At 57.4% G+C, this 922,746-nt stretch carries 800 protein-coding genes, 8 tRNA genes and 2 pseudogenes (2 of these 810 cut by a window edge); 402 read left to right on the top strand and 408 right to left on the bottom strand.

Annotated elements, in window-relative coordinates:
• Together RRF56_RS12745 and RRF56_RS12740 are read right to left on the bottom strand one after the other, a co-directional pair.
• A protein-coding gene (locus RRF56_RS12745; RefSeq protein WP_317038020.1) for a YegS/Rv2252/BmrU family lipid kinase crosses the window boundary here: on the bottom strand, window positions 1–106 show its beginning. It extends 1,199 nt beyond the left edge of the window; the window shows 106 of its 1,305 coding nt (coding positions 1–106); its start codon is at window positions 104–106; the stop codon falls past the left edge of the window.
• Window positions 107–164: 58 nt separating this feature from the next.
• On the bottom strand, window positions 165–2,567 hold the full coding sequence (locus RRF56_RS12740) for a CHAT domain-containing protein (RefSeq protein ID WP_317038019.1): 2,403 nt from the start codon (window positions 2,565–2,567) through the stop codon (window positions 165–167).
• 226 nt (window positions 2,568–2,793) lie between these two features.
• On the opposite strand from RRF56_RS12740, the gene RRF56_RS12735 reads away from it, so the two are divergent.
• The gene (locus RRF56_RS12735; protein WP_317038018.1) at window positions 2,794–4,941 is read left to right on the top strand and encodes an alpha/beta hydrolase family protein; all 2,148 of its coding nucleotides are present in this window, start codon (window positions 2,794–2,796) and stop codon (window positions 4,939–4,941) included.
• Window positions 4,942–5,196: 255 nt separating this feature from the next.
• Here RRF56_RS12735 and eno read toward each other — a convergent pair whose 3' ends face one another.
• The 5 genes from eno to RRF56_RS12710 all read right to left on the bottom strand — a co-directional run bounded on the left by eno (window position 5,197) and on the right by RRF56_RS12710 (window position 11,326).
• Window positions 5,197–6,495, bottom strand: coding sequence for a phosphopyruvate hydratase (gene eno / locus RRF56_RS12730; RefSeq protein ID WP_317038017.1), 1,299 nt, complete (start codon window positions 6,493–6,495; stop codon window positions 5,197–5,199).
• Between the two features lie 155 nt (window positions 6,496–6,650).
• Window positions 6,651–7,085: a DUF2188 domain-containing protein gene (locus RRF56_RS12725; protein ID WP_317038016.1), complete on the bottom strand. Its 435-nt coding sequence runs from the start codon at window positions 7,083–7,085 to the stop codon at window positions 6,651–6,653.
• Between the two features lie 14 nt (window positions 7,086–7,099).
• The gene (locus RRF56_RS12720; RefSeq protein WP_317038015.1) at window positions 7,100–8,017 is read right to left on the bottom strand and encodes a hypothetical protein; all 918 of its coding nucleotides are present in this window, start codon (window positions 8,015–8,017) and stop codon (window positions 7,100–7,102) included.
• Between the two features lie 449 nt (window positions 8,018–8,466).
• Entirely contained in the window at window positions 8,467–9,585 is a 1,119-nt protein-coding gene (locus tag RRF56_RS12715) for a saccharopine dehydrogenase family protein (RefSeq protein WP_317038014.1), read from the bottom strand.
• A gap of 316 nt (window positions 9,586–9,901) precedes the next feature.
• Entirely contained in the window at window positions 9,902–11,326 is a 1,425-nt protein-coding gene (locus tag RRF56_RS12710) for a hypothetical protein (RefSeq protein ID WP_317038013.1), read from the bottom strand.
• A gap of 747 nt (window positions 11,327–12,073) precedes the next feature.
• Between RRF56_RS12710 and RRF56_RS12705 the strand changes: the two genes are divergently transcribed.
• The 3 genes from RRF56_RS12705 (at window position 12,074) to purU (ending at window position 14,636) form a co-directional block, all read left to right on the top strand.
• A complete protein-coding gene (locus RRF56_RS12705) occupies window positions 12,074–12,634 on the top strand; it encodes a L,D-transpeptidase (RefSeq protein ID WP_317038012.1) in 561 nt (186 codons plus the stop codon).
• 214 nt (window positions 12,635–12,848) lie between these two features.
• The gene (locus RRF56_RS12700) at window positions 12,849–13,562 is read left to right on the top strand and encodes a hypothetical protein (RefSeq protein WP_317038011.1); all 714 of its coding nucleotides are present in this window, start codon (window positions 12,849–12,851) and stop codon (window positions 13,560–13,562) included.
• A 219-nt stretch (window positions 13,563–13,781) separates the two neighbouring features.
• Complete coding sequence (gene purU / locus RRF56_RS12695; protein ID WP_317038010.1) at window positions 13,782–14,636, top strand: formyltetrahydrofolate deformylase; 855 nt, start codon at window positions 13,782–13,784, stop codon at window positions 14,634–14,636.
• A 116-nt stretch (window positions 14,637–14,752) separates the two neighbouring features.
• On the opposite strand, the gene RRF56_RS12690 is transcribed toward purU, so the two are convergent.
• Both RRF56_RS12690 and dxr read right to left on the bottom strand, forming a co-directional pair.
• Window positions 14,753–14,953: a hypothetical protein gene (locus RRF56_RS12690; protein ID WP_317038009.1), complete on the bottom strand. Its 201-nt coding sequence runs from the start codon at window positions 14,951–14,953 to the stop codon at window positions 14,753–14,755.
• Window positions 14,954–14,962: 9 nt separating this feature from the next.
• Window positions 14,963–16,156, bottom strand: coding sequence for a 1-deoxy-D-xylulose-5-phosphate reductoisomerase (dxr, locus tag RRF56_RS12685; RefSeq protein WP_317038008.1), 1,194 nt, complete (start codon window positions 16,154–16,156; stop codon window positions 14,963–14,965).
• Window positions 16,157–16,387: 231 nt separating this feature from the next.
• Between dxr and RRF56_RS12680 the strand changes: the two genes are divergently transcribed.
• Entirely contained in the window at window positions 16,388–16,741 is a 354-nt protein-coding gene (locus RRF56_RS12680) for a metalloregulator ArsR/SmtB family transcription factor (protein ID WP_317038007.1), read from the top strand.
• A gap of 5 nt (window positions 16,742–16,746) precedes the next feature.
• Here the strand turns inward: RRF56_RS12680 and mrdA are convergent, their stop codons facing one another.
• The 6 genes from mrdA to RRF56_RS12650 form a co-directional block, all read right to left on the bottom strand.
• Entirely contained in the window at window positions 16,747–18,537 is a 1,791-nt protein-coding gene (gene mrdA / locus RRF56_RS12675) for a penicillin-binding protein 2 (RefSeq protein ID WP_317038006.1), read from the bottom strand.
• A gap of 164 nt (window positions 18,538–18,701) precedes the next feature.
• On the bottom strand, window positions 18,702–19,178 hold the full coding sequence (locus RRF56_RS12670) for a hypothetical protein (RefSeq protein WP_317038005.1): 477 nt from the start codon (window positions 19,176–19,178) through the stop codon (window positions 18,702–18,704).
• A 58-nt stretch (window positions 19,179–19,236) separates the two neighbouring features.
• The gene (locus RRF56_RS12665) at window positions 19,237–19,926 is read right to left on the bottom strand and encodes a hypothetical protein (RefSeq protein ID WP_317038004.1); all 690 of its coding nucleotides are present in this window, start codon (window positions 19,924–19,926) and stop codon (window positions 19,237–19,239) included.
• A gap of 133 nt (window positions 19,927–20,059) precedes the next feature.
• The gene (locus RRF56_RS12660; RefSeq protein ID WP_317038003.1) at window positions 20,060–22,306 is read right to left on the bottom strand and encodes a DUF3769 domain-containing protein; all 2,247 of its coding nucleotides are present in this window, start codon (window positions 22,304–22,306) and stop codon (window positions 20,060–20,062) included.
• 219 nt (window positions 22,307–22,525) lie between these two features.
• Window positions 22,526–22,642 (bottom strand): photosystem II reaction center protein I, encoded by a 117-nt coding sequence (locus RRF56_RS12655; RefSeq protein WP_193969086.1) that lies wholly within the window; start codon window positions 22,640–22,642, stop codon window positions 22,526–22,528.
• 147 nt (window positions 22,643–22,789) lie between these two features.
• The gene (locus RRF56_RS12650) at window positions 22,790–24,091 is read right to left on the bottom strand and encodes a hypothetical protein (protein ID WP_317038002.1); all 1,302 of its coding nucleotides are present in this window, start codon (window positions 24,089–24,091) and stop codon (window positions 22,790–22,792) included.
• A gap of 45 nt (window positions 24,092–24,136) precedes the next feature.
• Between RRF56_RS12650 and RRF56_RS12645 the strand changes: the two genes are divergently transcribed.
• Complete coding sequence (locus tag RRF56_RS12645) at window positions 24,137–27,430, top strand: alpha-mannosidase (protein WP_317038001.1); 3,294 nt, start codon at window positions 24,137–24,139, stop codon at window positions 27,428–27,430.
• 1,073 nt (window positions 27,431–28,503) lie between these two features.
• On the opposite strand, the gene lepA is transcribed toward RRF56_RS12645, so the two are convergent.
• On the bottom strand, window positions 28,504–30,309 hold the full coding sequence (gene lepA / locus RRF56_RS12640) for a translation elongation factor 4 (RefSeq protein ID WP_317038000.1): 1,806 nt from the start codon (window positions 30,307–30,309) through the stop codon (window positions 28,504–28,506).
• A 229-nt stretch (window positions 30,310–30,538) separates the two neighbouring features.
• Here lepA and RRF56_RS12635 point away from each other — a divergent pair, with 229 nt between their 5' ends.
• Window positions 30,539–30,772 (top strand): hypothetical protein, encoded by a 234-nt coding sequence (locus tag RRF56_RS12635; protein ID WP_317037999.1) that lies wholly within the window; start codon window positions 30,539–30,541, stop codon window positions 30,770–30,772.
• A gap of 169 nt (window positions 30,773–30,941) precedes the next feature.
• The gene (locus RRF56_RS12630) at window positions 30,942–32,762 is read left to right on the top strand and encodes an ATP-binding protein (protein WP_317037998.1); all 1,821 of its coding nucleotides are present in this window, start codon (window positions 30,942–30,944) and stop codon (window positions 32,760–32,762) included.
• Window positions 32,763–32,912: 150 nt separating this feature from the next.
• On the opposite strand, the gene RRF56_RS12625 is transcribed toward RRF56_RS12630, so the two are convergent.
• From RRF56_RS12625 to RRF56_RS12615, 3 genes are all read right to left on the bottom strand, one after another.
• The gene (locus RRF56_RS12625; protein WP_317037997.1) at window positions 32,913–33,755 is read right to left on the bottom strand and encodes a prephenate/arogenate dehydrogenase; all 843 of its coding nucleotides are present in this window, start codon (window positions 33,753–33,755) and stop codon (window positions 32,913–32,915) included.
• Window positions 33,756–33,784: 29 nt separating this feature from the next.
• The gene (locus RRF56_RS12620; protein WP_317037996.1) at window positions 33,785–35,107 is read right to left on the bottom strand and encodes a glutamate-5-semialdehyde dehydrogenase; all 1,323 of its coding nucleotides are present in this window, start codon (window positions 35,105–35,107) and stop codon (window positions 33,785–33,787) included.
• 123 nt (window positions 35,108–35,230) lie between these two features.
• Window positions 35,231–35,500 (bottom strand): ArsR/SmtB family transcription factor, encoded by a 270-nt coding sequence (locus tag RRF56_RS12615; RefSeq protein WP_410510601.1) that lies wholly within the window; start codon window positions 35,498–35,500, stop codon window positions 35,231–35,233.
• A gap of 398 nt (window positions 35,501–35,898) precedes the next feature.
• Between RRF56_RS12615 and RRF56_RS12610 the strand changes: the two genes are divergently transcribed.
• Both RRF56_RS12610 and RRF56_RS12605 read left to right on the top strand, forming a co-directional pair.
• Complete coding sequence (locus tag RRF56_RS12610) at window positions 35,899–36,069, top strand: metallothionein (RefSeq protein ID WP_317037994.1); 171 nt, start codon at window positions 35,899–35,901, stop codon at window positions 36,067–36,069.
• 131 nt (window positions 36,070–36,200) lie between these two features.
• On the top strand, window positions 36,201–36,905 hold the full coding sequence (locus tag RRF56_RS12605) for a cofactor assembly of complex C subunit B (protein ID WP_317037993.1): 705 nt from the start codon (window positions 36,201–36,203) through the stop codon (window positions 36,903–36,905).
• Between the two features lie 13 nt (window positions 36,906–36,918).
• Here the strand turns inward: RRF56_RS12605 and RRF56_RS12600 are convergent, their stop codons facing one another.
• Window positions 36,919–38,043 (bottom strand): class I SAM-dependent RNA methyltransferase, encoded by a 1,125-nt coding sequence (locus RRF56_RS12600; RefSeq protein WP_317037992.1) that lies wholly within the window; start codon window positions 38,041–38,043, stop codon window positions 36,919–36,921.
• A 248-nt stretch (window positions 38,044–38,291) separates the two neighbouring features.
• Here RRF56_RS12600 and infC point away from each other — a divergent pair, with 248 nt between their 5' ends.
• Window positions 38,292–38,777 carry a translation initiation factor IF-3 gene (gene infC / locus RRF56_RS12595; protein WP_317038355.1) on the top strand — a complete coding sequence of 162 codons (486 nt, stop codon included), beginning with the start codon at window positions 38,292–38,294 and terminating at the stop codon, window positions 38,775–38,777.
• A 68-nt stretch (window positions 38,778–38,845) separates the two neighbouring features.
• On the opposite strand, the gene RRF56_RS12590 is transcribed toward infC, so the two are convergent.
• The 3 genes from RRF56_RS12590 to RRF56_RS12580 all read right to left on the bottom strand — a co-directional run bounded on the left by RRF56_RS12590 (window position 38,846) and on the right by RRF56_RS12580 (window position 44,586).
• Window positions 38,846–39,223 carry a response regulator gene (locus RRF56_RS12590; RefSeq protein WP_317037991.1) on the bottom strand — a complete coding sequence of 126 codons (378 nt, stop codon included), beginning with the start codon at window positions 39,221–39,223 and terminating at the stop codon, window positions 38,846–38,848.
• Window positions 39,220–42,033, bottom strand: coding sequence for an ATP-binding protein (locus tag RRF56_RS12585; RefSeq protein ID WP_317037990.1), 2,814 nt, complete (start codon window positions 42,031–42,033; stop codon window positions 39,220–39,222). Before RRF56_RS12585 ends, RRF56_RS12590 begins: the two co-directional genes overlap by 4 nt.
• Window positions 42,034–42,096: 63 nt before the next feature.
• Entirely contained in the window at window positions 42,097–44,586 is a 2,490-nt protein-coding gene (locus tag RRF56_RS12580) for a response regulator (RefSeq protein ID WP_317037989.1), read from the bottom strand.
• A 274-nt stretch (window positions 44,587–44,860) separates the two neighbouring features.
• Between RRF56_RS12580 and RRF56_RS12575 the strand changes: the two genes are divergently transcribed.
• On the top strand, window positions 44,861–45,034 hold the full coding sequence (locus tag RRF56_RS12575) for a hypothetical protein (RefSeq protein WP_317037988.1): 174 nt from the start codon (window positions 44,861–44,863) through the stop codon (window positions 45,032–45,034).
• A 45-nt stretch (window positions 45,035–45,079) separates the two neighbouring features.
• Window positions 45,080–46,243, top strand: coding sequence for a ferrochelatase (gene hemH / locus RRF56_RS12570; protein WP_317037987.1), 1,164 nt, complete (start codon window positions 45,080–45,082; stop codon window positions 46,241–46,243).
• A gap of 124 nt (window positions 46,244–46,367) precedes the next feature.
• On the opposite strand, the gene RRF56_RS12565 is transcribed toward hemH, so the two are convergent.
• From RRF56_RS12565 to RRF56_RS12550, 4 genes are all read right to left on the bottom strand, one after another.
• Complete coding sequence (locus RRF56_RS12565; RefSeq protein ID WP_317037986.1) at window positions 46,368–46,928, bottom strand: DUF4126 domain-containing protein; 561 nt, start codon at window positions 46,926–46,928, stop codon at window positions 46,368–46,370.
• Between the two features lie 35 nt (window positions 46,929–46,963).
• Complete coding sequence (gene hrcA / locus RRF56_RS12560; protein WP_317037985.1) at window positions 46,964–48,055, bottom strand: heat-inducible transcriptional repressor HrcA; 1,092 nt, start codon at window positions 48,053–48,055, stop codon at window positions 46,964–46,966.
• A 107-nt stretch (window positions 48,056–48,162) separates the two neighbouring features.
• Window positions 48,163–48,648, bottom strand: coding sequence for a 2Fe-2S iron-sulfur cluster-binding protein (locus tag RRF56_RS12555; RefSeq protein ID WP_317037984.1), 486 nt, complete (start codon window positions 48,646–48,648; stop codon window positions 48,163–48,165).
• A 112-nt stretch (window positions 48,649–48,760) separates the two neighbouring features.
• Window positions 48,761–49,549: a hypothetical protein gene (locus tag RRF56_RS12550; RefSeq protein WP_317037983.1), complete on the bottom strand. Its 789-nt coding sequence runs from the start codon at window positions 49,547–49,549 to the stop codon at window positions 48,761–48,763.
• A 224-nt stretch (window positions 49,550–49,773) separates the two neighbouring features.
• Here RRF56_RS12550 and RRF56_RS12545 point away from each other — a divergent pair, with 224 nt between their 5' ends.
• Window positions 49,774–50,796, top strand: a complete 1,023-nt coding sequence (locus tag RRF56_RS12545; protein WP_317037982.1) for a LysR family transcriptional regulator — start codon at window positions 49,774–49,776, stop codon at window positions 50,794–50,796.
• Between the two features lie 24 nt (window positions 50,797–50,820).
• Here RRF56_RS12545 and RRF56_RS12540 read toward each other — a convergent pair whose 3' ends face one another.
• From RRF56_RS12540 to RRF56_RS12530, 3 genes are all read right to left on the bottom strand, one after another.
• Entirely contained in the window at window positions 50,821–51,540 is a 720-nt protein-coding gene (locus RRF56_RS12540) for a Crp/Fnr family transcriptional regulator (protein WP_317037981.1), read from the bottom strand.
• A 567-nt stretch (window positions 51,541–52,107) separates the two neighbouring features.
• Entirely contained in the window at window positions 52,108–53,025 is a 918-nt protein-coding gene (locus tag RRF56_RS12535) for an alpha/beta hydrolase (RefSeq protein ID WP_317037980.1), read from the bottom strand.
• A gap of 40 nt (window positions 53,026–53,065) precedes the next feature.
• Window positions 53,066–53,782: a hypothetical protein gene (locus RRF56_RS12530; RefSeq protein WP_317037979.1), complete on the bottom strand. Its 717-nt coding sequence runs from the start codon at window positions 53,780–53,782 to the stop codon at window positions 53,066–53,068.
• 625 nt (window positions 53,783–54,407) lie between these two features.
• On the opposite strand from RRF56_RS12530, the gene RRF56_RS12525 reads away from it, so the two are divergent.
• A complete protein-coding gene (locus RRF56_RS12525) occupies window positions 54,408–54,929 on the top strand; it encodes a GNAT family N-acetyltransferase (protein WP_317037978.1) in 522 nt (173 codons plus the stop codon).
• Between the two features lie 33 nt (window positions 54,930–54,962).
• Here the strand turns inward: RRF56_RS12525 and RRF56_RS12520 are convergent, their stop codons facing one another.
• Window positions 54,963–55,373 (bottom strand): DUF4332 domain-containing protein, encoded by a 411-nt coding sequence (locus RRF56_RS12520; RefSeq protein ID WP_317037977.1) that lies wholly within the window; start codon window positions 55,371–55,373, stop codon window positions 54,963–54,965.
• 98 nt (window positions 55,374–55,471) lie between these two features.
• On the opposite strand from RRF56_RS12520, the gene RRF56_RS12515 reads away from it, so the two are divergent.
• Window positions 55,472–55,545: transfer RNA gene (locus RRF56_RS12515), tRNA-Pro, on the top strand.
• 144 nt (window positions 55,546–55,689) lie between these two features.
• Window positions 55,690–56,424 (top strand): Tic22 family protein, encoded by a 735-nt coding sequence (locus tag RRF56_RS12510; protein WP_317037976.1) that lies wholly within the window; start codon window positions 55,690–55,692, stop codon window positions 56,422–56,424.
• A gap of 220 nt (window positions 56,425–56,644) precedes the next feature.
• Here the strand turns inward: RRF56_RS12510 and RRF56_RS12505 are convergent, their stop codons facing one another.
• From RRF56_RS12505 to RRF56_RS12490, 4 genes are all read right to left on the bottom strand, one after another.
• A complete protein-coding gene (locus tag RRF56_RS12505; RefSeq protein ID WP_317037975.1) occupies window positions 56,645–58,849 on the bottom strand; it encodes a phosphoketolase in 2,205 nt (734 codons plus the stop codon).
• A 164-nt stretch (window positions 58,850–59,013) separates the two neighbouring features.
• The gene (locus tag RRF56_RS12500) at window positions 59,014–61,044 is read right to left on the bottom strand and encodes a protein kinase domain-containing protein (protein WP_317037974.1); all 2,031 of its coding nucleotides are present in this window, start codon (window positions 61,042–61,044) and stop codon (window positions 59,014–59,016) included.
• A gap of 351 nt (window positions 61,045–61,395) precedes the next feature.
• Window positions 61,396–61,623, bottom strand: coding sequence for a hypothetical protein (locus tag RRF56_RS12495; protein WP_410510600.1), 228 nt, complete (start codon window positions 61,621–61,623; stop codon window positions 61,396–61,398).
• Window positions 61,624–61,694: 71 nt separating this feature from the next.
• Window positions 61,695–61,877, bottom strand: a complete 183-nt coding sequence (locus tag RRF56_RS12490) for a hypothetical protein (RefSeq protein ID WP_317037972.1) — start codon at window positions 61,875–61,877, stop codon at window positions 61,695–61,697.
• A 307-nt stretch (window positions 61,878–62,184) separates the two neighbouring features.
• Here RRF56_RS12490 and RRF56_RS12485 point away from each other — a divergent pair, with 307 nt between their 5' ends.
• From RRF56_RS12485 to RRF56_RS12475, 3 genes are all read left to right on the top strand, one after another.
• Window positions 62,185–62,400, top strand: a complete 216-nt coding sequence (locus RRF56_RS12485) for a Nif11-like leader peptide family natural product precursor (protein WP_317037971.1) — start codon at window positions 62,185–62,187, stop codon at window positions 62,398–62,400.
• Between the two features lie 259 nt (window positions 62,401–62,659).
• Window positions 62,660–62,881 (top strand): hypothetical protein, encoded by a 222-nt coding sequence (locus tag RRF56_RS12480; RefSeq protein WP_317037970.1) that lies wholly within the window; start codon window positions 62,660–62,662, stop codon window positions 62,879–62,881.
• On the top strand, window positions 62,874–63,263 hold the full coding sequence (locus RRF56_RS12475; protein WP_317037969.1) for a type II toxin-antitoxin system VapC family toxin: 390 nt from the start codon (window positions 62,874–62,876) through the stop codon (window positions 63,261–63,263). Before RRF56_RS12480 ends, RRF56_RS12475 begins: the two co-directional genes overlap by 8 nt.
• A 415-nt stretch (window positions 63,264–63,678) precedes the next feature.
• On the opposite strand, the gene RRF56_RS12470 is transcribed toward RRF56_RS12475, so the two are convergent.
• Entirely contained in the window at window positions 63,679–66,342 is a 2,664-nt protein-coding gene (locus RRF56_RS12470; protein WP_317038354.1) for an N-6 DNA methylase, read from the bottom strand.
• 750 nt (window positions 66,343–67,092) lie between these two features.
• On the opposite strand from RRF56_RS12470, the gene RRF56_RS12465 reads away from it, so the two are divergent.
• The 3 genes from RRF56_RS12465 (at window position 67,093) to RRF56_RS12455 (ending at window position 71,713) form a co-directional block, all read left to right on the top strand.
• Window positions 67,093–67,374 (top strand): hypothetical protein, encoded by a 282-nt coding sequence (locus RRF56_RS12465; RefSeq protein WP_317037968.1) that lies wholly within the window; start codon window positions 67,093–67,095, stop codon window positions 67,372–67,374.
• A 173-nt stretch (window positions 67,375–67,547) separates the two neighbouring features.
• The gene (gene mutS, locus RRF56_RS12460; RefSeq protein WP_317037967.1) at window positions 67,548–70,232 is read left to right on the top strand and encodes a DNA mismatch repair protein MutS; all 2,685 of its coding nucleotides are present in this window, start codon (window positions 67,548–67,550) and stop codon (window positions 70,230–70,232) included.
• Between the two features lie 836 nt (window positions 70,233–71,068).
• Entirely contained in the window at window positions 71,069–71,713 is a 645-nt protein-coding gene (locus RRF56_RS12455) for a YHS domain-containing (seleno)protein (protein WP_317037966.1), read from the top strand.
• Between the two features lies 1 nt (window position 71,714).
• Here the strand turns inward: RRF56_RS12455 and hpxO are convergent, their stop codons facing one another.
• Both hpxO and RRF56_RS12445 read right to left on the bottom strand, forming a co-directional pair.
• Entirely contained in the window at window positions 71,715–72,878 is a 1,164-nt protein-coding gene (gene hpxO, locus RRF56_RS12450) for an FAD-dependent urate hydroxylase HpxO (RefSeq protein ID WP_317037965.1), read from the bottom strand.
• 536 nt (window positions 72,879–73,414) lie between these two features.
• On the bottom strand, window positions 73,415–75,376 hold the full coding sequence (locus RRF56_RS12445; RefSeq protein WP_317037964.1) for a tetratricopeptide repeat protein: 1,962 nt from the start codon (window positions 75,374–75,376) through the stop codon (window positions 73,415–73,417).
• Window positions 75,377–75,752: 376 nt separating this feature from the next.
• Here RRF56_RS12445 and RRF56_RS12440 point away from each other — a divergent pair, with 376 nt between their 5' ends.
• Both RRF56_RS12440 and RRF56_RS12435 read left to right on the top strand, forming a co-directional pair.
• Window positions 75,753–76,187 (top strand): thiol-disulfide oxidoreductase DCC family protein, encoded by a 435-nt coding sequence (locus RRF56_RS12440; RefSeq protein WP_317037963.1) that lies wholly within the window; start codon window positions 75,753–75,755, stop codon window positions 76,185–76,187.
• Window positions 76,188–76,370: 183 nt separating this feature from the next.
• Window positions 76,371–76,535 (top strand): hypothetical protein, encoded by a 165-nt coding sequence (locus tag RRF56_RS12435; RefSeq protein WP_317037962.1) that lies wholly within the window; start codon window positions 76,371–76,373, stop codon window positions 76,533–76,535.
• Here RRF56_RS12435 and RRF56_RS12430 read toward each other — a convergent pair.
• Entirely contained in the window at window positions 76,532–78,832 is a 2,301-nt protein-coding gene (locus RRF56_RS12430) for a GAF domain-containing protein (protein ID WP_317037961.1), read from the bottom strand. The genes RRF56_RS12435 and RRF56_RS12430 overlap by 4 nt on opposite strands.
• Before the next feature lie 297 nt (window positions 78,833–79,129).
• Between RRF56_RS12430 and ffh the strand changes: the two genes are divergently transcribed.
• The gene (gene ffh / locus RRF56_RS12425) at window positions 79,130–80,605 is read left to right on the top strand and encodes a signal recognition particle protein (protein ID WP_317037960.1); all 1,476 of its coding nucleotides are present in this window, start codon (window positions 79,130–79,132) and stop codon (window positions 80,603–80,605) included.
• Between the two features lie 10 nt (window positions 80,606–80,615).
• On the opposite strand, the gene RRF56_RS12420 is transcribed toward ffh, so the two are convergent.
• The 4 genes from RRF56_RS12420 to RRF56_RS12405 all read right to left on the bottom strand — a co-directional run bounded on the left by RRF56_RS12420 (window position 80,616) and on the right by RRF56_RS12405 (window position 85,157).
• On the bottom strand, window positions 80,616–81,314 hold the full coding sequence (locus tag RRF56_RS12420; protein WP_317037959.1) for an SDR family oxidoreductase: 699 nt from the start codon (window positions 81,312–81,314) through the stop codon (window positions 80,616–80,618).
• A gap of 4 nt (window positions 81,315–81,318) precedes the next feature.
• The gene (locus RRF56_RS12415) at window positions 81,319–82,626 is read right to left on the bottom strand and encodes a metal ABC transporter permease (protein ID WP_317037958.1); all 1,308 of its coding nucleotides are present in this window, start codon (window positions 82,624–82,626) and stop codon (window positions 81,319–81,321) included.
• A gap of 11 nt (window positions 82,627–82,637) precedes the next feature.
• Complete coding sequence (locus tag RRF56_RS12410) at window positions 82,638–83,579, bottom strand: metal ABC transporter substrate-binding protein (protein WP_317037957.1); 942 nt, start codon at window positions 83,577–83,579, stop codon at window positions 82,638–82,640.
• A gap of 240 nt (window positions 83,580–83,819) precedes the next feature.
• On the bottom strand, window positions 83,820–85,157 hold the full coding sequence (locus RRF56_RS12405) for an acetamidase/formamidase family protein (RefSeq protein WP_317037956.1): 1,338 nt from the start codon (window positions 85,155–85,157) through the stop codon (window positions 83,820–83,822).
• Window positions 85,158–85,459: 302 nt separating this feature from the next.
• Here RRF56_RS12405 and RRF56_RS12400 point away from each other — a divergent pair, with 302 nt between their 5' ends.
• The 3 genes from RRF56_RS12400 to yidD all read left to right on the top strand — a co-directional run bounded on the left by RRF56_RS12400 (window position 85,460) and on the right by yidD (window position 87,566).
• Window positions 85,460–86,689: a serine hydrolase gene (locus RRF56_RS12400; protein WP_317037955.1), complete on the top strand. Its 1,230-nt coding sequence runs from the start codon at window positions 85,460–85,462 to the stop codon at window positions 86,687–86,689.
• Between the two features lie 257 nt (window positions 86,690–86,946).
• Window positions 86,947–87,258, top strand: a complete 312-nt coding sequence (locus tag RRF56_RS12395) for a hypothetical protein (RefSeq protein ID WP_317037954.1) — start codon at window positions 86,947–86,949, stop codon at window positions 87,256–87,258.
• A gap of 65 nt (window positions 87,259–87,323) precedes the next feature.
• Window positions 87,324–87,566, top strand: coding sequence for a membrane protein insertion efficiency factor YidD (gene yidD, locus RRF56_RS12390; RefSeq protein WP_317037953.1), 243 nt, complete (start codon window positions 87,324–87,326; stop codon window positions 87,564–87,566).
• A gap of 53 nt (window positions 87,567–87,619) precedes the next feature.
• Here yidD and purH read toward each other — a convergent pair whose 3' ends face one another.
• Window positions 87,620–89,167, bottom strand: coding sequence for a bifunctional phosphoribosylaminoimidazolecarboxamide formyltransferase/IMP cyclohydrolase (gene purH, locus RRF56_RS12385; RefSeq protein ID WP_317037952.1), 1,548 nt, complete (start codon window positions 89,165–89,167; stop codon window positions 87,620–87,622).
• 154 nt (window positions 89,168–89,321) lie between these two features.
• On the opposite strand from purH, the gene RRF56_RS12380 reads away from it, so the two are divergent.
• Both RRF56_RS12380 and RRF56_RS12375 read left to right on the top strand, forming a co-directional pair.
• Complete coding sequence (locus tag RRF56_RS12380; RefSeq protein WP_317037951.1) at window positions 89,322–89,939, top strand: GNAT family N-acetyltransferase; 618 nt, start codon at window positions 89,322–89,324, stop codon at window positions 89,937–89,939.
• Between the two features lie 249 nt (window positions 89,940–90,188).
• A complete protein-coding gene (locus tag RRF56_RS12375; RefSeq protein ID WP_317037950.1) occupies window positions 90,189–91,211 on the top strand; it encodes a hypothetical protein in 1,023 nt (340 codons plus the stop codon).
• A gap of 113 nt (window positions 91,212–91,324) precedes the next feature.
• On the opposite strand, the gene RRF56_RS12370 is transcribed toward RRF56_RS12375, so the two are convergent.
• Entirely contained in the window at window positions 91,325–91,567 is a 243-nt protein-coding gene (locus tag RRF56_RS12370) for a hypothetical protein (RefSeq protein WP_317037949.1), read from the bottom strand.
• A 117-nt stretch (window positions 91,568–91,684) separates the two neighbouring features.
• On the opposite strand from RRF56_RS12370, the gene RRF56_RS12365 reads away from it, so the two are divergent.
• Together RRF56_RS12365 and RRF56_RS26405 are read left to right on the top strand one after the other, a co-directional pair.
• Window positions 91,685–91,930 carry a helix-turn-helix transcriptional regulator gene (locus tag RRF56_RS12365; protein WP_317037948.1) on the top strand — a complete coding sequence of 82 codons (246 nt, stop codon included), beginning with the start codon at window positions 91,685–91,687 and terminating at the stop codon, window positions 91,928–91,930.
• Between the two features lie 25 nt (window positions 91,931–91,955).
• Window positions 91,956–92,204, top strand: a complete 249-nt coding sequence (locus RRF56_RS26405; RefSeq protein WP_410510561.1) for a DUF433 domain-containing protein — start codon at window positions 91,956–91,958, stop codon at window positions 92,202–92,204.
• On the opposite strand, the gene RRF56_RS12355 is transcribed toward RRF56_RS26405, so the two are convergent.
• The 14 genes and pseudogenes from RRF56_RS12355 to RRF56_RS12295 form a co-directional block, all read right to left on the bottom strand.
• Complete coding sequence (locus tag RRF56_RS12355) at window positions 92,114–92,380, bottom strand: DUF2442 domain-containing protein (protein WP_317037947.1); 267 nt, start codon at window positions 92,378–92,380, stop codon at window positions 92,114–92,116. The two genes, RRF56_RS26405 and RRF56_RS12355, sit on opposite strands and share 91 nt — an antisense overlap.
• On the bottom strand, window positions 92,352–92,597 hold the full coding sequence (locus RRF56_RS12350; RefSeq protein WP_317037946.1) for a DUF4160 domain-containing protein: 246 nt from the start codon (window positions 92,595–92,597) through the stop codon (window positions 92,352–92,354). Before RRF56_RS12350 ends, RRF56_RS12355 begins: the two co-directional genes overlap by 29 nt.
• 338 nt (window positions 92,598–92,935) lie before the next feature.
• Entirely contained in the window at window positions 92,936–93,508 is a 573-nt protein-coding gene (locus RRF56_RS12345) for an REP-associated tyrosine transposase (RefSeq protein WP_317037945.1), read from the bottom strand.
• A 169-nt stretch (window positions 93,509–93,677) separates the two neighbouring features.
• Entirely contained in the window at window positions 93,678–95,126 is a 1,449-nt protein-coding gene (locus tag RRF56_RS12340; protein WP_317037944.1) for a ferredoxin:protochlorophyllide reductase (ATP-dependent) subunit N, read from the bottom strand.
• 27 nt (window positions 95,127–95,153) lie between these two features.
• The gene (locus RRF56_RS12335) at window positions 95,154–95,594 is read right to left on the bottom strand and encodes a DUF5331 domain-containing protein (protein ID WP_317037943.1); all 441 of its coding nucleotides are present in this window, start codon (window positions 95,592–95,594) and stop codon (window positions 95,154–95,156) included.
• 120 nt (window positions 95,595–95,714) lie between these two features.
• Window positions 95,715–96,062 carry a DUF5331 domain-containing protein gene (locus RRF56_RS12330; protein ID WP_190515561.1) on the bottom strand — a complete coding sequence of 116 codons (348 nt, stop codon included), beginning with the start codon at window positions 96,060–96,062 and terminating at the stop codon, window positions 95,715–95,717.
• A gap of 353 nt (window positions 96,063–96,415) precedes the next feature.
• Entirely contained in the window at window positions 96,416–97,297 is an 882-nt protein-coding gene (gene bchL, locus RRF56_RS12325) for a ferredoxin:protochlorophyllide reductase (ATP-dependent) iron-sulfur ATP-binding protein (RefSeq protein ID WP_317037942.1), read from the bottom strand.
• 733 nt (window positions 97,298–98,030) lie between these two features.
• Window positions 98,031–98,186: pseudogene (locus RRF56_RS26400) on the bottom strand (DUF6516 family protein); the annotation flags it as partial.
• A 12-nt stretch (window positions 98,187–98,198) separates the two neighbouring features.
• Window positions 98,199–98,417, bottom strand: coding sequence for a hypothetical protein (locus RRF56_RS12320; RefSeq protein ID WP_317037941.1), 219 nt, complete (start codon window positions 98,415–98,417; stop codon window positions 98,199–98,201).
• Complete coding sequence (locus tag RRF56_RS12315; protein WP_317037940.1) at window positions 98,404–98,811, bottom strand: hypothetical protein; 408 nt, start codon at window positions 98,809–98,811, stop codon at window positions 98,404–98,406. Before RRF56_RS12315 ends, RRF56_RS12320 begins: the two co-directional genes overlap by 14 nt.
• A gap of 85 nt (window positions 98,812–98,896) precedes the next feature.
• On the bottom strand, window positions 98,897–99,493 hold the full coding sequence (locus RRF56_RS12310; RefSeq protein ID WP_317037939.1) for an alpha/beta hydrolase: 597 nt from the start codon (window positions 99,491–99,493) through the stop codon (window positions 98,897–98,899).
• A gap of 340 nt (window positions 99,494–99,833) precedes the next feature.
• Entirely contained in the window at window positions 99,834–100,202 is a 369-nt protein-coding gene (locus tag RRF56_RS12305; protein ID WP_317037938.1) for a DUF760 domain-containing protein, read from the bottom strand.
• Window positions 100,203–100,450: 248 nt separating this feature from the next.
• On the bottom strand, window positions 100,451–101,011 hold the full coding sequence (gene scpB, locus RRF56_RS12300) for an SMC-Scp complex subunit ScpB (RefSeq protein WP_317037937.1): 561 nt from the start codon (window positions 101,009–101,011) through the stop codon (window positions 100,451–100,453).
• A gap of 115 nt (window positions 101,012–101,126) precedes the next feature.
• A complete protein-coding gene (locus RRF56_RS12295) occupies window positions 101,127–101,978 on the bottom strand; it encodes an ABC transporter ATP-binding protein (RefSeq protein ID WP_317037936.1) in 852 nt (283 codons plus the stop codon).
• 229 nt (window positions 101,979–102,207) lie between these two features.
• Here RRF56_RS12295 and RRF56_RS12290 point away from each other — a divergent pair, with 229 nt between their 5' ends.
• On the top strand, window positions 102,208–102,534 hold the full coding sequence (locus tag RRF56_RS12290; RefSeq protein WP_317037935.1) for a hypothetical protein: 327 nt from the start codon (window positions 102,208–102,210) through the stop codon (window positions 102,532–102,534).
• Between the two features lie 348 nt (window positions 102,535–102,882).
• Here the strand turns inward: RRF56_RS12290 and RRF56_RS12285 are convergent, their stop codons facing one another.
• Window positions 102,883–104,736 carry a tetratricopeptide repeat protein gene (locus tag RRF56_RS12285; protein WP_317037934.1) on the bottom strand — a complete coding sequence of 618 codons (1,854 nt, stop codon included), beginning with the start codon at window positions 104,734–104,736 and terminating at the stop codon, window positions 102,883–102,885.
• Between the two features lie 193 nt (window positions 104,737–104,929).
• On the opposite strand from RRF56_RS12285, the gene tilS reads away from it, so the two are divergent.
• Entirely contained in the window at window positions 104,930–105,997 is a 1,068-nt protein-coding gene (tilS, locus tag RRF56_RS12280; RefSeq protein WP_317037933.1) for a tRNA lysidine(34) synthetase TilS, read from the top strand.
• Here the strand turns inward: tilS and RRF56_RS12275 are convergent.
• Complete coding sequence (locus RRF56_RS12275; protein ID WP_317037932.1) at window positions 105,994–106,305, bottom strand: DUF6679 family protein; 312 nt, start codon at window positions 106,303–106,305, stop codon at window positions 105,994–105,996. The two genes, tilS and RRF56_RS12275, sit on opposite strands and share 4 nt — an antisense overlap.
• A 472-nt stretch (window positions 106,306–106,777) precedes the next feature.
• Here RRF56_RS12275 and RRF56_RS12270 point away from each other — a divergent pair, with 472 nt between their 5' ends.
• Together RRF56_RS12270 and RRF56_RS12265 are read left to right on the top strand one after the other, a co-directional pair.
• Entirely contained in the window at window positions 106,778–107,527 is a 750-nt protein-coding gene (locus tag RRF56_RS12270) for a creatininase family protein (protein WP_317037931.1), read from the top strand.
• Window positions 107,528–107,655: 128 nt separating this feature from the next.
• Window positions 107,656–109,566, top strand: a complete 1,911-nt coding sequence (locus tag RRF56_RS12265; protein ID WP_317037930.1) for a fumarate reductase/succinate dehydrogenase flavoprotein subunit — start codon at window positions 107,656–107,658, stop codon at window positions 109,564–109,566.
• A 79-nt stretch (window positions 109,567–109,645) separates the two neighbouring features.
• Here the strand turns inward: RRF56_RS12265 and RRF56_RS12260 are convergent, their stop codons facing one another.
• The 8 genes from RRF56_RS12260 to RRF56_RS12225 form a co-directional block, all read right to left on the bottom strand.
• Window positions 109,646–110,626 carry an exostosin family protein gene (locus RRF56_RS12260; protein WP_317037929.1) on the bottom strand — a complete coding sequence of 327 codons (981 nt, stop codon included), beginning with the start codon at window positions 110,624–110,626 and terminating at the stop codon, window positions 109,646–109,648.
• Between the two features lie 382 nt (window positions 110,627–111,008).
• Window positions 111,009–111,848, bottom strand: coding sequence for a nitrate ABC transporter ATP-binding protein (locus RRF56_RS12255; RefSeq protein ID WP_317037928.1), 840 nt, complete (start codon window positions 111,846–111,848; stop codon window positions 111,009–111,011).
• A 165-nt stretch (window positions 111,849–112,013) separates the two neighbouring features.
• Entirely contained in the window at window positions 112,014–114,014 is a 2,001-nt protein-coding gene (locus RRF56_RS12250) for a nitrate ABC transporter ATP-binding protein (RefSeq protein ID WP_317037927.1), read from the bottom strand.
• Window positions 114,015–114,325: 311 nt separating this feature from the next.
• On the bottom strand, window positions 114,326–115,171 hold the full coding sequence (ntrB, locus tag RRF56_RS12245; RefSeq protein WP_317037926.1) for a nitrate ABC transporter permease: 846 nt from the start codon (window positions 115,169–115,171) through the stop codon (window positions 114,326–114,328).
• A gap of 138 nt (window positions 115,172–115,309) precedes the next feature.
• Complete coding sequence (locus RRF56_RS12240) at window positions 115,310–116,623, bottom strand: CmpA/NrtA family ABC transporter substrate-binding protein (protein ID WP_317037925.1); 1,314 nt, start codon at window positions 116,621–116,623, stop codon at window positions 115,310–115,312.
• Window positions 116,624–117,232: 609 nt separating this feature from the next.
• Window positions 117,233–117,670: a hypothetical protein gene (locus RRF56_RS12235; RefSeq protein ID WP_317037924.1), complete on the bottom strand. Its 438-nt coding sequence runs from the start codon at window positions 117,668–117,670 to the stop codon at window positions 117,233–117,235.
• A gap of 112 nt (window positions 117,671–117,782) precedes the next feature.
• Window positions 117,783–118,766 carry a glutathione S-transferase family protein gene (locus RRF56_RS12230; protein ID WP_317037923.1) on the bottom strand — a complete coding sequence of 328 codons (984 nt, stop codon included), beginning with the start codon at window positions 118,764–118,766 and terminating at the stop codon, window positions 117,783–117,785.
• 304 nt (window positions 118,767–119,070) lie between these two features.
• A complete protein-coding gene (locus RRF56_RS12225) occupies window positions 119,071–119,691 on the bottom strand; it encodes an SH3 domain-containing protein (RefSeq protein ID WP_317037922.1) in 621 nt (206 codons plus the stop codon).
• 502 nt (window positions 119,692–120,193) lie between these two features.
• Between RRF56_RS12225 and trxA the strand changes: the two genes are divergently transcribed.
• Window positions 120,194–120,517, top strand: coding sequence for a thioredoxin (trxA, locus tag RRF56_RS12220; protein ID WP_317037921.1), 324 nt, complete (start codon window positions 120,194–120,196; stop codon window positions 120,515–120,517).
• 46 nt (window positions 120,518–120,563) lie between these two features.
• Here the strand turns inward: trxA and RRF56_RS12215 are convergent, their stop codons facing one another.
• Window positions 120,564–122,039 (bottom strand): PLP-dependent aminotransferase family protein, encoded by a 1,476-nt coding sequence (locus RRF56_RS12215; RefSeq protein WP_317037920.1) that lies wholly within the window; start codon window positions 122,037–122,039, stop codon window positions 120,564–120,566.
• Between the two features lie 165 nt (window positions 122,040–122,204).
• Here RRF56_RS12215 and RRF56_RS12210 point away from each other — a divergent pair, with 165 nt between their 5' ends.
• From RRF56_RS12210 to RRF56_RS12195, 4 genes are all read left to right on the top strand, one after another.
• On the top strand, window positions 122,205–122,495 hold the full coding sequence (locus RRF56_RS12210; RefSeq protein WP_317037919.1) for a hypothetical protein: 291 nt from the start codon (window positions 122,205–122,207) through the stop codon (window positions 122,493–122,495).
• Between the two features lie 448 nt (window positions 122,496–122,943).
• Window positions 122,944–123,681, top strand: coding sequence for a YdcF family protein (locus tag RRF56_RS12205; RefSeq protein ID WP_317037918.1), 738 nt, complete (start codon window positions 122,944–122,946; stop codon window positions 123,679–123,681).
• A gap of 24 nt (window positions 123,682–123,705) precedes the next feature.
• Complete coding sequence (locus RRF56_RS12200) at window positions 123,706–124,518, top strand: PhzF family phenazine biosynthesis protein (RefSeq protein WP_317037917.1); 813 nt, start codon at window positions 123,706–123,708, stop codon at window positions 124,516–124,518.
• A gap of 13 nt (window positions 124,519–124,531) precedes the next feature.
• Window positions 124,532–125,074 carry a GNAT family N-acetyltransferase gene (locus RRF56_RS12195; RefSeq protein ID WP_317037916.1) on the top strand — a complete coding sequence of 181 codons (543 nt, stop codon included), beginning with the start codon at window positions 124,532–124,534 and terminating at the stop codon, window positions 125,072–125,074.
• Between the two features lie 46 nt (window positions 125,075–125,120).
• Here RRF56_RS12195 and RRF56_RS12190 read toward each other — a convergent pair whose 3' ends face one another.
• Window positions 125,121–126,431 (bottom strand): TetR/AcrR family transcriptional regulator, encoded by a 1,311-nt coding sequence (locus tag RRF56_RS12190; RefSeq protein WP_317037915.1) that lies wholly within the window; start codon window positions 126,429–126,431, stop codon window positions 125,121–125,123.
• A gap of 187 nt (window positions 126,432–126,618) precedes the next feature.
• On the opposite strand from RRF56_RS12190, the gene RRF56_RS12185 reads away from it, so the two are divergent.
• The 4 genes from RRF56_RS12185 (at window position 126,619) to RRF56_RS12170 (ending at window position 128,908) form a co-directional block, all read left to right on the top strand.
• Window positions 126,619–127,476 (top strand): acyl-CoA desaturase, encoded by an 858-nt coding sequence (locus tag RRF56_RS12185; protein ID WP_317037914.1) that lies wholly within the window; start codon window positions 126,619–126,621, stop codon window positions 127,474–127,476.
• A gap of 219 nt (window positions 127,477–127,695) precedes the next feature.
• Window positions 127,696–128,046 carry a hypothetical protein gene (locus RRF56_RS12180; protein WP_317037913.1) on the top strand — a complete coding sequence of 117 codons (351 nt, stop codon included), beginning with the start codon at window positions 127,696–127,698 and terminating at the stop codon, window positions 128,044–128,046.
• A gap of 191 nt (window positions 128,047–128,237) precedes the next feature.
• Window positions 128,238–128,579, top strand: a complete 342-nt coding sequence (locus tag RRF56_RS12175; protein ID WP_317037912.1) for a type II toxin-antitoxin system RelE/ParE family toxin — start codon at window positions 128,238–128,240, stop codon at window positions 128,577–128,579.
• Window positions 128,580–128,593: 14 nt separating this feature from the next.
• Entirely contained in the window at window positions 128,594–128,908 is a 315-nt protein-coding gene (locus tag RRF56_RS12170; protein WP_317037911.1) for a helix-turn-helix transcriptional regulator, read from the top strand.
• Window positions 128,909–128,966: 58 nt separating this feature from the next.
• On the opposite strand, the gene RRF56_RS12165 is transcribed toward RRF56_RS12170, so the two are convergent.
• The gene (locus RRF56_RS12165; protein WP_317037910.1) at window positions 128,967–129,956 is read right to left on the bottom strand and encodes an adenosine deaminase; all 990 of its coding nucleotides are present in this window, start codon (window positions 129,954–129,956) and stop codon (window positions 128,967–128,969) included.
• 154 nt (window positions 129,957–130,110) lie between these two features.
• Between RRF56_RS12165 and RRF56_RS12160 the strand changes: the two genes are divergently transcribed.
• Window positions 130,111–130,353 carry a ChaB family protein gene (locus tag RRF56_RS12160; protein ID WP_317037909.1) on the top strand — a complete coding sequence of 81 codons (243 nt, stop codon included), beginning with the start codon at window positions 130,111–130,113 and terminating at the stop codon, window positions 130,351–130,353.
• Window positions 130,354–130,640: 287 nt separating this feature from the next.
• Here RRF56_RS12160 and RRF56_RS12155 read toward each other — a convergent pair whose 3' ends face one another.
• The 3 genes from RRF56_RS12155 to xdhA form a co-directional block, all read right to left on the bottom strand.
• On the bottom strand, window positions 130,641–131,612 hold the full coding sequence (locus RRF56_RS12155) for an XdhC/CoxI family protein (RefSeq protein WP_317037908.1): 972 nt from the start codon (window positions 131,610–131,612) through the stop codon (window positions 130,641–130,643).
• Window positions 131,613–131,737: 125 nt separating this feature from the next.
• Window positions 131,738–134,068 (bottom strand): xanthine dehydrogenase molybdopterin binding subunit, encoded by a 2,331-nt coding sequence (gene xdhB, locus RRF56_RS12150; RefSeq protein WP_317037907.1) that lies wholly within the window; start codon window positions 134,066–134,068, stop codon window positions 131,738–131,740.
• A gap of 238 nt (window positions 134,069–134,306) precedes the next feature.
• The gene (gene xdhA, locus RRF56_RS12145) at window positions 134,307–135,767 is read right to left on the bottom strand and encodes a xanthine dehydrogenase small subunit (protein WP_317037906.1); all 1,461 of its coding nucleotides are present in this window, start codon (window positions 135,765–135,767) and stop codon (window positions 134,307–134,309) included.
• 346 nt (window positions 135,768–136,113) lie between these two features.
• Here xdhA and RRF56_RS12140 point away from each other — a divergent pair, with 346 nt between their 5' ends.
• Window positions 136,114–136,689: an HD domain-containing protein gene (locus tag RRF56_RS12140; protein ID WP_317037905.1), complete on the top strand. Its 576-nt coding sequence runs from the start codon at window positions 136,114–136,116 to the stop codon at window positions 136,687–136,689.
• Window positions 136,690–136,774: 85 nt separating this feature from the next.
• Here RRF56_RS12140 and RRF56_RS12135 read toward each other — a convergent pair whose 3' ends face one another.
• The 5 genes from RRF56_RS12135 to RRF56_RS12115 form a co-directional block, all read right to left on the bottom strand.
• Window positions 136,775–137,368, bottom strand: coding sequence for a class II aldolase/adducin family protein (locus tag RRF56_RS12135; RefSeq protein ID WP_317037904.1), 594 nt, complete (start codon window positions 137,366–137,368; stop codon window positions 136,775–136,777).
• Window positions 137,369–137,379: 11 nt separating this feature from the next.
• Window positions 137,380–138,483: an S-methyl-5-thioribose-1-phosphate isomerase gene (gene mtnA / locus RRF56_RS12130; RefSeq protein WP_317037903.1), complete on the bottom strand. Its 1,104-nt coding sequence runs from the start codon at window positions 138,481–138,483 to the stop codon at window positions 137,380–137,382.
• A gap of 34 nt (window positions 138,484–138,517) precedes the next feature.
• A complete protein-coding gene (locus tag RRF56_RS12125) occupies window positions 138,518–140,746 on the bottom strand; it encodes a hypothetical protein (RefSeq protein ID WP_317037902.1) in 2,229 nt (742 codons plus the stop codon).
• A gap of 64 nt (window positions 140,747–140,810) precedes the next feature.
• Window positions 140,811–141,677 (bottom strand): thermonuclease family protein, encoded by an 867-nt coding sequence (locus RRF56_RS12120; RefSeq protein WP_317037901.1) that lies wholly within the window; start codon window positions 141,675–141,677, stop codon window positions 140,811–140,813.
• Between the two features lie 244 nt (window positions 141,678–141,921).
• Window positions 141,922–143,112 (bottom strand): NAD(P)/FAD-dependent oxidoreductase, encoded by a 1,191-nt coding sequence (locus RRF56_RS12115; protein WP_317037900.1) that lies wholly within the window; start codon window positions 143,110–143,112, stop codon window positions 141,922–141,924.
• A gap of 267 nt (window positions 143,113–143,379) precedes the next feature.
• Between RRF56_RS12115 and RRF56_RS12110 the strand changes: the two genes are divergently transcribed.
• Complete coding sequence (locus tag RRF56_RS12110) at window positions 143,380–143,580, top strand: heavy metal transport/detoxification protein (RefSeq protein WP_317037899.1); 201 nt, start codon at window positions 143,380–143,382, stop codon at window positions 143,578–143,580.
• A 280-nt stretch (window positions 143,581–143,860) separates the two neighbouring features.
• Here RRF56_RS12110 and RRF56_RS12105 read toward each other — a convergent pair whose 3' ends face one another.
• The 4 genes from RRF56_RS12105 to RRF56_RS12090 form a co-directional block, all read right to left on the bottom strand.
• A complete protein-coding gene (locus tag RRF56_RS12105; protein WP_317037898.1) occupies window positions 143,861–146,377 on the bottom strand; it encodes an EAL domain-containing protein in 2,517 nt (838 codons plus the stop codon).
• 116 nt (window positions 146,378–146,493) lie between these two features.
• Window positions 146,494–147,246 carry a hypothetical protein gene (locus RRF56_RS12100; RefSeq protein ID WP_317037897.1) on the bottom strand — a complete coding sequence of 251 codons (753 nt, stop codon included), beginning with the start codon at window positions 147,244–147,246 and terminating at the stop codon, window positions 146,494–146,496.
• A 90-nt stretch (window positions 147,247–147,336) separates the two neighbouring features.
• Complete coding sequence (locus RRF56_RS12095; RefSeq protein WP_317037896.1) at window positions 147,337–147,939, bottom strand: YdcF family protein; 603 nt, start codon at window positions 147,937–147,939, stop codon at window positions 147,337–147,339.
• Between the two features lie 197 nt (window positions 147,940–148,136).
• The gene (locus tag RRF56_RS12090; RefSeq protein WP_317037895.1) at window positions 148,137–153,455 is read right to left on the bottom strand and encodes a PAS domain S-box protein; all 5,319 of its coding nucleotides are present in this window, start codon (window positions 153,453–153,455) and stop codon (window positions 148,137–148,139) included.
• A gap of 326 nt (window positions 153,456–153,781) precedes the next feature.
• Here RRF56_RS12090 and RRF56_RS12085 point away from each other — a divergent pair, with 326 nt between their 5' ends.
• Both RRF56_RS12085 and RRF56_RS12080 read left to right on the top strand, forming a co-directional pair.
• Window positions 153,782–154,645 carry an HpsJ family protein gene (locus RRF56_RS12085; RefSeq protein WP_317037894.1) on the top strand — a complete coding sequence of 288 codons (864 nt, stop codon included), beginning with the start codon at window positions 153,782–153,784 and terminating at the stop codon, window positions 154,643–154,645.
• Window positions 154,646–154,866: 221 nt separating this feature from the next.
• Entirely contained in the window at window positions 154,867–155,730 is an 864-nt protein-coding gene (locus tag RRF56_RS12080) for an exosortase/archaeosortase family protein (protein WP_317037893.1), read from the top strand.
• A 77-nt stretch (window positions 155,731–155,807) separates the two neighbouring features.
• On the opposite strand, the gene RRF56_RS12075 is transcribed toward RRF56_RS12080, so the two are convergent.
• A complete protein-coding gene (locus tag RRF56_RS12075) occupies window positions 155,808–158,093 on the bottom strand; it encodes a hypothetical protein (RefSeq protein ID WP_317037892.1) in 2,286 nt (761 codons plus the stop codon).
• Window positions 158,094–158,127: 34 nt separating this feature from the next.
• Complete coding sequence (locus tag RRF56_RS12070; protein ID WP_317037891.1) at window positions 158,128–159,282, bottom strand: SLBB domain-containing protein; 1,155 nt, start codon at window positions 159,280–159,282, stop codon at window positions 158,128–158,130.
• 377 nt (window positions 159,283–159,659) lie between these two features.
• Between RRF56_RS12070 and RRF56_RS12065 the strand changes: the two genes are divergently transcribed.
• From RRF56_RS12065 to RRF56_RS11980, 18 genes are all read left to right on the top strand, one after another.
• The gene (locus tag RRF56_RS12065) at window positions 159,660–160,487 is read left to right on the top strand and encodes an ABC transporter permease (protein WP_317037890.1); all 828 of its coding nucleotides are present in this window, start codon (window positions 159,660–159,662) and stop codon (window positions 160,485–160,487) included.
• Between the two features lie 357 nt (window positions 160,488–160,844).
• Window positions 160,845–162,101 carry an ABC transporter ATP-binding protein gene (locus RRF56_RS12060; protein ID WP_317037889.1) on the top strand — a complete coding sequence of 419 codons (1,257 nt, stop codon included), beginning with the start codon at window positions 160,845–160,847 and terminating at the stop codon, window positions 162,099–162,101.
• Between the two features lie 5 nt (window positions 162,102–162,106).
• Complete coding sequence (locus RRF56_RS12055) at window positions 162,107–163,429, top strand: glycosyltransferase family 4 protein (RefSeq protein WP_317037888.1); 1,323 nt, start codon at window positions 162,107–162,109, stop codon at window positions 163,427–163,429.
• A gap of 10 nt (window positions 163,430–163,439) precedes the next feature.
• A complete protein-coding gene (locus tag RRF56_RS12050) occupies window positions 163,440–164,459 on the top strand; it encodes a glycosyltransferase (protein WP_317037887.1) in 1,020 nt (339 codons plus the stop codon).
• A gap of 137 nt (window positions 164,460–164,596) precedes the next feature.
• Window positions 164,597–165,607 (top strand): glycosyl transferase, encoded by a 1,011-nt coding sequence (locus RRF56_RS12045; protein WP_317037886.1) that lies wholly within the window; start codon window positions 164,597–164,599, stop codon window positions 165,605–165,607.
• Window positions 165,608–165,690: 83 nt separating this feature from the next.
• On the top strand, window positions 165,691–166,842 hold the full coding sequence (locus tag RRF56_RS12040; protein ID WP_317037885.1) for an FIST signal transduction protein: 1,152 nt from the start codon (window positions 165,691–165,693) through the stop codon (window positions 166,840–166,842).
• Window positions 166,839–167,843 (top strand): ATP-binding protein, encoded by a 1,005-nt coding sequence (locus RRF56_RS12035; protein ID WP_317037884.1) that lies wholly within the window; start codon window positions 166,839–166,841, stop codon window positions 167,841–167,843. The genes RRF56_RS12040 and RRF56_RS12035 overlap by 4 nt, the downstream gene beginning before the upstream one ends.
• A gap of 160 nt (window positions 167,844–168,003) precedes the next feature.
• On the top strand, window positions 168,004–169,230 hold the full coding sequence (locus RRF56_RS12030; RefSeq protein WP_317037883.1) for a diguanylate cyclase: 1,227 nt from the start codon (window positions 168,004–168,006) through the stop codon (window positions 169,228–169,230).
• A gap of 109 nt (window positions 169,231–169,339) precedes the next feature.
• Window positions 169,340–170,389, top strand: a complete 1,050-nt coding sequence (locus RRF56_RS12025; protein WP_317037882.1) for a glycosyltransferase family A protein — start codon at window positions 169,340–169,342, stop codon at window positions 170,387–170,389.
• Window positions 170,374–171,666 (top strand): glycosyltransferase, encoded by a 1,293-nt coding sequence (locus RRF56_RS12020; protein WP_317037881.1) that lies wholly within the window; start codon window positions 170,374–170,376, stop codon window positions 171,664–171,666. The genes RRF56_RS12025 and RRF56_RS12020 overlap by 16 nt, the downstream gene beginning before the upstream one ends.
• A 493-nt stretch (window positions 171,667–172,159) precedes the next feature.
• Complete coding sequence (locus RRF56_RS12015; protein WP_317037880.1) at window positions 172,160–173,254, top strand: glycosyltransferase; 1,095 nt, start codon at window positions 172,160–172,162, stop codon at window positions 173,252–173,254.
• Window positions 173,255–173,273: 19 nt separating this feature from the next.
• Window positions 173,274–174,650 (top strand): glycosyltransferase, encoded by a 1,377-nt coding sequence (locus RRF56_RS12010; protein ID WP_317037879.1) that lies wholly within the window; start codon window positions 173,274–173,276, stop codon window positions 174,648–174,650.
• A gap of 121 nt (window positions 174,651–174,771) precedes the next feature.
• Window positions 174,772–176,487 (top strand): hypothetical protein, encoded by a 1,716-nt coding sequence (locus RRF56_RS12005; RefSeq protein ID WP_317037878.1) that lies wholly within the window; start codon window positions 174,772–174,774, stop codon window positions 176,485–176,487.
• 279 nt (window positions 176,488–176,766) lie between these two features.
• On the top strand, window positions 176,767–177,981 hold the full coding sequence (locus tag RRF56_RS12000; protein ID WP_317037877.1) for a glycosyltransferase family 4 protein: 1,215 nt from the start codon (window positions 176,767–176,769) through the stop codon (window positions 177,979–177,981).
• Window positions 177,982–178,245: 264 nt separating this feature from the next.
• On the top strand, window positions 178,246–179,292 hold the full coding sequence (locus RRF56_RS11995) for an MraY family glycosyltransferase (RefSeq protein ID WP_317037876.1): 1,047 nt from the start codon (window positions 178,246–178,248) through the stop codon (window positions 179,290–179,292).
• 110 nt (window positions 179,293–179,402) lie between these two features.
• A complete protein-coding gene (locus RRF56_RS11990; protein ID WP_317037875.1) occupies window positions 179,403–180,575 on the top strand; it encodes a glycosyltransferase in 1,173 nt (390 codons plus the stop codon).
• Entirely contained in the window at window positions 180,572–181,816 is a 1,245-nt protein-coding gene (locus RRF56_RS11985) for a glycosyltransferase (RefSeq protein WP_317037874.1), read from the top strand. The genes RRF56_RS11990 and RRF56_RS11985 overlap by 4 nt, the downstream gene beginning before the upstream one ends.
• A gap of 87 nt (window positions 181,817–181,903) precedes the next feature.
• Entirely contained in the window at window positions 181,904–182,686 is a 783-nt protein-coding gene (locus RRF56_RS11980) for a glycosyltransferase family 2 protein (protein ID WP_410510599.1), read from the top strand.
• Window positions 182,687–182,938: 252 nt separating this feature from the next.
• Here RRF56_RS11980 and RRF56_RS11975 read toward each other — a convergent pair whose 3' ends face one another.
• Genes RRF56_RS11975 through RRF56_RS11965 form a run of 3 tightly spaced genes read right to left on the bottom strand, consistent with a single transcriptional unit; the run spans window position 182,939 to window position 188,577 of the window.
• Entirely contained in the window at window positions 182,939–183,406 is a 468-nt protein-coding gene (locus RRF56_RS11975; protein WP_317037872.1) for a PleD family two-component system response regulator, read from the bottom strand.
• A complete protein-coding gene (locus RRF56_RS11970) occupies window positions 183,399–186,332 on the bottom strand; it encodes an ATP-binding protein (protein WP_317037871.1) in 2,934 nt (977 codons plus the stop codon). Before RRF56_RS11970 ends, RRF56_RS11975 begins: the two co-directional genes overlap by 8 nt.
• Complete coding sequence (locus tag RRF56_RS11965) at window positions 186,319–188,577, bottom strand: NACHT domain-containing protein (protein ID WP_317037870.1); 2,259 nt, start codon at window positions 188,575–188,577, stop codon at window positions 186,319–186,321. The genes RRF56_RS11970 and RRF56_RS11965 overlap by 14 nt, the downstream gene beginning before the upstream one ends.
• 788 nt (window positions 188,578–189,365) lie before the next feature.
• Between RRF56_RS11965 and RRF56_RS11960 the strand changes: the two genes are divergently transcribed.
• Window positions 189,366–191,114, top strand: coding sequence for an EAL domain-containing protein (locus tag RRF56_RS11960; RefSeq protein WP_317037869.1), 1,749 nt, complete (start codon window positions 189,366–189,368; stop codon window positions 191,112–191,114).
• Window positions 191,115–191,253: 139 nt separating this feature from the next.
• Here the strand turns inward: RRF56_RS11960 and RRF56_RS11955 are convergent, their stop codons facing one another.
• A complete protein-coding gene (locus RRF56_RS11955) occupies window positions 191,254–192,678 on the bottom strand; it encodes an AAA-like domain-containing protein (protein WP_317037868.1) in 1,425 nt (474 codons plus the stop codon).
• Window positions 192,679–193,067: 389 nt separating this feature from the next.
• Between RRF56_RS11955 and RRF56_RS11950 the strand changes: the two genes are divergently transcribed.
• Complete coding sequence (locus RRF56_RS11950; RefSeq protein ID WP_317037867.1) at window positions 193,068–193,649, top strand: SH3 domain-containing protein; 582 nt, start codon at window positions 193,068–193,070, stop codon at window positions 193,647–193,649.
• A gap of 14 nt (window positions 193,650–193,663) precedes the next feature.
• Here RRF56_RS11950 and RRF56_RS11945 read toward each other — a convergent pair whose 3' ends face one another.
• A complete protein-coding gene (locus RRF56_RS11945; protein WP_317037866.1) occupies window positions 193,664–193,879 on the bottom strand; it encodes a hypothetical protein in 216 nt (71 codons plus the stop codon).
• A 68-nt stretch (window positions 193,880–193,947) separates the two neighbouring features.
• On the opposite strand from RRF56_RS11945, the gene RRF56_RS11940 reads away from it, so the two are divergent.
• From RRF56_RS11940 to RRF56_RS11925, 4 genes are all read left to right on the top strand, one after another.
• Window positions 193,948–194,232 (top strand): SH3 domain-containing protein, encoded by a 285-nt coding sequence (locus RRF56_RS11940; RefSeq protein WP_317037865.1) that lies wholly within the window; start codon window positions 193,948–193,950, stop codon window positions 194,230–194,232.
• Window positions 194,233–194,234: 2 nt separating this feature from the next.
• Complete coding sequence (locus RRF56_RS11935; RefSeq protein WP_317037864.1) at window positions 194,235–194,582, top strand: hypothetical protein; 348 nt, start codon at window positions 194,235–194,237, stop codon at window positions 194,580–194,582.
• Window positions 194,583–194,673: 91 nt separating this feature from the next.
• Window positions 194,674–195,201, top strand: a complete 528-nt coding sequence (locus RRF56_RS11930; RefSeq protein WP_317037863.1) for a hypothetical protein — start codon at window positions 194,674–194,676, stop codon at window positions 195,199–195,201.
• 76 nt (window positions 195,202–195,277) lie between these two features.
• On the top strand, window positions 195,278–195,868 hold the full coding sequence (locus RRF56_RS11925; protein ID WP_317037862.1) for a hypothetical protein: 591 nt from the start codon (window positions 195,278–195,280) through the stop codon (window positions 195,866–195,868).
• A gap of 149 nt (window positions 195,869–196,017) precedes the next feature.
• On the opposite strand, the gene RRF56_RS11920 is transcribed toward RRF56_RS11925, so the two are convergent.
• From RRF56_RS11920 to RRF56_RS11905, 4 genes are all read right to left on the bottom strand, one after another.
• Entirely contained in the window at window positions 196,018–196,296 is a 279-nt protein-coding gene (locus RRF56_RS11920; RefSeq protein ID WP_317037861.1) for a UPF0175 family protein, read from the bottom strand.
• Window positions 196,297–196,340: 44 nt separating this feature from the next.
• Window positions 196,341–196,412: transfer RNA gene (locus RRF56_RS11915), tRNA-Gly, on the bottom strand.
• Window positions 196,413–196,460: 48 nt separating this feature from the next.
• A complete protein-coding gene (locus RRF56_RS11910) occupies window positions 196,461–199,601 on the bottom strand; it encodes an efflux RND transporter permease subunit (RefSeq protein ID WP_317037860.1) in 3,141 nt (1,046 codons plus the stop codon).
• 347 nt (window positions 199,602–199,948) lie between these two features.
• On the bottom strand, window positions 199,949–201,262 hold the full coding sequence (locus RRF56_RS11905) for an efflux RND transporter periplasmic adaptor subunit (protein WP_317037859.1): 1,314 nt from the start codon (window positions 201,260–201,262) through the stop codon (window positions 199,949–199,951).
• Window positions 201,263–201,558: 296 nt separating this feature from the next.
• Between RRF56_RS11905 and RRF56_RS11900 the strand changes: the two genes are divergently transcribed.
• From RRF56_RS11900 to RRF56_RS11865, 8 genes are all read left to right on the top strand, one after another.
• Entirely contained in the window at window positions 201,559–202,407 is an 849-nt protein-coding gene (locus tag RRF56_RS11900) for an Npun_R2479 family HD domain-containing metalloprotein (protein WP_317037858.1), read from the top strand.
• Between the two features lie 20 nt (window positions 202,408–202,427).
• A complete protein-coding gene (locus tag RRF56_RS11895) occupies window positions 202,428–203,471 on the top strand; it encodes an ABC transporter permease (protein ID WP_317037857.1) in 1,044 nt (347 codons plus the stop codon).
• A 254-nt stretch (window positions 203,472–203,725) separates the two neighbouring features.
• A complete protein-coding gene (locus RRF56_RS11890; protein ID WP_317033747.1) occupies window positions 203,726–204,700 on the top strand; it encodes an IS110 family transposase in 975 nt (324 codons plus the stop codon).
• Window positions 204,701–204,943: 243 nt separating this feature from the next.
• Window positions 204,944–205,237, top strand: a complete 294-nt coding sequence (locus tag RRF56_RS11885) for a hypothetical protein (RefSeq protein WP_317037856.1) — start codon at window positions 204,944–204,946, stop codon at window positions 205,235–205,237.
• Window positions 205,238–205,505: 268 nt separating this feature from the next.
• Window positions 205,506–205,703 carry a DUF751 family protein gene (locus RRF56_RS11880; RefSeq protein ID WP_317037855.1) on the top strand — a complete coding sequence of 66 codons (198 nt, stop codon included), beginning with the start codon at window positions 205,506–205,508 and terminating at the stop codon, window positions 205,701–205,703.
• Between the two features lie 36 nt (window positions 205,704–205,739).
• Entirely contained in the window at window positions 205,740–206,216 is a 477-nt protein-coding gene (rbfA, locus tag RRF56_RS11875) for a 30S ribosome-binding factor RbfA (protein WP_317037854.1), read from the top strand.
• Window positions 206,217–206,263: 47 nt separating this feature from the next.
• Entirely contained in the window at window positions 206,264–207,868 is a 1,605-nt protein-coding gene (locus RRF56_RS11870) for a glycoside hydrolase family 3 N-terminal domain-containing protein (protein ID WP_410510598.1), read from the top strand.
• A 113-nt stretch (window positions 207,869–207,981) separates the two neighbouring features.
• Window positions 207,982–208,428, top strand: coding sequence for a hypothetical protein (locus RRF56_RS11865; protein WP_317037852.1), 447 nt, complete (start codon window positions 207,982–207,984; stop codon window positions 208,426–208,428).
• A gap of 31 nt (window positions 208,429–208,459) precedes the next feature.
• On the opposite strand, the gene RRF56_RS11860 is transcribed toward RRF56_RS11865, so the two are convergent.
• Entirely contained in the window at window positions 208,460–208,891 is a 432-nt protein-coding gene (locus RRF56_RS11860; protein WP_317037851.1) for a nuclear transport factor 2 family protein, read from the bottom strand.
• Window positions 208,892–209,197: 306 nt separating this feature from the next.
• A complete protein-coding gene (locus RRF56_RS11855) occupies window positions 209,198–209,695 on the bottom strand; it encodes an orange carotenoid protein N-terminal domain-containing protein (protein ID WP_317037850.1) in 498 nt (165 codons plus the stop codon).
• A gap of 347 nt (window positions 209,696–210,042) precedes the next feature.
• On the opposite strand from RRF56_RS11855, the gene trpD reads away from it, so the two are divergent.
• The 6 genes from trpD to RRF56_RS11825 all read left to right on the top strand — a co-directional run bounded on the left by trpD (window position 210,043) and on the right by RRF56_RS11825 (window position 217,258).
• Complete coding sequence (gene trpD, locus RRF56_RS11850; protein ID WP_410510597.1) at window positions 210,043–211,101, top strand: anthranilate phosphoribosyltransferase; 1,059 nt, start codon at window positions 210,043–210,045, stop codon at window positions 211,099–211,101.
• Between the two features lie 139 nt (window positions 211,102–211,240).
• Window positions 211,241–211,684: a hypothetical protein gene (locus tag RRF56_RS11845; protein WP_317037848.1), complete on the top strand. Its 444-nt coding sequence runs from the start codon at window positions 211,241–211,243 to the stop codon at window positions 211,682–211,684.
• An 89-nt stretch (window positions 211,685–211,773) separates the two neighbouring features.
• Window positions 211,774–212,190, top strand: a complete 417-nt coding sequence (locus RRF56_RS11840) for a hypothetical protein (protein WP_317037847.1) — start codon at window positions 211,774–211,776, stop codon at window positions 212,188–212,190.
• A 10-nt stretch (window positions 212,191–212,200) separates the two neighbouring features.
• Complete coding sequence (locus RRF56_RS11835; RefSeq protein WP_317037846.1) at window positions 212,201–212,533, top strand: DUF6883 domain-containing protein; 333 nt, start codon at window positions 212,201–212,203, stop codon at window positions 212,531–212,533.
• Between the two features lie 8 nt (window positions 212,534–212,541).
• Window positions 212,542–212,970, top strand: coding sequence for a DUF2281 domain-containing protein (locus RRF56_RS11830; RefSeq protein ID WP_317037845.1), 429 nt, complete (start codon window positions 212,542–212,544; stop codon window positions 212,968–212,970).
• Window positions 212,971–213,175: 205 nt separating this feature from the next.
• Window positions 213,176–217,258 (top strand): CHAT domain-containing protein, encoded by a 4,083-nt coding sequence (locus RRF56_RS11825; RefSeq protein ID WP_317037844.1) that lies wholly within the window; start codon window positions 213,176–213,178, stop codon window positions 217,256–217,258.
• Between the two features lie 143 nt (window positions 217,259–217,401).
• Here RRF56_RS11825 and RRF56_RS11820 read toward each other — a convergent pair whose 3' ends face one another.
• The 4 genes from RRF56_RS11820 to RRF56_RS11805 form a co-directional block, all read right to left on the bottom strand.
• A complete protein-coding gene (locus RRF56_RS11820; protein ID WP_317037843.1) occupies window positions 217,402–217,605 on the bottom strand; it encodes a hypothetical protein in 204 nt (67 codons plus the stop codon).
• A 64-nt stretch (window positions 217,606–217,669) separates the two neighbouring features.
• Window positions 217,670–218,275 (bottom strand): rhomboid family intramembrane serine protease, encoded by a 606-nt coding sequence (locus RRF56_RS11815; RefSeq protein WP_317037842.1) that lies wholly within the window; start codon window positions 218,273–218,275, stop codon window positions 217,670–217,672.
• Window positions 218,276–218,302: 27 nt separating this feature from the next.
• The gene (locus RRF56_RS11810) at window positions 218,303–219,898 is read right to left on the bottom strand and encodes an NAD(P)H-hydrate dehydratase (protein ID WP_317037841.1); all 1,596 of its coding nucleotides are present in this window, start codon (window positions 219,896–219,898) and stop codon (window positions 218,303–218,305) included.
• 32 nt (window positions 219,899–219,930) lie between these two features.
• The gene (locus RRF56_RS11805; protein WP_317037840.1) at window positions 219,931–220,851 is read right to left on the bottom strand and encodes a hypothetical protein; all 921 of its coding nucleotides are present in this window, start codon (window positions 220,849–220,851) and stop codon (window positions 219,931–219,933) included.
• Window positions 220,852–221,698: 847 nt separating this feature from the next.
• Between RRF56_RS11805 and pip the strand changes: the two genes are divergently transcribed.
• Window positions 221,699–222,646 carry a prolyl aminopeptidase gene (gene pip, locus RRF56_RS11800; protein ID WP_317037839.1) on the top strand — a complete coding sequence of 316 codons (948 nt, stop codon included), beginning with the start codon at window positions 221,699–221,701 and terminating at the stop codon, window positions 222,644–222,646.
• Window positions 222,647–222,802: 156 nt separating this feature from the next.
• Here pip and RRF56_RS11795 read toward each other — a convergent pair whose 3' ends face one another.
• Both RRF56_RS11795 and RRF56_RS11790 read right to left on the bottom strand, forming a co-directional pair.
• The gene (locus tag RRF56_RS11795) at window positions 222,803–223,288 is read right to left on the bottom strand and encodes a hypothetical protein (RefSeq protein ID WP_317037838.1); all 486 of its coding nucleotides are present in this window, start codon (window positions 223,286–223,288) and stop codon (window positions 222,803–222,805) included.
• A 125-nt stretch (window positions 223,289–223,413) separates the two neighbouring features.
• Window positions 223,414–224,088 (bottom strand): SEC59/DGK1/VTE5 family protein, encoded by a 675-nt coding sequence (locus RRF56_RS11790; protein WP_317037837.1) that lies wholly within the window; start codon window positions 224,086–224,088, stop codon window positions 223,414–223,416.
• 60 nt (window positions 224,089–224,148) lie between these two features.
• Between RRF56_RS11790 and pyrH the strand changes: the two genes are divergently transcribed.
• The 14 genes from pyrH (at window position 224,149) to RRF56_RS11720 (ending at window position 235,836) form a co-directional block, all read left to right on the top strand.
• Window positions 224,149–224,877 carry a UMP kinase gene (pyrH, locus tag RRF56_RS11785; protein WP_317037836.1) on the top strand — a complete coding sequence of 243 codons (729 nt, stop codon included), beginning with the start codon at window positions 224,149–224,151 and terminating at the stop codon, window positions 224,875–224,877.
• Window positions 224,867–225,427, top strand: coding sequence for a ribosome recycling factor (gene frr, locus RRF56_RS11780; protein WP_317037835.1), 561 nt, complete (start codon window positions 224,867–224,869; stop codon window positions 225,425–225,427). The genes pyrH and frr overlap by 11 nt, the downstream gene beginning before the upstream one ends.
• A gap of 592 nt (window positions 225,428–226,019) precedes the next feature.
• The gene (gene aroF, locus RRF56_RS11775; protein ID WP_317037834.1) at window positions 226,020–226,916 is read left to right on the top strand and encodes a 3-deoxy-7-phosphoheptulonate synthase; all 897 of its coding nucleotides are present in this window, start codon (window positions 226,020–226,022) and stop codon (window positions 226,914–226,916) included.
• Window positions 226,917–227,033: 117 nt separating this feature from the next.
• A complete protein-coding gene (locus tag RRF56_RS11770) occupies window positions 227,034–227,828 on the top strand; it encodes a DUF2993 domain-containing protein (RefSeq protein ID WP_317037833.1) in 795 nt (264 codons plus the stop codon).
• A gap of 130 nt (window positions 227,829–227,958) precedes the next feature.
• Window positions 227,959–228,618: a MotA/TolQ/ExbB proton channel family protein gene (locus tag RRF56_RS11765; protein WP_317037832.1), complete on the top strand. Its 660-nt coding sequence runs from the start codon at window positions 227,959–227,961 to the stop codon at window positions 228,616–228,618.
• Window positions 228,618–229,859 carry an NAD(P)/FAD-dependent oxidoreductase gene (locus tag RRF56_RS11760; RefSeq protein WP_410510596.1) on the top strand — a complete coding sequence of 414 codons (1,242 nt, stop codon included), beginning with the start codon at window positions 228,618–228,620 and terminating at the stop codon, window positions 229,857–229,859. Before RRF56_RS11765 ends, RRF56_RS11760 begins: the two co-directional genes overlap by 1 nt.
• Before the next feature lie 39 nt (window positions 229,860–229,898).
• Window positions 229,899–230,462: a dihydrofolate reductase family protein gene (locus RRF56_RS11755; protein ID WP_317037830.1), complete on the top strand. Its 564-nt coding sequence runs from the start codon at window positions 229,899–229,901 to the stop codon at window positions 230,460–230,462.
• Between the two features lie 190 nt (window positions 230,463–230,652).
• Window positions 230,653–231,369, top strand: coding sequence for a GDSL-type esterase/lipase family protein (locus tag RRF56_RS11750; protein ID WP_317037829.1), 717 nt, complete (start codon window positions 230,653–230,655; stop codon window positions 231,367–231,369).
• Window positions 231,370–231,416: 47 nt separating this feature from the next.
• Complete coding sequence (locus RRF56_RS11745; RefSeq protein ID WP_317037828.1) at window positions 231,417–231,986, top strand: DUF4334 domain-containing protein; 570 nt, start codon at window positions 231,417–231,419, stop codon at window positions 231,984–231,986.
• A 73-nt stretch (window positions 231,987–232,059) separates the two neighbouring features.
• Window positions 232,060–233,241, top strand: coding sequence for a GTP-binding protein (locus RRF56_RS11740; RefSeq protein WP_317037827.1), 1,182 nt, complete (start codon window positions 232,060–232,062; stop codon window positions 233,239–233,241).
• Between the two features lie 39 nt (window positions 233,242–233,280).
• Window positions 233,281–233,703 carry a ubiquinol-cytochrome c reductase iron-sulfur subunit gene (locus RRF56_RS11735; protein WP_317037826.1) on the top strand — a complete coding sequence of 141 codons (423 nt, stop codon included), beginning with the start codon at window positions 233,281–233,283 and terminating at the stop codon, window positions 233,701–233,703.
• 233 nt (window positions 233,704–233,936) lie between these two features.
• Window positions 233,937–234,437, top strand: a complete 501-nt coding sequence (locus tag RRF56_RS11730) for a diadenosine tetraphosphate hydrolase (protein ID WP_317037825.1) — start codon at window positions 233,937–233,939, stop codon at window positions 234,435–234,437.
• Window positions 234,425–234,904, top strand: coding sequence for a D-aminoacyl-tRNA deacylase (gene dtd, locus RRF56_RS11725; RefSeq protein WP_317037824.1), 480 nt, complete (start codon window positions 234,425–234,427; stop codon window positions 234,902–234,904). The genes RRF56_RS11730 and dtd overlap by 13 nt, the downstream gene beginning before the upstream one ends.
• A gap of 194 nt (window positions 234,905–235,098) precedes the next feature.
• On the top strand, window positions 235,099–235,836 hold the full coding sequence (locus RRF56_RS11720; protein ID WP_317037823.1) for an HAD family hydrolase: 738 nt from the start codon (window positions 235,099–235,101) through the stop codon (window positions 235,834–235,836).
• A gap of 48 nt (window positions 235,837–235,884) precedes the next feature.
• On the opposite strand, the gene mreD is transcribed toward RRF56_RS11720, so the two are convergent.
• The 3 genes from mreD to RRF56_RS11705 are packed head-to-tail and all read right to left on the bottom strand — an operon-like array spanning window position 235,885 to window position 238,343.
• Entirely contained in the window at window positions 235,885–236,457 is a 573-nt protein-coding gene (gene mreD, locus RRF56_RS11715) for a rod shape-determining protein MreD (RefSeq protein ID WP_317037822.1), read from the bottom strand.
• Entirely contained in the window at window positions 236,454–237,278 is an 825-nt protein-coding gene (gene mreC, locus RRF56_RS11710) for a rod shape-determining protein MreC (RefSeq protein ID WP_317037821.1), read from the bottom strand. The genes mreD and mreC overlap by 4 nt, the downstream gene beginning before the upstream one ends.
• Before the next feature lie 33 nt (window positions 237,279–237,311).
• A complete protein-coding gene (locus RRF56_RS11705) occupies window positions 237,312–238,343 on the bottom strand; it encodes a rod shape-determining protein (RefSeq protein ID WP_317037820.1) in 1,032 nt (343 codons plus the stop codon).
• Between the two features lie 314 nt (window positions 238,344–238,657).
• Between RRF56_RS11705 and RRF56_RS11700 the strand changes: the two genes are divergently transcribed.
• Entirely contained in the window at window positions 238,658–239,017 is a 360-nt protein-coding gene (locus RRF56_RS11700; RefSeq protein ID WP_317037819.1) for a single-stranded DNA-binding protein, read from the top strand.
• 69 nt (window positions 239,018–239,086) lie between these two features.
• Here the strand turns inward: RRF56_RS11700 and RRF56_RS11695 are convergent, their stop codons facing one another.
• Together RRF56_RS11695 and mscL are read right to left on the bottom strand one after the other, a co-directional pair.
• On the bottom strand, window positions 239,087–239,293 hold the full coding sequence (locus RRF56_RS11695) for a DUF2949 domain-containing protein (RefSeq protein WP_317037818.1): 207 nt from the start codon (window positions 239,291–239,293) through the stop codon (window positions 239,087–239,089).
• A 100-nt stretch (window positions 239,294–239,393) separates the two neighbouring features.
• Window positions 239,394–239,816, bottom strand: coding sequence for a large conductance mechanosensitive channel protein MscL (gene mscL / locus RRF56_RS11690; RefSeq protein WP_317037817.1), 423 nt, complete (start codon window positions 239,814–239,816; stop codon window positions 239,394–239,396).
• A gap of 302 nt (window positions 239,817–240,118) precedes the next feature.
• On the opposite strand from mscL, the gene RRF56_RS11685 reads away from it, so the two are divergent.
• Window positions 240,119–241,708, top strand: a complete 1,590-nt coding sequence (locus RRF56_RS11685; RefSeq protein WP_317037816.1) for a glucose-6-phosphate isomerase — start codon at window positions 240,119–240,121, stop codon at window positions 241,706–241,708.
• Window positions 241,709–241,766: 58 nt separating this feature from the next.
• Here the strand turns inward: RRF56_RS11685 and RRF56_RS11680 are convergent, their stop codons facing one another.
• Window positions 241,767–242,324, bottom strand: coding sequence for a hypothetical protein (locus tag RRF56_RS11680; RefSeq protein ID WP_317037815.1), 558 nt, complete (start codon window positions 242,322–242,324; stop codon window positions 241,767–241,769).
• A gap of 315 nt (window positions 242,325–242,639) precedes the next feature.
• Here RRF56_RS11680 and RRF56_RS11675 point away from each other — a divergent pair, with 315 nt between their 5' ends.
• From RRF56_RS11675 to RRF56_RS11660, 4 genes are all read left to right on the top strand, one after another.
• Window positions 242,640–243,365 (top strand): Bax inhibitor-1 family protein, encoded by a 726-nt coding sequence (locus RRF56_RS11675; RefSeq protein WP_317037814.1) that lies wholly within the window; start codon window positions 242,640–242,642, stop codon window positions 243,363–243,365.
• A 300-nt stretch (window positions 243,366–243,665) separates the two neighbouring features.
• Window positions 243,666–245,117, top strand: coding sequence for an Asp-tRNA(Asn)/Glu-tRNA(Gln) amidotransferase subunit GatA (gene gatA / locus RRF56_RS11670; protein ID WP_317037813.1), 1,452 nt, complete (start codon window positions 243,666–243,668; stop codon window positions 245,115–245,117).
• 202 nt (window positions 245,118–245,319) lie between these two features.
• Window positions 245,320–246,171 (top strand): alpha/beta hydrolase, encoded by an 852-nt coding sequence (locus RRF56_RS11665; protein ID WP_317037812.1) that lies wholly within the window; start codon window positions 245,320–245,322, stop codon window positions 246,169–246,171.
• 179 nt (window positions 246,172–246,350) lie between these two features.
• Window positions 246,351–246,971 (top strand): exopolysaccharide biosynthesis protein, encoded by a 621-nt coding sequence (locus tag RRF56_RS11660; protein ID WP_317037811.1) that lies wholly within the window; start codon window positions 246,351–246,353, stop codon window positions 246,969–246,971.
• Here RRF56_RS11660 and RRF56_RS11655 read toward each other — a convergent pair.
• Window positions 246,968–249,079: a S8 family serine peptidase gene (locus RRF56_RS11655; protein WP_317037810.1), complete on the bottom strand. Its 2,112-nt coding sequence runs from the start codon at window positions 249,077–249,079 to the stop codon at window positions 246,968–246,970. The genes RRF56_RS11660 and RRF56_RS11655 overlap by 4 nt on opposite strands.
• A gap of 186 nt (window positions 249,080–249,265) precedes the next feature.
• On the opposite strand from RRF56_RS11655, the gene RRF56_RS11650 reads away from it, so the two are divergent.
• The 3 genes from RRF56_RS11650 (at window position 249,266) to grxD (ending at window position 250,626) form a co-directional block, all read left to right on the top strand.
• Window positions 249,266–249,850, top strand: coding sequence for a hypothetical protein (locus RRF56_RS11650; RefSeq protein ID WP_317037809.1), 585 nt, complete (start codon window positions 249,266–249,268; stop codon window positions 249,848–249,850).
• Window positions 249,851–249,991: 141 nt separating this feature from the next.
• Window positions 249,992–250,252: a BolA family transcriptional regulator gene (locus tag RRF56_RS11645; RefSeq protein ID WP_317037808.1), complete on the top strand. Its 261-nt coding sequence runs from the start codon at window positions 249,992–249,994 to the stop codon at window positions 250,250–250,252.
• 50 nt (window positions 250,253–250,302) lie between these two features.
• Window positions 250,303–250,626, top strand: coding sequence for a Grx4 family monothiol glutaredoxin (gene grxD, locus RRF56_RS11640; RefSeq protein WP_017298740.1), 324 nt, complete (start codon window positions 250,303–250,305; stop codon window positions 250,624–250,626).
• A gap of 79 nt (window positions 250,627–250,705) precedes the next feature.
• Here the strand turns inward: grxD and RRF56_RS11635 are convergent, their stop codons facing one another.
• The 5 genes from RRF56_RS11635 to RRF56_RS11615 all read right to left on the bottom strand — a co-directional run bounded on the left by RRF56_RS11635 (window position 250,706) and on the right by RRF56_RS11615 (window position 255,376).
• A complete protein-coding gene (locus tag RRF56_RS11635) occupies window positions 250,706–251,734 on the bottom strand; it encodes an aromatic ring-hydroxylating dioxygenase subunit alpha (RefSeq protein ID WP_317037807.1) in 1,029 nt (342 codons plus the stop codon).
• A 311-nt stretch (window positions 251,735–252,045) separates the two neighbouring features.
• Window positions 252,046–254,085: a ribonuclease catalytic domain-containing protein gene (locus RRF56_RS11630; protein ID WP_410510595.1), complete on the bottom strand. Its 2,040-nt coding sequence runs from the start codon at window positions 254,083–254,085 to the stop codon at window positions 252,046–252,048.
• A 38-nt stretch (window positions 254,086–254,123) separates the two neighbouring features.
• Complete coding sequence (gene rpsR / locus RRF56_RS11625; protein WP_073610307.1) at window positions 254,124–254,339, bottom strand: 30S ribosomal protein S18; 216 nt, start codon at window positions 254,337–254,339, stop codon at window positions 254,124–254,126.
• A 6-nt stretch (window positions 254,340–254,345) separates the two neighbouring features.
• The gene (rpmG, locus tag RRF56_RS11620; RefSeq protein ID WP_017298241.1) at window positions 254,346–254,534 is read right to left on the bottom strand and encodes a 50S ribosomal protein L33; all 189 of its coding nucleotides are present in this window, start codon (window positions 254,532–254,534) and stop codon (window positions 254,346–254,348) included.
• Between the two features lie 281 nt (window positions 254,535–254,815).
• Window positions 254,816–255,376: a phycobiliprotein lyase gene (locus RRF56_RS11615; RefSeq protein ID WP_317037805.1), complete on the bottom strand. Its 561-nt coding sequence runs from the start codon at window positions 255,374–255,376 to the stop codon at window positions 254,816–254,818.
• A 285-nt stretch (window positions 255,377–255,661) separates the two neighbouring features.
• Between RRF56_RS11615 and RRF56_RS11610 the strand changes: the two genes are divergently transcribed.
• Window positions 255,662–256,198: a phycobiliprotein lyase gene (locus tag RRF56_RS11610; protein ID WP_317037804.1), complete on the top strand. Its 537-nt coding sequence runs from the start codon at window positions 255,662–255,664 to the stop codon at window positions 256,196–256,198.
• A gap of 227 nt (window positions 256,199–256,425) precedes the next feature.
• Here the strand turns inward: RRF56_RS11610 and RRF56_RS11605 are convergent, their stop codons facing one another.
• Window positions 256,426–257,442 carry a two-component regulator propeller domain-containing protein gene (locus tag RRF56_RS11605; protein WP_317037803.1) on the bottom strand — a complete coding sequence of 339 codons (1,017 nt, stop codon included), beginning with the start codon at window positions 257,440–257,442 and terminating at the stop codon, window positions 256,426–256,428.
• 495 nt (window positions 257,443–257,937) lie between these two features.
• Between RRF56_RS11605 and RRF56_RS11600 the strand changes: the two genes are divergently transcribed.
• The 3 genes from RRF56_RS11600 (at window position 257,938) to RRF56_RS11590 (ending at window position 260,419) form a co-directional block, all read left to right on the top strand.
• Window positions 257,938–259,368: a form I ribulose bisphosphate carboxylase large subunit gene (locus RRF56_RS11600; protein WP_317037802.1), complete on the top strand. Its 1,431-nt coding sequence runs from the start codon at window positions 257,938–257,940 to the stop codon at window positions 259,366–259,368.
• A gap of 191 nt (window positions 259,369–259,559) precedes the next feature.
• Window positions 259,560–259,988 (top strand): RuBisCO chaperone RbcX, encoded by a 429-nt coding sequence (gene rcbX, locus RRF56_RS11595; RefSeq protein WP_317037801.1) that lies wholly within the window; start codon window positions 259,560–259,562, stop codon window positions 259,986–259,988.
• Window positions 259,989–260,071: 83 nt separating this feature from the next.
• Entirely contained in the window at window positions 260,072–260,419 is a 348-nt protein-coding gene (locus RRF56_RS11590) for a ribulose bisphosphate carboxylase small subunit (RefSeq protein WP_317037800.1), read from the top strand.
• A 256-nt stretch (window positions 260,420–260,675) separates the two neighbouring features.
• Here the strand turns inward: RRF56_RS11590 and RRF56_RS11585 are convergent, their stop codons facing one another.
• The gene (locus RRF56_RS11585) at window positions 260,676–261,311 is read right to left on the bottom strand and encodes a Uma2 family endonuclease (RefSeq protein WP_317037799.1); all 636 of its coding nucleotides are present in this window, start codon (window positions 261,309–261,311) and stop codon (window positions 260,676–260,678) included.
• Between the two features lie 108 nt (window positions 261,312–261,419).
• Complete coding sequence (locus tag RRF56_RS11580) at window positions 261,420–261,920, bottom strand: hypothetical protein (protein WP_317037798.1); 501 nt, start codon at window positions 261,918–261,920, stop codon at window positions 261,420–261,422.
• Window positions 261,921–262,058: 138 nt separating this feature from the next.
• Here RRF56_RS11580 and RRF56_RS11575 point away from each other — a divergent pair, with 138 nt between their 5' ends.
• Window positions 262,059–262,769 (top strand): hypothetical protein, encoded by a 711-nt coding sequence (locus RRF56_RS11575; RefSeq protein ID WP_317037797.1) that lies wholly within the window; start codon window positions 262,059–262,061, stop codon window positions 262,767–262,769.
• Window positions 262,770–263,028: 259 nt separating this feature from the next.
• Here the strand turns inward: RRF56_RS11575 and RRF56_RS11570 are convergent, their stop codons facing one another.
• Window positions 263,029–263,853, bottom strand: coding sequence for a photosystem II manganese-stabilizing polypeptide (locus RRF56_RS11570; protein ID WP_317037796.1), 825 nt, complete (start codon window positions 263,851–263,853; stop codon window positions 263,029–263,031).
• A 377-nt stretch (window positions 263,854–264,230) separates the two neighbouring features.
• Between RRF56_RS11570 and RRF56_RS11565 the strand changes: the two genes are divergently transcribed.
• The 3 genes from RRF56_RS11565 to RRF56_RS11555 all read left to right on the top strand — a co-directional run bounded on the left by RRF56_RS11565 (window position 264,231) and on the right by RRF56_RS11555 (window position 266,980).
• Entirely contained in the window at window positions 264,231–264,599 is a 369-nt protein-coding gene (locus tag RRF56_RS11565) for a hypothetical protein (protein ID WP_317037795.1), read from the top strand.
• 329 nt (window positions 264,600–264,928) lie between these two features.
• Window positions 264,929–266,386: a family 10 glycosylhydrolase gene (locus RRF56_RS11560; protein ID WP_317037794.1), complete on the top strand. Its 1,458-nt coding sequence runs from the start codon at window positions 264,929–264,931 to the stop codon at window positions 266,384–266,386.
• Between the two features lie 6 nt (window positions 266,387–266,392).
• Window positions 266,393–266,980, top strand: coding sequence for an antibiotic biosynthesis monooxygenase (locus RRF56_RS11555; RefSeq protein ID WP_317037793.1), 588 nt, complete (start codon window positions 266,393–266,395; stop codon window positions 266,978–266,980).
• A 46-nt stretch (window positions 266,981–267,026) separates the two neighbouring features.
• Here RRF56_RS11555 and treS read toward each other — a convergent pair whose 3' ends face one another.
• Window positions 267,027–270,527: a maltose alpha-D-glucosyltransferase gene (gene treS, locus RRF56_RS11550; RefSeq protein ID WP_317037792.1), complete on the bottom strand. Its 3,501-nt coding sequence runs from the start codon at window positions 270,525–270,527 to the stop codon at window positions 267,027–267,029.
• 408 nt (window positions 270,528–270,935) lie between these two features.
• On the opposite strand from treS, the gene malQ reads away from it, so the two are divergent.
• A complete protein-coding gene (gene malQ / locus RRF56_RS11545) occupies window positions 270,936–272,444 on the top strand; it encodes a 4-alpha-glucanotransferase (protein WP_317037791.1) in 1,509 nt (502 codons plus the stop codon).
• A 5-nt stretch (window positions 272,445–272,449) separates the two neighbouring features.
• Window positions 272,450–273,694, top strand: a complete 1,245-nt coding sequence (locus RRF56_RS11540; RefSeq protein ID WP_317037790.1) for a HAMP domain-containing sensor histidine kinase — start codon at window positions 272,450–272,452, stop codon at window positions 273,692–273,694.
• Window positions 273,695–273,783: 89 nt separating this feature from the next.
• Here RRF56_RS11540 and RRF56_RS11535 read toward each other — a convergent pair whose 3' ends face one another.
• From RRF56_RS11535 to psbX, 4 genes are all read right to left on the bottom strand, one after another.
• On the bottom strand, window positions 273,784–274,674 hold the full coding sequence (locus RRF56_RS11535) for a nucleoside monophosphate kinase (protein ID WP_317037789.1): 891 nt from the start codon (window positions 274,672–274,674) through the stop codon (window positions 273,784–273,786).
• 139 nt (window positions 274,675–274,813) lie between these two features.
• Window positions 274,814–275,113, bottom strand: a complete 300-nt coding sequence (locus RRF56_RS11530; RefSeq protein WP_317037788.1) for a hypothetical protein — start codon at window positions 275,111–275,113, stop codon at window positions 274,814–274,816.
• Between the two features lie 58 nt (window positions 275,114–275,171).
• Window positions 275,172–275,939, bottom strand: a complete 768-nt coding sequence (locus RRF56_RS11525) for a Ycf66 family protein (RefSeq protein ID WP_317037787.1) — start codon at window positions 275,937–275,939, stop codon at window positions 275,172–275,174.
• A gap of 150 nt (window positions 275,940–276,089) precedes the next feature.
• Window positions 276,090–276,209: a photosystem II reaction center X protein gene (gene psbX / locus RRF56_RS11520; protein WP_193963519.1), complete on the bottom strand. Its 120-nt coding sequence runs from the start codon at window positions 276,207–276,209 to the stop codon at window positions 276,090–276,092.
• A gap of 210 nt (window positions 276,210–276,419) precedes the next feature.
• Here psbX and RRF56_RS11515 point away from each other — a divergent pair, with 210 nt between their 5' ends.
• Window positions 276,420–276,704, top strand: coding sequence for a YggT family protein (locus RRF56_RS11515; RefSeq protein ID WP_317037786.1), 285 nt, complete (start codon window positions 276,420–276,422; stop codon window positions 276,702–276,704).
• A 134-nt stretch (window positions 276,705–276,838) separates the two neighbouring features.
• On the opposite strand, the gene accC is transcribed toward RRF56_RS11515, so the two are convergent.
• Window positions 276,839–278,188 carry an acetyl-CoA carboxylase biotin carboxylase subunit gene (accC, locus tag RRF56_RS11510; protein WP_317037785.1) on the bottom strand — a complete coding sequence of 450 codons (1,350 nt, stop codon included), beginning with the start codon at window positions 278,186–278,188 and terminating at the stop codon, window positions 276,839–276,841.
• A 262-nt stretch (window positions 278,189–278,450) separates the two neighbouring features.
• Here accC and RRF56_RS11505 point away from each other — a divergent pair.
• Window positions 278,451–278,532, top strand: a tRNA-Leu gene (locus tag RRF56_RS11505).
• Between the two features lie 377 nt (window positions 278,533–278,909).
• On the opposite strand, the gene gmk is transcribed toward RRF56_RS11505, so the two are convergent.
• Window positions 278,910–279,530: a guanylate kinase gene (gmk, locus tag RRF56_RS11500; RefSeq protein ID WP_317037784.1), complete on the bottom strand. Its 621-nt coding sequence runs from the start codon at window positions 279,528–279,530 to the stop codon at window positions 278,910–278,912.
• A 200-nt stretch (window positions 279,531–279,730) separates the two neighbouring features.
• Window positions 279,731–280,462, bottom strand: coding sequence for a phycocyanobilin:ferredoxin oxidoreductase (locus tag RRF56_RS11495; RefSeq protein WP_317037783.1), 732 nt, complete (start codon window positions 280,460–280,462; stop codon window positions 279,731–279,733).
• A 127-nt stretch (window positions 280,463–280,589) separates the two neighbouring features.
• Here RRF56_RS11495 and RRF56_RS11490 point away from each other — a divergent pair, with 127 nt between their 5' ends.
• From RRF56_RS11490 to RRF56_RS11480, 3 genes are all read left to right on the top strand, one after another.
• A complete protein-coding gene (locus RRF56_RS11490) occupies window positions 280,590–281,699 on the top strand; it encodes an AI-2E family transporter (RefSeq protein WP_317037782.1) in 1,110 nt (369 codons plus the stop codon).
• 454 nt (window positions 281,700–282,153) lie between these two features.
• Window positions 282,154–283,056 carry a glycosyltransferase gene (locus tag RRF56_RS11485; protein ID WP_317037781.1) on the top strand — a complete coding sequence of 301 codons (903 nt, stop codon included), beginning with the start codon at window positions 282,154–282,156 and terminating at the stop codon, window positions 283,054–283,056.
• 231 nt (window positions 283,057–283,287) lie between these two features.
• Window positions 283,288–284,523, top strand: coding sequence for a hypothetical protein (locus RRF56_RS11480; RefSeq protein ID WP_317037780.1), 1,236 nt, complete (start codon window positions 283,288–283,290; stop codon window positions 284,521–284,523).
• A gap of 124 nt (window positions 284,524–284,647) precedes the next feature.
• On the opposite strand, the gene RRF56_RS11475 is transcribed toward RRF56_RS11480, so the two are convergent.
• Complete coding sequence (locus RRF56_RS11475; RefSeq protein WP_317037779.1) at window positions 284,648–285,853, bottom strand: phosphoglycerate kinase; 1,206 nt, start codon at window positions 285,851–285,853, stop codon at window positions 284,648–284,650.
• A 183-nt stretch (window positions 285,854–286,036) separates the two neighbouring features.
• Here RRF56_RS11475 and RRF56_RS11470 point away from each other — a divergent pair, with 183 nt between their 5' ends.
• Window positions 286,037–286,441, top strand: a complete 405-nt coding sequence (locus tag RRF56_RS11470; protein ID WP_317037778.1) for a universal stress protein — start codon at window positions 286,037–286,039, stop codon at window positions 286,439–286,441.
• Window positions 286,442–286,599: 158 nt separating this feature from the next.
• Here the strand turns inward: RRF56_RS11470 and RRF56_RS11465 are convergent, their stop codons facing one another.
• Entirely contained in the window at window positions 286,600–287,256 is a 657-nt protein-coding gene (locus RRF56_RS11465; protein WP_317037777.1) for a Coq4 family protein, read from the bottom strand.
• A 184-nt stretch (window positions 287,257–287,440) separates the two neighbouring features.
• Between RRF56_RS11465 and RRF56_RS11460 the strand changes: the two genes are divergently transcribed.
• From RRF56_RS11460 to RRF56_RS11450, 3 genes are all read left to right on the top strand, one after another.
• Window positions 287,441–288,004 (top strand): PadR family transcriptional regulator, encoded by a 564-nt coding sequence (locus tag RRF56_RS11460; RefSeq protein WP_317037776.1) that lies wholly within the window; start codon window positions 287,441–287,443, stop codon window positions 288,002–288,004.
• Window positions 288,005–288,227: 223 nt separating this feature from the next.
• The gene (ylqF, locus tag RRF56_RS11455) at window positions 288,228–289,100 is read left to right on the top strand and encodes a ribosome biogenesis GTPase YlqF (protein WP_317037775.1); all 873 of its coding nucleotides are present in this window, start codon (window positions 288,228–288,230) and stop codon (window positions 289,098–289,100) included.
• A gap of 66 nt (window positions 289,101–289,166) precedes the next feature.
• Window positions 289,167–290,090, top strand: a complete 924-nt coding sequence (locus RRF56_RS11450; protein WP_317037774.1) for a hypothetical protein — start codon at window positions 289,167–289,169, stop codon at window positions 290,088–290,090.
• 131 nt (window positions 290,091–290,221) lie between these two features.
• On the opposite strand, the gene RRF56_RS11445 is transcribed toward RRF56_RS11450, so the two are convergent.
• From RRF56_RS11445 to RRF56_RS11435, 3 genes are all read right to left on the bottom strand, one after another.
• Complete coding sequence (locus RRF56_RS11445; RefSeq protein WP_106871268.1) at window positions 290,222–290,551, bottom strand: RNA recognition motif domain-containing protein; 330 nt, start codon at window positions 290,549–290,551, stop codon at window positions 290,222–290,224.
• A 272-nt stretch (window positions 290,552–290,823) separates the two neighbouring features.
• Window positions 290,824–291,126: a hypothetical protein gene (locus tag RRF56_RS11440; protein ID WP_317037773.1), complete on the bottom strand. Its 303-nt coding sequence runs from the start codon at window positions 291,124–291,126 to the stop codon at window positions 290,824–290,826.
• 139 nt (window positions 291,127–291,265) lie between these two features.
• Window positions 291,266–291,403 (bottom strand): hypothetical protein, encoded by a 138-nt coding sequence (locus RRF56_RS11435; RefSeq protein ID WP_317037772.1) that lies wholly within the window; start codon window positions 291,401–291,403, stop codon window positions 291,266–291,268.
• Between the two features lie 260 nt (window positions 291,404–291,663).
• Here RRF56_RS11435 and glgP point away from each other — a divergent pair, with 260 nt between their 5' ends.
• The 3 genes from glgP (at window position 291,664) to RRF56_RS11420 (ending at window position 297,057) form a co-directional block, all read left to right on the top strand.
• A complete protein-coding gene (gene glgP / locus RRF56_RS11430) occupies window positions 291,664–294,282 on the top strand; it encodes an alpha-glucan family phosphorylase (RefSeq protein ID WP_410510594.1) in 2,619 nt (872 codons plus the stop codon).
• Window positions 294,283–294,302: 20 nt separating this feature from the next.
• Complete coding sequence (locus RRF56_RS11425; RefSeq protein ID WP_317037770.1) at window positions 294,303–294,938, top strand: OsmC family protein; 636 nt, start codon at window positions 294,303–294,305, stop codon at window positions 294,936–294,938.
• A gap of 520 nt (window positions 294,939–295,458) precedes the next feature.
• Window positions 295,459–297,057 (top strand): hypothetical protein, encoded by a 1,599-nt coding sequence (locus RRF56_RS11420; RefSeq protein ID WP_317037769.1) that lies wholly within the window; start codon window positions 295,459–295,461, stop codon window positions 297,055–297,057.
• A 17-nt stretch (window positions 297,058–297,074) separates the two neighbouring features.
• On the opposite strand, the gene RRF56_RS11415 is transcribed toward RRF56_RS11420, so the two are convergent.
• The gene (locus RRF56_RS11415; RefSeq protein ID WP_317037768.1) at window positions 297,075–297,632 is read right to left on the bottom strand and encodes a TetR/AcrR family transcriptional regulator; all 558 of its coding nucleotides are present in this window, start codon (window positions 297,630–297,632) and stop codon (window positions 297,075–297,077) included.
• 107 nt (window positions 297,633–297,739) lie between these two features.
• Here RRF56_RS11415 and RRF56_RS11410 point away from each other — a divergent pair, with 107 nt between their 5' ends.
• From RRF56_RS11410 to RRF56_RS11400, 3 genes are all read left to right on the top strand, one after another.
• On the top strand, window positions 297,740–298,657 hold the full coding sequence (locus tag RRF56_RS11410) for an alpha/beta fold hydrolase (RefSeq protein ID WP_317037767.1): 918 nt from the start codon (window positions 297,740–297,742) through the stop codon (window positions 298,655–298,657).
• Between the two features lie 173 nt (window positions 298,658–298,830).
• Entirely contained in the window at window positions 298,831–299,430 is a 600-nt protein-coding gene (locus tag RRF56_RS11405) for a glutathione S-transferase family protein (RefSeq protein WP_317037766.1), read from the top strand.
• A 5-nt stretch (window positions 299,431–299,435) separates the two neighbouring features.
• Window positions 299,436–300,389, top strand: coding sequence for a pyridoxamine 5'-phosphate oxidase family protein (locus tag RRF56_RS11400; protein ID WP_317037765.1), 954 nt, complete (start codon window positions 299,436–299,438; stop codon window positions 300,387–300,389).
• 110 nt (window positions 300,390–300,499) lie between these two features.
• Here RRF56_RS11400 and RRF56_RS11395 read toward each other — a convergent pair.
• Both RRF56_RS11395 and RRF56_RS11390 read right to left on the bottom strand, forming a co-directional pair.
• Window positions 300,500–300,581: transfer RNA gene (locus RRF56_RS11395), tRNA-Leu, on the bottom strand.
• Window positions 300,560–301,426 (bottom strand): M48 family metallopeptidase, encoded by an 867-nt coding sequence (locus RRF56_RS11390; protein WP_317037764.1) that lies wholly within the window; start codon window positions 301,424–301,426, stop codon window positions 300,560–300,562. The genes RRF56_RS11395 and RRF56_RS11390 overlap by 22 nt, the downstream gene beginning before the upstream one ends.
• A 154-nt stretch (window positions 301,427–301,580) precedes the next feature.
• Here RRF56_RS11390 and RRF56_RS11385 point away from each other — a divergent pair, with 154 nt between their 5' ends.
• From RRF56_RS11385 to RRF56_RS11370, 4 genes are all read left to right on the top strand, one after another.
• Window positions 301,581–301,946 (top strand): EamA family transporter, encoded by a 366-nt coding sequence (locus tag RRF56_RS11385; protein WP_317037763.1) that lies wholly within the window; start codon window positions 301,581–301,583, stop codon window positions 301,944–301,946.
• A gap of 132 nt (window positions 301,947–302,078) precedes the next feature.
• Window positions 302,079–302,693: a ParA family protein gene (locus RRF56_RS11380; protein WP_317037762.1), complete on the top strand. Its 615-nt coding sequence runs from the start codon at window positions 302,079–302,081 to the stop codon at window positions 302,691–302,693.
• Window positions 302,694–302,880: 187 nt separating this feature from the next.
• Window positions 302,881–303,990 (top strand): site-2 protease family protein, encoded by a 1,110-nt coding sequence (locus RRF56_RS11375; RefSeq protein ID WP_317037761.1) that lies wholly within the window; start codon window positions 302,881–302,883, stop codon window positions 303,988–303,990.
• 238 nt (window positions 303,991–304,228) lie between these two features.
• Window positions 304,229–304,429: a hypothetical protein gene (locus RRF56_RS11370; protein ID WP_317037760.1), complete on the top strand. Its 201-nt coding sequence runs from the start codon at window positions 304,229–304,231 to the stop codon at window positions 304,427–304,429.
• Between the two features lie 122 nt (window positions 304,430–304,551).
• Here RRF56_RS11370 and cimA read toward each other — a convergent pair whose 3' ends face one another.
• Window positions 304,552–306,222 (bottom strand): citramalate synthase, encoded by a 1,671-nt coding sequence (gene cimA, locus RRF56_RS11365; RefSeq protein ID WP_317037759.1) that lies wholly within the window; start codon window positions 306,220–306,222, stop codon window positions 304,552–304,554.
• A 119-nt stretch (window positions 306,223–306,341) separates the two neighbouring features.
• On the opposite strand from cimA, the gene RRF56_RS11360 reads away from it, so the two are divergent.
• Complete coding sequence (locus RRF56_RS11360) at window positions 306,342–306,689, top strand: 2Fe-2S iron-sulfur cluster-binding protein (protein WP_317037758.1); 348 nt, start codon at window positions 306,342–306,344, stop codon at window positions 306,687–306,689.
• Here the strand turns inward: RRF56_RS11360 and RRF56_RS11355 are convergent.
• Window positions 306,686–308,509, bottom strand: coding sequence for an alpha/beta hydrolase (locus RRF56_RS11355; protein WP_317037757.1), 1,824 nt, complete (start codon window positions 308,507–308,509; stop codon window positions 306,686–306,688). The genes RRF56_RS11360 and RRF56_RS11355 overlap by 4 nt on opposite strands.
• A 434-nt stretch (window positions 308,510–308,943) precedes the next feature.
• Window positions 308,944–312,501 carry a transcription-repair coupling factor gene (gene mfd / locus RRF56_RS11350; RefSeq protein WP_317037756.1) on the bottom strand — a complete coding sequence of 1,186 codons (3,558 nt, stop codon included), beginning with the start codon at window positions 312,499–312,501 and terminating at the stop codon, window positions 308,944–308,946.
• 428 nt (window positions 312,502–312,929) lie between these two features.
• Between mfd and RRF56_RS11345 the strand changes: the two genes are divergently transcribed.
• The 3 genes from RRF56_RS11345 to RRF56_RS11335 all read left to right on the top strand — a co-directional run bounded on the left by RRF56_RS11345 (window position 312,930) and on the right by RRF56_RS11335 (window position 314,766).
• Entirely contained in the window at window positions 312,930–313,271 is a 342-nt protein-coding gene (locus tag RRF56_RS11345; protein ID WP_317037755.1) for a hypothetical protein, read from the top strand.
• Between the two features lie 99 nt (window positions 313,272–313,370).
• A complete protein-coding gene (locus RRF56_RS11340; RefSeq protein ID WP_317037754.1) occupies window positions 313,371–313,982 on the top strand; it encodes a pentapeptide repeat-containing protein in 612 nt (203 codons plus the stop codon).
• Between the two features lie 31 nt (window positions 313,983–314,013).
• Window positions 314,014–314,766, top strand: a complete 753-nt coding sequence (locus tag RRF56_RS11335) for a hypothetical protein (RefSeq protein WP_317037753.1) — start codon at window positions 314,014–314,016, stop codon at window positions 314,764–314,766.
• A 176-nt stretch (window positions 314,767–314,942) separates the two neighbouring features.
• On the opposite strand, the gene RRF56_RS11330 is transcribed toward RRF56_RS11335, so the two are convergent.
• A complete protein-coding gene (locus RRF56_RS11330) occupies window positions 314,943–315,377 on the bottom strand; it encodes a hypothetical protein (RefSeq protein ID WP_317037752.1) in 435 nt (144 codons plus the stop codon).
• Between the two features lie 353 nt (window positions 315,378–315,730).
• Between RRF56_RS11330 and RRF56_RS11325 the strand changes: the two genes are divergently transcribed.
• Window positions 315,731–316,705, top strand: coding sequence for an IS110 family transposase (locus tag RRF56_RS11325; RefSeq protein WP_317033747.1), 975 nt, complete (start codon window positions 315,731–315,733; stop codon window positions 316,703–316,705).
• Between the two features lie 166 nt (window positions 316,706–316,871).
• Here the strand turns inward: RRF56_RS11325 and msrB are convergent, their stop codons facing one another.
• Window positions 316,872–317,387: a peptide-methionine (R)-S-oxide reductase MsrB gene (gene msrB / locus RRF56_RS11320; protein ID WP_317037751.1), complete on the bottom strand. Its 516-nt coding sequence runs from the start codon at window positions 317,385–317,387 to the stop codon at window positions 316,872–316,874.
• A gap of 192 nt (window positions 317,388–317,579) precedes the next feature.
• Between msrB and RRF56_RS11315 the strand changes: the two genes are divergently transcribed.
• The gene (locus tag RRF56_RS11315) at window positions 317,580–318,815 is read left to right on the top strand and encodes a DUF4336 domain-containing protein (RefSeq protein WP_317037750.1); all 1,236 of its coding nucleotides are present in this window, start codon (window positions 317,580–317,582) and stop codon (window positions 318,813–318,815) included.
• Window positions 318,816–319,053: 238 nt separating this feature from the next.
• On the opposite strand, the gene RRF56_RS11310 is transcribed toward RRF56_RS11315, so the two are convergent.
• The 3 genes from RRF56_RS11310 to RRF56_RS11300 all read right to left on the bottom strand — a co-directional run bounded on the left by RRF56_RS11310 (window position 319,054) and on the right by RRF56_RS11300 (window position 321,599).
• Window positions 319,054–319,659 (bottom strand): hypothetical protein, encoded by a 606-nt coding sequence (locus RRF56_RS11310; protein WP_317037749.1) that lies wholly within the window; start codon window positions 319,657–319,659, stop codon window positions 319,054–319,056.
• Window positions 319,660–319,747: 88 nt separating this feature from the next.
• Window positions 319,748–320,539: a YoaK family protein gene (locus RRF56_RS11305; protein ID WP_317037748.1), complete on the bottom strand. Its 792-nt coding sequence runs from the start codon at window positions 320,537–320,539 to the stop codon at window positions 319,748–319,750.
• Window positions 320,540–320,732: 193 nt separating this feature from the next.
• Window positions 320,733–321,599, bottom strand: a complete 867-nt coding sequence (locus RRF56_RS11300) for an antibiotic biosynthesis monooxygenase (protein WP_317037747.1) — start codon at window positions 321,597–321,599, stop codon at window positions 320,733–320,735.
• Window positions 321,600–322,119: 520 nt separating this feature from the next.
• Here RRF56_RS11300 and RRF56_RS11295 point away from each other — a divergent pair.
• From RRF56_RS11295 to RRF56_RS11270, 6 genes are all read left to right on the top strand, one after another.
• Window positions 322,120–323,553: a nucleobase:cation symporter-2 family protein gene (locus RRF56_RS11295; RefSeq protein ID WP_317037746.1), complete on the top strand. Its 1,434-nt coding sequence runs from the start codon at window positions 322,120–322,122 to the stop codon at window positions 323,551–323,553.
• Between the two features lie 303 nt (window positions 323,554–323,856).
• A complete protein-coding gene (locus tag RRF56_RS11290; RefSeq protein WP_317037745.1) occupies window positions 323,857–325,812 on the top strand; it encodes an iron uptake porin in 1,956 nt (651 codons plus the stop codon).
• A 617-nt stretch (window positions 325,813–326,429) separates the two neighbouring features.
• On the top strand, window positions 326,430–328,355 hold the full coding sequence (locus RRF56_RS11285; protein ID WP_317037744.1) for an SLC13 family permease: 1,926 nt from the start codon (window positions 326,430–326,432) through the stop codon (window positions 328,353–328,355).
• Between the two features lie 239 nt (window positions 328,356–328,594).
• Window positions 328,595–329,452, top strand: a complete 858-nt coding sequence (lgt, locus tag RRF56_RS11280) for a prolipoprotein diacylglyceryl transferase (protein WP_317037743.1) — start codon at window positions 328,595–328,597, stop codon at window positions 329,450–329,452.
• A gap of 115 nt (window positions 329,453–329,567) precedes the next feature.
• Window positions 329,568–332,876, top strand: coding sequence for a single-stranded-DNA-specific exonuclease RecJ (gene recJ, locus RRF56_RS11275; RefSeq protein WP_317037742.1), 3,309 nt, complete (start codon window positions 329,568–329,570; stop codon window positions 332,874–332,876).
• A gap of 90 nt (window positions 332,877–332,966) precedes the next feature.
• The gene (locus RRF56_RS11270; RefSeq protein ID WP_317037741.1) at window positions 332,967–333,662 is read left to right on the top strand and encodes a lecithin retinol acyltransferase family protein; all 696 of its coding nucleotides are present in this window, start codon (window positions 332,967–332,969) and stop codon (window positions 333,660–333,662) included.
• Window positions 333,663–333,932: 270 nt separating this feature from the next.
• On the opposite strand, the gene RRF56_RS11265 is transcribed toward RRF56_RS11270, so the two are convergent.
• Complete coding sequence (locus tag RRF56_RS11265; protein ID WP_317037740.1) at window positions 333,933–334,856, bottom strand: phosphodiester glycosidase family protein; 924 nt, start codon at window positions 334,854–334,856, stop codon at window positions 333,933–333,935.
• 107 nt (window positions 334,857–334,963) lie between these two features.
• On the opposite strand from RRF56_RS11265, the gene RRF56_RS11260 reads away from it, so the two are divergent.
• From RRF56_RS11260 to RRF56_RS11235, 6 genes are all read left to right on the top strand, one after another.
• Entirely contained in the window at window positions 334,964–335,956 is a 993-nt protein-coding gene (locus RRF56_RS11260; protein WP_317037739.1) for a glycosyltransferase, read from the top strand.
• Between the two features lie 273 nt (window positions 335,957–336,229).
• A complete protein-coding gene (larE, locus tag RRF56_RS11255) occupies window positions 336,230–337,051 on the top strand; it encodes an ATP-dependent sacrificial sulfur transferase LarE (RefSeq protein ID WP_317037738.1) in 822 nt (273 codons plus the stop codon).
• Between the two features lie 12 nt (window positions 337,052–337,063).
• The gene (locus RRF56_RS11250; protein ID WP_317037737.1) at window positions 337,064–338,119 is read left to right on the top strand and encodes a glucokinase; all 1,056 of its coding nucleotides are present in this window, start codon (window positions 337,064–337,066) and stop codon (window positions 338,117–338,119) included.
• Window positions 338,116–338,583, top strand: coding sequence for an NUDIX hydrolase (locus tag RRF56_RS11245; RefSeq protein WP_317037736.1), 468 nt, complete (start codon window positions 338,116–338,118; stop codon window positions 338,581–338,583). The genes RRF56_RS11250 and RRF56_RS11245 overlap by 4 nt, the downstream gene beginning before the upstream one ends.
• Before the next feature lie 63 nt (window positions 338,584–338,646).
• Window positions 338,647–339,405 carry a SprT family zinc-dependent metalloprotease gene (locus RRF56_RS11240; protein ID WP_317037735.1) on the top strand — a complete coding sequence of 253 codons (759 nt, stop codon included), beginning with the start codon at window positions 338,647–338,649 and terminating at the stop codon, window positions 339,403–339,405.
• A 526-nt stretch (window positions 339,406–339,931) separates the two neighbouring features.
• Window positions 339,932–341,005, top strand: a complete 1,074-nt coding sequence (locus tag RRF56_RS11235; protein WP_317037734.1) for a tocopherol cyclase family protein — start codon at window positions 339,932–339,934, stop codon at window positions 341,003–341,005.
• Window positions 341,006–341,076: 71 nt separating this feature from the next.
• Here the strand turns inward: RRF56_RS11235 and RRF56_RS11230 are convergent, their stop codons facing one another.
• Window positions 341,077–341,742, bottom strand: a complete 666-nt coding sequence (locus RRF56_RS11230) for an SDR family oxidoreductase (protein ID WP_317037733.1) — start codon at window positions 341,740–341,742, stop codon at window positions 341,077–341,079.
• Between the two features lie 281 nt (window positions 341,743–342,023).
• On the opposite strand from RRF56_RS11230, the gene mtnA (RRF56_RS11225) reads away from it, so the two are divergent.
• The 3 genes from mtnA (RRF56_RS11225) to RRF56_RS11215 all read left to right on the top strand — a co-directional run bounded on the left by mtnA (RRF56_RS11225) (window position 342,024) and on the right by RRF56_RS11215 (window position 344,608).
• On the top strand, window positions 342,024–343,121 hold the full coding sequence (gene mtnA / locus RRF56_RS11225; RefSeq protein WP_317037732.1) for an S-methyl-5-thioribose-1-phosphate isomerase: 1,098 nt from the start codon (window positions 342,024–342,026) through the stop codon (window positions 343,119–343,121).
• 136 nt (window positions 343,122–343,257) lie between these two features.
• Window positions 343,258–343,935, top strand: a complete 678-nt coding sequence (locus tag RRF56_RS11220; protein WP_317037731.1) for a hypothetical protein — start codon at window positions 343,258–343,260, stop codon at window positions 343,933–343,935.
• A 46-nt stretch (window positions 343,936–343,981) separates the two neighbouring features.
• Window positions 343,982–344,608, top strand: a complete 627-nt coding sequence (locus tag RRF56_RS11215) for a molybdenum cofactor guanylyltransferase (protein WP_317037730.1) — start codon at window positions 343,982–343,984, stop codon at window positions 344,606–344,608.
• Between the two features lie 6 nt (window positions 344,609–344,614).
• Here the strand turns inward: RRF56_RS11215 and RRF56_RS11210 are convergent, their stop codons facing one another.
• From RRF56_RS11210 to RRF56_RS26395, 4 genes are all read right to left on the bottom strand, one after another.
• Window positions 344,615–345,796 carry a class I SAM-dependent methyltransferase gene (locus RRF56_RS11210; RefSeq protein WP_317037729.1) on the bottom strand — a complete coding sequence of 394 codons (1,182 nt, stop codon included), beginning with the start codon at window positions 345,794–345,796 and terminating at the stop codon, window positions 344,615–344,617.
• A 4-nt stretch (window positions 345,797–345,800) separates the two neighbouring features.
• A complete protein-coding gene (locus RRF56_RS11205; protein WP_317037728.1) occupies window positions 345,801–346,160 on the bottom strand; it encodes a hypothetical protein in 360 nt (119 codons plus the stop codon).
• 217 nt (window positions 346,161–346,377) lie between these two features.
• Window positions 346,378–346,566, bottom strand: coding sequence for a hypothetical protein (locus RRF56_RS11200; RefSeq protein ID WP_317037727.1), 189 nt, complete (start codon window positions 346,564–346,566; stop codon window positions 346,378–346,380).
• 92 nt (window positions 346,567–346,658) lie between these two features.
• On the bottom strand, window positions 346,659–346,898 hold the full coding sequence (locus RRF56_RS26395; RefSeq protein ID WP_410510560.1) for a type II toxin-antitoxin system HigB family toxin: 240 nt from the start codon (window positions 346,896–346,898) through the stop codon (window positions 346,659–346,661).
• Between the two features lie 92 nt (window positions 346,899–346,990).
• Between RRF56_RS26395 and nfi the strand changes: the two genes are divergently transcribed.
• On the top strand, window positions 346,991–347,701 hold the full coding sequence (gene nfi, locus RRF56_RS11195) for a deoxyribonuclease V (protein ID WP_317037726.1): 711 nt from the start codon (window positions 346,991–346,993) through the stop codon (window positions 347,699–347,701).
• Between the two features lie 77 nt (window positions 347,702–347,778).
• Here nfi and RRF56_RS11190 read toward each other — a convergent pair whose 3' ends face one another.
• Complete coding sequence (locus tag RRF56_RS11190; protein WP_317037725.1) at window positions 347,779–348,099, bottom strand: hypothetical protein; 321 nt, start codon at window positions 348,097–348,099, stop codon at window positions 347,779–347,781.
• Window positions 348,100–348,228: 129 nt separating this feature from the next.
• On the bottom strand, window positions 348,229–350,871 hold the full coding sequence (locus tag RRF56_RS11185) for a DEAD/DEAH box helicase (RefSeq protein WP_317037724.1): 2,643 nt from the start codon (window positions 350,869–350,871) through the stop codon (window positions 348,229–348,231).
• A gap of 322 nt (window positions 350,872–351,193) precedes the next feature.
• On the opposite strand from RRF56_RS11185, the gene RRF56_RS11180 reads away from it, so the two are divergent.
• Window positions 351,194–351,652, top strand: a complete 459-nt coding sequence (locus RRF56_RS11180) for a hypothetical protein (protein ID WP_317037723.1) — start codon at window positions 351,194–351,196, stop codon at window positions 351,650–351,652.
• Between the two features lie 102 nt (window positions 351,653–351,754).
• Here the strand turns inward: RRF56_RS11180 and gloA are convergent, their stop codons facing one another.
• The 3 genes from gloA to RRF56_RS11165 all read right to left on the bottom strand — a co-directional run bounded on the left by gloA (window position 351,755) and on the right by RRF56_RS11165 (window position 354,778).
• A complete protein-coding gene (gloA, locus tag RRF56_RS11175; RefSeq protein ID WP_317037722.1) occupies window positions 351,755–352,186 on the bottom strand; it encodes a lactoylglutathione lyase in 432 nt (143 codons plus the stop codon).
• Between the two features lie 196 nt (window positions 352,187–352,382).
• Entirely contained in the window at window positions 352,383–354,017 is a 1,635-nt protein-coding gene (gene pheT, locus RRF56_RS11170; protein ID WP_317037721.1) for a phenylalanine--tRNA ligase subunit beta, read from the bottom strand.
• 233 nt (window positions 354,018–354,250) lie between these two features.
• Window positions 354,251–354,778, bottom strand: coding sequence for a Dps family protein (locus RRF56_RS11165; RefSeq protein WP_317037720.1), 528 nt, complete (start codon window positions 354,776–354,778; stop codon window positions 354,251–354,253).
• Between the two features lie 209 nt (window positions 354,779–354,987).
• Between RRF56_RS11165 and RRF56_RS11160 the strand changes: the two genes are divergently transcribed.
• A complete protein-coding gene (locus RRF56_RS11160; RefSeq protein ID WP_317037719.1) occupies window positions 354,988–355,245 on the top strand; it encodes a hypothetical protein in 258 nt (85 codons plus the stop codon).
• A gap of 14 nt (window positions 355,246–355,259) precedes the next feature.
• On the opposite strand, the gene RRF56_RS11155 is transcribed toward RRF56_RS11160, so the two are convergent.
• The 3 genes from RRF56_RS11155 to RRF56_RS11145 are packed head-to-tail and all read right to left on the bottom strand — an operon-like array spanning window position 355,260 to window position 357,685.
• On the bottom strand, window positions 355,260–356,723 hold the full coding sequence (locus RRF56_RS11155) for an ATP-binding protein (RefSeq protein ID WP_317037718.1): 1,464 nt from the start codon (window positions 356,721–356,723) through the stop codon (window positions 355,260–355,262).
• Entirely contained in the window at window positions 356,710–357,147 is a 438-nt protein-coding gene (locus RRF56_RS11150; protein WP_317037717.1) for a VOC family protein, read from the bottom strand. Before RRF56_RS11150 ends, RRF56_RS11155 begins: the two co-directional genes overlap by 14 nt.
• Before the next feature lie 25 nt (window positions 357,148–357,172).
• Window positions 357,173–357,685, bottom strand: a complete 513-nt coding sequence (locus RRF56_RS11145; RefSeq protein ID WP_317037716.1) for a TIGR02652 family protein — start codon at window positions 357,683–357,685, stop codon at window positions 357,173–357,175.
• A 170-nt stretch (window positions 357,686–357,855) separates the two neighbouring features.
• Between RRF56_RS11145 and RRF56_RS11140 the strand changes: the two genes are divergently transcribed.
• Window positions 357,856–358,389, top strand: a complete 534-nt coding sequence (locus RRF56_RS11140; protein ID WP_410510593.1) for a gamma carbonic anhydrase family protein — start codon at window positions 357,856–357,858, stop codon at window positions 358,387–358,389.
• Between the two features lie 190 nt (window positions 358,390–358,579).
• Here RRF56_RS11140 and RRF56_RS11135 read toward each other — a convergent pair whose 3' ends face one another.
• Window positions 358,580–360,199 carry a radical SAM protein gene (locus RRF56_RS11135; protein WP_317037714.1) on the bottom strand — a complete coding sequence of 540 codons (1,620 nt, stop codon included), beginning with the start codon at window positions 360,197–360,199 and terminating at the stop codon, window positions 358,580–358,582.
• 374 nt (window positions 360,200–360,573) lie between these two features.
• On the opposite strand from RRF56_RS11135, the gene RRF56_RS11130 reads away from it, so the two are divergent.
• Window positions 360,574–361,530, top strand: coding sequence for a tetratricopeptide repeat protein (locus RRF56_RS11130; protein ID WP_317037713.1), 957 nt, complete (start codon window positions 360,574–360,576; stop codon window positions 361,528–361,530).
• Window positions 361,531–361,631: 101 nt separating this feature from the next.
• Here the strand turns inward: RRF56_RS11130 and RRF56_RS11125 are convergent, their stop codons facing one another.
• Complete coding sequence (locus RRF56_RS11125; protein WP_317037712.1) at window positions 361,632–362,645, bottom strand: type I glyceraldehyde-3-phosphate dehydrogenase; 1,014 nt, start codon at window positions 362,643–362,645, stop codon at window positions 361,632–361,634.
• 536 nt (window positions 362,646–363,181) lie between these two features.
• Here RRF56_RS11125 and murC point away from each other — a divergent pair.
• Together murC and murB are read left to right on the top strand one after the other, a co-directional pair.
• The gene (gene murC / locus RRF56_RS11120) at window positions 363,182–364,726 is read left to right on the top strand and encodes a UDP-N-acetylmuramate--L-alanine ligase (RefSeq protein ID WP_317037711.1); all 1,545 of its coding nucleotides are present in this window, start codon (window positions 363,182–363,184) and stop codon (window positions 364,724–364,726) included.
• 59 nt (window positions 364,727–364,785) lie between these two features.
• Window positions 364,786–365,709: a UDP-N-acetylmuramate dehydrogenase gene (gene murB / locus RRF56_RS11115; RefSeq protein ID WP_410510559.1), complete on the top strand. Its 924-nt coding sequence runs from the start codon at window positions 364,786–364,788 to the stop codon at window positions 365,707–365,709.
• On the opposite strand, the gene RRF56_RS11110 is transcribed toward murB, so the two are convergent.
• From RRF56_RS11110 to RRF56_RS11100, 3 genes are all read right to left on the bottom strand, one after another.
• Window positions 365,706–366,887 carry an FAD-binding oxidoreductase gene (locus tag RRF56_RS11110; protein WP_317037709.1) on the bottom strand — a complete coding sequence of 394 codons (1,182 nt, stop codon included), beginning with the start codon at window positions 366,885–366,887 and terminating at the stop codon, window positions 365,706–365,708. The two genes, murB and RRF56_RS11110, sit on opposite strands and share 4 nt — an antisense overlap.
• Window positions 366,888–367,118: 231 nt before the next feature.
• On the bottom strand, window positions 367,119–367,775 hold the full coding sequence (locus RRF56_RS11105) for an HAS-barrel domain-containing protein (protein WP_317037708.1): 657 nt from the start codon (window positions 367,773–367,775) through the stop codon (window positions 367,119–367,121).
• 2 nt (window positions 367,776–367,777) lie between these two features.
• On the bottom strand, window positions 367,778–367,963 hold the full coding sequence (locus RRF56_RS11100) for an NAD(P)H dehydrogenase subunit NdhS (RefSeq protein ID WP_317037707.1): 186 nt from the start codon (window positions 367,961–367,963) through the stop codon (window positions 367,778–367,780).
• Window positions 367,964–368,254: 291 nt separating this feature from the next.
• Between RRF56_RS11100 and RRF56_RS11095 the strand changes: the two genes are divergently transcribed.
• Window positions 368,255–368,749 carry a DUF4168 domain-containing protein gene (locus RRF56_RS11095; RefSeq protein ID WP_317037706.1) on the top strand — a complete coding sequence of 165 codons (495 nt, stop codon included), beginning with the start codon at window positions 368,255–368,257 and terminating at the stop codon, window positions 368,747–368,749.
• Window positions 368,750–368,921: 172 nt separating this feature from the next.
• Window positions 368,922–369,488 (top strand): CAP domain-containing protein, encoded by a 567-nt coding sequence (locus tag RRF56_RS11090; RefSeq protein WP_317037705.1) that lies wholly within the window; start codon window positions 368,922–368,924, stop codon window positions 369,486–369,488.
• A 121-nt stretch (window positions 369,489–369,609) separates the two neighbouring features.
• On the opposite strand, the gene RRF56_RS11085 is transcribed toward RRF56_RS11090, so the two are convergent.
• The 3 genes from RRF56_RS11085 to tsaB all read right to left on the bottom strand — a co-directional run bounded on the left by RRF56_RS11085 (window position 369,610) and on the right by tsaB (window position 373,325).
• Window positions 369,610–371,244, bottom strand: a complete 1,635-nt coding sequence (locus RRF56_RS11085) for a histidine kinase N-terminal 7TM domain-containing protein (RefSeq protein ID WP_317037704.1) — start codon at window positions 371,242–371,244, stop codon at window positions 369,610–369,612.
• 72 nt (window positions 371,245–371,316) lie between these two features.
• A complete protein-coding gene (locus RRF56_RS11080) occupies window positions 371,317–372,525 on the bottom strand; it encodes a 4-hydroxy-3-methylbut-2-enyl diphosphate reductase (RefSeq protein WP_317037703.1) in 1,209 nt (402 codons plus the stop codon).
• Window positions 372,526–372,695: 170 nt separating this feature from the next.
• Entirely contained in the window at window positions 372,696–373,325 is a 630-nt protein-coding gene (gene tsaB / locus RRF56_RS11075) for a tRNA (adenosine(37)-N6)-threonylcarbamoyltransferase complex dimerization subunit type 1 TsaB (protein ID WP_317037702.1), read from the bottom strand.
• 302 nt (window positions 373,326–373,627) lie between these two features.
• Between tsaB and cax (RRF56_RS11070) the strand changes: the two genes are divergently transcribed.
• The 3 genes from cax (RRF56_RS11070) to RRF56_RS11060 all read left to right on the top strand — a co-directional run bounded on the left by cax (RRF56_RS11070) (window position 373,628) and on the right by RRF56_RS11060 (window position 380,281).
• Window positions 373,628–374,878, top strand: a complete 1,251-nt coding sequence (cax, locus tag RRF56_RS11070) for a calcium/proton exchanger (RefSeq protein WP_317037701.1) — start codon at window positions 373,628–373,630, stop codon at window positions 374,876–374,878.
• Window positions 374,879–375,014: 136 nt separating this feature from the next.
• The gene (locus RRF56_RS11065; protein WP_317037700.1) at window positions 375,015–379,982 is read left to right on the top strand and encodes a translocation/assembly module TamB domain-containing protein; all 4,968 of its coding nucleotides are present in this window, start codon (window positions 375,015–375,017) and stop codon (window positions 379,980–379,982) included.
• A gap of 173 nt (window positions 379,983–380,155) precedes the next feature.
• Window positions 380,156–380,281: a hypothetical protein gene (locus RRF56_RS11060; protein ID WP_317037699.1), complete on the top strand. Its 126-nt coding sequence runs from the start codon at window positions 380,156–380,158 to the stop codon at window positions 380,279–380,281.
• A 68-nt stretch (window positions 380,282–380,349) separates the two neighbouring features.
• Here RRF56_RS11060 and RRF56_RS11055 read toward each other — a convergent pair whose 3' ends face one another.
• Complete coding sequence (locus RRF56_RS11055; RefSeq protein ID WP_317037698.1) at window positions 380,350–381,891, bottom strand: ABC transporter permease subunit; 1,542 nt, start codon at window positions 381,889–381,891, stop codon at window positions 380,350–380,352.
• Window positions 381,892–382,072: 181 nt separating this feature from the next.
• Here RRF56_RS11055 and RRF56_RS11050 point away from each other — a divergent pair, with 181 nt between their 5' ends.
• The 5 genes from RRF56_RS11050 (at window position 382,073) to RRF56_RS11030 (ending at window position 392,628) form a co-directional block, all read left to right on the top strand.
• Entirely contained in the window at window positions 382,073–382,843 is a 771-nt protein-coding gene (locus RRF56_RS11050) for an amino acid ABC transporter ATP-binding protein (protein WP_317037697.1), read from the top strand.
• A gap of 149 nt (window positions 382,844–382,992) precedes the next feature.
• Complete coding sequence (locus RRF56_RS11045) at window positions 382,993–388,611, top strand: PAS domain S-box protein (protein WP_317037696.1); 5,619 nt, start codon at window positions 382,993–382,995, stop codon at window positions 388,609–388,611.
• Window positions 388,608–390,437: an EAL domain-containing protein gene (locus RRF56_RS11040; RefSeq protein WP_317037695.1), complete on the top strand. Its 1,830-nt coding sequence runs from the start codon at window positions 388,608–388,610 to the stop codon at window positions 390,435–390,437. Before RRF56_RS11045 ends, RRF56_RS11040 begins: the two co-directional genes overlap by 4 nt.
• 48 nt (window positions 390,438–390,485) lie before the next feature.
• Window positions 390,486–391,094: a 30S ribosomal protein S4 gene (gene rpsD, locus RRF56_RS11035; RefSeq protein WP_317037694.1), complete on the top strand. Its 609-nt coding sequence runs from the start codon at window positions 390,486–390,488 to the stop codon at window positions 391,092–391,094.
• Between the two features lie 352 nt (window positions 391,095–391,446).
• On the top strand, window positions 391,447–392,628 hold the full coding sequence (locus tag RRF56_RS11030; RefSeq protein ID WP_317037693.1) for a TRC40/GET3/ArsA family transport-energizing ATPase: 1,182 nt from the start codon (window positions 391,447–391,449) through the stop codon (window positions 392,626–392,628).
• 168 nt (window positions 392,629–392,796) lie between these two features.
• Here RRF56_RS11030 and RRF56_RS11025 read toward each other — a convergent pair whose 3' ends face one another.
• Together RRF56_RS11025 and cobO are read right to left on the bottom strand one after the other, a co-directional pair.
• Window positions 392,797–393,393 (bottom strand): GIY-YIG nuclease family protein, encoded by a 597-nt coding sequence (locus tag RRF56_RS11025; RefSeq protein ID WP_317037692.1) that lies wholly within the window; start codon window positions 393,391–393,393, stop codon window positions 392,797–392,799.
• Between the two features lie 80 nt (window positions 393,394–393,473).
• Complete coding sequence (gene cobO, locus RRF56_RS11020) at window positions 393,474–394,151, bottom strand: cob(I)yrinic acid a,c-diamide adenosyltransferase (protein ID WP_317037691.1); 678 nt, start codon at window positions 394,149–394,151, stop codon at window positions 393,474–393,476.
• 179 nt (window positions 394,152–394,330) lie between these two features.
• Here cobO and RRF56_RS11015 point away from each other — a divergent pair.
• Both RRF56_RS11015 and RRF56_RS11010 read left to right on the top strand, forming a co-directional pair.
• A tRNA-Arg gene (locus RRF56_RS11015) sits at window positions 394,331–394,403 on the top strand.
• Between the two features lie 47 nt (window positions 394,404–394,450).
• Window positions 394,451–394,597, top strand: coding sequence for a hypothetical protein (locus RRF56_RS11010; RefSeq protein ID WP_317037690.1), 147 nt, complete (start codon window positions 394,451–394,453; stop codon window positions 394,595–394,597).
• Here RRF56_RS11010 and RRF56_RS11005 read toward each other — a convergent pair.
• Both RRF56_RS11005 and RRF56_RS11000 read right to left on the bottom strand, forming a co-directional pair.
• A complete protein-coding gene (locus tag RRF56_RS11005) occupies window positions 394,594–395,901 on the bottom strand; it encodes a tetratricopeptide repeat protein (RefSeq protein ID WP_317037689.1) in 1,308 nt (435 codons plus the stop codon). The genes RRF56_RS11010 and RRF56_RS11005 overlap by 4 nt on opposite strands.
• A 195-nt stretch (window positions 395,902–396,096) precedes the next feature.
• Window positions 396,097–397,251 (bottom strand): cysteine desulfurase family protein, encoded by a 1,155-nt coding sequence (locus RRF56_RS11000; RefSeq protein ID WP_317037688.1) that lies wholly within the window; start codon window positions 397,249–397,251, stop codon window positions 396,097–396,099.
• Window positions 397,252–397,257: 6 nt separating this feature from the next.
• Between RRF56_RS11000 and RRF56_RS10995 the strand changes: the two genes are divergently transcribed.
• Window positions 397,258–397,848: a hypothetical protein gene (locus RRF56_RS10995; RefSeq protein WP_317037687.1), complete on the top strand. Its 591-nt coding sequence runs from the start codon at window positions 397,258–397,260 to the stop codon at window positions 397,846–397,848.
• 145 nt (window positions 397,849–397,993) lie between these two features.
• Here RRF56_RS10995 and RRF56_RS10990 read toward each other — a convergent pair whose 3' ends face one another.
• Entirely contained in the window at window positions 397,994–400,096 is a 2,103-nt protein-coding gene (locus RRF56_RS10990; protein WP_317037686.1) for a diguanylate cyclase domain-containing protein, read from the bottom strand.
• Window positions 400,097–400,320: 224 nt separating this feature from the next.
• Here RRF56_RS10990 and RRF56_RS10985 point away from each other — a divergent pair, with 224 nt between their 5' ends.
• Window positions 400,321–401,760, top strand: coding sequence for a Rieske 2Fe-2S domain-containing protein (locus RRF56_RS10985; protein WP_317037685.1), 1,440 nt, complete (start codon window positions 400,321–400,323; stop codon window positions 401,758–401,760).
• A gap of 48 nt (window positions 401,761–401,808) precedes the next feature.
• Here the strand turns inward: RRF56_RS10985 and RRF56_RS10980 are convergent, their stop codons facing one another.
• Complete coding sequence (locus RRF56_RS10980) at window positions 401,809–402,603, bottom strand: DUF2993 domain-containing protein (protein WP_317037684.1); 795 nt, start codon at window positions 402,601–402,603, stop codon at window positions 401,809–401,811.
• A gap of 637 nt (window positions 402,604–403,240) precedes the next feature.
• Between RRF56_RS10980 and RRF56_RS10975 the strand changes: the two genes are divergently transcribed.
• The 4 genes from RRF56_RS10975 to RRF56_RS10960 all read left to right on the top strand — a co-directional run bounded on the left by RRF56_RS10975 (window position 403,241) and on the right by RRF56_RS10960 (window position 407,151).
• Window positions 403,241–404,596, top strand: coding sequence for a DUF4912 domain-containing protein (locus RRF56_RS10975; protein WP_317037683.1), 1,356 nt, complete (start codon window positions 403,241–403,243; stop codon window positions 404,594–404,596).
• A gap of 160 nt (window positions 404,597–404,756) precedes the next feature.
• Window positions 404,757–405,512: a 2-phosphosulfolactate phosphatase family protein gene (locus tag RRF56_RS10970; protein WP_317037682.1), complete on the top strand. Its 756-nt coding sequence runs from the start codon at window positions 404,757–404,759 to the stop codon at window positions 405,510–405,512.
• A gap of 339 nt (window positions 405,513–405,851) precedes the next feature.
• Window positions 405,852–406,571 carry a 16S rRNA (uracil(1498)-N(3))-methyltransferase gene (locus RRF56_RS10965; protein WP_317037681.1) on the top strand — a complete coding sequence of 240 codons (720 nt, stop codon included), beginning with the start codon at window positions 405,852–405,854 and terminating at the stop codon, window positions 406,569–406,571.
• Between the two features lie 124 nt (window positions 406,572–406,695).
• Window positions 406,696–407,151, top strand: a complete 456-nt coding sequence (locus RRF56_RS10960) for a Fur family transcriptional regulator (protein WP_035985320.1) — start codon at window positions 406,696–406,698, stop codon at window positions 407,149–407,151.
• Between the two features lie 152 nt (window positions 407,152–407,303).
• Here RRF56_RS10960 and RRF56_RS10955 read toward each other — a convergent pair whose 3' ends face one another.
• Window positions 407,304–407,759, bottom strand: coding sequence for a hypothetical protein (locus RRF56_RS10955; RefSeq protein ID WP_317037680.1), 456 nt, complete (start codon window positions 407,757–407,759; stop codon window positions 407,304–407,306).
• Between the two features lie 471 nt (window positions 407,760–408,230).
• On the opposite strand from RRF56_RS10955, the gene RRF56_RS10950 reads away from it, so the two are divergent.
• Complete coding sequence (locus RRF56_RS10950) at window positions 408,231–409,205, top strand: IS110 family transposase (RefSeq protein ID WP_317033747.1); 975 nt, start codon at window positions 408,231–408,233, stop codon at window positions 409,203–409,205.
• 161 nt (window positions 409,206–409,366) lie between these two features.
• Here the strand turns inward: RRF56_RS10950 and RRF56_RS10945 are convergent, their stop codons facing one another.
• From RRF56_RS10945 to RRF56_RS10935, 3 genes are all read right to left on the bottom strand, one after another.
• On the bottom strand, window positions 409,367–410,866 hold the full coding sequence (locus RRF56_RS10945) for a cryptochrome/photolyase family protein (protein WP_317037679.1): 1,500 nt from the start codon (window positions 410,864–410,866) through the stop codon (window positions 409,367–409,369).
• Window positions 410,867–410,911: 45 nt separating this feature from the next.
• A complete protein-coding gene (locus RRF56_RS10940) occupies window positions 410,912–411,238 on the bottom strand; it encodes a DUF3082 domain-containing protein (protein WP_317037678.1) in 327 nt (108 codons plus the stop codon).
• A 126-nt stretch (window positions 411,239–411,364) separates the two neighbouring features.
• Window positions 411,365–412,813, bottom strand: a complete 1,449-nt coding sequence (locus RRF56_RS10935) for a protein adenylyltransferase SelO (protein WP_317037677.1) — start codon at window positions 412,811–412,813, stop codon at window positions 411,365–411,367.
• Window positions 412,814–413,701: 888 nt separating this feature from the next.
• On the opposite strand from RRF56_RS10935, the gene RRF56_RS10930 reads away from it, so the two are divergent.
• The 3 genes from RRF56_RS10930 (at window position 413,702) to RRF56_RS10920 (ending at window position 417,415) form a co-directional block, all read left to right on the top strand.
• A complete protein-coding gene (locus tag RRF56_RS10930; protein WP_317037676.1) occupies window positions 413,702–414,685 on the top strand; it encodes a hypothetical protein in 984 nt (327 codons plus the stop codon).
• A 420-nt stretch (window positions 414,686–415,105) separates the two neighbouring features.
• Complete coding sequence (locus RRF56_RS10925) at window positions 415,106–415,927, top strand: SDR family NAD(P)-dependent oxidoreductase (RefSeq protein WP_317037675.1); 822 nt, start codon at window positions 415,106–415,108, stop codon at window positions 415,925–415,927.
• A 135-nt stretch (window positions 415,928–416,062) separates the two neighbouring features.
• Window positions 416,063–417,415 carry a flavin-containing monooxygenase gene (locus tag RRF56_RS10920; protein WP_317037674.1) on the top strand — a complete coding sequence of 451 codons (1,353 nt, stop codon included), beginning with the start codon at window positions 416,063–416,065 and terminating at the stop codon, window positions 417,413–417,415.
• Window positions 417,416–417,529: 114 nt separating this feature from the next.
• Here RRF56_RS10920 and RRF56_RS10915 read toward each other — a convergent pair whose 3' ends face one another.
• The 3 genes from RRF56_RS10915 to RRF56_RS10905 form a co-directional block, all read right to left on the bottom strand.
• Complete coding sequence (locus RRF56_RS10915) at window positions 417,530–418,705, bottom strand: alpha/beta hydrolase (RefSeq protein WP_317037673.1); 1,176 nt, start codon at window positions 418,703–418,705, stop codon at window positions 417,530–417,532.
• Window positions 418,706–418,900: 195 nt separating this feature from the next.
• Window positions 418,901–419,962 carry a photosystem II q(b) protein gene (psbA, locus tag RRF56_RS10910; RefSeq protein WP_194022111.1) on the bottom strand — a complete coding sequence of 354 codons (1,062 nt, stop codon included), beginning with the start codon at window positions 419,960–419,962 and terminating at the stop codon, window positions 418,901–418,903.
• A 331-nt stretch (window positions 419,963–420,293) separates the two neighbouring features.
• Entirely contained in the window at window positions 420,294–420,683 is a 390-nt protein-coding gene (locus tag RRF56_RS10905) for a cytochrome c (RefSeq protein ID WP_317037672.1), read from the bottom strand.
• A 129-nt stretch (window positions 420,684–420,812) separates the two neighbouring features.
• Here RRF56_RS10905 and RRF56_RS10900 point away from each other — a divergent pair, with 129 nt between their 5' ends.
• The 3 genes from RRF56_RS10900 (at window position 420,813) to RRF56_RS10890 (ending at window position 423,053) form a co-directional block, all read left to right on the top strand.
• On the top strand, window positions 420,813–421,202 hold the full coding sequence (locus RRF56_RS10900; RefSeq protein WP_317037671.1) for a hypothetical protein: 390 nt from the start codon (window positions 420,813–420,815) through the stop codon (window positions 421,200–421,202).
• A 6-nt stretch (window positions 421,203–421,208) separates the two neighbouring features.
• Window positions 421,209–421,934 (top strand): hypothetical protein, encoded by a 726-nt coding sequence (locus RRF56_RS10895; protein WP_317037670.1) that lies wholly within the window; start codon window positions 421,209–421,211, stop codon window positions 421,932–421,934.
• Window positions 421,935–422,165: 231 nt separating this feature from the next.
• On the top strand, window positions 422,166–423,053 hold the full coding sequence (locus RRF56_RS10890; protein ID WP_317037669.1) for a bile acid:sodium symporter family protein: 888 nt from the start codon (window positions 422,166–422,168) through the stop codon (window positions 423,051–423,053).
• Between the two features lie 233 nt (window positions 423,054–423,286).
• On the opposite strand, the gene RRF56_RS10885 is transcribed toward RRF56_RS10890, so the two are convergent.
• The gene (locus RRF56_RS10885) at window positions 423,287–423,652 is read right to left on the bottom strand and encodes a phage holin family protein (RefSeq protein ID WP_410510592.1); all 366 of its coding nucleotides are present in this window, start codon (window positions 423,650–423,652) and stop codon (window positions 423,287–423,289) included.
• Window positions 423,653–423,932: 280 nt separating this feature from the next.
• A complete protein-coding gene (locus RRF56_RS10880) occupies window positions 423,933–424,463 on the bottom strand; it encodes a hypothetical protein (protein WP_317037667.1) in 531 nt (176 codons plus the stop codon).
• Window positions 424,464–424,707: 244 nt separating this feature from the next.
• Between RRF56_RS10880 and RRF56_RS10875 the strand changes: the two genes are divergently transcribed.
• Together RRF56_RS10875 and RRF56_RS10870 are read left to right on the top strand one after the other, a co-directional pair.
• Entirely contained in the window at window positions 424,708–426,300 is a 1,593-nt protein-coding gene (locus tag RRF56_RS10875) for a glucose-6-phosphate isomerase (protein WP_317037666.1), read from the top strand.
• A 129-nt stretch (window positions 426,301–426,429) separates the two neighbouring features.
• Window positions 426,430–427,293 carry a DMT family transporter gene (locus tag RRF56_RS10870; RefSeq protein ID WP_317037665.1) on the top strand — a complete coding sequence of 288 codons (864 nt, stop codon included), beginning with the start codon at window positions 426,430–426,432 and terminating at the stop codon, window positions 427,291–427,293.
• Here the strand turns inward: RRF56_RS10870 and RRF56_RS10865 are convergent.
• The 3 genes from RRF56_RS10865 to speA all read right to left on the bottom strand — a co-directional run bounded on the left by RRF56_RS10865 (window position 427,287) and on the right by speA (window position 430,212).
• Window positions 427,287–427,727, bottom strand: a complete 441-nt coding sequence (locus tag RRF56_RS10865; protein ID WP_317037664.1) for a YbjQ family protein — start codon at window positions 427,725–427,727, stop codon at window positions 427,287–427,289. The two genes, RRF56_RS10870 and RRF56_RS10865, sit on opposite strands and share 7 nt — an antisense overlap.
• A gap of 2 nt (window positions 427,728–427,729) precedes the next feature.
• Window positions 427,730–428,083, bottom strand: coding sequence for a YbjQ family protein (locus RRF56_RS10860; protein WP_317037663.1), 354 nt, complete (start codon window positions 428,081–428,083; stop codon window positions 427,730–427,732).
• 212 nt (window positions 428,084–428,295) lie between these two features.
• Entirely contained in the window at window positions 428,296–430,212 is a 1,917-nt protein-coding gene (speA, locus tag RRF56_RS10855) for a biosynthetic arginine decarboxylase (RefSeq protein WP_410510591.1), read from the bottom strand.
• Window positions 430,213–430,835: 623 nt separating this feature from the next.
• Between speA and secA the strand changes: the two genes are divergently transcribed.
• Window positions 430,836–433,625 (top strand): preprotein translocase subunit SecA, encoded by a 2,790-nt coding sequence (gene secA, locus RRF56_RS10850; protein WP_317037661.1) that lies wholly within the window; start codon window positions 430,836–430,838, stop codon window positions 433,623–433,625.
• Between the two features lie 160 nt (window positions 433,626–433,785).
• On the opposite strand, the gene psaC is transcribed toward secA, so the two are convergent.
• The 3 genes from psaC to RRF56_RS10835 form a co-directional block, all read right to left on the bottom strand.
• Entirely contained in the window at window positions 433,786–434,031 is a 246-nt protein-coding gene (psaC, locus tag RRF56_RS10845; RefSeq protein WP_006515950.1) for a photosystem I iron-sulfur center protein PsaC, read from the bottom strand.
• 252 nt (window positions 434,032–434,283) lie between these two features.
• On the bottom strand, window positions 434,284–435,339 hold the full coding sequence (locus RRF56_RS10840; protein ID WP_317037660.1) for a potassium channel family protein: 1,056 nt from the start codon (window positions 435,337–435,339) through the stop codon (window positions 434,284–434,286).
• A gap of 169 nt (window positions 435,340–435,508) precedes the next feature.
• A complete protein-coding gene (locus RRF56_RS10835) occupies window positions 435,509–436,204 on the bottom strand; it encodes an aspartate/glutamate racemase family protein (RefSeq protein ID WP_317037659.1) in 696 nt (231 codons plus the stop codon).
• A gap of 180 nt (window positions 436,205–436,384) precedes the next feature.
• Between RRF56_RS10835 and RRF56_RS10830 the strand changes: the two genes are divergently transcribed.
• From RRF56_RS10830 to RRF56_RS10815, 4 genes are all read left to right on the top strand, one after another.
• Window positions 436,385–436,744 carry a rhodanese-like domain-containing protein gene (locus RRF56_RS10830; RefSeq protein ID WP_317037658.1) on the top strand — a complete coding sequence of 120 codons (360 nt, stop codon included), beginning with the start codon at window positions 436,385–436,387 and terminating at the stop codon, window positions 436,742–436,744.
• 22 nt (window positions 436,745–436,766) lie between these two features.
• On the top strand, window positions 436,767–438,497 hold the full coding sequence (locus tag RRF56_RS10825) for a hypothetical protein (RefSeq protein ID WP_317037657.1): 1,731 nt from the start codon (window positions 436,767–436,769) through the stop codon (window positions 438,495–438,497).
• 304 nt (window positions 438,498–438,801) lie between these two features.
• Window positions 438,802–441,129: a glycosyltransferase gene (locus RRF56_RS10820; protein ID WP_317037656.1), complete on the top strand. Its 2,328-nt coding sequence runs from the start codon at window positions 438,802–438,804 to the stop codon at window positions 441,127–441,129.
• 71 nt (window positions 441,130–441,200) lie between these two features.
• Window positions 441,201–441,422: a DUF2283 domain-containing protein gene (locus RRF56_RS10815; protein WP_317037655.1), complete on the top strand. Its 222-nt coding sequence runs from the start codon at window positions 441,201–441,203 to the stop codon at window positions 441,420–441,422.
• 140 nt (window positions 441,423–441,562) lie between these two features.
• Here the strand turns inward: RRF56_RS10815 and RRF56_RS10810 are convergent, their stop codons facing one another.
• The 4 genes from RRF56_RS10810 to RRF56_RS10795 form a co-directional block, all read right to left on the bottom strand.
• Window positions 441,563–442,039 (bottom strand): Hsp20/alpha crystallin family protein, encoded by a 477-nt coding sequence (locus RRF56_RS10810; RefSeq protein ID WP_317037654.1) that lies wholly within the window; start codon window positions 442,037–442,039, stop codon window positions 441,563–441,565.
• 193 nt (window positions 442,040–442,232) lie between these two features.
• Window positions 442,233–443,336 (bottom strand): DUF1517 domain-containing protein, encoded by a 1,104-nt coding sequence (locus RRF56_RS10805; RefSeq protein ID WP_317037653.1) that lies wholly within the window; start codon window positions 443,334–443,336, stop codon window positions 442,233–442,235.
• 474 nt (window positions 443,337–443,810) lie between these two features.
• Window positions 443,811–445,115, bottom strand: coding sequence for an ATP-dependent RecD-like DNA helicase (locus RRF56_RS10800; protein WP_317037652.1), 1,305 nt, complete (start codon window positions 445,113–445,115; stop codon window positions 443,811–443,813).
• Window positions 445,116–445,197: 82 nt separating this feature from the next.
• Window positions 445,198–445,806, bottom strand: coding sequence for a hypothetical protein (locus RRF56_RS10795; RefSeq protein WP_317037651.1), 609 nt, complete (start codon window positions 445,804–445,806; stop codon window positions 445,198–445,200).
• A gap of 240 nt (window positions 445,807–446,046) precedes the next feature.
• Between RRF56_RS10795 and RRF56_RS10790 the strand changes: the two genes are divergently transcribed.
• On the top strand, window positions 446,047–447,081 hold the full coding sequence (locus RRF56_RS10790; protein ID WP_317037650.1) for a hypothetical protein: 1,035 nt from the start codon (window positions 446,047–446,049) through the stop codon (window positions 447,079–447,081).
• A 242-nt stretch (window positions 447,082–447,323) separates the two neighbouring features.
• On the opposite strand, the gene RRF56_RS10785 is transcribed toward RRF56_RS10790, so the two are convergent.
• The 4 genes from RRF56_RS10785 to tmk form a co-directional block, all read right to left on the bottom strand.
• Window positions 447,324–447,545, bottom strand: a complete 222-nt coding sequence (locus RRF56_RS10785; protein ID WP_317037649.1) for a type II toxin-antitoxin system HicA family toxin — start codon at window positions 447,543–447,545, stop codon at window positions 447,324–447,326.
• Entirely contained in the window at window positions 447,545–447,784 is a 240-nt protein-coding gene (locus tag RRF56_RS10780) for a type II toxin-antitoxin system HicB family antitoxin (protein WP_317037648.1), read from the bottom strand. The genes RRF56_RS10785 and RRF56_RS10780 overlap by 1 nt, the downstream gene beginning before the upstream one ends.
• Window positions 447,785–447,863: 79 nt before the next feature.
• A complete protein-coding gene (locus RRF56_RS10775; protein ID WP_317037647.1) occupies window positions 447,864–448,820 on the bottom strand; it encodes a DNA polymerase III subunit delta' in 957 nt (318 codons plus the stop codon).
• A complete protein-coding gene (gene tmk, locus RRF56_RS10770) occupies window positions 448,793–449,476 on the bottom strand; it encodes a dTMP kinase (protein ID WP_317037646.1) in 684 nt (227 codons plus the stop codon). Before tmk ends, RRF56_RS10775 begins: the two co-directional genes overlap by 28 nt.
• Before the next feature lie 233 nt (window positions 449,477–449,709).
• Here tmk and RRF56_RS10765 point away from each other — a divergent pair, with 233 nt between their 5' ends.
• Window positions 449,710–450,027 (top strand): hypothetical protein, encoded by a 318-nt coding sequence (locus tag RRF56_RS10765; RefSeq protein WP_317037645.1) that lies wholly within the window; start codon window positions 449,710–449,712, stop codon window positions 450,025–450,027.
• Window positions 450,028–450,361: 334 nt separating this feature from the next.
• Here the strand turns inward: RRF56_RS10765 and RRF56_RS10760 are convergent, their stop codons facing one another.
• Complete coding sequence (locus tag RRF56_RS10760; RefSeq protein ID WP_317037644.1) at window positions 450,362–450,817, bottom strand: FHA domain-containing protein; 456 nt, start codon at window positions 450,815–450,817, stop codon at window positions 450,362–450,364.
• A 423-nt stretch (window positions 450,818–451,240) separates the two neighbouring features.
• Window positions 451,241–451,816, bottom strand: coding sequence for a cyclic nucleotide-binding domain-containing protein (locus RRF56_RS10755; RefSeq protein ID WP_317037643.1), 576 nt, complete (start codon window positions 451,814–451,816; stop codon window positions 451,241–451,243).
• A gap of 314 nt (window positions 451,817–452,130) precedes the next feature.
• On the opposite strand from RRF56_RS10755, the gene RRF56_RS10750 reads away from it, so the two are divergent.
• From RRF56_RS10750 to glp, 3 genes are all read left to right on the top strand, one after another.
• Window positions 452,131–452,949 (top strand): tetratricopeptide repeat protein, encoded by an 819-nt coding sequence (locus RRF56_RS10750; RefSeq protein ID WP_317037642.1) that lies wholly within the window; start codon window positions 452,131–452,133, stop codon window positions 452,947–452,949.
• A 232-nt stretch (window positions 452,950–453,181) separates the two neighbouring features.
• Window positions 453,182–453,400 (top strand): hypothetical protein, encoded by a 219-nt coding sequence (locus tag RRF56_RS10745; protein ID WP_317037641.1) that lies wholly within the window; start codon window positions 453,182–453,184, stop codon window positions 453,398–453,400.
• A 97-nt stretch (window positions 453,401–453,497) separates the two neighbouring features.
• On the top strand, window positions 453,498–454,730 hold the full coding sequence (glp, locus tag RRF56_RS10740; RefSeq protein ID WP_317037640.1) for a gephyrin-like molybdotransferase Glp: 1,233 nt from the start codon (window positions 453,498–453,500) through the stop codon (window positions 454,728–454,730).
• Between the two features lie 10 nt (window positions 454,731–454,740).
• On the opposite strand, the gene RRF56_RS10735 is transcribed toward glp, so the two are convergent.
• Together RRF56_RS10735 and RRF56_RS10730 are read right to left on the bottom strand one after the other, a co-directional pair.
• Entirely contained in the window at window positions 454,741–455,172 is a 432-nt protein-coding gene (locus tag RRF56_RS10735) for a hypothetical protein (RefSeq protein ID WP_317037639.1), read from the bottom strand.
• Window positions 455,173–455,315: 143 nt separating this feature from the next.
• Entirely contained in the window at window positions 455,316–456,122 is an 807-nt protein-coding gene (locus tag RRF56_RS10730) for a prepilin peptidase (protein ID WP_317037638.1), read from the bottom strand.
• A gap of 205 nt (window positions 456,123–456,327) precedes the next feature.
• On the opposite strand from RRF56_RS10730, the gene RRF56_RS10725 reads away from it, so the two are divergent.
• Window positions 456,328–457,467, top strand: coding sequence for a trans-sulfuration enzyme family protein (locus RRF56_RS10725; protein WP_317037637.1), 1,140 nt, complete (start codon window positions 456,328–456,330; stop codon window positions 457,465–457,467).
• A 318-nt stretch (window positions 457,468–457,785) separates the two neighbouring features.
• On the top strand, window positions 457,786–459,024 hold the full coding sequence (locus RRF56_RS10720) for a hypothetical protein (protein ID WP_317037636.1): 1,239 nt from the start codon (window positions 457,786–457,788) through the stop codon (window positions 459,022–459,024).
• Between the two features lie 23 nt (window positions 459,025–459,047).
• Here the strand turns inward: RRF56_RS10720 and RRF56_RS10715 are convergent, their stop codons facing one another.
• Entirely contained in the window at window positions 459,048–459,824 is a 777-nt protein-coding gene (locus RRF56_RS10715; RefSeq protein ID WP_317037635.1) for a YebC/PmpR family DNA-binding transcriptional regulator, read from the bottom strand.
• A 528-nt stretch (window positions 459,825–460,352) separates the two neighbouring features.
• On the opposite strand from RRF56_RS10715, the gene dnaK reads away from it, so the two are divergent.
• The 3 genes from dnaK (at window position 460,353) to RRF56_RS10700 (ending at window position 465,252) form a co-directional block, all read left to right on the top strand.
• Window positions 460,353–463,160: a molecular chaperone DnaK gene (gene dnaK / locus RRF56_RS10710; protein ID WP_317037634.1), complete on the top strand. Its 2,808-nt coding sequence runs from the start codon at window positions 460,353–460,355 to the stop codon at window positions 463,158–463,160.
• A 133-nt stretch (window positions 463,161–463,293) separates the two neighbouring features.
• Window positions 463,294–464,250 (top strand): J domain-containing protein, encoded by a 957-nt coding sequence (locus RRF56_RS10705; protein ID WP_317037633.1) that lies wholly within the window; start codon window positions 463,294–463,296, stop codon window positions 464,248–464,250.
• Window positions 464,251–464,766: 516 nt separating this feature from the next.
• A complete protein-coding gene (locus tag RRF56_RS10700; protein WP_317037632.1) occupies window positions 464,767–465,252 on the top strand; it encodes an allophycocyanin subunit alpha-B in 486 nt (161 codons plus the stop codon).
• Window positions 465,253–465,574: 322 nt separating this feature from the next.
• Here the strand turns inward: RRF56_RS10700 and hemL are convergent, their stop codons facing one another.
• From hemL to RRF56_RS10685, 3 genes are all read right to left on the bottom strand, one after another.
• Window positions 465,575–466,876, bottom strand: a complete 1,302-nt coding sequence (gene hemL, locus RRF56_RS10695) for a glutamate-1-semialdehyde 2,1-aminomutase (RefSeq protein ID WP_317037631.1) — start codon at window positions 466,874–466,876, stop codon at window positions 465,575–465,577.
• Between the two features lie 122 nt (window positions 466,877–466,998).
• Complete coding sequence (gene ftsE / locus RRF56_RS10690; protein ID WP_317037630.1) at window positions 466,999–467,838, bottom strand: cell division ATP-binding protein FtsE; 840 nt, start codon at window positions 467,836–467,838, stop codon at window positions 466,999–467,001.
• A gap of 197 nt (window positions 467,839–468,035) precedes the next feature.
• Window positions 468,036–468,845, bottom strand: a complete 810-nt coding sequence (locus tag RRF56_RS10685) for an ion transporter (protein ID WP_317037629.1) — start codon at window positions 468,843–468,845, stop codon at window positions 468,036–468,038.
• Window positions 468,846–469,116: 271 nt separating this feature from the next.
• Here RRF56_RS10685 and RRF56_RS10680 point away from each other — a divergent pair, with 271 nt between their 5' ends.
• Together RRF56_RS10680 and RRF56_RS10675 are read left to right on the top strand one after the other, a co-directional pair.
• The gene (locus RRF56_RS10680; protein WP_317037628.1) at window positions 469,117–470,181 is read left to right on the top strand and encodes a sirohydrochlorin chelatase; all 1,065 of its coding nucleotides are present in this window, start codon (window positions 469,117–469,119) and stop codon (window positions 470,179–470,181) included.
• Window positions 470,182–470,266: 85 nt separating this feature from the next.
• Window positions 470,267–471,181, top strand: coding sequence for a hypothetical protein (locus RRF56_RS10675; RefSeq protein ID WP_317037627.1), 915 nt, complete (start codon window positions 470,267–470,269; stop codon window positions 471,179–471,181).
• Window positions 471,182–471,239: 58 nt separating this feature from the next.
• Here RRF56_RS10675 and gyrA (RRF56_RS10670) read toward each other — a convergent pair whose 3' ends face one another.
• Window positions 471,240–473,873, bottom strand: coding sequence for a DNA gyrase subunit A (gene gyrA / locus RRF56_RS10670; protein ID WP_317037626.1), 2,634 nt, complete (start codon window positions 473,871–473,873; stop codon window positions 471,240–471,242).
• A 301-nt stretch (window positions 473,874–474,174) separates the two neighbouring features.
• On the opposite strand from gyrA (RRF56_RS10670), the gene RRF56_RS10665 reads away from it, so the two are divergent.
• On the top strand, window positions 474,175–475,068 hold the full coding sequence (locus RRF56_RS10665) for a histone deacetylase (RefSeq protein ID WP_317037625.1): 894 nt from the start codon (window positions 474,175–474,177) through the stop codon (window positions 475,066–475,068).
• A 33-nt stretch (window positions 475,069–475,101) separates the two neighbouring features.
• Here the strand turns inward: RRF56_RS10665 and RRF56_RS10660 are convergent, their stop codons facing one another.
• The 3 genes from RRF56_RS10660 to RRF56_RS10650 all read right to left on the bottom strand — a co-directional run bounded on the left by RRF56_RS10660 (window position 475,102) and on the right by RRF56_RS10650 (window position 479,450).
• The gene (locus RRF56_RS10660; RefSeq protein ID WP_317037624.1) at window positions 475,102–476,799 is read right to left on the bottom strand and encodes a SulP family inorganic anion transporter; all 1,698 of its coding nucleotides are present in this window, start codon (window positions 476,797–476,799) and stop codon (window positions 475,102–475,104) included.
• A 280-nt stretch (window positions 476,800–477,079) separates the two neighbouring features.
• Window positions 477,080–477,943, bottom strand: coding sequence for a universal stress protein (locus tag RRF56_RS10655; protein ID WP_317037623.1), 864 nt, complete (start codon window positions 477,941–477,943; stop codon window positions 477,080–477,082).
• 7 nt (window positions 477,944–477,950) lie between these two features.
• Window positions 477,951–479,450: a SulP family inorganic anion transporter gene (locus RRF56_RS10650; protein WP_317037622.1), complete on the bottom strand. Its 1,500-nt coding sequence runs from the start codon at window positions 479,448–479,450 to the stop codon at window positions 477,951–477,953.
• A gap of 968 nt (window positions 479,451–480,418) precedes the next feature.
• On the opposite strand from RRF56_RS10650, the gene RRF56_RS10645 reads away from it, so the two are divergent.
• A complete protein-coding gene (locus RRF56_RS10645; RefSeq protein WP_317037621.1) occupies window positions 480,419–481,201 on the top strand; it encodes a hypothetical protein in 783 nt (260 codons plus the stop codon).
• 133 nt (window positions 481,202–481,334) lie between these two features.
• Here RRF56_RS10645 and RRF56_RS10640 read toward each other — a convergent pair whose 3' ends face one another.
• The 4 genes from RRF56_RS10640 to RRF56_RS10625 all read right to left on the bottom strand — a co-directional run bounded on the left by RRF56_RS10640 (window position 481,335) and on the right by RRF56_RS10625 (window position 487,190).
• Window positions 481,335–482,597 (bottom strand): glucosyl-3-phosphoglycerate synthase, encoded by a 1,263-nt coding sequence (locus RRF56_RS10640; RefSeq protein ID WP_317037620.1) that lies wholly within the window; start codon window positions 482,595–482,597, stop codon window positions 481,335–481,337.
• A gap of 349 nt (window positions 482,598–482,946) precedes the next feature.
• The gene (locus tag RRF56_RS10635; RefSeq protein WP_317037619.1) at window positions 482,947–484,440 is read right to left on the bottom strand and encodes a glycosyl hydrolase family 57; all 1,494 of its coding nucleotides are present in this window, start codon (window positions 484,438–484,440) and stop codon (window positions 482,947–482,949) included.
• Window positions 484,441–484,643: 203 nt separating this feature from the next.
• Window positions 484,644–485,672, bottom strand: a complete 1,029-nt coding sequence (locus RRF56_RS10630; RefSeq protein WP_317037618.1) for an endonuclease/exonuclease/phosphatase family protein — start codon at window positions 485,670–485,672, stop codon at window positions 484,644–484,646.
• Window positions 485,673–485,795: 123 nt separating this feature from the next.
• On the bottom strand, window positions 485,796–487,190 hold the full coding sequence (locus RRF56_RS10625) for a mechanosensitive ion channel family protein (RefSeq protein ID WP_317037617.1): 1,395 nt from the start codon (window positions 487,188–487,190) through the stop codon (window positions 485,796–485,798).
• A 65-nt stretch (window positions 487,191–487,255) separates the two neighbouring features.
• Here RRF56_RS10625 and RRF56_RS10620 point away from each other — a divergent pair, with 65 nt between their 5' ends.
• The 3 genes from RRF56_RS10620 to RRF56_RS10610 all read left to right on the top strand — a co-directional run bounded on the left by RRF56_RS10620 (window position 487,256) and on the right by RRF56_RS10610 (window position 489,269).
• Window positions 487,256–488,173: an SDR family oxidoreductase gene (locus RRF56_RS10620; RefSeq protein WP_317037616.1), complete on the top strand. Its 918-nt coding sequence runs from the start codon at window positions 487,256–487,258 to the stop codon at window positions 488,171–488,173.
• 177 nt (window positions 488,174–488,350) lie between these two features.
• The gene (locus RRF56_RS10615; protein ID WP_317037615.1) at window positions 488,351–488,944 is read left to right on the top strand and encodes a DUF3177 family protein; all 594 of its coding nucleotides are present in this window, start codon (window positions 488,351–488,353) and stop codon (window positions 488,942–488,944) included.
• 31 nt (window positions 488,945–488,975) lie between these two features.
• On the top strand, window positions 488,976–489,269 hold the full coding sequence (locus RRF56_RS10610; protein WP_317037614.1) for a hypothetical protein: 294 nt from the start codon (window positions 488,976–488,978) through the stop codon (window positions 489,267–489,269).
• Window positions 489,270–489,433: 164 nt separating this feature from the next.
• Here RRF56_RS10610 and glmU read toward each other — a convergent pair whose 3' ends face one another.
• The 4 genes from glmU to RRF56_RS10590 all read right to left on the bottom strand — a co-directional run bounded on the left by glmU (window position 489,434) and on the right by RRF56_RS10590 (window position 493,450).
• The gene (glmU, locus tag RRF56_RS10605; protein WP_317037613.1) at window positions 489,434–490,807 is read right to left on the bottom strand and encodes a bifunctional UDP-N-acetylglucosamine diphosphorylase/glucosamine-1-phosphate N-acetyltransferase GlmU; all 1,374 of its coding nucleotides are present in this window, start codon (window positions 490,805–490,807) and stop codon (window positions 489,434–489,436) included.
• Between the two features lie 86 nt (window positions 490,808–490,893).
• Window positions 490,894–491,817: an FTR1 family protein gene (locus RRF56_RS10600; protein ID WP_410510590.1), complete on the bottom strand. Its 924-nt coding sequence runs from the start codon at window positions 491,815–491,817 to the stop codon at window positions 490,894–490,896.
• 186 nt (window positions 491,818–492,003) lie between these two features.
• Window positions 492,004–492,777: an anti-sigma factor gene (locus RRF56_RS10595; RefSeq protein ID WP_317037611.1), complete on the bottom strand. Its 774-nt coding sequence runs from the start codon at window positions 492,775–492,777 to the stop codon at window positions 492,004–492,006.
• Between the two features lie 85 nt (window positions 492,778–492,862).
• A complete protein-coding gene (locus RRF56_RS10590) occupies window positions 492,863–493,450 on the bottom strand; it encodes a sigma-70 family RNA polymerase sigma factor (RefSeq protein ID WP_317037610.1) in 588 nt (195 codons plus the stop codon).
• Window positions 493,451–493,885: 435 nt separating this feature from the next.
• On the opposite strand from RRF56_RS10590, the gene RRF56_RS10585 reads away from it, so the two are divergent.
• On the top strand, window positions 493,886–494,551 hold the full coding sequence (locus RRF56_RS10585; RefSeq protein WP_317037609.1) for a ferritin-like domain-containing protein: 666 nt from the start codon (window positions 493,886–493,888) through the stop codon (window positions 494,549–494,551).
• A 316-nt stretch (window positions 494,552–494,867) separates the two neighbouring features.
• On the opposite strand, the gene RRF56_RS10580 is transcribed toward RRF56_RS10585, so the two are convergent.
• Window positions 494,868–498,566 (bottom strand): substrate-binding domain-containing protein, encoded by a 3,699-nt coding sequence (locus tag RRF56_RS10580; RefSeq protein ID WP_317037608.1) that lies wholly within the window; start codon window positions 498,564–498,566, stop codon window positions 494,868–494,870.
• A 217-nt stretch (window positions 498,567–498,783) separates the two neighbouring features.
• Here RRF56_RS10580 and RRF56_RS10575 point away from each other — a divergent pair, with 217 nt between their 5' ends.
• Window positions 498,784–499,239 (top strand): hypothetical protein, encoded by a 456-nt coding sequence (locus RRF56_RS10575; RefSeq protein ID WP_317037607.1) that lies wholly within the window; start codon window positions 498,784–498,786, stop codon window positions 499,237–499,239.
• Here the strand turns inward: RRF56_RS10575 and RRF56_RS10570 are convergent.
• Together RRF56_RS10570 and RRF56_RS10565 are read right to left on the bottom strand one after the other, a co-directional pair.
• A complete protein-coding gene (locus tag RRF56_RS10570) occupies window positions 499,230–501,083 on the bottom strand; it encodes a serine/threonine-protein kinase (protein WP_317037606.1) in 1,854 nt (617 codons plus the stop codon). The genes RRF56_RS10575 and RRF56_RS10570 overlap by 10 nt on opposite strands.
• Window positions 501,084–501,204: 121 nt before the next feature.
• Complete coding sequence (locus RRF56_RS10565; RefSeq protein WP_317037605.1) at window positions 501,205–501,453, bottom strand: Ycf34 family protein; 249 nt, start codon at window positions 501,451–501,453, stop codon at window positions 501,205–501,207.
• Between the two features lie 317 nt (window positions 501,454–501,770).
• Here RRF56_RS10565 and RRF56_RS10560 point away from each other — a divergent pair, with 317 nt between their 5' ends.
• Window positions 501,771–503,030: a CCA tRNA nucleotidyltransferase gene (locus tag RRF56_RS10560; RefSeq protein ID WP_317037604.1), complete on the top strand. Its 1,260-nt coding sequence runs from the start codon at window positions 501,771–501,773 to the stop codon at window positions 503,028–503,030.
• A 17-nt stretch (window positions 503,031–503,047) separates the two neighbouring features.
• On the opposite strand, the gene RRF56_RS10555 is transcribed toward RRF56_RS10560, so the two are convergent.
• The gene (locus RRF56_RS10555; protein WP_317037603.1) at window positions 503,048–503,521 is read right to left on the bottom strand and encodes a hypothetical protein; all 474 of its coding nucleotides are present in this window, start codon (window positions 503,519–503,521) and stop codon (window positions 503,048–503,050) included.
• 269 nt (window positions 503,522–503,790) lie between these two features.
• Here RRF56_RS10555 and queF point away from each other — a divergent pair, with 269 nt between their 5' ends.
• On the top strand, window positions 503,791–504,309 hold the full coding sequence (gene queF, locus RRF56_RS10550; RefSeq protein WP_317037602.1) for a preQ(1) synthase: 519 nt from the start codon (window positions 503,791–503,793) through the stop codon (window positions 504,307–504,309).
• A gap of 21 nt (window positions 504,310–504,330) precedes the next feature.
• Here queF and cax (RRF56_RS10545) read toward each other — a convergent pair whose 3' ends face one another.
• A complete protein-coding gene (gene cax / locus RRF56_RS10545; protein ID WP_317037601.1) occupies window positions 504,331–505,410 on the bottom strand; it encodes a calcium/proton exchanger in 1,080 nt (359 codons plus the stop codon).
• A gap of 342 nt (window positions 505,411–505,752) precedes the next feature.
• On the opposite strand from cax (RRF56_RS10545), the gene RRF56_RS10540 reads away from it, so the two are divergent.
• Window positions 505,753–506,139: an MliC family protein gene (locus RRF56_RS10540; RefSeq protein ID WP_317037600.1), complete on the top strand. Its 387-nt coding sequence runs from the start codon at window positions 505,753–505,755 to the stop codon at window positions 506,137–506,139.
• Between the two features lie 66 nt (window positions 506,140–506,205).
• Here RRF56_RS10540 and RRF56_RS10535 read toward each other — a convergent pair whose 3' ends face one another.
• From RRF56_RS10535 to crtL, 3 genes are all read right to left on the bottom strand, one after another.
• Complete coding sequence (locus RRF56_RS10535; protein WP_317037599.1) at window positions 506,206–506,967, bottom strand: circadian clock KaiB family protein; 762 nt, start codon at window positions 506,965–506,967, stop codon at window positions 506,206–506,208.
• A complete protein-coding gene (locus RRF56_RS10530) occupies window positions 506,960–508,339 on the bottom strand; it encodes a type IV pilus twitching motility protein PilT (RefSeq protein ID WP_317037598.1) in 1,380 nt (459 codons plus the stop codon). Before RRF56_RS10530 ends, RRF56_RS10535 begins: the two co-directional genes overlap by 8 nt.
• A 256-nt stretch (window positions 508,340–508,595) precedes the next feature.
• Window positions 508,596–509,825: a lycopene beta cyclase gene (crtL, locus tag RRF56_RS10525; protein WP_317037597.1), complete on the bottom strand. Its 1,230-nt coding sequence runs from the start codon at window positions 509,823–509,825 to the stop codon at window positions 508,596–508,598.
• A 230-nt stretch (window positions 509,826–510,055) separates the two neighbouring features.
• On the opposite strand from crtL, the gene RRF56_RS10520 reads away from it, so the two are divergent.
• Window positions 510,056–510,799, top strand: coding sequence for a PrsW family intramembrane metalloprotease (locus RRF56_RS10520; protein WP_317037596.1), 744 nt, complete (start codon window positions 510,056–510,058; stop codon window positions 510,797–510,799).
• Between the two features lie 78 nt (window positions 510,800–510,877).
• Here the strand turns inward: RRF56_RS10520 and RRF56_RS10515 are convergent, their stop codons facing one another.
• Window positions 510,878–511,390 carry an adenine phosphoribosyltransferase gene (locus RRF56_RS10515; RefSeq protein WP_317037595.1) on the bottom strand — a complete coding sequence of 171 codons (513 nt, stop codon included), beginning with the start codon at window positions 511,388–511,390 and terminating at the stop codon, window positions 510,878–510,880.
• A 266-nt stretch (window positions 511,391–511,656) separates the two neighbouring features.
• Between RRF56_RS10515 and psb34 the strand changes: the two genes are divergently transcribed.
• Genes psb34 through RRF56_RS10500 form a run of 3 tightly spaced genes read left to right on the top strand, consistent with a single transcriptional unit; the run spans window position 511,657 to window position 512,282 of the window.
• Window positions 511,657–511,830 carry a photosystem II assembly protein Psb34 gene (psb34, locus tag RRF56_RS10510; RefSeq protein WP_317037594.1) on the top strand — a complete coding sequence of 58 codons (174 nt, stop codon included), beginning with the start codon at window positions 511,657–511,659 and terminating at the stop codon, window positions 511,828–511,830.
• Window positions 511,831–511,888: 58 nt separating this feature from the next.
• Window positions 511,889–512,086 (top strand): electron transporter, encoded by a 198-nt coding sequence (locus tag RRF56_RS10505; protein ID WP_317037593.1) that lies wholly within the window; start codon window positions 511,889–511,891, stop codon window positions 512,084–512,086.
• A gap of 34 nt (window positions 512,087–512,120) precedes the next feature.
• Window positions 512,121–512,282, top strand: a complete 162-nt coding sequence (locus RRF56_RS10500; RefSeq protein ID WP_317037592.1) for a hypothetical protein — start codon at window positions 512,121–512,123, stop codon at window positions 512,280–512,282.
• Here the strand turns inward: RRF56_RS10500 and RRF56_RS10495 are convergent.
• On the bottom strand, window positions 512,279–513,643 hold the full coding sequence (locus RRF56_RS10495) for a GH1 family beta-glucosidase (protein WP_317037591.1): 1,365 nt from the start codon (window positions 513,641–513,643) through the stop codon (window positions 512,279–512,281). The genes RRF56_RS10500 and RRF56_RS10495 overlap by 4 nt on opposite strands.
• Window positions 513,644–513,838: 195 nt before the next feature.
• On the opposite strand from RRF56_RS10495, the gene RRF56_RS10490 reads away from it, so the two are divergent.
• The 3 genes from RRF56_RS10490 to RRF56_RS10480 all read left to right on the top strand — a co-directional run bounded on the left by RRF56_RS10490 (window position 513,839) and on the right by RRF56_RS10480 (window position 516,309).
• The gene (locus RRF56_RS10490; protein ID WP_317037590.1) at window positions 513,839–514,519 is read left to right on the top strand and encodes a hypothetical protein; all 681 of its coding nucleotides are present in this window, start codon (window positions 513,839–513,841) and stop codon (window positions 514,517–514,519) included.
• A 212-nt stretch (window positions 514,520–514,731) separates the two neighbouring features.
• A complete protein-coding gene (locus tag RRF56_RS10485) occupies window positions 514,732–515,586 on the top strand; it encodes an RMD1 family protein (RefSeq protein ID WP_317037589.1) in 855 nt (284 codons plus the stop codon).
• A 306-nt stretch (window positions 515,587–515,892) separates the two neighbouring features.
• Window positions 515,893–516,309, top strand: coding sequence for a hypothetical protein (locus tag RRF56_RS10480; RefSeq protein ID WP_317037588.1), 417 nt, complete (start codon window positions 515,893–515,895; stop codon window positions 516,307–516,309).
• Here RRF56_RS10480 and RRF56_RS10475 read toward each other — a convergent pair.
• Window positions 516,306–516,767: a GNAT family N-acetyltransferase gene (locus RRF56_RS10475; protein WP_410510589.1), complete on the bottom strand. Its 462-nt coding sequence runs from the start codon at window positions 516,765–516,767 to the stop codon at window positions 516,306–516,308. The two genes, RRF56_RS10480 and RRF56_RS10475, sit on opposite strands and share 4 nt — an antisense overlap.
• A gap of 158 nt (window positions 516,768–516,925) precedes the next feature.
• Window positions 516,926–517,651: a TIGR02466 family protein gene (locus RRF56_RS10470; protein ID WP_317037586.1), complete on the bottom strand. Its 726-nt coding sequence runs from the start codon at window positions 517,649–517,651 to the stop codon at window positions 516,926–516,928.
• A 118-nt stretch (window positions 517,652–517,769) separates the two neighbouring features.
• Here RRF56_RS10470 and RRF56_RS10465 point away from each other — a divergent pair, with 118 nt between their 5' ends.
• Window positions 517,770–518,480, top strand: coding sequence for a glycerophosphodiester phosphodiesterase family protein (locus tag RRF56_RS10465; RefSeq protein ID WP_317037585.1), 711 nt, complete (start codon window positions 517,770–517,772; stop codon window positions 518,478–518,480).
• A gap of 302 nt (window positions 518,481–518,782) precedes the next feature.
• Window positions 518,783–519,613: a TIGR04283 family arsenosugar biosynthesis glycosyltransferase gene (locus tag RRF56_RS10460; RefSeq protein ID WP_317037584.1), complete on the top strand. Its 831-nt coding sequence runs from the start codon at window positions 518,783–518,785 to the stop codon at window positions 519,611–519,613.
• On the opposite strand, the gene RRF56_RS10455 is transcribed toward RRF56_RS10460, so the two are convergent.
• Window positions 519,610–520,725, bottom strand: coding sequence for a geranylgeranyl reductase family protein (locus RRF56_RS10455; RefSeq protein WP_317037583.1), 1,116 nt, complete (start codon window positions 520,723–520,725; stop codon window positions 519,610–519,612). The genes RRF56_RS10460 and RRF56_RS10455 overlap by 4 nt on opposite strands.
• A gap of 247 nt (window positions 520,726–520,972) precedes the next feature.
• On the opposite strand from RRF56_RS10455, the gene RRF56_RS10450 reads away from it, so the two are divergent.
• The 5 genes from RRF56_RS10450 to RRF56_RS10430 are packed head-to-tail and all read left to right on the top strand — an operon-like array spanning window position 520,973 to window position 524,615.
• The gene (locus RRF56_RS10450; RefSeq protein WP_317037582.1) at window positions 520,973–521,860 is read left to right on the top strand and encodes a hypothetical protein; all 888 of its coding nucleotides are present in this window, start codon (window positions 520,973–520,975) and stop codon (window positions 521,858–521,860) included.
• Window positions 521,857–522,348 (top strand): hypothetical protein, encoded by a 492-nt coding sequence (locus RRF56_RS10445; protein WP_317037581.1) that lies wholly within the window; start codon window positions 521,857–521,859, stop codon window positions 522,346–522,348. Before RRF56_RS10450 ends, RRF56_RS10445 begins: the two co-directional genes overlap by 4 nt.
• Entirely contained in the window at window positions 522,348–522,992 is a 645-nt protein-coding gene (cbiM, locus tag RRF56_RS10440; protein ID WP_317037580.1) for a cobalt transporter CbiM, read from the top strand. Before RRF56_RS10445 ends, cbiM begins: the two co-directional genes overlap by 1 nt.
• Window positions 522,993–522,996: 4 nt before the next feature.
• Complete coding sequence (gene cbiQ, locus RRF56_RS10435) at window positions 522,997–523,794, top strand: cobalt ECF transporter T component CbiQ (protein WP_317037579.1); 798 nt, start codon at window positions 522,997–522,999, stop codon at window positions 523,792–523,794.
• Window positions 523,791–524,615, top strand: a complete 825-nt coding sequence (locus RRF56_RS10430) for an energy-coupling factor ABC transporter ATP-binding protein (protein ID WP_317037578.1) — start codon at window positions 523,791–523,793, stop codon at window positions 524,613–524,615. The genes cbiQ and RRF56_RS10430 overlap by 4 nt, the downstream gene beginning before the upstream one ends.
• A gap of 149 nt (window positions 524,616–524,764) precedes the next feature.
• On the opposite strand, the gene RRF56_RS10425 is transcribed toward RRF56_RS10430, so the two are convergent.
• The 3 genes from RRF56_RS10425 to gyrA (RRF56_RS10415) form a co-directional block, all read right to left on the bottom strand.
• Entirely contained in the window at window positions 524,765–525,274 is a 510-nt protein-coding gene (locus RRF56_RS10425; protein ID WP_317037577.1) for a hypothetical protein, read from the bottom strand.
• A 45-nt stretch (window positions 525,275–525,319) separates the two neighbouring features.
• Entirely contained in the window at window positions 525,320–526,618 is a 1,299-nt protein-coding gene (locus RRF56_RS10420; RefSeq protein ID WP_317037576.1) for an ABC transporter ATP-binding protein, read from the bottom strand.
• A 212-nt stretch (window positions 526,619–526,830) separates the two neighbouring features.
• Entirely contained in the window at window positions 526,831–529,359 is a 2,529-nt protein-coding gene (gyrA, locus tag RRF56_RS10415) for a DNA gyrase subunit A (protein WP_317037575.1), read from the bottom strand.
• A gap of 365 nt (window positions 529,360–529,724) precedes the next feature.
• On the opposite strand from gyrA (RRF56_RS10415), the gene RRF56_RS10410 reads away from it, so the two are divergent.
• The gene (locus RRF56_RS10410; protein WP_317037574.1) at window positions 529,725–530,126 is read left to right on the top strand and encodes a response regulator; all 402 of its coding nucleotides are present in this window, start codon (window positions 529,725–529,727) and stop codon (window positions 530,124–530,126) included.
• 82 nt (window positions 530,127–530,208) lie between these two features.
• Here RRF56_RS10410 and RRF56_RS10405 read toward each other — a convergent pair whose 3' ends face one another.
• The 4 genes from RRF56_RS10405 to RRF56_RS10390 all read right to left on the bottom strand — a co-directional run bounded on the left by RRF56_RS10405 (window position 530,209) and on the right by RRF56_RS10390 (window position 536,428).
• Window positions 530,209–533,175 (bottom strand): EAL domain-containing protein, encoded by a 2,967-nt coding sequence (locus tag RRF56_RS10405; protein WP_317037573.1) that lies wholly within the window; start codon window positions 533,173–533,175, stop codon window positions 530,209–530,211.
• A gap of 127 nt (window positions 533,176–533,302) precedes the next feature.
• Window positions 533,303–533,530: an exodeoxyribonuclease VII small subunit gene (gene xseB, locus RRF56_RS10400; RefSeq protein WP_317037572.1), complete on the bottom strand. Its 228-nt coding sequence runs from the start codon at window positions 533,528–533,530 to the stop codon at window positions 533,303–533,305.
• Between the two features lie 80 nt (window positions 533,531–533,610).
• Window positions 533,611–534,852: an exodeoxyribonuclease VII large subunit gene (gene xseA, locus RRF56_RS10395; RefSeq protein ID WP_317037571.1), complete on the bottom strand. Its 1,242-nt coding sequence runs from the start codon at window positions 534,850–534,852 to the stop codon at window positions 533,611–533,613.
• A gap of 127 nt (window positions 534,853–534,979) precedes the next feature.
• Entirely contained in the window at window positions 534,980–536,428 is a 1,449-nt protein-coding gene (locus RRF56_RS10390; protein ID WP_317037570.1) for an LCP family protein, read from the bottom strand.
• Between the two features lie 358 nt (window positions 536,429–536,786).
• On the opposite strand from RRF56_RS10390, the gene RRF56_RS10385 reads away from it, so the two are divergent.
• The 3 genes from RRF56_RS10385 (at window position 536,787) to RRF56_RS10375 (ending at window position 539,196) form a co-directional block, all read left to right on the top strand.
• Complete coding sequence (locus tag RRF56_RS10385; RefSeq protein ID WP_317037569.1) at window positions 536,787–537,848, top strand: mannose-1-phosphate guanylyltransferase; 1,062 nt, start codon at window positions 536,787–536,789, stop codon at window positions 537,846–537,848.
• A gap of 219 nt (window positions 537,849–538,067) precedes the next feature.
• Entirely contained in the window at window positions 538,068–538,919 is an 852-nt protein-coding gene (locus RRF56_RS10380; protein ID WP_317037568.1) for a hypothetical protein, read from the top strand.
• Window positions 538,920–539,046: 127 nt separating this feature from the next.
• Window positions 539,047–539,196, top strand: a complete 150-nt coding sequence (locus tag RRF56_RS10375) for a hypothetical protein (protein ID WP_317037567.1) — start codon at window positions 539,047–539,049, stop codon at window positions 539,194–539,196.
• 481 nt (window positions 539,197–539,677) lie between these two features.
• Here the strand turns inward: RRF56_RS10375 and RRF56_RS10370 are convergent, their stop codons facing one another.
• The 5 genes from RRF56_RS10370 to psaA all read right to left on the bottom strand — a co-directional run bounded on the left by RRF56_RS10370 (window position 539,678) and on the right by psaA (window position 546,591).
• On the bottom strand, window positions 539,678–540,481 hold the full coding sequence (locus RRF56_RS10370; protein ID WP_317037566.1) for an endonuclease domain-containing protein: 804 nt from the start codon (window positions 540,479–540,481) through the stop codon (window positions 539,678–539,680).
• Between the two features lie 821 nt (window positions 540,482–541,302).
• Window positions 541,303–541,665 carry a DUF2442 domain-containing protein gene (locus RRF56_RS10365; RefSeq protein ID WP_317037565.1) on the bottom strand — a complete coding sequence of 121 codons (363 nt, stop codon included), beginning with the start codon at window positions 541,663–541,665 and terminating at the stop codon, window positions 541,303–541,305.
• On the bottom strand, window positions 541,658–541,900 hold the full coding sequence (locus RRF56_RS10360; RefSeq protein ID WP_317037564.1) for a DUF4160 domain-containing protein: 243 nt from the start codon (window positions 541,898–541,900) through the stop codon (window positions 541,658–541,660). The genes RRF56_RS10365 and RRF56_RS10360 overlap by 8 nt, the downstream gene beginning before the upstream one ends.
• Before the next feature lie 112 nt (window positions 541,901–542,012).
• The gene (psaB, locus tag RRF56_RS10355; RefSeq protein WP_317037563.1) at window positions 542,013–544,214 is read right to left on the bottom strand and encodes a photosystem I core protein PsaB; all 2,202 of its coding nucleotides are present in this window, start codon (window positions 544,212–544,214) and stop codon (window positions 542,013–542,015) included.
• 112 nt (window positions 544,215–544,326) lie between these two features.
• Window positions 544,327–546,591 (bottom strand): photosystem I core protein PsaA, encoded by a 2,265-nt coding sequence (psaA, locus tag RRF56_RS10350; protein ID WP_317037562.1) that lies wholly within the window; start codon window positions 546,589–546,591, stop codon window positions 544,327–544,329.
• A 1,182-nt stretch (window positions 546,592–547,773) separates the two neighbouring features.
• On the opposite strand from psaA, the gene glgX reads away from it, so the two are divergent.
• Entirely contained in the window at window positions 547,774–549,903 is a 2,130-nt protein-coding gene (glgX, locus tag RRF56_RS10345) for a glycogen debranching protein GlgX (protein ID WP_317037561.1), read from the top strand.
• A 149-nt stretch (window positions 549,904–550,052) separates the two neighbouring features.
• Window positions 550,053–550,301, top strand: a complete 249-nt coding sequence (locus RRF56_RS10340) for a hypothetical protein (RefSeq protein WP_317037560.1) — start codon at window positions 550,053–550,055, stop codon at window positions 550,299–550,301.
• A 663-nt stretch (window positions 550,302–550,964) separates the two neighbouring features.
• Here the strand turns inward: RRF56_RS10340 and RRF56_RS10335 are convergent.
• The 3 genes from RRF56_RS10335 to patD form a co-directional block, all read right to left on the bottom strand.
• Complete coding sequence (locus RRF56_RS10335; RefSeq protein ID WP_317037559.1) at window positions 550,965–552,593, bottom strand: ABC transporter ATP-binding protein; 1,629 nt, start codon at window positions 552,591–552,593, stop codon at window positions 550,965–550,967.
• 179 nt (window positions 552,594–552,772) lie between these two features.
• Complete coding sequence (locus tag RRF56_RS10330; protein ID WP_317037558.1) at window positions 552,773–553,345, bottom strand: zf-TFIIB domain-containing protein; 573 nt, start codon at window positions 553,343–553,345, stop codon at window positions 552,773–552,775.
• An 81-nt stretch (window positions 553,346–553,426) separates the two neighbouring features.
• Window positions 553,427–553,777 carry a heterocyst frequency control protein PatD gene (gene patD / locus RRF56_RS10325; RefSeq protein WP_317037557.1) on the bottom strand — a complete coding sequence of 117 codons (351 nt, stop codon included), beginning with the start codon at window positions 553,775–553,777 and terminating at the stop codon, window positions 553,427–553,429.
• 495 nt (window positions 553,778–554,272) lie between these two features.
• Between patD and RRF56_RS10320 the strand changes: the two genes are divergently transcribed.
• Complete coding sequence (locus tag RRF56_RS10320; protein WP_317037556.1) at window positions 554,273–556,558, top strand: bifunctional (p)ppGpp synthetase/guanosine-3',5'-bis(diphosphate) 3'-pyrophosphohydrolase; 2,286 nt, start codon at window positions 554,273–554,275, stop codon at window positions 556,556–556,558.
• Window positions 556,559–556,721: 163 nt separating this feature from the next.
• A complete protein-coding gene (locus RRF56_RS10315) occupies window positions 556,722–557,879 on the top strand; it encodes a 5-(carboxyamino)imidazole ribonucleotide synthase (protein ID WP_317037555.1) in 1,158 nt (385 codons plus the stop codon).
• 37 nt (window positions 557,880–557,916) lie between these two features.
• Here the strand turns inward: RRF56_RS10315 and RRF56_RS10310 are convergent, their stop codons facing one another.
• On the bottom strand, window positions 557,917–558,336 hold the full coding sequence (locus RRF56_RS10310) for a DUF1499 domain-containing protein (protein WP_317037554.1): 420 nt from the start codon (window positions 558,334–558,336) through the stop codon (window positions 557,917–557,919).
• A gap of 302 nt (window positions 558,337–558,638) precedes the next feature.
• Between RRF56_RS10310 and RRF56_RS10305 the strand changes: the two genes are divergently transcribed.
• From RRF56_RS10305 to RRF56_RS10285, 5 genes are all read left to right on the top strand, one after another.
• Entirely contained in the window at window positions 558,639–560,024 is a 1,386-nt protein-coding gene (locus RRF56_RS10305; RefSeq protein WP_317037553.1) for an aldehyde dehydrogenase, read from the top strand.
• Window positions 560,025–560,223: 199 nt separating this feature from the next.
• On the top strand, window positions 560,224–561,582 hold the full coding sequence (locus RRF56_RS10300) for an 8-oxoguanine deaminase (RefSeq protein ID WP_317037552.1): 1,359 nt from the start codon (window positions 560,224–560,226) through the stop codon (window positions 561,580–561,582).
• 260 nt (window positions 561,583–561,842) lie between these two features.
• Entirely contained in the window at window positions 561,843–562,739 is an 897-nt protein-coding gene (locus tag RRF56_RS10295) for a pirin family protein (protein WP_317037551.1), read from the top strand.
• Window positions 562,740–562,811: 72 nt separating this feature from the next.
• Window positions 562,812–564,575, top strand: coding sequence for an ABC transporter ATP-binding protein/permease (locus RRF56_RS10290; RefSeq protein ID WP_317037550.1), 1,764 nt, complete (start codon window positions 562,812–562,814; stop codon window positions 564,573–564,575).
• Window positions 564,576–564,928: 353 nt separating this feature from the next.
• Window positions 564,929–565,273 carry a DUF1815 family protein gene (locus tag RRF56_RS10285; RefSeq protein ID WP_317037549.1) on the top strand — a complete coding sequence of 115 codons (345 nt, stop codon included), beginning with the start codon at window positions 564,929–564,931 and terminating at the stop codon, window positions 565,271–565,273.
• A gap of 127 nt (window positions 565,274–565,400) precedes the next feature.
• On the opposite strand, the gene RRF56_RS10280 is transcribed toward RRF56_RS10285, so the two are convergent.
• Window positions 565,401–567,212 carry an aspartate kinase gene (locus RRF56_RS10280; protein ID WP_317037548.1) on the bottom strand — a complete coding sequence of 604 codons (1,812 nt, stop codon included), beginning with the start codon at window positions 567,210–567,212 and terminating at the stop codon, window positions 565,401–565,403.
• Between the two features lie 418 nt (window positions 567,213–567,630).
• On the opposite strand from RRF56_RS10280, the gene RRF56_RS10275 reads away from it, so the two are divergent.
• The 4 genes from RRF56_RS10275 (at window position 567,631) to RRF56_RS10260 (ending at window position 572,699) form a co-directional block, all read left to right on the top strand.
• Window positions 567,631–569,025, top strand: coding sequence for an NAD(P)/FAD-dependent oxidoreductase (locus tag RRF56_RS10275; RefSeq protein WP_317037547.1), 1,395 nt, complete (start codon window positions 567,631–567,633; stop codon window positions 569,023–569,025).
• Between the two features lie 127 nt (window positions 569,026–569,152).
• The gene (locus RRF56_RS10270; protein ID WP_317037546.1) at window positions 569,153–569,449 is read left to right on the top strand and encodes a hypothetical protein; all 297 of its coding nucleotides are present in this window, start codon (window positions 569,153–569,155) and stop codon (window positions 569,447–569,449) included.
• A gap of 191 nt (window positions 569,450–569,640) precedes the next feature.
• On the top strand, window positions 569,641–570,741 hold the full coding sequence (locus RRF56_RS10265) for a hypothetical protein (protein WP_317037545.1): 1,101 nt from the start codon (window positions 569,641–569,643) through the stop codon (window positions 570,739–570,741).
• A 20-nt stretch (window positions 570,742–570,761) separates the two neighbouring features.
• A complete protein-coding gene (locus RRF56_RS10260; protein WP_317037544.1) occupies window positions 570,762–572,699 on the top strand; it encodes an adenylate/guanylate cyclase domain-containing protein in 1,938 nt (645 codons plus the stop codon).
• Between the two features lie 92 nt (window positions 572,700–572,791).
• Here the strand turns inward: RRF56_RS10260 and rpe are convergent, their stop codons facing one another.
• The 3 genes from rpe to RRF56_RS10245 all read right to left on the bottom strand — a co-directional run bounded on the left by rpe (window position 572,792) and on the right by RRF56_RS10245 (window position 576,174).
• Window positions 572,792–573,502 (bottom strand): ribulose-phosphate 3-epimerase, encoded by a 711-nt coding sequence (gene rpe / locus RRF56_RS10255; RefSeq protein WP_317037543.1) that lies wholly within the window; start codon window positions 573,500–573,502, stop codon window positions 572,792–572,794.
• 238 nt (window positions 573,503–573,740) lie between these two features.
• Entirely contained in the window at window positions 573,741–574,715 is a 975-nt protein-coding gene (locus RRF56_RS10250; RefSeq protein ID WP_317033747.1) for an IS110 family transposase, read from the bottom strand.
• A gap of 277 nt (window positions 574,716–574,992) precedes the next feature.
• Window positions 574,993–576,174: an aldo/keto reductase gene (locus tag RRF56_RS10245; protein ID WP_317037542.1), complete on the bottom strand. Its 1,182-nt coding sequence runs from the start codon at window positions 576,172–576,174 to the stop codon at window positions 574,993–574,995.
• Window positions 576,175–576,431: 257 nt separating this feature from the next.
• Here RRF56_RS10245 and RRF56_RS10240 point away from each other — a divergent pair, with 257 nt between their 5' ends.
• Complete coding sequence (locus tag RRF56_RS10240; protein WP_317037541.1) at window positions 576,432–577,286, top strand: manganese catalase family protein; 855 nt, start codon at window positions 576,432–576,434, stop codon at window positions 577,284–577,286.
• 181 nt (window positions 577,287–577,467) lie between these two features.
• Here the strand turns inward: RRF56_RS10240 and RRF56_RS10235 are convergent, their stop codons facing one another.
• The 7 genes from RRF56_RS10235 to rpiA all read right to left on the bottom strand — a co-directional run bounded on the left by RRF56_RS10235 (window position 577,468) and on the right by rpiA (window position 587,792).
• Window positions 577,468–580,266 (bottom strand): fimbria/pilus outer membrane usher protein, encoded by a 2,799-nt coding sequence (locus RRF56_RS10235; protein WP_317037540.1) that lies wholly within the window; start codon window positions 580,264–580,266, stop codon window positions 577,468–577,470.
• 42 nt (window positions 580,267–580,308) lie between these two features.
• Window positions 580,309–581,073: a molecular chaperone gene (locus tag RRF56_RS10230; protein ID WP_317037539.1), complete on the bottom strand. Its 765-nt coding sequence runs from the start codon at window positions 581,071–581,073 to the stop codon at window positions 580,309–580,311.
• Window positions 581,074–581,232: 159 nt separating this feature from the next.
• A complete protein-coding gene (locus tag RRF56_RS10225) occupies window positions 581,233–581,703 on the bottom strand; it encodes a hypothetical protein (RefSeq protein WP_317037538.1) in 471 nt (156 codons plus the stop codon).
• Between the two features lie 108 nt (window positions 581,704–581,811).
• Complete coding sequence (locus RRF56_RS10220; RefSeq protein ID WP_317037537.1) at window positions 581,812–582,357, bottom strand: hypothetical protein; 546 nt, start codon at window positions 582,355–582,357, stop codon at window positions 581,812–581,814.
• 952 nt (window positions 582,358–583,309) lie between these two features.
• Complete coding sequence (locus tag RRF56_RS10215) at window positions 583,310–584,953, bottom strand: MFS transporter (RefSeq protein ID WP_317037536.1); 1,644 nt, start codon at window positions 584,951–584,953, stop codon at window positions 583,310–583,312.
• A gap of 15 nt (window positions 584,954–584,968) precedes the next feature.
• Complete coding sequence (locus RRF56_RS10210) at window positions 584,969–586,777, bottom strand: mechanosensitive ion channel family protein (protein WP_317037535.1); 1,809 nt, start codon at window positions 586,775–586,777, stop codon at window positions 584,969–584,971.
• 307 nt (window positions 586,778–587,084) lie between these two features.
• Window positions 587,085–587,792: a ribose-5-phosphate isomerase RpiA gene (rpiA, locus tag RRF56_RS10205; protein WP_317037534.1), complete on the bottom strand. Its 708-nt coding sequence runs from the start codon at window positions 587,790–587,792 to the stop codon at window positions 587,085–587,087.
• A gap of 263 nt (window positions 587,793–588,055) precedes the next feature.
• Here rpiA and RRF56_RS10200 point away from each other — a divergent pair, with 263 nt between their 5' ends.
• On the top strand, window positions 588,056–588,976 hold the full coding sequence (locus tag RRF56_RS10200) for an alpha/beta fold hydrolase (protein ID WP_317037533.1): 921 nt from the start codon (window positions 588,056–588,058) through the stop codon (window positions 588,974–588,976).
• A gap of 65 nt (window positions 588,977–589,041) precedes the next feature.
• Here RRF56_RS10200 and RRF56_RS10195 read toward each other — a convergent pair whose 3' ends face one another.
• The 3 genes from RRF56_RS10195 to RRF56_RS10185 all read right to left on the bottom strand — a co-directional run bounded on the left by RRF56_RS10195 (window position 589,042) and on the right by RRF56_RS10185 (window position 592,969).
• Window positions 589,042–590,121, bottom strand: coding sequence for a serine/threonine-protein kinase (locus RRF56_RS10195; RefSeq protein WP_317037532.1), 1,080 nt, complete (start codon window positions 590,119–590,121; stop codon window positions 589,042–589,044).
• A 294-nt stretch (window positions 590,122–590,415) separates the two neighbouring features.
• On the bottom strand, window positions 590,416–592,149 hold the full coding sequence (locus RRF56_RS10190; protein WP_317037531.1) for a helicase HerA domain-containing protein: 1,734 nt from the start codon (window positions 592,147–592,149) through the stop codon (window positions 590,416–590,418).
• A gap of 280 nt (window positions 592,150–592,429) precedes the next feature.
• Window positions 592,430–592,969 carry a hypothetical protein gene (locus RRF56_RS10185; protein ID WP_317037530.1) on the bottom strand — a complete coding sequence of 180 codons (540 nt, stop codon included), beginning with the start codon at window positions 592,967–592,969 and terminating at the stop codon, window positions 592,430–592,432.
• Between the two features lie 33 nt (window positions 592,970–593,002).
• On the opposite strand from RRF56_RS10185, the gene RRF56_RS10180 reads away from it, so the two are divergent.
• The 4 genes from RRF56_RS10180 to RRF56_RS10165 all read left to right on the top strand — a co-directional run bounded on the left by RRF56_RS10180 (window position 593,003) and on the right by RRF56_RS10165 (window position 595,509).
• Complete coding sequence (locus RRF56_RS10180) at window positions 593,003–593,197, top strand: hypothetical protein (RefSeq protein WP_317037529.1); 195 nt, start codon at window positions 593,003–593,005, stop codon at window positions 593,195–593,197.
• Window positions 593,198–593,370: 173 nt separating this feature from the next.
• Window positions 593,371–594,081: an HI0074 family nucleotidyltransferase substrate-binding subunit gene (locus RRF56_RS10175; protein WP_317037528.1), complete on the top strand. Its 711-nt coding sequence runs from the start codon at window positions 593,371–593,373 to the stop codon at window positions 594,079–594,081.
• An 89-nt stretch (window positions 594,082–594,170) separates the two neighbouring features.
• Window positions 594,171–594,950, top strand: coding sequence for a hypothetical protein (locus RRF56_RS10170; protein WP_317037527.1), 780 nt, complete (start codon window positions 594,171–594,173; stop codon window positions 594,948–594,950).
• A complete protein-coding gene (locus tag RRF56_RS10165) occupies window positions 594,940–595,509 on the top strand; it encodes a hypothetical protein (RefSeq protein ID WP_317037526.1) in 570 nt (189 codons plus the stop codon). Before RRF56_RS10170 ends, RRF56_RS10165 begins: the two co-directional genes overlap by 11 nt.
• A 58-nt stretch (window positions 595,510–595,567) precedes the next feature.
• Here RRF56_RS10165 and ppc read toward each other — a convergent pair whose 3' ends face one another.
• Window positions 595,568–598,702 (bottom strand): phosphoenolpyruvate carboxylase, encoded by a 3,135-nt coding sequence (gene ppc / locus RRF56_RS10160; RefSeq protein WP_317037525.1) that lies wholly within the window; start codon window positions 598,700–598,702, stop codon window positions 595,568–595,570.
• Between the two features lie 199 nt (window positions 598,703–598,901).
• Window positions 598,902–599,129, bottom strand: coding sequence for a hypothetical protein (locus RRF56_RS10155; protein WP_317037524.1), 228 nt, complete (start codon window positions 599,127–599,129; stop codon window positions 598,902–598,904).
• A gap of 363 nt (window positions 599,130–599,492) precedes the next feature.
• Between RRF56_RS10155 and RRF56_RS10150 the strand changes: the two genes are divergently transcribed.
• From RRF56_RS10150 to RRF56_RS10135, 4 genes are read left to right on the top strand one after another with little or no spacing between them, the layout of a single operon-like run.
• A complete protein-coding gene (locus tag RRF56_RS10150) occupies window positions 599,493–602,636 on the top strand; it encodes a hypothetical protein (RefSeq protein ID WP_317037523.1) in 3,144 nt (1,047 codons plus the stop codon).
• Window positions 602,633–604,117 carry an MBOAT family O-acyltransferase gene (locus RRF56_RS10145; RefSeq protein WP_317037522.1) on the top strand — a complete coding sequence of 495 codons (1,485 nt, stop codon included), beginning with the start codon at window positions 602,633–602,635 and terminating at the stop codon, window positions 604,115–604,117. Before RRF56_RS10150 ends, RRF56_RS10145 begins: the two co-directional genes overlap by 4 nt.
• Window positions 604,118–604,166: 49 nt before the next feature.
• On the top strand, window positions 604,167–604,733 hold the full coding sequence (locus tag RRF56_RS10140) for a GNAT family N-acetyltransferase (RefSeq protein WP_317038353.1): 567 nt from the start codon (window positions 604,167–604,169) through the stop codon (window positions 604,731–604,733).
• A gap of 6 nt (window positions 604,734–604,739) precedes the next feature.
• On the top strand, window positions 604,740–604,901 hold the full coding sequence (locus RRF56_RS10135) for a hypothetical protein (RefSeq protein WP_317037521.1): 162 nt from the start codon (window positions 604,740–604,742) through the stop codon (window positions 604,899–604,901).
• Window position 604,902: 1 nt separating this feature from the next.
• Here the strand turns inward: RRF56_RS10135 and RRF56_RS10130 are convergent, their stop codons facing one another.
• The gene (locus RRF56_RS10130) at window positions 604,903–605,157 is read right to left on the bottom strand and encodes a helix-turn-helix domain-containing protein (protein WP_190628304.1); all 255 of its coding nucleotides are present in this window, start codon (window positions 605,155–605,157) and stop codon (window positions 604,903–604,905) included.
• 260 nt (window positions 605,158–605,417) lie between these two features.
• Here RRF56_RS10130 and RRF56_RS10125 point away from each other — a divergent pair, with 260 nt between their 5' ends.
• The gene (locus tag RRF56_RS10125; RefSeq protein ID WP_317037520.1) at window positions 605,418–605,699 is read left to right on the top strand and encodes a hypothetical protein; all 282 of its coding nucleotides are present in this window, start codon (window positions 605,418–605,420) and stop codon (window positions 605,697–605,699) included.
• A gap of 1 nt (window position 605,700) precedes the next feature.
• Here RRF56_RS10125 and RRF56_RS10120 read toward each other — a convergent pair whose 3' ends face one another.
• Window positions 605,701–607,392: an RluA family pseudouridine synthase gene (locus RRF56_RS10120; protein ID WP_317037519.1), complete on the bottom strand. Its 1,692-nt coding sequence runs from the start codon at window positions 607,390–607,392 to the stop codon at window positions 605,701–605,703.
• Window positions 607,393–607,646: 254 nt separating this feature from the next.
• A complete protein-coding gene (locus RRF56_RS10115) occupies window positions 607,647–608,582 on the bottom strand; it encodes a diacylglycerol/lipid kinase family protein (protein ID WP_317037518.1) in 936 nt (311 codons plus the stop codon).
• Between the two features lie 139 nt (window positions 608,583–608,721).
• Between RRF56_RS10115 and surE the strand changes: the two genes are divergently transcribed.
• From surE to RRF56_RS10095, 4 genes are all read left to right on the top strand, one after another.
• A complete protein-coding gene (gene surE, locus RRF56_RS10110) occupies window positions 608,722–609,456 on the top strand; it encodes a 5'/3'-nucleotidase SurE (protein ID WP_317037517.1) in 735 nt (244 codons plus the stop codon).
• 272 nt (window positions 609,457–609,728) lie between these two features.
• Window positions 609,729–611,570 carry a malto-oligosyltrehalose trehalohydrolase gene (gene treZ, locus RRF56_RS10105; protein ID WP_317037516.1) on the top strand — a complete coding sequence of 614 codons (1,842 nt, stop codon included), beginning with the start codon at window positions 609,729–609,731 and terminating at the stop codon, window positions 611,568–611,570.
• Window positions 611,571–611,645: 75 nt separating this feature from the next.
• On the top strand, window positions 611,646–614,453 hold the full coding sequence (gene treY / locus RRF56_RS10100; protein WP_317037515.1) for a malto-oligosyltrehalose synthase: 2,808 nt from the start codon (window positions 611,646–611,648) through the stop codon (window positions 614,451–614,453).
• A gap of 91 nt (window positions 614,454–614,544) precedes the next feature.
• Complete coding sequence (locus tag RRF56_RS10095; RefSeq protein ID WP_317037514.1) at window positions 614,545–616,071, top strand: trehalase family glycosidase; 1,527 nt, start codon at window positions 614,545–614,547, stop codon at window positions 616,069–616,071.
• Between the two features lie 75 nt (window positions 616,072–616,146).
• Here the strand turns inward: RRF56_RS10095 and hpsU are convergent, their stop codons facing one another.
• The 3 genes from hpsU to RRF56_RS10080 form a co-directional block, all read right to left on the bottom strand.
• Window positions 616,147–616,779 carry a hormogonium polysaccharide biosynthesis acetyltransferase HpsU gene (gene hpsU / locus RRF56_RS10090; RefSeq protein ID WP_317037513.1) on the bottom strand — a complete coding sequence of 211 codons (633 nt, stop codon included), beginning with the start codon at window positions 616,777–616,779 and terminating at the stop codon, window positions 616,147–616,149.
• Between the two features lie 157 nt (window positions 616,780–616,936).
• The gene (locus tag RRF56_RS10085; protein ID WP_317037512.1) at window positions 616,937–618,040 is read right to left on the bottom strand and encodes a fatty acid desaturase; all 1,104 of its coding nucleotides are present in this window, start codon (window positions 618,038–618,040) and stop codon (window positions 616,937–616,939) included.
• Window positions 618,041–618,182: 142 nt separating this feature from the next.
• Window positions 618,183–619,784, bottom strand: coding sequence for an alpha-amylase (locus RRF56_RS10080; RefSeq protein WP_317037511.1), 1,602 nt, complete (start codon window positions 619,782–619,784; stop codon window positions 618,183–618,185).
• A gap of 102 nt (window positions 619,785–619,886) precedes the next feature.
• On the opposite strand from RRF56_RS10080, the gene RRF56_RS10075 reads away from it, so the two are divergent.
• Window positions 619,887–620,645, top strand: a complete 759-nt coding sequence (locus RRF56_RS10075; protein WP_317037510.1) for a methyltransferase — start codon at window positions 619,887–619,889, stop codon at window positions 620,643–620,645.
• Here the strand turns inward: RRF56_RS10075 and RRF56_RS10070 are convergent.
• Window positions 620,610–621,674, bottom strand: a complete 1,065-nt coding sequence (locus RRF56_RS10070; RefSeq protein ID WP_317037509.1) for an AEC family transporter — start codon at window positions 621,672–621,674, stop codon at window positions 620,610–620,612. The two genes, RRF56_RS10075 and RRF56_RS10070, sit on opposite strands and share 36 nt — an antisense overlap.
• A gap of 621 nt (window positions 621,675–622,295) precedes the next feature.
• On the opposite strand from RRF56_RS10070, the gene RRF56_RS10065 reads away from it, so the two are divergent.
• Both RRF56_RS10065 and psb32 read left to right on the top strand, forming a co-directional pair.
• Complete coding sequence (locus RRF56_RS10065) at window positions 622,296–622,568, top strand: Npun_R1517 family heterocyst differentiation transcriptional regulator (RefSeq protein WP_317037508.1); 273 nt, start codon at window positions 622,296–622,298, stop codon at window positions 622,566–622,568.
• 156 nt (window positions 622,569–622,724) lie between these two features.
• A complete protein-coding gene (psb32, locus tag RRF56_RS10060; protein WP_317037507.1) occupies window positions 622,725–623,465 on the top strand; it encodes a photosystem II repair protein Psb32 in 741 nt (246 codons plus the stop codon).
• Window positions 623,466–623,558: 93 nt separating this feature from the next.
• On the opposite strand, the gene RRF56_RS10055 is transcribed toward psb32, so the two are convergent.
• Window positions 623,559–625,469: a polysaccharide deacetylase family protein gene (locus RRF56_RS10055; RefSeq protein ID WP_317037506.1), complete on the bottom strand. Its 1,911-nt coding sequence runs from the start codon at window positions 625,467–625,469 to the stop codon at window positions 623,559–623,561.
• Window positions 625,470–625,657: 188 nt separating this feature from the next.
• On the opposite strand from RRF56_RS10055, the gene pheA reads away from it, so the two are divergent.
• Window positions 625,658–626,563, top strand: coding sequence for a prephenate dehydratase (pheA, locus tag RRF56_RS10050; RefSeq protein WP_317037505.1), 906 nt, complete (start codon window positions 625,658–625,660; stop codon window positions 626,561–626,563).
• On the opposite strand, the gene RRF56_RS10045 is transcribed toward pheA, so the two are convergent.
• The 9 genes from RRF56_RS10045 to RRF56_RS10005 form a co-directional block, all read right to left on the bottom strand.
• Window positions 626,544–627,185: an LON peptidase substrate-binding domain-containing protein gene (locus tag RRF56_RS10045; protein WP_317037504.1), complete on the bottom strand. Its 642-nt coding sequence runs from the start codon at window positions 627,183–627,185 to the stop codon at window positions 626,544–626,546. The two genes, pheA and RRF56_RS10045, sit on opposite strands and share 20 nt — an antisense overlap.
• 196 nt (window positions 627,186–627,381) lie before the next feature.
• Window positions 627,382–627,699 carry a 30S ribosomal protein S10 gene (gene rpsJ, locus RRF56_RS10040; RefSeq protein ID WP_017300626.1) on the bottom strand — a complete coding sequence of 106 codons (318 nt, stop codon included), beginning with the start codon at window positions 627,697–627,699 and terminating at the stop codon, window positions 627,382–627,384.
• Window positions 627,700–627,814: 115 nt separating this feature from the next.
• Window positions 627,815–629,044 (bottom strand): elongation factor Tu, encoded by a 1,230-nt coding sequence (tuf, locus tag RRF56_RS10035; RefSeq protein WP_317037503.1) that lies wholly within the window; start codon window positions 629,042–629,044, stop codon window positions 627,815–627,817.
• A gap of 23 nt (window positions 629,045–629,067) precedes the next feature.
• Complete coding sequence (gene fusA / locus RRF56_RS10030) at window positions 629,068–631,143, bottom strand: elongation factor G (RefSeq protein ID WP_317037502.1); 2,076 nt, start codon at window positions 631,141–631,143, stop codon at window positions 629,068–629,070.
• Window positions 631,144–631,263: 120 nt separating this feature from the next.
• Window positions 631,264–631,734, bottom strand: coding sequence for a 30S ribosomal protein S7 (rpsG, locus tag RRF56_RS10025; protein ID WP_317037501.1), 471 nt, complete (start codon window positions 631,732–631,734; stop codon window positions 631,264–631,266).
• 217 nt (window positions 631,735–631,951) lie between these two features.
• Window positions 631,952–632,329, bottom strand: coding sequence for a 30S ribosomal protein S12 (gene rpsL / locus RRF56_RS10020; RefSeq protein WP_317037500.1), 378 nt, complete (start codon window positions 632,327–632,329; stop codon window positions 631,952–631,954).
• A 129-nt stretch (window positions 632,330–632,458) separates the two neighbouring features.
• Window positions 632,459–632,851: an iron-sulfur cluster assembly accessory protein gene (locus RRF56_RS10015; protein ID WP_317037499.1), complete on the bottom strand. Its 393-nt coding sequence runs from the start codon at window positions 632,849–632,851 to the stop codon at window positions 632,459–632,461.
• Between the two features lie 113 nt (window positions 632,852–632,964).
• Window positions 632,965–633,384, bottom strand: a complete 420-nt coding sequence (locus RRF56_RS10010) for a phosphomannose isomerase type II C-terminal cupin domain (protein ID WP_317037498.1) — start codon at window positions 633,382–633,384, stop codon at window positions 632,965–632,967.
• A 284-nt stretch (window positions 633,385–633,668) separates the two neighbouring features.
• The gene (locus RRF56_RS10005) at window positions 633,669–635,480 is read right to left on the bottom strand and encodes a phosphodiester glycosidase family protein (protein ID WP_317037497.1); all 1,812 of its coding nucleotides are present in this window, start codon (window positions 635,478–635,480) and stop codon (window positions 633,669–633,671) included.
• A gap of 473 nt (window positions 635,481–635,953) precedes the next feature.
• On the opposite strand from RRF56_RS10005, the gene gltB reads away from it, so the two are divergent.
• Together gltB and RRF56_RS09995 are read left to right on the top strand one after the other, a co-directional pair.
• Window positions 635,954–640,651, top strand: coding sequence for a glutamate synthase large subunit (gene gltB, locus RRF56_RS10000; protein WP_410510558.1), 4,698 nt, complete (start codon window positions 635,954–635,956; stop codon window positions 640,649–640,651).
• 350 nt (window positions 640,652–641,001) lie between these two features.
• Window positions 641,002–641,184: a hypothetical protein gene (locus tag RRF56_RS09995; RefSeq protein ID WP_317037495.1), complete on the top strand. Its 183-nt coding sequence runs from the start codon at window positions 641,002–641,004 to the stop codon at window positions 641,182–641,184.
• Between the two features lie 30 nt (window positions 641,185–641,214).
• Here the strand turns inward: RRF56_RS09995 and RRF56_RS09990 are convergent, their stop codons facing one another.
• Window positions 641,215–642,273, bottom strand: a complete 1,059-nt coding sequence (locus RRF56_RS09990) for an NAD(P)/FAD-dependent oxidoreductase (RefSeq protein ID WP_317037494.1) — start codon at window positions 642,271–642,273, stop codon at window positions 641,215–641,217.
• A 96-nt stretch (window positions 642,274–642,369) separates the two neighbouring features.
• Here RRF56_RS09990 and RRF56_RS09985 point away from each other — a divergent pair, with 96 nt between their 5' ends.
• The 3 genes from RRF56_RS09985 to RRF56_RS09975 all read left to right on the top strand — a co-directional run bounded on the left by RRF56_RS09985 (window position 642,370) and on the right by RRF56_RS09975 (window position 644,230).
• Window positions 642,370–643,221: a hypothetical protein gene (locus RRF56_RS09985; RefSeq protein ID WP_317037493.1), complete on the top strand. Its 852-nt coding sequence runs from the start codon at window positions 642,370–642,372 to the stop codon at window positions 643,219–643,221.
• A gap of 44 nt (window positions 643,222–643,265) precedes the next feature.
• Complete coding sequence (locus RRF56_RS09980; RefSeq protein ID WP_317037492.1) at window positions 643,266–643,889, top strand: J domain-containing protein; 624 nt, start codon at window positions 643,266–643,268, stop codon at window positions 643,887–643,889.
• A 68-nt stretch (window positions 643,890–643,957) separates the two neighbouring features.
• Entirely contained in the window at window positions 643,958–644,230 is a 273-nt protein-coding gene (locus RRF56_RS09975) for a DUF3143 domain-containing protein (protein WP_317037491.1), read from the top strand.
• A gap of 213 nt (window positions 644,231–644,443) precedes the next feature.
• On the opposite strand, the gene RRF56_RS09970 is transcribed toward RRF56_RS09975, so the two are convergent.
• Both RRF56_RS09970 and RRF56_RS09965 read right to left on the bottom strand, forming a co-directional pair.
• Window positions 644,444–644,525: transfer RNA gene (locus RRF56_RS09970), tRNA-Leu, on the bottom strand.
• A gap of 75 nt (window positions 644,526–644,600) precedes the next feature.
• Window positions 644,601–645,728, bottom strand: coding sequence for a DUF2235 domain-containing protein (locus RRF56_RS09965; RefSeq protein WP_317037490.1), 1,128 nt, complete (start codon window positions 645,726–645,728; stop codon window positions 644,601–644,603).
• A gap of 794 nt (window positions 645,729–646,522) precedes the next feature.
• Here RRF56_RS09965 and RRF56_RS09960 point away from each other — a divergent pair.
• Window positions 646,523–647,281, top strand: coding sequence for a hypothetical protein (locus RRF56_RS09960; RefSeq protein ID WP_317037489.1), 759 nt, complete (start codon window positions 646,523–646,525; stop codon window positions 647,279–647,281).
• Here the strand turns inward: RRF56_RS09960 and RRF56_RS09955 are convergent.
• From RRF56_RS09955 to RRF56_RS09935, 5 genes are all read right to left on the bottom strand, one after another.
• Complete coding sequence (locus RRF56_RS09955; protein ID WP_317037488.1) at window positions 647,278–647,865, bottom strand: ribonuclease HII; 588 nt, start codon at window positions 647,863–647,865, stop codon at window positions 647,278–647,280. The two genes, RRF56_RS09960 and RRF56_RS09955, sit on opposite strands and share 4 nt — an antisense overlap.
• A gap of 16 nt (window positions 647,866–647,881) precedes the next feature.
• Window positions 647,882–650,032: an Rne/Rng family ribonuclease gene (locus RRF56_RS09950; RefSeq protein WP_317037487.1), complete on the bottom strand. Its 2,151-nt coding sequence runs from the start codon at window positions 650,030–650,032 to the stop codon at window positions 647,882–647,884.
• 553 nt (window positions 650,033–650,585) lie between these two features.
• Complete coding sequence (locus RRF56_RS09945; RefSeq protein WP_317037486.1) at window positions 650,586–652,514, bottom strand: RNase J family beta-CASP ribonuclease; 1,929 nt, start codon at window positions 652,512–652,514, stop codon at window positions 650,586–650,588.
• Window positions 652,515–652,989: 475 nt separating this feature from the next.
• Window positions 652,990–653,895: a 4-hydroxy-tetrahydrodipicolinate synthase gene (gene dapA / locus RRF56_RS09940; RefSeq protein ID WP_410510557.1), complete on the bottom strand. Its 906-nt coding sequence runs from the start codon at window positions 653,893–653,895 to the stop codon at window positions 652,990–652,992.
• A 212-nt stretch (window positions 653,896–654,107) separates the two neighbouring features.
• Window positions 654,108–655,133, bottom strand: a complete 1,026-nt coding sequence (locus RRF56_RS09935) for an aspartate-semialdehyde dehydrogenase (RefSeq protein ID WP_317037485.1) — start codon at window positions 655,131–655,133, stop codon at window positions 654,108–654,110.
• 434 nt (window positions 655,134–655,567) lie between these two features.
• On the opposite strand from RRF56_RS09935, the gene tig reads away from it, so the two are divergent.
• The 5 genes from tig to bioA all read left to right on the top strand — a co-directional run bounded on the left by tig (window position 655,568) and on the right by bioA (window position 661,478).
• On the top strand, window positions 655,568–657,064 hold the full coding sequence (gene tig, locus RRF56_RS09930) for a trigger factor (RefSeq protein WP_317037484.1): 1,497 nt from the start codon (window positions 655,568–655,570) through the stop codon (window positions 657,062–657,064).
• A 198-nt stretch (window positions 657,065–657,262) separates the two neighbouring features.
• The gene (clpP, locus tag RRF56_RS09925) at window positions 657,263–657,940 is read left to right on the top strand and encodes an ATP-dependent Clp endopeptidase proteolytic subunit ClpP (RefSeq protein WP_317037483.1); all 678 of its coding nucleotides are present in this window, start codon (window positions 657,263–657,265) and stop codon (window positions 657,938–657,940) included.
• 9 nt (window positions 657,941–657,949) lie between these two features.
• Window positions 657,950–659,287, top strand: coding sequence for an ATP-dependent protease ATP-binding subunit ClpX (gene clpX, locus RRF56_RS09920; RefSeq protein ID WP_317037482.1), 1,338 nt, complete (start codon window positions 657,950–657,952; stop codon window positions 659,285–659,287).
• 2 nt (window positions 659,288–659,289) lie between these two features.
• The gene (locus RRF56_RS09915; protein WP_317037481.1) at window positions 659,290–660,144 is read left to right on the top strand and encodes an alpha/beta hydrolase; all 855 of its coding nucleotides are present in this window, start codon (window positions 659,290–659,292) and stop codon (window positions 660,142–660,144) included.
• 41 nt (window positions 660,145–660,185) lie between these two features.
• A complete protein-coding gene (gene bioA / locus RRF56_RS09910; protein ID WP_317037480.1) occupies window positions 660,186–661,478 on the top strand; it encodes an adenosylmethionine--8-amino-7-oxononanoate transaminase in 1,293 nt (430 codons plus the stop codon).
• On the opposite strand, the gene RRF56_RS09905 is transcribed toward bioA, so the two are convergent.
• Window positions 661,475–661,984, bottom strand: a complete 510-nt coding sequence (locus tag RRF56_RS09905) for a DUF29 domain-containing protein (RefSeq protein ID WP_317037479.1) — start codon at window positions 661,982–661,984, stop codon at window positions 661,475–661,477. The genes bioA and RRF56_RS09905 overlap by 4 nt on opposite strands.
• 83 nt (window positions 661,985–662,067) lie before the next feature.
• Between RRF56_RS09905 and RRF56_RS09900 the strand changes: the two genes are divergently transcribed.
• Window positions 662,068–662,967 carry a transglutaminase family protein gene (locus tag RRF56_RS09900; RefSeq protein ID WP_317037478.1) on the top strand — a complete coding sequence of 300 codons (900 nt, stop codon included), beginning with the start codon at window positions 662,068–662,070 and terminating at the stop codon, window positions 662,965–662,967.
• A 102-nt stretch (window positions 662,968–663,069) separates the two neighbouring features.
• Here the strand turns inward: RRF56_RS09900 and RRF56_RS09895 are convergent, their stop codons facing one another.
• Window positions 663,070–664,380: a pentapeptide repeat-containing protein gene (locus tag RRF56_RS09895; protein WP_317037477.1), complete on the bottom strand. Its 1,311-nt coding sequence runs from the start codon at window positions 664,378–664,380 to the stop codon at window positions 663,070–663,072.
• A gap of 270 nt (window positions 664,381–664,650) precedes the next feature.
• On the opposite strand from RRF56_RS09895, the gene RRF56_RS09890 reads away from it, so the two are divergent.
• The gene (locus tag RRF56_RS09890; RefSeq protein ID WP_317037476.1) at window positions 664,651–666,135 is read left to right on the top strand and encodes a site-2 protease family protein; all 1,485 of its coding nucleotides are present in this window, start codon (window positions 664,651–664,653) and stop codon (window positions 666,133–666,135) included.
• Window positions 666,136–666,384: 249 nt separating this feature from the next.
• Here the strand turns inward: RRF56_RS09890 and RRF56_RS09885 are convergent, their stop codons facing one another.
• Window positions 666,385–667,329, bottom strand: a complete 945-nt coding sequence (locus tag RRF56_RS09885) for an isopenicillin N synthase family dioxygenase (RefSeq protein ID WP_317037475.1) — start codon at window positions 667,327–667,329, stop codon at window positions 666,385–666,387.
• 289 nt (window positions 667,330–667,618) lie between these two features.
• On the opposite strand from RRF56_RS09885, the gene RRF56_RS09880 reads away from it, so the two are divergent.
• From RRF56_RS09880 to RRF56_RS09820, 13 genes are all read left to right on the top strand, one after another.
• On the top strand, window positions 667,619–668,299 hold the full coding sequence (locus RRF56_RS09880) for a peptidylprolyl isomerase (RefSeq protein ID WP_410510588.1): 681 nt from the start codon (window positions 667,619–667,621) through the stop codon (window positions 668,297–668,299).
• 111 nt (window positions 668,300–668,410) lie between these two features.
• Window positions 668,411–669,541 (top strand): SLBB domain-containing protein, encoded by a 1,131-nt coding sequence (locus RRF56_RS09875; RefSeq protein WP_317037473.1) that lies wholly within the window; start codon window positions 668,411–668,413, stop codon window positions 669,539–669,541.
• 121 nt (window positions 669,542–669,662) lie between these two features.
• On the top strand, window positions 669,663–671,969 hold the full coding sequence (locus RRF56_RS09870; protein WP_317037472.1) for a polysaccharide biosynthesis tyrosine autokinase: 2,307 nt from the start codon (window positions 669,663–669,665) through the stop codon (window positions 671,967–671,969).
• A 54-nt stretch (window positions 671,970–672,023) separates the two neighbouring features.
• Entirely contained in the window at window positions 672,024–674,075 is a 2,052-nt protein-coding gene (locus tag RRF56_RS09865; protein ID WP_317037471.1) for a hypothetical protein, read from the top strand.
• Between the two features lie 75 nt (window positions 674,076–674,150).
• On the top strand, window positions 674,151–675,083 hold the full coding sequence (locus RRF56_RS09860) for a hypothetical protein (RefSeq protein WP_317037470.1): 933 nt from the start codon (window positions 674,151–674,153) through the stop codon (window positions 675,081–675,083).
• A gap of 1,063 nt (window positions 675,084–676,146) precedes the next feature.
• Window positions 676,147–677,403 (top strand): glycosyltransferase family 4 protein, encoded by a 1,257-nt coding sequence (locus tag RRF56_RS09855; RefSeq protein ID WP_317037469.1) that lies wholly within the window; start codon window positions 676,147–676,149, stop codon window positions 677,401–677,403.
• Between the two features lie 252 nt (window positions 677,404–677,655).
• The gene (locus RRF56_RS09850; RefSeq protein ID WP_317037468.1) at window positions 677,656–678,081 is read left to right on the top strand and encodes a hypothetical protein; all 426 of its coding nucleotides are present in this window, start codon (window positions 677,656–677,658) and stop codon (window positions 678,079–678,081) included.
• Between the two features lie 738 nt (window positions 678,082–678,819).
• Window positions 678,820–679,563, top strand: a complete 744-nt coding sequence (locus tag RRF56_RS09845) for a class I SAM-dependent methyltransferase (protein WP_317037467.1) — start codon at window positions 678,820–678,822, stop codon at window positions 679,561–679,563.
• Between the two features lie 413 nt (window positions 679,564–679,976).
• Entirely contained in the window at window positions 679,977–681,275 is a 1,299-nt protein-coding gene (locus tag RRF56_RS09840; RefSeq protein WP_317037466.1) for a lipopolysaccharide biosynthesis protein, read from the top strand.
• Entirely contained in the window at window positions 681,275–681,910 is a 636-nt protein-coding gene (locus RRF56_RS09835) for a hypothetical protein (RefSeq protein ID WP_317037465.1), read from the top strand. The genes RRF56_RS09840 and RRF56_RS09835 overlap by 1 nt, the downstream gene beginning before the upstream one ends.
• Entirely contained in the window at window positions 681,907–682,830 is a 924-nt protein-coding gene (locus RRF56_RS09830; protein WP_317037464.1) for a polysaccharide pyruvyl transferase family protein, read from the top strand. Before RRF56_RS09835 ends, RRF56_RS09830 begins: the two co-directional genes overlap by 4 nt.
• A gap of 254 nt (window positions 682,831–683,084) precedes the next feature.
• The gene (locus RRF56_RS09825; protein WP_317037463.1) at window positions 683,085–684,311 is read left to right on the top strand and encodes a hypothetical protein; all 1,227 of its coding nucleotides are present in this window, start codon (window positions 683,085–683,087) and stop codon (window positions 684,309–684,311) included.
• Window positions 684,312–684,620: 309 nt separating this feature from the next.
• A complete protein-coding gene (locus tag RRF56_RS09820) occupies window positions 684,621–685,772 on the top strand; it encodes a glycosyltransferase (protein WP_317037462.1) in 1,152 nt (383 codons plus the stop codon).
• A gap of 927 nt (window positions 685,773–686,699) precedes the next feature.
• Here the strand turns inward: RRF56_RS09820 and RRF56_RS09815 are convergent.
• Complete coding sequence (locus RRF56_RS09815) at window positions 686,700–688,211, bottom strand: UbiD family decarboxylase (RefSeq protein ID WP_317037461.1); 1,512 nt, start codon at window positions 688,209–688,211, stop codon at window positions 686,700–686,702.
• Window positions 688,212–688,418: 207 nt separating this feature from the next.
• Here RRF56_RS09815 and RRF56_RS09810 point away from each other — a divergent pair, with 207 nt between their 5' ends.
• The 4 genes from RRF56_RS09810 (at window position 688,419) to RRF56_RS09795 (ending at window position 691,831) form a co-directional block, all read left to right on the top strand.
• Window positions 688,419–689,147 carry a DUF4333 domain-containing protein gene (locus tag RRF56_RS09810; protein WP_317037460.1) on the top strand — a complete coding sequence of 243 codons (729 nt, stop codon included), beginning with the start codon at window positions 688,419–688,421 and terminating at the stop codon, window positions 689,145–689,147.
• A 261-nt stretch (window positions 689,148–689,408) separates the two neighbouring features.
• Complete coding sequence (locus RRF56_RS09805) at window positions 689,409–690,107, top strand: MotA/TolQ/ExbB proton channel family protein (protein WP_317037459.1); 699 nt, start codon at window positions 689,409–689,411, stop codon at window positions 690,105–690,107.
• Between the two features lie 8 nt (window positions 690,108–690,115).
• Window positions 690,116–690,526: a biopolymer transporter ExbD gene (locus tag RRF56_RS09800; RefSeq protein ID WP_317037458.1), complete on the top strand. Its 411-nt coding sequence runs from the start codon at window positions 690,116–690,118 to the stop codon at window positions 690,524–690,526.
• Window positions 690,527–690,850: 324 nt separating this feature from the next.
• The gene (locus RRF56_RS09795; RefSeq protein WP_317037457.1) at window positions 690,851–691,831 is read left to right on the top strand and encodes a CIA30 family protein; all 981 of its coding nucleotides are present in this window, start codon (window positions 690,851–690,853) and stop codon (window positions 691,829–691,831) included.
• A 67-nt stretch (window positions 691,832–691,898) separates the two neighbouring features.
• Here RRF56_RS09795 and RRF56_RS09790 read toward each other — a convergent pair whose 3' ends face one another.
• The 5 genes from RRF56_RS09790 to RRF56_RS09770 form a co-directional block, all read right to left on the bottom strand.
• Complete coding sequence (locus tag RRF56_RS09790) at window positions 691,899–692,552, bottom strand: DUF3318 domain-containing protein (RefSeq protein WP_410510556.1); 654 nt, start codon at window positions 692,550–692,552, stop codon at window positions 691,899–691,901.
• A gap of 163 nt (window positions 692,553–692,715) precedes the next feature.
• Window positions 692,716–693,750, bottom strand: a complete 1,035-nt coding sequence (gene dusB / locus RRF56_RS09785) for a tRNA dihydrouridine synthase DusB (protein ID WP_317037456.1) — start codon at window positions 693,748–693,750, stop codon at window positions 692,716–692,718.
• A 144-nt stretch (window positions 693,751–693,894) separates the two neighbouring features.
• Window positions 693,895–695,958 carry a diguanylate cyclase domain-containing protein gene (locus RRF56_RS09780; RefSeq protein WP_317037455.1) on the bottom strand — a complete coding sequence of 688 codons (2,064 nt, stop codon included), beginning with the start codon at window positions 695,956–695,958 and terminating at the stop codon, window positions 693,895–693,897.
• Between the two features lie 58 nt (window positions 695,959–696,016).
• Window positions 696,017–697,504, bottom strand: a complete 1,488-nt coding sequence (locus RRF56_RS09775; RefSeq protein WP_317037454.1) for an adenylate/guanylate cyclase domain-containing protein — start codon at window positions 697,502–697,504, stop codon at window positions 696,017–696,019.
• A gap of 206 nt (window positions 697,505–697,710) precedes the next feature.
• Complete coding sequence (locus RRF56_RS09770; protein ID WP_317037453.1) at window positions 697,711–698,799, bottom strand: hypothetical protein; 1,089 nt, start codon at window positions 698,797–698,799, stop codon at window positions 697,711–697,713.
• 331 nt (window positions 698,800–699,130) lie between these two features.
• Here RRF56_RS09770 and recJ (RRF56_RS09765) point away from each other — a divergent pair, with 331 nt between their 5' ends.
• Both recJ (RRF56_RS09765) and sfsA read left to right on the top strand, forming a co-directional pair.
• On the top strand, window positions 699,131–701,464 hold the full coding sequence (gene recJ, locus RRF56_RS09765) for a single-stranded-DNA-specific exonuclease RecJ (protein ID WP_317037452.1): 2,334 nt from the start codon (window positions 699,131–699,133) through the stop codon (window positions 701,462–701,464).
• Window positions 701,465–701,511: 47 nt separating this feature from the next.
• Window positions 701,512–702,240: a DNA/RNA nuclease SfsA gene (sfsA, locus tag RRF56_RS09760; RefSeq protein WP_317037451.1), complete on the top strand. Its 729-nt coding sequence runs from the start codon at window positions 701,512–701,514 to the stop codon at window positions 702,238–702,240.
• A 127-nt stretch (window positions 702,241–702,367) separates the two neighbouring features.
• Here sfsA and RRF56_RS09755 read toward each other — a convergent pair whose 3' ends face one another.
• From RRF56_RS09755 to RRF56_RS09725, 7 genes and pseudogenes are all read right to left on the bottom strand, one after another.
• A complete protein-coding gene (locus tag RRF56_RS09755) occupies window positions 702,368–703,108 on the bottom strand; it encodes a WecB/TagA/CpsF family glycosyltransferase (protein ID WP_317037450.1) in 741 nt (246 codons plus the stop codon).
• A 150-nt stretch (window positions 703,109–703,258) separates the two neighbouring features.
• The gene (locus RRF56_RS09750; protein WP_410510587.1) at window positions 703,259–703,879 is read right to left on the bottom strand and encodes a HEAT repeat domain-containing protein; all 621 of its coding nucleotides are present in this window, start codon (window positions 703,877–703,879) and stop codon (window positions 703,259–703,261) included.
• 107 nt (window positions 703,880–703,986) lie between these two features.
• Window positions 703,987–704,820: a HEAT repeat domain-containing protein gene (locus tag RRF56_RS09745; RefSeq protein ID WP_317037448.1), complete on the bottom strand. Its 834-nt coding sequence runs from the start codon at window positions 704,818–704,820 to the stop codon at window positions 703,987–703,989.
• Window positions 704,821–704,860: 40 nt separating this feature from the next.
• A pseudogene (locus RRF56_RS09740) lies at window positions 704,861–705,085 on the bottom strand (phycobilisome linker polypeptide); the annotation flags it as partial.
• 226 nt (window positions 705,086–705,311) lie between these two features.
• A complete protein-coding gene (locus RRF56_RS09735; RefSeq protein WP_317037446.1) occupies window positions 705,312–706,187 on the bottom strand; it encodes a phycobilisome linker polypeptide in 876 nt (291 codons plus the stop codon).
• Between the two features lie 409 nt (window positions 706,188–706,596).
• Window positions 706,597–707,085: a phycocyanin subunit alpha gene (cpcA, locus tag RRF56_RS09730; protein ID WP_317037445.1), complete on the bottom strand. Its 489-nt coding sequence runs from the start codon at window positions 707,083–707,085 to the stop codon at window positions 706,597–706,599.
• Window positions 707,086–707,191: 106 nt separating this feature from the next.
• Window positions 707,192–707,710 carry a phycocyanin subunit beta gene (locus RRF56_RS09725; RefSeq protein ID WP_317037444.1) on the bottom strand — a complete coding sequence of 173 codons (519 nt, stop codon included), beginning with the start codon at window positions 707,708–707,710 and terminating at the stop codon, window positions 707,192–707,194.
• Between the two features lie 716 nt (window positions 707,711–708,426).
• Here RRF56_RS09725 and RRF56_RS09720 point away from each other — a divergent pair.
• Window positions 708,427–709,008: a phycobiliprotein lyase gene (locus RRF56_RS09720; protein ID WP_317037443.1), complete on the top strand. Its 582-nt coding sequence runs from the start codon at window positions 708,427–708,429 to the stop codon at window positions 709,006–709,008.
• A 181-nt stretch (window positions 709,009–709,189) separates the two neighbouring features.
• Here the strand turns inward: RRF56_RS09720 and RRF56_RS09715 are convergent, their stop codons facing one another.
• On the bottom strand, window positions 709,190–709,963 hold the full coding sequence (locus RRF56_RS09715; RefSeq protein WP_317037442.1) for a ZIP family metal transporter: 774 nt from the start codon (window positions 709,961–709,963) through the stop codon (window positions 709,190–709,192).
• 257 nt (window positions 709,964–710,220) lie between these two features.
• Between RRF56_RS09715 and RRF56_RS09710 the strand changes: the two genes are divergently transcribed.
• The 4 genes from RRF56_RS09710 (at window position 710,221) to RRF56_RS09695 (ending at window position 714,717) form a co-directional block, all read left to right on the top strand.
• Window positions 710,221–711,546 (top strand): valine--pyruvate transaminase, encoded by a 1,326-nt coding sequence (locus RRF56_RS09710; protein ID WP_317037441.1) that lies wholly within the window; start codon window positions 710,221–710,223, stop codon window positions 711,544–711,546.
• Window positions 711,543–712,118, top strand: a complete 576-nt coding sequence (rimM, locus tag RRF56_RS09705) for a ribosome maturation factor RimM (RefSeq protein ID WP_317037440.1) — start codon at window positions 711,543–711,545, stop codon at window positions 712,116–712,118. Before RRF56_RS09710 ends, rimM begins: the two co-directional genes overlap by 4 nt.
• Window positions 712,119–712,381: 263 nt before the next feature.
• Window positions 712,382–713,236 (top strand): neutral zinc metallopeptidase, encoded by an 855-nt coding sequence (locus tag RRF56_RS09700; RefSeq protein WP_317037439.1) that lies wholly within the window; start codon window positions 712,382–712,384, stop codon window positions 713,234–713,236.
• Window positions 713,237–713,583: 347 nt separating this feature from the next.
• Window positions 713,584–714,717 carry a DUF4912 domain-containing protein gene (locus tag RRF56_RS09695; RefSeq protein WP_317037438.1) on the top strand — a complete coding sequence of 378 codons (1,134 nt, stop codon included), beginning with the start codon at window positions 713,584–713,586 and terminating at the stop codon, window positions 714,715–714,717.
• A 3-nt stretch (window positions 714,718–714,720) separates the two neighbouring features.
• Here the strand turns inward: RRF56_RS09695 and RRF56_RS09690 are convergent, their stop codons facing one another.
• The 4 genes from RRF56_RS09690 to RRF56_RS09675 form a co-directional block, all read right to left on the bottom strand.
• A complete protein-coding gene (locus RRF56_RS09690) occupies window positions 714,721–715,332 on the bottom strand; it encodes a GNAT family N-acetyltransferase (RefSeq protein WP_317037437.1) in 612 nt (203 codons plus the stop codon).
• A 5-nt stretch (window positions 715,333–715,337) separates the two neighbouring features.
• A complete protein-coding gene (locus RRF56_RS09685) occupies window positions 715,338–715,562 on the bottom strand; it encodes a hypothetical protein (protein WP_317037436.1) in 225 nt (74 codons plus the stop codon).
• Window positions 715,559–716,143, bottom strand: a complete 585-nt coding sequence (locus tag RRF56_RS09680) for a TetR/AcrR family transcriptional regulator (protein WP_317037435.1) — start codon at window positions 716,141–716,143, stop codon at window positions 715,559–715,561. Before RRF56_RS09680 ends, RRF56_RS09685 begins: the two co-directional genes overlap by 4 nt.
• Before the next feature lie 599 nt (window positions 716,144–716,742).
• Complete coding sequence (locus RRF56_RS09675) at window positions 716,743–720,378, bottom strand: NB-ARC domain-containing protein (protein WP_317037434.1); 3,636 nt, start codon at window positions 720,376–720,378, stop codon at window positions 716,743–716,745.
• Between the two features lie 343 nt (window positions 720,379–720,721).
• On the opposite strand from RRF56_RS09675, the gene RRF56_RS09670 reads away from it, so the two are divergent.
• The 4 genes from RRF56_RS09670 to RRF56_RS09655 all read left to right on the top strand — a co-directional run bounded on the left by RRF56_RS09670 (window position 720,722) and on the right by RRF56_RS09655 (window position 722,950).
• Complete coding sequence (locus RRF56_RS09670) at window positions 720,722–721,207, top strand: hypothetical protein (protein WP_317037433.1); 486 nt, start codon at window positions 720,722–720,724, stop codon at window positions 721,205–721,207.
• A gap of 354 nt (window positions 721,208–721,561) precedes the next feature.
• Window positions 721,562–722,026: a cupin domain-containing protein gene (locus tag RRF56_RS09665; RefSeq protein ID WP_317037432.1), complete on the top strand. Its 465-nt coding sequence runs from the start codon at window positions 721,562–721,564 to the stop codon at window positions 722,024–722,026.
• A gap of 150 nt (window positions 722,027–722,176) precedes the next feature.
• Window positions 722,177–722,707: a hypothetical protein gene (locus RRF56_RS09660; protein ID WP_317037431.1), complete on the top strand. Its 531-nt coding sequence runs from the start codon at window positions 722,177–722,179 to the stop codon at window positions 722,705–722,707.
• A 90-nt stretch (window positions 722,708–722,797) separates the two neighbouring features.
• Window positions 722,798–722,950 carry a hypothetical protein gene (locus tag RRF56_RS09655; protein ID WP_317037430.1) on the top strand — a complete coding sequence of 51 codons (153 nt, stop codon included), beginning with the start codon at window positions 722,798–722,800 and terminating at the stop codon, window positions 722,948–722,950.
• Between the two features lie 144 nt (window positions 722,951–723,094).
• Here the strand turns inward: RRF56_RS09655 and RRF56_RS09650 are convergent, their stop codons facing one another.
• The 3 genes from RRF56_RS09650 to RRF56_RS09640 form a co-directional block, all read right to left on the bottom strand.
• Window positions 723,095–723,910 carry a tetratricopeptide repeat protein gene (locus tag RRF56_RS09650; protein ID WP_317037429.1) on the bottom strand — a complete coding sequence of 272 codons (816 nt, stop codon included), beginning with the start codon at window positions 723,908–723,910 and terminating at the stop codon, window positions 723,095–723,097.
• A gap of 260 nt (window positions 723,911–724,170) precedes the next feature.
• Window positions 724,171–724,677: a pentapeptide repeat-containing protein gene (locus tag RRF56_RS09645; RefSeq protein WP_317037428.1), complete on the bottom strand. Its 507-nt coding sequence runs from the start codon at window positions 724,675–724,677 to the stop codon at window positions 724,171–724,173.
• Window positions 724,678–724,835: 158 nt separating this feature from the next.
• Entirely contained in the window at window positions 724,836–725,267 is a 432-nt protein-coding gene (locus RRF56_RS09640; RefSeq protein WP_317037427.1) for a thioesterase family protein, read from the bottom strand.
• Between the two features lie 222 nt (window positions 725,268–725,489).
• On the opposite strand from RRF56_RS09640, the gene RRF56_RS09635 reads away from it, so the two are divergent.
• Both RRF56_RS09635 and RRF56_RS09630 read left to right on the top strand, forming a co-directional pair.
• On the top strand, window positions 725,490–726,344 hold the full coding sequence (locus tag RRF56_RS09635; RefSeq protein ID WP_317037426.1) for a universal stress protein: 855 nt from the start codon (window positions 725,490–725,492) through the stop codon (window positions 726,342–726,344).
• A gap of 360 nt (window positions 726,345–726,704) precedes the next feature.
• Window positions 726,705–727,421 (top strand): heme oxygenase (biliverdin-producing), encoded by a 717-nt coding sequence (locus RRF56_RS09630; RefSeq protein WP_317037425.1) that lies wholly within the window; start codon window positions 726,705–726,707, stop codon window positions 727,419–727,421.
• 484 nt (window positions 727,422–727,905) lie between these two features.
• On the opposite strand, the gene dps is transcribed toward RRF56_RS09630, so the two are convergent.
• Window positions 727,906–728,436 carry a DNA starvation/stationary phase protection protein Dps gene (gene dps, locus RRF56_RS09625; protein ID WP_317037424.1) on the bottom strand — a complete coding sequence of 177 codons (531 nt, stop codon included), beginning with the start codon at window positions 728,434–728,436 and terminating at the stop codon, window positions 727,906–727,908.
• A gap of 489 nt (window positions 728,437–728,925) precedes the next feature.
• Window positions 728,926–729,096, bottom strand: a complete 171-nt coding sequence (locus RRF56_RS09620; RefSeq protein WP_317037423.1) for a PCP reductase family protein — start codon at window positions 729,094–729,096, stop codon at window positions 728,926–728,928.
• Between the two features lie 350 nt (window positions 729,097–729,446).
• On the opposite strand from RRF56_RS09620, the gene sigC reads away from it, so the two are divergent.
• Complete coding sequence (gene sigC, locus RRF56_RS09615; RefSeq protein WP_317037422.1) at window positions 729,447–730,709, top strand: RNA polymerase sigma factor SigC; 1,263 nt, start codon at window positions 729,447–729,449, stop codon at window positions 730,707–730,709.
• Window positions 730,710–730,965: 256 nt separating this feature from the next.
• Here the strand turns inward: sigC and RRF56_RS09610 are convergent, their stop codons facing one another.
• On the bottom strand, window positions 730,966–732,246 hold the full coding sequence (locus tag RRF56_RS09610) for a hypothetical protein (RefSeq protein WP_317037421.1): 1,281 nt from the start codon (window positions 732,244–732,246) through the stop codon (window positions 730,966–730,968).
• A gap of 665 nt (window positions 732,247–732,911) precedes the next feature.
• Here RRF56_RS09610 and RRF56_RS09605 point away from each other — a divergent pair.
• The gene (locus RRF56_RS09605) at window positions 732,912–733,193 is read left to right on the top strand and encodes a hypothetical protein (RefSeq protein ID WP_317037420.1); all 282 of its coding nucleotides are present in this window, start codon (window positions 732,912–732,914) and stop codon (window positions 733,191–733,193) included.
• 282 nt (window positions 733,194–733,475) lie between these two features.
• Here the strand turns inward: RRF56_RS09605 and RRF56_RS09600 are convergent, their stop codons facing one another.
• Together RRF56_RS09600 and RRF56_RS09595 are read right to left on the bottom strand one after the other, a co-directional pair.
• Window positions 733,476–734,207 carry a Uma2 family endonuclease gene (locus RRF56_RS09600; protein WP_317037419.1) on the bottom strand — a complete coding sequence of 244 codons (732 nt, stop codon included), beginning with the start codon at window positions 734,205–734,207 and terminating at the stop codon, window positions 733,476–733,478.
• Window positions 734,208–734,300: 93 nt separating this feature from the next.
• Window positions 734,301–741,077, bottom strand: coding sequence for a hypothetical protein (locus RRF56_RS09595; protein WP_317037418.1), 6,777 nt, complete (start codon window positions 741,075–741,077; stop codon window positions 734,301–734,303).
• Between the two features lie 396 nt (window positions 741,078–741,473).
• Here RRF56_RS09595 and RRF56_RS09590 point away from each other — a divergent pair, with 396 nt between their 5' ends.
• The 4 genes from RRF56_RS09590 to RRF56_RS09575 all read left to right on the top strand — a co-directional run bounded on the left by RRF56_RS09590 (window position 741,474) and on the right by RRF56_RS09575 (window position 744,870).
• Window positions 741,474–742,178, top strand: a complete 705-nt coding sequence (locus RRF56_RS09590) for a Crp/Fnr family transcriptional regulator (protein ID WP_317037417.1) — start codon at window positions 741,474–741,476, stop codon at window positions 742,176–742,178.
• A 6-nt stretch (window positions 742,179–742,184) separates the two neighbouring features.
• Window positions 742,185–742,970, top strand: coding sequence for a DUF2232 domain-containing protein (locus tag RRF56_RS09585; protein ID WP_317037416.1), 786 nt, complete (start codon window positions 742,185–742,187; stop codon window positions 742,968–742,970).
• Window positions 742,971–743,099: 129 nt separating this feature from the next.
• Window positions 743,100–744,200, top strand: coding sequence for a nicotinate mononucleotide-dependent phosphoribosyltransferase CobT (gene cobT / locus RRF56_RS09580; RefSeq protein WP_317037415.1), 1,101 nt, complete (start codon window positions 743,100–743,102; stop codon window positions 744,198–744,200).
• A 235-nt stretch (window positions 744,201–744,435) separates the two neighbouring features.
• A complete protein-coding gene (locus RRF56_RS09575; RefSeq protein WP_317037414.1) occupies window positions 744,436–744,870 on the top strand; it encodes a hypothetical protein in 435 nt (144 codons plus the stop codon).
• A gap of 8 nt (window positions 744,871–744,878) precedes the next feature.
• Here RRF56_RS09575 and RRF56_RS09570 read toward each other — a convergent pair whose 3' ends face one another.
• Window positions 744,879–745,895: a zinc-binding alcohol dehydrogenase family protein gene (locus RRF56_RS09570; protein ID WP_317037413.1), complete on the bottom strand. Its 1,017-nt coding sequence runs from the start codon at window positions 745,893–745,895 to the stop codon at window positions 744,879–744,881.
• A 713-nt stretch (window positions 745,896–746,608) separates the two neighbouring features.
• Here RRF56_RS09570 and RRF56_RS09565 point away from each other — a divergent pair.
• A complete protein-coding gene (locus tag RRF56_RS09565; protein WP_317037412.1) occupies window positions 746,609–747,877 on the top strand; it encodes an S-layer homology domain-containing protein in 1,269 nt (422 codons plus the stop codon).
• A gap of 86 nt (window positions 747,878–747,963) precedes the next feature.
• Here RRF56_RS09565 and RRF56_RS09560 read toward each other — a convergent pair whose 3' ends face one another.
• From RRF56_RS09560 to RRF56_RS09545, 4 genes are all read right to left on the bottom strand, one after another.
• Complete coding sequence (locus RRF56_RS09560; protein ID WP_317037411.1) at window positions 747,964–748,182, bottom strand: hypothetical protein; 219 nt, start codon at window positions 748,180–748,182, stop codon at window positions 747,964–747,966.
• A gap of 91 nt (window positions 748,183–748,273) precedes the next feature.
• Complete coding sequence (locus tag RRF56_RS09555; RefSeq protein ID WP_317037410.1) at window positions 748,274–749,551, bottom strand: FAD-dependent hydroxylase; 1,278 nt, start codon at window positions 749,549–749,551, stop codon at window positions 748,274–748,276.
• A 411-nt stretch (window positions 749,552–749,962) separates the two neighbouring features.
• Window positions 749,963–751,096, bottom strand: coding sequence for a glycosyltransferase family 1 protein (locus RRF56_RS09550; RefSeq protein ID WP_317037409.1), 1,134 nt, complete (start codon window positions 751,094–751,096; stop codon window positions 749,963–749,965).
• Between the two features lie 152 nt (window positions 751,097–751,248).
• Window positions 751,249–752,403 (bottom strand): NAD-dependent epimerase/dehydratase family protein, encoded by a 1,155-nt coding sequence (locus RRF56_RS09545; RefSeq protein WP_317037408.1) that lies wholly within the window; start codon window positions 752,401–752,403, stop codon window positions 751,249–751,251.
• Window positions 752,404–752,622: 219 nt separating this feature from the next.
• Between RRF56_RS09545 and RRF56_RS09540 the strand changes: the two genes are divergently transcribed.
• The 4 genes from RRF56_RS09540 to RRF56_RS09525 all read left to right on the top strand — a co-directional run bounded on the left by RRF56_RS09540 (window position 752,623) and on the right by RRF56_RS09525 (window position 755,490).
• Complete coding sequence (locus RRF56_RS09540) at window positions 752,623–753,171, top strand: MarR family transcriptional regulator (RefSeq protein ID WP_317037407.1); 549 nt, start codon at window positions 752,623–752,625, stop codon at window positions 753,169–753,171.
• Between the two features lie 118 nt (window positions 753,172–753,289).
• Entirely contained in the window at window positions 753,290–754,087 is a 798-nt protein-coding gene (locus RRF56_RS09535; protein ID WP_317037406.1) for an ABC transporter ATP-binding protein, read from the top strand.
• On the top strand, window positions 754,044–754,877 hold the full coding sequence (locus tag RRF56_RS09530) for an ABC transporter permease (protein WP_317037405.1): 834 nt from the start codon (window positions 754,044–754,046) through the stop codon (window positions 754,875–754,877). Before RRF56_RS09535 ends, RRF56_RS09530 begins: the two co-directional genes overlap by 44 nt.
• Before the next feature lie 31 nt (window positions 754,878–754,908).
• Entirely contained in the window at window positions 754,909–755,490 is a 582-nt protein-coding gene (locus RRF56_RS09525) for an NAD(P)H-dependent oxidoreductase (protein ID WP_317037404.1), read from the top strand.
• Here the strand turns inward: RRF56_RS09525 and RRF56_RS09520 are convergent.
• Entirely contained in the window at window positions 755,487–756,188 is a 702-nt protein-coding gene (locus tag RRF56_RS09520) for an SOS response-associated peptidase (protein WP_317037403.1), read from the bottom strand. The genes RRF56_RS09525 and RRF56_RS09520 overlap by 4 nt on opposite strands.
• A gap of 264 nt (window positions 756,189–756,452) precedes the next feature.
• On the opposite strand from RRF56_RS09520, the gene RRF56_RS09515 reads away from it, so the two are divergent.
• Entirely contained in the window at window positions 756,453–757,007 is a 555-nt protein-coding gene (locus RRF56_RS09515; RefSeq protein WP_317037402.1) for a hemerythrin HHE cation-binding protein, read from the top strand.
• Between the two features lie 416 nt (window positions 757,008–757,423).
• Here the strand turns inward: RRF56_RS09515 and RRF56_RS09510 are convergent, their stop codons facing one another.
• Entirely contained in the window at window positions 757,424–758,581 is a 1,158-nt protein-coding gene (locus tag RRF56_RS09510; protein ID WP_317037401.1) for an esterase-like activity of phytase family protein, read from the bottom strand.
• Between the two features lie 140 nt (window positions 758,582–758,721).
• Window positions 758,722–760,656 (bottom strand): FAD-dependent oxidoreductase, encoded by a 1,935-nt coding sequence (locus RRF56_RS09505; protein WP_317037400.1) that lies wholly within the window; start codon window positions 760,654–760,656, stop codon window positions 758,722–758,724.
• A 380-nt stretch (window positions 760,657–761,036) separates the two neighbouring features.
• Between RRF56_RS09505 and RRF56_RS09500 the strand changes: the two genes are divergently transcribed.
• The gene (locus RRF56_RS09500; protein ID WP_317037399.1) at window positions 761,037–761,486 is read left to right on the top strand and encodes a PPC domain-containing protein; all 450 of its coding nucleotides are present in this window, start codon (window positions 761,037–761,039) and stop codon (window positions 761,484–761,486) included.
• Window positions 761,487–761,572: 86 nt separating this feature from the next.
• Window positions 761,573–761,645, top strand: a tRNA-Phe gene (locus RRF56_RS09495).
• Window positions 761,646–761,768: 123 nt separating this feature from the next.
• Here the strand turns inward: RRF56_RS09495 and hisA are convergent.
• Window positions 761,769–762,542: a 1-(5-phosphoribosyl)-5-[(5-phosphoribosylamino)methylideneamino]imidazole-4-carboxamide isomerase gene (gene hisA, locus RRF56_RS09490; RefSeq protein ID WP_317037398.1), complete on the bottom strand. Its 774-nt coding sequence runs from the start codon at window positions 762,540–762,542 to the stop codon at window positions 761,769–761,771.
• Between the two features lie 259 nt (window positions 762,543–762,801).
• Here hisA and fabI point away from each other — a divergent pair, with 259 nt between their 5' ends.
• Complete coding sequence (gene fabI / locus RRF56_RS09485; protein ID WP_317037397.1) at window positions 762,802–763,578, top strand: enoyl-ACP reductase FabI; 777 nt, start codon at window positions 762,802–762,804, stop codon at window positions 763,576–763,578.
• Between the two features lie 245 nt (window positions 763,579–763,823).
• Window positions 763,824–764,990 (top strand): serine hydrolase, encoded by a 1,167-nt coding sequence (locus RRF56_RS09480; protein ID WP_317037396.1) that lies wholly within the window; start codon window positions 763,824–763,826, stop codon window positions 764,988–764,990.
• Between the two features lie 22 nt (window positions 764,991–765,012).
• On the opposite strand, the gene RRF56_RS09475 is transcribed toward RRF56_RS09480, so the two are convergent.
• The 3 genes from RRF56_RS09475 to RRF56_RS09465 form a co-directional block, all read right to left on the bottom strand.
• Entirely contained in the window at window positions 765,013–765,630 is a 618-nt protein-coding gene (locus tag RRF56_RS09475; RefSeq protein WP_317037395.1) for a cation diffusion facilitator family transporter, read from the bottom strand.
• 4 nt (window positions 765,631–765,634) lie between these two features.
• The gene (locus tag RRF56_RS09470; RefSeq protein WP_317037394.1) at window positions 765,635–766,162 is read right to left on the bottom strand and encodes a universal stress protein; all 528 of its coding nucleotides are present in this window, start codon (window positions 766,160–766,162) and stop codon (window positions 765,635–765,637) included.
• Between the two features lie 209 nt (window positions 766,163–766,371).
• Window positions 766,372–767,073, bottom strand: a complete 702-nt coding sequence (locus RRF56_RS09465) for a TVP38/TMEM64 family protein (protein ID WP_317037393.1) — start codon at window positions 767,071–767,073, stop codon at window positions 766,372–766,374.
• A gap of 349 nt (window positions 767,074–767,422) precedes the next feature.
• On the opposite strand from RRF56_RS09465, the gene uvrB reads away from it, so the two are divergent.
• On the top strand, window positions 767,423–769,426 hold the full coding sequence (gene uvrB, locus RRF56_RS09460; protein ID WP_317037392.1) for an excinuclease ABC subunit UvrB: 2,004 nt from the start codon (window positions 767,423–767,425) through the stop codon (window positions 769,424–769,426).
• 130 nt (window positions 769,427–769,556) lie between these two features.
• On the top strand, window positions 769,557–770,639 hold the full coding sequence (locus RRF56_RS09455) for a hypothetical protein (protein ID WP_317037391.1): 1,083 nt from the start codon (window positions 769,557–769,559) through the stop codon (window positions 770,637–770,639).
• Window positions 770,640–770,646: 7 nt separating this feature from the next.
• Here RRF56_RS09455 and RRF56_RS09450 read toward each other — a convergent pair whose 3' ends face one another.
• The 4 genes from RRF56_RS09450 to recO all read right to left on the bottom strand — a co-directional run bounded on the left by RRF56_RS09450 (window position 770,647) and on the right by recO (window position 775,077).
• The gene (locus tag RRF56_RS09450) at window positions 770,647–771,291 is read right to left on the bottom strand and encodes a hypothetical protein (RefSeq protein WP_317037390.1); all 645 of its coding nucleotides are present in this window, start codon (window positions 771,289–771,291) and stop codon (window positions 770,647–770,649) included.
• Between the two features lie 83 nt (window positions 771,292–771,374).
• Complete coding sequence (locus RRF56_RS09445; protein WP_317037389.1) at window positions 771,375–772,541, bottom strand: glycosyltransferase family 4 protein; 1,167 nt, start codon at window positions 772,539–772,541, stop codon at window positions 771,375–771,377.
• Between the two features lie 188 nt (window positions 772,542–772,729).
• A complete protein-coding gene (locus RRF56_RS09440) occupies window positions 772,730–774,190 on the bottom strand; it encodes an MFS transporter (RefSeq protein ID WP_317037388.1) in 1,461 nt (486 codons plus the stop codon).
• Between the two features lie 47 nt (window positions 774,191–774,237).
• Window positions 774,238–775,077: a DNA repair protein RecO gene (recO, locus tag RRF56_RS09435; RefSeq protein WP_317037387.1), complete on the bottom strand. Its 840-nt coding sequence runs from the start codon at window positions 775,075–775,077 to the stop codon at window positions 774,238–774,240.
• A 301-nt stretch (window positions 775,078–775,378) separates the two neighbouring features.
• Here recO and ispG point away from each other — a divergent pair, with 301 nt between their 5' ends.
• Window positions 775,379–776,620, top strand: a complete 1,242-nt coding sequence (ispG, locus tag RRF56_RS09430) for a (E)-4-hydroxy-3-methylbut-2-enyl-diphosphate synthase (RefSeq protein ID WP_317037386.1) — start codon at window positions 775,379–775,381, stop codon at window positions 776,618–776,620.
• A gap of 97 nt (window positions 776,621–776,717) precedes the next feature.
• On the opposite strand, the gene RRF56_RS09425 is transcribed toward ispG, so the two are convergent.
• Window positions 776,718–777,440 carry an urease accessory protein UreF gene (locus tag RRF56_RS09425; protein ID WP_317037385.1) on the bottom strand — a complete coding sequence of 241 codons (723 nt, stop codon included), beginning with the start codon at window positions 777,438–777,440 and terminating at the stop codon, window positions 776,718–776,720.
• The gene (ureE, locus tag RRF56_RS09420; protein ID WP_317037384.1) at window positions 777,427–777,897 is read right to left on the bottom strand and encodes an urease accessory protein UreE; all 471 of its coding nucleotides are present in this window, start codon (window positions 777,895–777,897) and stop codon (window positions 777,427–777,429) included. The genes RRF56_RS09425 and ureE overlap by 14 nt, the downstream gene beginning before the upstream one ends.
• A gap of 159 nt (window positions 777,898–778,056) precedes the next feature.
• Between ureE and RRF56_RS09415 the strand changes: the two genes are divergently transcribed.
• Entirely contained in the window at window positions 778,057–779,391 is a 1,335-nt protein-coding gene (locus RRF56_RS09415) for a hemolysin family protein (protein WP_317037383.1), read from the top strand.
• A gap of 36 nt (window positions 779,392–779,427) precedes the next feature.
• On the opposite strand, the gene RRF56_RS09410 is transcribed toward RRF56_RS09415, so the two are convergent.
• The 9 genes from RRF56_RS09410 to petB form a co-directional block, all read right to left on the bottom strand.
• Window positions 779,428–779,820 (bottom strand): DUF1622 domain-containing protein, encoded by a 393-nt coding sequence (locus RRF56_RS09410; RefSeq protein WP_317037382.1) that lies wholly within the window; start codon window positions 779,818–779,820, stop codon window positions 779,428–779,430.
• A gap of 12 nt (window positions 779,821–779,832) precedes the next feature.
• Window positions 779,833–780,624, bottom strand: coding sequence for a peroxiredoxin-like family protein (locus tag RRF56_RS09405; protein WP_317037381.1), 792 nt, complete (start codon window positions 780,622–780,624; stop codon window positions 779,833–779,835).
• Between the two features lie 53 nt (window positions 780,625–780,677).
• Window positions 780,678–781,565 (bottom strand): M23 family metallopeptidase, encoded by an 888-nt coding sequence (locus RRF56_RS09400; protein WP_317037380.1) that lies wholly within the window; start codon window positions 781,563–781,565, stop codon window positions 780,678–780,680.
• A 187-nt stretch (window positions 781,566–781,752) separates the two neighbouring features.
• A complete protein-coding gene (locus RRF56_RS09395) occupies window positions 781,753–781,950 on the bottom strand; it encodes a hypothetical protein (protein ID WP_317037379.1) in 198 nt (65 codons plus the stop codon).
• A 76-nt stretch (window positions 781,951–782,026) separates the two neighbouring features.
• Window positions 782,027–782,593, bottom strand: a complete 567-nt coding sequence (def, locus tag RRF56_RS09390; protein WP_317037378.1) for a peptide deformylase — start codon at window positions 782,591–782,593, stop codon at window positions 782,027–782,029.
• Window positions 782,594–782,692: 99 nt separating this feature from the next.
• Window positions 782,693–783,097, bottom strand: coding sequence for a hypothetical protein (locus tag RRF56_RS09385; protein ID WP_317037377.1), 405 nt, complete (start codon window positions 783,095–783,097; stop codon window positions 782,693–782,695).
• A gap of 481 nt (window positions 783,098–783,578) precedes the next feature.
• Window positions 783,579–784,016 carry an anti-sigma regulatory factor gene (locus tag RRF56_RS09380; protein ID WP_317037376.1) on the bottom strand — a complete coding sequence of 146 codons (438 nt, stop codon included), beginning with the start codon at window positions 784,014–784,016 and terminating at the stop codon, window positions 783,579–783,581.
• Window positions 784,017–784,150: 134 nt separating this feature from the next.
• Entirely contained in the window at window positions 784,151–784,633 is a 483-nt protein-coding gene (gene petD, locus RRF56_RS09375) for a cytochrome b6-f complex subunit IV (RefSeq protein WP_317037375.1), read from the bottom strand.
• Window positions 784,634–784,766: 133 nt separating this feature from the next.
• On the bottom strand, window positions 784,767–785,435 hold the full coding sequence (petB, locus tag RRF56_RS09370) for a cytochrome b6 (RefSeq protein WP_317037374.1): 669 nt from the start codon (window positions 785,433–785,435) through the stop codon (window positions 784,767–784,769).
• A gap of 536 nt (window positions 785,436–785,971) precedes the next feature.
• Between petB and ctpA the strand changes: the two genes are divergently transcribed.
• Together ctpA and RRF56_RS09360 are read left to right on the top strand one after the other, a co-directional pair.
• Window positions 785,972–787,213: a carboxyl-terminal processing protease CtpA gene (gene ctpA, locus RRF56_RS09365; protein ID WP_317037373.1), complete on the top strand. Its 1,242-nt coding sequence runs from the start codon at window positions 785,972–785,974 to the stop codon at window positions 787,211–787,213.
• Between the two features lie 46 nt (window positions 787,214–787,259).
• Window positions 787,260–788,546 (top strand): HD domain-containing protein, encoded by a 1,287-nt coding sequence (locus RRF56_RS09360; protein ID WP_410510586.1) that lies wholly within the window; start codon window positions 787,260–787,262, stop codon window positions 788,544–788,546.
• A 127-nt stretch (window positions 788,547–788,673) separates the two neighbouring features.
• Here RRF56_RS09360 and RRF56_RS09355 read toward each other — a convergent pair whose 3' ends face one another.
• Window positions 788,674–789,387: an MBL fold metallo-hydrolase gene (locus RRF56_RS09355; protein WP_317037371.1), complete on the bottom strand. Its 714-nt coding sequence runs from the start codon at window positions 789,385–789,387 to the stop codon at window positions 788,674–788,676.
• A 152-nt stretch (window positions 789,388–789,539) separates the two neighbouring features.
• On the opposite strand from RRF56_RS09355, the gene RRF56_RS09350 reads away from it, so the two are divergent.
• Window positions 789,540–791,003, top strand: coding sequence for a site-2 protease family protein (locus RRF56_RS09350; RefSeq protein WP_410510555.1), 1,464 nt, complete (start codon window positions 789,540–789,542; stop codon window positions 791,001–791,003).
• 32 nt (window positions 791,004–791,035) lie between these two features.
• Complete coding sequence (locus tag RRF56_RS09345) at window positions 791,036–791,428, top strand: hypothetical protein (protein ID WP_317037369.1); 393 nt, start codon at window positions 791,036–791,038, stop codon at window positions 791,426–791,428.
• Between the two features lie 38 nt (window positions 791,429–791,466).
• Here the strand turns inward: RRF56_RS09345 and RRF56_RS09340 are convergent, their stop codons facing one another.
• Window positions 791,467–792,858 carry an NCS2 family permease gene (locus RRF56_RS09340; protein WP_317037368.1) on the bottom strand — a complete coding sequence of 464 codons (1,392 nt, stop codon included), beginning with the start codon at window positions 792,856–792,858 and terminating at the stop codon, window positions 791,467–791,469.
• 601 nt (window positions 792,859–793,459) lie between these two features.
• Here RRF56_RS09340 and RRF56_RS09335 point away from each other — a divergent pair.
• A complete protein-coding gene (locus RRF56_RS09335) occupies window positions 793,460–794,002 on the top strand; it encodes a pyridoxamine 5'-phosphate oxidase family protein (RefSeq protein ID WP_317037367.1) in 543 nt (180 codons plus the stop codon).
• Between the two features lie 55 nt (window positions 794,003–794,057).
• Here the strand turns inward: RRF56_RS09335 and RRF56_RS09330 are convergent, their stop codons facing one another.
• From RRF56_RS09330 to RRF56_RS09320, 3 genes are all read right to left on the bottom strand, one after another.
• Window positions 794,058–795,044 (bottom strand): LysR family transcriptional regulator, encoded by a 987-nt coding sequence (locus RRF56_RS09330; RefSeq protein ID WP_317037366.1) that lies wholly within the window; start codon window positions 795,042–795,044, stop codon window positions 794,058–794,060.
• Between the two features lie 188 nt (window positions 795,045–795,232).
• Window positions 795,233–796,753: an HlyD family efflux transporter periplasmic adaptor subunit gene (locus RRF56_RS09325; protein WP_317037365.1), complete on the bottom strand. Its 1,521-nt coding sequence runs from the start codon at window positions 796,751–796,753 to the stop codon at window positions 795,233–795,235.
• Window positions 796,754–796,905: 152 nt separating this feature from the next.
• Window positions 796,906–799,890: a peptidase domain-containing ABC transporter gene (locus tag RRF56_RS09320; RefSeq protein WP_317037364.1), complete on the bottom strand. Its 2,985-nt coding sequence runs from the start codon at window positions 799,888–799,890 to the stop codon at window positions 796,906–796,908.
• A 388-nt stretch (window positions 799,891–800,278) separates the two neighbouring features.
• On the opposite strand from RRF56_RS09320, the gene RRF56_RS09315 reads away from it, so the two are divergent.
• Window positions 800,279–800,848 (top strand): hypothetical protein, encoded by a 570-nt coding sequence (locus RRF56_RS09315; protein WP_317037363.1) that lies wholly within the window; start codon window positions 800,279–800,281, stop codon window positions 800,846–800,848.
• A gap of 64 nt (window positions 800,849–800,912) precedes the next feature.
• Here RRF56_RS09315 and RRF56_RS09310 read toward each other — a convergent pair whose 3' ends face one another.
• Complete coding sequence (locus RRF56_RS09310; RefSeq protein WP_317037362.1) at window positions 800,913–801,728, bottom strand: carbonic anhydrase; 816 nt, start codon at window positions 801,726–801,728, stop codon at window positions 800,913–800,915.
• Window positions 801,729–801,966: 238 nt separating this feature from the next.
• On the opposite strand from RRF56_RS09310, the gene RRF56_RS09305 reads away from it, so the two are divergent.
• Complete coding sequence (locus RRF56_RS09305) at window positions 801,967–802,386, top strand: hypothetical protein (protein ID WP_317037361.1); 420 nt, start codon at window positions 801,967–801,969, stop codon at window positions 802,384–802,386.
• A 67-nt stretch (window positions 802,387–802,453) separates the two neighbouring features.
• The gene (locus RRF56_RS09300) at window positions 802,454–803,374 is read left to right on the top strand and encodes a hypothetical protein (RefSeq protein WP_317037360.1); all 921 of its coding nucleotides are present in this window, start codon (window positions 802,454–802,456) and stop codon (window positions 803,372–803,374) included.
• A gap of 187 nt (window positions 803,375–803,561) precedes the next feature.
• Here RRF56_RS09300 and RRF56_RS09295 read toward each other — a convergent pair whose 3' ends face one another.
• The 7 genes from RRF56_RS09295 to RRF56_RS09265 all read right to left on the bottom strand — a co-directional run bounded on the left by RRF56_RS09295 (window position 803,562) and on the right by RRF56_RS09265 (window position 808,489).
• Complete coding sequence (locus RRF56_RS09295; protein ID WP_317037359.1) at window positions 803,562–803,867, bottom strand: RNA-binding protein; 306 nt, start codon at window positions 803,865–803,867, stop codon at window positions 803,562–803,564.
• Between the two features lie 168 nt (window positions 803,868–804,035).
• Entirely contained in the window at window positions 804,036–804,269 is a 234-nt protein-coding gene (locus tag RRF56_RS09290) for a Calvin cycle protein CP12 (protein ID WP_317037358.1), read from the bottom strand.
• A 141-nt stretch (window positions 804,270–804,410) separates the two neighbouring features.
• Window positions 804,411–805,037, bottom strand: coding sequence for a ribonuclease D (locus tag RRF56_RS09285; protein ID WP_317037357.1), 627 nt, complete (start codon window positions 805,035–805,037; stop codon window positions 804,411–804,413).
• 7 nt (window positions 805,038–805,044) lie between these two features.
• Complete coding sequence (locus RRF56_RS09280; protein WP_317037356.1) at window positions 805,045–805,533, bottom strand: DUF29 domain-containing protein; 489 nt, start codon at window positions 805,531–805,533, stop codon at window positions 805,045–805,047.
• Between the two features lie 46 nt (window positions 805,534–805,579).
• Entirely contained in the window at window positions 805,580–806,824 is a 1,245-nt protein-coding gene (gene trpB / locus RRF56_RS09275) for a tryptophan synthase subunit beta (protein WP_317037355.1), read from the bottom strand.
• A gap of 70 nt (window positions 806,825–806,894) precedes the next feature.
• On the bottom strand, window positions 806,895–807,431 hold the full coding sequence (locus tag RRF56_RS09270) for a gamma-glutamylcyclotransferase (RefSeq protein WP_317037354.1): 537 nt from the start codon (window positions 807,429–807,431) through the stop codon (window positions 806,895–806,897).
• A gap of 512 nt (window positions 807,432–807,943) precedes the next feature.
• Complete coding sequence (locus RRF56_RS09265; RefSeq protein WP_317037353.1) at window positions 807,944–808,489, bottom strand: EF-hand domain-containing protein; 546 nt, start codon at window positions 808,487–808,489, stop codon at window positions 807,944–807,946.
• A gap of 238 nt (window positions 808,490–808,727) precedes the next feature.
• Between RRF56_RS09265 and RRF56_RS09260 the strand changes: the two genes are divergently transcribed.
• The gene (locus tag RRF56_RS09260; RefSeq protein WP_317037352.1) at window positions 808,728–810,113 is read left to right on the top strand and encodes a hypothetical protein; all 1,386 of its coding nucleotides are present in this window, start codon (window positions 808,728–808,730) and stop codon (window positions 810,111–810,113) included.
• Window positions 810,114–810,132: 19 nt separating this feature from the next.
• Here RRF56_RS09260 and RRF56_RS09255 read toward each other — a convergent pair whose 3' ends face one another.
• The gene (locus RRF56_RS09255; protein ID WP_317037351.1) at window positions 810,133–810,648 is read right to left on the bottom strand and encodes a gluconokinase; all 516 of its coding nucleotides are present in this window, start codon (window positions 810,646–810,648) and stop codon (window positions 810,133–810,135) included.
• A 151-nt stretch (window positions 810,649–810,799) separates the two neighbouring features.
• Here RRF56_RS09255 and RRF56_RS09250 point away from each other — a divergent pair, with 151 nt between their 5' ends.
• The gene (locus RRF56_RS09250; protein ID WP_317037350.1) at window positions 810,800–812,863 is read left to right on the top strand and encodes an amylo-alpha-1,6-glucosidase; all 2,064 of its coding nucleotides are present in this window, start codon (window positions 810,800–810,802) and stop codon (window positions 812,861–812,863) included.
• A gap of 143 nt (window positions 812,864–813,006) precedes the next feature.
• Here the strand turns inward: RRF56_RS09250 and RRF56_RS09245 are convergent, their stop codons facing one another.
• Window positions 813,007–814,140, bottom strand: coding sequence for a metal ABC transporter substrate-binding protein (locus RRF56_RS09245; protein ID WP_317037349.1), 1,134 nt, complete (start codon window positions 814,138–814,140; stop codon window positions 813,007–813,009).
• Between the two features lie 71 nt (window positions 814,141–814,211).
• Here RRF56_RS09245 and RRF56_RS09240 point away from each other — a divergent pair, with 71 nt between their 5' ends.
• Window positions 814,212–814,952: an ABC transporter ATP-binding protein gene (locus RRF56_RS09240; protein ID WP_317037348.1), complete on the top strand. Its 741-nt coding sequence runs from the start codon at window positions 814,212–814,214 to the stop codon at window positions 814,950–814,952.
• A gap of 36 nt (window positions 814,953–814,988) precedes the next feature.
• Here the strand turns inward: RRF56_RS09240 and argB are convergent, their stop codons facing one another.
• The 6 genes from argB to phoU all read right to left on the bottom strand — a co-directional run bounded on the left by argB (window position 814,989) and on the right by phoU (window position 822,423).
• Window positions 814,989–815,888, bottom strand: coding sequence for an acetylglutamate kinase (gene argB, locus RRF56_RS09235; protein WP_317037347.1), 900 nt, complete (start codon window positions 815,886–815,888; stop codon window positions 814,989–814,991).
• 124 nt (window positions 815,889–816,012) lie between these two features.
• Window positions 816,013–816,576: a shikimate kinase gene (locus RRF56_RS09230; protein WP_317037346.1), complete on the bottom strand. Its 564-nt coding sequence runs from the start codon at window positions 816,574–816,576 to the stop codon at window positions 816,013–816,015.
• A 69-nt stretch (window positions 816,577–816,645) separates the two neighbouring features.
• A complete protein-coding gene (locus tag RRF56_RS09225) occupies window positions 816,646–817,713 on the bottom strand; it encodes a hypothetical protein (protein WP_317037345.1) in 1,068 nt (355 codons plus the stop codon).
• Window positions 817,714–817,874: 161 nt separating this feature from the next.
• On the bottom strand, window positions 817,875–818,522 hold the full coding sequence (locus RRF56_RS09220) for a flavin prenyltransferase UbiX (RefSeq protein WP_317037344.1): 648 nt from the start codon (window positions 818,520–818,522) through the stop codon (window positions 817,875–817,877).
• A gap of 229 nt (window positions 818,523–818,751) precedes the next feature.
• Complete coding sequence (locus RRF56_RS09215; RefSeq protein ID WP_317037343.1) at window positions 818,752–821,136, bottom strand: ribonuclease R; 2,385 nt, start codon at window positions 821,134–821,136, stop codon at window positions 818,752–818,754.
• A gap of 621 nt (window positions 821,137–821,757) precedes the next feature.
• Window positions 821,758–822,423, bottom strand: coding sequence for a phosphate signaling complex protein PhoU (gene phoU / locus RRF56_RS09210; protein WP_317037342.1), 666 nt, complete (start codon window positions 822,421–822,423; stop codon window positions 821,758–821,760).
• 246 nt (window positions 822,424–822,669) lie between these two features.
• On the opposite strand from phoU, the gene psaM reads away from it, so the two are divergent.
• Complete coding sequence (gene psaM / locus RRF56_RS09205) at window positions 822,670–822,765, top strand: photosystem I reaction center subunit XII (RefSeq protein ID WP_317037341.1); 96 nt, start codon at window positions 822,670–822,672, stop codon at window positions 822,763–822,765.
• Between the two features lie 118 nt (window positions 822,766–822,883).
• On the opposite strand, the gene pyk is transcribed toward psaM, so the two are convergent.
• Window positions 822,884–824,671 (bottom strand): pyruvate kinase, encoded by a 1,788-nt coding sequence (gene pyk / locus RRF56_RS09200; RefSeq protein WP_317037340.1) that lies wholly within the window; start codon window positions 824,669–824,671, stop codon window positions 822,884–822,886.
• A 308-nt stretch (window positions 824,672–824,979) separates the two neighbouring features.
• On the opposite strand from pyk, the gene crtR reads away from it, so the two are divergent.
• Complete coding sequence (gene crtR, locus RRF56_RS09195) at window positions 824,980–825,867, top strand: beta-carotene hydroxylase (RefSeq protein WP_317037339.1); 888 nt, start codon at window positions 824,980–824,982, stop codon at window positions 825,865–825,867.
• 147 nt (window positions 825,868–826,014) lie between these two features.
• Here the strand turns inward: crtR and aroH are convergent, their stop codons facing one another.
• Entirely contained in the window at window positions 826,015–826,413 is a 399-nt protein-coding gene (gene aroH, locus RRF56_RS09190; RefSeq protein ID WP_410510554.1) for a chorismate mutase, read from the bottom strand.
• A 110-nt stretch (window positions 826,414–826,523) separates the two neighbouring features.
• Window positions 826,524–827,384 (bottom strand): signal peptide peptidase SppA, encoded by an 861-nt coding sequence (gene sppA, locus RRF56_RS09185; RefSeq protein ID WP_317037337.1) that lies wholly within the window; start codon window positions 827,382–827,384, stop codon window positions 826,524–826,526.
• Window positions 827,385–827,606: 222 nt separating this feature from the next.
• Here sppA and RRF56_RS09180 point away from each other — a divergent pair, with 222 nt between their 5' ends.
• Complete coding sequence (locus tag RRF56_RS09180; RefSeq protein ID WP_317037336.1) at window positions 827,607–828,626, top strand: DMT family transporter; 1,020 nt, start codon at window positions 827,607–827,609, stop codon at window positions 828,624–828,626.
• Window positions 828,627–828,823: 197 nt separating this feature from the next.
• A complete protein-coding gene (locus RRF56_RS09175; protein WP_317037335.1) occupies window positions 828,824–829,897 on the top strand; it encodes a glycosyltransferase family 4 protein in 1,074 nt (357 codons plus the stop codon).
• Between the two features lie 103 nt (window positions 829,898–830,000).
• Here the strand turns inward: RRF56_RS09175 and RRF56_RS09170 are convergent, their stop codons facing one another.
• From RRF56_RS09170 to RRF56_RS09160, 3 genes are all read right to left on the bottom strand, one after another.
• Window positions 830,001–830,690 (bottom strand): DnaJ domain-containing protein, encoded by a 690-nt coding sequence (locus RRF56_RS09170; protein WP_317037334.1) that lies wholly within the window; start codon window positions 830,688–830,690, stop codon window positions 830,001–830,003.
• A gap of 74 nt (window positions 830,691–830,764) precedes the next feature.
• Entirely contained in the window at window positions 830,765–831,400 is a 636-nt protein-coding gene (locus tag RRF56_RS09165) for an ATP-dependent Clp protease proteolytic subunit (RefSeq protein WP_317037333.1), read from the bottom strand.
• Between the two features lie 99 nt (window positions 831,401–831,499).
• On the bottom strand, window positions 831,500–832,183 hold the full coding sequence (locus RRF56_RS09160; RefSeq protein WP_317037332.1) for an ATP-dependent Clp protease proteolytic subunit: 684 nt from the start codon (window positions 832,181–832,183) through the stop codon (window positions 831,500–831,502).
• Window positions 832,184–832,408: 225 nt separating this feature from the next.
• Between RRF56_RS09160 and RRF56_RS09155 the strand changes: the two genes are divergently transcribed.
• Complete coding sequence (locus RRF56_RS09155; RefSeq protein WP_317037331.1) at window positions 832,409–833,071, top strand: class I SAM-dependent methyltransferase; 663 nt, start codon at window positions 832,409–832,411, stop codon at window positions 833,069–833,071.
• A 100-nt stretch (window positions 833,072–833,171) separates the two neighbouring features.
• On the opposite strand, the gene RRF56_RS09150 is transcribed toward RRF56_RS09155, so the two are convergent.
• Window positions 833,172–833,765 (bottom strand): SRPBCC family protein, encoded by a 594-nt coding sequence (locus RRF56_RS09150; protein ID WP_317037330.1) that lies wholly within the window; start codon window positions 833,763–833,765, stop codon window positions 833,172–833,174.
• Between the two features lie 91 nt (window positions 833,766–833,856).
• Window positions 833,857–835,212, bottom strand: a complete 1,356-nt coding sequence (locus RRF56_RS09145) for a HAMP domain-containing sensor histidine kinase (protein ID WP_317037329.1) — start codon at window positions 835,210–835,212, stop codon at window positions 833,857–833,859.
• Between the two features lie 319 nt (window positions 835,213–835,531).
• Here RRF56_RS09145 and RRF56_RS09140 point away from each other — a divergent pair, with 319 nt between their 5' ends.
• Window positions 835,532–837,220 carry an ATP-binding protein gene (locus tag RRF56_RS09140; RefSeq protein ID WP_317037328.1) on the top strand — a complete coding sequence of 563 codons (1,689 nt, stop codon included), beginning with the start codon at window positions 835,532–835,534 and terminating at the stop codon, window positions 837,218–837,220.
• A 51-nt stretch (window positions 837,221–837,271) separates the two neighbouring features.
• Here RRF56_RS09140 and smpB read toward each other — a convergent pair whose 3' ends face one another.
• The 3 genes from smpB to RRF56_RS09125 all read right to left on the bottom strand — a co-directional run bounded on the left by smpB (window position 837,272) and on the right by RRF56_RS09125 (window position 839,558).
• Window positions 837,272–837,742 carry an SsrA-binding protein SmpB gene (gene smpB, locus RRF56_RS09135; protein ID WP_410510553.1) on the bottom strand — a complete coding sequence of 157 codons (471 nt, stop codon included), beginning with the start codon at window positions 837,740–837,742 and terminating at the stop codon, window positions 837,272–837,274.
• Window positions 837,743–837,753: 11 nt separating this feature from the next.
• Entirely contained in the window at window positions 837,754–838,020 is a 267-nt protein-coding gene (locus RRF56_RS09130) for a YciI family protein (RefSeq protein ID WP_317037326.1), read from the bottom strand.
• A 116-nt stretch (window positions 838,021–838,136) separates the two neighbouring features.
• The gene (locus RRF56_RS09125; RefSeq protein WP_317037325.1) at window positions 838,137–839,558 is read right to left on the bottom strand and encodes a glycosyltransferase family 2 protein; all 1,422 of its coding nucleotides are present in this window, start codon (window positions 839,556–839,558) and stop codon (window positions 838,137–838,139) included.
• Between the two features lie 285 nt (window positions 839,559–839,843).
• On the opposite strand from RRF56_RS09125, the gene ebsA reads away from it, so the two are divergent.
• From ebsA to RRF56_RS09075, 10 genes are all read left to right on the top strand, one after another.
• Window positions 839,844–840,218 carry a type IV pilus biogenesis protein EbsA gene (ebsA, locus tag RRF56_RS09120; protein WP_410510585.1) on the top strand — a complete coding sequence of 125 codons (375 nt, stop codon included), beginning with the start codon at window positions 839,844–839,846 and terminating at the stop codon, window positions 840,216–840,218.
• 195 nt (window positions 840,219–840,413) lie between these two features.
• Entirely contained in the window at window positions 840,414–841,508 is a 1,095-nt protein-coding gene (locus tag RRF56_RS09115) for a phosphotransacetylase family protein (RefSeq protein WP_317037323.1), read from the top strand.
• A gap of 98 nt (window positions 841,509–841,606) precedes the next feature.
• Complete coding sequence (locus RRF56_RS09110) at window positions 841,607–842,110, top strand: DNA recombination-mediator protein A (protein ID WP_317038350.1); 504 nt, start codon at window positions 841,607–841,609, stop codon at window positions 842,108–842,110.
• Window positions 842,111–842,228: 118 nt separating this feature from the next.
• Window positions 842,229–842,645 carry an MAPEG family protein gene (locus tag RRF56_RS09105; RefSeq protein WP_317037322.1) on the top strand — a complete coding sequence of 139 codons (417 nt, stop codon included), beginning with the start codon at window positions 842,229–842,231 and terminating at the stop codon, window positions 842,643–842,645.
• Window positions 842,646–842,676: 31 nt separating this feature from the next.
• Window positions 842,677–843,168 (top strand): YajQ family cyclic di-GMP-binding protein, encoded by a 492-nt coding sequence (locus RRF56_RS09100; protein WP_317037321.1) that lies wholly within the window; start codon window positions 842,677–842,679, stop codon window positions 843,166–843,168.
• A gap of 61 nt (window positions 843,169–843,229) precedes the next feature.
• Window positions 843,230–843,682, top strand: a complete 453-nt coding sequence (locus RRF56_RS09095; RefSeq protein ID WP_317037320.1) for a YraN family protein — start codon at window positions 843,230–843,232, stop codon at window positions 843,680–843,682.
• 202 nt (window positions 843,683–843,884) lie between these two features.
• A complete protein-coding gene (locus tag RRF56_RS09090) occupies window positions 843,885–844,454 on the top strand; it encodes a hypothetical protein (protein WP_317037319.1) in 570 nt (189 codons plus the stop codon).
• 24 nt (window positions 844,455–844,478) lie between these two features.
• The gene (locus RRF56_RS09085; protein WP_317037318.1) at window positions 844,479–845,198 is read left to right on the top strand and encodes a RibD family protein; all 720 of its coding nucleotides are present in this window, start codon (window positions 844,479–844,481) and stop codon (window positions 845,196–845,198) included.
• A gap of 49 nt (window positions 845,199–845,247) precedes the next feature.
• A complete protein-coding gene (locus tag RRF56_RS09080) occupies window positions 845,248–846,420 on the top strand; it encodes a GNAT family N-acetyltransferase (RefSeq protein WP_317037317.1) in 1,173 nt (390 codons plus the stop codon).
• Between the two features lie 148 nt (window positions 846,421–846,568).
• Entirely contained in the window at window positions 846,569–847,717 is a 1,149-nt protein-coding gene (locus RRF56_RS09075) for a WG repeat-containing protein (protein WP_317037316.1), read from the top strand.
• 148 nt (window positions 847,718–847,865) lie between these two features.
• On the opposite strand, the gene RRF56_RS09070 is transcribed toward RRF56_RS09075, so the two are convergent.
• On the bottom strand, window positions 847,866–848,759 hold the full coding sequence (locus RRF56_RS09070) for an alpha/beta hydrolase (RefSeq protein ID WP_317037315.1): 894 nt from the start codon (window positions 848,757–848,759) through the stop codon (window positions 847,866–847,868).
• A gap of 88 nt (window positions 848,760–848,847) precedes the next feature.
• Window positions 848,848–849,555 (bottom strand): COP23 domain-containing protein, encoded by a 708-nt coding sequence (locus RRF56_RS09065; protein ID WP_317037314.1) that lies wholly within the window; start codon window positions 849,553–849,555, stop codon window positions 848,848–848,850.
• A gap of 365 nt (window positions 849,556–849,920) precedes the next feature.
• Between RRF56_RS09065 and RRF56_RS09060 the strand changes: the two genes are divergently transcribed.
• Window positions 849,921–851,960 (top strand): AMIN domain-containing protein, encoded by a 2,040-nt coding sequence (locus tag RRF56_RS09060; protein WP_317037313.1) that lies wholly within the window; start codon window positions 849,921–849,923, stop codon window positions 851,958–851,960.
• Between the two features lie 53 nt (window positions 851,961–852,013).
• Here the strand turns inward: RRF56_RS09060 and RRF56_RS09055 are convergent, their stop codons facing one another.
• Entirely contained in the window at window positions 852,014–852,457 is a 444-nt protein-coding gene (locus RRF56_RS09055) for a DUF1824 family protein (protein ID WP_317037312.1), read from the bottom strand.
• A 134-nt stretch (window positions 852,458–852,591) separates the two neighbouring features.
• On the opposite strand from RRF56_RS09055, the gene radC reads away from it, so the two are divergent.
• A complete protein-coding gene (gene radC, locus RRF56_RS09050) occupies window positions 852,592–853,323 on the top strand; it encodes a RadC family protein (RefSeq protein WP_317037311.1) in 732 nt (243 codons plus the stop codon).
• Here the strand turns inward: radC and RRF56_RS09045 are convergent.
• Window positions 853,320–855,098, bottom strand: a complete 1,779-nt coding sequence (locus RRF56_RS09045) for a diguanylate cyclase domain-containing protein (protein ID WP_317037310.1) — start codon at window positions 855,096–855,098, stop codon at window positions 853,320–853,322. The two genes, radC and RRF56_RS09045, sit on opposite strands and share 4 nt — an antisense overlap.
• A gap of 519 nt (window positions 855,099–855,617) precedes the next feature.
• Here RRF56_RS09045 and RRF56_RS09040 point away from each other — a divergent pair.
• Both RRF56_RS09040 and RRF56_RS09035 read left to right on the top strand, forming a co-directional pair.
• Window positions 855,618–856,178, top strand: coding sequence for a type II CAAX prenyl endopeptidase Rce1 family protein (locus RRF56_RS09040; RefSeq protein ID WP_317037309.1), 561 nt, complete (start codon window positions 855,618–855,620; stop codon window positions 856,176–856,178).
• Window positions 856,179–856,385: 207 nt separating this feature from the next.
• A complete protein-coding gene (locus tag RRF56_RS09035; protein ID WP_317037308.1) occupies window positions 856,386–858,281 on the top strand; it encodes an AAA family ATPase in 1,896 nt (631 codons plus the stop codon).
• A 99-nt stretch (window positions 858,282–858,380) separates the two neighbouring features.
• Here RRF56_RS09035 and RRF56_RS09030 read toward each other — a convergent pair whose 3' ends face one another.
• From RRF56_RS09030 to RRF56_RS09020, 3 genes are all read right to left on the bottom strand, one after another.
• Window positions 858,381–858,950 (bottom strand): hypothetical protein, encoded by a 570-nt coding sequence (locus RRF56_RS09030; RefSeq protein ID WP_317037307.1) that lies wholly within the window; start codon window positions 858,948–858,950, stop codon window positions 858,381–858,383.
• A gap of 102 nt (window positions 858,951–859,052) precedes the next feature.
• Window positions 859,053–860,387 (bottom strand): MATE family efflux transporter, encoded by a 1,335-nt coding sequence (locus RRF56_RS09025; RefSeq protein WP_317037306.1) that lies wholly within the window; start codon window positions 860,385–860,387, stop codon window positions 859,053–859,055.
• A gap of 159 nt (window positions 860,388–860,546) precedes the next feature.
• Window positions 860,547–860,822: a hypothetical protein gene (locus RRF56_RS09020; protein WP_317037305.1), complete on the bottom strand. Its 276-nt coding sequence runs from the start codon at window positions 860,820–860,822 to the stop codon at window positions 860,547–860,549.
• 75 nt (window positions 860,823–860,897) lie between these two features.
• On the opposite strand from RRF56_RS09020, the gene RRF56_RS09015 reads away from it, so the two are divergent.
• On the top strand, window positions 860,898–861,392 hold the full coding sequence (locus RRF56_RS09015) for an REP-associated tyrosine transposase (RefSeq protein ID WP_317037304.1): 495 nt from the start codon (window positions 860,898–860,900) through the stop codon (window positions 861,390–861,392).
• 118 nt (window positions 861,393–861,510) lie between these two features.
• Here the strand turns inward: RRF56_RS09015 and RRF56_RS09010 are convergent, their stop codons facing one another.
• A complete protein-coding gene (locus RRF56_RS09010) occupies window positions 861,511–861,756 on the bottom strand; it encodes a hypothetical protein (protein WP_317037303.1) in 246 nt (81 codons plus the stop codon).
• A gap of 113 nt (window positions 861,757–861,869) precedes the next feature.
• Between RRF56_RS09010 and RRF56_RS09005 the strand changes: the two genes are divergently transcribed.
• Together RRF56_RS09005 and corA are read left to right on the top strand one after the other, a co-directional pair.
• Entirely contained in the window at window positions 861,870–862,118 is a 249-nt protein-coding gene (locus RRF56_RS09005) for a helix-turn-helix transcriptional regulator (RefSeq protein ID WP_317037302.1), read from the top strand.
• Between the two features lie 525 nt (window positions 862,119–862,643).
• Window positions 862,644–863,900, top strand: coding sequence for a magnesium/cobalt transporter CorA (gene corA / locus RRF56_RS09000; RefSeq protein ID WP_317037301.1), 1,257 nt, complete (start codon window positions 862,644–862,646; stop codon window positions 863,898–863,900).
• 44 nt (window positions 863,901–863,944) lie between these two features.
• Here the strand turns inward: corA and RRF56_RS08995 are convergent, their stop codons facing one another.
• Window positions 863,945–864,067, bottom strand: a complete 123-nt coding sequence (locus tag RRF56_RS08995) for a hypothetical protein (protein ID WP_317037300.1) — start codon at window positions 864,065–864,067, stop codon at window positions 863,945–863,947.
• On the opposite strand from RRF56_RS08995, the gene RRF56_RS08990 reads away from it, so the two are divergent.
• Together RRF56_RS08990 and RRF56_RS08985 are read left to right on the top strand one after the other, a co-directional pair.
• Window positions 864,066–866,579 (top strand): cyclic nucleotide-binding domain-containing protein, encoded by a 2,514-nt coding sequence (locus RRF56_RS08990; RefSeq protein WP_317037299.1) that lies wholly within the window; start codon window positions 864,066–864,068, stop codon window positions 866,577–866,579. The two genes, RRF56_RS08995 and RRF56_RS08990, sit on opposite strands and share 2 nt — an antisense overlap.
• Before the next feature lie 206 nt (window positions 866,580–866,785).
• Complete coding sequence (locus RRF56_RS08985) at window positions 866,786–867,628, top strand: hypothetical protein (protein WP_317037298.1); 843 nt, start codon at window positions 866,786–866,788, stop codon at window positions 867,626–867,628.
• A gap of 142 nt (window positions 867,629–867,770) precedes the next feature.
• Here RRF56_RS08985 and RRF56_RS08980 read toward each other — a convergent pair whose 3' ends face one another.
• Together RRF56_RS08980 and recN are read right to left on the bottom strand one after the other, a co-directional pair.
• A complete protein-coding gene (locus RRF56_RS08980) occupies window positions 867,771–869,378 on the bottom strand; it encodes a sodium:proton antiporter (protein ID WP_317037297.1) in 1,608 nt (535 codons plus the stop codon).
• Window positions 869,378–871,114: a DNA repair protein RecN gene (gene recN / locus RRF56_RS08975; protein ID WP_317037296.1), complete on the bottom strand. Its 1,737-nt coding sequence runs from the start codon at window positions 871,112–871,114 to the stop codon at window positions 869,378–869,380. The genes RRF56_RS08980 and recN overlap by 1 nt, the downstream gene beginning before the upstream one ends.
• 585 nt (window positions 871,115–871,699) lie before the next feature.
• On the opposite strand from recN, the gene RRF56_RS08970 reads away from it, so the two are divergent.
• Window positions 871,700–873,751 (top strand): AarF/ABC1/UbiB kinase family protein, encoded by a 2,052-nt coding sequence (locus RRF56_RS08970; RefSeq protein ID WP_317037295.1) that lies wholly within the window; start codon window positions 871,700–871,702, stop codon window positions 873,749–873,751.
• Here RRF56_RS08970 and RRF56_RS08965 read toward each other — a convergent pair.
• The 4 genes from RRF56_RS08965 to aroB all read right to left on the bottom strand — a co-directional run bounded on the left by RRF56_RS08965 (window position 873,713) and on the right by aroB (window position 877,514).
• Window positions 873,713–874,462: a class I SAM-dependent methyltransferase gene (locus RRF56_RS08965; RefSeq protein WP_317037294.1), complete on the bottom strand. Its 750-nt coding sequence runs from the start codon at window positions 874,460–874,462 to the stop codon at window positions 873,713–873,715. The two genes, RRF56_RS08970 and RRF56_RS08965, sit on opposite strands and share 39 nt — an antisense overlap.
• A 187-nt stretch (window positions 874,463–874,649) precedes the next feature.
• Entirely contained in the window at window positions 874,650–875,291 is a 642-nt protein-coding gene (hisB, locus tag RRF56_RS08960) for an imidazoleglycerol-phosphate dehydratase HisB (RefSeq protein ID WP_317037293.1), read from the bottom strand.
• A 149-nt stretch (window positions 875,292–875,440) separates the two neighbouring features.
• Entirely contained in the window at window positions 875,441–876,181 is a 741-nt protein-coding gene (locus RRF56_RS08955; protein ID WP_317037292.1) for a DUF2993 domain-containing protein, read from the bottom strand.
• A 223-nt stretch (window positions 876,182–876,404) separates the two neighbouring features.
• Complete coding sequence (aroB, locus tag RRF56_RS08950) at window positions 876,405–877,514, bottom strand: 3-dehydroquinate synthase (RefSeq protein ID WP_410510584.1); 1,110 nt, start codon at window positions 877,512–877,514, stop codon at window positions 876,405–876,407.
• Between the two features lie 148 nt (window positions 877,515–877,662).
• Between aroB and RRF56_RS08945 the strand changes: the two genes are divergently transcribed.
• Window positions 877,663–877,758 (top strand): cytochrome b6-f complex subunit PetL, encoded by a 96-nt coding sequence (locus tag RRF56_RS08945; protein WP_317037290.1) that lies wholly within the window; start codon window positions 877,663–877,665, stop codon window positions 877,756–877,758.
• Window positions 877,759–877,779: 21 nt separating this feature from the next.
• Here RRF56_RS08945 and RRF56_RS08940 read toward each other — a convergent pair whose 3' ends face one another.
• From RRF56_RS08940 to pdeM, 6 genes are all read right to left on the bottom strand, one after another.
• Window positions 877,780–879,042, bottom strand: a complete 1,263-nt coding sequence (locus RRF56_RS08940; RefSeq protein WP_317037289.1) for an O-antigen ligase family protein — start codon at window positions 879,040–879,042, stop codon at window positions 877,780–877,782.
• A complete protein-coding gene (wbaP, locus tag RRF56_RS08935; RefSeq protein WP_317037288.1) occupies window positions 879,029–880,426 on the bottom strand; it encodes an undecaprenyl-phosphate galactose phosphotransferase WbaP in 1,398 nt (465 codons plus the stop codon). Before wbaP ends, RRF56_RS08940 begins: the two co-directional genes overlap by 14 nt.
• A 79-nt stretch (window positions 880,427–880,505) precedes the next feature.
• Window positions 880,506–881,654, bottom strand: a complete 1,149-nt coding sequence (locus tag RRF56_RS08930; RefSeq protein WP_317037287.1) for a glycosyltransferase family 4 protein — start codon at window positions 881,652–881,654, stop codon at window positions 880,506–880,508.
• A gap of 71 nt (window positions 881,655–881,725) precedes the next feature.
• Window positions 881,726–881,956 carry a hypothetical protein gene (locus RRF56_RS08925; RefSeq protein ID WP_317037286.1) on the bottom strand — a complete coding sequence of 77 codons (231 nt, stop codon included), beginning with the start codon at window positions 881,954–881,956 and terminating at the stop codon, window positions 881,726–881,728.
• A 48-nt stretch (window positions 881,957–882,004) separates the two neighbouring features.
• On the bottom strand, window positions 882,005–882,826 hold the full coding sequence (locus RRF56_RS08920; protein ID WP_317037285.1) for an SH3 domain-containing protein: 822 nt from the start codon (window positions 882,824–882,826) through the stop codon (window positions 882,005–882,007).
• A gap of 139 nt (window positions 882,827–882,965) precedes the next feature.
• Window positions 882,966–883,637 (bottom strand): ligase-associated DNA damage response endonuclease PdeM, encoded by a 672-nt coding sequence (pdeM, locus tag RRF56_RS08915; RefSeq protein ID WP_317037284.1) that lies wholly within the window; start codon window positions 883,635–883,637, stop codon window positions 882,966–882,968.
• Window positions 883,638–883,896: 259 nt separating this feature from the next.
• Here pdeM and RRF56_RS08910 point away from each other — a divergent pair, with 259 nt between their 5' ends.
• On the top strand, window positions 883,897–884,871 hold the full coding sequence (locus RRF56_RS08910) for an IS110 family transposase (protein WP_317033747.1): 975 nt from the start codon (window positions 883,897–883,899) through the stop codon (window positions 884,869–884,871).
• 177 nt (window positions 884,872–885,048) lie between these two features.
• On the opposite strand, the gene opcA is transcribed toward RRF56_RS08910, so the two are convergent.
• From opcA to RRF56_RS08885, 5 genes are all read right to left on the bottom strand, one after another.
• Entirely contained in the window at window positions 885,049–886,377 is a 1,329-nt protein-coding gene (opcA, locus tag RRF56_RS08905) for a glucose-6-phosphate dehydrogenase assembly protein OpcA (protein WP_317037283.1), read from the bottom strand.
• Between the two features lie 55 nt (window positions 886,378–886,432).
• Entirely contained in the window at window positions 886,433–887,962 is a 1,530-nt protein-coding gene (gene zwf / locus RRF56_RS08900; RefSeq protein WP_317037282.1) for a glucose-6-phosphate dehydrogenase, read from the bottom strand.
• Window positions 887,963–888,331: 369 nt separating this feature from the next.
• Window positions 888,332–889,387 carry a class 1 fructose-bisphosphatase gene (gene fbp / locus RRF56_RS08895; RefSeq protein WP_317037281.1) on the bottom strand — a complete coding sequence of 352 codons (1,056 nt, stop codon included), beginning with the start codon at window positions 889,385–889,387 and terminating at the stop codon, window positions 888,332–888,334.
• 219 nt (window positions 889,388–889,606) lie between these two features.
• On the bottom strand, window positions 889,607–890,500 hold the full coding sequence (locus RRF56_RS08890; RefSeq protein WP_317037280.1) for an alpha/beta fold hydrolase: 894 nt from the start codon (window positions 890,498–890,500) through the stop codon (window positions 889,607–889,609).
• Between the two features lie 87 nt (window positions 890,501–890,587).
• The gene (locus RRF56_RS08885; protein ID WP_317037279.1) at window positions 890,588–890,821 is read right to left on the bottom strand and encodes a hypothetical protein; all 234 of its coding nucleotides are present in this window, start codon (window positions 890,819–890,821) and stop codon (window positions 890,588–890,590) included.
• 197 nt (window positions 890,822–891,018) lie between these two features.
• Between RRF56_RS08885 and RRF56_RS08880 the strand changes: the two genes are divergently transcribed.
• Window positions 891,019–891,363: a DUF1823 family protein gene (locus RRF56_RS08880; protein WP_317037278.1), complete on the top strand. Its 345-nt coding sequence runs from the start codon at window positions 891,019–891,021 to the stop codon at window positions 891,361–891,363.
• 171 nt (window positions 891,364–891,534) lie between these two features.
• On the opposite strand, the gene RRF56_RS08875 is transcribed toward RRF56_RS08880, so the two are convergent.
• Window positions 891,535–891,945, bottom strand: coding sequence for a single-stranded DNA-binding protein (locus RRF56_RS08875; RefSeq protein ID WP_317037277.1), 411 nt, complete (start codon window positions 891,943–891,945; stop codon window positions 891,535–891,537).
• 226 nt (window positions 891,946–892,171) lie between these two features.
• Here RRF56_RS08875 and menA point away from each other — a divergent pair, with 226 nt between their 5' ends.
• The 3 genes from menA to RRF56_RS08860 are packed head-to-tail and all read left to right on the top strand — an operon-like array spanning window position 892,172 to window position 895,516.
• Complete coding sequence (gene menA / locus RRF56_RS08870; protein ID WP_317037276.1) at window positions 892,172–893,083, top strand: 2-carboxy-1,4-naphthoquinone phytyltransferase; 912 nt, start codon at window positions 892,172–892,174, stop codon at window positions 893,081–893,083.
• Entirely contained in the window at window positions 893,073–894,065 is a 993-nt protein-coding gene (locus RRF56_RS08865; protein ID WP_317037275.1) for an o-succinylbenzoate synthase, read from the top strand. The genes menA and RRF56_RS08865 overlap by 11 nt, the downstream gene beginning before the upstream one ends.
• Entirely contained in the window at window positions 894,050–895,516 is a 1,467-nt protein-coding gene (locus RRF56_RS08860) for an AMP-binding protein (RefSeq protein ID WP_317037274.1), read from the top strand. The genes RRF56_RS08865 and RRF56_RS08860 overlap by 16 nt, the downstream gene beginning before the upstream one ends.
• 10 nt (window positions 895,517–895,526) lie before the next feature.
• Here the strand turns inward: RRF56_RS08860 and RRF56_RS08855 are convergent, their stop codons facing one another.
• The 3 genes from RRF56_RS08855 to murA form a co-directional block, all read right to left on the bottom strand.
• On the bottom strand, window positions 895,527–895,982 hold the full coding sequence (locus RRF56_RS08855) for a hypothetical protein (RefSeq protein ID WP_317037273.1): 456 nt from the start codon (window positions 895,980–895,982) through the stop codon (window positions 895,527–895,529).
• A gap of 8 nt (window positions 895,983–895,990) precedes the next feature.
• The gene (locus tag RRF56_RS08850; protein ID WP_317037272.1) at window positions 895,991–897,355 is read right to left on the bottom strand and encodes an FAD-binding oxidoreductase; all 1,365 of its coding nucleotides are present in this window, start codon (window positions 897,353–897,355) and stop codon (window positions 895,991–895,993) included.
• A 168-nt stretch (window positions 897,356–897,523) separates the two neighbouring features.
• On the bottom strand, window positions 897,524–898,876 hold the full coding sequence (gene murA / locus RRF56_RS08845; protein ID WP_317037271.1) for a UDP-N-acetylglucosamine 1-carboxyvinyltransferase: 1,353 nt from the start codon (window positions 898,874–898,876) through the stop codon (window positions 897,524–897,526).
• Between the two features lie 209 nt (window positions 898,877–899,085).
• Between murA and RRF56_RS08840 the strand changes: the two genes are divergently transcribed.
• The 9 genes from RRF56_RS08840 (at window position 899,086) to folP (ending at window position 906,639) form a co-directional block, all read left to right on the top strand.
• Window positions 899,086–899,169 (top strand) — tRNA-Leu (locus RRF56_RS08840).
• A gap of 76 nt (window positions 899,170–899,245) precedes the next feature.
• A complete protein-coding gene (locus tag RRF56_RS08835) occupies window positions 899,246–900,037 on the top strand; it encodes an RNA methyltransferase (protein ID WP_317037270.1) in 792 nt (263 codons plus the stop codon).
• Window positions 900,038–900,221: 184 nt separating this feature from the next.
• Window positions 900,222–901,658 carry a dihydrolipoyl dehydrogenase gene (lpdA, locus tag RRF56_RS08830; RefSeq protein WP_317037269.1) on the top strand — a complete coding sequence of 479 codons (1,437 nt, stop codon included), beginning with the start codon at window positions 900,222–900,224 and terminating at the stop codon, window positions 901,656–901,658.
• Between the two features lie 273 nt (window positions 901,659–901,931).
• Window positions 901,932–902,825 carry an indole-3-glycerol phosphate synthase TrpC gene (gene trpC, locus RRF56_RS08825; protein WP_410510583.1) on the top strand — a complete coding sequence of 298 codons (894 nt, stop codon included), beginning with the start codon at window positions 901,932–901,934 and terminating at the stop codon, window positions 902,823–902,825.
• A 61-nt stretch (window positions 902,826–902,886) separates the two neighbouring features.
• A complete protein-coding gene (locus RRF56_RS08820) occupies window positions 902,887–903,156 on the top strand; it encodes a DUF5340 family protein (RefSeq protein WP_410510552.1) in 270 nt (89 codons plus the stop codon).
• Between the two features lie 324 nt (window positions 903,157–903,480).
• Window positions 903,481–904,278, top strand: coding sequence for a transporter substrate-binding domain-containing protein (locus RRF56_RS08815; protein WP_317037266.1), 798 nt, complete (start codon window positions 903,481–903,483; stop codon window positions 904,276–904,278).
• Window positions 904,279–904,301: 23 nt separating this feature from the next.
• Window positions 904,302–904,961 carry an amino acid ABC transporter permease gene (locus RRF56_RS08810; protein ID WP_317037265.1) on the top strand — a complete coding sequence of 220 codons (660 nt, stop codon included), beginning with the start codon at window positions 904,302–904,304 and terminating at the stop codon, window positions 904,959–904,961.
• On the top strand, window positions 904,954–905,676 hold the full coding sequence (locus RRF56_RS08805) for an amino acid ABC transporter ATP-binding protein (RefSeq protein WP_317037264.1): 723 nt from the start codon (window positions 904,954–904,956) through the stop codon (window positions 905,674–905,676). The genes RRF56_RS08810 and RRF56_RS08805 overlap by 8 nt, the downstream gene beginning before the upstream one ends.
• 84 nt (window positions 905,677–905,760) lie before the next feature.
• On the top strand, window positions 905,761–906,639 hold the full coding sequence (gene folP, locus RRF56_RS08800; protein WP_317037263.1) for a dihydropteroate synthase: 879 nt from the start codon (window positions 905,761–905,763) through the stop codon (window positions 906,637–906,639).
• A gap of 36 nt (window positions 906,640–906,675) precedes the next feature.
• On the opposite strand, the gene RRF56_RS08795 is transcribed toward folP, so the two are convergent.
• The gene (locus RRF56_RS08795) at window positions 906,676–906,888 is read right to left on the bottom strand and encodes a hypothetical protein (RefSeq protein ID WP_317037262.1); all 213 of its coding nucleotides are present in this window, start codon (window positions 906,886–906,888) and stop codon (window positions 906,676–906,678) included.
• Window positions 906,889–907,560: 672 nt separating this feature from the next.
• On the opposite strand from RRF56_RS08795, the gene psbQ reads away from it, so the two are divergent.
• From psbQ to RRF56_RS08780, 3 genes are read left to right on the top strand one after another with little or no spacing between them, the layout of a single operon-like run.
• Window positions 907,561–908,007 carry a photosystem II protein PsbQ gene (gene psbQ, locus RRF56_RS08790; RefSeq protein WP_317037261.1) on the top strand — a complete coding sequence of 149 codons (447 nt, stop codon included), beginning with the start codon at window positions 907,561–907,563 and terminating at the stop codon, window positions 908,005–908,007.
• A gap of 21 nt (window positions 908,008–908,028) precedes the next feature.
• The gene (locus tag RRF56_RS08785; protein ID WP_317037260.1) at window positions 908,029–909,153 is read left to right on the top strand and encodes an FAD-dependent oxidoreductase; all 1,125 of its coding nucleotides are present in this window, start codon (window positions 908,029–908,031) and stop codon (window positions 909,151–909,153) included.
• 45 nt (window positions 909,154–909,198) lie between these two features.
• On the top strand, window positions 909,199–909,756 hold the full coding sequence (locus RRF56_RS08780) for a Uma2 family endonuclease (protein ID WP_317037259.1): 558 nt from the start codon (window positions 909,199–909,201) through the stop codon (window positions 909,754–909,756).
• 131 nt (window positions 909,757–909,887) lie between these two features.
• Here RRF56_RS08780 and RRF56_RS08775 read toward each other — a convergent pair whose 3' ends face one another.
• From RRF56_RS08775 to RRF56_RS08760, 4 genes are all read right to left on the bottom strand, one after another.
• Window positions 909,888–910,079 carry a DUF2949 domain-containing protein gene (locus RRF56_RS08775; protein WP_317037258.1) on the bottom strand — a complete coding sequence of 64 codons (192 nt, stop codon included), beginning with the start codon at window positions 910,077–910,079 and terminating at the stop codon, window positions 909,888–909,890.
• A gap of 397 nt (window positions 910,080–910,476) precedes the next feature.
• Window positions 910,477–911,370 carry an NAD(P)-dependent oxidoreductase gene (locus RRF56_RS08770; RefSeq protein ID WP_410510551.1) on the bottom strand — a complete coding sequence of 298 codons (894 nt, stop codon included), beginning with the start codon at window positions 911,368–911,370 and terminating at the stop codon, window positions 910,477–910,479.
• Between the two features lie 52 nt (window positions 911,371–911,422).
• Window positions 911,423–912,244 (bottom strand): glutamine amidotransferase, encoded by an 822-nt coding sequence (locus RRF56_RS08765; protein WP_317037256.1) that lies wholly within the window; start codon window positions 912,242–912,244, stop codon window positions 911,423–911,425.
• Between the two features lie 80 nt (window positions 912,245–912,324).
• The gene (locus tag RRF56_RS08760) at window positions 912,325–913,098 is read right to left on the bottom strand and encodes an ABC transporter permease (protein ID WP_317037255.1); all 774 of its coding nucleotides are present in this window, start codon (window positions 913,096–913,098) and stop codon (window positions 912,325–912,327) included.
• Window positions 913,099–913,300: 202 nt separating this feature from the next.
• Between RRF56_RS08760 and RRF56_RS08755 the strand changes: the two genes are divergently transcribed.
• From RRF56_RS08755 to ilvD, 10 genes are all read left to right on the top strand, one after another.
• The gene (locus tag RRF56_RS08755) at window positions 913,301–915,256 is read left to right on the top strand and encodes an FAD-dependent oxidoreductase (protein ID WP_317037254.1); all 1,956 of its coding nucleotides are present in this window, start codon (window positions 913,301–913,303) and stop codon (window positions 915,254–915,256) included.
• A gap of 179 nt (window positions 915,257–915,435) precedes the next feature.
• Window positions 915,436–915,693, top strand: a complete 258-nt coding sequence (locus RRF56_RS08750) for a hypothetical protein (RefSeq protein ID WP_317037253.1) — start codon at window positions 915,436–915,438, stop codon at window positions 915,691–915,693.
• Window positions 915,680–915,910 (top strand): hypothetical protein, encoded by a 231-nt coding sequence (locus RRF56_RS08745; protein WP_317037252.1) that lies wholly within the window; start codon window positions 915,680–915,682, stop codon window positions 915,908–915,910. Before RRF56_RS08750 ends, RRF56_RS08745 begins: the two co-directional genes overlap by 14 nt.
• Before the next feature lie 79 nt (window positions 915,911–915,989).
• Window positions 915,990–917,087: an aromatic ring-hydroxylating dioxygenase subunit alpha gene (locus RRF56_RS08740; protein WP_317037251.1), complete on the top strand. Its 1,098-nt coding sequence runs from the start codon at window positions 915,990–915,992 to the stop codon at window positions 917,085–917,087.
• Between the two features lie 95 nt (window positions 917,088–917,182).
• Complete coding sequence (locus tag RRF56_RS08735) at window positions 917,183–917,995, top strand: HAD family hydrolase (RefSeq protein ID WP_317037250.1); 813 nt, start codon at window positions 917,183–917,185, stop codon at window positions 917,993–917,995.
• A 206-nt stretch (window positions 917,996–918,201) separates the two neighbouring features.
• Window positions 918,202–919,374 carry a calcium-binding protein gene (locus RRF56_RS08730; protein WP_317037249.1) on the top strand — a complete coding sequence of 391 codons (1,173 nt, stop codon included), beginning with the start codon at window positions 918,202–918,204 and terminating at the stop codon, window positions 919,372–919,374.
• A gap of 63 nt (window positions 919,375–919,437) precedes the next feature.
• Window positions 919,438–920,055, top strand: coding sequence for a chromophore lyase CpcT/CpeT (locus RRF56_RS08725; protein WP_317037248.1), 618 nt, complete (start codon window positions 919,438–919,440; stop codon window positions 920,053–920,055).
• A gap of 112 nt (window positions 920,056–920,167) precedes the next feature.
• Window positions 920,168–920,968: a hypothetical protein gene (locus RRF56_RS08720; protein WP_317037247.1), complete on the top strand. Its 801-nt coding sequence runs from the start codon at window positions 920,168–920,170 to the stop codon at window positions 920,966–920,968.
• A 140-nt stretch (window positions 920,969–921,108) separates the two neighbouring features.
• Entirely contained in the window at window positions 921,109–921,945 is an 837-nt protein-coding gene (locus RRF56_RS08715; RefSeq protein ID WP_317037246.1) for an alpha/beta hydrolase, read from the top strand.
• A 187-nt stretch (window positions 921,946–922,132) separates the two neighbouring features.
• Window positions 922,133–922,746: the beginning of a dihydroxy-acid dehydratase gene (ilvD, locus tag RRF56_RS08710; protein ID WP_317037245.1), read on the top strand. The gene runs 1,282 nt beyond the window's last position; the window shows 614 of its 1,896 coding nt (coding positions 1–614); it begins with the start codon at window positions 922,133–922,135; the stop codon falls past the right edge of the window.

The raw sequence follows: 922,746 nt of genomic DNA, 5'->3' as shown, positions 1-922,746 counted from the left end.
GGGCCATGATTTGAAAGTGAGTCAATACCGGCTGGTTCTTTAAGAGCCAGCTCAGAAGGGTGTCTACTTGCGTGGGGTGAGCAAGAATCGCGAGCGTGCTGGGCATGGCCGTATTTCTAAGGTTTACCCATGCTACCACCCCACTTTGGGCCTGAGTTTCTGCCCTAGGGCCAAGTTGGGGTGCCGCTGATGGCTAGCTGACTTACAGTGGTTTGCCAGTCGCTAATGAGTGTTGGCGACCACAGCCAGTGAAGGGCCAGAGTGTTGGAGTTAACCATGGCCGGATTGAGAGCCAGGGTTTGGCTGTAGTAGCTCTGGGCCTGCTGCTGAAAGGGAGCCTGCTCTGCGGGTAAAAGCGTGATGCTGCTTTCTTGGTGGTAGGCCATGGCTAGCCCGGCATAGGCGTGGACTGTAATGGGATTGGCCACCTGGGGGCCAGCCGCTGGGTCAATGTCGCGCCGCTGACTCTGGTCTAGGGCGATCGCTCGTTCCCAGGCATTGATTGCCTCGCTGTAATCACCGAGGGCATAGTGGGCAAACCCGAGCCCGACCCAGGCTTCGAGAAAGTCGGGGCGACCTTGGGTGGCATCTAGCCAGGCGCGCAGGGCATCGCTGGGGCTAGTGCCGACTGCCGGGTCGGTGATCATTTGCTGCCAGGCTAGGCGACCTCGCACAAAGGCTATATCGGGGTCTTGCAGCTGAGGTTCGGCAACATTGATGAGGGCGGAGGCAGCGGCGTTGAGGTCGTGGCGATCGAGCAGTTGCTCGAGTAGGGGTCTGGCGGTGGCAGTGCGATCGAGGGCGAGGGCGCTAATCGCACTGGAGAGTATGACTTCGTTGGGCTGGGTGGTCCTATCGCTCAGTGCCACCGGGCGATCAATAGGACTGGTAGGCTGGGCTGTAGTGGGCCGGTTGATAGCTGACAGGGTGGCGATCGATAGCCCGAGCACAGCCCCTAGCCCGGCCAAACTCAGGCTACCCCACACCATTAGGTTGCGGGACGGTGGCCAGCGATGGTGAGGCACAAGGGTCTTGGCGGCGGCCAAAACCAACTTTAGACCCTCGGTTTGCCGGTCGGGTAGCGACGATACCGGGTAGGGGGCCTCTGGCAGGGGCCGCAGGTTTTCGGTGGGGTCGGCGGCTGGGGGCTGGTCTGGGGCCACCGATGCTGGTTGAGAGAGCTGCTCGACTAGATGGGCAACGGCGACCTCGGCCTCGGGTGGGTCATCCTCTTGGAGCCAGTCGTAGAGGGGCAGGGGAGGGCGATCGCTGGCTAGATCGGCCGCCTGACGGGTGAGAATTTCTGCGGCTAGGCCCGAGATGTCGGGATCGGTGCTGTAGTCGGGCACCATCAGCGCCACCTCCGTTAGATCATCCGACTCGAGACCATTGAGGCCGGAGAGCGCTGCCGATGGTTCTGCTTGGTAGAGGTAGCCGTCAAAGTCGGCCCGCAGGTAGAGCAGCGGCAGCATCCAAAAGGGTTGGTCTGAACCGTAGGCCGACATCAGCCCCTGGCGCACGCGGCTGAGGCAGAGGTCGATGGGATGACCCTGGTGCAGGTTGCGATAGAGCAGTTGGGTAAAGGTGAGGGCGACATCGTCGGGAATGCGATCGGCCATAGCAATGACCCCTGGCACCCCTCGGTTGACCAGAGCCTGCACCAGGTTTTGGTCACGCCAGCCCGCCTGGGCGTCGTCTTGCGGGGTGTAGGCCCCCCGGCAGGAGTTAAACACTGCCAAGCGAATACCGTTGTTGACCAGCAGCCCGGCCAGGTCTTCGCCGCTGAGCCGATCGGTAAGGCCCGTTTGGCGGTTGACTAAAAACAGGTCGCCGCCGGTTTCGCCAGCGTCGCTGTGGCCTGCGTAGTGAAGAATTTGGAAGCTGCCCTGCTCTAGGGCCTGAACCAGCTCAGGCCGCCCCGGCTGCTCCACCATGGTGACGGCTAGGGCCAGGTGACCGGGTTCGGCGGTTTGGAGCGTATCCATCAGGCTCTGCACTTCTTGGCGCAGGGCCAACCGCTCTTGATCGTTAGGGGCCGAGATGACGACGAGCACGCGCAACGGCACGCTGGCGGGGGCCAAGGGGGCCATAGTGGCCAGGTCGGTGATGGCTTGGTTCTGGTAATAGCGGCACAGCGTGACATCGAGCCCGGTGGCCAGGGGGCGATCGTCGCCGTAGAGAAGCTCCCAGGGCAAACGCTGCACGCGGCTATCTTTAAAGCCCAGTCGCAGTCGTAGGGGCTGCCGCCGGTTTTGGGCGACGCTTTGGGCGGCCACCCAACTGTCGCGAATGCGCCCTTGAAATAGCCCCTGATAGAGCGCTTGGCCTAGCTGAGTCCAGGGGCTATCGAGCTGAGGGCCATTGTGGGGAGGGGCCGCGCTCAATAGGGCATGCAGAGGATCTTGAAACAGCGCTTCGGCTTGGGCAAGCCAGCTATCGAGGGGCCAGGTGACCTGGGTTTCGGCCAAGGGCACCCCTGGCGCAACGTCTTCGAGGCGCAGCCAGTAGGTGTCTGCCCCAACGGGAGTAATCGAAAGTTGAAATTCCTGGGTCACAGCCTGAGTCACGGGCGTTAGGGGTAAGCTTCTCTCACGGTAGCTTGTGGGACACATCTCGGGGATAGGGGCGGTGGGTCTTTATGGTTGGTTTAACTGGGGTGCTGTAGGTCTTTAGGTCTAAGCCCGGCTAAACCCAGACATTAGCCTTAAAGAACTGTGGTTAGATTGCCCTAGAAATTGAAAGATGGCGCTATGATGCTGGTCTTTATGATTTGTCTCTATCTACAGAGCCTCAGTGGCAAATTCCTGGAATAATTCGATTGTTTTGCGGCTGGGTAAATTCCTGGGTCTAGGCCTGATGAGCGCGATCGCAACTTTAGCGGTCGCTGCCCCAGGTCAGGGAGAGATTATCTCGGTGGGGCTTGACGGGCTAGAGGTGGCTCCGCTTTCAGAGGCCGACCAGGCTCGGCTAGAGGCTCTGCTGGAAGTGCAGCAGCCCGAGGTGCTCAGCACCCTCAGTCCCGATGGCACGACGCTGGTGGTAGCGGTCAGCAGCCGCCTGTACCCAGACGATCGCAGCCTGCACTTTCTCAATATTCTCACTGGCGAGTTGAGCGACGCCCTGGCCCTAGAGTATGACCTGTTTGCCCCAGATCTGCCGCTGCGCTGGATTGACAACGACACCCTGCGCTACGTGCAACGAGATGTCTATGGGCCATGGGAAATTATTACGGTAAACCGGGAAACGCAGATCGCCTCGCGGACCAGGGTTTACCCCACCCAACCCGAAGATGGCGAGGTGTTGGGCATAGCGCCAGATTTTTCAAAGTTTGCCGTGCGGGTCTATGGCGAAGCCGAAGACATTGTCTACATTGTGTTTTTGCCATCGCTGCGGCGGCTAGAGGTGGCCCGGTTGCCCAAAGATTTAGAGATTAAGCCGCCTGCCTGGTCGACCAGTGGCGATCAGGTGGCGCTGGTGACCTCGGCGGGCGAAGAGCGCCAACTGTACGATCGCACCCCCTACAGCCCCAGCCTGGCCACGGCGGTGATTCAGGATGCCCTGGGGCGTTTGGCCGTGGCTGACAACCCCTTTCACCAGCACAGCGCCGTGCGGGTGTTTGACTTTTCGCAGGCCGAGCCGCTGCGGCTGGAGCTAACCGCTCCCGACCAGGGGGGCGATACCTTTGGGGGGGCTAGCCTCAGCCCCGATGGGCGGCAGCTGTTGGTCAAGCGCTATCGTCCCAGTGTGGTGGTGGGGCGAGACCAGCCGTCCTACGTGTTTCCTGAGTCGGCCTACTACCAGGTGTATGACCTGGCAGGCACAGTGCTCGATACGATCGCCGCCGATGCCCTGCGGGGGCCAATGGAGTCGCAGGGGCAGTTTTTGGGACGCGATCGCCTGCTATTTTGGGCCGCTGAGGGCATCAACCGACATCTGTATGTCTATGACTTGGGCGATCGCACCCTTACGCCCTTGCCCTTGCCATCGGGGTCAGTGGATGCTGATTCGATTGTGGCCAGTGAGACAGGCCGCACCATTGTCTACGGGTTTTCTTCGGTAATGCAACCGCCGGAGTTGTTTGCGATCGATCTCAACGGCGAGGTCGAGGTGCGATCGCTCACCGCTCTAAATGCATCCGTCTCCGACAGCAACCGGGTACGCATGGATGTGGTGAGCTTTACCACCAGCCAGGGCGATCGTCCCGGCTGGCTGGTTCAGCCTGCGGGCAGCGCCTTTCCGCCCCAGGGGGTGCCCATTGTGCTGTGGCAGCAGGGGGGGCCAGGGTTTTCGATGGCCAACGAGTTTGCCACCGATGTTGAAATGCCGCTGAATCTGCTGCCCAATTTTGGGCTGGCGGTGCTGGTGGTGCCCCTCTCGGGGCGCGAGGGGTTTGGCCCAGAGCTATACCGAGCCCTGGCCGATGGCCAAAACTTTGGTCAAGTCGATGTCGAAGAAGGGGCCGACATTATTGAGCAGATGATTCGGCAGGGGTGGACGACGGCGGCCCAGGTGGGGGTGACCGGCTGTTCCTACGGCGGCTACTACGCCGCCCACATCATGGCCCAGTTTCCCCAGCTGGTAGGAGCTGCCAACCCCCAATGCTCGCTGCTCGACACCTTGACCGAATGGCAGTTGGGCTACTCATCACTGCTATCGTACCTGGTGGGGCAAACGCCGATGGAAGCCCCTGCCAGGTATCTCCAGGCTTCGCCGCTATACAGTGCCCAGGCCATTCGCACCCCGACGCTGCTGTTTCACGGGGCTGAAGATTTTTTGCAGATTGACGTAGCCCGCAACTTCCACGATGTCATTGACTTGGCCAACGTTCCAGTAACGCTCTACGAGTTTGAGGGCGTAGGCCACAGCCTCTATGGTTCTGGCTATCAACCCTTGGCCGCCCAGCTGCAAATCGAGTTTTTTCGGCAGTATTTGCGGCCTTAGGCGACTTCTGGAAAACTTTCTCCCTCGTGGTGGGCAGTGCCCACCCTACAGTGGCTACTTTAATAAAGCCATATTCCTAAGTAGAGCTGTACCTTCGCCTACTGTCCTACTCAAACCCGTTATGAGGGTTTGTCTGTTTGCTCGAAGATCGCTTAACCAGACTGGCTATAGCTAGCCTTCGGCCAGTTCCCAAACTCTCGACTCAACTAAGCCGAGAGTTTGAAAGACAACAGCCGATACAATTTGAACTGAGAATTAGGCGGTCATAGCTTGGCGCTTAAAGGTGCCAACGCCCGCGTACTTAGCCCTAGCCCCCAGTTCTTCTTCAATGCGCAGCAGCTGGTTGTACTTTGACAGCCGCTCGCCCCGGCAGGGGGCACCAGATTTGATCTGGCCGGTCATGGCCCCCACTACTAGGTCGGCGATGAAGTCGTCGGGGGTTTCGCCCGAGCGGTGGCTGACCATGCAGGTGTAGCCCGCCTGGTGAGACATCTTGATCGCCTCTAAGGTTTCGGTAATCGAGCCAATCTGGTTGACCTTAACTAAGGTCGAGTTGCCGACGCCATCTTTGATCGCCTGGGCAATGATGGCGGGGTTGGTGACAAAGGCATCGTCGCCGACTAGCTGAATGCGATCGCCCAGGGTTTTGGTCATAGCTTGCCAGCCCGCCCAGTCTTGCTCACCCAGGCCGTCTTCGATCGAGACAATCGGAAACTGGTTGACCCAGCTTTCCCAGAGGGCAATCATCTCGTCAGAACTCTTGCGGCTCTGGTCAGACTTGTAGAACAGGTAGCTGCCGTCTGCTTGGTACAGCTCACTGACGGCGGGGTCGAGGGCGATCGCAATGTCATCCCCAGGCTTGAGCCCAGCTTTCTCAATGCCCTTGAGAATGACTTCAATGGCTTCGACATTGCTCTTGAGGTTGGGGGCAAAGCCGCCCTCGTCACCAATGGCCGTGCTGTAGCCCGCTGCCTTGAGCACCGATTTGAGGGCGTGGTAGACCTCGGCCCCGTAGCGCAACGCCTCCGAGAAACTGGGCGCACCCACTGGAGCAATCATAAATTCTTGAAAATCGACGCTGTTGTCGGCGTGGGCACCACCGTTGATGATGTTGAAGCAGGGCACTGGCAGCAGTACCGAATCGGGGCCGCCCAGGTGCACGTAGAGAGGAATGTCAGCCGCGACCGAGGCGGCACGGGCCACCGCCATCGACACGCCAAGAATGGCGTTGGCTCCCAGGGTGCCCTTATTGTCGGTGCCATCTAAGGCCAGCATTTTGCGATCGACAGCGGCTAGATCCATCGCATCCATACCCAAAATGGCGGGGGCAATGGCATCGTTGACGTTGGCGACGGCCTTGAGCACGCCTTTGCCACCGTAGACAGACTGATCGCCATCGCGCAGTTCTAGGGCTTCGCGAATACCGGTTGATGCCCCAGAAGGCACACCTGCCCGCCCCTTAGCACCACCCTCCAGCACTACATCAACCTCAACTGTGGGGTTACCCCGAGAGTCAAGAATCTGCCTGCCGTGAACTGATGTAATTGCAACCATAACCACTACTCCGTTGGTAATTCCATAGACCGCTGCAAATTTCGCCGTTATGGGCGCATGCGCTGAAGCGTTAAATTATCCTGTAGTATCCTACCGGGTAGCAGCCCCCTTCTAACGTCACTATGGCCACCGTTTGAGCAGCTGAGATCGCCTCATCAGGAGTAGTCACGGGTTTCACGGATATGACCGGCTCGGTTGTGAATGTATAGCGCCGTGTTTTGAGCCTTAGCCTTTGCTCGCGCTTGATCGATGACGTCAGCTTGCTTGCTGCTCTGGGCAATGCGCTTTTGCCTCTGGGTGGCCATCCATCCTGCTCCATCGGGATCGGCGCAGACGTGAATGGGGTCACTATGATCTTGTTGGTGCTCTGAGTCAATTGCTTGGCCGGTGGTGCCACCGGTATTTTTTTTGGCAATTTGTTTGTGGCGGTGCTGAGCCCATTTCTCGGCCTGGGCAGTCGCGATCGCGATCGCCCGTCCGTCTTCATAACCATCCTCTAGCAGGGCATTGGCAATGTCTATTGCCTTCCGCCGCACTTCGGCAGTCAGATTTTTTAAGGAGGTTGGGTAGTTGTCGTCGGTCCAGGGCATACCTAGTACTCTAATCACTCTGACAGCTGCGGTTGCCTGTAGCTCCAGGCACTGTTGTGGAGATCAACGTAGCGATGAAAGAGCTGCATAGCCTGATTTGATCGTCGCTTAGCCAAGGTTTGGCTAAATAGTTGGTCGTAGTTGCGCCGGGCCAGATGATTGAGGTAGGGCAGGTCTTCTAAAAGGGTGAGACTAGAGGCCACAATCAGCATGGCTTTAAGCAATTCTTTTGGCCAGGCCAAATTGCTAAACATGTGAATGGATAGCTGATGTTCTGTCGTGCTCAGAGGCACTACGCTGAACAGCACGCGAATAAATTTTTCACCGTAGGCAGGCACCTTAAGCTCAATCTGGTGGGGCGAATGAATGGTGAGCTCGACTTCTACCACTGGGTTTCGCCACAGCCTAAGGACGTTAAAGGGAGAGTCAAGCATAGTTTCAAAACGGATCTTTCCGCCGGTTTGAGTTTTTTGAAACTGATTGATTCTAATAACCTTTAAATTACCCAGACTAAAGCGGTGGATGTCTTCTAAATGTTGAACATTCAGCAGGTGATAAACCTGGCACAGATAGGGGAATGGCAGCCGATAGGTCTGTTGCGCAATATAGTCTGAGGAAGGTGCTGAGTCTACAAGCTCGATTGGGTCAGCCTGCGCCAAAGCCATTGGCTCAGGGGAGTCTTCTGCCAAACCAATACAAATCCAGCTTAGCAAAAGGACTAAGCCGATCAAGCAATAGGAAATATCGGTCACACTTAAAACAGGTCTTGAAAAGGCCGCTACGCCCCGATCGATTGCGCCATAAATAATGGCTGGAATGCCCAGCAGCCACAGGCTGTACCTAAAAATATTGCGCTTGAGGGTATCTTCCACCGGAGACCGACGTTCACTGATGGATGTTAAGTAGGCCTGGAGTTTTTCTGGCTTGTACATAGCAATCCCCTTGCTCGGGAATGATAGGAATATATGCGCTTAGCCAAACTTTAAATTTTATGTATTAGCTCTCACCTCGACCCCAAGGGTGAGATAATGCGCCGCTCTATAGCTAGATAGATTGACAAAAGCTACCGGAAATACGTCCTTGTAGTGAGATGCATTCGCTAATCCATCTTTATGGGTAGGTCGCGGAAGTAAAAAAGATGCACACCAAAGGCTGCCGAATTTTTGGAAACCTTCGGCGGGTGCATCCTACTTTTGCAGGTGCTTACGTCATTCCCACGCAAGTGGGAATCTCTTTGGAAGCCAGATGTCCGCTGTGGATTCCCGTCTGCACGGGAATGACAGACTAGCTAGCTATCAGAATGATGAATTTGCAAACTCGGGATACACTCGTTTTGAAAAGCGTTGTGGCAGGCGCGATCGCTAAAAATAGCCCCTAACCTCTAAGACGTAATCTCTGCCTTATTCAAAGTTTGATGAATTTCTAATTGGCGAGAATTCATTGTGGCTTTGAACAAATCGGTAGACAGAACTTGCTCGACGGGATACACCCCAGGGTGTTTGAGTTTGCCGCTTAGCAGGAGCTCTGCAATGCTGCCAGTGCCTAAGCCCGTGGCGATCGCAGCACTGTGGTGGGCAAAGGTGCTGACGTAGTGGGTGGCTGTGCCTGCCTGCTGCCCTTTGATGTCGCAGCGCATAGCGACTCCGGTGCCGCTAAAGCGATCGGTCACGCTGGTCATTGAGTGGCTAACATGGGCCAAAAATTCTACGGTTTTTGGGCTGCGCAGCACTATGGGCGGTAACCAGTGGGCCATCGCTCGAGTCGCGTGGTTGTAGAAATCGGGCACTACCCCAAATTTAGTGATGACGCTTTTGACCGGAAAGGTTTGCTGGAGGGTAATGGCTTCGGGCATGTCGTACCAGTAGACATTGGCCTTACCGTAGGGGGCTGGAAACTCCAGGGTCTCGCGCTCGGTGTAGGGTCGAATCGACTGCCACCTACCATTGAGCCAAGCGTCAAAGGGGCGTTGCAGGCCAATAAAGGTGGTGCGCATCACCGTCACGCCAGCCCCGCCGGATCCAGCGACAACATAGCTGAGTTGAATCGAGGTAGTCTCGTCTAAAGCTTCGACACCCTGGCGCACCATGCTGTTTGAAATGCCCGGAAACACGCCGGTATTGATCACCGCTGTTACCCCTGCCGTCTCAGCCTCGGGGTGTAAGGCCAGGGCTTTGCGAGTAAAACTGCGTTCGTCACTGACATCGGTGTAATTGACTCCCTGCTCAATACAGGCGCGCAAGACGTCGGTAGTGCGATAGTGAAAAGGGCCTGCCGAATGGACTACCAGGTTGGCTTTCGCCACAGCAGCCCGCAGTTCGGGTGGATTGGCCAAATCTAATGGATGAAACTCTGCCCTAGAGCCAAGTTGTTGCTGGGTGATGCTGCCCTGCTGAGTATTGCGCCCAGTAATGGTGACCTCGGCATCGGTGTGGGTCAAAATATCTTTAGCAATGTTGCTGCCAATCCGTCCAGCGCCGCCAATGATGAGTACTCGTTGCATAGGTTGTGGTTAGTGTCTGCAAGATTTGGGGTTTAAGGTGCAGGGCATGAGGTTTAAGACCTAGCGGACACCTCTAAGCCTGACCTTAAATCTGTGCCATAACTATCACCTCGCCTAGGGTGTGGCAGGGGGCCGATAGAAGAATGACTCTCACCGGCTGGGGAAACGCTATGGACAATACTATTTGGTTAAATTTTAAAAGCTAATGCTTAATTCCTCCTCTGGCTTGGGAGGGAAACCCAGGCGTAAGCGAGAAACTTGCAGGGCGATCGCTCTAACGTGCGCTCTGAAGCCGCCAATGCTAACGCTGATTTACTTAACTAATTTGTCGTCGCAGCAGCTCCGTGTGCTCCGATAGCTTTTCTCCGCCAGACTCAGCCAGGGATTTGACATATTTAAGCTTAAACTTTTCGAGGGCGCTCACTAGCCTCGATTCAATTTCTTGGCGGGTTTGGTGCTGACTCAACTCGTCGGCGATCGCAGCGCGCAGATGGTGCTGCAACCGAGCGGTTATTGCTGTCCCCCTGTCGTCGAGCAAGCTACCGCTGATACTGCGATAGAGGCCTTGAGCTAACGATTGCGACAGCTTTTGAATCTGGGTGGAGACCTGATCTAGCCCAGGCAACTGGTAAAGCTGGGGGTAACCCGGCATTTGCTCAAGGGTTTTGGCAATGCTGTGCTGCACCAAATCTTCAATGTCGGGCCGCACCTGCGGCAAAATGTTGTCAATGCCAACCTGATAAAGCCGATCGGCGATCGCAGACATTTCTTCCTCCGCCACAATAGTGCCAGCGCCATTGTCTACGGGATCAATCAGGGCGATCCAGTTGAGCAGCTCGCCCTGACGGATCGAGTCTTGGAGCTGCTCGATAATCTCAATGCCTGAGATCCCGGCGATGTCGGCTCCGACGGTAACAATCGTGCCGCGCTGAGCCTCGGCCTGCACTGGGCCTAGGTTGAGCACATCGACCTGATACAAGCGCAGCGCCACGGGCAAAACTCGCCAGGCGCGCCAAAAGGGCAGGATGAGAAACAGGTCATACCACCGTCGCAGCGTTGCCTCGACCCAGGTGAGAGCGGGGTGTCGCCGCCGGGTATCGACAATGCGCGCCCCAATGTCGATCGCAAAAAGTAGGATAAAGGGCAGATCGATCAGCCAAAAGTAGTCGGTCGGTGCGCCCCAGCGGTTGACGGTGCGGTAGTAGTTGGCCCGGAAAAAAGGCTGAATCTGGCGATCCCAAAATTCTAGCTCTGCCTGCCAACCCCGCTGCTCTAGGTAGTCCGCCGACCAAAATTGGTTCAGTGCCGCCTGGGCTGTGGGCTGGCCAGTGCGGGTTTGTAGGGTTTGCTGAATGGTGACTAGGGCATCGCTGCCGTGGGGCTGGGCAAAGGCCTGCTCGGTCATCAACTGCTGACTCAGGGTTTGCAAATCGGCAAGGGAAGCCTCAACCTCAGGCGATTCGCCAAGCGATTCGTCCTGAAATTGCCGATCGGCTTCGGCCAAATGAGTTTTCACCTGCTCAACCTGGGCTTGGTACTGCTCAGTTTGAGGATGCGCCAGGATGCCCTTGACCGGGTCATAGACGCGGGTAACACTGGTTAAATATTGGCGGTAAACAGGCCGCAGAGAGATATAGGTTAGATCAAATGCTACTAGGGCTAAATTAATGAGGGCAATGATCGCCACAATCCGCTCTAGTCGAGGATAGCGGCGTTCAAAGTAGGGCTTAAATTTAACCATTGGTCAGCTGTATATAACTTTAGACGTATAGCCATGGGCTGAGGTTAGGCTAGACAAACTCGCCCTATTTACCCTCCCGTTTACCCTGTAAGACTTGATTATTAGCGGCTGAACTTAATTAGACATCAACCTTTGGGATTACTGCTGAGAGAGATGAATAGGCCGATGTCTGAGGGCTAAGCTACAGAACCATCTCTTTACCTGTAAATGGCATGTCATTTCTCATCCAGCCAACTGGTGCAGCGCTAGTTTGACGACGTTGCTGGATATTTTAATGGCTCGATTCTATCCAAAGGTTGATACTCAAAGCCGACATCTAGGACTGATTGAAGATGTGATCTAGAACAGCCCGATAGAGACTGTATGCAAAGCGCCGCGTCCCCAAGCGATCGCTTCGCACTATTTAAGAGTGTGCTTTAAGGAAAGAGGATAACCCAAATAGGCCAGGTATTTTGGGCTGATTTGGGAGTAAATGAATTTGGCAATTTATAGCGTTTCACCTTTAAGTGTCATCCCCGACTAACGCTGACTGGGGCTGGGGTAGGGCGAGCGCGGCTGAATGTATGCCCCCTGGCTAATTTCAGCCCTAGGGAACGTTGGCAATCATTTGCGTTCTTTTTAGGCTGAAATTAGCAAAATAGCCAGCGTATCGACAGGGATGATGTTCTCAGCCGTGGGACCAGTTGGGCTGGCCTGCTGGGGGCTGGGCGATCGCCTAGAGGCCCTGACAACGGTAGGAGATTGAGAATGAGAACGTGGAATCAGTTATTTAGCTTAGTGGGGCTAGTCGTTGGGGTTGGACTAGCGCCCTTTGCCATTGGTGAAGCCTATCTTCAAAGCCCACCCTATGTTGCCGCGTCGTCGATTTTTACACCTTCTCCTGCTGCCAGTGCCGAGGCCAATAGAGCCGCCGCCGAAACGATTTGGATCGAAATTAGTCTCAGTGGTCGCCGGGTAACGCTGTACCGAGGCACCACTCACCTCGAAACATACCCTATTGGCATTGGCAGAGCGGGCTGGGAAACGCCCACCGGCACGTTCCAAGTACGCCAAATGAAAACAAATCCTACCTGGATTCATCCCTTCACCGATGAACGCATTGCCAACGGCGACTCGCGCAACCCGTTAGGGACTCGATGGGTTGGCTTTTGGACGGATGGCCATGTTTGGGTTGGCTTGCACGGCACGTCTGATGCAACATCAATTGGCACAGCTGCATCTCACGGCTGCATTCGCATGCACAATGCCGATGTAGAAGCCTTGTTTTCGCGGATCGAGCTTGGTACCCCAGTGCGAGTTGTGCCCTAGAGCAAGGGGATTTTCTTGGGGTTGCCATTGGTTTCATCAGGCATCACGTCAAATCCGACTCACAAAACCCCGTTTCCCAAAAGGTCAACTTGTGAGGGCGCATGGCATGTGCCCTGCTGAGTCGGGGGTAGCTAACTCGTAGCCCCATTCAGGTCGTAGGATGGATCAGCACAGCAGGATTTATCCTGTGACCTGGAAGTTTTGGTAAGCGGGTATGAAGTTTCAGCGCAGTACATTGATTCTCGTCGGAGTCGCCTTTTTGCTGGGGGCCGGGGTGCTGATTGCCGAGTCGCAGCGATCGCAGCTTGGCTCCCTCACTGGCGACAGCACCTCCACCGCACCCATCTTCACCTTTGAAGAAACCGATGTCGCCAGCCTCACCGTCGATCGCGGCAACGAAACCCTAGTTTTTGAACGCGATGGCGATGGCAACTGGCAGATGACAGCGCCCGAGACTGCCCTGGCCGAGCCAGGGGCCGTGGCCTTTTTGCTCAGTCGTCTCAATACCGATTCGCCTCTGCAAACCGTCACTATGACCGCCGACCAGGCCACCGATTTTGGCTTTAACGCCCCGGTGGGCATCGTCACCGTCACCCTCAACGACGGCACCGAGCACGAGCTGATCTTGGGCGGCCCCGACTTCAGCGGCAACGCCAACTATGCCATCATCGACCCTGAGCCCTGGCCCCCCGCAGCAGAGACAGACTACTCGGTGCTGGTCGTCAGCCGCGATGTGGCCAACGGCATCAACCGCCCCCGCGCAGAATGGCTGATGCCGGTCGAAACGCCCGAGGCTGGGGCCGGACAAGGGGATGCAGCCACCCCCGGCGATGGCGAAACGTCAGAAACTCCGGTTGATCTAGACGCGGCTCCTGCCAGCCCCCCTGAGCCAGTGACCCCAGAAACCGATGCCGACACCACCAATTGATGCCCGTTAGGGATGCTAGTCTGAGCCCACCTAGTCTTTTGTGTGGCCCCGGGAATCTCTGACGTCGCCTGCTTGGGTGATGGACAATGCCCTACGATCTAACCGTTTAGGCGATCGCCCTAGGAATCTCTGACATCGCCTGCTTGGGTGGTGGGCAATGCCCACCCTACGCACCCATCTACCCATCTACCCATCCACTCATCCACTCCTCAACCTCCCATGGCCTCTCCTACCGCCATTCTGCTGTTCTCCTGCCCCGACCAGAAGGGTCTAGTCGCCAAAATTGCCAACTTTATCTACGCCAATGGCGGCAACATCCTCCATGCCGACCAGCACCGCGACCCCGAGGCGGGGCTGTTTTTGTCGCGCCTGGAGTGGGAGCTAGAGGGGTTTAACCTGCCCAGGGAGATCATTGGACCAGCCTTTGGGGCGATCGCGCAACCCCTGGGGGCCACCTGGCAGCTGCATTTTTCTGACGATGTGCCGCGCCTGTCGATCTGGGTTAGCCACCAAGACCATTGCCTGCTCGACTTGCTCTGGCGGCACAAAGCGGGCGAGTTTAAGGCTGAAATTCCTCTCATTCTCAGCAACCACCCTCACCTGAAGCCCGTTGCCGACCAGTTTGGCATCGCCTTTGAGCACATCCCGATCAGCAAAGACACCAAGGCCGAGCAGGAGCAGCACCAACTTACCTTGCTCAAGCAGTACAACATTGACCTGGTGGTGCTAGCCAAATACATGCAGGTGCTCAGCTCAGACTTTTTGCATCAGTACGATCGCGTGATCAATATTCACCACTCGTTTTTGCCTGCCTTTATGGGGGCCAACCCCTACCAGCGGGCTTTTCAGCGGGGGGTCAAAATTATTGGAGCCACGGCTCACTACGTCACCAGCGACCTCGACGAAGGCCCGATCATTGAGCAAGATGTGGTGCGTATCAGCCACCGCGACGACGTCAAGGAGCTAATTCGCAAGGGCAAAGATGTGGAGCGCATTGTGCTGGCTCGCGCCGTGCGGCTGCACCTGCAAAATCGCACCCTGGTCTACGGCAACCGCACCGTGGTGTTTGCTTAGGCTGGCTCTGATACCAAATTCTGCCTGGCTACCCCCGATTCTGGAGGGTGCGCGCCGTGCGTCCCTACGGGTTAGCCGGTTGGCAATCAGGGGTACGGAACTCGAAGTTGGTACGACTACCGATTCTGCCCACCGCCCAGCCAGGTTTGAATCTGCTCCCAAATGACGCCGGGGCCAATGCCGAAGAGAAAGTAAAGCACCAGCAGCAAAAAGGCCACCAGCAGCACGGTTTGGATGGTGTTTTTAATCAGCTTAAACACCCAGCCAAACACCACGATCGCCACGACGATCGCCCCCAGTACAATCACGAGTTCCACGGCATCCTCCTATCCCATAGAGACAACGGTGGCTGAGGTGAGCGCTTCGCTGACGCTGGTGGCCTCGGCCCTAGCCCACTGGTCGGCGGCAAGAATGTCGGCCAGCACCGGCTGAGCCACGTTGTGGGAGCGGTGGCGATCGCACACGCCCTCGATCACCTTAGGAATCTCCAAAAAGTGGATCTTCTCGTCTAAGAATAGCGCCACCGCCTGCTCGTTGGCGGCATTGAGCACCGCCGTCATGGTGCCGCCTGCCCGCCCAGCGGCGTAGGCCAGATCCATACAGGGGTACTTGGCGTGGTCAGGCTCGCGGAAGGTGAGATCGCCCGCCTTCACCAGGTCCAGCGGCTCCCAGTCGGTATAGATGCGATCGGGCCAGGAGAGGGCATAGAGCAGGGGCAGGCGCATGTCGGGCCAGCCCAGCTGGGCCAGCACCGAGGTGTCTTGCAGCTCAATTAATGAGTGAATAATGCTCTGGGGATGGATGACGATATCGATCTGGTCGTAGTCAACGCCAAACAGGTAGTGGGCCTCGATCACCTCTAAGCCCTTGTTCATCAGCGTGGCCGAGTCAACCGTAATCTTGCGGCCCATCGACCAGTTGGGATGCTTCAGGGCATCGGCCACAGTCACCTGAGCCAGCTTTTCTACCGGCCAGTCGCGAAAGGCCCCACCCGAGGCAGTAAGCAGAATCCGCCGCAGACCATCGGCGGGCACCCCCTGAAGGCACTGAAAAATGGCCGAGTGCTCAGAGTCGGCGGGCAACAGCTTGACGCCGTGCTTTTCGACTAAGGGCAGCACGGCGGGGCCACCGGCAATTAGAGTTTCTTTATTGGCCAAGGCAATGTCTTTGCCCGCCTCGATCGCCGCCAAAGTCGGCAACAGCCCGGCGCAGCCGACAATGCCCGTCACCACGGCTTCAGCGTCGCCGTAGCGGGCTACTTCTACAATGCCGTCGTCGCCCGCTAAAAGCTGTGGCATAGGATCCATACCAGCCAAAGCCTCGCGCAGTTCGCCCAGCTTATCGGGGTTACAGATCGCGACAATTTCGGGCTTAAACTGGCGCACCTGCTGGGCCAACAGCGCCACATTATTGCCTGCCGCAATGCCCACTAGGCGAAACTGGTCGGGGTGGTGCTCCACAATGTCTAGGGTTTGAGTTCCGATAGACCCGGTTGATCCAAGTAGGGTGATGGCTTTCACGGCAATCCTCAAAGGTGGTAAGCGCTATCTTTAAGAATCTCACGGCATGGACCCTGACCCAAGGGCTACCCCAAATCTCATTCTCTCGTTTGGCACAAAACGCTATGGGGATCAGACCAAAATAATTGACCAGATTTGATGACTGCATTGTTATCAATCACTGCAAAAATAAAATAGTTGTTAAAATTGCTGGGGAATCTTCCCGCACACCGAGCCTACCTACGAACCATAATGGATCCTGTTGAACCGGTTTCAGTTGAAGTCGTGCAGCAAGTGGCCGAATATTTCAGTGTTTTAAGCGAACCGATGCGGCTGCGGCTGCTCAACCTGCTGCGGGAGGAAGAAAAATGTGTGCAAGAGCTGGTTGACGCAACCCAAACCAGCCAGGCCAATGTGTCTAAACACTTAAAGGTGATGCTGCAAGCGGGCATTCTCAGCCGCCGTACCGAAGGCACCTCGGCTTACTATAGCGTGGCCGACGAACTCATCTTTGATCTGTGCAGTATGGTGTGCGATCGCCTCGCCTGCCGCATTGAGGCTCAGGCCAAGCACTTTCGCGACTTTAGTCTGTCTACTCGCACCTAGCTGGGCTATTCAGCCGTCTCTTGCTCGTGGCCAAAGTAGGTTTCTAGCACCTTGAGCGCCATCGGAGCGGCTGTCCCACCGCCGCCGCCACCGCTGTTTTCAGCGAAGCTCACGACCACGATTTCGGGGTTGTCTAGCGGGGCGTAGCCTCCAAACCAAGCGTGAGATGGCCCTGGCGGTGCCTCGGCGGTACCGGTTTTGCCCGCCACGGGAGGAAGGTAAGCTACGTTTAGCGCCCGAGCAGTGCCGCTGGCCACCGCCTGACGCAGCCCCCGACGCAACACGTCAAGGGTGGCATCGCTCAGTTCTATCGATTCTTTCCAGTTGCGGTGCTCTTCATTGTCTTTCAGCAAGTGTGGCGTGACCCGGTAGCCGTCGTTGGCCACGACCGCAAACATACTCGCTACCTGTAGCGGTGTCGCCCTCATAAACCCCTGGCCGATGGACATATTAATGGTATCTCCGGGTACCCAGGGGGTATCTAGGGTTTCGCGTTTCCAGGCGTCGTCGGGTACCAGACCAGCGCTTTCTTCAGCACCGATTTCAATGCCGGTTTTGCGGCCAAAGCCAAAGCGACGGGTCATTTCGATCAGGGTAGGACCACCGATGCGCATCCCCACCTGGTAGAAAAAGGTATTGGCACTCTGGGACAGAGCTCCGGTAAACCCTAGGGGGCCAAAGCCGGCTCGGTTCCACTCGCCAAACCGAATGCCGCCCACCTGAATATAGGCTGAGGTCGATAGCACCGTATTCGGTGAGTACTGGCCCGACTCAATGGCTGCCGCTGTGGTGACAACTTTAAAGGTGCTGGCGGGCGGAAAGGCCTGCATCGCTCGGTTTAGAAACGGCTTGTCGATTCCCTGTAGCTGTTGCCACTGGGCCTCGCTGATGCGGGCGGTAAAAATATTGGGGTCGTAGGTGGGCCAGCTAGCCATCGCCAGAATAGCGCCATTGCGCGGATCCATAGCGACGATCGCGCCCTTGCGATCGCCCAAGGCGGCCTCTGCTGCCCGCTGAAGTTCGATGTCGATGGTGAGCTGAACGTCTTGCCCGGCGACGGCGGGTTTATCGCCCAAGATGCTAATGATGCGACCGGAGCTGTCTACCTCCACCTGTTGCCCCCCCCAAACGCCGTGGAGGGTGCTTTCAAAGGCTGACTCAGCCCCCATTTGGCCCACTACATCGCCCATGCGATAGCCCTGCTCCCGGCGAGCCGCCAACTGCTCGTCGGTGAGTTCGCCAGTATAGCCAATGATGTGGGCCGCCAGATCGCCGTTGGGATAGTTGCGCACCGCCTCGGCTTCTAGGCGCACCCCCGGCAGCTCGTTGGTGTACTCGGCTAGGGCGGTGGCCTGGGCTGGGCTAATGCCCCGCGCAATGGAAATTGACTCGATCGACTCGTAGCCCGCCTGCTCTAGGCGCGATTGAATTTCGTCGGGGGGCATGTTGAGCACCTCCGACAGCCGATTGATTACCGTTGGCCACTCTGAGCGGGGCAGCGCAATGGGCCAAATAGACACCGTGTGCGATAGGCGGCTACCGGCGAGAATTTCTCCGTTGCGATCAAAAATTGTGCCCCGAGCGGGGCGCTTGGGCACGAGGCGAATGCGGTTCGTATCGGCTAGCTGGCGGTTGCGATCGCCATTTACGACCTGGAGCTGAAACAGCCGCAACCCAAAGGCGGCGGGCAGCAGCACCGATACCAACGCCAGCAAAAACACAGCCTGAAAGCTGCGCCCTACCGTTCGTCCCCGCAGGGTATCAGGCACCTGGGGTAAATTTTGAAGTAGCGCCATAGACCTAGCCCCCGAGGCAAAATTGGCCAGTCCCTATCTTATCTCCACCAAGGGGATCTATGCAGGGAAATTGAGGTGCTAGAAACTGGCTGCTCCCTGTAGGATATGGAACTTCAACCTCCGCCAGCCACAGGACACAGTGTGGCCGTCAGGCTCATGATCCCCTAGCTGCTTAAGGCCTCGTCTAAGACCTGGCGTGCGGCTTCGGCCTGGGCGCGGGCGTCTTTGAAGCGCAAATTGCTTTGAGCAAAAGATTTCAAGACTTTGAACCCATCCTTCAGCTCCGTGAGCTGATCGTCGGTCATGGGATCATCGGTAAAGAGCAGATCAACTAGCTGTCGCACCTGGAGCGCTTCCTCGCGGGACGTCTGCACCTTGACCTTGAGAGTCGCTAACTGATTGAGTACTTGGATGGCTTCAACGACAGAATCTTCTTGCTGCTGCACGGCTACCGAGGAGGTGGGGGGATAAACTTCTACCAGTTGCTCAGCACTAAAACCATCGGCCAAAGAGGTTGGCAACTCCCCTTCGTCCAGCATGGTCATTAGCTGGTCAAGCGCTTTCTCACGGGCTTTGCGCGAGTCTTTGCCCGGTGCTGTCAGCACCACATCGGGACTTTGGGGCAGGGTATAGTGAACCATGGCTATAGGCCGTATGTACTATGGCCAGTATACGCTAGAGGGAGACCAATCACCACGGCTACTCTCGCATACCCCCTTTGACTACGGCTTGCAGCCGCTGGTGCAGGTCTGAGCTATCTTGCTGTGGCACAAAGGGCTGAATTTCGTCGGCCTGGGGCCAGTCGGGCGTAGGCGTCGATGCGAGGGGACGAGAGTTAGAAATTTCTGGATAGGGTGGGGTGGGGTCTGGGTTGGTCGAAGATGGGCTAGGGGCTGAGGGAGTTAGATCAAAGGGGGCAGACCATCCTGGTAAGACGGTTTTTGCTTTTTCTTCCGGCTCAGTAGCGGGTTGAAAGGGCCAAGGCCCAGAATCTGCTGAGGGGGCTGGGTCGGCTTCGGATGAGGGGTAATCGACAACGCGTTGGGCCGCCGGTGAAGCTTTGGTGGGAGAGGGCGGCGTTACCGTGTCGCCATAGCCAGGGGTGCAGAATAGAGTTTGACCCAAGATAATAGACTCAAATTCGCGATTGAAGTGGCGAATGGGTTGTCCCCGCCGCTGCCATAGCTGGAGAATGTGATCTACAGAGACAATTTTGTAACGCCCCTGGTAGAGGGCTTCGGTGATGGCATGGCTGACCCAAACTGAGCCGTACTCCTCTAGCCATCCTGCGATCACCGCCTGAAGCGGATAGGCTTCGACATCAAAGCTATAGCCCTCTAGGAGCTGATACACGGGCTCAATATCGTTGGACTTGATGGGGTGCGTCATTTTGAATTGCCTAGGGTTAACCCACATCGGCCATGGTTTTAGAGCGATCGCGCTGTTTTTAGCTTAATCTTAAGCCAGTCCAGAGGCCATCACCGTAAGGTTGATTACCGTTGGGTGACCAATCTAGCATGGCCTACTGCACCACCACCTCGCTGGGGGTAGTGGGGTCAGCATCGAAGGGAGCCGTACGCCCTACCCAGTCGAAGGTGCTAATGCGAAACCCGACAAAGCCGGTGTCTTGGTTCGGGCTGTAACTGACCAGCAGCCCGTAGGCACGACGGCGGTATTCAAAGATTAAGTTGGTGTCGATGACACGGCCGCTGTCAAGGTTAATGGCGGTTTGAAAGCCCGCCAGAAATGGCCCATAGATCTGCTGAACAATACCTCCCGATAAAACCATTTGGTCAACAGTTCTGTCGAATAGAAAGGGGGACGTGTCGCCGCCAATAATGTTGCGGCTAAAGCCAATATTGAATCGGGTGTAGTCGAAGGTGTTGCGCTGCAGGCGACCAAGCTGCCCCGATAGCGATATTCTGCCTTCGAGCGACTCTTGCAGATCGTCGCTGCTGTAGTACGTGACGACGCTGCGCACGCCCACTCCGAGTTGGAGATTAGGCACCAGTGGCCGATCGGAGTAGCGTAGCCCTTCGGTTTGAGTCGCCGGCAGCGGTTGGCCTTGCCAGAGTAAAAAGCCTCGGCTTAAATCGGCAGCTCCCTGTACCCGAAATAGATCGGTGAGCCCTACACCAACCCCAGGACCGAGCAAGTTAGGGCGATCGGTGTTGGCGGTGACATACTGCCCTGAGACTTGGTAAGTGAGGTTAATGCCGCTGTTGCCCAGGGTGATGTTGGGCGATTCGAGCAACATACCCAGGCTGTTTTGTACGTCCTGAAAGCCCAGAGAGCCGTTAAATAGGCGATCGCGGTAGCTGTACTCCAAATTTAGACGGTGGTTGCCCAGTAGGTGCTGCCCCCGAAAGCTGCCCCGCAGGCGATCTCTAAAGTTAATGAGGTCGAGGCCAGCCAAGCTCACGTTGCCGGTGGCCGAGGTGCGTGGCCCCAGGGGACCATCAACCCTGACCGCAATGCCAAGGTTGGCTGGGTCGGCCAGGTTATAGTTTGAGCTGCCCAGCCAGCGTGACACCAAAAACTGCGGTGCCACCGAGATATTAAACGGCCCGGCCACCGGCAGTGGAAATTCGGCTTCGACAAACAGTCCGTCGCGATCGCGGCCATCAATGCCAATGCCCGTGGGTAGCGGGTTGAGCGCCTCTGCCGGCAACTGCCCTCGGGTGAGCACGTAGCGTCGTCTGAGGATAGGAATAGTCAATCCCTGGTTGAACACTAGACGAGGATCTGAGAAGACCAGTTCGTCATTGACCTCATTGATTGGGGTGAGCCGTACATTACTGGCCCTGAACTCTAGTTCTGGCGGCGAAAACGGGTCGTTGGTCACCCTGATTTCATCGGCATACCAGCCCTCGGCATCAAAATAGAGGCGATCGCTCTCAAACCGCAGCCGTCGCACATCGTTGGTTTGGCCTTCAAGGAGGCTGACTGGGTCGCTAGTCGCCACCGCCACTCGGCCAGTGCTGGTGACTTGAGAAATGGTGCCCTGATTTTGCTGTCGGTAGTCGAGGGGGCGGCCATCGCCCTGGGCTGGGCCAGAAAAGGGATCGGAGAAATCGTCGGCGAGGGTTGTAATCTGTAGCTCGCCTCGCCCATTCTCCATCACCCCTGAACCTTGCAGCAGGTTGTAGGTGGCCGCAGATCCTTCCAGAATTTGATTGTTGCGGTTGAAGAGAACGTTGCCGTCGGCCTGCACATGGCGGTTGACCAGATTTACCCAGAGGCGATCGGCGGCTATCTGACCCGTACCAAACTGAATGAGCACATCGCCTGCGGCGGTGACGATCTGCCGAATGGGTTCGAAGGTCTGGCGATCGGCTTGCAGACGAATGGTATTAGCGTCCCCCAGGGGTGAGTCGGCGGGCTCGGGGAGCGGAGCGGCCTCCTCGTCCCCAGGAGCATCAGCCTCAGGGCTAAGGTCTACGGGGTCAGGTTCAGGGGCTAGGGGGGCAGAGGCGGGCGGTGCTGGGCTGGTTTCTGGGCTGGTTTCTGGGCTGGTTTCTGGGCCTAGTGCTGGAGCTATTTCTAGGGCTGGGCGGAACGGCTCAGATTCGGGTGCGGTGTTCTGGGCTAAGGGGAACAGTAGCTCAGCCCCGGTTAGGTCTATCGGGGTGGCGGTGATAGGATCCGTAGAGGCGAGGGCGGCATTGGGTAGCTCGAGCCGACGCGCCTGGGCTGCCGTCGACACCAGCGCAACTTCGGCCAGCACTGGGGCGGGGGGCACAGCAGGCAAAATCAGCGGCAAGGGCATGGGCTGGCATCACCAAAACAAAAACAAAGCCCGCCAAGCGGGCTCAAGCGGCCATGACCCCTGGGGCCAGGCGACCAGTTGCAAGCGTAGGCCTAGGGCACATCGGCGATCAAATTAGCTCACGATCAGACGCTGACTAGGCGATCGCCGTATGTTTCCAAGACTACATTATGGGCAACAGGTTCCGCTAAGGGCGGGCATGCTGCTGCCCAGTGTCGCCTAGTCCATATCTTGACGACCGGGGTTGCGGGAGGGGTCGCCGCTCAAAAAGCCAAAGATAAACAGCGATACGAAGAAGGCGACTACAAGATAAACCACAATTTTGAGAGTCAGCATGAGTTAGGTCTCCAAACGGCTAGCAGAGTAGGCGCAAGACCTGCCCCAAACAGCAACAACATTCCTTGAGCGGAAACGGCCCCGGTGCAGGACTAAGCTTGCCCCATCATATCGTCAAACGTTCGCCACTCTAAAGGCTGCATAAATCTACCAGTGATGGTGTAACCAAGCCCCGAGTCTTCGCAGCCACGTTTCGAGCCAGCAGAGCGCCCGGTCTAGGCCCCGCAGCAGAGCCACCAAAGGCGGGTCAATGTAACCGAGCTGTGAGACTTTGGCCTCCAGGGCCTCTAGGGCAGCCAGCTGCGGGCGATCGGTAGCGCTCAACTCAGCGGGGACGGTGAAAGGGCTACTGGCATGGGCAGGCGCGATCGCCGATTCTGACCATCCTGCGGTTTCTAGCGCTGTTGACCCAAACTCTATCTCTCCAGGGGGGCTAGCCGACGCGATCGATCGCGGAGTCGCCAGCACTACCTCTACCACCCGATCGATTGGGGTATCGGCGGGCAGGGGAGAAAACGTTCCCTGCCCAGGAATCACCGCTGGGTACTCGGCTGGATAGTACTGATAAAGGTTCCTGGGGAAAGGTGCTTGGGGAGACAGCGCGGCGGGGCCAATAGGCAGGCGATCGCCCCCAAGGCCCCTGGTTTGGGAGGCATGATTTTGAGGGGTACGATGCCAATGGACCCTAGCCTGGGCTTCTGTCTGCTGCTGGGCTTCGCCAAATAGGTTGGTCGCCGCCGCCAAAGGGCTGGTCTGCATCCACCGCAGCAGCGGGGGCAACCAGCGCAGCGGTGCCAACAGCCGTGGGTTGGTCTGCTTTGGCAAGGGCAGCCCAGGCTGCTGTAAGTGTTGTTTGAGGGCGAACTGGCGATATACCCGGCTCTGCTCGGCTAGCATCAGCGCGATCGCCTGCCCTAGCCTGTGGTGCTGATCGTCGGTTAAGTGATCAAAAATGCTGTTGTGATCGGTCACCAGCACCAGCCGCTGAGTGGCCAGATCTGAGGCGATACCGCGCACAGTAGCTGGCAAAGACAGACGATGCCAGTGGCCGGGGGTTAGCACCGCGCCCGCCTGAGACTGCTTGAGCCAGCCGCCATACGGGTTGACCAACCGCAGCTCCTTGGCTCTCACCACCTGATCGCCCAGCCGTGGAGGTTGAAGCACCGACAGCAGCGCCCGAATCGGTAAATCTGCGCCTGTCTCGGGTGGGCTTGCCCCGTTTAGCCCGGCCTTCACTCGCTGCCAGGGGGGAGCCGCCCGCAGCTGTCGGTAGCCCAGTCTGACGCCCTGCACCGCAGCATAGAGTGGATAGGCCACCACCTGTAAGCCCCACGTCACGGCGGTACGCCCCTGCCTCAGCCACCGACCGGCCCCGTGGGTCACCTGCCGATACCCCGCCATCAGGCGAGCCATCGTTTGGCTTTGAAACGGGCGCAACGAAGTCGCCATAACTCTGCCTACACTGGGGAGACTGCTTTTGATCATACCGGAGCCATGCCCCCCGCCACCGTTCTCCCTGTAACCCCGCCGCAAATCTTAGCGACCTGCGATCGCCTTCGTCATCTCAGCCTGCTAGATGTGCGGGACACCTGGCATGGCTGCCCTGAGTCGCTAGCGGTGCCAGGTGCCCCCACTGGAGACAGCTGGAAAACCTGGCCCCTGGCTCCGCTCAACGATCGCCACCACATTGCCTGGCCCCAGGGTAAGGTACCCCTGGTGCTACACCAGCGGTTCACCTGGCCCACCGACCTGAATGGCTACCCCCTCGCCGGGCTGACGGCGAGGCTGGCGCTGCGCTGGTGGGCCGACCAGGCCGATATTTTGGTCAATGGGGTACTGGTGCACACGGGAGATATTTTCGACTGCTGGACCCGCATTGTGCTGAGCGATAGGCTGGTGCCCGGAGAATCGGTAGAGGTTTCGCTCCGGCTGCTCAGCCCCGGCCACGATGCCGGAGCCCTGGTGCAGGCAGAGCTGGTATTTGAAGCCGCTAGCGATGACGGCCCTGAGCCGGGGTTTGTCGCCGATGAACTGGCGGTGCTGGCCACCTACCTGGCCCAATTTGATCGAGATCAGTTGCCGACGTTGGCCTCGGCTCTCGACCAAATTGCCTGGGATGCGGTGGGCGATCGCGATCGCTTTGATCAGTCGCTAATGGCGGTGCGATCGGCGCTTATGCCCTACTCTTCCTGGCTCAAGCAGCGCACGCTTCACTGCCTGGGTCACGCCCATCTAGACCTGGCCTGGCTGTGGCCTGTGGCCGACACCTGGGTCGCCGCCGAGGCCACCTTTCGTTCGGTGCTGGCCCTGCAACAAGACTTTCCTGAGCTGACCTTTAGCCATTCTTCTCCAGCCCTGTTTGCCTGGTTAGAGCAGCACCGCCCCGAGCTATTTATCGCCCTTCAGCAGCAGGTGAAGGCAGGTCGCTGGGCGATCGACGCCGGGCTGTGGGTGGAGCCTGACTTAAACCTGCCGGGGGGTGAGGCGATCGCACGGCAGATTCTCTACGGCCAGCGCTACTGTACTGAGAAATTTGGCACCATGAGTGCGATCGCCTGGCTGCCCGACAGCTTTGGCTTCTCCTGGCAGCTGCCTCAGTTCCTGAGCCAGGGCGGCATTCGCTACTTTGCCACCCAAAAATTGCGCTGGAACGATACCAACGCCTTCCCCCACGACCTGTTTATCTGGCAGGGCCTAGACGGCAGCGAAATCACGGGCGTTACCCTGCCCCCCATTGGCACCGATATCACCCCGGTCGAGATGGCCCAGTACGCCTGCCAGTGGGAAACCACCACGGGGTTGGCCGATGCCCTTTGGCTGCCCGGTGTCGGCGACCACGGCGGTGGCCCCACCCGCGACATGCTGCTCAAAGCCCAGCGCTGGGCTGAGTCTCCCTTCTTTCCCACCCTGAGATGGGGCCATGCCGTGCCGCTGTTCGATGCGCTCACCCGCGATCCCAGAGCTGACGCCCCTAAGCTATCCCCATCCCATTCATCCATAGCCCTATCGGCAGGGGAACCAAATCAGTCTGCCCCTCCATCTGTCCCCCCTACTCCCCCACTCCCCCTCCACCCCTCCACCCCTCCACTCACCCACTCACCCACTCACCCACCCATCTACTCATCCACCCCCTCCCCTCCCCTCCCGACCTGGCGCGACGAACTCTACCTCGAACTCCACCGGGGCTGCTACACCACCCACGGCGACCAAAAGCAGTACAACCGCCGCTGCGAAGACCAGTTGTTTCAGGCCGAGCTGTTTGCCTCCATAGCGGCGATCTACAACCTGCGGCCCTACCCTGCTGCCGAGCTAGAAACCGCCTGGAAGCGGGTGCTGTTTAATCAGTTCCACGACATTTTGCCGGGGTCGTCGATCCCTGAGGTGTTTGAGCAGGCCAATGAGGACTGGCAGTTGGCGTTGGCGGCGGGCGATCGCATTTTGCAAGACTCCCTAGGGGCGCTGGCCCACTGGTGCCCAGTGCCCACCCCGCCCCACCCCCAAGCCGTGCCCGTAGTGGTATTTAACCCGCTGAACTGGGAGCGCAGCGAAGTGGTGGCGATCGCCCTTGACCCCGCCCTCGACCCCACCCGCTGGCATGCCCAATCTGCCGAGGGTCAACCCCTGCTCACCCAGGCCGAGCAGGCCGATACGCCGTCGCTGTTGGTCTACGTTCCGGCGGTGCCCTCGGTGGGCTATCGCCTGATTTGGCTGCTGCCGACGGAGGCCGCCCCGCCCACCCCACCCCCCGCCGAGTGGATTTTAGAGAATGAGCACCTGCGGGTCACCCTTGATCCGGCTACAGGCTCCATCGCCAGCCTAATTCACCAGACCACCGGCACCGAAACTTTCCAGGGCTGTGGAAATCAGTTCCAGGCCTTTCAAGACCGGGGCCAGTACTGGGATGCCTGGAACATCGCCCCCGATTACCAAGACCACCCGCTAGCGCCTTGCCAGCTCAAAAATATCGGCTGGATTGAGTACGGCCCGGTGCGCCAAACCCTGCGGGTGGTGCATCGCCTCAACCAGTCCACGATCATTCAAGACTACTGCCTCGATGCGGGGTCGTCCCGGTTGGCCCTTCACACCCAGGTCGATTGGCACGAAACCCAGGTGGTGTTAAAGGTGGCGTTTCCGCTGACGGTGTCGGCCCCTGAAGCTACCTACGAAATTCCCTTTGGGGCGATCGCCCGCTCGACCACCCCGGCCACTCCCCAAGACAACGCCAAGTGGGAGGTGCCCGCCCTGCGCTGGGCTGACCTGAGCGACGGCAACTTTGGCGTCAGCATTCTCACCGACTACAAGCACGGGTTTGATGCCACCCCCACCCAACTGCGGCTCACCCTGCTCAAAGCTCCCATCTGGCCCGATCCGGGCTGCGATCGCGGTCTTCAGACCTTTAGCTACGCCATTTACCCCCACACCCAGGGCTGGCAGCAGGCCAAAACCGTAGCCGCCGCCCGCAACTTCAACCTGCCCCTGCTGTCTTGGGTGATACAGCCGCCCCCAGGGGCTAAAAACAGCTTGCCTGCCGCCAGCTTTCTCGATTTAGGCGAGACCACCTGGGTGCTGTCAGCCTTCAAACAGGCAGAATCATCTGACCAGCACTATATTCTGCGCGGCTATGAAAGCAGCGGCACAGAAACCTCTTTAACGCTTCAGGGTGCTATGCCGATGACGGTGATGGGGGCTGTCAATCTGCTAGAGCAACCCGGTGAAGCGCAGGAATGGTCTACCGTTGCCCCCTGGCAGATTGTCAGTCTGGCGCTATCCGTTGGCCCAGCCCAGTAGTTACCCCGGTTCCGTAGGGCGCATGGCATGCGCCCTACGGTTTTGCCTGTTGGGAATTGGGGTTGTGTGATTCGGATTTGGTATCAGAGCGTAGGTGTTTCTATCGAGGATGCGCTGTGTTTAGCGATCGCAGCCCCGGTAGGGTGGACTCTGGCGACTGTGAGGGGAAGGGGCGATCGCCCCAATGCAACCCCGCGAATGGAGCAAACCCCAGCCCACCGGGCGCACCCACGAAATCATGCGCGTCCTCACCCACTACGTGCTGCCGTAGGGTGCATTCGCGGCCAAACTCATCTCGGCGGTGTCCTCCCCCTTCCTGGGCTGCAATGCACCACCGCAAGCATCTTTACTGCAAGTCTCTCCTCCATCGTTCATCCCGCTCCCGCAAATACCATGCACGCTCGAAAACGACCAATCCGTCGGGTGTTCCACCAACCCATGCTTCACCGGATTGGCATGCACATACTCACAATGGCTCACAAAATTCCGCTCATTCCGAAGGCAATGCTCCCAATAGCGCCGCTGCCACGAATTGCCCTCTCGTCGCCGCTCCCCCGACGCGGTTTTTCCCGATGGCAGCGCTAATTCTTGACCACACGCCTTTGTCACCATCAGCTTGATCAGTCACCATCGTTTGGCATAATCGCCATCCCCCTCCGGCAACGTCCAAATGCAGTGGAGATGATCTGGCAAAAGCACAAATGCATCAATGGTGAGGGGTACTTTCTCCGTACCGTGGTGATGGCATCACGTAGCGCCTGCCTGCCCAAATCAGTACACAGCCACGGGTACCGTTAATAGGTCACATCGGTGAAGAAGTAGCTGCCGCCGGGTTGGTAGAGGCGTCGATAATTTGGCATGAACCGGGAGGTGCTGATAGCGCTAGGGTGCCCAGGAATCAGCTTTGAAGCAGTCCATGCGATCGCTTTTAAGGTCTTGTAGGGTGTATAACGCTAAGGCGAGGCTTCGCCAACGCGAAGCAATGCACCGCTGGTAGGGCTATCAGAATACAAACCTTGGTGTGGTGCATTGCTCCGCTGCGCTGCGCGAAGGCACCCTACGGTTTCCAATCATTAAGATAGTTTCAAGACGGCCATAAAGGCTTCTTGGGGCACATCTACCGTGCCGATCGCCTTCAGGCGTTTCTTACCCTTGGCCTGCTTTTGCAGCAGCTTTTTCTTCCGGGAGATGTCGCCGCCGTAGCACTTGGCCAGCACGTCTTTGCGCAGAGCCGGAATGCTTTCGCTGGCCACCACCCGACTGCCGATCGCTGCCTGAATGGGGATTTTAAACTGGTGGCGGGGAATCAGTTCTTTGAGCTTTTCGACCAGGGCTTTGCCCACGTAGTAGGCCTTGTCGCGGTGCACAATCGAGGCCAATGAATCGACTGGGTCGCCGTTGATCAAAATATCGAGCCGCGACAGGTGGTTTTCGCGGTAGCCAATCAGGTGGTATTCCATGCTGGCATAGCCCTTGCTGCGCGACTTCATCTGGTCAAAAAAGTCGGTGACCACCTCGGCCAGGGGCAACTCATAGATCAACGTGGTGCGGCCTTGGGCCAGATACTTCATGTCTTTAAATTCGCCCCGGCGGGTCTGGCACAGCTCCATTAGGGCACCCACATACTCTTCGGGGGTGATCATGTCGAGCTGCACGTAGGGCTCTTCAATTTTTTCGCGGGCCTGGGGGTCGGGCAGGGTGCTGGGGTTGTCGATTTCGAGCACCTCGCCCTGAATGGTGGTGACCTTGTAGATTACCGAGGGGGCAGTGGTGATCAGATCGAGGTCGTACTCGCGCTCCAGGCGCTCCTGCACAATTTCCATGTGCAAGAGGCCCAAGAAGCCGCAGCGAAAGCCAAACCCCATGGCGCTAGAGGTTTCTGGCTCGTACTGGAGGGCGGCATCGCTGAGACGCAGTTTCTCCAGGGCTTCGCGCAGTTCTTCAAACTGGTCGGATACGGTGGGGAAGAGGCCGCAGAACACCATCGGCTTGGCTTCGGCGTAGCCGGGCAGCGCTTCTTTGGCCGGGTTTTGCACCAGGGTAATGGTGTCGCCCACGCGGGCATCTTCGACGGCTTTGATCGAGGCGGCAAAGTAGCCTACTTCTCCAGCGTGGAGTTCATCGACCTCGATCTGCGTGGGGGCCAGCACGCCTAACTCGTCGATTTCGTACTCTTTGCCCGAGGCCATCAGCCGCACTTTGTCTTTGCGGCGAATGGTGCCATCCATGACGCGGAAGTAGACGATTACGCCCCGGTAGCTGTCGTAGTAGCTGTCGAAGATCAGCGCCCGTAGCGGCTGATCGACGGTGTCGGCGGGGGGCGGCACCAGGTAGACAATTGATTCTAAAATTTCGTCAATGCCCACCCCTTGCTTGGCGGAGGCGAGAATGGCACCGCTGCAATCGAGACCGATGATGTCTTCGATTTCTTGTCGAATGCGCTCGGGCTCTGCCCCAGGCAGGTCAATTTTGTTGAGAACGGGGATGATTTCGAGGTTGTTCTCTAGGGCCAGGTAGACGTTGGCCAGGGTTTGGGCTTCGACTCCTTGGGAGGCATCGACCACCAGCAGCGCCCCTTCGCAGGCGATTAGCGATCGCGACACTTCGTAGGAAAAATCGACGTGCCCTGGGGTGTCGATCAAGTTGAGCACGTAGTCTTTGCCGTCCTGGGCCTTGTAGTTCATGCGGGCGGCCTGGAGCTTGATGGTGATGCCCCGCTCTCGCTCTAGATCCATACTGTCGAGGAACTGAGCTTTCATCTCGCGATCGCTCACTGTACCAGTGCGCTGGAGCAGCCGGTCAGCCAAGGTCGATTTGCCGTGGTCAATGTGGGCAATAATCGAAAAATTGCGAATCTGAGAGACGGGAACCTCTGTCATACAAGACTTATCCAACCATGGGAGTTTACAGACTTTAATATTGTAATCCCTCGTTTGAGCTAATGCTCTAGGGGCAGGCTGGAGGGGTAGGCAGGATGGGGTAAATTTATTATGTCAAGGTCCCAAGACCTATAGTCAAGCAGGCGGCACAGGCTAGGGGCAAACCCACCCGCCCCAGGGCTTAGACTGGAGACTATACATGACTTATTCGGCACTTAGGGCACCCACTATGCAAAACTCTGCACCTCCTTCCGGCGAGCGGTCGGCGGAAAAAGTTGACCTCTCTGTGCAAATCGACAAAGACCTGCTTGACCAGGTTTCTCACCTGTCCTCTGACCCCAGCAAGGTGATCGATGTGGCGCTGCGCCAGTGGTTGCGGGGCGATCGCCGCTACGAAGACGACCTGGTGCGCCACCTGCCCCGCAACCCCACGGTGCCCCCCAAGGGCGAGTGGAACGACTAACTCAAAGATTTACTAAGCTCGAAGATAGAGCGGCTAGGGTGTCAGGTGAGGTGTTGAGACCTCGTTCGGGCACCCTAGAGCTTGGTGCCTGCGTTCCTTAATTTGCCTTAACTAGAGCCATTGGTCGGTTGAGTTGGTTACTATGGGAGCGTTCCGGCTCCGTACTGCTATGCGATCGCGACGTTCCTTCCGTACTCTGGCCGCAGCCGGTGAGATGGCCCCAGGCGAACCTGTGTCGGCCTGGATGATGGTGCTTAGCCCCAGTGGCATAGTGGAGTCGATCCAAACCCTGGGCGCATCCGTATTACCGCCAGCGCTGACAGCTACCTGGGTCGGGCGATCGCTCGCCGAAGTTGTGGCCTTTACCACCCCCTATGCCCTGGGCCATGCCCTCAGCCGCTTGGCTACCCAAAGCGAACCTGTGCAATTGTCTGGTCGCTGCCCCTTGGGGTCCCACAGTCTTGATGTGCAGTGGGTGCTACAACCTCTGCTAGGGCTTGATGGCAAGCTGTTTCGCATTGCTGCTACGGGCTACCTGGCCGACCTCAACGGTCTGGCTGATAGTTTGTGGCTCCGGGCCGTGGCACCAGCTGCGGTAGCTCCAGAGTCAGCCTCGGAAATCTGTACCCAGCTTCAGACCTACTCGCCTCGGCTCAACCAAATCACCCGCAACGTACGCTGGACCCTGGACTTAGAAATCATTCGCCAGCAAACGGTGGAGGGACTGGGTGATTTGTTTGAGGTCGACCGCTGCTTGGTTTGTAGCTGTGCCGTCGCCCCCAATACGGCTCCCGAAGCCGTCACGGTCGCTGCTGAATATGTGAAATTTAACGATCTGCCGACCTGTCAGGGGCAGGTGTGGTTACTGGCCGAAACCCCCTGCCTGAGCGCCGCTGTCCAGGCTCCGGTGGGGGTGATACCACCTCGGCAACCAGCGGATCCGTCGATCGTGGCGGTGGCTACGCGTTACCAAAACACCATCAATGGGTTCATTGTGCTCCACGACCGGCCTACTCGGGTGTGGACAGAGGTAGAGCTAAATTTGTTGGTCGATCTGGCCGATCAGGTGGGAACTGCGATCGCCCATGCCACCCTATTCAGCGAAAGCCACGCCCTGGCCATTAAGCTCCAGCAGGCCAACGCCAGCCTGATGGAAAAACAGCGCGAGTTTCAAGAAGCCCGCCGCCAGGCCGAAGAAGCCCGCCAGCAGGCCGAAGAAGCCTCACGGCTAAAAAGCGAGTTCCTGGCCAACACCTCCCACGAGCTGCGCACTCCCCTCAACGGCATGATTGGCTTTCTCAAGCTGGTGCTTGACGGCATGGCCGACGACCCCGCCGAGCAGGAAGAGTTCATCGAAGAAGCTCACAAGTCAGCCATTCACCTGCTGCAACTAATTAACGATGTGCTCGACATCGCCAAGATTGAAGCCGGCAAAATGCAGATCGACATGGGGCCGATCAGCCTTAGGGAGCTGTTGGCGGATCTGGAAACCTTTATGCGCCCGCTCTCTAACCAAAAGAATCTATATCTAGAGCTTTTGCTGCCCGCCACCCGCGACGATATCACCGTCAACGGCAATTACCAACGCTTACTCCAGGTGCTGATTAATCTGGTGGGCAACGCCATTAAGTTCACCCATGAGGGCGGGGTTACCATCAGCGCCGAGGTGAAACCGCAAAAGGTCGAATATAAAGGTAAACCCTGGCCTGGCCTGGTCAAAATTAGTGTGGCCGACACCGGTATTGGTGTGTCGCTCGAAAAGCAAGACCGGCTGTTTCAAAGCTTTAGTCAGGTAGACGGCGATCGCACCCGCCAGTACGGCGGCACCGGCTTAGGCTTGGCCATTTCCCAGCGTTTGGTCGAGGCCATGGGCGGCGTGGTGCAGTTCATCAGCATGGGCGAAGGGCTGGGCTCGACAGTGACCTTTACCGCCCTGCTATATCAAAAACCGGTGGTGATCGACAAAGAACCCGTGTACCCGGCGAAGTAATAGTTTGACCTGGCTCTCAGTCTCCCTAAAGCAACTGGATTTCTCGTTATACCGAATCCGAATTGCATAACCCCGATTCCCAAACGGCCAAACCATAGGGTCGCATGGCATGCGCCCTGCTGAACCGGGGTCACCAAACAGGATTCAGTATTAGATCAAGTAGGCAGGCCGGGCAGCTTGTGCCTGGGTAAGAGTGTTGTGCACTGCGTCCCAGTCTTCGGCAGAAATCAGCATTTTCATCTGCTCTAGCTGCTGCTGATATTGGGTTAGGGCTTCTAGCAGGGCCGCTCGGTTGTGGCGGGCCATCAGGGTACCCAGCTCTGGCACGCCGCCGCCTACCCGGCTGGTGTCTTGAAAGCCTGAGCTGGCCAAGGTTTGAGCCAGGGCCAGAATAGCTGGGTCAGCTTCCTCCTGGCAGGCGAGAATCAGGCTGCTGCTGACCATCACCGGCAGGTGCGAAATCCAGGCGACGGCGCGATCGTGTTGGGGGGGGCTGCACTGGCAGAGGTTAGCGCCCAGGCTGGCGGCGATCGCCCTCACCCGCTCCAGTGCCGCTGGGTTCGTGGCCTCGGTAGGCGTCAGCACGTAGGGACGTCCCTGAAACAGCCCTGCCTCGGCTACCGCCAGCCCCGCCTCGGCCTTGCCCGCCATCGGGTGTCCGCCGACAAAATGGGGCCACAGCGCCTCGATCGCTGGTACCAACTCTCCCTTCACCGAAGCCACATCGGTAATTACGGCCTCTGGGCTCAGGTGGGGCACGATCGCCGCCGCCGTGGCCACCACCGCATCAATGGGGGTGCAAATAAACACCATATCGGCCCCTGCTACCAACCCTAGGTCAGTGGCCGCTTCGGTAACTGCCCCCATCGCCACAGCCGCCTGAGCCGTCTCCTCGCGGCGGGCAATGCCAACCACGCTGTGGCCCTGGCCCACTAAATCTAGCCCCAGCGATCCGCCGATCAGACCCAGGCCAATAATGACGACACGTTCCATAGCTGCTGCTCCTGGGGCTCGACTCTAACCTAGAGCGGCAAATCTTTATGGGTGAAGGGCTTGGCCTCGCTGCCGCTGTAGGTGGCGGAGACATGGCCATCGCCCACCAGATGGTACTTGTAAGTGACCAATCCCTCTAGCCCCACCGGCCCCCTGGGGGGCATTTTTTGGGTGCTAATGCCCACCTCGGCCCCAAAGCCATAGCGAAACCCGTCGGCAAAGCGGGTCGAGCAGTTGTGATAGACCCCGGCTGCATCAACTCGGTTCATAAAGTAGGCGGCGGTGACCGGGTTGCGGGTGACAATCGCCTCGGTATGGCGAGAGCCGTAGGTCGCGATGTGGGCGATCGCCTCGGTCGTTGACGCCACCACCTTCACCGACAAAATTAGATCGCTATACTCTGTGGCCCAGTCGTCTGCGGTGGTGGGCACCAGGTAGGGCACGATCTGGCAAGCCTGGGCGTCGCCGCGAATTTCGACCTGGGCTTCTCGCAGGGCTGTCGCTAGGGGCGGTAGCGCCACCGCCGCAATGTCTTGGTGAATTAGCAGGGTTTCAATGGCGTTACAGGCGGAGGGGTAGGCGGTCTTGGCATCCACCGCGATCGCCACCGCCTGATCTAGATCTGCCTCTCGATCCACGTACAGGTGGCAAATCCCATCGGCATGACCCAACACCGGAATCCGGGTGTTGTCTTGCACAAACCGCACAAAGGCATTAGACCCGCGCGGAATAATCAGATCAACATAGCCTTCTAGATCTAGCAGAGCGCGGGTTTCTTCGCGGGTGGTAAGCAACTGCACGGCTTCGGGGTCTACCCCCGCCTCCTGCAAGCCTTGTTTAATCGCCTTGACCAGAGCCGTGCAAGAGCACACGGCCTCTTTGCCCCCCTTCAAAATCACGCCGTTGCCCGACTTAATCGCCAGAGCTGAAATTTGCATCACCGCATCGGGGCGAGACTCAAAAATTACCCCTAGCACTCCCAAGGGCACGGCAACCCGCTTGAGCACTAGCCCCTCGTCTAGCTCTCGGTGAATTTGCACCGGGCCTACCGGATCCGGTAGGCGCGCCACGTCATGCACACCTGCGATCGCCCCCGCCAACTTCACCTCATCTAGCTTGAGCCTACCGTAGAGAGGTTTAGCCAGTTGGTCCGCTACAGCGGCTTCGCAGTCGGCCTGGTTAGCCGCCACAATCTCATTGGCGTTGGCCTCTAGGGCTGCCGCTACGGCCTCAATGGCTCGGTTTTTCTCGGCGGTAGAGAGGCTGGCCAGGGTTTGGGCGGCCTGACGCGTAGCCTGGGCAATACTGAGCAGCGGTTGAACTGCGCTTTGGGCGACGGGAGAAACGGTCATAGCACTATAAGACAACCCGACAATACTTCAGTCTACCGTCTCAGTGAAAGCAGGTTGGTGGGCTAACCCCGAATCCTGTGGGTATGCCCCGCCTCAGCCATTGCCGACCCATCCCCTTTGACCTCACTCTTCCATAGGTTCATCTAGGTGCTCCGAGGCTTCGCGGTAGAGGTTAAACACATGGTCGTCTTTGAGGCAGTAGAGCACGTTGCGCCCGCGCTTGCGGTAGCTAACCAGGCGCGTCGCCCGTAAAATCCGCAGCTGGTGCGACACTGCCGACTCACTCATGGCTACGGCGGCGGCTAGCTCCCCCACGCGCATTTCTCTTAGGGCCAGAGCCGAGAGAATGCGCCAGCGATTGGGATCGCCCAGCACCCCAAAAAACTCCGCCATGCGCTGGGCTTTGTCGATGCTTAAAATTTCTGCCACCGCTGGTGTCCCGGCCTCGTGGGCACAGGCACTATGAGCACCAGTATTCTGGGCACCGGCAGTAGACTCAGCGGCGGGAACCGGGTCAGCCATAATCGTTCTCCAGCAGCCATTGCTAAAAGTATTCCATCTCAACCAGCACCTTTGCCCAAAACAAGAACCAGTCGTGCCAGCCCCGCTAGAGCTGAGACAGGCGCTAAGGCAGAACCAGCTTATCTCCTCTAGGCGATCGCCCCGTCCCACTGCAAATTGCACGGCCAAATAATGCCTGAATACCTGTTCATGTGTTATTGTCTATCTATGAACGATTGTTCAAGTGTTTGAGCAATAGTCTAGTTCACTTATCTAAGAGGAAACCTGCCATGACTACCGTTACTCAGATGAAATGCGCCTGCGACTCCTGCCTGTGCGTTGTCGATACTAGCCAAGCCCTAGAGAAAGACGGCCACTATTTTTGCAGCGATGCCTGTGCCAACGGACACCCCGAGGGGTCTACGGGCTGTGGTCACACGGGCTGCGGTTGCCACAACTAACGCGGCAGGCGGCAGGGTGCTGACCTCTCTGCCTGAGAGGCCAGCACCCTGCAGTCTGATTTCCCCCTTGAGCGGCTTAGCTCCCTTAAAATCGTCTTAACGAAGTAGTGCAGGGGAGATCGTTCTAAACCATGGCGCAAACTGACCCAAATCGGGTGCTGCGGCGGCTTCCCCTAGTGGTCGGGGGGCTAGGCGGCGTTTTGTTGCTGCTCAACCGCGTACTCACGCCAATGCTCACCGAGTCCCAGGCTCGCTCCGACGTGATGGGCGTTATTTTGAGCGCCGTGCTAATTTTGACCGGCTTGATCTGGCAGCGGGTTCAGCCCATCGCTCCGGAGGCGGTTACCCTGGTAGGCGAAGCCGGTCTAGAATTCGACGCAGCCTTGTCAGAAGCCACTAAGACTGAGCTGGCTTGGGCCTCGCATCTGCTGTTGACCAACACCGTCACCCGTTCGGTCGTGGTCTATCACCAGGGCAAAGTGCTGCTGCGGCGCGGTATCTTACCCCCCCAGGCCGAGGTTACTCCTGGCCCCATTCTGAAGCGGGTACTTGAGACTGGCAAAGCCATCTATCTGGTTAATCTCAGCATTTACCCTGGGCGAGTCGAGTTTGACTATTTACCCGAAAACACCCAGGGTGTGATCTGCCAGCCCATGGGTAAAGATGGCGCGTTGATTTTGGCGGCCAACGCCCCCCGCAGCTACACCCGCCAAGACGAAGCCTGGGTAGAGGGCCTGGCCGATAAATTGGGCCATAGCCTAGATGCCCTGAGTCTAGATGCACTGAACTCGGAGCCTGGTCATCCAACCTCTGAGGTTGCCACGTTTGAGGGCTAACCCAACATAGGCTTCAATACAGCTCATACTTCAGCCACTGGCAGGGCAGAGTGCCGTTATACACGGCCACCCGCTGGGCCGACTTCAGCCCAATATGTCGAGCCAGGGCTTTGTTGCCGCTGAGCACAAAGGCTGTCCACCCCTTAAAGCGCTGCTTGAGCACGTCGCCTAGCAACTTGTAGAAGGCCCCGAGGTCATCGTCGGCCCCCAGCCGTTCGCCGTAGGGCGGGTTGCACAGCAGATAGCCGCTGTCGGCGGGGGCCTCTAGGTCGGCTAGGTCGGCAGCCCAGAATTTAATCTGCTCAGCCAGATCGCAGCGTTGGGCGTTGCGCTGAGCCTGCTGAATGATGTCGGGATCGCGATCGCACCCCCCCACCCAGGTATCTAAGTCTGGTCCTCGACTGGCCTCGGCTTCCTGCCACAGGCGATCCCACAGGTCGCCATCGAAATCGGGCCAGGTCTGGAAGCCAAACTCCTCGCGAAAGAGGCCTGGAGCAATATTTAACGCCGCCAGGCTGGCCTCTAGCGGCAGCGTGCCAGAGCCACACAGCGGGTCAAACAGCGGGACGTTGCCAGGCCAGTCGGTGAGCTTGACTAGGGCGGCGGCTAACGATTCTTTGAGCGGCGCGGCCCCAACCGCTGGGCGGTAACCCCGCCGGTGCAGGCTGCTGCCCGAGCTGTCGAGGCTGACGGTGCAAGTATCGTTTTGAATGTGTACATTCAGCCGCACCTCGGGGTGTTGGGTGTCGATAGTCGAGCGATCGCCCCAGTGCTGGCGCTGCTGGTCAACCACGGCATTTTTGACTTGAAGAGCTGTGAAGTGGGTGTGGTTCAGGCGGCTATTTTTGCCGGTGGCATCGACCGCAAAGGTGAGCTCAGGAGACAGGTAGGGCCGCCAGTCAATACTCTGAATGCCTTGGTAGAGATCGTCGGCATCGTGGCAGGGGCAATCGGCTAGCTTAACTAGCACCCGAAAAACCAGCCGTGACCACAGGTTAACCCGGTACAGCAGCTCGCGATCGCCCTCAAAGGCAACTCCACAAAAACCCGGTGCCACTGCCTGGGCACCGAGAGATTCTAGTTCTTGAGCGGCCAGGGCTTCTAGCCCACGGGCAACGGTGGCAAAATATGCGGCCATAGGCCTCCTCTAAGACGTCTGTATGCCCCCAGGGTAGTGGCATGAAGCCCTAATTTCCTGGGTGATCTACTGTTTTGTTAAGACCGGATATTTTGACACATCTACCCCCTAGAAGCTGGGCTATTCTATTGATATCCTATTGGATAGTGCTCCCTAGGCTTAGGGTACGGTACACTAGCCAGCGCTCCATTCAGAGGCTTCGCCCCTAAGTGCCTGGCCCCATTGTTGAATTATGAGAGGGACGACTTATTTCTAAGACGCAACTGGTAAACCGGCAAATTCGCTCACCCCAGGTGTTCCTGATCGATCATGAGAACCAAAACCGAGGTCTCATGGAAACCCGCGATGCGCTTAAGCTGGCGGAAGATCAAGGCCTTGATCTGGTGGTGGTCTCTAACGGCAAAGATGCCCCTGTGGCCAAAATTCTGGATTACGGTAAGCTCCAGTACCAGCAGAGTAAGCGGCAGAAGCAAAGCTCTAAGCCGTCTTTGAAAGAGGTCAAGCTGCGCCCCAACGTGGGTGAGTCTGACTACCAGCTCCGCATTCGACGCTCTGTGGAGTGGCTCTCGAAGGGAGACTCGGTTAAGTTTTTGGTGCGCCTGCGAGGGCGTGAGCACCAGCACCGTGATCGCGCTGCGGAGCTGCTAGAACGCATTGTGCAGGATATCGGCGATGCCGGTAAGGTACAGGCTCTCGACAAAAAGGCCCTAGTGCTAATGATTACTCCCGCCTAGGGAGGGGTTAGCCGGTGGTTGTCTACCTCGTTTTTGGGGTCGTCAACCATCGGTTTTTGGCCCTGTGCTCAGGTGGCCCAGCCTAAGGTCTGGGCCACCTGTTGCCATACCGTGATGGGGTCAAAGGGCTTGGCAATGACCCCGGCCACCCCAAGGGCGTTAAAGCGATCGCGGTCGGCAGATAGCACCTTAGCCGTCAGCAAGACCACCGGAATCTTCTGGGTTTTAGGATTGGCCTGGAGCTGTTCATATACCGCAACCCCATCGATGTCGGGCATCGAGATATCGAGCAAAATACAATCCCAGGGGTTGGCCTGAGCTTTTTTCAGCCCTTCTGCGCCTGAGCCAGCATTGTCAGTACGCCATCCCCCAAATTCTTCGAGGCACAAACAGACGACTTCGCGAATGTCGAGTTCGTCATCAATCACCAAAATGTTTCTTGTCATAGTGCGTTAAGGGGCAGCGTGAAATAAAAGGTACTGCCTAGGCCGACCTGGCTCTCTACCCAAATTTTCCCACCGTGTTGTTCAACAATGCGTTTACAGATGGCTAAACCTAGCCCAGTACCTCCTTTTTGCCGTGAATCTGACACATCTACCTGTTGAAACCGTTCAAAAATTAGCTCTAGGCGGTCTGGCGGAATGCCTCGACCCTGATCTTTAACGGCTATCCGCAGCAGCGGCTGGCTCGGCGGCACCTTAGACCCAGTGTCAGCTTGAAGTTCAGGAATGACTTCTGTCATCAGCCAGATTTGGCAGCCTGGTTCAGAAAATTTAATTGCGTTTCCTAGCAAATTGGTCAGGGTTTGCACAATGGTGTCGGGAGCCGCCATTACCGTGGCCTTGGCGCAGGTCGCATGAATGGTGACATGGGCCGCCTCAGCGATCGCCTCTACACTACTCACGGCTTGGCCAATCAGGTCCTCGATGGGGCAGGGCTCCATGACCAGATCAACCCGGCCTGAGGTCAGGCGTTCTAAGTCGAGAATATCGTTGACTAGGCGAATGAGCCGCTCGGTATTATTGAGGGCCATCTGCAGCATTTGCCGAGCTTTCTCTGGCCGATCGTGCAGTACCCCTGAGGCCAAAATGCCCAGCCCGCCGCGAATGGCGGTTAGTGGTGTGCGCAGTTCGTGGCTGACGATGGAGATAAACTCGTCCTTCATGCGATCGATTTTGTGGCGATCGCTAATGTCGCGTACCACCACCAGCACCTCGTTGGGCGTCACCGGAATGATCCGGGCTTCTTCGCAAAACAGCTGCCCCTGGTGAAAAAATTCATACTCTTGGCGCTGAATGCTGCCCGTGGCCAGGGCTTGTTCCACACAGTGCCGGCGCTCCTGGGCCATGGGCGGTGGCAGGTTCTCGTACATCGTCGCCTCGTAGACACGGGCTTTGTTGCCAATCCAGTGAATGGCATCTATGTTGTAAATTTCTAGGGGGCGGCCATCGGCACCCAGCCGCATCAACAGGTCAGGAATCGCGTTGATCAACGCCTGCTTAGTCGCCTCACTGGCTGCCAGCGACGCTGTTTGTTGAGCCACTTGTTGTTCAAGCTCTTGTTGATAGTTGGTTCGCAGGCGCTCTGCCTGACGCCGCTCTGAAATATCTTGGAAGGAGTTGATCGAGTACAGCACCTGCCCCTGGTTGTTAAACACTGGAATAGTGTGTACCTCAAGGGGAATGCGGCGATCGCCGGTATCGATCTCTATGTCGTCGGTATAGGCCGTTTCGCCCCGTAGGCCCCGCACCACAGGCAGTTCATCGGTGGGGTAAAGTTGATCGCTACCGGCTCGGTAGAGAGAGTAGATTTCGGCCAACTGCTCGGCATCGGCTATGGCAATGCCATTGACCAGGAGTTCTTTGCCCTTGGCATTGAGAAAGAGCATTTGGCCTTTTTGATCGTGAACACTCAGGGCCACCGGCACCCCATTGAGAAAGGTGGCCAGCGTGTTTTCGCGGTCCTTGAGGTTTTGAAACGACGCCATCAACTGCCCCACCATGTGGTCAAATCCCTGGCGCAGCGCCTCAACTTCTTGAATGCGGGTGGGTTCGGTGGGGGGTACATCGGTCATGCCATCGGTAAAAGCCTGGGTCGCTCGCTGCAGCGACAAAATGGGCTGCGTAATATACTGCGCTGTCCACAGACCCAGTCCAATGGATCCCATCAGAGCCAGGGCACACAATAACCCCGTGCGGGCCACATTGGCATAGATATTGGCCATAAACTCCGAAGTCGGAATGACCGTAACCAAGATCCAGCGCAGTTCAGCATGAATTGGCGTAGCTTTGACAAAATAGCGCTGGTTGTTCAGACTCAGCTCAGAGAATATCGGGGCTTGAATATGCCTGAAATCGGGGCGATCGCCTAAAAGCTCCTGGGCGACAGCACGAGTCAAGTCATCGTTGCTTTGGCCCACCGTCAAGCGCCGCGACTGCACCGCGACATTTTGAGCGTGGTCGCTAGCGGCCTCAACCTGGAAAGGCACTTCCCCGGTAGAAGTAGCAACTAGGTCTCCATTGGACTCCACTAAAAAAATCTGCCCATCACGACCGGGGGACAGATCCTGCAAAAAAATTCCCAGTTCGGTCAGCAAAATGCCGGTGCTGACCACACCGCCAAATTCGCCGGTCGGCGTGTTAAACGACAAAAACCTCACCATCGCTAGCTGGGGCTGATCTTCGCCACGCTCCAGGGTGACCACCAGCCGCCACAGTCCCTCACGTCGCGCCTGAGCAGCGGTATACCAGGGGGCATCTGGCGGGTCGCGATGGGGATCGTAATTGGTGCGGGCTGGCCCTGACGGCATGTCATTCTGGCCATTGCTATCGACGACGGAGTGGTAGAGCCGGCCATCGGTGGTGTTGACATTGAGCCGTCGCATCGAAAAAGAACCTGACTGCGATCGCGCCACATTTAGAAAAGCCCCGGACTGATTGGCGATCGCCAGCCCAGTTAGCTCTGGAAACAGCTTTAGCTGCTGTACAAAATGGCTTTCTAAGCTGCCCAGGTCACCGCCGTCAAACTCTCCAGATTGCAAGAGATAGCTATTGGTTTGGGTGACAAACCGAGGAATTTGCAGATAGGCGCTTAAGCTATCTCGCGTGCGTTGACTGCTCTGAGACATCAGTTGACTGGCGATATCGCGCACAGCCTGCTTTCCGCTTCGGTACGACAAATAGCCAACCAATCCGGTAATGCCAATAATTTGCAGCAAGAAAGGAACAATCAGCAGATTTCGCAGGGAAAACTTCATAGCGGGTCATGGTTGGCAGCGCGCACTGGCCCTAAGCAATCGATCGGTCTAGCTCAGTACCTATCAGCACATAGAATATAAACAGAAGGTGTTGCCGCCTCGGGTCTTAGCATCTTTGAGGGCCTGATCGGCGGTTTTGATCAGATGGCTACTCGACAGGGTAGCAGTAGGCGTTGTCCCCCCAATTCCCAGGCTTAAGGTAATGTAGTCCCCAGCCTCGGAGGTGGGGTGCGGAATTTTAAGATCGGTGACGGCTTGCTGCATGCGTGACACCACTCGCAGGGCTCCATCTAGGTTAGTGTTGGGCAGCACAATGCCAAACTCATCGTCGCCATAGCGGGCCACTAGGTCAATATTAGGGTTGATGGTGCGGTGCAGGGTGCGGGCAATGCGGCGTAGGGCGGCATCGCCTGCCTGCTGGCCGTAGACCTTGTAGTAGGCCCGCAACTCGTCGGGGTTGCACAAGATCAGCGACAGCGGGGCCTGATCTTGGCAGTGGCGTTCCCACTGCTGCTGCAAAAACGCATCGAAATGAAGGCTATTGGCCACCTGGGTGAGGGGGTCAGAGGTATCTTGCTGAGCCCAGTACAGCGCTTGGTGGTGGCGCATTTGCTCAATCTGCTGGCGCAAGCGCGATCGCTCAATGCGGCTCAGCACCCGTGTCACTAGCTCTGGGCCTACGATAGGCTTGCCGATGAGGTCATCGCCCCCTACTTCAAAGACTTGTCGCACGGTCACGGTGTCAGGGTGGGCAGCCACCATCAAAATGGGCAAGTTGCCAAACTGTGAGTCTTGGCGCACCACCTGGCACAGGTCCATGCCGCTAAAGGTGGGCATCTCTAGGGCTAGCAGCAGCAGGTCAGGCTGCACCTGCCGCAGTACCTCCCAAAACTGGCCAGGGTCACCCAGCTCGGTCACTTGCAAACCCCAAGGCGTCAGCAGCTCTGTAATCGCCCCTCGGGTAATGGGGTCATTGTCGACCACCATCACGCGCGACTCTGGAGCCTGAGACTGGGGTAAGAGGTGGTCAAGGGTTTCGAAAATCTGGCTAGGGGTTACCGGAGTCACCAAATAGCGATCGCCCTGAAGCCGTGCTACCTGTACCCGTTCTTCTAGGCTGTCTTGGCCTGTGAGCACCAGCACCGGCAGCTGCGGGTAGCGATGCTTGACCTCTCGCAGGGGGGCCAGCTTCTCGGCCAGGGAGACCGTTTGATCGAGGGTGAGCACCACCGCCTCAATCCCACCCTGGGCCAATATTTGCAGAACTTCGCTCAAGCAGGCCGTGCACTCTAGATACCAGCCTCGGTCGCCTCCCTCCTCCTGCAATTGGTTAATTAACTCAGGCGCTAGGGCCAGGGCCAGGGCGCGGTGGCAGGGGCTAGCGGTGGTGGTCAGCCCATTGCCCTCAGTCTCGACTGGCTTAGGCGGTAGCGCGAGGGCCTGCTTGAGGGCCAGCAGACGGCGCGAGAGCTGATCGGTCGCTGTCCTCGACAGCGGTCTAGGTTCTCCCAGGAGCTGCTCAATCTGGCGGGCGTGGGTCGATCCCTCTTCGTACCCAAAGGTGCCCAGCCCTCCTGCCAGACGGTGAGCCTCATCTTGGGCGATCGCCTGTTGCTGAGGCGGCAGATTGCCCGCCTGAAGCGATCGCACCGCCGCTTCGATCACCGTTAGCCGCTGCTGAATCGACGCTTGAAACCGAGCGGCGATCGCCTCTAGAGACTGGAGTGTTGTCGCTGCCGCCGTGACGGGGAAATACAGGTCAAGGGTGGTATCGGCTCCTAGAGCCGTACTACCAGCAGCGCCATTGCTCAAGTCTGTGGCTCCAGCTTCCAAGGTTTCTACCCCAGGATGTTCGTTTGGCTGGTTTAGACTAGGCGGCAGATCTCGCAGACGATAGCCCAAGCCGTACACAGTCTGAATCACATTGTCGACTACCCCGCTGCGCTTGAGGCGGTTGCGCAGGTCTTTAACCAGATTAGTCACAGCCCCCTCAGTGGGCGAGTCATCGATAGTCCAGAGATGGTCAAGAATGGTGCTGCGGCTAAACACCCGTTTGGGATGGCGCAAGAAGAGCTCTAGTAAGCTGTATTCCTTTGGGGTTAAGGGCACCACCTGGGTGCCATAGGTGACCTGGGCCATGGTTGGGTCAAGGCAGAGCTGCCCCCAGACCAGCGAGGGAATGGTCGATGCCTGGGCTCCTCGCCGGAGCAGAGCCCGAATGCGGGCGAGCACCTGAGACACTTCAAAGGGCTTAGTCACATAGTCGTCGGCTCCAGCATCAAGACCCGTAATCACATCTTCGTCTTCGGCCTGGGCCGTGAGCATCAAAATTGGGGTCGATACGCCCTGGCTACGCAGCTGGCGGCACAGGGTCACGCCATCTAAGCGAGGAATATTAACATCCAACAAAATCAGGTCATAGTTCCACAGGTCAGCCAATTCCTGGGCCGTAATGCCGTCAGCCGCCTGCTCCACGGTGTAGCGTGCTGCGGTCAAATGAAAGACCAGAAGATCCCGAGTTGATGAATCATCCTCAACCAATAAAATCTTCATTGATATGGAACGTCCCTAACGTTGAGATATTGTTTGCGCTTATTTTGTCCCTTAAAACTTCTAAAACTGGCTTTGAAAGCCGCACAAAAAATAGTTAATTCAAATGGTTAAGTCACAAGAGTCTAGCGTAAACGGTTTGCATGGGCTTCCTAATCTATTATGTTTCCTAGCATATCTCTCCAATAAATGCAGCTTTGCCCCGCGCCCAGTCCTAGAAGTCAGCAAACGCCTTGAAGGCGCTGGAGGCTACCTGGCGGCTGCAGAGTGGAGCGTCTTGCTGCCGTCAGGTCTTGGCGGCAAGGTGCCCCGCCAGGCTGAGGCGATCGCCCCACTACTCCATCGGAAGCCTCAGTCGGGCGGCCTTCAGGCGGGCATTGAACTCGGCGATCGCCCATCTAGAGTAGTCAGGACCACCATTGACGTCGGAAACCGCTCACCCAGCTTGTAGAATAAATGAGATATGGAATAAGTAGTTTAGAGCCACTACAGTGCTATGGGTCGTGTTGGGGTCTTATTGCTAAATCTAGGGGGGCCAGAGCAACTCGATGATGTTCGCCCCTTCCTGTTTAATCTGTTTGCCGATCCAGAAATCATTCGCCTGCCCTTTCCCTGGCTCCAGCGACCCTTGGCCTGGTTGATTTCTAGCTCACGCGCCAAGCAATCCCAAGAAAACTATCAGCAAATTGGGGGTGGCTCCCCCCTGCGCCGCATCACTGAGGAGCAGGCCGAAGCCCTCAAGCAGGTGTTGGCCGACAAGGGCACCGAGGCTCATATCTACATCGGCATGCGCTACTGGTATCCCTTTACCGAAGAGGCTGTAGCCCAGATCAAGCGTGACGGTATCGAAAAGCTTGTGGTGCTACCCCTTTACCCTCAGTTTTCCATCAGCACCAGTGGCTCTAGCTTTCGTTTACTAGAGCGGCTCTGGCTCGAAGACCCCGCACTACAGCGTATTGTCTACACAGCTATCCCTTCCTGGTACGAGCGCCCCGGCTATACCGAGGCTATGGCTGACCTCATCGCCCAAGAACTCAACAAACTCGATAACCCCGACCAGGCCCATATTTTCTTTAGTGCCCATGGGGTGCCGGTCAGCTATGTCGAAGAGGCCGGTGATCCCTACCAGCGGGAGATCGAGCACTGTACCGAGCTGATTATGCAGGCGCTCAACCGCCCCAATCCCTATACCCTGGCCTATCAGAGCCGAGTTGGCCCGGTCGAGTGGCTGCAACCCTACACCGAAGATGCGATCGAGCAGCTAGCCCAGCAGGGGGTCAAAGACTTGGTGGTTGTACCTATCAGCTTTGTCTCTGAGCACATCGAAACCCTGCAAGAAATCGATATGGAATACCGGGAGATTGCCCACGAAGCCGGTATTCCGGGGTTTCATCGAGTGCCCGCCCTCAACACCCACCCCCGCTTTATTGCCGATATGGCTGACATGGTAGATGAGGCGCTAACTGCTCCCCGTCAGCTTTTCTCCGACGTGGTGCAGCCCGACAAAAAAGTCAAAATCTACCCCCAAGAGCGCTCGGCCTGGGGCCTTACCCCTGTCGCCGAAGTATGGAATGGGCGACTGGCTATGGTGGGCTTTTTGGCCCTGCTCTTGGAGCTGGTCAGCGGTCGTGGCCCCCTGCACTTTGTTGGCATTCTCTAGGGCGACGGCTGCTGAATGATTGAGGCGACTTTTGGAAAACTTTCTCCCTGATGGTGGGCACTGCCCACCCTACGGTGGCTACAGTCGCCGGATACAGCGGAGAGCTTTTCCCCTTAGGCTTTAATTACTTAGGCTGCGATCGCCTGGGCCAGTGCTGCCACAGGTACGATGTGCGGCTAACCAGCCACAGCAGTAGCAGCGCAATAATCCCCCCTTGGTTGGGGGCATCAAAGGCCAGTACCGCCAGCACAATACATAGTCCATCGACGACAAAAAAGCTCCACAGGGGCGGTCTCAAGGGCCGAAAAAACAGGCCCACCTGCAACAGTTGAATCACTAACGCCAACAGCCCGCTAATTAACCCAACCAGGAGGTTGAGCCAGCTGTCGAGACCGAGCGTTCTGGCGATGCCGATGCCCGCTAACGCTCCCACCCCAGGGCTGAGTACCAGCTCTAAAATTTGAAAAAACCGTTGACTATAGCGATCCTTCGACAGCATCAACTCTGCTATCGACCAGGTTGCTAGCACGCCCAACACCAGCGCTGGCGGCAGTTGAGCCAGCAGCGGCACGTTTGCCCATAGCTGAGGACCAGACATCAGCCCAATTAGCAGCAGGGGCAAGGCCAGCCTCAGCCCCGTCGCCGCCGCGATCGACAAAATTGCTAGTAGCTCAGTAATAATCACGGCATTCCCTCCCTGCCGAGGCTGTTTTGGGGATTCTATTGGCTGAGGGCGGTGGATAGATAGTCGGCCGCTGCCTTGACCACAGCCACGGCATTTTCATAGACCATGCGAGTTGGTCCGAGCACACCCACACTGCCCACTGAGGTATCGTGACGGGTGTAGTTAGACACCACTAAGGCACAGCCTTGCATCGGCTCTAGAGGGTTTTCAGCGCCAATCCACACTTTGACATCGACGTCTTGAATCACCTGGGTAGCCAGGGGCGACGCCGCAAAGAACAACGGCCACAGCTGCGACTGATCTTCCTCTAGAAGGCGCACCACTGCTTGAATCCTTTGGGCATCGGAGAACTCGGGCTGGCGCAGCACCTCCGACAGGCCACTGACCACCAGTTGAGGGGTGGCTGGAGCCTGCGATCGCAGCGCCAAATCGCCCAATGCTTGGCACAGCATTGCCCCATAGTGCTCAAACTCAGCGTCTAGGTCACCCCAATTTAGGGTGGTCACATCGGCCAGGGGGCGGCCTCGCAGATGGTGGCTCAAAAAGTTGGACAAAATTTCTAACTCTCGCCGCCCTGGTTCTGAAGGAGTCGCAGCTGAACCCAGGATTGCGGGTAGCTGTACCACCACCGACTGGGTGGCCAAAGAGTCGAGCACCACCACCAACAGCACCTGCCCCCCCTCCACAGCAACTAGCTGAATATGGCGAATCAGCACCGCGCTAGCTTGGGGAACTGTCACTAGGGCCAGGTAACCGCTAATCTGGGCCAGTATCTGAGTAGCCTCCTTGAGCAACGACTCAAGGCTGCGCCCCATCCAATTCAGTTCTTCAGACAGAGCTGCGTCAACTCGGCGTCCAACTCGGGTCGAGGGCGACATGAGTCGATCTACGTAGAGTCGGTACCCCGAGTCGGATGGAACCCGCCCCGCCGAGGTGTGGGGTTGATAGAGCAGCCCATACTTCTCCAGCAGTCCCATGGTGTTGCGCACCGTAGCCGGGCTCACTTTCAGGTCGTACTCTTGGGCGAGCGCCCGTGACCCCACAGGTTCTGCTGTAGCAATGTAGTGACGAATGGTTGCCTGTAGCACCTGCTCATGGCGAACACTGAGGGGAAGGGCAGAGTCCATAGGGGGTTGGTACAAAACTCAACTACGGCTTTGCCTTACCATAACAGATGTGTTCTAGCCTGCGGTATCGACTCTAGGAGCGCTTATCCAAGATCCCTGAAGGATTTTTAGAGATCTTTGCTCTGGCTGAAGAATTCGCCCACTTTAAAGCTGGCCGTACTTTCTAGTTGAGCCATTGTCGAGCGCGTAATCAGCTTACCCTGTTCTACTAGTACCTCCCCGGTAATCGGGTGCAGTAGATCCTGATCAGCGCGGCGACCAATGAGCGCCTCAATGTCTTGCAGCGAGTTAACGTACATCCCTGGCGGTAGTTCAACTACAACCCCATTGCTCACCACCCGAGCCTGACAGGCCAACCGCGAGTTGGGTTTACAAGAGGTAATCACCTCTAGGGTGCGTTGCTCACGCCGGTTGACTGGGGTCAGAGCCTCCATGCCCGACTGTACATAGATATGACAGGTGGCGCACATGCCCCGTCCGCCGCACTCCTTGAGCACGTCTAAATCTTTGTTCAGCAATACCGACAGCAGATTGCCGTTGGTTTCAACAGAGGTTTCTTGGGCAATGGGCTCAAGGCGAACAGTTTTGGCCATAGGGCAGACAAAGATAAGGGGACAATAAAAACAAACGGATGACCTGTTCACCGAGGGCTGATCCAACCAGCCACCAAAGTGTTTTTCAGCCGTTCTGGCAGGGCGATTGGGCTCAGTCTGGTGGGCTATCCAACAACAGCTCTTGCTCCTGGGGAGTGAGCGCTTGGCTACTGACCAGGGCTTGAAAATTGCGGATAGTTCTACCGCCTCGCGCCAGAAAGGCCGTTACCCAATCCCTAATCCACTGGTGCTGTTCTGCCGTTAGTGGGGGCATTGGGCCTGAGACGGTAAAGCGACCGTCTTTTTGAAGTTCAAACTGTTCGAGCCAGGGGTGGGCTGGGCGTGACTGCTTCCAGGTATTGACAACGATGATTTTGCCCAAATATTGGGTAGCTCCATCGTTGAGGTGGTTGAGGGCCGCAATCACCTGATCGCAGCTTGGGCCTAGAGTACCCAAATTTGTGGCCGGTGGCTCAAGCTCAGAGGTCTCACGGGTATCTAGATTCGTCGTCTCTGTTGCGATAGAACTGCTGCTCATGGTGACACAGCCCGCCAGCAGCCGAAAGGTAGGTACGGCATTGTGGGGTGCTTCCATCAGCGTCGTCTTGAGCTGACCAATCACTGCCCCGTACTCGGTAAGCGGCATCTGGTCGGTAACCAGCACCAGCAAGATTAACCCCTCGTCAAGTTTATAGATATGGGCCAATTGGTTAGCAAAGCGGAAGCTAAAGGTGTCGAACTGGGCTGGTGTAGTCTCAACCACCTGCTGAATACCCTGGGCTAGAGCATCTTGCTGTTGCGTGTTCAGACTAATATCAGGCCCGAAGAAAAAGGGGCGATTGCGTCCATCAATCAGCGCTATCCCAGAGATGCCGGGTAAATTCAGAACATTCTGGATCACCTGCCGTTTCATAAATCCTTTAGGTACCGGGTTAAATTTTGGTGTTGCGTGCCCTGAAACAAGTAATGTAAGGATGGCAGACTTAATTCGACACTAGTTAAAGGCTATAGGTCTATCTGAGGTCGTTGGGACGACACTGGCCTTAGCGATGTCGAGAGGTTGGCCTGTATTACTATCATGGTTTGTTGGCATCCCAGGATTATCGTACGTTAGGGTTAATGCCCATGTCTGACCTTCCTTTTACCCTCGATCAACTGCGTATTCTCAAGGCCATTGCGGCAGAGGGCAGTTTTAAGCGAGCGGCAGACAGCCTGTATGTCTCTCAACCGGCTGTCAGCTTGCAGGTGCAAAACCTGGAGCGCCAGCTAGATGTGCCACTGTTTGACCGGGGTGGGCGGCGGGCACAGCTCACCGAAGCAGGGCACCTGCTGTTGAGTTATGGCGATCGCATCCTCAGTCTTTGCCAAGAAACCTGCCGCGCCATTGAAGACCTCCAGAATTTACAGGGGGGCACTCTTATCATAGGGGCCAGCCAGACCACAGGCACCTACTTGCTCCCCCGGATGATTGGTCTATTTCGGCAAAAGTATGCCGATGTGGCTGTGCAACTGCATGTGCACTCCACCCGCCGCACTGCTTGGAGTGTGGCCAATGGACAAGTTGACTTAGCAATTATTGGGGGCGAACTTCCTCCCGAACTACAGGACTCTTTGGAAAGAGTGCCCTACGCTGAGGATGAACTTGCACTAATTATGCCAATGTATCATCCCTTAGCTAGCCAGGGAGTGATACAGCGCGAAGACCTCTACAAACTGCACTTCATCGCGCTCGATTCACAATCCACCATTCGCAAGGTGATTGATCAGGTATTGACCCGCTGTGGCATCGAAACCCGCCGTCTTAAAATTGAGATGGAGCTAAATTCTATCGAAGCCATTAAAACCGCTGTACAGTCTGGCCTAGGGGTAGCTTTCGTATCGAACTCGGCGATTGAAAAAGAGCTGCAAATGGGCGTGTTACACCGGGCTAAGATTGACGCTGTCGTCGTCAACCGCACCCTATCGGTCATTTTCAATCCCAATCGCTACCGCTCTAAGGCTGCCGCAGCCTTTACTACCGAGATTTTGCCTCAGTTTACTAACCTGCCCCTCAACTTCAAACCAGTGGGTTCTGAGAAAAATGGGTCTGAAAAGAACGGTGCCAAGCCTGCTGCCCCTCCACCAGAACCCCTTAATCTCAGCCCTTAGTCAACTGCTTGCAAGGCCATTGCTCTAGGCCCCACGGATGGCGGACGGATCACCCGGAATAGCAATCAAGCCATCTTTGTAGGTGAGAATCAGCTTGCGCTGGCGCAGTTTGCCCATCAGACGCGTCACCGTTACCCGTGTAGAGCCAATGGCGCTGCCAATTTGCGCATGGGTAAGGCTCCACGGGAGGTAGTAGCCCGACTCACAGGGCTCGCCAAATTCTTCGATCAGCAGGGTGAGAAACCCAAGTAGGCGATCGATGGTGCGACGCTGCCCCAGGGTGCTCAGCCACAGTAGCTTGCGCTGGTGTTGGTAGCGAAAGGCATCGAGTACCTCACGCCGGAAATGAGGCCAGTTATCGAGATCGCTCCAGTACAGCCAGATGACGGTGGTTTGATCGACGTGGGCGAAGCTTTGCAGCATAAAGGGCGACTGAGCCACAATTTCAAAGGGCTGCCCAGCCCCTACAAACCCTAAAAAAGCCTCTTCGCTCAAGCCTAATGCTAGAGACGATAGCGCTTCTTCATCGCTGCCATCGTCTAGATCGGAGGCCGCTCCAGCACCTTGGGCAGAGCCCACTAGCCGCACAGCTCCCCGCTCTACCAAGTAGAGCAGTCCAGACCGGGTGGGAATACGCTCATCTTTATTAAACGTTCTAGTCCGATAGTGGGCGTGGGCCCAATCGGTAATGCGTTGCCAGGTCAAGAACGGTCGGGCGTTGTCGGGGTGAGAGGATGATTGCATAGCAACTGCTGGATTAGATAATAGAGACCGTGACCATAGGGTAAACGGGGCTTAATTCAATAACTTAGACCAGCGGCTCAACTCAGTGATTTTGATAACGTCCTACCGGCAGGCAGACTGTAAAGGTTACGTAAACTATCCAATACTAATACAGAGATCCCGTATTTTCCCGGAGTCTACCCTCGGGATCTGGAGACATTTATGGATCCATAGCCGTAATGAACTAATTGGCGGTGGTCTCAGGCCTTAACCAAATTTTGGCTTGGACTAATGCTTTGTATCTCTTGCTACAAAAGTCTTTTGTGAGCGATTGCCTCTTCCTCTGGCTTAAAAGCCTAAACTCCCATAAGAAAAACTGTTCATTCAAACCCTATTTTGGGGGTGACATTTCCCCAGACTGATCATATAGTTATGAATGTGTGAGGAGCGAACCAGAAGAGATGCCGAGACGAAACACGGCCAGTCGTCGGCATCTCTTTTGTTTTGTAGGTTTATGTCATCCTCCCCTAGTTTTTCTGAGCCGATCGCTTCGTAAGGGTCCAGCGACACGTATCAAAATAATTTGCTCTAGTTGATGGTTGAGGCCGGCTGTTGTCGGGTCGCTAACTCTCTTAAGATCTTGGCCACCACCTCTGGCTGCTCAACCATAGCTAGGTGACCACAGTGCTCTACTTCAATGACGGTGTGCTGCCCCTGACGGGATGCTTTGAGGTAGCCCGCCAGGTGATTGACGTAGCGCAGGTTCATCACCTGATCTTGACGACCGGCGATAAAGTACACCGGCTGGTCAAGGGAGGCAACCAGGCGCGGCAGTAAGTGCACTTCGGCTTCTGTCGTGGATTCTAGTAGGGTGCCGAGGGCAGCTTCGCCATCAGCATCGAGCAGATCGAGGCAGCGATCGCGCCCCCAGCAATAGTCCAGAGGCCGATACACCATCATCCGGGTCAGCAGCAGCGGCAGCAGCGTATGGCGCAACCAGGGCCGCCGCCAGCCAACGATATACTTCCCTGCCTGACGAAACTGCTGAAACTCTCGCTCGATGTAAATACCGCCGCCTGAATTGAGGCACACCACCCCCTGCACTAGATTTGGATAGCAGTGGGCCATCCATAGGGCTACACTGCCCCCCAAGGAATGCCCCACCAGCCACACTGGGCCCAGGTTAAGCTGATCGAGTAGCGCTGCCAGATCGCGGGCATAGGCCCCCAGGCCGTAGGGAGAGGCCGATGCCCCCCAGGCTTGGGCCGCCGCAGGAATCCCTGGGCTGTAGCGCTCGAGACCATAGCGCGACTCACCAAACCCTCGTAAGTCGTAGGCTAAGCACGGCTGGTTAGCACTCAGCCGATCAATGATCGGCTGCCAATACTTGTGGCTCAGCAGCCAGCCATGGATAAAAACCAGGGGAGGCAAGGCCGCAGTTAGGCCCTGATCTTCACCAGTCAGGTTGTAAAAGTGGGGTACGCCAAAGACTGTAGTCGTGGCCATAGGGCAATGGGCTCTTAGGCCGATCCTTGACCATCGTACCTTAGCTCATAAGCCGGTAGCGCATACCATCGGCAATTTTTTGGCCCAGATAATCAGGAATCAGGCTTTCGTTAGGGCCGAGCAAGTACAGAATAAGCCGAGTGCGCCCTCGCCAAACCAGCAAATTGGCATTGACCACCAGCAAATCCTCCTGCCAGATGGCGTACATCACCTTATAAAACAGCCCCGGTTGGTTGTCGGCCTCGATTAACAAAGCTGGGAGATGAAACACCGGGTCAACATAAAACTCAGTCTCGACCTTCTCTAAACCGGCATTGAGGTTAAACTCAACGGTTAACATCTCTTCTACTTCAAAATGCCCTGCCAGGGTTTCTTGAATGGCTCGACAGACATTCTCGGTCGTTTTGGGGCTAAGGGCTTTACCCCCCCGAGATACCACCAGCTTGATAAACACCAGCATTGGCGGATAAATCTGTCCGTAGAGGCTGAGGTTGTGAATGGTCAAGCCGTAAGCTGCCAAGACACCAAAAATATCGCTGAGCAAAAATGACTGATTGCGATAGACAAAATGCAGCGCACTTTTATTGCCGTCGGGCTTGATGTCGAGAACTGCCTTGCGTTGCTTGTAGAGCTGATAAGCCAAGCGCAAATTTTGCAGTTGAATCTCACTACTGACAAACTGCTCATAAAATTGAGGAAAAGCTCGGTTGAAGCGCTTCAGTAGCTCAACCGTCGAGGGGTTTAAGCCAGCGGCCATGGTGGGAAGGATGGAACTCCATGGAGGTAACGGTAGCATCTGCCGCCTTAGGAACACTTGAGAATCAAGAAGTATACCCTTGGTAAGAGTCTAAGCTGCGGTTGTCGATGGGGGAACACCCCCAATTAGGGAGAGTTCTCAACAGTAGCAGGCTCATGCTCTAGTCACTGTCTGAGCTGCCAGGGCTGCATCATAGGCGTTAGTAAAAATGCCTAGCCCTAGGCTAGGAGTCTGCCAAGCAAAAGGGACAGGTTAGTGGGTTCAAGGTGTCAGGTTCATGGCAGACCTGGAACCTAACACCTAACACCTGACACGTTTAGAGCCTGTCATCATCAGCTTGATCAAGACTAGATTAAGCAGCTCGTCGACTTCTGCCTCAATGTTGCCCATCTCCGCTATCCCGCTGCTCGGCTCCGCTATGGGGCTAAGGGCAGCCTAGATAGCTCTCCCAGCGTCCAGAAATCTCATGACGCTAGAGATATCAGTATTTTAAGGGGATATACTATGAGGAAACGGTATTCAGCCCAAAGTTTAGCTCTAGCCTGAGCCATTGTGCTGCGGTCTACAAGGGCGTTGACTTATGCTGATGAGCGTTGTCCCACTTCCTTAATCAGACAGGGCCTGCATGGGTTTTTGGAAAAGTCTTTTTGTCGGATCTGATGGCGCTTCGTCTGAAGAAGTCACGTCGGGAAGCACCGTCCTAGAGGCTCTACCGGAGCATGGGGAGGGGTCGACGATTGTGTTTAGTACCGATCGCGACCTCGACCTCTATGAGCTAGAAGAGCTGTGTAACGCTGTAGGCTGGGCCAGGCGACCGATTCGCAAGGTCAAAAAAGCCATTCAGCACAGCTACCTAGTAATTACCATGTGGGAGCAGCGCGGTACCCGACGCCGCCTGGTAGGGTTTTCTCGGGCCACCTCTGACCACGCCTTTAATGCCACCATTTGGGATGTGGTAGTGCATCCCGACTTTCAGGGGCGCGGGTTGGGCAAAGAACTGATGCGTCAGCTCATCAAAAAGCTGCGCAGCGAAGACATCAGCAATGTCACTCTATTCGCCGATCCCCAGGTGGTTGAGTTTTACAAAGGGTTAGGCTTCATGCCCGATCCGGAGGGAATTAAGGGAATGTTTTGGTACCCCGATTAGGGTGAATAGATTCGTTGGCAGATGTGCGTTACCCTAAGCTCGGCTGAGGGCTTTGGCCTGGTGAATCCAGAGGTTGACTTGGTCGGCGGTGGGGCAGAGATCATTGCGCTGTAGAGTGGCAACATGTAGCCGCCGCAGTTGGGTAAATAGCCTTTGGGCTGAACAGGCTGCTAACTGTGGCACCGATATGATGCCCGCGTGCAGCAGTAGTCCGTTAAATTGACAACCCACCGCAGGGACTCGGGCCAAGTCTGCCAAGATCACCCACTTAGTGACGTAACGCAGTGGCACCTGGAGTTTTTTGGCCAGGGTCTGACGATGCTCTACGGTAATGCCGTAGCGTCGCAGCTGGTCGGTACTGGTGAGGCCTAGTTGGGCTAGGCCCTGGGCGTGGGTCTGGCTAAGACCGGGCAATTGATCGAGAGGATGGGCTGGAGTTGCCATAGATAAATGGTTTAAGTCGTGGGGGTTGTCATGGAGCGGGGAAAGACTGTGCCGGTTCGGCGATAAAGCAAGCTATACTGATTACGGTTGATTGTCTACGGGATGTAGCGCAGCTTGGTAGCGCGCCTGCTTTGGGAGCAGGATGTCGCAGGTTCAAATCCTGTCATCCCGATTTTGAGTATAGGCCTTTTGTCTGGGCTGGTAATCAGACTGGCACAGCGGTCTGTGCAGAAGGTTATTTATTTGTAGTATTTATAGTCATTGACCAGTAGTTTGCGCGATCCTGCCCGCCGTCATTTAACGACACAGTAACCCTATGCGACAGTTCTTTTCTTCTGTTTTGCGGCCCCTGCCCTTGATGACAGCCCTGATCAGCGGCAGTTTGCTAGGGGGTGGTTTGGTGATGCCCCTGCCCGCTGAGGCCTTGGGCGAAGAGGCGATCGTCGATAAGCTCGAGCAAGTACCCGTTTTTATCATTTTGAACTCCGACGGCCAGCCCCTTACCGCCGCTGCCGAGGTGAATAACCAGGAACTTAAAGTGCCTGTTGTCTTTATTGATGGAGAAGCGGCTGAAGAATTCTTAAACCGCGCACGGCAAGAAGATCCGAGTGCTGAGGTGGCTCTAGTAGACCTGGGCACCCTCTACCAAGAAACGGTGCTCAATGACGAGGCTCAGGTGCCGCTGCTCTATCTCCCCATTGGTGGCGAGCTAGAGGCTGCTCTACAGCTTGAGTCTGATTTTCAGGGTGTGCCGTTGTTCATCGCTCGTCAGGGTGCTGATGGTCCTTACCTGACCATTAACCAAAATGGTGAAGCCTCGCTGCCCATGTTCTTTTCGCGTAACGATTTGCAGACCCTGCTAAATCGCTATCGAGAGACCAATGCAGAAGCCGCCAATGAGATTGTGGTGCAGGTGCTTTCTCTAGAGTGGTTGCTGACGGCTATGGCTAATAGCACTGACCCGGCTCTCGATGCTCAGCTCAATCAGGTACGACTGTTTCCATCAACTGAGGTGTTGAACTATATCCGATCGCAGCAGCCTGGCAATTAGCGTCTTTGACCCAGGGTAGCCGTTATAGCCATCGCTATAACCAGGCCTCTATTGGGTTGCTTGCCGTTGCCCTCGCTCTCTTTTTAGGGAGCGGGGGCAATGGGTATTGTGATATTCCTTACGGCGATCGCAGAGGTAGCTCCTAGCCCTGGTATCAGCCCAGAGCCTAGGTTTGTAGGGGCAGCACACCCTGGAGAATGCCCGCCCCTACCGTTAGCCCTTAACCCAACAGTGCCGTAGCTCGGGCCACAAAGTTATCTGCCGTCAGGCCGTTTAACGCCATGATTTGTCCGGCGCTGGCGGTGGTTTCGCCCCGCTTCCAGGCGAAGGTGTCGCGGGGGGCCGTGCTGCGCAGCATAATCGGTTCGAGCATGGCGCTGGAGCCGCCCGTTACCCCGATCAGCGCGTCGCCGCTAAACAGGCGCTCAAACCCGGCATCGTCCAGGAAGCTGCCGTCGGGCTCGGAGCACAGATCCCAGGCGACATCGGTGGGGCGATAGAGCTGGCGAGGGTTGACCACCGACACAATGCGACTGCCAATGCCGGCGTTGGCTAGCTGCTCTGCGGCCTCAAATACCGGCATGAGGGTCATGTCGCCAATGACAGCAAAGACAACGGTTTGATTCCCTTGGATCGTGGCCAGCTCTACAGCACCGTCGGCGATCGCCCGGCGGGTTTGCTCAACGGTGGTGCGTACCGGCAGCGGCGACTTGCTGGCGGTGATGGTGACGCCTTTGTTACGGGTGGTCAGAGCCCAGTCGTAGCAAGCCTGAATGCTGTTGGCATCGGTGGGGAAGAGGGCGTAGACGTTGCCGTTGCGCAGCATGCCCGCGAAGTAGTTTTCGATCTCCGGGCGCTGGTGGGTCCAGCCGTTGCGGCCTTGCTCCAGGGCCCCCGCCGTAAATAGGCAAACGGTGGAGGGGGTGGCGCGGCGCAGTTCGGCCATGGCCTGGGTGACGGTCTGCCAGATAGGCAGGCCATTGATCGCAAAGGACTCGTAGGAACACCACAGGGTGCGGGCACCAAACAGAGCCTGGGCGGCGGCGAGACCGGCGCAGGCGTCTTCGCTGAGGGGCTCGTACACCTGGCCCTGGGGCTGCTGGAAGTAGGTGGCGTCGGCGGTGGGATGGATGATCTTCAGCGCCTGGTTGATGTTGTTGATGCCGGAGGCGGCGTTGCCGTCGGCGTTGGTAACTATAAAGGCGGGATCTTTTTGGCCCACGTAGCCCACCAGGACACCCATGGCGGTGGTAGCCACCTGTTTGTCGCCGCCCACGGGAAACTCATTCAGCGGCAGGGTGCCCAGGTCTGCCAGGGGCAGCTCGCTCTCGGTGACGGCCACCTTGGCGGCGGGGCCACCCCCGGCCCGCTCGTAGTTGGCGCGCACCAAGGCCCAGGCCTCGGGGTGCAGGGCGCGGGTGGTCAGGGCGCTGACAATGTAGTCGCGGGTCAGGGAGTCGCCCGGATAGAGGTTGTGGGACTGGGCACCGCGCTTGTGAACCCCCGCCCCCTTGAGCTGTTTGACGATCAGCACTGTTAGGGTGCCGCCCAGGGCCAGCTTGGCGGCCTTGTCGGTGGCCTCTAGCACCGCCTGGGTAAAGGCGAAGCGCTGGGGGAACGAGAACGCAGTGCTATCGACGTAGTCGCCGGGCTGGTTGGCATCATCAAAGTCCTTGGCATCCACCAGCACCACTTCTTGGAAGCCGTTGCCGCGCCAGTAGTCGATCATCGACTGGTTGCTCTTGGTGGAGACCATGCTGTGGTGCTCCTGGCTATAGCCGTTCCACACCAGGATGGGCAGGAAGTTGGTGACGGTGGGGTAGGCGGTGGTGAAGTGGCCGAAGCTGCTCATGATGTAGGGTTCGCCCAGGCCGCCGTCGCCGATGGTGACGGGGAACAGCACGCCGGGGTGCAGCTTGGCCCCGGCCATGGCAAAGTGCTGGCCCTGACCTAGGGGCCCAGCGGGGGACAGCAGCCCCGGCATCTGGCCCGACAGGTGGCCCAGCAGGCCGTGGGTTTCGCGGAAGCGATCGCACAGTTCCTGCACCGTGGCGATCCCCATCGCCTCCAGGGAACCGTCCATGAATACGTTGCTGTAGAAGCCGGGGGCGTGGTGGCCGACTTCGGTGACGATATTTTTGTGGCCCAGCATGACCAAGGAGGCGATCGCATCGGCGATGCTGGCAAAGCCGCCGGGGTGGCCCGATTCTTTGCTGGCGGTCACCTGCAAGGTGAGGTAGCGCAGGGCGTCGGCGGCCAGCAGGGTTTGATAGACGGCAACCGGGTCACTGGGAGATGAAATGGCGGTTTGCTCGGGGGCGATCGCCGCCGCCTGACCATAGGCAGCAAACTCGGGCAGCAGTTCGCCAAAATGCTGAATGCCTTCACAAAATGCTGGAATCGATTGCGTGCTGGCCACCGTCATACTCAAACCCTCTAACTAACGTGAAAAAACCGTCACCAGCCCCTGCGCCGCCAGCCCTGGCACCTGGCCTGCTGTATACAATTGCAAGGGCTGTTAACCATCCTACACAGCCGTGGGGGTCTCGGAACGCGGCACACCATTGCAACTGATTATGCTAGCTATGTCTAGTTCTCTTTGGCGGGTGGGTCGGGGCGGTTGATAATGTCGTTAATAACGTTATCGACGGCCACCGTAAGACTGTAGGGAATCGGCGTGCTGCCCTGGGAGACCACCACCACTTCGTAGTAGCCCGACTGGGGTAGCTCGCCGGCCCAGGTGTTTTGCTCAGCATCGGCCAAAATGTGGGGTAGTTCGTCGGTGGGCACGGGCACGTAGATCGACAGCCGGGTGCTGCCGGGCGGCGCTTGGAGGTTGAGCCGCAGCAGCTGCTCGGCGCTGAGGTTGAGAATATAGATCTGACCGTGGCCGGGGTTGAGGTTGCCCTGGCGCTGTTGGCTAAAGGACCCTGGCTCAAAGGTGATTTCGGTCAAGTTGTCGCCACTTTCCATGGCGTTGACCTGGTCTTGGGCCAGGGCGAACCAGATTTGATCGATCGGGGTTTCGACAAAGCCGTTGTTTGCTGCTCGCCCCGGAAACAGCTGGCCAAAGCGGGCGTCGGCTAGATCGGAGAGGGCTTTGGTGCTGACGTAAAGGGCATTGACCTGGCGCTGCCAGCGATCGCTATCGGTGGGGTTATAGCGCCCCAGCCGACTGCGGGCCTCGGTGCTGAGGTTGGCCTCTAGCAAATCTAGATTGCTGGCGGCGATCGCATCCCACTCAGCCCGCAGGGCTTCATCTTGGGGCTGGTCGGTGAGCTGGGTGCCCTGGCGGTCTGGGTTCTGCTCGTAGAAGAGCTGGTCATTGAGGCGGGTGAGATAGCTCCAGTCAACGCTGAGTGCGGTTGCGCGATCGCGTAGAGCCTGTTTGCGCTCGCGCTCAGCTTCACTGAGGTTAGGGTTCGTTGCATTGCTGGCATCCGGCGATACCGCCTCGCTACCATCACCAGCAACCTGGCCAATGGGGTCGAGCCACCACCACAGCCCTCCGGCCACTCCCACTACCACTAGCAACCCTACCAGGGCCGGCCAGCACCCCGCTGACGACTTTTTCACGGGCACCGCTCGCGGTGGCGGGGCCACCGTTGCCGTTGGGTCGTAGGCCATGGGTGGCGGCATTGATGGTAGATAGGGTGCCGGGGGAGCGACTGCTACCGTCGGCACTGGCCGCGGTGGCGGGATGGCGGGCTGCATGCGCACCGGCATCGGTTGAGCCCAGGCTTTTGAGAGGGGGTCGGGGTGGGCCAGATTGAGCGCCGCCAAGGCCTGCCCAGCAGACGGGTAGCGATCGCCCGGATCGTGGGATACCATGCGCGTCAGCACCTGGGTGAGCGTAGCCGATAGATCGATCTGCTCAGTCCAAAGCCAGCGATCGCGGCGATTGTCGTATAGATCCTCAGGGTCTTTGCCGGTCAGCAAGACCAGGGCCGTCATGCCCAGGGCGTAGAGATCGGTGGCGGGGGTGACCTGACCTGACTCAAGTTGCTCTTCGGGGATATAGCCCACGGTCCCTAGACGAGTAACCGTGCCATCGGCGGCCTGATAGGGCTGAGCCACCCCCAGCTGATGGCGCACATTCACCGCCAACTGTTTGACTCCGCCAAAGTCGATCAGCATGGGGCGGCCATCGGCGTTGCGCTGAATTAGGTTGGCGGGAGAAATATCGCGGTGCACAATGCCAATGCTGTGCAGGTATTGCAGCAGCGGCAACATTTGCATCAAAAACTGGACCACCTCGGCTTCACTAAAGCTCTCCCCGTGGGCGCGGCGGCGGCTTAGTAGCTCCCGGTAGGTGGGGCCTTCGACATAGTCTTGCACTAAAAACAGGCGCGTTTCATCGCGCAGCAGTTGGCGAAACCGGGGCACCTGAGGATGGTTAATTTGGTACAAAATGCCGGCCTCGCGCTCAAACAGAGTTTGGGCTTTGTCGAGGGCTAGCTTGCCGGGCACCTGGGGGTTAAATTCTTTGAGTACGCACAGCTCTTGAAACCGATGGGTGTCTTCGGCCAGGTACGTGTCGCCAAAGCTGCCCCGGCTCAGCTGCCGCAGCACCCGGTAGCGCCCCCCGAGCAACCATTCTCCCTGTCCTGTTTCAGCCATAGGCCTGTACTGCGGCGACCCTCTATGTAGTGTAAGTTCGCGGTATCTGTCACAGATTAGCGTAAAGCAGCCCTGTTTCTGTGATTGGCGCAGAGAAGTCCCTGGAGCTGTAGAGAACAACGGCTTTGGCACACAAGCGTTTGACTAAAGCCAGTGGCTTTCGATAGTTCTAGGTGGCTCCCACTACAAAATCGTCCTCATCTTGTCAGGCCAGAATCAAAAAGGCCAAGACCCTTAGAGGGGCCTTGGCCAGTAGCGCAACGGTGTCTTTTAAAGACGTCTTTAGAGACACCGTTGCAGCAAATGAGCCCTGCGCCTTAGCCCCAAGAGGAAAAGCACAGGGAAAGACTTTTAGAACCCTTGGCGAGAGATAAACTTCTCAATGTCGGCCTGGGTTTGGTGCAGCAGGTTGTGGCGGCTGTCGCCAGTGTTACCTAGGGAGGGCACCAAGTTACGGGCCTGGAGTGCCATGTGCAGTTGCAGATGAGCGACATACTCAGAGAAGTCTTCGCGGGTTTCGGTCAGGGCTGGAGCAATCTTTTCTGACAGGGCCACGGGTAAAACCTCGTTAGTGTTCAACATCGGTGAGACATGCAACGATATCGAAGTTAACACAGGCTCTGCGGTGCTTGCGGGCTGTGCAAAGAAGCTTAACGGTGCGTAACATCTGACACAATCTTTTGCATCTGCATCATCGCATCGCAGGCGCGCTTGGCTACAGCCGGGTCGGAATGGGCGATCGCTGTAGTCAAGACGATCGGCGCAATCTGCCAGGATAGGCCCCATTGTCTTGCACCAGCCGCAGGCGCGCTTGGCTGCCGTTTTCGACTCATCGCGATGGAGTGGGGTTGCCGATCGCCGGTGACGACGGTAAGGAATAGGTGGCCTGTGGGGTTTGGGTGCGGCGATCGCGCACGTATGAAGAATATTTTTGCGCTTTGGGCAGATGGCTGAGCAAGAAAACGATTGGGGTCGTTGGGTTATGCTAGCGCTTCACCCAACCTATAAGCTCAGCAGAGATTACAATTGGGAGTTCCGCTCATTGCCTATAGCTTGAAAGGACAGTAGAATCTACTTGAAGCCTGTAATGGTTTCCCTTTTTAACACTATAAGCAGTTAATAAAAATAGGAATTTTCAACATGGCTTTAGATCAACTCGAGGCATTTTTAAAGAAGATGAAGTCTGAGCCTGCACTTAAAAGTGAGGTTCTATCAGCATCAACTGCAGATGATGTTGCGCGAATCGCACTAAAACTTGGCTTTGAGTTTTCAGGTGATGAGTTACTGAGAATGTCAGGAAAGAACTTTGGCGGAGTTACTGTTATAAAAAACGTTCTTCCTGGGGAATATAACTAAATTCTTTCTAGGATTTTCGGGTTTCCTTCGTCAACCTAATCTAAAAGAGAGCTGCGATCGCACTAGAGTTTTGGTGCGGCGATCGCACAAGATTAGTGAAAGAATTTGTGCGCTTAGGTTGTTTGGAGAGAACCCTATTAGGAGAACTGGGTTACACTGGCGCTTCATCCAGCTTCCAGTAGATGGAACCTTGACTATACATCTCGCAACTTTTGTTGGTTGTGCCAAAATAGCCTTATGGCATTGGCAGGGTATGTAGATGACTACCTTCGAAACTATTGTGCGTGAGCTGGCATCGGTACCGGAACCATTGCTTTTGCGGGTGCTGAGTTTTATTCGATTAGTAAAAGGTAGCGCTACTTTAGCTGCTGACTCTTCCCGCGCACCTCGTATTCCGGGTTTGCATAAGGGGCAGGTATGGATGAGTGAAGATTTTAACGATTCTTTACCTGATAGCTTCTGGCTTGGTGACGATGAGTAGGGCTTTGATAGATACTCATGTTTTTATTTGGTGGACTGGGGAACCGAAGCGGCTTTCTGCACTAGCACACGATTTTTTGGTTAATCCTGAAAATAAACCCGTGCTCAGTTTTGCTAGTATTTGGGAGATGCAAATTAAGTTGTCTCTTGGCAAGCTAACGCTTAAAACATCATTGCCTGAGCTAGTTGAGGATGAAGTTAGCCGTAATGGTTTGAGCCTGCTACCAATTGAGCTAACCCATATTTACGCTCTGAGCGATTTGCCACCTCATCATCGCGACCCATTTGATCGGTTGTTGATAGCTCAATCTATAGGCGAAGAGATGCCCGTTATCAGTATTGATGACAAATTTGACGTTTATGGGATCCAGCGATTGTGGTAGCTAGCACTCTACAATGAGGTTGCCGATCGCAGGTGATGACGGTGAAGAAGTAGATAGCCCCTAGGGGTTTGGAAGCGGCGATCGCACAGCATGAGTGAAAGAATTTGTGCGCTTAGCTTGTTGGAAAGAAAACTATCAGGGGAGTTGGGTGAAGCGCCAGCGTAACTCAACCTACAGCTATTGAACTTCAACCACCAGGGCGAGTTTGCCGTTGCGATCGCTGACGGAGAGATCCCAACCTATGTCGCGAGTGAAAGCCATAGCGGGTTCACGTTGGAAGGTGACTACTCAATTATATTGGGCACGGCACCCGGTGAAGTATGGTATTGAGATGGTTGGGTTTCCTTCGTCAACCCAATCTGCAGGAGATCTGCGATCGCACTGTTGCATGCTTTTGTTATGCGATTTTTTGCTTTTATTTCGGTGGTTTGAAGGCTTCGAGAACTGTGTTTGCAAGACTGCTTTCAAGGCTTAGAGAACTTTTTGTAATTGAGATTGCCTTCTCCTTCGCCAAGCGTGCTGCCTTTTCTTGCTTTTCTGCCTCCTGTAAAGCCTCATTAAGCTCGTTGCATTCTTTCTCGCTTGGCAATGGCAGTTCAATATTTTTTATTAGAGACCACCGGACTCTAGTTCTGTTAGCACCGGTTGCAGCTAGCAACATTTCTGAGCGGAAAACGCTTGAGCGAAGGAGAACCCACAATACTCTGGGTGGAATGCCATTTTTAGGAGTCAGGATTGTATATTCGGTGGAGGCGACACAGCCATCAGTGTCTTCACCGATATATCCAACACTGCCATACGTTGCAGCGATATTAGAAATAGCAATATCCCCCTCGCGAACGACATACAGTTTTGTGTGTTGGGTTGTTGTTGGGTCAACTTCATCACCTCTTTGAGCCTCCCCTGAATACGTGACTCGAAGATATGTCTCAATACCATTATGATTCTGACAGTCAATAATGTCTTCTTCTTCGAATTGTTTCTCAGATGCTATGTCTTTGAGTTTAACAACTGATAATCCATTTTTCTCCCAACCTCTCTTGCTTGCCCCCCGTTGGATTAAGCAATGTTTGACATCGAGCCTATCTTTTATTTTTTCGGCAGGGACAGTGAATTCTTTTGGTGCTTTTCCAGAACAAAAATTTTCGTATTTCTTGGTTACTATTTGTATTTCTTCTTTTGCTTTTTCTCGATTTTGAGAATCAATAGGCATACTCCTGACCCGAGATGGATCATCTAAGCCGATATACTGACAAGGGTACATAAATACGGCTGATTGACTTTCGCTTTTTTGTGACTTTTTTTGAAGTATTAGCAGTGATGTTTTTACTCTTGCCTTAGACCTTTGGAAAGCATCTCCGGGTAATGAAACAACTGCTTTAACGATAAATTTTTGAAAAATCCAGCGACGAAACCAAGCATATTTACTGGCACTAAGAATCCCATCATCGAGAACAGTAACCAGACGACCACCAGGCTTAAGTAAATCGTAATACCGCTCGATGAACATTAGATTCGATCTAAGTTCTTTTTTCTGTACCTCAAAACCTAAAAGATCATATTCTTTCAACAATGAATCAGAATATCGACCATCTTCTTCTTCACTTAGCTTATATGTTTTCGCAAATGGTGGATTTGTAACAACAACATCAAAAAAACCCTTGCTTTCCTCCAAGATAACAAGGAAATCGTCTTTCTCCCTTTCCTGATCTGGAGTATCTTGAGGTCTTTTTTTAAGTTTTTTATCTAAGCCGTCAAGATTGAAGATTGTAGCACCACCGTCACCATGTAAATACATATTAAGTCGGGCAATTCGAGCAAGATTAGGGTCTTTACCGACCTCACAACCCCATATATGATTATTTTTTATTACATCTTTTGCGGAAGTCTTTTCTTCAATTGTTTTTCCATCAACGGCGTCAACTTTTGCCCACATATCAGCAAGCACATCAATTAAAAAGCCACCTGTTCCGCAGCAACCATCATAAACACGTTCACTTTTTTCTGGATAATCAACATCTACCCTTATTCGAGCGAGCTTTACTCCAAGTTTAACAACACTTCTTGGAGTAAAATATTGTCCCAGATCCTTGCCGCGCATTGTTGCGCTTAAAAAAGTCTCAAACAATCGACCATTTAAGTCAGCATCTATGCCAAATAAATATTTTCCCTCTAAAGTTTTAACAACTTCCTTGATAGTTTCAGCTGAAAGATTTATTGACCCATTTGGTTCAAATATCCGGCGACGCAAACCAGCACCAATATCTTTTTCCATCGAATCAATGAATGACCTAAACCATATGTCACTTAATGGATTGACAGAATTTTGTTCTTGAGCCTCAATCCAAGCTATCGAAAATTTAACCTTAGATGCATCAACTAAAAACTTGTCAGCGTTAGTATCAGTGCCAAGTGAATCGCGAACATGTTTATCTGAAATAAGCTTCAGTGCTATTATTTTTACAAACTCAAAAAAAGCTGCCGATTGACTTATATTGTCGTTTTTGTAAATAAGTTGATGGCAGCGAGCAAATGCTTCATTAATTTCTTCAATTTCTGGCTTAGAGAATTCAAGTGATGACGTTTTGACTCCAATTACGGCAGATGAACTTTTTAGTGCGCTTGGTGCAAGGATGTCTCGTAACTCATCAAGAGATGGGCTAGCGATTACCATTTCATTATGGAACCTCCGGTACACCGGATGATCATAGTCCCAACGATAAACACGGGTTTCCAATCCATTAGTTAACATGTAATACTGGACAGGATTGGAATTCTCGTGCTCAGAATTTAATATTACTGAATATGTTTTTGGTTGCCATGTCCAATCATCGAGTTTTTCTGATGGACTTTTAGCCTCAACAACGAATTTGGCTGATGCGCTCACTGTCACCAAAAAATCAGGACGGTAATTTATTGCTTTCCCTCGTGGGCTTTTCCTAACCCCAAGTTCTTTAATTGATTTCTTGTTTTTTATCTGTTTGTTCGTGTAACCAAGATACTTCAGAAGCGGACTAATAAAAAATAATTCCACATCTGATTCATTGGTAAGATCAGTACGGGAGCAAAAAGTTTCCATTTCATTCACCTTTATTCTGCACAGTTGCTTGCTTGCTGTGAAGACATTTAGTTTGATTAAGTTAACAGGACGTTCGATGCACCGAATTATTGCTTCACTTCTATTTTTAATTCCTTTGGAAACTTAGGCAAGTGATGCAAAGTGATATACGGTTCGCGAAATGAAAGTGGTAAATTATTGTTGAATTTTGGCAAAGCTTCATTTCACTTTTTGTTAGATCAAAATTTCCTTTGTACTACCATAGTAATATACACAAGCTAAAAAAAATATATCTAGTGAAATAACTTCCTCGAAAAGTAACTATATATTAAGTGCCAGGTGTGGCGGAAATTTCCCAGACTTTGGTATGTTATCTGCCGCTTTTATTGGCTAATTTCAAGACGAAGGGGTGTTAGCCGTCAATTGTGCTGGATGAGCCATCTGAATAAGTACTTATCTGGCAGTTTTTGGGCTTGCAATCCACAAGAGCTTGCATCGGTAAACAAAGTGTTGTTGCACGGTTGACGAGGAGCGACCGCCCCACTACACTCTTCCATTAAGCCGTTCAGCAGAACGGTGGCCATGCAGAACTCGAAAATCTTAGCGCTGTCCGCAGGTGTGCGACCACCTACGAACAGCTAACCCCGCAAATCTAACACGCAGATTGCGAGGCTAGGCCCATCGTACCCTAGCCCCCGTTTGCACAACCACAGCGGGTGGCTAGGGTTTTCGTGTTCTGTTTTCTTCCAACACAAAAGGAAAACAGAACCCATGTTTGAATATCTCGACCCCGATGCCAGCGGCGCATCTAACCTGCCGCCGTCTTCACCCAGCACCTCCCAGATTCGCCCAGAGCGGGTGCGTCACATGCTCTACGGCAGCCTTGCAGGTATAGACCGCACCATCAAAATCCTCCACGCCCACGGCTACACCGACCCCAACGACTGGAGCGACCCCATCCCCGTGCCGCCCACCAGCGACACCCCTGGCACAAACTCCCCACCGGGCACCGTCTGGATGGCCATTGCCACCAAAACCGTGCTCATCGAGTAAAGCCCCCGCCCCCGACGGCATCCCCATTGCCGTCGGGGCAAAGCGCGATCGCCATCACCACACCAGACCACCCCTTAAACCCGATAGAATAGGCAACCATATCGCCGCTCAGCGACCCAGCCCCCCCCACGGTCTGTGCCACACTGCTGAACGACAGCCCCTAACGCCAACCTATGTCTGCTTCCTCCCCCGCCGCCGACGGTCAGCCCCCCATTCCCGAGCGATTGGCCAAGCACACCGTGCGCTACGCCGACCATCACTCGGTCAACTGGGACGACCTGACGCCGATGATGCGCCACTACGTGGAGATGAAAGAGCAGTATCCCCACGCCCTGGTGCTGTACCGGGTGGGCGATTTCTTTGAGACCTTTTTTCAAGATGCGATCGCGATCGCCCGCGAACTCGAACTCGTCCTCACCAGCAAAGACGCTGGTAAAGCCATTGGCCGGGTGCCCCTGGCGGGCATTCCCCACCACGCCCTCGATCGCTACTGCACCCTGCTGGTCGAAAAAGGCTATGCGATCGCCATCTGCGACCAGGTTGAAGACCCTGCCGTGGCCCAGGGCCTCGTCAAGCGCGAAGTCACCCGCGTCATCACCCCCGGCACCGTGATCGAAGAGGGCATGCTCAGCGCCAGCCAAAACAACTTTTTGGCCTCGGCGGTAGTGGCCGGGCACCACTGGGGGCTGTCCTACGCCGATGTCTCCACCGGGGAATTCTTGACCACCCAGGGCGAAGACCTCGACCAACTCGCCCAAGAACTGCTCCGGCTCCAGCCTGCGGAGGTGCTGTTTCCGGTCGATGCACCGAACTTAGGAGCGATGCTGCGACTGGGGGATCAGTCTGACCAGTTGCCGAGCTGCCTGCCCCGCCAGTTTTGCTACACCCTGCGGCCCCAAGGCCCCTACAGCCAGAGCGAGGCCCGCCAGCGCTTACTCCAGCGGTTTCGGCTGCGGTCGTTAGAAGGGTTGGGCTGTGACCACTTGCCCCTGGCGGTGCGGGCCGCGGGCGGTCTACTGCACTACGTCGAAGAAACCCAAAAGACCGTACAGGCTCCGCTTCAGCCTCTCTGCACCTACACCCTGGCCGCCTACCTGGTAATCGACCACCAGACCCGCCGCAATCTAGAGATCACCCAGACGGCCCGCGATGGCACCTATAACGGCTCACTGCTGTGGGCGCTCGATCGCACCGTCACTGCCATGGGTGGGCGCACCCTGCGCCGATGGCTGCTGCAACCCCTGCTCGATGTCACAGCCATCCAGGCCCGCCAAGAGACCATTCACGAACTGCTGCAGGACGGCAACTTGCGCCAGATGCTGCAACACAAGCTCAAGCAAATCTACGACCTAGAGCGGCTGGCGGGCAGAGCGGGTTCTGGCACCGCGAATGCCAGGGATCTGGTGGCCCTGGCGGATTCCTTTTTGCGACTGCCGGATCTGGCGGCGCTGGCCGAACAGGCGAAATCGCCCTACCTGCAAGCGCTCCAGTACGTGCCGCCGGAACTGGAGCAGCTGGGGCAGACGTTGCGATCGCACCTGGTCGAAACCCCGCCCCTCTACCTCACCGAGGGCCACCTGATCCGCGACGGGGTCAACGCCCAGCTCGATGACCTGCGCCAGCAGGCGGTGGATGACCAAAAGTGGATCGCGGAACTGGAGCCCGCCGAACGCAAGCGCACCGGCATTTCTACTCTCAAAGTGGGCTTTAACAAAGCCTTTGGCTACTACATCAGCATTTCCCGCGCCCGCGCCGACCAGGCCCCCGACGACTACATCCGCAAGCAGACTCTGACCAACGAAGAGCGTTACATCACCCCCGAACTCAAGGAGCGCGAAACGCGGGTCTTTAATATAGAGTCTGAGATCAACGCGCTGGAATACGAGATTTTCAACCAGCTGCGCGAACAAGTGGGTGCCCAGGTCGAACTGATCCGCAAGGTCGCTGCCGCCGTAGCCGCCGCCGATGTGCTCTGCGGGTTAGCTGAAGTCGCCATCTTCCAGGGCTACTGCTGCCCCGAGATGGATGAATCGCGGGCGATCGCCGTCACCGAGGGTCGTCATCCCGTAGTCGAGCAGCTGCTCCCTGCTGGGTTCTTTGTGCCCAACTCCAACTTCATGGGCACGATGCCGAGCGATCGCGATGCCGCCCATCCCCAAGACCTGATCATTCTCACCGGCCCCAACGCCAGCGGCAAGAGCTGCTACCTGCGCCAGGTGGGGCTGATTCAGCTAATGGCCCAGATGGGCAGCTTTGTGCCGGCGAAGGTGGCCAGGCTGGGGGTGTGCGATCGCATCTTCACCCGCGTCGGCGCTGTAGACGACCTGGCCAGCGGCCAATCCACCTTCATGGTCGAGATGAACGAGACGGCGAATATTCTCAACCACGCCACGCCCAGATCTTTGGTGCTGCTTGATGAAATTGGCCGGGGCACTGCCACCTTCGACGGTCTCTCGATCGCCTGGGCCGTGGCTGAGTACTTGGCGATCGAAATCCAGGCCCGCACCATCTTCGCCACCCACTACCACGAGCTAAATGAGCTGGCGGCACTGGTGCCCAACGTCGCTAATTACCAGGTGACGGTGAAAGAAATGCCCGACCAGATTATCTTTCTCCACCAAGTACAGCCCGGCGGGGCCGACAAATCTTACGGTATTGAGGCGGGGCGACTGGCGGGGCTTCCCCCCTCGGTGATTCAGCGCGCCCGCGACGTCATGTGCGAAATCGAGCGCAACAGCACGATCGCCGTAGGGTTGCGGGGGGAGGTGCCGAAATCGAGTAAGCCCCGCCGTCGAGTGAAGGAGGTGGCAGTCAGCTCTGACCCCTCGGAACAGCTCGACCTGTTTGGGAAACCTTAATTTTGGCCTAGGCTACCAAACCGCGAATCTCTCCTAATAGCATCTAGTCCGATCGACGGAGATTGCTCTCTGGGCATCTAAGGCCATGTTGGCAATGCCCGGTTAGCTAAAGCACCATGAAGTCTCAATGCCCGAAACCAGGATGCTTTTCCCAGGGAAAGGTCCTAACTCTTTGCCTGTCTGCGTTGATGACAGCAAGGCTCTTGTTGAGAAATATTCCTAACTGACTTGCGATCTGTCTATCATTAATGGTATTTATTCTCAGTAACCTGCGTCAGTCAAATCATAAGCTTGAGGTTTAGGCTCTCCTGCTCTTAATTATTTCGGCTGATAGTCATGGCGTTAATGCATCTCTAGCCAGGTTTTAGATAGTCAAGCCTGCCTAGAGGTGCATAAAACTGTTCCTTAATGCACAAGAATTATTTTTCTGTCGGTTTTCCTGTGGAGTATGACTCATGTATCGTTCAGATGTTGATCCCCTCGCCTCTGAATCTGTTTAGACCAAATCCGATTGGGTAAACCCCGGTTCATAATCCATGAACCCCGTAGGGGCGTAGCATGCTACGCCCCTAAAAAATGGGGGCGTACAGAGAGAATGGGGTATTGTCTGCTGCTGGCGATGCCGATCGCTAGTCTCCTTGGCGCTTGATTTGACTTATGCCCTAAGTGGGGAAGGTTTGCACCAGTTAGCCGCAGAGTTGACTCAATTCAACAGTCTCAGCCAATCATCAAACTTTATTCAGGGTGCTCTCAGGTTGCCGTGACAACCTGATGACTGAAGACGATCGCCTGGTATGGCGACGGCTAAGTTATGTTTTCTCCCCAAGAGGTTGACTATGCGAATTCAATATCTGGGCGCGGTTGCGATCGCCTCCCTCCTGACCCTAGGCGCTGTAGCTTGTAGCACCACCGCCGTCACCCCCGAGGCGAACAGTCAGGCTGTCGTTGATCCCTGCGCCGCCGCAAACCCCTGTGCTGGGGCCGATCCTTGCGCTGCCGCAAACCCCTGCGCTGGAGCCGATCCTTGTGCGGCGGCTAATCCCTGCGCCGCTGCGGCTGACGGCACCGCCACTCAGCCCGAGGTCTACAGCTACGATGGTTTGGCCATTCGCGGGGCTGATCCGGTGGCCTATTTCACCGAAGGCAAAGCCGTTAAAGGATCCGCTGACTACGAAACCACCTGGAGCGGGGCTACCTGGCGCTTTAGTAATGCCGAGAATCTGGCGGCCTTTACCGCCGACCCCGAGGCCTATGCCCCTCAGTACGGCGGCTACTGTGCTAAGGCCGTCAGCGGTGGCTCTTTGGCTTCCATTGATCCAGAGGCCTGGAGCATTGTTGATGGCAGGCTTTACCTCAACTACAGCGCTGGGGTACAAAAGCAGTGGCAAGGCGATATTGCGGGCAATATTACTAAGGCCAACCAAAACTGGCCCGCCGCCCTCAGCAGCGATCGGGTTAGCGAGAGCGGCAAAAGCTGGTAACTTACCCCATTGGCCCCGCCAAGATGACCTTGGCGAGGGCGTTAATCACGGCCTCAGGCGGCTCTTGCTTGAGGTCGGCATACCACTGCTGGGTGGCCTCGGGTACATAACCATAGATGGTGCTGGTGCGCTTGCGAGCCTTCATGACCAGATCGGCTGTGCGCTCTTTGCGGGCGGCTTCGTAGCGCTGGAGGGCATCGGCCACGCCCAGGTTGGTGGTGGTCAAATAGCGGGTAAGCACTTCGGCGTCTTCGATCGCCTGGCAGCCGCCCTGCCCTAGGGTGGGGGTGGTGGCGTGGGCCGAGTCACCTAGCAGGGCGACGCGCCCCTTCACCAGTCGTTCTAGGGGGTCAATATCGCCAATTTCGAGCCGGTTGGTCTGCTCGGGGTCAATCGCCTGAATCAGCTTTTGCACTGGGGTGGGCCAACCCTGAAAGATTTGGGCCAGTTCGTCTCGGCGGTCGGGGGGGGCTACTGCAGTGCCCTCTGCCATGGGCGCGCCAAAGAAGAAATAGAAGCGATCGCCCCCCACGGGCATCATTGAGGCCCGCTTGCTGTCGCCCACGTAGAGCACCCACAGGTCTTTTTTGCACAACTCCGGGTCTGCTTTGACCAGCCCGTTCCAGTTGACGTAGCGAGCGTAGCGGCGATCGACACAGTGGCCGACTACGTCTGCCCGCACCGCTGAATGAATGCCGTCGGCTCCCACCACCAGATCGCCGCTGATCCGCTCGCCGTTCTCAAAAATGGCGGTGGCGCTGGTTTCGTCTTGCTCAACCCCGACACAGTGCCTCCCCAGATGCACCTGCTCTGGTCCAAAGGCATCGAGCAGCATAGTTTGCAGGTCAGTGCGGGCGACGGGGTAAGGGCGCTGGCCCACCCGCTCAAACAGGGGGTGCAAATCGACATAGCTCAGCGGCTCGTCGGTGTGGCTGCGGTATTCCATCGCGTTCATCTCGCCGCCGATCGCGGCCAGCTTTTCCCCCAGCCCCAGCTTATTGAGCACTTTCACCCCGTTTGACCAGAGCGAAATGCCGGCTCCGGCAGGGCGCAGCTCTTGGGCGCGATCGTAGATCTCCACCTGGTAACCGGCCTGCTGCATGGCGATACCTGTGGTTAAGCCGCCAATACCGGCTCCAATAATCACCACCTTCAGGTTGTACATGGGGATTCTCCTAACTGTTGCGATAGCTGAGTTGCGACAACTGGGCTGAGCTAGCTGGGGTCAATGCCCCAATCCTTTGAGGGGATTGGCTACCCCAAGCGGCTTTGGGCTCTCTTTTACTATAAAGAAAAGCTGTATACAGTGCACAAATAACCTGGATTGATTAACTGCTTCAACCCAGGATTGTCAACCCCAAGGGGCAGCAAAATAGTTTTCACGCTCAATCTTCAAAAAACTGTCAAATCATTTACCAAGTTGTTAATTTGGAACCCCAAAAAAAGCTGGGTTTGTCTTGGTTTTAGAGAAGAGGTAACTGTCCGAATTTGGAATACCATCATGTGTCATCGTTTCTCTGTAGGCCTGGCTGTAGTTGCTATGGTTAGTGTCCTTTATGCAGGCTTTTTTTCGTCGTCAGTTCAGTCGGCATCTACCCCATCTTCTACTGAATTAAGTATGACTGAAGTGGCCAGCAATACCGTTGCCAGAACCCATGAACGACCCAAGGGGCGCGGTACTGGTCGTCGTGGGGTGCTTGACTAAGGGGCCTCTCCCAGGGCAGTTCGGAGCTGTTCTAACTGGTACTGAGCGTCGTCGAAGCAGCCTAGACGACTGACGTCTAGGCAGGCGCTGGCTACGGTTTCTAAGTCTGCGATCGCGCTTTCAAGATCTCCCAATTCTTTATGCAGCAATCCTCTGTCGTAGTAGGCAAAGGGATGGCTAGGATTGAGCTGAATTGTCTGGTTGAAGTCGATCATGGCACCGGCTAAATCGCCTAAATCTCGACGTGTTAAACCCCGGTTGTAGTAAGGTTCTGGACTGCCCGCATTAATTTGAATAGCAATAGTGAAATCTTGAATTGCCCCCTGAAAATCGTTAAGTCGCCGCTTGACTAGGCCGCGATTTTCGTAGGCCAAACTATTGTTAGGGCGCAGGTTGACGGCCTCAGTACAGTCGCTGAGGGCGGCAGCTTGATCGCCCAGGTTAGAGAGAGATAGACAGCGGTTGAGGTAGGCCACAGCCTTGCTCTCAGGGTCTGTGGCTAGGTTGATGGCAGCCGTGTAGTCTTGCACAGCCCCCTCTTCATCACCCAGCTCGGCTCGGGCGCTGCCCCGATTGACGTGGGCATCGACGTAGGTGTCTTGCCGTTCCAGGGCGTCACCATAGTCGGCGATCGCCCCCTGTAAATCCCCCAAACGAAAGCGTAGGTTGCCCCGCTGATAGTACAGAGGGGCCGAGTCGGGTTGAGCCCGAATGGCGTTGCTGATGTCCTGTAAAGCCGCCTCTGACTGACCGTTTTCCCACAGCAAGGTAGACCGCCTGGCCAGGGCATCGCTGTGGTCGGGTTTTAGCTCAATTGCCTGATTGAGGTAATTAATTGCGTCGTTTTTTTGGCCCATTTGTTTGGCGGTCTCAGCCCGCTGCACCAGGTTGTTGACCCTCATGGCCTGCGGTACCCGCAGCAGAGCAATTCCACCTATAGCCAACAGCGCCACGGCCGCCCCTCCTACTAACCAAAGCCTGGGTTGTCGCTGCCAGCTAGTGAACGGTGTTTGGGTCGCTTCTACTCTGCTAGCGTTGCGACGCTCCGGTGCCATAGCATTGTTCTCCTGGGACTGGGGCATAGGGGCAGGATCGGTCCTAAAGTTGTAGGCCCCGCCCGGAGATGGGCTCAGATCGGCCAGGGCAACCAAAATATCTTTAGCCTGATGAAATTGCGATTCAGACTGAGGGGTCACCATCCTGAGCAAAATAGCCTTCAGGGGTTCATCGAGGGTCGAGCATTCGTCAAGCTGAAGTTTAACCTGGGCAAAAAAGTTATCCTGACTCAAGCGCGGAATTGCTTCACTCGTAAGGCCGGTGGCCATTTGCACTGCGATCATGCCTAGAGCAAAGTGGTCGGCGGCAAAGCGGGTATACTGCCGGTGCTGGGGCTGGGGTAGGTAGGCTGAGACGGTTCCATCCGTACTGTCGTTGGCTGCAATTCCTGCTTCTGGAGTGGCCGTATCTTGAATCAGCCCAAAATCAACCAGCACTAAATGGCCCTGATCGCGATGGCGAATGAGGTTGTTAGGATGCAGGTTTTGGTGGGCAATACCGTGGCGTTGAATCAGGTCTAAAACCGTGAGACCCTCAACCAAAAAAGCCTGTACCTCCACCTGAGATCTAGGTTTGCCCTCTGCTAGCTCGGTTAGCAGAGGCTGTCCTGGCACGTAGTTACGCACCCAGTAAAAGTCTTGCCCTTCTTGCACAGCGGCAAGGTTGCGGGCGATCGCATCGTGATCGCCCATGCGCTTGAGCAAATTGACCCGCTTTGCCAGCAAGTCGTTGAGAAATTTCAGGGTGATGGCATTGTGAGCCGGCAGTTGCAAATGCTTGACGATGCATTTGGGCTTAGCCGCATCGCCATGATCGGTCATCAGGTAGGTCTTAGTGTAGGCCTTAGTGCTGACAACTCGAATGAACTGAAACCGTCCATCGATCAGTCTTTTCACAACCATTGAATTTGCCGAGGTAAATGCACCGGGCTAAGGTATCGATTAAACCCCTAGCCCTATTTAAAACTGTTAACTCCATGACCTTTAGCGGCTTAACTTTAGGTGCAGATGTGATTAGCTTAGTAGGCTTACTCCAGACCCACTGCTCACAGCCTAGAAGGGCAAAATCTGCTGGGTATAACGCCGAATCTAACCCCCTTAACATTGCCAGGCTAAACATTTCTGTGCCAGGCCATTAGCTTTGGAAATAGCGCTGTAACCCCTTTATCTGCAGCGCCGCACTGAGAAAACGACAGAACCGACCAAGCTACCGCAGGCCTAAACCGTCAGGAACAGACGGTTAAGATGGATGTGACGACCTTTCAGCAGCCATACTACTATGTACTGTGTAATTTACGACGGTAACTGTAACCTCTGCGTCAGTCTAGTGCAGGTCCTAGAGTCGCTAGATCAAGGCGCTCAGTTTCAGTATGTGCCCATGCAAGACAGTCAAACCCTGCATGGCTACGGCATTACCCCTGATGACTGCGAAGCCGGCATGATTTTGATCGATCAAGCTGCTCCCGATCGCCGCTGGCAGGGCAGTGATGCCGCCGAAGAAATTGGTCGTCTACTGCCCTTAGGCAATCCCTTTGTGCAAGCCTATCGGTCGCTGCCAGGGGCCAAGCAGGTAGGCGATCAGATCTATGCCTTTGTGCGCGATCGCCGCTACGAGCTATTTGGCAAGCGCCCTGAGCGTTACGACCCCGCCTACCCTCTCTGCGACGATCAACGCTGTGGCTCAGCTAGTGCCAATAGTGCCAATGGCCTTTAGTAACCCGCCCTGGGCTCACGAGATATAACTATGGCTATATCTCGTATCTTCGTGTATCTACAGAGGCATTGGCTCGCCTACCCTGAGTACCCTGAGGCTAGGCAGCATCTGCCCAAATGCCCATTTTTGCTGCCCTACTGCCTAGCAACCTAGCCCATACTCAGCTAAATCAGGAGAATCACTATGAACCAGCGATCGCAATTTGCCCTAGCTGTCCTCAGTATTCTCGCTACGGCTGCTCTAGCGGCTACTGCCGTGGAGGCCGGACCAGGGCAGGGTCGGGAGCATCGTCTCCAGCCGGGCGCATCTGTGGCAGCACCATTTTGGGGTGGGGTACCCACCCCCTAGGCTGGGTTGACCCTGACTCGGGCAAACTTGAGCCCGCTGACGCCTTGTAGGGGTTCCACGGTGCCCTGCTCAATGTCGGCCGCCACAATGCCTTCGCGGTGTAGGTAGCGCAGGTAGCGCTGGTACTCCTGCCACTCTTCGCTGGTGGAGTACACCACTGTGAGCATGCCCGGTTGGGTAATGCGATCGCCTGTCTCGGCATCACAGGCTTTGTCAATTCGCTTTTTGACAATTTCGTAGCGGGTGTCGCGGGTACCCCGCACGTCGAACAGTCGCTCAGTGGTTTCGTCGTGCACGATATCGACCGTAAAGCCCTGTACCAGTACCAAGTGGGTGATGGTCATATCGGTATCGTAAGCGGCCTTGAGGGCAAACCCCTTGCGGGCACAGTCGCATACTGCCCGCAGCTGCTCGTAGCGCAGGGCCTTGAGCTGAAACTCGGTGAAATTGGTGTCGATCGATCGACCCGCATAGATCATGTGGTCGATGCCGTCGGTGGCCTCCAGATCGCAATAGTGAGCGGTAATCGCTTGCATGGTCTGCTGCCACTGGTTCCAGGTGTCGCGCAGCAGCCCATTGATGTGGCCAATGGTTTCGTCGTAGACGGCACGGGCGGTATACACACAGCCGTGATTACTGTCGATGGTGGCTTGGTACTGGGCGATCGCAGCGGCGGCGTCATCGCTGTGCTGGGCAAAGTAGCCAAAATGCACCTCCACTTCCCCCTGCAAATAGCGCAGCAGCGTCACCTCCGAATCCACCGTCACGCCTTCTTCCAGGGCGGCAATATGGTCGGCTAAATCGAGCGCCAGCTGACCCACCAGGGCATTGTTTACCGCCTGACCGGCGGCCTCTACCACCGTTAGGGCCAACCGAAACTGGGCTAGCAGATCCTGTTGAATTGCCCGGTTACGCTCGTCCGATGAGCCGCGAATATCTGAGATGCCGTACAGCGGATAGACGCTCTCAAACACTACCGGGGCCGGGGGCAACCCCAGACTCAACCGCTCGGCCTCCTGTTCAAACCGCCACCGCACTGAGGGGTGAATGTTGGTAAAGCGGTCTTGCACACTGTGGCGCATGGCCGCTGTCAGCGCCGGAATCAGAGTAGTGGCACAGCTACAATCGGCCTGGTCAAAGGCGTAGGGTTTATTGCTGGCCAGGCCCACTAGGCCCACCATTTGGGCGCTGCTTTCCCCTAGGCGGCTAGCGCGCATCACCAGAGGAATCAGCAGCAGCGATCGCACCCCCTGGTTGAGCAAATCGACCTCGCACTGAGTATTGCAGTCGAGGCTGAGGTCGGGCACGTTCACCACCTCGTGGCGCTCAGTAGCCCGCAAAAATGCCGACCCCGCGAGATCGTCTACGCCATAAATTGCCGTCTGCCACTCGGGCCGATCGAGGCCGGTAAACAATTGAGCCTGATTGTTTTCAGCGCTGAGCAAAAAGCTATCGGTCGCATCAAACAGCTGCTTCATCAGCTCGTTGGCTTGCTCAAAGCGGCGGGTTCCCAACACCGACTCATGGCCGACCAGCAGCTCAATCAGCGTCTTTGAGATCTCGCGTTCGGTAACGTCAATACCCTCAATTAAAATCTGGCCGCTGGCGGTATAGTTTCCGGGCTTTAGGGCCGAGAGCAGCTGCTTAAAGACCGGATCTTTGCTCAAGAGCTGGTTGGCGACCTGTTCGCGTCGGGGCGGCTCGGCCCAACATGTTGACAGACTGGCCTGGAGTTCGGGAGAAATCGCCGTCACCCGCAAGCCGCCGTCGGTGGTGCGCAGGCGCAGCTCAATCTGGCGCACCTGGCCGGTTTCAGAATCGTCTAGGGCTACTACCAGGGGCTCGTGAAGCAGACGCTTAGATACTAAATCGGCCTGCCCGTAGGTATGCTGCAACACCGCACTGAGAAAATGTCGCCGAAAGCGTTCCTGAAGCGCCTTTTGGTCGGTCGTCGAGAGGCGGTTAAAGAAACTCAAGTCGAGGTGCCCGCCTTCGAGGCGAATGCCGGTTAGGCGGCAGAAATATCGGTTTGCAAACAGCACCGGATGGGCCTGGGTGGGGGCACTGATGGTGGTAGCTACATCAACTACCGCCATAACCAAGTGGCTGTACTGCTGAATCAGCTCTAGCCAGGGCAGGACCGGCTGAGCGATCGGCTGAGCGATCGGATCAGGGGTCTCACCCTCCTGGCAACTTTCACTGCGATCGCCCAGAGTATAAGAGAGATCTAACAGTAGCCCTCCTGTAGAGTTAGCTACTCGGTCGGTATCGACGCAGCGAGACGATTCGTTAGCCATAGTTGCCCTTGGTGTACCCTTCACTAAAGTCTTACAAAGCAACCGATTAGGATTCCGCAGTGGCACTGATATCTTTGCGGAATGCTGAGGGTTTGCAGAGATCGAGCAAACATTCTCTCTGCAGCGAAACTTCACCCTACTCCTCGCACAGCTTACCTACGGCTGATGTTGATTTTTTACATCCATGTTAACCAATTTCGGCGTGTCTTTTCTAACGACGCTGCTTCTGCTTCTGGTTAGAGCCTTCACCCTTTAGAATAGAGTTTCCGCCCCAGGATTATTCTCTCTGTTAAACCAATGTTTGAAGCCCTGTCCGATCGCCTTGAGTCTGCCTGGAAAAGCCTGCGTGGCCAGGACAAAATCAGCGAGTCTAACATCGACAGCGCCCTGCGCGAGGTGCGCCGGGCCCTGTTAGAGGCCGATGTCAACCTCCAGGTGATCAAAGACTTTATCGCCCAGGTCAAAGAAAACGCCCTAGGCATTGAGGTGGTCAAGGGCATCAGCCCCGACCAGCAGTTCATCAAAGTGGTGAACGACGAGCTGGTGCGGCTGATGGGCGACACCAACGCTCCCCTAGCCGACTCACCCACCAAGCCCACCGTGGTGCTGATGGCGGGCCTGCAAGGTACGGGTAAAACCACCGCCACCGCCAAATTGGCGCTGCACCTGCGCAAAGAAAACCGCAGCACTTTGCTGGTGGCCACCGACGTCTACCGTCCGGCGGCGGTCGATCAGCTGATTACCCTGGGTAAGCAGATCGACGTGCCGGTGTTTGAGCTGGGTACCGACGCCAACCCCGTCGATATTGCCCGCCAGGGTATTGAAAAAGCCAAGGCTGACGGCGTGGATACGGTGATCGTGGACACGGCGGGGCGTTTGCAGATCGACCCCAAAATGATGGCCGAGCTGGCCGACATCAAAACCGCCATCGACCCCGATGAAGTGCTGCTGGTAGTCGATGCCATGACCGGCCAGGAAGCCGCCAACCTCACTCGCACCTTTCACGACGAGATTGGCATTACCGGGGCCATTCTCACCAAGATGGATGGTGACGCGCGGGGTGGGGCGGCCCTGTCGGTGCGGCAAATTTCGGGCCAGCCGATCAAATTCATTGGCGTGGGCGAGAAGGTAGAGGCGCTACAACCCTTTTACCCCGAGCGCATGGCCTCGCGCATTTTGGGCATGGGCGACGTGCTTACCCTGGTCGAAAAAGCTCAGGAAGCCGTCGATATTGCCGACGCCGAAAAGCTGACGCAGAAAATTCTCGAAGCCGAGTTTGACTTCGACGACTTTCTTAAGCAGATGCGCTTCATGAAGAGCATGGGCTCCCTCGGCGGCATCATGAAGCTGATACCGGGCATAGGTAAGCAAATCACGGGCGACATGCTAGAGCAGGGTGAAGCCCAGCTCAAACGCTGCGAAGCCATGATCAACTCCATGACCACCCAGGAGCGCAAGCAGCCCAATCTGCTCTCTAGCTCTCCCAGCCGTCGCCGCCGGATTGCCAAAGGCTCGGGTCACCAAGAAAAAGACGTGGGCAAGCTGGTCAGCGATTTCACCAAAATGCGCACCATGATGCAGCAGATGGGTCGCGGTGGCGGCTTTCCGGGCATGGGCGGCGGTATGCCCGGCATGGAGGGCGGTTTCCCCGGTATGGGCGGCGGCATGCCTGGGCTACCGGGTATGGGTGGCGGGGCTCAGCCCGGCTTTCGCGCCCCCACCAACAAAAAACAGAAAAGCCAGAAGAAAAAGAAGGGCTTTGGCCAGCTGTAGAAAACCTGGGCTAGCGATCGCCCGATCGCTGCCACAGGTTCAACTCCGGCACATCCACGCTGGGCGGTAGGCTAATTAACCAGTCGATCGTGCCTGTTATCACCTCCATGGGAATTGGGGTCTGTGACCCGAACCGGCCTTCCTCAATGTCGAGCAGAACTTCCTCGGTGGCCACGTTGCCGGGGTTGATGACGGTAAAGCCGATATTCTGACCGTCCAGGGCCAGTCGCAGTGCCTGCACCGCACCTCGCAGGCCAAACTTGGCGGCGGTGTTAGCGACCTCTGGTGAGGCGCAGTTTTCCAACCCAGAGAGGGCACCGATGTAGATAGCGCGAGGATTGGCCGTCTGGGCCAGGTTTGTCGCTAGGGCGCGGGTGATCTCGATAGGGGCGATCGCATTGATGCTCATCACCCAGCGGGTCTCGGCATCGGAGCTGTTGAGAAAGCTGTAGGCGTCGGTAAATGCGCCTTCTTCCCACACGCCGCCCATAAACAGCAGGGCATCGACTGGGGTGTCGCCGAGGGCGGCTGCGATCGCACCCACCCCCTCCGGCCCCGAAATATCTGCCTGGATCCACTCACCTGCTACAGCTGGGCTGCGGCACACTGACCATACCCTGTCACCCTGACTAGCGAAATGCTGAGCCACCGCCGCCCCAATGCCGCGACTGGCACCGACAACAACAACGGTTTTAGGGGCTGGGGGCATCGGATCAGGACTGGGTTTCTGGCAGCTCTTGGTTTTGATTTACTATAAGCAACCCGCCGAGGGCAAGGGCGATCAGCGGCACACCAAACACCCACCGCTGGCGATCGCGCGCCCGATCCTTCAGCGACTCTTGCACAAACGACTCGCCCTTCTCCATCTCTTGGTAGGAGAGAGTGTAGGACGACAACTCGCGCAGGCGATCTTCGGTGAGGGGGTCGCCCTGCCAGCGGCTGTCGCGCTCTAGCTGGGTGAGCTGCTGAATGTGGGTCTGCATTTCCCGTTCCCCAAAGGTTGCCTCAGCCGCTAGTTCGCGTTCGGCATCGGTCAAAAAGCGATTTTGCAACTCAGGGTAGTAGTGTTCGATCAGGCCCAGGAGGGGTTGATCGGCATGGGGGTTGACGGTCAGCCATAGCCCCGACAGCAGCGCTAGCCCCAGACCTCCCAGCCCCAGGCTTCTCAAGGCTTGGGCAAAAATGCGGCGGCGTTGCTCCGGCGGATTGAGAATGAGCGGTTGCAGCACGGTGGCGATCGCTAGCATGGCCCCAAAGGCGCAGACAATGGTGGCCCCGGTGGGCAAATCCCACCCGTAGGAAGCGCCAATGCCAAAGGCGCTGGTGAATAGCCCCACCGTCCAGCCCAGCACCAGCTTGGCCCAAACTCGGGTGCTGTAGAGGGTGCCCACCGCCGCTGGAATGATCAAAAACGAGAAGACGAGGAGCACGCCTGCGATCGCAACCGAGCTAGTCACCACCACGCCAAAGGAAACGTAAAACAAAAAATCCCAAAACCACAGCCGCCACCCGTTCGCTACGGCTTGCTCGGGGTCGAGGGAAATGGTGAGGAAGCGATCGCGAAACAGCCAGTGGAAAATTCCCACCGCTCCGTACAGCCCTACCACCTTGAGTAGGTCGCCCTCGGTGGTGGTGAGCAAGCTGCCCACCAAAATCTGCTTGATGTGCTCGGCCCCCTGGGGGGAGCGATCGATCAGCAAAAACGCCGCCGCCGCCGAGACCACATACACCACTCCAATGAAGGTCTCCTGCGACACCCGCCCGGTCCACTGACGACTGAGGGAAAGAATCGCCGCCCCGGCCACCGTAAACACCAGAGAATAGCCGTAGGCCGCCGGGGTCTGGGGCATGTGGCCCAGCATAAAGGCCACCGTCGCCCCCAGGGCCGAGATCTGGGCCAGGGCCAGATCGACAAACACCACATTACGGCTGAGCACATGAATGCCCAGGTAGGTGTGAATGCCAATCAACACCAGGGCGACCAGAAACGGAATCGTTAGCAGTTGCAGTGCGTCTTCCATTCCAGCTACTCCTACAATCCCTGGCTTTGAAACGCCTGCACCAGGGCGTTGATGTTGTAATCAAACAGCGAGAAATAATTTTCGGCCCCAGGCACCGCCCCGACCGATGAAATCAGCTCGACGACGGCGGCCCCAGTTTTGCTGTGCAGCAGGTTGGGCACCCGCTCCGACTCGTAGGGCTCTTTGATGATCAGGGCCACGTGCTCGGCTTTGATGGTTTTCATCAGCTGAGCCAGGTGGGCTGGGCTAGCCGGAATGCCGGGACGTGGCTCGATATAGTCAACTACGTTGAGCCGAAACCGTCGAGAGAGGTAGGGCCAGCTGTTGTGGTAGGCGATCAGCGGCTGCCCCTGGTAGGGGGTTAGCTGCTGATCCCACTGGGTTAGTTTGGCCTGCAAGTCGGCGACGAACTGGGCGCGGTTGGTTTCGTAGGTGGCGGCGTGGTCGGGGTCAATGCGATCGAGTCCCTCCATGATCGCCCCTGAGATGGTCACTCCATTCATCGGGTCGAGCCAGTAGTGGGGGTTGCCTGCCCCGTGGGTGTGCCCCTGCACCGGGGCAATAGTGGTGGCCCGCGCTTCGAGCAGGGGAATGCCCTTGGAGGCATCCACGTAGCCCAGTCGGTTGGGCTGGAGATTGGGATTGTCGATCTCTTTCAGTAGCTGGTCGATCCACAGGTCGTGGTCGAGGCCGATTTTGACCACCAGCTGGGCCTGCTTGAGCTGCTGCAGGTTGGCCAGCCGAGGCTCAAAGGTGTGGGGGTCTTGGGCGGGCGGGGCAATGCTGGTGACATGGACGCGATCGCCCCCGACAATTTCGACCAAACTCTTGAGATCGGAGGTGGTGGTAACTACTTCAATCAAGGGGGCGGCGCTGGCCGCATTGGCCCCACAGAACAATAGCCCAGTCCAAAAGACCAGGCCCAGAACCAGAAAAAATAAACGTCGTAGCATGGGTAGATGATCGATACCTCAGGTGCTGCGGGCTAGCCGTAGAGCACCAAAATACAAGCGGTGGGCAGTGCCCACCCTACAAGGCTTAATCGAGATGGATCTCCCTGCCCCCTTGAAAAGGGGGGCTAGGGGGGATCCTTAGGGACTATCGCACAGCACAACCAGATCTGTCTAAGAGACTGTAATCGCCGTAGGGTGGGCACTGCCCACCATCGGGGAAGATGATTTCCAGAAGTCGCCTTAGGCTTTGTCAGCCCACAGACTCTTAGGAATCACGCAGTGGAGGCTCTTCGAGTCGGTGGCGATCTCGTTGAGGCGACAGTCCATGGCGATACTGGCCAGACCGTAGGCATCGAGCCGTGTGAGACCGGCTTTTTCTTGTAGCTCTGCCATCATCTCTAGGGAAGCGGCATCCATAATCGCGTTGAGGTCATCGCCCTGGGTATAGGCCACGTAGTCGTCGTCGGTCTCTGCCGTCGGATAGGCTACGGTCTTAGTGGCTGTCAAATCCTTGGGGTTGAGGCAGTGGACGCCTTTGTTGATATCGACCACCTGGGACACCCGGCAGTCTGACACCGTCGGCATTAGAGCGGCGGCAGCCTCAGCCGAAATTTGACGCTGCTCAGAGAGAAACTCAATGGTTTCAGCCTTGGCAATTTCGAGGGCAGTGTTGAGGTCGCGATCGACCCCGAGCCGAATCCAGTGGGTGGGGGTTTCGATCTGGGGCCATTCGATCGTATCGCCCTTGATCACTTCCACATTTAGCACAATCTCTTTGAAGGCTGACTCTAGGGCCGTCAGGTTGATCTCGCCATTGCCTTGAGCCGCGTGGGAGTCACCGGTCCACAGCAGAGCACCATCGACAAAGACAGGTACGTAGAGCGTAGTGCCCTCGACCATGTCGCGAATATCGAGGTTACCCGCGTAGCGCCCGGGGGGAACGCTGCTGTACTGGCCGGGTTCTTCTCTGGCGACGCCGATGGTGCCGGGGAAGGGGGCGAGGGGAATCTCGATGCCAGGCAGAAACTCGGCTACCTTGCGATCCATATCGAGGTAGACGTACTTGACCTGCCCATCGGGGAACTGGTCGGGAAACTGGCCAAACATGCCCGGCACGTTGAAGTTGGTGGCGTAGGCCCGAGGCACGATCTTGAGAATGTTGACCTTGAGGGTGTCGCCGGGTTCGGCCCCGTCAATGTAGATTGGCCCGGTGAGGGTGTGGGGGCCACGACCGGGGTGGTCGGTTCTCAGTTTCTTAATTTCTTCGATGGTGAGGCCCGGCACCACCTGGTTGTGGGAGTGCATCATGGTTTCGACCACAACGGTGTCGCCCGAGGCCATGTGCATGACCGGCGCTTCGGCATTGTTAAACCAGCCCCACTGGGTAGTTTCGAGGGTGGCAGGTAGCAGGTGCACTGTGCCGGGATAGGTGGCAGGCACCTTCCGCAGCGTAGCCTTGACCTCTGCCTTGCTCAGTTCTCCGGCCTGCTCAATAGCAAAGGCTCCCGTCGCAAACACAATGCCAAAGCAGATTAGTCCCAGGCCAAGCCACCGAGCTAATTTGTTAGGCAGACGCACACTTCTTCCTCTAGTCATTTTTAACACCCATCCTCAACGACCAATGGTTTGCAGTTTGACCCTGAGTGCCTAAGCCATGACCCAGCTTCACAAAGTCAAAGATTCGTTCACAGTGCCCGACTAAGAGCCTTCATTCTGCAACTTTGGTAACCATATCGGGGGTAAATCGGTGATTTAGAGACAATTAAGCGGAAAATTTGGAGAATGATTCTCATTTTCGTTTCAGAGCTGCTGATTTTGCGGTGGCACACCGTTAGACGCGCTGGCGGTGGTCTTTTGGATTGTGGCGTTGAAAGCACTCTATGACGTACTGCCCGGTGCAGTGGCCGGTGCAGTGGCCGGTGCAGTGGTCTGATCCGCCCCTGGCGCTGCCCACCGGGAGCGTGGCCATGGCCTGGAGTAAGCTAAAGAACCGCGAACCCGCCAGCCTTTGGCTACGGCACCTGATCAAAGCAATTAGTCACAACTTAGAGACACCAATGGACAGCGATTGCCTAGAACAGATTCGCGCCTCAGTCAGCCAAATTTTGGCCAATTCTGGGCTGCCGGGGGCTGCGATCGCCGCCTACACGGATGGTCAGCTTGTGCTTGAAACCAGCATTGGCGATCGCGATGTCCAGCAGACCGTCCCGCTCCCGGTGGACGCCCGCTTTTTTATCTACAGCGTCACCAAAACCCTGATTGCGGCGGCGGTGCTGCATCAGGTTCAGGTTGGGCGGCTTGCTTTAGATACACCAATTCAGCACTACTGGCCTGGGTTTCCGGTTGATAGGCCCATCCCCCTACGCCAGATCTTGAGCCACACCAGCGGTCTGCCCGACTACGGCGGGTTACCGGCTTACCACGAAGCCCTCAAAGTATCCCCTGGGTTTCCCTGGTCGTTTCAAGATTATCTAAATGTGATCCGCCAGCGAGGCCTGCTGTTTGAGCCAGGAACAGGCTGGTCGTACTCTAACCTGGGCTATCTGGCGCTGAAAACGCTGCTAGAGCAAACGACAGCGCGATCGCTTCAGGACATTCTCGACGCGCTGTTTTTTACCCCCCTGGGGCTTACTCAAACGTTTGTCGCCACCTCTCTAGAGGATGTCGCAGACCTGACTCCTGGCTACACCCAAGCCTTTGGCGGCAGCGAGTGGGTAAATATGGCCCAGCGCTACCATCCCGGCTGGGTCTCCCACGGGGTAGTCGTGTCTACCGCTGCTGAGCTAGCGGCCATGATAGACGCGTTGTTGATGGGGCAAATCCTTGAGGCATCGCTGGTCGATCAAATGGCCCAGTCGGTGCATAGCTTGGGCGCACATCCGCCCCTAGAGAATGTGGGCTGCGGCTTAGGGCTGTTTATGGATATCGACTCGCCCTACGGCAGGGTAATGGGGCATAACGGAGGCGGGCCGGGCTATTCGATCGCAGCCTTTCACTTCTCGGCGCTGGCGGGTCGCCCCACCACCATCGCTGCCGCCACCAACCGGGAGGGCGACAACGTGGGGCTAGATGTGGCCTACGCTGTCGCCCATGCGCTGAGCGAGGTGTAATCCTGAATCCGATTGGGCTAACCCCGGTTGAACTGGGCAAACACCGCTTGCCCCTACGCAATCCGCCTGTTGGGAATTGGGGTTATGGGATTCGGATTTGGTGTAACCCGTTGCTACCACCTTGTTGCTATCATCTTTTAGGCGCTGGGATTGTGCGGCACGATGCGGGCAAACTAAGGTTGGAACTCTAGGTCAGCCCCAGATAGCTTATGAGCATCAAACGCGCCCCCCGCAGAAGTTTTCCTAAGATCAGCACCATGCCGCGCCCGGCTACCGAAGCGGCGCAGTATCTCGACATGTACAAGCTCACCGTCGAGAAGACGCGCCTTGAGCAGGAGCTAGAGTACCTTGACGGTCGGCGGCAGCAGCTGTGCGATCGCCTGGCCGAAATTAACCAGGAAACCGCGAAGCTCGACGCCACTGCCACCCACCTTCGTCACCCGAATCAGCCACCTGTAGCGGCCAAACCCCAGAGCGCACACTTTGCTCCCAGCGCCACCGTGTACCTGCCCGAACGCAACAGCCGCCAAGCCCCGGACGATTACAACACGTTGATGTTGGACTATTAGGTGGATGGGTAGATGGGTGGATGGGGCGGTGAACTTACCCTGGATCTAGCCGCTAAAATAGACGTATGAAGCGTCTTTTGCTCCTGCTGATTCACGGCTACCGGCGGTTAATTTCGCCGCTGTTTCCGCCTACCTGTCGATTTAACCCCACCTGCTCGCAGTACGCGCTGACGGCGATCGAGCGGTTTGGTCCGGTGAGGGGCAGCTGGCTGGCGGCGCGACGCATTACCCGCTGTCACCCCTTTCACCCCGGCGGCTACGACCCCGTGCCGGAGGGAGCCGCTGAGGCCGAGTCATCTCGAGAATAAGCGGGTTGATCGGTAGGGTGCATCCGCGCAGCGATGCACCACTGAAAGAGCTCCTAATGCAAGAAATGCCGTACACCGGTCATCGCCATAATTAGGCCCAATTCGTTGGCGGCTTTGATCGAATCTTCGTCGCGGCGGCTGCCACCGGGCTGCACCACGGCGCGAATGCCCGCAGCAGCGGCGGTGCGTACCGAGTCGTCGAAGGGGAAGAAGCCGTCGCTGGCCAGCACAGCACCCTGGGCTTTTTCACCCGCTTGGGCCAGGGCAATGCTAACCGAGCCGACCCGGTTCATCTGTCCCGCGCCAATGCCGAGGGTTTGCTGCTGGTGCGTCACTACGATCGCATTCGATTTCACATGCTTCACCACTCGCCAGGCAAACAGCATTTCAGCTAGTTCGGCCTCGCTGGGCTGGGCCTCGGTGACAATCTGCCAGGTAGCGGGGTCGTCGCGGTGGTTGTCGGGGGCTTGCAGCAAGAAGCCGCCTGCGATCGCATTCACCACCTGCCCTGGCCCCGTTAACAGATCCTCCAGCACCAATACCCGCAGGTTTTGCTTTTTGGCCAGCAGCTCACGGGCCGCAGCATCGCATCCCGGCGCAACGATACATTCCAAAAACGTGCCAGTCAGCTGCTGCGCTGTATCCGCATCAATGGCGCGGTTGAGCACCACAATGCCGCCAAAGGCCGACACATCGTCGGCGTCGTAGGCGCGGCGGTAGGCTGTCGCTAGGGTGTCGCCCATCGCCACACCGCAGGGGTTGGTGTGCTTGAGCACCGCCGCTGCCGGGCGATCGCTGGGGAACTCCGCAATGATCCGCCGCGCGGCCTCCAGATCGACCAAATTGTTGTAGCTGAGTTCTTTGCCCTGAAGCTGCTCGGCCCCAGCCCAGCCGGTGGGAGTAGAGCCTGTGCGGTACCAGGCTGCCGTTTGGTGAGGGTTCTCGCCGTAGCGCAGGGTGGCCTGCTGGCGACCGGTCATGGCCCACTGCTGGGGCAGGGCACCCTCCTCGCTGGTGGATGCCGTCAGGTAGGTGGCGATCGCCTGGTCGTAGCTGGCCGTGTGCCAAAATGCCGCCCGCGCGCAGGCCTGACGAAACTCTAGCGGTACCTGACCTTGGTTAGTCCGCAGCGCCTCCAGGTACGGCCCATACTGCTCGGCGCTGCACAGCACCGTCAGGTGGGCATGGTTCTTCGCCGCCGCCCGCAGCATGGCTGGCCCGCCAATATCGATGTTTTCGATCGCATCGGCCATGGTCACGCCGTCTTTCGCGATTGTTTGCTCAAAGGGGTAGAGGTTCACCACCACCAGATCCAGCGGGCGAATGCCGTTGTCGGCCAAGTCTTTCTGGTCTTCTGGCAAGTCTTGTCGCGCCAAAATGCCGCCGTGAATTTTGGGGTGCAGCGTCTTCACCCGCCCACCGAGAATTTCTGGCGACCCTGTATAGTCGGAAACCTTGGTGACGGGGAGGTTGGCCGCTGCGATCGCCTTCGCCGTACCGCCACTGCTGATCAGATCAAAGCCAAACTCTTCAACCAGGGCTTTCGCTAGCTCTACTAACCCGGTTTTATCGGATACGCTCAACAGTGCCAGGCGTGCCATACGCTCTCTATTCCTTGATTTTGCAGACCTTATACTATCCCGAAACCGCTCCTCCCCCTCATCCCTCCCCCTTCCTTATCTTCCCCCATCCACCCATCTACCCATTCCCTTATGGCACCATAGCAATGCCTTCCTCACCACAGGATGATCTGCTTTGCTCAATTCAAACCTGGGTGGGCCACTCCTATGGGCCGCGATCGTGACTAGGCGACTAGAACTCAAGACCCAACGGCTGACACTGCGGCTGGGCACCACCGACGATATTCCAGCGATTTTGCACTACTACCAGACGAACCGGGCCTACCTCGAACCCTTTGAACCCCAGCGCCCAGATCGCTTCTATACCCGTGACTTTTGGCAGACGGTGCTGGCCTCTCGGGCCACTGATTTTCACACCGGCTATGGGGTCAAACTGCTGATCTTGCTTCAGAATGAACCCGACCAGGTGATCGGTACCATTAACCTCAACACCATTGTGCGCGGGGCGCTGCACGGAGCCACTCTGGGCTATGGTCTTTCGGCTCAGCACCAGGGCCAAGGCTATATGACCGAAGCGGGCCAGCGGCTCATTGCCTATGCCTTTGATGAGCTAAACCTGCACCGCATTATGGCCAACTACTTGCCCCACAACCACCGCAGTGCCAACGTACTCAAACGCTTAGGCTTTGCGATCGAAGGCATGGCTCGCGACTACCTATTTATTAATGGCCAGTGGCAAGACCATGTGATGACTAGCTTAGTCAATCCTAATTGGCAAATGCCTGAGCTGTAGCGATCGCTAGGGCGTTTCTGCCTGAAGACTATTCTTGCACCTTAGGGTCCTTACTGTTTAGCTTAAATGGCGTCAGGTTAACTAAAGCCCCCATTTATCTTTGCAAACTATTGCGATAAATGAAGTTTAATGAAATCACCCCCCTGTCTATCAGGCTTTTATCTAATTCACTCATGGTTCTGGGCTTAATATGGCTTTTAAGCTGTATTTCGTCGTTCCCTTTTTTCCTGCCGTCGTTGTTGTGTTTCTATGTTGACAAATTGCTCGGTATCGGCCATTCCGTGCACGGACTGGCCACAAAAAGCTGGCACTCCCATCAAGGCCGACGTGCTTTCGCTTCCAGAGGTTTGGGCTAAGAAATATATCAAAGGGTTGTATCGCCAAGATCAGGCTCTGTTGAGCTTAGATCGGTCTCACTCTAGGCAAGATGTAGCCCAAAACTTAATTGATATCTTGCGATCTGTCAGCGCCCGCGCCTGGAATAAAACAGAAAACTTGCTCGCGCACGAGGTCAGGCGGCACCAGCTTGATGCTAGCCTAATTGACCCCTGGACCGTCTCTAAAGACGTGCACTCAGTCTATGAAGACACCCTGGCGGCCTACGCTCAAAAGGTGACCCCTCAGCAGTTTTCGGTAACGGCCTCAAAACGCTTGGGCGCGATTCGGCAACAGCACACAGCGGTTGACCCCAGGGTGATTGGGTTTATCAGCATGCAGTTTCACTACTGCGGTCAAATGCTGTCGGCAGAGGCCCCCGAATCGGAGCGCGAGACGCTTCAGAGCTATTTTAAGGTGGTGGATGATCTGCTATACATGCCCCTAAATCGGGCCTATGCTGCCGCCGCCAACTACGACTACGACGATCCACGCTTAGAAACTGTGCGCCTGGCGCTGCCCGCCACAACCCACATTGCCCACAGCATTGTGAACCGGGTCATCGAGCTGTGCCCCGACTATGCAACCTACACAGGGCCACTCAGCGCCTCTGTGGTCCGTGCCTCTAGCATCCGCGATGTGGAGATGTTTCAGATTTATCTGTGGACCTGCATGCTAGAGAACAATATTTCTGCGATCGCGCAAGAATTGTTTCCGCTCTGCGTCATGCTGTACCCCACGCTCAAGGTTAACTGGGGCCTGGTGCGGCTAATGGTAAATTTGCTCGACCAAGAGCTGTCGGCCTGTGTAGGGTCTGCCAATGTTCGCTACTACGAACCCCATTACGATGCGATGCTGAGCATGTTCTCTCCCTCTATTTTTCCAGATCCGCTCTAGGTCTCAGGTTCACAACAAGACGTAAGCGCAACGGTCTCAGGATGCCGTACTCCCCCAGAGAAAACTATTCTCTGGGGTTTGTTGTTTTAACCCTCTGCAACCGAGTCTGTAGGCTAGTACCGCAGCCATTTGGTGAGCACACGCATGGGTCTGCCGGTGTTGGGGTCGTTCTGGAGTTTGCTCCAGGCTCGGGCTTCGGCAAAGCCGAGGCGATGGAGGATTTTGATCACCAGGTCGGTGCCGGTGGCAGAGCCGATGATGCTGATGTGGATGGGTTCGCGGCTGGGCTGGGTGGGGGTGGGGCTGCCGGGAGGGGCGCTGTAGATTTCGCTATTGGGGATGAATTCTTCTGACATGGGTGCAGGGTGATGCGTACGACAATGTGAACAAGTATGCTCACATTCAAGACTATACATGATGTGGACAAGTGTGTTCACATTTACGCTCTCATCGTCCCCTGACATGATTGGGGCATGGGAAAGGCAGGGCGAGTGTTAAAACAGGTTTTAGAGACCTACGGCATCAGTCAGAATAAGCTGGCGGTCACAATGGGGATTGAGCGCACGGTGGTTTACCGCTGGACGCATGAGCGCACTGACCCTGGTGGTGACACGATTACGTTGATTACAGCAGCACTGAATCAGCTAAATCCTGATGCTGCCCAGACGTTTGTCGACTCATACCTGGGTGAAATTATTCAAGGCGATGAGAACGTATGAAGCCCTCTCGTAAAGCTAGTAGCCCATGCAATACCAAGACATCATCACCATTGAACTTGGCAAGCGTGGCGGCAAGCCCTGTATTCGGGGTATGCGTATCACGGTTTACGATGTGCTGGAATATTTGGCTTCTGGCATGACTTACGAGGAAATTCTGGAAGATTTTCCTTATCATGCTAGCTATCACCTCGCTCTCGCCTCTGGGGCAGGTGCGCCGCGCAGCATTCCCTCGGTGCTCAAGTCTTCATCCAGGTCTTCCCAGTGGATGCCGTAGCCGCCGCCGCAGATTTCCCACTGAGCAAGCTGCTCTGGCGATGCATTCAGCAGTCGCGGATACCAGACCAACGGCACTGCGATCGAGCGGCCATCCATCAGATCGACGCTGATGGTATCTTCCGTAAAGTGGACATCCTTCACCCGCTCATCTATCTGGATTGCCAAAGCGCTCATGCCACACCTCCAAAAGCCTTTCTTGATGATCTTCGACTAAGGTTTGTAGTTTCCGCAACTCCTTGGCGCTGAACCCAATATTTCTGGCTAATCCTACAGGCTCTAGCCAAAACTTAGCAGACTCGCGATCGCGATCAATATGAATGTGCGGCGGCTCATTAGGCTCATGGCTGTAAAAGTAAAACCTATACGGCCCCACCCTCAAAACCGTTGGCATTCTGCGGCTCCCTCAAAGCTCTCTACTACAAAGAAGCCGGGCTTCTCGAAGAAACCCGGCCTTCTCGAAGAAGGCCTCCAGTCTTACCTTTGACCTACACTTTCGCTTCTTCTTTCACCAGTTTCTCCCAGCCGAGGTCTTTGAGGTTGTTGTTGCGGCGGAGGGGTCGCGTCACCAGCTCTAGAATGTCGCGGGTGTTGCCGAAGCCGTGGATTTGAGCAAAGGTAAGCGGAGAAAGAGATCCCAGGGTTTTTCAAAAACCCTGGGATCTGGCTGCGGGTGAAATGCTTGCTGGGGAAAGATCCCAGGGTTCTTAAAGAACCCTGGGATCTGGGGCGTTATTCATCCAGCATCAGGCTTCGGATCGCCATCGGTATCAAAACAGCTTCAGATTCCACAAAGGCTTGATACGCTGTTAAACCACCCACCTGCTGTTGCAACGCTCGATATTGGGGCAGCGTTCCCCGACGCAGTTCAACATACTCCTGATAGCTAGAGAACTCCCAATCCTCCGGTCTCTGCACCAGCCCAGCCTTCACCGGATTCAGATGGATGTACCGAGACAGATTGAGCAGATACGCCTCCGCATCTACATGGATCGACTGAAATGGCCCCTGAAACAAGACCCCAGAGCGCTGACATCGCTTGTTGATCGCCTTCGTATATGACAGCGAAAGCCGCCCCATCTTCTCCGATAGATCTTCACCTCGTAGATAAACCAAGAAATGGTAGTGGTTTGGCATCAGGCAATAGGCCAGAACATCAGCGGTTTCTACTGCCACATGCTGCCGAAACTGCCGCAGAAAGAATAGGTAGTTCTCACGCTCAAAGAAGATGGTCTGGTGATTGTTGCCCCGGTTGTATAGGTGGTAGTAGTGCCCTGGCAAAAAGGCTACTTTGCGGCGCGGCATAGCTGATCAAGCTGAGAAGATCCGCTTCTAGAGTTCCCTAGCGCCAGCAAAATGCTTGGCACAAAAAGATCCCAGGGTTTTCCAAAAAACCTGGGATCTGGCTGCGGGCAAAATGCTTGCCGCGAGAAGATCCCAGGGTTCTTTAAGAACCCTGGGATCTGGGGACTACCTACACCTTCGCTTCTTCTTTCACCAGTTTCTCCCAACCCAGGTCTTTGAGGTTGTTGTTGCGGCGGAGGGGTCGCGTCACCAGCTCTAGAATGTCGCGGGTGTTGCCAAAGCCGTGGATTTGGGCAAAGGTAAACTCCACCGACCACTTGGTGTTGATGCCGCGCGCCTCCAGCGGATTGGCGTGGGCCATACCAGTGATCACCAGGTCAGGGTGCAACTCTTGAATGCGCTGGATCTGGTTGTAGTTGTCGGGCTTCTCGGTGATTTTGGGCAGCGGCGTGCCCATTTCGTTGCAGGTTTTCTCTAGCAGAGCCAGCTCCGCCGCCTGGTAGCGCTTATCCATGTAAGGGATGCCGATTTCTTGCACCGTCATGCCGCAGCGGGTGAGAAAGCGGGCTAGGGAGATCTCCAGCAGGTTGTCGCCCATGAAGTAGACCGACTTACCGCGAATGATCTCCAGGTAGTCTTCTACCGACTCCCAGATTTTAGCTTCGCGCTCCTCCATGCCCTGGGGTTCAATGTTAAACACCGAGCAGATTTTCTCAATCCAGGCGCGGGTGCCATCGGGGCCAATGGGGAAGGGGGCACCGATCAGCTTGCACTTGCGGCGGCGCATCAGCGTGGTAGCGGTGCGAGAGAGGAAGGGGTTGATACCGGCGACGTAGTAGCCTTCATCAACGGTGGGCAGGTCGGTGTAGAGCTTGGCGGGCAGCCAGCCGGAGACCTTGATGCCCTGCTTTTTCAGTTCCAGGGTCATTTGGGTGACGATGGGGTCGGGCACCGAGCCAAACAGCACCAGGGGTGGGTGATCGTGGTAAGGGGTGTCTGCGACAACTACGGCCTCTTCTTCTTTTTTGCGGCCCAGGCCGAGCAGCTTTTGAATGCCGCCGGACTTAGCTTCTTCTTTAGGTTCTACCTTGGCGGCAGCAGGCTGCTTAGCGGCGGCTTCTTCCTCGGTGGGGCAGCGTTGGGCCATGGCCGCCAGTACGGTGTCTTCACCCTGGGTAAAGGCGTAGTCAAGGCCGTTGGCGCGGGCGACAACGATGGGGATGCCGATTTCGGCTTCTAGGCGGGGGGCCAACCCTTCGAGATCCATTTTGATGATCTCGGTGGTGCAGGTGCCAATCCAAACGATCACGGAGGGGTTGCGATCGCGCTTAATGCTCTCACACAGTCTTTTCAGCTCCTCATAATCGTTGAGCTGAGCCGAGATATCAGCCTCTTCCAGCTCGGCCATGGCGTAGCGGGGTTCGGCGAAAATCATCACCCCCATGGCATTTTGCAAAAAGTAGCCGCAGGTCTTGGTGCCAATGACTAAGAAAAAGCTGTCTTCAATCTTTTGGTACAGCCACGCCACACAGCTGATTGGGCAAAAGGTGTGGTAGTTGCCGGTGTCGCAGTCAAATTCGAGGGCAGAAGCGTTGGGTTGAGCTTGGGCCAGGGTCATCGTCGGGGTATCTCCCTAGTGAAGGACTTAGGTTCTGGGTCGATCAACCTCCCTGCCGCCTGCACCGGAGCAGGCTTCGTCGTCGTAGGCGGGGGAAAGCGGTGGCGGAGCATCAATCGTGAGGGGGGTAACGGCCTCAGCTGAGGCCAGAGAAACCTCTGATTGGGGGCTACTGGGCAACATCTTGTGTGCCTTCTCTAGCGCTGCTAGCTCCTTCACCGGGCTGGTATCTAAACCCAGGGCAGAAATAATGCGATCGGGGTTGCTGCTTAAATCCACCACCAGGGGGAGCAGGTTGGTCAGGTCGGGTTCGAGGGTAGCAAGTGCCCCCAAAATAAAGCCCGACGAGGGCCGCCTGTGCCCGTTACTGGTCACCCATATACCCAATTTGTCAATCCACTCGCGGTTGTCTCGGTAGTAGGTCAACCACTTAATTTTGAGCGATCGCCGCAGTTGTTTGCTGTTCACAGATGCCTCGAAACGTTTGAACGTTCAAACGTTATACAGCTTTTGATGTCCAGGTTTACATAAGTCCCTAGGTGAGGTTCTGCCGATGGGCAACACCCTTCCCTCGAATGACTTGGAAACCTACATATCCGGCGAATCTGGCAAAAGCGGCTGTTCGTCGTTGGCCTCAATGGTTTGCGTATGGTCGGGGTTATCCAGCACCATCTCGGGGTCAAAATTGAGCCCCAGCACTTCTACTAACGCGTCTTCGTCAGAGTTGAGCTTGTAGAAAGGCACCATCAGATTCGACAGCTTGGGCTCTAGGGCGTTGACCACCCCCAGCACCAAAAAGGAGGAGGGACGGCGACCGCCATCGGGGGTACGCACCGAGGTCTGCTGCATTTGCAGCGTCAGCCAGGCCCGGTTTGACTGCACGTAGTCCAACCATTTTTGGCGAATGACTTGGGTAAAGTTCTCGAAAAAGGCCATAATCCTGACTCTTTGCTAAATCGCCTATAGGTAGCTGCCAGATGGCTGCGTACCGATGATAATGCAGCGCTTCAAGATTAGAACTCAATCGAGGGGGATTTTTGCAGCAATAGAATTGTCTGGTTTTTGCGCCTGCACAACACCATCGCTGGCGTCATGCAATTTGGTCGAACATCACCTCCTTAAATTGACCAACCGTTAACCCGTAGGGTGCATTCGCGCCAGCAATGCACCGTCTTTTGCCGAAAGCATTCTCCATGCATCAAGCATTCTGTATGGTGAACACTTGTGCATTGCTTCGCGTTGGCGGAGCCTCGCCCCAGCGTTATGCACCCTACAAGGTGGGTGGTGGGTTACACCATCATGAGATCCATCTCGTCGACTTCTTGCTTGGGCGCATCGGCAGGAGGGTTCAGGTAGAAGTCCGAAAGCAGGCTGAACAGTTCGCGATCGGGGGTTTCGCTGGGCACCACACCCTCGGGCCGAGCGAGAATCTGGTCGGCAATATTCAGGTAGTACTGGCACACCGGCTCCAGGGCGGGGTCGGTTTCGGCCATTTCAAACACTGTCTTGCCCTTGACGCGAGAAATCCGAATGTCTTCGATTAGCGGCAAAATTTCCAGCACCGGCATGGGCACCGACTCGATATATTTATCGATCAAGTCGCGCTTTGAGGTGCGGTTGCCAATCAGCCCGGCCAGACGCAGGGGGTGGGTGCGGGCCTTCTCGCGCACCGAGGCAGCGATGCGGTTAGCGGCAAACAGAGCGTCAAAGCCATTGTCGGTGACGATCAGGCAGTAGTCAGAATAGTTCAGTGGAGCTGCAAAGCCGCCGCAGACCACGTCGCCCAGCACATCAAACAGAATCACATCGTACTCGTCAAAGGCGTTGAGTTCCTTCAAGAGCTTCACGGTTTCACCGACCACGTAGCCACCGCAGCCTGCACCCGCCGGGGGGCCACCCGCTTCCACGCAATGTACGCCGCCGTAGCCCTTGTAAATTACGTCCTCAGCCCATACGTTTTCGTAATGGAAGTCTTTTTCTTGCAGGGTGTCGATGATGGTGGGAATCAGAAACCCGGTGAGTGTAAAGGTGCTGTCGTGCTTGGGGTCGCAGCCAATCTGCAAGACTTTGCGGCCCCGTTTGGCCAGGGCCACCGAAATGTTGCAGCTGGTGGTGGACTTACCAATGCCCCCTTTCCCGTACACAGAAAGCTTTAAAGTCTGGTGATCCATAGGGGAAATGCTCGATTGAGAACGGCGGTCTTGAGAATGGGTAGGGTGTGTCATCGCTCCGCGTGACCCACCGGCTGTTGCTATGTACTCGGCGGTACGTTGGGCTAGCGCCACAACACATCCTAGGAGTGGGATTAGCTAAACCCAAGTCCAGGGGCGATCGCAAAGGTCGCAGCCGCTGGACTTGAATCAAGCTATTCAACAAATAGGGTCTACGCAGTTGCCTGCTCGGCCCAAGGTGTTTCGGCTGTTTGGATTATGACGATCCTGCTCAGCGATTGGGAAGGGGGATGAAAAATGGATACCCCCGCAATACTCAGTTAAGTATGCCAAGAGGAAATCTATAACTGAAGGCAGGCTAGGAAAAGCTACTAGTCCTTATCCAGGCCATAAATTCTATTTTAGGATTATATCTTCCTTAATTCGAAACAATAGCAAATACGAAAACCTTAAATCTTCTAGGGCAGTGAGCCTTCTGAAACGCCTGTCTGTAGGTAACTGCGATCGCTCAGAAGCGGCAAAATCTGCGCGATCGGCCTTCGCAGGGGGCGATCTCGTGCAAGAGAAGGCCAAAGGTGATGCGATCGCTCCCCCCAAGCGGCAGCCTAGGCCAACACCCAAGCGATCTTTCTATACATTCGTAAACTTCTTGCCTATGCAACGGAATGTAACGGTTGTTGGCATAGAGCTAGGCGGGCTACCACGCTGACATCTACTTTGCTGGGTTGTGTTCCTAGCTAGTGACGTGATCAATTACTTCCTGCACCAAATCCTCAATTCTGGGAGGGTTAGCAGGAACTATCGTTCCATCAGCTTGATGCTTGTGACATTCAAAGCCCAAGTCAGGCTTATGCCTAGCATTGTCATAACGAAAGATTAAAGTACCATCGGACTGTTGGTACTAATAGGCATAGCTCAGCAATGTGTTAGCCGTGCCACCCAAATAAAATATCCGGATGTATAGCTCAGTAGCATCTAGGAATAACACTTTTGCTTTGAGAACTACCTGCTCACCAGAGCGAAGGTCTGCCGAAACATCTGTATAAGTCGATAATCCATAGTCGTCAAAGGTTTGTAAGCCTGATGTAAGCTGCCTAACAGCGTAGTCATTCAGCGACATAGGTCAGGCTTTTAAGGAGAGCCAAGTTTTGGAGGAGGTGCTGAAATAGCTGGTATTCCCCCATCCACTCGACATACTCCAAATCTCCACCTTGGAGATCTTCTGCAGTAAAGCGCTCAGCAAATTCTGAAGACGGCACATTATTAAGCACCTCAAAGTGCTCAAGACAACGTTGTGCATGGACTATAGACTGCTCTGTGCGAGCAATTTCTTTCCTCACAGCCTCGCTGATGGCCGCTATAGCGTGGGGAGCGTTGGCAGACCTTAAAATCACTTCTGTCAACAACCCATTATGCTTTGAAGCATTGCTCCCAGCAGTAGCAGTAGTGAAGCTAGCTCCAGGTTTCGCAATGTCATCCTGCGGCAAGTTTGTTGGATTGTCTTTGGTTGACACAGGTCCTTCACCTCATCATGCTCAAGCTATCTCTATTCTCGCTTGTTAAAACTCAACGCTTCCAGAGATCGCCATGCCTCAATCCTTACTTGCCCAGCAAGATAGAAGCTAACGCCCCAATGCGATCGAAGTCGATTTGGGAAGCAATCTCTATCACTCGACGACCATCCACCTGCAAAGTACTGGCTTCGATCGCCCGCAGCACGTCTAGCATGGTCAGCTGACCACTGGCGGCGGTATCTAAGACCGCATTGCGCAACAGTTCCCAAGCCGGGCTGGTGGTGTCAGTAAAGGTGACGGTGGTAGCCAGCAGCCGCCAAAGAAATTGCCCCGCAAAGGTGTTTGAGGCCTGACGCAGGTTGTCTACATCCACCAGCACGTTTTGGGTAAGTGCCTGGCGGGCCTGCTCTTCGTCAATGCGCAGCACGTTGAGTAGCAGTTGCAAATCACGACTCGGAATGCCAGTACGGGCAAAGGATTCTAAATCGCTAACCGAGATTGGCGGTGCTTCTAAAGCACCGTAGGTAATCTGAACTTCATCGACAGCGTTGGCATGGGGAACCGCCACCGCTAGGCCAGCCAGGGAGGTGGCAACGAGAGCCAGGGTGGTCGTCGTGCGTCCCAGACGTTGGCCTAGACCTAAGAAAAATTGCTGTTCAGCCATTTGCAAGCATTGGTGCATAGTGCTTAACCCACTCCTGCCAAGACAATGAAGGACAACTCGCTGCTTTCTTTACCTAATCAGGTTCTGCCGAGATGATCTACCCATTCACCCATCGTGTGTTTGATTCCAGTCGCTGGCCCAAAAAATAGATTGCGCGGTTACCCAGCGGCAACGCATCATTGCAGGGTGATTTTCCTATGCTAGTGGGGAAGACAAGGCCTCGGCTTTAGGTGGTGTGCCACTATTTGCAGGACAAGAGTTGAGACCGTCAGACTTTCAAAAATTTGGCTCACGCCATTTGACCGCACTCACCTACAGCAAGTGCGCTATCCCAGAAGCGATGAAAATTAGATAGGTCTCAATCGTCGAAGTTGATCTCGTCGGAGCCAAAGTCGGCCCCGAAGAAGGAGCCTGAAATAGTGTGCTCTAGCTCCATGCGCTGTTCCATCTGGCGCAAGAAGTAGCCAGTCATCATGGCAGAGGCTAGCAGCCCAGCCAGATTTTCGCGATCGGTGGTGACTTGAACGTTAAAGCCTTCGCTCGGCAAGATGCCCACCAATCCCTGGACGTTGTGAGCAATAATTTGCTTGATTTCGCCGCTGACAGCTTGGGCCACCCGCGTCAACACTTCTGGAGACTGGTGCTGGAGATATTTCAGCAACTCGTTGGGGTGGTCGCTATTGGCCGACATGCTGATGAATTCGGCGTCTTCAGGGTTAAATACCATAGAATCTCAAAGACCTCTGGTCACAACATAGGCGGCGGGTACCGACGATTGGGGCGTTTGAAGCCAATTTAGCAAAATCACCCCCTTGGTCTACCTATACCTATTAATATTCCCGATGATAGCGTAACGAATCATGAAATATTGCGAGGGCTAGGCAGTGTAGGCTGGGGCCAAAAAGCTACAACCCAGGCTGGGAGCCGATCTGACCTACGACCACTACTCATTTATTTACCTTTACAATAATTCGGCTATGAGGCCTGATCAACCTCTGACTCAAGGTCGTCGTCGGCTGCGTCAGCGGCTGTATCGGCGGCGGGCAAAGGCGTGGCGCTCTTGGGTCGGAGCTGAGGCAGCTGATCAATCTCAAAGTGTTGGTAAAACTTGTCTGTGACTTGCACTAAGGACGAGCGCCCGTCGGATTGGCGGCGCTTGCGGACAAAGCCCTGAGCGACTAGCTCGGGCACATGCTGATAGACTCCAGAGCCGCGCAGATCGACGAGATCGGTCTGGCTGATGGGGCCTTTAAGGGCGATCGCCGCCAAGGTTCGCAGCGCCCCCACCCCCAGATCAATGGGGATCAGCAAATCTACCAAAAACCGATAGCGTTCTTTGAGCTGAAGACAATAGCCATCGACAGTTTCCATAATTTCCATCGCGCCATCACGGTGGGCATACTCATCCATCAGTTCGATCAGGCCTTCTTCAATATCGTCGCGATCGCAGCGGGCCAGCTCAGCCAGCTTGGCAATATCGAGAGGCTGCCCTTTCAGGTACAAAATCGCTTCTATGGTGGTGGCCAGACTAGACATAGACCGTTGCTAACCGTAAACCATTCCCCAGCCTAGCGCCGATTGCTATAAACAGTTGATTTTGACCCCTAGACTGGGCCGAGACAGCAGGGAGGATCAACGCGAGAATTTTGACTCAATCCAAATTTCGCCCGGTTAACTCCACAAAGATATCTTCGAGGTTTGAGGGGCGGGTCATCATGCCGGTTTTGTCGGGCTGTTGGTCGAGGTGGGCGTTGGCGGCCTCTAGAGTGGGGAAAAAGCTATAGTCCCAGCGATCGCCCTGTTGGGTCATGACAATGCCTTCGCCGTGGCGCTGGCGAAATTCTGTCAGGGTGCCCAGCTCAATCAGCTTGCCCTGGTCGAGAATGCCGATGCGATCGCACAGATATTCCACCTCTTCCATGTAGTGGGTGGTGAGCAGCATGGTCATGCCCTGCTGGTTGAGGCCGCGAATGATCTCCCAGAGGCGGCGACGGGTTTGGGGGTCGAGGCCGACCGTGGGCTCGTCGAGAAACAGAATCTTGGGGTTGTGCAGCAGGGCGCGGGCAATTTGTAGCCGCCGCTTCATGCCGCCACTGAGGGTTTTGACTTTGTCGTCGCGGCGATCGGCCAGCTCCACATAGTCGAGCCAGGTATCAATGGTGGTGCGCCGTTGGGGATTGGGGATATGGTGCATGCGCCCGTGGAATTCCATGTTTTCCCACACGGTCATGTCACCATCGACGCTGGTCTGTTGCAGCACGACACCAATCTGGCGGCGCACGTCGATCTGTTGGCGGTTGACGTCGTAGCCTGCCACCACCACATGGCCGTCGCTAGGACGCGTTAGGGTAGTTACCATGCGAATGGTGGTCGATTTGCCTGCGCCGTTGGGGCCAAGCAAGCCAAACACTTCTCCAGCTTCGATGTTTAAAGAGAGGTCATTGACGACAGAGACGCCATTGTAGACTTTGTGGACGTTTTGCAGACAAACCGCAGCGGACATGGGATCGACAGGCTCCAGAGCTAAGTCAGTGCGACCGGTCTGGCCTTGGCCCTGGGTCGTCTGTAACTTATTGTTAATAGTCTTACGGTATCACCCATCCACAGCAATTCCCACGATCGATAGGATGGCTCCAGGGGGTTTCTGATCGCTCATCCCCAGCGCCCATTCCTAACCGGTTTAGGTCGCAGGCCAGGCTCCCCCATCGCAAACCCAAAACTTTAACTTGTCCATGCGCGCTCACATTGACCAAGGCATTCTCTATCTTCACCAGGAAGATGTACCGGCTTACAAAAAGTCGGGCTCGGTGGTGCGCAATAGCTATTTCTGGGCGCTGCGCTCGATCGCTGACCGGGCTGGGTTTAACCACGACTGGGAGTTTGCCGATGTGGTGTGGCCTGCCCTGGGGCGGATGCTGCTGAGTTTTACGGAATCGGGTTATTTGGGGTATCGGGAGACGGTGCTGGAGTTTACCGACGATGTGGCGATTCCCGATGATTTGCGCCCCGTGGGCACCTGGGTTGCCGCTGACGAATATACCGATGAAGAACAATCGTAGGGGCGAACCGCCGTTCGCCTAAGCCCAACGTAGGGGCGAACGGCGGTTCGCCCGATGCAAGGTCTATAGCTCACATCAACCGCTGTAGACGAAGACTTGGGCCTAAAGCCAAACCTGCTGCTGGGGGCATTTCGATTGCCCCCAGACCCCCTCGACCAGGGCTGTGCCGCCACCCTGGACCCAGCGGAAAGGACTGGCAGATCATCGGTTTAAACCTATGTTCTGCAAATGGGCTTGTGGGCAACACTCAACCCTGCGGTTCTAAACCCTGAACGTCTTCTCCCTTCACTCCCTACTCATCCACCCGCCTACCCATCCACCCGCCTACCCATCCACCCATCCACTCGCCTACTCCAACGACTCTCGATAGCGCGCCAAGAGCGGCTGCAAGAAGTCGTAGCCGTCGACGCCGATCACGGCTAAAAATTGGCGGCGGTGGTTGGCGAGAATGCTTTCGAAGGTGTCGGGGCCAAGCTGGCCGGAGAGAATGCTGAGCAGGGCGGCGGGCTGTCGCCACTCGGGGGAGTCGATTTGATGCAGCAGGTACATGCCCAGACAGCCGGTGAGAACGGCCTGTTCGAGGTTGCCGTCGCCCTGGTGGGCGGCGGCCAGGTTAGCGAAGTTGGAGGCCATTAGGAAGCGATCGCCGATTGCCTGGGCGACCTGTAGCCCCTGTTGCAAGGACGCTATGGCGTCGGTGTATTGGCCGAGTTTGAGTTGGGCGATACCGAGGCTGTTGGCGCAGAGGGCCTGGCTGGGGCGATCGCCCACTTGGTCTGACAGCGCTAGGCCTTGCTCTAGGTAGCTAAGCACGGTTTCGTACTGTTCGGCTTCGAGCAGTTGCGACTGGCCCTGGGCAACTTGGCTGTAGCCGAGGTTGGCCAAGGCGTTGGCTTGGCCGATGCGATCGCCGCTCTGGCGAGCCAAAATTAGCGCTCGCTGGCTGTGGCCTTGGGCCGTGTCAAAGTCTTGCTGGGCCACACAGGTGCGGCTGAGGTGGTTGAGGCTGGCAATTTCGCAGGGCACATCTTGGGCGTCGCGGGCGGCCTCTAGGGCCTGCTGATGAAAGCGCTGGGCCTGACGATAGTTGCCCAACGCCCGCTGGGAGTAGCCCAGCAGGGTGAGAATACGGGCCTTGACCGCTGTGTTGGGCACCTTCTGAAGCGGCTGATCGAGGTAGTCAAGCAGGGCGCGCAGGGGTTCTCCCGAGAGGGCGGTGAACAGGCCACCGTAGAGGGGAAAGTAGCTCTGGTTGGCAAACTGCCGCAGCCCTTGTAAGGCGAGTTGAAAGGATCCTGTCGATAGCGGATTCTGCCCCTGCTGGCCCAGGCGATTCGAGATTTGGCCCCAGACGACGGCAAAGGTGAGAAAGGTGGCGATCGAGAGGCGCTTACCCGATTGAGGGTCGTAGGGTTGGCGGTCAAACCAGCTCACTAGGGCCATCTGTAGGCGTTGCAAGACGACGCCCCAGGCGATCCAGTCGGTGACGGCAAGGGGAGAGGGCACGCCAGCGGCGGTGACGGTTTGGTGCTGGGCCAGATCGTCAAACAGGCGCTTGAGGGTAGGGTGACTGACCACTTTGCCCCAGTGCTGCCACGGACCGGTGCGATCGCCTGGGCCGCTAAAGCCAAGCTGCTGCCCCTGGCTGTAGATCCACCCCACCACGTCGCCTTCGAGCTGTTGCCAGGCGGTTAAGCCCTGGTCGAGGCCATCGGCGAGGGTGGCAAGGGCTGGCTCGGCCTCGGTAGCGGGGGCCGTGTCGGAAGGCCTAGGGGCTTGTCTCAGCGCCTTAGATAGCTGAGAGAGTTGTTCTCGGGAGAGGGGTTGGTCGCGGTTGGGGTCGAGGGAGGCGAGGAGCTGAAAGAGCCGTTCTGGGGGCGGCGCATTGAGAATTTCGGCTTCTATGCCGGTGAGGGTGGCAGTCGCCTGGTTGTCGGCCTGCCAGTGCTGCCATTCGCCTTGAATGGTCAGCAGGGCACGGTGTTTGCGCACAGCTTTGGCGTGTTTAAATTCGTCACCGCCGGGGGAGAGGTCGGGCTCTAGGGCCGCCAGAGTAGAGGCCAGCGCCCGCTCAAATAGCTCGCCGCCGCCGGGCTCGATGCCCGCTTGCAGCATGCGGTACACCTGCTGCTTCGACTGAATTTTGCCTTTGAGGGTGGCGGCAACAATATCATCGATGAGCGTTTGGTAGGGCTGGGCCATAGGTCAAAGGGTGTGGTCTAAGGCGGTTTCAGGCTAAGGCAGTTGCAGAAAACAGGCTCTGACGGAGGCAACCTGTTGTCCAAGTTTGACACAGATCTTTTACTCGGTTCAGCGATTCTTTACCGGGAGACTTGAGGGAGTGAGATACTTGGAGCAATCCTGCAAGCCTTGAAACTATGGACAGTTGCGACTAATGGGTGGGGTTCCCTGGAGTAACACCCACGCCGGGGTGCATCGGCTCCTGCGGGTGCGGCAGTCTTTGCTGCCTGCTGGGGCGACGGTGCTGGTGGCCGTCTCGGGAGGGCAAGATTCGGTGTGCCTGCTGAAGCTGCTGGTCGATTTGCAGCCCAAGTGGGGCTGGCACCTGCGGGTGGTGCACTGCGACCACGGCTGGCGGGCAGACTCGGGGGCCAATGCCGAGTTTGTCAAAGAGCTGTGCGATCGCTGGGCTATTCCCTGCAATGTAGTAGTTGCCGATGCCCCTTACTCCACTGAAGCCGCCGCTCGTCAGTGGCGCTACCGGGTGTTCGACGATCTGGCGAGACAAGCGCACTGCACCCGTGTAGTGACGGGCCATACGGCCAGCGATCGCACCGAAACCCTGCTTTACAATTTGCTGCGCGGCAGCGGCATCGACGGCCTACAAGCCCTGGTTTGGCAGCGCCCGTTGACCCCAGCCAGTGCGATCGCGGTAGTTCGTCCCTTGCTGGGGCTAACCCGCCAGCAAACCGCAGACTTTTGCCGCCAGTTTGGCCTGCCCATCTGGGAAGATGCCACCAACCAAGACCTTGGCTACGCCCGCAACCGCATTCGCCTGGAGCTATTGCCCTACCTGCAACAGCACTTTAACCCGGCGGTAGAGTCAACCCTGGCCCACACCGCCGAGCTACTCACCGCTGAGGTAGAGCTATTAGAGAGGTTGGCGGCAGAGTTGTACGAGACAGTAGTGCTACCTGCTACCGATGATGCACCGTGGCGGCTGGTGCGATCGCCCCTGGCCTCGGCCCCCTTGGCCCTCCAACGGCGAGTGGTTCGCCGAGTACTCCAACAGGCCACCTGTGCCCAGGTGAGCTTTGAGCAGGTCGAGAAGCTCGTGGCCCTACTCACAGCCCCTAACGGCAGCCAGAGCGATCCATTTCCAGGCAGGATGGTGGCGGTGGTGCAGGGGGAGTGGGTAGTGGTGAGCCGGGGCAGCGAGGGGGGGTACACCGGCAACAGCTACATCAACACCTTCTCAGACCCCAATAGGCCAGTAGATTAATCGGCGTTTGACTCTGGATAGGGGTCGCTCAGTTGCTCAGTTTCTGGGCAGTCGTCAGAGACATTTAGCTCTACGTCGCCCCGAGGAACTGAGGCCAAGCGCTTAGTGACGGCACCGATGCTCTCTAGACGCACCATCTCTTCCCAAGAGCACATTTCGTCATCTTCTTCGGTTTCGTAGCGAAAGGTGACTAAATCGCCTTCTATATCTAAAATTTTCGCCCGCTCAATCCAACGCTGTTGATCCCGTAGAAAAATCCACACGTCTTGACCATCACAACAGAGTTGATAGATCTTGCGGTGTAGCATAGTCGCGGCTCCTTCACAGGTAACATCAACGCTTGTTCGCTTAGTGGTTGCAGGGGGCGTTCTCCCGGTAGATAGCAGAGAGGGGGCTGAGATTGACAGGCTTTGCCTAGCACTGGGTTGCCTAGCACTGGGGGTGGAATGATAGCCCCTGGGGCTGCTCCTCCTTGACTAGCGATCCAGATACTCAAGCATTCACCATTTAGATAGATAATCTCCATCTCTGGGTCGATCCCATCGGTGGATTGATCTCTATCTTATGGATTGATCTTAGCTAATCCTGGAGCTGTAGTCTGGGGCAATGCCTAAATATTCCCCAGCACCTACTGCTCCCCATAGCCAATTCTCCAGCACCTACTCCTCTCTTATCAATGAAGCTAGCCTAGCAGTGTAGCAAGACATACAACTGCTTGCCCACTAGGTCTTAAAGGCGAACGCTATAGTGAGAACTCAGCCCCGTTCCTCACGTTGCCCTATGCTGCTGCATCTCTGCACTTGGCCCGAAGTCGAAACCTACCTCACCCAGTCTTCAGGCCTTATTTTGCCCATTGGCTCGACTGAGCAGCACGGCCCCACGGGCCTGATTGGTACCGATGCGATCTGTGCCGAAGTGATTGCCAAAGGGGTCGGTGAAGCCGCCGATGCCTTGGTGGGGCCGACCATCAACGTGGGAATGGCGCTGCACCACACCGCTTTTCCTGGCTCGATGACACTGCGCCCCAGCACCCTGATCGCCGTCATTCAGGATTACCTCACGCCCTTGGTACGCTACGGCTTTACCCGTTTCTTTTTTATCAATGGCCACGGCGGCAACATTGCTACCCTCAAGGCCGCCTTTGCCGAGGTCTATACAGCCCTGGCCACTGACCAGATTCCCCAGGCTGAGCAGGTGCGCTGCAAGACGGCTAACTGGTTTATGGCTCGGTCGGTCTATACCCTGGCGAAAGAGCTCTATGGCGACCAAGAGGGCTCCCATGCTACCCCCAGTGAGGTGGCCCTGACCCAGTATGCCTACCCGGATTTCATTAAGCAGGCTCCGCTGGATCCTCCTGTGGCTCCCTCAGGTCATGCTATCTATAGCCCTACCGACTTTCGCAAGCGCTATCCCGATGGCCGGATGGGGTCGAACCCGGCCCTGGCCACCCCTGAGCATGGGCAGCAGCTCTACGAGGCGGCGGTGAAAGAGCTGACCAGCGACTATCTGGCCTTTTTGGCCTCGGAGTAGGGGCGATCGCGGCGATTGGTCAGCGATCGCAGGTGCAATGGCCCGGCAAGCTTTAGTATGTCTCCGGCCTTGACAGGGCAACAGGTCTAAAATAGGGGCACATGCTGCGCTTCACCTGCCCTACCCCCATGCTTGACCCCCGCATTCCCGCTGGCCCGCTAAACCAAAAGTGGAGCCACTTTAAAGAGCACTGTCGCCTGGTCAGCCCCAAAAACAAGGCCAAGCACACCATTCTCGTCGTTGGCACGGGGCTGGCGGGGGCCTCGGCGGCGGCTAGCTTGGCAGAACTGGGCTATAACGTCAAAAGCTTTTGCATTCAAGACTCGCCCCGCCGCGCCCACAGCATTGCTGCCCAGGGGGGCATCAACGCTACGAAGAACTACCCCAACGACGGCGACAGCGTGTGGCGGCTGTTCTACGACACCATCAAAGGCGGCGACTATCGCTCTCGCGAGGCCAACGTGCATCGGCTGGCGGAGATCAGCAGCGGCATTATCGACCAGTGCGTGGCCCAGGGGGTACCCTTTGCGCGGGAGTATGGCGGCCTGCTCGACAACCGATCCTTTGGTGGGGCCCAGGTGTCGCGAACCTTCTACGCCCAGGGGCAGACGGGGCAGCAGCTATTGCTGGGGGCTTACAGCGCCATGATGCGCATGGTGCAGGCGGGCAAAATCGAGGTCTACGCCCGCCGCGAGATGCTGGAACTGGTGGTAGCTGACGGCAAAGCGCGGGGCATTGTGGTGCGTAACCTGGTGACGGGAGAGTTTGAGCGCTATGCCGGAGATGCGGTGCTGCTGTGCACGGGGGGCTACGGCAATGTCTATTACCTCTCGACCAACGCGAAGAACTCGAACGTGACGGCGGCCTGGCGCTGCCATCGGCGGGGGGCTTACTTTGCCAACCCCTGCTACACGCAAATTCACCCCACCTGCATTCCGGTGTCGGGCGATTACCAGTCAAAACTGACGCTGATGAGCGAGGGCCTACGCAACGACGGGCGGGTGTGGGTGCCGCTAAAGGCGGGGGATACTCGCCATCCCGACGACATTCCTGATGCGGAGCGTGACTACTACCTAGAGACTCGCTATCCGGCCTTTGGCAACCTGGTGCCGAGAGATGTGGCCTCGCGTAACTCGAAGGCGATGACCGATGAAGGGCGCGGCGTAGGGGAAACGGGGCTGGCAGTGTATCTGGATTTTCGCGATGCCATTAACACCCAGGGCCGCGACACCATCGCCGCCCGCTACGGCAACCTGTTCGGCATGTATCAGCGAATCTCGGGCGAAAACCCCTACGAAACCCCCATGCGTATCTACCCCGCCGTCCACTACACCATGGGTGGGCTGTGGGTTGACTACCACCTGATGAGCACGATTCCGGGCTTGTTTGTGCTGGGTGAAGCGAATTTCTCAGACCACGGGGCGAATCGGCTGGGGGCTAGCGCCCTAATGCAAGGCTTGGCGGATGGGTACTTTGTGATTCCTTACACCCTGGGCGACTACATTGCAGGGCAGGCGTTCTCGCCTGTGACCACCGATGACGATGCCTTTGGGGAAGCGGAGGCCAGCGCCAAGGCCCGGATTACCAAGTTGCTGAGCATCCAGGGCGAAAAAACCGTGATGGAGTTTCACCGCGAACTGGGCCGCATCGTGTGGGATTACGTGGGGATGGCGCGGAATCGGGAAGGGCTGGAGAGTGCGATCGCCCAGATTCAAGACCTGCGGGCTGAGTTCTGGCAAAACCTCAAAGTCCCTGGGGATGCCAATACTCGGAACCAAAATCTGGAGTTTGCCGGGCGCGTCGCTGACTTCATGGAGCTAGCTGAGCTGATGGCCCGGGATGCTTTGCAGCGCGAAGAATCGTGCGGCGGCCACTTTCGCGAAGAGTACCAAACCTCCGATGGCGAAGCCAAACGTGACGACGAGCATTTCGCCTTTGTGGCGGCGTGGGAGTATGCGAGAGAGGGGCGATCGCCAGAACTGCACCGTGAAGATCTCAATTTTGAGAACGTGCAGCTCACCCAGCGCAGCTATAAGTAAATTTCAGCAACTAGCAGAAATAGCCCGGCCAGTTTACTTGTAATTCATGAAGCATTTCTCTGCTGAATAGGGATGTTGACTACCTCATGCCCAGCAGCAAGAGCAGCTTTTTAATTGACTGAGTAATGTTGTTGTAAAACTTATTTGAGTTGTAGAGTAAAGGAAAGAAATAGTGGATTAGATTTTCTTGTGATTCATCGCGGTTTTCTATTAGAGATAGCAACAACCTGTGAATCTGTTCATGGCGAACTTCGTCTGAAAAATACTTGTCGAAGGCTTCCCTAGCCTTTTCACCCATCAAAAGTGCTCTATTGCTTTGAGGTGATAGTATATCTTCTAGCTTAGCTATGTCTTTTTCCTGGATAAAGACAGAGAAATCTTCCCATTTGGGACCAACAGGCGGAATCCACCTGTCGGCAATTATAACTGGACATATACCTAGTTCCATCGCCTCAAAAAGCCTGATGCTGGAGTGGCCAGCTCCTCTTGGGCATATGCAAAATAGAGATTCTTTGACTGTTTTTACATAATTTTCTTGATTTTTCTTTTTTTCTAGCTCAAAATTTTTCGTTGCGTCCCAGTGATTATACTTTAGCGATGATCTGACTAGGAAGTTGTTTGAAGGGTTGTTTTCGTATATTTTGAATATCTTTCTTCTGAGATGTGAGGTCGGTCCTCCTATGAACGAAAACAAATATTTCTTTTCTAGATGCTTATCTTTGTATGGATCTATATATTGATTTCTGGAATTCTTGTCTATGTAAAAATAGCTAAAAGTTTTAGTTCTGCCATCTGTAAGGACGCGAAAAAAATGCCTGTAATTGCTTGCGTATATCCCTGGAAGGAAAAAGCCGGGAAAATCTGACTGGGTCAGGTTAAAGCACTTTTCTTTAAAGTCTTTAAAGAGATGACTGTTCTTGATGTATGAATATTTGTGAGCTTGAAAAATAATTGCATCGGCCTCGCTGGCATCAGAGGTTATAGAGAATCCTTCTGATTGGAATGTGTTTTTTAAGGATTCGCAACAGGATTCCTCTAGGAATATTTTTAATACTTTCATCGCTGCTGATTCAATTTATCAATTTGACTGTCAGCTTAACTACTACGACCTATGGCAATTTTTGACCATAGGCTGGGCTCTATCCACCAGGCTTGAGTCAGCGACATTCTAACCTATAGCATTTAGAACTGGTGGTAGAATCCGAATCTAATGGCTCTGCAAATCAGAGTTTGAGAATGGCTTTGCGTTGAAACCCTAATTGATGGGCTTTTCCCAGCTAGGACAGCCCCACCATCTCTGCAGCGCTTGCACTGAGGCAACTCAATAACAACCCAGCTTGATCAGTAGGTAGCTAAAAATAAAGCTGGCGAAATACTTCGCCAGCCCGGGTCTGATTGTGCAACTTTGCAGTGTTGAGCGCTGTGAGTTGAGCCGTATGCCTTTACTCCGTGTCGTCGTGGGCGTAGCGGTGGTAGAGGAAGTCGAGGGCTTCGTTGCGTAGCTCGTAAAATTTGGGGTCTTCCATCATGCGGGCGCGATCGCGCGGGCGGGCAAAGGGCACCTGCATCACCTCGCCGATCTTAGCGGCGGGGCCGTTGGTCATCATCACCACGCGATCGCTCAAGAACAGAGCCTCATCGATGTCGTGGGTGATCATCAGCACGGTGATCTGGTGGTCTCGCCAGATCGTCAGCAGTTCTTCTTGCAGCTCTTCGCGGGTAATTGGGTCGAGGGCACCAAAGGGTTCGTCCAGAATTAGCACCTTGGGGCGCAGGGCCAGGGCGCGGGCAATGCAGACCCGCTGCTTCATACCGCCGGAGAGGGCGCTGGGCTTTTTGTTGGCCACATCGGCCAGGCCCACCATCTCCAGGTGCTCCATGACGATATGCTTTTTCGCTGCCTCGGGCTTGTTGGGAAAGACCGACTTCACCCCCAGATAAATATTTTCGTAGGCGGTGAGCCAGGGTAGCAGCGAATAGTTTTGAAACACCACCATGCGATCGGGGCCGGGCTCTTGGATGGCTTGAGATTGCAGGCGCACTTCGCCCTGGGTGGGCTGGCGGAACCCGGCCACCATGTCGAGCAGAGTTGATTTGCCGCAGCCCGAGTGGCCAATGACGCAGACAAATTCGCCTTCATTGACGGCTAGGTCAATGCCGTCGAGCACGACAAAGTCGCCTGAGGGGGTGGGGTAGACCTTAGAGAGGTTATCGATAATCAGGAACGGTTCCTGGGTTTGCTGGTAGCTAAGGGATTGGGTAGGTGAATTTAACACTTGCATAGTCTGTGTGTGTGGGTAAGGTGTGGGGCGTAAGGGGTGGATGAGTGGGCGGGTGAATGAGTGGGCTCTGTCTAAATCCCCTCTTGGGAGGGGTAGGGGTGGGTACACCTTGGCCTAGACCAAGCCACCCCGCCCTGCGGGCACCCCTCCCGAGAGGGGATAGGGCTATCGGAGGCTGGCGGCATCAATCGGGATTTCTTCGATCCGCAGGTCGCGCTTGAGGGCGAACTTATCGAGGTAGGCCAGCGGTTCGTCGGGGTCAAACACCACGCCATCGAACAGGTGAATGGTGTGGCGATCGCGGCCAATATCCAGCAGCCCTAACTCGCGGGCGGCCTGGCCAAAGATGTCGGCCCGCTTCACCCGCTCGGCCACCTCCAGCCAGTTGCGGGGGAAGGGGGTAATGCCCCAGCGGGCCATCTGGGTCATCATCCACACCGCCTCCGAGACATCGGGGTAGTTGGCCTTGCCGGTAAAGAACTGAATATAGTTGTGGACTGGCTGGGGTTCGCTGCCGTCACCGCGATCGTAGGGGTCGATAAAGCCCTGGCGAATGTGGGCCTCGTCGGCCCCCACGTACTCGGGCTTGGCCAGCATTTCGGCGATTTCTTCGCGGTTGCGGCGGTCGTCGCAGTATTCGCAGGCTTCGAGCAGGGCTTTGACCAGGGCCACGTGGGTTTTGGGGTACTGGTTGGCCCAGGCCTCGGTGACGCCGAGCACTTTTTCCAGGTGGCCGGGCCAGATGTCGTTGTCGGTGGCCATGACCACGCCCAGCCCTTCGGCCACGGCGCGGGCGTTCCAGGGTTCACCGACGCAGTAGCCGTCGATGGTGCCCGCCTTCAGGTTTGACACCATCTGCGCGGGTGGAATCACCGTGACGCTGACATCGCGGTCGGGGTCGATGCCGCCGGAGGCCAGCCAGTAGCGCAGCAGCAGGTTGTGCATAGAGGTGGGGTGCACGGCGGCTAGGGTGTGCACCTGGTCGGGGCGGCGCTCGAGGTTGGCCTTAAAGTCGGCCAGGGAGCGCACCCCCTGGTCGTAGAGATGCTTGCTAAAGGTAATGGCGTTGCCGTTGCGGCTGAGGGTGAGGGCGCTGACCATGGGGAGGGGCTGCTGGTTACCGTAGCCCAGGGTAATGCCCAGGGGCATGCCCGCCACCATCATGGCGGCGTCGAGGCGTTTGGTGGTGACGCCATCGGCGATCGCATTCCAGCTTGGCTCTCGGTTGAGGGTGACATTGGTCAGGCCGTGGGCCTCAAATAGACCTTTCTCTTTGGCTACCACCAGGGGCGCACAGTCGACTAGAGGAATGAAACCTAGCTCTAGGTTGACCTTTTCTAGGCCGTTGGCAGCCATGGCCACCACAGGCTTGGCCTTGTGCAGCTTGGCCCGCTTTTGCTGGTTGAGGAAGTAGACGATCTCGTTGCGCAGGCTGTAGTAGTTGGGGTGCTTGACCACCTCCATGCGCTCGCGGGGGCGGGGGAAGGGCACATCTACCACCTGGCCGACGTGGGCCTCGGGGCCGTTGGTCATCAGCACGATGCGATCGCTCAGCAGCAGCGCCTCATCGACATCGTGGGTGACCATGACGCAGGTGACTTCGTTTTCTTGGCAAATTTTCATCAGCTGCTCTTGCAGACCGCCCCGAGTCAGGGCATCAAGGGCACCAAAGGGCTCGTCGAGCAGCAGCAGCTTGGGGCGAATCGCCAGGGCGCGGGCGATCGCCACCCGCTGCTTCATGCCGCCCGAGATTTGGCCGGGGCGCTTGTTCGCCGCCTTTTGTAGACCCACCATCTCGATGTGGTGGTCGATCATGCGATCGCGCACCGGCTGGGGATGCTTTTTCATCACCCGGTTCACCGCTAGGGCAATGTTTTCGCGCACAGTTAGCCAGGGCAGCAGCGAATAGTTTTGAAAGACGACCATGCGATCGGGGCCGGGTTCGGTGACCTGCCGCCCTTCGAGCACAATGCCGCCTTTGCTGGGCTGGTCTAACCCCGAGAGAATATTCAGCAGGGTCGACTTGCCGCAGCCTGAGTGACCCACCAGGGAAACAAACTCCCCTTTGTGAATTTGCAGGTCGATATTCTTTAGGGCAATGTATTCGCCCCCAGTGGGCAGTTTAAAGACGCGATCGACGTGGTCAACTTCGACAAATACAGCCATGGTGCTCAGGGAATGAAGGTGCAGGCGAACAGAGGATTTTGGATGGTTATCCCCTCCTGGGAGGGGCCGGGCTAGAGAGGGCCGTAGGGTGCATCCGCGCAGCGATGCCCCGGTAGAGAAAGAACAGGTAGGGTGGGCACGGCCCACCACCAATCTTTGGCAGAATCACAAATTGATTTTGGGAAGCGGGGGTTCAATGGTGGGCCGTGCCCTAGGGGGTTTCTGGCTGCCCGCCGCAGACCTTTGGCAGAATCACAGGTTGAGTTTTCAGAACCGATTATGGGATGGTGGGCAGTGCCCACCCTACAGGTTTACTGCTTTTGCTCTTCGGGCAGCACCAGACTGCCGACAAACACAATCAGGCGATCGAGCAGCAGACCGACAATGCCCACATAGACAATGGCGATAATGATGTCGCTAATGCGAGAGCTATTCCAGGCATCCCAGATAAAGAAGCCGATGCCCACGCCGCCAATCAGCATTTCTGCCGCCACGATCGCCAGCCAGGAGAGGCCGATACCAATGCGCAGACCAGTGAAAATATAGGGCACGGTGGCCGGAAATAAAATCTTAAAGAAGTACTCAGGCTTAGATAGCTGCAACACCCGGGCCACGTTGTTGTAGTCTTGCGGAATTTGGCGGACACCCTCGGTGGTGTTGATGATGATCGGCCAGATTGCCGTAATGAAAATCACGAAGATGGCCGAGGGGTTGGCCTGTTGAAACGCTGCCAGCGAAATCGGTAGCCAGGCCAGGGGCGGCACCGTCCGCAAAATCTGAAACAGCGGGTCGAGGGCGCTGTACATCAGTGAACTGGTGCCGACCAAAATGCCCAAGCCAATGCCGACAATCGCCGCTAGGGTAAAGCCCAGGGCCACCCGTTGCAGACTGCTCCACACTTGCCAGAACAGGCCTCGGTCAGTGCCGCCGTAGTCAAAGAAGGGATTGATAATCAGTTCCCAGGTGTCTTGCACGGTGCGCACCGGGGTGGGTAGGTTAGCCCCTGGCCCCATAGTCATCACTTGCCAGATCACCAGAAAAATGAGAATGGCCACTAGGGGCGGAAGTAACCCTTTGAGCCAGTTCAACGCCTGGCCGCTGAGCTTTTGCAGGTTAAAGCGCGATCGCGCCGGACGAATATCGAGGGGTGCGGTCATGGTCAGCAAGTCTCCAGGGCGTATGACAGAGGAACGAGGCAGTAGAGCTAGACAAAGGAAAATTGAAACGTTAAGGCCAGGCAGAATCTGGTTCGGCTCCCCTCTCCCTGGGGGAGAGGGGTTGGGGGTGAGGGTAACCTATACGCGCTTGATGGCGAGGCTGTCGAGGTAGGCCTGGTAGTTCTCAGGGTCGAACTGGATACCATCGAAGAAGGTCTCGACGCCACGGGAAGTGCTTTCGGGGATCATGGCTTCTTGGCCCAGGGCGGTGGCCGCCTCGCGCCAGAGGTCTTCGCGGTTCACCTCGTCTACCCACGCATTGACATCGGTATCGGCGGGCAGCTTGCCCCAGCGAATGTTCTCCACCAGGAACCACAGGTCGTGGCTCTTGAAGGGGTAGGAGGCGTAGTCATCCCAGTACTTCTGCTTCAGGTCAGGCAGCTCTTCGACCCGGCCATTGCCAAAGTCAAACTTGCCCTGGGAGCGATCGATGATGTCATCGAAGGGCACGTTAAACCAGGCCCGCTCCGACAGAATGCGGCACATCTCTTCTTTGTTTTCGTCTTTGCTGCACCACATGGCGGCTTCTAGAGTGCCCATTAGCAGCGCTTTGGCAGCCTTGGGGTTGGCGTCTACCCAGTCGGCCCGCATACCCAGAGCTTTCTCAGGGTGGTCTTTCCACATTTCGCCGGTGGTCAGGGCGTTAAAACCAATCTTTTGGTTCACGGTTTGCAGAGGCCAGGGTTCGCCCACGCAGAAGGCATCCATGTTGCCCACCTTGACGTTGGCTACCATCTGAGGCGGCGGTACCACAATGGTGGAGATATCTTGGTCGGGGTCAATGCCGCCCGCCGCTAGCCAGTAGCGAATCCACAGGTCGTGGGTGCCGCCGGGGAAGGTCATCGCTGCCTTTAGTTCGCTGCCCGCCGATTTGCGCTGGGCAAACACATCCTTCAGCACCGAACTGTCTACGCCCACGTTGGTGTCGAGATAGTCGTTAGAGAGCGAAATGCCCTGGCCGTTGGTGTTGAGGCGGGCCAAAATGTACATCGGCACTTCGCGGCCATCGGTGACAATGCCCTTAGAAATTAGGTAGGGCATGGGGGTGAGAATGTGCGCCCCGTCAATGCCGCCACCACCGGAACCCAGCACCAGGTTGTCGCGGGTGGTGCCCCAGGAGGCCTGCTTCTCGACCGAGACATCGGTCATGCCGTACTTATCGTAGAAGCCCTTAACCTTGGCGATAATCAGCGGCGCGGAGTCGGTTAGCGCAATGAAGCCCAGCTTGGCGGTAGGGGTTTCGGGGGTATCTTCGGGGCCGAGGGTTACCTCGGTGGGGGTGTCGGTGGCAGCGGGGTTAGACCCACCCTGACTGCATGCATGGAGCAGCACAGTACCCGCAGCGGCAGTGCCAGCGGTCATCAAAAATCTGCGGCGATTTAGTCGAGTCATAGTGCGCTTTCTCCAACGGTATGCGATGCGGAAAACTGATCAAAATAATGGTCTATCGTTGCCATACTATGACTGCCGATGACCTCAAGCTCATCTAAATTTCGGCCCCGCCAATACCACAATTTGACCTTTTATAGAATCAGACTTGATTCAATCAAACTGTGGCAACGCTAGCAGAACCGACAGAGATAGATAGCTGTATGGACAAGTTTGGGGGTTGATTTTACCCCTAGAGGGATACGATCCTTAGCCTGGGAGAAGGCCAAGAGATAAATTTGCCGACTGGCTAAGGTCTATTGACAGAACAATGTTCACACTTAACAAAATCGCAGCCCTAAAGTGGGTTTATCAACTAAAACGCCGGATGAAAGTTGGCATTTCTGCATTTTTGCAGCACGGCATTTGAAGTTAAGTTATTCAAACTTCGCCGCCTGTTTTGTATTTTTGGTTACTCTTTGCAGTAAACCATCCTTTTATCGCATGAGCGAGATGTATGTTCTGCATAACCCTACATAGAAACGGGGAGGGAATAACTGCGATCGCAGTCATCCCCTCCCCGCTCAAAGCGTTATGGATCAGTCGTCTCGGACAGTTGACAGCTAGTTAGCCCTACATAAACTTGCTAGCCGCGCCGATCAGGCCAGCCATTTGGCCCAGGTCAACCTCACCCGAGAGTACTTTTTGCAGCAGCCCACCGCCCTGCTTGTTAGACCCTTTGACTAAAAACTGAGCAATCAGCGGGGTGACGCTCCTGACCATGGCTGGATCAGCCCCCACGTGCTGAGCGATCCCAGCGATCTGCTCGGAAGCCAACAGGCGTTCGACTGCCCCAGTGGCTGCTACGGTCTGTAGCGTGCTCATTAAAGAACCAGGATTTCCTTTGCCCTTAGTTTGCAAAATGCCCTGGAGGTCGCTGGCAATGCCGCCAATTTTGTTGTTCTCAACTGGGGCATTATTGAGGCTGCCCAAGATCGAACCCATCAGGCCGCCGCTAGCCTCGGTGTCTTTGGCGGCGATCGCACTGTTGACTAAGCCCATTAAGTCCATAATTTCACCTTGTACCTTGCTTCTCGAACAGGCTAAGCCCTTTGCTCATGGGGAGCAATATACCCAAGGTGCATTTGCACCCGCTCTCTGTACATTGCAACCGCACTACCGGTTAGCGAGCGGCGGTGAGGCTAAAGCGCTCGGCGCGATCGCTCTTCTCGTCAAAATCAATCACCGGCCCCAGGGGCACGATCTGGTGGGGGTTCACCCCGGGATGACTCATATAGTAGTGGCGCTTGATGTGATCTAGATTGCAGGTGTTTTTAAAGGCGGGCTGCTGGTACAAGTCGCGCAGGTAACCCCACAGGTTGGGATAGTCGACAATGCGGCGCAGGTTGCACTTGAAATGCACGTAGTAGACGGCATCGAACCGATAGAGTGTGGTGAACAGACAGATATCGGCCTCGGTCAGGCGATCGCCACACACATACCGCTGGCGATCGAGCACGCCTTCCCAGTAGTCGAGGGCATCGAAGAGTTCGGTGACGGCTTCTGCGTAGGCTTCCTGTTTGGTGGCAAATCCGGCTCGGTACACACCGTTATTAATCGGCTGATAGATCGCGTCGATGGCGCTGTCTATGGTGTCTCGCAGGTTGGCGGGGTAGAGGTCAACGGCGTTGGTGGCCAGATCATTCCACTCGGTGTCGAGCATGCGAATAATTTCTCGCGACTCGTTATTAACGATGGTGCCCGTCTGCTTGTCCCACAAAATTGGCACGGTTACCCGCCCCGAGATATCGGGCTTGGCCTGGGTATAGATCTCGCGCAGGTACTTAACCCCATTTACTGAGTCTGGGATAGCACCGGGGTAGTCACTAAAAAACCAGCCCTCATCGCCCATGTAAGGATCTACCACAGACACCGAAATCGCCTCGGTAAGCCCCTTCAACTCACGCATAATCAGCGTGCGGTGCGCCCAGGGGCAGGCCAGAGAGACATAGAGGTGGTAACGTCCTGCCTCTGGCCTAAAGTCACCAGAGCCATCTGCCCGGGTGAAATGGTGAAAGTCGGTTTCAGGCCGCACAAAGCGGCCTTTGTCATCTTCTTGGTCGCGCTTTTGCTGCCACTGACCGTTGACAAGTAGGCCCAATCCCATGGGATCTCCTTTATGTTTCGTTACATATTGCTATTGTCAGCTTAGCGCTCTCGTAAAAAACTGCCCTCTGGCGCTAGAAAGAGCGTTGGAGAGATGGCCTGGGGCAATTCACCAGCACAGCTAACCTGCGGCTTCTGCAAACTCGTTATTGCACTCCACAGCCTCTAATACTGAATCCTGAACGAATACCCCCGATTTGTAGGGGCGTAGCATGCTACGCCCCTACGGGGTTCCTGGATTATGAACCGGGGTTTACCAAATCGGATTTGGTATAACTGTGAGGCTTTTGCCCTCTGCTGCACAGTTAAAGCCAGTCGATCAAGTCGCCTCGTATCCAGCCTTCTGCCTCAGAGGAGTACTGGCCCTGGTCAAATTTCACCTGGTACCAAAGTTGGTCAGAGCTGTCTTCTCCTGGGGCGGCGGCTAGGCAGGTGACCTCATCCCCAACTAGGCCGTAGTGTTGGGCTGTATAGTTGAGACCTGGGCCGCTGCGCACATTGATGCGTGAAGCGGTATTTTCGGCTTTGAGCATGGCTAAGCCTTGAATAAATCGCCCCTGAAGTACTTTTGAAAAGCTATCGATAGACGCCAGACAAGCACTCATTACATCAGATAATTCGACAGTGTCGTTAATCTGCTCCCACACCACCTCAGGCTGATCGGCTAGGGCAAAATGTGTCCTGCCAGGCTCAAATACCTCGTCTGGGCTAGGGTTGATGAGCAGGACTTGCTGGGTCGCGTCTATCGAGGCGCTACCGTCTTTAAAAGATAGGCTGCTGACCAGGTTATTTTCATAGCCTGCATAGGGGCTGGCTGGGCCATTGACGAGCAAAATGCCGGTGCGATCGCCCTGCCTAAAAATCACTCTATAGGAGTTGGTGTAGAGGCTACCCGTCGTAGCGTAGGTTCCTGCGGGTAATTGCATTGCCTGACCTCAAAAGCATGGATGGATTGTAAATCTGATGCTGACTTTGAACGTATCCGATGAAAGGCAAGCCAGCAGAACAACATTAAGTTATAGGGTGGGGTTCATGCGATCTGTCGGTGGTTGAGTAACGCATCCAAGCCTTTGTTATAGCTGTAGCCAGTCTGGTTAAGACATTGTCCCTAAAAACGTTTGAACGTTCGAACCTCTCTAAGGTATCTGGATGTCCTAACCCAAGTGACTATGGCTATAAATGTTATTGCTACAGCATTGTTTAGTTGAGATTGACCAGCCCTATAGCAGCGCTTGCTCTGTGGTGAAGACATAATCTTTATGCTGCACTTTGTCTGAGGAAAAGCCGCTCTGCAAAGTTCGAAAATGACACCCAGCATGGCTTTAGGAGCAGACTACGTCTAACGGAGGGTAACTCGGATCAATGGGATGGCGTTCTGCAGGAAGGGGAAGCGCCGTGAGAGAATAAGATTTTGATGAGATTTGACCTATGCCCGCTGCCTATATTCAAGACGAAGCTGAGTTTGATGCGCTTTTGAGCTCTGAGACGCTATTTGTGGTCGATTGCACAGCGACCTGGTGTGGCCCCTGCAAACTCGTTGCCCCCCTGATCGATAAGCTAGCAGACGACTATAGCGATCGCGTCAAAGTCTTCAAGCTAGACCTCGATGCCAATCAATCGGTGGCAAAACGATACGGCATTCGCAGTATTCCAGCCGTAGTGTTTTTTGCCCAGGGCGACGTAGCAGAAACCCTCGTTGGTGCCAAAAAGTATGACGAATACAGCACCACCCTCGACAAGCATCTGGCCTAGCCTCAGACTCCTTAAACCCCAGGCCAGAGCCTGATTGCAGTCATGTTCAAGCTCGATCAGCTTGCAGAAAACTTTCTGCAAGCTGTTTTTTGATCAACAGGCCCAGGGTTTGCATCGCCTGCTCGATCGCCTCTGTCCAGGGCACTGCTGTGTTTAGCCGAAAGCAGTTGCCGTAGCCCTGACCCGAGGCCGAAAACATGACCCCAGGGGCGATCGCAATGCCCCGCTCCAGGGCCTCGCGGTAGAGCCGCATGGAGTCGAAGCCCTCGGGCATCTCTAGCCACAGCACGTGGCCGCCGCTGGGCCGGGTCATGCAGGTCTCGGCGGGAAAGTAGTCGCGCACTGCCTGCTGCATGCGCAGCATTTGCTCGTGGTAGCTACGGCGCAGGTGGCGTAGGTGGCGATCGTAGCCGCCATTGGCTAAAAAAGCCGCCACCGTCAGCTGAGGGGCCATCGCTGTATTTTGGTTGAGAATCGACTTCATTCGGGCGATCGCGGTGTGGTAGCGGCTGCCAGCGCACCAACCCACCCGCAGCCCCGGCGATAGGGTTTTGCTCACCGAGGCGCAGTAGAGCACTCGGTTTTCGGTATCAAAGGCTTTGATCGCCTTGGGGCGATTGCCCTCGAAGCAGAGGTCACCGTAGACATCATCTTCGATCAGCGGGGTGTCGTACTGGTTGAGCAGATTCATCAGGCGCTTTTTCTGGCGATCGCCCATACAGCTGCCCAAGGGGTTGCTAAAGTTGGAGACCAGCAGCAGCACCTTGACCTCGCCAGTTTGCAAAGCTTCTTCTAGATGGGGCAGACTGAGGCCGTCGCGGGGATGGGTGGGCAGGGGCAAGGCCTTGAGCCCCAAGCATTTCATCGCTTCTAGCGTGGCAAAGTAGGTGGGCGACTCGATCGCCACCGTATCGCCGGGCTGGGTCAGAGCCTGGAGACAAAAATAAATGGCCTCGTTAGCCCCATTAGTAATCACCATCTGATCGGGGTGGACTGAGCAGCCTGCATCGAGCATGCGTTTGGCCAATTCTGACCGCAGGCGGTAGCTGCCCTGCAGCGTGCCGTAGGAATGAGTCAGATTTGGATCCTCCCGGATCACTTTGCCCATCAGCCGGTTGAGCTGGGCTAGAGGGAGCTGCTCTAGGTCGGGCAGCGCCGCCCCCAGCTGAATTAACCCCCCATCGCGCATGCGGTTCATCACCTCGAAGGCCAGCGAGATATCAATATCGGTGGCCTGACGCGGCGGTGCCGTGGGGGCAGGCTCTTGGGGCAGATCTAGAACGGTTTGTTTGACGTAGTAGCCCGACTGGGGCCGTGCCACAATCAAGCCCCGATCCTCTAACAGTCGGTAAGCTTCCATCACCGTGGACGTGCTGACGGAGAGCTGCGCCCGCAGCTTACGCACTGAGGGCAGGCGATCGCCTGGCTTGAGGGGGCCGTCGGTGATCAGCTGCTGGAGGCGATCGGCCACCTGCTCGTAGAGTACCTGGTGGGGAGAAAGGGTGAGGGGAGTGAGGGGCATAGGAGGGGTGGCCAGGAACAGTTGTGGGGGTCAACTACCGGAACAGTTCGAATTTTTCAAACTGTTACCAAGACAATTTAGTCGAACTGCCTCTGTTCGCCTAGGGGTAAATCAAAGAAACTTCAGCTAGGCCAAATCGATTGCCCGATGTAGGAGGACTGCCCTGTGAAACCCCAAAGTTTATACGCCCAGCTTGAGCTCATTCCAGAACCGCTCCCCACGCGCACCGACTACTCGCTCGGGCGGGTTTGGGCTGCGGTCCAAGGTCGTCTTGGTTGGGTAGGACGGCGACTGTTCGACTATCTGTGCGGCTCCACAGATTTACGCGTGACCGTGCGACGCAGTCGTGCAGGCAAGACTCTGTTTGTGGTTCACGATCCGGTGGGCCAGCAGCGCCATACCTTCAGTTCTGAGCAAGACTTACGGGCCTGGGCCGACCAGCGCTACTACCCGTAGGGGTATTGCGTTGCCCACCCAAGAATTCCGTCTGTCAAGGGGCCGAATCCTAAATCCTGCTGGGCTCCCCCCGATTCCGCTGGGCGAATGCCATAGAGCCTCTCGCTCGGCTATGCCTACGCCCCCACGGTTTTGCCTGCTTCGAGTCGGGGTTTGTGGAGCGAATTTGGGATGAGCCATGCCGACTGAGTTCTGGAGACATGGCTAACGCCCTTGCCACCAAGGGTTTGCCTCGACTATACACACCTGTAAATTTTGTGCGATCGAGGGAGACCTGCCTCTAGATCAAGATTTGTATCAGTAGGCTAGACCTGATGCAGCAGATGCAGTTCTTCACAACTTTACCGGGCGGAATGTGGCAATGTTAGACCTACTTCGAACTACCCTGCGGGTGTATTGGCCAAAGTTTTCCTGGGCGCTTTTTTACTGGCTGTCTAGCGCTAAGCTCATGACCTTGACCCTCGTGGTAGTGGCCGCAGTGCTGTTTTTCGCGGTGGGAGCCCGCTATCGTCGGCGCATGATGACGGTAGTGGTGGGGGTGTTGGTGGCCTATTGGCTGTTGATTTCGCCCTTGTTCTCGTGGCCAGCCACCTACTTGTTGACGCGGTTTGTGCCCCCCGATACTGGGGAGACCGTCGATGCCATTGTGGTGCTGGCCCGCGAATCGGCCATTCAAGGCAAGCGCTACGACACGGCAATTGATATGATGGCCAGCGGTCGGGCCTCAAAGCTGTTAGTCATGGGCAGAATGCAGGGCCATTGGACCTTTCGCAGCCTGCAAGAGCGCAACCTGCCCGCCGATGGTTTGGTCAACGCCGTGTGCGTCAGAACCACCAACCACGAAGCCCACTCGGCGGGGGCCATTTTGGGCTCCCAGGGGGTTGACAACATTATTTTAGTCACCGACCCGCCTCACATGCTGCGGGCCTGGCTCACCTTTAAGAGCCTAGGGTTCTCGGTGATTCCTCACATGGAGCCAATTCCAGACGGGGTGGCCTCTCATGAGCGAACGTTTCTAGCCCTACGTGAATATTTCGGGTTAATCAGCTACGCTGCTCTCGGTCGCTTTGAACGTCGTCCTGCCAGCGAGCTGCCCCAGTTTGCCCAAACGGTGGCGAATGACTTTCCTCGCGATCGCTGCTTCATGACCGCCGATCAAATTCGGCAGTCGTTGTCGCGCAGCTAATGGTGTTAGCTCAGGTTTAGCCCTATGACGATTTCGTTAACTCAGGTAGATGCCTTTACCGATGCCGCCTACGCTGGCAACCCAGCGGCGGTGTGCGCGCTGCCCGAGGCACGCCCCGACCCCTGGATGCAGCAGGTGGCCCAGGAGATGAACCTCTCTGAAACCGCCTTTTTCTACCCCGAAGCCGATGGCTACCGGCTGCGCTGGTTTACCCCCACGGTGGAGGTTGACCTCTGTGGCCATGCTACTCTGGCCACCTGTCATGTGCTCTGGAGCGAAGGGCACCTGAGCGATGAACAACCGGCTCGGTTCTACACCCGCAGCGGCGTGCTCACCGCCCGTCGCCTCGGCGACTGGATTGAGCTGAACTTTCCGGCTAACCCGTCCCACCCCATTGCCGAGCCTGCCGGTCTGGCGGAGGCCCTAGGGGCAACTCCCCAGGCTGTCATGGAAAATTCCCTCGGCTACCTGGTAGAACTGGAATCGGCGGCGGTGGTGCGCGATCTGCAACCCGACTTTGCGGCGCTGGGGCAGTTCCCCGTCCACGGCGTGATTGTCACCAGCCGAGGAGAGGCCCCCTACGATTTTGTCTCGCGCTTTTTTGCGCCTCAGATTGGCATCAACGAAGACCCTGTGACTGGGGCGGCCCACTGCTGTCTCAGCCCCTACTGGCGAGCCAAGCTGGGCAAGACTACGTTTTTGGCCCACCAGTCGTCGGCGAGAGGCGGTGTGCTCAAGGTGCAGGACGAGGGCGAGGCTGGGACGGCTGACGGCGCGCATCGGGTTCGCATCAGCGGCCAGGCCGTCACGGTCTTGAAGGGAGATTTGCTTCACTAAGGCAGGTCAAAGCATGCAGGTTGAGGTCACCACTTGGTATTTGGAAATGCTGAATTCGGCCCAGCTGCGGCCCAAGCTCAGCGGGTATGGCGATCTGGAAATTCGTCAGGCGGTGGTGCCCTGCCCAGACTTTAGCCGCTTTCTCTACGCTAGCGTGGGGGGCCAGTGGTACTGGTGCGATCGCCTGTCCTGGAGCCGCGATCGCTGGCTGACCTACCTCGATCGCCCCCAGATTCAAACCTGGGTAGCCTATAGGGCGGGCACCCCGGCGGGCTATGGAGAGCTAGAAGCGCAGCCCGAGGGCAACGTAGAAATTGTCTACTTTGGGCTGCTGCCTCAGTTCATCGGCCAGGGGCTGGGTGGTCACCTGCTGACGGTGACCGTGCAGCAGGCCTGGGCGATGGGAGCCCGCCGCGTCTGGGTGCATACCTGTAGCCTCGATGGCCCCTACGCCTACAAAAACTATGGGGCGCGCGGCTTTACCCTCTACGACACCCGCGTGACTACTCAGGATTTGCCCGAGGTCTCCCCTGACCCTTGGCAAGGCCTCGCCTGAGGGGATGTACTTTACAGCCATCCCGGTGTCTAAGCCTGTCAACCCCCTAATCTGGGAGCTCAAACTCTAGATCGGCGGGTTGGTCGCGGGGCGCGGCGTTAGAGCCCGACTGTTGATCGAGCCGCAGCGCTTGAGCTAAGGCCGATCGCGCCTGGGCTTTTTGCACCAGCGGGTTGAGTGCTTCGACGGGTAACCCGCTTAGCAGGCTTAGCTCTTGGCGGTTTAGCCCCTTGAGCAACAGTTCAACGCACCAGGTAGCTCGGGCCTGGTCTAGGGTGAGCGGCGCACCCAGGGGCGAAACAATGTCGGCGGTGACCTCGGCCCACAGCTGCCGCACTCGCAGGGGCGTAATCGGCTGATCGTCTGGTCCTAAGAACAGGGCTGAAGCATTGTCGCTACGGCTTTTGAGCCAGCGGGTGAGAGGATTTTTAGTATAGGTACCGTAGCGCTTGCCCATAATCCATTGGTTGAGCGGTACCTGGCGATGGTGGGGGCCGACCAGCAAAATGTGCTGGCTACTGTCGTACAGAGCGCTGGCTCGGGTCAGCAGGGGCACTTCCGCCGCCGCCACGCCAGCCCCAAACAGCACATAGACCAGGGCGTAGGTCTGGCTGCCAAGTTTACGGGCTGCCTGCATAATTTGATGCACGATTGGGGGCGGCAGATCGATCCAGGTGTCTGGGTTGAGCGCTGGGGTAGACAGGCTAGCCTGATCGGGTAAGGGGCTGTCTGCGGTCGGCTGAAGCCGCAGACTGAGCAAGCCATCCACCACACTCTCGATAAACTTAGCCCGACTCGGCCAGAGCCCGCCGGGTTGGGGCAGGCCATCGGGCAGGCCGCTAGTCGTGCTCTCGATCGCAACATAGCCCAGCAGCAGGGCCATCACCAGACTAGCCACCTCCTCCGGGGGTAGCCCCAAGCCTGATCCTTGAGCCAACAGTGTTTCTAGACCTTCAGCCATGAAGTCACGAATGGTGTGCAGCCCCCGCCCCATAGCCTGGCTCTGCTCGCTCGAAAACTGGCCCGCCTCACCAATCACCGATCGCACTAGTTCTGACAGCTGGTCGAGGGTATCGAGGCACTGGGCGAGAAAACGTTGCAGGGCCACATCGGTGGGCGATTGCCCCAGGGTCGCTAGATCAAGGCGATCGCTTGAACCCACCAGCCCCTCCGCCTCGGTCATGACCGCAGCAAGCAAGCCATGCTTGCTGCCAAACTGACGAAATAGCGTCACTTCGTTGACCTCGGCCAGATCGGCCACCTGCCGAGTGGTGGTTGCCCCCACACCCTGGCTCGAAAAAAGCTGAAAGGCGGCATCTACAAGCCGCTGCCGAGCCGATTTACGCTGAGCTGCCATAGGAAAAAGAAAGTATTACTTGCATTTTACCAGAGAAGTTTGTTAGGGTAGTCATGTAAGCAGCACTTGCAATCGATTCGAGCTTTCCTCTAGCGGTAGCTCAAGGATCTGGCCAAGGCTGCCAGCGTGGTCTGGGTCGTTGCCTGGGCCAACGGCTTCAACCCTACCGAGCAAAAAAGGATTCGCTATGACAACAACGATTAAACAGCCTCCACAAAAGCCAGGGATCGCCGACCTAGACTGGACATTGGTGGGCTTTTTGACGGCGGTGCACGGCATTGCCCTACTGGCTCCCTGGTTCTTTTCGTGGTCGGCCCTAGGGGTGATGATAGTGCTGCACTGGCTATTTGGTAGCATTGGCATTTGCCTGGGCTATCACCGGCTGCTGACCCACCGCAGTTTGCAGGTGCCCCGCTGGTTAGAGTATGTGTTAGCAACCATTGGCGCGATGGCGTTGCAGGGCGGGCCGATGTTTTGGGTGGCGGGGCACCGTCAGCACCACCTGTTTACCGAAGATGCTGAAAAAGACCCCTACGCCGCCAGCCGAGGGTTTTGGTGGAGCCACATGCTATGGCTGATATACCCTCGTCCGTCGGTGTTTAATCGGGAGATTTACCGCAGCTATGCGCCCGATATTGCCCGCGATCGCTACTATAACTGGCTTGACAAGTATTATTTGCTGCTGCAAGTGCCGGTTGCGATCGCCCTGTTTGCCATTGGCGGCTGGCCCTTTGTGATCTACGGTGTGTTTGCCCGCATCGTTACTCTGTGGCACTCTACCTGGTTGATCAACTCGGCTACCCACATGTGGGGCAAGCGCCGCTTTCACATCGACGACAACTCGGGCAATCTGTGGTGGACAGCGCTACTCACCTACGGTGAAGGCTGGCACAACAACCACCACGCTTTCCCTAACGTGGCCCCGGCGGGCTGGCGCTGGTGGGAAATCGATGTCACCTGGTACGCCATTCTGGTGCTAGAAAAACTGGGTTTGGCCCGACGCGTGGTGCGCCCCCCAGCCGAGGCCATGGCCCAAGCCCGCTAAACCGTTAATACAACGACCTGGTTTCTTGGCAGGCAAGCACCGCCCTGAGAACCGCAACCCAGAAACCGGGCTATAGCCATCCTCCTCCGTGGAGGATGGCTATAGCGCTATGTAGAGATTTAATTTAGACTTGATCTGCCGACGTTGGTTTGGGCCATTCATACCAAACCCGATTGGGTAAGCCCCGGTTCATAATCAGGAACCCCGTAGGGGCGTAGCATGCTACGCCCCTACACATCGGGGGTATGCATTCAAGACTCAGTATCAGACATGCTTGACAGGCCGCAAACCTCACTGACTAGCGCTAACGGTCGTGCCGGTTCCCTAAAGCATCGCGCTATTCTCAGCCGGGGGAGCTATTTTAGCTTGCTCAGCCTGGGCAGCGTGGGCAGCATTCTTAGCATTGGCAGTACCGGCAGCATTCTGAGTATTGGCAGCGCCGGTAGCATTCTCAGCATTGGCAGTGCGGGCAGCATTTTGAGTGTTGGCAGCGCCGGTAGTGTGCTGTCGGTGTTGAGCCTAGACAGCATTCTCAGCGTCTTGCAGTTTTGGACTGTTCGTAAATTTTGAATCAGCGTTGATTGAGGCTGGGGGCCATAACAATACGCTTTTACCAATTGCTCGGGTCGCGAATTTTGCTAACCATGCTAAGGGCTTTAGATGCATTAACAAACACTTTTGTGGGAAAAATCGCGGGGCAATACCCTTTTCAATCGCCTTATGGGTTGCTAGCATAATGCTATATATCAAATCTGATATACATGGACGCTGATGATAAGCCTTTGGTTTGGCTGCATGGTCAGGTTAAGACTCCGCCCTTCAGCCCATTGGCGCGGCTTGAAGCAGGATTTTTGCTCAGAAGGCTTCAGCAAGGAGAAGCCTTGTCATTGCCTCAGTCGCGACCTATGCCCAGTATTGGGGCGCATTGTCATGAACTCAGAATTCGTGATGCCGAGCAAAACTGGCGAATTGTCTACCGTATAGATGACGATGCCATTCTCATTTTGGCGGTCTTCAACAAAAAATCTCAGACTACGCCAAAGTTGGTCATTGAGATTTGTCAGCAGCGCCTCAAGCAATATGAGCGAGATCGACAGGAGTAAACAGGAGCTAAGTGATGGATCAATCAGCACGTGATCGATTGACAAAGCAGGGGTGGCAGGTAGGCACGGTTTCTGATTTTTTAGACCTCAGCCCAGAAGAGACGATTTTAATTGAAATCAAGCTAGCGCTAAGTCGTGCCCTGAAGGAACGTCGGCAGCAGCGCATGACCCAGGCTGAGTTGGCCGAGAAGATGCACTCTAGCCAACCCCGGATTGCTAAAGCAGAAAATGGAGATGCGTCGGTCTCTATAGAATTGCTGCTACGGGCGATTTTGGCGACGGGGGCATCTCCCCAGGAGATTGGTCGAGTGATTGGGGCGATCGAGTAAGCGAGATGAGGTTTTATGGACAACTGCACCTGCCAACTCCACACAAAAAGTCCATAAATTAACTGTAGATCGCTAGCTCCTGTAGGTAGGACTGCTGCTCTGCTGGGGGTAAAAATGACGCTTTGAAAGAATTTTTGGCGAGCTGCACCAGTTGCGCTGGCGTTAGCCCTAGGGCCGACTCCACGGCGTCAAAGTTTTCGGCCAGGTAGCCGCCAAAGTAAGCCGGGTCATCAGAGTTTACCGTCACGCACAGGCCCAGATCCATCAATTTTTTGAGGTTGTGCTGGGCCATCTCATCAAACACGCAGAGCTTGATATTCGACAGCGGGCACACCGTCAGGGGTATCTGGTGCTCGACTAGGTACTCCACCAGGGCCGGGTCTTCTACACAACGCACGCCGTGGTCGATGCGCGACGCCTTGAGCAAGCGAATCGCCTGCCAGATGTATTCTGGCGGCCCCTCTTCGCCCGCGTGGGCCACAGTGAGTAATCCCTCGGCCCGCGCCCGGTCAAACACCGCCTGAAACTTCGAGGGTGGATGCCCCAGCTCCGAGGAATCTAGCCCCACGGCGAGGATGCTGTCGCGGTAGGGCAGGGCTTGCTCTAGGGTGGCCATGGCGGCCTCGGCGCTGAGGTGGCGCAAAAAGCAAAGAATCAGCCCTGAGGAAACCCCTAGCTGAACTCTGGCATCTTTGAGCGCCTGGGTGATGCCGCTGTGCACCACCTCAAAGGGAATGCCGCGATCGCAGTGGGTTTGCGGGTCAAAGAAAATTTCGGTGTGGCGCACCTGCTGGTCGGCGCACTTTTGCAGGTAGGCCCAGGTGAGGTCGTAGAAGTCTTGCTCGGTCTGCAAAACCTGCGCCCCAGCGTAGTAGAGGTCGAGAAATGACTGAAGGTCTTTGAATTGGTAGGCCGCCCGCACTGCTTCGACCGACGCGTAGGGCAGAGTAATGCCGTTGCGCTGGGCTAGGGCTACCATCATTTCGGGCTCTAGGGAACCTTCGATGTGGATGTGAAGTTCGGCTTTGGGCAGAGAGTGCGATCGCATAGAGAACCCGTGCGTTTAAGCGACAATTATGACCCAATATTGGGCTGTTGTCGGCAACCTATCACTAGGGGTTATAGCTGAAGAGAGAGGTTGCGCCCCAGTCAAGTCTTTTATGGTCTAAGCAGAACAATTGCATGACTAAGGAGACAATCCCATGTCTTACGAAAATACGGAAACGCTACCTCAAGACACTCAATCGCTGCCCCAAGAGGCCAAGCAAATCTTTATGGCTGCTTTCAACGCAGCATCAGAAGATGGCTTTAGCGAAGATGGTGCCCACGAAGTTGCTTGGAATTCAGTGAGAAATACGTTTGCCCAGAAAGACAATGGGGAATGGTATTTCAAAGCTGAAGATCTCGACTCTCGCAGCCGGACGGGCGCTATGCCTGGCGGTTGATGGTCTTGAATTGAACATTTCGCGGTTTTTTAGCCATAGTCATCTAGATTGGGACACTCAAAACCCTAGACACGTTCGAACGTTCAAACGTTTTTAGGAGAAATGTCTTAATCAAATTGGCTACAGCTATATAGCAATTTTCGATCGCGAAACTTGTCACAGATAGTGGTTTAATCGCAGGTCAATAGTGGCCGAATGGGCATAGATTGTGAGGATAAAACCTTGCGATCTGTGCCCGTTTTGCGAAGCAAGCTTTTAAGCTGCTTTTATAGTTTTTTCGTGCTGGTTCATTTCTGGCGCAACCGTTTAGAGAGCGATCGCCCTGTGCCGCCCCGTCGCACCATGATCAGCTCAGCGGTGATGCTGACGGCAATTTCTTCAGGCGTGAGGGCACCAATATCTAGCCCAATGGGGCCGTAAATCGTGGCTAGTGTTTCTTTAGAAATGCCGGTTTGGGCGATCGCTCCATAGACTTGGCGCACCCGCTTTTCGCTGCCGATCATGCCGATATAGCGGCAGGGTACAGGGCGCTGAAGCAAATGCTGAAGGGCTTCAAAATCGTAGGTATAGCCTCGGGTAACTAGGGCGGCATAGAGGTTTGGGTGGTGGGTAAGCGATGCGATTGCTTGATCGACTGGCTCTGCCAAAATCTGGCTGGCCTGGGGGTAGTGGTCGGCGTTGGCCCACTCGGGGCGATCGTCCTGTACGGCGATTTGGAAACCAGCCAGGTGGGCAACTTTGGCCAGTTGAATGCCCACGTGGCCTGCCCCCACAATCAGCAGCGTCGGCGGTGGTTGCAGGGTTTCGACAAGTGCGATCGCAGGGTCAACCTGAGCAACATCCTCGATTAAGTAAGGAGCCTTATCCTGCTCAAAGGGCGTTACTAGGATGACGGACTGCCCGTTCTGGAGCGATCGCAAAATCGAATGCACCAGGAGTTTTGCCGTCTCCCCCTGCCAGCGCTCTAGCCACACCCGCATGTGGCCGCCGCAAACGCCTTGGGTTTGCCGCTGGGGTGCCCCAGATAGGTCAATGTCGACGAACTGCTTTTCTCCGGTTTTAAGCACCTCCTGGGCCTGGTGCAGCACCTTGGCTTCCCCGGCCCCGCCACCAATGGTGTTGAAGGCTTGGCCATTAGCATCCACCACCAGCCTCGCGCCCACTTCGCGGGGTACAGAACCCTTAACGGCAGTGACGGTAGCGAGAACAGCAGGGCCACCTTCAAGGGTCTGGGCCAATTGTTGAAAGCAGTTCACCATAGAATTATTTCAATCCCGTCCAACTTCACTCACATCTCCTGGGCTGATCAAAGTTAGAACCCGACAAACATCAGGCATTGAGGGAAGCAAATCAGGCAGACGGTTACTGGGTGCCACCAAAACTGTTAAGACGCAACCTCTACAGGCCGCCCCTGGCTCACTGTCGCTTTCACAGCCTCGATCGCCCACAGGGTAGACTCTGGAGTTGCCGGTAGGGCCAACGGCACATAGTCGGCATTGCCGAAGGCGGCGACGGCGGCGCGGATTGCCTCCCGCACCGACATGGCCAGCATAAACGGCGGTTCGCCCACGGCTTTGCTGCCGTAGATCACGCCATCCTGGGCCGCACGTTCTAGCAGGTGAATGGTGAAGTGCTCCGGGATTTCGCTGATGGTGGGAATTTTGTAGGTGCTGGGGGCAAAGGTACGCAGGCGGCCTTCGTCGTCCCACACCAGTTCTTCCATGGTGAGCCAGCCCATGCCCTGCACAAAGGCTCCTTCGATCTGGCCTCTGTCCACCAGGGGGTTGAGCGATTCGCCCACGTCGTGGACGATATCGACCTGGCGGAGTTTGAAGGTGCCGGTGAAGCCATCCACTTCGACCTCAGACACCGCTGCCCCGTAGGCAAAGTAGTAGAAGGGGCGACCCTTGCCCAGTTTGGGGTCCCAAAAGATGTTGGGGGTGCGGTAGAAGCCGGTGGCCGACAGGCTAATCCGTTCGCTGTAGGTCTGCTGCACCACTTCGTTGAAGGCGATGCGGGCGCTGGGGTAGGTGCGGCAGTAGATCCAGTCGTCTTCGAAGACCATGTCCTCGGGGGCGTCAAGGTTCAGCATGCGCACGGCGACGGCAGCGAGGCGATCGCGCAAAATTTCGCAGGCATTCTTCACCGCCTGGCCATTGAGGTCTGAGCCGCTGGAGGCAGCGGTGGCCGAAGTGTTGGGGACTTTGTCGGTGCTGGTGTGCATCAGGCGAATGCGATCGCTCTTTACCCCCAGCGCCTTGGCCGCCACCTGGATCATTTTGGTGTGTAGGCCCTGGCCCATCTCGGTGCCGCCGTGGTTGAGTTGAATGCTGCCGTCGGTGTAGATCAGCACCAGCGCCCCGGCCTGGTTGTACTGCACCTTGTTGAAGGAAATGCCGAACTTGACCGGGGTAATGGCCAATCCTCGCTTTTTGTAGGGGCTGGTCTCGTTAAAGGCGGCGATCGCCGCCCGGCGGGCCATGTAGTCGGCCCCCTCCTTCGCCTCCTGCCAGACCCGAGCGATGCGGTTGTCAACGATGTCTTGGTCGTAGTGGGTGCGGTTGGTGTCGCCCTCACCGTGGTAGAAATTGCGCTCGCGCACCACATCGGGGGGCAGGTTGAGGGTGCGGGCAATGCGATCGCACACCTCCTCGATCACAATCATCCCCTGGGGGCCGCCGAAGCCCCGGTAGGCCGTGTTCGATACGCGGTTAGTCTTGGCGATCCGCCCCTCCACCACCAGGTTGGGCAGGTAGTAGGCGTTGTCTACGTGCAGCATGGCCCGGCCCAGTACCGGTGGCGACAGATCGAGGCTCCAGCCGCCGTCGGCGGTCAGCACGGCCTTCAGTGCGGTAATTGTGCCGTCGCCGTTAAAACCCACTTCGTACTCGCCCAAAAAGCCGTGGCGCTTGCCGGTGATTAGCATGTCGTGGTGGCGGCGCAGGCGACAGCGGGCAGGGCGACCCGTTTTGTAGGTGGCCAGGGCCGCCGCCGAGGCAAAGGGGTTGGCCTGGGATTCTTTGCCGCCAAAGCCGCCGCCCATGCGAATGCAGGTGCAGACTACCTGGTTTTTGGCCATCCCCAGCACGCGGGCGACCACCTCCTGGGTTTCGGTGGGGTGCTGGGTAGAGGCAAACACCTGGAGATTGCCCTCGCCGTCGGGCACCGCCCAGCTAATCTGAGTTTCGAGGTAGAAGTGGTCTTGGCCACCGATCGCAATTTCACCCGAGAAGCTGTGTTCGGCCTCAGCGATCGCCGCATCTGGGTCGCCGCGACGAATGAATTGGGGGTCGCTGTGGTAGCTATTGGCGGCGATCGCCTCCTTCACCGTTTTAATTGCGGGCAGGGGCTCGTACTCCACCTCAATTTTGGCGGCGGCATTTCTCGCCGCTGTCTCGGTTTCGCCCACGGCCCAGGCCACTACCTGGCCGTAGTAGCTGACCTCATCGGTGGGCAGCAGCACCTCGTCGTGAACGATCACGCCGGTGTTGTTTTCTCCCGGCACATCCTCGGCGGTCAGCACAGTAACGCAGCCCTCCACTGCCAGTGCTGGGGCCACATCCAGCTTGGTGATCTTGGCTCGGGCGTGGGGTGAAATCACCGGGTACAGCGACAGCATCCCCGCCGGTTCCCGCTGGTCGTCGGTGTAGACTGCCGTGCCGCTGACATGGGCAACGGCGCTTTCGTGGTGCTTGGGTTTACCGACTGGGCTCATGGGGTACCTCGCTGGGAACTTTGGATTTTGGTTTTTGGGAGGGGCAGGCTAGAAAGGTAGGGTGGGCACTGCCCACCACAGTCATCGGGAAGAATCACAAAGCCTATGGGGCGCACCGTGGGGGCTGGACTACCACTTGCATTGGGGACGGTGGGCAGTGCCCACCCTACGAAAACTGCAAAAAGCCATAAACCGTAGGGGCATCCGAGAAGCGATGTACCATAGCAGATGCTTAGGTTTAAGGAAACTCCACAAAGAATTTTTCAAACAAATTCACCACCAGGCGCTTGCGGTACTCAGCGCTGCCCCGCAGGTCGGTAAGGGGGTTAAACGCCTCTTGCAGGATGGGTTTCACCGCCTGAATGGTGTCAGCAGTCCAGGGTTTGCCCAACAGGAAGTCTTCGACTGCGATCGCCCTGGCCGGTGTTGCCGCCACGCCGCCATAGCCTAGCCGCGCCTTAAGAATCTGATTATCCCCATCGACATCTACCGCAAAGGCCGCCGCCACAATGCTGATGTCATCGGTGCCGCGCTTGCCGATTTTGTAGGCTTGCGCCAGCCGCCGCGCCGTGCCTGGAACAAGCGCTTTAGGAATTTGGACGGAGGCAATCACCTCACCGGGCTGGCGTTGGGTCTGGCGATAGCCAGTGAAGAAGTCGGCCAGGGGCAGAGTGCGCTCTCCACTAGAACCAGCCAGCTTCACACTGGCATCCAGCGATAGGAGCACCGGGGGCAAGTCGCCAATGGGGGAGGCCGTGCCAATGTTGCCGCCTAGGGTGGCCCGGTTGCGTACCTGGCGGGCGGCAAACCAGTGAATCATCTCATCCAGGCTGGGAAAAACCCCGTGGAGGTTCGTTTCAATATGGCTGAGGGGCACCGCCGCGCCAATTTCGACATAGTCATCGGTGTGGCAAATCTGCTTCAGTTCGGTGACAGCTTCCAGGGAGATCAGCACCGGGTAGTGCTGTCGGTGCCAGCTCATCTCCAGGCCCAAGTCTGTCGCTCCGGCCACCAGGGTGGCGTCGGGGTAACGCTGTAACAGGTCAAGCACTTCAGACAACTGCGTGGGTCGGTAGAACTGTTCGCTGTGGCCGTTGTTTTGGGTGGTGTAGGCCAGAGCAGCCAGCTCCAGCGATGCCGAGGTCAACTGTTCTACAAACCGATCCTGGGGAGCGGCATCGGCTACCAGCTCGGCGGCCCGACGAATGGGGATGTAGCCCGTACAGCGGCAGAGGTTGCCCTCCACCGAGAGATCGTCAGGGGTGCCGTCGTAGTAGGCAGCAAACAGGCTCATGATGAAGCCGGGGGTGCAGTAGCCGCACTGAGAGCCGCCGGTTTCGACCATTGCGGCCTGTACAGGGTGGAGGTCGGCGGCGGTAACGGGTTCTTTCACCAAGGGGCTTTTGGGAATTTGGCCGTTGGTAATGCCGTCTGCCGTCAGCACCTGCCGCCCCGCCACTGCCCCGAGGGGAATCAGGCAGCTATTCACCGCCTGGTAATGGGGCTGACCGTCAGCTCCTTCACCGATCAGGGCCACGGTACAAGCGCCGCAGTCGCCGTCGCCGCAGCCTTCTTTGGTGCCCGATCGCCCGCTCAGGCGCAGGTACTCCAGCAGGGTCATGGCTGGCGAGACATCTTTGATAGAGACCGGCTCTCCATTGATGGTGAAGCTCAGTTGAACATCTAGTTGTTGAGGCATAGAAGCTGTATGGCGGCTAAAAACACGTACCCACGGGCCATGAGATTAGTGTTCAACTTAACGGCACTTTAGTAAGCAAAATGACAATTTGACTAAATTTAATTTGGACTTAGGCTATAGATTCAGTCAGCGAGCAAGGCGCGATCGCAGTTACCGCCGGTTTAGCAGAGCGCATGCCATGCGCCCCCTACGGTTTGGCCTTTTGGAACTCGGGGTTATGCAATTCGGATTTGGTATAACTCGTCGCCTTTGGCTTGGCAGACTACTGGCTGGTGGTCATCCTCTCAACAGATGCAAGGGTTGAACGCGATCGGGCATTTTAAATAAAAGCGAGGTTTAGACAATCATGGCTTTCCCTTCCTCAACGTCTTCCCATGTCACTACTGCCCTGCTGGAGGCGCTGCACTTTGCGGCCACCAAGCACAGTGATCAGCGCCGCAAAGACAAAGAAGTCTCGCCCTACATTAACCATCCCATTCGCGTGGCGCAGCTGCTGGCCACCGAAGGCGGCGTCACCGACCTGGCGACCTTGCAGGCCGCTATTCTCCACGACACAGTCGAAGACACCGACACCACCCCAGAGGAAATCGAGCGCCACTTTGGCCCCGAGGTGCGGCAAATCGTGGCCGAAGTCACCGACGACAAGAATTTACCCAAGGCCGAGCGCAAACAGCGACAGGTAGAGCACGCCCCCCACCTCTCACCCCAGGCTAAGCAGCTCAAGATTGCCGACAAAACCGCCAATGTGCAAAACATTACCACCTCGCCCCCCGACGGCTGGCCGCTAGAGCGCAAGCGCGAGTATTTGGATTGGGCCGACCGGGTTGTGGCCGGGTGCCGGGGCTGCAACCCAGCCCTGGAAGCCCTTTACGACGAGGTCATAGCCCAGGGTCGCCAGGCCCTGGCAGCAGTAACCGCGTAGCTCAAACTCAAGTGACGTTCACGACCAGCCTTAAACCGTACACCTTGAACCCCCACCACCCTCTCACCCTTGGCTTAGCAGACCATTAGCTATCTATATGCTGGTACAGCACCTGGGCCGCCGCCGCCAGGGTGGGGCCAAACACCAGCACCCCCTCCTCGTGCCCCGCCATGATCAAAATGCGCGTCTGCATCAGGTCGTTATGATCCAGCAGCCGCCTCATTTCGTAGGCCATGGCCGGGGTGCCGTAGGGAACGCTGGCGGCGGTGGTGGGCAACACTCCCTGACCCCGCTGCCACAAGGGGCGATTGTGAACGTGAATAATCGCCTGAATGGCGCTGCTGTAGTCGTAGAGAGCCGCATGGGTAAGCGACTCTGATGAGGCCTGGATTGGCCCAGTGCAGTGCAGGGCGTTGCGATCGATATCCCAGTCGTCGACCAGGGTGTAGTGGTGAGGCGTGGTGTGGGCTAGGTGCCCGGTTTGGGTACCCGACACGGCAAAGCTGCGAGGCGATCGCCGCAAGCTGATATTGCCGTAGCCAATGCCGTTGGGGTAGAGGCCGATCTGCTGGGCCTGCCATAGGCGATCGCGCCACGCCATCAACTCAGCCAGCTCGTCCTTTTCCAACGGCGCACCGGGCGTCCAGTGGCCGACGTACTTGATGACACCCTCATCCATGGCCATAGCCCTTAGGCGGCTTCGGGAAATAGACCCAGCAACCCAGTCTCAGAGGCAGGACAGATGCCCCGTTCGGTAATCAAGCCCGTCACCAGGCGGGCGGGGGTGACATCAAAGCCATAGTTGGCGGCGGGGGAAGATTCGGGGCAGATTAGCACCGAGGTGACGCCGTGGGGAGACAGCCCGTCGATGTACTTCACTTCGTCCTGGCTGCGCTGCTCAATCGGGATTTCTTTGACCCCGTCGTGCAGGGTCCAGTCAATGGTAGACGAGGGCAAGGCCACGTAGAAGGGCACGCCGTTGTCGTGGGCAGCCAGAGCCTTGAGGTAGGTGCCAATTTTGTTGGCGACATCGCCCTGGCGAGTGGTGCGATCGGTGCCCACGATCGCCAGATCGACCAACCCATGCTGCATCAGGTGGCCCCCGGCATTGTCAGGAATGACGGTATGCGGCACCCCGTGCTGCCCCAGTTCCCAGGCGGTGAGCTTGGCCCCCTGGTTGCGGGGGCGGGTTTCATCGACCCAAACGTGGACGGGCAGGCCGCGATCGTGGGCGTGGTAGATGGGCGAGGTGGCGGTGCCCCAATCGACACAGGCCAGCCAGCCTGCGTTGCAGTGGGTCAAAATGTTGACCGGCTGCCCGGTGCGGGCGTAGATATCTTCGATTAGCTTGACGCCGTGCAGCCCGATCTGGCGGCACTGTTCTTCGTCGGCATCGAGAATGGCCTCGGCGTTTTGCCGCAGGCGCTCAATGGCGTCCGAGGCCGTTATTACCTGTCCCAGCACCTCTAGCTGGGCGGTCAGCGCCCAGTGCAAATTGACCGCCGTGGGGCGAGTTTGGCCCAGGGTGTGGGCGGCCCGCTGCAACACCTCGCGAAAGTCTGCCTCAGCCACCGCGTCCAGGGCCGCCAGGTACATGCCCAGAGCGGCAGTGGCCCCAATCAGTGGGGCACCACGCACCACCATATCTTTGATGGCGTAGGCCGCCTCATCTACCGAGGTCAGGTCCATCCAGGTGAGCTGGTGGGGCAGCTGGCGCTGGTCGATCACCTGCACCACGCGAGGATTGTCTGGGTGTAGACGAATGGTTCTTGTCGGCTCGCCGTTAATTTTCACAGGCCCGTTCTAGCCCCCAAAATTCCAATGTTTATTATGACAGACCCCAGCGAACGAATAGAACACAGCGCATGGATTCTATAACCTGCTGGCGCAGGGGAATTGACTGAAGCTGATTGGCCACCTGGCGGGCCTGGTCGCCCTGCCCGAGCTGGGCATATTGCAGGGCGATCGCCTCTAGCACACTGCCCCGATCGTCTTCTCTATCGATGATGGTGTAGCCCTCGGCCCCCAGGCGATCGACCTGAGATTCTTCGCCGGGGATGGTCTGTGCGACCTGAAAGGCCTGGGCCAGAATGGGCAGCGCCGCTTCGATCTGCCCTAGGTCGCCGTAGCGTTGGGCGATCGCCAGCAGGAGCTGCGCCCGCCCGCTGGGCTCTGTGAGTTCATCGACTACGGGCAGGACCAGGTCAAAGCGGTTTTGCTGCAGCAGAGCCGTTGCACTCCTCTGCAAATGCCCAAGGCGCGTCTCCGAGGAAGAGTTAGCCTGGGCCAGCTGTAGCGCCCCGACATACTGCCTCGCCGTCATAAATACCTCAAAGGGTTGTTCGATGATGCCGACCCGCTGCAGCAGGTCGCGGGTGAGGTCGGCTTGCCCCATTTGGGCATAGACAACGGCAATGGCGGCGAGGGCACCGGGCTCGATCGCCGCGCTTTGCGTCACCTCTTCGGGGAACTGGCGCTGATAGGTGGCGACCAGGCCGTCTAGGCTCTCCAACGTTTGCTGGAGCAAAGTGTTGGCCCAGGTGGTTTGACCGGCCTGATGGGCACTCAGCGCGATCGCCGCTAGCAGCCGCACCCGCAAGACAGGCCGATTGGCCAGGGGCAACTGTTTGGCCCACGCCGCCGCCTGGTCGTATTGCCCCGTGGCCGCGTAGGCGGTGACGACATTGACTATTTGCTCATCTTGAAGGCCGTAGCCGATGGCCGCAAGCTGGCTCCAGGATTGGCGAATCCAGTCCAACTGTTGAATGTCGATCGCCAGTTCCAGCAGGCTTCCCAAGGAAGAGCTTTGTTCCCAGGGGTCAGCGATCGCCTGAAGGTCACTCAACTGGTCTGACAGCCACGCCTCAACCACATCCTGCTGCCCGGCCTGGCTATAGGCCACCATTACCGATTTAATCGCCTCCCGTTGAGTGACCTTGAGCTGAGTTTGGGCCAGCTCCAGGGCGACTTCCCGTTGCCCCAGCTGAAGGTAGGTGTCAACTAAGGTTCTAAAGACAAACTCTGAATCTAGAAGGCCTGTGGCCGATTCGGCCTGCTCCCTGGCCTGGGCGATCGCCCCAGCAGCTTGGGCAGGCTGGTTGGCGTTGTGGTAGGCGATCGCCACCTTGCCCAGGGCCAAAATGCGCTGGGTTGCGGCGGGGATGGCTTGGGCTGTCGCCTCTGCCGCGCTCAAGCTTTGTACGGCAATGGCCCCCTCAACAATGCCCCGAAGTGCGATCGACTTCAGCTCATACTCATCGGGCAACTCGGCGGCGATGGCTTCGGCCTGGGCAAAGGGGCCAATCTGAGCGTAGGTAGTCGCCATCCGCTGCAAAACAGTCAGCTTCAGTCGCTGGGATACACCAGGCGGAATTTGCTCCACTGCACCTCCCACCTGGGTCAGCACCACCAGCGCCGAGGTCGTGTCACCCATCAGGGCATAGGTTTCGGCAATGTCGATTAGCGCGCTGGCGGTAAAATCGTTGCCACGAACTAGGGTTACTGCCTGCCGCGCCTGCTCTAGGGCCTGCCTGGCGGTCGGGGTTTCGCTCTGCTCTAGCACGGTGTAGTAGCGGGCGATCGCCGCCAGCGATCGCGCTTTGACGTGGCTGTAGCCCGAGGGCAGCTGATTGGCCAACACCAAAAACTGATCCAGGGTGGCCCGAAGCTGGGGCGATTCCCGTTCCGGGAGGCTACGCCAACGCGCTGCCTGATCGCCTTGGGTCAATCGCTGCCACCGCGTTGTTGGGTAGCCCTGGTTAGTATCTAGCAACCACTGCTGTAGTAGATCTGCCTGCTGCCGCCCGTCTTGCAGTTGCCCAGCGATCGTCAACGTCTCCTGTAACGATGACAGGGCCGTATCGAGTTGGGCGCTTTCCAGGGCAGACCGCGCCTGGTCCTCCGCTATGGCCAGCCGGTTTTGCAGGGGAGCATTGGGGTCGCAAACGGCATTAGCCGCCGTCTGAGCCTGAGCTACATAAATGGGGTTGATGGCGTTTTCCAAAGGGGCGATCGCCAGCAGACTCAACAACAAAACCGACTGAATAGGGCGAATCATGGTGGCCAGAGAATGAGGGGTTGTAACGAGGGGAGGGCGCGATCGCGGGGTCTATTCAACAGGTCTATTCAGCCGCGCGCCAAAATACGTAGGGGCGATCTACAGACACCCCAGAGGCCAGCACTTCCCGCGTGCCATCGCCGGTTAGATTGAGGGTAAAGCGCACCTGGCCAGCGGCAAACTCGGCTTGGTACATGGCCATTTGCTCAGAGCTGGCGCTGCCCGAGCACTGGCTAAACTCTGGGCGGAGCGGAGCGGTGAACACCACCTGATCCGCTGTGGTCGCTACCTGCTGGGCCAAGGCCGTAGCGATCTGGGGCATATCGACCACCACAATGTGGTTGGCCCCGCCCTCAAACCCGTTGCGAAAGGCCCATAGATCTAAAGATTCTGGGCACTGGCCGGAGTCGGTTTGCACGGGCAAGGCCAGGTTGGGCTCTAGATCCATGGGGGCTGCGATCGCCAGGTCGTAGTCAGCCCAGAGACCCCGGCGGTTTTGCTGGGCGTCGATCTGGGCCTGCCAGTAGCCCTCGGTGGTATTGGCACAGTCGGTAGTCGCGGTTGAATCGACAATTGCAACTCCTGCCTGTACCAGCCCCAGGCCCACCGACTGATTGCCCAGGAACAGTTCGGCCACGGTTTGCCCGTCCCGATCGGCCACTCGTCGCATCTGCACTGCCTGCCCCGCTGGCAGCAGGCTCGTCAGCCGATCGGTCGCCGCATCTGCCTGGGCGGGCACCGCAATACAGGCCAGTGTGGTGGCCACAGCCTGGCCCTGGTCTTGCACCACCAAACTGTGCCCACCAGTAATGCGAACGACGGTCGGCAGAGAGTTAGGGGCATCACCCCCTGGAGCTAGTGACGATGGGGTGCTGCACCCAAAAGCAGCGATGAGAACAAACGCGGTCAGGGGAAGACATCTGCGTTGCATAGCACGGCGTAGGCAAAGAGTGGAGGGCAACCGCTGGGTCGTGAGCTGCCGTCACCAACGGCGAGCCCTGTAGCGATCACTACCGTTAATCTTGCCCTGGGGCTTGGGGCAGAATGGGTGGGCAATAGACGCTTGCTCAAAGTGGCACTGCCGCTGTTAGCAGAGCACTGTACTGGTTTTGACCATCCCCATCGCTGGCGGAAATTGAGTCGGAGGGATAACCGTTGCGCTGCACGCCCGTCCCCTAGGCCGACAAAATATCCCGCAGAGGCTTAGTCATCCAGTTGAGCCCGACCCGCACCTGGTGCGAGAAGGTGGGCATGCGGTAGAGGTAGGCTAGGCGACGAGCCACATAGGCCAGTTCGCCGTCGAGCTGAAGGCCCAGCCCGGTGAGGGTGGCGCGGCTGGTGCCCAGGGTCATCATTTCGCCCATGGGGGTATAGCGGAAGGGGAGTTGGGGGCGATCGCCCATCGCTGCCCAGATATTCCACCCGACAAAGTCGGCCTGTTGCAGGGCTACCTGGGCGGTGGCAGGCACCTGCTGGCCCTCGGCGTCGCGGCAGTCGGCCACATCGCCGAGAGCATAGACACCGGGGCGATCGATCGCCTCTAGGGTGGGCTGCACCACCACCTGCTGGCGCTCGTTGTGCTTGAGGGGCAGGTGGGCGATCGCCTCGTTGACCTGGGTGCCCACGGTCCACAGCACCAAATCGACGGGCAAGATATCGGTCTGTTCGCGAAAGGTGAGGCTGATGGTGTCGGCAGTGACGTTATCGACGGCGGTTTCGAGGTCAACCCACACGCCCAGATCAGAGAGCGCTGTTTGGGCCACCTCGCGGTTGTGTTCTGGGGAGGTGCGCAGAATAGTGTCGCTCAGTTCGACCAGCCGCACCCGACCGCGATCGCCCAGGTGTTCTGCCACCTTACAGGCCAGCTCAACTCCGCTGTAGCCGCCGCCCACCACGGCCACGCGAATTTTGTCAGCCTCGGAGGCCTCTAGCAGGCGCAGGCGTTCTTTGAGCTGGTAGGCGTCTTGCAGGGTTCGAAAGGCTAGGGCATGCTCGGCTACACCAGGAGCCAGGTGCATGGGGGTGGTGCCGCCCAGGGCCAGCACCAAATAGTCGTAGGTGAGGGTGAGACCATCACTGAGATTGACCCGGTGCTGGTCGAGGTCAATGGCGGTGACGCCCGCCTGGCGAAACTGTACCGGTGTACCCGCTAGCAGCTCGGCGTAGGGGGGCGCAATCTCCCAGGTTTGTAGCTCGTCGGTGACGAGTTCGTAGAGCAGCGGTAGAAATAGGAAGCGATCGTTGCAGTCTACCAGGGTAATGGTGGGCGGGGTGCCCTCCCAGGGCAGTCGGCTCAGGCGCAGGGCAGTATAGAGGCCGCCAAAGCCGCCGCCGAGAATACAAATGGATTGGGGAGCGTCTGCCATGGGTGTCTGTCTTTGCTAAGGGCCGGTGATACCTCTTCTTTCTTCTAACTCAAAAATGAGGGAGTCATCCTAGTTTTGGCGATTTCTTTTGGCGATGACCGCTAGCGGTGACCTCTGGCGGTGATGTCAGCCATTGGTCTCGACCCTGTCCAGCCAGGCCGTAGCTACACTCAGCGACAAGGCAACATTAGCCTTTCTATAGACGGCAACACCGCGATCCATTCACTAGGCTGTAGCCATTAAGTGCATGAACCTGGAGAAACCAGTATGTCGTTGAAATTTCAAGTTCCCACCCTGGGCGATCAAGAATCGGCGCAAGAGCTGAAGAAACTGATTCTGACCTCCGAACCCGAGGCCAATGTCGACGTCAACTCTCAGGCTAAGACCGTCACCATTGACTCCGAAGCCTCTGAAGAAACCTTTAAGCAACTGATTGTGGCTGCGGGCCACAATATCGTGCCCGAATAACTGGGTAGGGCTTGGTTGAGCCATCTGCTGCGCCACTACGGCTCGGAACTGGTGCCTGGCGGGTGCATCCCTTTTGCAGGTGCCTAAAGCCCTTATTCTGATTGTTGCTAAGTTGAAGCATGGATTGGGTTAGGGGCAAACAACCGTTTGCCCCTACAAGAGATAATGCAGGTTTGCTTATACCTGCCGCCGACCTTTGGCCGCGATCGCCCAGTTGTTCAGAGGGTGTTCAGAGGGGCTTTTGCGTCCTAAGGGCAGAGTCAAGGGCGAGTTTCTCGGTTCAGTCTTGCTTGAGTAGCCGCTTGAGCCGCTGATTTAGAATTGACCAGTTCACAGGTTTCGTAATGTAGTCTGTGGCACCGGCAGCAAACGCACTTTCTACCGAATGGTCGTCGTCTAGGGCCGTGATCATCAAGATGGGAAACTCATCATTAGATTGAATAGACGACGCGCTTTGATCTAGGGGTGACGTGGCGAGCACCTGAGCCGACTGCAACAGTCGAAGCTGGCGACAGCAGGCAAACCCGTTCATTTCTGGCATCATCGCATCGAGCAACACGAGATCGGGAGATTCTTGCTGATACAGTTCTAAGGCTTCTCGGCCATTGGTGGCTTCAATCGTGCGGTAGCCAGATTGCTTGATGGCCATGGTTAGCAATTTGCGAAGCGAGCGATCGTCATCGACGACTAGCACCAGGGGAGTGTTGTCAGCGTGGGGCATGGCAGATGCTGTAGGTAGAGGCTCGAGCAAAAAAGAAAACGGGTTGTGGTGAGCCAAAAAACGGGTGATGTTTGCCGCTGGTTCAGGCCTCGAAAAACCGTAGCCCTGGCCGTAGGCAATGCCCATTTCGCGGGTGCGTCGGTGCTGAAAAGCGGTTTCTACGCCCATGGCAACCAGGGTGATCTGGAGGTCATAGGTCATGACAATCAAGCTCTTTAGCCACTCCGCCAGCTTGGTGTCAATATCTAGCCGGTTAATGGTTTTGGCATCAATTTTGAGGCTGCTGACCGGAAACCGATGCAGAAAACTGAGCGACGTATAGTTACTGCCCATGTCGTCAATACAGACTCGAATACCCCGAGCTTGCAGCTGCATCAATAACCCAGTTGTTGCAGCAGTATCGACCATGATGGTGTGGTCTTTAATTTCCAGCACCAGGTCTTCTCCCCGCAGTTTGTGGGTCATGAGTGCCTGGTCAAGGCGAGAGATCAACTCGGGATGAAGAAATTGCTGAGTGCCTAAGTTAATACTGATGCGGCAGCGCTTTTCAGGAAATTGTTGATGCCAGTTGGCGAGTTGACGACAGGCGGTATCCAGCACCCACCAGCCCAGGGGAATAATCAAGTCGGTGTCCTTCGCGGCATTGATGAAATCGCCTGGTTCTAGCAGGCCCCGCTGGGGGTGGTGCCACCGCACGAGCGCCTCAAGGGTATCAATTCGCCCATTGCCCAAGTGGACGATGGGTTGGTAATAGAGTTCAAATTCGTTGTTGTCTAGCGCCCGGTAGAGGTCGACATTTTTGACCACCGCCCGCTGAATCAACCGATAATATTGGCGGCTAATCGCCTGCACCGTATAGTTTTCTCGAATAAACCGATGCCCCGAAAGGCCCAGCTGCTGGTTGATTTCGCCATCCTTCATCAGGTAGCGAATGAAGCTGGCTAACCCCTGGCTGTCGCCGTTGCTGAAGGCCGCTCCGCAGTTGGCCTTTGACACTAGCCCCCGCAGGTAAGAATGGCGTTCACAGATAATCGCTACGGGTTTGCCCGAGGACAGGGCCGAATAAAATTTACTGGGGGCAACCAACCCTTCCATATCGGTGTCGATGCTGATCAAATGCAGGTCGCAAGCGGTGAGCGATTGGGGCAGTAGGGCTTTGTCTTGGTAGGGCAGAAAGCGGCAATTGGTTAGGCCCAGGCTTTCCACCTGTTGTTGGGTAGCCTCTCGTTTCGGCCCGCCGCCAATGAACAAAAACTGAACCGGCTCGTCGGCCAGGGCCTGGGCTGCCCCGATGATGGTCTCCATGTCGTGGCAGCGGCCCATGTTGCCCGAGTAGAGGATGGTGAAGGTGTTTTGAATGCCATGCTCTTGGGCGAAGCTGTTGTCGGCCTTGGCCAGAGGTTTGATCGCCTCTGGGTCAGACCAGTTGTGGATGACGGTGATCTGGTCTGCCAGGGTGGGGTGTTTGGCCACGATGCGGGCCTTCATGGTTTCGCAGGGCACGATGATCGCCTCGGCTCGCTGCCACACGCGGCGGTTAATGGCATCCCACAGGCGCACAATCCAGTGGTGCGGGGGCAGCATGCCCAGCCCTGTGACCACATCAGGGTACAGGTCGTAGACCAATGAGACGTAGGCGGTGCCAAAGAGCCAGCTCATCAAAAAGCCAACGACTTGAACGTAGGGCGGTTCGCTAACAAATAGCGTGATATCGCCCCGATGGCGCTGGTGCCGCAGATGCCAGGCAGTATGCAGGCAAAAGGCCAGGCTGCTGAGGGTGCGCCCGGTCATACGGCGGGAGCGGTTGCGCAGAAAGTTGGATCGGGTGATGTGAACCGGGCCTTTGTCTTCTGTGGCGGGGGCTTCGGCCACCTCGAAGGCATAGCTGGGCTGGCCAGTAAAAACCTGGACCTCAAACCCTTGCTGCCCTAGGTGAGTGGCCAGTTCGTCCATATATTGCCCGGTGGCCGCAAAGTCGGGCGGAAAAAACTGGGTCACGATGGAAAGGCGAATGGCGCGAGCGCTCTGGTCTGCAGGAGAGAGGGATTGAGCGCGGCGGGCTAAGAAATTGACCATGGTGAGAACCGCTAAGGATGGATAAGGGCAGCCAGAGCCACCGGGGCATGTAGCCCATAAACTCAAGCTACGAGGGGGAGGTCTGCGATCGGGTTTGTGGACTAAAAATAGACAGATCAGCTAGATGGCAGCGGTGTAGAGGACGCAGCAGAGCTGAGTTGAGGCATGAATGTCTGACGCCGCCAGCCCCATCGACGACTTGCGATCATAGCGCCCAAGACTAACAGGCCAATGGCACTGTGGATTTCAAAGGGGGCGGCTTTAATATCGGCGGCGGATGCGAGGTCGTTGCTCGCAACCTCGGTGACCTCGATCGCTGTCGCTGTGCTGCCTGCTACTGCGCTGCCTTCTGCTGTGCTGCCTTCTCCACCGCTGCTACCGGGCAGCGCGAGGGAGCCTGAGGCAAAGGAGTCTGAGGTCGTAGCGTCTAAGTTGGTCAGGGTAAAGTCGCTATCTGTCGTGCTAGAGCCAAAGGTTCCACTGCTGGCGCTTAGGGAGGAGCCACCTTGGGTATCGCCCTCGATCGCCAGGAGTGGAGCGCTCTCGCTCAGTTCTAGGGAAGGATCGCTGGTGTACAGAATGTTGTCGGCGTTGGGGTCGCGAGTATACATGGTGATCCCCCCCGTGGTGGACTCCATGTTGGTGCTTGCCATGGGGGCCAGGTAGCCTTCCCCATCGCTATAGAGACTGGTGGAGGTGTACAGACTGAAACTGTCCGTGGTTTGATCGCTGAGGCCGGTCGTATCTACCAGCCAAAGGTTGCTGTCTGACAGGGTTAGTGAGTTACTTTCTTGGGTGTTTAAGCCATCGTATTGAATTTGATCAGACTCAGTAGAGTAGGTTTCAATGGTGCCAACAGATAGAGACATGACGGGTAAAGAATAAAGGATGTAGACAGGAAGGGGAGCGGTGGCACCCCTTCCCTAGATAGGGGAGTGGGCAAGCCCTTTGACAGGAGATCAACCGTTGCGGATCGCTGCACCGCTCCAGCCGGTGGTGAGCCAGAGCCAGGAGCGCACCATGTCGCGGCCAATGCGAAAGGGCGATTCGGCGGGCTGGGTAGAAGGGGCTGCAACGGGGGTAAACGCGATATGGTGGCTGCCCAGGATGATGGTGGCGATCGCACGGGCGCGGGGCATGTGGTAGTCGGAGGTGATCAGGTAGAGGTGATGCCGGTTTTGCTGCTGAAAGGTTTTCACCAAAGTGGTGAAGTTGGAGACAGTATCGACTGCTCTGTAGTCGAAGGTGATGCGATCGCGGCTAACCCCAAGCGCATCAAAGATGGGATAGGCCTGATCGGGGCCTAATCCGGACGATGACCAGAGCGGTAGATCGGGCTGAACTTTGGCTAGGCGAGCCGCAACCCCTTCGCGATCGGGCTGACCACCCAAAATTAGGATGCCGTCGGGCTGGGGCCATAGCCAGTGGGCGATCGCCAGGTTGACTGGCCCGTATAGCAACAGCAGGCAGGTGCTGCTGAGTAGACACCGCCAGAAAAAGCGTTTCCAGCGCTGCCACAGACTAGGGCTTTGCCGATACACAGAGGGACTAACAGCCGACATTCAAGCATCCTGAGGTGAGACAACTAAGGCGACTTCTAGAAAACTTTCTCCCCAATGGTGGGCACTGCCCACCCTACGGTGGCTACAGTCGCCGGATACAGCGGGGATCTTCTTTTCTAGAAATCTCCTAAACCTGTTTCTACTGTTGGGCAGGTAGGGTTGCGATCGCGGTTGCGCTAATGTCTGACTTATCTGAGCTAATTCACAAATCTGTCCCTGAAATGGGTCAAAAAGTCGGCGGCAGCGGCGGCGGGCAGCGGCGGCGCAAACAGGTACCCCTGGGCGCGATCGCAGTTCAACGCCTTGAGGTATTGCAGCTGGGCGTCTGTCTCTACGCCTTCGGCAATGATCTTTAAGCCCAAGCGCTTACTGAGGGTAATGATCGTTTTAACGATTTCGGCATTTTTGTCGCTGGATTCCATCTGCGTGACGAAGGAGCGATCGATCTTAAACGCGTTGACCGGCAGCTGGTGAAGGTAGCTGAGCGACGAGTAGCCCGTGCCAAAGTCGTCAATGCTGATGCGAATGCCTCGGCTCTGGAGCTTTTCTAGCACCTGGGCCATGGGTTGCAGCTGCTCGATCAGCATACTTTCTGTAATCTCTAAAATTAGGTGTCGCCCGTCGAGCCCAGTGTCGATCAGAATGCGATCGATGCTGCTCAGTAGATCGGGGTAAATCAAATCGGTAACCACCAGATTGGTGCTGATGGTCAAGTCGCCGTAGTCGGGAAATTGCTGTTGCCAGGCTACCAGCTGACGGCAGGCCGTCTGTAGCACCCAGCGGTCTAGGGGGGCAATCAAACCGGTTTCTTCCGCCAGGGGAATAAATTTATCGGGCGTGACAAACCCCCGAGTTGGGTGTTGCCAGCGCACCAGGGCTTCGAATCCACTGACGCAATGGCGTTGGATGTCGATGATGGGCTGGTAGTAGACCACCAGCTCTTCGTTGACCAGGGCGTTGCGCAGGTCGTGCTCTAGCTGCAAACGCTCCAGGGCATGGATATGCATGGCTTCATTAAACAGGGCATACTGATTTCTGCCCTGACCTTTGGCCTGGTACAGGGCAATATCGGCATCGCGGAGAATTTCGGCGGCGGTCTGGTAGGGCGTGAGCCCCACTACCAGGCCAATGCTGGTTTTGACAAATATTTCTCGTTCGCCAATCGCCAAAGGCTGCTGAAACATCTGCAAGATCTGCTGGGCGATCGCCGTCGGCGACTGGGCCTCGGTTACAGGCGGCAGCACCACGACAAATTCATCCCCGCCCAGACGGGCCGCTAGGCCTGCTGGGGGGAGCAGCGCTTCTAGCTGGCGGGCAATTTGCACCAACACCTGATCGCCGACGGCGTGGCCGAGGCTGTCGTTGATCACCTTGAAGTGGTCGAGGTCGAGATATAGCACGGCAAACCCGGCCTGCTCAGCATGGTGCCCCTGCACGATCATCTGGTCGAGGTGCTGGGTCAAAAAGTAGCGGTTGGGTAAGTCGGTTAGGCTGTCGTGCAGGCTGTTGTAGCGCAGCTGGTCTTCGCTCCGTTTTCGATCGCTGACATCGCGAAAAACCGCCAGTCCGCCGATCAATTGCTGGGCATCGTCTTTTAGGGGGCGACCCGAAACCTCTAGGTAGCGTCCCTCAGGGCAGTGCTGATGGCGCACAATAACTTCGGTGCGGTCAAAGGATTCTCCTTGTAGCGCCCGCCATAGCGGAATTTGATCGAGGGGGCAGGGCTGGTTGTCGGGCAAAAAGAGGCCCCAGTGGGTTTGCCAAACCGCCGGATCTGCATGGGGAAGCTGTTCAATTTGGGTGATCTGCTGGCCCGCTGGGTTATAGAGAATGATCTCACCGGCCTGGTTCGCCACCAGCACCCCATCGCCCATGCTGTTGAGGATGGTCTCCAGCAGGTTGGCCTGGTCACGCAGTTCGGTGGTGCGCTGGTGTACCACCGACTCCAGATCTTCGTTGAGCTGTTGCAGCGCGAGTTCGGCCTGTTTGCGACCGCTGACATCGGCGACGTATCCCACTATTTCGACCGGATTGCCCTGAGGATCGCGGATCAGTCTGAGTTCGTCGTGGACCCAGTAGTAGTGGCCGGTCTTGTGCCGCAGACGATATTCATGGGCGTAGGTGCCGAAGTTAAACAGCATCTCTAGCGCCGTCAAAACCTGCTCAGCGTCGTCTGGGTGCAGGCAGCGGACCCAAAACCCAGGTTGAGCCAGCCATTCGGCTGGGGTATAGCCCAAAATTCGCTCAACATTTTCGCTGATGTAGGTGCAGGAGAACTGGCCGGAAGGCTCACAGGTGTAAATGATCGCTGGGCTGGCCGACAGCAAAAACTGAAGGCGCTCCCGCAGCTGCTGCATTTCGCGCTCTGCCTGCTGGCGATCGCTAATGTCTCGAAAAATGCTCTGGGCCATGGGCTGGCTGTTGATTTCGATGATCGCAGCGGTAATTTCTACGGGCCGCCGCTGGCCATCTTTGCGGAGCACCTGGGTGAGCATGGGGGGAGAATGCTCGTGCGTGATGAGATCAGTAAAGTTAGCCCTATCTTGCTCCAGCAATTCGGGCGGATGCAGCTGGAAGACGTGCATGCCCAACAGTTCGTCGTAGCTATAGCCCAGCAGGGTCAGCGCTTTTTGGTTTACGTCCACCACCCTGCCGTCGCTGCTGGCCATGATAATGGCGTCACTGGCTCCATCCATCAGGCGGCGATACCGGGATTCACTCTCCCGCAGCGCCGCTTCGGCTCGTTTGCGATCGGTAATGTCAAAATTGACGCCAATGGCCCGAGTCACCTCTCCTGTGTCGTTACGCTCATAGAAGGCATAGGCCTTCAGATGGCGGATGTCTCCATTGGGGTGCACAACCCGAAATTCAGTATCGTAGAGGCATTCTCCCCTGACCGCCCGATCGGATACCGCCTGGGCCTGGGCTAGATCCTCGGGGTGAACCCGCTGCTCCCAGTCTGCGAGAGTACCCCTAAAGTCGGCGGAGGCAATGCCGTAGAGTTCGCACATGCGATCGTCCCACAGCAGCCGGTTTTGGGCCGTGCCGTACTCCCAAATGCCAAACCGGCCCGACTGCACAGCCAGGGTAAGACGCTGGGAGAGTTGTTCGAGCTGGGCTTCTTTTTGTTTGAGGTCGGTGATGTCGCGCAGAATGCCAGCGAAGGCTATGGGTTCGCCGGTTTGGGCATGGTTGATGGCAAAGGCGTTGTGTGTCATAGGCAGCGCCGCCCCGGTCTGAAAATGCCGCAGGTTAACTTCGCCCTGCCAGGTTCCACCTCGTCGTAGGGGCGGCAGTACCGTCTTTGCTAGCTTGGGCCAGTCGGCGGGGAAATGAAAGTCAGCCACGGTGTAGCGGGAGATATCCGTGGTTTCTGCCAAGCCCACCAGCTGCCGCCCGGCCCGGTTGAGGTAGGTGATCTGACCGGCTGGGGTGGCAGTGATGATAAAACTGGTGCTGTTTTCCACCAAGGCCACCAGCAGTTGCCGTTCGGCCAGAGACTGCTGAAGCTGGCCGTTGGTCTGCTGGAGTTCGGCGGTGCGGGCTTCGACCTGGCTTTCTAGGGTTTGGTTGAACTGCTGGAGAGCATCGGTGGCGGCCTGGCGATCGAGCTCGGCACTTACCCTAGCCGCAAACACTCGCAAGATGTTCGAAGCCCGTTGCAGATGCTCGATCGGCTTATCATCCAAAATGCACAGGCTCCCGATACTGTCGCCGGTTGAATTGGTCAGCCTGACGCCAATATAGGCTTCTGCCCCCAGCTCTTTTAGCAACCCATAGTCGGGGAACTGCTGCTGTAGGTTTTGGGAGCAGGCAAAAAAGCCTTCACGAATTGCTACACCGCAAGGGGTGTTGGCTAAACGGCCAGAAATTTTGGGCCGAATGTGGCCATCGGCCCAAAAGGCATGGGACGTGTAGGTTTCCCCCAGCTGTTTGGAGATGATGACATAGCGAATTTGCAAGGCCGTGGCCAGATAGGCCGCCAGAGCCGGGAAAAAGTCTTGCCCGGTGACAGCGGCAGCACCTTCAACCAAGTTCTGCAAGGCCATTTCGGCCTGTTTGCGAGCGGTAATATCTTCGACGACGGCAATAAAGCAGGGGTTTGATTGGCTGCCATCTTGCATGAGTGTGGCGCTCACGCTGCCCCAAACAACGGTTCTATCTTTGCGGATGTAGCGTTGCTCTAGGGTAAACGTCGAGAACTTTTGCATGAGCAGATGGCGATAACCCTTCAGAGAGGTGCCTAAATCGTCTGGGTAGGTCACCTCTTGAAAGGTGTGAGTTAACAATTCCTTCCTGGTGTAGCCTAAAAACCGGCAAAACTGCTGGTTTACTCGCAAAAACCGACCTTCCAAGGAAACCTGACAGATGCCAACTGTCGCCTGCTCAAAAATGGCCCTAAAGCGCGCTTCGCTTTCCCGCAGGGCTTCGTCGCTGCGCTGCTGCTCAATGGCCAGACTGGCCAGCTTAACGGCGGCGTTAATTAGATCCCAGTCTTGGGCACTGGGTGCGCGCGGGGTTTGGTAATACTGGGCAAAGGTGCCCAGCACTCGGCCGGTGCGGGAGACGATCGGCACTGACCAGCAGGCTCTTAACCCGTGGGGTAAGGCCAGATGTCGATAGTTTTCCCACAGGGGGTCGGTGGCAATGTCGGTCACAATGGCAGGTTTTTTGCGGTGGGCGGTGGTGCCGCAAGACCCTTCCTGGGGACCGATCGCCATGCCGTTGATGGCCTGCTGGTACTGGTCTGGCAAGCTGGGTGCAGCGCCATGCCAGAGCCGGTGATCATGCAGCAGTAGCACCGAGCCCACCATGCCCTCGGTTTGGGATTCTAAATTTTTTATCAGGCGGTCAAGCACCTCTGGTAGTGGCGTTCCCAGGGCGATCAGTTCAAGTATTTCTTGCTGTCTGGCCAGGAAACTGGGTGGGTGGGTGGGTTCTGCTTCAAGGCGTCTGCGATCGCTGATATCAACGCTGACGCCAGTAAACCCAAGCGGCAGGGCTTCAGGGGTGGCGTTGTGGGCTTTGGCCTCTCGGTTGACCAGGCAGTAGCGCCCCTCCGGATCTTGCATAAAAATCTGATTGGGCACCAGATTACTAGCGGTCTTGAGCAAATGATTTTCGCTGGCTAACGCCTGTAATTGCTGTTCCCGTTGGGCTGCATTTAAAATTCGCGTTAAGGCCAGGGGTAAGCGATGCTGGGCTACCGTGTCTTGCGTTAGGTAGTCCCATCCGTAGGGTGGCATCTCTGGGGCAAGGCTGTCTAGGGCGTTGCCGTTGGCTAAGACAACCCAGTAGGGGGTCTTTTCTCCCAGGGCTAGAGGGGCCACTGTAACTATTTTGGTTGCTGTCTCTAGGGGCAAAAAAACAACGTCGTAGGTGGCTAGGGCGTTGGCGGCGATCGCAGCTGGACTGGCTATTTGAATGGTGAGGGGTGAGGGCCAGTTTAAGGCCGCGATCGCCTGACTCAATGCCGCCCCATCCCAGCCAGCACTTTCTAAAAAAAGAATTTTCATCGCCAAAACAGCCCTAGGGTCTCTCTTATTTTTGATATATCAGCCTCTTGCTCTACAGGGTGCCTTTGTTGTACCCAAATTGACAGAGTTACTCCCAGCTGACGTTCATAGGTGACCTCTAAAAGCGCGTGCGATTCGCAAACTATCTTGATCTTAGAATCTTCCCTCAGTATTCCTATCTAGGAATGACGATAGGGGGTTCTCTTTACGGTTCTTTACGGCAATTGTCGGGGGCTGCTAGGTAATGTCTCAAATCGCTCTAAAACAGACTAGAACGCAAACATTCTCTGGCTAGGGTGGCCTTAGCTATTTATGAGAAGACTGCTATGGCTTCATCTGCTAGGTCAAATGCTCTGCCGAGAGAAATTCCACCCAGAGAGAGGTTGGAAGAGATCGCCCCACCCGCTGAGGCTAGCGCCCAACCGATGGCGACGGGCTACTTATTTCGCCTCGCCCGAGTGCTGGGCTATGGTCTACTGCTGATATCGTTCATTGATTTTCTCTATGTATTGATACCGGCGAAATTTATGGATCCGGTGTGGGAATACCAGTTTGTCGGGAACTTGATTAAGCTGGTGCCGATTCCCTTGCTGGCGTTGGCGTTGGTCTTTGCCGGGGATGGGGTTGAGCGGCAGGAGATTGAATGGCCCCTGCTCAAGTTTTTCTCTTGGCTGACCCTTATTTTGAGCATAATTTTGTTTTTCCTGATTCCCTTAACGGTGGCGAACACGCTGCGGATTCATCAATTTAATAATGAGCAGATTAGTACTCAGGTAAACCAGCAGCGTCAGCAGATTGAATCCAATCAGGTCGAGCTGCAACAGGCTACTCCTCAGCAGTTGCTAAACCTACTTTCCTCTCCCAATGCGGCCCTTAGTCCAGAAGATGCCCGTGCCCAAATTTTGAATAACCTCAACCAAGCTAAGGAACAGGCTGACACTAGGGCTGAACAAGCCCGTGCCAATGTGAAGCAAAATCTGATTAAAAACAGTCTGAAGCTGGTTTCAGAAAGCTTTTTGGGCAGCTTTTTGTTCCTCTATGCCTGGTTGATCAGCGGTTGGGCGAGACGGGGTAAGGGCACCTTGACAACCGCTGATCAACCTCAGCACAATCCGGCCACCGCTTTTGGCCGCCGCGTCAGCCGCATGCTGGGCCGCCGCCCCAAGCGCATGCAGCATCGAATTCGTTAATGGGCGATCGATGGTCTTTACCTTGGGCACGGGTGGGTGTTGCTTTAAAGACCCGGCAACAACGGGTTTGCCCCCTAGATGCCTTATGCCAAATCCTACTTGACTAACCCCCGATACCCCTGGGCAAACCGCCGTAAGGCCTCCGGCCAGGCTATGCCAACGCTCCTACAGGTTGACCGATTGGGTATACAGATAGGATTTGGCATTAAATGCTTTCTGCGTTGGTTACCTCGTTTGCTGGCATGCGCAATCCATTCTTTCCGACTGCGACTGTTTCTAGACTGCGTATTCTGCCGCTGGTTGGCCTGGGGCTGGTTGGCCTGCATCTGGCTCTAATTATGGCGGTGACGGGGAACGTAGATCAGGTGGTGCTCAGCCTGCTGTTTTGGGGGGCGATCGCAACTCAGGTGCAGCCGCAGTTATCGCTTGGCCAGCGGCGATCGCCTTCAGCCCAAATCTGGGGGGCAGGGTTGCTCGCGCTGCTCGGCCTGGTGGCAGGGCCACTTTACGGCACAGCCACGGCCTTTGTGCGCTTGTTTCCGCTGTTTGCCTTTGCCGGTTGGTCGCTGCTGGTGCGGGGGTGGCGGGGGTGGTGTGGGTGGCAGGTTTGGGCGTTGGTAGTGGCGCTGTCGGTGCCGCCTAGGACCTTGCCGCTGCTACTAGAAACGGTTGTGGGGATGCCCCTGCGGGTAACAACGGCAGCGATCGCGGCGTTTGGGCTCCACTGGTTAGGGTTTGAGGTGGTGCAGCAGGGCAGTTTTATTCAGTTGCCCGCAGGCACCGTAGATGTAGAGTTTGCCTGCACGGGGGCGGCACTTTTGGGCCTGTTGATGCAGATTTCGGTGTTGTTAGCCGCTATTACCCCTGGGCAGAGAGTGGGCCGGTTGATGGGCTTCTCCGTGGCGATCGCCGCCTTGCTCAGCGTTATTCGCGTGGCCATTATGACCGTATCGGTAGGCGATGATGCTGTGTTTCAGTTTTGGCACGGCTCAGGCGGGGGACAGATTTTCACTTTACTGGCCCTGGCGATTCTGAGCTATTTAGGTCTGGGGCGATCGCAGCAGAGCAATGATGGGTCTGATTAGTTACGGGGTGCAAGGTGCAAGGTCTGCCGCAAACCTGACACCCGACACCCGACCCCTAAAACCTTGCACCGCCCCCCTTAGGCTGACTTAGCGTAGAAATCGACCGCGTAGTTCTTCACTTGGTTCACCACCAGCCCAATCACGGGGACGCGGGCGACCTGCATGCGCTCTAGGGTGCGGTTGAGGGCATCGGCAATGTGGCGGCGACCGAGGGAGGTGACCAGCAGCACGCCATCGGTCTTGGCGGCTACTAGCCCAACATCGGCCAGCCCCATCAGCGGTGGCATGGTGTAGACCACCAGGTCAAAGTTTTTCTCCATCCGCGCCATCAGGTCTTTCATGCGGGCCGATGACAGCAATCGGGTGGGGTCGAAGGCCTCGGTGCCCGAGCTGATGGCAAACAGGTTGGCTTCCCACGATAGGCGCTGGGTGATGTCGTTGAGGGTAGCTTTACCGTTGATGTAGTCGCTTAGGCCCGGCTCTGACTCAATACCTAGCAATGAACTCAGACGAGTGCCGCCCCGGCGAAACTGACCATCCACCAGCAGCACTCTGCGCTCCATGGCAGCGGCGGCCTGGACTAGGTGGACGGCGACGGTAGTGGCCCCCTCACCGGGCAAGGCCGAGGTCACCACGAGCGATCGCGGCGAAAAGGTCTCTAGGTTGGCATGGAGTGCTCGAAAGGCTTCTAAAAACCCATAGCTGTCGTATTCCATCAGCCAGCGTTCGGCGGGGGAGTTAGCCTCGGGAGCGGTGGGCTGGTGACCATTGGCCGCATAGTTGTCGGGGGCCAGGGCTGAGGGGCTGGTGGTTTTGGCCTGCAGGACGTAGTCTTGCCAGTTATTTAGCTTGGGGCTGATCATGGTCTTCAGCTGGGTTTTTAAGACCTCCGCATCGGCGGATAGCGAGGTGGCGACAGGCCCAGCTCGAAGGTCTACCACGTGGGCTTCGGGGGCGGCGTCGATCAGTTCTGGATGCAGAGGAATCGCCCCCAGCACCGGGAGGGGCACTCGCCTTTTAATGTCTTCAAGGGTGTAGTAAGTATTGGCCAATTTTTCGATCAGGTAGCCCAGGGCCAACCCCAGAATTGCACCCATCAAAAAGCCAGTCACCAGGGATTTAGACGGACTGGTGCTCGGCGTGCGACGGGCATTGGTGGGAGGAGTAATTAACTCCCAGGGAATTTCATTTTGGGATGCTTGAATTTGCAGCACCTCTTTGGTTTCGCGAAAGCGGGTCATGCTGGTGGTGGCGAGCAGCAGTTCTCGCTGGAGTTCTTGATAGCTGCGCGTGACACTGGGCACCGCCTGAAGCTTTTGATTGAGAGCAGCTTGGCGGGCGGCCAACTCTGCATCTCGGTCAGAGATCACGGCCATGGCATCCATCACCTGGGCCACTTGGGCCTGAATCACCCGATCGGCCTCTTCAAACAGTAGGGGGGCCAGGTTGCTCTGCTGCCGCTGAATGAGCTGAATGGTCGGGCTGTTGGGGCCAAACCGGGCCGACTCAATGGCTAGCTGCTGGCGCAACACCTGGTACTCTTGGCGCAGAGTCTCGTAGGCCTCGGATTGGCGCAAGGCGGCTGAGACGCTGGCCTGGTCAAGCAGGGCATTGTATTGAGACTCTAGGGTGATAAATTCGTCCCGCAGCATCAGGCGGGTTTGGTCAATTTGAGCGGTCTGTTTAAACAGCTCGGTGGCAAAGTCATCGGGTTCTAAAAATTGGTAATTTTCCTGTAGATCTTGAATCTGTTGGTGCAGGCTGTTGACCCGGTTCTCGATCAGGGGCAGCCGCTCATCGATGAAGGCGATGCCCTGGAGCAACTGCGATCGCTGCGACTCCAAACTATATTTCAGGTAGCCCTGGGCAATCACCTCTAGCAGCGCCTTAACCTTTTCGGGGTTGTTGTTGCTGTATTTGACCTCCAGAATTTTGGTTTCTCCCAGGCGGTACACATTGAGCTGACCGATCACACTGTCATAGCTGACCTCAGGATAGCGATTCCCGGCCTCCGCCAGAATGGGAGTCAAAACTTCGGGGCTGAGCAGCACTTCAACCTGGGTGATGTAGTCTAGCTCTTGCGGCTTGGTGCCCTGTTGGCTGTCAGTGAGGCGGGCGAGATTGCGTTGCTCGCGCACGGGTTCTACCAGCAGGCGAAAGCTGCTCTGATAGACCGGCACCACCTGTGCGTTTTTGACCACAGAGAAGGCCCCGGCGGCCATCCCCAGCGCCAGCATCAGCCAGAACTTGCGGCGTATAACGCCTAGAACGATGCCTACGCTAGAGCCCGGATCGCCCCCCGCCGGTAGAGAGCGGGGCGGGGCCGTGGGGGTGTCTGAAGTAACGTCTAGATCGTGGGTCATGGTAGATGGGGGAGTTACCTGAGGATTGACTGGCTTAAAACAGGAGGAAAGGCAAAAACAAATTAAAGAGAGAAAAAACACCATTTAAGGGCTGCAGCACCGTGCCCATGGTGTCGCCCACTGAGGCAGACCAGTTTCTACCCACTAAAATCACGTCGCGATCTTGCAGCAGCGGGTTGGTTTCGTCATTGATGGCGTTGGCAAAATTTACCGGCAGCGATCGCTGGGTGACGGTGCCATCGGGGTTAAGCCGCAGCAGTTGTACCTCTGTCTGGCGCGATCGGCGGGTAAAGCTGCCCGCTAGCAGCAGCGCTTCAGAGACCGAGGTGTCTGGGGCCACTTCCATCACACCGGGGGAGGCAATTTCGCCGACGATATTGACCCGAATCGCCCCGCTCGAAAAACTAGACCGGGCTAGTTCACGGACCGTGGGAATCGGGACCGGCTCCGCCTGGGGCACCATAATAGTGTCCCCATCTCGCAGGGGAATATCTTGATTGCGGGCTCCCTGGGTGAGCAGGTCCCACAGGCTGACGGTGATAGTCGCTTCCTGGAGGTTGTCGGGGCTCACCCGCCGCACCTGAATGGCTCGCAGATCGGTTCGCTGGGTAATGCCGCCAGCAACATCTAGGGCCATAGCCACGGTGGGGAGTCGCCCCTTATCGGGCGGTAGAGAATAGGCACCGGGCCGACTAACTTCGCCAATCACCACGATGCGCAGCGGGCTGAGCTGAGACAGGGTGACGGTGATGCGCGGTTCCACCAAGATTTGGCTGGCGGCATAGCCTTCAGTAATGGCCTGCTCAACTTCGGTCAGAGTCTTGCCCCAGGTTTCCACGCGTCCGAGCACCGGTAGGTTTAGAGACCCATCGGGCATGACCTGGAAGGTGCCGCTGTAGTCGGGCACATTGGCAACGATCACATAAACAATGTCGCCCACGGTCAGGCGGTAGGCATCGAGGGGGTACACCGGCCCACTGGTCGGGTCGGGCTGAAAGGGCAGTGCCCTCTGGTCTAGGTTGGGGCGGCTGGGGTTGAGGGGTTGGCTTGGGGCCGTGGCGGCCCCCATGGTGGTGGCAAGGCTAGGGGTCGTGAAACCGCCACTGAGGCCGATCAGGGGAGCACAGCACAGCGCTAGGGCTAGCCTGGGCCGGAGCGGTGAGAAAGCTTGGAGAAGATGACACGTCATAGAGCAATTTAGAAGCTACATAGCAAGGCGATCGCACCCAGGGCATAGTTTGGGCCGAGGGCAAAAACTAGCGGGCTGGAGTTACGGGGCGTCGGCGAAGCAGAAACGGGCAATACATAATCAAGCTTTGACAACCCCCTCGGAATAATGGCCGGGCCTAGAAGCGGCGGTTAAGACCTTAAAAAGCTCCGCAGATTTGGCCTACTTCTCTCTTCTAAAAGAGAGACCGTAGATCCGCTTAAATCCCCTAATTTCCGTAGATTCGCGGAGACGATAGGTGGTAATTAAACGGGTTCTGAACGTGGACTCTAGCGCAAACGCGATCGCAATCATCCCCCCCTCACCGTAGGACTAGATTCCTCTCCTGGCCCCTTCCTATGCGTGACCCTGCTGCCGAACTTGTAATTGCCGCTGGCCGCACCCAGCGCCAGTACTGGCAAGACCTCTGGCGCTATCGAGAACTGTTTTATTTTTTGGCCTGGCGCGATATTTTAGTGCGCTATAAACAAACGGCCATTGGCATTATCTGGGCCTTAATTCGCCCGTTTTTGACCATGGTGGTGTTTACCGTGGTATTTGGCAAAATTGCCCAACTGCCCTCCGACGGCGTGCCCTATCCGATTTTGGTGTTTGCAGGCATGCTGCCCTGGCAATTTTTTGCCAACGCCCTATCGGAGAGCAGCAATAGTTTAATTTCTAATGCCAACTTAATTTCTAAAGTGTATTTTCCCCGCCTGGTAGTACCCACCAGCGCCGTAATTGTCAGCCTGGTCGATTTCTTTATCTCTGGCATTATTCTGCTGGGGCTAATGGTGGTCTACGACTTCGTGCCCAGCTGGCGGATTATTACCCTGCCCTTTTTCATCGCCATTGCCTTCGCCGCCGCCATGGGGGCCGGCCTGCTGCTGGCCACCCTCAACGTCAAATACCGCGACTTTCGTTATGTGGTTCCCTTCATTTTGCAGTTTGGCCTCTACATCTCCCCGGTCGGCTTTAGCAGCTCTGTGGTGCCCGAACAGTGGCGCTGGCTCTACTCCCTCAACCCGATGGTGGGCGTGATCGACGGCTTCCGCTGGGCCATCCTCGGCGACTCTGCCCTATACCTGCCCGGCTTTAGCCTGTCCGTCGGCTTTGTGCTGTTCCTGCTCTGGTATGGCATTCGCTACTTCCGCGCCTACGAACGGACGTTTGCGGATGTGATTTGAGGACAGTTCGGTGGAATTTCCTAAAGCAGACGAGTTGGCCCCATCCCCTCCTTGGAGGGGTGCCCGGAGGGCGGGGTGGGCCAGAAAGGATTTGCTAAGGGAGTTTTTGAATACAGAATCACCACTTTTTAGCCCAAAGAACCCACCCCTGCCCCTCCCAGGAGGGGATCCCACAACCCAAAGAACCCACCCCTGCCCCTCCCAGGAGGGGATCTCAAAACCCAAAGAACCCACCCCTGCCCCTCCCAGGAGGGGATCCAGAAACCCGAGACCTAAAACCGCCCACCCATCCACCCATCCACCCCTTCACCCCTTCACCCATCCACCCATCCACCCATCCACTCCCCATCCCCCCCCATGTCCTACCCTGTCATCCAAGTCGAAAATCTGAGTAAGCGCTATGTCCTGGGCCGTTCCCAGAGGGAAAAGTACCAGTCGCTGCGGGACACCCTTAGTCAGGGTGGTCGTCGGCTGAGGCAGCGATTTTCCCCGCGCCGTCGCCGCACCGCTGAGCCTGAGGAAGCCTTTTGGGCTTTGCAGGATGTGTCTTTTGAGATCAACCAGGGCGATCGCGTCGGCATTGTCGGGCGCAACGGGGCGGGCAAATCTACCCTGCTGAAGATTCTTAGCCGCATTACTGAACCGACGGCGGGGCAGATTCGCATGCGGGGCCGGGTGGCCAGTCTGCTAGAGGTGGGCACCGGCTTTCACCCAGAGCTGACCGGGCGGGAGAACATCTTTCTCAACGGGGCCATTCTGGGCATGGGCAAAGCCGAGATTCGCCGCAAGTTTGACGAGATTGTGGCCTTTGCCGAGGTGGAACGGTTTCTCGATACCCCCGTCAAGCGCTATTCCTCGGGTATGTACGTGCGGCTGGCCTTTGCGGTGGCGGCCCACCTGGAGCCCGAAATTTTGATTGTGGATGAGGTGCTGGCGGTGGGCGATGCCCAGTTCCAGAACAAGTGCCTGGGCAAGATGCAGGATGTGGCCCACAGCGGTCGCACAGTACTGTTTGTCAGCCACAACATGGCGGCGGTGCGGCAGTTGTGCACCTCAGCTCTCTACATGCAGCAGGGCGAACTGCTGCTGGCGGGCAGTGCCGAGCAGGTGGTGAGCCGCTACCTCAACGCCGCTCCGACGGAGAGCAGCCGTCTGGGGCAGGTGAGCCGCCACGGCATTTCGCTGGTGGAGATGGCCCTCCAGGATGCCGAGGGTGGACGCACCCAGGCCCCAGTGTTCGATCGCGACTATCGGCTGCGGCTGGTGTTTCGGGCTCAGCAACCGATGTCTGACGCCGCCGTGGTCGTCCGCATCTATGACGCCCTGGGCACCTTGATTTCCAGCATTTGCAGCCCCGAGGAGGGGATCGATCCCTTCCCGATTCAATCGATGGTGGAGGTCACCTTTAACCTGGACCGATTGCAACTGCTGCCCGGTCAGTATCGGGCCAGCGTCTTTATGTTTCGCGCCAACGACCCGGAGACCTACCTGGAAGCGGAGGACGTGTTCAGCTTTGAGGTGCATCCGGCCATTGTGCACGAGGCGATGTCGGCCTATCGCCCCGACCACGGCATTGTTCGCGTTTCTCAATCTGGCACCCTCGTCACCTACTAACTGCTATGAAAATTGCCTTTATCAGCTACGAATACCCCCCCGATACGGCCTTTGGGGGCATTGCCACCTACGTGCGCCAGGCCGCCAGTATGCTCAGCCAGCGGGGCCACCAGGTAGAAGTGTTTGCCGGTGGCCGCGAGTCTGATGGCCCGCTGACTACCCACACCACCCTGGAGGCGGGAGTGATGGTGCATCGGCTCCAGGGGGTAGACCGCAGCGGGTTTCCGGCGCGGGTGGGGCGGGTGTTTTGCGATCGCCACCGTGCCCTTCAGTTTGATGTGCTAGAAGGGCCAGACTGTGGGGCCGAGGCCGCCGTGGCCCTCCGCTACGTGCCCGACATGCCCTTTGTGCTGAAGCTGCACACCCCCCAGTACGTGCTGGAACTGCTGGGCAACCCGCTGCAAACCTGGCAGGCCAAAACCCGCATGACTCTAGGAGCCCTGCGCCGGGGGCAGTGGCCCAAGCGCCGCCCCCCCTACGACCCCGCCGCCGATCCAGAATGTCGCCACGCCCACGAGGCCGACGAAGTTGCGGCTCCCTCCCAGGCGATCGGCCAGCGAATTTTGACTGACTGGAAGCTGGATCCGGCCCTGGTGGCGTCGGTGCCCTATCCTTACCTGCCCAGCCCCGACCTGCTGGCCATTCCTCTCGATACCGATACCCAGGTGGTCACCTTTCTGGGCCGGTTGGAGCTGCGCAAGGGGGTGGTCGAACTGGGTAAAGCCATACCCGCCATTCGCCGCCGCCATCCCCAGGTGAAGTTTCGCTTTGTAGGGCCAGCCTGGAACTCGCCCCGCCCCGGCCTGAACATGCAGCAGTACCTGGAGCGCACCCTGCCGCGCCACCGTTCGGCCCTGGAGTTTACCGGCGGGGTTCCCCTCGATCGCATTCCCCACTACCTGGCCACCACCGACATCTGCGTCTTTCCCAGCCGCTGGGAGAGTTTTGGCCTGGTGTGTACCGAGGCGATGGCGGCGGGGCGAGGCATTGTGGCTAGCTCGGCAGGGGGCATGGCCGAACTGCTGGATCAGGGCCGGGTGGGCCGCCTGGTGCCACCCCGTCGCCCCGCTCCCCTGGCTCGGGCTGTAATCGACCTGCTCGATCATCCTCAGCAGCGCCAGGAGCTGGGCCGAGCCGCCCGCGATCGCGTTCTCAGCCACTACTCCCTGGAGCCGATCGGAGCACTTCAGGAGGCCAGCTACCGGCGAGCGATCGCCCGTCGGCAGGCCCTCGGTACGCGATCGGTAAGCGATCGCACTACTGCCGAGATGGCCTGGATGGATGCGATCGCAGACCCCACCCCGTCACCCTCACCCCAAGGACTCTAGGGCTACCGCCATGTCGCCTCAGCTCACCGTCATTCTTTGCACCCACAACCCCCGCCCCGACTACCTGCAACGGGTATTGGCGGCACTGCAAGGGCAAACCCTGGCCCTCAGCCAGTGGGAACTGGTCGTCATCGACAACGCCAGTACCGCACCCCTCGCCCCTCGCCTCGATTTAAGTTGGCATCCTCAAGGGCGAGTGGTGCCCGAACCCCACCTAGGCCTCACCCGTGCCCGCCAACGGGGGTTTCGGGAGGCCCAGGCCGAAATTTTGGTCTATGTCGATGACGACAACCTGCTCGCCGCCGATTACTTAGAGCAGGTACAGCAGGCCTTTAGCCAGCATCCCCAGTTGGGGGTGGCCGCTGGTAAGGCCCTGCCCGAGTTTGAAGCGGCTCCCCCCGCTTGGCTGCCAGAGTTTTACTCAATGCTGGCCCTGCGTGACTTTGGCGACACCACTACCCTGATCCCCGGCTGTAGCCCCTGCCAGCACTATCCCGACCAGGCCCCTGCGGGAGCGGGGATGGCGCTGCGGCGGGCCGCCTTTGCCGACTACTGGGCCAGCCTGGGGGATGACGCCGCGCGTCTGGCGCTGGGGCGCACAGGGCAAAACCTGGTGTCTGGGGAAGATAACGATATTGTGCTGACCTTGCTCAACCGGGGCTGGGATGGGGCCTATCTGCCGCAGCTTCAGCTCATCCACCTGATTGCGGCTAGACGGTTGCAACCCGACTACCTGGCCCGACTCAACTTTGCCGCCAGCCAATCCTGGGTACAGGTGCTCGATCTGCACGGCATTCGGCTGTGGCCCGCCATTGCCCCCTGGACAGTGCGCCTGCGACAGGCTAAGGCCTGGCTGCGGTTGCGCCCCTGGCAAAGTGCGGCGGCCTACGTGCGCTGGCGCGGCATCTGCGGCATTTTAGCCGGACAGGCCCGTTTGTCGTCCTCTCATACCAATCGTCCATGCCGCTGGCGTGGCATCCCGAAGGATGAAAATCGTAGGGTGCATTCGCGAAGCAATGCACCTTCTTAGGGTCATTTTTAGAGCAAATTTGATTTAGTAAACCCCGGTTGATAATCATGAACCCCGTAGGGGCGTAGCATGCTACGCCCCTACAGATCGAGGGTATTCATTCAGGATTCAGTATCAGTCTTAACTTTGGTAGCGCTATGACATCGTTGACTTCCCATGCCAATCACTGGGCCAAGCAGTTGGGCCTTGGGGTGGCGCTTTATCGCTTCTACCACCAACCGCGCCAGTTTGTGCAGCGCTGGCGCAGGGTGGGGCTTGGTACCCTGGCCGACCTAGCCCACGACCAGCGGCAGATGGAGCGGGCCGCCGCCGCCCTGCCGCCCCTGGCCCCCCGGTCGGGGCCACCGCTAGAGGTCTACTACCTCAGCGGACGCAAGTTCTGGTACCAGACCGTGTTTTGCTTCTATTCGCTGGCTATTCAGACCGATCTCAACGTGCAGCTCGTGGTGGTAGACGATGGTACCCTGTCCCGCCGCTATCAGAACCTGATTCGGCGCAGCTGTCCTGGGGTGCGATTTGTGCTGGCGGCGGAAATTCAGGCTCGCCTGGATACCGTGCTGCCAGCGGACCGCTATCCGACCCTGCGATCGCGCCGCCAAGAATACCCCAACCTGCGCAAACTCACCGATATCCACGCCGGTACCACCGGCTGGAAGCTGGTGCTCGACTCCGACATGCTCTTTTTTCGTCCGCCCACGGCCCTGCTGAACTGGCTGCAAAATCCTCAAACCCCTTGCCACATGGTGGATGTGGAGACCGCCTATGGGTATCCCTCCGAGCTAATGCAGCAGCTGGCTGGAGTGCCCATCCCAGAGCGTATCAATGTTGGCATTACGGGGCTACAGAGTGAATCCCTCGACTGGGACGAGCTGGAGCACTGGTGCCGCACCCAGATCGAGCAGGTGGGTTCCCACTACTACCAGGAGCAGGGGTTGATCGCCATGGTGATGGCCCAATCGGACTGCTGCGTGATGCCCGCTGAAGACTATGTGGTTATGCCCAGCGAGGCCGAGGCGATCGCCCCCCAGGCGGCTCTGCACCACTATGTCGCCGACTCAAAACCCTGGTACTTCCGCTATGGTTGGCAGCACATCCTGGAGGGATGCACTGCATCATCAGAGACTCTCCCAAGCCTTGACCGGGGATGATTTCAGAAGGGTCTGGCTGTTAAACCCGCCTCAGCACTGGGTACATTAAGCCTGCTGAATTCTAGACCCAGACTAGACTCCCGATGCTGAAGGTCGCTGTTGGACATAGTCATGATCCCGATTCCCTAGAAGCTATCAATGAAGTATTAGCCCAGTGTTCTGCTGACTTAGGCGAGTATCAACCGCAGGCTGGGCTGCTGTTTGCCGCCCTTGAGTTTGACCACAAGCTAATCCTGCGACAGATTGATCAGCGGTTTCCTGGGCTAGAGCTGATTGGGGGCACCACCGATGGCGAACTCTCGTCGGTGCTGCAATTTCAGCAAGATTCCCTCACGCTGATGTTGTTTAGCTCCGACGACATTGAGATGTGCGCGGGGGTAGGGCGACAGATCTCAGCCGATCCGGTGGCGATCGCCCACCAGGCCGTCATCGATGCCCAGCACCACCTCACCCAGCCCGTGCAACTGTGCATTGCCCTGCCCGAAAGCCTTACCACGAGCACCGTAGCCATTCTCCAGGGGCTGGAGTCAGCCCTCGGAGCGGTGCCCATCTTTGGCGGTGCCACCGCTGACCAGTGGCAATATCGACAGACCTACCAGTTCTACAAAACGGAGGTGCTCAGCGATGCGGTGCCCTTCCTGCTGTGGGCAGGCAATCTGGTCTTCTCCCATGGGGTGGCGGGGGGGTGGCACCCGATCGGCAAACCGAGCCAGGTGACCAAAGTCGATAGAAACGTTATTTACGAAATTGACCACCAGCCGGCCCTAACGTTCTACCACTACTATCTGAACGACTCGGAGCCCGATGCGATCTACCCCCTTGCGGTCTTTCCCCCCGGTGAGACCCGATATTTTTTGCGCGGAGCCGTGGGCTACGACGCGGGTTCAGGCAGCATCACTGTCTCGGGCGATGTCCCCGAAAACTCGACGGTACAAATTACCGATGCCTCCCTCGATGACGTAGTAGCCGCATCGCAAACGGCTTTTGTTGACGCCCTCAGCCACTACCCTGGGGGGCAGCCCGACGCTGCTCTGTTCTTTTCCTGCGCGTGGCGGCGGCAAATTTTAGGTACGCGAGCCCCTGAGGAATACCAAGCAATTCACCAATCGCTTAAGCCGGCGATCTCAAGCTGTGGGTTTTACACCTACGGTGAAATTGCCCCCTTCCAGCATCAGGGCAAAACCTTCTTTCACAACACAACGTTTGTCGCGCTGCTGCTGGGCAGTCGGTCATGAGCCGCACCCCTGACGATTACGACCTTGAGATCAAGCAGCTCGCTAAAGAACTGCGCATCTTAAAAAAGCAGCTAGAGCGCTCCGAAAAAGACCGCATTCGCCTGGAGAATACCAACCGCACCAAAGAATCGCTGCTGAAACGCGTGATCTGTGAATTGCAAGAATCCCAAAGCATTCTGGAGCGCAAAAGTACGGATCTTGAGCAGGCGGTAACCAAACTGACGGCCATGCAAACGGAGCTGGTCGAGGCCGAAAAAATGGCGGCTCTGGGCGGTCTGGTGGCTGGAGTGGCCCATGAGATCAACACGCCAGTGGGCGTCAGCATTACCATGGCTTCGACGCTGATGGATGAGACCCAAAAGCTCATGCAGGCTGTAGCGGCTGGCCCTCTGAGGCGATCGCTCCTAGACCATTATTTATTAATCGCCGAAGAGAGCACCAGCCTAATTTTGAATAACCTCAATCGGGCTGGAGAACTGGTGCAAAGCTTCAAGCAGGTGGCCGTAGATCAAACGATCGCAGAAAAACGTCGATTTGCCGTCAAACCCTACTTAGAGGAAGTTGTCACTAGCCTTTCTCCCCAGATCAAACACACCGGCCACAGCCTAACGGTGACCGGTGATAACAGCGTTGTTTTAAGCAGTTACCCCGGTGCCCTGGCCCAGGTTGCCACCAATTTGGTGACCAATTCTCTCACCCATGCCTATCCCTGTGAGGCAAGGGGGCACCTCCGGTTTGATGTCAGTCAGCACCAGGACCAGGTCGTGGTGAATTATTCCGACGATGGCTGTGGTATTCCAGAGGCGATCATCGGCAAAATTTTTGATCCGTTTTTTACCACTGCCCGCGACAAGGGTGGCAGTGGTTTAGGGCTCCATATTGCCTACAACTTAGTGATGCAACGATTGCAGGGGCAAATTGAGATCCGCAGCGTAGAGGGGCAGGGGACTGAATTTACCCTGTTGCTTCCCATTTCCGTCCATTCCCAGTCCCAGGTATAATGGCTTTCTATTTCCCAAAATATCCACCCTGATTAAGTTGTCCAATCACCGGAACAATGGCCCTACTCAGACCCTTACCCGTACCAGACAACTTTCCAAATAGGCAGCAGGAGCGGCCTCTAATTTTCAATTAAGATCGTCCTCTACCAGTTCCTGAAAATTGAACTCAGTCAATCGTCGTGCTACGGATAAATTGATCAGCGGAGATGATCTCGTCGAGTTTGCCGAGGAGGAAGACGGCGATCGCCCCGTTGGGTCTGAAGCTGCCATCTCCCCCCAGTCAACGCCTTCAGAGGGCTGGAAGATCGCCATTATCGACGATGAACCAGATGTTCACCGTGCCACCCAGCTAGCGCTACAAAACTTTCAGTTTGAGGGCAAGTCACTACTTTTTTTCTCTGCCTATTCGGGAGAGGAAGGCAAGCATTTAATTACCTCCATTCACCCCGATACCGCATTAGTTTTTCTCGATGTGGTGATGGAAACCCACGATGCGGGGCTAAGAATGGTTCAATACATTCGCAATGAACTGAAAAACCAAAAAATCCGGATCATTCTTCGCACCGGCCATCCCGGCGAGGCCCCAGAAGAATCGGTCATTTTAGACTACGACATTAACGACTATAAGCTTAAAGTTGAGCTGACCCGCCAAAAGCTGCTGACGACGGCGATCGCTGCCCTGCGGGCCTATCGCGACATTATTACCATTGAGCAGCAGCGGATAGAACTCAATGAAACCCTAGAGCAACTTAAACAGAGCCAGCAGTCACTGCAAGAGTATATGCATACCCTGGAGGTGATGGTGGCCGATCGCACCGCCGCCCTGTCAGAGGCCAACCAGCAGCTGCAACGCCTGGCCACCTTAGATGGCCTCACCCTGGTGGCGAATCGCCATCGCTTTGATGAGTACTGGCAAGAGCAGTGGCCGATCCTGACCCAGCAGCAGCAGCCTCTGGCGCTGATTTTGATGGATGTGGACTATTTCAAACAGTACAACGACCACTACGGCCACCTGGCGGGAGATGACTGTTTAAAGCAGCTGGCGCGCTGTCTCGAAACCACCATCAAACGACCGACTGATTTGATCGCCCGCTACGGCGGAGAAGAGTTTGTGATCATGCTGCCCCACACTACCCTGGCGGGGGCGGCCCGCCTGGCCCAGCGCATTCTAGACGCTGTTTATCGGCTCAACATACCCCACGCCCAGTCTGCCATCAGCGATCGCATCACCGTTAGCCTGGGGGTCGCCTGTCTGGTGCCCCAGGTCGATATGGCGATTGCCACCCTCATTACCAGCGCTGACAAAATGCTATATCAGGCCAAGGCAGAAGGGCGCAACCGCTACTGTGTCTCCCAGCCCATTCCGCCCGTTAGTACTCAGGCGTAAGGAATAAACTGGCCCGATCGTATACATTGCCGCTAGCGATCGCATACCCGTTCACTAACCCAGGGCAGCCACAGTAAACACAGTCCACCCCCTCCCTGGGTTGCCTGTTATGAAACCCCTCGTTTCAATTCTGATTCCCAGCCACAATGCCGCGCCCTGGCTGGCCCAGGCCCTAGACTCGGCTCTGAGCCAAACCTGGCCCCATCTCGAAGTCATTTTAGTAGACGACGGCTCGACCGATGAAACCCTGACCGTGGCCAGTCAGTTCGATTGCCCCCGGTTGCGCATTGTTGCCCAGCGCAACCGGGGGGCCGCCGCCGCCCGCAACTGCGCGTTGGAATTGGCCCAGGGCGAGGTGATTCAGTTCCTCGACGCCGATGACCTGCTGGCCCCCGACAAAATTGAGCAGCAGATGGCGCTGGTGCAGGCTCACCCAGACTGTCTGATCGCTGGGGCCTGGGCCAGGTTTCGCCACCAGCCCCAGACGGCTATCTTCACCCCCGAACCGCTCTGGCAGGACATGGACCCGGTGGACTGGCTAGTATGTGCCTGGTCGGGCCACTGGATGATGCACCCCGCCGCCTGGCTGGTACCGCGCCGCCTGATTCGAGCCGCTGGCCCCTGGCAGGAGTCGCTATCCCTAAATGACGATGGCGAATACTTTGCCCGTGTCATCTTGGCGAGTCAGGGAATCCGCTTTTGCTCGGCGGCCCGCAGCTACTACCGATCGGGCAACGGCAGCAGCCTCAGCGGGCGCAAGAGTGCTGAGGCCTGGGCTTCGCAGTATCGAGCGATTTCCTCGCAGTGCCAGCATTTGCTGGCGGCAGAGGACAGCGATCGCACCCGGCAGGTTTGCGCCAATTTAATGCAGCGTTTTATCTACGAAGTCTTTCCCGCTGTGCCATCGTTGCGCAATCTGGCTGCGCGCCAGGTGCGCCAGCTAGGAGGAGCCACCGAAAAGCCCATGGGTGGCCCCTGCTTTCAGCTAGCGGCCCGGTGGCTGGGGTGGCAGCAGGCCCGCTATGCTCAGCTATTCATTAATCAGTGGGGCTATCGCCGGGTTGCCCTGGGGCGCATGGTGCCGAAACCTAACGGCGAACAGGGCAAAAGCGATGACGGTGTACCCCTACAGGAGGAGCCCCAATGGCAAGAATCCTGATTTTGATTGGGGGCCACTGCTGCACCGCCCCCCGGCCCCAAAAGGAGGCCGACACCCTGGCCGCCGCTGGTCACGAAGTGACGGTGGCGGGGGTCTGGTTTGACCCCGAGCTGGTGCGCCGAGACCAAGATCTACTGAAGGATCGGGCCTGGACGTTTTGCCCGGTGCTCGATTTTCGCCCCGGTCGGCCCAGCCGCCCGGGGGTGCGATTGCAGGCCAACCTGGCCCGACGGCTGTTTGGTCGGTTTGGCATGGCTACCCCAGCGCTGTTGGGCTACGGCGCTCGGCCCATGCTGCGGTTTGCCCAGACCTACCGGGCGGATCTGACCCTCGTTCACTCCGAAGCCGGGCTATGGGTAGGGCAGCGGCTCTGGCACCAGGGCTACGCTGTGGGGGTAGATTTTGAAGACTGGTTTTCTCAAGATCTGCTGCCCTCGGCCCGCCAGCAGCGCCCCACCCGGTGGATTGCCGAGCTAGAAGCGGACCTGCTGCACCACTGCGACTACCGCCTGACGACGTCTCAGGCCATGGCCAATGCGATCGCCCATCACTACCAGGTACCGCCGCCCACGGTGGTCTACAACGTGTTTCCCCAGGAAGACTTGCCCAGCTCTACCGCCGAACGATCGGCTGGGCTAGGGAGTCGCCCGGTGCGGCTGCACTGGTTCTCTCAGACGATTGGCCCTGGGCGGGGGCTAGAGCTGTTGTTTACCGCCCTCGCCCAGCTCACCGTGGATGTAGAGGTGCATTTGCGGGGACACTGCTCGGCCCAAACCCAGCGCTGGCTGGTGCAGCAACTGCCACCGGGCTGGGTTGATCGGGTCTACCTTCACCCCACCGTGCCTAACCATGAACTCGCTGCCTGCATCGCCAAGAATGACATTGGCCTGGCCCTGGAGCTGAGCGATCCGCCCAGCCGCGATCTGACGGTGACTAACAAGCTATTTCAGTACTTGCAGGCCGGGCTGGCGGTGATTGCCACCGATACCGCCGGTCAGCGGGAGGTGTTTGAGCAGGCCCCCGCGATCGGGCATTTGGTGGCAGCGGGAGATGCGATCGCGATCGCCCATGCCATTGAAGATCTGGTGCGTAATCCGGCCCAGCTACAAGCCGCCCAAGCCGCCGCCCGCACCGCCGCTCAAACCCGCTTTTGCTGGGAAGTCGAAGAGAAAACGTTACTCTCCGCCGCCGAAATAGCCTTGACTGCGGTTCGATCTGGCGTCAACAGACCCGAAACCGTTCTCGTCCCAGCCCCAAGGCAATTGGTCGAATCGTGAGATTTTCCCGCTTTAACTTGAGTTCTGCATCAGAAAAGTCTTGGGTGACGCCGTCTAACCGTCCCCTCCTTGGGAGGGGCAGGGGTGCTCCCCTCCTGGGAGGGGCAGGGGTGGGTTCCTCCACCTTGATTCCGTACTCAGAAACCCATTCACTCCCACCATTGCGACCCACCCCGCCCTCCGGGCACCCCTCCCCGGAGGGGATGCGGCCAATGCTTCCGCTTCTTGGGATTTCACCGAACTCACGTCGATTTAGGCTACTTCGGCGGTGCGCTACGGCCATAGGGAGGTGATTCTGTAATCGACTGAGTTGGCCCCAGGCCTAACGGCACCCTACAGCCTTCCTTTGCGCTTCCCTCGACTTTGCAGAAAAATACCCCGCTATCTACACCCTTCACCCTTCACCCTTCACCCCTCACCCCTCACCCCTCACCCTTCACCCTTCACCCTTCACCCCTCACCCTTCACCCATCCACCCATCCACCCATCCACCATGAACATCCTCCTAACCGCCGACCCCGAACTCCCCGTACCGCCGACTCTCTACGGCGGCATCGAACGCATCATCGACCTGCTAATCGAGGGCCTGCGTCAGCGGGGCCATCGGGTTGGCTTAGTGGCCCATCGTGACTCTACCTGTGCGGTAGATGCCTTCTACCCCTGGCCAGGGCTGAGTTCAGCTTCGGCCTCAGACACGCTGCGCAACACTGCGGCCCTGTGGCAGGCGGCGCAGCAGTTTCAGCCCGATGTGCTGCACAGCTTTTCGCGGTTGCAGTACCTGCTGCCGCTGCTACCCACGGCGCTGCCAAAGGTGATGTCGTACCAGCGCCAGCCCACGGAGCGCACGGTGCGCTGGGCGGCTAAGCTGGCAGGCCGCAGCCTTACCTTTACCGGCTGTAGCGAGCATATCTGTCGTCAGGGACGGGCCGCCGGGGGACAGTGGCACCCCATCCACAACTGTGTGCAGCTAGAGAAGTTCACCTTTCAGCCCCGGGTGGCCGAGGATGCGCCGCTGGTGTTTCTCAGTCGTCTGGATCCAATTAAGGGGGCTCACAATGCGATCGCGGCGGCCCAGCACACCAACCGCCGCCTGCTGATTGCGGGCAACCAGGTCGAGTCGCCCGAAGGGAGGGCCTACTGGGAAAGCCAAATTGCCCCCCACCTGGGCAAAGACGGCATCGAGTACGTTGGCCCGGTGGATGACCGCCAAAAAAATGAGCTGCTGGGTCAGGCGGCAGCTATGGTGGTGCCCATCGAGTGGGATGAGCCGTTTGGGATTGTGTTTGCCGAAGCCCTGGCCTGTGGCACGCCGGTTATTTCCACACCCCGAGGATCATTGCCCGAGATTGTGCGGCCTGGGGTCGATGGCTTTCTGGTCAATCCGGTTGATGAGGTGGTGGTGGCAATTCAGCAATTGCCTGCGATCAATCGCCGCCACTGCCGCCAGCGGGTCGAAAGCCATTTTTCCGCCGAGGCAGTTGTGAGCCAGTACGAGAAGCTTTACCAGGTGCAGTGTCGCGCGGGGGCGACGGCGATACCTCTCTCCGCAAACGCGATCGCAAACACCCGGCCTCCAAGCTGGGAATAACGTTGCATCGGTGATGCCCATGCCTGCTGTCTCCCCCCGGCCCACTCCCCAGCGAACGGTTGCTGTAGCAGCCGTTGCTCCTCCTACTCGGCGGCGTGTGCTGATGGTCAGCCCCCACTTTCCGCCGGTCAATGCGCCCGACCATCAGCGCCTGCGCACGGCCCTTCCCTACCTGGAGGAATTGGGATGGGAGGCCGAGATTCTCACCGTCAACCCCGAGGAAGTGGCGCACCCCCAGGATGACTGGCTGCGGCGATCGCTCCCTCTGGCGCTGCCCATTCACCAGGCTGAGGCGCTGCCCCGATCGCTGACCCGGCTGGTGGGCCTGGGCCATGTGGGCTGGCGGTGTCTGCCTTACCTGGCCCGACTGGGCGATCGCCTCCTAGCCGAGCAGTCCTTCGACCTGGTCTTTTTCTCCACCACCCTCTTTCCGGTGATGATTCTTGGCCCCTACTGGCAGCGGCGGTTTGGCGTTCCCTTCGCGGTCGATTTTCAAGATCCCTGGCGGGTGGAGGCTGCCCCGGCTGGACAGCATCGCCCTGGCGGCAGGCTCAAGTATGCTCTCGACAAAGCCCTGGCTGCCTTCTGGGAACCCAGGGTAATGGAGCGGGTAAGCCAGGTGGTGGCTGTGTCGGCGGCCTATACGCAGACCTTGCAGGCTCGTTACCCCTGGCTGGGGCCTGAGCAGCTCACGGTGCTGCCCTTTGGGGCACCGGAGGCCGACTTTGCCCAGCTGCCCCACTGGCCCATTCAGCAAACCCATTTTGACCCCAGCGATGGCCGCCACCACTGGGTCTACGTGGGCCGAGGCGGGCCAGATATGGCGGTGGCGGTGCGAGGGTTGCTGCTGGGGTTACGGGAGGTGCGATCGCAGCATCCCGACCTGGCCGACCGAGTCCACCTGCACTTTATTGGCACTAGCTACGCCCCCGCCGGACGAGCGATCGAAACCATTGCCCCCATTGCCACCGCCTGCGGGGTTGCCGACTTGGTGACCGAACACCCCCAGCGGGTGCCCTACTTCGAGGCGCAAAAACTGCTGACCGACAGCGACGCCGTGCTACTAATCGGCTCCAGTGACCCCAAATACACGGCCTCTAAACTGTACCCGGCAGTGCTGGCGAAAAAGCCGATCCTCGCGGTCTTCCACGCCGCCAGCTCCGTCGTCGATATTTTGCACCAGACCCAGGCGGGCACCGTCGTCACCTTCGACGCCCATACGACCCCAGAGCAGCTCGCCCGCCAGCTCACCGCCCCGCTGCAAACCCTGCTGGCCCAGCCCCAAAACACCCCACCCGCCACCGATTGGGAGGCATTCTCCCCCTACACCGCCCGCGCCATGACCCAAACGCTCTGCCAGGTGTTCGATCGCTGTGTCCAACCGCTCAAGCAATAAACCGCTTTGGCCCGTAGCCAAAGCCTTTTAAAGAGGAATGGGCCAATTGGAATGTCGCTCACCTGAGGTTTGTTGGGCAGTGCCCACTTTAGGTAAATTCCAGAAAGCAGTTTCTCCAGTGGTGGGCACTGCCACTCTACAGCGGCTGGGCCAATTGGAATGTCGCTCACCTGAGGTTTGGTGGGCAGTGCCCACCCTACGGCTCTACGGCTCGACTCAGGCCCCCCTTCCCCCCTTCACCCCTTCACCCCTTCACCCATCCACCCATCCACCCATCCACCCCCTCACCCCCTCACCCCCTCACCCCCTCACCCCCATGTCTCCCCCTGGCCAAAAATCCGAAGCCATGACCCTCCTGTTTTGGGCCGGAATGGCGGCGCTGCTGTTTTCTAACCTAGACAGTCTGCGTAGTGCGCCCCAGCCGACTGCGATCGGTGCTCTGCTGATTGGGGTGGCCAGCATGTATCCGGTGTATTTGTGGTGTGCGGGGCAGGTGCAGGGGCTGCCTGTGTTTCCGTTTTTTTCGCTGACCTATCTATGGACCTTTTGCCTGCCGCTGCTGAGTGCCAACCCCAACGTGTTGTCTTACAGCCCAGAGGCCCATCTGCGGGGAGCGCTGTCGACCGTGCTGTTTTTAGCTAGCGGCACCGTTATCTGGCTACAAATTGTTAGAACTCCGAAAACGGTTGAAAAGCCCTTTCGTGCCCTCAAAACCGCCACCGCCGACAACGTATTCATTTCTATGGTGGCGGCGGGGGCATTTTTAAATATGTACGTGGTGGGGGGCTGGAGCGGCATTCCCGACAAGCTATTTACCATCGTGCGGGGCATCATTCTGGGGCTGAGTTTTTTGGGAATTTTTGTGTTGGCCTATCGGGCTGGGCAAAACTCTATGCCGCGCCCGAAGCAGTACATCTTTTTTTGGGCGCTGGTAGCCAATATCGTGACTGCCGCTGCCGGACTGATTCTAAAAACATCGCTAACGCTGTTTCTGCTGTCGATTATGGCGTTTGTAATTGGGGGTAGACGGTTACCCATTGTGGGTCTACTGATGGGAATTTTTCTGCTGCTGCCCCTGCACCACGGCAAACACGAAATGCGCCACAAATATTGGGAAGGCGAAACTCCCCATTACGTGCAGCCCTGGCAATATCCGGCCTGGTTCAAAGAGTGGCAGGGCTACGCTGAGAAAAATAAAAACCACGTGCCTGAACGATGGGAAAAGGTAGAAGAAAAAGAGTCTTTTGTGGAGCGATCGAGCGTCATTCACATGCTGATGATGGCCCAGGCCAAAATTCCAGAACCTTATCCCTACTTGGAGGGCAAAACCTATGCCATCATCCCCGGTCTAATCGTACCGAGGATTCTTAACCCTAACAAGTTGCGCAGTCATGAGGGCACCCACATGCTAAATGTACACGTGCGGCGACAAACCTACGAGCAAACCTGGAAAACTACCATCGCCTGGGGATTATTGCCCGAGGCCTACGCCAATTTTGGCTACTTCGGCTGCATTTTAATTGGAGGAATTATGGGTGCCTTTTACGGCACGATCACCCTGGCTGCGATCGGTACGCCCCCCTTCTCGGCCCGTATGATGTTTTGTGTCTTGATCATGAGTCTGGCCCTGGCTTCTACAGAATGGACCGCCGGAGTCTATGCTGCCACGCTGTTTCAATCGTCGGTGCCCATTGTCGGCATTAAGTACGCATTTATGAAAATTTATCGGCCTAAGACTGTAAGCGGCAGGTACGAAAAATCACCTTTTGATGGACAGTCTTATCCCTATCTCGTACAGCCCAAACATACGTTATCTCCGGAGCGATCGACGAACTGACTTGAGTAGATCAGCATTAATAATAAGGAGTTCTGTTATGCTGCGCAGCGACTTCAACGGAGTAACGAAGCGAAGCGAAGTCGAGGCATCTCGGTCGTTGGTAGAGTCCAGAGATTCCTCCCTTTGGTCGGGATGACAGCATTTAATTATGTTCACCTAGGTAATAGTTTTTAAAGGCCCTTTTGCGGTGCATTGCTTCGCTAATGCACCCTACGGTTGAACGGGGCTCGTGCTTCTAACGATTTGCAAAAGTTAAATTCCCTAAATTAGAGGAAAACCATGCTGCGCCTCGCCATTATTACGTCCCATCCCATTCAGTACTACGCTCCTTGGTTTCAACATTTAAGCGCTACCACTGATCTAACCTTGCGGGTGTTTTATCTGTGGGATTTTGGCATTACCCAGCAGGCTGATCGTCAGTTTAATCAGGCGATTCAGTGGGATATTCCTTTGCTGGAGGGGTACGACCATGAGTTTGTGTCCAACACCAGCCAACGACCGGGCACCAGCCATTTTTGGGGTTTGCAAAATCCGACGTTGATGGCCCAGGTGCAATCATTTCAACCCGATGCGGTGTTGTTGATGAACTACAACTACGCCAGCCTCTACCGATTTTTGTGGAGCTGGCGCGATACCCCATTGCTGTTTCGGGGAGATTCCCATCGGTTGGTACCAGAAGTAGGGGTGAAAGCGGCCCTCAAACGCCAGTGGATTACGCAGCTCTATCAGCGCTTTGATGCCTGCTTGTATGTGGGTCAGGCCAACCGCGAGTATTTTCGCTATCACGGGGTGGCCGATGAGCGATTGTTTTTCTCACCCCATGCGATCGACAACCATCGGTTTATGGCTCAGGCCCCCGCTGCCGATCGCGAGGCCGCTGAGTGGAAACGAGATCTCGGTATCCCGGCAGATCATCAGGTGATTTTATTCGCCGGAAAACTGATTCCTAAAAAGCGACCGCTTGACCTGCTGCAAGCCTTTTTACGGGCCGATTTACCCAAGGTTTCGCTATTGTTTGTCGGCTCTGGCAGTTTAGAAGAGGCCGTTAGACAGCAGGCCCAGGCCTCGGGCCATGCCCACATCTATTTTGCCCCATTTCAGAACCAGAGTCAGATGCCTCGCACCTACGCCGCTGGCGATGTGCTGGTATTGCCGAGCTATGGTTCGGGTGAAACCTGGGGCTTGGCGATTAACGAAGCGATGTGCCTTGGCACGCCGGTAATCGTTAGCGATCAGGTGGGCTGTGCCGCTGACTTGGTTAAACCCGGCGAAACGGGACTGGTCTTTCCTGCGGGCGATGTCGATGCGCTAACGAACTGCCTGAAGCAAGCCTTTAGTGACTCTTCCCAACCACTACAACGCTGGGGAAAGGCCGGCCAACACCATATTCAGCACTACAGCTATGGCGCGGCTGCCAGCGGGTTGTGGAGGGCTTTGGCGGCTCAAAATAACGGTTGGCAACGTGAATTGCAACAGCTAATTTCTGTTTACTAAAGCCCTGGCTAGTAATTTGTTAAACCAGAAGTAACAGGTTCGTGCGGGTGTACGGTTTTAGGTCTGCCGTGAGCCGTACACCGTGAACCCCAACCATTAGAGCTTGTCGCAATTATTTTGGTTGAATACTAGCGCAAACCAATGTATACGATATTAGCCCCGATCGCAGCAAAGTCGTACATCTAAAAAAACTATCCTCGACGCGATCGCAGACTCCGTCCCTCGAAACTGAGAACTATCCAAACTCCTCACGAGATAAGACTCATGTTTCCATGGATAGTTCCTGGGGCTGCGGCCCTAACGGTAGTGGGGCTGACTCCACTGGTGCAAAAGATCGGTTTCAAATTTGGCTATATCGATCAACCTAACGCCCGCAAAATTCATCGTCAGCCCATTGTTCGCATTGGCGGTGTAGGCATTTTTATTGGTACTTTTACGAGCTGGATTTTAACCGATCAGCTCATGGCGACCGCCGCCGAAAGCTCTATTTTTCTAGCCCTTTTATTGGGCGGCATTGGCTTTTTTGCCACTGGCCTAATGGATGATTTATTTGATCTATCGCCCTTTGCCCGACTGGGTATACAGGCCCTGCTTTCTGCCGGAGTGTGGCACCTGGGGATTCGGCTCGATGCCCTGCCGCTGCCCGGTCTGACCGCTGCCCTGCCCGCCTGGCTGAGCCTGCTGGTGACCTTTCTGTGGTTGGCGGGTATGGCCAACGCCATCAACTGGCTAGACGGTATGGATGGGTTAGCCGCCGGTACCGCTACAGTCGCCGCCGTCGTCTTAGCCGCCTTGGCCTGGCCCACCCAGCCCGCGATCGCCGGTATGGCCCTGGGTCTAGCTGGAGCCACCCTAGGATTTCTCCGCTACAACGCCGCTCCAGCTCGCATCTTCATGGGGGATGGCGGCTCCTACTTTTTGGGATTTGCTCTGGCGGCGATCGCCCTAGTCGGTCTGCCCCACGACGGTTCCATCACCACAGCGCTGCTTCCTTTTCTGGTGCTGCTGATTCCTGTCCTGGATATGACTCTGGTGATTGGGGCGCGGCTGAGCGATCGCAAGTCACCCTTTTTCCCCGACCAGCGCCACATCCACCACCGGCTCATGCACGCCAATTTTCCTAAAGCCACGGTGGTCTGGTCTATCTATAGCCTCACCCTGCTGTCGGGCCTGAGTGCCCTGCTGCTCCTGCACAGCCCCCTCGGCTGGTGGTTGCTCAGTGCCGACCTAGCCCTCTTCAGCCTCACCATGCGCTCTCTCTGGCTCCCCACAGCGACCCCAGCCATGAGCCTACCCACCCTCACCCAATAACCCCTTCACCCCTCCACCCTTCACCCTCCACCCTTCACCCTTCACCCCTCCACCCCTCCACCCTTCACCCTTCACCCCTCCACCCCTCCACCCCTCCACCCCTCACCCCCATGCCACCCACCCTCCACCTCTGGACCCCCGGCCTCTTCGATTTCAAAGGCGGTATCCAAACCTACTCTGGTTTTCTACTGGAAGGTTTGCAGGCCGTTCTCCCCACCGCCCGCATTCGCGTCTTTACCCTGCACGATCGCTCGGCGACCCTGCCGCCCGCCGCCTCGCCCCAAATCAGCTACCACACCACCGGCAATTTCCATCCCCGTCTGCGAACTGCCGCCTTTGCGGCTCAGACCTTTCAGGCCGCCCTAGCCGATCGCCCCGACTTGATCATCACCACCCACGTCAACTTTACGCCCGTAGCCCAGGCCCTCAAGCAGCTGGCGGGTCTGTCCTACTGGGCGATCGCCCACGGCTTTGAGGCCTGGGAGGTAGAGAAGCCCCCGGTGCGGCGGGGCATGGCCAAGGCCGACCAAATTTTGGCGGTGAGTGGGTTTACCCGCGATCGCATCCGTCAGTCCCAGGGCCTTACCAACCTCGGCGTTTTACCAAACACCTTCGATGCCGACCGCTTTCAAGTCTTGGCCAAACCAACCCATCTGCTCCAGCGCTACGGGCTGCGGCCCGACCAGCCGGTCATTCTCACCGTTAATCGGCTAGCCGCCGGGGAACCGTTCCATAGCTACGACCAAATTTTGGCTGCGCTGCCCGCCATTCGCCGAGTGTTGCCCGATGTGCACTACCTGGTCGTGGGCAAAGGCGACGATCGCCCCCGTCTAGAGCAGCTGATCGCCGAGCGTCACCTGCAAGACTGCGTCACCCTGGCCGGGTTTGTGCCCGATACCGACCTGCCCGACCACTACGCCCTCTGCGATGTGTTTGCCATGCCCAGCCAGCTAGAGGGCTTTGGCATTGTCTACCTGGAGGCGATGGCCTGCGGCAAACCCGTTCTAGCTGGTTTCGACGGTGGCCAAGATGCCCTTCAGCACGGCGACCTAGGAGCGCTGGTCGACCCCGAAGCGATCGATGCCATTGCCGAGACCCTGATCGTCATGCTGACCGGCCAATACCCCAACCCGCTGATTTACCAACCCCAGGCGCTGCGGCAGAGCGCGATCGCTGCCTTTGGCCCCCAGGCCTTCCAGCGAGGGTTGACCCGGCATCTGGTGAACCAATTCAGCGCCGAGCTGGTTCCCTCTCTCCCCACCCTTCACCCCTCACTCCCATGAGAATTCTCCACCTGATTCCCTCGCTGTCTCCCCTGCGGGGGGGGCCTAGCCAGGCCGTTTTAGAAATGGTGCAGGCCCAGCGCCAGCAGGGGCTTGACGTCGCGATCGCGGCCACCAACGACCACGGAGACGGCACCTTTACCGCCCCCTACGCTCAGCTCATCATCAGCGGCTCGATTCCAGAACTGGTGGGACCATCGGTGCCGGTTTACATCTTTCCACGGGTGCTGTCCCAGGTGGCGGCCCTGCGGGAGTTTGCCGTGGCTCCGGCGTTAGCCCCCTGGCTGTGGCACCACCTGGCCGAGGTCGATCTGGTTCACATCCACGCCATTTTCAACTACCCCACCACCGTGGCCATGGCCATGGCCCAAGCCAGAAGAGTGCCCTACGTGGTGCGGCCTCTGGGCTCACTGTGTCGTTGGTCTCTAGAACAGGGCAGCGCCAAAAAGCAGATCTACCTGCAAAGCGGTGGCCGCAAGCTGCTGCAAGGCTGCGCCGCCCTGCACTTCACCACCTCCCAGGAGCGGCAAGAGGCCCAGGAGGCTGGGTTTGCTGGACCCAATTTCGTGCTGCCCCACGGGGTGCAGATCCCAGCCCTGATCGCCGATGCTCGCCAACGCCTGCGCCAGCAGTTGCAGATTCCTGCCGACCATCAGGTGCTGCTGTTTCTCTCGCGGCTGCACCCCAAAAAAGGACTTGAGCCACTAATCGACGCTCTGGCCAGCCTGGGCGATGCGCCCTTCACCCTGGTGCTGGCAGGCAGTGGCGACGCAGCCTACGAAACCGCGATCGCCCAGCGCATTCAGGCCGCAGGTCTAGGGCAGCGGGTGCGCCAGGTGGGTTTCGTCAGCGGCGAGGCAAAAACCGCCCTCCTCCAGGGGGCCGACCTGTTTGTGCTGCCCTCCTACTCTGAGAACCTTGGCATTGCCTTACTAGAGGCAATGGCGGCAGGTCTGCCCGTGATCACCACGCCCGAAGTGGCGATCGCACCCCTGATCCAACAGCACCAAACCGGCCTAGTCACCCCGGCCCAGCCCCCCGCCCTAGCCCAGGCCATTCAGCACTATTTGCAACAGCCCACCGCCGCCCGCCAGGCCGGCCAACGCGGTCGCACCCTGATGGAAACCGAATTTAGCTGGCCCACCCAAGCCACCCGCCTCATTGAGCAATACGCTTCCCTATCGCCTGCCCCCCTCAAAAACACCCCCCTCCCCTCCCCCTCCTTCCAACCCCTGAACTAACCCCCCCACCCTTCACCCCCACCCCTCACCCCTTCACCCTTCACCCCAATGCTCACCCCAACCCTCACCCCCACCCCCACCCCCACCATGCTGGCCTCGATCACGCCAGTCATCCTCACCTACAACGAAGCCGCCAATATCGATCGCACGCTTCAGCGGCTCACCTGGGCCGATCGCATCGTGGTCGTAGACAGCTTTAGCACCGACGAAACCCTCGATATTTTGGCCCGCTACCCTCAAGTCGAGGTCTATCAGCGCCCGTTCGACACCCACGCCACTCAGTGGAACTATGGCCTGTCGCTGGTCACCACCGACTGGGCGCTGTCTTTAGATGCCGACTACAGCCTCAGCGATGACCTGGTCGAGGAGCTAACCACCCTCGACCCCCACGGGGGAGCGGATTGCTACACGATTTCGTTTAAGTATTGTGTGTTTGGCAAACCCCTGCGGGGGACAATTCTGCCGCCGCGAGCCGCCCTGTTTCGCCTGGCCAAGGCCACCTATATCGACGACGGCCACACCCAATTGCTGAACTGTTGGGGCACCGTGGCCGCCCTCCAGCAGCCGATCCTCCACGACGATCGCAAGCCCCTAAACCGCTGGCTTTGGGCTCAGGATCGCTATGCTCTGCTAGAGGTGCAGAAGCAGCTAGAGAACCCGTCAGAACGGCTGGGCTGGAGCGATCGCATCCGTCGCGTTCCGGGGCTTTCGGCTCCCATCATCCTGGTCTATTGCCTCATTCTCAAAGGCGGCATTTTAGACGGCTGGGCGGGGTGGCACTACGCCTTCCAGCGCATTGTGGCGGAGCTGATTCTATCGATTCGGCTGCTTGAGGCTAAATCACACCGTGACCTCAACGCTGATGTGTAACAGGTCAAGCTGAAATCCGTAGGTTGAGTACACAAAAACCCGATACCCCGTAGGGGCATTGCACACTGCAATGCCCCCGATTCAGCGGGGCAAACAACCGTTTGTCCCTACGATTTGGCCTTTTGGGAATCGGGGTTATGTGACTCGGATTTGCTCTAAAAATAACCCTGAAACGGTGCATCGCTGCGCGGATGCACCCTACAATTTTCATCGTTGGGGGTGTCGTCTTGGCGATATGGACGATTGGTATTACTAACCGCGTTGACCATCCCGCAGCGTCGCCTCCAGCCTGGCAATGGTCGATCGCGCCTGATGCAGTTCCTGGTTGAGCAAATGGGTCTGGAGAATGCGCTGTACCCGCTGGCGCAGCACAGCCCAGTGGATTGGTTTGGTCACGTAGTCAACTGCACCGACGGCAAAGGCCCGTTCCACCGAGGGGGTATCTGCCAGAGCGGTGATCATTAGAATGGGTGGACAGCGATCGCCAAAGTTGGCCCCCAGGGTGGCGCAGCAGGTAAAGCCGTCCATTTCCGGCATCATGGCATCCATCAAAATCAGGTCGGGCAGGTGCTGCTGACAAAACCCCAGGCAGGCTTCACCGTTGCTGGCGGTTTCGACCCGGTAGCCTTCGCTGGTCATGGCGTGGGTGAGCAGACGGCGCAGATTGCGTTCGTCATCGACGATCAGAATTGACGGTGGAGTAGGGTTGGCGTCAAGCATGGGAGTAGGGAGCAACAGCCGATCGCAGCGCCACCATTACCGCAGTACAGGTGTGCTCTATGTTAGCTAGAGCCGTCTGATGCTCTGCCGGCGATAGGTGATGATGATAGAGTTCCAAGTCTTGACAGAGACTACCCAAGGCCAGCGCACCCAAATTTAAACTCATGGATCGCAGCGCATGGGCCTGGTGCCGAATTTGGTCAGGGTTTTGTTGGGCGATCGCCTGGCGTAGCTGCTGCAAGCAGTGGGTGGCGTCTTCTTGAAAGTTGTCGATCAACTCAGCCAGCAGCATGTTGGCGTCGGCTCCAGCCATCTCGACAATGCTAGTGATCATCGTCAGGTCAAGGATGGGCGGAGTCGGGGATGCTCCCAGCTGTGGGGTAGAACCGTCGAGTTTTGGAGGTGCCGACCGCTGGCCGATGCGATCGGGATAGTAGGTGCGACCGTAGCGCACCAAACAATCTTTGAGGGCGGCTAGTAAAACAGGTTTGCCCAGAAAATCATTCATGCCACTTTGCAGCGAGAGTCGGCGATGTTCCTGGTTGGCATGGGCCGTCATGGCGACAATCCAGGGGCGTTCTGCGGTTGCCGAGGGCAATTTGCGGATCAGTTCGGTGGTTTCGTAGCCATCCATACCTGGCATTTCCACATCCATTAGCACCAGGTCGTAGGGGTTTTGCTGAATCAGGTCGATAGCGGTAATGCCGTCAACCGCGCAGTCGGGCGCATAACCCAGACATTGCAGCATTTTGGTAGCCACCTTTTGATTCACCAGCAGATCATCGACTACCAAAATGTTGAGCGGCAGATGAGTGGCCAGGATGGCTGGCGGCTGGCTACCGTGATCGGGGTTTGCCTCGTGATGGGATAACGTGGCGGGCAGCAGGTGAGACTCAAGGGTGAAATAGAACGTTGTGCCCGCTCCCGACTGGGTTGTAAACCCAATGGTGCCTCCCATGGCGGTCACCAGTTTTTTGCAGATTGCCAGTCCCAACCCCGTGCCACCGTAGCGCCTGGCTACCGAGGCATCTAACTGGCTAAAGGCGTCAAACAAGCTGTCACAGTTCTCAGGGGGAATGCCAATTCCTGTATCTATGACGGCAAAATGAAGGTGAACCCGGTTATCTAGCGGCGTAACCGGTGGTTGCCGGTGCACTTCAATGGTGACACTGCCTTTTTGGGTAAATTTGACGCCGTTGCTGACCAGATTTAAGAGCACCTGCCGCAGCCGAGTTACATCGCCAACCACCTGTTGAGGCACATCGGGATGAATATGCGATCGCACCACTAACCCCTTCTCTGCCGCCAGGGGCTTCATCAGGTTGGCGATCTCCTGCACACAGCCATGCAGATCAAACACCCGCCGCTCTAGCTCTAGCTTGTTGGCCTCAATTTTAGAAAAGTCGAGAATATCGTTAATTAGCGACAGCAGCATCGATCCGCTGTTGTGGATCGTATCGACAAAGTCTTGCTGCTCATCGTTGAGCTGAGTGGTCCGCAGCAGATCGGTGAAGCCCAGGATGGCGTTGAGAGGGGTACGAATTTCGTGACTCATCGTGGCCAAAAAATTTGATTTCGCCTCATTAGCTGCTTCTGCCTTTTGAATGGCGGCTTCGAGTTGCTGCTGAATCTGCTTGCGTTGGGTAATGTCACGGTACTGCCAAAGGTGCCCCTGGTAGTCGTTATCGATAAAAATAGGAATATAGTCGCGCTCCAAAACTCGCCCGTCCACCAGTTCTACTTCCTGCCCAATGGTGGGCTGGCGATTTTGCAACGTCGTGGTGATGTCGGCGATCACCGCCGATGGATCGCGGAAAAGGGCCACTGCCTGTCTGAGCAGGTTGTCGCAATCTGGCCCCTTCAACGATTCGGCTGACATCGGCAGCTGAAAAATTTCGCAAAAGGTCTCATTAGCCAGCAAAATGCGACGGTTCTCGTCCTCGACTAAAACCCCAGCCTTCAGGTTTTGAATCAGCGTAGTCAGCCGTGATGTTACCGCCCGGAGCTGAAAGTCTGCCTGCTTTTGCTCGGTAATGTCGCGCACCAGCCCCAGACAGCCCAGCACTTTGCCCGAGGGGTCGGTGATGGGGCTGTAGCGGGCTTCAAAATACCCTTTCTGGCCGGTTTTGGGCACGGTAAAGGCGCGATTTTGGGCGACAATTGAATGGCCCGCCATGGCCATGGTCATGAGTTTGTCTTCGCCGGTGTCTTTGAGGAAGGGAAACACCTCCCAGGCCACCTGCCCAATCACCGCTTGTCTTGACAACCCCGAAAGTTTCTCCATCGGTCCATTCCAGACCTGGTAGCGGTAGTTGGTATCTAAGACAATGATGCCGTCTACAGCGCTTTCGATCAGCCGGTCTGAAAATTGACGCAGCTGCATCTGATGAATGGAGTGAAACAGATGCTGGGAAAGCTGACGCAAAAACGACACTTCTAGCGGGCTCCAGCGGCGCGGGCAACTCTGCTGAGCGACCAAAAACCCCCACACCTCCAGATGTTGGGTATTGCCGTGCCAGGAGGAAACCTGTTGCCAATCAAAACTTTGGTAAATGGGAACTAAAATGCTGGCCTCAATGCCCATCGTCCCGAGCAGGCTGCGCTCGCAGGCCGAAAGGTCGGCGGTGGCAACATTATGGATCACTCGGGGCTGCTTTAACGGGGCCTCCCTGAGCCATTGGGAAAGATCAATCAATTGGTTTGACAGGGATGGTAAGGCCCTATTTTCGGCGATCGCAACGGGCTGGGCCTGCTGCTTCGAGTTGAGTCGGTAAATCACCACCCGATCGATTTCTAGCAACCGTTGCACGTCGTCAACCGTATTTTGCAAGATGTCATCCAGGCTGTCGGCTTGATACAGCCGCAGGGCCGCAGTGGATACCAGGTCCAAAAAATTGGATTTTCCAAACAGGCTAGGCATGTTCATAGTGCACCTCCCGGACGAACAGGCATTGTTCAAACCTCTGTACCGTGGCAGCGGCGAAGGTGCGGTTGTGACGTAGACAATCGACCAGCAGCCGCTGCATGCGGTAATAATGTTGCAGTGAAGGGCTGGGGGCTAGCTTTAGCCCCTCGATAGGCCATAGGCGATCGCCTGCGATCGCCTGCTGAAGCGCCTCAAACCAGCCCAGGCCGTAGTGCTCACACCAGGTTGACACATTACAGTCGTCTTCCAGGGCATCTAGCAATTGCGACTGCAACCGTTCTAGGGCAGCGGTAAACTCATCGGTCAGGGCAAAGCGCTGGGTCAGATCTAGCCCAAACAGGAGATCAAAACCGCCTTGCAGCGTTGGGCTCTGGAGCCACTGCCGACTGTGGTGTAGCAGGTGAATGAGGGCCTGATCTAGAGCTAGGCTGGGGGGTAAGTCAACCGCCAAACGGGCATCTAAAGCGGTTGCCAGGTCGAGCCCCTGTTCTAGCCCCAGGCCCAGATAAAACCCACGCAGCGCCGCCGGGCTATAGTCTACCCCTGTCCTTTCTGCCTGGCGTTGAGCCCAGTCTAGCAGGGGCAATAGCTGGGGCTGGACCGCTATATAGCGCTGGCTCTCTTGCCAAAGGGCTTGCCAGAGGGCCTCTGCCTGGGGCACCATTTCCACCGTCAGCACAATCACTTCCTGCCAGCGAGGGTCTGGCAGGTGGCTGGCCAACTCGGCCCAGTCCTCGGGCTGGGGTTTGTTTAGGGCCGCCAGCGCCCAGTAGCGGGCGGCCAGATATTCCTGAAAGCTCAGATGGGCAAAGGCATAGCTGCCCAATTCTCGCTCGCTCAGCATGCCGTAGTGCTCGATCAACACTTGCAGAACCGCCCGGCTATCGGCCCAGAGACGTTCTAGCCCATCGGCTTGGGCACCGCGTCGCACCAGGCTTTTGGCAATCAGACCTAGCAATTCGGCGGTTTCGAGCATCACCCGACCCTGCTCAAAGCTGTGGGCGGCGATCTCACCCAACAGGCCACTGAGGTCGGTACTGGAAAGCTGTTGCAGGGGTTGGTGGCGGTGAATGCCTCGCTGCTGGTCCCACTGACCCAACAGTAGATCGAGCGCCTGCTGATACAGCTTGCTGCGCTGGCCAGGAAACTGCCCGGAGTTCTGGAATACCAGACACATTAAGTGCAGCAGAATTGGGGTTAGCGCCATCTCCCGCAGACGGTCATTTTCGGGGTGATTCAGCGCTTGCAAGCACTGTTGGGCAAAGGTTTTGCCCTGGTTGGGGGCATTGGCAGCGAACCATTTATGCACAAAGGTTTTGATCTGCTGGGGGGCAAACTCTGCCAGCTCCAGGGTGATCAGCCCGTTGAGCTGAGGCATGGGGCCGCCGCTGCGCCCTGACATCAAGACGCGCAGGCCAGGATAGGTGTCGAGCAGCGCCTGAAGCTGTTGGGTCACAATTCGGTGGTGTTCAGCCGGCAACTCATCCCATCCATCTAGAAGGAGCCAGAGTTGCCCTTGCTGCCAGAGCTGATCAATGTGAGGTTGGCAAAGCCCGGCGGCCAGCCAGCGCTGGTTGAGGTAGGCCTGCACGTTTAGCTCGGCGGTAGACACCAGGGCCAGTTGTCGCAGTCGCAGAAAGACCGGCAGGTAGGTCTGCCCCTGGCCCGGCAGCCGGTTCGCCCCGATCTCTAGGGCTAAATGTTGTAGCAGGGTGGTTTTACCGGCCCCCGGTTGCCCCAGAATGAGTACCCGAGAATGAGGCTGCACTGCCGCTGTCGCCAAAGCTTTAGGGGTGTTTTCCGGGCGGCCTAGCCGTTGGTAGGGGCGCACATAGGCGTCGGTATAGAGTTGGGCCAGGGTGAGGGGCTGGTGCAAGTCGAGGGGCAGTTCGAGCAGTTGACACTGGGCATTGGCCAGGGCGATCAGGTGCGATCGCGCTGCTGAGAGGTCGTGGCCACCCTCCTGACCATCTACGGCGGCGGGGGCATCGGCAACCAAGTCATCGCCATCGGGGGCAAACGCTGTGCGATCGACAATCGTTTCCCAATCTAGGTCAAGGGTAAAACAGAGATCGATAAAAATATGCCGCTCAACCGGACGCCCCGAAAAAAACTTCCACACCGACTGCCGGGTTTGCAGACCCACCTCAGCCGCTAGATACTCCTGCGTCCATCCTCGTCTGTCAAAGGCTCGCTTAGCTCTAGTAATGCCATCTTGCGAAGCTTGAAGCGATCGTTTTGCCATGGTCTTTCCCTGATATTTTCAGCTGTCTCAAGCTGATTTCCATCTAAGAAAGTTTTCCAGGTGTAACTCTTAAAAACCGGAAAAAAAGCCAGGAGACGTTAAATTTACGTAGTCTTACGGACAAAAGAAGAGTACTAATTGGCTAGATAGCTATTTTGGCCTAGTTTCTTAGGTGTAAACACCTGATATCTGTGCCCTTGGTTTAATAACTCTTGACTTTTCTACGGTTGCATTTGGCCAGCAACCACAATCCGCAGGTAGTGACTTCTCTCACTCATAGCAAAAGTCTGCTAAAGCGGACTGAAGACACGACTTGGCAGGTTAGCAGCTGGATAGGGCTGCCTTAGACTCTATGAAAAGCCTGAAGACCCTGGCCGCTGTGTGGCTTGGCCCTAAGAAGCCAAGGGTGCTCTGCCGATTTGGCTTAGAGAATCTTCGGCAGCGGTTGCGTCGTAGTTGTGTAAATTTACGGACACGGGAGTCTTTGCGGGGTTAGGGCTTTAAACCCTGACACAGCAACGCTTGGTCTACCGTCGGAGCTAGTATCAATGCCACCTCCGATCGCCGGCCTTCGAAAAACCTTAGTAGAAATACAGACAAGCTAGATGTTAGATGACTCGGGAGTCTGGCAGAGATACGGAGTTCTAATTTAGCCGTATTTACTGATCTGTGTTTCCTGAGTCTTAAGCGATAATTCAGTATATAAAAGCAAGGCTAGTTGCTTAGCCCAATGCCGAGCTTTTTGCCAACTTCAGCCTGCCCCCAGCTGCTCTTCTTAGGCAATTAACATGTCAAAAATCTTAATCATTGAAGATAATGATTCTGCTCGGGAAAACATTAACGAAATCCTTGAGTTAGAAGGATTTGAAACGATTGCTGCTGCCCATGGTCTGCAAGGACTAGAACTGGCTCAGCAGCAGCAGCCCGATCTCATTATCTGCGACGTGATGATGCCTAATTTGGATGGCTACGAGGTGTTAAAAAACTTGAGTAGGAATCAGAGTTTAGCCAGCGTACCCTTCATCTTTCTGACGGCTAAATCTACCCAAGTTGACTTTCGGCAGGGCATGAACCTCGGTGCCAGTGACTATCTAACCAAACCTTTTTCTCCCGCTGAGCTAGTTCAGGCTGTGCGCACTCAGTTGCACAAGCAAGATGTTTTTGCCCGAGTCTATGCCGAAAAGAATAAGCTGGCCCAACTCGACCCCGCTACGCAATTGCCCAATCGGCTCTCGCTTAACTCTAGACTGGCACTGTTAGCCGATCGTACCCAGATCCAGGACGAGACCCTGACCCTGATGGTGGTTGCGGTAGACCAGTTCAGCCTTTTAAGCAGTGCCCTAACCCTAGCTGAAAATGACGATGTCTTCAAACTGGTGGCTGAGCGCTTGCAGTCGATCGCAATCAACTTTAATCACTCCTCAATCTCAGCTTCGGTAGAACTCTTTCGCCTAGAGCACAACCGGTTTGCTCTGTTATTCAAGTCAACCGATAACTCGATTGCGGCTTTAACCAAAGTGGCACGCTACATAACAGATGTCCTGAAGAAACCCTACAAACTGATCAGTCAGACGATCAATATTACAGCCAGTGTTGGCATTGCTTCGACCCAAGTAATTGATGGACATGAGTTCGATGCCTCGTCCCCTGATAATTTGGCTCAAGACGCTATAAATACTCTGAACTATCAGCTGCAAAATGGCAGTCAAAGTCTCGGCTTTTACCGGCGAGAGCTAACGCTCAATGCTGCTGAAAAACTCAATATTGCCAATGCCCTGCACTATGCTATTAGGCATGGCGAGTTGCAGGCCTATTATCAACCCCAGGTTGATCTGGAGACGGGTCAAGTTATTGGTGTAGAGGCGCTGATGCGATGGCACAGTGCTCAATTAGGTGATCTATCACCGACGAAATTTATTCCGGTTGCCGAAGAAATAGGAGTTATTGATGAAATCACTAACTGGATGATCTGGACTGCCTGTAAGCAGGCTAAAGATTGGCAGAAAGTTATGGCCAAGCCTATCAGTGTATCTGTTAACCTCTCGTCGCTACAATTGGGCCATAGAAAGTTGGTTGATACGGTTGCTTTTATCTTAAATCAAACTGGGCTTCAGCCTCAGCTTTTGCATTTAGAGATTACTGAAACCGCAATTATTGAGCACAAAGAAATTGCCATTGATATTTTGCGAAATATCAAAAAAATGGGGGTTAAAATAGCTATTGATGATTTTGGGTCAGGCTACTCTGGGTTAGGCTACTTAAGCACTTTGCCCTGCAACACCATCAAAATTGATCGGCTATTTATTCAGGATATTCATCATCATCTTATCAATCAAAGAATTGTTTCTTCACTGATTGATATGGCCCTTAAGCTCAATTTAGGCGTCATTGCCGAGGGGGCTGAAACCGAAGAAGAACTTGCCTATCTGAGATCTCAAAAATGCCCTACTGTACAGGGTTTTATATTTGCTAAGCCTATGCAGACTGAGGGGATAGTCGCCTTTGTTAAGAACTGTGCTCTACAAGCTTTTGTATAGCGCGTTTGGAGGGCAGGTATAGCTAGACCAAATCCAACGGACATAACCCCGATTTCTGTAAACGGTGCTGTAGGGTGTACTACGGTGATACTCAACGAGCAATCTAGGGCATTGGTTAATACTAATACTAGACCGGTTTCTAAATCTTGCACCGGGGACAAAACGCGCTGGTAAAGTCAGCGATGACCTCCGCCGATGGCCGGTTCACCTGGGCGGCAAAAAAGCCCCGATACAGCTCACAGATAGGGTAGGTCAGGCCTGCTTCGGTGCGAATGAGTCCTAGGTTGTCTAGCTGTAAGGTGTCGATCGCATTTAGGGGTACCCCTGTGCCATCCATCACTCGCCGCCAGGCCGCCAGGGCAGCTGGGTTTTGCCGCAGCTGCACCCACAGCTCTTGCAGATGCGATCGAAAGATACCGTTGACTAGGGCAGATAGGTTGGGCAACTGCTGCCCCTCGGCCAGGGCGTAAAAGCTCAAACTGGCTAGGTAGGGGTGTCCGGCAATCAGCCGATAGAGGTTTTCTAGGGCGGGTCGGTGGCGATCGCTATCGATGATTGGCAGTTCGTAGCAGCGCCCCAGGGCCAAAAACTGATTCAGCGTAAACGAGGGCAGTCGTAGCGAAAGGCCTACCGTCAAGGGCGCTGTCTCCAGGTTTAGCGCCCTATAGTAATCGGTGCTGTAGACCAGCACCAGCCGCAGCCGTTGCCACAGGGTGTCGCCTTTGGAGCGCTCGTACCACAGCTGCAGCATTGAGAGAAAGTCGCGGGCGATCGCTGGGTCAGCAAACCCCTGCTCTAGGGCATTGATGGTCAGCAGCAGGGGGCGATCGCTCTGGGCCAAAATGCTCTGCAAACAGAGGCCCGCATTCACCTTGCTGCCCATTGTTAGATCCCAGTGGTCATTGACCTCGACCTCAGATCCCAGGGTACGCACCATGCGGCGGCAAAACCAGCGTACTAGGGCATCGAGGTTGTTGAAAACAGTGGCGTCGGCCTCCTGCAAATCGATCTGGCAGGGGCGGTAGCCCAGGGCTTCCCCGTAGGCGATCACCCGTTGCAGTAGCGACGTTTTGCCATACCGGCGGGGCGCTTTAATGTAGAGCAGACAGCCCGCGTGGGTAATTTCGGCCAGAGCCGCCTCTTCTACAGGAGGGCGGTTAATGTAAAACCGCGATGTCAGCGGCAATGGCCCCGATGGAAAGTCAACCCTGCCGGGTGGCCAAGTCGTGACTCGACCAGGCTCGGTGTTGGCGTTAGTCCGCACCAAAGCTACCGACGGGCGGGCGGTGAATAACGGCAAAACCTTGGTCGATGCTGGTGCGACAGTGTGGCCTAACAGCATCCGCAGATTTTTTTGAGTGACAGCTGTGCCCAGCTTGTCAGAGAGCTCTGCCCACAACTGAGCCCCCACTTGTTTGAGGTCTTCTTCGCCATAGCCCGATGCTTGAGCCATCTGCCCGTAGCGTTGGCCTTGCCAAGCCCCTCGCACAACCAGCCGCTCTAGCTGAGTTAGCGATCGTTGTAGAGCCCGTTGAACTAACGGCAGGCAGGAAAAATCGGCCATTGTTCGTGTTAAATAGCTACAGAAGATATACCCATCTAAAATCTATCGGTAGATGGATGACATTAGATCGCTGTAGCCATGTTTATCTACAGTCTGCTCCCAAGTGAGTTTCGTCTCTACGGGGGCGCTGGTGGGTCATATACTTAAAAACCGCCGGTTATGCGGCCTCCCGATCGATACTCGCCGCTGCGAGAGCAGCTCTCCCTCTTGGGGTTCATCGGGTTGACAGTGGTAGGATAGCGGCTTATCACCGCTAAAGATGCTTGAAAATGGGCGATAGTTCGCCAATCAACCTTAACTAGGCCGTTTAGCCATTCATGTCGCTATTTGTGAAGGGAGCACCGATGAAGCTGACCGTACCGCACTGCCTAAGACTAGGGATAGCAACTGTGCTAGTTGCAGGAGTTGGGTTAGCCCCGAGCGCCTTGGCCCAGGGGTCTAGGGTCGTCGTTCAAGGGTTAGAAGAAAACCAGGGCCTAATTCGTCAGTGCCGACAGATAAACCAAACTGCCCAAGTATTTGACAATACTAGCTTGGGGCCCGTGACCAATCGCCTGGGCACCCTACCGGCGGGCACTCGGGTCAGCCTGACTGGGGTGGTGGTGCAGGGGCGGGCGCAAATTTTTCTGCCCAGCAACTTTAACGGGCTGTCGTCGTCCCAGCCTGTGGGGTGGGTCAGCGCTGGATTTTTGACCGGCTGTGGCGGTAGCCCACCGCCCACCGCTAGGGCCTGCTTTAGAGCTAACTTACCCCTCTCGGTGAGAACTGCCCCCTCCACCAACGCGGGCATTCTCGCCAACTACACCGTGGGGGACACCGTTTACGCCTCAACTAACCCACCGACTCGGCAAACCCCAGGCAATGGCCACACCTGGCTACAGGTCAGAATTTTCGACGGCAGCGTTGGCTGGGTCACTGAAACTAGCGCTAACGGGCAGATCGAAGATATCACCGCTATCCGCTGCCCGTAGACTAGAGCCCAATCTTAGTCGCCGCTAGAGGGTTCGCGCCGGGTTACCGTGCCGCGATCGATGATGGTGCCATTGCGGGACAAGGTGCAGGTGCTGCCCTGGTTAGGAATAAACAACTCCCACTGACGCTCGCCACGAATGTTGCTGTAGGTGTGACCCTCAGGGTTAGGGGCACGGTTAGCTTCGGTATTGAAGAAGGTGATGCGATCGGCGCGGGAATAGATTCGCATAGTGAGCCCACTGCCTGGGGCTTCAGGGTCTCCAGTTCGATAGATGTTGGTCGCGTAGGCTGTGGGTGATGGTGGGATTGCTGCCCAGTGTGGCGATCGCCCCTGCCCTAGCCCTGCAACCACCCCAACTGCTGGCCCAAGCGCAGCTCTACGGCACCTTAATTCCCAACGATCTCAACGTGAGAGATGGGGCGGGCACCGATCGTCCGGTGCTCTACGTGCTTCACCGCGATACCGTTGTCCGTATCACCGGTCAGTATGGTGATGGAGCCGACAGTTGGTATCGGATTGTCCCGATGACCAGTGGCTATCCCCAGCAGGAAGGCCGGGTTTCTGGGGTTTATTTAATTTAAAGGTGCGCGATTCCCAGCCCTCGGCTTCCTACTACGACACGGGCTACCAATCGGGCCTAGCCGATGCCCAGGCGGGCCGCACCTATGACCCGGTAGGCGGTAGCCGCAATCTCTCCGATGCTGATGCCCGCGCCTTTACCCGAGGCTATGCCGATGGCTACACTGCCGGTCGTCCAGGCAATCCCTCTGGTCTCCAGCGCTACTACGATGATGGCTACCAGCACTGCCTGGAAGATGGCCGTGCTGGTAGCACCTACGATCCGGTAGCCGGTAGCCATGGCCTGCCTTCCAACCTCTCGCGAGAATATACCCGGGGCTATGTCGACGGCTACCAGCAGGGGCGGCCATAGGAATTTAGAGCTGTAAAGGTGTATGGCTGAAAACCCGTACCAGCATTTACTCAGGGAATCCGTACGTTTAAACCATCGGAATTTCAGCAATATGCCTTCAGTGAAGCCGTTCCTCGTCATCAGTTGTTGCGCCTTTGGCCTTGCGGCCTGTAATGCCAATACCGCCTCTGGCGATCGCCCAGATCCCCCCGCCACCGACTTCCCAGCCCCAGCGACGGAGACTGCTCCTGCGATCGGCACCTTCACCTTTGATGACATTGACATCGCCGGGTGTGGCCTATCGCTCTGGGCTCCAGGCAGTGACCCTCGGGCCGACGGGGTCTACCTGTTTAGCGGTATGCAGCCCCCCAGCGGTTCCGCTGAAATCCCCATGCGGATGAAGGTGAATGGCACCCTCGTGCAGTTTCAACGCACAGGCGGAGAAGGCGAAGAATATTACGGCCAGTTCGATCGGCAAACCTTTACCAGCCTTGGAGGCGACCTGACCGCCGAGGTCAATTCAGAAGTCACGTCCAGACCGGAAAACGCAGAAGTGCTGGGTGTCAACGGCACCATCACCGTGATTGGCCCCGATGGGCAGACGACCTCGGTTGAGGCGATCGGCGATGCCGGTTGCTAACCGTCACCCCTTGGATCGCTAGCCTCCCCCAGATCCCAGGGTTCTCAAAGAACCCTGGGATCTAATCCCCACCTCCATGCATCTGACCCCACCCATGACCACCCATCCCCCCGCCCACCCATCCACCCATTCACCCACCCCCTCCCCCTGGCAACCCGTCTGGGAGATTATCCGTTTTGAGCTACAAGAGAGCCTGCGCACCCGTGCTTTGCTGCTGGGTTTTGGCTTTTTCTTCGTGGTCGGTCTGGTGACTATGCACCGCTTGGGCAGCGATCTGCTGTTCTTCCCGACCATCCGAGAGGCAATGGGCCTAAACCCGCGACCGGGGGAACTGGTGCCCTACGCCAATGCGCCGTTGCAAATTATGACGGTGTTTGAGGTGGCAAATTTTCTATTCATTCTGCTAACCGTCGGCATTTTTACCGAACGGGCCACGAAGGATTTCACCAGCAGCATGGATGGGTTGCTGTTCACTAGCCCCCTGAAGGAATGGCAGTTTGGGGCGCAACTCCTTTACCTGCAAAAACAGGGCTTCCGAGCGGGTGACACCACCCTTACCCTCACCGTCGATGAGCGGCCCACCTCCGCTGGCATCGACCCGCTCCATAAGCTGATCGACAAGCTGCCCGACGACAACCGCTTCGCTGTTTCGGAGGCTACTAGCTAACCCGACTGGATTCCTGGGTTCTTCAAGAACCCAGGAATCTGAATTCCCTGCACTTGGTCAACCCCATCCCCATCTGAGTCGAGGGCGGTTGCAACCTTGGGTGATTGGCTCACCGAAGGAAGTACGATCGACGTTTGCAGAGCAAGTGCCTAGTCACGGTCTACCAGCCCAGCAATGCTAGTCAGCTCGGTTGCAAGGGCAGACTCATCGTAGTCAAAGACCACAATGCCCCGTTGAGTCAGAAGATCCATAAACGTCAGGCGATTTAACCCTGCTAGCTCAGCAGCTTTGCCCAAAGAGAGCTGCTTCTCTTGAAAAAATGCGATCGCAGCCAGCAACCGAATCCGCTTTCCTAAATCGGTTGCCCCCATCTTGAGAGCCGCCAGCATATCCTGTGAAACTTCAAGAGTAATTGTTTCTGTACTCATGAGTTTCACCTTCTGCAATCAAACCCGAAATATTTTCATTTTAAAGCGGGTGATGAGACTCGAACTCACGACATTCAGCTTGGGAAGCTGACGTTCTACCACTGAACTACACCCGCAGAGGTGCCGCTGGGCAAGCACGTTGCCAACGGACTCCTATTATACGGCTATTTGCTCAAGGTATATTCCTTCGGCGAAGTTTCTGATGCAGAGGGTGGGGTGGGGCCGCCGTCGTGGCCACGGAAGCGGGCAAACAGCTTAGCGATCGCACCATTCAGCTGCTCAATGTAGGTAAACAGCACCGGCACCACCACCAGGGTCAACAGCGTCGAGGTGGTAAAGCCACCGATCACTGCGATCGCCATTGGGCTTCGCGTCTCGCCCCCGGCTCCCAGCTCCAAGGCAATGGGCACCATGCCCGCCATCGTCGAGATCGAGGTCATCAGAATGGGCCGCAGGCGAGTTACCCCCGCTTCCATCACCGCTGTCTTGCGGGTCTTGCCCTCTTTCAAGGCGATCAGGGCATAATCCACCAGTAGAATCGCGTTTTTGGTCACCAGACCCATCAGCAGCACAATGCCGATCAGGGCAAACAGGCCCAGGGGCTTTTGGGTAATCAGCAGGGCCAGCAGCGCCCCACCCACCGACAGAGGCAGCGCCGCCATCACCGCCACCGGGTAGATAAAGCTGTTGTACAGCAGCACCAGCACCGCAAAAATCATCAGCACCGCCGTGGCCAGGGCCAAAGCAAAGCGGCTAAAGATATCGCGCATGATTTCGGCGTCGCCGGCGGGCTGCTGGGTAACGCTGGCTGGCAGGTTTTGCATGGTGGGCAGTTCGTCTACCAACGCCAGCCCCTGGCCTAGGGTAATGCCCGCCAGGTTGCCGCCTACGGTCACCTGGCGCGAGCGATCAAAGCGGTTGATCTGGGCCGGACCACTGCCAAAGCGCACGTCGGCCACGGCGGCTAGGGGCACCAGACCGCCGTTCTGGCTGGGCACCCGCAGGGTTTGCAGCAGCTCAGGATCGTCGCGAAAGGCGGGGTCGATCTGCACGCGAATGGGAATTTGGCGATCGCCCAGATTAAAGTCGGCCAGGTTAGCGTCGGTGTCGCCCAGGGTAGCTAGCGAGGCAGTGCCTGCGATCGCCTGCACCGTCACCCCCAGATCCGCCGCCCGATCCATATCGGGCACAATCTGCACCTCGGGCCGTACCAGGCTAGCGCTAGAGCTGACATCCACCAAGCCAGGAATGTTGCGCATTTCCCGCGTTAGCGAGTCTGACACCTCCCGTAGGGCGAGGGGGTCGTCGCTCTTGAGCACCACGCTCAGGTCTTTGCTCTCACCCCCGGCTCCCCGACTCTGGAAGCTAATCCGAGCCCCGGGCACTTCGGCAAACAGGGGGCGAATCGCCTGCTCAAACTGGCCCTGGGAGAGGTCGCGATCGCCCCTGGGCAGCAGCCGCGCATAGACCGTGGCCTGGTTGACGCCGTCGTCGCCCCCTTCGGTGGTAAGCACCGACGCTACCGCTGGATTGGCCAGCAGCCCCTCGGTGAGTTGGGTAGTCACCCGGCGAGTGTCGCTCAGGGGGGCACCGGGGGGCAGTTCTACCGAGAGGGTCGAGAGTCCGGCATCGCTGGCATCAAACAGGTTGGTGGGAATGTAGGGCACCAGCCGCAGACTGCCGACAAAAAACACCAGGGCCAGGGCCACGGTCACCCCCCGGTGTCGCAGCGCCCAGCCCAGCAGGCGGCGGTAGGGGCCACGGCGCGGTGCTCTGCCATTGCCGTTAAACTCGCTGTGACTGTTAAACTCGCCGTACTCTCCCGCTGGCTTGCCCTTGAGCAGATAGGCCGCCATCATTGGCGTCACTAGCCGGGCCACAATGGTCGAAAATACCGTCGCCGTCACCACCGTCAAGCCAAAGGGCTGAAAGAACTGCCCCGGAATGCCTCCCATAAAGGCCACCGGCAAAAACACCGCCACAATGGTCGCCGTGGTGGTCACCACCGCCAGGCCCACCTCAGCGGTGGAGTCGAGGGCCGCCTGAAAAGGGCGTTTGCCCATGGCCATGTGGCGCTCCACATTCTCAATTTCGACGATCGCATCGTCGACCAAATTTCCCACCGCCAGAGTCAGAGCCAGCAGGGTCATGCTGTTGAGGGTGTAGTCAAACCAGCCCAGCACCAGAAACGTAGGGATAATCGACAGAGGCAGCGCCGTCGCGGTCACCAGGGTGGCCCGCCAGTCGCGCAAAAACACGCCCACCACCACCACCGCCAGCACGCAGCCCAAGATCAGCGCGTCAATCGAAGCCTGGTACGAGTCGCGAATTTCCGTAGCGCGGGTGAAGATCAGCTCGATAGTCACATCCTCCGGCAGGGTCTCATTCAGCCGCGCTACCGCCGCCTGCACCCCCTCCTCCACCGACACAAGAATGCTGCCGGTGCTGCGGTAGATCTGAAAGGCCACCACCGGCTGGTTGCCCAGATGGGCCGACTGCCGCGCTTCCCGAAAGCCGCTCTCGACCGTGCCCAGGCTAGTTAGGGGCACCGTGGTGCCGTTGGGCAGCGCAATACGGGCCGCCTGAAAGGCTTCGACCGTGGGGGCGCTGCCCAGGGTGCGAAAGCTCTGCTCTTGGCCGCCCAGGGTGGCCCGCCCGCTGGGCAGGTTAATGTTCAAAGCGCGAATTTGGTCGTTCACCTGGGTGGCGGTGATGCCTAGGGCGTCGAGCTGTTCGGGGTCCAGGTCCACGCGAATTTCGGGATCTACGCCACCGACCCGATCCACTCGCGCCACCCCCTCCACGGTGAGCACCTCCTGGCTGATGGTGCGATCGACCAGGTCGCTGAGTTCTTCCACCGATCGCGACGCAGAATTGACTGCGTAGGTCATGACCACGCCGCCGCCAAACTCCAGCCGCCGAATCACCGGCTCCTGAATGCTGCCGGGCAGATCTTGACGAATTCGGGTGACCGCATCGCGCACGTCGTTGGTGGCGCGATCGACATCGGTGCCCAGAATAAAAGAAATCACCGTATTTGAAGAGCCATCTCTTACGGTGGAGCGGATTTCGTCGATGTCGCCCAAACCCGCCACCGCATCCTCGATTTTTCGGGTTACCTGGTTTTCTAATTCCTCTGGTCCCGCCCCGGTCTGGGTGACGGTGACGGTAATCGCCGGAAACTCGATGTTGGGGTTCTCATCAATGCCCAACTGCCCAAAGGCGACTAAGCCCCCCAGGGTGAGCACCAGGAAGAGGACGATCACAGGAATCGGGCGACGAATTGACCAGCCGGAGAGGTTCATGGAGGGAGGGGTAGTTGGGTGGGCGGGGGAGGGGAGGGGTGACGAGTGAAGGGGTGAAGGGGTGAAGGGTGAAGGGTGAAGGGTGAAGGGGGCGGATGGGTGGGAAATTTGGCCTGTCCCCTCTTGGGAGAGGTGCCCGTTCGCGGCGCGTTTCGCAGAAAAGGGCGAGGTGGGTCAGTTGTAGGGTGCATTCGCGAAGCAATGCACCGGAATCATCGTTATCAAGCAATTAGCAGACTTTGCGGCATGGGTAGGCGGGGCATTGGCGGTGCATTGGCGGGCAGGGATGAAGGAGGGGTTAGGGGCCGCCGAATGTACCCTACGGGGTTCATCTACCCTTCACCTCTTCACTCCACCACCGTTACCACATCGCCGTCTTGTAAGAACCCGACGCCGGAGGTAACCACCTGTTCCCCCGATTGCAGCCCCTGGAGGATTTCGACCCGGGCGGCCTGGTCGCCGCTGGCGGCAATCCGGTTGCCTAGATCTACCGTGCGGGCAGTCACCACGTTGCCCTCACCCAGCACAAACACTTGGGTATTGCCGTCGGGCTGGGGTTGCAGCGCCGTCGCCGGAATCGTCAGCCCCTGGCGGGAGCTGGTGGTGATCTCGCCACGCAGAAAAATGCCGGGTCGCAGCAGGTCACTGGGGGGCAGCGACACATTCACCGTCGCCACCCGTGTTGCTGCATCCACGACTGGGTCAATCGACTGCACCGTGCCCTGGAGCTGTAGGCGGCCATCGGCGTTGGAGGTAATGGTGACCGGGGCACCGATCGCCACCCGGTCGAGCTGGGCTTGGGGGACTTCGGCAGCTAGCTTCAGCTGGTTGTTTTGAATCAGCGTGACAATGGGGCTGCCCGTGGCTGAAACATCGCCGACGGTGGCCAGTCGCTCGGCCACGGTGCCCGAGACAGGCGCGCGCACGGTGGTCTGGGTGAGCTGGGTTTGCAGGCGGTCGATGACGGCCTGCTGCGATCGCACCCCCGCTTCGGCACTCTCCACCTCCGCCCGCGACAGACTGATCGACTCCTGGGCGGTGACGGTCTGGGTGCGCAGGCTACCCAGTTCCTGCTGGCTAATTGCACCGCGATCGGCCAGGGTTTGGTTGCGGGCCAGGGTGGCCTGGGCTTCCGTTAAACTGGCCTGAGCCTGGGCCAGCGCCGCCCGCCGCTGAGTCACCTGGGCCTGGGAAACCGACAGCTGAGCCTGGGCCTGGCGCAGGTCGGCCTGGAGGGTGGCGTCGTCTAGGGTGGCGATCGCCTGGCCGGCACTCACCGCATCGCCCTCGCGCACCAAAATCTGGCGAATCTGTAAGCCGCTGGCCTGAGGGGCGATCGTCAGCAAATCCGTTGCCTGCACGCTGCCGTTAATGGCCAGGGTATCGGCCACGGTCGCTGGGGTGACAGCGGCCACCGTTACCGTCTGGGTCGCTACGGCGGGAGGCGCTTCGGTTGTGTCGGATGGGGCAGTCTCTCGCCCACCCAAAAGCTGGGTGCCTACCAGGGTGAGCAGCACCCCAGCCCCTAGGCCCAGCAGCACCCCCGACCAGCGGCGGCGAGGCTCACGCCCAGCGGTAGCCTCGCTATAGTGGATCGTATCTTGATTAACGGTTGGAACAGCCGCTGGTGGTAAGGGGTCAGAGGACTCGATATTTTGCACAGGCACACCCTTTCAGCTAACGGCCAGATAAGTTACGAAATATTTATTTTCTCATTATGACTTAAAGCCCCTCGTCCTTGGGATCGCTTGTTTTACCCAGAAAATTGGCCCTTTCCCCAGGTTGAGCGACAAAGTTCATGATTTTTGCTGACTTGAATCACACCCTCGATCGGGGAAGGTTTGGTCTAATAGCAAGATATCTACCCGCGTGAGCCTCAATCACCCATCGTCACTGCTACCCTCACGCCAGCGGCACGACTTCAAGCGGCTCGAACTCAAAAAGGCAGGTCTTGGGAATGTTTAACGCTACCGAAATCCTCATCAGTGACTTTGTAGAGAAGCTCCGGATTGGCTACCACCGCACCTACGGCGGTCAAAACCCTGACTACGAAGACATCATTGCCTGGGCGGGCAGCATGGCGCTAGAGAATATCGCCAACAGCGACGCCCTTTACCACAACGTCGAGCACACCGTGCTGGTGGCCCTGGTGGGCCAAGAGATTCTGCGGGGCAAGCACATTCGGGAGGGGGGCGTCACCTGCAAAGACTGGATGCACTTCATCATTTCCCTGGTGTGCCACGACATTGGTTATGTCAAAGGAGTGTGCCGCAACGACCAAGACCGCAACCACCTCTACTCCACTGGCCAGGGCGACGAAATGGTCATGCTCCAGCCTGGGGCCTCCGACGCTTCCCTCACCCCTTACCACGTCGACCGGGGCAAGCGCTTCATCGAAGAGCGGTTTGGCATCAACCCGGTGATCGATGCCAAGGTGATTAAGCACAACATCGAACTGACCCGCTTTCCGGTGCCCAAAGAAGAAGACCACCAGGATACTCAAAACTTCCCTGGGCTGGTGCGAGCGGCAGACTTAATTGGCCAACTTAGCGATCCCCGCTACCTAAAAAAGATTGCTGCCCTGTTTTACGAGTTTGAAGAGACCGGCCAAAACCAGCACCTGGGCTATCAGCACCCCGGCGATCTGCGGGCCAACTACCCCACCTTCTACTGGAAAGTTGTGCATCCCTACATCCAAGACGGGCTGCGTTATCTGTCGCTCACTCAAGAAGGGAAGCAAATTATTGCTAACCTCTATTCAAACGTGTTTATGGTGGAGAACGAGCAAACCGTAATCCACACCTAACCCCCTTCTGCAATCGGCCTATGACCTGGTGGCGCAAGCTTACAACCAATCGCCTAGCTCAGCTGGGCGCAATTCTGCTGATCGTGCTCTACGGCGTAGCGCTGGGGGCCGACTTTTTTGCCCCCTACAGCCCCTACGAGTCCCAGCTCAATGGGTCGCTGTTGCCCCCTACTCAGGTCTACTGGCGCGACGCCGAGACCGGGCGGTTCTTTCCCCATGTCTACCCCACCACCCAGGGGCCGGTGGATATCGAGACCGGGGAGCGGGAGATTGTGGTCGATCGCACCCAACCCTCGGCCCTGCGGATCTTGCACCGCAATGACCAGGGGCGACTCACCCTGTTTGACACCGCTGGCCCCGCCCGGATTAACTTGCTAGGCACCGATGAGCAGGCCCGCGACCAGTTTAGCCGCCTGATCCACGGCAGTCGGGTCAGCCTCAGCGTCGGGCTGATTGGCATTGCCATTTCGTTTCCGCTGGGTATGCTGGTGGGGGGCATGGCGGGCTACTTTGGCGGCGCGGTCGATGGCGTGCTGATGCGCTTTGTCGAAGTGCTGATGACGATTCCGAGTATTTATCTACTGGTGGCTCTGGCGGCAGTGCTGCCGGCGGGCATCTCTAGCACCCAGCGGTTTTTGCTAATCGTGCTGATTACGTCGCTGGTGGGCTGGGCCGGGCTGGCGCGGGTAATTCGGGGCCAGGTGCTGTCGATCAAAGAGCGAGAATTTGTCCAGGCTAGCCAGGTGATGGGGGGGCGATCGCTCTACATCATCACCCGCCACATTTTGCCCCAGACGGCCAGCTACGGTATTATTGCCGCCACCCTGGCCATTCCTGGCTTTATTTTGGCTGAGGCGGTGCTGAGCTTTATTGGCCTGGGCATTCAGCAGCCCGATGCCTCCTGGGGCAACATGCTCACCCTGGCCACCAATGCCTCGATTTTGGTACTGCAACCCTGGCTGGTGTGGCCCCCGGCAATTCTGATTGTGGTGACTACCCTGGCCTTTAACCTGCTGGGCGATGGCCTGCGCGATGCCCTCGACCCGCGCACGCTCAAGCAGTAATCAGCCAGGCGCTGAGCGGCAATGGGCTCCTTTAGGCGTCTTCTGGGAAACTTTTTCCCCAATGGTGGGCTGCCCACCCTTGTATCTTTAGAGGTGTGTGGCAGACCGTCCCACCCTAGGTTGTCCAAAACCGAACGTAGCATGGGTCGCTGCACACCTCTGAAGTTAACTCGCAAAATCGCCAGGAGCTTAGACTCCGTATCGAGCAAGGACGAGTGATGTCAGATTAACCTCCTACACGGGTGGATACAACCATGACTGAACTATCACAAGCGCATCAATGGGTTGGCATTGACGTATCCAAGCGCACCTTAGATGTGTACGTCCGTCCACTTGGATTAAGCGTTCAGGTGGCCAACAGTGACTCTGGTTTAAGAGAGTTGCTACAGGCGTTAACGGCGTTTCGTCGCGAGACGAGTCTGATTGTGCTGGAAGCGACCGGGGGCTATCAAGCCCTGGCGGCGCGAACGTTGATGGCGGAGGGCTGGCCCGCCGTTGTGGTGAATCCACGTCAAGTGCGTGATTTTGCCCGGGCCACGGGGCGCATGGCTAAAACAGACAAAATTGATGCCGAGGTGTTGGCTCACTTTGCCGATGCCATCCGTCCAGAGGTACGGGCGATGGCGAGTGAGGCCAGTCAACACCTTCAAGACCTCGTCACGCGACGGCAGCAACTCGTCGAGATGATGAGTGCCGAAAAAGCCCGGCAACGCTCAGCACGAGCCAGGACGGGTCAGAGCATTGAGCAGCATATTGACTGGCTCAAGCAACAGATCCAAGACCTCGATACCCAGATTGAGCAGCTCATCGCCCAGAGCGATCAGTGGCAGCGCACCCGCGAGATCCTCACCAGTGTGCCGGGTATTGGGGCTGTGACGACGGGGCTCCTCTTGGCCTCACTCCCCGAGTTAGGACAGATCTCAGCGAAGCGCCTAGCCAGCTTGTGTGGCCTCGCCCCGTTCAACCGCGATAGCGGCCAGATGCGGGGTAAGCGGATGATTAGCGGCGGTCGAGCCACCGTGCGCACAGGCCTCTACATGGCCGCGTTAGTCGCCACTCGCCATAATCCGGTCATTCGCGATTACTACCAGCGCCTGCTGCAGCGGGGAAAACTCAAAAAGGTTGCCCTGGTGGCCTGCATGCACAAACTGGTGATTATTCTCAATGCCATGGTAGAACATGACACCCTCTGGCAGGCTCCGGCTTGCTCCCTGCCCGCCGCCACATAAGGAACAGCAAGACTCTGTCTGATGCAGGCAGGGCTCCTGGCTTGATTTCCGCTGCCATCCCGCCGAGGCTAATCGCATAGCAGGATGAGCTTGACAAAGAAGATAATCGCTACGGTGACCTAGTTTCTAGCCTAGAGAACCGGCTCTCTCGTTAGAGCTATATCTGGCGCTACATGCTGAACCTCTACCTAACGGTTATGCTGCGACCGTTGTGGTTTGAGCGCGAGGGAGGAGGCAAGGGCTATGGGGCTAATCGAGCTACTGGTGCTGTTGGTTGTCGCCGCCATCTGTGGCGGTATTGGTCAATCGTTGGCAGGCTATACGGCGGGGGGATGCCTGACCTCAATTGTGGTGGGCTTTATCGGGTCTTATCTGGGGCTACTCATGGCCCGCAATCTGGGGCTGCCGGAGCTGTTTGCCTTGCAAATTGGCGGCCAGTCGTTTCCAATTATTTGGTCGATTATTGGGGCTACGGTGTTTACCCTGATCTTGGCGCTGCTGAACCGGCTCTTGGTCGGTCGACGTACTCGACTGTAGCGGTTTAGGCAAGATGTAGAGGTTTTGTTTGCGTGGGCCAGCCGGTCCTTTGGGGGTAGCGATCGCTGCAAAAAGGGCGATCGCCGATTGGCTATCTTGACGTTGAGAGCGGGGCAGACTGTTGCTCTACCGCCGGGGCTCTGACCACAGAGGCGGGTTTTGGCTCAGTCTTTCGACCCAAAAGGCCACATTTCTTACGGTAGGATGTGAAGCAAGCACCTGATCACCCCTGCGCTGCTGCTATCGCCTAACGTGCCAATCTGTCCCTATGAAAGATTTTTTTGATAACGTTTCCCGCTACCCTCGCTACTTTATTTCCTTTACCCTGGGCGTGTTCTTAAACGCCGCGCAGCCCTTGGTGCCGTTGCTTCAGCGGCCTGCTACGGCGATCGCGCTAATTGGCGCTGTGGTAGCCGGGTTCTTGTTTCTGACCTTTACGCTGCGCGCCATGCTAGGTCTGGGCTAGAGGGTTGAGAAAATTACATTCAGGAGTACAGACCTAATGCCCAACAATCGTCGCGTAGAGCGGGTGGCTTCGCTGATCAAGCGAGAAATCAGCCAGATGGTGATGCTAGACATCAAAGACGACCGGGTAGGAGCCGGTATGGTGAGCGTCACCGATGTCGATGTGTCTGGTGATTTGCAGCACGCTAAGGTCTTTGTCAGCATCTATGGCACCGACGAAGCCAAGGCGGAGACCATGGAGGGCCTAAATGCGGCTACCGGCTTTGTCCGTAGTGAGCTGGGCCAGCGGCTGCGGCTGCGGCGCACCCCCGAGATCATTTTTAAGCAAGACCTGGGGATGGAGCGGGGCACCAAGGTGCTCTCCTTGATTAATCAGCTCAGCCAGGAGCGAGCCGAAAAGGGCTTGACCGACGAGTTGTTTGAAGCTGATTCTGAGATCGCCATGGGTAGCAGTGACGCTACTGAACTCACTGCCCTAGATGCCATGCCCACCGCTGAGGACGAAGAGGAGTGAATTGGGCGATCGCCACTACCCGCCTGCCCGCCCCCGATCGCCTATCGATGGCCGAGCAGGTTGCTCAGATGGTGGTGGTGCGGGCCTCAGGCCATTTGTTTGATCACGAAATTCGCTACCCTGCCTGGGAGGCCGACAGCGCCACCCTAACCCGCTATGTAGAAGAACTGGGCGTGGGCGGGGTGATTTTGCTCGGCGGCAGCGCTGCCGAAGTGGGATTTAAAACCCAGACGCTTCAGGGCCAGGCCACTGTGCCGCTGCTCATTGCGGCAGATATTGAGGAAGGAGTTGGTCAGCGGTTTAGCGGTGCGACCTGGTTTCCGCCACCGATGGCCCTGTCGACGGTAGCCGAGCGCGATCTGGCCACCGCCCTGGCCTACGCCGAAGCCTTTGGGGCGGCCACCGCCACCGAGGCCCTGGCCCTAGGCATTAACTGGGTGCTGGCTCCGGTAGTTGACATCAACAACAACCCCAAAAATCCAGTCATTAATGTGCGGGCTTTTGGGGATGATCTGGCCAGTGTGAGTGCTCTCACCCAGGCTTTTCTACGCGGAGCCCAAACCCAGCCGGTGCTGACTGCGGCCAAACACTTTCCGGGCCACGGCGACACCGCCATCGATTCGCACCTCGAGTTGCCGGTGCTGGCCCACGGGCTAGATCGCTTAGCAACTCTGGAGCTAGAGCCCTTTCGGCGGGCGATCGCCGCCGGGGTCGATGCGATAATGACGGCCCACCTGAGCATTCCGGCCCTAGACGATCGCTATCCGGCTACGCTGTCGGCCCCCACGTTAAGCGGGCTACTGCGTCAGCAGTTGGGCTTTGACGGGCTAATTGTTACCGACGCTCTGGTTATGGGGGCGATTACCCGCACCTACGGCCCCTACGAAGCGGCGGTGCTCGCGGTAGAGGCCGGGGCCGATGTACTGCTGATGCCCGGTGATCCTGAGGGGGCGATCGCGGCGGTAGTAGAGGCGGTGAACCGGGGCCGCATTGCCCCAGAGCGCATTTTGGCCAGCGTAGAACGCCTCTGGCGCGCCAAGCAAAAGGCGGCACCAGCGCTGATTGCCGACGGTGCCGGCCACGCCTGGGAACACCTGCCGCCGCCCCCGATCCAGCTTCAAGCCCTGGCCCAGCCCGCTACTCGACAGCTAGCGGCTGACCTGCTAACGGCCTCAATGACGGTGCAGGGGCAGGTAGAGCCTTGTACGGCTGCCGCCCCCGGCGACAACCTGGTGATGGTCGATGACGCAGTAGGCTGCCGCTTTTTAGACCGCACCGCCGCTGCGATCGCCTGGCCCCAAAGCCATCATTTTCGGCTCAAGCTCCTCGATACCCAGGGCTGTCAGCAGTGGCCTCAGAACGAGTTGCGGCCCAGTCTGGTGCAGGTGTTTGTGCGGGGTAACCCCTTTCGGGGATCGGCCAACCTGCTACAGCTAGCCACTACCTGGATCGATGCTTTGCGGGCGGCTGGCCTGCTACGGGGCGTCGTCATTTACGGCAGTCCCTATGTTTTCGCCGACTGGGGCTCCCGCTTAGAGGGCATTCCCCACGGGTTTACCTACGGGCAAATGCCCCTGGCTCAAGGCCTAATCTTGCCTGCCCTGCTGCCGACTGCAACTGCCGCTGTGGACAGTCGCGAATTTACCGACTAACTGTAAAGGCTAACGTAACGGTTTTTGCAGCCTTCCTATACTTTTATTGCGGCGAATTGAGAAAAATTGGTTAGTTGTCGGATGCTTAAAGGTGTCGACTACGACCCAACGCCATGTTCTCTGAACTGTCTTTGACCCCCCGGTATCGCCTCGACGACGACTCTCCCTGGCTAAAGGGCATTGATCCCCTGCGCCGCTACTGGATTTACGTCAATGGTGATCAGCGATCGCTGCGGGTGTTGTCGGGTCTATCAGCCCAGAGTGCAGAGGCATTTAAGCAGGCCATTCGAAATTTTAGAAATTTAACCATTGGCCAAGAGCTGACCCTGCCCGCCGGGCTGAGCGATCGCCTTGTGATTCACTGTGTGGCTCTCAACTGCTATGCGATCGCCGATCACTCTACGGGCCATGAGGTGTGGCACCTGTTCGACGCCGAATCTCTAGAGTCGCTGCTGCTGACCGCTCACCCCGACTGGCAATCTGCCCCCGAGCATTTGAACCTGGGGCGATCGCTAATCACGGCTGCCTGGGGTCAGACAGCCGTGCCCAAGGCCGCTTAGGGCGGCTGTGATGATTAGCCTATTGAGCGCGCTAACCCCGGTCAAACGCCATCAGCTCTTGAAGGGAGGCCAGCAGTTTGATCTCGGCTGAGCGGATCGTATTGGCTGCCGTCAGCACGAAGGTCCACCGCACACTGACGCTGAAAAGCAGCGTTTTAACTCGGCCATTAACCACCACCTGTTGGATCCCATCCTCGGGCAGCGACTGATCCTCCCCAGACATGGGGGTGACCTCTGCCTCTAGGGGGGTGGCCCGCATGGCGATCGCCTCAGCTTGCAGATAGGTATAAACGGCCTCTGCCCCTACAATTGGGTCTTCAAAGGGCGCAAATAGCACTCCGTCTGCCCCAAATAGGTCGGCTACGGCATGGTAATCTTCGGCATTGAATCCCGTGAAGTAGCGATCGACCACAGGGGCGATCGCGGCTAGATTCAGAGTTGCTTCAGCGGTACGAGTCGCCATCGTCATCCTCCTGAGATGAATGATTTCAAGGTACGGAGCTACACCCGCTAATACGTCTATCCTTTGGCAGAAGCTAATGACCGCCGAAGGCCAGCCTGGGTTCCCCAAGGGCGGTATTTAGACGCTGTCATACCAAATCCAATTTGGTAAACCCCGGTTCATCATCAGGAACCCCGTAGGGATAGCATGCTACGCCCCGAATCAGGAACCCCGTAGGGGCGTAGCATGCTACGCCCCTACAAATCGGGGGTAATCTTCAGGGTTCAGTATAGCCACCGTTAGAGAACCCAGCTTGAGGTTATGAACCTAGGCGAGCGGGTCTACGCCCATCGCCACAACGGCTTGGCGCAGCACCGTAATCTGCTGGTTAAAATCAAGCGTTGAGATTTGGCCAAACAGCGCCACAGCGGCGTCACCCATTTTGTAGTAATCGGGCACCGCAATGACTGTGCCCGCCCGCATCGCTTCGGCTAACTGAAACCAAAACGCCAGTTTGGTGTTGTTGGTCAGCACGCCGTAGGCGCGGGTGGCTGGCGTATTTTTGCGCTCAACTAGGTCACGCATAAACTGAAGCTGATCAGCGGGAGCCATCTCCCGTACCTGGGCCAGCAGACCCTCGGCAAATTGCAGGCGGGCAGCACCGGGAGCCGCTGGGGTGATAGCTCGCCCCATATTGTCATACAGCACCCAGAGCAGGCCCAACTGCTCGTCGGTTGCTAGGTTATTAAAGGCCGCAATGGCGCTAGACACAGGAGTGGCAAGACCGACAGAGGCCGTTCCAGGGGCGCTTAAGGTGTAGGTCATAAAACCTCCAAGAAAAATCAGTACATCGCCTTTGCAAATCTACCGTAACAAAAAATTACGAAATGTTTAGGAATCTCGTATTTGAGAAGCTAATATGCATTGTCGGAGTTTTTCAATGGCTCAGTAGCTACGGTCTCCTCAATTCCTTGTCGATGGTGCAGTGACCTCTCGAGCGGGAGAATAGTTGCATCGACATAGCTGCCCAGGTCTTGATTAATGGAATCATTCAGGGCGATCGCGCGGTCTCGGCCCAGCCTGCATAGCCTAAAGGAGCCATTCTGGGGTTAGATGGATTTTGATACTTCATCTGTCGCGTTAACCCAGGAGCCAAAGCTGTGACCCAAGCCATGCCTGCTGCCCCCGCCCAAGATTGGTCAGCCCTCTTACAGTGTTTGATCGCGGGTGAATCGCTGACCCAGGAGCAGGCCGAAACTCTGATGCGCGGCTGGCTCAGCGAATCGATCCCCGAGGTGGTGTCGGGGGGGCTGCTGGCGGCACTCCAGGCCAAAGGCGTGTCGGCGGCAGAACTGGCGGGCATGGCACGGGTGCTCCAGGGGCAGTCCCTCGGCGGCGAGGGCAAAATTCACCATGCCACGCCCTGCATTGATACCTGCGGCACTGGGGGGGATGGAGCGCATACCTTTAATATTTCTACCTGCGTCGCCTTTGTGGCGGCGGCGGCGGGGGTGCGGGTGGCCAAGCACGGCAACCGCTCGGCCTCTAGCAAGGTCGGCTCTGCCGATGTGCTCGAAGCCTTGGGCGTCAACCTGGGGGCCGACCCCGAGCGGGTCAAGGCGGCGCTAGATGACGTGGGCGTGACGTTTTTGTTTGCCCGAGGCTGGCACCCGGCGATGAAGGCCGTGGCCCCCCTGCGTAGCACTCTCAAAATTCGCACGGTGTTTAACCTATTGGGGCCATTGGTTAACCCGCTCCAGCCCACAGGCCAAGTGATCGGCGTCTATGACTCAGCGGTGGTGCCCGCCATGGCTGAGGCACTCAACCAGCTGGGCATTCCTCAGGCGATCGTGCTCCACGGGCGCGAGCGGCTCGACGAAGCGGGTCTAGGCGACAAAACCGATGTGTCGGTGGTTGAGAACGGCCAGGTGACTAGCGCTGCGATCGATCCTCAAGCCTTCGGTCTGACCGCTGCCTCCCTCAGCGCCCTGCGCGGCGGCGAGGTGGAGGAAAATGTGGCGATCATGACGGCAATTCTCCAGGGCAAAGGCACCCAGGCCCAGCGAGATGTGGTGGCCCTAAATGCGGCCATGGCCCTCAAAGTGGGCGAAAAGGTCAAAGCCGATTCGCTAGAAGACTCCATTGCTGAAGGTATCGCCCTGGCCCAAGACATTCTCGCCAGCGGCGCTGCTTGGGAGAAGCTGCAAGCCCTGGTGGCGTTTTTGGCTTAAGTCTATGCTCTCCCGCTCAAAGCTCTGCTCCGTGGATAGGGCTTTGACTGACGGCTCCTTTAGCGGCGTTGGCGAAATGGATCTAGCGCAATTTCTCTAGCAAGCTGTACCGTTATGCCATAGCGTAGTGGAGCCTCAGATGGCTAAGAAACAGGGCAGAAAACCAGGGCAGTTTGGCTATCTACCCCCGGAGCATAAGTTTTTTCTCAACCCGCACACCGATGCTCGGTTTACACGGTGCCCTAAGTGCGATCGCCCCACCAATCTGCGCAAGAAGCCTCTGCTAATTTTGATTCAGCCGGCCCAGCCCGTCAGCCTGAACAAAACCTGTCGCTACTGCCCCAGTTGCGACATCCTGATTGCCCACAAAGATGAATTGGATGAGCTGCTAAGAAAAATTTGCCTCCAGATCTTTCCGCCCCTGGTAGGTCACGATTACCTCGTTGTCGGCACCATGGATCGCAAAACCTGGAAGGAGGGGCGACAAACCACGACTCTAGAAGATCTGTACCATATGGTGCACGACTTCAAAAAACACGTCGAATTCGAGCCTACCCGCTATATCTGGGTCAAGGACGATTGACTGGCCAGCGCCAGCTAAAAGAAAACCTGTGTTTTCTACCTAAAACTAGCGCAATTGGCTAGCTTAAGGAAAAATCTTCCCCTTCAGCCATGGCAATCATCTTTTCTGAACCAGAGGTGCAGGCCCTAGCTGCTGCGATCGACCAAGAGCTGGCGGGCATCGATCAAACCTGCCGTTCTTCAGTGCAGCGCAGCCTAGAGGAACCTGACGCCCCCCTGGCCAAGCAGACCTCAGCAATCGAGCGTATCACCAAAGAACAGCCTGTCACCTTTCTAAAGAAGTTCCGCAAAGCGGCCAAAGCTGACCTCTGCAAGGAGGGTGGTGCCCTCAATGCCCAATGGCAGCAGTGGAAAGACCTGGCCAGCGGCGATGTGGTGAAAAACTTTGGCCCGGTGCTGGTGGCGATGGGGTTTACCGGTGTGTTGCTGGAAACTCTGGTGGTGGCGGTGGGGGTGATCGTCATCCATATTGGTCTGAAGGCATTTTGCGAGGAGTTTGGCGACTGATCGCTAGCCCATGGCGCAGCCCACAATGCTAGTTATGCCTATTGAGAAAGCCGTTTATCTCTTCACGCGAGATACGGTGCCGGGCCAGGGCGGCAATAAGCAGAAGTTTTGGCAAACCGTGATGGGGTTCGAGTCACCTACCGCCATCCACGCTGCCATTTTGGGGTCTGTAACTGTGGCAGACTTGAGTTTTCAACGGCAGGATCAGTATGGCGATCGCTACCAGGCTGTTACCCGCATTCAGGGAGAGACTGGTTTGGTTTGGTGGGTCAGAACAGGGTGGATTGTGCGCCCAGGGGAGACCGTCGCTCGGTTTGTTACCGCTATTCCAGAACGGAGGTGAGAGAACTAATGGAGCAATTTGAGCTATTTGATCAGGTGCAGCTCACCGAAGCGATTCCCCTCAGCGGGGAGATGAGCAACGCCCTGGAGCCGTGGGCGGTGGCTCCGGTCGGCACTACGGGGACGATTGTGGAGGTGCTGGAGCCCGGTGAGGCGTTTTTAGTTGAACTATTTGGCGACTGGGTAGTGCTGGAGGATGAGGCTGGGCTGAAGCGGTCTACCCATGAGCATCCCAGCGCCTTTCGTGAAACCCTGGGGGTGGAGGTGGTGAAAGCAGCTCACATGAATCTTTTGCATCGCCCCAATCCGGTGAAAAGTGACCTGTTTCGCCTGCTGGATGCCATGCCCGAATCGCTGCTGGCGGAGGTGCAGGACTTTGCCGAGTTTTTGCAACAACGCCATGGACCAGCCCCCCACCCTTCTTCTGTTACCCAATAGGTTCTGAATCTGGCTCAGGTGACTTCTGGAAAACATTCTCCCCAATGGTGGGCATTGCCCACCCTACGCTGCGGGAAAATATTTTCCACTGTAGGGGTGAATGGCATTCGCCCTACTCGCAAAACCCACGACACCACCAGACAGTCAAAGTTTGCAAGGCTATAGTGGTGGGCAACTCTCGTCTTTTTTCTCAGCCGCCTGACCTATGGCCCTAGAGCTAAATCTACGCTTTCCCAACCCCAGCCAGGTGGTGATCAAGCTGGAGGAGGAGGAATCGGAGGCGCTGGCGTTTGAATCGCCGCTCGATGTGGCGGCCCTGGCGGAGATTCGCTGGTACCTGGAGGTCTACTCGGTGCAGTACACCGCCGATGTGGATGACCGGCGGGCCGAGGCCATTGAAGCCAACCTCAAGGCCTGGGGTGAGGCGCTGTTCACTGCCGTCTTTAGCAACCGGGCCGCCCAACGGCTGTTCAATACCTTTCAGGACAGCGGCGAAGCGGGGCGGTTGATCACTATTAGCGCCCGCCACCCGGCGATTTTGGGTCTGCCCTGGGAACTGCTGCGCGACCCGGCGGGCACCTACCTGCTGCACGAAACGCCCCGCATTTCGGTGCGGCGGCGGCTGGCGGGGGCCGGGGGCGGGCGGCGGGCCTACCGGTTTCAGCCCCAGGAACAAGCGCGGATTTTGTTTGTCGTCAGCCGCCCCAGCGATGCCGGGTTTATGGACCCGCGCAGCGAGGCCCAGGCGGTGTTGCGGGCCATTGCCGCCGAGGCCGCTGGCCGGGTAGAGGCCGAGTTTTTGCGCCCCGCCACCCTTGATGCCCTGGTGCAGCGGCTCGAAGACGATCGCCTACCCCAGGTAGACATTCTGCACTTCGACGGCCACGGGGTCTACGATGCCGACGGCCACCTGTGGGAGGCCGCCAAACGCAGCGATGCCCTGCTGCTGACCAAGGGTAGCCGCCAGGAGGCCCAAGATATGGGCTACTTGCTGTTTGAAGACGCCGAGGGCAAGGCGGCGCTGATCAGCGCTGAAACCCTGGGCGATATGCTGCACCGCCAGCGGATTGGCCTGGTGGTGCTGTCGGCCTGCCAATCGGCGGCGGTGGGCCAGGGCGCTGCCGAGGATGACCCCACCGCCGCCGATGCCCCGGGCGTGCTGGGCAGCCTGGCGGCACGGCTCACCCACGGGGGCATTCCTGCGGTGCTGGCGATGACCCACTCGGTGCTGGTGACCGCCACCGAGGCATTGTTTGGCCAGTTTTATCAATACTTGGGCCGGGGCCAGGGCATGGGCGAAGCCCTGGACAACGCCCGCCGCTACCTGTACCGCCACACTGAGCGGGGCACCCGCCTGCGGGGGCAGCAGCAGGAGATCACCCTGCGGTTGCAGGACTGGTTTTTGCCCGCCCTGTACCAGGCCGGGGCAGATACGCCGCTGCTGACCAACCGCACAAGTAGGGGCGCACAACAGTACGCCCTCCCAGGGAATGACGGCACCCTGCCCGATCGCCAGGAGGCGGGCTTTTGGGGCCGTAGTCGGGAGCTGTGGCAGATCGAGCGGGCCTTTGTGGGGGGCACGCGCCGCCTCAGCATTACGGGGTTTGGCGGCCAGGGCAAAACCTACCTGGCCCTGGAGGCGGGCCGCTGGCTGCACCAGACGGGGATGTTTGAGCGGGTGTGCTTTGTGGACTATGCCGCCTACCAGGGTCAGGCCCCGGTGAGCTACGCCGTGAGCACCCTGGCCACGGTGCTGGAGCACAGCCTGCTCGATGCCGCCGCCGCCACGGCGCACCTAGGGCAAACGCCCACCCTGGTGATTTTAGACAACCTGGAAGCGCTGGAGCCCGAGCCCCAGCGCCGCCTGCTGGAGGCCGCCAAAGCCTGGTCCGAAGCGGGCCACAGCCGGGTGCTGCTGACCACCCGCCAGCCCACTTTTGCCCACCCCGCCTACCCCACCGAGGGCAGCCGCCAGCACCTGGCCCTGCCGCTGCGGGGGTTGGGCAGCACCGCCTACCCCAACGATGCCCTGGCCTACTTTAGGGCGCTGTGGGCTTTGCCCCCCACCGCCACCACCCCCACCCCAGACCGCGCCGCCCTGGTGAAGCTGTTTGCCCTGGTGGATTTTCACCCGCTTTCCATTGGCCTGCTGGCGCGGCAGCTCAAGGAGCGGCGCATTGCCGAGGTGGGGACACGGTTGGCTGAGCTATTGCAGACCAGCCCAGTACAGGCGGGGGAAGCCCCGAACCCCCTGGTGGCCTCGCTGCTGCTGTCGCTGGATCGGCTGGATGACCAGGCGCGGCAGTGGTTGCCCAAGCTGGGGGTGTTCCAGGGGGGAGCAATGGAGGATGTACTGCTTAGTGTGACTGGGCTAGGCCAAGCTGATGAGGATCCAGAAATTGCTCAAGGGCGGCAGTTGTTAGCAGCGCTGCAAGCCAACGATCCTTGGGCTACGGCAAGGGCAATTGGGCTTGATTTACCGGAAAATGCAGAGCTACCCGAAGAACTAATTCAACAAATTCAGCAGTTTGCTCAACAGCATGTCGATGAGCTAGCTGAAATACTGGCTAACACCCCTCAAAGTGAACTGGCCGACGGGGCAGATGAAACAACCTGGCCTGCTCTGCGCCAGGCGCTAGAATCTACTGGGCTCATTCAGGCCGAGTATATCCCCGGCATTGGAGTGCCCTACCTGAAGTTTCACCCCACGCTGGCCCCGATGCTGTGGGCGCAGGTGTCCCCCGCCGCCCAGTCGGACCTGCAAACCCGCCACCGCCAGCGCTACTACCAGCTCTCGGGCTGGCTTTACCAGCAAGACCGCCAGAACCCCCTGGAGGCGCGGACCATTGCCCGTCGAGAACTGCCCAACCTGATGCAGGCGGTGAACCAGGCCATCGCCGCCGCCGACCCTGATGCTGTAGCGTTTGGAGATAACGTCAACCTATTCCTCAATGTCTTTGGCCTGGGGCAAGACCGGCAAGCGCTAACCCAAAAGCTGGCGGCGCTGCAAGGGGAGGTGGGGTCGCGCAACTGGTATTTGGCCCGCAGCAACCAGGGGGAGGGGCTGATGGCAGCGGGGCGCTACGACGAGGCGCGGCAGGTGTTTGCCGAAGTTTTGCAGGGGCTGGGGGAAACGCCCAGCTACGAGCGGTGCTTGACCCTGGGCAGAATTGGGCGCTGTTTGGAGGCCCAGGGTCAGGCGGCCCAGGCGGCCCAGCGCTACCGGGAAGGGATTGCCGTGGCGGAGCAGCTAGAGCAGAGCGACGGGGTGAAGCGGCAGCGGGGAGCACTGCACACCGACCTGGGAGATGTGTTGACGGCCATGGGCGACTACGCCGGGGCGAAGGAGGCCTATGAGGAGGGTTTGAAGTTTATACAGGCAATTGGCGACGAGAGATCTGTGGCAGCAATTCAAGGGCAACTGGGCACCCTGGCGCTGGTGCAGGGAGATTTGGCGGCGGCGGCAACCCGGTACCGGGCGGCGCTGACCACGTTCCAGGGGCTGGGGGAACCGGCGACCGAAGCGGTGGCGTGGCACCAACTGGGCGTGGTGTACCAGCGGGGGCAGCAGTGGGACGAGGCGGAGCGGCACTACCGGGAGGCGGCGCGGATTAAGGAAGAGCGGGGAGATGTGGCGGGGGCGGCGCAAACCTGGAATAATTTGGCGCTGGTGAATAAAGGGGCGGGGCGGGTGGATGGGGCGATCGCCTGGTACGAGAAGGCGATCGCAGGAGGCAAGGCAGTAGGCGATCAACTAGGTGTGTCCAAGCGTCTCAACAACCTCGCCGACCTCCTCCAGAGCCAGCCCCACCCCAGCGCCGCCACCCTGGCCACCGCCCGCCACCACGCCGAAGCCGCCCTGGCCATTAAGCGAACCCTCGACCCCGCCGCCGCTCAAATTTGGAACACTTACACCATCCTGGCCAAGATTGCCGAGCAGCAGGGGCAGGCCGACCAGGCGCGGACCTTTCGGCAGCAGGCGCGGCAGGCCAAAGCCGCCTTCGCAGGTACCCAACACGAGCTACGGCAGCATGGTCAGCTCATTGCTGCTGTGGTCATGGCTAGCCTGCAACCTGATCAGCAAGCCCAGCTAGACCCCATTCTGCAACAGCGCGAGTCTAGCGGCTGGACAAACCTCGTTGCCGCCATCCGCCGTATTCTCAACGGCGAACGGGATGAATCTCTACTTTGGGACTCTCTCGACATGGAGGACTCCATGATTGTCAGCGCCATTCTCCGGGGCATTGCCGACCCCAACACCCTGCAAGCCCTCCTGGGCGACGAGTGACCAGATCCCAGGGTTCTTCAAGAACCCTGGGATCTTTCTGCGTAGCACCCCCATCACCCAGAAACCGGGTTTCTGGCAAAGTTTAGCCCGCTATCCGCAAGTCTAGGCAGAAACCCGGTTTCTCACCACCCCCTCGCCGCCCCTCAACCATCGGGAAACTGCCAGCAGGGAATGTGCTCGACCCGGCGACTGCCGCAGCCGCAGACTAGATTCTCCTCATCCGAGGCCATCCAGGTTTCGTCGCAGTCGCGGCAGTGGCAGAGAATGTTGTTGAGATTGGCCTGGGCCAAGCCAAAGCGCCAGCGCTCTAGCTCGTCGGGGGAGAAATGGGAGGGCGATTCGCTCATGGGAATTTGGAATTTGGATTGGCGATTTTAGCGTAGGGGCGCAGAGCCTGCGTCCTGGGAGAGATTAAAACCCAGAGTTAAACCGCACCCATTCCAGCATGATGTCGAGTTTGCGGGCCACAATCACCCCACCCGCAAACCCCATACCGTGGCCCACCCACGACTTGCCCCGCTGGAGCGGCAGCAGACCCCACAGGGCGCTGCCATAGAGCAGACCCACGACCACCGCAGCGGCGATCGCCCCCGGACTTCTTTCAAAATAGCCCCGCAGCAAAAGATAGCCCAGGTAGCCAAACACCACGCCGCTGGCCCCCAGATGGCGGGTGCCGGGGCGGCCCAGCAGCCAAATGCCCACGCCGCTGAACAGCCAGCAAAACACTGTTACCAACCCCAGCACCTCTAGCCCCTGAAGCAAAATGATGCTGCCTAAAATGACCAAAGGCCCAGAGTTGGCCGCCAGGTGGCCAAAGCCGCCGTGGAGCAGCGGGGCCACCACAATGCCGGGCACCCCCGCTAGACGGCGCGGCTCAATAGCCAGCTTGGGCAATAGCTGCCGCCCGGTGAGTAGATCGGCCACAGCCAGCACCCACATCAGCGCCAGCAGGTAGGCCAGCAGCAAAATGCCCTCGCGAAAGCCCTCGGGCAGGGTCAAAAAATCCAGATCAAACAAGGGGATAGCGCCTAAAAAATCTGCCTCTCAGGCTAGCACCTGGGCCAGGGTAGGGTTGAGATAATGGGCCAGTTGGGTGCCATCGACCCCCAGCACCGTGCGATCGCCCGCTGCTGCCCGAGCGGCCTGACTGTGCCACCAGGCCCCGACCACAGCCGCATCCACTGCCGCCGCGAGGGAGGTATCGCCTTGGGCCAGCAGGCCGCCGATCAGCCCGGTGAGCAGATCGCCGCTGCCGCCTCGGGCCAGGGCTGGGGTGCTTTCGGGCACATACCAAAGGGTGCCGTCGGGATGGGCGATCGCCGTGCAGGCCCCTTTCAGCAGTACCATCGCTCCGCTGTGCTCTGCCGCCGCCTGTGCCGCCGACCCTGCATCTAATGCATCGCCCAGGGTGCCAGGAAATAACCGCTCAAACTCGCCCCGGTGGGGCGTGATCACTGTGGGGGCCGATCGCGATGCCAGGGTAGTTGTAGCGCCCTGCTCTGCCAGCAGGTTGAGGCCATCGGCATCGAGCAGGAGGGGAACAGCGCTGTTGAGCACCGCTTGAACCGGGTTCATGGCGCTGCGGCTGAGGCCTGGCCCGCAGGCGATCGCATCGTAGCGGCTCAGGTCTAGGTCATCGGGCAGCTGGGCGATCGCACCGTTATCAGTCTCTGGGCAACCCACCACCAGCGCCTCAGGCATCTGGGCCACCACCATCAGTCGCAGCGACTCGGGTACCGCCACGGTGAGCATGCCCACCCCGCTAGCTCTGGCCCCCAGGGCCGTCAGCAGGGCTGCTCCGGCGTAGGGCCGCGACCCGGCCACTAGCAGCAGGTGCCCCACCCGATACTTGTGGGTATTGGGCTGGCGGGGCAGGGGCAGCTTGGCTCGCACCGTCGCCGTCGTCACTCGCCGCACCGGGGGCAGGGGGTCTAGAACGGCGGCGATCGCCGCTGGAGGAATATCAAAATCGATCAGATGGGGTTGCCCCAGGTAGGCCAGCGCTTGATCTTGAACGCAGGCTCGTTTCCACAGGCCCAGGCAAAGGGTGTGGGTAGCCTGCACTGCCGTGCCCAGCACCGCCCCGGTGTCGGTGTGCAAGCCTGAGGGCAGGTCAATGCTCACCACCGGACAGTCAGCCGCATTGACGGCCTCAACCACAGCGGCGATCGCACCTTCTAGCGGTCGTTCTAGGCCAAACCCAAACAGCCCGTCGATTAGCAGGTCAGAGGGGGCCAGGTCGGACATGCCCTCGACCACCGTCAGGCCCAGATAGTCGACAAAGCGTCGATGCTCAGCGGTCAGCGGCTTTTGCCGATTGATCGGGCTACAGACCTGTACTCGGTAGCCCTGGGCGGCTAACTCACGCGCTACAACTAAGGCATCGCCGCCATTGTGCCCTGGCCCCGCGATTACCCCTACTTGGGCATACTGCTGCCGAGGAAAGGTCGCCGTTATCCAGGCTGCAATCCGTCCGGCTACCTTTTCCATCAGGGCGGCGACGGGCATGCCGTGCTCAAAGAGGTGCCCTTCTATCGCTCGCATGTGCTCAGCGGTGACCACCCAGTCAAGCGCCCCATCAAAACGCCCAGCCAACTCCCTATCTCTAGAGGTTTGGCTGGGCAGATGCTGAGATTTCATGGGTGCTGGCTTTTCAACTCAAACGGCAGTGCTTACCGTTCAAAGTGTACGCGACTATTGCCTAGGCCAGCTTCGCGGTAGAAATCGTTCCAGCGGTTGGCCAGGCCGCGATCGGCAAAGGGGCCAACGGCGACGTGGGGACCCCGGGGGGCCGTGCGCTGCTGCACGCGATCGGGCGGTGTACCCAGCTGAATCACCTGGTTGCTGACATTGCCCAAGTTTGAACTATCGGTGGGAATCACCACATAGTAGGGAGCCCTGGGCTGACTAAACGACTCCGTGGGCGGAGTGCTGGTCGGCGGAGGCATGATCGTTCCGGCCGGGGGAGCGACTGGAGTGCCGTAGTTGAGTTCTTGACCAAACTCTACATTGCCGGGAGTGGCCGGTACCTGAGCAACGCCGGGGGGCAGAGAGGGCACGGGCACGGCACCCCCTGGTCCTTGGGGAAAGGCGGCGTCGGGTAAGGGCGGCAGGTCGCCGTTGGAGGCGTAGACATTGTTGGGCAGCGCCGGGGTTTGGGCGTAGTAGGGAATGGCGGCAGCCACCTGGGCCATCTGAGATGCCACCCCGAGGGCGGCTAGATCGCTCATGCGCTGCTGGGCGTTGCCAGACAGATTAAACCGTCCTGCCTGGATCACCGACCGCCCTTGAAAAGTCGTACGAAAGGCCGTTGGCTCTACCTGGCGTACCTGTCGCAGAGTGGCGTCACTGGTGTCGTTAACGTAGATCAAATACTGTTGGCCACTGCTGGGAACCTGGGGTAGGGCAGCACCGGGCACTGGCATGGCACCAGCTGGTAGAGGAGGAACAGCATCAAAACCTTGGGCAAACCCTTGAGGGGCGACACTGAGCCCGAATGCGGTGGCGATCGCCACTGCTCTTAACGGCATTAATTGCCAAATGTGGCGGCGATCGCTCACCCGTTGTTTAACTGCCATTGACTGATTTTGCATGGCCATCACGACTCCTGCCCATTTTTTTGTGAACCGGCAGACGGTCAAGCATCAACGATTTTTTGCCCGTCCTTCTATATGTGTTGAGGATGTTAGCGCAGATTTCAAAAACCGCATCGTTTTATTCCAAACTTTTAGCTCAGGGCGTTGAACCGCAAGTTTATTTGGGTGCTGCTGAATTGACGCAGGGGCAAACGACCGTTTGCCCCCACGAGAGACGTTGCGGTTTTGAGTCCTACCTGTATGCCGCAATGCTGCAATAGCTCCAAATGTGTGTGATCTAAATCACCCGTTATTCGCCACGACGTCACCGAGAAGGCACCTGCGGGTCACCCGTAGTCGATGTGTCATTTCTTACGATAGAGGCAACTCAGCAACAGTGCGTGTTATGGCTAGTCCTTGCAGCAAACCCCTAAAGACCAACCCCTTTCTGACCCAGCGCGATCCGCAAACGGGAGAATGGCAAGTGGTAAAGACTTGCCCCAGGAGTCGGCAGTAATTCCTGGGGATGACATGTTGAGTGCCTCACCCGCTGACAGCCAAGCCCACCAAGACTTGAGTAGACCTCAATTGGCTAGGGAATAAGGACGTCTGAGGCAACCCCTAGCCCGATTGTTCACGAGCATAGGCAAGGCTGTCATTTCCGCCTAGAGCCTGCCCCCTCGAAGGCGTGGGGTGGGAATCCTGTCGAGAGTCGGTTGCTTCGCATAGATTCCCGTGAAAACGGAAATGACGGACATTGCCGTCGCGTTATGAATAATGCAGGCTAGGGAGGGATTTCAGCGCTGGGATGCTGGGCTATAGTGTGGCTCGTTCTATCTCTCTCTGGACGCATTACACTATCGCCATGCGCCAACTGTATCCTCCCCTTGAGCCTTATCAAACCGAATACCTAGCAGTATCAGACCGACACAAACTCTACGTAGAGCAGGCAGGCAACCCCAAGGGCAAGCCGGTTGTCTTTCTGCACGGCGGGCCCGGGGGCGGCGTCAATCCGGTCTATCGCCAGTTTTTCGATCCTCGGCGCTGGCGCATTGTGCTGTTTGACCAGCGGGGCTGCGGCAAAAGCCTGCCCCACGCCGAGCTAGAGGACAACACCACCTGGGCTTTAGTCAGCGATATTGAAAAAATTCGAACGTACCTGGGCATTGAAAGCTGGACGGTGTTTGGCGGCAGCTGGGGCAGCACCTTGGCGTTGGCCTACGCCCAAACCCACCCCGATCGCTGCCAGGGCCTAATTTTGCGCGGTATTTTTACCCTGCGCCAGCGAGAAATTCATTGGTTTTACCAGGCTGGGGCCAGCTACCTCTACCCCGATGCCTGGGAACAATACCTTGCCCCAATTCCTGAGGTCGAGCGCCATGACCTGGTGACGGCCTACTACCGTCGCCTCACCAGCGACAATCTGGAGGAGCGCCAGACCGCCGCCCGCGCCTGGGCGGTCTGGGAAGCCAGCACCAGCAAACTGGTGCAAGATCCTGGTTTGTTGCACCACTTTGGCGAAGACGAGTTTGCGATGGCCTTTGCCCGCATTGAGTGCCACTACTTTATCAATCGTGGCTTTTTTGACACCGACGACCAGATTTTGCGCCAGGTACACCGCATTCGCCACATTCCTGGGGTGATTGTGCAGGGCCGCTACGACGTAGTCTGTCCCCCCGTCACCGCTTGGGAGCTGCACCGCGCCTGGCCCGAAGCTCAGTTTGTGCTGGTGCAAGAAGCCGGCCATTCAGCGATGGAACCGGGGATTGCCAGCGCGCTGATCGATGCGACGGATGCGTTTGCCAGGCGGTGAGTGGATGAGTGGATGGGTGGGTATCAAAGCCAAATTGCCTAACCCCGATTCCACAGGGCCAACCGTAGGAGCGCATTGCATGCGCCCAGCAGAACCAGAGATAACTTACCCCCACCCCCTACCCATCCACCCCCCACCCCTCTACCCCCCACCCCTCTACCCCAACGCCCGGCGCACGATCCATCGCTGCACCCCCCACAGCCCGCCAGCGACGATCGCCCCGAGCCATAGCCCTCGGCCCAGTTGGGTGTGGCCATCGAGCAGGCACCAGCCGCCGAGCAAACCGAGGCCCAGGGTGCTGCTCGCGACGGTGGTGAGCATGGCGCGCAGGGCCTGGTGGGTAGCGACGACCTGTTCGGCCAAATTGTCTGGCGTTGTTTGGGTCGCTAGGGTTTTAGAGGCGGCTTGAAACGACTCGTAGCTGGCAGAATCTACCTGGTAGTAGGTGCCGAGCTCTTCATCGCGCAGGGCTGAGACGGTGTAGAGGCCAAACTGCTTGGCCTGGGCGATCGCATCGCGGATCTGCCGCTGGGTGGCCACTGGGCCAAGGGCTTCAAACACAGACTGCCGGTAAACCCCAGTGGTAGCCATAGACAGCACGCGATCGGTGAGTTCGAGGGGAGAAAGGCGGGCGGCATTCACGGGTTGAGCAACTCCTGGTCTGGCCTGGGCAACCGAGCGATCCGAAAACTTGTACTACCTGATAGTACGAAAAACCCAGCACCTGACGCATCCCCCCGATCGCTAATGGTCCGTCTAGGCGCAGGTCATCCAAACCCGTTGATCAGACCGTAGGCCAAGGCGGCACTCCCCAGCGGCACCGTGAGGTTGTCGAGGCCGTAAAACGAGAGGGTTTCGAGTAGGGTAGCGGCGATCGCCACTGCTCCCGCCGTTGCCCAAATTGCCCCGGTGAACCCCGCCGTCAGCCCCAACACTAGCAACACCACCAGAAAGCTGGCCAGGGCCATGGTGAGGCTCCCCTCCCAGCTTTTTTGGTTGCCAAAGATTGTATAGGGGTGGCGACCAAAGTTTTGGCCGACCAGCGCCGCCAGACCGTCGCCCCAGGTCATCACCAAGATGCCGAGAGCGGCATACTGGGGTAGCTCTGGGGGCCAAAAGACAGCGGTTAACACCCCAATGCTGACGGCATAAAAAAACGTCCCTAGGCTGTTGCGCCCCACGCCGTTGACCCCAGGCAAAATGGGCAACCGGTACGACAGCAGCGCCACACCGCTAAAGACTACCGCTGCCGCCAGCCCCATCCAGGTGGGGGTGCGCAGCCACCAGGCCAGCAAGATGACGTGGCCAGCGCCAATGTGAACAATCTTGCGGGTGATTTCGGTGTCGAGGTGGGCCGTGCGGCGCAGTCCTTCGGCCACACCCCCCACTACCGCTAACCAGGCGGCTACCAATCCAAGTTGCACAAGCGCAGTGGCCATCATGGCAGGGGAAGCAAGTATAGTGGGGTGGGACTTCTAGACCTTACTACACCCCAACTTCCTATGGATAAACCTTATAAGCGAGTGCTGCTAAAACTTAGCGGTGAAGCCCTCATGGGCGATATGGACTATGGTATCGATCCGAACGTGGTAGAAACCATCGCGGCTGAGATCGCTGAGGTGATCGAAGCCGGTATTGAGATTGCCATTGTGGTTGGCGCAGGCAACATCTTTCGCGGCATTAAGGGTTCCGCAGCGGGCATGGATCGGGCCACTGCCGACTACATCGGCATGATTGCCACGGTCATGAATGCCATGACCCTGCAAGACTCGCTAGAGCGCATGGGGGTGCCGACTCGGGTGCAAACGGCGATCGCCATGCAGGAGGTCGCCGAGCCTTACATTCGCCGCCGCGCCATTCGCCACCTGGAAAAAAACCGGGTGGTTATTTTTGGGGCAGGCTCCGGCAATCCGTTCTTTACCACCGATACCACTGCGGCCCTGCGGGCAGCGGAAATTAACGCCGAGGTGGTATTTAAAGCCACTAAGGTTGACGGCGTCTACGATTCTGATCCTAAACTGAATCCAGAGGCGAAGCGCTACCGCACCCTCACCTATGGCCACGTGCTCCAGAACGACCTAAAAGTGATGGATAGCACGGCGATCGCCCTGTGTAAGGACAACAACATCCCTATCATGGTATTTGACCTGTCGGTGCCCGGAAATATCAAGCGGGCGCTCACCGGAGAACCTATCGGCACGATTGTAGGAGAGTCTTGTGATGTCAGTTGACGATATATTGCTCGAAACCGAAGACCAGATGCAGAAGTCGATCGAAGCCACCCAGCGCAACTTCAACACCATTCGCACGGGGCGGGCCAATTCTTCACTGCTCGATCGCATCGAGATCGATTACTACGGCGCTCAAACTCCCCTGAAGCAGATGGCCAACATCTCCATCCCCGACTCCACCACGCTGATGATTCAGCCCTACGACGCCAGTAGTCTGACCACCATCGAAAAAGCCATTTCCATGTCAGATGTGGGCCTCACTCCCAACAACGATGGCCGGGTGATTCGTCTCAATATTCCGCCGTTGACCAGTGAACGCCGCAAAGAGTTTGTGAAAACGGCGGGCAAAGTAGCCGAAGAAGGGCGCGTTTCTATTCGCAACCAGCGGCGCAACGGCATTGATGCCGTTAAAAAACTCGAAAAGGCCAGCGATATCTCTGAAGACGAATCGCGCGATGCCCAGGACGAAATTCAGAAGCTCACCGACAAATACATCGCCAAGCTCGACGAAGCCCTAGCCGCCAAGGAAAAAGACATCATGACCGTGTAACGGCGGCGGAGAGTTAGATTGCCCGCGAGGATCCCCCCAACCCCCTTGAGAAGGGGGACTTTGATGTCGGTTCCCCCCTTTTCAAGGGGGGGCAGGGGGGATCCTCAGGGGCTGTCGCCTAGCACCCCCGACCTGTATAAGCAGTAGACCTCGAAGGAGGGCAGTTGATCCCTACAAGAAGGGCAATTGATCCTCTGTCTACGAATTGACGCTTCCCTTAAGCCCTGCTAGATTGCAAATACGTTTCATTTAATCCGCAGCGATGATCGCCCTCGCAAGAGCTTTTTATTTTTGGTGGCAGCCCCCGGTTCACAGGCAGTGAGCACCTTTTGTGTTGTCTACCTAGTGAACCGCGGAGCTAACCCTCTGCGGTTTTGTTTTTTGAGTTGTTTTTTGAATCGCTAACCATGGCCTCCTCGACTGCCTCCTGGCCCCTGCCTAACTGGTACTACGGCTTTTTTTACACCACCGGGTCAGGCGTGTGGTGCTAGGTTCTCCTATGCCCGTTACCTGACCCGGAGCCAACCGCTCCGGGTTTTTTTATGACTGCTGTTCCGTTCTGTTCTCCCATACTTGAGGCTGATTGATTGCAATGAAAGATGCTACTTTGACCCGTAAATCCAATTCTGATCACCGTTCGGTGGTGGCGCTCACCGACACCGTTACCGTAGGTGGCGACACCCTGCTGATTGTCGGTGGCCCCTGCGCCGTCGAGAGTGCTGAGCAAATGGAGCAGGTCGCTTGCCACCTCTCCAGTTCGCCTGTACAGGCCTTGCGGGGTGGAATTTTCAAGCCTCGTACCTCGCCCTACGCCTTCCAGGGGATGGGGGATGCTGGGCTGCGAATTTTAGACGATATGCGTCGTCGTTTTCAGATGCCGGTGATCTCAGAAGTGATGGCCATTGACCAGATTGAGAGGATGGCGGCCCAGGTCGATGTGTTGCAGGTGGGCAGCCGCAACATGCAAAACTTCGACCTGCTGAAGGCTCTGGGGCAGGCCACTAAGCCAGTGCTGCTCAAGCGGGGGCTCGCGGCCACCCTAGAGGAGTTTGTGATGGCGGCAGAATATGTGCTTAGCCACGGCAACCCGAATGTGATTCTCTGTGAGCGGGGCATTCGCAGCTTTGACCCCTATACCCGCAATGTGCTGGATCTCGCAGCCGTGGTGGCCCTCAAGCAGATCACCCACCTGCCGGTGATGGTAGACCCTAGCCATGCCGCCGGTAAGCGTGAACTGGTGCCTGCCCTGGCTCGGGCTGCGATCGCCGCTGGAGCAGACGGTCTGATCGTTGAGTGCCATCCGGTGCCCGACGAGTCTGTGTCAGATGCCCGCCAAGCCCTTACTCTAGAAGAAATGGTTAACCTCGCCCGCAGTCTGGAGCCCATTGCGGCAGCGTTAGGTCGTCGCCTTGGCCCTGATGCCGCTGGAGAAAAGGCCCCAGGATCGGAGCCAGAGAAGCCTTTTGGGGCGATCGCCCTGGCCGCCTAACCGGGTCGCCTCAGAGGAGTATCAGTATCTCTAATGGATGGCATTAGCAATGTCCGCTGTCATTGGGCTTCATATTTTGTTACAACATAGGGGGAATTAAGGTTGGTACTAACCTCTATGTTCGGTGGCTTTACCGGGTTTCAGTCCAAAGGGTCCAATGACTTTGGTGAAAGGATGATCAACTCTGTAGCTACCCAGTCGCTACGGCACTTGTTTAGCCGTAGCGACGCTGTGGAAGTAGCGGTGCGCTGCTCTCCCTCCAGCAAGCTTCTTCAGGGCACTATCGATAGCTTCCGCATGGAAGGCCGCGGCCTCGTGATTCGCAAAGAATTTGAGGCCGCCGAGATGATGTTTGAAACCGATGCGGTGTCGATTGACGTGGGCTCGGCGATCAGCGGCAAAATTCGCTTGCGCCAGCCCACTCAGGCCGTAGCCCAGGTCACGCTACAAGAAGACGCCATCAACCGCGCCTTCGAAGCCGACCTGGTGCGTCAGCATCTCGAAGGGGTGACCGATGAGGCCGTGACCTCTCTCTCTGGGGGCGACCCAGTTACCTTCAGAGATATCAATATCACCCTGCTGCCTGAGCAGGCGGTGAAAATTACGGCACTGACCGATTTACCCAATCACAAAGACGTGCCGATTCAACTGTTAGCTCAGGTCACAGTAGAAAAGCGGCGGCGCATCATATTTGCCAATGCAGAATTTTCTCCCGAGGGCATTCCTGACTCTTTGACCTCGATCTCGGCCACCCTGACGCGCGGGTTTGCGGAGGTGCTGAACCGGATGGTTGATCTGGAGCGTTTTAACCTCGACGGCGTGCTGCTGCGGGTCAATCGCCTAGAGACCAAGGGCAAGCAGCTGGTGTTTAGTGGTTATGCCCAGATTGACCATTTCCCCGGCACGATGTGAGTTGGGATGGGTGCCGGGTGTCGGGTTGCCTCTAGAACCTGATACCTAAAACCTGATACCTGATACCCCGAACCCAATACCTTCTTTGGCCAGTATTATGGTTGGGTTCTTGGGTTAAGGCATCTGGGCTATGGGTAACTGGTTTACGGCGGGGGGCGTTGTCATGGGGCCGCTGCTGCTGTGTTCGCTGCTCATTCTAGCGTTAGCGGTTGAGCGGGGCTGGTTCTGGCTGCAGCTGGGGCGTCAGCAGTCGGGGTTGGTGCCCAACGTGCTCAGCACCTTTAGCCAAAATCCCCAGCGGGCGATCGCAAAACTTAAGCAGCACCAGCAGTTGCCCATTGCCCGGATTTTTCTGGCGGCCCTTACCTTGGGTGATGCCACCCCTGAAGAATTTCGTTTAGCCCTCGAAAGTGCAGCTCAGTCTGAGTTGCCGTTGCTGAAACGCTTTCAGACGCTGTTTGAAACGGTAGTTGGCATTGCCCCCCTGCTGGGGCTGCTGGGTACTGTACTGGGTCTAATGCAGGTATTCTCGACCCTGCGCCTGGGCGAAACCAGCGGCACTGCCGCCAGCGGCGTTACCTCTGGGGTAGGTGAAGCGCTGACTTCCACGGCGGCGGGGCTGGTGGTGGCCCTGGTGGCGCTACTGTTGGCCAACCTGTTTCAGGGGCTCTATCGTCGCCAGCGGGCGTTTATTCAAGCGGCGGGGGGCAAGCTGGAGATTCTTTACCGCCGCGCCCAACGTCAGGGCTCGCTCAGCTCTACGGTCTTTTTGCCGGGGAATCAGCCGTGATCTATAACGCGACGGTGATTGTAGCGGGGGCGGGAGCCGCTGGCCTATTTGGGGCGATCGCCTGCGCCGAGGCCTATCCTGCCGCTACTATTCATATTTTCGAGGCGGGGCGCGAGGCCCTGGCCAAGGTAAGAATCTCGGGGGGCGGGCGCTGCAATGTTACCCACGCCTGCTTTGACCCCGCCCTGCTGGTGAGCCACTATCCGAGGGGCGATCGCGCCCTGCGCGGCCCCTTTAGTCGTTTCCAGCCCCGCGATACGGTGCAGTGGTTTGAGCAGCGGGGGGTGGCGCTCAAAACTGAGGCCGATGGCCGCATGTTTCCCACCACCGACGACTCGGGCACCATCGTCGACTGCCTGCTGGGGGAAGCGCGGCGGCTGGGCATCAAGATTCACACCGGCTGTGCGATCGCCCAGGTCAAGCCCACCGCCGATGGGTTTGACCTGACCACCCGCGCCGGGGAAGAGTGGCACTGCCAGAAGCTGCTCTTGGCTACCGGCAGCAGCCCCGGCGGCTATCGTCTGGCCCTCAGCCTGGGCCACGACCTGGTACCTCCGGTACCCTCGCTGTTTACCTTTAACATCCCCGACCCGGCCCTGCGGGAGTTGGCCGGGGTCTCGGTCGAGACCGTACAGCTAAGTTTGGCGCTGGAAGACTCCCCCGCCCTCACCCAGAGCGGCCCGCTGCTGGTCACCCACTGGGGCCTGAGCGGCCCGGCGGTGCTCAAACTTTCGGCCTATGGGGCGGTGGGGCTGCACAAACAGCGCTACCGAGCCACCCTGCTGGTGAATTGGTTGCCCGCCCTCAAGCCAGACCAGGTGCGCCAAAAGCTGCTGAGCCTTAAGCAAGACCAGGGTAAGCGCCAGGTGGCAGCATTTTCGCCGTTTCCGACCCTATCGCGGCGGCTGTGGCAGTACCTGGTGCAGCACCGGGTTGGCCTACGCACCGACCTAAACTGGGCCGACCTGTCTAAGGCACAACTGCAAGCGCTGATCACAGAGCTGACTCGGGGAGCCTACACCGTGGCGGGCAAAGGGGTGTTTAAAGACGAGTTTGTCACCTGTGGCGGCATACCTCTGCCCGAGGTCAACTTCAAAACCCTGGAGAGTCGCTGCCGCCCAGGGCTATACCTGGCGGGAGAAGTGCTCAATATCGACGGGGTGACGGGCGGGTTCAACTTTCAAAGTGCCTGGACCACGGGCTGGCTGGCGGGGAATGCGATCGCCGCTGCCCTGGCATAGTTAGGCGCTTGAAGTCATATTTGGGAGTTGCATACAAAAATGAAAACTCAGTACTTTACAGCGACAAGCCTTGATGGCTTCATTGCGACTGAGAATGACTCACTAGATTGGCTATTTCCGCTGGGTGACTTGAATGACTCCAGCTATTCAGAGTTCATTTCAGAGGTGGGTGCATTGGCAATGGGATCGGCAACCTACGAGTGGATGCTACGCAATGCCCAAAAGGTTATTACTGAGACTGGCTTGGCTTGGCCATACAATCAGCCAGCCTGGATATTCTCTAGTCGAAAGCTGACAAAAATTGAAGGTGCGAACATCCGATTCGTCAATGGAGATGTACACCATGCCCACAGTGAAATGCGAGTTGCTGCTGGTACCAAAAACATCTGGATAGTTGGAGGCGGAGATTTGGCTGGTCAATTCTACGATGCTGGTTTACTAGACGAACTGATCGTCCAGGTTGGCTCAGCCACTCTCGGTAAGGGTAAGCCTCTATTCCCTCGCCGAGTGTTAAGCCCAGTTCTGCGCTTAATGTCTGTTAATCAGATGGGGGCTGGCATGGCTGAGTTACGTTACGAAGTCGATAAAGGCGGTGTGAATTGAGGGTATATCCTGCTTTTGTCATGAAAAATCATGGGTGTCGCCATCAAAGAAAAGAGTGAATAAGTGGCAGGTCTACTCAATGGCATAGCTCATCAGATAGATGAGCATAATCCAGGCTGATCCTCATTGTTAATCCCCCCCACTTATTTCAAAAGCACTATGGTGTAATTAGACAGCCTGAATTGTTTTAATGAGTAAGCTATCTAAAACCTGGTTGATGAGTTTGAGCTTTGGCGGCTTACTGCTTTTGTCAGCGTGTAATCTTTCCCAAGAGCCAGCCATTGACCAGCCTGGTACCAGTCGTGCTAGCGAAACGCTGAGCGAAGATGTCAATAACCTGCGCCGAGGCAGCGGCGAGCAAATCATCGCTCTGGGCGACAGTATTACGGCGGGGGCAGGAGTTGGCCTCGAGGCCGCTTACCCAAATTTACTCAGCCAAGCCTTAAATTTGCCCGTGGTTAACCGAGGCAGGGGTGGCGACACCACCGCAACAGCTCTGAATCGTTTGCAGCAAGATGTAATCGATGCAGACCCTTGGTTGGTGATTGTGGGTTTAGGCGGCAACGACTATCTCACCCAGGTGCCGCCCGCCCAAACAGAAGAGACCCTACGGCAAATTGTCACCCGCCTGCAACAAGCTGGGGTCATAGTGGTGCTTTTGGGTATGGATGTCAGCCCCTTTAACGGCAATTATGAAGGGCTATATCAGCGGGTAGCCAATGACACCCAGGCCTATCTCATTCCTGAGGTGTTAGAAGGCTTAAATGACCCTCGTTATTTGTATGATCGAATTCATCCTAACCAAGCCGGGCACGAAATTTTAGCCAATCGGGTTGCGGTAGGGTTGCAGCCGCTTTTGGAGGAGGCCATACTGCCCCCTGCTTTGCTCAATCAGCCGCAAAATTAAAAGCAGAGTTACAGAATGATTGAGCACTCCTATCGTGGCTTATAAGCGTGAAAACATTTTCTGACGCTATTGGTATTGGTCAGGTAACAACAGCTGAGGCTTTAGCGATTTTTGATGGGCTGGATACGGTTGAGGTCGATTTTATGCTGGGCGCTTGGCAAGGCTCAGGCTTCCCCACTGCCCACCCCCTAGATGGGGCGCTAGAAACCTACCATTGGCGTGGCAAACGCTTTGAGCATCCGGAACATGTGCACCCGCTGGTGTTTACTACCGCCACGGGCGGTACGACCAGCGTTAACCCCCTCTGGGCTTTACCTCTCCTCGGCTGGATAGAGCGAGTGCCCATTCCCAAGTCGGAGGGGGTGGGACGTATCTTTCAGCGGGCGTTGGGTTTGTTTTCGACTCAGCAGTCCTGCGCGCGGCTGCGGCTGACCCATTACCGGGGCAAAGAGAGCGCCACCATGGTTTATGACAGCCTGCCCATCAACGATATTTTTCGTCGGGTAGACGAACAGACGGTGCTGGGTCTGATGGATCTCAAAGGCATGGCACAACCGTTCTTTTTTGTGTTGCGGCGGGAGGCTGCTGCCTTAGGGGGCGATCGCGCCTTTTCCTAAACAATCCCAACCCTGAGCGCCACGACTCTTGATTCGCTAGTATGGAAAATGTCCTTGCGTTTAAAGATCACCCATGTCTACCGCTGCGCCCCCCATCCAGCCCCAGGCTATGGATGACACCAAACACGGTCTGCCCGTCACGATCATTACCGGCTTTTTGGGCAGCGGCAAAACCACCCTGCTCAACCACATTTTGGCCAACCAGGAAGGGCTCAAGACCGCTGTGCTGGTGAACGAGTTTGGCGAAATCGGCATTGATAACGACCTGCTGATCGCCACCGACAACAGCGACGACACGATGGTCGAACTCAGCAACGGCTGCATCTGCTGCACCATCAACAACGACCTGATGGAAGCGGTGTACAAAGTGCTGGAGCGCCAGGACAAAATCGACTACCTGGTGGTCGAAACCACCGGTCTGGCCGACCCCCTGCCTATCGCCCTGACGTTTTTGGGCACCGAGTTGCGCGATATGACCCGGCTTGACTCGATTGTCACTGTGGTTGATGCCGAAAATTACAGTTTGGATCTGTTTAATAGCCAGGCCGCCCACAACCAGATTGCCTACGGCGATATCATTTTGCTCAACAAAGCCGACCTGGTCGACAATGCCGATCTTGACCTGCTAGAAGTCAAAATTCGCGATGTCAAAGCAGGGGCGCGAATTTTGCGCACCACCAAGTCTGAAGTGCCGCTACCGCTGATTCTCAGCGTGGGCTTGTTTGAGTCAGACAAATATTTTGGGAGCGATCGCGCCAAAGACGACCACGACCACGACCATCACGGGCACGATCACCACGATCATGCTGCCCATGGCCACGAGGCCCACGACCACGAGGCCCACGACCACGCCAATTGCGACCACGACCACGGCCACTGTGAGCATGACCACGATCATGATCACCATGCCCACGGGCACCACTCTGACCACCTGGCCATTGATGGGTTTACGTCGCTGTCCTTTGCTAGCGATCGCCCCTTTGCCATTCGTAAATTTCAGAACTTTCTAGATAACCTGCTGCCCGAGTCAGTGTTTCGGGCCAAGGGTATTCTCTGGTTCGACGAAAGCCCCAAGCGCCACATTTTTCACCTCAGCGGCAAGCGCTTCTCGCTCGATGACGACGATTGGAAAGGTGAACCCAAGAACCAACTGGTGCTAATTGGTCAGGGGCTGGACCACGACACCCTGCGGCAGCAGCTTAACGACTGCCTGTGCCTCCCCTCGGCCAGTCGAGGTCTGGGGTTTGGCAAATAGGACAGGTAAAGGCATTGCAGCACAGGAAAATTCATCACTATGAAGCGTCGAGTATTTATTAATCGGCTGGGGCTGGGGCTGCTGGCCAGTTCGTTGCCGGTGGCGATCGCAGCTTGCCAGTCTGATTCATCCCCCCCGGCAGCTACCGAGGGGGAGCTAGTGGCTGTAGGCACCGTGGCTGACCTAGACGCCGCCGGTGTTTTGGCTAGCCAAAATATCCAGGGCAACAACCTGGCCGTGATTCGCGACCCTAGCGCACCAGAGTCAGTCATTGCGGTCAGCGCTGTCTGTACCCACTCTGGCTGCACTGTGCCCTGGGATAATGCCCAAGGGCTGTTTGCCTGTCCCTGCCACGGTGGGCGGTTTAACCCCGACGGCAGCGTCGTTTCTGGCCCGCCGCAACGGCCCCTGACCCGCTTTGAGGCCACCATTGACGGCGAACAGGTTTTGGTGAGACTTTGAGACAGGATTAAGAGGACGTTTGAAAAGTCCTGTTTCTTGTCGCCAAAGTGACGATCCCCTTAAATCCCCCTTAGAAAGGGGGCAGGGGGGCGGCAGGTGACTAAAGTGACAGCAAATCACTTTTCAAACACTCTCTAAAGGCTGAGAGCACAACCGTGAGCGCATTCCTCCAGTCTGAAGCCCTAACGCCTCGCCTCTAAACCCTTCTCCTATTCGGTAACCCCCTTGGCCCAATGACCGACCCCGGCAGCCAACTCCATCCCGATTGTTTAGCCTGTCAAATTTTGGCCGGGAAAGAGACCGTACCCGGCGGCACCATTGCCGAAAACTCGTGGTGGGTGGCTGACCACTGCGTTGGCCCTTACGGGCTGGGGTCGGTAGTTGTCAAAACCCGTGCCCATCGTGAAAACCTCTGGGATCTCTCTGAGGCTGAATCGGCCTCTATGGGACCTTTTTTGCAGCAGATGTCGGAGGCGATCGCCCTGGCTATGGGGGCCGAGCGGGTTTACGTCAGCCTCTGGGTTGACCAGCCACCCTACCATGTTCACTTTGTGCTGCAACCCCGCTACCCGGATGGGCAACATCCTCAAGAACTGGGCCTAAAGGGCCTCGAACTCCAGGTGTTTCGCACCCTGGGCAAGGCTCCTAGCGACACCGATATGGCTCAGGCCGCAGAGCAGATTCGAACGGTGTGGCAGCAAAAATTTGCGCAGCAGCTAGCATGCGAGTCGTAGTGCAGCGGGTGACGGCCTCCAGCGTTACCGTAGGGGGCAACGTGGTCGGCTGCATTGGCCGGGGGCTAACGCTACTGGTGGGTATTGCTCCCACCGACACGACCACAGAATTGGCCTGGATGGCCCGCAAGTGCCTAGATCTGCGGTTGTTTCCGTCGTTGGATAGCGACGGTCAAAGATCGGCCCAGGAGGGCGATCGCTGGGATCACTCTGTACAAACAATTGGGGGCGACATTTTGGTGGTCAGCCAGTTTACCCTCTACGGCGACTGTCGTAAGGGTCGCCGTCCCTCGTTTGAGGGGGCAGCCCCTCCAGCCCAGGCCGAGGCTCTGTACAACGCGTTTGTGGCATTGCTACGAGACAGCGGTCTGTGCGTCGAAACTGGCCAATTTGGAGCGACGATGCAGGTCGAGATTCACAACGATGGCCCTGTAACACTGATTTTGGATCGCGATGCCCCCGCTTGAAGGCGAGCTTTTTCATTCAACGGAGTATCACCGTGAAGCGAAGACTAAGGGGATACCCAGTAGCCATTTTGAATGGAGGTTGCTACAGTAAATGAGCTTTGAGGTTTGTAAAGAAACCATTAACAAAGCTTATACAAGGTGTCAGTTGGTGGTATGCACCAGGTCGCCCTAACGGTGAGGAGTTTCTGTAGCCCATGTCCGCAACTACAATCTTTTGCGACTTTGACGGCCCCATAGCCGATGTCTCTGAGCGCTACTACGCCACCTATCGCCAGGGGCTAGCTTGGGTTCAAGCCCTGGCTACAGCTCAAGGCGACAATTTGACCGTGCGTTACCTCTCTAAGTCCCAGTTTTGGACCTTTAAACAAAACCGCGTGCCCGATCGCCAAATTGCCCATTGGTCGGGTCTCGAAGGTCATCATATTGACAGCTTTCTCAGCCAGGTGAGCCGCATCGTCAATCACGCCACCCTACTCGATCACGATCAGGTACAGGTGCAGGCCCGTGAAGGCCTAGATATTTTGCACCAGTGTGGGGTGCGGGTGGTACTGGTTACGTTGCGGCCCCCCAACCAGGTGATGCGGTTTCTAGACCAGCACGATCTCGGCTGGGCAATCAGTGACTTATACGGCATGCCTGAGGTAGAAGCCGCCTACCAAAACCAGGCTAGTCACAAAATTGAGCGCTTGCAAGCGGCGATCGCCACCCAGCAGCGCCAGGGCTACGACCTCAGCCAGTCGTGGATGATTGGCGACACCGAAGCCGACATTATGGCGGGTCAAACCCTCGGACTCGATACCGTTGCCGTGACCTGCGGCATTCGCAGCAACACCTATCTCCAGGGGTTTCGCCCTACCCACCTAATCCCTAACCTGTGGACGGCCTGCCAGATGCTACAGCGGCGATCGACCTTAAACCGACACCGTCTCTAGACACTGACGCTAGGGGTGCTCTCGTTGCGATCGCTACTTGCCAGACTTCTACCCGTCAGACGGGTAGCGATCCCACCAGCGGTTAAGCGGATAGTAGAGGGCCGGTGCCCACAAGCTGCTTAAAATAGCCGAGCTAAGGGCGATGCGCTGGTGGTAGAGCCAGATTTTGCCCAGGGGTGGGTAGAGAGACGTGGTCGATATGAGCTGGTGAAAGCTAATTTGCAGCGCCAGCACCGTTTCAGCAATCACCGCCATCGCAAAGACAATTAGCGCTACCGATACGATGTCTTCTTGCAGGTAGCGCTGCTTTTGCAGCCGGGCCGTCAACACGCCGACCACAATCAGGCTGAGGGTGTGGGTCGGGTCGGGAGACGTCATGGCATCTTGCAGCAGCCCTAGCACTAGCCCTGCGATCGCAGCTTCCCATTGAGTTCGTTTAATGCTCCAGGCAACTACCCAGATCAGCAGCCAGTGGGGCGTCACTCCTAGCAGCTGCATCCCCGGAATCCGGCTAGGCAGCAGCAGCAGGCAAGCCCCCACCGAAGCCGCCGTGACAGCGCTATTAATTACCCAAGGCCGCCGCCATAGCGGCAGCGATGCTACCCGCAGACCCTGGGTCATAACCCTGACCCAGCGTTGTCATCCGGTACTGCCCCGTTCTCTGGGTTGGCCCCAGGTAGCACCGGATCGTCAACGGTCTCTTGAGGTTCAAACGGATGAATAATGGCCCATTCCAGCACCGGCAGCGGCGACGATAGCTGAATCACCGCCTCTGGAGCAGGGCTTTTGGTTAGATCAATCGATTCAATCCGCCCGATGGGAATATCGCGGGGGAACAGACGACTATAGGAAGACGTAACGATCACATCGCCCGTGTTGATGTCAGGCAGCTTTTCAAAAAACTCCATTACCACCCGGTTGTTAGACTGCCCTCGCACCACGCCCATGGCGCGGCTGCGGCTTACCTTCGCACCCACCCGGCTAGTAGGGTCACTCACCAACAACACCCGTGAGGTGCTGGGCGACACCGCGACCACCCGACCCACTAGACCACCCGGGCCGGTCACTACATGGCCCACAGCCACACCACTGCGCGTGCCCCGATTGAGAATGACATGCTGCCACCAGTGGTCGGCCCCCCGACCAATTACCGTAGCGCGAATGCCCTCGGTGGTAATGGTGCCTTCGTAGGCATCGAGAGTTTGGAGGGCGCGGTTTTGATTCTCTAGCTCCACAATGCGTTGCTGAAGCTCAAGAATATAGCTATTTTCAAACTGCTGTTCACGGCTTAATCCCGGCTGCAAGGGCCGAGTCATCCAGTGATAGGCTTCGTAGATCAAGGCCCCATCACTGGCCCGCAATAGCCAAGCAGAGGAAACGGCCAGAGTGACCATTCCCGCTTTGAGGGCATGACGTGTCCACCAGCGGCGTAGAGCAAACATACTTTCGGGGTAGATGACGACTCTAACGCGGACCTAGAGGCTCCGCCCGCTGAAAACTCGCCCCATTTGGCTAAAGTTTTCTAGCACTCGCCCGGTACCGAGCACCACGCAGCTCAATGGATCTGCCGCTACATGCACTAAGATGCCGGTTTCGTGACTGATTAGGGTGTCGAGCCCCTTGAGCAAAGCGCCGCCCCCGGCCAGCATAATGCCGCGATCGATAATGTCGGCAGCCAGTTCGGGTGGGGTGCGCTCTAGGGTACGCTTCACCGCTTCTACAATGACCGACAGCGGCTCGGCCATGCTTTCACGAATTTCAGCACTCTTTACGGTAACAGTACGGGGCAGACCCGACAGCAGATGCAGACCCCTCACATCCATGGCAATCTCGTGATCGTCGGGGTTAGGGTAGGCCGAGCCAATGTTGATTTTGATTTCTTCGGCAGTGCGCTCACCGACTACCAAGTTATGCACCTTTTTCATGTAGCTAGAGATGGCATCGCTCAGCTCATCGCCCGCCACCCGCACCGACTCGCTCAGCACAGTGCCCTGTAAGCTCAGTACCGCCACCTCAGTGGTGCCGCCGCCAATGTCGACGATCATGTTGCCGGTGGGCTCAGCTACCGGCAGACCCGCTCCGATCGCTGCCGCCACCGGTTCATCAATTAAATAGACTGTGCGCGCGCCTGCTTGCTGAGCCGCATCCATCACTGCTCGACGCTCAACGCCAGTGACACCGCTGGGAATGCCAATGACAATTCGGGGCGACACCAGGGTGCGGCCCTCATGTACCTGACGAATAAAGTGTTTGAGCATCAGCTCAGCGGTGTCAAAGTCAGCAATTACACCATCCCGCAGGGGTCGCAGCGCTAAGACGTTGCCAGGGGTACGACCCAGCATGCGCTTAGCTTCTTCTCCGACCGCCAGGGGCTTCTTTTCGACTTGATCAATGGCAACCACAGAGGGTTCTTGCAGCACCACGCCTTTGCCAGAAACGTACACCAGGGTATTGGCCGTACCGAGGTCAATACCCATATCGCGTGAAAATCTGTCGAAGAGAGCCACAGGCAATAACGCCCCTACACTATGAAAAGACAGGAAACCAACTTCAACGTTGAACCCGAGGGGCCAACATTGATGTCGAAGTGGATTCTATTACGTTTCGTATCAAGGCGTCCAGTAAAAGAATATTTATCAGTTACTAAAAAAACACTGGCTGATGGTAGGCCTTGAAATTTAAGCATTTTTAAGGATGTCGCCGCTTGTTTGTTGAGGCTGCCAACAGCTTGCCCCATGACGAGTCTAATCTCCCATTGGTTCCAGGCGTAGGGGGGGAAGTTTCGCCTACAATGCGGGGGCAAGAGTTGGGCGTACAGCTAATGACGATCAATGTGGTGACTCTGGTAGGCCGCGTCGGCACTGACCCAGAGGTCAAATATTTTGAGTCGGGCACCGTGGTGTGCAACTTGACCCTAGCGGTGCGGCGGCGATCCAGTCGAGATGACAAGCCCGACTGGTTTAATCTAGAGCTCTGGGGCAAAAATGCCGAAGTCGCCGCTAACTATGTGCGCAAAGGTAGTTTGATTGGTATAAGCGGTGCTCTTAAGCTCGACCACTGGCAAGATCGCGCTACGGGAGCAGCCCGTTCAAAGCCAGTAGTGCGGGTCGATCGGCTTGATTTGTTGGGGTCTCGCCGCGATAACGAATCGACTATGAGCTATAGCGACGACGAATTTTAGTTGAAGGCAATTGGTAACTACCGCAACACTTTGAAGCGCAGTCTTGGCCTCGACCACTTGCCCTCGTATTTAGGGGGCAGCGGGGCCAAACTCCTCAAGCCAATCAAAAATTTGGCTGAGCTGTTCAGTGGTTACCAAGCCGTACTGCCACAGTGCCATGGGCAATAAGTTTGTCGTCTGCCCCGCTTTGCGCAGACCCATAGCGATCGCCTCCGATGAGACCGCTAACTCGGTTTGAAGAAAGTCGATGAGTTTGGTGAGACGCTGAGAAGCCATAGAAAAACCAGGCAGAAGCCAATAATTAGCCCTCACTATAGCGACTCTGGCTAAAAGTTGTCTCTGCCCGGGGTCAGACCGCTGATCTGTCCAATGGTGACTACCGAGAACGGCTTTCTAGGTAGTCGGTCAACCGAGTCAGGGTGTCGTTAAGCTTTTCTTCGATGGTGGGTTCTGGATCGGCGGCGGCCTCTTTCCGCCTCAGGCGCTCAAAAGCTCGAATAATGACATAGAGCACCAAGGCAATAATCAAAAAGTCGATGATGGTGCCCAAAAAGCTGCCCAAACGAATGCCTGGCCCGACAACGGCTTCACGCCAGTCAGTACCAGCTTCTGCCAGCAGAGGGTTAATGATGGCAGGCATCAAGATATCTTCGACTAAAGAGGTGATAATGGCCCCAAAGGCCCCACCAATGATCACCGCTACGGCCAGCTCCACAACGTTGCCCTTGAGGGCAAAGGCTCTAAAGTCATCCCAAACGCTGCGCACGCGACCACGTCGCCTCCCCGTACCATTCGCCATACCCCTTACTCCTTAACCGTTTTACCCACAGAGATAGAGTAGTACACTGTCTCCGAAGAATCTATGTGTGGAGCTTAAGCTAGAAAACCTGCGATCGCCGCCAGTTTAACGGATCAAACCGCCGCTAAAGGTGAGATTCCGGAGGCGCGGTCCCGTGATTTGAGCAATCTGGAGCGATCGCTTTACCGCTCCTTGCCCCAGACTAGCGGTATGTTTAGCTAGCCTTTTTGTTGTCGTCGCCGTCCTATCTTAAACTGCACCTCAGGACGTTAGTGAACACGGTTAGACCGAGGAGTGACAGGATGGACGCAGCTGACCTCTGGCAACGCTACAAAGACTGGCTCTACTACCACGAAGGTCTGAGCTTTTATCTCGATGTCAGCCGTATGGGCTTTGACCATGACTTCGTCGCCCAGATGCAGCCCCGCTTTGAGAAAGCCTTTGCTGATATGGCCGCGTTGGAGGCCGGGGCGATCGCTAACCCCGACGAAGATCGCATGGTGGGTCACTACTGGCTGCGCGATGCCGACCTCGCCCCCACCCCAGAACTCAAGCAAGACATTCTCGAAACCCTGACCAGCATTGAGCAGTTTGCTAGCCAGGTGCGTACCGGCGGCATTTGCCCCCCTGGCCAAGCGCGCTTCACCGATGTGCTCTCCATTGGCATTGGTGGCTCGGCCTTAGGGCCGCAGTTTGTCGCCCAGGCCCTAGGGCCTGACTTTCCGCCCCTAGACATTCACTTTATTGACAACACCGATCCCGAAGGTATCGATCGCCTGCTGGCCCGCCTCGAAGACAAACTGCCCACCACCCTAGTGATTGTCACCTCGAAGTCGGGGGGCACTGCCGAGACCCGCAACGGTATGGTCGAAGTTCGCACTCGGTTTGAGCAGCGGGGGCTAAATTTTCCCAAGCAGGCCGTTGCGATCACCGGGCGGGGCAGCAAGCTGGAGAACCAGGCTCTCAGCGAAGGCTGGCTGACCACCTTCCCGATGCGAGACTGGGTGGGCGGGCGCACCTCTGAGCTGTCGGCGGTGGGGCTGCTACCCGCCGCTCTGCAAAACATCAGTATTCGCTCCATTCTCGGCGGCGCACGCGAAATGGATACTGCCACCCGCGTGCCCGACCTGCGCCGCAACCCCGCTGCTCTGATAGCCCTCGCCTGGTACTACGCGGGCAACGGCAAGGGCGAAAAAGACATGGTGGTGCTGCCCTACAAAGACAGCCTGCTGCTGTTTAGCCGCTACCTGCAACAGCTGGTGATGGAGTCGCTGGGCAAAGAAAAAGACCTCGATGGCAACCTGGTTTACCAGGGCATTGCTGTCTACGGCAATAAGGGCTCTACCGACCAGCACGCCTACGTGCAGCAGTTGCGCGAAGGTGTGGCCAGCTTCTTTGTCACCTTCATTGAGGTGCTCAAAGACCGCGCAGGCGAGTCGGTAGAGCTAGAGCCGGGCACCACCAGCGGCGACTACCTGTTTGGCTTTTTGCAAGGCACCCGCAAAGCTCTGTACGAAAACAGTCGCGGCTCGATTACCCTGACCATTCCCGAAGTCAATGCCCATACGGTAGGGGCGATGATTGCGCTGTATGAGCGGGCGGTGGGCTTCTACGCCTCGCTGGTGAATATCAATGCCTACCACCAGCCGGGGGTTGAGGCGGGCAAGCAGGCTGCCGCTGGGGTGCTCGACCTTCAGCAGGCGGTGGTCAAGGCGCTAGCCCACAGTGCAGAACCGCTGAGCCTGGCAGAACTGGCCGTCCAGGCAGGAGCCCCCGACGAGATCGAGACTATCTATGCGATCGCCCGTCACCTCCATGCCAACCAGCGCAGTCTAGTGATCCACGGCAACCCCGGTCATCCTGACGCGATCAAGATTGCAGCTCTAGCTTAGGGTTAGCAGGTCGGAAGGTTGGCAGGTCGGAGGGGTTCCACTTGTCAACCTTCAACCCCTAGTCTGGGATCCACACGTAGGGGCTGCCCGATACCGTTACCCCTTCGGTTTTGGAGAAGCGAATCACCACCAGCCGGGAGCTATCGCGGCCCAGGTCGAGGTATCCACTGGCCCAGACATCGGAGCGCACCACTCCGGTAATTTCGAGGCGGTAGCCACCGGGCGGCAGGTAGAGAGTTTCTTGGCGATCGAAGTTGTGGGGTCGATAAATTAGGCGGTTGTCGAGATAGACAGACCCCCATTCAGTGCCTTGGGCATCGAACTCGACCCGCACCGGCTGGGCTTCGGGGATAGGACGGGGGTAGGGCAAAATGATGATCGGTGGCTGGCGCAAGATATGAGGCGACTGCCGAATAATGATCCGTCGGTTGGAGCGAATTACGCGGTCTGACTGCACAGGGGAGCTGTCTTGGGCCAGGGCGATCGCAGGCCAGAGCAGCGAGACCAGAGCTATGCTTCCCCAGATCAAGCTCAGCCTGCGTCGCGATGCCCCTTTAGAGCGGGAATTAGACCGCTGCTGACCACAAGACTTCTCTCTGGGTGCGTCAACCACCATCCCCACGCTCCTTAAGTTAGACAATTGAACTCGCCGTCACCCTTTCAATGGCCATTTCGAGGCTATTTCGATGGTAATCTTCCCTGCCCGCCATCCCTAGCGACCTGTGACCCTTGGTCAACTGGCGGGTAGATATCCACACCCCGCCACGGCTACCCAATTGATTAAAGTTGACTAAAATTTAAGTAAGGAAAAACGGCTTACCTAGGTTTAGCCGCTAAGCTAGCTCTGACGTTTGATTGGCTGAGGCGATCGCCCTGACCGGGGCAGCTAAATCTATTTTGCCAAATCTATTTTGTTGTAGAGGATAGGGCTTTGAGTAATACCAGTAATTTTCGTGAAGCCATCAGTAAGGCTAAGGGGCAAACCCTAGTTGGCCCCAACGTGATCAAAAAGGCCCTGCCCTTTGTCGGCGGCGGGCTAATTTTGACTGCCCTGGGTTCCTTTGGCGGTCTGAGCGTCATGGCCAGCAACCCGGCCATTTTTATGCCCACCTTCTGGGTTGCATTCATCGCTCAGATTGCGCTGTTTTTTGTGGCCATGAATGTCGCCTCTAAGGGCAACAACAGCACGGCTTTGCCCCTGCTGGCTACCTATAGCCTGCTCACGGGTTACACCCTCAGCGGCCTGCTGGCCGTGGCAATTGGTACCGCTGGCGTAGGCGTCAACGGTATCGGGGCGGCAGCGCTAGCCTGCGGAGTCGTCTTTATCGCCGCTCGGCAAATTGGCTCTAACCTGTCTGAAGAAGACGGCCTCGCCCTCACCCGCACCATCGGCATTGGCATTGTAGCCGTGCTGCTGGCGGTGGTTGGTCAGTTTATCTTTGCCCTGTTTGGCGGCCCCGTTCCCCAGTTTCTCGACATCGCCATCTCGGGTCTGGGCGTGCTGGTGTTTTGCGGCGCTTCGGTGGTTGATTTCTTCATTCTGCCCCGCACCTACAAAGATGAGCAGTACCTATCGGCAGCGCTGTCGATGTACCTCACCTACATCAACCTGTTTGTGTTCATTCTGCGGCTGCTGATTGCCATCAACCGCGATTAGCGATCGCCCCAAGGCAACCGCTCCCTAGTTGGCAAAGGCCCGAAGCCGTTTGGTTTCGGGCCTTTAGTTTGGGGCTACCGACTTTTATAGCTATCGCTGACATCATGAGGATGTTTGCTTGCAACGATCCCCGTCTGTCATTAGCCCGTCTGGTTAGACATTGCCCCCAAAAACCTGAAAACGTTTGAGCGCTCAAACGTTTCTCAGGTTTAACGACGTTTCGCACCCCATCCTTCCTATACTGATACGTTGGTGCCTGTTGCACGTCGATCACCCAGGTTTTAGTTGTCAAGGAGTCCCATGTCTGTCATCCGCGCCCTGCATCAACAGTTGGTCAGCAAAGAACGCTCTGCGGTGGAGATTACCCAGGCCTACCTCGACCAAATTGCAGCCCTGGAGCCCCAAATTCACAGCTATCTGACCGTCACTGGCGATCAGGCTCTGGCCCAGGCCGCCCAGGTCGATGCCCGCATCGCCGCTGGTGAAACCATTGGGATGCTCAGCGGCATTCCTATCGCGCTGAAAGACAACCTCTGTACTGAGGGTGTGCGCACCACCTGCGGTTCCAAGATTCTGGAGAATTTTGTGCCCCCCTATGAATCGACGGTGACGGACAAACTGCGGCAGGCGGGGGCGATCGCCCTGGGCAAAACCAACCTCGACGAGTTTGCCATGGGCAGCTCTACCGAAAACTCTGCCTACCAGGTCACCGGTAACCCTTGGGATGTCACTCGGGTACCGGGCGGTTCCTCTGGCGGGTCTGCCGCTGCCGTGGCTGCTGGAGAATGTGCCGTGGCCTTGGGCTCAGACACCGGGGGGTCTATTCGTCAGCCCGCCTCCTTTTGCGGTGTTGTAGGGTTAAAGCCCACCTACGGCCTAGTGTCGCGGTTTGGCCTCGTCGCCTACGCCTCCTCCCTCGATCAGATCGGCCCCCTGACCCCGACGGTGGAAGATGCCGCCCTACTGCTCCAGGGCATTGCGGGCCACGACCCACGCGACTCCACCAGCCTAGATGTGCCGGTTCCCGACTATACCCAGAGCCTCAAAACCGACCTGAAGGGCCGCAAGGTGGGCATCATCACCGAAACCTTTGCCGCCGAGGGTATTGACCCTGCCGTTAGAGCCGCCACCGAGCAGGCCATTCAACAGCTCAAGCAGCTCGGTGCCGAGATTCAAGAGATCTCCTGCCCTCGGTTTGCCTACGGGCTGCCCACCTACTACATCATTGCCCCGTCGGAGGCCTCCTCCAACCTGGCCCGCTACGACGGAGTCAAGTACGGTGCCCGCCACAACAACGACAGCTTGATGTCGATGTATACCAAAACCCGTGCCGAGGGCTTTGGCGCTGAGGTCAAGCGCCGCATTATGATTGGCACCTACGCGCTGTCGGCGGGCTACTACGATGCCTACTATCTCAAAGCCCAAAAGGTGCGTACCCTGATCAAGCAAGACTTTGAGGCGGCCTTTGGCCAGGTGGATGTGCTGGTGTGTCCCACCGCCCCCACCACCGCCTTTAAGGCAGGCGAGAAAGTGGATGACCCGCTCAGCATGTACCTCTCTGACCTGATGACCATTCCGGTTAACCTAGCTGGGTTGCCAGGGCTCAGTCTGCCCTGCGGCTTTGATGACCAGGGCTTGCCCATTGGCCTACAGCTGATCGGCAATGTTCTGCGAGAAGATTTGCTGTTTGAAGTGGGCTATGCCTACGAGCAATCGACGGAGTGGTATCAGCGTCAGCCAAAGATGGCCTAAACCTGACGGAGGAGAGTTGAGGGGGCACCGACGAGGGCCTATTTCTTCACCCTATATTCACAGCGAAAAAATCGTCACAAAGAAGCATGGGGACCTAGAGCCGATCCCCCATAATAAAGAGCAGTATCCTCAAGACTGTTGGTCAGTTGGCCATTCATCCAACGACTCTAACCTTCCCTTCGTCACCTTTCCCTCCATGCCCATGTTCAATCTTGTTCTCGGCGTTTTGGGCATTGCAGGAATAGTTTATATCTCGCTGTGCGGCTGGCTGTGGCTGGCGCAGCGAAACCTGATGTACTTGCCCAGCCCTATCTTAGAAACCACCCCTAGCGCCTTCGGGTTGGTCTACCAGGATGTGCGTATTCCCATAGATGCAGAGCAGGGCGGTCACCTGCATGGGTGGTGGCTGCCCGCCGATCAGCACACAGATTTGACGTTTTTGTACCTGCACGGCAACGCTGGCAATGTCTCTAGCAACCTGGGCAAGGCGATGGCGTTGCGATCGCTCGGTGCGGCGGTCCTGGTGATCGACTATCGGGGCTACGGGTTGAGTTCTGGCCCCTTTCCTCGCGAGCAGCAGCTCTACGAGGATGCTTGGTCAGCTTGGCAGTTTTTGCACCGCGAGAAAGGGGTTGCCCCTCAGCATTTAGTGATCTACGGCCATTCCCTGGGGGGGGCGATTGGCATTGACCTCGCTAGTCGCATCCCCAATTTAGCGGGGCTCATCGTAGAAGGCACCTTTACCTCTATGGCCGATATGGCTACCCTGTCGCAGTACAACCGCTGGTTTCCGGTGCGGCAGTTGTTGACCCAGCGATTTAATTCCATCGCCAAGGTCGAAGGGCTAAAAATGCCCACTCTATACCTGCACGGTCTCGCTGATGCCTCGGTGCCGGTCACCATGGGCGAGATGCTTTACCAGGCCAGTGAAGAGCCAAAATCGCTGTGGCTGGTGGCCAATGCAGACCACAACGATCTCACCACCTGGGCGGGGGATGAGTTTAGTCAGCGATTACAGGAGTTTTTGCAAGATCACGTGCTGGCTCAGCGCTAATGGTCTACTGGTGAGCGTCTGCAAAGCTGGCGTAAAACCGAGTTTGAAGAGGGTTAGGCCACCGTCTGAATTTGCTAAAGTGAGCACGATAGCGCGATCGCCACAGCTAGGGGCGATCGCTTTTAGTATCCAAGCCCGCTGTTCTATTACGCTGTACTCACCGCCCTATACAAACTCCTATGGCCCGCCTTTCTACAGAACTAAATCGCTACTTTTTTGAAGAAGTTACCACCACTAAGGTCAGCCTTAAAGAGGTGCTTGACCTGGCGGGAGAGCGCACCTTTGGCTTTCTCTTTGTGTTGCTGGCCTTGCCCTCCGCCTTACCTATCCCAGCACCGGGCTATTCGGTACCCTTTGGCGTTGTGATCTTTTTGCTGGCCGTGCAGCTAATCGCTGGGCGCACCCGTCCCTGGGTGCCCGAGGGCTGGAAGACTCGCCAGTTTGACCTGGCGACGGTGCAAAAAATCATTGGGGCTGGCATCCCCTGGCTGCGACGTTTAGAGGCGGTGGCGCGCCCCCGCATGACCACAGTTTGCACCAGCCTACCGGGGCGCACCGTGATCGGCGTTGCCATCGCCACCATGGCGGTTTCGATGATGTTGCCGATTCCTTTAACCAATACTCTGCCTGCGATCGGCATTTTTGTGACCGGCTTTGGCCTGCTCGATGATGACGGTGCCATTAGCTTGGGCGGGCTAGTGCTGTGCCTCTGCGGCGGCATTCTCACCCTGCTGATTTTGTTGTTTGGCTACGAAGCCGTCAAAGCTGGGCTGAGCTTGCTGAGAGGCGGCAGTCTCTAGCCACCGATCCCCAACACCAAGCCCCAGGTCAGCAGCGTCCCCGTCGCGCCAGGGGCGTTGTCGACTACCCGCAGCCGCCAAGTACCCTGGGCTGGCTGGCCAATCAGCCGGGTGAGCCCTGGGGTAGTCGGTAGGGTATAGGTAGTACGCAGTGCCCGTTGACGCCCCAGGGTGCGGCCTTGCAGCAGCACCGCAGCGCCGCTAGGGGCCACCAGGGTCAGGCTAATATCGCCCAGAAACTCGTGGTCAAGGCTGACCTCTACCTGGAGGTCGACGACCGGCCCGGTAGCCGCGATCGCCATTCCACTCTCGACTCCCCCCGGCTGATGATCGGGAATGGCCAGGGAGGGCTGAGTTTGCTGCCGCACTACCTGCCCTAGCTGTCGCCCCGCAAAGGCCCGCCGCTGGGCTTCGCGCACCGCCGCCGCTGCATTCACCTTGCCGTAGCCAAACCATTGAGAGTGGCCGTTGGCATCGTAGGTGCCATACTGCAAACCCAGCTGAGGATCGGGGTTGCGATCGACAATTTTGTCAGCGGTGATTTGCAGAATCTCGCGCACCTGCCGGGCTGTCAGATTAGGGTTGACCGACAGCATCAGCCCCGCCACTCCTGCCACCACCGGACAAGAACTAGAGGTGCCGCCAAAGGCATTGGTGTAGTCGTCGTTGGAGTAACCGGCTCCCTGGGTGCGATCGCTCGTCACCATGCCCAGCCCCGGCTGATACTGCCGCAGTGGTGGCCCCGTCTGTACTGTGCCGACCTGGGGTAACGCCATACTGGGGGCTGCATTATTGCTGGGAGCCGCCACGGCCACATGTTCGCCCCAGTTGCTGTAGGCCGCCTTCGTCCCCAAACTCGTCGAGGCCGATACAGCAATCACGTCGGGGTGAATCGCAAACCCACTCAGCCATCGGGTCGGGCCACTGAGGGCATTTTGAGGCCACTGCATTTCGTTGATAGTGCCGCTGAGCGGGCGATTGGCGTTACCAGCCGAGAACACAATCACGCAGCCCTTGCCATTGCGGCCCAGGGTGGCGGCCCGCGTCAGGGCATTGGTCTGCCGCAGCGTCAGGGGAAAGTAGTTGGCTGCGGGCGACCAGCTACAGACAATCACATCGGCCCCCCGACGCACCGCCTCATCAAACAGCTGCTCGATCGCCCCATCGTCGATAAAGCCCGTGGTGCGAATGGGCATCAACGCGCAGCCCGGAGCCACCCCCACAATACCCGTGGTATTTTCCTCGCCGATCGCCAAACCCGCCACTGCCGTGCCGTGGTTGTCGGTCTGCTTGGTAGGCAGGGGCACTGCATCTTTATCTTGCAAATCTAGGGGGCCTACGAGTTTGCCAACCCCTTGCAGATCGGGATGGTTCAAATCAAAGCCGTCGTCGCTCACTGCGATCACCACCGATCGCGCTCCCCGCGTCACATCCCAGGCGGCCTCTGCAAAAATGTGCGACCCCGCTGCCAGGTTGGCGCCACCCCGGTGAAACAGGTGCCATTGTTGAGGGTAGCGATCGTCGGTAGGGCGGTAGAGACTGCCGGTTTCGATCGCGAGGTTAGGCTCTGCCGTCAGCACGGCATCGAGCGCAATCAGCCGGTTGGCAAGCTTGATGGGGTTTTCGGCCGCCGCCGCCGTCACCCGAGCGACAAAGGTGTGCGGAATACCTGCCACCGGCTTTTCAGGCACCAGGCCCAACTCAGCCAAGATCGCATCCATGGTTTGAGCCGCTGTATTGGGGGCAAACTGCACCGTGAGCTGATCGGTGAGGTAAACCCAGGTTTGCGGACTATCGGCCAGGCGATAAACATGGCTTGCAAACAGCACTGCCGCATCCTGTCGAGCCAGGGCCAAAGACGATTCTAGGGCAGGTTCAGCCACCTGCCACTCGATTAATTGCCCGCCAGCTACGGGTCGCACAGCCACCGGATTGAGGCGCTGTTGTAAAGCCTCTAAGGCCGTCGGACTGACCAAACGGGTGGTGAATCGGGTGGTCACCTTCTCTAACAGCAGCTCTTCACCGCCGCGCTGCAAGATCTCTCCCCGAAAATCGTGGCGGGGGCCGCTGCCGCTGGGCCAGCGAGAATCGGCGGAAGATGCAGTCATAGGTGGTATAGCCAACAGCGGGAACAGCCTGCTCCCAGAACAGCCTTTGCCAAAAGGCCATGGCGCAAACCTATGCCCCTAGGACAGTTGCTCTACCGGCCCAGAAAGAGCGTATTACGCCATACCGAGATGATAAGATACCTCAGTGTTTTTCAGTTCGGTTGTCCCTCACCCCAGAACGTATTCATGGCCGTTTCCCCTCGTTTTTTGCGTCACACCCTAGGCCGTTGGGCCGTCGCTGCACTATCTGTGGCCCTAGTTGGGGGGGCGTCTGGGGCGGCTTTGGCTCAGACTAATGGTGCTGATCCTGTGCGACCGTTGAACCAGGCTAGCAGCGCTCTGAGCATTGCCAGCGGCACTCAGCTAATGAGTGAGGCTAACGCTGCGATCGCTGACCAAAACTACTCCCTAGCCGAAGAAAAGCTGATTCAGGCGAGAGAGAGCTTCAATCAACTCTCGACCTACTACCAAGAACTGGCTCAAATGTTTGTGGGTATTGATACCCGGATCAATCGCAGCAATCGCGAAAAGGCTCTAGAGACAGCCCAGTTGCGCGATCAGGCCTCCTACCAACTGGCTCTCGTCTACCGAGCCCAAAATCAGCCCAACCAAGCGGTTCCCTTCTTAATGGAAATTTTGCGCAGCCAGCAACCGACCCGCGATCTGGGGCAGCGGGCCTATCAGCAGCTGTTTGAGCTAGGGTTTGTTGATGAACCCTACAGTGGTCGGGCTGCCACCACCCCGGTTGAACCGGCTACCCCTAGAGAATAACCCCCGTCAAGCCTTTATTCCTCGCGGTCACCCATAGCCAGATTTAATAGCTTGCCCCTGGCAAATGGGGGATACCCCTGGCAAGATGGTCATGGGGTACTCGACCCTCTAACCCATTCACCAGTGGAAAGCAACGACTCCATGATTACTCCCGATCAGGTTAGCACCATGATTAAGGCTGGCCTGCCTGATGCCAGCGTGCAAGTACAGGACTTAACCGGTGGCGGTGACCACTACCAGGTAGTAGTGGTGTCATCAGAGTTTAGTGGGCGCAGTCTGGTGCAGCAGCATCAGCTGGTTTACGGCGCGGTGCGCGAGGCCATGTCCTCCGAAGCCATCCATGCGCTAGCCTTGAAGACATACACTCCAGAAGACTGGGCTGCTCAAAGTGCCTCAGTTTAAGCCTTACTCTGCTTTGACCGTTTGTTTCGTTCTGCACAGGTATCGACGCTATGGATTCGGCAACTAAAGAAAGACTCGACCAGTTGGTTCAAAACAACACCATCATGGTGTTTATGAAGGGCAACAAGTTAATGCCCCAGTGCGGTTTCTCTAACAACGTGGTGCAAATTCTCAATGTCTTGGGCGCACCCTTTGAAACCGTTGACGTGCTAGCCGACCCAGATATTCGCCAGGGCATCAAAGAGTATTCCAATTGGCCCACAATTCCCCAGGTCTATATCAATGGCGAGTTTGTTGGCGGCTCTGACATTTTGATTGAGCTATACCAAAACGGCAAGCTGCAAGAAATGGTTGAGATTGCGCTGGCCTCCTAGACATGAGGGCTGTAAGATGCCAAGGGTTAGAGGTTAAAGGCTGCATCATAAGCCCTAACCCCTGGCATATAAAACCGCTCTAAGCCGTATAATTCGCCCCTAGGCCGAGCGATCGCAGCCCTCGGCGGTAGGCGATCGACGTTTTGTCGGCCCCAATGTGCGATTCTGCTGACAGGTCTAGGGGCAGATCTTCGGGATACTGAGCTTCGACCACTTCCTGGTCTTCGGCAAACACCTGATAGTTAAACTCATACACTGGCTCTAAGGGCTGGTCTTGGTCAAAGTTGCGGCAGATGGGTACAAATATTCGGGTCTTGCGGGCAGAGATTGGGCTAGCTGCATTGAGAATACACAGCCGCCCTGTTCCCGGAAAATGCACCGTCAACCGAGCCGTAAACGGTAAAAATACATCAAACACCCGCAGCCACTTAAAATCTGCCGGTGCCCGATCCTGCAATGCCTTGGGAAAGTTGCTCACGGTGCTGAGATACTCTGCCCGCAAGCCCTGCTCGGTGGGGGTCACCTCATAACGAGGCACTACCGGATTGTTGATATCGCCAAAGGTTGCGGTGTGCACCCAGGCAAAGTGGGCCACATCTAAAAATCCTTCGACTTGTCGCCCCGCCGCTGCCTCTATATCGACGGCATCGGGCAGAATTTGCTGATAGTTGGGGTCATTCCACTGGGGGAACTCGGGCAGCGTGCATTGGGTGCCGCCACTCAGAGTAGTCCATACTAGGCCGTAGGCTTCTTGAACCGGGTAGGTTTTGAGACAGAGCTTTTTAGGGATAGTAGCCTCGGGGTTAGCGGGCACCTTGACGCACTGGCCATCGGCCGCGTAGTGAAAGCCGTGGTACTTACAGACCAGATGGTCACCCTTCACCCAACCCATGCTGAGGGGAATACCCCGGTGTAAACAGATATCATTGGCCACCGAAAGACCAGCGTTAGTGCGCCAGATTACCAGTCGCTGGTCGAGTAGAGTCGCCGTGATCGGCTGATCGGTCACCTGATGGCTAAAGGCAACGGGGTACCAAAAGGGATAAAGTGCATCCCAGTCGGATTCAGCAAAGGTACATCCCCTCGGGTAAACCTGTTGGTGAGCCATGGCATTCTGTGGTGGTGCAAAACAGTGATGTCATAGCTACCAGACCCCTTGACCGCTTGTCTGATGTACAGGCTACAGCCGCGATCGCGGTCTCATACCGCATCCGAATTCCATACCCCCGATACCCAACCGGTCAGCCTGTAGGGACGTTGGCATAGCCTGGCCGGAAGGCCTTACGGCGGTTCGCCCAGGGGAATCGGGGGTAGCCAAGTAGGATTTAGTATTAGACCGCACGACCACTTAGGCCAGCCAACGGTGCCCCTAGTCTCTCATGTCCTCAGCCAGGGTTGTCAAAGTGTGGCCAGCCAAGACTAACTCGCCGTCATCGCTGAAGCAGGGGCTTCCTCACTCTCGGGAGCCACTTCTTCAAAGCGAATCACATCTTGGCGGGGGATAGCGTGGCTTACCCGCACCTGAAACTGTTCGCCTAGGGCCACGGCGCGGTTAAACCGCATGGCCAGTTCTAGGCCAAGGTCTTCGACCATGATCAGCCCTAGCCCCTCATCTTCGCGCAACCAGCGCAACAGCATCACCTCCCACACTCGGTCTTGATGGCGGCGCAGGTATTCTAAAGCCCAGTAACGCTTGGTTTGACGCTCGACCAGGGTGGCTTCGTAGGCCGCTGAGCTAGCGCCAATAGCCAATTCCGTCACCTCCGTAGACGAGAACGGCAGCGGCTCGCCCCGTAGGTGGGCTTTGAGCTGAAAGTGGGTGACCAGGTCGAGGTAGCGGCGAATGGGGGAGGTCACCTGGCTATAGCTCTCGAGGCCCAGGGTAGCGTGGCGACTGGGAATCACACCGACTTCACTGCGGGTCATGCAGCGCCGAATTGCCGAGTCGCGCACCCAGCCTATGGGTAACTGAATCAGCTCTTCGTCGGAGGGCAACTCGGGCTGGGGCTGGCTGCGAAAGGGAATGGCTAGGGCGTGGGTTTGGCCGTAGCGGGCGGCCACCTCTCCGGCCAAGATCATCATTTCGGCGACCATCTGTCGGGCCATAGAGTCGTTGAAGACTTCGATCACGATGTCGTCCTCGGCCTCAGACACCTTGATGCTCGACTCTGGCATGTTGATGCTGATGGCTCCCTGGGTGAGTCGCCATTGGCCCCGCACCTTGGCCCAGTGGGCTAGCCCCTGGAGTTCGGGCTCGGCAGTAATGCCTAGCTCCAGCATTTCATCGACATCGTCGTAGGTGAGGCGGTAGGTAGGGCGAATCAGGGTGGGATGGATTTGGTAGTCTTGAATGTCGCCGGTGGCGGTGAGGGTGATGCCAAAGCTGAGGGCACAGCAGGTTTGGCCCTGAATCAGGCTCATCGCCCCGGTAGCCAGCTCTAGGGGGAACATGGGAATCATGCCCGTGGGCAGGTAAACCGTAGTGCAGCGACGACGAGCTTCTAGGTCCAAATCATCCCCAGGCATTAGCCAGCGGGTGGGGTCGGCGATGTGCACCCACAGTCGTTGAGTGCCGTCTTCTAGAAGTTCTAAGCTCAGGCCGTCGTCAATTTCCTGGGTACTGGCATCGTCTACGGTGTAGGCCTTGAGGTGGGTGAGGTCTACCCGGTGGCTATCGGGGTCGGGCGGCGGAGACTGGAGACGCTGCTGCGCCATAGTAAGGATCTCCTCAGAAAAGTGACTGGGAATTTGGCTACGTCTCAGGGCCAGATTTTCGTGCACCGTCCATAATCCCAGTGTCACTAGGGTATCAAATGCACCCGCTGTTGTCGGGGCGCTACCGATCGCATTTAAAATTTCTACGGCCTGGGCGCGCTGGCTCGACTCATCGCCCAATAGAGCTAGCCGCTCAAGGATTTCGAGGCGGGGGCGATCGCTTTTGTCCCAGTCTACGACTTCACCGGCTAAGCCCTGGCGAGCTTTGGTGATGAATGACTCCCACTCGTGCTGACGCTGGGCCTCTCGCTCAATTTGCAGCCGCAGTTCGTCAACCTGAGAGGCGGCGCGGGGTTCGTAGCGATCGCCCTTTTGCTTGAAGAAAATTTTGTCTTCCACCAGCAGGCGGTGGGCGGCGTAGCAGAAGGTCGGGCTTTGGTCAGAAAACAATAGCTGCGCCAAAGCAGCCGGGTCGGCAGATTCCCCGGCTTCGGTTAGAAACTCCCAGGCAATCTCTAGGCTGGAAGGATCGATATAGTCACTGGCCTCGGCCACAAAGGCGGCGAGATCAGCCGGCTTATAGGTGCTGCCGCTGACCTCATAGGTGAGGTCGCGGGGATGGAGGGTGTGGGCTTGACCCCGCTCGTCGATCACCACCCAGTTTTTTTTGCCCTCGGGACGATCGACTACCCCTAGGCGGGGCTGTCCCTGGTGCTTAAATTCGACTAGCGTTCCTTTTTCAATCAAGCCAACACCCTAGCGATCGCCATCCCTAGCCTAGCCTAGCCTTCCCCATTCACATAGGGCAGCAGGGCGATAATCCGCGCCCGCTTGATGGCAGTGGTGAGTGCCCGCTGTTGTTTAGCGGTCAAGCCAGTGATGCGGCGGGGCAAAATTTTGCCGCGCTCGGTGATGAACTTACGAAGCAGATCGACATCTTTGTAGTCGATGGGGTCTTCGGGCTTGATTGGAGATACTCGACGACGGAAATAGGCCATGGGTACTTACTTGATTTCTTTGTGAATGGTGTGCTTGTTGCAGTGGGTGCAGAACTTTTTCAGTTCAATGCGGTTGGTCGTGTTACGACGGTTCTTTTGGGTGGTGTAACGAGATACACCGTTGGAGCGCTTGTCCGGGTTAGTTCGGCACTCGGTGCACTCTAGGGTGATGACGAGGCGGACGCCTTTAGCCATGACTGTTTACCTGAAAATAGGGCGGGCAAAAATAATACACAGTCTTTCATTATTTCATAGGCTGCTCAGATCTGCCAAATTTGATTTCTTGAGACCGGGAACACAGGGCTGGGTGGGCATTGCCCACCGATAGACTCGGCAGGATGGCTAGAGGTGGGGCCTGCGGCGCACAACTGGGGGCAAAAGCCAGATCTGCTGCCGGGGCCATTTCGCTGGCCCCAGACCCCCATCGAGAAGGGCGTTCCGCCGCCCTTCACCCTTCACCCTTCACCCTTCACTCCCTACTCTCTACTCACCTTCTGCTCCACCCCAAACCCCACCAGCGTCAGGGTATCCATGGTTTCGCCTTCGGTGGGGCGTTTGTAGTTGAGGATGCGGCGAATGCGGGTGGTGGGGTTGACGAGCAAAATAGAGTCGACGGAGACCACGCGGGTGTAGGGGGTGGTCATCAGCAGTTCGCGGGTGCTCTGGTCGTAGGTAAAGGTAGAGATTAGGGGGCGATCCTCTTCGTAGGCGCGATCGCGCAGATAGTCGCCGCTGAGCACGGTGCCTTCCTGACGCTGGGGCACAAATAGCGCTCGCAGTTCTTGAGATACCTCTTCGCCTTTGTCAGACACGGTGTGGAAGGCGAGCTGGAAACCTGGCAGGGCGTCAGTGTTGTCGACGTCGCCATAGCCGTTGTCAGCCAGCACCTTGCGGCGCAGCTCGGGGGTGATGGCATCGACGCGAAAATCGGTATGCGATCGCTCTACCTCTTGTTGGGCAATGTAATGGTAGGTGCGTTCGATCGACCAGTGACCGATGCAACAGTCAAAAAAGTAGGTGATATCGGCTAAATCCATAGCGTTAGCCCTAGAGTACGTGCGGTAATTCTTACGGTACCAGGGTTTGCCAATGGCCTGAACAACCCGCGCGCTCTTGGATGGCAGCGATTGAGTATTAATGCTTACAGAATCTTCTGAAGGACTGCGTAGGATAAGCGGCAAGTGAGCCAAATGCCTCCTTTGGGTTATTGCCGGTCGCAGACCTGCCCACTATGATAAAAATGCTTGAGTTAAGAAATGCAACAATCCTGCCCTGTGGATTGACTAATTTCGCTACGTGCCCGTTCGTTTGGATGGTTGACTATGCCCTTCTCCGCTGACACCGCCCGCATTTTGGCTGAGCCCCTCGTGCAGGCTTTTTTTCAAGAAACTGCTGGAGACTGGCGATCGGAGCGTCGCTACTACACCCTTAAAAGTGGCGAAACTCAGAATGTTGTTAGCCGAATTACTATCGAGTTTTTGCCTGCGGGTGCAGACCCGCTGCTAGAGCTGGCTGAGTTGCACCAGCTAGATCCCTCAAAGCCGTTAGTCTGTGGCACTACAGTCGCCTGGGAAAGTGACTATGTGGGCACTGGCAAGAAGCCAGTGGTGGGCAGCACTATTTTTGGGGTGCGGGGAACGACGCTCTATCGCGATCGCGGATTTGCCACTCCTAAGCCGGTCACAGCCCAATATCACTTCAATGACAACCGAACTCTGGTGCTCAAAACCCAGTACAACGACTCCAGCTTCGAAGAAGAACTGCGGCTGATTGGCCAGCGCTACCGCACCCGTCAGACCGTCATCTCTCGCGCTGGAGAAGAGATCATGATTGGTCAGTACTTGGAAACCAGGATTTAGGGGGGCAATTCCTCCTCTTGGCTTTGAGTCTAGGACTGTCGAGTCCTAGGCTCAAAACCGAAATCATCTGAAGGCGAATGTCGCTGAAATGAACTAGAGCCAACCCTTGAAATCGCCGAAAGCATTGGTCTGCCGTCGGGTGGGCACTGCTCACCAGCCTTGATTCGGTGACATTCCTCATCAATCACGCCACCCTAGGATAGCTGTATCCAAAATTTACAGTTTGTTTACTGCCGTGCCTCTAGCACCACAGGGCTGACTAGCCCCCAATGGGGGTTGCCTTCGCCAGTGGTCAGGCTAACCCAGCCCAGGCCTTCACTGGTGCCAGCCCAGATCTTATTGCCAGTGTTAGGGGAAAGCGACAAAATTCGGCTGGAGGGCAGGGTTGGCACTTGACCGAGCAGTTCGCCGCTGTCGGGTTTGATCTTAAACAGGCCGGTGGTGGTTCCCACCCAGAGGTTGCCAGCCCGATCAAATTCGGTGGTCTGAATGCTTCTGCCCCGCATGGTGCCGACCGATCGCACTAGCTCGGCCCGCACGGGGTCTACCACCAGCAGGCCGCTGGCGGTGCCAACCCAAAGATTGCCGCGCGGGCCTAGGGTGAGAGACTGCACCGCGCCCCCCGGCAAGTTGCTGACTTCGCGGATGGGGAAGGCGCTGGCGGTATTGATCTGCACTAGGCCATTGAGGGTACCGACCCAGAGATGATTGTTGCCGTCGAGGGCTAGGGCGTTGGCACTGACGCCGGGCAGCCGTTGCACGGTGGTCATCAGCAGACCGCGATCGGGGCTGATCATGACTAAACCGCGATCGGTGCCGGTCCACAGAAAGCCACGACTATCGATGAGGAGAGACAGCACCCGGTTGGAGGGCAGCTGAAAATTCTGAGCCGTAATCACGTTGGTGCGTGGGTCAACCCGCACCAGACCGTCAAAGGTGCCCACCCAAATGCGCCCGACTCGGTCTTGGGCCAGGGCTTCAAGGGTACGGCTCGGCAGGCTGACCCGCTGTAAGATTCGCCCTGTTTCAGGATTGATGCGCGACAGACCAGCCCAGGAACCGACCCAAAGGTCGCCGGTAAAGTCGGGTTGTAGGGCGGTGACGCGGTAGTCGTTAGTAACGGGTGCCTGGGCCAGGGTAGGCGCAGCCGCAACGTCCGCCGCAGAAAGGGTCGAGGACAGGGGTAGAGGGTAAAGCCCACCCGATGAAAACATGAGCGACGATAGAACGAGCAGGCTAAACATTACATCTCTCCCCACGGGTGGCGATGGTGGGCAATAGCCCAAATAGTTTGCCCTTCAAGGCTTTAGGGCATCTCAAGCGTTACAGTATATCGACAATTCCAGCGGGCGGAGCCTTCAGATAGAATTTGTTGCCCTGCATTCCTTGGGCCTATAACACGGCTGGCTTCAAGGAACTTGAGAAACCCACACCTTGATTCATCTTGATTCATAATCTTAAGTTATGAATATATACAGATCTTCCAAAACTAAACTTATCCAATCGCTGATAGTATGCTAAAGCATAAGGTAATGAAGGATACCTAAAGCGCTGTCAAAGTGGCCATTTTAGGGCTGTTTTGAGGGTTGCTTGGGTATTTTCTATCGTCTCAAATTGGCGTGGACTGACCGGGGCTTGGGCTGGACAAGGGCTTCCTAAGTTAAGGAAGCTTATTTGTGTGTGGCTGGGCTAGCAGGGGTTCGCTTGAGGGATTTCTTAGATTCACAGGAAAGGGAGATATGTCTTACTCTCAGACAACGACTCAATCAAAAGCTGGATATAGCGCCGGGGTTAAGGACTACAAACTGACCTATTACACTCCGGACTACACACCTAAAGATACGGACATTCTGGCCGCGTTCCGGATGACCCCTCAGCCTGGTGTGCCGCCCGAAGAGTGCGCCGCTGCTGTGGCCGCTGAATCGTCTACCGGTACCTGGACCACGGTGTGGACCGACCTCTTGACCGACATGGACCGGTACAAGGGTCGTTGCTACGACATCGAGCCCGTACCCGGCGAAGATAACCAGTACATCTGCTATGTGGCCTATCCCCTCGACCTGTTCGAGGAAGGCTCCGTGACCAACCTGCTGACCTCCTTGGTGGGCAACGTGTTTGGTTTCAAGGCGCTGCGTGCCCTGCGTCTCGAAGACCTGCGCATTCCCGTGGCCTACCTTAAGACCTTCCAAGGTCCTCCCCACGGTATCCAGGTTGAGCGCGATCGCCTTAACAAGTACGGTCGTCCCCTGCTGGGCTGTACCATTAAGCCCAAGCTCGGTCTGTCGGCGAAGAACTACGGCCGCGCCGTGTACGAGTGCCTGCGCGGTGGTCTCGACTTCACCAAAGACGACGAGAACATCAACTCTCAGCCCTTCCAGCGCTGGCGCGATCGCTTCCTGTTTGTCGCCGACGCTATCCACAAGTCTCAGGCTGAAACCGGCGAGATCAAGGGTCACTACCTGAACGTCACCGCCGCCACCTGCGAAGAGATGATCAAGCGGGCTGAGTACGCCAAAGAGCTGGGCATGCCCATCATCATGCACGACTTCTTGACTGGGGGCTTTACCGCCAACACCAGCTTGGCTCACTGGTGCCGCGACAACGGTGTGCTGCTGCACATTCACCGCGCCATGCACGCGGTGATCGACCGTCAGAAAAACCACGGTATCCACTTCCGCGTGCTGGCCAAGTGCCTGCGCATGTCTGGTGGTGACCACATCCACACCGGTACCGTTGTGGGCAAACTGGAAGGCGATCGCGCCGGTACTCTGGGCTTTGTTGACCTGCTGCGCGAAAACTACATCGAGCAAGACAAGTCTCGCGGTATCTACTTCACCCAAGATTGGGCCTCCATGGGCGGCGTCATGGCCGTAGCCTCCGGTGGTATCCACGTGTGGCACATGCCCGCACTGGTCGAAATCTTCGGCGACGACTCTGTGCTTCAGTTTGGTGGTGGTACTCTGGGTCACCCCTGGGGTAACGCGCCGGGTGCCGCCGCTAACCGCGTGGCTCTCGAAGCTTGCGTTCAGGCCCGTAACGAAGGCCGTGACCTGGCCCGTGAAGGTGGCGACATCATCCGCGAAGCTTGCAAGTGGTCGCCCGAACTGGCTGCTGCCTGCGAACTGTGGAAGGAAATCAAGTTCGAGTTCGACACCGTCGACACCATCTAAAACGACGGCTAGGTACTGCGGTACCTGCTTTAGGGCGGCGTAGGGCGAGTTGAGTAGTCCGGCGATCCGCAGGTTCTCGAAAATTCTTGGGAATGCTGCACAAGTTACCGAATCTTAAAACCATTCGGGCTTAGATCAGGGCTACCAACCGCCCGCTGGCGGGGTCTACATCAACCGTTCAAGAGACACCGATGGACCTTAAGCAATCGGCTAAAGACACCGCCAAGGTGCTCACTAGCTACCTGACGTTTCAGGCCGTGAAAACGGTGCTGAATCAGCTAAAGGAAACCAACCCTGCCCGCGCCTACTGGCTCAATGGGTTTTCGACGAAAGAAGCGCTTCAGGATGGCGAAGCCTACCTGAGTGCTCTACTCGCCGAAAGCCCAGACCTGGCCATTCGAGTGATGACTGTCCGGCAGCATATTGCAGAGGGTATCTGCGAATTTTTGCCTGAGATGGTGGTCACCAGTATCCAGCAGGCCAATATGGAACACCGCCGCCAACACCTGGAGCACATTACTCAGTTGGGAGATGCTGAACACGCTGTAGAGGCTGAACTGTCTGTAGAAGCTGACGTTCCGCGAGAATCTACTGCTGACGCTGACAACTCCCCGGAGTAGGCCCACCAGCACCAACCTGTCGTAGCGCATTTGTTTTGTTCACGGCTTTTGCCGATCTAGATTAGTTAACCCAGCGAGGAACTATGAAAACTCTGCCTAAAGAGCGTCGTTTTGAAACGATGTCCTACCTGCCCCCCCTGAGCGATGCTCAGATCGAGCGGCAAATCGCCTACATTCTCAAACAGGGCTATTTCCCTGCCGTTGAGTTTGACGAAGAGTCGAACCCCGAGACCTACTACTGGACCATGTGGAAGCTGCCTCTATTCAACGCCACCTCAACTCAAGAGGTGCTGGCTGAGGTGCAGGCCTGCCGCTCTGAGTACTCCAACTGCTACATTCGCGTAGTGGGCTTTGACAACGTCAAGCAGTGCCAGATCGCTAGCTTTATCGTGCACAAGCCCGGCGCTACCAGCAGCGGCTACCGCTACTAAGTCTTGCCTCTAAAGGGTTAGACAACGAGCCAAAGGGCGGCGAGGATTTCCTCGCCGCCCTTTGTGTTTGGGATTCTTTAAAGTGGGGTTATGCCTTTAACCCGGCTAATATAGCCGTAGCCAGTCCGGTTAAGACATTTCTCTTAAGAACGTTTGAACGTTCGAACGTTTCTAGGGTTTCTGGATGTCCTAACCCAAGTGACTATGGCTATACCATGGCGATCGCAGCGGCTTTTCTAGCGAGGAAGTCCTGTAATTACTGCCCAGCCGCAAAAACCTGATCGGTCGTCAGCCGCAAGTTGGGAAACCCTGGCAAAACTAGATTGTCTCCTTGCCGAAAAAGCTGGGTTTCGTAGACGCCATTAACCCAGTGGCAAATGGTAATCGTCGGCTGCTTAGGATTGCCGATATAACGTCGCCCGCCCAGGCCCAGGTGGTCTACAATCCAATATTCGCAGATGCCCATGGCCTCGTAGTCTTCATACTTGCGGGCGTAGTCATCGGGCCAGTTGGTGGAGACAACTTCCACTAAAAGCTTGATCGAACTGGCTGAGGTAATCACCGATTCTCGTTTCCAAAGTGGTTCTTGGGCCAGGGCGGCGGTATCCACCAGCAGCACATCCGGTTTATAGCCGCTTTGGTACCCTAAGGGCTGAACCAGCACCGTGTTGGGGATGAAATAGTCAAGGTTTTCTTGGTCTAGGAGAACATTAAACTTGCGGTTCAAGAGTCCTACCACCTGTTTCTCCTGCGGAGACGCTTCGCGAACATGTGCCCCGGTTGGCTGCATTTCTGCCACAACTCCATCGTGCAGCTCGTAGCGCCCGGTTTCTGGCAGCCAGGTCAAAAACTCCTGAAAGCTCATGTACGGCTGAGATAGCGCCTGAACCATTGGTTTATCCCCTAGGCGTCGGTTAAGAATGCCTGCGATCGCAAAAACTGGTGCTCAGCTTTGACCGCTTGCCTATTCCTGACCTGATTCTACAAGCTAGCCCTTAGCCTAGCGCTGGGTGCAGGCGGCCAGCAATTGTTGGTCTAGCTCAGAGATGGTCGCGATCGCATACATGCCCTCCAGCTGGGCGGGTCCGGCTCCCCCCGTCGCGCTGGCTACGGTCGCGTCTCTCACCACTGCCACCGAGTAGGGCGTTTCGCTCTGGTCGTAGGCGTCGGTGATCACCAAATCGAGGGCACCATGGGCCATGGTGCCGCGCACGCAATCAAAGGAAGAAGCGGGCTGATATACCGCTCCGCTCAAGCGACCTTCCCTGGCTTCAAACACAAAGTAAACTGCGCCAATGGTGTTGGCCTCGGGCGACTCACCGTAGAGGTAGGTGCCATCGGGCAACGCTGGAGTGCTACCCACCGCCCCCTGGCTAGCCAGGGCAGACAACGCGATCACCGCCGCCGTTGCCGTCGCCAATCTGCGAAGACCGGTCTGAATGCGATTGCCCCAGGAGGCCGGTGCTGCGATCGAGGCAGAAATAGGGAGAGAGTTGGCCATGGCAGGGATTTCACGCGACCTCATTAATATCCCCCGAAGGAATGATGCGCGTGGTGATGGCTACCTAAGGCCAGGGTGACGTTGGTAAGGTGAAGCTGTGATCTAGATCAGGTTTATGCCCAAGTCAGCCTTAACGCAATGCTCAGGGCTTTAAAACATCTGCCGCTGGCCCGGCAATGGGTATGGGGAATAGGGCTGCTAGCGCTAAGTCTAGGAGGCTGTCAACCTGACTTAGCCACTAGAGCCCTGAGTCCCCTAGAGCCGGGCCTGACAGTGGCTGGGCTGAGCCAGGTAACCCCCCAAGACCTGGCCTTGCCGCCGCAGATACCTCGGCCCGAGCCCGTTACAGTTTGGGAGCATCTACAGCAGGCCGATGAGCAACTCTACGTCGTGCTACTGCGCCACGCGATCGCTCCTGGCACGGGCGATCCGGTGGGTTTTCGTCTCGGTGACTGTGCCACCCAGCGCAATCTATCGGCGGCGGGGCAAGACCAGGCCCGCCGCATTGGGGCCGCCTTTCGCCAGCGACAAATTTCAGTTGTGCAGGTGCTGTCTAGCAGCTGGTGTCGATCGCTAGACACGGCCAGACTCATGGATCTAGGGCCAGTAGAACCCTTTGCGCCCATCGACTCGTTTTTTCGCGATCGCGGCACCGAAGCCCAGCAGACCGCCCAGGTACAAGACTACCTGCGCCGTCAACCCAACCGAGGGGTAATCGTCATGGTGACTCACCAGGTCAACATCACTGCCTTGACGGGTGTAGTACCGGGCTCTGGGCAAGCCGTCGTGGTGACCCTTGATGAAGGCGGCAATCTGGCTCAGGTGGGTCTGTTGGAAGCGGGGGAGTGAAGGCCAAAGTTTGCGGCTTAAACCGATCTAATACCAAATCCAAGTCAGACAACCCCGATTCATAATCCAGGAACCCCGTAGGGGCGTAGCATGCTACGCCCCTACAAATCGGGGGTATTCGTTCAGGATTCAGTATAAACACCACCAGCCCAGGGGTAGCTATGGCGCGACAGCTATAAACCAATGAACATAAAAAAAGGAAGGAGCCATGCTCCTTCCTAGGGTTCAACCCAATTAAGGGGACAGATCAAAGCCGATCTTAGGCTTCTTCAAGGCGAGCGTAGAACACGCCCTGCACCTTGATATCGACTGGCTCAGCAGTACCCATGTCGGTGTCAGAAGGCTGCTCAGCTTCAAAGGTGCCGCCAATCTCACCGGTAACGCCATCGATTTTAGACACGCGCAACGAGATATGGCCTTGGCCAATGTCAAACGCTTTCATGTTTTCCTTGGCGTACTCTTCGCTATCGCCACTGCCGGGCAGAGCCACAGCCGTATCGTAGCCGGTGGCCAAACCGCGACCTTTGGGGTCAAGGAAGTTAGAGGTCCGGTAGGACGGTACCTTGTAGTCTCCCTCAAAGTCGGTGGAGGTGGTCAGAGCGTTTTGCCCTGGCTGAGAAGTCGCCTGCAAGCCCTTGACCGTAAACAGGAAAGGCTCCTGCTGGCCACCGGGCAGCTGTACGGTGATAGCCTGAAAATCCATGCCGCCGGTCTCAGAGAAGAGCAGGCTACCATCGGAGTTGAGGGACAAGTCGCCGCGCACCTGATCTAGGCTGGAGGTGTAACGGGTTAGCACCTTACCAGGCACATAGCTGGCCTCTTGGCGCTTAGAGGCTTCTTCTTTGACGAAGTAAGCCGTAGGTTCGATGCACATACCTACCAGCTGATAGGTCTTGCCATCTTCTAGGGCAATGCTGCCCCGAGTCATTTCAGAAAGCTGGGGACATTTGTTGGCCAGACCAGTGTTTCGAATCTGGTCGTAGGTCAAAGGCACACTACTGGTGGCACTGGGCGCTTCGCTACAGGCTGTCAGTACACTCAGGCAGATGGCCAAGAACGCAACTAAGAGGGCGCGATACCTCATGGTCTACCTCAAAATTAATATGTAAAAGATGCTGTCAGACTACTCAAATAATGCGACAGCCGGTGGCTCTGGACTGCTATGGCGCTGGCCAGAATAGCCCTGGCACGATCGTGAGCGATCGGAGTAATCTGCTCGTTAGCCCGGCAGCGACGCTGGGCTTGCCCTCAGCCAGTAGAGCCTCAAGTAAGCATTCTACATGGCTCTGGGCCTCTTTCCTAGAATCTCCAAGGTGCAGAGCAGAGGAAGCCGTCTTAGACAGAGGCGATCGCAGAATTAGCCTGGGGCTGTTACCGTACCGGAGCTTTACAAATTCTTGGAAATGCCTTTATTAATAGGCAGCTAGCATTAAGCTATTTAACAAATTCCATACCTACCCCATGGCCGACTACCCTCCCACCGATCGCACCACTAACCTACCGGAGGATTTAGATCAGATATCTCAGCTCATTGACCAGGCGGCGATCAAGCGCAAGGCAGCCAGTACCGATTTATTAGCGCTGCTACGTCTGCTAGAACAGCACCACCGCGATATTTGTGAAACGCTGTTCTACGATGCCCTGCCCGACAACCGTCAGCACCTATACGCCATGCTCAGGGATATCGAAATCAACGGCGGCTGGCCCTACATTCAGCGCATGAAGCTGCAAGCGCTGCTGGCGAACCTGCCCGACTTAGATGTAGATAACCTGTTCACCCTCCCTGTGGCACCGTTGGAAGACGATGATTTTCTTGGTGAAAGTAAGTAACCCCTGAGCTGTCTTCGCTAGCCGGCGGTAATTTCTTCAGCGACTGATTATTGGCTGAACTCTGGCTGAGCCCTGGCTGAAATCAATAACCGTGATAAGTTAAGCCAGTTTCGCTATGATGTCTGGCCTCAGGGTACCAGATGGAGCCAACGCTAAATACTGCCAACTACCCCAGTCTATTTTTAGACCCCAAACGCTAGCTTAAACGTCGGTACGCTACACCATTTCAATCTATGGCCAGTCATTTGTTGAACGCCAGGTTTCGTGCGTCGGTACAGCGATTAGTCCAGCCATGGCTGGTGCCAGGCTTGGCCCTAGCTGCTGGGCTGATGACTTTAGGGGTAGTGCCACTGGGGAGCATGGGGCAGGCGATCGCCCTCAATGCCTACTGTCAGGTCACCCAAGAGGCGGCCCAAACTAAAGAAAACCTGCGCAAGGCCGCCCTCACGGGTGATGCGGCAGCTCAACAGCAGTATGAGGCGATGGTGCGTCAGCACACCGAAGCTCTGCGCCAGTGCCGCAGCCGCAACTGGCCTCAGCGGCAGGCGGTGTGGGTGCGCCTGTATCCCTGTGATTTGCAACCGGGTATTTTAGATGCCCTCTTCGATCGCATCGTCAACCTGGGCTACAACGAAGTCTATGTCGAAGTATTCTACGGTGGCCAAGTGCTGCTGCCCCAGGCCGACAACCCGACGGTGTGGCCCTCCGTCGTACGAACCGCCGGTTATGAGCGCCGCGACCTGTTTGCTGAAGCCTTAGCCAAGGGCCGCCAGCGAGGCATGCGGGTCGATGCCTGGCTGTTTGCGCTCAACTTTGGCTATTCCTACGGGTTAAGAACCGATCGCGAGCAGGTGCTGGCTCTCAACGGGCGCGGCCAGACCACCTATAGCTTCGCCAAGTCGGGCGCTTCTAGCAACCCTGACGAGGTGTTTGTCGACCCCTATCACCCCCAGGCCCAGGCCGACTATAGCCGCCTGCTCGGGGCTGTGACGCGGCGGCAGCCCGATGGGGTGCTGTTTGACTATGTCCGCTACCCCCGTGGGGTGGGGCCAAACTCGGTGGCCGATAGCGTTGATGACCTGTGGATCTACGGCCAGGCCTCTCGCGATGCCCTATTTCGCCGAGCGTTTAACCAGCAGGGGCTGGAGCTGATCCGCCGCTACATTAGCCGTGGGCACCTAGTCGACCGCGACATTCAAGAGGTGCGCGATCTCTTTCCCAACGAACCCGAGCCTCTGTGGCAGAGCCGCACCCCCGCGCCGGCCTTGCAAAACGGACAGGCTCCACCCTCTCCTGCCAGTCTGCGCCCCCGACTGCAGGCCGAGCTGTGGCAGCTGAGTGTGGCCCATGCCGTGCAGGGAGTGATTGATTTTGTCAAGGTAGCTGGCGAACAGGTACAGCGTGCTGGTATTCAGTCGGGGGCGGTATTTTTCCCAGAGGGCAACCAGACCGTGGGCACTGGCGGCTACGACTCGCGCCTGCAATACTGGGAGCGCTTCCCCACCTGGATGACCTGGCACCCCATGGCCTACGCCGTGTGTGGCAATACGGGCTGTATTTTAGACGGGGTGCGCCGAGTGCAGAGCATGGTTCCGGCTGGCACGTCGCCCACGGTGACCCCAGCGTTGGCGGGCATTTGGGGCCAGGCGACTTACAATCGCCCTGCCCTAGAAACCCAGATGGAAGCGCTGCGGCGCTCCAACCCGGAAATCACCTCAGTTAGCCACTTTGCCTACTCCTGGCAAGACCCCGAGTTTGACCGAGTGAGAAAGTTCTGCTCGCTATAACCCCCAATGGAAGAGACACAGTCGCCCGCTGGCCCCGTTACTCTGGTAATTTCAGAGGTGATTGATCCCAGCCAAGCGGCTACCTACGAAGCCTGGACCAAAGGCATCAACCGCGAGGCCCGACAGTTTGACGGGTTTTTGGGAGTTGATATCATTCGGCCTCGCGACCACGACTATCCAGAGTATGTGGTGATCGTCAAGTTCGACACCTATGAGCACTTGCGCCGTTGGATTAGATCACCCACCTACCGAGCCTGGATGGCTCAGTCGCACGGGCTGATTGCGGCGCGATCGCAACAGCACCTGCCCAGCGGCCTTGAGATTTGGTTCACGCTACCCAACAGCCATACCGATTTGCGATCGCCTCTGTCATCACCGCCTTACTACAAACAGGTGATCTTGGGAGTATTGGCAGTCTACCCTCTAATTTTGCTGGCCAATGGGCTGCTAGGCTCCCTGTTGGGAGGGCTACATCCCCTGGTGAGCTTGTTTATTTCGGTGATTTTTGTGTCGGCTTTGCTGACGTACCCCGTCATGCCTTGGCTAAGCAAGGGGCTAGAATTTTGGCTCTACCCCAAGGCAAGGCGACCCTAGCCAGGGCTGCCTTGCCCATACCAACGGTTGACATCTACGGTCAGCGTCAATCGCTAGGCGCGTTTTCCTCCAAAAGCTGAAGAATGCGGCGCAGCGGAATCGTGACCTTTGAAGACTGATTGTTGAGCTTGCGGCCCAGGTCGTGAATGGCACGCTCGATCATGTAGTTGTTCAGCAGTACCTCTAGCTCCTGCTGACTCTGGGGCAGAAAGCTGTCGCGGGTAGCGGTGAACAGATAGGCCTGAATAAAGGTGGTGCTGACCCAGCGATACCAAAACTCGGCCCATTGCTGCATTTGCTGCCGCTGCTCAGGCTGGCTCATGCCGGCTTCCATTTCGCTATCTAGGGCTGTGTGAAGCGCGTAGTAAAACGATTGCAGCATGCCCGCCACATCGCGCAGGGGCGATCGCTTCATGCGGCGCTCGTTGAGACTGCGGGCGGGGTCACCCTCCAAGTCGATGATAAAAAAGTCTTTGCCGGTGTAGAGCACCTGCCCCAGATGGTAATCGCCGTGGCAGCGAATGCGTCGCGCCGTAATTTTTTGGTTGAGCACGAGCTGAAATCGCTGCAAGCAGGCCTCTTGCTGGTCTAACACCGCCGTCGCCAGCGATCGCGTCTCGGGGGGAAACGCACCCAGACGATTTTTTAACAGCAGAAACACCTGCCCAGTTAGGTTGCGGCTGTGCTGGTAGATCGATCGCTGGTAAAGCGAGGTAAATGGTTCTGGGGCAAAGGATGGCGTGTCGACATCAACCGCCAGGGCAATGTGAAATTCAGCGGTGCGCTGCCCCAAGAGCTGCATGTTGGCCAGATAGCTGTTAATGGCCTTACAGGCCGGAATTTGCGACGGCACCGAGGGCAGTGGGCAGGAGGGAATTGGGAAAAATGCCTCGGTCAGAGTATCGCCGTCGGGGCTGGCCTCGGCTGGCTTGAGCGCGACGGGTGAACCACTGGGCATGGGCGCTTCGGCAATGTTCGACTGGTCCATCACGACGAGGTCGAAGTAGTCGCGCAAATGGTCGAGGGTGTAGTCCCAGGCAATGCGGGTATCGGGAATAAACTCTTGCAGCAGGCCAATGGTAATCGGTTCTGCCGAGGCACGATGGTAGGTCAGTGTGCCTGCGATCGAAGGCACATTGGCAAATTTTTGGTGCTGATCTAAAAAGCGACGCACTTCAATGTCAGGATGCTGGCCTTCCTCGACTTTTTGAAACAGCTTGAGAATTAAGCGGTTTTCAGCGGCGACACTGCCGGGTTGGGCGTAGGCGATCGACATGTTGTTGTGGGACCCGCGCAGCAACGACGGCTCAAGCGGCAGATCGCCGTTGCTCCCGTAGTTGAGCGAGTCGGCAGTGTCACTGCTGATCAGCTCGCTAAATAGGGCCGTAGTGCTGGCTGCCAGAGTGCCAGCGGCATTCTGGAAAACTCGGTTTTGGGCCATGCCCGCTAGCAGAGTGCTGAGGAAGGCTTTGTCGGCGATCGCATCAAACAGTACCGCTACCCCGTCGCTATTCACCTGCTTGAGCCGGGCCACCACCGACTGCGGCGCTTCAGACAGCAGGTGCAGCGCCCGCTCACCCTCGGCTACCGCCAAGAACATCACATAGGTATGCGGGTTGCCCTCAATGTAATCGACGTGCAGTTCCACCATCTGGGCCTGCCTATCACCGTAGGGAATGGCGATCGCCTCAATTAGGCGAGTGGTTTGCACCGTTCGCGTTCTGCCGCCAAACCAGCGGTGGCGAGTTAGGTAAAGGGGAAGCAGGTTCTCTAGACTCTGCACAAAACTGCGCCGCTGGGTCAGCTGCGAGGTCGTAAAGGCCTCAGACAAGGCCCCATCGAGGGCCAGGGTAGGCAGATCGGCTTGGGGTTGCGCTGCTGCGACCGACACCGTCTGCGGCTTCAGCATAAACCAATACACCGCGTAGGCTCCAATGCTGAGGAAGTAGGGCTCCTCGTCAATGGGCGGAAACTCGGTGCGACCAAAAATTTCTACCGGCACCCAGCCCTTCAGCGCCGATAGCTCTAGCTCGACGGTCTGCACAAAGCGCGACAAGTTGGCGACCACCAGAATGTGCTCGTCTTCGTAGGTCCGGGTAAAGGCCAGTACCTTACGATTGTCGGGATGCAAAATTTGAAAGTCGCCCAGGCCCAGGGCCGGGAAATGGTTGCGTACGGCAATCAACCGCTTGGTAGCGTTGAGCAGTGAGCTGGGGTTGGCCCGCTGGGCCTCAACGTTGACCGTGGCGTAGTGGTATTCGGCATCGACAATTAAAGGCAAGTAGAGCCGCTGGGGGCTGGCGTTGCTAAAGCCCGCATTGCGGTCAAAGCTCCATTGCATGGGGGTGCGCACCCCATTGCGATCGCCCACGTAGACGTTGTCGCCCATGCCGATTTCGTCGCCGTAGTAGAGCACAGGGGTGCCGGGCAGCGACAGCAGCAGACTGTTGAGCAGCTCAATCTGGCGGCGATCGTTGCCCAGCAGTGGCGCTAACCGCCGCCGAATGCCCAAGTTCACCCGCATTTCGGGGTCTTGGGCATAGACCCGATACATAAAATCGCGGTCTTCATCGGTGACCATTTCTAGCGTTAGCTCGTCGTGGTTGCGCAAAAACAGACCCCACTGGCAGTTGTCAGGAATTGCTGGGGTTTGCTGCAAGATGTCTGCGATCGGAAAGCTATCCTCCATGCGCAGGGCCATGAACAGCCGGGGCATGAGGGGAAAGTGAAAATTCATGTGGCATTCGTCGCCATCACCGTAGTAGGCGGCGGCATCCTCGGGCCACTGGTTGGCCTCGGCCAGCAGCATGCGGTTGGGAAACTTTTCGTCTACATGCTTGCGCAGCCGTTTTAGAAATGCGTGGGTTTCGGGCAAGTTTTCGCAGTTGGTGCCCTCGCGCTCATACAGGTAGGGCACGGCATCCATGCGCAGGCCATCGACCCCCATCTCCAGCCAAAAGTCTAGAACGTCAAACACCGCCTGCTGCACCGCCGGATTGTCGTAGTTTAAATCGGGCTGGTGAGAGTAAAAGCGGTGCCAAAAGTAGGCATTGGCTACCGAATCCCAGGTCCAGTTGGAGGTTTCAAAATCTTGGAAAATGATCCGAGCTTCCTGGTATTTTTCGTAGGTGTCGCTCCAGACATAAAAATCGCGCTCGGGACTGCCCTTGGGCGATCGCCGGGCGCGTTGAAACCAGGGGTGCTGATCGGATGTGTGGTTGACAATCAGCTCGATGATGACGCGAATTCCCCGCTGGTGGGCCGCAGTCAGCAGCTCTTTGAAGTCGTCTAATGTTCCATAGATGGGGTTGACATCCATATAGTCGGCAATGTCGTAGCCATCGTCGCGCAGGGGTGACGGAAAAAAGGGCAGCAGCCAAATCGCCGTTACCCCAAGGTCTTGAAGATAATCCAGTTTGCCGGTGAGCCCACGGAAGTCGCCAATGCCATCGCTGTTGCTGTCGGCAAAGGCCCGCACTGGCACTTCGTAGATGATGGCATTCTTAAACCACAGGGGATCATTCTTCAAAATCACTCGTCCAGCCATACGCAATGTCCGCCATCACGCTAGCGAAAATTGTCTACTTCATCATCGTCCTAAGGTAAGAGCGGCGGTGCGATCGCGGGCTTAAGATCTGCTCAAAGCCTCGTTTGTAGGGCCTATTCTGCTGCCTGGCTGGTTGGATAGGCTACTGTCTGGCTATCTCCTACCCCTTAGAGGGATGCAGATCGGCAACCTTTTCTTTTATGAATGGCAGTGCCGATTGTCTACAAATGCAGTTCTTAATTAAAGCGGGCCTACTAGGGCGATTTTTGGAAAACTTTCTCCCTCATGGTGGGCAGTGCCCACCTACGGTGGCTACAGTCTCCGGATATTGCGGGAAGCTTCTTTTCTAGAAAGCTCCTAAGCTCGATCGGCCAGACTGATTAAATCAATCTCGATTAACCACCTCCTATGAGCTTTCAACGTGCCAGCGGCGTTTTGCTGCATCCCACTTCTTTACCCAGCCGCTTTGGCATTGGCGATCTGGGGCAGGCTGCCTACGCCTTTGTCGATTTTTTGGCCAAGAGTGGTCAAACGCTGTGGCAGGTTTTGCCCCTCGGCCCCACTGGCTACGAGCATTCGCCCTACATCATGAATTTCAGCACCTTTGCCGGCAACCCGCTGCTGATCGATCTAGAGCAGTTGGCAAAGGAAGGCTGGCTTGAGGCCAGTGACCTTACCCCCTTGAACGATGGGAACCCCGAGCAGGTCGATTTTGAGCAAGTCATTGCTCACAAAACCCAGTTCCTTAAGCGGGCTCACGAACGATTTTTTGCCGCGCCTCAGGCCGAACCCCAGGCTAAATTTGCCCGGTTTTGTCAAGAGCAGGCCTCATGGCTCGACGACTTTGTGCTGTTTATGGCCCTGCTGGAGGCTAACGACGGCAAAAGCTGGAATTTTTGGGAACCGGCGATCGCCCGCCGCGAGCCAGAGGCTCTGCAAGCTCAGCGCGATCGGCTAAATGCTCAGATTCAGTATCACCAATTTGTCCAGTTCAAATTTTTTGAGCAGTGGCAGCGACTGCGTCACTATGCCAACGAGAAAAACATCAAAATTGTTGGCGATATTTCTATCTATGTATGCCACAACAGCTCAGACGTGTGGGCCGACCCAGAATTGTTTAAGCTCGATGCCAACACCTTTGAGCCGGCCTTTATTGCTGGGGTGCCGCCCGATTACTTTAGCGCCACGGGCCAGCTGTGGGGTAACCCGGTTTACAACTGGGAACAGGCCGAAAAAACGGGCTTTGCCTGGTGGATTAAGCGCTTTCAGGTGACCTTGCAGTACGTCGATATTGTGCGGGTTGACCACTTTCGAGGCTTTGAGGCCTACTGGCAGGTGCCAGCGGGAGAAGAGACCGCCATCAATGGCGAATGGATTGCTGCCCCTGGTGAAACGTTCTTTAAGGCGCTCGAACAAGCGCTGGGAACGCTGCCGATTATGGCCGAAGATCTAGGAATTATTACCCCCGAAGTGGACGCTTTGCGCCAGCAGTTCGACTTTCCAGGCATGCGAATTTTGATGTTTGCCTTTGGCGACGACCCCAACAACGCCTATCTACCCCACAACTACACGAGCAACACCGTGGTTTACCCCGGCACCCACGACAACGACACGGCTATTGGCTGGTGGCAGCAGGCCAGCGATACCGAGAAACAATTTTTGGCCCGTTATTTTGGCTACGACTCGCCAGCAGAAATCACCGATATCAACTGGCTGCTGATTCGGGCAGCGCTGGCCTCAGTAGCCGATCTGGCGGTAATTCCGCTGCAAGATCTCTTAGATTTAGACGGGCGATCGCGCATGAACGACCCCAGCCGCAATGATGGCAACTGGCGCTGGCGCTATCGCAGTTCTGACCTACTCACCCAGGCCCTGAGCGATCGCCTGCGCGAGCTCACCCAACTCTATAGCCGGTAAGCGCTATGAAAATGGATTTCAGCACCATTTTGGATCAAAAGCGCGACAGAATTATTGAGCTATGGATTAATGCCGTCTTTGACGATCAGCAGATTGAGGCCACCAACGAACTCACCTTCAAAGCGGTGCGCGATAGCTTGCCCAGGGTGCTAGAGTCGCTGGCTGCCATGTTGGCCGATAGTGAGCTCGAAAACTTTGAAATCATTGATGAGGCTAGCCTGGAGCATGGTCTAATTCGGGCTGAGCAGGGGTTTGAACCGGCAGAAATTGCGCGGGAATATCGTCTGCTGCGATCGGTTGTTTTCTCAGAGCTAGAGGCCGACCTGGTGCAGGCCGCGCCCAAGGATGTGCTGTGGGCCATTCGGTTAATTGATACGGTGATTGACGAGGCGATCGCCCGTTGCTTTGACAGCTATACCCAAAGTCGCATGGAAGAGCTAGACCAGCTCAGAGCCCAAATGCAGCTGACCAACCAAGAACTCACCCGTTTGGTGCGGGCTAGCCACGACAATATGTCAAAGCTAACCCACGAGCTCAAAACGCCGCTAACGTCGATTATTGGCTATGCCGACCTGTTTCTGCGCCAGCAGCAGCAGGCCGAAATTAAAGATTCCTATGTCCATCTCGAAAGTATTGAGCGGGTGTTGCGCAGTGGGCGGCTATTGCTGCGGCTGATTAACGACACGCTCCAACTGCAAAAGAGCGATGGCCAAATTAAGCTCAAAATCGGGACGATTGAGCCGCAAGAGCTGATTCGGTCGGTGATTGAAATTGTTGAACCCCTAGCGCGAAATAAGGGATTGGAGTTAAGGGTAGCGTGCGATCGCATTCCCCCCACCGTGCAAACCGATCCCTTGCGCCTCCAGCAAATCCTTACTAACCTGCTGAGCAATGCGATTCGCTACACCGAGAGCGGCTATGTGGCGATCGCAGCAGAGACCCTCAGCGATAATCGCTGGTCCATTACGGTGCGCGACAGCGGCATTGGCATGGCTCAGGCCGAGCAGAACTATATTTTTGAGCCCTACTATCGGGTCAGCTCTAGTTCTACCGCTGAGACCGATCAGGGCACCGGCCTAGGCCTAGCGATCGTGGCTCAGCTTGTCAATTTGATGCAGGGCGAAATTGCCGTGTCATCGCAACCTGGGCAAGGTTCAACCTTTACGGTGATTTTGCCCACCCACCCGCCCGCTGTTGAGCCAGCGATCGTCGCCGAAACCACAGAACAGGAATCATCAACCTCGCTCTAGGTCAGCTGCCAAACCTATGGCAACCTCAATGGTAGGTTTCCCTCGCCCAATTCTGGTCCCCAGAGACCTCTGGTGCTTTTGCATAGGCATCAGGCCAACAGGCGATTTACCGCATCGTTGTATTCCTGGTAAGACTTGATGCCGGTTAGGGTCTCACACCGTTCACCGTCTTTAAAGAACATTACCGCCGGAATGCCCTTCAGCCCAAATCGTTTGGTAATTTGCCGATTGGCATCAAAGTCAATCTTTCTAACCATGACCGAATCGTCATAGGCCTCAGCTAGTTTATTGATCGACGGCATCACCTGTTTGCAAGAGCCGCACCAAGACGCCATACAATCGACCACCAGCAAAGGTTCACTGGCTAGCAACGCATCGAGTTCGGCCTCATCACGAATCAATTTAGCGGCACCGGTGTCTTCTTCGCCCAGCTGGGCCAAGGCGCTGGCGACCTCCGCAAACGACAGGCTGGCGTTGATCGTGGCGAGCTGCGATCGCTGCTGATAGTACTCAATCAACGGCTCTAACGACTGCTGAGAGCTCTCTAAGCGGTCTCGGATGGCCGAAATTGGCGGCTTTTCGCTGCTTTCGTTTAAGACTCGGATGATCAAAAACTCCGTTGGTGCTTTGAGATAGGCCACCGTCGCTGGTGGCTGCCCCACCGCTGCCCACCACTGATCAAACGCCTGAGCCTGGGCCAGCGTGCGCGGAAACCCCTCTAGCACCCAGCCTTTGAGCATGGTGTCAGGCTGCTCAAACCGCTTGCGGATTAGCTTCATGGCCAATACATCGGGTACCAGCTCGCCTGAGTCTACATAGGTGCGGGCCTCAAGGCCGATGGCTGTCTCGGCGGCGATCGCCCCACGCACGAGATCTCCCATAACCACATGGGGCACCTGCCACTGGTTTGCGAGGGCCGCTGCCTGGGTGTTTACCCCCACCCCAGGCAGCCCTAAAAGGATCAGTTGCTTAGGCTTCATAGAACGGCACTACCTGCTCCCACTGTATGTGGGTAGGATAGCAAAGGGCTTTGCCTATGCCTATTAGCTGGGTGCGATCGCGTCTGCACTGTTACAAACACCCCTGGCAAAGCTACCGCCATGGGCTCTAGGGCCGGTGTTATTCAGATGCCTGACCGTCGCGCCGACCCAACTCATACACGCCACAGCCGATTGCAGAAATGACACCCAGGCTGACGGCCCAGCTGCCCCCCAGTGACAGAGTCAGGCCGTAGTGAGTTAGGCCCCCAAACCCTAAAAACGGCACTACGCTCAAGAGTGATGCCGCTGGAGAATCTGCTCCCAGCCAGCCTTCTAGAGCTGAAATGAGCCGATCGCTCAAGGGTGAAAAACCCCAGTAAAACGCGATCGCCCATAGAGCGCTGCCAGCAATCGTGGCCGTATCAAAATCAACGGGCAAAGATGACAAGATAATTACCGAAATCAGGCCACAAAAATCGCCAAACTATAGCCTGCGCCTAGAGGGGGTCGCGATCGGGGCGGTAGTCAGGCCGAGGCGGCGGCGGACCGGGGTCGAGGCGGTAGCGATCGTTGTATTCGCTGCGGCTTTTGGGGGGGCGACGGCGACGAACGCGATCGTCGCCGGGGCGAGGGCCACTGCCGTAGTAGGGAGGGCCGTCAGGGCCATCCATGGGCGGGCGACCGTCGGGAGGACGATTGTCCATAGGGCGGCTGTCTAAGGGGCGACCGTCTAGAGGGCGATCCATCGGGCCGTCATCGCGGCGCATTGGCCGACCATCGCCATAGACATCGGCGTTGTAGGGGGGGCGACCACCGGGCTCTTCACGACCTCCCAGCATGGGGCGGGGCCGGTTGTAGCGATCGTCGGGGCCGTAGTCGCGGCGGTCGAGCTCAGCGCGTAGGTTAGTGCGATCGGGGCCGTAGGCAGGGGGGCGCACACCCCGACTGGGGGGACGATAACCGCCGCCGCCGTAGTCACCGCCATCGAGCGGGCCAGGGCGCGCTGCCAACGGTGTTCTGGAGTTGATGTTTTGAATCATCAGCGACACCAGCATGCCCACCATCAGCATCTGCTGAAATGAGGGGATGATGTCCATCGTCAGGTTGCCGAGCAAAAACACCCCTGACAGCAAAAACAGAATGGCGTAAACCTTATCGGAGTCGCGCTCGTAGCCCGGCTTGAGCCGATCTAGAAAGAACAGGGCCACGCCGCAAATCACCATAAAGATGCCCAGCAGCAGGGGGACGGGGGTACCAAAATTCACGGCAAATTCCTCTTAGGCGATCGCCTCTGCCAACCGAACACGTTAATTCTAGCCGACTTAACGAAAAAATCGGGAACCCACTGGGCGCTCCCGACTGCAAAGTTGCTAGGTTGTGCCCCCCGACCTAGGCCAATGGGCACAACCCTTGGCCTACTGGCGCTGAATTTTGTCGCGCTGGCTCACAAACACCAAGAAGACGGTGGCGGGGACGACGATGATCACAGCCCCGGCAAGCAGGCTCAGCAAGAAGTTAGTTAAAGACGGTGTCATATCCTTTGATCCTGATAACGATTGAAACCGATTGTTACTGATCATTATTGATCAAGTTACGCCTGCTGCACCACAGCCAAACCTCGCTGCCCCAAGATTTTTGCCATCGAACCCCCTCAATCGTTGGGGTAAAGCCACCAGAGCATAGAGAATGCGGTGGGGAAAGCTTTAGAATTGTATCTACTGCAACGGCGTATTTTGGAGGAACCCATGGCCACCACTCAAGTGCTGAATCTAGGCGTGGGCCTGCTGCTGGGGTTGATGACCCTATTATTTATCTTTCGCATTGTGCTCAGCTGGTACCCCCAGGCCAACCTCTCTAAGCTGCCGTTTGCTTTGATAGCCTGGCCGACTGAGCCGTTGCTGGTGCCCGTGCGTAAGCTGGTCCCCCCGATTGGTGGCGTCGATATCGCCCCGGTGATCTGGGTGGGCATTGTCACCCTGCTGCGCGAGATTTTGGTAGGCCAGCAGGGCCTATTGCGAATGCTGGGTTAGCCGTACTCGCCAGGCTATACGGTCTTAGGTTTCGGGTATCAGGGATCGGGTTCAAGGTAGACCTGATGCCTGATAGCCCATAACTCGTTCCTCACCTATCCCCTTTGCCTGACCGCCAACTAGGATGGCGGTTTTCAGGGCGTCGCCATCATCTCAGCGACAAAGTTGGTGTAGACATCGCCGCTGAGAAAGTTGGCGTTTTCTAACACCTTTTGGTGAAAGCCAATGGTGGTGGGCAACCCGGTGATAGCGCACTCCCGCAGGGCGCGGCGCATGCGGCGAATGGCGGTAGGGCGGTCTGGCCCCCAGACAATCAGCTTGCCCACCAGCGAGTCGTAGTAGGGCGGAATTTCGTAGTCGGTATAGACGTGGGAATCCATTCGCACGCCCATGCCGCCGGGGGCTAGGTAGCCGCTAATGCGGCCAGGGTTGGGGCGAAAGTTGTGATCGGGGTCTTCGGCGTTGATGCGGCACTCAATGGCGTGACCACGAATTTGAATCTCAGACTGGGTAAAGGGCAGCTTTTCGCCCTGGGCAATGAGCAGCTGGGCCGCAATCAGGTCGATACCGGTGATCATTTCGGTGACCGGGTGCTCGACCTGAATGCGAGTGTTCATCTCCATGAAGTAGAAGTTGCCCTGGCCATCGACCAGAAACTCTACGGTGCCTGCGCCTACGTAGTTAATGGACTGGGCCGCCAGCACCGCTGCCGCGCCCATTTTCTCCCGTTGCTCTGCGGTCAGCCGGGGGCTGGGAGCTTCCTCTAAAAGCTTTTGGTGGCGGCGCTGAATCGAGCAGTCGCGCTCGCCCAGGTGCACCACGTTACCGTGGCTGTCGGCCAAGATCTGAAACTCGATATGGCGGGGGCGATCGATAAACTTCTCCATGTAGACGCCACCGTTGCCAAAGGCGGCCTGGGCCTCGCCCTGGGCCGCCATAAAGGCTTTGATTAGCTCGACCTCGCTGTTGACCAGACGCATGCCGCGTCCGCCGCCCCCGGCGGTGGCTTTGATCATCACGGGGTAGCCGATTTCGCTGGCCACCTTATAGGCTTCGGTCTCGTCGTTGAGCAGGCCGCCGCTACCGGGCACTGTGGGCACGCCCACCTTCTGCATCGTGTCTTTCGCCGTCGATTTGTCACCCATTCTCCGAATCGAGTCGGGGGAGGGGCCGACAAAGACGATCTGGTGGTCGGCACAGATCTCGGCAAAGCGGGCGTTTTCAGCTAAGAACCCGTAGCCGGGGTGAATGGCGCTGGCGTTGCGGGTGAGCGCGGCGGCGATGATATTGGGAATGTTGAGGTAGCTTTTTTGGCTGGGGGCTTCGCCAATGCACACCGCTTCGTCGGCCAACTGCACGTGGAGGGCGTGACGATCGACGGTGGAGTGAACCGCAACGGTGGCTATGCCCATTTCTTCGCAGGTACGGAGGATGCGCAGCGCAATTTCTCCCCGGTTAGCAATCAAAATCTTAGAAAAGCGCATGTACGTAGGGCAAATAGCAACAGACCATTGAGGGGTTTGGGGTTTAGCAGTCTAGCTAAGCAACCCCAGCCCACTGCCGCAACCGACCATAACCAGCATCATACGACGGTTGCTGATCGTATCACGGTGGTGGAGTGATAAATATTGCCGAGTTGGTTCTGACAATTGCACCATTATGGTTTACTCTTATATATCTGAGCTTGTGCATGACGGTGAGCTTCCCTCAGCTGCGCCTAATGTTAGTACGGTTCAGAACACACCAGCGGATGTGGTGGAATTGGTAGACACGCACGCTTGAGGGGCGTGTGGCTTACGCTGTGCGAGTTCGAGTCTCGCCATCCGCATTGTTTTAAGTCGGCTAGATCGAGTTAATGGCCTTTAGGCAAGTTGGTCCTTGTCTTGGGTTGGTGAATAGCAAAGAACCAGACGCCGTTGAGGCGTCTGGTTCTTTGCAAAAGGATTTATAGCCGTAGTCACTTGGGTTAGGACATCCAGAAACCTTAGAAACGTTCTTAGGAGATTTCTAGAAAAGCAGATCCCCGCTGTATCTGGCGACTGTAGCCACCGTAGGTTGGGCACTGCCCACCATTAGGGAGAAAGTTGTCCAGAAATCGCCTTAGGGAAAATGTCTTAACCGGACTGGCTACAGCTATAAATCAGTAAGGGCCGATCGCGAGGGTGATTTATAGAATGCTCTGCCCACAGAAAGATTCCTTCACGCTCAATCGGTAAAGATGGCGGTTTCGAGTTGTTGAAGGGCGACGTCTAAATCGTCGTTGACAATCTGCCGGTCAAACTCGGCGGCGGCGTCAATTTCGACTCGGGCACGCTGGAGTCGTCGTGCGATCGCATCGTCGGCATCTTTACCCCGCAGACGAATGCGGCTTTCTAGCTCTTCCAGCGAAGGGGGCAAGACAAACAACTGAAGCGCGTGGGGGAAGGTTTCTCGCACCTGGCGGGCTCCCTCTAGTTCAATTTCTAAAATCACCCAATACCCGGCTTCGATGTCTCTGAGCACGGGGGTCTTAGGGGTGCCGTAGAGGTTGCCAGCAAACTCAGCCCATTCGAGCAGTTCGCCCTGCTCAACCATCGACTTAAAGGCGTCGCGGCTAACAAAAAAGTAGTCTTGGCCATCGACTTCGCCGGGGCGGGGCGATCGCGTGGTAGCCGACACCGACAGCTTGAGGGCCGGGTAGCGATGGCGCAGGGCCTGTAGCAGCGTACCCTTGCCCACTCCACTAGGGCCGGTAAACACGATCACGCGGCCGAGGCGAGGTGAGGCCAGCTCAGCCTCAGTGTCGAGGGTAAGCGTGTCTAGCGGGGTAGGAGAACTGACGGTCATGGCGGCGGCGCAGGTGTACAACAAAGATTCTCTATTCTAATTAACCCTACACGCCTACTCCACCTGTGCCACAGAATCTACGCTTAAGCACTAACCAACGAGTAGTCTGCCAAGTCAAAGGTGACAGGTTTCAGGTTTCAGGTTCATGGCAGACCTGAAACCTGGAACCTGACTCCCTCAGTTTGGTCACGTACTAGGCCTTAAGCCTCGGCGAGGTCAAATAGCACCGTGGTCATGTAGCGATCGGCCCAGGCTTGGCCAAAGGCTTTTTCGAGCACCCGGCGGGTTTTATCGTTTTTTTGCTGTTGTTCGCAGTAGTGGCGCTGGCCCGCCAGAATGTGCTCTCTCTGGCCTGGGGTAGCCGGGGTGGCGATCGCCTGTTGGCAGTGCAGCGCTAGGTAGGTAACAATCAGCCCTACAAAGGCCTCCTCCTCTTCAGGGCTGGTGGGGCGAATAAACCGGCAGTAAGGCGAAAATATCGTTCCCCAACCGGGTAGATCGCGTTCTTCGGCAAAGCTCTGGGATGGCAAAGCCTCTAGGGCCTCACTATAGCCCTCGGGCAGTGCTCCTGTTACCGGCGACAGGTCAATAATGGCCGCGCTAATTTGCCCGCGTCCCCCCACCAGGTCGCAGCCAAACATGGGTAAGTCGTACTCGGGGCGGGGAAACATCACACAGTGCAGAATGTCGAGGTTAGCTCCTACCCGCGCCAGTTCTAGGTGCAGCTTGCGAAACTGGGGGGTCTGGTAGCACTGGTTCTCAATGGTGAGGCGTTCGCCCTCTAGGCGACCCTCAATGTAGCCCAGGTCGTCTGGCAGGCTGTAGGGCGACAGGTCTAGGTACTGTTGCCAAGTAGCTTCGATCCGATCGGCAAGACCCCGAATCATCGGGTGTTGCTGCTCGCGGAGGGAGGTAGGAACTGGGGTTGCCATGACACCCAAAGTAATAAAAATTAGACTCCCAGCATACCAGCCTCAGCGGGCGTACTAGACTTCTCTAGGGTTCACCCGGCTACAATTTGTTGTAAGGGTAATCAACTGTTTTTAAGGTGTCACCGCTGTGAAGCTAACCGACTGGCTCAACCTGGCTGCCCTGGGCATTGCCCTCGTTATCCTGTGGCAATTTCGCCAGATTGTGTTGCTAATTTTTGCGGCGGTGGTGATTACCATTGCCCTCAATAGCCTAGTGCGATTTTTCTCACGGGTCTATGGCTGGCCTCGGCAGCGATCGGTGTTGGTTACGGCGGCCTTGGTGCTTTTAGGGGGAGTCATCTTTCTGGGGTTGGTGCTGCCGCTGTTTGTCAGTCAGTTTCAGCAACTGCTGCTGTTGACCCCCAAAGGGTTTGACCGCCTAGGAGAATGGTTCGACGCGTTTCAAGCCAGCCCCCCCGATTGGTTTCCCGATCAAGATTTGCGGCTGTTGCCGGCCCTGCCCGACCTACTGCGTCAGGCCACGTCGATTGGCTCTACGGTATTTGGCAATTTTCTAACTTTCTTTTCAAGCTCGGTGGCCATTTTATTGCAGCTGTTGCTGCTGCTGGTGCTCACCCTGATGATGCTGGCCAACCCCACGGCCTACCGACAGTTGCTGCTGAGGATGTTTCCATCGAGCTACCGCCGTCGGGCCGACGAAATTTTGACTAAGTGCGAACGATCGCTGATGTTTTGGCTGGGGGGAGTTGCCTTAAACTCGATGTTTGTGGCGATGATTAGCTTTACTGGGCTGGTTTTGCTGAAGGTGCCCTACGCCTTTGCCCATGCTGTGCTGGCGGGGTTGTTTAACTTCATTCCTAACCTGGGGCCGGCCCTGAGTGCGGTGTTTCCGGTGTTTGTGGCGCTATTGCAGTCGCCGGGCACGGCCTTGGCGGTAATTGTGCTCTACGTGTTGATTCAAAACGTAGAGAGCTACTGGTTTGCGCCCATGGTGATGCAGAAGCAGGTGGCGCTGTTGCCTGCTGCTACGCTGATTTCTCAGATCTTTTTTGCCACGTTTCTAGGGCCACTGGGGCTAGTGCTGGCCCTGCCTCTGGCTGTAGTCTGCAAAACCTGGATTGAAGAAGCTTGGATTGTTGATGTGTTAGATAAACCGACCGACTATCAGCTCAGCCTTGATGTTGAGACTGAGACGGTAATGCCCCCAGATTATGAGTTATCGCAGAGTGAATCCTGAGGGCGGCTTGAGCCACAGGTACCGCTGCTTTCCAGGGCAGGCGACGGGACAGTTAAAGGTTTAGAATCTCATCCTGTTTGGCGTCAGTTCTACGCTAGCTCAGGCCCGTACTGCTCACGGTGACTGGGCGCGGGCTTCATAAATTTCCTGTGAAAATCCCGAGCCATTGCTAGTCATTACTTCTGCTGACTGCCTACAGTTTGTAAGTAACTGCACGTGACCTATGAAATCGGAACATCCATTGGCTCATAGTGCCTGCCTGTCGGATGAAATGCTTGTGGTGGCCGACGGCGATCGCGACGGCTCATGGCAGGTGACAGAAATCTCGGGGTGCAGGTACTGTTTGCCTGGGGGCCGGCCTAAGGGATGTGAATGTGGAGCGGTCGTACTATGAAAACTGTATGGTTGCCTGAGGTTGCGTCCAGTGAGCAGAGTGGATGATACGTTGAATCCCATGGTGTCGGTCGTTATTCCGGTGTTTAACGACGGCGATCGGCTGAAAGATTGTCTGGCGGCTCTGGCCCGTCAAACCTATCCGGTGACTCGTTACGAAATTGTTGTGGTCGATAATGGCTCTGATCAGGTCGATGGGGTCAAGGCTGCGATCGCCCCTTACCGCAACGCCACCCTAGCTTTTGAAGCCACACCCGGATCCTACGCGGCTCGAAACCGGGGGTTGGCGGTAGCGGTGGGCGACGTGATTGCGTTTACCGATGCCGATTGTATTCCGGCTGACGATTGGCTCCAGCGTGGGGTAGAACAGTTGCAGCACATGCCCCAGCCTGGTCAGGTGGTGGGCAGAGTAGAGGTGTTTTTTGCCAACCCCGCCTACCTAACCCCAGTGGATTTATACGAAAGTATTACAGCGTTTCCCCAAGAACTGCTGCTGCAACAGTTTCATGGCGGGGCTACAGCCAATATGTTGACCTGGCGATGTGTGTTTGACCGGGTGGGTCTGTTTAACGCACAGCTCAAGTCCCACGGAGATCTGGAATGGGGGCAGCGGGTGTATAGCCAGGGGTATCCCCAGTGCTATGCCGAGGCAGCGGTGGTGCTGCACCCCACCCGATCGTCGTTTAGAGAGCTAATTAAACGGACGCAGCGTCTGACCGGGGGACGCTACGCCCTTCATCTCAGGCAGGCTGAAACCCTGGGGCAGCGCCAGGTAGTGTTTCTCAAGGCGCTAGGGCAAAACTTGATACCGCCGGTTGCCTTTGCGGTGAATGCTCTGTTTGACCGCCGGTTGCAGGGCCTAGGGCAAAAGCTGAAAGTGACGTTAGTGATGGTGCTAGTGCGCTATGTTAGCGCGGTTGAAATTGTGAGGTTAAAACTGGGCGGCACGGCCTGTCGAGATTAAAAACTGGTTTAGACCAGTGTTGACCTGTAGAAAAAATTGCGTACCTGTTTTATGGCTATCTATCGACAGACTGCTTCCCAGAACTTAAACTTTACTGCTTCTCAAAAATATTGTCAGCAACGGCCTGTTACCCCAACGTCTATACCTTCTACCTAGCTTCGGTATCAGGGGCATTTGTATTTCGCATATCGCATATTTGTACTTCCCTAAGATTAGCCGAGTTCTACAGCCATGCAACTCACTCATACTCAACAAAAATTCTTATTTTTGCTTAGTATCACGGTCCTCTATTTAGCTCTAATAGCCTGGCTAGATGGGCTCAGAGGGCCTTACTGGTGGGATGAAGAAACCTTCTGGGACACCAGCCTATCTTTTAGCGATCGCCTTCTGCCTAGCTTGAGTGATCTGAGGGATTATAAGGAGCTTAATACTCCGTTACCCTTTATACTTTTCGGTTTATTAGAATACTTGTTCGGTCAAGGAATCTGGGCTGGTCGGTTATTCAACCTGGTGCTATCGATCGCGATGGTATTTATCATTGGTTGGCCGACTAAAGACAAAGGTGGGCGAGCCATTGTATGCCTGATTGGTCTCTTCCTCTGTCCCTACTATCTATGGCTAAGCGGGCGACTTTACACCGAGATGCTCGCCTGCTTTTGGGTTCTACTGGGTACGATGGGCTATGTTCGCAATCGGTCTGGCTGGAGCTGTTTAGCCTTTATTTTGGCGATTGCGACTCGGCAATATATGGTTGCCTTTCCAGCGGCGATCGCAACCTACGAATTGATCAGGGCCACCTCTAGAGTAAGGCAGACTAATCGCATTGATTGGCCTGCCCAAAGGCACTGGATTTTGCCCTTAGTGGCGTCTTGTTCCCTATTTTTCTGGTTTTATCTCTTCCAGGGGCTGGCCCCCGAAATGGCTTTGGAGATCAGGTCTGCCCCTGATGTGCAACAAACTATCTGGGGAGTAGAGCTAGGGGGAGCAATTCACTACCTCTCCTTCATCGGTCTTTATATTGTTATTCCAGAATTTATCTTGTTCAATCCCCGCGCTCACCTGCGCGCTTTAAGTCATCAATGGGATCAGCAAAAGTATAGAGTTGGCATCCTTGCCTTGGGCCTACTATTATTTATGCTGGTCTTTCCACCCCAAGAATTGGCCAGCGGCAATGTCAAGAAACTGGCAGAAATGCTACCTTATAGCGTCCTAAGCTGGGGGTTTTACTACATCCTGTCTCTGCTGACCTGTGTGCGGTTCGCCAGGCCCAATTTAACGGGCCTTTTGATCCTGTTCAACGCTGTCATTATGGTCAAAGCTCATCCCTGGGATCGCTACGTATTGCCGATGGTGGTAGTGTTTTGGTATTTAAAATCCATTGATCAGGTAGATCACTTTTTGCTGTTCTGGGGGCAGAAAGGCTCAGATCCAGCTCCCCAAAATCCATCTTTTACCGAGCCAATCTAAACCAAAGCCAAGCTGTAAAGGTTTTCCACTGGAAAACTTTCACAGCTTGGCTTGGCCTTGAATTGGGTGAAGCACCGGGTAGAGACAGTATTCCTACCCGAATCGATTCAGCGTCCCGCTGGCTCTAGGCTTCATCTAGAGCAGCGATGCCGGGTAGCTCCTTGCCTTCGAGCAGCTCTAGGCTAGCGCCGCCGCCAGTAGAAATGTGGCTCATTTTCTCAGCCACGCCCACTTTCTCGACTGCTGCCACCGAGTCGCCGCCGCCAATGATGGTGGTGACGCCCTGACCAGTGAGATCGGCCAGGGTGTGGGCGATCGCCTCGGTACCGGCTGCAAACTTGTCAAACTCAAATACGCCCATGGGGCCGTTCCAAATCACCGACTTGCACTGCTTCAGCGCATCTTGGAACACCTTGATCGAGTCGGGGCCAATGTCGAGGCCCATCCAGCCGTCAGGGATCGCTTCGACGCTGACGGTTTGGCTGTTGGCGTCGGGGGCAAAGTTGTCAGCTAGCACCACATCGGTGGGCAGCAGCAGGTCAACGCCTTTTTCCTTGGCCTTGGCTTCGAGCGACTTGGCCAACTCCAGCTTGTCTTCTTCCACCAGTGACTTGCCCACCGCTAGACCGCGTGCCTTGTAGAAGGTGAAGATCATGCCGCCGCCGATCAGCAGTTTGTCAACTTTGTCGAGCAGGGTCTCGATCACGCCAATTTTGCTAGAGACCTTAGAGCCGCCGATGATCGCCGCTAGGGGCTTCTGGGGATTCTCGATCGCCGCCTGTAGATACTGAAGCTCTTTCTCAATCAGGTAGCCCGCCACGGAGGGGCTGAGGTATTTGGTCACCCCCTCGGTAGAGGCGTGGGCGCGGTGAGCCGTGCCAAAGGCATCGTTGACATACAGATCGGCGTTGGCGGCTAGAGCCTTGGCAAATTCGGGGTCGTTGGCCTCTTCACCGGCGTAGAACCGCACGTTTTCGAGCAGAGCCACCTGGCCATTTTCCATTGCACCCACGGCAGCGGCGACCTCATCACCAATGCAGTCGTCGCACTTGATCACCTCTTGGCCAAGCAACTCGCTGAGGCGCTGGGCTACAGGCGTCAGGCGCATGCTCTCGACCACCTGGGCCTTAGGCCGGCCAAAGTGGCTGGTGAGAATGACCTTGGCCCCTTTACCAGTCAGGTCTTGAATGGTGGGCAGGGCAGCCCGGATCCGGGTGTCGTCGGTAATGGCACCCTGGTCGTCAAGGGGCACGTTGAAGTCAGCCCGCACCAATACCCGCTTCCCCGAAAGGTCGGCTGCCGTCAGGCTCGCCACCGATTTTTTAACCACTGTATATACCTCCTAAAACTGGTTTAAGTCTCTGTATTTATTACGTTATGCAGCGCACCGATGGCAGCGGCCCCAACCTTGACTAAGGTAGATTTGGGGAAACGGCCCAGCGACTCTGTCTGTCGTAATAATTACCTAAGGCCGACCTCATTTTACCGGAGTGTGAGTTCCCTTCGATACGCCATGTTCAAGACGGTTTTATTTCCCATCGATATGAGTTCTGAGGCGCAGCAGGCGGCTCCTAAGGTGGCCGAACTGGTCAACACTCACCGGAGTCGGCTAGTTTTGCTGTCGGTGGTAGAGCCTCGCGACGAGGCGAGTCAGCCTTCGGCCCAGTCATCTCCCGAGGCCGTGGCTAAGCTGCTGGGGCAGGCCAAGGCCCTGTTTGCGGCCCAAAGTATTGATACTGAAGTGGTTGAGCGGGAAGGACAGCCCGCCTTTGTGATCTGCGATGTGGCCGATGAACTCAACGCTGACCTGATTGTCATGGGTTGTCGGGGCGTAGGTCTGATCGAAGACGTGCAGAATGAGAGCGTGACCATGCGGGTGATTAACCTGTCGCCCTGCCCCGTGCTGATTATTCCCTAGGGAAAGAGATGGATGGGTAGGTGGGTGGATGAGTGGGTGAGTACATGGGGCGCGGGTAGGGTGGGCACTGCCCACCAAAATCTCCAGCCTCACTCAGATCACCCTGCCCCATTTATCGTCGCAGCCTTCAAAAGTAGCCCGTAGGGTGGGCATAGACTTTAGAAAAATTCCCCCAGCCCCAGTTCCTGACGAACGATCGCCAATGGCTTCTCCCAGTTAAGTTCGGGTGGGTAGGCGATCGCAGCCCTGCCCTTCATTCCCATGCGAAAACCGCGCCCCAGCGCTCGCAGCAGCGGCACCGTCCACAACGGGTTGGTCAGGCTGAGGGGCACAAACGACAGCACAAACACATTCAGCAGATCGCGATACTGTACCAACGTGTAGGCTGCCACGCCAAACTCACCTATCGGTGAGGCATCGAAGCCAGTGTAGATGTGATAGATATCGTGGCTGATGGCGGTGCGCTGGCGCAGCCCTTCGCCAGGGGCCGCATCGGTCGTAAAGACTTGCGGATTAAACCCGTAGCGGAGCATGTGGCGGGCATAGGCTCCGCCCAGGGTATCAGGGGGAAGCTGCACCAGGGTATCGAGATCGACGGCAATCGGGCGATGGGCTAGATGAGCGGCCTGCCGCTCTAGGCGGTTTTCAACCCAGCGCTGCCACTGGCTGTGGCGTCCGGCAGCGAGAATATGCAGAATACCTGCGGCAGGGTTGCCCAAAAAGGTGCGATAGGCCGCCCTGAGTTCTGGCCAGTTGATGCCGTTCAGGGGCAGTCGCTGACGCGGCTTGGCGCAGGGCCGAATGCGGCTGATCATGATGTTTCTCCAGTCAGAAAAGGACGTGAACAAATGCGATCGCGGACAGGGGCAGCCACCCAAAGCTGGCACAATGGAAATGCAACTGAGTGAATATGCAACTTAGTGCATTTAATAATTTCATCCTATGTGCACCTTTGTGCATAGTCAACTGCTTGTATATTTAGTTTTGTGACTTAACCCCATGGCCCTCTCCCACGCGATTCTCTCTGCCCTAACCGATCGCTCCTGTAGCGGTTACGATCTGGCCAAGCAGTTCGACGGTTCGGTGGGCTTCTTCTGGCACGCCAGTCACCAGCAGATCTACCGAGAACTCACCAAGCTTGAAGACCAAGGGCTGGTGACCGCTGAAGCGATCGCCCAGGCGGGCAAACCGGATAAAAAGCTCTATCGCCTGACCGCAGCGGGCCAGACCTACCTTAAAGAGTGGATTGCTCAACCGGCGAAATGCACGCCGACCAAAGACGACCTGCTGGTGAAGCTATTTGTGGGCTACCTGGTGCCCCCTGCTACCATGGCGGCTACCCTTGAGCACGAGCGTGCTCAGCATCAGGCGACATTGGAGGCCTATCGAGACATTGAGCGGACCTATTTCGCCAATCCCGAAGCCATGTCCCTGACGGCGCAGTTTCAATACATCACCCTGCGCAACGGTATTTATTACGAGACGAGCTGGCTCGCCTGGTGCGACGAAACGCTGGTGACGCTTGGTAATGTGCCCGTTGAAGAGGGCGGCGCGTCAATATAACCTCGCCTTTTGACCTTATCCACCCTAGGATTGATGGGTGGGTGGCACGGCAATGTACTCATACCAACTTTTATCTGTCTATCCCCGATCTGTAGGGGCATTGCACTGCAATGCCCCTACGCGGTACCGGTTACGAATCGGGGTTTTGTAGGTCGGATTTGGTATCAGGCCCATCTTCCCCATCCCGCACCTTGCGACCTACTCACTTACCTCTCCCCTACCCATGTCCACCCCCGAAATTCACTGGTACCCCGGCCATATCGCCAAGGCAGAAAAGGCCTTAGTCGATCAGCTCAACCGCGTGGATGTGGTGCTAGAGGTGCGAGATGCCCGCATTCCCCTATCGACCCGGCATCCTAAAGTTGATGTCTGGGTGGGCGACAAACCTCGAGTGCTGGTGATCAACCGGGTCGATATGATTTCGTCGGAGGCCCGCACCGCCTGGGAGACCTGGTTTCGGCAGCAGGGAGAAGTGCCTTACTTCACCGATGGGCAACAGGGAAAGGGGGTGAAGGCGATCGCCAAAGCCGCCCAAACAGCGGGTGATGCCGTCAACCAGCGCCGTCAGGCCCGAGGCATGAAACCCCGCCCCATTCGGGCCGTGGTGATTGGCTTCCCTAACGTAGGTAAGTCAGCGTTGATTAACCGCCTGCTGAACCGCAAGGTGGTGGCTAGCGCTCGCCGCGCCGGTATCACCCGCCAACTGCGGTGGATTCGTATCTCGGGTGATCTAGATCTGCTCGATGCTCCAGGGGTAATTCCATCCCGCATGGACGATCAAGACGCGGCCCTGAAGCTCTCTATCTGTGACGATATTGGCGAAGCCGCCTACGATACCCAACGCACAGCGGCAGCTTTTTTAGATGTGCTCAAAGGGTTACAGCAGACCAATGCGCCTGGTGACTACCAAGACATTTTGCAAGCCCGCTACGGCGTAGCCTTGGATGACTATACTGGCGAGAGCTTTGTAGCCCAGGTGGCGGCCCAAAAATTTCAGGACAATACTGAACGCACTGCTAAGCGCATTCTCAATGACTTTCGGACTGGAATGCTGGGTCAATGGGTGCTGGAGTGGCCTCCGGCGGGGGAAGCATAGCGTTTTTGGGTCGCCAAACAAAAATTGGGTTAGTCTTGTCCAAGGAAGGTCGTTTGGAGGTGTCCTATGGTACCGATTTCGCTGCTTGAGCAGGCTAAAGGTGGCGATGCCGCTGCGATCGCCATGCTCATGAACCAGGCTTTGCAGGCTAAGGGCATTGTAGTGCGCGGCGATCGCCAGGGAGATTGCCTACAGCTCTGGCTCACCGGCCAAACCCTCCCCCCTCAAACCGCCACCGTAAACTACGTGCGCCGGGGGCTAGACCGGTTGCAGCTAAGTCCTACCACCGTGCTGCACTTCTACGGCGAACAGGCCGATCGCCAAGAGCCAGGCTGGGGAGTGGAAATCGCCCTGGGGGCAGCGTCCGGTGAAGTTAGACCGTTAGTGCTAGAGAACGCTGCCCCAGATGCTGAGGCCGCCGCCCAGGCCCAGCCCTCGGAAGAGCCTGCCCCGGCTTCTCCCTCGGCATCACCTGAATTAACGCCGGGGACAATTCCCTACGCCTACGCTTTGTTGGGATTAGCGCCGAATGATCCGCTGAAATCGGTTGAGAGTGCTTATTTTAAGCTCAAAGCCCAAGCCTTGCGCGAAGGCGATCGCGCCCATGTAGAGCAGCTAAAGCAGGCCTTTTATCAACTCAAAGACTATATAGAACATCCTCCCGCCACCGAAGCCGCTTCTAGCTTGGTGGAAGCTCCTGTTTTGGCCTCCCAGGATGAGTCGCTCACAGCCCTAGAGCGAATTGCAGCGCTTTTGAAGGAACGAGGGGTTTCGGCTCAGGTCAGCCTTCAGGGTAGCCAACTCTCCATTGCCTGGCTGGCGGTGCGGGTGATTAACCCTGAAGAGGCGGCTAGCCAGGTTCAGTCTCTCCTAACCCAGGATATGTTGGCTTCTATGGGGCTGTACGATGTCAGCAGCCTTGCTTTCTTTGGGCTCAACCGTTCTCAAGACGTGGTGTGGCAGCAAACATCACCGCTGGTAAAACGTTAGGGTGACACCAGAGCAGCGGCAGATGCGATAGAAAGTGGGATTCTGCGACCTATGACCATGGCCTATAACAACAGTGGCCGAAGATAGACATCTTCGGCCACTGTTGCTAAATAAGGGAATAGCTCGGAGCGTTACCAGCGAGAAAATTCTCGGTTGCCGCCATCTCTGCCGCCGCCGCCGCCAAAGTTGCCGCGAGGACCGCCGCCGCCAGCCCGCTTTTCTTTGGGACGAGCTTTGTTGACCCGCAGTTCACGACCCATCCACTCAGCCCCATCGAGGGCTTCGATGGCCGCGTCTTCGTCAGCTTCTTTTTCCATCTCTACGAAAGCAAAACCGCGAGGACGCCCGGTTTCGCGATCGGTGGGTACCGTTACTCGGCTAACGGCTCCGTACTCGGAGAAGACTTCGGTGATGTCTCCTTCCGTAGCATTGTAGGCGAGGTTTCCTACATAAATCGACATGGCACAACTCCAAATCCAAATTAGACATGTGATGTAGACAAGTTCGATTCGGAGTGGTACACACCGATTACCCGAAAACTGAGATCAGACTGTGATTAACCAGCCTACCGAAAGCAAAACATGTTACCCGCCTACTTTAGCATAAGGTTTCTGAAGATTAATCGTTGTATAGCACTGTGACGGTGGTCGCTACAAGCCTTAGCCCTGGGGCAGTTCATAAGATTTGTAACACGGTTTTGGCCGCGATCGCTGAGGTCAATATCGGAGCGATGCTAGCGTCTGCCGTAGAAGGAAACTTCGACGTCAGCACACCATCCAGCCGCTAGATTTTCGTACAAAAAAACGCGCTCTACCCGGTAGTACACGCCATCTCTAAAAACGCAGTCACCAATGCGCGGAATAATGGGGTAGGTGGCGAACCACAGGGCATCTTTGAGGGGGGCCTTGGGGTTATTGCTGCTAGCCGCTAGATAAAACACCTGTACCTTGAAGCCCCGACCAGAACTGGCTGGGGTGGAGAGGGGGCCGTCTGTGGATTTACCGCTACTTTTGCCGGTTGGTTGTTTAGGGGCCACTGGTTTGGCAATTTGAGGGGTACGGTTGCTTATGTGGGCAGATGCCCCCGTAGTTTACCAAGAGTCAGGCGGTGAGTTGGGCCGGGGTTTTGAGGGAATGGTTGGCCCTCTGAAACCCGGCCCTTTGCTTGCCCCTGGGCTAGCGATTACCGCGGCGCTTGAGGGCGTCGACCATTTGTTGGCGTACGGCTCTCGCCCACTGATCAAACTCAACATCGGGGCGAATGTCTGGATCGAGGGTACTGCCGCGCCCTTGGGCGTTCCTATCCTGCGTCATGGTCATGTCCTTAATACAGCGGTTAGATAATTCTCCTTACCTATTTATTATTCCCCCACCGGATCGCTCTCAGCTACGCTTCAAGGTAGGGATCTCATAACCTGGCGCTGGTGCAGAACTCGACTAGGGCCAGGTCAACGGGGCGGCGATCGCCCTTTGACCCAGCCATTCCGCCAAAGAGAGTGTTAAAAGCGAGGCCACCTGGCCCGATTGACGGCAGAATGGCTCTATATAAAACCGCCGTTATGGTTGCTGCTCCTATGCGCCCAATTCGCACGTTTAACGTTACTCCGGCTCTGCCCCAGCGGCTAGAGGCGCTACGCACCCTGGCCTACAACCTCCACTGGGATTGGGATGTAGAGATGGTGGATTTGTTTAAACGACTAGACAGCGACCTGTGGGAGTCGAGCCGTTACAATCCGGTATTGATGCTGGGCACGATTAGCCAGGCGCGGCTGAATGAGATTGCCGAAGATGCTGGCTTTTTGGCCCAGATGGATCGCGCCGCCCAGCGGTTAGAGGATTATTTGCGCGATCGCGACTGGTATAAAAAGCACCGCAAAACCGCTGTTCCAGGGGAATGCTACGCCTACTTTTCAATGGAATTTGGCCTCACCACCTGCATGCCGGTGTACTCGGGTGGGCTGGGGGTGCTGGCGGGCGACCACCTCAAGTCGGCCAGTGACCTGGGCCTGCCCCTGGTGGCGGTGGGGCTGCTCTACCAAGAGGGCTACTTTGCCCAGTATCTAAATGCCGACGGTTGGCAGCAAGAACGCTACCCGATCAACGATTTCTACAATATGCCCCTGCACCTGGAGCGCGACAGCCAGGGCCATGAACTCAGAATTGAGGTGCAGTATCCCGATCGCATGGTCTACGCGCGGGTATGGCGGGTGCAGGTGGGCACGGTGCCGCTGTATTTGTTAGACACCAATATCGAACCCAACAGCCAGTACGACCAGGATATTTGCGATCGCCTCTACGGTGGCGATATCGACATGCGCATTCACCAGGAGATCATGCTGGGGATTGGCGGCATTCGCATGCTCAAGGCCCTGGGGCTGACGCCGACCGCCTACCACATGAATGAGGGCCACTCGGCCTTTATGGCCCTAGAGCGCATGCAGGTGCTGATGGATGAACATAGCCTGAGCTTTGCCGAGGCGCTGCAGGTGGCCCAAGCCAGCCAGATGTTTACCACCCACACCCCTGTACCGGCGGGTATCGACCTGTTTCCGCCGGAGAAGGTGTTGCACTATCTGGGCCACTACCGCGAGCGCTTTGGCTTGGGGGATGCCGAGTTTCTGGCCCTGGGCCGCACCGATACGGGCGACTTCTCTGCCCCTTTCAGCATGGCGGTGCTGGCGATTAAGACGGCTACGTTTATCAATGGGGTGAGCAAGCTCCATGCCGAGGTATCGCGAGATATGTTTGGCGAACTGTGGACTGGGTTGCCCCAGGGCGAGGTGCCGATCTACGCCATTACCAACGGCGTACATGCCCGCAGTTGTGTGGCCAAATCGACCCAGACGCTCTACGATCGCTACCTTGGCCCTAGCTGGGCTCAGGCTAGCCCCGACGCGGCGCTGTGGGAGCGGGTGCATGCCATCCCCGACGACGAGCTGTGGCGCAACCACGAGCAGTGTCGGTCGCACCTGGTGGTGACCGTGCGCGATCGCCTGGCCAAGAGTACGCGCGATCGCGGCGGCTCGGCCCGCGAACTCACCGAAGCTCAAGAATGCCTCGATCCCTTTGTGCTCACCATTGGTTTTGCGCGCCGGTTTGCCACCTACAAGCGGGCCACCCTCTTCTTGCACGATCTAGAGCGCATTCGCCAGATCATCAGCGGCAACGGCAGCGGTCGGCGGGTGCAGTTTGTGATTGCGGGCAAAGCCCACCCCAAAGACATTCCCGGCAAAGAACTAATTCGCAGCATCATCCACTTCACCCGCGATCAGGGCTTGAGCCGCTCGATTGTGTTTGTGCCCAACTACGACATTCACCTGTCGCGGGATATGGTGGCGGGCTGCGATGTGTGGCTCAACAACCCCCGCCGCCCCCGCGAAGCCTCTGGCACCAGCGGCATGAAGGCGGCGATGAACGGCTTGCCCAACCTCAGCGTGCTCGATGGCTGGTGGGATGAGGCCGACTACATTCGCACGGGCTGGCCCATTGGCCACGGCGAAGACTACGATGACCCCGACTACCAAGACGACGTGGAGGCCGATGCCCTCTACGACATTCTCGAAAAAGAGGTGGTGCCGCTGTTTTACGATCGCGACAAAGACGAAATTCCCCGGGGCTGGGTGGCCAAGATGAAGGAGGCGATCTACTTCAACACGCCCCAGTTCAACACCGCCCGCATGGTGAAAGACTACGCCAACCTGGGCTATTTTGCGGCCAGCGATCGCGCCCATACCCTAGTCTCCCAAGACTACGGCCCCGGCAAAGCACTGGCCGTCTGGCAGGCCCGACTCATCGACCACTGGTACGATGCACGGTTTGAAGAAGTGGCGATCTCCGAAACCGCTGATCTCCAGGTCAACCAACCCTTTAAAGTAACCGCTGCCCTGCGTCTGGGTGCCCTCACCCCCGATGATGTGCAGGTCGAGCTGTATCGGGGCACGGTCTCTGTCGATGGTGAAATTCATGCTGGAATGGCCCTGCCGATGGCTTACCAGGGGCAAGACGAGAGCGATCGCAGCATCTACGCCCTAGAGCTGGAGTACACCGCCAGTGGCTTGCAGGGGCTTTCCCTACGCATGTTGCCCAAGCACCCCTCCCTCAACAGCCCCTACGACCCCAAACTGGTGCTTTGGGCTGATCCCGACTCTGTGCGGATCGTCTCGCGGGTTGTATCACCTGCGATCGCTCACTAGCACTGGTTTACAGGTTGGTTATGGCCTCAGTTCAGGTTTCATCCCAAGGATCGCGCTACGGCCAAGCCGTGACTATCCGCCAGTTTCAGCTCGTTGCCGATGAGCCCACCCATCTGGGCGGCGACGACCAGGGGCCAACCCCCACCGAGCTGCTGTTGGCGGGGCTGGGCAGCTGTAAGGCGATCACTATCAAAATGTACGCCGAGCGCAAGGGCTGGCCGGTCGATCGCGTTCAGGTGACGGTGGCCTCGCAGACCGTTGAGCACCGAACGGCGATTGTGGCTCACCTTACCCTAGAGGGCAATCTGGCCGATGAGCAGCGCCAGCGGCTGCTCGACATTGGCGATCGCTGCCCGGTTCACCGCTTGCTCAGTGGCACGACCGACATTACAACGGTGTTAGTGCCAGCCAGCTCTGCCTACCGGGTGGTGAGCTGTAGCTTTCATGACGAGCTAGAGGCGTTGGCTACCCGTCGCCGCCCCTGCACCATCCACTACCGAACAGAAGCCGGGGCAGAGGTCACCGTTGAGGGCCAAATTGTTGATGTTTTCACGAGGGGCAGAGCCGAGTTTCTGCGGCTCAAAGATGGTACTGAGATCCGGCTCGATTGCTTAATTTCGGTAGACGGCCAGCCGATGCGGTACGCCAAAGACTAGCGATTTTGGGGCTAAGCCCTTTTGGGGGCTAGTCAAACACCGTTTGCCCCTACGCAAGCCACTGGTTTGGAATCGGGGTTATGGGATTCGGCTTGGGTATCAGTCCTCTATCTGGGGTGGGACGCGGTTAGCGGTCAAATTAAGTACTATGGGGAAGATATTTGTCGGCTGCTTAACACCAAATTTTGCCTGCTAACTCCTGATTTGGCAGGGTGCATGCTACGCGCCCCTCCGAGTTGGCCTTTTGAAAGATGGGGTTTGGGAATTTGGTTGTTTTATAGCCGTAGTCAGTCCGGTTAAGACATTTCTCCTAAGAACGTTCGAACGTTTCTAGGGTTTCTGGATGTCCTAACCCAAGTGACTATGGCTATAACTGTGCTTTCCTTAAGCCGAAACAGCGATTCTGTCGGGCACGCGATGCCTCTGCACTCGGGTAGGCTATAGAGAAAACGCTAGCTTTAAAGAACTTTGGCTTTAGATAGCTCTGGCCAGACTAGGCCCAGATTTTATAACTGATTCCATGACCCACGTAGATCAGCAATCCGATTCAAAATCTTTGGGGGCAGGCCGATCGGGGCAGGTCTTTCTAATCGAGATCGACAATCAACCGGTGGCCCGCAAGGTATTTTCCGGGGATACGTTGGCGGCGGCTGTTCACTACGTTTTGTTTGGTGCCGACAATCCCTACATTTGGAATGAAGATGTCCTTCAATGTGCCTATTATCGCCGCAAAATTTTAGAGCGCTTGGTGGAGTATTGGTTTGGAGAAAAGCTGAAAATTGCCAATGCAATCGGGGCTGAGCGCAACCGGGAACTGCGCCAGAATCAACTGGATGCAGCCTTTATCCCTGGGCGTAGCCCCGCCCTGCGTCATTCCCTAGATGTGGAGCGCAGTCGAGAGGTGAAAGAACTCACCGACAAAATTATGAAACCGCTCCAGCAGCGGTTAGTAGAGGCCGGGCTAGACGGGCTGGTGTGGCAAGCCGGTAAGGGAAACCCCGTAGCGTTGAATAACTTTTTAATTGTCGATGGCGATACCGGCGATCGCACCGTTGTCTGGATTGATATGGAATCGGGTGTTCCTGCCCTGTTTCCCTTAAATGTGCTGACTCTGTTTACCTTTTATTTGCCTAAATGTATTCAATACCGCACTTTTCTATTTGATGATACCGACATTAAAACTCTGTCGTGCTACGTCCATGGCCATGGTCCTGAGATGGAAAAGACCTTTGGTGCTGAAGCTTATCAGCAGCTTTGGAATGATATCAAGGCGCTGGGCTACCATCAGCAGCAGTGGCGATCGCTCAATCGCTTGCAGCGAGGTGTTTTCGCTCAAGTTCAGCAGGGAAAAATTAGTTCCTCGGCGGCAGATCGGTATCTGAAGCATCCTGTACTTTGGTTTTTTCACATTATCAAGCAGCTCATTGTCAAAGGCAGCCAAAAGCTGCTGGATGTGCCCCGAGCTATACTTAAAAAAATCCTTAAAATTCCCTATTTAAGGTTAGCTCGCAATCTATTTAAGCTAATTTTCTCAAGACGGTATCGCACCCAAATCGCCCACAATTATGTCACTGATCGCATTGAGGCTTGGCGCGATCGCCAACAGCTAACTGCCGAAGAATGTGAACTTTTGTTCACTCGCCTAGATCAAGAGAGTGGTACTGATTACCTCAGTGATTTTGGTGTTCACTTGGGGATGAAGGTCTTCGTCAAGATCGTGGAGTATGGAATATTTCCGCTGATCTATCTGGCAGGGTACATTGACGAATTGACCTTGGGGCTAGTTATTCTACTGGGTGGGGCTGTTTCTAGAACCGTCTACACAAGCTTTCGAATGGTTCAAGCTACTGCCAAGGGCAAAGAAATTCCTTGGCTGGCGTTTTTTGTTGGCATGATTCCCTTAATGATAGGCAATATTGCTTATCCTTGCCAAATGCTGTACTCCGCCACCGGCAAACGGGGCAAGGTGGCAGGCTTTATTGTGTATGACATCTTTACTCGCATTGGCGGATGGATACCCATTTGGGGCGGCGAAGATACGCTTACCGAACATTACTTTAACCACAGCGCCAGCAACCTATTGCGCTTCATTGCTCGCTTGCAGCGGGCAAATGCCTGATACCAAATCGGGGGCAATTAGCGACAAAGCTGCTCGGGCAGGCGCTGCATGGTGCGCTCAAACACCGCCGCATCGTCTAACGCCCGCGCCATAACCAGCGCTCCCTGAATGGCCACTAATGCTTCTTCACTGCGCGCCTGGGCCATGGTTCCCTCCATACCTCCTGCAGTGAGAACGGCGGCGATCGCCCCCATCCACCGCTCTAGCATCCCTTTCACCTGGGGCTGAAAGACGTCTTTGGCCGAACCCAGCATCAGCGCCGCTAGCATGCAGGGTTTTTCGCCGTGGCTATAGGCGGTACTGATGCGATCGCCCATGCGCGTCAGCCGAGCCAGCGCATCTCCTTCGCCCTCTAAAGCATCCAGTGATGTTTCCTGTAGCCATTGATCTAGCGTGGTGAGCACCGTTTCGACCATGTCGTCTTTGCCGCCGGGGAAGTGGTGGTAGAGACTGGCCTTACCCAAACCCGTTGCCCGGGCAATTTTTGATAGGCTTACCCCGTCGTAGCCGTACTGCCGAAACAAGTCGAGCAGGGGCGGCACGTAGGTTTGCTTAGCCACAGTTGGCTTAGGCATTACCGCGCGTCTCCAAGAAAATAGTTTCGCCTGTTGACATTATACCGAACGATCAGTACAATAGCTGTGTACCGAACGTTCGGTACTTTCTGCGGAGGTGTGTTCTGATGTCTCATGATTTATCCTCTCAAGCTGACTTGCCCTTAGCCCCTCAGGATTGGAGCACTTGGCAAGCGTTTAAGGCGAGCCAGCAGGAAATCGTATTGCCGGCTGGTGCCGTCGCCCATATTCCCGTCACCATTCGGTATGTGGATGTAGGCATGGCCCGATGCGGCACTATTTTGTTGATGCACGGTATTCCCACCTGGGGCTATCTCTACCACCGGGTCATACCGCCCCTGGTTGCGGCTGGCTATCGGGTGTTGGCCCCAGACTTGCTCGGCCACGGCTGGTCCGATCGCCGCGATCGCTTTGATCGATCGTTTCAGACCCAGGCGCACATGATTGTGGCCTTGCTGTCGGCCCTGGGCCTAGGGCGGGTCGAGGTGGTAGGCCACGACACGGGCGGGGCGGTGGCGCTGATTTTGGCGATTGAGCATCCCCAGGTGGTGAACCGTCTGGTTGTTACTAACTCAGTCTGCTACGACCGCTTTGATGACGACATGCTCGACTTTGGCCATCCGCTGCGGTGGCAGCCTCGCTCGGTGGCCGATCTGGTGCAAGCCCTAGAAGACAGCCTGGCGGCAGGGCTCTCTAACCCCCAGCGGCTCACCCCAGAGTTTCGCTCTGGCATGATCGCCCCCTGGGCCAGCGAGGAAGGCAAGTTAAGCCTGCTGCGCAATGCGTCGGCCCTCAACGCTAACCAGACTATGGCGTTGGTTGACCGCCATGGTGCGATCGCCGCCCCCACCCTAGTGCTGTGGGGCATGGATGACCCCTGGCAAAAAGCAGCGGATGGCCAACAGCTAGCCCGCGAAATTCCTGGTGCCCAATTTCAGCCAATAGCAGGTGCATCTCACTGGATACAGCAAGATGCCCCAGACCAGTTTTCAACGGCGCTACTCGATTTTTTTGCCCAGACTTAGGCCTTAGCCAGCCTTGTTCATGAACCTGTAATCCACTAGCCCATCATGGCTCTCGAATGGATTCCCGTTTCAGAGCAATGACAGGCGATCTGCCCGTCATTGCCATGAATTGGCAAATTCGAGATGCACCCCAGTTCCTTTGACTAACCCTTTAACCAAGTGAGACGCAAACCATGATTCAGCTCTACGGTCACGAACTTTCGGGCAACAGCTACAAGGTGCGTCTTTTTCTAGAGCTGTTGGGCCTCGACTACGAATGGGTCAAGGTTGACCTGATGCAGGGGGCTCACAAAGCTCCCGATTTTCTCGCCCTCAACCCCTTTGGCCAGGTGCCCTTGCTGGTGGATGGCGACATTGTCTTGGCCGATGCCCAGGCTATTTTGGTTTACCTGGCGCGTCAGTATGGCGGTGATGCCTGGCTGCCCACCGAGGCTCTGCCGCTGGCGCAGGTGGTGCGCTGGCTCTCGACGGCCGCTGGCGAAGTGCGCCAGGGGCCTGAAGCAGCAAGGCTTTACCATCTGTTTAAGATGGGTGACATCAATATTGAGCGATCGCACCACAAGGCCGCTCACATTCTTACCAGTCTCGACCAACACCTGAGTCGCCAAGCGTGGCTAGAGTTTGACCGCCCCACCATCGCCGATGTGGCGGTGTTTCCCTACGTGGCTCTAGCCCGCGACGGCAACCTAGATCTCGATGCCTACCCCCATCTGCTGGCCTGGATTGAGCGGATTAAGCAGCTCCCGGGGTTTATCTCGATGGCAGGGCTGTAACCACCATGGCAAATTCTGGTTGGTCTCACGCTGAATCGCCTTTTCATGCCGGAGAACGGGCGATTCAGACGCGGCTGGGGGTGCGCGATCGCCTTGAACGTCAGGGACGGCAGATTATTCGCGATTACCTGCCTGATCAGCACCGTGAGTTTTTTGCCCAGTTGGCCTACGTGTTGGTCGGCACAGTCGATCGGCGTGGCCAACCCTGGGCTTCTATCTTGGTCGGAAAACCGGGGTTTATTCATACTCCCGATGCGCGCACCCTGCATCTGGCGGCGCAGCCCCTGGTGGGTGACCCGTTGGCCCAGACCCTAGCCGAAGGGAACGACATTGGCCTGCTGGGCATTGAGCTGCACACCCGCCGCCGCAACCGCATCAATGGCACCCTGACAGCGGTGAGTTCTGAGGGGATGACCGTAGCGGTAGGGCAGAGCTTTGGCAACTGTCCTCAATATATTCAGATGCGGCGGTTTGAGCCGCGATCGACGGGTGCGGCGATCGCGACCTCTGTGCGATCGCTAACCGCTCTAACCGATGTAGAACGGGCGATGATCGCGGCGGCTGATACCTTTTTTATTGCCACTGCCTATCAGGCAGCAACGATCGCTAGCGGCGTCGATGTATCCCATCGGGGTGGGCAGCCAGGTTTTGTGCGTATTGATAGCTCCCAAACGCTGATGATCCCCGACTTTTCGGGCAATTTACACTTCAACACTTTTGGCAACTTAGAGCTTAACCCCCGTGCCGGGCTGATATTCATTGATTTTGAGCGGGGCAACCTGCTCTACCTCACCGGCACTGCCAAGGTGATTTGGCAGGGGGATGACGTTGCCGCTTACCCCGGTGCAGAGCGCCTGTTGCGCTTTTACTTATCTGAGGGATTGTTGGTCACTGGCAGCTTGCCCCTCGGCTGGTCACCCCCCGAGTCACCCTACTGGCGTGACACAGGACCCTGGTGATGGGCTGGGTTGCGTCGGCTGAATCTGGTGCTGCTGCTGCGGCACCTCGCTAGCAATCGAGCGCTCATCACCCTAGGGTGCTAATGCTAAAGCTGCGATCGCTTAATTAATGGGCGGAGCGAGACTCGAACTCGCACAACCGAAGTCGCCACATTTTGAGTGTGGTGCGTCTACCAATTCCGCCATCCGCCCTTGGATGCAGCTCCATTATACTCAACTGGTGGCCGTTTAACTAGATCATAATAGTCTTGAGTGCTTGCCCAGCGATCGATTTCTCTAGCCCGCAGTACGGGGACCGGGTGAGTCAGCCCCTGGGTGCGAATTTGCTTGAGGGCATCGCCGAGGGCATCGCCGCTGAGATGATCGTAGGCACGGGCCTGCTCAATAAAGGCATCGACATTGAGTTGGTTGACCAACGATGGAGAACCGCCGCAGAGTTTCATCAGCAGTGAGGCCACGGTGCGGGGGTCTTGGGCCACCAGCAGAGCAGCGCGATCGCAGGTAAACTCGGCACAGCGCACCCACTCCATTAGCTGGTTTTGCAGATTTTGGGCCAGCACTTCGCCTAGGGGCAACTGGCTAGCCGCCATCGTAATGAGGTTGGCCAGGGTGAGATAGACGCTGTGCTCACACTTGAGATGGCCCAGCTCGTGGGCGATGACTGCCTGGGTTTCGGCGGGGGTGAGCAGTTCGATCAGCGCCGTGTGGATGACGATGAAGGGCTGCTCGCCGCGCATGGCAAAGGTGTAGGCGTTGGGCACCGGGTTTTGGCGCACGTAGAGCTGCGGCACCTCAAGATCGAGAATGCGGCAGGCCTCGACCAGCGACTGGTGTAGATCGGGCAGCTGGCGATCGCTCACCTGCACACTAGAGGCCAAATGGTCGAGGTGAAAGAACCGTTCTGCCAGGGGGGCAAGGGCCATGCGCACCATCATATCTAGCCCCGGTAGCTGCTTGAGGGCGCGGGTCGCTTCTAGGTCGAGGGGATGGCGAAACTGGTCGGCTCGCAGCCCGATCAGGAGAGTTTTACCAGTCATAATTCAGGGACTAGAGAGGCTAGTGAGTGTCTTCTATCCTAGCTTGGGTAAACGGGCTCCGCCGCTGCTTAGGTTTTCCCTGGCCCCAATGTTCGGTAAGATACGCCCCTAGCCCTGGTCGTTTGCCCCCGGTCGTTTGCCCCAAGGAACCGCCATGACAATTCAAGAATTTGGCCTGCTGTTAGTGGCGGTGGCAGCCAGTGCCTTTGGTCAGCTATTTCTAAAACTAGGCGCTTTGCAGCTCGGTCAGGTGACCAGTGCCAATGCCCTGAGCCTAATTGTGAGCATGGCTACTACGCCAACGCTGATTGTCGGGCTCTTGGCCTATGGCCTGGGGGCAATTGTCTATATTCTGCTGCTGACGCGGGTGAATCTGAGCGTGGCTGCGCCCTCAGCGTCGTTGATATACGTGGCCTCGGTCATAATTGGGGTATTCGTTTTTAAAGAAGATCTGTCCCTCGCTCGCCTGGTGGGGATGGGGCTGATTATGGCTGGGGTGGTGCTAGTGGCGGCTCGGTAGCGCCCAGAAAATTGCCCTGGTGGGTAGGCGGCGGTGATAGTGGCTAGACAGTCCATCCCGGCTGGTGAGTTTGTCTCTGCCCCAGGCTCCGCGATTAGTTCCGCAAGTGCTTTTATTTCATGATTGTGTTCCATGATTGTGACCGTAGCCAGCTTTAAAGGAGGCGTGGGCAAAACTACCACTGCCATTCACGTGGCTGCTTTTTTGCAGGGCCACGCCGAGACTCTGCTGATTGACGCTGACCCCAACCGCTCGGCTTTGGCCTGGGCTAGCCGGGGCGGGCTCCCTTTCTTAGTGGTTGACCAGTGGCAGGCTAAAGACATGCCCACCCCCCACGGCCACGTCGTGATCGATACCCAGGCTCGCCCGATCGCCGATGATCTGGCCTTGCTGGTGTCTGCCTGCGATCTGCTGGTGCTGCCCACCACCCCCGACATCCTTGCTCTCGATGCCCTAACGCTGATGGTAGAACACCTGGCCGGTCTGCCCATTGCCCCCTACCGCATACTGCTGACCATGATTCCGCCTCACCCCAGTCGGGCTGGGGCCGAGGTGCGGGCCATGCTGACTTCGACCGGGCTGCCGCTGTTTGCCGGTGGCATTCGCCGCTACGCTGTGTTTCAAAAAGCGGCTTTGGCCGGTACCGCTGTCTACGATGTCAACGATCCTAAAGCTGAGCTGGGTTGGCAAGACTATGGGGCAATCGGCAGGGAAATTTTGGCCTATGGGGCACAGCTCAGCGAGTGAATTGTGACGGTTTTCTGCGTCAACCCGCCCCCAATGCTTCGGTTCTCACCCCCCTGGATGGATTAGAGCCTCGTTAACAATTCGTTACAATGAGGTCATGGGCGGGGTAGCGCCTCAAGACGGCCTGGTGAAAGCAGCCTGTCGAAACTGGCATCCCTGGTCTTTAGGTTTTAACAAGAGGTGCCCAATGAACGGCAACTTACGAGTGGGGAACCTGTTTGGGATTCCCTTTTATGTGAATGTGTCTTGGTTTTTGGTGCTGCTGCTAGTTACCTGGCAGTATGGCAGTGGCTTGGCGGCGGCGTTTCCCCAGTTGGGTGGGTCGTTGCCCTGGGTGTTGGGGTTGGCTTCAGCGCTGATGCTGTTTGCCTCGGTGCTGGCCCACGAGTTGGGACACGGCTTTGCAGCCCTGCGCCAAGGCATTGGGGTCAATTCGATTACCCTGTTTCTGTTTGGTGGCTTGGCGGCTTTAGAAAAAGAGTCGGCAACGCCTAAGGGGGCGTTTTGGGTGGCGATCGCTGGTCCCCTGGTCAGCTTTGCGCTGTTTGGGCTGTTCTTCACCGCTGGGCAGGTGCTACCGCTGGCTGGCCCAATCGCCGGTATCGTGGCGCTGTTGGCCTACATCAATTTGGCCTTGGGTGCCTTTAACCTGATTCCGGGGTTGCCCCTAGACGGTGGCAACGTGCTGAAGGCGCTGGTGTGGCAAATTACTGGCCAGCCCTACAAAGGCCTGGTGTTTGCTAGCCGAGTGGGCCAGGTAATTGGCTGGACGGCGATCGCCCTCGGGGCCGCTTCCATTGTCGGTCTGAGCCCCGTTGGCAGCATTTGGACGCTGTTGATTGGTCTGTTCATGCTACAAAACGCCAACCGCACCGCTCAGTTTGGCGAAGTTCAGGGCCGTCTGACCGGTTTGACTGCCGCCGATGCCGTGGTGCAAGATAGCCCGGTGATTCGCGCCTCTTTGTCGCTGCGCGACTTTGCTGACGATGCCCTGCTGGCGGCCCCTTCGGCCTGGCGCAAGTTTTTGGTGGCCGATGACAGTGGTGCTCTGGTGGGCACCGTGTTGGTCGATGCACTCAAGCAGGTGCCCCGCGACCAGTGGGCTAACACCTCTGTGTCTGCCGTGATGACCTCTGCCGCTGACATTGCTACGGTGGTTGCCGATCGCCCTCTGCTAGAGGTGGTGCAAACCCTAGAAACTCAAAAACTCCAGGCGTTGGCGGTGGTGCGTCAAGATGGCTCACTGGCGGGTTTGTTAGAGAAAACATCGATTCAGGCGCTGCTGCAAGCGGCTTAACCTAGCCCAACTGTCATCGATCCCAGGTTTATCTCGGTCATGGGTAGGCGCGAACGTCATTCGCGCCTACCCATTCGCTATCAGGAAGGCCGTGGTCCTTCAACGCTCTGCCTTGGGGTTGATCTTCTCGCCTGCCAATCTCTCCCCGTCCACCCAGCTCAGGTGTGCCCTGGGGTAGGGTGATTAAGTTTAAGAGCTTTCTATGATGAGCGTATAACTCATCTAGGAGACGTTAGTTATGGCTAACCAAAACGAAAGCGATCGTACGCAAGAGCAAGATGCTCAAGCCAAAGATGGCTACAACACCCCCATCGACCCAATGCAGCGCCATACCGGTATGTATGAGAAGGGTGATGGCAAAGATGAAGCGCAGCCCGAAGGCGGCAGTGCTAACACCGGCGTAGAGGGTGCCCCCAACCAAGGCATTGAAAAGCGCTAAGTTCTCCTGATGATTCGCTGAGCATCAACCCTGCTGAATTTAAGATTCGGCAGGGTTCTTTTTAACTTTAGTTTGGCCCAACCCTATCCCTCCCCCGAGGGGGCAAGGGGTATGAGTCAGGGTTAGAGACTGGCCCTGGGGGCCAAGGCACAATGAGGGCGGGCAGTTTCTAGCATGAGCCCATACTCTAGCCCCTCTGTTACCGCCTGGTATGACGCCTCGATGATGTTGGTTGAGACCCCCAGGGTGGTCCACCGCTGGGCACCGTTGCTCGACTCCACCAGCACACGGGTTTTGGCTGCCGTGCCTGCACCGCTATCGATAATGCGCACTTTATAGTCTGACAGGTGAAAGTTGGCGATCGACGGATAGAACGTCCGTAGTGCCTTTCGCAGGGCTGTATCTAGCGCTGCTACTGGACCGTTGCCCTCGGCAGCCGCCAAAATTTCTTCTTCACCGACCGTTACCTTAATCGTGGCCAGCGACTGGCTGCTGTGCTCTGTACCGTTGCCCTGGTGCTGACAGTTGATATAAAAGCCCTTGAGGTCAAAGAACTGGGGGCGATCGCCCAGCGCCTCCCGCATCAGCAGCTCAAAGCTCGCTTCGGCGGCTTCAAACTGGTAGCCTTCGTGCTCTAGGGTTTTGAGCCGAGAGAGCAGCTGGCGCGAGGCCGGATCGGTGCGATCGAGGGTGAGTCCAAAGCTACGCGCCTTTACCAGCACATTGCTCAACCCCGCCTGGTCAGATACTACAATGCGGCGACTGTTGCCCACGGTAGCCGGGTCGATGTGCTCGTAGGTTTTGGGCTCGCGCTCCACGGCGCTGACATGGATGCCGCCCTTGTGGGCAAAGGCCGATCGCCCTACGTAGGGGGCATGGTCGTCGGGGGCCAAATTTACCACCTCGCTGATAAACCGGCTGGTTTCGGCCAGGGTTTCGAGCCGGGCCGGGGCAATGCAAGGGTAGCCCAGCTTGAGTTGCAAATTGGGGATTAGGGTGCAGAGGTTAGCGTTGCCGCAGCGCTCGCCGTAGCCGTTGATCGTGCCCTGCACCATGGTCGCCCCCGCTGCCACCGCCGCCATAGCGTTGGCCACCGCCGTGCCGCTGTCATTGTGGGTGTGAATGCCGATCTGAGGCCGGGGTTCTGGGAACTGCTGGAGCCAGGTGTTCACGGCGGCTACCATCTCCCCGACGGCCTGGGGCAGAGTGCCGCCGTTGGTATCGCATAGCGCCAGCCACTCGGCTCCGGCCTCTACGGCTACGCCTAGGGTTTGCAGGGCGTAGTCGGGGTTAGCGCTGTACCCGTCAAACCAGTGCTCGGCGTCGTAGATCACCCGGCGACCCTGGCTGCGAAAGTAGCGAATGGTGTCGTCGATCATGGCCAGGTTTTCGGCCAGGGTGGTCTGTAGCCCCGTGGTGACGTGCAAATCCCAGGATTTGCCAAACAGCGTGATCCATTCGGTGCCGGCAGCGAGCACCGGTTGCAGCATTGGTTCTTCGGCGGCGACTTTGCCAGGGCGGCGGGTCGAACAAAAGGCGGTGACGCTGGCGGTGGTAAGGGGCGTTTCTTTGAGCTGCCAGAAAAACTGCACATCTTTGGGGTTGGCCCCCGGCCAGCCGCCCTCAATGAAGGGCACCCCCAAAGCATCGAGCCGCCGGGCAATGCGCAGCTTGTCTTCAATCGAGAGGGCTAGCCCCTCCCGCTGAGCGCCATCGCGCAGGGTGGTGTCGTAGATCTGAAGGGGGGTGCGTTGACCCTCAAAGGTTGGGTCTTGCCCATTGCGCTCAGTCATTGCCAGTGGTGCTCTAAAGGTCCCAATGATCTAGAGTAAGCCCTGGGTTGAAACTGCTTGAGCCGACAGGGGCGATCGCGTTATAAAACGTAGATATTCTGCCCCAAAAGGAAATCGCTATGCCTACCGTCACCGCTCAGGGAAAGACCATTCAGTGCGAGGTCGGGGCTAATCTGCGTCAGGTTTTGCTGGCCAATGGCGTCGATCTCTACAACGGTCAGGCGAAAGTGATCAACTGTCGCGCCCTTGGCACCTGCGGCACCTGCGCGGTAGAGATCCAGGGTGAGGTGTCAGCCGTTACTTGGCGAGACAAGGCCCGTCGGTCGCTACCGCCCCACGACCCTAAACGCGATCTGAGATTGGCCTGCCAAACCCAGGTGCTCGGCGATATCACCGTCACCAAGTACGACGGCTTTTGGGGACAGGGCGATCGCTCGGTTTGGTCGCCTCACCCCAGCCTCACCTAGGCATCGTTATCAATGGCCTTAAGCATCTCAGCCTTCGTACCCTCTATGGTGCCGCTCTGAATGCCCACGCGGTAGCAAATCGGCGACAGGTGCCCCTGAATCTGCTTGTTTTGGCAAGCCAGATGGAGCTGGCTGAGAGCGACTTGATGATCGGCATCGAAGGTTTGCAGATAGCCCTCAAAGCCTAGAAACGCCAGTCCGTAGAGCAACTGCTGGCTAAACTGCCCCTCAAAGTAGCCGCCGTGCACATCTCGCTTGCCGGTAGCGTAGTCGAGGGTGAGCAAAAAGTAGTGCCAGGGCTTAAGCGTGGCATGACCCAGGGCGCGGGTCAAAATGCCAGTGGGTTTGGCTGAGCAGGTATTGTTGCTGGGATCGTACTTAATATCGATATAGTCGGTGCAGTCAAAGTAGGTGAAAAAGTCGGCTACCGTAGCCCGGTTGCTGTCCTGGGAGGCTTGCACTTTAAACAGATCGGCCAGGGTAACCACGCCCCGTTTATGAGAACGCCGGTAGGTTAAAAACAGCTGCTCCATCACATTGTTGTGAGACTGAGCAATGGCTTCACCAATGGGCAAGGACGGTGAAAAATCTTGATCTAGCGAAGCCAAATTAATCAGCCCATAGTCATCGATTCCGCCATGGTGATTTTGCAGGGCCACATTACCTAGCCGATAGCCCCGCGCCTGGGTGCGACTGGGAAAGGCAATATAATTGGCGGTGGTAGACGCGATGCGTAGGGCAATATCTCCCTCGCTGCTAAACAGATAAGATTCTGAAAAACGCCGCAGAGAAGAGGCTAAAAAGTTGGCCCGACTAGAGACAATTGTTAGTACTGGAATATCGGGTGAGGCTAGAATTAATCGACCCAGGCTAAATACGTCGCCAATGCAGGAGTCAGGCTGCTTGTGCACCGATGCTGTGTCAAACACATCTGACAAAATCCGCACTACGTTGGTGACGACAAACCCACCCATGCTGTGGCCAATAAAGCTCAGTCTCACCTTATTTCGCGATCGCCTTTGCCAGTAGCCCCGCGCCTGGGCCATAGCTTGGAGATGATTGGCCTCCCCCACCGTATTGGGAAACATTTCGGCAGCGGTGCGTTTGAGGATCGCCATATCAATCTGGCGCAGCAGTTCGACTAGATCGAGTACTCCAAAGTTGTCGGCTCGGTAGCTATCGCGAAAGTAAACGACCAACCGCAGCACTACCAGGGCTAACATCAGCGTCCCTAGCACAAACAGTAGGGCGAAAATCAGGCTGAGCACAAACCCCCAAATCGATGTGCCCCAGGCGGTCAGCTCAAAAATCAGCAGTGCCAGGGCACATACTCCCCCCGTTACTAGCAAATCTCGGGGTAGCGGTGGCAGCGCCGCCAGGGCTTGAATCATCTTTTCGGGCTTGCCCAGGGCGACATTTTCAGAGGGCCAGCGGTAACCAATAAACACTCGATTTGGGGCGGCGGCAATCGCCGAATCGTGACGGTTAATGTAGGTGAAAATATTCTTGTACCAGGCTTTTACGCCGCTGAGGCTAGTGTTATAGCCATGCACTGTGATCACTAACTCAGCGCTTCCGTCGGCAGCGGTGGCCATCATTTGGTGGAGGTGGTGGGCGATCGCCTCAACCCCCTGAGCCGCCTGCTGCTGCGTCGCCTCGCTATCTTCCACGGCTTCTTCGATGTTAGGCGGGGCGCTACTCATGACAAAGTAGCCCGGATTTTTACCCTCAACGCCTGTAGTGTCGTCCATTTCTACAATGGTGGCGAGACTTTCTTGTTGAAAGACAAATTTTTGAATACTGAAGGGAAGGTTGTTCATAGACGCCCTGAGCGATACCCCATCTAGACTGGCAGTGCAGACTCTAAAGCGTAACTGAGTGTTCTAGGTTCAAAACTTTAGATTCACGAAATGTAGACTCTCGTGGGATCGTGATCCATCCGTTCTACAACTCATCCTAAATCCGGTTTGGCTAGCCCCGATTGGGCTGGGCAAACACCATTTGCCCCTACGCAATCCGCCTGTTGGGCATCGGGGTTAGGGGATGCGGATTTGCTATCAGACCCTTGGGTTAGGACATCCAGATACCTTAGAAACGTTTGAACGTTCAAACATTTTTAGGGAAAATGTCTTAACCAGACTGGCTACAGCTATAGAAGCGTTTCCACTGGCGTGGCATGGTCATAAAGGTAGTTGGCACGTCAGTATTACCGATGGTGCCGCAATACCTCAATCAACTAGAGCCGCTACAAACTCTACCCCAACATCGGCTCTGCGATCGCACCCTGCAAATACCCCAGCCATTCCGTCAAGCTCTCCAGCTGCTTCTCGGGCTTGAGTACCCCTAGGCCGCGCACCACTACCTTGCCGCCGCTGTAGACAAACCGCGTTTTCAGGTGGCTGGGCAGATTCTCGCTGATCTTCTTCCAGGCGGGTTCTTCCATTGGAGTTTCCATCACCACGTGCTGCTTGCCCTCGGGTTTGATGCGCGAGAACCCTGTCTGCTTAGCCACCAGCTTCAGTTCTAGCATTCGCACCAGTTGGGCCGTAGCGTGGGGGATGGGGCCGAAGCGATCGCTCAAATCTGCGGCAATCTGCATCAGCTCCACCTTGCTGTTGGCTGCCGCGAGGCTGCGGTAGGCCCCCATCTTTTGCTCCAGATCGGGAATATAGTCGTTGGGCACAAAGGCGGTGACGTTGAGATCGACCTGGGTGTCTTCGACTTTGGGAATATCCTGGCCGCGAATTTCGGCGATCTCTTCTTCGAGCATGTCCATATAGAGGTCGAAGCCGATCGCATCCATCTGGCCCGACTGCTCGGCCCCCAGCAAATTGCCGACGCCGCGAATTTCCATATCGCGCATGGCCAGCTGGTAGCCGGAGCCGAGCTGGGTAAATTCTTGGATGGCGCGGAGGCGCTGGCGGGCTTTGTCGGTGAGGGATTTTTTCGGGTAGAACAGCCAGGCGTGGGCCTGAATGCCCGCCCGACCCACTCTGCCCCGCAGCTGGTAGAGCTGGGAGAGGCCAAAGCGGTGGGCGTCTTCGATCAAAATGGTGTTAACGCGGGGGATATCGAGCCCCGACTCGATGATCGTGGTGCAGAGCAACACTTCGGCCTCGCCGTTGCTGAAGGTGAGCATGGTCGACTCTAGCTCGCCTTCGTCCATCTGGCCGTGGGCGATCGCAATTCTGGCCGTGGGCACCATCTCGCGAATTTTGGCGGAGGTTTCTTCGATGCCCTCGACCCTGGGCACCACGTAGAACACTTGCCCACCGCGATCGAGCTCTTGGCGAATGGCGGTGCGGATCGCCTCGGGGTCGTGGGGCGACAGGTGGGTTTTGATTGGGCGGCGGGAGGGGGGTGGCGTGGTGATCAGGCTCATCTCGCGCACCCCAGACAGGGCCATGTAGAGGGTGCGGGGAATGGGGGTGGCGCTGAGGGTGAGCACATCCACCTGGGTTTTGAGGGATTTGATCCGCTCTTTTTGGTTGACGCCAAAGCGCTGTTCTTCGTCTACCACCAGCAGGCCGAGGGATTTGAAGCTCACCCCTTTGCCGAGCAGCTGGTGGGTACCGACGACCACGTCGAGTTCGCCAGTCTTCAGCCGCTGCAGAATGTCTTTTTTCTCGTTCTGGCTGCGGAAGCGGTTGAGCAGGCCCACCTGGATCGGGTAGGGGGCGAAGCGTTCTTTCAGGGTGTGGTAATGCTGCTGGGTGAGAATGGTGGTGGGGGCCAGCAGAGCCACCTGCTGCCCGGCGGTGACGGCTTTGAAGATCGCCCGCAGGGCGACCTCGGTTTTGCCAAAGCCCACATCGCCGCAGACTAGGCGATCCATGGGGCGATCGCTCTCCATGTCGCGCTTCACGTCCTGCACCGCCTTGAGCTGGTCGGGGGTGGCCTGGTAGGGGAAAGAGTCTTCGAGTTCCTGCTGCCAGGGCATGTCGGCAGGGTAAGAAAAGCCCTCCATCTTGGCCCGTTGGGCATAGAGCTTGAGCAGATCGACCGCCACTTTTTGGATCGCTTTTTTGGCCCGGCCCTTGGTTTTTTCCCAGGCGGTGCTGGTCATTTTGTTGAGCACCGGGGCCTGGCCGCTGGCGGCCCGGTAGCGCGACAGCGACCCGACCGAATCTGCTGCCACCCGCAGTAGCCCATCGGCGTACTGAATCACAAGGTAGTCGCGGGTTTCGTGGTTGAGCACCAGGCTTTCGAGCTTGATAAATTTGCCGATGCCGTGGCTGCGGTGGACGACAAAATCCCCCGGCTTCATTTTGTTGGGGTCAACCTGTTTGGAGGCGGCGCGGCGGCGCTTGCGCACGTAGCCCCCGGTGGCCAGGGTGTGCTGGCCAAAGAATTCGCGGTCGGTCACCACCACAATGCGGAAGGTGGGCAGCACAAACCCCTCCAGCTCCGCCAGGCCGGAGTACTTCACGGCAACCGGCACATGCTGGATGTGCAGCTTGTCGATCGCATTGAAATCTTTGGGGTTGGGGATGAACTGGGCCGGGCAGTCGTGCTCTTGCAGCAGCGATACGGAGCGGGAGGGCTGGGCCGAGGCGAGCCAGACCGAATATTTGCGATCGCACTCCTTTCTGATCGTCTCCGCCAGCTTGCCAAACTGGTGCGGAATCGCCTGCACTGGACGGCTAGCCAGGTTTAGGCCATTGTTGGCCTCAGCAATTTCTGACAGGTCAATGCGCGGAAATACCTCGGCATCGCTGAGGGCATCGAGAAACGAGCGGTGGATCTTGGGAAGAGGGTGGGGGGTGGATGGGTGGATGGGTGGATGGGTGGATGGCTCTGCATCTATCTCCTCCGGGGAGGGGGAGGGGTGGGTTCCGACTGTTTCACTCACCTCCTGCCAGTGATCCTCCACATGCTCTAACCAGCGATCGCTGTGGGCCTGGCACTGATCGACCTCATCCACCGCCATCAGGCTATTCTCGGGCAAATAATCTAGCAGCGAGGCTGGGTTTGAGAAGGCCAAGCCCAGCCAGCGGCGGGTGCCTTCGGGGAGAATGCCGCTTTCCAAGCCTTCTCGGGCAGCGTCGGAAAGCAGGTCATCCAATAGCCCCTGCTCTCTGAGTTGCTCAAGAATCACTGGGCCGTACTGGGTGGGGGTGAGCACCAGGTAGTCAATGGCGTCTAGCGATCGCTGGGTGGCGGGGTCAAACTCTCGTAGCCGCTCTAGCTCGTCGCCAAACAGTTCTAGCCGCACCGGCAATTCAGAGGCCACCGGGTATACGTCAATAATGTCGCCCCGCTGCGCCCACTGGCCCTCGGTTTCAACCACCGTCACCCGCTCGTAGCCCAAAGTGGCTAGCCGCTGGCCCAGGGCTTTAAAGTTAATCTCCTGCTTTAGCTCTAGCCGCAGGCAGTAGGGCTCTAGCGCCGAAACCGGCGGTAGGTGAGGTTGCAGGGCGCGTTCGGTAGCCACCACCGCCAGCTTACGCGAACCATCTTCCCCAGAGGCCCGCAGCGCCAGCAAATCCGCCAGCACCTGGAGCTGGCCCCAGGTCATCTCCGACTCTTGGTCAAAGGGATCGTAGGGTGACGCTTCGGAGGTGGGATAAAAATGCACCGTGTCCCAGCCCATGGCTTCGAGCTGGGTGGCCCAGCGCCCGGCTTCTTCGAGGGTGGCGGTGATCACCAGTAGCGGGCGACCCTGAGCCAGGGCCAGAGCAGAGGAGACAAGTCCTTTCGGTAACCGAGCGACCCCGTTAAGCACCAGCTTGCCCTGCTGGTTGAGCTTGCTCAACAGTTCGCCGGTGAGGGGAGAGCGTTGCAGGGCACGGGTAATCGAAGAGAAAGCCATAGGACGCGCTACAGGGAAAAGGGGAAATTAGAAGCACAAAAACCCCTCAACTTTGCAGTAGAGGGCATTACAGCGCAAGGCAGGTCGGGTGCCTCATGTTTACCTATTGTAATAATCTCCGTCCTATTTACCCATCCTGGCTGCCAGTTTTGCTCGGGTACAACGCCACCAGGCGGCTACCGCCCCCATCAGTGCCTACCCAGTGGTCAGAAGCAAGGTGCCGAAGGCAGAATTTTTAGTCCCTGCGCGAGGGCCTGACCGACAAATGCAACGAAGTAAAACGTTAAGTTGCCCATAGATTTCGCGCTCTAATTTGGGCTTTACAATGAAATCAACCTGAAGGTTATTTTCTGAGGGTAATTTCCACCTTGGCAAGGGCCAAATCCCACTGCAATGGACGCTTCAATTTATTGCAAGAGGTGAATAAAATGGCTATTAACAACTCAGCTGGCGATCACCATTTAACCCCATCTCACTATGACTGGCACCTGATACCGGCAGAAACCGCTGCTCGGGCTCAGCGAGAAGGTCAAGCCTTTGGCCATGTCGATCACGATCCGCAAAACCCTGAACAACTTCATACTCGCGACGGTTACACCGTTGACCGGGAAGGGTTAATTAATAATTATGCCGTTGAACCGCCCATGTACATCAAGCACCCAGGTGACTTAGCCGAGGTGGAAAAAGCCAACGCCGAGCAGCGGGCCAGTGACCGCAAAGCCATGGCTGAATCCCACGATTGGCATCACAAGGGGCCTGGGCTGATTTAGCGAACCAGCCAACCTTAACTCAGGTTAGAACTGAAGCATTCCCCCAGGGGAATGCTTCAGTTCTAAGGCTGGGTTTAGAGTAAAACCAGGAGTCAATTCATGTCGACAGACAAGCCGATCGCTATCCCGTCTAACCAACCAATAACCACCGCTGAGTTGTTAGCCCGCTACGCCGCAGGCGAACGAGACTTTAAAGGGGTCAGTCTTGCTGGCGCTGATCTGCAGGGCACTGCGTTGGGGGGCATAGATCTCAGTCGGGCTGAGCTGACTGGGGTGGATCTGTCCCACGCTACTTTGCAAAATGCCAATCTCAGCGAGGCCAATTTAACTGGGGCCAATTTGACCCAAGCTAATTTATTTGGTGCTTTTTTGAGCGGCGCAAAGTTAAGTCAAACAGTACTGAGATCGGCTAATTTGACGGAGGCCGATCTGAGTGGGGCTCTGCTCATTCAGGCCGACTTGCAAGATACTTTGATGCATTTAACCTGCCTATCAGAAGCCAATCTCCAGGGGTCCGATTTGACCGGAGCTAAAATGGGCGGAGCCAGACTGTGGAAAGCCAATCTCTGTGAAGCTAACCTTCAGGGGGCCGACCTATCTGATGTCAATCTCTGCGAAGCCAACCTGTGCGGCGCTAATTTAGAGGCCACCGACACCAGCGAATGCATTCTGACTGGAACAACCATGCCACCCGGCAATGTTCACGATTAGCCTAAAATTTAAGCCATGTAGAACAGTCCGAATGCCAATGACCCCTGAGCAAGTCGCTGAAATTCTTCGCCTCAGAGAGGCTAAGGTTGCCCCCAAGCAGATAGCCCGCCAGTTGGACCTGAGGCCTGCAGAAGTGAGTGCCTTTATTCGCGATCGCGCCGAAGATCTGTATCTCGAAAAGGCGCGATCGGGCGATTTACAACCCCTGCAGGCCTGTCTGGTGAATCAGAGTGCAGTGCAAAAGTTATTTCCAAAAAAACAATCTCTCCTGACTAAGCTTCGTCCCCAGATCCGCCAGGGCGTTGAGGGGATGGGCCAAGTGATTGTGGCTCGTCAAGAGCACAACCGCCTTTTGGTGGGTAGCTACCTGATCGACTACTGGTGCCTGGGCGTTAAAGATGCCATACCCCCCCGGAAAATGGGTACCAGCGAGTATGAGAAATTTCTCGGGTTCTGCGAAGAGCGATTTGACGAACCCTTTGTCGACATCACCCTTGAGCAGGCCCAGGCGATCGTTTTTGGTGCCGTAGATTATGCCCGCAGTCTAGGTTTTGAGCCCCACAAAGACTTTAATCCCAAGGCCCAAACTCACCTGGGCCTGCGGCCTGAAACGCTGCTGCCCATTGAGTGTGGCAAAGACGGCCAGCCCTTCTTTATGAGCGGCCCCTACGACGATGTCGACCAGGTGGTCAAGACCCTAGAAGCCAGCGTTGGAGCTGGAAATTTCCACTATATGACTGCGATCGGTGGCCCCGGTATGGGGGAGATTGACCTCTTGTTGTAAACCGTCAGTTTGGTGAAATCCCACGCAACGGAAAGGTCGGCCGCATCCCCTCCTTATAGGGGTGCCCGTAAACCCGACGACATCGTGGTCTTCTCCATTCTGCGAGAGGCTCAGTGGAAGAGCCCGCCCAGCGAGCCGAGTCAGACTGCCTAGCCGATGTCGAGGCTTGAGGGCAATCAGTCGGTGTAGATGCGCTCTACGTCAAAACCTTCAATGGTGTCTTCGAAACGGTTGAAGGTGACGCGCATTTCGTCGTAGGCGCGGGCGGTGGAGACCCCACCTGGCGTGGGGCACTGCACCCGCAGCAGGGTCTGAAACGACTCGTAAACCTCATGGGTGTAAAGGGTCTTCTCGCACACCGGGCTGATGAAGCCCTCGATCGCGAGCTGGTTGAGCGCTGCTACCCCCATAGGGCTTTGCAGCACAAAGCGCCAGATCAGCGCCTGGTCAGCTTGGCTGGCAGGTTGCCACACTTCGGGCAGGGTAGTCTCTGCGGGCGCTGGGTTGGTCTCGGCCTGGGTAACTCGTGGGGCCAACGCTGCCCCGGCAATCAAGACCCCAACGCCCAACGCCAGGCTAGCCCAGCGTCGCAAAATCTGTTGTGTAATCATGGCTATTTCTCTTTTAGACTGTTGCCCCATTTTAAGGAGGCTCAGGGCCACTGCTGGCTGAGGTTACCGGATTTGCAACAGCAAGCCCCCGACGCGGCCACGTCGAGGGCAAAGATTGCATTGAGCAGGGCTAAGGGGACTGTTGGCAAACGTCTTCAATGGTGGGCGGTGCCCACCCTTGTATCTTTAGAGGTGTGTGGCAGACCGTCCCACCCTAGGTTGTCCAAAACCGAACGTAGCATGGGTCGCTGCACACCTCTGAAGTTAACTCGCAAAATCGCCAGGAGCTTAGACTCCGTATCGAGCAAGGACGAGTGATGTCAGATTAACCTCCTACACGGGTGGATACAACCATGACTGAACTATCACAAGCGCATCAATGGGTTGGCATTGACGTATCCAAGCGCACCTTAGATGTGTACGTCCGTCCACTTGGATTAAGCGTTCAGGTGGCCAACAGTGACTCTGGTTTAAGAGAGTTGCTACAGGCGTTAACGGCGTTTCGTCGCGAGACGAGTCTGATTGTGCTGGAAGCGACCGGGGGCTATCAAGCCCTGGCGGCGCGAACGTTGATGGCGGAGGGCTGGCCCGCCGTTGTGGTGAATCCACGTCAAGTGCGTGATTTTGCCCGGGCCACGGGGCGCATGGCTAAAACAGACAAAATTGATGCCGAGGTGTTGGCTCACTTTGCCGATGCCATCCGTCCAGAGGTACGGGCGATGGCGAGTGAGGCCAGTCAACACCTTCAAGACCTCGTCACGCGACGGCAGCAACTCGTCGAGATGATGAGTGCCGAAAAAGCCCGGCAACGCTCAGCACGAGCCAGGACGGGTCAGAGCATTGAGCAGCATATTGACTGGCTCAAGCAACAGATCCAAGACCTCGATACCCAGATTGAGCAGCTCATCGCCCAGAGCGATCAGTGGCAGCGCACCCGCGAGATCCTCACCAGTGTGCCGGGTATTGGGGCTGTGACGACGGGGCTCCTCTTGGCCTCACTCCCCGAGTTAGGACAGATCTCAGCGAAGCGCCTAGCCAGCTTGTGTGGCCTCGCCCCGTTCAACCGCGATAGCGGCCAGATGCGGGGTAAGCGGATGATTAGCGGCGGTCGAGCCACCGTGCGCACAGGCCTCTACATGGCCGCGTTAGTCGCCACTCGCCATAATCCGGTCATTCGCGATTACTACCAGCGCCTGCTGCAGCGGGGAAAACTCAAAAAGGTTGCCCTGGTGGCCTGCATGCACAAACTGGTGATTATTCTCAATGCCATGGTAGAACATGACACCCTCTGGCAGGCTCCGGCTTGCTCCCTGCCCGCCGCCACATAAGGAACAGCAAGACTCTGTCTGATGCAGGCAGGGCTCCTGGCTTGATTTCCGCTGCCATCCCGCCGAGGCTAATCGCATAGCAGGATGAGCTTGACAAAGAAGATAATCGCTACGGTAGCTACAGTCACTTATTCCCCGATGGTGAGCACGGCTCACCCTACGGTAGCTAGGCCTGCTCGGGCACAAACTCTAGGGAAACGCCGTTCATGCAGTAGCGCTGACCAGTGGGGGCAGGGCCGTCGGGAAAGACGTGGCCCAGGTGGCCACCGCAGGTGGCGCAGTGCACCTCCACGCGGGTCATAAAGAAGGAGCGATCGGTGGTGGTGGCAATCGCTCCCTCGATCGGCGCGTAGAAGCTGGGCCAGCCGGTGCCGCTGTTGAACTTGGTGTCGGAGGTAAACAGCGGCGTGCCGCAGCCTGAGCAGTTAAAGGTGCCGGGTTCGTAGACTTTGTCGAGGGGGCTAGAGCCAGCCCGCTCGGTGCCGTGCTGGCGCAGCACCCGAAACTGCTCGGGGGTGAGCTGCTCGCGCCATTCTTGCTCGGTTTTGTTGACGGTAAATTGCTCGTTGGTCGTAGCCATAGTGTCGAGTTGGTTGGAGAAAACTTCAGCGGTCAGGGTATTCAACAGCCAGGAGCCGCCAACCACGGCGGTACCGGCTTCTAAAAGCTTGCGTCGCTTCATGGCGGAATCAAACCATCGGTAGGTATGGATGAGGCGGGCGATCGCCCAACCCTCGTTTTATTTAACTTAACGTATCTGCCCTGGGCAAGGCTGAGTACCCTCTGAAAATTTGGTTTGATTCCCCTGAAGCCCTTTTCTTTAGTAGGCTATGACTACCATTGATTGAGTTCCAGGGATTATTACCGCGCCCTAATGTCAGCCGTCACCTCTGCCCCCTCACTGCGTCGCCGCGACCAGGCCTGGCCCTTTTGGCCCCTGGTGCCCCTCTATCCCTATGGCCAGCGGCCCACCCAGCGGGTGGAGGTGGTCAAGGACCAGGTCTGGACCTTTGAGCAGTTCCAGGGCATTTTTTACGTGGTGGTGCCGATCCGCATGACGGTGGTGCGGCTAGAGCCGACGGGGCTGCTGGTCTATTCGCCCGTGGCCCCGACGCCTGAATGTATTGCCCTGGTGCGCGAGCTAGAAGACCGCTACGGCCCGGTGAAGTACATCGTCATGTCGACGGTGACAGGCATTGAGCACAAGGTGTTTGTTGGCCCCTTTGCCCGCAAATTTCCCCAGGCCCAGGTGTATGTGACGCCTAACCAGTGGAGTTTTCCGCTGAATTTGCCGCTGCCCTGGCTGGGGTTGCCGCGCGATCGCACCCACATTCTCCCTGCCGACAGCGCCCAGGCCCCTTTTGCCGACCAGGTCGACTACGCCCTGCTGCCGCCCATCGACCTTGGGCTAGGCCCCTTTGGCGAAACCGCCTGCTTTCACCGAGCCAGCCGTACGCTGCTGGTCACCGATGCGATCGTGGCGATTCCGGCGGAGCCGCCAGCGATCGTGCAGATTGACCCGTTTCCGCTGCTGTTCCATGCCCGCGACACAGGTACTGATGCGATCGCCGACACCCCGGCCAACCGCCGCAAGGGGTGGCAGCGCATTGCCCTGTTTGCCTTTTACTTTCGGCCCAGCACCCTAGATGTAGCCACTACAGGGGAAATGTTGCAAGAGGCCAAGCAGGCTCCGGTGCGATCGCGCCAGCACTACTTTGGCTTCTACCCCTTCCGCTGGCGGCCTGACTGGCCCCAGTCCTTTGCGTCGCTGCACAACGGGGGGCGGCTCCAGGTGGCCCCCATTCTCAAGACGCTAATCTTTAACCGAGGGCCAGAGGAGGTCTTAGCCTGGGCCAAGGCAGTCGCCACTTGGCAGTTTGAGCGCATTATTCCGGCCCATTTAGACGCACCTATTGCTGCCACCCCTGAGCAGTTTTTGCAGGCGTTTGATTTTTTGCAGGCCGATGAATCCCTTGAGCCAGGGCAGACTCTGCCGGAGGCCGATTTTGAGCTGTTGCAGCAAATTGAAGCACTGTTGTTAAGCCGAGGTATTTCTCGGCCTCGCCAAACCATTACTCTGTCGGCTCCCGACAAAAAAGCAGAGGTTTAGAAGACGACCCAGCTCACGATCATGGGTTAGAGGGGCATACGGTTTCAGGTATACGGTTCAAGGTAGACCTCAGAACCGTATACCCAATGCAAATAGCGGGGTTGCTGAGCACAGGGATGAATTCAAGCATCAATGTCCCTCGCAGGGGCACACAGCTGTGCGCCCGTACCCAAGTTCATACTGCCATTCATCAATGCTCAATTGGCAGCAACGTCTTCCACAAGGCTATCTCACCAGCCTACTCGGCCATAGCCTCCATCTTGGCGGCAATTTTCTCCTTAATCTCCTCCATGCTGGGCATAAATTCTTTCTTCTTCTCAAAGCCTAGTTTGACCTTCTCGGCAATCTCATCGGGGGTGAGAGCGGTTTCAGCATCAGGGGCATCGGGGGCATACATCGCTTTGCTCTCCATGCCAATTTTGATTTTTTCGGCGATTTCTTCAGGAGTAGGCATGAACATTTCTTTCTTGTTCATAAAGACCTCCTTCTTTTGTTCGGGGGTCAGGGCGGCAAACAGCTCACCCTTAGGGATCGCCTTCATCGTGTTAGAAAGCTCTAGTTTTTGTCCTGTGGTCAACGCCATTGACTTAAAAGCCTTGCGTAAACTCAACCCCTCCTGAATGGCCTGCTCAAATTTCTCCCGCTGTTCAGGAAAGAGAATGCTCTCAATTTCGGGTACATACTTCGACTCTAGCTCTTCCATTAGAGCGGCTTGACCTTCGGTTAGATCAATGTCATTAAAAAACGGAATCGAGAAGGGAAGCGGGCCAGCATTAGCTGGGCTAACTACTAGAGTAAGAGCCACCAGGGTGGACAGCACAACGGCTAAAAACTTACGAAACATGCTTGGAAAGTCTCCGTATATCAACACAACTATCTCAACGCTTGCTAAAACAGACTTAGCAAAAACTATTTGGCCTAAACAAAGTTACCTAACGCTGATCGCCAGCAGTCTTTAGATGTTCTGAAAAGGCTACAACTGCCATGAACGATATCACGATCACCGGTAAAACTAGGCTCCACCAGGTTTCTGAAACTAGCACAAAGTAAGTGGCCGCTAGCCCCCCGAAGGCAAACCCTAGCATGATTGGCAAAACTCGCCCCATTCGCTCGGCCGATTCTGCTGCCGCCAGGGCTGCTTTTTCATCTCCTGGTGGCGCAAACTTAGACACCGCTATCTGCACCAGATCAATGGTGAGCTGAGTGGTGTTTCCGGTCATCACCGTAGTGGGTATGTAGCTCTTGAAAACACCCTTGGCCTCTTTCATCAGTGCGTTTTGAATGGCCATAGCCACCACCCCAGCGATGCCAATCGGCAAAATATATTCTTCTTGAATATTGAAAATTAGCGAGGGGGAAAGGTTGACTCCCACAATCAGGAAGATGGTGAGGGCGATCGCTTCGGCGGTGAGCAGTACCGCAAACACTGGCCACTGCTTTTTGCGAGCGTAGCGGGCCAGCAGCGAGGTGCCTGCCACCGCCACCATAAAAGCCGGAAACATCAGCAGATGAATGAGGGTCGATTCTTCGTCAGCTTGCACAAACTCGTAACCCGCCAGGGCGATGTTACCGGTGACATGGGCGGTAAAAATACCGAACAAAATGATAAACGCAGAGGTGTCAACAAACCCCGCTACCCAGCTCAACATAAACCCTGCTGGACCATCGCTGAGGAGGTAATTGCCCAGGCTAAACCCAGGCTTTGTAGGAGAACTGGCAACCATGGAAAGTATCTAAGTAAGCAGAATTAACATGGAGCAAACCCAACTCGGGAAAAACCGCTCAAAGCCTAGCCTCAGGCTCAGAAAAGCCGACAGTAGCATGGGGAAATCTAAACATCTCAAGGCTAGCGATGGGCCGACCTGTAGATCATCATCGAGGGTCGTTGCTCCGTCGTCGGTAACAAAGCTAACGGTATTATTCTTTGCTAGATGTCTCAGCCTTAGGCGTGATCACCTTGACCGTTTGGTAAAGGTGAGTATCGGCTGTAAAGGAGACATCTTCGGGGTCGTCGGGGACATCGTCTATTGCCAGGGCGATGTCGTCTGGCAGGGTAATGCGGGGCACCTGGTCTAAATCGCTAAACTCTGCGACGCTACCCCAGTTCGCCAGTAGGGCAATGTGGTTGACCTCCAGACCTGTGAGTAAAATTGCCGTGCGAGGGGCGGGGTAAAACTGGCTTAAATCGGCTAGGGCAGCATGGGCTGCGGCCACTAAGTTGATGGGGTGATCGGCATCGGTAGTGATGTCGCTAATTTGCACCAGAGCCATATTACCGGGGATGGCAGAAACCATTCCCGGCGGTGAAACCACCTGATCGACGGCAAAAGAGACCGTCAAAACAGGATCGCCCAACTCTACCGATTCTTTGGCTTTGCCCTTACCTTTGCCGCCCTTAGCGCTGGCATAGGCCTCGTAATATTTGGTGTAATCTTCGCCGTCGCCATCGCTGGCTAGGGAGATTTGAAAAGCGTCATAGCTGTCTTGATCGCGCCATTGGCTCAGCTCTGCCACACGGGTGCCATCGGTGCTAGAGAATAGCGCCCAGCCCAAGAACCCAGGAATAGTTTTGTAAAACGATTTGGTGCTTTTGTAAAACGACTTAACGGCATCGGCCTGAGTGGCGGGCTCGGTTTCGTAGAACGACAGTACTGCGATCGCCCCTCCGCCGGCATCGAATACCAGCGGTTCTACGACTTTGTCAGCCCAGGCAGACAGGCCCGGCAGCAGTAGTAACAGGCTGAGTAAGCCGATTCCTAGGATTTTTCCTAGCCCCTTGACCATAGGTTTTCTCTAATTCTTAGGTGGTGGCGTGAAGCGGGCTTAGCAACCCCGACCCCTGGCTCAAGGCCCCATCCTAGCGGTAGGGCTAGCCCCATTTTGTTAGTTCCGATACTGTTATTTCCCATTCCCAAATGAGTAAATGTTACGTTCGCACCTATCCAAAGAAAGATTTTTAGTTCTTTTGGGGCTTTAGTCGTGGGTTATGTCACTGTTTCCGCACATATTCCCTTGGCCTGTGCGCTTGACTACAGAACGACGCTGCCTTTTCCTTCTATAACCTCCTTGGGAAAGTGTATACAGTATACAGCTAGCTCTCAGCTGTTAAGCGTTGATAGTCAAAGCGGTTTTCGAGAGACAAATCAGTGGACTTGCTTAAATTCTGCTAGATGCAGCTCAAGAGCAAATTTGTTTGTATCTCAATGAACAAAAAATCCTGTTGTTGGTTGTTGTAATCCTTTAAGTCCAGCAAAGAGGTCGCAAAAGCTAAGTGCTGTTATGAAAAACCATTTTTGGAGGGGACATGGCAAAGGCAGACTACGATAGCACCGTAGAGCAAGAGGCAGCTGCAAACACAATTGCGTTTCAGTCTGAATTGCTCTACGGCCTCAACGACAAACCGCCGATGGGGGAAGCATTTTATGTGGCCATACAGCACGTACTGGCCTCATTTGTTGGCATCATTACGCCTGGTTTGCTCATTTGTGCGGCCCTGGGCGTTAGTCCTGAAGACACTGGCATCATCGTCAGTATGTCTCTATTGGCCAGCGGCATTTGCACCTTTATTCAGTGCCGCAAGTTTGGGCCAGTTGGCTCGGGGCTGCTGAGTCTTCAGGGTACCAGCTTTGCATTTTTAGGCCCTGTCATTGGGGTGGGCTCAGCGGCCATTGCCAGCGGCAGCACCCCCGAACAAGCCCTGGCGCTGATCTTTGGGCTGTGCTTTTTTGGCTCTGCGGTTGAAATTATTTTGAGCCGGTTTCTACACTTGCTCCAGCAGGTGATCACCCCCGTAGTTACGGGCACCGTGGTGATGATTATTGGCCTCAGCCTGATCAAAACTGGCTTTTTTAGCCTATCCGGGGGGGCGGCAGCCCTTCAAAATGAGACCTACGGCAGCACGCAAAACCTGGCCCTGGGGGGCTTGGTACTGGCGATTGTAGTGTGTTTGACCCTGTCGCAAAACCGCTTTTTGAGAATGGGCGCGATCGCCATTGGCCTAGTGGTGGGCTACGCCATCTCCATTGCCTTGGGACTGGTCAACTTTAGCTCTCTCAGCAATCTGCCGCTGATTCGCCTGCCCATACCGCTGCGCTACGGCCTAGACTTCAACTTCACCGCCTTTGTTCCTTTCATTCTGCTCTATGTCATCACCGCCATTGAGACCATTGGTGACCTGACGGCTACCTCGGCGGTTTCAGGTGAGCCGGTTTCAGGCTCTACCTACTTCCGTCGCATTAAGGGTGGCGTGTTAGGCGACGGCATTAACTCAGCCATTGCCGCTGTGCTCAACACGTTTCCCAACACCACCTTTAGCCAAAACAACGGGGTGATTCAAATGACTGGGGTGGGTAGCCGCTATGTGGGCTTCTATGTAGCCGGTATTTTCGCCGTCCTGGGGCTGATTCCCATCGTAGGCGGCATCTTTCAGGTGATTCCTCAGCCGGTTTTAGGCGGGGCAACCCTGGTCATGTTTGGCTCCATCGCCGTGGCGGGGCTCAACATCGTGGCCTCGACCGGCCTCGATCGCCGCACCAGCGTAATCGTGGCGGTTTCGTTGGCCCTGGGTCTGGGGGTGGTTTACGCCCCTGAGGTATTGGCCGACAAGCCTGCGCTGATTAAGAACGTGTTCTCTTCGGGGATTTCTACCGGTGGTCTGACGGCCATTCTATTGAACATCGTCTTGCCGGGTAGACCCAAGGTGAAGGTCGAGGCGGTTCCGGAGCTGTCTGAGGCATAACTCGCTGGAGAGTGAGTGCATTGCTGGGGCGGCTTCATGGAGCTGCCGCCCTCTTGCAGGGCTTGGTATGGTTCAGGCCCTGATTTCGCCTAGCCCAAAGCAGGCAGAGCAGCCTTTGGTTTGCTGGGTGAGGGCCACTTTGAGGAGTCAGGTATTGGCCCGTCGGCTTGAGTCAGGCAAACGCGTTGTCGCTGGTTTTTAGACCTACAGGCGTTGAGGCTGAGTCTGTAGGTAGTGACGGTGTTAGCACGGTCAAGTTCCCGATGGCACAAGCGTCCAACAGTTTTGGTGTGAGGAAATATCATGGTGAACGGTTTAAGTTTGAGCGCTTTAGCCCGCCTGGGTTTGAAGGGCTGTGAGCGCAGTTTGTTAGCGGTGTCGGTACTACTGTTGTCGGCGACCGCTACGGTAGCGGCCCCCTCGGTCACGACCGAGAGCACCAGCGATCGCTCAGATCGCTCGGAGTTGGCGATCGCGCCCTCCCCAACTGAAGCCTTAGGGTTGACCTCTCTGGTGCTTGGGGAAGCGACTGGCGATGCGATCGCTGCCCCCGGCGCACGATCTGAGGTGGCAACTGAGGCAGCAACACCCCAGCTCATCGCCTCTGAACCCCAGTCCACTACCGACGCTGAACGGGCCACCAGATTTCGGGTCAGCGATCTAGAGGCTGGCCTGGCCGCCGATACGACCGTGCAGCCTGAGACCCTCGAAGGCCTGGCCCAGGTGACACGGGTTACCGATTTTTCGGATGTATCGCCGTCCGACTGGGCGTTTCAGGCGCTGAACAACCTGGTTGAGAACTATGGCTGTATTCAGGGCTACCCCGACACCACGTTTCGGGGGCAGCGCACCCTCACCCGCTTTGAGTTTGCCGCCGGTCTCAACGCCTGCCTAGATGTGATTGCCAGCACCCTAGGCGCTGGCCTGCCTGAAGAAGACCTGATCACACTGCTGCGCCTGCAAGAAGAATTTGCCGCTGAGCTAGCCACCCTAGGCGGTCGAGTTGACCAGCTTGAGGCTGACACAGCTCAGCTGCGCGCCCAGCAATTTTCTACCGTAACCAAGCTGCGAGGCCAAGCCTTCTTTAACATCGGCGGCGGTTTCTCTGGCGGTGACATCCTCCGAGAAACTAATAATAGAGCTACCCCTGTAGCCACAGTGGTGGGCGACCCAGCGGTCAATGTGGGCAGCCTGCTGTGGATGAACTTTGACACCTCCTTTAGCGGTGCCGATCGCCTCAAGCTCCAGCTGGTGACGGGCAGCGGCACTGGCCCCGGCAACTTCTGGGCTTCGGCAGGGTTGTTCAACACCTTTGGCACGCCGATTCAGTTTCAGACTGGGGTACCGGCAGGCCAAGACTTTAGCGTTTACCTGCGAGAACTCAGCTACGCCTTTCCAGTGGGTAGCAACCTCACCCTCGACATCGGCCCCCGCATCAACTGGTACAGCTACTTTGACCAAAACCGCTACACCTTCTTTTTGACCGGGGGCAACAGCTTCAACTCCAGCGGTGGCACCCAGGTCAACTCCCTCGATCGGGGCACGGGGGCGATCGCTGTGTGGAACGTAGCCGACTGGCTCGATGTGCGAGTTGGTTATCTTGCCGAAAATACCGAGTTTATCGGTGGCCCCAAAGCCCCTAGCAACCCAGCTGTCGGGCTTTTTGGTGGCACCAGCACCCTCACCGGCCAGCTAGGGCTACGGCCCTTTAACAACTTCAACCTGCGGTTGCTCTACACCCGCTCTAACCTCATGCCCAACGCGGCCGGACAGATCGGCGGCACCTTTGGTGAGCCCCTCTACGGCCTAGCCGATAACGGCGCTGGGGGAGCACTCACCAACGCCCCCGCCGATACCTTTCTCGTCAACTTTGACTGGACACCGCTGAACTGGTTGGGGTTATTTGGTCGCTACAGCTACGGCAGTGTCGGACTGACTGAAGCCGCTACTGGGGCCGGTATCGGCAACGTCGATGCCCAGTCGATTCAGTTTGGGGTGGCCTTTCCCAACCTGTTTAAAGAAGGTGCGCAGGGCACCATCTCCTACCTGGTTCCCTTTAGCGTAATCAACGGCCGCGAGTTTCTGGTGTCCGGCGGTGGCGACGGGGGGAGGCAACAAGAGGTAGAGGTTGTCTACCGCTACCCGCTCAACCGAAACATAGCGCTGATGCCCTCCGTCTACTGGATTATGAACGCTAACAACTTCAGCACTAACCCTGATATTGTCATCTTCAATATGCAGGCCCAGCTGTCTTTCTAGGGTTAGCGTTTCTTTCACACAGACAGGTCAGTATTCACCTTTGGCCCTACCGGTTAACCGGTAGGGTTTTTTGTTTCTGAGAACGGTCTTTTGTCGGTTGGATGCGATCGCCCGCCAGCGACCGTTGAGCAATCTAGGGCAGCGCCATCGTTCCTAAGGTCAAACCCTGGCTTTTTGCCGAGCCACGCTGCGCCACACTCTGCCTATGGTCCCCTGATACCAAATCCTCCTTGGCTACCCCCCGTTCAGCAGGGCGCAGGCCGTGCGCCTCTACGGTTTGGCCTTTTGGGAATCGGGGTTATGCAATTTGGATTTAGGATGAAAGCTCCACGGGCAAAAAATAAGCCAAAAAACCTAAATTTACTTAGAGTCTAAACTGACTTAGATCAGAATTCGCCTCAAACTCATTTCTAAACTGGCAGAATGGTTTTGCTGTGGGAGGATAATCGGGTTAAGTTGTGCCTGCCCTGCTGTTGCTAGGGCTGACGTTTACCCGACTCAGCGGAGGGACAAGGGTGCCTCTATCTAAGCCCACCCGACAACTTGCAGCAACGACAGAGTTTCACCCCGCCCACCGCCTTCGCCACCCTCGTAATGCCCCTGCCCATGGGTCTGTCATGAAAAACAGTTTGCTTCAACCCGAACACCAGCCCGAGACCAGTGAGAGGGCCGCCTCGCCAGGTAGGCGGTGGCTACAACTCCTGATCGGCATAGCTGTGCTAGCGGGCGTAGTCGGTGGCGGGATCGTGCTGGGCGGAGTGACCCTTCCGCCCTTGGGGTGGCAGGGCGGGCTAGCCCTGGGGGTAACATTGGGGGCATTTTTATTGAATGCGCTGACTACTCTGGCCGCAGAAGTGGTGTTTTTGGCGGCGTTGGCCCTACTGCTCTTGAGCGGCGTCCTCGATACCAGTACGGCCTTGGCTGGGTTTAGCAACCCCGGCATGGTCACCGTCGCCGTGCTCTACATTGTGGTGGCAGGGCTGCAACAGACCGGTGGGCTAGACATTATCTCGCGGTCGGTGCTGGGCATGCCCCAGGGGCACACCCAGGCTTTGCTACGGCTGATAGTGCCAGTGGTGGGCCTGAGCGCCTTTTTGAACAACACCCCGATTGTGGCAATGTTTATTCCAGCGGTAGGCGACTGGTGCCGCAAGCTGCGCATTAGCCCCTCCAAGCTGATGATTCCGCTCAGCTATGCGGCGATTATGGGCGGGATGTGTACGCTGATTGGCACCAGCACCAACCTGGTGGTCAACGGCTTGCTCATTGCCGAGACCGATCTGCCGGGGCTGCGAATGTTTGATTTGGTGCCGGTGGGGGTGCCCTGCGCGATCGCCGGTTCTCTAATGCTGATCTTGGCCCAGCGCTGGCTGTTGCCCAGCCGCAAACCCGCCATCACCGGCACCGACGACCCCCGCGAATACACCGTCGAAATGGTGGTCGAAGACGGCAGCCCCCTGGCGGGCAAAACCGTAGAAAAAGCGGGGCTGCGCCACCTGCCGGGCCTGTTCTTGACCGAAATTCAGCGGGATGAGCGGCTGTTGACGGTGATCAATCCCCAGGAGGTGCTGCGGGAGCACGATCAGCTGGTGTTTGTGGGCATGGTGGACTCGATTGTTGACCTCAACCAGATTCGTGGATTGCAGCCCGCCACCGACCAGGTGTTTAAGCTTGACTCGCCTCGGGGAGAGCGATCGCTGATGGAAGCGGTGGTCTCTAACACCTGCCCGCTGGTAGGTATCACCATTCGCGAGGGCAAGTTTCGCAGCCGCTACGGAGCGGTGGTGCTGGCGGTGGGTCGCAACGGTGAGCGCCTGCCCGGCAAGATTGGCAATATTCGCCTGCGCCCCGGCGACACTCTGCTGCTGGAGGCCAACCCCTCCTTTTTAGAGGAGCGCCGCGCCTCCCGCGATTTTTACCTGATTAGCCCAGTGCCCAACTCCGACCCCCTGCGCCACGACAAAGCGCCGGTGGCCTTTGGCATTTTGGTGCTGATGATCGCCCTAGCTACCTTTGGTTGGATGGAGATGCTCAATGCCGCTGCCCTGGCGGCGGTGCTCATGGTTCTCACTGGCTGCTGTTCGTTTCAGCAGGGGTTTCGCGCCATTGACTGGTCGGTCATTTTGGTCGTGGCGGCGGCCCTGGGCCTGGGCAAAGCCCTGGAGGTGACTGGGGCCGCCTCGGCCTTCTCGACAGCGGTACTGGGAATCGTGGGGAGCAACCCTTGGGTCGCCCTAGCCGCCATCTACGCCATCGTCAGCCTGCTCACCGAGGTGATTACCAACAATGCGGCGGCGGCGGTCGTGTTTCCCATTGCTCTATCGCTGTCCCAAAACCTGGGGGTCAGCTTTATGCCCTTTGCCGTGGCCATTATGATTGGGGCATCGGCCAGCTTTAGCACCCCGATTGGCTACCAAACTAACCTGATGGTCTACGGCCCTGGGGGCTACAAATTCACCGATTTCATGCGAGTCGGCATTCCCTTTAATCTGATGTTTTGGGGTTTGACCGTGCTGATCGTGCCACGGGTGTTTCCGTTTTAGAACTGCCCGATTTTCTCAGTGGCGATTGGCTGGCCAACCTCGACACGGTACGACCCGATTGGCTAAGGCTCTGGGTTCTGTCGTGAGCGCCCGAGAGGCCAACCCCAGTGCGCTAACCGGAGATGCGGTAGGGTGAATGATGGTGCTGGCCTAACTCACTGCCCAGTGGGGCCTGAGTGAGCGCCCTCAACCCTGCGAGAATCCTTTAGAAAACCCCTTAGAAAAAACAGAGTTTGGTTATGCTGCTGCCGCTAAATGCTATAGCCCGAGGACTGCCGCCAAACCTGGGGCAGTTGGCCTCACCGGGGCCAGTGGCCTTTGAGCTAGGGCCAATTACCTTCCGCTGGTACGGCATGCTGATTGCCTCGGGCCTATTTTTGGGCATGCTGCTGGCCCAGCGGCTCGGTCGGCGGCGGGGCCTAGACCCAGAGCGCATTGGCGACCTGACCATTTGGCTGGTGCTGGGGGCACTGCCGGGGGCACGGCTCTACTACGTGCTGTTTGAGTGGGATCGCTACGCCGATCGCCCCCTGCAAGCCTTTGCCATCTGGCAGGGAGGTATTGCTATCCACGGAGCTATTTTGGGGGGGGCGATCGCCACGCTGCTGTTTGCCCGCCGCTATCGGCTCTCCTTTTGGCAACTGGCGGATGTGGTCGCCCCGGCCCTGGTGCTGGGTCAGGCCATTGGTCGCTGGGGCAATTTCTTTAATTCGGAGGCCTTTGGCCGCCCGACCGATCTGCCCTGGCGGGTGTATATTCCCCCCGCTCAGCGACCGCCGGGGCTGGCCGATGCCGCCTACTACCACCCCACCTTTCTCTACGAGTCGCTGTGGAACCTGGGGGTGCTGGCGCTGGTACTCTGGCTCTTTTTTTGGGGATTGCGTCATCCGGGGCGGCTGAAGGCAGGCACAATATTTTTGGTTTACTTTGCCACCTATAGCCTGGGTCGGGTGTGGATTGAGGGTCTGCGACTGGATAGTCTGATGCTGGGACCACTGCGGGTAGCCCAACTGGTGAGCCTGGGCGGCATTGCCCTGGGCATTGTCGGGTTGCTGTGGCTCTATCGTCTCAAACGCCCACTGCCCGATGTCGTGTAGGCCCACAGGTCGTTTGCCCTGCGCCTCTAAGCCCCCGGCGATCGCGCTGAGACGGGCATTGCTGAGTAGAGATCTGCGGTTATGATAAGTGCACATGATCTAGTGCCCCGGTGCTGTGACTGATTCTGCGATCGCTTCTTCTCCATCGCTAACCGAGGGCCAACGTCTACCGCAACAGCGGTGGCAGGTGGCCACCGCGAATGCTCCCCTGGCCGCCACCCTGGCCCAGGCCACGGGGTTGTCGCCGCTGCTTACCCAGGTATTGATCAACCGAGGCATTACCACCCCGGCTCTGGCGACCGACTTTCTCGACCCCGAGCGGCAGCAGTTGCCCTCGCCCCTGGCCGAGTTTCCTGACTTGGCCGCCAGCTTAGAGCTGCTGGTAACGGCCATTAATACTCAGCAGGCGATCGCCATTTGCGGCGACTACGATGCCGACGGCATGACCAGCACCGCGCTGCTGCTGCGGGCGCTGCGGGCCATGGGGGCCCAGGTCAGCTACACCATCCCCAGCCGCATGGCCGAGGGCTACGGCATCAACAACCGCATTGTCGAAGACTGCTACGCCGATGGGGTGAGCATTATTCTCACCGTTGACAACGGCATTGCCGCCGTGGCCCCAATCGCCCGCGCCCGCGAGCTGGGTCTGGCGGTGATCATCACCGACCACCACGACATTCCCCCCGAGATTCCTCCAGCCAATGCGATTTTGAACCCCAAGCTGCTGAGCGAAACTTCGCCCTACCGGGGCGTGGCGGGGGTTGGGGTAGCCTACATTCTGGCGGTATGTCTGGCCCAGGCCCTGGGCCGCACCCAAGACTTGACCGGGCCACTGCTAGAGCTATTTACCCTGGGCACCATTGCCGATTTGGCTCCCCTCACCGGGGTGAACCGCCGCTGGGTGCGGCGGGGGCTGGGGCTATTGCCCAGGTCGCGCCTCTTTGGCATTCAGGCGCTGATTCAGGTGGCGGGGCTGGCCGACCAGAGCAAACCGCTGAAGCCCGAGCACATTGGCTTTCGCCTAGGGCCGCGCATCAACGCCGTAGGCCGAATCGCCGAGCCCCAAATTGTGATTGACCTGCTGACCACCGACGATGTGGGGGTGGCCCTGGAGCGGGCCATGCAGTGCGAGCAGATCAACGCCACCCGCCAAGATCTCTGCCAGAGCATTGAGCAGGAGGCGATCGCCTGGTGTGAGCAGCAGCGCGCCCTGGGCACGGTAGAGATAGAGCGCGATCGCGTCTTGGTGGTTGTGCAACCCGGCTGGCACCACGGTGTGATCGGCATTGTCGCCTCGCGGCTGGTCGAGCGCTACGGCGTGCCCGTCTTCATCGGCACCTACGAAGACGACGAGCACAAGGTGATTCGCGGGTCAGCCCGAGGCATTCCCGAATTTGACGTGTTTGCCGCCCTGCAAACCTGCCACGACCTACTCGAAAAATTTGGTGGCCACCGGGCTGCCGGAGGCTTTTCGTTTTTGGCCAATCGCCTGCGCCAGGTCACGGCCCGGCTCTCCCACTACGCCTGCCAAACCCTCACCGTCGATCTGCTCAAGCCCCTGGTCAAAATCGATAGCCAGGCCCGCCTGGGCGAAGTAGACCAAGGGCTATTCGACCAGATCGATCACCTGCATCCCTGCGGCATTGAGAACCCCGACCCGGTGTTTTGGACGCCCAACCTGCGGGTACTAGAGCAGCAGACCGTGGGCCGCAACCGCGATCACCTCAAGCTGGTGCTGGGAGAAGACGGCAGCGATGTAACGATCAAAGCGATCGCCTGGCGCTGGGGCGAATATTACCCCCTGCCCAACCAACTCGATGTCGCCTATAAGCTCAAGCAAAACGAATGGCAGGGCACCACCACCGTTGAGCTAGAACTGGTGGGGGTGCGCCCAGCCGCCGCCGCAACCAAAGCCCGACCCAACTCGACCGCTGCGGTACAACGGCCCTCGCGACCGGTAGGGCCGTCGCTCCCCAACCTCACAACTCCGGTGACGACGACCAGCGGGGTCGGCCCTCGGCCCAGGGTGAGCGAAGTTGCTCCAGAGTCTGACACTGGCTCTGGCACCGGTTCTAGCCTAGGATCTGCTACTGGGCCTGGTGCCACCGAGCCCACGGCATTAGATCATCTATCCCAGAGCACCACCGAAACGTCGGTACAGCCTGCGGTAGCCGCAGAACCACCCCCCACGCCAACGGTGACCCCGGCGCAGTCGCCCGCCGCTCCCAGTTCCTCTTCCAAGGTCGAATTTACCTACAGCAACCGCCGCTACTCAGCCACCACCTCCAGTAACTCGGGCACCACTACTCTGACCATGAGTAACCCCGAGGGGCAACGACTGGTGGTCAACCGGGGCGACCAGCAAGGGTGGCTCTACCTGCCGGGCGAGTCGGCTAAGCCGGTCGATGTCAGCGAACCCCATTACGGCAACCTGGTGCGAGCCGGGGCCGCCGCCGTAGAGCTAAAGCAGCTAGCCGAGCGCTTGGCAGCCGCAGAAACCCGTCTGGCCGAGCAAGATGTGCTGCTGGCCCAGCAATCGACCCTAATCAACGCTCTCCAAGCTGAGAATGCCACCCTTTTAGCTACCCAACACGCCTCGAAAGCACAATTTTCAGTCCTTGACCCAGCGGACCCGCCGCCCCCGCCGCCCCCGGCACCAGCCGCCCAGGCTGAGCCAGCCCCATCAGCGGTGAGCGAGCCTGAAACCCCCAAACTCAAAGCACCCCACCCCCCTGTCAACAGCCCTGAAGCCACCTCACCCCAAGCAGCGCTGCCCCAGCTTGGGCTTGAGCAGGCTAAGCAGCAGGTGCGCCATGCCGTCAGCGATCGGGTGTGGTTTTGCCTCAGCGCCGACAGTCAAACCGATCTAGCGGCAGCTTTGGCCCACCTGGCGATCGCCAGCAACCCCATTCCCGCCCAAGACGTCGCCACCGTAGCGGGCCTGGCGACGGTACTAGAGCGCGAGCTGTTGCAGCCTCTCCTCGACGACTTTGCCCGCTACGGCGCGGACAGCGGCGATCGCGAGATGGTGGCCCTGGCCAACGAATTAGCCCAGGCCGGTGGTTTGAGCGCACTGCCGCCGCTGCTGAGCGAAACCTGGCGATCGCTCACCGCCAAAGCCCTCACCGCCACGACCAAACCCCGCAAAGGGCTGCACCACAACACCCATGCCGACACCAGCGAGTCCCCCTTCCCCATTGACGATACCCACCGGGTCATGCTCGACGAATTTCTCCAGGGGTGGGATCACCCGATTGGTCGCTGGCTGACCGGCGATGGAGCCGAAGCCGCCAGCGACCTCGCTCAGGTAGCCCAGCTTCAGAGCACTCATGGGGCCATGCCCTTCTGGCAAGGGCAAATGCTGCAACAACTCGTGCTGGGCCATCGCCAAAAAAAGGGAATTTTGCAGAAAATTTTTGGGTAATTCTATCGACAAAATAGCCTTAGAGGTGGGAATCCCGCACCCTCGAACCGTAAATGGGGCTGCTATAAAGAAAGAAACGAGTCAGCAGCTATGGCTAAGGGCGATCAAATCTACGTGCTGCGCGATCTGGCCGGAGTGCCAGGCCTATACCAGCACCACGGCATCGATTGCGGCGACGACACCGTCATTCATTACAGCAAAGCCAAAGAGATCGCCGAGATCTCTCGCACCAGCTACGAGGCGTTCTCCTGGGGCAACTCGGTTTACCCGGTGCGGCAGTCACTGATCTACCCCGCTGACACCGTAGTCGAGCGAGCCACCAGCCGCCTGGGCGAACGCCAGTACGACCTGTTGCTCAACAACTGCGAACACTTCGCCAACTGGTGTACCACCGGGCGCAGCGAAAGCCGCCAGCTGATCAACTTTGGCCTGCGCCCCGACCAGCTCAACCTGCCCGAGCTGCGGCGACTAGCCGATCGCGATCGCCACGTCACCACCCCCGAACAAGCCCGCGCCAACTTTCAAAAAGCCCTAGGCGACATCGCCACTGCCTACAACACCACCCTCGCCGACCAGCAGACCGCCTACAAAACCGCCGACGAGTGGCACCGCGTCGCCCAAAAAGCCCTCGCCACCAACCGCGAAGACCTAGCCCGCGCCGCCCTACACCGCAAAGTCACCGCCAACAAACGGATCAAAACCCTCACTACCCAGCTCAGCGACCTCATAGAACTAGAGCTAAATCTCCAGCGCAATCGAGCATTTGCGGAGAGACAAGGGGAGTAGTGGGCGAGGGGGTGAGCGGACAGGAAAGGCAAGGAAATTTTGCTGCCGTCTAACTCCATAACCAACAGACTGCGAAAGGCCAACCCTCCCAATTTAGCCAGGCATAGCCCCATCCTTCCGTTGGGTCCAGGGCGGCGGAACGGCCCTGGTCGACGGGGTCTGGGGGCAATCGAAACGCCCCCAGCGGTAAGTCTGGCTTGACCCCCGATCTCTGCCACATTTCCTGTGGTTAGAACCATAAACCCCACCTTGGGTGAACGGTGTTCGCCCCTACGGGAGATTCTCAACCCACAGAATCGATTTCACCGGGCGCTGCACCAGTTCTCCCGACGCATTGAGCCGACCGTAGTGAACCCTGTCGCCATAAATCAGCGTTGACGAACTGCCGCCGTCAAGGTTGAGTGCCGAGATAACGTCGCGATCGCCCATAAACGCTGCCATCTCCGCCATCGTCATCCCGCTGGGCGACACCCCCGGCACCTGAGCCGCCATCACCATCACCACACTGCCGTCAGCCGTCAGCCCCACCGCCGATCGCGCATTAAGCGACCGACTCCCCAGAGCATCACGCCCCGCAGCACGGTCGACAAAGCCCTCTTCCACCGATGTATCTTGCGGCAGCAGCTGCGGCCCAGCCCCCACCGCATCCACCAGCGCACAGCCGGTCGGCACAGGGTCTTGATGGAACGTGATCTCGTAACGGGGGGTGCCACCGCAATCGTAGCGGCGAAACTCTGATCGATTGAGAATTCTGTCCATATAACTAGCCAGATCGGGATTGCCGATCAGTCGCTCATTCTGGTTGGGGTCGGCCACCAGTACGCCATCCTGCACAACGTGAGATGTGGTTAGACCGTTGTTGGGGTCAAAAAAGCCCGCGTTAATAGCAGCAGCCACGCATCCTTCGCCCTCACACACCTGGGCCGCCATCTGGTCTACCCGCGCCAGTTCATTCACCACCGCCACCCGCACCGGGTATCGCACCGGGTCGGCGATCGTCACCACATGCACCGTGGCGGTGGGCAGGGTGATGGTTTCGTAGCGGGGCGGTATGGCCGGCGCTGCGGTAGAGGGAACGCTATCCTCGCCGGCAGCGTCAGGCACCGAGGGCCAGGGCGCACACCCCCCCAGACCGAAAGCGATCACCAGCAGCAAACGGGTGAGGTAAACCATAGCGGGACAAGCGTGAGCCATTGACTGCGTTCAGCAGTATAGCGGCAACCGAGGCCGGGGGCGGGCTGAGCACGGCGATGGCAGACAATAAGAGTGGACTTACTGGAAGCAGGTTAGGGAGATAGGCGATGGCAGTAGCAACAGTGAAAACTGATGACCTGGGGCCACAGATCTATCCCTCTGTGTCGGTGATTGTGCCCATCTACAACGGCGAGGCCGATCTTCCCAACTTGGTGACGCGGCTCATGGCGCAGCAGTATCCCGCCGACCGCATTGAATATCTGCTGGTGGATAATGGCAGTTGCGATCGCACCCCCAAAATTCTTCAGGCTGCCGCTCAAACCGCCGCCGCCCAGGGCCTTCAGTTCCAAGTCCTCACCTACAGCACTATTCAAAGTTCCTACGCTGCCCGCAACGCTGGCATTGCCCTGGCTCAGGGAGAGATTCTGGCCTTTACCGATGCCGACTGCCTTCCTACGCCAGGGTGGGTCGCCGCCCTAGTGCAGCCCTTTACCGACTCCGCTGTAGGCCTAGTGGCTGGAGAGATTAAGGCCCAGCCCAGCCCCCACTGGCTAGAACGCTACGCCGCTCGTCGAGATATGCTGTCTCAGCACAACACCCTCAACCATGCATTTTTACCCTACGGCCAGACGGCCAACCTGGCGGTTCGGGCGGAAATACTGAGTACAGTGGGATACTTTCGGCCCCATCTGACTACGGGCGGCGACGCCGATTTCTGCTGGCGCATTCAGCAAGAAACGCCCTGGCAACTGGTACACGCCGCCGATGCGGTGCTCTACCATCACCACCGCAACACGCTTAGGGGACTGTACAGCCAGTGGTATCGCTACGGCTGCGCTAACCGCTATCTGCACGACCTGCATGGGACAAGTCTTTTGCGCCCGCTCACTGGGCAAGAGTTGCGCTGCCGCCTGCGATGGTGGGGGTTCGAAGAACTACCTCAGACCGCTAACAAGCTGCTGAGTGGCCAGGGCACCAAGCTCGACCTGGTCATGACGCTTCTAGATGTATGGTGCGCCTATGCCTATAGCCGGGGGCATGCCCAGGCGCAGCTATCCGCCGAGGCCCGCACTATTGCCTGTCGGGAGACGGTAGTCTGAACCATACGAATTCTGATGGTTTCCGCCACTTTTCCCTGCCCGCCGCCCTGCGGCCTGGGTTCCCCAGTAGCGTAGGCATCCATCACCTGCGCGATAAGATGGAGGGGTCGTGCCAACGGCGATCGCGTGACGAGAGTATGTCTAGACGCCATTGCCAATGAGTGACGAGCTGTTTGCCCAAGCATCTGTGGGCAGTCTAATGAATTAGAACTACCGACTCAACCCTTAAAGCAAGCTTCTGAAATCGTAGTGTCTCAATTGTTCATGTCAACCATGGTGTCGCAAAAACTAGACCAGCTCAAAGCCCTGTTTGCCGCGATGGATCGGGCGCTGATTGCCTATTCGGGCGGCATCGACAGCACCCTGGTGGCCAAGGTCGCCTACGACGTGCTGGGCGATCGCGCCCTGGCCGTCACCGCCAACTCGCCCTCGCTGATGCCCGCCGATTTGGAAGAAGCCCAGGTGCAGGCGGCAGCGATCGGCATTGCCCACGAAATTGTTGCCACCCACGAACTCGACAACCCCAACTACGCCGCCAACCCGGTCAACCGCTGCTACTTCTGCAAGAGCGAGCTACATGACACCCTCAAGCCTCTGGCCCTAGATCGGGGCTACCCCTACGTAGTCGATGGCGTCAACGCCGATGACCTGGGCGACTACCGCCCCGGCATTCAGGCCGCGAAAGAGCGAGGGGCCAGGTCGCCCTTAGCCGAAGTGGGCATTACCAAGTTTGAGGTGCGCGAGATTTCGCGCCTGCTGGGTATGCCCTGGTGGGATAAACCGGCGCAGCCCTGCCTCAGCTCGCGCTTTCCCTATGGCGAAGCCATCACGCTAGACAAGCTGCGGCGGGTGGGCCAAGCTGAGCTATACCTGCGTCATTTGGGGCTGCGACAGCTCAGGGTGCGATCGCAGGCAGACACTGCCCGCATCGAAGTACCCGTAGAAAATATTAAAGATTTTGTCGCCACCACCGATCTTGAAGCTCTAGTAAAGGCGCTGCAAGACTACGGTTTCACCTACGTCACCCTCGATCTAGAGGGCTTTCGCAGCGGTAAGCTAAACCAGGAACTACCCCTACCCTTGTTAGCCCATTAGAACGCCCCAGCTATGACTTATCTGCTTGCCGGTGACATTGGCGGCACCAAAACCATCCTGCGCCTAGTTGAGGCCAGCACGCTCAAGTCTTCAGATCAGGTCATTCTGAAGACCGCTTTTGAGCACACCTACTCTAGCCAGGCCTACCCCGACCTGGTGCCCATGGTGAAAGAATTCTTACACCAGAGCACTGAAGCGATGGGGGCCAGCCATCCGCCCCAGCGGGCCTGCTTTGCCATCGCTGGGCCGGTGGTCGACAACACCTCTAGCCTGACCAATTTGGCCTGGTCGCTCGAAGGCGATCGCCTCCAGGCCGAACTCGGCCTCGATCGGGTCGAACTGATTAACGACTTTGAAGCGGTCGGCTATGGCGTGTTTGGCCTCGCCGCCGAAGACCTTCACACCCTGCAAGCGGGCGACCCCGACGACAGTGCCCCGGTGGCGATCATCGGTGCGGGCACCGGGCTGGGGCAGGGGTTTGCCCTCTGCCGGGCGGGGCGACCCCTGGTGTTTCCGTCGGAGGGGGGCCACGCCGATTTTGCCCCCCGCTCAGAGCTAGAGTTTCAGCTGATGCGCTACCTGCTCGACAAGCACCAGATCTCGCGGGTGTCGGTAGAACGGGTGGTGTCGGGCCAGGGGATTGTGGCGATCTACCAGTTTTTGCGCGATCGCGAGTTTGCCCACGAAACCCCCGAGATTGCCGAAGCCATCACCACCTGGGAACGCCAGACTGGCCGGTCGACTAAGACCGTCGACCCCGCCGCCGTGATTGCCATAGCCGCCGCCGAGGGCCGCGATCGCATCTGCCAGAAAGCCATGGAAATTTTTGTGTCAGCCTACGGGGCCGAGGCGGGCAACCTGGCCCTGAAGCTGCTGCCCTACGGCGGGCTGTATGTTGCGGGAGGCATCGCCGCCAAAAACCTCACCCTGATGACAGCGGGGCAGTTTTTAGATGCCTTTACCCACAAGGGCCGGGTCAGTTCGCTACTCGACCGGGTGCCCGTGCACTTGGTGCTCAACCCCCAGGTGGGGCTAATTGGGGCTGCCCTCAAGGCTGAGAAGCTATGAGCGACAAGTCTGCTAAGCCTGAGGTGGCGATCGCCATTCTCTATCAGGGCGACCAGTTCTTGCTCCAGCTGCGTGACGACATCCCCACCATTATCTGGCCCGGTCATTGGGCCTTCTTTGGGGGCCACCTCGAGCCGGGTGAATCGCCCGACGACGCGGTGTACCGCGAGCTACGCGAAGAAATTGGCTACGATGCGCCTCAGCTAGAGCTGTTTGAGCGGATAGAAGACGAAACGGTTGTGCGCCACGTCTACCACGGTCCGCTGGTGGTGCCTGTCGCTAGCCTGGTGCTGAGCGAAGGTCTAGACCTGGGCCTGTGGAGCGTCGCCGATATTCACCAGGGCAAACGCTACTCGGCCCGCGCCAGCGAAGAACGCCCCATCGGAGCGCCCCACCAGCAAATTTTGCTCTCTTTTCTAGAGCACCGTAGGATAGAACAGGCTGCCCTAGTTCAAGATCTGTAGTTCTCCAGTGAGCTATCCCTTGGGTTTTGACTAAAGCCTTCCACTGCCCTGTTTCTGCCGCCCATGGCTGACTCGTCTGAACAGCTTCAGCTTTTTGCCGCCGCCCCAGCGGATCTGCCTGAATACCATATTCGGGAAAGCGCCCGCGCCCGCCATGTCTCGCTCAAGGTGCACCTCAACGGCCAGGTAGAAGTTGTGGTGCCCGTGGGGTTTGACCAGACCCAGGTGCCCGACTTGATCTATCGGCGGCGCGACTGGCTATGGCGATCGCGCCAGCGCCTGGCCCACCAAACCGCCGGTCTCACCGACGACCATTTTGAAGAAAAACCGGGGCAGATCGAGGTGCGATCGCGCCACCAAACCTGGGAGGTTCACTACCAACCCGCCTCCACCCGTACCCTGTCTATGACCCAGAGCGGCCCCCAGACCCTGCAACTGCGCGGCCCCGTCGACAACAGCGCCGCCTGCGCCGACCTGCTGCGTCAGTGGCTCAGCCGCAAAGCTCGCGCCGAGTTTGCCCCCTGGCTGCGCGAGCTGAGCTTTGTGGTCAACCTGCCCTTTAGCCGGGTATCTATTCGCGGGCAAAAGACTCGCTGGGCTAGCTGTTCTAGCGACAAAAACATCAGCCTTAACTACAAGCTGTTGTTCTTACCCCCCGACCTCGTTCACTATGTCTTTGTCCACGAGCTGTGCCACACCGTCCACATGAACCACTCCAAAGCCTTTTGGCAGCTAGTTGAGGAAAAGCAGCCCAACCACCAGCGCTATCGAGATGAGATCCGCGATGGCTGGCAGTATGTTCCCCGCTGGGTCGAAGAGTGAGCAGCCTTTTACGATTAAGGAGATTTCCAGAACAGAAGATCTCCGTTTATCTGGTGTCTGTAGCTACTGTAGGGCGGGCACTGCCCACCATTGGAAAAAAGCTTTTCAGAAGTTGCCCAAGGCTAATTCTTAAGCGTTAGGCTGCGAGGCAGACAACAGCGATCGGATAGAAACCAAATCTGCCGCTGGGGCCATTTCGCTGGCCCCAGACCCCCATCGAGAATGGCGTTCCGCCGCCCTTCACCCCACGGAAAGGATTGGCCGATCATCGGTTTAAACCTATGTTCTGCAAATCCACCTGTAGGCGGCAGCAAACCCTGAGGTTCCAAACTATTTTCTAGAGTATGGGCGCATACCCAAGCAAACGTTCGATCCCCCAACTCAAACTCAAAACTAAGCACTCCCCCACCCCTTCACTTCTCCACTCCTTCACTTCTCCACCCCTTCACTTCCCCACTCCTTCACTTCTCCACTCCTTCACTTCTCCACCCCTTCACTTCCCCACTCCTTCACTTCCCCACCCACCATGCCCCTTCACCCCCTCCAGACTCCCCACAGCGGCTACCACTGGGATGGCCAAACTAGCCGCTTCTTTGAGGGCTGGTACTTTCGCCTTACCCTACCCGAGACCCGGCAGACCTTTGCTTTCATGTACTCCATCGAAGATCCGGTGGGAGGGCGGCCCCACAGCGGCGGCACAGCCCAAATCCTCGGGCCTGATGACAGCTACTTTTGCCGAACCTTCCCCGACCCGCAAAAATTTTGGGCCTGGCCTGAGGGGCTGGGGCTAGGTCACTGGCGCGGCGAATCGCCCAGCCAGCCACGCCTGCTATCGGCTACAGAATTCAAAGATCAGGTCGCCGAGGGCTACCAGGTCACCGCCACCTGGCACCAAGGCCATCTCAACGACCCCGTCTATGGCCCCGTCGCCTGGGAATACCACACCGACCCCGTCTACGGCTGGGGCAGCAGTGGCCACCCGCAGCAGTCGACCGCTGGGCTGCTCTCTAGCCTGCAAATCTTTGAGCCGGGCTGGCAAATTCTCATGGCCCACGGCTTGTCTACCGGGTGGCTAGAGTGGCAGGGGCAGCGCCATGAATTTACCAATGCCCCGGCCTACAGCGAGAAAAACTGGGGGCGATCGTTTCCACAGAAGTGGTTTTGGCTCAACTGCAATGCCTTTGAGGGCGAACCCGACCTGGCCCTCACCGCCGGGGGGGGCCGACGCCAGGTGCTGGGCTGGATGGAGTCGGTGGCCATGGTCGGCGTTCACCACGGCGGCAAATTCTACGAGTTTGTACCCTGGAATGCCCGCGTCACCTGGCACATCACTCCCTGGGGCGACTGGCAAATGCGCTGTGACAGCCTCGACTATGCCGTCGAAGTCACTGGCACCACTACCCTACCGGGTATCCCCCTCCGCGCCCCCACCCACAAGGGGATGATCTTCTGCTGCCGCGACACCGCCTTGGGTGACCTCACCCTTAAACTCTGGCAGCGGCGGGGCAGCCAGCTCGATCTGATTCTTTCGGCCACTAGCACCCAGGCTGGGCTAGAAGTCGGCGGCGGCCCCTGGGATGAACCCTGGGTCAAGAGGTGAAGGGTGAAGGGTGAAGGGTAAGGGGTAAGGGGTGAGATGCACGATGGGTGTGGCCAACTCCTGATGTCCTGCTACCAGGGCAATACTTCTCCATTTGAATGCCAGAAGGTGCCGGAATTCTCTAGGGTTAGCGCGTCAATGCGGGCCAGCAGCCCCTTGACCGACTCGGCGGGGGTAATGCCGCTGTTGGTAAACCCGGTCATGCGGGTTTGCACCAGGCCGGGGTGCAAAATTGCCACGGCAATGCCCTTGGGCTTGAGGTCGTGGGCCAGCGACTTGCCCGCCATCGACAGCGCCACCTTCGACATGCGGTAGCCGTAGGAGCCACCGGAGGTATTGTCGGAAATCGACCCCATGCGGCTAGTCATAATCGCCACCTTTGCCCCGTCGCCCAGGTGGGGCAGCAGTGCCGCCGTCAGCCGCAGCGGGCCGATCGCATTTACCTCAAACTGCTGCCGAATGCTGTCAAAGTCGAGATCGTCTAGGGTGACGCGCTCTAAAATGCCGGCGTTGTTGATCAGCACATCTAGCTGGGTGCCCTCAAGCCGCTGGGCTAGCTCAGCCACAGAAGCATCATCGGTGATGTCAATGCCCGTTTCGACCTGCACCCCCAAATCTTTTAGCTCGTCTGAGGGCTGGCGGCAGACGGCAATGACGCGATCGCCCCGCTCTTGAAGCTGCCGACAATACTCGTAGCCAATGCCACGATTTGCACCCGTAATCAAGCAAGTAGCCATAGAAAAATTTAGCGTTGCGTCTGCATCACTCTCCCAGAGTCGCCCTGGTTTGAACAGCCACCCGGAGACAGAAACCGGGCTTTTGAAGCCAAATTTAGCTTGGCTTAGCCTGATTTTTTTGTTTATGCCCTTAAACCAACCCTTGAGCGTGATCAGTTCAGAGGTGGCGAGGGTGAGTCAGGGCTGCATTGACAGGGGCAAAGAAACCTCCATACTGAATGTGATGGCTGAATGTAATGGGACAGTTGGCTGTTCCTGCTGTTTTCTCTTCAACCGCAACGATGGCTCTTAGCGATACCCAGGTTTATCCGGTGCTCTGGCAAGGCGATCATTTGGTGCTGATCGACCAGCGGCAGCTGCCGGAACGCTACAACATTGTGTCGATTCGCCGCTGTGACGATGTGGTGCGATCGCTGCGATCGGGCATTGTCCAGGGTGGCTCTGCCATGGGCATTGCGGCGGCCTATGGTCTCTACCTGGGGGCCACTGAGATTCACACCGAAGACCCCATTGCCTTTTGGGAGCGTCTTGAAGCGATCGGCGACCAGTTTAAGCAGACCCGGCCCGATAAGGCCCATCTCCAGTGGGCGGTAGACCAAATGCTAGCGGTGGCCCACCACTCTAGCGAGTCGATCGAAGCTGTGAGGGCGCAATTGCTGGCCCAGGCCCAGGCCATTCAAGCCGAAGATTTTGGGCTCTGCCAAGCCATCGGCGATCGCGGCATTGAGGTGCTGCCCCAGAGCCCAGCCAGGCTCACCCTGCTCACCCACTGTAACCACGGGGCGCTGGCTACCTCGGGCTATGGCACCTCGCTCGGCATTATGCGATCGCTGTGGAAAGCAGGCCGTCTAGAGCGGATCTATGCCGCCGAGACTCGCCCCACCTTTCAGGGTTCGCGGCTCACCGCGTGGGAATGCGTGCAGGAGGGCATTCCGGTGACGGTGATTACCGACAGCATGGCCGCCCACTGCATGCAGCGGGGGCTGATTCACGCTGTGCTGGCCGGGGCCGATCGCATTGCCGCCAATGGCGACACCATTAGCAAAATTGGCACCTACAGTTTGGCCCTCATCGCCCAGGCCCACGGCATTCCCTTTGTGGTGGCGGCCCCAGTTTCAACTCTAGATTTTTCGGTACCCAGTGGAGAAAAAATCACGATTTCAGAACATCCTGCTGAAGAAATTTATCGGCTAGGCGATGGGCTAGGGGGGCTTCAGGGGGGCCAACGGGTGACGTCGCCCAATGGCGCAGAATTTTATAACCCCGCTTCAGATATGACGCCGGGGCGACTGATTACTGCGATCGTCACCGAACAGGGCAGCTTTGCCCCCGACCAGCTTGGGGCCTTAAGCACCCTACAGCCAGACCAGAGACATTGACTTTTCTAGACAAACGCTGATCCTTCGCCCTACGTCATTATTATTAGGGGAAGCGCCGCCCCCACTCTTTCGGCCAGCCGTCACCATGCCAACCCCCCGCCCCACAGCCAATAGGTCTAACAATCTTGTTAAGTATGTGCTGACAGTTGTTGCCGTCACCGTCGCCGTCATTGGGGCGCGGTTTCTGGTGACCTGGGCCGCCGAGGTCTTTTTACATCCACTGCCCATTCTCGGGGGCTGGCTCAAGAGCCTTGAAATTGCTGAGCTGAGCGTCATTGTGCTGTTTGCGTTTTTAGGCTTTGGTCTGGGTAGCGCCACCCGCCACCTGTCGGTCAAAACCCCGCTCGGTCTCCGGGCGATCGCCCTGCTGGTAGCCTTACCCCTGGTGTTTTTTAGCAGCTACTGGCTGCGGCACCAGCTGTGGCTCAGCCAGCTTACCGCCGAGTCAGATCTAACTCGCCAACAAATTACCACCCTAGCCAACCAGGCGCTGGTGCAACAGGGCAGCAGTAAGGGCTTTTGGGGCTACTACACCACCACCACCCAAATGCCAATTCTGCCCGCCACCGTGGCCGAGCTAGAGCGCATGGCCGAAGACCAAAAGTGGTTTCGCTCTGAACTCACCCGCTTTAGCGGCATTGAACCCGGCGTATTTTCGATGATTTTTGAGGGGGCGGGCTGGGGCATTCGTCTGTTTTATATGGCCCTAGCCTTTCTCACCGGGCTGATCTATTTCTTTAAAGGGCTGGCTGAGGCCGACGCCGCTCGCCTACGCAGGGTGGCCCAGGCTAAGGTCGCCCCTAGCAAACTATGACATTGCGAATGACATTGAGAACTACAGTTGGCGCCAGGGGGTAGCGTTGGTTGCTCTCGCTGCGATTATTTTGGCTGGGGGCCGCAGCTCCCGTATGGGCCACGACAAAGCGCTGATTTCCCTAGGGGCAGAAACCCTGATCGAGCGGCTCTGTCGAGTGGCCTCAGCCTGTGCCGAGGCGGTCTATGTGGTGACGCCCTGGGGCGATCGCTACCGTCCCTTAGTAGCAACATCAGTCACCTTTATTTCTGAGAACCCTGGGGTAGACCCTTCACAGAAACCCCCAGGCCCGGTGGTAGCCCTAGTTCAAGCCCTTGAGCAAATACAAACAGACCCAGCCATCAACCCCGAGTGGGTGCTACTGCTGGCCTGCGATCTGCCCAATGTGTCGGCGGCGGTGCTGCAAACCTGGCGCGATCAGCTGGCCAAACTTTCCCCCGATGCGTTGGCCTACCTACCCCAGCGTCAGGGCCGCTGGGAACCGCTGTGTGGCTTTTACCGCACCAGCGCCTTAGCCGATTTGCAGCGGTACGTGGCCGCCGGAGGGCGATCCTTCCAGCCCTGGCTCAATACGCAGACAGTGGCCCCAATTGCTCTGACGGCTCAGACAGAGGCCATGCTGACCAATCTCAACACCCCCGCCGACCTGGCCCAGTGGCAGAAGGGCAGCTAAAACTTCTTACATCAGCGGCGGCACCGTCAGCCCCTTGAGCACCTTGGCGTCAGGGGTTAGGCCCTTGCCCTGTACCAACACCACAAAGTTCCCCAGGCCCATAGGGTTGATCAACTGGTGCAGTTTGTCGCGCCGCTGGATGGCGAGGTTGACGGTGGCGGGGTCGCTGGCTTGAATTTGGCCCAGGGCTGCCAGGCGATCGCCCAATCCCAGCGCCATCAGAAACATGCCCTGCTGGGTGGCTCCCAAAGTCTCTAGACCACAGCTTTCACCCTGGCGTTCTAGCGCCGTGAAGTTAACGTGGGCGGTAATGTCTTGGTAGCCCAGATGGCTGTAGGGGTTATCGTGGTGGGCGTGCTGGTAGTAGCACTGGAGTGTGCCCTGGGCACGGGCGCGGCTGTAGTAGCGACTGGCGGGGTAGCCATAGTCAACGGTGAGCACGTAGCCTCGATGCAGCTTGGTAGCGACGGTTTTCATCCAGTCGAGGGCGGCCAGATGCACCTCGGTGCGGTAGCCGGGGGCGTACTGCGGGTCGGTTAAATCAATGCCCACAAAGGCAAAGTAGTCGGCCAGACGCGGCGTTGATAGCACATCGAAGACTTCGACGACCGGGGCGTTTGGGGCCTCGGCTAAGGTAGCGTAGACCTCCTTTAGGCCTGATTCGGTAGTGACGACCTGGTGTACAGGCAGGGCATCGACCAGTTCGTTGGTAAAAAAACAGCCGGTGATGCTGTCGTCGGGAATGTTTTCTAACTCTAGCCAGGTGACTCGTCCAGCCCAATGCGACAGGCGCTGCGCTTGGGCCGCCCGCAGTTGGTCTGACGTTTCGATAATTTGATAGCTGAGGGTGGCAAAGCAGTCAGGATAGTGGTTTTGCAAGGCCCCCAGCGCATCGGCGGCAATTAAGCCTTGGCCAGCACCCATCTCCACCAAAGAAAAGGGCTGGGGACGGCCCAGGTGTTCCCACATTTCGGCAAATTGGGTGGCCAGCAGCTCGCCAAAGTCGTGGCCCAAGTGGGCCGAGGTAACAAAATCTCCTTCGAACCCCAGAATGGCCTCTTTAGTGGTGTAGTAGCCACCCTGGGGATGGTACAGCGCCAGCTCCATAAACTCGGCAAAGGGGATGCGGCCCTGGGGCGATTGGTGAATGCGATCGCAGAGCACCTGATACAAATCTGGATTGTGCATGGGGTTAGGGGATGGGGGGTAGGGTGTCATTAGGCGGTAGGTAGATGGCGCGATCGCCCATTACTGCTGCACCACCGCAATGCACCAACCAGGCCACAATGAGCTTGGTGTCGGTGACGGGGGGAATGCGCCCCGGCCCGGTCTGGGTTTTAGCCGCCTGGTTGTCCGGGGCCGGGTGGAAAGTGCTCAGCTCTGCCGATGGGGTGCCGTAGCGCAGGGTGAACAGCTGATCGAGAGCCGCTTCTACCTCGCCAGAGAGGGGACCTGGATCAGTTCTTTGCAGCACGATCTGCCCCTCAAAGTTGCCCGCTGGAGTAACGCTGAAGGCCGCAGCCAGAGCCTGAAGCTGGTCAGCACTCAGCACCGATTCCAGCGTGTTTTAGGGCCAAGCGTAGAAGGCACCTTCCTCTCGTCATAACCACTAGGTGGATAAGGGCACGATTACCCCAACATGCGAAAGTTGGAGGGGTAAGGTTCGAGTTATAGAGTTTGGTCGGCACAGGCCAAAGAAATTAGCACTATCCTAGGCGTGGGAGTTGCAAGGACTTAAAATTTTCCATGATTTGGGTCAAGGCATACCGCTAGGCAACCTCTTCTAGCACAGGAACATACTTTGTTTCATAGTTCTCAATTAAGGCACCAACTACATCCATCATTGAAGCAAGAGGATGTTCTTCATCTTCGCCCACCTGATCGATCAGACCGTCTAGTAAGGTTACCAGGCGCTCATATTGCTCATTAGTACGGGGAACGAATATCGTGTTGGCCATGGGTCGCCAAGCAGCAATAGTCTGATCGAGATTAATACTCTGAATCATTCTTTCCATCTCCCTTCGTCGTATTCTGCGTGAGTCAATATGGCTCAAATGTAAACTTTACTTCGATTGTAGTGAATAGCTGCAACCAGCTGGGCTTTGTTGCCTCCAATATTGAAAACCGTTAATCTCCCAACTTGATCAGCCGATGGAATGAGCTGTCGAAGTTCAGCGAAATTAGAGAAGTTATTCTCTTTGACGATCCTGTACCACTGAGCAAGAGCATTGCGTGTATTCGGATGCAGTGCGGCAAACTCGTTGAGCCGCTTACGCGTAATCACATGCATACCCAGTTATTTGCGTCTCCTTCTAACGATCATTGTTTTCGCTATGACATCTGCGGCAAGGTAGAGGCTACGGCGTAACGAAGGCTTTGCCTATGCAGATTCAGTTTCCAGAACGCTGGCCGACGACGCTTGCCGAGGCGATCGCACTCCAACAAACCCTTGCACCTCAGATCATTCTCCAAGACCGCCTGCCCGACCCGATTCGCTACGTTGCCGGGGTCGATGCCGGGTTTGAGGATGGGGGCGAAACCACTCGCGCCGCCGTAGTGGTGCTGTCGTTCCCAGACTTGACCCCGGTGGATGAGGTGTTGGTGCGGCAGCCGACCGTCTTTCCCTACGTGCCGGGGCTGCTGTCGTTTCGAGAAGTGCCTGCGGTGCTGGCGGCGCTGGCCCAGCTCAACACCGAGCCGGATGTGATTCTCTGCGATGGTCAAGGCATCGCGCACCCCCGACGGTTGGGGATTGCGTCACATTTGGGGTTGTTGTGCGATCGCCCCACCGTTGGCGTAGCCAAGTCGCGCCTAGTGGGCACTCACATCGAAGTACCTACCGACAAAGGCACCTGGGTACCGCTGATCGATCGGGGTGAGCAGATTGGGGCCGTTCTCCGCAACCGCGCCAACACCAAACCGCTGTACATTTCCCCTGGCCACTACACAACGCTCAAAACCGCAATTGACCTAGTGTTGCGATGCACCACAAAATACCGCCTGCCCGAAACTACCCGCTACGCCGATCGCCTGGCGTCTTCCGGCACAGCGCAATCGGCATTAGGGGACGCGCAGCAGGGGAGATTATTTTAGCGAGGTTAGACCCCAGGGTTCTTCTGGGATAAGCCAAATTTTTTTGACAGTTTGCAAAAGAACCCTAGGGTCTCGCGTTAGCGCATGCTGATGACGTCACCGTTGGCACGGGTAATGCGGTGGGCCTCAAACCCACCGTTGGTGTATTCACCCACTACGATCAGTTGCTCACCGGGGACAACTGTAATGGGCTGGTACCAACGAGGGCTGGCTTCCACCATAATTTCGTCAGGGCCATTGTTGAGGGTAAAACTGTAGCCCACAACTCGGCCAACAGTGCCAGAAATCGTGATGTCATTCTGCTGATGTAGCGCTTGCATAGGCACAGTCTGGGCCAAGGTGGGAAACATGGCACCCAACCCCAGGGTCAATAGGGCTGCTGTAGAGATAAATTTCATAAACCTGAAAATCGCAAAACCGGACGCCGTTGTGATGGTGCAGAGGTGACTGCAACCCTAGGCGTTATCTCTATATTGTTGAAGGTTTTAGAATCCTAAGACCTCTATCGCTGGGTTGAGATAGTCACCTTAGCCAATTTCTTCATTGACGGGGAAGCGGTTCATCAGGTCTTTGGCCTCGCGGGCAGCAGTGCGTAAGCCGTCGCTGATGTAGGGCACATGGGGCAGTTGTGACAGCACATCGAGGGTGCGCCGCAAAATGCGGACGATGTCGCCCTCATCGAGGCTGGTGTTGTCGCACAGGGTAACCCAGTCTACTTGCCGTGCCCACTGCTCTACCAGACCCACCAGGTCGTACTCCAGCCAGATGGGAGCAGTGATATGGCGACGGTGCTGCTGCTGGTAGAGCTGCCGCCGCAGGTTGTGCAAGCCGCCAAGGGCCTCTTCGACGGTACCTGAGAGTTTGTAGCGGCACCAGCTGTCGGGGCGCGAGTTTTCAGTAACCAGGGCAGCACAGGCGGCGGCTAGCTGGGCGGCATCGAGGTGGTCAAACTCGCCCGATGCTAGGGCTAGGGCTAGCCACAGCTCGTTGTCGCCGCGAATGGCAGCGGCCATTTCGCCCAGCTCGGTGGGGCGGTTGTCTTCAAGACCGCCAAAGTGCTTGAGCACATCCATAATGTTGAGAAATTCTTGCCAGTAGCGACCGGTGTACTGGGAGAGTTTTTGCTGGCGATCGCGCCATTCTGCCTCCAGCTCGCGCAGCCGCTTCTGGCGCTTGAGCAGCGATTTGGTATTGTCCCACTGGCTGGCGGGGTGTTTGGCCAGAGTGTACTCGACCTCACGCATGCGATCGAGCTGGTCTTGCACCTCGGGGGCCAGCATTTCTAGGGTGGGGGGGTTGACCATGTGGGCCGCGATCGCAGCGGTATGATCATCACCCCGACAGCGCTTGCCGGGGCTGGGCATGAGTTCGGTGGGCGGAGCCAGAGTATCGACCGACTGCAAGCGGGGAATATCGGCATGGAGGCCCACCACATCGGCGGCGGTGACTACACACCACTGGTTGGTCTTAGTCAGACACACCAGGTAGGGAAACTGCCCCGACCCCTGCACCTTGGTGACCAGCACGGCAGGCACCGGCTCACCGACAGGAATGTGCTTGCCCTTGAGGGAGAGCAGGGTACCGGCGATCGCAAAGGGCACCATCTTGGCCACATCGTCGGCCAGCACTTGAGCGGCCTGCTGCTGGAGGGTCTTGAGCAGGCGGCGTTCTTCTTTGAGCCGTTCTTTGAGTTTGGCGTACTCGGCCAGCAAGGTTTCGTCGAAGGCGGCAAGTTGGGCTTGCTGATGGGCGATCGCCCCCTCCAAACGGTCAATTTCTTGCTGCTGGGGCACCAGGTGCAGGGTGGCCAGGTATTGGCCAAAGCTGCGCTCGATCAGGTCTTTGGCCTCATCAATGGTGTGGGTTTGCAGCAAGTTGAGCACCATGCCGTAGCCAGGGGTAAACTGGCTCACCAATGGGTCGGCCCCTGAGGTAGCCAGATGCACCGCCTCCCGCGACCCCTCAAAGGGGCTTTCGACCGTGACCACATGGCCCTGCTCATCCATGCCGCGCCGCCCGGCTCGCCCCGCCATCTGCAAGAATTCTGACGAGGTGAGCAACCGGTGGCCCATGTCGGTGCGCTTCGAAAGACTGGCGATCACCGTGGTGCGGGCGGGCATGTTGATGCCTGCCGCTAGGGTTTCGGTAGCAAACACCACCTTGATCAGCCCCGCCTGAAACAGCTCTTCGACCAGCCCCTTCCACAGGGGCAAAATGCCCGCATGGTGGGCGGCAATGCCTCGATACAGCGGCCCCACCTGACCAGCCCGGCCAGCATCGGGGTTGTGGGCTAAGAACGTATCAATGCGGAGCTTGAGTTCTTGAGCTTCCTCCTCCGTTACCAACGACAGGTGGCTGACCTCATCCACCGATTTGTCGCAGCCTCGGCGGCTAAAAATAAAGTAGATGGCGGGCAGCATGTCGCGCTCTTGCAGCTGGCCCATGACAAAGGGCAAAGGCACCCGACCACTGCCCCGCCGACCAGGCTGGCGCTGGGGGGCGCGCTGCTTTTTCAGCTGAGGATTCATCGCCTTTTGGCTGCTGTCGAGCAGGGGCACCAACCGCTTGCCCGTGCAGTAATGAAATTGCAGCGGCACCGGGCGAAAGTCGGAGTAGATCAGCTCCGTGGGGCCGTGCACCTTTTGCAGCCAGTCGGTGAGCTGACCCGAGTTTTCGACCGTAGCGGAGAGGGCCAGTAGCTGAATTTCGGGCGGGCAGTAGATAATCGACTCTTCCCACACGGTGCCGCGCTGGCGATCGTTCATGTAGTGGCACTCGTCGAGCACCACGGCTTCGACCTGCTGGAGCGTTGTGCCGGTTTCGCCAATGCGGGTGCCATAGAGCATATTGCGAAAGATTTCGGTGGTCATCACCACCACCGGAGCGTCGCGGTTGATCGACAGATCTCCGGTCAGCAAACCGACATTGTCGTAGCCAAACTGATCGCGAAAATCACGCAGCTTTTGGTTAGAGAGCGCCTTGAGCGGGGTGGTATAAAACACTCGCTTGCCGTGGGCCAAGGCTCGGTAAATGGCGTATTCACCGATCAGAGTTTTGCCCGAGCCGGTGGGGGCACAGACCACCACAGACTTGTCGGCATCGAGGGCTGCGGCCGCCTGGTGCTGAAAATCGTCGAGGGGAAAGGGAAATAATTTAGCGAGATCTAGCACAAGGCGAACACAAAGGTAGGGCCGTCACCATTCTAGTGTGCCAAGGGATGAACGAAACGGCAGACGGTGGCCCTGCTAAGAGTCGGTATTTCAAGCAATCGTATTTCAAGCAGTAAAGCCAGAAGACTTTGCCATCTATTTTCTACAGATTGAATGTCTGATTGAGCGCCCGCTGCCATTAGCCAGGGCAGAACGCTCACACAACCTTTATTAAAACTAGCTTCCCTCACCAGAATTTTGGCAAATTTACGCTCTCAAAAGATGAGAAATCAGAGAACTGATGCAGACTATTGAGGACCGCTCTAGTTATTGGTGAGGAGTGATGATGAAACCAAATTTTGTGTTGCTAGCCCTCTTAGCGGGAAGTGCGATCGCAGCCCCCGTTGCCTCAGCTCAGCAGCCCCCCGACTACTACGTTGGCGCTGGCGTGCGGGCTGGCTTCAATGACCCCACCTCGTTCGTCATTGACTCTAAAGCCAAGCTTACCGATCTAGGTAATGCCGCCACACTCTCCGTTCGGCCCTCGGTGCTCTTCGACAACAACACCGAACTGCGCCTGCCGGTCTCCGTAGATTTTGCCGTTGCCGACGGCTTTTACCCCTACGGCGGAGCTGGTGTTGCCTACAATGCCGGCGGTCGCTCCGCCGTCGATGCCATGATTACCGGCGGGCTTGACTGGGGCATTGCCCAAAATTTAGTCCTCGACCTCAATGTCAGCATGCTATTTAAACCCGGCAACGCCGACACCGAGTTCACTGCCACGATTAACTACGCCTTTTAGCCCGGTAGGCGGCGGTGCAAAAACCCGGTTTCTGGGCCAAAAGGCCAGTCATGGCGTTAGAGCAGCGCCGAAGCAACCGGGTTTTTGCCGTACTGTACTGGCCTAGCTCACCGCCATCTCAGGCTCAATAGCTTTCCGGTGTCCTTCCGAGCTACCGAGCTGAATCAGCTCTACCTTATAGCCATCGGGGTCTTGCACAAAGGCAATCACCGTTGAGCCATGCTTCATAGGGCCGGGTTCGCGCACGATCTGGCCACCCATCGATTTGATTTTTTCGCAGGTGCCGTAGATGTCGTCTACGCCGAGGGCAATGTGGCCATAGGCGGTGCCCAGATCGTATGCCTCTACGCCCCAGTTGTAGGTCAGCTCTAGCACCGTGTGGTCAGCCTCGTCGCCGTAGCCCACAAAAGCTAAGGTAAACTCGCCGCCGGGGTAATCTTTTTTGCGCAGTAGCTGCATGCCCAGCACCTCGCAGTAAAACTTGAGAGAACGATCCAAGTCGCCGACCCGCAGCATGGTGTGTAGTAGTCGCATGGTAAGTTCGCTTTGGTAATTGACCTTTACCATTATGGCCACGACATCGCCGAGCGTGGTCGTGGGTGGGGCTGGCAGCGGCTACGCTGATATTGCAGCAGTTAATTGAGTTAGGACACGTTGACAGGCGTAATCCTCTGGTAGGGGCATTGCACTGTAATGCCCCTAGGTCGAGCGGGACAGAAAGGGGAGTAGGTCATAAGGGGGGGCGGGTCACAAGGCTAGCCGTACAGTTCAATTCTCCCGCGCAGACGGGCTCTGGAAAGGAAAACTGCTCCAGCACCTGGGGGTGAATTTCGCCAAACTCGCCTACAGGTTGCCCGTCGATGAGCACTGTAGCGGCCCGCCCAGGAATGTAGTAGGGCGCATCGCACGCACTGAGGTCATAGCGTAGCCCCAGCGCCTTGAGCATGGTCTGCATGTAGGCTTTAGCCGTAGTAAATGAGGCACGGGCATCAAGGCTGGCAAAGCCCCAGCCCTGGCTCTCGCAGATCTCGCCATTGGGGGCAAACCGCAGCATTTCGCCGGTTTCGTAAATGTTGATCGGCTTGGGTGCGCTGATCTGGCGAGCCAAAATGTCGAGTAACCCAGCTTGTAGAGTGGTGCGAGTGGCGCTAAAGGTACGGCTCTTGGCATTGCCGGTTTGCAGGTAGGGGGCGGCAAACAGATCGAGCAGGTCGGGGTCGGTAAGCACAAAGCTTTTAACCTCCATCAGTCCCATACGCTGGGCTAGATCGCCCACCTTGAACATGGCCTGGCGCAGGGAATTAGCCTGCCCCAGGTGAAACTTGACGGTCAGCGGCTCAGCCTGAAGACTGTCAATGCCTAAGGCCACCAGCAGATCGCCAGCTAGGTCTACTTGGCTGAAGATGTCGGTACGGTAGGTGGGCACATGCACCACATCGGTACCGCTCACGTCTAGATCCATGCGGGCTAGCACCTGGCCCAGGCTAGCTTTAGGAATGGCGGTGCCCATAATTTCGTTGAGGTACTTGGCTGAAAAATGTACCGGGCGGGGGGCCAGGGTAGGCGTAGTGACAGCCCCCTGGGCGGTGACAATCTCGACGGTTTGCACTTCAGCCCCAGTATCTAAAAAGTTGTGGGCCAAAATGTTGGCGGTTTCGAGCACCGTTTGGGCCAGAATGCCGGTGACATCGATGAAAAGGTTGCGGGTGCTGGCTGTTACCTCTCCTGCCCCAGCCCCATTGATGATCGGCGGCATAGAGAGCACGGTGCCGGTGCGATCGCGCAGCACAGGGGCCAAATCGCCTGCCGCTAGAGCAGCGCCATAGGTCTTACCAGCTGGGTGGTCCTGCAAGATCTGCCGCGCGGTCATGAGCTGGGTGTTGTGCAGAGGCACAAAGGTCAGCTCGTCTAGCGGCTCAGCACCGTAGGTCAAGTCGCCGCTAATTTGGTCGAGATCGTAGACTCCGATCGCAATTTTTTTGCGCTGGCGGCCAAAGGTCTGGGTCACCTTTTCTTGAAACTGGACCAGCACCTCAAGGCCACCGCCCTGGAGGTCTACCCCCCGCACTACTAGAGCGGCAATGTGGGGCCGCAGGGGCTGCACCTCGGGCCGCACCGTCACCCGATGGCCCGAAGCTGTTAGCGTCTCAGGCACCGTGCGGGCCAAACCGTTGTAAATATTGATGGCGCGGGTAAACCCCTCAGCCGCCAGCAAGTCGGGTCGCTCGGCAGTCACTTCGACCTCTAGGGTTTGGTCTCCTAAGCTAGCGTCTAGGCCATAGTCAAAGGCTTGCTGGGCAAGCTGTTGGGGGGCGGTGGGGGTAAGCCGTTGCAGGTAGGCGAGGGGGAAGGTGACGGTGGGCATGGGTGGTGTGGATGGGTGGTTTATTGATCCTCCCATAGGTTGAAGGGCTTGGGGCGAGTGAGCAAAAAAAGCACCCCGTCGGTAGGCTTCTTGCGAAGGCTACCGACGGGGTGCTTTAGTCGGTTAAGTTGGCTCGATCGACCTACTGTCAGAGCAGTCCTGAGGAGTGCGTAGTCGCATTAGATCTGGCTATCTAGCCACCTCTATAAAAGCTGTAGGAGCAGCTTTTGCGCTTACTTATTGCCGACCAGTTCTTTGTCTCGCTTGCCGCTGGGGGCGAACGATTCACCATCCAGGAAGGAGCGCAGCATCCAAGCCATTTCTTCGTGCTCTTCCATCAGGCCAGTCAAAAAGTCTGAGGTGCCCTCATCATGGAACTCTTCAGATGTTTGGTCGACATACTCGCGCAGATTGCGAATGATTTGCTCATGGTCGGTGACAAGCCGCTTGACCATTTCTTCGGCACTGGGCAGATCGCCAGGATGCTCTTTTAGAGAAGCATTGTTGAGAAACCCTTCAGCAGTACCAAGCGGGTAGCCGTTCAGCATACGAACCCGCTCAGCGACGGCGTCGATGCTAATGGTGAGGGCTTCGTAGTGCTCTTTCCACAGTTCGTGAAGCGTGCGGAATTGAGGGCCAACCACATCCCAGTGATACTTTTTGGTTTTGATCAGTAGCAAATAGGCGTCGGATAAAACCTTGTTAAGGATGTCGGTAACGCCTTGGCGTTCTTGTTCAGAAAGGCCGATGTTGATACTCATAGATGGTAATGTCTCTTTGGATTCGGTTCTTTATTGATCTAACCGCAGTAGCCCCGTAGTCCCCTCTGCCTAATGCGGGAAATAGGGTTGGGAAAGTCCCTATCCTTAGGATGTTTTGTAGGCGTAAGTCTGCCGCAGGTTAGATGTGGCAGGCCACTAACATCCCTAGCTTTTAAGAGCAACGGGACATTTAGAGTCGAGATTTTACTATGGCTAGTTCATCTCCGCTGACGGGCGTAATTTTGGTAGATTGCGCTAAGGCAAATGCTACCGAGGGGCTAGCGATCGCCGCTGAGCGTTGTGGCTACGGCAGCGACACGGCCCAGTTTCAAGCTGCCCTCAGAAAAGCCTGTAGCGACATGAACGTGACGCCTAGAGATCTGGCTGACCTGGTAGATGATGAACTCTCGCCGTGGAAGCCAGAACCCGGCATTGAGGTAGCCCCAGACACCCCCAACGAACTATAGAGATCTACAGCACCTTAAGCATTCTTCGACTTCGCTGGCTTAGTTCGCTTCTGCTTGGCCTTGGGCAACGTCATCCCCGGATGGTGCAGCGCCAGAGCTTGTTGCAGGCAGTCTAGCGTTAATAGGGGCGGCTCAGACTGCTGGGCCAAGCCCACTGCCGTTTGAGCCAGGGTGGCAATTTCGCTACCGGTCAGGGCGAGCTTTTGGGCGACGTGGGGCCAAGTCAGCGCCCGCTCTTTCTTGATTTCGCGGGGTATTGCCCGCTTCCACAACACCTCGCGGGCAGCGGCATCGGGCTTGGGAAACTCGACCACACCGGCCATTGCCTGCCGCCAGGAGGGACGAATACTTTGCAGGTAATGGCTGCTGAGCAGGGTTAGCCCCGGCTGGCGGCGGCGTTGAATCATCCACGATTGCACTAAGGCTGAGTCGGCGGTGGGGGTGCGGCCAAACCAGTGAGGCGCATGTTTGAGCAGCAACACGCAGGGAGGCAGACCAGCCAGGTCTTCTAGCTCAGGGATGTTGCCCTCCTCATCGGGGGTGATGGTAGCTAAATCGACTATTACCAACAGCAGGTCTAGCTCTGCCGCCAGCACCTGGGCGGCTAGGGTTTTGCCGGTGCCGCTGGGGCCAGCTAAGAGCACCATTGCGCCGTCGGTGGCGCGGGCGGCAGCAGCGACGGTTTTGAGCTGCGTAAGTTGGGGGTCGGGCAGCACCAGGCTGGCCCAACTCTCCGCCGGAATTTCAGATGATTCTCGTAGCTCAGCCGCTGGAACCATCGTCCAGGCATCGAGGGTGGCGGGGTCGGGGGCTTCGGAGAGCAGGTAGGTCGCGAGGTCTTCGTTGAGGCGCAGGTGGCGGCTGAGCAGGGTGGTGTCTTCGGGGCTGACCCATTCTAGTAGGCCCAGGCTGGCAAGGCGGCTGTTGGGAGCAATTTGGGGCCGCGATCGCCGCCATTCTTGGTCATTTCGGCACAGCAGCCGCAGGCAAAGATCGACCGTGGGCAGATCCCAGTCGGACTCGTCGTGCTGGTAATGCAGATAGCTGTAGAGCCGCCCAAACCGCTGGTTGACCTCGGGGGCCAGCGCCAGTAGCAGCACGTTTTTTTCGAACAGGGTGAGCTGAAGGCGATCGCGCAGTTGAGGCAGGGCCAGCACCACCCCCTGTCGCTGGCTGACGACAATGCGCGCCTCTAGCTGCTGGACATAGCTGCTGCTGCCGCCACGCGCCGCCTTGGGGGGTCGAATATTGTCGTAGCCCGGCTGGCCAGTGAAGCTGATAATGCCCTTCCACCAGTGACGGGTAACTCGGTCTTGGTCGGCGAGGGCAAAGTCGTCTAGCTCTTGCAGTTCGCGCTTTTGCCGCGACACCGCTACCATCAGCAGGCGATCGAGCCAGGCCAGCTCGGTCTTGAGATAGGCCCAGTTGTCGGCAAAGGGGGCAATTCTCTCAGCGTTGGGGCCGTCAGGGTTGGACATCGCCTAGCACCCGAATAAATTCCAGGGGCAACCCATCGGCATCGGCCAAAAAAGCTACCTCGTAGACGCGATCGCCAATCATCTGCTGCTGGGGCTCCAGTAAAACCTTTAGCGTACCCTCAATATTGGGATCGGCAGCAAATCGCTGGCGCAGGTCTGCAAGCCAGGTGGGCAGACTGGGCGTGGCCTCGGTCAGATCAAACGACAGATGGTAGTAACCCGTATAGTGCTCATCGCTAAAGGCATCGGCGGCGGGCCGAGGCTCGGGCACCTGCATCAGCTCAATGCGTCCCCCCAACCCCTCCATCCAGCAGGCCAAGGTAATGCCAGCGGTAAAGCGTTCGTGGACAGTAAACCCCAGGGCTTCGTAAAAGGCGATCGCGCGGTGGATATCCTGGGTGCGAATTGATGCGTGGTGGAGCATCGGGCAGAGAACTCAAACAGGCGGGCTATTCAAACAGACGAAAGTAAGGATAGCGCACCGGTACGCCAGGTTCTTTTTCGAGGCTAAAGTTGATCACCGCCCAGCGAGGGTCAGCCTCGGCGGAGGGGCTAAACTCCACCGGTAGCCCGTAGAGCTTGGGGGCAGTAGACGCGTCAGCCTGCCCGCGCCAGGGGTTGTTGCGCTCGAGGTAAGAATTGACCAGATCTTGGTAGCGCTCGGCAATAATCACCCGCGTGGCCCGGTAGCCCTGGGTGTAGAGGCGATCGAGCGCCTCGTGAATTTCAAAGCGAATGCCGTCGGGGTGGGTGTGCTGGCGATACCATTCGCCATCCCACTGTCGCCAATGCCGCCCCGACTGGAGATGCACCAGCTCTTTCGAGTCGGGGTTGGCCTCAAAGGCCCCGTGGCGGGTGCACAGATACGTGTCCGTCAAGGTCAGAGCCGGAATGATCTGACGGCAGTGAGGACACTGGATTTCTGGGCCATAGATGGGGTACTGCAAAGCGGAGTTGACCATTGGGCTGAAACCAGACGTGTCCTCAGTAGGGCGGCAAATGAACGGGGCAAATGAGCGCGATGGGCCAATAGCGGAATAGGCGTTAGCCGTATTATACCTGTGGGAACTTGGCTCTCTCCGTAACCGGAGCATCCCATTCACTGAATCCACCAACTTTTTTCGAGAACGTTATCCCTATGGATTCTTCCTCTAGCTCCCTTTGGCCCCGACCCGACCTATCTCAGGCCGCCTTTGTGGCCCCGAGTGCCACGGTCATGGGTCAAGTTACCCTCCATGAGGGCTGCAACATATGGTACGGAGCCGTGCTGCGCGGCGATGTAGAACGCATTGAGGTCGGCCCCTACAGTAACGTGCAAGACGGCGCAATTCTCCACGGCGACCCCGGCCAGCCTACGATCCTCGAAGACTATGTCACCATCGGCCACCGGGCCGTCATCCACAGCGCCCACATCGAGCGGGGCTGTCTGATCGGCATTGGCGCGATCGTGCTCAACGGGGTGCGAGTGGGTACGGGCAGCATCGTTGGTGCCGGGGCAGTGGTGACTAAAGATGTGCCGAAGCGATCGCTGGTGATCGGCTTACCGGGCAAAGTTGTGCGCGATGTCTCTGACCAACAGGCCCTCGAACTGCTAGAACACGCCCAGAAGTACCACCAGCTCGCCCTTGCCCACGCCGGACGCAGTAACGACCTGGGGTTTGTTTGAGGCTAAGAAAACTTTCTAGAAAAGAAGATATAGCCATAGTCACCTGGGTTAGGACATCCAGAAACCTCAAGACCGTTTGAACGTTCAAACGGTCTTGAGGAAATGTCTCAACCAGACTGGCTACAGCTATATATAGCGATGGCCATTGCCCACCATCAAAGAGAAAGTAGAAAGTTTTCCCGAAGTCGCCCTAGACCGCGATCGCCGCTACCCCCGCCGAGTCAAAGTGTTTTTGCAACGTGGCCTTAGGCAGAGGGCCAAGCAGGTGATCCCAGGGCAAAGGCTGAGCTAAATCCCAGTCGGCGTGGACGTAGTATTCTAGCGGCGGAACTTGGCCTTGAAAGTCTTTGAAGGCGCGGCGGTAGCTACCTAGGGAGTCGCCATAGTGGCGCACCCGCTCTAGCACCGGGGCCAGGCGGCGATCGCCCCTAGAGATTAGCGCCTGTATCACCGACCAGTTGTAGCTCTCGGGCCGAAAGTCGATACCTTTGGAACGTAGGTGCTTTTGCAAGTACTTGAGCCGTTTGTCGGCCTCTTTGCTAACGCCGCACCACTGAAAGGGGGTATGGGCCTTGGGCACAAAGGTGCTGCACCCGAAGGTAAGCCGCAGGCCGGGGGCGGCTTTTTTAAGCCGCAGCAGCAGGGCGACGGTTTGCTCTAGGTCAGCCATGGTTTCACCAGGAATGCCCGCCATGCCGTAGAGCTTCATGGCGCTGAGGCCTCCCGCTTTAGCATTGATGGCAGCCTGCTCAATGTCGTTGGTCTCAAGCTTCTTGTTGACGATCTGCCGCACCCGTTCTGAGCCGCTTTCGATCGCAATGGTGATCGAGCGGCTGTCGTGGCGAGTGAGGGTTTCGGCCAGCTTGGGGGTGACAGTGTTGGTGCGCACCGAAGACAGGCTAAGCCGCACATCGTCGAACTGGGGCCGATTTAGGTAGTCGAGCAGGGTGTCAAATTCGGGGTGCTGGGTGACCGACGCGCCGAGCAAGCCCAGGCGTTGGGTGACGGCTAAGCCCTGCTCAATGGCGGGCATGAGCGAGTCTTCTAGGCTGGCGGGGCGAAAGGGCAGGGTGAGGTAACTGGCCAAACAGAAGCGACACATCTCTGGGCAGCTACGCACCACTTCTACCATAAAGATGTTTTCCCAGGCGGCATGGGGGGTGACCACGGTGGAGGCCGAGAGCACATTGCCCCGGTAGGTCTGCTTTTGCACCGTAGCGGGAATCTGATCAGCTAGCGGGGCGATCGCCCGCACCCCCCCGGTGGGGCCGTCGTAGGTGACCTGGTACAGAGCAGGCACGTATACCCCCGGCACCTGGGCCAGATGGCGCAAGGTGTCTGACCGAGAGGCCGCTTTAAGTGCCACCAGGGCGTCAAAGAAATCATTTAATAGCGTCTCGCCATCGCCCAGCAAAATGACATCGAAGAAATCGGCAAAGGGCTCGGGGTTGGCGGTGAGTACCGGACCACCGCCAAAGATCAGGGGATGATCGGCGCTGCGATCACGCGCGGCGAGGGGAATATCTAATTGCTCTAGCAGGGCCAGCAGGTTGCTGTAGTCTAGCTCCCAAGATAGGGAAAACCCCAATACATCGATGACTGAGGGCAGTGACTCGTGCCCATCGGTGAACAAACGACTCACCTCAATATCGGCCCGGCCAGCCAGGGTAGCCCACACCACCTGATAGCCCAGACTGGTGATGCCTACGCTGTACTGGTTGGGGAAGGCGAACACAACGGCTAGCGCACCCGGCTGGGTAGGGGCTGGCGCAAACAGCAGTGTTTCATCCTGAAGGGGAAGAGGAGCCACAGAAAAAGTTAAAACAATAGAGCCTCTCTAGTGTAATCAGTAGCGGCTTTGTTAACTTAGGCCCATAGTCAAGAGCCCCCTTGTCCCCGTACAATCACAGAATCTGCCACAATGCTTTATGAAGGCCAGATCTAGAGCGATCGCCAAGCGCCCAAAAAATGCGGAGAAAACAGCGCTTTTGCTCCCCTATGCTGAATTCTTATCAGTTAATTTGCGCAGGCGGGCGAGGCTCCCCTTGACAGATGTCGTGAATGCACGGTGTTGACATGGGAAGCATGAACCTACGATTAAGACAACGCGATCTACCTGATTTTTTCACCGTGATAACACCCCTGCTTTAAAACGCTACCGCAGCAGCTCTGCGGCTTCGGTCTATGACTTCCTCAAATTCACCCATTCGCCCCACCTACATTCTTGCCAACGAGACTACGGTGCGCCTGCCCCGAGATACCTCTCTGTTGGCCCAGGCAGAACGCATTGCCCAAGGCTATCAGCAATGTCAGGCGGCGGAAGCTGCTCAGTGGTTTAAGCAGGGCCTGAGCCACCTGCGCCAAGGCCAGTACACTCCGGCCCTAGCACTGCTGCAGCAGGCGCTTCACAGCTACCGCAACCTAGGTGACACAGTGCGCCAGGCCAAGGTGCTGCTAACCCTAGCCAACCTGTATTACCGAGTGGCCGACTATCTATGGGCCGCCGACTATGGGCGTCAGTGTCTACGGGTAGCACGAGAACTGGGTGACGAGGCCCTTGTGCAGCAAACTCTGGGTCATCTGGGCAACAGCTACCGCCATTTGGGCAATCTGCAACGAGCTTTGGAGTACATGGGTCAGAGCTTGGCAATGGCGAAAAAGATTGGCGATCGCCCCGGTGAAATGCGATCGCTCAACAACTTGGCCATGGTCTATCGGGCCAAGGGGTTGACCCGCCAGGCCGCCACCCTCTACGAAGCTAGCTTGATGTTGGCTACCCTCCTGGGCGATCGCGATACCCATCTACAGATCTTGCAAAATCTAGGCAATACCTATCTCACCCTGCGAGAGTATCCCCAGGCCATCGACTGTTACGAACGCTTTATGAGCATCAGCGACAATGGCGCAGGGGCGATCGATAACCGCACGACGCGGCGCATTCTCACCCAGCTCACCTTAGCTAGCATTGCCCTGGGTGACCACAACCGAGCGATTGTGCATCTTCAACACCACCTGTCGATTGCCTGTGCTCTAGGAGACACCCGTGGGGCGGCCAGCTTGATTGACGATATCAAGCGCTGCTATCGGGCTCTCGGCGAGGCTCGGGTAGCCCCGATGCATCCCGACCTGACCTCGGTCTAGGCAGCCAAGCTTTCTCTCCTGAAACCCAAAAGGGGAGCGCAGAACCTGCGCTCCCCTTTTTACTAGCCCATGGGCCTCAACCTAGGTCGATTAGCGCTGCCCTACTGCCACTTGGAGGCCATCAGTTCGGCTAAGTCAACCACCCGCTGGCTGTAACCCCACTCGTTGTCGTACCAGGCCACCACTTTCACCATGTCGCCGCCCATTACCATGGTCAAGCTAGAGTCAACGATCGACGACTCATCGGTCTTGCGGTAGTCAATGGAGACGAGGGGCAGATCGCTGTAGGCCAAGATGCCTTTCATCGCGCCTTCGGCAGCGGTCTTGAGCACCTGGTTGACTTGGTCGGCGATCGCAGGCTTCTCGACCTGCACGACTAGGTCAACCACCGACACGTTGGGGGTAGGTACGCGCAGGGCAATGCCGTTAAGCTTGCCGGCCATTTCGGGAATTACCAGAGCAACGGCTTGAGCGGCACCAGTGGTGGTCGGTACAATGTTGAGCGCAGCAGCCCGAGCCCGGCGTAGGTCGCGGTGGCTGGCGTCAAGCAAACGCTGGTCGCCGGTGTAGCTGTGGGTAGTGGTCATCGTGCCTTTGATGATGCCAAAGCTATCATTGAGCACCTTCACCACAGGGGCTAGGCAGTTGGTCGTACAGCTAGCGTTGCTGACCACATTATTTTTGTCGTGGGTGTAGTCGGCGTCGTTAACGCCCATCACGTAGGTGCCAATGCCACCACCTTTACCAGGAGCCGTGATTAGCACTTTTTTGGCCCCAGCCTCAATGTGGCGAGAAGCGCCTTCTTCGCTCACAAACACCCCAGTAGATTCAATCACCAGGTCAATGTCCCAGGCGGCCCAGGGCAGGTTGTTGGGGTTGCGATCGGAGTAACACTTAATGGTTTTACCGTTGACGATCAGCGTGTCTTCTCCAGCGCTGATGTCAGCATCGAGGCGACCCAGCATCGAGTCGTATTTCAGCAGGTGGGAGTTAGTCTTAGGATCAGACGTATCGTTAATAGCGACCACCTCAAGCTGGCTGTTCTCCCGCGTCAACCAGCAGCGCAGAAAATTACGGCCAATGCGGCCAAAACCATTAATTGCTACTCTAACCACTGCGTTTAACCCTCTGTTGTAGTCGAACTAGGTATCTATTCTTAGACGCCCCCATGATATCGCAAAGCATGATCCACTTTATAGAGGCTGACCATTGAACTAGGTCTATTTGTTTGTCAAGAAAGCCTTGATAGATCTATGCCTCATAATTCTCAAGCCGCTTCTACTGCGGTCTATGGGGATCACCTTCAGTAGAGCAGTATAAGTATTTCTACTGTATGTCTTTGATTCGCATAGAAAATTGGTATGTGCTTTTTATAGAAACTCTATATCAGTGGCGATAGGCATGGCGATAGATATTGAGTCGCTGCACCGGGAATTTTGGTCAAAAATCCCTGTCTTACGGTCTAGCCCAAAAGAGCCTGCCCCTCTGTAGCGGTTAGGGATTAGCCCCCGCTTTGTCCTGATGGCGGCCTTCTCAAGGTGTTGAATAAGGAACCTGTGCAGTCTAATGCCGATGTTTAGGCCAATTTAGCAATTCTTGCTATGATTACGCCTGACACTTGGTGTGGTGTGGTGTTCTAAGGAGTGTAACGATGCCGATTTCCGTAGATTTTACCGGCAGGCCCTTTCATTTTATTGGGATAGGCGGCATTGGCATGTCGGCACTGGCCTACATTTTGACCAAGCGCAACCTGCCCGTCTCTGGGTCTGACCTGCGGCTCACCCACATCACCCATCGCCTGCAAGAGGCGGGTGCCCATATTTTTTGGCAGCAAGAAGCCGCTAACCTGAGTTACTTTCTCCCGTCTAGCCCTGCCCCTCGCCCAACCGCCCCAGATTGGCCAGGAGCAGGCTCTAACCTGGCGGTAGAGCCCAAATTGACGACCACGGTGATTGCTTCCGAGGCAACTCCTCAGGTGGTGTGTTCCACAGCCATTGACACCCGCAACCCCGAATACCAGGCGGCCCTTGAACTGGGCTGCCCGATTTTGCACCGCTCTGACCTGCTGGCAGCGCTGATTCGTGAGTACAGCAGCATTGCCGTGGCGGGCACCCACGGCAAAACGACCACTAGCAGCATGATTGGTCATCTGCTGTTGAACGCCAACCTTGATCCCACCATTGTGGTGGGTGGTGAAGTGTCGAGCTGGGGCGGCAATGCCCGCCTGGGTCAAGGGCCTTACCTAGTAGCCGAGGCCGATGAGTCTGACGGCACGCTGTCTAAGCTATCGGCCAGTATTGGGATTGTCACCAACATTGAGCTTGACCACACCGACCACTACCGCGATCTCGAACAGGTGATTTCGACCTTTGAAACCTTTCAACGGCAGTGTGGGTTGCTAGTAGCCAGTGCCGACTGTGACGTGGTGCGTACTAGCTTGAAGCCCGACTTAACCTACAGCTTAGCCGCTGACAAGGGTGCCACTTACCATGTGACTGACATTCAGTTTGGGGCCGATGGTACCTCGGCTCTAGTGTGGGAGTTGGGCCAGTCTCTGGGACGGCTGCATCTGCGCGTGCTGGGCTGCCACAACCTCAGCAATGCCCTGGCGGCCGTCGCCGTTGGTCGTCATCTTGGACTCAGCTTTGCCGATATCGCTGATGGATTAGCGCAGTTTTGCGGTGCCCGCCGCCGGTTTGAGCACCGGGGTAGCTACAACGGCGTTCAGTTTTTTGATGACTATGCTCACCACCCGAGCGAGATTCGGGCGACGCTGTCGGCTGCCCGAATCAAGGCTGATCAGGCGCTGCTTGCCGACAGCCGTCACAGCCAAGAGGCCCGTCGGGTTGTAGCTGTGTTTCAGCCCCACCGCTTTAGCCGTACGGCCGCGTTGATGAACGACTTTGCCGCCGCCTTTAGTGATGCTGATCAGGTGATTATGGCCGATATCTACAGCGCTGGTGAGAAAAACACCTTTGGGGTCTCAGGTCGTCAGCTAGCCGATGCGGTGGCTCAGTCGCACCCCCGCGTGCTCTATGGTCACACCCTCGATGACATTCAGGCGGCACTGGCCCACAGCTTGCGACCGGGAGATCTGGTGATGTTTATGGGGGCCGGTAACCTCAACCAAATTATTCCCCAAGTGATGTCTTACTACGCGGAGGCCGAGGTGCCTTCACTACAGGAGGCTTGTTAGCTAACAGCCACCCCAACGGATTTGGCTAGCATGGGGAACGACTGTTGAGAGCTAAGGCCATGAACCAAACCCTTGGGGTTGTACCTGAACTTGTCTGCTTGCGACCCCAGATGTCGCTACAGTCTCTGACGACCTTTCGGGTTGGGGGACTGGCTGAGTGGCTGGCCATGCCGCGCCACCTGAGTGAGTTTGAGGCAGTATTAGCCTGGGCGATCGCGGCTAACCTGACCATTACCCCCCTGGGGGCTGGTTCTAATCTGCTGATTAGCGATCGCGGTATTTCTGGCCTGGTACTCTGCACTCGGCGCTGGCGCAGCACCGAGTTTGACGATACCGGTCGTGTGACGGTAGCTGCCGGAGAGCCGCTGCCGACGCTGGCTTGGAAGGCGGCCAAACGCGGCTGTCGCGGCCTGGAGTGGGCCGTAGGTATTCCCGGTACGGTGGGCGGAGCTGTAGTGATGAATGCCGGTGCCCACGGCGGATGTGCGGCGGATGTGCTGACTTCTGCCACCGTGCTCGACCCAGGGCTGGGCCTAGAGCCAAAATTGGTGCAGCTTACCCCGGCTGAGCTGGCGTTTCAGTATCGGACCTCGGCGCTGCAAGGGGGGCAACGGGTGGTGCTAGAGGCCACCTTTCAGCTAGAGCCCGGCTATGACCCGGCGGTGGTAATGGCCGATACACTAGCTGGGCTCAACCAGCGTCGGGCTACCCAGCCCTACGACATGCCCAACTGCGGCAGCGTGTTTCGCAACCCCTACCCCCACACGGCGGGAACGCTGATCGAGCAAGCGGGGCTGAAGGGATATCGCATTGGCAATGCCCAGGTGGCCGAGCGCCACGCCAACTTTATTTTGAACTTGGGCGGGGCCACGGCCACCGATATTCGCCGCCTGATTCACCATGTGCAAGATCGAGTCGAGGATCGGTGGGCCGTGCGGCTTCAGCCTGAAGTCAAATTTATGGGCGAGTTTCCCACCCCTTAGTCTGTACTAGCAAACCGCTCTAGCGCCATTGCCCCAAGGACTGGGTCGGGGTCACCTACGACGGCCTGGGCAAATCGCTGGGCGATCGGGGGCAGATAGACAAAAGGCGCGCTTAACCCGGCGATCAGGTGTAACCCTTCGACCCCAGGCATGGCACCCACCAGCGGCAGCCCGTCGCGGCTAAAGCTGACCCGGCAATGTCGCCAGGTGCCCGGCAACGTTGCCAGGGCAGGCAGTTGGGCGGCCAGAGCAGCCCGCATGGTGCGATCGCCCTCGGCTGCCTCTAAATCGGCCTCTAGATCGGTGAGGGTGCGGCTAATCTGGCCCATGCACACATGGCCATCTAAAAACTGAATTGCGCCGCTGTCGAGAATGGATGGCGTGACCTCGTGACCGGGTTCATCCCACTGGCGATCGCAATCGGATTGGCTCGCCTTGGCCTCTAGGTCAAAGCGCTGGGTCTGGGCTGGCATGATCAAGGCTTGCAGCTTGAGATCGAGCGGCGGCGTTTCGATCAGCTCGGCGTGGGTGTAGTAAAGGGGCACATTGAGGTTGGCCTGGTGTAGCAGCGCCCGGCTGTAGGCCCCGGCGGCCACTAGCACCTGCTTGGCGGGGTAAGCCTGCTCAGCAGTAAGCACCCCGGTGACTTTATCTTTGATGCGGACTATATCGACTACGGAGGCAATGATTCGGGTGCCGCCCAATCGCTGAAAGGCCTGGTTGTAGGCATTGACCAACGCTACGGGCGAAACATGGCCGTGGCGCACGGTAAACGCCCCGGCGATCGCAGCTTCATTCAGCAAAGGTTCCAGGGTTTTCGCCTCGACGGCAGATACAAACCGAGGTGGCGTCGCACAGTCGGCATAGGGTTTAGCCGCTAGGGTTGGATCCCCATCCGCCGCCAGGGTCAAAACCAGATCAAGGTCTCGATACTGAGTATCCCCGGCCAATTCTTCGCTGAGCTGACGGTGTTTGGCAATGCCCTCCTGGCAGAGCTGCTGGGTGAGTGCCGTTTTGCCCGACCAGTAAGGAATACCGCCGTAGCTGTAGCGGGTAGCGTTGCCAGGCTCTAGGGCGCGATCGATCAGCAGCACCGAAAGCCCACACTGGGCTAACTCATAGCTCACCGCTGCCCCTACCAGGCCATTGCCAACCACAATCCAATCAAAGGTTTGCATACCGGTTTGTCATGCCTGTGGTGGTGGAGCGGACGCGGGATATTGAGGCTTGGGCATTGGGTATCAGGTATTGGGTCTCGGCATCCCCTCCTGGAAGGGGCAGGGGTGGGTTTATCGGGCATCGAGTATCGGGTCTCAGGTTTCGGGTATCGGGTATCGGGTCTCAGGTTTCGGGTATGCCTTAAACCTTAAACCTGGCACCTGGCACCTTGAACCTAACCCCTAACCCCTTTACGCATAGACCTGGCCCAAAATCATTCTCAGGCGGTCGTAGTCGTCCTTTAAGAACACACTGAGAGTCCGCCCAGCTTGCACTAGCCAGGGGCGATCGAGTTTGCGCAGTTGGTAGCCCTGGCGCAGCACTGCCGCCACCAAGCTATCGACCGGGGCACCCCCCATAGCCAGCAGGGTTCTGAGAAAATCGAGCTGGTCGGTAAAGTCGATCACCGCTTCAGCAGAGCAACAATACACGGCCTGATGCACCTGGGGCGGGCGGGGTGGCAGGTGCTGAAACAGTGGCCCCAGAGGCTGCCCAGCTAGGTCGGGAGCCTGAAACCCCACGATCGCCGCTTTGAATTCGGTCTTGAGCATGGCAAAAATCTGGGGCTGCTGCTGCCGCAGATCTTCGAGCGAGAGACCCAGGGCCCTGGCCCGGTGCACCGAGTCAATGGGGCTAGTCGTGGCATGGTACACCACGCCGTAGACCGTATTGCCCGACTCTTCGTCTAGGGCTGTGACCCAGCTGCCAAAAGCGGGCATGGCTGAAAATGCCAGGGTTTCTGGCTCTAGGCACTGGGCCAAAAACTCTGTGGTGGCCGTTTCGATCACTTCGGCAATGTGGTCGGGCCGCCGGGCCTGGGCTGTGGTTTGGGGAAGGGGTACCCGCATGGCTAACGCCGCTTGCCGCTGCTAACGGGTTCTAGCTCAGACAGTTCGAAGGTAACGAGTTTATCCCAGTTGCCGCCTTCGAACAGCACCGCTACTTTGCCGTCAGTAATGCGCTGCACCAGCCCCTGAAAACCATAGTAGGTGTCATTGACGTTAATCACCGTAACCGGAGCCCCAGGAAAAATCATGATGACTAATGCTTTTGATCTGCTTCTACAGTTTAAGGCAATGTGCTGAACTGGCCTAGGTTCGTGACCACAATACGGCTGCCTGTTGCTTTGGTCGTCGGAGTTATAGCGTCTGCCATGCTCCTGGTCAGCCCAGCTATGTCACACCATCGTCACACCACCGTCATCTCGCAGTCATCTGCGGCCCTTAGGGTATCGACGCAGGGTACGGGTTGTTATCGTTGACGCCCAGGCCTTGGTGTAAGCCTCTACTGGGAGGTTTGCGGCTGATGATATGCGAGGATTATCGCGATGAAACCTTCAACATTGCTCAAAGGCCTACTGGCAGCCACCCTAATGTTGGGTGCTCCTGCTGCCGCTGTGGCGCAGGCCCAAACGGCTCCGGCCCCCAACGAGGTTGCTCCCCTAGAGGTGTCTGACAGCCAAATTGATAGCTTCGTCAACGCTTACCAGGCGATTCAAAGCATTCAGCAATCGGTGCAGGCGGAGCTCGTTGCTGCCGTTGAGGCCGAAGGGCTGACGGTGGATGACTACAATGTGATCGCAGCCGCCCAGCAAACTCCCGAAGCGGCCAGCGCCATTGACCCCGCCCAGGCTGAACAGTTTGTTGCCGCTGTTGAGCAGGTTTCGGCTATTCGCACCAGTGCCCGCGCCGACATGCAGGCCGCGATCGAAGCCGAAGACCTGAGCGTGGAAGAATTTGAGCAAATTTTGACCCAAGCCCAGCAAGACCCCGCCCTGCAAGCCGAAATTAGCCAGCGGTTAGTGGGCGGCGAGCAGCCCTAGCCTTGGCCAAACCGCTGAGCTAGTTTTCACCGATTAGATAAGGCACGTTAATTCTGATCCCAGACGGACGAGACAACATTGGTCTCCTTTGTCTGGGATCTTTGTTATTTGGAATTAGGCTAAATAAGGTACGACCGCCGCCTATGCCTTCAACCCAACATTCTGCAAAACTATGATGTCAACCCTGATGCGATGGGTGGGGCTAGTCGCTATGAGCTTAGCCTTAACCAGTTGCGAACTGCCGACGTTAGAACAGCTAATCGAGCGCATTCCGCCAGTCACTCGCATTGGGCGGGAGCCACCCCCCGCGCCCGCCAGCGACAGCAATGCTCAATCGGCTACCACTGCCGAGATGGAAGCCTTGGTCTACGAGCGCATCAACGACATTCGGCAGCAGGAAGGACTCAACGCCTTAGAGCCCAATGGGGCCTTGGCCGAGGTGGCACGGCAGTATAGCCAGCGCATGGCCGAGGAAAACTTTTTTGGCCATATCAGCCCCACGGGTGATTCGCCCGCTGAGAGAGTGTCGAATGCCAACATTCCCTACTGGGTGGTGGGCGAAAATTTATTTACCAGCACCAACGCGCCAGACCCTGCCCCCCTAGCAGTGCAAAGCTGGATGGATAGCCCTGGGCACCGCGCCAATATTGTGCGATCGAGCTTTACCGAAACAGGGGTAGGAGTTTGGCAGAGGGGCAGCACCTTTTACTTCACCCAATTGTTTATGCGCCCCCTGTGATACCAAATCTTGCTTAGTTAACCCCCAATTTCTCGGGGCGAATGCCATACGGCAATGTCTTCTGTAGAGGCAAATGGCCGTTGGCTCTACCCAAAGTTATGCAGCAATTTAGCGATACTACCTAAAGAATTGCTTGGTGTGGTTGGGGTTGCAGACTATTGAAACAGGCAATTTGATTGCGTCCTGATCTCTTAGCTTCGTAGAGGGCAAGATCGGCTGCGTGGAGTAAATCATCGTCATTAGTGCCATGATCTGGAAAAACAGCAATGCCCCCTGAAACGGTAGATTTGACTTCAGTCCCGGCCCAGCGCACGACTGAGTTCTCAAAGGCTTGACGGAGGTATTCAGCTCGTTGACGACCTGCCTCCAGGGTCATGCCTGGAAGAACCACTAAAAACTCTTCTCCTCCGAGTCGATACGGACTGTCACCCACACGCATCTGCTGAGCAAGAATTTGGCCAAAAGCTTTAAGTACCAGATCCCCGGCCCGGTGTCCGAAGGTGTCATTAATATGTTTGAAGTGGTCAATATCTAGCATGATAAAGACGATAGAGTAGCCTAACTGCCTAGCTTGCTGTAATTCTTTGGGTAGAGTTTCGTTTAGATAATGACGGTTAAATAACCCTGTTAGCTGATCTTGTCTGGCCTGATTTTCTAGCTCAGCCTGCAAAAATTCAATTTCTTGAAGCTGTTGCTGAAGGCAACCGTTGACCTGACGTAATTCTAATTCTGCTTGATACCGTTGGGTAATATCGTGCAGTATCAGCAGTCGCCCGTGAATTCTGCCCTGGTAGTCTACCAAGGGCGAAAATTGCGCAGTGACATAGCATGTTTTTTGGTTGCTGATCCAAAGCTCGAAGGGTGTTTCTAGGCCTTGGGCGTAATGTCGCAGAATTGCTGGATTGGACAAAGCGGTGTGGAAGGATTGGCCGATACAGCTGACTTTTAGGCCGGTTAGCGATCGCCCCTGGGGATTGATATCGACAATGCGATCGCATAAATCGATGACGATCACCCCATCGCGTAGATGTTCGATTAACATTTCACGGGCAATGGGAATGGTGTCAAAAGCACCCATGCGAAACAGTGCCCAAAAGAAACACAGCCCTGTGGCGAGCATAGACATTGGCGTTAGGTTAAGGCCGGGGGGCGTGATGCGCAGTGAATAGAGGGCACCACTTATATAGGGAAACAACGACCCCAGGAGCAAAAACCGGGCTTGCCGCCGCCGTAGAGGCCCACCGCTGAAGGTGGAGCGACCCAAGACCTGAATGCTTCGAATTCCGTATAGGTAGAAGCAAAGCAGCACCCAAAAGTAGCCGGGGCCATGCTGATAAATAGCCACGTTGTTAGGGGGTGAACCTGGAATCACCGCAACCCAGACCCAGTGATGCCAGGCATTGGTGGCAACTAAAATGACATTGAAGATCGGCCAAAGGCTCAGGCCGATAAGCTGAGCGAGGTTAAAGCTTGAGCGCTCGTAGGCGAAAGCTTCAGCAAAGAGGAAGAAAAAGACGGTGATGCCGCCAGTGCCAACATATTCCAGCGTAGACCAAAAAATTTTGTCGGATACAGCTACCGACCCTGCTTCCATAGCAGCCACGATCGCGTAGAAGGTAGCGGCCACCATCATCAAAGAAAAATAGGTGCGCGCTAGGGTTGAGCCTCGCCGCTGCCATGCCACGCTAGCGACTAGCACCATTATCACGGCCGTCAGGGCCAGCACGCTAAAGTAGGGGGTGATCTGAAAGGCCATAGGATAGTCAATCAATCCCCAGGTTTAACAGTGATTTTAAGGGGTAAAGCCTAGCAGAATCTAGGCGATCGCCTAGGCGGTAACCACGGCTCCTTTGATCGCAAAGATATGCTCAATGGTATCTTCGACCGAGCGATCGGGGGTAGACGCGCCGGAGGTAACGCCCACGGTGATCGGGCCATCGGGCAGCCAGTTTTCGGTGGTGGTCATCTCGCCATGGAGCAGCTTGTGCTCGATGCGGTTGCCGGGGCCAATGCGGCTGGCGCTGTCGATGTGGTAGGAGGGAATGTTGCGCTCGATCGCAATCTCTTGCAGATGGGTCGTGTTCGACGAGTTGTAGCCGCCAATCACCACCATCAAATCTAGCTGTTCATCGACCAGCTCAAACATAGCGTCTTGGCGCTCTTGGGTGGCATCGCAGATGGTGTTAAAGCTGAGAAAGTGATCGTTGAGGGCCTGAGGGCCATACTTTTTGAGGATAGTGTGCTCAAAGAGTTTGCCGATTTGCTCGGTTTCGCCCTTGAGCATGGTGGTTTGGTTAGCCACGCCGATGCGATCGAGGTCAGTGTCGGGGTCAAACCCCTCAGAGCAGGCGTTGCCAAACTTGGCCATAAATTCGACCTTGTCACCGCCGTTGAGAATGTAGTCGGCCACGTACTGAGCCTGGTCGAGGTTCAGCACCACCAGGTACTTGCCCGCAAAGGAGCTGGTGGCCACGGTTTCCTCGTGGTTGTACTTGCCGTGAATGATCGAGGTATGGTCGCGTTTCTTGTGCTTTTCGACGGTGTTCCATACCTTAGAAACCCAGGGGCAGGTGGTGTCAACGATGGTGCAGCCCTTGTCATTGAGCAGTTGCATTTCTTGCACGCTGGCCCCAAAGGCGGGCAAAATCACCACGTCGCCCTGGCCCACGACAGAGAAATCTTTTTCACCATCGACGACTTCGATGAACTCCACCGCCATCTCTTTGAGGCGCTGGTTAACACTGGGGTTGTGGATGATTTCGTTGGTGATCCAGATGCGTTCGGTGGGGAAGTGCTGGCGAGTTTCGTAGGCCATAGCTACCGCCCGCTCGACCCCCCAGCAAAAGCCAAAGGACTGGGCCAGCTTGATGGTGACGTTGCCGCGAGTGAGGGTGTATTGGCGATCGCGAATTTCTTGAATTAGCCCGCTGTTGTACTCGGTCTGCATCTGCCCGGCGACCGCTTCTCCGTGGCCAAACCCCTGGCGAAAGTACTTGTCGGAATGGTTGAGCGATCGCTTAAAGGCTTTAGTATCCATCGAGTCCTCACCGGGTGCGTCACGTTATCTAGGATAGCGGGTTGTGGGGAGGGGTTTTGGGTGCGATCGCTGAGGAAATTTCAATAGTTGCCCATAGCGCAGGTCTAGATTGCAGGCTGCGCCCTAGATCTCAGCCATAGCTCGGTCGAGGCCCTGCCCTCCGCCGCCCCCTAGCGATCGACCGGGTGCTGACCGTAGTAGGGCAGCACGGTCGACCAGTCGGGGCGATCGCCCCTGGCCCAGCCTCCCTGGGCCAGTTCCAGTACCTGCACCACCGTGGCCGCGAGGTCGTCCCCCGCTGCCGCTCGCGCTAGAGGATGCGGATGGGCGTTGAGGGCCGCTTCCCAGTCTTCGGGCGATCTCACCTGCTCCGACTGAACTACCGCTAGTCCATTAGGCGTGGGTCGATAAATAGCGGTGTAGAGCTGCCCTCGCTGGGCCTGCATTTCCACAGCAATGTCTGCTGCCCCAGGGGTTTGGTCGGCGAGGGCGCGCTGGGCGATCGCCGCCAGACTCGACACTCCAAACAGCGGGATCTCTAGCTGTTGGGCCAGAGTGCGGGCCGTCACCACCCCCACGCGGGTGCCCGTAAAGCCTCCCGGCCCCATCGCCACCGCCAAAAACGCAACATCTTGCCAGCGGTGAGGGGCAATAAACTCCATCAAAATACTGTGCAGCTGGGTCGATAGATCGCGCCCCAGGGGCCAGCTCTGGTGGCAAATTTCGCCTTTGACGTCGCATAAGGCCAGCCCCAGGGCAGGGCCACAGGTGTGAATTGCTAGACCGACGATGGCTGACACGATGACTAACTATCTCAATTAAAGACTCTAGAGAGGTGCGCCAAGTTGATAAACCGATAACCCTACCCAAATCAGTATCCAGGGTTTCAGTAACTCCACCGCTGGGCAGGGAAGCTAAGGGTAGGTGGGCAGATAGACTCAGCTAGGGTCTCTGCGGGCGATCGCCCCCAGTTGCCAATCCTGAGGCGACATCGCCGCCATCATGCCACAGTTTGGGGAGCACTATTGGTCCGTGACCACAAGGTTCTAGCGCTCAGCGCCTGGAGCCGCATGATTTACACCCTTCACCTATCTACAAGGCCATGGGCTCAACGACGATCAATTTAAAGACGCTTAGCCCTAAGACTGTAATCTTCGCGGTGCTAACGGTGTTTATCCCGATTTCTCTGCTGGCCCACTGGCTGGAATGGGGCGCGATCGCGATCTTTCTCACTGCGGCTCTAGCGATCTTGCCCCTGGCGGGCTTGATTGGTGAGGCCACCGAGGCGATCGCCGTTGTCCTCGGTCCCGCCTGGGGTGGGCTGCTCAACGCCACCTTTGGCAACATGGTAGAGCTGATCATCGCCCTGTTTGCACTGAGAGCAGGGCTGGTGGATGTGGTCAAGGCCAGCATCACCGGCTCCATTGTGTCGAACCTGCTGCTGGTGATGGGGGTGTCAATGCTGCTGGGGGGACTGCGCTATAAGGTGCAAACCTTTCAGCCGATGATCGCTCGGGTCAACTCCTCGGCTATGAACCTGGCGGTGATCGCGATCTTGCTGCCTACCACCATTGACCTGGTGGCCGATGTGGTGCCTGACGAAACCATTCAAACCCTCTCCAACGCCGTGGCGATCGTGCTGATCGTGGTCTACGGCCTGAGCCTGGTTTTTACGATGAAAACCCACGCCTACCTTCAGGAGGAGAGCGACACAGAGACAGGGGCGATGGTAACCGTCCAGACCCCGCCCCCGGTGTTGCAGGCAATCAGTTCTGGAGACTGGTCAGCAATAGCCGAAGCACCGACAACGACAGCGATCGCGATCGCCCTAGCCCCAGATCCCTCAGAGCCTTCCGATAATCTAGATCTCCCAGTTCCAAAACCTCCGCTCCGCGTCAGCGTCTGGATCGGGATTTTGTTGGTGACTACGCTAATTGTGGCTGTTGAGTCGGAACTGCTGATTGACAATCTGGCAGTGGCCACCGATCGACTGGGGCTGACTCAGCTATTTACCGGAGTAATTCTGCTGCCCTTAGTCGGCAACGCCGCCGAGCACGCCGCCGCCGTCAGCGTAGCCATTAAGAACAAGATGGATCTGGCGATGGCCATCGCCGTCGGCTCTAGTATGCAGGTGGCGCTGTTTATGGGGCCGGTTTTAGTGCTGGCTGGCTGGCTGCTGCACCAGCCCATGAACCTCGACTTTGGCCCCCTCGACCTGGTGGCGGTAGGGGTGGCGGTGCTAATTGCCAACTCCATCAGCATGGATGGTCGCTCCAACTGGTTAGAGGGGGTGCTGCTAATTGCCGCCTATACGGTGCTGGCCCTAGCCTTTTTCTTTTACCCAGCACCGTGAGACCTGGCCGCTAGGTAGACCGACCATACCCCGCCCCCGAGCCAGATAATTTGCAAATTGAGAAGCTTGGGGTAAATTAATGGCATTCTTGCCGGTAGCGCCGTGCTAAGGCCATTATTCAACTGGCGGGCTTGCTGTGGCTCAAGGGTCTTCACCAGAGGCAGAACTTATCCCCCCTCGCCCTCGACGCTGGCTGAGGGCGCTGGCGATCGCAGCGGGCGGGTTGTCCCTCGCTGGCTTAGGGCTAGGCTGGTGGGGCTACAGCGTAGCTCGCCGCGAATTGCCTCCGTTCTTGCAGCGCAACCTCAGCGATGCCCTGGGGCGACCGATTAAAGTGGGCGAATTTGAGCGCTTTAGCCCTACCGGGGTGCGCCTGGGGCCTTCGATTGTGCCGCCGACCGAAGCCGACTTTTCCTGGGTGCGGGCCCAGTCCCTAGAGGTTAATTTCAACCCCTTAGACCTGCTGCTGACCCGCACCCTGCGCCCCAGCCTGATCTTTATCGACCCTCAGGTGGCCCTCAAGCAAGGGTTTAATGGTGAGTGGCGGGTGCAGATACCGCAATCAGTGGGGGAAGAGGGCTTTTTCAAAACCGAGCTGAGCAGTATTCAGATTCGCAATGCCAATCTGGCCATTGGCCCCCTGTCGCGCACTTCCATTGTGGAATTGCCGGAGGGGGTGTCGAGCGCTAACCTGGTGCTGCTCGAAAACGTCAACCTGCGGGTGCGCTTTGGTGGCCCAAATAACCAAACAGCCTCGCTGATCGTGGGCGGACGGCTCAACAATGGGGCTTTTCAACTGCGCGGAGAGGGGCAGATCGATACGCGTCAGTTTAATTTGGCGGTGCAGGCCCAGCAGTTGCCGATTGAGGCGGTGAATCCTCTCTTTGGCGGCAGCTTTTTTGTGCGCAACGGCCTGCTGTCCTCTAACCTCGACCTCAGATATCGCCCCGAGACTGCCGACCGACTGACGGTCAGGGGAACGGCTCGGCTGCGCAACGGCGACATTGTGATCGGCGATCTGCCTGCGGCTCTGCAAGACATCAACGGCACCATGCAGCTCAACGGTGGGGGCGGCCGCTTAGAGAATAGCTCCCTCAAGTTTGGCCCCATTTTAGTCAGAGCCGCGGGCCAAGTCGATGTCCACAAGGGCCACGATCTTGAGATTGACATTCCTGAGGTCAGCCTTGATCAGGTGGCTGAAGCCTTGGCGCAGTCTCTACCGGTGCAGGCAGCAGGACGGTTTCAGGTCAAGGCCAGCGTTACTGGGCCGCTAAGAACCCCTCAGGTAGACGGGACCTTGGCCAACCTAGGCCTGGTGCAGATCGATCGACTAGGTCTAGACGCCATTGCGGCTCGGTTTGGAGCCAATCTCGATGGGGCTACGCTGCACCAGGCTACCCTCACCCCGGTCACGGGCGGTACGGTGACGGCCCAGGGCCAGGTGCTGTTGAATGGCGCACTATCTAATGGTGCAGTGACTCATGACGCGCTGGCCAACCGCGATCGCCCCACCCAGCCCCAACCCCCTCATGCTCAACCCTACCTAACTCTCACTGCCCAAACCGATCTGCCCCTAGATCGCCTGGCGGCACTCTATGGGGTGTCTTTGCCCGAGACTTGGCGGCTAGGGCCGCTGCTGACCGAAGCCCGTCTGTTTGGCCCCCTGGCCCGCCTCCAGGGTGAGGCCGACTGGCAGATGCCCCAGTCAACCTTCCCCAGTCGAGGCCAGCTCACCTACGCCGATCGCCTCGTCACCGCCAAAAATGCTGTGTTTGAGGTGGGGGCAGGCCGTCTAGAAGCGATCGCCACCGCCGACCTCACCCGCCGCGACTGGCAGGCTCAGGTGGCGGGCAATGCGCTAGATCTAGATTTAGTATCGCCCCAGCTACGGGGCACGCTAGACACCGATCTAGACATTTCTGGGTCGCTAAACGCCTTAAACCTCCAGGGCATTCAGGCCCTGGGGCAGGCTCGATTTTCCCACGCCGTACCGCTGAATTTGGCGATCGCAGCAGTGCCTCACCTCAACCTGGCGGGCCTAGACCAAATGCTGCCCGGTGCCCTCAGCACCCGCTTTGCCTGGACGGGGCAACGGCTAGACATTGCTGAAGCCACTACCGCTAACCTCTCTGCCCGGGGGGGCATTGAGATGCGCTTTTTGCCCCAGGGTGGCCTACCCCAGATTGGCACCATCGACCTGGCCGCACGGCTGTCAGAGATCAACTTAGAATCGGCCTCCGGATTGGTCAAGGGTCCAGCCTGGCTGCGGCCCCGAGGCACCCTGGCCTTTGACGGCACGCTGCGCGGCACCCTGGCCGATCCGCATCTGGTGGGCACCATAGGACTGCGCCAGGTGGGCCTCAACCAATTCACTCTGGTAGATGCGGTCTCAGGGCCAGTGCAGGCCTCCCGTACCGCCGGAGCCACCCTTAGTCTGCGGGGGCGTGACGAAGAGATCTCAGCCAACCTAGCCGCCGACCTGCGGCCCAACGCCTTTCGCCTAGCCAGTAAAGACGTTTTGGCCCAGGGCCAGCGCCAGGGCGACCGCCTACAGACCGAACTGCACAATTTTGACCTAGCGGCTCTGGGGCTGCACCCCTTGACGCAACCTGACCTAGGGCAGCTGGGCGGCAAACTCAACGCCACGGCCACCCTAAATCTGGCCGATTTGGCTAACCCTGAGGCGATCGCCCAGTTTGCCCTCGATCGCCCCGCGTTGGGGAGCTTGGGGTGCGATCGCTTCACCGGTCACCTCCAGTACCGCGACGGTCTAGCCCAGCTCACTGGTGGTTCGCTCCAGCTGATCTCAGACACCAAGTTTCAGGTCACTGGCAGCGGGCGGCTGTTTCCCCACTGGCAGGGCGAGGCGCAGATCACCACTGCCGAAGCCGACTTTCAAGACCTGCTGGCAACGCTCAACCTCTACAGCTATGCCGATATCAGTCGGGTACTGAGCCCTCTGGGGTTGGGCACCGCCGCCGATCTCACGGTCACCTCCGTCGGCGATACCACGGCTTCTCTAGAAGCGTTGGCCGAGCTAGCTCAGGCTTTGCGATCGGTAGAGACAGCACGCCACCTAGAGCGCGCCCACACCCTGCTGCCAGCCCTCAGCCAGCTTAAAGGCAGCGTGGCCGGTCGCCTGGGTGTTAAGGCCTCCCGCATTCAGGGCCTCACCGCCGATTTTGAGTTCACTGGCCAAGACTGGGCCTGGGGCCGCTACGCCTTCGACAATCGGTTTCTAGCCCGGGGGCAATTGCAGAACCAGGTGCTCTCCCTCGACCCCGTCGAGTTTCGCACGGGTGAGGCCCGCCTCCGCCTGGTGGGAGACCTCTCACCACAACAGTCTGACCTAGCTGTTGGGGCCGAAGGTCTGCCCCTCAGAGCCGCCGCCACCCTGCTAGAGAGCCCCGTCGCCGTGACCGGACTACTCAACCTCAATGCCCACCTCACCGGCCCCTACACTAACCCTCACCTCAGGGGTGACATGGCAGTAGCCGAGGCCAGCCTTAACCATCAGCCGCTCACCGAAATTAGCAGCCGTTTTCAGTACCAAAATGCCGCCTTGAGCGTCGATGGCCGGGTAGTCGGCAGCCATCCCGAACCCCTGAGCTTTTCAGGCACAATACCCTACGCCCTGCCCTTTATGACGGCGCAGCCCGCCAGCGGCCCCATGATGCTGCGGGCTACCCTCAAAGACGAGGCCCTAGCGTTGGTCAACCTCTTCACTCCAGCCCTGGTGTGGGGTGGCGGTCAGGCGACGGTTGACCTACGCCTCAGCGGTACCCCCCGTCGCCCCTTGCTATCAGGAGATGTCAGCTTTGCCGATGCCAGCTTGATCAGCCCGTGGTTAGGGACATCCCTCGATCACCTCACCGGTAACATTCAGCTCCAGGGCACCCAAATCCGTATAGACTCCTTGACCGGTAGCCTCTTCGACGGCACTGTTGCCCTGGCGGGTCAGGTACCACTGATTACCCAAGATGCTAGACCAACCGACCCTGGCCTGCGGCTATCTCTGGCCAATCTCGACGTCAACTACGCCAACGAGGTACGCAGCCGGGTGACTGGCGAACTGACTCTGACTCAGGCGTTGCTGGCTCCTACCATCGGCGGCCAGGTGCAGCTGCAAAATACCAGGGTGTCCGTGGGGCGTGGGTTGCTTCAGCAGGCCAACCAGATCTTAGCCAAGCCAGATCTCGACCGCGTAGGCAATACTCCGGGTCGCATTCCCCTGAGACAAATCAGCACCGCCTTTCCCCTACAATTCGACAACCTGCGGCTGGTGCTTGACCCGGCCCAGATGCGAGTGTTGCCGTTACTCTCCCTCAACCTAGAGGGAGCAGTGGCGCTCAACGGCCTGGTGCCCGACCTCTCGGCTGACGGAGCCCTGTACCTCACCCACGGCTGGATCAACACGATCACCACCGAATTTTTTCTAGCGCCAGGCCGCAGCAACGTGGTGCTGTTTAAACCCGAGAATGCCCTCGACCCCTATCTCGATCTGGTGCTAGAGGCTAGCGTACCGCTGCAGCGGCAGTACAACATCAACGCGCTCAACTCCACCACCGGGGCGGCGGAAATACCCACCCTCGATCGCCTAGCCAGCACCACCGTACTCGACGAACTACTGATTGAGGCTCGGGTGCAGGGGCAGGCCAGTCGCCTGCTCGACAACCTCAACATTTTGGCGCTAACCAGCACGCCCACCTACGGCCAAAACCAACTACTGGGCATGGTGACCGGCGGCTACCTAGCTAGCCTGGGCGGCACAGAGCCCGGTCTGGCCCTGGGGTCTAACCTACTCGGAGCGTTTACAGCCGACAGTCAAGATGCGATCGCCCATGCCCTGGGCCTACGACGGCTGCGGCTGGTCGGCACTACGGTGCTACCCACCACTAACAAAGACTCCCTAGGGCTCGGGGTTGGGGCCGCCATAGGCATTACCGAAAATCTCTCTGCCAGCCTGGTGCAGGTGCTCAACCAAAGCCAGCCCTTCGCCCTCAATGCCCGCTACCGCATAGACGATACCTGGAGCATCAGCGGCTCGACCGATGTCAGCAATGCCGGTCGAGCGTTTGTTGAGTATCGCCGCAACTTTCGGTAACTTTTGTAAATACTTTTTTGGTAGTTAGTGAATTTTCCCAAGCATTTTCCCAATACTGTAATAGTTGGGTCTTGCTTGATGAATGTCTTAGACTTGCCCCGGTGGCCATGATGAAAAAGCGCTGTTTACCTGCCTATCTGATTGCTAGAAACCTGTGTTTACTTCTGGTCTTGGTGGCTAGTAGCGTAGTGCTAGCCGCAGAACTACACGCCGCTGCAAACGAACAGCAGCAGCAAACCGAATCGCTTCGACGACTATTTGTGTACCAAATTTTAGCCGGGGTTCAGCAGCAGCAGTAGGCTTGCGGTGGTAGCTGCACGGGGCAGCACCTCAACAGGCAACCCCAACAGAAGCCGTCTACGGCAGTCTAAACACCGATCGCCGATGGCACTGGGTCTTTCTTAGCTTTCTTAGGCCGATTGATCGGGTCCATATAGGCCTCTAGGCGTTTGAAGGCGAAGGAGGCCAGAGAGGTCATCACCAGGTAAACAATCGCCACCGCCAGATACACTTCAAAGGCGCGATAGGTAGTAGCCACGGTCAGCTGGCCCTGGCGGAAGAGTTCTTCAAAGCCGATCACGGCAGCCAAGCTGGTGTCTTTGATCAGAGTAATAAACTCGTTGCCCAGGGGCGGTAAAATTCGTCGAAACGCCTGGGGAAACACCACGTAGCGCATGGTCTCGACCGGGTTCATTGCCAGCGACTCGCCTGCCTCCCACTGACCGCGATCGATCGATTGAATGCCACCGCGCAGAATCTCGGCCAGGTAGGCGGCGACGTTGAGGCTAAGGGCCAGAATGGCAGCAAAAATGCGATTAAAACTAAAGTCAAAGCCCAGGCTTTGAAAGAGAGCAGGCAGGCCAAAGTAGATCATAAATAGCTGCACCAGCATGGGCGTGCCGCGAAAGAAATCGACGTAGACGCGGCACAGCCAGCGCAGGGGCTTAATCGGTGAAATCATCGCAAAGGCCACCAGCGCCCCGCCAATCAGCCCAAAGAAAAACGAGAAGGCCGTCAACAAAATCGTGATCCACGCGCCGCGCATCAGGTTTTGAAACAGTCGCCCCCAGGCCAGGCCAGTCGCCGTGCCTGCCTCCGCCAGGGCTGGGGCCACTACTGGCAGTTCTGGCGGATCAGCAGAAAACCAGCGGCGGTAGATCTCGGCGTAGGTGCCGTCTTGCAGCAGGGTGTCGAGGGCGGCGTTGATCTCCGCTAGGGCCTCAGAGTTTTGCGGTAGAGCGATGCCGTAATATTCTTCGGTGACCAGCTCGCCGACGATTTTGATGCCCTGAAGGTTGGCCTCGTTGATGGCGTAGAGGGTCACCGGCAGGTCGTTGACCACGGCATCGACTCGACCGTTGAGCAGTTCTTGCAGGGCCAGGGGGGCACTGTCAAAGGTGCTAATGGCAGCCCCATCGACCTGGGCGGCCTGCTCGGCCCCGGTAGTGCCAATCTGCACGGCAATCCGCTGGCCCGCCAGGTCTTCTAAAGAATTGATGTCGGTGTTGGCCTCGCGCACGGCGATCGCCAGCCCTGCCTCAAAATAAGGCCTCGAAAAGTCGATGGTCTGTGCCCGCTCAGCGGTGATGGTCATGCCGCTGATGGCTGCATCAATGGTGCGCGACTGAAGGGCGGGCACTAGCCCATCAAAGGGCAGGCTGATAAACTGCACCTCGCGCCCGGCGGCTTCGCCGATCGCCTGCATGAGTTCAATATCAAAGCCCGTGAGCTGGCCGGTGGCGTCGTCTCGCATTTCAAAGGGCGGGAAGGCGGGTTCGGTACCCACTTCCCATACTGCTGGGGCCTGGCTCAGGCCCGCCATCTGGGCGGCCCCCACGGCGAGCAATGTACCCAGCATCAGAGCCAGGGCGCGTTTCAGCCAGCGAAAGCGAACGATGCGGTAAACCATGGGCCAACGGTGGTACGGGGGCAAATGACCTGCCTCACGGCGGTTGTGAGGATATGATGCTGCACCATAGACAATTTTATCTAGATGAAATTGTTATCTAGAATACAGATACCCCAGGGTGCCAGTGATTCTCTTTAGGGTATAGCCTGGTGCACCCCTTTCATCACCCAAACCGCTGCCAATGACCACCACTCTGCCTGCGATCGCCACCCCCGTTATTGCCTGCGACAATTTGTATAAAAGCTTTGGCCCGATTGAGGTCTTAAAGGGGGTGAGCACTGCCTTCACCAAGGGCGATGTCGTGTCGATTATTGGCCCCTCGGGCTGCGGCAAGAGCACCTTTTTGCGCTGCCTCAACCGACTGGAAGCAATCAACCAGGGCCACCTGGAGGTGATGGGGCAAGATGTCTCCGCACCCAAGCTGCCCCGCCAGGCCCTCTACCACCTGCGTAGCCAGGTGAGCATGGTGTTTCAACATTTCAACCTGTTCCCCCACCTGACGGTAATTGAAAACCTGATGCTGGCCCCCCGTCGGGTACTGAAGTTTCCGGCGGGCGATTGCCGCGACCTGGCCGAGCACTACTTGGATAAGGTGGGGCTGAGCGATCGCGCCGACGCCTACCCCGAGCAGCTGTCGGGGGGGCAAAAGCAGCGGGTGGCGATCGCCCGCAGCCTCTGTATGAAGCCCGTCGCCATTCTGTTTGACGAGCCCACTAGCGCCCTCGACCCCGAGCTGGTGGGCGAGGTGCTGAGCGTCATGCGCCAGCTGGCCGAAGAGGGCATGACCATGGTAGTCGTCACCCACGAAATGCAGTTTGCGCGGGAGGTCTCGAACCGGGTGCTATTTTTCAACGACGGCATCATCGAAGAAGAAGGGGTGCCCGCCGAGGTCTTTGCCAACCCCAGCAGCGATCGCTTAAAAGCCTTTTTGAGCCGGTTGAGCCAGCACTGAGAATGGCAGCGACCGAGCGTTCTGGTGGTCTTGAGCAGCAAGGGGGAATGCTGGACAGGTAAACCGTTAGAGATCCGCTACCTTCTAGCTCGGGGTTAGCTACCTCTCTAGCAGTCGCCCTGCGGCTAGGGGACACCTCCGTCATGGACATGCCATATCGGCCTGGACTAGCTCAGGCTGCCATTATTCAGCCATTGCTCACGGTCTCGCCCCAGACCTCAATGAAAACGGCGATCGCCTGCCTAAATCAGGCCAATGCCGAGGCTGCCGCTGACCCGCTTGGGCCACCCCTAGGGGCAGCGGCCTGTGTTGTGGTAGTCGAGCATCAGCAAGTGGTGGGCCTGCTCACCGCATCAGATATTGTGCGCTGGGCAACCCAGCCTCAAGAGCAGCAGCCCGTTGCCCAAGTGATGACCCATCCCGTGGTTACCCTACCCGCAGCAGCCCTGAGTGATATTTGGGCCGCCGTAGCGCTGTTGCGCCAGCACCGGGTTGAGCAGGTAGTTCTGGTCAACGAGCAAGGTGGGCTAGTCGGGCTGGCCACCCATGCCAGCCTCATGCATGCTCTGGCTGTCGCCGCCGCCACCGACCACAGATCAGGAGTCTGCCCTGCGGGCCAGGCTGGCGGCATTACCCCCCAATCGCTAGCGCGTCAGCGCGACTTCAACCGTTTGCTGGTCACCCTAACCAGTCGCTTTGTGGAGGTTAGCGACCAGCAGTTAGATGCCGAAATTTCCCACGCCCTAGAGCAGATTGGGGCTTTTATCGGCGTAGACAAGAGCCATGTGATCGCCTTTGACGAGCCTCCCACCGACGGCGCCCCCGCAACCATGTCTGTGACCCACGCCTGGTATCGACCTGGTTGCCCTAGGGTTAACCATCCCCAAGGACCAATACCACTAGCGGCTTTTCCCTGGGTGACAACGACGATCTTGCAGCGAGGCATTGTGCAGGTGCCCTGGGTCGATGCCCTACCCGACGATTGCGCCATCGATCGCGCCAGCTGGCGGCGGTGGGGCATTCAGTCCATGCTGTCGGTACCGCTGATTCGCACTGGGGGCGTAGTGGGTTGCCTGGGGTTTGTCTCCTTTAGTCAACCCACCGCTTGGGACGAAGATACGGTGCAGCTGCTAACGGTGATGGCCCAAACCATTGCCAATGCTCAAGACCAGGCGCGATTGGAGGCCGAACGTCAAACAGTTGAGCAGGCCTTGCGCACCCGAGAGGCCCACTATCGTGCCTTGATCAGCGCCCTGCCCGACCTGATTGTGCGCCTTAATGCAGAGGGCATTTACCAAGAGTTTGTCGCCAACCCCACCTTTGCCGTGGTGGGCGATATGGCCGAACTGGTTGGCACTCATGTGACCGACAGTTTGCCGCCGAAGGCCGCCCAGCAACGTCTAGAGGCCATTCACCAGGCCTTGATTACCAAAACGATCCAGCTCTATGAGCAGGATCTCTCCTTTGACGACCAGCTCCAAGTCGAGGAGGTGCGGGTGGTCCCCTACGGCGACAACGAGGTTCTAGCTCTGGTGCGCGATGTCAGCGCACAGCGGGCTGCTCATCAAGAGCGCCAGCAGGCCGCCCGTCAGCTCCAGGCGCTGAACCAGTCCCTAGAGCGCAAGGTCGATGAACGCACCGCTGAACTGCGGGCGCGGGAGGCCCAAATGATGGCCTTGGTAGGAGCCATTCCCGATCTGCTGCTGCGGGTAGCTACCGATGGGCGCTGCCTGGAGTATGTCCAACCGCAACACCAGTCGGGCCAATTCTCATCAATTCACTCCCACCTGGCCGAGTGCTTGCCTGCCGACCTGATGCAGCGACAGCTCGAAGCGATTGAACGGGCGATCGCCACGGGTGAGCTGCAAGTCTATGAGCATCAACTGCAAAAACAAGGCCGGCTAGTCGACGAAGAGGTGCGGATCGTGGGTATTGGCCCCGATGAAGCCCTAGTGATGGTCCGCAATATCAGCGATCGCAAACAGGTGGAGCAAGAAAACCAGCGCCTGCGCGATCGCCTAGAATTTTTGCTGAGCACCAGCCCCGCTGTCATTCACACCTGTCAGATTGACGGCAACTGCCGGGCCACATTCATGAGCCCCAACGTCAGCACTATTTTGGGCTATCAGGCAGACGATATTCTGGCCGACCCGGAGTTTTGGGGCGATCGCATCCATCCCGACGATCGGGCCCAGGTGCAAGCAAGCATGGCCCAGGTCTTGAGCCAAGACAGCCACAGCTGCGAGTATCGGTTTCTGCACCGCGATGGCCACTATGTTTGGCTGCACGACGACAACCGGCTGGTGCGCGATGCCCAGGGCAACCCCATAGAAGTGATCGGCTACTTTGCCGATATCACCAGCCGCAAGCGCACCGAGGCCCAGCTATTAGACAGTGAACTTCGGTTTCGGCGGATGTTTGACTCCAACACCGTCGGCATGATGTTTAGCAACGTTGATGGGGCCATCACCGAAGCCAATGACTGCTTTTGGGCCATGCTGGGCTACACCCAGGCAGAGATCGCCAACCAAACGCTCAGCTGGATAGACCTCACCCCTCCCGAATATTCAGCCCAAGACGCCAATATCGTCGAACACCTCAAGCACCACGGCACCATGGCCCCGGTTGAAAAGGCGTACTACCACAAAGCGGGGCATCAGGTGCCCATTTTGCTAGGGGTGGCCATGCTCTCCCAGGCCGAGGGGAGCTGCGTCTGCATCGCCGTTGACATCAGCGATCGCAAGCAAGTTGAGCTAGCCCTCCAGGCCAGCGAAGCCAAGTTTCGACAACTGGCCGAAAACGTGCCAGCGGTGGTGTACCGCTACGTCCTACATGCCGATCATCAGTCGACCTTTACCTATTTCAGTCCCTACGTCGAGACGATCTATGGCCTTCCCCCAGAGGTTGCCCTAGGTGATGCAGCCACTCTGTTTGACCGAGTCTACAGTGACGATGTAGCGGCATTAGAAGCCGCTGTCATCGCCTCCGCTCAAAGCCTAGAGCCGTTTTATTCTGAACACCGCATTATTGCCATCGACGGCACCCTCAAATGGATACAGGTCTCGGCTACCCCAGAGCGTTTGGCTAACGGCGACACGCTATGGCAGGGGGTAATGCTGGACATCAGCGATCGCAAACGGGCCGAAACCGCCCTGCGGGAGTCGCAACAGCTATTGCAAACCGTATTAGACACCTTCCCATTGGCGGTGTTTTGGAAAGACTGCAACTCGGTGTACCTAGGCGGCAACCAGCGCTTTGCCGATACTACCGGCCTAGGATCGCCCCAGGCGATCCTAGGCAAGACCGACTTCGACTTTTCCTATCTTGAGACCGAAGCCCTGGCCTACCGGGCTGCCGACCGTCAGGTGATGAACTCTGGTCAGCCCAGCTTGGGGGTTGAAGAGATTCTCACCTTGCCCACGGGCGAACAGCGCTGGCTTGAGACCAACCGCTTACCCCTGCGCGATCTCAGCGGGCAGATTGTCGCCACGGTCGGCACCTTTCAAGACATTACCTGCCGTAAGCAGGCAGAGCTAGAACGCCAAACCCTGCTGCAAGAGCTGGCCGCCTTTAAGCTGGCCCTAGACGAAGCAGCCATTGTCGCCATTACCGACATTCAGGGGGTGACCACCTACGTCAACGATCGCTTTGTAGAAGTTTCGGGCTATACCGAGGCCGAAGCCATGGGCAACACCCACCGCATCGTCAACTCAGGCTACCATTCACCCTATTTCTTTAAAGACCTGTGGACGACGATTTTAAGCGGCCAAGTGTGGCGAGGCGAGCTGTGCAATCGCACCAAAAAAGGTCAGATCTTCTGGGTTGATAGCACCATTGTGCCCTTTTTAGATGATCAGGGGCGACCGGTAAAGTTTTTGTCGGTGCAGTTTGACATTACCGATCGCAAGCAAGCCGAAATTGCCCTCCAAAACAGCAACAATTTGATGGGCATTATTAGCCAGGCCCAGGCACAGTTTATTACCGCCACCAACCGCCTCGATATCTTTGATGGGCTGCTCACCCGGCTCTTAGATGTCAGCAAAAGCAACTACAGCTTCATTGGCGAGGTGTTGTTTGACGATGACGGTTCTGCGGTGCTGGAAGACGGCTGCTTGAAGATCAAGGGCATTCCCCACTTGCAAACCTATTGCCTGACCCAGCTAGACGGGAACCCAACCCCGAAAGCACCCGAGGCTAGCAGTCCCCAGCCGGGGGTGGACGTTACTGCCCTCAATACCCTGCTTACCACCGTCATTAAAACGGGCCAGCCGGTGATTGCTAACCGCCTCAACTCCAATCTAAAACTGGGCGGCACTTCAGACGAATGTCCGTCGCTAAGGTCCTTTTTAGGATTGCCCTTTTTCCAGGGCAACACCCTAGTTGGGGTAGTGGGCCTAGCCAACCATCCCAGCGGCTACGACCAGGACATGATTGATTACCTAGACCCGTTTTTGGCCACCTGCAGCAATTTGATTGAGGGTTATCGCCTCGATCGCGATCGCCGCCATACCGAGGCCCAACTCAACCGCACCAACGCCGAACTCGCGCGCGCCACCCGGCTCAAGGATGAATTCTTAGCCAACATGAGCCACGAACTGCGTACCCCGCTCAACGCCATTCTCGGCATGACCGAGGCACTGCAGGAAGAAATCTTGGGCGCGATTACTCCCCGTCAGGCCAACGCCCTCAAAACCGTTGAGCGCAGTGGCACTCACCTCCTAGAGCTCATCAACGACATTCTCGATGTCGCCAAAATTGAGTCGGGTCAACTAGAACTCGATGTCGGGGCGATCGCCGTAGAAGACCTATGCCAATCGAGCTTAACCTTTGTCAAACAGCAGGCCCTAAAAAAACGTATTCGGCTCGATGTTCAAATACCCAAGTCTCTGCCACCCCTATGGGGCGATGAGCTCCGACTGCGCCAGGTGTTGATCAACCTGCTCAACAATGCCGTTAAATTTACCCCCGAACAGGGATCCATCATTGTAAAAATTACTCCCCTGCCAGCCGCAGCCATTGCTCACCCGCTGCGCCTGCTCAACGGTAGCCTGGCTCCCCATGCCCTCCGCTTTTCCATTCGCGATACGGGTATTGGCATCGCCACCGACGACATTGACAAACTGTTTCAGCCGTTTGTGCAGATCGACAGTGCCCTCAACCGCCAGTACCAGGGTACTGGTCTAGGGCTAGCTCTAGTTAAGCAAATTGTGACCCTCCACGGGGGCCAGGTGGGTCTGACTAGTGAGGTGGGGGTAGGCAGCTGCTTTACCGTTGATTTGCCCTACGAGCGAATTGATGCCCCAGGCTGGGACAGGCCCCCTACTGCTCCGCCCAGCGCCTTTAGTACGGCCGCCATCGCACCGATTGCAGACTCCATCCCCGACACGACGGGGGCACCGGTGATTTTGCTAGCCGAAGACCAGGAGACCAACATCAGCACAATCACCAGTTATCTGACGATTAAGGGTTATGGCCTACTGATCGCCAGAAGTGGCGAAGAGGCGATTGCCCTGGCTCAATCTGGGCACCCTGATCTCATCCTGATGGATATTCAAATGCCGGGGATGGACGGGCTAGAAGCAATCCGTCGCCTGCGACAAGACCCGCAGCTAGCGACCCGACCCATCATTGCTCTCACGGCCCTGGCGATGGCTAAAGATCGCGATCGCTGCCTAGCGGCGGGGGCCAACCTCTACTTAAGTAAGCCCGTCAGGCTTGACCAGTTAGTAACCACCATTCAGACCCTGCTCAATAGCCCACCGCCATGACCCCAGCGACTATCCTTGTTGTCGATGACGAACCCAATAACTTCTACGTGATTGAAGCGTTTTTGGCCCATCAAGGCTACGAGCTCCACTACGTAGAGCATGGCGAAGCCGCGATCGCAGCCCTGCCCCAAATTCAACCCAGCCTGATCTTGCTAGATGTGATGATGCCGGGCCTAGACGGCATTGAGGTTTGCCAGCGGATCAAAGCCGAGGCCCAGTGGCAAGCGGTGCCGATCATCATGATCACGGCGTTGGCCTCTAAGCAGACGCTGGCCCAGTGCCTGGAGGCCGGTGCCGATGATTTCATTGGCAAACCCTTTAACCGCAGCGAACTCACCGCCCGAGTGCGCTCTATGCTGCGCATCAGCCAGCAGTACCAACAGCTAGCCGACCTCAATACCCACCTCGAAGCCACCGTCAATCAGCGCACCGCTGAGCTGCAAACCCTGCTGTTTCAAGATCCGCTTACCCAACTCCCCAGTCGGGCGGGCTTGCTCAAAATTATTGGTCAACGGCTAGACCAGAACCAAACCAACTTCGCTTTGGCTTACCTCAACTGCGACCAGTTTAAGCTGATCAACGGAGCCTTTGGCTACACGGTGAGCGATCGGCTGTTGCAGGTGATCGCTCACCGTTTGCAGAGCTATCTAGGCCCCCAAGACCACCTCGCCCGCCTTGGTCAAGACGAATTCTGCTTTTTGCTCTACCCCGTAGATGAGGGGTTTGATTTAGACGGCTGGGTGCGGCAAATTTTAGACGCCTTTGTAGCCCCCTTTGAAACCGCAGAATGCAATGTCTTTATGACCGCCTGTCTGGGGATTGCCCTCGCCCAAGGCGACTATCTACAGCCCCAGGCGCTGTTACAGGCAGCAGATATTGCTCTTTACCAGGCCAAGCGTCAGGGTAAGGGAAAATATCACATTTTTGATCAGCAAATGCACAGGGCTGTGCGCCACCGCCTTACCCTCGAAAACGATTTACAGCGAGCTCTAGACCAGCAGGAATTTGTCACCTACTACCAGCCAATTGTGAACTTGGAGACCAGCCAGATCGAGGGGTTTGAGGCCTTGGTGCGCTGGCAACACCCCCAACGGGGCATGGTCTCCCCCGGAGAGTTTATTCCCTGCATGGAAGAAACGGGGCTAGTGGTGCGGATCGGGCTAGTGGTGCTACGCCAAGCCTGCGAACAGTTGTGCGTCTGGCAGCGGCAGGGGCTCAACTTAACCATGAGCGTGAACTTGTCAGTCAGGCAGTTTACCAGCCCTACGCTGCTCACCGACATTGACCAAGTGCTGGCCGACACGGGCGTTAATCCGGCCAATCTCAAGCTCGAAATTACCGAAAGCGCCATCATGCAGGACGCAGAGGCCGCTATTGCCCTGACTCAGGCGCTGCGATCGCGGCATATTCAAATCAGCATCGATGACTTTGGCACCGGCTACTCATCCCTCGGCTATCTCCACCGCTTCCCCATCGATATTCTGAAAATTGATCGATCCTTTGTTCACCAGATTCAGTCGGGCAGCCGCAATTATCAAGTGGTAGAAACGATCATGGCCCTGAGCAAGCAGCTCAACCTGTCCGTAGTCGCCGAAGGCATCGAAACCCAAGCGCAGCTTCAGTGCTTACAGCGCCTAGGCTGTGGGTTTGGCCAAGGCTACCTGTTTTCGAAGCCCCAGCCCCCCGCCGCCATTACCGCCGAGCTGTTCACCGCTCAGCCTGACAGCGACCAGTCCGGCCCATCGGCCTCCCATCCGTTTCAAGACATCATCGATCTCAGCAGTAAGACCAGAAAAAAATATCAGAGTGTTGCCTACGGCGCTTGATCGCGCTAAGATTAGAATCTTTGGAATTTGTTCGGAGAGTAAACGTTTATGGCGCGATATAGAGGCGCTCGCCTGCGGGTCGTACGCCGTCTGGGCGAGCTTCCGGGCCTGTCCCGCAAGACCCCCCGCAAAGCCTATCCCCCTGGGCAGCACGGCCAAGACCGCAAGAAGAAGTCTGAATACGCAGTGCGGCTCGAAGAAAAGCAAAAGCTGCGCTTCAACTACGGCTTGACCGAGAAGCAACTGCTGCGCTATGTGAAAAAAGCGCGTCGGGCTGGTGGTTCTACTGGTTTGGTCATTTTGCAACTGCTCGAAATGCGGCTCGACAACACCGTGTTTCGCCTTGGTTTTGGCCCCACTATTCCCTCGGCGCGGCAGACCGTCAACCACGGTCACATCTGCGTCAATGGTCGTGTAGTGTCCATTCCTAGCTACCAGTGCCGCCCTGGCGATGTGATCACCGTGCGCGATCGCGAAGCTTCCAAGAAACTGGTTGAAGCCAACCTAGAGTTTCCCGGTTTGGCTAACGTGCCCAACCACCTCGAACTCGACAAAGCCAAGCTCACCGCCAAAGTTAACGGCATCATTGAGCGCGAATGGGTTGCTCTCAACATCAACGAACTGCTAGTGGTTGAGTATTACTCCCGTAAGGCCTAAGGCTGCTGGTCTTTACGAGATTTGGTTTTGCTGGCCAACGAGGCCAATTGCTTACCGCCCATAACACATTACTCTTACCTTATGTTTTGGTCTCTGGCCCGTCAGCCAGAGACCAATTTTTTTGTGCTGGTCTCTCCTCCAAGGCAGGTAGTAGACCAGCGGTGACAGAAGCACAAAAGAAAACCGGTATTTGCCCTCAGCGCGCGATCGCCCCAAAAACCTTAGCCGTAGAAAAAACAACGCCTTTGGGGATCGCACTCTCAGGTGATCCCCGCTGCCGCCTGCGGAAAGCTTAAAAAACCTATAGATTAAAGAGATAGGGAACCATAACGAGAAAGGCGAGGACACCCACATGCGGGTATTGTTAATGACCGGCAAAGGCGGCGTAGGCAAAACCTCCGTAGCTGCCGCCACAGGCTTGCGCTGTGCCGAACTGGGTTACAAAACCCTGGTGCTCAGCACCGATCCGGCCCACTCCCTGGCCGACAGCTTTGATATGGAACTGGGCCACGACCCGCGCCTGGTGCAGCCCAACCTCTGGGGAGCCGAACTCGACGCCCTGATGGAACTCGAAGGCAACTGGGGCGCGGTGAAGCGCTACATTACCGACGTGCTGCAAGCCCGTGGCCTAGAGGGCATTGAGGCCGAGGAGCTGGCCATTCTGCCCGGCATGGACGAGATCTTTAGCCTGGTGCGCATGAAGCGCCACCACGATGAAGGCGAGTACGACGTGCTAATCATCGACTCGGCCCCCACGGGCACTGCCCTGCGCCTGCTCAGCCTGCCTGAGGTGGCGGGCTGGTACATGCGTAAACTCTATAAGCCCTTCCAGGCCGTCTCTGAGGCGCTGCGGCCCCTGGTGCAGCCCTTCTTTCGCCCGGTGGCGGGTTTTAACCTGCCCACTAAAGAGGTGATGGATGCGCCCTACGAGTTTTACGAACAGCTGATTGAGCTCGAGAAAGTGCTAACCGACGCAGGCACCACCTCGGTACGCCTGGTCACCAACCCCGAAAAAATGGTGATTAAAGAATCGCTCCGTGCCCACGCCTACCTCAGCCTCTACAATGTCGGCACCGACTTGGTGATCGCTAACCGCATCATTCCCGACGAGGTGCAAGACCCGTTCTTTCAGCGAATGAAAGAAAAGCAGCAGCAGTACAAGCACGAAATCCACGAGAACTTTCACCCCCTGCCGGTGAAAGAGGTGCCGCTGTTTGCCGAAGAACTCTGCGGTCTAGAATCGCTCCAGCGCCTCAAAGAAACCCTCTACGCCGACGAAGACCCTAGCCAGGTCTACTACAAAGAAACCACGCTGCGGGTGGTGCAGGAGGACGGTAACTACAGCCTGGAACTCTACCTGCCGGGTATTCCTAAAGACCAGATTGAGCTGAGCAAGTCGGCGGATGAGCTGAATGTACGCATCGGCAATCACCGCCGCAACCTGGTACTGCCCCAGGCCCTGGCAGCGCTGCAACCCTCGGGCGCAAAGATGGAAGACGACTACCTGAAGATTCGCTTTGCGACGATAGGGTAGGGGGTAAGACCAAATTCGGATCGCATAAACCCTGTTCCCAAATGGTCAAACTGTAGGGGCGCATGGCATGCGCCCTGCTGAACTGGAGGTAACCCAGCCGGATTCGGTTACGGTGGCCAGGGTACTCCGGCCCCTTTTGGACACGGCTCCTAGCAACTGTTGTTTGGTCTAGGTCTCTAGCTTGCCGCCGACAAAGGGGGTGCTCCAGATCGCCCAGTTTTCTTTGTTAAAAGGCGATCGCCAGCGTTGAATCAGCTCTAGCTCTAGGGCCTGCCGGGCCTTGCGATCGCGATCGGCATGGGGCCAAAAACCAATATTTACCGCCACAGGCAAATCGTGGCTGCGGTGGGCTTCTACATAGCTAAGAATGTAGCGCTTGCAGTCGTGAACGCCCTTCCAGCGCTGGTTCGACTTTACGGTTTCGCCCACATAGAGTAGCACCGCCGCCTCGTGGTCAACCACAAAGTAGAGGGCGGGCACCCCAGACTCTTGAAACTGCCCGCGCCAAAACTCAGCATTGCGCGGCGGCAGCCCAAAGGGGTCGAGGGTATCGGCGGGGGAACTGGCAGCCAAATCAAACAGCGTTCCCTGGGCGATCGCGGGGCCAGACCTGACCGTCGTTTGAAACTGAGCGACTCGCCGCTTCCATTCCTGAAGCTCATCGGCCAGCATGGCTGACCCAGCAGGCCGGTTGTAGGCCCACGACAGATCTGCCGCCCGCAGATCAGCATCAGAGAGCAACGAGGGCTGATAGTCTGATGCCATGCAATCTACCGCCATTAAGTCTAGGTCTGGGCCTGGTGGGTTCCTATGATAGGGCAAAACCTCTAGATAGAGCGTTTCTCCTAAAACTCGATGCCGGGCTGGGCCTTGACGCCCTGCTCACGGAAGGGGTGCTTTACTAGGGTCATCTCAGTGACCAGGTCGGCGCGCTCAATTAACGCCTGGGGTGCGCCGCGCCCAGTGAGAATGACGTGGGTCATCTCGGGCTTATCGGCTAGGCCTGCCAACACCTGATCTACGGTCAGAAACCCGTGCTTGAGGGCAATGTTTACCTCGTCGAGCAAAATAGTTTTGCACTCGGGGTTGCGGATGTAGGTTAGTGCCGTTTCCCAGGCTGTCTGGGCGGTTTGGGTGTCGCGATCGCGATCTTGAGTATCCCAGGTAAAGCCTTCGCCCATGGCGTGGAAGGTGAGCTGATCACCAAACCGCTCCAGCACGGCTTTTTCCGCCGGTTCCCACGCGCCTTTGATAAACTGCACAATGGCGACCTTGTAGCCGTGGCCGATCGAACGCAGCACCATACCCAGGGCAGCGGTGGTCTTGCCTTTGCCGTTGCCGGTATTGATAATCACCAGCCCCTTCTCGACATTGCGCTCGGCGATCCGCTGCTGTTGCACCTCCTGCCGCCGCTGCATTTTGCGGCGGTACTGGTCTTCAGAAAGGGTAGTCTCTTCAGCCGCTTGGTTGAGGGTAGCGGCAGCGGCATCGAGGGGATTGGCGGTGTCGGTGGGTTGGGGCATGGTGAGTTGGTTAGAGTACTTAAACCAGTAAAGCGCAATTCTCCAAGGGAGGTTTGCCCAATCCTAGCGGCTAGCGGCTCCCAAAACGGTCTAAACACAGGGCTTACCCCGCCCTCCACGCCATTGGGAAGAACAAGCGTGCGAACACCTCGCGCAGGTGCTAGAATGATGCAGCTTAAGGGCATGTAGCTCAGTGGATAGAGCACTAGATTCCGGTTCTAGCGGTCGCAGGTTCGAATCCTGCCATGCTCGTTGCAATCACATTTGCCCAGGCATTTAGAGATGTTGTACATCCTTAAATGCCTGGGCATTCTTTTGGCACTAGCGGCGGCAGCCAAACCTTTAGGGTGGGCACCGCCAACCATTCACTCAGTGCCATTGCACCCCACAATTGTGGCGATCGCCTCTGCGGTGCCGCTCCATCGGTGGTGTTTGGCGATCGCTAGAGAGGGCGCGATCGCTCGGGTTTGCGTTTGCCCCAGGACAGCTCTAGGGCTTTGCGAAAGTCAGCTATGGCCAGGGCGGCCTCGTGGCCCAGCCGAATATTGGTATGCCCCCGGCCAATGTAGGCCTCAGCTAGGGTAGGGCTGAGGGCAATGGCGCGATCGAAGTCTTCGAGGGCTAGATCCCACTCGTCGAGAAAGTAGAAGGCGTAGCCGCGATCGCAGTAGGCCAGGGCATCGTCTTCATTGAGCTCTAGGGCTTGGGCAAGGTCGGCGATCGCGGCCTGGTAGTCTTCTTGACGGTTAAATACGCGGCCCCGGTTGGCCAAAATGCGCCCGCTGTGGGGGTTAAAGCGCAGAGCTAGGGTGTAGTCGGCGATCGCCCCATCGATGTCGCCCACTTGGGCTCGCAGCAGCCCCCGGCTGTCGTACAGATCGGCCAGGCGAAAGCGCAGATTCAGCGGGGTGTCTTCGCTCAGGGTCGTATCGGGGCTATCGAGGGCCAGCCCCACCAGCGTCTGATTGTAGGAACGGTCTTGCAGATCGGGGTTGAGTTCGAGCACGTTGGTGTAGTCGTCGATCGCTCCCTGAAAGTCACCCAGTTCGTGACGCAGCATGCCCCGGTTAATGTAGGCTTCAGCGTAGTCGGCCCGACATTCTAGGGCGCGGTTAATGTCGAGGGTGGCCTGGTATAGGTTACGCAGTTGAAAATAAGCCACTGCTCGATAGTTATAGGCCTCGGCGTGGTTGGGCTGACTGTGCAGCAGCCGGGTAAAGTCGGCAATGGCAAACTGGTAGGCCTCCCGGCGGTGTTCGGCTAGGGCCGTATGGGCTCCCTGTTTGAGGTAGGCCAGCCCCCGCCACAGCAAAAGCTTGATAAAGGTAGGCTGCTCGGCCAGCACTACCGAAAAATCGGCGATCGCCCCTGGGTAATCGTCCAGGTCGAGCTTAATGCGGCCCCGGTTGCCGTAGGCTTTAGCCGACACGGGTTGCACCTCAATCGCCCGGTTGAGGTCGCCTAGGGCCTCGGTTAGCTGCCCCATCAGCCGGTAGAGGTTGCCCCGATTGATGTAAGCATTGGCAAAGGTAGGTTCTAGGCGCAGCGCAACCGAAAAATCGTCGATGGCCGCCTGGTGGCGACCCAGGTCACGGTAGGCGCAGCCTCGGTTATAGAATGCCTTGGCACAGGTTTGATGCTGGGCAATGGCTGCCGAAAACTGGGCGATCGCCGCCTCAAAATAGCCCAGGCGGGCCTGCTCAACGCCAGCTTTGAGCAACGCACTCAGTTGAAGGTTTTGGGTCGTCATAGGTCTGTTGGGGAACCCGAACACTACACTGCGTAAACTAGGCTTGGACATGGCGTGAATCGTGGCCAATGCCCCTAGCCCCAAAGCTAACGCTTATTATGCCTAATCTAATCAGTACTTCTGCGAGGGGAACGTAGACAGTGATGTAGAAGTGATGAAGGTTTAGCAATACAGCCTGACAGCAGTGAGGGGCCCTCAAGCGCCCTGGCGCAGCGCCTCTACCGTGGCAATAACCCCAGCCACCACCGCGTCAATCTCAGCCGCCGTGGTAAACCGTCCAAGGCCAAAGCGAAGCGATGCGTAGGCCAACGCATCGGTCCGCCCCAGGGCGGTAAGCACCGGGGAGGGAGCAGTGCTGGCCGTGCTACAGGCCGACCCCGACGATAGGGCCACCAGACTTCGCAACCCCAATAGCAGGGCCTGCCCATCTACCCCGTCAATACTGAGGTTGAGGTTGCCGGGCAGGCGCTGGGTCGCGTGGCCATTGAGGTGTAGGCCCCCCAGGGGTTGCAGGCCCTGCCACAGCCGCTGACGGAGGTCAATTAGGCGATCGCTCTCTGCCCCCAGTTCGGCCAGCCCCAGCTCGACGGCCTTGGCAAACCCGACAATTTGGGGCGAGTACAGCGTGCCCGACCTCAGCCCCCGTTCGTGCCCACCCCCGTGGAGCTGGGCCGCCAGGGGCACCCGAGGGCGTCGCCGCACGTAGAGCGCCCCGGTGCCCTTGGGGCCATAGACCTTGTGGGCGGTCAGCGACAGCAGATCGATCTGCATCGCCTGCACATCGAGGGGAATTTTGCCGATCGCCTGGGCCGCATCACTGTGGAAGAAAACCTGGCGATCGCGGCATTGCGCCCCAATCTCGGCCAGGGGTTGCAGTACGCCGATTTCATTGTTAGCGGCCATCACCGACACCAGCACCGTGTCATCTCGATAGGCTTTTTCTAGCGTCTCTAGATCTAGCAGCCCATCGGGACGCACGGGCAGGTAGGTGACCTCAAACCCCAGGGATTCTAGATAGCGGCAAGGGTCGAGCACCGCACTGTGCTCAGTCTGCACAGTAATAATGTGCCGCCCCCGGCTAAAGCAGGCTTCGGCGATGCCCTTAATCGCCAGATTGTTGGCCTCGGTGGCCCCGCTGGTAAAGACAATTTCTTCGGGACTGGCGTTGATGGCAGCCGCAATGGTTTCGCGCGATCGCCCAATTGCGGCCTCGGCCTCCCAGCCATAGACATGGGTGAGGCTAGCGGGGTTGCCAAAATGGTCGCTAAAGAAGGGCAGCATTGCCTCTAGCACCCGAGGGTCAACGGGGGTAGTGGCGTGGCAGTCGAGGTAGATCGGTCGCTGTACCATGGCCCTATGAATACTCCCAGTCACCTGATTCTCAACCTAGCTCTGCTGCGCCGCCCGCTGGCCCCAACTATGACCTGGCCAATCTTAATCGGTGCGCTGATTCCCGATGCCGCTCTATTTGTATTCTACGGCTGGGCTAGGTGGCAGCAGTTACCCGAGCACATCATTTGGAGTGAGGTTTACTATAGTCAGCCTTGGCAAGCCATTTTTGCCGTGGGTAACTCCATCCCCCTGGGGCTATTAGTGGTAGCCCTGGGCTATTATCTCACTCCCCTTTGGCTTGGCTCTGGTCTCGGCTGTCTGGGGGCCAGTATGGTGCTGCACCACCTAGCCGATTTGCCCCTGCACCACGACGATGCCCACCAGCATTTTTGGCCCCTCAGTGCGGTGCGGGTGATTAGCCCGGTGTCGTACTACGATGCCGATCATTTTGGCCTGCTGGGGGCCACAGTAGAGCTAGGGCTAGTGCTGATCGCCACAGCTTACCTGTGGCCTCGGCTGCACTTCATCGCCAGCAAAGGCCTATTAGCTGCAACGGTCTGCCTCACCATAGGGGGCTATCTGGCCCTGCAAATTCGCCCTCTCATTGCCCCCTAGCACCCTGCGGCACAAGTCAGCCAACCGTTCTTGATACCTGAAACCCAGTACCTCAAACCCGCTCTAGGGTTTCCCTATGTCTGCTCACTAGCATAAGTCACCCCCTTGGGGCTGACCTCAAATTCTGGATTTCTAAGCCTTTTTTCTAAGCGTTGCGCCGAAACACCTGATATTGATTGCGACCGGCAGCTTTGGCAGCGTAGAGGGCCTGGTCAGCGGCTTTGAGCATGCTTTCGGCGGAGTGGTTAGGGGAAGGCACCCCCGTGACAATGCCGAAGCTGAGGGTAATGGTGTTGCCGCTGGGGCTGGCTCCATGGGGCAGCCCCAGGCTTTGCAGATGGTGGCGCACCATCTGCACCACGCGAATGGCTCCAGCCCTATCGGTATCGGGCAGCACGAGAGCAAATTCTTCGCCCCCGTAGCGGGCGGCCAAGTCGGCGGGGCGACGCACCCCGTGGCGAATGGCGTCAGCAATGGCTACCAGACAACGATCGCCAGCGGCATGGCCATAGGTGTCGTTGTAGGGTTTGAAAAAATCGACATCGGCAAGAATGACGCTGAGGGGCTTACGCTCCCGCGCTAATCGCTGCCACTCTTGGTTTAGATAGTCGTCGAGCCAGCGGCGATTGGCGAGCTGGGTGAGGCTGTCTACCTTGGCCATGCGATCGAGGGCTTGATTGGCGGCCTGGAGCTGGCGGTATAGCTCAGCCTGGTGCAGGGCGGTGGTGAGCTGATCGCCAAAATGTTGCAGCATATTGGCTTCAAAGGGCTGCCACTGTCGGGCTTGGCCGCAGGCATGCACGGTCAGAAAGCCCCACACCAACTGGCGATTTTGGTACGGATCGCTGCGCGAATCGCCCCCTGGGGGATGGGCAATGGGGGCAACCATCGCCGACTTGACCTCGACACTTTCCAAAAAGGCCACGATTCCCGGTGTCCAGGGTGCCGTCGCCATATCGTTATAAATCTGAGGATGACCTGAACAGAGTTTTCGCAGGTAATCGAGGGGCAGCGGCCCCTTGGGTATCATGGCATCGGTAATCGTGACATAGTTGGGGTGGGTTGCCTGCTGAACAATGCGTCGGTCGCCATTGGCTACAATTTCAAAAATGACTGCCCGATCGGCATTAAAAACGGTTTTAATGCCCGCTACCGCAGCGCTCAAAATTTTGTCAAAATCGAGACTTTCGCGCATGCGGGCCGTCAGCATCCGCAGCAGCTGCTCTTGGCCGACGCGGCGGCTGAGAATGGCTTCAGTGGCCCTCAGGTGGGCTTGCAACTGTTTGCGATCGGTGCAGTCTTCGGCCCAGCCCACCAGATGGCGGGGCCGGTTTTGGTCGTCTTCGACCACCCGCACATGGGCTTGAATCCAGCGGACCTCGCCACTGGGGCGGAGAATACGGTATTCTCGCCGCACCGATTGGCCCTCAAACTGGCGAGTGACTGAAGCTTGTACTTGGGGTAAATCGTCAGGGTGCACCTGACGCAGCCATAGGTCGGGATCGCGGTAGAGCGCAGCTCGGGGCTGTGCCCAAATGCGCTCGAAGGCATGGTTAACGTAGAGAAACTGCCCCGATACCGCATCGCGAATGAACAATAGCTGCTCAACATGATCGGTAAACAGTTGAAACAATTGCTCAGTTTCGCTAGACAGCCGCCGATTTTGCGGCTGTTGCTGGGCCAACTGTTGCTGGGCCAGTTGCAACTGCTGCTCTAGGTCATTTTGATAGATTCCCTGGCCTAGCTGATGTGCCACATGCTGCATTAAGTCTCGCCCCGACTGGCTCCACTGACGAGGGCTGCGGCAGTGGTGGGCGATCAGCAGAGCCCAGAGATGGGAGCCAGCCAGGATGGGTACAGTCAGATTGGCCTGTACTTGCAGGCGGGTCAACAGCTCAGCGTGGCAGGGTTCGAGGCTGCTGCGTTGGACATCCTCTACCATGCCTACATGCCCCTGGCGGTAGCGATCGCCCCAGCCATTCCCAAAGCAGGGGTCATAAATCAGCTGGCCTTGCAGGGGTAGCCAGTCTAAGCCCACCGATTCGGCGGCAATGACCCCGTCCTCGTCGGGCAAAAACCGATAGATCACCACGCGGTCGGTATCGAGCAGAGGGCGCAGCAGATCGACCCCTTGCTGTAGCACCTCATCGAGATCGCAGCCTAGGGCGATCGCGTCGCCGATGGTCGCTACTGCACCTAAAATTTGGCTTTGACTAATAGCAGGCTGGGGCGGCACATTGCGCGTCATGCTAAGACACAGTAGAGGGGAAGCAATCAATACCCAAACGGGCTTCCATACTCAAATTAAACGGAAATTAAAGCTGAGATAACTCCGTCCAATGTCGGCTTAAGTCCAGCGATCTTAGCCGATACCCTAGCCAGCGTCACTGCCGCTAGCCTGGCACAGCCAGCCCCATAGCTAAAGAAATGTTGCAGAATGTAAAGAGGTTGGTTTGTACCCCGGATATAGCTATGACTTCCCTTGCGATCGCCCCCCAGTCTACGGGGTCTATCTCCCCTCTGGCCGCTGGCGGCCCCGACCCCAATCGCTTTGACTGGGCCGAAGCCTGGTATCCGATCGCCTACATCGAAGATCTAGATCCCGCCACCCCCACCCGCTTCACCCTGCTCGAACGGGACATCGTCATTTGGTGGGACCCCCAAGGTGAAGCCTGGCGAGTGTTTGAAGACAAATGCCCCCACCGCCTTGCTCCCCTCTCCGAAGGACGGGTCAACCCCGCTGGCGAGCTAGAGTGCCCCTACCACGGCTGGACCTTCTCCGGCGACGGAGCCTGCACCCACATTCCTCAGCAGCCGCTCGATGGCGACGCCCATCGGTCGGGTCGCGCTTGCGCCAAAGCCATACCCACCGCCATTCACCAGGGACTGCTCTTTGCCTACCCCGGCCAGGCCCAAAATGCTCCCAACGTTGAGGTGCCAATCATTGGCCCCCTGGCCGCAGAGCCCGACGGCTGGGTGGTGCTCAATACCTTTCGAGACTTGCCCTACGATGCGCTCACCCTGCTCGAAAACGTGCTGGATGCCAGCCACATTCCCTACACCCACCACCAGACCGTAGGCAAGCGTGAAAACGCTGCCCCTATGGAAATGGAGGTGCTGGAGGCGGGTAAGCAGGGCTTTCGGGGGCTGTGGCCCGAAGGCCCTCGCAAGGGCAAGCTGGGCACTCAGCACACCACCTTCATCGCCCCGGCGCTGATGTATCACGACCTCACCTCGAAGCAGTTTGGCCGCACCATGACCGTGGTTTACGCGACCCCAATGCGCAAGGGTGAGTGCCGGTTGTTTGCCCGTTTTCCGTTCAAATTTTCGTCGAAGCTGCCTGCGACCATCATTGGCCTCACGCCCCGCTGGTTTAGCCACATCGGCAACAATGCCGTGCTCGAAGACGATCAAATTTTTCTACATCTGCAAGAGCGCATCCTAGAGAAAGCACTGCACCCAGCCTCGTTCGACGAAAACCGGAACTACGCCCAGGCCTGCTACCTGCCTACCCAGGCCGATCGCTACGTGCTGGCCTTTCGCAACTGGGTCAACGACTTTAACGCCGACCCCTTCCCCGGTCGCGCCCTGGGGCCGGCGTTGCCCAAAGCCGCCCTGCTCGATCGCTACCACTCTCACACCCAGCACTGTCACAGCTGTCGCACCGCGCTGAAGCGCCTACAAACAATCCGCTGGGGGCTGCTGGGGGTGAGCGCAGTGGGGTGGTCAGTGCTGCCATTGGCGATCGCCACCGGGGCAATAACTGGGCCAGCGGCCACGGTGCTTTCCACCTTGCCCCTGGGCACTGCCGCTGCTTGGGCGGGGCTTGGCCAGCTACAACAACGCTTTTACCAAGGCCGAGCTGTACCGCCCCGCAACCGACCCGAGAAAAAAGCTCAGGCCAAGGCCTAGCTTGGATTATTCATGCTCGAGGCAGGTGATTCCAACTATCCAAGCCCCTTAATCGGCTGGAATCACCCGCACCAAACCCACCAGGTCAATGCCTTCAGGGCCAACGGAGAGGTCTCGAATATTGACCTCTGGCCCTAGGTCAAAGGCAGTGTCAGCCAGGGCTACCGGCGGTGACGGCGCTCCGGTCGCGGGCAGTCGCCGCATCACGGGCTGACGCAGGCACAGCCACCGCCCATCCTGCATGATCAGGCCTGTGGTTAGCTCTAGGGCCTCGGCCAAGGGCGATCGCCCCGGCCAGCGCAGCGTCAGGCGATCGGTCTCTAGCGCGATGTCTACGGCGGCGTGGGCCTGCTCGTCGCCTAGCCACGGATCGAGAGAAACGGCGGGATCAGTCCCCGCCAGCAGTTGGGTCAACACATCTCGCAGGCCCTGGCCCAGCAGAGAGGATTGCAGCGATGCCCGCAGATCGGCAGTCAGCATGGTCACTTGCCCCTCTACCGGAAAAGGCTGTAACAGCCGCAGCGGTTTACCTCGAAGTACCTGGGGCAGGTTGACGCGAATATCGGCTGCACTCACCTGGGCCTGACTCAAATGCAGCCCCCGGTATACCGCCTGGCGAGCAACCAGCGTGACCCCCGGCAGGTAGCCCCCCAAAATTTGTCGATCTTTGCCGTCGATCGCAAACTCTAGCCCTTCAATATGGTCGAGCTGGGTGTGCAGCCACAGGCGAATGGCCGGCGGCAGCAGCCGACTAATCAGGCGACTGCCCCTGGCTCCAGAAGGATCACCAGAAGCATTCACTGAAGCCCCAGAGTCGGGAGCATGAGCAGGATCAGAGGACATAGGCGACTGAAATAACGAAAATAACGAACGGCAGCGGGGTCAGACATGCGCGGTCATCCTGGCCCTGGCCTACACCGGCTAGGGCCGGTGCCCCACGAGAGGCCCCCGTCAACGATGTGTTACCTACCCATGACCAACGCATCCCCAAACTCTAGCAGGGATGTTGTCCCGATGAGGCTAGCTAATCACCCCATCTACTGAAGGGCAGAGCCATCCTGCGGAAACTTCCCATTGCTGTGGTCTAACCCGCCTGCTTTTAGTAAACAGGGGTACCAGTGCGATCGCTAATGTCAAAAATCCCTGACGCAATAATACGCAGAGGGATCAATTTGTCAGGAAAGCATGACAAATTGATCCCCAAACCCCTGCAACCTCGCAGAGAAGTCGAGAAAAGCCTTGTCAGGGGCTTGATCCCAGGCGTGGTTTTTGTCATATTACAGACCAACGGTTGATCCCCAACCGGTGCCTCAGTCAAGAAATTCTGGCTCTGGCAACCCACCGGGATCGTAAAGCCCACCTGGGGATCGCCCATGGGGATCGCTGGGCACTTGTCGCCGAGCATCTGGCTGCGCTCGATGGGTTGAGATTGCCGTGATCAGTCTTTTCAGTCGTCTTGGTCTTTAGAGGAGAGTGCCTTATGCCATCGCCCCGCCTGCCCTTAGAAGAAATGACCCTGCGGCAGCTCCGCAAGGTGGCCAGCGAATACGAAGTGTCTCGCTACAGCCGGATGCGCAAAACTGAGCTGATTGCAGCAATTCAGGCCATCGATGCCAAGCGCAGTCTAGGGACAGCAACAACCGCCACCCCCTCGGTGCCAGCCGCAGTGCCGACGACAGTATCGACAGCTGTGCCCGCCATGGCCAGTGCTACCGTCGCCCCTACCCCAGTCTACACAGCCCCCACACCACCCTCGGTCGAAGTTTTGGCTACCGTCGATGAAGGGCTGGCTGACCTGCCCAGTGGCTACGGCGAAAGCCGCATTGTGCTTATGCCCCGCGACCCCCAATGGGCCTACGCCTATTGGGATATTCCCCACACTCACAAAGATGAGCTGCGACGTCAGGGCGGATCGCGCTTGGCACTGCGGTTCTACGACGTCACCGACATGGATCTTCTGCGTCAGACCCCTCACAGTCTGCAACAGTACGAATGCGATGAAATGGCACGGGAGTGGTATCTGCCCATTCCGGTGAGCGATCGCGACTATGTGGCCGAGATCGGCTACCTCTGCAACGATGGCCGCTGGCTGGTGCTGGCCCGGTCGCTGCCGGTTCACATTCCCCCTGTCTACCCCTCCGACTGGGTCGAAGATCACTTTCTGACCGTCGACTGGCAGGCTGACCTGCGCGGCCAGACCCTGATCACCCTGAAGCATCCCAGCCAGCGCGCTGCCGAGAGCGCCAACGCCATCTACGACGAAGTTTATGCCATGACCCAATCGACCGAGGCCCAGCGGGTCGCCGGTTCTTTGTTTGGCTCCATGCAGCATGTGCCGGGTTCCCACGTGCCCGGTTCGATGGCTCCCGAAAAAGCGGTCAGCTCCTACGTGTTCCCGTCTGGAGCTGGGCTCTGGGCTGTTCCTGGGGCTGCGCCAGGGGCCATGGCTGGAGTGCCCACCATGTCGGGCATCGGTGCCTTTAGCGGACTGACCATGTCGGGGGCTGGGCTGACCATGTCGGGGGCTGGGTTCTCGGCGTCGGCTCCCCCCATTCGCCCCCGCAAGTTTTGGCTGGTGGCCGATGCTGAGCTAATCGTCTACGGCGCTACCGAGCCCGATGCCACCGTTACCATTGGGGGGCAGCCGATTAAGCTCAACTCCGATGGCACCTTCCGGTTCCAAATGTCCTTCCAAGATGGCAACATTGACTATCCGATTATGGCGGTAGCAGCGGATGGCGAACAGACCCGCGCTGTTCACATGACCTTCGATCGCGCTACCCCCTCGCGCCACACCAACACCAAAGACGAAGCGGTATTGGAGTGGCTGCCCTAGGCTGCCAACTTGCTTAACGGCAGAATCACAAGCTAAGGGGCACTCCTAGGAGCGCTCCTTTTTTTGCGAAATCGGGCAACTCCCCGCATAGAATGAAGTGTTGCCACCCCGGTTAGTCATGCCAGGTTTGGTTATTACGTCCTAAAGAAACTCCTAAGCCGTGAAGTTATTTCTATTCCACACTCCCGAAGAAGTACCTGAGCAGGATGCACCGGACGCTGGGCCGGATTCTGCCCCGGACTGTGCGATCGCCATTGATGTGCTACGGGCCACCACCACCATGGCCGCTGCCCTCGCAGCGGGGGCAGAAGCCATTCAGGTGTTTAGCGACATCGATAGTTTGTTAAGCGTGAGCGCCGCCTGGCCCACCGACCAACGCCTGCGGGCGGGCGAACGGGGCGGCGGCAAAGTCGAAGGCTGCGACCTAGGCAACTCACCCCTCGACCATTCCCCTGAGCGCACCGGGGGCAAGCGGTTGTTTATGAGCACCACCAACGGCACCCGCTGTCTCAAGCGCATCGAGCACGCCCCGACGGTCATTACCGCCGCCCTAACCACCCGCCAGGCTGTGGTCAATTTCTTGCTCAGCCAAAACCCTGAAACCGTATGGTTGGTGGGCTCTGGTTGGGAGGGCACCTATTCCTTAGAAGACACGGTCTGTGCTGGGGCCATCGTTCACGGGATCATTGCGGCGACCGGGCAAACGTTTAAAGATTTGGCGGGAAATGACGCGGCGATCGCCGCTGTCAGCCTCTACCTCCAGTGGCAAGATCAGCTGCTAGATCTCATGCACTACGCCAGCCACGGCCAGCGCCTGCTGCGCCTCAATAACGAAGCTGACCTCAAATATTGTGCGCAGCTCGATGTGCTCGACATCGTACCCCGTCAGCACGAGGTAGGGGTGCTTGGGCTATGAGCAGGGTCCCCTTAGCAAGGGGGCTTTCAAGCCCCTGGAACAGACGAACACGAGATGTTCCAACGGCTTGACTTGACAGTGCCCTAGGCGAATACACGGAAAACTTATAAGGAAGCTTCATGGGGCACTTATCTTTTCTTTACGTAGATTCGCTTACATTAGTCATGAGCCGCAAGGTTCTTATATGGGACGTACTATACTGAAACCTCTAAAAAACCAAGGCCTCCAGCTTTCGAGCTGGGGGCCTTAGTTATGGGGGCAGGTTCAGGAGCGGTTCGGGGTGCAAGGGGTAAGGTTTAAGGCGCTAGCTGAGGGGCAGGAGGGATTGTGCAGCGGTTAATGGTTGAACCTGGCCAGGTGGTGGCTGATCAGCTGCGCCTGAGCAGCAGCCAGCAGCACTACCTATACCGGGTGCTGCGCCTGGGGGCAGGGCAGCAGTTTGTTGCCCTCGACGGGCAGGGGCAGCAGTGGATTGCGACGTTGACGACGGAGTCTGACCTGGCAACCCTCGTGGCGACTCCACCCTTACCAGAGAGCAGGCAGGCTCCGATCGCCCTGGCAATCGCATTGCCTAAGGGCAGCGGCTTTGACGACGTGGTGCGCCAAACTACCGAACTGGGGGTAAGTACCCTACAGCCGGTGATTAGCGATCGCACCCTGCACCAGCCCAACCCCAAAAAGCTAGAGCGCTGGCAGCGCATTGCCGCCGAAGCCACTGAACAATCTGAACGGCTGCTGCTGCCCCAACTTTTGCCCCCCTTGCCCTGGCGGGACTACCTCAAGCAGCCCACGACAGGATATCGGTGGATCTGTGTAGCTCGGGGCGATGCACCTCACCTGTTGGCGGTGGCTCAGGCTAGCGATCCTGCCCTGCCCGTCGTGGTTGCCATTGGGCCAGAGGGGGGGTGGACTGGGGCAGAGGTGGAGGGTGCGATCGCGGCAGGCTTTCAGCCCGTTTCCCTTGGGCCGCACATTCTGCGGGCTGTCACCGCTCCCCTGGCAGCGCTCACTCTAGTTGCCGCTGCTCGCCGCCAGGGCCAATTTTCATCAGAAATCTAAAGACAGTTAACGCAGTCTTCGGAGTCATTCTCAATAGCAAGAAATTATTGCAAATACGCCAGGGAATTCGTTACTATTCTCATTAAGAGCCAGTTATTGAAATTTAGCGGAGAGGAACCACGCTGTGGCGGCTTACACTCCATCAGCCCTAAAAGCCGAGCTCAATGAGCGCGGCTGGCGCATGACTCCCCAGCGAGAGACCATGCTCAAAACCTTCCAGAATTTGCCTGAGAGCACTCACCTGAGCGCTGAAGATCTCTGCGAACTATTGGAAAAAGAGGGCGAACCGATTAGCCTCTCTACTATCTACCGCAACCTGAAGCTGATGGCCCGCATGGGCATCTTGCGCGAGCTAGAGCTAGCCGAGGGCCAAAAGCGCTACGAAATCAACCAGCCCGCACCCCACCACCACCACCACTTGATCTGCGTGCGGTGCAACAAAACCATCGAGTTTAAAAACGACTCGGTGCTCAAGGTAGGGGCTAAAACCGCCGATCGCTCCGGCTACCACATTCTCGACTGCCAGCTGCTGATCCACGGCATTTGCCCGACCTGCCAGCGATCGATCGTGCCAATTTAATGCGGATTGCCGCAGAAAAACGTTGGGAGAACTGACTGAATATCCCCGCTTGGGAGGGGTAGGGGTGGGTTTGACTTCTGCCACAACCCACCCCACCCCGCCTTCCGGGCACCCCTCCGAGGAGGGGACGGTACTTAGCTTCAGTTAAGTCTCTACAGCACTTCGTGGGTGTATTTGTGCTGCTTAACGTTGTCGTTTTTAGAGATTTTGCGCTGGCTGTTGAGCACCCGTTTGCGCTCAGTGGAATAGTTAAGGTCGCGCTTGAGGGTACCCACAGGTACCAGATTGATTGATTCAGGCCGAGCCTGGTAGGTGCGAGCAGCGGCCTGGAGACGCTCTTCAAAATCAGCGCAGGGCTGGGCCGGGGCCGCCGCGATTTCAGGCAGATCGAGAGCCTGGGCTTGGGCCAAAGTGGCCCCGCAGATGACGCTGTAGGAGGTGGGAATGCCTTGAAGCACCGACTGGAGGTAGGCCGAGGGAACTGGCTCTAGCACCTGAATTTCGACAGTTTCGCCCTCGTGGCGCAGGTAGCAGGTGGCCAGACCCACCACCACGTAGCTGTCGGCGGGCAGGGTGTTGGCTGGGGTCTGAGGTGCAGATTGAACCATAGTATTTATCAAGATTACGTCGTTGCCCGTTGCGATAAGACGGGCTTTGGTTGGCATCGCTCCCCCAGATCTTTGCTGTAGGAGTCGCATCCGTTACCTCCTTCACAAGGGGGCAGGGGGGATCTTCAAGGAATTCGCCTTTGAATTCTAACTTTCTGGATTGGGAGGACTGCGATCGCACTCCCAATCCGTCACAAAACACAACTTGTTGGGATATTCGGGATGGGGGGACGGTGGGTTGCGTCAGGCAGGGAGAAGGGGACAGTCGCAAGGTTGAGGTGCTGCCTAACCCACCCTTGTATCTTTAGAGGTGTGTGGCAGACCGTCCCACCCTAGGTTGTCCAAAACCGAACGTAGCATGGGTCGCTGCACACCTCTGAAGTTAACTCGCAAAATCGCCAGGAGCTTAGACTCCGTATCGAGCAAGGACGAGTGATGTCAGATTAACCTCCTACACGGGTGGATACAACCATGACTGAACTATCACAAGCGCATCAATGGGTTGGCATTGACGTATCCAAGCGCACCTTAGATGTGTACGTCCGTCCACTTGGATTAAGCGTTCAGGTGGCCAACAGTGACTCTGGTTTAAGAGAGTTGCTACAGGCGTTAACGGCGTTTCGTCGCGAGACGAGTCTGATTGTGCTGGAAGCGACCGGGGGCTATCAAGCCCTGGCGGCGCGAACGTTGATGGCGGAGGGCTGGCCCGCCGTTGTGGTGAATCCACGTCAAGTGCGTGATTTTGCCCGGGCCACGGGGCGCATGGCTAAAACAGACAAAATTGATGCCGAGGTGTTGGCTCACTTTGCCGATGCCATCCGTCCAGAGGTACGGGCGATGGCGAGTGAGGCCAGTCAACACCTTCAAGACCTCGTCACGCGACGGCAGCAACTCGTCGAGATGATGAGTGCCGAAAAAGCCCGGCAACGCTCAGCACGAGCCAGGACGGGTCAGAGCATTGAGCAGCATATTGACTGGCTCAAGCAACAGATCCAAGACCTCGATACCCAGATTGAGCAGCTCATCGCCCAGAGCGATCAGTGGCAGCGCACCCGCGAGATCCTCACCAGTGTGCCGGGTATTGGGGCTGTGACGACGGGGCTCCTCTTGGCCTCACTCCCCGAGTTAGGACAGATCTCAGCGAAGCGCCTAGCCAGCTTGTGTGGCCTCGCCCCGTTCAACCGCGATAGCGGCCAGATGCGGGGTAAGCGGATGATTAGCGGCGGTCGAGCCACCGTGCGCACAGGCCTCTACATGGCCGCGTTAGTCGCCACTCGCCATAATCCGGTCATTCGCGATTACTACCAGCGCCTGCTGCAGCGGGGAAAACTCAAAAAGGTTGCCCTGGTGGCCTGCATGCACAAACTGGTGATTATTCTCAATGCCATGGTAGAACATGACACCCTCTGGCAGGCTCCGGCTTGCTCCCTGCCCGCCGCCACATAAGGAACAGCAAGACTCTGTCTGATGCAGGCAGGGCTCCTGGCTTGATTTCCGCTGCCATCCCGCCGAGGCTAATCGCATAGCAGGATGAGCTTGACAAAGAAGATAATCGCTACGAGTCATTGAGACACCGGATTGATCTGTATGGAGCTGTTTAATCGAAATCAAGGGTGAGCTTCGTACCAGTCTTGCGCCTGCTGCTGAAGGGCATCTAGTTCTTCTGGCTGTATCCGGTCCAGGTTCTTGAGCATAAAGCTCATGCGGCCCTGGGTCTGCAACTTATCGCGGTGGCGATGCAGAAAATCCCAGTAAAAGAAATTAAATGGGCAGGCGTCTTCTCCGGTGCGCGTTTTGGGGTTGTAGCGACAGCCTTTGCAGTAGTCGCTCATTTTGTTCACATAGTTGGCCGACGAGGCGTAGGGCTTAGAGGCCAGCAGCCCGCCATCGGCAAACTGGCCCATGCCAATCACGTTGGTCTGCATTACCCAGTCGTAGGCATCGATAAACACCGCATGAAACCAGTTTTCGACCTCTTGAGGAATAAACCCAGCAATCAGCGAAAAGTTGCTGAGAATCATCAGCCGCTGGATGTGGTGGGCGTAGCCGGTGCGGTGGATCTGACTAATTGCCTGGTGCAGACAGTTCATTTCCACCTCCCCCGTCCAGAAGAACTCCGGCAGGGGCTGGCGGTGGTCAAACCAGTTGCGCTGAGCATAGTCGGCGTCGAAGTGACGGTACAGCCCCCGCATATATTCTCGCCAGCCCATCACCTGACGAATGAAACCCTCCACGCTGTTGAGCGGCAGGTCGCGTTCTATAAAAGCTTCCTCCGCTCGCTCCACCACCTCTAAGGGATGCAGTAAACCCAGGTTCAAGTAAGGCGACAGCAGGGCGTGCCACATCGTGTCTTCCCCCGTCACCATGGCGTCTTGGTAGGGGCCAAAGGTTTCTAGCCGCTCGGCGATAAACACCTCCAGCACCTCTAGGGCCTGATCGCGGGTAACGGCCCACTTAAAGGGTATTGCGTTGCCAAAGGTCGGTATTTCCAACGCCTCTACTTTGTCGATCACGGCTTGGGTTGTCGCGTCGGGCTCAAACCAGCGGGGGACAGGGGTATTGAGCTTGCCCTTGGGCGGTTTGCGGTTGTCTTTGTCGAAGTTCCACTGGCCGCCGATGGGCTGGTCGCCCTCCATCAGCACGTCGAAGCGCTGGCGGCCTTCGCGGTAAAAGCTCTCCATCAGCAGGCCCTGGCGCTGGTCGGCCCAGTTGTTGAAGTCGGCAGTGCTCCAGAGAAACAGGTTGTTGTCGAGAATCGTGAGTTTGCAGGGTAGGTCTATCCCTTGCAGCCAGACCGTGAAGGGATGATCTACCGAATCCATAATCCGCAACTCGGTGATGTCTCGATCGTTAATCCACTCGCGCAGGGCGGCTTCGGTGTCGTCGGCAATGCTGTAGGTAACCGACCACCCGGCATTCTTCAATTCGTCGGCGAAGTGGCGCATGGCCGACCATACCAGCACTAGCTTTTGCTTGTGGTAGGAGCGTTCTTTGGCAAACTGGGTAGATTCTATTAAGAGAACTGAGGCAGCTTGACCCTCACAACTGGCCAAAGCCGCCTGCTCTTGCCAGAGCTGATTGCCCAAGACCCAAACCCCGATCGCCATAGCACTGCATCCTTAAAGCGGCCTGCTTCATTGTTACGCAGGTTGCTAATCTGGCAGGGTGGAGGGTCGCCCGGTGAGGCGCTGAAACAAAAGCTGCACTCCTAGCAAAAAGATCCCCAGAGCGGCGAGGCCAAAGATGCCAGCCCCTAGAGCGGCCATGCCAACCACCAGGGTGCGCACGGCTGAGGAAATATTTACCACTGCCGGGTTGTCTGATAAGACAGGGCGAGCCGCAAAGTTGGCGGCGATCGCCAGCATCATGCGGTAGGCCAAGATGGCAATGGTGCCCGCCACAAAGGAACCGCTAAAGCACTGGAGAATTTTGGCGGTGGGGGGCGGGGCGAGGGTGCTGGGGGTGGGGTCGTCAGCCATAGGTTTAGATCCGTTAGAAGACGTTATGTATCTCAGTTTACCTAGGGGTGGTCACGCCCACCCCTACCCAAGGATCGACCGTGGTGGGCATTGCCCACCACGGTCGAGGCCAACACCCTAGCATCCCTATTCCTGCTCAAACGGATGCTGGATCTTGTGCAGCAGGTCATAGAACGGTTGCCAGTTGTCGTCGGTGGTGATGGGTTCCCAGATGGCTTCGATTTCGGGACGCAGCAGCACGGTTTGCGGGTTAGTACCTTTCAGCAGCGAAGCCACTTGCCTCATCTGCCCAGCGTCAAGGCTTTGCAAGCAGCGGTGGTAGGTCTGCCGCCAGGTTTCGAGCGGGGCGATCGCCGCCGGGTCTGAGGCTTCTAGGGTAGTGCTAAAAATTTGGCCGACATCCTCGCGCCACTCGGGTAAAAACTGCTGGGTAAGACCGAGGAAGAAGTCGTGATAGCCCACTTCTACCGCGCTCAGTAATTCAATGGTTTGGCTAACGAGGGTGGTGGCAAGGTCATCAGCGAGCGATTCAAAGCCCAGTTTGTGGAGCATGCGCTGCTGGTAGTAGGCCGCGTAGCGATCTTTAAAGGGTTCTAGAGCCACCTCTAGCTCGGCCTCGGGCATGATCAGCTTGAGGGGCTTTTGCAGCGCCTTGAGGTTCATCTGGCAGATGATGGGCTGGTTACCGTAGCTGTAGCGCCCGCCGTAGTCAAAGTAGGCGGCGGTGAAGCGGGGGTCGTAGCCATCCATAAAGGCGAAGGGGCCGTAGTCGAAGCTTTCGCCTGTGATCGACATGTTGTCGGTGTTGAGTACGGCGTGGCAAAAGCCGACCGACATCCACTGGGCGGCGAGGCGGGCGACGCGATCGCACAGTTCGCCATAAAAGTGCAAATACCGCTCTTGGGCATCGGTAAACAGCCGCGCCTCGGGGTAGTAGAGGTCGATCACATGCTCTAGCAGCTTGGCGATCAGATCGGGGCGGTTGAGATATTCGAGCCGCTCAAAGGTGCCAAAGCGAATGTGCGACTGACTAAAGCGCACCAGCACCGACGATCGGGTGGGGGATGGCTCGTCGCCCCGCCAGAGGGCCTGCCCGGTTTCGACCAGGCTGAGGGCGCGGGAGGTGTTGACCCCCAGGGCGTGCAGCGCCTCTGCCGCCAGCACCTCCCGCACTCCACCCTTGAGGGTAAGCATACCGTCGCCGCCGCGCGAGTAGGGGGTGGTGCCAGAGCCCTTGGTGCCAAAGTCGTAGAGGGTGCCGTCGCTGCCGCGCACCTGGCCGTAGAGAAAGCCGCGCCCGTCGCCCAAGAAGGGGTTGTATTCGCCAAACTGGTAGCCGTGGTAGCGCAGGGCCAAAAAGGGCTCGCGCCCCTGAAATTTGCCAAAGGCTTCGACAAAGTGGTCGTCGCTGACGGTGGCGGGGTCGAGGCCAAGCCGCTGCACTACGTCGTCGTTGCGAAAGCGCAGAATGTGCTTTGGAAATTCGGCGGCAGCGACGATGTCGTAGTAGTCATTGCCCAGAGACTCTAGGGCAGGCAGGTAGTCGAGGGCGAGCAGGGGGTTGGCGGCAGGCATGGCATCTGAGGTGGGCGAGGGGACTTTAGCAACAAGGGCATTACTAAAGTATCGCAAACTTTTTCCTATGCCTGGGGGTTGCCCGTGGAGATCCCAGGGGTCTAGGGCGGGTCTTTGTGTCTAGGCCATAGCCCCCGCTAGACCCCTGGGATCTGGGTGGCCCGCTACTCTAGCAGCACGGTTTTGGTCATGATCACCATCCACTGAGCGAGGATAGCCCCTTCGAGGATCGCTCCAGCCTTAGGGACTTAGTCCTTGAGTGCCTTGGTTGTCATAGGGGCCTAGGTCGAGATAGTCAAACATCGGTTCTATTTCTTTTGTGGTTAAGGAAAACAGAACGTGAAGACCCTAGCCCCTCAATTTGCACATCAAGCGGGGGTGGCTAGGGTACTATGAGCCTAATTTCGCAATCTGCTGGTTAAATTTGCGAAGTTATCTATTTATCGGTGTTCGCGCACTGACCAACAGCGCCACGCCTTTCAAGCTCTGTGGGGGCACCGTTCAAATAAACGGCTTAATGGATGATGATGGCGCGATCGCTCCCCGTCGATGGTGGGAGTAGAAACGTTTCTTATTCTAAGATAACACTCCAAATAATTTTGAATGGCCAACGGTAGAATGCAGTTCCAGATCTTTTTTGCAGTGGCTTGATCAACGGAATATCAGTGATTTCAGCACTTGTTTTGAAGAGTATCTAGACTATTGCTGAGGATATAGCTTAGGCAAAAGCACTTCGTGCCTCTGCCTTAAAAAATAATTATGATAATTATTTATTTTTTAAGGGGAAAAGGGAGTGCCCACCCTCTTTACTAGCCAGTGTATTTAGCTGTTCAATTTGATCTAGCCATTTGCTAGTCGGCTTTTAAATTTATTGCAATTAATTAACTTATGATTCAGTTTCTTACAGACAATATTGATCAGCTAGACTTAGCTCTCGATCAGTTAAAGATGAGAGACAGAAATTACGATCGTTTCGCAATTCTTTTGATTGACGATGTTGCCGAACTCACTCTGCATAGATACGCGCAGAATGAGGCGAAAAAGCATGAATTACTTAATGACTCCGGCTCATTAAACAATATCCCTAAAAGCATGAGAAAAGCTTTAGGTCAAAATTTTGGAGACAAGGTTAAATTCGCCTTTGAACAAGGATTGATTGATCGATATACGTCTCAGTCTATCATAAAGCTGCATTCTCTTCGCAATACTTCCTATCACCAAGGATTGAAGCATGAAAAGACTTTGCATTCCTTGGCTATATTTTATTTTCGAAACATTTGCAATTTGCTTAAGGCATATCACCCAAATTATTGGGAGTGGAGTAGTTCATGGAAAATTTCCTATAGGGCTGTTAAATATATCGGCACTTCTGACTTGTTTGCCAATGAACCACAATTATTTATCGCTGCCTACAATAGGCTCGACGAGGTGGCGGCATCTTTCAAAGAGGATCTGGTCGGAGATCTGGCAGCTGATATGCAAGCATTAATCAGCTCAGTCGACAAAAATATTTATTTTTTGGCAGGCTATTCTACCCAAAAGGAAAAAAGAGATTGGGCGATCACCTTTGCACAGGCCTATGCGCTCTGCATGAGTGAAGACATTGAATTGATCGCAAAAAAGCTAGGATACATCCCAAAGGTGCACAAAGATACTTTTGACTGGTTAATGAAAAACTATAATTGGCCAATCAAGCATGATCCTGTTCCGGGATGGAAGTTGAGATATCGTTCTCTTGTTCGTGAAACGAACTATCATGTTGCATTAAAGAAATATTGCGATTTTATATCTCAGGCAAAGATGCTTGAAAGCTCATTAGAGGAAGCAGCAGCTGAGTTAGATTACCAGCTTGAAATGGAATGGCTTTTCTAGTTTTGCGATTATAATTATAGCTGATTGAAAGAATGCACTATAGGCGATCGCAAAATTTTCAAACTCAGTTTAGCCATGAAATGGCCGTTTCTTTTGAGTGGTGACTTCAAGGCTATCGGGCTTTGCCCTGGGTTCCAACCGCAAGCTCAAAATTGTCTGCGCCGTCCCTTGTTAACTCAGCGATGCTTGATTAAATGCATCGATGGCATTCGCATTAATCTGAAGCCCAATCAGGTTTAATTATTATTGCGTACTTTGTAAAAGTAGTCTGCTTGCTGCACCATACCCGTATTCCTGGGCGATTACCCTTCCCTTGTACCGTCGCTTCAAACAGCCTATTCTGGCCACACTGGTAGGAACAATGCGTAGTTCAATGTGCTTTAGTAAGAGTGGCTTGCTCCATTTTTTACCCCTTGCTCTATGACTCAACTTCAGTCTGCGGTGGTGCTGATTACCGGAGCCGCCGGGGGATTTGGCCAAGAACTTACCCGCCAGCTGCTGCTGAAGGGCAGCCGCTTAATTTTGACCGATCGCCCCGAGGTCGATCTGCGATCGCAGATCGACCAGCTCCACCACACCCTGGGCCAGACCCCCGGCGAAATCGTCGCCTGCCTCAGTGCCGACCTGGCCACCCCCGCTGGTTGCGAAGAGCTGTACCGACAAACCCAGGCGCTAAAGTCGCCCATTGATGTGCTGATCAACAACGCCGGTATCGCCATCCTGGGCCACATGGTCGATATCCCCCCCGAGCGGTGGGAACACCTGATGCAGGTCAACCTCATGGCCCCCATGCGCCTGAGCACCCACTTCGCCAGCGATATGATCGCCCGCCGCCGGGGGCATATCGTCAATATTTCTTCCCTCGCCGGATGGATCGCCATGCCCGGCCTCACCGCCTACGCCGCCAGCAAGTTTGGTCTGCGCGGGTTTAGTGAAGGACTGCGCCACGAAGTCGCCCCTTTCAATGTCAATGTCACCACCGTGTGCCCTTGCTTTAGCCGCACGCCTCTGCTCCAGTGCCCCCGCTTTGGCCTGTGGGAGCAAGCCGACAAAACTGTGCCGGTGCCCCTCACCACCGACCCAGTCAAGGTCATGGCCCGCACCATTCGCGCCATTGAGCGAAACCAAGCCGAGGTCTTTCCCGATGCGATCGCCTCCAGCGGGCGACTCGCCAAGTGCTACCTGCCCGCCCTACCCGATTGGATCAGCCGCCAAATCGGCCTGAGTAGATTACCGAGCTAGCCAGCAGATCGGCGTGTTAATCCGGCGATCGCAGCCGCTGTAGGGCACGGCCCACCACTGAAGAAACGTTTCCCCCAAAATGTTTCACTGATGCCCTGTTGAATTCCCCCGTCAAACCTGTCAATTTATAGAGCCATGATCGAGACCCAAGACAAACAACTTATTCTCGGCGCAGGCTTTGTTGGGTTAGGCATGGCCCAGGCGCTCAAAGCCGCCAACATTCCCTACGACCAGGTCGATGCCAGCGACGACATCGGTGGCAACTGGCACCACGGCGTCTACGAAACCGCCCACATCATTTCCTCCAAAACGGTGACCGAATTCACCCATTTCCCCATGCCAGCGGACTATCCGCCTTTTCCCAGCGCCCGCCAAATGCATACCTATCTGCATAGCTTTGCCGATCACTTTGGGCTCAAAGCAGCGATCGAGTTGCAGCGCTGCGTTACCGCCATTCACCCGATTGAAAACAACCGTTGGCAGGTGACCTTTCAAAATGGCGAAACCCGCATCTATAAAGGCGTTGTGCTCTGCAATGGTCACCACTGGTGCAAGCGCTTCCCCGACTTTAAGGGCACCTTTACCGGCCCCATCTTGCACTCCAAAGATTACCACCGACCCAGCCAGCTCCAGGGCAAGCGGGTGCTGGTCATCGGTGGCGGCAACTCGGCCTGCGACATTGTGGCCGAAGCCGCCCGTGTGGGTGAAAAAGCCTTTCTTAGCCTGCGAGAGTCGGTGTGGTTTATCCCTAAAAGTTTTGCGGGCGTAGCCGTGGTCGACCTGGTTAAGATCTGGATGCCGGAATGGTTTCAGCGGCTGATCACCTACGGCATCATTCGCCTTACCTTTGGCACCCACGCCAGCTACGGGTTGCCTCAGCCTCAGCACCGCCTGTTTGACAAACATCCCACTCTCAACAACGAGGTCCCCTACTACCTGCGGCATGGGCGCATTACTCCCAAGCCTGAAGTCGATTATCTGGAGGGCGATCGCGTCCATTTTGTCGATGGCAGCCTCGAAACTGTCGATCTGATCGTCTGCGCCACGGGGTTTCATGTCGCCTATCCGTTTTTGCCCTCGGCCCTCCAGCGGGTGAAAGGCGCAGTGGTGGAATGCTACGGTGGCGCGTTTTTGCCCGATTACAAAGGCCTAGCGTTTGTTGGCTGGGGCCAGGCCCGGGGCGGGGTGGGGTCGCTGATCGCCGCCTACGGCCCCCTGTTTGCCAAGCTGCTGAAGCTCCAAGATGAAATTGCCGTTCCCCTGGGGCTGGTGTTTAAAGAAATTGGCACGTCTTTACCCACCACCCACCTGTCTGACCCCCAGCAGGTATTTCGCCAGCTTCACCTGCTGCGCTGGGGCTGGCGCTGGCTTGAGCACCGGGCGAAGCGCTGCGATCGCCGAATCGGCACGTTCACCAATCAACCACTGCCAGCAACCGGTGCGATCGCCCCCGACGCTGCGCCTGCTGGTGCCAACGCTCTGCGTTGATACGGCCCCCCGATGCTCTGCGTCTCCGCTCTCAGAGTGCAGGAGCGCCGTTGACGACGTTGCTACGCGGAACGTAGCAACGATGAGAAATCCCCACCGGCTAATGGGTCACGGTTACCGTAGTGCCCAGGCCAGAAACCGTTCAGTGTAGTAGAGAGCCAGTTGGTTGCTGAGGCCATTAAAGACCGCATCAAAGGAATGGTCGGCCCAGGGAATTTGAATAAACACCACCGGGCTGCCAGCTTGCTTAAGGCGATCGGCCATAGCCTGGCCAAATTTAGCTTCAACGATGTGGTCTTTGCCGCCATAGATCAGCAACGATGGGGGCAAATTAGCCGTTACTAAAGAACTGGGCGAGGCCGCTTTATAGCGTTCCTCCATTTGATCGGGGGGGCCGCCTAAGAAGGTTTCTAGCACCTGACGCACGTTGAGCGGATTGGGCTGGGGCAAGTCGTAGTACCCATTCAGCAAGTTGATCGGCCCATAGTAGTTGACCACCGCCCGCACCGCCAACGGCCCTGGTTGGTAGGCCGCCATCATGGCCAAATGTGCCCCCGCCGATCGCCCCAGCAGGGCGACCCGATCGACATCGGTTTCGTAATCGCTGGCGTGGGTCTTGAGAAAGGCGATCGCCGCCTGTACATCCTCGACCTGGCTAGGAAAGCGGTAGGCCGGGGCATGGCGATAGGAGATCGCCCACACCACGTAGCCCTGGTTGGCCATGTAGCGGGCAAAGGTGGCATTGTCACCAGGCTTACCCTGTTGCCAGGCCCCGCCGTAGATCATCACCAGGCCTGGGTAGAGCCCCGGCTGTGCGGGTTGGTAGAGGGTGAGGGTGAGGGGAACGCCAGCGGGGGTTGCAAAGACAATCCCCGTGGTCTCGCGGACAGGGGCGATCGCTATGCCCCGAAAACTATCGGCCAGCACCATGGGCCGAGGTCGCATCTGGGCCGGGCGATCGGGTGCAAGCTTGGCCTCATAATCGGCCCCAGCCACTTGCCCCAGGCTCTGGTGAGCCGCCCGGTTAACCGCTGGCAGCTGGCTCAGGGGCAAGACACTCAGCCCCAAGGCCAGGCCACCCGCTACCAGAGCCAGGCGACCCAGGCTAGTGTCTCGCAGGGTTAGCAAACTGAGGAGTACAAGGCCTAGATTGCCTAGCACCAACCAGGGGGTGATCTCTGGGGCACAGACAGACAGGGGCAGTAACCTGCGGGTGGGAGCTGGTGTGACCACCCAAACGCTCAGCCCTAGCAGCAGCAGGGAGCCCAGGCCAACGAGGAGATGCTTCACTGGCACAGGAAGAAATAACCTGCCCACTATAACAGCGTTCCCTGGGACAAAAGCTGTCCGGTAAATGTAATCTACGCCGGGGGGCAGGAGCGCCAGGGATAGCCTGGCGATGTGGAACGTTGCCACGATTAGTGAGTGGACAATAAAAAAGCGCTCCCCGAAGGGAGCGCTTTTTGAAAATCAAAGAGCTAGAGACTAGCCGATGATTTCAGGAGCCTCAGCGGTAGCGAGGTCGAGGGGGAAGTTGTGAGCATTGCGCTCGTGCATCACTTCCATACCCAGGTTCGCCCGGTTGATCACGTCAGCCCAGGTGCCAATCACACGACCCTGTGAGTCGAGGATGGACTGGTTGAAGTTGAACCCGTTCAGGTTGAACGCCATCGTGCTGATGCCCAGTGCGGTGAACCAGATGCCAATCACAGGCCACGCACCCAAGAAGAAGTGCAGGCTGCGGCTGTTGTTGAAGCTGGCATATTGGAAGATCAGACGACCGAAGTAGCCGTGGGCTGCAACGATGTTGTAGGTCTCTTCTTCTTGGCCAAACTTGTAGCCGTAGTTCTGAGACTCGGTCTCGGTGGTCTCACGCACCAGAGAAGAAGTCACCAGTGAACCGTGCATAGCCGAGAACAAAGAACCACCAAACACACCGGCTACACCCAGCATGTGGAAGGGGTGCATCAGAATGTTGTGCTCAGCCTGGAACACCAGCATGAAGTTGAAGGTACCGGAGATACCCAAAGGCATGCCGTCAGAGAAGGAGCCTTGACCCAGGGGGTAGATCAAGAACACAGCGGAAGCAGCGGCCACAGGTGCGCTGTAAGCCACGCAGATCCAGGGGCGCATGCCCAGGCGGTAGCTCAGTTCCCACTCACGACCCATGTAGCAGAAGACGCCAATGAGGAAGTGGAAAATCACCAACTGGTAAGGGCCACCGTTGTACAGCCACTCATCGAGGGAAGCGGCTTCCCAGATGGGGTAGAAGTGCAGGCCGATGGCGTTAGAGGACGGCACAACCGCACCGGAGATGATGTTGTTGCCGTACATCAAAGAGCCAGCGACGGGCTCACGGATGCCGTCGATGTCGACGGGAGGGGCTGCGATGAACGCAACCACGAAGCAGGCGGTAGCAGCCAGCAGGGTGGGAATCATCAGCACGCCGAACCAGCCCACATACAGGCGGTTCTCGGTGCTGGTGACCCACTGGCAAAACTGCTCCCACAGGGAAGCGCTTTCGCGCCGCTGTAGAGTAGTGGTCATGATGTATTAGTCCTTGGTATTTATCGTTTCAAGGTACATGGGGTTCAATCGTTTAGATTTGTTGCCCACGTACCAACAGATTACAGCAGTCATGGAGTTTTGTAAACAAATATCTTGGCGGAGTTTAATCTTTTGGCGACCTAGCGATCGCCACACCAAGCCCTGTAATCCCTTAGCCATGCCTGCTTCAAAGGCTTTAACGCGGTGCCGAGCGCTCTAGGGAGACTCATAAACCCTCTGTCTAAAGGTGAAGCAGGGCTTAGCCCTCTCATAAAATTCTGTAACAATTGCCGCTCAGACCGCTGTCCAAACTGCCGCTGTATAGAGACAGCTATAGCCGCTCTAAATAGTCGAGCAGATCGGCCATATCCCGAGGTTCGGGCTGAAACTGCGGCATAGGGGGCGTTTGACCGCTAATCACCTGTTTGATCAGGCCTACTTTGGTTTTGTGGTCCGACACACCCACCAGCCTTGGCCCCACTTCTCCGGTGGCTTCAAGACCGTGGCAGACGGCACAGTTCATTTTGAAAATAGCTTCACCCCGATCGCCATCACCCTGAAGGGCCAAAACCTCGCGAATGTAGGGTTCTGACGCTTGGGAGTACCGTACAGCCACAACGCTTAGCACTACAGTTACCACCAAAGCCACTGCCACCAGAGCAGCTTTTTTCAGCAGGGTATTTAGGTCTTCGGTCTGTTCTTCTAAGATGTCTTGTGCCAAGAGGATAGATATATATCTTCAGTAAGTAAATGTTACGTACTTTGAAGAACTAACGGTGACTTTGCCGGAGAATCTTAAGGATTCCAGTGCTGGTGCTGACCACCGACCCAGACCCGTGAGTGCTGGGTGTTGAGCCCGCTGATTGGGGATAGTACCCTAACTGAGATGGCTGGCCGCGATCGCAGAGTTACCTGCCCCGGTAGCCCAGGCGAGATCGCGCCATTGGAGTCAACCCAGCCCGTCAGAGTGGCCTGCAAGCAAGGCGATCGGGCCGAATTAGCTGTCTACCAAACCAATCACGACCTCATGGCTGACCTAGAACCCATCTCCCATCCGGCAAAGGCTGCTCCCCTGCCCCCGACGGAGGGTGCGTCAACTCCACCCCCGGAACCCATGCCGATGACCAGCGCCCAGGCGGATCAAATCTTAGCCGAACTAAAAACTATTAAGCAAAACCTGCTTTGGCTGCTGCTGATTGGCGGTTTTTTTGCGGCCCGATCGTTTTTCTTTCATTACTAAGCGACGATGGCCTCCCTCGACTCCCAAGATTCTCAAACTGCCCCCGATTCCGACTCATCGGTCTCCCCCGACGACTATTTTTACTCGACCTTTGTGGCGGAATACATTGTGCCCAAGGGCCACGAGGCCCTATTTCGCAAGTGGTACGCTCGCCTGACAAAAGCAGCTAGAGGCTTTTCGGGCTACACCCGCACCGACCTCTGCCCCCCCCTAGATTGCGACGATGGGGTTGTGAAGTGGTATGCCATCGTGCACTTTAGAACGCCTAAAGAACTGAACCGCTGGCTCAAGTCGAGCGATCGCGCCGAAATCTTCGAGCAGGGCCGAGAGACCTTTGTGGCCTACCGCTACAAGTCGTTTAGCACCGGGCTAGAGGGCTGGTTCTCGTCCCACACTGGGGGAGACGAGAGCAGCAGCCTGGGGCCGCCGCCCTGGAAACAGGTGCTGGCGGTGGTGCTGGGCCTTTACCCCACGCTGATGATTCAGGGCATGGTGTTCAGCGCCCTCGGCATTATGCAAACCTGGCCAATGCCGACTTCGTTGGTCATCAATAATTTAATTACATCGTCAATTTTGACCTGGGGGGTTATGCCCAGAATTAGTCGGGGGTTAAGTTTTTGGCTGCGCCCCGCCTATCGGTTAACCGCTTTGCAGACCAATGTAATGGGCGCAGGGCTGGTGATCGCCGCCCTAGGGTTTATGGTCAGCATATTTAATTACCTCGGCTCGTAATCCTAAATCCTGCTGGGTTATACGAGAATCCTACTTGGCTCCCCTCGATGGTCTCAGGGCGAACCGCCGTCAGGCCTCCGGCCAGGCTATGCCAACGCCCTACCGGTTGACCGGTAGGGAAGCGGGGTTATGGGATGCGGATGTGATGTAGGGCAGCAATCCCGCCAACCATTGCTTTAAAGCAGATTCCCCGTCTGGTTAAACTACTCGCAGCACAATACCGGTGGAGTGATGGAATCAACTTTTTTGACGGCGGTATTTTTGCCCCTGGCGTTGTTTATGGTCATGCTGGGCATGGGCCTGGGGCTGACGCCCGGCGATTTTACGCGGGTGCTGGTGTATCCCAAAGCAGCGGTGATTGGGCTGCTGGCCCAGCTGATTATGCTGCCCCTGTTGGGCTTTGGGCTGGCGTCGATCTTTCCTCTGACCCCCGACCTTGCGGTGGGGGTGATGATCTTGGCTGCCTGCCCTGGGGGGCCAACCTCTAATCTGGTGACCTACCTGGCACGGGGCAATGTCGCGCTATCGATTACGCTGACGGCCCTGAGCAGCTTAATTACGGTCTTTACCATTCCTCTGGTGGTGAACCTGGCGACCGGGGTATTTATGGGCGAAGCGGCTGCCCTTCAACTGCCATTTCTAGCCACGGTTGGGCAAATTGCAGTTATCACAGCTATACCGGTGGCGGTAGGTATGACGCTGCGCCATTACCTACCCCAGTTTGCAAGCCAGGTCGAACGCAGGGTCAAGTGGCTCTCTCTGGCGCTGCTGGGGTTAATTATTGCAGGCCTGCTGGTGCAGCAGCGCGCGAGCCTGGTAGGTTTCTTTGCCCAGGTGGGGCTAGTGACCCTGGCGCTCAACCTGGGGGCTATGGCCCTGGGCCACCTCATTGCCCTAGTCGCCAAACTCGATCGGCCCAATGCCACCGCTATTACGGTGGAAGTCGGCATTCAAAACGGCACGCTGGCGATCGCGATCGCCAGTTCCCCCACCCTGCTCAACCAGCCCAACCTGGCCATTCCAGCGGCGATCTATAGCCTGGTGATGTTTGCCACCGGGGGTGGGTTTGCCTGGTGGGCAACCAAGCGGGGCGATCGCGAGCAAACCCTGGTCAGCTAACCCTCCCGGTAGTTAGCGCCCAACTAAAAGCCCTGAGCCAAACTGGCTCAGGGCTTTAGGTCAAAGAGCAGAGTCAGGGTAGGGTGTTAACCGTTAAGCCCCCTACCCGTTCAACCTTTTCTAGCGGCTGAGACCGCATCCGCATTGCCTAACCCCGATTCCCAAACGGCCAAACCGTAGGGGCGGATGGCATGCGCCCTGCTGAACGGGGGGTAACCAAACGGGATTCAGTGTTAGACACCGACTAGGCCCACCGACTGCAAGATAAAGTTCAAAATTGAGCTGACAATGGCCAGGGCGATCGCACCCAAAATGGCGCTCCAGATGCCATAGCGCAGACGGAACCCTTCGATCAGCCAGGCGGCTAAGCCAAATACAACAATAGCCCCAATCAGCGGAATTAAGCCCAGGCTAATAATGGCAAAAAAGCCACGCAACGCATTGGGGAAAAAGCCCCAGATGCCGTTAAACGCTCCAATAATCGCCCCACCCAGCAAAGCCTTAACCGGGCTATCAATTTCCACCCCGATGGGAGGAATTTTTGAAATAATCAACAGGCTAATAGCCAGCACAATGACGCTAATTAAAAATCCGATCAGCATTGGCGGTACTCCTCACACAACAACAATGGGGCTAATCAACCAGGGACCCGTTCAAGAGCAACCGGCCCTGTGCACCTGAAATTATCGATCATAAAGTAGCATTTGCTACGGTTTTTGCTTCGCCGTCTAGAAGTCGGGAGCGATAAGGAACCTTCCTGAAAGCCCGATGACCCTAAACAGGGGCTGCACCTGGTCTCTAACGCTATCTATACCATGGTCAATCTATAATCGCGGTAAATAGCGCGTTAAACTCTGGTTTTCAGAGCGAAAGCGGCAGTTAGCCTGCTAGACCTAGGGCCTGACTCATTTTCTTCAGTACATCGTTCTCTTTGTCGCTAATGCGGCTCGACCCGATCCCCATAATGCCGCCTTCGCGGTGGGCTTCTGCCACCTTTACGGCCACCGACATCAGCCATTCTTTGAGGGCCGTAGCTTGCACACCGGTAACGTTGGTGTCTAGGATGGCGGCTACTCTTTGCAGATAGGCGATCGCATAGCCACGACCGTCCTTCGAACTTTTAAAGGTCTGCATGAGCCCCAGCAGTTCAAACTGCTTTTTTAGCAGCAGTTGATCGCCATCGAGGGCCTCGGCAGCATCGAGGGCTACCATGCTGTTAGCCAGGCTAGGGGCCAGGTTGCCGGGCAGATCGTCCCGCCGAATTTCTTCTTCAACGAGAGCCACTCCAGACTTCAGTTCCTGCAAAAAAGAAATAGGGTCGACTCGGTCAGCAAGACAGACGCCCATGACAACTTGCATTGGTGCTTGTAGCAGGGTCATCCACTCTTCTTCAGTAAATGGGTCGCGCATACACCACCTTACTCCTGGGTCTACAGCAAGCCCAACCTATAAGAAAAATATATGAAATCTCTAAGTTGTCCAGATTCTGGCAGCGGGCGTGATGGCAGCATGACAGCTTTGCGAGAGGGGTTAACATCCCTTAACCTGGTCAGATAGTTAACCTTCCCTTACGACTGGCCCACCATACTGAGCTACTGAGTACGATGAGTGGCGCAGCTCAATTCAACCTATCAACCCGGCGGAGGACAAGCCCATGACCCAATCTCTGTGGCAACGGTACCAAGACTGGCTGTACTACCACGATGGTTTGGGCCTTTACCTCGATATCAGTCGCATTCGCTTTGACGATGATTTTGTCGCGACGATGGCCCCCAAGTTTGAGCGGGCCTTTGCCGATATGGTGGCGCTCGAACAGGGGGCGATCGCCAACCCCGACGAAGACCGCATGGTGGGCCACTACTGGTTACGCAACCCAGATTTAGCCCCCAGCCCCGAGATTCGCGATAGCATTCTGGCCGATATTCAGGCGGTAGAAGACTTTGCGGCCAAGGTGCACTCCGGTGAAATTCACCCCCCCGAAGCACCCCGGTTCGAGCATGTGCTGTCGGTCGGCATTGGCGGCTCGGCCCTGGGGCCACAGTTTGTAGCCGAGGCGCTGTCGCCCGACGTACCGCCCATGACCATTCACTTCATCGACAACACCGACCCAGCGGGCATGCGCCGCACCATGACCCGTATGCTCGACCAACTGCCCGCCACCCTGATTCTCAACACCAGCAAGTCGGGAGGCACTCCCGAAACCCGCAACGGCATGCTGGAGGTCAAGGCTGCCTACGAGCAGATGGGGCTCAACTTTGTCGACCACGCTGTCGCCATCACTATGGAAGGCAGCAAGATGGACATCGAGCTAGCCAAGGCCGAGGGCTGGCTAAAAGAGTTCTATATGTATGACTGGATCGGCGGTCGCACCTCAGTGATGTCGGACGTGGGGCTGCTGCCCGCCGCGCTCCAAGGCATCGACATTCGCGCCATGCTCGATGGGGCCAAGCTGATGGACGAGGCCACCCGCGTGCCCGACTTGAAATCGAACCCCGCCGCCCTGTTGGCCATGGCCTGGTACCACGCTGGCCAGGGCAAGGGCGAAAAAGACATGGTGGTGCTGCCCTACAAAGACAGCCTGATGCTGTTTAGCCGCTACCTGCAACAGCTAATTATGGAATCGCTGGGTAAAGAAAAAGATCTTGATGGCAATGTGGTGCATCAGGGCATCGCCGTCTACGGCAATAAAGGCTCTACCGACCAGCACGCCTACGTGCAGCAGCTGCGCGACGGGGTGCCCAACTTCTTTGCCACCTTTATTGAAGTGCTCGACGACCTGCCCAACCAGGACGATATCGAAGTGGAGCCTGATGTCACCTCCGGCGACTACCTGAATGGCTTTCTCTACGGCACCCGCAGCGCCCTGTACGACAACGGTCGCGATTCGGTGACCATCACCATCCCCGATGTAAACCCCCGCGTGGTGGGTGGGCTGATTGCTCTGTACGAACGGGCGGTGAGCTTCTATGCCTCACTGGTGAATATCAACGCCTACCACCAGCCGGGGGTCGAGGCGGGCAAAAAAGCGGCGGCAACCATTCTCGATCTCCAGCGGCGGGTGCTGACGGCGCTGCGAGCAGCCAGCGAGCCGCTGGGCATTGAAACCCTGGCAGAGCAGGCAGGGGCCAGCGACGAGGTGGAGGCGGTCTACAAAATTGCCCGTCACCTGGCCTCTAACGATCGCGGCATCAAGCTAGAGGGCGATCGCGCCCAGCCCGCCAGCCTGAAGGTGTGGCTGGAGCGGTAGGCAGGTAGACGGGCAGCGGGTAGGCGAGTAGCGGCTGGCTGGGTAGATTAACGTCTGCTTTATCCATCCACCTTTGGCGCTTCACTCTTTACCCATCCACCCCTTACCCCCTACCCATCCACCTTACCCATGCCCGCTTCTAAAACCGCTCTACTCCAGGTTCACGCGTCGGTTTTTCTGTTTGGCCTCTCTGGGCTGTTTGGCAAATTTCTCGATCTACCCGCCACCGTTATTGTGCTGGGGCGCACGGGATTTGCCACTCTGGCCCTGGGGCTGGTGCTGGCGGTCGGGCGATCGAGCCTGCGCCCTGGTGCCGCCAAAGATCTGCTGGGTCTGGCGCTGCTGGGGATGCTGTTGGCCTTTCACTGGGTGAGCTTTTTTCGCAGCATTCAGCTGGCGACGGTGGCGATTGGGCTGTTGACCTTTTCGAGCTTTCCGGTGTTTGTCACGCTGCTAGAGCCGTTGCTGTTTAAGACTGTCTGGCGGTGGCGTGATGGGGCGATCGCAGGTCTGGTCGTCCTGGGCGTGGCCCTGGTGATTCCGGAGTATCGTTTGGGGTCGACGACGACGGCAGGGGCAATTTGGGGGCTGCTGTCAGGGCTGTCCTTTGCGCTATTGCAGCTGCTGAATAAAGGATACCGACAGCGGTATGGGGCAGTGGCGATCGCGTTTTATCAAAATCTCTTTGCCTGGATGAGTTTGGCTGGGCTGGGGGCGATCGCGCCCCTGGGCTCCCTAGACCTCAACCCCCGAGATCTGGGGCTACTCCTGGTGCTGGGGGTGCTGTGTACGGCAGTGGCCCACACCCTATTTATCGAAAGTCTGGCGGTGCTGCGGACCCAAACCGCCAGTGTGATCAGCGCCCTAGAACCGGTCTATGGCATTGTGCTGGCGGCCCTCTTGCTGGCAGAAATGCCCTCACTACGCACTCTGCTGGGGGGCGGGCTGATTCTCGGCACCACCCTGGCCGCCAGCTCCGTTAACGATCAGTGAATGCCGGTGCCGTAGGCGATCACCTCTAGGGCCACCACCCCCTTACCGTTGTTGCCGCTGAGCTCAGCGGTTTGAATGCGGATGTTTACTACCCGGTTTGCACCCCAGGCCAGGGCTGATTCTTCCATCCGCAGCAGAGCCTCGCGGCGGCCCCGTTCTAGCAGGGTTTCGTAGACGCTAATGCGCCCGCCAAACAGACCCATTACCCCGGCAATAAACGTCTTAAAGAAGTCTGACGACACCACCACACTGCCCACAAACAACTGCGCCGCCTGGGCGTCAGGAACCACCGCCTTGGCCCCCGCCACGCTGAGCACCAACCCACCGATCGCACTCTCCCGCTGTTGCAACGAGCGAAAATGCTGCTGTTCAGCGCGGGTGCCAAAAAAATAGCCAATGCCTAGCAGCACGGCAAATATAATCAGGCTATCCATAGCTACTCCACCCGCACGGCGGTGCCGTAAACAAACAGCTCTGCGGCCCCCTGGGTCAGTGACGAGGTGGCAAATCGCACGTTGACGATCGCATTGGCCCCTTTAGCCTGGGCCTCTTGCACCATACGGTTAGTGGCCTCTTGGCGGGCTTCTTGCAGCAGCTCGGTGTAGCCCTTAAGTTCACCACCGACAATATTCTTTAAGCCTGCGGCGATGTCGCGGCCCAGGTGCTTGGCCCGCACCGAGCTGCCCTGCACCAGGCCCAGGTGCTGGGTAATGGTTTTACCGGGAATCGTTTCTATGTTGGTCAGAATTAGGTTTGAGTTCGCTGTAGAGGGTCGCGGTTGCACAGTCATAGTAGACGGTTAAAGTCCAAATAAAACAACCCTAAAGCTAGCCTTTAGGCCTAGCGTCGTCGAGAGTTTTTAACGGTTTGCCCACCATTAATCGCAAACCGTTACATGGCGATGGGCACGGACATGGCCCTTTGCCCCATCCTACGTTTACTTGCACCTACCGACTGATAGCTATAGCAGGGTTAAACCAGGCCAGCCTAAACCAAGCCGACTTAAACCAAGTAGGTGTACTGGCTCAGGCTGCGCTCGTAGTGTTGAATCAGCAGCTGCGACTCTTCCAGGGTGATCTGGCTGTCTTGCAGCGCCCGCTCCGATCGCCTGCGAATATTCTCAATCATGTCTTCAGCGTCGTACTGCACATAGCCCAGCACCTCGGTCATGGTGTCGCCCTTCACCACCTGCTCGACCTGGTAGCCCTTGGGAGTCATGTGAATGTGCACAGCGTTGGTGTCGCCAAACAGGTTGTGCAGGTTACCCATGATCTCCTGGTAGGCCCCGCCCAGGAACATGCCCAGGTAGTAAGGCTGATCGGGTTTGAGCGCGTGCAGCTCTAGCACGTGCTTGACGTCGCGCAGGTCGATAAAGGTGGTGATTTTGCCGTCGCTGTCGCAGGTGAGGTCGGCCAGGGTGCCCCGGCAGCTGGGCTCTTCGTTGAGCCGGTGGATCGGCAAAATCGGGAACAGCTGCTCGATCGCCCAGGTATCGGGCATCGACTGAAACACCGACAGGTTGATGTAGTAGATCGAGGCCATGCTCTGGTTCAGTTCCTCGATATCCTCAGGGATATAGTCGGCATCGCTAACCACCGACAGGGCTTTGCGGCAGCAGGCCCAAAACAAGCGCTCGGCCTTGGCCCGAGCCGACAGGCTAAGGTAGCCAAAGTTAAACAGGCTGATCGCCTCCTCTTTGAACTGCACCGCGTCGTTGTAGAGTTCCTGCACGGTGTTGGCGCTGAGGTTTTGGTAGATCTCGTAGAGTTCGCGCAAAATCACATGGTCGTCGTCACCGGGCACTTCGACGGTCTCGTGGTTGGGGGCATCGCTGCTGCCCAGCACATCAAACACCAGCACCGACTGGTGAGACACCAGCGCCCGTCCGCTCTCGCTCACCAGGGTGGGCACCGGGATGCCCTTAACCCGGCAGGCCTCCTGCACCTCGGCCACGACGTCGTTAGCGTAGTTTTGGGTGCTGTAGTTTTTAGAGGCGTAGAAGGTGGTCTTAGAACCGTCGTAGTCGACCGCCAGGCCGCCGCCCACATCCAGGTAGCGCATACCCGCCCCGAGGTCCGCCAGCTCCACGTAGATGCGGCTGGCCTCCCGCAGGGCCTCTTTGACCACGCTGATGGCGGAGATCTGGGAACCAATGTGAAAGTGCAGCAGCTGAAGGCAGTCAAGCATATCAGCCTCGCGCAGCCGGTCTACCACCGCCAGAATTTCGGGCACGGTGAGGCCAAATTTAGCGCGATCGCCCGCTGAAATGCCCCAGCGACCGCTGCCCTTGGTGCTGAGCTTTGCCCGCACCCCCAGCACCGGGCGAATGCCGAGCCGCTGGCTGGCCTCGATCGCGATCGCCACCTCGTTCATCTGCTCGATCACAATGATCGGTCTCTGCCCCAGCCGCTGCCCCAGCATGGCGGTCTCAATGTAGTCTTTATCTTTGTAGCCGTTGCAGATCAGCAGAGCACCGGGCGTGTCGAGGGTCGCCAGGGCGATCAGCAGCTCGGGCTTTGACCCAGCCTCTAGGCCAAACTGGTAGGGGCGACCGTAGCGCACCACATCTTCGAGCAGCTGCCGCTGCTGGTTGCACTTGACCGGAAACACACCCCGGTAAACCCCCGAGTACTTGTAGCGGGCGATCGCCTTAGCAAAGCAGGCATTGATGCGCTCGATCCGGTCTTCGAGAATGTCGGAAAAGCGAATCAGCAGAGGCAGATTGAGGTTGCGCTGCTTGATCGCTTCGACTAGGTCGAACAGGTCTAAAGAACCGCCGCGATCGCCCCGAGGCGACACCGTCAGATGCCCATCGGCATTGATTGAAAAGTAAGGCTCACCCCAGCTGTGGATGCGGTAGAGTTCTTCGCTGTCTTCGATCGTCCAGGGCGCGGCAACGGTCTCGGCAGATTGCAACATATTTTCTAGGGTGGCCCGGTGCAGGCGAGGGGAAGACGGCGACGGAGGCTGGGCCATATTCATAGATGGGGGAGGCTCGCTGGATAAATGCATAGGTCAGCGGCCAGGAAGTCTGCCGCAATAGGCGCGACCCAAATTGTAACAAAATGGTTATACCGAATACCGGGCTAGGTGGGTAAAGATGACGTTGCAGAATCACAACAACGTTTTGGTACATTGCGGCGCGAATGCACTTACAGGAGTGAGGCGATCGCAGAATTCGTAGGGTGCATTCGCGGCTCAACGTCCTTTGCCCATGACCAAGCCATCCCCATGGCCGCAATGCACCGCTCTCGGTTGGCAAATTCTCAGGTCTGAATTTGGTGCATTGCGGCGCGAATGCACCCTAAGGGGCTGCTGTGGGGTATTGCAATCTCTGGGCGCGATCGCTCCCTTCGTCAGCGGTGACCTCAGCACCCAGCAAACCCGCTCAGCAAGCCAGGTGATAGGATAGAAAAGCACTTTTGATCGCTTCCTAAAGCAACCTTGACCCGGCCCAGGTGTGGAGATCGCCCCTTGCCGAGCGGTCTCCCGTTACGATTGACTAAGTGCAACACCCTACGCTGACCTAGCTGCCTGAATTCATGCTGAAGAACCTCCTCGGTGATCCCAACGCGCGCAAGCTCAAGAAGTACCGTCCCGACGTGGTCGAGATTAACCTGCTGGAGGAAGAGATTCAGCAGCTCTCCGATGAGGCCCTGACAGCCAAAACCGGGGAGTTTAAGCAACGCATTGAAAAGGGTGAATCGCTTGATGATCTGCTGCCCGAAGCCTTTGCCGTGGTGCGCGAAGCCTCGAAGCGGGTGCTGGGCATGCGCCACTTCGACGTACAGCTAATCGGCGGCATGGTGCTCCACGATGGCCAGATCGCCGAGATGAAAACCGGGGAAGGCAAAACCCTGGTAGCCACCCTGCCCTCCTACCTCAACGCGCTCTCCGGCAAAGGTGCCCACGTAGTCACCGTCAACGACTACCTGGCCCGCCGCGACGCCGAGTGGATGGGGCAAATTCACCGCTTTCTAGGTCTCAGCGTCGGTCTGATTCAGCAGGGCATGTCGCCCGCCGAGCGTCGCCACAACTACGGCTGCGATATCACCTACGGCACCAACAGCGAGTTTGGCTTTGACTACCTGCGCGACAATATGGCCACGGCCATGGAAGATGTGGTGCAGCGCCCCTTCAACTACTGCGTGATCGACGAGGTCGATTCTATTCTGGTAGACGAAGCCCGCACGCCGCTAATTATCTCAGGCCAGGTCGAGCGCCCCAGCGAAAAATACACCCGCGCCAGCGAAGTTGCCCGCGAGCTCAATGCCGACGACCATTATGAAGTCGACGAAAAGGCTCGCAACGTGCTGCTCACCGACGAAGGCTTTATCCGGGCTGAAGAGGTGCTGGGGGTGCAAGATCTCTTCGACCCCAAAGACCCCTGGGCCCACTACATTTTCAACGCCATTAAGGCCAAAGAACTGTTTACCAAAGACGTCAACTACATCGTCCGCAACGACGAAATTGTGATTGTTGACGAGTTTACCGGGCGGGTGATGCCCGGCCGCCGCTGGAGCGACGGTCTGCACCAGGCGATCGAAGCCAAAGAGCATGTCGAGATCCAGCCTGAAACCCAGACCCTGGCCAGCATTACCTACCAAAACTTCTTCTTGCTCTACCCCAAGCTGTCGGGCATGACCGGCACCGCCAAGACCGAAGAAGCTGAGTTTGAGCGCATCTACAAGCTCGAAGTTACGATCATTCCCACCAACCGCCCCGCCGCCCGCCGCGACCTGTCGGACGTGGTCTACAAAAACGAAGAGGCCAAGTGGAAGGCCGTCGCCGAAGAGTGCGCCGAGATGCACGAAGCCGGTCGCCCTGTTCTCGTCGGCACCACCAGCGTCGAAAAATCGGAGGTGCTGTCGGCGCTGCTAAGTGAGCGGGGTGTGCCCCACAACCTGCTCAACGCCAAACCCGAGAACGTAGAGCGAGAATCTGAGATTGTCGCCCAGGCCGGGCGCAGCGGCTCCGTTACCATTGCCACCAACATGGCCGGGCGCGGTACCGACATTATTCTGGGGGGTAACGCCGACTATATGGCCCGCCTCAAGGTGCGCGAATACCTCATGCCCCGCATTGTCAAACCTGAAGACGAAGACGAGTTTGCGGTCACCGCCGTGCCGGGCACCAAGGGCCGTGCCCCCGCCCAGGGCTTTGGCGGCACCAAAAAGGTCAAAACCTGGAAAGCCTCCCCAGACATTTTCCCGATTGAGCTATCGCCGGTTGCCATTGATGAGCTAAAAGCCACCGTAGACTTTGCTGTGACCACCTACGGAGAGCGCAGCCTGCCCGAGCTTCAGGCCGAAGACAAGCTGGCCGTCGCCGCCGAGAAAGCCCCCACCGATGACCCGGTGATTCAAAAGCTGCGCGATGTTTACAACCGCATTCGTCAGGAGTACGAAGCTTTCACTAGCGCCGAGCACGACAAAGTAATCCAGCGCGGTGGACTGCACGTGATTGGCACCGAGCGCCACGAGTCGCGCCGCATCGACAACCAGCTGCGGGGTAGAGCGGGCCGCCAAGGCGACCCCGGCTCGACTAAGTTTTTCTTGAGCCTGCAAGACAACTTGCTGCGCATCTTTGGCGGCGATCGCGTTGCCGGTCTGATGAATGCCTTCCGGGTCGAAGAAGATATGCCGATCGAGTCGGGCATGCTGACGCGATCGCTGGAAGGAGCTCAAAAGAAAGTCGAGACCTATTACTACGACATCCGTAAGCAGGTGTTTGAGTACGACGAGGTAATGAACAACCAGCGCCGCGCCATCTACGCCGAGCGCCGTCGGGTGCTTGAAGGCGACGAACTCAAAGAAATGGTGATCGGCTACGCCGAGCAAACCATGGATGACATTGTCACCGCCTACATCAACCCCGAACTTCCCCCGGAAGAGTGGAAGCTGCCGGAGATGGTCGATAAGATCAAAGAGTTCGTCTACCTGCTGGCCGACCTCACCCCCGAGCAGCTCGAAGACCTCTCTGTGGGCGAAATCAAGACCTTTCTCCACGAGCAGGCCCGGATTGCCTACGACATCAAAGAAGCCCAGGTTAGCCAAATCAAGCCGGGGCTAATGCGTGAGGCCGAGCGATTCTTCATTCTTCAGCAGATCGACAGTCTGTGGCGCGACCACCTGCAACAGATGGATGCCCTGCGCGAAACCGTGGGTCTGCGCGGCTACGGCCAGAAAGATCCGCTAATCGAGTACAAGAGCGAGGGCTACGAAGTCTTTCTCGACATGATGACCGGCATTCGCCGTAACGTGGTTTATACCCTGTTCCAGTTTCAGCCCCAGCCACAGACCCAGGTGAAGGCATCCCAGGAGGTGGGGTAGGGGGGTAGGTAAGTCCTATTCCCAAGGTTTCAGGTTCACGGCCAGCCGTGAACCTGAAACCCTACTGATCTGTCTATAGCCCCAATAGAAAACCCCTGGGGGAGTTAGTCCCAGGGGCTGAGCTTGATGACGATAACTATATCGATGCAGCGGGGTTGCCCTAGTAGGCCAGACCCATGCTGCGGGTGGTTTCGGCACCCAGGTAAACCCGAATGCTGAGGAAGTCGGTGGGGCAGGCGGTTTCACAACGCTTGCAGCCCACGCAGTCTTCGGTGCGGGGAGAGGAGGCAATTTGCCCGGCTTTACAGCCATCCCAGGGCACCATCTCTAGCACGTCGGTGGGACAAGCGCGCACGCACTGGGTGCAACCAATACAGGTATCGTAAATTTTGACAGAATGGGACATTGAAACAAAACTCCAATGTGGGTCACGACTGGGTTTGACAGTTTGAGGAGGCCCTCAAAGGTAGGTCAAAACGGTCTATGCAGTAAGGGTTTCCTAATCTTTGACCAGTCTATAGCGAGAGATTTCAGCTCTCATCGCCACCCCCCATAAACCTTAACGGATCGTAATATGGGCGAGGGTCGTGGCTCATAAATGGCATCAGAACGGGATCCTTGGCGGTGACTCGACTGAACGAGCAACGGCTACCCCTAATCAATCGATGCGATCGACCTGTCTAAAGGCCATCACTACCAGGGCGTCGTCGGGAGCCAGGCGATCAAAGGACTGGGGTTTGGGGTTGAGCAGAATGTTGCCGTCGCCCCGACGCACTCCCAGCAGGAGGAGCGGGTTGTCGGTCTGGGTGGCGCTGTAGGTGCTAATCCACTGGCTGAGTTCGGTAAAGGACTTGCCCCAGAGATGGTTGGGGTAGCGGCCTGGGTCGATAAAGTAAAACTCATTGGAATCGTCGGAGTAGGTGAGCAGTTGTTGGTAGACCACCGACATATGTTTGAACATGGCGCTCTGGGCCATAATGCCAGCACTGTAGTCGCGGGCTGAAACCACCTCATCGACCCCGGCCTCTTGCAGGTGGCGACGGCGGCGCAGGTTCACCAGTTCGGCGATCACGTGGATGTCTTTTTGGCGACCGGGGATTTGCTCCAGGTGTTTGATGGCTAACGCAATCAGGGCGTTTTTGTCGTCGGGGGACTCGGTGGCCTCGTCGGCCAGCAAAATTACCGCCTTGGCCTGGGAGGCATGAAGTCGTTCTAGGGTGTCGTGGTGGGTGGGGTCGTCTTGGACAAAGTGCACTTGGGTAGGGAATTCGCGGCGATCGGCGACGGGTTTTGCGGCCACCACCACGATGTCGATGGGATTGTCTTTGTTGCCCTCCAGCAGCTGGTCGATGATGCCCGCCGCCTTGTCGTTCCAGTTGCAGAGAATGATGTGGTTGTTGAACAGGCTCACGGTGGTCTCCGATCGCAGGGCACGGGTGACAAAAATCGAAGAAATCTTACCGCTGATGGCCCCAAAGATAAATGTGCCCGAGATCAGCAGCAGCAGCTGTAGCACCCGCCCCAGGGAACTGCGGGGTTTATCGGGGTATTCGCCCATGAGGGTAATGACAATGTTCTCTAGCACCGCCCAGAAGCCGCTGCTGCCGCTTTCTTGCCACAGCAGCAGGGCCACCACGCCAGCCAGGGTAAGCGCGATCGCCAGGGCCATGAGCCGCTGCCGCAGGTGGCGTTGGGGAGAGGGCGTTGCGGTCATAGGCACAGGCGTTGAAGACGGTAAGACGAGGGCCCCAGGACGAAACTCTCCCCACCATACACGCACCGAAACTCATCTATCAAAATATTGCTGCCGCCAGAAACCCGGTTTCTGCTTTGCATTGCCAACGGATATTGCTACAACCTCAGAAACCCGGTTTCTAGATGATCTACAGCTCTAAGGCCAGCTTCACCGCCGCCTCGGCGTGGATGCGGGTGGTGGGAAATAGAGGCACCGTTGCCGCCCCATCACCCAGCAGCAGTTCTAGCTCGGTGCAGCCCAACACCACTCCTTCAGCTCCGGCCTCCATCAGCTCTTGGCACAGAGCCAATAATGTTTGTCGTGACTCGGGCTTGATCTCGCCCTGGCACAGCTCCTCATAAATAATGGTGTGCACCGCCTCACGGCCAGCCGCATCGGGCACGATCATCTCCAAGCCGTGTTTGTCGCGCAGGCGATCGCGGTAAAACGCCTCCTCCATAGTAAATTTGGTGCCCAGCAGCCCCACCCGCCCCAGGCCCTGGGCTTTGATCGCCTCGGCGGTAGCGTCGGCAATGTGCAGCAGCGGAATTGAGATGCAGGCTTCGATATCGTCGGCCAGACGGTGCATAGTGTTGGCGCACACCAGCACCAGGCTGGCCCCAGCCATTTGCAACTGCTGGGCTGCTTCAACCAAAATTTCTGAAATCTCGTTCCAGCGGCCCTCGTGCTGCATGGCGGCCATGTCGGCAAAGTCGACCGAGAACAAAATGATCTTGGCGGAATGTAGCCCCCCCAGGCGATCGCGGGTGGTCTGGTTGAGAATGCGGTAATACTCCAGGGATGACTCCCAGCTCATGCCACCAATTAGGCCAATGGTTTTCATCGGTATAGTTTGCAAAGGCTCAGGACGTGCTTAACCGGCGCAGAGAATAGCCCAGCTGAGCTCAGGGTATACCACCTTTCCGGAGAGATGGGTTAATGTTGCGTAAAGTCTAAGGGAAGTCACGGACTGTACACGCCCCCAGACGCACCACAATTTTGCCGCTGCCCCTACTATTGATCTATGACTGTTTCTCCCGATGCCGCTCCCTACGAACCGCTCAGCGTTGATGCCCTGGCCCAGCGCCTAGCCGAGGGCGACGATACCCTACAACTAATTGACGTCCGTGAGCCGCAGGAAGTTGAGACGGCTAGCCTTGCAGGGTTTGAGAATCTGCCCCTGAGCGAGTATGCCACCTGGTCAGAGACGATCCACAGCCGGTTTGAGCGCGATCGCGAGACCATTGTGCTCTGTCACCACGGCATGCGATCGGCCCAAATGTGTATGTGGCTGGCCCAGCAAGGCTTTACCCAGCTGAAGAATGTGACCGGCGGCATCGATGCCTATGCCCTCACGGTCGATCGATCGGTGCCCCGTTACTAGGCCCGTTACGAGGGTTGACCCCATGGTTACCAGTACCCTGCGATCGCTGATTCCTGGCCAAACCTTGACCCCGGCAGCGGCTGACCTCAAGGCACTGGCCCAGGTAGTGAGTCGTCAGCTAGCAACCCATCGAGCGGGGTTGTCGTTGGTGACCCCCCGGCGCGAGATTCCCATGAACTATCGGGTGTGGGGGCTACAGTTTGGTCGCCAAGACAACCAGGTGCTGACCTCGGTGGGGGAGATCGTAGACCTGTTTCAGCGCGACGGCATTGACGGTCGCCTGCTGATTTTGGGCGAGGCGGGGGTGGGCAAAACCCATACCCTGCTGGCGGTAGGCGAACTTTTGCTGAAGCGCAGTGGGCCAGTACCGGTGCTGGCAGATGTCTCGGCCTGGGCCGGAGAACCCATGCGAGAGTGGCTCGCTGCCGCTCTGTGGCGCGACTACCGCGTGGCCAAAGGCGCAGCGCTGAGCTGGATCGACAATGCCCGCCTGACATTTTTAGTCGATGGCTTTGACCAATTAGCAATTCCTCAACAGCGCAAATGCGCCGCTGCCCTAGAGGCCCTACTGCGAACTAACCCCAATCAAACAGCCCTGCTCTGCTGCCGTCGCCAGGTGATGGAATCCTCGGGGCTGACCTTTGATCAATTCAACGGTGGGGTGAACCTCATTCCCCTGGCGGCTCAGCAGGTAAAAGACTATGTGCTGGGCCAACGCCGCTCCGAGCTATGGCCGGTGATCAAGGGCAGCAAACTGCTGCAACAACTGGCCCGGTTACCTCTGCTACTGACTCTGCTGGTCGCCATGGATAACCCCGCCGACCCACCCCTGCGCAGCCGCGCCGAGCTAGTGCAGCGATACCTGGCCCAGGGGCTAGCCAACACCAAAGGCAACCCAGCTCTACACCAATCGGCCCTGGCCTGGCTAGCTAGACAGCTCGACCAGCGGCCTCGCCTGTTTTATTTAGACGACCTCGATCGGGGGTGGCTGCCCGAACCGCGTCAACTGCTCTACCGGCTGCTGGTGGGGCTGGCGATCGCCCTGTTGATGGGGCTGGTGGGAGGCAACCTCCTGCTGGGAGTAGCCCTGGGGCTGATGCTCTCTCAAATTGATCTAGAGAACTTTCCCTACGTTCGACTAGGGCTGGCGATCGCATCGCCCGGTCCTCTGCTCACCTTAGCCCTAACCTGTGGTCTGCTGGGCCTGGCGCTGGGGGTCGGGTTGGGCACGGTGGCCGCCCTGCTCTTAACGCCCTTTGGCCTGGGACTGCCCGCCTTTGGCTGGGCGGGGGTGATCGGGGCGGTAGGGGGCTGGGGGCTGGGCTTACTAGGGCTGCTGCACCAGGGGTTGGCCAGAACGGCCCAATATCGTCAGACCCCCAACCAGGATGTGACCTTAGCCCTACGCAATGCGCTGCTGTTGGTAGCCATTCTCGGCATCATTTTGCTGCTGCTGCTGGTGTTGCCAGCGGTGGTCGGCGGGCAACACCCCTTTACCCTACTGACCCTGCCCCGAGCCCGAGTGATCGTGGCTGGGCTGACGATCGCGGCTCTGTGGCTGTCGTTTACGGTGCAGCACACCATGGTTCGGCTCTTGCTGGGAGGGCGACAGGGGTTGCCCGTGACGGGTCGCGCCTGGCTCGAGGCTATGGTAGCGGCGGGGCTGCTGCGCCGGGTAGCGGGGGGCTATAGCTTTGGTCACGAGGGGCTACGCCAGTCGATCGCGCCGAGGTCGCCGGAGGGCGATCGCTAAACTCTGGGGGCAAACTCTGGAGGCAAGCTTTGGGGCAAACTCATCCAGTTCGCCCTCTGATCCGTATGGTAATGGGCAGGGCCACAAGGTCGTGCTCCCAGGGGTCTAACGTAAACATCTCCTGGTTTGTCACCACTTGTTGATGAACCGCTCAGGCTGCTCTCAGAGGCATCTGCCAGCATAGAGATCAGGCCTAGCACCGTCTACGCGATCCATTTGCCCTAGGGCTGGTTTGTCCCAGGGGTTTGAATCAAGGGGCGGCTTCGCCTCTGCTTCCGGCACCATCTACCCGGTCATCTGCACCATGGCGTTTTTACCCAAGTCTGTTCCTAAACCCACCGACCAGGCTAAATCGCGTCCCCCGGTGCGCTGGGCCACGCTGATTCTGGCAGCTAGCACCGGCTTAACTACGGCCCTGATGATCGCCTGGTTTAGGGGTGAAGCACGCATTACCGCCCTGTTGGATGGGCTGCACGACTGGCAGGGCCAGTCTCTGCCGTGGCTAGAGGTGCCGATGATCGCGGTGCACTATCTGGTCGCTCCTACGGTGCTGCTGTGGCTTGCGGCCCTCGCCATTACCCGCCTGTCGCCCCGGCCTCGGCCCTGGTCGCGGTGCCTGGTGATTGGCCTGTTGCTGGTGCTGCTGGGGCGCTACCTGGTGTGGCGCTGCCTGACCACCCTCAACCTGGCCTCGCCCTTAGAAGGCACCCTCAGCCTGGGGCTGCTGGGGATGGAGCTGTTTGGCCTGGTAACCAGCATGCTTCAGCTGCTGCTGCTGCTGCGGGTTCGCGATCGCCGCCCCCAGGCCGACGCCCTAGAGCAGGATGTGCTCAGCGGGCGCTACCAGCCCTGGGTCGATGTGTTTATTCCCACCTACGATGAACCGGCGTTTATTTTGCGCCGCACCATCATTGGCTGCCAGGCCATGACCTACCCACGCAAGACCGTTTACCTGCTCGACGACACCCGCCGTCCCGAAATCAAGGCCCTGGCCGCCGATCTGGGCTGCGAATACGTGACCCGCCCCGACAACCACCACGCCAAGGCAGGCAACCTCAACTATGCGATCGCGCACGCCAGGGTCAAAGGCATTCCCCAGGGCGAGCTAATCGCCTCCTTTGATGCCGATTTTGTGCCCACCCTCAATTTTCTCTGCCGTACGGTGGGCTTTTTTCAGCAGCCTACGGTGGGGCTGGTGCAGACCCCCCAGAGCTTTTACAATGCCGACCCGATCGCCCGCAATCTAGGCCTAGAAGGCGTGCTCACGCCCGAAGAAGAAGTGTTTTACCGTCAGATTCAGCCCATGCGCGACGGGGTGGGCAGCGTGGTCTGCTCGGGCACCTCCTTTGTGGTGCGGCGCAGCGCCTTAGAAAAAACCGGCGGCTTTGTCACCGAATCGCTTAGCGAAGACTACTTTACCGCTGTGCAGCTAGCCGCCCAGGGCCATCAGGTGATTTATCTCGACGAAAAACTCAGCGCTGGCCTTGCCGCCGACGACATCGCCGCTCACGCCAGTCAGCGGCTGCGCTGGGCCAGAGGCACCCTACAAGCTTTTTTTATCGCCTCCAACCCGTTGACCATACCGGGGCTAACCCCCATGCAGCGGCTGGGCCACCTCGAAGGGCTGCTGCACTGGTTTAGCAGCATTCCCCGCATTGGGTTCTTGCTGATGCCTCTGGCCTACTCGTTTTTGGGTGTCATCCCCATTCGAGCGACAGCCCCAGAGCTGCTCTACTACTTTGTGCCCTACTACCTGATGCAGCTGACGGTGTTTGCCTGGCTCAACGAGCGATCGCGATCGGCCCTGCTCTCCGATATTTACTCGCTGGTGCTGGTGTTTCCGCTGGCGGCCACGGTGGTGCAGGCCATGGTATCCCCGTTTGCGCGGGGGTTTACAGTCACGCCTAAGGGCACCTCTAGCCAGGGGTTTCGGTTTAACTGGCGGCTGGGTTGGCCGCTGGTGGTGCTGTTTGGGCTCACCGCCGTCAGTCTATGGCGCAACCTGGGGCTGAGCTTAGCCCCTGAGGGCTGGCAAATGCAGGGGTTAACCCTGGGCTGGCTGTGGAGCACCTACAACCTGGCCATGATCGCCGTGGCCCTGCTGATCTTGCTCGATGTGCCCCGCCCCGACACCCACGCCTGGTTTGACCTGCGCCGGGTGATCAAGCTGTCGCCTAAGCTATTTGCGGCGGAGTTAGAGTCTGGCGTAAGCGGCAAGACCACCGCCAAGACGGCCATCCCAAAACCGCCCAAACCCTGGTGGGGAGTGACAACGTTAATGTCTGAGGCAGGGGTCGAAGTCACCCTCACCCAGGCCGCCACCCCAGACTATCCCCTGGTGGTAGGCATGGCCGTCGATCTAGACATTGCCGAAGAGGCGATCGCCCTAGAGGGCATTATCACCGCCGTCGGCATCGAGGATGACTTACCCCAGATTCGGGTGCAGTTTGGCCCCCTACCCCCCGCCAGCTACCGAGCCCTAGTCACCACCTTGTTTTGTCGCCCTGGCCAGTGGAAACGGTGGAACAGCCCCGGCGAACTACAATCGATTGGGCTGCTGCTGCGGGTGCTATTTTGGCCCCGCCGGTTTACCCCCCGTCGGCTTCAGGCTATGCCCGTGGTAAAGGGGTAAACCATGCGGGCCGAAACACTCTATGATGGCGGCTATCACACTACCCGTTTCACCGCCGTCGCCCGTTGCTTATGCAGATTACCTACGATCCCGATCGCGACATCCTGCAAATTGCCTTTAACCAGCGCGAGGTCGACGAAACCGCCCGCGTTTCACCCAACCTCATTCTCGACTACGACAATGATGGGCTAATTGTCGGGTTAGAGCTGCGTCAGGCCTCGAAGCGGGTCGACAACCCCATGTCGTTTACTTTTATCGTTGGCGACGCCGATACCGAAAAACCTCAGCCCTAGCGCGAGTTGAGATATATGGTTTTAGCGAGTTCTGCGGTTCCAGCCCAGTCTTTACCAGCAAAAAAAGGGGAGGCAAGGCCTCCCCAAAACTCATGACTTACTCTCAAGCTTCAACTGCTTAGGCTAAAGACACCTAACGCCTAGGCCTCGCCTGCTTCAATGGCAGGGGTTTCATTGCCGCCAAGGCTGATTTTGACTACCTTGTTACGGGCCTCGACCACCTTGGGCAGAGTCATGGTCAGCACGCCGTGGTTAAAGTCGGCCACCACTTGGTCGTTTTGCACCGCGTCGGGCAGGTTGACCATGCGCTGGAAACTGCCGTAGCGGGTGTCGTCGTAGAGCACCTTGGCATCTGCTTCGGCGGGGGCCGCAGGAGCGTTGCGAGTACCCGCAATCGACACCCCATCAGTACTCACCTGCACGTCAAGATCGGCGGCGGTGACGCCCACCAGGTGGGCGGTGAGTACAAACTCATGGCCGCGATCGACTAGGCGAATGGCGGGTGCCCAGTCGGCCTTGGCTAGGGTCTCGGTGGTGAGATCGCCAAACACATCGTTAATCTGGCGACGAATGGCGTTGATTTCGGTGATGGGGTCTAAATAGCGACGGATAATCATAGGTTTTTAACCTCCTGATACTTGCTTTTCCAAACTTTCGAAGTGAGTCGGGTTAAGCGTTTGAGCTTTCGCTCTCTACAGTTACTATGGTGCGCCAATCTAAGGCCTTTCCCTAGGGGTAAGAACCCTACTGCGATGGCGAACTTCCCTCCCGTACTGGGCTGTAGGGTGAACCGAACGGGGTGCGATCGCACTACAGTGTCACCAAATCGGGGTAGTTGGCGATTAGCTCATCGGCGCTAAGACTGTCGCTGGGGTCTTGGGGGGTCCATAGCAACTCGTAAACCAATAAGTAGGCCGGAGAAATTGAACCTAAGCGTTGCAGAACAGCTTTGAGATCGGTCGCCGAGTTGACGGAGTTGAATAGGGGGCGATCGTCCGCCGTACCCAGCAGCAGCGTCACCACAATATGGGAGGCCACCTCATCGCTGGGGCCACCGGGCATAGCTCGCCGCTGCACCTCGCCGCCCACATTCGCCAGCGTTTCTACCGCAAATTTGCTGCGCTCTTGAATCGATAGGCGCTCAAACAATTCTGACGCTTTTTCTCGCCCGGCCACGGTCTGCGACTCGGCCCGCACATGGGTCCAGTAGTCAGGGTGACGCAGCAGGGTGAGCACGGTGGCGCGCAGCTGCGCGGCCAGCCCCGCCGAGGTGGTGAGGTCGGCGTTGACGGCAATGCGATCGAGATCGCGCTGAAGTTCTCTCGCCCCGGCCAGCAGCGCCACCTGGAGCCGCGACACGGTAACAATGTCGTTGAGCAACTCACTCTGGCTGCCCGCCGTTGCTGGGCGATCAAAGCTGCGGGTACCGCCCTGCATATAGTTCAAGACAATGGGCAGCAAAATAAACCCCAGCACCACAATGATGAAAAACCAATCGCCGCCGCCGTCGTCTGTGTCGACATACATTGGGGCCGGGGCATAGGTGGGGTAGGGCACAATCACCGGACCGGGGGCCGAGCGATAGCCATAGTTGCCGCCATAGCTACCCCCATAACCGCCGTAGCTACCCCCATAACCGCCGCCATAGCTGGGAGGCAAACTGCGCGGAGCCGAGGGCGCAGGCGTAGCCGGACGACTAAAGGAACCGCCCCGACTCATGCCGCCGCTGGCCGCTGCGGCTGAAAAGTCATCGGGCAGCAGGCGATCGCTCAATAGCCGGGCTTCTATGTTTCTCAGCGCGGTCTGGTTACCTGTGACCACAGGCACCACGCCCAGATATACCACCAGGGCAATCATCACGGCGGCGGCAGACACCATTAACCAGAGCCGCTTGAGGCTGGGGCTGACCGACATTACAGGTTCTCCAAAGGTGAGCTAGATTTTGAGGGTTGCAGGCGCTAGGTTTCAGGTGCCAGGAGCGGTTAGCGGACTAAAACCGGAGGGTACTCAACTCGGTAGCCGCTTTTTTGAGTATCGCTAAATCTCTCGGATCAGTGGGTTAATAATCCTAAACCAACCCTCGCGGCGCGATCGCACCCAGGATGCAGGGCACAGTTCATCCCGTAGGATTGAATCAGCGCATCCTGTAACCCCTGGCCACTACCCCTAATCGCGAACCAACCCTTCAGGATCTAGCAGACAAACTCGACAAACTGACTGTTGAGTTCGAAGAAACTCAGCGATTTCAAAAGCAAGCTCAGCCGTGGCAAGACCGCACCTGAGGCGTGATCAAGTGGGTAGGTGGCATTATCGCCGGGCTGGCCATCAGTGCCTCAACCGCTCTGGTAGGCATTGTGATTCGCCAGTTGGGTCAGTAGATCGCCCTGGCTACTGGTACAAAAACAGTCGCTTGGCGGCGCGGGTAAAGGCCACATAGCAGAGCTGGTTGCGCTCGATCACATTGCGGTTGGCTGCCATCGACGGCACATCGACAAACACATCTTGGAAGGTAGACCCCTGGCTTTTGTGAATGGTGAGGCTGTAGGCGTAGTCGACGGTGTGGAAGCGCTGCTGCAAGTCCCAAAATTCCATCCAGCGTTTTTCTTTGGCCAGCAAGTCGAGCTTGGCTTTAAACTCAGCCTGGCCTGACTCGTGAAGCACCCGCAGCGTTTTGTCATCGCCCGCTTCGGTTTCGACTTCGAGTAGCCACAGGGGCCACTCGCCCTCACGACCCCGAGCGATGTGCAGCACCTCACACTCGCCGGAGGTGGGCAGCACAATGGTCTCTTCTTCGAGGCAGGGGTTGACGGCAATCAGCCGCTCACCAGGCACAAACCGCAGGGCGTTGGGGCCGTAGATGGCGGTGCGAATTAGCTGGTTGAGCTGGGCGACGCGGCGGTTGGTATAGGCCAGGGCGCGCACCTGGTCGGGGTTGCGCTGGTAGGCAGGGCTGGTAAAAGCGCGAATTAGCAGGTCGTGCCAGGCCGGACGGGGCAGCACAAAGCAGCCCTCGGTGTTGTCGGCGTTGGCGTCGTTGGTGAAGTGGGGCAAGTAATCGCGCTCTAGATTGCGCCGCAAGTCTTCAGCGACAACCGCGATCGCGCCGCCGTAGCGCACCACCTCAGTCAGCTCAGATTTATGAATAATTTGGCGAAAGCAGGCCGACTCGGGCTCGTTGACCGGGGGCAGCTGGGCCGAGTCGCCCACAAACAAAATCTGGGTGTCCCGGTATAGGTTCGACACCGCATTGACCAGCAGCTCCCACAGCTCTTGGTTGATCATCGAGCATTCGTCGACGATCACCAGGCGGTAGCGGTCGATCTGGCTGGCCTGCTGGCGATCGATGGCAAACACCTGCTTGCCGCTTTCTTCGTCAATCACGGGGCGCAGGCCCAGCAGTTTGCAGCAGGTCATAGCGGCAATATCGAGCTGCCACTGGGCCGCCATCGCCGCTAGCACCTTGGTGGCTTTGTTGCTAAAGGCGCTGAGCACAATTGGGCGGTCGTCACCGCGATCGCGCAACCCCTGCACAAACACCTGCAACAGAGTCGTTTTGCCGGTGCCCGCATAGCCGGTCAGCAGGTAGAGCTTTTCGGTGCCCTGCACAAAGCTGTTCAAGGCCGCCAGCGCCGCCTCCTGTTCAGTGGTCAGCGCCAGATCGGCCTCGGGGGATGGACGTAGGGATGGGGCCATAGGCACTGAACGGATGTTCTATTCTAGAGTAGCCCGATTCCCTCCGTTCACCCAGACCCCCTAGCCCAGGGGTCGCCGGGTCCTAAGGGCAAGTGGTCGGCGTCACATTGCTGCCGATGCCATTGGCCCCAGTGCGGGCAATCCAACCGCTGTCACCGTTAAAGATGCCCACCTGCATCCACTGGCGACCGTCGCCAGTGGTCTGCTGGGTCGGCGGGTTGGTGGTGGCCCGAATCAAGTCGTTGGTGAGAAAGTTAGCCTCAATTGGGGCGGTAGTGGAGGGCGTAGACCGTACATTCAGAGCTTGGTTGGCCCGGAAGCAGGCTCCGGCAATCGGGGGCGGTGTCGTACCGCAGGGGGCAAGATTCCCCGCATTCAGCCAGCCCACAGGTTGAACCCCAGAGAGGCTATCGTTGCTTAGATAGACCTGTGCCCGTCCGGTCGTGATGGCCCCGGTAAGGGTGACCTGGGTGCCCACCGCCAGGGTGCCAATACGGTTGGCCGGTGGCCCCAGGGTGCTATTGTCAAAGACTTCTGAGGTCCGATTGAGCTGGCGACAGGCCCGAATCAGGCTCGCATTTTCGCTCAGGGGCCGGATGTCTTGAGCGCGGGCAGGGGCGATCGCCACAGCACTGGTGACCAGCAAGGCAACAACCCCCAGAGACAGGGATTGCAGAGTTTGAAATCGCATAGTGACTCCTAAAACTAAGGTTTGATTAGAGCTGTGACCATGCGTGAAACGACCCCGGCTATCCTACCATTCGGGTTGATGTAACAGACATAGCGCTGACCTTGGCCGCAGGGTTGGCTTCTATTTCAAAGGGCTGGCCTCTATTTTCGAAGGCGGTCTGGAAAGACGGTCGATCGCACGGGTAGACGTGGGACAATAGGCAACCTGTGCGCAAAGAGAAACAACGGTATGACGGCGGCAATGCCCTATTCTTCTGAAGTGATCGAGTCAGCCATGCAGGCGGGAGAGTTAACTCTTGCCTTGCCTGACCCCCACGACGAGAAGATCTCGGACTACGAGTTTAACCAGCAGATGGAAACCGCCTGGCAGGTGTGCGATCGCTTCGATCTGCAAACCGACATCTGGCGAGGCAGGATTTTGCGGACAGTGCGCGATCGCGAAAAGAAAGGCGGCGACGGACGCGGCACCGGCTTTCTCAACTGGCTCAAAGACCGCGAAATCACCAAAAGCCATGCCTACAACCTGATCGAACTGGCGGATAGTGCCGACCAACTGCTCGACGCCGGTATGCTCACCCCCAAAGAGGTGAACCAGTTCAGCAAGCGCGCCTTTGTCGAAACCGCCAAGTCGGCCCCCGAAGTGCAGCAGTTGGTCAGCGACTCGGCCCGCAAGGGCGACCACATCACCCGCCGTGAGGTGCGCCAGGTGGCCAACGAGTGGGCCGCCATGACCTCCGATCTCATTCCCGAAACCCTGCGCGAGAAAGCCGCCAACAATACCATCCCCACCCGCTACATTGCACCGCTGGTCAAGGAGATGGAAAAGCTGCCCCCCGTCCACCAGAGCACCCTCAAAACCGAGGTAGAGCTCAACCCCGACTTGGATACCCTGAAGCAGGTCACCGCCGAGGCCCGCTACCTGTCGAAGTATCTGGCCTCCGCCAACCAGGTACAACTGCTCGAAGCCAGCGGCATTGACTTAGAACTGGCCCTCGAAGAAGCCCTGCGGGTGGGCTGCCTCAACTCTGCCGCCGACATGGTGGCCCAGGCCGCCCAGATCGAGCAAACCGCCGTCAAACTCTTCACTGCCTGGAAGCGGATCAACCAGCTAGCTGAACGGGTGTTTGTCGACAGCGGCGAGAGCACCCCCCACCTGCGCGCCCTGCTCACTGCCCTCGGTCCGGTCACCAGCGAAACGGTGCAGGTGCGCCTAGGCGAAATCGACAGCGTCACCTCCCAAACTATCCGCTGGCGATTGATGGTGGAGGACGATTAAGGCGTTATACAAAATCCGTATTGAGAAACCCCGGTTCAAAACAGAGATCTCGTAGGGGCATTGCACTGCAATGCCCCTACTACAAACCGGGTGTAACCAAATAGGATTCGGTATTATGCCAAATCCTGCTTGGCTCCTCCCAATTCGGCAGGGCAAATGCCATTTGCCCCCACATTTTGACTTTTTAGTAACCGGGTTTATGCGATCCGAATTTGGTGCTGCATGCCAAAAGATTCATGATTTCACGTTAGAAATTCATCTGGGGTGATGCCAGCCTGCTTCAGGATGGCCCTGAGCGTACCTTCGGGCATATCGCCTGGATGGTTTGGAATGGTTGTGTAGCAATGGGTTGTGGAGTTGTACCAAATCTCATGGCTACCTGCCGCTTGACGGTCAAACTCAAAGCCCAGTTGCTTGAGGCGTTTGACAATTTGACGATACTTAAACCCGGCTAGACGACCCATCAAACACCCAAGACAAGCGGGTAATCGAAGTTATCTTCAATATTGGCAAGGCTCATCATTGTTTGCCGTGGTGAATGCTCTGATTGAGCTTCTAGCAGCTTTTTGGCGACATCGCGGGCGATTTCTATGGTTTCCGCAACGGTACGGCCCTGTGCTACTAAGCCAGGTATGTCGTCAGAGGTGGCGAGATAAACGCCCTCGGGAAGTTTTTCGATATGGAGCTTGGCAATTTGTTCCATCGGCTCAGCCTATTGGGTGCCTAGTTGCATGATAAGCAATATCCGTTCAGGCCGATGCACCTCCAGCGGTTGAGCTGGGTTACGACTGAACCAAATCCATCAGCATCACCTCCCACACCAGGCGGGGCTGCACAAAGCGGCGTAGGTAGCCCTTAGCAGCTTCCAGCTTGGGCAGCCAGCGGGGGCTTTCTGCCGGGTAGCGCTGCCAGTACCAGTTGAGCAGATAGTCGAGCAGCCAGAGTTGCGATTCGGTGTCGAGGGTCTTGGCCACCTGGCGGGCCTGTTCTAGAGCCTGGCGCAGGCTGCGGGGGGGCTGGTGCAGAGCGGCCAGCAGCTCTGGGGGAATGGTTTGGAGCTGGTTATAGGCGGCGATCGCCCCTCCCGGACTACCCTGAGCCATCGCCAGCATCTGCGGTTGCTCAAGGACCTCCGATTGCCCGACTCGCTGAAGCACCGTTGCCATATCCGCCGCATTCAGCCGCTGAAAGGGAATCGTCTGGCAGCGAGACACCAGGGTTGGCAGCAGCGATTGCGGGCCAGGGGCCAGCAGAATGATAGTGGCCTGACCCGGTTCTTCCAGGGTTTTGAGTAGACCGTTGGCGGCCCCCTCGGCCATAGTCTCGGCGGCTTCAATTACCACTACTGCCCGAGGTGCTTCCAGGGGTGGGCGGCCCAAAAACTGAGCAATTTGCCGCACCTGCTCTAGACGAGTCTGGGGCGGGCTCTTGCGGGTTAGCCCCTCCTCGGCGGCTTGGGAGGCGGCAATCAGTTTGCCCTGGTGCAGGTAGGTCGGCTCCACCCAGAGCAGGTCGGGATGGTTGCGCTGGGCAATGCGCCGGCGCAAAATTGGGGCCAGCTCTCCATTGCCGGGGGCAAACAGAACCTCCGCAAAGCGCTCAGCGGCCATCCGTCGCCCCACCCCGTGGGGGCCAGCAAACAGATAAGCCGGAGCCACCCGCCGCTGATCGACGGCGCGCCAGAGTAGTGTCACAGCCGTGTCTTGGCCCACTAAGCCGTCAAATTGGGTTCGTACCACTGCTGCAAATACCCTTCTACAACGGCAAAAATGTCGGCGGCTACGGCCTCTACCGGCGCAGCGGCATCGATCGCCACAATGCGATCGGGGTGCTGCGTCGCCAGGGTCTCAAAGCCCCGCTGTACCCGCTGGTGAAAGGCCAGATCGGCCTGTTCCATGCGATCGGCGGCCCCCCGCTGTTGAGTGCGGGCTAGCCCCGTGGCGGCATCGAGCTTGAGCCAGAGGGTGAGGTCGGGTACTAGGCCCCCGGTGGCCACCGCATTGAGTTGATCGATCAAAGCTAGATCAAGCCCGCGACCGTAGCCCTGGTAGGCCACTGTAGAGTCGATATAGCGATCGCACAACACCCAGCAGCCTTGGGCCAAGGCGGGCTTAATCACTTCTTCAACATGCTGAGCGCGATCTGCAGCATACAGCAACAGTTCGGCACGACTGGCCATGGGGGCGGTGCCCTGGTAGCCCAACAACAGCTGTCGCAGGCCTAACCCCAGCTCAGTCCCCCCCGGTTCACGGGTGGTCAGCAGCGCTGGCACTACACCTTGCCGTTGAAGCTGCCGCAGGCGATCGCTGGCTTGTAGGGCAGCGTGTAGCCCCTTCAGCTGTGTCGATTTACCACAGCCCTCTACCCCTTCAAACACCACCAGCTTACCGGGCATAACTTGTCATTTTAGGCATCGTTTTCTCAAGCTTACAGGTAAGGTAGACCCAGAGTTGCCATCGGTGAATAGCCCCTCCCCCCTCTGCCAGCCAAAAATTTTATGGTATACACTAAGAAGCAAATCAGGACTGGTGCCATACCCAAGCGGTCAACGGGTGCAGTAGATAACCCAAGGTTGTCTGTGCTCAGGCACTGACCATGTCGTTACGCTGGTCTCAGCAGAGGATACCCATGGCCCGGTATACCAATTCACTTCCCGTCTCCACTGCCACCGTACGGTTGCGAGATTCGATCATCAGCACGCTCCAGGCTTGTGGGCTGCATATGATCTACGAAACAAAAGACTACTTAGTCGCCAAAGAGCAACCAGGACAGGTGCCCTTAGCGCAGCTCACCACTATTGAGGTGCTGATCAACCAGCCCACTGTAGCTGCTGAATCAGCTCGGGTAAATTTGGTGGTCAAAAATGAAGAACTTCCCTTGAGTCACAACAACCACTGCGAACAGGTCTTTAGTACCGTCAGCCAGGCGATCGGGGCGGCGGTTTAGGGGTTTAAGTTACCGCCGATCGCCCAAGTGTTGGCTAGGCCTAATATCTGGGATGCCTGCACAGGAAATGATGCTCAGGCAAGGCTTCACCCCTAGTCCGGTGCAATCTGATTCGTTAACCAACCGAAAACGGCTTGCCTGTCATTCCCACGGAAGTGGGAATGACAGATTAGGAGCACCTAAGCGGCTCTGATATCAACTATGCTGGGCAGATATCGCGTTAGAAGTAGCCATCACCTCCGGTTTCAACGTTGACAATCATTAACCTTGCCGCTGCCGTCACGGGTAGACTGCCGAGGTAGATCTAGAACAGCTTTTGAGGCTGACTCGGCGGCTAGATTTCAGTATCGTCATCCAGGTTGTCGCTGCCCTCATCGCCCTCTTCTACCATATTGGGGCTGATTAGGGTGATATCAAATTCGTCTGGGGGCAGAGTCGATTGACTATCGCGCTTGAGCTGGTAATAGATAGCGCGGGCCTGGGGACCAAATACAATTTCGTCTTCGTTCTTTAGATCGTGGGCCTGGAGCTTACGGCCATTGATTAGCATGCCGTTAGCACTGGGCTTGCCCTTGAGGTTGCCGTCTACAATGCGGTAGTAGAAGGTGTCGTCGTCTTTGGGCAACTGCACCAGGGTGGCATGATGCCGCGATACAAACTGAGACGACAGCCGAATGTCGCACTTGGGGTCGCGCCCGATGGAGTACACTGACCCATCTAAGACAATTTCTCGACGACCTTTGCTATCTTCAACAATGAGAATATTACTGAGCTTGGTATGAAGTGGCATACTCTGAAACACTAGCAAAAACGAAGCCGAGAACCGATTCAGCAGGGAACGCAGATGCAATCAGCAGGGAACGCAGATGCAATCAGCAGGGATAGTAGACTGTATCACCTTCACCTGTTCCACCGCTGCGATGGCTCTCTTGAGCCCAGTCTTGTGACAATCGCAGACTGTGGTTTAGACCTAAGCTCACTTGCGCCAGCTTAATCTTTGCGAGTAGAAGCACAGCCCTGGGGTGCACCCATAGAATGCTATTAGTTTACCCCGAGTCGTCTTGCCTGAATGGTAGCAGAAACCTCGATAGGTGACTGAATATTTAAACGGTGATGATTTTGTACTCTAAGGGGGAGTAATTGCCCAAGGGCGATCGCCCCCAATAGCCACAGTGAACCCAGTCGAGGAGCCCCTCTAGCTGACCGAGAGCCTCTAGTCACCACTGTCCACTTCTAGCTCTTCCCACGGATTCGAGTTGACATCGCGCAGGCGCTTTAGCATCCAGTCAAACCGAATGTTGCCCATCGAAAGCATGTCGTCCATTTCGTCTAGGCCAGCATCGTTGAGGGCAGCTACAGGTCGCCAGTGTTGGCCCTGAAGGTGTTTGACAGTGCTGCGCAGTCGACTTGAGAGCAAAATAGCTAGGGCGCGATAAAAGCGAGAGGCAAACCAAATGTCTTGCTGTAGCTTATGGCGCAGTTGGCCACAAGAAATGGACAACACAATACTGGGATCAAGGGCCGTCACCGTTGCCGATGGCGGTTGGCCATCGACAAAAGACATTTCTCCCACCACTTCACCAGTGGCCAGACGAGCAATGGGTTGATCGCTTAGGGCGGCCACCGAAACCTCTAGGCCGCCGTCTAGAATGAGAAAGAACTCGTCGCAGGCTTCGCCCTCGCTAATGAGCACGTCTCCGGGACGCAACTCCCGCCGTTGACCCGACTCTATGAGCCAGTCAACATCCTCATCTTCTAAAACGCCGAGAATGAATACCACACGCTTCATGGCTGCGGCCCAACTCCACAACAACCAGACTGCCGATGATAGGGCCGACAGAGAACCCCGACCCTGGGCCTCAATGCCTGGTCCTGAGTGGTGGAGGGGCCAACCTGGGGCATTGCTGCATAGCTACCTTAGATAGTTCATGCCAGTTTTCTAACATAACCTACGATGGGATGCATGGAATAGTCTTTCCCCAAAGGCGTTCTGAAACAGTTCTAAACACGAGTTGAACTATTGGCCTTGAGTGCCGGAGGTCGCGTAAAACTCTACGACCTGTTTTTAAGCCCCCGCTTTTGAGCCCCTTTACAGAGATACCCATGGGACAATCTATTACCGTCAATCAGGTCGAGTTTGATCAAGCGGTGCTGCAACCATCCTTTGAGCAGCCGGTAATCGTTGATTTTTTTGCGACCTGGTGTGGCCCCTGCCAACTGCTCAAGCCGATGCTTGAAAAGCTGGCCCAGGAGTATGACTTTACCCTGGCCAAGGTTGACATTGACGCCAACCCAGAGCTAGCTAAGGCCTTTGGCGTGGAGGGAGTACCCGACGTTCGCATTGTCACCCAGGGGCAGGTGCAGGAGGGGTTTGTGGGGGTGCTGCCCGAGCCGCAGCTGCGCGAATTCCTGAATGGCCTGGGCCTGCGATCGAGCCTGGAGGACGACCTGGAGGCATTTGAAGGAGCTCAGTCCAGTGGCGATATGGCCGAAGTGCTGCCTGCCCTGGCTAATTTGCTGACCCGATACCCCAACAACGGCCAGATTTTGCTCAAGGCGGCTCAGGTGTATCTAACCCAAGGCGACGATGCTCTAGCGGCTCAGTATCTAGATTTGATCGATCCGAGCGATCGCGCGACTAGTGATCAAGCTGACGGCCTGCGGGGGCTAGTCACCCTGCGCCAGGCACTCAACGGCTTGGGCGATTCTGAATTGGATAGGGCCTTTGGGTCAGCGGGTGAGGCGGCGCTGAAGGGCGATTTTGCCCTGGCGCTAGAGGGATTCTTGGGGATTGTGGAGCGCGATCGCACCTACCGCAATGACGCTGGCCGCAAAGCCATGCTCACGGTCTTTAAGCTGCTGGGCGACAGCGACCCCCTCATCCCCACCTACCGCAAACGGCTAATGCAGGCGCTGTATTAAGGAGATTTTTAGAAAAGAAGATCCCTGCTTTATTCAGCGACTATAGCCACCGTAGGGTGGACAATGCTCACCATCAGAGAGAGGGTTTTTCAGAAGTCGCCTAAGCAAAATCTGAAGCAGGCCCAAAGAATGTCGAGGGAAAGTTTTTGGTTAAAGCCAAGACAGTTATTGTAGAGAGAAATACCTAAGCTAATTTTCTAGTCTTTAGTCACGCTCTGAGCGATACACCCCTATGGCACTTCTGGCCCGCTGGCTTCAGTTTTTGCACTTTCTCGAAGGGCTGCTCGAGTTTTTTGACTTTCTCACCACTCCCCTGGGCCTGGTGGCCAGTGTGGGGCTGGGGTTATACGGTCTGCTGATGTTTATAGGCACCGACGCCTCAGCTGCCGCTACCCTGGCTGGGTCTGTGGCGCTTTGCCTCAGCTGCCTGATCACCCGCCCCGATTTCTAAGAGGATTTCGGGGAAACGGTCTTGCTAATGGTGGGCCGTGCCCACCCTAGGGTTAAACTGGCAGTGCCCATCCTACGGCTAACCCCTCAAGACTTCTATGCTCTCCGTCACCGAGGCCGCCGCCACCATTCTTGACCTAGTGTTGCTGCCCACTGAGGCTGAGCAAGTTTCCCTCGACGCGGCTCTGGGGCGCATTTTAGCTCAGCCTATCCCCAGCCCCCTCGACTTTCCCCACTGGGACAACTCAGCGATGGATGGCTACGCGGTGCGCTACGCAGATGTGCAGGGGGCTAGCGCTGAGCAGCCCCAGTCGCTGACGGTGGTAGAAACGATTCCGGCGGGGCGATCGCCCACGAGACCCGTCGGCCCTGGCCAGGCGGCCCGCATTCTGACTGGCTCGATGCTGCCCGCTGGGGCCGACACGGTTGTCATGCAAGAGGTGACCCAGCGAGAGGGCGATCGCGTCATCGTGCTAGAAGCGCCAACCACTCAGCAGTTTGTGCGCCACCGGGGCAGCTATTGCCGGGCGGGTGACCCGCTGATGGCAGCGGGTCAGCTGATTGGTGGGCCAGAACTGGCGGTGTTGGCCTCGGCCCAGTGCCTTCAGGTGCCGGTGTTCCCTCAGCCTCGGGTGGCAATTCTCTCCACAGGCGATGAGTTGGTAGGGCCTGGAACCCCGCTACAGCCAGGGCAAATTGTCGATTCTAATCAGTATGCTCTGGCGGCGTTGGTACGTCAGGCGGGGGCGATCGCAGTGCCCCTGGGCATTGTGCCCGACCAACCCCAGGCGCTGCGGGCGGCAATTCAAACGGCCCTGACCCAGGCAGATGCGATTGTGTCGTCCGGGGGTGTCTCGGTGGGCGACTACGACTATGTCGATGAGATTTTGGTAGAACTGGGGGCAACGCTACACATTCGCGCCGTGGCGGTCAAACCCGGTAAACCGCTGACGGTGGCCACGTTCCCCATTGCAAATGGCTCTGCCCCCCTCTACTTTGGCCTACCGGGCAACCCGGTCTCGGCCCTGGTGACCTTTTGGCGGTTTGTGGCTCCGGCTCTACGCAAGCGATCGGGCCAAGGAACGGATTGGGGGCCGATGGTTGTGCCCGCCGTCACCTCCCACGACCTCAAAGCCGGGGGGCAGCGAGAAACCTATCTGTGGGGCCGGCTAGCCATGACCGCCGCCGGTCACCGGTTTGAGCTGGCCGGGGGCGGCCACAACTCCGGCAATTTGATCAATCTGGCAGGCACCAATGCCCTGGCGGTAGTGCCCGTAGGCACGAAGCTTATTCCCGCCGGAGAAACGGCGCAGGTCATGGTCGTAGGCTAAGACCATCCACCTACCCGCGCACCAGCCCACACACATACTCCATCGCCGCCGAGTTTAACGGGTCAGGGTCTACAGGTAGCCAACCGCTGCTGCCTACAGGGCCGCTGTACTCCACATCGCGAAACCGGCGGCGATCGCAGTCATATTCGGTTAAGTAGTCGGTGCGCTGGGGTTTGCCAGAGCGGCTGTCAACGTAGTAGCTGCCCACCCGCACATGGCCTTGGCCGAGGGGTTCTACCGAGTCGATATCGACAAACTGCTGCTGCTGGCCCCGGCTGGCCTCCGCTACCGGATACCAGGTGGCAGCCCCAGCACTGGCAGGATACATTGCCCAGACCAACACTAGCCCCAGCCAGAGAGCGGCGATTTTGCCCATAAAATCTTGCCAGCTATGCTTCAGCGACCAGGGGCCAAGCTTAAAATATTGCGGCGGTTTGGTCACGGTGGGCTATCTAGACGTATCGTTTGCTCAGCGGGGCGGCGCATAGAGCACGCCCTCTAACGATCATGAATCACTCTGGCTGGCTAGGTCAAGGCGACCGGGCCAGCCAGAGACTGACGAGAGGCCCGCCGTGACCCTACGCACTATGGGAAAAAGATGGCTCGGTAGGCTCCGATCAGGGGTTCGCCCCAAAACAGGGTGATCACCGCTGCGATCGCCAGAAAGGGGCCAAAGGGCACCGGCTGACGACGACTGATCAGCTTGAGGGCGATCGCCCCACCCCCTACCACAGCCCCCACCACGCAGGCCAAAAACCCGCTCAGCAGCACCCCCTGCCAGCCTAGCCAGGCCCCCAGCATCGCCGCCAGCTTGGCATCGCCACCCCCCATGGCCGTCTGCCCCAGGGCCGCCGAGGCAAAGATGGTGATCAGGTCAAAAATCCAGATACCCAAGACTGCTCCCACAATACCGCTCAGTAGGCTATGGATGGGGCTGGGCCAGGGTGCCCCTTGCACCATTGGCAGGGCAAATTTGATCGCTAGCCCCAGTACCAACCCCGACTGGGTGAGTACATTGGGCAGGGTCAGTGTGTCGAGATCGATAAAGGCCAGGGCCACCAGCCAGCTCAGCAGCAGCCAGTAACCCACCGTGGCCCAGGTCATGCCCCCTAGCCAAAACGCCGCCACAAATAGCGCTCCGGTCAAAGCCTCAATCAGCGGATAGCGGGGCGAAATTGGGGCGCGACAGTAGCGACAGCGGCCCTTGAGCCACAGCCAGCCCAGCACCGGCACGTTGTCGTAGGGCTTGAGCCGGGTGTGGCACTTGGGGCAGCGCGAGGGCGGGTGCAGCAGCGACAGCCCCGCCGGGATGCGGTAGATCACCACGTTGAGAAAGCTACCTACGGCAGAGCCGAAGAGGAAGACGAGGGCGAAGGTGATGAGGGCGTCCATGGGGGAGTGGGTGGGTGAGTGGGTAGGATGGGTGGATGGGTGGGTAGGGGCAGACCCAGGTGTCTGCCCTGGTGTTGCATAGGGGATTTGGGTGGATGGGGTTAGGGTGCCCAGGTGGGGGAGCTGATCTGAGGGGCGATCGCCTAGGTCGGTACCTTTGAAAATCACCCCTACAATCAGAAGACTGTCATTTCCCCATCATTTTATGTCTCCTGACGCCAGCGCTTTCTCTGCCGATACCCAGGCTGTTCACAGCGGCAGGGGCATCGACCCGGCCACCGGAGCCCTCACGCCCCCAATTCATCTCTCGACGACCTTTGAGCGCGGCGGCGACGGCAGCTACCCCTACGGCTACATCTATGGCCGCAGCGGCAACCCTAACCGCGATGCCCTCGAAACCGCCCTGGCCACCCTCGAAAACGGGGCCGAATGTGCCACCTTTGCCTCGGGGTCTGCCGCCACCTTTAGTCTGCTGCAAGCCCTTAGCCCTCAAGATCATGTGATTGCGCCCCAGAGTGTCTACTTTGGCGTGCAGCAGATGCTAGAGAAAATTCTCGCCCCCTGGGGGCTGATCTACACCCTGGTCGATACGACAGATTTGGCGGCGGTGGCTGAGGCACTGAGGCCCAACACCCGCCTGGTGCTGATCGAAACGCCCTCTAACCCTCAACTGGCGGTGACCGATATTCGCGCCGTGGCCGATCTAGCCCACCAGGCCAATGCCTATCTAGCCTGCGACAACACGATCGCCTCTCCGGTGCTGCAAACCCCCTTGGCGCTGGGGGCCGACTTCTCTATCCATGCCACGACCAAATACCTGGCAGGCCATGGCGATGTGATTGGGGGTGCCGTCGTCACCCGTGAGCTGAATCCACTGTTTGAGCAACTGCGGCTGATTCAAACCATTGGCGGCACGGTGCCTTCGCCCTTTGACTGCTGGCTGACCCTGCGGGGTCTGCAAACCCTGCCCCTGCGGGTGCGCGCCCAGGCGGCGGCGGCTCAAACCGTAGCTGAATGGCTGGCTCAGCACTCGGCCATTGAACAGGTACTCTATCCGGGGTTGCCAGAGCACCCCGGCCACACCGTTGCCCAACAGCAAATGACCGGCTACGGTGGCCTGCTCTCGTTCTTAGTCAAGGGTGATCAAGACGCGGCGATGGCCGTTGCCGCCCGCACCCGCCTGATCGCCCGTGCCACCAGCTTTGGCAGCCCCCACAGCACCATTGAGCACCGTGCCTCGATTGAGGTGGGCACCGCCACCGCCCCTAACCTGCTGCGCCTCTCTATCGGCCTAGAGCAGGTGAATGATTTGATCGCTGATTTAGATCAAGCGCTCAGCGGTTGAGGTGGTTTCCCCAGAAGATTGACCTGAGGTGATTTCTGGGAAAGAAGAGCCCCCCCTATAGGGGCGCAGGGCCTGCGCCCTTGGGAGGAAGCAAAATTCTTCGGTACTTTGGTTGCCAGGATTGTCATGGGTGGTGGTCACTAACCCACCCTACGTTGGCTACAGCGCCTTTAGCAGGACCAGCCAACCCCCTCCACCCCTCCACCCCTCCACCCCTCCACTCCCTCCATCAGGACAGAACCAGAAACTGTCTGGGGAAAAACGCGATAACCGTCGCTAGGGCTACAGTCGGAGCAGCACACCGCAGGAGTCTGAGCTATGTTTACCCGTGTTCGTCGGCAGTTTCGCCGGTTTTTTAGGCAGGCCCGCACCGTCAACAACGAGCCCGTCAACCGGGCTAGCCTGGCGGTGATCATTTTGATCGACCTGTTCATTCTGTTCAACGTGTTTAGCGGCCTCAATGACATTAGCCGCTGGCCCATGGCTCCCTACCAGGCTTACCCCTGCCACAGCCCCTGGGCCGGGTATCGAGCCCAAACCCAGGGCGATCGCAACTACGACATTCTCCGCAACACCATGCGGTTTCCTGACGACCCCAGCTTTAGCTGGGCCGACGACTACCGCCGGGGTGGCGAGGGCCACCTGGGCGAAGTGTCCCCCATTTGCCTCGACTATGCCGCCACCGCCGATGGCCTCAACATCCCCGAAAACCGGGACATTCTCAGCCGCCTCGACCAGACTCAGCAGACCATTGCCACTCTGGAGCAAGAAAACCAGACCATTCGCAGCCAGTACGACTCGACCCTGTTAGAGCAGATCGCCGGGCAGCCCCAAGATCAGTCGATCAACCAGGTCGAGGCCTCTCAGGCCCGCGCCACCCTCGATCGCAACAACGCTCAACTGGAGGAGCTGCGATCGCAGCAGAGCGCCCTCCAAACCCAGCTCGCCCAAACCTCCGCCAGCCAGCAGTTTCTTACCCTGCTCGACAACGACAGCCAGTTTCAGCAGCTCGATCGCCAGTTTCAGCGATCCTCGTTTTGGTACCCCACGGTGCAGATGCTGTTTCAGGGCCTGTTCTTGCTGCCCCTGATCGGTTTGGCCTGGGCGGTTCACCGCACTGCAGAGCGGCGTGGCTACGGCTTGATTGCGCTGCAAAGCTGGCATCTGCTGGTGATTTTTTGCATTCCCCTGGTGATCAAGGTCTTTGAGGTGCTTCAGTTTGGGGCGATCGCCCGCTGGCTGTCAGAGGTGTTGTTTGCCCTGCTGGGGGGGCTGCTGTTTTTGCTCAACTACCTCTACATTTTTCTGGTGCCCCTGGTGGGCTACGGCATAATCAAATTCTTTCAAAAGGTGGTGCTCAACCCTCGGCTTCAGGTGGCAGGGCGAGTGCAAAATCAGAAGTGTATTCGCTGCGCCAAAAAGCTTCGCCTGGGCGACACCCACTGCCCCCACTGTGGTTACCACCAAGACGTAGAGTGCGGCCACTGCCACCAGCCCACTTACAAGTACCTGCCCTACTGCCGCCACTGCGGCGCGTCTCAGGAAATGGAAGCGTGATCCAGCGCGATCGCGCTGGATCACTAGGCCGCCATATCTGCCATCATCTCCTCGGCCATGTCAAAGTTGGCGGTGACCGACTGCACATCATCGAGGTCTTCGAGGGCGTCCATGAGCTTCACCAGCAGGCGAGCCTGGTCGGGGTCATCCACTGCGATCGTATTGCTAGGAATCCAGCGCAGCTCAGTTTGGTGAACGGTCAGCCCCTGGGCTTTGAGGCTCGTGTCGAGGGCTTCTAGGTCGACGGGGTCACAGAAGAGATCGACCGCGAGAATCTCTTCGTCGCGGCGACCCAGCACAGTGGTGAGGTCGTAGGTTTCAGCGCCGCCCTCCAGGGCGGCTTCGAGCAGGGCCTCTTCGTCGCCGGGGTGGGTAATGGTGACGACCCCTTTTTGCTCAAACATCCAGCCGACGCAGCCCGTTTCGCCCAAGTTACCGTTGCTTTTGCTAAAGGCGGCGCGCAGGTCGGCGGCGGTGCGGTTGCGGTTGTCGGTCAGCGCTTCGATCAAAATGGCGACGCCGCCGGGGCCGTAGCCCTCGTAGCGAATCGCTTCGTAATTGTCGTCGGCCCCGAGGTTGCCCGAGCCCTTGGCGATCGCGCGATCGATATTGTCGTTGGGCACCCCCGCCGCTTTGGCCTTATCGATTGCTGTGCGCAGCTGAAAATTGCCCGCCGGGTCGCCCCCCTGACGCGCCGCCACAATAATCTCCCGCGACATCTTGGCAAAGACTTTGCCCTTGACCGCATCGACTCGGGCCTTTTGTCGCTTGATATTGGCCCATTTACTATGACCTGCCATAGCTCACAAACGGGGTGCACTGCGCTCTTGATTTTAGCCGCTGAGGTGACCCAATCAACGGTTGGCTGATTCTACGCCGCCAGGCGAGGGGCACAGCTAGGTGTCAAAGCCCGCCGCAAACAGCTCAGCCACAGTGACCTCTAGCCCGGCAAGCTAGGTAGAGGTGATGGTGCGATCGCCCGCAAAGGTGCCCACGGGTTTAAACCCCTGTTCCTGCTGTGCCGGCACTCGCACCGTTTTGGTCAGCGGGGTTGAGAATCCAGTATTTAGGAACGCGAGGCTTTGAACGTTCTCTTCAGTTTATCCATAGGTACCAAGCAAACGCCGCTAAACACCTTAAGAATCAAGATTAGCTGTTCCTTGTCGTCCCCATCTCTTGCCCCCTCAGGCTATGCGATAGAATCTAGGCCAGCCCGAGACAGACTATCATTAAGACAGTTGATGTAAGTAGGTTGGCAGAAGCGATGCCCTCCCGGTGCTAATCTTCATTGAGCACGCAGTCAGACAGATAAGGAGACGCCAGAGCGAATGGGAAAAGTAGTTGGCATCGACCTGGGCACGACCAACTCAGTGGTCTCTGTAATGGAGGGTGGCAAGCCTGTGGTAATTGCCAACGCCGAAGGCATGCGCACGACGCCCTCGGTGGTGGCCTTTAGCAAAGAAGGCGAACGCCTGGTGGGGCAGATGGCCCGTCGGCAGGCGGTGCTTAACCCCCAAAACACCTTTTATGGCGTCAAGCGCTACATGGGGCGTCGCTACACTGAGCTGGATCAGTCGTCGAAACGGGTACCTTACACCATTCGTCGCGATGAGTCAGGCAACGTCAAAATTCGCTGCCCCCGGCTCGAAAAAGACTTTGCCCCCGAAGAAATTTCGGCAGTTGTGCTGCGCAAGCTGGCCGATGAAGCCAGCCGCTACCTGGGTCAGCCGGTGACCGGGGCGGTGATTACTGTGCCGGCCTACTTTAACGATGCTCAGCGACAGGCTACTCGCAATGCCGGGCGCATTGCCGGGCTAGAGGTAAAGCGCATTCTCAATGAGCCGACGGCGGCGGCGTTGGCCTACGGCCTCGACCAGGTTCAAAACGAGACTATTTTGGTGTTCGACCTCGGGGGCGGCACCTTTGACGTCTCTATTCTCGATGTGGGCGACGGCGTGTTTGAGGTGCGATCGACCTCCGGCGACACCCAGCTGGGGGGTACCAACTTTGATACCAAAATTGTTGATTGGCTAGCCGATCAGTTTCTCGAAAAAGAAGGCATCGATCTGCGCAAAGATCGACAGGCGTTGCAGCGACTCACTGAGGCGGCTGAAAAAGCCAAGATTGAGCTGTCTGGGGTGGCCAGTACTGAAATTAGCCTGCCGTTTATCACGGCGACCCCCGATGGGCCTAAGCATATCGAGACTCGCCTTAGCCGATCGCAGTTTGAGGGGCTTTGCGGCGACTTGGTCAGCGCCCTGAGGGCTCCGCTCAAGCAGGCCCTCAGCGATGCAGGGCTGACGCCTAACGACATTGACGAAGTGGTGCTGGTGGGTGGCGGTAGCCGCATGCCCATGGTCCAGGATCTGGTGCGATCGCTGATTGGCCTGGAACCCAGCCAAAATGTCAACCCCGATGAGGCCGTGGCCGTGGGTGCTGCCGTGCAGGCGGGCATCATCACCCAGGAAGTGCAGGACATCATGCTGCTCGATGTCACCTCGCTGTCGCTGGGGCTAGAGACCATCGGCGGCGTGATGAAGAAGGTGATTCCCCGCAACACCACGATTCCGGTACGGCGATCGGATATTTTTTCCACCTCTGAGAACAACCAGACTTCTGTAGAGGTGCATGTGCTCCAGGGTGAACGCGAAATGGGGGCCGACAACAAATCTCTGGGCCGCTTCAAGCTGATGGGCATTCCTCCCGCACCTCGGGGCGTTCCTCAAGTGCTGGTGTCCTTTGACATCGACGCCAATGGCATTTTGCAAGTGTCGGCTATGGATAAGACCACTGGCCGTGAGCAGAGCTTGACGGTGCAGGGAGCATCCAACCTGGACGAAGGCGAAGTGCAGCGGATGATCCGCGAGGCCGAAGAGTTTGCCGAGACCGATCGCCTCCAGCGGGAGCGGGTTGAGAAGCGCAACCGGGCTGAGGCCCTGACCTTCCAGGCGGAGCGGCTGCTGCGGGAGGTGGCCCTTGACTTTGGCATGCAGTTTGCCCGCGATCGCCGCCGCCGCATTGAAGGGTTAGTGCAAGAGCTGCGTGACTACCTCGAGCAGAGCGATGAGCGCGGCATTGACATTGCCCAGGCCGAGCTGCAAGACGAGCTCTACGACCTCAACCGCGAGGCCTACCTCTACGAGGCCGACGACGCCCCCGAAGGCGGCATTCTCGGCCAGATTGGCAGCACCCTCAAGAAAACCTTCACCTTCGACGACGACCTTGATGCGCGGCCCAACTACGGCTACCAGGGGTCATCCTCCTGGGGCAATTGGGACGACGACTGGGACTACGACAATCGCGGTCGCTCGGGCGGGCAGCAGCCCTACGGCCCCCCTGCCTATGACAATCGGGCCTACGGTACAACGGGGTATAGCGGTCAGAGCTATGGCAATCAGGGCTACGGCAACCAGGGCTATGGCAACCAGAGCTATGGCAATCAGGGCACACCGCCAGCAAGCAACCGCCCCAGCGGTGGCTCAGGCTACGGCTATGGTGACGATCGCGACGCAGAGCGAGGTTACAGCAACCAAGCCTACGACCGTGGTCCCTCCCCAGGGGAGAATCGTGGGTCAACCCCCAGTCGGTCTCAGCCGCCTGCCTCAGACTACGGCCAAGCCGGTTATGACCGCGCCGATTACGGTCAGTCAGACTATGGCCGAGGCAGCGATCGCTCCGGCTATGACCAGCCCGGTTATAACCGCCCAGACTACGACCCAGACTACGGCTCAGACTACCGGCGGCAACCCCAAAATTCTGACCCCGGCACGGGCTACGCCCCCTCGGGCTACGACGATCAGCGTAGTCGTCCTGGGCCAGAACGGGGCTATGGCGAGGCTGACTATGGCAGCCAAAGCTACGACAACTACGACCGGCCCGGTTCAGCTCCAGACACCCCGCGCCAAGACCCCTGGAACGACGACCCCTGGGGCCAGCCGTCTTCATCCAGTCGGCCTCCAGCCAGTCAGGCCCCTCGCCCAGACGCTACCCCCGATCGCAGGCCCGAGGCCGACCGGCAAAGAGTCCCGCAGGCTCCCCCGCCGGCAGATAGACGCCCCAGCGATGCGAATGCCAATCGTCGCCCTGCCCCCCGCTACGATGACGACAACTGGAGCGATCGAGACGAATGGCTCTAGCCAGCTTCTCGCCTTAGGCATGCCCTAGGTCGGCAAAGCCTGCCCGCCAGACAACCGACTGCGCTCTGGTCAGAGCCATTTGCCTATCTACTCCCCCTTTGCCACGTCCTAGCTCGCCACCTACCCGCCCTCTATGGAGAACTTTCGGAACTATTACGACATTCTGGGGGTTGCCAGAGCCGCAACCGCTAGCGATATTAAGCAGGCCTACCGAAAGCTCGCTCGGCAATACCACCCCGACCTCAACCCCGGTGACCAGGCTGCCGAGGAGCAGTTTAAGTTGGTCAGCGAGGCCTACACCGTCCTCTCCGACGCCGAAAAGCGTACCCAGTACGAGAAATTCAGCGAGTATTGGCAACAGGAGGGCTTCAAGCCCGAGCAAAAGGCCGGGGTCGGCGATCTTTTCAGTGGGCGAATTTCCCTAGAAGATTTTGGTTTTGGCGAATTCCCTGACTTCAACATATTTGTCGATCAGCTCCTCAACCGTCGCCCTGGCACCCGACGGGGGGCGAGCAATGCCGTCGAAACCAATGGCTACACCGCCGATAGTACAGCCTACGGGGCCACCACCACACCGGGCCGCCGCGATGCCGAAGCCGATCTCACCGTTCCCCTCGAAAAAGCCTTTCGGGGTGGGCGTGAGCGCATTCGACTTGAAGACGGACGATCGCTCGAAGTCAACATGCCCGCTGGCATGGTCACCGGCCAGCGCATTCGCCTGCGGGGCCAGGGCGTGGGCGGCGGCAATCTATACCTACGCATTCAGGTCGATCCGCACCCGTTCTACACCCTCCAGGGCAACGATGTGTACTGCCAGGTGCCCATCACCCCCAGCGAGGCAGCTTTGGGTAGTGCGATCGATATCCCCACGCTAGATGGCCCCGTGCGCACCACCCTGCCCCAGGGGGCACAGACTGGGCAGATTATCCAGCTAGCGGGGCGAGGCTACCCCATAGGCAAAGAGCGTCGGGGCGACCAAATTGTTGAACTAGAGGTAGTCGTGCCCCAGGGGTTGAGCGATCGCGAAAAAGCCCTCTACGAAGAACTGCGCCAGACCGAGCGTTTTCGCCCCCGCGCCAACCTGCTGTAGCCCCATAAGCCCGTAGCCAGTTGGTTGTGAACATTGGCCCAAAAACAGGTTGCTCTAAAGCAAACGTTGATGCTGAGCCAAGGTTTTGGCATGGCAAGGCGAAGGTTACGTGTAGCGATGGCCATTGCGCTTAGGACCTCGGTCTCTGCTCCGGTTAAAAACTGGGACGGCGCAATGGCGTATAGCCATCACTTCAGGGGTATCGGTCATGTCCTAACGGTTCTGGCGGTGGCTATATCCCTAGGTTATCGAGTCGGAATGCGGAGTCGATCTAGGCGCTTAGATTGGCTGAATCATTGCAAAAATGTTACATAGCTGCCGCCAGTTCTCAGCGGGTCTTTCGCTAGCCAAACCGGCGAAAATAATACCGATACCCTGTTTTTGAGCTGTTTTTCTGGCTGTGCCTCGCTCTGGCTCGACTCATTTACCGACAACTAAATGAGAATTTAACTTTCCCTATAGACCCCCAAGTCGCTAAACTATCAATGAAATAGGTCATCCCCGTCATTTTTAACTATGTCTGTTGTTAGCCAAGTTATTTTGAATGCCGACGACGAGCTGCGCTACCCAACCACCGGCGAGCTCAAGGCCATTGAAGAATTTTTGAAGACCGGCGAACAGCGCACCCGCATCGCCGCCACCCTGTCTGAAAACGAGAAGAAAATTGTTGACCAGGCCAGCAGGGAGCTGTGGCGGCGGCGGCCCGACTTCATCGCCCCCGGTGGCAATGCCTATGGCCAAAAGCAGCGTGCCCTCTGCATCCGCGATTACGGCTGGTACCTGCGTCTAGTCACCTATGGCGTGCTGGCTGGTGACCAGACCCCCATCGAAGCTATCGGTATCGTAGGCGTCCGCGAAATGTACAACGCTTTAGATGTACCGGTCCCCGGTATGGCCGAAGCCATCCGCTGCCTCAAGGATGCTTCTCTGAACCTGTTGTCTGATGAAGACGCCGCCGCCACCCAACCCTACTTCGACTACATCATCCAAGCGATGTCGTAGTCTCTAGCTAACACTACAAAAGCCCGGCTTCTCAAAGAAGCCGGGCTTTTACATTTGGGCAAGATTGACGGGGCGATCGCACTTTCCCCCTTCTATCAAATTCGACTTGGCTACCCCCAAAATGGTGCAGGGCGCATGCCATGCCCCCCGAACGATAGTTGGAATTACCTCACCGCAGCGAAGTTGCGTTCAACAGGTCTATTGCTGGCTTTGGTCTGTCCAAAGTTTAGCCTGAATTGATTGAGTGGTTAGTTGTGCCTGTGCAGCAAACCCCCGAGTTCTTAAAGAACTCGGGGGTTTTGGGGTTGGGTGCGTGGCTAACTTACAGCGAGGCCAATACGTCGCGGGCGGCGGCGATGGTGGCGTCGATATCCGCATCGGTGTGGGCCAGGGAGGTAAAGCCCGCCTCGTACTGTGAGGGGGCCAGGTAGACACCGCGCTCTAGCATGCCCCGGTGGAAGCGGCTAAACTTCTCCAGGTCAGAGCCCTTAGCATCTTCAAAGTTGCTAATCGGACCGGGGTTAAAGAACATGCCAAACATAGCGCTGATGTGGCCGCCACAGACCTCGTGGCCCGCGTCGCGCGCCGCCTGCAATAGCCCCTCGGTGAGCTTGGCGGTCAGCCGCTCTAGCTCATCGTAGCTGCCGGGGCGCTGGAGCAGCTCCAGGGTTTTAATGCCTGCGGTCATGGCTAGGGGGTTGCCCGACAGGGTACCTGCCTGATACACCGGGCCAGCGGGGGCAACCATTTCCATGATGTCGCGGCGACCGCCGTAGGCCCCGACGGGTAGACCGCCGCCAATTACCTTACCCAGGGTGGTGAGGTCGGGGGTGACGTTAAACTTGGCCTGGGCACCGCCGTAGGCAATGCGGAAGCCGGTCATCACCTCGTCAAACACCAGCAGGGCCTCGTGCTCGCGGGTAATCTCGCGCAAACCCTCTAAAAAGCCACCATCGGGGGTGATAAATCCGGCGTTACCTACCACGGGTTCTAGAATAACCCCCGCAATTTCGCCAGGATTTTGCGCGAACAGAGCCTTGACGGCCTCTAGGTCGTTGTAGGGGGCGGTGAGGGTGTCGCTGGTAGCCGACTTAGGCACTCCCGGCGAGTCGGGTAGACCCAGAGTGGCGACTCCAGACCCGGCCTGCACCAAGAACATGTCGGCGTGGCCGTGGTAGCAGCCGGAGAATTTGATAATTTTGTTGCGTCCGGTGTAGGCGCGCATCAGCCGCAGCACAGCCATACAGGCCTCGGTGCCAGAGTTGACAAAGCGCACCATTTCGATGCTGGGCACAGCCTGGATGACCATTTCGGCCAGCACGTTTTCGAGGTAGCAGGGGGCACCAAAGCTGGTGCCTTTCTCCAGGGCTGCCGACAGGGCTGCCAGCACTTCAGGATGGGCATGACCGCAGATGGCAGGCCCCCAGGTGCCCACGTAGTCAATATATTTATTGCCGTCTACATCCCAGATGTAGGCACCTTTGACGTGGTCAAACACAATGGGCTGCCCGCCCACTGACTTAAAGGCGCGTACCGGAGAACTGACGCCGCCCGGCATCAGGTTTTGGGCGGCGGCAAAAATTTCTTCTGATTTTGCTGTTTTAAATGGGGCTGTACTGACCAAGGCGCGTTCCTCTCAAAGACCAAATTCATCTGGGGTCTTGACCCAGACCACCAGGGCGTTAGCTCTGATCATTATCCTATTGATTGGATATGGTGTAGCGCTTGATGTTAAGGAATGTAGCGTTAGCGGCGCAGGTGGTGGAGGCGACCATTCTTGATTTGCACGACGGGGTGGTTAGAAATGCGCACCAGGTGCTCGTCGTGGGTAGTGACGATGACGGTAATGCCGATGGAGTTGAGTTTTTTGAGAATCTTGATCACTTGCAGAGAGTTGTCGGCATCAAGGTTGCCGGTGGGCTCGTCGGCCAGCAGTAGGGGCGGGGTGTTGACTACGGCGCGGGCGATGCTCACGCGCTGCTGCTCACCGCCGGAAAGTTCGTCGGGGAAGCACTGGGCTTTACCTTGTAGGCCCACCATCTTCAGAGTTGGCCAGAGGCGACGGTGAATTTCTTTGCGGGTGAAGCCCTGAGCCCACAGCACAAAGGCGACATTCTCGGCTACGGTGCGTTTGGGAATCAGCTTGTAGTCTTGAAACACGACGCCGATGCGTCGCCGCATCATAGCCAGGCGGTTGCCTCGTAGGTCAGAAATGGGTTCGTCGCCCACCAAAATGCTGCCACCCGTGGGGCGCTCGTAACCGTATAGCAACTTTAGTAAGGTAGATTTGCCCGAGCCGGAGGGACCGGTGACAAAGAGAAAGTCGCCGGGATTGACGGTGAGATTTACACCAGCTAAGGCTTTGCTGCCGTTGCCGTAGAACTTTTCGACATTGTTTAGGGAAACGATCGGTTGAACAGCGGGGTCTTGGGGAGGGGCGGCGTCGAGCACGGGAGAAGGAGAGGGGTCGGCAGCGGAACGAGCGGGAACTACAAGCTTGAAGCGATCTTGCAATCTAGTTCTGACGTCTTCAGGAAGGCTAGACAGCTTGGCGTCGTCGGTGGGGCGATGGAGCACAGAAGTCATGGAACGTCCTAACTGAAATGGACAACGTCGGCTCGGGGGTGAGGCTGACTGAAGTGAACACCGCGCAGCCGACGAGAGGAGGCTGACGAGGCTTTTGGTGGGCTATTGTACTGGAAAGACCCTACTCAGCAAAAGGGATATTGGTTTTTTCAATAATCGTTATGTTCTGTTACTAAGGCAACAGCAAGGCGATCGCGCTACGGCTCCAGCTTTAGAAGAGTACCGCAGTGTTTGCAAAACTGAGCATCTTCATCGTGGAGCGCGAGGCCACAGCCCGGACAGGCTTGGTGCTGAGACTTGGCCACTTTGTTCAACTGTCGAATCAGGCTGCTGACTTGGGTGGGGATCAGGGCAATGCCGGTGAGAATCATCATCACTGTCAGCCCCCGTCCAGCTTCAGAAAGCGGGGTGACATCGCCATAGCCCACCGTTGTCATGGTGACAACAGCGAAATAAACCGCATCGAGAAAGGTGCCAAAGGCTTCAGGGTTACTGGGGTTTTCAACCTGAAAAATGAGGCCAGAGTAGATGAAGATAATGGTCCCCAGGGTCAACAAAATCCGAATCAAAATCAGGCTGTCGGTGCTGGTTACTTGGCCAAACCACAGTCGATTGTCAAAAATATGCACCAGACGCAAAATACGCAGCGATCTAAAAAAGCGCAGAAAGCGAATATCAAAGACTCCAATCCAGGAGGGTAAGATGGCCACTAGATCGATCAGGCCATAGAGACTTAAGGCATATTTCCAGGGGCGGCGGGCAACCCACAACCGCAGCCCATATTCGCATGTAAAAGTCAGCACAATTAGCCAATCTAAAAGGCTTAACCACTGATCTAAGACAGATGAGATGGGATAGGTTTTGATGACAAAAATGGCGGCTGACAAAAAAATCAGCAGCACGATCGCACCATTGATCAACTGCCCCGCTAGGGTGTCGGTGGTGTTCAGATGGCTGCGCAGGCGATCGCGCCAGGCGATAGGTTGACTGTCTATCGGTTCTTCCATGGTGTTAATGCCCACCCCCAGGATGGTTCTAACCTCTACCCTAGGCTAAGATAACCAGGCAGACTGATTTTTATCTGGCTGCGTTTTTTTGATCATTGCCGCCCTAAAGGTCAAGTTCTCCGATGTTTAATTTGGCTTGTGACGGTTGAACTGGGTTTAGGTTAGCGTCTTGCTCCTGGTCTCAGGCTGTGGTGAGCTAAATTTTTGTCGGTGATCGCCTTTGGTCGAGCGGAGGGTTAGATTGAGTATCACTGCGGCACTTTGAGCACCTATGGCGATCGCACCTATCATTACCACCCCCAACGATTTTTCTCCCAGCGCCCCTGGCACCTGGTCGCCCTTGCCGATTCAGCGTCCGCTGCTGCTGGTGGGCCACGGTAGCCGAGATACCGAAGGGCGCGATCGCGTACTCGAGTTTGCCGCCGCCTACCAGGCCCTCGACCAGTCTCGTCCGGTGATTCCCTGTTTTCTAGAGCTGAGCGAACCCACGATTCAAGACGGGGTAGACCGATGTGTGGAGAAGGGCTACACCGACATTTCGGTGCTGCCAATTTTATTATTTGCCGCCCGCCACAATAAATTCGACGTTACCAACGAACTCGATCGCGCCCGCCAGCGCCACCCCCAGGTCACCTTCCACTACGGTCGCCACTTTGGTATTACCCCGGCGATTATTCAGCTTTGGCAAGAGCGGTTGGCCGAGCTAGACAGCCCCCGCTTTAACCCCGACGGCATTGCCCGCGAAGATACGGTGCTGCTATTTGTGGGCCGAGGGGCCAGCGACCCCGACGCCAACGGCGATGTGTATAAACTAGCCCGCATTGTCTGGGAGGGCAGCCGCTACAAAACCGTAGAAATTTGTTTTATTGGCATTACTCACCCCCGCCTAGAAGAGGGCTTTCGCCGGGCTCGGATGTATGAGCCCAAGCGCATTATTGTGCTGCCCTACTTTCTTTTTACCGGGGTGCTAATCAAAAAAATCATGGGTATTTGTGAGCAAGAGCAGACCGCCCATCCTGAGCAATTGGTGAGCTATTTGCCGGAGATGGGTAGCCACCCGCAGCTAATGCAGATTTTGCGCGATCGCGAGATCGAAACCCAGCTGGGCCAAGTGGCCATGAACTGCGAAATGTGCAAGTTTCGCCTCGCTGCCGGGGGTGGTCAGCACGGTCATGGGCATGATCATGGTCATGGGCACGGGCACGCTCACGATCAGGGGCATACCCACGGCCACGGCCAGGCTCATGATCACGGCCACGGACATCACCATGGCGAACCTGTAGACCTGTTTCCAGAGCCCGACGATTATCATCAGCGGGCCTGGCAGGTTCCCTAGCGGCTTAGCTGATGGGGCTGGGAATGTTAGAAACAGCGCCTGGGCATGGCCTAGGTAAGTTTTTAGTGCAGCCCAGGGAGCCGTTATGTTTAAATCTGTTGGTCGGCAAGTATGCGCCTTTGATCTAGAGTGGGTGCCTGACCCGGCCTCGGGACGGCGAGTGTACGGCCTGGCCGCCACGCTATCGGAGGCTGAGGTGTTTGACGTGATGTGGGCCAAGGCTGGGGCCACGGCAGACAAACCTCGTCCCCATCTCAAAACGGCACTGTGCCGCGTGGTTGCGGTCTCGGCAGTGGTTCGAGAGCAGCAACCCGATGGCAATATCCACCTGCGGCTGACCACGCTACCGAGACAGCTTGATCAGCTGATGGACGAAGGGGAACTGATTTCTACGTTCCTGGGCTACCTAGGGCAGCACCATCCGCAGCTGGTGGGGTTTAATTCGCAAACTGCCGACCTGCCGGTCTTGCTTCAGCGGGGGTTGGTGGCAGGTATTTCGGCGGCAGATTTTTGCCGTCGGGCTGACAAAGGGTGGGGGAACGACTATTTTAGCCGCCACAGCGACGCCCACATTGACCTAAAAAGTGCCCTCAGCGGCTGGGGCATTGCCACCCCCTCCCTGCACGAACTGGCGGCAGCCATGGGCATTCCGGGTCAGGTAGGGCCAGAACCTCACGATGTGGTGGATTGGTGGGTAGAGGGGAATCTGGAATCGATCGTGGCGCAGAGCCAGTACGATGCCTTGAGCACCTACCTGGTGTGGTTGCGAGCGGCCAGGTTTGCCGGATTCTTTAGCGAAGAGCAGCACCAGGCCGAAACCGCCAGGGTGCAGACCCTGCTAGTAGAAAGGATTGCCCAGGGCGATCGCCACTTGACTCAGTACCTCAATCGTTGGGCCAGTTTTCAACCCCAGCCCAGCGATGCCGTAGGCAGTTCTCTGGCTGGGCCTGCCGCAATGCCAGAACGCTTACAGCAACGGTCGCCTGTGCCCCTAGGCTAAGGCGACCGTCAGCCTGAGTGAGCTATTTCCTCACTACACCCCTGGACGACCCAGCGGGCTATTCCTCCTCGGTCGCCCCTTCTACGGCGATCACGTCGACAACGGTTCTATCTTCGGCAGCCTCCTCAATCGCCTCGATTGCCTCAACGGCATCGTCAAGCCCTTCTACCTGTAGAGCCGGGGGCACGACAGCCACCGCAGCGATCGCATCTTCCCCATCCAGCCGCTGCAAACGCACCCCCGTCGCAGGTCGCGACTGAATCGAGATATCGTTCACCCGCTGGCGAATGATGATGCCTCGGTTGGTGACCAGCATCAGCTCATCGCCTTCGCCAACCACCAGCAGTGAGGCTAACGTATCGTCGCGCTTGCGGAACTTGATCGCCATCAGGCCCATACCCGCCCGATTTTGCAGCCGGAACTTGGCCACCGGCACCCGCTTGCCCAGACCCGAGGCGGTGATTACCAGCACCCAGGGGCCGCCCTCGTTGCCGCCCGCAACGCTTTCGTCATCCTCGTCATTTTCAGCCGCCTGCACCACCGCTTCGACCACCTGGCTGGGCAAAATATCCATGCTGATCAGCTCGTCGCCATCGCGCAGCGACATCGCCCGCACGCCCCGGGTGGGCCGCCCCAGGGGTCGCAGTTGCTCGTCACTGGCTTTAAAGTGAATCGTCATGCCCCGCCGCGAGCCGATCAAAATGCTGTCGGTATTGCGGGCCAGGCGCACCCACTTGAGGTAATCGCCCTCTTCGAGGGAGATGGCAATCAGTCCGTTGGTGCGAATGTTGCTGAAGGCCGACAGCGCTGTTTTCTTCACAAAGCCACCCTGGGTGAGCATCACCAGGTAGTCTTCGTCGGTGAACTCGCGCACCGCTAGCACCGAGGTAATCGCCTCTTCTTTGGGTATGGGCAGCATTTGCACAATCGGCATACCCCGAGCGGCGCGAGAACCTTCGGCAATTTGGTAGGCCCGCAGGGCGTAGGTGACGCCGCGATCGCTAAAGAACAGCAGATAGTCGTGGGTGTAGCAGGTGATGAAGTGCTGCACCGCGTCGTCTTCCTTCATTTTGGCCCCAGCCTTGCCTCGGGTGGCACGGCTCTGAGCCTCAAAGGTGGCCACCGGCATGCGCTTGATATAGCCCTGGTCGGTGACGAGAATGACCACCTGCTCGTTGGCAATCAGCGAGATGTCGGTGAGTTCCCCGTCATCTACCTCGATCACGGTGCGGCGGGGGCTATCGTGCTTGGCCTTGAGCTCGCCCAGCTCGGTGGTAATGATTTCAAGAATGCGCTCGCGGCGGGCCAAAATATCTTGCAGGTCAGTGATTTTGGCGACTAGATCTTCGTGTTCCTGCTGAATTTTGTCGGCCTCTAGGGCGGTGAGGCGACGGAGCTGCATTTGCAGAATGGCGTCGGCCTGCAAGTCCGAGAGACTGTAGGTGTCCATCAGCTCTTGCTTGGCGGCGGGGGTGTCGGCGGCCCCACGAATTAGCGCAATGATGGCATCTAGGTTGGTCAGGGCAATCAGGTAGCCCTGGAGAATGTGGTCTTTTTCTTCGGCTCGGCGCAGTTCGTAGCGGGTACGGCGAATGATCGTCTCTTCGCGGAATTCCAGGAAGACCTCCAGCATGCGCTTGAGGCCGAGCAGCTGGGGTTCGCCGTTCACCAAGGCCAGCATGTTGACGCCGAAGTTGTTTTGTAGGGGCGTCTGCTTGTAGAGGTTGTTGAGCACGACGCGGGGGTAGGCGTCGCGCTTGAGTTCGATAACGATGCGCATACCGTCGCGATCGCTCTCATCGCGAATGTCAGAAATGCCCTCTAAGCGGCGCTCGTTCACCATCTCGGCGATCCGCTCGATCATGCCCGCCTTGTTGGTCTGGTAGGGCAGCTCGGTGATGATAATGGCTTCGCGATCGGGCCGTCCCCGGTGCTCAATGGTTTCCATGGTGGCGACGCCGCGCATGGTAACCGAGCCGCGCCCAGTCATATAGGCATCGCGAATGCCGCTGCGGCCCAAGATCTGCCCACCCGTGGGAAAGTCGGGGCCGGGAATGATCTCCATTAGCTCAGCGGTGGAGATCTCGGGGTTGTTGATCAGCGCGATCACGCCGTCGATCAGCTCACCGGGGTTGTGGGGCGGAATGTTGGTGGCCATACCCACGGCAATGCCCGAAGAGCCGTTGAGCAGCAGCTGGGGCAGCCGCGAGGGCATCACCACGGGTTCTTGCTGAGAGCCATCGAAGTTGTCGGCAAAATCGACGGTTTCCGACTCGATGTCTTGGAGCAGTGAGTCACTGGTCAGCGATTGCAGACGACACTCGGTGTATCGCATCGCCGCCGGGGGATCGTTGTCGATAGAGCCAAAGTTGCCGTGGCCGTTGATCAGCGGCACGCGCATGGAGAAGTCTTGGGCCATGCGCACCAGGGCGTCGTACACCGCCGTATCGCCGTGGGGGTGATACTTACCCAGCACTTCCCCGACCACACGGGCGCATTTACGGAAGGGGCGATCGGCGGCTAACCCCAGCTCGTGCATGGCATAGAGAATGCGGCGGTGCACTGGCTTGAGCCCGTCCCTGGCGTCTGGCAGCGCTCGACCCACGATCACGCTCATGGCGTATTCCAGGTAAGAGCGTGACATTTCGTTGCGCAGATCGGTAGGAACGATGCGCTCTTCTGGGGTAGCCATAGGCTAAAAAACTCCGATTTTGCGAACAACAAAGCGCTAGTCAGACCCTCGCACCGAGCGGTGCTGAATAGCGCTTGATTAGTATGTTTTTTGCGGACTCATGTGAGTTATATTTTAGCACAAATTCCCCGGTTCAAATTATTGAGAGTTATGGTGGAGCCAGAGCCGCAAGATCCTTGGCAGGGGGAGGTTTTGCCACCATAGACCGATCGCCAATTTGCTGCCGTTCACCACCCCTAAATTCACCGTGCACCATGCTTTCACCCTGGCTAATTTTGCCGTTATCTATTCACCTGTTTTTTTGACTCACGACACGGGTAGTTTTCATCCCGAAAACGCAGGTCGATTAAAGGCTATTGTGGCTGCCCTAGAGCAGACGCCCTGGGCCGATCATCTGGACTGGCGAGAGCCTACTCCGGTGACTCAGCGAGGGGAAGTAGACAGCCTGATTGCTCAGATCCACAACCCTCGCTATGTCACGGCCCTGCGGGAAATTGCCCATACTGGCGGTGGTCAGATTGATGGCGATACGGTGGTGTCTGAGGCCAGCTACGCTGTAGCGCGGCTGGCGGTGAGCGCCTGGCTCGACGGTGTGGATTACGTGCTCGAAACTGGGCACTCGGCCTTTGTGCTGGCGCGGCCACCGGGGCATCACGCAGTGCGCGATCGCGGCATGGGCTTTTGTCTATTCTCGAATGCGGCGATCGCCGCCCACTACGCCCTAGAAAAATCCACCATCAACCGCGTCGCCATTCTCGACTGGGATGTGCACCACGGTAACGGCACCCAGGCCCTGGTAGAGCAGAATGCGGCGATCGCCTACTGCTCCCTCCACCAGCTGCCCGCCTATCCCGGCACCGGCCACAGCAGCGAGACCGGCTTTCACGGCAACGTGCTGAACCTGCCCATGCCCCCCGGCAGCGCCAGCGCCGATTATGACGCCCAGTTTGAGCAAAAGGTGATTCCCTTTCTCAAGGCATTCAGGCCCGATCTACTCATTGTCAGCGCCGGGTACGATGCCACCGCCGCCGACCCCCTGGCCAGCGTTAACCTCAATCCTCAAGACTATGGCACCTTCACCCGCCAGTGCTTGAGTGTCACGCCTAACATTCTCTTTGGCCTCGAAGGCGGCTACGACTACGACGCGCTGAGCCAGTCAGTGCTCGCCACGATCGCCGCGCGGTTGGGGGTGTAGCGGTGCCCCGTTTACGTGCAGTATGGCAGTGCCCTAAACTACGACCTGTGGTTGAATCAGCGCCAAGGCAGACTCTAACGCCTGGTGGCGATTTTCGACCAGGTAAATAGCCGGGGAAGCGGTGCCTTCGGTACGTTTGCGCTGGGTGATAAAGCGTTGCAGGTCGAGGGTTTGGAGGCGGCTTTTGACTTGGCCCGGTTTGACCACAATCCAGACCGTGCGATCGCGCCCAATCGAGTCCTGCACAATCGACTCGATCGCCAGTGCCGCCGTCACGCCCAGGGTCGGCACTTCACCGAGATCGAGCACCAGGGCCTGATATTCTCTCACAAACGCCAGGCGGCGAGTAATGCTCTTAGCGGCCCCAAAGCTCATCGGCCCGCCTAGCTGAAACAGCAAAATATCTCCCTTTGACTGAGTGAGAATCGCCTTTTCAGCCCCGGTCAGGTTACTGTCTTCGGTGGCAGCGGTGATGGTTTTGATGCGATCGCTCTGCACATCGGTCAGCCGCTTGATCGTCAACATGTTGGCCACAAAGGCTCCCACCAGCACCGCCGTAATCAGGTCGATAAATACCGTCAAAAACAGTACCAGGTACATAATGCCGGTGCCCTTGAGAGAAATCTTCGGGGCGCGCTTGATAAACCCCCAGTCCAAAATATCAATGCCCACCTTGAGCAAAATGCCCGCCAGCACAGCGTTAGGAATTTGTGCCGTCAGCGGCCCCGCCCCCAGCAGCACCACCAATAGCACCAGAGCGTGAATAATACCTGACAGCGGCGTGCGCCCGCCCGCTTGCACATTCACCACCGTGCGCATGGTAGCCCCGGCCCCCGGCAAACCGCCAAATAGGCCAGACACCACATTGGCTAGGCCCTGACCAACCAGTTCTTTGTCAGAATTGTGCTGGGTTTGAGAAATGCTGTCGGCCACCAGCGAGGTCAGCAGCGAGTCGATCGCCCCCAGCACCGCCAGCATAATGCCGTAGCGCAGCATGTCATCGAGTTCGCGCAGGTTAAAGGTGGGTAGCCGCAAGGTCGGGAAACCTGACGGAATATCGCCAATGCGCGGCAGGTCAGCATCGCCAAACACCACCACCGACACCACGGTAGCCCCCACCAACGCCACCAGAGGCGCAGGTAGAATTCGATTCAATCGGGGCGGAATGGCAAACACGATCGCCAGAGTCAACAGCCCTAGCCCCAGGGCAACCCAGTTGGGCGCAGCCAAAAAGCCGGGTAAGTCTTGCAGCGTGTCAATTACTCCGCCCGTGGCGGCGTGGCCTAGCAGCGGCGGCAGCTGCAACAGCACAATGATCACCCCAATACCCGACATAAAGCCCGAGATCACCGTGTAGGGTAACAGGGTAATGTATTGCCCCAGGCGCATCAGCCCAAACACAATTTGCAGCAGCCCGCCCAGCATCACTACCGTAAAGGCCATGGCTAGGCCCGTGCCATCGGGGTAGCGGGCCACCAGCGAAGCGATTACGGTAGTGATCACCACGGTCATGGGGCCGGTGGGGCCAGACACCTGGGTGGGGGTGCCGCCAAACAGGGCCGCAAAAAAGCCAGTAAAGATGGCCCCGTAGAGACCGGCGATCGCCCCCGCCCCCGAGGCCACCCCAAAGGCCAACGCCAGGGGCAGCGCCACGATCGCCGCCGTCAGCCCACCAAACAGGTCGCCCCGCCAGTGGCGAAAGCCGATGGAATTAACTAATGGAATTGACACAGCAGCAGTGGCCTCAGACAGCAAAGGGCAATGGAGTAATTTATAGTCCATTGCTCCAAGTTTCACGCTTCACAAGCACACAACAGCTGGACTGCCCAGAGCAGGGAAGCCTAAACCTCCACTTCCAGATCGCGGGAGACGCTCGGAGTGGGTTCTAGGTTCAGCTTTTGCTGCGCGATCGCAGGCCAGCATTGAGCGCTAGCAGCCGGTCATCCATCCAGCGGGGTGGGTAGATCTAAGGCCAAGACTGACCCACCCCTCCCCCCCCGAGGAAGGGAGGCTAGCGGTAGAGCAGCACCGGAATTTGGCTGCTGCGGAGCAGCTGTACCGTAGTGCTACCAATCACCAGGTGGCGAACGCGGCGATGACCGTAGGCTCCCATCAGCAGCAGGCTAATGTTGTGGTCGTCAATGTATTGAGCGATCGCCTTTTCAGTCTCCCCGACCTGTAAACTCGCTGTCGGCGTCAGACCAGCCTCTTGCAGCATCGCCTCGGCCTCGGCTAAACACCGGGTTTTCTCCGCGTCAGACTCTGACCCCGCCACCGTCAGCAGGTGAAGCTCCAGATTCCGCAGGCCAGGAGACTCGGCCAGGAATCGCAGCAGCTTTTGACTGGTGGGGCTGCCGTCGTAGGCTACCAGCAGCCGCTCCATCGGCACCACGGTTCTGGGCGTAACCAGGCAGGGCTTGCTGCTGCTGCGCACAATGCGATCGACATTAGCCCCCAGGTGGCCCGAGGCAAAGTCGGCGGCATCCCCCCGCTTGCCCAGCACGATCAGATCCACGTCGGCTTCGAGATCCGCCAAACAGTCCACCAAAAAGCCGGTTTTGTGGATTAGCTTGACGGTGGTGGCCCCGTGGGCGGCGATCGCGGCCTCCGCGTCAGCCAAAATCAGCTTGGCCTTTTGGTGGTTGAGCTTAGACCGCTCGTGCTCCACCTCCACCAACTTTTTCAGCAGACTTTCGGCGGCTCCCAGTCCGATGCTGCCACTAAGGTTGCTAGCTTCTGCTGTGGCCTGCCCCCGCGAGTCGGTGACGTAGAGCACGTCAACGCTGGCCCCCAGCTGCTCGGCAAACCAGGCGGTGTAGGGATAGCTGCTCTGGGCAAAGGCGGAGCCGTCAGTGCAGAGTAAAATGCGTTTCATGGTGTGACTAATCCTGTAGGGTGGCCGGCTGGCTGTGGACGGCTAGCTTGTTCACCAGCGTGGCGCTGGCCTCGTTGAGGCCAATTACCTCGACCTCGGCCCCAGCCCGGCGAAATTTGTTGACGATTTTGTCTAAGACGGCCACCGCTCCTTGATCCCATAGGTGGGCGTGGGTGAGGTCGATGGTGATGCGATCGACAAACTCTTCAAAGTCAAAGGCCTCGAAGAATTCATCCCTCGATACAAAGAAAATCTGGCCCGACACACTATAGATGCGGTGGTTGCCATCGTCGTGCAGCACCTTGTCCACAAACACCAGCTGGGCAATCTTGTTGCTAAAAAACACCGTGCTCATGACAATACCGGTGGCCACCCCAAGGGCAAAGTTGCGGGTAAAGATCGTCACCACCATGGTGGTCAGCATCACTGCCGTCTCGGTGCGAGGAATCTTGGCGATGTCACGAAACGACGCCCAGCGAAAGGTGCCGATGGAGACCATAATCATCACCGCCACCAGGGCCGCCATGGGCATCTGCTGCACCCACTGGCTCAGCACCAAAATGGCAAACAGCAAAAACACCCCAGCACATAGGGTTGAGAGCCGCCCCCGGCCCCCCGACTGCACGTTGATCACCGACTGACCAATCATGCCGCAGCCCGCCATGCCGCCAAAAAAGCTGGTGATGATGTTGGCAATGCCCTGGCCCTTGGCCTCGCGGTTTTTGTCGCTGGGGGTGTCGGTCAGCTCATCTACCAGCGAGGCAGTGAGAAACGACGCCAGCAGCCCCACCACAGCCATGGTTAGCGACGTCGGCAGCACAACCAGCAGAGTGTCTAAGGTAAAAGGCACCTGGGGCAGCGCAAAGGGCGGCAGCGCGGTGGGCAGTTCGCCCATGTCGCCCACGGTGGGCACGTCAATGCCAAGAGAAATGGCTGCTACGGTCATCACAAACAGCGCCACTAGGGGCGAGGGCACCGCCGTGGTGAAACGCGGCAGGATGTAAATAATCGCCAGCGACAGCGCCGTCATCACGTACACGGCAACGGGCACATTGGTGAGCTGGGGCAGTTGAGCCAAGAAAATCAGCACCGCCAGGGCGTTGATATAGCCCACCATCACGGCGCGGGGCACGTAGCGCATCTGACGACCCAGCCGCAGCAGCCCAAAGATGACTTGAAATAGGCCGCACAACAGCGTGGCCACCAGCAAATACTCAAGCCCATAGTCGCGCACCAGGTCGATCATCAGCAGGGCCATAGCCCCGGTGGCGGCGGAGATAGAGCCCGGTCTGCCACCCAAAAACGCAGTGGTGACAGCGATGATAAAGGAGGCGTAGAGGCCGACCTTGGGGTCAACCCCGGCGATGATCGAGAAGGCGATCGCTTCCGGTATCAGTGCCAGCCCAACTACCGCCCCGGCCAAAATATCGGCCTTAGGGTTAGAAAACCACTCTCGCTTGAGATGGCGCAGGTTAGGGGCACGAAGTTTGAGCGTGTGAATGTTCAATGGTCCTCCTCTAGGCCCTACAAATATGAAACGTTGACCCTGCCAAGCCCCATTGGACTGGCCTGAGCGGTTCAAGATCGCTGGGCAAATCAAGCTGCAACGCTGCCCTAGGTTCAACAGCTGCGATCGCCCCTGGTAGTAGGCAGCCATCGCCCTAGCAACTCCAGTGCATTTGTCGTTTATAGCAGTAGTTAAAAGAGAGCGTGGCGCTACCAGCCTGCTGCCGCAGGCTCAGATCACCCGGCGATCGCCTAGCCCAGCTGCAAAGAGTTATGACTCTACGGGCGAAGTGCGATCGAACCGGCAACGACCCTGTTCACGAGGGACGAGCTACCCGACAGCGGCCTTGAAGTGAAATGTCAAAGAGCAACATAGCCCGTAGGTAAATCTGCTTAATGCTTCTTTATACATTTCTATATAAATGTAAAACGGTCACGGTGTCTAGAGGCAAAGAGAACCGTAGTCGAGGCGCTCTGAAGGCTACTACCTTGGCTGAGGGAGGCAGGGCCTAGGCCGCAGAAACGGTTAGCTAGCTTGTGCAGCAGAGTAGTAGGCTGTGAAAGAGCACAGGTCGGGGCGGTTAACCGCCTGCGGCATACGAAGCGCGGATAGTGCGGCCTAGGCCAGCTCCTTCAGTTGATAAGCTGAAAACCAGCCTGAGGCCTTTAGCCGATTCGCTAGATGGTGCGACAAGCCTTGGTCCGGCTAGCCCTTGCTCTGCAATCGAGATTGTGCCCTCTCACCCCTAACCCGGTTCGAGAGGACGAGGAGAATAGATTACTGAGACTATTCTGTCCCCCGTAAATCGCCTCAGGGATACCACGGATACATCATAAAATTCCCTTTACCCTTTACCATTTAACCGGCCTGGTTCTTAAAGTTATTACTGATTCTCAGGTTCATCCGGATGGCACCTCTAGTTTGAGGGAACTATAAAAACAGCTATAATTCTGAGCCTCTTGCCGACCATGAAAACCTCTACAGTTCTCGTGCAGTCAACCCTCGCCCAGGCCCCAGTCACCAGTCGGTTACCGGTTGATAACCTTTGGATGCTGACCTCTGGAGGGTTGCTGCTCCTGTTGCTGGGGTTGGGGGTCTATTCTCACCTGCAAACCCGCCGCATGGTGAAGCAGCTTAAATTTGAAAGCTACAAAAATCAAGAGCTCCAAAAAAAGGTCAAGCTGGCGCTTAAAACCATCAGTAAGATGGAGCAAAATCCTGACTTAATTCACTCACGCGAATTTAACCTCGACTATCTGCGCATGCGTATGGATGAAGATCATTTCCACGCATCGATCGTCAACCAACTCAAGGTCAAGGTAAAGCAAAAAATTTCGGTAGCGCTGCGCCCGCGCCAGGCTGAGGAAGGACTGATTGGCATTGCCAGCAAGCCTCGGGTGGTCGATGAGATTTTTGACGTAGAGTATGCTCCCCACGATCAGCCGATGGCCAAGAAGCGGGTGCTGTTTCGCATTCAAATTAGGCTGGCAAAGCTGCCTACCCAGGCCACGTCTTCCACCATTGGCCAGCTAGTTGACTGCATCGAGAACTTCATGAGCCCCGATGCAGAAGAAACCCACTGGCAGCCCACCATCCAGGGCCGCATTGCCAACATGCACTGGGATCAAAAAGCTAAACCCACACCTTTGCTGGTGCTTGAGCAATCGAGCGAAGGTGTCAATGTCACCCTACGCAGCCGCAACACTCTGCCAGCGAGCACCAGCACCATCGGCAAGAAGAGAACGGCCTAGTCAGTTTGCCAAACCAAAGATTAGGGGTTCGTAGGGGTTCAGGGTTTATGGTGTACGGTTCAAGGCCGGTCGTAAACCTGAAACCTTAAGCCGTTAGATTCTGCCAAAATCAGCTGACTCAAGTTCTACCTGTTTAACCCATCGCTGTGGCTAAGACGCCAGAGGCATCTAGCACGGGGTCAGGGGCCGATCGCGCCTGGGCCATATCGGAGAGAATGGCGTCGAGCAACTGTTCGCGCAGGTCGGGAATAACTGCGATCGCCCGCGTCCAATCGGGAATTTGAGTGCCCGTAGGATCGTCTAGGTACTGGGTGCCCGCCTCAAGAATGATCTGCTCGAAGGTTTCGATGGTCATTTCTTCTTTGTGGCGATCGTACTCTAGGCCATTGAAGCGAGCATCGACAAAGTATTGGCGGGCTAGGTTTTGGGCCTCGCGGCGGTATTTGATCCGCAGAGCGCGAATGTGGTCAACGCCAATCACGACCCGCTCGGTTTCGGTCAGGGTACGCAGCACCGATTGCAGAATGTCGCGGCACATTTTTTGCAGCCCTGAGTTGGCGGAGGTACCAATGGTTTGGTGCTTGTGCTCAAAAATACCCAGATCGATCTGGGCAATGCGTTTGAGGGCCACATTGCGGTAGACCTCGGCCAGCAACCCCACTTCTAATCCCCAGTTGCCAGGAATGCGGGTGGTCAAAGCCAGGTCGGCAGAGAGGGCAAATTCGCCCGAGAGGGGGTAGCGGTAGGCGTCGAGGTAACGCAGATAGTCACGGTAGCCAAACAGCTCCATCAGCGAGGTGATCAGCGGGGTGACAAACAGCCGGGTGACGCGCCCGTGCAAACTGCGAGGGTTGTCGCCAATGCGGGCATAGTAGGCTTTGCTAAAGGCAATGCCAAAGTCTTGTTCTAGCAGAGGGTAAAGTAGCTTGAGCGGGTAGGCGCGATCGTAGGTGACAATGTCGGCATCGTGCAGGGCGATCGCCGCCGCATGGAGCGAGGCCACCCCAAGGCCCAGCCACACAGCCCGGCCCTTGCCTTTAAATTTCAGCAGATCTAGACCTTGATCTTTGAGGTTTTGCAGAATACCGGTAATGCCGGGGCCATTTTCCCAGAGGATGAAGGTGGGCTGGGGCAGCGGCTCGAAGAACCGCACCGCGTGGCAGTACTGCTCGAAGGTGTCGGCGTAGAGGCAGACAATGACGTTGTTGACGAAGGGGCAGTGGCTCAAGTGGTCTCGAATGGTGGCCAGAGCAGGGCGTTCTAGCTCTTCGTAGAGGGATGGAATCAGCACCGCAGTTGGGTTGGTCTGGCTTAGCTCAGTGAGACGTTGCTCTAAGCGCTCGGAATCATACCCGAGGTCGTGGATAGTGGTGATTAGCTCTTGCTTGTAGTCCATACCCTGGATATTCCTAACTATTAGGTCTAATCATAGGGATAAGTGGCGATCGCAGTATGTGAGCATGACTACCCGATAGAGCCCATCGAGCCTAGCCACTGGGAACGGTACAGCTATCGCTATCCTGGTTGGAGACATAGCCCAGCCCCCGTTCAGGGGTAGGGCGCTACCGTAGGGTGGGCAGTGCCCACCATTAGGATCGTGGATTAAACAACTTGTAATACTGAATCCTGTTTGGCTACCCTCGCTTCAGCAGGGCGCATGCCATGCGCCCCTACCCGAGAAATTCACGTAAAAATTCACGTCAATACATCTACATCTCTGTGGGAAGACGGCTTTCAAAAGTCGCCTAAGCAAAATCGTGGGTGAGAATTGCCTGGCCGCGACGGTAGATCTCCTCGGCATAGCTCGTCCAGGTACCCTGGCCCCAGTAGCGAAAGCAGCTGGTTTGCAGCAGTAGATTGTGGATGAGGGCGTTGCGGTAGCGGTGCTGGCTTCCAAGGGCATCGCCTTGGTCGCTCTGGCGATTCATGGTCTGGTGAAACTGGGCACTGAGGCGCTGCATAGGGTCGAGTACGTTGTCGTAGCCCACTACCCAGCTGCGATCGCTCGTCCACGAGCCGCCTTCCATCGAGAAGTTGCCGTCTTGGGCCGCTAGAGTTGCGATCGCTGCTGCCACCGCCTCACTGCCCTCGGCCCCCGCCATCGCCTGCCACAATCGCGCCTGCCCCACGGCCTGACAGGGGGGGAACGTCTCGGGGCCACACCCTGCCGCTGCCAGCAGCTCCAAGTATTCGGTGCCGTTAAAGCCCACCACGCCCCGACGACCGCCGCCCTGGTCGCGCATTTCGTGCCACGATCGCATAAACGCGCTGGGAAACTCATTCATCATCACGCCGCCGTTTTCGCCGTCGCTGATCTGGCTGACCAGTTGGGGCACAGTGGCACTGCCCAAAGAGACCTGGCTGAGGGTTTTGGCTTCCCAGTAGGGCTGCATCTGGCCCACCAGCTTAGTGTCTGACCCCTGGGTCTTGACCAGCACTACAATGTCTTCGACTTCACCCTGGCTGTTGCGAGCCACCAGACGGTGGGGCAGGTGAGGCTGCGATAGCCCTTGGCCCTCTAGCGTTTCTACGGTGTGTTCCTGCACCAGCAGCCAGCGATAGCCGCAGTCTTTGAGGGTTTTGACGAAGGCGTAGAGCAGGTCGGGGTGGTTGGGCAGGTGCATTTCCGGCGGCGAAAAGCCGCGCACGCGGGCCAGAGCCTCAGGGCCAAACAGGGCGGCAAAGTGGTGCTGCCAGGCGCGAATGTGCAGTTTGAGGTCGGGCACGGGGGTAGAGGGCACCACCGCGTGGCCCCAGCAAGTGCCGAGCCATTCGACGTAGGGCTGATAGGTAGGGTCGCAGGCCAGGCGGCGCAGCTTGGCGAGAATATCCTGACGATCCATCTGTTGTAGGCCCCAGAGCAGGGTACCTGAGTAGTCGAGCATGACCCTGGGGTTGCAGCCCTGGCTCACTAGCTCAGGAATGAAGTCGCCCAGGCGGGCATAGCAGTAGGCAAAGGTGCCCGCGTTGTGGTTGTCCCCGTCGTAGGGGTGCTCGAACATGTACTGGAGGTGGTTGACCAGCTCGCCCGTGGCCCCAGCCGGAATGGTGGGCTGGTGCATGTGCAGGGCGATCGCAAAGCCCGCCGAAATATCTGGTAAAGCCAGATTGGTGCGCGACAAAAACACCGGCTCATCGCTGGCCATCACCGCCGCAATATCAGCCTCTCGACCCGAGAGCGGGGGTAGACCGTCCTCTAAAGCGGGCCAGTCTACAGGAGAGAGCACAACACCGGTCATAGACACCTCCGAAATGGCTCCCCCGTTGCTCCGGGAAAGCCGATGGTCACTATTTAGTGTTGCACCGACGAGAGCACTTCCACCACGACTGGTAACATTTCGTGTCTAGGAAGGTCGGGTGCCAAGTCTAGGCGAGTGGAGACCTTCTCGCTACGGTTGCCACGGGGAGCAGCCTGTCTAGGACAGCAGGCCAAAGGCAACGGTCATGGGCCTAGGCGAGCGACGAGCTGGGGACGAGCCGACTGGGGCGGGTTGAGCTCAATGGTGGCGACCACCTGGCCGTGGTCTGACTGCCAGGGTTCGATATTGTCTTCGAGTAGGGTGTGGTCAAACAGGTGGTCGTTTAGCACTGAAACGTAGGTGACGCGGCCAATGCGATCGCGATTTTGGGCCGAAAATTCTTCGCTCACCATGATGTGGTCGAGGCTGTCGTAGTGGCCGTTGTGGATGTGGGTGTAGTAGTGGTCGCCGTAGCCGAGGCGGGCCTGAATGTCTTTCACCTGGTAGAGCAGCACGTCCCACACGGGGGCTTTTTTGCGGTAGGGCCAGCATTCCCAGGGGGGGGTACCCGCCACAATCTGGGTGGTGACGGCGGTGTGGTTGTCATTAACATCACCGACGACGATGACGGGGTAGTTGCGATCGCGCAGCCCCTCCATCAGCAAAAATCTCAGGGCGGCGGCCTCGGCGGTGCGGCGAATCAGCGAACGGGCGTGGCCCTTGGCAATTTCGACCGGGTCGCTGCGATCGGCTCCGTTGGCGATCATGGGCCGTTTAGACTTGAGATGCACCACAAACACCGTGCAGTGAATCGCGTCGGTGAGAGCCAGATCCACCGCCAGCACCGGGTGCGAAAACCGCCGAATCGGAATTTCGGCCCCCTCTAAATCTAAAATGCCCTCGGGCGGAAACTCGTCGTAGATCCGCTGCCCTACCACCGGAAATCGCGTCGCTAGCGCCAGCCCCGGCCCCCGGCCAAAACCCTCGGCCATGACGATCTCGTGATTTTGGTGATATTCGCTGCGGTGCAGGGCTTCTTTCAGCGCCCCCCGGTGAAACACCTCCTGAAAGCCAATAATGTCGGCCCTCATGCGATCGAGCTGGGCACCAATCCAGGTGAGCTTTTTGAGGTAGTTTTCTTGGCTGTAGGTCTCGCCCTGGTAAAACTCGCGATCGGGCAGCATCAAATTGTTGAGGTTGAAGGTGCCGACGCGAAACTGGTTGCGATCCATAGCTGGGGCTAGAGAGTGGCTAAAGAAGAATGCGTTTAAGAATAGCGCCGTTGCGTGAACAGGGAGTATGGATGCAGCAATTCAATAGCCCAGCGGTTTGTGTTGCAAAGCGTGCTGGCCATATTAGAGATCTCCTTTGGGCAGGTTTTCTTCGGTGTGCAGTTTGATATCGGCTTCGGTGGAAAGCGACTCAGATGCGATCGCACTAGGAGCCACCGCCTCAGCGAACTGGGCCTCTTGCAAGGTGAGCTTGATCGCCGCCAGCACCCGCGAGGTCACCTGCAAAAACGAGCTTTTGCGCGAGTTGACCCAAAACTGAGCCTCTAAATTCACCGTAGAAGGGGTGAGTTCGCGCACCAGCACGATCGGTTCGGGGTCTAGCTCGACGCCGTCGATCTGCCTCATCTGCTGCTGAATGCGGTGGAATAGATCGGGCAGGTCGGCGCTGTGGTCGAGGCCGACGGTGACGCTGCTGAGCCGCACCGGGGAAGCGGTGTTGTTGGTGATGCTGCTCTGGAACACCTCCTGGTTGGGGATGTAGACCAGGCGACCGTCGTAGGTTTGCACCGTAGTGGCCCGCAGCTGAATCTGGGTGACGGTGCCCTCAAAGTTGTTAATCACAATCTGATCGCCAATACGAAAGGGCCGGGTGGCGAGCAAAATCACCCCCGAGATGTAGTTGCTGAGTACGTCGCGCAGGCTAAAGCCAATGGCAACGCTGGTGAGGCCCAGGGTGCCGAGTAGGGCGGCAAAGTTGAGCCCCAACACCCCCAAAGCAATCACTGACCCCAGGGTCCACACGCCGCCGTAGCAGAGGCGGCTGATCAGCACTTCGGTGGTGCGATCGCCCTCGGTTTTTTCGGCCCACACCAGCACCGCGTGGCGCACAATTGCCGCTAGCAGCCAGGTCAGCCCCAGCACCACCAGCGCCCCGAGCAGGGCAGGCAGGTTGTCGAGGGTATCCCGTAACAGCTGCTGAGAAGTACCCCGCACCCGGTAGGTAGCAGCAGATAGCAGATTGGTTCTCGCCAGGGCCTGGTTGAGCAGGTCGGCCCAGCGCTCGGCTAGGGGTGCAATATCGGTGTCAAAGTCGAGGGCGTCTTGCTCGGTGACGGTCATAATCACCCGCTGGTTGACCTGGAGGGTGGCCAGGTTGCGGCTGGGGTCTAGATTCACCGCGATCGGGTCGGGGGCTGCATTCTGGTTGAGCAGTGCCGCAATGCGCCGACTGATTTGCCCCGCCCGCTCAGGCGCGCTAACATCGGGCAGCCCCCCCACCTGCAACACCGGCTGCCCTCGCACCAGCACATCGGCAAAAAATGGCGCTGCCGCCTCGGTTGGCGGGGTTTGACCCAGGGCCTGCCCACCGTAGTGAGATGCTGTTAGGCCCAGTGGCCCGATCCAGAGGGCGATACCCAAGGCCAGCAGAGCGAGCCACGAACTGGGGCGCGATCGCAGCCTCAACCGCCCTGGCCAGCGCTGAACCCTATTGTCTATCCACACCGGGCACCGGGCCATAGTCATCCCCAAACTTGCAAACCACCACACCTGCCCAGCCTTCATTCAACCCGATCTTGTGCCCTATGGAACATCGCCCCGCACCCACTCCTCCCCGTTTGCTGGTCACTGGGGCCAGTGGTTTTTTGGGCTGGCATCTGTGCCGATTGGCCCAGGCCACCTGGCAGGTGACGGGCACCTACCACCGTCAGGTTCCCCAACCCCTGCCGGGGGTGAATAGGCATAGGCTGGATCTCAGTGATTTAGAGGCGATCGCCCCCTGCCTCGCGGCGATCGCCCCCGCTGCCGTGATTCACACCGCTGCTCTCTCTCAGCCCAACCGCTGTGAGCAAAACCCAGCTCAGTCTTACCGGGTGAATGTGGAGGCCACAGGCGTCCTAGCTGAGGTCTGCGCCCAGCACCAAATCCCCTTCGTCTTTACCTCCACCGACCAGGTGTTTGATGGCCAGTCGCCCCCCTACAATGAAGCTAGCCCCCCCAGCCCTGTAAATCTCTACGGCCACCACAAAGCCGAGGCCGAGGCCCTGGTGCACGATCTACACCCCACCGCCGCCATCTGCCGCCTGCCCTTGCTCTATGGCCCCCCCAGCCCCACTGCCGAGTGCTTTTTGCAGGGTTTTCTGCGCACGCTGCGATCGGGGCAACCTCTAAGTTTATTTACCGACGAGTTTCGCACCCCTGCCTACGTCGAAGATGTCGCCGCTGGCCTGCTGCTGGCCCTAGAGCATGCTCCTGGCCTGCTACACCTGGGCGGCCCCGAACGCCTCAGCCGCTACGACTTTGGCCTGTGTATGGCCGAGGTGTTTGGCGTTGACCCCAATTTGCTGATTCCGAGCAAACAGGCCGATGTGACCATGCCCGCCCGCCGTCCGCCCGATGTGTCGTCCGATAGCCAAAAAGCCTTTGCCTTCGGCTATCGCCCCCGCAGCATCGTCGCAGGTCTAACAGCAACCAAAACCTGGAGCGGTACTCTAGCCCAGTAGCCCGAGATTAAGGTTTAACCCAGGCCGTAAACCCGAAACCCGACAACGCATCTATAAAAGTGGTGCAATTGACTAAGGCGGTGGTAGTAGCTGAGTCATTCGCATCTTCAAGCCAGTCTGGCCGGGTCAAATGTTACGCTATAGGCTGCAATTTGCCCGTACCGCTACTGCGCTCCTATGTTAGAACCTTCGCTCCTGCGCGCCCTAGTCTGGACTGACTATCGCCTCGCCGTGCTGTTTACGGTGTTTTTGCCCCTGGCGCTGCTGATTTGGGCCTTTGTGCAAAAAAACGAGGCCATTCAGCGGCTGTTGCTGATCTACTGGAAAGTGGCCAGCCTGCTGATGATCACCGTCTACCTGATGATCGGCGGGTTCAATATCAGCTTTTTGTCGGGGCTGATGGCGCGGGTGCTGATTCCGGTGTCGCTGTGGTTTTGGGTCGACCTTAACGAAGAAATTCGCGAGCAGCCTAGCTCACTGCTGAAGCTAATCTTTAGCGCCTGGCGCTGGGCCATAACCCTCTACAACATCATTGGTGGCGCGATCTTGCTGGGCTTTTTGCCCTGCGCTTTCTCGGGGGCGCGGTTTGGGGCCGCCGACTGCCAAGTGTGGCTAGAGCCGCCGCTGCTCTATAGAGAATATTTCCACGCCGGGTACACCTATGGCTTCCTGGGTTTCTTTGGCATTTTGGGCCTGGTGATCTATATGGCGTCGCTGGCCTGGTTTGTGTTTGTGCGCCTGGGTAAGCAGGGGCGGCAGGCGATCAATTAGTGGACGGGTAGGTGGGTGGATGAGTGCGGCAATGGCTCCTGGGTTGCGGCTAGAGCAATTTACCTTAAGGCAGCCCAGCCTGGTGCTGCTGGTGCGGGCTGTGGTTGCGGGCGAAGCCGATGAGGTGATGATCTACCGGGGTTTCTCTAGCTCGCTGGTGCGCCCCACTGCCGCCGACCCGGAGGTGCCAGTGCTGCCAGAGAATGCCGAGATTGAGGCGATCGATGTGATGGTGGGGCCGTACAACCCGGCGGCACCGCAGTATTTGCACCGGGGGCTGAGCTGGGGCGATATGCTGCCGATTTTAGAAGAACTTGGGATCTAGTACGGATCTGGTGCATCGCTTCGCGGATGCCCCTACGGGTTGGGTAACAATGGGCCAATTTGTAGGGTGCATAACGCTAAGGCGAGGCTCCGCCAACGCGGCCCAAGCATCTTTTGCAAATGTCAATTTTCTTGCCTGGCCGCAATGCACCGCTCCTGCGATCGCTACTCTTCACCCTTCTCGTCGCGTAAATGCTTGGGTTGCCAGCCTGCGTGATTTTTTTGCGGGGCGCGGGAGACTACCAGGCAGTTGTCGGGGGCATCTTTGCGTACCACAGAGCCAGCGGCGATGGTAACGTCGCTGCCGATGGTGACGGGGGCAACGAGGACGCTGTTGCTGCCGGTTTTGGTGCGATCGCCGATCACGGTCTGATGCTTCTTAAACCCGTCGTAGTTGGCGGTAATGGTGCCTGCCCCCACGTTAACCTGGGTACCCAGGGTGGCGTCGCCCAGGTACGACAGATGGGCCACATTGGTGCCTGCCCCCAGGGTCGATTTTTTGATTTCGACAAAGTTGCCAATGCGGCAGCGATCGCCCACCACAGCTTCACCCCGCAGATGGGCGTAGGGGCCGACCCGTGCGCCGCTGCCCACGGTGCTGTCGCTCACGACCGAGAAAGCCACGGTGGCGTCGCGACCAATTTGGCTATTCTCAATTAAGCTGCCGGGGCCGATGCGGCTACCGGTGCCAATGGTGGTCTTGCCGCGCAGGTGGGTCTGGGGCTCGATTACCACGTCGGGTTCGAGCTGCACGGTGGTGTCGATGGTGGTGCTGTCGGGGTCAATCAGGGTGACGCCTGCTGCCATCCAGTGGTCTTTGATCCGGTCTTGCAAGATGGCATAGGCCTCGGCCAACTGCTTGCGGCTGTTGATGCCAAAAATCTCCTGGCAATCGGCCACATCCATCGCCATGGCCGGGGCCAGGTCTTTGACCACATCGGTGAGGTAATACTCCTGCTGATCGTTGTCGGCGCTGAGGTGGGGCAGCACGGTCATCAGCTTGGCCCAGTTAAAGCAGTAGACCCCGGCATTGATGCGAGGATTTTGACGCTGGGCCGGGCTGCAATCGCGGTGCTCAACGATTTCGGTAATCAGGTTTTGGTCGGTGCAAAACACGCGCCCATAGCCAGTGGGATCAGAGAACTGGGCGGTGAGCAGGGTAGCGGCGTTGCCGTTGTCTTGGTGGGTTTTGACCAATGTTTGCATGGTCTCGGCCCGCAGCAGCGGCACGTCACCATTGAGCACCAGCAGGTCGCCATCAAACCCCTCTAGGTGAGGTATCACCTGCTGCACAGCATGGCCCGTGCCCAGTTGTTCTGTCTGTTCAACAAAGGTGAGGTTGGGAATGTGGGCCAGGGCGGCTTTCACCTGCTCTTGGCCAAAGCCCACCACAATCAGCCTGTGGCTAGGGTTGAGGTCGGCAATGCTGTCGAGCACCCGCTCTACCATTGACTTGCCCCCCACAGAGTGCAGCACCTTGGGCAGGCTCGATTTCATCCGGGTGCCGCGCCCAGCGGCAAGAATGGCGACAGCAACCATGGGCGGTGTCCTTCGTGGTTATGACTCGAAGGGAGTATATCGCGGTTTGGGCGCGGTTTGGGCGCGGGAGCACAGCGGGCACAATGTCAGGATTGGCTGGGGGCGGTTTTGCTGGGGCTTGAGTCGGGCGGGTTGAGGCTGCGAAAGTAGCTGCCGCCAACAATCGCCAAAAAGCCCAGGTACGCCACCAGCTGCACCAGATACAAATGGTCGCGGTAGCCAAGCAAGACCTTGAGCACAACACCGGGGAACTGGCGATCGGGCAGTACGGTACTGGCATCCCACAGCAGGGGGCCGAGCACGCAGGAGGCTTGGGCAAAGCAGAGGTCGGCGGTAGGGCTAATTTGGCTGAGGGTAGCGAGGGCGGCATCGAGATTCTTAAATACCGAAATCACCAGGCCACCCACGATTAGCAGCAGCAGTACCCCCATGACCTGAAAGAAGCGTTTGAGGTTGATGCGCAACCCCCAGCGAAACAGGGCTAGGCCAATTAGCACTGCGCCTAAAAGGCCTGCGATCGCCCCGCCAACCGCGCCAACGCTGCTTTCTACATTGGTAAAAATAAACAGCACGGTTTCAAACCCTTCGCGCAGTACAGCGATGCAGACCAGGCTAAAAACGCTCCAGCCAGCGGTTTGGTCATCGTCGAGGGCCGATCGCACAGTACCTTCGATTTCGCCCTTGAGGCTGCGGGCCTGGCGGGTCATCCACAGCAGCATCCAGCTGAGCATAATGATGGCGATCGCGCCAAACAGCACATTTAGCAGCGGCTTGAGCACAATTTGCAACCCCGGTAGCCCCTGCTGTAGCTGCTGCAGCCCCATCCCCAGGGCAATGCCAATCATCACGCTGCCCGCCAGACCAGCGGCCACGCCGGCGTAGGCCCAGGGGTTGAGCGATTGCCGGTTGGCCTTGGCTAAGCAGGCCAGCACAATACCGACCACCAGGGCGGCTTCGACCCCCTCGCGCAGGGTGATAAAAAACGTGGGCAGAGCAGCGGTGAAATCCATGCTTGGGGCCATGCTTGGGGTGGGTGACAGGGTGACGCCAACGTCGCTTTGATCACCCCGCTTCAGCCGAGCAAAGGCCATGTCCCCTCGGGTTTGGCCTAGTCGCAATGGGGGTGATCCGATTCTGGTTTGGCATTACTTGGTATTGTGTCAAACAACCCCGGCCTTTGGCGCATGTGATCGCTGTTACGACTGGCTCTGCATCACCAAATCTCCGGCGGGAAGGGGTGGATCAGCAGCTTTTTCGGTGGTGATCAGCATCTGTACCGGCCGGTCTGCACAGGTTGGGTTGGGCAAAGACCACTGGTGCATCGCCTGCACCGTCTGGGGGTTAAACTGACCGCAAAAGACGGGGTCACTGTCGGCCACAGCCCATAGCCGGTAGACCTGCTCTGTAGTCAGGGTGGGCAGATCGGTGGTGACAATGAGCGCCGTTTGGTCGGCGGGGTTGACCACCAGGCGAGCGTTGGCCTGGGGTACGGCAGCGGTGCCAGCCAGGGTGTAGAGGCGGTTGGTGGGCTGGCTAAAGCTGGCGACAATGGCTTCGGTTTGTCGCAGCGCCAGGCGCAGACGCTGGTTTTCTTGTCGGGCCAAGCCCAGGGCGATCGCCGTAGCGACCCAGCCCAGGGCCAGGGCCAACCTGCCCCAGGGAAACCCACGGCGGGGAATAGGAGAAGAATTCACGGTCTGGACGGCTGAGCTTTGAGCCGTGACAGCGGGGTCTAGCTCAGGCTGAGTGACGGCCGCCATGATCCGATCGCGCAATTCTGGCGGTGGTGCCAGGGGGGACAGCCCGGCGGGCAAACTCGCCCAGGTGCTTTGCAGGGCATCTAGCTCGAGGGCAACCTCAGGCAAGTCTAGCCATTGCTCGACTAAGGCCGCTTCGGCGTCGGTCAAGTCGTTGAGCACGTACCCGGCCAGCAGCGATCGCCAATTTTCGGGAAGGGAGGGTGAGTTCATCGATGCAGGGCGGAGGGGGTAAGTAACGGAGTGGATAGATGGGGGGACGGTCCAGAGTTCAAGCCCAGGGCCGATCGGTAGACCCTTAATCTCGCTGATGCTGGAGCAGGTCGCGCAGACGCAGCAGCCCCTGCCGACAGCGCGACTTAACAGTGCCCAGGGGAATGCCCAGCTGGGCTGAGATTTCAGCCTGGCTTAGCCCCTGAAAATAGGCAATTTCTAGCACTTCGCGCTCGGCGGCAGGAATTTGATCGAGGGCAGCCCGCAGATGCTGCCGCTGCTCTTGCAAACTGGCATGGTCAACGGGGCTGGGGGAGCGGCTAGAAGCCTCGCTAATGCGCTGAAACCGCTGGAGAATGGTGGCCCGGCCACTACTTACCCGCAGGCGATCGATGGCGCGAGAACGGGTATAGGTAGCCAAAAAGCTGCCGATGCTGCCTCGGTCGGGGTTGTACTGCTGCCGCTGCCAAAAATTGACGAAGACCTCTTGGGTGAGGTCTTCGGCTTCGGCAGGGTTAGCCAGCATTTTCAGGGCTAGGGTGTAGACCATGGGCGAGTAGCGGTCGTAGAGGGTGGCAAGGGCAGTCGTATCACCGGCCCATAGACGGTTGACCAGGTCGCGATCGCTAACCGGGCGAGGTATTAGGGGGTCGGAGGGCGAGAATGGGGGCATTGACTCTATGTCAGGAATACGACTCAGGCTAGCCGGATGGATGGGGTCTACTACCAAATCCTACTGGGCTATCCCCGATTCCGCTGGGCGAACCGCCGTAAGGCCTCCGGCCAGGCTATGCCAACGCCCCTAGAGGTTGACCAGTTGGGTATCGGGAGTATAGAACTCAGACTCGGTATAACCAGGTTGGGGGGAAGAACGTGACCGATATCTAGCATTTAAACCAGGCAGACTGTTCGCTAAGCGAGTCGCACGCGTCACTAGACTCGCGCTCCTAGGGCATTAGACGGGGCAGAGCAGGTGGTATGGTCCAGCCATTTCTAACCTAGGAGCAGAAAAAACAACGTCATCGCTCATCCAGCAGCTGGGGCTAGTCGTATTGTGCTGGGCACTTGAAGAAGGCCCGCTTAAGACGTTAGCGCAAAGGATACTGCTATGGATAATCACTTGATGACGGCCGATCGGTTTCAACGGGGGGCGGGAGTTTCTCGGCGGCGGGTCATGGTTGGCGGCGCGATCGCAGGCTTGGCTGGCACCCTAGGGTTTTCGGCCCTGACCAAAGTAGCTCAAGCCAGTAGCCATGGCAGCGATGCCGCCAATGATGTCGAAATTCTCAACGGTGCTCTCTATTACGAGCACCAGGCCATCTGGGCCTACGGTGCCGCTGCCGGGGGTCTCAGCGACACCGACGTTGGTCAAGCCGTCTTGGCCATTGCCCTGGCCAACCAGGCCGACCACAAAGTACACCGCGACTTGCTCAGTCAGGTCATTGCCGACCTGGGCGGCACCCCAGTGATGGCCGAAGCCAGCTACGACCTCTCCGACTACCTGGAGCGGGGCGACGGCGGGTTAGATTCGGACGTGAACATTGCCAAGCTGGCCCTGGCCCTAGAGACCGATGCGGCGATCGCCTACGCCAGCGAAGTCGCCCAGCTCAAAACCCCCGAACTGATCACCGCCGGGGCCACCATCGCCGCTGCCGAGGCGGCCCACGCCACCACCATTCGCGCGGCGTTTATTGCGCTCGGGGTCGAGATTGACTACGTGCCTGCCCCCTTCGTCAGCGCCGACACCCGCGACCAGTGGGTACTGAAGGTGTAGGCCCAGGGGTTGCCATACCCGTCACTCTTGAAGCCGTCACTCTTGAAACCGTCACTCCTGAAATCGTTACTCCTGACCCCTGCCCGGAGGCTCGCTTCCGGGCATTTTTTCGCTCCAATGGTTCACGACAACAGAGATTGAAGGCTGTCATACCAAATCCTGCTTGGTTACCCCCGCTTCCGGCAGGGCGCATGCCATGCGCCCCTACAAGTTGGCCTGTTGGGAATTGGGGGTATGGAATTCGAACCGGGCATCATATCATCCCTGGTTAGAGCCTGCCTCCGAGAAGGCGCGGGCGCGAACCCCTTCGGGCGATCTACGGCTGGGCCGAAATGGCAGCGATTTCCTTTGATTGGGCGATCGCCTGCCAGTCGCCATCGGGGCTGAGGTAGCCCACTTCTACCACATAGATACGATCCCACTGGCGAATCGGCAGGTACCAGTCTTGGGCAAAGTCGTCGCGGCAGAGTTGCTCGGCCACTGGCTTAGGCAGGGGCGTGTGGGTGGCGTGGCCGGTCACATCGTAGAGGCGTAGGGTCATGGTTGTACCGCCCTGCTGCTTGGCCTGGGCGCGATCGCCCTCATCGAGCTGCCACACCGCGTAGAAGCGATCGCTCTGACGGTCGATCGACAGCTGAATCCAGCTAGCCGTTTTGGGGGCGGCTGTGACTACCGCATCGGCGTTAGCAGGCGCTACCCCAAAGCTGTCGGGCGAACTGGGCGGAATACTAGACAGCGCTGCCACCACCTCGGGCGGCAGTCCTTCTAACCCCGACTCCACATCGGTATCGGTATCGGTATCAGTCGGTTCGGGCGGGGGCGGCACATAATCGCCCGGCTCGACGAGCACTGGCTCTGGCACCGGTACCGGTGCCGGGCGGAGCGGGGGCATGGCCTCAGTGGTGGCTCTTTGGCCTGTAGCTAGCATGCCCGACTCAGCCAAATCGCGATCGGCGGCCACACTCAAATGTATCTGGCTGAGCAACTCATCCTCTAAAGGACTGGGTGGTATTGGGCCAGGAGTGATGGCCTCACTCGGTAGTGGGTCTGGGGGTAGCTCCTGGGCAGGCCCATCGGAGTCGGCGGGCAACGGCCCAGCCGAAATTGATCCCGCGCCCGTTGTCTCCTGCGCCACGCCGCTCAAAACCGCATCTTCAGCATGATCGGGCAAGAGTGCCACCTCGGCAGCCAGGTCTGGCGGAATGTCGTAGCCGCTGGGGCTACTCCCCGAAATCTCGACATCGGCGGAGGGTAACCCCGATGCGATCTGCTGCAAGTCGAAGGGTACGTCGGGGTCGTAGCTGTCAGTCGCCCCATCCTCGGACAAGTCTGCCTCTGGATTGCCCCCGGCCCCCTGGCCCAGATTCGCCAAGGCCGGATCGTCACTGCCCAGGGCAGTGGCTCGGGCCAGACAGTCCTGGGCTTCGCTCTGACGCCCCATCGGCATGAGGGCTTGTCCTTTCCCCAACCAGGCCGCCGCCAGGGAGGGATCGAGTTCTAGGGCGGTGTCAAAGCAAAAGATGGCTTCGTCGTAGCGGCCCAGGGTGCTGAGCAGCCGGCCTTTACCCACCCAGGCCTCAATGACGCTGGAGTCTAGCTCCAGGGCGGTGTTAAAACTATCCATAGCTTCATTGGGTTCGCCCAACAGGGCTAGGGCTGCGCCCCGCTGGGCCTGGGCTTGGGCGGCGATCGCGTTAAGCCCCTGGGCTGCCACCCCCATCGCTTCGGCCTTGCTGCGCTCTACTTCGGTGGCCTCAACGGCCTGATTGAAATAGATTAAGGCGGTGTCGTGACGCCCTTCTCGCATCAGACGGCGGCCCTCAGCCAGGTCAATGCGGGCCTGCTCTAGTTTGTTAGGGGCTACACCCACCGGGTAAAGGCCCGCCCCAGTCACCAGGTCGGCTTCGGGGGGCAAGCGCCCCGCTTCGCCATCATCGGTTTCAGGTAGGGGGCCAACGGCGATCGCAGGCCTGCCGCCAAGGCCAGAAAAATCAATGCCCGAGCCAGCGCCCGATCCGGGACTGGGAACCAGCCCAGCCTCTAGGAGTTCGTCGTCCTCAGGATCATCGTCGCGGTCTTTGCGGCCAAACAGTGCTGCTAACAGGCCCGCCAACAGCAGTACAGCCGGAACTGCCGCCAGCATCCACCAGGCGCTAGGGGGTAGGTTGCGAAGTCGTTGCCAGAGCGGATTGCCGTCCCCACCCTCGGTCGGATCGGCACTTGGGTCTTCGGGCGGGCTGGCAGAGACCCGTTCGCCCTGGCCATCGCGCAGCTCAACGCTGCGATCGCTGCTACCCACCACCAACTGCCCCGCAGGCGTATAGCCCAGGGAGGCTGCCGGCTGATCGAGCTGCACCGGCTCTGGCAGCTGGGCGGTGCCATCGGGCAACCAGAGTTGGAGCGTGCTGTCAGTACCGGCGGTGGCCAAGGTGTTGCCGTCGGGGGCATAGGCCACGGCACTCACCGCACCGTCGTGGGCCGGAATGGCTTCCCCCCGAGGCTGAAGGGTGGAGCGATCCCAGTTGCGTAAAGTGCCGTCACCGCCGGTGGTGGTGAGCACTTGGCCGTCGGGGCTGCTGGTAATGGCGGTAATGCCGCCCTCGTGGGCCGCTTCGATCTGACCAGCCGAGCTGCCATCGCCATTCCAAAAGCCCAGATTGCCATCGCTGCTGCCGGTGATGAGGGCCTGTCCGCCAGCGGGGTAGTGGAGGGCCTGCACTGGCCCGTTGTGGGCGGTGATCGGGTTTCCTAGCGCCGCGCCATCGGCGATTAACCAGCGTTCTACAATGCCATCGGCATTGCCGCTAGCCACAGTACTGCCATCGGGGCTCAGGGCCAGGGCCAAAATAGGCGCTCCCTGCCCGACCAACGGTTCCCCGATGGGAGCACCATTGCGATCCCATCGGCGCAGGGTGCCGTCGGCCCCGCTAGAGATTACGGTTTGGCCATCGGTGCTAACCACCACGGTCGATACGGCTCCTTGATGGGCATCGGCCACTACGGTGTCGGTGGGGTTGCCTGCGTCATCGAGCCATTGCAGTTGACCGTCTTCGGTGCCACGCACCATAAACCGTCCGTCGGGGGCCAGGGCGACACCGCCCGGCAGTCGACTAGCGCCGACGGTAACGTTGGCGCTGGCAATTTGCTTGGCAGCGGCGATCGCCTCCTGGCCCTCCTCACTGGTGGCAAAGCCCAAAAAGGCCTCGATCGCCGGGCTGGGTTCTCCCTCATAGATGTAGTTGCGGGGTTGAGAGTAGGGGTAGCGATCGTCATCGGGCAATGTGCCGTGCATACTCAGCGGGCGCACGGCGTCTTGGTCAAGCACTTCGGAGGCGATCGCATAGCTAATGCCGTCATTGCCCAACTCGCGCACCACCGCCGCTGTGCTGTCTTCGGAGAGCTGCACCGCTGTCTCTCCGGTTTCAAAGGGTTGCCGACTAAAAATTTCGTAATCGCCCAGGGCAAGGCGGGTATCGCTCTCGGCAGGGCGATCGACAAACCGAATGGGCAGGTTGGGGCCACCAATTTCCGACCAGTTCGTAATTTCGCCACGAAATATGGCGGCAAAACTCTCGAAGGTGAGGTCGCCCTCAAAGGAATTGTCGCGACCGACAATGACAGCAATTTTCTCCCGCGTTACCGGAATCGAAGTCAGGCTGGGATCTTGCTCGGCCTCGGCCAGGGTTCGCCCCAGGGCGGCCAGGTCAACGTTACCGCGCCGTAAGGCTTGAAGGGCCTGGTCATCGCCCTCGGCTAGGTGGTTCACCGCCGTGTCAGGGTAGCGGGTTTCAAACCCCTCGGCCAGGCTTTGGTTAATACCGGCCATGGCGGGCGACCCATCAATGGAGAGTTCGGTACCCGGCGCCACGCTCTCTTGCAGCCTGAAGGTGGGAGTAGGTTCTGCCGTCCCCTGGGCCCACAGAGGCTGCTCAGTCCTCAACCACTGCATGGGGAGCGTGGCCACGGCGCTGATTAAGGCCAGCATAGCCAGAGATGGCCTAAGGTGCTGATTCATGGCGATACCCAGGGGCGATACAAGATTCTGCTAAAGGATACATGGAGATGCCGGGGTTGAATCGATTTCTTAACCAGCCACGGCAGGTAGAGGGCGAAGCAAGGCTGCCCTAGGGCAGAACTCAGGCCTAGCCCCCGGGGGCAACCTGGCTCAGCGCCTGCCTGAGCAAATCGCGATAAGCTAATAAAGGCTAAACTCTGCTCACGGCAAGCGACCTATGGCACTACGCAGGATTTTTACAGGCTTGTTAATTGCAGTCCTCTGGCTGCTCAGCGGCAGCGGGCTAACGGCTCAGGCCCTCACCCCCATTGAGCTGGCCGACATTGGCTATAGCCCCTGCCCAGCCGACTACGCTGAGGGCATGGTGGCGGCGGGCTCTATTCAAGAGGCCAACTGTTTTTTGATTACCGGCAAAGCTATCAACCGCTCCGGCAAGCCGGTGATAGATGCGGATATTTTTGGCCGCATTTTTGACGCCAACGACAACCCCGTCATGCAAAACCGGGGTCGCTTGGGGGGCATTGCTGAAGTACCTCCCGGCGAGAGCGATTTCGAGTTGCGCATTTCGGTGGCAGCCAACCAGCCCGAACCCTTAAAGCTCAAGCAGTTTAAGGCTTCAGGGTTTAGCGCCACCGTACGCCAGTACTCCACCACCCCTTCGGCTCAGCCATAGCACCAAAAGCGGATGGTGCCGTCGGCGCTGGTGCTAACCACCATCCGGCTGTCGGGGGTAAAGGCCAGGGCACGCACAGACCAGGCGTGGCGCAGCTGGGTGAGTTGACTTGGCTTTTGCAGATTGATCAGGGTGAGCTGGCCGTTGTCGGCCCCGATCGCCAGCCAGCCGCCATTGGGGCTCATTGCCAGCGCGGTGACCGAACTGGTTGCTTGGTAGATCATCAGCCCCTCATCGGGGTGGTCGGCGCTCCATACTTGCACGTGGCCGCCCTGGTCACCGCTGACAATGCGGCCATCTTGGGCATGGCAGGCTAGGGCTGTAATGGGCGCTTTGGGGGCCGTCAGGGTGCGAGAGAGCCGCCCCGAGGGCAGTGACCAGAGGCGAATAGTGCGATCGCGCCCGCCGCTTACCAGCAGATGCCCAGTCGGCTCTAGGGCTAGAGCCGTAACCCGGTCTTGATGGTGAATCAGCGTTTTAGCTGCTCCCCCCTGGCCCATAGGCCACAGGTGAATGCGACCGTCGCCGCTGCCCACCACCAGGGTTTCGTCCGCCGCGACCATGAGTAACGAGGCAATCTGCCAGCCCACCAGGGGCAGCTTTTGGCCGCTGTAGTCTACTAAATTCCACCAAATTAGCTGGTTGTCGTCCCCACCGCTGACGATCGCATTCCCCCCAGGGATGAAAACAACCGCATTGGCCGAGCCGCGGTGGCCAATGCCAAACAGTGCCAGAGTTTTGCTAAAGGTGTGCAGCGACTCGCCGTTGGTGCAGTCCCACAGGCGCACCGAACCGTCAGAACAGGCGGCGGCGATCGCCCGACCGTTGGGGCTGACGGCTAGCCCGTTGGCCACCAGCCCCGGCAAACTCAGGGCAAACCGCTGTTCCCACAAGCTTGACGTCGCCTCGGCGGGGCGAACGGCAATCTGGGGCGATCGCTCAGTTGGCCTTTCAGCCAGGGCCAGACCGCTCCAGCGCAGGTCGGCCAGTACGGCTTGGGCGCTGCTGTAGCGCTCTGACAGACGGCGGTTGACCATGCGATCGAGCACCCGCCCCAGGGCGGCGTTGACCGGGTCGCTGACGTAGGGTCGCCACAGCCAGGCATCGTCGCTGACGGCGTAGAGATCGAAGGGGTGCAGCCCGGTGAGCAGGTGCAGACAGGTGACCCCCAGGCTAAAAATATCGCTGGCAAAAACCGCTTTGCCCAGGGCTTGCTCAGGGGCAGCATAGCCAGCGCTGCCAATTACCGTGGCGGTCTGCTGAAGCTGCTTGGGGTCGGCGATCGCCTTAGCTGCACCAAAGTCGACCAGCACCAGAGGCTGAGGAGCCGGGGGCGCAAGAATGTTGGCGGGCTTGATGTCGCGGTGAATGACACCGTGACGATGAATGTAGGCCAACACCGGCAGCAGCTCGTAGAGCACCCGCTCTACCCAGGCCACCCTCTCCCCAGCAGCGGGCGGCCCCAACTGGTCGAGGTTGGGGCCAGGCACATAGTCCTGCACCAAAAATTGCCCCTGATCGCTGTCGATCGCATCCAGCAGGGCCGGAATTTGGGGATGCTGGCCGAGGGTTCTAAGGCGATCGGCTTCGCGGTGGAAACGCTGGGCGGCATGGGGGCGAGAGTTGCCGCTTGCTAAAGCCATCTGCTTCAGGACGCAATGCAGCGGCGGATCGTGGCTCTCTGCCATAGCCAGGTAGGTACGGCCAAACCCGCCCTGCCCCAACACCTGCAAACAGCGATAGCGCTCGGCCACCCACAGCGGCTGACCGCAGGCGGTGCATACCCTCGCACTCTCCTCATTTTGAGGCTGCGGGCAGGCGGGATTGACACAAAGCGTGATCAAAAAAGGATGGCTCTACCCACTGTCCAACAATCTGCAATGTTAGAGGTTCTAAGCTGGTGGGCAGTGCCCACCCTACTGTGAAAATGATAGGTAAAGACTAACCCATCTACCCATCCGCTCCCTAGGTCGGCACCAGCTCACCGGGGCGTAGCTTGGCCCATTTGCCTTTTTCCTCAGAGAAGCTCTCGCAGCCCACCACATCCCACTCCATTTCGATCTCGTCACCGCTCTGGCGAATGTTGACGTTGATCGTGGGTTCCACCGCTTCAAAACTGGGGAACTCGGTGAGGTGAGGCTGTTGATGCTGCCCTTCTACGGCATGGTAGGTGGTGCAGCGGTCGACGTAGTGACAATTGACACAAATGCACATAGGACATCCCCGGCATTAACAGGCTATGGTCAGAGTTGGGCCGCTACCCCTATTTGGCTACCCAGTGAGCTACTGTCCAACCCCACGTCGTAGGTCTGAGGCAGCACTAAGGGGGCAGTACAGGGGATACGTTTTCTGTTACTCTAGCTAAGTTTTTTGAATGCTGCTGGCCCCTCAGCCTGGATGTTGCAAAATGAAAACCTCACGGGGTTTTTGGGTGCGCGCTACCTGATCGAGATGCTAAGACGGCAAAACCCTGTTGTAATGAAAGAAATGAGGGTTCATTGAGTCCAACGCTATCCACGTTCTCCCTGACAGTGGCTACTGAAAAGTCGGCACTTTCGCCAAAAACCTGGCCCTTTAGCGTGTCGCTACTGCCACAGCAAGCCTACCTGGTCGGGGGCAGCGTCAGAGATGCTCTGCTGCGTCGTCAGGCTGACTATCTAGATCTCGATTTTGTGCTGCCCGAGCGGGCGATCGCCACCGCCCAGTCAATTGCCAAGCACTGCGGGGCGGGCTTTGTGGTGCTCGATGCCGAGCATCAGATTGCGCGGGTGGTGTTTGCCAATGCCACCGTTGACTTTGCCCAGCAGGTGGGGCCAACCATCTACTCCGACCTGCATCGACGCGACTTTACCATCAATGCGATCGCCTACAGCCCCCACAGCGAGACCCTGCTCGATCCCCTAGACGGCTGCGCCGACCTCGATCGCAAAGTCCTCTGCATGGTGGCCGCCGAAAACCTGGAAGACGATCCCCTGCGGCTGCTGCGGGCCTATCGTCAAGCGGCTCAGCTGGGCTTCAGCCTCGACGATTGCACCCAGCAAACCATTCGCACCCTAGCCCCCAACCTGGGCCGCATGGCTGCCGAACGGGTGCGGGGCGAACTCGACTGCCTCCTCAGCCTGCCCGAGGGATCGGTGCTGCTGTCCTTGGCCTGGCAAGATGGCCTGTTGCAGAGCTGGCTGCCTGAGATTGCTGGCCCCGAGCTCGATCGCCTGGCGACTATCGATCAGCTAGCGGCCCAGTACCACGAGCGCTGGCCCGACTACTCGCACCTGCTGCACAGCTGGATCAAAGAGCAAACCACCCCCGGCCTGCACCGCAGCTGGCTGAAGGCCACCAAGCTGAGCCAGCTAGTGCCCGCTGAGTTGTCAGCCGCCGAGGCGACCCTGGTGCGGCTGAAGTACAGCCGGGCTGAGCAGCAGGCGGTGCTGAGCATTCTCAAAGGCTGGGAATATTTGTGCCAGCACCCCCAGGCCGGCCCCCTGCCGCGCGGTGAACAATACCAGCTGTTTAAAGTGGCAGGGGCGGGGTTTGGCGGCGTGGCCCTGCTGGCTCTGGCCCACGGCCTACCCGAATCGCTGATCTTACCGCTGGTGGAACGCTACCTCACCCCCGATGACCCCATTGCCCACCCCCAACCCCTACTAACGGGAAAGGACCTGGTGCAGGGGCTTGCCCTTAAACCAGGTCCTCAAATTGGTGAGCTACTAGAGGGCATTGCTCTGGCCCAAGCCGAGGGGCTAGTGAGCAGTCGAGAAGCAGCCCTCAACTGGGTCAAGCAGCAGATCTAGCCCTTGGCTAGTCAGGCCTAGCTGCCGGGGGTCGGCTCGGCGGCAGGCTCTAGCGCTTCTTCGAGGATCTCGGTGGCCTCGTCGGTGGTTACTTCCACGGTGTCGGGGGTCTCTTCTTCGACCACATCTACAGCGTCAGGGGTTTCGTCCGTTAAATCGGCAGCGTCGGTGGTCTCTTCCTCGACCACATCTACATCGTCGGCAGCGTCGGTGGTCTCTTCTTCGACCACATCTACATCGTCGGCAGTGGCTTCGGTATCGGCGTCAGCGGTGGCGTCTTCAGCGGCAGCGTCTAGTTCGGCCTCTAACTCAGCTTCGATCGCATCTACGTCAACGGCGGGGGCCTCAGCATCGATGTCGGCGGCTACGGCTTCAACACCGTCGGCCATAGATTCAACCTTGTTGGTTTCGGCTTGGGCGGGTAAACCCAGGGCCAGACCAGCTAGAGTTAGGCTACCGGCGGCGAGGGCAAGCTTACGGTAAATTGCCATGGTGTTTTCCTCAAAAAAGCGTCTTAGATGGAGTTGGAGGCAGGTGCTACAAGCGCACTACAAAAACTACCACCAACGTTTGGAGAGACTATCACGGGCTATGGGTTGGAAACACCAGAGTTAAGCAACAAGTATGAAGTTTTGATTAAGCGATTGGAATAACTTTGGTTAAGAGCGCGATCGGGAACTTTTACCTAACCCTTGGCATCTAAAAGCAATTTGGCCAATCTCCCTTGGTCAAGGATTGCTGAAAAAGACTACATTACCGAATGGGGATTGACTTGGCCCAGGCCGCGATCGCCCCTTGTCTATCCAGGGCCAACGCCGCTGGACTACTCTCTACTCTTGATCCACCGATGACCACTGCTCCTACTTCAATATCTCAGTACGGCGATCGCGCCATTGCCCAGGCCAGTGTCGAGCCGCTGGAGAAGTGGCCCAACCCGTCTGAGAATGTCTACACCATTCACCTAGAGCACCCAGAGTTTACGGCGCTGTGCCCGCGATCGGGCTACCCAGACTTTGGCACGATTGTGGTGGACTATTGCCCTGGGCCGTGGGTCGTCGAGCTAAAGGCGTTTAAGCTCTACGTCAATAGTTTTCGGGATCAGCGGGTCAGCCATGAGCGGGTGGCCAATGCGATCGCCGATCGCCTGTGGCATGAGTTACAGCCACACGGTCTGCGGGTGATTGGCGACTACACCCGGCGGGGTGGAGTAAAGACAGTAATTACGGTAAAAAAGGGAGATTGTGCTGCGTTTGAGCCCTACACCGCCAACCTGTTATGACCGGTTGACCGTGGCGTTGCCCTAAACCGGGTGAAAGAAAAACGACGCCCCTAAAATCACAAAGGTCGACAGCAGCAACACCCCCTCCAGCCAGTTCGATCGCCCGTCCAGGCTGATCAAGTTGGCAAACAGCACCGCAATCACTACTGCAATCACCTCAAACAGGCCGAAGTTAAGATCCATCGGCTGACCAATAAAGTAGCCAATAATCACCAAAATTGGGGCTACCAGCAGCGCCACCAGCAGACTCGACCCCATTGAGATCGACACCGCCAGATCCATATTGTCTTTCATCGCCACCCGCACGGCGGTGACATACTCTGCTGCGCCGCCCACCAGAGGCAGCAAAATGACGCCAGTAAACAGCGCCGTGAACCCGAGGCTATTGGCTGCTTCTTCTACCGCACCCACGAAGATCTCAGACTCGATCGCCACCCCCACTGTGGCCGCAAATAGCACCCCTACCCAGAGCCACACATTGGGCTGTTCGTGCTCACCATGGGGCTCGTCTTCGAGGTCAGTGACCCCCACATCGTAAAGGTAGCTGTGAGTTTTAAGTGAAAACAGCAGCGTTAGCCCGTAGACCAAAATCATCACCACTGCCACCGTCAGCGACAGTTGGCGAATGGTGGCGGGTTCGACAATATTGCTGGTGTTAATCACCATGGCGGGTAGCACGATCGCCACCACAGCCAGGCTCATGGTCGAGCCGTTGATGCGGGCGACGGTTTGGTTAAAACTCTGCTCTTTGTAGCGCAGTCCCCCCGCCAGCATCGACAGCCCCATCACCAGCAGTAGGTTAGCCAAAATTGACCCGGTAATGCTGGCTTTGACAATATCGATCAGCCCTGCCTTTAGCGCTACCAGGGCAATGATCAACTCCGTGGCATTGCCAAAGACAGCGTTGATGAGGCCGCCGATAGTAGGCCCCGTCACCACCGCTAGCTCTTCAGTAGCGGTGCTGAGCCAAATGGCCAGAGGCACGATCGCCACAGCTGAGAGGCCAAAAATGGTCAACGCTCCCCACTCTAGCCGTTCCGCCAAAATTGAAATGGGAATAAATACCAACAGCCCCAGGGAGACAATATTTTTCGTTGACATAGAAGACCAGCTAAAGAGATCGGCCAGAGAGAAACAGTGTGACACCAGACCCCTAGTTCATGGAACAGCTCTGGTGTTATCTTTATTTTCCCAAATTAATTTTCCCAGATTACTCCCTACTGACTCAGCATTGGGCACAATCCTCTGGCGAATCGTGGCAAAAACCTCCGTCTTCGGCCTTGATCGGTAGACTATCTGCAAAATCGACCCATCTTCTCCACGCAGGGGGTACCAGAGCCGGTACAATGGCTAACTGCAATAATGTGATTGAGGATACAGAATCTTGGTCCTCAATCTATTTGCGCCTGTTAAGCCCCAAAACGCACGATTGGAGAAGTCGCAATGAAATCTATTTTGAAAGCCTCTGTAGTTACCGTGGCTCTGGCTGGGCTGGCTCTAGCTGGCTGCAATGCTGCTCCTACAGCCGATACTCCTGCTGACGACTCTACGGCTACTGATGAGACCATGTTTACTGACGACACCATGGCTGACGGTGACACGACGGTATTCGAGTGTCCCGGTGGAGAAACCATCACCGCCCAGTTGATTGGCACCGAAGAGGCGGTTGTCACTCTTCCCGACCAGGAGCCAGTGACGCTGCCTGCTACCGAAGCGGCCTCTGGTGCTCGCTATAGCGATGGCACCACCACCTTTTGGAACAAGGGCGACGAAGCTCTAGTCGAAGTAGACGATGCTGTGGTGCTCTCAGAGTGCCAGGCTCAGAACTAGATCTAGCCCATAACCTGCATGGCCTCGGGTGCATGGCCGTGCAGGTTGCCCAACCTTAAGCCCACCTTACCTGGCTGCCAATAGCTCCATCATTTGTGCCTGACTGAGCACATTGCCCACAACCCGTCGAACCGGCTCTGGAAAAACCTGAATGAGCGTTGGTGTGGCTGAAACATTAGCGGCTTCTGCCTCGTTAGGGTTAGTGGTTACATCAATCACTTGCAAGATATAAGCTCCCGGTAAGGTCGCTTCTAGGGTGGTATGTAAAAACCGCAGCATCTGCTCAGTTGCGGTGGTGTCGGTGCCGCTGACAAAGAGCTTAAAGCGGTGAGGCTGCATTAAAACATCTAGAGAAACCTCTGGCGATGGCCCAGCATCTTTGAGGGTAGCAGTCGCTTTTTCCACCCCAATCACTAGGTCATGACACAGCCAAAGCTGGGGAAAGGTAGGTCGATAGGATTCGATCAGTGCCACTGAGCATTCTTCAGCGCTGCTGTAGTTGGGTTGCCACTGGAGATTGTCCAGGCCAAACAGGGCGTTGAGCAATGGTTGAAACGGCAGGGCACGGGGGTAAGCCTCGGCCACCGTGACCGGAGCCTGGGTAGTGGGGTTGACCCAGCGATCGACAGTGGCCGTAAAGCAGGGCAGCAAGAAGTAGGGCGGCTCGGCTAGCTTGAGGTGGCTTTGCAAGGCCGCACACAGGTCGAGGTGCCAATGGGCACGTTTTCGTTCATCAATGCAGTAGACACAGTCGCCTCCGGGGGTAAAGAGGGCAATGCCCTTAAAACTGGTGGAGACGACTGGGCCAACTCTCATGGTGTTAGACACGGCCCCGCAGCATTTGGGCCATTTCGTTTTGTCTAGGCGACATCTCTAGGGCGGTCTCTTCGGTGATTCGGCCCGATTCGTAGAGGGCGTAGAGCGACTGGTTCATGGTGCACATGCCGTCAAAACCACATTTGGGAATCAACGCTTCGACTTCATCGAGCTGGCCGCGCAAAATGTAGTCTTTGATGGCGTCGGTGTTAATCAAAATGTCGTGGAAGGCAGCCCGCTTGCCGTCGGTGGTGCGGCAGAGACCCTGGGCAATGACCGCCACTAGAGATTCGGCTAAAGACACCCGTACCGGAGCCTGCTGCTCAGGCTCGAACAGGTTGAGAATCCGCTCTACGGTCTTAACGGCGCTGTTGGTGTGCAGGGTACCCATGACCAAGTGACCGGTTTGGGCAGCTTTGAGGGCGGTGTTGACCGTTTCCTTATCCCGCATTTCACCGACCAGAATGATGTCGGGGTCTTCCCGCAGGGAGGCCTTGAGGGCATTATCAAACTTTTGGGTGTGCATGCCCACTTCTCGCTGCTTGATCAGCGATCGCCGACTGGTGTGGACAAACTCTACGGGGTCTTCGATGGTGATGATGTTTTTGGGCATCTCGGTGTTGACGTAATCAATCATCGCCGCCATCGTGGTCGACTTACCCGAGCCGGTGGGGCCAGTCACCAGCACCAGGCCCTTATGGTAATGGCACACATCTCGGAAGATGGGCGAGAACCCCAGCTGGTCCAGGGTGAGAATTTTCACCGGAATCAGACGCAGCACCATGGCCGGGCCGCGCAGGGAGTCAAAAATGTTGATCCGGATGCGGGTGAAGTCGTATTGGGCGGCCCCGTCAAAGTCGAGGGTTTGGCGAAACTCCTGGATCTCTTCGGGTTTGAGAATCTCTGCGAGCCAGCCAAAGAAAGTGGCTTCGTCGGTAACGGGATATTCGGTAGGGGAAATTTCGCCGCGATCGCGGAATCGAGGTACCTCTCCCACCCCTAGGTGAACGTCTGAAAAGCCTTTGTCAAAGGCTTCCCGCACAATTTTCTCTAGAGTGACGCCGTTGCTGATCTTGACAGTTTCGCTGGCCTTGGGCATGGGGGGCGGTGCCGCAGGGCGATGGCGCACCTGCCCAGGGGCTGGGGCTGCCGGAGCCGCTGCCCCTGGAGCTGGGGCTGCCCCTGGGGTACCAGCGGGAGCGGCGGCTGAGACCGCCGGAGCGGGGGCTTTACCTGCGGCTTGGGCGGCGGCTTGGCCAGCGGCTCGCGCCGCAGCTTGGGCACGCGCCTGGGCAGTAGCTTGAGCCTGGGCTGCTGTCTGGGGAGGTCTGGGCGGTGGCGGTGGTGCGGGTTGGGTCCCTGGGGCGTTGGGTGACTCAGCCATAAAAGGGTTCTCCATGATGGACTCGACAGCAACAAGTACGACAGTGGGGTAGACGTCATCGGCTACCCGTGGAATACAGTCAGGTTGCCCACATCGGGTGCAGAAGTTAGCCCGTCTTTGCGTGAGCCTGGCCCCACGATATAACCCCTGAGTATACGCCATGTCTCCGTGGCAGAATGAGTACTGATGTATTCTCAGTGGCTAGCCCAGGAGCACAGTCCTAGGGGATATCCCTTCTCTTTACCCTAACGGCTTCTTAACTCATCAGCGTGCGGCCCAGCAGATGCCCGTGGGTAAACACCGATCGCATCAACCCTAGCCGCACGGAGTTGGGAGCACGACCAAACAGACCAATCATGGCCTGCACCACCTCAGGCAGCGCCTTACTGTCGGCCAGAAAACCGGCCCAGTCGTCGGTCGGCAGGCTAAAGAAAGCGGCAAAAAACTGGTGCAGCTGCGGCGTATTGAAGGCCATTAGGTTTTCTAGGCCAAATAAATAGAGGTAGTGCTTGCGCACGCGATCGGCGGGCCAAAGGGCTTGCCAAGCCTGACTAGCCGCTAGGGCCGGAGTGCACTGGGGTGAGTCTAGCGCCAAGGCGATCGCCTTAGCCAGCCCCGGCCCTCGGCGCAACAGTGCCCCGATCATATAGCCCGAAGCGGGGTGCACCATACTGGCCGCCCCACCAAACCCCACGACTCGCTGAGCGAAATCGGGCAGGGGCTGATTCATGGGAAACAGGCAACGCTCAACGTGGTGAATGTCTTTAACCTCAATCCCCCGATGGCGTAGGCGCTGGTGCAACCGTTGGTTTAGCGTCTCTAGGGAAACCGCCGGATAGTGAGCCAGGGAGGTCTCTTCGACAAAGTACAGGCCGTCGCCTAGGTCCATCGAGTAGAGAAAGGTGGGCGGCTCATGGCGCTGGGCCGGGGTGAGGTAGTCGTCGCGAAAATCCATCAGCACCATCTGCTGAGGATGGGTGGGAGGCTCAGAAAACCGACCTATGATGCCGTAGGCTGCCTGAAACGCCAGTTCTGGAGCCACCGCACGCTTAACCAGGCTTGACTGGTGCCCCGTAGCATCTACCACCAGTCGGGCGGTGAAGGTTTCGCCCGCCGCCGTCGTCACCTGGGTATGGGTAGCGAAGTGCTCAATGTGGTTGGCCTTGCCCTGATGCCAGGTCACCTGGTGTTTTTCAGCTTGGGTAAGCCAGTGGGCTTGCAACTGGTTCCGGTCGAGCAGTCCATACTCCCGGTGTAGCGGCACCATGCCGCTGTTGACATGCACCACACAGTCTTTCCATCGATGTTCTAAAAACCGCACTAAACCCAGGTCTTCTAACTCGTCGACCCAGATTCCGTAGGTGTTGGGCCAGGGATGCGCCGGATCGTCCAAGGCCAGGCCCTGAACGGCTAGCCCCGTTTCTCCTAAGGCCGCCGCCAGCGATAGTCCCGCTGGTCCTGCGCCAATGACCAACACATCCTGCATGAACGCCCGCCACCTCGTTTGTTGTGAAACCCTATCTTACAAAGATTGTGGTCTTTATTGGGAAGGTAAAGGGAGTGGCAGACGAACTCAAAAGTCCATCCGGTATGACAAAACCCTCAAAAAATCAAAGTTCAAACCTTGTCTTCTGGTTTTGGCTACCCCTTCTCACCCCTAGCGGCGGCCCTCATGCTCTCGATATATGATTAAAAGCACGCTTCTTCTCCTGGCCCATGGCAACCCTTGCAACTGACTCAAACATGTTGGCTTCCGTGGTGGGCATTGTGGCCCTGGCCTTGGCTCCGCTGGCATTTCTGTTGTGGTTTTTCTATACCCGTGACAAACTCAACCCCGAGCCACGAGGGCTGGTGATGAAGATTTTTGGCCTGGGTTTGCTGGCGTTTATTCCTGTTTTTTTGGTGCGGCAGTTTGTACCGCTGCCTCCAGGGGTAATGGCGGTGGTAGTCGTGCCAATTTTGGCGGAGCTGGCCAAGTTTGGAGTGGTCAAGCGGGGTGTTTATTTTCACCCTGAGTTTGATGAGCCGGTAGATGGCATTATCTTTGCGGCGGCTGCAGGCCTGGGCTTTGCCACCCTGCAAGTGATGGGCTCAATGCTTTATGCCTATTTTGCCGTGATCCGGCTGGGGCCTGGGACAGCGGCAGGAGCGGCTTGGCCTGCCGTTCTCACTATGTTTGCCCTACAAGGATTGTTAGCAGGGCCGGGGCACGCGTTGTGGTCATCGCTGTGGGGTTATGCCCTGGGAATGGCCAAATTTTCTGGGCCGCCAGGGCGGGGCGCGGGGCTGGTAGGCAATGGGCTATTGGCGGCGATGGCCTCCCACGCGACCTTTAATGCTTTAGCTCTAGAGTCGAGCTGGTGGCTCAACCGACTGGGGTTGGTGCTGGTAATTGGGGTGCTGTGGTTTGTGGTGCTCCGCTGCCTACGCTATGCCCTTAGCCGTAGCCCACTCGATTGAGATCTGTTTGCTATAAACCGTTTAAACGGTTCATAGCAAACAGATCGGCCTCCCAGGGTTGGGCTGAGACTTTCTTCTTTAATACTGAAGCAGCACCGTGATCGGCACGTCGGGCAGTTTGGCGCGCCCCGCCAGACCAACTAGCTCAATGACAAAGCCAAACCCAGCGACGGTACAGCCGGTCTGCTCAACTAGTTGGGCGGTGGCGGCGGCAGTGCCCCCGGTGGCAATTAAATCGTCAATGATGAGGACTCGGCTGCCCGGCGTGAAGGCATCTTGGTGCAGTTCTATAGTGTCGTGGCCATATTCAAGGGCGTAGCTGGCGGCGTGGACGGCGGCGGGCAGCTTGCCGGGCTTGCGCACGGGCGCAAAGCCAACGCCCATTTTGTAGGCCAGGGGCATGCCAAAGATAAACCCTCGCGACTCAATCCCCACAATGTAGTCGGGACGATACTCGGCTACCTGCTCAGCAAATAGATCGATGCTGTATTGCAGGGCGGTGGGGTTGCCCAGCAGTGGCGTAATGTCGCGGAAGAGAATGCCAGGCTGGGGAAAGTCAGGAATATCGCGGATGTGGGCTTTGAGATCCATTGGGGTAGGGGTTATGGGCGTTGCTATGGTAGCACCGGGGGAGAGGCGGTGGGCACAAGACCTGACTCTAGACCGGACTTGTGGTTGATCACTGGTAGGGAATCAACCGTTGTGCCCTATCGGTGGATCAAGCGTCCAAGCCTGCGTCCTTCAGGCGTGGGTTAACGCATGTGCAAAAAATAGGCAAGGAAATGTTGCACTTTCGTTACATTGCTGTTACATTAGTTTACATAAAGCAACATTTGACACCCCAGGAGGGCCTTGAAATGTTTACCACTACCCAGCTTGACAACGGCATTCTCAACAACTACGCCGTAGAGCCTGAAGTGTATTTTGCTACCTACCCCTCTCCTGAGCAGCAAGAGCGCTACGCCAAGCAAGCCGCCTTTGCCTCGCTGTTGGTGACCGGCCTGTTTCTGGTTTCTCTGGCGGTGAGCTAAGCCAAGTTCGCTGCGGGTTTGTCGGTCAGTCTTAACTAGTCTTTGGAGGAAAAGCGCGATGTTTGCACCGATGATTTTGCTGGTTCGTTCGATGATGGGAACCCCCAAGTTCAACCAACTGCGGGGTCAGGCGATCGCTCTTCACTCCAAGACAATTACCAAATTCTGCAACCGCTTTGGGATTGATAGCAAAAAGCGCCAAGCGTGGATTCGTACCGCTCGCGACAACGGCCAGCGCCTCGGTTTTCTGGCCTAGGTGTCGCGTTCTAAGTTTGATTGAGTCTCTGAAATTGCTGAGTTCTTATTCACCCCCCGGCCTTGGCTTGGGGGTGTTTTGTTGGCAGATGTTTAACGTCATGCTGGCTGGGGTAACGGGCGGCAGCGATCTTGATCGCCAGCGAACGGTTGCTTCGAGTGGCATTGATGATTGGCAGGTTAGCGATCGCGGCTAAACCACCCGATTCTCTTGCACGCAGTGGGCATACCAGTGATAGCTGGCCTTGGGGATGCGCTGCTGGGTGGCAAAGTCTACGTAGGTGATGCCAAAGCGGCGATCGCGCCCATAGGCCCACTCAAAATTATCTAAAAAGCTCCACAGAAAGTAGCCCATCAGCGGGTAGCCCTCCTGCACCGCCCGGTGGGCCGATCGGAGATACTGTTGCAAGTACTGAATTCGGTCTAGATCGAGCACCTCCCCGGTGGGTGTCAGTTCATCCTGGGCGGCGCAGCCGTTCTCGCTGATGAAAACGCGCAACTCTGGGCGTTGTAGGGTATCGCTGATGTGGCGCACGCCCCAGTAGAGGCTATCGGGCAGAATATGCAGCCAGGGCATGTGCAGGCGTGGGTAGCCCTGGGGAAAGGGCAACATCTCAAAGCCCCGTTCATTGTCAGCCGCCCGCACATAAACCCCGGTATAGACATTAAAGCCCAGGGAATCGATGGGTTGGTAAATCACCTCCAGGTCGCCGGGTTGTATGTCGGGGGCATTCTCGCCCAGCTCCTCTAGCAATTGGGGGCTGTAGTGGCCCGTTAGCGCTGGGTAGAGAATGCCGCCGTTGGTGCCCGTCAGGGGAAAGGCCGCCTGAGCCGCCGCAATATCGCCGGGGGTGTCGCTGAGGGGGACGGTAGCCAGATAGTTATCTACCAGGGAAACCTGGCAGGGCTGGGGCGAGGCGGCGCGAATCGCCTGACAGCCGAGCCCGTGGGCCAGCAGGGCGTGGTGGGAGGTCTGCCAGACTGCTTTGGCGGTTTTGACCACGGTGCCGGGGGCCATTTCGGGAACGTGGCCGACGCCGTAGCCGATGTGGGTAAAGCAGAAAATTTCATTCAGCGTCATCCAGTGGGTGATGCGATCGCCCAACCTTTTCACCACCACCGCCGCATAGTCGGCAAAATCTTGCGCCATCTGCCGATTGCGCCAGGAGCCGTACTTGGTTTCGAGCGCTTGGGGGCTATCCCAGTGGAACAGGGTGGCGTGGGGTGTAATGCCAAACTCCAGCAGGGTATCGACCAGCTCGCTGTAGAAGGCCAGCCCTGCCTGGTTTACTGCCCCCCGTCCCTCGGGCAAAATGCGGGGCCAGGAGATGCTAAAGCGGTAGTGGCGCACCCCCAACTCTGCCATCAGGGCAATGTCGTCGCGGTAGCGGTGGACGTGATCGCAGGCAACGGCCCCCGTATCGCCATTCAGTACTCGGCCTGGGGTCTGGCTAAACACATCCCACACGCTGGGGCCACGCCCGTCGGCAGCGCCCTCGATTTGGTACGACGAGGTGGCGACCCCCCACTGAAACCCCGGCGGAAATGCGTAGACCATAGCCTCGTCCTACATGCTTGCGTCTGCAACGGTACTCAACGGAGGGCTGCTTTGCAACGCCTAAACTGTGTAGAGGTGCTGGAGGACTATGCCCTGGGTTGTACTCCAGGTGCTACTTGCGGCAGCCCTGCTTTTTGGCCACAATCAGGGCCATGGCTCTTACGCTATACCTTTGCTGCTTCTGCTGATGCGTCTGTGAAACGAGTTTTTCGATTATTTCCGCCCCGCCGCCGAACGGTAAGAGAAAAGCAGCTCGCCGACAGCTACACGCGATCGCCCGATGGTCATGTCGTCGTGCGCCTACAGCTCAGCTCACCGACAGCGCTACTCATGCCCTTTGAGGGATTTCCGAAAAACTTTGGCAATGAACCTGATAATCAAAACGCAACTGTGCTCAATCTCAACAAAGATTTTATTGATTATCTGTTTGCCCGTTTATCTGAATTGGGCGACGAATCGCTGCTGCTGAACATCAACCTAATGACTGACTTTGACGATCAGCTGACCGCTCGTGGCTCTGCTGGCATTATGCAAACGGCAATTCAGCGCTACTTTTCCCACCTAGAAGAGGTGCGCCGTCAAGATTTACAAAAACTGGTCGGCGATGCCGTTTTGCTGGGGCTGTTGGGGGGTGGAGCACTAGGGCTGTCGGTTTTTTTAGACGCTCGTCAAGCCACTACCGATACCGGAATTGGCTTATTGTTGCTCGGTCAGGGGGTAACCGTGTTTGGCTGGCTAACCCTCTGGGAAGCTTTGGCCAACATTCTTTGGCACTGGCGTCCTCTGTATCGGCAGCTGCGGATGAGTCAACGATTGCAGGGTGCGCCGCTAGAACTCACCACCCACCAGACGCTCACGAGTACGTTGCCAGGATAACTTTGGGGATGTCTAAAGACCCGGAAACCCTGACTAGGCACAATTTACTCATCAGCCACTCGATCTGACCATCGCTGTAGGTCGGCAGTTGCAATTAAACGTAGGATGTCCTGAGGATGGGCACGCGATGCTTTGCCCATCCTACGCGGGTTTATATTTAATTGCGCCTTCCTACTTAACCGCTAAATTAATCTAACAAAATCAGAATTCTCATGACTTTTACCGACAATAGTTTGACTAAAACTACCGACGCCCAAACCCTGGCACCGACCACTCATCTGGACTGGGCTAGCAAAGAAACTATCCTGGCCCGTGCCAGTATTGTGGGTGAGCGACTGTCTCTCAAAACCTTAGACCGAACCGAGCTACTGGCGACGAATCCACTCATTATTCGGGCCGGGGCCACGGGCTGTGCCGTACTGCTGCGCTATGGCGTGATTATCACCTTTGATCTGAGTGTCGATGAGGAAAATGCTCTGCTAGATATGCTGCGGCCTCACATTGTCGAACCCATCGAGTCAACCATTTCAGAAGAGCTATCGATCGCCTTTCGTCCCCAGGCCAAAGAGCGTTTAGAGGGCAATGTGCTCTGGCTGCAAGACTACAGCGCTGAGCGATTACAAATTGTAGCTGAAGCGCTGGGCAAGAGTGTGGTTTTGAACTACTACGAGGTCGAGATTGCCGATATCTTTCAATCGATCAAGCCGTTTACCATTGGTATTCAGGGCAAGAATAGGCGATCGCCCAAAGAGGAAGACCTCCTCAACTACATTGGCGGTACATTGCTGATTCAGCAAAAGATGTTTGGCATTGTGGAGGTGGGCGAGAAACCGGACCCAGTTTGGGATGATCCCACACTAGATCGTCTGTACCTCCGACTTGAAGATGAATATGAGCTGAGGGAACGATTGGTCATTTTGGAGAAAAAGCTAGCGCTAATTTCTAGAACAGTAGAAACCTCGCTAAATCTCTTGCAGCGCAATAGCAGTCACCGAGTAGAGTGGTACATCACGATTTTGATTGTGATTGAGATTGCGCTGGCCATTTATGAAATTTGGACGCGATAGAAGGGCCATCAAAGGAGTTCTGTCGGTTGGGTAAAGTGCTAACGTAACCCAACAAAGCGTTGGCCTTGGCGGCGCGACGGAGATGTTGGGTTCCACTCCGTTTCACCCAACCTACGCTCTCTGGACCTTTGATTACGGTGAAGTCGGGAGAGGTGTTTAGCCTGCTGCGACGCGATGGTCAGAGACTGGCACGGTAGAGCTATCGGCAATTAAGTTGAATTGTAGGATGGGCAAAGCAGCGCGTGCCCATTATCCAAATACTGAGCGAAGATGGGCACAGTCTAACGACCTTTGCCCATCCTACCTTTGCTTGAAACGGTGCCCAAAAAATTACTCGTCCTGCTGCTTAAAAATTTAGCGCTTACCCTGCCTGCCGCGCTTTTGTTTATGCTTTTGGGCTATATTCTCAGCTTTCCGATGACGTTTCAAATAGATGCTGAAGCCGCATATCTTCGACGTAACCAGTGGATGCAGTTTGGCAATGACGTGTTGCCAAACTGCATAGAAACCGACCGACTCAACGCCCTGAGCCGATTTCAAATGATGGTGAGCCTGGGGGGAACCGTAATGGGTGTAGTGGTAGCTCAAACGGTGTTTGCCACCCACGAGCAGTCTCAACGCGGGAGAAAGATTAGCTCCGCTGTGGAAGGGAGAATGCCACTGATATCAGCTTGCAGTTTTGTAGTAGAACGAAGTGGAATCCAACATCCCCATCGCGCCTAACTCAGCAGTGTTTTCTCCATAAAGGAGCTGTTGGGGTCGTCGGTGTAGTCGGCAAAGGGGCCACGATACTCAAAGCCGTAGCGCTCGTACAGGGCGCGGGCCGGGGCAAAGGCAGGGAACGCGCCGGTTTCTAAGTACAGGTGGGTGTAGCCCCGCTGCCGGGCGACTTCGATAATGTGCTCTAAAAGCCTGGAGGCAACGCCCTGGCGGCGGTGGGCGGCGGTGGTTCGCATCGACTTAATTTCGCCGCTGGTGGGGTCGAGTTCTTTGAGTGCGCCGCAGCCCAGCAGGTCGTCAGCCTCCCAGGCTGTCCAGAAGGTGATGTTGGGTGCTCTTAATCTTTCCAGATCCAGCGCGTGAACGCTGCCGGGGGGCGTAATCTCGTGCATGTTCTCCAAATGCTCGCGCAGCAGGGCAATGATCTGTGGCCCGGTGAGGTTATCTTCGCGAATTTCCATAGCGATCGCCTCCAGCTGTTTGATCAGAAATTGGCTTGACCCAAGCCGCTCGTCATGGCGCATGGCTTCGTGTGTGCATTGCTTTGCGAATGCACCCTACAGTTTGCGGTTTCCTAAAGCTATCGATTCGGGCGTACAACTGTATGCCCCTACAAATATCACTCAAAGTCAGAGCCATTCTGCTCCCTAAATCGTTGCCACTGGGTCGGGGGCGGCATTAGAAATTCGTAGGCCCCGGCGGCTTGCCCAGGGGCAGCGGTGAGCACAATATCAAAGGAAACCGACAGCCGCAGATCCTCGGTGTGGTTAGGGGTAACGCCGTGGCGCTGTTTGGCGGGAAAGATAATTAGGCGGCCCTCGGTGGGCAGATACAGGGCCTGGTCTTGGTTGAGGTAGTTCCAGGTGGCGATGATGTCGGTGTTTTCGCTGCCGAGACCAGGGCTGACTTCGTTGGGGCGGGCATCGTCTAAAAAGGTGAGGCAGCCCGCCGCATCGGTGCCCGACTCGGGGACGGCGACGTAGTAGACGGCACTGACATGGGCCGTGTTGTGACAGTGGGCACCGACTTCTTGCTGGGGGCGCGACACCACGGGCCAGGCCCGCTGAATGTAGAGATCGACCTGGCTGAGGTCGAGGCCGAGTTCGGTGAGGTAGGTGACCACGTGGGTTTCAACCTGGGCCACCAGCCAGCTAAAGCGAGGGTCGGTGTGCACTTTTTCGACGCCGTGCAGGTCGCCTGTCCAGGCCATTTCGGGAAAGTTGCGGGGCTCGCTACCGCTGGCTTCGAGGTTGAGGATGGCCTCGGCTAGGGACGCGTTGTGCTGGGCGGCATCGGGTAAATCGGCATAGTAGACCGCAAGGGGAAACCAGGTATCGAGAGGCATATCAATGGGGGGGTGGCGGGGATAGGTGGTAAGCCATACTTTAAAAAGTGATGTGGCCCAGTATGGTTAGAGGGCAACCGGCGTGCAAGTTAGCTTAGCAGGGTAGAGGATGCCCACGATGGAGTGGATTACAACCCGACCCATTGCCCATCGGGGGTTACACCAGGGCACTGCGGTGCCAGAGAACTCTTTAGCGGCTTTTGAGGCGGCGATCGCAGCGCAGCACCCCATTGAGCTAGACGTGCAGCTGCTTGCCGATGGCCACCTGGCGGTGTTTCACGATCGCGACCTCAAGCGGTTGACTGGCCTTAAGGGCCGCATCGCCGACCAAACTCTCACCAGCCTGAATCAGTTTCACCTGTACAACACTGAGCAGACGATTCCGTCTCTAGCCGAAACCCTGAGCTATATAGCAGGCCAGGTGCCGGTGCTGATCGAAATTAAAAACGAGAAAAAGGTTGGCCCCCCTGAGCAAGCCCTGATCAAAACCCTGGCGGGCTACCGAGGTGAATTTGCGGTGCAGTCGTTCAATCCGCGATCGCTTCAGTGGTTTAAGCGCCAAGCTCCCGAGATTATTCGCGGCCAGCTAGCCAGCAAGCCACAGAAGTTTTTGCGCAGCCACCTGTTGCTCACCTGGGCGAGCCAGCCGCATTTTATCGCTTACAACGTCAAAGCGTTGCCCACCCTGTCAACCACCCTGGCTCGCCGCCGCTTCAACCGCCCTCTGCTGGCCTGGACGGTGCGTAGCCAGGCCGACTACGAAAAAGCCACCCAGCACGCCGACAACTACATCTTTGATCGGTTTTGTAGCCATAGCCAGTCAGATTGAGGTCTTATACCGAATCCTGCTTGGTTACCCCCAATTCCACTGGGCAAACCGCCGTAAGGCCTCCGGCCAGGCTATGCCAACGCCCCTACAGGCTGACCGGTTGGGTATCGGGGTTATGCGATTCAGATTCGGTATTACCGCGGCAAACCGTTGGCGCAGGCTGGATGAATGCCTTCATTCACGGCATGACGGCGGCCATAGCGCTGAGGGATCGGCCAGTTCTCAGCAAATATTAAGTTGCTGCTCAGACAGGGCGATCGCTGGATTGGGTAAATTAGCGAAGCACAGGACAACGCTTTGGTATGCCCCCGTCACCCGCTAGGCTATGGAATGTGGAACGAATTCAGGCGCTGGTGAAGCGCTCGCTAGGCTGGGTGTCTGAGCTGCGGCCTATCCCCTCAGCCAGCGATCGCGACTTGGCAGCAGTCAGAACAACCCTAGTTTCGCCGCCAGCGCCCATATCGATCGTGATCCCCACGCTGAATGAGGTAGAACAACTCCCCACGGTGCTGGCGGCCATCCCAACGGGGATAGAGGTGGTAGTAGTCGATGGGGGCAGCACCGATCGCACCGATGCCCTTGCCAACGCCCTGGGAGTACGGGTGATTGCTTCTCCGCCGGGGCGATCGCGGCAGCTCAATCGGGGGGCGGCAGCAGCGACCGGAGATATTTTGCTTTTTCTCCATGCCGACACTCGCCTGCCCGAGGGGTTCGACCAAGCGATTCGCCAGACCTTAGCTCAACCCGGTGTGGTGGCTGGAGCCTTTAGGCTGGCCATTGATAGCCCCAGGCGATCGCTGCGCTGGGTGGAATGGGGGGTAAACCTGCGATCGCGCTGGCTGCAAATGCCCTACGGCGACCAGGCTATCTTTCTTCCGGCAGAGGTCTTTCACCAACTGGGCGGTTTTCCCGACCTGCCGATGATGGAAGACTTTGAACTGGTGCGGCGGCTGCGAAAGCTGGGAAAAGTTGCGATCGCCCCGGCGACGGTGATGACGAGCGATCGCCGCTGGCGCACCCTGGGCGTTCTGCGCACCACCCTGACGAACCAATTGATGATCATCGGATACTTCCTTGGCATCGATCCCCAGAAGCTCGCTCGCTGGTACAGAAACTTAGGGAAACCTCGCTAGCCCGACAACAATCCGCCGCTCATACGCTTCATCACCCGGCTGGCGATGTCGGCGTAGCGCACTTCGCCAGCCAAAATCTGCCCCAGGCGCTGGGTGGCAGTGGGCCGCTTGATCCCCACCCGGTAGCCGATCCCCGGTACCCGAAAGAATAGTCCGGCGATGCGTTTGGCCCAGGGCATATCGGCCCCCCAGGTGGCGTGCATGGTGTCAGTGTACTGGGCCAGTGCCTCTGGATCGCCTGCGATCGCGGCGTGAATGGCCTCAGCCGCCCGCACCCCGCTGATCATGCCGGGGCGAATGCCTTCAGCACTGAGCGGATCGACAATGGCAGCGGCTTCGCCCACCAAGACAGCCCGGTGGGTATGTAGCGGGTAGTTGCCATCCCACAGCTTCAGCGGGTGGCTGTAGACGGTGCCCGATGCAGGGCTCACCCCAAACGATTGACTGTATTTCTCGAGGGCTTTGTGGTGGTTGGCAGGGGCTTGGCCCAAAAAGGTCGCGGCCCCGATGGAGTAGCCTTCGCGCTTGGGGAAGTTCCACATACAGCCCTGCTTAATTAGGCCAAACTCAAAGTTAATGGCGCAGTCATCGCCGACGGGGGCAGGCACCTCCAACACGTTGGCCAGTCTCACGGTGTGGGGGGGAAAGCCTAGCCACTGGGCCATCGGCCCCTGGGCTCCATCGGCGGCGACCAGGTAGGCAGCCTCCAACGGGCCATCGGCGGTCGAAACCTGCCAGTAGTCGCCCTTGTTCTCAATGGCAGTGACCGCTGTACCGTCTTTGAGCTGCGCCCCCAGCTTTTGCGCCTGCTGCACCAAAAAATGGTCAAACACCTCCCGGCGCACCATCCAAATGGGGTCGGTGGTCAGCTCAGCCTCGATGGGGTCGCCCAGTTTGTAGGTGTAGCGCACCTGACGCATCGCGCGATCGATCGCTGGGGCAAAGTCAAAGTCAAAGAACTCGGCCACGCTGGGAGAAACGGCACCGCTACAGGGCTTATAGCGAGGTAGCGCTGCTTTCTCTAGCATGAGCACCGAGTGCCCTTGCTTGGCCAGGTGGTAGGCGGTTGAGGCTCCGGCGGGACCAGCCCCCACCACAATTACGTCGTACATCGGGTTTTCGAACGATAAGTTGGGATACAGGATTTCTGTGCCCTCATCGTACCGTTTGCTGGCCGGGGAAATGCTAGATCTCTAAGCCGGGTGCCCCCCCTGGGCATTGCAAGTTAAGGGAGGCTCACGGTTAAGTAAACGGGTTGGGTCGCGTCTTTTCTAGCCGTTGGGTAGGGGCTGATGCCGTGGCGACCTAGGCCGTTGGCCCCAGACGCCTATCCTAAACAATCGTTTTTTCCCAGGTACTATGCAACGCAATTCTCTCAAAGCTTTCGCAGTAGGTGCGGTGGGCTGCTTAGCCCTAGGCCTGTTGCCCGGCTGCGGTGGCGAAAGCTCGACGACCACGTCCCCCGATTCTGCCTCAGATGCCACCGCCAATCCGGCAGCCGGCACCTCCGCTACCGGCACTGGCACCTTGGTGATTCGGGCCAATGGCGAAGACTTTGTGCGTGAAGGGTTTACCACCAAAGACGGCTGGGCGATCGAGTTTGACCATGTCTACGTGTCGTTATCTGAGATTACCGCTGCTCAAACCGACCCGCCCTTTGACCCCGACGCGGGCACCGATCTCCAGGCCAAGGCCGAAGTCAGGGTAGAGGGCACCCAGGTGGTAGATCTGGCTGAGGGCGATGAGTCGGCTGAACCCGTGGTGGTCAGTGAGGTCGAGGCTCCGGCGGGACGCTTTAACGCCCTGGCCTGGCGGATGGTGCCAGCCGAAACGGGGCCATCGGAGGACCACACCATTTGGATGCAGGGCACCGCCACCAAAGCGGGCGAAACGGTACCGTTTACCCTCAAGCTGACCGAAGAACTGGCTTTTACCTGCGGCGATTTTGTCGGCGATGAGCGCAAGGGTGTGTTGGCGGCGGGTGACGTTGCCGATCTAGAGGCAACCTTTCACTTCGACCACCTGTTTGGCGATGGGGATGCCCCCGCTGACGACAGCCTTAACACTGGAGCGCTTGGGTTTGACCCCTTCGCGGCCCTGGCTCGCAATGGGGTGGTCGATCTAGACAGTGCCGCCCTTCAAGCTGGGCTGTCTGAGACCGATTACACTACTTTTTTGAGCATATTGCCGAGCCTGGGCCATGTGGGCGAAGGCCATTGTCGAGAAGTTAGGTTGACCACCCTATGAAATTCAAATTTGCGTTGGCCTGGGCGCTGGGAGCGGCAAGCTTGGGTGGGCCAGTACTGGCCCACGGGGTGGTGCTAGAGCATCGCCAGCTGAGCAGTGTGGAGGTAGCGGCTCAGTTTGAAACCGGTGAACCCATGGCCAATGCCCAGGTGTTGGTCTATGCCCCGGACAACCCCAGCGAGCCTTGGCAGCAGGGCAATACCGATGACCAGGGGCGCTTTAGCTTTGTGCCCGATACAACCCTGGTGGGCAACTGGGAGGTGATGGTACGGCAGGCGGGGCATGGGGCGATCGCCACCATTCCGATCGGTGCCGCGACCGGTGGTGAGGCCACCAATCTTGCCCTTGAGGCAGAGGCTGAACCGTCGCCAGAATCTTTAATCTCTCCTAGTACTACCCTCTCCCCGGTTCAACGCGGTATTACTATTGGCTCTGTGATTTGGGGCTTTATTGGCACCGCTCTATTTTTCGCCCGAGGCAAGCGCTAGTGCATATTCCCGACGGAATTTTATCGGCCCAGGTCTGTGCAGCTGGGTATGCTGTGACCGGCCTGGCCACCTGGTATTCTCTGCGGCAGATTAACCGCCGACCCGACCCCACCGCCGAAATTCCCAAGGCGTCGTTGCTGACGGCGGCCTTTTTCGTGGCGTCGTCGATCTACATTCCGGTGCCCCCCGCCAGTGTTCACCTCATTTTGAATGGGCTGCTGGGGGTGGTGTTGGGATATTTTGCCTTTCCGGCTATTTTGATTGGGCTGTTTTTTCAGGCGTTGGTGATTGGCCACGGTGGTCTTACCACCCTGGGGGTCAATGCCGCGATGATGGGGATTCCAGCCCTGCTGGCTTATCACATGTTCCAGACCCGCCATACCGTCGGTCAGCTGCTGAAGGAGCCCGCCCGCACGGGGGTGTTTGCTTTTTTGGGTGGTGCCCTGGGCCTGGGCATAGCCGCGCTGATTTTTCTGGCCCTGATCATTCTCAACATTCCGGCCCAGCTCGATGCCGGAGCTGAGCAAACAGCGGTGTTGGCCCTGTCGATCGGCCATGTTCCCCTAGCCATTATTGAAGGGGTGTTTACGGCCATGCTGGTGTTGTTTTTGCGCCGGGCCAAGCCTGAGCTGCTGGAGGGGTAGAGCCATGGGGGCCACTAGCCACGATACCTATATTCACCGCGAGTCGGTGGTTCACCGCTGGTCACCCCGGCTGAAGCTGGTCAGCCTGGCGGTGCTGATGTTTGCCTTTGCCACGGTGCGTCAGCTCACCCTGGTGCCCTGGATGCTGGGGGTAGCGGCGGGGCTCTACCTGCTGTCGGAGTTGCCACTGTCGTTTTTGCGCCAGCGACTGAGCTATCCGGGGTTGTTTATTTTGTCGCTGGTGGTGCTGCTGCCGTTGACAGTGGGCGATACGGTGCTGGGCCAGTGGGGCTGGCTGACCCTACGCCAGGAGGGCTTGATGGCTACCCTGCTGATTGTGGGGCGGTTTTTATCGATTTTGACCCTGGGGTTTATTTTGCTGGGCACTACCCCGTTTTTGTCGCTGCTGCGCGCCATGCGATCGCTCGGTTTGCCCACCATCTTGGCCGATATGACCCTGCTGTCGTACCGCTACCTGTTTGAGATTGCGGCCATGCTGGCGACGATGCAGCAGGCCATGCGGCTGCGGGGCTTTGGCCACAAGCGCCAGGGCTGGCTGCGGGTCAACCGCCAGACGATGCAGCAGTTGGCGATGCTGGCCGGCAATTTGCTGATTCGCAGCTATGAGCAGTCGGACCGGGTTTATCGGGCGATGCGACTGCGGGGCTATGGCTATGGTGCAAAGTCAGTCGAGGGGCAGAGTGCCGTCACCCAGCCCTGCATTCTAAGCTGGGGGTTGACTGGGATTGTACTGGCTGCAGCGATAGGATTAGTTATTGCCGAAGGAATATTGCGCCAATGACGGATTCGCCTATGATGGATGTGCCAATGATGGATTCGGTTTCGACTAATTTTGCCCACCTATCGTTGGCCCCAGGCTCTCAGGCCGCGGCGATCGCCGCCCGCAACCTCTCCTTTGGCTATCCTGACCAACCCGATGTACTGGGCAATATTTCGCTGACGGTGCAGGATGGCGATCGCGTCGGCATTATTGGCCACAACGGCTGCGGCAAAACGACCCTGTTTATGCTGCTGTGCGGTGTGCTCACCCCGGCAGCAGGCGAAATTTTACTGTTTGGCGAAACCCTCAAACCTGGCCAGTTTCGTCCCGAAGTCGGCCTGCTCTTCCAAGATCCCGACGACCAGTTGTTCTCCGCCTCGGTGCGCGACGATCTGGCCTTTGGCCCCCAAAACATGGGTCTCCCGCCCGCCGAAGTCGCCGCCCGCGTGGCTCAAGCTGCTGATATGGCTGGCATCACCCACCTGCTCGATCGCTTGCCCCACCACCTCTCGGGAGGGGAAAAGCAAATGGTGGCGATCGCCGGTTTGCTAGCCATGACTCCTCAGATCATTCTCTACGACGAACCCACCGCCAGCCTCGACCTGCGCACCCGCCGCCGCCTGATTCGCTTTTTGCAAAACTCCACCGAAACCGTGCTGATCTCCTCCCACGACCTGGAATTTGTGCTCGAAGTCTGCGATCGCGTCATTCTAATCGACGAGGGCCGCATCATTGCCGACGGCTGCCCCCGCCAGATCATGGGCGATCAAACCCTAATGGAAGCTCACGGCCTAGAGAAGCCCCACTCGCTGATCCCCCACATTGAGCCACACCATGGGTAGGTGAGTGATACCAAATCCGAATCCCATAACTCCGATTCCAATCAGGCGGATTGCGTAGGGGCAAACGGTGTTTGCCCAGCCCGATCGGAACTAGCCAAGTCGGATTTACGATGAGTCGGTAAGAGAAGCCACTCCTGAGACTTGCTCCTTTAATTGCCCATATACGACTCGCCCGACAGCGAGAGCAACAATAGTAGCCCCATCCACAGCAGCAGAATGCTGTACAGGATGAGCGCTACGCTTTGCAGCAGCAGCTTGATCAACACCGGGCGCTGATTTTGCCTGCGGCGCATGGCTCGAAGCAGATCTAGGGCAGCGGCGATCACCAAAATGAGGGTAGCGATCGCAGCGACGACCCAACTGCCATAGAGCACCGGCACCGACTTAGCCCCTAGCAGCGCTACCCCAGCCGCTACCGCCAAGCACCCCGCACAGACCAGTTCGACCACCACGATTAGCGGACTAAACCTGGCCCGTCGGCTTTGGCGAAAGGCATGTTTGGCCGTCAGGGCACCCTGCACCCCCGGCAGAGTCAACAGCACCACAGCCCGCACCCCGTGAGCCCAGGGAGCTTGCACGATCACGAAGGTGGTGACCATCGCACCCATGACAGCGAGCCCCGCGAGGAGTTGGGTTTTGACAAATCTGGTTCTGCGCAACGGGCTTTCCCCCAAGATTTTTGTCGGGTTTAAACGTTTCAGCGACTAGCCATCCCACAGAGCGGCTTCGGTAACTGGGTCAAACAGGTGGGCTTTGTCAGGGGCGATCGCCAGCCAGATCTCGTCGCCCACCCGCACCACCTCATCGGGGAGAATTTTGGCCAGCAGAGTCAGCCGCTCGGTCTGCACCGTCAGGTAGGTTTCGCTGCCCAGGGCCTCTAGGTGGGTAATGTGGCCACGAATATTTTTGGGGGCGGGCAAAGCCAAACTCAGGTGCTCGGGGCGAATACCCAGCAGGGCTTCGCGACCGTCGTAGGGCAGCAGGCCATCGTCCCAGCTGCTGGGCAGCGACAGGCGAAACTCGGGATGAATCAGCAAAAACGGGGCCTGTACCTGCACCGTCATAAAATTCATCGGCGGGGAGCCAATAAACCCGGCTACAAAGCGGTTGGCGGGGCGATTGTAGAGATCGAGCGGCTTGGCCACCTGCTGAATTTGGCCCTGGTTCATCACGGCAATGCGGTGGCCCATGGTCATCGCTTCCACCTGGTCGTGGGTGACGTAGATGGTGGTAATGCCCAGTTGCCGCTGGAGATTGACGATTTGAGCGCGGGTTTCCATCCGCAGTTTGGCATCCAGGTTAGAGAGGGGTTCATCCATCAAAAACACCTGGGGGTTGCGGGCCATAGCCCGGCCCAGGGCCACCCGCTGTTTTTGCCCGCCAGAGAGCTGCCGGGGATAGCGGCCCAGCAGCCCATCGATTTGCAGCATTTTGGCCACAGCGCGAATGCGATCGTCAATCAGCCGCTCGGCGTCTGACACATAGCGCAGGCTGGGAGGCAGGCGGCGGGTGAGCGATACCAGCGGCTTTTCCCACCAGCGGCTGGCGGTGAGCAGGCGCTCTAGCTCCTGGTTGGCGTGGGAGTCACTCAGGGGCAGCGGTGGTTTGCCCAGCTCTGGCAGGGAGGTTTCGAGGTCGGCCCCCATGCGGCGCAGGCCAAAGGCCAGATTGTCGTAGACACTCAGGTGGGGGTAGAGGGCGTAGCTCTGAAACACCATGGCGGTGTCGCGCAGCTTGGGGGGTAGGTCGTTGACTTTGCGATCGCCCACCCAGATACTGCCGCCCGTAATCTCTTCTAGGCCCGAGATCAGCCGCAGCAGGGTACTTTTGCCACAGCCCGAGGGGCCGACCAGCACCATAAATTCGCCGTCATCAATGGCGAGGTTGATGCGTTTGAGCACCGCTGCTGCATCGTGGTCTGCCTCTAAAGCCGTCTCCGCCCCGTCGGCTTGGCGAGACTTGGGAAAGGTTTTGTAGACGTTTTCGATTGCGACTTGGGCCACAGGGCAACGAGCAGGTAGAGGGGCAAGCAGACGATGTTGCAGTGATGCTGTAGAGCAATCTCCCCCACCCCTTTGAGATTAAGCAGGTAAAGCGATTGGGCTTTGACAGCGGGAGATGGAGAAAGGTCGCAGAGGGTGCATGGCCAGCGCTAATGCACCCCAGGGCGAGGCGGCAACTTTGAAAATCGCCAATCTAAAATCCAAAATTTATCTTACTCTGCTTCGGCTAGGGTGCTCTGATCGGGCGGAATGATGCGACGCACCTGGGTAATGGTTTCGCCTTTGTTGGGTTTGACGATGCGATCGCTCTCCCCAGTCCTGCCCTGGCGTGGCACCGAATCGACGGCAATAACGGCAGTGCGCTCAGCACTCGTAAATACAGTCACCGACTCTTTGGGCGCCGCTGGCAGCAACGCCATCAAGCTGTCAGTCTTGAGGCTGAACTGAAAAGATTGAGTGCCAATATCGCCGCGTTTCGCCACCCGCAAACTGTCTACGGGCAAGCGCTTGGCGTAGCCCTGGGTCGAGAGCAGCAGCAGGCAATCTTTGCTCGACTGCACCGCTACGCACCCCGCTAAAGTCTCTTGTTTGCCCATGCGAATGCCCTGGGGGCCTTGGGCGGCACGGCCCAGCACCGGTAGGTTGTCGTCGTCGATGGGGAAGCGCAGCAGCCGCCCGCCCGTGGTGCCCAGCACCAGATCATCGCCCGGTTCCGCTAGGGTGACGTAGGCCAGCTCATCGCCGTCTTTGACTTTCATGGCAGTCAGGCCTCGCCCAGTGAGGTTGGTGAACTCCTGCAGCGGGGCGCGCTTAATCTTGCCCCGCTTTGTCAAGCAAATCAGGTCGTGCTCGAGCAAATCGTCGCGAATGACAAACTGGGCCACGATCGCATCGGCATCGGGCGGCACCGACCCTGGCAGCAAGTTGACCAAGGGTGAACCCTTGCCCTGACGAGGATTATTAGGAATCGCCTCCACTATCACCGTGAAGGCGCGGCCATCGCGGGTGAGGGTGAGCACCTCCTGGGTGGTCACTGTCGGTTCAACCTGCACCACCGGATCATCGTCAATGGCGTGGAGTTTGGGGTCGGTATCGGCCTCTAGCCGGGCCTGCCGCCGCTGGTAAGCCTTTTGCGAATAGCGCCGCACGTAGCCCTTTTGGGTAAATTCCACCACGGTAGCTTCTTCGACCGTTTCGGCAATGATCTCTTCGACCTGCTGCGACTCTTCGGCCCGCTCGGCATCGGTTTGAATGCGGGTACGGCGAGGATCGCTGAACTTCTTTTTGAGGGCTTTCAGCTCCTTTTTCATCGCCTTGAGCAGCTCTTTGCGATCGCTCAGCAGCCGATTGAGGTCATCCCGTCGCTGGCGCAGTTCTTTGGCCTCGGTAGCCAGGCCCTGGTGCTCCATACCGGTAAGCTTACGCAGGGGCATGGCCAAAATTGCGTCAGATTGGCGCTCGCTGAGGTCAAAGCGCTGCTGAAAGGCCTGCTTGGCGGTGGTGCCGTCGGGGGCGTTGCGCAAAATGTCAATGATCGCATCGAGGTTGTTGAGCGCCGCCAGCAGCCCCTCGGTGATGTGCAGCTTGGCCTCGGTTTTTTCGAGCTGGTGCTGGTAGTGGCGGGTGAGGGTGGTTTCACGGAAGTCGAGAAACGCCTGCATGACCTCGCGTAGGGGCAGTTGGCGGGGCTGGCCGTTGTCGAGGGCCAGCATGATCACGCCGAAGTTGGTCTGCAAGGGTGTGGTGCGGTAGAGGTCTTGCAGCACCCGCTGAGCGGGGGCATCGCGCTTGAGTTCGATCACCACCCGCATGCCGTCGCGATCGCTCTCATCGCGAATATCGGCAATCCCTTCCAGCCGTCCGGCATTGACTAGCTGAGCAATTTTCTCAATCCATCCGGCCTTGTTCACCTGGTAGGGCAACTCGGTGACGATAATGGCATTGCGCCGCTGGCGACCGCGACCGGGGTGCACCTCCTCAAACTGGCAGATGCCGCGAATCGGAATGCTGCCCCGCCCGGTGCGGTAGGCGTCGAGAATGCCCTCGGTGCCAATAATCTCGCCCCCGGTAGGAAAGTCGGGGCCAGGAATCAGACGAAACAGCTCGTCGTCGGTGATCGTGGGGCGATCGATCAGAGCCACCAGACCGTCGATCACTTCGCCCATGTTGTGGGGCGGAATGTTGGTGGCCATACCCACGGCAATGCCTGAAGACCCGTTGAGCAGCAGGTTGGGCAGCTGGGTGGGCAGCACCACCGGCTCCTGCTGAGAGCTGTCGAAGTTGTCGCTAAAGTCGACTAGGGCCTCGCTGATATCGGTCAGCATGGCCTCGTTGCTAATCGGCGACAGGCGAGTTTCGGTGTAGCGCATGGCCGCCGGAGGGTCGTTATCGACCGAGCCAAAGTTGCCGTGGCCGTCGAGCAGCGGGTAGCGGCTCGAAAAGGTTTGCACCATGCGCACCAGGGCGTCGTACACCGCCTGGTCGCCGTGGGGGTGGTACTTACCCAGCACGTCGCCGACCACGCGGGCGCATTTGCGGTAGGGGCGATCGGGAGTTAGCCCCAGCTCATGCATGGCGTAGAGAATGCGGCGGTGCACCGGCTTGAGGCCGTCGCGCACGTCGGGCAGCGCCCGACCCACAATGACGCTCATGGCGTATTCCAGGTATGACCGCTGCACCTCGGTGTGAAGCGAGGTGGGCACAATCTGCCCAGAAGCAAGAATATCGAGTTGGTCGGCCATGGGCAGGGAACCTGGATGATTGAGGTAAGGGGGACAGAGGTGACGGTATGGGGCAGTCGTTCGCAGCGCTTAGCTCAGTCTTGGCTAAAAACAACGTTGTAGAGCAGCGCTGGTTTAGCCTAGCCTGGTCAATCAGCGTTAACAATGCTGTAACTTATAGTCAAGGCTGTGGCAATAGCAAGCCTTGGGGCTGACGACGCTGGCCTAGGTTCCTAGGTCGAGCCAAGCCTGGGCTGGGTTTGGAAGCCCGTGAGCTTCTCCAGAGTGCCCGAATTACGGGCAAGGCCCCAGTCGGCAGGCGCATCAACCACTTAATTTACGTTCTAAATAACACATTCCTCCGATGACAGGGGTTAGCACACGCGATGAAGACCGTCTTACTCGTCGAAGACGACCTGGTAAATGCTCGGGTGTTTTCCAAAATTTTGACTAAGCGCGGCGGCCTGGCCGTTAAGCATACTGAAGATGTGGAAGAGGTGATCGCCATTGCCCGCAGCGGCGACGTTGACGTGGTTTTGATGGATGTATCTCTGGCTCACAGTATGTACCAGGGCAAACCCATGGATGGCATCAAAATTACCCAGCTGCTGAAGTCTGACCCCGCCACGGCGGGTTTGCCCGTCATTCTGGTGACGGCCCACGCCATGGAGGGCGATCGCGAGAATTTCTTGAGCCAGAGTGGTGCCGATGGCTATATCTCTAAACCAGTGATCGACCATCAAGGGTTTGTAGATCAAATCAAGTCCGCCATCGGCATTAGCGAATAAGTACACTTGTACTTTATTTGTCGATTTTTGACAAGGCTAGAGCCGCTCGACTGAGGACTGTCCTCTTGTCAGTTTTTGGGGGCTACTCCGTTGGCCAGTTGAGGGCTTGTTCGCTCAAATAAACCTCAGCGGCGGCGGCAGTGATGGGTTCTGAAAACAGATAGCCCTGGGCAAACTGGCAGCCCAGTTGTTGAATGAGCCGTAGCTGTTGGGAGGTTTCGATCCCCTCGGCGATCGCCGATAGTCCCAGCTGCTGGCTGAGGCCCAAAATCATTTGCACCATGGCATAGTCGCGGTGGTCGCTGCCCAGGTGCCTCACAAAGCCGCGATCGATTTTGAGATGGGTGAGGGGAAACCGGTGCAGGTATTGTAGGGAAGAATGGCCCACGCCAAAGTCGTCAACGCTAATGCGGATGCCCCGATCTGCCAACTGCGTGAGCAGATAGATCGCCTTATCCATATCTTGAATCAAAATATTTTCGGTGATTTCGAGGTTGAGACAATGCCCCGGCAGCCCGGTCTCCGCCAAAACCGCCTCAATGTCAGCTAGCAGTGAGGTGGTGGCAAAATTTTGGGCCGAGAGATTGACGCCCATGCACAGGTTGTCTAGGGCCGGGAACTGCCGCTGCCAGAGGCTCATCTGCCGACAGGTCTGGCGCAGCATCCACTGATCGAGCGCCACAATTAGCCCCGTGGCCTCGGCACAGGGTAAAAACCCGTCGGGGGTTAGCCACCCTCGGGTTGGGTGGAGCCATCGCACTAGGGCCTCAAACCCCATGAGTCGCCCCTGGACTAAGTCGACCATGGGCTGGTAATACACCGCCAGTTCATTCTGCTCGATCGCCCGGTAGAGCTCTACTTCTAGGGTGTGCTGGGCGAGCACCTGGGTGTGCATGGCTGGGTCAAAGAACTGGTAGGTGCCGCGCTGCCGGTGTTTGGCCCGATACATGGCAATATCGGCATCGCGAATAATCTCCGCCGCGTCGGTATAGCGTTCGCTGCCGGTGGCAATGCCAATGCTCACCCCGGTCAACACCTCGTTGCCCTCAATCATCAGCGGGGTTTGGCAATCGGCTAAGACCCGCTCGGCCACGGTCACAGCCTTGTCTGGGCCATCGATTTCCTCTAGCAGCAGCACAAATTCGTCGCCCCCAAGTCGGGCGGCCACGTCGGTCGTGCGAATGTGAAGGTGCAGCTTTTGAGCGATCGCAATCAGCAGCTGGTCACCAATGGCGTGGCCCAGGCTATCGTTGATCACCTTAAAGCGATCGAGGTCGAGAAACAGCACCGCGTACTGATAGTTGGGGTTGCGCTGGGCTCGGTGAATAGCGGCATTGAGGCGATCGCTGAGCAGCGTGCGATTGGGTAACCCCGTCAGCGGGTCGTGCAGGGAATTGTGCACAATCTGGGCCTGGGCCTGCTTGCGATCGGTAATATCGCGAATCATAAATAGCACTTCATCGTCGCCGCTCTTGACAACCCGCACTTCTTCGTAGCGCCAGCCGTCGGGGGTTTCGATCTCTTGTTCGTAGAGCTGAATTTTTCCAGCGGTCAGGGCTAGCTCCATTATGCTCAGCTTGCGCGTAGCCATATCTGCCGGGGCAAACTCTACCAGCCGCCGCCCCACCGGGTCACGGCCCTCAAAAAACAGTTCTAGATCGGGTCGGGGATTGATCACCTCCCGGTAGCGACCGTCAGCCCCCAGGCGAAACATCAGGTCGGGCATGACCGCCAAAACGGCCCGGCTCTTAGCTTCGCTGTATCGCAGGGCCAGTTCGGCCCGTTTGCGATCGCGAATATCGACCACAATTGCCAGGTCAGACACCACCCGCCCCGCCTCGTCACGGATGAGCGACAGGGTCAGCTCTGTCCAGATCCACTCGCCTGCTTTATGGCGGTAGCGCCGCTCTAAGGTAAAACAGGTCAACTCTCCCTGCAACTGGCGAGTTTGGAAGGGGTAAAACTGGGCCAGATCGTCGGGGTGGGTAATATCTTGATAGCGCAGGGCCAAAAGTTCTGCCTGGGTATAGCCCAAGAGGTCACAGAAATATTGGTTAGTTTGAATGAATCGCCCCGTGGCATCGGCCTGGTTAATGCCTACAGCCGCCTGCTCAAACACTGCCCGAAAGCGGGCTTCGCTGGCTTGCAGCGCCATTTCGGCCCGTTTGCGAGCGCTAATATCTACGGCGACGGTGGTGACCATCCAGCAGCGCTGGGCCTGATCCCAACGGGCGGTGTAGCTTTCCCTAATCCACCGCAGGGCTCCGTCGCCGTGGCGAAACCGAAATTCGAGGTCAAGGTGAGTTTCCCCGTCAAAGACGGCCTGCACGGCAGGCATAATGACGGTTTCTAAGTCATCGGGCAGCACCCGCGATCGCCACAGATTGGCCTGGGCCTTAAAGTGTTGGGGCGCATAGCCGTAAACGAGCGTGCTGCCCTGAGAGTAGTAGTCGTACTCGTAATTGCCGTCAGGATACAGCCTAAAACTACAGATGCAGGCTTTAGTGTTGTTGAGAATATCAGTCAGGTAATGCTGGGACGCCTGCAAAGCCGTTTTCCACGCAAAGGGCGTAGGGACTGCGATCGCTCCGCTGCCTGCAGCGGCAGTAGGGTCTTCCTCAGCTAAAGCGCTCTCGAGTAGGGCAAACACACTATCTTGGGTGACCAGACCCACTAGGCCGCCCTCGTGGTTGACCACAGGCAAATGGCGAATGCCGTACCGCCGCAGTAGAGCGAGCGCCTCGGCCACCGTTGCATTGGGCGACTGGGTCATGGTCACCGCAGGCTGACTCATCACCTCGGCGATCGCGATTGTCTCTAGGGGCTGATGGTTGACTGCCAGCCGTACCACATCACTGGCGGTCAAAATGCCGACCACCTGCCCCGACTCCACCACGATCACGCAGTTAGCGCTAGATTCCCAGGCGGGCCGAGCATCGCCAGAGCGCGATGAGCGAGCGACCGGCTGCATGGCAGCGATCGCCGCCAGCACCATGGTCTGGGGGGCAACTGTGATAGGAGTAGGGCTTATAGCCGCTTCTAGGTTCAAGAGAAACCCAAGGTTCTGAAGCTAACGTTTTCTAACCTATACAGTATTCCCCAACTGATTCAATCAGATTTCTGGACTACTCCATATGGCGTAACCTAGCCAACATGGTGTAGTCCCAACCAGCTGCTTAGGAGTCAGACAAAGTCTCAATCAGCACATCCACCTGCTGCTGCTTGTCGCGTAGATAGACGTCGCACTGCTGAAGCGCCTCTACCGCCTGCTCAAACTGGCTCAAGACCGTCGCTAAGGGCAAGCTGCCCGATTCGAGGCCAGCGATGATGTCCTCGACGGTGGCGACGGTGGCTTCGTAGCTCCAGTTGTCGGGCGGGGTAGCAGGGGCAGACTTTTTAGGCATGGTGACTAATGGAGAAGTGAGTGAGTCGAGGCCGAGGCCGGCACTGTAGCCCGGCCCGACAGAGCAATCGGTGAGAAGTTTTAGGCGGTAGGGGGATGGGCCTCGATCACCTGGACCGTGAGGTGGCCCTGGGCGAGCTGCACCTGGAGGGTTTGACCAGGGACAACCGTCTTGGCGTTGGTGACGAGCTGCTCAGCGTCGTCACGGACTAGGGCGTAGCCTCGCTTGACGACGGTATCGGGGTCAAGGGTCATGAGGTGACTCCGCAGGGCGGCGGTGCGATCGCTCGCCTGCCGCAGCTCTACCTGCACCCCCTGCACCAGTCGTCGCTGGAGCTGTTTGAGATGAACCTGCTGCTGAGCCACTCGCTGATCAAGGCGCAGGAGCAGGAGGCGCTGCCCCAGTTGCTGGACATCGCTTTGGGCGTCCAGCAAGTGTTCAGCCACTAGGGCTTTGACGGTATCCACACGTTGCTGGTGGGCTTCGACTAAATCGGTCAGGGCGGGCACCGCCGCGATCGCGGCGGCCGTCGGCGTATGGGCACACAGATCTGCCGCCAGGTCGGCTAGAGACTCATCGCGCTGGTGGCCAATGCCGGTGACCACCGGCATCGGGCAGTTGGCCACGGCCCGCACTACCCGCTCGTCGTCAAAGCATTCCAGGTCTTCGCTGGCCCCGCCGCCGCGGGCCAAAATCAACACCTCAGCTCGACCATCGGCAGCGACCCGGTCTATGGCCGCCACGATTGAGGCGGGGGCGGTGTCGCCCTGTACCGTCGCGGGCGAAAACAAAATGTGCAGGCCAGGGTGGTGATGACCCAGCGATCGCTGAATGTCGCCCCAGGCTGCGGCCTGGGGCGACGACACTACCGCGATCGTCTGGGGCAGCGCGGGCAAGGGGCGCTTAAACTCAGCATCGAACAGGCCCTCGGCGGCGAGGCGCTGCTTGAGCTGGCGGTAGCGCAAGGCCCTGAGCCCATCGCCGCCGGGCAGCACCTGCCACACCGTGAGCTGATAGCTACTGCGCTGGGGGTAAACCTTGACCGTACCCAGAGCAATCACCTGCTCGCCCATTGCAGGCAGCACAGTTAGTCGCGCCTGCTGACTGCGCCAGGCCACACAGCTCATGGCTGCGCCAGTATCGGGGTCAGTGAGGGTAAAAAACAACCCCTTGGGGTGATGGTTGACGCTCGAAACGTCGCCGACCACCCACACCTGGCGCAGGGTGGGGTCGTCTTCAAGCACGGCTTTGATGTAGTCGACTAGGCCACCTACGCTGAGGGCAACTGGCAGGGTGGCAGCGTTAACGTCAAAATTTGTCATTACACAGCGTTGCTGGGCCAACCCCTAGTGTGGGCCAAGTGGGCGGCGAATATCAACCACCCCCATTGCGGCAGTTGTCCGGCAAACCCTCTCTGAGGAAACGAGAGCCTGGGCAGGCAGGTGCTTGCTACCGAACCGAGGCCTCGGAACCTTGGGTAACGCGATCGCCCCAGTCTTGGCCCACCCGAATAGTAATGTCAGAACCGAGGTCGCCGGTTGACTCAGAGATCGCACGCCCTACCCCTAGCAGCGACTCCACCACCCGGGCACTCTCCACATCGCCCCGCTGGGCGACGACTTCAGTTCGGGCGATCGTACCAGGCCAGTCGCTAATGACATAGACATTCTCAAACCCGTTTTCGCGCAGATAACGGGCCACCGCCGCCCCCTGGTTGGGGTAGTTAGAGGCGTTTTGCACCGCAATGGTCAAGTCGGCCACGTAGCGGCCCTGGGAATTATCGGCGTACACCCCTACCCCATCGGCCTGAAAGAAATTTTGCATCACCGCTGCCGAGGCATCCCAGTTGGGCAGCCAGTAGCTGGCAATAAACTCCTCTGGAGTGCTAAAACGGCCCGGCAACATTACCATTTGCAGCTGGTCAGATTCGATTTCGAGGCCAAAGTTGGCGATCGCCAGCATTTCTTCTAGGGTCAAGTTGGTGTCAACGTAGCGCTGCAACACCCGAATGGCCTGGGGCAACTTGGGAATCACCGTGGGGTTAGTCAACCGTTCTCGCAGGGCTTTAAGCAGCATTTGCTGGCGCTGCACCCGGCCAATATCGCCACTTTCTTGACGAAAACGGGCAAATTGCTCGGCCTGGTCACCGTTGAGGGTTTGCCAGCCGGGGTGCAGGTCGATGTAGAGCCCCTGGGTGCGATCGACATACTCCATGCGCTTGGGTACATTGACCTCAATGCCCCCTACCAGATCGACCATTTCTCGAAAGGCGGTGGTGTTGATGCGCACGTAGCGATCGACCTGGATATTGCCGAGGTTGTAGCCGATGGTCTGAGACACCAATTCTGGCCCCCCCAGCACGTTGGCCTGGTTGATCTTATCGATGCCAGACCCCGGTATCTGTACCCGAGTATCGCGAGGAATCGACATGACGTTAAGCGTGCCAGCATCGGCATCGACCCGCACCAGTAGCAGCGTATCGGTGCGTCCCCCAAAAACTTCGTCGGAGTTGGGCATCGCCTCAGGCACCTCATCAATACCCATAACTAAGATATTGACCGGGCGCGTTACCTGGTAGCGAAACCCGGCTTGCCACAGGTCGCCGAGGCTAGCCGCCGGGTTAACCTTGCCTCCCCACAGGTTGGGCAAGGGCACGGTCAACGCCACCGTCGCTCCGAGGACAGCCGAGGTTACGGCGGTGCCAACAAACAGGCCACCCCACAGCAGAGTGTTAACGACTCGGCGCATCCCCTGGGGGCGCTCAGTGGCAGTTGGCAGGGGAAGGGGAGAGGATGGCGGGGAAAACTCGCTGTCTGGCGGAGTTTGGGGTTGGTCGGGCGTTCCAGGCTCAGATGGGTCGCTTGCTTGGGTTGCTGCGTTCTGCACGGGGGTTGTCATGGATACCTGCTTATTTGCTGCCACGCCCTACCACCATATCCCCTGTCGCGACTTCGCTGTGTAGCCCCAGTACGGATCTGAGCCGCAGCTCAGCTAAGACCACGACCTGATTAGACACCGTTGGGCGACCAGGCTGAAAAGATCTGGCTAAGCTCAGCTAAAACTTCGCAGCAGGTTGATGTGTTAATCAATATTAAGCGAATTCTACTCTGATATCTCCCTCCTAAGGCTAGGATTAAGCCACTTATATCCGTGGTTCTCGTCAACGCTAGGAAACGCGCCCTCGCAGGCTTAGGCCTACCCACCTAGGGGCACAGGATCCACGACCCAATCACTAAACTCTAAAGAAAGTTCTACTATGGCTGCACTAATCCCCATTATTTTGGCCGGAGGCAAGGGCGAACGGTTTTGGCCGGTGAGTCGCCTAGCCCGGCCCAAACAGTTCTTATGTCTCGATGGCGGCGATCGCAGCCTGCTGCAAGCAACCGCCGACCGTCTGCTCGGCCTCGCCGAAGGCTGGGACAATATCTGGGTGATCACTGCGGCCCATTTGGCCGATCGGGTGCGCGAACAGCTACCTGAGCTGCCCGAAGCCAACCTGCTGATCGAGCCTGTGGGTCGCGATACCGCCCCAGCCGTGGCCTGGGGCACGCTTGAGGTGGCCCAACGCTATGGTGACGATGCCCTGGTGGGGTTCTTTCCTGCCGACCATTGGATTGCCGACGAAGCCGCCTTTTGCCACACCCTACAGGCCGCCGCAGAGCTGGCGGTAGCAGAAGGGGCGCTCGCGACGCTGGGCATTGCTCCCACCTATCCCTCTACTGGCTACGGCTATATTGAGCAGGGCGAGCAGACCGGCACCTACGGCCACCTCAGCGCCTACACCGTCAGCCGGTTCACCGAAAAACCCGATGCCCCCACCGCCCAAACCTTCATCGACAGCGGCCGCTTCAGCTGGAATAGCGGCATGTTCATCTTCCCCGCTGGAGTGATGATCCACGAACTCAAGACCCACGCCCCCCAGTTAATGCAGGCGCTGATTGCCCAAGGCGTAGACGCCTACCCTGGGCTGGAAAAACTCAGCATCGACTATGCCGTCATGGAGCACACCGATCGCGCCTACGTCATGCCCGTCACCTTTGGCTGGGATGACCTCGGCGACTGGAACGCCGTCGAGCGTTTGCTAAAGCAGCCCGGTGACAAAAACGTTGATCTGGCTACCCACGTTGCCCTCGATACCGAAGGCAGCATTGTCTACTCCGCCGACCCCAACGAAGTGGTTGTCACCATCGGCTTGGAGGATGTGGTGATTGTGCGCGACGGCAATGCCACCCTGGTTGTGCGCAAAGACCGTACCCAAGACATCAAAGCGGCGGTTAAACAGATCGGGGCCGAAGACCGCTTTCAGCACCTGCTGTAAATTCAGCTCAGCAGATCGCCCCATGCCCATGCCCTAAGCCACTGGGGTGGTCTAGCACTCTGCCACACAAATAGGACAACTCATGGATTGGGGATCAAGAATCAGTCCCGGCACTTACACAGGCGTTCCGGGTTTGGCAGCGGTTGATATAATTTCGGGATCAGCCGTTTATCTCTGCGCTATGTTGCGGTTTTCCGTGGCGTGCGGCAGCCTTGAGTCATGCCTCCAACCATAGACGACATCGATTACCAAGCCCGTCAGGGTAGCGTCGCCGCGATCATTCAAATTTTGAACGAACATTTCGCGGAAGACAGCATTCGTACCCGTGCCATCCAAGACAGCGGCATTCTCCAACTGCTGGTCGAAGCCCCTACCGCCGAGGCGCTCCCCAAGGAGACGGTGGTAGACCAGGTGCGCCAAGTGCTTGAGTCCATTAGCCCCCGAGGCATTAGCCGGGTCAATATCAATAGCCGCATTGTGCAAGAGCAGCAGTTGCTGTGGCTCGATGAAATTAAGCGAGACCCCGAACACAGCCTGTTGTGGTCAGAACCTATTACGCTCAAACGCCCCAATATTGTCGCCCGACTCTGGCGCGACTTGAAAGCGCCCCGCCAGCGCAACCCCTTTCTAGACGACGTTTATAAAAAAAAGCCTACTTCTAGCAGCAGTGCCTTTTGGCGCGGCTTAATTGGCGGCGCTAGCCTGGCGCTGCTGCTGCTCCTGGTGGGCTGGGCCACCAAAGACTGGCTAGGCATCGATCTGGGGCTGCGATCGCAGGACACCCCCGACACCACAACCGACCCCGCTCCGTCGCCTCCAGCGGGTCAAGATCCCTTTGTGCTGGCTGTACGCATTGCCCAACAGTCGGTAGAAGATGGCAGAGACGCTACCACTGCGTCCCAATGGCTTGACCTGGCTGTGCGCTGGCAGCGTGCCTCAGATCTGATGGCCGAAGTGCCCCCGGAAGACGAGCGCTATGCGATCGCCCAAGACCGGGTGCAAGCCTATGCTACTAACCGAGCTATGGCCTTAGAAGAGGCAGAAAGAATCCAAGGACAGGCCGATAACTAAATCTAATGGAGGAAATTACCCCAAACTATGCAAGTCTTTGGCTAGTCAATGCATAGGGCGCATACTGCTGTGGTCAAGCCGCTTGAGAGTTTGTTATATCAGAGGCATAACAACCTCACCTATAGCCATGGCCACTCTAAAATCAGCACAAACTGCCTACCCAGTATCGCGATCGGCCAGCGACGCCCTAGAGAATCGGGAAGATTTCAGTGTCTGGGCCGAGGCTGTTAAGCAGCAAATGCTAGAAGCCCTGCAAAAGCGTCAGCGATCGAACTAGGATCCACTTCCTCTATGCAATGTTCTACCTCTACTGTTTACCTCTGTAGAGTTCATTCAGGGTAGGGGCGTAGTGGTAGCCCAAGAGCAGCTTAGGTAACTTTGCTGTCGTTGGGGTTAGACCCGTAAATATACAGTCTTTGGGTGACTTAGCACCTGCTAAGCAAGGCCGTTTTGGAAACTTTTCAAAGTGTATTTTTGTTGAAAACAAGCCCAGCAACACACAATAACAGGTTTGAGTTTGAGTAGGGCTGCCCTGCTCTAGTTCGCCTTCGGCCCCTTCGTAGGGTTAGCGGGCACCGAGGATGGAAAAGTCGGAGTTAAGCCAAGCCTGGTCTACTGGGGTGGGTGCGGTAATGGGGAAAGACGCGGGTAGGAGAGTGGATTTTTGCTATTACAGGAGAAATCCGACAAAGTCAAGCATTTACTTAAGGAAAGGGCTGACAGATAGCAAATCTGTCAGGGAGCCAAAAGTTGTTCTTTCAACTAACTAATTGACCATCAGTTATCCAACCTTGTGCTCGAATAGATGCTCCCCATATCTCACAAAAACGTGCAATATCTTTTTGCTCAGAAAGATCATAAGTCGTCAAGATATCTGCATCTGAATCGTAACTAGAACATTCTCTCCGAGAACCAAACAATTGCTGTATTGAGACTGGTATCCAATTACCATAGCCAGGATCATCACCTTCGAGATAAAAACTTACCTGCGGATCATTAATAACATCACAATTCTGCGTGAAAAAATGCGAAACTGACGCAATTTTCCCACTTTTAATTATTAACAAAGGATCAAAATATTCTCCAAGCTCGAATCTAAAACAGCATTCATCCTGATAAAAATCACAATTATTTCTATCAAGAAGATTCATAACAGACTCTTGAATCCTGAAACAATAGTAATGGTCTGGATGAATTTCAGCAATTCCATTGGCAAACTGGGGTTGTTGCTTCAATAAATCAAGAGTTTCTCTTACACAAGATCCAACATTTCTATAAACTTCTGTGCCTGTAAAACGAATTACATAATACCCATACAAATTTAGCTTTCTTTGTCGCAAGCAATCTCTTGTTCTTTGCTCCTTAGTTTTATGGTAATCATGACCATCGATCTCGATAACAAACTTCTTCTCCTTGACAAGGAAGTCAACTCTGTATTCGCCAATATACTGTTCATATTCAAGGCTTGGGATTTGCTCTATAGCTTCTTTATAGAACATTGCTTGCATAGGTGATATTACTTCAAGCTCTGTAAGAGCTGTTTCAATGTCGGGTATTCTCATTCTTCGAATGCTGAAATTTAGAGAAAATTTAAGTTTGACAAGTGGAGTAAGCATTGTTGCTTGGCGAGGCAGAGAGCATTTTCTTGAATTCCTAATGTTCGAAAATTGCAGTTGTTAGTTCTCTTTCGCCTTTCTGTACTTCTCTTTCGCTCACTTTAGTAAGTGTCACGTTGAGATACAATACAAAAATTCTAATCGGCCAGCAGCAAAAAATTGCTCTATATTACTTGTTCTTCTTAGTTACTTCGCTTTATTAATTACCTTTCATGAGGCTTGCCGACCATAAGTCACTTTTTTAACCTATTTGTCCAGTCTTTAGTCTCAACCATCCACTCGGTAGACCTAATACGGAAAAGTCATTATCTAGAATTTCCTAATGGAAGCCTGCTCCTAGGAAAGTCATCTTTATCTCAACTACTGCTAAAACTCTCAACCTTAGGGAATCTGTACCGCAGTACGGGAATATGATCACCATATTGCAGTACAGATTCAGTCAGTCTCCAATCACAAACCCTTTTCCAGGAACGTTTGCCTTCTTTCAGTTCTTCCTCAGCTCATTCGTAGGGTTCATAGACACCCAAGTTTGAGAGGTCAGAGTTGAGCCAAGCTAGATCTTCTGCATTAGGTCTATCTTTGGTCAAGGCTACATCTTCAGAACTAGCTTTTTGCCTCCATAACAGAAACTCCACAAAATCGATACCGGCCTGATCAGTGAGTCTGGCAAGTGGTCAATACGTTGAATTAGGCGAATCTTTTCAGCATTCATAGAGGGTTCTAGCTCTTAATTTAATTAAGTCCCACTCATCCTTTGGTATTAGCAATCAAGCTAGCTGGCTCTGCAAGCGATTTTGCAACGTCGCCATCCATGTTTTGGTACCAAAGCACCCACTGAGGAGTCCCAATACTGAAAAATCGGCACCAAGGGTTTCCCAGTGCAGTCCTGTTCCAGAAGGGGTAATTTCTACTGCCGCTAAGTCTTCTTTTGATGCCCCGCCCAATCCTTGGGCAATATCAGGCACAAAGCTAAACACCGCTCCACTGTTGAGGCGAATCACGATCAGGTGATTTATAGCATCGTAATAGACTGCTACCGCTCTAGGTTCTGTAGCCCTAGCTTGGTTAGCTGCTGCTACGGCCCGCTGGTACTGTTCTAGGAATTGAGCGTCCTCAATTAAATCAGCCATGCATCTCTACCCAACGCTTCAAAAGCTCGGTCTGATGTTCAAGCACGATCGCTAGTGCCTGCTTAGCCTCTTTACTGCTCATATTGTAAGCGACTATCACTATAGGCTGGGTTAGCGGATCTCCCAGACTGATTTTGACCTCTCCATCGCCCTTAAATGCATGGACATGGGCAGGAATGTGATCATCAAAGTACATCCGAAAGTCAAAGCCATCTTTTCTCAATACCGTTGGCATACAGCCTTGCACCCTGACAGACTCCACGATGATAGTGCTACTGCCTCTAAATACAAAACTCCCCGGAGCAGAGCGCCGAGGAGTTTTGAAGGGTTTACCTAACTAGACCAACTTAGCCAAATCGGCTTGACGTTGAAGCTATCAGGAAGGCCGCGTAGGTGAGGATGTAACCCACCGTGAAGTGAGCTAGGCCCACAACTCGACCCTGAATGATCGACATGGCAACGGGCTTGTCCTTCCAACGAACCAGGTTCGCTAGGGGAGTGCGCTCGTGCGCCCAGACAAGAGTTTCGATCAGCTCTTGCCAGTAACCGCGCCAAGAGATCAAGAACATGAAGCCGGTGGCCCAAACCAGGTGTCCAAAGAGGAACATCCAGGCCCAGACAGCAAGGTTGTTCATGCCGTAGGGGTTGTAGCCGTTGATCAGCTGAGAGCTGTTGAGCCACAGGTAATCGCGCAGCCAGCCCATCAGGTAGTTCGACGACTCATTGAACTGAGCGACGTTACCAGACCAGATGCTCAGGTGCTTCCAGTGCCAGTAGAAGGTCACCCAACCAATGGTGTTGAGCATCCAGAACATGGCCAGGTAGAACGAATCCCAAGCAGAGATGTCGCAGGTGCCGCCACGGCCGGGGCCGTCGCAGGGGAAGCTGTAGCCGAAGTCTTTTTTGTCGGGCATCAGCTTCGAACCGCGCGCATCCAGAGCACCCTTGACCAAGATCAAGGTGGTGGTGTGCAGACCCAGGGCGATCGCATGGTGAACCAGGAAGTCGCCAGGGCCAATGGTTAGAAACAGCGAGTTGGCGTTGCTGTTGATGGCATCAAACCAGCCGGGCAGGTAAACGGCATTGGCGGTCTGAGTCACGCTGTCGGGGTTCGACAGCAGAGTGTCGAAGCCGTAGAGCAGCTTACCGGAGCAGGCTTGCACCCACTGGGCAAACACAGGCTCAACCAGAATCTGCTTCTCGGGGGTGCCAAAGGCAACCACCACGTCGTTGTGCACGTACAGACCCAGGGTGTGGAAACCCAGGAACAGCGACACCCAGCTCAGGTGCGAGATGATCGCCTCTTTGTGCTGTAGAACGCGATCGAGGACGTTGTTCTTATTAGCAACGGGGTCGTAGTCGCGGATCAGGAAGATCGCGCCGTGGGCAAAGGCCCCCACCATAATGAATCCAGCGATGTACTGGTGGTGGGTATACAGAGCCGCCTGGGTGGTGTAGTCCTTAGCCATGAAGGCGTAGGGGGGCAGCGCGTACATGTGCTGCGCCACTAGGGAGGTAATCACACCCAGCGAAGCCAAGGCCAGAGCCAGCTGGAAGTGGAGGGAGTTGTTCAAGGTGTCGTAGAGACCCTTGTGACCTTCACCCAGACCGCCACCGGGTGGCTTGTGAGCATTCAAGATTTCTTTGATGCTGTGGCCAATACCGAAGTTGGTGCGGTACATGTGGCCAGCGATGATGAAGATCACCGCGATCGCCAGGTGGTGGTGGGCCATATCCGTCAGCCAGAGAGACTCTGTCTGAGGATGGAAGCCACCCAGGAAGGTCAGAATCGCAGAACCAGACCCGGTTGCCGTACCAAAGATATGGCTAGAGGTATCGGGGTTCTGGGCATAGACTCCCCAGTTACCGGTAAAGAAGGGCATTAAGCCTTCGGGGTGGGGCTTCATCGAGAGGAAGTTGTCCCAACCCACGTGGACACCGCGAGATTCGGGGATAGCCACGTGCACTAGGTGACCGGTCCAAGCCAGAGAGCTGACGCCAAACAGACCAGCCAGGTGGTGGTTGAGGCGAGACTCGGCGTTTTTGAACCAGGACAAGCTAGGGCGAAACTTGGGCTGAAGGTGCAGCCAGCCTGCGAACAGGAAGACCGCCGACAGAATCAGCAGAAAGACAGCGCCACTGTACAGGTCACTGTTGGTGCGCATGCCGATGGTGTACCACCAGTGGTACACGCCTGAGAAGGCAATGTTCACCGGAGTCGAAGACCCGGCCTGGGAGAAAGCATCTACCGCAGGCTGGCCAAAGTGAGGATCCCAGATCGCGTGGGCGATCGGTTTGATGTTGAGCGGATCTTTGATCCACTGTTCGAAGTTGCCTTGCCAGGCGACGTGGAACAGGTTGCCCGAAGTCCACAGAAAGATGATTGCCAGGTGGCCAAAGTGGGAGGCGAAAATCTTTTGGTAAAGATTCTCCTCCGTCATGCCGTCGTGGCTTTCAAAGTCGTGGGCGGTGGCAATCCCGTACCAGATCCGCCGTGTGGTCGGATCTTGGGCCAAGTCCTGGCTAAATTTAGGGAATTTAGTTGCCATGAATCAAAACGGAATCTAGTACGACATTTGAGTCATGAGTGCGGTATTTAGGGGCGTAGGGGCGCAAAGCTTGCGCCCTATAGCGCCCCCAGGAGATTCCATGACGAGAAACCTAGCCCACCGCGATGATTCGAGCCAGGAAGAAGGCCCAGGTAGTAGCAATACCCCCTAGGAGGTAGTGAGCCACACCCACAGCCCGCCCCTGAGTAATGCTCAGAGCACGAGGCTGAATAGCGGGAGCCACCTTCAGCTTGCTGTGAGCCCAGACGATGGACTCAATCAATTCTTGCCAGTAGCCGCGACCACTGAACAGGAACATCAGGCTAAAGGCCCAAACAAAGTGGGCACCCAAGAACAGCAGACCGTAGGCCGACAGCGCCGAACCGTAGGAACCAATCACCTGAGAGGCTTGCGCCCACAGGAAGTCGCGCAGCCAGCCGTTGATGGTGATTGCACTTTGGGCAAAGTTGCCGCCGGTGATGTGACTTACCGTGCCATCGGGACTCACCGTGCCCCAAATGTCGGACTGCATCTTCCAGCTGAAGTGGAAGATCACAATGGATAGGGAGTTGTACATCCAGAACAGGCCCAGGAACACGTGGTCCCAAGCGGAAACCTGACAGGTGCCGCCCCGACCGGGACCGTCGCAGGGGAACCGGAAGCCCAGTTCGCCTTTGTCGGGTACGAGTCGAGAGCTGCGGGCGTACAGCACGCCTTTAAGCAGAATCAGCGCGGTCACGTGGATGGTGAAGGCGTGGATGTGGTGCACCATGAAGTCGGCAGTGCCGAGGGCCATGGGCATCATCGCTACCTTGCCGGCCACGGCGACCACATCGCCACCGAACACGGGGCTGACGCTGGCCATAGCATTAGGAGCAGTAGCTCCGGCTGCGGCGCTGTGCAAGCCTTGCACCCACTGGGCAAAGACCGGCTGCAGCTTAATGGCCGTGTCAGAGAACATGTCTTGGGGACGACCCAGGGCACGCATGGTGTCGTTGTGGATGTATAGACCAAAGCTGTGGAAGCCGAGGAAAATACACACCCAGTTGAGGTGAGAAATAATGGCATCGCGAGAGCGCAGCATGCGATCGAGCGCGTTGTCCATATTCACGGCCGGATCGTAGTCACGCACCATGAAGATGGCAGCGTGGGCACCGGCACCCACAATCAAGAAGCCGCCAATCCACATGTGGTGGGTAAACAGCGACAGCTGAGTGGGGTAATCCGTCGCGAGGTACGGATAGGGAGGCATGGCGTACATGTGTTGCGCCACGATGATGGTGAGGGAACCCAGGATGGCCAGGTTAACCGCCAGCTGGGCATGCCAGGAGGTGGTCAGGTTCTCGTACAGGCCATCGTGGCCCTTGCCACCAAACAGGAGGGGGTCACCCTTGTGGCCTTCTAGAATTTCCTTCATGCTGTGGCCGATGCCCCAGTTGGTGCGGTACATGTGGCCCGCAACGATGAAGAGAACGGCTAGTGCCAGGTGGTGGTGAGCGGTGTCGGACAGCCAGAGGCCGCCGGTCACGGGGTTGAGCCCACCTTTGAAGGTGAGGAAGTCAGCGTACACACCCCAGTTAAGGGTGAAGAAGGGCTTCAGACCCTCAGCAAAGCTGGGGTAGAGGTCAACCATCAGACTCTTATTCAGGATGAACTGGTGGGGCAGGGGAATATCCTGCGGAGCCACACCGGCATCCAGCATTTTATTAACTGGCAGCGCCACGTGAATCTGGTGACCAGCCCAGCTAAGGCAGCCTAGACCGAGCAAGCCAGCCAGGTGGTGGTTCATCATTGATTCCACGTTTTGGAACCACTCCAGCTTGGGAGCGGCCTTGTGGTAGTGGAACCAGCCAGCGAACAGCATCAGGGCCGCCATCACTAGCGCCCCAATGGCGGTGACGTAGAGCTGGAAGCCATTGGTGATGCCAGCGGCGCGCCAGTACTGGAATAGGCCAGAGGTGATTTGAATGCCCTGGAAACCGCCACCCACATCAGCATTCAGGATTTCTTGACCGAAGATCGGCCAGACCACCTGAGCACTGGGCTTGATGCCCGTGGGATTGGTCATCCAGGCTTCGAAGTTTGAAAACTTAGCGCCATGGAAATACATGCCGCTGAGCCAGATAAAGATGACGGCTAGGTGACCGAAGTGCGCACTAAAGATTTTGCGCGAAATGTCTTCTAGGTCACTGGTATGACTATCAAAATCGTGAGCGTCGGCGTGAAGGTTCCAAATCCAAGTGGTGGTTTTGGGTCCCTTAGCTAAAGTCCGATCGAAGTGACCCGGCTTGCCCCACTTCTCAAACGAAGTAGGTACTGGATCCCTGTCGACGATGACTTTGGCTTTCGCCTCCCGCTCGCGCGGGGTAGTTGTCATGGAGACTCTCCTCTCTCTAGACAAAAGCAAATCGAGAATCAATCGCCTTGGCTAGAACTGTACCCGAGTGCAAGGCTGCCCACAGGTACAAGTGATACTTAGGCGGTGATTGCTCTTGAGCATTATAGTCTCGCAATTTGACGCTTTTTGACGGAGGTTAACAATAATTCAATCTGCGGAATCCCTTGATCCATGAGGCTTCTGGAATTGCTCTGATCACAAAATTGATCATTGGAAGGGCGTTCTATTAACAAAACTCAATAAAGAGGCGGGCCATGATCTCCAAATCGCCTAATAGACTCTCTTTTTGTTAATTAATGTTAATTATCAACGGATAATGCTTGATCTTTGGGGGGTTTGCGGGGGGCTTAAAGTTTCCGAAATAGGGGCGATCGCACTGTAGTTAAATCTACAAACCCACAGGATGTATCGATCATGACCCTATTGCGGCAGGCTAACGACCCCATCATTGCGGCCACCCTGGCCCAACATTTTTCAGCCAGCTACGAGGGGCGAGGGTCAGGCCGCTAGCGATCGGCGATCGCAAGGTATGGTCGGCATCACTATATATTCACCATATATATAGTGTGAGGTGCGGCAGAGTGACCCTAAACATGGGTTGAGTCCCTTGAGCCGTCATGATTGCCCCTCCTAGGCAAGAACCCTAGAGGGATCGTGCTCAGGCAGCCATGAAATTGGCTCCCGAGCGATCGCCCTCAGCTGCAACACCAAGCCTCCAAATGGAGGAACCAGCGGTGACTCCAGCGGCAAAGGGCCGTATCGGCTAAGACCGACACCCCTGACTAAATCCCCCAAGCTTGTGCTCCTTCCTTGGATAGATTCCCGGTAGAAAAGACTTTGCTATTTTTTTAGAATCCTCTGATATATCGTTTTTCATCTTCAAGCCACGAAAGCCACGGCCTTTTAGGACGGCATCGTTGCGAGATTAGCTTAACGCGTCAACTTGGAATGGCTGTTTCAAGCTCATCTCAGAGAAGCAGCCGCGGTCTGCATCGGTCTCCAAACTTGAATTCAACTCATTCGCTGACGGGCTTTCGGCCTCAGACTCTGGTTGAGGCCCCCTTAGGTTTTCCTGAGATGCTGCCCAGGCGTTTGGGGGAGTCGATGTTGGCCAAATAGTCGGCCTGATCGCCATTCAATCCACCTATACAACTTTTCGCTATGTACGTTGCAGTTTGGCCCGGTGATGTCTATCCCCTTGGTGCCCATTGGGATCATAAGGGCACCAACTTTGCACTCTTCTCTGAACATGCAACGGCGGTTGAGCTTTGTCTCTTCGACAAAGACGGCACTGAAACCCGGGTGCCGCTTACCGAGGTGAGCAATTTTGTCTGGCACGGCTATCTACCCGGCATTGGCCCTGGTCAAGAGTATGGCTACCGGGTACATGGCCCCTACGCTCCCCACGAAGGGCACCGCTTCAACCCCAACAAACTGTTGATTGACCCCTACGCCAAAGCGATTTCGGGCGAGGTGGGCAGTGGGCCAGAGATCTTTGGCTACGACTGGGATAGCCCCGACGCAGACCTCTCTTTTTCTGACCTCGACAGTATGGCCCTGATGCCCAAGTCGGTTGTGGTCGACGAAACCTTTGACTGGGAAGACGATACTCTGCTGCGCACTCCCTGGCACGAGACCGTCATCTACGAAGTGCATGTCAAAGGGTTTACTAAACAGCACCCCGATATTCCCAAAGAATTGCGGGGTACCTACGCGGGCATGGCTCACCCGGTTGCGATCGAGCACCTGCAACGGCTGGGCGTTAGCGCTGTAGAGTTGATGCCGATTCACCACTATCTCTCTTGCCCTGGCCATCTGGTTGACAAGGGGCTGAAAAACTACTGGGGCTACGACTCGATTAACTTTTTTGCTCCCTTCTCGGGCTATAGCTCTAGCGGCGGGCTGGGGGAGCAGGTAAAAGAATTTAAGGAGATGGTGAAAGCCCTGCACCAGGCGGGTATCGAAGTGATTCTCGATGTGGTGTATAACCACACGGGTGAAGGCAATCACATGGGGCCAACCCTCTCGCTGCGGGGCATTGACAACGTCAGCTACTACCGTCTAATGGAAGATGACCCGCGCTACTACATGGACTTTACCGGCTGTGGCAACTCGTTGCACATGCGCAGCCCCCAGGTGCTAAAGCTGATTATGGATAGCCTGCGCTTTTGGGTGGGCGACATGCACGTGGATGGCTTTCGGTTTGACCTGGCCTCAGCCCTGGCGCGAGAACTGTACGACGTTGACCGGCTGTCGGCCTTCTTTGACCTGATCCATCAAGACCCCCTGCTGGCCGGGGTAAAGCTAATTGCTGAACCCTGGGATGTGGGCATGGGCGGCTACCAAGTGGGCAACTTTCCGGTCAACTGGTCGGAGTGGAACGGCAAATATCGCGATACCGTGCGCGATTTTTGGCGGGGGCAAGATGAAACCCTGGGTGAGTTTGCCTACCGCCTCACCGGCAGCCCCGATCTCTACTTTCAGATGAATGGACGGCAGCCCAACGCCAGCATTAATTTCATCACCGCCCACGACGGCTTTACCCTCAACGATCTGGTCAGCTACAACGACAAGCACAACGACGCTAATGAAGAAAATAACCAGGATGGGGAAAGCAATAATTCGTCCTGGAACTGTGGGATCGAAGGGCTGACCGATGAGCCTGAGGTGCTGCGACTGCGCGAGCAGCAGCGACGCAACTTTTTGACCACCCTAATGCTGTCTCAAGGGGTGCCGATGCTGCTGGGGGGCGACGAAATGGGCCGCACCCAGCGGGGTAACAACAACGCCTACTGCCAAGACAACGTGATTTCTTGGTTTGACTGGCACCTGCCCGAGGGCAACGAAGACCTAATTAATTTTTGCCGAGAGCTGATTTTCTTTCGGCGGCAGCACCCGGTATTTCGTCGGCGCAAGTGGTTTCAGGGGCAGCCCATCCACGGCTTTGGGGTAACCGATATTAGCTGGCAGAACCCCGATGGCACCGAGATGACCCAAGACCAGTGGGATATTGGCTACATCAAATCGATTGGCGTCTTTCTCAACGGCGACAAGATCCCTAGCCCCGGCAAGCAGGGAGAGCGGATTAGCGACAACGACTTTTTGATGTTTTTCAACGCCCACTACGAAACGATTGAGTTCCATCTGGCTGAGCTGTTTCAAGCCCACCATTGGTCGGTAGTGATCGACACCACCGAAGCTCGGTTTGTCAGTGAAGAGCGGATTGTTACCGGCGATAAGAGTATTCCGGTGGCGGCGCGATCGCTGATGGTCTTGCAGCGGTTGATTTAGGCGTGAAACTGGCATAACCCCCCACCTACCGGCAAACCTTAGGCTGGCCTCAAGGCTTAGGCTCAATCCGGAAAGAATTATGGCAAGTTGTGCGTTATCAACGTTGATGGAGGTGGGTATTCTAAATCCACCGTTTGTCAACTACCTAAATGTTTATTCAACGCGAAAAAAACCGCTTGGTATGGGCAGCTACCTTAGTGCTTGGGGCAGGGATCATTTTGGGCGGTGGTGCAGCGCGGGTTGAGGGCCGAGCGTGTAGCACATCAGAAGCACTACCTGAACATTGCCTCACCGAAGCGCCTAAGGTTCGGGTCGCCCATGGCATGCTCGGCGGTGCTTTTGCCAGCGGGAGTGCCCTGTTGATGATTGAGCTTTTGGGAAAATTGCCAAAACGTTAACTATAGCCATAGTCACTTGGGTTAGGACATCCAGAAACCTTAGAAACGTTCGAACGTTCAAACGTTCTGAGGAGACATGTCTTAACCGAACTGGCTACAGCTATAAGTGGGCCAGGATTGCGGCCAAAGCTAGCATTCGGGGCCTATGGCCCAACGGCTTACACCTGCAACCGCAGGGGGTGCTTGACTGCGAACAAGCTGTCCTAGCCTTTGTCAGGTTCGCCGCAAAGCAGAGGTGGGTAAGGCGATCGCGCTGGAACTGGGTCGAAGTGCCTACCTGGAAGCCTACCGGAAGAGGTTCTGACCGGGAGGTGAGTTCTTTCATAGGAGGTTCTATCCTCCCATGAGGCTTGCCCTCAATCACTCGTCAACGCCTAAGCCTTCCCAATGTTGGTGTGGCTGAGTAGAGAACTACTGGATGGGGGCCGAAGTTGGCTTTCCACCTCATCTAGCCAACCCCGGATGGCTGTCACCCATCATTTCGAGCAGGGGTCACTATATCTTGTCCGAGAACCGCTATAAGCTGCTGGTAGCGCTTATAGTTCTAACTGGAAATGTTTCGAATTTCCTCAACGAAAGTACAGATTTCTTTGCCAATAAAATGTCTCTGATTACAGCCGTCCCATAAATTCTCAACCTGTTCTCGAAAAAACTTGAGAGAAGCTAGTTTTGAGTGGTTAGCAGGGGCGCTGCTTGTAAGAGGGTCTGAGTATAGGGATGTTGGGGTGAGGCAAACAGAGTTTGAGTTTCGGCCAGTTCGACAATTTTGCCCTGCTGCATGACCGCAATGCGATCGCACATAAACCGCGCTACCCATAGGTCGTGGGTAATAAATAGGTAGGTAAGATCAAACTCGTGCTTGAGGGCGATCATCAGCTCAAGCACTTGGGTTTGCACCGTGGCGTCGAGCATGCTAACCGGCTCATCGCAGATCACCAGCTTGGGCTTGGTGATCAGGGCGCGGGCGATCGCCACTCGCTGCTGTTGCCCGCCCGAGAGATCGCCCGGAAAGCGGTGAAAATAGTCGGCGGTGGGGGTAAGGCCGACGCGGGCCAGCATGTCGTGGGTTTGTTTTTCGGCTTCAGCCACTGTGGCCAGCCCGTGGATCAGCAGCGGGTCGGCGATGCTTTTGCCGACAGTCATCATTGGGTTGAGGCAGGCATGAGGGTCTTGGAACACCATTTGCAGCTGCCGTCGCTGCTGCCGCATGGCTTCGCGAGAGAGGGTGGTGAGTTCGGTGCCCTCAAACTTGACCTGCCCCGCCGTGGGTTTGACCAGTTGCAAAATGGTGCGCGACAGGGTGCTCTTGCCGCAGCCCGACTCGCCCACTAGCCCCACCACTTCGCCCGGAAAAATATCGAGGGAAACACCATCTACAGCCTTGATCACCTGGGCCGGTTGACCGCCTAGCAGCCGGGCAATGGGGTTAGACTCTAGGGTGTAGTGCTGGCTGACATCGGTGAGGCGCAGAATAGGGTCGGGGGAACGGGCGGTGTAGGCTAGCCCTTCTGCCTGCTGCATTTGTAGGGCTGAGTTAACTAACGATCGCGTGTAGTCATCCTGGGGGTGTTGAAACACCGTAGCGGCGGTGCCCGCTTCTACCATCCGGCCCTGGTACATGACGGCAACGCGATCGCAGTACTCCGCCACCAGCGATAGATCGTGAGAGATCAGCACCAGGGCGGTGCCCAACTCATCGCACAGCCGGGTCAGCTCATCGAGAATTTGGGCCGACACGGTGACATCGAGACTGGTGGTCGGCTCGTCGGCCACAATCAGCTTGGGCTCTAAAATCATCGCCAGGGCGATCGCCACCCGCTGACGCATGCCGCCGCTAAACTCGTGGGGGTATTGGCCAAATCGGCTAGCCTGAATATTGACCGCTTCTAGTACCGCGATCGCCCGTTCCTTAGCCGCTGCCGCCGACACCTCGGGGCGGTGGGCTCGCAGGGTTTCAGTACAGTGATCGCCAATGGTCATCAACGGGTTCAGCCGCGTCATTGGGTCTTGAAACACCAGGGCGATCGCCTCACCCCGAAACCGTCGCAGCCGCTGGGGGCTGAAGTCAAGCACCGATTCACCGTTAAACCACACCCGCCCCCGCAGTTCCGTGGCTTTGGGCAACAACCGCAGCGCCGCCCGCCCCAGGGTGCTCTTGCCGCAGCCCGACTCGCCCACCAACCCCAGCTTTTCCCCAGCAGATAGATTCAGCGATACCCGGTCTACCGCGCGCTCCTCCTGGCCCGGGTAGGTGACCGAGAAGCTGTCGAGGGCAAGTAGAGCGTCGGGCATGGAGGGGGAAGGGGGTGGAGGGGTAAGGGGGGGTAAGCGTGGGGGAAGGGGGTGGATGGGTAGGCGGGTGAAGGGGTAAAGGGATTGAGAATTAATTAATGAGAGAGAGAAATGCAGCACGAATGAAGGCCAACCGTCTATGACGGTATAAGCACCCACCCATCCACCCTTCTACCCGCCTACTGATCAACCCGCCGCATCAAATACGCCACGCCAAAATCCCCATTCGGGTGCTCTTCTAGCAGATTGGCCAATTCAAAGACGCGGTGGGCAATTTCTGGCCCCAACTTATCGATCGTGGCCTGTTTTTCCCGTTCAGTATGCTCTAGTTCACGCACTTGGCCCTGCCAGTCAGCCGAAAAAATATACTCAATGTGGGTATGCAACTCCAGCTGCTGCAACATCTCCCACTCGCCGTCGTCGCACCAGATACCGTTGCAGTTGGGGCAGCGCTCTACATAGAACGACACCTGCTGAAGGGTAATGCGCCCCCGCACCAGGTAGCTCCGACAGTCGGGGCACAGGGCCGCCCGGTTGTCGAGGGCGGCGGGCTGAAAGGGAGGATTGAGCGATAGGGGCAGCACCGAGACCCGAGGCGAGGCGTCGGGATCAATCTGGGGACGCTGCCAGTTGATGTACTGTTCTGGTGGAATCCAGCTACCGCCGCAGCTGGGACAGGCTTTGACCGGTAGTCCCGGTGCTAGCTGGCTGTCTTGAAGGTTGACATCACCTTCTTTAGGACATTGATACAAGGCATTTACTCCCGCTTGGCCGACCCAAGAAATCTCTCCTATTAAACCACTTTAAGGGGGGAGGCCTAGAAGCCCAGAAGGCTATTCCTCAATCGCTCCTGGGTTGAGCACTGGGGCTAATGCGGCACAAAACCCCAACAGCTGGGCTAGCTTGTCGCCCAGCTGGCGCTGGCGCTGTTGGGTAGTAATAGACTGGCGGGCCGTTTGCAAAAAGGCTACATCCATGGCCAATAGCCGCAGGGTGCGGTTGATTTCAGTGATGATCGGCTGAGCGCTAGGTGTTTGGTCACCCAAGGGCAAAATTTGGTGCTGAAAATGCTGCTGGGCTAACAAAAACTGCTGCTGTAGCCCAGCCCTGTCAGGATGGGTTGCCTGGGCCATAGTTTCTAAGGCTTGGAGATGCGATCGCAGGGTGGCTAGGGCATGCTTCATACTATAGATAACCTCGTCTAGGTGTACCGTCTAGGGGCCTTAGCTGCACTGTCTTTAGAAACCCGGTTGATTGCTAAAGATAAATTACCGATTCCCCCCAGGGGGGACAAATGTTAAGGTTAATACATAACTATCCATCAACTTAGAAGCGGCCATAAGCATTTATTGCAGCCTGGCCCAGAGGGGCAATTTTCCTCAGAGTTATGGTGTAGGTTATCCCTATCTCAGCGTGCTGCCTTAGCGCAGACCAAACCAAAGCTAATAAACCTTTGCTGGCAGAACAAATGTACGAGTTCTGCTCAGGTTTTGATCTCAATTCACGACGTTAATCGGGTGATTCTTCTCCATCTTTGGAGATAGATCGGATAGATTCTTTTATTTAGTAATTAATTTTTCTACTTTCGAGACCAGTCTGAATACAGTGTTCAAACAGTCGCCTCCCGCGTTAGCGTTTTTCCCAACCCACCCTACTCCTGGATAGGTCCCTGGCATCCTATGACTGCAACAGTTCATCCCCCCCTACCCGATGACTGCACCCTCCCCGGTTGGCTCGAAACCTGCGTGCTGACCCATCACGATGACAGTCAAGACGACGCGGCCCAAGACCCAGAAGACAAGTCAAACAACCTGTTAGTGTGCCAGGCCTTTGAGTTTGCCTACACCCTGCATAAGGGGCAGTATCGGGCCTCGGGAGAACCCTACATCTGTCATCCGATCGCCGTGGCTGGGTTGCTGCGCGATCTTGGGGGCGACAGCGCCATGATTGCTTCGGGTTTTCTCCACGACATTGTTGAAGACACCGACATCACCCCCGAAGAACTGGAAAATCACTTTGGCGATGAGGTACGGCAGCTGGTGGAGGGGGTGACCAAGCTGTCGAAGTTTAACTTTGAGAGTAAAACTGAGCGTCAGGCCGAAAACTTTCGCCGCATGTTCTTGGCGATGGCCCAAGACATTCGCGTGATTGTGGTGAAACTGGCCGATCGCCTCCACAACATGCGCACCCTAGAGCATCTCAGCGACGAAAAGCGCCGCCGCATTGCCCGCGAAACGATGGAGATCTTTGCGCCCCTGGCCAACCGCCTGGGGATTGGGCGGTTTAAGTGGGAACTGGAAGATCTTTCCTTCAAATATTTAGAGCCCGACGCCTACCGCCAGATGCAGCGGCACATTACCGAGAAGCGGGCTGATCGCGAGGCGAGGCTGGTGCAGGTGGCCGAAACCCTGCGCCAGCGCATGCACCAGGCCGAGATTCAGGTGGTAGACGTAAACAGCCGTCCTAAGCACCTGTACGGTATCTACCGCAAAATGCAGCGGCAGCAGAAAGATTTCACTGAGATCTATGACATCGCGGCCATTAGGCTGATAGTTGGCACCAACGAAGACTGCTACCGCGCCCTGGCTATCGTTCATGATGCCTTTCGCCCCATCCCCGGTCGGTTTAAAGATTACATTGGTCTGCCCAAGCCTAACCGCTACCAGTCGCTGCATACGGTAGTCATTGGTCCCAAGGGCAAACCGATCGAAGTGCAGATTCGCACCCTAGAGATGCACCACATCGCCGAGTATGGCATCGCCGCCCACTGGAAATACAAGGAAACTGGCTCGTCGGTCAACACCCGCATCAACGCCGACGACGAAAAGTTTACCTGGCTGCGGCAGCTGCTGGAGTGGCAAAACGATCTCAAAGACGCTAAAGAATTTCTCGAAAACGTCAAGGGAAACCTGTTTGACGAAGATGTCTACGTCTTTACTCCCGACGGCGATGTGGTGCCTCTCAGTCGGGGGGCAACGTCGGTCGACTTTGCCTACCGTATTCACACCGAGGTGGGCAACCACTGTGCCGGGGCTAGGGTGAATGGCCGCATCGTCACCCTAGACACGCCGCTCGAAAATGGTGACATCGTTGAGATCATTACCCAAAAGAACAGCCACCCCAGCCTCGACTGGCTGAATTTTGTTGTCACCCCTAGCGCCCGCAACCGCATTCGCCAGTGGTATAAGCGATCGCACCGGGACGAAAATATTGCCCGAGGCCGCGACATGCTCGAAAAAGAGCTGGGTCGCAGCGGCTTTGACGCCCTGCTCAAGTCAGAACCGGCTCAGATGGCTGCCGAGCGCTGCAACTACCAGAGTGTTGACGACTTTTTGGCGGGGCTGGGCTATGGCGAGGTGACGCTAAACTTGTTTGTTAACCGTTTGCGAGAGGCGGTCAAGACGAAACAGCCGCTGGAGGTGCTCTCGCCCGAGGCGTCGCTGCAAGGTTCTAACCAGTTTTTGGCGGGGGCGGTGACCAGCCCCCATCGCCATCGGCCAGCCCCCTCAAAAGATCCAATCTTGGGTATTGAGGGGCTAGTGCACCACATTGCGGGCTGTTGTAATCCGCTGCCGGGCGAGCCGATTATGGGCAGTGTGTCCCTCGGTAGCCGGGGCATTGCTATCCACCGCCAGGGGTGTCCCAACCTGGTCGATATACCGGGCGATCGCATCATTCCAGTCAGTTGGAACCAGGGCGATCACAATGGTACTCGCCAGACCTACCCGGTGGAGGTGCGCATTGAGGTGATCGATCGCGTGGGCGTGCTCAAAGATATCTTGTCGCATCTGTCAGACCTGCAAATCAACGTCCACAAGGCTCAAGTCAAAACCTTCCCCGGCCAAACCGCCGAGATCGACCTGGGGCTAGACGTGAAAGACCATGCTCACCTCGACCAAACCTTTGGGCAAATTCGCAAAATGGCCGACGTGCTCAAAATTCGACGCATGGGTCAGGTGAGTTAGCCTGACTGGGCCACCCAGATGCTAAGGTGATTGCCTGAAATGTTGGGTGTGAGCCTGGCGATGGGGTTAGCGGGTTAGTCTTGCCTGAGTAATCTGCTGATCAGCCCTGGCAAGGTTAACCGGCAACAGGTCATCGATGACGAGACAGCGTTTGCGAACAAGCATGGCACAGACAGAGTCAAACCCGATCCACCGTGTGGGTGTCATTGGCGGCGGTCAACTGGCCTGGATGATGGGGCCTGCGGCCCAACGGCTCGGGCTAGAACTGGTGGTGCAAACTCCTAGCCCAAGCGACCCAGCGGTGGCGATCGCCTCGTCGGCTCTGTTCGCTGCGGTGGATGATGCGATCGCCACCGCAACCCTGGCGGCCCAGTGCGACGTCATTACCTTCGAAAACGAGTTTATCGATTGTGAGGGGCTGCAACCCCTGGCTGACCAAGGCACTCGCTTTCGCCCTGGTTTAGAGGTTTTGGCCCTGGTGCTAGACAAGCGCCACCAGCGAGAATTCTTTGCAGACATTGGTCTGCCCAACCCTTGCTACGACTTTTTAGAGGGTGACGAAAGCGAGGCTGAACTAGCCGCTAAAGCCGAGGCCCTAGGCTGGCCGCTGGTGATGAAAACTCGCCGCCTAGGCTACGACGGCTATGGCACCGCCGTCGTCAAGGCGGCCTCGCAACTCAGCGCCACCTGGGATCGGTTTAACCATGCCCCGGTTTTGCTAGAGGAGTTTGTGCCCTTTAAGCAAGAGCTGGCGGTGATGGTTGCCCGCTCGGCGGCGGGCGAGATCGCGGTGTATCCCACCGTAGAAACCCAGCAGGTCGATCAAATTTGTCGGCGGGTCTTGGCTCCGGCCAGGGTGGAACCAGCGGTGGCCGCGACGATGCATCGCCTGGCCTGCACCCTAGCGGAACAGCTTCAGCTGGTGGGTATTTTGGGTATCGAATGCTTTCTCACCCAGCAAGATCAGGTGCTAATCAACGAAATTGCTCCCCGCACCCACAATTCGGGTCACTACAGCCTCGATGCCTGTGCCACCTCACAGTTTGAACAGCAGCTGCGGGCAGTGAGCGATCGCCCCCTTGGCCCCGCTGGGCTCACCTGCCCTCAGGCGGTGATGGTGAATTTGCTGGGGCTAGAGGCGTCTGACGAGCATCACTACCGCCAGCTCGAAGCGCTAAAGCAGCTGCCTGAAGCCACCCTCTACTGGTATACCAAAGGCATTCGCCCCGGTCGTAAGCTGGGCCACATTACCCAGCGCCTCGATGCCGCTGCCGACCCGGTGGCGGCGGCCCAGGCGATCGAGGCCATCTGGTACGGCTGAGCCCTGCGATCTTAGGTGGCTCAGATAGGAGCTCCTTCTAGGCGGTAGCCAGGGCTTGGCGAATGGCTTCTACCCGTTTACGGTTCACCCCCAGGTCAGATTGGCCCATGCGAGAGGCCGATCGCACTTGAATCACCGAGGCCTCCGGGTCGAGGTAAAACTCTACATCGTCGACAAAGCCCATCAGCTTACTGGCAAACTCGGCGTAGAGGTAGGTGTCGGTGGCCTCAACAATGGTGGTGCGGGGCATGGCTTTGACAACATTGGTGAGTTTAGCCATCGCCTGGGTAGAGTCGCCACTATAGGTCAAGGGGGCGATGCTGTGCTCAGCATCCGCCTCGCCCTGGCTGACCACGCAGTTGGGAGAAGCAGGGCAGGGGGCTAGTTTGCCTGCTTTAACGCCTAGATTGGTGGGGCGATCGCCCGCCATATTGCCGATAAATGGTAGAGCACCCATAAAATTAACCTCTAAAGAAACAGCGGAACTGGGTTCGGCATTGCCCAGCAGAGTCAGCATAACCAGAGCAACCGCAAAGCCGAAACGAAAAACTGATGTCAGCATGATGGAATATTCAAATTTTAGGGGGTGCTTCTACAGAGTCTACTCAATTCTGGGCCGACGCTAGAGTTGCCAGGGCCAGGGTTTGCCATTGAGATCACCCGGCTACCGCGATCCCGATTTCTATGGCTAAGACGACCGAGGGGTTTGTAGGATAGAGACGCATTCACTGCCCGGACGCTCCTTTGCCAGAGATCACCATGACTACCCTCGCTGCCTCTGCCCCCGTTGCCGATCTACTGCTGCGCCAGCGGGTCTACTGGAATACTGGGGCGACCCGCAGCCTTGACTTTCGCCTCGCCCAGCTCAAGGCGCTGCGAGCGGCCATTGTCACCTACCAGGCCGACATTATCGACGCGGTCAGGCAAGACCTGGGGCGGCCCGAGTTTGAAGGCTATTTTGAAGTCGGGGCGATTAGCGAACTGGACTATGTGATCAAACACCTGCCCCGTTGGGTGAAGCGGCGCAAGGTATCGCTGCCGCTGAACCAACAGCCGGGTTCGGGCTGGGTACAACCCGAGCCCCTGGGGGTGGTGCTGGTGATTGGCCCGTGGAACTACCCTTTTCAGCTGATGATTTCGCCGCTGGTGGGGGCGATCGCCGCTGGCAATTGCGCCATGCTCAAACCCTCGGAGCTGGCCCCGGCTACTTCTAGGGTGGTGGCCCGGCTGGTCGAAGCTACCTTTGACCCGGCCTATGTAACCGTGGTGGAGGGTGATGTTGACACCGCCCAAGCGCTATTGGCCGAACAGTTTGACCATATTCTGTTTACTGGCAGTGAGCGGGTCGGCAAGCTCGTCATGCAGGCGGCGGCCCAGCACCTCACCCCGGTGACCCTAGAGCTAGGTGGCAAAAGCCCCTGCATTGTCGATGCCGATGTCAATCTGGAGGTGGCGGCCCGGCGCATTGCCTGGGGTAAGTTTCTCAACCTGGGGCAAACCTGCGTTGCCCCCGACTACCTGCTGGTCGATGAACGGGTGAAGGATGACCTGGTGGTGGCGCTAAAGCAGAGGATCGCTGAGTGCTACGGTGAAAATCCCGCCGAGAGCCCCGACCTATCGCGCGTGGTCAACGATCGCCAGTTCGACCGCCTGGTGGGCCTGCTGGATCAGGGCAATATTTTGGCTGGGGGAGAGCACGATCGCCGCGATCGCTACATTGCCCCCACTCTGATCGACGGCGTCAGCTGGGATGCCCCAATTATGCAGGAGGAGATCTTCGGCCCGATCTTGCCGATTCTCACCTATCGCAACTTGGACGATGCGATCGCATCTATCAACCAACGGCCTAAGCCTCTGGCGCTGTACCTGTTTACGCGCGATCGCCAGGTGCAGGCCCAGGTGCTCGATCGCACCACTGCCGGGTCAGTCTGCATCAACGACGTGATCTTGCAGGTTGCCCAGTGGAATCTCCCCTTTGGCGGGGTGGGCAGCAGTGGCCTGGGCCACTACCGAGGCCAATATAGCTTTGACACCTTTTCTAACCTCAAGGGCGTTTTGAAGAAACCCTTTTGGCTGGATATGGACTGGCGCTACCCGCCCTACGCGGGCAAAGTGAAGTTTTTTCAAAAATTCATTGGTCTCTAATTCATTGGTCTCTCGTAATCAGACGTCATGAGAGCGCCTGTCTGAGTTTTTTGGGGAAGCCGCTGATGGTTCGATTAGGGGAATAGCGCCATTGTTGTCCAATGATCAGAAAACCTAAATCTGCATAGCGGAAAACATTAGCGCCCTCGCTGATCCTGCTATAGTCCCGTCCTAATAACGTGTTGCGGGAGTTCTAGCTGTGCCAACCCTCTTGGTCAAAAACATCCACACCCTCGTCACCATGGATGATGAGCGGCGGGAGATTCGCGCTGGGGCACTGTTTATTCGCGACCATATGATCGAGCAGGTGGGCACCACCGCAGCATTACCCCAGACCGCTGACCGGGTGATCGATCTGGGCGATCGCCACCTGGTGTTTCCTGGCCTGGTCAACACCCACCACCACTTTTTTCAAACCCTGACGCGGGTTGTGCGGGGGGCACAGAATTCATCTCTGTTCAACTGGCTCAGTGCCCTTTATCCCCTGTGGCAGCAGCTCACCCCCGAGGCCATTCGCCTCAGCGCCCAAGTGGCCGCCGCCGAGCTGATCTACTCGGGCTGCACCACCGCCAGCGACCACCTCTACCTCTTCCCCAACGGCTGCACCCTCGATGATGAAATCGAGGCTGTCGCCCAAACCGGGCTGCGCTTCCACGCCAGCCGGGGCAGCATGAGCGTGGGCGAGAGCAAGGGCGGCCTACCCCCCGACTCCATCGTTGAGGCCGAGGCCGATATCCTCAAAGACTCTCAGCGCCTGATCGAGCAGTACCACAACAACGACCCCTATGCCCTGACCCGCATTACCCTGGCCCCCTGCTCCCCCTTCAGCGTCTCGACCGATTTGATGCGTGAGTCAGCCGCGCTGGCCCGCAGTTACCCCGGCGTGCGGCTGCACACCCATCTGGCCGAAAACAACTCCGACGTCACCTACAGCCTCGATACCTTTGGCCTCACCCCCGGCGACTATGCCGCCTCGGTAGGCTGGCTGGGGGAAGACGTCTGGCACGCCCACTGCGTCAAGCTCGACGACAAGGCGATCGCTAGCTTTGGCCAGACCGGCACTGGCGTGGCCCACTGCCCCTGTAGCAACATGCGCCTGGCCAGCGGCATGGCCCCAATCCGAAAAATGCTCGATCACAACGTGCCCGTGGGCTTGGGGGTGGATGGTTCCGCTTCTAACGATGGCAGCCACCTGCTGGGTGAGGCCCGCCAGGCTTTTCTGATGGCCCGCGTGCGGGAAGAAGACCCCGCTGCCCTCACCGCCCGCGAAGCGCTGGAGATCGCCACTCGCGGCGGCGCAAAGGTGCTGGGCCGCACCGACATTGGCCACCTGGCCCCCGGCATGGCGGCAGATTTTGTCACCGTCAATCTCGATCGCCTGGCGCTGTCGGGCACTGCCTACGACCCCGTGGCCGCGCTGATCTTTTGCATGGTCGATCGGGTTGACTACAGCTTTATCCACGGCAGAGAGGTGCTTAACCCCGAGGGCCTGCTGACGCTGGATCTGCCGGTGGTGCTAGAGAAGCACGGGATGGTGGCGCGATCGCTCGCCGCCTGACCTGAGTATTGGTTCCGCAGGGATAGACCCCAGGGTTCTTCTAGATAGTCTCAAAGAGGGTTGGCTATCCATAGTAGAACCCTGGGGTCTGCTCTAACCCACTCATTTTCTACCGCGCCTCGATCAGCAAAAACCCTCGCGTCTTGCCCGACACCGAATCTACGGTGAATCAGGCATGACAGCCAGAGGGTGAGGACCCTCAACCCAACTTTGAAATTCGTTACAGTAGAAAGCATTACAGCGTTCATCCCCGCTTCACTATGCCGACTCTCAACCCGACCAGCACCGCTAAAACCCTGCACAGCATTCAGCGCACCCAAGGTCGCCACTGGGTAGGCGACGGCTTTCCGGTGCGCACGCTGATGGCCTACAACGGTCTGGGCCAAACCATCAGCCCCTTTTTGCTGCTCGACTATGCCGGGCCAGCCGAATTTCCCCCCACGACAGCGCGGCGCGGCGTGGGTGAACACCCCCACCGGGGCTTTGAGACCGTCACCATCGTCTACAACGGCGAGGTCGAGCACCGCGACTCGGCGGGCGGCGGCGGCATCATCGGCCCCGGGGATGTGCAGTGGATGACGGCGGCGGCGGGCCTGGTGCACGAAGAATTCCACGGGCCAACCTTTGCCCAAACTGGCGGCCCCTTTGAGATGGTGCAGCTGTGGGTAAATTTGCCCGCCAAGGACAAAATGTCTGCGCCCCGCTACCAGGGCATTACCAGCGATCGCATTCCTGTCGTCGAGCTACCCGATGGTCGGGGCCGCCTGCGGGTGATTGCCGGAGACTATGCAGAATCTCAGGGGCCAGCCCAGACATTTACCCCGATCAACCTGTGGGATCTGCGGCTGAGCGGTGGTCAGCAGGTAAGTCTGGATGTGCCCGAGGGACACACCACTCTGCTGGTGGTGCTGAAGGGAGCGGTGCGTGTGGGCGGCTCGGAGCCGATCGCAGAGGCGGAGATTGGTATCTGCAACTCGGCTGGCACCACCCTCACCCTCGACTGCCTGCAAGATACCACTGCCCTGCTACTCTCAGGCGCACCCATCGACGAGCCCATCGTCGGCCACGGCCCCTTTGTGATGAACACCACCGAAGAAATCTACCAGGCCATGGCCGACTACCAGAGCGGCAAAATGGGTGCCCTCACCCCCCAGTAACCCGGCACAAAGGGGTGAACTTTTGTAAGATCCCCAAAGCACCCTTGGCGCAGCGGGAGACTTTGCACCGGCATGGAACGATTTAACCTCAAAGGGTTTAGACGGTTTTGGGCGATCGCCAAAACTTACTGGTTTGGCGACGAAAAGTGGAAAGCCGGGGGCCTGCTGCTGCTGATTGCGGTGTTTTTGCTGGGCTACACCGGCCTCAGCGTGGTGCTCAACAACAAGCGCGGCGTGCTGATCTCTGCTCTCTCCGCTAAAGACGAAGCCCGCTTTTGGGAAACCGTGCTGGTATTTATTGGCGTGCTGGTGGCCTACGCGCCGCTGCTGGCGGGCTACGACTACCTGCAAAAGCGCCTGGGTCTAGAGTGGCGACGGTGGTTAACGGGGCGGTTTGTGGGCGATTACTTTAGCGATCGCGCCTTCTACGACATCCAGCAGTTTCAGCCCGACATCGACAACCCTGACCAGCGCATCGCCGAAGATGTGAAAAACTTCACCCAGCAGTCGTTGGCGCTGCTGCTGGTGGTGGTTAGCTCAGTGCTGCAAGTGATCGCCTTTAGCGGCGTGCTCTGGGGCATCTCCAAAAATCTGGTGGGCTTTTTGGTGCTCTACGCCCTGCTGGGCACCCTGGTGACGGTGGTGATCTTTGGCCAGCCCCTGGTGCGGCTCAACTTTGAGCAGCTGAAACGGGAGGCCAACTTTCGCTTCAGCCTGGTACGCATTCGCGAAAACGCTGAGGCGATCGCCTTTTACCGGGGCGAAGCCCAGGAGGCCAGCCAGGTGAACAACCGCTTCATGGCCGCCTTCGACAACTTTAAAAAGCTGATCGTTTGGGAACTCAACCTCAATGCCCTGACCAACGCCTACGAGTTTATTCCCTTTGTGCTGCCCGCGATCGTGGTGGCCCCAGCGGTGTTCTCCGGCGATCTCGAAGTGGGCAAGGTTTCCGAGGCCCAGGGAGCCTTCATGCGGGTGTTCTTTTCGCTCAATGTGGTGGTGGCCCGGTTCTCAGAACTCACCTCCTTTGGGGCCGGCATCGATCGTCTCTACAGCTTTGCCGAAACGCTCAACCATGTGGAGAGTGAGCCCGCCGCCGCAGCGTCCCCACCATCCGTAGATGATTCTACGGCGGAAGACTCCTCAGAATCTCTAGACCATCCCACGATCGCCATTGAACCCTCAGATTCCCTGGCGCTAAAAGCGTTTACCTTGCAAACCCCCAACTACCAGCGCACTCTGGTCGAAAATCTCTCGATTGATATTCCTGACAAAACCGGATTGCTGATTGTGGGGCCAAGCGGCTGCGGCAAGAGTTCGCTGCTGCGGGCGATCGCCGGTCTCTGGCATTCCGGCAGCGGCACTATCCACCGCCCTGAGCTAGACAGCATTCTCTTTTTGCCCCAAAAGCCCTACATGATTCTCGGCACCCTGCGAGAGCAGTTGCTCTACCCCAACACCAGCCAAGCGGTGGACGATGCTGGTCTCCAGGCCGCCCTAGAGAAAGTCAACCTGGCCAATTTGGCCGAGCGCTTTGGTGGCTTTGATGCGGTAGAAGAATGGGGCGATGTACTGTCGCTGGGCGAGCAGCAGCGGCTCACCTTTGCCCGCCTTTTGGTCAGCCAGCCCGACTTTGCCATTCTCGACGAAGCCACCAGCGCCCTCGATCTGGCTAACGAGGCCAAACTCTACGACCACCTGCACCACAGCGGCACCACGTTTATTAGCGTCGGCCACCGCGAATCGCTGGCTGAGTATCACCAAGCCACCCTAGAGCTGGCCGAAGACCACACCTGGGCGCTCAAACCCTCCGGCCTCGCCACGACAGATTTATAACATTGCATGACATTGTGGCTAAAAGCCGTCGTTTAGTCGTGATAGCTACCGTGGGGGCCAAATTTACTGTCTACCCTAGGCGCAGTGCATTTTCAGACCGCTGCTACGCCCACCTTCATGTTAGAACGCACAAGTTCTCAAGTTTTCACAATCTACAGGATGCCTTCGCAGTCTGCTTCTTTCGGGGTATGGCAGCTTCTAGGGGATGAGTTTAGGGTTGATTGAGGGCACATTTATGCCAGGGTAGTTAAGATAGACGAATCGATTAACCAGAAATCGAGCATCATGTTTAGTATCTTAAGAATTAATTAATTTTTGGGCTACAATTTTTATGGGTAACGAGGAGTGTCGTTATGTTTGTCAGACTAGCCGAGCAGCACCGCCAATTTGTTAGAGACCTAGTCATGAACCTGCAAGCGCTGGCCACAGTGCTTGAGGGCATGGGCTATTTGGCCTCTTGCTACACCTGCGGTGGTCAAATGAACAGTGCATCCTTTATGGTCAGTCTGGGCGACGACCATCTCATTCGCTTCCTGGTATCTGACTACGGCATCACCTGGACCGAGATGCGCGACGATCGCGAATTGATGAAGCTAGAAGGCGCAGAGGCCATTCATCAGCTGCAAGAGTTGGCCAACCTGGTCAAGTTTCGCATTCAGCCCGCCGATTCTCGCAAGGCGATCCCGACCGAGGTTTAGCGTTTTTAGGCACGCTTTAACTTTAGAGCTTTAACCCACCGCAATATGTCCTCCCTTAGGGGCACTGCACCGCTGATGATCAACGGTGCCTTTTGCGTAGCTCCAATTTGATGTCAGATCAGCCAACTCAGGCCGGTACTACGGTGCGCTCCAGCCCTGCTAGCCCAAAGGCATTATGAACCGCTCGCAGCGCGGTTACCCCTTCCTCCTCAGCCACCAAGCAGCTGATCTTGATCTCTGAGGTGGCAATCATTTGTAGGTTAATGCCCTGCTCAGAGAGGGCCTTAAACATTCTGGCGGCCACGCCTGGGGCGTAGATCATGCCGGTGCCAACCACGCTGACCTTGGCGATTGCATCATCGACCGCCACATCGCCCAACCCTAGCTCGGCGGCGGCAGACTCTACCACAGCCTTAGCAGTCTGAGCATCGGCCTGGGCGACGGTAAAGGCAATGTCGCGGGTGGCCTGACCATTGACCAGACGGCAGCGCTGCGACTGAATAATCATATCGACACTGACCCCATGGGTAGCCAGCAGCTGAAAAATATGGGCGGCCATACCAGGTTTGTCGGGCACGTGGCGAATGGCGACGCGGGCCTGCTTGGTATCGAGCGCGGCACCGCGTACCACCGGGGCGGCGGCAGCGTGACTGGGCACATCGCTTTGGGGCATGGGAGAGGTGGTGACATCGAAGGCTTCGCAAAGCACCGCAATGGCGCGATCGCAGTCTTTGACATCGATGGTGCAGCTCACCTTGACCTCGGAGGTCGAAATTAGCTGAAGGTTGATACCCGCCGCCGCCAGCGACGAAAACATTTTCGCGGCTACCCCAGGTCGGCCAATCATCCCTGCCCCGGCGATGCTGATCTTGGCCATGCGCTGGTCGACCATCACCTCGGCCTGGGTGGTGTCGGTGGGGTTGCTGCGGAGGGCTGGGGCAATGGCCTCGGCTACTGCCTCGGCCTTCGCCAAGTTGGCCTGCACCAGAGTGAAAGCAATGTCGTTGGTGTTGCCCTCATGGATCGATTGAATGATTAAATCTACATTCAGCGCCTGGGTGGCTAGCTCGCCAAATAGCCGGGCGGCAATGCCGGGGCGATCGGGAATACGCAGTAAGGCCACTTTGGCCTGGTCAGTGTCAAACTCCACTGCATCGACCGGGTGGGCCAGTTCTAACCCCTCCAAGGGGCGGGGCTGGGGCCGGGGCGAAACCACTCGGGTGCCGGGCTCATCGGTCCAACTCGATCGCACCACCAGCATAACGCCGTAGTTGCGGGCAATCTCCACTGCGCGGGGGTGCAGCACCTTGGCCCCTAAGCTGGCCAGCTCCAGCATCTCATCGCTGGTGATCTCGTCCATCAGCTGGGCCTCAGGCACCAGGCGGGGGTCGGTGGTGAGGATGCCGGGTACGTCAGTGTAGATTTCGCACTTTTCGGCCCCTAACGCTGCCGCCAGGGCCACCGCCGAGGTGTCAGAGCCGCCCCGCCCTAGGGTCGTAATTTCTAAGTCTGTGGTCTGGCTAATGCCCTGAAAGCCCGCCACCACAATCACCTTGCCTTCATCGATGTGGCGCTGGAGGCGATCGGTTTTAATCTTGAGAATGCGGGCGCGAGTGTGCTCGGCCTCGGTGACAATGCCCACCTGGGCCCCGGTGAGAGAAATCGCCTCCTGCCCCAGATTGTGTAGAGCCATGGTCAGCAGGGCGATCGTGATCTGCTCACCGGTCGACAGCAGCATGTCCATTTCGCGACGGCTGGGCCGATCGGTAATATCGGCAGCGAGCTTCACCAGACCATCGGTGGTTTTGCCCATGGCCGACACCACCACCACCACCGCATGCCCGGCCTCTACTGTAGCCTTGACCCGCTGGGCCACCGCTTGAATCCGCTCTACGGTGCCAACGGAGGTTCCCCCATATTTCTGTACGATCAGCGCCATGGTATTGCTGCTTGCCTCCCTGCAATCGCCAGCTATGCTCTTCTCTCCCGCTGCTGACGGCAAAGAAAAGCTCCCCAAATTTTAGCCCCCTCGCCGCCGCCTCAACCGGTCAATCTCAAAAATGCTTCGGCAAGATGAGAAAAACTAGACCCCTAAGGTGACTTCTGGAAAACTTTCTCTCTCATGGTGGGCAGTGCCTACCATGCGGTGGCTACTACGGTTGCTACAGTCGTCGTAGACAGCGGGGAGTTTCTTTTCTAGAAATCTCCTAAGCCTACCGGACTGCTTCTCCAGTTCATACTCCCTTGGTGAACAGGGCATAATCATGGCGGCTTTGTGGGGATATAGCACAGTGCACAGTATTTAGCGGTATTCTGCTTTATAACGAAAAGTAACAACCTGCTTCCTGGGTATTGCAATGCAGACTGTCCAACGTTCCCTCGACTCAGATCCGACTTCCCAAGGAACGGCCTCAGAGGCCCCTGCTCCAACGATTGAGGTGCCGCCGGTGACTCCCGGCAAGCACCAGGTGGTGATTATCGGGGGTGGGTTTGGTGGTCTCTACGCTGCCCAGCAGCTCGGTCGGGCCGATGTGGAAGTGACGCTGATCGATAAGCGCAACTTTCACCTGTTTCAGCCGCTGCTGTATCAGGTGGCCATGGGGGGGCTGTCGCCGGGCGATATTGCCTCACCCCTGCGTGCCGTGCTCAGCGCTCAGAAGAATACACGGGTGCTGATGGGCGAAGTTACCGACGTTGATCCTGAGCGGCAGTTGGTCACTCTCAACGATGGTCGCACCATTCCCTACGACGATTTGATTGTGGCTACAGGCATGAGCCACTTTTACTTTGGCCGCGACGACTGGGCCGATGTGGCCCCCGGCCTCAAGACCGTAGAAGATGCCCTAGAGATGCGGCGGCGCATCTTTGCCGCCTTTGAGAAAGCCGAGAACACCACCGACCCAGAGCTAAAGCAAAGCCTGCTGACCTTTGTAATTGTCGGGGGTGGCCCTACCGGGGTAGAGCTGGCTGGGTCGCTGGCCGAACTGGCCTATCACACCCTGCGCAACGACTTTCGCCACATCGACACCACCGCCAGCCGCATTATTTTGGTGGAGGGTATGGACCGAGTGCTGCCTCCTTTTCCGTCGGATCTGTCGGCTCGAGCCCAGACCGACCTAGAGAAGCTGGGGGTGGAGGTGATGACTCAGGCTTTAGTCACCGACATTCAGGGGCACGATATCACCCTAAAGCAGGGTGACCAGATCAATCACCTGAAAGCAGGCACTGTGCTCTGGGCGGCGGGGGTCCGTGACCCGGGCATGGGTGGTCTGCTGGCCGATCGCACCGGGGCCGAGCGCGATCGCTCGGGCCGAGTCATGGTCAGCGACGACCTCAGCCTGCCCACCCATCCCAATATTTTTGTAGTCGGTGATTTGGCCCACTTTGCCCACCAGGGCGATCGCCCCTTGCCGGGGGTGGCCCCCGTGGCCATGCAGGAGGGCAAGTATGTGGCCCGCCTGATTCAAAAGCGGCTCAAAGACGACACCTTGCCCCCCTTCGCCTATAAAGACAGCGGTAGCCTGGCGGTGATTGGTCGCCATGCCGCAGTGGTCAACCTGCCCTGGGCCAAGCTGACGGGCTTCCCGGCCTGGTTTGTGTGGCTGTTTGTGCACATCTTCTACCTGATCGAGTTCGACAACAAACTCATGGTGATGACCCAGTGGGGGGCCAACTACCTCACCCGCAAGCAGGGGTCGCGCTTAATTACCGAAAAGGTATTTGAGAAAGCTGAGGCTGGGCCGCCAAAGTAGGTAAGCTGGCGGGGCAACGACTGAGCCTAAAGGGAAGGTTGTGGCCATTAGCCGTTGATTGCTGCTGGTCTTGCTAACCTGCCCCCGTGGTTTGACCCTAGCCGCAGCCAGCCCTACTATGGCCTCTATGCCTCAAGACTTACCTGACTACGAGCGTGACCTGTTAGCCGCCCTGGCCTACTTCCTAGGGCGCGACCCAGAGGCCCAGGCGCGGGCTTGTTTGTGCATGTATCTGCGCCAGGCTGAGCCCCGCATCATGGCTCAGGTGCGCTATTATGCCCATCGGCTGTCGGCCCAGACTGGTCAGCCGCTCGAACCCTACGACCTGCTGGCCATGATTGCCCAGTCTCCCGAAGCGGTGACCGCAATGCTGCCCGACCTGGAGCAAGTGCACCACCCCGACCAGCCCGATGTATTTAGCTAGGCTCTCGATTTAGTTCGCTTTGGGCGAGTTAAGTTTCACAAGCTGGTCTGAATTTGCCCGGTTGCCTTGGGTATACATTCAAGCAGGGCACTCAGTGGAACTTAGCGATGGCGGCTTTGGGGTTACAGAGGTTGAGCCTCGGTTTAAACAGACGCCGGTTAAATAGACGCTGGCGACGGTTTGGGCGGCTTATGGCCGTCGCGGTGCTGTGGAGTAGTTGGCTGGCACTCCTGGGGCCGCAGGCCCAGGGCCAGACTAATGCAGCGGCAACGGTCACCGAAATCTTAGATAGTAACCAGGTCTATATTCAAAACCGCGTTGCTCGGGTCAACCATGTAGCCCAGCAGCGTCAGCAGGTGCGCACCGGGTCGGCTCGCACTGCGTTGCGGTTTAATACAGGGGCTGTGGCCCGTTTGGCCCATAACTCTAGTCTGGTAATAGGCCAGTGTGCCCAGGTCAATCGGGGCACGCTGTTGGTCAATGGCACACTCAATGGCTGCTCAACATCTACGGTGGCGGGGGTGCGGGGCACCCTCTATACCCTCACCGTCACTAAGGCCGGAGAAACCATCATTCAGGTGTTTGAGGGTGAGGTGGTTATAGAGCACAACCTTAATCCAGAGCCGGTTGATTTAGTCACTGAGGTGCTTGACCCGCTCAATCCATTCTTTGATCCGGTGGTGCCTTCGACTGATCCGATGGTGCCCTTTGTTAAACCCATAGAGCCTTCAAGTCCTGGGCTGACTCCTCCAGAGCCGTCTCCCTCTGGGCCAAGCAGTCCGGGCTTTGACCCGACGTTTGACCCGATGTTCGAACCGACGTTCGAACCGTCGTTTGGCTTTATGTTGAGCCCGACCTTGCCCTCTACCGGGCCAAATCTCGGTGGTAAGCCAGGTGCCCTAGCGATCGCAGGCAGGCAGGCGATCGCCATCAAGCAAGATGACCCACAAGATAACCCAACGGTAGACTTCCTAGAGCCTGCTCCCGACCTATCTCCCGACCATAGCGCAGGTGAAACCGTTGACTTTACCGCCGATGCCGCAATTACAGTGGCTCAGGGGCAGCAGGTGACGATTGATGCTGACCAGGTAGCGGCGGTAGTGAGACCCCTCGCGGCGGAGGACTTTATTGACCTGCTGGAGGGGCCGTTACTGCGAGGCTTTGCGGTCGAACTGCCTGGTATGGGCAACCTCCGGCGAACCTTTCAGCAACTGTTTCCTGGGGTGCCGTTTCCTTCCTTTTGGGCACCGCCTATACCTAGCCCGCCGGTCCGATTTCCCTTCCCGTTCTAAGTTGAAGCCGATGCTGGACGATGTCTGCTGTGCTTAGATCCTATCGACGAATTTTTCAGTTAGGCCACGGGCTGATGGTGAGCTGGGCGGTGTTTGGCGCGATCGCCCTGGTGTCTCAGCATCCGTGGATTGTGCTGATTGAGGGCCAGGCACAGTCGTTTTTGCTGGGGCTGCGGGGGCCAGTACCCGCCCCCGACAACATCATCATTCTGGCGATTGACGAATATTCGCTCACCCAGGGTGACCTCTACCGGGCCGAACCAGAGCGCTATCCCTTTTTGGCCCCTCTGGCGATCTGGCCTTGGCAGCGTCAGGCCTATGCTCAGGCGATTGAGCAACTGATGGCAGCGGGGGCCAAGGCCGTGGCGATTGACGTGCTGTTGGTTGACCCCAGCGGCTATGGCCCCGCCGACGATGCCGCGTTAGCAACAACCCTGGCTCGGTGGGGCGATCGCATTGCGCTGGCGGCGGCCTACGACGTGTCGAGTAGTGATTTTGGTCTGTTCACCAGTCTGCTAGAGCCCATCTATAGTGGCCGGGCCGGGCTAATTAACCTGGAGGCTGACGCCGACGGTAAATACCGTGCCTTTCCCGATCGGGGCATTGAAAATCTCCGGCAAACCCACGGCTTTACCGATCAGTTGCCGTCCTTAGCCGGGGCCACCCTAGCCGCCGCTGGCTACCCCAGCCCATCTCAACCCAGCCAGCAGCTATTTTTCTACGGTCCTGCCGGTACGTTTCCAACCCTGTCGTTTGTGCAGGTGCTTGACCCCGACAATTGGCCCCTCTACGCAGACCAGTTCAAAGACAAGATTGTGCTAATTGGTCCGATGGCCGACTCTTTCCAAGACCGCAAGCGCACCCCTACCGACAACGCCATGCCGGGGGTCGAAATTCATGCCCACGCCCTAGCCGCCTTGATGGAGGGTCGTTCGGTGAGTGCGGCGGTGTCTAATCCTGTGGCTCAGGGGTTGCTGGCCGCTGTGGTGTTTGGGACGGTGGGGCTGGGGTTGGGCTACCGGCTGACGCAGCCGGTGCCAAGGTTATTGGGCTTTATGGGGGCGATCGCCACCTGGGGCGCGATCGCCTATTTGCTGATGGTGCACCGCGATCGGCTCATACCTGTAGCCATTCCGGTGGCCTGTCTGGGCATGGGCGGTGTCACCTACATCGCCACTGGAGCCGTCAGCAACCGCCTTGAAGAACAGCGGCTGCGGCGCACCCTAGAGCGCTACGTGGCCCCCCTAGTGGCTCAGGAGATTCTCAACCAGCCCGATGACTTTACCAGCCTCACCGTTGGGCAAAAAATGCCAGCGGCAGTGCTGTTCTCAGACATTCGCGGGTTTAGCCGCATTTCGTACGAGCTGGGGGCGATCGAAACCGTCAGTCTGCTCAACACCTACCTCGATGTCATGGTCGATGCCATTTTGGCCTATAGAGGCACTATCGACAAATTTATTGGTGACGCCGTGATGGCCGAGTTTGGTGCCCCCACTTCCCAAGGCCCGCAGCAGGATGCGCTCAATGCTGTATCGGCAGCCTTGGCTATGCGTCAGGCCCTCGCGACCCTGCGCCTTAGCCTTCAAGCCCAGGCGTTGCCGCCTTTATACAACGGTATTGGCATCAGCTATGGCGAACTGGTGGTGGGCAACGTGGGGTCGGTGCAGCGGCTAGAATACACGGCCATTGGCGACACTGTAAACGTGGCCAGCCGCATTGAGGGGCTGACCAAATTAATCGGCACCGATATTTTGATTACCCAGGCCTGCTACGACTTGCTCAAGGACCACATTGTCGCCGTTGACCAAGGCACCCACGTTTTGGCGGGGCGCGAACACGAAGCGGTGCAGGTGTATGGGGTCATTAGCCTCAAAGGTGAAAGTGATGATCTATACCACCAGGTGCAAGCAGACCTAGGCCGCCACCTCGATCAATTTCCCCGCACCTCTAAAAGCTAACCAGGGGCAAGTTAGGCTTCTTGGCTAACTCACCCCTGGTTAGGGCCTATCTCCTAGAGAGATAGTGCGGTTAAATTTCGACCCTTCTTGCCCTACACGGCGGCTAGCTCGGGGGCGGGGCGCTTGCTGTGGCGAATGCCCTCGATCGCAGCGGCATAGTCGGGTGCGTTAAACACCGCCGAACCGGCCACGATCGCATTGGCCCCAGCCTCTAGCACTTGCCAGGTATTGTTCGCCTTGAGACCACCATCCACCTCAATCCAGGGGTCTAGACCGCGTTCGTCGCACATGGTGCGCAGGGCGCGAATTTTATCGACCATGGTGGGAATAAAGCTCTGACCGCCAAAGCCGGGGTTGACGCTCATAATCAGCACCAGGTCGCAGAGGTCGAGCACGTTCTCAATCAGCGATAGCGGGGTGCCGGGGTTGAGTACGACCCCAGCTTCTTTGCCCAGCTCTTTAATTTGGCCCAGGGTGCGGTGCAGGTGGGGCGAGGCATTGTGCTCGCAGTGCACGGTGATGATGTCGGCCCCAGCCTTAGCGAAATCGGCGACGTACTTCTCCGGCTCGACGATCATTAGGTGTACGTCGAGGGGCTTTTGGGTGACGGGGCGAATAGCCTCGACAATCAGGGGGCCGATGGTAATGTTGGGCACAAAGCGACCATCCATCACGTCTACGTGAATCCAGTCGGCACCGGCCTCGTCAGCAGCCTTGATCTCTTCGCCCAGGCGGCTGAAGTCTGCCGACAAAATTGACGGGGAGATCACGACAGAATTTTTGTTGGAAGAGGTATGCGGCATGGTGGATGGTTCTCCTGTGCGTTTGTGTACATCGTAACAAAGTCTTAAAATCACTTCTCACAAATGATTAGGAATTGCAGGAATTTCTCATCAATAGATGATGAAGCCCTGGGATCGCCTGCGCGGTAGCGATTATCTTCTTTGTCAAGCTCATCCTGCTATGCGATTAGCCTCGGCGGGATGGCAGCGGAAATCAAGCCAGGAGCCCTGCCTGCATCAGACAGAGTCTTGCTGTTCCTTATGTGGCGGCGGGCAGGGAGCAAGCCGGAGCCTGCCAGAGGGTGTCATGTTCTACCATGGCATTGAGAATAATCACCAGTTTGTGCATGCAGGCCACCAGGGCAACCTTTTTGAGTTTTCCCCGCTGCAGCAGGCGCTGGTAGTAATCGCGAATGACCGGATTATGGCGAGTGGCGACTAACGCGGCCATGTAGAGGCCTGTGCGCACGGTGGCTCGACCGCCGCTAATCATCCGCTTACCCCGCATCTGGCCGCTATCGCGGTTGAACGGGGCGAGGCCACACAAGCTGGCTAGGCGCTTCGCTGAGATCTGTCCTAACTCGGGGAGTGAGGCCAAGAGGAGCCCCGTCGTCACAGCCCCAATACCCGGCACACTGGTGAGGATCTCGCGGGTGCGCTGCCACTGATCGCTCTGGGCGATGAGCTGCTCAATCTGGGTATCGAGGTCTTGGATCTGTTGCTTGAGCCAGTCAATATGCTGCTCAATGCTCTGACCCGTCCTGGCTCGTGCTGAGCGTTGCCGGGCTTTTTCGGCACTCATCATCTCGACGAGTTGCTGCCGTCGCGTGACGAGGTCTTGAAGGTGTTGACTGGCCTCACTCGCCATCGCCCGTACCTCTGGACGGATGGCATCGGCAAAGTGAGCCAACACCTCGGCATCAATTTTGTCTGTTTTAGCCATGCGCCCCGTGGCCCGGGCAAAATCACGCACTTGACGTGGATTCACCACAACGGCGGGCCAGCCCTCCGCCATCAACGTTCGCGCCGCCAGGGCTTGATAGCCCCCGGTCGCTTCCAGCACAATCAGACTCGTCTCGCGACGAAACGCCGTTAACGCCTGTAGCAACTCTCTTAAACCAGAGTCACTGTTGGCCACCTGAACGCTTAATCCAAGTGGACGGACGTACACATCTAAGGTGCGCTTGGATACGTCAATGCCAACCCATTGATGCGCTTGTGATAGTTCAGTCATGGTTGTATCCACCCGTGTAGGAGGTTAATCTGACATCACTCGTCCTTGCTCGATACGGAGTCTAAGCTCCTGGCGATTTTGCGAGTTAACTTCAGAGGTGTGCAGCGACCCATGCTACGTTCGGTTTTGGACAACCTAGGGTGGGACGGTCTGCCACACACCTCTAAAGATACAAGGGTGGGCATTGCCCACCACCCAATACTGATTTAAACCGACCCACCCCTGCCCCTCCCTGGAGGGGATGATCCTGGCCCCCTCGTCAGAGAAGAGCCATGCTCTAAGCATTCGACAATCGCGCCAACGCCTGCCCCGCCAACGCCTCGTGGGCCTCGGCCAGCAACTGCGGAATTTTGTCAGCGTGGGGGCTGCGGCGCAGGCACTCAGATAAATCCACCTGGCTCAGATTCTCGGCTTTTTCGCCGGGGAACCAGTGACCGGCGTTGCCCAGCATGTTGTACCGGGCTTTGGCGTAATCTTCCATATCAAAGGCGATCAGCAGATTTCGCAGCCGCAGAATGGCAGGGATGTTGATGTGGCCGGGGGTGTCGTCGGGGCTGGGCAGGCCCAGTTGCCAGGTGCGTAGCCAGTCTTCGCCCAGCACGCTCTGAGCGTGGCGGTGCAGGCGATCGAGTACCGGCTTGAGGTGCCAATCGGCCTGATCGAGCAGCGGCAGGGTCTTGAGGTGTTCGTCAAAATCGCTGGGTCGCGCTGCCCCAATGCTGAGGGTATGCACCTGGGGATGGCTGAGGCAAAACAGATTGTTAAACACCATTGGGCTGAGCGGATCGCACAGCTCTACCAGCTTGGCGGGAGGACTGTACAGATGCCCTCCCTTATCCGACGGGCTGATGATAAATACGCCGACATCGTGGCGCTGGGCGGTGTCGATCGCAGCCCAGTTGTCTTGGTTGACGTAGTACCAATGCAGGTTGACGTAGTCGAACTGGTCAGATGCGATCGCCTGCTGAATCACTGCCGTCGGCGCGTGGGTCGAAAAGCCAATAAACCGCACCCGCCCCTGGCGCTGAAACTCCCGTGCCACTTCCATGCAGCCGCCGGGGCGTAGGGTCCAATCCAGCAGTTCGGCGGTGTTGATGCCGTGAATGCCCAGCAGGTCTACCGTTTCAAGCTTGAGATTGTCTAGCGACTCGGTGAGGTGCTGGCGAAACTCGGTGGGGTCGGCAGTCGGGGAAACCTTGGTTTGCACAATCAGGCGGCTGCGATCTAACGTCGGCAAAATCTGCCCTAGCTGAATTTCGGAGGTGCCATAGCCTCGCGCCGTTTCAATGTGGTTAATGCCCACTGCTAGCGCTTGGCGAATGGTGGCCTCTAAATTCTCCTGATTCTTTTGGGGAACGTCTGCCAGAGGTACGTCTTTCCATGAGTGCTGGTAGCGCATACCGCCGCAGGAGAACACGGGCATCTGAAGCTCAGTGCGGCCAAAGCGTCGATATTGCATAGGAATTGAACTGACAAAGGGCTATCCCTCACGGTAAGCAAGGGATTGCTGGTTGTAAAGGTTGGACCCCCTGCTAAAGCATGAGGGTGGATGGATCTTTAGCAGGAGAAGACCCTATAGCTAGAGTGACAGATTGATTGATGCTAGGTTTTGATGCCCCTTTTGAGAGATGGGAAATAAAAATTCTCCCACAACCATGGGAATTAGAAGAGGCAAATATCTTGCTGCTCTTTCTGCACTAAACACTGAAAAATCTCATGTTCTACCATAAGAAACGCCTGCAATATTTCACCAAGCCAGAAAAGCCCGATCCGGTCTATGCTAAACAGCTACAAGAGCTGATTGGTGGGCCGTTTGGCGAAATGTCTGTGATGATGCAGTACCTATTTCAGGGCTGGAATTGTCGAGGTCCGGCAAAATATAAAGACATGATGCTCGACATTGGCACCGAAGAAATTGGCCACATTGAGATGCTGGCCAATATGATTGCTCACCTGGTGGATAAAGCTCCTCCGGATGTTCAGGAAAAAGCCGCTCTAGACCCCATTGTGGAAGGGGTAATGGGCGGTATGAAAACTGAAGATATCATCATGGGCGCGATGAACCCCAAACATGCCGTGATGTCTGGTGGCGGTGCCCTACCTGCCGACAGCGTGGGCTATCCCTGGAACGGCAACTACATTGTGGCTTCGGGCAACCTGATGGCCGACTTTTTCTCTAACGTGCAGGCTGAGGCGCAGGGCCGTTTGCAGGCCGTGCGACTGTACGAAATGTCTACTGACCCCGGCGTCAAAGACACCCTGAGCTACATGATTGCCCGCGATACCATGCACCAAAATCAGTGGTTGGCGGCGATCGAAGAGCTTAAGGCCGATGGGTTAGAAAGCCTGCCGGTGCCCAGCCGCTTCCCGCAGTCGCTGGAGAAACAAGACGCCGCCTATACCTTCTGGAACCTGTCGGAAGGCACCGACAGTAAAGAGGGTCGTTGGGCAAAAGGCCCCACCCCCGATGGCAAGGGCGAGTTTCAGTATCTGGAAAATCCAGAAGGCCAAAGCCCTATGGGCGAGGCTCCGGTGCCCAATCCTAAGCTCTACTCGACGCCTAAGCAGTAGTGAGCAAGCTGAGCGATGCCCAGGCCGAGTTACATAACCCCGAGTGCTAATCGGCCAACCCGTAGGGGCGCATAGCATGCGCCCGGCTGCACTGGGGATAGACAGATAGGATTTGGTATCAGCCGATCGCCAGAAATGCCTCAGGGTCTTTAAGACCTTGGGGCATTTAGCGTTGTTGGGCCTACGGAAGACCAATCTGCAACGTGCCTAAATCAATCAGACCGTCTTGGTCGGGGGCAATTTCAAATTGCAGCGGGGCGCGATCGCGAAGCCTGATCTCATAGCGCCCTGGGGTAAACCCTAGCAGGGCAAACCGGCCAATGCGGTTAGTAAATAGGGGTTGGGCCGCCCAGTCAGCGTTTGTCAACGAAACGACCTCACCGGCCTGCAACCCCAGGGGAACACCGGCCTCATCGACCAGGACGCCACGGACAAAGGCCGAGGCTTCGGTGCCAGCCATGATCACGGTGCCGCTGCGGTAGCTGGGCATGACGACATAATCATCGGTTCCTAGGTCATACCCTATCGGGGCCTCGGGGGCATCGAGCCGTACCCGCGAGACGTAGTAGGGCTGCAAGTCTGGCAGCACCGCCGGGCCTAAGCGATCGGCTACAGCCCGGTAGCCATCTTGGCTAGGATTCACACCAATGATTTGCCCCCGCCAGCGATCGCGGGGTACTACCATGACAAAGCTATTGGTAACGGGGCGCGACCAGCCAACGTGGCCATCGGCAAACACCAGAGCTGTACCAAAGGTTAAGCGGGTGGTGTTTCTGTTAGCAGACCCCGCCCCGTTGCCCCAGGAGATATCCTGGGTGAGACCCAGATCGAAGCGGTAGTCGGTGTAGGAGATCTGTCCCGAGAGATCGTAGCCACTATTTCGTTGCGTTAAATCTAGCGATAGCCCTGGGCTTTGCAGGCGGCGATCGGGGCGACGGCTCCACGACAGGCGGTTGCGCATGGTGTCAGTACTGCTAGCGGTGGTGTTAAGCGACACCGACTGGCGCTGTTGAGCCATCAGCCAAGATAAGCCTAAAAAGGCCCGAGTTTCGGCCTGCCCCTGCTGGTTGCGGCTGTGGTTGATATTGAGGCTGCCGCTCAGACCATTGCCGAAGGAGCGAGACAACCCCAAGTTAGCGGTGTAGCTATCGGGCACATCTCGCCCGAAGCGGTAGCTGCCGCCCAAGTTTAAGCTAGTGCCGTCAAAAATGCGTTGGCTGTAGGAGCCTGACAGGGTCAGCCAGTCAGGGCTGGGGCTGAGCGAACCCAGGGTAGTAAAGCGATCGCTCCGGTATTCGGCGGCAAGGCGCAGCGATCGATTGGTCACATCTTGGGGGCTGGGAGGTAGCTCATACTGCAATCGCATGGCCAGGCCGGTGCCAAAGTCGCCCCTGTGGCTGGCCGCAATATCCCAACCCCAGTTGCCGATCTCTGATGCCCAGATTCCATCGGTTTCTACCATTTGATAGGAGGGCGTAAGCTGGGCGTAGGCCCCTAGCGTCACCGTGGGGCTTACGCCCAGGCGATGGGCAAGGGCCAGCTGAGGCTCGGCCCAATCGTACTGGCGTTGCCCACTCTGCGATCGGCTAGGGAACCCCAAATTGTAAGAAAACTGCTGCAAGCCTGGGGCCAACAAGTTACCGGCGAGGGCAGTGGCAAAGTCGAGGCGCTGCACCTGCCCCAGATCATCGGTAATGATCAGCTGAATGTCGTTGGCCCCTGTGGTGAGAGACAAATTGCGAATATCTTGAGGCCCGGCCTCTAGCTGCAACTGCCGCACCCGCACGCCGTTGATGTAAATTTCTACTCGCGAAGGGCGCTCTAAAAAGAAGGTGAATTCTCCGGTGGGGCGGGTGACGCGGTAGGGCTGCAAGCTGTAGTTGCGAGACACCGAGATGCCGCCTAAGGGCACCAGCGTCTGAAACGCACCGCTCACCGGAATGGATAAATCTCCTGCCATATAGCGCAGGGCATTGGCCGGGTCGTCGTGCACCAGCCGCACATCGCCCCGCCTAAACCCCGGTGCCCCCCCTTCGAGCAGGTCGGCCCGACCCTCTAGCACCCAGCCGGATAAATTTATCGCCCCGTCTAAAGACAGTCGCAGGGGCTGTCGCCCAGCATTTGAGCCAGACCAGACAATATCTTCGCCACCCAAAATGTTGAGATAGCCGCTGAGACGGCTAACGGGTAGGGCATTGGCGGCCTCAGCGGGCAGACCATAGGCCCCCACTACATTGGTACGCCGCAGCGCCGCCGGAATTTGTAAATACAGCTCTAGCCGACTTTGATCAAAAACAACCGCAATGCCCAACTGTTGCAGCTGATCTAAGGGTAAGTAGCCCTCACTATCGACGGTTGCAGCCAATTGGCTTTGCAAGTCTGGCTGCAAAATAGAGGCTGTTTTGTCGAGGATAGGGCTGGCTTGTATCTGGCTAGCACGGCCCTCGGCAATGACGACAACGGCCTGCCCCTGGGATTGATCGTTAATAAAAAAGGGCACAGAAATTGACTGGTTCTGAGCCGGGGGACGACCAAATATGCGCTCGAATAGTTCAGCCTCGGTTTCAGCCGATGCTTCGGTAGACGCACCCGCTGGGGGAGCAATGTCGGCTGTGGTTGGTGGAACGGCGGGCTGAGCCGTCGGTGCCTCTGATTCGGGGGCTGAGGGCTCGGGCTGGGAGGTTGAGTTAGGCTCCAAGGCTAGGAGTTGAGGCTCTGGCGCAGGGGCGACAGAACCTAGGCTAGGCACTGCGGACTCTAAGCCCAGAGCTAGCGCTAAATCTGGTGCGGCAGACTCTAGCCTTGCATCTACTGGCGCTAATACCGTGACGGGGGGCTCGTCTTCAGCCACGGCGGGGCGGGGGGCGGCGTTGATTGGGAGTGAGGTTAGGGCGGTAGTGGTCAGGGCAGATGCCTGTAGCGGCGGCAATGAGCTAACAAGCAGGAGCGTTGTGGTGGCAAGGAGGTAGGGCTTTAACACAGGGCATCCAGGGGGGCACGCTGTAGCCAGCGCACAGACAGGTCATCGCAGATCAATCGTGGCGCTCACTGGCCCCACGGGAAAACCATCGGGCCAGGGCAGGGTAAACTGCCGCTGATGTTGGGCCAGCATGTTTTCACCGCTTACCCCTCGCAGTTGTTCGGGGCTGAGGGTGATTGTTTGCCCACCTGGCGAGGTGAGGGTGAGGTGCAAGCCAGTCATCACTTTATGAGCCGTACCCTGGTTGTTAAATTGCAAGACCAGGGCGTCTTGCCCGTTGATGGTTTGGTGGCTGGCGCTTTCGAGCACAATGTTGGGGCTGCTCCCTCGGGGCGTGATGTAGAGGGAAGCCACAAAGTTATAGAGGGCGTTGATTCTGACCACGGCGGTTGTGACCGCAACTTCGGGCTCGTCGATGGCAATGGGGAGCTGCTCGGCAATTAGCCGGTAGGGCAGCTCGTGCTCGGGGTTGGGCTCGCCTAGCCAGGTAACGCGCACGGTTTGCACCTGGCCTGGTTGCAGCAAAATTTGGGGCGGGTAGATAACAAAATCATCTTCCGCGTCGGGGCGAGTTTCGGTGCCTTGCAAATCCATCTGGCGTTCGGTAACGCGAATTTCGACCGCTACGGGCTTGCTACCTGTGCTGCGGACCTGAAACGAACCGGTAGAGCGAGAGCCACTGGGTTCGAGGGTGAGGGTAGAGGGGGAAAGCTGATAGGTGGCATCGGCCCAGCTGGGCGGGGCCACCAATGCCGCCGCCCCAACTAGAAGTGAGGCTAGACAGCCGATGCGGGCCAAAGTTTTCATGACTGTTCTGGGTGAAAGACTACAGGGAGGTTGCGCTCTGAAGGGTTACAAAACTACGATGAATTGCCTCGGCTTTGTAGTTAGCCTCTAGGGTAATAGTTCCCTTTTTCTAGGCGATCCATCAGCCTCTTAAAGAGATTTTGGAATATATTTTTCTAGTTATAGTGGTTTATCAACGACCGTAAAAGTTAGCGTATCTGAGTAAGATCCAGCTGGTTTTCCGGTGATATCATGTGCTGCTATGTTTGCCTGTATGGGGATAGTGCATTCAATTAAAATAACGGTTTGACAAAAGTTTGTTAAGTCAGTCAACACTGTGATATCTTGACCAGTTAAGTTACCTACTTGAGAGTTGCCTACAATTAAGTTGTAAGGAATAGTAGAGGGGTGATCGCTGTGGCGAAGTGCCCCACCTTCGTTCGAGCGCACCTGCAACTCCCATCCAGTAAGACTAGTTGGTCGGACAGTCACGATGCCAAAGTCTTGATTTGGGTTGCCACTGGGATTGAGGATAAAGGTGGCGCTGGCGGTGTAGGTGACCTGGCTCAAGGCCAAGGCTGCTGCTGGGCACAACACACTTAACCCTAAAGCTGTAGAGATTAAGCTGTTAAAGAGGGAGTGATTTCGCATTTTTTGACCTCTATACACGCCCATTATGTGGAGGTGCCCTTGGGCACCTCCACATAACTTAGTGATTTAATCAGACTGTTAAGCTAACCTAAACTTCTCAAAGGAGAATTATTTAGAGGTCAGGGTAAAGGTGAGGGTGTCGGTGTACACACCAGCTGCAACATTGCTCGGAACAGTGAGCGAGGCTGAAACGTTAATTGCCTCTGTACCTCCAGCAACTCTTGCGCTAAAATCACCGGTTCCCAAAATTCCCCCGCTAGCAGGATTGATAATGGCCTCGGTAATATCAGCCGTCTCTGCCAGAGTGATGGCTGAATAAGATAGCTCGTGAGTAGTGCCCATTTTCAACTTACCCGAATTCGCAGATGCAACATTTAAGTTCCATCCGTTAACATGGTTGTTGCGAATCGCCACAGTTCCTAGTGGAAAGGCCATATCGGTTTGTGTCGTGACAGGCTGAACTGTCGTCGTTAGTGCCGGGACAAAAGTAACTCGGTTAATTAGTTCCACAGTAGCGGAAGTAGAGTTTGCTGCTCCTGCACTAGTGGCTGGATCAGCATCTGGAGCAGCCAGGGCAGCAGGGCCAGCGATTAGAGATGCGCCGACAAGAACGCCAGAAGCAATTAGGGTGTTACGAAAAGTTTTAGCAAACATGGTGGGGTCTCCTGAATTGGCACTTTTGCCTGATTGTGTTTTTTTAGGGCATTTGCAATGCCCTGGTCGCCTACTTTCTGAGTTGAGTTAGACAGCGCTCCTTATTTCTATTTAAGGAGGATGTCTTGCCTTTTGTCAGTAGTGAGGCAGATTTTATTGAAGTAGAGAAGAAAGTTGGTAGCCTTGTTGGCGAAGCTGCTATTCGTCTTGATTTGAGTAGCAGATGGGTGAACCACTTGTCTTCGTTTCGGCATTCTTTTCTTTCCCTCATGTCTATTAATTTAGCCGGTTAAATTGGGTTGCCCTATGCTAATTACACCTATGTTTTGTTTTGGATTAGGATGAACTTGTGCTGATTATACTTAGGCTTTATTTTGGAGCGAGATGAATCCATGTTAATTACACCTAGTTTTCGGCTTTAGTGCCGTCAAATGAAGGCTGCCTGCGTAATTCTAATGAGTAAATTGGATCGCAAAAAAATGGCCAGCGACTCAAAAGTCTGGCCAAGAAAGTTAAGTTACAGAAAAGTTGTTAAAGTCGAAAACTATCGGGAGTTAAACTCAAAAATAGTTGTTAAAGTCTGGCGTGATGCCGAAATTTGATGGGGCTCGTTTCGGTGCCAAAAATAGGTGGCCCGCAACGATCGGCGAACCAAAACTGCCAGTAGATTTATGCTGTGTGAGCCTCTGGCTCGATGGCGGTAGGCCCAGGCCATCTATGCGCGCTAACGGCGTTCTCTGGCCTTTCAACCTCCATAATGCCCAGCGAAAGCTGTGCGCTCTCTATTCTTCTAAACAGATCTTGATAGGCCCTTCGTGGTCATAATTATTCGTAGTGCGCCATCGCTATGCGTAACGCACCGAAGCTAACCCCGGCGGTGGGTTGGGCTGTTGCCACAACCCAACCTATAGGAATGTCACCTTGACAGGGGTGGCAATGCCCACCCTACGGCTTACTCGATAGGAGCCTCTAAAGTCTTGACGGTCTTGGGCAGCAAGAACGATAGGCCCAGGCACAGCAGACAGAGCGCCAAAATTACCAGCAGGGTGCTCTGCATGGCCTGCACGGCAGCACCCTGCAAAATGTCGCTGAGGGCGGGCTGAATCGCATCGGGCAGTTGGGCAAATAGATCGCGGCGATCGCTGCGTCGTAGCGTTTGAATAGCCAACTGGAGCGATCGCACCGCACTGTGCCGCACCTCGGCGTCAACGGATTGCCCCAGCTCGGCCAAAATGCCATCGACAATTTTGAGCGAAGCCACACTCACCAGCATCGTGCCCAAAATGCCCCGCCCCAGCGAAGCCCCCAGATTTTGAAACGGGCGGTAGACGCCCCGCGCCTCGGCTTTTTGGTCTTTGTGGGTATCGGCAAAGGTGAGGGAGGTAATGTAGGTGGCAAACAGGCCCGTGCCCGCCCCCATCACCACCAGGGCCGGCAACAGCTCTAGGGCCGTCACCGGGGGGGCAATGGTAGCCCACAGCATGGCAATACCCACCGCCTTGACCACCAGCCCCGACTGAAGCAGGTAACGGGGCGGAAACTGGGGCCGCCGCTTGACCAGCAGCAGCAGCACAACCAGTTGAGCAATAGTGGAGGGCATGACAGCAATGGAGGTCTGCACCGGGTTAAGCCCCATCACCGCCGGAATAAACTGAAACAAGTTGAACTGCACCCCCACCGTGGTCATGGTGTGCAGCGTGCCAATGGCCAGCCCCAGGGTATAAATGCGGCGGTTAAACACCCCCAGCCGCAGCAGCGACGGCTGCCCCTGGCGCAATCGCCCCCGCTCCCAAAACACCAGCAGCCCCAGACAAATTAGCCCTGTGGCGATCAGCACCGGAGCCACGGAAATGCCAAACGGAGCCAGGAGGCCCACTAGCCCCTGGGGCTCTCCCCTCAGCTGCCACCAGCCCAGCTCTGAGGCCAGACTGAGGCCGACCAGGGTAAACCCAAACCCAGCCACCGAGAGCAACCCCCCCAGCCAGTCGGCGGGCAGCGTGTGGGCCGGGGCGGGCACCGCGATCGATCGCACCAGCCACCAGATGATCGGAATTAGCCCCAGCTCGAAGGCAAAGGCCCAGCGCCAGCTAAAGTCAAAGGCCATGACGCCGCCGGTAATGGAGCCGACCAGGGCACCGAGTACCCCTGCGATCGCCAGTGCCACCAGCCCGTACCGCTGAATTCCCGCATCGGGGAAGGCATCCATCAGGGCCACTGGGGTACTCATTAGCACCGCCCCCGCCACGCCAATGCACCCCGCCAGCCCCAGGGTAAACAAACCAATATCGGCGCTGAGTATAATCACCACCAGACCCAGGGCAAAGAACCCCAGGGCGATCGCCAGCACCGCCCGTCGCCCCAGTCGCTGGCTGAGGTTTTCGGCAGTGGGGGTAAACGAGGCCGTCACCAGCGACATCAGCACCAGGGCCGACTGAATATAACCCACGCTAGAGTTAAACTCCTGCACCAGGGGCGGCATAATCGGCTGCACCACGCCGATCGTGTACGACAGCATAAACAGAATCAGGCACAGCCCCAGCGGCTGGCCCCAGGTGTCTAAAAAGGTTGGTTGTCGCAGGGTCGGTTGGTTGACCATCTGAATTTTGGGGGTTTAGGAACCGTTGGTGTCGGGCATAGTCTCCTGCAACCGAGAGTCTGCTAAGGGCGGCTGACCGTTGGTGCCCTGCACCACAAAGGCGGGGGCGGCGTAGTCGGCGGGCAGGTAGTCGGCGGGAATGGTGGAGTGATTGCCGTCGCGCAGGGCCGAAAAGGTGGGCGACAAAATCTCGATATCGGCGGCGTTGCAGTGGTCTTGGATGTTTTGGTGCAGCCGGGAGTAGATTTCGGGCATTTTTGACGGCGAGGCTGTGTAGGCGTTTAGCTCATAGCTGACGTTAAAGTCGTTGAGAGCCTTTTGCAGCACAAAGGGGGCGGGGATGAGCACGATGTCAGCAGTTGCCCTCGCTGCCTCAATCAGCACCTCGTGCACCTTGCGCCAGGGTAGGTCGTAGCCCAGGGTAATGGTGGTGTAGAGCAGGAGATGGCCCCCAGACTCACGACAGATGGCGCTGTAGTTGATCACGTTGCTGTTGAGCACCGACGCATTGGGAATGGTGACGGTCTCTTGCTTGGGAGTGAGCACCCGAGTCACAAACAGCGACTTGTCTTCGACCTCGCCCACAATATCGTCAATGCGAATAAAATCTTTGAGCTGAAAGGCGCGGGTGTAGATCAAAATGATCCCCGACAGCGCGTTGGCCACCGCCGATGACGAGCCCAGGGTGAGCAGCGCCCCCAAAAAGAGCGAAATACCCTGAAAGGCGGGGGAGCCAAACCCCGGCAGGTATGGCCCGGCGATCACCATGGCGATCGCCACAATCAGCAGCGCCGCCAGCCGCACCGTTGGCTGCACCCACTCAGGATAAAACCAGGGATACACATCGTGGCGGCCCAGCTCGATAATCACCTGTCGGGCAAACTCAATCACGTAATAGGTGAGCAGGGCAATCACGCCAATCATTGCCAGCTCGGGCAGGTAGGCGACAAACCCCTGGGCCAGCAGGCTGAGGCGAAAGGCCATATCTTGCAGCAGGCTATCGCCAAAGTCTGCCGTAGCTGGAAACTGGCTCAGCACGAAGGGCACGTATAGGTACAGCGCCAGCAAAATGAGCACCGGGCGCAGCAGGCGCACTAGCCCGCCGAGCAAATAACTGGTGGCCCCCGACCCCAAAATCTGCACCGACTGAATCCGGATCGCCAGGGTATCGGCGTTGCGCCGCCGTCTAATATAGGTCAGCAGTCTGGAACTGCCAAACAAGATGCCCCGCAGCACCAGAAATACTGCCAGGGTGCTCAGAATGGTCATGCCCAGGCTGGTAACGATGCGCCGAATGCTGCGCTGCTCGCGGTAGTTGACCACCCCCTGCTGAATTCGCGCTACGGCTTCGGCAGCTAGCTCAGGATGGGAGCGACCATAGGACCCAACATCCTCCTGGCGCACAGTGAACAGCACGGTGTCCCCCGCCAGCACGACGCTTTGATTTTCTTCGGCTTCGGCGCGAATGGTGTCTGGGTCTAGGCTGGAATCGGTGGCGATTGCCCTTACTCGCTGGGTAATAATCGCGGCCCGCTCCTCAGCGGTGGTTACCCCGGCAATTCCCTGCCTGACGTAGAAAAGCGGCTCTCCATCGAGCACCACCGGAAAACCATCGACCACGTTGCCGATCACCGCCGCTGAGGGTAGGGGGCTGGTGGCCTCAACTCTGGTGTTTGCGGCTTCGGTAGGCTCGACGGTGGGGGCTAAACGCTCGCCTGTGGCCCAGGTGGGCGATACCAGCACCAGCAGCAACACCGCCAGACCCAGCAGCAGCGATCGCCTCAGCGATCGCCCCTGAATGCGCCAATCTGCTAAAAAAACCATCGCGTTGATTGCTAGCTGGTTGTAGAACACTAAACCCCAATCCAGGCTGGGTTGGGTATAAGCAGTGTATGACGGCCATCCGCTGAGCCTAAAAAACCATGTATTTCCTTAAAAAACCGGGCGATCGCGCCCACAGTTGATGGGGTTTGCCAACTCTGCCATACCTCATCCTGAATCTGGTTTGGTTGTCCCCGGTGCAGCAGGGCGCAGGCCATACGCCCCGACGATTTGGCCACATGGACACAAAAAAGCCGAGGGCTACGACTTCGCTAACCCTCGGCTTTTTTCAAATTAAGGTTTGCAATCTCTACAGCTTACGCACGCTGGCCTGGCCGTCTTTGACTTCGCCCACCAGCACTTCGGTCGCCAGGCCCACAAACAGGCCATTGTCGAGCACGCCGGGGATGTTGTTGATCGTCTTTTCTAACCCAGCGGGGTCATCGATCGCATCAAATTTCACATCCAAAATCATGTTGCCCTGGTCGGTGATCACCGGGCCGTCTTTTTTGATGCCCATCCGCAGATCGGGCTTACCGCCGAGAGCTTCTAGCGCCTTGGTGACGGGGGTGACCGCTAAGGGCATAACTTCTACGGGCAGGGCAAAGGTGGTGCCCAGCTTGTCTACCAGCTTCGAGCTATCCACCACCACGATAAATTCTTTGGCGAGGGAGTCCACAATCTTCTCGCGGGTGTGGGCGGCACCGCCTCCCTTCACCAGGTTCATCTGGGGGTCAACCTCGTCGGCCCCGTCGATGGCTAGGGCAATCTCATCCCCTTCATCGAGGGTGGTGAGGGGAATGCCGTACTGCTTGGCTAGCACCGACGCCTGAAAGGAGGTGGGCACGCCCTTGATATTGCTGATTTCGCCGCTGGCTAGCCGCTCACCAATGAACTGGATGGCAAACGCTGTAGTCGAGCCGGTACCCAAGCCCACCACAGTGTTAGACTGCACCCGCGCCGCCGCCTGACGACCCACTTCCTGTTTCATCAATTTGACAGGATCCATCTCGGCCATAGCTGTTTCTCCTGAATCGCTCAACTGCATTTTCGGTCTCTAGCATGACCTAAAGCGGTGCGGCTGCATAGGGAGGTGAGGGGTGAGGGGTGGAGGGTGAGGGGTGAGGGGTGAAGGGTGAAGGGTGAAGGGTGAAGGGTAGAGGGTGGAGGGTGAGGGGTGAGGGGTGGAGGGTGGAGGGTGAGGGGTGAGGGGTAATAGGGGAGAAGGGAGCTACCATCGTAGGGTGGGCATTGCCCACCATCCCTAGTGGGCTTTGATCTGTGCCTCAACCTTTGACATTACTGAGCAGCCTGTCTTCGACCCTGAGTGAAACGGGATACCAACGGTTTTGGCACTGGCGGGGCTGGCGCATTCGCTACTGGTTTCATCCGGGGCCAGCAGATGCGACTGTGCCCCCTGTGTTGCTCATTCACGGGTTTGGGGCCAATCTCAACCAGTGGCGGCACAACCTGCCAGCCCTCAGCCAGGTCGCTCCGGTCTACGCCATTGACCTGCTGGGGTTTGGCGATTCTGAAAAGGCGGCCACCCTCTACGGGGCAGAAATTTGGGCAGCCCAGATAGCCGATTTTATTCAGGGAGTCATTGGTCAGCCGGTGGCCCTGGTGGGCCATTCGCTCGGGGCACTGGTGGCGCTGACGACCACCCACCATCACCCCGCCTGGGTGCAGCAGTTGGCGCTGTTAACCCTGCCCCTGGGGGCCGATCGCGAAGATTTGGTAGCGGGCTGGGTGGCGGCGCTGGCATTGCGGGTGGAGAGTTTGGTGGCTAACCCGCTGCTAATGCGATCGCTGTTTAGGGTGGTCCGTCGCCCTAGCTTTCTCCGCCGAGCGCTGGCGGGCATCTATACGGTGGCCGAGCGGGTAGACGATGACCTGGTGAATTCCTTTGCGCTGCCCACGAGCGATCGCGGTGCGGCCAGAACCCTGTGCTATTTGGTGCGATCGCGCACTGACCCCAGCTTTAGCCCCTCGATTAAAGACCTGGTGACTGCGCTAACGGTACCCACGCTACTGCTGTGGGGCGACCAAGACCGAGTAGTGCCCGTGGCCCAAGCCCAAGCACTGGCGACCCTCAGCCCCCTGCTGACTACCGAGGTTTTGCCAGGGGTCGGCCACTGCCTCTACGACGAAACCGACGCCGATTTTAACCAGCGAGTGCTAGCCTGGCTCAACCCTAGCTAACGAGATAGCAAAGCTAGAGAATGAATAGCCCATCCTCCCTGCCCATCCCCCTGCCCAGACCTTTCTTAGGGCCGATAGACCGACCTGGCTCGACCCTGCTGAGAGCCAAACGAACGTTTGGTGCGCCACTTGCGAATCGCCTGGGCCTCGCGCTGAATGGGGGTCAAGTAACCGTCGGCAGCGAGACTGTGATCGGCACCGGGGTCGTCTAAGGGAGGGTGATTGCGCGTATTCATGCAGCCTGCCAGGGCCTCCAGGTGAGGCTCTAGCTCTAGGGCACGCTCTAGCTCATCGATCGTGGTGTAACGGTCTTGGGCGTCGGGCAGCAGCATTTTGTCGAGCACCGTCGTCAGGTGGGGGCTAACGGTGACAGTGTGGTGCCAGCGAATTACGCCCGTGAGGGGGTCTTGGTCAAACTCAATTGGGGTGCGAGCGGTCAGCAGGTACAGACAGGTCATGCCCAGGGCATAGATGTCGCTGGCGTAGCAGGGGCGTAGGGCCAATTGCTCGGGCGGGGCAAAGCCGGGGGTGCCCACAAACTGGGTGGCCGGGGCCTGCACCGAGGTGTAGTCGTCTACGTCAGAGAGAAACTCGCGCACAGCGCCAAAGTCGATCAGCACTAGACGGCGATCGCGCTCACTGCGAATGATATTGGGCGGTTTAATATCGCGATGCACCACCCGGTTACGGTGCACAAACCGCACCACCGGAATTATTTCACGCAGGAAATATTTAACCTGAGCCTCGGTTAGCCGACCGTTGCGACGTACCTCCTGGGCCAGGGTTTCGCCGTGGATGTAGTCTTGCACCAGGTAAAACTCACCCCCGGCCGTGAAATAGTCGAGCAGCTGCGGAATTTGAGAATGGCTACCCAGACTGGCCAGGGCCCTGGCCTCCCGGCGAAACCGCACCTTGGCCCGCTCTAGAGAGAGCTGACTGCCTGCCTTGGGGCAGAGCTGCTTAATGACACAGCGGGGTTCTCCTGGTAAGGAGGCGTTTTGAGCTAAGTAGGTGACCCCAAAGCCCCCCTGACCTAGCTTTTTAAGCACCCGGTAGCGATCGCGAAACAGTCGGTGTGACTGGTAATACTGAAGAATCTCGGAGTTAGCCGTACGGTCTAAGGGTTGCCCAGGTAAGTTAGCCATAAAGTTGTCGGTCCTGGCCTCAAAAGAGGGGAAGATGCCTATTTCCCAGTTTAATAATTTGCCCATCGGGTGGTAAGGCCCGGCTGCGGTTAAAATGCGCAGGAACTCAAACAGTACTCAAATTTGCCTGCCGCCCGCAGCACGGCACACATCTCACTACTTTAGCAATTGTCTCAAGAATACTTAGAAATTTAAGGTTAGAGTAGCAAGCTGCTACCCCAACAGCAACGATTAGCCACAAGGGTAGCACGTTAGGACAAACCGTCCCAGGGGTGGCACCGCTACGGCGATCGCCTAGAAACCTAGGTCGGCCCGAGCCCTCTCTGACGCTTTAAATACCATCTCGTCGGGCAGTTCCTCCCAGGCCGTTGCCCCCACCTGGGCGTAGAAGGTGCTGTCGTAGGGGCGGGTGCGCACCACCACCGGCATCGGTACCGCGTGCCCCAGCACTAGGGCCTGCTGTTTCGAGTCGAGCTTGGCCAGCACCGATCGCAGGCTCTGCCCCCCCGACACCCCGGTAAAGATCGCGTCGATGTCTTTCTCGTCGTTGAGCAAAGCAGTAATGCGGGTGCCAATCTGCGACATCACCTCGTTGTCGATGCCCGAGGGCCGCTGATCGACCACCAGCAAGGTGACGAAGTACTTACGCATTTCCCGGGCAATGGTGCCAAAGATCGTCTGCCGCGCCGTGGCCGGGTCCAAAAAGCGGTGGGCCTCTTCGATCGTGATCATCAGCTGGCGGGGGCGATCGACCACGTTCTTGGTCTGGAGGTAGCGATCGGCCTTTTTCACGTAGCTGGCGTGGATACGGCGGGCGATCACATTGGTGGCCAGCATGTAGGCCAGCATGTTTGACTGAGAGCCAAACTCGACCACCACATGCTTGCCGTCGTCAATGGCGGCGAGAATCTGCTGAATGTAGTTGGTGCCGCTGGCCGCCTTCATATATTTAATGTCGGCCAACCGGGTGAGCTTGCGCTGCAAGGCCATAATCGACGACTTGCTGCCCAGCTTGGTCTCACAGAACTCCTGAATTTCCTCGTTGGTCATCGTCAGCAGCCGGTTGATCCAGCCCTTGCCAAACTCGTTGCGAAGGATAATCGCGTTCTCCAGGCTGGCCTCCGACAGGTTCAACTCCCCCCGTACCAGATTCAAGTCCTCCACATCAATCTGGTCGAAGCTGATGTAGAGTTCCTGGGCATCGCGCACCCCCCGCCGCTGGGTGGCCTCGGGGTCGAGGGTAAACATCTGCACCTGCCCCGGAAACAGCTGCCTCAGCCCTTTAACGGTGCTGAACTGCTTGCCCTCGCTGACCGCCTCCCAGCCGTACTCCGAGTGCATATCAAAGATCAAATTTACCGCCGCCTGGCGCTGAATCACCCCCGCCAGCAGCAGCCGGGTGAGAAACGACTTGCCCGTGCCCGACTTACCAAAGATGCCGTTGCTACGCTCCACAAACCGGTCTAGATCCAGGCACACCGGCACCTCCATATCGATTGGCTGGCCAATCGCAAAGTTGCGCCGATGGGGGTCATCCTCCCAGCCAAAGATGATGCGAAAGTCGCGATCGCTAGCGTCATAAACCTGGCTAAAGTGCGCTGGAATCGTCTTCACCGGCAGCAGCTCCACATCGGCGTTGCTCTGCACCGCCATCGACCCATAGCTACTGTCAGCCCCTCTACCCTTCACCCCCTCACCCTTCCCCCCTTCACCCTTCACCCCCTCACCCTCCTGCTGCGTAAACATCAGCATCGGCGTCAGGTTGATCGTGCCGTAGGTACCCGTACCCGCCAGCACCTCCTGCAAAAACAGATTCGTCGGCTCCGGCGGATGAGCCAAAATGCGCTGGCTACCCGTGCCCAGGGTGACATCGGTGAGCATGCAGAAAAACTGCGATCGCCGCCCCTGCACCACCAGAAACTTGCCCACCCGCATATCTTCCACCGAGATATCGGGGTGCAGCCGCACCTCCAGCCCCTGACTCAGCGAACCCTGGATCACTGACCCCAGCGGTTGACTCATCCCCATTGGCCAATCCTCTGTGTGAGTTCAGTCGATCTTAATACATTTGTCCTGGTTGGGGCGGGTATCGGGTATCGGGTATTGGGTATCGGGTTCACGGTTTCGGCATCCCCTCGTGGGAGGGGCAGGGGTGGGTTGTTTAGGTTCACGGTTCACAGGTCATGGTTCACGGTTTTGCCCGACACCTGCCACCTGCCACCCGACACCTGCCACCCAAAAAAAAGCACCCGTGCAACCCCTAGGGCCACGAGCGCTTTGAAGTTTCAGTTGAGGATTGGCGCAGTTGCTAGAACTGGATGCCGACGCCGCCCTGTACCGAGACGGCCATGTTGCCGCCCTGACGGTAGGCATCGAAGGCAAAAATTGCGTTGCCAAAGGCCACCATATTGCTGTTGGGGAACAGATAGTCAATGCCGGGTTGCAGCACAAAAGAGGTTTTGTCGCCCACGATGGAAGGATTGTTGCCGCCGCCCACAAAGGACGCGCCTGCCCCCACATAGACATCGGTATTCCAGCTCAGAGGCACGTCGTAGGAAACGGTGGGCACAAAGGCAAACTCGCCGCCAAATAGAAACGCCTGGGCTCGCAGCGACACCGGATATTGCAACAGGCGGTAGCGCCCGGAGATTACCCCCTGCATCCCGCTGCCCTGGCCGGTGGCCGCATCGTTGGTGACGCCAATACCGGCACCTATACCCACATAGCTACCATAGGCCACCTGGGCCTGGGCGGCTTCGGGTGCGATCGCCGCGCCTGTGACGGTAGCTGCCGTCGCCAACAGGGCGGCCCCTGCCGTATGCCCTATCCAACGCCCTAAGCTTTTCATGGAGTTACTCCTCAAACCTGCAAACTTGTTGTGTTGGCCGCTTGTGTTGGGCTGCTTGATACCGACCTGCATCTGTCGCATGGGGCGATTTCAGCCACCATTACCCTGAGCCTGCCGATAAGCTTACTGCATGGTTCAGATTTCAACACACCAAATTTTGCTGTAAACAAGATTGTTGGCAAGAAATTCTCAATAGCTGACCAAAAGCCAGGTATTACCGGGGCTTAGTCTGCATCAACGGCGGCTTTGCGAGATCTTGAGATTTAGCTAAAGAATCGTGATATTGATTGAAACCACGGTGCGTGGGGTGGGCATCTTGCCCGACCGTAGACAGCCGAGACGGCCACGCTATTACACCTTGATTCTCAGCAAACCCGCCGCTCACTTATCAATGATGCAGCATGAGCCACGATCTACGCTGGGTGCAACGGTTTCAAAACTTTGACGAGGCCTACCAGACCTTTGGCCGCGTGTTTGAGCGCTACCAGACCGCCCCCGATGACGAGGTCGTTCAAATCGCCCTGATTCAGGCCTTTGCGTTCACCTTTGAGATCGCTTGGAGAACGATGAAAGAGTATCTGGAGTATGACGGCTACAGCGGCCTTAGCAATAGTAAACAAACGGTGCGAGTAGCGTTTCAGGCGGGGATGATTACTAGCCCTGAAGACTGGATGGCCACCATTGCCCGACGCAATATGACCAACCATGTTTACGACACAGCCGTCTTGCAAGAGATGATCACGTTCATTCGAGATGAGTTTATACCCCTGGTGCAGGCATTTCACAGCGAATTCAGCCAAGCCATGAGCTATGGCCTCTCTAAGCAACAACTCAAAGACATCGTTCAGTTCATCGCCGCCTACCCAGAGATAGAAGAGGCCATTTTGTTTGGCTCCCGCGCCCTCTGCACCCAGAAACCTGCCTCGGATGTAGATATTGCAATCAAGGGCGACGGCGTCACTTCAGCCTTGGCGGCTCGGCTAAAGTTTGACATTGAAGCAGATACCTACTTGCCCTACTTTTTTAACTTTGTAGCCTATGGCATGATCCCTTGCGAATCACTCAGGCAGCACATCAACAAAGAAGGCATATCCATCTACCGCAATGGTTGATTTGATCATTAAGTCTATAGAGACTGAGTAAAGGAACTCAGGGAAAGCCTTAGATTCAAAGGCAGGCGGGTATTCTGAACCTAAATCAGTTGACAACCAACGCCGCGATCGCCGTGATGAACGATTCAAAAGAACTCTTTGACTACTGGCATAGCAAGGTACGCCTCAAAAATCTGAGCATCGTCTCTTCTCCTGGCCATATTGAGACCCCACGTTTGCGCCACGATTGCACTAACTACGACAGTCTTCGCGCCAGTCATGAAGTCGTGCTGCTAGACGAACCGGAACGCAGCCAGGTCATCGCGGTCATTAAGTACCAGTGCACTGCCCAGGTGCTCCAGCGGCGGGCGGGCTTTCTCAATCGCCACATCGCCGAGCTGCAGAACGAAGTCCAAGATCTTGCCCATACTAAGAATAAATTTCAGAAGATCATCCAGGCGTTTCAGGAAATTATTTTTGGCAAAGACCAGGATATCCAAGCGCTGCAAAACCGCATCTCTATCCTCGAAACTGAAAACGAGACCCTTAGAGCTGAGGCTGAACAGGCCAAAGCTTACAGCGACTTACTCCAGGAATTTGAGACTCTCAAGCAAGAATTTGAGAAAGTTGCCAAGCGTAGACAGGAACTTGCCAAAAATAATCAGCGCCTTGGCGGTCGCGTTGCCCATACCACTCGCTTTCGGAACGAGCGTGATGCAGCCCGAGCGGCGGCAGAAGAACTGCGTCAACAACTTACCCACGCTACACAGGAGAACCAGCAACTGCGTAGTGAAAATGAGGCGCTAACGTTAGAACTATCTCAACTCCGCAAGCAGACCAAGCTAGGTATTGTAGAAATTCGCCGTGATGGTCGCCGCCATGAGAATTAACGACTTAAAAGCCAAAGCCTACGAGCTGGGAGGAGTGACCACTACCCAGCAGTTAAAGGCGAAGTATGGAGCGATCGCTCAGCTCAACCTGAGCCTCAAAACCTCTTGGCAAAATGCGATCGCATTTTTGGAAACTAGACCAGTCGGCGATCCAGCCCCCGCGAAAACCATCCCTGAGTTAAAAGCTGAGGTCTATGCTCTAGCTCAGGTCTCCACCCTCAAGCAACTCAGAGCTAAGCATGAGTCGCTAAAGGCACTTAATTTCAGCTTCAAGACCTCATGGGAAACAGCGCTGACTCTGCTGACAGCAAAGCCCCAAGACTTCCAAGCCTGGCTGGACAGTCCACCAGAGGAGTACAAAGCTCTGTTTGCTGAAATTGAATCAGTTGCCGAGGAATTTAGCACCAAACTTGAAAAAGCCAAGCAGTTGGGCCAAGCAGCCTATGAAATGGCCACTAGCATTGAGCAACTGGGCCAAGACGCCCAAACCGAGTCTAACCAGCTGCGGCGAGAGGCTGAGGCCGCCTATCAGGTTGCCCAGCAAGCTCAGCTAAACTAGGTTTTTCCAGTGGTGAACAGTGCCCACCACTGGAAAAAAAGTTTTTCAGCCATTGCCATCAGCCTGTATTTCGCATGCCAGCGGCGATGCCGTTGATGGTCAGCAGTGCGCCGCGCAGCAGCTCGCCCTGGCTGTAGCGCGAGCGAATAATGCCCGTAGCGGCCTGGTCTTTGTACTGGCGCAGACGCTTGAGCAGGGCCACCTGCAAGAAACCCAGGGGCACAATGGTACCGTTGCGCAGGTAGACCGATCGCTGCAAATCGGGATCGCCATCGAGCAGGCGCTCGTGGTCGGTAATGCGCAGCACCATATCGCGGGTCAGGTAAAACTCCTGGGAGATTGCCTCAAACAACTTGAGGAAGCGCTCTTTGTCGTCGGGGTTGGTCAGCTCGCGCACGTAGTGCTCGGCAATTTGCAGATCGACCTTGGCCAGGGTCATCTCAACCTTTGAGATCACCATCTTAAAGAACGGCCACTTGCTGTAGAAATAGCGCATGACCTTAAGGTGCTCTTCGGGCGACTCGTCCATAAATTCTTGCAGGGCGGTGCCGACGCCATACCAGGAGGGCAGCAAGAATCGCGCCTGGGTCCAGCTAAAGACCCAGGGAATGGCCCGCAGGCTGCTGAGGTCTTTTTTGCCACCGCGTCGGGCGGGGCGAGAGCTGATCTGGAGCTGGCTGATCTCTTGAATGGGGGTGACCTGGTGGAAGAAGTTGACTAGGTCGGGGTCTTCGTAGATCAGCTGGCGGTAGTGGCTGCGGGAGCGGGTGGCCAACTCCTCCATGGTTTCCTTCCAGGGCTGAATGTCGTCGACGCTGTTGCTCAGCAGGCTGGCCTGAATCACAGCGGTAGTGACGGTTTCGAGGTTGTAGAGAGCCAGGTCGGCGAGGTTGTACTTAGAGGCCAGCACCTCGCCCTGCTCGGTAATTTTGATCCGGCCCTTGATGCTGCGCCCCGGCTGGGCCAAAATCGCCTCGTAGGCGGGGCCGCCGCCGCGCCCCACCGAGCCCCCGCGCCCGTGGAAAATGCGTAGCGACACGCCGTAGCGATCGGCGGTGGTTTGCAGCGACTGCTGGGCTTTGTGAATTTCCCAGTTGCTGCTGAGAAAGCCAGAGTCTTTGTTGCTGTCGGAGTAGCCCAGCATCACCTCTTGTAGGGGGACGGCGCGGGGGGTGGCTACACTGCCAGGGCCTTGTTCGGCAGGCTGAGCGGCTTGCCCCTGGAGCAGATTGCGGTACAGGGGAATTTGAAAGAGAGCATCCATCACCGCTGGAGCCCGCTGGAGGTCTTCGACGGTTTCAAACAGGGGCACTGGCTGGAGACTGCTCAGCTCGGTGGCGGGGTCGTAGAGACCGGCTTCTTTGGCCAGCAGCAGCACCTCTAGTAGGTCGCTGACGGTGTGGCTCATGCTGATCACGTAGCTGCCGCAGATGTCGGGGCCAAACTCTTGGTGCAGCTGGCGCACCATGTGCAAAGTGGCAATGGTTTCGCGGGTTTTGTCAGAGAACGGCAGCTCGCGGGGGGTGAGGGGGCGGCGGGTTTTGAGTTCGCTGACCAGCCAATCAATTTTTTCAGCCTCGGGCAGATCGCTGTAGGGCTGAGGCAAAATTTGCAGGTACTGGGCGATCTCGTCCAGGGCATCGGAGTGGCGCGTGCTCTCCTGGCGCAGGTCGAGCTGGGCCAGGTTAAAGCCAAAGATTTCGACCTGGCAAATTAGGGTGCTGAGGTCTTGGCAGTTGAGGCCGGTGGCCTCAAGGTTGCGCTGAATCAGCCGGAGCTCGGCCAATAGCTCATGGCTATAGCGGTAGATGGGAGCGCCACTGGGGTCTTTGGAATGGTCGGCAAAGGGGTCGCCCTGGTAGAGTCGCAGACTGCGATCGTGAGTATTTTTGAGCCGCTGTTTAATGTAGGCCAGCTTGAGACGGTAGGGTTCTTGACGGTAGCGAATGGCTAGCTCGTCATAGATGTCAGGCATTTTGACCTGGTCTTGCTCAAGCGACTCTAGTAACTCGGGCAAAACCTCGCTCCAGTGCAGCGACAGGCTGAGCAGCTCGGTTAGCTTATCCACCGAGGCAATGTACTTGCTCAGCACCATATTGCGCTGATAGCAGGCGGTTTTCCAGGTGACTTCGGGGGTGACGGAGGGGTTGCCGTCGCGGTCAGAACCCACCCAGGAGCCAAACCGGCAGAAGCGATGGCGGGGTGGGTCAAGCTCGGGGAAGGTGGTGGCGATCGCCCGGTCAAACCGTTGATAGAGCTGCGGTAGCGCCTCAAATAGCACCACGTTGAAGTAGTGCAGGGTGTAGTCGACCTCGTCGAGCACCGAGGGCTTAAACTGGTGCAGTTCGTCGGTGCGCCACCAGAGGCGAATCTCTTCGGTGAGTTGGTCTTTGAGTTCTTCCATCTCCCATGACGAGGCCAGACCCAGGGTTTGGGCACTCTCTTCGGCCTGGTCCATCTGGCGCAAAATGCTGGCAATGCGGCGCTGCTTATCGCGGATGGTGTGGCGCACAATTTCGGTGGGGTGGGCGGTAAACACCAGCCGCACGTCGAGCTGATCGATCAGGTCTTGAATCACCTGGGGCGGCACGTTGAGCCGCTTGAGGGTGGGGAATAGCCAGTGGAAAGTACCGGCTTCTTTGCGCCCACCGGGGGGTTCGGCAATGCTGCGGCTGAGCAAGTCGGCCTGGAAGAAACTGCTTTTAGCGTCGGAGTAAGTGGCTCCATCGCTGCCATTGGCAGGGCCAGGGAAGGGGGTATGCCCCGATCGCTGGGCTAGTTCTGAGGTTTCGTAGGCAGCTCGGTACTGCTGCTGCTGGCCTCGTTGCTCATAGTGCTGCTCTACGATGTTGATCAGCTGAAAGTAGAGAGCAAAGGCCCGCGAGGCGCGAATGGCGTCTTCTAGGTCGAGGGCCTCGACCACGTCGACGACGGCCTTGACCCTGGCCTCTTCGGCAGTGGGGGCCTGCCCCTCAGGGGAACACATGCGCCGCAGCTGCTGGAGCAACTTCAGTAGCTCGGGACCGCAGGCATGTTCGAGCACGTTCTCCCACAGGTCTTCGACTACCCGCAGCCGATGGCGCAACAGCAGGTCTTGCCGAGAGGGCTGGTTATCCACAGAGGTCGGAGGGCCAGCTGGATCGGTTTGAGCTGCGGGCCGGGTATCCCCGGAAGAGTGGAGCGTTGAACTCATGGGTATGGAAGAGAGAGAACGGCGATATCGCAACGATTCTATAGGATTACCCTGGCCGGAAGAAGTTTATCTGGATGAACAATTTGAAAAGTTACAGCGATCGCCCTGGGCGGTTGAGGTTGCTAGATCGACGGTAGCACAGGCGGTTACCCCCTAGGTCAGGAAAATTTTAGGGCCGGGATTGGGGAAAAGCAGGTGCTTATTCGACGGTGGTATGGGCGGCGGCGGCAGCCTGGGCAGGGTGGTGCAGGTTGAGGTTGGGCAGCCGTTCGCCCGAGAAGATCTGCTCGCTGGCCAAACCGGCCTGGGTCAGCCCATCGGTGAGGGCGCGGGCGGCCAAAATGCCAAGCAGCAGGGGGGGCACCAGCAACCCCACCACAATTTCAACCGATTTGCTGGTGCCGGAGTTGGGATTGGGCTGACTCATAGCTGACTCATAACGAGGGGCATGGGGGGAGGAGACAAAGCCAGATGGCCGAACGGGCAGCAAACGCTTAACGCGGGATAGTTAAGCCCCGCTTGAGGAGGTTGTGCCTGGGGCCACCATCAGCGCGTTTGATCATTAATATATTAGACAAGTGGCCCGCAGCCTGGCCAGGGAAGTCTTAGGGTTTGGGTGCCGGTGTTTTGGCAATAACCACGGTGCTTAAGCTAAGTTTTTGAGATTGCCCTAAAAGAAATCGGCTGATTGACGCTGGAGTTGGTATAAATTAAACCGACTGCGCCACCATCAGGCGCAGTCTCACGATTTGGGAGTGTGGCCTCAGCCTAGCCGTTACCCTGACCTCCTATGCCTGTGTCTTTATCAAACCCCATCCTTAGCCCTAACTCGCCAGCGGACAACGTTCTGAGCTGGCTCAAGGAGGCTATGGGGTTGCCTAGCGCAGAGCTTCATATCAAGCTCAGGGGCAACATTCTGCACGTGCTGTGTGAAACTCCAGCGGCTTTAGAGCAGTCGGCGGTGCTACTGAAGCTGGTGCGATCGCTTCTAGAGGGGGGCGACGGCCTGGTGCGGCAGCACTATCCTCAGGTCTATCAGCTCTACGTTTACAGTCGTCAGTCGGGCAACCCCACCCCCGATTGGACGGCCCCGATCTATTTCAACCGTCTAGAACGCCACCTGGCCCAACTGGTGCTCGAAAACCAGGACGAGGCCGATATGAAGGCGACCCAGTCGCTGCTAGAGCAGTACAACCGAAGCCAACCCGAGGGGCAGCGGGGAGCGGCGACGGGCAGTGGGGCAATTGTGCTGTCAAACCTCAGCCTGGCCCGCAAGGGTGACCCTGAGGCGATCGCCTGGTACCTGAGCGAAACCCTCAGCAGCTTAGATGTGGGGGTGTGGGTCAGCATTAAGGCGATTCCGGGCACCGCCCACCTGCACCGGATGGCGGTTGCCCTAGACGATGGCGATCCGGCGGCAGTCGATGGCCCTGGCGGCCATGACACGACTATTTCTCGCCTGTGGATTCTCTGTGAGGCCACCTACAGCCCCGACCCTTCGCTGATTGCCCGGCCTACCGCAGAGCGGCTGCGGCAGCTTCAGCTGACTCAGTTTAAAGATGCGGTGCTGCTGCTGCAGGTGCGCGGTGAAACCAAACCCGACTGGAGCCTGCGCATCGACCTCACCCCCCCAGAAGAAATGCTGCGGGAGTGGGGCCGCTGGGGCGATACCGATGCGATCGCGCGGTTGTTGTCGGCGGCAGTAGCCAGTTGGCACCTGGGGGTGACCGCTGAACTCACCAATGGCACGCTACACCTGATCTGCTCACCCCAGAGTGGTGACCACGATACCCAGCAGGCCGAGGGGCTAGAGGCTCAAACGGCGGTGCTAGAGGCGCTGGCTAAGCCCCTTGAGGCGCTGGCTCCCCAGGGGATTTACCGAGCGGTGATCTATGGCCAGACCGGGGCCGAGGCGACCCCCGCCTGGGTGCACTACCTCGATCTGCCGGCTACCGAGCACAGCGCCCTAGCCGACACCCCCGAATATTTGGGCCAAACCGGCGATCTACCGGCGATTGCCTTCTTGCTCACCCGCCTGCTCAACCCCAGCCTCGATGACCGGCTTGCTACCGGCGGGCAGCGGGTGCAGCTATTGCAGCGCGATGGGTTGCTGCACGTCATGGTCGATGGGCCGGTGGCTCCCCAGCGCCGCCTGGTGGCCCCGCCCATTCACGACTATTTGCTGGCGCTCAGCCCCATGGGGGTCGAAGGGGTGCGCGTCTACGGGCGGCGATCGGGGCAGTCGCAGCCCGCCTGGAGCTACGGTCAAGATTTCCTGACTCGCCGCCGTCTGGTGCCCGAGGCCACCCCCGAGTTCACCGCTTCTGATGCCTACGTCAACGAACTGCTGGTGCGCCCCGACGGCCCGGTGACCGTTGCCGACCTTGAGGCCGACCTGGATGAAGACCTGGCCGTAGGCGAGTGGGTGCAAGACCTGCTGGCCCAGGGGCGGCACATGCTGCTGCGATCGCAGCTCTTGACTAGCGCCACCCCCGAGCCCGCCGCCGATGGCGTCGATGGTATCAACGATCTGGGCCGCTCCGATGGGTTCAAAATTGCCGTGGTGTGGGCGGCGGTGGGCGTCTTGATTGCGCTTCAGGTCGATTGGCTGCTGGGGCAGGTGGTCAGCCCGCCTGCTCAGCAGGCCAAGGCCGAGATCGTGCTGCCCGAGGCTGCCCCACCACCGGTGGCCACCGACCCCTTTGCCGATGACCTGGCCCAGCTCGACTGGCCTACGGCCCAGGGGGGCGATGACTGGTTTGGGGATGGGTTTATTAGCGACTCACCGCGATCGCTAGAGGGGCAAGATTTAGCCACCAGCCCCAGCCAGCCCATCGTGGCGATCGATGACTTAGTCGATCAGGCGGCCTTTTCTACCTTTAACAGCCAGCAGATGAACGAAAAGCTGGCCCTGTACTACCAGCGCCTGGCCCAGTCTGGCCCCCCGGAGGTGATGATTGTCGGCAGCTCCCGCGCCCTGCGGGGGGTTGACCCGGTGGCTCTGCGCAAAGAATTGGCGGCCATTGGCTATGACGACATCAGCGTGTTTAACTTTGGCATCAACGGGGCGACTGCCCAGGTAGTCGATCTGGTGATTCGCCAGGTGCTCGAGCCTCACCAGCTGCCCCAGCTAATTATTTGGGCCGACGGGGCGCGGGCCTTTAACAGTGGCCGCACCGATGCCACCTACAATGCCATTGCCGCCTCCCCTGGTTACCGAGAAATGGCCAATCGGCGATCGCAGGCTGCTGACGCCACCGCTGAGGCCACCGCAGAGGGCGGTTTGATTAACCCCACCGGCACGTTGCCCAGCAGCTACGTCGCCCTAGACGAATGGATGAGCGATCGCCTGGCCACCCTCTCGGCGGTGCACAGCAACCGCGATCGCCTCAAGGGTTGGCTCCAGCAGCAGCTCGTTGCTGCGACCCCCCGCACTGGCAACCTCAGCGAAGAGGCCCTAGACGCCCCCATGCCCGCCGGTAGCACCATCGACTTTGATGGCTTTTTGGCCCTGTCGGTGCGGTTTAACCCCGCCACCTACTACCAAAACTACGCCCGCGTCTCAGGTATTTACGACGGCGACTACGACAGCTTTCGGCTCGATGGCCAGCAGTCGGAGGCCTTTGAAAACCTGCTGAGCTTCACCCAGGATCAGGGCATTCCCATCGTGTTTATCAACACGCCGCTCACCGACGAATACCTCGACGACTATCGCCGCGAGGCGGAGTCAGAATTTTTGCAGCATATGTTTACCCTCTCGACTACCGAGTCTGGGTTCCTTTTCCGAGACTTTGGCCAACTGTGGCCTAACCGCTACGACTATTTCTCCGATCCCAGCCACCTCAACCGCTATGGTGCTTACCAGGTGTCGAGCCAGCTGGGGCAAGACCCGCTGATTTCCTGGCCTCGCCCTGCTGCCCCTGCCACCCCATGACTCTCCCCTCCCTGATCTATGCCCTGTTTTTGCTCAGCGTCGTCGGCGTGTTTTGGACGCTGGAGTCGCTCCAGGCAAGGCTGTGGCTCATGGTGGTGGCCAGCCTGATTTTCTATGCCTCGCTTCAGGTGCAGTATTTGCTGCTGATGGTGGTGCTGCTGATTGTGACCTTTTTGATGGGCAATGCGATCGCTGCCCCCCTCGACTGGCGCATTCCTAACCCCCGCTGGCAATTGGCCGAACGCGGCTGGAACCAGCGCCGCACCCGCCTGCTGTGGCTGGGCATTGCTATCAACGTCGCCCTGCTGCTGGGCTTTAAGTATGCCGAAGGGCTGTTTCGCTGGCTGGGGCTAGATCTGGGCACAGCTACCCCCGACGACACCCTAAATCGGATCATCATGCCCTTGGGGCTGAGCTTCTTCGTGTTTGAGTGCATCGCCTACCTGGTCGATGTATACCGAGGGTCGCCCGCAGCGCTTAACTTCTCAGACTTTGCTGCCTACAAGCTCTATTTTCCTAAACTCATCTCTGGCCCCATTACCCGCTTTCACCCCTTTATCGACCAGATTGAACAGCAAAAGCCGCCGGGGCTCAACACTGCCGTCGAAGGCCTGTGGCTAATCGCCTACGGGGCGACGAAAAAGCTGCTGATTGCCGACCACATTGCCATCTTAGTCAACCTCAGCTTTGACAACCTGGAGCGGGCGGGCAGCGCCGATATTTGGCTGGCTACCTTTGCCTACGGTCTTCAGCTTTACATTGACTTTAGCGCCTACGTGAACATCGCCCGAGGCAGCGCCCTGCTGATGGGCATTACCCTACCGCAAAATTTTGATGCCCCCTACTTCACCACCAGCCTGGCCGACTTTTGGCGGCGCTGGCACATGACTTTGGGCGACTGGCTGCGCAACTACCTCTACTTTCCCCTGGGCGGGTCGCGCCAGGGGCTAGGGCGCACCTGCCTCAACCTGATGCTGGTGATGGTGATCGCAGGTATTTGGCACGGCAACAACTGGGGCTTTTTAATCTGGGGGGCCATGCACGGGGCGGGCCTGGTAGTGCACCGTCTCACCCAGTCCTGGAGCAAAGCCAGTCCGCCGGTCAAGGCGTTTTGGGGCACCCTACCGGGCACTGGGCTGGGCTGGCTGCTGACCCAGGGGCTGGTGTTTTTTAGCTGGCTATTCTTTCGGCTGCCCGAGCCCCAGCGCTATAACCTGGCCCTGCAACGGCTGTGGGGCACCCCTGCCGACGCTCAATTTAGCCAGTTGGTCTACCTAGAGTCGTTGGGCTTTACCTTTACCCAACTGTTGCTCATTCTGTGGGGGGTACTGGGGCTGATGGCCGCCGCTTATGTGGTGAAGCGAGGGCTCAAGCTAGAGCTGAGCTGGCCGGTGAAACTGCTGCTGGTACCGCTGTTTAGCCTGCTGGCCTGGCTGCTGGCCCCGGCGGAGACGCTGCCGTATATTTATTTCGATTTCTAGAGTCTTGGGTGAAGAGGTCCAGAGGTGAGGGGTAGGGAGATTGGCTGGGATGGTGGAGATGGGGCTGCCGGAGGAGCAGCCGACGCTAACGACTGAGCGGCTGGTGCTGCGATCGTTTTCGCTGGCGGATGTGCCTGCGGTGGTGGCGCTGGCGGGCGATCGCGCCGTAGCCGAAAATACCCTCTCGATTCCCCACCCTTACACCGAGGCCGATGCAGAAAGCTGGATCAACCAGCAGCAAGTCGATTGGGCCGAGAGCAAGGCGATAACCTTTGCCATTACCCAGCCCGATGACAGGCTCTGCGGAGCGGTAGGATTGAGCCTGTACCCGACCTACAACATGGCAGAGCTGGGCTATTGGGTGGGGCGACCGTTTTGGGGCCGGGGCTATGCGACCGAGGCCGCTGCTGTAATCGTTGACTTTGGGTTTATCAACCTGGGGCTAAATCGCATCAACGCGGTGCATTTTGGCGACAACCCTGCCTCGGGCCGGGTGATGCAAAAACTGGGCATGACGAAGGAGGGCTATCGGCGGCGGCAAACCCCCAAGTGGGGCGTGTATCGCGATGTGGCTCTCTACGGTCTGCTGCGCGAAGACTGGGAAAGCCGAATGTAGGGGCGAATGGCATCCGCCCTGCGGGGTATGGGGTTTGGCGACCCTAGTCTGGGCGGGGCAAACGCCGTTTGCCCCTACACGGCAGAGGATGCTGGCTCCGTAGGGTGGGCATTGCCCACCAGCCAACCCTGCCTCAACCATCCAACCTTGAAGATCCACTTTGCTTAGGCTACAAAGGCACCCCTTCGCTACCTGCGAAATCGTTGGGGATTTCATCAACGGATTGAACATTCAAAACGCTCATTAGAGCCTTCCACTGCTGGGGCGTTAACTTTGCCTCAGTTGCCCCGGCAATCCACCGTTGATACGTCCGCAGCGGAATCCCACAGTGAACCGCGAACTCAGCTTGGGACAGATTCGTCCGCTGAATCCTGAGTTCTTCAATGGGGGAATCGCTTTCCTGGGGGCGTCGGTCTTTTTTCATTTAACGCAGATGGCACGCCATATTGACGTATTAGAATTGGTACGTCAATATGGCGTATGTAAGTCGATGGCAGCACCAGCCCTACCTACGAGGGCGTTCCTGCTGTCGTGCCCTATTCTACCGTTACCCATCATGTTCTTTTGCCATCTGCGATCGCAGGGGCTAGTTTTTGCTGCTCATGCACCTGCTGAAAGGCTGTGATCCCTGCCCGGTAGGCAACGCCCACCCTACGCTTTGTTTTGCTGTTGAGGAAATCTTAAATGCTGCAAACGCAATCTTTTTTGCCGTCCTACGGTCAGGGGGCGGCACAGACTCCGCTGCCTACCATTCCAATCACCGTGGTGCCGCACCGCCGCCTACGGCACTACCTAGTCGGCTGCCCCGACGATACCCAGCACGCCATCGATCGCCTGCACCTGCTCGGCTACCTCGATCGCATCAGCTGGAGCCACACCATCGACATTCCCACCAATGGCCTGATCATTCGCCCCGATGCGGGCGATGTGCTGCGCTACAGCCAGCGCGATCGCCCCACCACCTAAGCTAAAACGGTACGGCGGAATTCAGGGCGATCGCATCCTTTCTATGAGGATGAACAAATTGCAGCGATTGAGCATGGAGGTGTAGCCGTTGCCCCGGTGCGCCCTGGCCGTAGAGGCGATCGCCCCAGATCGGCGCGTTTAACCCCTGGGGATGGGCCGCATGCACCCGTAGCTGATGGGTGCGCCCCGTCAACGGGTAAAAGGCGATGCGGGTATGCTCCCTTTCGCAGTCCAGCACCTCAAACTTGGTTTGGCTGGGTTTGCCCTGCTGCCAGTTCACCCCTTGCCGGGGGCGCTGGGTCGGGTCGCCCCACAGCGGCAGGTCAATAATCCCCGACGAGTTAGAGACCTGCCCCATCACGATCGCCTGGTAGGTTTTGGCCACCTGGCGCTGGGCAAACTGCTGGCTGAGCTGACGGTGGGTGTCGGCATCGAGGGCCAGTAGCAGCAGCCCAGAGGTATCTTGATCGAGGCGGTGGACGGGTTGCAGAAAGGCATCTTGGGGCAGGGTCAGTCGCAGGCGGGCGAGGACGCTGTCGGCGCGATCGCAGTAGCGACCCGGCACCGACAGCAGCCCCGCTGGTTTATCCACCGCGATGATCCACGGGTCTTGGTATAGAACGGTGATCTCAAGCCCCGGTTGAATGCCCCCAGTTTGCGGGGGTTGTAGGGGCGCAGCATGCTGCGCCCCTACGGGAATGGCGGCTGAGGCCAACACCTGGGCCGACAACCCCGACAGCAAAAACCCCATGATCGGCTGACAGCGCTCGGCGCAAGCCCCGTAAAATTCGCCCGGCTGTTTGTCGCTCTGGGCTGGCCCCCACCAAAACTCGGCCATCGCCAGCGGTTTGAGGCTAAGCTGAGCCGCTGCGTGCAGCAGTTTGGGGGCGCAGCAGTCGCCTGTGCCCGTGGGTAGGTTGCCCCGCTGGGCCAGGGTTTGAAGCGCAACCGATTCGCCGGCAAAGTTGGTGAGGCGGTAGGCGGCGTGCATCTCAGTCTGGAGCTGGCGGGAGAGATCGCGGCGCTGCTGTTTGAGGGCGGCGATTTCGGCATCGGCAGCTTGAATTTTGGTCTCTAGCGGGGTGAGGCGATCGCGCCACTGCTGTTTAAACTGCCGCAGCTCGGCTTTGTCGCCCCGGCTAGCTTGCTCCAGAGCCGCTAGAGCCTCCGTGAGCGCTGCTCCGGTGAGGGTGTGGGCCAGAGTTTGGCGCTGGCGATCGCGGGTCTGTTTGCGATCGCGGTGAGTTTGGTTGAGCTGGGTGCGATCGCGGGCTTGCTCGTCCTGCAACCGAGCGTAGGTTTTGCGATCGGGCAACTGCTGCAACCCTAGCAGACGGTCTTTAATCGTCGCTAGCTGGTCGAGGGTACGGGCCTCTTGCAGGGCCACCTGTTCTCGCCCTGCGATCGGCGGCACCCAGCCGGCCACCTGCGATCGTCCCTGCCAGAGGCCAGAAAACGCCTTGAGCACTCGGGTTTCCCTGTCAGCCGTCTGTACCAGCAACACCCCGTACATCTTGCCCTCTAGCGGGTTAGCGGCTTGGAGTTGTGCCATTAGCCCCTGGGCTACCGCCCGCGCTAGAGCGGTGCGGGGCAAGGCATACTGTTGCCCTGTGCGGGGGCAATAGCCCTGATACTTATAGTCCGCTACTTCGTCGCTAGCGCGATTTGCAGAGAGGCGATGTTCTCTAGACAAAAAAGTTTCTAAAGCATGTAGCTGCGAATCTAGCACCGTTTTTGGCTGGTTTCTAGCTGCCTCAGCGCCCCTTTTGATCTCTCCTCATTCAAGAGTTAGATAACCAAGGGCCAGAGGCGATGGTCATCCTGTACCTTACCCCAGCAAAAGCTGGGTTATGCCAAACCCGAATGGCATAACCCCGATTCCCAAACGACCAAACCGTGGGGGCGCATGGCATGTGCCCGGCTGAACCGGGGATAACCAAACAGGATTCAGGATGAGTGGGGTGCGGGCAAGAGAAATTGTAGGGCTTGGGGGTCAATCTTGACTTCAATAACTGTGGGGTTAGGCTTTGTGACCTCAGAGGGTGCCATTAAGCGATGGTAGGGCAAAAACTGATCATCTATGTGGATGTCAAACCCCTCCCCCTGAATCCGTAGATGCTTGCCTCGGTAGGGGGTGAAGGGAGCCGGGCAGTCTTCACCAGCCAAGCAGCGGTCTAAATACTCGTATAGCTGAGGCTGCTCACTTTCCTTCACTCCAACAACTGTCAGCAACCCGTCATCAACGCTGGCGGCGGCCAGGTGAAGGTTTGGCCCCACATACTGAATATTCATGGCTTCTAGCAAGAGGTAGCTGCCGGAGAGGTCTTGCCCGTCTAGAGAAACCTGCAAAGACTGAGCAGAACAGCGAGAAACTTGCTGCTTTAACAGATTTAAAACGGCTGCTAATTCTGCTTGAGCGCTGTCTGCTTGATCGAGAGCGCTACTGTTATCAGCTTGAGCCATCGTTTGAGTAAATAGCCCTAGCCCCAAACTTTCTACAACATAGGTTGATCCCCATTCTCCCTGGGCGATCGCACCATCAAATTGGGTGGGCTTTGCTGTTGTCCATCCAGCTACTAATTCTTCTAAAGAACTGTCCATCAACCCTAATGTTTTCGCAATATTGTTAGCGGTTCCTAGGGGCAAAATAGCGATCGGAATCTGTCGCCCCACTAGCTGTTTGGCTACCTTGCCCAGGGTGCCATCTCCCCCTGCGACCACCACAAACTCACCGGGTGATTCTAAAGCGTCAGCCCAATTCTGGGCCTTGGGTGATTGGTAGGTAACCTCATAGCCAGCCTGACGCAGGAGACTCAAAAGTACCTCGCTAGAGGGTTGATCGTCATCTCCCGCCTTGGAATTATGAATCAGCGTGACTTTCATAGACATTCTCTAAACGTTCAAAGTACAAGCATCAATAAAACTGACCTTGTGCCTCTATCATCCCCTGGCGCTCTGGCCGCTGACTATGAGGCTAAAGACAGAAAGAACGATGAGGCCAAAGGTAGAAAGGAGGATCAACATGCGGATACTTATTGCTAACGACGACGGCATCTATAGCCCTGGAATTGCGGCCCTGGCTGAGGTAGCTTCTAAGTTTGGGCACGTGCGAATTGTGGCACCCGACGTCGAAATGTCATCGGCGGGGCACTCGATCACTGCCTCGCGCCCCCTCTCTTATAAGCGCACCCCGCTCAAAGACTTTGAGGCCTACCGGGTCAACGGCACCCCGGCTGACTGCGTCGCCCTAGGGGCTTACCAGTGGGACAAAGTGGACCTCGTGCTTTCGGGCATTAACCTGGGCAGCAACCTCGGCAACTCCATGTGGCATTCGGGAACGTTGGCGGCGGCCAAGCAGGCGGTGCTGCTGGGGTTGCGCGGTATTGCCTTTAGCGCACCCGTAACCGAGAGTGAGCCCAATTTTGACCAACTCAAGCCCGCTTTAGAGCAGGTCTTAGACTTACTCCTGACCAGTTCAGAACTGGCCCTGGTCAACGTGAATTTTCCTGAGCAAGCCCCGCTGGGCCTGCGCTGGACTCGCCAGTCGGTGCGGCAGTACGACGGTCAGGTTGTCGCTAGCGAAGACCCGATGGGACGGCCCCACTTCTGGTTTACGGTGGTACCGCTAGAGGCTGCCGAGCCGGGCACCGATCGCTGGGCCGTTGAGCAAAATTATGTCTCAATGACGCCTTTGCGCCTCGATCTAACCCATGAAGAAGAACTGGCGCGGGCCTCATTAACTTATCCCTGCGATTAAGGGCAAGTTAAAGGGTGTCCAAACAGTGAGTTATACCGAATCCGAGTTTCATACCCCCAATACCCAACCGGTCAACCTGTAGGGGCGTTGGCATAGCCTGGCCGGAGGCCTTACCGCCGTTCGCCCAGCAGAATTGGGGGTAGCCAGTAGGATTTGGTATGAGATGTCTACCTAAAAGAAGATTACGAACCTCAGTGGCTCTGCTAAGTTAACGGAGCGTGCCGATCTATCCCAATTGATCAGCGCTATCTTCTTTAATTGAGAGTGCTGCAATGACAGCAAGAAACAGGGTTGGAGCCATTCTGCAACAGGATGGACAGTGTCATTTTACCCTTTGGGGGCCTGAGCTAGATGCGGTTGAGCTACGGCTTCTGTCGCCTCAAGAATCGGCTTTTACGATGGAGAAAAGTGAGGAAGGTTACTGGTCTACTACGGTTGAAAACGTGGCTCCAGGTACTCACTATCTCTACTGTGTCAATGGGGCCGATTTGCGGCCCGATCCGGCATCTTTTTATCAGCCAGAAGGGGTACATGGCCCCTCAGCCGTAGTTGATCTCAATGAGTATGAATGGGGCGATCGCGACTGGCAAAATATTCCCTGGTCAGATTACGTTATCTACGAGCTACATATCGGCACCTTTACTCCTGAGGGTACTTTTGAAGCTGCGATCGCGCAGCTTTCTGACCTCAAAAATTTAGGTATAACGGCGATCGAAATTTTGCCAGTGGCCCAGTTTCCCGGTGAACGAAACTGGGGCTACGACGGCGTATACCCCTACGCCACCCAAAATTCCTACGGCGGCCCAACCGGGTTTAAACGTCTAGTTGATGCCTGCCACCAGCAGGGAATCGCCGTCATTTTAGATGTGGTCTACAACCACTTTGGCCCTGAGGGCAACTACACCGGCAGCTACGGCCCCTACACCACCGATAAATACAATACCCCCTGGGGCAACGCCATTAACTTCGATGACACCTGGTGTGATGGAGTGCGGCATTATTGCATTGAAAACGCCCTCTACTGGCTGCGCGAATTTCACGTCGATGGGCTGCGACTCGATGCTATCCATGCCATCTACGACTTTGGGGCCAAGCATGTGCTGGCCGACATGGCCGAGGCAGCGGCAGCGTTGTCTGAGCAGTTGGGTAAGCCCTTGTATCTGACAGCAGAGAGCGATCTCAACAACACCCGCATTATTCGCCCTGTAGACCAGGGGGGCTTTGCCCTACGAGCCCAGTGGAGCGATGACTTTCACCATGCCCTGCACACCCTGCTAACTGGAGAGCGCTACGGCTATTACCAAGACTTTGGCACCTGTACAGCGCTGGCGACGGCTATCCGCGATCGCTTTGTCTATAGCGGTACCTATTCACCCTTTCGGCGACGACGACACGGCAACTCAGCTACCGACTTGCCCTCAGATCAATTTATTGTCTGCGCCCAAAACCATGACCAAATTGGTAACGCCAAGGGCTGCGATCGCCTCTCCAAACTAATACCCTTTGATGCCCTTAAGCTGTCGGCGGCGGTGCTGCTCACGTCTCCCTACATCCCGCTAATTTTCATGGGTGAAGAATACGGCGAAACGGCACCTTTTCAATACTTTATTGATCACAGCGATCCCGATCTAATCGAAGCCGTTTACCAGGGCCGAAAGCGCGAATTTAAAGAGGCCCATGGGTTTGGCGAACCCCAGCCTGCCCACGAGGTCGCTACGTTTGAAATGTCTAAATTAAATTGGCACCAGCGCACCGAAGGGCAACACAAAACATTGCTGAACTTCTACCAGCGGCTGCTAGAACTGCGGCGACAACTCCGACTCAATGCCCCGTCCTACTCTGACGACATCACCATTACCAGTGACGACGAAAAGCAGATCATTGTCTACGAGCGAGCGACGAATAATGGGCCATTGCTGTTTTTAATCAATTTCAACCAGGCCGTTAGCATCATTGATGTTGCCCTGGCCGATACAAATCAGCCCTGGGTCCTTAAGCTCGATTCTGCTCTCGAGCAGTGGCAAGGACCCGGCTCTGCTTTACCCGAAAAAATTACTGAAGCCCAGTCCTTAGAGCTGCCCCCGCTGGGGTTTGCTCTCTATGGCGTTACCTGAGGGTCTGGGTGGCTCTCGCTCAGCCTAGCTTCCAGCGCTGGTTCATTTTAAATTTCTCTTACTTTTTGAACTCCTATGCGTATTCCCACCGCTACCTATCGCATTCAGTTCAACCCCGAGTTTGGGTTTGCTGCGGCCCAAGACATTGTCGACTACCTCAAAAGCTTAGGGGTGTCCGATATTTATGCCTCGCCGATCTTTAACGCCCGTAAGGGCAGCACCCACGGCTATGACGTGGTCGATCCGAGTCAGCTCAATCCTGAGCTGGGGGGTGAAGCGGCGTTTGGACCGCTGATCGACACGCTGCACCACCACGGCATGGGTTGGCTACAGGATATTGTGCCCAATCACATGGCCTATGATGGTCAAAATCCTTACCTCATGGATGTCATGGAGTATGGGCCTGACTCAGAGTATTTCAACTTTTTTGACATTGAGTGGGAAGGGCCAGAGGAGTTGGGCGGCAAGGTTTTGGCCCCGATGCTGGGAGATTTTTACGATCGCTGTTTAGAGCGTGGTGAAATTCAGCTCAGCTACGATGAAACTGGGCTCAGCGTCAACTATTACGGCCTGCGGTTTCCGGTGCGGATTGAGTCTTACGGGCGGTTTTTGAGCTATCAATCGGGGCGACTGGCGCAGCATCTCGACAAGAGCGATCGCACCTTTGTCAAAATCTCCGGCATTTTGTATCTGGTCAAAAATGCCATTGTCGATCTTTCCGGGCGCGAGTATCGCGATCAGGCCCAGTTTGCCAAAGGGCTGTTGTGGGATGTTTACCAAGAGAGCGACGAAGTCCGCGAATTTATCGATCAAAACCTAATTCTTTTTAACGGCATTCCCGATCAACCCAGCAGTTTTGATCTGCTTGACGAAATGCTCTCCGAGCAGTTTTATCGTCTCTCCTTTTGGAAGGTGGGGGCAGAGGAACTCAACTACCGACGGTTTTTTACCGTCAATGAGCTAATTTGCCTCAAGGTAGACGATGAGCAGGTCTTTAATCAGACCCACGACCTGATTATTCAAATGGTCAAATTGGGAAAGTTTAACGGAGTCAGAATTGATCACATCGATGGGTTGTACGATCCGACTACGTACTTAGAGCGCCTGCGCGATCGCCTGGGTGATACCTATATTGTGATCGAAAAAATTCTTGAAACCGAAGAAACCCTGCCTGACGAATGGCCCATTCAGGGCACCTCCGGCTACGACTCTCTAATCCAGCTCAACGGCGTATTCTGCCAACAAGATCACCAAGATGCGTTTACCCGTCTCTACCAACAGCTCACGGGCGAAGCGACCTCCTATACAGAGTTGGTCAGCGCCAAAAAACGACTGATTGCTGACACCAACTTGGTGGGCGACATCAACAACCTGGCCCGATTTCTCAAGCGGGTTTGCCAGCAATACCGCTATGGGCGAGACCTTACCCTCTACGGTCTGCGCACGGCTATTGAGGAGGTGCTGATTGCTTTTCCGATCTACTGTACCTACGTCAATGACAAAGGTATTTCTGAACGCGATATTGCCTACGTAGAAGAGGCCATTGAAGCAGCCAGAAAGCGTATTCCCCAGCTGATCAATGAACTCAACTTGATTGAGAAATTTCTGTCGTTAAACTTTGAAGGCTCTCTGCCCGAGGAAGAGCGAGCCCAGTGGCTTCACTTTGTCATGCGCCTTCAGCAGTTTACTGGTCCGCTGATGGCCAAAGGGGTAGAAGATACCTTGTTCTACGGCTACAACCGCTTTATTAGCCTAAATGAAGTAGGTGGGTCGCCAGGGCATTTTGGCCTGTCGCTGCGGCAGTTTCACCAACGTCAACACCAGCGACAGCAGCAGTGGCCCCACGCCATCAACGCCACCTCTACCCACGACACCAAGCGCAGCGAAGATGTGCGGGCGCGGCTCAATGTGTTGTCTGAACTGCCCGCTGAGTGGGAGACTGCGGTCAATATCTGGCGCAGCCTCAACGGTAGCCACAAGAAAGTAGCCCACGATCGCGTCGTACCCGATGCCAACGACGAGTATTTTCTCTACCAAACCTTGGTGGGGGCTTTCCCTTTTGATGATCAGGAGTTGCCTAGCTTTTGCGATCGCATTGCTGACTATGTCGTTAAAGCGGTGCGCGAAGCCAAAGTCCATACCGCCTGGCTACGGCCAGACGCTGACTATGAAGATGGCTATGTGGCCTTTGCCCGCGCCATTCTCACCCCCGGCGAAAACAATCTGTTTCTGCCAGAATTCCGTAAATTTCAGCAGCGCATTGCTGACTACGGCATCTACAACTCGCTGTCTCAGGTGGTGCTCAAGCTCATGCTGCCGGGGGTGCCCGACATTTACCAAGGCCAAGACCTGTGGGATTTTAGCCTGGTAGACCCCGACAATCGCCGCCCTGTCGACTACGGCCTGCGTCGCCACTGGCTGCACGAATTGAAGCAATGGGCCGCAGGCGATCGCCCTGGCCTGCTGCAAAACCTGCTGGAGTATCGTCAAGATGGGCGGATCAAACTGTGGGTTACCCACTGCGGCCTCTCAGCCCGTCAGGCCTACCCCGATTTGTTTGAGCAGGGCGACTACCAACCGCTGTTTGCTCGAGGAGATGCCGAAGAGAATATTGTGGCCTTTGCCCGCCAGTGGGGGAATCAGTCGATCGTGGCGATCGCCCCCCGCTTTCTCACCAGTCTGATCGAGCCCGGCGAGTACCCCACCGGCAAAGTGTGGGGCAATACCACCCTGGCTCTACCCTCTAGCGCCCACCAGTGGAAAAACTGGATTACCGGCGAGCCGGTAGTCCCCGTTCAGGGCAATCCCTGGGAAGACATCCCCCTGTCCGAGCTACTGGCCCAATTTCCGGTTGCCATTCTCATCGGCGAGGGGGCCAAATAAAGCCTCTTCTCCTGAGACAGTAGCCGCTCAATCGCTCCTGTTCGACACTGCCTAAGCTTGCCGCCGCCTTATCCACCGTCTCAAAATCGTTATGATCTCGCCCACTCAAACCAGTCTCAGTTCACCCACCATCGCGGCAATTAAAACCTACATTCGAGATCGATGGCAACGCCTCTCTCGCTCCCACGATCAGCTGCTAGACGCAGCCTATGACGAAAAAATTGAGCACGAACGCAACGGCCTCTGGCTGGTGTATATCTCTGGTCAAGAAGATAGTGACCGGGTGATAGAGCATCTGCAAAAGACTGTTCCCCCCGAAGACATGGAAAAAATTTCCATCCGCAGTCTGCCCCTGGAGTGTGAGCAAATTGAAAGCCACGGCCTGCTCTATTTGCCCGGCGAATACGTCGTTCCCGGAGGACGCTTTAACGAACTCTACGGCTGGGATAGCTACTTCATTTTGCTGGGCCTGATGCATGACCAAGAATATGCCCTGGCCAAGAGCTTAATTGAGCAGTTGCTCTATGAGGTCAAGCACTACGGCACTGTGCTCAACGCCAACCGCACTTACTACCTCAACCGATCACAGCCGCCGTTGCTATCGCGCATGGTGCTCGAATGGTATGGGCATTGCCAAGATGCCGACTGGTTACTGAGCACTCTGCCGCAGCTCGAAAGCTACTACTACTACTGGGTCGTGCCCCCCCACCTCAACCAGGCCACCGGGCTATCGCGCTACTTTGCTGTCGCCGATGGTCCAGCTCCCGAAGTATTGTACTCAGAAATTGATGACCAAGGCCGTAGCCATTTTGATCGCGTCAAGGAGTTTTATCGCGACAATACCGTCACCGATTACGATGTCTCGCTCTACTACGATCGCGAACAAGACGAACTCACTGAGCTGTTCTACACAGGCGATCGCGCCATGCGAGAATCGGGCTTCGATCCCACCGATCGCTTTGGGCCCTTTAGCGTCGACATCATTCACTACGCGCCAGTTTGTCTCAATGTACTGCTGCACCAGGTCGAGCAAGATCTAGCCCAAATTCACGACATTTTAGGCAACACTGCCCTAGCCGATCAATGGCGCGATCGCTCAGACTACCGCAAAGGGTTAATCGACAAATATTTATGGAATGACGAAAAGGGCTTCTACCTCGACTACAACTTTCGAGAACGCTGCCACTGCCGCTACGAATACGCCACCGCCTTTTATCCCCTCTGGGCGGGTATTGCCTCCCCAGAACAAGCCCAGCGATTAGTGGACAACCTCCCCCAATTTGAAGCCCCAGGTGGTTTTAAAACCAGTAATGTTGTTTCCGGTAACCAATGGGATGCTCCCTTTGGCTGGGCACCCTTTCAATATTTTGTTGTCAAAGGTCTGCTGCGCTACGGCTACAAAGCCGAGGCCCTACGCCTAGCCGAAAAATTTGTTTCCTTACTGGTCAAAGACTTTGAGCGCTGCGGTGTGCTGCTCGAAAAATATGATATTGAAGCCTGTACCGGCGACGTGTCTGGCAAAATCAAATTTGGCTATAACACGAATGAAGTCGGCTTCGGCTGGACCAACGCTGTCTTCCTCGAACTCCTCACCCTGCTAGAACAAGAACAACACTAAAGATCCTGTCGTCCTTAGTCTTCTAGCACATCAGTGGCAATCCCAGAACTCCTGCCACCGGTCCCTTTGCCGGTTCTACCTCAGTTTGCGCGGGGCAACTGGTCGGCAGGGGTTGCCGTAGCACACCTGGCCCGGTGGCAGCGACTTAAAGACGCTGCTGCGCGCCCCCACCACACTGTTGGCCCCTATGGTCACCCCAGGAGCTATAAAGCAGTCGGTGGCTACCCATGCTCCGTTTTCAACGATGACGGGAGCTACCAGTAACCCAAATCGCGGATCACTGATATCGTGGCTGCCGGTACAGAGATAGCTTTTCTGCGAAATCACGCAGTGATTGCCAATCTTGATAGTGGTCAGGCTATAGAGCACTACGTCATCGCCAATCCAGCTGTGGTCGCCAATCGTCACATGCCACGGGTAGGTAAACCGTGCCGTTGGCCGAATCACCACTCCTTGGCCAACGGTGGCTCCAAACCGTCTCAGCAGCCATCGCCTAGGGCCGTGGGACGCATGGGGCGTCAGGGGAAAAATTATGGCTTGCAGTAGCCACCAGAGCAAAATAATTCCCTTCGATCGCCCCGGATTGTAGTTCGACTGGTCATAGGCATCAAGGCTTACCCAGGGGCGCTGCTCTAGGGCTGGCCCCTGGGAGATATCAGCCGGTGAGGGGGGAGCATTGTGGGAGGCAGAAGGAAAAGGAACCATCATGCTCAAAGAAGTTGAAGGGGCTGATTCTACACTTAGTGCGGCTCGCCGCCACCCAAACGAAATAGGCAGTTTAGAATCGAACTGATTCTAAACTGCCCATTTCCCTCTATAGACTACCGAAGTAGCCGTCTGTGACAGCGTTAACGCCTCAAACTAGCTACCTTTGATGACGAGGATGCGGCTGGTAATACACTTTAGAACCCTGATCCGCCACGTAGTGGCACGCCCAAAACGACCGAGCAAAACTCTTCCACACCGGCTCGCTAGAACTGCGGTAGTGATTGCCCAAAATTGGCTTGATCGCTTCGGTCGCTGTCTTCAGGTGATAGTGGGGCATGCTCGAGAAGATGTGGTGGGCCACATGGGTGCCAATATTGTGGTGAATTGGGTTGATCAGGCCGTAGTCGCGGTCAATGGTCGACAGTGCCCCCTTGAGAAAGTACCACTCCTCCCCGCGATACCAGGGAATATCTGGCTCACTGTGGTGCAAGAAGGTGACAAAGTCGAGCCACATGACAAACACGAGGTAGGGCATGACATAGTAGGTCACCAAAAACAGCAGCCCCTGGGTTATCCCCAACCACGCCAAAAACACAATCATCGCTGACCAGCACAGGGTACTCACCAACACGTCGCGCCGCTCTGAAGGACGAAACAACGGACTGCTGGGCAAGAAGTGGGAGCCAGCCCGTCCCGACGACCGAAAGAAGAGATAAAACGGGTAAGCCAGTAGCGATCCATAAAACCGCACAAACTTTTGTGCCGCAGGCATAGCCTGATAGGTAGATTCATCGATCGGGTACCAGCTTTCATCGGTGTCAATGTTGCCGGTGTTGGCGTGGTGGGTGCGGTGGCTAATGCGCCAGCCGTGGTAGGGCACCAAAATCGGCGTATGGGTGAGGTGCCCTACCAGATTGTTCAGCCACTTATGGCGTGAAAATGACCCATGGCCGCAGTCGTGACCGACCACAAACAGCGCCCAAAACATCGTGCCCTGAGCCAGCCAAAATATCGGGAAAAACAGCCAAGAATTGAGGCTGTAGGCTATCGCATATAGCCCCACAACAATGCCAACATCGAGAAACAGATAGGCCAAAGACCTCAGGGTAGACGGCCGAAAACAATAGCCTGGAATAGCCGCCTTCAGGTCTTGAAGGGTAAAGTTTAACTCCTCAGCTGACCGAACATAGGCCGATAGCTCTGCCTCTGTGGCCCCGGTCAGGATGCGATCTACTTGCACTAAAGCACCAAATTTAACCATAGGGATCAACGCCCCACTGCCTCAAGCAATACGAGCGTGCGTTACACAGCTTAACTTTTTGCGGAGTAAAATTCTATCTCGCAGTAGGTGCCTCATCCGAAATCCGGTGGCCTAGGTCGGCAGGTAGCCGATTAGACTTGGGTTACCTCGTTAGCTCGCCCAAATAGCTATTGAGAATGGGGTGATCGTCTACCCATACCGACACTGACCCGCCATGGCAGCAAAACTCGGCCCAGCCGTCAGCGTTGGTGGTAATGCTCCGTTTGATAGTGCCGGTGAGGTCGTAGAAGGTGGTGTTGGGTTTGCCCACTTCCATCCATTTATGGCCAGCTGCTCCGTTGCTCAGCAGCACTGCCATGGCCTGGGGATGATCGGGAGATCCTAGCCTCGTCCAGCCCACCACGTTGGGGTGGTTAAAATAGTCGTACTGGGGGCCGTAGGCAAAGTGGCGGCGGCCTACTAAAAGTCGATCTAAAATTTTCTGGTGCGAGTCCATCCAAATTTCGTACTGGTTGCCGTCGTGGCCTTTGTCCACGTAGTGGGCTCCGTAGTAGTCGCAGTGAAAGATGCAGGGGTAGCCGTCTTGTCGCAGCAAAATCAGGGCGTAGGCCAGGGGCTTAAACCAGGCTTCCACTACTGATTCCAGGGCTTGCAGGGGTTGGGTGTCATGGTTCTCGACTAGAGTGACGGCCAGCAACGGCATGGTTTTGACCACCGTATGGTCAAAAATGGTGCGGAGGTCGTAGTGGCTACCGGCTCGGCTTGCCTGGTGAAAATTGCGGTGCAGCGGCGCATCAAACAACTTCAAAAGACCGCCCGAGTTGTTGGCGTACCAGCTCAGGGTACCGAGGTCGTAGGTCCAATATTCGCCGACACAAAATAGATTTCGCTGGGCATAGCGTTCTAGATGAGTCAGCCAGTCGACAAAGAAGTCGCCGCAGATGTGCTTAATGGCATCTAGACGAAAGCCATCGATCCCAACCTGGTCAAGCATCCACTCGCCCCAGTGCTTCAACTCATTGCGCACATCGGGGTGGTCAATATCGAGGTCGCAGCCCATTAGATAGTCATAGCTGCCCATTTCCCAACTCACTTTGTCTTCAAAGGCTTTACCCTCAATCAGCCAAACGGCCCGATAGTTAGGCTCGTTGCTGTTGTGGTCTACGGCGTCAAAGTGGTACCAGTGCCACTTCATGCTCGAATATTTGTCGCCCCGCCCCGGAAAGTTAAAGCCTGTCCAGGATTTAATTTTCCGCATGTCGCCTAAGGTACGGCGGCGATCGCTGGGGTCCATGGGAGTAGCCTTGAACTCTTCCTCAAAATCGGCGGCCATTTTGTGGTTAAACACGACATCGGCGTAGATTTGAAGGCCCTGATCGCGACAGGCTTTGACCGCCGCGACATACTCAGCTTTGGTGCCGTACTTAGTGGGCACAGTGCCCTGCTGATCAAACTCCCCCAGGTCAAACAGGTCATAGGCCCCGTAGCCCACGTCTTTTGGGCCTTCAAAGCCCTTGGAGGCGGGAGGCAACCACAGGGCCGTAATACCTGCCTTGGCCAGATCCTCAGCCGCTTGTCGAACGCGGTTCCAGTGGTTGCCGTCGGCGGGGGTATACCAGTGGAAGTACTGCATCAGGGTGCCGTTGATTGCGGCCTGCTGTTCTTTGGGTTGTAGGGTGTCAGGGTTGAGTCGAGCGCCTGAGGTCTTGGCTGTATCCTGAGGCTGTTGATCGGGATGAGACATAGCTACCATCGGAAGATGCATTGCCCTAACAATAGGATCAAACCTTAAGGATGGGGTAGAGGATCCTTTAGGGGCTTCATCACTGCTCAAGAGCCGACAGCTATGAACGAACTCGCCGAGATCAATCGCCGGGTTTCCTGGCAATACCTGTTCCATGGTCAGTTGCAGCATGGGTTGCTGGTGCTGGTTTTGGTGCCTGGGGCGATCGCCTTGGCCGAGCCGGGGCTGACTGGTGGGAGTTGGCTCGGAGTCATTGATCGCCAGTGGGCCTACGGACTGATTGCCGTCGCCGTGATCCATCAAGTGCTGGTGTGGCTGCTCTGGCGGCTGCAAATCTGCTTTGGCACCCTGAGTCGCTGGCTGGGCCGCGCCGACCTAATGGTGTGGGGCCTGGTGTTCTTTCCGCTGTTGATGGCGCGCCCTTTGCTCACGGCGGCGGTGGCCGCCAGCAGCGCGGGCACTCTGGCGATTCCCCTTTGGGCAGCGATGCCGCTGGCCGCCCTGCTGCTGGGGCCAGCTCTCTACACGTTTTGGTCGGTGCAGCGATACTTTGGGCTGCTGCGGGCGGCTGGGGGCGATCACTTTCGCGCTTGCTACTGGACTATGCCCTTGGTGCACCAGGGGGCTTTTCGCTACAGCGACAATGCCATGTATAGCTTTGGGTTTTTAGCGCTTTGGGCGATCGCACTCGGGGGGCGATCGCAGGCCGCTCTAGCCCTGGCCCTGTTTCAGCACGCCTATATCTGGGTGCACATGTACTGCACCGAAGCCCCAGATCTCGCCCTGATCTACGGAGCTACGCCCCCAACCTCTGGGCCGCATCCCTCAGCCCCCAACCCGCTCAATCCCAAACACCAATAGCCACAGAGGAATTGTCAGCAGCAACGCCCCCGTAGATAGGGCAATGCTAGCGGCAGACAGCTCTCGGTCTAGCCCATATTCTTCCGCTAAAATCAGCCCGGCAAAGGCGCTGGGCATACCCGACATCAGCACCAGCACCAGCACCGCATTGTGGGGTAACCCCGCTCTCCAGGCGATCGCCCCCAGCGTAGCCGGTAGTATTAGCACCTTAATGACGGTCGGCACTATGGCGAGCTTGAGACTGCTCCAGCCCTGGAGTTGACTCAGCCGTAGCCCCATCAGCACCAAGGCCAACGGAATCACCAGCCACACGGATTGATGTAACGCCTGCTCAATCTCGGGTAGACTCTCCCAGCGCCGGGAGGTGTAGCCCAGCCCAAAAGCCCAAAGGGAAGGCACGGTCACCATATCTCGCAGCAGTTGCCAGCGAGACTGAGCATGGGTGTTGCGCCCAAACCAGCTGGCTAGAAAAACCCCAAAGCCGTAGGTTCCCACCAGGTTTTGCGTAACGCTATAAAAGACTATCCAGCCCAGGTAAGGGCCGCTAACCAGCGTTGGCACAATAGCTAGCCCGACAAAGCCGGTATTGCTCATCATTGAGGCCAGCACAAAGCTGCCGTGGCGGGGGCGATCAGCCCAGGTGAAAGTCAACGGATCTGTCCAGGGCTGATCTTTGTCCTTAGACTGGTCAAAATCATGTTGCGGCACCAGTGAGAGAACAGCGGCGTTACCCGCCGGTTCTATGCCCGAATGACGGCTTGAAACGCTCCACCGCACTGCGGCTAGGCCAATCAGGGCCAGCCCCAACCCTAGGGCCAACGCAATTACGGTATACAGCGGGGCCAGCCCAGTGTCTTGGGCAAAGTCGGTTTGGCGAGCTAAGGCAAAAATTTCTAACGGAATGCCCACCCAGTAGAGCAGTCGCCCTAACAATTGGGGCAACCTGGGCGGCGCAAATTGGCCCAGCAGCATGCCTAGCCCGGCCCAAACAATCAGCGGCAGGTAGGCTTGCATCAGAGAATCACGCATTTTGCTAGTTCGTTATGGCACTTGGGGTACTCAGTATTCTACGGATTTTTTTCACCTTGGCTACTGATTCCGTGCGATCGCCCTAGCGACTTCAGAGACAATTTTTTTCCAGTTCCCTAGACTTCGGTCACAGGGTAAGTCGTTAGGAAAACTCGAAGATACTAATTTATCCACTCGCTGAAAGCCCCTCTGAGCATTCACTCTAGACTTAAATGCTTATGGTGAATAGATTTTGATCTAGTTATCAAATGAGGCGACGTATAAAAAAAAGATTCTTGTCTGAAAATGTACGGATAAGCCTGAATGATATTAACCGCCGCCTCATAAATCTATGTCAATCCTGTGAAAGTAACCCTCAAAAATAGGCCGTAGCTCGATTTTTTGGTTTGATGGCATCAGGGAGCCAATGCTAGGGTTACTACCGATGTCTAACGACCGACACGGCAGCCCAAAGCATAGGTGCCTCATCGTCATCAAAGGGATTGCATCACCGCCCCTAGCTCGTTCTAGTTAGCTGTTTCGGTGCCGTGCCCCTGCTCGCCCCCAGTAGGCTAATGCTCTAGCCCCCAAGCCTCCTCTGATGACTCCTTGCACATCTACTTAGGGAGTACACCTCTGACTATGGCTACATTCGCACCCCGTCCGTCGGCTGAGACTCAGGTTGGCATTTATGAGTGCGAAATCACCCTCAAATTTCGCATCTTAGAAGAAAGCCATGTCATTGCCAATCGCGAACATCTTCTAGAGCAACTGCTCGATGCCTTCTCCTACGGCAGCGATGAATTTGTCGAACAGTTAGAGTCTCAAGTTGAAGTCAGCGAAGTGTCGGAAATGGCAGCATCACCGTTGATGCGTCGGCAACTCATTCGGCTCCGCAATTTGCCCTCGGCTTAAACGATCAGTCTCAGCCGTGCCTCTAGGGGCGTCTATGGTAGGGAAACTAGGCGGATCTAGTTCCCTCAAGGGTCTAAGCCTCGTATATTGATTAATAGGGTTTTGGGTGCAGTTCGCTCGGCTCTCTCAACTCAGTAGTCGCTGTAGCTTAGAACCATGCGTAGTCACTTCCTGCAACGAACAATTGCCCGGTTAGTCAGGCTCTGCCGGATTAGCGTTGTGGGCCTGATCTTGCCGCTGTTTTTGGTATTTGGGCTGACGGCGGCACCCGCTGAGGCGGTAGCTGTCTTTCAAGTGCCCACAGTAGCGGCTGGTGACTCAACCTGGGTAGTCGACGAAGCCAGCATTATTAGCCGCATCAACGAAAACAAAATCTCGGGTCGTTTAAGCGATCTAGCTGGCACTACAGGAAATGAGACTCGCTTAGTCACCATTCACCACTTTGACTACGGCGAAACCATCCAAACCTTTACCGACAAGTTATTTGATCGCTGGTATCCCACGCCAGAAGCTCAAGCCAATCAAACCCTGCTGGTGCTTGATGAGGTGACTAAGACCGTCGGTATTCGCGTAGGCGATCAGTCTGCTACTCTGCTTACCCCCGACATCGCCGACAGCGTTGCCCAAGAAACGGTGCTTTACCCCCTACTGGAAGGGGACAAATATAATCAGGCGTTTCTAGCCGCTAGCGATCGCTTAGTGGCTGTACTGAGTGGCCAAGCAGATCCTGGCCCCCCCGCGTTTGACGATTCCTTTAACAGCGAAAGCACCTTTACCAGTGCCGAAGAAACCGCTGAAAACCGTAGTAACACCACCATCTTGCTGGTTGTCCTATTAGTTCTAGCCACTGTAATTCCCATGGCTACTTATTTCTGGTATGCCGGGTTTGGCAATTAAAACATGCCAGAAAGTCAGGAGAGTTAGCCGATGCTTTCCTGCACCAGATTGGAGCCGTTGCGCTAGTGTAGTCTACGAAATAATTCAGGCTGCTTAGCGCTTTCTGGTGGTGGGGTTCTCGGCGTCTAGCATCAAGGGGCAAGGGCTGCCATTATGGGCTTCGGGAGGCACCAACCCCACTAGATGGGGTACCGGACGAGGGACATAACCTACCAGCGAATCGCCTTGGTAGGCTAACGATGTGCTGGCTCCAGAGTCAAGCATGACCGCATCGCGTAGCCCCGCTTGGTAAAGTAACTCGCCCAGTTCAACCGAGTCAACCATGGTGTGAGTGGCCCCTACCACAGGTTGCCCGGCCGTATTCACTCCCCAAAAGGCGCGGTGTCGACGAGCGTCGTAATCAAACAAGGTGCCAAAACTGCTAGCGGGCTGGGGTAAGCCATCTTTGACTAACCAGGCGGCAGCGACGAAGGCATCGGTGACCCCAGGTAGTTCACGAACTAAGCCTGCCAAAGTGTTGTGGCGATCAGCATCAAAGGGCACAAAGAGTACTCGGTGAGGAGCCATTAGCACTAAGGGGCGGCTGTTGAGCTTAGGAATTTCTCCGGCATACCCGGGCACAAACTGCTTGGTGCTCTGACTCAGCACTGGGCCAATCATGACGTTAGAGTCGAGGTATTTTAGCGAGAAAAACCCTCCGTCTACGGCCCCGGTGATGTTGCTGCCCGCCAGCATATCTGGCAGTTGATAACGGCTGTTTGCGTGAATGGTCACTGGGTGACCACCGCTGATTAAGCTCAAGGATTGTCCATCTAAATTGAGCTTTTGCAGTTCTACCGGGGTAGCAAAGTTAAACTCTGAATGGGCTATTGCTACGGGTGCCATTCCAGTCGCAGGCGGCCCACCCCAGGCCACATCTATCAATGAGTCGAGGCTAGACTGGCCGAACCGCTCGATCGCCAGGAGTGACTCCGAGGCACCGGCAAACTGCTCATTTTGCTGGCGCATGGTAAACGCTGCCAGGTATCCAGCATCGGCCACCACCTGCGCTACCCGCTCGTCGTAGTGGCCGGTCGGGTAACTAAAGTAGCGCATAGGAATACCCAACTCGCTCTCTAGTCGTCGCTTAGACTCAACGACTTCGTAGATCAGCTCGTCGTCACTGAGGGCGCGTAGATCTTCGGGGTGGGTGACGCTGTGGGAGGCGATCGTGACCAGAGGATCCGCAGCCATAATTTTGAGCTGCTCCCAGGTCAGGGTAGAGCGACCGGCAACTTCGCCGTCTACCTTGCCGGGAAACACAAAGAAAGTGGCGGGTACTTGGTACTTTTGCAGCAGCGGGAAGACATGCTCATAATGCCCTACATAACCATCGTCTAAGGTGATCAGAACTGGTTTTTCGGGCAGAGCGGCTCCGGTGCGCAGGTGCTGTACCAACTGGTCAGGGCTAATCGGCGTCAATCCATTGTCGAGAATAGTTTGCAGATGGTTCTCAAAGTCTGTGGGAGTAAGATCAAAAAAGACCTCTGGTGGCTCAAGTACGTCGTGGTACATCAAGATCGGCACCCTGGCTTCAGCGGCCTGGGGATGAATGCTAGGCCAAGGGGCTGCTGCCAGTTGAGCGATCGCAGCTGTCCCCAAAACGGCGCTCCCCGCCCCTAGCCCTGCTCCTTGAAATAGCTGGCTACCAGCGGCAGCAGAATTTTCTATGGCTGCCGTCAGCTCTACCGGACGACGGCACAGCCTTTCACTACTCATGACGGTGGGAAATGCGTCTAAACCAGGGGCATCGCTCAGTGTAAAGAGCCTCGCAGTCAAAGCTTGAGGCTGCTCAGCCGCGGGTGATGCGGCCCACCCCGCATTGCCAATGCGCAGGCTGCCGGTGCCTAAGGCTGCGGCTAGAGGCACCGCCGCGCCCAAGAGAAATGCTCCTGACCCAAAGGCCACCAGAATTTTCATTGAACCTGGCTTAATGCCAAATCGTTCCTTGACGCGCTTAACCATCACCTTCACTCCCTACCAGAATTCAGGTTCCGGCAAAACCCTTTACATATTACTGGGGAATGTTAACTTTGTTGGCCCAGCTTAGCCGGTTTTTGGGTTAAGGCTCGATTAATCCTAGCTTCCGCTAAAACAGGCGATCGCGCCAGCCTAGACGTAGTATGGAACAAGCCCGCACCTGCGATTCTGCTATGACGATAACTGTTGCCTACCTAGGGCCTGAGGGCACCTATTCCCAACTTGCTGCTCTGGCCTATAGCCTTGATCTAGAGCACCGCACGGGGCAATCTGTCGAGCTCAAGGCCATGCCCAGTATTCCTACCGCTATGCAGGCCACAGCTACTGGTGCTACCCAGCTCACCATTGTGCCCGTCGAAAATTCTACCGAGGGTGGCGTTACCACTACCCTAGACATGCTCTGGCAGCTTCAGCGGCTCACTATTCGTCACGCCATGGTGATGCCCATTCACCACGGACTGCTTTCCCAGGCTGGCGATTTAACGACGGTCAAGGTAGTTTACTCTCACCCCCAGGCGCTATCCCAGTGCCAACAGTGGCTAGAGTGCCATCTACCCCAAGCCGAGCTAGTGGCCACGCGTTCTACTACAGAGGCCCTAGATCACCTCGCTGACAATAAAACGGTAGCGGCCATCGCCTCAGAATGGGCCGCTCAGCTCTATAGCCTGCCAATTTTGGCTCACAATATCAACGACCACTCTGATAACTGCACTAAGTTTTGGGTACTTAAAGGTCATACTGCTGAAGAGTCCAGCAAAGCCGGACAATACACCTCTTTAGCCTTTAGTCTGCCGGTCAATGGCCCCGGTGCTCTGCTTAAAGCCCTGGCGGTATTTGGCCATTACGGCATTAATCTCAGTCGCATTGAGTCACGCCCCACCAAGCGATCGCTGGGAGAGTACCTGTTTTTTGTCGATCTTGAAACTAACGGTCACAGCCCTACAGGTCAACAGGCTATAGAAGATCTGTTGGGCTGCACCGAAAGCCTGGTTAATTTTGGCACCTACGATCTGATGACTATAGATCCGAGCCTAGCGGCAGCAAAAGCCAAAACTGGGGTTACTCAAGCACTTCCTTAAGGGCGGTGCGGGCGGCTAGGTGATTGCGGGTAGAGGTTAAGATTTCAGCTTCCCGTTCCAGACGCACGCTGGTGTCATCCATCTCTAGCAGCGCCTGCTGCTCTAGGGCGACTCCATGCAGGTTACTGGCTACCCAGTAGGAGAGCTCGATAGGAATATCAGGAATATTGTCAGGCAGGTCAATATCCTGGTTGGTCAATTTAGCCGACAGATGCACCACATCTCGCAGTAGGCGATCAACATCTGAGGCCAAGGGATGAAGGTCTTGGCTAGTGGGTTTATCTTCGATCCACTCCACTAGACCTACTCGATAAGGCTTTTCGCGCACGTAGCTAAGTACCCGAAACCGCTGCTGACCAAGGGTCAAAATCTTTAGGCGATCGTCAGGCAATCGTTGGTAGTGAAGGATCTCGGCGCAGCACCCTACCTGGGCAGGTTTGCCAGAGGTCGGATCTAACATCAACACCCCAAAGCGGCGATCGCTTTGCAGGATAGTGTTCATCATGATCCGGTAGCGGGGTTCAAACACGTGAAGCGGCAGGTGCCTCCCCGGAAATAAAACTAATTCAGGTAGCGGGAAAAGCGGTAGCTCTCGCACAGATAGGGACTCGGAGAATGCCATTATCGCCTCTTACGGGATTCAAGCACGCCGTGCCGGGGCAGGGCAGCTTGTAACACTTGTTTACATATGAATTATTCTAACCCAACTCACCTGAAGAATGCTGTGGCCTGGGTCGGGGTTCTAGCCTATCGGTGGTCAGCCTAGATGCCAAAAACCCGCCAAGCATAATGCCTTGGCGGGTCAGAGAAAATAGATGTTACAGCTTTACTTCAATATCTACCCCAGCTGGTAAATCTAGCTTCATCAGAGCATCAATCGTTTTAGACGACGGCTGGTAAATATCAATAATTCTGCGGTGGGTACGGCTCTCAAAGTGCTCTCGGGAGTCTTTGTCAACGTGAGGAGAACGCAGCACGCAATAAATGCGGCGCTTAGTTGGCAGGGGAATAGGGCCAATGGCTGTAGCGTTGGTGCGATTAGCCGTATCAACAATCTTCTCGCAGGAGGTATCAAGTAGTCTGCGATCAAAGGCTTTGAGGCGGATGCGAATCTTTTGTTGCTGGATGGTAGCCATAGGTCTCAACTAATTAGGTTGTCAAGGTGCGAAATGAAAGCAAATGATGTCTAGACAAAAGACAGGAGCAAGCCTTTAATCGGGTTGCTCCTGTCCTTGAGAAGTGAGCCTAGGGCTACTTCAGAATTTTGGAAACGACGCCCGCTCCAACAGTACGGCCACCCTCACGGATAGCAAATCGCATGCCCTGCTCAATAGCGATGGGGTTGATGAGCTCTACGGTCATCTTGATGCGATCGCCAGGCATAACCATTTCAGCATCGCTACCGTCATCACCGGTAAAGGCCATGATGCTGCCGGTTACGTCAGTGGTACGCACATAGAACTGAGGCTTGTATCCGGGGAAGAAGGGAGTGTGACGACCGCCCTCTTCCTTCTTGAGAATATAAACCTCAGACTCAAACTGGGTGTGAGGAGTGATGCTGCCGGGCTTAGCCAACACCATGCCGCGCTCGATGTCCTCTTTTTGAAGACCCCTGAGTAGCAGACCGGCGTTGTCACCAGCCATGCCCTCTTCAAGACTCTTCTTGAACATCTCAACCCCAGTAACAGTGGTGCTACGGGTGTCGCGAATGCCTACCAACTCAACGGTTTCGCCAACCTTGACCTTGCCGCGCTCAATTCGCCCAGTGGCTACGGTACCCCGACCGGTAATTGAGAACACGTCCTCAACAGCCATCAGGAAAGGCTTGTCGATGTCGCGCTCAGGGGTGGGGATGTAGTCATCAACGCTGTCCATCAGCGCTAGGATTTTGTCGACCCACTCGTTTTCACCACGGCTGATAGCGGGGGTAGCAGTCAACGCTTCTACTGCCAGTAGGGCAGACCCAGAGGTAATGGGAATATCGTCGCCCGGGAAGTCGTAGGAGCTGAGGAGCTCACGAACTTCAAGTTCAACCAGCTCTAGCAGTTCCTCGTCATCGACTTGGTCTTGCTTGTTCAAAAACACCACAATGCTGGGTACGCCGACCTGCTTCGCCAGCAGAATATGCTCCCGGGTTTGGGGCATGGGGCCGTCGGCAGCCGAGCAAACCAGAATCGCGCCGTCCATCTGGGCCGCACCGGTGATCATGTTTTTCACATAGTCAGCGTGTCCAGGGCAGTCAACGTGGGCATAGTGGCGAGTTGCAGTCTCGTACTCCACGTGGGCCGTGTTAATGGTAATACCACGAGCCTTCTCTTCAGGGGCCGCATCGATCTCGTCATACTTACGAGCCTTAGCACCACCAGCCGCCGCTAGCGTCATGGTGATGGCTGCCGTCAGAGTGGTCTTGCCATGGTCAACGTGACCGATGGTGCCGATGTTGACGTGGGGTTTATTGCGTTCAAACTTTTCGCGTGCCATTTACGTTACGTGTCCTTTCCTTTCTAAGCGTTCCCAGTGTTTTTAGAGATAATGGCCTCAGCCACGTTTCGAGGAACCTCGCCGTAGTGGCTAAACTCCATCGAAAAAATGCCCCGACCCTGCGTTTTAGAGCGGATGTCGGTAGCATAACCAAACATCTCAGCTAGGGGAACATGGGCTGTAACTTTTGCAACGCCAACCTCTGTTCCCATACCCTCGATCTGGCCCCGGCGGGAGTTCAAGTCTCCCATGACGTCGCCCAGAAAATCTTCTGGAACTTCAACCTCGACCTTCATGATCGGCTCTAGAAGGACGGGAGACGCCTGCATGACGGCTTCCTTCATCGCCATTGACCCAGCAATTTTAAAAGCCATCTCTGATGAGTCTACATCGTGATAAGACCCATCGACCAGAGTAACCTTCAAATCAATCACGGGGTACCCAGCTAGGATACCAGATTCGCAGGCCTCTTTCATGCCCTGTTCTGCCGGGGAGATATATTCTTTGGGAATAGTCCCCCCAACAATCTTAGACACAAACTCAAATCCACTGCCTTCATCAGTGGGTTCTACCTCAACCACCACGTGCCCGTACTGGCCTTTGCCACCGCTTTGGCGAATAAATTTGCCCTCAGCGTTAGCCGCCTTACGAATTGTTTCTCGATAGGCCACCTGGGGAGCACCGATGTTGGCCCCTACCTTAAACTCCCGCAACATGCGGTCAACCAGAATGTCGAGGTGCAGCTCACCCATGCCCGCGATCACGGTCTGGTTGGTCTCTGGGTTGGTGCTCACCCGGAAGGTAGGGTCTTCTTCGGACAGGGATTGTAAAGCTTTAGCCAGCTTATCCATGTCTTGTTTCGTTTTAGGCTCTACCGCTACGGATATCACCGGTTCGGGCACATAGAGCGACTCTAGTACGATGGGCTGAGATGGGTCGCAGATGGTGTCGCCGGTAAAGGTGTCCTTGAGGCCAATGGCGGCTCCCAGGTCGCCTGCCCTCAGCTCATCAACCTCAATGCGGTCATCCGCCTTAAGCACAATGAGCCGAGAAATACGCTCTTTCTTATCCTTAGTGGCGTTGTAGATGTAGCTACCTTTTTTGAGCACCCCCGAATAGACTCGTACAAAGGTCAGACGTCCGTAGGGGTCAGCCATGATCTTAAAGGCCAGCGCTGAGAGAGGCGCGTCATCATCGGCCGGGCGCTCTGCTTGCTCTCCACTGGGCAGTAGGCCCTGAATAGCAGGTACGTCAATGGGGGCAGGCAAGTAGTCAACTACGGCATCGAGCAATAGCTGCACGCCACGGTTCTTAAAGGCCGAGCCGCACAGTACAGGAATCAACGTGCCCTTGACCGTGCCTTGGCGCAGGGCAGCCATGATCTCCTCTGTAGTTAAGGGGCTACCTTCGAGATACTTTTCGACCAAGCTCTCATCGACTTCAGCTACGGCTTCTTCGAGCTGAGCGCGATAGTCTTTGGCGATCGCCAGCATATCGTCTGGGATCTCGGTGTCGTCCATGCTTTGGCCCAGATCGTCGTGGTAGATCCGGGCGCGCATGGCCACCAGATCGATCACACCGCTAAAATTGCCCTCGGCACCGATGGGCAATTGGATTGGGACAGCATTGGCATTGAGGCGATCGCGGAGTTGATCACAAACTTTGAAAAAGTTAGATCCAGTGCGATCCATCTTATTGATAAAGGCAATGCGGGGCACACGGTAGCGATCGGCCTGCCGCCACACTGTTTCGGACTGGGGCTGAACGCCCCCGACTGAACAAAACACCGCAATCACCCCATCCAGCACCCGCATTGATCGCTCCACCTCAATGGTGAAGTCAACGTGCCCCGGAGTATCAATGATGTTGATTTGGTGATCACGCCAGCTGGTGCTGATAGCCGCAGCGGTAATGGTGATACCCCGCTCCCGCTCCTGCTCCATCCAGTCGGTAACCGCAGTACCCTCGTGCACCTCGCCAATTTTGTGCACCATGCCTGAGTAGAACAGGATGCGCTCTGTAGTTGTGGTCTTGCCCGCATCAATGTGCGCCGCAATGCCAATATTTCTAACTCGCTCTAGGGGCGTTGTTCGTGCCACAGCTACCTCCTCGTTACTCTACGGCTGGCCGGTTTGACAAACCCAAACACACTTATTCTAGGAAGCCGAAACCGCTATCGCCAACGAAGCAGACACTCTGCAGCCACAGAAATCGCTTTACTAATAGCGATAGTGGGCGAAGGCCTTGTTTGCTTCTGCCATGCGGTGGGTTTCTTCCCGCTTGCGGACAGCGCCACCGGTTTCGTTGGCGGCATCCATCAATTCGTTGGCGAGCTTAATCGCCATAGATTTGCCAGGGCGCTGCCGAGCAAATTGAGTGAGCCAGCGTAGGGCTAGGGCTACACTGCGTTCTGAGCGCACTTCCATGGGCACCTGGTAAGTGGCACCACCTACTCGACGGGCCTTAACTTCGACTAACGGAGAAGCGTTACGCACGGCCCGCTCAAACACATCGAGAGGATCGCCACCGCTGCGCTCTTTGATAATGCCGAAGGAGTTGTAGATGATTTTGTCAGCCAAGGACTTTTTGCCGCTGGTCATTAAGCGGCGGCTCATCATCGTGATGAGACGGCTGTTGTAAACAGAGTCGGGCGGGATCGGACGCTTTTGAATAACGGTACGGCGGGACATGATTTAACTTCCAGTAAGTTAGAGGCTAGCTGGCCAATGAATACAAAACAAATTAGCTAAAGCAGGCAATTGGCACGAGTCAAGCTAGCTAGCTTTTGGCCAGCTTAGGGAGGTACAAAGCAGCCTGTTGGCCTCCCCCACTCAACCACAGCGAACTTGATTACTTGATCAAGAGACCTAGCTTAACTGCGGCTCGTAAACCCTAAAATGCCTTGGACTAGGATGCTTTAGGACGCTTAGCGCCATATTTAGAGCGCCCTTGGCGACGGTCTTTGACGCCAGCGGTGTCAAGGGTGCCACGAATGATGTGATAGCGAACCCCAGGTAAATCTTTTACCCGTCCGCCACGAATCATCACCACGGAGTGTTCTTGAAGGTTGTGGCCAATGCCAGGGATGTAAGCGGTCACCTCAAACCCAGAGGTCAGGCGAACCCGTGCCACCTTCCGCAGAGCCGAGTTAGGCTTTTTAGGAGTGGTAGTGTAGACACGGGTACAGACCCCCCGACGCTGCGGGCAGCTTTTTAGGGCAGGGGACTTGGTTTTCTTCTCGGCTTTTTGGCGCTCACTCCGGATGAGTTGCTGAATCGTGGGCATAAGTGCTTCTGCTGCTACGGCGGATAAAACTCAAGTTTTCACAAGATCTAATGCTAGCACTGTAAAGAAGCTTTGGTCAAACACCGTCAGCAACTCTTGTCTCCGAGGCTTGCCTATCTGATGGTTTTGTTAGGAGGTTGGCAAATGAGCGGCGGTGCAGTCTTGGGTAACTGGGGTGTCGCTGCTGAGGGCGAAGGCGTTGCCGCAGCCACAGGTGCGCTGAGCCAAGGGGTTGATAAAGCGAAACCCGCCACCCATGAGATCTTCGGCGTAATCGATCACTAGGTCTTTGATTAGTTCGAGCTGCTCTGTGGGCACCGCAAGGCTGATGTCGTCATAGGTGAGGGCGGTCAGAGGCTGTTGGAGGCTGGTTTCTGCTCTCAGTCGGTAGGTCCAATCGGCACAACCCCCAGGCTCAAGGCTGAGATAGATCTGTGGGGACTGCCCGGGTGTCGGGGGAGCAGGGTGTCGACCCAGCAATCGCTTGAGTTCTTGGGCGGCGGCAGGACGAATCTGAACCATGGGGGATATGCAGCAACTCATGAAAAACGGCGGTACTGCTGAGCTTAGCACTACCGCCGTTGCCTATTGAACCAGGGAGATCAAGGTTGGCTAGGTTTTTTCAACGTGACGGCTTAGACAGGTTCGGCTCGGGAGTAGTCGTCTTGGAATCGAACGATGTCGTCCTCGCCCAGATATTCGCCATTTTGTACCTCGATCAGAACTAGAGGAATAACGCCTACGTTTTCTAATCGATGTTGGGTGCAGGGGGGGACGTAAGTAGATTGGTTGGTGGACAACAGAATTTCGTTGTCGCCACAGACGACTTTGGCGGTGCCAGAGACCACAATCCAGTGCTCACTGCGGTGGTGGTGCATTTGCAGGCTGAGACGATGGCCTGGCTTGACCTCAATGCGCTTGATTTTGTAGCCTCGACCCTCTTCAAGTACGGTGTAGGATCCCCAGGGGCGCAGACCGGTTTCAGCGATTTCGTTGCCGTTGCTGGTAGCTAGAGCCAAGGTTACGGGCTGAATCGACTCTTGTAGTTTTGGCATAACAATAATTCTCCTAGAACCTGAATATTAAGATTGAGCCAGGGCTAACGATTTGAATGGGCTGCTCGCCCCTCAAAAGGCCCACTGCTTAAGAGACTTTGCCTGTGCCCAAAGGTTTCAACTGCCCGCTGATTTGGGCAGGTTTTTCAGCCCATAGTCTAGCAAGGGCAAACCGGTAAGCTGGGGCCCTGAACGACAAAATGGGGCAATTACACGAAGTCTTTACACCCAACTTTATGTTGTTCTAACACTCCCAGGAATGCGGATGCGGGAGCAGGGCAGGGCTAAGGTAGAAACACGCCAATGGCGTTGTTGACCCTAGCGGCTGTGCGAGGCGAGCGGTTGATTAACCGCCCGCCCAGGTAAAGGCTGGCGGAACTACCGCCATCTAAGTTGAGGGCATCGGTGCTGCCCAGTTGGATCATGATTTGAGCGAGCTGATCGAGGGTAGGGCCGGGGCCTAGGGGGCTGTTGTGGACGGCCACGAGCAATATTTCGCCGCTGGCAGTTAAGCCAATGGCGCTACGGGGGGCTGCCTGAGTGCCGAAGGCAGCGCTAAACTGCTCTAACCTGGCGTCAAGGACGAGGGTGCGATCGCGAATTAGCAGCGGTCCGCCGCCGACAATATTGGGGAAGGGCGCTAGGCTGGCGGGCAGTAATTCAGACTCTAGGGTGACCGGTTGCCCGGGGGGTAATGCCTGGGCCGCTGTAGCATAGGCCCTCAGCGCCAGCACATACCCCTCTGGCGGAATGGCTATGCTGCTCGAGCCGATCGCGCCGGTAGCCTGCTGGGCGGTGACGACGCCATTAATCACCGTTACCACGGTTTCGCCATCGAGAATGGGCTGATAGGTGCGCCCCCAGGCGGAGGTGTAGAGGCCGATGCCCGCCTGTACGTAGCCACTGTTGATCGCCTGGATTGGAAAGGTTTGGCCGTTTCCGGTCGTGAGTGCCTGGCGGAGAAAGAGGCGCTCCATGCGCACTTGGCCCTGGTCATTCCAGCCGATGACACCTCGGCTGAGGATGGGGCCTGAAATCCAATTTTGGTTGGCGCGTACTGCCCCGAGGGGGAACTGGTTATTGCGGTTGAAAAAGCCAGCGTTGATGGCGGCGATCGCCTGCCAGCGCTGGGCCGTGGTGGTCAGAGGAGCGGTGCCGACTGCGGTTGTGGGGTCGGGCCAAATGGGCCGCAAGCTGGCTTGGGCTGGGTCAAGTTGCAGCCAGTAAACCGGAAACGACTGCCCGGCGACGGCGACATACCGCTGCTGCCAGCGGACCCCAGGTGCCCAGGCAATGCTATGGGGTTGAAGCCGATCGGCGCGAATGTCGATCAAAATTTTGGGAGGGTTGGCCTGGGTGGCTAGGCGAGGTTGATGGCTGGCCCTGGCCTGGAGTCGGATGCCTGTGGCTACCGGCGTGGCGGTGAGTGATCCCAGGTGGGCTCCGGCGGGGGCTGCGATCGCATCTCTGAGCACTGCCGTATTGGCAGCGGCTCCCAGGGTGAGGGTCAGGGCATCAACGCTATCGGCTAAAGCCACCGGAGCCGGGCCTGATAGATCCACGATTAAACGCTCGCCGCCGGGGATGGCTGTTCGCCGCAGGCCGACGACCTGGGCGGGGGGAGTCGTAATTTGTAGGGCTGTGCCTTGGGTTTGTACCTGCCAGCCGTAGCGCTCGGCCAGAGGGGTGATATCGAGAAAACGATAGCCGCCCTGCACCCAGGCCGCTAGGTCTACCGCCTCGCCAGGCTGGGTGAACCACTGGACGGGCTGCTGATTGGGGTGTCCGTTGCTGAGTAAGGTGGCTCCGAGGTGATCGGTGACCCCATAGTCGGCCAGGCCAATCTGGCCATGGGCTATCATCCACGGAATGCTAACCTGGCTACCGTTGATGATCAGGGTCTGGCCTTGAGCCACCGGAGGAAGGGCGGCGTTGGCGAGGCCGATCTCTGCAGAGGGTGGGTTGCCAGGAATCGCTAGGGCGGGCAACGGGGCGATCGCCCCCAGCAGGCCCATCCCGACCCAGCTGCCGATCAGCCAGCGGCAGCCTAAGGAAAAACGATTTGGAAAAGGCGCTGAGACAGGCCGTCGAACCATGGGAACACAAGCGTAATAAACGACTAAGTTTTACAGGCCCAAGCAACAACTGCCCGGGCGACCTAATATCGATTTAGAGGTGATTTTGAAACAATCGCTACCGTCACCGTCGCTTAATTCTAAGAAGCTGTGACTCAATGCTAGGCCTAAGGTTTGTAAACTACTGGTAAAGTCTGTAAATTACTGATAGAGCGCACCACGCGCTAACGCTTTATGACTAGAATGCTCGCCTTGGATGTTTTAGATCAGGGCGCGGTGAATTGGCCGAGGCGGAGGCACTGCCCCTAAGCCTGCGCCGGGTTGCTTAAATCGATGCTAGGCCAGACAGTTTCTTCTGGCTCGGTTTCTGGGCCGCAACCGGAGAAAATAGGTTTTTTGCCGCTTTTGTGACGTAATGCGTGCTGCTAGGCTAGTTTCCCCGGCTAGATCATTAGTTTTTTCATTGCCCACTTTTTCCTTAGTTTTGCTCCTCCATGGGACATACACCTGTGAATCAACCCTATCAAACTCGGCAACACACCCGTTCTGAATGGCCAAACTGGGGGCCAAAGTCGTTGGTCGAAGAACGCGATGCCTGTGGCGTGGGCTTTTTAGCCGATCGCCAGAATCGTCCCAGCCACGATCTAGTGTCTAAGGCTCTTGCGGCTCTGGACTGTATGGAGCACCGGGGGGGCTGTTGCGCCGACCAAGATTCGGGGGATGGGGCCGGAGTAATGACGGCGATTCCGTGGGTGGTGCTGAGCCGCTGGGCAGAGCAGCAGGGCTATGGAGCGATTCAGCCAGACCAGACTGGTGTGGCCATGATTTTTCTGCCGACCCACGTCGAGGCTGCGACTTTAGTGCGTGACACCTTCAACCAGGTGGTGAAGGATGAGGGGCTGACCGCTGTGGGTTGGCGTACTGTACCTGTGCGCCCTGAGGTGCTGGGTGCCCTGGCCAAGCAGTATCAGCCTCGCATTGAGCAGCTGGTGATGGCCTCTGCTGCAGAAACTGGCGATGATTTGGAGCGTCGATTTTATCTGGTGCGTCGCCAGGTGCTGCATCTCATTGCTCAAAGGGTGGCCAATGCCGATGGTCTAGCCGCCGAGGTGGTGGCAGGGCTGAAGGATTTTTACGTCTGTTCCTGCTCTAGTCGCACCATTGTGTACAAAGGCATGGTGCGATCGGCGGTGCTGGCCACCTTTTACGAAGATCTGCGGGACCCTGACTATGTCAGCCCCTTTGCGGTGTATCACCGACGCTTTAGCACCAACACCATGCCCAAGTGGCCCCTGGCCCACCCCATGCGACTCTTGGGCCACAACGGCGAAATTAATACGCTGGTTGGCAACATCAACTGGATGGTGGCCCGCCAGGCCGATCTTTACCATCCGGTGTGGGGCGATCGCTTCGATGTGCTCAAGCCCATGGTCAATGCCGAGAACAGTGACTCTGCCAACCTCGATAACGTGATGGAGCTGCTGGTGCGATCGGGGCGATCGCCCCAGGAGGCGCTGATGATGATGGTGCCCGAGGCCTACAACAACCAGCCCGAGCTCGATGCCTATCCTGAAATCACTGATTTTTACGAGTACTACAGCGGTCTGCAAGAACCCTGGGATGGCCCGGCCCTGATCGTGTTTAGCGATGGTACCCAGGTGGGGGCCACCCTCGATCGCAATGGCCTGCGCCCGGCCCGCTATGTGGTCACCAAAGACGACCTGCTGATGGTGTCATCAGAGGCTGGCGTGCTGGATGTGGCTCCTGAAGACATTGTAGAAAAGGGCCGACTTGGCCCCGGCCAGATGATTGCTGTCGATCTGCACAGTCAGGAAATTCTGAAAAACTGGGCTATCAAGCAGCGGGTGGCCACTCGGCATCCCTACGGCCAGTGGCTGAAAGACAACCGGGCTGAGGTGCAGCCCCAGCTCTTTAGCGAAACCGCTGTCTACAGTTCTGAGGCTCTGCTGCGCCAGCAGAGTGCCTTCGGCTACACCGCCGAAGACGTGGACATGATCATTCAGGACATGGCGGCCCAGGGCAAGGAGCCCACCTATTGCATGGGGGATGACACGCCTCATGCCGTACTTTCCGACAAGCCCCACCTGCTCTACGACTACTTCAAACAGCGCTTCGCCCAGGTCACCAACCCCGCTATCGATCCCCTGCGGGAGCGGCTGGTGATGTCGCTAACCACGCAACTGGGTGCCCAGGGTAACCTGCTCGACGAGCAGCCGGAGTATGCCCGTCTGCTGCATTTAGAAAGCCCAGTCATCAATGAAGTGGAGTTGGAGCATATCCACGGATCGGGCTTTGCTACGGCCACGCTATCTACGCTGTATTCCATCACCGATGGCCCTGCTGGGTTGCAGGCGGCGGTGGACGCCCTGTGCGATCGCGCCGATGTAGCCGCCAAAGCCGGGCAAACCATTCTCGTGTTGAGCGATCGCGTCGATGCCCAAGGCAACCCAGCCACTCTCAGCGCCGAAACCAGCTACATTCCCCCTCTACTGGCCGTGGGGGCCGTGCACCACCATCTGATTCGCAACGGGTTGCGCATGCGCACCTCGCTGGTAGTCGATACGGCTCAGTGCTGGAGCACCCATCACTTTGCCTGTCTGATTGGCTACGGGGCCAGCGCCGTGTGTCCTTACCTGGCCCTAGAGTCGGTGCGCCACTGGTGGGCCGACAATCGCACGCAAAAGCTGATGGAAACTGGCAAGTTGCCGGTCTCCACCCTCAACGGTGCCCAAGACAACTACCGCAAGGCTGTGGATGCGGGGCTGCTGAAGATTCTCTCGAAGATGGGCATTTCGCTGATTACCAGCTACCGGGGGGCGCAGATCTTCGAGGCCATTGGTATTGGCCCTGATTTGCTCGATCTGGCTTTTCGAGGCACGACGTCTCGACTGGGGGGGCTGTCCTTAATAGAGCTGGCCCAGGAAACAATTAGTTTTCACCAGCGGGCGTTTCCTGAACTGACTACTAAGCGCCTGCAAAACATGGGCTTTGTGCAGTCTCGACCCAGCGGCGAGTACCACATGAACAACCCTGCCATGAGCAAGCTGCTGCACAAGGCGGTGGCTGAACGCCAGTACGATCACTACGAACTGTACAAAGCACAGCTTGAAAACCGCCCAATCTCAGCCCTGCGCGATCTGCTCGACTATGAGAGCGATCGCCAGCCCATTCCCCTCGACCAGGTGGAATCGGTAGAGGCGATCATGCGCCGCTTTTGCACTGGCGGGATGTCGCTGGGGGCGTTGTCGCGCGAAGCCCACGAGGTGTTGGCAGTAGCCATGAACCGCATTGGTGGCAAATCTAACTCTGGGGAAGGGGGCGAAGACCCGGTACGCTTCAAGGTGCTCTCTGATGTGGACGGTGAAGGCAACTCTCCGACCTTCCCTCACCTGCGCGGGCTCAAGAATGGCGACACCGCTAGTTCGGCCATTAAACAGGTGGCCTCTGGGCGCTTTGGCGTCACCCCCGAGTACCTAATGCATGCCGAACAAATCGAGATCAAGCTGGCCCAGGGGGCCAAGCCGGGGGAGGGCGGCCAGCTGCCCGGCAAAAAAGTTAGCCCCTACATCGCCATGCTGCGGCGGTCTAAGCCTGGGGTAGCGCTGATTTCGCCGCCGCCCCACCACGACATCTACTCCATTGAAGATTTAGCTCAGCTGATCTTTGATCTACACCAGATCAACCCTAAGGCAGGGGTGTCGGTGAAGCTGGTGTCGGAGGTGGGCATTGGCACCATTGCCGCTGGGGTAGCTAAGGCCAATGCTGACGTCATTCAGGTGTCGGGCCACGATGGTGGTACCGGAGCCTCGCCCCTCAGCTCGATTAAGCACGCTGGCGTGCCCTGGGAGCTAGGTTTGACCGAAGTGCACAAGGTGCTGATGGACAATGAGCTGCGCGATCGCGTCACGTTGCGGGTCGACGGTGGCCTCAAAACCGGCTGGGATGTGGTGATGGGAGCCCTGATGGGGGCTGAGGAATTTGGCTTTGGCTCCATCGCCATGATCGCTGAAGGCTGCATTATGGCTCGGGTTTGCCACACCAACAACTGTCCGGTAGGGGTGGCCACTCAAAAAGAGGAGCTGCGTCAGCGGTTTACCGGGGTGCCCGAGCATGTGGTGAATTTCTTCTATTACATTGCTGAAGAGGTGCGATCGCTGCTGGCTCGCCTGGGCTACAGTTCTCTAATCGACATTGTGGGACGGGCCGACCTGCTCAAGCCGAGGGCGGGGGTTTCCCTGGCCAAAACTAAGGCGCTAGATCTAACCACCCTGATGAATCTGCCCGACGGGCGCGGCGATCGCACCTGGCTCCAGCACGGCCCCGTGCACAGCAACGGTCCGGTGCTCGACGACGAGATACTGGCTGATGCCGACATTCAAGCGGCAATTCAAAATCAAGGTACCGTGACAAAAACCTATAGTGTGATCAACACCGATCGCACCGTTGGGGCTCGAGTCGCGGGGGCGATCGCCGAGAAATACGGCAATTCCGGTTTTGAAGGGCAGCTCAACCTCACCTTTACCGGCAGTGCGGGCCAGAGTTTTGGGGCCTTTAATCTGCCCGGTATGACCCTAACCCTAGTCGGCGAGTCTAACGATTACGTCGGCAAGGGCATGCACGGCGGCGAAATTGTGGTCAAGCCCCCCGCTGGCATTACCTACAATCCGTCTACCAACGTGATTGTGGGCAACACCTGTCTATACGGTGCTACCGGCGGTACCCTCTACGCCCTGGGCACTGCTGGGGAGCGGTTCGCCGTGCGCAACTCTAAGGGCCAAGCGGTGATTGAGGGAGCTGGCGATCACTGCTGTGAGTATATGACCGGTGGCATCGTGGTAGTGCTGGGTGCGGTTGGCCGCAACGTCGGCGCTGGGATGACCGGCGGTCTTGGGTACTTCTTGGACGAAGATGGGCGCTTCCCGGTGCGAGTTAACCCCGAGATTGTCAAAGTTCAGCGCGTGATCACTCCGGCTGGAGAAGCTCAGCTCAAGGCGCTGATTGAGGCTCACCTGGCCCACACCGGCAGCCCTAAGGCTGAGGCAATTTTGGCCAACTGGAGTGAGTATCTGCCCAAATTCTGGCAGGTGGTGCCGCCCTCGGAGGCCGATACCCCCGAGGCAAACCCCGATACCACCAGCGCCGAGAAAGTGTTGAGCTCGAGCCAGTCCTAGCGTTCTATTGGGATCAAAAAGAGCTGGACGACATAGGGAGGGCATGCCTACGTCGCCCAGCTCTCGATCCTGAGCGGCCCCTAGAGTGACGCCCTAGCGGTTCTTTACTAGGGCTAATTCTTGCTCCAACATCCCTCTCAGCACCGATGCTCCTATGTGTTAAAGTAAACCTCTGGTTATGGCATGTCGTGAACAACGAACGCCAGTGCGGGCAGAGTGTTAGTTGGCCCAGTGTTGCGTTTGCCGCTGAGATGTTGGCAAGAGACGCTGGCCCTAAAGCCTGGGAATTTCCCTGTTTGCTGCCATTTTTGTTTGCTGATCACACCTGCCCTGTTGTCTGAGGTTATTGAATGTCTAAACGTCGCAATCCTAAGAAAGAAAAAGCATTACGCAACCAAGCCTACGCCCGCAAGTTCCGCAAAAAGCGGTCGGGCAATCAGCGCTTCTTCCGTCGCAACAACACGGGGGCTACCGATGAAGAGGGTAGCGAAGATAAAGAAAATAGCGATTACTCGAACAGCAACAACGCCTAAGTTAGCCCCAGCGTCCCAGCTAAGGCAGAGTTATGATGCTAAAGCTTGGGCGATGAGGTTAGCAGCTTGATGCCCCGAGGCGATCGCACCCTCAACGTTGCCCCCATTGCACCAATCGCCACAACCGACTAGGTGCGGTAGGGTAGGGCAACTCAGCACCGTAGAACCCAACGGTTGGTGAACAAACCCGTAGCGCCAGCGGTGTACTTGTGTCCACTCCGGTGAAGCCAGCCAGGGGGCAAGGTGCTGAGCCGCAGTGGTCAGGAGGGCTTGGCCAACGCTGGCTAAGTCGGTGTGATCGAGATGTTGGGCAGCAAAGGCGGCACTGCTGTGCACCACAACCACCGGTTCGGTAGAATCGGTGTGTTTGCTGCTATCTAGGGCTATCCAGCGCAGCTGAGGGTGATGGTCGCCTGTGATCATCCAGCCGCTGTCTGTCTGTTGCGCGGGCAAGCGGCTAGATGAGGTCTTACCGTAGCCAGCCATCACGGTTAGCACTGCTTCAAACTGGACGGCTTGAAGGCGTTGATTTAACGTTTGAAGGGCCGGATTATCCGCTGCGGCTTGATCTATCAAAGCAGCGGCTTGGGGGGCGGGGATCGCCACCACGACGGCTTTGGCCTCAAGGGTCTGAGGCTGGCTCTGAGAATTGGCCTCCCCTATTTCTCCCTCAATCCGCCAGCCCTGGGAGATCGGGGTCACAGTTGTGGCCCGCCAGTGACGATGGATAGTCAGCCCTGGTGCCAGAGCTTTGGCAACGGCACTCATGCCATGGGGGGCAATGTAGAGCGGCTCGGTGGCGATCGCGCTTAGCGTTCCGTTAGCGGCCAAAGCAAAACTCTCTGGTTGCCAACCCTGGAGCACCCCAGCGGCTAACAGCGTTGAAACCAGGCTGTGGGACGCGTCAGCAAACGGTTGTAAATACCGACAGCCGTGATCTATGACCGTAGCCCCTAGGCGGCGCGTGGCCATGCGTCCTCCTAGCCCGCGAGATTTGTCGACCACAAGTACTCGGTAGCCCGCCTGGTGGAGTTGGCGCGCCGCCGTGAGTCCACTGAGTCCTGCCCCAATTACCACCACGTCATCCATCTATTTCTCTCCCAATTTCGCAGTGTGCCGTTGCCCAACATCCTATCTTGGGGAATTGTGTAAAAATGTAAGACAGTTTTTAACCGGTGATGCCCAGTGGATGAGCTGCGGTCTGCCCTGGAGCTAGCAACAGACGAAGAACTTCAGGCCCTGACAGAAATGCTGTTTCGGCCTCGGTTTAACCCGCTTGATTATTGGCAAAATGCGGATCCGTTAACTGTACAGTGTGGTACCCGACAGCAGTGGCTCGATCGCCTAGAGCAGCGCTTTCGGTTTCTGGCGGCAGATGGGTTAACGGTCATCAACGGTCAGAGCCACCGAGTCACCTACCGGCAGGCCCTGATCCAAGTGTGCCGCTATCTCAAGATTGCTTACACCGAAGCCTGGTCGACGGGCGACTTAGAGGCCGAGGTGTTTTTGCACCTGCTCCGCAGTAACTTGAAGAAGCTGCCCAGACTAGAACGCGATCGCCTTCAGCAATCGCTCACCCAGACCTTGACCGGCTCGGCCCAGTTTGAAGCCTTACCCCCAACGCTACAGGCTAATCCCCTAGCACTGCTGGCTAAAGGTAGCGGAGTCGTGGCCGTCAGTGCTGTGCTCCAGCCCTGGCTGCTTCAGCAGATTGCTAGGCAAATGGCTTGGCAGGTGGCCCGCTACGAGGTGGCCCGCCAGGCTGTGGTCAAAGGCGGGGGCACCATGGTCGCTCAAATGCATCATCGGTTTGCCTTGGGCCTGGCTTCTCGCAGCGTGGCGACTAGTGCCGCTCGTTATGGGGCTACCAAGGCGGTGTTTTCGGTACTGGGGCCAGCGCTGTGGGGCTGGTTTCTAGCCGATCTGGGCTGGCGGGCGGTGGCCACCAACTATGGGCGGGTGATTCCGGTAGTGTTTACCCTGGCCCAAATTCGTCTGACCCGCTCCTCTGAAGATTGGGAACTGGCTCCGGGATAGCCCAGCCTATACCCGTTGCTGTTTGCCCTGCCGAGTGGGATGTTATGCCTGACGCCAATCCAAGACCTAAAACCCACTATGACCAGCTGGGGGTTAAGCCTACCGCTAGCCCTCAGCAAATTCGACGTGCTTTCCGCGACCTTAGCAAGCTCTACCACCCCGACACAACTGAGTTGCCAGCCCCTGAAGCCACCGAGCGATTTCAGCAGCTCAACGAAGCCTATGCCATTCTCAGCAGTCCCGATCGCCGCTGGGTCTACGATCAGCAAGTTGGCTATTCTCGCATTTCGGTTATGCAGCCCCTAGAACCCCTCAACCGCTCGGCGGCGGCAGGGCGCGAGTGGCCCAAAAATATGTACCTCGATCCGACCGATCGCCCGTTGTCTGCTGGCGAAATTTTTGCCCTCTTTATTCTGGGGTTGACCTTTGTAGCCTGTCTGGCACTGGTGGTCACCGTGAGCCTTACCCGAGGTGACTATAGGGTTGAGCTAGAGATGAATGCTGATCCATTAACCCAGCAGCCCCGTGACCCTGTTCCTGCCCCGGCTGACGTCTCACCATCTGAGTCGGAGCCTAAAGCTGGGGCCAATGCTTTAACCGCCCCAGCTTTGCCGTCTCCCCCAACCCGGCCAGCGCCTGCGGTGCCGTCTCAGCCGACCTGGCTGTAGTCCCTTTTCTAGTCAGATAGTGTCACTATGGCGGCACTCAATGAATTGTTTTAACCTCAGAGACTCCTATGGCCCTTCCTTCTGCAACCACTCCTCTCTACAACCATCCCTTGCCCGATATTGAAACCTGGCTTCACCAGCAGGGCTGTACCCAGGATGCCGATGCACCTCACTGCTGGCGCACTGTACGTCCTCGCTGGGAGGCAGAAATTGTGCTAGAAACCGATTGTTTGGTGGTCCGCTACATCGACGCAGGGGCTGACAGCAAAGACGTACAGCGGGTGTTTAAATATTCGCTCAGCCGCCAAGATCTAGAAGAAGCAATTTTCTCAGGGCCTTAACGCCATGAATACTTGCTTTGGCAGGAGGCGCTCTTAGCGCTGTAGCCAATCTGGTTAAGACAGTTCCCCTCAAAGCGTTGGAACGTTCGAACGTTTCTAGGGTTTCTGGATGTCCTAACTCAGATGACTATAGCTATAGATCTACAAATTGCTTTACAAACTCAATGGGGCCAGATCTTGATTGAGATCTGGCCCCATTGAGTTTGTAGCTTATGCGGATGAAAGGACTTGAACCTTCACGTCCGAAGACACTAGAACCTAAATCTAGCGCGTCTACCAATTCCGCCACATCCGCGTTCAGTGCTATAGCATAGCAAACAATATAGGTCTGTGGGAAGCTCTTTTGAGGTCGTTTTTGACAAAACGCGGGTTAATCTGCGGTGTAGCTGTTGAGCTGGGCAACGAGGGCTGGTGGTAGGTTGCTAGGGCGGTAGGCGCTACCCAAGGTGCGCCAACGCTGAAACACACTGTTATGCAAAGCTGCGTCGGAGGGTATGGTGCGCGATCGCAGACCCGTCAGGCGAAACAGCCAGGCAATAGGCTGCATAACTACCGGGGCTGTGGGCTGTGGGTGGATGCTGTAAGTCGCTGAACGCGGAGCCTCGGGGTCGGGTTGGACTGCGCTGAGATCAAACTTTAGCCCTAAGTTAAGGGTGTTTTGAAGGGTGTCAATCATCCATAGGAGTGCACCATCGGCCAGGGGCAGTGTCTCAGCATTGCCGCCGCCGATCGCCCCATGATCTCCCGGAAACCAAACCTGATGCAAGGTCTGCCCAGCCTGAAGGTTGTGGTCACTCTGCTGCATAGGGGTGTAGTCAAAAACTTTGCGGGTTTCGTCAATGGCAACAGCATGGAGGGCATGATCGATCAGGTGGCTGAGCTGATAATCGTGGAATTCATACTTTCTGTTAACGATATAGCTCAGCAGTGGTATGGTGCGCGGGATTCCCAAGGCCCCTACGGTATCCCAACAGCCGAGGACGGTGACTCGGGCAGGGCGTACCTGGGTGCTGAGGGCATGCATGGCGCGCTGTTTGCGGGCTAACTCGTGGCGGTTAAAGTCGTCTGGGCTCAGGTGGCGATCGTGGCTGTAGCGGCCCCGGCTGCGGTAGATGTCGTAGACTGCGGGCACCTTGAGCACTTCGTTGCTGGGCAAAAGTCCTCCTGCAATGCGCATGAGTCCAGCTAGACTGCGCACGGTATAGGCTCCGCGACTGAAGCCAAACAGATAAATTTCGTCGCCTTCGTCGTAGTTGAGGCAGAGAAAGCGGTAGGCCGCCCGAATATTTTCATCAATGCCCCAGCCAAAGACCCCACCGAATAGACGGTTAAACCACTTGCCGCCTGAACCAAGACCCGCACTATATTCCACCATTTGGGGCTGTTGCAGATCGCTGTCTTTGGTATTGATGATCTGGGCTAGCTTAACTACATTGGTGGGAGTTTTCTGTCCAGCTACTTGCCAGGTACCGTCACAGCAGACTACAAGACGTTTCATGACAGGGTTCTCTTGGGGAATAGCAGATACGGCCCGTTAAGCTGGAGAAAGGCTTGGGGTGGGGTTTGTTTCGCAAGGTTGCCTGGCCTAGATCTGAAAGGCACCTATCAAGAATTCCAAGCAGGGCGCTCAAGCCTATCTTAGATCAGGAGCCGCTATTCTAGGCACCCTTGGGTTTGGCGCTCAAGCCGCCATGTATAGCTGTAGCCAGTCTGGTTGAGACATTTCCTCAAGAACGTTTGAACGTTCAAACGTTCTTGAGGTTTCTGTATGTCCTAACCCAGGTAGCTATGGCTATAACGATAATTGGGTTGACTGGTCAGGTATATTTTTAAAGAAAGTTTAAACCGACAGCGGCATCTTCTACTATGGCTTCTTTTGGGCATAAATGGGTGGATGCCGGCAATTCTAACGGCACGCTAAACATTGGGTTGAATATAGCTTGGATATTTTTGTTTGGCTGAGAAATTGCTTTGGTTTACCTATTTCATGCCGTGCTGCTGGCGATAACTATGATGGGCCTACCCTTTGCTCAGTAGCTCATCAAGCTGTTGTCTATAGTATTGTTGCCCTTTGGGAATAGCTTTGAGCGATTATGAAAATCTTGTTAATTTGCTGCTTTAGAAGCCCGGAAATTTTAGAAAAACAACTATAAACTTTTACGGTGTGAAGCGATTGCCAAGTCTTTGTAAGCGTTCTGAGTAATTCCATTGAAGTGTTTAGAATGAACATTGACCACTCTAAACACTCCCCATTATTGGCAATAATTTGGTTAGCCATTGAGGATGAAAACAATGTACGATCTAGAGCATTTTTCCAAGGCTGATATGTGCCAATGTGCAGTTACTCTGCGCAATATGGACGAACGATCGCAGAGTATGGAAGACACTGCTAACCGGGTGGTACGCTACATCTACGACAATTTTGTAGACCCTCGTACCGGCGAGCCGGCCTGCGCTCTGGTGCGCTTCTTTAAAACTCACCCCTTTGGGTTTTTGCCTGCTGAGGTGCAGGAATCGGCGCGGGGCATTCTTCAAGGACAGTACGTGCCTTCGGCGACTAAGTGCCTGACGCTGTTAGCCACTGCTGGTGCTGAGCCTCACTGGAACTACCGACAAGGCTCTGCGGGTCACCAGGGCATTCCGCTGCTCGACCAAGACTTTGTACACCGAGCACCCATGATTTTGCAGCTCATCCAGCAGTTTGGTCTGGAGGTGAGCAAGGTGATTGAAACGGTACCTACTCTGTTGACTGATACCCCTCACAAGTCATTCAACGTGTTCTATGTCCCCCAGGCCGTGGGCAGCCCCTATATTCCTGCCCAGCGCGAGTTTGTGGCGGCCTATGGGGTGCAGTCGGTGCTGGGTTTTGGTGGCCTTCCCCCAGAAGGAGAGCTGTTTGCGGTGATTTTGTTTAGCAAGGTGCCAATTTCACTAGAAACGGCTAACCGCTTTCGCTGGCTGTCAGCCTACGTGCGCATCGCCATTGAGGGGTTTGATCGAGCCCACACCTTTACCGAGTTGACTCCAGCGGCTGTTCCTGCCCTGCGCTAGCTGCATCCTTTGAAGCTGCGCCGGTGCTGGGGAGTTGGCCCTAGGGTTTGCAAGGCTAGACGATGGGCGGCGCTGCCATAGCCTTTGTTGCGAGCCAGATGGTAGCCGGGATAACGGCGATCGAGGCGAACGATTAGGCGATCGCGCCACACCTTAGCCAAAATGCTGGCGGCAGCGATCTCAATGTGTAGGCGATCGCCCTGCACCACTGTGCGCTGGGGCCAGGCCAGGTCTGGAATCCGCTGATTGCCGTCAATTAGGCAGAGCTCGGGTGCGATCGTCAGACGATTCAACGCTCGGCGCATAGCCAACAGGCTAGCGTGGAGAATGTTGAGTCGCTCGATGTCGTAGATCGTCCCTAGCCCTAGGGCGTAATCGGTGGCCAGGGTTTGAATCGGCTCTACCATGCGCTCACGGCGGGCCTCGCTCAGGAGTTTGCTGTCGGTTACTCCAAGAGCCTCAAGCTGAGTACAAGCCTGGGCTGACAGAACCACTGCCGCTGCCACCACAGGGCCAAACAGGCAGCCACGCCCTACTTCATCTACCCCGGCAATCAGCATGGCGCCGTCGGGCCGATCAGCCATGAATAGCGACCTGGAGCTATTCGTCGCCGTCGCCACTGGCTGAGGAGCGGCGGCGGCGGCGACGGCGCAGGGTGCTAGTGGCTTCTGCGTCAGTCGGGGTCTCCTCTATCTCAGCGGGGGTATCTGCCGCCGTGGGCTCAGCAGCGATCGGCATCTCAACGGCCGGTTCTGAGGGAATCACCGGGTCTGCTGGAGTGGCGGTTTCAGTCTCTTGGGCTTTAGCGCGAGCCGACCGGGTGCGTACGGTGCGGCTGGGGGAGAGTTTAGGGGAAGAGGGTTCAGGCTCGGCGATCGCCACTGCTGTGGCTTCTTCTGCCGGAGTATCAGTATTGATCTCGTCCAGCACCTCAGATGGGGTAACTGAGACCAGAGCCGGTGGAGCCTGGCCAGGGAGCACGACCGCCACCGCCACATTGCGGGGATCAGTTACTTCCTGGGGCGACAGCACCAGGGGTGAGATGCCCATCATGGCGTAGATGCGCTGTTCGTCAGCGGTCATCTCTACCGTGACCACCTGAGGCGGGGCGACGGTTTTGCGATTCCGCGACGCCTCGTTGGGGGAGTCGCTCCGCCCCCCAGATCGCCCGCGACCCCGGGGTGCAGCTTTTTCCTCCTCAGGTTTATGAGCTAATACGGGCACCGTTGATTCGACCGACTCTTTTACGTCAGGGATCTCTGGCCCATTGTCTTTAACCACCGGCGCTTCTTTGCCGTTACTCCGAGCAGGCAAAGGGTCGCGGCGGCGGCGGCGGCGGTTGTTGCCGCGGCCAGACTTATCTTGGTAGCTGGGGTGGTTACCTAAGTCGAGCTCTTGAAGGTCAGGGCGTCCCTCAAGACTATCCCCATCGGCTAGCGGCGGTGCTAATTGAGGAACGGCACTGCTGCTAGAGACCACAGCTCGGGGCACATCTTGACTGGTTTCGGTAGGAGCTTCACCGGGCAGGTGAACCAAGTGACCAAGACCGCCGCAGGTGGGGCAGGGACGACCAAATAGCTCGTAAACATTTTGGCCTTGACGTTTGCGAGTTAGCTCTACCAGCCCCAGCTCCGACAGTTGCGAAATTTGAGGTCGAGCTTTGTCGGAGCGGAGAGCCTTGGTAAAGTGTTCTAGTACTTGCAGCTTGTCGCGGCGCGAGTCCATGTCGATAAAATCGACCACAATCACGCCTGCAATGTTACGCAAGCGCAGCTGGCGAGCAATTTCGGTGGCTGCTTCGCAGTTAGTCCACAGCACCGTCTCACGGGCCGTGGCAGAGCGGGTAAACGACCCAGAGTTAACGTCAACTACGGTTAGCGCTTCGGTGCGCTCAATGATGATATAGCCACCGGAGGGTAGGTCTACCCGAGGCTTCAGGGCTTCGCGAATGGCCGCATTCACCCGGAAGTATTCGAGGATAGGGGTGCGCTCACGGTGGTGATCAATCAGCACTCCGGCGGGCACCTGACCGTCGCTCCAGTTGGCCAAATGCTGCTTCACCCGCTTCATGCCGGTGCTGGAGTCGGTGACAATGCGGTTGACATCGGCGTTGTAAGCGTCGCGCAGCACCCGCTGAATGAAGTCGTCATCCCGGTTGAGCAGGGCGGGAGGACGGGTGTTTAAAGCTTGCTGCTGAATGCTTTCCCACTGCTTTTGCAGGGTTTCTAGGTCTTCAATGATGGCGTTTTCGCTAATGCCTTCGGCCTCTGTTCGCACCAGCAGCCCCATGCCAGCGGGCTTGACAAGAATGGCCAGGGCTCGCAGGCGGTTGCGCTCGCTCTCGCTGCGAATGCGCCGAGACAAGTTGACCCCTCGTCCTGAAGGCATGAGCACCAGATAGCGCCCTGGTAAGCTGATGTTGCCTGTCAGCCTTGGCCCTTTATTGCCCGTGGGCTCTTTCATGATCTGCACCAGCACCTTTTGCTGGGGCACGACCAGTTCGGTAATCGAACCAGCGCTGCGCTTGAGCTTGAGCGGTCCCAGATCGGTGACATGCATAAAGCCGTTGCGCTCACTATCGCCAATGTTGACGAAAGCGGCATCAATGCCGGGCAGCACGTTTTCTACCGTGCCTAAATAAATGTCGCTAACCTGGTGGCTACCGGTGGCCACAATTAGCTCTTGAATCTGATCTTCCGAAAAAACCGCCGCGATCCGATTCTGCTCAGCAATAACAATCTGCTTCGGCATCCAAATTCCTCATACGACGCTCACCAGGGCGAATAAAGTCTGCTTTTCCTGCCCTGAGTGGGTGATTTGGCCATTCACCAGCCACGTCAACACCGCCACCGGGCTGTCGGAAAACTTGTTTGCAAAGGCCTCGCAATAGAACTTATCGCGAGGCCGCGACAAACTCCTGCTTCCTAAGGGCATGCACAGATCACCTAACCCGCTGGGCAACTCTGGAAATTCTTGTTCGTACTGGATCTCGTTTGCGCTAGATCTGCTTGGGATAAACCGCACAAGCTGAACAAAAATTTTGACAGAAGCCTTTAGCGCTAAGGATGTGTAGCTGCTTAAGACATTTGCTATGCACCTTTGCTCAGGTACATCAGCTCCTGCTGACAGCATTATAGCGTCAAGCAGAGGCAGCAACCTAATGTTGCGTACCTTTCTACCACAGCTGTGCCAAAATCGCACCCGTAATGTTGATCGGCAACCACAAGCGATCGCCCTAATTAGCAAAAAAAGGGGGGCGATCGCAGCTGCGATCGCCCCCCTTTTTTTGCTATCTCTAAACTACCTAAGAGGCCGAAGCCGCCGTGGCCCGGGTGCGGGTACGCCGCTCAGCGACGGCTACCTGGGGCTCGACGTCTGCTTTGGGCTGGGGCTCCGCTTTGAGCTGGGGCTCTGTCTTGGGCTGGGGCTCTGCCTTGGGCTTTGAGTCAGTTTTGGGCTTGGCTTGGGCCCTCGGCTTCGGCTCGGCTTGGGGCTGAGCTTGAACGGAACCTTCTACCCCAGCCCCTTGAATGAGCAAAATTAGCATGGGGTCGCGCTTGTCTAACTCGCGCCGTACCAGGCGACGCAGGTCTTGGTCGAGGGCAACCTTAAGCGCATCTAAATCAAGCGAGGCTTTGCCGTTACCGTTAGAGACCACCAGCTCAGCTCCCTTGTTAGCTAGCACCTGGCTGATGATCTGCTTTACCTGGCCCTGGAAGCGCTCTTGGGAGATCGACTGGGCCACACCCCGAATTTGCACAGTGGGGTCGGCTACTAACTTGCCATTGTTACCGACGGTGGCGGCAATGGTGACCACGCCATCTTCAGCCAGCTGCTGGCGCTCTTTGAGCACATCGCGGCCTACCACGCCCACGCGGGAGGCATCCACTAGCTCAATGCCTGAGGGCACTTTACCCGCTTTGCGAATGCCGGAGGGGTTGACCTCAACAATGTCGCCGTTATCAATAATCACCATATTTTCAGCGGGCACACCCATGCTCTGGGCGGTTTCAGAGTGCTTCACTAGCATGCGGTGCTCACCGTGCACGGGCAGGAAGTATTTGGGCCGGGTGAGGGCCAGCATGAGCTTTTGGTCTTCTTGGGCACCGTGGCCAGAGACGTGAATGCCTTTGTCTTTGCCGTAGACCACCTTGGCCCCGCGCATCATCAACTTGTCGATGGTGTTGACTACCGCAATGGTGTTGCCGGGAATGGGGTTGGCAGAGAACACCACGGTGTCGCCCGGCTTGACCTTGATTTGACGGTGAGAGTCTTCGGCAATCCGGGTGAGGGCGGCTAGGGGTTCACCCTGGGAGCCCGTAGTGAGAATCAGCACGTTCTCATCGGCGGTGTGGCTGAGCGACTTGAGGGGCAAGAACAGGCTTTCAGGGCACTTAATATAGCCTAGGTCGCGGGCGTGGGCGATCACGTTGAGCATAGAACGCCCCACCACAAATACCTTGCGGTTGTGCTTCTGGGCCAGTTCCAAGATCATGTTGACCCGGTGCACCGACGACGAAAAGGTGGTGACAATCAGACGCTTGTCGGCCTTGCCAAACTCACGGTCTAGGTTGGGAAAGACCGAGCGCTCTGACGGCGTATGGCCGGGCACTTCAGAGTTGGTGGAGTCACTCACCAGACACAGCACACCCTTCTCACCAGCCTCGGCCAGTTTTTGCACGTCAAAGGTTTCGCCGTCGACGGGGGTGTGGTCAAACTTGAAGTCGCCTGTGTGAATCACAATACCCACGGGGGTGTGAATAATTACCGAGCAGCTGTCGGCAATGGAGTGGGTGTTGCGAATGTACTCGACTAAGAATGAGTTGCCTACTCGCACGGTTTCACGGGGGCGCACTGGGCGCAACTCAGTGCGATCGCTCACCCCAGCTTCCTCCAGCTTGCCCTCAAGCAGAGCCATGGCTAGACGGGGGCCGTAGATCACCGGAATATCAAACTGCTTCAGGTGAAAGGCAATGCCGCCGATGTGATCTTCGTGGCCGTGGGTGACAATCATGCCCTTGATTTTGTGGCGATTTTCCCGCAGGTAGGTGACATCGGGCAGTACGATATTGACCCCGTGCATACCGTCGGTCGGAAAGGCCAGCCCCGCGTCGAGCAGCATGATCTCATCGTTGATCTCGAATACGCAGGTGTTCTTGCCGATCTCGTGTAGACCACCCAGGGGAATAATTTTGAGGGCGTTATTGGCAGAATTTGAAGTCTTTGAAGTCATAAACAGTCTCGTCTGTGAATAGTTGAATTGGTTTGAAAAAGATTGAGGGCTATTTAGTTAAATTGAAACTTTTAGCCTGAAAAGAAGAGCAGCCTTAGATGGCTAAGGCGATTATGAAAGTTGTGGGCAGAGGGTTGCTGAATCTTTGCAGCGAAGACAGTGGCGACCTTGCCTCAAGCTAGCCTCATTAGCACCCTAGGTGTAAGCAGCCTCTATAGGTACAGCATCAGCCCAGAATAGTGCTGCGCCCAAGGCAGGTAGAGAGGCGGGAATCGTAGAGAATACAGCTAGAACCATAGATAACGTTTACGTGGGTACAGGAATAAACAGACTATTCAGTTGTGAGAAAATCAGGGTAGTTGCATTAGCTGGCTAAGCAATTTGCGTCGAACGGAGCAGCTTAGCTAAGGCTGTGTTGGTAGAAGTAGTCACAATGGCAGTTAGCCCACTGGCACGCCAGTCTCTTAGGGGGAGCCTACAGGGTTGGGGCTAAAATACCCGTATTTGAGAGCTGCTGAAGCACATCTGCGATCGCAGTACTCACCGACTCGTCAGGCATACACAGGGGCGATCGCACTGCACCCACTGGCCATCCTTGCTGAACCAAAGCCACTTTTAACGGCACTGGGTTAGTCGTAACAAACAGTACCTTAAACAAAGGTAACAACTGCAAGTGAATTTTTGTGGCCAACCGGGTATTTCCGGCTTCGTAGGCCTGCACCATAGCTTGAATCTGAGGGCCAACCAGATGGCTAGCAACGCTCACAACCCCACAGCCGCCCACGGCGAGCATTGGCAGGGTCAACGAATCATCCCCAGAGTAGATGCCAAATTCGGCAGGGGTATGGTACCTGACCTGACTGGCTTGGTCTAAACTTCCACTGGCCTCCTTAATAGCCACTATATTCGATATTTCTGCTAGGCGGGCAATGGTTTCTACCGCCAGGCCACAACCGGTACGTCCCGGGATGTTGTACAGCATAATTGGCAGGTCGGGCACCGCCGCCGCAATCTGGCTAAAGTGCAGATAAAGCCCCTCTTGGGGAGGTTTGTTGTAGTAAGGTACTACCTGCAACGACCCGTCTAATCCTAGGTCGTAGGCATGGCAGGTGGCCTCAATGGCCTCAGACGTAGAGTTAGAGCCTGTACCTGCTAAGACCTTAGCCCGACCCGCTACGGCCTCACGCACAGTCTTAAACAGCTGGTATTCCTCTTGCCAGCTCAGGGTTGGTGACTCGCCTGTGGTACCGCACACCACCAGCCCATCGCTGCCGTTGCTAACTAAATGGTCAGCTAGGCGCTCAGCCACGGCGTAATCTACGGAGCCATCTTCAGAAAATGGCGTCACCATTGCCGTTAGCACTCTGCCAAAATACGTCACCCGAATGCCTTACATCCTAATAAATTCAACGACCTTGAGATTATACCAAGTTGCCCCTGGTCAGGAGGGTAGTGAGCTAAGGCTCAAAGTATAGGGCATAGGTAGTCTTTATGCCTTGAGCCTTAAACCTTATACCTCCTACCGCCTGGCGACAACCCCCTACAGGTAATTCTGGCTTTACGCCATGCTCACGCTGTAAGCATGTACTGCATTTAACCCGCCACTACCGCCTGGGGCACAGCCAGCAACTCAGCGATCTGCACCGCATTGAGGGCGGCCCCCTTGCGAATCTGGTCGCCGCTTAGCCACAGCTCCAAAGCGTTGGGGTTAGAGATATCCTGGCGGATACGACCGACCAGCACATCGTCTTGACCGCTGGCCTCCATAGGCATAGGGAAGTAGTTGCGCTTCCAATCTTCGACCAGTTTGACCCCTGGGGCTTTGGCCAGTAACGCCTTAGCGGCTTGGGGAGAAAATGGAGTCGCAAATTCAATATTAACCGCTTCGGAGTGGGCTCGCAGTACGGGAACCCTCACACAGGTGGCCGAGATTCTTAGGTTGTCAGCGCCAAAAATTTTGCGGGTTTCGTTCACCATCTTCATCTCCTCTTGGCAGTAGCCCTGTTCGTCAAGGGGCGAGTTGTGAGGAAACAGGTTAAACGCCAGAGGGTAGGGAAAAGCCTCTGCCACAGGTTCTTCGCCAGCCAAGATAGCGCGAGCCTGTTGTTTGACCTCTTCCATAGCCCTAGCGCCAGCGCCGCTGGCCGACTGGTAGGTGGCCACTACCAAACGCTGCACGGGTTGTACCTGGTGCAGTGGCCAAACGGCCAAGGCCATCAAAATGGTAGTGCAGTTGGGGTTAGCAATGATTCCCTGGTGGGTTTGGGCGGCTTCAGGGTTGACCTCGGGCACCACCAGAGGCACTGAGGGATCCATTCGATAGGCGCTGGAGTTGTCGATGCAAATAGCACCCGCCGCCACCGCCTTGGGCAACCATTCTTGAGAGACCGACCCGCCTGCCGATGCCAATACCAGATCAATGCCGGTGAAGGAGTCTGGGCCGATGGCCTGTACGGGAATGTCTTCGCCCCGGAAGCTAAGAGTAGTGCCTGCTGATCGAGGAGACGCCAGCAGAGTCAGATTTTTAAGGGGAAACGATCGCTCATCGAGCAGCGTCAAAAGCTCTGCCCCCACGGCCCCCGTGGCCCCCATTACTGCAACGCTCAGCCCATTCGACACAGCACTACCTCAAAGTTATCCATCAACATTCTGGCATCCGCTGATACTAGCATTTTGCCCTTGCCTCCCAACAGCCCTGGGGCCTACCCAAGCAATCTTGCCGGGGAAAGGATAGGGCTGGGGACGCTGAAATATAGCCATGAGCACCGGGTTAGGACATCTAGAAGCTCTTGAGAACGTTCAAACGTTCTAAGGGAAATGTCTTAACCAGGCTGGCCACAGCTATGAACATGAGGAAATCAAGCTAGGCTCTGGGAGCTGCTGCATCGACCAATGCCCTTGAAACTGCGGCCTAGATGCCCCGAATGGCGGACGAAACTTGAGGAATAGTCCTTGGGGTGTAACGAGCGATAGAGTATGCTTATTAATTGCGCCAAAAGTTCCTCGCCGGTTTGGAGCGTGCGCAGCCGCCGTCTAGTTAGCAAAAAGACCCCATGAAAGTTACCCAGGAAGTACTGCCCGATAGCCAGGTGGGACTCGCAATTGAGATCCCTGCTGATCTGTCTCAAAAGACCTACGATCAGGTGCTCAATAAGATGATGCGGACGGTCAATGTGCCGGGCTTTCGCAAGGGCAAGGTGCCCCGGCAGGTCTTTTTGCAGCGGGTTGGGGTGCCTCAGTTCAAGGCCGCAGTGATTGAAGAACTGGTGCAAAACGCCGTAGAAAAGGCGATTAAGCAAGAAGAAATCGAGGCGATCGGCAACTACCAGTTAAAAAGTTCCTTTGAGGAATTGATTAGCCAGTACGAGCCTGGGCAGCCCCTCGCCATTCAAGCCTCGGTCGATGTGCCTCCCCGTGTCACCTTGAAGACCTACAAGGGTTTATCGGTTCAAGCCGAAGAAATCCTCCCTGATCCGGAGCAGGTTGACACCACCCTGGCAAAGTACCAAAACAACATGGCCACCCTGGTGCCGATTGAAGATCGCCCTGCCCAGGCTGGCGATGTGGCCGTGATCGACTTCGTTGGTAAGGTGCAGAACGAAAGCGGCGAATTTGAAGAATTTCAGGGCGGCTCAGGCACCGACTTCCAGGTCGAACTCGAGGAGGGGCGCTTCATTCCCGGCTTTATGGAAGGCATCATTGGCATGGCCCTCGAAGAGGCCAAAGATATCGAAATTCCGTTCCCGGACGACTATTCCCAGGCGGAGTTGGCAGGTAAGCCTGCGGTGTTCTCTATCACCCTGAAGGAAATTAAAGAAAAAGAACTGCCCGATCTCGACGATGATTTTGCCCAGGAGATCAGCGAGTTTGCGACGATTGAAGAGTTGCGGACTTCGCTGACTGAGCGCTACCAGGAAGAGGCGACGGAGAAAACCAAGGCCAACAAAGACGCGGCTTTGATCGAAGCCCTTGTAGAGCACCTAGAGGCCGAAATTCCCAACACTCTGGTGCAAAAAGAGGTGGACTTTTTGCTCACCCAGACCATCATGCAGCTTAGCCGCCAGGGCATTGATGTCAACAAAATGCTGACTCGGGAGCTGGTTGATGGCATGCGCCAGCGCACGCGTCCTGAAGCGATCGAGCGCCTGCGCCGCACTTTGGCCTTGGGCGAAGTGGCCAAGCAGGAAGGCATTAAGGTCGAAGAAGAGGCGCTTCAAGCAAAAATTAAGGAGGCTATGGCCGAGGTCGAAGATCCCAGCCAGATTGACCCCGATCGCCTGACCCAGGTGCTAACCGAAGAGCTGCTGCAAGAAAAAATTCTGGCCTGGCTAGAAGAAGTCAACACCGTTGAGCTGGTGCCCGAAGGCACATTGCAACCAGAGCCTGAGGCGGCTGCCGATCTAGACGAGGCCCTTGAAAGCGACACTGTCGAGTCAGAAGCCGCTGATGCTCAAACGGTAGAGGTCGAAGCTACAGAAGTTGAGGCCACTGAGGTCTCAGCCGCTGGGGCATCGGCGGGCAAAAGCAAAAAAAAGGCTGAAAATCGCTAGGCTGGCACTTGGGCTCAGTCGTAGCGTTTGGTAAACCCGTTGGCTGTTCTACCCCCGTAAACCTGAATTTTTGGGGCATAATGTCGGGTAGGTCAGCCAATGGCTGGCGCTCAGTTTGGTCTAAAAGACGTCGTTGCCTTGGGGGCATCTGGCGTAAAGCAATATCCCCAAGCCCTTGAAATCTCGCGCAAACCTATTATGATTGCATCGAACCCTTTGAGTAGCCCCATCTTGAGTTTGAGCCACGCCGACCAGGTGCGCAGCATGTTACCCGTTGTTGTAGAGCAATCGGGGCGGGGGGAACGTGCGTTTGATATTTACTCTCGCCTGCTGCGGGAGCGGATTGTGTTTTTGGGCACACCGGTTACTGACGAAGTGGCCGATTCAATTGTTGCTCAACTGCTTTACCTTGATGCCGAAGAGCCTGAGAAGGACGTGCAGCTCTATATCAACTCTCCCGGTGGTTCGGTGACGGCGGGCATGGCCATTTACGACACCATGCAGCAAATTCGCCCGGACGTGGTGACCATTTGTTTTGGCCTAGCGGCCAGTATGGGAGCATTTCTGCTGTGCGCCGGGGCTAAGGGCAAGCGGCTGTCGCTGCCCAGTGCTCGAATTATGATTCACCAGCCGTTGGGGGGTGCCCAGGGCCAGGCGGTCGATATCGAAATTCAGGCGCGGGAGATTCTGTACCACAAGAGTCGTCTCAATGAGCTGATTGCCCATCACACTGGGCAGCCCATCGATCGCATTGAAGCCGATACGGAACGCGACTTTTATATGTCTGCTGCCGAGGCCAAAAATTACGGAATCATTGATGATGTCGTAGAGAGACAGTCGCTCTCGGCAGCCGTCGCTATGACTGCACTTAATTAGGGGCATTTTATGTCTAAGTACGACTCCCATCTCAAGTGCTCGTTTTGTGGCAAGTCTCAGGAGCAGGTGCGCAAGCTGATTGCGGGGCCGGGGGTCTACATCTGTGACGAGTGCGTCGATCTGTGCAACGAGATTTTAGACGAAGAGCTGTTTGATTCGGGTACGGCGATCGCTCAGCCGGTTCCCCGCCGAGAAGCTCCTGCCGATCGCCCCAGAACGGCGCCAGCCATTGCTCTGGGCCAGATTCCTAAGCCGCGTGAAATTAAGACCTATCTAGACGATCATGTGATCGGTCAGGATGAAGCTAAGAAAGTGCTGTCAGTGGCGGTTTATAACCACTACAAGCGTCTTAGCTACCTGCAAGGGTTGGAGGGTGAAGCTCCCGAAGACCTCGTTGAGCTACAGAAGTCAAATATTTTGTTGATTGGCCCTACGGGCTGCGGCAAGACCCTCCTCGCTCAAACCTTGGCTCGTATTCTAGAGGTGCCCTTTGCAGTGGCCGACGCCACCACCCTCACCGAGGCGGGCTATGTGGGCGAAGACGTCGAAAATATTCTGCTGCGGCTGCTTCAGGTTGCCGATTTAGATGTGGAAGAAGCCCAGCGCGGCATTATCTACATTGATGAAATTGACAAGATTGCCCGCAAGAGCGAGAACCCTTCGATTACCCGCGATGTTTCGGGAGAAGGTGTCCAGCAGGCACTGCTAAAAATGTTGGAGGGTACGGTCGCCAACGTGCCGCCCCAGGGAGGTCGCAAGCACCCCTACCAGGACTGCATTCAGATCGACACCAGCAACATTTTGTTTATCTGCGGCGGTGCCTTTGTTGGGTTAGAGAAAATTGTTGAGCAGCGCATCGGCAAAAAATCGATTGGCTTTGTCCAGCCCGGTGAAGGTCAGTTTTCGCGGGAGAAGCGCACCGCTGACGTGTTGCGTAACCTGGAGCCCGATGACCTGGTGAAATTTGGCTTGATTCCTGAGTTTATTGGCCGAATTCCGGCGACCTCGGTGCTAGAACCCCTCGACGAAGAATCGCTGATGGCGATCTTGACTGAGCCCAAGAATGCCCTGGTGAAGCAGTTCCAAAAGCTGATGCTGATGGACAATGTGCAGCTAGAGTTTAAGTCGGATGCGCTGCGGGCGATCGCCCGAGAGGCCTACCGTCGCAAGACCGGTGCGCGCGCCCTGCGCGGCATTATCGAAGAACTGATGCTCGACATTATGTATGAGCTGCCCTCGCGCAAAGACCTCAAACGTTGCACGATTACCCGCGAAATGGTTGAGCAACGGTCGACCGCCGACCTGCTGCTGCACCCATCGTCGATGCCTAAGCCTGAGTCTGCGTAGCCATGCCCTACGTTGAGATTCGTCAGGTCAACCACTACTACGAGTGGGTCAGTAGCGATCTGCCCCGCGACCCGGCTTCTCCTAAGCCAGTGATGGTGTTTATCCACGGCTGGGCTGGGTCGGCCCGCTATTGGCGGAGCACGGCGGCGGCGTTGAGCGATCGCTACGACTGTTTGCTCTACGACATGCGGGGGTTTGGGCGATCCACCATTGCCCCCGACCAGCAGGATGCGGTAGCGGCGCGGGGCTACGAGCTAGAGACCTATGCCGACGATTTGGCCGACCTGCTCACGGCGCTAAACCTGCCGCAGGTGTCGATCAATGCTCATTCCATGGGGGCATCGGTGGCGGTGTACTTTGTGAATCAGTATCCAGAGCGCTGCGATCGCGTCATTTTGACCTGCAACGGCATTTTTGAGTACGACAAAGCGGCCTTTGAAGCGTTCTACAAATTTGGCGGCTACGTAGTTGCCTTTCGACCCAAGTGGCTGGGCAAGCTGCCCCTAGCGCCCCGCTTCTTTATGGCTCGGTTCCTCAGCCGCCCCATTCCTGCCGCCGAGAAGGTGGCTTTTCTAGACGATTTCTTAAATGCCGATTATGCTACGGCCTTGGGCACAATTTTTACCTCAGTCAGCAAGAAAGCGACGGAAGTGATGCCGGTGGAGTTTGCCAAAATCAGCGTTCCTACCCTGCTGGTTGCGGGTGAATTCGACAAAATTACCCCGGCAGAGCTGGGGCGCACGGCAGCGGATTTAAATCCAAAAATTGACTACGCTCTGGTAAAAAATACGGGGCATTTCCCGATGCTGGAGGACCCGGAGACCTATTTAGAATACGTTGACGGGTTTTTGGCCTAGGTTGTCTACGACGCACTGCTGCGCGAGTGCACCCTACCGTGATGGATACGCTGCCGATTGATCAACTGATGGCGCTCGATCGCCGCCATGTCTGGCACCCCTATGCTGCCATGCCGGGCACGGGGCCGGTGTTTGCGGTGAAGTCGGCCCAGGGCGTTTACCTAGAGCTAGAAACGGGCGATCGCCTGGTCGACGGTATGTCATCGTGGTGGGCCTGCATTCATGGCTACAACCATCCTCGGCTGAACCAGGCGGCTCAGGCGCAAATGGGGCGCATGAGCCATGTGATGTTTGGTGGACTGACCCATCAACCCGCCGTGCAGTTGGCCCAAAAACTGGTGCAGATGACACCGGCTCCCTTGCAGCACGTGTTTTTCTGCGATTCTGGCTCGGTGGCGGTAGAGGTTGCCATGAAAATGGCGATTCAGTACTGGTACAACCGAGGGGAGACCCAAAAGCAGCACTTTCTGACCATTCGCCACGGCTACCACGGTGATACCTTTGCGGCCATGGCGGTGTGTGACCCGGTGAATGGCATGCACCATCTGTTTCGCCATAGCCTGGTGGAGCAGTACTTTGCCGATGCCCCCCAAATTCCCTTTGAGGGGGTCTGGGAAGACGGGGACATTGCCAGCTTTGAGGCTATTCTAGAGCGTTACCACGGGGAGATTGCCGCTGCTATTCTTGAACCCGTGGTGCAGGGGGCAGGGGGTATGCGGTTCTATAGCCCCCCGTATGTGCGGCGGGCGCGGGAACTATGCGACGAGTATGGCGTGCTGTTGATTCTCGATGAAATTGCCACAGGCTTTGGCCGTACGGGTAAGCTCTTCGCCTGCCAGTACGCTGACATTAGCCCCGACATTCTCTGTGTTGGCAAGGCCCTGACCGGCGGCTTCATGTCGCTGGCGGCCACGCTGACAACGACCCATATTAGCGAAACCTTTGCCCAGGGCGAGGCGGGGGTGTTTATGCACGGTCCTACCTTTATGGGCAACCCACTGGCCTGCGCGGTGGCGCTAGAGAATTTGACTCTGCTAGAGAGCTACGACTGGGCCACCAAGATATTTGCCATAGAAGCCCAGCTCAAGCGGGAGCTAGCCCCCTGTCGCGACTTGCCAGCGGTGAAGGATGTGCGGGTGCTGGGCGCGATCGGTGTGGTCGAACTGCACGAACCCGTGGATCTGGCCGTGGTGCAGCCCCAGTTTGTTGCCCAGGGAGTATGGCTACGCCCCTTTGGTCGCCTGGTCTATACGATGCCGCCCTATATTGTGGAGCCAGAGCAGCTCAAGCAGATTACCCAGGCAATTTATGAGGTTCTGAGCTTGAACCCCTAGTCATTTAACAAATCACTAGGTTCGCCAGGATAAAAATCCTCTGCAAAAATGTCGGCCAAGCAATAGGGGCAATGTAGCGGGAACGTAGCCTCGGGTAGGTTAGTTTCACCCATCGCCAAATCCCTACTGTTCGCGTAGGCTTCGGTCAATGCCTCTTCCAGATCGGGTTTGAGGCTGGGGTTTTCATTGAGTAAGCGTAAAATGTCGCGGCGCTGGACCCGTAATGTGGCTAGCCAACTGCGGCTGCGGTGTTGAGGTTGAAAATGCCAGTTCAGGAGGTGAGCGAGCAAAACGCTGAGCCGACTGCGAAGCTCCTGGCGCTGCTGTTTGCCCAACGATTCAATTTCCTCGATCAAGTTAGGTAAATCGATATGGTGCCACTGTTGGGCACGTAGAAAGCTAGCCTGTTGCTGTACCCAGGCGTAGAAATCTGACTCATAAAGATTGGAGATATCGGAGGTGGCGGCAGAAGGCTCCAAATCTGGGCTGGCTTCAGGGGGTGGCATCGCAATTAAAGAACCGCAATGGGCCTATTCTAGACTGGCCAGCCGTAGTACAACGGACAAAGCCCCCTTTTAGGACTGTCGCTATGTCGGTTGTTTATGAAGTAGAGCATATCACCACCTACCGCTATGCCAAACCGGTGACCTTTGGTACCCATCGGGCGATATTTTTACCGCGGGGCAACTATAGTGGGCGGCTGCTGGGCTACTCGATCACTGTCAATGTGCCGGCTGAAGTGCACTGGGTGAGCGATACCCTGTCGAACAACGTGGCGGTGATTGGCCTCAAAGAACCCGCCCAGGAACTGACCTTTACCTGTCGGTTTCAGGGCGAGCACTTTGGCACCCGAGGCATTAATGACTTTCCCCTCGACCCTAGGGCGACGCGGGTGCCGGTGCAGTACACGCCCGACGAGTGGACTGATTTGGCGGTGTATCTGCGGCCCCACGCCGAAGACCCGGACGGTTCGGTGGCGGCCTGGGCCAAGAGCTTTGTCGCTGGCGATATGGATCTGACCAGCGATGTGCTGGGGCGAATTATGAACACCATTCGTGACACGTTTACCTACCGATCGCGGGAGGAAGAGGGCACCCAGCCACCAGGAGAAACCCTGCGCCAGCGATCGGGCACCTGCCGCGACTACGCCTGGCTGATGATGGAAACCCTGCGACGGCTCGGGTTAGCCTGTCGGTTTGTGTCGGGCTATCTCTATGACTCGGCCCTGGATGGGGGAGATGTGGGCATGACCGGCTCTGGGGCTACCCACGCCTGGTTGCAGGTATATCTGCCGGGGGCTGGCTGGCTGGTCTACGACCCCACCAACCGCATTACCGAGGGGTTTGATTTAATTGCGGTAGCGATCGCCCGTCACCCCGGACAGGCGATCCCGCTCTCGGGGTCGTGGTTTGGCGATGCGGGCGACTATCTGGGGATGGAGGTATCGGTGGCGGTTCGCAAGCTGGGTGCGGTCCCCGAGTTTGGCTGATACCCAATCCGAATTGGGGTTTCCCAAGTCGGATTGGGTGTGGGTGGTGCATCGCGGCGCGGATGCACCCTACGGTGGATCTACTCATCTACGCCAAAAGCACTACCGCCCTAGCAAATTGGGAGTATCGTCACAGCCGCCGGGGACCGTTGATCGGGTAGCCTCGCCCCCCCAGGCGCAGATGTAACGGCGCTGGTCGTCTGACAGCCGGTAGACGCCGCTGAGGTTGGTGCCCTCGACCACGGCCCCGGTGTTGGCTCCGGTGGTGTAGTCGGGAATGCCGGTGCGGGTGCGGGGGGTAGCGGTTTCGAGACTACCGTAGAACAGTCGAGCTTCCATTAGATCAGCGCCGGACAGATTGGCTTGGTACAAAATGGCTCGGGCAAAGTTGGTGCGTACCAGGTCGGCTCGGCGGAGGTCGGCCCGAATCAGGTTGGCTTCGCTCAGGTCGGCCCAGCGGAGGTCTGTGCCAGAGAGATCGGCGGCGGCTAGCATTGCACCTAGATCGATCACCCGAATGCCGCTGGCCAGATCTTCCTCGTAGCCGCCCCGCCCGTCTAAGATGGCTCTCCCTAACCGGTTGTCGCGGCGTAGGGGGGCGAGCAGCTTAGAGCGAGAGAGAAACCGAATCACCTTAGCTTTGCCCCCGGCATCGACGCTGCTGAGAATGGCGGCGGTGCGGGCTTCGGCAATGATCCGCTCCTGGGGCCAGTCTTCGAGCAGCCCTTCGTCGTCGAGCACCAGTTCTGAAATGCCCTGGAAGAAGGCATCGATGGTTTGCTGCTGGGTAATTAGGTTTTGTTGTTTGGTCAAATCGCGGGAGATGACGTACTGCCGCCAGGCGACAAACAGGGCCAAGAAGGCAATGAAAATTTGCCCGATCGCTCCCAAAAAATCGCCTAGGGCTCCGAGAATATCCCACCGGAGGCCGAGGCTCCAGACCAAAATCGCCCGATTGATGCCGGTGATTTTCATCAGGCCGATCACCCCCACCAACACACCGGGGATGGCGATTAGGAGTGACTGCTGCCGGGGCGATAGCTCACCTAACACTTCCTGGAAGAAGGGCCACATTAGCCGCAGGGAGACCAGCGTAGCCACCAGGGACCCGGCTAGGGTGAGCCAGAAACTGTTGGTGGCTAGCCCCAGCCCAATGACCGCGATCGCAACGACGGTGACGGCGCTAGCGGAGGTCGTGCCAGGGTCAGGGGACATGGATGGATAATTGGCTGGATCGGAGGGATCTAGATCGAGCCGCTGGGCCGGGTTAGAGGGGGCGACGGTGGCCTGACTCTCGGGAGCTGGAGTTGAAAGCTGGGGCGGGGCGGAAAGCTTGCCTGGGGGGTCAGCGCCATTGTCTGCAACTGGGGTAGGCATCTGAGGTTGAGGTGGCTCGGGGGGCGATGGGGTCATGGCGCGCAACGGCTGATCAAACCATAGAGATGACCCTCAGGGGCCGCAGCCGCTCTAGGTTAAGGGGTTCTGTTTGGCTGTTCTGTCTGCTTTATTTAAGCACCTTAATCTCTGGGCGAATTCCATTTATACCGGTTTAGCCGCAGGCGGAACTGCTCAAAGCGGCCCCTGGCTGGTCGGCTCTGGCCTATCGACGGTAGACTGATGGGGGTTTTTGCCCCTGTGGGGGCGGTTTCGATCATTGTTGGGGAGGGCAAGGACAACAGCACTATGGTTATAACTGGGTTGATTTTGCTGGCTGCGATCGCAATTTTGGTCTGGGGCTATCGCCGCGCCCAGCCCTACGGCTCGGTGGGCATCTTGGCCTGGCTGCAATCGGTGGTGCTGATGGCCCCCTGGCTGTTGTTTTTTGGGTTATTTGCCTTAGGCATTTATATCAATTTGGCGGGGGTGCTGCTGCTGTTGCTGGGGGCGACAGGGCTCTATATCTATCTGGGCCGTCGCCTCCGTGCCCTGGGCCAAGACCTGCTGTCTACCCAGCGCCCAGCGCCCATACCCGCCGCAGACTCGGTGCCTGAACCGACCGATCGCCTAGAGCCCCTCGATCAGCCGACCGCTGCCCCTGGCGCTCCAGCGGCGGCGATCGCCATTCCGCCGGAGGAGCTAGCGCAGATCGAAGGTATCTTTGGCCTCGACACCTACTTTCGCACCGAGACTATTCCCTACGACCAGGGGGCCATTTTTCGCGGTAACTTGCGGGGCGACCCCGCGACCACCCAGGCCAAATTAGCAGAGCGTTTGACCGAACGACTGGGCGATCGCTACCGCCTTTTCTTGGTCGAAAACCTGGAGCAAAAGCCCACGGTGGTGGTGCTGCCCGCCACTGCTGACCCGGTCAAAACCACCCCGGCCCAGTGGGCGCTGGCGGGGGTACTGGCGATTGCCACCCTGTTCACCAGCCTAGAGGCTGGAGCCGTGCTCCAGGGCTTTGACTTGCTGCAAGACTTTTCTCGCTGGCGGGCGGCGTTGCCGTTTCTGCTGGCCCTGCTGGCCATCTTGGGAGCCCACGAAGCGGGCCACTGGGTGGCGGCTCGTCGCTACGGGGTGCGCCTCAGCCCGCCTTTTTTAATTCCCGCCTGGCAGATTGGGGCCTTTGGCAGCCTCACCCGGTTTGAGTCGCTGTTGCCCAACCGCAGCGTGCTGTTTGACATTGCCGTGGCCGGTCCAGCGGCGGGCGGCATTGTTTCTCTAGTGATGCTGGTGGGTGGATTGCTGCTCTCGCACCCCGGTAGTGCGTTTCAAATTCCGTCGGGGTTCTTTCAGGGGTCTGTGCTGATCGGTGCCCTGGCGCGAGTAGTGCTGGGGGATGTGCTGCAAGAGCCCCTGGTCGATATTCACCCGTTCACGATTATGGGCTGGCTGGGGCTGGTGATTACCGCTCTCAACCTGATGCCAGCAGGGCAGCTCGATGGTGGCCGCATGGTGCAGGCGATCTATGGCCGCAAGACCCTGGGCCGCACCACTCTCTTTACCCTGGTGGTGCTGGGGTTGGTCTCTTTGGCTAACCCCCTAGCGCTGTATTGGGCGGGGGTGATCTTGCTGCTACAGCGTGACCCAGAGCGCCCTTGTCTAAACGATATTTCTGAACCCAACGATGCCCGCGCGGCCCTGGGACTGCTGGCCCTGTTTTTGGCCCTGACGGTGCTGCTGCCGCTGACGCCGAGTCTGGCCGGCAAGTTAGGTATTGGGGCTTGAAACGCAGTCCTGCTTAGTTGCCCTCAATTCCGCAGGGCGCATGCCATGCGCCTCTACGGGTTGGCCGTTTGGGAATCGGCGTTAGACAATCCGGATTTGCTCTAAAAATAACCCTGAGACGGTGCATCGCTGCGCGGATGCACCCTACAATTTCTGTTTGGAATCGGGGTTGGGCGATCCGGATTTGTATAACACCCGACACCCAGCACCTGCAACCGCCCACAAAAGTTGTCCTGTCTCGGCCAGTCGCTAGGCGGCTGGCCCCACCTGAATCTCGTCTAACCGCTGGGCTAGGTAGGCGGCGGCGGTAATGGGGGGAAACTGGGCCACGCCGCCGGTGCGATCGACCAAACTTTTGACCGGGGTGAGGTCGACCTCGGGGTGAGGATGCACAAAAAACGGCATAGAGAGACGAGCCTGGTTACCGCTGCGGGGGTTGACCACGCGATGGGTCGTACTCTTGATCAACCCATTGGTGAGGTTTTGCAGCATATCGCCGGTGTCTACCACGATCTGGCCGGGGTGGGTCTGAATCGGGAGCCATTGGCCCTGAACCAAAATTTCTAGCCCCGGAGCGGTGGCCTCACAGAGCAGGGTAATTAAATTAATGTCTTCGTGGGGGGCGGCCCGCAGACTTCCCGGCTGCACCGTGCCTACCGCCGGGTAATGGGCCAGCCGCAGCACAGTATTGCCGCCTGTGGCCATAGTCACCAACCAGTCGCGGGGCTGGCCCAAGTACTCAGCGCAGGCCTCAAGCAGGGTTTCGGCGCAGGTCATCAGCTGTTGATAGAGCCGGGTCATCACCGGGCGAAAGGAGGGCACCTCCTGGGGCCAAGGGGCCATGGGGTCGGTGAGGCTGTGGCGATTCACATGCCAGAATTCTTTGAGGTCGGGAACGCTATGGCCTTTGGCCTGTTCGCTGCCGAAGCTAGAAAAGCCTCCTTTTCCTGGCTCCTTTGGCCCTAGGCGAGGGGGGGGAGAATATTGGGTTTTGGTGCGATCGGGCAGGGCAAAGAAGTTGGCGGCCACCTGGTAGGCGCGCCGCACGACTTCGGGGGAAACCGGATGGGGCTCAAGGATAAAAAACCCGACCTCTTCTAAGGCTTGACCCAGGGTGGCGATCGCCCGTTGCCGCGCCATCGTCTCACTCAAGAGATCGGGGTAAGACACCACGGGAATAGTGGGCCGGGTCATGGTGCTTTCCTTGGATTGATAAAACAGGTTGGGTGGATTGTAGCAGCCCCGTCAACTGGGTAGCTTGCGTTCTATCTATCAAATTTTGACCGGGTTGTGGGGTAAGTTTGGCTCGCTTAACTCAGCCCCTGACGGCTCGCCCAGAATACGATAACCTTGGGCTAAAGGATCGAATCGGTACCCTCTCTCGGCAACCGTTTTAGCAATTGTCTCTGTGAATCCCTCTTCTGCTCAAAGTGCCAGACCCGTGCTGTCCATCGGAGATAGGGCGGTCATAGCCGCCGATGTCATGCCGCTGCTCCGGCGCTATGGCCTGCTACCCGCCTTGGTCAAAGAACTAGTGATTGACCAGGCGATCGCCGCTGTGACGCTAACGCCAGAGCAGCTCACCCAGGCGGTTGACCAGTTTTTGCAGACTAACCAGATCACATCGCCGGAGCAGCGCCAGGGGTTTTTGGCTCAGCGGGGGTTGAGCGACGCCGACCTCACTGGTTTGGCAGAGCGGGCGGCCAAACTACAGCGCCACAAGGCCGACATCTGGGCTCCTAAGGTAGAGTCCCACTTTCTACAGCGCAAGGCCAGCCTCGATCGGGTGCTGTACTCGCTGATTCGCACCCATGATGGGGGTCTTGCCCAGGAACTGTACTTCCGCATTCAAGACGATGGCCAACCCTTTGCTGAGCTGGCCCGGCAGTATTCTGAAGGTCAGGAGGCCCAGACGGGCGGCCTAATTGGCCCGGTTGAGCTGTCGGTGCCGCACCCGGCGCTGGGCCGCATGCTCTCGATTAGTCAACCGGGGCAGCTATGGCCACCCACCCGAGTGGGGGAATGGTTTGTGGTGGTGAGGCTCGAAAAGTTTTTGCCCGCCCGACTCGATGAGCCGACCCGTCAGCGCTTAATCGATGAGCTGTTTAATACCTGGCTAGCAGAGCAGGTGCAGCTTGTTTTGCATGAGCACGGCGCAGATTAACGTTTGCTAACTTACGGAGGTTAAATCGGGCTGCATAGAACATCATGAGCTATCGCGGAGTACCTAATTAATCGTTGGTGCGGTTGTCCAGAAAGCCTGAGGAAGCTAGTAATGACCCGCTTTAGCCTAATTCTCCGGGGGGTGAGCACCCTAGGGGCGATCGCATCCCTCACCGCCGCGCCGGGGGTCGCCTGGGCAGAAACCCTACCGCTCTCTACCGAGGTCGATCAGGGGCCTTTGCCCCGGCCAGGGCAACTAGCGGCTCCTATGGCTGAACCACGATTGCCCGAGGCCTATGTGCTCGGACCAGGCGATCGCATTCGCATAGACATCTTCAATATTCCAGAATTTAGCGGCCCTGAGAACGGCGTTCACGAGGTGCTGGTCGATGGCACTCTGGCCTTGCCCCTGGCAGGAGCTGTGGCGGTTCAAGGGTTAACCCTGGCTGAAGCTCAGACGGCCCTGGTCACCAGCTACGCTCCGTTGCTCACTCGCCCGCCCCAGCTGACGGTCACGCTGCTGGCGGCCCGCCCGGTGCGAGTGGTGGTGGCTGGAGAAGTAAACCGCCCCGGTACCTACACCATTGAGCTAGAGGCCGAAACCAGCGGCAGCGGTAGCGGTAACCCCACCGCTCGCCAGTGGCCTACCCTCACCCAGGTAATCCAAGAAGCGGGAGGCATTACTCAGCAGGCCAACATCAAAGCTATTCAGGTACGCCGCCCCCACCGCCAGGGCGATGCCATGGTGACCGCTAGCCTTTGGGATTTGATTCGCACTGGTGACATTAATCAAGATATGCGCCTGCGTGATGGCGATACCATTGTGGTTCCCAAAGCCGTGGCGGTTTTGCCCGAAGAGTCGGTAGCGATTTCGAGCGCCAATTTTTCACCCGCCGCCATGCCGGTGCAGGTGGTCGGTGAGGTTGCCAGCCCTGGCGGCGTCACCCTACCCGCCAATGCCACCCTCAACCAGGCGATTTTAGCCGCTGGCGGGTTTGAAAGCAGCCGCGCCCAAAGCTCCACGGTGCAGCTGGTGCGGCTCAACCCCGATGGCAGCGTTGACCAGCGCACGGTGGACGTAGACCTGGCCGCTGCCGCCAACGACACCACTAACCCCATTCTGCGGCCCAACGATGTCGTGATTGTCGATCGCAACGTCGCTGCTGCGGCCGGCGACACCCTAGGCCTTTTTCTGCGCCCTCTAACACCGCTCGCGGCCATTTTGCGGTTGTTTGGGTTTTAGCCGGGCGCAGGGGCCAGACCTGTACTGGGGTCTGAACAAAGCAAAAAATGGCTAAATTACGCTGAATTTTGACTTTTGAGCTATAAGTAACGAACTCCTGGGAATATTTCCCTCGAACACTATGCCTTTTTCTCCCTCCTCCACGGCCCATGAAGCCAACGGCAACGGCAATGGTCATGGCCATGGTCAGGTTCATCATGGGTTTGTTGCCGTCACAGCGCCGTCCTCTCCCCTCGTAGACGATGGGGATGATTTTGATGTAAGTCATCTAGTCGGGGTGCTCAAGCGTCGGCTTGGGGTGTTTTTAGGGGTAGCAGCCTTGTCCTTTGGCGGGTTGACGCTCTGGCACTTAAGTCGTCCTCCGGTCTACAGCGGCAGTGCCAATCTTCTGGTAGAACCGGTTACCGCTGCCCCTTCCCTGGGTTTGGAAGCGGTAGTTGGGTTGCCAGGAGCTAGAAATTCGGGGTTAGACTACACCAGCCAAATTCGAGTGCTGCGTGGCCCAGATGTGATCGATCCGATTCTGGCCAACATTCAGCAACGCTATCCCGACATTACCTACACCACTCTGCTAGAGCGCTTGGCGATTACCCAAGAAGGGGAGTCTAAGGTGCTGCGCATTACCTACCGAGCCGACGACCCGGCGGTGGTCACCTTTGTGCTGACCCAGGTGGTCAACGGCTTTGTCAACTACAGTGTGCAAGATCGCCAGGGGGAACTGCGGCGAGGGCTGACCTTTATCGACGAACAACTGCAAGAAAAATGGCAGGAAGTAGCGGTAATTGAGGAAGACCTGAGTGAATTTCAGAAACGCTATGACCTGGTTAACGTCAACGCCACCAGCGAGAGCGTAACCCAGCGACTCAACCAGATGCTGGCCGATCAAGAGCAGCTGCGGGTGCAGCTGATGGCGCTGGGGCCGCTGTACGACAGCCTGCGAACTCAGGTAGGGTTTGACCCCGATACGGCTATTCGAGTGGCCAACCTCAACGAGTCGCCCACCTACCAGGCGCTGCTCGGCGACCTGCGCGAGCTGGAGCAAACGATTGCGGCTGAGTCAGCTCGGTTTCAGGCTACGACGCCCATGATTGAAGCTTTAGAAGATCGGCGACAGCAGCTGCTGCCGCTGTTAGAGGCCGAAGCCCAGCGGCTGGTGGGGGCGACCGTAGCAGCCGATACCCTGGGCTATCAGGGGACGGTGAGTCGGGAGTTGATGCAGCAGTTGGTCGATACCGCTAATCAAATGCAGGTGCTAGACACCCAGGATCAAGCGATTGGCCAGGCGGTACAGCAGCTGCGGGCCGAGATTCAGCGGCTGGCCGATCTGTCGCGCTCTTACCAGCAGATTGCCCGAGAGCTGGCGGTGGCGGAAGGTAGTCTTGACCAGCTGTTGACCAGTCGCCAGGATCTGCGTTTGCAGATGGCGCGACAGACCGCACCCTGGGAGCTGATTTCGCCCCTGGATGAGTCGAGTATTACCGAGATGACTAACCTGCCCCGCAAGCTGCTGCTGAGCACGGTGGTAGGGCTACTGCTGGGGGGTGGGGCGGCGCTGGTGCGCGATCGCGCCGACCAAGCCTTTCACAGTACTGACGAGTTGGTCAAAGTCACCCAGCTACCCAATCTGGCCATGGTGCCCAATGCTCCGGCCCTGGAAAAGCAGCCCTTGCTGATTGTCCCCGACTTGGCAGGCACTATGGCCCAGGTGTTGGCTCAGAGTCAAAGCCCCGACAAGTTGTATACCTCCTTTAGCTTTGCCGAGGCGTTTTACTCGCTTGAGGCCAACTTGCGCATGCTGAGCTCTGATACCCCGGTGCAGGTGGTGGCCCTGACCTCGTCGGTGCCAGGGGAGGGCAAGTCAACCATGTGTGCCCACCTTGCGATCGCCGCCGCCAATATGGGGCGTCGGGTGCTGCTGATTGACGGTGACCTCCGCAAGCCTAGTCAGCACATTATTTTTGGCCAGTCCAATAGTCGGGGGCTGAGCGACCTGCTGACCCAGACTATTGACGATGCTACCGATTGGGTGCTGACGATTCCTGGCAATGCCAATTTGCACCTGCTACCGGCGGGGACGCGCCCTCCGGCCCCTGGTCGGCTGCTGTCGTCGCGCAAGATGCAGCAAATGACAGAGCAGTATCGTCGCCACTACGACCTGATCATTTTTGATACTCCCCCCCTAGCGGGCATGATCGACGCCAAGCTGACCGCTGCCCACGCCGACGGGCTGCTGTTAGTGGTGCGGCTCAACCGGTCTGAGCGTTCAGAAATTCAGCGGGTGCTGGCCGATCTGGGCAATACGGCCCAGGCTCCCTTGCTGGGGTTGGTGGTCAATGGTGTACCCCAGAGCCGACGGCGCGGCTACGACTATTACTACGGGGATTACGGTCACCCCAAGGTAACCTCGGGAGTGCATGAGACCGGCTAGAACACAGCCGCTAAACAGCGGTAGGTATGACATGGGACGTGAGGAGTACGACTGATGAAGCGCAAATCAAAACCACTGATTACGGGTGGACTACTGGGGCTGGCCGGGCTAGGCCTCTTGCCTCGCGGGGCCGAGGCGGCCCCCGAATTGCCCTTGGCCGAGCCTGAACCCAGTCTTGGCGTAGCCCTGGCGGCAGATCCCCATCCAGTCGTGACGCCAGAGCCTTCGGCGCAGACCACAGCACCCCAGGCTGACGAGCAGGCCGCTGCTCAACCGGTTTGGACGCCGGGGGTTGATCATGTTGTGGTAGATGCTGCTGCCGCAGCGGCAGAGACGGCTACCCCAGCGGCTGCCACCCCAGAGCCAGATTCGACAGCCGCGATCGCGGCCCTGCCGCCCGAGGAGACAACCTTAGACAGCGCTGCATCTGCCGTTTCAGCTCCAGAGCTAGCCCCTAACCTGGTCGTAAACCCGATGGGGGATGGGGCCTCAGATCAGACGGTAATAGCTGTGGTTTCAGAGCCACCACCGATCGCCGCTGACCTGACATCTCTAGACGATGAGCTGGCGACTGAAGTCGGGTCCCCGCCTGCTGCTGCGATCGCCGTCGCCGCCGATGGCCCAGGCAATGGCTCCGGTGAGGGCTCAGGGGCGATGATCGCCGCTCCTGCGGGGACCATGGCTGAAGCTCAAGCCCCCGCTGGGACTGGGGCAGAGACTGCGATCGCCGACGTTTCTGAGCCGCCCTCTAAACCTGTGGCCGCTAAGCCCCGCCCCCAAGGGCTTGAGCGGCCAGCGGCCACCCCTGAGGCCCTAGCCCTGAGCCAGGACCCAATGGCCCAGCCCCTAGGGCGCGCTGTTGCCGTGGCGGCTGCGCCTAGCTCAGCCCCCGCGATCGCAACGACCCCGCCGACCCGTGCGGCATCCCCCGACCTGGCCACTATTCGGGCGAGAGCAACGGCGGTGCAATCGCTGCTGCGCGATCTGCGATCGCAGGCTGGTATGCCAGTCGATCCGGCGGCTTTGGCCGACCAAACCACGCTTCAGCCTAGCCCAACCCGCCGAGTGCCCCAGCCCAAAACCCTGGCGCGGGGGCCGCAGCTGCCCCAGCTTCCAGGGCGATCGGTGCGACGGGCTGCGATCGCTGACCCGAGTAGGGCGACTGCGGCTAACCAGCGATCGCGACAACAGCCTCTCCCTGGCCCCCAGTTGCCCGATTTGGCGGGCAGCAACCCCAACGTGGCACTGGCCTTGCCTACCCCGCAGCCGGTAATGTCGCCGACGCTAGCGGGGATATCACCGGCTATGTTCGGGGCAGAGCCAGAGGCGGCCCCGGCGATCGCCCAGGCTGCCCCAGCCGCTGGCAGTGCCGCGCAGATTCAAAATGACTTGCGAATCGCGCCGTTGACGACCGCCGCTAATCCGCCGCTGACGTTTCCCCCCTCCCCCAATGCTGGCATTCCCTCCGCCTTTGGAGCTAACTGGGGCGACCTGTTTATCAGCGCCTCGCTGGCCGGAGCCGATCGCGTGCGTCCCGTGGCTGACGGCAGTATGTCTATGGGCTTTGGGCTAGGTGACTCGCGCCAGGTAGTGGGGGTAGAACTGGCCTATAACCTGCAGAGCGTGCGGCGGTTCGGCGAAAACGGTGGCTTTGATGTCAAGGTGCACCGCGTCGTCCACAGCGGCGATGACACCGAGGTAGCCGCCGCTGTGGGGCTGAACAATTTTGCCTCCTATGGCTCTGAGGCTGGCGGTAGCCCATCGAGTCTCTACGGGGTGGTGACGGCGGCCCACCTGCTTCAGCCCGACCACCCGACCAACCGGCTGCCGATCACAGGCACCCTGGGCCTAGGGGGCGGGTCGTTCTCGGGCGAAGGCAGTGACGTAGGCGTGATTGCCGGAGTGGGCTTGCAAGTGCACCCTCAGTTTTCGGTCAATACGGCCTGGAGCGGCGTCGGTGTGAATGTCGGGGCTTCGATTGTGCCGGTATCGACGATACCGATTACGCTCAACCTGCTTTACGGCGATATCGGCAACAATACCCGTGCTGGTTCCGTCGCAGTGTTAAGTATCGGCTATGGGTTTAACTTTGGCCCCAGGTTTTAGATGAGATGATTCCTGTTGCCGGGCTCATGCTTTAGCCCCATTCTCGATCGCAGCTCATATTTGAGGAGAAAAACCGTGGATAAACTGGTGGGCCGACTTTGGCAGCATGTTTGGTTAATGATGGCTGTAGTAGGCGGCACCCTGGCGATCGCCCTACCGGGCTACTCCGGTTCGGTACCCTCCGGTCTGGGCAGCGGGGTGAGCGTGGGGGGCTCAACGGTGCTGTCCATTGGGGCCTCTTCCCTGGGCAGTGAAGAAGAACTTACCTCGACTACTCCCAATGCCACCATCGATGCCACTACCGGAGAGATCTTGCTCACGGTGGCGGCCCAGCAGGCAGTTAACCAATCGGCCACAGAGATTCTGCAAGGGTTGCAGGGCACTAACCCCACCCTTGCCGCCGCCCTGACGACCCCAGGCGAAATTGCCCTCGACGGGCTCACCTCTGTTGACCTCGGCGGCGGTGTCGAGGAAGATGCCGAGCAGACTGTGGATGAACTGGCGGTGGTGGTGGCAGCGGCGATCGCCAATGGCGACAGCGTTTCACTCACTGGCGAACAAGGCACCCTCAGCATTGCTGCCCCTACTCCTATCGCTGGGTCTACCCCGACGGCTCTGCTGGCTACCTCGGCGGTCTTTGTGCCGATTGGCGGCACGCCTATGGTTGCGCCTCTGCGCGGCACCCAGGCGCAAATCGCCAATGCGGCGGGGTTTTTGGCGGCAGCCTTTGCGGCTGGCCTGGCCCCTAGTCAGGTGGCGATCTTCACCGAAATGGCGTTGACCGGTGCCGACTATCGAGCGTTAGTCGCTCTCTTTAACGCCACGGGCGGGCTGCTGCCGCCCACTGCTGCCGCTGTTAGCGCTACTCAGTTAGAAAGCGCCATCCAAGCCTATAACCAGATTTTAGATAGCAGCTCTCCTGAGACGCTAGTTGCCCTGGGGCAAAACTCAGACTTTGTCGCTCTGGGGCGATCGCTACAACAGCTGAGAACTGCGATCGACAGTTAGGCCGTAGAGAGCCGTAAAGATCGTATGCACGGGAATGACAGGCATTGCCTACCCGTGATTTGTAGGGGCGTAGCATGCTACGCCCCCTAGAGAATTTCTGATGATAAACCGGGGTTTGCTAAATCCTATCTGCACCTCCCCGATTGGGGGATAATACATTGCATCGCCCCTGGAAGATGTCGGTTTTCCATGGGCTTTTGTCGGTTGAATAGGGGGGCATGAATTTGGGTAAGAGCAAACAGCCGTTTGCCCCTACGGGTGAGGTTATCGTTCCAATTTATTTTTCTAGCTAATCATGCCGCTGATTGAGTTAGCCAAGGCGGAATTCGCTGCTCGTCTTGGTCTGACAAAGGATGTACCGTAGTTTCTGCGGTTGATTTAGCGCATCTCTCTAATGATAGAGATTGGCTCGATCTGATTAAGCATTGGCTTGGCGTGTCTTTTGGGGTGGATGTAACTTAGCTTTGAATCGGTCGTGCTTGGCTTTAAGCTTGTTTTGCCTCAAGTTTTGCCCCAATCTTGGAGCAAAACGATCGCCCAGCCGGGTTACTCGTTTAAAGGCTGGTGTAGGGAAAGATCTGATTCATGTGCTTGTTATGACAAGCGGTCTGGGCTAAGCCTGGTAGTCTCGAATACGACTTGTGGGTTAAATGTGTGGTCTATTTAGGCCCAGCTGTGTTTAGGGAAAATGGGCTGCCTGCCCAATAGCAATAAAATTAAATATTGAAATGCTCTTCTAGAAGAAGTGCGGTATCCTTCTCGGTAGCCCTAGGCAAAGTCGGGGTTGGCGCGAATATATTTGAAAGCGATTTCTGAGACAACTTTCTGAAGCCAAGTTTTGAATTTGCTGCTGCAAATGTAAATGCTTGTATCTAGATGGTAGTTTGGCTAATTTTTTAGGCAATCTAAACCAGCTTGATGTTTAAGGCTAAGGTCAAAAAATGCCGATAGCAGCAGTTTTGGTGCTTATACGAGTAGTTTCCTTTGGTGCTGAGTTCCTGTTGAGTAGGGTTTGATGAGAGCAATACGTTCCGATCCGGGTGCATCTTTCCAACTTTCGATTTTGACCCAGTTTTTTCCCCCTGACTATGCGCCGACGGGGCAGCTAATGGCCGAGCTGGCCCAGAGTTTGAGCCGTCAGGGTATGCAGGTGCAGGTGTTTGCGGGGCAGCCGGGCTATGCCTACGATCGCCCCATGGCTCCTAAGTATGAGGTGGTGGGCGATGTCACGGTGCGTCGCACTCGTACGTCTCGCCTGTGGCCCCAGCGCATTCGGGGGCGAGCGGTGGGGGGGCTGCTGTACTGTGTGCGATCGCTGGTTAAGCTGCTGAGCCCTGCCCGCCGTGGCGACCTGGTGTTGGTCACGACCGAGCCGCCTTACCTGCCGGTGATGGCCTACCTGCTCCACTGCCTTTTTAAGCAGCCCTACCTGTGCGTGGTCTACGATATTCACCCCGAGGTGGCGGTGGCTCTCAATATGGTTGCCCACAACCACGGGCTGGTGCGTTTTTGGAACTGGCTCAACTGTCTGACCTGGCGTCATGCCGAGGCGATTGTGGTGCTTAGCCAAACGATGCGGCAGCGAATTGTCGACCGGTGCCCGGAGGCTGCCGATCGGGTTTCGGTGATTCACAACTGGGCCGACCCAACGCAAATTGTGCCGCGCCCTAAGGCAGACAACTGGTTTGCCCGTCGCCACGGCCTCGATCAGGTGTTTACGGTGCTGTATTCGGGCAATATGGGCCGCTGCCACGATCTAGATACTATTCTGGCTGCCGCTCAGGCGCTGCGCCATGAGCCGGTGCAGTTTGTCTTTGTGGGGGCTGGGGCCAAGCGCCATAGCTGCATCGCTCAGGCGAAGGCGCTGGGGTTGGGCAACTGTATGTTTTTGCCCTATCAGTCTCAGGGCGATCTGCCTTACTCGCTCACGGCCTGCGACCTGAGCCTAGTGAGTCTGGTGCCGGGGGTGGAGGGGTTGGTGGCCCCCAGCAAGCTCTATAGCAGTTTGGCGACGGGGCGACCGGTGGCAGCTATCTGTGAATCGCACTCTTATCTGCGATCGCTGCTGGCTGAAGGGGGCTTTGGCCGTGCCTTTCGCAATGGCGATAGCGCTGGGCTGGCCGATTTTATTCGGACTCTCGCGGCGAACCCCACCCTGGCGCAGCAGATGGGCGATCAGGGCCGTTGCTATATGCAGCAAAAGTTTACCCCCGAGCAGGGCACGCGCCGCTATTTTGAAGTGGTGGAGTCCTGCCTGCGAGGCCCGATGGCGGCTACTGCCCGTGTTCCCTCACCGAAGGCGGCGGCCTCTCGCCTATGACTCTAGGCAAAGTCTAAATCTAAAAAAGTCTGGTTCAGAGCTTGTCAAATTGAATAATTCCGGTAACCTGTCTGGCATGGAGTGGGCTTCGATGGTCGTTAGATCTCAGTCTCTCCCCCGTAGTCTCGTTGGCCCTCGCCTGAGACCGTAGCCGGGATAGGTGTGCCTGGAGCTGAGTTGCTACGCAGATTGTTTAGACAGGTATTTGGCCCGCGCCTGTTTGGTACTTTATAGTTCGGTTTTTGCTTTGCTATGTCTCAACCCCGACGCAACCGCAGCCGATCGAAACGGCGGGCTATTTATTGCCCCGACCACGGCACTTACCTTGAGAGTGTTAGTCAAAAGTATCCGCTTTACACGACTCAGGCAGAGCACTTGCAGCAGCGGGGCCTGAGTCGGCTGCGATCGCTGACGGTGATTGCGGGCTATGGCACGGTGCCGCTGACGGGCGAATGGCTGGAGGCGTTTTGGTGCGATCGTTGCCAAGAGACTCGTTGGTACCACGTGCATAGAACAGCTGCTAATCAATATAGTGTTGCTGTTGCGCCGGAGGCGTTGTGGATGCAGGCCAGCGGGGTGATTTTGCCGACGGGTAACCCTACGGTGGGTGAGTTTACTCGCCGCCAGGCCCGGCAGATGAAGTACCTGGAAGCTAAAGATTTTCGGTGTATTGGCTAGATAACGAAGGTAGAGGATGAGTGCTTGTTAGATTAAAGCTTTTACCTTTAAATTCGTACACTATTGGCCAGCAGCAGGAGAAGTGCACGGCACTACGGGGTTTACTCGCTCATAAGGCGAAGGGAATAATTTGTTGTTCAGTCCGAATATCAAAATTGATCACCTGCTCCTGGAAAAGTTTTGACCTTTATTCAGGATGTCTTTTTTTGATGCAAAGTGGGTAAGTGGATTGGCATTATTCGCCATGATGAAATAGGGAAGACAATGTTTTTGAAAAATTTATAGCGGCTCTCACTTGCATAAAGTACAGGCTGTTTCCTCAAGCCTATTAATTTCAATGGTTTTCCAGTCTGAGGTGTACCTCACCCATCTAAGAACCGCTATAAGTCAGCTTACGAAACTGACAACGGATCAGGCGCGGGCTAAAGAATAAAGGGTGAGTTCACTTGGTGTAAGAACAAAGTTTCACCCAGCTCTTTCAATGCAGGGAGACGTTTTTCTCAATGGCACCCTTTTGAAGGTGATTAAGGAGGAGATTCGCCTCAACTTCAATGAGATTGTGGTATTTATGAGAGTGGTTGTTGGATCTGCCAGATCAACGGCATAGCAAGCTTAAACTGGGATGTACTTTTTACTGATTAGCTTGAATTTATGGTGCCTTAATCCAAAAGATTCAAACTATTTTCAATTTTCAATGTATTTACTGAATAATTGTTCTCAGTGAAAGAGTGGATAAAAATGGATATTGAAAACAAATTTTTTGATCCCTTTAAAGGTTGCATAGGAGGCTATGGACCTCTCGATGGCACAGTTGAATTTTATGGAAGAATCAATTCTTTACTAAAGCCTGACTTTAAGGTTTTAGACTATGGAGCAGGTCGTGGATATTGGTTCTTTGAAGATAAAAGCGCTTATAGGAGAAGTGTGCGCGGCATAAAAGACAAGGTTGCTCAACTAATTGGGATGGATATAGACTCAGCAGTTCTTTCAAATCCTACAACATCTTACAATATTCAGCTCACTGCAAAAGATGATTGCATACCACTTGAAGACGAAAGTATTGATATGATCATTTGCGACTATGTTCTTGAACATCTATCTCGATCAGACTCACTATTTTTGAAAAAAGAGGCTCAGAGAATTCTGAAGAAAGGAGGATTTTTTTGTGCAAGAACACCACATTCTTTAAATTATGTCTGTTTAGGGTCAAGGCTTCTTCGTGGTTCTTTATATCTCTGGCTTCTTCAAAAGCTTCAGCCAGATAGAAAAAATATTGATGTCTTTCCAACAAAATATATATGTAACACGCATCGTGAAATTTCGTGTTTGTTTGATGGATGGAATAATTTTTCTTATACTTATACATCTGAACCTCAGTATTATATGAAGAGTGAACTTCTATTTAGTGTGTTATCAGTAATACATCGACTAATGCCTGCAGCGCTAACAGGTAATCTATTTATATTTCTTCAGAAATCTTAGAGCCTATCTGGGAAGGATGTTTGATGCTAAGAAAGATTACCCCTAAGCAGACTGCGTATAGATTAATGTCGTACTAGCTTAGGGGGCGGGTAAAGTGTACTTCAGTAATCTTCCACATTCTCAGCACGACTTTGCTCGGGACGGACTGACTCTTTCCCAGACTGGCAGTTACCTTTTCAAAATAAACCTTATAGCATTCTCAGTACCATCTTCTATGTGCTGTTTGAATGTACTTGCTAGTCAGTATTGGGTGTTGAGGTTATTCCTCCGGTGGTTGTCTGAAAGCAGTTAAGAATACCAAAACGTTTCTTAACGATTTTTCCTGGTATCAAATTTAACATTCTATCTAATCTTAATGTTTTCAAGTATCCTTTAATGCGTTACCTATGATGCTGTCCCATCTACGACACTTGATGAGCAGTTCTTTCGTTGGTCCATCAGGCAATGTTCTTCGGGGCATGGCTGTGCTTGTAGCTGGGAGTGGCACAGCGCGGTTAATCAGCTTGGCTTCAATTCCCATCCTGACGCGGATATACAGTCCTGAAGATTTCGGTGTACTATCCGTATTTACTGCTTTACTTCAAATCCTTATTCCGCTAGCAACGCTGCACTATTTAATGGCAATACCGCTTCCTCGCCATGATCAGACTGCTTTTGCTTTATTAAGCCTATGTACCATTCTGTCAACTACTCTATCTGTGCTGATTGGCATCATACTCTTCGTCTTTGGACTACCGATTCTTGAGACATTTTCACTGGAAGTACTCGCGCCCTGGCGATGGATAATTGGACCAGGCATGTTGGGAGCAAGTTCATATCAACTGCTTACAATGTGGGCTACACGCAAGAGATCCTACCGTATTATTGCAAAGACGCAGCTTTTTCAATCTTTAACGGGCGAGGGCATTAAGCTTTTGATGGGGATAATAGCTATTAAGCCTCTTGGGCTTCTGATAGGTCAAGTCGCGGCCTATAGTGGGGGGCTAAGCAATCTGCTTTCCTGCTTTGGAAAAGATTTTTTCAACATGGTTCCACGGCTGAAATTGCGACATATTTTGGTAGTGGCACGGCGATACTATGGATTTCCTGTCTACCGGTTGCCTGCCCAGTTTTTACTAGTCTTATCGATGCAGGCACCTTTACTTTTTACAACGATGCTGTATGGTGCCGAAACCACAGGACAGTTAGGCTTAGCAACTATGGCAGTGACGTTGCCATTCATTTTACTTGGACAATCTGTCAGCCGTGCGTATTATGCTGAAGCGGCAGAATTATGGAGAGGAGATAGACCTGCTGCTGTTCAGAAATTATTTAAAAAAACAACATTAACACTACTAATAATTATTCTTTTTCCCTCGATATTTCTAGCATTTTTTTCTCCCTTACTTTCTCAAATTCTCCTTGGTCGAGGCTGGGAACCGGCTGGTAAATTTATATCACTGCTGTCAATAACACTAGTACCACAGTTTATATCCTCCTCACTATTGAGGACGCTTGATGTTTTAGAGTCTAACAAAACTGTTTTTTATCTCTATCTTCAAAAGGCAGTGCTAACTATTATTCCCTTTTTTCTGGCAGAACGAAAAGGATTGAATTCATATGAGTCTATTTTGATTTACTCACTAATGATGGTAGTTCACTATTCACTGCAATATGCCATCACCTTTTTTCGGTTAAAAAAATCAATTCAGCAGATAAAAATAGATAGATAATGAGGCAAATTCTTAGACTAGCTTTGCAAGTTATACCTGGGACTGAACTGCGCCAGATACTAAATAATTATAAGGTAGAGAAGTATTCCCCTCGTTTTGTAACACTAGCATGCGATTTGCTAATAGATGGATTTCCACGTTCTGCAAATACTTATCTGTATTACTACACCCAACTTAGCTTTCCAGATATAAAAATAGCACATCATATTCATTCGTGGCAGCATTTTTTGTTTTCAAAAGTGTTTGGAATTTTTTCTGTGATGGTTGTGAGAGAGCCAGATCTTGCAGTGAATTCAATTTTCGCAAAGCGCAAAGGACATATTTCACTTTATTATATTGAATATATTATTACTAATGCTGTATCGATGTTTTTGGCGGATTATGTTGTTTTATTTTCAGACGTTATCAATGAGCAAAGAATAAAAGATATTATGACAAAAATTTCTCAGAAAATTGGTAAAAAAACAATTGATTTTCCATCCGAAAAACTGATTGAACTGATGGAATCACGTACAAACAAAAAAAATATTAAGACGCCAGATTTCTGTATTGAAAATTTATCTTTTTTGTCTAAAGTTTTTAGAAATCTAGCCTTTTTAGTCTATGAGAGCGCGTGCAAAAGGGCAAGAAGATGAAGCGTGTTCTTATTTGGGGTTTTTATCATCAAGGAAATCTAGGCGATGATTTGATGGCAGCGATCTTTTATGAAATTCTAGAAGAGATTGGCCATGCACCTTTAATTTATTCAGCAAATCCTCGATTTAAGAAAATGGGATATAAAGCAGTTTCATGTTTCCAGGATGTTGAGGTTGATGCAATCTTTCTGGGTGGTGGTGCTTTCTTTAAGGAGGCTAACTCGTCCAATTCGGAAATTGAGGAAGCAATCACACAACTTGCATTCTTTGTTAAAGAGAAACGACTACCTATATTTGGACTATCGCTTGGCAGTGATGGGGTCAAAATGCTGCCGCAAGTCAGTGTAGCAAGACGGATGATAATAGAGAGTCAGTATTTCCAAGGTGCGGTTGTTCGCCTCAAGCGTGATCTCAAACTAGGGGTACGAAACCTTTATTACCTGCCTGATATTGTTTTGTTGACAAATGACTGCTGTGAAAAATATTCAAGACTTAATCCAATAGATCCTGGAATCAATTCGCCGGAGTTTCTAATTAATTTATCTCGCCGTAGCATACTGCATTTACCTGAAGCATTATGGATGTCGAAAGGTATGAAAACAGCATTTTTTCATGCACATACAGGGATTAAAAAGACTGGTGGCGAAATTGGACTTCCTATTTTACCGCTAATAAATAATGATAATATCTGCATTGAGCTCGGCTATCTAAGTCGTGCGAAGATGATCTTGTCGTCTAAACTGCATCCAGGAATAATTGCCATGTCATTTGGGACAAGGTTTATACCTGTTGCTGCTAGAGATAAGGTAAAAGAGTTTATTTTTCAGTTTGAGAATGTCATTCTTGAAGATAAAGCCGAAAGAATTCGAGTTAGGGATAATTATTTAACTCATATTAAAAAATTTTTGGATTCAATTTGAAGGTACAGTCATTGTATTCTGATGATCTGTCAATCAGAATACAATGACTGATCTATTCAAAGAACAAAAAGTTTAGAATTAGCGTTGTATAAAGTAACTGTGCACAAAACTATTGGACAGAATAATTAATAGTTGGTTCTCGATATAATTTCTTCTTCGCAATACTAGAATCAGAGTGATACGGCGGCACCTCATGGCTAATCAACGTAAAACTGATGGATAATATGGAATAGATATTGGAGCCTGTTTGTAAAATGTTGCCGCTATTTTTAGTCACTATATTGTTCTTATTAGCCATTGCATCAAAAAATAAAACTGCGTTGATTCTCTTTTCAGTTCCAGCCATAAAAGTTGCTTATTTTACGATAAGCACAAGAATTTTTGCTTTTGGCTCCATCTTGCCATTTGATTATTATCAGAGAGGCAAAGATCCATATTATGATGTGATCATGTATTCTATGATCGCGCATTTTTTGTGTATTTTCTTGGCTTTTAAGTTAGTAAGTTTTGTCGATCCTAGGCACAAAAAATATAGGGTTCTGAATATTAATATTAGAAATGTGAAATTTAATCGAACCCTTGGATGGCCTTTTGTTTGGGTCTGCATCCTTCCGGCAGTGATGATATTTTTTGCTGTTGAACATTCATCACTTATTCATCGCTCTAGCTTTGTTGTTGAGTTTTCTAGGCGTAGTTTAATGCGTTTTGAGGAATTGTTTTTTCTTTCCTCAGTAATTATAACTCCTTTCCTTCGGCTGCCAGTACAAAGATTTTTGGTTCTAACAGCCTGTTTAGTTTTTTATCTGATGATCGGCTCACGTTCAGGGCCAGTACTTTTGATTTCATACATTCTGATTGAGCGTTTTTTGATTGGTTGTCGGAATACAAAGTCTCAGCTATTGTTATCTTTCTTGGCGATTTATATTCTTGCATTGACCCTTTCTATGCGTTCTTCAAATATAGGAGGGTTACTTGCGGCAGTTAGTCATGCAAAAGATTTAGATCTAAATGGTTTGTTTACATCAGCTATCTATGGTATTAATTACATTTTAAGTTTTTCTATTGTTATTAATGGGGAAATGTTGACTATAAGTAATAGTGCCGCGAATGATTGGTTGTATTACTCTATAATACCTCTGCCTTCGTTTATATACGACCGCACGCTAGAATATGATTCGATAAACCGATTTAGAGTTAATATTCCTTACCCAGGTTTTGGATATTCTCTGGCGTACTTTGGATTTTATGGATACTCATTTATTGTTTTCACGTCTGCAACTGTCTTGTGTCTGCTGCGAACCATTTTATCCACAAAACGCGATATTGTAGAGTTGATTTTGTTTTACTCAGTTGTGTTTCTACCATTTTTGATTTTTCTGCAATACAACTTAAGGACTGGATCTCGTCTTTTTTATGTTTTTGTAATTGTTTATTTCTTTGTTGCTATTGGCAGAAGATGTCGCGTTAATCCAAGTTCTTGAATGTCGAGCTGAGGTTGTGTAGAATTCTGGATTTGAGAGATTTTATTGTGATTAATTTAAGAAATACTCTATTGTCTAAAGGGCTTCTAAATTGATTGAGAGAGTTGTTAGGCATTTCTATTTTTGGTATCGCCAGTGGGATATTTTGAATATTTTGGTGATGTTATTAAATGGGAATGTTTAATCTTTTGTGTGTGAAGGTATAAAATTCTTGCTAAAATCAATGTGATCTATCAGTTTTTCGTTTAATTGTGTTTGCTGTCAAGGTTATGTATTTTAATGTTGCCAATATTAAAGCCTAACTAAATAATGAAAGTCCTTCTTGTCGCAAAAACACTTACTAAAGGAGGCGCGGCTTCCGGTGCTTCTAATTTGCTTCATGCCTTATGCGCTGCTGGGGCTGAGGTTGTAGTTATGGATGCCTATGCTAAGCAATTAGGTCAACCTATCGATTTGCTGCGCAAGATGGAGCGTGTCTGTGAACATCTTGTATGTGATGCCGAAACTCATTTCCTGCGCCTTGGTCCGTCCGTTTTTAATCTCGTACACCTTTATGAAAAGTACCATCCAGACGTAATTCAGTTATGTGATATTTCAGGCAATGTGATCAAGTTTTCGGATATTTCGAAAGTTCCTTGTCCAGTCGTTCACCGTATGAGTGATTTCTGGCCCTACCACGGCGCGCGCCACTATTCTGATGTACCACCTCAGAAGCTTGATTTGGCTGAGCATCTTTTGAAATCAACAATTTTCAGCGGTCACCATTTGCCAGACATGCGGGTTGCTCCGTCAGAATGGTTGGCTAATGCACTTAAAGATGACGGAATTTGTATGATTCGAAATGCAGTAGCCTGGCAGGCCAATATTAAGCCACGGCAGCGACCAAGACAGCCACTGCGTTTAGGATTTATTGCCGACCCAATAACACTGCCTCGCAAGGGATTTCTCAATCTTTCCCGTTTGTTGGCGGAGGTGTCACACAGATGGGGGAAAATAGCAATTGATCTGTTCGGTCGTATTACTCCATCTGAAATTCCAGACATTCCTGGAGTGGAGGTGAAAGTACATGGGGCATTCAGTCGCGCACAGCGCTCGTCTGTATATGCTGGCTTTGACATATTGCTGTGCCCATCTCGGCTAGATAATTCACCCAATGTTTTGACTGAGGCTTTAGCATATGGTGTTCCTGTTATTGCTCAATCAAATACGGGTATGAATAGTTATGTGACCCCCTATTTTGGAGCATTGATCGATTTCTATGGCGAGCATTCTACTGCTGTTACAGATCTTGTACTTGCAATTGAATATTTGACTAGCAATTTTGCGCAGGCATCTCTAGCAGCGCTCGATTATGTTACTCAAGAACTTTGTCCAGAGGTAATAGGAGAACAGTATCTTGATTTATATGCAAAACTTGTTTCTGCTAGTAGGCAAACAAGTTATCTTTTGAAGGGTGATTAAGCTAGTAGTACGGCGTCATGACTAATTGTTAGGGCGACCTCACTTCAAGAAATCACTAAGCCTGAATTTCTGTATTTGATTTGTCTTGGTTGTTCAGTCTTCTCATTACACTAGCTCCTTGAAATGAAAAAGCTTCAGATCGACATTCCGCAGGTTGTCGATTATTTTTTCTTGTGCATGGTATGAGACAATAGCTGAAAGCCTTTCTGTCAGAGGGTTTTAGAAATGGAGGACTCGGTTATGCTAAGCAGCGGCTTAACGATCCGTAATCATTCAGACGGCAGACTCCGAAAACTGCGAACGGCATATCCCAGGGCTTGCGAGCAGCGCAAAAAACATACACATCGAAAATTATTTTCTAACCTGCGGAATGTTGGCTTCAAGTCCTTTAAATAAGCAATTTGCGTATTGAAATTGGGCGACTTTACGAACTTATCGTCATTGTCGCTTTGTCTTTTGTCTCAATTTTTAGTACAAATAAACTTAATTGTTCATTACGAGTGATACTCTAAACCTTTAAGCTTTGCTGCTTGGCAATCTTCGTTTTGGCATAAAGATTGTGTATCTGCGATAAGCACTATGTGTCGAACGAGGGCCGCGTTGTGTACCGCCCGTTTGGAAGTCTGATGCTTATATTGTGATTGATGTGAGCTTTAGTAGTTGAGCTAATCGCTACCACTAGATATGTTCGTCCGCAAACATTCCACCCGACGACCTTCCAACAGTGATCAGTAATGACTATTGTCTATGGCTAAGGTTTCTGCCCCGCTCCCCAGGAGCTTAGTGCTGCACGCAATAGACTCAATGCACACCTGTTGCTCTTGGATACCGTGGCATAGATTGTTGGCTACTGAACATTTCTGCATCTGAGGAACCCAACGGCCCATGCATAAGCAATCAGACTTAAAAGCTAAATATTACACTCCCTCACCTCAAGTCATAGCCAAACAAATTGGGGTCCACATCGCCCAGGTTCAAATCATCTAACCCATACTCTGCCCAGCGCCCATCCACCAGCGTCGCCGTCGCCGGGTCGGGGGTTAGCTCCTCACTCCAGGGCCGATCAGTCTCTGGGTAAACCTTTGTCGTCGCATCAATCCCCATGCGGCTGCCCAGCCCCGGTCTCTCCGTGGCAAAGTCGAGCTTGTCAAAAGGGTTGTCGGGCAAAATAAACACATCCCGCACCGGGTCCACCTTCGAGGTCACCGCCCACATCACCTGACGCGGGTCGCGAATATTGATCGCCTTATCGACCACAATCACAAACTTTGTATAGCTAAACTGCGGCAGCGCCGACCAAAACGCCAGCGCTGCCCGCTTTGCCTGTCCAGGGTACGACTTCTCAATCGACAGCACCGCCGCTTTGTAGCTCAGCCCTTCCATCGGCAAAAAGAAATCTTGAATCTCGGGCACCTGCTGGCGCAGAATCGGGTTGTAAATGCGGTTGAGGGCGATCGCCATCATCGCGTCTTCCTTCGGCGGGCGACCGCTAAAGGTAGTCATATAGATCGGGTTTTTGCGGTGGGTCAGGCAGTGGAACCGCAGCAGCGGTGCAGCCTCATTCACGCCACCGTAGTAGCCAATGTGATCGCCCGCCGGCCCATCGACAGCGGTTTCGCCAGGGGTAATGGTGCCTTCCAGCACAATTTCAGATTCGGCGGGCACCTCTAGGTCAACGGTTTTGCACTTGGCCAGGTTCAACCCTTTACCGGCATAGAGGCCCGCAAACAGCCACTCCGACAGGTCAATGGGCAGCGGCGTGGCAGCGGCCAAAATCACCAGCGGGTGTACGCCGATCGCGATCGCCACCTCCAGCTTTTTGCCCATCTCCGCCGCCTTGCGCAGGTGGCGGCTACAGCCCCGCACCGACAGCCACTGCACCGTCGCCGTATTCTTCGATTGCAGCTGTAGCCGGTACACCCCCACGTTAGGAATCCCGGTCTCAGGGTCTTTGGTAATCATCAGCCCCAGGGTAATCACCTTATCGGCATCGCCGGGGTAAACCCGCAGCAGCGGAATCTGGTTGAGATCGACCGCATCATCCTTCAGCACCACCTGCTGGCAGGGGGGCAGCAGATCACGCATGGGCTTGGCCTTGACTACATCAAACAGCGCCTTGCCCAAATCAATCGCCTGGCTAAACTGCTTGGGGGGCCGGGGTTGGTAGAGCAGCGCCAGCTTCTCGCCCAGGGTTTCAAGTTCGGCGGGGTGCTCCATGCCCATGGCCCAGCACACCCGCTCCACGGTGCCCAGCACGTTGATCGCCAGAGGCATCGTGGCCCCCTGCACATTCTCAAACAACAGGGCCGGGCCGCCGCCGAGCAGCAGCCGGTTGGCAATCTCAGCAATCTCCAGCTCAGCGCTGACGGGGGCCGTAATCCGGCGCAGCTGCCCCCGTTGCTCTAGAAGGGTCAAAAATTGCTGGAGATCTTTTGCCATGGTGAAAGATGTTTGTGAACGAGTGTTAAGCCACCTCCATTATGGTAGAGAGTGGGACCAGGCTGGCAACGATCGCGCCCTGCTTGAGTGGTTTAGGTATTGGGGACAGCATGCATTAGGGGGGCATTGCTGCCACAATCGGGGTATTCACCCTAGCCCACCGCTGACTCACCCGAAGGATTTCTGGATTCGATGGATTGGCAAACCATGACGTTTAACACTCACCTGGCTCAGCGGCAGGTTCTGCTGGGGGCGCTGGGGCTAGCGGCCCTGGGCCTCTCCGCCTGTAGCAATCGGTTGCCTACCGCTGAGGTAGAAGCCACCATTCAGGCCGACATCGAGCGCCAGGGGCGGCGGCTATCGCTGAGCGCGGTGCGCTGCCCTAGCGATGTCAGCCGTCAGGCGGGGGCCTACTTTCGCTGCGTCGGCGAACTCAGCTCCGGCGGCACCTTCACCATTAACGTGACCCAGCAAGATGACCAGGGCACGGTTACCTGGGATGTACCCAACTCTAAAGTGCTGCTCAACCTGCCTAAGGTCGAAGACACGATTCAGCAGGGGTTGTCTGAGGTCTACGGTCAACGCCCGCTGATCGATTGCGGCACCGCTACCTACCGGGTCAATCTGCCCGGCGATCGCTTTCAGTGTCAAATTGTCGGCGGCCTTAGCACCGAGGCCGACCCGATTGAGGCCGTGCTGGTCACCATTGCCGCCGATGGCAATCTAACCTGGCAAGAGATTCAGCCTGCGGCGGTGGCGGCGGCAGGGGCCGCCTTAGCACCTCAGCCCACGGCTCTCTCGTCTACCTCAAGCCAGACCAACCAGACCAGCCAGACCATCGCCCCAGCGGCGAACCCTGGGGTCAAAACTACCACCACCACCGGGCCGACCGGACGAGTGATCAACCGCCCCTACATTCCGGGCGATAGCGATTAGGGGTACGCTCTTTCCGCCGCCTAGATGCGTTAACCGGTTCTTAACGACTAAACGGCTGAGCTTTAATCTGTGGGCTAGTCCGTTTCGCTAGGCTTATCCTGGTAGCAGTGTTGCCGCTCACCTCTGCCCCAGACGGTTGCTAGACCGGCCCCCCTGGGCTGGGCCAACCAACCTGATCAGGCGATAGTCGGTGAGGGCGATATGCGGTGACATAGAAAACTCTGAAACGTACAGCTAGCAAAACCAACTAACTCCGGGGCTATGACAACTGTTCTCGATTTTTTAGCGAAGGGTGGGCCGGTCATGGTGCCCATTTTGGGCTGCTCGGTGCTGACCATTGCCACGGCCCTAGAGCGGGCGCTATTTTGGACCAACCTGCTGCGCCGAGAAGACCAGGTGGTCAACGAGGTGCTCGATGCCTCTCGCCGTGACCTGAGCCAGGCGGCGGCGATCGCGGCCCAGTCCCAAGATCTGCCCATCGGTCGGTTTTTGCTGGCCCCCCTGCGGCTCAAGCAGCCCTCCCCCGACACCTTTCGCCTGGCAATGGAAACCGCTGGCGATCGCGAGTTTGTCAAAATGCGCCGGGGCGACAAAATGTTAGAAACCATTGTGGCCGTTGCCCCCCTGCTGGGCCTGCTGGGCACCGTGACCGGTCTGATCGCAACCTTTGGCAACCTCAACATTGGCGGCGGTGGCACGGGCGAGCAGGCCAGCGCAGCGGCAGCGGGGATTGGCGAAGCCCTGATTACCACGGCAGCGGGCATGGTCGTCGCGATTCTGGCGCTGCTGGTATTTCGGGTGATGGTCAGCCTTCAGGCTCAGCAGATCGACTACTTTTCAGACGCGGGTAACGAGCTAGAGCTGGTCTACCGCCAATACTGGTACGAACCCATGACCGCAAACGATCCGGGCCATCGGGGCACGCTGATTCCCAATGCGACGCCCATTGAGCGGGTGTAGGTAGAACGATGCGCTTTAGCCAAAAACAGTCTTCTAAGCTGCCCCAGGTCGATCTCATCCCCATGCTCAACGTGATGATGGGCATCTTGGCCTTTTTCGTCATGATCACCATGAGCCTGGGCAGCGAAAAACTGATCGACGTTCAGCTGCCAGCCGATCAGCCAGACAATGCCCCGTCACCGCTGCCCTCCGATCCCTTCATCGTGGAGCTGGTCGGCGAAAACCTGGTGCAGCTTAACGGCCAGCCGGTCGAAGTCGATGCCCTCAAGGGCCAAATGGCCGACTACCTCAGCCGCAACCCTGAAAACATTGTCTTTGTCTTGCCTAGCCAAGATCTGCCCTACGAGCAGGTCATGCAGTTTTTAGGTGAAATGCGTTCTGTGGGCGGCAACCGCGTTTCCCTGGCGATCGAGGAGTGATTCCCCATCCAAATCCCATTGGGCCGCTGGGCCATGGCCCAGCACTGACGCCAACATAGGTTGTCCGCTGGCCAGTACTATAGCCATAGCCGATATCATGATCATGGGGATGTTTTGCTGGCAGCGATTCCTGCTCCCGCGAAGGCATGGGGCAGGCTCTGAGCGGGAATGACGGCTCTGTTCTAACCTGATGGGCGATTTTGTACTATGGTCTGGAATCCTCTACGACTGCTTCAAACGCTGATTCATTTTGAGGTGGCTGGCCCGTTGAGTAGAGGTCTACGCAGTTTGCCCGGCCTGACCAACACAACAGGTACTACTCCCATGACAACAGCCGTAGACACGACTCACCTAGCGCCCGCGCGATCGGTGGGGCTATGGGGCGCGGGCCACGATGGGGCAGACGCCCTGGGCCAGGCGCTAGCTCCCCTGGGCTATAGCCTGACGCCTCCAGGCTGGAGCTCCCAGCCTGACCAACCTCTGGTCAATCTGCCCCTAGTGGTTGGGCTGGGCCCTAGCGACGCAACCTGGGCATCTCGACTTGAGCACCTGGGGCATGTAGCCAGCTACCAAGAAGCCACTCTGTTCGATTTTCAGGCGCTCGACCCGGCGATCGCCGCCCTGTGGGGCAGTCTCGATGACGGGGTCATGGGTGGGGTGAGCGCTAGCCAGGTGCAGTGGCAAAACGGGTTGCGGTTTGTAGGGCAGGTGTCTACGGCCAATAGCGGTGGCTTTGCCTCCATTCGAACGCGCAACCTGGAGCCGCCGCTGAACCTCAGCCAGTGGCAGGGCACAGTGCTCTACGCCCAGGGCGATGGTCAGCGCTACAAATGGATTTTGCGCGACAACCCCGACTGGGACAGCCTGGCCTACTGCTATTCCTTTGATACTGATTCAGATCGGCCCATTACGGTGCGCACACCGTTTCTCGATCCGGTGGCGACCCGCCGCGCCCGCACGGTGCCCGAGGCCAGTGCGCTAAATCCGGCCCAGGTGTACTCAATGCAGCTGATGCTGAGCAAGTTTGAGTACGACGGCGATCTCAACCCGTCCTTTGAACCAGGCTCGTTTGAGCTAACCGTCCAGCGGCTAGCAGTGTATCGACAGGGACCAAAGCCCGTGCTGGTGCTGCCCCAGGGCAATGCCGCCCTCGGGCCTCAGCTAGCGGCAGCGGGGCTGACGGGGGTAGTTCCCCAAGGGCAGGGTGCTCAAGGGCCAGGTTTTGAGGTAATTGGCGCAAACCAAACTTTGCCGCCGGAGGTATCTCCGGCGGCGGTAGAGACAATATTGCAGCAGTTGATGTAGTTAAACCCTCATGACAGGCAGAATACTTTGGTAGGAGTATTGCACTGCAATGCCCCTACCTAGAAACTCAATAGGCCGATCGCATGTCGCCGCGCTCGGCCCGAGCACTTTCTTTGGCCTTGGCGGCGCTCTTTTTGAGGGCTTCTAGACGCTTGATATAGCGATCGCGCTGGCGTTTCTTGGGGGTTTGCTCGATCAGGGTTTTGAGAGCGCTGCCCAGGCTCTTGTAGGCGTTGGGCAGGGTGTAACCAAAGCGGGTGGCAATGGCGATCGCCCGTTCGTCGGCGCTGATGCTCTCTTGCAGGGTTTTTTGGTTGTTGTTGCGCTTGTAGAGCCGCCAGCTCGAAAAACCGCATAGCCCCAGGGCCAGCGTCAGCAAGAGCCCGTCCTGTACCCACAGTTCACCCACGGCACCCCCCAGACCAATGGCTAGAGCGGCCATTTCCCAACCGTCTCGGGGAATGGTGTCGTTTTGAATGCGACCCACCTCATGCCAGAACAGCAAATTGCGCTGGTCTAGAGCCAGCTGCTCCCACTTAATCAGGTCAATTTGAACTTCGACCTGATCTTTGCCCAGTTCTTCACAGGTAATCAGGGGTGGCGTGACATCAATGGCTGATTCCACCGTCACCCAGCTCTGAAGCTCGGGAGGCAGCAGGCTTCTCAGACGGCGAAGCTCACCCATATCAGCGCGGGCGGTGGCGGTGGCGTACGAGGTCATGGAGATTACGGGGGGTGAAAACTGCAAATTAGATTTACTAATAGATCCTACCTTAAACCCCATTAGTCAAGGGGCGGTTATCCACTTCTTGGCAGGGCGGCCTACAACCGTTAGCGATCGCAAGCATAGCGGCTAGCGGCCAAGATTTCGTCTACCAAGAGAGCTAAGTTGGGCAAAAAGGCCGATATTGGAGCTTTACGGTCAGCACAGCCCCATCCAATAGATCGTACCCTTCGTCTACGGTCGTGATCTGGCACAGTTTTTGACGCAGCGGGGCCGCCCCTTCAAAGCCTTTGATATACCAAGCCATATGCTTGCGCGCCTGGTGAATGCCCTTTTGGCCTTTGTAGCGCCACAGTAGCCCCAGATGCTCGCGGGCACAGCGCAGCAGATCTACGGGGGTGGGCGCAATGGGCATGATTCCTGTCTTGAGAAACTGGTCAATTTCGCCCACCAAAAAGGGGTAGCCCAGGGTGCCCCGCGAACACATCACCCCATCGGCTCCGGTTTGCTCTAGACAGCGCACCGCTGCCGCCACTGAGTCAATATCGCCATTGGCAATCACCGGAATATCCAGCGCTGCCTTCACTTTCGCGATCCACTCCCAGCGGGCGGGGCCGTGGTAGCCCTGGCTGCGGGTGCGCCCGTGGAGGGTGAGCATTTGAGCGCCAGCGGCTTCCATACGGCGGGCAAACTCGACGGCGTTGATCTGCTGATCATCCCAGCCGATGCGGGTTTTGACGGTGACGGGTACGGGTACCGCCTCTGCCACAGTGCGCACGATCGCCTCGGCCACCTCCGGCTCACGCAGCAGCGAAGAGCCGCCGCCTTTCTTCGTAATTTTATTCACCGGGCAGCCCATATTGATGTCGATGGTTTTGGCCCCGGCGGCGACGGCCTTGCGGGCGGCGGCGGCCATAAAGTCGGGCCGACAGTCAAACAACTGAATGCTGATCGGCTGCTCAGCGGCGTCGATGTCCATAATTTTTTCGAGCTGCTGGGCATGACAGACGCCCGTGGCCTGCACCATCTCGGTGTAGAGCATGGAAGTAGGGGCGTAGCGGCGGACCAGTTGCCGAAAGGCGCGATCGGTCACCCCGGAAAGGGGCGACTGCAGCACGCGACTGTGGAGCGTGACCGAGCCGATGATCAGCGGCTGACTCAGGTGCTGCTGAAGGGCAGAAGACAAACTAACCATAGCGACCTAAAACATCTACAAATCTAGGAGCGATATTCTGGGGCAATATCATCGGGGAAAGGCTCCCGCAGCCTCCAGCAGGGTTGAAGACAACCCCGTCGGCCGCTCCAAGGACCCCTTCTTCCTTTGTCCGCAACTGCCTAGCTAGGCTTCTCTCAAGCTTTCCTGGGCTGATTCTGTTGCTTCAGATTCTATCGCTTTGGACCATAGACAGTAGCGGTTGCGGCCATTCTGTTTAGCGGCGTAGAGGGCTTGGTCGGCCCGCTTGATCAACTGCTCTAGGGATAATCTCGGTGTGGGAACGATGGCGGTAATGCCAAAGCTGAGGGTGAGCTGGCCGTAGAGGGGGGAAGCGCGGTTGGGTAGGGCCAGCCGCGCCAGATGGGCTCGGACTTCTGCAATTAGGGCGATCGCGCCAGCGGTAGTAGTGTTTGGCAAAATCAGGGCAAATTCTTCGCCGCCGTAGCGGACGGCTAGATCGGCGGGGCGCTTCGTCACCTGGGTGAAAAGCTGACCGAGCGATCGCAGGCAGTCATCTCCGGCCAGGTGGCCGTAGGTATCGTTATAACCCTTGAAATAGTCGACATCGGCTAGCACCAAAGCTAGACTGCCCTGCTCTCGCTGCAACCGCTGCCACTCCTGAAACAAGTAGCGGTCAAACTCACGGCGGTTGGCAATTTGGGTCAGCCCATCTAGGTGAGCTAAGCGCTGGAGCTCGTCGTTAGCGGTTTGCAACCGCTGATATAGGGCCGCCTGCTGGAGAACCTGGCTGAGCTGTATCGCCACTTCTTCGACCAGGTGCAGATCGCTAAATTCTGGCGGGCTGAGGGTATCTAAACTAGAAACGAGCTGAGCGGGGCTAGGGCAGAGCCACAACAAGCCTTGCACCTGACCCTCGGTGCGAATGATCGTAGCCACATAGGTAGTTTGGCCCTGACTAATCAGTTGCGCCTGGTGCAGCCAAAACGGAGTCGCCGCTGCCGGGGCAGCCACTGTGGCGTTGCTAGCTTCCCGCAACTGCTGCCGTAGCGTTTCCGTGATTTTTAGGGGTAATGCTGGCGTGACTAAGTTGGGCGCTTGGGCGCTGACGACGAAGGGGGACGGTAGATTGGCTAGCGTGTGATCTAGCAGGGTAATGCCGCACTGGCTGAGATTGAGCGCTGAGCACAGGCGCTCTACAGTGCCGGTGAGAATAGCCTGCACCTCCAAACTGGCGCGCATGTCGTCGAGAATGTGGTTGAGCAGCTGCTCTTGTCGGATCTGGCGGCGCACCTGTTCAAAGAGGCGGCTCTGCTGAATGGCGATCGCCAGGTGGGCCGATAGCTCCTGTAGCAGATCGATTTCATCTTGCTGCCACTGCCGCGGCTGATGACACTGGTGCAAAATCACTAGCCCCCACAGGTAGCGGGTTTCCCCGATCAAATTGTGGATAATTGGCACTACCAAGTTGGCCCGAATGGCAAAGCTGAGCAGCATATCGCGGTAGCACCTGCTCACATCACCTAAGTTGGCGACATCGTTGATTTGCCCGACCCGACCCGACCAGTACTGAATTGCATGCTCTTGATCAAAGCAGTGGTCTTCGATCTGACGATGCAAAATAGACAGCTCTGCATCGGCAATGGCTTCATGGGTTACCACCCCCCGACCATTACTCTGAAATTGGTAGATTACCACTCGGTCGGCCTGGGTTTGCTGCTGTACATCATGAACGGCAGTGCTGAGAATCGTGTCTAAATCGAGCGAATTATGCAGCCTTTGGAGGCTGGCTTGCAATAGCGAGGGGCGGGAGGGCGAAAGGTTAGCTGTTGGTGCAAGCGCGCTTATCTCAATGTGGTGATGCACCCGGCTGACTATGTCCGCCGCCACCCCTGGCAGCTCAATATAGTCAGCCCCGCCCGCTGCAAACACTGCCAACCGGCTATCGGCATCGGCAAACTCCCCCGCTAAAATAACGGGAATTGCGGCCGTTGCCGGGGCAGATTTAAGCTGGCGACATAGCCTGTAGCCCTCACTATCTGCCCCCGCCACCGGCAAAATAATTAAGTTAGGCAGCTTGGCAAGCGGGGCGCTTAGCAAGGGTAACAAGTCGGTCTCAATCTGAACCTGCACCTGGTAGCCCACCTGGGTCAAGGTCTGGGTCAACCCATGGGTGAAGTGGGGTGCGCTGTCTACAACTAAAATTGTTGCTTGCCGAAGTGCCGCCATGCCAGTAACTACCTACCCGACTCTTACCAGGCTGTAGATCAATTCAAACCTTTAGGGGCTATAGCCGCCCCACTAGCCAGTAGGTCACCATCTGACCCCGACCTTTGACGGCCACATAGCCGCGTGACTCAAACTGATATTTGTCCTTGAGCTTTTCGTAGAGATTGGGAGTGACCTGAATGCGTTGGGCTTCACCGGTCGCTTCCATGCGGCTGGCAATGTTGACGGTGTCGCCCCAGAGGTCGTAGGCAAACTTGCGCCGCCCAATCACCCCGGCGACCACCGGGCCAGTATTGATACCCACCCGAATTTGAAAAGTCTGACCATCGGGGCGTGGAAATTGCTTGATGGCATCGCAGATGTCGAGGGCAAACTGGGCGATCGCCTCGGCATGGTCATCGTTAGGGGTAGGCAGGCCCCCCGCCACCATGTAGGCATCGCCAATGGTCTTAATTTTTTCCAGATGATGAAACTCTGCCAGCTGATCAAACATCGAAAAGATTTCGTTGAGTATTTTGACTAAGTCGCGCGGTGTCATCTGGCTGGAAGCCGCCGTAAAGTCAACTAGATCGGCAAACAGCACGCTGACCTGGTCGAGGCTTTCGGCGATGGTGCGGGCTCCCCCCTTAAGGCGCTGGGCAATGCGGTAGGGCAAAATATTGATCAGTAAGCGATCGGCCTGCTGGCGCTGCTGGCGCAGCTCGGTTTCCATTTTGCGGCGTTCGCTGATGTCGTGGACAATGCCTTCGTAGTGTAGAAAGGTGCCGTTTTTATCCCACACTTTCCAAATGTCTTCGCTCACCCAGAAGGTATCGCCGTCTTTACGAAACACCTCTGACTCGGCGTCGGTGATTTTGTCAAAGCGGTTGAGATACACCACGAGTTCGTCGCGGCGTTTGGGCTGGTGGTATATCTGTCGGCCGATGTCTTCTATGGTGCTGACCATTTCCTCCGGCGACTCATAGCCGTACAGTCTGGCCATGGATGGGTTGACGCTGAGAAGTCGGCCCGTCGATGAGACTTTAAAGATGCCCACCGTCGCATTTTCAAAAATGCTTTGATAGCTGGTTTCGGCTGCAACCAGCGTTTGCTCCATCTGGGTACGCTCTTGCAGCTCTTGCGTGAGCAGAGCATTCTGCCGGCTGAGCTGCTGTCGCTGGCGGGCCAGATGCAGCTGATTTTGCACCCGTACCAATACCTCCTGTACCGCAAAGGGCTTAGTAATGTAGTCGGTAGCCCCGGCCTGAAAGGCTTTGACCTTATCTAAAGGGTCGACTAGAGAACTCAGCACAATTACCGGAATCTCGGTGGTGAGGGGGTCATTTTTGAGCTGTCTGCAGAGAGTATAGCCGTCCATATCGGGCAGCAGAATGTCGAGCATCACGAGGCCGGGCTGGCGCTTGGCCACTAAATCAAGGGCCTGCTGACCACTTTCAGCCGTCTGAATGCAGTACCCCTGCTGACTCAAAAGTCGGTTGAGCAGGCGCGAAGTCTCGGCATCGTCGTCAACGATCACCAGGTCAATGGCAGCAGAAGCATCATCCACAGTGCAGCGGCAGGACAGACGGCAGGGTTGGTTTAAGCATACGGGCATTAGACCAAAACGATGAACCAGATCTCAGCCACCGCCCAAGGGCCTTGTGCAGGAACCTCGTTCTAGATTAGCGCCGTTGCCCTGAACTGTCTTGTAAAGCCGATCGCTAAATGTAGACTCAATGTAAGTCGCCTTTAGCGAGATGACTGTTTATCGCATTATCGCACCTTCAGGGCTTGGTTATGGTTGCGATAGCCCGTGGCTATCCCCTGGCGAAAGGTAACTTCTCCCTCGGTGAAATGAAAGATTTCTTCACAGCTGTTGTCATTGCGGCTAATGGCCACTGGGGTTTGGCCTTCGGCACGCAGCACGTCAGTGCGGCTTGAGCCCAGCGACCACGTTTGGGCGTCGGACTGCCCCTCCAGCAGAGCAGGCAGGTCTAGCGATACCTTGAGATTGTCGTCAGCGTTAAAATATCCAATCACCTGGCCATTTTCAAAGAGCACTGAGCTTTTGTCAAAATACAGGGTGGTATAGCGGTTCGAGGTGTACTGCTCTTGGCGGGTGGGGGTGCCCTGCAATTGCATGACCTGGGCTTCGCTCGATCCTAGCGTCCAAGTGTCTTGGGCGGCTTGAGCCGAGAGTATCATAGACCCTTCGCCCAGCACCTTGAGGGTGCCATCGGCGTTGTTGTACTGCTTGACGTAGCCGTTGTTGAGCTCAATGGTGCTGTTGCCGTAGCGCAGGGTTTGCTGGCAGGTGTTGGGAAACTGGGTGGTTTGGGAGGGAGTGCCCTGAATCGCTAAGACTAGGTCTAGATCAGAACCCAGGGTCCAGTAGGTTTTGGCGGTTGGAGTGCTGCTGGGGCGGCTGGTGACGTTACTCTGGGCATATTGCAAATTGCGCCCGTACTCGGCAATTTTTTCTTGGGCCAGACTGCCCTGGCCACTGGCCTGAGGCACCAACTGCATAAAGCCAATGGCCTGCTCCCACAGCATGGCTACTTCGGCCCACTCTTCGCTAAATTCGGCGGTTTGGGTGAGCTCGGCGGCTGACATGGCCCGCTCGCTGCCCTGGTAGAAGGGGTTGTCTACGGCGGCGGCAGCAGCGCGATTGGGCGGCCATGACCAGGCTCGCGGCTGAGAGGTCACCAGTGAATATCCGCCGGCAAGGGCCAGGCCTAGGGATAGACCAACGGCCCCCCAGGCTAGCCGTTCTCGCAGGGCTTGGCCAGGGCGTTTGAGCTCAAATCGATACAGTGTTTGAGGATGTTGCCCGTCTAGCTCAGGGTGGCTACGTTTGGTCATAGTAATTAGTGAGGAGTACACAACCCCAGAAACAATCTAGGTGGCTATGGGTGGGGTCCCACGAACCCGGAGCTTCCATGACAGTCAACCTGACCGCATCAGGGACGATGGGAGATGGCGGGCATCTATAGCTCTACCCTAAGACGGAGGATTACTATAGATATACTCAGCCAATCGGATGATTTTGAAGATCTTCCTCACCCTATCGTAGGAAATTGATCTAGGATTTTAGGCTTTCTGTAATTTATGGAAGCTTATTTAAACTGCCCTAGTCTGTCAAACTTCCATCACTCCCGCCTCACCATTTCTTGACTTCGCTAGGTTGACCGCTATGGATGCACTACCGCTGCGCTGGGATCTGCCCCCGATCGAGGCTTGCCCCGATCGCTGGGTAGAGGCGGTGACTCAGGCTCTGCCGGGGGCTCAGCCGTCGCGCTGGTTGGCCCAGGTGCTGTGGCAGCGGCAGCTCTGCGGGCTTGAAGAGCTGCCGGGCTGGTTAAACCCGGCGGTGTATCGGCCTACCCCCGCCAGCGCCTTTGGGGCAGAGATGGCGATCGCCATTGAGCGCCTTAAACAGGCGATCGCGGCCGATGAGCAGGTGGCGATCTGGGGTGACTTTGATGCCGACGGGGTGACCTCGACCGCTGTGTTGTGGGATGGGCTGGGGCAGCTAATTCCCAAGGGCGATCGCCTCACGTACTATATCCCCAACCGTCTGAGCGAGTCCCACGGGCTGTCACGGCGGGGGCTTGACCAGCTAGCTGAGTGGGGAGCCACGCTGGTGGTGACCTGCGACACCGGCAGCACCAATGGGGCCGAAATTGCCTACGCCAAGGCGCTCGGCCTGGAGGTGATTGTCACCGATCACCACACGCTGCCGGAGGGAGAGCTGGGCGCGGTGGCCCTGATCAACCCCCGCTCTCTGTCGTCCGATCATCCGCTGGCGACGCTGTCGGGGGTGGCGGTGGCCTACAAGCTACTGGAGGGCCTCTACGCCGCCTTGGAGTCGCCGCCGCCCCTGCCCCTCGACCATGTTTTAGACCTGGTGGCGATTGGCCTAATTGCCGACCTAGTAGAGCTGCGGGGCGACTGCCGCTATCTGGCGCAGGTGGGGTTGACCCGGCTACAAACCCAAACTCAGCCCCATCCGCCGTACCCACGGCCAGGGCTGGCAGAGTTGTTGGCGCTGTGCAAGCGCACGGGCGATCGCCCCACCGATATTTCCTTTGGTCTCGGCCCCCGGATCAATGCTGTCAGCCGTATCCATGGCGATGCCAGTTTTTGTGTGGAATTGCTGACGAGTCAAGCTGGCTCTCGCACCAAAACCCTGGCCCATGAGGCCGAGTTGGCCAACACCCGCCGTAAAGCCCTCCAGCGCGACCTCTACAACCAGGTGATGGCACGGGTCGCCCAGGTCGATCTGTCTACGACTCGCTGTGTGGTTCTGGCCGACGAGCAGTGGGAGCCAGGGCTGTTGGGCCTGGTGGCAGGGCAGGTAACCCAGGCCCTGGGGCGGCCCACCATTTTGCTGCGCCTCGATCCGCCACCGGAGGATGGCAGCCCCCCTATGGCCAGGGGGTCGGCGCGATCGGTAGCGGGGCTAGATCTCTACCAGCTGTTTCAGGCCCAGGCCGAGCTGCTGACTGGCTTTGGCGGTCACCCGTTGGCGGCGGGGCTTACCCTGCCGGTGGCCCACATCGATGTGCTGGCGGCGGCACTCAACCGCATGGTGCGCGAACAGTTGGGGGGGGACGGTGCACCTCAGCCCGCGCTGGCGATCGATTTAATCGTGACGGTGGCTGAGCTGGGTCAGCCGCTGTTTCGCGAGCTGAAGGGGCTCGAACCCTGCGGTATGGGTAACCCAGTGCCCAAGCTGCTGATTCGCAATGGGTGGTTTAGAAATACCTCGCACCGAAAACTGCGCGATCGCCACAACAAAACCGTGGGGTTCATCAAAACTGAATTTGAGCTGTGGGACGACACCGCTCAGACGGGCTTTCCTGGGGAGTGGTGGGGCCACTACCGCGATGAACTGCCCCCCGGTCGCTGTGACCTGGTCGTCGAGCTAGATTTCAACAGCTATAACGGCTACCACGTCAAACTGGTGGATGTGCGTCCGGTGCTTGTCGAGACGGCTGTTGCAATATCCGACCAGATACTGCCTATTCTCGACTGGCGGCAGGCCACCCCCGCCGCCCAAGATGCGGCCCTAGTCGTTGACCAAGCCCCTACCCAGTGGCGCGATTGGCAAGATTGGCAGCGCCAGGCCGTCCAGGCTGGGTTGCCCGTGGCGCTGGCATTTTCCTTGGTGGTCGATGACCGCTTGCCGCTAGATCTGTGGCAAGAACTGGTGGGCATTGCCAAATACCTCGCTCGTACGGCAACGGTGGTGACCAGGGTACAGCTAATGCAGCGGCTGCGGCTGTCTCCCACGAGTCTGTCGTTGGGGTTGGCCGCCTTGGCAGCGGTGGGCTTTGAGATAGTTGATGACCTAGAAACCCTGGCGATACAGCCTGCTCCCGACCCCATCGAGTCTGACTCGGTAAGCCCTGACCCAGCCGCCGTCAGGCGGTTTTTAGATGCCCTGCAAGAGGAGCAGTTTCGCCGTCGCTATTTTGCCCAGGTGCCGGTGAGCGCCCTAGGGCACGACCCCAGGTTTGGGTAGGGTCACATTCCTGATAGGGTGAGCATTACCCCCCCTTAGCCCTTGTTATGACCGACTGGTTCTATCCCTTGCCGCCCCTGATTGAGGGCACTCTGCTAAAGCGCTACAAGCGATTTTTTGCCGATATTGAACTCGAAACTGGGGAGGTGATCACAGCCCACTGCCCCAACACGGGGCCGATGACTGGGGTGTGCCACATCGGTGGGCGAGTGCTGGTTTCCCAGAGTTCTGACCCCAGGCGCAAGCTGGCCTACACCTGGGAACTGGCGGAAGTTAACGACACGGTGCCCACCTGGGCCGGGGTCAACACGGCGCTGCCCAACCGGGTGGTGAAGTCGCTGCTAGAGGCGCGGCAAATTCCAGAACTGGGTGACTACACCACCATTCGCCCAGAGGTACGCTACGGCGGCGATGGTAAAAGCCGAATCGATTTTGTGATCGCTGGGGAAGACGCGGCTCCGATCACCTATATCGAGGTGAAAAACACCACCTGGGCCAAGGGTACCCTGGCGCTATTTCCCGATACGGTGACAACCCGTGGCCAAAAGCACCTCAGAGAACTGACGGCATTGATTCCCACCGCCCAGGCGGTGATGTTGTACTTCATTAACCGGGGCGACTGCACCGCGTTTTCGCCCGGCGATGAGGCCGACCCCACTTACGGGCTGCTGCTGCGCGAGGCGATCGCTAAGGGAGTGCAGATCTTGCCCTGCCGCTTTGACATTACTCCCGCCGGCCTGCGTTACCTGGGTCTCGCCCCGCTTGTTTTAGCCTAAGACCAGATCCTGCAAGGATGAAGGCGATCGCGCCCCAATGGCAGCCGTTGATTGAGGTAGGACACCCTGACAGGCGGAATTTTCTGGTAGGGGCATTGCACGGCAATGCCCTGCATAAATAGGCAGGCTAGCGCGCCGAGTAAGTCAGCGATCGCCAGGCAAAGTGGGGCAACGCCAGCATGCGACGCCAACGCCAGGGCTCTTTGTAGAGGCGGTAGAGCCATTCCAAGTGGTTGCGGCACATCCACTCGGGGGCGCGAGATTTGACCCCAGCCCAGATGTCGAAACTACCGCCCACGCCAATCCAAACGCTGTTGGGGCAGAGGTGACGATGTTCACGAATCCACAGTTCTTGGCGGGGTACGCCCATGCCGACCAGAATAACGCTGGGCTGGAGTCGCTCCAAATGCCGCAAAAAATCGGGCTGGTCTTCAGGCCCGAGGTAGCCGTGCTGGGTGCCAGCAATCTGTAACCCAGCCAGTTGCCGCTGCCAGTAGAGCCCGGCGCGATCGGCCACGCCGGGCACGCCACCGTACATGAAAACTGTTTCTTGGGGGGATAGGCGCTTGAGCACTGACGCCGCCAGCTCAATGCCCGGAGCCCGCTCAATGCGCTGCCCTTTGGTGCGAAAGTACAGCACCACCCCAGCCCCGTCAGGAATGACTAGCTCAGCATTGAGAATGACCTGGCGCAGGGCCGGGTTTTGGTCAGCCTGCATGGCCATTTCGGCGTTGAGGGTAACCACATGGGCACCGTGCCCCTGACGATAGTGATCGATCAGCCAGCCCGCATAGTCGGCCCGCCAGTGAACGGGTAACCCCATGACTTTCAATACATCTGGGGTGTTTGCTCGATTTGCCAACGTCATGTTTACTCTCCCAACCCTCGACCCTAGGCTAGAGCGCTAGATGCCTGGTGGCAACGCCCTTTGCCCATTAACCATAGAGACCATACCTCGAAATCGAATTAATGTGTCGTATTTCTCAACATCGTCGGCAAGACTTTAACGCAGCTGCCTCTATTGGTCTAGTGCTTCTAAGGCCAGGCGGGCACGGGCCTGTACGGCCAGGGTGTCGTCGTACTGCGCTTGTTCGAGGGCGGCTAGAATCATTGGCTGTTGCGTCGCAGGCTCTACTAGATGGGTGGCCAGGGTTTGTAGCCCCGCCACGGCGGCGTAGCGCACTACCCATTCTGCATCGGTGGTGGCTGTCGTCAACACCTCTAGCACCTCTGCTTGGGCGGCGGCGAGCTGCTCAGCAGGCAGCAACGACCAGTCAATGGTGCCTAACCCTCGGGCGGCGGCGCGACGGACACTGAGAGCAAAGTCTCCTCGGGCGGTGTCGAGCAGCACGGGCAGGGCGCGAGGGTCGCCAATCAGGGCGACGGCTCGAATGGCCCAGGCCCGAGCGCCATAGTTGTAGCCGTCGATTTGTTCGAGCAGGGCGGGTACGGCGGCGCTGCCTAAGGCGGCCAAGCCATCTACCGCAGCTACGGCGGCACCAGGATTGTTGTAGCCCAGCACCGTAATCAGGGTAGGAATGGCGGCCACATCTTGAGCAGCGGCCAGTTTGCTCACCGCCACCACCATTGCGCCTTTAGAATCGGCGGCTTCAACGGCCTGAATTAGCTCTGCTACGATCGCGCCCACGCCGGGAGAGTCTCTCTGGTTCAGTACACAAGTTTTGAAGGGAATTGCCTAGGCACCCAGGTGAAGAGGCTTAACCTGGGTGCCTAGGAGGAAGATGATTACAACAGCCCATCCATCAAGGCCAGCACCTGACGGGCTTCGGCGGTCAGCCCCGCGCTGGGAAACTCAGATTGGGCCAGGTGAGATTCTAGAATGCCCTGAAGGGCAATGAGTTTGAGGCTGTTTTCGGCCAGGGTGGCGGCAATGGGCTGGGCGGCGGGCAGGTAGCCGATCGCACCCAAATCCATCATGGCCGATCGCCGCAGTTGCAGGTTGGGCTCTTGCAGGCGCTGCACCAGGCGATCGCAGTAGGTGGCCTCCCCGGTGAGCTGGTAGAGCGCTCGGGTGGCGGCATTTTGCACCTGAGCGACGTCGTGGGTGAGAAAGGGAGTGATGTCGTCTACCGCATCGGTGGCTCCCAGGGTGCCGAGGGCTTCTAGGATGGCGTTGTAGGGCTGCACCAAGTGGGGCTTGCCGGGTACCGCCACCGCAGCGGCAACTCCCCCAGCCAGCAGCGATCGCAGGGCCGGAATCGCCTGGATATCGCCCAGGGACTCTAGCGCCTGGGCCGCCGCCTCGCGCACATAGTAGTCGTCGCAGGCCAAACACTGTATCAGCGCTGGCACGACGGTGCGATCGCCTAGTTTGCCTAGTGCCCGAGCCGCATTGCGGCGCAGTGGGTACCCCCCATCGGGGGCGCGATCGCTCTCGTCTTCCAGCGCTGATACCAGGGCCTCGATCGCCTCGGGTTCAGCTACGCGAAAACGCCCTAGCCACCAAGCGGCATAGTAGCGCAACCCTGTATCAGCGGTTTGGCGCAGGTTGGCCAGGGCTTGATCCACCGTTAGGGATTCTCCCTCGGCGTTGACCAACTGGTGTGGATTTTGTCCCATGCCGGTTCTCCGCGTGTCTAAGCCTGCCTGCGGCTTAGTCGGCAGACAGTGACTGAATGCTGACGATTTTGCCGCCCATGCGGGTAATGCGCTGCATTTCTTCGTTCATGCGGCTGTAGGGCACTTTGATAAACGTGCTGCCACTCTGGCGGATGGGATAGTTGTTGCGGTCAGACTCGTCGTTTTGGCGCAGGCCTTTTACTTCGTAAAGAAAAACCCGACTTCCGGAAGCGGTCTGACTGCCAAAGGCGTTTTGAGCGAGCATTGACTAAACTCTCCTAAACCTTTCAAGGGGGTGATTATAGCGCTGGCCAGTTCGCTTAGGACAGTACTACTACCTGTAGCAAAAACTGGGGCAGCGAACTGGCGTAAGCCATCGCTTTATAGGTTACCTACAAAAATGTTCTACCCTGGTGGCGACGGCTATACAGGATTCTACAAAAACCCAGTAAAGGCACTGAAATGGTACCTTTACTGGGTTTGGGGCGACCTTACATGCTGGCGGCGGTAACGCTAGTTACCCGACCACCCTGCTTGCTAATCTGCTGGAGCTTGGCCGACAGCTGCTCGTAGGGCACCAGATAGGCCGTGTTGACGCGGCGTACCTTGGGGTAGCGAGGCAGGTTGGCCCCCATAACCTCTACCCGATACACCCGACCGGCATTGGTGCCGTAGGGGGTAGGTCCACCCAGGGCCAGGTTGGGGGTAGCCAACTTGTTCGCCTGGGACGACCAGCCCGCTGCGGAGCTGGTGGGGCTAACGATGGAGGACGAGGTATTGCGCCCCAGTTCTCCGGCTAGGCGAGACTTTTTGCCCCCGGCCTGACCGCGATCGCTGGTGGCATAGCCCCGATACATTTGGAACATGCGGGTGAAGCCCACCGAACGCTGCCCGGCCTGATAGACAAAGCTGCGGTAGTAGGGCACCGTGTTGTCGCCAAAGTTGGCCTGGTACTCTTCGCTGTCGATGAACGAATCAACGTCGGCGTCGTAGCCTTCGTTTTCGTAGCGATCGAGGTGCTCAACCACTTCAGACTCGTCGTAGACGGCGCGCCCTAGCAGGTGCTTGGTGTGCAGCTCGATCACGCGGGTCTGGAAGTTGCCGTAGAAGAATTTTTCTTTGTACAGCTCAGACTTGGCTACAGCTCGCACGAAGTCGCGCACGCTGATATAACCATTCTTCAGCAGCGACTCAGCACCCACGAGGCGCTCAGAATTCATGATGTAGTCGTTGCCCAGTAGCTGGCGGTACACGGCCCGAATGACTAGTTCGGCATCGTCGGCGGTCCAATTGGCGCGCAACTCCACGGGCGAAGTTTCATCGTATGCAGCGGTTCCCAACCGGGATGCTGCTGTTGTAATAGGCACAGGATTATCCTCCTTATCAACACAGTGAGACTTAACTCAGCATGAAATCAACACAGCAGACTAAAAACCAGCGCAGCACTCCAGGCCAACTCTACCCGTAGCCGTATGAGCAGTGGCAGGATTAGCTCAGTACACCCCTAGCCGAGACCGAGGGCAGCGCTTTGCCAGCGAGGTTATTAACAGGACTGGCCACCGGGTTAACGTCGCAACCTGGCCGCCAGCACCGGACATGGATTGAAAGATGTGGAGCAATGGCGTTGGGGATAACCCCATGGTGCCGCTCAGTAGACAGGGTTAGCCTGCCGCTTGGGTCGCGCTGGGCTAAGCATAGATACAACAATGCCCGGAGCAACAAACAATCGCTAACAAATCGCTAACAACTGTCTGCCCCTCCGGGCAAATGGCCAACCTAGCTTAGAGCGTTGATGGCGTAGTCAATGTAGGAGTTGGCTTCAGAAGCAGCATCACCCGACAGACCATGGTTAGCTTTGATGTACTTCAGAGCTTCCACGTACCAGCTGGGAGACAGTTCGAAGGTGCTGTTGATCTCATCGAGACCAGCAATCAGGTACTCATCCATGGGGCCGGTGCTGCCAGCAACGCAGCAGTAGGTCACCATGCGGAGGTAGTAGCCGATGTCACGAGAGCACTTGTTCTTACCACGCTCGTCAGAAGCGTAGTTGTTGCCCTGCATTTGGGTGGTGTAGGGAAACTTGTTGTAAACCGCTTGAGCAGCGCCGCTGACTAGAGAATCAGCTTTGTTGGTCAGAGCCTTAGCAGCTTCGATACCAGAGTTGGCTTGGCGCAGACGGCCAAAGGCAACCTGAAGCTCAGAAGTGCTCAGAAAACGGCCTTGAGAATCAGCGGTTGATACTGCTTCGGTCAAAGGGGTTTTCATACTGGAATGTTCTCCTTAATGTTGTTTCCACAGCAAATGAACAGATAGCTGAACTAGATCAAATTCAAATTAATCTAATTCAAGTCAGGCTCAATTTAATCTGAGCTTAGGCAACAGCGGCTGCGGCCAGATCAAAGTAGCTGCTGATCTCAGACATGAGAGAGCTGCAGTCGCCCTGGGTGATACCAGCAGTATCGTTAGCGATGGAGATAGCAGAAGCCTTCATTCTCTCAACGCCAGCGGCAACAGAAGCGCCAGGAACGCCTAGAGCAACGTAGGTTTCGCGGAGACCATTCAGGCAGCGATCGTTCAGAACGCTAGCATCGCCGGTGAAGGTAGCGTAGGTGACGTAACGCAGGATGATTTCCATGTCGCGCAGACAGGCAGCCATGCGGCGGTTGGTGTAGGCATTGCCACCAGGAGCGATGAGCTGGGGTTGCTCGGCGAACAGAGCACGAGCAGCATCAGACACAATCTTAGAAGCGCTGCCGGTCATGCGGTTAACAGCGTCGATCCGCTTTAGGCCATCGCCAGTCACGCGAGACAGAGCGTCTAGCTGATCGGTAGACAGAAAATCTCCCCGTGCATCAGCTTGAGAAACAACCTTGGTGTATGCGTCAAACATCGACTCAAATCTCCTAATTTTTTGTCGCTGAGTTTGCTTGAAGTGGTCTAAGAAAGACCGAGTTAATCATTAGTTCAGCCGGAGCTGTCTAACCAATCTATAGTGAGGATCTTAAAGATCAGAGGTGTTTGTTTTCTCATCTAGTTTACATTTCTTCAAGGTTGTTCAAGCTTCTACATGTTCAGCTCGACAAGCTCGAAAAAGAAGGCCGATGAGAAAGAGAAAAGGCGTTTCTGTAAGGGATCCGCAACATTTCTCGAAACCGTTGTCTGAATTGGCTTTCGCTAATTCATTAACCCTCCAAAGATGTTTATACACCGCTGGTGGGTCTTTGTTTTTTACAAGTTATTAAGGAAAAGCGACCTTTGCCGTAGGTGCAAAGTGGAAGAATTCAGCTGCCCTGGGCACTCTAGGGGTTTTGGGTAGAGGCCTCGACCCTCTCAGGTAACGTAATATTTCGCAACAATAGGCCCTAGTTTGGTCTAGGTGCCAATAGTCTTGCCTAGGACTGTTTATAGAGGCGTTTTTGGGCTGGCCTTAGGGTGTGAGACTGGCTCTGAGGGGGCGATCGCGCCATTCTCGCGCCATTTGGAGGGATTAGCTGGATCGACTCCATCGACAGCGCTATGATCGCTAAAGGCTAATTTGGTATCGCTTGCCGCCGTACTGGGTCGATACATTTCTGAGAACGCTAGTAAGTAATAAGAACCTGCCCCATGGACGTAATGGACTTTTTCCGCATGAGCGCTGGTCAGTGGAACTCCCAGCGCACCACCCACCACCTGCCTTTTCGCCGAGCCGAGCTCGGCGGCTCGACAATTTCGGTAGAAGCCCTGGATATGGGGCACCCCAGCGTGGTCGAAATTTGCCAGCTCCACGATGTCGATCCAGCGTTGGCGGTAGGTGGGGCCTACGTCACCTGGAACGGGGCTATGGCCTGGGATAGAGAGGATCAAAACCACGAGGGCAGCACCGTGTTTGCGCTTGTGCCCGATGCCGATGACCCCAGCCAGGGGCAGCTACTGCGTGAGCGGGGCTACGCCGAAATTGTGCCGGTGATTGGCCGCTACGAGATCGATGGCGACGAAGGGCTGTTGCTGATCACCGAGTATGAAACCATGAGCTCGATAGAGCGGTTTTGGTTTGCCAACCCCAATCTGCGGCTGCGGACTAGTGTGGTGAAGCGGTTTGGTGGCTTTAGCACGGCGTCGTTTTGTGCAGAGTCGCGCTTGAGCGAACCCCCGGCTGAGGGGGAAAGCGTGAAAGCGTTAGCGCCGCTATCGGCCTTTGGTTGGTAAACGGCCCTGCCTGGCGAGGCAACGCCCGTTTGAAAAAGAGAATCTAATGCCCCCCTTTTAAGGGGGGGTGGGGGATCGAGCGAGAGCAATTCAGCCGAGACTACAGTTGTGTATGCACGGGAGCCCTTAGGGCAAGGGGAGGGCTAACCAGTATTTGCATGGAGTACCCTTCCAAGGCAATTTAGCCCAAGGCAATGTCTAAAAACATCATGACGACGAAGCCGCCCATCAGGCCGACGGTGCCGCGCTGGCCAAAGGCCTTTTGGTCAATGTCGGGAATAATTTCATCGACAATCACAAACAGCATGGCTCCGGCGGCAAAGCCCATGGCCCAGGGCAGGGCGGCTTGGGCCATGGTGACCACAGCGGCCCCTGCCAGTCCGCCAATCGGTTCAATCAGGCCGGTGAGCGACGATACGGTGAAGGCATAGCGGGGGGCGTAGCCCAGGTCGCGCAGGGCGATCGCCACCACAAACCCCTCGGGAATGTTTTGTAGGGCAATGCCGATGGCTAGGGCGATCGCCCCGGCCTGTTCGCCGCCGCCAAAGCCCACGCCGACGGCCAGTCCTTCAGGGAAGTTGTGCAGGGCGATCGCCATGACAAAGAGCCAGATGCGCTTAATGTTTTGGGCCTCTGGCCCCTCTTGCCCCTTGAAAAAGTGCTCGTGGGGAAACAGGTTGTGGGCCGCCCACAGAAACGCACCGCCGAGCAAAACCCCCGCGACCATCACCAGCGCGGCGATCGGGCCAGAATATCCCAGGGCGATCGCCGCATCGGTACCGGGCAAGATCAGCGAAAAGGAGGTGGCCGCCAACATCATGCCGCCGCCAATGCCCAACAAAATGCCCTGGGTGCGTTCTGAGGGCTCAAAGGGCAGCAGTACCGGTAATGCGCCAAGGGCTGTACTCAAGCCAGCAAAGAGACTCGCGAGAAATCCAGAGGCTAGAGGGTTCATGGGGGTGGATGGGTGGGAGAGTAGATGGGTGGGATAACTGTGAGTGAGTAACTCTGGCGAGGCTACTATACTAATCTGACCCCTTTAAACCTAAGTTGGCTTAGCTAAGGCTCACTCAGCTGAGGGCAAAGGCTTATACCAAATCTGGTCTGATTGCTTTCGATGCCTCTGGGCGAACGCGATAAAGCCTATGGCTAGGCTGCGCCAACGCCCCTACTCACTCACCCGCTACTCATCCACTCACCTACTCTTCGACCATGACTCCAGAACTCACCCGCTTTGGCGAGGAAATGTCTCATCTCACTGGCGTGCGCGCCATTATGAAAGACATCATTGAGACGCTGCGAGCGGGGCAGGGGCAGCAGTTCATTAATCTCAGCGCGGGCAACCCGGTAATTTTGCCCGAAATTGAGCAGCTCTGGCGCGACTGTACCCAGGACCTGTTGGCCAGTCCTGAGTATGGCAATGTGGTGTGTCGCTACGGGGCTAGCCAGGGCTATGAGCCGCTGATTGCCGCGATTAAAGACGACTTTAACCAGCGCTACGGGCTGGCGCTGAGCGATCGCCACATTTTGATTACCGCTGGCAGCCAGGCGCTGTATTTCTTAGCGGCCAATGCTTTTGGGGGCTATCACGCCACCGGTCGCATGAAAGATATTGTGCTGCCCCTCAGCCCCGACTACACCGGCTACGGTGGCATTTCGCTGGTGCCCGAGGCGGTGCGGGCCTACCGCCCTACCCTCCTGGTGGATGAGGCGACGCATCGGTTTCGCTACCGGCCTGACTTTAGCCAACTCACCATCAATGGCGACACGGGGTTTGTGCTGTTTTCGCGCCCCTGCAACCCTACGGGCAACGTGATTAGCACTGAAGATGTGCAGCATATCGCCAGTCTGGCGGCGGCCCACAACGTGCCTGTGCTGGTTGACTCGGCCTACGCACCGCCCTACCCAGCGCTGAACTTCACCGCGATGGAGCCGGTGTTTGGCGACAACATTCTTCACTGCATGAGTCTCTCGAAGGCCGGGCTGCCCGGGGAGCGCTTGGGAATCGCGATCGGCGATCCAGCGATTATTCAAGTGCTGGAATGTTTTCAGACCAACTTCTGCATTCATTCGTCGCGCTACGGGCAGGCGATCGCTGCCCGAGCGATCGCCTCCGGTGAGCTAGCCCGCCTGTCTGAGCAGGTGATTCGCCCCTACTACCAAGACAAGTTTGCGGTCTTAGAGGCTGCCCTCGATCGCGCTTTGCCCGCCGATCTGCCCTGGTATTTGCACTATGGCGAAGGGGCCATTTTTGCCTGGCTGTGGTTTGATCAGCTGCCGATTTCTGACCAAGAGCTGTATCAGCAGCTCAAACAGCGGGGGGTGATCGTGGTGCCGGGCAACCCCTTCTTTCCTGGGCTGCGCGAAGACTGGCCCCACACTCGCCAGTGCCTGCGTCTGAGCCTGACCGCTAGCCGCGAAGACCTAGTCGAGGCCGCTGGGCGGTTGGGGGCTCTGGTGACGGAGGTGTACCAGGGACAGCCCAGTCAGCCTGAATCGGCCCTTGAGTCGTCTACTGTAGCGGTGCCTGCCCGATGACTACTGTGCCTACAACCGCTGAAGACTGGGTCGAAATCGGCCGCATTGTTGCCCCCCAGGGGGTGAAGGGAGAGATGCGCGTCTACCCCAATACTGACTTTCCGGAGCGGTTTACGGAACCGGGCGATCGCTGGCTACAGCGCCCTCGCAGTTTGACCCCAGAACGGGTGGAGCTGGTGCGAGGTAGATATATAGACGGCAAAGGGGTGTACGTAGTGCAGATTGCCGGGGTCAACAGCCGCGATGATGCCGAGGCGCTACGGGGTGCGGTGTTGATGGTGCCCGTGGGCGATCGCCCCCAGCTAGACCCCGATGAGTTTTATGTTGCCGACTTAATCGGGCTACGGGTGATTGTGCAGGCCACTGGCGACGACATTGGCACTGTGACCGACATTTTTGCCGCCGGTAACGACCTCTTAGAAGTTACTTACTATTCTCCTAAAACAGAGAATTTGCCGCCTGCTAAGCCTCGCTGCGTGCTAGTGCCCTTTGTCAACGCCATTGTTCCTGTGGTGAATTTGGCTGAAGGCTATGTCGAAATTAGTCCTCCGGCAGGGCTTTTAGACGCCTAGGCTTTATGACTTTCTTATCTTTAAATTCTATTGTTGGCACAACGACCATAAATGGAACGACCAAATTCGCCCCAGCTTTCTCTTGAGAGCTGGGGTTTGCTTATAGAGCTAAAGGCACGGTTGATCGGGCGCTTAAGTAAGCGTCTAGACGTAGGTGCCGAGGGCCAAGTCTAACCCCAGACTGTTACCCATAAATCCCCTGAGGGCATATCCTCAGGGGTGTTGTGTTCTAAAGCTTTCCCGTTGGGAATTGAGGTAAACCCATGAAGTGGCAATCGAGTCGACGCAGCACCAACGTACAGGATCGCCGGGGTATGGGTGCGCCTCGAGGCGGGGCCGCAGTGGGTGGTTTGGGGGCGTTGCTTTTAGCGCTAGTGGTCGCTTTTTTAGGCGGTGACCCCTCGGTCGTGCTTGAGCCTGGGGGGGCGTTGAGTCTCTACGATACTGCTCCTCCGGTGAGCCAGATTGAGAGCGATCGCTCGGCAGAGTTTGTCTCAGCAGTGCTAGGCGAAACGGAAGATACCTGGCACCGCATCTTCCAAACCGAGTTTGGGGCTCGCTATCAGGAGCCTAACCTGGTGTTGTACTCCGGTGCGACCCAGTCAGCCTGCGGCTTGGGTCAGGCTGCCATGGGGCCGTTTTACTGCCCTGCTGACCAGATGATTTACCTCGATACCAGCTTTTTTCGAGATCTGTCGGAGCGTCATGGTGCTCCGGGCGACTTTGCCCAGGCCTACGTGATTGCCCACGAGGTAGGACACCATGTGCAAAATTTGCTGGGTATTTCCAGTCAGGTACGGCGGGCACAGCAGGGGAGCAGCCGCACCCAGGCTAACGATCTATCAGTGCGGCTCGAACTTCAGGCCGACTGCTTCGCTGGTGTGTGGGCTCACCGCGCCCATGTGACCCGCGACATTCTAGAAGAGGGCGATATTGAAGAAGCCCTCAACGCCGCTAGTCAAATCGGCGACGATCGCCTGCAAATGGAAGCTCGGGGCTATGTTACCCCTGACTCTTTTACCCATGGGTCATCGCAGCAGCGCGTCGAGTGGTTTTATCGCGGCGTGGCAGGTGGCGATATTAACCAATGCAATAGTTTTGATTTGCCTAGGGTTTAAGCGTTGTTTTTGGCCTGATTTTATGAGTTTATTAGGTTTTTGATCTAATCTCTGAGTACCAAAGTGAATTGTTTCGGCCCAAAAACTGGTGGGTTCTTTAAAGATACCTATTTGTCAGTTCAGCAGGGTGCATGCTATGCGACCCTAAGGTTTGGCCTTTTGGAAATCGGAGTTATGTAATTCGGATTTGGTATTCCTGACACTGGGTATTTTGCTAACGCGCTTCAATCGAAGCTGGCAATGTCAGATAAATTGCTTCGATCTCTGGGTTTGATGGCCCAACTATAGCGATTGTTCAGTATTTGGTTAGCGATGTTTTCCTGTTCTGCCTTATCTGGGTGCCGCTTATGTCTAAACGCTCTGGGGTAAAGGCCCCCTGCGCTAGGGCCTCTTGGCAACGATCGCTGCGGTGGGCGGCTACTGCACCGTTGCTGGTTGCCGTTGTCATTGGGTCTGAGCGCTATGGGGTGCTGTTGGCCCAGGCCAATCATCCCCGAGAGGGGGGTGAAACTTTGGCCTCGCTTGGGCCGGGTAGTCGGTTGGCGATCGCCCGTCCTTTAGCTGTCGCTGCTTCAGAAGCGACCCTGGACGCAACGGCTCCGGTGTCTGCGCCGCCCTTGACCTCTGCCCAGGGACTGCCCTGGTGGCCCTGGCTGCTCGCGTTGCCTTTGCTGGGGGGGCTGCTCTGGTGGCTGCTCAAAGATCGCGCTCCGGTGGCGGCCTCGCTGACCGTTACGCCTAGCGATCGCCGCATTGTTCTCACGCCGCGGGACTGCCGCGCTGCCTGCGCCTCCTGGGAGATGCCTGAGCTAGAGGTAGAGGCCCTGAGGCAGCAAAACTATTCCCTAGCGCTCAAGCTCCACGATGTCACCGATATCGCTGATGTCGATAGCCAAGCCCCCCACCATACTTACCCGTTTGCCTGTGACACCGTAGCGGTGGGCGATCAGTCCCTACCCGTTGCCGTTGACAACCGCGACTACCTGGTCGAACTGGGCTATGGGGGCACTGACGATAGCTGGCATGCCCTAGCCCGTTCGGCCCCTGTGCGCGTACCTGTCTGCCCCAGCCCGGTTGCCGAAGAGGCCCCAGGGGGGGAGATCGCTGATGTTGCTGATGTGGGATCGGCGGCTCTGGCTCAACCTTTAGAGCTAGCCCCGGCGCGGGTCGTTCTGACTCCGCGCGATCGCAAAAATGCCTACGCCTACTGGGAATTGCCCCCGACTACCGTCGCAGAGCTTAAAGCCGGTTCTCGTGCTTTTAAGGCCCGGCTCTACGATGTTACCGAGTTGCCTGGCCGTAGCAATGGTCTCAATAGTCTGCAAGAGTTTAAGGCTCCCCTACAAACCCCTGGCGAGTTGCACCTGCCGATCGCCATTGCCGATCGCGACTACCTGGTCGAAATTGGCTACGTCAATAGTGGCTATCAGTGGCAGGTCCTTGCCAAGTCTGAGCCAGTGCGAGTGCCCGCCGCCGAGTGACTTTTACCGCTGCATTGTCCAAAACGGTGGGGCTTGCTCGACGAAGGGGCCAGTTTTGAGAATTTCAAAGCCGTGGCGCTGGTAAAAGCGGAGGGCTCCCTCGGTGGAGGTTTCGAGATAGCAGGATTGGCCGGTGCGATCGCATTCTTCTAATACCGGCTGGATCAGCTGGTGACCGACGCCCTGGCGCTGGTAGCGGGGGCTGACTGCCAGTAGCATCAGGTACCAGTGAGGCATCGGCATGGCCTGGTGGTGGTAGTGGTCGAGGGCCAGGGCAGCTTGCCAACGGGTTAGATACTGCCAGGGTAGGCGAAAAGGCAGTTGGTACAGACCCGCCCGCAGCATATCCACCAAACCCACCGACTGCCCTGGCGGCAGCCAAAGGGCGACGCCTTTGAGGGTTTGGCCATCGGTGTCGGTGAGGCCGTAGCTGTGGTCGCCGCCGCAGATCAGCAGCAGGCGAAAGACATAGGCCATCACCCTGGGGCGATCGCCCACATCGGCAGGCACCAAGTAGTTGAACAGCGGGTCGTCGGCAAAGGCCTCGCACAGCAGCGTGGTGGCGGCATCAAACTGGGTGGGCTGCAAAACGGTTAGCGGCGATAGTGTTTTCATTGGGTTCACCAGATTAAGTCGTTGAGAAACTCGGTCAGCTTAGCGCCGTCAATTTTGACGGCGGTGGCCATCCAGCGAATGGCGGCGCGGTCTCGGTCTACCCCGCACTGCACCAGCAGCTGCCAGCCCGCTACCATCAGCACCCACCAGGGGTAAAGCTGGCGGCGGCCATAGCGCAGCCATACCCAGGGCAATTGGCCAATGGCTAATTTCCGGGAACGCAGCCTCATTGCTTCCCTCCCGGAAATTTCTCCAGGTAGGCAGTGAGCAGGTCCGCCAGCAGTTCGGCCTGTTGACGGTAGGACACCATCTCGGGGTTCACCATGCGCTCGGAGATCATCCCGTCGAACAGGCAGAGCACGTGGGTGGCAATCAGGGGGTTGTCGAGCTGAAGGGCGGTCATGATTTCATCGCGCGATCGCACACTCACCCGCTGCACCGCCTCGTTCACCCGCGATGGCCCCACCCCCGCATGCTGGTAAAAATCCATGAGCAGCAAATTCTGCTTGATGAAATAGTCTGCGTTGGTTTCTAAAAAATCGGCCAGAGCCAGAATGCGCTCCCGCAGGCTGCTCAACCCTTCAATCTCAGCACTGGCGCGCAGCAAATCTTGGGTGGTCATCTCTTCGATCAGCTGCATGAACAGATCCTCCTTGCTGGGGAAGTAGTAGTACAGCGTGCCGGTGGAAACGCCGAGCGCCTTGGCGATCTGCCGGGTGGTCAGGCTGGCGTAGCCGTGATCGGCAAATAGGTCAAAGCACTGGTTCAGCAGCGCTTTGCGATACTCGTCGTGGTCGACAACCTTGGGCATTTATTTTTAACTGAGCGCTCGTTATTTTTAAGGGTAGCATAGGTTTTTGGGGTGACAGGGGCTGAGCCGAGTTAGTTATGGCGGGCTTTAGCGGGCTAGGGTTTGCGGTTCAAGGTTTAGGGTTCAAGGTTTGCGGTTTGTAGCTTCCCGTATGGCTTATCCCAAAGCCTGCTTGGTTACCCCCGATTCCGGCAGGGCGCATGCCATGCGCCCCCTACGAGCTGGCCTGTTGGGAATCGGGGTTATACGATTCGGATTTGCTCTAAAAATAACCCTGAGACGGTGCATCGCTGCGCGGATGCACCCTACAATTTTCATCGTTGGGGGTGTCGTCTTGGCGACATGGACGATTGGTATTAAACCGTATTTCTCTCGTTCCTCTTTGGCCTGACAGCTTCTACTTTGCAGCATAAGTCGGCCAGCTATAGCCATAGTCACTTGGGTTAGGATATCCAGATACCTTAGAAACGTTCAAACGTTTTGAGGGAAAATGTCTTAACCAGACTGGCTACAGCTATATTCCCGAGGCCTGAAACCCAAGCCCTGAAACCCATTACCTGACTCCCCAGCAAGGGTTGCCCTATTTCTACCAGCCTGTCCTAGACCTGAGCGCCCAGTTCTTGCAGGGCGGCGATCGCCCAGTCGTTGAGCCCCTGGCTATCGGTTAGGGCCATACCTTCGTAGAGGCGGGGGGTGCGTAGCATCTGGAGGCACTCGCCGGTGGTGAGATCCCACAGGCGCAGGGTTTCGTCGTGGCTGCCGCTGATGAGTAGCGGGGCGGCACCGGGGGCGGGGGTATAAAAGGCGAGGCTGGAAACGGCGCTGCGGTGACCCTGGAAGGTGAGCAGGCACTGACCCGCCAAGTCCCACAGTTTGAGGGTGCAGTCTTGGCTGCCGGTGGCCAGATACTTGCCATCGGGGGTAAAGGCGACGGTTTTGATCTGGCTGTGGTGGCCCGTCAGGGTGTGCAGGCAGTCGCCGGTGATGGGGTCCCAGAGTTTGGCGGTGTAGTCTTCGCTGCCCGAGGCGATCAGGCGATCGTTGGGGGCGATCGCCACTGCCCAAATCCGTTCTTTGTGGCCGGTCAAGGTGCGCAGGCACTCTCCGGTGTGAATGTGCCAAAGTTTCAGGGTTTCGTCGTTGCTGGCGGTGACGAGCCAGGGCTGGTGGGTGGCCAGGGCGCAGTCCCAAATCCAACTGCGGTGACCGGCAAAGGTGCGCAGGCATTCGCCGCTCTGGGCATCCCACAGTTTGGCCCCGGCATCGGCCCCGCAACTGGCCAGCACTGTCCCATCGGCCCGGTAGGTCAGCCCGTAGATGGCGGCGGTGTGGGCCGCCAGGGTGCGACGCAGCTGCCCCGTCTGCCGATCCCAAATTTTGATGGTGCCGTCGCCGCCTGCGGTGGCCAGGTGAGCTTGGGTGGGGTGGGGGGCGATCGCCCAAACCCAACTGCTGTGGCCCGCCAGGGTGGTGATGCACTGGCCGGTGGCCACATCCCACAGCCGGGTGACTTCATCATCACCGCCGCTGGCCACCAGCCCCGGCCCCACCACCGCCACCCCGTAGATCTGGCTAGAGGCCCCGCCCACGGCGCTGAGGCACTGCTTGGTCTGGGTATCCCAGCGCTTCACCAGCTTGTCGTTGCCGACACTGGCGATCTGGCGACCATCTGCTGTGCTAGAGACGCCCCAAACTTCGCCCCGGTGAGCCACGGTAGTGTGTAAACAGGTGCCCTGGTGAATGTCCCAATACTTGAGGGTTTGGTCGAAGCTGCTGCTGACTAACCAGTCGGTACCGGGAATGAACGTGGCGGCGCTGACCATGTGGGTGTGCCCCTTGAGCACCCGTCGCAGCCGACCAGTGGCCACCTCCCACAGGCCGATGGTGCCATCCATGCTGCTGGTGGCCAGGGTTTGGCCATCGGCGCTAAAGGCCAAATTCCACACCAGGTTGGCGTGGTCTTGCAGAATGTGGAGGCACTGGCGGCTGTGCAAATCCCACAGGCGCACGGTCTGGTCGTGGCTGCCGCTGGCGACGATCACTCGGCCCTGGGGGTCGGGCACCGGGGCGATCGCCACGTAGGCCACCCGCTGGCCATGGCCCTCTAGGGTGCCAATCAATTGCCAGGTGTCGGTGTCCCACAGGCGCACCTGGTGGTGGTAGGTGCCCGCCAGTACCCGGCCATCGGGGCTAAAGGCCATGGAGGAGCATCCCTCCTCTTCCCCTTTCAGCACCTTGAGGCATTGGCCGGTGGCCACATCCCATAGGCTAACCACATTGTCGGTGGTGCCACTGGCCAACCGGGTACCGTCGGGGCTAAAGGTGAGCCGCCACACCCAGGTGTTGTGGGGCATGGTTTTGAGTAGGCGATCGCGGGTCATATCCCACAGGCGCAGGTGGTTAAAGTCGGCGGAGGCCAGCAGGGTGCCGTCGGGGCTAAAGGCCACGGCGCGGCTGTAGGTGCTGGGCTGGGCAAAGGTGCTGTGCTCGAAGGTGGCCCCGCTAAAGTTGACCCCCTTTAGGGGTACCGATACCAGGTGGGCCTGCCGCACCCAGAGCTGGGAAAAGTCGTAACCGCTGAGGTCGCAGCCCAGGTGGTGGGCCAGGTGGATCAGGTTGGCGGCACTGTAGCTGGGGGTTTGGGCAAAGCGCGATCGCACCCAATCTAGCACCCGCTTGAGATGGCTGACCAACTGCTCACGGGGGGTCACCTGGGTCTTAAGTTGCTCTGCCAGGGGGGCCAAAATCACCCGCACCTGGCTTTGGCGAATGTACTCCTTACCGCTGGCCCGCATCAGCGGGTACTGGTGGAACCAGGGGTTGGCCCTCACCCCCGGCCCCTCGCTCTCAGGGGGAGGGCTACCCCAGGCCAGCAGATCGTGTAACACCTGCTCTAGGCTCTTTTCCAGCACGTACTCCATCACCACCGGCTGCTGGGTAAAGCCCAGGGTGCCCCGCTCCACCAGGGAGCGGCGGTGCAGCGCCTCGATCGCCTCTAGTACCTGCCGCCGGGGGATGGCGCTGCCCAGGTCACGCTGAAGTTGATCCAGCGTGACCCATTCGCGATGGATGGCCAGCCAGGTCATGATCTGCTTTTCTAGCTCAGAGGCGCGATCGCACTGCTGCTGAAGCAACCGCCGCATGCCGCTAAAGACCAGGGTGTTGTCTTGCAAAAATTCGGCAATGCTGCCGCCAAATAGGTCCCGGATGGAGGTGGCGACAATTTTGAGGGCCAGGGGATTGCCCCGGTAGCGATCGATCAATTGCTGGTGGTCGCTGGGGCTGCCCGCCAACCCCTTGGCGGCACAGAGGGCCTGACTATCGCCGACCTTAAGCCCCGGCAATAGGTAAGAGCGCACCGGCAATCCGTCGCCTTCTAGGGCGGCAATTTCCCCCGGCTTTTCGCGGCTGGTGAGGATCAAACAACTCTGGTGGTCGCTTTCGCCCACCTGTTGCAGCAGGTCGCCGTAGGCTTCGTAGCCGGGCAGGTAGTGGCCAATGGTGCCGCCCCCTTGCAGAATGGTTTCGCCGTTGTCGAGTACCAACAAGCAGCGGTGCTGCCGCAGATACTGCACCAGGCGGGCGATCTGGGCGGTTGGCCCTGGGGGCAACTTGACCTCCTGCTGCTGTGATACCAGGGGCAATAAATCGGCCAACAGGTCGCTCAGCTGGGGGGCATCGCGCAGACTGCGCCACAGCACAAACTCAAAGTGAGGTTGCAGGGTTTGGGCCAGCTTCACCGACAGGGCGGTTTTGCCCATGCCCCCCATGCCCAGCAGCGCCACCAGTCGGCAGCGTTGGTTTACCACCCACTGTTCCAACATCGCCAACTCCTGGGTGCGACCATAGAACAGCGATACATCGATGGCTTCGCCCCAGGAGGTGTGGGGAGAGGGGAGTGGGGTAGATGGGGGGGCGGGTGGATGGGTAGAGGGCAGGGTGGGGGGAGTTGATTGGGATCGCTCAGGGGGGGCGGGAAAGCGGTAGTCGGCGCGATCGAGGCTGAGATCGAAGGTGGCAAAGAAGGCTTCTAGGGTGTGGCGATCGACGGTGACTTTGGCATCGAGGACTTTGGTGATGGTTTTGAGGGAGAGTTGGGTGCGATCGCACAGTTCCTCCAGGGTAAACCGCTGACCGTAGTTGTCCTGCTGTTCAACCCGCCGCCGAGCCCCCTCTAATTTCTCTTGCCCTTGGGGCGTCAACACGACCCCCCGTCGCCGTCCGTTTGCCCCCACCGCTGTCTCCGCCCTCACACCGTTGAATCGAGTGCCCAGGGGAGTTTTACCCCAGGATCAGCGATATCATCGCACAAACTCAAACAGCCAGAGTCATCGTTTATACAAGCTGCAACAGTGGTCGTTAGAGGTTCTACTCAAAGGGGTTTAGCACCGGTACCTGTAGCCAGTCGGCGACGACAGGCTGAATCCTGCTTCTAAACTTGCCGGTTAACTTACCCTATCCTCCCTGGTTTCCCGGCAGTGAGAAAGCGATAGTTAGACCAACGAAACGTTCACCACAAGCGTTTTCTTAGGCCGTTCTCCGCTTTTTCTCTCCGCTTTTCCCTAATGGGAGGTTGTTATGATTCACCACATTTCAATTCCGGCCAAGGATCCCCACCGGGTTGCTCTGATTTTGGCCGAACTGTGCCAGGGCAGCGTGATGCCCTTCCCCCCCTTGGAGGGGGCCTATGCGGTTGCCGTCAAGGATGACTACGGCACCCTATTCGAGGTCTATCCCATCGGCAGCGAAATTATGCCGGGCCAGGGGCAGGATGAGGCCAGCTTTTGCCAGAATGCCCACCCTTACCATTTCACCGCCGTCCATGCGGCGATTTCGGTGCCGGTTAGCCAGGACGACATTGAGGCGATCGCCCAGCGGGAGGGGTGGCGCACCCTAGCCTGCAACCGCGATGGCCTGTTTGACCTGGTGGAATTTTGGGTAGAAAACCGGCTGATGCTGGAACTGCTGCCCCCGCAGATGGCCGAGGGCTATCTGCAAACCATGAGCCCTGCCAACCTGGAGCGCCTCCAGACCCAACTGGCCACGGTGCCGATGCGGGGCTAAGGTCTATGGCCCTGCGAGGCATGGCCCTGAGAAGAGTCAGGCCACGGTCGAGCAGGAGTTTGCCCAGCCGAAACGCTATAGCCAGCCAGGGCTACACCCCACCCGCTACCGCATCACCTACCACCCCGAAACCCAGGAACACCGGGTGGCCCTGCTAGGGTTCGTCGCTCCCTAGGCCACGCTAGAAACCCTACTCCACCCCAGAGGCGGAGTGGCACCCCAGCTTTTTCGCTGCTTAGCTTTGCTGCGATCGCTACTCCCAGCCGGAGTGGCGGCAGGTTGTCTAGCGCAATTTTTCAGCGGGTTCACACACCCGATTCACCTACCCGAACAAACACTATTGGAGATTTCACCATGACTCAAGTAATGACTCAGGCCTCCTCTACCCCCAAGGTTCTTGCTCCTGGGAAAGGCGATCGCTTTCAAATGCTGACCCACAAGATGGTGGTCAAAATTGATCGCGACGCCACCCAAAATCAGTGGGTGATGTACGAAGCCAGTGACAGCCTGGGCAATGGTGCCCCGCTGCACACGCATCCCTGGGAGGAGACCTTTTACATGCTCAGCGGTGAACTAGAGGTCACCATTGGCCGTCGCGAGGTGGTGGCTGCTGCCGGGGCATCCATTCATTTTCCAGCCGATATCGCCCATGGGTTTCGGGTCAGCTCACCTGAGGCCAAGCTGCTGATTATTCTGCCGGGCTTTGCCGATGCCTTTTACCGGGAAGTGGGCGATCGCGCCATTGTCTTGCCCGACCATCTCGATGAGTTTCTGGCTGTTTGCGATCGCCACCAGGTTCGCATTTTCAACCCTGCTTAGACCTTCGAGTGCATCCCGAATTTGTCAATTCATCATTCTGATAGCTAGCTAGCTGACAGCTAGCTAGCCCGTCATTCTAGCCATGAATTAACTGGGTTTCTGCCCTGCACTATTTTCCCATTTTGAATACTTTACCCGGAGATAACGACTATGCAAGCCACTCAAAACACCCCCCGGCGCTGGCTGCTCCTTGGCTTGGGCATACCCGCTGGTGCCCTGGCGGCGACAACCTTAGGTCTGCTGATTTTCTTCAGTTTTGGACCCGCTGGCGGCGTGCGCTTTACTAGCACCATGGAGCCTTACGCCACCCAATATCTTCAGACCCACAACCTGCTTGAGGAAGGCGAAAAGGTGATCGCCTATTACGACGCCACCATTGCTTTAAAGGGGACCGAAGCGGCTATTTTGACCGATCGCCGCATTCTCTATCACCGGTCATCGGCGACTACCAGCATTCCCCTAAATGAGATTGCTCGCATTGAGCACGAAGTGCAAAACCTGATCGGCGACGTGATTCAAATCTTCGCTCACTCTGGCGAAATCCTGGTGATCGAAATTGCCCCGATGAATGGCGGCCCGCAGTTTCTCAGCGCCCTAGAAGATCAAGTCGCCCGCGCCACAGCCGAGCCTTCTCAACCCCGATCGGGGCTAACCCCCGACACTGTCAGTTTTCGTGAATAACCTAGTTTTCACCCATAACCCTGGAGCACTCTTGTTTTTAGACCCCTCAAACTGCTGACCGCTGCGATCGCCACCGCCACCCTCTGCCTCGTGGCCCCTCGCCCCGCCGAGGTCATCTTGGCGGCGCTGCCCTTGGCCCTCTACTTTGAAGGTCATGAGGTGAGCGACCCCGACTACATCGCCCAGGCCCAGGAGATGGTTGAGGCCACCTTGGTCGCGGTTTTGACTGGGGAGGAGGGGTAGGGCTGGCTGGTAGGAATAGGTAACCCTGGCTAGGGGTGTCAGGTGCTAGGTTTGAGGTTTCAGGAAGGGTTGGCTAGCTTTTGCCAGGCTGTACTCGTCTACTGACGTAAGGGTGCGGGAGGGGCGATCGCTTCTCCCGCACCCTTATAGGTGCAAAAACTTCTCTAGGGCGGCAACCATAGCGGGGGGCCAGCGGCGCACGGTGCTGACCCAGTCGAGGTCTTTGTAGCGGCGATCGAGGCCCATGACGGCAACCCAGTTGCTCTCGGCTTCGCCACTCATGCCCTCGCTCCACAGCGCAGCGGTGAGGGCGGCGCGGGCGTCAGCAAAGCTGGGGTAGCGACGGGTAAGGCTGCGAAACTGGCGAATGGCCTCGTCGGCGTGGCCCAGTTGATACTGCGCTAGGGCGGCGTTGACGCGGGCAAAGGCAAATTTGGGGTCGAGGTCGGCGGCTGTTTGGTAGTCGGCCAGCGCATCTTCCCAGTGGCCCAGGCCGGCTTGGGCGTTGCCCCGATTATTGTAGGCGGCGGCATCCTCAGGGTTGAGGGCCAGCACCTGACTGTAGTCGTCGATCGCATCCTCCCACCGCCCCAGCCCCTCTAGCGCGGCCCCCCGGTTGAGGTAGGGGTCGGGCTGTTCTGGGGCCAAGGCCACCGCTTGGTTATAGTCGTCCAGCGCCTCAGCTAATTTGTTTTGGCTGACCCGCACATTGCCCCGGTTGCTCCAGAGGGCGGCCTCGTCGGGCAGGTAGTCGATCAGCTGGCTCCAGTAGGTCTCGGCCTCGTTGAACTGCCCTGTTTGGGAAGCGGTAAACGCTTTTTGGCGTAGGTCAGAAATCTCTTGCACCGCCTGGGGCGAGAGGTCCGCCGGGTCGGATTGTGCCCAGGTGGGCAGGCTCCAACCCGTGAGACACAGTAGGCAGAGCAGAGCAATTACTAGAGGCCGAAAAAGCAGATTCATCACGATATTCGAGGAAAGCATGGGGCGGGGGAACTGTGGAAGAAATCAGCCAACTTTTCAATGTGCTCAACGGTGACATTGCGTTGGCCATTGAGAATAGCCGAGACAATTGACTCGGTCGTTCTGATTGGTCGAGGTGGAACTGTTGCAGGAGCTAAAGTAGCTTTCTGGCTTAGTGGCAAGCATGGCGAAGTCCTCGGCTGCTTGCGATCGCTAATTATCTATTCTCATCCACTCTCCTACCCATTCACCCTTCTGCCCTACCGGCAGCCTAAACTATCCCGCGTTGCCACCCCGGTGGTCTCATTGACGCCGTCGGCGTACTTGCACATCTGCGCTGTTTGAAAGCGATCGATAATGGCCCCCGAAAAATCTGCTCCAGTAATGTTGGCTTCACCGAAGCTGCTGCTAGTAAGCAGGGCATCGCTAAAGATGGCGTTGGAGAGGTCGGCTCCGTCGAAAATAACGCGATCGGCAAAAGTACCCGCCAGGTTAGCCCCCGCCAGGTTAGCCCGCAAAAACGACGCCTTAGTCAGAATGGTTTTGCTCAGATCAGCCTTGGCGAAGTTAGCCTCCCGCATCTCTGCCGCCGCGAAGGAGGTGCCTGAGAGCTGCTTACCCGAAAAGTCGCGGAAGCTCAGATCGGTGAGGGTGTAGTCTACGGTGTTGTCTTGGGCGTAGGCCGCAGGGGCAATACTGAGCCCGCCCACCAGTATCACTAGCAGAGACAACGCAACGGCAAAGAATCTAGGGAGAGAGAGCAACATGGCTGGTTGAGACACTGTTTGGATGGGCAAAGGGGGATGGGCAAAAGCGATCGCCTGTGCCCATCCTAATCATGCTGAGTAGCCATGATGGGCACGCTTCGCTTTGCTCATCCTACAAAGTTTTGGGGGTCAGCCTCCAGAGAAGTTTCCTGGCTAGGTCATCTCATCAGCGGCATCTGGTCGAGGACAGCCTGTAACGGGGCGGGCAGGCGACGCAGCACTCGGCGGGTGCTGAAATCAACCATCGCCAGGGTGACGGTGCCCTCAATGCAGGTCTCACCCGTGGCGGCGTTTTGAATGTCGTAATGCCACACCACGCGCACGCCCTTAGTTGGAGTCAGGCGAGCCTTGACTAAGGCCGTATCGCCCAGGGTGAGCGATCGCCGATACTTTAGCACCAGATCGACCACGGGCAGGTCTACCCCCGCCTTGACCCAATCGGCAAAAGATAATCCACAGGCATTCAAGTAGGTCACTCGGGCTTCCTCCATCCAGGCGATGTAGGTGCCGTGCCAGACAATGCCCGCGTAGTCGGTGTGGTGGGGCTGCACTGTGACTGGGTAGTCAAACCAACGAAACTGTTCTACCAAGGTTTTCTCAATCTATAACAATTGAATTGGCAACCCATCTATGGCGGCCATAGTATTGGGCGGGGTTGGTCGATGGGCGACTCTACTACAAATTATTAATCCGGCCAAAATAGGCTCAAACCCAGTGCCTATGATGGTTGAGATCACGTTACTTTTCAGTTTTATATCCCGCTAATCCATTAGAGTCACTCTCACCATAGAGCGCAACAATACGAGGAAACCATGATCGAAAAAATTCTTTTAGCCGATTCTGGCACCGGCAACACCGAAGCCATGATGAAGGCGCTAATGGATATTCCCCTGGTGCAGCGAGCCTCGATCACGGTGCTGCATGTGGTGCCCTCTCAAGTGTCTGCCGAAACCATGGCAGAGCGTTGGGAAGCGGGGGGCCGCACCCTGGCCACTGCTATTACCCAGCTCAACCTTGACCCCAGCCGGGTCAATGCCGTACTGCGGGAGGGTGACCCTAAAGACGTTGTGATTCAGGTGGCCGAAGAAGTCGACGCCGATCTAATTGTCATGGGGTCGCGGGGCTTGCAGGGGCTCAAGGCTATTCTCGAAAACTCTGTCAGCCAATACGTGTTTCAACTGTCGTCGCGGCCCATGCTGCTGGTCAAAGACGACCTCTACAGCATTCGCCCCATCAAGCGGGTGATGGTGGCGATGGACAAGTCTGACTCGGCCAAGGAAGGGTTGAATATTGCCATTTCTCTGCTGCGCGATATCAAAGGCGGCGAGCTAACGCTGGTGCACACGGTTTCTAGCCTCAAGAGCAAGCCCTTTGACGTGGCCAGTGCCGACCCCAACCAAGACCCGATTTTGATGGCTGCCGCCGCCGAGGCGAAGAAGTACGGCATTGACTACAAACTGGCTGCCCCCGAGGGCAAGCCCGGTCGCCGCATCTGTGAACTGGCAGAAGACCGCAATATGGACCTGATCATTCTAGGTTCACCCGATCGCCGCCCCAGCATCGCCAAGGGCCTACCCGACCTAGATAAGGTACTCGGTGAGTCGTTGACCGACTTCGTGCGGGTATATGCCACCTGCCCGGTGCTGCTGACTCGGATGGCGGCCTAAGGGCTAGTTACCTTTCGGCAGTTGTCGGTGGGGTCGGCCTGCACAGCTACCCCTAAACTGGGGGCTGCAAATCTCCGACCCAACCGGCGCGGTATTCCGTAACGTTTTGTAGCCCCAGAGACCGGTTAAGACAAGGGTCTACGGCTTATCCTGAAAACAGTATGGCCTTGAGTAAATGCTTGTAAAAATTCGTAATGAAAACGGTCATCAAATCGGTCTAAGTTAAACAAATGTAGCTCGTGTAATGGCATGTTAAGCCCTTACTTGTAGGGGGCTAATATTGCCTGAGCAGGCATTGTCTAAACCAAGCCTTCGTTTAAACCTCACCTTTTACATCAACCCTAGAGCGAGACAGTCAGCATGAGCAGTAACCTATCCACCGAGCTGCGTGAAGGCACCAAAAAAGCCCATACCATGGCCGAAAACATGGGCTTTGTGCGCTGCTTTTTGCGCGGCGTGGTCGAGAAGAACTCTTACCGCAAGCTAGTGGCCAACTTCTACTACGCCTATGCAGCCATGGAAGAAGAGCTAGAGCGCCACAAAGAGCATCCGGTGGTCTCTAAGGTTTACTTCCCAGAGCTGCACCGCAAGGCATCGCTAGAGGCTGATCTAGCCTACTACTACGGTCCTAACTGGGCTAGCGAAATCTCTATGACTCCCGGTGGGCAGCGCTACGTCGATCGCATTCGCGAGGTGGCCAATACCCAGCCTGAGCTGTTGGTCAGCCATTCCTACACTCGCTATATTGGCGACCTGTCCGGTGGTCAAATTCTCAAGGGCATTGCCCAGCGGGCGATGAATCTCTCTGAGGGCGAGGGCACTGCCTTCTACGAGTTCCCCGAAATCTCTGACGAGAAGGCCTTTAAGGTTAAGTACCGCGAGTCGATGGATGCCGCTCCGGTGGATGAGGCTATGGTGGCCAGCATTGTAGAAGAGGCTAACGACGCCTTTGGCTTGAACATGGAGATGTTTAAGGAGCTAGAAGGCAACCTGGTGAAGGCGATCGGCCAGATGCTGTTCAATACCCTCACCAGCCGCCGTCGCCGGGGCAGCACCGAGCTAGCTACTGCCGAGTAGCATCTGGCTTGGTCACACAGGTAGACCGATTGGATCTACCGTAGGGTGGGCACTGCCCACCAGCCTTAATTCAGTGCTATTCCAGATAGACCATGCTTTAGTCGAGGGAAGCGATATAGTATCGCTTCCCTCGATTTTTAGGTATTAGCCTGGGGCTGTACCTGACTGCTGCCGACGGCCAGCTAAGAAATGGTTTGGTGCAGGTGGGCTTGACGTGAGCTGCGATCGCAGCGCCCTCTGCCGCCGAGAGCCAGGTGGTGCTGTGATGCCTTGGTCGCCGGAAGTGGACAGCCGGAACGGCTATCTCACAGGAGTGTCCTCATCTCAAAGCCTCCTTGGCTACCCCCGATGCCTAACCGGTCAACCGGTTGGGTATCGGGGGTATGGAATTCGGATCGGTATTAGACATCCTCAGAACCTGAGTGGACACCCGCTTAGGGGATAGGCTGCTGGCCCGTCTTGCTCCGATCGCGAAGAATCTAGGCTAGTCAAGCTCAGACTTCTTTACCAAGTGGGCCTCAAGGAACCACAGACGCATGTCGATGGTGCGAGAGATCTCGGTGTAGAGATCGGCGGTGTCAGCATCGCCCAGGTCATCGGTAGTGGCGATCGCTTCGCGCACATGCTTGCCGTAGGCGGCAAACCGCTCCGCCAGAGCTGTTACATGCTCGGCCCCGTCAATGGCGTCGAAGGGATACTCGGGCAAGATCGACTCGCTGGCGGCGATGCGGGCGGTGCCCATGGCGGTGCCCCCCAGGGCGGTGACGCGCTCAGCCACCATATCGACATAGCCTTCTAGCTCGCCTGCTAGTTCGTCAAACAGCTCGTGGAGCTGAAAGAAATCCATGCCCTTGACATTCCAGTGGGCCTGCTTGGTCTGGGTTTTGAGGTCGAGGGTAGCGGCTAGGGTCTGGTTTAAGACCTCACAGACCTGCGATCGCACATTGGCCGCCATATCAATGCGGGTTGGGTAAAACCGACGTTTGGCTTGAGTTTTTACAGGAGTTGCAACCATAGGGCCTCTCTTTTTACCTGACAATCGAATTGTGTAACCAACAAACCTACTGACGCGCCCGAGGGCTTGATGCTGAAATCGTACCATCCTCGCCTTGGGCACCTCTAAATCATACTCGTTATGAGTACGACTTGCAACCCGACACCTTAAAGTTGTTTCAGAATCAAGCGATCCTGAGTCGGATGGCACTGAAATAAGCTCTCGCAGATTGCCGAAAGCCTTGGCCCGCCGTAGGGCACTGCCCACCAGCCTTAATTCAGTGCCCTTCGACCCTGAGTCAATTACAGAGGCAAAGGCCACATTGTTAGGGCGGAGGGTGCCCAGTAAGCTTGGGCGAGATCGCCGATTAGATACGGGCCCTGGGTCACGTAACCAGCGTGTGAACTCGTTTATAACCTTAGCGCTACCTCCCATAGAGAACCTATCTCTACCGGTAGAGGCGATGTTCGCCAGGCAGAGACGAGGTTAAGCGATAACCTGCGGGCCTATTTACTGGCCTAGCTCTAGGCGCACCTGCTCGACCAGTTCCGCAGTCACCTCTTCGACCCCTAGGTCTCGGGCTACATCTTCAATGCGCTTTCGGGCCTGGGCACGAACAAAAAATGGAATGTTTTTGAGTTTGGCCTGGGCCTCTGCTGCCCAGGAAAGACCATCAACCATGAGCGAAGCCTGCTCTCAATCGCAACGAATGCTCACATCCTATAGGCCAGTTCGGGTTCAATGTGAGGATTTTGCCAAGGTGTAACGTTCCGTCAGGAATTATCCCTGCTGGCGTCGTAGATTACGGGGACGATACGTCTTTGCTGGCCTCAGCCTGCGGCATGGTTAGGTCCTCAATTCACCCCGGTGAGTTTTGGCCCTCGGGGAGAGTACCTACCCCCCCGATCTCCATCCTGCTTTCCCCTGGAACTCCAGCCGCTGTTCCAAAGTCCTGACAGTTTGGGAATACTGAGCTCAGGTTGGCAAATGGCCTATCGGTACATGTTTGGTACAAGTTACTAGAGAGCGTCATGGTAGCAACACCCCACTACAGCAGAGATAAAGCCTCCCCCCTGGCTGATCAGGAGTTTGGCCTGCCTAGCTTAGGCGATGATGAGGACGGCAGCTCCCTCAAGCTCCATGATTTCGCTGCCGCCGATGCTAATGACAGCGACTTTGAGGCCGACACAGCGGCCGTGCTGAAGGGGCGTCGCACCACTGATCTAGTGCGCCTCTACCTGCAAGAAATTGGCCGAGTACGCCTGCTAGAGCGCCACGAAGAGGTCGCTGAGGCCCAGTGCGTGCAGGGCTATATGCAGCTGCTCGAAGACTTAAACACCGCTGCCGAGGCCAAGGGTGGCATTTTAGCCGTTTACAGCAAGCTGCTGCAAACCCGCGATCGCCTTTCGTCGCAGTTGGGCTATCGCCCGTCTCTAGAGCGCTGGGCCGCCGCTGCTGAGGTGCCCATCACCGAACTCAAGCCCTCCCTGGCCGAAGGCAAGCGCGCCTGGGCTGCACTCAGCAACCTCACTGTGCCTGAGCTAGAAAAGGCCATCTCTGAGGGCATTCGCGCCAAAGAGCACATGATTAAGGCCAACCTGCGCCTGGTGGTGTCGGTGGCGAAGAAATATCAAAACCGGGGTCTGGAGCTGCTCGACCTCATTCAAGAAGGCACCCTGGGCCTAGAGCGGGCGGTCGAAAAGTTTGACCCCACCAAGGGCTATCGCTTTAGCACCTATGCCTACTGGTGGATTCGTCAGGGCATTACGCGGGCGATCGCGACCCAGAGCCGCACCATTCGCCTGCCAGTCCACATCACCGAAAAGCTCAACAAAATCAAAAAGGCCCAGCGCAAGCTCTCTCAAGAGAAAGGCCGTACCCCTTCGGTCGAAGACATCGCCCGCGAGCTAGACATGACCGCCGCCCAGGTGCGCGAAGTGCTGCTGCGGGTGCCCCGCGCCGTCTCGCTCGAAACTAAGGTGGGCAAAGACCGCGACACCGAGCTGGGCGACCTGCTCGAAACCGACTGCATGTCGCCCGAAGACATGCTGATTCGCGAGTCGCTGCGCCGCGATCTGCAACAGTTGATGGCCGACCTCACTACCCGTGAGCAAGATGTGATCAACATGCGCTTTGGCCTGGGCGACGGCACCCCCTACTCCCTGGCTGAGATTGGCCGCGCTCTGGAGCTTTCCCGCGAGCGAGTGCGTCAGATCGAGTCGAAGGCGTTGCAAAAGCTGCGTCAGCCCAAGCGCCGCAATCGCGTCCGCGACTACCTCGAAGCGCTGAACTAGAGATCCTGCATAGCTACCTCAAGCCCCCTTGTTTTTAAGAAAAGCAGGGGGCTTTTTTTGGGTGTTACCGTGGCCAGCCGTGGGAGCTATAAGCGAGATCTGTTGGGGTGTGGGCGTTGACGCGAATTTTGATGGTGGTATCGTCGCGACGGCTGGCGAGCAGGGGTTCGTAGTCGTCGCAGGTTTGGTTGGGCGGGGGGGATGGTGCGATCGTAGTGCAAGATTAAAGCGCTTGGGGCTTTTGGTGAGTCAGCGCTCATAGCCCACCAGCTAATAATAAAGATTTAAGTTGTTGACGAAGCATATAACCAGTCCATTCTCGTAGGTTTATGACAGGAACAGAGATCATCTCGGACATACCAGAGTCTGACGAGGGATCCAATTTAGGTATGGTTGTCCCAACATATGCATGATCACTCAGTAAAGCCCCTGCATGAAGATACTTTGATCTCTTGCTATAAAGGGACTTGAAGACTTTAGATAAATGCCCCCCCTCATCATATTTATTGACGTATTCTGCAACACGTGCTGAAATTCTATATTGTTCTTGACCACAACTTGTACACTTCTCGGAAGGATTAGCGTCAATCATTGAAACAACTTCAATTGCAGACATATAAAGTACTGTAGCAATCTCATTAGCTCGTCCAGCAAATATAGGTGCTTCTTTGAAGCGGGGATCTTCTTCCAAAATAATTCCAAGTGGTTCATCGTTGGGCTGACTGTTCGGAGAATACAAGCGATTGTAAATTAATGCATCTTGAATCCTTGCCATATGATAGTGATGACAAGAGCGGATAAATAAACTTTCAGTACTACTCAGCTCATCTTTTGACAAAATCCGATCAAGGAATTGGATGGCCTGATTTGAAATAAGCATATATCCGTTGTGAGATGGATATGTGTCAATCCATTCTTCATCATTGGGAGAAGTATTTACTTCTGGGCAGACTGCTTCTTCCGTTCCTAACTTTAATTCGTAAACTTTGTCCTGTTTTTGGCTGTCAATCCAAAACATGTTATTTGTTTCTATGCTAAGCACGTCCAAAATAAACGAAGAAATGCGAAAGAGTTCTGTTTTCGCATCCGTCTCGTCAAAAGCTTTTACTCTAACAGTTAGCAAGGAGATAGGCCGTTGTCCAGGCAAAATTTCAAGCCACTCACCTTTATAGGGAGCAAGTGAACTATAAAGAGATGAAATTGGCACCTCTAGAATCTCCGTTTTAGGAATATTTCGATGCTGAAGTGCTGCAACAACGCTTTGCTTTAGTTTTAAGCCTAACTCACTTGCTTCATCTACAGGCTCACTAGAACCATTCCCAAATAGGACACCGTTTACTATGGATTTCTGGCTATATAATAAAGAGATGGGTATCCCATTTCCCCAGCCAAGAAAAATGGTTTGTGAAGTTCCATCTTTGGATGGTTGATAATTCCAGGCGAATTTCCCGAATTGTTTTCGTAATTCAGCCCAGAGAGCTCGCAAAAATCTATTGGAATCAGCGAGGCTCGTTATCCCATTAATCTTGATTTTCATAAAACGCAAAAAAATACTAAGAAAATAATTAAGCCCTGAATTTCAGGATTGTTCAATCTTAAGCTTCCGCTTATCCGTCTATTAATTTATTGAATAACTCTAACTATCTGATTCCTTTAATTGAGTAGATAGGCAGATTATTCGCATCCTGACTCTTCCTGATTAGTAGATAATTTGCATAATAGCTTTTATAAGGATAAATAGCATCGTGCTATCTTCCATCTCCACGGTTGACGGGGAGCGGTTGTACCAGTATTCTCTTACATTAAGCCGTTCAATCCGAGCGGTGACCATGCAGAACTCGAAAACTTTGGCGCTGTCCGTAGGCGCTTCCAACACCTACGAACAGCTAACCCGGCAAATCTCTTGCGCAGATTGCAGGGCTAAGGTCGATCGTACCCTAGCTCTCCCAGTTTGCACCTCAGCTGCGGTTAGCTAGGGTTTTCGCGTTCTGTCTTCCTCGCCCTTCCCCTCCTCGGAGGGGTGCCCGCAGGGTGGGGTGGGTCTGTTTTGGCAACCAGCCCGTTACTTATCGCGAGTAAGTCGGTTAGCTGCTTGAGTTGAACCCACCCCTAGCCCCTCCCAGGAGGGGAAAACTCTACCCTTTTACAAGGGAATTGCAGGCAGGGCTTGCTCACTGCAAACACCAAAGGAATACAGAACCGATGTTTGAATACCTCGAACCCGACGCCAGCGGAGCGTCCAATCTTCCGCCTGACCAGCCAACCCATCCTCATCCCCGCCCTGAGAAAGTGCGCCACCTGCTCTACGGCAGCTTGGCGGGGATAGATCGCACCATCAAAATCCTCCATGCCTACGGCTACGCCGACCCCAATGACTGGAGCGACCCCATCCCAGTGCCGCCTACCAGCGGAGTGCAAAGCGCAGCCACCCCAGAGGGGATGACGTGGATGGTCATTCTGACGAAAACCCTGCTGATTGAGTAATACAAAATCCTGTCTGTATACACCTGCTTTGTGGGGGCATGGCACTGCAATGCCCCTACGGGGTACTGATGATGAATCGGGGTTATGTGACTCGGATTTGCTCTAAAAATAACCCTGAGACGGTGCATCGCTGCGCGGATGCACCCTACAATTTTCATCCTTGGGGGTGTCGTCTTGGCGACATGGACGATTGGTATCAGAGGACGTTTGAAGAGTCCTGTTTCTCGTAGCAAAAGTGGAGATCCCCCCTGCCCCCCTTGAGAAAGGGGGGACTGAGGTGACTTAGGCTTTTGGCTCTACCCCTAGGGCTTTTAGCTGCTCGGCTAGGCGATCGGCTCGGGCTTGGGCCGCTGCTGCTGCCTCTTCGGGGGTGGGCACCGGCTCACCCGAGGGGTGAAAGTAGCGCAGGGTATTGTCTTGAACGCCTAAAAATAGGCCCAGCACCTCACTCCAGCGGTGGCCTGAGGCGTTAGGCGCGATCGCATCATAGTGCTGCCCCACCAATCGGTACCCTTCAAACTCCAGGGTCTCTGGCGAAAACCAAAAATACTCTGGGGTTCTAAAGCAATCTTGATAGAGCACCTTTTTGAGGGTGCGATCTGTTTTTGCCGTAGCCGGAGACAGCAGCTCGATAATCAGATCGGGGTACCGCCCATCTTCTTCCCACACCACCCACGATTTTCGGTGGCGGCGCTGGATGTGATTTTTGAGGAAGCAGTCGGTTAACCCGACATTGCGTACATATTTAGTCCATCTAAGATGGCGCTGGGTTTGATTGACTATGAAGAAGTCGGGGCCTCTAAAATCGCGCTTCTTGAGCTGTTCGCGGCTGGAATAGATAGTCAGATTAGCGCCAATGAAGAAATCTGTTCGCTCTCGCCACAGCCAGTCTAAGCAGGCCACCAGCAGCGCTAGCTGGGCGTAATGTAGCGAGCTTTCCATTTCTGGTTCATTACTCTCCAACTGGGTCGCATCTGGCATCAGGTCGGCCAGCTGTTGCGCAGTCATCACCATAGCCCGTCTGTCCCTAGCGCTAGGTAACCCTACTGTAAGCCCAGTCCTGGGCGGTAAAGGTGTCTAACGCTTCACTCCCAGGCTTCTTCTCAGCTACACATTCAGTGCCATTAGCTGGCTGAGCAGGGGGTCGCCCAGGGTTTGACGTTTATCGGCCAGCAGCATCTCCATAAAGGCTTGCAGCCGCTGGCCCTGCTCTAGGTCAGGCACATACACCTGGCCGTTGGGGCGCTTAAACAGTGGAGTTGTAGCCAGGGCAGCTAGCGCTTCGCTGGTGGGGGCCAGCACCAGGGGGGTGCTGGTACTGCTAGGCAGCAGACCGGGGGGTAGGCGACCTTCGAGCAGAGCCATCAGATGGGCCTGGCAGGCATCGACATTCAGCCCCCGTTCTTTGAGCAGGTGCAAAATGCCGTTGAGGGGCATGGGCTGCTCGGGCAGGGTGCGCAGCACCTCCATCAGCAAGAACATGTCGCTGTACTGGTGGCGGGTAAGATCGAGCACCTGGGGATAGCGCACCAGGTTGACTAGGCCGTAGGCGACCCGGCTACAACTTGGGGGGCGATCGCTGTGGTACGTATCCTGCACGATGGTAGCGTTAGGGAACTTCTGCCGCAGCCAGCGGGCGATCTTGGGCAGGGAGGCGCTGCCGCCTGTGCAGATCACCTGGTTGATGCCCTGGCTGTTGAGGTTGGCCTCGCTCAGCAACCGGTTGAGGTGACCGTTGATGCGCTGAATGTAGGGCAGAATGATCCGGTCTTCGAGGTCTTTGCTGCGCACCACCCAGCGCTGGTCGGCTAGCTCTAGCTCAAACTGGGGCTGGTGCTGCAGAATGATCTTCAGATGGCGGGCGGCTTCGAGCACGCTTTGGCCCAGCAGAGAACTTTCTAAACGCTGGTAGAGGCGTTGACGGCGGGCAATATCGGGCTCTGCCGGGCGGGGAAAGTCGCAGCTATCGAGGTCTAGATCAGCCCAATGGGTGCCGTCGAGTTCGGGCATAGCGGCCTGCCAGCCCCAGCCATCGGTGGTGCTGCTGCGGCCATAGCCTTCACTGGTGCGGCTTTGGCGACGTTCGGCGGGGTGCAGCAGGTGGCAAACAATGTCTAGATCAATGGCGTCGCCTGCATAGCTCATGGATTGCAGGGCAAAGTCGTTGTAGGTGAGGTCGCTCAGCGATCGCGGCAGGTTGACCATGCCCACTTCGGTCACCGTAGCCCCGGCAGATAGGACGACGGTGCCGCCTGTCCAGGCGCAGGCATAGAGGGTCTGCTGCTGCATGGGCTGACTGCTGACCTCGGGGAGGGGCGCACCAGGGTCGGGTAGACCAGAGAGCACAGCTGCGATCGCATCCTCAACAAAGTAAACATCGTCGGGGTTAGCAATGATCTTGGCCCCCAGCACGGCTTCCCGCAGATTAAAGGTGTAGGTGTCGGGCCAGTTGGCTGGGTAGCTGACAATCACCCCCAGTAGTTGCTCAAAGGCTAGAGAAATAGCGGCATTGTCGAGACCTACGGCTCCAACGGTAAAGGCGGCGGCGGGAGCAAGACCCTGGGGTAGTGTGGCTAGCAGCCTCTGCAAGCTGTCTTGAAACACCTGCAAGGGCAACTGATCGCGGTCAGACCACTGAATCTGCGGTTGGGCAGAGCCCTCGTCGGCCCCCCCGGTGGGAATGCCCACCTTGAGGTAAGGCTTGAGAGCCTTGATCAGCACTGTGCTCTGATCGGCAGGGTCTTCGGTATCGCTCCAGTTCACCGTTAGCGCCGACGACCCCACCGACCGAACGCCTAGGTTACCGGCCTCATCGTCACGACCCACAGAGGCCAAAGTAGGTAGACGGAAGAATTTATCGGCGGTCACGCCAGAGATGGCATTGTCGATCCAGTAGAGCGGATACACATTGCCGCCGCGTCGCTCTAGCAGTACCGCTGATAGGCCAGTGGTGCCTACGTCTAAACCTAAAAACCACAGCGGTGTGGGTGCCGCCGCAGATGCAGCGGCGGCGGGGGGAATTGCTGCCGGGGTCTCAGCCTCGACGCGATTGGCTGGATCTGTTGCGGTAGTCGGGTCTGGGGTCGGGGCGATCGCCTCTAGAGACTCTAGAGCAAACGGGTCTACCCCAGGGGGATCTAGCACTGGGGGAGCGACATCGCTGGGAGTCGTTGAGGGAGACGTTTCAAACAGATCGGTTGCTGTCGCCTCGGAACTTGCGGGCTGGGATGGCTCTGGGACCTCTAGATCATCGTCTAGATCAAACAGCGGCGGTACAGGAGCATCGGCGGTGATGTCCATAGACCGCTCAAGCTCAAGATGATCGCTGACGGCAGGCGCAGTCTCCGTGGTGGGAAAGTCTGCTAAGAGAGACTCTAGGTCATCGTCATTCTCTAAGCTAGCGTTCTCTAAGCTAGTGACCTCTAAGCTAGTGACCTCTAAACCTAGGGCCTCTAGTGCAGCCAAGTCAGCAATCGAGTTATTTGGCTCTGGTCCTGGCTCTGGCTCTTGAGGGATAGCACTCAGAGACAGATCACCCTCAAACAGGTTTTGGGGCTCGGCAGGCAGCCAGTCAATTACGGTGTCGGTTTCACTGGCATTCCCAGGGGCAGGCTCTAGAGTGGCAGACCGATCGGGCGATGGCGCTGTGTCAAAGTCGAGGGCCAAGGCGTCGGGGCTGTCTGTAGCCCCAGAGCGATCGATCGTATCGGTTTCTGGTTCAAGCCTCAGGTCGAAGTCGAGATCGAGGATGGGTGCGGCTTCTGGGGAAGGGGTGCGATCGCCCACTTCAGCCCCCAGGTCTAACCAGTCTAAAGCAGATCCAGCCAACGGCTCGTCAGGCCCTGAAGCAGCGGGCTCAGGGAAGTTGTCGAGTGCTAGGCTCTCAGGTTCTAGGCTCAAGTCCAGATCTAAAGCCAGACTGGGCTCAGGCGGCAGCGGCTCTTCCAACGCCGGATCGAGATTGATCAAATCGATCATGGCCTCCATCGGCTGCTCCGCTGGGGTTGCCGCCGTCTGCATCGCATCGTCAGCCGTGGTTGGGGGCGCGTTAGGCTCTGCCATGGGGCTGGCCCCAGCGGCGTCGAGAATAGTGTCGAGGCTGAGTTCTCGCTGCCAATCGGTTTCCCCAGTGGGTGGCTGAGGGGGCGTATCGGGTTGGCTAGGGGCCTCTATTGCCCAGTCGGCTCCAAGGGCGGCTAGATCCTCAAGGCTAGCTGCTGGGGATGTCGTGTCAGCCGGGCTCTCCTCTTCGGCATCATCGCCCTCTAGGCTCAGGTTCAAATCATCTAAATTAAAGGAGAACCTGTCTGCCTGGGGGGCCGGAGAAAGGGGGTCTAGCTCAAGGGAATCTAGGTTCCACGTCTCTACTGTGGGGTCGGCCAGAGGCGAGCTGCTGTCGCCTAACGATGATGGCGAAACTGGGGGGGCAGATTCCCAGGACAGCTCATCTAAGGTGAGGCGATCTAAGGCGGGGGGCTGTTCGGGAAACAGATCGTCTGGGGTTGGGCCATTGAGATAGGCGTCTTGCCCTAGGGAGAGTTCATCTAGGGTAAGCGGTTCGGAAGCCAACGCCTCTGGAGTCGTATCTGGCGAAGGCAACTCCTCAGCGGACGACAGGTCGGCAAAGGGATCTTCGTCTAGGGTCGGAAATTCAGAGTCAGGACCGGCATCCCACAGTTCACCTTCTGGCCCGGTTTCGGGGAAGAGGTCGGGCTGGCGTGCAGACTCTAGGGGGCTAAACGCCGATAGACTACCCCAGTCAAGATCCGCAAGGGTACCGTCTCGGGAGGGATCAGCGTCTGACAGCGGCGCTGGTTGCCCAGGGCTGGTTTGTGCAAAGCTGACATCGGCAGCTAAGTCGTCTAGGGTGGCTTCGGGTTGGGGTTCTGGGGGTAACGGCTCAAGGGTGAGATCGTCTCCCAGCAGGTTTTCTAGGGTTAGAGATGGGGCAGACACCGTGGGGGCCGAGTCTGGGGGCAGATTGTCAGCCGGTGCAGCCTCAGCCGATAGATCCGTGAGGTCGTCTAGGGTCATGCCCGATTCACCCAGGGCGGGGGATTCTGGCTCTAGGCTCAAGTCGAGATCTGCCAGCAGGTCCTCTAGGGCTAAGGCCGGCGCTGGCTCCCCAAACAGATCTAACCCAAGGGCCTTGGGGGCCTCGAAATCTGGGGCATCGGAGTCGAGGGCCTCGATCGGTGCTGCGCTGGGTTCTTCAACGCGATCGCCTTCAGTAGCGCTAAACTCGGCAGCCTGGGCTAACCCTCCAAACAAATCTAGCCCAGGCTGGTCAGCCTCAACTTGGTCTGGGGCAAGCGGCTCCTCCCTAGCTTCTAGGGGGGCTTCACCGAATAGATCGAGACCAAAGGCGTCGCTGGTAGGGCTGGGGGCTGTCTCAAGGCGATCGCCATCGGCGGGGGCTGGGGAGTGCAACTCGTCAAACAGGTCAAACTCTGGCGACTCTGAGTCTAAGTCTGAGTCTAAGGCTGACTCTGGCGGGGTATCGGTGGCCGCAGGGCTGTCAAAGAGGTCGATCGCGGCTAGGTCAGAGGGTAGATCGAGGGCTGGTTCAGCTTCAGACTGATCAGAACTGTCGGCGAACCCTTCAGCGGGTACTGGATCACTAAACAGGTCAATCGCCGACAGGTCGGGGGATAGATCGAGGGTAGGCTCACCCAACTCGGGGGTCGGATCGCTAAACAGGTCGAGACCCGACTGATCGGCGGTGGGCGGTGGGTCATTAGGCTCAGTCAAACTGAGCGCCGCATCGTCTGGTAGAGAGGGTATGGGGCCAAATAGGTCTACCCCTGGATTGGGGTCAGAGGTCTCTGCAGAGGGGGCTTCTGCACCAAACCAATCTACAGGCTCAGCCGGGGCTGGGGCAGTGGGCTGCGATTGAAACAGGTCTGGAGGTAAGTTAAAGGCGGCTTCGGTGGCCTCCGTTGCGGCCAAGTCGGGGGTGGTCTCACTGGAGTAAAGCTCGGGGGCAGAGAAGCGATCTAGACCGCCATCGGCCCAGGGACGGCTCTCAGAGGCGATCGCCGTTTCGGTCTCTAGGTTCTCCAGGTCTTGCTGCAGCTGATCGACCATGGCGTCATCTACCACCAGGTCATAGGAGGCGGTGGCGGTGAGATCGTCTTGGGCCAGCAGATCTTCTTCGGGAGAGGCGGCGATAAACTCGCCAAACATATCGTCATCATCCGATGCCGCTTCGCGATCGCCGTTTTCGCCAGGGCCTGCGGGCAACAGGTCGTCAAACGAAGTAATTACCTCGGGAATATCGACCCCGAGCGGGCTACCCAGGCTGGTTTCGATCTGGGCGGCGGTGCCTGCTCCAAACAGCCCATCTAGACTGCTGTTGGTGACGTCGGCGCTGGGGTCGGCCTCGGCCATCTCAGCGGCCAAAGTCAGCTGGGCCAAGTCTTCGGGGCGGGGCAACTCATCGGTGAGGGTGATCTGTTCCGTAGGGTCGTCTGCGATCGCTGCGTCAATATCATCAAGCGCTCCCTCACCCACCAGACCAGTCTCTAGGTTGATCTCAAAATCGGTCTCCAGGTCAGCTCCTAAGAAATCATCTATCGTATCCGTCTCCCCGGCTTCAGGGTCTAGGGGCATCTCAGTGAGGTCACCCAAGCTCCCACCGTTGCCAAACAAACTTTCATAGAGCTCGTCTAGGCCTGAGTCTGCCTCTTCCCCCGCCGTCACTTCGGCGGTGAGATCGCTCTCTACCCCATCGGGCAGTGACACCGCCGGCGACGGGTCGGGGTCAGCGACATCTAGACTATTCAGCAGTTGCAGGTCTAGGCGAGAATCAGCATCGGCTTCAGCCGCGATCGCATCGTCTAGATTGTCATCTAGCTGAAGCTCGGTAATTTCGTCCTCGATTTGCAGCAGGGTAATGTCGTCAACATCTAGATCGAGGTCAAAGTCGAGGGCATCTAGGGCTAGATCATCCTCTAGGTCTAGCGACAAGTTACCACTGCCTTCCGCCGCGAAGTTTTGCTCGCCTCGGGTCTCGGGGGCAGCGGTTTCTAGTCGGGGCTGGGGTAATTCGCGGCGCTGGCCCGACTCTAAATAGGCCAGGGTATCGGGGGTAATCTGCTGGCCCAGATGATTGACCAGGGCACTAAACATCAGCTCACCCTGTTGTCCCAGGGAGTGCATTTGGTTTAGCCCCTGGTTAAGCGAGTCTTGATAGCTATAGATACTCTGGTGGAGGGTGTCGAACACCGATCGCAGCGATTGGTCTAGCCCCAGCATGACCTGGTCGGCCTGGGCCTGAAGCTGTTTGAGAAACTCTAGCCGCTGGGCTGGCGTTAGCCCTGGAGCATCGCCCTCGGCAAATCCTTGCGCTCCCTGGCTCAAACCGTAGGCGTTGGCCGTGGCCGACTCTAGCCGCTGCACCGACTGGCTGACCTGGGCACTGAGGTTGGCTTCAATCTGGTGAGCCATCTGCTGCAGGGCGGCTTCCCAACTGGGGGGGAGTTGGTGAAGCGTGGCCCCCTGGTCAACCTGTAACCGCTGCTGTTGCAGCTGTTGCACCTCTTGCAGCAATAGCTCTCGCTGCTGCCTGAGGGTGGTCACCTCGTTGCGCAGCGGATCGAGAATTTGCATGGTCTGACCGCGCAGGTACTGCATTTCTTGCAGCAGCGCTTTGAGCACCTGGCTTGATGCCGCCGCAGTGGGGTCGTTGGGCAAACCGCTCGGGCCCAGGGCCTGTGGCTCGGCCTCTGAAGCCGCCTTAACTGACGCTAGACAAGCCCGAGCCCGAGCCAACAGCTGCCGCTGATTGGCATCATTCGACATCACCCAGGGTAGCCGGGGCGCGGCTTCCCCCAGAATTGAATCGATTTCGGCTACCAGAGCTTCCAATTCATCCTGCTGCACGGTTACCCCTTTGCTTACCTTGTACCCCAGCGATTGCCAAAGTGTATGTCAGGCGGCTTTAAAAATCATCAAAGCCAAATCATTAAAATCAAGCTATCAACTCGATCAGGCTAGATCAGTCTAGCGGCACTGCCCTTTACCTAAGCATCCCCCGTTTGTTTCACTAAAGCGACAGGCGGTAGGGCTATGCTGGGGGCGATTTGCGTAGACATTGGGCTTGCGATCGCACCCTATTTATAGTCACCGGTCTGTAGTTGGGGGAATGATATAGTTCTAGGGCTTTGAATTCTACCGTTTATCCACCAGTCAAGCATTCTACCCCTGCCCTGGGATAGGATTGGTTGGGTCGTTTTAATATCACTAACTTAAACAAAAAAATTAATGTTGGGGGAATTGATGGATGCTCGCTACAACCCTCGCGACTCTGATGCCGATCTCAAATTAATTCGTTCGGCTCTGATATTCCGCGACCTGCCAGAAGAGGCTGTAGCTGAAGCCACCAGCCACGTTGTCACTCGCCGTCATCCGGCAAATCAGGTGATTTTGCTGGAAAACGACTGGGGGTCTTCAGTCTATTTTATTTTGGATGGCTGGGTTAAGATTCGTACCTATAATCTTGACGGCAAAGAAGTCACCCTGAATATTTTGGGTAAAGGTGAGCTATTTGGCGAAATGGCCCCCCTAGAAGAGGTGCCTCGCTCCACCGACGTGATTACCCTGGTGCCTACGGTGATTGGTAGCATGCCCGCCAGCGACTTTGTCAAACTGCTCAATACCCAGCCTTTAGCGGGTATTCGCCTCTCTCAGCTGATGGCGCGGCGGCTCCGCCAGGTGAATCGGCGGCTGCGGCTGCGGGAGTCTGACAGCACCTCGCGGGTGGCCGATATCATTCTTTTTTTGGCCGATGGGCAAGGGCAAGCGGGAGCCGGTGGTATCGAAATTCCGAACCTGCCCCATCGAGAGCTGAGCAGCCTTAGTGGGCTGGCCCGTGAGACGGTGACCCGCGTACTGAGTAAGCTAGAAAAGAAAGGGTTGATCGTGCGGGAAAGAGACATGATGAGTATTCCTGACATCAACGCCCTAGAACGTCTGCTGGTTTAGCTATTCATGAGTCACCCCCCTGACCCGGCCTCTGGGGCCAAATTTGTGCCCCCTGTCGAGACCACCGCGAGCGACTTCGACGAGCTAGAAACCTACTTGGACTACCGTGATCCAGAGGCTGAGGCTGACGAACCCGATCTATCCCACCGCCTTAAGGTTGGCCCCCTGGCGATGGTCGAGACGGCCTTTTTAGCCAGCACGGCGGCGCTAATTTGGTTGGTGAATACTTATTTCCCGCCAGGGCCAATTTTGCGTTTGCTGTTTCCGCTGCCTATGGCCTTGGTCTACCTGCGTTGGGGGCCACGGGCCGCCTGGATGTCGGCGCTGGTGTCGGGGCTGTTGTTGTCGGTGCTGATGGGGCCGCCCCGCAGTCTGCTGTTTCTCATGCCCTACGCCCTGTTGGGGGTGCAGCTGGGCTTTTTTTGGGTGAGACGGTCAAATTGGTACTGGTCGATCGCCGTTGGGTCGCTACTGGGCACAGTGGGGTTTTTCTTTCGGCTGTGGCTGTCGTCAGTGCTGGTGGGCGAAGATCTATGGGTGTATTTGACCACCCAGGTGACCCAAATGCTGAACTGGGGGCTTGAGCGCCTGGTGGGATTAGGCATTTTAGATGTGGGGGTGCTGGGACAGGCCAATGTAGAGGCAGTGCAGCTGCTGGCACTGCTGTCGGTGCTGGCCAGCAATATTGTGTACCTGTTTACGGTGCATCTGGCGGCCTGGCTGCTGTTGAGTCGTTTGGGCACCAAAATTCCAGCGCCACCGGGGTGGGTGCAAGATTTGCTGAAGGAGTAGATGGGTGGATGGGTAGATGGGTAGGCGTAGGCACTGCCCACCGATCAATAAAGTTATCAAATCAGTATTTAACCTGACCAGGCCCCAGTTACGCCCCTATCAGCTCTATGCTTCAGCCTTTTGCTCAGTATGTCTCCAATTAAAATCTACACCCGGCTTCAGCAAGGCCAAGCTTGGCTAGAACAAGGGCAGGGTCTGCGGCCAGCGATGGTGCTGACGCTGGGGTTTACGGAGACGGGGCTGATCGAGGGAATTTCGGCGGCGGGGGCGACACCGCGCGATCGCCGCTACACTGCCCTAGCCGATGCCGAGTTTATGGTCAATGGCCTCGCGCCAGGCCCAAAGTATCCGCTACCGCCGCTTCAGGCGGGGGCGTCTCCGGCGCTAATTTCCAAAGCTGTTATTGCAGGGCAGAGGATTCCGCTTGTCGTTCTGAATGCCGGGTTGCCTCAGTCGCCGACAGTCCCCTGGGTAGATCTGGGGGGTAAGCCTGCTCAGTGCCTGAGCACTGGAGCGGCTTTACCGTTAGATGTGGTGCATCACCTCTGGCGACAAGGGTTAGCCCAGGGGAAGTTGTTGGGTGCTCAAAGCGACTATATACTGCTGGCGGAATGCGTGGTGGGCGGCACCACGACGGCCCTGGGCCTGCTGACAGGGCTAGGGCTAGATGCGGCGGCGCGAGTGAATAGCAGCCATCCCACCTGTAACCACGATCAAAAGCAGACCTTAGTCACCCAGGGGTTGTCCCGTGCTGAGTTGTCAGATCGGCCCCATCCCTTAGCGGTGGCGGCGGCGGTGGGCGACCCAATGCAGCCCGTGGTAGCAGGGATGGCTTTGGCGGCTAGCCGCACCCGGCCTGTGCTGCTGGCGGGGGGCACACAAATGCTGGCAGTGTATGCGCTGATGAAGGCGATCGCCAAAGCCGAAAACTACGCCTGGAACCCGCAAAACGTGGTGGTGGGTACGACTCGCTGGGTGGCGGAAGATGCCACTGGCGATACGGTGGGGCTGGCGGAGCTAACCGGGGCCTGTCTGCTGGCTACCCAGCTGAGCTTTGAGACGTCGCGGTTTGAAGCGCTGCGGGCCTACGAGCGGGGGTTTGTCAAAGAGGGGGTGGGGGCGGGAGGCTGTGCGATCGCGGCCTCACTTTACCAAAACTGGGGCCAGTCGCAGCTTTTGGCGGCGGTAGAAGCGCTGTTAGAGCAAAAGTCTCAACTAGAGCCACCTTAGAACCTGATACTAGATCTTGTTTTGCGAAGGCGTGGGGCAGGAATCCACAGCGGGCATCTGGCTCCCGAATGGATTCCCGCGCGGGAATGACGCAGGCAGCTACAAAAGTGGGATGCACCCCATTGCACTCTCTCAATTCCTACGAGATGTGTAGACAAGGCCCCAGGGCAACACACCAACGGCTAAATAAAGATCTGTTCCACCCTATGGGAATCGTTACTGGAGGATCGTTGCTGTGAAATCGCTTTTGCCCGCTGGATGGTTGCTGGGAGGAGTTGGGCTGGGGCTGCTGGCCTGGCTGTGGACTGTGCCTGTGGCCCTGGCCACCCCCTGCACCGTGAATTGTAAGTCGGGGCAGATTCAGTTTACGCCGGGCGATCGCATCACCATTCAGGTTGTCAATGTGGGCAGTCGCCCCCTCAGCCTAGAGCAGCCGCCCCGGCTCGGCCCCCGCCTGCTCTACACCGGCAACACCATCGAAACCCAGGTGGGCTGGACGACTCAGCCCAACCCCTCGGTGTTTTTTTGGTCGCAGGAGCGGTTGCCCGTGCGGGCACGATTGAACCGCCCTAACCCCACCACTCTGCGGGTAGAGTTGTTTGACGCCCCTAGCGAACCGAGCGATCGCAGCATTACCATCGAAGCCGATGGCCGGGTTTCGATCAAGTAAGGCGTTGACTACCCCCACCCCGCCAGCACTAGCTTGCCAATCGTGCGCCCCGACTCAAGCTGGGCGTGGGCCTGGCGCAGGTTGGCGGCATTGATCGGTGAGAGCGTTTGTTGCAACGTAGTGCGTAGCTTGCCCGCATCGATTAGGGCCGCCACCTCGTCGAGCAGGTGGCCCTGGTCGGCCATATCGGCGGTTTGGTACATCGAGCGGGTGAACATAAATTCCCAGGCGAAGGTGGCGCTTTTGTTTTTGAGCAAATTTAGGTCGAGGGGGTCGGTGTTGCCGACGATGCCGACGATTTTGCCCTGGGGCCGAATCAGCTCGGCCATCACCCCCCAGTAGGCATCGGTATTGTTGAAGTTGGCGATAAAATCGACCTCGCGGTGGCCAAGCTGGGCCATTTCTTCAATCAGGGCGTCGCTGTAATCGACGGCGTGGTCGGCTCCCATGGCTTTTGCCCATGCCTGGGACTGGGGGCGCGAGGCGGTGGCAATCACCACCAGTCCTGCCAGCTTGGCGAGCTGAATGGCGATCGACCCCACTCCCCCGGCCCCGCCAATGATCAAAATTGAATCGCCCCGGTTACCCCCGGCCCGGTTGATGCCCAGCCGGGTAAACAGGGCCTCCCAGGCGGTGATCGTGGTCAGGGGCAGCGCTGCGGCCTCGGCCAAGGAGAGGCTTTGGGGTTTGTGGCCCACAATTCGCTCATCCACCAGCTGAAACTCGGCATTGGAGCCAGGCCGGGTGATATCGCCAGCGTAGTAGACGGCATCCCCCGGCTGAAAGCGGGTGACGGCATCGCCCACGGCTTCGACCACGCCAGCGGCATCGTAGCCCAGCACTTTGGGAGTGTCTTCTACCTTGTCTTTGGGGGCACGCACCTTGGTATCGACAGGGTTGACCGACACCGCCTCGACTCGCACCAGCAGGTCATGCCCGGTAGGCTGGGGCTGGGGTAGGTCAGCATCGAACAGCGATCGCGGGTCGCTGATGGGCAAATACTCGGTTAGGGCAACGGCTTTCATAGTGGGTTGAGTGCTGATACTGAATCCTGAATAAATATCCCCGATTTGTAGGGGCGTAGCAGGCTACGCCCCTACGGGGTTCCTGATTATGAACCGGGGTTTACCAAATCGGATTTGGTATGAGTGAACGGAGGGGAGATTCTCGGTAAGACTCATCTTGTGTGACTCAAGTTTAAGGGATGCTGGCCGAGTGGGTGCTGGCCATCTCTTGCTAAGGGCGGGGCCAGAGCCTACCGGTCGGTACAGGTGCTCCGGAGCAGCAATAACTACACTAGTTCAACAACGACAGGGAGAGAACAAGAGGGCAATTGCGCTATTCCTGCCATCCCTAACCGATCGCGCTATCTCCTTAGACTGATTTATTGAGTCGTCTGGGCTAACGGCCCAAAACCGGGGAACAGCGACCTGGTGCGGATGGTCTGGTGACTAAAGGCACAATAGCCATTGACCGAATCCTGTTTGGTTAACCCCCGGCTGAACCGGGGTTATGCAATTCGGATTTGGTACAAAACGGTTTCCACGCGGTTTCCACCGGCAGGCCAACCACCACCCTCTGCTTCCAGTCTGGCTGGCCCAACATGCCTCAGGGAAACGGTCAGGCTCTACATCAACCGTCTCTAACCAGTTCCGGCTAGTCCTGAGCTAGTTTGCTGCGGTCAATTTTACCCTCCATTGATATTGCATTAACACTCCGCTTTTAAGGACGTTTACTCATGAGCACCGTACTGAATCAATCGGCGAGAACAGCTACCTTAGCTACGCTAGGAGCGGTGGCGGTAGCCACTTTTGCCCTACCCGCTACGGCGCAAACTGCCCAATTTGACGACGTTAGCACCAATTACTGGGCTCGTCCCTTTATTGAAAACCTGGCCAATGAGGAGATCATTGCTGGTTTCCCCGACGGCACCTTTCGGCCCGACCAGCCGGTGACCCGTGCCCAGTTTGCTGCCATTGTGCGCAACGCTTTTCAGCAGCCCCTCGATCGCACCGCTCCCCGCTTTAGCGATGTGCCGAGCAACTACTGGGCCAGCGCTGCGATCGCCGACGCCTACAGTCAAGGATTTATGTCTGGCTACCCCAACGGCGCATTTCAACCCGAAACCCAGATTCCTCGGGTGCAGGTGCTGGTGGCGCTGGCTAATGGCCTCAACTACAACTCTAGCGGTTCGGTGAATGAGGTGTTGGGCGTCTACCGCGATCGCGGCCAAATTCCTGAGTATGGCCAAGGCCCCGTTGCCGCCGCCACCCAGAACCGTCTAGTGGTCAACTATCCCAACGTCGATGTGCTAGGCCCCCAGCGCACCGCCACCCGCGCCGATGTGGCCGCCTTTATCTACCAGGCTCTGGTGGCCCAGGGTCGCATGCCCGCTTTGCAAGCTGGGCTGAGCGCCAGCAACTACATTGTGGGTACCGCCCCCACCCCCGGCGCTGGCTCGGGTTCTGGATCGGGCCAAACGAGCAACTCGCCACGGTTGGTGCCCAACGGCACCCAGCTAGATGTGCGCTATCCCAATGCGGATGTAGATATTGTGGTTGCCCCTGGTCAGACCGTAGCCACGAGTCTGCAAATTACTGAACCCGTTCGCAATAGCCAAAATCAGGTGCTCATTCCCGTCGGCAGCACTGTTCAGGGGCGCATTGTGCCGGTTGAAATTCGCGGGGCTACGGTGACAGCCGCTAGGTTTGTGGCCGACAACCTCACGATTAACGGGCGCACCTACCCCATCAATGCCGAATCGAGCCCGATCGCAGCGACCAATACCGTCAACAGTGGCACGCTGCAAGGGGCGCTGATCACGGGGGCTGCTGAGTCAATTTTGACCACCATCACCGGTAATCGCACCATTGGTAGCGTCGTCGGCTCGATTATCACAGGTGAAAACCAGCCCACATCTAACAGTGCGGTGGTAGTGATTCGCCCGAGCGAACTCGACCTCATCCTGCGCTCAGACCTGACCGTCGATGCGATCGCCAGCAACTAAACGTCTCTTAATCCCCTAACTAAAGTAGCGCCACTCTCATTGGTGAGGGTGGCGCTGCCGCTGAATAGCACTACCCCCCTAGCACACTACTCGCTGACCGAGCAGCCATCTTGATCACAGGTCACTTTAGACGACACCGCGCTCTCGGGCACTACGGTAAACCCGCCCACGCTAATGCCCTCAATGCCGTACTGGTCTTTTAAGACCTGGTTGAAGCTGGCGATGATCTGCGGCAGTTGTTCTTGTAGCACAGATCGTACGCGATCGGCCTCGGGGGGCGGGCTGCCGACGGTTTCTACAGACATAACATTAAGCCGATAAGGTACTGATTAATTGTAGGGCGGTAAGAAATACCAGGTTGGATTTACTTCATGGCTCTACACACAGGTCTTAGTCTCACGATTTTGTTTTGGCTAGCTGGGGCACCCGCCCTAGGCGACCGGTCATCAGCCGCAGCGCTAAGCGTTTAAGGGGAGCTACAGAACTGAGTACCCACAGCCCTCCGCGCCGTAGTACCACCAATGGCCACACCTGGTTGGAGAACAGGCGGGTAAGCACGTCGGTAAAAGTGAGAATCACCCAGTTTTCGAGTCGCCGCCAACGCTCGTAGCGCCGCAGCACAGCCACACTGCCAAGGTCTTGACCCCGGTGATAGGCCGCAATCAGTACCTCGGAGAGGGCGGCGGCATCGCGAATACCCATGTTAAGCCCCTGGCCGCCGACGGGGTGACAACTGTGGGCCGCATCGCCCACCAGGGCCAAGCGAGGCAGCACATAGCGATCGCACTGCATCAGCTGTACCGGAAATAATGCTGGGGCTGTCAGCCGCTTGAGCCGCCCCATCTGGTGGCCATAGCGCCGCTCTAGCTCGGCCATAAACTCGGCTTCGGGCATTGCTAGAATGGCTTCGGCCTCGGCGTGGGGAGCGGTCCACACGATCTGGCAGCGCTGGCCCGGCAGGGGCAGAATGGCAAAGGGGCCGCTGGGCCAAAACCGCTCGTAGGCGGTGTTTTGGTGCGAATGCTCGGGTTCGAGCACAGCGGTAACGCAGGACTGCGGGTAGCGCCAGCCAAAGCTGCCAATACCGGCCCGCTGCCGCAACAGTGAGCCTTTGCCATCGGCGGCAACAAACAGGGGCGATCGCACTGCAATCTTCCCCTCCGGCAAACTCACCTCAGCCACAGTGCCATTTCCCCGGTCGTGGATATCTCCCAGGGTGGCCGAGCAGAGGTAGTGAATGTTAGGCAAAGCCGCGATCGCCCCTTGCAGTGCCGCCATCAGCACCCCATGCTCGGCCCCGTAGTACACCGCCTCGGTGCCCAGGTCGGTCGGCAAAAACTGTACCACCCTGGCGTAGTCGCCATCGGAGAGCTGCACCTTGTCGAAGTGACAGATGTGCGGCCCGATCTGCGGCCATAGCCCCAGACCCTTGAAAATATCCGCTGAGGTCAGCGAAAAAGCATAGGCCCGCTGGCGGGAGGCCGCCCCCGCCGCTGTTTGAGCTTCAATGACGGCTACCTGCATGCCGCTTGGGGCCAGCGCCGCCGCCAGAGTCAGCCCCACAATGCCGCCGCCGACAATGGCCACATCCACCGCTAGCTCCGACCGTTGAGCGCTCAAGCTGGGCTGATCTGACGGAGCAGGAGACCGAAATTGCGGAGTGGTGGCAGTCATAGGAGCAGGTATTCACCGTTGCTATAGCTTCATTCTGGCTCGATTTTCTGCAAGAAATCAAGGTCAGTTGAAACCTTCCCCTGGCTCATAGCAAAAGTCTGCTAGAGCAGACTGGAGAGCCCGATTGTAATCCTCTTCAGAGGATGTCTGCTTTGAGCCTAGGACTAGACGTCCAAGGCTCAGCGGTTAATCTGAGGGATCACCCCCTAAACCAGCCCCACTTTGACAGGGCTGGTGGGTAATGCCTACCCTAGGACGGCTGATGGTGGGCAGTGCCCACCCTACCCGAGCGCTAGCTAATCCGTAGGGTGGGCACTGCCCACCATCCTGATTATCCGCAGACAACGAACTGGGCCATGACTACCTTGGCTCAAAGAAACCGGTAACCAGTTTTGCTTACCCAGAACCCTTCTAAGCAGCCATCGGCAGCGATCGCCCAGCCAGCACCTGCCGATAAAACTGCTGAAGCTGCCGGGTCGCCGCCGACCAGCCCCACCGCTCGGCTTCGGCAACGGCGTTGCGGCGCATCAACTCGCGCTCAGCCTTGGCTTCGATCAGGCGGCGGGTAGCGGCGATCGCCCCCTCTTCATCGGTTGGGTCAAACAAAAAGCCATTCACCCCGTCGGTGACAATGTCAGGGATGCCGCCGGAGTTCGCCGCCACCACCGGACAGCCCGCCGCCATCGCTTCCAGTAGCACCAGGCCCAGGGTCTCGGTACGGGAGGGGAAGACAAAGGCATCGGCGGAGGCGTAGGCGGCGGCCAGGTCTTCGCCGCCCAGGTAGCCGACAAAGTTGGTGGGCGTACCCTCAAAGTGGGCCTCTAGCTCGGTGCGGTAGGGGCCGTCGCCCACCAGCGCCAAGCGAGCATTGGGAATGGCCTGGAGCACAGGCTTGATGCGGTCAATTTCTTTTTCTGCCGAGAGCCGCCCAATATAGAGCAGCAGGGGGGCGTCGGGGTTGCCCTCTGAGAGGCGATCGCGCATCTCGGCACTGGCCAACTCTGGTCGAAACAGCTCGGTATCAACCCCCCGCTGCCACACTTCAATATTCTCAACGCCGTGCTCTGATAGTTCAGACTGCATAGCGGTGGAGGTGACTAAGTTGATCTGGGCCTGGTTGTGCATGGCCTTGATCAGCTCCCACATCACCCCTTCGAGCATACCCAGGCCGTAGTGCTCTAGGTACTTGGGCAGGTGGGTGTGGTACGACGCCACCAGGGGGAGATCCATGGTTTTGCTGTAATAAATGCCCGCCAATCCTAAGACTGCCGGGTTGACCACATGGACTAAATCGGGTTGAAAAGCTTCCAGCGCTTCGCCGATGGAGGGTCTTGGCAGCGCTAGCTTAAGCTCTGGGTAGAGCGGTAGCGGAAACCCCGACACGCCGTGGATTTTTGCTCCTCGATACTCGGTCAGCCCGCCTTCGGGGGAGAACACCAATACCTGATTGCCCTGACGCTGCAAGTGATCGACGGTGTGCTTGAGACGGGTCACGATGCCGTCAACTTTCGGCAAAAAGGTCTCGGTGAAGAGAGCAATCCGCATAGGGGCTTCGGGGGGTGATCGGGTGGATGGGTGGGCGGGTGGATGAGTGGGCGGGTGGATGAGTTTAGGAAGCATTCGAGTTGGCCAGAGACATCTGTGTTCAGTGACGTTGAACCAACTCATCTACTCCTCTACCCATCCACCCATCTACGCTAGCTGCGTCGCCACTGAACCTTGGGCAGAATCTGGTTCTTGTCAACGCGATCTTTGTACTTGACGGCGAAGTTGAGCAGGCTGTCGAGTAGCGAATCAGACAGCATGTGGGGCTGTAGACCCAGTTCCAGCAGGTTGGTGTTCTTGGCGTTGAAGTAGTGCTCTTCGGCCTCAACACGGGGGTTATCAAGGTGGTCGATTTCGACATCGACGCCCAGGGTGTTGCCCGCTTTCTTCACCATCATGGCCAGATCGCCGACGCTAAACATTTCGGTGAACTGGTTGAACACGCGGAAGATGCCGGGGTCGCCGGGGTTGGCGATCGCAATTTCGACACAGCGCACGGTATCGCGAATGTCTAAGAAGGCGCGAGTCTGGCTGCCCTTGCCGTAGACGGTGAGGGGGTGACCCACCGCCGCCTGCACACAGAAGCGGTTGAGGGCGGTACCAAACACGCCGTCGTAGTCGAGGCGGTTGATCAGCAGCTCGTCCATGCCGGTTTCTTCGGTGAGCACGCCGTAGACCACACCCTGGTTGAGGTCGGTGGCGCGCAGGCCCCACACCTTACAGGCGAAGTGGATGTTGTGAGAGTCGTGCACCTTACTGAGGTGGTAAAAGGAGCCGGGCTGCTTGGGGTAGGGGAGGGTGTCTTTGCGACCATTGTGCTCAATGGTGATGTAGCCCTCTTCGATGTCAATGTTGGGGGTGCCGTACTCGCCCATGGTGCCCAGCTTGACCAGGTGGCAGTCGGGGAAGTGATCGCGCAGCACGTAGAGCAGGTTGAGGTTGCCCAGCACGTTGTTGGCCTGGGTCAGTACGGCGTGCTCGCGGTCGATCATCGAGAAGGGGGCTGATCGCTGTTCACCGAAGTGCACGACCGCACCGGGTTCAAACTCCAACATCGTCTCCTCTAAAAAGGAGTAGTCGTTGATGTCGCCTACGTAGAGGTCGATGTGCTTCCCGGTGAGATCTTTCCACCGCTGCAAGCGGCTTTGGATGGGGGCAATGGGGGTTAACGTCTCAATCTGAAGCTGAGCATCCCAGTGGCGACGCACTAAGCTATCAAGAATCCCGACTTCGTAGCCACGATTGGAGAGGTATAGGGCCGTCGCCCACCCGCAATAGCCGTCGCCGCCAATTACAAGGACTTTCATATCAATGCTTCATTCATTTTGCCGATACCAAGACAATCTACCAGGTTTGGAGACCCTGTAAACCACCGAATGGAAGATTCAGAGGTGGGGTATTTTTCTGTCGTCAGTAGATTGCGGGTCGTCAGCAGATCTCCCTTAACCCTGCCACGACCACAATTCAAAAATGCTGAGCTAAGCTAACAGTTAGCTAAACTAACTATTGGCTGGAGCTGATTGCCTGTGGTGACCCAAGCCCTTACCCCGGCCCAATGTGCGGCAGACCTGATGACGGCAGTACCGGCGGTGACGCGATTTCTGCGGGCGGGCATTCGCCGCCACGGCAAGCCCCATCTGTCGCTGTCGCAGCTGCGGGTGCTGTATTTTTTGCGGCGGCGATCGCAATCTTCCCTATCCGAAGTGGCTGACTATTTAGACGTCACTCGGCCCACCATGTCGGCCATGGTCGAGCGCCTGGTGCAGCGAGGGCTGATCCACAGAGTAAGCGATCCGAAGGAACGGCGGCGGATCATTCTCACCCTGACGCCCGAGGGCACAGCGGAGATGGAGCGAGTCTACGACGCGACGCTATTAACCGTGGCCGATCGCCTAGCTGGGCTGACGGCAGCCGAACTTCAGCAGGTGCAGGCGGGGCTGGCGATCTTGGGCGGTCTGTTTGATGAAGGGGTGGTTGATCGCCTGAGCACTTTTCCAGACGTTTCGAGGGAGAGGGTTCTGTGCGAAGGGGATGCTTTCGGAGATCCCCCCTGCCCCCCTTGTGAAGGGGGGTAATGGGTGGGTTTTTGACTGCGAAAGTTGGGGGGATCGAATCTCGTCACAACAGCCCCTCATTCAACCAATTCTCTCCACTCCCCACCCACCCACTCTCTACCCATCTACTCCCACACAAATGATTGACATCCAGGAACTCACTAAACGCTTCGGCTCCAAACCGGCGGTAGACGGCTTCTCCCTGACGGTAGAACCGGGCGAAGTCTTTGGCCTACTAGGGCCAAATGGCGCGGGCAAGAGCACGCTGATCAAAATGCTCACGACCCTGTTGCCCGCCAGCAGTGGCCGGGCTGCGATCGCCGGGTATGACCTTCGCCGCCAGCCTAGCGGGGTGCAGCGCAGCATTGGCTATGTGCCCCAGGCCCTCTCGGTCGATGGCACCCTGACCGGCTATGAAAACCTGCTGATTCTCGCCAAGCTCTATGGGGTGCCCCGGCGACAGCGGCTCGATCGCATTCAGGCGGCGCTGGTCTATGTGGGGCTAGACTCAGTGGCTCACCGCCTGGTGAATACCTACTCCGGCGGCATGATTCGGCGGCTGGAGATGGCCCAGGCTACCCTGCACCGGCCCCCGGTTTTATTCCTCGACGAACCCACCGTGGGGCTCGACCCCGTGGCCCGCAAAACCATGTGGGACTTGATCTTGCAGCTGCGGCGCGACTACGGCACCACGGTGTTTCTCACCACCCACTTTATGGAAGAGGCCGATGTGCTGTGCGATCGCATTGCCATGCTCTACCAGGGGCAGCAGGTGGCGATCGGCACCCCCGCCGCCCTCAAGGCCACCGTGCCCATCCCTGAAGCCACCATGGATGACGTATTCATCCACTACACCCGCAACTCGCTCAGTACTGAAACCGAAGGACGCTACCGTGACACGTCAACTACACGACGCACCGCCAAACGGCTGGGCTAGCCCCCGCCTGACCGCCCCAGTCGAAGACTTCATGGCCAAGGCTCTAGTCGCCGCCGAGCTGGAAGTTCGCAAGCTGCGCCACGACCCGATTCAGCTGTTTACCCGTGCGGTGCAGCCGGTGCTGTGGCTAACGATTTTTGGCCAGGTGTTTACCCAGGTGCGGGGCATCCCCACCGGTAACTTGAGCTACATCGACTTTATGACGCCGGGCATTTTGGCCCAGAGCGTTCTTTTTATGTCGATTTTCACCGGGCTGCTGGTGATCTGGGAGAAGGATTTGGGGATTTTGCACAAGCTGATGGTCAGCCCGGCCCCCAAGTCGGCTTTGGTGCTAGGTAAGGCGATCGGGGCGGGGGTGCGCTGCCTGTCGCAACTGCTGATCATCTATATTGTGGCGGCGCTGATGGGGGTGGGGATTAACTGGAACCCCGCAGCAATTCTCGGCGTAGCCCTGGTGGTGATGCTGGGGGCGGCGCTGTTTTCAACTTTTTCGCTAATTGTGGCCTGCTGGGCGCAGACCCACGAGCGGGTGATGGGCGTCGGACAGCTGATGATGATGCCGCTGTTCTTTGCCAGCAATGCGATCTATCCGATCGCGATCATGCCCGCCTGGTTGCAGGTGGTGTCGCGGCTCAACCCGCTGACCTACATGGTCGATGCCCTGCGCCAGCTGATGCTGGTGGAACCGGCGGGCAGCTACAGCCTGGGGCTGAGCCTGGGAATTTTGGTGACGGTGGCCGCTGGACTGATCGCCTTTTGCGGGAGGTTGTATCCCCGGCTGGTGCGCTAGCCTAGGCCCAGACCATCCACGGGGGCTGCTTATGGCATTTAAAACAGTAGTGTTCTACGGCTCTTACCGGCGCGATCGCAACGGCATTCGTGCGGCCAAATTTCTGCTCGATCAGCTAGCTCAGCGTGGCCACACCACCGTGTTTGCCGATGCCCTAGAGTACGACTTTGGCCTGCTCGACCGCATGTATAAAGAGTACGAACTCGGCCAGGCTCCGGCCAAAATGGAGGAGCTAGCCGAGCATATTCGCACTGCCGATGGGTTTGTGGTGGTGACGGGCGAATACAACCACTCGGTTCTGCCGGGGTTGAGCAATCTGATGGATCACTTCCTCGAAGAGTATTACTTTCGCCCGGCGGGGATTGTGTCTTACTCGGTGGGCGGCTTTGGGGGCGTGCGGGCCGCCGTTCACCTGCGGGTGATGCTGGGGGAGATGGGCATGCCGACGATTTCATCAATGTTTGCCATCTCAAAAATTACGGATACCCTTGATGCCGAAGGCTCTCCCCAAGATCCGGCCTTGGTCAAACGGTTGGGCTCTTTTTTAGACGAGTTGGAGTGGTATGAGGAAGCACTGCAACGTCAACGCCAGGAAAAGGGCAAACCCTTTTAATCGCTCTCTGCTACCCCCTCATCTAAAGGTTCGAGACAGTCGGGTAAGTCGTTTTGGGGCTTATTCACCACTGTCGAAACCGGGTAGCGATCCATCGCGTCGGCCTCGTAGGGGCGCAGCATAGCCTGGAGCATCTGCGGCTGATCAAAATCGGGATCGAGCCAGGGGGCATAGTCGTCGGGGGCCAAAATCACCGGCATGCGATTGTGGATTTGCTCCATTAGCGCATTAGGGGCGGTGGTGAGAATGGTACAGGTTTGCAGTTCGCTGCCGCTGGCTGGGTCGGCCCAGTGCTCCCACAGCCCGGCAAAGGCAAAAGGCGCGTGGTCTTTGAGAAAGATGTAGTGGGGCTGCTTAGTTTTCTGCCCCGGCACGGTTTCCCATTCGTAAAAGCCATCAGCCAAGATCAGGCAGCGGCGGCGCTTGAAGGCGGCGCGAAAGGAGGGCTTCTCGGCCACGGTTTCGGCGCGGGCGTTGATCATGCGGTTGCCAATGGTAGGGTCTTTGGCCCAGCTGGGAATCAGCCCCCACAGGCGAAAGTCGAAATGGGGATCTGGGTTTTCAGCGGTGGCCACTACCGTGGCGATGGGCTGGCTGGGGGCAATGTTGTAGCGCGGGACGACGGGAGGAGTGGGCCTGAGGTCAAAGGCATCGGCCAGGTCATCACCGGTTTGATTGAGGCTAAACCGTCCACACATGGGCGATGATTCCCTTGGTTAAAAAGCTACAGAAGCCGACAGCCTGAGCGCTATAGCTATGGTAGCAACCGGGTAAGGAGATGCTGGTCTGCTGGGAGGGAGATTTGGGTGTGTAGAACCTGATCGGTGGGTCATCAATGTAGCCAGTAGATAGGCTTTCGACTCGAACCTTTCCAAAGAGAGAGGGTACCCCTGATTTATCACGGAATCATGAAGATTGTGAGTGGTGACGCACTGACAATCTTCCAGTTAGGAGATAGATCTATGACTGATATGACGACCTTATCAACCAAGCTTGCCGATCTAAAGCTTTTCCAAAATGTCTTGATTGACAGCGAGCAAAAGCTAATGGCGGCCACCGATGACAACACCATTCGTGAGCGTCTCGAAGGAATGCTGAAGAGCGATCGCGAAAACCTCAGCGCCATCGAAGAGGCTGGGACTAAGCTAGGCTCCACCGCACAGCCGCGCGATATTACCCAAAAACATGCTGAGGCCGTCACCAAAATGATGCAGGGTTCAGAATTGACCCTGTACGACAAGTTTTTTCAGCTTGAATTGCTGAAGCACCAGCAGACTATGACGGGTTTGGTGCTGCACAAAGTCGGTCAAACCTTGAGCGATGATCTTCAAGATGCCATGGAGCCGCTCAATAAAGTTAACTTTGAAAACCGGGCTCACCAAGAAGTTCTCAAGGGCGTACTTTACTTTGTTGGTACCCGTGAAATCGCGGGTCAAGAGCCTGACATGGGCCTGTGGGCCAGCGTCGAGCAAGGCATTGCGGCGCTCAAAGGGGCGATCGGCAGCGCGGCTAGCTAATCAGTTTCTCTGCGATCGCTGCTGAGAGCGGTCGTGCAACATCCTCTGGGCCAGTGAGCGTGAGCCATTGCCTAGAGGATGTTTTTGTGTGCCCTATTTCCGCGTGATAGAAGTCTGAGGAGATCTCAGCAAAGTAAATACCCTACCAACGAGTTGTTCTACCGTAGGGGCAAACAACCGTTTGCCCAATGCAGGGGCGTTCTTCTTAGAAATTACCTGATACCCAATCCTGTTTGGTTACCTCCTACTTGGGAGGGCAAATGCCATTTGCCCCTACAGTTTGGCTCTGACGAAATCAGGCCTATACAATTCGGATTGGCTCTAAAGATAACCCTGAGACAGTGCATCGCTGCGCGGATGCACCCTACAATTTTCATCGTTTGGGGGTGTCGTCTTGGCGGCATGGACGATTGGTATTACATCTGCAAACGCAGCAAAATTAGCTGGGTAGCGCGATCGCCCTCAAAGTTGTTATCGCTGACCAGCAGCAGGCTTTGGCTGCCGTCGGGCAGGCGCGGCCCCAGGGTCATACCTTCCAGGTTATCCACCGCTAGGGGGGTGTCGGCAAAGTCGAGCACCAGCTGTTTACGAATGGGGGCAATACCCGATACATCCCCGGCCAAGCTAGCGATCGTTGAAGTATCGGTGGCCCCGCCCGTAGCTAGTTGGTAGAGCTTTACCTGTAGCCCCCGCAGGCCAAAAGCCCGCTCTAAGGCCAGAAAGTGCCCGCCGGGGTCGATCGCTAGCAGCGCTGTGAGGCCATTGATTACCGCTCCGGAGGGCTCCAGATCAAGCGGGTAGCGGTGCTCGGCAATTAGCGTGCTCTGGTCGTCGCCGATTAGGTAGTGCAAAAACCGAGCATTGAGGGGTTGGCTAGGATCGTCGTTGTAGTCTTGCACTAGGGCTGACTCGGTGGCCGCAAACAGCCGAAAGGGCTCGATCATGCCTGCCCCGCTGGATGATCCAGCGATCGTCAACGCTTCAAAGCTCAGGTTGTTTTGTACCCCTTGGGTGGGGGTGTCGGGGTCGTCGGGCAAATAGCGTTCTGGCAGCCGCAGCGTGGTGATAATCTGCCCGGTTTGGCGATCAAACTCGCCGATAAAGGGCGGTGCATTCTGCCGCACATCCCCTTCGCTGCTGATGAATAGGGTGTCGCGGGGCGATAGGGCCATCCCTTCAGCGTCAACGCTGCCCCGAGGATAGGGGTTGCCGTCGGCATCGAGCAGGGGGGTAAACGACTGGATGCTGACGGTGTCGAACCGGGGCTGGCTCGCGCTGCCCCCCAGGGTGACGGCCAGGGTATAGAAACGGGCGGGGCCAAAGCGACTGCGATCGTCGGAGAGGGCGTAGAGCAGGTTGCGGGGGCGATCGTAGCTCAGGGCTGACAGGCCGCCGACCGTGGTGCCCTCAAACTCTTGGGGCGGTAGGTTGTAGACATCGAGCAGATCGACGGTGATGGGCACAAACAGTCGGTCTTCAGCCTTGAGCTGCGGGATAGCACAGCTAGTCAGCGCCAGCATTAAGATCAGGGCTAGCGATCGCCCCCATCTGACCAGCCCACGTCTTCGGCGCATGCCCTCTGCCATCGATCCCACCCTACTCTACTGGTCAGCACCCTCTAGGATAGGCCAAGGTCGACGTTACCAAGGTGTCTTTGCCAAACTGCGGAGTGCCCAGATTCTCTCAAGGGGTGGGGCGGGCTGGTGGGCGATCGCTACCAGGTAAACCGCAGCCCTTGCTCTACCAAAAATTGTTGCAGGTCAGGCATTTGGCCCGTCACCACTACCTGGGCCGGGGTCAGGTCGTAGGGCTTGGCGTGGCGCAGCAACCAGCCCGCTGTTGCCCCCGCCGCCCCGCCAATGCTCCACTCGCCGTAGTGTACCCGGCTCACCCCATTGACAATGTGGCTAACGGCGACGCTTTTGCCGCCAATCAGCACGTTGTCTACCCCTTGGGGCACCATCGCCTCTAACGGAATCTGCAACGGTCGCACCACGAATTCTTTAATGCTGGCCCCCGCCGCCTCGTAGGTGGGTCGCCACGATCGATAGCGGCAGCCGTGAATGTCAATGTCGTAGTGGGCGAGGGCCACCGCCGTAGTGCTAAAATCGCGCCCTCCGGTCATGTCTTCGCGCAGGTCAGCTTCTACGGCCATAAAGCTATCTTGGCCGTAGGCCGGACGCCCCAAAATTCGTCGTCCCTCGCGAATGTAGGGCACCATGCTTAGCCCAGATTGAGTGCCCAGCGGGGCATCGGCTCCCCGCAGTAGGGTTAGGGGCAGCTTGCTGGTCGCTTCGGTTTCTATCAGCCACTCGGCAAACATGAGCGCGTGAAGCTCGCCGTGGTGGAGCGATTCTACCGATAGCCCCCCCAGCCAGTCCTGGCGCTGGCCCGACAGCCGCACATCTTCTTCGGTAAAGACCAGGGGCGGATCCATAAAGTGCCAGTCGTTGCCCTTGTTCCAGTTAATAAGGGTCATCTCGCCAGGGCGAGTCAGGTTGACGTTAGAATCGCCCGACACCTGGCTGACAATGCGGCGGTAGTTAAACACGCTGCCAAAGCTAAAGAACGGAAACCCCTCTAGGTCAAACTCCTGGCGGTGCTCAGCCTTAGTCATGGCGGGCTCTAAGGCTCGCAGCTCGTTGAGGCTCTCGTTTTTGTCGTTGAGCGTAGCCAGCACAAACGGATAGGTGTAGGCCTGGGTGCAGTCGGGGTTGTCTTTAGGTGGCGCGTTGACTTCGCCGGTAAAGGCCTGGCTATCAGATCCCAGCCGGTGGGGGAGGTTGGCCCAGCCCACGAGCTCACCGGTGTCGGTGGCGTCAATCACAATCATTGATCGGTTGGGCGGTGGCTGGAGGCGAATCGGAATTTTGTTATAGACCTCGTCGTCAGACCAGCCGTACCACCGTTCTAGCTCTTGGGAGAGCCGTCCTGTGGGCACATAGCCCGCGTCTAAGGGGATGCGTCGCACCCCATAGACTGCCGTTACATAGCGACCGGAGGCATCGAAGGCGGCTCCCTTAAAGGCCGTTGAGGTCGCCCAGCGGCTTTCGGGAGCACTTTGGACCGCCTCACGCATGCGCATTTCAGCCGCTGTGGCCCCCGCTCTGGGGGTAAAGCACAGTTCACCAACCCAGCAGCTGTTGACTTGCTCGACGGTGAGCTGGGCAGGCATTCCCGTCCATGCGGGCAGGTACACGGGCTGTCGTTTAATCAGGGCCTTAAACGATTCCCAACTGGAGGAGAAATTGCGCCGCCATCGCATCGCCCGCGACTCGTCAATCGCCGACACGCCTTGAGAACTCACCTGCCCCCCCAGCCACGGGGTCAGCTCAATTAAGCAGGTGGTGACGCCGGTTTGCATTGCGTGGGCGGCAGCGGCGACTCCGCCCAGGGTGCCGCCAATCACCACCACCTCACAGGTCCAGACTTCTTCGGCTAGGGGCAGGGGGTTGAGGGTAGGCCGACCGTTAGCGGTTTGAATTTGGCGAATACCTGTAGCCACTTCGGCCCGATTTACAATTTGCCCGACGGGGCGCTGGGCGAATTCTTGGGGCGATCGCCAGTACTCACTGGCGCCGCGAAAGGCAAACAGCAGCAGGGTGCTGCTCAGCAGCGCCATGGTCATGACAGCCGAACGGCGAGGCACCCGCCGCCGTCTGCGCCTAGGCTTAGGCCTTGACGACGAGGATCGATAACGTCGGCGCTCCAGCATGGACAAAAGCGGCTTACCTACGGCGTTGGTCGTCTGTGAGTGTAGCAACGAAATCGGGAAACGACGCAATAACTGCCTCAGCTTTTAAGGACTGGGCTAGGTGTGACGCTGACAGCCCGGCGGCGATCGCCCCAAGAATCGCCCAAGAATCTCGACAGCGATCACGCGGAAATCTGCGATCGCTAGGAGCCTGGCTGGGTATGTATAGACTCTTTTAGTTCACTGCCTGATTGGGCAATTTGAGCCATAATGGGCACGACAATGGGCACAACCTTTTGTCTTTGGGCAATTTTGTCTCCCTTTCCTCAAAATCTATGCAATTTCACCTTCGGCTTCAGCGTAGTCTGCTGCTTCCTTTGGCTTTAACCGCCTGTGTTTTAACGGCACTGCCCGCCAAGGCGCAGGCTCGTGTCTATACGCCTATCCCTCTGCCCGCCTCGCGAGAAGTCAATGACACGCTGAGCGATCAAGATATTCCCACTGGGGCCGGGGGCTTTGCCCGCGACTACACGGTGTATTTAGAAGCTGGAGATCAAGTGGCGATCGATGTCACCTCCGACGAGTTTGACACTCTTGTCATCTTGATGAACAAAGACGGCGTGACCGTGGGGGAGAACGATGACGGCCCCGACGGCACTACCAACTCCCTCCTGTTTTCTCGCATCACTGAGGCAGGTACCTATACGGTGCGGGTACGCGCCTACGCTGGTCAGGGCACAGGTCGCTTTTTCCTGAAGGTGGCCCGTTTAAGGGAGGTGCGGTAGGCTTCTTCAGGATTTTTTGGCTATGCTCTTGTCAGGGGGGACATCAGCTTGCTATCTTAAGTGAGCGCTGAAAGTTGCGCCCTCTAGCCGGGATAGCTCAGTTGGTAGAGCAGAGGACTGAAAATCCTCGTGTCGGCGGTTCAAGCCCGCCTCCTGGCATTCAACTACATAAAGCAAAAATCCCTGAACCATTGAGGTTCGGGGATTTTTGCTTTGGGGTCTCAGAGTTTGAGGTATCTAATCTAGGCAGAGAACGATCGGATCGCCAACGCGAGGTTGGGGCTAGGCAAAGGTTGATCCACCAAGATTCGGCGGCACATCTTGCCAGCGCCCGTTGCCCACAGCCCGCACAGCTTCCTTCAGGCTGACATCTCCCGTGTACAGCGCTCGCCCGACAATAACGCCCTCTACCCCCTGGGGTTCTAGCACGAGCAGGCTGAGCAGGTCGCGCAGGGCACCGACGCCGCCGGAGGCGATCACCGGAATTGACACAGCCTCAGCCATCGATCGCATGGCCGGAATGTTTGGCCCCTGGAGGGTGCCGTCGCGCTGAATATCGGTGTAGATAATCGCCGCTGCGCCCCGTTGCTCCATCTGCTGGGCCAGGGCGATCGCATCCACCTCTGATGTCTCAAGCCAGCCCCGCGTTGCCACCTTGCCGTCGCGGGCATCGATGCCGACGATGATCTGGCCGGGAAATTCGCCAGCTAGATCGCTGACTAGCTCAGGGTTCTCGATCGCCGCCGTCCCCAAAATGGCGTAGCGCACCCCTAGGGAGAATAGATCGGTGACTCGGGCGCGATCGCGCAAGCCCCCGCCCACCTCCACCGGAATATCCACTGCCTGCACAATGGCTTTTATAGCCTGCCAGTTCTCCGGCTTGCCCGATTTAGCCCCATCGAGATCGACTAGGTGCAGCCGGGTTGCCCCCTGCTCTACCCACTGCTGCGCCACCTCCACCGGGTTGTCGTTAAACACCTCGGTCTGGGCGTAGTCGCCCTGGTAAAGCCGCACACAGCGACCGTCAATCAAATCGATAGCGGGGATAACTTCCATGGGTAGCGGAGCCGTAAACGTTAGGTGAACTGGTGGATGGCATGGGTTTGATCCCTCCTGCTCCCCTTCCCAAGGGGGCTACAAAAGGAATGTTTGACGAGAGCATGTGGGGGGATCACCCCTTTGGCAATCGTCAACAGAACAGGCAGGAAACTTGTGCCTGAGCCTACCCATTCTATCGGGCTGTACCCTATTCACAAGTCCCACATTCCCGTAAACTCCTAAGTGCGAATCACCACCGCCCAAACGTAACGACACCATGCTAGACCTGACTGGTAAAAATGCCTTGGTAACAGGCATTGCCAACAATCGATCGATCGCCTGGGGCATTGCCCAACAGCTCCACGCCGCCGGGGCCAACCTGGGCATCACCTACCTGCCCGACGAAAGAGGCAAGATGGAAGGCAAGGTCAAAGACCTGGTTGACCCCCTCAACCCCAGTCTGTTTTTGCCCTGCAACGTACAGGACGAAACCCAGGTAGAACAGGTGTTTAGCACCATTGGCGAGAAATGGGGCAAGCTCGATATTTTGATTCACTGTCTGGCCTTTGCCAACCGCGACGACCTGACCGGCGACTTTAGCAATACCTCTAAAGCCGGCTTTCAGCTAGCCCTCGATGTCAGCGCCTACTCGCTGATTACCCTGGCGCGCGGGGCTAAACCGCTGATGACCGATGGCGGCAGCATTGTCACCCTCACCTACCTGGGCGGGGTGCGGGTGGTGCCTAACTACAACGTTATGGGCATTGCTAAGTCGGCGCTGGAAATGAACGTGCGCTACCTCGCTTCTGAACTTGGCCCCAATAACATTCGCGTCAACGGCATTTCCGCTGGCCCCATTCGCACCCTGGCTTCGTCAGCAGTGGGTGGCATTCTTGACATGATTCACCATGTGGAAGAAATTGCCCCGCTGCGTCGCACCGTGACCCAAACCGAGGTAGGCAATACGGCGGCCTTTCTGTGCAGTGACCTGTCGACGGGTATGACCGGGCAGATTCTTTACGTCGATTCTGGCTACTGCATCATGGGCATGTAGGTGGTAGCAGATCCCAGGGTTCTCCGGCAGCCAGTAGACCTTTGGCGACGTCGAGCAGAACCCTGGGATCTGGAATAGCCAGTAGACCCTTGGCGACGTCGCGAAGAAGCCTGGAGTTTGGGGTTAACCTTGGCCTGACTCGTTGAGCAGCGGGGCATGGTTACATACATGTGCGCCAACTTGACCACCCTAACGGCAAATCAAGTGCTTATCCTGGAACAGCAGGGATAGCGATCGCACAAACCATGACGAAATCTTTCCTCAGGCCCAGACTGTGGACGGTAGTGGGGTTAGTGACTGTGGGCGGGCTACTGCGGGTTTCGGTCGATTGGCGGCTGTGGGCGCGATCGCTCACCTACCCCGATCGCCCGATCACCTCGGCAGACTGGTATCGACCCCAGCAAAGGGTTGCCGGAATTGCCCCCCAGGCCCCACCTCTGACCCAGGCCGAGGTAACCGAAATTCCTTCTGAGGCACTACAGACGGCGCTGGCGTTTGCCGAGGCGCAAAACTCGGTGGCGCTGCTGGTCATGCACCGCGATCGCCTGGTGCTAGAGCAGTATTGGCAGGGCCACCAGGCCACCGACCGGGTCAACTCCATGTCGATGGTCAAAACCCTGCTGGCGTTGCTGATCGGCGTGGCGATCGACGAAGGGAAAATTGCGTCGATTCAGGAACCAGTTAGTACCTACCTGAGCGAATGGGCCAACGATCCCAGGGGCGACATCACCATCGCCGACTTGCTCTACATGCAGTCGGGCCTACGCAACGACGATCGCACCGATACCCTAGAGTCTGACCTGGTCAAGCTCTATGGCGGGTCCGATGCCCAAAAGCTGGCGCTGGGTATACCCCTAGAGGGCTCCCCTGGCGAGGTGTTTGACTACAACAACTTCAACTCACAACTGCTCAGTCTGGTGCTAGAGCGGGCCACGGGAGAATCCTTTGGTGACTACCTCAGCAGTCGCCTGTGGCAGCCCTTGGGGGCCGGGGATGGCTTTCTCTGGCTCGATCGCCCGCGAGGTCACGCCAAACCCTTTTGCTGCTTTTTCGCCACTGCCCCCGACTGGGTGCGACTGGGGCAACTGCTGCTGCACGACGGCCAGGTGGGCGGCAGCCAGGTCATTCCCCAGGGCTGGATTGAGCAGATGCGGCGGGAGTCGCCGCTGGAGCCGACCTTTGGCCTGCACCTCTGGCTGAAGGCCCGCACCAACGCCTATCCCCAGGTGAACCGGGCCTCGTCGGCCCCCTTTGCCGCTGCCGACACGTTTTATCTCGATGGTCGCCACCACCAACGGGTCTACGTCATTCCCTCTGAGGACCTGGTGATTGTGCGCCTGGGCGAAGACCCCCCGGCCTGGAACGATGCGGTGATTGTCAATGCGATCGTGGCCGGGTTGCGGGGGCAGTGAGGAGGAGCTTGAATAATTCGGGCTAAGCAGCGCCAGAATCATCCCTGGTCTGTTGCCGGGCAGCGCGCAAAATTGACACCCCGCCATGGAGCACGATCGCTCCAATTAGCCAGCCCACCACCAGGTCAGGCCAGGGCGATCGCGTCAGGCTGACCAAAAAACCGGCGGCGATCGTGCCCAGGTTGGCGATCACGTCGTTCTTCGAAAAAATCCAGCTGGCTCGCATGTGCACCTCTTCTTTGCGGTGTCGGGCGAGCAGCACCAGGCAGGCTACGTTGGCCACCAGAGCCACCAGTCCAATCGCCACCATCCACCCCGGCTCGGGCTCGCGCCCCAGGGTAAAGCGCCGCACCCCATCTAGTAGCACCAATAGAGCCAGGGCGATTTGTAGCCCACCACTCAGCCGCGCGGCTAGGGCCTGGGCCGAGGCCGATCGCCTGACCGCGTAGAGCGACACTCCGTAGACCGCTGCATCGGCCAGCATATCTAAAGAATCGGCCAGTAGGGCGGTCGACTGAGCCCACCAGCCGGTCACTGCCTCTAAGCCAAACATCCCAGCATTGATCGCTAACAGCACCCAGAGGGTTTTGCGCTGGGCGGCATGTTTGGCGCTAATCGATCCACATCCACAGTCGGCCATGGGGTTAAGTGCTGGCCATGGCGGCGGCTACTTCGCGATCGCTGGTTTTGGCCCCACCGTTGTGCACCACCAGCACTGAGCAGTTGGCATGGTGCATCACATAGTTGCTAACGCTGCCGAGCAGCAGCTCGCTGAGGCCCCTGCGACCGTGGCTGCCGACCACAATTAGGTCGGCTCCCCAGGAGTTGGCAACATTGCAGATAGTAGGAGCCGGTTCGCCAGACACCTGGGTAAATTCGGCGCTGACCTCAGCCGCTTGGGCAATATCGACTTCTTGCCGCAGTTGGGCTAGCCCCTGGGCCTCAAATTCTTCCCATCGCTGTTGGTAAAGCCGCCAGGTCGAGTCTTCGAGCACGGGGTAGTAGGCCTGGTAAGACCGGATGGGAATGCCGGGGCTGCCGTCTTCATAGGCCGACAGCACGTGCAGCAGCATGAGGTTAGCCCGATTAGCTTGAGCTAGATCAAGGGCTCTTTTGAGCACCTCTTGGCGGTGAACAGAATTATCTAGCGCAACCAAAATTTTGCTAAACATAGCGGTTAAGCTCCTGTGGTACAGGCCCGCGTTTTAGGCTCTCTACGGTGTAGCGATAGAGACAGTGATGGAGCCAGGCCAGGGGCGATTCGGCTACTCTTTGATTATAAAAAAAGGCGCTGCCTGTAGCGCTTAGCCGTAACAATGTCTTACGGTAAAGCTGCTGTTCTTAATGGTTCTTAGAATAGGTCATGGCGAGTATTGAATGCCTAGCTCGATTTTTCTTCGACTGGGCATTGAGGAATCATCGCCTTGCGCACCAAACGGGTGATGTAGAGCGCTGCCCCTAGCGCCAACACCAAACCCACCCCCTGAATGGCTACTTTCTCCAGCGTAATTTCGCTACCCAAAAGGTACGTGCCAAAGGACCCGAGGTAGGTGTAGAGCAAAATCACCGGTATCATGCCGATCCATGAGAAGAAGGCATACTGCCAGAAGCCAACCTTCGTGCAGCTAAAGCCGTAGTTTAAAACGCTGGATGGCACGAGCGGCGACAGCCGGGTGAGCACCAGTACCTTCCAGCCCTTTTGCTCAACAGCTTGGTCAATGCGAGCAAATTTGGGGTGCTTTTTCATCCAGCGGCTGATGCGATCGCGGGCAAAGGTGCGCCCTAGAAAAAAACAGCCTATCGCTCCCAAAATATCGGCCACTGAGGCCACAGCCGTACCTTTTAAAATGCCAAATAAAGACCCCGCCACCAAGATTAGTAAAATGTTGGGCAAACCCAAAACAGTGGCTATAAAATACGCCAAAATGAAGGCGGGTATTGCCCATACTCCTAGGCTTTCTAGCTCGCGGTTAACGATCACAAACCAGTCTGCCAGGGGCAACCGGCTGCCAATTAGGGCTACTACAACGCCTGTCACCACCAAGAGCCAAAACCGACGACTGCGCAGCCAGCGAAATTTCATAGGAGTAGATCAACTGGAAAGGTAAAGGGGGAATGTCAGGACCGCCTGTAAATGGTCAGCGCCATCGGTGGTCAGCGCCATCGGTGGTCAGCGCCACCGGTCAGTTCGGGCTATTTCCTTAGCTAACCAGTAAACCGGCTGTTCTCCCTCTCTCCTAATGGTGAAGTTGAAGCGCAGGTGAGGTTTAAGTTACTGGCCAGCCGGCTTGGCCGGTCCAGCACCGCGATCGCCAGCCCTTTCTACCGGCAGAGGTGCCCCTAGCCACGTCATAGCTCTAACTACCACCCCAGCAAAAATCAGGCATCATAAAGAAGCGTAATAGTGTCTTTGTACCGTTTCTTGGTGACCTATGGGCGACTTTGACATTCAGGCTCCCTTTGAACCCGCAGGCGACCAGCCCAAGGCGATCGCGGGCCTAACCAAGTTTCTGCAAGACCAGACCAAATATCAAACTCTGCTGGGGGCGACGGGCACGGGCAAAACCCACACCATCGCCCGCGTGATCGACAACATTGGTAAGCCCGCCCTGGTGCTAGCCCACAACAAAACCCTCGCGGCGCAGCTCTGCAACGAGCTACGCGAGTTTTTCCCCGACAACGCCGTTGAGTACTTCATCAGCTATTACGACTACTACCAGCCCGAGGCCTACATCCCCACCACCGATACCTACATCGCCAAGACCGCTTCGATCAACGACGAGATCGACATGCTGCGGCACTCGGCCACCCGCTCTTTGTTTGAGCGCAAGGACGTGATTGTGGTGGCCTCAATTAGCTGCATCTACGGTCTGGGAATTCCGTCGGAATACCTGAAAGCGTCGATTCCGCTGAAGGTGGGCATGGAGGTGAACCAGCGGCAGGTGCTGCGCGACTTGGCCTCAATTCAGTACGAGCGCAATGATTTAGACTTGGGCCGAGGCAAGTTTCGGGTTAAGGGTGACGTGCTAGAGATCGGCCCCGCCTACGAAGACCGGATTATTCGGATTGAATTTTTTGGCGACGAAATCGATGCCGTGCGCTACGTGGACCCGATCACCGGGGCCACTCTACAAAGCATGGAAGGGTTGAGCATTTACCCCGCCAAACACTTTGTCACCCCCGAAGATCGAGTCGAAGAAGCCTGTCAGGCGATTACAGACGAACTCAAAGATCGCCTGGAGGAGCTGGAGAAAGAAGGGAAGCTACTGGAGGCCCAGCGGCTGGAGCAGCGCACCCGCTACGACCTAGAGATGATCCGCGAGGTGGGCTACTGCAACGGGGTGGAAAACTATGCCCGCCATTTGGCTGGGCGCACCGCCGGGTCGCCACCGGAGTGCCTGCTCGACTATTTCCCCAAGGACTGGCTGTTGGTGATTGACGAGTCCCACGTCACCATTCCCCAGATTCACGGCATGTACAACGGCGATCGCAGTCGCAAGATGGTGCTGATCGACCACGGTTTCCGGCTGCCCAGCGCCGCCGACAACCGCCCCCTGAAGGCCGAAGAATTTTGGGAGAAGGTGAACCAGTGCATCTTTGTCTCGGCCACCCCCGGCAACTGGGAGATGGAGATCTCCGGCGGCAAGGTGGTGGAGCAGATCATTCGCCCCACCGGGGTGCTCGACCCCGAGATCTTTGTGCGCCCCACCGAAGGCCAGGTCGATGACCTGCTGGGCGAAATCAAAGAGCGGGCCGCCCGCCAGGAGCGGGTGCTAATCACCACCCTGACCAAGCGCATGGCCGAAGACCTGACCGACTATTTTGACGAGCACGGGGTGCGGGTGCGCTACCTGCACTCCGAGATTCACTCCATTGAGCGGATTGAGATCATCCAAGACCTACGGGAGGGGCTCTACGACGTGCTGGTGGGGGTCAACCTGCTGCGGGAGGGGCTAGATTTGCCGGAGGTTTCTCTAGTGGCGATTCTTGATGCCGATAAGGAAGGGTTTCTGCGGGCCGAGCGATCGCTGATTCAAACCATTGGCCGCGCCGCCCGCCACGTCCAGGGCCAGGCGATTCTCTACGCCGACAACCTCACCGACAGCATGGCTAAAGCCATCAGCGAAACCGAGCGCCGCCGCACCATCCAAACCGCCTACAACGATGCTCACGGCATTACGCCCACCTCGATTATTCGCCGCAACAGCAACTCGATTCTGTCGTTCCTTGAAGTCTCGCGCCGCCTCAATGCCCACGAGCTAGAAGAGGTCTACGAGCACAAAGAAGATCTGCCCCTGGAAGAAATTCCTGAACTGATTGGTCAGTTTGAAAAGCAGATGAAAGAGGCTGCGAAAAATCTCGACTTTGAGGAGGCGGCTAAGTTTCGCGATCGCATCAAATCTCTGCGCGATCAACTCTTGGGCAAGCGATCCTAGAGCGCCAGAGATCGCTACGGCCACTACCTAAAGCCTGATAGGCCTCAAAGGCGATCGCGGCGGTAATTTAACCGGTATCGCGGGAATAGTGGTGTAGTTAGATTTAGAGTACTGCGTGGGACTGAGATGAATGGCTAGAGCTTGGCACCCGACCAATCCATCGCTGCGGAAGACAGTTCTCAGGGTGGGTGGGCTGGCCCTCACCCTGGGGTTGTTTGCCTGTGGACAGGTCTCTACCTCTGTCTTCACACCCAGTGAGCCGAGCCTGGCTGTGGCGGATGTCGCCAGCAAAGCCGATGGGCCGCCCGCTGGGTATAGCGTAGACGACATCTACAGTGAGCTTGAGCGCATGATGGCTCGCGATTGCGATCGCCAGGTGAAAGCGATCGGCAACCTCATCTACACCCTTTGCACGGTCAGCGATGCTGAGGGGCAGCTCATCACGCTGTCGGCCTCATCGGCTCTGACCCCAGAGGGGGATGGGGTCGCCTACTGGTTTCGCAGCAGCGGCGAGCTGTATGCCGTCGAATATCTCCATACCGGCGAGATTCTGGTGCTGGTGCCAGCCGGACAGCAGACGATTATTGAACTGGTGCCCCAGCAAGATCTTCAGGTGATCACCGACGCGGCCCGGTGGCAGGCATTGACCAGCGGTGCCCTAGAGGCTGTGGCCGATATTCAAACGCAAATTGAGGTTCAAGCGCAGCTTGAGACGAGGAGCGATGCTGCTGTTGAGGCAGGTCCTCCCATGGCTCTCGTTAAGGTCGCCAGGGAAGGGGGCGACCCGCACCACCGCTGGGTCACCTTTGAGGTACCCCAGGCCGTCACATCGAGTTCAGCCTGGGGCGGAGCACTGCGCTGGTACGATGCCCACCTGGCGACCATGGTGGCGCTGACGGCGGATCAATTCTGCGGGCATCAGTCGGCGCGGGGGGCGTACTTTAACTATGAGGCCGACGGCGGCAGCATTTTTATGGGACAGATTTTTGTCAGTTGCTCGGTGGCGCGATCGGTGATTGAAACCTACGGCCAGGGACAGTACGCCTGGGTGGTGTTAGAAGAGGCCTGGGGCGATGCCGAGTCTCTAGACCAGTGGGTGCCCGATCTGCCCGATACAATGGTGCCTCAGTTTCGCCAGACAGTGGTGCAGCAGCTGACTCCAGAGTGTATTGAAACCGGGGGCACCAGGCTCTGTCCGGGCGATCGCATCTAGTTATTGTCTAGCCCTTAGCTTGGCTCAGCATTCGACGAATCTCGTCATTCAGTTCGCGAAATACATAGCGGGGGCTAACCTCGTCAAGCATTGCGACAATTTGCTGGGCCTGAACGGTGGTCAGGCCTCGGTTGCCGGTTAGCTCTTCCAGCTTCACCTTCACCACATGGTCGCGAATTTCGTCTTCCGACGCCCGGTTGGCCACCATCTCGCCGACGATCTTGCTCGATCGCGCGAACTGAATAAAGTCTTTGTTGATTAAATCGTAGGACAGCTCACCCTTCTTGTTGGTGTAGGCCTCTACGATGGCGGCATACTCGGCGCTGTCTATGGTGGCCTCATCTTCGGGTGCATCGGCCTCTGTCTCAACCTCGGTCTCCGGCGGGCTACCGCTCAGCTTCACCGCCCCCCGTCTCGAATAGGGCATACCGGAGGTCAGCTCTAGGGCCTCTTTAAAGGCCTCTAGCGGAAACAATTCCAGATTGACATTGGCGTTGGGTACCGGATCGCCCGTGTTACGGCTAAACGATGCCAATCCGGGTTGAGCTGTGTCGTAGCGCATCACCACTACCCCAGACTTCCCGCCCTTGAGCTTTTGGCGGTAGGCGGCAGCTGCAATGGTCGATAGCTCAACAATTTTGGTTCTAATCATAAGGCCGGTAAAACTTTAACAGCTACAAATCACCCGCATTATGAGGCTTGATTGTCGGCCCGTCTTCCTCCCTAGGGTTCTACCTATGCCCGCTGGCCGCACATCAGCCGTTGTTCAGTCACCTGGCCATACAGCGTCTCTAGGGCAGAAATGTTATCCCGTAGGGTGTAGCGCTGGAGCACCCGCTCACGTGCCTTTGTGCCCAAGAGCTGAGTGATCTCAGGGTGGTCGCGCAAGATTGGCAGAATCGTTTGTAGTTGCGATGACACCCGCTGAGTATCGAGCACAATCCCCGCTCCATCGGCCAAAACTTCCCCATCAGCCCCGGCGTCGGTAGCAATACAGGCGGTGCCGCAGGCCATCGCCTCTAACAGTGACAGCGATAGCCCCTCCACCAGCGACGGCAAAATAAACCCATCCGCTCCCCGCAAGATGTCGATGCGGCGCTGCTCACTAGAGAGGTAGCCCAGCCAGAGAATGTCTTGGTCATCGCCATAGAACCGTCTGAGCGAAGCTTCTAAGGGGCCATTGCCCACAATGGCTAGCTTGCAGTCGCGGCCCATATCGGCCTGTCGCCAGCCGCGCAGCAGCGCTTCTACATTTTTTTCGGGTGAAATGCGCCCCTGGTAGACAAATAGCCTGCGGGCATATAAATCTGCCTTTACTGTCGAGGCCCCTGGCGAGTAACGGCGGGTGTCAACCCCGTTGGGAATTACCACCAGGGTTTTGGCGGGCACCCCCAATTTGATCAACAGGTCGCGCTGGAGGTCTGAAAACACAATGACGCGATCGTAGTGAGCCAGGCAGGGGGCATAGAGTTGGTAGGTGAGGTGCTGGGTGCCCGAGGTCAGGCTGCGCACTCGCCGGTCAAACGCCGGGTGAAAGGTGGCCACCAGGGGCAGATTTAGCTCGGCACAAATCTCTGGCAGCCGAAAGTCTAGGGGCGATAGGGTCAGAGAAGCATGCACCAAGTCGGGCTGAAGCCGCTTTAGGGCACTGGCTAACAGCTTGCCCGACTTGAGCGAAGGAATGGTAAGAATTTGAGACTTAAACAAAAAAGGCAGCGGCACCTCTGCCGATTGCTCGGGTTCTGAATTGTTGGCATGACCGCCAGTATGCCCCTCCTGGGACTGGGCAAAGTGGAGAAAGGTAACCCGACAACCTCGTTCAAGCAAGGCATTGGTGATCTCCCGGCCGTAGGTGACGTTGCCGCAGAAGGGCGTTTTTTTGCCAAGCCACGCGATGTGCATGCCGTCTAGCGTTATCCGTTAAACAACCGAAACAAGCGCCAGCAATCCACCGCAGCGGTGCTTCTCATGACTTGACTTAACTCCTGCTTTCTCCTAAGGCGGAGGTGCCAACAGAGTAGCTGAGTCAGCGATCATTGCCGGAGATCTAGGCCCTAAACTCCTAAGCTGTCAATGATAAAAAATAGAGCTTAGCCTGGAGCCTGAGTCTTTCTCATTGCTGTATCGGCAATATACCAGGTTACAACTCCCCCTAAGCCTACCAAGGCTCCCATACCCATAAAAACGTTAGCTAAGCCTAGGCGAGCCTCGACTACGCTAGCCAGGGCCAACGGTAGACTAAGGGCAATATTGACCAGGTTGTTTTGCAGGCCAAAGACTTTGCCGCGCATGGCTTCGGGCGTTTTTTCTTGAATGAGCGTCTGCATGGGGATACCGACAAAGGCACCGCAAAGCCCCAGCAGCGCGATAATGGCCATCGAAGCCCAAAGCTGCTGCGTGGTCCAGGCCAGGGTTACCAGGCAGGCGGCCATGCCAACAGCCCCCCACAGGCTCAAAAACCGACGGGGAAACCGAGGCCCGAAGTTACCCACCAGTACCGCCCCCAGACCCAAACCCAGCCCGCCCGCTGCCAACAAAAACCCAAACTGAGAGGCTTTAATGGCGGGAATCATTTCTGCCAGACGCACTGCCAGCACCGCTAGAGCGGCAAACACGGAAGATAGCAGCACTAGCTGAATAATCGCCACTCGCACCTGCACCTGTTCATCTAAGTAGCGAAAGCCATCTTGAATATCGGCCCAAAAATGAGACAAATCTTCGTGGGCCGCAGAGAGGTTTTCTTGGCCGGGGGCCATAGTCATCAGGCATAGGCCAGCTACCAGATAGCTCAAGCCGACTAAAATAGCCGGGCCATTGTTGGCGATGCCTAGGGCTAGCATGAGCTTGTCGGCCAGGGCAAGCAGCGGTTCGCCCACCGCAAACCCCACTATCACCGAGGCCATCATGGTAGTGGTGTAGAGAGAGTTGGCCGACAGCAAATCGCCCTCCGCCACAATCAGCGGAATGATCGACTGCTCTGCCGGGGCAAAAAACTGAGTCAGCGTAGAAATTAGAAACGTCACTAGCAGCAACAGCCAAAAGGCTACCGGCAGACCAAATACAATGCCCCAACTCGCGGTCAGCCAAATGCCTAGGGGCAGTACAATCACCAGGCCACCGCGCAGCAGATTAGACCACACCAGCACCGGTCGCTTGCGCCAGCGATCGACAAATACCCCAGCCATCGCCCCAAACAGCACCGCTGGAATGGTAAACGCAATCATGACTGCTGCAACCCAACCGCTGATGGTTTGACCTGGGGTCTCAAACCGAGCCGCAATAATGGCGATCATTAAGACTAAATAGACCTTGTCGGCTAGCTGAGAAAAGAGCTGGCCTGTCCATAAAATTAAAAAATTGCGATTCTGAAAAATAGCTCCAAATCCGTTTTCTACGGGCAGGGCTGAGGGGTTAGAAGACTGGGCTACTTCTGGAAGATCGGCCTCAGCAATGGAGCCAGGTGCCATAGGATTGTTAGCTTCCGGGGGGTGTGACCGAGACAAATAGTTGGCCTCAGTAGTATCGGTATCGGCATCAAACTCGCGGAGCATGGGGTAACCAACGAACCTGGGCACTAATCAGCTCACTACTGGGTAGTTTAAACGGTAGCTAAACAGACATCAACTAAAGCTGCCGACCGAATGGGGCGCTCAAAATAATCTTGAGTATAGTCTCTTAGCAACCGCTCAACTCGCGACCAGAGCTGCTGGCTTGTACCGCCATGGGTCTCTAGTGCCCCTAGCCCAGTCGAACCAGTGGCAATAATCTCGGGTTTGCTCAGCTGTTGAAGCAGGGCAACATCGGTGGCGGTCAGCAGCACGGGCCGCCGGTCGCCCTTGCTGTAGCGGCCCTGAGCTTCTCTACTACGAACGGTTTCGACCGACTGCACTAGCCCACCAGCGTCGGCGCTAAACTCGACTCGCCAGGTGGGGTCGAGCAAATTGGGCACAATTTCAAGCCGACTCAAGCAGCAGTGGTGCACCTCGGGGGCAACCCCGGCTAGGGCCAGCAGGTGGTATAACCCGTGGCACAGCGCTGCCAGCAACGCCGCTGGAGTGGCTGTTTCGAGCCGCTCTAGGTGCTCGACAAAGAGCTGAAACAAGTCACCCTGGGGGCATTCGCTCAGGGCCATGAGCAACACTACCTCGGCCAAATACTGGCTGGCGGTCAGCCGTCCTAGGTGTTGGCTCAAGCCGGGGAAGGTGCGTACGGTTTCGGCCTGCACCAGTTTGTCGAGGCGTTTGCCCTTGACCACCAGCCAGTCATTGATCACGAAGAGATCGCTGCGGCCTCCTAGCCGCGACTGGTGTTTGCGCGACCCCGGTGCCACGGCCCGCACCAGCCCTAGGTCGGGGGTGAGGATGGTGAGGAGACGATCGGTTTCGCCCAGGGGGATGGCCTTGAGGTTAATGCCGGTAGCTTTATAGGTTTGGCTCATGGGGGCGATCGCAAGTGTGTGGCGCAGGTTTGTGGCGCAAGTGTGTGGCGCAGGTTTGTGGCGCAAGTTTTTGGCGCAGGTGCTTAGAGCCTTAGCATAACGTTCTCGACGGGGGCTGGTGCTCAGAGGTTGTGACGGTGGGATCAGGTAAGGTGTTTAGCAGGGTTTTTACGGAGTCAGCATGTCTGAACTGTCATTCTGTGGCACTCTGGGAGATGGATATGCGATGGTCACAGACCCGCTTTGGGGGACTATCGCAACACCCCCTTTCCTTAGCACTGGCAACCATTGAGCAACGGCTATGCAAACGCTTCCTAACCCCGTTATTCAGACCACCGCCGCCACCGCTGATCCCTTCGCCACCACCATTCACCGTCGCCAAACTCGCCCAGTGCCCGTCGGCAGCATCACCGTTGGTGGCGGTCACCCCGTGGTGGTGCAGTCGATGATCAACGAAGATACTCTCGATATCACTGGGTCTGCCGCCGCTATTCGCCGACTCCACGAGATTGGCTGCGAAATTGTGCGGGTAACGGTGCCCAGTATGGCCCACGCTAAGGCCCTAGCTGACATTCGCAAAATTTTAGAAGACACTTACCAGCCTGTGCCCCTGGTGGCCGACGTGCACCACAACGGCATGAAGATTGCCCTAGAGGTGGCCAAGCACGTCGATAAGGTGCGGATTAATCCCGGCCTCTACGTGTTTGAAAAGCCCCAGGCGGGCCGCACTGACTATTCCCAAACCGAATTTGAAGACATCGGCAGCAAAATTCGCGAAACCCTAGAGCCCCTGGTGGTCTCTCTGCGCGATCAGGGCAAATCGATGCGCATTGGCGTCAACCACGGGTCGCTGGCCGAGCGTATGCTGTTTACCTATGGCGACACCCCCGAGGGCATGGTGGAGTCGGCCCTGGAGTTTATTCGCATCTGTGAATCGCTAGATTTTCGCAACCTGGTGGTTTCGCTGAAGGCCTCGCGGGTGCCGGTGATGGTAGCGGCCTACCGGCTGATGGCCCACCGTATGGACGAGCTGGGGATGGACTACCCCCTGCACCTGGGGGTCACTGAAGCGGGCGACGGGGAGTATGGCCGCATCAAGTCTACGGCGGGTATTGCCACGCTGCTGGCCCAGGGCATTGGCGATACCATTCGCGTGTCGCTGACCGAGGCACCCGAGAAAGAGATCCCCGTCTGCTACAGCATTTTGCAGGCCCTGGGGCTACGCAAAACCATGGTGGAGTATGTGGCCTGCCCCTCCTGCGGTCGCACGCTGTTTAACCTCGAAGATGTGCTCCACGAGGTACGTGAGGCCACCAAGCACCTTACTGGGCTCGATATTGCGGTGATGGGCTGTATTGTCAACGGTCCTGGCGAGATGGCCGACGCTGACTATGGCTATGTGGGCAAAACTCCCGGCTACATTTCGCTGTACCGGGGCCGCGATGAGATCAAGAAGGTGCCCGAAGATCAGGGTGTGGCAGAACTAATCAACTTGATCAAGGCCGATGGCCGCTGGGTAGAGCCGGAGAGTGTGAAAGGCTAGAGGTTGAGGGGTGCGGTTCGCGGTCTGCCTTGACCCTGAAACCGTGAACCGTATATCCCTTTACTGGCCATAGTGAGTTTGGCAGTCCACCAGGCTATTAGCTACGAAACAGGCGCGTGTAGAGGGCCTCGTGCTGCATAGTCGCTAGCGACGTGCCCCAGCTGCTGAGGGAAATTTCCTCTAGCGTCTGGGTGGCGAGGGCGCGATCGCAGGCTTGCTCCAGGGCTGGATATAACCCGAGCAGCATCTCCTGCCCGACGGTCTGCCCCAGCGGAACTAACTTTACTGCGCTGGTGATCAGGTTTGCCGCCCAGCTATGGAGGTAACCCAGCACTGCCGACTGGGCATCAATCTGCCAGTGGCTAGCCGTTAGGGCAAAGGCTACGGCGAAGTTGCAGGGGGAGCCCGCCGCCTTAAACCAGGGTTTGAGGTCGGGGTGAAGTTGGGTGGCCATGCGCACCAGGGCGCGGCCCATATCCCAGCTTTGCTGCCGAATTTCTTCGCTGTCGCGCAGGGCCGAAAGCTGGTGGTTGAGCTGGGCGATCGCCCCCCAGAGAGAGTCCTTGGCCAGCGTGGCGTCGGCCCCTGGCTCGAATTGACTAGCGGCTTGGTGCACTAGGGCGATCGCTGCGCCATCGACCACCACCAAGCCCGAGAGCAGTTCTTGCTCTAACCAGTTAACCAAATTAGGCGGGGTAATAATGGTGCCCTGCTCGATCAGGGTTTCGAGCCCTTCAGAATAGCTGTAGGCCCCCACCGGCAGGGCGGGACTGGTGAGTTGCAGCAGCCGCAGCAGGGCTTGGGATTTAGTTGTGGTCATGGTCATCGTGGTTGTGACCGGGGGCCATGGCGCGATAGGCTCCGGCTTCGGGTTCAAAGGGTAGGGTAGTGGTCGTCAGGGCTAGGCCCCCCAACTGGGTCAGCATGGCCTCTAGTACCGGATCGGGCTCGAATTTGAGGCCATTTGGGCTGAGCTCTAGCTGGGCATGGCGATTGCCCAGGTGGTAGGCGGCCCGCAGTAAGTCAAAGCCCGATTGGGCGGTGACCACGACCACGGGCTCGGGCTTGGCCACCACCCGTAGCCAAACCTCGGCGTCGCTACCCAGCAGATCGCCGCCGCGCAGCACCGTGCCTCGGGGTAGATTTAGGTAGACTGGGGTGCCATCGTCTGCGGTAAATCGATGGCGTGACTTGGCGCGATCGCCCGCCGTTAGCGACAACGTGGCCACTACGGGAGTATCGGCATTGGCAGGTAGCAGACGGGTTACAGTCAGCACAGCAACTCAGGCAAAGGAGAAACCATCTTTTTCTTCTACCACGGCGAACGGCGATGCCGGTCAAATTGCCGTTCAATAATAGAAAGCAAGCCTAGAAAACCGCCGATTGTTCGCTGAGGCTAGTCTGCTGCTAGCTCTCCCCTTCCCTACCGCTAACCTATGTCCGCTATTGCCCTTGAGAGTGTATTCATTTTTCTGCTGATTATGGCCAATGGGCTGTTCTCAGGTTCAGAGATTGCCCTGGTATCGGCCCGCAAGGCCCGCCTTGAGCACCGGGCGCGGCAGGGCAGTGCCAAGGCGCGGCTGGCTCTCAAGCTGGCCAACGACCCCAACAATTTTCTGTCAACGGTGCAGATTGGCATCACTCTAATTGGCATTCTCAGCGGTGCCCTGGGGGGGGCTACGGTGGCCACCAGCCTGGGCCAGAGCCTCAACCAGGTGCCCGCCCTAGCCCCCTACAGCGACCTGCTCAGCCTGGCGGCAGTGGTAGGTGTGATTACCTATCTGTCGCTGGTAGTGGGAGAGCTATTGCCCAAACGCATTGCCCTGAGCTACCCGGAGGCGATCGCCTGTCAGGTGGCGAGGCCAATGCGGCGACTGTCGCGGTTGGCGGCCCCGCTGGTGGCGCTGCTGGGGGTGTCTACTGGGTTTCTGGTCAATCTGCTGGGCTTTAAAGAACGGCCCGAAGTCGCCATTACCGAAGAAGAACTGCGCCTGCTGATCGATCAGGGGACCGAGGCCGGTACCTTTGAAGTCGCTGAGCAAGAAATGATGGGACGGGTCTTGCAACTGGGCGATCGCCCCATTCGCTCGATCATGACTCCCCGCACCGATATCGAATGGCTCAACGTAGACGCCTCCTTTGCCGAACACAGTGAGCTGGTCATGCAGAGCGCCCACTCCCATTTTCCAGTGTGTAACAGCGGCATCGACGACTGTGTAGGGGTGGTCTCGCTCAAGGCGCTGCTACCCAACTACCTCAGCCCGACGACCCCGCCAGTGACCCTGCTCAGCCTGGTGCAGCCGCCTCTGTTTGTGGCCGAGAGTACCTACGTGCTCAAGGTATTAGAACTGTTTAAGTCATCGGGCACCCACTTTGCCATGGTGCTCGATGAGTACGGTGGTGTGGAAGGGCTGGTCACCCTCAACGATGTGGTAGAAGCAATCGTCGGCGATCTGCCTTCCTTAGAGGATGCCAACGATCCGATGATCACCCAGCGAGACGATGGCTCTTGGCTGCTGGACGGGCTGCTGCCGGTGGATGACCTTAAAGACTTACTCAACCGTGAGCAACTGACCGAAGACGAAGACAATTACCATACCCTGGCGGGCTTCGTGATTCGGCACATGGGGCGCATTCCCACCGCTGGCGACTTTTTTGAATGGCAGGGGCTGCGGTTTGAAGTGGTGGATATGGATGGTCGCCGAGTCGATAAGGTGCTGCTCCAGAATCTGCCGCCGCGATCGCCCTCGCCCAAGCAAATACCAGAGTAACCAGCTTGGGGTGAGATTTGGGATGAGATGCAGAGATTAGCGGCGATTGTCTGGGTCGTACTGGTGTTGATCCCGCCCTAGCCGTTGTTCTGCCTCAATTTCTTTATCCAAGAAATAATTGAGGAACGTGCGAATAAAGGCAATCAGCGCCAGCCTAATCAGGTCTTCGGTAGTGGGGGCTATGGTGGTCGATAAAATATCGGCCCCAAGCTGAAACTCCAGGGCCAAAGTCAGCCAGGTGCCAAATTTGAGCCGCACCTGGTTAAAGGGCAGCGGCTGCCCTGGCCGTTGCTGCCGCAGGCGTAGGGTCAGGCGCGCGGTTTTGAGCAGCCCCACCACCACGCACAGCACCGAAACCGCCTCCAGGCAAAACATGGTGCCTAGGGCAACGTTTTCGAGCAGGGTTTCTAAGGGCTCAAGCCACGCCATCACTGACCCCGGCTAGAGGATGTTTGTGACAGGCACATGGTCAGCTAAAAACGCCAGCGGGTTGGCCATGGTGGCCGCAAAGCCAAGAATGCCGCGATCGCGGTGTTCGTACAGCAGATCCCCATCGCCATCAAACAAGAATGTACCGCCTCGCTGGGTCAGGTAGGCGGCATTGGACACGTAGGTGCTCCAGTGGCTCAGCACCTCGGTCATATTGCGCAGGCGCAGGGTGGCTAGTTCGATGGGCCGTTGAAACCCGCTACCGCCAACCAGGTTAAAGGCTTTGCCCGTCAGGGGCGGCAGTGGCCCGGCTTTGACCACCTCATCGTCGCCGATTAGCTGAGGAGCCCGGCGATCGCCCGTATAGCCGCGCAGCACCTCTCGTAGGGTGCCAGGGCTGGCCATGCCAGCGCACATCAGCATCAGGTTTAGCCAAGCGGCCTGCCCCGGATTGAGGCCAGGCGGCTTCAGGGTTAACCCCTGATAAAGTCCTAGATCTCGGTGTAAGGCGGCGGTTTCATCGACCAACAGATGCTCTGAGGCAAAGCCCGTATAGGCGCAGAATTTTTGGCCCGAGGCGCGATCGCCGATGCCCACCGCCCGTACGGCAATATTTTGTTGGTGCAGGGTTTCAGCTTCTCGCTGGAGCCACCAGGCGTACTCTAAACTGTCAAAGTCGCCTAGCTGGGGCCACACCAGTACCAAAACCTGAGCGGCTTGCTCACAGCCTGCCAGCAGCGGCACTGTTTCCCCATCGCTCACCCGCTGCCGCTGGGTGTGGGCCAAAATTGCGTAGGTGTTCATGCCAGGAGTCCAAAGCCAATTGCTTGAAGCTTATCGGGGAATGGTGGGCATTGCTACTCAAACCCCCTGGCCATCCACGGGGCAGGGTCTACACACACGCCGTGGACGTACAGCCCCCAGTGCAGGTGCGGCCCGGAAGATGCTCCCGTGTTGCCGACCGCCCCAATCACCTGACCCGCCTGGACAAAATCGCCCTCATTCACATCGATACGGCTGAGGTGCAGCATGATGCTGAGTACCCCCTGGCCGTGGTCAATGCCGATGGTGTTGCCGTGCAGCTCAAACCCGTCGGCCACCCGCCCCACCAGCCCAATCCGCCCGGCTGCGGGCGATGTCACCGGAGAGCCTGTAGGGGCAGCATAGTCGAGCCCTCGGTGGTAATAGTCTTGGGCAAAGACACCGTTGTAGTAGCGGCGTACCCCGTACTGGGTGGTGGTGCGGCCAGGGTTGGGGCGCTGCATCGTACCGTTCCAGTGGCGTCCGGGAGTAACCAGGTTCTTAAAGGCGGCGACCCGGTCAAACTCGTGCTGGGTGCCTAGGTTGCTGCGGCTGGGCGACAGGGTAATGCGCTGGGTCGGAAAGGTGCGATTTTTTAGCCCCACCGCCAGGTTGCGGGTTTCGCCGGTGCCAATCACCCGAATCACCATACGCCCCGGCGGATCAAGGGGGCTGGTGGGAATCAGGGCACGAAACCGATTGTTGCTAATGGGAAACGTGGGGTATTCAGTTCCGTCGTTAACCGTGACGATGGGCTGGCTTGAAGCCGGTGTACGCGGAATCGCCGTCACTGAGATCGTATCCCCGAGCTGAGGCGCGTCGGGGTTGAGAATCACGTCGTAGGCTTGGGCCGGACGCCCCAGCAGCACCACTGTAGACCCTACCGCCGCCGCTGCCAGCAGCGATCGCCGAGTCAGCACGGGGAAATTGGGGTTGGTCTCCATAGCGCTCTCCTAATGTAGCTGGTTGATCTGGCCACTCAAGCCGGGGGGGGTGAGGGAGGTGTGGCCTCTAGAGTAGACGCGGCTTTTAATCCCTGAGATCCCCATACCCGCCGTTTGGAGTAGATCTCTCCGGCAGGTGTCTGACTAAGTACTTGCCATTGATAAAGCTGATAAAGCGATCGCCCGGCTACTCTTGGTTGGCTTTGGCGTCTTTGACTGCGGCATAAAACAAAATGCCGACCAGCGGCACGCAGAGGCCCAAAATGATCGTCGTGGGTACTGTGCCCCAATCAGGGCTACCCGAAGAGAGTTCAAAGACAGAACCTACCGCTGCGATCGCCGCAATGCAGGAACCACCTAATAACAGGCCGCTTTTGGGGGTCACAGAGCTTTCTCCTAAATGCTGTTTGGGTAGGGCGAGTGGGGTGGTTGCTGCCCTACCGAGGCAGCATAACATGTTGCTAAGCCGTCACTGGCTGCACATCTTTGGCGTAGAAGCCGTTCTTGTTGAGCTCTTGGTTGAGGGCCAGGGCGTTCTCGACCCGGTCAACAAATAGCACCCCAGCCAAGTGATCCATTTCGTGGAGAATGCAGCGGGCTAGGAGATCGGTGGCCTGAAGTTTTTGGGGCCGACCGTTCTCATCTTTGTAGGTCACTTCCAGCGCCGCTGGGCGAACTACGTCAAGGTAGACCCCAGGAATGCTGAGACAACCCTCTTGCCCAGTGGCCAAATCTTTAGAGACTTTGATAATTTTGGGGTTGATCAGCACCAGGGGCTGGTTGGCCGCATTCTCAGGGTCGATATCGACAACCAGCAACTGTTTGTTGACCGCCACCTGGGGAGCGGCTAGCCCAATGCCGTCGGCACTGTACATGGTTTGCAGCATTTCCCGCACCAGCGCCCGCATTTCGTCGTCGACTTTGGCTACCCGCTTGGCGGGCTGACGCAGTACGCGATCGCCCATGGTATGAATTTCGAGGGGCGGCTGTTTGAGTTTGGTTTTCTCAACTTGAATGGCGGCGGGCATAGCGATGCGTTCCAGATTTACTTAGCGTTCTGTGATCTATCCTAACAACACAATCCTAACAACACAGACTCACTTCGACATAGTGGTTGATCGCAACCGCTAGCGAAGGTCGTCACCCTCGGGCAAAATCGGCTGAGCTTCCACGGTAATCTCTACCGCGCTGACATCAATAGTGCCCGCTTCAGTTACCCGCGAAAACCCCTCAGAGCCGGTTTGCAGCACCGTGCCGCAGTTGATGCAGCGCGTCTCGCCTCCCTTCAGGCCCGTTAGCCCGGTATTGCATACCGGGCAGGGGCCTTGTACCAGGTTGCGCTGCAACCAAAACCTAAGACCAATGAACCCCAGAACGGGAGCTACCAGCACCAGCACCACCAATACAGCCAGCGATTTTACCAGCCAGCCCAAACCGGCGGCCCCAAGCAACCAGATCACCCCAAGCACGATCAGCCAGCAGCCCAGGCCTGGTATGTTTACCCGAATTTGGTTGAAATTGTTTTGGTTCACAGGAGATGTTCTCCACGCATCGTGGACCAGTGGATGACTGGCCCTAAAACTCTATTGTACCGCTGGGGTAGGGTATCCCTAGGGGTTGGTGTAGTTGGGGGGCTCGAGCCCTAACGCCAGTAGACATCGCCATCCACTGAGCAGAGCACTAGGCACAGGGAACTAAGCGCCCGTGGGCGGGGTCAAGATCACTGGCTGTGCAAGCGCGATCGCGGCGATCGCGACTCTTAGCCCAAATCAGCCAGCTTGGCGGAGTGCCCACTGCTGCCTAGGCGGTAGGGGATTCAACCCCTTTTTGCCGTAGATGATGAGAGCCTAGGGAATGCCTAGCCAGTGGCAGAACGGTACTACCAAAGGCAGCAGCACATGGCTACAAATCACTTTGCTTGGTTGCCTCCGCCCCCACTGAGTTACTATCCCAGACACTAGCCTGGCCCTCACCCATCCCTCTGGGACGAATCAGTTGCCCCCTGCCCCTCGATCAGCATGTGCCATACTTCACAATCGATAGACAGTTGCGACCATCTTTGGCTCGCTGATAAGTGACCTTATCGGCTAGGCGGCGCAGCAAAAACCAGCCGTAGCCGCTGTCTAGCAGTTCTCCTGGCTGGGGTTCGGGCAGTAGTTCTGGATTAAAGGGATCGCCATGATCCCAAATGCGAATTTCAACGTGGTCGGTCGTCAGGGATAGGTCAATATCAATGCCGGTTTCAGGGGGCAGGTGAGCATGGGCGTGGCGTACTGCATTGGTAAAGCCTTCGGTGAGCGCCAGTGCCAGGCGATCGCAGTGACTGCCGACCCAGGCCGAATCTCCCTCTAGCGATCGACAGGTCTCTCGAAACCAGCGCTGTACTTGGGCCACTACGTCGAGCTGGCTGGTTACCTGCAAATGTTCTTGCCTGGTCTTCGTCCTTACCATTCCCTACTCCTGTATCAACGCCTACCAGAACCCTGTGGTTTTAGCTTAGCGAAAGAGTATACTTCCAGCAAAAAGACCTGCGTAAAACGATACAGTTCTACGCAGGTCTTGAAGGGCTACTAACGTTGGTGGTTCTAGAACAAGCCCAGAGTGAGCGATTCTTGAATGGGGAAAGTAGCTCCAATCCCTAACCAAAGGGTGGCCGCAGTGCCAATCAGAAACAGGGTAGTGGCTACAGGACGGCGGAAGGGGTTTTGAAACTTGTTGACGCTCTCAATAAAGGGAATCAGCATCAGCCCCAGAGGAATAGCGGTCATGGCCCCAATACCCAGCAGTTTGTTGGGCACAATGCGCAAAATCTGGAAGGTGGGATACAGATACCACTCGGGCAAAATTTCCAGCGGCGTGGCAAACGGGTCGGCGGGTTCACCCACCAGTGCCGGATCTAGCACCGCTAGAGCCACACAGCAGGCAATAGTGCCCAAAATTACTACGGGGAAGATATAGAGCAGATCGTTAGGCCAAGCGGGCTCACCGTAGTAGTTGTGGCCCATGCCCTGCTTGAGCATTTCTCTTAACTTAGGATCGCTTAGATCCGGTTTTTTGATGGTCGCCATTGAAAAACTTCTCCTGTTACAGCCGGTTGGGCCACGCCCAAAGTCTAAACCATTTGTCTAGGGCAATTGGTTTAGACGAAACCAAACGTCATGCCCTAGGAGCCTTTAACCAGGCTCGATCACATCGAAACCCCTAGAGAGGGCCAGAGATACCCTGCTTGCGGATCATCAGGAAGTGCAGCAGCATGAATACCGCGATCGCCCAAGGCAGAACAAAGGTATGCAGGCTGTAGAAGCGGGTCAGGGTGGCCTGGCCAACAGCTTCGCCGCCGCGCATGAGCTCAACTACAGTAGACCCCACCACCGGAATGGCACCGGGAACACCGGACACAATTTTCACAGCCCAGTAACCCACCTGATCCCAGGGGAGAGAATAGCCGGTCACACCAAAGGTCACGGTGATCACCGCCAGCACCACGCCGGTTACCCAGGTCAGCTCCCGGGGCTTCTTGAAGCCACCGGTGAGGTACACCCGAAACACGTGGAGAATCATCATCAGCACCATCATGCTGGCGGACCAGCGGTGGATGGACCGAATCAACCAGCCAAAGTTGACGTCGGTCATCAGGTACTGCACAGAACTGAACGCTTCAGCGACCGTCGGCTTGTAGTAGAAGGTCATGGCAAACCCAGTGGCGAACTGGATCAGGAAGCAGGTCAGGGTGATGCCCCCCAGGCAATAGAAAATATTGACGTGGGGCGGCACGTACTTGCTAGAAATATCGTCGGCCAGGGCCTGAATCTCTAGCCGCTCGTTAAACCACTGGAAGGTCTTAGAGTCAGTAACTTGCTTGGTAAACATGAAGCGGGTAACTCTATATATCTATAATTGCCGTCAATGAAAAATGTAACATAGCCGTAATGGCAACGCTAAATTCCCTGCCTTAAATTCTAAGCCCTCAGGAGCCTACTGTTGCCTGAAGAATCGGCAATTGAGGCGAAAGGCTCACCCCAGGCCAAAAGCCAGCTCCATGATGGATCTTAGAAATTACCCTTGGTTCTGCAACACTTTGTTACATTGATGAAGGCTAGGGCCAAAGCTCACTTTCTGAAAGTGGTTAGCCGCTCTTCTATAGCTTGTCTGTCAAGCGCTGTTGGTTGTCTGCCGAGCCCAGTTGCGGTGGGACTATAGCTATCGTTAGCCTGAGGTCGCAATTGGGGAAAAATTTGAACACAATAAACTAATGTAAAGCGCCGACCGCATGGTTAGGACTATCGTTGATCCTTGAAGTCATGCCGGGTTAGGTTACGCCTAGCTGTGGTGCCTCTGGCCAAAGTCTTGGTCCCTAGCGGAAGCGCTGGACGATACGTCTACCATTTATTGCCTGCCTTGCCTCTATGATCAGACCCCTGCTGCGTCTAAGTATTCTTTGTTTGTGCCTGTTTGGGCTAGTTGTAGGGGGGCTGGCGGCAGGCCCTGCCCTGGCTCTAACCGAAGAGCAAAATCTGATCGCCGAGGTGTGGCGAATCGTGAATCGAGCTTACGTCGATGACAGCTTTAATCACCAAAACTGGTGGTTTACGCGTCAACGGGCGTTAGAGCGGCCGTTGGAGAGTCGGGCCGACACCTACAGCGCTATTCAAGACATGCTGGCCGGGCTAGACGATCCCTACACCCGTCTGCTGCCGCCCAGTCAGTATCGCAGTTTGCAAACTAGCACCGCTGGCGAACTCACCGGGGTAGGCTTGCAAATTTCTAAGGATGAACAGCCGGGTTGGCTACGGGTAATTGCCCCCATTGAAGGGTCTCCGGCAGAGCAGGCGGGCATTCAGCCCCAGGATGTGGTGCTTGAAATTGACGGCTTTGCCACCACAGAACTCACCCTTGATGAAGCGGCGGCGCGCATGCGGGGCCAGCAGGGCACCACCGTTACTCTCCAGTTGCGACACTCCGATGAGGAGACCCCTCGCTTGGTTTCGCTCACCCGAGATGTTATTACCCTCAACCCGGTGGTAGCGGCCTTAAAAACAACGCCCACGGGGCAGCAGGTGGGCTATCTGCGGTTGAGTCAGTTTAATGGCAACGCGGCGGAGAAGCTGGCTGAGGCCGTTAAAACCTTAGCCGACCAAGGGGCCGAAGGGTATTTGCTAGATTTGCGCAATAACCCCGGTGGTCTGCTGCAAGCCGGGATCGAAATTGCTCGGCTGTGGCTGCCCCAGGGCACCATTGTCTACACGGTTAACCGCCAGGGTATTTTGGATAGCTTTGAGGCCTTTGGCCAGGCGATTACCGATGCCCCTCTAGTGGTGCTGGTCAATGAGGGCACCGCCAGCGCCAGCGAAATCTTGGCTGGGGCGCTGCAAGATAATGGTCGGGCCACGCTGGTGGGCAGCACTACCTTTGGTAAGGGGTTGATTCAGTCTTTGTTTGATTTGTCCGATGGAGCGGGGTTGGCGGTCACCGTGGCTAAGTACGAGACCCCGGCCCACCACGACATCAATAAACTGGGCATTACCCCCGATCGCATGGTGGCTAGCGTACCCCTCAACCGCGACACCGTGGCTACCGACGCTGACCCCCAGTACAAGGCGGCCCTGGAAATGCTCAGCCAAGCCACGGTAGTCGCCAGCGCGTCTTAGCCTGGTGCCGATCGACTCAGCGCTCACCCTAGGGGTCTCTAACCCAGTGCAATTTAAGTCTAGCCGCTCGTACCACGATCCCCTCCACGGCGCGATTACCCTTCATGCCAGCGATCGCGACGAGGCGCTGCTGATTCAGCTGATCGACTCCCCATCCTTTCAGCGGCTGCGGCGCATTCGTCAGCTCGGCCCGGCCAGCCTGACGTTTCATGGGGCCGAAAGTTCGCGCTTTACCCATTCTCTAGGGGTGATGGCGATCGCCCGTCGCGCCTTTGACCAGCTCCAGCGGCGCTACCCGGACCTGGCTCCCCACCGGGCTACGGTGCTGGTGGCCGCGCTGCTCCACGACATTGGCCACGGCCCCTTTAGCCATACCGCTGAAGAAGTCTTTGGCCTAGAGCACGAGCACTGGACCCGTCGGATCATCGCCGAGCTGCCAGAGATTCACGCTGCCCTAGAGGCTCGGGCCGAGGGGCTGGCGGCGGCGGTCGATCAGGTTTATACCCACGAGCACCCGATCGCCCTGGTATGGCAACTGGTGTCGAGTCAGCTCGACTGCGATCGCCTCGACTACCTACTGCGCGACAGCTACTTTACCGGGGCCAGCTACGGCCAGCTCGACCTCGATCGCATTCTGATGGCCCTGCGGTTTGAGGCTGGCAGCGGGCGGCTGGTGGTGGCCCACAAGGGGTTGTCTGCGATCGAGCACTACCTGGTGGTGCGCCATTTCATGTACGCCCAGGTATACAACCATCCCAAAAATATTTCAGTTACCTGGCTGCTAGAGCGGGCCTTTGAGCGGGCGCGTTCTGACCTGTTGGTAGGCAAGCTTGAGGCCGACCCCACGGTCACCGCCTGGCTGCTGGCCCCCGATCGCCCCCTGGCCCTAGACACCTACCTGGCCGGTGACGACATTGTGTTTACCTACCACCTCCAGCGATGGCGACACAGCCCCGACCGACTCCTGGCTGACCTGTGCCGTCGTTTCCTCGACCGCGACTTGCTCAAAACCCTGGAAGTCACCCGGCTGTCGGCAGACCAGCAGGAAACCTTACTGGCCACCGTGCGTGCCCATCTCGAGGCGCAGGGCTACAGCGGCGAACATTACAGCGGCCTCCGGCGCACCTGGAGCCGGGGCTATACCACCTATCATCAGGGCATTTGTGTGTACAGCGACAATGCTTTCGTCGATATCAAAGAGCTGTCACCCCTGGTGCAGGCGCTTAGCCAACCCTACGAGCGCACCTGGCTGTTGTACCCGCGAGACATTCACCCCTGGCTACAGCAAACCTGGGCGGCCTACAGCCCCGACCTCAAACCTGAGGCAGAATAAGCGCTCTATTCCTCCGCTTAGGAGATTTCTAGAAAAGAATCTCCCCGCTGTATCCGGCGACTGTAGCCACCGTAGGATGGGCACTGCCCACCATTAGGCAGAAAGTTTTCCAGAAGTCGTCTTACCCCTACAACAGCGGTTGACGATCGCGGAAGGCCTCAAGCTCTAGCCGCTGCAAGCGCTCGTAGGCCCGATCGATGGTGCGCTGCCCTCGCAGAAAGCCGGTACTGGCACCAGGGCAGAGGTGGGCTAAGGTCGTGGCCGAAAATCGAGCTTTTAGCTTCTCGACCTGCTGGAGTTGGCGGGGCCAGTGAAAGGTTTTCGCCAGCCGCAGCGGTTCTGGCTCGCCACTCTGGTTGGGCAGCAGGTGCCGTCCGGTAAAAAGCACCCCACCGTAGGCGCTGTAGTACAGGCACGACGAACCGGGGGAGTGACCGGGGGTCCAAAAGGCCTCGATCTGAGGGCTAAAGCTAAAGGTATGGTGAAAGGCCGTTTTAGGACTATCGGGCAACAGGTATGCTTCTTGCTCTTGAATAACTATCTCGCAACCCAGGGCTTTCTGGATCGCGGCTGCACGCCCCAATCCGCCTCGGTGGGTAATGAACAGCGATCGCACGCCGCCGCGATCGTTAAGCCAATCGCGGGTGCCCTCATCCCAAGGGGGGGCATCGATCAAAATGTTAGCCGGCTGACCCTCAGGGGTGTTGTTTACAATGAAATAGGCAGTGGCTCCCTGGGTGTCGCGATTAGGCGCAAAGGCATAGACGGTGTCGAACACCGATCGCGGCGGCTTAACACTGGGGGACTGGGCCGACGGAACCGAAGCTGATGCTGCTGTCATAACGTTGGGACAGAGGGGGCAGGACCAGGGGTGAGAAACCCCGATGAAACGCCTATACTAACTGAACTTGCCCCCCTGCCTGAGTAAAATTCTGCGCCTCTGTTGGTGGCGGTTCGCTCTGGGTTCAATCGATACACTTCAATGGCAATTTAATGGTGTTTTTCTGGCTCCTGGTTTTGGGTCTTTTGACTTACGTGCTGCTCCAGCGTAGCGTCAGCCGCATTACGCGTACCCCCGTGTGGCTGCTGTGGCTGGTGATGATGTTGCCCGCCTTCATCCTCACCGGTTGGGTGCTGGTCAACGGCAGTGAGGAGCCTGCCCCCACTGCCCTGCTGCTGGGCCTCTTTATTGCCTGCCCCATTCTCTACTGGGCACTGATTCAGAAAGGTCGAGTTGCTGTGCCCCAGACCGCCAAGGCCGGAGCTGCCGACAACCCGCCGTCGCCCCCGCCTCCGGCTAAACCAGCCCTGCGCCCCATCGATAAAGATGAAGAGGCCATGCTCCAAGGCTGCTTTCCCTGGTCGGTGTACTATCTGCAAAACATTGAGTACCGTCCCCAGGCGATGATTTGCCGTGGCCAGTTGCGGGCTTCGCCGACCGTGGCCTACGACACGGTGCGAGAAAATATTCGCCGTCACTTTGGCGATCGCTTTTTAGTGCTCTTTCAAGAAGGATTGCAGGGCAAGCCCATATTTGCCCTGGTGCCCAACCCCCAGGTCGAGAAAGGGACTCAGGCCGCTACCCTGGCGCGGCCAGGGCTAGCCCTGGGGCTGCTGCTAGTGACGCTGTTGACGACTACAGCGGTGGGGGCCTACCTGGCGGGGGTGAATGAGGCCCAGTGGCAAGCCACGCCTGCGCTAATTTTGAGTGGTCTGCCCTATGCCGTGGCGCTGCTGGTGATTCTGGGCTGCCATGAGATGGGCCACTACCTGATGGCGCGCCGCTACGGCATGCAGGTGACGCTGCCCTACTTCATCCCGGTGCCGTTTTTCCTGGGCACGTTTGGTGCGTTTATTCAAATGAAGTCACCGGTGCCCAACCGGCGTGCCCTATTTGATGTAGGCATTGCCGGGCCGCTGTCGGGGCTGGTGGTGGCGGTGCCACTGCTGCTGTGGGGGCTGAGCCGGTCTACGGTGGTGCCCATCCCCGAGAGTGGGTCTAGCCTGCTTAACTTTGAGGCGCTTGACCCCAAAGCTTCCCTGATGCTGACGCTGCTCTCTAAGCTGGTGCTAGGGGCCACGGTAGCTGCCGATCAGGCGATTCATCTGCATCCGGTGGCGATCGCAGGCTGTCTTGGTTTGGTCGTTACCGCCCTCAACCTGATGCCGGTCGGCCAGCTCGACGGGGGTCACATTATCCACGCTATGTATGGTCAGCGGATCGGCAGCATTGTCGGTCAGGTGGCTCGGTTGCTGGTGTTTGGCCTGGCCCTGGTGCACCCTGAGTTGATGGTCTGGGCGATCTTGCTCTTCTTTATTCCGGCGGCTGACCAGCCCGCCCTCAACGATGTCAGCGAACTCGACGATCGCCGCGACTTTTTGGGCCTGCTGGCCTTGACACTGTTGGTTATGATTGTGCTGCCAGCACCGGGTATTTTGACTCGGCTGCTGTATTAGCCCTCGGCAGGCCCCCTTGTTTGGTAATCGCCATGTCCCAAGACCTCACCCAGTGGATTACGGAGGTGCGCACCCTCCAACGGCAGTTAGCCGACACCCAAAAGGAGCGCGATCAAGCCTTCAACAGTGCCGCTAACTGGCGTCGTCTTTACGAGACCGAAGCTCGCCAGCGCCGTGAAGAAGCAGCCGAATTTCAGGCCCAAATTGAGGCCCTAGAGCAGCGGCTTTCGGCCACGCCTGGCGCGGTTTTAGAAAAAGACCTCGCTACCGTCAACTCTCTACAGGGGCTGCAAGATCGCCTCGATGGCTTAGTGCAACAGTGCCAAGACCTGACCCAAAAATTGGAGGCGGAGAAAGCCGCCCACGTTCAAACCCGCCAGACCCTCACCGCTGCATTGGGCGATACCTTTGACGCTCTGAGGTAGGGGCGTAGCATGCTACGCCCCTACCTTTCTTTTCAGCGTTAGCCCCCGGCAACAAAGATGTAGCGCAGCAAGAAAATAGCGGCTAAAATCCACATGCCAATGGTGGTCTGGGAGGTTTTGCCCTGGAAGGCTTTAACGAGGGGAAAAGCGATCAGGCCCATAGCCAGGCCCTCAGCGATCGAGAAGGCCAGGGGCATCATGATGATGGTGAGAAACCCTGCGATCGCATCGGCAGGCTCATCCCAATCGATCATTTTGGCTCCAGACATCATCAGCACCCCGACAATAATTAGAGCTGGCGCTGTGGCAAAGGCGGGAATGCCCTGAAGCAGAGGGATAAACAGCACTGAGGCAAAAAACAGCGCCGCCGTCACCAGGGCTGTAAACCCGCTGCGCCCCCCTTCGGCAATGCCTGAAGCCGATTCAATGTAGGTGGTCACCGTGGAGGTGCCGAGCACAGCCCCAGCGGTGGTGCCCACGGCATCGGCCATAAACGCCTTTTCAACCCCAGGAAACTTGCCCTCGGCATCAATGTAGCCCGCCTTTGACCCTAGCCCGGTGAGGGTGCCAATAGTGTCAAACAAATCGACAAACAAGAACACGAAGATGATGCTGATCATCTCCCAAAAGTTGATGCGAAACAGTTCGCCTAGCCCGACAAAGGCTTGGCCAAACAAATCTGTCGGGGCCTGGGGAATGGCCATGAGCCCTGTGGGCCAGGGCGAGACGCCCAAAACCCAAGAGAGCAGAGCGGTGCCTAAAATCCCCCACAGCAGTGCTCCGGTCACCCGACGGGCAAATAGGGCAGCGGTAATCACCAAGCCCAGCAGGGCCATGGCAGTTTGGGGCGATCGCAGGTTACCCAGGGTGGTAAAGGTCGCCTCTGAGGGCACAATTATGCCCGCCCCCTTGAGGGCAATGTAGGCGATAAACAAGCCAATCCCCGCTGTGGTCGCGTGCTTCACCGCATCGGGAATTGCCGCCACAATCTTGGTGCGTACGTTAGTTACGGTCATGAGGATGAAGATAATCCCCTCAATGAACACTGCGGCTAGGGCGACGCGCCAGTCGATGCCGAGGCCGAGCACCACCGTAAAAGCAAAGTAGGCGTTAATGCCCATGCCCGGTGCAAGGGCGAAGGGCAACTTGGCGTAGAGCGCCATAATCAGCGTCGCTAGACCCGCCGATAGGCCTGTAGCCACGACCAGTTCTCCAAACAGGTCGCCCGACTCGGTTAAAAACACCGCTTCCGACAAAATCGCCGGATTGACAATCAATATGTAGGCCATGGTGACAAAGGTGGTCAACCCCGCCAAGGTCTCGGTGCGAAAATCGGTGCGCAGGGCTGTGAAGTCAAAAAATTCAGCAAGCCGATTCTCGCGCCCCGGACTAGGGGGCGACTGGGGCAATTGTTCAGTGGGCTGGGTCACAGGAGCACTCCTTCCTCAATGGAACAGATAGATGACTGGCCGCTCTAAACCCGCAGGGCCAATAGACTCAGCCCTTAGTCCACGATATCTAACCGGTGGAATCTGTTGCCTGCGCTACAATCGCCTAATTTTTTACGCACACTGTTATCTCTTTCCCCCTCTACCGGTAGAAGGATTTGGTTTTAGAAAAACAGGACGGCTGGGCTCTAGAACGATTTAGACCAAACCCGACTTGGCTACTCCCGGTGCAGTCGGGCGCAGGCCATACGCCCCTACGGGGTGGCCGCTTGGGACTCGGGGCGTAGAACTCGGATATCGGTATAAGCTATCCGGCGAGGATTTCCGTCTGAACGATAATGACAGGCAAGCTGCCCGTCAGAGCAATGATTTTGCAAATTCGGGATGTGCCTGCGCTCATGCGCGATCTGACAAACAATAATGTGCTATTTGCGCCAGGGCCAGCGGGTGCCCATTTCGGTCGCTGCTGACCAGCTCAGGTATAGCACCAGCAGGGCAATACCAAAGAGAAAGGGGCCTAGATCATCGGGCATAGGGAGGATGTTCTATGGTAGACAAAGCTGCGTTTTAGGGTCTGGAGACTATGGCGATCGCTACCGCTGACAATGGTTGGGTCAATACCGTTGAGGGCCAAAATCCGGCGGTTTTGGAGCGAGCCAGGCAGCTGCTGGCCGGCACGATCTACTGTACCCTGTCTACCTGTTCCTCGGCTGGTCAGCCCTGGGCCTCTCCAGTTTTCTTTGCCTACGACTCAAGCTGGAATCTGTATTGGGCCTCGGCGATCGTCGCTCAGCATTCGCAGAATCTCTCGGCCAACCAGGGCCGGGGGGCGATCGCGATTTACAGCACCCAACCCGAGGAGGGCAAAGGCCAGGGACTTTACCTCACGGGCACCGCTGCCGAGGTGCCTCCCGCTGAGGTCGCGCAAGTTATTCCACTGCTTACCCAGCGCTCGGGGCAGGGGCATCGGCGCACCCCCGCTGACTATCTCGCGCCTTCACCCCGGCGGCTGTACCGCTTTCAACCCCAAGTCATCTGGATGACCGGCGATCGCCTAGCCCTAAGTGAATCGATTTTGATCGACACCAAGATCCAACTCGATCGCGCTGCTTTAATCGCCACCTAGTCTGGGGCAAAGGCAGCGTTCTAGGGTTTGCCATCGCCCTAGAGCTAATCTCCGTCTAAACCTTGCTCAGCATTTCGTCGCCTTTGACCGTGGGTTCGGGGGCGATCGCCGCCGGTACCCGGCTAATGCCTGGCAGCAGATTTTCGACCAGGGTGTGGCTTTCTTCTAGTAGGTAGTTTAGAAACGTCTGGGAGACCACCGAGAGCTGCTTGCCCGCCAAGTGCGCCACATACCAGTGGCGATCGATGGGGAAATGGTCGACATCGAGAATGGCAAACTCGCCTCGGGTGCCCTCAGAGATAATCGTGTGTAGCGACAGCACCGAGATGCCCAGCCCGCCTGCGATCGCCTGCTTGATCGCCTCATTGCTGCCCAGTTCTAAGCGCACCTTGACGTTCACATCGTGCTCAGCCAGCAGCTTTTGCACCGCGTGGCGGGTACCCGAGCCCGGTTCGCGCATGATGAACTGCTCGCCATCGAGAATTTGAATGGGCGATCGCGGCTTACCCACCAGAGGGTGATCTTGAGGCCCCAGCACCACCAGCGGGTTTTCGAGAAAGGGATAAATCTTGAGATCGGGCTGCTCGGGGGGCGTGCTGATGATGTAGAGATCGTCATCGTTGTTGGCCATGCGCTCTTGAATCTGCTGGTGGTTAGTCACCTTCAGCGAGATATCAATACCGGGGAATCGCTGGCAAAACGGCCCTAGCAACCGGGGCACAAAGTATTTGGCCGTGGTAATCACCGCCAGGCGCAGCTGACCCTGCTTTAGCCCTTTGAGGTCAGATACCGCCATCTCAAACTGGTCGAGACCATCAAAGATTTCTTGGCAGGTTTCGAGCAGTTTTTGCCCTGCCTGGGTGAGATAGAGCCGCTTGCCAATTTGTTCAAACAGGGGCAACCCTACCGCCTTGGTCAATTGCTTCACCTGAATCGACACCGTGGGCTGGGTCAGATAGAGTTCTTCGGCGGCGCGAGTAAAGCTGCCATGGCGGGCAGTCGCTTCAAAAACCTTGAGCTGGTGCAGTGTAGCGTGTATCACCGAACAACCTCCCCCTCGCACTGGAGCGCTAGATAGACTGTATTCTATCAAATCGCGACGACTTCTGTTGTTTTTTCTATGAATGCTGCTAAATCAATCTATCGGGTAGAGGGTTCGCGGTACTAGATATAAGGTTTGGGGTATCGGGTTTGCGTTTGCGTTTGCGGCTACCCGATGCCCCAAACCTGCTACCGCCCCGTTTTAACCGTGTCGATTTTGCGCACAAACAGGTCAGAAAAGATCGTGATCACTCGTCGGGGTCGGGTCTTGATATTGGCGCTAAGCGACATACCCGACTGGAGCTGCACCGGTTGCCCATCAATGGCGATCGCCTGATCGCTTAGGGTAATCTCTGCCGGAAACCGATAGGTGGGGTTGATCTGATCGGGGGGCAGCGCGTCGGAACCAATCTGGGTGACGGTGCCCTTGACATCGCCAAACTCGCTGTAGGGGAACGAGTCAATGCGTACATCGACCGCCATGCCCTCGCGCACAAAGCCAATATCGCGGTTGGTGATAAACACCCGTGCCACCAGGGCATCGCTGGGCACGATTTCGAGAATGGGCTCGGTGGAATTGGCCACGTAGCCCGCCTGGTTGGCCCTGAGGTTAAACACCGCGCCGCTGACCGGGGCACGCAGCTCTTGGTAGGTGAGGGTCTGCTGCAACTGGGTCAGCTGGCTGTCAATCTCTTGCAGACGCTTGTCGTTTTCGAGCATGGTTTTGGTCAGCTGGCTGTCGATAGTGGCAATTTGGTTGGTGTTGGTAGCCAGGCGCTGCTGCAACTCATCCTGGGAGGCGATCGAGGTATTGCGAAACTGCTCTTGGGCCTGGGCGATCGCCAGGTCTAGGCGCTGTGTTTCTTCTGCCAATCGGTTGACCTCGGTCTGGCGGTTGTTGACCTCCTGCTCCTGCTGGAGGTACTGAATCTGGCCCAGGCCGCCAGCCTCAAACAGCGGCGTAACCCGCTCTAGAATGTCTTGGTTAACCCGTAGGGCGCTCTGGGCATTGGTGAGCTGAGCCTGGGTTTGGGTGAGCTGACGACGCAGTTGATCGACCTCCAGGTTGGCAATACTGAGGCGCGAGTTGAGTTCGGCATTGGCGGCTCGCAGGCGATCGCGCTGGGCCACCGGCAAACTTTCCCCCGTGGCATCGCCCGCTAGCTGGGCGCGGTAGAGGGCATTTTCGGCCACCAGAGCGGCCCGGTTGCTGGTCAACTGCACTAGCCCAGGGGCAATGTCGAGGGGGGCGCTGGCGTCGAGATCATCCGCGAGCTGCGATCGGTAGTAGGCGTTTTCTTCTAGCAGCTTGGTGCGAATGCTCTCTAGGGATGTGAGCTGGGCCTGGGCCGTCTCGGGGTCAAACCGCAGTAGTGGTGTACCGGCCTCTACGGTTTGCCCCTCCTGCACCAGCACCTCCTGCACCACACCGCCCACCGGGGCCTGCACCGGCTGCACCATGCCCTTGGGCTCCAGCTTGCCCTGGGCTGGTATCGCCTCTTCAAACTTGGCCAGGCAAGCCCAGGCCAGGGTAAAGGAGGTTACCCCGACCAGGCTCCACACCACCGCCCGCGACCATCGGGGTGACTGGCGCAAAATCACAGGTTTGTCGAACTGTATCCGCTGCCGCGAGGGCTGGTTAGAGAGCAGGGTATCGCCCTTGCGGTCGGCAGGGGATGAGTTGGGGGTAAGGCTGTTGATGCGAACCATAGGGGGTGCGGGGATGGGTATCGGGGAGTGGGGATTGGGTATCGGGGATTGGGTATCGGGGATTGGGTGAGCGGTTTACGGTTTACGGTGCAAGGGGGGTGGCGATTGGGTATCGGGTATCGGGTCGCGACCTGACACCCAACACCTATCCCCTAAACGCCGCTGAGCTGTTGTTGGTAGAGGGTGTAGTAGCGCCCCTGCAATTCCATCAATTCGGCGTGGGTGCCTAGCTCTACTGCTGAGCCCTGATCCATTACCAAAATCTGGTCGGCCTGTTGAATGGTGTTGAGCCGGTGAGTGATAAAAAATACCGTGCGGCCCGCCGCCCAGGCTTTAAGGTTCATCGAGACCTGGTGCTCGGTGTCGTAGTCGAGGGCGCTGGTGGCCTCGTCAAGAATCAGCAGGCGCGGGTTTTGCAGAATGGTGCGGGCGATCGCTACTCGCTGCCGCTGCCCCCCCGACAGATTTGAGCCCCGCTCGCCGACGCGGGTGTTGTAGCCCAGGGGCAAATCCATAATGAAGTCGTGGCAGCAGGCAATTTTGGCTGCCTCAATTACTACGCTGGCCTCGGCGTCAGGATTGGTGAGGGAGATATTCTCCTGCATGGTGCCCTCAAACAACAGGCTGTCCTGGGGCACAATGCCGATCTGCCGCCGCAGCGAGTGCAGTTCTACTTTGCTGATGTCGTATTGGTCAATCAAAATTCGGCCCGACTCTAGCTCGTAAAGTCGAGGCAGCAGTTTCATCAGGGTGCTCTTACCCGAACCGCTCTGGCCGACTACACCAACGAATATCCCCGGCGGAAAGTCTAGATTGACGTTGGCCAGCTGCAAGGGGCCAGAGGGGGCAAAGCGAAAGGCCACATTTTCAAAGGTGACCTGGCCTTTAATCTCGGGCATGGGGATTTGGTTGGCATCGTCGGCGTCGGTCTCTTGGGGATGGTCGATGATATCTGACAGCCGCTCCAGCGACAGGGCCGTTTCTTGAAAGTTTTGCCACAGCTGGGCCAGGCGCAAAATTGGCGCGGTCACATAGCCCGAAATAATCCGAAAGGCGATTAGCTGCCCCAGAGTGAGCTGCCCTTGGAGCACCAGGTAGGCCCCGACCCACAGCACCAGCAGCGCCGAGAGCTTGTTGAGAAAGTTGCTGGCCGAGTTAGCGGTGGTGGAGGTCAGCACCGTATTAAACCCGGCACTGACGTACTCGGCGTAGCGCTCCTGCCATTGCCAGCGGGTGCGCAGCTCAATGTTTTGCGCCTTGACGGTTTGAATGCCCGATAGCGACTCGACCAAGAGCGACTGGGTGGCAGCATTGCGCTCAGCTTTCACCCGCAGTTGTTTGCGCACAATGGGGGCCGCCAGCATGGTCACCAACACAAACAGCGGAATCGTGGCTAGGGCGACCAGGGTGAGTAGCCAGCTGTAGATGAACATTACGACGATGTACACCACCGAAAACACCGCGTCGAGTACCACGGTCAGGGCGGTGCCGGTGAGAAAAGAGCGGATATTCTCTAGCTCATTGATGCGGCTGGAGAGTTCGCCTACGGGGCGTTTATCGAAGTAGCGCAAGGGTAGGCGAAACAGGTGATCGATAATTTCTGACCCCAGGGCCATATCGATGCGGTTGGTGGTGTCGACAAACAGGTAGGTGCGCAGGCTGGTCAGCACCGCCTCAAACACCGCCACAATGACTAAGAAAACGCCCAGCACTTGCAGGGTGTCGATGCTGTTTTGCACGATCACCTTGTCAATGATGATCTGCACCATCAGCGGGTTAGCTAAGCCAAACAGTTGCACAAAAAACGAGGCGACAAATACCTCGACCAGTACCCAGCGGTACTTTTGAATGGAGGGCCAGAACCACTGGAGGCCAAACTTCTGTTGGGGCGTTTCGCGGGTTGGTTCAAGCAGTAGTACCTCGCCGCTCTCACCCCAAACTTCGGCAAAGCTCTCGGGGGTACGGCGAATGATGCCCACCTCAGGGTCGCCCAGCACGTAGGCCTTCTCGTTGGTTTCGTAGACCACCGCAAAGCTTTCCTGCCAGCGAATCAGACAGGGGGTGTGGAGGCGACCAAAGGCTCCGACAGGAACCCGCACTAGCTGGGTTTTAAGGCCCATCATTTCGCTTACTGAGCCGCAGATGGGTAGCGATAGCTGGCCCATGCGCTCGTGCTGATTGGCCAAAATGCGGCGAATCATGTCTTTGCGGAAGGGCATGGAAAACTGCTGGCTGAGCATATCGAAGCAGGCCAGGGCACCGTCGACCTCGCCCCGCCCTCGGGCAAAGGGGTAGCTGCGGCTGGGCGATTTTCCTGCGGCTGCGACGTCTTGAGCGCGAGGGGCTAGATCGGCCTCGGTGGCGTAGGGAATGTTGTTGACGTCGAGCACAGCTACGGGCAGGGCTAGGGCATCGCTTTGGGCGATCGCCGGTTTGGGCATGGTCTCCGCCAAGACCGCTGGAGTCATACCCAGCACCCTTGCCCCCTGAGGGCTGAGCACTTCCACAGAGCGATCGAGCGCCAGGGTTGACCCCACGGGCACATTCAGCACTGTGCCGCCGCTGAGCACCCAGATAAACGTGCGATCGAGCGAGGCTAGATCACAGGGGCCAGTAGGCAGAGTGACGATCGCCGAGGCGTCACAGACTATTTGGGCCTTGGCCTTGAGATCGCCCATGTCGAGGGCATGGACCTTAGCATGCTTAGCCACCAGGTCAAAGGCCTCGATCGCATAGGGGCGATCGCGCACCGCCCCCCCAAACTCTGGATAGTCACTGAGCAAACTCAAAAACTTGTAGGAGGGCAGCGTTAAGGCCAGCACCTCGCTCGACGCAATCACCGTTTCACAGGATACCCCCCGAATTAGGCTGATCACCCCGAGCATTTCGCCTTGATCAAAGCGGTGCAGGGTAATCGGCTGCTCGGTGCGTGGATCGTAGCCCAACAGCCGGGCTTGCCCCTCTAACAGCACAATCACCTGCTGGGTGAGCACCTCGCGCCGCAGCAGCGGTTGTCCCACCCGGTACCGTAGCGGCTGGGCCGTTTGCAGTAGCTGTTGCAAGGCCTCAGCAGGCAGCCGATCAAAGGGTGCCAGGGATTGCAGCGTTTGCTGAATAGAAAGAGAGGTTTGGGTCATAGCCAAGTCATAGGAAGGCGCGGCCTTAGACGATCGGGCAGGTTATGGCAGTAGCAACCCATGCCTACCAGATTTAATTAATAGGTGCAAGGGGCGATCGCCCTGCACACCAAATCGATACAGAATGTGGGTTAAGCCAGTATTTTTGGTACTTACACTGTGACTAAGCTACGTCGTTGGCGATCGCTCAAACGATAACCCCAGGTTAACGTTGCTGCTCTGCTTTCAAGCCTGCCTTTTTCCCAGAGCGCTGTAGAAGATCGCTGTCGCCTTTAACTGTCCTGCTGTGCCACTTTTGCCCGCTGCCGGTTTTTATAGCTGTTCTATAGAAACCGCTGGTAGGTTCATACACAGAACGTTTACTGTTGCTTGCTGCACCGCTACTGCTATGCCGATGTCAACCGCTCAGGTCTTCGTGCCCCGCTGGCTCCAGGCGACTACCCTGGGGTTGGCCCTCGGCCTGGTCTCAGGCTGCGAAAACTACCCCGCCACCGGCAACACTGTCACCACCGGCACCTACGAAGCCGTTGCCACCGTCACCCAAACCTGGCGAGCCGAATATGCCCGCAGCTTCGATCGCCGCCAGACCATTCACATGGAAACCTTTGAATCTAACTCGTTGGTCAACCGCAATGGGGTGCGCCCCGAGGGAGCTGCCACCGGCCCCGACGACGAGGGGCTGTACTGGCCGCCGTTGCCACCGCGCCCTACCGCCGACGAGCTAGAGGCCCGCAAGCGCGAACCGATTGAGCAGCGCACCGACCCCGCGATCTTCCGCGAAGTCGACTATGCGATCACCTTTGACTACAACGGCCAGCGCCGCACCCTACCCACGACCCGCACGGTCTACCGCGAAGCCTCGCGCGCCTTTGCCGACCAGCAGGCGCTTGAAGTTACCTTTGGCCCCGGTGAGCAGAGCATTGGGGCAGCGCGGCGCATTGCCAGCTTTGATCGGTAAAAGGGTGGATGAGTGGATGGGTGGATGAGTGGATGGGTGGATGAGTGGATGGGGGGGGTGAGACCTACACCCCGGCTCCTCGATAAAGCCGCGCGGCCTGCTCAGGGCTGAGACGATTAGCTCCCGGCCAGTAGGGCTGCACCGGCTCCGAAAATTCGGGTCTGGCCCCCCCATGGCCACCAGCCTTACCATCGTTGTCAGACTTGAGCGACAGCCCGCCGGGCTTCATAGACTTCGCATCTTCAATATCGGCGTAGATTTTGCTGTGGGGCGGTACAAATGTCTCGGTTTCTTCGTCGTAGGCCAGCAGTTGGGCGGTTTCGAGCTGGTAGATCCAGCCGTGGATGTCGAGGTTGCCCGCGTGCAGCTTAGAACGCACCGAAGGATAGGTTTGCAGATTGTCGATCTGGGTGAGCACGTTCTGCGCTACCAGCATGTCGAGCTTTTCTTTTTTGCCGAGGTGGCCGTAGTGGTCTTCCACCAGCTTGCGGGTGGCCTCGGTGTGATGCAGCCAGTGGTAGACCAGGGGCATTTTTTCTTCCAGTTCGCCGATCTGTAGCAACCCCTTCATGGCTCCGCATTGGGTGTGGCCGCAGACAATCACCTGGCGAATATCTAGCGCCTCCATGGCGTACTCAATGGTTGCCCCTTCGCCACCGTTGGTCGCCTCGTAGGGCGGAATAATGTTGCCCGCATTGCGAATAATAAACAGGTCGCCAATCTCTGACTGGGTAATAATCGTGGGGTCTACCCGCGAGTCAGAGCAGCCGATAAACAGCACCCTGGGGTGTTGCCCCTTGGCCAACTGCTTGATCAGCTCCTTGTGGTCGGGAATATAGTTTTCCTGAAACTCACGCAGGCCTTGCAGCAGCTTTTCCATAGGGCAGACTTAGAATCAGGGCAAAACATAGCGCAGGCTCAGACTGTGCTGTCTGCACCCACACCTATTGTTATCCCATATCTAAGGCCTTAGCACCGCAAAGATTTACTTATCGGGGTAATTACCGCTGCTTCTGAGGGATGGGGCACCCCCGTTCTAAAGACTAAATTGGCCCAGATGCCCGATCAAATTGGGGGTTCAGCGCAATAATGGGCGTAATCTCCTATAGTTTGCGGCCATGCGTAACCCCTTTGGGCGACTCAAGTCCTTGCCTTGGGCAATTTTGTTTCAAGTGGCCCTGGTGGCGGTGGCGATCGCTACGGCTGCCGACCTGCTGCTGGCCCAGGGGTTGGCCCTACTGCTGGCCAATGTGGGCAGCGGCCTGATGCCCCTGATGCAGCTGCTGTTTATGGCGCTGCCCCTGGCCGCTGGGTTTGGCCTGGGGGCCTTGGGCCTCACGCTTTTAGAACGCTGGTTTACTAGGGTTTATATCGATACCGGCATTTTGTGGGCGCTGGTGGCCTGCTTAGCGCTGGTGCTGTTTGCCAAAGGGTTTTTGCCCATTCCTGCGGCTTTGGTCACCCCGTCTTACCCGTTAGTCGTTGGGGTGCTGCTGGGCATTTTTGTAGTGGGCAAACGTCACTGGCGACGCTGGTAAGCGCAGAAACAACCGGGGCCAGCTGGGTCAGCCATGTAAGTAATCGTATTGAGATACCAAAAAGTTCATGAAAGCTATTTTGAAAAGCTTGCTGCTCAGTAGTCTGTTTACCCTGAGCCTGCCTGCCCTAGCTGAGACCCCTCGCATCGAGATTGACTACGATACTGGAGACCTGACTGACCAGCAGATCGAGCAGGGGCCTATTCGGGTTGTGGCCAGCTATACCCCCATCGACTACGACGCTGAAACCATTGGCAACAACCTCAGCCTTCAGCTGTTTTATAACGATGAGCTCCAGCTATCGGTAACCGATACCGCCGCTATGTTTGCGGGCATTGACCTGATTGATCTCGACAGTAACGGCACCGCTGAGGTGGTGGTGCAAACGTTTACCGGTGGTGCCCACTGCTGTATGGCTTACACTACCTATGCTTGGCAAGATGGGCAGTTTAATCCCATTTACTTTAGCTATCTCGACGGCGGCGGCGGTGAGTTTAAAGACCTCAACGGCGATGGGAAAATGGAATTTGTCACCCTAGACAATGCTTTTTTCTATAGCTTTAGTTCCTACGCCGGGTCTTACCCGCCCAGCGTGATTCTCACCTACGACAATGGCCAGTACCGCGACACCACGACCCAATTTACCAACTACATTGAAGACATCGCCGCTGGCATGCGTTTCACCATCGAAGATCCAGAATTTGCCGATCGCGGTGACAAAAACGGTGTGTTAGCGGGCTATGTTGCCCAAAACATTCGCCTGGGGCGCTATCGAGCAGCCTGGCAGTACATGCTGGCCCACTACGGTCGCACCGACGACTGGGGCCTTTACACCTACACCGACGATGGGGAAATGGTACAAACCTATCCAGATTTTCCCACTGCGCTCTACGCCTTTTTGCAGGATCTAGGCTATCTAGACGCCAGCGGTAGGCCCCAGGTCACGGTTGAGCGCTCGCCAGTTGTGGCTGAGCGATCGCAGTTTTAGTCAGCGTTAAAAAAAAGGGTAGGCCGCTGCGACCTACCCTTTTGATAATTTGACTGTTGGTGAACCTATAGCAATCTGATTGAGGGTAGTGAATGTAGAACGAGTACCTTGCCCGTACAGGCAAAACGCCTGACCTACAACTAGTCACGAGTCGTCGAGGATCGCTATAGAAACTGTCTAACTGATGCTAGAAACCGGTGCGACGGTAGTTGCCGCCGTTACCGCCACCGCCGCCGCCACTGCGGGCGTCGTCGCGGGGGCGAGCTTTATTAACTCGCATTTCACGACCCATCCACTCGGCCCCATCTAGGGATTCGATGATGGAGTCTTCCTGGGTTTCAGCCGCCATATCCACAAAGGCAAAGCCTCGGGGGCGACCGGTTTCGCGATCGGTGGGCAGGCTAACCCGCTTCACGTCGCCGTATTCTGCAAACACCCGCTCCAGATCTTCGCGGGTGACATCGTAGGACAAATTACCAACATAGAGTGACATAGAGTTGTCTCCTTACTGTACAAACGCAGCGAGTAAACGGAGACAAAGCTGTATCGAAAATCAAAATGAAATGAAACAAGCGAAATCTACCGAAAACTAACCAAAGACCATTTTAACATCGCGCTCCGCCAGTCGGGGAGGCCTAGGCTGGTTAGCGGTAGTCCCCTCTTAGGTGTCGTACATTAGGCCTTCGGGGGCTTCAGGGTTGTCTTCTAGGTACTGATCAAAGCCGGTTTTCTTGGGCTTCTGGTGCTGGTGGGAGGCCTCGGCCCGCATTTCTTCGACCACATCCCAGGCGACTGCCGCTTCAGACGAGGTTTCGCCCTTTTCGGCGGTAACCTGGTGGGCGTAGTCGATCGCTTTTTGCAGCTCGTCTTGAAAGTCTTTGCCGTCAACGCTCATAGTTGCTCTCCTGCAATAGATCGGTTGTAGAGACAGACAAGACTATCGTACCCGGCGGCGAAACCTCTGTCGCCTTTTACCCACCTACTCGGCCAGGCTGGGTTTGGGCCAGCTACGGCAACAATGCCTAAACCCCCAAAGCTAATGCTCAAATACGCCCTGGTACTGGAGCAGGTCGAGGGCGACAAAGGTGGGCAGGCAGCTAAAGCAGTCTTGGGCCAGATCCCAGCGGCCCTCGCGCTTGAGCATGGCGGTGAGGGTGTGGTGAATGCCGTGGAGGTAGCGGACGTCGTTGGCGGCGTAGCTGAGCTGTTCGTCGGAGAGATTCATGGCGTTGCCCCAGTCGGAGCTTTGGGCGGTTTTGTCGAGCTCGATGCCCTCTAGCTCGCGTACCAGCTCTTTGAGACCGTGGCGGGGGCTATAGGTGCGGCTGAGTTTGCTGGCAATTTTGCTGCAAAACACTGGGGCTACGGTAATGCCCAGGTTGTGCTTGAGGGTGGCCAGGTCAAAGCGGGCAAAGTGAAACAGTTTGAGAATGTTTGGGGCTTCGAGCAGTTCTTTGAGCAATGGCGCTTCTTTTTGGCCGAGTTCAATGCGCACCACTGCTACATGGCCCTCAGGATCTGAGAGTTGCACCAGGCAGAGGCGATCGCGCAGCGGCAGCAACCCCATAGTCTCGGTGTCGCAGGCGATCGCACTGGCCTGTTGATAGCGGGCCAGTAGATCGGGGGTAAGGTCGCGATCGCAGATTTCAAAACCGTCAGCCATAGTGCTCCTAATCTTTATCGGATAGGTCAGGCTGCCAGGGCAACCATTTGCTATCAAGGGCCTGCTCAAGCGTGAAGCAAGGCTCCTCGGGAACCTGCTTAGCGTCTAATTTGCTGACCCTTAAAAACAAATCTCGGCCCTTGACATACTCAGCGGTGTAGCGATTCTTCAGATGGTTTCTCAGACTGGGGCTGTCGTCTAAAATTTCCTGAATTTCTTGACGAAAGTTGCCAATTTCTCTGTCCCAACCAGAGAAACATCTATTTCGCTCGGTTTCCCAGTAGCTCAGTTTTAGCAGGTGCTCACAGAGTCGCTTTAGATAGCTGTTGAGCGATCGCTTATCACTTCTGCCCAAGCTTTCAATTTCCTCAATCAGGTTTTCTAGATCAAGGGCGCTAAAGTTTTGGGATTGCAGCTGAGCGACAGTGTCTTCCAACCAGAGTTGGTAATCTACGTCGTACAACGACTTTGGTTTGACGTCGATTTCCGCACTCATCTGCAATCCCTAACCTAGCTTTAGACAACTCGACCGGTAAAAGGGACTACTCTAACCCGCCAAGGGCTTTGGCCACCGTGTTCACGTCCTTGTCGCCCCGACCCGAGGAGTTGATCACAATGCGAGGGTTGCCGGTGAGCTGGGGGCAGAGGGTCTCCAGGTACGCAAAGGCGTGGGCGGTTTCCAGGGCGGGGATAATCCCCTCCAGGCGCGACACCCGCTGGAAGGCATCTAGAGCCTCCTGGTCGGTGACGCTGTAATACTCGGCCCGGCCCGCATCCTTCAAAAAGCTGTGCTCGGGGCCAACGCCAGGATAATCCAGACCAGCACTGATGGAATGGGCTTCAATCACCTGGCCTTCGCTGTCTTGCAGCAGGTAGCTCATTGCTCCATGGAGCACACCTACCCGGCCCTCGGTTAGCGTGGCGGCGTGCTTGCCGCTGGCCACACCGCTGCCCGCCGCCTCAATGCCAACCATTCGCACGGTGGGATCATTGACAAACTCATGGAACAGACCCATGGCGTTGGAGCCGCCGCCAACGCAGGCCATCAGGATATCGGGCAGGCCGCCAAACTTCTCGACGCACTGGGCGCGGGTCTCTTCACCGATGATGGCGTGGAAGTCGCGCACCATCATCGGGTAGGGGTGCGGCCCCGCCACAGAACCCAGGATGTAGTGAGTATTTTCTACATTCGTCACCCAGTCGCGAATCGCTTCAGAGGTGGCATCCTTGAGCGTGCCGGTGCCCGCCGTCACGCCGCGCACCTCGGCCCCCATCAGCCGCATGCGAAACACGTTCAGCGATTGGCGCTCCATGTCTTGCACGCCCATATAAATCACGCATTGCAGACCAAAGCGGGCGCACACCGTCGCGGTGGCTACCCCGTGCTGGCCCGCTCCAGTTTCAGCGATAATCCGCTGCTTGCCCATGCGCTTGGCCAAGAGCACCTGCCCCAGGGCGTTGTTGATCTTGTGTGCCCCGGTGTGGTTGAGGTCTTCGCGCTTGAGGTAGATATCGGGGCCGTTGCCGTCGGGGCGGCGGTAGTGAGCGGTGAGCCGCTCGGCGAAATACAGCGGCGTGGCGCGACCGACGTAATCTTTTAGCAGCCCGTCTAGCTCGGCCTTAAAGTCGGCCTCGTCGCGGTATTGGTAAAAGGCCTGCTCTAGTTCAAAGAGCGCGGGCATGAGGGTTTCGGGCACGTACTTGCCGCCAAACTGGCCAAAGCGGCCCAGGGCATCGGGGCGGGCATCGGTGACGGCGGGGCGAGGCGAGAGCGGCGTTTGGGTCACAGGCTTGGCGGGGGTGAAGGGTTAGAATGTGCCCCTATTATAGGGAATGCCCCGACCCGTTGCTAGGGCGTTAGGCCGTGCGCCGTAGCGCTGCCGGGGCCTGCCGCCGTTGTAGCGAGTGAATGTGGTGGAACAGTTCCCAGCAATATTGCTCGGGTAGCCCACAGGTGGCCGCCCCCCGCATGACTACGCTGGAGTACCACTCGTTGGGGGCAATCTCTTCGTGGGTCTTGCTGATCACGGAGTAGGTGCGGGTTTCACCGTAGACCTGACCGTTGCAATTTACTGTCACTATTTCGTGGCAGTAGCCCTCTTCGCGTAGGTCAAGGGCGGGGCTGAGTCGCCAGGGCAGGCTATACAGCACCCCCTGCACCGTGGAGCCGGGCTGGGTAACTACATCGAGCACGCCGCAGTCGCGCAGGCGCGATCGCCGAAAGAACCCCAGCCGATAGCCCTCCAGTGTGGCGGGGCCAATGACGTAGGCGTGGGTGCTCTCGCCCAGCGATCGCTTCAAATCGACCGGGCACATGCAGGAGCCGTAGGCAAAGTAGTAGAAGCGATCGCGATCGTCATTCTTGGGGCCGGGGAGGGGGGTAAGACTGGTCATGGGCGATCGTGGAGAGCGAGGGTTGAGGGTAACGGGTATTGGGTTAACCCACCCCTAGCCCCTCCCAGGAGGGGATGGAGTAAGGCTCATGCTAGGAGCAAAGCTCTGCAATTGATAACGACTCTAAACCCAATCTACGGTTTTCCGGTCGGGATGCCGAGGATTGATACTATTACTTTCGTTTATATCACTCTATTTCTCAAGGAGAAAGGTTTCTTGATGAAGCTTTGACAAGTCTTTAAGGTGCCCAGGCAGGAAAGCTAGAAACCCGGTTTCTAGGGCAGGGGGTTGTTCGATCGCAGGAGAGATCCCAGGGTCTAGGGAGCTGGCGTGAATCTGTGACAACGTGCAGAAGAACCCTGGGATCTGGGCTGTGGCGGGGAGGCTTCGATAATTTTGCACCGCCCAAAACTATCGTTGTGGCGGCTGGTTTCTTCAATGCGGTGGCCTGCCACACAATCGCGAGTCATGATAACGGTAATACGTTCACCCGATTGAGGCACAGCCCGTGTCTAGTAAGGTCCAAACATGCCATTGGCCGGGTTGTCGGCCTCGTCGCTACAGCAAAACGCGCTGAAGTGCTGCAAAAACTCGGCTTTGGTGAGCCAGCCGTCCTGGTCGGCATCGAGCGGGGGAAACACCAGGGGCGCATAGACTGGCGACTCGTTAAAGGCGGCCAGCAGCTGTCCCCATTCGGCTTCGTTGACTTTGCCATCTTCATCTTGGTCAAAGACATCGAAGATTAGCTCCATCAGGCTGATAATATCCTCGGCGTGAAGCTCGTTATCGGTTAGCCCGTCATCGTAGTAGGCCAGCCATTCGTTTCGGGAAACTTGGTCGTTGTGGGCGGTGTCGGCTTTTTTTTCGAGCCCTTGCCACTTGCGCATCAGCTTGTCTTGCAGCACCAGGCAGCGGGGCGATCGCAGCGACCAGTTGCGCAGGGTAGACAGCTTTTTAAACATCAGCTCGAAGTCTTTTTTGACCAACGCTCCGGTGTAGTCAGAGTCGTACATGCTAAATAGTTTGGTCAATTTGCGCTGTTGCAAGTCAGTTAACATGGCCCGTACTCCCCTCTGCCCCGGCAGTTGCCCTTACAGTCATTAGCCTATAGCACTTTCCGGTTGCCTGTGGCCTAGATCTCAGGGTTTTGCGGTGTTGCGTAGAGCGATGGCAACGCCCAGCAGAACTTTGGGATCTGGGCAGCGCTATAACTCCAAAATTCTGGCACAGGGGATCGCTGTCGGGCGGTGTCTGTGGCTAGTCTGGGGTAAGCTTTGCCCACCGAGGAAACCCACTGTGAAACGTGCCCTTGCGATCGCCCTGGCTCCCCTTTGCTTTGGCCTGATCACCACCCTGCCGTTGCCGGGGTTAGAGGGCTGCTCGATGGTGGCCTGGGCGCAGTCGGTTCGCGTCTACGGTAGTCAGGGCAGCAATGGTCGCACGGGCAGATCAGGCCGCGACGGCACGGCGGGGCAGAGTCAGAGCGTAGTGGTAGACGGTACCCCGGCTAGCTTTGCGATCGCGGGCAGCGATGGCGAAGACGGCGAGAATGGTGAAAACGGTTACCGCCCTCGCTGCGGTGGCCAGCCCCGCAACGTGGCCTACGATCTCCGTGCCCCCGATGGTGGTAGTGGGGGTAGCGGCGGGGCGGGCGGCAGCGGCGGCAGCGGCGGCGATTTATTGGTGTACTACGGCGATCGCAGTCATCTGCAACGGCTCTCGGTCGATGCCCGAGGGGGGCGCTCGGGCCGGGGCGGGCGCGGTGGCAGCGGGGCGATCGGCTGTCGCTGCGATGTGCGTCAGTGGACGGTGCAGACCTGCACGGGCACCCCCGGCCAATCCGACCACAGCTGCCAAAACGCCCGCTACACCTGCCGCGATGGCCGCAGCGGCAGCAATGGGTCCTTTGGCCGCGACGGCACTCCCGGTGCCGATGGGCAACTGTCGCTGGTCAACCAGCTAGAGCCACTGCCTCCCGAAAACCCAACGATTTCTGTGGGGCTGACCACTTTGTCTAACCAGCCTGTGCGGCTCTCGCGCAACCTGTGGGCCGAGCGGGCGGGGGCCAATGCCCTGCTGGCCCCCGGCTCGCGGGTTAGAGACACCTACCGCGAATATACGGGGCGGGTAGAGGGCGATGTCAGCCTCGACTGGCAGGCCCCACGCCCCCTTGGGGTATTTGCGGGCGGCAACCTGCGAGCCGAGATTCAGCCCGACGGGTCGCTGACGGCGGTATTTCCCGACAGCCTGTGGGCCGACTACACCAGCCGCCGCGAGGGCGAGCAGCTGACGATCACGGTCACCAACGCGGTGCGGGCCAGCGATGTCACCCGGCTGGCCTGGGGCGGGGTGCAGGGCAATGGCGCGAACCTCAGCGCGGCGGTGCTAGACCTGGCGGGAGAGGCGGCCTATCTCAATACCCAGTTTCGCGTCAGACTGCGCACCACCGCCGATGACCCCAGAGACAGTCGCCGACCTCGCTACGTCACGGTTTATGACGACGTTTTACCAGCCGAACTGGTGAGCCTGGAGGGCAACCGCTACGAGCTAGCTTTAGGGCGGCTGCCCATTGACCGAGGGCCGTTTAGTCGTGGCACCTACGCCCAGGTCGAGATCACGGCAGTGCGATCGCTCGGAGACAACTGGGCCGAGCAGCCGTTGTCGTGGCAGGGTCAGTTTTAGGCGTGGGTGCGTGGGAGCTTTACTGGGGGTGAGCTGCTGGCGTTACGTTCAGGCAGTCTACGATGGTTTGCACGATCGCCTCTGGGGCTGGGGCTACATCGACCACCAGACTGTCGGCGGGGGCTTCTAGGGCGTCAAATTGGCTGTCTAGCAGGGTGTCGTCCATAAAGTGACCCTGGCGCTGTTTGAGCCGCTGCTGAATCAGGTCGTAGGAGCCTTTTAGCAGCACAAATTTGACCCGATCGCGATCGCCGCCGAGCTGCTCGCGATAGGCAGCTTTGAGGGCTGAGCAGGCCACCACCGCTCCCTGGCCATTGTCTAGCAACGTTTCAATACATTCCTGCAAAGACTCAACCCAGGGAGCGCGATCGGCATCGGTTAACGATTCACCTCGCTCCATTTTGGCTATATTATCGGGCGAGTGAAAATCGTCGCCATCGAGGAAGGGGCTGTTGAGGCGTTGGGCCAGCAGTTTGCCAACGGTCGTTTTGCCCGCCCCCGAAACCCCTGTCAAGATTATGATCGTATTAGTCATGGTATTGATTGATGCGGCATTGCAATTGACTCAGCCATCCCTGAGCCAATCGATTCAGACCGGCTAAACCTTCTGGTTCAACGCTTTGGTCTAACCAGAGTCTATCCACTGAGCATCCCGGTTGCATGATTTCACCCACGGGTTTGAGTGTATGACTATCTCCTTCGGGCGTCACCTGTGCAGCCACAGGGCAATGGCTACCCAGCAAGAATGGCTGATCACCAATGGCATTGGCGGCTACGGCTGTGGCACCGTCGCCGGAGTGCTCAACCGCCACTACCACGGGTTGCTGGTGGCTACCCTCAAGCCGCCGCTCGATCGCACCCTACTCGTTACCAAGGTTGACGAAACCGCTCACTACCTGGGGCAATCCTGCGACTTGCATTGCGATCGCTGGGCCGATGGCACCCTGCATCCCCAGGGCTATCTGTATCTAGAGTCGTTTCGGCTAGAGGGTACGATTCCGATCTGGGTCTATGCGATCGCCGATGCCCGCCTCGAAAAGCGGGTGTGGATGGAGCCAGGGGCCAACACCACCTACGTGCGCTACACCCTTAGTCGGGCCAGCGTTCCCCTCGATTTGACGCTCAAGGTGCTGGTCAACCACCGCGACCACCACCACAGCACCCAGGGCAACGGCTGGCAAATGACCCTGACAGAATGCCCCCAGGGGTTGCAGATTCAGGCCAAAGCCGGTGTTCAACCCTTTTATTTACTTAGCGAAACCGCCCCTGCCCAGCCCGCCCACACCTGGTACAACGGTTATGCCCTCGCGGTTGAAGCTTACCGGGGCATTGACCCCTACGACGATCATCTGCACGCGGCTACCTTTGCCCCCACCCTGGGTCAGGGGCAATCGTTTACCCTGGTGGCCACCACCGAAGCCGAAGCCGATCGCTCGGGCCAAAGCGCCCTGCTGCGCCGTATGGCCTATGAGCAGCACCTGATCACTCAGGGAGCCGCTGCCCAACCGGAGGCTGAACCGCCTGCCTGGGTGAGGCAACTGGTGCTGGCCGCCGATCAGTTTGTGGTCAATCGGGCCATTGCTACGGCTGAAGGTGCTGGCGCTGAGGGGGCTGGCGGAGACGATCTGGATGGTTCTCCAGAGCCGGCTAGCAGCGGCAAAACCATCATTGCGGGCTACCCCTGGTTTGGCGACTGGGGCCGCGACACCATGATCGCCCTGCCCGGCCTCACCCTGGCCACCGGGCGGCCCTCCCTGGCTCGGCGGATCTTGCAGACCTTTGCCCGCTTTCTCGACCAGGGCATGTTGCCCAACGCCTTTCCTGAAAGTGGTGAAGCGCCCCACTACAACACCGTAGACGCTACCCTCTGGTACTTCGAAGCGCTGCGGGCCTACCACCGCGCCACGGAAGACACCGCGCTGATTGAAGAACTCTTTGGCCCCTTGCAGGAGGTGATCACCTGGCACTGTAAAGGCACCCGCCACGGCATTCAGGTCGATGCCGCCGATGGGCTGCTCTCTGCTGGGGAAGCGGGCGTACAGCTCACCTGGATGGATGCCAAGGTGAAGGACTGGGTGGTTACCCCTCGCATCGGCAAACCGGTTGAAGTCAATGCCCTGTGGTACAACGCCCTGCTGGTGATGGCCGACTTTGCCGCAATTTTGGGCCAGCCGGTGGGGCAGTTTCAAGAATTGGCGGCCCAAACCCGCCAGGGATTTCAGCGGTTTTGGAATGAGTCGCTAGGCTACTGCTACGACCTGCTCGACGGCCCCGATGGGGACGATGTGGCCCTGCGGCCTAACCAAATTTTCGCCGTTTCGCTGCCCGATCCAACCCTGGGCGATCCCTGCCTCAGCGCCGATCAGCAGCAGGCGGTGGTGAATGCGGTGGCCCAGCGACTGCTGACCTCCCACGGGCTGCGATCGCTCGACCCGGCCCACCCCAGCTACCAAGGCCGCTACGGTGGTGACCTAGTGGAGCGCGACGGAGCCTACCACCAGGGCACCGTGTGGAGCTGGCTGATTGGCCCCTTTGCCCAGGCCCACTGGCGGGTCTATCAAGACGCCGATCTGGCCCACAGCTTTCTAGACCCGCTAATTCACCACCTCCAGGGCGGCTGTCTGGGCACCGTCAGCGAAATCTTTGACGGCGATGCACCCATGGAGCCGCGCGGGGCCTTTGCCCAGGCCTGGTCGGTGGCCGAACTGCTGCGGGTGAGCGCCCTACTGCGGCCCCACCTGAAGGAGTAAACGCAAAGTACAGGATTTACACCTGGGGGGCAGGGGCAACTGTAGACCTGCCAAGGCGGACGCGATCGATTTGTAGGGGCGTAGCATGCTACGCCCCTACGAGGTATCGGTTTCGAATCGGGGGTTGTAGGTCGGATTCGGTATTAGATGGGCGCGCTAGCGCGATCGCAGCTGCCCCCCAGCGCTGTCACCATGGTGCAGGTATTGACCACCAGCATTTCTTGGGTGGTTTCAGCACCGCTACCGGGGCCGCCGGGGCCTTCGACAAACAGCGGTTGCTCAGCTACGGCCACTCCAGCATCTCTGGCTACCGACTCAATTAGCCTCGGGTTGGTGGTGTCTTCGGCAAAAATGGCGGGCACCTCTGCGGCCTTAACCTGGTCAACTAAAGCGGTCATTGCCCCAGGGGTAGGCTGTTCATCGGTACTGAGGCCGCTGAGGGCACCCTTGACCTCAAACCCGTAGGCGTCAGCGAAGTAGCCAAAGGAATCGTGGGTGGTCACCAACTGACGCTGGGCGGCGGGTACTGTGGCTACCTGGGTTTGAATCCAGCTATCGATATCGTTAAATTGCGCGGCTAGGCGATCGGCATTCTCGGCATAGAGGTCGGCCTGCTCGGGGTTAATCTCGGCTAGGTGCTCGGCGATCACCGCTGCGATCGCGCCATTGTTGGGGGCGCTATGCCAGACATGCGGATCGGGAGCCAGATCTGCCGCCGCTGTGGTCCCGTGGTCGTGGGCATCCTCATGGGCATGGTCGTGGTCCTGCTCATGGTCGTGAGCGGCTTCGGCCCCGTGGTCATGGTCGTCAGCATGGTCATGGTCATGATCGTGGGGTTCAGCCATCAACGGGTTGGGAACCGCTGCTTCGTAGACCGCCACCCGCGTAGCCGCAGTGGTACTGCCTTCTACCAGGCTAATAATATTGGGGGCGAGGTCATAGCCGTCGTAGAGCACTAGATCGGCCTGCTCAATAGTTTGGCGATCGGAGGGCCTCACCTGGTAGGTGTGGGGGTCGGTACCCGGTTCGAGCAGGCAGGTGAGGGCGATGGTAGTTTCGGCAATTTGCTCGGTCAGATCGCAAAGTACGCTGGTGGTGGCTACCACTACGGGGGCATCGGCCTGCGCTACGGGGGCCTCTTCGGCGGTATTGGCCACTTCGTCACCGCTGCACCCGACTAAGCCCACGCCCAAGGCGATCGCCCAACCAGTGCCCCACCGGACCGATCGCCGAAACTGCTGACCATCGGTTGGTCGAGTCACTGTAGGTAAAAACATGGTCTATCTCTCCCAGAAATGGATAACTAAACTACTATGATGGTGATAATGGTTATCATTTCATGGGTGTCATGCTAGAGGTTCAAAACCTGTCTGTCAACTACCGGGGGAGGCAGGCCCTAGATGATATCTCTCTGCGTTTGGGGGCAGGGGAATTGGTGGGGCTGATTGGCCCCAATGGCGCTGGCAAAAGCACGTTAATTCAGGCAATGCTGGGCCTGGTGCCCTGTCGAGGACAGGTGCTGTTTAAGGGTGCGCCCCTGCGGCGGCGGCAATCGGTAGCCTATGTGCCCCAGCGATCGCGCATCGACTGGGACTACCCCATTACCGCTGGTCAGGTGGCGATGATGGCCCAGGCAGCTCTCGCCGGGTGGTTTCGCCAGCCCAGCCAGCGGGCTAAGCAGCGGGTCACCGTCGCCCTAGAGCGGGTAGATATGCTGGATCTATGCGATCGCCCCATTGGGCAACTCTCCGGCGGCCAGCAGCAGCGCATCTTTCTCGCTCGCGCCCTGGCTCAGGAGGCCGATTTGCTGCTGCTCGATGAACCCTTCACCGGCATTGACAAAAAGACAGAAGCCCTCATGCTGGCCATCTTTGCCGAGCTTCAGCAAGAGGGCAAAACCCTGGTGGTGTGCAGCCATGAGTGGGGCGAGGCCCTGCACCGCTACGATCGCCTACTGCTGCTCAACCGTCGCTTGTTGGCCGACGACACCCCCCAGGCGGTGATGACCCTCGACAATATTCAGCGAGCCTACGGCCAGGGGCCAGAGCCGACCGGGGCGATCGACTCCTACGCTGATTTCTTTTGCTAGGTTTCTTTTGCTAGGGCGAGCTGGCCCCAAAAGCGGCTACCCCCGAAACTCTGAGGCTACGATCATAGAGCCAATACCCAGATCGCTGAAAATTTCTAGCAGCAGCGCGTGGGGTACTCGACCGTCCAGAATGTGGGCGGCACCAACGCCCTGAGCCAGCGATCGCACGCAGCAATTTACCTTCGGAATCATGCCCCCGGCCACAACCCCCGTTTCAATTAGCTGGCGCGCCTGCTGAATATCGAGCTTAGGCAGCAGCGTTGAGGGGTCTTTGTAGTCTTCTAGAATGCCCTTGGTATCGGTGAGCAAAATCAACTTTTCGGCCCCCAGGGCGGCGGCGATCTCGCCTGCTACCGTGTCGGCATTGATATTGTAGGCCTGGCCGGTTTCATCGCTCGCCACGCTCGACACAATCGGAATGTAGCCCGCCTCTACCAACGATTTCAAAATACCCGAGTCAATGCCGCTGACTTCGCCGACAAACCCTACCCCCTCAGCCCCCTGAGGCCGAGCGGTAATCAGGTTGCCATCGACGCCGCACAGGCCCACAGCCTTGCCCCCGGCCTGGTTAATTAGGCCTACCAACTCCTTATTCACCCGGCCTACCAGCACCATTTCCACTACGTCCATGGTGGGGGCATCGGTGACCCGCAACCCATCCTTGAATTGGGGCTCAATCCCCAGCTTGCCTAGCCAAATATTGATCTCTGGGCCGCCACCGTGAACGACCACCGGACGAATGCCCACGCAGGCCATAAACACAATATCGCGCACCACATCGGCTTTTAGGCGGCCATCTTTCATCGCTGCGCCGCCGTACTTTACCACCACCGTGCGGCCCCGAAATTGCTGAATATAGGGCAGCGCCTCACTGAGAATGCGCACCCGCGTAGCCTCGGCCTCGTTGACTGTCTGCGAAGAAGGAGACTGAACCATGGCGCTTATAGATCGCTATTGATAACGTTGGCAAAAGCAACCCCCATGCCCCCGGAGCAAGACCTTGGGACGCTCAGCATCCTGGCGATCGAGACTGGGCTGGGAGTTGGTTGCCAGTAGTGTATCAATTGAGCACGGCAGAATCAGCCTCAGAGCGAATTCTTTCTTCTACCAGCGCGAGAATACGGGCCACAATGGCTGTCACGCTATCGTTTGCGGTCACAGCTACCCGCACATCGGCCTGGGCATAGAGCGACTGGCGCTGGGCCAGTAGCGTAGTCAGTTTGCTGTCCCAGTCTTGCCCTTGCAGCAGTGGGCGGTCTAGGTCGCCCGCCAGTCGAGCTTGCAGAATAGCGGGGGGAACATCGAGCCACACCACAATGCCATGGTGCAAGTAGCTCCAGTTTTGCTGCTGGGTGACAATGCCGCCGCCGGTCGCGATCACCAGCCGCCGGTAAGTCGACAGTTCGGCCAGCACGCTAGTTTCGAGTTGGCGAAAGCCCGCCTCACCCTGGTGAGCGAAAATTTCTGTAATGGGTTGCCCGGCAGCCGCTTCTACCACCCCATCGGTATCAAAGAACTGGTAGCCCAGGGCCTGGGCTAGCTCAGCGCCAGTGCTGCTTTTGCCAGCGCCCATCATGCCGATGAGGTAGAGGTTGATACCGTTGAGGCGATCGTGCAGAGTCATGGGAAAGTCGGTAGGTGAGTTAAATGGGTGGGTGGGGTGCTTGTCTTAGACGGGGCTGTTCTCAAACTATCAAGGCGTCAGCGCATCATCGGCGTCCTCCCAATCATCATCCTCGGCATTGCTGTTGTCGGCCCAGGTCTCTGACGTAGCGGCGGCTTCGGCAGCAGGGGTGTAGGGGGGCACAATCACCCGGTAGTCGGCATCGACAACCCCATCTTCAGCCAACTCGGGTTCACCGAGAGGATTGTGGTCACTATCTTCACCGTCAGGGCTGTCGTTGTAACCGTCCCCGTAGACTGTGTCGTCTGGAGGAGCGTAAATATTGTCTACCTGTCCCTCGCTACCAGGGGATGGATTGTCTTCATTGCGGTAGCTGTAGGAATAGATCGACCCGTCTCGGTACACCCGACGAGGTGCTTGGGAAGCTTCAAAATCGCGGCTGGGGTCATTGGTTTCCCATCCCTGGCTAATGTCGTCAAGGCTGTCTTGCACCGGGCTAACGCCAGGAGCCCGATAGGGTCGATGCTCCATGTCGCCCCAGTCGTCGTCGAGGGCTTGCAGCGACTCGTTGACCCGCTGCTGCTGCTTGGCCTGCTGTTTGCTGCTGCTAAACCAGGTGGTGACGCTATCGACAAGGCCCGAGGCCGCCGCAGTTCCCGCAGGCCCTGCCGCAGTTTCGGGTTTGGGGGCTCGGCTGAGCGATTCCCAATCACTCCACTGACCGGGAGATTTGAGATTGGTCCAGTCTCGCCAGCTCGCATCCTCCTCGGCGGAGCCATTGCCCCGGTTAACGCCCGGCCCTGGCTCAGCGTAGGGGGGCGAATTGCGAGGGTAGCTACTGGCGGATGCGCTAGCGTTCGAGGCGGGCTCGGTCGGCTCGTAAAACGACTGGGGCCGATATTTATAGGCAGACGATCGCGGCCCCGAGCGAGCGCCTATGGCCCCCAGTAGCGCCGTGGTGATCAGCGTGGTGACGGCCCCCAGGGCGATCGCACTGACCAACCACACCCCCAGGGGCAATGCCAGGGTTCTACCCCCTAAAAAGACCAAAGGCAGGGCTGTTGCCAGGTTTTGTACCCCCAGCAACACCACCAATCCCAACCCCAGCAAGACCACAATCAGCCGCACGGTCGCCATAGGTCGTCCTAAAATACCGTCTTGCCCATCCTATCGCGGCGGCGGCGGGTATACGGGTTAGGTGTCAGGTGTCAGGTGTCAGGTGTCAGGTGTCAGGTGTCAGGTGTCAGGTGTTTTAGGTGTTAGGGGTCAGGCAGAACCATACACCCGATACCCGACACCTACTCATTTGGCGATAGATGCCCCTGCCAGCGATGCAGCGGTACACAGTCGATATCGAGCTGGTCGAGGGCACGGGCCACTACAAAATCAACCAGGTCTTCGATGGTTTGAGGCTGGTGGTACCACGCGGGAATTGCGGGCACAATGCGTGCCCCCGCCTCGGCCAAGGCGGTGAGGTTGCGCAGGTGAATCAGGCTGAAGGGGGTTTCGCGCGGCACGACCACCAGTTTGCGGCCTTCTTTTAACTGCACGTCGGCGGCCCGCTCAAGGAGGTCAGAACTCAGCCCAGCGGCCAGTCGCCCTACGGTACTCATGCTGCACGGTATCACCACCATGCCCACCGTCCGGTAGGAGCCGCTGGCAATGGTAGCCCCTACATCACCCCAGGGGTGGCAGCGCAGCTTACCGGCGGTGGGAACCCCTGCCTGGTCGCGCCAAAATTGCTCTTGCTTTTCAGGGTCGAGGGGCATATGAATGCCCGATTCGGCTTGCCACACCATTTGCGATGCTTTAGACGCCACCAGATCGATGACCCCACCGGCATTGAGCACATGTTTAAGGGTGTGCACAGCATAAATTAAGCCCGATGCCCCGGTGACTCCCACGATTAGGGGACGGGTAAAGGCGGGGGAGTCGGTGGCGGGCATAGGGGTGGATGGGTAGGTGGGTGGATGGATGGGTAGGTGGGTAATTAAAGGCGATCGCTCTGTTGTAACGCTGCTAAACGCCTTTGCCCTCCCCATCCTAGCGAGTCAGGGAAGTTGGAGCTAACCCATGGCCCCTATCCTCTGACCCATCCACCCTCTAACCCATCCACTCATCCACCCTCTCACTCATCCACCCCCTAACCCATTCACCCCCTAACCCATCTATCCCCTACTCACTCTCATCTCGCCCGTCGACTTGACCGTTGATAGGGTCGCCGTTGTCGTCTTCGCTGTAGTTGTTGTCTTCGTCTTCGGGAGCCTGGCTACCGCCACCGACGGCGACGAGATCAATTTGCTGGCGGTAGTAGTCAACGCTCTTGACCTGCACGTCAACTTGGTCGCCGAGGCGATACTGCTGGCGATTTTTGCGGCCCACGAGTTTCTGCTGACGAGCCCGGTACTCGTACCAGTCGTCCTTGAGGGAGCTGACGTGGACCAGCCCTTCGACTAGCAGTTCTTCGATCTCAACAAAGAACCCGTAGGACTGCACACCGGTAATCAGGCCGTGGAAGACCTCGCCGGTATGCGATCGCATAAACTCCGCTTTCTTCAGCCCTTCTAGGTCTGACTCTGCCTCCTGGGCTAACCGCTCTCGCTCGGTGAGGTGAATGGCAATACGGGGCAAGTCGTCCTCTAGCTCGTGCTGAATTTCTGGCGGCAGCACGTTCCAGTTGACCTGGCCGTGGCAAGAGCTGTGGCGCAGGTTGGCCGGGTCTTTAGAGCGGGTCGAGCGGCGATCGCGGCCCGACTCAAACACCGCGTGCAAAATCCGATGCACCAGCAAGTCGGCATAGCGCCGGGAGGGAGAGGTGAAATGGGTATAGCCATCGCTCAGGGCCAGACCAAAGTGCAGATCGGCGTGGGTGCTATAGAAAGCAGGCTGAATGGTTTCCAGCAGCAGATAGGTGAGAATTTTCTCGGCCCCGGAAGCGGCAAACTGCTCCACAAACCGCTGATAGTCTTTCGGTTGGGGGGTCGCTTCATCATCGAGGGTGAGCTGAATCTCCATGTTTTCGGCCAGCTTGACCAGCTCTTGCACATCGCTGGCATCGGGGGCGCGGTGGAGACGATAGATAGCGGGTACCCCCAGCGCTTTGAGCTGCTGGGCAATCAGCTGGTTGGCCAGCAGCATGCACTCGGTGACAATCTGGCGTGAGGGCAGGCTAGTGGCCGTGACCATCACCCCCAGCAGCCCTTCATCGTCGTACTGAAACTTGGGCGATCGGTAGTGGGCCAAGGGTTCGCCCGCATCGGCGGGAAAATCGTACTCGGGCAGGTTGAGCTCAAACGACCCCCGGTGCAGCCGCTGCCGCTTCATGGCCTGGCTCAGGTAGAGCAGATTGTCCATCAGGTCGTAGACGGGCTCTAGGGCCTTGATGGTCTTGGGCTTGATGCCCAGGCTCTGAATTAAATCAGAATTGTCGCGCTCTAGGATGGCCTGGGCTTCTTGGTAAGAAATCTGGTGATCGACCGTCACGACCGTAGGCTGTACCTCGTACTCCAGCACCGCGCCGGTGTCATCAAGGGTCACCAGCACCGACAGGGCCAGCCGGTCTTTGCCCGCCAGCAGTGACCCCAAGGGGCCAGAGAGCGGCGGCGGCAGCATGGGGATCACCTCATCGCCCAAGTAGACCGAGGTGCCCCGCTTGGCGGCCTCTTGATCGATGGCGGAGTGGGCGGCCACATAGTGAGAAATATCGGCAATGTGAATGCCCAACCGCCACTGGCCCTGGGCGGTACGCTCTAGGGTGAGAGCGTCGTCAATCACCTGGGCGTTGGGGCCATCAATGGCCACAGTGAGGGCGTCGCGCAGGTCGATGCGGTCTTTGAGATCGGCCTTGCGAACGCGGGTGGGTAGGTCTTGGGCGGCGGTCAGCACCGCCTCAGAAAATTTGCGGGGCAGATCGTGCTTGCAGTAGACAATGTCAATGTCGGCGGCTGCTTCAGCGTCGCTGCCTAGCACCTGGGCTACTCGGCCTTGGGGTGGGTGCTGCCCCAGGGGGTAACGGACAATTTCTACATGGGCTAGCTGATCGACAGCTTCGGCTAGGGAGCTACCATTTTCAATCAAAGCCAGCTCAAACAGCAGGCGATCGTCGAGGGGCACCGCGCGGTATTCCTCGGCCTCTTGCTTGACCCGAGCCAAGACCGAGGCATTGGCTCGCTCTAGAATTAGCTGCACTTCCCCTTCAGGACTGCGACGGCGGCTGCCTTCTTTGGTGACCTTGACCAGCACGCGATCGCCGTTCCAGGCCGTATTGAGCTGGCTTTCGCGCACGTAGATGTCGTCGGCCCCTTCTTCGTCTTGAATGGCAAAGCAAAATCCCTTGCTTGAGCAGCGCAGCTTACCCTCTACCACATCCTCGGCCAGGTTGCGGTGGTACTTGCCCCGTTCTTTGACCAGCACCCCTAGCCGCTCTAGGGCATCTACGGCAATTTGCAAGTCGCGCTGGCTGGCATTATCGTTGCAGTGCAGCTTTTTCTCGAGCGATTTGAGCGTGTGCGTTTTTTCTTTGGCGAAGCTGGCCAGTAGGGCTGCGATCGAGAGTTCCATGTAGCGAATGGTTCCTAAAACTATTCATGACTGGGGTGCCCTGGGCCAGGCTGTCTGCCTGCAAGAGCCAGGAGTGGACCGGTAAGGTGCTCTGCCGGTGGCAACGAGGCAGCATCCAACCGCTTCTGAGGTTGACGCTGGAGCTAAAACTAGCCCTGAACCGTTCTCCCAAGGGAGGTTCCAGGCTCCTAGTTTTGCCTATCAGCGATGGCCGCGCAAACAACCAGCACAGCCGACGCCCAAGTGTACCTGCTACAGCCGCAGATGAACTTAGCCCTGGGTGACAAGCCTGACCCCAGGCAGGCCCATAACCGAGGCCCTTCCAACGACAGGGGTACGCTATCTCCTACAGTTTCTCAGGAAACGGGACGCTGTCAAACCTTTTTGTCAATGGTAGGCAACGTTTTGTAAAGGGGGATGGGTGAAGGGGGATGGGTGTCAGGTTTCAGGTGTCAGGTTTTGGGTTGCAGGTGCCGGGTTTCAGGTTTCGGGTTTCAAGTTTCAGGTTCTGGGTTTGCGGCTTACGGCTCAGCCTTGCACCTTGCACCTTGCACCGTACACCCGCCTACCCATCCACCCATTCACCCATCCACCCATCCACCCGCCTACCCGTACACCCGCCTACGCCCTCTCACCCGTCACAATGTAAGCCACTCGCTTGCCAATGTTAGTGGCGTGGTCGGCGATGCGTTCTAGGTAGCGAATGGCTAGCACTAGCAGCACCGTCGGTTCAACTGAGCCGACGAGATTGGTCTGATTGGCTAGCAGGGCATAGAGATCGTCGTAGTCGGTGTCGATGGCGTCGTCTTTTTGTTTAATCTCTAGCCCCGATTCGGCATCGAGGTTAGAGACCGCTAGCAGGCACATGGCCACCATCGACCGACAGCGATCGAGCATGGTCTGTACCCGCCCCATGAGCGGCTGCACCGGATAAGGAAAGAGTTTGATCGCTACCTCGCCAATGTCTTCGGCGTAGTCACCAATGCGCTCTAGGTCGCGCACCATTTGCATAAACGCCCCAATCCGCCGCAGATCTTCAGGGTCCGGTGACTGAAGGGTAAACAGATGCATGCAGTCCAGCTCGATCTGACGGTAGAACTGATCGATTTGCTTGTCGTGGGTCTTAAGCTTTTGAGCCGCATCTAGATTGCGATCGCACAGGGCATCTCGGGCTAACACGCAGGAGTTCTCCACCAGCGCCCCCATCCGCAGCAGGTCACGCTGTACCCGCAGAATCTGCCGTTCAAAGTCGCCGCGCACTGGTTGAGTCCTATCTATATCAAGCATCGCTGAGGCATACCAAAGTAAAGGGGCAGCCGCTGGAGCACTTTAGCCTACCAGCCTAAGCCAATCAACTTCAAACTAGAACCCTGGCCTTACCCGCCTCAATCCCCGTTAAGCTCTGTAACAGTTAGGCTGGTCAGCCTCTCGAAAACCCCCATCTTAGTTAACAATCGGTTTAGATAAAACGCCTTATCTATAAGGTGTTTGTTATTGAGCGTTATTTACCCAGCCTTGAGGAGTATTTTTTTTATGCCCCTTTCTGACACTCAGATTTTTATAGCTTTGGCCGTAGCTCTGTTGCCAGGTATTATGGCCATCCGTCTATCTACTGAGCTTTACAAATAGGTAAAGGTGGGCGCTTTTTAGCGCCTCCCTGCCTTAATTCACATAGCAAAGGGGCTCGGGGAGGTATCCCTGGGCCCCTTTGTTGTGAACCCCTGACTTTGATGCCCTGACCTGAGCCCTAGAGGCTCATGGCAGGTTCATTTTTTACTGGGCCGAGGGCGCCAGAGTAAATTAGCCCTCGCCGAGTGTCGAGGGTGAGAATACTACCGTCACGGATGATCTCAGTTGCGTTTTTAACCCCCACAATTACCGGTACCCCCAGCCGTAGGCCGATGACTGCCGCATGACTAGTCGGGCTATCGTCTTCGGTGACAATGCCCCCAGCTCGGCGAATCACCTCCACAAAATCGGCGCTGGTACGGGGCACCACCAAAATTTCGCCGTCGTTAAAATCGTTGACCTCTAGGCTGTTGTGGGCGACTCGGGCGCGGCCACTGACCGAGGCTTCGCCAATGCCGTTGCCTCGCCCCAGCACCGCCGTCACCACATCAACCTTAATCAAATCGGTCGAGCCTGACACCCCTTGCAGCGTGCCCGCCGTCAGCACCACCAGGTCGCCGTCATTCAGCAGGCTTTTTTCTTGAGCGACGCTCATGGCCGCTTGAAAGGTCTGGTTGCTAGACGGTAGGTCGAGCACCAGCAGGGGCCGTACTCCCCACACCAGCTGAAGCTGCCGGGCCACGTGCACATGGGGGGTCACTGCCAAAATAGGTGTTTCAGGCCGATACTTTGACACGTTGCGGGCAGTAGCCCCGCTTTTGGTCAGCGTCATAATTGCGGCGGCATTGAGTTGCGATGCAATACGGCCTACCGCCTGGCTAATGGCATTGGGAATAGAGCGGGCACCACTGTCTTTGCGATCGCCCAGGGATAGCCCCTCTTGCTCGGTACATACCGCCACCTTAGCCATAGTAGCCACGGCCTCTACCGGAAACTTACCCACGGCGGTTTCGTTGGAAAGCATCACCGCATCGGTACCGTCGAGAATGGCGTTGGCAATGTCAGACACCTCTGCTCGGGTAGGGCGGGGGTTAGACACCATGCTGTCGAGCATTTGGGTTGCCGTAATCACCGGAATGCCCAGGGAGTTAGCCATGGCGATCAGGCGCTTTTGCAAAATTGGCACCTCCTCGGCGGGCAGTTCTACCCCTAGGTCGCCCCGCGCCACCATCACCCCATCGGACAGGGAGAGAATCGCCTCCATCTGCTCGATCGCTTCGTGCTTTTCGATCTTGACGATCACCGGCACAGTTTTGCCAGCGGCAGTAATGATTTCTTTGATTTCCAGCACGTCCTGAGGGTTGCGCACAAAGCTCAGGGCCACCCAGTCAACTCCCTGGTTGAGGCCAAACATCAGGTCTTCACGGTCTTTGTCGGTTAAGGCCTTAACCGAGAGGTAAACCCCAGGAAAGTTGACGCCTTTGTTGTTGGACAAGGTGCCGCCTACCACCACCCGGCAGTGCAGTTCTTGGGCCGCTAAATCTACCGACTCCACCTGCATTTCAACCTTGCCGTCATCCAGCAAAATGGTGGCTCCAGCGGGCACCTCTTGGGCCAGCTTGTCGTAGGTGACACAGGCACGCCCTTGGCTGCCCACAATGATCTCGCTCGTCAGCACAAAGGGATCGCCCTTCTCCAGCACAATCGAGCCCTGCTCAAATTTGCCCAGGCGAATTTTAGGCCCCTGGAGATCTTGCAGAATGCCGACCGGCTGGTTGAGTTCGAAGGAGATCTGGCGAATTAGCCGAATGCTCCGCTGATGGTCGTCGTGGCTACCGTGGGAAAAGTTGAGCCGTAGGGTAGTGGCCCCAGCTTCAATCAGCGATCGCAACACGTCAGGATCTTGAGTCGCGGGGCCGATGGTAGCCACAATTTTGGCGCGGCGGAGGGGGGTGCGCAGGGGCATAGACGACCTCTACTGAGAGTAAAACGCTACTAGCTGCAAACCTCAATAGGCTGATCAACCAGTAGCCATAAAGCACAGTGGATAGTAGCACGAATGGCGATGGGCTTGACGCGTTATCCTAAAACCAGCAGGAATTTCAGCGTTTTTACGGGTGATGGGCCGTAGACCGGCAGTTAAGGCGGCGATCGCTCTAGAACGGCCCTCAGCGTGCCCTCGGCACGTATAACCCCCGGGGCGTGTCACAAAACTTTATTAATCATGCGCCGTAACGTATACTACCGAAGGCACTGGTGTAGGAGCGATGCATCATGTCGGTGGCAGCTGAAGCCCTGACGATTCGAAAAACGGTTCCCCCTGAGTTACTGAAAACTGAGGGTGGTTTAAGTTTGAATACTCTCATGTTCATAGCCTCCGTAGGGCTAATTAGCTTATCGACGGTGGGCTATTTTTGCTGGCACTGGGCTGGCTGGTGCGTGTTTTTGATGAACGTTCTGTCTCTGCACCTGTCAGGGACGGTGATTCACGACGCTAGTCACAACTCGGCCCACCGCAACCGGGTGGTCAATGCCCTGTTAGGCCACGGTAGCGCCCTCATATTGGGCTTCTCGTTTCCGGTCTTTACGCGGGTGCACTTGCAGCACCACGCCCACGTCAACGATCCCGAAAACGATCCGGATCACTTTGTCTCGACGGGCGGTCCCCTGTGGCTGATTGCCGCCCGCTTTTTCTACCACGAGATTTATTTTTTCAAGCGCCGATTGTGGCGCAACTGGGAGCTGCTGGAGTGGTTCTTGGGTCGCTTTATAGTGGGCTTGTTAGTGTTTGTCGCCTGGCGGTTTGACTTTCTAGGCTATATCTTTAACTATTGGTTTTCGCCTGCGTTGGTTGTTGGTATTGCCCTAGGGTTATTTTTCGACTACCTGCCCCATCGGCCCTTTCAAGATCGCGATCGCTGGAAGAACGCCCGGGTCTATCCCAGCCCGATCCTCAACCTGCTGATTATGGGTCAGAACTATCACCTGGTGCATCACCTGTGGCCCTCGGTGCCCTGGTATAAGTATCAGCCCACCTATGAGGTCATGCGGCCCTTGCTCGATGAGAAGGGGTCTCCCCAGTCCCTGGGGCTGTTGCAAATGAAAGACTTCTTTGGCTTTCTCTACGACTTATTTTTAGGCATTCGCTTGAAAAAGCATTAGACCGGCTGGCCTGTCCACGCCACAGCAGTCCCCCGATTGAGCATCTCAATCGGGGGACTGCTGCATGTTATCGCTCTGCGTCACGCACCAAAGCTAACCCCGTCGGCGACGTTTAATAAGGGCTACCTACTGATGAGGGGAGCGTCCTTAACCCGTCACCACCAGGTCAGGTCGCAGATCGCGAGCTCCACGCAGGTAGACGTGCTGCACCTTAGCGTGGAGCACTGGTAGCTGCACATGCATGAGTATGCGAATGCAGTAGGGCAAACTTCCCTCAACGTGCATATGCTGCACGTCAAGCAGGGCGACATTGTCCCAGTGGGGCCTTTGCCGGGCGATCGCCGCTGGGAACACCGCATCTAGGTCGCGAGTCACTGAAAAGGTGGCGCTAATAATGCAGGTAGGGTCCAGATGGTTGCGTTCTTCAAGGGCATCTACCAGTTCTGTCACTGCCTCTCGCATAGCGTCTTCGGTATTTTCTGATACCGTCACTGCTCCTCGAATTGCCCACAATCGCCAGTCCACGCCGCAACCTCCAAATGTCATGCTTCAAAACCCCAGGTACCACTGCGAAGGGCCACTGGGGTAGAGAGTTGACTGCATTTTACCGCGTTCATCCTACCAGGCCAGTGATCTGCCCTTTGTCCTTTCGTGCCTCAGGGACGATAGAGCCAGAGCGGCAGGCCGCTAGTGGAGCGCTCAAACTCTAACCATTCTAGGGTGGCATTGAGGGCGGGCACCGCTAGGCCAGGGTAGGCTAAACCGGTGGCAGCGCCAACCATCTGGCTGTTGCCGGGTACTAGGCGGCGCAGCAGGGGCTTTTTCTCTTCAAAAGTGATGCACTCAGCCTTATCGGGGTCCAGCCCAGCTAGCTCTGCCGCCCAGAGTCGGGCGTCTTCTTCGCTGCCTAGGCGGTCTACTACGCCCAGTTGCACAGCCTGTTCACCGGTGAAAATGCGCCCGTCGGCAAAGCTGCGCACGGTGTCTTCGCTGAGGCGGCGGGCCTCAGCCACGGTTTTAACAAACTGGCCGTAGCTCACATCGATGAGTTCTTGCAGAATAGATTTCTCAGGGTCGGTCAGCTCGCGGTCAAAGGCGAGAATATCTTTGTAAGGGCCAGATTTGATCACCTTAAACGACACCCCCACCCGATCGAGCAGGCGCTCTAGGTTATTACCTCTCAAAATCACCCCAATGCTACCGGTGATCGTGCCGGGGTTGGCCATAATGTGGTCGGCCCCCATGCCGATGTAGACCCCGCCTGAGGCTGAAATATTGCCAAAGCTGGCCACAATTTTGAGCTTGTCTTTGAGCCGTTTGAGGGCGGTGTAGATTTCTTGAGAATCCCCCACAGTGCCACCGGGGCTGTCAATGCGCAGGAGCAGCGCTGGAAACCGCCTTTCCTCAATTTCTTTGAGCGCTTCAAGGATGCGCTTACGGGCCGCTGCGGCGATCACGCCATTGACTTCAATGCGGGCAATCGATCTACGTGAACGGGGAGAAAACGGCCAGACCATAGGGTGCAAACAGTTGTAAATGGTAGACAGCCTGGCATGGCCAAGGCTGCGCTCTATTGTAGCCAATCTAACTGTAGCCAAAAAAACACCGCGCCAGCTTGGGGTGCAGTAGCGTTTAGGCTGGCGAGTCATGACGACCCTTAACGCGGCACCCGACCTCGAACTGCGTTAACATTCGTTAAGAAAGTCTGCGGCCCAGCGGTCGCGATCGCATTTTTTCCTATGAATTCTACCCCTGCTCCTCAGACCCTCGCCCGCAACCCGCTGGTGCTGATCGCTCCTTTTTTTCTGTGGGGCACCGCCATGGTCGCAATGAAGGGGGCCATGCCCCACACCGCCCCATTTTTTATGGCTGGGATGCGGTTAGTGCCCGCTGGATTGCTGGTGCTGTTAGTCGGGTTAGGTCTAGGGAGACCTCAGGCCATTGGTCGCCAGGGCTGGCTGTGGATCGCGCTATTTGCCCTGGTGGATGGGACGTTGTTTCAAGGATTTTTAGCGGCAGGGTTGCAGCGCACTGGGGCCGGGCTCGGGTCAGTGATGATTGACTCCCAGCCCTTAGCTGTAGCCGTCATGGCGCGGGGCCTGTTTGGTGAACACATTGGTGCCCTCGGTTGGATTGGCCTACTGTGGGGAATTGCAGGCATTAGCTTACTCGGTCTGCCCGACGAGTGGATCTTATCGTTACTCCACGGTGACACCGCCTGGCTGACCGGGGGCACAGCCCTCAACACCCTGCTCCAGGGGGGAGAATGGTTGATGCTGCTGGCGGCCTTATCGATGGCTACAGGTACCATTTTGATTCGCTATGTCTGCCAGTATGTAGACCCTGTGGTGGCGACGGGGTGGCATATGGTGCTAGGCGGGCTGCCGCTGTTTGGGCTCTCGTCCCTGGCAGAGGTGCAGCCCTGGCAAGGATTGACGGGGCTAGACTGGGCTGCGATCGCCTATTCCACCATCTTTGGTAGCGCCCTCGCCTACGGTATTTTCTTTTTTCTCGCCGCCCAGGGCAATCTCACGAGCCTCAGCGCCCTCACCTTTCTCACGCCGGTTTTTGCCCTGCTGTTTGGCAATCTATTTTTGAGTGAAACCCTAAGCTCGTTACAGTGGATTGGGGTGGGCTTTACTCTAGTTAGCATTTATCTGATTAACCAGCGCGAGGCGCTGACCCAGACGCTGCGGCAGTGGGTGCTGTCCTATGAAGCTGGACCCGTAGCTAAGGGCACCCCGGCAAAGCCGGATTAGTCTAAAAAGCTCGAACCCGGTAGCCAATGGTAAAACACTTTCGGTGGGAGAAGCCCGCACCGTATGCTTGCATCGGTGTCGTGAGTGCGTCACGTTGGGGTAAGCAACGCTCCTTGGTCCACGGGCTTAGCCCCAACTGAACCACCCTTCTCGTCATCACGCTCTCTTCCCCACTTCTACCCAGCCTTTCCCGCTCTATGCCCTCTTCCCTCCGCCTGCTCTTGATCTCAACCCCTGTCGGCCCATTGGGGTCTGGTCTGGGGGGTGGGGTCGAACTTACCCTGATCAACGTTGTTCAGGGGCTCAGGGCACGAGGGCACCAGGTGACCGTGCTGGCCCCCGAGGGGTCTCAATTAGGGACCGTCCCCATCGTTCAAATCCCTGGTCAGCTTCAACCCACGGCCCATACCCAGGGGCGCAACACCCCGATCACGATTCCCGACAATAGTGTGTTGGGCAATATGTGGCGCTATGCCCAACGGCAGCAAGACCAGTTTGATGTGATCGTCAACTTCGCCTACGACTGGTTGCCGTTTTATCTGACAGAATTTTTCTGTACTCCAGTCGCTCACTTTGTCACCATGGGGTCTCTCAGCGACGCCATGGATGGGGCCATTGACCAAGTAGCTCAGGACTACCCCAACCGTCTGGGGGCCTATACCCGCACCCAGGCCGAAACCTTTGGCGTTGCCGATGCTTTCGCAATCCTCAGCAGTGCTATCGATTTAGACCTGTACGACTTCTGTGCTTCCCCAGGTAATGCTCTAGCTTGGCTGGGTCGCATCTCTCCCGAAAAGGGCCTAGAAGACGCCCTAGAGGCCGCAGCTATGGCCCAGGCACCGCTCAAAATCCTCGGCAAACTAGAGGATGCCGACTACTGGCATCGACTCTGCGATCGCTTTCCCGGTGCTGCTGACTGCTACCTGGGCTTTCTGCCGACCCATGAGCTTCAGCAGGTCTTGCGCCAGTGCCGTGCCCTGGTGATGACTCCACGCTGGGTTGAGGCCTTTGGCAATGTGGCGATCGAAGCCCTGGCCTGCGGCGTGCCGGTCATTGCCTATGCCAGGGGCGGCCCCGCTGAAATTGTGCAGTCGGGCAAGACCGGTTGGCTAGTGCCACCCGACGATGTGCAGGGGCTGGTGGATGCGATCGCCGCCATTGACCGTCTCGATCGCCGCGCCTGCCGCCTTCAAGCCGAAACAGACTATTCCCTAGAGGCCCTTGCCATCCGCTTCGAGCAATGGTTTTACACCATCCTCTCGACTCGTTAACTCAACCCAAACGCGAGTTAAGCAGAGCCGATAGCCATCTATAGCCATAGTCACCTGGGTTAGAACATCTAGACCCCTTAAGAACGTTCGAACGTTCAAACGTTTACTGAGCCTGGGGCATCGAGGCTTGCTGCTGCTGCGCTAGCCGCTGAAAATCTTGCTGAAGCGCCTGGCGCAAAGACTTGTTGTAAGGATCAACCCGCCAGGCTTTTTTCAAGCAGGCTTCGGCCTTACTGAAATTATGGTGATTGAGTAAGTCGTGGCCCCAGCGATAGTAAGTGAGCGCATGCCACTGGCGAATTTCAGGATCTTCTGGGAATCGCTGCACCAGCCCCTCTACCAAAGCCACTGCTCGGGGAAAGCGTTGTTCTTGGAAGAAACCTCGCAGGTGCTTAAAGCTATTGACTTTTAGAGTTTGGTCAACCTCCGACCCGCCTGGAGTTGGGCTTAGGGTCAGTTCAATTTCTTCCGCAGGTGGTGGTGGAGCGGCTTGAGAAGGCTCAGCCCGGGGCGATCGGGGTGTCTGGGGTCGAGGTGCCGTGCTAGGGGAATTCTGGGTCGATCTAACCGCAGCAGGGGACGCTGGAGAAGCCGCTACCCCATCCGTAGGCAACGCGTTGGCCAGAGCCTTATAAGCCTGCGTAACCTGAATAAATTTTTCCTTGGCCAGTTGGTCCCCAGGGTTCACATCCGGGTGATATAGCCGAGCTAAATTACGATAGGCCAGCTTAACATTGTCAAAGCTGGCCCCAGTTCTTAGCCCCAATATGCGGTAGTAGTGCGCCAGCGCCATGTTCGCTAACTTTGTAGAAGAGGTACGTGTGTTGCCCCTATTCTGCCAACTTTGGGCGGAAATGGCGCAGCGAATTAAACCACAGCAGGCGTGGGGGTAGCCAAATCTTGGGTTCGCTCTTCAATTACCCGGTCGATCAAGCCATAGGCCACAGCCTCTTCCGCCGACATGAAGTAGTCACGGTCAGTGTCTTTTTGAATTTGGTCAATAGAGCGACCGGTGTGACGGGCCATCATCTCGTTGAGCTCTTGGCGAACCCGTAGAATCTCTTTGGCCTCAATGGCAATGTCACTGGCTTGAAGACGCTGGCGTCCGGTGCCACCCATGGGCTGGTGAATCATGATGCGCGAGTGAGGCAAGGCCACTCGCTTGCCGTGGCTACCGGCTGCCAGTAGAAAGGCCCCCATGGAGGCCGCCAACCCTAAACAAATTGTCACTACATCAGACTTGATGTACTGCATGGTGTCGTAGATTGCCATACCCGCCGTCACCGACCCGCCAGGGGAGTTGATGTAGAGGTAAATAGGCTTGGTGTTATCGTCAGAGTCAAGGTACAGCATGGCGGCCACAATGGAATTGGCCAGGGTATCAGTGACCTCTTGCCCCAGAAAAATAATTCGCTCCTGGTTCAAACGGGTATAAATATCAACCCACTGGGAGTACTGGCTACCAGGCAAACGATAGGGAACCTTGGGAGTGCCGATGGGCATAGTGCTCTTGCAACCTAAAATAAAACAACAGTCGTGGAAGAGTCTTAGATTGGCCCTAAAGGCCATCATCACCATGGACGCTGTGATAGCGGGATGAGGCTAAACCCCAACTCCAGCCGGCTGAGGTAGCTCTTTGCGGCTAGCCAGCACCCGGTCAATAATGCCGTATTCCTTAGCTTCCTCTGGGTTCATGTAGAACATCCGGTCAGAATCGCGCATTACCTGGTCTCTGGTTTTGCCGGTGCTCTTGGCCAAAATATCCATCATCGAACGCTTGTTGTCGAGCACTTCTTTGGCCCGAATTTCGATGTCGGTTGCTTGGCCCTGGGCTCCACTGCGAGGCTGATTGAGCACAATCCGCGCGTGGGGCAAGCTAGCCCGGTAGCCCTTTGTGCCGGCGGCTAAAATCACGGCGGCAGAGCCCATCGCTTGGCCCAGGCAAATGGTGTGCACTGGCGGCTTGATGTAGTTCATGGTGTCGCAGATGGCAAAGGCTTCGGTGTCGTAGCCAATCATGTTGCCGTCGTACCAGGAAGTGCCAGTGGAATTGATATAGAAATAAATGGGTTTGTCGGGGTCATCGAACTGCAAGAAGAGCAGCTGAGCAATGATCAGCTCGGTGACGTCAATACCCACCTGCTGCTTAACGTCATCCCCCGAGAACAGAGGAAGGCCCAGATAGACAATCCGCTCCTTGAGCAGCAGGGAGGGTAGATCTGGGGGCGGCGTGCGGTACATCGCATCGCCATACGGTGCCTGCACGGCTTTTATCTCTAAACTCATAGACCGAAGACGCCCAAATACGGGTTTTTAACAGTGTAACGCGGGATAGAGCTGGGTTCTACGCTGCGTCCAAGACGGATATCCCCACCTGAATCCTTTTTCTCAGCTAGCGGGCTTACGGCTATAGCCTCAATGCTTCAATCCTAGGGAGCAGCCTTAGGCTCAGGTAGCTCCTTCTTTAAGATATGTTTACAATTTAAGCAAACATAGTTCTATCCAACCCCCATGCTGCTTCAGCCCGATCAACGTACTAAGCTAGACGATGCCAGCGATACCTATTTTTACGATGTGCCCCGCCTTGTTACCCATGTAGATGAGGGGTTCATTCAGCAGCTGACAGATTTATATCGCCAGCGGTTGACCCCCGGTAGCCGCCTTTTCGACATGATGAGCAGTTGGGTTTCGCACTTGCCAGCGGAGTTGCCCTTTGAGCACATTGAAGGGCACGGCATGAATGCTGAGGAGTTAGCTAAAAACCCCCGCCTCGACCACTACTTTGTGCAAAACCTGAACGAAAACCCTCAGCTGCCTCTCGAGGATGCCTCCTTTGATGCGGTGCTCAATACTGTATCAGTGCAATATCTTCAGCAGCCTGAGGTGGTATTTGCTGAGATCTATCGCGTTCTTAAACCGGGCGGCATTGCCATTGTCAGTTTCTCGAACCGGATGTTTTATCAAAAGGCGATCGCCGCCTGGCGCGACGGTAGTGAAACTCGCCGAGTCAATTTGGTTAAGAGCTATTTTGGCGCAGTGCCAGGCTTTGGCACCCCAGAGGTGATTGCTCACACTCCCAATGTCCCCGCTATTTTGCAAATGCTCGGTATGCCCGGCGGCGACCCCTTCTACGCCGTGATCGCCGAACGCATGCAGCCCTTGACGCAGCCCTGAAATTTGGATTGATGGATTTACTGCCTACGCGGAAATGACGCCGGGACGTTATTGGTTTGCAGATTTCTTAGTCTGCTAGTCCAGGGTCGGTCGGAACGTTTTAATCAGCAAATAGGGCCGTAGTGCGATCGCTAATTGCCCGCAAGTTTCTGCTCAAGTCGTTCCGAATATGCCGCTCAATTAGACCAACTGGCATGGCCCGAGGGGGACGAATCACTAAGTCATAGCCCAGGCGAACCAGAGGCTCTGGAGTATCTGCGACCGGCTCTAGGGTCCATTTGCCCTCAAATTGGCGAAAATCGCCTTCTACCATCGAGAAGCGCAGTTCTTTTGGGAACGTCTCAACCATATCAAGTACTACGCGGGCACAAACCTTGATGTTGAGAAAACATTGGGAGCCGATCTGCTCTAGCCGAATGCCGCCATCGGGGTGGCTGAGTCGTTGGCTACAGGCAAGGTTGGGAATAAAGCTTGCCAGGTTGTCGTAATCGGTGAGTACCTGCCACACCTGATCGACTGTGGCTGGAATTTGCGTAAACGCCAAAATTCGTCGCTGCTGGCCCTCCAGCTTTTCGGTTTGAACGCTCACTCCAGACTCTAGCGCCAGGGCACCCGACCCCAGATCGCCAGCAAAAACTTCAGCGTCCAGGGGCGCTGCCTCAAAATTTGTTGGGTTGGGAGGATTTGCAGTCATGGGTTAAAACCAGCCGTCAATGGTGCAGTTGAGCCAGGCAACCGTACCTGTGCTCAGAATAGCAGCAAATTTTAGTGGGACGGTGTGGTGCCTATGAATTGTGGATAGATTTGTCATGATGTTCGAACTCAAGGGTAAAACAGGTCTGCCAGAGCTGATTGTCATGGGGCTGGCTCGACACCTTAATGGTGCCCCCCAGCTGCTCAACAATCCCGTGGACCAGGGCGAGGCCAGCACCAGTGCCAGCGATGCCGTCTTTGGTGGCATTACATCCCCGGCGAAATTTATCGAAAATATGGGGCAAGTCGTCTGCCCCAATGGCAGCTCCTACATTGCTAATTTGTAGTGTGATTCGACCCTGATGGGCTTGATTGTCGGCCAGGGCCAGGGTCACAGTCGTTTGAGGAGCGGAGTATTTGCGGGCGTTGGCCAATAGCTCTTGCAACACCTTAGTCAACTGGGCCGAATCGATCGACAGCGTCACCGGCGTGGGCGGTAGTTGCTGCGCCAGGGTGAGCTGTGCCTGTTGAAAGGGCTCTTTTGCCTGCTGGGCTAAATCGGTAAGTAGGTGGCTTAGGTCAATGGGTTGGGGAGTGGTTAAGGGGGGTGTAGACTCAAGGGTTTGCAGCATCAGCAGGTCGTTGACCAAATTAATTTCGCGGGTGCACTGCTGCTCCAAGATATCTAAGTACATAGCCGATCGCTCGGGAGTGAGGTCGGGGCGGCGCAACATACGGATGGCCAGCATCATGCTGGTCAGGGGGGTGCGCAACTCGTGGCTAAGGGTACTGAGAAAGTCTTCTTTGAGATGGTTGAGGTAGAGCACTTGCTCGGCATTGCCCTGCGCCTGTCCCTGGAGGTAGTACTGATGAAAGGCGATCGCCCCCAGACTGGCCAAATTTGCCTGTACGGTTTGGTCTAGCCCTAGGCTAGAGGTGCCGAGCAGCAAAATAGCTCCCTGCAAGCCTGACCCATCGACAGCAATTGCCGTAGCGGTGGCGATCGCCCGCAGCCAGGCGGGGGGACGATGATCGGCCTGCAGCAGTTCTGCTAACCCCTTGCGCCAGTGAGGCCAGCCCAGGCCCATCGGGGGGGCAATGGTCTGCTGAATGAGTTCGAGGGTTACGCGACGCTGCCCGTCCAAGACTGTACTGGGGTCTGAGCTGGCGGCTAGCCAGTGACTCGCCGGGGCAGTTCCCTGGTGCCAGCAGGTATAGGTGACGCCACTAGTGCTGGGGTAGTGACAGAGCATGAGACAGGCGCGTGCGCCGAGATGAGTGCCCAGCACCTCGGTTAGGGCCGGTAGGGGGTTGGGGTCATTGAGGGTAGCCGCCAGGGCATGAACCAACGGCCAGATTTCTCTACCGTCGCCATGGGTGGAGGCGGCCAGCGATAACCCTTCGGGAGGGCGAGCCTGGAACAAAACTGGTGAATTGTCAGATGCCATGGGGCTATCCAGCGAAGTGTTCCTAAAGCCTGGGCCAGGGGTAATGTGGCAGCAAAGCTACTTACCCCTGACTACCTTTAGCGTATCTATTGGTCTGCGGGGGGGTATCCGTGAATCCGCCAGTTTTCGAGGGCGGTCTAACAGAAAAACCCCACTTCGCACCTCGGGTGGATGGATCAGGCTGTAAGGTCTGCTTGGTGGACTGATCACCTGGCCCCTACCCTAATCTCCAGCAGGACATTAGTATTAATGAAGCCTGGGCCAGAAATGGCTATTCTCTGGCTATGGGATTGGCAACGGGTTTTCTAGCGGGGTTTCTATGGCACGCTCAGCACCAGCTTCGACCTCTCCAGTGATCGGCACCGTTAAGGGGCCAGGGGAAAATGGCAACCAGTATGTGTTTATTACTGCCGACAATCGCCAGGTCAAGATTGGCGAGTTTGTTTATTACACCGTCGATCTAGCGGATATGGCCAATGCCCAGATTTTGGGTAAAATCTCTGAGCGTCGCTTGATTGACCACCTGCCCGATCGCATTTTTGCTGACCCCGATATTGACCCTGAGGCGATCGCTGCCCTGGTCGGCTTTGCCCACCCCAACCCCGAAATTTACGAAGTCACTGTCGATGTGGTGGGTCACTTCCACCCCGCCCTGGGGTTCATGAACCCTCGCGTTGCCCCTGACCCCGGCGCTAAGGTCTGCCTGGCCGATGACGAGAGCCTGCGCCAGATCATCAACAAAAAGCAGCCCCAGGCTGTCGGCTCGGCCCACATTGGTTCGCTGCTGCTGCGCCCTGGGGGGCGGGTGCCCGTCGCCTTAGACGTGAAGGAATTGGTCAGTACCCATATGGCAATTTTGGCCGGTACCGGCTCCGGTAAGTCTTACACCGCTGGGGTGCTGATCGAAGAGCTGCTCAGCCCCTACAACCGTGCCGCCGTGCTGATCTTTGACCCCCACGGCGAGTATGGCACCCTGACCGAACTGCGGGGTCACCCCAGCTTTGCCAGCGACGACGGCTACAGCCCCGAGGTCAAAATTCTCACCCCCGACGACATTCGCATTCGCATGTCGTCCCTCGATTACTACGACATTCTCACTTTGCTGCCAGATATGAGCGATCGCCAACAGGCCATTCTCAACAAAGCCTTCAGCCTATTGGGTAAGCACAAGTTTGGCGAACACCGCTGGGATGTGCAGGATTTAATCTCCGCTTGCTACGAGTCAGACCGCACCACCGACGACGAGGGCAATGAAAAAACTGGCTCCTCAGCTCCCGCCCTAGAGTGGAAGCTAGGCAAGCTGGAGCGGTCAGATTATTTTCACCGGGTGCAGCACCTAGCCCCTAAAGACCTCTTCTCTCCAGGCCAGGTTACCGTGCTGCAAATGAACGAGATCAGCCAGGAGGAGCAACAGGTGATCTGTGCCGCCGTGCTGCGCCAAAGCTACCAGGCCCGCATGAACACCGCTAAAGAAAAAATTACCCCCGACGACGAAAACTACCTGCCCTACCCGGTATTCATTTTGATCGAGGAGGCCCACCGCTTTGCTCCGGCCCACGAACCGGCCCGCTGTAAGCAAATTTTGCGCACCATTCTCAGTGAGGGCCGCAAGTTTGGCATGGGGGTGGGGCTAATTACCCAGCGCCCCGGTAAGCTCGACTCGGATGTGCTCTCCCAGTGCATGAGCCAGTTTCTAATGCGCATTGTCAACCCTGTTGACCAAGACAGCCTCAAGTACGGTGTTGAAGCCGCCGGGCGCGATTTACTCAAAGAACTACCCTCACTCACCAAGGGTCAGGTAATTGTCTCTGGGGCCTGCGTCAATACGCCGGTGCTCTGCCAGGTGCGCCAGCGCCTCACTAAGCACGGCGGTGAAACGATGAATGCTCCAGAAGCTTGGCTCAGCCACTTTCAGCGTCATCACCAGCAGGCCCGTCAGCTCGAAAAAGCGGCTCCGGCGCGGGCCGGCAAAAAGGCTGAAACCTTTGGCGGCGTGAGTATTGAGTGAGTGTATACCTCAGAACCTACGGGCCAGCCAGCGCCGAGCAATTGAACTGAATTAATCCCGTCCGCTCAGTGCCCGAGCCGTCTCGCGGCTTTCTTGTTTGCGCTTGAGGCTTTCCCGCTTGTCGTGGAGTTTTTTGCCCTTAGCCAGGGCAATGGTGGCCTTGACCCAGCCCCGTTGAAGATAGAGCTTAAGCGGCACCAGAGTTAGCCCCTTTTGCTCAACTTTGCCGATCAGTTTGCGAATTTCGTCACGGTGCAGCAGCAGCTTGCGGGCGCGCTTGGCCTCGTGGTTATAGGCCTTGTTGGTCATTGTGTAGGGAGAAATGTGGATATTGTGCAGCCACAGTTCACCGTCTTTAATCAGGGCGTAGCCGTCGCGCAGGTTCACGCGGCCCTGGCGAATGGACTTGACCTCTGAGCCCATCAGCTCTAGCCCAGCTTCGTAGGTTTCTAAAATTTCGTACTCGTGGCGAGCCTGGCGGTTGTCGCTGACAATCTTGTATCCATCACTTGAATCGGCCACGGCGCATTCTCCTATTCGACCACCACCCGCCATTCGTGCAGCTCGTACTCGACGCAGTGGTTGGCAATCAACGGGTCGGCGGCCACAATGGCGCGGGCTTCTTCGATAGAATCGGCCCGGAACAACAGCATACCACCCCCATATTCGGCCCAGTAGCCGGTTTTGGCGGCATGGCCCTGGGCGATCAGGTCTTTGACGTAGGCCACATGGTCGGGCACAAACTGGTCAAAGGTGGCTTTGTTAACAATGCCTCTTTCGAGTTTAACGAACCAGGGCATGGACGTGCGATCGCAGATAACAGTCTTCAGTCAAACCGGCGGCAAAAATCAGGGGGCCAAGTCCTCAGAGCCATGATTCTCAAGCGAACCTGAACCCCAACGTGAAGAAAAGGAGCCTAAGGCATATCAACCCTGAGGTCTTCTTCGCTGCCCAAATGAACGGTTTTGACCCAGCGTAGCCGCTTGGGCCGTACCGACAGCCGCATGGCCATAGTAGCAATCACCAACAGCCAGTGCAGCATATAGAAATTGCCCCACAGCGTTTGCAACCCGCTGACCCAGACGGGCTGAGGACGAGTCCGTCGAAGCCCACAGAACATGCCCACCATCGATAGCGTCAAGGCCAAACTTGACAACGGCAAAAACAGTGGCAAACGATGCCGCAGCATCGCCATTACAAAATCGGGTAAGGCCACCGTAGGCAGGCCATACTGAATCATCCAAAAGGCTGCCATATCGAAGGTTTTGGCTGGGGCCAAGCGATGCTGGGCAATCAACCGCCAGTAGTCGAGGTAGCGCTGATAGCCCCCCTCAGCCCAGCGATTGCGCTGATGCCACAGCGCCAGAGGTCGTTCGACCCCTTCTTCACCCACGGCGGGGTGCAGCAAAAAGTGAATTTCCCAGCCACTAAAGTGCAGGCGCAGGGTCAAATCGAGATCATCGGTAATGGTTTCTTCGTTCCAGCCGCCGCATTGGGTCAAGGCCGCCCGACGGACAAACTGACCGTTGCCCCGCAGTTCGCCAATGCCGCCTAGACTGATACGCTGCTGCTGAAAATAGCTATCAAGGGCCATCTCTGCCTGCTGACCGCGAGTCCAGAGGTTTTTAGCTCGGTTAACTATAGCTTTCTGCATCTGCACCGCCCCTACTTTGCCCGCGTCAAACAGCGGCACAATCTGGCGCAGCACGTCCTGAGGCACCCGCGCATCGGCATCAAACACACCAATAATGTCGCCTTTAGTGTCGGGCCAAACCTGGTTAAGTGCCCCCGACTTACCACCGCTGGCAGCGGTAGGACGACGCAGTACCCGCAGCTGAGGGTATCGCTGGGCTAGGGCCTGCAATCGCTGGGCCGTGCCATCGGTACTGTTATCGTCAATGATCCAGACGTCGTAGCGGCTGGTCGGGTAGTCGATCTGGCATAGGGCCGCTACCAGGGGCTCAATCACAGTTTCTTCGTTTTTGGCCGCTACTAGCAAGGATACGTAGGGCCACGAGTCGGGGTTGAGAGGAGCCTGGGTTGAGGATGCTTGAAGCCCGGCAGAGACGTCAGTAGTAGAAGGCAGCGGCAGAGCCTCAGGCATAGGTCGAGCGCACAAAATTCGCAGGGCGTGGGTCGCGAGAATCGCTGTCAGCCCAACTACCAGCCAGCTGCCCCAAGACAATAAGTGCAGCGCAATGGTGACGCCCCACAGTACGCTGAGGATCAGAGCCGCCTTAGGCCGACGACCGGCATAACCAGGAAAGTCTTCAATTTCTAACTCTTCGAGAGGCTGGTAAAAGCGCCCGGTGGAAAAGCGTTTAGGAAAATCGGCCATCAACTCAGGTAGGGAGCACGACAACAACGGCAACGACCAGTTTGTCACTACTGGGGAGAATACCTCTCCCTAAGCATGCCCTGGTCTAGGTCTATCATCCTCGATTTTGCGGAAAATTTTGGTGATGCCCCTGCTACCCTCCTGGGGAATGCTAGCTGTGGATAGACTCATCGGCCCCCTAGGCATCGACCTAGATCGAGTATCCTAGGCAACTCAACCCGATGACTGCTCGTCCTCCCGTCTAGATGATTTGTTGAAACTTGACCTAAGGCCAGACCCATGAGTTTGACGTTTGAGGCAATTCAGCCCGCAGGTAAGCAAGACATCAGCGTTTACATGCCCTACTACCAGGGCAATAAGCGCAACGCGCTGCCCTACGCCATTGCCCTCTACAAGCAGGGCAACCTGGAGGGAGAACGGCAAATTGAAGGGGGAGAAAGCATTGCCTTTGTGGCCACATGGAACGTGTCAGTGCTGCCAGCAGATTTAACTCGCTGCCGCATGCAGTTTGATGGTGACAGCGAGTTTAGCTACGAGATCACGATGGCGACCTTTGAGTTCGTCGATTTTTTGTTTGATGTCATTGTGGCTTTACGGCAGAAGCGCTCAGCCGATTTCTCTCAGGGGTTTTACCGCAAGCTCTTGCGCCTAGACGAGTAAAGCGGTGTCGTTGAAGAACGCCAACTCGATGCTTACCTGAAGGGGGTTTTGAAGAAGCCTGCCGCTGACCAGCGCTGAGGTGGCAGAATGAGTGTGATACTGTGCCTACTGACGTAATCTAGCGCTGGTTTGCTTGGCCGAGCCGGGGGTTAGGGGTCAGAGTCCAGTGCATTCGTTCCATGGAGGACTTGCGGCGTGCCCAGTTCAGCAAAACGTTTAATAATTGGTTCGACTGAGTCGTACAGCGGCAAATCGGCAGTGCTACTGGGTCTGGGTCTTCAGCTTCAAGCGGCGGGCATGGATATTGGGTTTGGCAAGCCCATTGGCAATTCGATCAATGGCGATGGGCAAGACCCAGACCTAGACTTTATTGTTGAGACCCTACATTTACCCGCTGAGCGATATTATCCTCCCTCGATTTCGTTAACCGAAGCCACAGTGGCAAGCCAGCTAGCCCTCAAGGGGCAATCGCAGGAGCCAACGCTCAGTCGCAGCGGGTTGCAACGGTACACAGAGCATCGGGGAGAAGCGTTGGTGCTGCTCGAAGGCCCTGGCAATTTGACCGAGGGGACGTTGCTCAACCTGTCGGTGGCTCATATTGCGGCTGAGATCGACGCGGCGGTGCTGCTGGTGACTCGCTACGATTCGCTGCTGTTGGTCGATCGCTTGTTGGCGGCCAAAGCCCAGCTGGGGCCACGTCTGGTGGGTGTGATTATTAATGACGTGCCTCCTGACGCGGCAGATGCCTGTGCTACGCTGGTGCGCCCTTTTTTGGAAAGTAAGGGGATTCCAGTGTTGGCGCTGTTGCCGCGATCGCCGATTATGCGCAGCATCACCGTTCGCGAGATTGTCGGTCGCCTCAATGCTGAGGTGCTGTGCTGTAAGAATCGCCTCGATCTAATGGTCGAAACTCTCACTATTGGCGCGATGAACGTTAACTCGGCGCTGCGCTATTTTCGCAAGGCGACGAATATGGCGGTGGTGACCGGCGGCGATCGCACCGATATTCAGTTTGCGGCGCTCGAAACCTCTACTCAGTGCCTGGTGCTAACGGGCCAGATTCCCCCTACCCCAGAGATTTTAGAACGGGCTACAGATTTGGAAGTGCCGATTGTTTCTGTAGATTCTGACACCCTGTCTACCGTTGAGCGGATCGATGAGCTATTTGGCCAGGTGCGCCTCCATGAACCTATCAAAGTACGCTGCATTCAAGAGTTGATCGCTGCCCACTTCGATCAAGACCGGCTGTTGCACCTGCTGGATCTGGGGTTGCCCGTGTCGGCCACCTAGGTCGCTTGGGCGAGGCGGCTGAAATGTGGCCTTACCCTCACCTTCTGATACAATGAAGCGCGTTATTCTCGCATTCGGTGCAGCCTTTGAGTCAGTCCATGGAAGCGTCGCTCGAATCCGCTAAAGTCGACACGTTTTTGCAGGAACTCGCGGCCATTCAACAGTCGGGTTCTAAGCGGGTGGCAATTTTGGGGTCGCGCCATGTGCCGATTACCCACCAGCAACTCATAGAGCTAATGACCTATGCTCTGGCCCTAGGGGGCAACCGCATCATTACCTCAGGGGCGACAGGTACCAACTCTGCCGCCATCAAGGGGGCGATGCAGGCCGACCCCAACCTGCTGACGGTGATCTTGCCCCAGAGCCTGGCGCGTCAGCCGCGCGAGTCGCGCGATCAGCTTGAGCAGGTCATGCACCTGGTAGAAAATCCTGCCAACGACACCCTGTCTTTGGCGGAGGCGAGTTCTGTGTGCAACCAGGAAATCATTTCTCGCTGCCAACAGCTGGTTTGCTTTGCCTTTCACGACAGCCACACGCTGCTAAAAACCTGCCAGGATGCCGAAGACCAGCGCAAGATTGTGACGCTGTTTTACTTCGATTAGCGATCGGGGGAAGGTTAGCAGGTTGGAACGTTGGCAGGGTTGGAACGCTCTAACTTACCAACGTTCTAACGTCTTCCCGAATCCCCACAACATAAGAAATTAGCGAGGATAGCGATCGATGGCATCTGTGCTCACCATGCCGGGGTTTTTACTGGTCAGCATTGGGCTGGCGGCGTTACTGGTGTATGTGCCATTCTTGGCGGTGGGCTACGGTCGCTTTCAGGTGGGCTACGACCAGGCTGCCCCTCGGGCAATGCTAGCCAAGCTGCCGCCCTACGCTCAGCGGGCCACCTGGGCCCACGAAAATGCTTTTGAGTCGATGATTTTGTACGCGCCTGCGGCGCTGATGGCCTACGTCACTCAGCAGCAGTCAGGGCTGGCGATGGGGGCTGCGATCGCCTACTTGATCGCTCGCACCCTGTACCCAGTGGCTTACATTTTGAACGTGCCGATTGGGCGATCGCTGATGTTTGCCGTTGCCAACCTAAGTACCTTTACTCTCTATGTCTTGAGCTGTCGGTCGGCCTTGATGTAGTCTGTTGGTGCGCAGACACCCAACGGTACCCATGGCTTCTAGCTCTTCCTTTGACATTGTTAGCGATTTTGACCGTCAAGAACTGGTCAATGCCCTGGATCAAACCCGGCGAGATGTGATTAGCCGCTACGACCTCAAGGACACTAAAACCACCATTGACTTGGCGGACAGCACGATCACCATCGAAACCGCCAGCGATATGACCCTGGACGCAGTGAAAGATCTGCTGCACCAGAAGGCGGCCAAGCGCAATCTGTCCCTCAAGATCTTCGACTACGGCGATGTAGAGGCCGCTAGCGGCACGCGCGTGCGCCAGACGGTGACACTGAAAAAGGGAATTGAGCAGGAGATGGGCAAGCAGATCACCAAACTCATCCGCGACAATTTGAAGAAGGTGACTGCTTCTATTCAGGGCGACTCGGTGCGAGTGACTGGCAAATCTAAAGATGATTTGCAGCAGGCCATGCAGCTAGTGAAGCAAGAAGAGTGGCCGGTCGCGGTGCAGTTTACCAACTATCGGTAACTTTTATCGAGCAGAGGCTTTTGGGCACGCTGAAGGGAGTCATTCCCCAAGGCATCTGTCTATGACCGCCGAACTCAGCAAAACCGAACTAGGCACCCTGGGGGAATCCCTGGTGGCCAACTGGCTGGTGTCCCAGGGCTGGCGACAGTGCGATCGCCAGTGGCACTGTCGCTGGGGCGAACTCGATCTAGTGATGGCCAAAGGCCCTGCCGACTGTCGGGGGCAGCTTGCCTTTGTGGAGGTCAAAACCCGCAGCCATGGCAACTGGGATGCCTATGGCCTGATGGCCATTACCCGCAGCAAGCAGGCCAAACTGTGGAAAACCGCCCAGCTGTATCTGCTGAAACATCCCCAGTGGGCCGAGGCCACCTGCCGCTTTGATGTCGCTCTGGTGGCCTGTCGTAACGGCCAAAAACCAACTGCCAACCCCGCTAAACACCTGTCTGTGGATGATATTCGCTATTTAACTCTGCAAGACTATATCGAAAATGCCTTTGATGTGCCCAGTCGTTGAAGACCGTAGGGTTGAGCACAACCGGAAATTCTTAAGTAAATAATAACGCCCCATTAACGGCATTCGGCCATTCATAGCCTAAGCTGCTATGTAGAGGTATAGTCGTTGTCCTGCCTCTATCCCTAGCGTCTGCATCGAGCCGGTGGGCTAGAGCAGGCTCCCTACCGTACTTCCCAGCCTGCTGTTTCTCTGGGAATGCCCTATGACAAAATTTGCTATTTATGTTTGCCCGACTGGAAGCCTAGCCGAGCAGATTCAGCGGTTTTTAGCCGAGCACCGAGAGACCGCAGCCCCGCTTCAGCAAGGCCCAGACGCCTGTTGCCTGTTGATCGAAGGCTTTGAAGAGCAGTCTGGTGCAGCTCCGGTCTATACCCGCAGCCTCGATCGCGCCTACAACCGAGGCCTCAAATCGCGTCCTACTCCGGTGGTAACTCTGGAGGGCCTGGTGACTAAACCCGACTGGAGCGGCCTGGCGATTACGTCTCCCTGGCTGAAGCAGGTGATGGTGAATTTTGCCTGTACGGTCAAATCACCCACCCGCAAAATGCCCCTCCGTATTCAGGATGAACTCGGTCTGCCCCTGGCCTACGGCCCTAACCGTAAAGATAATAAGGCTATAGTCACCCAGGCGAAAGCCGCCATTGACTGGAAAACTCCCACCCTATGGGAGCTGCGCTTTTACCAGCAGTTGACCAATCAAAGCTGGAAATGCCACAGCAGCTGGGATTTGGGTGAAGGCCAGCCTGCGGTTATGGAAGCCTCGGTACACTAGAGGTACGCTCCCCAGCTTTGACCCTTGGCGATCGCCCCTATTCCCGATTCACCGCTTCCCCACGTTACCCTGGTGCTGGCCATGAGTCTGGACGGCAAGATTGCCGATGTCCAGCGTGGTGCAGCCCGGTTTTCGTCAGCGGCAGACCTGGCCCACCTGGAGGCGCAGGTCGCGGCGGCGGATGGAGTGTTATTTGGGGCAGGCACCCTGCGAGCCTACGGCACGACCCTGAGCGTGCGGCAGCCAGACTTGCTAGCCGAGCGGCGGCAGCGAGGGCAGGCAGATCAGCCCTGGCAAATTGTCTGGTCACCCTCGGGACACCTCGACCCCAGCTGGCGATATTTTCGTCAGCCGGTGCCACGGGGATTGCTCACTACGGCGGCGGGGGCCACAGATTGGAACCCAGAACAATTTCAGCGGATTTGGACGATCCCTGAGGCCAAAACCCAGCCTTGGGATTGGCCTTGGATCTTAGCCCAATTTAGAGCAGCCGGGATGGGGCGTTTGGCTCTGCTGGGCGGCGGTGGGCTAGTGGCGGAACTGCTGCGCTGCCACTGCATTCATGAAATATTTATCACGGTTTGTCCGCTGCTGTTGGGGGGGGCGACCGCCCCAACCCCGGTAGAGGGGGCCGGTTTTTTAACCGCCGTGGCCCCTCGCTTGCAGCTACTGTCGAGCCAGACCGTAGGTGGCGAGGTGTTTTTGCACTACGGGGTGCTGCCCCCACCCTGCCAGGGGCGGTAAATTCCTTTACCCTGGAGAATAACCAATCGTCCCCTACTGCTAATCACCCATGGGCTATCCGTCTGTGCCGCCTCTAACTGCCACCTGGATTCGCCACATAGAGGAAGTGCCTGAGGCCGTGTGGGACGAGATGGCTTTGCCCCTAGCAACTCCCTTTTTGGAGTGGAGTTGGCTACACAATATGGAGCGATCGGGCAGTGTGGGGGCCAATGCGGGCTGGCTGCCCTGCCATCTGACGATCTGGCGCGGCAAGACCCTGGTGGGGGCGGCCCCGATGTATCTCAAGGGCCACAGCTACGGCGAGTTTGTGTTTGACCATCAGTGGGCCGATCTGGCCGAGCGCCTAGGGGTGCAGTATTATCCCAAGCTGTTGGGCATGGCTCCGTTTACCCCGGCGGAGGGCTACAAATTCCTGATTCCACCGGGAGAGGACGAGCGGGCCGTTACCCAGGCGATGGTCGATGCCATTGACGCTTTCTGCGATCGCAACACCATCTCGGGCTGCCACTTTCTCTACGTTGACCCCCAGTGGCGGACCACTATGGTTCAGATGGGTTTTTCTGAGTGGCTGCACCACGGCTATGTGTGGCAAAACCACAATTTTCAAAGCTTTGACGACTACCTGGGCATCTTTAACGCCAACCAGCGGCGCAACATCAAGCGCGAGCGCAAATCGATGGAAACAGCTGGCCTGCGCCTGGAGGCGGTGACCGGCGATGCCATTAGCAAAGCGCTGTGCAGCCAGATGTACGATTTTTACGCCGACACCTGCGACAAGTTTGGCTGGTGGGGCAGCAAGTATTTAACCCGCAAATTTTTTCAGCTGCTGCACCACGACTATCGCCACCGCATGGTGTTTTTTGCCGCCTACGGTGACGATGATGCCGACCCCGTGGGCATGTCGTTTTGTCTAACCAAGGGCGATCGCCTCTATGGGCGCTACTGGGGCTCGACGGTGGATATGAACAACCTGCACTTCAATGCCTGCTACTACGCGCCGATCGAGTGGGCGATCGCCCACAACATTACCCTGTTTGATCCTGGCGCGGGGGGCCGCCACAAAAAGCGGCGGGGGTTTCCGGCCCTAGGCAACTACAGCTTGCACCGCTTCTATGCACCCCGGCTGCAAACGTTGCTGACCCGCTATATCGCTGAGGTCAACGAGCTAGAGCAGCAAGAAATTGACACTATCAATGCCGATCTACCGTTGAAGCTGCCCTAGCCTCTAGGCTAAAGCTAGCTCCCCCTCAGGGTGGATTTTTGTCGCAATATCGCCATAACCCCGGCTAAATCGGCCATGGTGATCCTAGGAGAGATAGCCAACTAGGCCGTGGAGTTAGGCTAGTTTACTACTGGGGCAAGAAAGAGCCATGGGGCGATCGCACACCAAGCACAGACGCATATCGAGCCTAGGAATCTTGACGGGGTTAGGCCTCGGCCTAGCGGCCCTGACGGCCTGTGGGCCAATTCAGCCCGGTGTAAGCGATCGCCAACCGCGCCAGGCCACGGCAATGCTACAGTTCATAAACCCTCACTCTGTTGCCCTTGCCAGTGCCATGACCAGCCCGTTACTCTTCGACAGCGTTTCAGACTTCGCTGAAGGGGTCGCTCTGGTGCGGCTCAAGTCGCAGTTGGCCTATATCGATCGCAACGGCAAGCTCAGTGTTCGCATCGCTGACAACAACGTCACCGTCGCCGCCGACTATGTCCAGGGTCTAGCGGTGGCCCAAGTCGGTGACTATTTTGGCTTTCTAGACCGCCAGGGCAACTGGGGCATCCCCGTGCAGTTTCGCCAGGCTAAGTCATTTTCTGAAGGGCTGGCGGCGGTGCAGGGCGGCACCAAGTACGGCTACGTTGACCTTCAGGGAGAATGGGTGATTGAGCCCGAATTTGATTTGGCCGAACGCTTTGTCGATGGTCTCGCCCTGGTGAAGCTAGGCAATACCTATGGCTATATTGACAGCGACGGTCGCCGGGTCGTGCCGCTAGAGTTTCAAGATGCCTGGAGCTTCGCCGAATCTCGGGCCGTGGCTCGGGTCGATGGTCGCTATGGGTACATTGACCCCGAGGGGGCGATCGCGATTGAGCCTCGCTACGACGGAGCCTTTAGCTTTTCAGATGGGCTGGCCCGAGTGCGCCAGGGCCGTGAGTTTGGCTTTATCAACCCCCAGGGGGCAATGGTGATCGACGCGACCCTGGCCTTTGCCTCAGATTTTTCGGAGGGGCTAGCCGCCGTGCTGGTGGAGGGAAAATGGGGCTACATTGACCCCAGCGGCCAGCTCACGATTGCGCCCCAATTTGACTACGCCGCCGACTTCTCAGAGGGGCTGGCTGTGGTGCAAAAAGACGGGCGCTACGGCTACATCGACCCCGAAGGCACCTTGGTAATCGACCCTCAATATGCCAACGCCGGGCGGTTTTCAGAAGGGTTGGCTCGAGTGCAGATTGACAACCGCTGGGGCTTTATTGATGCTGAGGGCCGTCTGCTCAACGGCGACAGCTTTAAAGGCCTTGATTAGAGCAGGCATCGCCTTGGGGCGTCTATGGAAGGACGCCCCAAGGCGCGCCCCATCTCCTGCATGGTTATCCCCGATTCGGCAGGGCGCATGCTGTGGCCCCTACAGGGTGACCGTTTGGGTATCGGGGTTATGCAATGCGGATTTGGTGTCACTCACTCAACTGCTGCAATAGGCTCTGTTGGATTAGCCCAATGGTGACTCCGGGTACCTCTAGCTGAGGCGTCAAGCCCACGCCTGGCAAGGCTTCAAAGCGGCGTATAGCCTCAGGGTTTAGGGCGGCCAGACGCCGCCCCGTGGCAATGGGCGTCAGCTGGGAGGCTTCGCCCCAGAGCATGACGGTGGGCACGATGAGCTGCGGCAGAGCCAGCGCTAGGTCAAAGCTCAGATCTCCGCGCACAAAGGCCAGGGCCGCGACATCGGCCTGGGGCTGCTGGGCTGATGCCAGGTAGGCGGCAACGATTTCATCGGCAACTTTGCTGGGGTCAGCAAACTGACGCTGGCTCAAAAATAGCTTAATGCCCTCGGCGGTGGCGATCGCACCGCGATATAGCAGCTGGTCTACCAGCGGTAGTTTAACGATTTGGTTGAGGAAAGAACTGCTGGGGTCTTGGCCAAAGTCAGCCAACCCCGCCGGAGCCACTAGGACCAGCCCTCGGACTAGGTCAGGATGAGCGATCGCCACCCGTACCAGCATGGCGGCACTGAGGGAAGAGGCCACGACCACAGGGGGCTCAGGGCAGAGCCGCTGAATTATTTCAGCAAGAAGGGCCTCGTAGTCGGCGGTGGTGAGGGGGCGATCGGGATGGTCGGACTGGCCCCAGCCGATCAGATCGGGAGCCAGAATGGGGTAGTCGGCGGCAAAGGCCGGGTACACCTTAGACCACTCATAGCTCGACGAGCCCCCCCCAAACCCGTGAATAAACACCAAGGGCATTGCTTTGGCTGGGGGAGTTGGCCAAAAGCTAGGGTCGGCCTCGACGTAGGCCACGGTGCCCTGGCTGAACACTTGCGATCGCTGAACAAAACCGGGGGGAATAAACATGGGAGCCACGCCGTTACTGCCTTCTGAGTACCACGAAAGGCCACCCCTTGCCCACTAGTGCCGAGCAGCATAATCCCTAGCCTCACGTTTAGCGGAAGGAATCGGGGTTGAGGGGTCGCCCTGCTGGGCTGCCCCCGTTGAGACGAGCCCCAGTACCGCCATCGGCAGCGTCGAGAAAGGGTCTGAGGTTAATGCTTTGGTTTCTAGAACTAGCTGACCGAGCAGCACTGGGCAGGCCCAGAATGTTGCCAATTTGCCCCAGCACATCGCTGTTGCCGCCGGTAAAGGTGGTGACTCCCTGGGTTTGGTCGCCTCGGTCGGCAACCGCCAGGTTATCAAAGACGAGATCGCGGGTGACCGTCGCGTCTTGGCCGGGGGGAACCGTGAATACGATGCGGCAGCCGGGGGTGGCCTCAGTGGTGACACAGACAGTGTTGTAGCCGTTCTCAACGGAGGTTTCGAGGGCCAGTAAACCGTCGGGACGGTAGCGCTCTAGGCGGGCACTAATTTCGGCACAGCGGCGATCGGCGGGCCAGGCGCTGCCCATATCCTGGGGCACAGCCCAGGGGTAGACTTGCCCTGGCTGGGTGCTGGGGGCGTACATTACGGTGTACTGGCCGTTATGCACCTGGCAGGTGAAGCGGGTAGTGGTGTCGGCTTCAGCCGGAGCATTCTCAGGAGTACCGGCTGGTGTTTGGGCCAGGGCTGCTGGCCCTGCTAAGGGCGCTAAGCAGAGGGCGGTGGCCAATCCACTCACCAATAACGTAGCGCGAGTCTGGGTCGTAGAACGGGCCATGGTGTGCTGCCTCCGGAGTCGAACGGGTATGACTGTGCTTGGCTCAGGGTGCCCTGCTCGGCGGTGGCATAAACCAGTACGCAACGTCGCTTGACCCCAGTGAGCATGCTTATGTACTCGCGACGCGATCGCATCTTCCTTTGTTCCGTACCCCTCGGTTTGTTCCCGTGATATTCCGTTACCTTGTCCACAAAACTCGATTTTCCCCTTGCAATTTTGAAGTTTGTGCGTATTCTTAGTTAGGCTCTGGGTTCACGCTGTATTTAGGCTAGGTATCCCTAGCTATCACGCCGCATCTAGCGTTGTTGGCAAGAGCTAGCCCTGCGAACGCCCTACTCACCCCGCACCAGAGGGAGAACACACCCATGGACTATTCCACTCACCACACGGCGCAAGCTGTCGGCACAACCCTGGGCAATCGCCTGGGGGGCTGGGCGGGGGCCGGATTGATGGCTTCGACCCTGTTGGTGATGTGCCCCGCTGCCCAGGCTGAGACCCTAGCTGCCTGGCAGTTTGACCCGGTCACCCAGCAGTTGACCCTGACTCTGCCCAACGGTGTTACTCCTCACTACACCGTGGAGCACGAGCCTGGCCGCATTGTCCTGACTATCCCCCAGACTCAGCTGGGGGCGGTGGCGACTCAGCAAAGCTATGACGGGGCTGTTAGCCAGGTGCGCTTAAGCCAAGAAAATGGCGCTACTGTGGTGGTGCTCGACCTCGCTGCCAATGCGGTGTTGGCCAACGATGGAGCCAGCCTGGTAGCGTTGGCCCCCGCAGACCAATCTTCGCCGATCGCAGCCGGCGACCAAACCCGCTGGGTGCTGACGGCTCTAGTCGCCCCAGGGCTCCCCTCTCTGTCGGTTCCCAGTGGTGCTCAGCCCAGTGGTGCCCAGATGATTGTGGAACTGCCGGTCATTCCCGGCAACGATCCGCGTTTGGGCTTTCCGGCGGCGGGTACCGGGCGACTGAGTACGTCGGCTGCCAACCTGATGCTGCCCAGCGACATCGCTAACTTGACCAATCTGCCCGAGACCTTGCCGGTAGACCCCTTTAACCTGGGGCGATCGGGCGAGCAGGTTACGGTGCCCAGCCTGGCTGAACTCGATGCGGCAGTAGGCCCCGTCGCGATCGCACCTCAGGGCACCGCTCCAACGGTCGAGCCCCCGGCTGGAGCGAATGGATCTCAGCTAGGCGACATTGCTCCCCTCCCCCCAGTATTGCCCCCCGCTAGCACTGGCTCGGTGCTCACCCTAGAGCCGCCGCCGCTAGCGACCCCTGCGGTGGCGGCCCAGCCGTCTGCCGCCCCCGTTACGCCTGCTGCGCCAGCGGCCAGCTCCTCTGAACCCGAGGCCGTTGCTACCATCGATCGCGAAACCAGTGGTGTCCCCATTGCGGTGACCCCTGCCGAGGCCACGGGTGACGGCGATCGCAATGAGGCTGCCCCGATTGCGATCGCTCCGCCAGAACTGCCGACCCTTGAGCCATCGGCCCCAGACCAACCGGCGATCGCCGCTGAGCCGCCGTCCCTGGCGACCCCTCAGACCAGTGACCCAGCGCCCGTGATTGCCGTCGACCCGCCAATCCTGACCGCGCCTGAGACCGCGATTGCCGCTCAGGCCAACGCTATCAACCAAGAACCCCCACCCGTCGCCACGGTGCCGGTGGAGCTAACCGGCAGCGACCCTAACCTGCTGGTTGTGCCGACTATTCCCAATACCACGGCCCAGGGTACCGTAATGCCGCCCGATACCTCGGTGTCGGTGGCCGCAGCAGGCGAGACGATTCTCTTTGGCACTCCGCTACCTAGCGATCGCCAGGCGGCCTTCCCCAATGCCGTCAGCCCGGCCCCAGCTGAGCGCCCCCTCTCTCCCGATACCCTAGTGGCAGCGGGTACGGTTTTAGACCTGCGCTACGTGGGTAGCGAACCCCTAGATTTAAATACCAGCTCTAGCCAAAACCAGGTGCTGCTGCTGGCCCAAGACATTCGCGACCCGATCACCAACGGCATTGTCGCCCCGGCGGGAAGTCAACTCATCGGCCAGTTTGAGTCAACCCCCCACGGTCAACAGTGGGTGAGCAAAATGCTGATCGCCCCGGCTGGGCAGCAGGTGGCCTTTTCTACCACCTCTGACTATCTGATTGGCCGCCCCGATGTCAGCCCTCCTCGCCTTGCCGCTGGGGCTGGCCTGGGCGCCTTGGCCCTATTGCTGGTGACGGGATTTAGCGGCATCGGCTTGGTAGGTGGAGCCTTGGTGGGAGCCACAACGATGGTGGGCACTGCGCCCCAAACCCTGGTGATTGAGCCCAATCAGATTATCCAGGTGCAGGTGATTCAAGACATTCCCCGCGCTATTCCCATTGCTGCGGCACCGGAGTATAGCCGCGAGTGGGGGACCGGGTGGTAGGGGCGCAGGGCCTGCGCCCCTTTGAACCGGCAGTAACCAAGCAGAATTGGGTGTTAGGTCGCCAGGGCTGACGGGTCAGCAAACAGATCAAAAGGAAACGGCCCGTAGGTGCCCGCCAACTCAGCGGTTTCTGGCTCGGAGGTGTGGAATGTAATCAGCACGCCCCGCGATGGGCCGCTGTAATCGTCGAGATACCAAGCTCCCTTGAGGGTGTTGAACTTGAGATAAATCGCCCCGTCGCGATCGGGCAGGTCGAGGCTAACCGCAATTCCTAGGGCCGCTAAGAACAACTCCAGCGATCGCTGTCCTTCGGCCAAGCTGCTAGCGCAGATGCCCAGGGTTTGGTAGTCAGACCACTCGTTAAAGTAGCGCAGGTCGTCTCGTACCTGGGTGGCTTCGGCGGTGGTGAGGGTGGGTGGGGTAGTCAGGCAGCTAAACTGGCTGAGCCGCTGGCGGGTGGCCGCAATGGCAGCGGCGTTAGGGAGTGACGATGGCATAAAACAGTGTCATAAAACGGTATTGGTCAACGTTGGGAAGGTTTAGGCGGTGGTTTTGAAACGAGTGGTTTTTTAAAGGAAACCTTTGGGCTTACTAGCAGTGGGCCTCTGGCCCAGCTATCAGAGGTGCCAGTATGACCTACCACGTCCGCATGTTGGATCTGCCGCCCGGCGATCGCCCTCGAGAACGGCTGCTATCTTACGGGGCCAAAAGCCTATCGACCGCAGAGCTGCTGGCTATTTTGCTGGGCACTGGCCAGGGATCAGGCAAGCTATCGGCAGTCGGTCTAGGCCAGCTCATTTTACAGGAGATGGGGCAAAACCAACGGGATCCCCTGACCTGCCTGCGTGACGTGTCGGCCCACGACCTTGAGCAAATTTCGGGGGTTGGCCCGGCCAAAGCTACCACTATACTCGCCGCTATTGAGCTAGGCAAACGGGTGCTCCAGGCAGTTCCGCCGGAGAAGACCGTGGTTGATGATCCGGCGATCGCCGCCGCTGCCCTCAGCCATGAGCTGATGTGGCAGGCCCAGGAGCGTTTTGCTGTGGTGCTACTCGATGTGCGCCACCGGCTGATGGGTACTCAGGTGATTACCATCGGCACCGCCACCGAAACCCTGGCCCATCCGCGAGAAATCTTTAAAACCGTGATTCGTCACGGTGCGGTGCGCTGCATTGTCGCCCACAACCATCCTTCCGGCAATCTAGAGCCCTCTTCCGATGACCTCTCTCTGACTCGGCAGCTGCTGCAGGGAGCGCAAGTGTTAGCGGTGCCCGTGCTCGACCATCTGATTATCGGTAATGGTGACTTTCGCAGCCTGCGCCAGACCACTCAGCTCTGGCAGGAAACGCCCCAGGGAGCTTAAGGCCAGGTTGCTTCTGGGGGGTGAGCACTGACCACGTAGCAGTTGCGTCCCTTGGCCTTGGCCTGGTACAGGGCTAGATCAGCCCGATGAATCAGTTCTCGGGGGGAGTGCTCTTTAACCGATGGGCAATGGCACACCAATCCAAAGCTCAGGGTTAACACCGAGCTAATCTCAGAAAACTCATGCTCTAGGCTCCGGTCGGCCATGGTGGTTTGAATCTGCTCTACCACTTGTAACGCTCCCTCCAAGTCGGTATCGGGCAGCAGCAGCACAAACTCTTCACCGCCGTAGCGGGCGGCCAGATCGCCGGGGCGACGGACGGCAGTATTGAGCGCTTCGGCCACTTGGCGTAGGCAATCGTCACCGGCCAGGTGGCCATAGTTATCGTTGTAGGGTTTGAAGTAGTCAATGTCGCAGAGAATCAGGGCCAGGGTCTTGCGCTGGCGGCGAGCTCGCTGCCACTCCAGGTCGAGAGCCTGGTCAAAACTGCGGCGGTTGGCCATCTGGGTCAGGCCATCGATAGTGGCGAGTCGATTGAGTTCGGCGTTAACAAGCTGAAGCTTTTGGGTGAGTTCACCCTGGGTGAGCTCGGCCTTTTTGCGCTCGGTAATGTCGCGCACGATCACTAATACTTCAGTGTCGGTGAGAGGTACTACCCGCGATTCTTCGTAGTGCAGTTCGCCGTTGAGTTCGATGGCGTGCTCGTAGCGCTGGCGCTTGCCAGTATCGAGGGCCAGCCGAATGTAATGCATGCGCTGATCGGCTAGGGGCTCCGGAAAACTGACATAAACAGACTGCCGATCGTGGGCCGCAATGGGGCCGTAGAGGATAATTTCGCCCCCTGAGATCAAATCGAGAATTTGACCGTCGCCATTGACGCGCATCAGTAGGTCAGGAATGGCCTCTAGAATCGCTTGCTGGGTGGTTTGGCTGTCTTTGAGGACTAACTCCACCCGTTTGAGCTCGCTAATGTCTAGCGTGGTACCGTCAATGCGGAGGGGTTGGCCCGCTGCATCGTACACTAGCCGAGCCTGCCCTCGCACCCAGCGCATTTCTCCATCAGCTCGAAGAATCCGGTATTCTCGATCGGTTTTGCCCACCTGGGGTAAAACGTTAATATCGGCGATCAGCAGCGGCATATCTTCGGGGTGCACACAGCTAAACCACAGGTTGGCATCGGCCACAAACGCCTCGGGCGAATAGCCGTAGAGGGCCTCGGCGGCGGCGTTGACGTAGATGGTGGCGAGGGTGGTGGGGTCAACTGACCACACGACGCACTCGAGGGAGTTGAGAATGCTGTCTGTGCGCTGCTGCTGCGATCGCAGTTCTGCCTCGGTGAGCTGCAATTTTTCTGCGCTGTTGATCACCCACTGCTGGAGCTGTCGCGCTAGGGCATCGCGCTCAGCCTTAGCCTGCTTGCGATCGGTGATATCTCGTAAAACTGACAGGTGATGGTTGGGATAAATGTGAGCCGTGGCCGAAAATTCCACCGCTTTGATCACCCCGCTGTCGAGGCGGAGTTGCTGCTCACTGCGCCCCTCTCCCATCGCCAAAATCTGCTGCCATACCGCTGCAAAATCAGCCTGGGAGAGTGAAAAATCGGCTGCTCGCCGCCCGATGAGGGCCTGTTGAGGTAGCTCTAGCAGGGCACAGGCGGCTGGGTTCGCTGCCACGTAATAGCCCTGATCGTTAACGATCAGCATGGCATCGAGGGCGGTGTCAAATAGCTTTTTCCAAGGGCCAGATTGGTCTAGGGATATGGCCGGTTTAACCATAGTTATTCCCTGACCTCCTTCCACAGAAGGGGCCAACTGAAACGACGGCTCTGGCTTAGCGGAAGAAGGCATCACAATGGGAAGTATGTCTCTTTAATAGACTGAGTCAGAGCCGGTCAGAGAGGGCAACACTTACTCTAGGGTTATCATGCCCCGATTGCTATTAGAGGTAAGTGTAATTGACTTTAGTTTCTAATATCGGACCTTTAATACTAAATTTTGTTTGATTACCCCGTTGCATTGGCGAGGCTGACGCAGCGGCACTGGCGGCTAGATTGCACTCAATAAGGCCCCAAGCTGAATCAAGGTTTTGCAATTGGCATAGTTCATGACAGCCAGGTTCTAGGTGAGCTGTTTACTATGAAATAAGTAGGGGTAGGGCGGCATGAGTAGGGCCTATGGAACGGCAATATGCTGCTGCACAGGCTTTTCCTGGCCTCGCAGGTTAGAGATGTACTCCCTCGGCTTGTTTTTGCCCCTGCGGTCTATTCAGGTTCTTGCTGCTATCGTGCTTTAGTTTTGCAATATTTTCGCCTTCGCGCCTACATTGCCCTCAAGTTGACCCTGCACCGTCTACAGCAGGCGGCTACCACCTGGCCCCAACCGCAAGATTGGCTGTTGGCCGTAGGGCTCACCCTGGCTCTGGGTCTAGTGACGGTGCCGGTGGGGTTGCAGAGTCAGTTTCTCTCGCCAACGGTGGCCAGCCTCAGCTGGGCTGATGGGCTGCGGCTAGCGGCGCGGGTGTTGTTGGTGCCTGCCCTGCTAGAAGAAGGGTTTTGGCGGGTGCTGCTGCTGCCTCACCCCACGGAAAGAATGAGCGATCGCAAGCGCTGGCGACTGGGCCTGCCGATGCTGGGGCTGTTTGTGGTGATGCACCCGCTCAACGCCATGACCCTCTACCCGATGGCCTTTGCTACCTTTACTAACCCGGTGTTTTTGCTGTCGGCGGCGCTGCTGGGGCTGATTTGCACGTTTATGTATTGGCGATCGGGATCGCTATGGGTCGTGACCGCCATGCACTGGTTAGTAGTGGTCGTCTGGTTATTGTTTCTGGGTGGCTATACGTCTCTGCGGCTCTAGACCGGCAGCTTGAGACTGGCGAAAGGTTTAAGGGTCACAGGCTGAGGCGTTATCGCGATCGCTACAGTCTGGCTAAATTTAAGGGAATGTTCTTCAATTTTTATGACGGCTGTGGTTGAGGCCTGTAGTTTGGCCGGTCGGTAGTGAACCCTGAAACTAGGGCACCCTTGAAGCGCCCATCCCTCTGCTGTTTGCCCAGAATCTGCCATGAACGACTTTTTTAAAGGCTTTGAGCAACTGCTCGAACTGGCCAAAACCCTCGAAGAAAAGGCCGAAAGCGGTGAGCTAAAAACCAACGTGCAGATTAACGCTCGTGGCTTCAGCAGTATTCCCCGCCAGGGCAATATCCCCGATATCGGCGTTAGCCGCACAAACCGCAACGCCCCCGATATCGAAAACGACCCCGCCGTTGAAGAAGTCATCATCACCCCACCCCCATCCTCTTCCCCATCCTCCCCCTCTTCCCCATCCTCCCCCTCTTCCCCATCCTCCCCCTCTTCCCCACCACCCCACCACCCCACCATGCAGGACGTCGGCGGTCTCTCCGCCACCCTGCAAGAACTGCGCGAGCTGGTCGAGATTCCGCTGAAGCGGCCCGATGTGCTGGCTAAGCTGGGCCTAGAACCCACCCGTGGCGTGCTGCTGGTCGGCCCTCCCGGCACCGGCAAAACCCTGACGGCGCGATCGCTGGCTGAAGACCTGGGCGTCAACTACATTGCGATCGTTGGCCCCGAGGTGATGGGCAAATACTATGGCGAGGCCGAGCAGCGGCTGCGGGCGATTTTTGAGAAGGCCAAAAAAGCCGCCCCCTGCCTGGTATTTATTGACGAAATCGACAGCCTCGCCCCCGATCGCAGCAAGGTCGAGGGCGAAGTCGAAAAGCGCTTGGTGGCCACCCTGCTGGGCCTGATGGACGGTTTTGCCCAAACCAAGGGCGTGATTGTGCTGGCCGCCACCAACCGCCCCGACCACATTGACCCGGCCCTGCGCCGCCCCGGTCGCTTCGATCGCGAGGTGCAGTTTCGGGTGCCCGATCGCGCCGGTCGGCTCGAAATTCTCCAGATTCAAACCCGCGAGATGCCGCTGGAGGGGGTTGGGTTGGAGGCGATCGCCGATCTGTCAGTGGGCATGGTGGGGGCCGACCTCAAGGCCCTGTGCCAAAAAGCCGCCTACTTTGCCCTGCGCCGCCAGGTGCCCGATCTGAGCGGTCCCGTACCCGACACCATGACCCTGGTACACGACGACTTTTTGCAGGCGATTAAAGCAATCAAGCCCTCGGTGCTGCGATCGGTGGAGGTCGAGTCGCCCGCGATCGCCTGGGATGACATCGGCGGCCTGGAGAGCGTCAAGCAAACCCTGCAAGAATCGGTCGAAGGGGCACTGCTCTACCCCGACCTCTACGCCCAGACCGGAGCCAAAGCGCCGCGCGGGCTGCTGCTGTGGGGGCCTCCCGGCACCGGCAAAACCCTCCTGGCCAAGGCGGTTGCCGCCCAGGCTCGGGCCAACTTCATCGCCGTCAATGGGCCAGAACTGCTGAGCCGCTGGGTGGGGGCCGCCGAGCAAGCCGTGCGCGAACTGTTTGCCAAGGCTCGCCAGGCCGCTCCCTGCGTGGTGTTTATCGATGAGATTGACACCCTAGTGCCTGCCCGAGGCCAGTACCAGGGTGACTCTGGGGTGAGCGATCGCGTCGTCGGCCAGCTACTCACTGAACTCGATGGCCTTCAGGGCTGCACCAATGTGCTGCTGATCGGCGCGACCAACCGCCCCAGCGCCCTCGACCCCGCCATTCTGCGCGCTGGTCGCATTGACCTTCAGCTCGAGATCGGTTTGCCCGATGTAGCGGGAAGACTGGCGATTTTGCAAGTGCACAACAGCGATCGCCCCCTCGAAACCGTAGATCTCAACCACTGGGCCAGCCTCACCGACGGCTGGAACGGGGCCGACCTGGCCCTGCTCAGCAACCAGGCTGCCCTAGAGGCCGTGCGCGAATACCGTGCCCAGGGCCAGTCTGACCCCAGCCAGCTACGCATTGCCACCCACCACTGGCAGCAGGCCCACCAGGCTATTCTCAGCCAGCGTACCTCGGTGGCCAACCGGGGCTAAGAGTACGCCAACAGATACAGCATCCAAGCCCCCCCTTTTTAAGGGGGGCAGGGGGGATCTTTACCTTCGCTACAAGAAGCAGGACTTTCTAAACGCCTTCTAAACAGACTCGCTAAAGATGACCTCAGCATCGCGCAACCGCTTATGGGTGCGATAGCGGTTGTACAAGTCTCGGTTTGAGAAAAAGAACAGCGAAACCGCTTCCCACAAAAACACCCAGCCACCAATGAACAGCCCCTCGGTAAGCACAGAGGTGAGTACATTAATATCGAGTGGTTCTGCCAGTCGGGCTACCAGTAGCGTGCCCAAACCTGCAATCACGTAGCGGGCGGTGCGGGTGTTGATCAGCCGAATTTCTCGTTTGAGCAGGTAGAGTTTGAAATCTACGCTGTTTCTGAGCCCAGCTCTGACCTCCTGCTCCATAACTTCGTCACGGCTGCCGGGGGGCAGCGTAAAACACACCTCAATCGAGTATTTTTGAGGAATTTCATCGGCGCTGTTTTCTAGGTAGAGCTGCAAGTCTGGATCGAGTTCTCGCCGCTTAAAGGGGGCTGGGTCCCACTCGCTAAAAATGTCGGTGTAGCTGTCGAGGGCGGCTTCGATCATGTAGGCATTATTTGCCTCATCGATCGCATAAATTTCGTTAAACAGCTCTTCTTTTAGCGCCATAAAAATCTCAACTCAATCAAGCAGCTCTATTATCCTGGGCAGGATTCGCTGTGGCTATTAGTTATAGCTAACTATTGTAGGGAAGCGGTATGAATGCAGGCGTCAGGCCAAAGATTTTGGCACTGCCCAGAGTAGGGTGAGGGCACGGGCTACCATTAACCCCACCAGGGCCAGCCACAGCAGGTGAGCACTGCCGAGAGACTGGGCCAGCAGCGCCAGGGGCAAGAAACCAACCCCGGCAGCTAACACCGTGGCATTGCGGAGAACTTTGCCAGCGGTAATGCCCAAAAAGTAGCCGTCAAGCATGTAGGCGATCGCACCCAACCCCAGCACCGGTACCAGCCAGCCCACGTAGGTTTGCACCACCGCAATTACCTCTTGGTGAATGGTCAGCAGACCAAACAGCGGCGCGGGGAACAGCACGAAAGCCAGGGCAAACGACAGCCCTAGAGCCATGCTGCTGCCGCCGCCAAGGGTGAGCAGACGGCGCAGGTGGGTTTTGTCGCCACTGCCGTAGTAGCGCCCCGCAAAGCTTTCGGTGGCAAAGGCGATGCCGTCGATAAAGTAGGCCGACAGCGTTACCACTTGCAGCAGCAGGGTATTGGCCGCCAGGGTTTGGGTGCCCAGGGCCGAGCTAAAGTTGGTAAACAGGGCAAAGCTCAGCACCAGGGCGAAAGTGCGCACCAAAATGTCGCGGTTCAGCAAAAACAACCCCCTGATCGCCTGGAGGTTCCAGCCCTGGGGCAGCACCGCCCAGAGGTTTTGAAAACCGCCTTCGCGGGCTAGCAGACCCAGCCCCACCGCCAGCGTCAGGTATTGGCTCAGGGCGGTGCCCCACCCGGCCCCGGCGCTGGCCAACCCCATCTGGTTGATGAAAATGTAGTTGAACACAACATTGCTGCCGTTGCCCACCATCGACAGGGCAATTACCCGGCGACCTTTTTCGCGGCCCAAAAACCAGCCCATCAGCACCAGGTTGAGCAGCACCGCTGGGGCATCCCAAATGCGGGCGTTGTAGAACTCTATGCCCGCTGCCCTCACCGCCGGTTCGCCGCTGAGCAGCCCAAAGCCCAGTTCGCGAATGGGGATTTGTAGCAGCAAAATTAGCAGGCCAAAGGTAAGGGCGATCGCGCCATTGCGCAGCAAAATTAGCCAGAGTTCGTCGCGATCGCCCCGCCCCCGCGCCTGGGCGGTGGTGCCGGTGGTGCCCATGCGCAAAAAGCCAAAGCTCCAGTAGACGACATTAAAAATCACGGTGGCTAGGGCGACCCCGCCCAGGTGGCGAATGTCGTCGAGGTGGCCGAGAAAGGCCGTATCAACCAGCGCTGCCAGGGGCACCATCAGGTTAGAGATGATGTTGGCCGCTGCCAGCTTGAGAAAGCTGGGCAGAAAGGCTGGGGTAGGGGCGATCTGGGGGCTGGCTGGATTTTTGGCCATGGGTAAGCAGCGCTTTTTTACCCACGTTACAGGTCAACTAAGACGTAGCGGGTGAGGACGCGCATGATTTCGTTGATGCGCCCGGTGGGCTGGGGTTTGCGCCCCTCGAGGACTTCGGCAAAGCCGAGGCGGTAGAGTTCGTGGACGATGCGTTGGCCTCTAAGGGCCGGTCTTCGACCATCGCAGCCGTGGGCGCAGCAATGCACCTAAAATGCGAATCACCTCCCGCCCCGGATCAGCAGCAAATTCAGCTAACCGTAGGGTGCATTCGCGCAGCAATGCACCAAGAATCTCTCCCTCGCAAGCTTCGCGCAGCAATGCACCAAGAATCTCTCCCTCGTAAGCTTCGCGCAGCAATGCACCAAGAATCTCTCCCTCGTAAGCTTCGCGCAGCAATGCACCAAGAATCTCCCCCTCGTAAGCTTCGCGCAGCAATGCACCAAGAATCTCTCCCTCGTAAGCACTATCCCAAAACCGGGCACTTTAAAGAAAGTGCATCCTCTCGGTTCCATGCCCAATTACCGACGCCTTTACCGACCCGGCGGCAGCTATTTCTTCACCCACGTGACCTATCAACGGTACCCCTGGCTTTGCACCGATTTAGGTAGACAATCCCTACGCCAGGCCATTATTGCGGTACGGCGAAAGCACCCCTTCGCGATTGATGCCTTTGTACTTTTACCTGATCACTTCCACTGCATTTGGACGTTGCCAGAGGGGGACTGCGATTATGCCAAACGGTGGCGGCTAATCAAGCTGATGGTGACGAAGGCTTGTGGCCAAGAATTGGCACTGCCGTCGGAGAAGACCGTATCGGGTGAGCGGCGGCGGGAGGGAAATCTATGGCAGCGGCGATATTGGGAGCATTGCATTCGAGACGAGCGGGATTTTGTGAGCCATTGTGAGTATGTTCATTACAACCCGGTGAGGCATGGATTAGTGGAATGCCCGACGGATTGGGTGTTTTCGACTGTGCATCGGTATTTGTGGGAGCAGAATGAATGACGAGGGAGATGCTCTCGGTGGTGCATTGCTGCGCGAATGAAGATGGTGCATTGCTGCGCGAATGAAGATGGTGCATTGCTGCGCGAGTGAAGATGGTGCATTGCTGCGCGAATGCACCCTACGCCAGGATGTAGCGGGTGAGGACGCGCATGATTTCGTTGATGCGCCCGGTGGGCTGGGGTTTGCTCCACTCGCGCACTTCGGCAAAGCCGAGGCGGTAGAGTTCGTGGACGATGCGATCGACGCCGTGGGCGCTGCCGATGACCAAGATGCGAATGACCTCCCGCCCCGGCTCGGCGGCAGGCTCGATGGTGACTTGTAAGGCGGGGTTTGCCAGGGTTGAGGGAATAAATGCTTGTGGCATGACGAGTACTTCTTAAATGCGTGAACCATTAGGAATACAAACAACTATAGTTATCCATTAGGTATTCGTCAACTATTAGGCATGTGTTTACGAAGCTATGAAGCTCTGACACCATGGGGCTTATGGGTAAAGCGGGTCAGGTGCTCAAGCACGTTTTAGAGAAGTACGACGTTAGCCAGTACAGTCTTGCCAAGACATTGGGCGTAGAGCGTACTAACGTCTATCGGTGGGTTCACGAAATGCGAGACCCGACAGCGGAGACGTTGCTAGATATCGTCAAAGCGCTGAAATCCCTAAGTCATGCGGCTGCTGAAGAGTTTGTGCAACTCTATTTAGGCGAAGTGCTGAAGAGTGATGATTAGGCCAGTTAGGAGTTAGTAGGGTGGGCAATGCCCACCATTAAACTTGAGCTGCTCTAGTTAGTCCAATCTTTCTTGAAACCAGAGCAGTTCAGCGGGTTGTATTGGGGCGATCGCCCCTTCTCCCACAGTAATCAGTGCCCGCCCTGCCGTGGCTGCGATCATTCACGCAGATGCCTGTACTAAAGCCTAGCCACAGAGCAGATTGCAGGTGAACCGTTACAACCCCGAGCAAAGCCCACTGATATGCTCACCCAAGCCACAATTCAGCAGATCTGCAATTCTCATTCTGAGACACTTCGTGAACGCATCGGCGACCATTATGCTCTATAACCGTCAAAAGCAACCTGCCTGACGCCTGGTTTGCCAAAGCAAAAGCTGACCTACAAGCCGCTGAGCTTCTGCTCGATACAATCAACCCTTTGCTGATACGGAATAAATGCTTTTCGCTGAGGCATAGCCATGTCTGTGCCCTTATGCTTGAGCTACGGTAATGGCTCAGCCAGGCACACTTTGGGAGATAAGACGATGTCGCGTCGACAAAACAACCCCGGCTTTAGCCAGCCCCCTCGTACTCGGCTCGCCCGGCTTCAGAGTGACTCTCTAGCGGCTGACCCCGCCGGGTTTGGGGTATCTAGAGCGGTGCCGCCAGGGGGCAACTCAGCTCGGCCTGACGCTGGCGACGACGAACTGGTGGACTTTAGCTATTCATCCCCCGGTGCCCTGCCCGGTACCCTGCGCATTCCCCCCGATGCCCTGCCTACGGAGCTGTTTTTGATCAGCTATAGCCCCGAGGCGGTGCAAGCCGTCGCCATCGACCATCCTGACGAGTGCCGCACGGTTGGCCAAACCCCAGGCGTCAACTGGATTGATGCCCGGGGGCTGGGCACCGAGGCTAGGCTAGTGCAGATGAGTGAAACCCTGGGGTTTCATCCGCTGATGCTCGAAGACGTGGTCAACGTGCCCCACCGACCCAAAATCGACTTCTACGACGACAAGATTTTGATCGTCATGCAGATGGTGCGGCCCCAGCCCACGGGGTCGGGGGTTGCCAGCGAGCAGGTCAGCTTTGTACTGGGCCAAAATTTTCTCGCCACCTTTCAAGAAGAGCCCGAGTGGGACTCGTTTGATCCGGTGCGCGATCGCATTCGTCGAGGCACCGGCTCTATCCGTCGCCAGGGGGCCGACTACCTCGCCTACGCCCTGCTCGACACCATCGTCGATAGCTTCTTTCCGGTGCTAGAGGTGATTGGCGAAACCCTTGAAGAACTCGAAGAAGAGGTCGTCGACAACCCCACCAGCCACACCATCGAAAAAATCCATCGCATGCGCCGGGGGCTGATGAAACTACGCCGCTACATCTGGCCCCAGCGCAGCGTGATCAACAGCCTGATCCGCGACAGCGATGAGTTGATCAGTCAGGAGGTGCGGGTCTACCTACAAGATGTCTACGACCACATCGTGCAGGTGGTCGACATCATCGAAAACTACCGCGAAATTGCCTCCAGCCTGATGGATGTGTATTTGTCTTCCATCAACAACCGCATGAACGAGGTGATGAAGCTGCTGACGGTGATTTCTTCTATTTTTATTCCTCTCACCTTTATCGCCGGGGTCTATGGCATGAACTTTGCCCCCGACACATCGCCCTTCAACATGCCAGAGCTGGAGTGGTACTGGGGCTACATCGTTTGTCTGAGCGTGATGGCGATCATTGCCACCGCCCAAATTTATCTGTTCTGGAAGCGCGGCTGGTTTGACAATTTTTCGGCGACCAAGCGCTAGGCGATCGCCGCGATCGTCGTACCCGGTGTCGGGCGGTCTGTGCCCTACTTGGTGCGGCTAAAGGCGATCGCCGCCGCAATAATTAAGCTGAGTAATGCCAGAGGCACCCAGAGGTCATTTACCATCATCATGGGGCTACATCGTCTCGCGCGTGGGTGAACTGCCATGACTGTATCTGACCGAGTGATCTTTTTACAGGAGCGCACCCCCCTCAGCCTGCTGCCCGCCACCACCCTGGCCCCCCTGGCCCGCCAGCTAAACGCCATTACCCTAGCCGAGGGCGAAACGGTGGTCGAAGCTGGGCAAGAGCCCCAGGGTCTCTACATTGTCTGGCAAGGCAAGCTCGAAACCGAGGCCGAGCTAGGGGGCGTCAGCTTTTTGCCCGGTGCCGTGCTGAACCTAGAAGCGCTGCTGCTAGAGCAGCCCGTCGAGCAAACCATTCGCACCCTCACCGACAGCACCCTGTGGTTTGTCGATCGCACCCAGTTTCAGGCCCTAGTCGAGCAATACCCCGGCATTTTGCAGACCTTTACCCGGCAGCTCGTCGATGCGGTCAAGCGGCTATCGTTTCAGTTTGACCGTGAGCAAGAGCGCCAGGGGGTGCTGCGCCCCTACCTAGTCGCCAAGGCCAAACGGGGGGTAATAGGTAGAAGTCGTTACGGCGATCGCCTGCGAGCCGAGATTCGCGAAGCGGCCAGCCATCGGCGATCGGTGCTGATCTTTGGTGAACCGGGCTTAGAAAAAGACAACCTCGCTGCCCTGGTTCACTTTGGCTCGACCCAGCGGCGGCTGCCCATCATCAAAGTAGACTGCGGCCAGCTCCAGGCCAGCGGGGCCGATCTGTTTGGGCGAGTTGGGGGGCGGCTGGGCCTGATCAATGCGCTGGGCGAGGGCACCCTGGTGCTCAACAACCCCAACGAACTCGATGCCGACCTGGTCGAACCCGTAGCCCAACTGCTCAAAACCGGGCAGTATCGCCCCGTGGGCCGCAACGGCGACGCGCCCCTGGTAAACGCTGAAGCGCGAATCATTTTGCTCTCGGAGCAGGGCCTCCCTATTCTCGGTGGCGCGGTGGCCGAAACGATTAAAGTGCCGCCCCTGCGGGTGCGTAAGGCCGACATCGAAGACTGGGTCAACTACTACCTATCCCTGATCTGTCGCCGCCGGGGAACCGGGCGAATCACCGTTGCCCCTGAGGCGATTCGCCGCTTGCAATCCTACGATTTTCCCAACAACCTGCGCGAGCTAGAGAACCTGGTAGAGCGGGCCGCAGCCCAGCTCTCGGGGGGCGGGCTCATCACCGAAGAGATTATTTGGCCTGCCCAGAGCAAAAAGAAACAGCTGCGGCTCAACCTGCTCAACCGCTACCCCGACCTGCGGCGGTTTTTGCGCAGCCCCTGGTGGCCCGATCGCATCAACTACGGCCTCACCCTGGGGCTATTTGCCGTGGTAATTGCCCTACTCTGGTTTGGCCCCCAGCAACGCCATCAGAATGTGGCATTAACGGTGTTTTGGGCCTGGTGGTGGCCCCTGGTGTTGCTGAGTTTCCCGTTTGTGGGGCGGCTGTGGTGCGCGGTCTGCCCCTTTATGATCTATGGCGAGGTGACTCAGTGGGTTTCTGAAAAACTGTTCCCCGGTCGGCTCAAACGCTGGCCCCGCCAGGCCGCCGATCGCTGGGGCGGCTGGTTTCTGGTTGGCCTATTTACCTTAATTTTGGTGTGGGAAGAGGTGTGGAACCTGGAAGACTCGGCTTATCTGTCGGCCTGCCTGCTGCTGCTGATTACCGCTGGGGCGATGATCTTTTCGGCCCTGTTTGAGCGGCGGTTTTGGTGCCGCTACCTCTGCCCCATCGGCGGCATGAACGGCATGTTTGCCAAGCTCTCGATCACTGAGCTGCGGGCGCAGCAGGGCACCTGCTCGGCAGAATGCACCACCTACCAGTGCTACAAGGGCGGCCCCGCCAAAGGGGAAGGCCAGGAGACCAACGGCTGTCCCCTCTACTCGCACCCGGCCCAGCTCGAAGACAACCGCGACTGTGTGCTGTGCATGACCTGTCTTAAAGCCTGCCCCCACCGCTCGGTAGAGCTAAACCTGCGGCCCCCCGGCATTGAGCTATGGACAACCCACCGACCCCGCGCCGCCGAGGTGGCGCTGATGTTTTTGCTGTTGGGGGCGGTGTACCTGCATCGCCTACCCGAGCTAGAGGCGCACCTGGGGATCCATCTGCCCATCAATACGGTGCTGGGGCACAGCTTAGTCTCCCTGGGCGTGCTGGCGCTGCCTGCGCTGTTGTTCGGCATCGCCGAGGGTGGGCAGTGGCTGTGGCGCAAACCTCAAGGCTTGCCGTCGCGCCCGGTGGTGCGGCTAGCCTACGGTTATCTGCCCCTAGTGTGGGCGGCTAGCCTGGCCCACTATCTGCGGCTAGGTCTGGGGGAGGGAGGGCGAATTTTGCCGGTCTCTTTAGCCACCTTTGGGGCCTCAGGGGCAAATCTGCCGGTTTGGGTTGCCCACCCGGCAGTGGTAGCCTTTCTCCAAGGTGTAACGCTGCTGTTGGGTCTGGCGCTGTCGGTCTGGTTGACGGCTAAGATCGGTCGCCAGTCTAGCCGCCAGCAGTGGGTTCAGCATGCCTGTATTGGGCTGCTGGGGCTGAGTTTGTGGTGGCTAATTCCGGGTTTTTAAAAAGTGGGGCTGGCGGCTGACCCCAATCGATTTCAGCTTTCAGATTGTGTAAAGTTTTGGTGTAAGGTTTACCCCAGTATTGCCCTCCACAGATGCTAATTGCTTGGGCCTGCTAAGGTACGTTTTAGTTCAAGAGCACATGTCTGACTTGGTCAATCTATCCCCCGCGTTTCGTCACCCCCGAGTTCCTCCTCACGGTTTCGCGCATGTTCCAGGAAAATTCGCTGGACTTTAAGCTCGTTCAACGGGTCTGCCTGCTACAACGGGCTCTAGACCAGGCCAAAGCATCCCTAGATGAGATGCAGGAACAGGTGGCTAACCACGATATGCTTCAGGCTCACCTGGCCCAAATCGAAGAATATTCCAACGTTCAGCAAAAAATTATTCTCAACCTGAAGCAACAGCTCGATGCCAAAGACCAGTGGCAGCACGATGTGCTGGACCAGCTGGTGGCTGGGGTAAAGGGGCTAGTGGCTGACCAGCAGCTTGAGCTTGAGCGACTGCGATCGCGCATCCACCAGGGGCAATCCGAGGTGCAAGACTACCTGGTGCGGCTCAAAAACCATTACCAGGGTCTGGCCCAGGGCCGGGCCGCCACCAACGACCTCGACCTCAACTCTGAAGTCATGATTGCGCGATCGCTCATCGTTGGCCTCAGCAGTCAGCTTCAGTCGGCCCAGCACCACATTCAGCACCTCGACACCACCGTGACCCGCCACCAAGTCACCCTGGCGCGCATGCAGGCCTACGTTAACCATGGCACCCAGGGAGTAGGTGGGGAGCCTCAGCCCCTGGCGCTGCCCCCCGCCCACCCCGACCTAGACGATGACCCCGTCGCGCTTAAGGCGATCATCGAGGCCCAGCGCCAAAAAATTGCCGAACTCAGCGCCGAATTGGGACAACAGTTTCATCAGCAGAACAGCCTCAAGTACCGCTGCCAAGAAATCGCCGCCGAACGCGATGGCCTCAAGCAGCAAGCCGCTGCCCTCAGCCTAGAGAATGAAGCCTTGCAAAAGCAAATCCGGCGCAAGGACAATGGTGGGGAGTGAGGGATTGGGTTTCGGGTATTGGGTTTTGGGTGTCAGGTTTCGGGTTTTGAACGTTCGAACGTTTCTAAGGGATCTGGATGTCCTAACCCAATGGACTATGGTTATACCCGCCACCCGCCACCCAATACCGTTCCTCCTTCCCCTAGTGCGATTCACCAATGCGATCGGGCAGCACCCCTTCTAACAGGGGTGTCAGCGAATTTTTGAGTTGCCCGGCGCGAATAAATTCGGCGTAGGTGTCGGCCTCGATCGCTAGCAATTCTTCCCGCAGTTGGTTTGAGGCAAATTCGCGAATCACATCGTTTTGCTGCTCTAGCTTGGCCAGGTTTTCTTTGACTGTATCGAGCTGTCCAGCCACCAGGGCCATCTGGTAGCCGACAAATTCGGGGTCAAATTCTTGGTTGGTTTTCATCGTTTCTAAACGCTGCATCACCCGCGTAAGGGCTGCCCGCTGAGCGGTCATTTGGTTGTACTCCAGCTTGATTGGCTGGTCACCCAGCAGGTTCAGATATTCGAGCAGCGGTTTGGTCGTGAGGCCCTGCACCAGTAGGGTAAACAGCATGACGCCAAACACGATGGCGATTACCTCCTGGCGTTCGCTCAGCATAGCGGGCACGCTCAGGGCCAGGGCCACCGAGACTGACCCTCGCAACCCGCCCCACCAGAGAATCACCTGCCCCTTGACCGGCAAATCCATATCGGGGCCGGTGACAGCGTTACTGAGGGCACCGAGGGCAAAAATGCTGACGGCGCGGGCGGCAAGCATCAGGGCGATCGCGATCAAGATCTTGTCTAGCTCGTCGATTAGCCCCTGAAACCGTACCTGGTCGCCAATCAGCAAAAACACGATGGAGTTGATGAAAAACGACAAAAACTCCCAAAACTCAGACACCACCAGTCGGGTGCGGGGGTTCATGCCGATCCGGGAGCCAAAGTTGCCGAGAATCAGGCCCGTGGTCACCACGGCAATGACCCCAGAGCCGCCCAGTTCCTCCGCCACCAGGTAGGTGCCGTAGGCCGATACCAGGGTCAACGACTGCTCTACCAGGGGAATGTCAAACCGCTGGGTTAGAAACGACAGGCCAAAGCCGATCAGCCCGCCAATGCTGATGCCGATGCCGACAAACACCAGAAACCGAGCGATGGTCACCGATACGTCAAACTGCTCTAGCCCCAGGGCAATGCCCAGCAGCAGGTTAAAGGCCACAACCGCAACGCCATCGTTAAACAGGCTTTCGCCCTCCATGACGGTGGTGAGTTTTTTATCGACCCCCAGTTCGCGAAATAGGGCCACCACCGACACCGGGTCGGTGGCCGACAGGCTGGCCCCTACCAGCAGCGCCGTGGCCAGCGATGCCCCCGCAAAGGCTTGCAGCCCAAACACCAGGGCGCTAACGCAGATCACCACCCCCAGAATGGCGTAGAGCACTACGGGCACCGAGTACTGCTTCAGGCTCTTCCAGTTGAGGTTCCAGGCGGCCTCAAACAGCAGCGGCGGCAGAAAAATAAATAAAATCAGCTGGGGCGACAGGTTAATCAGGCGCACATCGAGCACCGCCAGCCCCAACCCCACCAGCAGCAGCAGCAGGGTGTAAGGAATATTTCGCAGCACGCTAAACACCCGCGACAGGGTGGCTACCCCCAGCGACACCGACAGCACCAGGCAAAACTGGCGTAGGTGCTCCTCAATCGCCGGGTCTTCTAGGGCTGGCTCAACGGCGATAAAAAAATCCATAACACTATCAAACATCACAATTTCTCTCGAATACTGTCTGCCTGGGACAACAACGCCTCCGCAAAGGACAACGACTGCTGGTGCGACTCGCCCCCGGCTAGCTGGGCTAGCTCCTGTTGGCGATCGGCCAGCGACAGGGGCATCACTCGCACCACAGTTCGTTCGCCCTCAGTATCGCTGGCCTTCTGCCCCTTGGCCGTAGCCGCCTCTACCACCTGCTTACCCACCCGAAAGTGAGCATCGGCCAGGGCCGCCACCATGGGCTGGTGGGTGACGCAGAGCACCTGGTGCTGGCGACCGAGCTGGTAGAGCTTTTCGGCGATCGCCTGGGCGACCCGCCCCGACACCCCCACATCGATCTCGTCAAACACCAGCGTGCCCACTGGGTCTACCTGGGAGAAGCAGGCCTTGAGGGCCAGCAAAAAGCGACTCATTTCGCCGCCTGAGGCCGTCTCCGCCAGGGGTTGCAGGGGCTCACCGGGGTTGGGGCTAAACAAAAACCGAATGCCGTCTGCTCCGGTGGCGGTAGGAGTGCTCGGCGTCAGCTCCACCTGAAACTGCACCCGATCCATCGCCAGGGGTTTGAGTTCGTTGACCAGGCGGGTTTCGAGCTGTTGGGCAACGCCCTGGCGCAGGGCGGTGAGCTGGGCGCAGGCATCCCCCAAGATCCTCTGGGTTTTCTCGACCTCGGCCTCTAGAGCCTCAATCGACTGCCCTTCTCCCGATAGCTCGGCAAGGGATTGCACCACCTCGTTCCGGTAGGCCACCAACTCGGGCAGGGTGCGGCTAAAGCGGCGGCACAGGGCCTTGAGCTGGCGCATGCGTTCTTCGACGTCTTCCAGCCGCTGGGGGTCGGCCTCGACGCTGGCTCCGTAGGCATTGATGGCCCGCCCAGCTTCTTCTACTTGGGTGAGGGCTTCGCTGACCATGGCCAAAATAGAGGCAATGGCCGGGTCGTAGCGCTCCATATCGATCAAGATGGCCTCGGCCTTGCCCAGCAGGTCGGCACAGGCGCTTTCTCCCGCATCACTCTCGTAGAGAATTTGGTAGGCGGCGTAGCTGTTTTGTTGCAGGTCAACGCTGTGGTTGAGGCGATCGTGCTCCTGGGCCAGGTGGTCTAGCTCTTGGGGATCGTCGAGCTGGGCCTGCTCTAGGTCTTGGCGGTGCATTTGCAGCAGTTCAAACTGGTCGCGGCGCTGCTGGTCGGCCTTGCGGCGGGCCTCCAGCCGTTTCTTGGCCTGGGCAGCGGCCTCGTAGGCTACGGCAACGTTTTGGCGCTGGGCCATGAGAGGAGCACCGCCAAAGCCGTCGAGCCACTCCCGCTGGCGATCGCCCGAGCCGAGCAGCACAGTCTGCCCCTGGGCGGTGATTTCGACCAGCTTTTGCCGCAGGCCCTCTAGCTGAGGCCGAGTGGCGGGGCTGCCGTTGAGAAAGGAGCGACTGCGCAGGGTTTTGCCCAGGGTCAGCTCTCGCCGCAGCACCAAGGCCCCATCACCGGCAGGGAAATCCTGCTCTGCCAGCCAAGCATGAATGTCGGTGGGTACGTCAAAGGTCGCTTCGACCAGGGCCTTCGAGCTGCCCGATCGCACTAGACGTTGGTTGGCCTTGCCTCCCAAAACGGCATCAATCGCGTCGAGAATAATTGATTTGCCCGCCCCGGTTTCGCCGGTGAGCACATTTAGCCCCGCCTCAAGCCGCAGATCGAGCTGGTCGATCAGGGCAAAGTTTTCAATGTGCAGGGCCGTTAGCATGGGGGCAGCATGTTAGTACCCACGTATTTTAATGGGAAGCCCCACGGATACGCTGCTGAAAGTGCGTAAGATTTGAGCGGCTCGCCGTTTTGTCGGTAGAGAACCAGGTAACGCCAAAATCATCGCAATGCGCTTATTAGGTAGGGTAAATGGGGCGCTTGCGTTATTTGACTTGGTGGCAACGCTGCTGCCCATTGATGTGGCTCGGCTAACGCTAGTAAAGTCAGTGCGATCGCCTCCAAAAGTAGGGTGGGCATTGCCCACCGCCCCACTTATACACCCACCGCCTACCCCTCCCCTCAACTATCCAGCGATGGTAGACGGCAGACCGTGAGCGGTGCTAATCCAACGTGTCTAGCTTGCGACGCGTGGGTAAAAGGTAGGCACTGCCCACCTACGGCATTCTGCCCTGGGGGCATGACCGACAAACTCCGGGCTGCCCTGCGAAAATCCTTCGTTGGGTGCAAGTAGGGAGGTCACTACCTGGGATTCTGAAGCTATACCGTTACAATAGTTTACGGGAACACTTCGGGCGCGGGCCTGGGGTCCTTAGGTTAACCGTACTCTTTCTTCTCTGAGCTTGCTATGGCCCTCAACACCACTCAGAATTCAGCTCAGCCTGTCGTGGACACCATCGACATTATCGATGCTGAGGCAATTACGGTAACCGGGGAAGTGATGACAGAGCCGGTGCCGGTGCCCGCCGCGCCCCGCACTTTGGCCACTAAGGCACAAGATCCTTTCGAATCGTTTGGCTACGACCCCGAGGCGATCGCTGCCCACTACCGCCGCCGCCCGTTTCAGGTCTGGACTCGATTCTTGGGTATTTTCTTGCCGATCGCGGGCTTCTTTGCCCAGATCTGGCTCGATCGCCGCGCCGGTCGCAGCGCTCAAAACGAGGCCAAACGGGCGGTTCAGCTGCGCACGATGCTCACCAACCTCGGCCCGGCCTACATCAAAATTGGCCAGGCGCTCTCTACCCGACCCGACCTGGTGCCGCCGGTTTTTCTTGAAGAGCTGACCACGCTGCAAGACCAGATCCCACCCTTCCCCGATGCGATCGCCTACCGCTTTATTGAAGAAGAGCTGGGTGCCCCCCCTAGCCAGATCTACGCCGAAATTTCTGAAAGCCCGATCGCGGCGGCTTCTTTGGGCCAGGTTTACAAGGGCAGACTGCACAGCGGCGAAGCGGTGGCCATCAAAGTGCAGCGCCCCGGTCTGGCCCAGCGCATTGCCCTCGACCTCTACATCATTCGGGGGCTGGCTCGCTTTGCCACCAACCGCATCAGCCAAATTCGCAGCGACCTAGTCGCCATCATGGATGAGTTTGGTGAGCGCATCTTTGAAGAGATGGACTACACCCACGAGGGCGAAAACGCCCAGCGCTTCGCCCATCTCTACGGCCACATCGCCGACATCTACGTGCCCCACATCTACCCTCAGTACACCGCCCGCCGGGTGCTGACCATGGAGTGGATTGAGGGCACCAAGCTGACCAACATTGACAAGCTAAACAGCCTGGGTATCGACGCCACCCACCTGATCGATGTCGGGGTGCAGTGCTCCCTGCGGCAGCTGCTAGAGCACGGCTTTTTTCACGCCGACCCCCACCCCGGCAACCTGCTGGCCATGGCCGATGGCAAGCTAGCCTACCTCGACTTTGGCATGATGAGCGAGGTCAAACCCTACCAGCGTTACGGCCTGATTGAGGCGGTGGTGCACATGGTCAACCGCGACTTTGAGGGGCTGGCCAACGACTACGTCAAGCTAGAGTTTCTCACTCCCGACACCGACCTGACACCGATTATTCCAGCTTTGGCCAACGTGTTTAGCAATGCCCTGGGGGCGAGCGTTGCCGAGCTGAACTTTAAGAGCATCACCGACGAATTTTCGGCGCTGATGTACGAGTATCCCTTCCGGGTGCCTGCCTACTACGCCCTGATCATTCGCTCCCTGGTGACCCTAGAGGGCATTGCGATCAACGTCGACCCTGAATTTAAGGTGCTGAGCAAGGCCTATCCCTACGTGGCTAAGCGGCTGCTGACGGACCAATCGCCGGAGCTGCGGGCCTCGCTGCAAGATCTGCTGTTTAAAGACGGCAGCTTTCGCTGGAACCGACTGGAGAACCTGCTGCGCAACGCCCGCAGCAGCGACGACTACGATATGGATCGGCTGATCGACCAGACCCTGGAGTTTTTGTTTTCAGACCGGGGCTCGTTTTTGCGCGATCGCATCGTCAGCGAACTGGTCAACGGTCTAGACAGCTTTGGCCAGAGCACTGTGCAAAACCTGACCACCGCTGTGCAGCGCCGCCTAGGCTTCAAGCAAGCGGTGCCGGTTGCTGCTACCACTGCCTCCAGCGACCTCGACCACCTGCGCCGCATTCTCGACATTCTCAAAGATACCCCCGGCTTTGATGCCGCCCAGGTGGCTACCCGCATTCCCAATCTGTTGTTTAAGCCCGAAACCCAGGCTATGGGCCAGCAGGTGGTATCGGGCTTGGCCCAGCGAGCCTTAGCCCGCTTCATTCGCACTTTGCTGCTAGAGGATGAGCCTAGCGACCTCAGGCCCCAGCTTGCTCCGGTTGGGTCGAGCCAGCTAGCTAACCGGGTTGCCCTTGAAAAAGTTAGTTTCTAGATACACCTTATCTAGGTAGCGAAGAAATTCTGCATTGTACGGCCCCACTTTTTGAATTAAAAAGAAAATTGAAAAGGCACAGCCCGGCAGCAGACGGGCCAGCGGTCGCGCTAGCTGCCGGGGAAACGGATAGAATTGTGACCCATAAAAGCCTGAGACAACGGTTAGATTGCCGACCGTTTCTCGATAAAAAAGCAGCGTATCGCCTTTAGAAAAAGGTCTAACATGGGCCGAAATCATTTTGTTGCAGGTGGGGTGTACTCCTACTAGGCCTAGGAGTCGGTTGTGCAATGACAAAACATTGGGTACCCCTAGGTAAAGGTAGCCACCCACCTTTAAAACTCTAAAAATCTCGTGGTTAATCCAATAGATTTCTTTAGTGTGCTCTAATACTTGGTTGGCAATGACTAGATCGACTGACTCGGGTGCTAAGGGCAGCGGTTCGGCTTCTATATTTACCGAAATCGGCTTAATACCAGCGGCGATTAAAGCAGGAGAATTCCAGTCGCCGTAGTCAACCCCAACGCAATGGGCCTGAGGATGTTGGGCTAGAACCGTTTTCAAATCGTCGCCGCCGCCACAGCCAAGGTCAACGCAGGTGTCGATCGCCAGGGGTTGTACCACTTTTGCCAAAACGTGGCGACCGTAGGTTTCTCTGTGATCGACGGTGGTCAGGCGGCTGATGGTGCCCGGTGTAACTCGTCTGAACATCACTAGGCTCGTGAAGGGGGCAGAGTTTAGCTAGGCAAGTTGTGCCTTCTGCCATTAAAACCTCACTGCTGCTCCCTGAGCTAGCGCTAGGGCAAGTTCTGTGGGGCCTTAAGGGCAATAGTGACTATCATTGGGAGCCTGCTGGGGCGTGAAATTGGCGATCGCCCCAGGGCAGCGCTTTGATGGGTTAAATCACACCCTTAGAGCTGGGAATCAGGTGGGCGCGGCGGGGGTCAACCTCGGTAGCCATGCGCATGGCGCGGGCAAAGGCCTTAAAGGTGGCCTCAATAATGTGGTGGGAGTTAATGCCATCGAGCTGACGAATGTGCAAGGTCATCTGGCTGTGGTTGACCACGGCGACAAAAAACTCGCGCACCAGCTGGGTGTCGTAGGTGCCGACCCGCTGGGTGGGAATGTCTAGGCCGTAGCTGAGGTGGGGCCGCCCAGAAAAATCTAGCGCCACCTGCACCAGCGACTCATCGAGGGGGGCAACAAAGTGGCCAAAGCGGGTAATGCCTTTGCGATCGCCTAGGGCCTGGTGCAGCGCCATACCCAGGGTAATGCCCACGTCCTCGTTGGTGTGGTGGTCGTCGATCTCAATATCGCCTGTGGCCTGCACCTCTAGGTCGATCAACCCATGGGAGGAGATCTGGTGCAGCATGTGGTCGAGAAAAGGAATGCCTGTTTTCGCATTGCACTGCCCGGTGCCGTCTAAATCTAGGCTGACCTGCACATCGGTTTCGCCGGTAGTGCGGCTGACGGTCGCTTGCCGCTGGGGGTAAACCAAACCAGGGTTAGGAGCAGAGACAGGGCGATCTTGGGTTTGCATGGCAGAGTAACGGGTTAAACCTCTGATCATAAACGACCCCTGAGCTTGGCAAAACCGTTAAGGGTGACATTTCCTCGGTTGAGCCCGCCGCCATTGCCCAAAGCAAGCTCATTCCTAACCCTAATTCCCCTGGCTGGGTACGCGGTGCTCTAACTGCCGGGAAATTTTTCGAGCTCGGCCTGGGCTTGCAAATCCATGTGTCCCGGTTGAACATCAATGTGCTGAATCTGGAGGGTCATGCCGCTGAGGGTAAACTGGCGCAGGTCTAGCAGCTCTCTGGCTGCCTCCAGCAGACTATTGGTCAGGCTTTCCGATGTATTTGCTTCCGCCATTTGAACTTGTTTGAGCAAGATCTGATGCCCCTGGGCCGCCATTTCTGGCACCGCGCTAAAGGCTACCTGCTGAGTTTCCCCGGAGTCAACCATGGTGACCTGGGCGGCGATCGCAACTTTGCCCTCCCCCGGCAGCGAAACGCTAACTTGCTGCACCTGCACCCGCACCGGGCGATCGTCTAGGGTGATCTTGAGGGCCTCTAGCTTTTGCTGAATATAGGCGGAGTTACAGGCCCGCTCGATGTCGGCTTCAGTCAGCTTGATCGCTGCGGTGGCGTTGGTAGGGCGAGTGAGCTGAATTTCGCCCAAGGCGGCCTTGAGTGGGTCAATGGCCAGGCCATCGGTTTTTAAGCTCAGTTGCTCGGTGCGCAGGTCATCTTTAATCACCAGCCCTTGCCCTTGAATGCTGGCCGACTCCAGTTCTCCCTGCATGAGGGCGATCGGATTGGTGCGAATATCGGCCTTTAGGGAGTCTACGGCGTCGAGTTGGGTCGTCAGCCCTACTTCTACGGCTTTGCTGAGAGCCTGCTCACCCAAATCTGCATCACCTTTTGCCATGGTTGGTACCTTTGTATACGGTTGAACCAACCAGTCTAGATGGCCGATAGAGCCTTTAAGCTCTGTCGAGATTGGGGTTTTCGCCCACGGCAATAGGCTGCTAGGGAGGTACAGGTTAATCTTTCTTAATAGGTAGCCCAGCGGTGGGGAATTGTGGCACTGGTGTCCTTGTCGTGGCCCGATTTAGCCGCATTACGCATTCTTGGCTGGGCTATTGTGCTCCCTAAGCCATGGCCTCTAGGGCGGCCAAAATGGCGTCGCGGGTAACCTCGCCGGTGACCACGGCTGCCCCCAGCCCCTTGGGCATGACAAACTGAACTTGGCCCTCCTCTACTTTTTTGTCGCCCTGGAGGCTGGTCAAAATAGCCTCAAAATCTAGCCCGGCAGGCAGGCGAGTCGGCAGCCCCGTTTTCTCTAAGAGCGCTAGCTGTCGGGCGGCGTCGGCCTCAGACCAAAAATCGAGGGCGGTGGCGATGTGCCCGGCGGCAACCATGCCGATCGCCACCGCTTCGCCGTGGTTGACCCCCCGGTAGTGCATCAGGCTTTCGATTGCATGGCCAATGGTGTGGCCGTAGTTGAGAATGGCCCGCAAGCCCGCCTCTTTTTCGTCTTGGGAGACCACTTCAGCCTTGGCCTGGCACGATCGCGTCAAAATCGTGTGCAGCAGCTGATCGCCGAGGTAACGATAGTGATCGAGGCGCGGCGCGGCTTCTAGAGTCTCAAACAGATCGCGATCCCATATGACGCCGTACTTGATCACCTCGGCCATGCCAGCGCGAAACTCTCGGGGGGGCAGGGTTTTGAGGACAGATGGATCGATCATCACCAGGCGCGGCTGGTGAAAGGCCCCAATTAGGTTCTTGCCCTGGGGGTGGTTAACGCCGGTTTTGCCGCCAATAGAGGCATCGACCATGGCCAGCAGCGAGGTGGGCACCTGCACTACGCTCACCCCTCGCAGCCAGGTGGCCGCCGCAAATCCGGTCATATCGCCAATCACCCCGCCGCCCAGGGCGACCATGGCCGACTTGCGCTCTAGGCGGAAGCCCAGGGCCGCATCATAAATTTTTTGGATGGAGGTGAGGGTTTTGTAGCGTTCGCCAGCGGGCAGTAGGCAGGTTTCGACGCTATAGCCTGCTTTGCTAAGGGTGGTGAGGGCGCGATCGCCATACTGCTTAAAAATAGCCGGGTTGGACACCAGCAGTAGCTTTTGACCCGGTTTGACCAGCGCCGTCTCTCCCTCTGCCAGCCAGGTGCCCAGGTGGTCGATACCGGCAGTGGCTACCACCACGTCGTAGGGGTTGCTGGGCAGCGGCACAGAAACAATGGACTTCATAGACATAGCTAGGCAAATAGAGAGTCGCTTTAAAACTGTAGCGGTTAGCGGGGCGCTCAGGAGAACCAGCCTGCTCAGCCCATCGGCCTGCCTCACTCAGCCCATGCCGTGGTTCAATAGATAGGCATAACTGTTGTGGAGAGAGACTATGGGAAGTGTAGTAGCTTACGTTGTGTTTTTGTCGGTGATGGTGGGTACGGCCATTGGGCTGTATTTTGGTCTGCGCCTGGTCAAGATCATTTAGCCCGCCTGATTCGATGGCCGATTATTTAGAGGTAGTCTGGGTAACCAGCATCCCCAGGCCCTGAATTACGCCCAGCATCAGCCAACCCAAAATGTTGATGCGGGCATCGTAAAACGCCAGGTCAAAAATGGCAAAGGCCACCGTGCCGCCAAAGCCTGCGAGGTAGCCAGCCAACAGGGCTGTGGGCTGGGTGGGCAGCGGGTAGCAGAACAGCGCGTAGGTGCTGCTACCTACCACCCAGCCTACGATGGCGGTAAAGCCTAGGGCGACCGGCACCCCGGCCTCAGCGGCCAGCATTAGCCAAAGGTTGTGGGCATGGGGCAAAAAATCTCCTTCTACCGGGAAGCTGGCCGGGTCGTAGAGCAGCTTGAAGGTGCCCAGGCCGCTGCCAAACCACGGCTGCTGAGGAATCATCTCTAGGGCGAGTTGCCAGACGCTAAAGCGTAGGTAGACGGTGCTGAGCGCCTCTCCGAGGGAGCGCCCGCCGATTCCCCAGATCAGGGTGCTGACGAGCCCTAGGGCGATCGCTCCCAACCCCGCCCAAAAAATATAGCGATAGGGCCGCAGCAGCCCACCAAATAGCAACAATTGCAGACCGGCAATCAGTAGTCCATTGCGTGAGCCAGAGCAATAGATGCCGACGAGGGCTAGGGCGGTGGCCCCACAGACCCACAGCCCTTTGCCCTTGAGCTCGGGGCGGTTGAGGTAGTAGGCACAGAGGCCCAGCCCCAGGCCAAACACAATCACCATGTAGTTGGCTAGGGCGTTGGGGTGGCCAAACACGGCACTGGCCCGGTGGCCGTAGTAAGTTTGCTGATAGAGCCACTGAAGCCAGGGCTGATCGCCCCAGCGGCTGAGGCTAGTAGGGGCCCACAGATAAAATTCGACGATCGCCATCAGATTGATCGGAACGCTGGCCACCAGAAGGGCCATGGCCCAGTGGTGCAGGGTTTTAAACGGCTGGGCAAATTTGGGCAGAATGACCGCGATCGCCGCGTAGAAGCCGAAAAACGGCAAAAAATTGAGCACTTGCAGCGCCGACTCCCCCCGTGCCTGCGATAGGGCTACGCTAACCCCCAGCCCCAGGGATAGCCACACCCAGCCCTGGGTGTAGAGCAGTCGCCAGATCGCTCGACCCCAGCGATGAAGGCTGACTAGCAAAACCCAGACCAACGGGGCGATCGCCCCATAGACCACGTAGGGCAACACCACCAGCCCGGCCCAAATCAATCGCTCTAGGCTGAGGTTGCTAACCCCAAACCCCCTTACCCTAGTAGGCTCCATCGCCAATGGTGACCACCCAAACTGTTCTTAAAAGAATATAGATGTCGAGCCAAACTGACCAGTTTCTGACGTAGTAGGCATCGAGGTTAACCCGTTCTTCGTAGGACACATTGTTGCGCCCCGACACTTGCCACAGCCCCGTGAGGCCGGGTAAGACCTTGGTGTAAAGATTGTAGGTGTCGGCGTAACGAAAAACCTCTGCTTGGACAATAGGGCGTGGCCCCACTAAACTCATTTCTCCCCGCAGCACGTTCCAGAGCTGGGGTAGTTCGTCTAGGCTGGTGCGCCGCAAAAACCGACCTATGCGGGTAATGCGTGGGTCATAGCGAAGTTTGTGGTCGCGTTCCCACTGCGATCGCAGGGTGGGGTTTTCGTCAAAATAGCGCTCTAGCACCTGGTCGGCGTTGGGCACCATCGAACGAAACTTCCAGGCGACAAAGGGCGTGTTGTTTTGCCCTAGGCGCGGCTGTCCGTAGAACACCGGCCCCCGCGAGTCAAGCCGCACCATCACTGCGATCGCAACTAACACGGGCAGCAGCACAATGCCCACCACCAGAGTTAGGCCAATGTCTAGCAGCGCTTTGATCAGCCGTGGCCCCGGCAACAAAAGCTGCTGGCGAATTTCTAACCCCAAAATTCCACCCAGATCCTTAGAGCTGACCCAGAGGCTGGCCACCCCAAACAGGTCTGGAATCATCATCAGGTGGGGAAAGGTGCGACCGTAGCGCTCTAAAATTCGCAGAAGCTTTTCCCGCTGCACCCCCGGCATCGCCACAATGGCGTAGTGAATGTCATGCTTGCGGGCCAGCCGTGGGGCGATCGACAGCGGCCCGACAATGGGAACACCACAGATCGTATCTTGGCGATCGCGATCGTCGTCTAAGACCGCCACCGGTTTGAGGCCAAAACTCGGCTGGTTTTTCAAGGTCTGAATCACCAACTCTCCGGTGCGCCCACCCCCCAAGATCAGCACCTGGTAGCCCCACCAGGGGTAGCGAGCAAAAATCTGCCTGACCAACAACCGCCCCAGCAACACCATCAGCAGAGACAGTGCCCAGGTGATCAAAAAGACCCCCCGAGAGTAGGTTTCGCTTTCGCCGGTCAAAAACAACCCCGCCCCCAGCACCAGATAGGTAAAGCTGGTGGACAGGCAAATGCGGCGGAGTTCATCGACCGGGCTCAGCCCCACCGCTGGGTATAGCCCTGCCGCCGCGTAAGCCAGCAAAAACACTCCTAATATCGGCCAGAGCTGCCCGTAGAGCCCCGGCAGGTACTGCCCGCCAAAGGCTAAACGCAGATAAACGCCCGTGGCACCCGCCAACCCTAAAGCCAGAAGATCCGATGCGCCCAGCAGGCCAACCATCGGCAAAGACCGGGTTGACATCCGTATAGACACCATGACTGGTTGAACTGTGCGCTCCAGAGGAAACATAAATTTCCCCAATACTCCTGCAACACCGACATTACTCTAATTCATCGCCCTGCTGAAATTTCAGCCACTTATCGGCTACGTAGGTGGTTAATTCCCGTTGAAAGCGCTGTTCAGAAAAGGTTTCGGCCTGGTTACGTATCGTCTCGGCCCCAAAGCTACCGCGATTTTGCTCAAACTGTTGCACTGCCTGCACCAGATGATCGACGGTTTGCCGGTGGAAAAGGATCCCCGTTTTGCCATCGATCACCGTTTCGGCACAGCCCCCCCGGCCATAGGCAATCACCGGTGCCCCCGCCGCCTGGGCCTCCACCACCGTAATACCAAAGTCTTCTTCTGCTGGAAACACAAACCCCCGACAGCGCTCCATATAATCTGACACCACGGCGTCAGAGGGGTTCCTGAGAAAGGAAATGTTGGATTTGGCAGCCTGTTGCAGCGCCCCTAGGGCTGGCCCGTCACCGATGACGACTAGAGGCAGGCCCAGGCGGTTGAAGGCCTCTACCGTCAGATCAACTCGTTTGTAGGGCACACAGCGCGACACCGTCAGGTAGAAATTGTCTCGGGGCTGCTGCCAGCGAAAGCGATCGATCGCCACCGGCGGATAGATCACCGTGGCGGGGCGGCGGTAGGTTTTCCAAATGCGGCGGGCCACGTAGCGGGAGTTGGCCACAAAGCAGTCAACCCGGTGGGCGGCGGCTAAGTCCCACAGGCGCAGGTAGTGCAAAAGCAGCCGGGTGATGGCACTTTTTACCCCGCCTGTAAGCCCCGCCTGTTGAAGATACTGGTGTTGCAAATCCCAGGCGTAGCGAATGGGGGTATGGACGTAGCTAATGTGCAGCTGGTGCGGTCGGGTGAGCACTCCCTTGGCGACGGCATGGTTGCTCGAAATCACCAGGTCGTAGGCCGATAGATCAAATTGCTCGATCGCCAGGGGCATCAGCGGCAGATACTGGCGAAAGTGCTGGCGGGCCCAGGGTAGATTTTGAATAAAGGAGGTCTGAACGCGGGTGCCGGGTGGGATTAGCCCTGCCGCTTCGGGGGCTAAAAATTCTACCAGGCTAAACACATCGGCCTGGGGATAGACCGCCAACAGCTGCTCGACCACTTTTTCTGACCCAGCACGGCTGGCTAACCACTCGTGCACCACGGCAACGGCGGTCGGTAGGGGTTCAGCAGCCATAGCGGTGGAGGGATGAGGGGAAACGGTGAGTGGGCACTCCCACCCACGGGGAGAAGGAGTAGAGCGATCGCTTAGCTATCCACAGACTTTTCGGTGGTTAGCTCCCCGGCGGCAACTTTGTCGCTCACCAGCTGGCGCACTAACTCCAGCTCTTCGTAGGTGACTTTGCCGTCGGCGGTCATCGTGGCGGTAATGGCATCTCGTTCGGCCTGGGTGAGCACGCCATCGGCGATCGCCTGCTCAATGGTCTGCCGTAGTGTATTCAGCTCTTGCTGCTCTTCGGCGCTCAGTTCTTGGGCCATAACAGTGCCTCCGCTCCAGTTCCACGCTCAATCTTACTACTCCGGCGGCTACCGGCAAGTGCCAGTGCCCTCAATGCCCTCGTAGTCGATCGCCACTTGAGAGCCACTGCGCGGGTTGCCCCCCGACAGGTCAGTTAGCTCGACTGGGTAGCTGCCACCGGTAGGTGGGCTCATGGTGCCCCGGTAGAGGGGCTGCCCCTGGTTGTTGCTGCCCTGGCGGCTGAGGGTGCCATCAAAGGTGTTTTGGGTTTCCAAATTGACAAAGCGCACCAAGTTAAAGCCGTTGCCGTCGTAGAAGGCCGTAAAGGTCATGGCTTCCATGGTGCCGGTACAGGTGCTGCTTTGGTTGGCCTGCTGCGGTAGGGGGGTGGCGCGTCCGGCGATATTGATGAAGTCGCCGCGAATCCAACCTTCGGCCCCAGACGTTTCAAATTTGACAAAGTACCAGGTGCCGTCGCTGCGATCGGCCGATCGCAGGAGCTGTACCGGGTCACCCACCAGGCCATAGCCCCTGGCGTCGGAGGTGGTGGTCGGCTGCGATCGCAAGTTGATCTGAGATCCAGGCTGGCTGGCAATTAGCTGGGCGGCCTGGGGCGGGTTTACCGCCGTGCCGGTGCCGCCCACCCCCGGTTCGGGGGGGCTCGAACTAGGCGGTGTCCCTGGCGTTGGAGCTGGCGTCGTTCCTGGGCCTGGAGTCACCCCAGGGGCTGGCTCAGTGGAGTCAATCACGACCGGCTGATCGTCAAGCTGTTCCTCTATACCGGGAGATACCTCCCCAGTAGTCTCGTTACGGCTTTGACAGGTGACCGCTGTCAGCGCGACTACCACACTACAGAGTGCTACTGCCATCCATGCTTTGGCCTTTGTCATCGCCATGCTCTCCCAGAAGACCAGAGATCTAGCATAGCGTTTGGCCCTAAAGGCTTTGGCGTTTGGGGGTTTAGATTTTAGATTGTCACACCTGCTTGGGCCAATCACCTCACCGACCGCATTTGTTCGGGCCAGCCACCTACCGGGCAAACTCCACCACCGCTTCATCTGCTACCACGTAGGCCACCTCACCGGCCCCCAGGGCAATGTCGTAGCCGCCGGTAAATTCGCCAAAGGCTGGCAGGGTCAGCTGATTTTGCCGAGGTTGCCAGTGAAAGCAGGGCAGCCGCAGGCGATCGCATCCCATTGTCAGCCGCAGGCAGGGGTGGATGTGGCCACAGAGATTGAGGCAATCTGGGTCTAACTCAGGCTCATGGCTAAAGCGCAGCCCACCGACGTCTACCGCCTCTAGATAGCAGGCCACCGAGAGCTGGTCGAGGGTGTCTTGCAGGCGGCGATCGTGGTTGCCCACAATCAGATGGGCGCTGATCTGGGTGCGGTGCAAGAATTTGAGCCAGGCGTCGATCACCGCGTCGGCCATGCCCTCGCGCCCGTGGAACAGGTCGCCCAAAATCCACAGCGAGGTCGGGCTGAGCTGCCTACACAGATCCTCTAGCCGCTGGAGAGTGGCGTGGTTTGTTTGGCTCGAAATGGGCAGCCCGTAGTGTTGAAAGGTCTCCGCCTTGCCCAGATGCACATCGGAGACCAGCAGTGCCTCCAGCGCCTCGATATAGACCGCTCGCTGGGGCAGCAACTGGAGCTGGGTCGGGCCGACGGTTAGAGTGGCTACACCGGCAGTTGGGGTTGGCATGGACAGCAATATAGCAAAGCACTGTTGGCCAATGTAAGGCGACGTCTGGAAAATTTTCTCCCTCATGGTGGGCAGTGCCCACCCTTGTATCTTTAGAGGTGTGTGGCAGACCGTCCCACCCTAGGTTGTCCAAAACCGAACGTAGCATGGGTCGCTGCACACCTCTGAAGTTAACTCGCAAAATCGCCAGGAGCTTAGACTCCGTATCGAGCAAGGACGAGTGATGTCAGATTAACCTCCTACACGGGTGGATACAACCATGACTGAACTATCACAAGCGCATCAATGGGTTGGCATTGACGTATCCAAGCGCACCTTAGATGTGTACGTCCGTCCACTTGGATTAAGCGTTCAGGTGGCCAACAGTGACTCTGGTTTAAGAGAGTTGCTACAGGCGTTAACGGCGTTTCGTCGCGAGACGAGTCTGATTGTGCTGGAAGCGACCGGGGGCTATCAAGCCCTGGCGGCGCGAACGTTGATGGCGGAGGGCTGGCCCGCCGTTGTGGTGAATCCACGTCAAGTGCGTGATTTTGCCCGGGCCACGGGGCGCATGGCTAAAACAGACAAAATTGATGCCGAGGTGTTGGCTCACTTTGCCGATGCCATCCGTCCAGAGGTACGGGCGATGGCGAGTGAGGCCAGTCAACACCTTCAAGACCTCGTCACGCGACGGCAGCAACTCGTCGAGATGATGAGTGCCGAAAAAGCCCGGCAACGCTCAGCACGAGCCAGGACGGGTCAGAGCATTGAGCAGCATATTGACTGGCTCAAGCAACAGATCCAAGACCTCGATACCCAGATTGAGCAGCTCATCGCCCAGAGCGATCAGTGGCAGCGCACCCGCGAGATCCTCACCAGTGTGCCGGGTATTGGGGCTGTGACGACGGGGCTCCTCTTGGCCTCACTCCCCGAGTTAGGACAGATCTCAGCGAAGCGCCTAGCCAGCTTGTGTGGCCTCGCCCCGTTCAACCGCGATAGCGGCCAGATGCGGGGTAAGCGGATGATTAGCGGCGGTCGAGCCACCGTGCGCACAGGCCTCTACATGGCCGCGTTAGTCGCCACTCGCCATAATCCGGTCATTCGCGATTACTACCAGCGCCTGCTGCAGCGGGGAAAACTCAAAAAGGTTGCCCTGGTGGCCTGCATGCACAAACTGGTGATTATTCTCAATGCCATGGTAGAACATGACACCCTCTGGCAGGCTCCGGCTTGCTCCCTGCCCGCCGCCACATAAGGAACAGCAAGACTCTGTCTGATGCAGGCAGGGCTCCTGGCTTGATTTCCGCTGCCATCCCGCCGAGGCTAATCGCATAGCAGGATGAGCTTGACAAAGAAGATAATCGCTACGGTGGCTACAGTCGCCGGATACAGCGGGGAGATTCTTTTCTAGAAAGCTTATAAGCGATCGCCCCTAGAGCAAATTCATAATCTGCGCCACCATGGCCAGGCTCTCTTCGTAGAGCATGTCTTCGCCCCAGCGCTGGAGCTGCTGGCCCAGCATAAAGTCGGCCTTTTGGTCAGACAGAGCCGTGACCTGCTCAACCTGGCAGGCCTGGGCACCGCCCCCAGCTTCCATCCGCATGCAGCCGCTGGTCTCAGAACACAAAATAGTGCAGCAGTTGGCATTGGTGTTGGTTGACAATAGCCGCAGCCCGGTGAGGTCGCCAATTACTTCCCCAGAGTCGGCCACCGGAATAGCCGCCAACTCGGCTTCAACGGCCAAGTCATTAGGGCCTTTGAAGTGAATCTTTTTGATGTTGTAAATGCCCCCCTCTTCGACATAGGCAATGGGCTGCCAGTTAAGGCGGCTGGCAAACCAGCCCAGGTACAGCAGCGCCTGGGCGGCGTTGCCCTGTTCGTAGTCAATGCTGATGCGATCGACATCAATCAGCGCCTCGCGCCGTTCGGGGGGGTCAAAGGCGGCGGCGGTCAGCTCTTGCCAGGGGGCCAGTCGGTGCCAGTTGAGATCGGCGATGTAGGTACCCGCCTCGATCAACTCCTGCATTTTTTGCAGCTCGGCTTCAGCATCGCTAAAGTAGCTAGAGTCAACAATGATGCAGTTGCTGGTCTTGGCCAGGCTTTGAAAAATCAACTGCTCGGGGCTCGGGGTCGCTTTCCACCAGACAAACTTGGGTAGTTCTGGCAGCGTTAATGATGCCACCAGATCACTTACCCGCTCCAGGGCCGCTTTAGTGCCCCGCAGGTTGATGTACTCGCAGCAGATCAAGTTGCCCGAGCTTCTCTTCTGCACGGGGCAATACACCGACACCTGAGCCGTCACCCCAGTATCTTCGCCAAAGGTGGGGCACAGGCTAATAATGCGGCAGGGATTGTGGGCCGAAATCGACTCGCTGAGGCTAAACCCCCGCTGATCGAGGTTGGCATACTGCTTTTGCGATTCTGACAGCTGGGCATACTCTTGGCGAATGCGGGCCAGGGTGGGAGGGTCAACTCGACCGGTCACGCGCAGTTCGTAGGCAACCTGAGCCTGCCGTAGGGCATCGCGGGTTTGAGGGCCGTGGTTGCCATCAATAAAGCCAGCATAGTGGCCCAGGGCCGCCAGCACCTGCTGCACCTCTTCGGGCTCATAGATCACCATGGTGAAGGTGGTGGCGCGGGTGGCCATCGGGGTGGCGACCCCAGAATCTTGCTGACGCCAAATATTGTGCAGTTCTGACTCTATTTCATCCAGGGAAATGTCCTTGGGCTTTTGCAGAGCAACAATCGGAGTCATAGTCATAGGACAAAGCAGTAAAGGGATCGCAAAACCAGGCTCAGCTTGGGCACACCGCAGGCTATAGCCGTCGCCAGCGCCGTCCGTCTTTATTCAGCAAAAATTCGGCTTCAACCGGCCCCCAAGTGCCTGCCTCATACAGGGGAATCGCCTTCGGGTCGGCTGGGGCATCCCAGGCTTCGAGTAGCGGAGTGAGCAGCCGCCAAGAGGCCTCTACCTCGTCGCCCCGGGTAAACAGGGTCTGGTCGGCCAGCATGCAGTCGACAATCAGGCGGGCGTAGGCGTCGGTGTTGGCCTGGCCAAAGGCGGCATCGTAGCGAAAGTCCATGTCGACGGAGCGGGTGCGCAGCGAGTTGCCGGGAGTCTTGACTTCAAACCGCATGGAGATGCCCTCGTCGGGCTGAATGCGCAGGGCCAACACGTTGTGGTTCATCTGCTGAGCGGCAGACTGAAACATCAGGTGGGGCACTTCTTTGAAGTGAATCGAAATTTCACTCACTTTCTTGGGCATCCGTTTGCCGGTACGCATGTAGAAGGGCACCCCCTTCCACCGCCAGTTGTCGATTTCGAGCTTAATGGCACTAAAGGTCTGCATGGTCGATTCGGGGTTGGCCCCCTCCTCTTCGCGGTAGCCAGGTACCGACTGGCCCTTCATCCACCCGCCTGAATACTGGCCCCGCACTGCCGCTTGGCTGATATCGTCAATATCGCTGAGTCGGGTCGCTTGCAGTACTTTGGTCTTCTCGTTGCGAATGCTGTCGGCATCGAGGGAGTTGGGAGCCTCCATGGCGGTGAGGCAAAATAGCTGCATCAGATGGTTTTGCACCATGTCGCGCAGGGCTCCCGCCGTTTCGTAGTAGCCGGCCCGGCCCTCTAGGCCCACCGTCTCGGCCACGGTAATCTGCACGTGATCGACAAACTGCCGGTTCCACAGAGGTTCAAAGATGGCGTTGGCAAAGCGAAACACCATCAGGTTTTGAACGGTTTCTTTGCCCAGGTAGTGGTCAATGCGATAGATCTGGCGCTCTTTGCAGACATCCTGCACCACCCGGTTCAGCACTCGGGCCGAAGAGAGGTCTTTGCCGAAGGGTTTTTCGATGATCAGCCGCTGCTTGTCGGGGTCTTCGAGCATGCCTGCGGCCCCTAACTGCTGGGTTGCTTCGCCAAAGAAGCGCGGGGCGACAGACAGATAAAAGACCCGGTTGCCTTGGGTACCCCGTTGCTGGTCGAGTTCGGCCAAAAACGTCTTCAGCGACTGATAAAACTCAGGGTCATCAATGTCGCCGGGGCAGTAGAACAACCCCCGCGCAAAATCATTCCAAATGGCTTCAAACCCCAGGCCGTTGCCAAACTCTTCTACCCCTTCTCGCAGATGCTCTCGAAAGAACTCGTGGCTCCACTCGCGTCGGGCTACACCGACAATGGTGAGCTCGGGGGGCAACCGCCGCTCGCGCCGCATTTGGTAGATGGCAGGCACAATTTTACGCTGGGTGAGGTCGCCCGAGGCCCCAAAAATAACTAGAATTTGCGGCTCGGGAATGCGGTCTTGTTGAAGACCAGAGCGCAGGGGATTTTCAAGCAAGGACACCATAAGCGTGCGGGATAAAAAGCAGAAGAGAAACAGTGGAAACCAAACGCTGGGCCTGAGCTATGGGGTGTGATTAGTGCGGTTTGGGAAACGCTGGCCCCACCCCTAAATAACAGAAACCGCAATCTATATTGACAGCAGATTTTGCAAATCTAGCGAGACTACAGACCGTCTTAATTAACTGGGCAGAAACGGTATTCAAGGTCACCAATTGTGGAGCAGTGATTGGGGCAACACTGTCTCAATCATGCTGGTATGCCAGACCCACCTTAAGATACTGCCGAAGATTTGGGGATCTATCGAGGGCAGTATTCACGCTCGATAGATGGCGCTGGCCGGGGCGATCGCCGCTACTCCCCCCATCCGCCAACCTCAGTTCGCCAGCAACGTGTCCTGGCGGCGGCTATGGTCTTGAATAAATGATTCAACCAGGGCGACATCGTCTTTGCTGCCCACCACAAAGGGGGTGCGCTGGTGAATCTCGCCGGGCACCACCGCCATGATATCTTCGGTGCCGGTGCTGGCTCGCCCGCCTGCCTGCTCAATCAGGTAGGCCAAGGGGGCAGTTTCGTAGAGCAGCCGCAGCTTGCCCTCAGGCTTTTTGGTGGTGCCGGGGTAGAGAAATACCCCCCCCTGGGTGAGAATGCGGTGAAAGTCTGCCACCAGCGCCCCGGTGTAGCGGGCCGAATAGCCATCGTGGCGATGGACATAGCGGGCAAAGTCGCGAATTGAGTCTTCCCATTGCCAGAAGTTGCCCTCGTTGACGCTGTAGGTGGGGCCGTGGGCCGGGGTCTGAATGTTTTCGGTGGCCAAGATAAATTCGCCCAGGCTGGGATCGAGCACAAAGGCATGTACCCCATTGCCAATGGAGTAGACCAGGAGCGTGCTGGGGCCGTAGAGAATGTAACCCGCTGCCAGCTGCTGATGACCATCTTGCAGCAGATCAGCCCCGTCGTGGTCGAGGTCGTCGCCCTGCTGGCGGCGAATGGAGAAAATAGAGCCGACATTGAGGTTGATATCGACGTTAGACGACCCGTCAATCGGGTCGTAGAGCAGGGTGTAGCGGCCAATGGGACAATTTTCAGGGATGTAGTAGGGCTTGTCCATTTCTTCGGAGGCCAGACGACAGACCAAGCCGCTCTGCTTGAATACCGAGATAAATACGTCGTTGGCGTAGATGTCCATTTTTTTGACGGCTTCGCCCTGGACGTTGGTTTCGCCGGTAAAGCCCAGGGCCGACTCCATCAGCCCCGCCCGGCTAAGGTGGCGGGCGATCAGCTTACCTGCCAGGGCAATGCGGTTCATCAGGGCGCTGAGGTCTTGGGCCTCGGGGCCAAAGCTGTGCAGTTGTTCGAGGACGTGGCGGGTGAGGGTTTTGCAGTCGCGATCGAGGGCAAAGGCAGTGTCGGCGGGCTGGTAGTCGGCCATCGTAGGGTTCCTTTCTTATTCTGTTTTGAGAGCGGGGTTGCGGCGTCTAGGCGGGCGACAACCTCTAGGGGCTGTCTTCATGGTAAGAAGGCTGACTGGGATTGCTGGCAACCTTTAGAGACACTTTAGAAATGGGGCCGCCCTGAGAATCGAGCTTTTGCCCCCATCTCAGCTACTGTCGGGGTTTATCGCCGCTGAGAGCCACAGGCAAACCTGAGCTCAGGCAGATTCGGCTTCACTCAGCCACCCTAGCACTAACGGATTAACTAACTCTGGTGCTTCATCCTGGGGGCAGTGGCCCACTCCAGGCAGCTCTTCCATTGCCTTGACTGCCGGGAAATCGGCCAGGGTGCGGCCTAGGGCCACGGGCTCCCAGGGGTCGGCTTGCCCCCAGACAATCCACACCGGGCAATGGGTTTGGGGCAAGAGATCTTCGGGCAGGGGGCCCTGGGAATAGCGCACAAAGGCCAAAAATACGTCGGCGGCTCCAGGGGTTAAAGCCGGGGTGAGAATGGCTTCTACCAAGGCATCGGTAATGGCTTCGGGGCGACGATAGGCCTGCCCCAGCAGGTTGCGAATTACCTTGCGCTGCGCAATGCGCGAGAAAAAGAAGCGCCCTACCGGAGCATAGCCCAGCAGGTTTTGCACCATTGGGGTGCTGAGGCGCTGATGCCACGGAATGTCGGCCCGCCGCCGCTCATGCAGCAAACGAATTGAACAGTTGAGCATGACCACGCCCTTGACCCACTCAGCGCCATCTACGGCGGCCTGGAGGGCCACAATGCAGCCGATGGAGTTGGCCACCAGGTAGGCTGGCTGGCCGATCACCTCGCGGCAAAAGTCGAGAATTTGCTGGCCCCAGGTCTCAAACGTGTAAGCCAGCGGTTGGTTGGGAGTGGGTTTGTCAGAGAGGCCAAAGCCCAGCAGATCGATCGCATAGGCTTGGTAATGCTCACCCAGGGCGGGCAGATTTTTGCTCCAGTGGTCACTAGAGGCCCCAAACCCATGGATGCAGAGCACCGGCGTACCTGTGGTGCCAAGCTGTTGGTAGCGAATGGAAAACCCCTGCCATTGCCAGGTTTTTACAGTGGGGGTGGCTAGGAGAGTGGTCACAGGGAGGCCTCTTGAGAAACTTAGGCTGGCTTCATACTCCTTAACCCTAGCGAAAAGGGTGAGTTTCAGCCAGAAGTTGCGGTGAGGTTAGGAGCGAGCCGACTCGTTGATCACCGCGATCGCCCACAGACAGCCCAGCAGCACTAGCGATCGCCCCAACCCTCGCTCTAAAACCACCACAATAATCTCGGCCACCAGGGGCAGATCTAAAACAATGGCCGCAATGTAGGTAATCGTAAAGCCCGCCAGAGTCAGCAAGAAGTACTTCACCAGTTTGAAGGTCAGGGGCATCAGCCCGCTTTGGCGATGGGGTCGTCGCATGGTGGGGTTCCTTTAGGCTTGCAACATGAGGAGCTGATGAGCCGTTTCTACTCCCTATCCGTAAGTGCGTTCTAGGCCCTGGGTGTGACCTGGACCTAGGGCTGATGGTCAGATTCTTGGGCGATAATGAAGAGTCTGGGTGGTGATGGCTAGGCCTACTCACCCTGGATGACAGCTAGCAAAGCGGATCAGCTTCTATGCCCCCCATCACTGACGAGACCCTGTGGGCCATTCTCAACGACGAACTCGACGATGACACCGTGAACCGCCTGGTCTGGCAGGGCTTGGGCTACCGCGAAACCTCAGATGGCTGGGATAATTCGGCGGTAGAGGCCCTCTGGGTAGAAAAATTTCCCCAGCCGCCCAACTTTATTGAGAGTCGCCCGGCAACAGTGCAGCTTACGCGCTCAATTCCCAAGGCCGATAAACAATTGCTGAAAGAAGAGCTGGGGTTTAAGGGCTACACCGTAGACCAGCTGATTCCTCGCTTGACCCGTCGAGCGACAATGGTGAGCTGGTTGCTGAGCTACCGCAGGCGGTAGGAGACCGATGGCCGAGCAGAACCGATGCCTAAAATTAGAAAAGGATGCGGGGAAGCCCGCATCCTCGCTCTCAACCCACGGCGCTCTCTCCGTGGATATCTGGTCTGCTGGCTTGGCCTGGAGATCGATAGTGTCGCGATCGCAGGGGCCAAGCCAGCAGCATAGCTGATGTTAGAACTCTGCCGTGGCCAAGGCTCTAGGCGCTTGGTCCTGAGGGGCCGCGCTGGGATCGTCGGCCTTGGGGGAAGAGTCTAAAAAGATGTCGTTGGCCTTGAGCTGAAGCCCGGCCCGAGGCTGGGAGTCGGTTTTGCTGACGTAGGGGGAGGCGTCGATCGCACCGCTAGCGATAATCAGCGACCCTTTCTTGATGTAGGTGAGCTTGCGCCAGGCAGAGGAGTCTTCCCACACGGTGATGTTGACAGTAAAGCTGTCGTTGTCTTTGCGGCTGGGAATGCGATCGACGTAGATGGTGAGGTCGGCCACCTGAGTATGGCCGCCCGTTTTGCGCTCAATGCTGCGAATCTGGGGGTCGGCGGCTACGTACCCGGCCAGGGTACATAGGTTTAATCCTCGACTTGACATAGCTAGGGTCTCCTTAGAACTAGATGCACCAGACCCTGCTCGGCAAGCCAGATGTCTGTGGCTTTAATATGCACAGGGGAGATTCACAATTTGCTATGGAAAATCACGTAACTTTTGAAACGAGTGCCTCAGTGTTCTTACTAGAGTGACTGAGTTAGACCTAGGAATTTGGCCACAGCCATAGTCCGGCTTAGCGATATGCTAGGCCTGGAGTAATTACAGTGCTATGACCACTCAATCGGTAGACCCGGCCCCCCGTAAGCTCTGGTTAGCAGCCATAAAGCCCCCCATGTATAGCGTTGCTATGATGCCGATGGTGGTGGGGAGCGCGATCGCCTACGCTGAAACCGGCCAGTTTAACGGCAGTATTTTTGCGCTGTTTGTGCTGGCGGCGGTGCTCATTTTGGCCTGGGAGAATCTCAGTAATGATGTGTTTGATGCGGAGACAGGCATCGATGTCAACAAGGCCCATTCTCTCGTCAACTTAACCCGCAATCGGCGGCTCATTTTTGGCCTGGCCAACCTCTGTTTGGGGCTGGGGATCGCAGGTATCGTGGCGATCGCCGTCTATCAGCAAGACCCGACTGTACTGGGGCTAGTGGTGCTCTGCTGCGGCCTGGGCTACATGTATCAGGGGCCACCCTTTCGCCTGGGCTACCAGGGGCTAGGAGAGGTGCTGTGTTTTTTAAGCTTTGGCCCTTTGGCCATGGGGGCCGCCTACTATAGCCAGACCCAGACCTGGTCGTGGGGTAGCCAGATGGTGGGAATGATGGTGGGGCTGACGACAACGCTGGTGCTGTTTTGTTCGCACTTTCACCAGGTCGAGGACGATCTGGCGGCGGGTAAGCGATCGCCGATTGTGCGGTTGGGCACAAAGCGGGGGGCAGCGCTGGTGCCCTGGGGCTGTGGGGTGTTTTTTGCGATCGCCGCTGTCGCTTTAGTTCTAGGTATTTTTCCGGTCTGGACGGCGCTGGTGTTTTTGAGCCTGCTTTCGGCCTGGCGGCTCAGTCGCCACGTTACCCGTTATCACGACCAGCCGAGCCGGGTGTTTAACGCTAAGTTTTTTGCCATTGGCTTTCACTTTTGGAGCGGAGTGCTGCTGAGTTTGGGCTTTTGGCTAAGCGCCTATGGGGCTTGAGCTGGCGCTGAAACCCTACCGACGGCGGTTTGTGCAGCCATTACACACCGCCCACGGCCCGTGGGTCTGGCGCGAGGGCCTACTGATTCGCCTGAGGGATGGCCTGGGCCGATGGGGCTACGGCGAGGTGGCCCCCATTCCCTGGTTTGGCAGTGAGACGATGGCCGAAGCGCTGGCGTTTTGCCGCGCTCAGGGGGGGGAGTGGCATGGGCAGAAGGTTCCCGCTGCTCTCCCGGCGACTCAGTTTGGGCTAGAATCTGCCCTGGCCGATTTGACCGGACAGAGCGCTGGTCATGAACCGGCAATTCCTGCGGATAGCTTTGCTAACGCAGCCATCTGTGGCTTGCTGCCCGCTGGTGCAGCGGTGTTAGAGATTGCCCCCCAGCGCTTAGCCCAAGGCCATCGCACCCTGAAGTGGAAAATTGGCGTGCATCCCATTGCTGACGAAATCGCTTGGCTAGAGCAATGGGTGAAAACTCTGCCCTCCGAGGCTCGACTGCGGTTGGATGCTAACGGCGGCCTGAGTCTGGCCCAGGCCGAGCATTGGCTGGCGGCCTGCGATCGCCTCAACGCCAATCTTCACTTAGCCACTGTTGAATACCTTGAGCAGCCGTTGCCCCCCGACCAGCTAACGGCAATGATCGCTCTTGGTCATCGATATCAAACGGCGATCGCCCTGGATGAATCGGTTGCCACCGTGGCTCAGCTAGAGAACTGTTGGCAGCAGGGGTGGCGGGGAGTCTGTGTGGTCAAGCCTGCGATCGCCGGTTCGCCCCAGCGCCTGGAAGCCTTCTGCCAACAGCATCAGCCCCACCTCGTCTTTTCCTCTGTCTTTGAAACCGGGGTGGGGCGACGGGCTGCCCTGGCGATCGCCGCCCGCTGCTCTCCTGCTCCGGCTCCAGCGCTGGGCTTTGGCACCCAAGGCTGGCTCGATGACGACTGGGATACCCTCACCCCCGCCGAGCTATGGGACAGACTCTAAAAGCGTTGCTTCACAACCGTTGGGGAGACGATTGGCTGATCGGCCCTAGTAGGCAGGCATTTTGGCAATGTTTAGGTCAACTCAGCCCTAGTTTTGCTGCGTATAGAGAATCTTGCACTGTCCACAACCCCGGAGTTTTGATCGCTGAACCTGACCCGCTACTGTTTTTGGCGACTTGCTTGGCAGCTTGGTCGGCGGACTGCACCGTAGTTTTGGCGAACCCTGGCTGGGGCGATCGCGATCGTCATCAGATGCAGGCCATGGTCGATCCAGTCTGGAGCAATCCCCTGGTGCCGGGCATGGCGGCCTATCCCTGCCGAGTGCTGGGGGCGCAGCCGGGGCAAATTCTGATCCCCACGGGCGGTTCGTCGGGGCAGATTAAGTTTGCGGTGCATAGCTGGGAGACCCTCAGCGTCTCCGTAGCCGGCTTTTGCGCCCACTTTGGCGGTGGCCCAGTCCACGCCTACTGCGTACTGCCACTGTTTCACGTCAGCGGGCTGATGCAGACGCTGCGAGTGCTGACCACGGGCGGGCAGCTGGTGCTCCAGCCCTACGGCGATCTCAAGCGGGGCGAAGTCTTGCCCTTACCCTCCGGTGGATTTCTCTCGCTGGTGCCGACTCAGCTTCAGGATTTATTGGCTTTGGGGGATGAGTTTGGCCCCTGGCTGCGGAGTTTTAGGGCGGTGCTGCTGGGGGGTGCGCCTGCTGGGCGATCGCTGCTCGACCAGGCCCAGGCGGCCCACATTCCCGTCGCCCTTACCTATGGCATGACCGAAACTGCCGCCCAGGTCACCACCTTGCTGCCAGAGGAATTTCTGGCCGGCAACCGCAGCAGCGGCAGAGCTTTGCCCCATGCAAGAATCACGATTTTCAATGACCAGGGGCAGTCTCAGCCATCGGGGCAAACGGGGCGGGTGGTGATTCAGGCCAGTTCTTTGGCCCAGGCCTATTTGAGCCTCGGGGAAGGGATTGTGGTGGGCAATGCCCACCCTACGGGAGTGCTGGGATATGGGAGTTGCCCTGGCGGAACGGGTTCTTTGGTGGGCAGTGCCCACCCTACGGGGTCATTCGCTACTGATGATATTGGCTATTTCGATGACGGGGGCTATTTGCACATCGTCGGGCGCAGCAGCACCAAAATCATTACGGGGGGCGAGAATGTGTTTCCTGAAGATATTGAGGCGGCTCTGCTGGCGACGGGGATCGTGAGCGATGCCTGTGTGGTGGGGTTGCCCTGCGATCGCTGGGGGCAGCGGCTCTGTGCCCTGGTAGTGATGGATTACCCAAACCTGCTGCCAGATCTACCGGAGCGACTGCGATCGCGGCTGACTCCCTACAAACTGCCCAAGCAGTGGATTTTGGTCAATCACCTCCCCAGAACTGCCCAGGGCAAACTCAGTCGGCCCCAGTCGTTGGCCCTGGCTCAAAGAATTTTGGGCTTGGACGGTTAAAATTCCTGACTCATTTCACGGGTTTTATCCATTGCTGCTGCCGCGCTAGCTCTAGGCTGGCGGCGGCGGTGGCAAATATCAGCAGGCTTTCGGCGATCGCCACTGCAAAGGGCCAGCCCCGCAGGCTGACCGCCGCCACCACATTCACCAGGGCTAACCCCCGCACCAGGCTAAAGGCCAGTACCACCCCCGCTTTAAGCTGAGAATTCTCGTCTTGGCGCACGGCATAGCGGTAGGTAATGCCGAAGAGGCCGCCCGAGAGGCCCGCGATCGCGGCGCTGACCCAAAACGTGCTGCCGCTCAGGCCTGAAGCGACTGACGCTAGCGCCGTGCCCCAGCCGAGAGATGGCACCCGATGGGCCAACAGTAGTCCAGCTGCCACTATCCCAGCAGCAGTCCCCGCCAGCACCGCCGCCTTCAGCGACTCAACTCGGTCTTCATCGGTAAACGGACTTTCAATGGTCACAACAGTTGCTATTTCGCCTCAACTCGCTCTAGCCAGCCGCGCATTTTGCCGGGGTTGAGCAGTCCGTAGGGGTCAACCTCAGCCTTAAAGTTCACCTGCACTGCGTCCACCTTTTTCATGCCGCCGTCTTCGAGCAGGTAGGTATGGGGGTTGGCGATCAGCGCACCGTGGTCTTCGTGGTAGCGAATAATTTCTGCCAGTCGCTCGGGGGTTGAGTAGCGCACAATTTGCAGCGCCGCCGGAATCGTGGTGCCCCCCATGCGCAAATACTCCAGGTGCATGATCACCTCGTCGCCAAAGTGCTCATAGAAGTGTTGCACCCGCTCCAGTTTTGGGTCGTAGGGAAATAGGGTTTGTAGGTAGGTGAGGGTTGGGTCTACACTGCGGGCGTGGAGGGTGGTGTGGTTCCAGGTGAATTCAGCCAAGGGTGCGCCTTTGCTGGCCTCCTGGGCCGATTTGCTATAGGTGATGGTGCCGCCAAATTCCTTCACCAATTCCCCAAACAGCGCCAGGGAAGGCTCGGCCACCATTAGCAGTGCCGCCGCTTTGCCCTCAGGCAAGTAGGGCTTTAGCGACGCAAAATAGCTGGGGATCGGCCAGGCGTGGATGCTGATCAGCTTTTTGATCAACCCGTCAGCGTCGCCCAGGGCCTGACCAAAGCGGGCAGCGGTCATAAAGTCGTCGAAGGTTACGATCACCTCCGCCCAGGGGTAGGCCGGGCCGAGGGGAATTTCTAGCTCGGTGATAATGCCGTTGGTGCCGTAGGCATGGTTGACCTTATGCACCGCGTCGCCCCGCAGCTCAATCACTCTGGGATGGTCTTCCATCGTGACGACCCGCACGGCGTTGAGATTGCCGCGATCGCGCAGTTGCCCATACATAATCGAGCCAATGCCGCCGCTGCCGCCGCCAATAAAGCCGCCAAGGGTCGCCGTGCGGTAGGTGGAGGGATACATCCGCAACTCCCAGCCCGTTTCGCGGGTGACTTTATCAATGGCTGAGAGCTTGGCCCCCGGCTCGACCCAGGCCACCCCCGGCTCGACTCGCTTCACCGCGTTCAGCTTGCTCAGATCGAGCACCACACCTCCCTCCAGGGGAATGCACTGGCCGTAGTTGCCGGTGCCCGCCCCCCGCACGGTGACGGGCACTCGCGCCTCAACGCAGACCTTGGCCGCCGCTAGCACCTCCGCCTCACTGGTGGGGCGCACAATCAAATCGGCCACCCGGTCGGCTAGCTGCCCTTGCAGCACTGGGCTGAAGTAGTAATAGTCTTTCGAGAGTTTTTCGCGCTGGTTGGGGTCGCGAATAGTTTCGATCGCGCCAAAGGCTTGAGCTAGAGCATCCCAGTCGGTAGCAGGGCGAGCCAGGGTCATAGACGAGTCAACCGGTAGAAGATTGCTGTTGCTAGTGTAAGGGGCCGATCGGGGGGCGGATCTGTATCAAAGAGCGCGATCGCCACCAATCCATAGCCCCCAAAGCAAAGGGCCAAGGCAGCTTCCTACCCTGACCCCCATGTCAATTGCGATCGCGGTTAGCTAACGCTAAATAGCCGGGATCGAGCCATCGGTGTAGCGGCGCAGGTTAGCCCCCAGCAGGCGCAGTTTGCCCTCTAGGTCGTCGTAGCCGCGATCGAGGTGGTGTAACCCCTGAATGGTGGTCGTGCTCTTGGCCGCTAGGCCAGCCAGCACTAGGGCCGCCGACGCGCGCAGATCGGTCGCCAGCACCGGAGCCCCGGACAGCTGGTGTACACCTTTGATAATGGCGCAGTTGCCGTTTAGGCGAATGTCGGCTCCCATGCGGTTGAGCTCGGCCACGTGGCGCAGGCGGTTTTCAAACACCGTTTCAGTGATTAAACTGCTGCCGTCACAGACGGCCATCAGCGCCATAAACTGGGCCTGCATATCGGTGGGAAATCCAGGAAACGGCCCGGTTTGAATATCCACAGGATTGAGGGTATGGGAGGGCACGTAGCGCACCCGACTGGGGCCGTCTACCACCACTCGACCACCAATTTCATGGAGCTTGGCAATCACTGCGGTCAGGTGCTCAGGAATGATCGGGGCGATGCTGATCTCTGAGCGGGTAATGGCACCGGCGACCAGAAAGGTACCGGCCTCAATGCGATCGGGAATAATCCCATAGTCGGTGCTGTGGAGGCTAGGGACGCCTACGATGGTGATGGTATTGGTGCCAGCCCCGCGAATCTTGGCTCCCATCGCCCGGCAGAAGTTGGCCAGATCGGCCACCTCGGGTTCCTGGGCGGCATTTTCAATGATGGTTTCGCCGTCGGCCAGGGTGGCCGCCATCATTAGGGTTTCGGTGGCCCCTACGCTGGGGTAGTCGAGATAAATTTTTGCCCCTTTCAACCGTCCCCGGCTGCCGGGAACGTAGGCGTGAACCGTGCCATGCTCAATGTGGACGTTGGCTCCCATCGCCTGGAGGCCGCGCACGTGCAGCTCGACCGGGCGGGCTCCGATGGCGCAACCACCGGGGAGGGGAATGCGGGCTACTCCCATGCGGGCCAGCAGGGGGCCAATCACAAAGAAGCTAGCCCGCAGGCGGCTGACCACATCGTAGGGGGCCTTGGTGTGGGCGATGGTGCTGGCATCGACCACCAGAGCGTCGTCTTCGCGTTTGAGCTTTACTCCCAGGGCTGTGAGCACTTCGCCCATCCGCTCAATATCCATTAGACGGGGAATATTACGAATGCGGCAGGGCTGTGAGCAGAGTAGCGTGCCGGCCATCGCCACCAGGGCTGAGTTTTTGGCCCCGCTAATGGTGACCTGGCCAGAGAGAGAACTACCGCCGGTGATCTCGAGTACAGCGCCATCCGCTTCGGCGGCGATCGCAGGGTTGGGCAAACCAATGGATGTAACGATAGCGGTGTCCTCCACGACTGATAACTCCACTTTTTCCCAAATTTTCGTCTAGATTCTACTCGAAACCATCAATTTCGCCATAGCAATCTAGGTTTATTTGTCAAACTTGGCCACATCAGGATAGCCGATTCGCCCAAAAACACGAAATCTTTTTTTACACACTTGACTCTGGCGCAAACTCAGTGCATGATTACAAATCGCAGCGCTAATAACGCGCTCGGCCAGCGGAACTGGCGGAATTGGTAGACGCGCTAGGTTCAGGTCCTAGTGTTAGCAATAACATCCGGGTTCAAGTCCCGGGTTCCGCATCACCATCAACTGACGATTACTCTGTCAGCTGACCACAAGTGACTCTCACTAAGCGATTAACCAGGGGATAGTGTCATGCTTACGAGCCTGCAAAATCCCCTGGTTAAATTTTTTCGGAAGCTGCACCAGGCTAAGGTGCGGCGATCGCAGAACCAAATTTTGCTAGAGGGGACCCACCTGATCCAGGAGGCTCTCGCTACCTCCTATCCCCTCGACATTGTCTGTTTTACCCCCGCCTGGCAGCAGGCCCATGCCGATTTGGCCCTAGATCTAGACCAGCGGGCTGAACGGGTTGAGCAGGTGTCTGACGCTGTATTGGCAGCGATGGCCACGACCCAGCATCCCGACGGGGTGGTGGCCATCGCCCCCCAGCTTCACCGCCACTCCATGCCTGCGGTTCAGGGCCTTGGGCTGGTGGTAGAAACCCTGCAAGATCCTGGCAACCTGGGCACCATTATTCGCACGGCGACGGCCGCTGGGGTCGATGGCCTGTGGCTTAGCGCCGACAGCGTCGCCCCCGACCATCCCAAGGTGCTGCGGGCCTCGGCGGGCCAGTGGTTTCGGCTACCCCTAGCGGTAGTAGACGATCTGCCGACTCACCTGGCGGACTGGCATCGGGCTGGGGTGCAGCTCGTAACCACTAGCTCCTACGCCTCGGTAGATTATTGGGCGGTCGATTTCACCAAACCCACGGTGATTGTGATGGGCAACGAGGGAGCGGGTCTGTCAGCCGCCCTTCAGCGTCAGGCTACAGTACAGGTGCGCATCCCCATGGCGGGTGGGGTGGAATCGTTGAATGTAGGCATTTCGGCGGCGCTGCTGCTCTACGAGGCCCGGCGGCAGCGATGGGCGATCGCCCAAGATTAGGAGTTGTCTGATTGCTCACGGTGGTCAAGAATGAAAGGAAACTCTGTTTGCCGTAGTATCTGTACCCTTTGAACCCACGTTGAGGTCCACGTTTGTGGCCTATATTTGCGGCTAGGCTAAGGGCATACCCTTTCACCACCTAGCTTGATTAACCCTGTTTGGATTACCTGTTCAGGAGCCTGCTGTGAGCGACGCATTTGATTACGACCTGCTGATTATTGGCGCTGGGGTAGGGGGCCACGGTGCCGCCCTCCACGCGGTCAAGCGGGGGCTAAAGACCGCCATTGTCGAAGCCGATGTGATGGGCGGCACCTGCGTAAACCGGGGCTGCATTCCCTCGAAGGCACTGTTGGCAGCCTCGGGGCGGGTGCGGGAACTGCGCAACGAGCACCACCTCAAGTCTCTGGGCATTTCGGTGGGCAATGTCAGCTACGATCGCGAAGCCATTGCCGACCACGCCAAAACCCTAGTGAGCAAAATTCAGGGCGATATGACCAACAGTCTCACCCGGCTGGGGGTCGAGATTGTCAAAGGCTGGGCGCGACTGGCGGGAGAGCAGAAAGTGGCGATCGCCACTCCCGACGGCGAAAAAATCGTTACGGCGAAAGACATTATTCTGTCGCCCGGCTCGGTGCCCTTTGTGCCCCCCGGTATTGAAACCGACGGTAAAACCGTCTTTACCAGCGACGAAGCCCTCAAGCTCGACTGGCTGCCCGACTGGATCGCCATTATCGGCAGTGGCTACATTGGCCTAGAATTTTCGGACGTCTACACTGCCCTGGGTTGTGAAGTCACGATTATCGAGGCGCTGGATCAGCTGATGCCCACCTTCGATCCCGACATCGCCAAGATCGCCCAGCGGGTGCTGATCGCCCCCCGCGATATTGAAACCCGTGCCGGGGTGATTGCCCAGAAAGTTATCCCCGGCAACCCGGTGGTGATTGAACTGGCCAATCGCGAAACCCGCGAAGTAGTCGAAACCCTAGAAGTCGATGCCTGCCTGGTGGCCACCGGGCGCATCCCCGCCACGAAGGATCTGGGCCTGGAGAAGGTCGGTGTGGAAACCGATCGCCGGGGCTTTATTCCGGTAGATGACCACCTGCAAGTGCTGCGGGACGGCCAGCCGGTGCCCCACCTGTGGGCGATCGGTGATGCCACCGGCAAAATGATGCTGGCCCACGCGGCCTCGGCCCAGGGCATTCTCACGGTCGAAACCATCTGCGGTGAGCCGCGCCAGATCAACTACCTCAGCATTCCGGCGGCGGCCTTTACCCACCCCGAGGTTAGCTTTGTGGGCCTGACTGAACCGGCAGCCAAGACTCTGGCTGAGGCGGAGGGGTTTGCCATTGACACGGTGCGTACCTACTTTAAGGGCAACTCTAAGGCCCTGGCCGAGGGCGAGTCGGACGGGCTAGCTAAGGTGATCTATCGTAAAGACACGGGAGAAATTCTCGGAGCCCACATCATTGGGCTGCATGCCGCTGATCTGATTCAGGAGGCAGCCAATGCGATCGCCCAGGGGCAGACGGTAACCGATCTCTCGTTCTGCGTGCATACCCACCCCACCCTATCGGAGGTGCTCGACGAAGCCTTCAAGCGGGCCGTTGTCGTCCCCGCCTAATCCTCGTAGGGTGGGCATTGCCCACCTTCCCGCCCTGCCCCTATCTAGCCAATCCGGCTGCTGCGATCGCTCCAGGCTCCGTATCTGATTTGCTGGTTTTTCCCCAGCCGTAGGGTGGGCATTGCCCACCTTCCCGCCCTGCCCCTATCTAGCCGATCCGGCTGCTGCGATCGCAGCCATATTTCTCTTTCTTAGCTAGCGGGTAATTGGCCCAGACAAGGGTGGGCAGTGCCCACCCTACAGTTCAAAATTGTCAACCAAACTCCACCACTGATGAAGATTCGCCGTCGCCCTCCCAACCCCGCTGTCGCGGTCAAACACTTGCAATATCAAATCAAAACCGCCGACGCCGAACCCCGAAATATTTTAGAAAAAATAGTTTGGCACAAAGAGACCGAGGTGGCAGCTATGCGAGAGCGCTTGCCCCTTGCCGATCTCCAGCGCCAGGTGCTGGATGCGCCCCCGGTGCGCGACTTTGTGGCAGCCCTGCGCCACGGCAAAACCTCCCCCGCCCTGATCGCTGAGGTCAAAAAGGCCTCCCCCAGCAAAGGGGTGATGAGGGAAGACTTTGACCCAGTGGCGATCGCCCAAACCTACGCTGCCCACGGGGCCACCTGCCTCTCGGTGCTCACCGATAAAGCCTTCTTTCAGGGTGACTTTGAATACTTGGCCCAGATTCGGCAGGTGGTAGACTTGCCCTTATTGTGCAAAGAGTTTGTGATCTACCCCTACCAGATGTATCTGGCTCGCTCTAAGGGGGCCGACGCGGTGCTGCTGATTGCCGCCATTCTCTCTGACCAAGACCTCAACTACTTTGTGCAAATTGCCAAGGCCTTAGGTATGGCCGTACTGGTCGAGGTGCACAGCTTAGACGAGCTTGACCGAGTGCTGGCGGTGCCGGGACTGGCGCTGATTGGCATCAACAACCGCGACCTCGAAACCTTCACGACGCGATTAGACACCACCGCCGAATTGATTGAAGCACGGCGCGATCGCCTCGAAGCTAGCGGTGCGCTGGTGGTCAGCGAGTCGGGCATTCACACCCCAGTCGATCTACAGACTGTAGTAGCCGCCGGAGCCGAGGCTGTGCTGGTGGGCGAATCGCTGATTCGGCAACCCGATCCGGGGCTAGCGATCGACCAGCTTTACCAAAAAAACACAGACTAGCCCCTCACCGCTTCACTCAGTTCTTGGTTTAATCAACAAACCGTATCCCTGGAGCACCGCAATGGCAAACATGGGCAAACCGCTCCCGCTACCCTCTCACATTCACTATGAGCTGCTGCTGCAACTACTAGAGCAGCAGACAATGGCGGTAGCTTACCAAAACCCCCATCTCCGCCTTCAGGTGCAAGAGCTGATTATCACCCTGCGCAAGGCCCTGTCGCAGCAGCGTCAGATTGAGCAGAGCTGCAATCAATCCAACATCGATCTGGAATACCAGTGGTCAACGAACCAGGTCACAGATCGAGTGGTGCCTGAAGACGCAGCGCTCTAGGCCTAGATGACTGAAGCCTAACCCTGTCATAGGGATGAACCATGGCCATGAAAATCCTCTGCCTCAGGGAGAGGTCTGCCTGAGGTCGTCACTGTACCCTAGATTTGAGTTGAAGGGGGTGGTTGGGTGGGCGCTCGTCTGGCGGCAAAACCGGGTAGAACTGTAGCTTGGGTCACTACTAGACGAGACTTTTCTCTGCAAGCTGTTTAAGGGTATAACTCGGTGCCGGTAACTCCATACTCCTGGTTCCGAATCTTGTTGTAGAGTATGGCTGCTGGCAATCTCCCTAGCCTTGTAGACCCGAGTATTGTTTGAGGAAAGACCATGAAACGACGCTGGTTTTTAGCTTCTACTGCCGCCGTGGCGTTGGCTACCATCGGCCTAACCACCGCCTGTGGTGGCGGCCAACCCACCGGAGAAGCTGGCTCTGGCAATCAGGTGTTGACCATGGCCACCTCTGCCGACTATCCCCCCTATCAGTTTGTTGAAACCGCTGGCGGCACCGAAGAAATTGTGGGGTTTGATATCGATATTGCCCGCCACATCACCGAGCAGTTGGGCTACGACCTCGAAATTACCAACATGGATTTTAACGGCCTGATCCCGGCTCTCCAGGCGGGGCGGGCCGATTTTGTGATGGCGGGCATGACCCCCACCGAAGAGCGCCAGCGTAACGTCGATTTTTCTGAAATCTACTACGACGCCAAGCAGACTATTGTGTTTCAGTCGGGGGCCGGCATTGCTTCTCCCGATGACTTGAGCGGCAAAACTTTGGGGGTGCAGCTGGGTTCCATTCAGGAAGAGCTGGCTAACGATCTGGCAGACACCATTCCCAACTTAACGTTGTCCCCCCTCAACCGCATTAACGAAATTGTCCAGGAGCTGAAGTCGGGCCGCATTGACGCCGCCATCATTGAAGACACGGTGGCCGAGGGCTTTCTGGCCAACAACCCCGACTTGGAGGCGGTAGAAATTCCCGAAGAGGGGCCGGCGGGGTCTGCGATCGCGTTTCCCAAAGACTCTGAGCTAGTGAGCGAATTCAACCGGGTGCTGGCCGAGATGGAGTCGAGCGGCCTGATGGAAGAGTTGATTGTCAAGTGGTTTGGCGACCGGGCTGAGTAGGCAAGCCCTAGGAACCGAACCCTATGAACTTAGACTTTGATCAAATTATTCCATCGCTGCCCTTCATCTTGAATGGCATTCTCGTTACTCTCAGATTTACGCTGCTGTCAGCCCTGTTTGGGTTTACCCTGGGCACCCTGCTATCGCTGCTCAAAATCTCTAATGTCAAGCCGTTGCGATGGTTCGCGGAGTTCTACACCTCGATCTTTCGGGGTACGCCGCTGATTTTGCAGCTGGCCCTGGTGTACTTTGCTACCCCTCAGCTCATTGGCTACAGAATTTCGCCGATTGAGGCGGGGGTGTTTACCTTCTCGCTCAACTCGGCGGCCTACAGCTCGGAGACGATTCGGGCGGGGATTATGGCCGTGGATAAGGGCCAGCGGGAAGCGTCGATGTCGCTGGGGGTGGCCTACCGACCCATGATGCTCGACATTATTTTGCCCCAGGCATTTAAGAATATTCTGCCCGCCCTGGTGAATGAGACCATTGCGCTACTGAAAGACTCGGCCCTGGTGTCTACTATTGGCGTATTGGATCTAATGCGGCGGGCTCAGGTGGTGGCGGGGCAGACCTTTCTCTACTTTGAGCCGTTGCTGGTGGTGGGAGTGGTCTATTACGTCATGGTGATGGGGCTGACCCATGCGGCCCAAGTTCTTGAGCGGAGGATGCGCCGCAGTGATTAGAATCGAGCATTTGGTTAAGTCTTTTGGGCCGCTAGAGGTGCTGAAGGATATTTCTACCCAGGTTGATACTGGGGAAGTGGTGGCGATTATTGGTCCCTCGGGGTCGGGCAAATCGACACTGCTGCGCTGCATCAACTTGCTGGAGGTGCCTACCGCCGGGCACATTTTTGTAGATAACATCGACATTACTTCGCCCAAGTGCGACATTCTCAAGGTGCGCCAGAATGTGGGCATGGTGTTTCAGCATTTCAACCTATTCCCGCACAAAACGGTGATGGGAAACCTCACCTATGCGCCGATGAAAGTGAAGGGCCTTTCGAAGGCTGACGCCAGCAAAATTGCCCTGGATCTGCTTGAAAAAGTAGGGCTATCGGAAAAAGCTGACCAGTACCCCTCTCGGCTGTCGGGAGGGCAAAAGCAGCGGGTGGCGATCGCCCGCGCCCTGGCCATGGAACCGGCTGTGATGCTGTTTGACGAACCCACCAGCGCCCTCGACCCCGAGATGGTCAAAGAGGTGCTGGAGGTGATGAAAGCTCTGGTCGAAACGGGCATTACCATGTGCATTGTCACCCACGAGATGGGCTTTGCCCGCGAGGTGGCCGATCGCGTGCTGTTTCTTGACGGCGGCTATCTGGTAGAAGACGCGCCGCCGGATGTTTTCTTTAGCACCCCCAAGAGCGATCGCGCCCAGCAGTTTTTAGAAAAGGTGTTGTAGAGAGAGCGTTAGAACGTTCAAACGTTCTAACGCTCCCCACCATTTCCGCTAAGCTAGGCAAAGGTTCTACCTGAGTCAATTGATATGTCTGTGATTACGGCCCCCGCTCCTTGGAAAATTCGCGATCGCACCTTGATCTGGGGTAGCCGCACCCACCTGATGGGAGTGCTCAATGTCACCCCCGATAGCTTTAGCGACGGGGGCCAGTTCAACACGGTCGAACGGGCCGTGGTCCAGGCCCGGCATTTGGTGCACCATGGTATTGACATTGTCGATATTGGTGGCCAGTCGACCCGACCTGGGGCTGACTCAATCTCTCGCACCGAAGAGCTGGAGCGGGTGATTCCGGTGATTGAGGCGATTCGCCGCGATGATGACGATGCCCTGGCCCAGGCGATTATCTCGGTTGACACCACTCGGTCGTCGGTGGCGCGGGCAGCAGTGAGGGCCGGGGCTGACATTGTGAATGATATTTCGGCGGGCACCTACGACAAGGGTATGCTCTCGACAGTGGCCGATCTGGGCGTACCGATCATGATTATGCACCTGCGGGGCACCCCGATCACCATGCAGCAGCGCACCGATTATCACGATCTGGTGGGCGAAATCTACGAATTTTTGCAGCACCAGATCGAAGCGGCGATCGCGGTGGGCGTCAAACCCAGCACAATTGCCGTTGACCCCGGCCTGGGCTTTGCTAAAACTTCTGACCAAAGCCTAGAACTGCTGCGCCAACTCAGCAAGTTTCGCGACCTAGGCCGCCCTCTGCTGGTCGGCCCCTCGCGCAAGAGCTTTATCGGCCACATTCTCGATCAGCCTGACCCGCAAAGGCGAGTGTGGGGTACGGCGGCGGCTTGCTGTGCGGCGATCGCAGGCGGGGCCGATATTATCCGCGTCCACGATGGGGCGGAGATGCATGATGTGTGCCGGGTGGCGGATGCGGTGTGGCGGGTGAAGAAGTGAAGGGGTGAAGAAGTGAAGGGGTGAAGGGGTGAAGGGTTAGTCATGGGGTTTGTTGGTGCCGAGGAGGCCGATGAGGGTGGTGGTGCCGGTAGTCCAAAGGGCGATCGCGGTATTTAATACATGGGTTTGGGCCTCGGTGAGGGTAGGCTGGCTGGCCAGGTGCAGTGCTGCGCCGCCAGAGCTGAGGGTGAGCGATAGAACAGTGGCGAAAACCAGGTTGGAGGTGGGTGGGGTTTTGGTTTGTTTCATGGTGAACTCCGGTGTGAATTGGATGAGTTCATCATTGTTGGCAAGCCACGAAAGTTCAGGCCATGAACTGGAAGGTTAATCGGCAGAATTTAGATCTCAGCACCCAGTTCAGTGGCTAAAACCCCCATTTTTCGTTTTGAAAATAGCAAACTTTCAAGTTGATCCGGTGCCCCGAAAGGGATCAAACACTGTGACTTAAGGATGAGTTACGCTACTTGAAAAAATACTTGGTGATGAAAGAAAACGGTACGGCAGAGCGATGTCTTTGGCAATTCCTACCAGAGTCACTTGGCAATATATAGAAGATACCCTAGCGGCAAAGACCTCGGAGTTTTTCAAAAACTCTGAGGTCTGGCAACCTTTCATCAAATGCTTCTTGACCCAGCTTTTCAAGCCGCCCAAAAGTTGTCCAGCGACCTGTAATACGAACTCGCCCAGCAGTTGCTAGACGACATCCAAAACGAACTGCGCTGGCAAGAGACCCTATCATCCTCAGCAGTGGAGTCAGACATTCTCACCGGCATGGCGTTAGCGGCCTTGGCTGAAGACGACGCCAAATAGACCCACCCCTACCCCTCCCAGGAGGGGAGAACAGGTCAGTTTTTTGACTTCACAAGTCCCCATAGCGGCGTAAAATACAGACGACTGATGTAGAGAGCGCAAAAGGTAACTATGGGACGCTTCAGACCTCTTTTGGGAATTTTGCTGGCGATCGCGGCGACCTGCCTGGTGGCCTGTAGTGGCCCAGCGGCAAAGATACCGACCACCTACACCCCAGAGATTTTGCAGCAGGTAGAGCTATACACCCCTGCCGTGGCTGAGCTGCGCGATCGCTTCCCCGAGTTGCAGGGCTACATTCAACAGAAAGACTGGGTTAACGTGCAGAGCTTTATTCATGGCCCCATGGGCGAAATGCGGGTACGGATCAACCGGCTCGCCAACACCCTGTTGACCAAAGACAAACCCCAGGCCCAATCTTTGGCTAAGGAGATTTACTCTCACCTAGAGCGCTTAGATGAAGCCGCTGCCAACGACCAGCAGGTGATTGCCGGTCAAGAATACCGCAACGCCCTCGATGACTTTGACTCGTTCTTGAGTCTGGTGCCCACGTTTCAATAGTCCGACTCAAGTTCCCCTCCCTTGAAGCGAATCACTGTTATTGGCTGTGGCGTTGTGGGGGCTGCGATCGCCTACGAACTGAGCCTCTGTCCAGGGGTTCAAGTCACGGTAGTCGATCAGACAGCCCCAGCCCAGGGATCTACCGCCGCCGCCCTGGGGGTGGGCATGGCGGTGATTAGCCACAAGGTCAAAGGCCGCAACTGGCGACTGCGAGAGCGTAGCTTACAGCGCTATCAAACGCTGATTCCAGAGCTGGAATCGCTGACGGGGCGATCGATTCAGCACAATACCCAGGGCATTCTCAGCCTGTGTTTTGCGGCTGAGGACTTGCCCCGTTGGCGATCGCTCCAGGAAATTCGTCAGCGGCAGGGGTATGAGCTAGAGATATGGGAACCAGAGCAGGTGGGCGATCGCTGCCCCCACCTCAACCCCGCTGGGGTCGTCGCCGGTATCTACTCGCCCCACGATTTTCAGCTCAACCCGACGGATCTCACCCTGGCGCTGGTGGCCGGTGCCCAGGCGAACGGGGCAGAGTTCACCTTTGGGGAGCCGGTGGTAGGGTTCGATGGGGCGGATATAGAGGCTGCATTCCAGGACGATCGCCGCTGTACAGCTGTGCACACGACCAAGCAAAGTTGGGCAACTGATGCGATCGTGATTGCCGCTGGTTTAGGCACGTTGCCCCTCACCCAGGCGCTCCACCAGCCGACCTCTATTGGCCCGGTGCTGGGTCAGGCTCTCCGCATTCATTTAGACGAATCCTTGGGCAATCCAGACTTTCAGCCTGTGGTCAATGGCAACGACATTCACCTGGTGCCCCTGGGTGGCGGTGACTACTGGGTGGGGGCCACGGTGGAGTTTCCGCCCGAAACCTCCTTTGAGGATACCCTGGCCATGCAGCCCGAGGGCAATCGCCTAGAGGAGGTGCTAGCGGGTGCAGTAGCCTACTGCCCAGCCCTATCGGCAGGCAAAATCACCCAGCGCTGGTTGGGCCTGCGTCCCCGCCCCCAGGGCCAGGCCGCCCCGGTCATTCAGCCCCTGGCGGGCTACAGCAATATCTGGCTAGCCACCGGCCACTACCGCAACGGCGTTCTCCTTGCCCCGGCTACGGCCCTGGCGGTGCGCGACCTTCTAGAGCATCGATGAGAGTCGTTATGATAGGGCAAAGACCTCTACGGTGAGGGAAACGTCATGCCGCTAACCGTTCATGAATTAGAGACGCTTCAGGCTGAACATCCCGACTATCGGATGGAGTTGGTAGGCGGGGAGGTAAAAATCATGAGTCCTTCTGGGTACGAGGCGGATGAGGTCTCAACTGAGTTAGCTGCACAGATTCGCAACTGGGTGCGCCCCCGTCAACTGGGTCGAGTCACGGGCTCTAGCGCTGGCTTTATCCTCCCCAACGCCGACACCCGTGCCCCCGATGTTTCCTTTGTCAAAGCTGAGCGGCTGCGGCGCAGCCCCCGTTCCTTTGCCGAACTCGCCCCCGATCTAATGGTCGAGGTAAAATCGCCCACGGACAAACTGACGAAACTGCGGAGCAAAATTCAAGATTTTCTCGCTCTGGGTACCCAGGTCGGCATTCTCATCGACCCTGATGCCCGCTGTATAGAGGTGTATCGCACGGGGGACGAGGCGATTATTTTGGGGGATGGCGATCGCCTCACGGTGCCCGACCTGCTGCCGGGGTGGGAGGTAGCGGTAGCCGACCTTTGGCCCTTGGTGTTCGAAGAAGATACCCCAGTGTAGGGGCGCAGGGCCTGCGCCTGGGGAAGACGCAAAAATCTTCAGTAGGTTTGTTGTCGAAATGGGCCTAAAAACACAAGAGGCGCAGCCGATGCTACGCCTCTCAGCAGAGTTTAGGCTGGGTTGCCTTTGGCCTAAGCCGCTTCCATCCAGTCATAGATTTGCTCTAGTTGCTCTAGGGTCACTAAACCGTACTGCCAGAGAATCATGGGCAATGGCCCAGGGTCTTGCTCGCTGTGCTTAAGTGCGACCCGAATGGAGGCCGCTGAGATGGCTAAATCGTCTTGTAAAAACTGGATTAAATTGGGTTGTACACTCACCGTCATAAAGTCTCACCTCCTGGAGGGACGCTAAGGTTTGCAGATATTGCCCACGATTTTACACAAGGATGCCTCCCTGGCAACATGAATTTCTCGCAGGATTAACCGAACTTTTATCACACTCCCATCGTCAGTAAGCTGACTCAAGCCTGGCGTGACTCATCGCTAGGTCTAGAGCAAGGCCTGAATTGATTCGCAACGTCCCAGGGCTGAAATCAGTACCGGCCTGCCGTCGGTGTAATAAAAGATGCCCATAAAGCGCTAATACTTTCGGATATCGCTTTACGGAACGTTGAAAGCCGTAATATTTAGTCAAAATATTGGGCCACGCCGGTACCCCTTTGCTGGGGTTCACTGGTGGGTTGGGTTGTGAATAGAGTGGCCAGGCACCAGCCCAAGCTGTTTAGTCGGGTGGTTGACCGGGCTGGGGCTGAGGGCTCACGATGTTGAATAGGGCGGCATAGTCATCGTCGGCAAATCCGGCGGCTACCGTCTGCTCGACTAGCTGGCGCACGCTCTCGGCTGGGAAAGCTGCCAGCCCTGCCGACTCGGCGGCGGCTACAAACAGCTCCATATCTTTGAGCAGGTGCTTAGCGGGAAAGTTGGGATCGGTAAACTGGCGGGTCTGCATACGGTGCAGCTTTTTATCAAAGGTGGGGGCATAGAGGGCGCTCTGGCGAACCACTGCCATGAAGGTATCGGCGTTGAGGCCAGCGGCCTGCACCAGGCCCAGGCTTTGGGCAAAGGCCGTGGTGAGAGAGCCAATTAGCTGGTTCATGGCCAGTTTGAGGGTGGCGGCGCTACCCACGGGGCCTAGGTGGTACAGGGTGTCGCCCAGGCAGTTTAGCAGGGGCTGCCAGCGTTCGTAGTCTTCTGCTGAGGCCCCTACCATTACGATCAGCTTGCCGTTTTTGGCTTCGGGAATGCTGCCCAGTACGGGAGCTTCCAGGTAGGTGCCCCCAGCCTGGGTGATGATCTGGCTGAGTGTCTGACTTTCATCGGGGGCGATGGTGCTCATTTGAATGATGGTGCGATCGCTGAGGGGAGAGGGCCTATCTCCAGCCCCCATTTCTGTAAACAGCGATCGCACCGCTGCTCCATTGGTCACCATAACGACTATGGCCTCCACCGATTGCACGAGATCGAGGGGGGTGCGACACACGGTGGCTCCGGCTAGTTCTAGAGGCTTAAGCCGGGCTGGAGTGCGGTTATAGACCCACACCTTATGCCCCGATGACATTAACCGAAGGGCCATCGGAGCCCCCATTAACCCAGTGCCAAGTACCCCAATTTTCACCTGTGGTCTTCTCCTGTTACGGCTGTGTCTAGTGAGGCTGTGTAGGCGTTTGCTACCCGATCTCGAGCTTAGGTGGCTGACCAAGATGGAGGGTGGTGGTTCCCTGGGCCGTAGGGTGATGGTGCAGGGCATGGTGCTGACCCCAGACGGCCTCAGCCTGGGCAGGTGCCCCCAGCCAGCGGGCGAGGAACTGATGCAGCCAGCGGTCTACCGAGGCGGCGTAGAGCCGATGCTGGCTGAGGTGGTAAGGCCGATCCTGGGCTCCTGGGCAGGCGAGCTGATCGGCTCCTTCGGTGGTCCAGTGGTTAACCATAGCCGTGGTGATCTCGGGATGAAACTGAAGCCCGTAGGCCTGTTGCCCGTAGCGAAAGGCCTGATGGGGAAATGTCGTGCCGGTGGCCAGCAGCTGGCTACCCTGGGGCAGTTCAAACCCCTCCTGGTGCCACTGGTAGACCATCAGTGGACCAGGCCATAGCCCCTGCCCCGCAGCGGTAGGCACAATGGGATAGTAGCCGATTTCTCGCTGACCAGTGGGGTGGGGTGCCACAGTGGCCCCTAGGGCGCGGGCTAACAACTGCGCTCCTAGACAAATGCCTAAGTAGGGTTTTTCGGCGGCCAGCACCAGCGAAATCCACGCGAGTTCTTGGCGAATAAACCGATGGTGGTCGTCGTTAGCGCTCATGGGGCCACCAAAGACGACAACGGCGCTGTGGCGATCCAGGTTGGTGGGCAGCGGCTGTCCCAGCGCCGGGCAGCGAATATCTAGGGCAAACCCCAGGGCTTGCAACACCTCGCCGACCCGACCTGGGGTAGAGGTGGGCTGATGCACAATGACTAGAACTGGTAGAGAAGATGTCACAGAAGCAGTAGGCATAGGGGCGATTACCCTTCCCACTGTATCGCCTCAGGTCAAGGCCATGGGGGCCAACTCTAGGTGTCGAGGGCTTGTCGCATTTAAAGCTGGCGCTCGACCTGTACCATGCGGCGGTAGGCCAGCCAGCCCGCTACCACCATAGCGATCGCAAACAGCGCCAAAAACTGAACGTGGTTGCCCACCTCTGCCAAGGTATTGCCTTGCACCACGATCCCTGAAAGGGCTTCAATCATGTGGTAAATCGGGTTGAATTGGGTGAGCTGAGCCAGCGAATCGGGGAAGAAGGCCGTAGGCATAAAGGCCCCCCCCAAAATCATGAGCGGAATGCCAAAGGCGGCGATCAGGGCGTTGACATCTTCGGTGCGGCGGGCTAGCTGGGTGCCGAGCACAAACCCCACTCCCACGTAGGCGACGATACTCAGCAGCACAATCAGCAGGTTGGCCAGCGGGTTGCCCTCAAGGCTGGCTCCCTGGGAGAGGGCGATCGCATAGACTAGCCCCGCCTGCCCTAGCCCTACCGCCCCGTAGGCCAAACCGATGCCCAAAAAGTATGACACCCCACTTAGGGGCGATAAAAACAGCCGCTTCAGGGTTTTTTGCTCGCGCTCTGAGACCACGGTAGCCACGCTGCCCCCTAGCCCGCTAAAAAACAGCGCCGCCCCTACCAGAGTGGCGGGGGCCGCCTGGGTATAGGCTTCGGCCAGTGAGATCTGAAGTCGCTCTTGCAAAATCAAACTGTTGAGAATCAGCAGAATAACCGGGAAAATAGCCCAAAAAATCAGGCTTCGCCGCCGTCGCCCCAGTTCTACTAAAATCCGCTGGGCAACCGCCAGGGTTTCTCGCACGTATTTCATTAGTATGAGTAGACTGTAAAGGCAATCTAATACTACAGTTTCTATCAGGTCACGCGCGGGGTGCTCTCCTCTGGCCCGGAGCTTTGAACCCGCTTCTCTGATTAAGAGACTGTGTTACCTTAAGGCCCAAGTCGCTCTCCACACACCCTCAGGGGCTGGTCCCAGAGGTTGAGTTTGACCTAAGCAACGTTCGAAACTTCTGATGAGTCAATCTTTAGAGGGGCTGTTTGCCCAAACCCTGGCTCGCCGTCATGTGCTCAAGCTCTTTGGAGTGGGAGGTATTGCGGCGCTGCTGAGTTATTCGCGGCTGAGCAAACCTCAGCCGACGGTGGTTCAGCGCGATCAACTGGAGCTGCCCTCCCAGGTGGGTAAGCCCACGACGGCGGTGGTGATTGGCGGCGGGCTAGCGGGGCTGGCTGCCGCCTACGAACTCAGCCAGCGGGGGGTAGCGGTGACACTGCTGGAGCGATCGCCCCAGTTGGGCGGCAAAATCGCCAGCTGGCCGATTCAGGTGGGTGAAGACTCGTTCATGATGGAGCACGGTTTTCACGGCTTCTTTCCCCAGTACTACAACCTGTTTAGCTTGGTTGACGAACTCAGCATTCAGCAAAACTTTAAGTCCCTCGACTACTATTCCCTGGTCTACAAAGAGCACTACGATCCGGAGGTGTTTCGCCCCAGCAACTCAGCCTTTCCGTGGAACATCGTTGATCTGGCAATTGCGTCGTCGAACCGGCTGGAGTGGGGCATTAACCTCACCCACCTCAAGCATCTCCAGGTGTTTCGAGAAATTACCGGCTTTCGCAATCCCCAGAGCTACGAACGGCTCGATCAGATGTCGGTGACAGAATGGGTGGGCGACGACTTTCCGAAGGGATTGTACGACCTCTACTTTTTGCCCTTTGCCAAGTCGAGTCTCAACTCTCCCGACGTGCTCAGTGCCGGGGAGCTGATGCAGTTCTTTCACTTCTATTTCTTTGGCAACCCGGAGGGGCTGGCCTTTAACGGCACCTGCCAAGATATGGGGCGATCGCTTGTTGACCCCATGGTCGAGGCCATTCAGGCCAAGGGTGGCCAGGTGCTCACTGGCGTCACCGTCAGTCAGGTGTCCTGGGACGACGGCAAAATTGGTGGCGTCACCTATCAAAAGGGCAGCATCGCTACCAATGCTGTGCCCTTCTGGGTAGACCGCAACCCGCTGCTGAGTTCTGAGAGCATGGAGTATTTTGGCGCGGGCGACAGCGTTTACTCGGTGGCACCGGGGGCCAAGATGGCTCTTTCTCTGACCTGTACCCACCAGGGCTGTAGCGTACAGCGCCAGGTGACCACTACTGAAGACGGCTACCTTTGCCCCTGTCATGGGGCCGCCTACGCTAGCGATGGAGCGGTGCTGGCAGGCCCGGCCCAGGAAAATCTGACGGCCTTTAAGGTGGTGCAGCGGCAGGGCGATCGCATTCAGCTAATCGCCGCCCACGCTGACCCCGAAGCCCATGCCACCCACGCTCTCACCGCCGACTACTACGTCATGGCTGCCGATATTCCCGGTATCAAGGCGTTGTTTGCCCGCTCAGAGGGCACTGTTGAACCCGCCTTAGCCACCCAGGTAGACGAGCTTCAGGTAGCCGATCCCTTTGCAGTGGCCCGTTTCTGGCTCGACCGCGACTTTGAGTGGGAGCACAGCTGGTTCACCAGTCTCTCGGGCTACAAGCTCACCGACAGCATCACCCTCTACCACCGCATTCAAGACGACTATATTGCTTGGGGCGAGCGCACCGGGGGCAGCGTCGTCGAGCTGCATGCCTATTGTTATAAAGAGAAAGACTTTCCTACCCAGGCCGATATTCTCGACACCTTTGAGGCCGAACTGTACGAGGTAGTGCCCGAACTCAAGGGCGCAACGGTGCTGCACCGGCAGTTGGTCAACCAGAAAAACTTTGCCGGGTTTCCGCCGGGCAGCTTTGCCAACCGACCCCAAACCACCACCGCCGTCGACAATTTACTGTTTGCCGGTGACTGGGTGCGGATGCCCTTTCCCTGCGGGCTGATGGAGCGGGCGGTGAGTAGCGGCCTACTAGCGGCGAACGCCATTTTGCAGCGAGAGGGCGTCCAGCGCCGCCCCATTCTCTCGGTCAATCCCGAAGGCGTGCTGAAAATCTAGGAGGACAGCTAGATAAAGGGTTAAACGAGAGCGCCAATCATTGATTGGCCTCTCAGCTTGTCACCAATGGGTAAACAATTATGGCCCGGCTTGACTGAGATAAAATAGGGAAGTTCGAGCACCTATAAGTAGGGGTTTGAGTTTAGAACTTAGGTTGAGTTTATTTTGGCTTTACGGCTATGTTTACAAACGATTCCCATGCTCAGCCTGGTACGACCAACAAGGCCGTCGATCAACAACTTAGAGCCATCGCCTACAGCCTAGACTGTCTCATTCCTGGTTTATACCTCTGGTTGGGGCCGATTAAACTTCGACTCGGCGGTAGCCCACCCGAAACCGACTATCCAGGAATAATTCATAACCCCATTGGCCTGGCCGTGGTATTACCTGGCTATCGCATTTTTAGCACCTATTCGGGTGACTATGACCCTCGATAAACACAAGCTGGATGGGATCGATCAAATCACAGCAAAAACGCTGCCCACTAAAGACTTTGAAGCCTTGCTGGTAGGAGCAGGATACCAAAGGGCGGGTTCTGCCCCTGCCAAGGGTAACCGCGTAAAAATCTGGTGGAATCATCCGACACACAGACGTATTGAAGCGATCTACAGCCCTGATGAAACTATCGCCATTACGGCTTACCATGTCGATTAGAAATTATTTTTAACCTATTATTGGTAGCTCAACCTCGGGCGAACCCGGATAAAGTCGGCGTTATCAAGCGAACCCAGCGATGGATGTAATTGACCTTCAACCAGTGACAGCGGTGGCTGGGGAGCATAACCCAACAGAACGACCTAAAGGCAAACCTCTGCGGCAGTTAGGCATCAACCTTAACCACTGGTACGTGGTGGCCCAGGGCAACGATCTGGGCACCAAGCCCCTAGCAGTGACCCTGTGGCACCAGCCGATCGTGCTCTACCGCGATCGCACTGGCACCCCCGTCGCCGTCGAAGATCGCTGCCCCCATCGCCAGGTCAAGCTCAGTGAGGGCACCGTAGAGGGCGACAACATTGCCTGCGCCTACCACGGCTGGCAGTTTGCCCCCGATGGCAGCTGTGCCCACGTGCCCTACCTAGAGCCTCAGCAAAAGCTGCCCACCTGTGCCCTGCGGCAGTATCCGGTGCAAGAACGAGACGGCTTTGTTTGGGTCTTCCCCGGCGAGGCGGCGCTGGCAGAGCAAGTTGCCCCCATGGGCGTGCCCGAGTGGGCACACCTCAATTTCATTGGCTCGATGACCACCATAGATGTGCAGGCCCATTACTCATTCTTAATTGAAAATTTAATGGACATGTACCACGGCCACCTGCACGGCGGTGCCCAGGTGTGGGCCAACCCGGTGCTGGCCGAGCTAGAAGCCGACAACACCCACGTCCATGCCCACTACGATGCCGAGAGCTACTACCGCATCGACAAAATCTGGTCGGCCAGTCAGCTCCTGATTCCGGCCCTGCGCCAGCTGCACCCCGAGCCGCTAGATGTCTACTACCACTACCCCCACTGGCGATCGACCCTGGGCGACGACTTTGTGATCTATTGCTTGTTCTGCCCGGTGAGCGAAACCCACACCCGCGCTTACCTGCTGCACTTCACCTCCCTGGGACGTTTCCCCAATCTGCACAAAAGCCCGATCGCAGTGCGGCGGTTCTTTAAGCGGGCCTTTAATAATTCCGCCAGCTTTGTGCTGCGACGACTGGTGCGCGAAGATGTGCTGATGCTAGAGCAAGAACAGCAAGCCTACGAGCAGCACCCCACCTACCGAGGCCCAGAGCTAAACCGCACGCTGACGGCAGTGCAGCAGTTGATTCGGCAGCAGGCAGCAGCGGAGTAGTAGATGGGTTGATGGGTAGGTGGGTGGATGGGTAGCCCTGAAACCTAAAACCTGAACCCTTGAACCCAAAGCCCAATACCCCTATCTGATCTCCTATGGTTACCCCCGATATTTTGGCCCTCGATTTTGACGGCGTGGTCTGCGACGGGCTGCGGGAATATTTTCAGACCGCGTGGAAAGCCTATAGGGAGGTGTTTGAACCAGCGGCGGGAGACCCCCCAGCAGGGCTGGCCGAGCGATTTTACCCTCTGCGCCCGGTGGTTGAAACTGGCTGGGAAATGCCCCTGGTGCTCTATGGGCTGATGGTGGGGTTGCCTGACGAGGATATTTTGACCCGCTGGCCGGAGCTGGTTCCGCAACTGCTGGCTCAGGCGGGGGTAGAGCCTGCCACTATTGGTCGGGCCGTGGATGGTGTGCGCGATCGCTGGATTGATCACGATCTCGACGATTGGCTGAGCTACCAGCGGTTCTATCCCGGTGTGATCGATCGCATTCAACAGGCCCAGGCCAACGCGATCGAGCTGGTGATTATTTCTACCAAAGAGGGGCGATTTATTCAGCAGCTGCTGGCGAAATCGGGAGTAGAACTGCCAGGTGATGGGCCGTTAGGGACAGACCCGGCCCAGCGCATCGTTGGTAAAGAGGTCAAACAGCCCAAGTACGATACCCTGCGCCAGATTAAGACCGCTAACCCCGATGCCACTATTTGGTTTGTCGAAGACCGGGTGAATGCTCTGCAAGCGGTGCAGCGCCAGCCCGACTTGACCGATATTGGGCTGTTTTTGGCCGACTGGGGCTACAACACGGCGGCAGATCGAGCGTTGGCCGCCCCTGGCGGCTCCCTGCACAGCCTAACGCTGCCTCAGTTTTGTGGTTCCTTTGAGGGCTGGCTGACACCACCACTGTAATCTTTGCTGCACCGCAGCCTGACGTAATCTTGCTGAGGCACACAGCTACTGATAATGGTCATATTAATACCTGACAAGATCCTTCCGGATCGTGCCGAAAATGCCAGAATTTGGAATAGAGCTTAAGGCTCATTGATAAAGCTAGGGTCATTGCCCCGGTGACTTTAGCCTAGATCGCCGCTGTTTCTCTCTGGCTGTGTGTTTCCATGCTCGATCTATTTGTGCCCCCGCTAGAACCGATCGCCCCACCAGAGCCTTTCGAATCGGTTGACCCAGAGGGGTTGCCAGAGCCAGCCGCCGCCGCCTTGGTGCCCATCGAGGCTGGAGTTCAACCCGGTGACTTGCCTGGCCCGGTTCTAGGGGCCGATACCGTGGTCGACCTTGCTCTAGACACCTTGCCAGCGTCATTACCCGCCAATGACCTGGTGCCGACTGAAGCGGCGATCGAGACCGAGGCCGAAACCATTAACTTGCCTGACCCAGCTCTAGAGACTGAAGGGGCAGATTCTACCGTGACCCCCGTTGCCCCGGTGGAGACGGTGCCAACTCTGGCGGCGATCGATACGCTCTTTTTCTACGGTCAATCTGGCTTTGAGCCGCCGGTACTGTATCAGGTCAATCTAGCGACGGGCACCGCAGTTACCGCTGCCGAACCCGCTCCACTCTTCCCCACCGGGCTGAATGGCCTATTTGCCAGTGAACCTGTGGGGCTGGAGCCAGCCGAAGCCGATGAACTACTGCCGCCTCGGGTGTTTACGCTGATCGAAGGCACTGACACCCAAAACTTTCTGATTGGTACCGTTGCTAACAATGCTCTCTTTGGGTTTGGGGGCAACGACCTGATTTTGGCCAATGGGGGCCATAATCTGCTGTTTGGTGGCGAGGGCAACGACACCCTGCTGGGGGGCACGGGCGATGATGGGCTATTTGGCGGCGAGGGCGACGATGTCTTAGAAGGCGGTGCGGGCAACGATCTGCTGGTGGGGGGCACGGGCGATGACATTCTCTACGGTGGGGCCGGGGCTAATACGCTCATTGGTGGCGCTGGGGCCGATATATTTCGTCTCGGTACCCCTGGGGCCTATCCTGGGCCGCTGGTCGGAGCTACTATCCCAGAGCCAGACACAATTGTGGACTTTAACCCCGGCGAAGGCGACCGGCTCGACTTCAGCTTGATCGCGGCGCAACCTTGGTTTGTGGGCCACGACCTGTTGCCGTTCCTTAGCTTTGAGCAGGTGGGGGCCGATACCCACGTGCAGGTGACTACGCCCCTGGGCCAGGTCACCACCGAAGCCATTTTGCTGAATGTGGCGGCAGATGCGATCGCCCCCGACAGCCTGATGGTTACCGCGCCAGTCGGTCTGCCCCTGCTCAAGTAAGTTGAGGGAAAACCCGGCCCGCTTTCCGGTAGCATCAGGGCTGAAAGACTGAAGGAAAGCCCCATGGCCCAGCCCCTCCTTGAACGACTAGCGAGCTATCTGGCTGGAGAGTTTGACAACCGATCGCAGTCTCTGGCAGATCCGGTCTGGTACTTGCATTTGCGGCTGTGGCACCGGCCCTTGCCGCCATCCTGCTTTGGCGAAGGCTACAGCTTTTTTATTGAGCAACTCAGCGTTGTCTCTGGGCAGCCCCCCTACCGCCAACGCATTTTGCACATTACCGAACGGTCAGAGGGGCTTTGGGGCCAATACTACGGGCTACCGGACCCAGTCGCCTATAGCGGCAGCGCCACCCAGCCCGATCGCCTGGCCAGCCTCACCCGTGACCAGCTGATTGCCTTGCCCCAATGCGGTGTGGCCATTGAGTACCAACCCACTACCGAGACCTTTAGCGCCCGATTGCCGGGCGATCGCCTGTGTAGCTTTACGGCCAATGGCGGGGTTAGCTACGTGCGGCTCAAGTTTGACATTGGCCCTGAAACCTTGGCCCCCGGCAGCCCGGTGGTGTTTCAGATGGAAGATCGGGGCGTTGACCCGACGACGGGCAAAACCACCTGGGGGCCACAGATGGGGCCGTTTTGCCTGGTGAAGCAGCAGACCTATGAGCTGTCGCGAGTATGACTGCCTGGGGCAGGCCCTAAGCCCCTACGTCTGACTGGCCTATCGGTGTTACCCTGAAGCGATTGTTATCGCTGCCTGTTACATTCTTCTCACTACCCCTGCGGGGCTTGGCATGGAGCTAGACTTCCTGATTTTGACGGTTTATTTCATCTGTGTGGGCTATGTCGTCTACAAGATGGCGCTGTCTGTTGAGGAAGAGCTAGAAGATCAGGTGGTGCTGGTGCCCGATGGCGAAAACTTGGAAAGCGCGGTGCGATCGCAGCTGGCGCGCCAGGGTTTTTTAGAGACCACTGCCAAGGTGCTACAAAGCGGAGAAGGCCCCCTGGCCAAGGCCATTTCGCTCCAGCTGACCATGCCCGAACCCAGAAGCATGGCCCCTGACAGCGATCGCGACGACGACCAAGACGACGGCCTGATTACAATGCAGGTGCTGCCCCAAGGCCCCCACCCGCTGCAGCCGCTCATGGGGCTTACGGTGCAGGTGATTAACCAAAGTCGCGCCCTTCAGGTCACCATCGATTGGGATCGCAGCTCCATTACCCGCATGACCAGCGAAATTCGCCGAGTTATTCGCCATACGCCGGGTATGCGCCTCGATTTGGCCCTACCCCAGGTCACTAGCGTGGTGAACCCTAACCAGTTTCTCCGCACCCTGGTGACCAGCGAAGATTGCTTTGGTCGCAACCCCGATACCCAGGTATTGCAAATGGCGGCCCCGGTCGTCGATGTGCCCAAAATGGCCGAGCTAAAGCCTCCCATGCGCAACTATTCCCTCGATTTAGTGGTGCAGCTGATGCCCTTTGGTGGCCGGGGTGGCCGAGCGGTCGTGCTGCTGCTGCCCTTTCGCTTTGCGGTAGAGCCTCTGCCCGCTAGGGCCGCCATCCCGATGGTGAACTGGATTTTGAAACGGTAGTACTCCCGCATAAAACCTCGGTGGCTCTGGCTAGTTTGAGGGCGATCGCGCCAACATTTGACAGCTTGGCCGCTTTTGAGCGACCCTAGCTGACGCTGACCGGCTCCGGCTCCGGCGAGAATTCAACCAGACTTAACCCTATGCGTCGTGGTCGATTTAAGAGATTGTTGCTGGGCGAATTTAGTTGGCGGCGGCTCGTCAGCTCGACAGTCGTGATCTACGGGTTCCTGGCGCTCTATGTGTTCTGGCGGGCAGACAGCATGATTTTTCTGCCTCCGCCAGCCAGCTATCAAGACACCGCAGACATTCTCAAAGTACCTGTCACCAGTACTGAGCAGATTTCGGCGATCTATTTGCCCAATCCTGACGCAACCTATGTGGTGCTCTATAGTCACGGTAATGCTGAAGATCTCGGTGATATTCGACCCGTGCTCGACCGCCTGCACCACTGGGGGTTTGGCGTGTTTGCCTACGACTATCGGGGCTACGGCACCAGCGACGGCAGCCCTAGCGAAGCCAATGCCTACCAGGATGTAATGGCGGCCTACACCTACCTGACCCAGCAGCTTGAACTATCGCCCGAACAGATTATTGGGTATGGGCGCTCTGTAGGTGGCGGCCCAGCGACTGAGTTGGCCACTCACTATCCCGTGGCGGGGTTGGTGTTAGAAAGCAGCTTTACCTCGGTATTTCGGGTTGTTTTGCCCTTTCCGCTCCTGCCCTTTGATAAATTTCCTAACCTCGCCAAACTGCCTGAGGTGCAGGCACCGGTACTGGTAATGCACGGCGGGTCCGACTCGATCATTCCGATTCACCATGGTCAGGCGCTGTATGAGGCGGCGGCGGCACCAAAGCTGTCGCTCTGGGTAGCTGAGGCTGGCCACAACGACTTCACCTGGGTCGCTGGCGATCGCCAGCGCCAGACGCTACGGTCGTTTGAGCAACTGATTGAAGCCCATCAACTCGAAAATCGCTAGCCCCCCGCAGTGCTTTACTCGCCATCCCCAGCGGCCCCTAGGGGTGGGTCTACCGCTCATCCCGCAAATTGAACTGTGCAGTCGGCTATTGTAGTTACTAAGGTTTATGGCCTTGCTCGCCTTGATAATGTCTAGAGCCAGACTATAAACAATTCCTTAGACCCCTAGACCTAGACTCCTACGTGCCATGCCCACCTACCGCTCTAAAACCTCGACCCACGGTCGCAATATGGCCGGTGCCCGTGCGCTCTGGCGTGCCACCGGTATGCAAACCGACGACTTTGAGAAGCCCATCATTGCGGTGGCTAACTCGTTTACCCAGTTCGTCCCTGGCCACGTGCATTTGAAAGATTTGGGGCAGCTAGTGTGCCGTGAAATTGAGGCGGCAGGCGGTGTCGCCAAGGAGTTCAACACCATCGCCGTCGACGACGGCATCGCTATGGGCCACGACGGCATGCTCTACAGCCTGCCCTCCCGCGAGATCATTGCCGACTCGGTGGAGTATATGGCCAACGCCCACTGCGCCGACGCCCTGGTGTGCATCTCCAACTGCGACAAGATCACCCCCGGCATGTTGATGGCCGCCCTGCGGCTAAATATTCCGGCGGTGTTTGTCTCGGGTGGGCCGATGGAGGCGGGCAAGACCAAACTGGCCGACCACAAGCTCGACCTAGTGGATGCCATGGTGGCCGCCGCCAGCGACACCATGAGCGACGAACTGGTTGAAGAGTATGAGCGTTCCGCCTGCCCCACCTGCGGCTCTTGCTCGGGCATGTTCACCGCCAACTCGATGAATTGCCT

Source organism: Nodosilinea sp. E11, from assembly GCF_032813545.1.
Lineage (GTDB): Bacteria > Cyanobacteriota > Cyanobacteriia > Phormidesmidales > Phormidesmidaceae > Nodosilinea.
This window is presented reverse-complemented; position numbering and strand designations above follow the sequence as displayed.

What these genes read in the sequence shown, in the direction of transcription:
- RRF56_RS10995 (WP_317037687.1), top strand. Translation starts at nt 397,258, where the DNA reads ATGAATACTCCCAGTCACCTGATTCTCAACCTAGCTCTGCTGCGCCGC.
- RRF56_RS11450 (WP_317037774.1), top strand. Translation starts at nt 289,167, where the DNA reads ATGGTACCGATTTCGCTGCTTGAGCAGGCTAAAGGTGGCGATGCCGCT.
- RRF56_RS10685 (WP_317037629.1), bottom strand. Translation starts at nt 468,845, where the DNA reads ATGGAAGAACCGATAGACAGTCAACCTATCGCCTGGCGCGATCGCCTG.
- RRF56_RS11685 (WP_317037816.1), top strand. Translation starts at nt 240,119, where the DNA reads ATGGACGCAGCTGACCTCTGGCAACGCTACAAAGACTGGCTCTACTAC.
- secA (WP_317037661.1), top strand. Translation starts at nt 430,836, where the DNA reads ATGCTGAAGAACCTCCTCGGTGATCCCAACGCGCGCAAGCTCAAGAAG.
- RRF56_RS09170 (WP_317037334.1), bottom strand. Translation starts at nt 830,690, where the DNA reads ATGGCGCTGGCGCACTACTACCGCATATTGGGGCTAAGAACTGGGGCC.
- RRF56_RS09125 (WP_317037325.1), bottom strand. Translation starts at nt 839,558, where the DNA reads ATGGCCGATTTTCCTAAACGCTTTTCCACCGGGCGCTTTTACCAGCCT.
- RRF56_RS09680 (WP_317037435.1), bottom strand. Translation starts at nt 716,143, where the DNA reads ATGCCCAAGGTTGTCGACCACGACGAGTATCGCAAAGCGCTGCTGAAC.
- RRF56_RS11805 (WP_317037840.1), bottom strand. Translation starts at nt 220,851, where the DNA reads ATGCAAAATCAGTCAATGGCAGTTAAACAACGGGTGAGCGATCGCCGC.
- RRF56_RS11290 (WP_317037745.1), top strand. Translation starts at nt 323,857, where the DNA reads ATGGTGAACGGTTTAAGTTTGAGCGCTTTAGCCCGCCTGGGTTTGAAG.
- RRF56_RS12500 (WP_317037974.1), bottom strand. Translation starts at nt 61,044, where the DNA reads ATGGCTGAAACAGGACAGGGAGAATGGTTGCTCGGGGGGCGCTACCGG.
- RRF56_RS12370 (WP_317037949.1), bottom strand. Translation starts at nt 91,567, where the DNA reads ATGTCAGAAGAATTCATCCCCAATAGCGAAATCTACAGCGCCCCTCCC.
- RRF56_RS12075 (WP_317037892.1), bottom strand. Translation starts at nt 158,093, where the DNA reads ATGACCCACGATCTAGACGTTACTTCAGACACCCCCACGGCCCCGCCC.
- RRF56_RS12410 (WP_317037957.1), bottom strand. Translation starts at nt 83,579, where the DNA reads ATGCTACGACGTTTATTTTTTCTGGTTCTGGGCCTGGTCTTTTGGACT.
- gmk (WP_317037784.1), bottom strand. Translation starts at nt 279,530, where the DNA reads ATGACCGTCAGTTCTCCTACCCCGCTAGACACGCTTACCCTCGACACT.
- RRF56_RS11920 (WP_317037861.1), bottom strand. Translation starts at nt 196,296, where the DNA reads ATGAGTACAGAAACAATTACTCTTGAAGTTTCACAGGATATGCTGGCG.
- RRF56_RS10305 (WP_317037553.1), top strand. Translation starts at nt 558,639, where the DNA reads ATGACTACCCTCGCTGCCTCTGCCCCCGTTGCCGATCTACTGCTGCGC.
- RRF56_RS09590 (WP_317037417.1), top strand. Translation starts at nt 741,474, where the DNA reads ATGGATGCTCGCTACAACCCTCGCGACTCTGATGCCGATCTCAAATTA.
- mrdA (WP_317038006.1), bottom strand. Translation starts at nt 18,537, where the DNA reads ATGGCGCTACTTCAAAATTTACCCCAGGTGCCTGATACCCTGCGGGGA.
- RRF56_RS11695 (WP_317037818.1), bottom strand. Translation starts at nt 239,293, where the DNA reads ATGGCTTCTCAGCGTCTCACCAAACTCATCGACTTTCTTCAAACCGAG.
- RRF56_RS09960 (WP_317037489.1), top strand. Translation starts at nt 646,523, where the DNA reads ATGTACGATCTAGAGCATTTTTCCAAGGCTGATATGTGCCAATGTGCA.
- RRF56_RS10675 (WP_317037627.1), top strand. Translation starts at nt 470,267, where the DNA reads ATGTTTAAATCTGTTGGTCGGCAAGTATGCGCCTTTGATCTAGAGTGG.
- RRF56_RS11400 (WP_317037765.1), top strand. Translation starts at nt 299,436, where the DNA reads ATGGCAAATTCTGGTTGGTCTCACGCTGAATCGCCTTTTCATGCCGGA.
- RRF56_RS10280 (WP_317037548.1), bottom strand. Translation starts at nt 567,212, where the DNA reads ATGGCGCTGATCGTACAGAAATATGGGGGAACCTCCGTTGGCACCGTA.
- RRF56_RS09560 (WP_317037411.1), bottom strand. Translation starts at nt 748,182, where the DNA reads ATGTCTGTAGAAACCGTCGGCAGCCCGCCCCCCGAGGCCGATCGCGTA.
- RRF56_RS12295 (WP_317037936.1), bottom strand. Translation starts at nt 101,978, where the DNA reads ATGTCCGCTGCGGTTTGTCTGCAAAACGTCCACAAAGTCTACAATGGC.
- RRF56_RS12290 (WP_317037935.1), top strand. Translation starts at nt 102,208, where the DNA reads ATGCGCGCTCACATTGACCAAGGCATTCTCTATCTTCACCAGGAAGAT.
- RRF56_RS10365 (WP_317037565.1), bottom strand. Translation starts at nt 541,665, where the DNA reads ATGGCTGATTTAATTGAGGACGCTCAATTCCTAGAACAGTACCAGCGG.
- RRF56_RS09525 (WP_317037404.1), top strand. Translation starts at nt 754,909, where the DNA reads ATGGCATTTAAAACAGTAGTGTTCTACGGCTCTTACCGGCGCGATCGC.
- gltB (WP_410510558.1), top strand. Translation starts at nt 635,954, where the DNA reads ATGGGACATACACCTGTGAATCAACCCTATCAAACTCGGCAACACACC.
- RRF56_RS09265 (WP_317037353.1), bottom strand. Translation starts at nt 808,489, where the DNA reads ATGTTAACTGACTTGCAACAGCGCAAATTGACCAAACTATTTAGCATG.
- RRF56_RS12140 (WP_317037905.1), top strand. Translation starts at nt 136,114, where the DNA reads ATGGCTTTCCCTTCCTCAACGTCTTCCCATGTCACTACTGCCCTGCTG.
- RRF56_RS11820 (WP_317037843.1), bottom strand. Translation starts at nt 217,605, where the DNA reads ATGAGCGAATCGCCCTCCCATTTCTCCCCCGACGAGCTAGAGCGCTGG.
- RRF56_RS11770 (WP_317037833.1), top strand. Translation starts at nt 227,034, where the DNA reads ATGTTCGGTGGCTTTACCGGGTTTCAGTCCAAAGGGTCCAATGACTTT.
- RRF56_RS10705 (WP_317037633.1), top strand. Translation starts at nt 463,294, where the DNA reads ATGGAGAACTTTCGGAACTATTACGACATTCTGGGGGTTGCCAGAGCC.
- RRF56_RS08865 (WP_317037275.1), top strand. Translation starts at nt 893,073, where the DNA reads ATGGGGCTTGAGCTGGCGCTGAAACCCTACCGACGGCGGTTTGTGCAG.
- RRF56_RS09440 (WP_317037388.1), bottom strand. Translation starts at nt 774,190, where the DNA reads ATGCTCCGCGAGTTTGATGCCGATACCGATACTACTGAGGCCAACTAT.
- RRF56_RS10610 (WP_317037614.1), top strand. Translation starts at nt 488,976, where the DNA reads ATGGCTCCTGGGTTGCGGCTAGAGCAATTTACCTTAAGGCAGCCCAGC.
- RRF56_RS09825 (WP_317037463.1), top strand. Translation starts at nt 683,085, where the DNA reads ATGTTGCCGCTATTTTTAGTCACTATATTGTTCTTATTAGCCATTGCA.
- RRF56_RS09810 (WP_317037460.1), top strand. Translation starts at nt 688,419, where the DNA reads ATGACGTTTAACACTCACCTGGCTCAGCGGCAGGTTCTGCTGGGGGCG.
- RRF56_RS09990 (WP_317037494.1), bottom strand. Translation starts at nt 642,273, where the DNA reads ATGGATGACGTGGTGGTAATTGGGGCAGGACTCAGTGGACTCACGGCG.
- recO (WP_317037387.1), bottom strand. Translation starts at nt 775,077, where the DNA reads ATGAGCCAAACCTATAAAGCTACCGGCATTAACCTCAAGGCCATCCCC.
- RRF56_RS08940 (WP_317037289.1), bottom strand. Translation starts at nt 879,042, where the DNA reads ATGGAGCCTACTAGGGTAAGGGGGTTTGGGGTTAGCAACCTCAGCCTA.
- RRF56_RS11265 (WP_317037740.1), bottom strand. Translation starts at nt 334,856, where the DNA reads ATGGCTCACGCTTGTCCCGCTATGGTTTACCTCACCCGTTTGCTGCTG.
- RRF56_RS12110 (WP_317037899.1), top strand. Translation starts at nt 143,380, where the DNA reads ATGTCGTTGAAATTTCAAGTTCCCACCCTGGGCGATCAAGAATCGGCG.
- purH (WP_317037952.1), bottom strand. Translation starts at nt 89,167, where the DNA reads ATGGCACGCCTGGCACTGTTGAGCGTATCCGATAAAACCGGGTTAGTA.
- RRF56_RS11420 (WP_317037769.1), top strand. Translation starts at nt 295,459, where the DNA reads ATGACCCACGTAGATCAGCAATCCGATTCAAAATCTTTGGGGGCAGGC.
- RRF56_RS08880 (WP_317037278.1), top strand. Translation starts at nt 891,019, where the DNA reads ATGCCCCCCATCACTGACGAGACCCTGTGGGCCATTCTCAACGACGAA.
- RRF56_RS09355 (WP_317037371.1), bottom strand. Translation starts at nt 789,387, where the DNA reads ATGACAGCAGCATCAGCTTCGGTTCCGTCGGCCCAGTCCCCCAGTGTT.
- crtR (WP_317037339.1), top strand. Translation starts at nt 824,980, where the DNA reads ATGTCGGTGGCAGCTGAAGCCCTGACGATTCGAAAAACGGTTCCCCCT.
- RRF56_RS11485 (WP_317037781.1), top strand. Translation starts at nt 282,154, where the DNA reads ATGGTGTCGGTCGTTATTCCGGTGTTTAACGACGGCGATCGGCTGAAA.
- mreC (WP_317037821.1), bottom strand. Translation starts at nt 237,278, where the DNA reads ATGTTTGCTCTACGCCGCTGGTGGACACGTCATGCCCTCAAAGCGGGA.
- RRF56_RS12095 (WP_317037896.1), bottom strand. Translation starts at nt 147,939, where the DNA reads ATGTCGGCTGTTAGTCCCTCTGTGTATCGGCAAAGCCCTAGTCTGTGG.
- RRF56_RS11940 (WP_317037865.1), top strand. Translation starts at nt 193,948, where the DNA reads ATGGTGGGATTGCTGCCCAGTGTGGCGATCGCCCCTGCCCTAGCCCTG.
- RRF56_RS10465 (WP_317037585.1), top strand. Translation starts at nt 517,770, where the DNA reads ATGGAGTGGATTACAACCCGACCCATTGCCCATCGGGGGTTACACCAG.
- RRF56_RS12345 (WP_317037945.1), bottom strand. Translation starts at nt 93,508, where the DNA reads ATGCCGCGCCGCAAAGTAGCCTTTTTGCCAGGGCACTACTACCACCTA.
- RRF56_RS09255 (WP_317037351.1), bottom strand. Translation starts at nt 810,648, where the DNA reads ATGACTAATACGATCATAATCTTGACAGGGGTTTCGGGGGCGGGCAAA.
- RRF56_RS11600 (WP_317037802.1), top strand. Translation starts at nt 257,938, where the DNA reads ATGTCTTACTCTCAGACAACGACTCAATCAAAAGCTGGATATAGCGCC.
- crtL (WP_317037597.1), bottom strand. Translation starts at nt 509,825, where the DNA reads ATGCAGGATGTGTTGGTCATTGGCGCAGGACCAGCGGGACTATCGCTG.
- RRF56_RS11425 (WP_317037770.1), top strand. Translation starts at nt 294,303, where the DNA reads ATGGCCTCAGTTCAGGTTTCATCCCAAGGATCGCGCTACGGCCAAGCC.
- def (WP_317037378.1), bottom strand. Translation starts at nt 782,593, where the DNA reads ATGCCCGCCGCCATTCAAGTTGAGAAAACCAAACTCAAACAGCCGCCC.
- RRF56_RS08945 (WP_317037290.1), top strand. Translation starts at nt 877,663, where the DNA reads ATGGGAAGTGTAGTAGCTTACGTTGTGTTTTTGTCGGTGATGGTGGGT.
- RRF56_RS11660 (WP_317037811.1), top strand. Translation starts at nt 246,351, where the DNA reads ATGGCCCGCCTTTCTACAGAACTAAATCGCTACTTTTTTGAAGAAGTT.
- RRF56_RS10155 (WP_317037524.1), bottom strand. Translation starts at nt 599,129, where the DNA reads ATGAGTCAGCCCAATCCCAACTCCGGCACCAGCAAATCGGTTGAAATT.
- RRF56_RS09380 (WP_317037376.1), bottom strand. Translation starts at nt 784,016, where the DNA reads ATGGTAAGGACGAAGACCAGGCAAGAACATTTGCAGGTAACCAGCCAG.
- RRF56_RS09250 (WP_317037350.1), top strand. Translation starts at nt 810,800, where the DNA reads ATGACTATCTCCTTCGGGCGTCACCTGTGCAGCCACAGGGCAATGGCT.
- RRF56_RS10765 (WP_317037645.1), top strand. Translation starts at nt 449,710, where the DNA reads ATGGCCCGGTATACCAATTCACTTCCCGTCTCCACTGCCACCGTACGG.
- RRF56_RS11965 (WP_317037870.1), bottom strand. Translation starts at nt 188,577, where the DNA reads ATGGCAAAACGATCGCTTCAAGCTTCGCAAGATGGCATTACTAGAGCT.
- RRF56_RS11470 (WP_317037778.1), top strand. Translation starts at nt 286,037, where the DNA reads ATGTTCAAGACGGTTTTATTTCCCATCGATATGAGTTCTGAGGCGCAG.
- RRF56_RS09350 (WP_410510555.1), top strand. Translation starts at nt 789,540, where the DNA reads ATGGTGTTTTTCTGGCTCCTGGTTTTGGGTCTTTTGACTTACGTGCTG.
- petB (WP_317037374.1), bottom strand. Translation starts at nt 785,435, where the DNA reads ATGTTTACCAAGCAAGTTACTGACTCTAAGACCTTCCAGTGGTTTAAC.
- RRF56_RS12590 (WP_317037991.1), bottom strand. Translation starts at nt 39,223, where the DNA reads ATGACAAGAAACATTTTGGTGATTGATGACGAACTCGACATTCGCGAA.
- cax (WP_317037701.1), top strand. Translation starts at nt 373,628, where the DNA reads ATGGGCTCAACGACGATCAATTTAAAGACGCTTAGCCCTAAGACTGTA.
- RRF56_RS11360 (WP_317037758.1), top strand. Translation starts at nt 306,342, where the DNA reads ATGCCTACCGTCACCGCTCAGGGAAAGACCATTCAGTGCGAGGTCGGG.
- RRF56_RS10965 (WP_317037681.1), top strand. Translation starts at nt 405,852, where the DNA reads ATGGTTGAACCTGGCCAGGTGGTGGCTGATCAGCTGCGCCTGAGCAGC.
- RRF56_RS09005 (WP_317037302.1), top strand. Translation starts at nt 861,870, where the DNA reads ATGGGGCTTATGGGTAAAGCGGGTCAGGTGCTCAAGCACGTTTTAGAG.
- RRF56_RS12250 (WP_317037927.1), bottom strand. Translation starts at nt 114,014, where the DNA reads ATGGCTGTATTTGTCGAAGTTGACCACGTCGATCGCGTCTTTAAACTG.
- RRF56_RS12310 (WP_317037939.1), bottom strand. Translation starts at nt 99,493, where the DNA reads ATGCACCAATGCTTGCAAATGGCTGAACAGCAATTTTTCTTAGGTCTA.
- mfd (WP_317037756.1), bottom strand. Translation starts at nt 312,501, where the DNA reads ATGGCTTTCTCTTCGATTACCCGTGCCCTGCAACGCTCTCCCCTCACC.
- cpcA (WP_317037445.1), bottom strand. Translation starts at nt 707,085, where the DNA reads ATGAAAACCCCTTTGACCGAAGCAGTATCAACCGCTGATTCTCAAGGC.
- RRF56_RS09045 (WP_317037310.1), bottom strand. Translation starts at nt 855,098, where the DNA reads ATGGTTAAACCGGCCATATCCCTAGACCAATCTGGCCCTTGGAAAAAG.
- RRF56_RS12160 (WP_317037909.1), top strand. Translation starts at nt 130,111, where the DNA reads ATGTCTTACGAAAATACGGAAACGCTACCTCAAGACACTCAATCGCTG.
- RRF56_RS10620 (WP_317037616.1), top strand. Translation starts at nt 487,256, where the DNA reads ATGGAACATCGCCCCGCACCCACTCCTCCCCGTTTGCTGGTCACTGGG.
- RRF56_RS09055 (WP_317037312.1), bottom strand. Translation starts at nt 852,457, where the DNA reads ATGCCATCGTCACTCCCTAACGCCGCTGCCATTGCGGCCACCCGCCAG.
- RRF56_RS11830 (WP_317037845.1), top strand. Translation starts at nt 212,542, where the DNA reads ATGGAGCAATTTGAGCTATTTGATCAGGTGCAGCTCACCGAAGCGATT.
- RRF56_RS10520 (WP_317037596.1), top strand. Translation starts at nt 510,056, where the DNA reads ATGGCAACCCTTGCAACTGACTCAAACATGTTGGCTTCCGTGGTGGGC.
- xseA (WP_317037571.1), bottom strand. Translation starts at nt 534,852, where the DNA reads ATGACAAATTTTGACGTTAACGCTGCCACCCTGCCAGTTGCCCTCAGC.
- RRF56_RS08745 (WP_317037252.1), top strand. Translation starts at nt 915,680, where the DNA reads ATGACCCTCGATAAACACAAGCTGGATGGGATCGATCAAATCACAGCA.
- RRF56_RS09840 (WP_317037466.1), top strand. Translation starts at nt 679,977, where the DNA reads ATGAGCAGTTCTTTCGTTGGTCCATCAGGCAATGTTCTTCGGGGCATG.
- patD (WP_317037557.1), bottom strand. Translation starts at nt 553,777, where the DNA reads ATGAAGCATGCCCTAGCCACCCTGCGATCGCATCTCCAAGCCTTAGAA.
- RRF56_RS09605 (WP_317037420.1), top strand. Translation starts at nt 732,912, where the DNA reads ATGTTTGAATACCTCGAACCCGACGCCAGCGGAGCGTCCAATCTTCCG.
- RRF56_RS09245 (WP_317037349.1), bottom strand. Translation starts at nt 814,140, where the DNA reads ATGTTTTTACCTACAGTGACTCGACCAACCGATGGTCAGCAGTTTCGG.
- RRF56_RS11390 (WP_317037764.1), bottom strand. Translation starts at nt 301,426, where the DNA reads ATGACTGGTAAAACTCTCCTGATCGGGCTGCGAGCCGACCAGTTTCGC.
- RRF56_RS10475 (WP_410510589.1), bottom strand. Translation starts at nt 516,767, where the DNA reads ATGGAAATTCGCGAAGATAACCTCACCGGGCCACAGATCATTGCCCTG.
- RRF56_RS11960 (WP_317037869.1), top strand. Translation starts at nt 189,366, where the DNA reads ATGTCAAAAATCTTAATCATTGAAGATAATGATTCTGCTCGGGAAAAC.
- RRF56_RS11245 (WP_317037736.1), top strand. Translation starts at nt 338,116, where the DNA reads ATGAGCGACAAGTCTGCTAAGCCTGAGGTGGCGATCGCCATTCTCTAT.
- RRF56_RS12240 (WP_317037925.1), bottom strand. Translation starts at nt 116,623, where the DNA reads ATGACTCGACTAAATCGCCGCAGATTTTTGATGACCGCTGGCACTGCC.
- glgX (WP_317037561.1), top strand. Translation starts at nt 547,774, where the DNA reads ATGTACGTTGCAGTTTGGCCCGGTGATGTCTATCCCCTTGGTGCCCAT.
- RRF56_RS12040 (WP_317037885.1), top strand. Translation starts at nt 165,691, where the DNA reads ATGCTGAAGGTCGCTGTTGGACATAGTCATGATCCCGATTCCCTAGAA.
- RRF56_RS11925 (WP_317037862.1), top strand. Translation starts at nt 195,278, where the DNA reads ATGCATCTGACCCCACCCATGACCACCCATCCCCCCGCCCACCCATCC.
- RRF56_RS10515 (WP_317037595.1), bottom strand. Translation starts at nt 511,390, where the DNA reads ATGGATCTCAAAGCCCACATCCGCGATATTCCTGACTTTCCCCAGCCT.
- RRF56_RS10390 (WP_317037570.1), bottom strand. Translation starts at nt 536,428, where the DNA reads ATGACAACCCCCGTGCAGAACGCAGCAACCCAAGCAAGCGACCCATCT.
- RRF56_RS11040 (WP_317037695.1), top strand. Translation starts at nt 388,608, where the DNA reads ATGACCCCAGCGACTATCCTTGTTGTCGATGACGAACCCAATAACTTC.
- RRF56_RS10645 (WP_317037621.1), top strand. Translation starts at nt 480,419, where the DNA reads ATGAAAACCTCTACAGTTCTCGTGCAGTCAACCCTCGCCCAGGCCCCA.
- petD (WP_317037375.1), bottom strand. Translation starts at nt 784,633, where the DNA reads ATGGCGACCATCAAAAAACCGGATCTAAGCGATCCTAAGTTAAGAGAA.
- pheT (WP_317037721.1), bottom strand. Translation starts at nt 354,017, where the DNA reads ATGCCCACCGTCACCTTCCCCCTCGCCTACCTGCAACGGCTTACCCCC.
- RRF56_RS08970 (WP_317037295.1), top strand. Translation starts at nt 871,700, where the DNA reads ATGGCCCTCAACACCACTCAGAATTCAGCTCAGCCTGTCGTGGACACC.
- psaM (WP_317037341.1), top strand. Translation starts at nt 822,670, where the DNA reads ATGCCCCTTTCTGACACTCAGATTTTTATAGCTTTGGCCGTAGCTCTG.
- RRF56_RS11010 (WP_317037690.1), top strand. Translation starts at nt 394,451, where the DNA reads ATGCCTGGGCATTCTTTTGGCACTAGCGGCGGCAGCCAAACCTTTAGG.
- RRF56_RS10865 (WP_317037664.1), bottom strand. Translation starts at nt 427,727, where the DNA reads ATGGATAGCCTGATTATATTTGCCGTGCTGCTAGGCATTGGCTATTTT.
- RRF56_RS10045 (WP_317037504.1), bottom strand. Translation starts at nt 627,185, where the DNA reads ATGGCATTCTCCGAGTCCCTATCTGTGCGAGAGCTACCGCTTTTCCCG.
- RRF56_RS09915 (WP_317037481.1), top strand. Translation starts at nt 659,290, where the DNA reads ATGCCCTACGTTGAGATTCGTCAGGTCAACCACTACTACGAGTGGGTC.
- RRF56_RS09425 (WP_317037385.1), bottom strand. Translation starts at nt 777,440, where the DNA reads ATGACCACAACTAAATCCCAAGCCCTGCTGCGGCTGCTGCAACTCACC.
- RRF56_RS11975 (WP_317037872.1), bottom strand. Translation starts at nt 183,406, where the DNA reads ATGCTTGACGCCAACCCTACTCCACCGTCAATTCTGATCGTCGATGAC.
- RRF56_RS10795 (WP_317037651.1), bottom strand. Translation starts at nt 445,806, where the DNA reads ATGCGATTTCAAACTCTGCAATCCCTGTCTCTGGGGGTTGTTGCCTTG.
- zwf (WP_317037282.1), bottom strand. Translation starts at nt 887,962, where the DNA reads ATGGTGTCCTTGCTTGAAAATCCCCTGCGCTCTGGTCTTCAACAAGAC.
- RRF56_RS11845 (WP_317037848.1), top strand. Translation starts at nt 211,241, where the DNA reads ATGGCTAAGAAACAGGGCAGAAAACCAGGGCAGTTTGGCTATCTACCC.
- RRF56_RS09945 (WP_317037486.1), bottom strand. Translation starts at nt 652,514, where the DNA reads ATGACTTCAAAGACTTCAAATTCTGCCAATAACGCCCTCAAAATTATT.
- RRF56_RS10825 (WP_317037657.1), top strand. Translation starts at nt 436,767, where the DNA reads ATGGTTACCAGTACCCTGCGATCGCTGATTCCTGGCCAAACCTTGACC.
- RRF56_RS11375 (WP_317037761.1), top strand. Translation starts at nt 302,881, where the DNA reads ATGAACGGCAACTTACGAGTGGGGAACCTGTTTGGGATTCCCTTTTAT.
- RRF56_RS09345 (WP_317037369.1), top strand. Translation starts at nt 791,036, where the DNA reads ATGTCCCAAGACCTCACCCAGTGGATTACGGAGGTGCGCACCCTCCAA.
- ffh (WP_317037960.1), top strand. Translation starts at nt 79,130, where the DNA reads ATGTTTGAAGCCCTGTCCGATCGCCTTGAGTCTGCCTGGAAAAGCCTG.
- RRF56_RS09060 (WP_317037313.1), top strand. Translation starts at nt 849,921, where the DNA reads ATGGACTATTCCACTCACCACACGGCGCAAGCTGTCGGCACAACCCTG.
- RRF56_RS08730 (WP_317037249.1), top strand. Translation starts at nt 918,202, where the DNA reads ATGCTCGATCTATTTGTGCCCCCGCTAGAACCGATCGCCCCACCAGAG.
- RRF56_RS08815 (WP_317037266.1), top strand. Translation starts at nt 903,481, where the DNA reads ATGAAACGACGCTGGTTTTTAGCTTCTACTGCCGCCGTGGCGTTGGCT.
- RRF56_RS12170 (WP_317037911.1), top strand. Translation starts at nt 128,594, where the DNA reads ATGGATCAATCAGCACGTGATCGATTGACAAAGCAGGGGTGGCAGGTA.
- RRF56_RS08810 (WP_317037265.1), top strand. Translation starts at nt 904,302, where the DNA reads ATGAACTTAGACTTTGATCAAATTATTCCATCGCTGCCCTTCATCTTG.
- RRF56_RS11295 (WP_317037746.1), top strand. Translation starts at nt 322,120, where the DNA reads ATGGCAAAGGCAGACTACGATAGCACCGTAGAGCAAGAGGCAGCTGCA.
- rpsD (WP_317037694.1), top strand. Translation starts at nt 390,486, where the DNA reads ATGGCGCGATATAGAGGCGCTCGCCTGCGGGTCGTACGCCGTCTGGGC.
- RRF56_RS10595 (WP_317037611.1), bottom strand. Translation starts at nt 492,777, where the DNA reads ATGAACTCACCCTCCCTTCCCGAAAATTGGCGATCGCTGCTGGCCGGG.
- sfsA (WP_317037451.1), top strand. Translation starts at nt 701,512, where the DNA reads ATGACCGACTGGTTCTATCCCTTGCCGCCCCTGATTGAGGGCACTCTG.
- RRF56_RS10585 (WP_317037609.1), top strand. Translation starts at nt 493,886, where the DNA reads ATGGATAATCACTTGATGACGGCCGATCGGTTTCAACGGGGGGCGGGA.
- RRF56_RS12505 (WP_317037975.1), bottom strand. Translation starts at nt 58,849, where the DNA reads ATGACGGTGGCCAGCACGCAATCGATTCCAGCATTTTGTGAAGGCATT.
- RRF56_RS12200 (WP_317037917.1), top strand. Translation starts at nt 123,706, where the DNA reads ATGACGATTTCGTTAACTCAGGTAGATGCCTTTACCGATGCCGCCTAC.
- RRF56_RS10265 (WP_317037545.1), top strand. Translation starts at nt 569,641, where the DNA reads ATGGCCGTCGCGGTGCTGTGGAGTAGTTGGCTGGCACTCCTGGGGCCG.
- RRF56_RS10505 (WP_317037593.1), top strand. Translation starts at nt 511,889, where the DNA reads ATGTTTGCACCGATGATTTTGCTGGTTCGTTCGATGATGGGAACCCCC.
- RRF56_RS09480 (WP_317037396.1), top strand. Translation starts at nt 763,824, where the DNA reads ATGACGAAATCTTTCCTCAGGCCCAGACTGTGGACGGTAGTGGGGTTA.
- surE (WP_317037517.1), top strand. Translation starts at nt 608,722, where the DNA reads ATGCGGATACTTATTGCTAACGACGACGGCATCTATAGCCCTGGAATT.
- RRF56_RS12135 (WP_317037904.1), bottom strand. Translation starts at nt 137,368, where the DNA reads ATGGATGAGGGTGTCATCAAGTACGTCGGCCACTGGACGCCCGGTGCG.
- RRF56_RS10590 (WP_317037610.1), bottom strand. Translation starts at nt 493,450, where the DNA reads ATGCCCCCATTCTCGCCCTCCGACCCCCTAATACCTCGCCCGGTTAGC.
- RRF56_RS11415 (WP_317037768.1), bottom strand. Translation starts at nt 297,632, where the DNA reads ATGCCTAAGCCAACTGTGGCTAAGCAAACCTACGTGCCGCCCCTGCTC.
- RRF56_RS09850 (WP_317037468.1), top strand. Translation starts at nt 677,656, where the DNA reads ATGTCTCAACCCCGACGCAACCGCAGCCGATCGAAACGGCGGGCTATT.
- RRF56_RS11865 (WP_317037852.1), top strand. Translation starts at nt 207,982, where the DNA reads ATGTTCTCTGAACTGTCTTTGACCCCCCGGTATCGCCTCGACGACGAC.
- rpe (WP_317037543.1), bottom strand. Translation starts at nt 573,502, where the DNA reads ATGCCGCATACCTCTTCCAACAAAAATTCTGTCGTGATCTCCCCGTCA.
- RRF56_RS09900 (WP_317037478.1), top strand. Translation starts at nt 662,068, where the DNA reads ATGTCGGTTGTTTATGAAGTAGAGCATATCACCACCTACCGCTATGCC.
- RRF56_RS11890 (WP_317033747.1), top strand. Translation starts at nt 203,726, where the DNA reads ATGACTGAACTATCACAAGCGCATCAATGGGTTGGCATTGACGTATCC.
- RRF56_RS12490 (WP_317037972.1), bottom strand. Translation starts at nt 61,877, where the DNA reads ATGAGTCGAAAACGGCAGCCAAGCGCGCCTGCGGCTGGTGCAAGACAA.
- RRF56_RS09875 (WP_317037473.1), top strand. Translation starts at nt 668,411, where the DNA reads ATGACCCGCTTTAGCCTAATTCTCCGGGGGGTGAGCACCCTAGGGGCG.
- RRF56_RS11825 (WP_317037844.1), top strand. Translation starts at nt 213,176, where the DNA reads ATGGCCCTAGAGCTAAATCTACGCTTTCCCAACCCCAGCCAGGTGGTG.
- cax (WP_317037601.1), bottom strand. Translation starts at nt 505,410, where the DNA reads ATGTCAACGAAAAATATTGTCTCCCTGGGGCTGTTGGTATTTATTCCC.
- RRF56_RS12260 (WP_317037929.1), bottom strand. Translation starts at nt 110,626, where the DNA reads ATGAAAGTATTAAAAATATTCCTAGAGGAATCCTGTTGCGAATCCTTA.
- RRF56_RS09905 (WP_317037479.1), bottom strand. Translation starts at nt 661,984, where the DNA reads ATGCCACCCCCTGAAGCCAGCCCAGATTTGGAGCCTTCTGCCGCCACC.
- cobT (WP_317037415.1), top strand. Translation starts at nt 743,100, where the DNA reads ATGTCTCCAATTAAAATCTACACCCGGCTTCAGCAAGGCCAAGCTTGG.
- RRF56_RS11405 (WP_317037766.1), top strand. Translation starts at nt 298,831, where the DNA reads ATGATTCAGCTCTACGGTCACGAACTTTCGGGCAACAGCTACAAGGTG.
- RRF56_RS11025 (WP_317037692.1), bottom strand. Translation starts at nt 393,393, where the DNA reads ATGGCATCAGACTATCAGCCCTCGTTGCTCTCTGATGCTGATCTGCGG.
- RRF56_RS10630 (WP_317037618.1), bottom strand. Translation starts at nt 485,672, where the DNA reads ATGGATCGCAACCAGTTTCGCGTCGGCACCTTCAACCTCAACAATTTG.
- RRF56_RS11910 (WP_317037860.1), bottom strand. Translation starts at nt 199,601, where the DNA reads ATGAACCTCTCCGGCTGGTCAATTCGTCGCCCGATTCCTGTGATCGTC.
- RRF56_RS09815 (WP_317037461.1), bottom strand. Translation starts at nt 688,211, where the DNA reads ATGGCAAAAGATCTCCAGCAATTTTTGACCCTTCTAGAGCAACGGGGG.
- RRF56_RS09955 (WP_317037488.1), bottom strand. Translation starts at nt 647,865, where the DNA reads ATGGCTGATCGGCCCGACGGCGCCATGCTGATTGCCGGGGTAGATGAA.
- RRF56_RS12020 (WP_317037881.1), top strand. Translation starts at nt 170,374, where the DNA reads ATGGCAAGAATCCTGATTTTGATTGGGGGCCACTGCTGCACCGCCCCC.
- RRF56_RS11305 (WP_317037748.1), bottom strand. Translation starts at nt 320,539, where the DNA reads ATGGTTGCCAGTTCTCCTACAAAGCCTGGGTTTAGCCTGGGCAATTAC.
- RRF56_RS11435 (WP_317037772.1), bottom strand. Translation starts at nt 291,403, where the DNA reads ATGACGCAGGATAGGAACGCCCAAGGGCGCGGCAGTACCCTCGATCCA.
- xdhB (WP_317037907.1), bottom strand. Translation starts at nt 134,068, where the DNA reads ATGAGCCCAGTCGGTAAACCCAAGCACCACGAAAGCGCCGTTGCCCAT.
- cbiQ (WP_317037579.1), top strand. Translation starts at nt 522,997, where the DNA reads ATGGGGGCCACTAGCCACGATACCTATATTCACCGCGAGTCGGTGGTT.
- RRF56_RS11480 (WP_317037780.1), top strand. Translation starts at nt 283,288, where the DNA reads ATGCAACTCACTCATACTCAACAAAAATTCTTATTTTTGCTTAGTATC.
- RRF56_RS09885 (WP_317037475.1), bottom strand. Translation starts at nt 667,329, where the DNA reads ATGACCCGGCCCACTATTCCCGTGGTGTCTTACCCCGATCTCTTGAGT.
- rpsR (WP_073610307.1), bottom strand. Translation starts at nt 254,339, where the DNA reads ATGGCCTATTTCCGTCGTCGAGTATCTCCAATCAAGCCCGAAGACCCC.
- RRF56_RS10470 (WP_317037586.1), bottom strand. Translation starts at nt 517,651, where the DNA reads ATGCCTCTCGATACCTGGTTTCCCCTTGCGGTCTACTATGCCGATTTA.
- RRF56_RS08930 (WP_317037287.1), bottom strand. Translation starts at nt 881,654, where the DNA reads ATGGCTGCTGAACCCCTACCGACCGCCGTTGCCGTGGTGCACGAGTGG.
- RRF56_RS10640 (WP_317037620.1), bottom strand. Translation starts at nt 482,597, where the DNA reads ATGGACTACAAGCAAGAGCTAATCACCACTATCCACGACCTCGGGTAT.
- RRF56_RS09795 (WP_317037457.1), top strand. Translation starts at nt 690,851, where the DNA reads ATGACAACAGCCGTAGACACGACTCACCTAGCGCCCGCGCGATCGGTG.
- RRF56_RS12700 (WP_317038011.1), top strand. Translation starts at nt 12,849, where the DNA reads ATGAAGTTTCAGCGCAGTACATTGATTCTCGTCGGAGTCGCCTTTTTG.
- bioA (WP_317037480.1), top strand. Translation starts at nt 660,186, where the DNA reads ATGGATACGCTGCCGATTGATCAACTGATGGCGCTCGATCGCCGCCAT.
- RRF56_RS10485 (WP_317037589.1), top strand. Translation starts at nt 514,732, where the DNA reads ATGACTTTTACCGACAATAGTTTGACTAAAACTACCGACGCCCAAACC.
- RRF56_RS11700 (WP_317037819.1), top strand. Translation starts at nt 238,658, where the DNA reads ATGACGATCAATGTGGTGACTCTGGTAGGCCGCGTCGGCACTGACCCA.
- aroB (WP_410510584.1), bottom strand. Translation starts at nt 877,514, where the DNA reads ATGAAGTCCATTGTTTCTGTGCCGCTGCCCAGCAACCCCTACGACGTG.
- RRF56_RS10175 (WP_317037528.1), top strand. Translation starts at nt 593,371, where the DNA reads ATGAGCCACGATCTACGCTGGGTGCAACGGTTTCAAAACTTTGACGAG.
- RRF56_RS12430 (WP_317037961.1), bottom strand. Translation starts at nt 78,832, where the DNA reads ATGGCTAACGAATCGTCTCGCTGCGTCGATACCGACCGAGTAGCTAAC.
- RRF56_RS12720 (WP_317038015.1), bottom strand. Translation starts at nt 8,017, where the DNA reads ATGTACAAGCCAGAAAAACTCCAGGCCTACTTAACATCCATCAGTGAA.
- rimM (WP_317037440.1), top strand. Translation starts at nt 711,543, where the DNA reads ATGACTACTGTGCCTACAACCGCTGAAGACTGGGTCGAAATCGGCCGC.
- RRF56_RS09035 (WP_317037308.1), top strand. Translation starts at nt 856,386, where the DNA reads ATGAACGACTTTTTTAAAGGCTTTGAGCAACTGCTCGAACTGGCCAAA.
- RRF56_RS11160 (WP_317037719.1), top strand. Translation starts at nt 354,988, where the DNA reads ATGGCTAGTTCATCTCCGCTGACGGGCGTAATTTTGGTAGATTGCGCT.
- RRF56_RS09280 (WP_317037356.1), bottom strand. Translation starts at nt 805,533, where the DNA reads ATGAGTGCGGAAATCGACGTCAAACCAAAGTCGTTGTACGACGTAGAT.
- RRF56_RS09995 (WP_317037495.1), top strand. Translation starts at nt 641,002, where the DNA reads ATGTCTAAACGTCGCAATCCTAAGAAAGAAAAAGCATTACGCAACCAA.
- RRF56_RS11235 (WP_317037734.1), top strand. Translation starts at nt 339,932, where the DNA reads ATGCCCCTTCACCCCCTCCAGACTCCCCACAGCGGCTACCACTGGGAT.
- radC (WP_317037311.1), top strand. Translation starts at nt 852,592, where the DNA reads ATGACCTACCACGTCCGCATGTTGGATCTGCCGCCCGGCGATCGCCCT.
- RRF56_RS09220 (WP_317037344.1), bottom strand. Translation starts at nt 818,522, where the DNA reads ATGCCCGCCACCGACTCCCCCGCCTTTACCCGTCCCCTAATCGTGGGA.
- RRF56_RS09890 (WP_317037476.1), top strand. Translation starts at nt 664,651, where the DNA reads ATGGTTATAACTGGGTTGATTTTGCTGGCTGCGATCGCAATTTTGGTC.
- RRF56_RS11655 (WP_317037810.1), bottom strand. Translation starts at nt 249,079, where the DNA reads ATGACTGCATCTTCCGCCGATTCTCGCTGGCCCAGCGGCAGCGGCCCC.
- RRF56_RS10245 (WP_317037542.1), bottom strand. Translation starts at nt 576,174, where the DNA reads ATGCAATATCGACGCTTTGGCCGCACTGAGCTTCAGATGCCCGTGTTC.
- RRF56_RS10190 (WP_317037531.1), bottom strand. Translation starts at nt 592,149, where the DNA reads ATGGGGATGAGTCAACCGCTGGGGTCAGTGATCCAGGGTTCGCTGAGT.
- folP (WP_317037263.1), top strand. Translation starts at nt 905,761, where the DNA reads ATGTCTGTGATTACGGCCCCCGCTCCTTGGAAAATTCGCGATCGCACC.
- RRF56_RS12480 (WP_317037970.1), top strand. Translation starts at nt 62,660, where the DNA reads ATGACTACCTTCGAAACTATTGTGCGTGAGCTGGCATCGGTACCGGAA.
- RRF56_RS11945 (WP_317037866.1), bottom strand. Translation starts at nt 193,879, where the DNA reads ATGCGAATCTATTCCCGCGCCGATCGCATCACCTTCTTCAATACCGAA.
- RRF56_RS12100 (WP_317037897.1), bottom strand. Translation starts at nt 147,246, where the DNA reads ATGTCTCTATCTGTTGGCACCATTGAAACCTACTCTACTGAGTCTGAT.
- RRF56_RS11330 (WP_317037752.1), bottom strand. Translation starts at nt 315,377, where the DNA reads ATGATTACACAACAGATTTTGCGACGCTGGGCTAGCCTGGCGTTGGGC.
- RRF56_RS10935 (WP_317037677.1), bottom strand. Translation starts at nt 412,813, where the DNA reads ATGCCTGCCGCCAACCCCCTGCTCGCCCTCGACTACCTGCCTGCCCTA.
- RRF56_RS10230 (WP_317037539.1), bottom strand. Translation starts at nt 581,073, where the DNA reads ATGAAAACTTTGGCCCGCATCGGCTGTCTAGCCTCACTTCTAGTTGGG.
- RRF56_RS09880 (WP_410510588.1), top strand. Translation starts at nt 667,619, where the DNA reads ATGCCGCTGCTCCGGCGCTATGGCCTGCTACCCGCCTTGGTCAAAGAA.
- RRF56_RS09225 (WP_317037345.1), bottom strand. Translation starts at nt 817,713, where the DNA reads ATGGCGACCGTGCGGCTGATTGTGGTCTTGCTGGGGTTGGGATTGGTG.
- RRF56_RS10940 (WP_317037678.1), bottom strand. Translation starts at nt 411,238, where the DNA reads ATGGCTGACGACCCCACCCCCAGCACCCTCGCCCCGCCCCCCACCGCC.
- RRF56_RS11870 (WP_410510598.1), top strand. Translation starts at nt 206,264, where the DNA reads ATGGCCGAGCAGGTTGCTCAGATGGTGGTGGTGCGGGCCTCAGGCCAT.
- rpmG (WP_017298241.1), bottom strand. Translation starts at nt 254,534, where the DNA reads ATGGCTAAAGGCGTCCGCCTCGTCATCACCCTAGAGTGCACCGAGTGC.
- RRF56_RS09315 (WP_317037363.1), top strand. Translation starts at nt 800,279, where the DNA reads ATGCCGATGTCAACCGCTCAGGTCTTCGTGCCCCGCTGGCTCCAGGCG.
- RRF56_RS09895 (WP_317037477.1), bottom strand. Translation starts at nt 664,380, where the DNA reads ATGACCCCATCGCCCCCCGAGCCACCTCAACCTCAGATGCCTACCCCA.
- RRF56_RS09130 (WP_317037326.1), bottom strand. Translation starts at nt 838,020, where the DNA reads ATGCCCTGGTTCGTTAAACTCGAAAGAGGCATTGTTAACAAAGCCACC.
- RRF56_RS12155 (WP_317037908.1), bottom strand. Translation starts at nt 131,612, where the DNA reads ATGGTGAACTGCTTTCAACAATTGGCCCAGACCCTTGAAGGTGGCCCT.
- RRF56_RS12485 (WP_317037971.1), top strand. Translation starts at nt 62,185, where the DNA reads ATGGCTTTAGATCAACTCGAGGCATTTTTAAAGAAGATGAAGTCTGAG.
- RRF56_RS12350 (WP_317037946.1), bottom strand. Translation starts at nt 92,597, where the DNA reads ATGCCAACGGTTTTGAGGGTGGGGCCGTATAGGTTTTACTTTTACAGC.
- RRF56_RS10410 (WP_317037574.1), top strand. Translation starts at nt 529,725, where the DNA reads ATGAAGACCGTCTTACTCGTCGAAGACGACCTGGTAAATGCTCGGGTG.
- RRF56_RS11155 (WP_317037718.1), bottom strand. Translation starts at nt 356,723, where the DNA reads ATGTCCAACCCTGACGGCCCCAACGCTGAGAGAATTGCCCCCTTTGCC.
- RRF56_RS11285 (WP_317037744.1), top strand. Translation starts at nt 326,430, where the DNA reads ATGAAAAACAGTTTGCTTCAACCCGAACACCAGCCCGAGACCAGTGAG.
- RRF56_RS11210 (WP_317037729.1), bottom strand. Translation starts at nt 345,796, where the DNA reads ATGCACAATCCAGATTTGTATCAGGTGCTCTGCGATCGCATTCACCAA.
- RRF56_RS11790 (WP_317037837.1), bottom strand. Translation starts at nt 224,088, where the DNA reads ATGATGGCCACTGCGCTTGTGCAACTTGGATTGGTAGCCGCCTGGTTA.
- RRF56_RS10370 (WP_317037566.1), bottom strand. Translation starts at nt 540,481, where the DNA reads ATGAGAATACCCGACATTGAAACAGCTCTTACAGAGCTTGAAGTAATA.
- RRF56_RS08875 (WP_317037277.1), bottom strand. Translation starts at nt 891,945, where the DNA reads ATGTCAAGTCGAGGATTAAACCTATGTACCCTGGCCGGGTACGTAGCC.
- RRF56_RS11555 (WP_317037793.1), top strand. Translation starts at nt 266,393, where the DNA reads ATGGAAGAGACACAGTCGCCCGCTGGCCCCGTTACTCTGGTAATTTCA.
- RRF56_RS12670 (WP_317038005.1), bottom strand. Translation starts at nt 19,178, where the DNA reads ATGGTTCACTATACCCTGCCCCAAAGTCCCGATGTGGTGCTGACAGCA.
- RRF56_RS09305 (WP_317037361.1), top strand. Translation starts at nt 801,967, where the DNA reads ATGCGTAACCCCTTTGGGCGACTCAAGTCCTTGCCTTGGGCAATTTTG.
- RRF56_RS11315 (WP_317037750.1), top strand. Translation starts at nt 317,580, where the DNA reads ATGTCAGCCGTCACCTCTGCCCCCTCACTGCGTCGCCGCGACCAGGCC.
- gyrA (WP_317037575.1), bottom strand. Translation starts at nt 529,359, where the DNA reads ATGGCCGACCAACTCGATATTCTTGCTTCTGGGCAGATTGTGCCCACC.
- pip (WP_317037839.1), top strand. Translation starts at nt 221,699, where the DNA reads ATGCGCCAACTGTATCCTCCCCTTGAGCCTTATCAAACCGAATACCTA.
- RRF56_RS08795 (WP_317037262.1), bottom strand. Translation starts at nt 906,888, where the DNA reads ATGAAACAAACCAAAACCCCACCCACCTCCAACCTGGTTTTCGCCACT.
- RRF56_RS09240 (WP_317037348.1), top strand. Translation starts at nt 814,212, where the DNA reads ATGCTAGAGGTTCAAAACCTGTCTGTCAACTACCGGGGGAGGCAGGCC.
- RRF56_RS09790 (WP_410510556.1), bottom strand. Translation starts at nt 692,552, where the DNA reads ATGACCTCGTACGCCACCGCCACCGCCCGCGCTGATATGGGTGAGCTT.
- RRF56_RS12090 (WP_317037895.1), bottom strand. Translation starts at nt 153,455, where the DNA reads ATGAAAATTCTTTTTTTAGAAAGTGCTGGCTGGGATGGGGCGGCATTG.
- RRF56_RS11250 (WP_317037737.1), top strand. Translation starts at nt 337,064, where the DNA reads ATGACTTATCTGCTTGCCGGTGACATTGGCGGCACCAAAACCATCCTG.
- RRF56_RS12470 (WP_317038354.1), bottom strand. Translation starts at nt 66,342, where the DNA reads ATGGAAACTTTTTGCTCCCGTACTGATCTTACCAATGAATCAGATGTG.
- RRF56_RS10625 (WP_317037617.1), bottom strand. Translation starts at nt 487,190, where the DNA reads ATGGCCCGGTGCCCGGTGTGGATAGACAATAGGGTTCAGCGCTGGCCA.
- glmU (WP_317037613.1), bottom strand. Translation starts at nt 490,807, where the DNA reads ATGGTTGCTGTCGCCATTCTTGCCGCTGGGCGCGGCACCCGGATGAAA.
- RRF56_RS11030 (WP_317037693.1), top strand. Translation starts at nt 391,447, where the DNA reads ATGCGGGTATTGTTAATGACCGGCAAAGGCGGCGTAGGCAAAACCTCC.
- cobO (WP_317037691.1), bottom strand. Translation starts at nt 394,151, where the DNA reads ATGCCCCAACCCACCGACACCGCCAATCCCCTCGATGCCGCTGCCGCT.
- RRF56_RS12205 (WP_317037918.1), top strand. Translation starts at nt 122,944, where the DNA reads ATGACCTTGACCCTCGTGGTAGTGGCCGCAGTGCTGTTTTTCGCGGTG.
- RRF56_RS12065 (WP_317037890.1), top strand. Translation starts at nt 159,660, where the DNA reads ATGCGTGACCCTGCTGCCGAACTTGTAATTGCCGCTGGCCGCACCCAG.
- RRF56_RS11980 (WP_410510599.1), top strand. Translation starts at nt 181,904, where the DNA reads ATGCTGGCCTCGATCACGCCAGTCATCCTCACCTACAACGAAGCCGCC.
- RRF56_RS10210 (WP_317037535.1), bottom strand. Translation starts at nt 586,777, where the DNA reads ATGGTTTTTTTAGCAGATTGGCGCATTCAGGGGCGATCGCTGAGGCGA.
- RRF56_RS12620 (WP_317037996.1), bottom strand. Translation starts at nt 35,107, where the DNA reads ATGACCGTTTCTCCCGTCGCCCAAAGCGCAGTTCAACCGCTGCTCAGT.
- RRF56_RS11410 (WP_317037767.1), top strand. Translation starts at nt 297,740, where the DNA reads ATGTCTCATGATTTATCCTCTCAAGCTGACTTGCCCTTAGCCCCTCAG.
- accC (WP_317037785.1), bottom strand. Translation starts at nt 278,188, where the DNA reads ATGCGCTTTTCTAAGATTTTGATTGCTAACCGGGGAGAAATTGCGCTG.
- RRF56_RS09095 (WP_317037320.1), top strand. Translation starts at nt 843,230, where the DNA reads ATGACCGCCGAACTCAGCAAAACCGAACTAGGCACCCTGGGGGAATCC.
- RRF56_RS09565 (WP_317037412.1), top strand. Translation starts at nt 746,609, where the DNA reads ATGAGCACCGTACTGAATCAATCGGCGAGAACAGCTACCTTAGCTACG.
- RRF56_RS10080 (WP_317037511.1), bottom strand. Translation starts at nt 619,784, where the DNA reads ATGTCTCATCCCGATCAACAGCCTCAGGATACAGCCAAGACCTCAGGC.
- RRF56_RS09065 (WP_317037314.1), bottom strand. Translation starts at nt 849,555, where the DNA reads ATGGCCCGTTCTACGACCCAGACTCGCGCTACGTTATTGGTGAGTGGA.
- RRF56_RS09610 (WP_317037421.1), bottom strand. Translation starts at nt 732,246, where the DNA reads ATGAAAATCAAGATTAATGGGATAACGAGCCTCGCTGATTCCAATAGA.
- RRF56_RS09820 (WP_317037462.1), top strand. Translation starts at nt 684,621, where the DNA reads ATGAAAGTCCTTCTTGTCGCAAAAACACTTACTAAAGGAGGCGCGGCT.
- RRF56_RS11955 (WP_317037868.1), bottom strand. Translation starts at nt 192,678, where the DNA reads ATGGCCGATTTTTCCTGCCTGCCGTTAGTTCAACGGGCTCTACAACGA.
- RRF56_RS10315 (WP_317037555.1), top strand. Translation starts at nt 556,722, where the DNA reads ATGGCACAGACAGAGTCAAACCCGATCCACCGTGTGGGTGTCATTGGC.
- RRF56_RS09950 (WP_317037487.1), bottom strand. Translation starts at nt 650,032, where the DNA reads ATGCCGAAGCAGATTGTTATTGCTGAGCAGAATCGGATCGCGGCGGTT.
- trxA (WP_317037921.1), top strand. Translation starts at nt 120,194, where the DNA reads ATGCCCGCTGCCTATATTCAAGACGAAGCTGAGTTTGATGCGCTTTTG.
- RRF56_RS11750 (WP_317037829.1), top strand. Translation starts at nt 230,653, where the DNA reads ATGAGTAAGCTATCTAAAACCTGGTTGATGAGTTTGAGCTTTGGCGGC.
- RRF56_RS09290 (WP_317037358.1), bottom strand. Translation starts at nt 804,269, where the DNA reads ATGAGCGTTGACGGCAAAGACTTTCAAGACGAGCTGCAAAAAGCGATC.
- RRF56_RS12630 (WP_317037998.1), top strand. Translation starts at nt 30,942, where the DNA reads ATGCGATCGCGACGTTCCTTCCGTACTCTGGCCGCAGCCGGTGAGATG.
- RRF56_RS10840 (WP_317037660.1), bottom strand. Translation starts at nt 435,339, where the DNA reads ATGACCGCAACGCCCTCTCCCCAACGCCACCTGCGGCAGCGGCTCATG.
- RRF56_RS11840 (WP_317037847.1), top strand. Translation starts at nt 211,774, where the DNA reads ATGGCAATCATCTTTTCTGAACCAGAGGTGCAGGCCCTAGCTGCTGCG.
- RRF56_RS09325 (WP_317037365.1), bottom strand. Translation starts at nt 796,753, where the DNA reads ATGGTTCGCATCAACAGCCTTACCCCCAACTCATCCCCTGCCGACCGC.
- fabI (WP_317037397.1), top strand. Translation starts at nt 762,802, where the DNA reads ATGCTAGACCTGACTGGTAAAAATGCCTTGGTAACAGGCATTGCCAAC.
- xdhA (WP_317037906.1), bottom strand. Translation starts at nt 135,767, where the DNA reads ATGCCTCAACAACTAGATGTTCAACTGAGCTTCACCATCAATGGAGAG.
- RRF56_RS10335 (WP_317037559.1), bottom strand. Translation starts at nt 552,593, where the DNA reads ATGCCCGACGCTCTACTTGCCCTCGACAGCTTCTCGGTCACCTACCCG.
- RRF56_RS11110 (WP_317037709.1), bottom strand. Translation starts at nt 366,887, where the DNA reads ATGCAAACCTTTGATTGGATTGTGGTTGGCAATGGCCTGGTAGGGGCA.
- rpsG (WP_317037501.1), bottom strand. Translation starts at nt 631,734, where the DNA reads ATGTCCCGCCGTACCGTTATTCAAAAGCGTCCGATCCCGCCCGACTCT.
- RRF56_RS11495 (WP_317037783.1), bottom strand. Translation starts at nt 280,462, where the DNA reads ATGGCAACCCCAGTTCCTACCTCCCTCCGCGAGCAGCAACACCCGATG.
- RRF56_RS12175 (WP_317037912.1), top strand. Translation starts at nt 128,238, where the DNA reads ATGGACGCTGATGATAAGCCTTTGGTTTGGCTGCATGGTCAGGTTAAG.
- RRF56_RS12555 (WP_317037984.1), bottom strand. Translation starts at nt 48,648, where the DNA reads ATGGCCAAAACTGTTCGCCTTGAGCCCATTGCCCAAGAAACCTCTGTT.
- RRF56_RS11680 (WP_317037815.1), bottom strand. Translation starts at nt 242,324, where the DNA reads ATGGTGGTTGACGCACCCAGAGAGAAGTCTTGTGGTCAGCAGCGGTCT.
- menA (WP_317037276.1), top strand. Translation starts at nt 892,172, where the DNA reads ATGACCACTCAATCGGTAGACCCGGCCCCCCGTAAGCTCTGGTTAGCA.
- RRF56_RS09865 (WP_317037471.1), top strand. Translation starts at nt 672,024, where the DNA reads ATGAAGCGCAAATCAAAACCACTGATTACGGGTGGACTACTGGGGCTG.
- RRF56_RS09980 (WP_317037492.1), top strand. Translation starts at nt 643,266, where the DNA reads ATGCCTGACGCCAATCCAAGACCTAAAACCCACTATGACCAGCTGGGG.
- RRF56_RS11270 (WP_317037741.1), top strand. Translation starts at nt 332,967, where the DNA reads ATGGCTAAGGGCGATCAAATCTACGTGCTGCGCGATCTGGCCGGAGTG.
- RRF56_RS10990 (WP_317037686.1), bottom strand. Translation starts at nt 400,096, where the DNA reads ATGACGCGCAATGTGCCGCCCCAGCCTGCTATTAGTCAAAGCCAAATT.
- RRF56_RS12165 (WP_317037910.1), bottom strand. Translation starts at nt 129,956, where the DNA reads ATGCGATCGCACTCTCTGCCCAAAGCCGAACTTCACATCCACATCGAA.
- RRF56_RS11615 (WP_317037805.1), bottom strand. Translation starts at nt 255,376, where the DNA reads ATGGATTTAGCCGATATCACCTACTTTTTTGACTGTTGCATCGGTCAC.
- RRF56_RS10195 (WP_317037532.1), bottom strand. Translation starts at nt 590,121, where the DNA reads ATGGCTAACTTACCTGGGCAACCCTTAGACCGTACGGCTAACTCCGAG.
- RRF56_RS09745 (WP_317037448.1), bottom strand. Translation starts at nt 704,820, where the DNA reads ATGGGACAAAATCCACACCAGTTGGTCAACGCCGAGGGAGAATCCCTA.
- RRF56_RS11585 (WP_317037799.1), bottom strand. Translation starts at nt 261,311, where the DNA reads ATGGTTCAGGCGCTATCTCAGCCGTACATGAGCTTTCAGGAGTTTTTG.
- RRF56_RS10635 (WP_317037619.1), bottom strand. Translation starts at nt 484,440, where the DNA reads ATGACCGGTGTTGTGCTCTCTCCTGTAGACTGGCCCGCTTTAGAGGAC.
- RRF56_RS09975 (WP_317037491.1), top strand. Translation starts at nt 643,958, where the DNA reads ATGGCCCTTCCTTCTGCAACCACTCCTCTCTACAACCATCCCTTGCCC.
- RRF56_RS11900 (WP_317037858.1), top strand. Translation starts at nt 201,559, where the DNA reads ATGTTTAACGCTACCGAAATCCTCATCAGTGACTTTGTAGAGAAGCTC.
- RRF56_RS10755 (WP_317037643.1), bottom strand. Translation starts at nt 451,816, where the DNA reads ATGAAGCGTGTGGTATTCATTCTCGGCGTTTTAGAAGATGAGGATGTT.
- RRF56_RS09600 (WP_317037419.1), bottom strand. Translation starts at nt 734,207, where the DNA reads ATGGTGATGACTGCGCAACAGCTGGCCGACCTGATGCCAGATGCGACC.
- RRF56_RS10725 (WP_317037637.1), top strand. Translation starts at nt 456,328, where the DNA reads ATGTCTCCTGACGCCAGCGCTTTCTCTGCCGATACCCAGGCTGTTCAC.
- rpsL (WP_317037500.1), bottom strand. Translation starts at nt 632,329, where the DNA reads ATGCCCACGATTCAGCAACTCATCCGGAGTGAGCGCCAAAAAGCCGAG.
- RRF56_RS12050 (WP_317037887.1), top strand. Translation starts at nt 163,440, where the DNA reads ATGTCGCCTCAGCTCACCGTCATTCTTTGCACCCACAACCCCCGCCCC.
- RRF56_RS10340 (WP_317037560.1), top strand. Translation starts at nt 550,053, where the DNA reads ATGTTTATTCAACGCGAAAAAAACCGCTTGGTATGGGCAGCTACCTTA.
- RRF56_RS12725 (WP_317038016.1), bottom strand. Translation starts at nt 7,085, where the DNA reads ATGCCCTGGACCGACGACAACTACCCAACCTCCTTAAAAAATCTGACT.
- RRF56_RS10295 (WP_317037551.1), top strand. Translation starts at nt 561,843, where the DNA reads ATGCCGACTCTCAACCCGACCAGCACCGCTAAAACCCTGCACAGCATT.
- RRF56_RS09755 (WP_317037450.1), bottom strand. Translation starts at nt 703,108, where the DNA reads ATGACGTTGGCAAATCGAGCAAACACCCCAGATGTATTGAAAGTCATG.
- RRF56_RS09155 (WP_317037331.1), top strand. Translation starts at nt 832,409, where the DNA reads ATGCTGCTTCAGCCCGATCAACGTACTAAGCTAGACGATGCCAGCGAT.
- RRF56_RS11755 (WP_317037830.1), top strand. Translation starts at nt 229,899, where the DNA reads ATGAAAACTCAGTACTTTACAGCGACAAGCCTTGATGGCTTCATTGCG.
- opcA (WP_317037283.1), bottom strand. Translation starts at nt 886,377, where the DNA reads ATGACTATGACTCCGATTGTTGCTCTGCAAAAGCCCAAGGACATTTCC.
- ntrB (WP_317037926.1), bottom strand. Translation starts at nt 115,171, where the DNA reads ATGACCGCACCCCTCGATATTCGTCCGGCGCGATCGCGCTTTAACCTG.
- treY (WP_317037515.1), top strand. Translation starts at nt 611,646, where the DNA reads ATGCGTATTCCCACCGCTACCTATCGCATTCAGTTCAACCCCGAGTTT.
- RRF56_RS11000 (WP_317037688.1), bottom strand. Translation starts at nt 397,251, where the DNA reads ATGGTACAGCGACCGATCTACCTCGACTGCCACGCCACTACCCCCGTT.
- RRF56_RS11085 (WP_317037704.1), bottom strand. Translation starts at nt 371,244, where the DNA reads ATGGCCTTTCAGATCACCCCCTACTTTAGCGTGCTGGCCCTGACGGCC.
- RRF56_RS12545 (WP_317037982.1), top strand. Translation starts at nt 49,774, where the DNA reads ATGTCTGACCTTCCTTTTACCCTCGATCAACTGCGTATTCTCAAGGCC.
- RRF56_RS11740 (WP_317037827.1), top strand. Translation starts at nt 232,060, where the DNA reads ATGTCTACCGCTGCGCCCCCCATCCAGCCCCAGGCTATGGATGACACC.
- RRF56_RS10360 (WP_317037564.1), bottom strand. Translation starts at nt 541,900, where the DNA reads ATGCCAACGGTATTGAGAAAAGATGGCTTTGACTTTCGGATGTACTTT.
- RRF56_RS11720 (WP_317037823.1), top strand. Translation starts at nt 235,099, where the DNA reads ATGTCCGCAACTACAATCTTTTGCGACTTTGACGGCCCCATAGCCGAT.
- RRF56_RS10140 (WP_317038353.1), top strand. Translation starts at nt 604,167, where the DNA reads ATGGTGGAGATGGGGCTGCCGGAGGAGCAGCCGACGCTAACGACTGAG.
- recN (WP_317037296.1), bottom strand. Translation starts at nt 871,114, where the DNA reads ATGCTAACGGCCCTGCACATTGAAAACTTTGCCCTGATCGACCAGCTC.
- RRF56_RS10945 (WP_317037679.1), bottom strand. Translation starts at nt 410,866, where the DNA reads ATGGCGATCGGGGTTTGGGTCTTGGGCAATCAGCTCTGGCAAGAGCAG.
- RRF56_RS10250 (WP_317033747.1), bottom strand. Translation starts at nt 574,715, where the DNA reads ATGACTGAACTATCACAAGCGCATCAATGGGTTGGCATTGACGTATCC.
- RRF56_RS11325 (WP_317033747.1), top strand. Translation starts at nt 315,731, where the DNA reads ATGACTGAACTATCACAAGCGCATCAATGGGTTGGCATTGACGTATCC.
- RRF56_RS12270 (WP_317037931.1), top strand. Translation starts at nt 106,778, where the DNA reads ATGCTGCTGCATCTCTGCACTTGGCCCGAAGTCGAAACCTACCTCACC.
- RRF56_RS09635 (WP_317037426.1), top strand. Translation starts at nt 725,490, where the DNA reads ATGATCGAAAAAATTCTTTTAGCCGATTCTGGCACCGGCAACACCGAA.
- pheA (WP_317037505.1), top strand. Translation starts at nt 625,658, where the DNA reads ATGACGATAACTGTTGCCTACCTAGGGCCTGAGGGCACCTATTCCCAA.
- RRF56_RS12400 (WP_317037955.1), top strand. Translation starts at nt 85,460, where the DNA reads ATGACGTACTGCCCGGTGCAGTGGCCGGTGCAGTGGCCGGTGCAGTGG.
- RRF56_RS10830 (WP_317037658.1), top strand. Translation starts at nt 436,385, where the DNA reads ATGACTGTTTCTCCCGATGCCGCTCCCTACGAACCGCTCAGCGTTGAT.
- RRF56_RS10285 (WP_317037549.1), top strand. Translation starts at nt 564,929, where the DNA reads ATGTTTGTCAGACTAGCCGAGCAGCACCGCCAATTTGTTAGAGACCTA.
- gatA (WP_317037813.1), top strand. Translation starts at nt 243,666, where the DNA reads ATGTCTGTCATCCGCGCCCTGCATCAACAGTTGGTCAGCAAAGAACGC.
- clpX (WP_317037482.1), top strand. Translation starts at nt 657,950, where the DNA reads ATGTCTAAGTACGACTCCCATCTCAAGTGCTCGTTTTGTGGCAAGTCT.
- RRF56_RS10225 (WP_317037538.1), bottom strand. Translation starts at nt 581,703, where the DNA reads ATGCGAAATCACTCCCTCTTTAACAGCTTAATCTCTACAGCTTTAGGG.
- RRF56_RS10565 (WP_317037605.1), bottom strand. Translation starts at nt 501,453, where the DNA reads ATGTGCATTTGTGTCAATTGTCACTACGTCGACCGCTGCACCACCTAC.
- rbfA (WP_317037854.1), top strand. Translation starts at nt 205,740, where the DNA reads ATGCCCAACAATCGTCGCGTAGAGCGGGTGGCTTCGCTGATCAAGCGA.
- RRF56_RS12195 (WP_317037916.1), top strand. Translation starts at nt 124,532, where the DNA reads ATGCAGGTTGAGGTCACCACTTGGTATTTGGAAATGCTGAATTCGGCC.
- RRF56_RS11095 (WP_317037706.1), top strand. Translation starts at nt 368,255, where the DNA reads ATGAAACCTTCAACATTGCTCAAAGGCCTACTGGCAGCCACCCTAATG.
- RRF56_RS10745 (WP_317037641.1), top strand. Translation starts at nt 453,182, where the DNA reads ATGGCACTTCTGGCCCGCTGGCTTCAGTTTTTGCACTTTCTCGAAGGG.
- RRF56_RS12715 (WP_317038014.1), bottom strand. Translation starts at nt 9,585, where the DNA reads ATGCAACGAGTACTCATCATTGGCGGCGCTGGACGGATTGGCAGCAAC.
- pyrH (WP_317037836.1), top strand. Translation starts at nt 224,149, where the DNA reads ATGGATAAACCTTATAAGCGAGTGCTGCTAAAACTTAGCGGTGAAGCC.
- RRF56_RS08820 (WP_410510552.1), top strand. Translation starts at nt 902,887, where the DNA reads ATGGCAAACATGGGCAAACCGCTCCCGCTACCCTCTCACATTCACTAT.
- RRF56_RS08750 (WP_317037253.1), top strand. Translation starts at nt 915,436, where the DNA reads ATGTTTACAAACGATTCCCATGCTCAGCCTGGTACGACCAACAAGGCC.
- RRF56_RS12585 (WP_317037990.1), bottom strand. Translation starts at nt 42,033, where the DNA reads ATGAAGTTTTCCCTGCGAAATCTGCTGATTGTTCCTTTCTTGCTGCAA.
- sigC (WP_317037422.1), top strand. Translation starts at nt 729,447, where the DNA reads ATGGTAGCAACACCCCACTACAGCAGAGATAAAGCCTCCCCCCTGGCT.
- RRF56_RS10575 (WP_317037607.1), top strand. Translation starts at nt 498,784, where the DNA reads ATGGCACTACGCAGGATTTTTACAGGCTTGTTAATTGCAGTCCTCTGG.
- fbp (WP_317037281.1), bottom strand. Translation starts at nt 889,387, where the DNA reads ATGGCCGACTACCAGCCCGCCGACACTGCCTTTGCCCTCGATCGCGAC.
- RRF56_RS10820 (WP_317037656.1), top strand. Translation starts at nt 438,802, where the DNA reads ATGGCGTTTTTACCCAAGTCTGTTCCTAAACCCACCGACCAGGCTAAA.
- RRF56_RS10320 (WP_317037556.1), top strand. Translation starts at nt 554,273, where the DNA reads ATGACTGCAACAGTTCATCCCCCCCTACCCGATGACTGCACCCTCCCC.
- RRF56_RS12000 (WP_317037877.1), top strand. Translation starts at nt 176,767, where the DNA reads ATGCTGCGCCTCGCCATTATTACGTCCCATCCCATTCAGTACTACGCT.
- RRF56_RS12330 (WP_190515561.1), bottom strand. Translation starts at nt 96,062, where the DNA reads ATGGCCTTTTTCGAGAACTTTACCCAAGTCATTCGCCAAAAATGGTTG.
- RRF56_RS12525 (WP_317037978.1), top strand. Translation starts at nt 54,408, where the DNA reads ATGGGTTTTTGGAAAAGTCTTTTTGTCGGATCTGATGGCGCTTCGTCT.
- RRF56_RS10115 (WP_317037518.1), bottom strand. Translation starts at nt 608,582, where the DNA reads ATGAAAGTCACGCTGATTCATAATTCCAAGGCGGGAGATGACGATCAA.
- uvrB (WP_317037392.1), top strand. Translation starts at nt 767,423, where the DNA reads ATGGGCGACTTTGACATTCAGGCTCCCTTTGAACCCGCAGGCGACCAG.
- RRF56_RS10530 (WP_317037598.1), bottom strand. Translation starts at nt 508,339, where the DNA reads ATGGCTGAGTCACCCAACGCCCCAGGGACCCAACCCGCACCACCGCCA.
- RRF56_RS12105 (WP_317037898.1), bottom strand. Translation starts at nt 146,377, where the DNA reads ATGGTCAATTTCTTAGCCCGCCGCGCTCAATCCCTCTCTCCTGCAGAC.
- RRF56_RS12340 (WP_317037944.1), bottom strand. Translation starts at nt 95,126, where the DNA reads ATGACCCTGGCCCAAGCTCAACCCAACGCTTCTGCCCTCGAATTTGAC.
- RRF56_RS12510 (WP_317037976.1), top strand. Translation starts at nt 55,690, where the DNA reads ATGCGACAGTTCTTTTCTTCTGTTTTGCGGCCCCTGCCCTTGATGACA.
- wbaP (WP_317037288.1), bottom strand. Translation starts at nt 880,426, where the DNA reads ATGTCAACCCGGTCTTTGCCGATGGTTGGCCTGCTGGGCGCATCGGAT.
- RRF56_RS08715 (WP_317037246.1), top strand. Translation starts at nt 921,109, where the DNA reads ATGCGTCGTGGTCGATTTAAGAGATTGTTGCTGGGCGAATTTAGTTGG.
- RRF56_RS09720 (WP_317037443.1), top strand. Translation starts at nt 708,427, where the DNA reads ATGGACGTAATGGACTTTTTCCGCATGAGCGCTGGTCAGTGGAACTCC.
- RRF56_RS12475 (WP_317037969.1), top strand. Translation starts at nt 62,874, where the DNA reads ATGAGTAGGGCTTTGATAGATACTCATGTTTTTATTTGGTGGACTGGG.
- clpP (WP_317037483.1), top strand. Translation starts at nt 657,263, where the DNA reads ATGATTGCATCGAACCCTTTGAGTAGCCCCATCTTGAGTTTGAGCCAC.
- RRF56_RS10805 (WP_317037653.1), bottom strand. Translation starts at nt 443,336, where the DNA reads ATGTCGGTCAGCCCCAGCCTCAAGCGGCTCTGGTTAATGGTGTCTGCC.
- RRF56_RS09285 (WP_317037357.1), bottom strand. Translation starts at nt 805,037, where the DNA reads ATGGCTGACGGTTTTGAAATCTGCGATCGCGACCTTACCCCCGATCTA.
- RRF56_RS11835 (WP_317037846.1), top strand. Translation starts at nt 212,201, where the DNA reads ATGGCGCAGCCCACAATGCTAGTTATGCCTATTGAGAAAGCCGTTTAT.
- RRF56_RS08885 (WP_317037279.1), bottom strand. Translation starts at nt 890,821, where the DNA reads ATGCGACGACCCCATCGCCAAAGCGGGCTGATGCCCCTGACCTTCAAA.
- RRF56_RS12580 (WP_317037989.1), bottom strand. Translation starts at nt 44,586, where the DNA reads ATGAAGATTTTATTGGTTGAGGATGATTCATCAACTCGGGATCTTCTG.
- RRF56_RS10700 (WP_317037632.1), top strand. Translation starts at nt 464,767, where the DNA reads ATGTCTGTTGTTAGCCAAGTTATTTTGAATGCCGACGACGAGCTGCGC.
- RRF56_RS09475 (WP_317037395.1), bottom strand. Translation starts at nt 765,630, where the DNA reads ATGGCCGACTGTGGATGTGGATCGATTAGCGCCAAACATGCCGCCCAG.
- RRF56_RS10095 (WP_317037514.1), top strand. Translation starts at nt 614,545, where the DNA reads ATGATCTCGCCCACTCAAACCAGTCTCAGTTCACCCACCATCGCGGCA.
- RRF56_RS09870 (WP_317037472.1), top strand. Translation starts at nt 669,663, where the DNA reads ATGCCTTTTTCTCCCTCCTCCACGGCCCATGAAGCCAACGGCAACGGC.
- treS (WP_317037792.1), bottom strand. Translation starts at nt 270,527, where the DNA reads ATGGCTGGACGAGTGATTTTGAAGAATGATCCCCTGTGGTTTAAGAAT.
- RRF56_RS10145 (WP_317037522.1), top strand. Translation starts at nt 602,633, where the DNA reads ATGACTCTCCCCTCCCTGATCTATGCCCTGTTTTTGCTCAGCGTCGTC.
- RRF56_RS12010 (WP_317037879.1), top strand. Translation starts at nt 173,274, where the DNA reads ATGCCTGCTGTCTCCCCCCGGCCCACTCCCCAGCGAACGGTTGCTGTA.
- RRF56_RS10445 (WP_317037581.1), top strand. Translation starts at nt 521,857, where the DNA reads ATGAAATTCAAATTTGCGTTGGCCTGGGCGCTGGGAGCGGCAAGCTTG.
- RRF56_RS11645 (WP_317037808.1), top strand. Translation starts at nt 249,992, where the DNA reads ATGATTACTCCCGATCAGGTTAGCACCATGATTAAGGCTGGCCTGCCT.
- rpsJ (WP_017300626.1), bottom strand. Translation starts at nt 627,699, where the DNA reads ATGGCTACCATCCAGCAACAAAAGATTCGCATCCGCCTCAAAGCCTTT.
- RRF56_RS11985 (WP_317037874.1), top strand. Translation starts at nt 180,572, where the DNA reads ATGAGAATTCTCCACCTGATTCCCTCGCTGTCTCCCCTGCGGGGGGGG.
- dnaK (WP_317037634.1), top strand. Translation starts at nt 460,353, where the DNA reads ATGGGAAAAGTAGTTGGCATCGACCTGGGCACGACCAACTCAGTGGTC.
- RRF56_RS11605 (WP_317037803.1), bottom strand. Translation starts at nt 257,442, where the DNA reads ATGTTTAGCCTGCTCGTTCTATCGTCGCTCATGTTTTCATCGGGTGGG.
- RRF56_RS09710 (WP_317037441.1), top strand. Translation starts at nt 710,221, where the DNA reads ATGACTCCAGAACTCACCCGCTTTGGCGAGGAAATGTCTCATCTCACT.
- RRF56_RS08990 (WP_317037299.1), top strand. Translation starts at nt 864,066, where the DNA reads ATGACTGTATCTGACCGAGTGATCTTTTTACAGGAGCGCACCCCCCTC.
- dusB (WP_317037456.1), bottom strand. Translation starts at nt 693,750, where the DNA reads ATGGTTAGTTTGTCTTCTGCCCTTCAGCAGCACCTGAGTCAGCCGCTG.
- RRF56_RS08835 (WP_317037270.1), top strand. Translation starts at nt 899,246, where the DNA reads ATGCTTACGAGCCTGCAAAATCCCCTGGTTAAATTTTTTCGGAAGCTG.
- psb32 (WP_317037507.1), top strand. Translation starts at nt 622,725, where the DNA reads ATGCGTAGTCACTTCCTGCAACGAACAATTGCCCGGTTAGTCAGGCTC.
- RRF56_RS10555 (WP_317037603.1), bottom strand. Translation starts at nt 503,521, where the DNA reads ATGGCAATTTACCGTAAGCTTGCCCTCGCCGCCGGTAGCCTAACTCTA.
- RRF56_RS10185 (WP_317037530.1), bottom strand. Translation starts at nt 592,969, where the DNA reads ATGAAAAGCTTAGGGCGTTGGATAGGGCATACGGCAGGGGCCGCCCTG.
- hisB (WP_317037293.1), bottom strand. Translation starts at nt 875,291, where the DNA reads ATGCAAACCCAAGATCGCCCTGTCTCTGCTCCTAACCCTGGTTTGGTT.
- RRF56_RS12520 (WP_317037977.1), bottom strand. Translation starts at nt 55,373, where the DNA reads ATGGCAACTCCAGCCCATCCTCTCGATCAATTGCCCGGTCTTAGCCAG.
- RRF56_RS10880 (WP_317037667.1), bottom strand. Translation starts at nt 424,463, where the DNA reads ATGCGCGACCCATTTACTGAAGAAGAGTGGATGACCCTGCTACAAGCA.
- RRF56_RS10430 (WP_317037578.1), top strand. Translation starts at nt 523,791, where the DNA reads ATGACGGATTCGCCTATGATGGATGTGCCAATGATGGATTCGGTTTCG.
- RRF56_RS09555 (WP_317037410.1), bottom strand. Translation starts at nt 749,551, where the DNA reads ATGACTGCCACCACTCCGCAATTTCGGTCTCCTGCTCCGTCAGATCAG.
- RRF56_RS12455 (WP_317037966.1), top strand. Translation starts at nt 71,069, where the DNA reads ATGCGAATTCAATATCTGGGCGCGGTTGCGATCGCCTCCCTCCTGACC.
- RRF56_RS11180 (WP_317037723.1), top strand. Translation starts at nt 351,194, where the DNA reads ATGATGAAACCAAATTTTGTGTTGCTAGCCCTCTTAGCGGGAAGTGCG.
- xseB (WP_317037572.1), bottom strand. Translation starts at nt 533,530, where the DNA reads ATGCCTAAAAAGTCTGCCCCTGCTACCCCGCCCGACAACTGGAGCTAC.
- ctpA (WP_317037373.1), top strand. Translation starts at nt 785,972, where the DNA reads ATGATCAGACCCCTGCTGCGTCTAAGTATTCTTTGTTTGTGCCTGTTT.
- RRF56_RS09650 (WP_317037429.1), bottom strand. Translation starts at nt 723,910, where the DNA reads ATGAATCTGCTTTTTCGGCCTCTAGTAATTGCTCTGCTCTGCCTACTG.
- RRF56_RS09630 (WP_317037425.1), top strand. Translation starts at nt 726,705, where the DNA reads ATGAGCAGTAACCTATCCACCGAGCTGCGTGAAGGCACCAAAAAAGCC.
- RRF56_RS12600 (WP_317037992.1), bottom strand. Translation starts at nt 38,043, where the DNA reads ATGGCCGCATATTTTGCCACCGTTGCCCGTGGGCTAGAAGCCCTGGCC.
- RRF56_RS11335 (WP_317037753.1), top strand. Translation starts at nt 314,014, where the DNA reads ATGCCAATGACCCCTGAGCAAGTCGCTGAAATTCTTCGCCTCAGAGAG.
- corA (WP_317037301.1), top strand. Translation starts at nt 862,644, where the DNA reads ATGTCGCGTCGACAAAACAACCCCGGCTTTAGCCAGCCCCCTCGTACT.
- RRF56_RS09550 (WP_317037409.1), bottom strand. Translation starts at nt 751,096, where the DNA reads ATGCGGATTGCTCTCTTCACCGAGACCTTTTTGCCGAAAGTTGACGGC.
- RRF56_RS11355 (WP_317037757.1), bottom strand. Translation starts at nt 308,509, where the DNA reads ATGAACAACCTTCCCTTCAGTATTCAAAAATTTGTCTTTCAACAAGAA.
- RRF56_RS10375 (WP_317037567.1), top strand. Translation starts at nt 539,047, where the DNA reads ATGGCCACTCTAAAATCAGCACAAACTGCCTACCCAGTATCGCGATCG.
- RRF56_RS09620 (WP_317037423.1), bottom strand. Translation starts at nt 729,096, where the DNA reads ATGGTTGATGGTCTTTCCTGGGCAGCAGAGGCCCAGGCCAAACTCAAA.
- RRF56_RS12710 (WP_317038013.1), bottom strand. Translation starts at nt 11,326, where the DNA reads ATGGTTAAATTTAAGCCCTACTTTGAACGCCGCTATCCTCGACTAGAG.
- RRF56_RS11090 (WP_317037705.1), top strand. Translation starts at nt 368,922, where the DNA reads ATGATGTCAACCCTGATGCGATGGGTGGGGCTAGTCGCTATGAGCTTA.
- RRF56_RS11080 (WP_317037703.1), bottom strand. Translation starts at nt 372,525, where the DNA reads ATGGATACTAAAGCCTTTAAGCGATCGCTCAACCATTCCGACAAGTAC.
- RRF56_RS10730 (WP_317037638.1), bottom strand. Translation starts at nt 456,122, where the DNA reads ATGGACGCCCTCATCACCTTCGCCCTCGTCTTCCTCTTCGGCTCTGCC.
- RRF56_RS11045 (WP_317037696.1), top strand. Translation starts at nt 382,993, where the DNA reads ATGCCATATCGGCCTGGACTAGCTCAGGCTGCCATTATTCAGCCATTG.
- RRF56_RS09100 (WP_317037321.1), top strand. Translation starts at nt 842,677, where the DNA reads ATGGCTTCTAGCTCTTCCTTTGACATTGTTAGCGATTTTGACCGTCAA.
- RRF56_RS11150 (WP_317037717.1), bottom strand. Translation starts at nt 357,147, where the DNA reads ATGCTCCACCACGCATCAATTCGCACCCAGGATATCCACCGCGCGATC.
- RRF56_RS08965 (WP_317037294.1), bottom strand. Translation starts at nt 874,462, where the DNA reads ATGTTCAGACGAGTTACACCGGGCACCATCAGCCGCCTGACCACCGTC.
- RRF56_RS11565 (WP_317037795.1), top strand. Translation starts at nt 264,231, where the DNA reads ATGGCCGACTACCCTCCCACCGATCGCACCACTAACCTACCGGAGGAT.
- RRF56_RS11340 (WP_317037754.1), top strand. Translation starts at nt 313,371, where the DNA reads ATGTCGACAGACAAGCCGATCGCTATCCCGTCTAACCAACCAATAACC.
- msrB (WP_317037751.1), bottom strand. Translation starts at nt 317,387, where the DNA reads ATGAAGCGACGCAAGCTTTTAGAAGCCGGTACCGCCGTGGTTGGCGGC.
- RRF56_RS09150 (WP_317037330.1), bottom strand. Translation starts at nt 833,765, where the DNA reads ATGACTGCAAATCCTCCCAACCCAACAAATTTTGAGGCAGCGCCCCTG.
- RRF56_RS09515 (WP_317037402.1), top strand. Translation starts at nt 756,453, where the DNA reads ATGACTGATATGACGACCTTATCAACCAAGCTTGCCGATCTAAAGCTT.
- RRF56_RS11855 (WP_317037850.1), bottom strand. Translation starts at nt 209,695, where the DNA reads ATGACCTACACCTTAAGCGCCCCTGGAACGGCCTCTGTCGGTCTTGCC.
- RRF56_RS09445 (WP_317037389.1), bottom strand. Translation starts at nt 772,541, where the DNA reads ATGCACATCGCGTGGCTTGGCAAAAAAACGCCCTTCTGCGGCAACGTC.
- RRF56_RS10860 (WP_317037663.1), bottom strand. Translation starts at nt 428,083, where the DNA reads ATGACTGTGCAACCGCGACCCTCTACAGCGAACTCAAACCTAATTCTG.
- RRF56_RS11130 (WP_317037713.1), top strand. Translation starts at nt 360,574, where the DNA reads ATGACTTCCTCAAATTCACCCATTCGCCCCACCTACATTCTTGCCAAC.
- RRF56_RS10600 (WP_410510590.1), bottom strand. Translation starts at nt 491,817, where the DNA reads ATGGATTTCACCGCTGCTCTGCCCACGTTTTTTATCACCCTGCGCGAG.
- RRF56_RS10925 (WP_317037675.1), top strand. Translation starts at nt 415,106, where the DNA reads ATGACTCAACTTCAGTCTGCGGTGGTGCTGATTACCGGAGCCGCCGGG.
- RRF56_RS09770 (WP_317037453.1), bottom strand. Translation starts at nt 698,799, where the DNA reads ATGACCAAACGTAGCCACCCTGAGCTAGACGGGCAACATCCTCAAACA.
- hisA (WP_317037398.1), bottom strand. Translation starts at nt 762,542, where the DNA reads ATGGAAGTTATCCCCGCTATCGATTTGATTGACGGTCGCTGTGTGCGG.
- RRF56_RS11515 (WP_317037786.1), top strand. Translation starts at nt 276,420, where the DNA reads ATGGCCACCACTCAAGTGCTGAATCTAGGCGTGGGCCTGCTGCTGGGG.
- RRF56_RS10005 (WP_317037497.1), bottom strand. Translation starts at nt 635,480, where the DNA reads ATGGTTCGACGGCCTGTCTCAGCGCCTTTTCCAAATCGTTTTTCCTTA.
- RRF56_RS11300 (WP_317037747.1), bottom strand. Translation starts at nt 321,599, where the DNA reads ATGGTCAAGGGGCTAGGAAAAATCCTAGGAATCGGCTTACTCAGCCTG.
- RRF56_RS09780 (WP_317037455.1), bottom strand. Translation starts at nt 695,958, where the DNA reads ATGGCGGCACTTCGGCAAGCAACAATTTTAGTTGTAGACAGCGCACCC.
- RRF56_RS10655 (WP_317037623.1), bottom strand. Translation starts at nt 477,943, where the DNA reads ATGAAACGCATTTTACTCTGCACTGACGGCTCCGCCTTTGCCCAGAGC.
- RRF56_RS12305 (WP_317037938.1), bottom strand. Translation starts at nt 100,202, where the DNA reads ATGGTATTTAACCCTGAAGACGCCGAATTCATCAGCATGTCGGCCAAT.
- RRF56_RS11385 (WP_317037763.1), top strand. Translation starts at nt 301,581, where the DNA reads ATGACAATTCAAGAATTTGGCCTGCTGTTAGTGGCGGTGGCAGCCAGT.
- RRF56_RS12230 (WP_317037923.1), bottom strand. Translation starts at nt 118,766, where the DNA reads ATGGGATTGGGCCTACTTGTCAACGGTCAGTGGCAGCAAAAGCGCGAC.
- RRF56_RS10540 (WP_317037600.1), top strand. Translation starts at nt 505,753, where the DNA reads ATGAAATCTATTTTGAAAGCCTCTGTAGTTACCGTGGCTCTGGCTGGG.
- RRF56_RS09665 (WP_317037432.1), top strand. Translation starts at nt 721,562, where the DNA reads ATGACTCAAGTAATGACTCAGGCCTCCTCTACCCCCAAGGTTCTTGCT.
- trpC (WP_410510583.1), top strand. Translation starts at nt 901,932, where the DNA reads ATGAAGATTCGCCGTCGCCCTCCCAACCCCGCTGTCGCGGTCAAACAC.
- RRF56_RS11990 (WP_317037875.1), top strand. Translation starts at nt 179,403, where the DNA reads ATGCCACCCACCCTCCACCTCTGGACCCCCGGCCTCTTCGATTTCAAA.
- glp (WP_317037640.1), top strand. Translation starts at nt 453,498, where the DNA reads ATGCTCTCCGTCACCGAGGCCGCCGCCACCATTCTTGACCTAGTGTTG.
- tilS (WP_317037933.1), top strand. Translation starts at nt 104,930, where the DNA reads ATGGGTGGGGTTCCCTGGAGTAACACCCACGCCGGGGTGCATCGGCTC.
- RRF56_RS12615 (WP_410510601.1), bottom strand. Translation starts at nt 35,500, where the DNA reads ATGGCGGAGTTTTTTGGGGTGCTGGGCGATCCCAATCGCTGGCGCATT.
- RRF56_RS09535 (WP_317037406.1), top strand. Translation starts at nt 753,290, where the DNA reads ATGATTGACATCCAGGAACTCACTAAACGCTTCGGCTCCAAACCGGCG.
- RRF56_RS10975 (WP_317037683.1), top strand. Translation starts at nt 403,241, where the DNA reads ATGCCATCGCCCCGCCTGCCCTTAGAAGAAATGACCCTGCGGCAGCTC.
- eno (WP_317038017.1), bottom strand. Translation starts at nt 6,495, where the DNA reads ATGGTTGCAATTACATCAGTTCACGGCAGGCAGATTCTTGACTCTCGG.
- RRF56_RS12265 (WP_317037930.1), top strand. Translation starts at nt 107,656, where the DNA reads ATGCTTGACCCCCGCATTCCCGCTGGCCCGCTAAACCAAAAGTGGAGC.
- RRF56_RS10310 (WP_317037554.1), bottom strand. Translation starts at nt 558,336, where the DNA reads ATGGGTGCTCTACCATTTATCGGCAATATGGCGGGCGATCGCCCCACC.
- RRF56_RS11580 (WP_317037798.1), bottom strand. Translation starts at nt 261,920, where the DNA reads ATGGCCAACTCTCTCCCTATTTCTGCCTCGATCGCAGCACCGGCCTCC.
- RRF56_RS08910 (WP_317033747.1), top strand. Translation starts at nt 883,897, where the DNA reads ATGACTGAACTATCACAAGCGCATCAATGGGTTGGCATTGACGTATCC.
- RRF56_RS09455 (WP_317037391.1), top strand. Translation starts at nt 769,557, where the DNA reads ATGGCTAGAGCTTGGCACCCGACCAATCCATCGCTGCGGAAGACAGTT.
- RRF56_RS12605 (WP_317037993.1), top strand. Translation starts at nt 36,201, where the DNA reads ATGGCGCAAACTGACCCAAATCGGGTGCTGCGGCGGCTTCCCCTAGTG.
- RRF56_RS10815 (WP_317037655.1), top strand. Translation starts at nt 441,201, where the DNA reads ATGCAGATTACCTACGATCCCGATCGCGACATCCTGCAAATTGCCTTT.
- RRF56_RS10055 (WP_317037506.1), bottom strand. Translation starts at nt 625,469, where the DNA reads ATGGTTAAGCGCGTCAAGGAACGATTTGGCATTAAGCCAGGTTCAATG.
- RRF56_RS12225 (WP_317037922.1), bottom strand. Translation starts at nt 119,691, where the DNA reads ATGCAATTACCCGCAGGAACCTACGCTACGACGGGTAGCCTCTACACC.
- RRF56_RS11055 (WP_317037698.1), bottom strand. Translation starts at nt 381,891, where the DNA reads ATGGTTTACCGCATCGTTCGCTTTCGCTGGCTGAAACGCGCCCTGGCT.
- bchL (WP_317037942.1), bottom strand. Translation starts at nt 97,297, where the DNA reads ATGGATCACCAGACTTTAAAGCTTTCTGTGTACGGGAAAGGGGGCATT.
- RRF56_RS12660 (WP_317038003.1), bottom strand. Translation starts at nt 22,306, where the DNA reads ATGCCCTTGCCGCTGATTTTGCCTGCTGTGCCCCCCGCCCCAGTGCTG.
- murB (WP_410510559.1), top strand. Translation starts at nt 364,786, where the DNA reads ATGAACCAAACCCTTGGGGTTGTACCTGAACTTGTCTGCTTGCGACCC.
- RRF56_RS09965 (WP_317037490.1), bottom strand. Translation starts at nt 645,728, where the DNA reads ATGAAACGTCTTGTAGTCTGCTGTGACGGTACCTGGCAAGTAGCTGGA.
- RRF56_RS11310 (WP_317037749.1), bottom strand. Translation starts at nt 319,659, where the DNA reads ATGTTTCGTAAGTTTTTAGCCGTTGTGCTGTCCACCCTGGTGGCTCTT.
- RRF56_RS11105 (WP_317037708.1), bottom strand. Translation starts at nt 367,775, where the DNA reads ATGCGGGTACCCCTTCCCCAAACCACAGCCCAGGCCCGGCGGCCCGAC.
- RRF56_RS11050 (WP_317037697.1), top strand. Translation starts at nt 382,073, where the DNA reads ATGACCACCACTCTGCCTGCGATCGCCACCCCCGTTATTGCCTGCGAC.
- RRF56_RS11730 (WP_317037825.1), top strand. Translation starts at nt 233,937, where the DNA reads ATGACCGACCCCGGCAGCCAACTCCATCCCGATTGTTTAGCCTGTCAA.
- gloA (WP_317037722.1), bottom strand. Translation starts at nt 352,186, where the DNA reads ATGCGACTACTACACACCATGCTGCGGGTCGGCGACTTGGATCGTTCT.
- RRF56_RS09845 (WP_317037467.1), top strand. Translation starts at nt 678,820, where the DNA reads ATGGATATTGAAAACAAATTTTTTGATCCCTTTAAAGGTTGCATAGGA.
- RRF56_RS12190 (WP_317037915.1), bottom strand. Translation starts at nt 126,431, where the DNA reads ATGGCAGCTCAGCGTAAATCGGCTCGGCAGCGGCTTGTAGATGCCGCC.
- RRF56_RS12645 (WP_317038001.1), top strand. Translation starts at nt 24,137, where the DNA reads ATGCCCCCCGCCACCGTTCTCCCTGTAACCCCGCCGCAAATCTTAGCG.
- nfi (WP_317037726.1), top strand. Translation starts at nt 346,991, where the DNA reads ATGCAGATTCAGTTTCCAGAACGCTGGCCGACGACGCTTGCCGAGGCG.
- RRF56_RS11930 (WP_317037863.1), top strand. Translation starts at nt 194,674, where the DNA reads ATGCCTTCAGTGAAGCCGTTCCTCGTCATCAGTTGTTGCGCCTTTGGC.
- RRF56_RS10075 (WP_317037510.1), top strand. Translation starts at nt 619,887, where the DNA reads ATGAACGAACTCGCCGAGATCAATCGCCGGGTTTCCTGGCAATACCTG.
- RRF56_RS11230 (WP_317037733.1), bottom strand. Translation starts at nt 341,742, where the DNA reads ATGGCTACTTGCTTGATTACGGGTGCAAATCGTGGCATTGGCTACGAG.
- RRF56_RS08925 (WP_317037286.1), bottom strand. Translation starts at nt 881,956, where the DNA reads ATGGCCCAAGAACTGAGCGCCGAAGAGCAGCAAGAGCTGAATACACTA.
- RRF56_RS10010 (WP_317037498.1), bottom strand. Translation starts at nt 633,384, where the DNA reads ATGCCAAAACTACAAGAGTCGATTCAGCCCGTAACCTTGGCTCTAGCT.
- RRF56_RS08765 (WP_317037256.1), bottom strand. Translation starts at nt 912,244, where the DNA reads ATGCCTACTGCTTCTGTGACATCTTCTCTACCAGTTCTAGTCATTGTG.
- tuf (WP_317037503.1), bottom strand. Translation starts at nt 629,044, where the DNA reads ATGGCACGCGAAAAGTTTGAACGCAATAAACCCCACGTCAACATCGGC.
- RRF56_RS09465 (WP_317037393.1), bottom strand. Translation starts at nt 767,073, where the DNA reads ATGAAATTTCGCTGGCTGCGCAGTCGTCGGTTTTGGCTCTTGGTGGTG.
- RRF56_RS10385 (WP_317037569.1), top strand. Translation starts at nt 536,787, where the DNA reads ATGGCTGCACTAATCCCCATTATTTTGGCCGGAGGCAAGGGCGAACGG.
- mscL (WP_317037817.1), bottom strand. Translation starts at nt 239,816, where the DNA reads ATGGCGAATGGTACGGGGAGGCGACGTGGTCGCGTGCGCAGCGTTTGG.
- RRF56_RS08735 (WP_317037250.1), top strand. Translation starts at nt 917,183, where the DNA reads ATGGTTACCCCCGATATTTTGGCCCTCGATTTTGACGGCGTGGTCTGC.
- rcbX (WP_317037801.1), top strand. Translation starts at nt 259,560, where the DNA reads ATGGACCTTAAGCAATCGGCTAAAGACACCGCCAAGGTGCTCACTAGC.
- scpB (WP_317037937.1), bottom strand. Translation starts at nt 101,011, where the DNA reads ATGTCTAGTCTGGCCACCACCATAGAAGCGATTTTGTACCTGAAAGGG.
- RRF56_RS10615 (WP_317037615.1), top strand. Translation starts at nt 488,351, where the DNA reads ATGTTAGAACCTTCGCTCCTGCGCGCCCTAGTCTGGACTGACTATCGC.
- RRF56_RS10780 (WP_317037648.1), bottom strand. Translation starts at nt 447,784, where the DNA reads ATGGAACAAATTGCCAAGCTCCATATCGAAAAACTTCCCGAGGGCGTT.
- RRF56_RS11540 (WP_317037790.1), top strand. Translation starts at nt 272,450, where the DNA reads ATGAAAATGGATTTCAGCACCATTTTGGATCAAAAGCGCGACAGAATT.
- RRF56_RS11995 (WP_317037876.1), top strand. Translation starts at nt 178,246, where the DNA reads ATGTTTCCATGGATAGTTCCTGGGGCTGCGGCCCTAACGGTAGTGGGG.
- RRF56_RS08955 (WP_317037292.1), bottom strand. Translation starts at nt 876,181, where the DNA reads ATGGCAAAAGGTGATGCAGATTTGGGTGAGCAGGCTCTCAGCAAAGCC.
- RRF56_RS09670 (WP_317037433.1), top strand. Translation starts at nt 720,722, where the DNA reads ATGATTCACCACATTTCAATTCCGGCCAAGGATCCCCACCGGGTTGCT.
- psbX (WP_193963519.1), bottom strand. Translation starts at nt 276,209, where the DNA reads ATGACACCGTCTTTAACTAACTTCTTGCTGAGCCTGCTTGCCGGGGCT.
- RRF56_RS09805 (WP_317037459.1), top strand. Translation starts at nt 689,409, where the DNA reads ATGACAACTGTTCTCGATTTTTTAGCGAAGGGTGGGCCGGTCATGGTG.
- RRF56_RS09645 (WP_317037428.1), bottom strand. Translation starts at nt 724,677, where the DNA reads ATGTTGCTCTCTCTCCCTAGATTCTTTGCCGTTGCGTTGTCTCTGCTA.
- RRF56_RS12035 (WP_317037884.1), top strand. Translation starts at nt 166,839, where the DNA reads ATGAGCCGCACCCCTGACGATTACGACCTTGAGATCAAGCAGCTCGCT.
- psaA (WP_317037562.1), bottom strand. Translation starts at nt 546,591, where the DNA reads ATGACAACTACCCCGCGCGAGCGGGAGGCGAAAGCCAAAGTCATCGTC.
- RRF56_RS12285 (WP_317037934.1), bottom strand. Translation starts at nt 104,736, where the DNA reads ATGGCCCAGCCCTACCAAACGCTCATCGATGATATTGTTGCCGCCACC.
- yidD (WP_317037953.1), top strand. Translation starts at nt 87,324, where the DNA reads ATGAAGCGTCTTTTGCTCCTGCTGATTCACGGCTACCGGCGGTTAATT.
- RRF56_RS10980 (WP_317037684.1), bottom strand. Translation starts at nt 402,603, where the DNA reads ATGTCCTCTGATCCTGCTCATGCTCCCGACTCTGGGGCTTCAGTGAAT.
- RRF56_RS11575 (WP_317037797.1), top strand. Translation starts at nt 262,059, where the DNA reads ATGCTCAGGGCTTTAAAACATCTGCCGCTGGCCCGGCAATGGGTATGG.
- RRF56_RS09835 (WP_317037465.1), top strand. Translation starts at nt 681,275, where the DNA reads ATGAGGCAAATTCTTAGACTAGCTTTGCAAGTTATACCTGGGACTGAA.
- psaB (WP_317037563.1), bottom strand. Translation starts at nt 544,214, where the DNA reads ATGGCAACTAAATTCCCTAAATTTAGCCAGGACTTGGCCCAAGATCCG.
- RRF56_RS09015 (WP_317037304.1), top strand. Translation starts at nt 860,898, where the DNA reads ATGCCCAATTACCGACGCCTTTACCGACCCGGCGGCAGCTATTTCTTC.
- RRF56_RS10895 (WP_317037670.1), top strand. Translation starts at nt 421,209, where the DNA reads ATGGCCTCCCTCGACTCCCAAGATTCTCAAACTGCCCCCGATTCCGAC.
- RRF56_RS11535 (WP_317037789.1), bottom strand. Translation starts at nt 274,674, where the DNA reads ATGAAGCCTAAGCAACTGATCCTTTTAGGGCTGCCTGGGGTGGGGGTA.
- dps (WP_317037424.1), bottom strand. Translation starts at nt 728,436, where the DNA reads ATGGTTGCAACTCCTGTAAAAACTCAAGCCAAACGTCGGTTTTACCCA.
- rpiA (WP_317037534.1), bottom strand. Translation starts at nt 587,792, where the DNA reads ATGGCCGAGATGGATCCTGTCAAATTGATGAAACAGGAAGTGGGTCGT.
- hemH (WP_317037987.1), top strand. Translation starts at nt 45,080, where the DNA reads ATGGGTCGTGTTGGGGTCTTATTGCTAAATCTAGGGGGGCCAGAGCAA.
- RRF56_RS12375 (WP_317037950.1), top strand. Translation starts at nt 90,189, where the DNA reads ATGTTGACAAATTGCTCGGTATCGGCCATTCCGTGCACGGACTGGCCA.
- RRF56_RS10495 (WP_317037591.1), bottom strand. Translation starts at nt 513,643, where the DNA reads ATGGTCTACGCATTTCCGCCGGGGTTTCAGTGGGGGGTCGCCACCTCG.
- RRF56_RS08720 (WP_317037247.1), top strand. Translation starts at nt 920,168, where the DNA reads ATGGAGCTAGACTTCCTGATTTTGACGGTTTATTTCATCTGTGTGGGC.
- psaC (WP_006515950.1), bottom strand. Translation starts at nt 434,031, where the DNA reads ATGTCCCATTCTGTCAAAATTTACGATACCTGTATTGGTTGCACCCAG.
- gyrA (WP_317037626.1), bottom strand. Translation starts at nt 473,873, where the DNA reads ATGGCTACCCCAGAAGAGCGCATCGTTCCTACCGATCTGCGCAACGAA.
- RRF56_RS11200 (WP_317037727.1), bottom strand. Translation starts at nt 346,566, where the DNA reads ATGGCCAACACGATATTCGTTCCCCGTACTAATGAGCAATATGAGCGC.
- RRF56_RS10270 (WP_317037546.1), top strand. Translation starts at nt 569,153, where the DNA reads ATGCCTCAAGACTTACCTGACTACGAGCGTGACCTGTTAGCCGCCCTG.
- purU (WP_317038010.1), top strand. Translation starts at nt 13,782, where the DNA reads ATGGCCTCTCCTACCGCCATTCTGCTGTTCTCCTGCCCCGACCAGAAG.
- psb34 (WP_317037594.1), top strand. Translation starts at nt 511,657, where the DNA reads ATGTTTACCACTACCCAGCTTGACAACGGCATTCTCAACAACTACGCC.
- RRF56_RS11145 (WP_317037716.1), bottom strand. Translation starts at nt 357,685, where the DNA reads ATGGTCAACTCCGCTTTGCAGTACCCCATCTATGGCCCAGAAATCCAG.
- RRF56_RS09410 (WP_317037382.1), bottom strand. Translation starts at nt 779,820, where the DNA reads ATGGCGTGGCTTGAGCCCTTAGAAACCCTGCTCGAAAACGTTGCCCTA.
- RRF56_RS11650 (WP_317037809.1), top strand. Translation starts at nt 249,266, where the DNA reads ATGGCCGTTTCCCCTCGTTTTTTGCGTCACACCCTAGGCCGTTGGGCC.
- ispG (WP_317037386.1), top strand. Translation starts at nt 775,379, where the DNA reads ATGCAAACGCTTCCTAACCCCGTTATTCAGACCACCGCCGCCACCGCT.
- RRF56_RS11370 (WP_317037760.1), top strand. Translation starts at nt 304,229, where the DNA reads ATGGCTAACCAAAACGAAAGCGATCGTACGCAAGAGCAAGATGCTCAA.
- RRF56_RS10165 (WP_317037526.1), top strand. Translation starts at nt 594,940, where the DNA reads ATGAGAATTAACGACTTAAAAGCCAAAGCCTACGAGCTGGGAGGAGTG.
- RRF56_RS12120 (WP_317037901.1), bottom strand. Translation starts at nt 141,677, where the DNA reads ATGCAACGCAGATGTCTTCCCCTGACCGCGTTTGTTCTCATCGCTGCT.
- RRF56_RS10760 (WP_317037644.1), bottom strand. Translation starts at nt 450,817, where the DNA reads ATGCCACTTCATACCAAGCTCAGTAATATTCTCATTGTTGAAGATAGC.
- RRF56_RS08780 (WP_317037259.1), top strand. Translation starts at nt 909,199, where the DNA reads ATGCCGCTAACCGTTCATGAATTAGAGACGCTTCAGGCTGAACATCCC.
- RRF56_RS12320 (WP_317037941.1), bottom strand. Translation starts at nt 98,417, where the DNA reads ATGTCGCTGAATGACTACGCTGTTAGGCAGCTTACATCAGGCTTACAA.
- RRF56_RS12445 (WP_317037964.1), bottom strand. Translation starts at nt 75,376, where the DNA reads ATGGTTGTGAAAAGACTGATCGATGGACGGTTTCAGTTCATTCGAGTT.
- RRF56_RS11380 (WP_317037762.1), top strand. Translation starts at nt 302,079, where the DNA reads ATGATTGTGACCGTAGCCAGCTTTAAAGGAGGCGTGGGCAAAACTACC.
- RRF56_RS10810 (WP_317037654.1), bottom strand. Translation starts at nt 442,039, where the DNA reads ATGATTATCCGTCGCTATTTAGACCCCATCACCGAAATCAACGCCATT.
- RRF56_RS10015 (WP_317037499.1), bottom strand. Translation starts at nt 632,851, where the DNA reads ATGGTTCAGATTCGTCCTGCCGCCGCCCAAGAACTCAAGCGATTGCTG.
- RRF56_RS08920 (WP_317037285.1), bottom strand. Translation starts at nt 882,826, where the DNA reads ATGACAAAGGCCAAAGCATGGATGGCAGTAGCACTCTGTAGTGTGGTA.
- RRF56_RS10715 (WP_317037635.1), bottom strand. Translation starts at nt 459,824, where the DNA reads ATGGCAGGTCATAGTAAATGGGCCAATATCAAGCGACAAAAGGCCCGA.
- RRF56_RS11735 (WP_317037826.1), top strand. Translation starts at nt 233,281, where the DNA reads ATGAAGCGTCGAGTATTTATTAATCGGCTGGGGCTGGGGCTGCTGGCC.
- RRF56_RS08740 (WP_317037251.1), top strand. Translation starts at nt 915,990, where the DNA reads ATGGATGTAATTGACCTTCAACCAGTGACAGCGGTGGCTGGGGAGCAT.
- RRF56_RS10785 (WP_317037649.1), bottom strand. Translation starts at nt 447,545, where the DNA reads ATGGGTCGTCTAGCCGGGTTTAAGTATCGTCAAATTGTCAAACGCCTC.
- RRF56_RS11465 (WP_317037777.1), bottom strand. Translation starts at nt 287,256, where the DNA reads ATGATCAGCCGCATTCGGCCCTGCGCCAAGCCGCGTCAGCGACTGCCC.
- RRF56_RS08755 (WP_317037254.1), top strand. Translation starts at nt 913,301, where the DNA reads ATGAGTCAATCTTTAGAGGGGCTGTTTGCCCAAACCCTGGCTCGCCGT.
- RRF56_RS10220 (WP_317037537.1), bottom strand. Translation starts at nt 582,357, where the DNA reads ATGTTTGCTAAAACTTTTCGTAACACCCTAATTGCTTCTGGCGTTCTT.
- RRF56_RS10720 (WP_317037636.1), top strand. Translation starts at nt 457,786, where the DNA reads ATGTTTACCCGTGTTCGTCGGCAGTTTCGCCGGTTTTTTAGGCAGGCC.
- RRF56_RS10150 (WP_317037523.1), top strand. Translation starts at nt 599,493, where the DNA reads ATGCCTGTGTCTTTATCAAACCCCATCCTTAGCCCTAACTCGCCAGCG.
- RRF56_RS09090 (WP_317037319.1), top strand. Translation starts at nt 843,885, where the DNA reads ATGACAAAATTTGCTATTTATGTTTGCCCGACTGGAAGCCTAGCCGAG.
- RRF56_RS09160 (WP_317037332.1), bottom strand. Translation starts at nt 832,183, where the DNA reads ATGAGTTTAGAGATAAAAGCCGTGCAGGCACCGTATGGCGATGCGATG.
- RRF56_RS11560 (WP_317037794.1), top strand. Translation starts at nt 264,929, where the DNA reads ATGACTTTAGGGGTAGTGCCACTGGGGAGCATGGGGCAGGCGATCGCC.
- RRF56_RS12610 (WP_317037994.1), top strand. Translation starts at nt 35,899, where the DNA reads ATGACTACCGTTACTCAGATGAAATGCGCCTGCGACTCCTGCCTGTGC.
- dtd (WP_317037824.1), top strand. Translation starts at nt 234,425, where the DNA reads ATGCGAGTCGTAGTGCAGCGGGTGACGGCCTCCAGCGTTACCGTAGGG.
- RRF56_RS08860 (WP_317037274.1), top strand. Translation starts at nt 894,050, where the DNA reads ATGGGACAGACTCTAAAAGCGTTGCTTCACAACCGTTGGGGAGACGAT.
- RRF56_RS12045 (WP_317037886.1), top strand. Translation starts at nt 164,597, where the DNA reads ATGACATCGTTGACTTCCCATGCCAATCACTGGGCCAAGCAGTTGGGC.
- RRF56_RS11005 (WP_317037689.1), bottom strand. Translation starts at nt 395,901, where the DNA reads ATGACGACCCAAAACCTTCAACTGAGTGCGTTGCTCAAAGCTGGCGTT.
- RRF56_RS09520 (WP_317037403.1), bottom strand. Translation starts at nt 756,188, where the DNA reads ATGTGTGGACGGTTTAGCCTCAATCAAACCGGTGATGACCTGGCCGAT.
- RRF56_RS08850 (WP_317037272.1), bottom strand. Translation starts at nt 897,355, where the DNA reads ATGACCCTGGCTCGCCCTGCTACCGACTGGGATGCTCTAGCTCAAGCC.
- RRF56_RS12705 (WP_317038012.1), top strand. Translation starts at nt 12,074, where the DNA reads ATGAGAACGTGGAATCAGTTATTTAGCTTAGTGGGGCTAGTCGTTGGG.
- RRF56_RS10930 (WP_317037676.1), top strand. Translation starts at nt 413,702, where the DNA reads ATGATTCAGTTTCTTACAGACAATATTGATCAGCTAGACTTAGCTCTC.
- RRF56_RS11885 (WP_317037856.1), top strand. Translation starts at nt 204,944, where the DNA reads ATGGGGCTAATCGAGCTACTGGTGCTGTTGGTTGTCGCCGCCATCTGT.
- pdeM (WP_317037284.1), bottom strand. Translation starts at nt 883,637, where the DNA reads ATGCCAACCCCAACTGCCGGTGTAGCCACTCTAACCGTCGGCCCGACC.
- RRF56_RS09175 (WP_317037335.1), top strand. Translation starts at nt 828,824, where the DNA reads ATGCCCTCTTCCCTCCGCCTGCTCTTGATCTCAACCCCTGTCGGCCCA.
- RRF56_RS09080 (WP_317037317.1), top strand. Translation starts at nt 845,248, where the DNA reads ATGGGCTATCCGTCTGTGCCGCCTCTAACTGCCACCTGGATTCGCCAC.
- tig (WP_317037484.1), top strand. Translation starts at nt 655,568, where the DNA reads ATGAAAGTTACCCAGGAAGTACTGCCCGATAGCCAGGTGGGACTCGCA.
- RRF56_RS10130 (WP_190628304.1), bottom strand. Translation starts at nt 605,157, where the DNA reads ATGAAAAAAGACCGACGCCCCCAGGAAAGCGATTCCCCCATTGAAGAA.
- aroF (WP_317037834.1), top strand. Translation starts at nt 226,020, where the DNA reads ATGAAAGATGCTACTTTGACCCGTAAATCCAATTCTGATCACCGTTCG.
- RRF56_RS12440 (WP_317037963.1), top strand. Translation starts at nt 75,753, where the DNA reads ATGTACTGTGTAATTTACGACGGTAACTGTAACCTCTGCGTCAGTCTA.
- RRF56_RS10955 (WP_317037680.1), bottom strand. Translation starts at nt 407,759, where the DNA reads ATGGTTCAATCTGCACCTCAGACCCCAGCCAACACCCTGCCCGCCGAC.
- RRF56_RS10870 (WP_317037665.1), top strand. Translation starts at nt 426,430, where the DNA reads ATGCCCGCTTCTAAAACCGCTCTACTCCAGGTTCACGCGTCGGTTTTT.
- RRF56_RS10450 (WP_317037582.1), top strand. Translation starts at nt 520,973, where the DNA reads ATGCAACGCAATTCTCTCAAAGCTTTCGCAGTAGGTGCGGTGGGCTGC.
- RRF56_RS10240 (WP_317037541.1), top strand. Translation starts at nt 576,432, where the DNA reads ATGTTCTACCATAAGAAACGCCTGCAATATTTCACCAAGCCAGAAAAG.
- RRF56_RS09295 (WP_317037359.1), bottom strand. Translation starts at nt 803,867, where the DNA reads ATGTCACTCTATGTTGGTAATTTGTCCTACGATGTCACCCGCGAAGAT.
- RRF56_RS10875 (WP_317037666.1), top strand. Translation starts at nt 424,708, where the DNA reads ATGACCCAATCTCTGTGGCAACGGTACCAAGACTGGCTGTACTACCAC.
- RRF56_RS12540 (WP_317037981.1), bottom strand. Translation starts at nt 51,540, where the DNA reads ATGCAATCATCCTCTCACCCCGACAACGCCCGACCGTTCTTGACCTGG.
- RRF56_RS11260 (WP_317037739.1), top strand. Translation starts at nt 334,964, where the DNA reads ATGGCAGTAGCAACAGTGAAAACTGATGACCTGGGGCCACAGATCTAT.
- RRF56_RS09405 (WP_317037381.1), bottom strand. Translation starts at nt 780,624, where the DNA reads ATGAACACCTACGCAATTTTGGCCCACACCCAGCGGCAGCGGGTGAGC.
- RRF56_RS09725 (WP_317037444.1), bottom strand. Translation starts at nt 707,710, where the DNA reads ATGTTTGACGCATACACCAAGGTTGTTTCTCAAGCTGATGCACGGGGA.
- RRF56_RS10580 (WP_317037608.1), bottom strand. Translation starts at nt 498,566, where the DNA reads ATGAATCAGCACCTTAGGCCATCTCTGGCTATGCTGGCCTTAATCAGC.
- RRF56_RS09545 (WP_317037408.1), bottom strand. Translation starts at nt 752,403, where the DNA reads ATGAAAGTCCTTGTAATTGGCGGCGACGGCTATTGCGGGTGGGCGACG.
- psbA (WP_194022111.1), bottom strand. Translation starts at nt 419,962, where the DNA reads ATGACCACTACTCTACAGCGGCGCGAAAGCGCTTCCCTGTGGGAGCAG.
- RRF56_RS11100 (WP_317037707.1), bottom strand. Translation starts at nt 367,963, where the DNA reads ATGATTTTTCCTGGGGCTCCGGTTACGGTGATTAACGTCAATGACACC.
- RRF56_RS12365 (WP_317037948.1), top strand. Translation starts at nt 91,685, where the DNA reads ATGGGAAAGGCAGGGCGAGTGTTAAAACAGGTTTTAGAGACCTACGGC.
- RRF56_RS09400 (WP_317037380.1), bottom strand. Translation starts at nt 781,565, where the DNA reads ATGGAGACCAACCCCAATTTCCCCGTGCTGACTCGGCGATCGCTGCTG.
- RRF56_RS09230 (WP_317037346.1), bottom strand. Translation starts at nt 816,576, where the DNA reads ATGACTCTGCACGATCGCCTCAACGGTATCAACCTCTACCTCATCGGC.
- RRF56_RS09450 (WP_317037390.1), bottom strand. Translation starts at nt 771,291, where the DNA reads ATGATTAGAACCAAAATTGTTGAGCTATCGACCATTGCAGCTGCCGCC.
- RRF56_RS12255 (WP_317037928.1), bottom strand. Translation starts at nt 111,848, where the DNA reads ATGCAAGTGTTAAATTCACCTACCCAATCCCTTAGCTACCAGCAAACC.
- RRF56_RS12655 (WP_193969086.1), bottom strand. Translation starts at nt 22,642, where the DNA reads ATGCTGACTCTCAAAATTGTGGTTTATCTTGTAGTCGCCTTCTTCGTA.
- treZ (WP_317037516.1), top strand. Translation starts at nt 609,729, where the DNA reads ATGACAGCAAGAAACAGGGTTGGAGCCATTCTGCAACAGGATGGACAG.
- RRF56_RS12395 (WP_317037954.1), top strand. Translation starts at nt 86,947, where the DNA reads ATGCCGCGCCCGGCTACCGAAGCGGCGCAGTATCTCGACATGTACAAG.
- RRF56_RS10260 (WP_317037544.1), top strand. Translation starts at nt 570,762, where the DNA reads ATGTCTGCTGTGCTTAGATCCTATCGACGAATTTTTCAGTTAGGCCAC.
- RRF56_RS11765 (WP_317037832.1), top strand. Translation starts at nt 227,959, where the DNA reads ATGGGTAACTGGTTTACGGCGGGGGGCGTTGTCATGGGGCCGCTGCTG.
- RRF56_RS09010 (WP_317037303.1), bottom strand. Translation starts at nt 861,756, where the DNA reads ATGCCACAAGCATTTATTCCCTCAACCCTGGCAAACCCCGCCTTACAA.
- psbQ (WP_317037261.1), top strand. Translation starts at nt 907,561, where the DNA reads ATGGGACGCTTCAGACCTCTTTTGGGAATTTTGCTGGCGATCGCGGCG.
- RRF56_RS09570 (WP_317037413.1), bottom strand. Translation starts at nt 745,895, where the DNA reads ATGAAAGCCGTTGCCCTAACCGAGTATTTGCCCATCAGCGACCCGCGA.
- RRF56_RS12215 (WP_317037920.1), bottom strand. Translation starts at nt 122,039, where the DNA reads ATGCCCCTCACTCCCCTCACCCTTTCTCCCCACCAGGTACTCTACGAG.
- RRF56_RS09215 (WP_317037343.1), bottom strand. Translation starts at nt 821,136, where the DNA reads ATGGAACTCTCGATCGCAGCCCTACTGGCCAGCTTCGCCAAAGAAAAA.
- RRF56_RS08760 (WP_317037255.1), bottom strand. Translation starts at nt 913,098, where the DNA reads ATGAAATACGTGCGAGAAACCCTGGCGGTTGCCCAGCGGATTTTAGTA.
- RRF56_RS09320 (WP_317037364.1), bottom strand. Translation starts at nt 799,890, where the DNA reads ATGACCCAAACCTCTCTTTCTATTCAGCAAACGCTGCAATCCCTGGCA.
- RRF56_RS09270 (WP_317037354.1), bottom strand. Translation starts at nt 807,431, where the DNA reads ATGACCAGTCTTACCCCCCTCCCCGGCCCCAAGAATGACGATCGCGAT.
- hrcA (WP_317037985.1), bottom strand. Translation starts at nt 48,055, where the DNA reads ATGGACTCTGCCCTTCCCCTCAGTGTTCGCCATGAGCAGGTGCTACAG.
- RRF56_RS12025 (WP_317037882.1), top strand. Translation starts at nt 169,340, where the DNA reads ATGAAACCCCTCGTTTCAATTCTGATTCCCAGCCACAATGCCGCGCCC.
- RRF56_RS10380 (WP_317037568.1), top strand. Translation starts at nt 538,068, where the DNA reads ATGCCTCCAACCATAGACGACATCGATTACCAAGCCCGTCAGGGTAGC.
- lgt (WP_317037743.1), top strand. Translation starts at nt 328,595, where the DNA reads ATGCTGCTGCCGCTAAATGCTATAGCCCGAGGACTGCCGCCAAACCTG.
- lepA (WP_317038000.1), bottom strand. Translation starts at nt 30,309, where the DNA reads ATGACAGAGGTTCCCGTCTCTCAGATTCGCAATTTTTCGATTATTGCC.
- RRF56_RS12530 (WP_317037979.1), bottom strand. Translation starts at nt 53,782, where the DNA reads ATGGCCGCTGGCTTAAACCCCTCGACGGTTGAGCTACTGAAGCGCTTC.
- queF (WP_317037602.1), top strand. Translation starts at nt 503,791, where the DNA reads ATGGGGATTGACTTGGCCCAGGCCGCGATCGCCCCTTGTCTATCCAGG.
- RRF56_RS08775 (WP_317037258.1), bottom strand. Translation starts at nt 910,079, where the DNA reads ATGACGGTGAGTGTACAACCCAATTTAATCCAGTTTTTACAAGACGAT.
- tmk (WP_317037646.1), bottom strand. Translation starts at nt 449,476, where the DNA reads ATGCCCGGTAAGCTGGTGGTGTTTGAAGGGGTAGAGGGCTGTGGTAAA.
- RRF56_RS09415 (WP_317037383.1), top strand. Translation starts at nt 778,057, where the DNA reads ATGTCCGCTATTGCCCTTGAGAGTGTATTCATTTTTCTGCTGATTATG.
- frr (WP_317037835.1), top strand. Translation starts at nt 224,867, where the DNA reads ATGTCAGTTGACGATATATTGCTCGAAACCGAAGACCAGATGCAGAAG.
- glgP (WP_410510594.1), top strand. Translation starts at nt 291,664, where the DNA reads ATGCGCCCAATTCGCACGTTTAACGTTACTCCGGCTCTGCCCCAGCGG.
- recJ (WP_317037452.1), top strand. Translation starts at nt 699,131, where the DNA reads ATGGATGCACTACCGCTGCGCTGGGATCTGCCCCCGATCGAGGCTTGC.
- RRF56_RS09075 (WP_317037316.1), top strand. Translation starts at nt 846,569, where the DNA reads ATGGGGCGATCGCACACCAAGCACAGACGCATATCGAGCCTAGGAATC.
- RRF56_RS12635 (WP_317037999.1), top strand. Translation starts at nt 30,539, where the DNA reads ATGCAAAACTCTGCACCTCCTTCCGGCGAGCGGTCGGCGGAAAAAGTT.
- ylqF (WP_317037775.1), top strand. Translation starts at nt 288,228, where the DNA reads ATGTCCACCCCCGAAATTCACTGGTACCCCGGCCATATCGCCAAGGCA.
- RRF56_RS08725 (WP_317037248.1), top strand. Translation starts at nt 919,438, where the DNA reads ATGGCCCAGCCCCTCCTTGAACGACTAGCGAGCTATCTGGCTGGAGAG.
- RRF56_RS09300 (WP_317037360.1), top strand. Translation starts at nt 802,454, where the DNA reads ATGAAAGCTATTTTGAAAAGCTTGCTGCTCAGTAGTCTGTTTACCCTG.
- RRF56_RS11590 (WP_317037800.1), top strand. Translation starts at nt 260,072, where the DNA reads ATGAAAACTCTGCCTAAAGAGCGTCGTTTTGAAACGATGTCCTACCTG.
- RRF56_RS09030 (WP_317037307.1), bottom strand. Translation starts at nt 858,950, where the DNA reads ATGGCGCTAAAAGAAGAGCTGTTTAACGAAATTTATGCGATCGATGAG.
- RRF56_RS09335 (WP_317037367.1), top strand. Translation starts at nt 793,460, where the DNA reads ATGGCGATCGCTACCGCTGACAATGGTTGGGTCAATACCGTTGAGGGC.
- murC (WP_317037711.1), top strand. Translation starts at nt 363,182, where the DNA reads ATGCCGATTTCCGTAGATTTTACCGGCAGGCCCTTTCATTTTATTGGG.
- RRF56_RS11665 (WP_317037812.1), top strand. Translation starts at nt 245,320, where the DNA reads ATGTTCAATCTTGTTCTCGGCGTTTTGGGCATTGCAGGAATAGTTTAT.
- RRF56_RS12465 (WP_317037968.1), top strand. Translation starts at nt 67,093, where the DNA reads ATGTTTGAATATCTCGACCCCGATGCCAGCGGCGCATCTAACCTGCCG.
- RRF56_RS12420 (WP_317037959.1), bottom strand. Translation starts at nt 81,314, where the DNA reads ATGCCCCCAGCCCCTAAAACCGTTGTTGTTGTCGGTGCCAGTCGCGGC.
- RRF56_RS10065 (WP_317037508.1), top strand. Translation starts at nt 622,296, where the DNA reads ATGGCTACATTCGCACCCCGTCCGTCGGCTGAGACTCAGGTTGGCATT.
- mutS (WP_317037967.1), top strand. Translation starts at nt 67,548, where the DNA reads ATGTCTGCTTCCTCCCCCGCCGCCGACGGTCAGCCCCCCATTCCCGAG.
- RRF56_RS11165 (WP_317037720.1), bottom strand. Translation starts at nt 354,778, where the DNA reads ATGAGTATCAACATCGGCCTTTCTGAACAAGAACGCCAAGGCGTTACC.
- RRF56_RS10985 (WP_317037685.1), top strand. Translation starts at nt 400,321, where the DNA reads ATGACTTCCCTTGCGATCGCCCCCCAGTCTACGGGGTCTATCTCCCCT.
- RRF56_RS11445 (WP_106871268.1), bottom strand. Translation starts at nt 290,551, where the DNA reads ATGTCGATTTATGTAGGAAACCTCGCCTACAATGCTACGGAAGGAGAC.
- speA (WP_410510591.1), bottom strand. Translation starts at nt 430,212, where the DNA reads ATGTTGCAATCTGCCGAGACCGTTGCCGCGCCCTGGACGATCGAAGAC.
- RRF56_RS11240 (WP_317037735.1), top strand. Translation starts at nt 338,647, where the DNA reads ATGGCTGACTCGTCTGAACAGCTTCAGCTTTTTGCCGCCGCCCCAGCG.
- RRF56_RS26395 (WP_410510560.1), bottom strand. Translation starts at nt 346,898, where the DNA reads ATGCATGTGATTACGCGTAAGCGGCTCAACGAGTTTGCCGCACTGCAT.
- RRF56_RS08985 (WP_317037298.1), top strand. Translation starts at nt 866,786, where the DNA reads ATGTTCCAGGAAAATTCGCTGGACTTTAAGCTCGTTCAACGGGTCTGC.
- RRF56_RS12535 (WP_317037980.1), bottom strand. Translation starts at nt 53,025, where the DNA reads ATGGCCACGACTACAGTCTTTGGCGTACCCCACTTTTACAACCTGACT.
- RRF56_RS10790 (WP_317037650.1), top strand. Translation starts at nt 446,047, where the DNA reads ATGCCCTATTCTTCTGAAGTGATCGAGTCAGCCATGCAGGCGGGAGAG.
- RRF56_RS12060 (WP_317037889.1), top strand. Translation starts at nt 160,845, where the DNA reads ATGTCCTACCCTGTCATCCAAGTCGAAAATCTGAGTAAGCGCTATGTC.
- RRF56_RS11860 (WP_317037851.1), bottom strand. Translation starts at nt 208,891, where the DNA reads ATGGCGACTCGTACCGCTGAAGCAACTCTGAATCTAGCCGCGATCGCC.
- RRF56_RS12055 (WP_317037888.1), top strand. Translation starts at nt 162,107, where the DNA reads ATGAAAATTGCCTTTATCAGCTACGAATACCCCCCCGATACGGCCTTT.
- RRF56_RS10135 (WP_317037521.1), top strand. Translation starts at nt 604,740, where the DNA reads ATGGCATCCGCCCTGCGGGGTATGGGGTTTGGCGACCCTAGTCTGGGC.
- RRF56_RS12680 (WP_317038007.1), top strand. Translation starts at nt 16,388, where the DNA reads ATGGATCCTGTTGAACCGGTTTCAGTTGAAGTCGTGCAGCAAGTGGCC.
- larE (WP_317037738.1), top strand. Translation starts at nt 336,230, where the DNA reads ATGGTGTCGCAAAAACTAGACCAGCTCAAAGCCCTGTTTGCCGCGATG.
- RRF56_RS10290 (WP_317037550.1), top strand. Translation starts at nt 562,812, where the DNA reads ATGGAACGATTTAACCTCAAAGGGTTTAGACGGTTTTGGGCGATCGCC.
- RRF56_RS10750 (WP_317037642.1), top strand. Translation starts at nt 452,131, where the DNA reads ATGGGACAATCTATTACCGTCAATCAGGTCGAGTTTGATCAAGCGGTG.
- RRF56_RS09105 (WP_317037322.1), top strand. Translation starts at nt 842,229, where the DNA reads ATGGCATCTGTGCTCACCATGCCGGGGTTTTTACTGGTCAGCATTGGG.
- RRF56_RS09110 (WP_317038350.1), top strand. Translation starts at nt 841,607, where the DNA reads ATGGAAGCGTCGCTCGAATCCGCTAAAGTCGACACGTTTTTGCAGGAA.
- RRF56_RS09715 (WP_317037442.1), bottom strand. Translation starts at nt 709,963, where the DNA reads ATGAACCCTCTAGCCTCTGGATTTCTCGCGAGTCTCTTTGCTGGCTTG.
- RRF56_RS09070 (WP_317037315.1), bottom strand. Translation starts at nt 848,759, where the DNA reads ATGTTTATTCCCCCCGGTTTTGTTCAGCGATCGCAAGTGTTCAGCCAG.
- RRF56_RS10275 (WP_317037547.1), top strand. Translation starts at nt 567,631, where the DNA reads ATGCAGACTGTCCAACGTTCCCTCGACTCAGATCCGACTTCCCAAGGA.
- RRF56_RS11880 (WP_317037855.1), top strand. Translation starts at nt 205,506, where the DNA reads ATGAAAGATTTTTTTGATAACGTTTCCCGCTACCCTCGCTACTTTATT.
- RRF56_RS10085 (WP_317037512.1), bottom strand. Translation starts at nt 618,040, where the DNA reads ATGGTTAAATTTGGTGCTTTAGTGCAAGTAGATCGCATCCTGACCGGG.
- RRF56_RS10070 (WP_317037509.1), bottom strand. Translation starts at nt 621,674, where the DNA reads ATGCGTGATTCTCTGATGCAAGCCTACCTGCCGCTGATTGTTTGGGCC.
- mtnA (WP_317037732.1), top strand. Translation starts at nt 342,024, where the DNA reads ATGGCTCTTAGCGATACCCAGGTTTATCCGGTGCTCTGGCAAGGCGAT.
- cimA (WP_317037759.1), bottom strand. Translation starts at nt 306,222, where the DNA reads ATGACTGAGCGCAATGGGCAAGACCCAACCTTTGAGGGTCAACGCACC.
- RRF56_RS12275 (WP_317037932.1), bottom strand. Translation starts at nt 106,305, where the DNA reads ATGCTACACCGCAAGATCTATCAACTCTGTTGTGATGGTCAAGACGTG.
- RRF56_RS09140 (WP_317037328.1), top strand. Translation starts at nt 835,532, where the DNA reads ATGGCACGCTCAGCACCAGCTTCGACCTCTCCAGTGATCGGCACCGTT.
- ppc (WP_317037525.1), bottom strand. Translation starts at nt 598,702, where the DNA reads ATGAGTTCAACGCTCCACTCTTCCGGGGATACCCGGCCCGCAGCTCAA.
- RRF56_RS08980 (WP_317037297.1), bottom strand. Translation starts at nt 869,378, where the DNA reads ATGTTTGATAGTGTTATGGATTTTTTTATCGCCGTTGAGCCAGCCCTA.
- RRF56_RS12180 (WP_317037913.1), top strand. Translation starts at nt 127,696, where the DNA reads ATGCTACGCCCCTACACATCGGGGGTATGCATTCAAGACTCAGTATCA.
- RRF56_RS10455 (WP_317037583.1), bottom strand. Translation starts at nt 520,725, where the DNA reads ATGTACGACGTAATTGTGGTGGGGGCTGGTCCCGCCGGAGCCTCAACC.
- RRF56_RS10460 (WP_317037584.1), top strand. Translation starts at nt 518,783, where the DNA reads ATGCCCCCGTCACCCGCTAGGCTATGGAATGTGGAACGAATTCAGGCG.
- RRF56_RS12235 (WP_317037924.1), bottom strand. Translation starts at nt 117,670, where the DNA reads ATGGACTTAATGGGCTTAGTCAACAGTGCGATCGCCGCCAAAGACACC.
- ftsE (WP_317037630.1), bottom strand. Translation starts at nt 467,838, where the DNA reads ATGACTTCTGTGCTCCATCGCCCCACCGACGACGCCAAGCTGTCTAGC.
- RRF56_RS10125 (WP_317037520.1), top strand. Translation starts at nt 605,418, where the DNA reads ATGCTGCAAACGCAATCTTTTTTGCCGTCCTACGGTCAGGGGGCGGCA.
- RRF56_RS09145 (WP_317037329.1), bottom strand. Translation starts at nt 835,212, where the DNA reads ATGGCATCTGACAATTCACCAGTTTTGTTCCAGGCTCGCCCTCCCGAA.
- RRF56_RS26405 (WP_410510561.1), top strand. Translation starts at nt 91,956, where the DNA reads ATGCAATACCAAGACATCATCACCATTGAACTTGGCAAGCGTGGCGGC.
- RRF56_RS11610 (WP_317037804.1), top strand. Translation starts at nt 255,662, where the DNA reads ATGCCCTTCTCCGCTGACACCGCCCGCATTTTGGCTGAGCCCCTCGTG.
- pyk (WP_317037340.1), bottom strand. Translation starts at nt 824,671, where the DNA reads ATGCCCCTGCGCACCCCCCTCCGCCGCGCCAAAATTGTGGCTACCATC.
- RRF56_RS09165 (WP_317037333.1), bottom strand. Translation starts at nt 831,400, where the DNA reads ATGCCCATCGGCACTCCCAAGGTTCCCTATCGTTTGCCTGGTAGCCAG.
- RRF56_RS09310 (WP_317037362.1), bottom strand. Translation starts at nt 801,728, where the DNA reads ATGGAAAAGCTGCTGCAAGGCCTGCGTGAGTTTCAGGAAAACTATATT.
- phoU (WP_317037342.1), bottom strand. Translation starts at nt 822,423, where the DNA reads ATGCTTGATATAGATAGGACTCAACCAGTGCGCGGCGACTTTGAACGG.
- RRF56_RS08995 (WP_317037300.1), bottom strand. Translation starts at nt 864,067, where the DNA reads ATGGCAGTTCACCCACGCGCGAGACGATGTAGCCCCATGATGATGGTA.
- RRF56_RS10680 (WP_317037628.1), top strand. Translation starts at nt 469,117, where the DNA reads ATGGCGATCGCACCTATCATTACCACCCCCAACGATTTTTCTCCCAGC.
- RRF56_RS12665 (WP_317038004.1), bottom strand. Translation starts at nt 19,926, where the DNA reads ATGACGCACCCCATCAAGTCCAACGATATTGAGCCCGTGTATCAGCTC.
- sppA (WP_317037337.1), bottom strand. Translation starts at nt 827,384, where the DNA reads ATGGTCTGGCCGTTTTCTCCCCGTTCACGTAGATCGATTGCCCGCATT.
- RRF56_RS12435 (WP_317037962.1), top strand. Translation starts at nt 76,371, where the DNA reads ATGAACCAGCGATCGCAATTTGCCCTAGCTGTCCTCAGTATTCTCGCT.
- RRF56_RS11345 (WP_317037755.1), top strand. Translation starts at nt 312,930, where the DNA reads ATGGCTATTAACAACTCAGCTGGCGATCACCATTTAACCCCATCTCAC.
- RRF56_RS12070 (WP_317037891.1), bottom strand. Translation starts at nt 159,282, where the DNA reads ATGACGTGTCATCTTCTCCAAGCTTTCTCACCGCTCCGGCCCAGGCTA.
- RRF56_RS11810 (WP_317037841.1), bottom strand. Translation starts at nt 219,898, where the DNA reads ATGAAATCTCAGCATCTGCCCAGCCAAACCTCTAGAGATAGGGAGTTG.
- RRF56_RS09180 (WP_317037336.1), top strand. Translation starts at nt 827,607, where the DNA reads ATGAATTCTACCCCTGCTCCTCAGACCCTCGCCCGCAACCCGCTGGTG.
- RRF56_RS11895 (WP_317037857.1), top strand. Translation starts at nt 202,428, where the DNA reads ATGACCTGGTGGCGCAAGCTTACAACCAATCGCCTAGCTCAGCTGGGC.
- RRF56_RS12650 (WP_317038002.1), bottom strand. Translation starts at nt 24,091, where the DNA reads ATGGCGACTTCGTTGCGCCCGTTTCAAAGCCAAACGATGGCTCGCCTG.
- RRF56_RS09690 (WP_317037437.1), bottom strand. Translation starts at nt 715,332, where the DNA reads ATGAAAACACTATCGCCGCTAACCGTTTTGCAGCCCACCCAGTTTGAT.
- RRF56_RS09685 (WP_317037436.1), bottom strand. Translation starts at nt 715,562, where the DNA reads ATGAGGCTGCGTTCCCGGAAATTAGCCATTGGCCAATTGCCCTGGGTA.
- hpsU (WP_317037513.1), bottom strand. Translation starts at nt 616,779, where the DNA reads ATGATGGTTCCTTTTCCTTCTGCCTCCCACAATGCTCCCCCCTCACCG.
- mreD (WP_317037822.1), bottom strand. Translation starts at nt 236,457, where the DNA reads ATGACCCAGGGTCTGCGGGTAGCATCGCTGCCGCTATGGCGGCGGCCT.
- aroH (WP_410510554.1), bottom strand. Translation starts at nt 826,413, where the DNA reads ATGACATTTGGAGGTTGCGGCGTGGACTGGCGATTGTGGGCAATTCGA.
- RRF56_RS09510 (WP_317037401.1), bottom strand. Translation starts at nt 758,581, where the DNA reads ATGCGCCGAAGACGTGGGCTGGTCAGATGGGGGCGATCGCTAGCCCTG.
- RRF56_RS10950 (WP_317033747.1), top strand. Translation starts at nt 408,231, where the DNA reads ATGACTGAACTATCACAAGCGCATCAATGGGTTGGCATTGACGTATCC.
- RRF56_RS12085 (WP_317037894.1), top strand. Translation starts at nt 153,782, where the DNA reads ATGGCTTCATCTGCTAGGTCAAATGCTCTGCCGAGAGAAATTCCACCC.
- RRF56_RS12125 (WP_317037902.1), bottom strand. Translation starts at nt 140,746, where the DNA reads ATGATTCGCCCTATTCAGTCGGTTTTGTTGTTGAGTCTGCTGGCGATC.
- trpD (WP_410510597.1), top strand. Translation starts at nt 210,043, where the DNA reads ATGCCTGCTGCCCCCGCCCAAGATTGGTCAGCCCTCTTACAGTGTTTG.
- argB (WP_317037347.1), bottom strand. Translation starts at nt 815,888, where the DNA reads ATGGTTCAGTCTCCTTCTTCGCAGACAGTCAACGAGGCCGAGGCTACG.
- RRF56_RS11970 (WP_317037871.1), bottom strand. Translation starts at nt 186,332, where the DNA reads ATGAACATGCCTAGCCTGTTTGGAAAATCCAATTTTTTGGACCTGGTA.
- RRF56_RS10890 (WP_317037669.1), top strand. Translation starts at nt 422,166, where the DNA reads ATGGAATCAACTTTTTTGACGGCGGTATTTTTGCCCCTGGCGTTGTTT.
- RRF56_RS09700 (WP_317037439.1), top strand. Translation starts at nt 712,382, where the DNA reads ATGAAGTGGCAATCGAGTCGACGCAGCACCAACGTACAGGATCGCCGG.
- RRF56_RS12115 (WP_317037900.1), bottom strand. Translation starts at nt 143,112, where the DNA reads ATGGCAGACGCTCCCCAATCCATTTGTATTCTCGGCGGCGGCTTTGGC.
- RRF56_RS11570 (WP_317037796.1), bottom strand. Translation starts at nt 263,853, where the DNA reads ATGAGGTATCGCGCCCTCTTAGTTGCGTTCTTGGCCATCTGCCTGAGT.
- RRF56_RS11190 (WP_317037725.1), bottom strand. Translation starts at nt 348,099, where the DNA reads ATGAAATTTATCTCTACAGCAGCCCTATTGACCCTGGGGTTGGGTGCC.
- RRF56_RS12625 (WP_317037997.1), bottom strand. Translation starts at nt 33,755, where the DNA reads ATGGAACGTGTCGTCATTATTGGCCTGGGTCTGATCGGCGGATCGCTG.
- RRF56_RS12185 (WP_317037914.1), top strand. Translation starts at nt 126,619, where the DNA reads ATGACAACAACGATTAAACAGCCTCCACAAAAGCCAGGGATCGCCGAC.
- RRF56_RS11635 (WP_317037807.1), bottom strand. Translation starts at nt 251,734, where the DNA reads ATGGCTCACCAACAGGTTTACCCGAGGGGATGTACCTTTGCTGAATCC.
- RRF56_RS09500 (WP_317037399.1), top strand. Translation starts at nt 761,037, where the DNA reads ATGCAATTTCACCTTCGGCTTCAGCGTAGTCTGCTGCTTCCTTTGGCT.
- RRF56_RS10835 (WP_317037659.1), bottom strand. Translation starts at nt 436,204, where the DNA reads ATGAAAACCATTGGCCTAATTGGTGGCATGAGCTGGGAGTCATCCCTG.
- RRF56_RS10920 (WP_317037674.1), top strand. Translation starts at nt 416,063, where the DNA reads ATGATCGAGACCCAAGACAAACAACTTATTCTCGGCGCAGGCTTTGTT.
- RRF56_RS09830 (WP_317037464.1), top strand. Translation starts at nt 681,907, where the DNA reads ATGAAGCGTGTTCTTATTTGGGGTTTTTATCATCAAGGAAATCTAGGC.
- RRF56_RS09470 (WP_317037394.1), bottom strand. Translation starts at nt 766,162, where the DNA reads ATGTTTAGCAAAATTTTGGTTGCGCTAGATAATTCTGTTCACCGCCAA.
- RRF56_RS09660 (WP_317037431.1), top strand. Translation starts at nt 722,177, where the DNA reads ATGCAAGCCACTCAAAACACCCCCCGGCGCTGGCTGCTCCTTGGCTTG.
- RRF56_RS09800 (WP_317037458.1), top strand. Translation starts at nt 690,116, where the DNA reads ATGCGCTTTAGCCAAAAACAGTCTTCTAAGCTGCCCCAGGTCGATCTC.
- RRF56_RS09025 (WP_317037306.1), bottom strand. Translation starts at nt 860,387, where the DNA reads ATGGCCAAAAATCCAGCCAGCCCCCAGATCGCCCCTACCCCAGCCTTT.
- RRF56_RS11460 (WP_317037776.1), top strand. Translation starts at nt 287,441, where the DNA reads ATGGCCCTCTCCCACGCGATTCTCTCTGCCCTAACCGATCGCTCCTGT.
- RRF56_RS10215 (WP_317037536.1), bottom strand. Translation starts at nt 584,953, where the DNA reads ATGGTCAACCAACCGACCCTGCGACAACCAACCTTTTTAGACACCTGG.
- malQ (WP_317037791.1), top strand. Translation starts at nt 270,936, where the DNA reads ATGAGCTTTCAACGTGCCAGCGGCGTTTTGCTGCATCCCACTTCTTTA.
- RRF56_RS12415 (WP_317037958.1), bottom strand. Translation starts at nt 82,626, where the DNA reads ATGGAAGACGCACTGCAACTGCTAACGATTCCGTTTCTGGTCGCCCTG.
- grxD (WP_017298740.1), top strand. Translation starts at nt 250,303, where the DNA reads ATGGATTCGGCAACTAAAGAAAGACTCGACCAGTTGGTTCAAAACAAC.
- RRF56_RS09585 (WP_317037416.1), top strand. Translation starts at nt 742,185, where the DNA reads ATGAGTCACCCCCCTGACCCGGCCTCTGGGGCCAAATTTGTGCCCCCT.
- RRF56_RS12015 (WP_317037880.1), top strand. Translation starts at nt 172,160, where the DNA reads ATGAACATCCTCCTAACCGCCGACCCCGAACTCCCCGTACCGCCGACT.
- RRF56_RS12355 (WP_317037947.1), bottom strand. Translation starts at nt 92,380, where the DNA reads ATGAGCGCTTTGGCAATCCAGATAGATGAGCGGGTGAAGGATGTCCAC.
- RRF56_RS09695 (WP_317037438.1), top strand. Translation starts at nt 713,584, where the DNA reads ATGTCTAAACGCTCTGGGGTAAAGGCCCCCTGCGCTAGGGCCTCTTGG.
- hpxO (WP_317037965.1), bottom strand. Translation starts at nt 72,878, where the DNA reads ATGTACAACCTGAAGGTGGTGATTATTGGAGCCGGTATTGGCGGCTTA.
- RRF56_RS10800 (WP_317037652.1), bottom strand. Translation starts at nt 445,115, where the DNA reads ATGGCCCCATCCCTACGTCCATCCCCCGAGGCCGATCTGGCGCTGACC.